The following is a 922,746-nucleotide window of genomic DNA, read 5'->3' on the forward strand; positions in this document are numbered from 1 at the left end:
AAACGTAAATGCTTTCCAGCCTGCAAAGCGGCAAAGAAAAGCACCAGAAAGTCATAGCTGTCTTGTTCCCAGAGCGCCCAAACAGGCTCGATCCGCTGGGCAATCCAGGCGGCTTGCTCAGCCACATCCTGCCAGAAATCGGCAAATGATATGGGGTGTAAGTCTCGGTTAAAGGCCAGAGGCAAAGTTGACGCTATACGCTGACTTAAAAGATCATTCATTATTGTGCTGCAAACGCTGGTGGCGTTTTCTTAAAATAAATTCGCCAATTAATAAAATTCCCATGAGGACATAGGAAATAAAACCATTATAAAGTACCCAGATCTCGGTGGACGCATACACACTGGTCCACCATGAAATGGCCGCATTGAGAATAAAAAAACCACACCATACAAAGGTCACTCGGCGCGTCCACTGTACGCCCGAGGCTGGTAAGTCAGGCTGCATGATTCGGGCAAAACGTTCAATCATGGAAGGTGGGCGCCACAAGGTCGATGCAAAAATGGCAAAGGCCCCCAGACTGGTCAATACAGGATAGACTTTTAGCCACATATGGTCATTAAACAAGACGCTCATGGCACCACACACCACAGTAAATAGACTGAGAGGCCATAAAAAAGCGCTACTTTTGACCAGTAAACGTAGTAAACCAAGCGCAATCAGCATAATACTGACTGCCATAAAGCTGCCTCGGGCCAGACTCCAGCCGACCAAAAAGGGATAAGCCACAAACATAAGGGCAATCAACACCTGCATTAATTTTTGCATGGATGGGCGATTCCTATTTCATATTTGTGGATGAGTCCACTTCGATATCGACCAATGTCACCAGCATGAATGTTTATCACCATCATGCAGTCGCCCCGTGCGTATCACTCATATCCGTCAGGCTTTTTGCTGACTTTCAACCAAAGCCACCAAGCTCTGGATCGAACGAAAATGCTGTTTGGTTTCATCCGATTCAGCATTCAAATGAATGTTGTAGCGTTTTTTAAGGGCCAAACCCAGCTCCAAGGCATCAATAGAATCGAGCCCCAAGCCTTCACCAAAAAGCGGTGCAGTATCATCAATGTCAGCGGCTTGAATATCTTCCAATGCCAATACATCAATGATCATTTGTTTTAATTCATTCGCAAGATTGCTCATGTAAATCACTCATACCAAAAATCTGACCGATACCGATTGAAAGCGTAAACACATCTAAATGCGACACTTAAACCAGCGAAAAAAGTTGAAAACTGTCTTGTTGATCGAGAATGTTCAACCCATCACGCGACCTTCTTGCATTTTTGTTAAATTGACAGGCCCACGTCGCACCATTATAGCCTGCATTTATCGATTCGCGTGTACTGCGATGCAGTTTTGATGCGTCACAATTTGCCATCATCCGTGAAACGTTCGGGAATATTGTGCGATAAACGTGGAACACAATCATGAATAAATTGATGAGATCTTGCATCAGAAATGTAATCAGGCCAACACGCTGCACCATCGCGATAAATGCTACTACTTCAGCTTGTGCCAGCCGCGCCATGCGTGTTGTTCCGATGCATTCCAAAACGCATAAAAGCCAAGTGCTTCTATTTCCTGCGAAGAGATTAATCCTTCAAGCGATAAATTTGGCGCCTCCAAGCTGACCACTGCCGACATGGCAAAGGCGTCAAATGTCACTTTATCATCGTAAATCTCTGGCAATGGCTCTTCGTAAAACACCACCATAACGCGTTTTACCTGCGGTTGTGTTTTTAAAATGGCGTAGGCTTCAATCATGGCTTTCGACCATGAGCAACTTAAGCTCGTCGAAATAGTGTCATCTTGACATAAAATCGAATATAGGCCGCCAATGGCATTATGAACCGATGTTGAAAACTGCGTAGGTGATGGGGTCTGGTCGGTCAAAACATCTTTTAAGATGCCATAGGTTTTGGTTTCATCGCCATAACATGAAGCCCAGACAATATAGTCGACTGCTTGCTCATTCACGGTCTCGATGGCCACATTTAAGGCCAGCTTGGCCAATGCCGAAAGTCTCCGACGCTGCATGGCGGGTACAGATTCTAAAGCACTTAGCCCCTCACCAGCATAACAATGTCGTAAAGAAGAAAGATGAAGTTTGAGCATGTAAAATTTCAGCCTATTTTCATTATTGTGTTGAAACCGCACGAATTATAGCATTAGTCGATTCAGTAAAAACAAACGCTAAAGGCGATGCATGAGGATGCATCCACACAAACACGCAATAAAAAACCCCGAACATGTTCGGGGTTTCTCGATTGAGCAATTAACGCTTAAATTTCTTCTCGGCTTTCTTGAACTTCTGTACATAACGACGACGACGAGCAGCCACACGTTCATCGACTTGCGATTTACGCCCTTCAAATGGGTTTTCAGAGGTTTTAAAGTCGATGCGAACAGGTGTACCCTCAAGCTTGTATACTTTACGGAATACATTTTCGAGGTAACGGCGATAATCCGCTGGTGTTTTATCAACCTTGTTTCCGTGAATCACAATCGTTGGTGGATTTTGTCCGCCCATATGCGCATAACGCATTTTGATACGACGACCGCTCACCATTGGAGGTTGATGCGCTTCGGTGGCATCATTCAAAATCTGGGTCAGTTTGGCTGGCGAAACTTTCAGATTTGCCGACTCGTAAGCACGGTGAATCGATGGATACAGCTCACCAACACCTGTGCCATGTAAAGCAGAGATCAAGTGAATTTTTGCCCATGGAATAAAGTCAAAACGGCGCTCGACATCAAGCTTACATTGCTTGCGGTCATATTCGGTCATGTTATCCCATTTATTAATGGCAATCACCATGGCACGGCCAGCTTCAAGCGCATAACCGATCAAGTGTAAGTCTTGCTCGACAATGCCTTCACGCGCATCGACCACCACCACGACCACATGCGCATCTTTCATGGCTTGTAGCGTCTTAACGACCGAGAATTTCTCAATCATTTCATCGACTTTACCCTTACGACGCACACCCGCAGTGTCGATCAGCGTATATTGACGTCCATCACGCTCAAATGGAATATAAATCGAGTCACGCGTTGTGCCTGGCTGGTCAAATGCCACTACACGCTCTTCACCTAACAGGCGATTGACCAAGGTCGATTTACCCACATTCGGGCGACCAATAATCGCCAAACGCAAGCCTGTGGCTTTGTCGTGTTCTTCAGGATTTTCATCTTCAGGCACATCTACTAGCACATCTTCAAGCATTTGTGCCACGCCACGACCATGGCTGGCCGCCACATGTAACGGCTCACCAAAGCCAAGTTTGTAAAACTCAACCACAGCGGCTTCTGCATGTACTCCGTCTACTTTGTTGGCTACAAGGTAGACTTTTTTACCTAAGCTACGAATTTCACGTGCGATTTGCTCATCCGATGCCAACAGACCTGCACGGGCATCGACCACAAAAATGATGATGTCTGCTTCATGAATGGCTGTTTTGGATTGTTCAGCCATGTAGGCATCAATGCCCGCCTCACCCTCACCAATACCACCGGTATCGACAACAATAAATGATTTATTTTGGTAAACCGCATCACCATATTTACGGTCACGGGTAAGCCCTGCAAAATCAGCCACGAGTGCATCACGACTCTTGGTAATCTGGTTAAACAATGTTGATTTTCCGACATTCGGACGACCAATGAGCGCAATAACGGGTTTCATAGAGTAACCTTTTTCAAGATCTGCCATCTCTCATGGCATCTGCATCAGAAACGATAAATAAGGAAGACAAAAGGCCAGAGGCCCAAATAAAAATACGGGGTTTTGAATGGTTTAGTATTCAAAATACCCCGATGAATTTGATAAGCGTTTCGCCGAGCGGCTAGTTTAACACAAGCTGAGGAAAAATTAACGTACTTCCCAGATGGTTAAGGCACCTTTTGCGGTAGAGGTATATAAATGACCGTCTACTACACGCAGCGAACTGACTTCTCCACGTGTTTTGGCACGCCCGATGAGCTGACCAGAATTTGGATTGATCAAATGGATCACGCCATCTAGATCACCCACCACCAAGTCTTTTCCTAGCATAACAGGATTACTTAACTGACGATTGAGCAGTACATCACTTTCCCAGAGCTTCGAACCTGTACCTAAATCAAAGGCACTGAGTTTACCGTCGCTTTGCGAAATAAACACTTTGTTGTCATAGACAGCCGGGCGCTTGTTACTGCTTGAATCCTGATTCCACACCACACTCAAATTGGTGAGGTCAGTAACCGTTACTTGACCTTGATAACTCACCGTCACCAAATATTGGCCAGAAACGACCGGATCACCATCGATGTCGATCAGGCGCTGTACGTCAGAACGTCCTTCACTTACAGCAACGCGGCGCTGAAAACGTGGAATACCGCTGATGACGTCAATACCATAAACATAGCCGTTGGCACTGGCCGCAACAACTGTACGGTCGTCAAGCATGACAGGTGATGGCTGGCCGCGCAAACTAAATTGGATGCTTGGCATTTTGTAGGTCCAGACCTGCTGACCTGTGGCAGCATCGTGTGCAAACACTGTACCATCATTGGCGATGGTGGTGACGCGTCCTTGATAAATCAGAGACGGACTAAGCACAGCACCACTAAGCTGTACTTTCCACTTTTGCTCACCCGTTTGCTGATCAAGCGCGAAAAGTTCACCTTTTGCAGTCCCGACCACGACAATACCTTCACCTGCGACCGTACCCGCAGTCAGACGATGCTTGGTCACACGTGTAGTCCAGAGGCGATCTTTACCACGATATGCCGAAACTTTACCTTTCGGATCTGGTACAAAAATGACTCCATTGACATTATCAAGCTGAAGACGCAAAGGATCTGCCTTAGGCATTGATGACACACGTTGAGAAAAAACAGGTACGAGCGCTTGCGTTTGCGTCTGTGCAAGTTTAGGCAAAGGATTCGGCTTGGCCTCTTCCTTTTTTAACTTGTTGGTTGAACAACCGACTAAGGCGGCTGATACAATCATTAATGCAAACGGAAATTTATACTTTATATCCATTAAGACTCATCCACCTGTGTGTCTAGAATCGGGCGCTCGATCTCAGGATCATCTACTAAAACGCCTACACTTTCGAGTTTAATTTGTAAAATTTGACGCTCTTGTTTACGTTCTAGCAAAACATCCCATGCACTTTGATACGCCTTGCGAGCAGAAGCGATATCATTTTTTGCAACGTAGACATCGCCGCGAGCTTCTTCAGCTGTGGCTTTGAATGCTGGATCGGTAACAGATGATAGCGTTTTTAACGCCTCATCATACTTCTTTTGCGCAAGTTGCGCATTAGATAAACGTAATTTGATGAGTTGCACAAGCCCTTCATCATTTATTTTTGTAGTCTCGATTTTTTTCAGCGATTTTTCGGCGCCTGCATAATCACCTTTGTCGTAGGCAATTTTAGCCAGCATGAATTCAACTTGAATCGCTTGAATTGAATCTGGTGCATCTTTGACAATCTTGTCTGCTGCTGCATAAAGATTATTGAGTGCATCTGGATTCGATTCAGCCGCTTGCGCCTGATCCATCAGTTGCTGAACTTTTGCGGTACGAGTCTGGTTTTCAGCCAAGGTTTTCTTTTGCCAATACTGCCAACCCAAAAAGGCAATGAGCGCAATAAGGATCCCGATAATAAGAGCTGAACCATATTTTTTACTGAACGACTTCAAGTTATCGAGTTGTTCTTCTTCACTTAATGCGCTCATGCGTGTGTCCTTTATCCTTCAAATCTTCAGCTTAATTTGCAATTTTTTCAATTAAAAATGGTACAAGCGCCGAGAGCGCAACCTGAGACTGTTCTGCCGTTGCCAACTCTTTAATCGCAAGCTCCTGTGCAGTCCACTCTCGTTCTCCAAGAATCACAGCAAAGCGCGCACCAGATTGGTCGGCTTTTTTCATTTGACTCTTCATACTGCCCTGAGAACCGGTTTTAATTCGAAGCGGATGGTTGAGCTGCTCAAGCTGATCACGCACCTGTTCTGCCAGCACCAGTGCCTTGCCTTGATAGGCCGGTTCGGCCACTAAAAAGACATCACAATCACGCACGGCTTGAACCTGTTCAACTTGTTCAAGCAAGAGTAAAAGTCGCTCCATGCCCATAGCAAAACCTACCGCAGGTATAGATTGATCCGCCTTACCTTTGAGTTGCCCGACCAGACCATCATAACGACCGCCTGCACATACCGTCCCTTGCGAACCCAACAACGTTGTGGTCCATTCAAATACCGTTTTGTTGTAGTAATCGAGACCACGAACCAGTTTTTGGTTAATGACAAACGATACGCCCGCCTGAGTCAGATAATCTTGCAATTGCTGGAAATGAGCCAAACTTTCTTCTTTAAGAAAATCATGTAGTTTCGGTGCATTTTCCAAGATCTTTTGGGTTGATTCAATTTTCGAATCTAAAATACGTAGCGGATTGGTGCCCAAACGACGCTGAGAATCTTCATCAAGTGCATCTTTGTGCTGATTTAAAAAATCGACCAATGCAGCTCGATATTCAGCACGCTCATCCATTTCACCCAAGGTGTTGAGCTCAAGTTGAACTTTATCGGATACACCCATGCGTTTCCACAAACGTGCCGTCATCATGATCAGTTCGGCATCGATGTCTGGCGTTGCCACCCCAAAGGTTTCTACACCAAACTGATGAAATTGACGATAACGTCCCTTCTGTGGTTTTTCGTAGCGAAACATAGGTCCAACATACCAAACACGCGGAGTGGCGCCACGCAGTAAGTTGTGTTCGAGCATGGCACGTACACAACCTGCAGTACCTTCAGGACGCAGTGTTAAAGATTCTGGTGGTGTTCCTTTGTCGAGAAAGGTGTACATTTCCTTTTCGACAATATCCGTTGCATCACCAATTGCACGCTTGAATAAGCCTGTTTGTTCAACAATCGGCAAGCGAATCTGTTGGTAACCGTATGCATCCATCAAAGAAGCGAGATGCTGTTCAAGACGTCTCCATGCTGGCGTTTGAGCAGGAAGAACGTCATTAAAACCTTTAATTGCGACAATTGAACTCATGATGAACTACGAATAATTTCTTTAGATTTAGCTTCTTCGATCTCTTTCACACGCTGACGAACCATTGATTCGATTTCATCAACCAACTGGTCCGTATCGATCAGGTGACTTTTTTCACCGTTACGATAGACCAATGAACGAGGAGAAGCACCCACAACACCGATATCAGCTTCCTTCGCCTCACCCGGACCATTTACCTTACACCCAATCACCGACAGGTCCATTGGGGTACGAACATCTTCTAAGCGCTCTTCGAGCGATTGCATGACCTTGATCACATCAAACTCTTGACGAGAACAGCTTGGACACGCAATAAAGTTAATCCCGTTTGAACGCAAACCAAGTGATTTGAGAATATCAAAGCCGATTTTAACTTCATCTTCTGGCTCAGCTGCCAAGGAGATACGCATAGTATCGCCAATGCCTTCCATCAGCAAGCCACCGAGTGCAATCGCAGATTTGACCGTGCCTGTGCGGTAAATCCCAGCTTCGGTTACACCCAAATGCAGTGGATTATCAATCTGCTGCGAAAGCAAGCGATAAGCATCCATGGTTAAAAATACATTCGATGCTTTCACACTGACTTTAAACTCATGAAAGTTCAAACGATCTAAAATATCGATATGACGCATAGCCGATTCAAGCAAGGCTGCACCTGTCGGTTCGCCATACTTTTTTTGCAAATCTTTTTCTAGCGAGCCAGCATTGACACCAATACGGATCGAAATATCATGATGACGAGCCGCGGCCACCACTTCACGCACTTTTTGATCAGAGCCGATATTGCCTGGGTTGATACGCAAGCAGTCTGCTCCGTAATCAGCCACAGCCAAGGCAATTTTGTGATCAAAATGAATATCCGCCACTAATGGCACTGAAACACGTTTACGGATTTGACCAAACGCTTCAGCAGCCTCCATAGAAGGCACAGAGACACGCATAATATCAACACCCGCATCTGCACATCGTTGAATTTGTGCAACAGTTGCATCGACATCACAGGTTTCTGTGTTGGTCATGCTTTGAATACTGATAGGTGCATCGCCACCGACATAGACAGAGCCAACACGAATTTTACGGGTCGGACGGCGTTTTATAGGATTTTCGATCATCGTTGGGTGCTCTACTTTCTCTGTCTTAACGCGATAAACGGAATTCTGCTTTGCCGTTTACGGTATAAGGCGACAATGAAATTTGCTCTTGATTTAAACTCAACGACACAGCAGACGCATCATCAAGTCGAATCTGAAAAGGTGACTGGCCCGACAACTCCAGTGTGGATGCCTGACGACCTGTTGCAAGCACCTTACCGGTTGAATCTACAATATGAATAGAGGTTGGACGGGTAAAGTTCAAGACCAACTGGTCGCCCGATGCTGCCGAAGCATTTCCCATCGGTAAAATTTCAACGTTCGATGCCGCAGGCGCAGTGGCATCATTTTTCTTGCTTGACCAGTTTTGAATGGCGGTAAAAATCAGTCCAAGAATGACCAGAACCAATACAATCAGCACGCTACGTTTTAACCATTTACGATTACGCTCGCTGTTTGAACCCGGCAATTTACCCATGATCTTAATCGGCGAGTTGGTCAGCGCATGATTCGGCAATAAGCCCGTATCATTGGCATAGATTTCATCAAAACGTTGAATAATGATCGATGCATCCGCATTTAAATACTTTGCATACGAACGATAATAACCTTTGATAAACGTGGCCTCTGGCAGCACTTTATAATCATCGCTTTCAAGTGCCGTTAAGGTTTTTACCGGCATTTTCAGCGCGTCCGCAACGTGCTCGAGCTCCAGCTTTTTCGCAATACGGATTTGACGTAAATACTCACCGGGACGTTGTACATTTCCTAATGCAGAAGTGGGTAAACTTGAGCCAGTTGGCTGCTGTGAATTAGGATTTATTTCCATACGGCCTCAGTACTGTACTGTAATTGCATATAACGTTGATATTCTGGACTATCTGGGTAAAAAATACGAAGCTGATTTACCAATACTTGCACCCCAGTCCGGTCGGCATTCGCTCTCGCGACGCGAATTCCCACCCAAAGTGCACGAGCACTCTGATTTTTCTGCCCAACAGTTCGAACATATTGTTCATACATCTCTGTCGAGGCAGGAATTTTGTGTTGCAAATAATAAATTTCTGCTAACTCTAACATTGAAACAGTTGAATCACGGTTTGCCTGAAGTGCCTGTTTGAACATTTTTTCAGCATTCGAAACACCCCCCAGATGCAAATAAATCCGACCTAAATTTTCCAATGCCAGATAGCGCTGGTCATATCCTAATGTACTACCGGCGCGTGTCAATTGTTGAATTGCATCATGATAACGTTTCATCTGATACAAATAAGCGCCATAGTTGTTTCTGGCCTGAGCATTCTCCGGATCCAGCGCTACAGCACGTGCAAAATATTCATCGGCTTTTTCAAGATTTGGGCGACTGCCCTCTTGCTGTAGCAACACCCCCATCATCATGTTGGCATTGCTGTCTTTCGGTTCGACTTTGAGTGCATGATCTAGCGCACGCTTGGCAGCATCAAGATCACCTGTTTTGATATATTCTGCTGCAAGTTGAGTCCGGACTTTCGCGCCTTTTTGCGGATCTTTTTTTATTGAAGTCGTTTGGCATCCAGATAAAAGAAGCGCCGCCAGCATAGTGGCAGCGAATGACTTTCTAATTGTATAGGCCTTACTCAACTTACCACTCCCAATGCTTATCCTTGTGAGCGCATAATCTCTTGTCGCTGCGCAACTTTCTTTTTCCATTGTTCGGCGCGACGTGTACGGTCAGCTACCTGCCCGACTAACTGGCCACATGCCGCATCAATGTCATCACCACGTGTCTGTCGAATCGTACACACAAAACCGGCATCAGACAAAGCTTTTTGAAACGCCATGATACGATTACGGCTTGAGCGACCATACGGCGCGTGCGGAAACGGATTAAACGGAATTAAATTAATTTTACTTGGTAAATTTTTCAGCAGTTTAATCATCTGCTGTGCATGTTCAGGATGATCGTTTACGCCATCGAGCATCACATATTCGATGGTCACGTGCTTACGTGCACTTTCATTGCCATCTTTGGAAATATAACGCTGTGCTGCCGGAATAAGCTGTTCAAGCGGATATTTTTTGTTGATCGGCACCAACTCATCACGCAGTTCGTTATTTGGCGCATGTAAAGAAATCGCGAGGGCGACATCCAACTCTTCAGCCAACTTATCGATCATTGGCACGACACCCGACGTCGACAAAGTCACACGGCGCTTCGACATACCGTAGGCAAAGTCATCTAACATGATCGACATCGAATGAACCACAGGCTTGAAGTTCAATAACGGCTCGCCCATACCCATCATTACCACATTGGTCACCGAACGGGTACGTTCTGCGACGGGTACATCTTCAACATAAGACTGATTGGCCACCCAAAGCTGACCAATAATTTCATCAGGCGTTAAATCACGCTGAAAGCCTTGTTTACCCGTCGAACAAAACGAGCAATCCAATGCACAGCCCACTTGTGAAGAGATACATAGGGTTTTACGTGAACCGGTTTTATCTTCTGCCGGAATCAGAACGGTTTCGACCAGTGAGCCTTCACCATCCCCCACACGAAACACCCACTTACGCGTGCCGTCTTTAGAATAATGACGATGCACCACATGCGGCGCTTTGACTTCACACACTTGCTCAAGTTTGGCGCGCAGTTTGCCCGAAATATTGGTCATTTCGGCAAAATCGGTAACAAAATACTGATGAATCCATTTCATGATCTGACCGGCACGAAATTTCTTTTCGCCAATCTGTTCAAAAAATTGTTCGAGTTCTTTACGCGACATCCCTAAAAGGTTTAATTTCGGCTTCACGACGTCTTTGTCCACAGCCATTTGAGATGTAGATGAAGAATGCGGTGCGTCTGTATTTGGCACTGAAACGCCTACTGCAGATGTCATGAGATTACCTAAACCAAAATAGAGATGAAATTCGATTGTTTAAAAATAAAACAATCACTTCATGAGAGAATAAAAAAACCAGATAAGTATGATACCACTTATCTGGTTTAATTGCTTTTAATTAGCGAGTGCGCGGGAAGATTTCGTCCGCAGCAAAGAAGTACGCAATTTCGCGCTCAGCAGATGCAACTGAGTCAGAACCGTGCGCAGCATTTTCGTCAATGCTTGTTGCAAAGTCTGCACGAATTGTACCAGGAGCCGCTTCTTTCGGGTTAGTTGCACCCAAGATTTCACGGTGAGCAAGTACAGCGTTTTCGCCTTCAAGCGCAGAAACAACCACTGGACCAGAAGTCATGAACGCAACGAGGTCAGCAAAGAAACCGCGTTCTTTGTGCTCAGCGTAGAAGCCTTCAGCTTCAGCTTGAGTCAAGTGCTTGTATTTAACAGCAACTGGCTTCAAACCTGCTTTTTCGAAACGAGCGATGATTTCACCAATGTGATTTTTACCTACAGCATCTGGCTTGATAATAGACAGAGTACGTTCAATTGCCATGAGTGGCTCCTATACGCTTTAAACGTGAAAAAAATTTGCCGCATTATACCGATGTCCGGGCCAATAATCAGCTTCGAATCGGTAAAAGTTTGGTTTTTTGTGTGATTTTTATCGAACTTCGTCAATCCAGGCCATTTGGATGGCCTCTAACAGTCCTTCTGTCGATTTTTGCGGATCATCATTAAAATCGGGTAAGGCGCACACCCATGCGTGTAGGTCGGTAAAACGAATCCATTGCGGATCGACCTCTGGATGTGCTTCTGAAAGCTCAATGGCAATATCAATGGTGTCTGTCCAACGTAGGCCCATTCGAGGTTCCTGTCTGTTTAAGATGAAGTCTGGTTACTGTAGCAAATTTATAAAACAGAGAGAATCGTTTCTCAAAGCACAACGCCCAACATTGGCGCACAAAAAATAATCATGCCAGCGATTGATGCACCGATCAGTGCGCCGACCATCACATCACTTGGATAATGTAAACCCAAAATCATGCGAGATAACGCCACCAGCAAAGTAAACGGCAGCATGAGCGTTACGAGTACAGGCATAACATAACCTAAGCAGATGGTTGCCATGACCGCGTGTAAGGTATGCCCAGACGGAAAGCTGAAATGATCTAGCGGACGCTCTCCCAGTACAATCACTTGATGCACTTGGTAAGGGCGAGGCCGGGTCGTTTTATGCTTCAAAAATTTGTATAGCGCGGTTCCAATTGAGCTACCCAGCACGAGGTACACGATTTGTATGCCATAAGGCAAACCTTTTGTTATCCAGACCATCGCCAGCATAGCGTACCAAAACGAACCGTCACCCAAACGGCTGACCACTTTAAAAAATGTGGCAACACGCTGTGAGTGTGAAAAATGATTTAGATACACACATCCTCTTAAATCGAGGTCCAGTATTCTTATTTTTGCATTCTTAAAATTCATGGTGTGTTCTCCTCACGCTTAACGTTTAGAATGATGTCATGTAGGGCTCCTTGACCACCCGATATAAGGCTTGTTCCATTTGTTGTACGGGAAATTGCCAGCCATCTTGTTCTACGCGCTGCCGCGCGAGACGTCCCATTTGCCGTAGCATCATAGCAGCAGGCAGCTGACGCATGTTGTGAATAAACGTAGCAGGTTGCCCGACAGGGCTCAACCATCCTGTTACACCGTGTTGCACATATTGATGCGCACAGGCGTAATCGTAAGCCACGACAGGTAGACCACTGGCCATGGCTTCGAGCACCACATTACCAAAGGTTTCTACTTGACTTGCAAACACAAATACATCTGCGCTTGCATAAGCTTCTGCAAGATTCCTGCCACTTAAACTTCCCGTAAATATTACGTCACGATTTTGATCAAATGCCTGCAATCGTGCTCGGTCTGGGCCATCCCCAACAATCACCAGTTTATGGCGTACCCGCTCGGTACGCTGCATCGCCAGATAATTTTCAATTAGTAGATCAATCTCTTTTTCAGGAGACAGACGCCCGACATAAAGCATCACGCATGTATCGGGTGCAGCCTGCCAAGATTGCCTTAAAGATTCGTTTCGATGGCTTGGTGAAAAAAAATCTGGATCAACCCCTCGCCCCACAATCGCTAGCGGGCAGGTTACACCAAATGCACGTAAGGCTTTCTCGGTGTCTTTACTGGGCACACAGGTCATTTGGGTATGATTATGAAACCAGCGTAAATAGCCTTGTATGGGTTTGAGTAAAAATGCCAAATCAAAAAAGCGGCTAAAATCCTGAAACGGCGAGTGAAACCCACTGGAAAGCGGGATTTTTCGGGCCTGCGCCGCATATAACGCACAGAGTCCTAATGGCCCTTCCGTTACAATATGTACCACATCAGGTGCAAAGCTTTCTAAAGCTTTAGATACTTTCAGATACTGTGGCCAGCCGAATTGCAGCTCTGGATATTTGGGAATTTTTTGTGCATGCACCAAACATTCACGATGCGGCGTAAATTCGGCACAAGCTCGTTTTTGTTGTGGTCGAATCAGTAGAATTTTATGACCTTGTGCCTGTAAGCCCTTGCAGAGCTGTAGCAAAGACATGGCCACCCCATTGATTTCTGGCGGCCATGTTTCGGTTACGATCGCAATTTTTAAACGTGGGCGAACCAGCTCATTCAGGCAATCTAGATCCCGTGAAAAAGGATTGAAACGACGTTTAAAATAAAATTTAAAACTTTCTGGAATCTGTTGTTGTTTTAGTAGCGTTGTAGCGGGAATACCGTACATACAAGCGTCCATTGGCGTATTTATCATAGCTCAAAGTTTAAGCAGCCTCTTTGACACTTTCATGATCTTGATATGACAGTTTTCTGACAACACTATAAAAAAAACCTCCTCGCCATCCTTATACATTGATCGCGAGAAGGTTTTTTTAAAGCATGTTAAGGCTTATTTCCCTTGGAGCTTTGAGTAGTCTAGCAACACATTCATCGCCTCATTCACAAAAGCCTCTTCTTCAGGAAGCGGCGGACGCTGCGTAGCTTTCATTTTGGCACGCGATTCACTGAGCGCATCCAAAGAAGCCTGATAGGTTTCCCAATTAGCATAAGGCTTCAAACCTGTCGCCGCACGGCGTTTGTTTTCGGCATCTAGGGTTTGCTTCTCTAATGCCAAAATTTCAGCCTTGCGTTGGTCGATATCGAGCACAGTGCGCTTCTGATCTTTGGTTTCTTGTGCAATCGACTTACGTGTTTCCAAGTAATTAAATTGCGGATCTTTCGAAACACGTTGCGTTGATAACTGCGCCAATTTAGTCACGTAAGGCTGAATTGAACCTTCACGTTTAAACGGTGCGGTTGGAATGGTATCCCACTTCAATGCATTTTTGGCTTTACGCTCACCAAACTCTTCATCGTAAATATCCACCAGCTTAATGTCTGGAATAACCCCTTTATTTTGGGTACTTCCACCGGTCACGCGGTAGAATTTACGCTGTGTCAAGGTCGCCTGACCGTAGGCCAGACTGTCTAACTGCACCTGTGCAGTTCCCTTGCCTGTAGTGGTACTACCAATCACCACGCCACGCTCATAGTCTTGTATGGCCGCAGAGTAAATTTCACTCGCCGATGCAGACGCCAGATTCACCAAAATCGCCAGCGGACCTGCGTAGGTCTGTGCGCCACCGTCGTTGTCTTCAAAGACACTGACATTACCGTTACCATCTCGAATTTGAACCACAGGACCAGATTTAATCACTTGCCCAAGCATACGCGCCACTTCTTCAAGCGAACCACCTGGGTTGTTACGTAAATCGATGATAATCCCTTCAACATTTTTGGCAGAAAGTGCCTTCAAGGCATTGTTGGTATCTTCAGAGACCGAACGATACTCGGTACCGGCACGACGGGCGCGATAATTTAAGTAAAACGATGGAATTTCAATCACACCGTACACATGTTTTTTACCGTCACGAGTCAGCTCTACAGTACGTGAACGCACACCGGCATCTTCTTCCTGAATGACATCACGCACCAAAGTCACACTGCGGGCCTGACTCATCTGAGCCCCCGGACCCAACACACGAATCGTGACTTTGGTACCGCGTTTACCGCGAATCAGTCCTACAATTTCCGAACTTGGCCAGCCAATCACGTCGACCATCTTGTCGCCATCTTGGGCCACCCCAATGATACGATCACCGGATTTAATTTGACCCGACTTACTTGCCGGACCACCTTCTACAATGGTTTCAATTTTGGTGTAGTCTTCATTGCCACGTTCAGGACGAATCGATACTCCAATCCCTTCAAGCTGTAACGTTGTCTGGCGGTTGAGCTCAATGGCATCGATTGGCGGATAATAATTACTATGTGGATCATAAGTGGCCATCATCGCGTTGAGTGTCTTATCGAGCACGTCATCGCTTTTCACCCGCTTCAAACGTTCCAACTGACGTGTGTAACGTTTCACCAAGGTTTGAACAGGGGTTAAATCATCTGCACTGGCCAAGTCCTGCCCATTTGCAAGTGAAGGATTGTCTTTAAGTGCCTTTTGTTTGGCCAGATCCTCTTCTTTGCTGATGGTCATGTTGATCAACTGCGACACCAGCATTTTACGCCAGTAATCTTGCTGCTCGGCAGCCGTTTTAAAATATGGTGCTTTTTCGCGGTCTGTCTCAATATAGACATTTGGCTGTTTGAGATTTTGCGGCTTTTTCAGCTCATTAAGTACAAACTCGTAAAACGCTTTAAGATGTTCACGGTATTGCGCATGAATGGTAAACGGACCAGATAAATCGCCTGCTTTTAAGGCAGCACCGAAGGTCGGTCCGTATTTTTGCTTATATTGAGCCACTTCAGCAGCAAGAAAAATCGAATGATCCGGATCGAGGCTATCGAGATACATATCTAAGATGCGGTTCGATGTCGTGGCATCCAGACGCATGTTGAGATAATGTTGACGATCCACCAGCGTTGCGAGTTGGCGCGACACCAGCGCTTGTTCTTTGGTAGGTTGAATCGACTGAGAAACAGAAACAGTATCGGTCGCGGCGATTGCCTCATTAATTGCATGGGAGAAGAAAAAACCGCCAGTTGCGAGCGCAACTGCACATGCGAGTACTTGAAGTTTCATAAATTCTTAATACGTCCTGAGCTTTCCATTATCAGGGTGGATTGCCTAGCCGTTGAAAATGCAATTCACCCCACACGCCGAGTCTTCGATCTTTATCGTCGATTCAACATCTTAATCAACTTAATTTGTGTACGTCGTGTAGTTTTATCATATTCTGTGCTGACAAAATGTAGCAAATCATTGCAAAATTCCGTTATCGTTCTTTAATTCACACCCCAAAACGGATTCTTATATGATTGGCGCATTGATGCTCGACATTGCTGGCACAGAGCTTACTCAAGAAGATATTGAACTCTTGCGCGCTCCGCAAGTCGGCGGCATGATTTTATTTTCAAGAAACATCGAATCACCCGCTCAAGTACGCGCCCTGACCGATCACATGCGTCAAATTCGTCCCGACATTTTAATTGCCGTGGATCAAGAAGGCGGACGTGTGCAACGCCTGAGAACCGGTTTTAGCGCACTTCCTGCCATGGGTAAATTCGGTGAATATTATCTTGAGCAACCTGAGCAGGCAGTTGCTCTGGCCGAACAATGCGGCTGGCTAATGGCTACCGAAGTACTGGCTGTCGGAATCGACTTTAGTTTCGCGCCAGTACTTGATATCAATGCCATCAGTGATGTGATTGGCGATCGGAGCTTTGCCAACAATCCGCATGATATTACCGTGCTTGCAGCGGCCTTTATGCGTGGAATGAAACAAGCAGGCATGGCGACCACAGGAAAACATTTTCCGGGACACGGCTCGGTCAAAGCCGATTCGCATGTAGCCGCGGCGATTGACTCGCGTCACTACGATGAGATTTATCGGACCGACATGCAGACCTTTATTCAGTTGATGCCTCAACTGGATGCCCTGATGCCTGCACACGTGATTTATGATCAGGTCGATCCACATCCGGCTGGCTTCTCACCGTTTTGGATTCAAGAGGTGCTGCGCAAGCAACTTGGTTTTGATGGCGTTTTGTTTTCAGATGACTTGACGATGCAAGCCGCTTGCGTGGCTGGTGGCGCAGATGCACGCTTAAAAGCGGCACTTGATGCAGGCTGTGATATGGGACTGGTCTGTAATGATCGCGCAGCAGCATGTTTGGCGCTGGATGCCATTTCCACTTATGCACTTCCTAATCAAGATCGTTTAAGCCGCATGCGTGGTCAATGCCCTGAACTGAAAATTTCAAGTGCATTATCGCTCGGAGAAACATGGCAAACGACTAAAAATGCTATTGAAGCGTTTAAAAATTCATTTTAACTTGCATAGAGCAGCAAGGATCTAATCTAAACCAGAAGCTGTACGCAGCTTCTGGTAAAACGCGAGAAGCAAAACACAACGATTAAAATAAAAATGAGTCAGGACGATATGAAGCCATCTCTTTCCAAACATCGACATATTTCGTTTACCGCACATTATACCGGTTACATTTGGTACAAAATGGGTATTTCGCATCAGGTGTTTGCCACCCGTAAAGGTCGATCGCTGGTCTCTTTGGCGCACCCACTGGAAACTTGGGCAGAAAAATTTGTGGGCGGCAGCATGCGCAGCACACTCAAACAACGCCATCAAATGCTGGATCAGACTCTTGAAGCGCTGATTGCACAATATCCAGACCTTCAAGTACTTGAAATTGCTTGTGGCCTATCACCGCGTGGCTGGTGGTTTAGGCAGCAATATCCGAATATTGAGTTTCGCGAACTGGATTTACCAGATATGGCAGCTGTCAAACAGGCCGCCCTTAAACAGCTCAACCCAAATAGTCCGGATGTATTATCGGTGGATCTGTTTACACCTGATTTTGCAACAGTATTTGAACTTTTCGATCCTAAAAAACCGTTGGTGATTATCAGTGAAGGATTGATCAATTATTTTAGCAAAGCCCTGCTGGGCGAATTGTTAGATGCACTCTCAACTCATGGTCAAAGATTTAAACAATTACATTATTTGACCGACTGGTATCCCGAGCCTACACAAAACAAACTGGCTGCTGTAATTTGGCATAGCAGTAAGCTTCTTAAATGGGTGTCACGCAGTGCATTCAGTTTTCACTTCACCACCCCACAAGAAATTCAGCGCTTTTTTAATCAGCACGGATTTGCGCAGGTTCAAATTCTTCAACCTGCACAATTATCTCAACCATTTAATTCAGTGAATCCAGAACAACAGGCACATTTAGGTGATTTGGTCTGGATGGTCCATGCACAACACTTGGCGCAATCCTAGACGACCGCTGCAAAGTGCTGCTGACGTTGCTTTTGACGCTCGACATAACGCAATAAGCGATCGGCAAGCGTGAAGCTGCCATGTTTGAAGATCGCTCTAACTCCAGAGGCTTCAGCTTCAAAGATCAAACATTCAATCTGGAAGCTTCCTTCGTCATCATGTAAATGCAGTGCCAGATCACGAGGTGCATCATTGACTGCATTTAAATCCGTCAACTGCTCTAATCGAAAAAATACCCCAAAAAAACTCAGATCGACAATTTGCACATTAATCGAATGATCGTGTAATCGATGGGTCAGCTTCGTTTTAGACGGATTAACCTGAATGCGAATTTCACCGCGACGCTCCATCATCTGCATCTGATCGCGAGTCATCGGTAAAATTCCGTCTAACTGATGAATTGAACGACCACTTAAAAATGCCTCAAACAGACGCATGGTTTCCTTACGGCGCTGAAGCTGGGGAACATGATCGGCATTGGCAATAAGCGCAAATTGCATATTCGGACATTGCAGTGCAAAGTTGGCATTTTCATAAGGCAAGGTAAAACTATCGAACTGCCCTGCCGCGACCAGTGTTTCGCATGTTGGTACGGGCACATCGGTTAGACGTAACAAACGCTCACAGTTGATTTGATAGCGTAGTCGTTCAGTGGCATTAAACTCTGACATTTGCTGAAAAAACAAACGTTTTGCTGTAGGTGACATTCGGGTCTGATCTAGCTTGGCATGATTGACCAAATATAAAATCACCGCCTGACCAAATTCAGACATACGGTCTTCTTGCATGAGTTTGAGCGACTCTTCCAAAATCATGCGCCAGCTTTTTCGCGTTTTTTGCATAACTCCCATCAGCACCAAGCGCTCGACCATATCGGGGCGTAAGTCTGCAAAGCAAGAAGCGATCACCGAGCCCAAAGACATTCCCATGACCGAAATTTTACTCAGTTGAACCTGCTCAAGCCACTGTACAAGAATTCGCGCCAGATCAGGCAGCTCCAAGGTTGCTGCCGATACACCGCTGTCACGGTTGGTAATTTGCTGATTTGCGCCCATCGATGGCAGATCGATTAAAATCACAGGGCCGCACTGGAATAACTGTTCGACACAATATTTATAGGAATTAAAGTTTTGAAAGGCACCGCCAACAATTAAAATCGGCGTTTTATGCGCGGTTTCTGGTGTGGCAATCGCCATGTATTCGACTTTCCAGCCTGCGATCCAAGTTTCTCTTGCTGGCTGTTTAAAGCTATCTCGGTGGTATAAATCAAAAAAACCTGATGACATCCCTTCACGATGAACATCCTCATCCATGCGGATAATGGAATTCATGTTCTCCCTCCTGCTTGCATTGGATTTTTATTTCTACAAGCTATGTTCAACCATTCATTAAAATTTGAGTTTTACAGGTAACGCTGTTATTTCACTAAAAAAAAGAGTTAAGTGACCGTGTTTTCATTCTATACAGATGCAGGATTTTTAAGCAATACATTTCACCGCCACTTATCCAGATTCATTTTTAAATAGATTACAAAATATATCGCGCGCTATTTATGCACGCTTTTTGCATTGCAAGCATTCATTGTTTGTAAATTGCCTGCTACTATGGAAAGTCCAAGAATAATTCTTTGAAAGCGTATGCAAGATTCAATTGAACATTATATGCAGACAGTAGGTCAGCAGGCACGTCGTGCATCTCGACTGCTCTCAAGCGCATCTACGTCCGTCAAAAACCATGCACTGTCGTCGATTTATACAGCTTTGGCAGACCGTCAGAACGAGATTCTTGCGGCCAATGCCATTGATATGAAAAAAGGCCAAGAACAGCATCTTGACAGCGCATTACTGGATCGATTGGAACTTACCCCCACACGCTTTAAAGGAATGCTGCAAGGCTTAAACGATGTCATCGCATTGGTCGACCCCATTGGCGAAATTACCGATCTGGCCTATCGTCCATCTGGTATTCAAATTGGCAAGATGCGTGTTCCGCTTGGCGTAGTGGGCATGATTTATGAGTCTCGTCCTAACGTGACACTAGAAGCTGCTGCGCTAGCCCTAAAATCGGGTAATGCGATTATTTTGCGTGGCGGCTCTGAGGCTTTTGAATCGAATAAAGCCATTGCAGCAGCCATCCAGCACGGTCTCAAACGTGCGGGCCTACCAGAAGCAGCCATTCAGGTGATTGAAACCACTGACCGCGCAGCCGTAGGTCAGCTCATTACCATGTCTGAATATGTAGATGTGATTGTGCCACGTGGTGGAAAAAGCCTGATCGAACGCATCACCAACGAGGCCCGTATTCCAGTCATCAAGCATCTCGATGGCAATTGTCATGTGTTTGTGGATGTTGAAGCTGATTTGCATAAAGCCTTACCCATCGCACTCAATGCAAAAACACATCGTTATGGCGTATGTAATGCCATGGAAACCTTACTGGTTCATGAGGAAATTGCCGAAGAATTCTTGCCGGGCATTGCCGAATTATATGCAGAAAAACATGTCGAGCTGCGCGGCTGTCATGCAACGCGTAAAATCCTCGGTAGCGGTGTAAAAACAGCGACTGAAGAAGACTGGTATACCGAATATTTGGCCCCTATCTTGGCCATTAAAGTGGTTGCCAATATTGATGAAGCGATTGAACACATTAATAAATATGGCTCGCATCATACCGATGCCATCGTGACCGAAAATTACAGTAAAGTCCGTAAGTTTCTGGCCGAAGTCGATTCAAGCTCAGTGATGATCAATGCCTCTACACGCTTTGCCGATGGATTTGAGTATGGTTTAGGTGCTGAAATTGGCATCTCGACAGATAAAATTCACGCACGCGGTCCGGTTGGTTTGGAAGGATTAACCTCACAAAAATGGATTGTGTTTGGCGACGGTCAAATTCGCCATTAAGCCATTCATAACTTTCAATCAAAGCGTCTGATCAATCTCAGGCGCTTTTATTTTTATCTTTAAATGTTTAAATAAAAAAACCAGCCCTCAGGCTGGTTTTTTTATATTTAGTGTTTAGAAAATAAAGTCGGTATTTACAAACTTCGAGTAATGCTCAGACACCATAGAAGCCAACATGCCTTTATTGTCATCGGTTTGTTTGGTTGCAATCATTGAGCGGATAGAGAAGGCACGCAAGGCATCATGCACAGACAAGGTTCCTTCCGCAGAATCTTTACGGCCGCCAAACGGGAATACATCCGGACCACGCTGACACTGGCTGTTAATATTAACACGGCAAACCTGATGCACCAATGGATCGACCAAATGACCAATTTGCTCAGGATCACTACCAAAAATACTCACTTGCTGACCGTGATCAGAAGTTGTGACATAGTCCAGTACTGTTTCAACATCATCATACACACAGATCGGCACAACTGGACCAAATTGCTCTTCACGATACAGTCGCATCTCTTCTGTCACTGGATACACCACGGCCGGATAGAACATGGTTTTACAGTGCTCGCCGCCCTCTGGATTGATTACCTTCGCCCCTTTGGCTTCAGCATCTTCGATCACCTCTGTCATATAGGTAGTGCGATGCATACCTGGTAATGGCGTAATAAATACACCTGGTTCCCATGGCATACCGACTTTGAGCTTGCCTAGTTCAGCCGTTAAACGCTGTGCAAATTCATCGGCAATCGAGCGATGTACCATCAACATTTTAAGCGCCGTACAACGCTGACCATTAAACGACAACGCTCCGAGCAAGCACTCTTTCACTGTCAGGTCTAAATCTGCATCTGGCAAAATAATCGCTGCATTTTTGGCATCTAGTCCTAAAATTGAGCGTAGACGATGTGATTTTGGATGTTGTTTTTTCAAGTAATCTGCAACTTTACTCGAACCAATCAAAGCCAGCACATTGATTTTACCCGATGCCAGCAAATGAGGAACCACCAATGAGCCAGGCGCATAGATGGTATTGATCACGCCTTTCGGGAATGAATCACGAAATGCCTCTAACAGTGGTTCGAACAATAAAGTACCAAATTGAGGTGGCTTAAATACAATGGTGTTACCCATCAGCATAGCCGGAATCAGGGTTGCAAAGGTTTCATTGAGCGGATAGTTGTATGGTCCCATACACAACACAACACCCAATGGTGTACGACGGATCTGCCCGATGGTTCCTTCGGCCATCACAAAACGTGAGTTGGCGTTGTCCAGATCTTTTAAGGCATCAATGGTCTGACGCATATAGGTCACAGTACGATCAAATTCTTTTTCAGAATCTGCCAAGCTTTTGCCAATTTCCCACATGATCAGCTTCACAATCAAGTCACGCTGTTTCACCATACGCTGAATGAAGTTTTGCATGCACACAATGCGCTCGGCCACTTTCATCATTGGCCATTCACCACGGCCATTGCTGTAAGCACGTACGGCTGCGTCTAGTGCTTCATCACTTTCTTTTTCACCCATTAACGGATAGCTACCTAGCTCAACTTGCTGTAGGCTGCCATCTGGCTGCTGTGTCCAGATCGGAGACAATGTGGTCTTGGTTGCTCCTGCCCATGTCTTGAGTTCACCATCGACCAGTGAAACACGTTGATGAATCTGAGGTAGACGCATATTTTCAGGAACGCCGTCTACTGTAGGGAACTTCTGCTGCAAATGATTTGATAAGCCCATTGTTGTTATCTCCAATTAATTATATGTCTAAACCTGATCAATAACGGTCAGATTTAACTCCTGTAAATACCAGCATTGCAGCTGGTATGGATCTTGGCTTGTACCATAGGTCACAAGCCTTCGAGAATTACATATTTCTAAAAACTACTACCCGCGACAGACACTGTTGCTTATGCCTAATTTTTGGGTCACTTGTTCGATAATTTGTCTCGGTGAAAGCGTGATATCCACAACAATCGCTTCACCGACACTCGGCTCTTCGAGTGTATCTAGCTGGGTTTGTAACAACGATGGATCAAAGAAGTGATCCGCTCGTTCAGCAAGTCGCTTTTGCAAAACCTCGAACGAACCTTTTAAATAGACGAACCGCACATCTTGATCATTCGCGCGCAAGATCTCGCGATATGCATGTTTGAGCGAAGAACAAGTAAACACTGCGGTCTGGCCCATCTGCTGTTTTTGCTCGATTGCCTGACGAATGGCGTGTAACCACGGCAACCGATCTTCATCGGTGAGCGGAATCCCCTGGCTCATCTTGCTTTTATTGGCAGCCGAATGCAGCGTATCGCCATCAAGAAAATCACAAGACAACCGCTCGGACAATAACTTGCCAATTAACGACTTACCTGTTCCACAGACACCCATTGCGATCACAATCATGGCGATTCACCTTTAACTATATGAGGACGCTGAGTAACAGCGTAAAAGCCAAACCCAACACCGAAATAATGGTTTCCAATACAGACCAAGTTTTAAGTGTCTGCCCCACCGTCATACCGAAATATTCTTTGATCAGCCAAAAGCCTGCATCATTGACATGTGAAAACACCAATGAGCCTGAACCTGTAGCAAGAACCAACAGTTCCGGTCTAACTTCAACGCCCGCTGTGGCCGCAATCGGCGCGACAATACCGCAGGCTGTCGCCATTGCAACAGTAGCGGAACCCGTTGCCAGACGAATCAAGGCTGCAACAAACCAGCCTAAGAGTAATGGTGATAAATTTGCTTTTAATGCTGTAGAGACAATTTCATTCGAAATCCCGCTATCACGCAAAATGCCACCAAAACCACCACCCGCGCCAACGATCAACATAATGCCGGCAATCGAAGCCAAACAGCCGCCACAGAATTTTTCAATTTGTACGCGGGTGAAACCTTGCATGGTGCCAAAGGTAATAAAGCTCACCAATACTGCAATTAATAATGCAATATCAGAGGTTCCAATAAAACGCAGCAAATCGTTGGCAAAAGTTTTAGGTGCAAAAAATAGATCCGCCCAGCTACCTACCAGCATCAACGCCACAGGCAACATAATGGTGAAGATCGTGATACCAAAGCTTGGTAATTCGCGTGTTCTGTTGCTGTCTGCATCAATAAACTGCTGAGCCAAAGGGTTATGTTCAGGCAATTTGACATATTTGTTGATCCAGAGCGCATACACAGGCCCCGCAACAATCGCGGTAGGCACACCGACTAAAAGTGCATAAGCAATGGTTTTGCCAATATCAGCATTGTAGGCCTGCACCGCGAGTAGTGCTGCTGGATGTGGCGGAATCAAGCCATGCACCACAGATAAGCCTGCCAGCATAGGTAAACCCACAATCAGTAACGACTTACCCGTACGCTTGGCAATATTAAAAACAATCGGAATGAGCAGTACAAATCCGACTTCAAAAAACACAGGTAAACCCACCACAAGACCAATCACCATCATGGCCCAATGGATATTTTTCTCGCCAAACCATTGAATCAGTGTAATCGCAATGCGTTCTGCACCGCCCGACTCGGCCATCATCTTACCGAGCATGGTACCGAGTGCGATCACGATCGCAAGGTGGCCCAAAGTTTTACCAGTACCAGCTTCATATGATTTAACAATGTCACCCATTGGCATACCAACAGCTAAGGCCAAACCGAGTGAAACAATAATCAGCACCAGAAACGGGTAAATTCTGAACTTCGCGATCATGACCACTAAGGCAATAATCGCAACTATGGTGTAAATAAGTAACATGCCACCCTGTACGGTCTCCATGTGACACTTCTCCTTGATTTAATTCAATTTGAGCAAACCACCCAAACGAGTGTCTTCAATCGATTAATTTCCTGCGACTGAGACACTATTTTTTATCTTTAAGTATGATCAATATCAGATGATCACGTTCATGCAATATCTAAAAACTAATTAAAATTGATGCTTATTCAGTACGTAACTGACTTGCGGCTTGCGCCAAACGCGTAATTTCAGCCCAGTCTTGCGCCGCTACTACCTTTTTAGGTGTTAACCACGAGCCACCCACACACACAACATTGGGTTGCTTTAAGAAATCTGGAGCGGTCTCAACTGTGATGCCACCGGTTGGACAAAAGCGTAAATTTGGAAATGGGCCATAAAATGCCTGAAGCATTGCCACACCACCCGCTTGCTGGGCTGGGAAAAACTTAACCATGTCATAGCCGAGCTCAATCGCCTGAATCAAATCGCTTGGCGTCATCACACCAGGTAATAGCGGCAAACCGGCGTCTTGTGCTGCCAGATGCAAGTCTTTAGTCAAACCCGGCGACACACCAAATTGTGCACCTGCCTTTTTGGCTTGGGCGCAGTGTTCCGGTTTGGTGATGGTACCGACACCAACCACAATGTCATCAGCCAACTGACTTGCCCGCTCGATTGCAGCCAACCCGGCAGCCGTGCGCAAGGTGATTTCAAGCACTTTCACACCGCCAGCATGCAATGCACGAGATACATGCTCACCTTGTTCCGCCGAATCAAATGCCAGTACCGGAATCACAGGGCCTAACTGAACAACATCTTCCATCTTGATCATGATTTTTTGTTCCTATTCTTTATTCTTCAACGTTAAACTTGAACGTCTTCGCCGACCAAGGCACCAAATACAGAAGCACCATGCTCGGCAGGTGCGGCCGCCGAGCGAAATACACCAAATAACTCACGACCAAAACCAACTTCGTTTTCAGCCTGATGCGCTGGCTGTGCAACAGGACGTGATTGCCAAACCTCCTCATCAAGCTCCACATCAAGTACGCCAGCCTCGGCATCGATGATCAGCATATCGCCGGTTTGTACCTTGGCAATCGGACCATTGAGTAAGGCTTCTGGAGACAGATGAATCACGGCTGGAACTTTGCCCGATGCACCCGACATGCGCCCATCGGTGACCAAAGCAACATGAAAACCCTGATCTTGTAATACACCCAGCAAAGGTGTTAAACGATGTAGTTCCGGCATTCCGTTGGCGCGTGCACCTTGAAAGCGAACCACTGCGATAAAATCACGATGCAACTCACCACGATCAAATGCAGCTTGCACCGCCTCTTGTGAATCAAACACAATGGCAGGCGCTTTGACTTTACGGTGCTCCGGTGCAACCGCAGAAATCTTGATCACACCCCGACCTAAGCGGCCCTGCATTAAACGCAAACCACCATCAGGCTGAAACGGCGCATCAATGCTACGCAATACTTTTTCATCTAAACTTTGCGCGACTGCATCCACCCAAGTCAGCTTACCGTCTATAAGTTTTGGCTCTTTGGTATAGTGGTGCAAACCTTTACCAGCTACCGTGTTGACATCGTTGTGCAACAACCCAGCCTCAAGCAAATTACGAATGAGGAAGGCAACACCACCGGCAGCTTGGAAGTGATTGACATCGGCCTTGCCATTTGGATAGATCTTCGCAAGCAATGGCACAACAGCAGACAACTCATCGAAGTCATCCCAGTCAATTAAAACCCCTGCCGCACGGGCAATGGCAATCAGATGCAAGGTATGGTTGGTTGATCCACCTGTGGCCAGTAAGGCCACAATGCCATTGATAATTGATTTTTCATCTACAACATGGCCAATTGGCGTATAGTTGCCGCGTTCAACAGTTAAATCGAGCACACGAATTGCTGCTTCTGCCGTCAGCGCATCGCGCAACGGCGTATGAGGATGAACAAATGCCGCACTCGGCAAATGCAAGCCCATCACTTCCATCAGCATTTGGTTGCTGTTCGCGGTACCGTAAAATGTACAGGTCCCTTGACCATGGTAAGCAGCAGACTCAGCCTCTAACAACACGTCACGCCCGACTTCACCTGTTGCAAACTGTTGGCGGATTTTGGCCTTGTCGTCATTCGACAAACCACTGGTCATTGGGCCAGCAGGCACAAAAATGGTCGGTAAATAGCCAAATTGCAACGCACCAATCAATAAGCCCGGTACGATCTTGTCGCAAACACCCAGACACAATGCCGCATCAAACATATTGTGAGACAGCGCAATGGCAGTACTCATCGCAATCGTTTCACGAGAAAATAACGACAGTTCCATACCTGCATTACCTTGCGTAATGCCATCACACATTGCGGGTACACCGCCAGCAAATTGTGCTACACCGCCATTTTCTCGCGCTGCTGTTTTAATTAAATCTGGAAATGATTTATAGGGTGCATGCGCCGAGAGCATTTCATTATAAGAAGATACAATGCCGATATTGGGTTCGCGTCCGACTTTAATAATGAGTTTTTCTGAATCGTCCATGCTGGCAAAACCATGTGCCAGATTGGCACATGAAAGCGCACCACGAGCAGGAAATTTGCCTTGCGCATCTTCAATACGCTGTAAGTATGCAGCACGGGTTTTTTGGCTACGTGCAATCACACGCTCGGTCACTTTTACTAATATCGGATTCGGCAAGTCCATGCTGGGCGCTCCTTTTACAACCGGATAAGCTGGCAAAAAAATAAACCAAATGATTCTAAGATCATTTGAAAAAATAAATAATAGTATTGGGGTAAAAAGCCACGTGCTATCTCAGTGAATACTAATTCGACAGTCCGTATACATACTTTAAATGGTATAGAGAAATTAGATTTTTAAAATCAGAAGCTCTTAAAAAAGCCTATATATCATTACACTCAAAACCGGTTTTTAAAACTACAGCAAGATTATCTCAATATCAATACCAAGAAATACATTTAAATACACACCATCCAATGACTGTATAAAATAAAATCATATTACAAATTAAATATTTGATTTTTATGTTTTTATTTTGATTATTTCTTTTAATTATATAAGAAATTTAATAGAAAAATTTCATTATATTTTCAAAATTAATAGTAGTATTTCTATTTTTTATATCAATTCATGATTACCAATTTTAATAGTACATATACTTATCTGTATACCTTGTTAAGTTAATACAGCTTATTTATATTCTGAATGGAAAGAATTTATTCAAATAAATCTAAAGGTATTTAAAAAATTAATTGTATGAGCCATAAATTATTTATGTACAAAAAACCGAACTATTCACTGCTGTGAAAATAAACACATCGATTAAAATATGGACGAAATTAAGATTAGTGAGAAATGGTTTGAAGAAGATTATTCTGAGTGATTAATACTTAATATATATAAATCTTAAAGTGTATTAATTAGGCACCAAACTTAATTATTTCAATTTTTATAAAAAAAACCAAACTGCCTTTCTGTTCGTAATGGCTTCTTAGTCATGCTTCATTTTTATCAGCGAATATTCTTTTCGCTTTATCTATCCCTATTGATGCTGGCTGATAGTTTGCATCGCGCTGTTTAGATTCACACTAATCAAATATCCGAAAAACAAAAACAACTTAAGGAATTGATTTATATTCATTTATTTAAAATTAAAACCATTTTTAAATGAAATTATCTTACCAAAAGCCAAATTTTTATACAGGAGGTTCGCCCCTATAGAGTTCCAGATCACGCGATTTTCATCAATCATTTACCTGACAGATAGTCTAATTCGCTATGATCAAAGCTCGGCATGGATCTTGTGCGTGGTGCAATTCCTTACAACCAATATCGTGCTCTTTTTTCAATGCCAGTGTGATTGGTGCTTGGCAGTAGGCTATAAATTGTTTAATCGTCGATAGTGCTTAAGTCTAATCTGCTAAAGTCTATCTTGGACATAAAAACGACACATGTTAAAACATTAAGTATGCGCTAACCTTCGAATCGTTCATGAATTTGAATTTCAAGTGAACAAATAATTTACAACAGCAATCGGGTAACCTATCGTGTCTACATCAGTATTAGTTATTAACTGCGGTTCTTCCTCTATCAAATATGCGTTGGTTTCTGAACGACGTGAAGATCGGATCTATGGGCTGGCAGAGAATTTGGGTGGTGCAGATGCGCGTATCAAAGGTATTACCGTTGGAGGCGAGCCGCTTGAACTCTCTATTCCATATGCAGATCACGAAAAAGCACTAGAAACCTTATTGGCTCGACTCGCCAATTACAAACCGCAAGCCATCGGGCATCGCGTCGTTCATGGCGGCAGCTTAACCAAAGCCGAACTCCTCACGCCAGAAATTATTGATCGAATCCGCGCTGCCACACCGCTGGCTCCGCTACACAATCCAGCACATTTAATTGGTATTGACGCCACCATGCGTTTGTTCCCAGAATTGCCACAAGTGGCTGTATTCGACACGGCGTTTCATCAAACCATGCCGGCACATGCATACCGCTATGCTGTACCTAAATTTTTGTTTACCGAACACAATGTTCGCCGCTATGGTTTCCACGGCACCAGTCACGCTTATGTATCAGAGCGTGGAAGTCAGTTGGCAGGGCAAGTTAAACAAGGGGGTTGGTTAACTGCTCATTTAGGTAATGGGAGCTCGACCTGCGCCATTTGGAACGGCGAAAGCCAAGATACGTCGATGGGCATGACCCCACTTGAAGGTGTTGTTATGGGCACACGTAGTGGTGATATTGACCCTAGTCTTCATAGCTTTTTAGCCAGCAATCTAGGTTGGGATATTGCCAAGATCGACACCATGCTCAACAAAGAAAGTGGCTTACTGGGGCTTTCAGATCAACTCTCCAATGATATGCGCACGCTGATTGAGGCCGCAGATACAGGGCATGAAGATGCCCAACTTGCAATTGAAGTGTTCTGCTATCGTTTAGCCAAATCGCTGGCTGCATTAAGCTGCGCACTTCCACGCCTTGACGGTTTATTCTTCACAGGTGGAATTGGGGAAAACTCAGCATATATTCGTGAAAAAACCATGGCATATTTGCCACACTTTGGTTTTGCGCTCGACAAAACACGCAATAACGGCTTAAAACGTGGTACGGAAGGTCGAATCGACAATGGCACTGGACCTCAAATCTGGGTTATTCCAACCGATGAAGAAGGCCGGATTGCCAAAGAAACCGAACAGGTCGTCGAACAGGCTAAAACTGCTGATGTGCATGTGCAAATGGCGTAAGCATTCAATGATTTCTATAATTCTTTTTTGATAAGGCGGTTATGAATACTCTTTTACTGATTCCTACCGGGGAAGGCGTTGGCCTGACTTCAGCCTGTTTAGGCCTGATTTATGCACTCGATTGCAACGGTATTAAGGCCGGATTTTTAAAGCCATTTTCACAGGAACTCCCGAATCAGGTGGATCGAACCACCTCCTTATTCAGCCATCTTTTCCAAGGCACCACCGTGACCTCGATTGCACACGAAAAAGTGCTACAACGCTGGGCACTCAGTGAGCGCGACGAACTACTCGAAGAAGCAGTGAGTCTACATCGAAATGTTGCAGCCAATTATGACGTGATCATTGTGGAAGGCCTTTTGCCCACTGCTCAAGATCATTTTGCGACTGAACTGAATGCGGCGTTGGCTCAAGCACTCGATGCAAAGGTCGTGCTGGTGAGTACAGCAGATGTGCAAAATCCGCGTCGTACAGCAGAGAAAGTTGAAGCACATCTACATCAGTTTGGCGGTACATCCTCAAATCGTACCGCTGGTGTGCTGTTTATGCGTACCCGTGGCTTACCTGAAGAAACTGCGCATATTCCACTGACCATTGATCCGTCATTGCGTCTAGATACTGAAATTGCAGACTTTAGCAAAGAGCTACAACGCTATAATCGACATCTTGGCTCACCAACCATGCCAATTATTGGCATGGTGCCTTTTAGCAATACCTTAAGTGTACCGCGCACGCTCGATATTGCCTCTGTGGTTGAAGGTGACTGGATTCATCAGGGTGATGCCAAACATCGTCGTATTTTGCATTCGAGTCTAATTGCGTCCAGTATCGAATATGAGCTAAATAAGTTTATTGCGGGTGAACTGATTATCAGTGCATCGGAGCGCACAGATGTCCTGTTGGCCAGTAGCTTAGCCACCAGTAACGGTATTCCACTGGCAGGCTTGGTGCTCACCGAACGTAAAGCGCCGAATCCACAAATTCTGGATTTTTGTCAGCATGCCATCAAGCAAGGCTTACCGATTTTACACACCCAACTCAATACACTGGAAACGGCACAACGACTGGCCGATTTTGGAAACGAGATCCCCACTGACGACACCGAACGTGCAGAACAAGTCACGCGTTTTGTCTCAAGTCATATCGATGTGACTTGGCTGCAAGCCCAGATTAATACAGGGGTTCAGCCCCGTTTATCTCCATCGGCATTTCGTCATGAACTGGTACAAAAATCAATTGCAGCCAAAAAGCGTATTGTACTGCCAGAAGGCGATGAACCACGCACCGTTCAGGCCGCTGCCATTTGCCAGTCTCGCGGGATTGCGCACTGTATTTTGTTGGCCAAACCTGAAACTGTGGTAGAGGTAGCCAAAGCACGAGGAATTGAATTGCCCGATGATCTGGAAATTATTGATCCCGATCTGATTCGCAATCAGTACATCGCACCAATGGTGGAGCTACGTAAAGGAAAGCTGAGCGATCTTCAAGCCAAAGAGCAGCTTCAAGATACCGTAGTTTTAGGCACCATGATGCTGGCACTCGATCAGGTGGATGGATTGGTTTCTGGTGCAATTCATACCACCGCCAATACAGTTCGCCCCGCTTTTCAATTGATTAAGACAGCACCCAACTATTCTTTAGTTTCCTCTGTCTTTTTCATGCTGCTTCCAGATGAAGTTTATGTGTATGGTGATTGCGCAATTAATCCAGACCCAGATGCCGATCAACTGGCCGAGATTGCCATTCAATCGGCAGATTCTGCAAAAGCCTTTGGCATTGAACCGCGCATTGCCATGATCAGTTACTCTACCGGCACTTCGGGCACAGGTGCAGACGTAGAAAAAGTGGTCCGTGCCACTGAAATTGCCAAACAACGTCGCCCAGACTTACTGATTGATGGACCACTGCAATACGATGCCGCCTCGGTTGAAAGTGTTGGCCGACAAAAAGCACCAGATTCAAAAGTCGCTGGCCGCGCCAATGTGTTTATTTTTCCAGACTTAAATACGGGTAATACCACCTATAAAGCAGTTCAGCGCTCGGCAAACGTGGTGAGTGTTGGCCCGATGTTGCAAGGTCTAAATAAACCGGTTAATGATTTATCACGTGGCGCATTGGTCGATGACATCGTGTTTACCATTGCGCTGACCGCTATTCAGGCCGAGCAGCAACTTGAAGCAAAAGCTGCTGCGCTAGCCTCATAATCACTTTTAATCGCTCTTTAAAAAGCCATTTGCCACGATCAAGTGGCTTTTTAAATTGATTACCAGTGTTACTTCTTTTGAACCAACCATACCGTATGTCCAGTACATTCTGGATCTTCTGCAATCATTTTGATGATTTTAAAGCCATATCGAGCCAGTAAGTTTCGATATTCTGCGGCATCTAAACTGGCATGATAAAGTGGCTCACCAAACATATCACCAATCGCCTCGCCATCGCTTGGCCCACTGGTAAACATAAGCACACCACCTGATGCAGCATGCATTGAAAACTGTGCAAGCATCTGGCGCTGATCTTCAGGATTAAGATGAAAAAAACTATCCCACGCCAAGATACCATCAAAGGTTTGCTCAGCACGAAACTGACGAATATCGGCATTTATCCATATCTGTTCAGGAAAATTTTGCTGTGCCATATCTAGCATGACTGTGGACGCATCAACTCCCGTCAATTGACACCCCTGCTCAATCAAATATTTTGCAATGGGTATCCCCGAACCACATCCCAAATCAACTACCTTTGCAGACATGGGTAATAGACCTAAAAAACGATCAAGCCATATTTTTTCGTGTAGAAAATCGCCTCTTAACTGTGTCCAATCACGACCATGTTTTTGATAAATCTCAATAATATTTTTTGCTAAATCACTATACTGCATTAGGATCTTCTCTGTATTAATAGCACAATTTCCTGCTCTGAATCGCAATCTATGTATCCCTTCGACCTTTAGCCAAAATCTCGCCAAAACTCCCCACAGCCTGATCGTTTTATCATATAATTTAGCCCGCTAGCTAACTGCCCGCTCAAGAGATTTTTTGGTATGACCACAATTATCAAACAAAAAGACTTGATCACTTCGGTCAAGGACGCCCTTCAGTTCATTTCTTACTATCATCCGCAAGATTTCATTCAGGCCATGAGCCGCGCGTATGACCGTGAAGCGAACCAAGCTGCAAAGGATGCAATCGCGCAAATTCTCATCAACTCTCGTATGTGTGCAGAAGGCCATCGCCCAATCTGTCAAGATACGGGGATCGTCAACGTTTTTGTTGATGTAGGTCTAGACGTTAAGTTTGATCTGAGCATGAGCCTAGACGATGCAATCAATGAAGGTGTACGCCAAGGTTATCTTGAAAATACCAACGTACTGCGTGCTTCAGTGCTTGCAGATCCGGCTTTTGGTCGTAAAAATACCAAAGACAATACGCCTGCCGTGATTCACTATAAGCTCGTTCCGGGCAACAAAGTTGACATTACTGTTGCAGCAAAAGGTGGCGGTTCTGAAAACAAATCTAAACTTGCCATGCTCAATCCATCAGATTCGATTGTAGACTGGGTACTCAAAACAGTTCCAACCATGGGTGCTGGCTGGTGTCCGCCAGGTATGCTCGGTATCGGGATTGGCGGTACTGCTGAAAAAGCCATGATGCTTGCCAAAGAAGCATTGATGGAAGAAATCAACATGGACGAGCTACTTCGCCGTGGGCCAGAAAACAAAATCGAAGAACTTCGTATCGAAATCTTTGAAAAAGTAAATGCGCTCGGGATTGGTGCACAAGGTTTGGGCGGCTTAACCACAGTCCTCGATATTAAAATTAAAGATTATCCATGTCATGCAGCAGGTAAGCCTGTTGGTATGATTCCAAACTGCGCCGCAACTCGTCATGCCCACTTTCAGCTAGATGGTTCAGGCCCAGCGCATATTCAAGCCCCTAAACTTGAAGATTACCCAGAAGTGACGTGGGATGCGTCTAAATCAAAACGCGTGAATCTCGATACCATCACCCAAGAAGAAATGAACTCTTGGCAGCCGGGCGATACCTTGTTGCTTAGTGGCACCATGTATACTGGCCGTGATGCAGCGCATAAACGCTTAGTCGAAATGATCGACAACGGTGAAGAGCTTCCTGTCGACTTAAAAGGTAAATTTATTTACTACGTTGGTCCGGTTGATCCTGTACGTGACGAAGTGGTTGGACCTGCTGGCCCAACAACCGCAACGCGTATGGACAAATTCACACGTAAAGTGCTTGAGCACACGGGTCTGTTTGGCATGATTGGTAAAGCAGACCGTGGCCCAACAGCCATTGAAGCGATTAAAGACAATCAAGCCACTTACCTGATGGCTGTCGGTGGTGCAGCGTATTTGGTTTCAAAAGCAGTACGTGAAGCCGAAGTGGTTGCCTTTGCAGATTTGGGGATGGAAGCCATCTACAAATTTGTAGTTGAAGATATGCCGGTTTCCGTTGCAGTTGATGTAAACGGTACATCGGTACATGCCATTGCACCTAAAATCTGGCAAGAAAAAATTGGCAAAATCCCTGTGATTGATGCCACTGCGGGTTAATCAAAAGAGAAAGCGCCTTCGGGCGCTTTTTTATTCTTCAGATTTTGTGTTCACTCACCATGTGAGTGGATTCCACAGTTTAAACGGCTTGACCAACAATACATCACTCTTTTCATCATACTTTGCCGGTTTAAGCTCTTGCGCTTTACTTCGAATCTTACCATTTTGATCTTGTGCAACAAAATTATAACTCGAAGATTTGAGGCGGGTAAATGCAATCTGATTGCGCCCAGTTTTTTCAGGCACCATCAAAAATGGTCCCGAGCGCTCTTTGCGCCCCGGATTTTCTTCATCGTATTTCACGTAATAGCTTTGTCCAGCCTCAACACTCATGTCGATATATTTAGGGTCTTGAAAATGAAACACTGTGAGTGGACGACTGCTCGACAGTCGATAGGTACCCGCGGGAAGCTCAATCCAGTAATAATGATTGTTTAACAAGCTTGGAATGCGTTTACCATTGATAAATAAATTGGCTGCCGCAATTTCCTGCTGATTCCAGCGCGTGTCGGGTCGATATAGATACACCACGGCCGCTTGTGGATTTTGTGGCTGAATGGGTTGAAAGTATTGACCCAGTTTTTGATTGACCCACCCTCCCACGCTAAATTTCCCGACATGATACTGATCGGTAATTCCGGGTTTCTGCGTCACATCGACAGGCGGTAAAGTCGAGCGCAGTGCTTTCGCATCAGACGATTGAGGCACACTGTGCTGACATCCTGTAAGCAGCCCCACACCACATAATAAAAAACATAGATTACGCATGACATCCCTCGAAGCGCTTTTTTTGAATTATTTTTGAGCAATCACTTTGCATCTTTTGTTTTTTTAGATTAACACCAGCCGTTTTTAAAGCCAATAAAAAAGCATGAAATGCGTAAACAAATCATGCTTTTTCAGACGAAACAAATTAAGCTGATTTTGAATCAATCACCTTTAGGTCTGAAGCACTTAGCTCTTGACCAGATGTTTTGGCTAAATGTTCCTTCTTGTAAACAGGCGCAGCTTTGCCCTGAATCACCTCTTCATTGACAATCACAGTACCCACATCTTGACGGCTTGGTAGGTCGTACATGGTTTCAAGCAATACATTTTCCATGATCGAACGCAAACCACGTGCACCGGTATTACGCTCTAATGCCTTTTTGGCAATGGCTCGTAAAGCCGACTCTTCAAATACCAAATCTACATTTTCCATCTGGAATAAAGATTCGTATTGACGCGTTAATGCATTTTTTGGCTCAGTCAAAATTTGCATAAGTGCTGCTTCGTCTAGCTCTTCAAGCGTTGCAATCACTGGCAAACGGCCAATAAATTCAGGAATCAAACCAAATTTAACCAAATCGGTTGGCTCAACCTGACGGAAAAGCTCAGCCAGCTTTTTGCTTTCGTCTTTCTTTTTGACTTCTGCATTAAAGCCAATACCGCCTTTTTCATGGCGCTGCTGTACAATTTTTTCCAGACCAGAAAAAGCACCACCACAAATAAACAGTATATTTGAAGTATCAATCTGGATGAATTCCTGCTGTGGATGCTTGCGACCACCTTGAGGCGGTATAGAAGCCACAGTGCCTTCAATCATTTTAAGCAAGGCTTGCTGCACACCTTCACCCGAAACATCGCGTGTGATAGATGGGTTTTCAGACTTACGGGTAATTTTATCGATCTCGTCGATATAAATAATCCCTTTTTGCGCCTTCTCGACATCGTAATCTGCTTTTTGAAGCAGCTTCTGTACGATATTTTCTACATCCTCACCCACATAACCTGCTTCGGTAAGGGTGGTGGCATCGGCCATTGCAAACGGTACATCCAGCAAACGTGCCAGTGTTTGTGCCAGTAAAGTTTTACCAGAACCCGTTGGTCCAATCAGCAAAATATTACTTTTTGCAATTTCGACTGCATGTTGCTTGTTGGCCTGCCCAGACTGTCCTGCTTTTAAACGCTTGTAATGGTTATATACCGCAACAGATAAGGTTTTCTTTGCCAGATCTTGACCAATCACATACTGATCGAGTGCCGCCCGTATCTCATGAGGTTTTGGCAAATCACGACTTGCCCAATCTCCTGCTTCAACTTGCTGGCTCGTTTGAACAAGATCCAAGCACACATCCACGCATTCATTACAGATATAGGCGTTCTCGCCTGCGATTAGTTTCCCAACCTCAGACTGAGACTTGCCACAGAATGAACAGTGTTTTTGTCCTTGAGGATGTTCGGACATATCTACTCCACAACTTAAATCTTAAAAATTAGGGACGTTTAGAGAGCACTGCATCGACTAAACCGTATTCTTTTGCCGCTTGCGCAGTCATGAAATTATCACGATCGGTATCACGTGCGACACGCTCATAGTCTTGGCCACTATGCTCTGCCATCAGACGATTTAAGCGCTCTTTGATAAATAGAATTTCACGCGCGTGAATTTCGATATCCGATGCCTGACCACGGAATCCACCTAAAGGTTGGTGAATCATAACACGTGCATTTTCAAGGCAATAACGTTTGCCCTTGGCACCCGCATTCAGCAAGAAAGCACCCATAGATGCAGCCTGACCCATACAGTAAGTCACGACATCAGGCTTGATAAACTGCATGGTATCATAAATTGCCATGCCCGCTGTCACCGACCCACCTGGTGAGTTGATGTAAAGGTGAATGTCTTTATCTGGGTTCTCTGCTTCTAAAAACAACATCTGAGCAACAATTAAGTTTGCCATATTGTCTTCGACTTCACCCGTCAAAAAGATGACTCGCTCACGTAAAAGACGTGAAAAAATATCAAATGAACGCTCGCCGCGTGATGATTGTTCAACTACAACAGGAACTAAAGCATTTTCAATCGTTGGAACATACATACGTTTATTTATTCCTAAATTTTTTGTAACTTAACCCATAATCACAATATGAGGGATAATTACTGAAATTGCAAAAAGATTCCAAAGGAAATATCAGATAATTTCAGCTGAAGATAGCGGATTTGGTTGAAACACAACAAAATCACTACAACCATAAAAAAAGGCGCTTGCGCGCCCTTTTTTATCAACAACAATTAACGCGCTTGGCGAGCTTGCTGTTCTTTTAACAACTCTTCGTAAGATACCGCTGTATCTGTTACTTTTGCAGCAGCCAAGATGTGGTCCACTACTTGATCTTCAAGCACAACAGCTTCGATTTGAGCGCGTTGTTGCTGATCATTTTTGAAGTATTCAACGACTTCTGTTGGATCTTCGTAAGAAGACGCCATTTCGTCGATGTAGGCATCAACACGCGCTTGATCAACTTCAAGTTTCGCATCAGCAAGTACTTTGCTTACAAGTACGCCAAGTTTCACTGATTTTTCAGCTTGTTCCTTGAACAATTCGTCTGGAAGCATGCTCTTGTCAAATGATTGAGCGCCTGCACCACCAAACTGCTGCGTGAACTGCTGAATCATTTGCTGACGCTGACGATCAATTTCTTGTGCAACCATTGCTTCAGGCACTTCGATTTCGTTCGCTGCAACAAGTGCATCAAAAGTCGCTTGTTTCACTTGGTTACGAAGACCGTTACGTACTTCGCGCTCCATGTTTTTGCGTACATCTGATTTTAGCTTTTCTACGCCTTCTTCTTCAGTAAGACCGAAGATTTTTAAGAATTCTGCATCGATTTCTGGAAGCTTTGGTTTTTCAACTTGCTTCACAGTGATTTTGAATTTCGCTGCTTTACCTGCAAGGTTAGCCGCTTGGTAATCTTCTGGGAAAGTCACATCGATAACTTTCTCTTCACCCGCTTTCATGCCCACGATACCGTCTTCAAAGCCCGGAATCATACGGCCAGAACCCAAGACCAATTTAAAGTCTTCAGCAGAACCGCCTTCAAACTTCTCACCGTCTACTTCGCCTTCGAAGTCAAAAGTTACTTGCATGTCTTTTTTCGCCATGCCTTTGGTCACAGCCCAAGTTTGACGTTGTTTTTGCAAGTTTTCGATCATGACATCAACGTCTTTGTCGTTGATTTCAGTCGCTTTACGCTCAACTTCTAATGCATCAAACGCGTTTACTTCAACTTCTGGGTACACTTCGACAGTTGCTTCGTACACCAAAGCATCATCTTTATGTTCAACTTTTTCAATGTTTGGCATGCCAACAGCATTGATTTTTTCTTGTTGAATCGCTTCGAATACGGTGTCACGAATGATGTCATTGACCACTTCTTGGTAAATGCCAGCACCGAAATCTGAACGAACGCGAGACAAAGGCACTTTTCCAGGACGGAAGCCGTTGATTTTCACAGTTTTGGCAGTGCGTTTTAAACGAGCTTCAAATTGCTCATTAATACGGCTCGTCGGTACAGAAACATTTAAACGACGGGCAACGCCCGAAACCGCTTCAGTCGTTACTTGCATGGCTTCCTCGATAATTTGGTTAGGTAGTAACAATTTTTAAAGTGCCACATTATATGACAACTTTACCGATATACAAAACGGATCATGAAATTGCAACTTTTTTATTCATTTTTCAAGGTAAAGTTGGCTGAAATAGGTCTGATGAAGCGATCAAATCAGATTTGTAGCATCTTTACAGCACAGATTGCGCTAGATCACCACTTTATCGTGATGAATTGAATAGCTGAAAGAAAGTCTCAGCGCATTTACTTAAATGATGTAAAGTCTTTTAGCTGTTACTACCAAAAAAATTTATTTAAATCTTAAAAAATTCTTAAAAAATTTATAAAAAAATGATTTTTTCTCTTCTTAAAATTTAATTATTTTAAAAAATATAAATTAAAACAATAATCTATACCAAAATAGAAAATTTAGTATCGTTTAAATTCCATAATTTCTCCATTTTTAATAATTAAATCCAATTACATTCGACTACAAATTTTAATAATAATCATTATTATTCGCATACTGTTTCTTATTGCTACTGAGACTTCTATGGCGTTTATCACCACTCGAAAGAAGATTGTTTCTTCTGCTATTGCCTCTTCCCTCGCTGTTATGGCCACTCCCGTTATTGCGCAAGACGAGGTCTCTCACCTTGCGACCATTCGTGCACAAGCAGAACAAACAGAAAGCTTAAAAGTTGATACATCTGCCAACAAAAAATATGTCGCGCCGCTACTCGATACCCCAAAATCCGTTGCGATCGTTTCACAAAAATTACTACAGGACACGGGTGCAACTTCTTTAACCCAAGCATTGCAAAATGTACCAGGCATTACCTTTGCAGCCGGTGAAGGCGGTACACCATTTGGTGATACGCCTTATATCCGTGGATATAGCGCGCAGTCTTCCATTTATGTAGATGGCGTAAGAAATGCCACCACACAAAATCGTGATAACTTTGCAGTCGAACAAATTGAAGTCACCAAAGGCTCAAGCTCTACTCTTTCAGGTGGTGGCGGCGTGGGTGGTAGTATCAATCTGATCACCAAACAGGCACACCAAGGCGATGAATACCAAGGGACTGTTGCTGGCGGCACAGATAATTACCGTCATATTCAACTCGATGCCAACAAAGATTTCGGCAACGGTGTTGCAGGCCGTGTGGTCGTGATGGGACATCAAAATGAAAAGCCGGGCCAAAGCAATGGTGCCGAATACAATCGTGTCGGTTTAGCCCCGAGTATTGCGTGGGGGCTGGGTACTGCAACACGTGGTTTGCTCAGTTATTACTACTTACAAAGCTACGATGAACCAGATGCAGGTATTCCATTTCCAACCACAGGCGGCAAGCCGATTTCGGTAAAGCAAGGCACTTACTACGGCTGGAAAAATCGTGATTTTGATAAACGCGAAAACCACATTGGTACGTTCAAGCTTGAACACGATTTAAGTGATAATCTCACTGTATCGAATGTAGCCACCTATACCAAATCCAAAACTGACTACATTTATACTAATGCTGACGATTCAAAAGGTAATGTGGCTAATGGCACCGTATGGCGTGGTCATTCGTTGAGTCGTATCTCAAATACCGATGCCTTTGCAGATCAACTGGCTCTAACAGGTAAATTTAATACTGGCATGCTCAAGCACAGTTTTAATACTGGTATTGAATACAGCGATCAAAGCACTGATCTTGGTCTATATATCACACCTGCCACAAGTAGCACTTGTACCAGCACCAACTATCAATGCACAGATCTCTATAACCCAAGTAATCCGGCATACACGGGTACCATTACACCTTATGCCAATATGTATACCACACGCAGTAAAACAACTTCATTGTACGCACTGGATAGCATTGAATTCACGCCACAATGGTTACTGAATTTAGGCGTGCGTTGGGATAAATTTGATACCAGTGTGAAATATCATAAAGCCGCGATGAACTATGCTGGTGTCGCATCTACAGGTGTCGATGTAGACAGTGACAGTGACTTTTTCTCTTATCAAGCTGGTCTGACCTTTAAGCCAACAGAAAATGGCAGCATCTATGTAAGCTATGCCACATCTGCAAACCCTGTGGGAATTGGTCAAGGAGACAGCAGCGAATCCAGTGTGAGTACCTCGATTGCAGATCTTTCACCTGAAAAAGCACGTACTGCCGAATTGGGCACTAAATGGGATTTATTTGATAAGCGTGCTAATTTAACAGCTGCCATTTTCCGTACCGAAAAGCAAAATACACGCATTCAGGATGCATCTGGTCTGTACTCAAATGTAGGTGACAGCAAAGTTGATGGTTTTGAGCTGGAGTTAAACGGTCATATCACACAAAAATGGGATATTTCTGCTGGCTATAGCTACCTCGATAGCGAACTGAAAAATGGTGGCTATTCACGTGGTACAGCCGTACCATCGGGCGGTCCAATTCCATTTGTAGCCAAAAACAGTGCGACGCTTTGGTCAACTTATAAAGTGATGCCAAAATTCACCCTTGGTGCGGGTGCACAGTACAAAGACAAAGTCTTTGTAAACTCAAGTACAACCGCAGAGAAATACTTACCGGCTTATACCATTTATAATGCCATGGCCAAGTACGATATTAATCCGAATGTGAATCTACAGCTCAACATCAACAATATTTCGGACAAACGCTATTTCACTAGCGCACATGCGGCACACTATGCTTTTGAAGGTGACGGTCGCAATGCAGTGTTGGCAATCAACTTTAAATACTAATCGCTATTCAGCTCAACCTCGTTGAGATTGATGCTTGATCATTTAAAATAGCCTCAGCATGGGGCTATTTTTTAATTTTAAATCCACTGAACAGACAGGTTTTACACGTGATCCATCATATTCCAAATGTTCTCAGTAAAGAACAAGTTGCCGAATTTCGTACCCTTATGCTTAGTGCCAACTGGGTTAATGGAAAAGTTACCGCGGGAACACTGTCTGCCTCTGTAAAAAACAATCAACAACTTTCAGAGCAAGACCCACTGACCCACGAGTTAAGTGATCGAGTCATGAAAGCCATCTGGAATCATCCGATGTTTCAGGCAGCTGCACTTCCGCATCAAATGATTCCTCCCCTGTTTAACCGTTACGATGCTCAGGAAAGCTTTGGCTTTCATGTCGACAACTCGATTCGGTTGATTCGAGGCACACAGCAGCAAATGCGTACTGACCTTTCATGTACGCTATTTTTGAGTGAACCAGACGAATACGATGGCGGTGAGCTCGTGATTGAAGACACTTACGGCTATCACGAAGTCAAACTTCCTGCCGGAGATGTTGTACTGTATCCCGCGACCAGCCTACACGAAGTGAGCAGTATTACCCGTGGGACACGTTTTGCCTCCTTTTTCTGGGTACAAAGCTTAATTCGTGATGACAATAAACGTCATTTGCTGTTTAACTTAGATGAAAGTGTTCGTAGTCTTCGCATGCAGCATGGCGATGGTTATGCTGAAGTGGTTAAGCTAACCAACATCTACCACAACCTCATGCGTATGTGGTCTGAGCTGTAATAAGCAGATACTTACAATATTCGGAAAATGTTTTAGAGATAATAATTTTTATCGAATTAAGAATTTTAAGTGGGAAAAATTTCCACTTAATTTAAATTATATGCAAAACTCAGGGAAATATTTTCCAGTTTTTCAAATTAAAATCTACACTATAATTTTGCATGCCTGTGGTTTTTCGCCTAGACTCAAATGATCAACAATGGTATTGAGTGAATTGAAATACCTCAGCATTTAACTCATGGTATATGGAAATGAAACACGTTTTTGCTTGTCCCTCGCTCACCACATCCATCATGGCTCTCCTGATGCTGCGCCTCGCGCGCGTATAAACCTTATGCCGTAATCGGCAGCCTTAATTTTTGACTTTCACTTTTTTATTGAATACCCATATAAGAGCAGTGCGCAACGCCAATAAGACGACAGCATGCACACTGCAACAAGGAGCACTCTCATGATGTTAGCAGATCCAAGCAAGAAATATCGCCGTATGTATCAACGTGTCGATTTGCCTGATCGCCAGTGGCCAAATAACGAAATCACCAAAGCGCCGATCTGGATGAGTACGGATTTACGCGATGGCAACCAAGCCATTTTTGAGCCGATGAGCATTGAACAGAAATTTAAAATGTTTCAAATGTTGGTCAAAATCGGCTTCAAACATATTGAAATTGGCTTTCCATCGGCATCACAAATCGATTTTGATTTCACCCGTAAACTCATCGAAGAAAATCATATTCCAGATGATGTGTACATTGAGGTATTGGTTCAGGCACGTGATCACTTGATCGAACGTACGTTTGAATCTTTGGTGGGTGCCAAGCGTGCAATTGTGCACATTTACAATGCGAACTCTCCAACTTTCCGCCAAAAAGTGTTGAATGTTGGCGTTGAGGGTGCCAAAAAATTGGCCATTAACGCCGCTGAAAAAGTAAAAGAATACGCTGCACAATACCCTCAGACCGACTGGATTTTTCAATACAGCCCAGAATGTTTCTCTGCCACTGAATTAGAAGTGGCCAAAGATGTCTGTGATGCAGTTACCGAAATCTGGGAAGCCTCACCTGAAAACAAAGTGATTTTAAACTTACCGGCTACAGTCGAAGTTTCTACACCGAATGTATATGCCGACCAAATCGAGTGGATGCATCGCAATCTTGCTCGTCGTGACGGTGTGATTATTTCGGTGCATTGCCATAATGACCGTGGCTGTGGTATTGCGGCATCTGAACTTGCCATTATGGCTGGTGCAGACCGTGTGGAAGGCTGTGTGTTTGGAAACGGCGAGCGTACCGGAAATGTCGATGTGGCTGCGATTGCATTAAACATGTACACCCAAGGCGTTGCACCTGAGCTAGATTTTTCTAATATTAATGAAATCATTGCGACAGTTGAAGAATGTACTGGCTTGCCTGTTCATCCACGTCATCCATATGCGGGTGATTTGGTCTTCACTGCATTTTCAGGTTCACACCAAGATGCCATCAAAAAAGGCTTTGAGTTCCAGAAAAACGAAGACATCTGGGATATGCCATACTTGCCAATCGATCCAAAAGATTTGGGCCGCGACTACGATGCCGTGATTCGTGTGAACAGCCAATCTGGTAAAGGCGGTATTGCTTACTTGCTCGAATCGAATTACAACGTGGTGTTGCCTCGTCGTTTACAGATCGAGTTTTCACAGATTGTACAGCAGCGTACCGACGAAAATGGAACCGAAATCAGTGCATCTGATATCTGGACCTTGTTCCAAGACACTTATGTGAAAGTGAAAGAACAGCACTATACTGCCAAAAACTATCGTCTTTCAGATATTAATGGTACCCAAATCATCGAGTTAGATGTGGATATCGACGGTGAAGTTCAGCAGCTTCGTGGTGAAGGCAATGGACCAATTTCGGCCTTTATGAATGCGCTTCAATTGCCAATTGATGTTTTGAACTACGAAGAACGCAGTATCAGTTCGGGTGCCAATGCCAAAGCCCTCACCTTGATTGAAATTCAGGTTAAAGGAACCGGCAAGAGTGCATTTGGTGCAGGCGTACATGACAATACAGTCACTTCATCTATTGAAGCCATTTTAGCCTGTACCAACCGCTTGATTGAGCAAGGCGTACTTAGTACGGATCAAGTGGCCGCCGCCGCAGTTTAATCTCGCTAAAACCCTCTTTTTGAAAGGATACCTATGGTATCCTTTCTTTTATTATTGATTTAAAGATAAAAGGCGAATTGCTCCCGTGTCTTTTCCATCTGACTCAGTGGGGTTGGTTACTCCGCAAAAATTCCAATTTGAAGATCCTTTGCATTTAGAATGTGGACGTATCTTGCCGCGTTTCGAACTTATGGTTGAAACCTACGGTACACTCAATGCCGATCATTCGAATGCCATCTTGATTTGTCATGCCTTATCTGGCCATCATCATGCAGCAGGTTATCATCATCAAGACGATAAAAAAGCAGGCTGGTGGGATGCATGCATAGGCCCCGGCAAAGCGATTGATACCAATTTGTTTTTTGTGGTGGCCTTAAACAACATTGGCGGATGTAACGGATCGACAGGCCCGACATCTCCTAATCCTGAAAATGAAAACCGTCCTTATGGTCCTGACTTTCCACTGGTGACGGTGCGTGACTGGGTCAAAACACAAGCATTACTCTCAGATCGTCTAAAAATTGATGCATGGTATGCCGTGATTGGTGGCTCTTTGGGCGGAATGCAGGCACTGCAATGGTCGGTCGATTATCCAGATCGTCTCAAAAACTGTGTGATTATTGCCAGTGCGCCAAAGCTTTCTGCACAAAATATTGCCTTTAATGAGGTGGCCCGCCAATCGATTCTTTCCGACCCCGACTTCTATCACGGTCGTTATTTAGAACATGACAGTTACCCAAAACGTGGTCTGATTTTGGCACGTATGGTGGGGCATATTACCTATTTATCAGAAGAAGCCATGAAGCAAAAATTTGGCCGAGACTTAAAATCGGGTAAATTTATGTATGGCTTTGATGTTGAGTTTCAGGTCGAAAGTTATTTACGTTATCAAGGCGAGCAATTTAGCCGAAACTTTGATGCCAATACGTATTTAATCATGACCAAGGCACTCGACTACTTTGATCCGTCACGTGAATACGAGCAGTCGCTGACCCGTGCCATGGCCAAAACACAATGTCGCTTTTTAGTGGTGTCTTTTACCACCGACTGGCGTTTTGCACCTGAGCGTTCACAAGAAATTGTAGATGCGCTGATTACCAATCATAAACCTGTGACTTATCTCGATATCGATGCCGAGCAAGGTCACGATTCATTTTTGTTTCCGATTCCACTTTACGTCAAAACGCTTCGCGCATTTTTAGGTGGTGAGGCACATCTCAAATCGACACCAAATCTGGAGGCGATCTAATGCGTATTGACCAACAACTGGCAGAAACATGGATTAAACCGGGTACAAGTGTGCTGGATTTGGGCTGTGGCGATGGTGAATTATTGGCCCATATGAGCAAAAAACATCAAATTCGTGCCTATGGACTAGAAATTGATCAAGAAAAGATTGCAATTGCGGTCAGTCGCGGGTTAAATATTATTCAACAGGATTTGAACTTGGGCTTGAGCCGTTTTGCCGACCAGTCTTTTGACTCGGTGGTGATGGCACAAGCACTGCAAGCCGTCGATGCACCAGACGTGTTATTACGCGATATGGTGCGTGTAGGGAAACAAGCCATTATTACCTTTCCAAACTTTGCGCACTGGAAAACGCGCTCTTTTTTAGCCTTGAAAGGAATGATGCCTGTTTCAGATGCGCTGCCGTATATGTGGTATAACACACCCAATATCCACCTGTGTACATTTAAGGATTTTGAAGCACTCTGTGCTGAAAATGATATTCAAATTATTAATCGACTTGCCGTGAATGGGAATCAGCAAGGGAGCCTTCTGAGTAAGCATGTCCCGAATTTGTTTGGTGAAGTCGCAATTTATCGAGTGAGCGCTCTATGAAAAAAGCACTGTTTGGCACACTAGTAATTGGACTTTTAAGTTTTCAAGCACATGCCGATTACGTTCCACAACCCCAATCGATTGCTGCACAGGCTGCACGTTATTCAGTGATGAGTATCAGCGAACTGACTCAAGCTGCACGAGCTGGTCAGGCAGGTGCTCAGTTTTATCTGGGCGCACATTACCAACATGGTAAAGATGTTGCCAAAGATGATAAGCAAGCGTTTACCTGGTTTAAAGCAGCAGCAGATCAAGGCTTATCCCCTGCTCAGTTAAATGTAGGCCGTATGTATGCAGATGGCGTGGGTGTAGCTAAAAACGAAAGCATGGCGCGTAAGTACTTTGAAAAAGCGGCCAGCAATGGTGATAACCGTGCCAGCTACAATCTGGCAATGATGGAAGAGCAAAAGAAAAACTATCAGGGTGCTTATCAGTGGTACGAACTGTCCACCCGCGATGGCATGCTTGACAATAAAGTCATCAATATGTCGCAAAGCAAAAAAACAGCTTTGGCAGCAAACCTGACCCAAGATCAGATTCGTCAAGCGGTTGACCGTGCAGACAAATGGATTCAAGCGCAGTAAATTTTTTTAGCATTAAGAGCACCTTCGGGTGCTTTTTCTTTTGTTAAAATCACCTCAAAATTTTGTTCGAGCATTTGTTATGTCCAATTCAGCATGGTTAAATCAAGGCACACTGGTCTTAGCCAGTAACAATAAAGGGAAGATTAGTGAGTTTGAAAAAATGTTTGCCGAACTCAAACTTCCTGTTAATGTCATTCCTCAAGGTCAGCTCAATATTCCCGATGCCATTGAAGATGGTTTAAGCTTTATCGAAAATGCCATTATCAAGGCGCGCCATGCCGCCAAGATTTCAGGCAAACCCGCTATTGCAGATGACTCGGGCCTGTGTGTACCTGTTTTGGGTGGTGCGCCGGGTATTTATTCAGCACGCTATGCGGGCGATCATGGCAATGATGCCGCCAATAACGCAAAGCTTTTAGAGGATTTACGCCCTTATCGACAGCACAATCAGCCGATTGCCGGTATGTTTGTCTGTGTATTGGCTTTTGTGGAACATGCTGATGATCCGCTACCGCGTATTTTTGAAGGTTTCTGGCACGGCGAGATTCTCGACGCACCACAAGGTGAGCACGGTTTCGGCTATGATCCGCTGTTTTGGCTGCCTCAACTCGGTATGAGTAGCGCCGAAATGCCAAAAGAACAAAAAAATAAAATCAGTCACCGTGGTAAAGCCATGCAGCTTTTCCGCGACAGTCTTTCGACATCGGTTTAATCACGCCTCGAAGTGGATGTGAGGCTCGCCTTACATCCAACTCAGCAAAGATGTTGTATGAATTATCAGTGCATAGAGTGCAATCAATATACAGCTCATGATTGTACCTGATGCAATATATTTAGCCGATACACCGGTACCCTGATAATGTGTTTCCAGTGCCACAATATTCGCCGCGGGTGGCAAGCAAAACAGTAAAAACATTACGCCAATCGATTGCTGTATATTGGCAATCGGTAAATAAAAATAAGCTGCTGTGCAGAGCACAACACCGCAGATCACTTTTAAACCTAAAATCGCAGCACTGCGTTTTAAATCCTGAATATGCACTTTTGTATGTCGTAACCACATGCCGAGTACACACATGCCAGCAAAGCTCATCCCAATTTTCGCAGCGCTGTAAATAAGCTCAAATATATGAGGATCGTGAATATTTTGTATCCCGACCAAACGGCATAGCCCAGCCAGAATGAGCGCAACACATGGCGGAGACTGTACGACCTTTTGCACAATGGTCCGCATGGACTGCGGCGCATCAGAAACAGCCGTGACCGCCCCAATATTGCCAAAAATAGAACCGCCAATATAAAGCGCCACCATGGCCGAACTGATTTGAGGGCCAAAAATGGCAATCGCAAAAGGAAATCCCAGCCATGCCATGTTCACATAACTAAAGCATAAAGCACCCAACCGATCTTTAAATATGGCGATGAATAGTCCATACAATAAAATTGCCGAGATAAAGCTAAATAGCATCAAACTCAAGCTGCCTGATTGATAAAATACCATGTTGTAAATAATCACAACTGGAATAAAGACGCGAGCCAGCAAGGTTGCCAAAAAGGGTTTTAAATGTTCAGCAAACTTATATTGTGCCAGACATAATCCGACAATAAATGCAATCAGTGGGAGAATTAAGGCCACAATAGATCTCTAAACTAAAATTTTAACTCAACTTTTTTATACTAACACCCGAAGCTTAAAAAATAAGACTGTCTTAAAACTGCAACCCAAATGTCACATTCCTGTCATGCCTTCTTGCTCAAATATCTGCAAAACATTGGAGTAGAAAAAATGGCAGGTTTATCGATTTGGCATGTGATTATCTTTTTAGTGGTGGTGGTGCTGTTATTTGGTACGTCAAAACTTAAAAATCTGGGTAAAGATGTCGGCGGCGCGGTCAAAGACTTTAAAAAATCAATGCGCGATGAAACAGAAGAAAATGCGCAATTACACACCCCGCGCACGATTGATGCAGAAGTGAAGACGGCTGAACGTTCTTCTGCCAAAAGCTAAGAGTACGTTGCTATGTTAGATGTCGGTTTCGGTGAACTCTTTTGCTTTGGGATGATTGCCCTGCTGGTGCTCGGCCCAGATAAACTTCCGGTTGCCGCACGCTTTGCTGGCCGCTGGTATGCCAGAGCCAAACGTTACATTTCCAATATACAAAACGAGATTGATCGTGAGCTCAAGCTGTCTGAATTTAGAAAAGAAATGCAAGATGAGCTAGACCGTTTACATTCGTTAGAACAAAGTATGCAGGCCCGTTTAAAAGAAATCGAAAAAGCCTCTCAAGAACAACGAATCCATCTCGCAGAGCAACCTGAAGCCGCTTGTGCACCCCAGCTAAAAACAACTTACATCTTGTGTCATGTGCCACAGCACGTTGTACCGTTTTGTAGACATCAACAACCCCGAAGATGTGAACGCCAAAACGATGTGATTCCTCAACATTCTTCTGTCGAGTTAAAGATTGCCGTATGAGCCAGCTTCCTTCAAATGACATCATGCCTGCACCAGAGTCTCTGGAGCAGATGCCTATTACTCAACATTTGATTGCTTTAAGACGTCATCTTTTTAAGATTGTGGGCGTGACACTGCTTTTGTTTTTTATTTTATTGCCTTTTCGAAACACCACCTATCAGTGGCTGTCTGAGCCTCTGCGTCGCCAGATGCCAAGTACATCGTCGATGATTGCCACCGACGTTACCGCTACATTTATGGCGCCGTTCAAGCTCAATCTATGTGTTGCACTCATGTTGGCGATGCCGTTTATCCTATTTCAGCTTTGGACCTTTATTAAGCCCGCGCTATACGCAAAGGAAAGACATCTGGCTATTCCGCTACTTGTAGGCAGTATTGTGCTTTTTTATACCGGCATTGCCTTTGCGTATTTTATTGCCCTGCCCGGTATCTTGCATTTCTTTATGAGTGTCTCACCAGAAACTGTTGCCCCGATGACCGACATCAACAGTTATCTGGACTTTTGTTTAAAGTTATTTCTGGTTTTTGGATTTACCTTTGAAATTCCAATCGCCACCTTGCTGCTTATTTTAATCGGCATTGTGAGCACTCAGAGCTTGATTGAAAAACGACGCTTTATTGTGGTGGGATGCTTTTTTATCTCAATGTTTATTACACCACCCGATGCGATTTCGATGATCATGCTCGCGGTACCAATGTGGCTATTGTTCGAATTGGGACTTCTGTTTGGAAAAATGCTGGAAAAACGTAGAGCTTAATCTCTGCGTTTTTTTATGCGCTATTTTCGTATTTTTAAGCACCATCAGTTTCATAAATTCATATAAGCCATTCATCACACTGTCTTCAATCTGACACCAAAGTGCAAAAAAAGCGTCATTAAGCTTTTCTAAAATCAGTGCTGTTTTCCTTCTCACATATAATGAACACGGATCTCTCATGACAACGACACCGGCAAATCAACATCCTACCCGTCGCGATCTACTCAAATGGTTTACTGGTCTTCCTTTTTTACCACTCGGGGCTATGGCAACAGCCGCGACACTGGCAGGCTGCAATGACAGTGATAATGGCACCACTACGATGCCAACCAAAACCGTTAATTTAAAAACGGCAACCTTTACCTCAATGGATGCCCCTTCACTTGCCAATCCTGCTGCAATGGCCACCACAACGGTCAACTCGAAACTGAGCGTAAGCTGGGACGACGGCTCACAAACTGACTATCAGTTGGCCTATAAGCCATTCTTCAAAACAGGCGACTCTGTGCCTAACCTGAGTGGTGGAACCATCATTGCAGGGGGTTATGTCGATGCAAAAGGCAACCCAATTGTCGATAAGTCGGTGGCGGGTAAAGAGCGTCAATTCTTTTCTGACTGTCCAGATGGTTCTTCATTAATTACGGTACCCAATGCCAGTGTCGCAGGTGTCACCAATCCGGTTTTTCATGTAGTGCAATTTGAATACACCACTAAAGATCAGGCAGGTGCCAGCATGTATGGCAAGCTGCCTTCTCCGATTGCGATTTTGACACTCGATCAAGACCAAAAAACCGGTCATTTAGAGCTGAAGAAATATTACAACGTTGATATGTCGAGTGCCTACGGACTCTGGATCACCTGTGGTGCCAGCATGTCACCGTGGGGAACACATCTGTCGAGCGAAGAATACGAGCCAGACGCCTTTGATCAGGGTATTGGTACAGCGTTGAGTACCGTGACCGCATATAGCCAAAACTATTTTGGTGATAGCACGACTGCCAATCCGTACAACTATGGTCACTTGCCTGAAATTACAGTCAATAAAGACGGTACAGGCAGCGTAAAGAAGCATTTCTGTTTGGGGCGTATTTCTCATGAACTGGTGCAAGTAATGCCAGACAACCGTACCTTAATTATGGGTGATGACTATACCAACGGTGGCTTTTTCATGTTTGTTGCAGACAAAGAAAAAGACTTATCTGCAGGTACACTGTATGTCGCCAAATACACCAGTGTATTTTCTGAAAATACCATTGCCCCAATTCAATGGATTAATTTAGGTCACGCCACCAGCCAAGAGATTTCAGACCTGATTAACGTTCGCAAAATCAAGCCAAGCGATATCATGGAGAGTCTGACCAATCAACCTGCCGATCTAACTGGTTACACCAAGATTATACTCAATGCCAAAACCCTCTGGGTAAAAGTTAAATCGGGAATGGAAAAAGCTGCGGCGTTTCTTGAAACACACCGTTATGCAGCACTTAAAGGCGGTAGTATGGCCTTTACCAAACTTGAAGGAACAACCGTCAATATCAAAGATAAAGTGGCTTACTCTGCCGTATCGTATTTACAAAAATCGATGGTCAAAAATGGCGCTGGCTGGACAGAATCTAATAACGTGTCATTTAGTGCTGCAATCAATTCAGGCGCTGTGGTTGCCCACGACATGAAAGGCGGTCAAATCGACTCGACGGGTGCGGTCATCAATAGTGACTGGGTTGCGTATCAATCGCGTGTCTTGATTACTGGTGAAGATCTTGCATCGCCAGATGCGCTAGGCAATACGGCAAATCCGAATAAAATTGCCAATCCAGACAACCTGAAGTTTTCGGAAAGTTTGCGCACCTTATTTATTGGCGAAGACAGCGGCATGCATGTCAATAATTTCTTGTGGGCCTATAACGTTGATACCAAAGTACTCTCGCGTATTTTGTCGACGCCATCAGGCGCTGAATCGACTGGTTTGCATGCGGTAGATTCGATTAATGGCTGGACCTATATCATGAGCAACTTCCAGCATCCGGGTGACTGGGAAGGCATTCACTCAAATGTAAAAGGTACTTTACAAAGTTATATCAATGCCAATTACAGCAACGGTTATGCTGCGGCTGTCGGCTATATCACCGCAGACCCAATTGCGCCGTCGAGTGTAAAAAAATCTTAATCTAGATGGCTTGAACCATAAAAAATTGAGCTCGCAACTGCGGGCTCAGTTTTTTTGATCAGTGTAAATTGCAGGTATACATCCAGTTTTTTTCAATCCAGTGTAAACTTAAAACTTGCTTAAATTCATCGAATTGCAATCAGAATGTAAAGACACCGTCATATTAAAACTCTACTTTGAATGGAAAATTTTGATATCCATTTATTGTTTGGGGAAATACATGACACAGCCAACGCCATATCATGAAGATCAAGAGTTAGACAACAATACATCTGACAACATTCATTTCCGCGATATTTTAGAACAATCGATGTCTCGCCGTTCACTCATTGCGAAAACGGCAAGCGGTGCCGTTGCACTGGCCTTGGCCTCTACATTGACGGGTTGTAACGATAGCAATGATGACAATAACAACTCTACCCCTGCGGTTGATCCAAACAAACGCCCTGAAAAGCTCAACTTCAAACCTGTTGCAAAAAACTTAAACGATATCGTGACAGTACCAGAAGGCTATCAGGCCACAGTACTCTATGCGCTCGGCGATTCAATTAATCCGCGTGTTGGTGCGTGGGACGACAACAATATTCCATCAGGTCCGAGCTTCCAGTTCCGTTCTGGAGACTGCCACGACGGCATGCATTATTTTGGTTTAAACACGAGCAGCAACCGTTTTGATGACAACGTCTCGACACAGGGATTGCTGGTGATGAATCATGAGTACATCAACCCAACCTTTTTGCATCCGAAAGGCCCAACCAAAGTCGATAATCGCCGACCAGAAGATGAAGTACTCCGTGAAATGAACGCACACGGTGTGTCGATTATCCACATTAAAAAAGACGCCACCACGCAAAAAGTCGAATTCATTCAAAGTTCGGTCTTTAACCGTCGTATTACGGCCTCGACCGTGATGGATTTTGCGGGTGCGGCAGCCGGTGCTGATCTGTTGGTGACCAGCTACTCGCCAAGCGGTAAACAAACCCGAGGAACCCACAACAACTGTGGCAATGGTTATACACCTTGGGGCACCTATTTAACCACCGAAGAAAACTTTATTGGCTATTTTCAGCGTTCGAGCAGCGATGACCTGAAACGTCAACCGCATGAAATTATCGCACTCAACCGTTACGGCCTCAAAGCGGGTGCCAGCTCGCGCTACGGCTGGGAAACGGCGATTGGTCAAATTGAAGCACAAGACCTCTATAGCCGCTGGAATGCCGATGTCAATGCAGCACAGGCAGCGCAGGATTATCGTAATAGCCCGAATACCTTTGGCTGGATGGTCGAAATCGATCCGTTTGATGTGCGCCAAAACCCTGTAAAACGGACTTCACTGGGGCGTTTTGCTCATGAAGACAGTGCATGCCGCGTGGTTGCCGGTCAGCCACTGGCCTTTTATATGGGCGATGACTCACGTGGTGAATACATCTATAAGTTTGTGAGTACGGCAAACTGGGATGTTAAAGATATCAATGGCGGCTATACCGCAGGTGATAAATATCTCAACAGCGGTATTTTGTATGTGGCCAAATTTAACAATGACGGCACTGGTCAGTGGATCGAGTTAAGCTATGGGAAAAATGGCCTCGATGCCAGCAACAAAACCTATCCGTTTCGTCATCAGGCCGATGTCGTAACCTTCGCGCGTCTGGCCGCAGACAGTGTTGGTGCCACGAAAATGGATCGCCCAGAATGGTGTACGGTGCATCCAGAAAATGGTGAAGTGTACGTCACCCTCACCAACAACTCGAACCGAGGCAGCAGCTACCCAACCGATGCCGCCAATCCGCGTAACTATGAAGACACCTACGCGGGCAGCAAAACCAACAAAGGTAACGTCAACGGTCATATCATCCGTTTCAAAGAAACCGACAACAAAACCACGGCTACGACCTTCAAATGGGACATTTACCTGTTTGGCGCAGAAGCCAAAATGGCGGCAAATATTAACCTGTCGGGTTTAAATGACAACAACGACTTTTCAAGCCCGGATGGTATGTGGTTCGATGCACGCGGCGTCTTGTGGATTCAAACCGATGACGGCGCTTATACCGATGTGACCAACTGCATGATGCTGGCGGCTTTACCGGGAACCCTTGGTGACGGTACGACAGCCACGACATCAAATGGCCAGCAAACCATTGTGGGCGCGAAAGTAACCGATGAAAATCTGCGCCGTTTCTTGGTGGGACCAAAAGAATGTGAGATTACCGGCATTGCCATGACGCCAGACAATAAAGCCATCTTTATTAATGTTCAGCATCCGGGTGAAGATTCTAGCAGTTACGACAAGCCAAGCAGTCACTGGCCTGCAACCCAAACCGACCCAAGCAATACGACAGCTCGCCCTCGCTCGGCGACCGTGGTTATCACGCGTAAAGACGGTGGCGTGATTGCAGGTACCTAAACCCGCATATAATAAAAAAACTGGCTTCGGCCAGTTTTTTTATTATTGTCGTTCAATCTTGATCTCGGTGATCTGTCCCTGCTGCTCACCTTGCTGAATTTTTTCACGCCAGTGCCAGTGATGATCATCAAGCGTCAGAAAATTTGAGCAGCGTGTGCCGTATACGGGGCTTTGAATAAAGGTCGAAGAGAGCAGCTCTTCCATCTCAAGGCTAATTCCGGTTTCGGGTAGCCGTGCAGGAATCACCTTGCGTTCATCTTCCAATATATCCCACGCGGCATGCTCTAAAGTTGCCGCGGGTGTATGCACCTGCATCATAGGTAAAAACTCTTGGGTAAAGCGCTTACGTAAATGTGCTGTTTTTTCCCAGTGCTCCGACATTAAACCGTTGGAGACCACATAAACGCCTTTGGCCAAAACTTGTGGCGCTTCACCGCGGTTGCTCATATAGACTGCCTGCGTTGCATCACCTAAAAATAGATTAAATCCCGCATATGCCTGCTGATGTTGCTCAAGGGTCTTCGCAAAACGGATCGGCGACAGATCTGAGTGTAGAAAATCGGCAATCAATGCCCCACGTGATGTGGGATAGTGCTGCTGATCTTTGCCATCACGAAAATTGGTCACCACCGCCCAGCGTCCAGATGCTGTAATGCCCATCCATGTCCCACCGGATTGCAGATCTTGACCCGCAATAATCGGACTATCGGGCCATTGCTTTAAAGACGCAGTGGGACGCGCGTAAAACTCATCACGATTTGAAAGTAAACAGACAGGCGTGTGGTCGAGCACCTGCCATGCCAAGGCAACAATACACATGATCTTTTCTCGTCATCTTTACACATTGAATGTACAACATTTTTCTGACATTCCGTTAAAATCTCTGGCAAAGATAAAAGCAAGGTACAGGTATGCTCACCTATCCCAATATAGACCCGGTTGCTGTTTCGCTTGGTCCGCTCAAGGTCCATTGGTATGGACTGATGTATTTACTGGCATTTTTATGTGCTTGGGGGCTCGCGTCCTATCGTGCAAAACAACGTGATGGCTGGACCTCGGAAATGGTTTCCGATCTGGTCTTTTACGGCGCTCTCGGCGTGGTGCTGGGTGGACGTGTCGGTTATGTACTGTTTTACGAGTTCGACAAATTTCTTGCCAATCCGATCTGGCTGTTTCAGGTCTGGACAGGCGGTATGAGTTTTCACGGCGGCTTTATCGGCGTGATGTTGGCCATGATCTTGTGGTGCCGCAAATACCAGAAAACTTGGTTTGAAACATTGGATTTTATTGCACCCTGCGTCCCAACCGGTTTGATGTTTGGCCGTATTGGTAATTTTATTGGGGGCGAGCTGTATGGTCGCGAAGTCCAAGATCCGAACTATCCTTTCGGGATGATCTTCCCAACCGATCCGTTTCATCTGGTGCGTCACCCATCCCAGATCTATCAAGCCATTTGTGAAGGCTTGTTGCTGTTTATCTTGTTGTGGTGGTTCAGCTCAAAACCGCGACCACGTATGGCAGTGTCTGCCTTGTTCCTAATGGGATACGGTGTAGCACGCTTTGTGATCGAATTCTTCCGTGAGCCCGATGCAGATCAAGGCTTTATTTTATTTGGATGGATGACCAAAGGTCAGATTCTGACTGTGCCGATGTTACTGATTGGCTTGTGGATGATGTGGTACGCCTACCGCCGTAAACTTTACGACTGGGGACCACTCAAAACCCGATAACATCTATCGCTGTAATTTTAAAGGCGGGTCAAGTCAAGCTTTTCCCGCCTTTGATTTTTTGTGGTAAATTCTGCCTATTCTTTTTGAATGATACCTGCACATGCTTGAATTCTGGTTTGACCCGAACATTTCTCGGATTCAAAAATTTTTCATTCTTCTTCTCACCCTCATCGTGGCGATTGCACTGTTTTATCATCAGCCTTTACCACTCGACGTGGTGCTGATGTTTACAGGAACAGGCATAATCTTTCTGATATGTCGCTACCTAAAGCTGCATTTTGCTGCGCAAAAGCCAACTGGTTTACTGTATCGCCTGCTGACCTGGATTCCAATTGCACTGATCTTTGCACTGTTGTTTGTAAAAACCATGAACAATCTGATGTGGTGGGGTATTCAAGGGATCGCCTTTATGGCGCTGGCGGTGTTTATTTTTTCACCGCAGTTTTTATTTAGATCTTCAAATTCAGGTGTGAATCCCGATGCTTGAGTTTTGGTATTCCGAGCGCATCACCCGCCCGATACGTTTTGGATTTTGTATTGCGTTATGCGCAGTGATTTACTGGCTCTCGCACATACAGCCGCTTAGCCCGAAATATGTCGTGGTCAGCGTTTTGATTGGAATAGTGACGCATATCATTCGCCATAAACGACAACAGATTCATCATGATAATCCTTACCGCAAAGGCTTTAATATTTTAGCCAACGTGTTTCCAATTATAGCCCTCATCATCACCATTTCGCTGCTGCCCGACTCATCAAAATGGATACCGGGCCTGCAAGTATTGGGCTTTAGCGTGCTCGGATTATGCTTGGCCTCTACCGCCCACTATCGTGAGCCACGTAAATAACGCAGGCAAGATTGTTTGCTGTTCTTTGAAGGCAAAAACGGCTAAAATTTGCAGTCGATTGAAACTTGTTGTCGCTTAGTCAAGCGGCGACTATACGATTAGAGAGAACCATGCGCACCTACTTAAACCTTTTACAACATATCCTAGACAATGGCGGCGATAAAGGTGACCGTACAGGGACAGGAACACGTTCTGTATTTGGTCATCAGATGCGCTTTGACCTCAGCCAAGGCTTTCCTCTGCTCACCACCAAAAAAGTACACTTTCGTTCGATTGTGATTGAACTATTGTGGTTTCTAAAAGGTGATACTAACGTACAGTACCTCAAGGACAACAAAGTCAGCATTTGGGACGAATGGGCGACAGCTGAGCAAACCGCGCGTTTTGGTCGCCCAGAAGGCGAGCTTGGCCCGGTGTATGGTCATCAGTGGCGTAATTTTGGCGCCAGCAAAAATGCAGATGGCAGCTATAACCAAGACGGATTTGATCAGATTTCATGGTTAGTCAATGAAATTAAAACCAATCCGAACTCACGCCGCTTGATTGTGTCTGGATGGAATCCAAATGAAGCCGGACAGGTCGCACTGCCACCGTGCCACACGTTGTTTCAGTTTTTTGTACAAGACAATAAATTGTCGTGTCAGTTATATCAGCGCAGTGCCGACGTATTTTTGGGTGTGCCGTTTAATATTGCCAGTTATGCACTCCTCACCCACATGATTGCGCAAGTCTGTGGCCTCGGCGTGGGAGATTTTGTCTGGACAGGTGGCGATACACATTTATATGCCAACCATTTTGAACAGGCCAAACTGCAACTCACCCGTGAACCGTTACCACTTTGTCAGCTTAAATTAAACCCTGAAATTACCGACCTGTTTGATTTTAAATTTGGAGATATCGAGATTGTTGACTACCAGTCTCATCCTGCAATCAAAGCACCTGTCGCTGTATAAGGAAAGCAATTAATGGCATTTCAAGGCTTAGAAGTGGTTCACGTGGTGGCCATGGATCAAAAACAGTGTATTGGTCAAGGTAATGCATTGCCGTGGCATATTCCCGCCGATCTCAAGCACTTTAAAGCAATTACCCAAGGTGGCGTGGTGGTTATGGGGCGTAAGACACTTGAATCGATGGGGCGCGCATTGCCCAACCGCAGTAATTGGGTGATTACCCGCGATGTAAACTGGTCATTTGCAGGTACACATGTAGCACATAGTATTGAAGCCGCTTTAGAAGGTGCTGCCCAAGAGGCAAAAGCCGCGAATCAGCCTGCACTCTTTATTATTGGCGGGGGAGAAATCTTTAGTCAGACACTGGATATTGCCGACCGGCTTGAGCTGACGCATGTCGAGCTTGATGTGCAAGGTGATGCATTTTATCCAGACCGACCTGCTGCCTTTAAAAAAATTGCCAGTGAATCACATATTGATGACAAAACAGGTATTGCGTTTGAGTTCGCAAGTTACCGAAAATAAAGGCAATCCCTAGCTGATTGTTGGTTTATGCATACAACTGGAAAAAAAGAATTTTTACATGCCCTAGGGATGGGGCTTTTACATATGATTTTCAGTGTTTTTGTGATCTGCTCAAGTATTTGGGTGTGTGCGGCACTCTGGATTCAGCAACCTTTTGGATGGCTAGGTAGTCGAATTCTCATCGGGATCTGGATTGTTTTTGCCCTCAGCGTATTGGGGATTTATATCAGTCAGCATATTTTAGGGCGCGGTAAAGATATTGTGCTGTACATGCTGGCATTCTTAGTTGCACTCCTGTGGTATTTTTCACTGGCGCCCGCGCAAAATCGTGATTGGGACCCTGAGGTCGCTCGGCTACTAGATTACCAACGCCAAGGAGATCAGATTACCCTGCACAATGTACGAAATTTTGACTGGCAACCTGATGGCCAGTATACCGAACGCTGGGAAACTCGTCATTACAACCTGAATCAGCTTCGAGGGGTCAATATCATTACCTCATACTGGATGGGCCCGCAAATTGCCCATACCTTGGTGAGCTTTGATTTCGAACAGCAAAAACCGCTGGTGTTTTCCATCGAAATCCGTAAGGAAAAAAATGAGAATTTTTCGGCAATTGGTGGTTTTTTTCGGCAGTTTGAATTAAGCCTAGTCGCAGCCGATGAAAAAGATATTGTGTATACCCGCAGCAATGTTCGCCATGAGCAGGTCTATCTGTTTCCTGTTCAGGTATCTAAAGAGCAAGCCAAGGCTTTATTTTTGGAATACCTTAAAACCTCAGATGAACTACGGGCAACACCAAAATGGTACAACACCCTGACCAGTAACTGCACCACCTTGGTTTTTGATATGGCACAAGCCATCAATCCAGATGAACTTCCTAAAGATTATCGCTTACTGGCGTCGGGATACCTACCAAACTACTTATATGACTTAAATGTACTCAGTCATGACTACAGCATTGCCAAGTGGTATCAGATGGCTTACATCAATGAACGGGCAGCCGAGTATGAGAAATTCAAACACCAAAACAGTCTAAATTTCTCAGAAGTGATTCGTTATGGTATTCCACAGCCGAAGCAGTGACACCTCAATCTTCGAGGATTACCCCGTTCTTCAACCCGATTATGCTGTATATTTTTTCTTAATGATCGAGAATCGATCGGGTTAGATCTTGCCTCATCATCTCGTAAAATAAGCTTACACAATCACACGCTTTTCTACTCGATGTATCTACATTGATTTGTTTTGCTACTGCTCAAGAACAAGTTGTGAAGCAAAGAGACATCAACATGATCAAAACATGGCTAACAGGGACTTGCCTGTGTGCAAGCGTGCTTTTTACCGGATGTGCGGTAACCCCTTCGACATCATCAACTGATTCTACGACCAAAACAGTTGTAACCTCTAGCAGTAGCGCCAATGCGAGCACAGCCAATGTACTGCTTGATCGCAACTGGACGGCTACTGAAATTAATGGCTTTCAAATTAGCACTCAGGTCGCGAATAAACCGAGTTTGAAATTTGATTCAAAAACACAGCGCTTTAGCGGTACAGATGGATGTAATCGTATGATGGGAAGTTTTAAGGCAGACGCCGAATCACTTCAATTGGGCGCTGCGGCATCGACCAAGATGATGTGTCCAAATACGGATCAAAACATCAGTGTGCAATATCAGCAAGCACTTACAAACGTATCGCGTTACCGAGCAAGCCCTGAACATCTCATTCTGATGGATCAAAGCGGACGTATTGTGATGGCTCTCGATGCATCAAAATAAAGACATTGTGTCTTATGGTCTTTTAATTGAGCAGGTCGCCTCAATATAGATTGTACGTAAACGAAAAAACGTGATATTAAAACCCTTTGCTATTTCGAGGAAAACCATGCAACAGGCATTATTTGGCGGCGGATGTTTCTGGTGTACTGAAGCAGTATTCTTACAAATCCGTGGCATCGAAAAAGTTGTCAGCGGTTATGCAGGCGGTGATACACAAAATCCGACCTACGAACAAGTCTGCACAGGTGAGACCAATCACGCAGAAGTGATTTTGGTGGACTTTGACGAAACACAGGTCAGCTACGACGATTTACTGCACGTGTTTTTTGCTATCCACGATCCAACCACGCTGAACCGTCAAGGCAACGATATCGGTACGCAGTATCGTTCTGTCATTTATTATTTTGACGAGCAACAAAAAGCAGATGCAGAAAAACTCATTCAAGAGTTAAAAGCCGAAGGCATGAATGTAGTCACCGAGCTCAGCCCAGTACCTACTTTTTATGCGGCTGAAGATTATCATCAAGATTTCTACACCAAGAATCCGTCTCAAGGCTTTTGTAATTTTGCAATTCCTCCAAAAATTGCTAAATTACGTAGCAAATTTCAGTCTTTACTTAAGGCCTAAACAAAAAAAGCAACTCGATCGAGTTGCTTTTTTATTGCGCTCAATCTAGAGCGTTTAATTTTCACTGACAAAAGCAATATCGCTGAGTCCGGCTCCACTCGCACGAGACATCACTTGTGCCACAGTATCATAACGTGAGGCTTTGTCGGCTTTTAGCATAACCGTTGGCTTTTGCGCCTGCTGGCCTGCCTCTTGAAAACGCTGATTAAGCTCATCTAGCGTGATGGTTTCTTGCCCCCAAGAGACATCACCATTGGCATTGATGCTAATGGTAATCTCTTTCGGTGGCGGTGGCTGAATTTCAGCCGTGGTTTTTGGCAAACTTAATGGTACCGATGGGTTTGCAACCGTTGCTGTGACCAAAAAGATGATCATCAGTACCAACATGATGTCAATTAACGGAATGAGATTCATCTCATTCATGCCACTGTCGTGGTCTTCACCCAATTGAAATGCCATTAAGCCTGACCTCCAGCAAAGCTTTGTTGCGCTGCCTTCACTTCAGTTTTGTGTTCAGCAGATTCTTGCTGCAACATGGTATCGATCAGCAAGCTATGAGCCTGATCTTGTAAATCATGTGCTAAACCGCGGTTGTAACGTACACAGATGTTGTATGCCAATACCGCAGGAATCGCAACAGCCAGACCTAAACCGGTCATGATCAGCGCTTCACCTACCGGTGTCGCAACTTGTGCCAATCCTGCTTGTCCGCTTTTACCTACTGCTACCAGCGCATGGAAGATTCCCCAAACCGTACCAAACAGGCCGACAAACGGTGCCAAAGAGGCAATGGTACCGAGTACTGCAACGCCTTTTTCTGCACTGGATTTTTCAGCAGAAATCTGACGCAGTAATGCCTGCTCTGCCACTGCTTTACGCTGCTCGAAAGTCAAGTGAACAAACTTGGCTTTCAGACTACTCAGTGCTTTAGCGAGTTGAGCATAAGCTTGTTGTTTTAATTGGCGGGTTCCCATCAAACGTAAGATAAGAATCGTCCAGGTTGCAATCGACATTGCCAAAAGCACGAAGTACAGTGTTTTGCTGACTGCATCTGCATGTTGCCAATAAACTGAAAAGTTCATACTCGAACTCCTGAAAATGTTAGCCGTTAGGATTTAATGTTAAGTCAAAGGGTTGCTCAGCACGAATAGGGTAAGCAACACCATTTTCTTTATACGGTTTAAATTTTGCACTACGTACCGCACGCAGAATCTTGTCATCAAGCGCAGGCACACCACTACTACGGGTAATCCGCGCATTGATAATCTTGCCAGTTTCGTCTGCCTCAATCATCACCACAATACTGCGTGTTTGACCTTGCAAATCACGGTTGGTATACGAAGGACGCGGCGTACGACTCCACTGCACCCCAGCACCGCCAATCGATACACTCTTTGGTGACGGGTCGCGGTTCACCTGCGGCTGTGCAGCAGGTTGAGGCTTGGCTTTTTCAACAACCTTTTCCGTAACGGTGGTGGTTGTCGTCACTGGTTTGAAGTCTACCTGTGGCTCATTTTTCACCACTTGCTTTGGCGTTTCTGCTTGCTTGACCTGTTGAACCTTTTCGACTTTTTTCGGTGGTGGTGCAACTTTCTCTACCACCTTGACTTCCTTCACCTCTTTTTTCGGCTTAGGTTGCTCTTTTTTCGGTTCAGGCTTTGGTTCAGGTGGGCGCGGCGGCGGTGCTTGAATTTTTACAAAGCGCACATTGAGTGGTTTTTGTTCAATGGGTTTGAGTTCTGGGCTTTTCATCTGGTTGACAGCCCATAACACTCCCGCATGACCAATCACAACCGCGACAAGTGCAGTGATGACTTTTTTCTTCATCGGATTGGGAGAATTCGGAGGTGTAGAATTCATCGATAGTGCAGGAGATTGACTCATAAGAATCTAATTACCTATTTGAGAAGCAATTCACAATCACAACATGTCATCGCGATACAGCTTATCGGTTCAAACAATTAAAGTATCGCAATAATAAATGAGAAGTGTTTTCATTTTCAACTGTTTTTTTTCACATTCAAAAGATCTACTGAAATTTCAAGATCTCTCATTTGATTGGAAAATACGATACGTCCTCTTTATATCAAAATGTATGACCAGTACAAGCCTTTTAAATGCAATGCTATATCATAACATTAACAAGATTTAAAAAAAGTATGCCTGATGCATACTTTTTTAAGAAATAGACTTATTGAAACACGACAGTTTTGTTGCCATCGACAATAATTCGATCTTCTAAATGCCATTTGACTGCACGTGCCAGTACGTTACGCTCGACGTCCTGGCCCAGCTCGCGTAATTGCTCAACAGTAAAGTCATGATTGACACGCTCGACATCTTGTTCAATGATCGGCCCCTGATCCAAATCCGCAGTCACGTAGTGAGCAGTTGCACCAATCAGCTTCACCCCTTTTTCATGCGCTTGCTTGTATGGATTCGCCCCTACAAATGCAGGCAAGAACGAGTGATGAATATTAATAATTTTCATCTCCCAGTTTTCAACAAAAGTCTCATCTAGGATTTGCATGTAACGTGCAAGCACTAATAAGTCATTGCCCTGCATCAATTCATCAATTTTGGCGTACGCTTCGCGTTTGTTTTCCTTGTTGACGGGTACCACTTCAAATGGAATACCAAAGTTTTCCACGGCCTCACGTAAATCTTCGTGATTTGAAATGACTTTGGTAATTTCACACGGTAAACCACCGCGCGCATGACGCCAAAGCAATTCAAGTAAGGCATGATCCACTTTCGATACCAAAACACCCACTTTTTTCAGATCGTTGACAAATGCCAAACGCCATTGCATGTTGTAGCGCTCTGCAACATTGGCCGAAAAAGTCTGAATCAAGGTATCCTTACGACTTTGTAAATGTTCTAACTCAAACTCAACACGCATGAAGTAACGTCCGCCTTGAGCCTCTGTAGCGTATTGATCAAGTGCGGTAATATTTGCTCCCTGATGATACAAAAAGCTCGATACAGCTTGCACGATCCCGGGCCTGTCTTCACAAGTAATCAGTAGACGTGCTGTATTGGCAGTAGTGGTGTTCATTTGATTAATATCACTATAGGTCAGTTTAAAAACAAGCGGGCTATTCTAGCGCGTTTTTATCGCAGACTGAATAGGGTCTGACAATTACTCGGTTTTCGAGGAAATGCGCGCAAACAAATCAGATGGACCAAAGCTCTCAAGCAAACGCTCGTAGGTTTCGCGGCTTTCTCCCATCAAATATGGTCCTTCTAAAAATACCATTTGACGTAGTGCCTGCCACACCCATTTCTCTTCCAGATGATTACTGTCGCTAATATGGCCCGACATATACAAGAAGTTGGTCCAGTTGGTCAGCACAATCCATAAATTGATGATCAGGGCTTCAATTTCAGAAGCCGTCATTTTCATCAAACCCGCGTCGACGAAAGCCTGATAAATTTTTTGCCCCTGCTGCATCACCTGCCCAGCAAATTTTGGATAGATCTTTTTAAAGTCATCATTGTTTTCAATTAAATGATAAACATCTCGATGCAAAAAACGGTATTCCCATAACTGACTACTGAGCACTTGAAAATAACGAATCTTGTCATTGGCATTGAGCAATCGATCTTTGGGCAAGGCCAGCATATCCAGTGTTTCACGCTGATACTGCTCCATAAGCTCCTTAATAATCTCTTGCTTGTTGCGAAAGTGATAATACAAATTACCCGGGCTAATGCCCAATTCAGAGGCAATATGATTGGTGGTGACAGACCGCTCACCACGCTCATTAAACAGTTGCAAGCTGGTATGCAAAATACGATCTTTCGTTTTGACTGTTTTCGATGCGGACATTGTTTACAACCGTTGATATCTAATGCATTAGAAAACTAACACAGAAACCTTCTTGACTCTTTAGAGTATTTACTCTAAAAATTATATATAGCTCAGTTCCACACTATGGTAACGCGTCATGAACAGTCAAACAAAAACAACTTCGATGACTCCACATTCACTTGATGTTCATCACTTACACGATGTCCTAGAGCAGCAAAAACGTGCCTATGAGCGTTATCCTGTTCCATCTGCAAAAGATCGTATTGATCGATTGGCTCGTCTGAAACGTATTTTGGTCAAATATCAGGACCAGTTTGCAGAGGCCATTAATCGCGATTATGGCAACCGTTCGATTGGTGAAACCAAAATCGGTGAACTACTCACCTGTCTCGAACATATTGGCTATTATAGCAAGCATTTGACACAGTGGATGAAACCGTCCAAACGCCATATCAGTATTTTGCATCAACCGGCCAAAGGCTGGGTCGAGTATCAACCGCTCGGTGTAATTGGAATTATTACGCCCTGGAACTATCCATTGCTGTTGTCTGTAGGGCCACTTATTTGTGCGCTGGCCGCTGGCAACCACGCCATGATTAAAATTTCCAGTGCCTCTAGTCAATTTGGTCAAGTCCTTGAAAATGCCCTTTCAGAAGCTTTCCCGCAAGAGTTGGTTACCGTTATTAATGGCGGTGGTGCCATCTCGGATGCCTTTAGCCACCTTCCCTTCGACAAGATGATTTTTACCGGCTCAACTGCAGTGGGTAAAACGGTGATGGCGGCTGCGGCAGAAAATCTGGTACCGGTGATTTTAGAGCTGGGTGGAAAATCCCCAGCCATTGTCCATCCATCAATGGACATGAAAGAGGCTGCACAGCGCCTTGCGGTGGGTAAACTCTGGAATGCAGGTCAGACCTGCGTCGCACCGGATTATCTCTTTTTACCTAAAGGCCGCGCTGCGGAGTTTATTGAAAACTTCAAGCTGATCGCAACGGGGATGTATCCACATTTGCGTGACAATCAAGATTACACGTCAATTGTCAACGACAAGCAGTATCGACGCCTGCAAGGTTATTTAGATGATGCACGTGCCCAAGGCGCACGTATTATCGAAATCAACCCACATAATGAATCACTTGAAGATGTGCGCAAGATTGCCCCAACGCTACTCACTGGGGTCACCACCGAAATGGACATCATGAAGAATGAAATCTTTGGTCCTATCTTCCCAATTTTTGAATATGATCAAATGGAAGACGTGATCGAGTTTATTAATCGCCGTCCACGCCCACTTGCGCTATACTACTTCGACTTTGATCAGGCACGTGCCGATTATATTGCACAGCGCACGCATTCGGGCCACTTCGGAATCAACACGGTATTGACTCATGTGGCGCAGGATGATCTTCCGTTTGGAGGCGTCGGTGCATCGGGTATGGGTAAATACCATGGCCCTGAAGGTTTTTTCAACTTGTCGCATGAACGTTCAATGATGTCGAATCCAAAGCTCTATAGCTTAAAATATATTCTGCCACCATTTAACAAACCGATTCATCGGCTTATTTCGAAAACACTTCTTCGATAACCTGATCAAGGCATGATCTGTTACACAGCTTCATGCCGCGTTTTTACCGAATTCGCTTGTCTTTTAATCGTATTTTTGGTATAAAACGCCCCTTGAATAAATTCAATCCGTTTATTTGTATGACTGGCCACAGATTTGCTGTTGGCTAAATCAATGGAGTTCCACCATGTCTAAGGTTTGCCAAGTTACCGGCAAGCGTCCAGTCGTTGGAAACAACGTCTCACACGCCAACAACAAAACCAAGCGCCGGTTCGAGCCGAACCTGCACCACCACCGTTTCTGGTTAGAAAGCGAAAAACGTTTCGTACGTCTTCGTCTAACCACTAAAGGTATGCGTATCATCGACAAATTGGGCATTGAAAAGGTTGTAGCTGATCTTCGTGCTCAAGGCCAAAAGATCTAAGGAGACCTTGCAATGCGTGACAAGATTCGCTTAGTTTCTTCAGCTGGTACTGGTTATTTCTACACTACCACGAAGAACAAACGTACTATGCCGGAAAAAATGGAAATCAAAAAATTTGATCCAAAAATCCGTCAACACGTGATTTTCAAAGAAGCTAAAATCAAATAATTTTAGATTCTGTAAAAAAACGACTTCAAATGAAGTCGTTTTTTTTTGCATTATTTTTGTTCTGCTTGTTAATATTTATCAATATAAAAATTTGGCATTTTTTTTGCTAATTCATACACATTCCATATTTAAGGAGTCTTGAGTGCCACATGACGTAGATTTAATTATTTTACTGGCAGTCGGATTTGGTTTGGCCTTATTTTTTGGCTATATCGCTGCACGTCTACGCCTTCCTCCGCTCATTGGCTATTTGGTTGCAGGTATTTTAATTAGCCCCAATACTCCAGGAATTGTCGCCGATATGAAACTCGCCAATCAATTGGCCGAGCTTGGGGTGATGTTTTTAATGTTTGGCGTGGGAATGCACTTTTCCCTCAGTGATTTACTTCAGGTACGCCGTATTGCGCTTCCCGGTGCGATATTACAGATTGCAGTGGCCACATTACTCGGCATTGGCGTGGCGATGTGGTGGGACTGGAGCTTCGGATCTGCGTTGGTCTTTGGTTTAAGTCTATCGTGTGCCAGTACAGTGGTCTTACTCAAAGCGCTTGGTGATCGTGGCCTGCTCGATTCGGTCAACGGCAAAATTGCCGTCGGCTGGCTCTTGGTTGAAGATCTGGTGATGGTCTTGGTACTGGTACTGCTGCCTGCCATGGCCGTACTGCTTGGCGGCAAAGAACTGGCACACGGTGCAGCGAGCAGCAATATCTGGCTGACCATTGGCTTAACCCTGTTAAAAGTTGCAGGATTTATCGCTTTTATGCTGATTATCGGCAAACGTTTAGTGCCGATGATCATGCAGTTTGTGGCACGTCTGGGTTCCCGTGAGCTGTTTACCCTTACCGTGGTGGCTGCGGCAGTTTCGATCGCCTATGGCTCCTACGCTGTTTTTGGCGTATCGATGGCACTTGGAGCGTTTTTCGCCGGCATGGTGGTGAAGGAATCCGATTTTAGTCACCGCGCCGAAGAAGAAACGCTACCCCTACGTGAAATTTTTTCGATTTTGTTTTTTGTGTCTGTGGGCATGCTATTCGACCCACGCATTTTGCTTGAGCAACCGCTACAAATTTTAGCAGTTGTGGCGATTATCATGGTGGGTAAAACACTGGCCGCCATGGCACTGGTTTTGTTTTTTCGCTACCCGATCAATACCGCACTGACTGTCGGTGCCAGTCTGGCACAAATTGGCGAATTCTCGTTTATTTTGGCCACATTGGGTGTGACTTTAGGCCTACTCACGCTCGATGCGCAAAATCTGATTTTGGCAGGGGCGCTATTTTCAATCACCTTAAACTCTTTTATCTTCTCGGCTATTGAGCCAATCCAGCGCTGGATTCGAGAACGCTCACATCTGGCACGTTTACTCGAACGTAGTGGTGACCCGCTGGCGATGCTGCCCGATGAGCTTGATCAAACCTATTTACGTGATCAAGTGGTGATGGTCGGCTATGGTGAGGTTGGGCGACGCATTACCAAAACCCTCATGCAACAAGAGATTAAGGTGGTGATTGCAGAAGAAAACCGTGAAATTGTCGAAGATTTACGTAAAAAAGGTATTGCTGCGGTAAGTGGTGAAGCGACTGAGCCTAGCGTGCTGATTCAGGCACATATTATGCACGCCAGACTTTTGGTACTCTCGCCAATGGATATTATTGATATTCACCGGATTGTAGATATTGCCAAGCAGTTAAATCCACGCATTGAAGTGCTTTGCTGTGCAGAAAGTCACGAAGAAGCCGACGTGATTCGTAAAGACAATGTAGGACTGGTGTTTTATGCCAAAGAAGAAATGGCCAAAACCATGAGTGCCCATATTTTAGGGCAAATTGAACGTGCACATCAGGCACCAGCAACGCATTAAAAACAACAGATCTAAAAAAAGCGTACTTAAAGTACGCTTTTTTTTAACTCATAAATTCTGGTTGCTCATCCACGACCTCTGCATGCCATTGGTTCACTTGTTTTTCAAGCAAACCAAACAACGCTGCCTGAATCATGTGCTGGGCAACAAGCGCGGTTTGATCGCCGAGAAGTGCTTTGACTTCATCGTTAAACTGGATCTTCACCAAAGGCTCTTGATTAGAGCCCGCATTGCGCAAGGCCAATTCGCCACCTTCAAGTTGAACCAACTCTAAGATTGCTTCTTGGTTACCAAATAATTCTTTCAACTGTTGTATCGACATAAACCCTCCATGCTTCAACATGGTGGCAAAGAGCACCTGCACTTTGCTAACTGTAGAATTTATATATAGGAGCTCTGCTTGAAAATTTCAAGCATCTCCATCGAAAGATGCACTAAAACTCAACCATTTCATTACGAAAACCGTCAATCAGCTGACTCAGTTCTCGGTGCCATTCACGGAGTATTTTGACATCGGGTAACCACGATTGCGGCCCTTGCGTGACTTTAATAATCAAATTTGAAGAGGTTTCTTCTTCAGGTGTTGGCTCAGTCGGCTCAGGTGCATACTGACACATGCGATAAGCACGCTTAAGCTCTGCAATAAAGCCATCTTTAGCAATTTGCTGTAGCACGGCGACTTCAGGCGATACCTGCCCCTTTTCTGCCATTTTCTCTTCAATCGACTTGAGCGTCGGTTGCAGGTCGTTTAAACGATAATAACGCACCAGCTCTTGCAAAAACGCCAGCACTGCACCGTGCAAATGAAAGACGGCTGCCTCACGATATGCCTGTGCTTGCTGAACATGCTCAATCTGCTCGGCTTGCTGACACGCCAAACGCGCAAAATAAAGTTTTTGATTGGTTCGGTCGGCATGATAACGAGCAACACGGGACATACAATTTTCCTAATTTCTTGGCATGTGTTATAGGCCTAAGATTAAACTTAATTGAATTCAATGCACAATAAAAAATTACACCACATCCAACTCTATCCAATAAATCTTTCTTCGAGCTGGTATATCCACAAGAGGATGAATGGGCCTAACATTTTCAATGACCCAAGCCCAATAGCCATCTTTCCAATAGTTTGCTTTAGCCACTTCAATCTCACTTTTCTGCCAAGCATGAACAGATGAAATACCCCCCATGCAACTGCTCGACCTAATTCCTCATCTCCATCCTGATTCAGATCATGTGCATTTTCAACAATAACTAATATCTTTAAGAGAAAGCTCATTGGGACGCCATGAACGAATTTCCAAGGTTTTTATTCCTTCAGCAATATAGCTTCCCGATGGCGCAACAATCGATAAAGCAGGATAAATTCTTCTCATGATTTTCCCATAAAAAAAGGAGCATACTCTGCTCCTCTCCTTTAAGCCTGTGGCTTATCTTCAGCCTGCTTTACACGAATTCCTGTCCCATGTAAACGCAAAGTATTTAAACCTTTAATGGCTTTCACCGCTTCACGACCATGTGGCATCTCCACAAAAGCAAAGCCTTTAGATTTACCTGTTTCAGCATCTAAAACCAATTGGCAGGTTTCTACTGTGCCATATTGTTGGAACAGTTTCAGTAACTCAGCTTCTGTGACAGTACGTTCTAAATTACGAACTAAAATTTTCATTTAACAACCTTCAAAAATAGGCAAAATCATCAAAAAGCAATCGCCTACGCTACTTTCTGAACATTGCACATCAACTACCACAATGTAATTCGCTTAGTTTAATCGAGATTAATCCCAAAATCTAAATTAATCGACTGTCGTTCCATTAAGGCACTTTTTACCGTTTGCTGGCGGGGTTTATGATGCGTTTCCAAGGTACACAGATTGCGGGTGAGATCATTTAAGAAATAGCTTTCAACTTTACGTCCTTGCTCATCCACCACATCTCGCGCCCACAGATTCAGATTTTGCTTGGTAAGAATCAGTTCATTCTGTGCACGAGTCAGCGCGACATAGAGCACCCGACGCTCTTCCTCGACCGCGTCAAAGTCACCCTGAGCACGCGCATGTGGGTACTGACCAGCCGTCACATTCGCGACATAACACACTTTCTGCTCCGTACCTTTAGCAGAGTGAATGGTAATCAATGTGACTACATCTGTATCCGACTGACGTTCAATTTCAGAAATAGAAACAGGGTCAAGTACATATTCCTCAAGAAATTCGCTTAATTGTCCATGTTTGGAAGCCAATTGTTTAACCAACTCAAAGTCACCTTGGCGACGGTTCCAGTCTTTTTTATAGTTCTCGGCCAATTGTGCTTCAATTGCTTGAATACCCAAACCAACACACGCTTGTACTTCCTGCTTCAGCACCATCATCTGTTTCATCATCAATAAGGTTTCAACAGGAATACGTCCAAATTGTTCTAATTGATTAAAAATTAGTTCGAATTCAGGTTGAAGTAACAACTGCTGTGCCAGACGACTTGCCCCCACATCGCCCACCCCATTCCACAGGGTAAGAAAGCGCATCCACGCAATATCATCCAAAGGATTGGCAATCACACGTAATAAACTGAGTAAATCTTTTACATGTGCTGTTTCAAGCAGTTTCATCCCTCCAATAAACCGATACGGGACATTGGCTGCAATACATGCCGCTTCAATATGCCGCGCAGCAAAGCTAGAACGGACCAAGACCATATGATCCGACCAGTTATGCCTCTGCAAATAATGACGCTCTTTAATATCAATTGCGATCCATTTGGCTTCATCAAACTCATTCGGGAAAATATGCATGCGCGGCTTAATTCCCTCACCTCGATAGGCATCAAGACGCTTGTCATATTGAATCTGCGATTGATCGAGTAACCAATTCGAAAGGTCTAAAATTTCTTGGGTGGAACGATAATTTTTTTCAAGTTTATACACTTGAGCATTCGGTACACGTTCATTAAAACGATGAATATTTTCAAAATCGGCACCACGGAAGCCGTAGATGGATTGCGCATCATCCCCCACGCAAAACAGGCTGACTTTATCCTTTAAAGGTTCAAGCAATGCCCACTGTAAGGGATTGGTGTCTTGCATCTCATCCACCAACATGTGCTTACAAATCGATGCGACATAATCAACCAAGCCTTCAGATTGATCGAGTGCTGAAGCCACAATCGCCAAAATATCATCATAGTCCAGAAAGCTACGTGCACGCTTGCGTGTCTCATACTCTTGCATGATCTTGGCGATTTGATCTTTAAATGCCAAATATTCAGGATGTTGTTTCTCTAAAGCTTCACTCAATTTCTGGCGGGTATTACGCGCAAAAGAATACAAATCACATAGCTCTTGTGGCTTTGGAAGTTGATTTGGATTCTTCTTGTCATCTTTACCGCGAATCAGACGGAACATCATCAGTTGATCATCCCGATCAATAATCGAGAATTGTTCTAAACCAAAGGCTTTCGGTACACGGCGCAGCAGGTACATACAAAACGTATGAAAAGTCGATGCGCGGAGTCCTTTGGCTTGCTCCCCCAAAGCCAACTCGACCCGCGCCACAATTTCACTGGCTGAACGACGGGTAAAAGTTAAAATTTGAATTTGATTGGCAGGAACCCCTTGCTCAATGAGATAAGCTGCACGTGCCACGATGGTTTTGGTTTTACCACAGCCTGCTCCTGCTAGCACAAGACAATGCTGGGCCTGAGTCGTTGCAGCCGCGTGTTGCTGCGGATTTAACTCGCCCATTAATTGGTCAAAACTCATAGCACATCGTTCAATTCAAAAATATGCCTTAGTGTAGCAGACTCTACTCCACCTGCGCATGGGGGCTTGTTTTCATCTGTGGCTCGCACCGCTTGCAAAGCTACACAACAAAAAAATGCGAGCTGTTTGCTCGCATTTTTTATTGGACTTAGGCTTCGATCCACTTACCCTTTTCAAACACCAGACTCCATTTGGTCTGTTTACCTTCTGGTGTTTCAGATCCGATGTACTGGGCCTGATTTTTTCGGCTGAATTTAATCAGTGTCGGATTACCTTCTGGGTCTGCATCGGGCGCATCCAAAAGATATTGATACTTTGGATCGAGTTGCTCGGCCACCGTGCGAAGCTCAGCCACTTTTGGCGCTCGCGTTTCACGAATTTTTGGAAACTTGCTGGCTGCCAAAAATAAGCCCGCAGCACCATCACGCAAGACAAAATAATCATCATGCTTGGTCGAACGCAAGTGCTCCATCTTGATCGGATCTACACGCGGAGGCGCAGGTTGACCACTTTTCAATACTTTACGGGTATTGTCACAGCTGGTACAGGCAAAGTATGGTCCAAAACGTCCCGTCTTGAGCTGCATTTCACCATCACATTTATCGCATGGGATGGTCGGGCCGTCATAACCCTTGATTTTAAACTCGCCTTCTTCGACTTCGTAGCCGTCACAATCTGGATTGTTGCCACATACGTGTAGCTTACGACCACCATCGATCACGTAGCTATCCATCGCGGTGCCACATTTTGCACAGCGATGTTTGGCCATCAAATCTGCTGTTTCAGCAGCGTCATCATCGGAAAATGCAGCCAACGATTCCACAGGGGTTAAGTTCAGGGTACCTTTGCAACGTTCTTTTGGTGGCAGGTTATAACCAGAACAGCCTAAAAACACGCCTGTGGTGCCCGTACGAATCTGCATTGGTCGACCGCACAATTGGCAGGCCACATCTGGCACTTCAATCGGCTGATTACGACGCATGCCATCATTGCTGGCAGCAGTATTCAAACGATTTTTGAAATCACCATAAAAACTGTCGAGCAATTCTTTCCAGTTGCGTTCGCCTGTCGCGACTTTATCAAGCTGACCTTCTAAATCTGCGGTAAACGCATAATTCATCAGGTTGTTAAAGCTCTCGTCGAGTCGGTCCGTCACAATCTCGCCCATTTTCTCGGCAAATAAACGACGATTTTCCAGCTTGACATAGCCTCGATCCTGAATGGTCGAGATAATCGCCGCATAGGTCGATGGACGACCGATGCCACGTTTTTCCAGTTCTTTAACTAAAGAGGCTTCGGTAAAACGCGCAGGCGGTTTGGTAAAGTGCTGACTTGGATCGAGTTTTTCAAGTTTGAGTGTTTCGCCGACTTTTACCGCAGGCAGTAACACGTCGTCGTCGGATTTGTTGGCACCACGAACACGGGTAAAGCCGTCAAACACCAAGGTACGGCCTTTGGCACGTAATTCAATATTATTGGCATCGACTGTAAGCGTCGATGACAGATATTCAGCAGGCGTCATTTGGCATGCTACGAACTGGCGCCAGATCAGATCATAAAGTCGCTGCGCATCACGTTCCATTCCCGCGAGTTGGTCACCTGTTAGTGCTACATTGGATGGGCGAATGGCTTCGTGCGCCTCTTGTGCGCCAGCTTTGTTGCCATAGCGGTTTGGTTTGGCAGGAACATATTTGTCGCCAAACTGTTGCTGAATATGCTCGCGTACCATATTCACCGCATCATCACTTAAAAAAGTCGAATCGGTACGCATATAGGTAATAAAACCAGCCTCATATAAGCGCTGTGCCATCATCATGGTCTTTTTCACTGAAAAGCCCAAACGTGTGCTGGCAGCCTGCTGCAAGGTCGAGGTGATATACGGTGCGCTTGGATTGACCTTAGTCGGTTTGTCTTCGCGCTGTGCAACTTTATATTCGGCATCTTGAAGCAGCTTCAAAACAGCATCGGTATCCGCTTTGTTACGTAGCTTCAGCGTTTTACCCGCCTGTTTAACGGCTTCTAAGCGAATTTGATCTTTTTTAGATAGCGTATCGGCAAAAATCTGCCAGTATTCTTCGGGAATAAAAGCACGAATTTCACGCTCACGCTCAACCACCAGCTTAACCGCGACCGACTGCACGCGTCCGGCAGATAAGCCACGTGCAATTTTTTCCCACAGTAAGGGCGAAATCATAAAGCCAACCACGCGATCTAGGAAGCGACGCGCTTGCTGAGCATTGACTTTATTGGTATCAAGCCGTGCGGGGTGCTTAAATGCTTCCTGAATGGCATTTTTAGTGATTTCGTTAAACACCACACGCTGATAACGACTCTCGTCGCCACCGATCACTTCTTTTAAATGCCATGCAATCGCCTCTCCCTCACGGTCCAAATCCGTTGCGAGATAAACTTCATCGACTTGCGAAGCAAGTTTTTTCAGCTCGGCCACGACATTTTCTTTGCCTGGCAAGACTTCGTACTGCGCCGTCCAACCGTGCTCGGGATCTACTCCCATACGATTAATCAAGGCCGTTTGAGCTTTTTTCTCTTTTTCTTCAGCGCTGAGTTTGGCTCGGCTGACTGGCTTTTTTTCACTTGATTTGGCTGAACCACCTGTCGGCAAATCTCGCACATGGCCGACCGAAGACTTTACAATGTACTGAGAGCCTAAATACTTGTTGATGGTTTTCGCTTTAGCAGGCGACTCCACAATCACTAAGGCACGTTTATTCGCAGCAGACTCTGAAGATGCTGAAGTGCTCTTTTTGCTTGCGGATCGAGGGGCATTCGCCATAATAAACTGTTTTTCCTGTGAATTAATAATGTTTAGACTTCGGCGAGCTTAAGTAAATACGCTTTCATCTCGTCAAGTTGTGTTGCTTTTAGATCGGATTCTTCATCCCAGTACACGCCGACACAGTTTGCCTGCATATCAATAGCATAAATCCCTTTTAATGCAATGGTGGAATGATTAAATTTAGTATCCCCAGCCACGACATTGAGCTGATTGTCCACCACACGCGCACGCATTAGAGCTAAACGCGCTTCTGGAATCAGTACACTATAGTAGGCGACCATACTGGCACGGTTTTCAGAGGCCATCGGAATTTTTGTCCACTCAGGAGCTGGAACAAGACGTGGATGCAGTCCGATCTTACGCGCTTTGTCACGCATCAATCCTAACGCTTTTTCGCGCGGACTGACGCGCAAGCCAAAAATTGAGCCCAATACAAAGACCACGATAATAATCGCAACCCATAATCCTAAATGTTCCATAGTTAACCCTGTTCTACTCTTTTATTAGAGTTGCATAAGCGCAATATAAAACGCAAGTTTTTCATGCAAAGCATCTTAAGCTAGCGCAATGGCCTGTAAAACGAATGCGTTCAGTGAATAAATGTCTGGGCTGTATAATGTAGCTGATCATCATCTAACTGAATGTATCCCTTATCCATTAACCCTTTCAAAAGATGATGAATATTGGCTTTAGGAAACCAGTCTTGCAACATATCGCGTAAGCTGAAAATATCTTTGGGCCGTGCCAGTTTGAGTTCATGGAGTTTTTGTAACGCCTGCCATTGCAACTCATCTAAAGACGGCGGAAAAGGCTCTTCGGCTGGCGCCTGCTGTTCTTTTAAAAACTGCATGATGGTATCGACATCCCCCACCACGACTTGTGGCATCGCGCTATGGGCCTGGCTTTTCTTCGGCTGTACCGCGGGCGGCTGAGTCTTTGTGCTAGACGCAAGTTCAAGTGCTATCCATTGTTTTAGCATCTTTTTGCGAAAGCGCACTTGCCCTTGATCGCGTTTAATCAATTTCAAACTCACCAGCAGCGCCAGAACTTGCGGCACCTGATCTGCACTGAGTTTTAAGATATTGGCAATCGAATTTTTAAGGGCGTCCATGGTCAAGGGTAAACGATCGGGAGCTTGACCAATTGCATCACAGTAGCGCTTGATTTGTAATAAAGCCGGTTGTTCGGCCACAGTATGTGCAGCCGGCATCGCACTGCTGTCCGTCTCTAGGCGCGCAGTATCTTGTGTAACAACCGTTTTGCCCGCTGCGCGCAGCAACTCCGCCAGTTCATTTGCGGCTGAATGCTTCGACTGGAGCTCTATCGATGCATCTGGATCTAAAAGTGCCAGCAGCTGTCCTGCAAGCAAGGCATAGGCCGAAGATTTAGCCGTATGTGTTGGTGTGTCGAGTACCACCAGTTGCCCACTGCTGACCCAACTCGCTAACTCCGTGAGCGCCTGCAAATTACAGGTGAGTTTGTCACGTAAATTAAACACATAAATCAGCTGATCATTTTCAATATATGAACGCAAAAGGTCGATCTGAATGGAGGTCTTTTCCAGATCGATGAGCAGAATACTTTTCATTTCAGATCACTTTGGGGCAAAAGGTGTCAGGTTAAACTTAATAATGTGGCGGCTTATTGGTCATCGGGTCGAAAGGCGCAATACCTTCAGATAAATCGGAGGCATCAACACGCTGATATAAAATTTGCATTTGTTTTTTCAAATCAGCAATTTCAAGTGACTGTAAAGCCAGCTGTGTATTTAATTGCTCAACTAATTCATCTAAAAATGCAATTCGGACTTGCAAATCTTCAATGGGTGCGGAAAATGACGCATGATCATCAGACTCTGTTGGTTTAGTCATTTAACTCTCCTCATTTGGGATTCTGGAAAACATTATGGCCTATATTACTTTAAGGGATGTCCAACTTGCATTTGGTGGACCTGCCCTCCTCGACGGCGCGAACTTCGTACTCGAACGTGGCGAACGAGTGTGTTTGATTGGTCGTAATGGTGAGGGTAAGTCTACTTTACTTAAGCTCATTGAGGGAAGTCTCTTGCCCGACCGTGGTGAAGTTTCCATTCAAAATGGCTTAACTGTTTCTATGCTGGCGCAAGATGTACCGATGGATTCAGGTAAAGTGGCCGACATTGTAGCCGATGGGGCTGGCGAAGCGGCGGTGGTACTCAAAGCCTATCATGAAGCCAGTGATGCCTGTGTGCTGGGTGATATGGACGCCTGTGACCGGATGGGCCACTTACAACACAAACTTGACCAGCTCGATGGTTGGGCGCTTGAAAACAAGGTCAATACCATTTTAGGCAAGATGGGACTCGATCCAAATGCTGATCTGGCCGATCTTTCAGGCGGTCGTAAGCGTCGTGTATTGCTGGCTCGTGCCCTACTGACTCAACCTGACATCTTGCTCCTTGACGAACCGACCAACCATTTAGATGTAGAAAGTATTGAGTGGCTTGAGAAGTTTCTTCTTGAACAAAACAATCTGACCTTACTGTTTATTTCGCATGACCGTTCGTTTGTCGATCGTCTGGCCACACGTATCGTCGAGCTAGACCGTGGTATTTTGCGTAGCTATGAAGGTAACTATTCTCGTTACCTTGATCTAAAAGCACAGCAACTTGAAGCCGAAGAAAAGCAAAATGCGCTATTTGAGAAAAAACTCGCCGAAGAAGAGGCTTGGATTCGTCAGGGTATTAAAGCACGTCGTACTCGTAACGAAGGCCGTGTTCGTGCGCTAAAGGCATTACGTGAAGAATCGAAGGCACGTCGTTTCCAACAAGGCAAAGTCGCCATGGGTGTTCAGGATGCTCAGCGCTCGGGCAAATTGGTGTTTGATATTGAGCACTTGAGCGTGAGTTATGATACAAAGCCATTGATTCATGACTTTTCTGCCGTGGTTCTGCGCGGTGACCGGATTGGATTGGTTGGTGATAACGGCGTAGGCAAAACCACATTGATCAAAGCCATTTTGGGTGAGCTTGAACATGAAGGGACAGTCAAAACCGGCACTCAACTCGAAGTCGCGTATTTCGACCAGTTGCGTAACCAACTTGAACTAGAAAAATCGGTGATGGCCAATGTCTCTGAAGGGTCAGATTTTGTCGATGTAAACGGTCAGCGCCGACACATTTACAGTTATTTACAAGATTTTCTATTTTCTCCAGAACGTGCGCGTACGCCAGTTAAAGCATTATCTGGGGGTGAACGTAATCGTGTCTTACTGGCCAAGTTACTGCTTAAACCATCGAACCTGATCGTCATGGACGAGCCAACCAACGATTTGGACATGGTGACATTAGAACTGCTCGAAGAGATGCTGGCAGACTATACAGGGACCCTACTGCTGATCAGTCACGACCGTGCCTTTATGGACAATGTCGTGACCTCAACATGGGTCTTTGATGGCAAAGGCGGTATTGAAGAGTACGTCGGCGGCTATCAGGACTATTTAATGCAGCGTCCGAACCAGACAGTGGTCGATCAAAAAGCAGATGTGAAAAAAGCCCAAGCCAAAGCCGCAGCAAATACCGCTCCCGCGCAGAAAAAAGTGAAACTGAGTTTTAAAGATCAGCGCGAACTTGAACAACTTCCAGTTGAAATTGAAAAACTTGAAGCCGAGCAAACGCAACTCTCAGATCAACTCGCAGATGGTTCGTGGTTTGTAAAAGATGCAGTAGCAGCAACAGCGGCCAGTGAACGTCTGGCCGAGATTGAAGAGCTGTTGCTTGAAAAACTTGAGCGCTGGGAAGCACTGGAAAGTTTAACAAAAGGCAATTAAAACCAAGTTTCAACGATCCTCTTCTCGTTCGCGATGGAGAGGATTTTTTTTGTTTTTATTTTTAAAGAGCGTAGACTAAAACGAGTTCAATTCGTATGAGAGACTCGACATGGTGGATTTTTCTCAAGGAATCGCATTCGCACTGATCAGTTTGGCAATGGTACTTACACCTGGCCCTAATATGATTTATTTGATCTCTCGTTCTGTTTCTCAAGGCAAATCTGCAGGCCTGATTTCATTGGCAGGTGTCGCCACTGGATTTGTCTTTTATATGCTGTGTGCATCACTCGGTGTGACCGCTTTATTAATGGCAGTTCCCTATGCCTACGATACTTTACGCATTGCCGGTGCGCTGTATTTACTTTGGCTGGCGTGGAATGCGCTTAGGCCTAATGCCCGTCCTATATTTAGCTTAACTGCTTTGCATCAAGATTCGGCGCTTAAATTATTTACCATGGGCTGTGTAACAAATTTACTCAATCCTAAAATCGCAGTGATGTATTTATCGCTTCTTCCACAGTTTATACAGCCACACCACGGCAGCGTTTTGGCGCAATCACTACAGCTAGGCCTAATTCAGATTTTCATCAGCGTTTTGATCAATGGCGTGATAGTATTTTCTGCTGGCACGCTGGCACATTTTTTACAGCAAAAACCGTTTTGGGCTCAGATACAAAAGTGGCTGATGGGAACAGTTTTGGCTGCTTTGGCTATTCGTATTTTACTTGAATCACGACGATAAACTGCTAAATCAAGACCAGTCACCATTTAGACTGGTTTAGGCGCTCGGATCATGACGCTACAAGTTCAAAATCAGTTCATGTTACACTTCTCGTTCTTTTAAGCGACGACTTACTGTACACGTATGAGCCAGCCATCCTCCTATACTCCCGGTCAATTTCAATGGTCTTTCTTGTTGCCAAAGTATTGGGGTGTCTGGATCGGGATCGTATTTTTGATGCTGCTGGCAATTTTACCGTGGGCAGTTCAGTGGCGTCTGGCGCATGCACTGGGCAATCTTGCATTTAAATATCTCAAATCACGCCGTAAAACCACCGTTCGCAACCTTGAAGTCTGTTTTCCCGAGTGGTCTGAGGCCGAAGTACAACAGCAAGCACGACAGGTTTTTATCGATATGATGCTGGGAGTATTCGAAACCCTGAATGCATGGTACTGCCCCGGCTGGTTTAAACAGCGCTGTAGCATTGAAGGACTCGAACACATTACCGACGCCCAAGCGAGAGGACAAGGCGTGTTGTTGATGGGAACACATAGTACCCTACTCGATGCGGGTGGATATCTGTGCGCACAGTATTTTGAACCTGATGTGGTTTATCGTCCGCAAAACAATCCCTTACTCGATATGCTGATTTATCGCTGCCGCGCAACCATTTATAAACATCAGATTGATCACGATGATATGCGTGGCCTCATTCGTAAACTTAAAGACGGCGATGCCATTTGGTACAGTCCAGATCAGGACTTTGGTCTGAAGCAAGGCGTAATGGCACCTTTTTTTGGCGTGCCTGCTGCGACTGTTACGGCACATCGTCGTTTATTAAAAATAGCCAAAGCGGCGGCTGTGCCTTTGTATTTTTATCGTCACGGTGATATTCGAAATCCGAAATATCATGTTTTAATTGAACCTGCCATTGATCATTTTCCAAGTGAAGATGAAGTGGACGATGCAACACGCGTAAACAAAATTATTGAAAATCAGCTACGTATTGCACCAACACAATATATGTGGTTCCATCGTCGCTTTAAAACACGTCCAGATGGATATGACAAAATCTACTAATTCCAATCGGCCAATGAGACCTTTTCATGAAAGTGATGCAACTTCTTCCAGAGCTCAATAGTGGTGGTGTAGAACGCGGCACACTTGAAATTGCCCGTGCACTGGTTAAGGAAGGGCATCAGTCCGTGGTGGTCTCTAATGGAGGACGGCTGGTGGCACAGCTTGAAGCTGAAGGCTCAACGCATCTTACCCTGCCTATTCATAAGAAATCATTGTCTAGTCTTTGGCAAATTCGTCCTTTACGTCGACTCATACAAACCGAGCAACCCGATATTGTACACGTCCGCTCACGGGTTCCGGCATGGCTGACCCATTTTGCACTTCGCGGCATGCCAGCACATAGCCGCCCTCATCTGGTGAGTACCGTGCATGGCTTCTATTCGATCAATCGCTACAGCGCCATCATGACGCAAGCCGAAAAGGTGATTGCGGTTTCCGACAGTGTGGTGGATTACATCACCACGCATTATCCGCAGTGTCCACCAGAGCGGATTGTTCGGATTTATCGTGGCATTGATCCAAAGGCATTTCCGCACGGCTATCAGCCATCGGCACAGTGGATAAATCAGATATACACCTTGTTTCCACAACTTGAAAACAAGTTTCTGATTTGTTTGCCGGGACGGATCACTCGGCTAAAAGGCCATGAAACCCTGATTGAATTGATGGAAAACCTGCAAGCCGAGTATCCCGATGTACATGCCATTGTGGTTGGTGGTGCAGATCCAAAGAAAAAAGCCTATCTGGATGAACTCGAAGCCACCATTCGTGATCGAGGATTACGTGACAAGATCACCTTTGTCGGACATACCTCAGAAATTCGTGAGTGGCTTGCAATCAGCGATCTGGTGCTGTCTTTGTCTAATCAGGCCGAAACCTTTGGACGAACGGCTCTTGAAGCATTGTCTTTGGGCACGCCCGTTGTGGGATGGAAGCGAGGTGGTGTTGCTGAAATTTTATCGAGCCTATATCCGCAAGGCTTGATTGAAGTAGATGATCGGGTTGCCCTGACAGACGCCATCAAACGACATCTGGATCAACCCCAAATGGTTGCACCTGTCGATCGTTTTCGTCTAGATGAAATGTGTGGTCAGACACTCGCGTTATATCGTGAATTGACACAAACCCAATAAAAAACAGGAAGCATCTGCTTCCTGTTTTTTTTAAAAGGAGGTCGATTAAGCCTTCGGCTGGTTCAACGTCGCTTCGTATTCTTTTGCTTTTTCAAAATCGTAGGCATTTTCCCACTTACTGATCACCAGTACAGCCAAGGCGTTACCCACGACATTAAGTGCCGTACGTGCCATGTCCATAATACGGTCAACACCTGCGATAAATGCCAAACCTTCTAGTGGAATACCGACACTACCAAGTGTTGCCAGTAACACCACAAACGATACGCCCGGAACACCTGCAATTCCTTTAGAGGTAATCATTAAGGTAATCACCAAAATAATTTGCTGCATCAACGACAACTCAATGCCATAAAGCTGCGCAATAAAGATTGCGGCGATACTTTGGTAAAGCGTAGAACCATCAAGGTTAAACGAATAGCCTGTTGGAATCACAAAACTACTGATCGCTTTTGGCGCGCCGTAAGCTTCCATTTTTTGCATGATACGCGGTAAAACGGTTTCAGAGCTGGCAGTAGAGTACGCCAAGATCAATTCATCTTTTAAGATACGCATCACGGTCAAGATGTTGATCTTGAAGATACGTGCAGTAATGCCGAGCACCACAAAAGCAAAGAACAAGATTGCGGCATAAACCAAAACCACCAACTTACCGAGCGGGATCAGCGATGCAAAACCAAAGTTGGCAACGGTCACTGCAATCAAGCCAAACACACCAATTGGCGCATATTTCATGATGATGTGAGTCACGCGGAACATGGTTTCAGATACGGCATGAAACACATGCAATAACGGCTCTTTGGTGGTGGTTGGTAATGAAGATAAACCGATACCAAACAACACTGCAAAGAAAATCACCGGCAGCATTTCACCATGTGCCATAGAGTTGATGATATTGGTTGGAATCATCGACAAAATGGTCTGGATCAGGCCATGTGACTGAGATTGTACTTCTTGCGTGGTGTGCTGATATTGAGTGATATCCGCTTTCACCAAATGAGACATATCTACGCCAGCACCAGGCTGAAAAATATTGGCTGCAATCAATCCAACAACAATCGCGATTGTAGTAATGATTTCAAAATAAAGAATGGTTTTAAAACCCAGACGACCCAGACTTTTGGTCGATCCAACGCCTGCAATACCCAAAATCAGAGTAGAGAACACAATTGGAATCACAATCATCTTGATCAGGCTAATAAAGATCTGACCCAACGGTTTCAGAACGTTATTTACCATGAAATCTTTATATTCAGGCTGATTATGTAAAATAGCCCCAACAACAATCCCTAGGATCAACGCAATTAAAATTTGCCATGCGAGGCTAATTTTAAAATTTTTCATAAGATAATCCTTATGCGTGACAAGCACAAAATTAGAACGGGAGAAAACCATTTGCTCTACAAATAGTTCGTTCGTAAAACTCCTTTTTATGAGATCTTAGAAAAACTCAGCGATCATCATCATGGCATTTAGGCATATAAAGTCGTTTCTACGGACTGTGAGCGATAAAATGATCGCAACATTCTATTGAGATTTAATTATTAAACAAGGCTTAACTGATGAAAACAGGGTTTAAAATAATAAAAATAGCAATTTATTTAATATTTTCAAAGACTTAAAAACAAAACAGATGATCATTTATCAATCAAAACCGGGCTAAAAATGCACCATATTGGGGATTTATGCAATTTTTTTATTCAAATTAAGTAGTTTTTTTAACCAAAATCAGTGTGTAAATTCGTCATCCATGTATCTAATTGCGCAAATTAAACACAAACCTATAAATTTTGGGATCATGAAAAAACAGCATGAACATTTGATAAATGTATTGCTTTTGTAACAAAAGGTAAAATTTAAGAATGTTTTTTTGATTAAAATATAGGATTGAAAAAGGATAATACAGATAAACACAACCCGAGTTATACATCCTGTAAAACTCGGGTTAATGAGGTTGTGCTTTCGAGACATTTCTTGTTTTGTGTTGCGTCCATCGCAGCATCAGGTCCATGATGCATTCCAATCAGCGTCGTCTTCCTTAGAGGGATGATCCGTTCCCGTGTTCCGTGTGCCGATGAAGTTATAGTATCCCGATGTACGACAGCTGCCTATTGGCTACATTCGCCAATGAATGTAAGCATTTTCCTACAAAATGATCCAATTTACTAAGGTTTCGAGAGCTGACTGGCTTCTTGTGCACTGAGCTGTTCTTCTTCACGTGCCTTTTGAATCCCTTCCTGAATCGCCTCTTGAGCGTCTTGATGATCCTCTGAAGTTTCTTCAAGTTCATCTTGAAGCTGTTCAAAATGCCGATCAGTTTGTAAAACCACATACACAGGAAAATGATCCGAACCCACATGCGCTAAACGCTGCATATTCACCAGTGCAAAATCATTGCTATGAAAAACATGATCGAGTGACCAGCGTAACAGCGGATAGTCGGCATGAAAAGTATTGACAAAATGCCGCCCTACCCGTGGATCCAGTAATCCACTGATTCGCTGAAACAACCGAGTGGTTCGCGACCATGCCACATCATTTAAATCCCCCATAACAATACAGCTCTGATCCAGATCTTTAACCTGATCGCCCACAATCAACAGTTCGGCATCTCGCAAGGTCGAATCTTTGGCTTCGGTTGGACTTGGCGGTTTAGGGTGCAGACAGTACAGATCAATCGGAAGCCCTGAAGGCAGGCGCACCGTGGTATGAATCGATGGAATTTCTTTACTCAGAATAAATTTGACTTCGGTATGCTCTAACTTAAAACGGCTATACAAATGCATGCCATATAAATTGTCGAGTGGAACAGCAACCCGGTACGGATAATCAGGTTCAATTACCGACAGTTCATTTTGCCAAGTCTGATCGGTTTCCAGCGTAAGCACCACATCTGGCTTAAGCTTGCGAATCTGATCAATCAATAAATGATACTGACGGTTTGGAGTCAAAACATTACTAATTAATAGCGCAATCTGATGGCTCGGATTATGTAGCTCTGGCGGTACCTGTAATACCTGCTTTTTCCATAAAAAAGTATACGGCAGTACCATTTTCAACTGATAGGCAATTGCAGCAATCAGAAGAATTAAAATGAGTTCACGTGGCAGCGTCCAGGGTGCATCCCAGAGCGCATAAGCCAATAAAACCACAGCGCCTAGTGCCAAAATTTGCAGACGTGGAAAGTCGGCACCTCGAATCCACCACTCATCTCGTGGGATCAATGACCAAAACGTTAACCAGATCACCAGCACCGCACAAACTTCCAAAAAAAGCATCACGTTTTGTTCCACCTTGTCATTTTGAATTTATTTTTATCTCGCGTCTCTCTATGTAGCACATTCATAAATTTATTCACAATAAAGGGTATGTTTTAATTGGATAATACTTGCAGTTGTGGTCGCTTTTGATACACTCAAGCCCCTCTTTTACATTTTTTAACGCACCGAGGCAAAGTGACATGAAAGTAGGTCTGGTCGGTTGGCGCGGGATGGTTGGTTCCGTCCTTATGCAACGTATGGTTGAAGAAAATGATTTTGCTCATTTTGAGCCATTTTACTTTTCTACCAGTAATGCAGGTGGTGAAGCTCCTTCATTTGGTGGTAAAACTGCCCCAGCACTTATGGATGCGACAGACATTAGTAGTCTGAAGCAAATGGATGTCATTATTACCTGCCAAGGGGGCGATTACACCTCTGAGGTTTTTCCAAAGCTGAAAGCTGAAGGCTGGAACGGTTACTGGATCGATGCAGCATCTACCTTACGTATGGCAGATGACGCCATCATCGTACTTGATCCGGTGAATGCCAATGTGATCAAAGACGGCTTGAGCAAAGGCACCAAAACCTTTGTGGGTGGTAACTGCACCGTCTCTCTCATGTTGATGGGTCTGGGTTCACTGTTCCAGCACAATTTAGTGGAATGGATGAGCGCGATGACCTATCAGGCTGCATCTGGTGCGGGCGCACAAAATATGCGTGAACTGTTGACGGGTATGGGTTATCTGTACAACAGCACCAAAGATTTACTGGACGACCCACGCTCTGCGATTTTAGACATCGACAGCCGTGTTGCACAGTTACAACGTGGTGATGACTTCCCGAAAGCTAACTTTGGGGTGCCACTGGCAGGCTCTTTGATTCCGTATATCGACAAACAGCTCGATAACGGTCAGTCTAAAGAAGAGTGGAAAGGCCAAGCTGAAACCAACAAAATTTTAGGGAATGCACAAATCGTTCCGATCGACGGTCACTGTGTTCGTATTGGTGCCATGCGTTGCCACTCGCAGGCATTGACCATCAAGCTCAGAAAAGATGTGCCGCTTGATGAAATCGAAGATATGATTCGTCAATCTAACCCATGGGCAAAAGTAGTGCCAAATACACGTGAAGCGTCAATGACTGACCTGACACCAGTGGCCGTGACAGGCACGCTGACTGTTCCAGTGGGTCGTTTACGTAAACTCAATATGGGCAAAGAGTATCTCGGTGCTTTCACTGTGGGCGATCAGTTGCTTTGGGGTGCTGCCGAGCCGCTACGCCGCATGTTGCGCATTTTAATTGAATACAAAACTGCTTGATTGCAGCATTGATCAAAAGGCCGGTCATTTGACCGGCCTTTTTTGTTTGGTCGAACCCAAATACAGCACAGGCTCTACCTAAATTATCTGCTGCACAGAAAAGGGTATGACATTCCTCACAAAAAACGCTAAATTAGCTCTCAACTAAACATTAAAAAATTTATGCTGGATCAAGGTCGAATATCCTCAGCCAGTATCACGCGTGCTTCAGGGGAAAACTGTGTTATACGTGATTGCATTTATCATTTTGCTGGTCGTCGCGATCATCTTAAAAAAACGACAAGATCAAAAAAAAGCGTCGCATTCATCAAAGGTGCAAGCCCCTATTGCTCAAGGTCATGGACACGTTCATCACGCGCCGTTTGCAGTGGCTGAGAGTCTTGTTCCCGCCACGATTGACCCCAATATTCAGGATCGTATTGAACAGTTGATTGAGATTGGCCATCTTTCGGCTGCCGAGGCACTGATCAATCAGACGCTCAATCGTGATCCTTCACGTCATCATTTCTATTTTTACTTACTGGATTTGCATCTGCGTCAGCAGGATGAGCTTGGGGTGAAGCAGCTCCTTCAAAATCTTGAGCAGCGTCAGTTACACGAGGTGCTTGCAGAAGTTCAAGCGCGCTATCAAGCTGCACAAAAAAATCCTACTCCAACGGAAACTCCATCTACCAACATAGTTACTCCGTCAAATCAGACACCTATTTCAGATGTAGTCGTTGAGCATAAAGTCGATACGACGATTTCACCTACACAACCCACCCCTGAGCCTCAGCCAATTCTGGAGGCCAATCAGGCGCTAGAATTCAAACTGAATACGCCTGTGCCACCAACTCCAGTTCAGGTCAATGCAGAACCTGCATCAGTGCCAAAAGTATCAACGCCTGAAGCTGAGCAGCCTGCAAAACAAACAGAACAGCAGACAGCACCTGCTGCTGTAGAACTCACGAATACCGCCTCGACACTGACACTGGCTCCCATGGATGACGCAGCCGCAACTGCTCAAGCATCATCGTCATCTTCTACCTCTCCCGCCTCTTCTACCCCTCAAGTGGTTTTTGCTGAGCTTGATGGAGCCGAAGCTGAAAGCGAAGCACTATCTCCTGCGACCACAATAGCGACGCCAGTCACCATAAAGCCTCAAGATCCTTTGGTTAAGGCTTTTCCGGAACTGGCAGATATCGATGAAGTTCAACTCGATCTAGAGCTGGCTCAGCAATATATCGAGCTGGGTGCTTTTGAATCGGCCTGCATTTTACTCGAGAAAAATGATGCACGATTTAATCAAGAGCAGCGTGATCTTTCAAAAAAACTGTTAAATCGAATAGCATCTTCAAGTTGATCGCTCTAACATAAGCAGTCTGTCGGGACTGCTGGTTTGAACATGAATAAAATTGCCTTAATTTATATGGGTGGAACGTTTGGTTGTATTGGTGAACCGCTTGCACCAATGCCCTATGATGCCTTTCAACCCCAATTAGAACGCATTCTTCCACCACAATACGCAGTCGATTGTTTTAAAGCCCCTTCAATTAAAGACAGTAGCGCCTGCACCGCCGCAGACTGGCTGTTACTGGTACAACAGATTCAGGGGTTGCAGCTTGAGGGCTATACACACTTTGTGGTGATTCACGGTACCGATACCATGAGTTACGCGTCTGCAACTTTGGCACGCTTTTTGGGACAAACCTGTCACGTGGTGATCACGGGTAGTCAGTATCCGCTGCTTAACACTGCGGGCGACGATACACGTGAATTTACCGATGCGATCGAGAATTTATACTTTGCATTAGAGAGCGTTCAACGTTTAGCAAGCGGTACCTATCAGGCCTTTCATCATCAAATTTTTCACGGTCAAACCGTTCTTAAAACCCATACAACTGAGCTGGATGCATTTTCCGGTGTCTCGGCCGATGCACCTTGTGATACGGTCACAAATGCGATGGCTGTAGATGCTGCCATGATTGCACGTGCCGATGAACTGGCCATTGTGAATCTGATGCATCAACCTGTGCGTCCAGCGCACTTGGCACAACAACTTGAAAATATTGCACAGCGACCACCGCACTTTTTAATTTTACAAGGATTCGGAACCGGTAATATTGCGGTCAATGACGCCATTCTGGCGCAGTTTCAACAATTACGAGCCCAAGGCTGTCTGGTGGTGTTAACCACACAAGTCACCTTTGGCAAAATTGATCAGCGCTATGCCATTAGTGACTGGGTACATTGTGCAGGCATCGCCACCAATACCACACATGGTCATGCCGATCTGTATGCCAAGCTGCTACAACTTTACTTACAGTATGATGATGCTGAAGATTGGTATCGACACTGGGATACCACCATTAAGGCTGAGGATTAATCATGCAACGTTTTGCTATCGGCATTGAATTTTGTGGAATGCATTATCGTGGCTGGCAAACCCAACAAGCCGGTGTACCCAGTCTTCAAGAAACGCTTGAAACGGTACTGAGTAAAATTGCCAACGAGCCAATTCTATTGCATGGCGCAGGGCGAACCGATGCCGGCGTACATGCCACCAATATGGTGGCTCATTTTGATACGAATGCCATTCGACCTGAACAAGGCTGGTTAAGGGGAGCCAACAGCCAGTTACCCAAAGACATCTCGATCCAGTGGATCAAGGAGGTCGGTACAGACTTTCATGCACGCTTTAAAGCGCAGGCACGCCGCTACCGTTATGTGGTTTACAATACACCGAACCGTCCTGCGCTGTTACACAAACAAGTTACGCATGTGCATCAGCAGCTAGATGTCGAAAAAATGATGGTGGCGGCGCGTAAGTTTGAAGGCACGCATAACTTTGAGAGCTTCCGTGCGGCCGCTTGCCAGTCCAAACAACCCGTTCGCCATTTGAGTCATTGCCGCTTGATCCGCCATGGCCGTTATTTGGTGTTAGATATTCAAGCCGATGGATTTTTACATCATATGGTCCGCAACATCATGGGCTGTTTACTCGAAATTGGTCAAGGCTGCTACGAGATCGACCATATCGATACCATGTTTGCCGCACAAGACCGTAAGGCAGCAGGTGTAACCGCACCAGCCGATGGACTGTATTTCATTCAGGCTTATTACCCTGAACAATTTGATTTACCAAATCCTCCTTTAGGTCCCCACTGGCTCAACTTACCCGATGAAATGGCCGATCTTTAATCAAGCTTCTTCTTGAGCTTAAAAAAAATGCATCCTTGGATGCATTTTTTATGGGTCGCTTAACGTTGTTTACGCTTGCGGTACTCTACTGGTGTTTCGTTGGTCCAGCGTTTAAATGCACGATAAAAAGTACTTGGCTCAGAAAAGCCAGTCAGGTAGACAATACGCTCAACGCTTTCGCCTGTATTGGCCAATAGCCGTTTGGCAAGTCTACAGCGGTAATCCGACAGAATTTGCTGAAAGCTGGTATTGGCTTCACTGAGCTGGGTTCTTAACCGCCGTGGGGTGATATTGAGTTGCGCAGCCACTGTTTCTAGTGTGGTTTCACCGCTTTCTAAGGTTGAACCAATGGCACGGCGCACCTCGCCAACCAGATCATAACGTGCCAGTTCTTGTAGCTTCTCAATGGCAAGCTGCTCGTGGAGCTGTAACAGTTCTGGTTCGGCTTGCCATAATGGATAGTTTAAAATATCGGCATCGAAGTAAAGTCGGGTTTCTTTCTGCCCCAAACTGACTGGGCAGCCGTAAACTCGGAAGTACTCGTCTTCTGGCGCGCCTTCACTAAAATTAAAATCGATAAAAATCGGGTGAAAGGCACCTTCGGTAATAAATTTAAAAAATCGTAAAACGCCCGAAATTGCACATTCAGAAAAATGACGGTTGACGATTGAGTCGGCAAATTTTTGCTCGCCGTTGGTCAGATAGCAGCGCCCATCTTCAACCACCAGCTTGGCATGAAATACATCACTAATCAGACGCTGATAGGCTAAAGCGCGTTTGAGCCCCTCACCGAAGGTTTCACTGCTAATAAACAAGTGTTCAATGACTTGTCCACGGTACAGCGGCAAATGCTCGCCTAAGTGCAAACCGATATCTGGATCTTTACTGACTTCTTCTGCCGCAACCCAAAATGCGTACTGAGCACTGACTGGCGTTCTCGAATTGGCATCGACCTGATTCAGTGCCACACCCGCTTTTGTTAAAATTTCTTCGGTTGGCAATCCAGCACGACGAATCGCTTGATAGCCAAACCGTAATACAACCGATGCATCTGTTAGCTGACCCACGCGGCGCCCTTCCTTGTATGTTCTTCATTTATACTTAAAACTCTCAATTTAGATTAGCGTCGATTGACCAAAGTGACAACTCAATTCAGGTCATTTTTGTAGATTTTTTTTGTTTCAAATGACCTGTATTCCCAAGTGGAACGCCGATTAGATCACCGCCTATGGCTTGTTTTTTCGAAAAAAATTGCCTATAATTTGCGCCTTTCCAATTTGATCATCAGGTAGGCTATGGCCAATAAAGAGGAACTCATTGAGTTCGAAGGCGTTGTCACCGAAACGCTTCCTAATACGATGTTCCGTGTACGTTTAGAAAACGGTCACGAAGTAATTGCGCACATTTCTGGTAAAATGCGTAAGCACTATATCCGTATCTTGACGGGTGATAACGTTAAAGTTGAAATGACACCTTATGATTTAAGTAAAGGTCGTATCACGTACCGCGCACGTTAAACACGTTTAGCGAATGCACTAAAGCCACTCTCTACCGTCAGTGGCTTTTTTTATAACAGTTTTGCTTTTAATCACTTAAAGCAGATGTTTTACAACCAATCGTTTTACATTCACGCAAGCGTTCACGAATCCAAGAGTTACGTTCTTGCGTTTTAGACAGCTGGCAGTTGGTATAAATGACGGTCCCGACGTCTGAATCACCAGAACAACTTTGATCTCGTTCTTTAATCCAAGCCAATTGAGAACGTTTTAAAATCGTTTTCTGCTGGGTATTTAATTTGCTACGCAGTAGTTGATAATTTTGATTTAATTCCCGATCTGCATTTACGTACACCTTATTGGCACAGTGAACTGCATCATAGCTATTGCGTGTATTGTCACAGTTGTCTGCGTACGATGTAGCCGATACCGCTAAAAATACGGCAGCAGATAAAAGTTTTAAATTGAATTTCATAGTCAAAGCCTCATTCCTTTTTGTCATTTATTCTACGAGTACTGTACTTATAAAAAGTGATCTCAGCATCTTATCGACTTTTTTAAGACGTATTTTTTATTTAAGTTAGCACACTATTTTATTTTCATTGTATTCAAAAATAAAAAAAGTAGATGCCTTGATCAAGACATCTACCTTCAGATTTTATTTGAGCCTAATTATTTTAAGCTAAAGCAGCAACCACGGCCTGCCCCATCTCAACTGTACCTACTTTCTGCATACCTTCAGACATAATGTCGGCCGTACGTAAGCCTTGATCAAGCACTTGCCCTACAGCATCTTCAATGGCTTTTGCAGCAACTTCTTCACGGAAAGTATAACGGAGCATCATGGCTACGGATAAAATCGTGGCCAATGGGTTCGCCACATTTTGCCCTGCGATATCCGGTGCAGAACCATGACATGGCTCATACATGCCTTTGCCCTGCTCATCTAAAGATGCAGATGGCAACATGCCGATTGAACCGGTCAACATGGCCGCCTCATCCGACAAAATATCACCAAATAAGTTACCGGTTACAATCACATCAAACTGCTTTGGTGCGCGTACCAGTTGCATTGCCGCATTGTCGACATACATATGTGACAACTGAATGTTTGGATATTGCGCTTGCTGAAGATCGCTTACGGTTTGTTTCCAAAGCTCCGTTACCTCAAGTACATTGGCTTTGTCGACCGAGCACACTTTGCTACCACGCAGTGCAGCAAGCTCAAAAGCCACTTTTGCAATACGCTTAATTTCAGATTCGCTGTAGACATCGGTGTTAAAGCCTTGCTTTTCGCCGTTTTCAAGTTCGCGAATACCGCGCGGCTGACCAAAGTAGATCCCGCCAGTCAATTCACGCACAATCAGGATGTCTAATCCAGATACGATTTCAGGCTTTAAACTAGAGGCATCTGCAAGCTGCGGATACAAAATGGCAGGACGCAAATTAGCAAATAAATTCAGTTCACTACGGATTTTTAACAGACCACGTTCTGGACGGATAGAGCGTTCAATGCTATCCCACTTCGGTCCGCCTACCGCACCAAGTAAAATGGCATCTGCTTGTTTTGCTTGTTCGCTGGTCACGGCAGGATACGGTTCGCCATGCGCATCAATGGCGGCACCACCAAGTAGACCGTGCTCCCAGTTTAAACCAAGATTAAATTTTTGATTGACTGCGCTCAGCACTTGCTCGGCAGCCCCTACAATTTCAGGGCCAATACCGTCACCGGCTAAAATTAAAATTTGCTTCGACATGAACGTTTCCATTTCTAAATATCAGCCGATTGACTGATTGAACATTAAATTCGTTGTTCTATAAACTCACCCAACCCCGTGATGGCGTCAAAAGGACGACAAAAACGGCGGATTGGATGATTTTCTTGCTCAAGTTCAACACATAATGGCTCAGGCGCAGACACATTGAGTAAACTGCCGCCTGAGTGCTTGGAACGATCACGGTACATTTTAAAGGTATAGCGCTGATTGGCTTTAAACTGATGAATGACATGAAATGTTTCTGCCCGATCTCGAGAGATGGGATAAAAACGAATCACCAGCTCATACTGCTGCGGTGGCACAGACAAATACATCGAATTGACTGGACTAAATACTGAACCCTCAAGTCTGACAATACCTTGATGCAAGGCTTGTTCACTGACACGATGTTTTTGCGCATCGACAATGGGGGTCGTATTTAGACGCTCAAATTCACACAGTTGTGCGCCCGAACAATAAATCGTTGCGTTACTGTTCAGACCTGATTCGGCCTGTTTAATACGCAATGTATCAACCACATGATTGGTACTTTGACAACCTGCGATTAACGCCAAGGATACTGTCAGTACCACACTACGGCCAAATGTCCTGATCATTGTTGGAGCCCAACCCTATTTCGAGCAAAGTTTTCAGCAATTTATGCTCATGCATGTTAACAAGAGTTGGGCATCTACGCTATTGCTATCTTTAAAATCTCCCGTGTAGATCAAGCTTTTAGGTCTTGAAATACCCAAGGACGTGCAACTTTGGCTTGGCGTTCAAACTCATGAATCGCGTCTGCATTTTGTAGCGTTAAACCAATATCATCTAAGCCATTTAACAAACAGTGTTTGCGAAATGGATCGATGTCAAAAGCAAAAGCTTGACCGGATGGTGTTTTCACTTCTTGTGCAGCCAAATCTACCGTTAAGGTATAGCCTTCGTTTTCTGCGCACTCTTGAAATAATTGCTCTACAATTTCTTCAGACAAGATTACAGGTAACATACCGTTTTTAAAACAGTTATTAAAGAAAATATCGGCAAAACTTGGCGCAATCACGGTACGAAAACCATATTCGTTCAATGCCCACGGCGCGTGTTCACGGCTTGATCCACATCCGAAATTCTTACGCGCAATCAAGATATTGGCAGATTGATAACGTGGCTGATTCAATACGAAATCGGGATTAAGCGGACGTTTAGAATTATCTTGCCCCGGATAGCCTTCATCTAAGTAGCGCAATTCATCAAATAAGTTGTCACCAAACCCTGTGCGTTTGATCGACTTCAAAAACTGTTTCGGGATAATTAAATCGGTATCCACGTTGGCACGATCTAATGGTGCCACAATGCCTTGTTCAACGGTGTATGCTTTCATGATCTATATCCCCAATTCAGAATGAACGAACATCAACAAAGTGTCCCGCAATTGCAGCGGCAGCAGCCATGGCTGGACTGACCAAATGGGTTCGTCCACCATTGCCCTGACGCCCTTCAAAATTACGGTTTGAGGTCGAGGCACAGTGTTCGCCCGGTTGCAATTTATCGGCATTCATCGCCAAGCACATCGAGCATCCCGGTTCACGCCACTCAAAACCAGCGTCAAGAAAAATCTGATCCAATCCCTCTTGCTCTGCTTGTTGCTTAACCAAACCAGAACCCGGTACCACCATCGCTTGTTTAATGCTGTTCGCCACTTTACGGCCTTTGACCACTTCGGCTGCTGCACGGATATCTTCAATCCGTGAATTGGTGCATGATCCAATAAATACACGATCCAACTGAATATCAGCCAACGCCTGACCGGCATTTAAGCCCATATACTGGTAAGCACGTGTCCAGTCATTGCGTTGTACATCGTCTTTGGCCTGTTCTAAGGTTGGAACCGCTTGAGACACTGGAATTACCATTTCTGGCGAGGTTCCCCAAGAAACTTGCGGCTCAATTTCTGCGCCATTTAAAACCACTACTTCATCAAATACTGCATCGTCATCTGAATGTAAGGTATTCCAGTACGCCACAGCCTGATCCCACTGCTCACCTTTTGGTGCATAGTGACGCGACTGGACATACTCGATGGTTTTATCATCGACAGCAACCATACCCACACGAGCACCTGCTTCAATGGCCATGTTACACACCGTCATACGGCCTTCGATCGACATATCACGGAACACCTGCCCACCAAACTCGATGGCATAACCTGTTCCGCCTGCTGTACCAATTTGACCGATAATTGCCAAAACCACATCTTTAGGCGTTACACCTTTACCTAAAGCACCATCCACGCGAACCAACATGTTCTTTGATTTTTTCTGAACCAAACACTGCGTCGCAAGCACGTGTTCCACTTCAGAGGTACCAATTCCATGTGCCAAGCAACCAAATGCCCCATGCGTTGCCGTATGCGAATCACCACACACAACGGTCATACCCGGTAAAGTCAAACCTTGCTCTGGCCCCACCACATGCACAATGCCCTGACGGACATCATTGATCCCGAACTCAACGATATTAAAGGTTTTACAGTTATCGTCTAAGGTTTGAACCTGAATGCGTGATGTCTCATCTTCAATTCCGGCAATGCCTTGTTCACGTTCTTTTTTTGAAGTTGGTACGTTGTGGTCTGGTGTTGCAACGTTTGCATTGAGACGCCATGGCTGACGACCTGCAAGTTGAAGACCTTCAAATGCCTGCGGACTGGTGACTTCATGCAATAAATGACGATCAATGTAAATCAAGCATGATCCGTCGTCTCGCTGTGAAACCAAGTGGTCATTCCACAATTTGTCATATAATGTCTTGCCTGCCATGTCGTCGTGCTCCATTGGACTGGGTATATGGTCTCTATTTAGTAATTATAGCGCTGCTTTTACATAAATCTAATTTATCATTTTTATAAATTAACAAACTTTTTAGAATATATAAAATGTGCGATTCAGGTCTAATCATCTCACAGTTTACAGCATCGGATTTAATAATAATTCTCATTTATACATTCCATTTCACAATCCGATGTACGCTTTTTATACTGAATACTTCTTCAAGATATTTAGTGCAAGGTAATGGTTATGACGACTCTAACTCGTTTTGTACATCACAATCAGCGTATGCTCAAAAAGACTTTAAGCTATTACATTATGCATATTACGGTGGCTATGCTGGTGGCTTACGTGGTGACCGGAAACCTCTGGGTTGCCTTAACTTTAAGTATGCTTGAGCCGACTGTACAGGCGTTTGCCTTTTTTATTCACGAAAAAGTATGGGCAGTAAAAGAACAGCCTGCTCAGCAAGATTCTGGCGCAGGCTATTAATGATTGCGCATTGGGGAATTTGACCACTACAATAGCCTGACGCTGTGATTTTTTTAACACGGCATGATTATGGGAAATTTAAGGTCATTGTATGAATCTTGCTGCATTTGAAGCCTTTGTGAAAGTGATGGAAACCGGCTCTATTTCGCTCGCAGCGGATCAACTCTTTATCACCCAGCCCGCAGTGACCAAGCGCATTCATAGTCTTGAAGATTATTTTGGCGTGAAACTATTTGAATCTGCCGGACGCGGCATTCAAGCCACCCATGCAGCACATTCGTTGTTGCCCAAAGTCAAAAACTGGCTCAATGAGCTAGGCGAAATTCATCATACCTTAAGCCATGAACACGATCAGGTACAGGGACGGCTCAAAATCGGTACCAGTCATCATATCGGGTTGCATCATCTTCCCGATCCACTGCGTCATTATGTGCAACGCTTTCCGGATGTCACCTTAGATGTGCATTTTGTCGATTCAGAACAGGCACATGAAAAAGTGCTTGCAGGTGATCTCGAGTTGGCTTTTCTTACCCTGCCTCCAGAAGGCGATGAGCGTCTTACTTATTTGACGGTCTGGAACGATCCACTGGTTTTTGTAGTGGCACCGTTTCATCCATTGGCTCAGCGTAAGCAGATTCAGCTACAAGATTTACTCGAATACCCAAGTCTACTGCCTGCAGCACAGACTTATACCACTCAGATTACCTTGCACGCATTCGAAAAATATGGTCTTAGACCTAAAATCACCATGAGCAATAATCCGCTTGAGTCGATTCGTATGTTGGTTTCGATTGGCTTGGGCTGGTCGGTTCTGCCGCAAACGTTGCTGAATCGGGATCTTTGTCAACTCGCAGTGAATGTGGAGCTAAAACGTCAACTTGGAATTGTTTGGCATCCTGCCCGTACTCAGTCCAAAGCAGCACAGGCTTTAATTAAACTGACGCAGCAGTCCACCACAGCTTAAGCCATTCTCTTTAGCGTTTTTCATCAAATCGTTACCTAAATATAATATAACTCGTTCAAGATTGGAGTAAGTTGATCATTAAGCATCCGTGACGTGGCTGTATAACCATAACACCTCAACCCTTCACGGTATTTCACACAATAAATACCTTAAATATGGAGTTGAAGCATGCTAAATGATGTTTTCAGAGTACCAAATTCCGAACACGTATCTTCTGCTTCAAATGCTCATACGCCATCGCCTTCTGGATTCCTTCAAGCTTCAAAACAGATCTTGCGCACTCCACGCCTCAATCAAGACAATGCCGATACGTTACGCCAGCAAATCCGTGACTATTTTTTGAATACTTTTGAAACCTATGAATCTTTGTTTGAATGTTTAGATGGTGATGAAGCATTTTATAAAAAACCGATTTCGCTTCGGCACCCTCTGATTTTTTATTTTGGTCATACTGCAACCTTTTTTATTAATAAATTACTGTTGGTTCACTTAATTGAAGAACGGCTCAACCCGCGCTTTGAAGCACTTTTCGCAGTCGGTGTCGATGAAATGAGTTGGGATGATCTCAACGATCAGCATTATGACTGGCCAACACCTCACGAGGTCAAAAGCTATCGTGATCAGGTCAAACAAACAGTACTTCATATCATCGATACAGCCCCGCTTAACCCGCCCATCAACTGGAATCATCCGTGGTGGGCCATTTTAATGGGCATTGAACATGAGCGTATTCATTTGGAAACGTCATCGGTGTTAATCCGACAGCATGATCTTGAATATGTTCGTGCACATCCGGCTTGGAAAGCTTCTGATTTTTCCACCACAGCACCTGAAAACACATGGATTGATGTCGCATCTGGACAGGTTAAACTTGGTATTAATCAAGCACACCCACTTTATGGCTGGGACAACGAGTTTGGTCAGCATGAGGCGCAGGTCGAGGCGTTTCAAGCGTCGAAATATTTGGTTAGCAACCAAGAATTTTTGGCTTTTGTTGATGCAGGTGGCTATTCAAGCCTTGATTACTGGGAACAAGAAGGCCAAGGTTGGCTGTCCTTTTCTGAAGCCAAATATCCGACATTTTGGGTTAAACAACACCAGACTTGGTATTTAAGACTCATGACCGAGATTGTGCCAATGCGTTGGGATTGGCCTGTCGAGGTCAATTATCATGAAGCCAAAGCATTTTGTAACTGGAAAAAACAGCAGACTGGCCAGAATATTCGCTTGCCCACCGAGGACGAATGGTACCGTATATACGATGTCAGCGGATTAAACGAGATTGATCATCAGCGTGCCGATGGCAATATCCATTTGGATTATGGTGCGTCGTCGTGTCCGGTTCATGTGTTTCAGCAAGGCGATTTCTTCGATGTTCGAGGGAATGTCTGGCAATGGACCGAAACGCCAACCTATCCGTTTAATGGCTTTGATGTACACCCCATTTATGATGACTTTACCACGCCTACATTTGACGGGCGCCATAATTTGATTAAGGGCGGTTCGTGGATTTCTTGTGGCAATGAAAGTCTTTATTCATCGCGGTATGCCTTTAGACGGCATTTTTTTCAACATGCAGGGTTTCGTTACGTTGCATCTGACCATGAGGTAAGCAGTGTGAGCTCTCAATACGAGACCGATCAATTACTTTCGCAGTATGCCGAGTTCCATTTTGGATCGGATTATTTTGGGGTTCCTAATTTTTCTAAGGCACTGGCCGAGCTGGCGCTTCAGACACTGGGCGAGCGTCCTAAAGTTAAGGCTTTAGATATCGGTTGCGCCGTCGGACGCGCCAGTTTTGAATTGGCACGTGTGTTTGAGCATGTCACCGGAATTGATTTTTCAGCGCGGTTTATTCAGCACAGCGTACAGTTGACCAAAGGTGAAACCTTGCGTTATACGCTCGCCACCGAAGGTGAATTGGTACAATACAAGGCCTGTTCATTGCATCAATTGGGCCTTGAAGAAACCAAAGACAAAGTTGAATTTTATCAAGGTGATGCTTGCAATTTAAAAGCCAATTTCACTGGTTACGATTTTATTTTTGCTGCCAATTTGATTGACCGACTGTATCGTCCACGTCAGTTTCTTAGTCAGATTCATGAGCGTCTGAACATGGGTGGTGTATTGATGATTGCCTCCCCTTATACGTGGCTTGAAGAGCATACACCGCGTGAAGAGTGGATTGGTGGCTTTAAAAAAGATGGTGAAAGTTTTGGAACTTTAGATGGTTTACATGCCATTTTGGATCAGCACTTTCAACTGATTGCAGCACCGCAAGAGGTGCCGTTTGTGATTCGTGAAACTCAGCACAAGTTTCAGCACAGTTTATCGGAAGTGACGTTTTGGCAACGCGTAAAGTAAACAACACTCCAAAAAAACTGAATCAAATAAAAACAGGCAGTCGATGACTGCCTGTTTTTATTGAGAACATTGAAATATCGATTAAATCGACCAGTCTTGAATCTGCCAATTTTGCGCTTTGGCCAATTTTTCCAGGCGATCATCTGGATTAACTGCAATCGCATGCGTAGCATATTCCAGTAAGAAGCGATCGTTAATCGAATCTGAATAAGCCCAAGATTCTTCTACATTTCGTCCAGCCAGCCACTGCTCTAGGCGTACCAGCTTGCCTTGCTGGTAACATGGTGTGCCTGCAACTTTACCGGTATATTTCCCTTGCTGTACTTCCGCCGTGGTGGCAATAATTTCGGTAATACCAAAGGCACGAAAAATCGGTGCGGTAATAAAATCGCTGGTTGCGGTAATGCCTACAATTTCATGGCCTAAATCTTGATGCTTTTGAATCGCATCAAAACCTTTTGGGCGCATTTGCGGACGAATCACCTTTTGCATAAAGAGCGCATGCAGCTCTGTTAATACCTCAGGCGTATTTTGGGTTAAAAACTCAAATACAAATTCGTTGTAGGCAATTGGATCAAGCTGGCCTGCTTTGTAATCTTCATAAAATTTGTCGTTCATTTGGCGATGATGTACTGGATCGACCAAGCCTTCATTGACGAGAAATTCACCCCAGGAATGGTCTGAATCTGTATTAAGTAAGGTGTGATCAAGATCAAACAAAGCCAATTTCATGAAAATACTCGTTAAAACTGAAATTTAAGAAAAAAAATGTAAATCTATCTCCGCTAGTCGATAGAAATTCGTTAAGATCATAGCAATTTTAATGCATTTTACTTTGATCTTACGCGCTGGGCATATAAGAGTGACGGCCCCCGATTTCAAAGTCAACGATATTGATAAATTTTAGGTAGCCAAATGATCGACTCAGAAGGTTTCCGACCCAACGTCGGGATCATTTTGGCAAATGATAACGGACAAGTTTTATGGGCAAAACGCATTGGTCACAATGCTTGGCAATTTCCACAAGGAGGGATCCATTTTGGAGAAACCCCCGAGCAGGCACTTTATCGTGAACTGAGAGAAGAAGTCGGCTTATTGCCCGAACACGTCCAGATTATTGCGCAGACCAAAGGATGGCTGCGTTATCGTTTGCCACACCGGTACATCCGACCAGATTCTGATCCGGTATGTATTGGACAGAAACAAAAATGGTTTTTATTAAAACTCACCGCGTCTACGCGAAACATTCAGCTAGACCTCTCTGACCCACCCGAATTTGATGAGTGGCAATGGGTAAGTTACTGGTACCCTCTAGGTCAGGTGGTCAATTTTAAGCGCGATGTGTACCGAAAAGCGATGATGGAACTCTGCATGTTAATGCCAGAACAACAATCGCCCGAAAAATCATCACATTAGCAAATGATTTTTTTGGCGAGTGCTGTTATAACATCACTATGAAGAATTAAAAATTTTGGAGTAAGCATCCATGTCAAACATGCAACTTGACACCTTAAGACGCATTGTTCAGGAGATCAATTCGTCTGTAAGTTTGCATGATTCGCTCGACATTATGGTCAACCATGTGGCGGAAGCGATGAAAGTGGATGTTTGCTCAATTTATTTGCTTGACGAACGCAACCAGCGTTATTTACTAATGGCCTCTAAAGGGCTTAACCCCGAAGCTGTGGGGCATGTTTCCTTGCAACTCAGTGAAGGTCTGGTTGGCCTTGTGGGTCAGCGCGAAGAAATCGTCAATTTGGAAAATGCCTCCAAACACGAGCGCTTTGCCTACCTACCCGAGACCGGCGAAGAAATTTACAACTCGTTTCTGGGTGTACCCGTCATGTATCGCCGTAAGGTGATGGGCGTACTGGTGGTACAAAATAAGCAACCACAAGATTTTAGTGAAGCAGCCGAATCCTTTTTGGTGACGCTGTGTGCTCAGCTCTCAGGTGTCATCGCACATGCACATGCGGTGGGCAACATCGATGTATTTCGTAAGCCAAGTAATGGGCCAGCCTACAAAACCTTTCAGGGCGTATCAGGTGCTGGCGGAATTGCGCTGGGTCGTGCTTACGTTTTATACCCGCCTGCCGATCTGGCGTCGGTTCCAGACCGCGAAGCCGATGATATCAGTGACGAATTACATTTACTCGATCAAGCGGTGAGTTCGGTACGTACCGAAATTCAGCAGCTTGATGAAAAAATGCAAGACTCCTTAATGTCGGAAGAACGCGCGCTATTTAGTGTGTTTTTACGCATGCTGGATGAAAATGCGCTTCCTGCCGAAATTAAAGAACTGATTCGCGCCGGTAACTGGGCACAAGGCGCCGTGCGTCGTGTCATCGACAAGCACATCACCCTGTTTGCACAAATGGAAGACGACTACTTACGTGAGCGTGTGTCAGATTTAAAAGATCTAGGACGGCGTATTCTGGCCTCACTGCAAGAAGCAGATTCCAGCCATAAAGATTTAAGCCCCGACAGTATTTTAATTGGAGAAGAAATCAGTACTGCTGCACTGGTTGAACTGTCGGTCGATAATATTGCCGCGATTGTCACCACAGAAGGTGCTGCCAATTCGCATATGGTGATTGTGGCACGTGCGCTGGGTATTCCAACTGTTGTCGGCGTGACCGAGCTCCCCATCAATACCCTTGATGATGCAGAAATGATTGTCGATGCCTATCAAGGGCGGATCTTTATCAACCCACCTAGACGTCTGCGTCAGCGCTATAAAGAAATTCAAAAAGAAGAAGAGCAAATTGCCAAAGACCTCAAGCAATACGAAACGCGTGATGCCGTTACCCCCGATGGTGTTGCAGTCAAGCTGTATGTCAATACTGGCCTGATGATTGACGTGGTACGCGGCGTTCAGCGTGGGGCCAAAGGTGTGGGACTCTATCGCAGCGAAATTCCGTTTATGCTGCGTGAACGCTTTCCGGGCGAAGAAGAACAACGGGCCATTTATCGTCAGCAATTGAGTCATTTTGCCAACAAGCCCGTCATCATGCGTACGCTGGATATTGGTGCCGACAAAGACTTGCCTTATTTTAGTATTGAAGAAGAAAACTCGGCGCTGGGATGGCGTGGTCTACGCTTTACGCTGGATCATCCAGAAATTTTTTCGACTCAAGTGCGCGCGATGCTCAAGGCCAGCATTGGTTTAAACAATTTGCATATCTTGCTGCCCATGGTGACCAGCGTCAGCGAAGTCGAGGAAGTGTTGTATCTGTTAGAACGTGACTGGGTCGCGGTACAAGAAGAAGAACAGGTCAAAATTACCAAACCGAAACTCGGCATCATGGTCGAAGTTCCGAGTGTGTTACTACAAATTGATGAGTTTGCCGAATTGGTCGACTTCTTTTCCGTAGGGTCAAACGATTTAATCCAGTACTTACTGGCAGTCGATCGCAATAATCCAAGGGTGTCGAGTGTATATTCACACTTTCATCCGTCCATTCTTCGCGCGCTGCAAAAACTGGTTAAGGAATGCCATCATCATGAGAAGCCTATCAGTATTTGTGGCGAAATGGCGGGCGATCCTTTATCGGCTATTTTATTGATGGCGATGGGATTCAATACCCTCTCCATGAGTTCGAGTAATATTTTGCGGGTGCGCAAAGCCATCTGTCACGTTTCAATGACCGATGCCGAGCAATTGCTCAATGAGGTCGTCAAAATGAATAACCCGCTCATGGTGAAAAGCTGGATGGAATACTACTTTAGAAATCATGGCCTTGGAGACATGGTCAAATCTAATCGATTGGTTTCCGTTTAAAGGATGATCCTAGAGGGGCTCTCTTGCCGCTCTAGGGCAATAACGCCAAAGCGCACTACAAATCGGTGATACATCAACATATCGAATTAAATTAAACGGTCTTTTACAATCTAAAAAACAAATCAATTTAATGAATTTTATCTTTTTTACAAATCATTTAAATCATTTAAACTAATTTTAACAGCGAACACGCGTAATATATTTTGAGATCAGGAGCACAGCCATGCAGATTGATTCGAACACTCAAGCAGCATCAGAATTACTTAAGATTTTTTTAACCTGTCTTGGTGAACTGCCCCTTAATCATTAAAACGACATCATCAATTTCAATTTACTTTACCGAAAGCCACGACAAAGCAATAGCCAAAATCCAAGGAGTAAATCGCAATGAATACTGCAGCAACAGGAAAATGCCCTTTTACACATGGCGGTAATACTGGACAAAGCCAAAGTCCAACCGCATGGTGGCCAAACGCGCTTAATCTTGATGTTTTGCATCAACATGACCAAAAAACAGATCCGATGGATCCCGATTTCGATTATGCCAAAGCTTTTAAAGAACTGAATCTTGAAGAACTCAAACAAGATATTCGAAGCCTAATTTCGACCAGTCAAGACTGGTGGCCAGCCGACTGGGGCAGCTATATCGGTATGTTTGTACGTACCGCTTGGCACCTTGCAGGCTCATACCGTAAACAAGACGGACGTGGCGGTGCCAATACAGGCAACCAGCGCTTTGCGCCATTAAACAGCTGGCCAGATAACGTCAATACCGATAAAGGCCGCCGTTTGCTTTGGCCAATCAAACGTAAATATGGCAATAAAATTTCGTGGGGTGATCTGATCATTCTTGCGGGTACACTGGCCTATGAAGAAGCAGGCCTTAAAACCTTCGGTTTCGCTGGGGGTCGTAAAGAAATCTGGCACCCAGAAAAAGATGTGTACTGGGGCAGCGAGAAAAAATGGTTAGACGCAACCCGTAATCGCTATTCAGATGATCAAGACCGTGAATCGCTTGAAAATCCACTTGCAGCGGTACAGATGGGTTTGATTTATGTCAACCCGGAAGGTGTGGATGGCAATCCAGATCCATTACGTACTGCACATGACATGCGTGTGACTTTTGACCGCATGGGCATGGACGACGAAGAAACCGTTGCGCTGACCGCTGGTGGTCATACCGTGGGGAAATGTCATGGTAACGGACGTGCCGAAAAACTTGGTGCAGAAGTGGAAGGTGCAGATGTTGAATTCCAAGGTTTAGGCTGGTTTAACCCAGAAGGCTCTGGAAATGCAGGCAACACCATGGCCAGTGGTATCGAAGGCGCGTGGACGACGCACCCCACCAAATGGGATAACGAATACTTCTACTTGCTTTTAACCTACGACTGGGAACTTCGTAAAAGCCCAGCAGGTGCATGGCAATGGGAACCGGTTACGATCAAAGAAGAAGACATGCCGATTGATGCGCATGATCCAAGCGTTCGACGTAACCCGATTATGACTGATGCCGATATGGCACTCAAAATTGATCCAGAGTACCGTAAAATTTCGGAACGTTTCTATCAAGATCCGGCCTACTTCTCTGATGTGTTTGCTCGTGCATGGTTTAAGCTTACACACCGTGATATGGGACCAAAGAGCCGTTACCTTGGCCCAGATGTACCGCAAGAGGATTTAATCTGGCAAGATCCAATTCCGAGCGTAGATTACACCTTAACTGATGCCGAGATTGAATCGCTTAAACGCCAAATACTCGATAGCGGCTTGACTCGTGTGGAATTGATTACCACGGCGTGGGACAGTGCCCGTACTTATCGTGGTTCAGATTATCGTGGGGGTGCCAACGGTGCGCGTATTCGTCTTGAACCACAAAAAGACTGGGTGGGCAATGAGCCTGAACGCTTGCAAAAAGTGTTGGGTGTACTTGAGTCGATTCAGGCTTCGTTTGAAAAACCTGTGAGTATTGCCGATCTGATTGTTCTCGGTGGAACAGCCGCTGTGGAGCAAGCTGCTCGCGCCGCAGGTGTGAATATTACGGTGCCATTTGCACCGGGACGCGGTGATGCAACACAGGAACAAACCGATGTGTATTCTTTTGAATCGCTTGAGCCTGTGCATGATGGTTTTAGAAACTGGCAAAAACAGCACTTCGAGACGACTCCTGAAGAACTATTGGTAGATCGCGCACAACTCCTTGGTCTAACCGCACACGAAATGACGGTGCTGGTGGGTGGATTACGTGTCTTGGGTGCAAACTACGGCAACAATCCGCAGGGCGTCTTGACAGATCGCGTGGGTGTATTGAGTAACGATTTCTTCGTCAACTTAACCGATATGGCCTACACATGGAAACCAACGGGTCGCAACTCTTACGATATTGTAGATCGTACAACAGGAGCAACCAAATGGACTGCGAGCCGTGTAGATTTAGTGTTTGGTTCAAACTCGATCTTACGCTCATATGCAGAGGTTTATGCGCAAGATGATAACCGCGATAAATTTGTCCATGATTTCGTCAAAGCTTGGGTGAAAGTCATGAACGCCGATCGTTACGATCTGGTATAAGCCTCCAAAAGAAAAAGAGCCGATATCGGCTCTTTTTTTATAATTCGGGTTTTACACAGTGAGTTTATGCCCTTCACGCAAACAGTAAAACGGATTCACCAATTTAGATGACGTCTTGAGCAAATGCGTGAGTTCCCGCTCTGGCTCATCTCGGCCTTCATCGGTTAGCTGAAAGGTTCGATGATGAATCGCAACCGAACGCTGTGCGTGTAAATCCAAATGCGCATGCAATGCATCTTGCGGGTTCATGTGTACATATTGCATCAGCTCACGGGGCTCGTACGCACCTATCGGCAAGAGTGCAATTCGGGGTGCGCCAAAACGCTCATAGATTTCTTTAAAATGCGGTGAGTAGCCTGTATCCCCTGCAAAAAAAGCATGATCATCTGCACCGAGAATTGAAAATCCTCCCCACAAGGCTTTGCCCTGATCGCGTAGGCCACGGCCTGATCCATGCTGTGCAGGCGTATAGGCAATGGTAAGATCATGAAAAGGAATCATCTGCCACCAATCCATCTCAATCACATGATACTGCTTGGGCAAGTAATACTGATTGCCCAGTCCAGTATAAATCGGCATGGCAAACTTTTTATGTAACCATTCTAAGGTGGCCAAATCCATATGGTCGTAATGATTATGACTGAGCAAAACAGCATGAATCGTGGGTAAATGCTCAAGGGCGATACCAGCAGGACACACGCGTCGTGGACCTCGCCCTTGTTGCGGACTGGCGTATTCACACCACACAGGGTCGGTGATGAGATTATATGGCCCGATTTGCAACAATACAGTCGCGTGCCCGACAAACCAGATCTGCCAGTCATCTAGATCGGCATGCGGTCGATTTTGTGGCATCGCCGCCGGCATATTGAGCCGTGCATCAAATTCACGCTGAATGTCGACATCCCATGTATACGATTCACGCGTCATTAACCAGCGTAGTAATTCGGTTGAACCACGTGCTGAGGAATGCTTCACTTGATTATAAAAACGTGAATGTCCGGCCTGTACAGAATCTAAATAATGAAAAGAAGGCTTACTCCATGTATGCGTTAAACAAGATTTAGTCGGCAATTGATAGGTTAATGTCGGCTTCTCTTTCATAGGGTAATTTTAGTCATCATCTTGTGGTCAAATAAACGTATGCATCAGACATGTTCTTCATTTAACGTAAGCCACGACTCGTCTCCATTTTTTGTAAAACTGTTCATGCTGTTTTGGTTGCTTACAGCGTGTATGACAACCTTTCTTAGAGTGCCAGATTTTCTCAAGAAGTTTGTTGCGTTTATGCGTCAATCGTCGTTGCTTTTCAAAGTTTTATGGCTGTGCGATTCAAGAGCAATCTCGACCAGACTCTATGCAATAGGGCGGCTTAAGCAAAACTCAAAAAACTACCACCGATAAGCAGAGTAAACTGCTTGGAGGTCTTGAGCAACAGATAATGTATCATTCCACTATTCTTGCGTCCTAGCTTTAAATACCCTACCGTTTTCAACAAAACATTTGAAACAAAGCAAGAAATAAACCAGTTTTACACTGCAATATAATTAAGCACGATATTGGTGCAATATATTCATTTTTGTGGTGAGATTGATTCATTTTTTTTATACAATTGATTCATATATTTTATAAATAAATCAAAATACTATTTTTATATTGAATTAATAATGAGCTTAAAAATACTATTTATTTTATAAATGGCTAAAGCATTTTTTACACGTGTCCTATTCATTTAATATCCTTTAGACTTATGTTTATAAGACTTTTTTTGGATTAGTTTTTTGTGGAATTGCGACATCTTCGATATTTTGTCACTGTGGCTGAAGAATTAAATTTTAGTAAAGCTGCATTGAAACTCTATACCGCTCAACCCTCTTTAAGTCAGCAAATCAAAGATTTGGAAGTTGATGTAGGGGTTCAACTGCTGTATCGAACCAAACGTAAAGTCGAACTCACCGAAGAAGGTGCTGTTTTTCTGGAACAGGCACGCCTGACTTTGGCTCAAGCTGAAAAAGCCGTCATGATGGCCCGTCAAGTCTCGTACGCCAAACAGCAAGCGCTGAGAGTCGGCTTTGTTCCTGTTGCTGAAGTCAAAATCTTTCCGCATATTTTGCCTAACTTTCGCTTTCATCATCCTGACATTCGTATTGATCTGTCGAGTTTAGGCAATGATGAACAAATTAAAGCGCTTAAAAAGGGCGAGTTGGATGTCTGTTTTATTCGTGATCGTCTGCAAAATGATAATGATTTTACGACCGAGCATGTGCTACGAGAGTCATTGATTTTTATTTTGCCAGTCCATCATCCATTGGCCGAACTCGAGCGTATTCCTCTGTCTGCACTTCATCAACTCGACTTGGTGATTGCCGAGTCGAGCCAATCCAGAGTCTTACATGAGCTAATTTTGAAGTTTGCAAAACAGCATGGCATTCAATTTAATCTGGTTGAACATGCAGACAGTTTGCTGGCCAACATCAATGGTGTTGCGCAAGGTCGCGGGTGTAGTTTAGTCCCCGATTACGTGGCCAGTTTGTTACCTGAAACATGTGTGACGCGTCCACTGGAAATCGATCTTCCTCATTTAGATTTGTATCTATGTTATAACAGCTCAAGCAAGTCGACATTGGTTCAATCGTTTCGTGATATGCTCGCCAAATGGGAACGTACTGTGCCTGATGAATGTATCACTGAGCATTAAAATCAATCATTTGAGCCAGCATACATAATACCTGTCGGCTCAATTCAATCGTTTCTCTATAAAAATAAAAGCCTTGGAAAAGGAAACGAAAACATATGAACAGATTTTTTTTCCGCCTTGGGCACAGTATTTCATCCCGTCCACATTTTTTTATCTCTTTGGGCATCGGTGTAGTGATTGGTACGCTATTGTCATGGCAAACTGATTCACACTGGTCCACTGTCGTGCTGATTAGTTGGAATATTGCTGTAACGATTTATCTGGCGCATGTGATGGGCCTGATTGGTCAAATGGATACTAAAACCATGCAACAGCAGGCTAAGCGTCAGGATGAAAGTAAATGGGTCATCATGCTCTTGGTGCTGCTGGCACTGCTGATGTGTATGATTGCAATCGTCGTACAACTCTCGATGATGTCCAAAAACAGTCCATACGAAATTGAGCATGTTATTTTGGCGCTGTTTACAATTATTTCGGCATGGCTACTGATGCATACCGTGTTTGCGCTGCACTATGCCCACGATTTTTATATTGCACGCAGCAAAGGCAGTGCGGGAGGATTGGAATTTCCACAGACTCCCCACCCCACCTATGCCGATTTTTTATATTTTAGCTATATTATTGGCACATCCGCACAAACTGCAGATGTATCAATTACCTCGCGCAACATGCGTCTGCTCAATATCTTTCATGCATTTTTGGCATTTATTTTTAATACCAGCATCTTGGCAATTTGTATTAATGTGGCCGCAAGTTTTTTGTCGAATTAAATCGAAAAAGGAAAGTTATGATACTTTCCTTAATCGTGTAGATTAGTTTTAACTGGCAAAAATTGCATTGCTACGCTGTAAGCTTTCTCTTTGCCGGATCGTCATGAGATATTGTTCAATCGCAGGATCAGCTCTTAATTGTCCCATCTTTTGCTGCCACAGCAGCATCGCTCCAACACATATATCCGCGACGGTAAACTGTTTTCCACATAAATAAGGATTTGCTTGAGTTAATCCCTGAATAAGTGCCTGATAGGCATCTGTCTCATCACCGTAACTCATAAACATTTTTTGCTCAGGCTGAACTTGAATGTTTCGCATTTGATCTGTTGCCAAGGCTTCCCATGGCCCCGAAATAAAAAATAGCCAACGATAATAAAGACCGCGTTTAGGATCACCAAGAGCAGGCGCCAGATTCTTTTCAGGAAACTTATCTGCCAGATAAGCACAAATAGCAGCTAGCTCATAGATTACGACATGCTCATCAATCAGTACCGGCACCTTACCGAAGGGATTAAGTTTAAGATATTCAGGGGATTTCATACTGGTGTGATATTCCACCTCAACCCGCTCACACTCAATTCCAAGTTCAATCAGTAACCACTCGACCACCACACCACGTGATTCTTTATTGGTATAAAGTTGAAGACCCATCTCAATCACTCCTTTTTGATATTGTGGGTCCAGTGTAGAGCAGCGGATTGTCAGTTTTTGTCAGGAGTGACACATACTTCTTCAACCCACCATTGATGAAATAATTTCTGCTTAAACTGAGGATAGTGATCTTGACTCAACTGAAGCTGCCGAATTCGATCAATTCTAAAGTTTCGAAATGCTTGTCGTAACTCACACCAAGCCGCCAGCATAATTTTGTCGTTAAAATATCCCATCGCAAAAGGCCAGACTGTTCGCATACTTTCATTTTTGCGCTCGTCGGCATAGGCAAAGGTCACCTTCACCTGTAGACGAATTGCCATTCGAATCTGCTCAAGTATTTTTGTATCGACAGGTAGCCAAACATTAAAGGCTCTGAGTGTGGTCTGTTCTAAAAAATGCTGGCGATAAACAGGTAAGACTGAATTCAGTTTGCTAAGCACTGAAGATGATGCACTTTGCAACGCGTCGTCAGGGATGCTTTTAAGCCAGTGTAACGACAAAAAAACGGCTTCTATTTCAGTTTCATCCAATGTAATCGGAGGGAGAAAGAAATCTTCCTTCAACTGAAATCCGATGCCTGCACATGCATCAATTCGTACACCCTGCTGTCTTAATGTTTCGATATCTCGATAGACACTACGCTGACTAATGCCAAGTTGTGTTGCCAACGCATGCGAGGTCACTGGATATTTGGCTTCTCTTAAGTGCTGTAGCAAATTTAATAATCGAATTGAACGGCTCATCTGAACCTCTAGATTTTTATTAGAGAGAAACCTCAACAGGTTTCTCAGTTATTTTTATTTTAAAGGATGATCTAAGCAGGCATCTTCTGTTGCAGTATTTGCTTTAAAAAGTGATGCAATTCCGGCACGCTCTTCACAATGGTCAAAGGCGCATAACGCGCTAAAACCTGAGGATCATGCACACCGTAACTCACACCAATACGTGGCATATCGATGTTCATGGCCATCTCAAGATCATAGCTGCTATCGCCAACCATAATGGCATTTTTTGCCTCGACTTCTGTGACCTGCAAAATCTCTTCCAGCATGCGTGGATGAGGTTTAGACATGGTTTCACTTGCCGCACGAGTGATATCAAAAATATGATGACTTTGCGTTTTGGTCAGCACGCGATCTAAGCCACGGCGGTTTTTACCTGTTGCCACCGCAAGCTTCATCCCCATGGCTTTTAAGTCATGCAGCAGCTCGGCAACGCCATCAAACCATGCATCATGCGTGGAATGTTGCACATAATGTTCGCCATAAGCCATCACAATTTGCTCATGCAAATGTGGAACCTGCGGAAAAAGCGTCTGCATCACTTCAGGTAAGCCTAAACCAATCACTCCTTGTGCCGCCTCATGCGTAAGGGGTTGCTCAAAGCGTTGCGCTGCAAATTGTAAACTTGCAACAATTTGGCCAACTGAATTAAATAAAGTGCCGTCCCAGTCAAAAATAATCAGTTCTGGACGATTCATTTACGTGCTCTCAACTGTGCCACAACGCTTTGAATATCCTCTGGCAGTGCCGCTTCAATCACAGGATAGCCCGGAATTTCAAGACGCATCGCATGCAGGCACAGACGGCGTGCTTCAGGCCCTGTATAAGGTGTTTGATGGCCGTATTTATCGTCACCCACTAAAGGATGACCGATACTCAAGCCATGTACGCGAATTTGATGGGTACGCCCTGAAAGTGGTGATGCATAAACCAGTGTTGCATCTTTAAAACGCTCAGCGACCACCCACTTGGTTTTACTTGGCTTACCTTCTTTCGACACTCTCACACGGCGTTCACCATTTGCCAGTTCATAACGCAACAGCGGCGCATCAATCAACTGTCGATCAAGACTGACATTCCCTTTCACGAGTGCTGCGTAGGTTTTTGCAATTTTGTGTTCGCGTAATAAATCCTGCAACAGCTTAAGCGTGCTGCGCTTTTTACTGATCATGACCAAACCCGAAGTGTCACGGTCAATTCGGTGAATCAATTCTAGATATTTTTTTCCAGTAGCCGCTCGCATAGCCTCAATCAGACCGTATGCCACACCGCTTCCGCCATGTACGGCGATCCCCGATGGTTTATTCACCACCAATAAACCATCATCTTCATACACCACGCGGCTGAGCAGGCTTTTGGCAACCTGATCGCTGACTGGCGCATCGCTTTCATCTTTTTGTTCGTAGCGAATCGGGGCAACTCGAATCTGATCGCCAATACTCAGTTTACTTTCCGCTTTAATTCGTTTTTTATTGACTCGCACCTGCCCTTCACGAATCAGACGATAGATACGACTTTTGGGTACACCTTTTAAACGGGAAAATAAAAAGTTATCGATGCGCTGACCGGCCTGATGTTCGTCTACCTCAAACCAGGTGACGCTTTGCCATTGTTGCGTAGAATTCATACAGTAATTAAAACCCGAAAAAGATGAAATTTGAATAAAAAATGACCGTTTAGCTACTTGATTTCACAAGAAACTTTCAATTAGCCCATAGGCAGATCGTGCAAGGTTTGATATAGTCAGCGCACGGATACCACCGTAAGTGAACAAAAAACGAAATAATTTCAACTCTGTTTGAAATGAATATTCGCTCAAGGCTTCACCAAAAGCTCGGACAGGTCCCAAAAGAATATGCCCACGCCGAAGGCTTATTATATCGGCAAAAAACAAACTGTCGCGTTTAATTGTGCATTTGCACAACAGTTTGTTTAAAGAAATATGTCGCCAACCCACACGTTGGTTATTAAACGTAAACTGATGCACATCAGATACATTGCGCCATGAGGGTTTTTTCAGGCTAAAGTGTTGATGTATTGGAACTGCCAAATAGCACTGATACGATGAACATTCCGTATCAAGACTTCATAAGAAGGATCTTCAAGCTCAGTGACAGTGAAAGTTATCATCCAATACACCGCTTACCCGCCAGTGAAGAAATTCAAGCACGTTGATTGCACCACAATCAATGCAGTATCGCCAACATCAAAACCGTTATTGAGCCGAAGCATTATGCACTAATCGGACGTCACGATCTGGACCACACTTGCTGAGTTCCAGTCCTGATACAAAGGATTGATGTTTGTGCAGCTGATCATCGCAGTGATCTGAGTGAGTCACTATTAGGTGTCACACCCATGAAACGTATGTTGATTAATGCAACTCACGCTGAAGAAGTCCGCGTTGCACTTATCACTGGTAATCGTCTTTACGATTTTGACTTAGAAAATCGTACCCGCGAACAAAAAAAATCAAACATCTATAAAGGTCATGTTACTCGCGTTGAGCCGTCTCTAGAGGCTGTTTTTGTTGAGTATGGCGCTCAGCGTCAGGGCTTTTTGTCGATGCGCGAAATTGCAAATTCGTATTTACACGCCGACCCGCGCCAAACTTCAAATATCCGTGAACTGATCACCGAAGGTACTGAACTTTTAGTTCAAGTCGAAAAAGAAGAGCGTGGTAATAAAGGCGCTGCACTCTCTACCTTTATTTCACTTGCTGGGCGTTATTTGGTACTCATGCCAAACAATCCAAAAGGTGGCGGTATCAGCCGTCAAATTTCGGGTTCAGTGCGCGAAGAACTCAAAGAAATGCTGGCATCACTGAATATGCCACGTGGCATGAGTGTGATTGTCCGTACAGCAGGGATTGGCCGTTCACAGGAAGAATTGCAACTGGATCTCCAACATCTTCTAGATTTGTGGAGCCAAATTCAAAGCACTTCAAGTTCTGGCCCATCACCAATGCTGGTTCACCAAGAAGCAGGTGTAGTCACACGTGCCATTCGTGATTACTTGCGTGATGATGTAGCTGAAATTTTGATTGATAGCGAGCAAGCCTATAACGAAGCCTACAACTTTGTAAAAGCAGTGATGCCGCGTCAGCTCGACAAACTCAAAACCTATACGCTCAATGAACCATTGTTTGCGCACTTTGCAATTGAAAGCCAGATTCAAACAGCTTACGAGCGTGAAGTGAAATTGCCTTCTGGTGGTTCGATCGTAATTGATCAAACCGAAGCGCTTGTATCAATCGATATCAACTCGGCCAAATCTACACGTGGTCATGATGTTGAAGAAACGGCGCTGAATACCAACCTAGAAGCTGCTGAAGAAATTGCGCGTCAATTGCGTTTACGCGACATTGGCGGTTTGGTCGTGATCGACTTTATTGACATGACCAAAGACCGTAACCAGCGTATGGTTGAAGCTAAATTACGTGAAGCTACGCAAAGTGATCGTGCGCGTATCCAATTTGGTCAGCTCTCACGCTTTGGTTTGATGGAAATGAGCCGTCAGCGCTTACGTCCGTCGCTTGAAGAAGCAACCGGTTATGTCTGCCCGCGTTGTCATGGCACCGGTATGGTACGTGATCTGCGTTCACTGTCACTTTCAATTATGCGTAAAGTCGAAGAGATTGCTTTGCGTGAACGTCATGGTGAAGTGCAGGTTGAAGTTCCAGTTGAAATCGCAGCATTTTTGCTAAACGAAAAACGTCATAGCTTGGTTTATCTTGAGCAGACGTCAGGTGTACGCGTGACGGTTCTACCTCACCCGCATCTTGAAACACCACATTATGAAATCCAGTACAACCCTGAAGGTTTTGCACCATCAAGCTACGAACGCACAGAAGCAACACGTTCTAGCGAAAAAGAGCTGGGTTATGAATCTTCAGGTTGGCATTTAGAAGAAGCTGAACACACTCATGCTGCTGCACCAGCGGTAGAGGCAGCAAAAACCAAGCAATCGCCGAAACAAGCCGCTCAAGTGGCTGCTGCACCACAAAAGTCAGCCAGCGCATGTGCTTGGCTTGAAAACTTGTTTGTTCAGAAACAAGCTCAAACCACAGACCAATCTCGTTCGGCACAAAATGCAGCCGCTGCGATTGAACAAATGGTCAACAACGGCGCAGTCAGCCGTGGTCAGTTTGGTCAGGTAAATCCAGCAGCCGTGCCAGCACAGACCGCTGCACCTGCGGCAGCACCAACTGCAAACAACGTCTATATGTCGCAGCCGCAAGCCAAACATGAGCCACGCGAGTCCAACGAAAAAGACGAAAAACCGCAGCAGCAGCGTCAGAACAACAAAAAGCGTAAACACAAAGAGCATCGTGAACACCATGCCCCAGTGCAAGAAGCTTCACAACAAGTGCATGAAGAAACTGTGCAGTTGTCGCGTCAGGAACAACGTGACCTTAAACGCAATCAAAAGCGTCACCAACCTGAACAGCAACAGCATAACGAAACGTCACATGAAGAAACCCAACATGTGCCGCGTCGTGACCGCAATCAGCAACGTCCAAACCGCCCGAATCGTTATCGCGATCAAAGCGTATTAAATGAGGACAATGCACAACCAAAACCTGCACCTGCTGTTGCAGATGAGCGTCAGGTTCGTGTAGAACAGGTCGATGCACCGCGTGACGACGTACTGGCAACCGCGCTAGTGATCAATGTCGATACTGCAAAAAGTGAAATTGTGGCCTTAAATGGTCAGCCTCAGCAGCCAAAACGTGATGCCGCAGCACCAGCAAAAGTACATCAGGCGAAAGCTGAGCACAAAGCACCGACTCAACCTGCAAAAACGGAAGTGGCGCCCAAAGCGGATGTTCCAGCCACTGAAACCACAGAGGTGGCTGAACCAGTCGCTGCATCTTCAGAAGTGAAACGTGCCAGTAACGATCCGCGTATGCGTCGTCGTCAACAACGTGGACAGCATCAGGCGAAAGTACAAGCACCGAAGATCACGCCATCTCAAGTGCCAACACTCGGTCAGTACACCATTAGCAGCCTGATCCGTCATGTGTATGGTGAAGACTGTACGGTTCTAATCGAACAGTTTGGTCTGGTACCCACCTTTAACCGTGCCTTAGTGAAATTCACTGAGCAATATGCCGCTACATTGGTGGTAGGCGAGTCTGAAGGTAAAGCTGAAGATAAAAAGCCAGTGACCCGTGATGCAGAGCTTCCAAACAATAAGCCTGTTGAAGAAGCTGAACCAGCAGCGGTTTTACCGCTCACACCACCGAAGGCTGATCTGAGCCGCGTTGCCAACGATCCGCGTGAGCGTCGCCGTTTGGCCAAGCAAGCTGCTGAGCAAGCGCATGTACAAGCCAAGCAAGCGCACGCTGCTGAGCAGGCACAAGCAGATGCACCGCAAACGGCAGAAGTCGTCGCACAATCTGCTACGATAGATGTGCCTGTAGCAGATGCTGCTCAAGAAACGCCAGCAACTGTCTCGGCAGAGGCTGTACCAACAACAGAGCAAGCGACAGATGCGGCAGCAGACCCAGCACCTGTGGCCTCAGAGAATCAAGCAGCAGATGCTGTGCAAGCCTCGCTTCCTGAAATCGAGCAAGCAACACCAGTAAAGAAGGAACCGACCAAAGCCAAAGCAAACAAAGCACCGGCTAAGGCGTCTGAAAATACTGCCAATGCAGATCAGGACAAACCGGCCCGCCCTCGTCGTCCACGTGGTCGCCCACCGAAGAAAACCACCTCTAGTACCGAATGATTTGCATAATTGCAGATCATTAAAAGAAACCTAGTCATTTCGGTGACTAGGTTTTTTTTGATACTTTTGTGAGATTAGGTTGATTGCACTAGAACAAAGGCCGTAAAAGAACAGTTCTAGATGAAATTTTTTTCTGCAGATGCGTCACCATAATTGGATTGATCGAAAAATAAATAGGATGTATATGAGCCAGACCACACAGACTGATATTATTACGCTTGGGGCTGTTGCCGCGAAAATTCCACAATTGATTCCAAAGGTGCCACACCTTCTTCATGGACTCAAACAAGCCTATTTACGCACTTCTGCTTCGCCTGCGGGCCTCGGTATTGCTTTTGAAAAAGCCGTGAAGCGTAATCCGGATGGGGCTGCTTTACTATTTGAAGATGAGCGCTATACCTATCAAGAACTCAATGAGTGGGCCAATCAGATTGCGCATTACTATCTGTCATTGGGCGCGCGTAAAGGCGATGTGATTGCGGTCATGCTTGAAAACCGCTCTGAATTGTTGGCTACCGTGATTGCACTAGCAAAGATTGGCGTGACAATTGCGTTGGTCAATACCTCACAAACGGGCAAGGTGCTCAGTCATAGTATTAATCTGGTCAAACCGATTGCACTAATTTTTGGTGATGAAGTACATCACTGTATTGATGAAATTCGTGCTGACTTAAATATCAATGAAGACCGTTTTCATTGGTTTGCCGATCAGGCCACACGTCAAGACGTGGGCACCGCACCGCACGGATATATCAATCTGGCCGAGCAAATTGACCATTTCCCAAAATTTAACCCACCTACGACCCATACCGTTCAAGGCAAAGATGGTCTGTTTTATATCTATACCTCAGGTACCACAGGATTACCTAAAGCGGTGATCTTTACCCATAGTCGCTGGACACTAGCCTATGGTACGTATGGGCATGTGCTTGATCTGAATCCCGACGATGTGATGTATGTAACGCTCCCGCTCTACCATGCTACGGGCATTGTGGTGTGCTGGTGTGGCGTGATTGCAGGCAGTGCAACTTTGGCCTTACGTCGCAAATATTCGACCAGTGCATTCTGGAAAGATGTAAAAAAGTTTAATGCCTCTGCCATTGGTTACGTGGGAGAATTGTGTCGTTATCTCATGGATGCCCCTGCCACCGAGTTAGATCGGAGCCATCGCGTAACCAAAATGATTGGTAATGGTATGCGTCCGAATATTTGGGATAAATTCAAGCAACGCTTCGGTGTCGATGAAATTTTAGAGCTGTACGCATCAAGTGAAGGCAATGTCGGTTTTAGCAATATTTTTAATTTTGATAATACTGTCGGTTTTTCTCCAACGCCGTATGCCGTGATTGCATTTGATAAAGAGAAAAATGAGCCGATTCGCGACAAAGATGGATTTTGCCAGAAAGTAAAAACTGGTGAAGTGGGCTTGTTGGTCGGTAAAATTACCCGTCGTTCTCCTTTCGATGGATACACCGATCCAGAGAAAAACAAAGCCGTGATTTTAAAAAATGTGCTGAAAAAAGGCGATGCCTATTTCAATACGGGTGATTTGGTACGTGACATTGGCTTTCGTCATGCACAATTTGTTGATCGCTTGGGAGATACCTTCCGCTGGAAAGGTGAAAACGTCTCGACCACTGAAGTTGAAAATATGCTCTGCGAACACGATAAAATTGTCGAGGCCGTAGTATATGGTGTTGAAATTCCGCACACCAATGGCCGCGCGGGAATGGCGGCCATCACATTGGCCGATCATGCAGAACTGAATGATCAAGATTTGAGCCACATGGCAAGTACATTTAAAAAATGTCTGCCCGCCTATGCTGTTCCGGTTTTTTTACGTGTACAAGAAATCGTCGAAACAACGGGAACGTTCAAATATCAAAAGAACAAGCTCAAAGAACAGGCCTTTGATCCCAACAAAACCGAGGAAAGATTGCTGGTTTTATTACCTGGCGAATCGGCTTATTGTGATGTGACCAAAGACATTTTTGATAACATTCAGGCATATAAGTACCGTTTTTAGTTCATTTTTTAGCTAAACAAGAGGAAATCGTGCTTTTTATAAACAGTTATGCAATTGTTTTGAATTTTCCTCTTGTGTTAGCTGAATAACTTGCTACAATACGCTCCATCAAACGATACAGGGTCGTTAGCTCAGTTGGTAGAGCAGCGGACTTTTAATCCGTTGGTCCCGCGTTCGAGTCGCGGACGACCCACCACTTATTGTTTGATCTGATGAAAGAAGCCTAAATTACCAACTTCTTTCTTGTAAGATCAAGAAAACATCTGATCTTGCAATGTTTTTAAAGCCTTGCTTTAAAATACTCAGGGTCGTTAGCTCAGTTGGTAGAGCAGCGGACTTTTAATCCGTTGGTCCCGCGTTCGAGTCGCGGACGACCCACCAGATTCTAAAAAAGCCTTAGCATAATGACTAAGGCTTTTTTTATTGGTTCATTCTAAAAATCTAGATTTAAATCCATTCAAAGTAAAAATCTAAATATTCGATCAATTTTATAAAAATTTTCTGTTTTTACGATGATTAAAAATCTTTTAAGCTAATCCTCTCTTCAAGCAATTATATATATTTATTTAGAGGCGCAAGTTATGAGTTTAATCAACACCGAAATCAAACCTTTTCAGGCCACTGCATATTCAAAAGGTCAGTTTGTCGATTTGACCGAAGCAGATTTGAAAGGTCATTGGTCTGTTGTGTTTTTCTATCCTGCCGATTTTACTTTTGTTTGCCCGACAGAACTTGAAGACCTTGCAGAACACTACGATGCATTTAAACAATTGGGCGTTGAGATTTATTCGGTTTCAACCGATACCCACTTTACCCATAAGGCATGGCACGACAGCTCCGATGCAATTGGCAAAATTCAGTATCCAATGATTGGTGATCCAACATGGCGCATTGCCAAAAACTTCGATGTTTTGATTGAGGCTGAAGGCATGGCAGACCGGGGTACGTTTGTGATTGATCCAGACGGTAAAATTCAAATTGTTGAAATTACGGCTGGTGGGATTGGCCGTGACGCGCAAGAGTTACTGCGTAAAGTAAAAGCCGCACATTATGTGTATAACCATCCGGGTGAGGTTTGCCCTGCCAAATGGAAAGAAGGTGACAGCACACTCGCACCATCCATTGATCTGGTCGGAAAAATTTAAGACTGGCATATAAAAAGCCCCTCAGCTCAGTTGAGGGGCTTTTTTTTGTTTATTGAAACAGATCAAGTTTATAAAAATGCATCGAGTACCGAATTTAAGTACATATGGCCGTGTTCGGTACAGGCAATACGCTGTACATCGGCTTGCAATAACTTTTTCTGGCGCAGTTGCTCCAGTGTCGGTGTAATTGCGTCAATCTCCAAACCAGTTCGCTCAGCATATAAGGCTGTCGGTACGCCTTGGTTGAGTCGCAAGGCATTCATCATAAACTCAAACGGTAATTCATCTGCTGCGATCTTTTTCCATTGCACATGCTCGGCAGGCACCTTGGCCAGATAGTCCTTGGGTAGACGGGTTTTTTGATAACGATAAACGCCGTCGGGTCGTGTAACTTTGCCGTGTGCCCCTGCCCCAATAGCCAAATAATCACCGAATTGCCAGTAATTGAGATTATGTGCCGATGGCTGCTCTTTACGCCAAGCCGATACTTCGTAATTGATAAAGCCTTGTGAGGTTAAATAGGCTTCGCCGGCCGTCTGGATCTGCTCAAGCACATCATCTTCGGGTAAAACTGGTTGGGTTCTAAAAAAAACCGTATTGGGTTCAATGGTCAGTTGATACCAACTGATATGCGTGGCACCGCGTTCAACCGCACAGTGCAGGTCGTACATGGCTTCTTCAAAGGTTTGTTGTGGCAAACCGTGCATCAGATCGACATTGACACGTTGAAAGCCAGCTTTTTTTGCCAAGCCAATGGCATCTAAGGCATTTTGCGCACTGTGAATCCGCCCCAAGCGCTGCAAATGTGCCAAATCAAAACTTTGTACACCCAGTGAAAGTCGGTTGATACCGGCTGCCAAATAGTCTGCAAAAGGATCATGCTCAAGCGTGCCCGGATTGGCTTCAAGCGTAATTTCACACCCAGATGTAAACGGAATCAGAGCACTTAACTGCGTAAATAACCAGTGATAGCCCTGCGCCGAAATCAGTGACGGTGTTCCGCCACCAATAAAAATACTATGAATCGCACGCCCCTGCGCAAAATCCAGTTGCGTTGCAAAATCGGCCACCAATGCGTGCAGATACTGTTGCTCCAAATCGATAGATAACGCGCCATTGGGTACCGCATGCGAATTAAAATCACAATAGGGACATTTACGTACACACCACGGCATATGGATATACAGCGATAGCGGAATATCGGTGGGATTAAGCAAAGCAGTCAAGAATGAAACTCAAACAAAAATAAGCCACTTATTTTAACACGAACCCAATCAGGACAGGCTTCAATTCATATCGAATTGCTTTAGACTGAGAGCAGATAAAAATAAGTTCTGGAAAAAGAATGATCAAGCTCTCGTCACAAGTCTTATTATTTTTACCCTTGGCACTCGGTATTGGCATTGCCATGGCCATTCAAACGGCGCTCAATACACAATTGCGTGAATCGTTACATTCCCCCTTACAAGCAGCGTTTATTTCTTTTTTGATTGGCACGATTGTCCTTGGTTTATTGGTCAGTTTTGAAGATGCAACAAAACCTAGCCTCGCACAACTGGGGCAAATTCCTTGGTATCTCTGGTTAGGCGGCTTTTTAGGGGTTTATGCAATTAGTGTGAGCATTTATACTGCGCCTAAATTTGGTTTTTTGACCTTGTCTGGGGTGATCATTTTTGGTCAGCTCGGTATGTCGATGTTACTCGATCATTTCGGTTGGCTAGGCAATCAAAAAGTTCCCGTGAACTGGCAGCGTGTCTTGGGTGCGATCATGATTTTCGCTGGCGTGATCTTTACATTTCAGCGATAACCTTTTTAAGTGGATAACGTGTTGTGACAAATGTTTCAGGGTTTGGTACTGAATTAAAACAGCTTTTGCAGTTGATGTGGCCCATTTTGATCACGCAATTTGCGCAGGCAGGTCTTGGGCTGATTGATACCATCATGGCCGGTCATCTTTCGGCCAATGATTTGGCAGCGATTGCTGTCGGTGTGGGCCTCTGGATGCCAATCATGCTGCTGTTTAGTGCCATCATGATTGCCACAACCCCTTTGGTGGCCGAAGCCAAAGGTGCACGAACACCAGAAAAAATTCCGGGACTGGTACGTCAGTCACTGTGGGTGGCGCTGTGTCTAGGGCTGATTGCCATGCTGATTTTGCAGACTATGCCCTTTTTGCTGCCTGTACTTGGCGTACCTGAAAGCCTGCAACCCAAAGCAGGACTATTTTTACATGCAATTGGCTTTGGCATGCCGGCCGTGACCATGTACGCAGCCTTACGTGGTTATTCGGAGGCCATGGGCCACCCGAGACCAGTGACCGTGATTAGCTTATTGGCCTTGGTGGTACTGGTACCGCTGAACTTTATTTTTATGTATGGTCTTGGGCCTATTCCGCATTTGGGTAGTGCAGGCTGTGGTTTTGCGACCGCCATTTTGCAATGGTTAATGCTGATTACACTGGCCAATTATGTGTACCGAGCCAAGGCTTATCAGTCGACGCAAATCTTTACCCACTGGGAAAAACTTGATCCGCAGATCATCAAGCGTATTTTAAAACTGGGTTTTCCAATTGGTCTGGCGGTGTTTTTTGAAGTCAGTATTTTTAGCACAGGTGCAATTGTACTGAGCCCTTTGGGCGATACGGTTGTGGCTGCACATCAAATTGCGATGTCTGTGACCTCACAGCTCTTTATGATTCCAATGTCGCTGGCGATTGCACTGACCATTCGGGTGGGCATGTATTACGGCGAAAAAAACTGGATTTCAATGCGTCGTGTACAAAAACTGGGACTCGGCACCGCCACGTTTTTCGCGTTGTGCACCATGTGTTTAATCTGGTTTGCCCGTCCTCAAATTGTTGCAATTTATACTCAAGATCCACAGGTATTTGATGTGGCGTTGTCGTTGTTGCTGTTTGCAATGGCTTATCAGCTTATGGACGCATGGCAAATTGGGGCGGCAGGCTGCTTACGTGGTATGCAAGACACCAAAGGCCCGATGTGGATTACGCTGGTGGCCTATTGGGTGATCGCATTTCCGGTAGGGGTGTATCTGTCACGCAGTTTAGAGATGGGGCCGGCCGGTATCTGGCTCGGTTTGATTTTAGGCTTGAGTATTGCCTGTGTGTTGTTGCTGGCACGCTTGTACAGCAACAACCGTAAACTGTCACAGCAGGCTTGATATTTGAGCTAGCTTGATGCGTTAGCTGGCCTGCCGAGGAGAGGCTCCGATTTGCCATACAAATGGTAATGCAGCCTGATTGACCTCCCAATCACCAATGGCTTTTTCTTTGTAAATAATCGGATTATGCGACGATACAGTACGTGCATTGCGCCAGTATCGATCAAGCTGTTTGGCCGTGCTGCTTGCCGAGGCACTGAGCGCGTTAAACAGATTCGAAGTCAGCTCAAGAACCAGACGGCTAATCACTACCTGCCCTTGTGCCGATTCAAGCTCAGCAGCAATATTGGCCTGAACGTCTTGTTCTGGCTGCTCGGCAAAATGACTTAAATAGGCATCTTGCAAAGCCGCCGCGGCACGCTGTGTGATGGCAGCACTGGCATAGGCTTGTGCTGAAGCCTGACCAATCACCTGTAACACTTGGGGATCATGGCGAACCAGATCAGCATTGCCATGACTAAAAATTCGTGTGCGGTGACGTACTTCTTCACTAAAATTAGCCACAGCCGCCTGAGCGATACCACTTAGCGTGGCCAAGTGCACCACCTGATAAAATGCAGTTTGATACTTAAATCGCTGATCAAAAGGCAAAATATGCGAAATCGGCACCTCAACTGCATTCACGCGCAGCGTACCGCTACCCGTGGTTTTCTGGCCAAAGCCATCCCAGTCATCTTGAATATCCACCCCTGAAGCATGTCGGTTAATCACGGCAATCACGTTTTGCTGACTCACTTCATCGAAGGCAAATAAATCGACCCAGTCGGCAAAAATACTTCCGGTGGAGTAATACTTTTCACCACTGACCACACGCTGGCCCGTAGCATTTTGGGTCACGCGGGTAATCACATCACCAATCTGCACACTCCCCACTTCAGTCCATGCATTCCCAACCAGCTCACCCGCCACAAAGCGCTCAAACCAAAGCTTTTGAGATTGGGTTTTATGCGCCACCAGTCGATCTTCGACAAAAGCAAAATGCCCACGTAGTGCCTGCACAATATTGGAATCTGCCGCTGCAAGCTCTGTAAGGAGGTCAAATAACTGTGGTAAAGACAGCCCTGCGCCACCATAACGCACAGGTACACGCACGGCGCCAAAGCCGGCCTGCTTTAACTGTTCAATCTGCTCAAAGGGTAAAATCCGCTGCTGTTCACGGGCTAAGGCTCCCTGTGCAATTTCGGCGAAAATCGGACGATACTTTGTTGCAACGGCCGCATAATCTCCACCGAGTGAAAGCTGTTCTTTAATTTGTTCAAATTGGCTCATTTTTATTCTCCATTCTTTTCGTTTTCAATTTAGCTCCACGCATGGCGTGGCGGGTGGATACCGTTTAAGTAGTAATTGCCCACCAAATGATATTTCCAGCGCACAGGATCATGTAGAGTGTGCGTGCGCGCATTGCGCCAATGACGGTCTAGATTTAATTCCGACAAGGTCGAACGTGTGCCCGACAATTCGAACAGTTTATTGCTGGCCAGCAGCGCAATTTCTGTCGTGAGGACTTTGGCTTCTGCCACACGCAAGGTGGCTTCATTCACCTGCTGTTCGGTCGGTTCAGCAATCGCACGGTCAATTTCATCGGCCGCCAGATCAAGTACGGCTTCTGCTGCACGTAGCTTAATTTTTAAATCACCAATATTGGCAATCGTGTACGGGTCTTGACTGGCATGTTCGACGCCCGCATCAATCCATGGGCGACTGTGCTGACGGACATACCGAATGGTTTCATCAATTGCACCGCGAGCAATTCCCGCATCGACCGCAGCCTGAATAAATTGTGAGATTGCACCTGCCGGCGTCGGGCGTTCAAATGCCCGATAAATCGGAACCAGATATTGCTCCGTCACCTCGACCTGATTGAGCTCTACAGTGCCACTGGCCGTAGTACGCTGACCAAAACCCGACCAGTCATTGATAATGTTCAGCCCTGTGGTGCCTTGAGGAATAAAAGCGGCATACGGAAGCCCTTCTTCATTGATGGCCACAACCGGAATCCAGTGGGCCAATAATGCGCCGGTGGCGAAAAACTTCTGGCCATTCAATTCATAACCCGTAGCTGTTTTGCGTAGGGTGGTCTGTAAATCGGCAACGGTTCTGGCATTTTTTTCTGAAAATGCATTGCCTAAACGCGCGCCTCGAAGAATCAAATCAAAAAAGAAATGTTGCTGTTCTTCACTGGCATCGAGCCGAAGATGTTCGATAAAAGCCAAGTGGTTTTGAGGAATCTGCCCCAAAGATGAGTCGACACTGGAGATGGTTTTAATTACCTCGGCCAAGGTACGATATGACACGCCAGCACCGCCAAATGCTTTTGGCACGGTAATGGCCCAGAGGCCACTTTGCGAAAAAGCCTGAACTTCGTTTAGTGGTAACTGACGTGCTTGATCACGCTGTGATGCCTCTTGGGCAAAACGCTCGGCCAGCCGCTGTGCGATCTCAATGGCCTCTTGGTCTGAACGAATACGATGTGCATTTTCGGTATGCTGAAAATAATGATGTGGCACTGGATGATTACGAGAATCATGCGCACGGTTGAGATTTAAATTCGACATGGTGAGTGCGTCCTGAAACTGATTTGTACTTATTTGTGCTATCACCTTATCACCAAAATTTGCCATGCTTTATATGGATTAACGTATTGTTTATGAATTGATTTTTGCTAAGCTTTTCTCAAAATTATATTTATTTAAGCCCTTGTTTCCTCGGCATTATTAACAGCATATAAACAATTTAAACTTTGAAATATATACTTTGTCACCTATGATCAAAATTGAAAAAATCGCAGCGAAAAGGTACTTCAGATGGCAAAAAATGCGAGCTCACCGGGTCGGCGTTTTATGAAACTTGCAGGCATGACCGCCAGCATTGCAACCAAAACCGTGTCCAACTCCATTCGACATCTCACTGCCGATGAAGAACAGAAACTTGCTGCAAAAACCAAGTTATTTCAAGATATTGGTATTCAGATCGCAGAAACCTTGGGTGAAATGAAAGGTGCGGTGATGAAAGTGGGGCAAATTGCTTCACAGTACAAGGATATTTTTCCGCCAGAAGTGGCACAATCGATTGCCAAGTTACAACGTCAGGCACCTGCCGTACCTTTTGCAACTATTCGCACTCAGGTCGAAAAAGAACTCGGAAAACCGCTCGATGTCGCGTTTCAATCTTTTGAGCCCACTCCTTTTGCCGCGGCATCGATTGGTCAGGTTCATCGGGCCAGACTGCATGATGGGCAGGAGGTTGTGGTTAAGGTTCAGTATCCCGGCGTAGATGAAGCCTGTGAAAGTGACTTGAAACAGGTACGTCTGGCTTTAAGACTCATGGGCGTGATTAAAATCGATAAAAAGCTTCAGGACAAACTGTTTGCCGAAATTCAAGAAAGCTTATCTGATGAGCTTAATTACGAAATTGAGGCACAAAATCTTGAAGTTTTTAAAACCTTTCATCAGTCGCTAGACGCCAAAGTGGTCATTCCTAGCGTATTTAAAGCATATTCGACCCGACGCGTCTTAACTTTAAGTCTTGAGCATGGTGAGTCGCTTGAAACCGCAAGCACTTGGCCACTTGAAGTGCGTAATACACTGGCTCGTCGATTGATTCGCACCCTTGGGCAAGAAATGTTTTACTTAAAACGTTTTCACTGCGACTCTCATCCGGGTAATTTTGCTTTTCGACCAGATGGTACTGTGGTGATTTATGATTTTGGCGGTGTCAAAACCTTAAGTGTCGAAATTGTAGAACATTTTAAACAACTCATTTATGCTGCACGCAAACACAATATTCCTGCCATTGAAGATCATTTGGAGGCATTACAAGCACTTGCCATAAAATCTTCTTTTCCTGAAGAGCTCTATATTCAGTGGATTGATGTGCTGCTGCGACCCTTAACTCAACCTTATAACTTTGCAGAAAATTCTGCCTATCATGACAGCGTCACACTGGTTAAAAAGTCGTTAAAGTACTGGGATGTATTTCGACCGTCGCCCGACACCTTGATGGTCAACCGCACGATTTCCGGACATTACTGGAATCTCATTCATTTGAAAGTTGAAGACAACCTCAACGATTTGTTTGAAGAACTGGTACCCAACCCCAGTTAACAAATTTTAAGCAGAGTATACATTGACTGAAACATTTGTTATAATATAACATTACATAATTATTGGTTAATTATTCGAGGTCGACATGCGTTCAGGTATTCATCCAGAGTATCAACAAGTATTGTTTCATGACACCAATGCTGATGTATATTTCTTAATTGGCAGTACACTTCAAACCAAACAAACACGTGAGTACCAAGGTAAGGTCTATCCATACGTGACCTTAGATATTTCAAGTGCCTCACATCCGTTTTATACCGGTGAAGTACGTCAAGCCAGCAATGAAGGTCGTGTTGCGAGCTTCAACAAACGCTTTAAGCGCTTTAAACGTTAATTTTATTTTAAGTTTATCGCGTTAAGGTAAAAAGAATTCGAAGCCTAAGGATCTATCTCCTCCACTTAGGCTTCTTTTTTTGTGTCCAGATTCTGTGTATAAGCTCATTGTTATCCACAGCACTTTATGGCTTCATGTCGCCATGAGCGATCTCATTTCTCGATTTAGCATTTAGCTGCTGCTTGCTTCAATGTTATGCTTACAACCCTTTACGGCAGATACAATGAGGGAATCTTATGTCTCAGGCATTACTTCAACAGTTACAAAATGGCGAAGCCAAATTTGCAGATGTCTTGGCTCATATTGAAGCACATTTTGTTCATACCCCAACTGCATTTCAAAATGGCGCGCAGTCTAATGCCGCAACAGAAAATCAAGGGAGTGCCAAAGTACTGTCTTATGCAAAAATTGAAGGGCTGAATCAGGCAGATACGTTAAGCTTGTTTGCAGAGCATTATGCTGCCGTTTTAAATACTCCCGAAGGGACAGACCATCAAAATATTCGTCAGTTTATGCAACATGGCTGGGATGGTGTGGCTTTTGAAGGTAAGGCACTTCAGGCCAAATAAGTCTTTTTAGATTTTGATTATTCCCCAACAAAGCATTGGGGAATAATCAAATGATTCGAAACAGGCTTAAAGCGCATCGGCAAAATCAAGTGCCTGTTCCAGATCTGCAATTAGATCATCCAGATGCTCAAGCCCCACATGTAGGCGCACCAAGTAACCCCCTTCTTGTACCGAGCTTTGCGTGCGATGCGCCACTCCCACAGGCAAGATCAGGCTTTCAAAGCCTCCCCAAGACAATCCAATGTGAAAAAAGTTTAAGGCATCAAAGAAACGTGCAACATAAGTCGGATCTGAGCGCTTGAGATAAAAAGAAAATAATCCGGTCGCGCCCTTAAAAGATTGGCGCCATATTTCATGCCCCGCTGCGTGTTCAAGCGCAGGATAATTAACACGGCCGATACTGGCATGTGCACTTAAATACTGCGCCACCGCCAGACCATTTTCATTATGCTGTTTTAATCGTACTGCCAGACTGCGTAGTCCACGTGAAGCCAGATAAGTATCATCTGGACTGGTGGTTTCACCAAAGCTATACACAACACGACTCAATTGTTCGATCGAATCGGCGTTGGCCGTTGCAGTGCCCATCAAAATATCTGAATGCCCTCCAATATATTTGGTCACCGACTGAATCGAAACATCCGCACCCTGTTGTAGTGGCTGAAAAAATAATGGCGTTGCCCATGAATTATCGACCAGCACTTTGGCATTTTTTTTGTGGCTTAGTTCAGAAATTGCAGCCAGATCGGTCACTTCAAAGGTCATGGAACCCGGAGACTCGATATACACCACAGCGGTTTTGGTTTGTAATTTTTGTGCAAATGCTGCTAAGTCGCATGGATTAAAATACTCAACCTCAACGCCCATACGTGGCAATATCTGATCGGCAAAACTACGCGTCGGGCCGTACACATTATCGGCCATCAAGACATGATCACCCGCTTGAACAAAGGCAGTAAGCGTATGTGTACATGCAGAAAGCCCAGAAGGAAACACCAAACAGCCAGCACCGCCTTCGAGTGTATTAATTGCACTTTCAAAAGATTTAGTGGTTGCAGCGCCGTAACGACCATAATGCCGATAACCACCACCATTTTGCTTATGCTGCTCCCACTCTTTAAAACTATTGACCAAAATGGTCGAGCCGCGATACACCGGCGTATTCACTAACCCATCAAAGCGATGCGGTGTTCTTCCTAAATTGATGACATCGGTACATACATGATTCATTTCGATACCCTTTTGATTATGTAGTTCTTTTCGACAACATCATCATAGTTAAGCTCGATTGAATTTTGAGTTTAAAAAAAATATCAGTTTCACTTCAAATTAGAATTTTATTTCACTTTCATAGATAAAAAAGAAATTATGATCCATATTTATTCTGCTATTGTGGATTACATCCTTTTGTCTGACATTTTTAACGATGTTGATCATCGGCATATATCTCACCGATGTTAAGTTTCAATGGGCTTATATTTTAGTTCCGATTAAAAGAATAGGCAGATAACTCAAGCCGCATCGATATTAGAAATAATTAAGCGGCAAACGCGTGGTGTACTTGATCTGCTCCATCGCAAAGCTTGAGCTAATATCGGCTAAACCCGGAATCTGAATCAGTCGTTTATACACCCGATCATATTCCATCACATCTGGCACCGCCACTTTAAGCAAATAATCGGTTTCGCCTGCCATTCGATATACCTCAAGAATCTCATCGATGGTATGGATATGATCGCGAAACTTTTGAATCCATTCCATATTGTGCTGTGCAATCTTGATAAACACCATGACCACCACATTGATATTGAGCTTCTTACGATCCAGTAAGGCCACTTTACCGTAAATAATCCCTGCTTCTTCCATTTTGTGAATCCGGCGCCAGCATGCGGTATTACTCAGCCCCACCCGATCGGCAATATCACCAATGGCGCATGTACAGTCTTGTTGGAGAAGTTCTAAAATTCCGCGATCATATTTATCAAGTTGAACATTCATAGTATCGGTGAAGAGGCAGTGAAAAGTTATGCCACCAATGTAGCGAAAAGTGAAATGGAATTCTATTTTTCTGTGATTAAGATTGATACTGTTTCTGAGTCAAATTCAATCTATGTGTGAAGCACACCGTACAAACTTCATAATCCATGCACGGTGCATAATGACTCATCTGTCGTGCGCTGCTTATGGGCGCTCGGCATATTGAGGCAGATCATCTTGAATACTGTCCCACTCTGCTTTATGCGCTGCAAAAATATGCATACTCGGTTTTTGCTCGATTTTGGTATCGAGCGTTCCAATACGCAGTCGGTGATATTCTGGTGTATCGGTTTTAATGCTCATGATGGGTGAACCACATTCACTGCAAAAACAACGCTGTGTGGTGGGCGTAGACTGATATTTCTTAAGAAGATGCTCACCTTGAACAATCTTAAAATCATCAATGTGTACTGGCGCATTGGTGGCGTAAGCCGTACCGTTGGCTTTACGACAGCGCTGACAGTGACATTCGATAATCTCACCGATTCCACGGCCTGAAATTTCATAACGAATGCCCTGACACAAACAACTACCGGTCAATAGCGCTGTATTTGACATGATGATGCTCTCCCTGTTTGCATTGATTTTTCAACCAAACTAACAGATTTTTCAGCTGAGTAACATCACGACTTTCTGCTTATTGAGCCCCCAAATACGCATGTACACCCTGAGCAGCCGCCCGTCCTGTGGCCAAACAAGCGGTCAGTAGGTAGCCACCAGTAGGTGCATCCCAATCCAACATTTCGCCACAGGCAAAGGTGGCCATTGTGTCTTTTAGACGGAGCGTTGAATCCAGCGCATCTCGTGCAATCCCGCCAGCACAGCTGATGGCTTCTTCAATCGGACGAAAACCTTGTACACAAATTGCCAGCTGCTTAATGTGCTGCGCCATTTTCTGTGCGTCATTCCAGTCGGTTTTGGTTACCACATCGCGGATTAGGGCAATCTTGGTTTTATCGAGTCCTGCTTTTTGCCACACGGTATTGAGGGATTGCTTATTGCCTTGTTGGAGTTTTTGTAAAATTTGTTCCACACGCTGGTCTGGCAGCAAATCTAGATATAAAACGCTGGAGTTTTGAGATTGCATTGCTTCACGCAAATCACGATTGCAACGATAGACCAAACCGCCTTCCAAGCCATAATGGCTAATGACCATTTCACCAAACTGTGGCGCTCGACCATCAACCCACGCCTGAATACGCTTTAACGGTTGTCCAAAAATAGGAGCAAGATAGGCCGACCAGTTCACCAGTACACCCACATTACTGGCCTGAAAAGTCTGAATCTGCTCTGGTTGCAACCACGCTTGCCATTTTCCATCGCTGCCCAATTGCGGCCATGAAACGGCGCCGCAGGCCAGAACCACCGCATCGACCAGAACAGTACGATGCTGTTGCCGCTGGATATCAACCACTGAAAGCTCAAGATCAGACACATTGATGACTTCATGGCGATAGCGAAATGTCACGCCACGATCTTGTAAACGCTTCAGCCATGCCCGCAGTAAGGGTGCGGCTTTCATTTCATTGGGAAAAATCCGCCCGGAACTGCCGACATATGATGCAATCCCCAGCTCCTGCATCCAAGTCTGAATCTGCTGTGCATGAAACGGCCGGATCATTGGCTCAAGCCAGTCGGTATGATCATAGCGTGTCAGAAAGGTATCGAGTGCTTCAGCATGACTGATATTGAGTCCGGTTTTCCCTGCCATCAAAAACTTGCGCGCTGCAGACGGTTTTTGCTCATATACTGTGATGTCGTATGTGCCAAGTGCCGACAGAACCTCGGCACAGGCCAATCCGGCAGGCCCGGCACCAATAATCGCAATCTGCTTATTCGGCATGATTTTGACCCAATAACGGCATAAACTGGTCAAAGCGAGTTTGATATGCCGCGGGCTTGGTGATCACCAGTTGCTGGCACAGCTCGCCGCGTTGTAAATATTTAATCTCAAAATGCGTGCGTGCAGAGTCAGGCGCAATGATTTGTTTTTCAAAAGGTAACTGCCACAGCTGTTCAAGTTGCTGAGCGGCTTCGTCGATATACTCTGGAATATTACTGGCCAGTGTAAGTGTGCCTTCTGGCTGTATGCGTGACAGTAAAAACTCGAAGAACGGCATATTTAACCAGCGCTGTGCTGGATTATGCGGCTCTGGGTTCGGATATAAAATAAAGGCCTGTTCAACTTGCGCCGGATACAGTGCGTGCACAATCCAAGGCAATGCATCGGCATGTACAGGCGTTAAATGCGCACGCGCGTGTAGTTCTTGCTGCTTTTGCATCGCCAAAAATTTCTCTTTGGTTCGTTCAATGGCCACCAAATGCCGCTCTGGATGTTGCTCGGTAAACAACATGGCATGCTTGCCCTTACCCGCCCCGATTTCGAGACACAGTGGCGTGTTGGCCACAGGAGTAAAAGCACGAGGGGCTTGCATACGCTGAGCCTGAAATTGACGTATCGACATAATCACAGCAAACTATTTAAACTTAATCGTGAAATCAGGCATAAGTCTAACAACTCATCATGACTTTGCCTAACATCTTGATGATGAATTTAAGGAATTCCGGTATGCCACGTACATTTCCCTGCCCGCGTTGTGGACAACCCTCGCACTGGGAGAAGAACCCGTTTCGTCCCTTTTGTTCAGAGCGCTGCAAGCTGATTGATTTGGGTGCATGGGCCAGTGAAGATTATAAAATTCCAACGCAAGATTCACCCAGCTCCGAGCAAAAACATCCAGACGATTATGACGATTGATATGCTTTAGATCGTCTTAAAGTTTGGGGATTTTTCACGTATAGTGAAGCCATTTTGACTTTCATGGATGTCTTGCATGACCAAGCAGTTTGCTGTAATTGGTAATCCGATTGAACAATCTCGCTCGCCCGAGTTGCATCATGCCTTTGCAGAAAAGCTCGGCATCACGCTGCACTACAGCAAACGGCTGGCCGCACTGGATGGCTTTGAGGCCTCGGTGCGTAATTTTTTTGAAGACGGCGGTGTAGGAATGAACGTCACCGTACCCTTTAAGGAACAAGCCTTTGCACTTTGTGATGTCTTGACTGAACGCGCCAAAACCGCAAAAGCCGTGAATACACTCTGGATGCAAAACGGAGCATTGCATGGTGACAATACTGATGGTCAGGGTTTAGTCGATGCCATTCGTGCGCTAGATTGGCCATTAGAAAAAACGCGTGTATTAATTCTGGGCGCAGGCGGCGCAACACGTGGTGTGATTTATCCGCTGGTACAAGCAGGTGTGAAGGAAATAACCATTGCCAACCGCACACTTGAACGGGCTGTTCAACTGGTCGAAGATTTACATGATGCAGTCGCGCCGGCACAACTTAACGTCATGGCGCTGGATCAACTTGCAGGCGATTTTGATCTGGTCATCAATGCGACATCGGCCAGTTTAAGTGGCGATGCTCTACAATTGCCCGCTGTCCTTCGTTTTAATTATGCTTATGAAATGGCCTACGGCAAAGCATCAAGCTTTTTAGAACAAGCCGAGCAGCGTGGCGTGCCGAGCACAGATGGCTTTGGTATGCTGGTGGGTCAGGCCATTGAAGCATTTTCGATTTGGCACGGCGTAAAACCTCAGCTTAAAGATTTTTTATCTAAGTCTTCTTGATCGAAGCATAGTGTGACCATGCGCCGCTTGACTCGGCGCATGCCATCACCTCAATAATCCACATCCCAAATCGTGTAAATGGTCATTGGAACGCTGAATTAGCCTTTTTGAATCAGATAACGATATGCTTTGAGTGCTTGATCATCTTGTGTTTCTTCTTGCAGTAACAGCTCGTGACCCAAATGCATACAAAATTTTGGAATATCCCACGACGTTGAAGGATCGGTTGCCAAAACTTCAACAATATCACCAGATTTAGATTTACGAATTGCCTGATGCAACATCATGACCGGTTCAGGGCATCGTAAACCACGCGTATTCAACTGAATGGCCGGGGTAAAATCGCGTGCTGACATGCGTACACTTCACTTCAAAAAACAGACCATAGTTTAACATAAACCGACATGGAACCCGAAATTCGGCAAATTTGATCCATCAAGCTGAATCATTTACTTTTTCCCGCCGATTGGATGATGCATAAGCATATTTTCTTCGGTATGATAAAAATTCATTTACTAGCATAAAGAGTCTTTAGGAAAGATTATGCACGAGGAATCAGGCCCATCGTGGGGAATGCGCGGTTTACGAAAATGGCTGGGAACTGCGCCAGAAACACGCGATGAACTGCTCAAATTAGTTCAAGATTCACGTCGTTTTTTAGAACCTGATACGGTGGCGATGCTAGAAGGTGTTCTTGATCTTCCCGCCACAAAAATTCGCGAAGTCATGACCCCTCGTACGTCCATGATCAGCTTACAAGAAGATGACCAATTACTCGACATCTTGCATGTTTTGATTGAGTCGGCTCACTCCCGTTTTCCGGTTTTTTCATCGGATCAGCCCGACAATGTGGTCGGGATTTTACTGGCCAAAGACCTACTGCCGTTCTTGACCGAACCAACTGCCATTGTCGATATCCGTGCTCTGATGCGTCAGCCACTGTTTGTGCCGGAAAGTGCCCGCTCGGATCAAGTGCTACGCATGCTCAAACATACCCAGACCCATATTGCCATTGTGATCGACGAATACGGCACGACGGCAGGTTTGGTCACGCTTGAAGATATTTTAGAAGAAATTGTGGGTGAAATCGAAGACGAGCATGACAATGTCGATGAAGAAGCCCAGTACATTGTGCCTGACAGCAACCACACCACAGCCAACTCGTGGATGGTGCAAGCACTTACACCAATTGAACATTTTAATACAGTTTTAGATGCTGATTTTTCTGACGATGAAGTAGAAACTGTGGGCGGTTTATTGCTTCAGGAAATTGGACTGGTCAGTGATTTACAAGGTCAGGTGATTGAGCTTGATAACTGGCAGTTTACAATTATTGAAGCAGATGCACGCATAATTCATCTGATTCGAGCTGTACGTAAATGAGAGCATACTTTAGTCAGCTGCTGGGATCATCCCGGCAGCAAAAACAGCTTCCCTTTATTTTTCCCTTACTGATTTCTCTTTGTTCTGGCGCAATTTTTAGCTTGGCCCTTGCACCTTATTACTATTGGTGGATTGCGATTTTATCGCCAGCCCTTTTGTATGCGGTATTGCATGGGCGCTCAGCGAAACAAGGCTTTGCCTTGGGCTGGGCTTATGGATTCGGGCTTTGGTTTGTTGGGGCATTTTGGCTGTACACCTCCATTCATGTCTATGGAGATACCAATGCAGCCCTGAGTGTGCTGATGATTGCCGTGATGGCCTTGGTGATGGGCCTGTTCACAGCGGTTCAAACTTGGCTTTATCGTCGTTTTTTCCCGGAAACCCCCCTCACCTTTGCTCCGCTCTGGATTGTATTTGAATGGGCAAAGACTTGGGTATTTACCGGCTTTCCATGGCTATTTGCAGGCTACGCCTTTACCGAGCGTTATCTCGATCACTATGCGCCCCTCTTTGGTGTATTTGGGGTGTCGTTTGTGGTGATTATACTGGCCTGTGCCTTGGTCGAGTTACTCAAACGCCGTATTTTCTGGCTGATTCCGGCTGCCATTTTACTGGTGGGCGCATGGGGTGCCTCCAAGCTGCAATTTGTCGAGCCAAAGAAAACAGCACCCTTGTCGGTTTCCCTGATTCAGGGCAATATTCCGCAAGATTTAAAATGGCTTACCGAATATCAGCTTAAAACACTGATGATTTACGCCAATCTGACCCGAAGCGAATGGGGCCGAGATCTGATTGTTTGGCCAGAATCATCTATCCCGATGTTTCAGACCGACATTCAACCGTTTTTAGATGCCATGGACCAGCAAGCCAAGGCCAGTGGTTCTGCATGGGTGACCGGCATACCGTACTGGGATCTTCCTGCATCGCGTCAGGCCCAAACACCGCTGTATTACAACAGTATTATGGCCTCAGGTTCCGATGCACACGGATTGTATAAAAAGCAGCGTTTGGTGCCCTTTGGTGAATATATTCCGCTTTCTGGATTATTAAGCTGGGTGCTACCGGCACTACAAAATGATCCCTCGATGAGTGGATTTAGCCGCGGACCAGACAATCAAAAACCGTTAATGATTAAAGGTCATGCACTGGCTGCTGCCATTTGTTATGAAGTGGCCTATCCAAACTTGACCCGTCGCAATGCTGAAAATAGTGACTTTTTGATCACGGTATCGAACGATGCATGGTTTACTGGTACGGCTGGCCCGTTACAACATTTGCAAATGGTACAAATGCGCGCCAAAGAAAATGGTCGCTGGTTTATCCGCGCAACCAACACCGGTGTAACCGCGTTTATCGATAGTAACGGTCATATTGTTGAACAAGCACCTATGGATCAGGCAGCCGTATTGCGTGGTGAATTGCCTGCAATGCAAGGTGAAACGCTGTATACCCGTCTAAGTGACTGGCCAATTTTAATCTTTTCTGGATTATTATTACTTTTGGGCTGGTTCTACCGACCGCGTAAGCCTCAAGATATTTCTTACAAATCCAGACGCTAAACACCAGCCGAGAAGACATTCTCGGCTTTTTTTATATTCTCTAAAGTGACAGGCTGATGAAGCTCATATACGCCATCATGCCTGCTAGCGTTATCATCGGTACCTGACGGTAAATTCGGATGAGTTGAGTTTCTAAAGGCGAGAGATTTAAATGCGCCAAGGAAACCACAGTCAGTTGCAATGCATTGAAAAAGGTCACCAGCCATACTGAACTCAAAACACTAATACTTAAAAAAGCCACCATGATCTGGCTGCTGGCATCACTAAGCGACCAAAGCGTGATTGCACTTTGACTAAGCGGCAGAAGACTCAGTACAAAACATAGCGCCTTAAGCACAGACCAATGCAATTGGTTCACTTCATCGGATAAGAACAATGCTTTCATACTGATCGCCCCTATTGCGTTTAACTTATTTTCTTTTGTCATTATGCGTCGTTTTTATCAAATAAAAAGCTGAATCTTTCTAACCGCTTGTTTTTCTTGTAACTATCCAGTTTAATAATAATTCTTATTATAACTCTCATATCTTAGTTATTATATTTTTAATTAAATAACAGCAACTTAAATATGTAACAATAACTAAGAGCGATTATCACTTCACCTATGACTTATTTTAAGCCATAAGTGAAGAACATCATTATCTTAATTATTTTTCAGCATAATAAATATCAGCATCATTTCCTTCGCCACCGGCTTTACCATCGGCACCAAAAGAATATAAATCGTAGGCACGTCCTTCAGTACCCGGAATCACGTATTGCAAATCATTGTCCCAACTGTCCTTCGGATAGCCGCCTTTTACATAACCACCCGGCAACCAGTTTTTCGCAGTTGCAGGCTGATTCACCAAGGCATCTAAGCCACCTTCTTGCATGGTTGGAAAATGGCCATTGTCGAGCTTGAACTGATCGAGCGCACCTGCCACCCCTTTTAACGTAATTTGCGTGGTATCGACTTTAGCCTTTTCTCCACGACCCATGACGTTAGGTACAATCAGTGCCGCCAGCACACCCAAAATCACAATCACCACCATGACTTCGATTAAGGTAAAACCAGAGGCACGCTTCAGGCGTGGTGCACGCAATGCAGACGCCGACAGGCCTTGAGAAAGAACCGCAGAGGTATTGTTCTGCTTTGAATCGTTTAATCGTGTCTGTTTTAATTCCATATTCATCTCTAGTTTCAATCGTTTTTAAATCATATTATTCATATTGACAATCGGTAGCATCACCGCAATCACAATCACCAAGACAATCGCAGCCATGAGAACGAGCATTAATGGCTCAAGCAAGGCCAGCATTGTCGAAATAAATGTAGACACTTCACGGTCTTGCATACTCGATGCGCGCTCCAGCATGCGATCCAGCTCGCCAGATGCTTCACCACTTCGAATCATTTGTACCATCATTGGCGGGAAATAACCACAGCGCTCAAGCTGGGTAGCAAGGCTGCCACCCTCGGTCACTTTTTCTGCTGCCAAATTAATCGCATCTCGAATAATCCAGTTACTGCTGACAGCCGCACCAATACGTAGCGCATCTACCAAAGGTACGCCGGATCGAGTCAAAATCGACAGCGTACTTGCAAAACGTGCTGCGTTTATACCACGTGATAATTTACCAAATAATGGCAATCTGAGCGTTAAGCGATCAAACGCATAATGCCCAGCACTGGTTTTAAGAAAACGTACAAACATCACAACACTCAAAAAGCCAATCACCAGCATAAACGGCCATGCCTGACGAATAAAATCACTGGCATTCATCAGCGCCACAGTAATCCACGGAAGTGCCTGTTTGCTCTGATCGAAGGTTTTCACAATATCTGGCACCACATAGGTCATGAGTCCCATCACAATCGCAAATGACATCAGCATTAAAATGATCGGATAAATCATGGCCCCTTGTACTTTCTTTTGCATGGTAAAACGGTTTTCGGTGTAGTCCGAGAGCTGGTCTAAAATCAGATCCAAATGTCCAGATCGTTCTCCGGCCGCAATGGTCGCAATATATAAATCTGGAAAACGCCCCGACTGCTGCATACCTTGCGCTAGAGAATGCCCTTCTAGTACTTTAGAACGCACCGACAACAATAAATTTTGTACGTGGATTTTTTCACTTTGTTTGGCCACGGCTCTTAAGGCTTCTTCAAGCGGAATCGCAGCCGCCACCAACACGGAAAGCTGACGGGTCATTAAGGCCAGATCATAGGCAGTAAATTTCTTTTGAAACCATGCACGCCCCTGTTGCTTGTCTTTTTTTTCTACGGGATCGACCAGAATGGGTGTCCATTCACGGTCACGGAGCTGCTGGCGAATTTGGCGCGCAGAATCGCCCTCCAAAACACCTTTGTGTTGTTTTCCAGCGGCATCAAGCGCCGTAAATTGATATGCAGGCATGGTGGTATTTTAGTTTTTCCCAAAAAATCGTGTTGATGTAAATACGTCGTGTTAAATCCAGCATGATTGATTAAGCACCTCAGACATGCTCAGTTTGAGTATAATGCGCAAGATGATCCATAGAGCGACTCCATCTTGATGCACACTACGCCACCTCAGCCCCCTCAAGACATTTTCCGTGTTCGTGTGGCCGTTCCTGTGCATTTATACGATACCTTCGACTATAGCGTAAGCGCAGCAGATTATGAACAGGCAGCGATCGGTGCACGCGTTTTAGTCTCGTTTGGCCGTCAGACACTGGTCGGTATGATTACTGAAAAACTGGCGCCTGATCTGCCACTCGATCCAAGATTTCAATTAAAACCGATTCAGGCTTTACTGGATCAATCACCGATCTTAGACCAGAAAGTTTTAAAATTATTGACATGGTCGGCGCAGTATTACCAATTTCCTCTAGGCGAAGTGATTCAAACGGCATTACCCGGTTTGCTACGTCAAGGCAAGGACGAGGATATTCTGACGCACATCTGGCGCATCGCGGCGCATCCCGACCCAGACGCAAAACTCAAGCGCTCGCTCAAACAGTTTGAAGCCTATCAAATTCTCAAGCTGCATCCAGCCGGCACCACTGAGACCATTTTAAATTTAAGCGGCGTCGATACCGCGACCCTTCGGGCTTTACAAAAAAAAGAACTGGTGACTTGCACACAGGAAATCCAAGATTTCCGTCCCACGCCGGTACAATTGGCACAAATGCCATTAACTGCCAACCCTGACCAGCAACATGCCATTGAACGCGTTATGGCACATTTGCATGCCTACCGCGCCTTTTTACTCGATGGGCTAACCGGCAGCGGCAAAACCGAAGTGTATTTGCACATCATGCACGAGGTGCTCAAGCAAGGTAAACAGGTGCTGGTGCTGGTGCCTGAAATTGGTCTGACACCACAAACCATTACCCGATTCAAATCCCGATTTCACTGTGATGTCGCGTTGCTGCATTCAGGTTTAAACGATTCCACGCGCTTACAGGCTTGGCAACAGGCCAAAATGGGCAAAGCCTCAATTATTTTGGGCACGCGGTCTGCAATTTTCACCCCTTTACCGCGTTTGGGATTGATCATTTTAGATGAAGAGCATGATCTTTCTTTTAAGCAGCAAGAAGGCTTTCGCTATCATGCACGCGATGTGGCACTGTATCGTGCGCATCTGGAAAATTGTCCGATTATTCTTGGCTCTGCCACGCCCAGTATCGACAGTTATCATCTGGTCGAACAAAACAAACTTGAATTACTTGAGTTAAATCAACGTGCCGGCGTGGCATTAATGCCTAAAGTACACTTGATCGACTTAAAAGTAGCCAAAAAGCAGCACGGATTGAGCCAAAAGCTGATCGAACAAATCCAGCACACCCTCAAGCGCCAAGAACAAGTCCTGATTTTTTTAAACCGACGTGGCTATGCCCCCGTACTGGTCTGCGAAAGTTGCGGCTGGCAAGCCAATTGTCCACATTGCGACGCACATTTTACCGTACATACCCAACCCTATACCTACCTGCACTGTCACCACTGTGGCACTATTCAGCGCATGCCAGAAGCATGTTTGGCCTGCAATCACCCGACCTTAAAAACCTTGGGCATGGGCACTGCAAAAGTCGAAGTGCATTTGACCGAACTCTTTCCTGAGCATGATGTGATTCGGGTTGATCGTGACAGTACCAGCCGAGTCGGCAGCTGGCAAAAAATTTATGACCGAATCCAGCAAAACAAGCCGATGATCTTACTCGGAACCCAAATGCTGGCCAAAGGTCATCACTTTCCGTTTGTGACCTTGGTGGCGATTTTAGATATCGATGCCGGCTTACTGAGTGTCGATGTCCGTGCGCCAGAACGCACCGCTCAATTGATTGTTCAAGTTTCGGGACGGGCTGGTCGCGGTGAACATAAAGGCGAAGTGTATCTACAAACCCTGCGCCCCGATCATCCGATGCTAACAACGCTGATTGAAAAAGATTATCGTGCCGTTGCCGCCGAAATACTCAATGAACGTCGGGTGGCGTTGTTGCCCCCTTATCGCTATAGCGTGTTGATCCGCTGTGAATCCAAAGATCGTGAATACAGTCAGGCTTTTTTACAACAAGCCGCAGCGCGTTTCTTACAACAGGCAGGCAGTGTGGCCGAGATCTGGGGGCCTATTCCCGCGCCAATGGAACGAAAAGCAGGACGTTATCGGGCACATATGGTGATTTTGGCGCAAGATCGGGCGCGCTTACATTTCTTTTTACGTTCTTGGTGGGCCGATACCGTACAGCAACCGCGCCAGCATCAGTTACGGCTTTCGATTGATGTCGATCCGCAAGAATTTAGCTGATGGCTTAATGTTCATGGCTGAAAATGCTAGAGTTAAACCTTCACTTAGCTCCCAACGTATTCAGAGTTTTCTATGTCACTGTTGCTACAAATCACGATTTTTCTCGGTGCCGCATTACTACTGGTGCCGCTAGGTAAACGTTTTGGTATTGCAACCGTCATTGGCTATCTGTTGACCGGTATTGTACTGGGTCCGCATGTTCTGAATGTTGCAACCGATGCCAAAGCCATCATGCATATGGCTGAATTTGGCGTCATTTTACTGATGTTTATTATTGGGCTTGAGCTACGCCCGCAGCGCTTGTGGCAAATGCGTCACTCGATTTTTGTGATGGGCAGTACGCAGGTGATTCTGACTGGCATGGTGTTGATGGGGCTGGTATTTTTGGTCTTTAAGCAATCGGTGACCAGTAGTTTTATCATCGGATTTGCGCTGGCGCTGTCTTCGACCGCATTTGTGCTGCAATTGCTGGCAGAAAAGCAGCAACTCAACACCACTTATGGTCAGCAGTCCTTTTCTATTTTGCTGTTTCAAGATATCGCAGCCATCCCTCTTTTAGCCGTTATTCCACTTTTGACCGGTAGTTCGACTACGCACCACGGTATTGCCTACTTTGCTGCGATTTTAGCCACCTTTAGCGGCTTATTTCTATTTAGCCGTTTTGTGATGCGGCCCTTTTTTCGTTTTGTTGCCAAAAGTGGTGCGACAGAGCTGATTACCGCAGTGGGCTTGTTTATTGTGCTGGGCGTGGTGCAATTGATGGAAATTTTAGGTATCAGCACTACACTTGGCGCATTTTTGACAGGTGTTCTGCTGGCAGACTCAGAGTTTCGTCATGAACTTGAAGCCAGCATCGCCCCTTTTAAAGACTTGCTCTTAGGGCTGTTCTTCATGACAGTGGGCATGACCGCACAACTGACGCTCATGCTGCACATGCCAGAAATCATTATTGGTTCGGCACTTGCGCTGATTGTGATAAAGGGCGTGTTACTGATGGGTATCGCTCGTTACTTTAAATACAAGTGGAACAACAGCCTGATGCTGGCAGCCTGTTTGGCTCAAGGGGGTGAGTTTGCATTTGTGGTGCTGAGCGTTGCACAAAGCGAGCAGGTTTTGACCCAGGCCATTGTTCAACCTGTAGTGCTGATTGTCACCTTGTCGATGGTGCTGACGCCATTCTTTTACGCCTTGATTCAGCATGTTGTTATACCGAGACTGCAACAGGACAGCACGCCAGAATTTGACGAAATTCCAGATCAGTCACCCCCTATGATTATTGCGGGCTTTGGTCGTTTTGGTCAAATTATCGCTCGAAATGCACGTATCAATCAGATTGCCTTTACTGCCATCGACAACAATTTACAGCAGATTGATTTTGTCCGACGTTATGGTGGCACCTTATACTATGGTGATACCACCGAACCGGAAATTTTACGTGCTGCGGGTATCGAAAAGGCGCAGGTCTTTGTTTTGGCAATTGATGACGTCGAAGACAGCATGAATGCCGCACGCCATATTCGCTTGAACTATCCCGATATTCATTTGCTGGTTCGTGCCCGAGATCGGCACCATGTGCATTTATTGCGTGATCTGGGCGTAAGGCACATCTGGCGTGAAACGTATTTATCGTCTTTGGGCATGGCACATCGGGCGCTCAATCTATTAGGGCTGTCAGAGCAGCAAGCCAGTCAAAATATTCAAGTGTTCCGTGATTATGATGAACAGTTGCTGGAGCAGCAGCAAAGTATCTATCACGACGAACAAAAAGTTTTTGAAACACATCGCAATGCAATGGCTGAACTTGAACACCTCTTCGACAGTGATCAACGCCATCAAGATGAATACCCCGAACACAATCGTGAAAACAGACACGAAAATCATCGTATTGATGTTACACAAGATGATCGTCACTGACTTGTGTTTTACAATATTGACACCATTAAGACAGGGTTATGGAGAAAAATATGTCTGATTTACGCCAACGCTTTTTTATTGAGGACTGCCCTGTTCGTGGAGAAGTCGTACATTTAGAAGAAGCATTACAAACCATTTTGGCTCAACGTCCCTATCAACCTGCTGTGCAGGTGTTGCTTGGGGAAATGTTAAGCGCAACGGCACTTTTGGCCAGTACCCTCAAAATCAAAGGTCGTATCAGTTTACAAATTCAGGCCTCAGGCACGTTTCGCTGGGGAATGGCCGAGTGCAACCATTTGGGTGAAGTGCGTGCTTTGGCAGACTATGAAAATGATCCACATTTTGAGCAGGCACAAGACAGTAGCGTGGTACTGAGCACACTGCAAAATCCAGTGCTGTTTATTAATATTGAGCCAGAATTTGGTGAGCGCTATCAAGGGATCGTACCGCTCGATCAACCAACCCTCGCAGGCTGCCTGATGCAGTACTACGATTTGTCGGCCCAGATTCCGACACATATCGTGCTGGCAACGACCGCCGAGCGTTCGGGTGGCTTACTCATTCAGCTGTTGCCGCGTAACAACGAAGAAGAGCAACAACTGATTGATGAAGACATCTGGCCACGCCTGATCATGCTCACAGGAACGCTAAAAGCAGACGAATTAACCGATTTGCCAGCCAATGAAATTTTGTACCGTTTGTACAACGAAGAGCAAGTACGCCTGCCTGAGCAAGAACAGCTAAAGTTTGGCTGCACCTGTTCAAAAGAACGCTGTGCGGCTGCCCTGCAACAGATCGGGGTAGATGCGGTGCGTGAAACATTGGCTGAACAAAATCCAATACAGATGGATTGTCAATTCTGCCAAGCCCGCTATACCTTTACCGCAGAAGAGGCTTTAGGCCTGTTTGGTGAACATCTCAGCTAAATACACAGATCAACGCAGACGCATTTTCTAGCGATCTGGATGTTGTGATGGCTTGGTTTAAACAAACCTGAATCGTCTTAGAAGATGATTCGGGTTTTTTATTGCCAAAACCCAACAGTTTCATATTACAGATGACTTGAATTGAATGAGTAAATCGCCGTATAACACAGTATAAGTCACTTATAATTAAGACACCGTACATGGCCAAGAACTATTATGAAACGCTCGGTGTTTCGCGAGATGCGACACCTGAAGAGATTAAAAAAAGCTATCGAAAGCTGGCACGCAAGTATCACCCCGATGTGAGTAAGGAGCCAGATGCCGAGGCGCAGATGCAAGCGCTGAATATTGCCTATGACACGCTAAGTGACGCTGAAAAAAAAGCAGAGTACGATCAGCAACTTGATTATCCTCAAGGCTTTTCTGGTTTTGGGCAAGGTGCTCAAGGCAGTGCAGGTTTTGATGGTGGATCATTTTACCAGCAAGGTCAGGGCGCTGACTTTAGTGGCTTTGAAGACTTATTCGGTCGTTTTGGTGCAGGCTTTGGTGGTGCCAATCACCAATATCAGCGTCAGACGCACCGCTTTCGTGGTGAAGATCAACATGCACGAATCGAGGTAGATACTGAAGTGGCTTACCATGGCAGTACTCAAAATCTCACCTTACAAATTCCAACTTTAAATGCTTATGGCGAGGCAGAAGTACAACGTAAAACCTTGCAAGTGAAAATCCCCAAAGGCATGAAAGAAGGCCAGCAAATTCGCTTGAATGGTCAGGGCCAAGCTGGGATAAACGGTGGTGAAAATGGCGACTTATACCTCGAAATTCACTACAAAAACACCCCACAAATGCATGTTGAGGGTGCTGATGTTTATCTCACAGTCGATGTGGCACCGTGGGAAGCAGCACTTGGGCAAAAAATTGAGGTTCAAACTCCAAGTGGTCGCGTTAGTGTCAATATACCGAAAAATTCCAAAACTGGTCAGCAGTTGCGTTTAAAAGACAAAGGGATTCCCAATAAAACGCCCGGACATTTGTATTTATTGATCAATCTGGTTTTACCCGAAGCACAGACCGAAGCCCAACACAGCGCCTATGAAGCACTTGCTCAGGCATTTTCTTCATTTCAACCCCGTCGATAAGGAGCCAGCTCATGTCTAAAATTCATTATGTGGAAGTGATTTGTCAGAATGAGACCACCGCCGAGATTATCGATGAGCAACGCGGACTCAATTTACAGCAGTTTGCACAGGTCTGTGGTCAAAGCCCAGAATGGGTGCTGCAATTGATTGACTATGATATTTTGCTGGTGGGACATCCCGATCAACATCAGTTTTTGGGAGAGGATGTCGCACGGGCGCGCAGGGCCTATCGTTTGCAACGTGACTTTGATGCCAGTTTATCGGCGGTGGCACTGATGCTGGACTTACTTGATGAAGTACAACAGTTGCGCCATGCTGTCCGGCATCTGACGCCTCCTTCAGACCAGCAAACAAACCGTCATTAATTCTGACTGATCCACTGATAGCTGAGTAAACCAAGTACCGTACAAAGGAGTGATCCCAGCACATGAATCAAGATCAGGCCAATCGCCCAGCTGTATTTTTGCTGCTGAAGCAGATCGATTACTTCGGCAGAAAAGGTCGAAAATGTGGTCAATGCGCCACAAAAGCCTGTAATAATAAATAACTTATAATTGGCACTGATCTGCGCATGTGCAAAAAAGGCGATGGCATAACCGATAATAAAGCCGCCAACCAGATTGACCAGAATGGTGCCTAAAGGGAAATGCTGTAAAGTCGGATTAAATTTAAGCCCAACGAACCAGCGAATCCATGCACCAAGCACAGCGCCACAAGCAATTGAGAGTAAAGATGAGTACATCGGCATGCTCCAATATTTTTTTCATGCAGAGCACGCACAATATGCCTACGCCCCTGCTGAAAAGAGGTCACGTAGACATCATTAGCCAGAATGGCGGTTTTTGCGAGGAGGAATGTCATCTCCTGTGTGCTCAGTTTAGTCTAATCTTGGCTTGATGTGAAGCAGTTGCGCCAAGCCTCTTCAAGCGGTTTTATTTCAATTTGGTTATTTTTTCAACTTCTTTCAGGGTTTGTTTGATGGGTTCATAATCTAGAAACCAGAACAAATTCATATTACGCTGCCGTTTTTGATGTGCCAGCATTTCAATGACGCTTTTTTCACCACGCCCCACCAAATGCTGTCGATAAAAGTAATACAAAAGTAAAAGTGTGCTGAGCAACATCGCCGCCAGCATCATCCAGAATCCTTCGGGAGATTTTAAGCCGGGAATAAACTCAAAATTCATACCGTATACGCCGGTTAGAAGCGTCAATGGCGCAAAAACGGCGGTAATAATAGCCAAGATCCGCATATTTTCATTGGTTTGGTTGGCAATCGCATTAAAATGCAAATCGATGGCCGACTGAATTGCGGCACGTAATCTGGAGGTGTGTTTTTGCGTGCGCTCAATATGACTCACCAGATCGTTCATTCTAACCAACAGTAAATCTGGCGATTCCGAAGCGTGTTGACCCATCAGATGATGATAATTTTCCACCAGTTCGTCTCGTAGCTCCTGTAAAGTTTCAATCTGCTCCTCACACAGATTTTCGACTTGCTGAAATGCCATGTTTTCTTGAAACAACTGTGGCCATTGATGAAATCGTTTACGCCCTTGCAACAGCTCACGCTGCCAGTGTTCGACCCGACGCGTGAGCGGTGTACGCAAATCCAGATAGGCATCAATCATGCTATTGAGCATGCGCAGGGTTAAATCGATCGGTGTCGAAGGCAACTTACGTGGCTTGTTTTGATCACTGATATCGCGCTGTACAATCTGTTCATAACGCTGCACATAGGCATCCATCGCCTTATTGCCTGTCTCACGGATACTGATCAGCACGTCTTGCGAGATGATAAAACTGATCGGGGTTGTGGCTAAACCAAATATACTTTCATGTACTTCTCCGGTCACTTCGCTGTTGCTGATCTGATCGTCAGGCGTAATGATTTTACGAAAAATCAGTAAATCATAATCGTCCATCGTGTCAAATGCACATGGATGATCGATATTTAAGATATCGCGAATATGAAATTCGTTAATAGAGAGACGAGTCAGGCCATTGATATTTTTCTGCCATTCCTCGGTTTGCATCACCACATCTTCACGAATGCAATCGACCCACATAAATGCCAGATGATGCTCGTCCTGAACCTGTTGGCTAATAAAGGCATACTGTTCAGCAGCATGCTTATAAACATAATAAATTTGCATGTGTACCCGTATTTTCGATGCGGTGTGGCATAGATTGATGGTACTAAATCTAGCTTAAAATACTCAATGAAAATGTACCCGAGTATTTGCCAGCGCTTCATTTATGTTGTGACTTGCCATAAAAAAGTCCGCCGGAGCGGACTTTTTTTAATCATGTAACAGATTTAATACTTAAACCTGTTCGATGTCTTTCATGGTCAATTTGATACGACCACGGTTATCGACATCTGCAACCTGTACTTTAACGTCCTGACCTTCTTTAAGAACATCAGAGACATTCGCAACACGTTCATTTGAAATTTGTGAAATATGTAGCAAACCATCGGTACCTGGCATGATATTCACGAATGCACCAAACTCTACGATACGGATGACTTTACCGTCATAGATTTTGCCAGGCTCAACTTCAGCAGTTAATGCCTGAATTTTCGCAATCGCAGCACGTGCAGCGGCTTTGGTTTCACCAAATACACGCACTGTACCATTGTCTTCAATATCAATTGCAGCTTTGGTTTCTTCAGTAATTTGACGAATCGTCGCGCCGCCCTTACCAATCACGTCACGAATCTTGTCTGGATTGATCGTAATCACTTCAAACGTTGGTGCATGTGCTGAAATTTCAGGACGTGCACGTGAAATTACTTTGTTCATTTCATTCAGGATGTGCATACGACCTGCATACGCCTGATTCAATGCAACTTCCATAATCTCTTCGGTGATGCCTTCAATCTTGATGTCCATTTGAAGTGCAGTAATACCATTGGCAGAACCAGCAACTTTAAAGTCCATATCACCTAAATGATCTTCGTCACCCAAGATGTCAGAAAGTACAGCAAAACGCTCACCTTCTTTCACAAGACCCATCGCAATACCAGCGACTGGCGCTTTAAGAGGAACACCTGCATCCATCAATGAAAGTGATGCACCACATACAGACGCCATTGATGATGAACCATTTGATTCAGTGATGTCCGATACGATACGAATCACGTACGGGAAGCGGTCAGCCGCAGGCAATACAGCTTGAACACCACGACGTGCCAAACGACCATGACCAATTTCACGGCGCTTTGGACCAGATTCACGACCTGTTTCACCTACAGAGTATGCAGGAAAGTTGTAGTGCAACATGAAGTTGTCAGTTTTGGTGCCCGCAAGCGTATCCACCATAAGGGCATCACGTGTGTTACCCAAAGTAGTGGTCACCAAGGCCTGAGTTTCACCACGGGTAAATAATGCTGAACCGTGCGCACGATCCAATACACCCACCTGTACATCGATACCACGAACAGTTTTGGTGTCACGACCATCAATACGTGGCTTACCAGACAAGATATTGTCACGTACAGTACGGTATTTAAGGTCTTCAAACAATTCGTTCACTTCATCAGCAATACCCGTTTCGTCATTTTCTGGAACGAACTGAGCGACTGCTTCTGCATAAAGCGCATCAATTGCTGCATAGCGATCTTGTTTTACCGCAATGGTATACGCTTCAGAAATTTTCGCTTCAAACGCTGTTTTCAATTGCTCAAGCAATGCTTCATTTTTGGTTGGCGCAACCCAAGTTGACTCAACTGCACCGGCAGCCGCAGCAAACTCTTTGATCGCCTGAACTGCAATTTGCATTTCGTCATGACCGAAAAGTACAGCGCCAAGCATTTGATCTTCAGACAATTCTTTGGCTTCAGATTCAACCATCAAGACAGCAGATTCAGTACCTGCAACCACAAGGTCAAGATCGCTTTCTTTTAATTGTTCAAAGTTCGGGTTTAAAACATATTCACCGTTGATTAAACCAACACGTGCACCCGCGATTGGGCCACGGAAAGGTGTACCAGCAATCGACAATGCCGCTGAAGCACCTAACATGGCTGCAATATCGGCATCCATGGTTTTGTCAGAAGAAACCACTGTCGCGGTGATTTGAATTTCGTTGAAGTAACCTTCTGGGAACAATGGACGAATTGGACGGTCAATCAAACGTGAAATTAACGTTTCAGCTTCAGAGGCACGGCCTTCACGCTTGCCATAACCACCTGGAATACGACCAGCAGCATATTGCTTTTCTTGGTAGTTTACAGTCAGTGGGAAAAAGTCTTGACCTGCTTTCGCTTTCGCTTGTGCAACAACTGCAACCAATACAGTCACACCGCCCATCGTCACTAGAACAGTGTTTGCTTGACGCGCAACACGACCTGTTTCCAATACAACTTGATGCTGACCAAACTGGAATTCTTTACGAATAATATTAAACATCGACATGTGATCTTTTTTCCTGGTTCTTTTTGAACAGTTATTCTAGTGGAGACCCCTAAGGTTTGGCATTCATATCACTCCAACAGCAATGATAAATGACAAAGCTTAGAAGCCGACCTCACTAGAGAATAGACACAAAGAAGGAGCGAACATTCGCCCCTTCTAGCGTAGTCTGATGCAAACACCAGACACTCGCCCGTCTTCAGTTGTGAGAGACGTCATCGCGCGCACAACCGAAAAACAAGCCAAAATCGAATTAACGACGTAAACCTAATTCGCCGATCAAGCTTACATAACGACCGTGGTCTTTACCATTGAGGTAGTCAAGTAATTTACGACGTTGGTTAACCATACGGATGAGACCGCGACGGCTATGATGGTCGTGTTTGTGCTCTTTGAAGTGACCTTGCAAATCATTGATTTGAGCAGTCAAAAGTGCAACTTGAACTTCTGGTGAACCCGTGTCGTTTTCAGCACGTGCAAATTTAGCGATAATCGCTGCGCGATCTGCGTTTGTTAAAGCCATTCGATTTCTCCGAGATGCTTAAAAAAACAAATAAAATGATAAAAATCAAAAATATTATCTAAAAAGATAGCATTTCTTGACTGCCGTGCATCACTACAGCAGTTTGCCATTTTAAAGGATAAGACCGTAATTGACAATTCATAAATCAATTCAATACGGTGTGGCGGTGCTTATCAGTGGTATTAGTGTCTGAACAAGCTGGTCAAAAAAGACACTGACTTACCGTGTTATTCATTGCACACTGCCACTATAAAAAGAATGATCATGGGAATGACGTGAAACTATTATCAGCCAATACCTGCTACGTACCACCCGATATTCACAGCGTGATGCGTGCCCAGCATGAAAATGATGCCGCCTCTGGCGCAATGACTGCTGCACAGGTTCAGCGCATTTGGCACAGTGTCGAGCAGTTGTATAAAAGTGGCAATTATCCTCTGATTGGTTTTTGCCTGCGTCGCAACGGACATATTTTACTGAATCGAAGTTTGGGCTATGCACGCGGCAATACGGTGGATGGCTTGGCAAGTGATGCACAGATTGCAACGCCCGAAACACCGATTTGCCTGTTTTCTGCCTCAAAAATTGTCACGGCAATGCTGATCCATGTGCTCAATGAGCGTGGCCTGATTAATCTTTTCGACCCGGTGAGTTATTACATCCCTGAATATGGCGTAAATGGCAAACGCCGCGCCACCATTTTTCATTTACTGGCACATCGGGGTGGTATTCCACGGCTTGAAACTGAAGTGACACCAGAATTGCTGTTCGATAAATCAGAGATTCTGGCACGATTATATCGCGCGAAGCCAGTATCGGCAGCGGGTACACATCTGGCTTATCACGCGGTCACTGCCGGCTATATATTGGGAGAGCTGATTGAACGTGTAACCGGACAGGATCTTCGGCAGTTTTTACATGAAACCATCGAAAAACCCATGCAAATGGCCTGTTTTAATTATGGTCTTGCGCCCGAGTGGCGTGATCGGGTTGCACTCAATGCCCCAACAGGCTTACACCCTCGCCTAGGTACAGATCACTACCTACAGCATGTACTTGGCGGCGGCTTACAACTGGCAGTGGACCTGACCAATGACCCCCGCTTTATGGATACGGTATGCCCTGCGGGTAATATTTATACCAGTGCAGAGCAAGCAGGCCGTTTTTTTGAAATGTTGCTGAGCGGTGGACGATATCACGATCAGCAGATTCTCACACCACAAACCGTGTTTCGTGCCACTTTACCCACGTCAGTGACCAGCTTAGATCGGACATTATTGGCACCGATGCGCTATGCATTAGGCCCTATGCTCGGCAGCAATCCAGTGGGGCTGTTTGGCCCGATGACAGGACAAGCCTTTGGTCATCTGGGATTTTCTAATATTTTATGCTGGGCCGATCCAGAGCGGGATATCAGTGTCTCGCTGCTGACTACAGGGAAATCTGTCATTGGTACACATTTACCTGCGCTGGGCAAATTGCTGTATCAAATCTCGATGCAGTGTCCTAAAGTTGCCAAAGGTCAGCGTCGCTCATTATTTGGAAGCGATACCCACGAAACCAATATGGTGTAAAAAATAAAAAGCCCAAGCGGTGCTTGGGCTTTATGCGCTGTAGTTTCTTATTCTGAACGATTGTTCTTGTATTTTGTTATTATCTGGAGAGTTTTCTTAGAACCCTTTTATTGATTATGGTCATTGTCCCTGACATGAACGAACTTCCTAACAAGTTCTATTCTGCCACATTTAATTATGAATAAAAGTAGTGATTTTCGTATCAGTATGTAAGCAAAAACGTACAGGTCTGTATATATCAGAAAACATAGCAGTTTTTCTAAATATAAACATGTAACTTGTTATTTTTTGAAATTCTGGACATAAAAAAGCCTTGTAGTCTCTCCCAAAACTACAAGGCTTAGCGGCTGTAAGTTCCTCGTTTATCCTTACTTCACTGTAAGTTCGCTGTCTTCGACTTATTCTAATTTTTATGCGGTTTTTTCTTAGCATTCCTTGCTAAGTTTTTGTGCAGGAACATCATCTCAAAATATTGCTTCGGACTCTATAAGCTAATTTCTCGAATTCGTGTAAGCAATTTCGTACAGAGCTGTCTACTCCTTAGGTAAACTTACTAAAATGAAATCATTATTAATTTTTTCACTAAGCCACTTTTTCGAGCGGTGCGCTGTGTAAGTGATTGTAAAAAGGCCGCACGATCTACCAACAGGCTGACGACGTTTTTGGCGCGGGTAATGGCGGTATAAATCAGCTCCTGACTCAGAATTTTTTCTGCGCTGGCATCAAACACAATTGCAGTATGTTTAAATTCGGAACCTTGAGATTTATGAATGGTCAATGCAAAGGCCGTTTGAATATTTTTGGGCAGTCGATTGGCTGCTACCCATTTGTCTAAACTTGGAAAATACACTTCAAACTGATCGGATTGTGTGCGGTGTCGAAAGCAAATACCGATATCACCATTCGACAACCCTAACTGATAGTCATTGTATGTCATCATGACTGGCCGGCCCAAATACCACCCTGCCACAGGTACAACCATTAATTGCGTGGTCAGCCAGTCTTCTGCAAAGCGGTTAATCTGATCAAGCCCAAATTTGCCAAAACGAATGGCCACCAAAATCCGATAATCATCAAATGCCTGTATCACTTTTGCTAAATCAATAGAAGCGGCTTGCTCACGATACTGTTTGAGCGCATTGACATAAGGTACATAGCCTTGCATCAGTTGCAAATAATAGGCAGTAGGCTCATGAAGCAATGAATCGTTGAGATATTCGAGCTGAACCAGATCGGACATATTATCGTGTAGCTGAATGGACTGAAGCGTTTGGGGTGATGCCACTTGCTGTTCAAACGCAGCTAAAATATCTTCAGCTGGCTTCGCATCCGAGAGATGTTGAATAAATCCAGCAAACTGACCAATTTTTGCCTCGGCATTAAAGCGTCGACTGGTCACCAGTTGCACGTGATTGTGTTTAAGCGCGGGCACTTGCTGCAAGTCGGCCAGTACCGCACCCACATCCACCGAAGCCAACTGTTTGGCATCTCCAAGTAAAATTAAACGACAATTTACTGGAATCGCTTCGAACAATAGCGTCGCCAATTGCAAATCAAGCATCGATGCTTCATCGACTACCACCACATCATACGGCAGAGGTTGTTTGGCATGGTAACGGGGTCGCTGCTGGTGCCCCAAACCCAAAAGCCGATGCAGGGTTTGAGTCGACTGCTGTTGCAGCTCTTCGCTCAACAAACCGGAATCGAGCAGCTTAGGATCTTGAAAAGACGCCTGAAGCGCCTCTTGCATGCGCTGTGCCGCCTTACCGGTTGGGGCTGCCATCGCAATTCGGATATCGGGAATGGCCTGATTTAAAACCGCGATAATACGGGCCAAGGTGTAGGTTTTACCTGTTCCCGGCCCGCCTGTAATAATATTGAGCGCATGGTTTGCCACCATTTTCATGGCTGCCTGCTGGTGGGGATCAATGAGCAAATTGGTATACGACGTCACGTCAACCGCTGATAATTGCATCTGTGTTAAACGGTGTACTTGCGTGGCCAAACGCTGTTCGAGCGACCAATATCGATACAGCGCCAGCATCTCGTCGTCATAGACCATGGGGGCAACCGTCTGTGCTGCTTGGGATGCATGCACCGCAAACTTACCCAACTGCGCCACATCTGACGAAGAAATCGCCAAACCGCTATCTCCTTGCAAACTTGCTTCAATTAATGCTTGCAACATGTCACGAATTTGTTCAGAATTGCGCTCCCTGAGATTGAACGGTGTCTGAACCAGATACTCACTCCACATTTTCAGCCACGCCAAATCCTTGTCTAGACTGATGTTTTGATTATCCACACAGTTATCCTCAAGCTTGTCCACACACTTATAAACACATTTATCCACAAAATAACAACCTGATTTTCAAGTTATTATTCAGATTTGTCACTTTTTTTGTCCATTTTATCCTCAGCAAAATATCCCAAGATCGCATCTAGACGCAAAATAAACTCGTTATCCGGCTTCCAGTAAAAATAGCCCTGATGGGCAGCGCCAGTCATGCCTCGAAGATACAAATAAGTTGCCCCTCCTAAATGCTGCTCGATCTGGTAATGCTGCAATTTCACTTTTAAATAACGATGCAAAGCCACCAAGTACAGTGCGGCTTGCAGCCAGTAACTCGACTGGGTCATGTTGTGCTGAATGGCTTGCGCCGAATAATCTTGCTGGTCGCTGCCCAAATAATTACTTTTATAATCGGCAATATGAAAATGCTGGCCATCGAAGTACATCAGATCGATTGATCCATTGAGGTAGCGCGCGGCATGCGCATCTAAAAAATCGGGCATATGAATGTCGTATTCGGCAAAAAGTTGCTGAATGCGACGCATGGCCAGCACACGATCAGATAACGCCAGATAAAACGGACACTCGCTTAAATACTGCCCTGCTTCAAGCTGATTCAACTGAAAACCCTGATGCAAGGGTGTGGTCGCCACATGCATGAGCCACTCGGTCAGCCATTGAAACAATAGTCCATCTTCACCATTGTGCTCAGGATAGGCCTCGGTGTATTGGCGATAGAGCTGCTCCCAAAGTGTACTGTAATCATTTTTAAAACGACGACGCAGCTCAATCGGCCATTCGTCTGGTTTTTTTAAATCAATATGTTCAAAAATTTCGTGCAGGAAATTTCCGGCTTGAGGCCCTTTTGGAAAATGCTGTTTAATCCACTCGAGTGGCAATTGAGTGGTTGTATTGAACGATACATTCAGATCACGTTCATCGTCGGCCTGTTGTTCGGGCACCTGAGTCAGCGCAAGTGTATCGGCATACAGCAAGGACGGCTTTAGATGCTGGGCCAAATAACTAAAACTGGTTTTGCCGCGCGGATAAAATCGCTGTGACGGTAAGGGCTGCGCATATAGACGATAGGTTTGCTGCTGCGCGGCGCGATATAATGCCGGTGGGCATTGTGGCTCACACGGTTCATCCATGCTATAGGGATGAAAAAATGCCTCTCCCTGATGTTTCCAGTACGCCAGTGCATCTTGCGATTTTGCCTGAGCATCTTGCATAACTGCATAGACTCGATGACTGGCGCGGGTTAATGCCACATACCATAAACGGTTTTGTTCTGCTTTAGCCCGATCACTATGTTGCTGCTGTGCTCGTTCGGTTAAACGTGCTTTATCGGCAATCGAAACCAATCGGCGTTGCTGCAATGCGCCAGTCTCTGGGTCTGGCACCGTCAACTCGGAAAAATTCAGCCCTGTACTTTGCTCCCTAAACGGCTTGTCTGCGCCAAGTAAAAACACCATCTTAAACTCAAGTCCTTTAGACTGATGGATGGTCATGAGCTGCACACCGGCATCACTTGAAAGCTTGCGTTCTAGTTCCCATTCGCGCTCACTGGGTGAAGTGAGCTGTTTCAGATACCAATGGTAAAGGTTCTGGGCTCCGGCATAACGCTCGCTGTGCTGAGTTAAAAGTTCACCCAAATGGCGGACATTCACCACTGCACGCTCGTTATCACGGCGCTGGATTTTGACCAGATTTTGCCATACCTGAAACACGGCCAGTGCGTGTTGCCATGCGGGTAAAAACCCCTGATGCATCCAGATTTCACGCACAGCATCAAACTGAGTCATATATTGGCTCAATCCCGATGCCTGCTGCTGCAATTGCTGCAAGGTGCTTAAATCCAGTCCAATCATGCGCCCAAGCAATGCCCGTTTGACTTTGGCTTCATCGTAAGGATGTAAAATAGCGGTGAGAAATGCAGCCACATCGTGTGCCAGTGCATGATCAAATACACTACGGCGTGACGGTCGGTTCACTTTAATTCCCAAATACTCAAGTCTGGCCTGAACATCATCCAGTCCTTTATGATTTTTGGAAATGACCGCGATATCATCGCAAATCAATCCACGCTGCTGATCAGGTTCATCTAAATATAACTCTCCACGATGGGTCTGATTGAGTAGCGCACGGATTTTCCAGCTCACCTGCTCAGCCTCACGATTTTTATCTTCCAGCATCAGCCAGCGTAATGGAGCCGGATTATGTTGCCCCTGATCGATTAATGCAGGATGCGCACGCTGCCCGGCTTCAATAGAATCATAAAGTACCTGTTCGCCAAAATCGGGCTGTCGTTGAAAAAGTGCATCGACCACCTCGACCAGCGGTCTGACCGAACGATGGTTATGCACCAGTTTGTAGTTGCGTCCCTGCTTGCGCATGATGTCTTGATGGGCATTTAAAAATGTCAGCATGTCGCCGCCACGAAAGCCATAAATCGCTTGCTTTCGATCGCCCACCATAATCATGCAGCCATTTTGATAACGCTGCGGATGGCGCCAGATACTGGCCAGCATGTCATCTTGATCCTGATTGGTGTCTTGAAATTCGTCGACCAAAATAAGTGGATAACGTGACTGCACATACTGGGCAAAGCGTTGCCCTTGCTCGCCTTTAAGCGCTTCAGAGAGCGTCCGGATCTGTTGTGAAAATGTGGTTTCCCCCTTCTCTTGCAACACTTCGGGTAAACGATTTTTCACCTCATGACACAAATAAGCCTTTAAATGATGGTGCAACTGGGCAAATTGTTGTTCGTAATCTTTTAAGCATTGCAGCACCTCGACCAGAGCGAGTACCGCTGGGTGCTGATAAAAACCGTCACTGATGGCCGCGGAACATTTTTTAAAAATTTTATTTTGATGATATTTTTCTAAAAATTTATATGCAGCTTCACGCGCCGACCCAAGATATGCTTCAAAGATGCTCAAATCGGGTTGTTCAAGTGCTTGGAGCAATTGCGGCAGGTCACGACAAAATAAGGTATGAAAGGCATCATTACGAAAAGAAGTGCCATTGATGAAGCCATAAAACTCTCCGTCTCGTGCCGTGTAAGCCAAGAGATCATCAAGCTGAATGGACTGTGCTTGCCGAAGTTGTGCATAAAAATGTTCAACATTCAACTGCGGTGCGGCATAGGAATCAAACTGGGCAGAGCTAAAATTGAGTGCCTGTTCGACTACATCGACAAAAGCATCTATCTGTTTGAGCGCACCCATATTATATAAACCATCAATAATCGCCTGTGGCTGGGCATTGATCCATGCACGCAGGACATCATGAATCAGTTGGCGGGTATAGCGCTTGGCATCGTCGGTAATTGCCGCTGCTTCAATTTTGCCACTTTCAAACGCAAATTCTCGTAACAGCTTTTGGCTAAAACTGTCCAATGTACCAACAAAAAGTTCATCGAGCTGATCCAATACCAGTTTTAAGCGCTCAGCCGCATAGCCCATACGCGGTGCGAATTGCTTCAAAATATGCTGTAGCAATGGATCTGCTTCTTGCTCAGCACGCTGTATGACCTCTTGCTCTGTGAAACCCAGAGACGCGTTCAGCACACTATAGACGTGCTGAACACGCAAACGGATTCGTGTCTTAAGCTCTGCCGCAGCAGCACGGGTAAACGTGGTGGCAATCACCTGCTTAGGTAAATAGCGCTCTAGGAAAATGCGGACCATCAGGCTCGACAAGGTATAGGTTTTTCCAGTGCCGGCAGACGCTTCAATTAAATGCAGACCTGAAAATTCAATTTCTGTAATCGGTTGATAAGACGTTTTTGAGCTTAATGGCATGTCTTACTCCAGACGCAAATACTGAAAAATAGGGGCATAGAGTGCATATGAATAGCGGTTCATCGCATCTTTGAGTAATGCAGTGCTATCTTGCTGATCAAGTATAAATGCCCAATCTCGATGGCCTTGGCTGCTTTCATCTTGACGGATATCCAGATTGACATAGGCTTTGGCGTCTTGCCACGCGTTCAACAGGCTTTTCAGGTCCTGCTCGTCGAGCAGCATTTCGCCCTGCTCTGTGGCAGACCAATGATGGCTTTTCTCTTTTTCTAGCGCTTTGAGTATTAATGCCGCTGGCAACACCACAGGCTGTGTAGCGCCATAATGCCACATCGCCAGCCACTGATCTAAGTAGTGCTTGGCCTGCTCGGCATTCAGACCTTGGCAAATTACGGTTTTATCGCTAAATACCACAATGCGTCGTAAGGTTTTTGCGGCTGCACCCTGCTGACCAAATGCCAACCAGATTAAGTACTCAAGCCATACACATGCCATGCGTTTGGCCCGTGCACTCGAGGCCTCCATACTCACCCAGTCGCTACGGTTATCGAGCGGAACCGTGATATTCATGTGCAACTGTTTGCTAAGGCGCCAGATGGTTTGCGTGGTACGACTTACAGCAGGTGCATAGTTCTGTAACCGCGCCAGCAAACGTGCTTGTTCGGCGCTGCTTTGTTGCCATGCACTGTGCATGATTTTGCCGACTGGTAACTGGTCTTGCAGCAATTCTAATGGCGCCGTGTGATCATGTTCATATAAAAACTGGCGGATAGAATAACGCCCCAGTCCATCTAAAAACAACGGTTCGGCCTGCTCAAATTGTTCGGCCAAGGCAATATTATCGACACCCAAGTGCTTCAAATACAACCGTGCAGGAAAGGTGACATCGGCCATCCACTGGCGGCTATCGACAACGCGCAACTCCTGATCTAAGGCGGGCTGCAAGGTGTTCACCCATGGTTGAACCGTTCCTTCAGGCTGTTGCACCTGCTGTGCCACGCGGTACCAGTGATCTCGATAACGCTGCGGTACAGTGTCATTGGCAAAGCCGAGTGGGTCAAAGGGCTGCAAAGGATGAACATGGTACATTGGCCAGAGGTGCTCAGGCACATCCAGCTGCTTGAGCCATTGCTGCTGCTCTGCAATATATGGATTAAGCGCTACTGCTTCCTCTGCACACGGTGCATCTGCCACAATTAAGGCCAAATGCGCTTTGAATTCCTGCACAATACTCGATGGATCGCGTACCTCACCATCACTCACATCAAAGCCATTATAAAACAACCACACGGCTGATTTTGCCAATACCACGGCATCTAAAAAGGCACCCTGATCATCCTCCAAACGTGAACGATCCCCCAGTTGCTGGCGCAGTTGCTCCATTAAATCAAAAGGAATATGGGTCTCTCGGTTTGGAAACTTGCCCGTGTCCAGATTCAGCATCACCACCAGTGCATAAGGGAGCGGTCGAATCTGACCGATCTGGCTAAAGGTAATCTGTCCGGTCGGTTCGGCTTGTGAAGACTGATTTTCCAAAGTACGTTGAATTTCATCAAGCAAGTAAGGCAGCGGTAGCGCAATATCGCGTAAACCATGTGTGTCTTTATCGCCATAGAAACTGGCCAAGGTCACCATTCGTTCTTGTTTTTTTATAATGTCCCGAGCCGTTTTTAACGCCATCACACCCGCCTGCTCAAAGGCAGTGACATCCTCCATCAGCAATTGAAGCCACGCTTCAACCGAACGTTTCTCGTGTTGTTCATGTGCGGTTCGCCATTTTCTTCGCGTATGCAAATCTTGATAAATCTGAATCAGCACGGCGATCAGTTCAAAATCATCAGGAGCGATATCGCTAAAACTTAAGGTCTGCTCAAACAGTACATGTGCCGGAATGGCGATTCCGAGTGCCAGTCGATCAAGCGCGAACTTAAAGCTATAACGATGGTCGTGATCGTCTGGGCTTAAACTCTGCTGTAAATGTTCAGCGTCGAAACCGCGTTTAAAACCAGCCTGTTCAAGTAGACTGAGCATGCGACGAATCTGGCTATCTTCAAGGGCATAATACTGCTGCGTTGCTGATAAACTCAGCCAGTCGGCAAATTCGTCAAATTCAAAACGTCCATGCAGTAAATTGATCCGCCCGACCACAGCCTGCCATGCATTTAATACATCGAGCTGGGCCACGCCTGCAATTTTAATCGGCAAAAACACCGTATCTTCGGTAGGGGTTGCCGGAAAAACCGCGCGGATCGCTGGCTCGATTTCTTTAATATTGGGAACCAGCACCAAAATATCGTTTAAACGACGAGGGCCATGCGAGGTGTCGGCTAGCCAGCGAATGAGTTCATCACGCAAAACTTCCAGTTGCCGTAAGCTTGAATGGCAAACATGAAACTGAATCGAGCGATCGTTGGGTGCGAGAGAATATTGATTGGCGACAGGCTCGGCCAAATTTAAAATATCGGACTGGATCTGCCCCAGCAATGTGTTTGGAAACTCATCGACAAATGCATCGACCCACTGCCCTTCATCTCCCGACGATAAATTGGCCAACAGACTAAAATGGTCACGCGCCTGCTTGCCCCAACGGGTGAGTAAGGGATGGCGAGACTCACGTGCTTCAGCGTTAAAATGCAAGGTAAATTGATCAAAAAATTGTGCAATGTCTGCATCACTTGCCTGTGGGTTTTTCTCGATAAATCGGGATTTCACACGTACATCGTACTGCTGTTTCCACAGAGGATCGACACTATCTGCCCAGTATTCCTGAGAAGGATTGTAGTGCAAAATAAAAATATCAATGTATTGCCCCAAACGGCGCAAAAACTGTAATTGCATCGGCGGCAAATCCAGCACGGTAAATACAACCACTTGCTTAGGCAAACGCTGCAAGGCAGTTTCACGGCTCTGTGCCCCATCTAAGAGTTGCCAAAATAAGTCGTCAATGTTCAGGATATCCAGATAATCCTGATGAAAGTGGTTTTGCCATAACCAACGTTGCCATGCCTCTAAATCTTGCGCGTGCTGGAACTGAAACGCCGAAATCTCTTGGCGGGCTTGCCCCATCAGTTGCTCGATATCCAGCGCCCGATTCTCTCCCCATGCACTGAGCCAGTTGGTGGCACAGGTACAAGGGCCGCTACAGTTTTTCTGGCAATACCCGCGATAGGTCATGTAATGACCAAATAGCTGCGATACCTGTTCGGCCACCCAGTACAGCATTTTTTGTTTTTTTTGTTGCTGTTGATCGACTTGTTGTAATTGATCTGCACTGGTATAGATTCGATCGACCAGTGAATAGGCCGGATGCTCAGGCGATAAGGTCATATGAGCTGACTGAATCAAAGGATTAAGCGCCTGAAACACACGCCACTTTAAAATAAGGCGCGGAATATTGGCTTTACGTACCTGATCTTTATGTTCAGTCAACACTTGCTGATAGACAAACCACTGGAACCCGCGGATACGCTGATGAAATTGATAATTAGCGGTAATCCCTTGCAATTCTGAGAGTTTTTCGGTCAACCACTGCTGCACGGCCGCGCTTGGCACAATGAAATGCTGAGTTTCAAGTACATCAAACGGATTCTGGCTCGGCTGCTGCACAGATTGCCACACCCCTTGAAGCAAAACATCGATACGCTGACTTTGTATTACATGAATCGCCATGTAGCCCTTACCTTTGTAAATCGCAGTTTTTTATGCACAAAATCATAAAGATTCGTCACTATACATCGTTGGCGAACTATGTCACGTTTGCCATGTGTATAAAAATTTGAGTCATCCTCAAAAAAAATGTTTGAATAACAGCAAAGGACCACATTGAGTATAAATCCATGAAAATTGAGAATATCCCAGATTCAATTGATCCAAGTTTAAACCTTGAAGCCGTTCGTGACGAATGTCTGGAAATGGTCAAAAAGCGTGCCTATTTTTCCGCTGGCGCCGCCGTCGTTCCTATTCCATTTTTTGATGTCGTGATTGATATTGGCATTTTGTCACAAATTATTCCCGATATCAGCGCTCGCTTCGGTTTATCTCCCGACCATATTACGGTTTATGATCCGGAAACCAAACAGATTCACTGGAACGAATTACGTAAACGCGGCTTCGAATTTTCGGGGCTGGTTGTCGCACGTACCGCAGTCAAAAAGTCACTCAATGGCGTGATCGGAAAAGTATTGACCAAGCAAGTGACCAAATTTATTCCGCTTGGTGGCCAGATCGTCGCTGCGAGCTTGGGCTATATCGTGATGAAAAAAGTTGCCGAAGCGCATGTCCAAGAATGTTATCATCTGGCGAAACGTATTCAGCAAAAAAGCACGACCGCAGGTGTTTAATGATCATTTAAAAGGCACCTTGTGTGCCTTTTATCTGCCTGATTTAAAAAAACAAGTTGTATGTTTGACCAACGCGTATCTATACATCATTTGACTTTTCACATAAATTTTAAGTTTTTTTAAAGATTGTCTACTTACTATCCATCACACGATGACAAACAAACTATGGAGAGTCGTTGTGGAACATGGACAATCAACATCCCGTATACGTGCCATTTTTAACGTAACAAGTGGTAACTTTCTCGAACAATACGATTTTTTCCTGTTTGGTTTGTACGCTAAAGCCATTGGCGAAACGTTTTTCCATTCCGATAGCAGTTACGCTGCACTCATGAAAACATTTTTGGTCTTTGCGGTCAGTTTCTTGATGCGCCCGATTGGTGCACTTGTACTGGGTCCGTATGTAGATCGTATTGGTCGACGTAAAGGCCTCATGGTGACTTTAAGCATCATGGCTGTTGGCTCACTGATTATTGCCCTTACACCTGGCTATGCCACCATTGGTTTTGCCGCGACGGTACTGATCTTTGCCGGACGTTTGGCACAAGGCTTTTCTGCTGGCGTAGAACTGGGCGGTGTTTCGGTTTACTTATCCGAGATTGCAGAGCCCCATAATCGTGGCTTTATTACCAGTTGGCAGTCTGCTAGTCAGCAAGTAGCGGTTATTTTTGCAGCCACATTAGGTTATGTGGTGAGTCTGATCTTTACCAAGGCACAAGTGGCCGACTGGGCATGGCGAATTCCATTTTTTGTGGGCTGCGCCATCATTCCGTTTATTTTCTGGTTGCGTAAATCCTTAACAGAAACCGAAGCATTTGCTTCACGCACCGAACATCCAACCACTGCCCAGATTATGTCTACGCTGGCCGCAAATTGGAAAATTGTACTGACGGGCATGTGTATGGTTGCTACCACCACCACCATGTTTTATTTCATTACCGTTTACACGCCAACTTACGGCAAAGAAGTACTGCACCTGACCAGTGCAGAAAGCTTATTGGCAACCGTAATGGTGGGTGCAAGTAACTTTGTTCTGCTGCCAATTGGCGGCTATTTATCAGATAAAATCGGCCGAAAACCGCTATTGATTGCAACCACGACGCTCATCTTTGTCACGGCTTATCCGCTTTTGAGCTGGTTAACTCAAAATATCAGTCTGTCACACATGCTGATGTCTTTGTTGTGGCTGTCATTGTTGTATAGTTTTTACAACGGTGCACTGGTGGTGTCTTTGACTGAAATGATGCCAAGCTCAGTTCGAATTGCAGGTTTTTCTGTTGCGTACAGTCTGGCAACTTCGGTGTTTGGTGGCCTCACCCCGATGATTGCAACTTATCTGGTCGAACAAAGTGGCAGCAAAAGCATGCCCGCCTTTTGGCTCATGTTTGCCGCAATTATCAGTTTGATTGCGACGCTCATTGTGTTTCGTCAGCGTCAGTCACGCAGCGAGCCCAAAGCGCCACTCGGTGCACAATTGGCTCGACAAAACACGGGGAAACTGATGAATCAAACCACTTAAGTTTGAAAGTTTTCTGCATTAAAAACCACCGCTTCAGGTGGTTTTTAAGCATTTAAGAATCGTTTTTAATACCTTGATCCGAGCGCTATATTTGTCATCTGTGGCAATAATGGTCCAAGGTGCTGCATCGGTGCTGGTGCGCTCAAACATATCGGCCGCCGCATTTAAATATTCATTCCATTTTTCTCGATTACGCCAGTCATCTTCGGTAATTTTAAAGCGTTTGTGCGGTGTTTTTTCCCGAGCATGAAAACGCTGTTCTTGCTCATCTTTACTGATCGATAACCAGATTTTAATAATAACTGTCTGACTGTCGATCAGGTCTTTTTCAAAGCGGTTGATCTCATCATAAGCGCGTTGCCACTCGCGTTCGTTGGCAAAATTTTCTACCCGCTCCACCAAAACGCGCCCATACCAACTACGGTCAAAGATTCGAATATCACTACAATTTTCAAGCTTGGTCCAAAACCGCCACAAATACGGATGGCGTAATTCGTATTTCTCGGGTGCACTAATGGTAAAAATATCGTATTCGCGCGGATCGAGCCGTTTGACGATGCGTTTAATTGCCCCACCTTTACCCGCAGCATCCATGCCTTCAAATACCACCATCACATGACGCTCATCATAACGTAGCGCCTCAGCTACTCTGCGTGTCAGTTTTTTGAGTTTTTTCTTGTATTGATCATGCTCAAGCGCGTCTGACTCTGGATGTAGCAACAGGTCTGGTACAAGCGCCTGAGTCCAGTTGATTGTGCCCTGATCTGGATGTTCAGGCAAATCCTGCATGGCATGTAAGATCGATTCAGCAAAAAGCTGATCACGCTTGGTTTTGTCTTCGCCGTCAATCACAATCCAGTCATCGCTAAAGCGTTTTCGTAGCTTTTGAATATTGTCGTACTGCTTTTTATTGCGCCAGTCTAACCCGTGAAGTTTGTGCCAGCGCCGTTCTGAAACATCAATATCATCTAAGCGTTTTTGCAATGATTTCCAAGACAAGTCAAACCAGACCTTGACCACATCGACCTGATTATTTTTTAAATCCTGCTCAAATGCCTGCATATTTTTGACATAGGCATCAAATAAAGTATCGTCCAGTGGCTTGGACACATGCATGGCGGTACTCAGCAAATCACTGTACCAGTTACCAAACATCACCACGATCTGTCCTTCGCCCGGAATAAACGAAGCATACGGCTGCCAAAACGGTTGATTAACATTCAGCACATGCGGCGGATCTGCCTTGACACGTAAATAGCGCGGATCGACCCATTCACGAAGTTGTTTAACTGCTTCTCCTTTGCCTGCAAGCTCAATCCCACTGACCAGTACCAGCACGCTTTTTGCATTTTTTTTGCCCCAACTATTTTTCAGGGCATACTGTGCCTCAATTAAATCTAAAGACAATCGGTTGGGATTTTTGTGTCGATGAGGTAAGACTATAGCGTCATCATTCATTCTTGTTCTCGGTCGTTTTTTGAAAAATGCTTTACTCATCTTATGTCAGTTTTTCACTGGTTTAAAGTCATTGAATTTACAGCACGGGATGAATCCAGCCGACAAAAAAACAATCCTGCATTAAATTCATGTACAGATGCTCATGCGAGTTTTGCTTAACGGTATTGCACCACCAGATTACCAAGTTGAACATTCTGCTTTACCGCAACCAATTGCATTGAAGCAAAGGAAGACGACGTATTTGAATTTAACCACGCAGAAAGCGCATCAAAAGAGGTTTCTGTTTGAGTAATTGAAGCCAAACGCTCAAGACCTGCCGATTTTACCTGCTGCTCACATCGCGGATCATCGATTTGCACCGTGACTTCACATGCAGGCTCTACAATATTACCAACAAAATGAATTTCCGCACTTTCTGCCGCATAACATCCCGAATAACAGGTGACAGCTAAGAAGATAGGGAATAGATGTTTGTAGTTATTTTTCAAAACACTCTCCCTCTGAGGCGCTATTTATTTTTTATATTGAATGTTTTAGCAAATTTATCATTATGAAATAAGTGCTTACACTATACAAAAAGCATAAAAAAACCACTAAAGGTCGCATAAAACAAAAAAATATGAAGAAAAGTCTCATTTTTATAATTTTAAGTATGGTTTTTTTTTGTAAAGATATAGTATGATTAAAACATGAACTTCGTCACATAAATTCTAGATTAAGTAAATTTATTGACGCAATGTTTATTTTTATGCAAAAACCATCAATTTAAAAACTTAATTTGGAAAAGGGTTCTCCTATGAAGTCTACTATTGCTCTTCTAGCAACTGTTGCTACCTTAACAATTTCAACTCAGAGCTTTGCTGACGCGGGTACAATCAACTTTAAAGGTAACGTTGTTGCAGCTGCATGCGACGTTACAGTAAATGGCACTGCTTCAGCTGACGTTACTTTAGGAAACTGGCCAACTTCTACATTCAAAAACACAGGCGATAAATCAAGCCCACAACCGTTTACTCTTTCAGTAAATAACTGTAATGCGGGTACTTATCAGTTTGCTTTTATCGGTACAGCAGATGCAGCCAATACAAACTTGTTTAAAGTGAGTAATGCAACTGGCGTCGGTATTGGTCTTGCAAGTGCTGACGGTTCTACAGCAGTTAACATCAACACAACTGCAAGTAGCGCATCAAATGCATCTTTAACCACAACAGGCTCAACTGCTGGTGCGGCAACAGGTACGCTTAATTTGCAAGCATTCTACCAAGCAACTGGTGCAACTGTAGCGGCTGGCGCGGCAAACGCGACTGCACGTGTTACATTACAACAAAAGTAATTTATTGAAGTAGGTTTGCTATGCGCTTGAATCGTTTTTTAACAGCTGTCTGTATTACTGCGAGCAGTATTTGTTTACCCATCACCAGCCATTCAGCTGTTCAAGCCTTAGCAAGCCGCGTCATCTACAATGGTGATGCCAAAGCTGCAACGCTCACTATTCGCAACAATGCAGATAAAGCCTATATGGTTCAAAACTGGATTGAAGCTGGCGAGACACCTCTTGCAGATACCAAAGTCCCTTTTGTCATTACCCCACCTTTACTGAAGCTTGATTCAAAAAAAGAAACTGTACTAAGAATCATTTATTCGGGAAATGGTTTGGCAACAGACAGAGAAAGTCAGTTCTGGATTAATATTCAAGAAATTCCGCCAAAGCCGGAAGTTGAAAATACGCTTCAACTGGCAGTTAGATCAAAAATCAAATTATTTTATCGACCAAAATCAGTTGAGCTTGAGCTTTCCGATGCCGTTAAACAGTTACGCTGGTATGTCGAAGGCAATACCTTAAAGCTTGAAAATAAAAGCCCGTTATTTGTCACCATTGGCGACTTGAAATTAAACAATGAGACACAGCCTGTGGCCAATATGAATCATGATATGGTTGCGCCATTTAAAACGATTGATGTATTAAAAAATCTACCAAAAAATTTAAGCAGTATTAGCTATACGTATATCAATGAATATGGCGGCAATACGTCTATGCCTACTGTTGCATTGAAATAAACGACCTGTCTATCTTATATGCCAAATTTATTATTGAAAAATCTCCCTTTTCGACTCACAGCGGTGTGCATAGGAATATATAGTTCCCTTGCACATGCGGCTGATACTGAGTTTAATGTTGCATTTTTGCAGGATGTAACCGATCAGGTTTCCATTGAGGCAGTCAAAAATGGATATAGCATTACGCCAGGAACATACGATTTTTCAATTTTTATTAATGGACAAAAAGTAGGAACTCGCTCAGTCGAGTTTTTAAAAGATGAGCACAACAATGTTGTGCCTTGTCTTGATCAGCATTTAATTGACGATTACAGCATTTTATTTCAATCTCCTTCAGAAAAAAGACAAAATGCTGCTGGTTGTTATGATTTAAGTGCAATCCCAAATGCCACAATTACCACCGATACCAATGCACAAAAGATTGATTTATCGATACCACAAATCAATTTACAACAATATGCACGTGGTTATGTGCCTGTACGTTTATTTAATCAAGGCATTAATGCACTTGTTCTCAACTACTCTCTTAGCTCTAACTATTTCAATAATAAAAATACTGAAGATCGCTATAATAACGCCCTCTTTTTAAACGGCGGCTTCAATTACGGCGCATGGCGCTATCGCAACCAAAGCAGCCTAACTCAATATTCAGGTCAATCCACGCACTGGCAAACAGTTTCGAATAAATTTGAACGTGATTTGCATACCGCAATTCCGATGCGTCTGGAGCTTGGCGATGCCTCAAGTAGCAATGATGTATTCGATAGCATTAATTTTCGTGGTGTTCAGCTCAGTAGCGATACGATTCAACTGCCATTGGGTTTACAAAACTATGCTCCTGTAATTCGAGGCGTTGCCCAGACCAATGCACTGATCGAGATTCGTCAAAATGGCTATATTATCTATACCACCAATGTGGCTGCAGGCAACTTCGTCATTAACGATTTATATGCAGCGAATCAAAGTGGTGATCTAGAAGTTTCCATTATTGAAAGTGATGGACGCATTAAAAAATTTGTTCAACCTTATTCTGCTGTTCCTAATATGGTGCGGGCAGGTCAAAGTAAGTTCCAGCTGACGGCAGGACAGTACCGTGATGGAACCTATAATAACTATCATCCATACTTTGCCCAATTAAGTTATGCCTACGGCTTAAATAATTACCTGACCCCATATACAGGTGCGATTGCCGCTCAGGACTACTACGCCGTTGCCACAGGTCTTGCGGTGTCGATGGGGAATTTTGGCGCACTTTCAAGTGATATCACTTATGCGCAAAATACTACAGCTCAAGGCGATAAGAAAGAAGGCGGAAGTTTACGCTTTCTTTACTCTAAATCACTCAATAGTTTAGGGACCAATATCCGTGTTGTCGGATATCGCTATTCTACTCAAAACTACTATAGTCTAGGTGATGCCTTACAAGAAAAGGCCCAATGGAAAAATGGGCTCTACGAATACACCTACGACGACACCACTGCAAGCAATAATGATCAATTAAGTGAAGAGGAACGTCGTCGTTACTATTATTCTTCTACTTATTACAATAAACGTAATCAGTTTCAGGTGTCTTTTAATCAGAGTTTGGGACAGCGCGGACAAGTATATGCAACGTTAGCCAAAACTGATTTTTGGCAGAAAGAATTTAATCAGGAAAGCTGGCAAGTCGGGTACAACCATAACTATAAAGGTATCTTTTATGGCTTGTACTATCAAAAAACAAAATCCATGTTCCAGAGCTCAGACTACAATGTCGGCTTTAACATCAGTATTCCGCTTGATCGTCCAATGACCATCAAAAAATACGATTTGATTTCGAATACCAGTTATCAATATTCAGGTTCTACAGGTAGCAACACCACCACAGCGCTTTCAGGCAATTTCCTCGAAGACAAGAATCTGAACGCTCAGGTTCAGTTTGGATATGCTGAACAAAATAATAATAACAGTGTTGCGTTTAATACCAATTACAGAGGAACCAAACTCAATTCCAGCTTTGGCTATACTTACTCTAATCAGTATCAGCAAGCTTCAGCCAATATTAACGGCGGTGTTTTGGTACATTCCGATGGCATTATTTTTGGTCAGCAAATGTATAGCAATCCAATCGTGATTGAGGCCAAAGGTGCAGAAGGTGTACGTGTTGAGAATCAGGCGGGTTTAAAAGTTGATAAATCCGGCTATGCGGTTATCAGTGGCAGTACAGCCTATATGCGCAACCGTGTTGCATTAAGAGCTGAAGATATCGGTCAGAACGTAAACATTGATGATCCTGTCATTAGTGATATTGTTCCAACCAAATACGCTGTTGTGAAAGTAAAATTCGATGTGAGATCTGGTCAGAGTGTACTCACCACATTATCTTTTAATGGTAAAACAGTCACGACAGGCGCATCTGTAATCGATATAAAAACCCAGAAAAATGTTGGTCTGGTTGGACTCAATGGTCAGGCATTTTTAAGCGGTGTCAGCTCAGGACAAACACTTTTGGTGAAATGGGGTGAAGATACAACCGAGCAGTGCCAATTGACATTGCCTACCTTAAGTAACCGTCAAACAGGTTATGATGAAATCAATGTTTCATGTACTGCTGTAGGAGCACATTAACATGCAAATGACCCGATCTGGCTTCTTACAGCTGTGTATGTTTATTTTAACGATTCTTATCGGTACTCAAAATAGCTGGGCAACACGCTGTCTGGAAGGCTCAAAATCGCCCACCAACTTTAATATCAACTCGGCAACGAACACTACACACACAACCTCAGTTGGCAATATAAAGGTTACAAATTCAAATCAAGCTGCTGGCACGATACTTTGGCAGTCGCCCGTCTATACCACAACCTTTACCTGTTATGACGACTATAATACAAATAACACAGAAAAAGCCTATCTGTATCTGGATGATTTAGGTAGAAATTTAGCGCAGGCATTTAAAAATACTAATTTAATCGTTGGTATTCGATATAATGGTAATGAATATCCAATCGATTCAACATCAACTTCATCTGATACTCGCATCGATACAGGTTTGATCGCAATCAATACTCAAACTAACACCTCAACAGCACAAGCCAACTGTACACTAATTGGAAAGCAAGCTTATAACTTCTGGGGTCAAGCAACTCGGAGATGTTCAGACCCACGAACGATTACGATTAATTATTCGCTTTACATTAAATCACGGGGTACAGGAAACAATTTCAATTCGAGCGCACAAACCTATCAAGTTTTTCAACTTGATGGTGACAGCGGACGAAATGCTAATGGCAACTTTCAGGAAAAAATTTCGAATGTTGCTGTGACTTATATTGACTGCGTAACCAGTTTAAATACACAAAATGTCGATTTAGGCTCTTACTACACTTATCAAGATGTCGGTCCTATTTTACGCCGTACACCTTTCACTATTAATGTAACTACAACAGGTAAAAATTGTGCGGCCTATCCTTTTGCAGGCAAGTTTACTTCAACACAAGCCTATGACACCAACACCATAACGCCTTCTGAAACCGGTATGAAAAATGTAGTGGGCATTAAAGTCTATGAAGCAGGCAGTACCCAGCCGATTGCGCTAGACAGTACATTTGATTTTGGAAGCAGCAACGGTTCGACCCTCACGAAAAACTTTGAAGCGGGTGTCTTTTTTCTAGCCAAACCGTCTACTGCGGGACAATTTAGCTCTACGCTCAATTATGAGGTTTATTTTAAATAGTTTACGCATTGGGATTTTTTTTAAGCGTCCAGATTAAATGGCCATAGCTCTACTCATGAAAGCAACGTATGCTTTTCTAAATATGTTCTTTTTGCACGTTCGTTATGTCCAAGCTTGCTCCATTTGATGACTTATTAAAGCAGTATCATGCGCTTGCGCATCATCATGATCCGATTTTGCGCGATCGTCTTTTTGATGCACAAAGCTGGCTCAAAGCCCGAATGATACATACCCATTCCGATCTGTTTGAACAACCACAATATCGCTTAATGACAGATTATTTTTTAAATCGTTTATATGGTGGCCCCGACTTTGATCCACTGGCGGCTCAAATTGAACGATTACTCAAATATGCCCATAAAGTTGAAAAACTGGTGCCCGACAATGCCATCAAAACGGGGACGAAATCGATTAGTTTAGCCATTCTTGCGCTTGAATTAGACGAACAAATTGCACTGCAACTTCTTAAAGACTATCCAGTCGACACACCCATTACAGACGAAATGATGCGTCAAACTTTAATTCAGCTCGACCAGAAAGCGCAGCGACTACATCAGTTGGCTTTACTCGATGACCTCGGCAAAGCGCTTGATAAATATATGCGCTCATTTGTAATGTATACCGCATTTAAAATGGCCAAAGGGCCAGTCATGAAGCATAACTTTGAGTTGATGTATCACTTTATTGATGAAGGCTTTCGCGCCATGAAACCCATGAAGTCGGCTGAAGCGTTTATCAAGGCCTTTACCCACAAAGAGCGCGAGATTGTTGAAAAGGTTCATGCAGGGCATCCTGATCCATTTTATTGATCTGCTTTCCTTGCGTTTTCAGCAGGGTGCATGCCATGCTTGCACTGCTGCATTTTATGTATAGTATTAATAACAATTGCATGATGACGTCTGTCAAACAACTCCAAACTCTGTCATCATGCACAGCCATTATCATTTGATCATGTGTGTTTACATTCAGGAGCGACATCATGTCTAACGAAAATCAAACGCCCACTACTCCTACTGAGCCGGCTCAACGTTCAGACAGTACCAGTCCTTTCCTGAATAGCCCACTTCCTCAAGGCACACCACAAGGTCAGCAACAGTCGTTACAACAAGAATTCAACGATGCGCCGATCAGTAATGTACCAAAATATAATTTACCACGGGGTGCAGGTAAAACAGGCAATGTCGGTGATACCACACACTTTGGATATCAAACTGTAAAAGCCGAAGATAAGGCCCAAAAAGTGGCCGAAGTGTTCCACTCCGTGGCGAGTAAATACGACATCATGAATGACTTGATGTCATTTGGTATTCATCGTTTGTGGAAACGTTTTGCAATTAATATGTCGGGTGTGCGCCGTGGGCAGCATGTGCTGGATATTGCGGGCGGTACTGGGGATCTTGCCAAAGTGTTTAGCCGTGAAGTCGGCCCTCAAGGACGTGTCGTACTTTCCGATATCAATGAGTCGATGCTTAACGTCGGGCGTGACCGTTTACTCGATGCAGGCTGTACCAATGTAGATTTTGTACTGGCCAATGCCGAAACACTCGAACCTTTTGCAGACAACAGCTTTGATCTGCTGACGATCAGCTTTGGCTTACGTAATGTCACCGATAAAGATGCCGCACTTGAAGCGATGTATCGTGTACTAAAACCGGGTGGTCGCCTGTTGGTCCTTGAGTTTTCAAAACCCGTCTTTGAACCTTTTTCAAAGCTTTACGATTTTTACTCATTTACCGCCTTGCCAATCATGGGCAAACTTGTAGCCAACGATGCCGAAAGCTATAAATATCTGGCCGAATCGATTCGTATGCATCCTGATCAGCGTACCTTAAAAGGTATGATGGAGCAGGCTGGCTTTAAAAACTGCGACTATCACAACCTCACCGGCGGTATTGTGGCTGTTCACCGTGGATTCAAACTTTAAAGGATGTAATCTGATGTGGTCGATTCTTGCGCTAGGTGCAATCGAACGCTGTATTCATCATTTTATCGATCTGGATGCCATTACCCGCATCCAGCTCAACCGTCTTCAAGGCAAGCTGCTGCGTGTGGTGATTGACAGTCCGCAGCTGTCGGTGGATGTGTTTTTTGATGAACACAAGGTGCGTCTTGAACCTACAGTGACAGGACATGCCGAGAAAGCGTCAATCTTTGAACAACGCCCTTTTGATCAACAACACTGCGTCATCGACGCCACCGCTACCTTGCATGTGCCCAATGTCATCTCGCTCCTTAAATTGCTCCTCAGCGATCCAGAGCAGATCGGTAATGTACCGCTTCAAGGTGATTATCATCTGTTGCAAGACATACAGCGTATTTTAAATGAAGCTGAACCTGATCTTGCATCACATTTGAGTCCATGGGTTGGCCCTGCGCTTGCACATGAACTGGGCAAACTCGGCGGTGTGCCCAAACACCTCAAACGTGCAGTCGAAAGCGGATTATTTTTTGCTGAAGATGCACTCAAAGAAGATACCGGTTTGTTCGCTTCACGCTGGCAAATGAACGCGCTTCAAGGCCAAACCCGTAAATTGAATCAAGAGCTGGATCGACTCGAAGCCAGACTTTCACAACTTAAAACCAAGATACTACCCAACAATTAGGTGACAACTGACTATGGTTCCGCACGTTTCACGGTTACTCGAACTCTGGCGTATTGCTGCACACTATCGGCTCGACACCCTGTTTCCTGCGGAAGAATTGCCTACCAAAGCACGCCATGCCCTTAATCTGATCCGTCTACATCCTGCCGCATGGTCGAGCCGTGAACGTAAAAATCCGTTCAAGCTCAAAGAAGCCATTGAAGATATGGGGCCACTGGCCATCAAGATGGGGCAATTGCTCTCGACACGTCGTGATCTAATTCCACCTGAAATTTTGGCACAATTGGTATTATTACAAGATCAGGTTAAGCCATTTGATACCCAGATTGCCAAACAGCGGATCCAGAATGCGCTGAAAGCCGATGTAAATACACTCTTTGCACGTTTTGACGAACAGCCCCTTGCCGCTGCCTCAATTGCACAGGTGCATACCGCGGCTTTGTTTGATGGTCGAGAAGTGGTGGTTAAAGTTACACGTCCCGATATTCGCAGTCAGATTCTGCAAGATTTTGAAATTATCACATGGCTTGGTCAATGGCTCGAAAGCCGGATTGAGGCCGCACGCGCACTGCATTTAACTGAAATTATTCAAGATTACCGTCAGATCATTCTCAATGAACTGGATCTCACACTTGAAGCGGACAATACCCGTCGCATGCGCCATAACTTTACGGGCTCAAGCATGATGTATGTGCCCGAAGTTTATATGGACAGTACCGACGTGATGGTGGCAGAGCGCATTACAGGTGTGCCGATTTCCGATACCGCCACCTTTGATCGCCTTGGTATGGATCGTGCACAACTGGCCGAAAAAGGTCTCACGATTTTCTTTACACAGGTTTTCCGCGACAACTTTTTCCATGCCGACATGCATCCTGGCAATGTCTTTGTTGAAACCCTCAATCCAACTAATCCACGTTTCATTGGACTCGATTGTGCGATTATGGGCGAGTTGTCCAAATCGGATCAGATGACCGTTGCACGCATGCTACTGGCAGTAATGAACAGTAACTTTATGCAGCTGATTCAGATTGTACACCAAGCGGGCTGGATTCCACCCGGCACCGATCAGGATGCCTTGGCTCGTGAAATGCGCCGTACCGTGGGCCCGATGGTCTCTAAACCCATGGATCAGCTCGACTTTGCCGGTATTTTATTGCAGGTGATGGATATTGCCCGACGCTTTCGTTTGGAAATTCCACCTCAACTGATGCTGCTGCTCAAAACATTGGTCCATGTAGAAGGTTTGGGCACCGATTTGTATCCACAGCTGGATATCTGGAAACTGGCCAAACCTATTTTGACTGAATGGGTGAAAGCGGAAATGAATCCAGTCAAAAACATGAAGGCGTTGGGTCAGCAAATTCCTGATCTGTTATTGGGTGCGCATGACCTTCCGACCTTAATGATCGACAGTTTAAACGGATTAAAAAATCAATCTGCATGGCAAGATCGTCAGGTGCGTGAAATTCTGCAATTACGTTTGCAAATGGAACAGCAACAAAAGCGGAGCTGGATCTTTGGCAGCATGATTGCAATTTTACTCAGTATTGCTGTGATTGCACCGTGGTATTTCTCAGCTCCTTTAATTGTCGTGGCTACACTAATTGCGCTCTGGCGCGTGACCAAATAAAAGCACGGCGTAATCTCGTGCAGGCTGCTTCATGAGCGCTATCTGCCTAATGAAGCATGCCAATCCGACTGGGCCATATGGCCCAGTTTTTCGTATATGCCGATAAAGCTCCCCCATGAATCTGGCCAAAAGATCGAGTTTTTTTTCGCAAATCCGATCAGATGCCGTACACTATAACCGTCTTAAATGACCAACAACTCTTTTTCTATTTCCATATTGGTGATGTCTCATGAACAACGTGCAATGGCTCGATGAAGTAAAATTTAACGAACAAGGATTAATTCCAGCCATCGCGCAGCATCATCAAACTGGTCGTATTTTGATGGTCGCTTGGATGAATCGTGAATCCTTGGCTTTAACCGCAGAAAAAAAACAGGCCGTGTATTTCTCACGTTCGCGTCAAAAGCTTTGGCATAAGGGCGAAGAATCTGGGCACTTTCAAACCGTGTATGAAATTCGTCTCGACTGTGATGCGGATGTCATTATTTTACAGATCGAGCAGCACGGTGGCATTGCCTGCCATACAGGCCGTGAATCCTGTTTTTATCGCGTACTGACTCCACAAGGTTGGGAAATCGTTGATGCGCAGCTCAAAGATCCAACCGCCATTTATGGTGAAACGGCCAAGCAAGAGCCACACGACACTCTCAAGACCAATGATCAAATCGATGTTCTTGCCTACCTTGGTCAGCTCATGCAAGCGCGTAAGCAGGCACAAGCAGACAGCTCCTACGTGGCCAGTCTGTATCAAAAAGGCCTAAACAAGATTTTAGAGAAAGTGGGTGAAGAAAATATTGAAACCCTGCTGGCGGCTAAAGAGTTTGCACACCAACCAAGTGATGCAACGCGCAATGATTTAATTTATGAAACAGCCGATCTTTGGTTCCATAGCATTATCATGCTGGGCTATTTCGATCTCAGTCCTGAATTGGTACTCAATGAACTGGCACGACGTCAAGGCCTATCGGGTCTGGTCGAAAAAGCCAATCGGATAAAAGGATAACTGCCACCTGTGTCGAGCCAAGAAAAACCAAAAGCCACATACGAACAAGCGACCGCAATTGACAATGCCCGTTTGGGTGAATCGTTTAAGGTGATTGCCTATGCAGGCACAGGAAAAACCACCACCTTGCAAATGATCAGTGATGCCATGCCTGCACGGCGTGGCATGTATCTGGCTTTTAACAAAGCCATTGCCAGTGAGGCACAGCAAAAGTTTCATCGACAAGTGGATTGCAGAACCTTTCATTCATTGGCATTTCGCAGTGTGCCACGCGGCGTTACCGATAAACTTCGCTTACCACGACTCAGCCCCAGCTTTATGGCCAAGGATTATCGGCTTGAGCCGATTACTTTACGTCGATTAATGGGCGGGCGTTACGAAAAATATGTGCTGATGCCCAGTCGTTTAGCCAGTTTAGTGGCCAACACGGTCAGTTACTTTTGCTCGACCAACTCGCAATATCCTGCACCTCGACATATTCAGGCACCGAGCTGGCTGCATCCCGATGACATCGATCAGCTTCAACAGCATCTTTATCCGGCAGTTGAGCGGCGCTGGCTAGAATCGATTGATCCACAGCATCAGGCGGGTATCGGGCACGATATCTACCTCAAGCTCTGGGCGTTATCAAATCCCGTCATTCCAGCCGATTATGTGCTATTTGATGAAGCACAAGATGCCGATCCACTCATGCTCGGCATCTTGCTCAAACAACGTAGTACCCAAGTGATTTATGTAGGGGATGCACATCAGCAAATTTATGCTTGGCGCGGTGCAGTCAATGCCATGCAACAACTGCCCTTGCCTGAGTCACGCCTGACCACCTCGTTTCGCTTTGGCGAAAGTATTGCCGATATTGCCAATCATCTGCTGTATGGACTGAATGAAACCATCCCGCTACTGGGCAATCCCGAACTGAATTCAAAAGTCGTCAACAAACCGCATACCAAACAGCGTGATGCGATTTTGTGCAGAACCAATGCCCGTGCCATGGAGTTACTCCTTTCTGGTCTGGTTCATGGCGATAAAGTCAGCCTGCAAGCCGATCACAATAAACTCAATCGCTTTGTCGATGCGGCCAGCCAGCTCAAACAGGGCAAACGTGTGACCGACGTTCCAGAGCTGGCATGGTTCAATTCATGGCATGATGTACATGAATATTGTGAAACCAATGATGGCAGTGACATTAAGCCTTTGGTGAAACTGGTCGATGACCATGGTACAGCCCCTCTTAAAAAGGCATTGTCCAAGATTACGCCGATTGAGCAAGCAGACTATGTGATCTCAACGGCACATAAAGCCAAAGGTCTTGAGTGGAACCGCGTGCATATTGAAGACGACTACCAATTTAAAATTAACAATTTAGAGCATAAAATTACAGATGAAGAACTTCGTCTGCTCTATGTGGCTTGTACACGTGCTAAAGTAAGTTTGAACATCCATCATATTTATGATCTTGTGCAACAGCTCAAGTTACGCTCGTCACAGCGCTTGAGTACATCTGTCGTATAGAGAGTGAGCCACTGATGAAGCTAAAATCGATCCGTCTCAAACATATTGGTCCATTTCAAAACCTTGACGTACAGTTCGATTACGCTCAAAAGCCCGTCACATTGATTCTAGGTGAGCATTCATCAGGTAAAACCACGCTGCTCAAGCATCTTTTTCAGGCGCTCAGTTGGTTTCCTGCACGCTTTAAAGACGCGCGTGCTGCCGGCATTGTCATGCAAGATCAAGATATCAGCTTTCAAAAAACGCAGGCAAAAATTCAATTGGATGTCCAATTTCCTGCTGAAATAGGTGTGATCACAGAAAGCAGCGATGTACAACAATACGACGCTCACGGATGCACATGGCGACTATTTAAAACCTTATCGGCCAGTGGGACAGGCATCAGTCAAGTTGATACGCAACAACTTGAACAACTGGTTAGTCTTTATCAGCACGCCATACATCAAGATCCGTTACAAGGCCTGCCTCTGATCGCTTACTACCCTGCCGATCGTTTTATTCACGAAGTAAATTTACTCAGCAAAAATATTCCGGCGGTGTTTCAACCCATTTCTGCCTATGAAACTGTGACGCCACCCTACACCACATTTGCACGCTTTTTTGAATGGTTGCGTGAAGTCAGTGATGTTGAAAATGCTCAGGCTGCTCAGCTTCTACAACGCGTCACCCAACATGATGAAGACAGCAATGCACCACCACTTGAAGAAGTAATGTTTCATGCGCAGGCTCAATTAAAAACGCCACATTTGCAAGCACTGAAAAATAGTTTGCAAATGGTTTTTCCTGAATTGACCGATCTTTATCTTGAGTATCACCCTAAATTGCAACTTATGGTGCGCTATCAAGGGCAGCTCCTCCCTTATCAACAATTGTCTAACTCACTCAAAGTCTGGATCGCACTGGTGGGAGATGTGGTCAGACGCCTATGCTTGCTGAATCCATTTAGTCTGTACCCTTGCCTTGAAGGCGAAGGGATTTTGATGATCGACCATATCGATGCACAGCTGGACCATCAGCTTTCGCATGAAATATTAAAGCGTCTGAGTCGTGCCTTTCCGGCCATTCAAATTATCGCGACAGGCAATCGGGACGAATTACTTGAGCATGCCAGCGATTATCAATCGTTGAAACTGATCCATTTTCAAATTCACACTATTGAACCCAGTGCCCCAGTACATCTTTATGATCAAATCTATAATCGACTGTTTAATCAAGCGACTGAATCGACTCCCGATGAGTCGCCTTGCTTACTGGCTGGCACCGAGCAACTAGATGGTTTAGTGGCGCAAATTCAGTCACTTTCGCCAGAACAAAAACAGCAACTGATTCAGCTGCTCAAGCCAGATTTACCCTCAGATGAACCGCATGTTGATTCCGCACGATAAATAGGCTGAATAATTAACAAATTAAATCAGATTTTGTGTTACAATTGAAATTACCTATCAATGAAAATCACTATCTTAGCCTGAAGTCTTCATTTAAGTCTTTGATAATGTTATTTTCATGTAAGCGTTGAGGTGTGTTTATTTTCTATCCTGTATACTGCTTTGGATAGTTTTATTTTGTTTTTTCAAGTTGCGCAATACAGCTTGTTTTTTCCTTGCTTTGTTCTATTTTGGTTTTTAAGTGATCAATATTTGGAAGGCTCTTTGTCATCCTAGACCGCTTAAAAGATAAGATTCACGTTTAGGCTACGGCCTAACTCATGACATGGATACCAGCGTGTTACCGATCATTATCTTATTACCGTTAATATTAGGCACAACACTTGTCTTATTTCTGCAGCGATTTTCTCGAGGGATCACCGCACTCGGTGCCATTGGGGTCAGTCTCGCCAGTTTCAGTTTGCTCTTGACCCAAGCTCAGGCGGTATTTAGTGGTGCCGTTGTTCAGCAAAGCTGGGCATGGCTACCTCAACTTGGAATCAATCTCAGTTTTCGTCTCGATGCGTTGGGCTTGCTGTTTAGCCTCCTCATTACCGGCATCGGTACACTGATTTATATCTATGCATATTATTACCTGAGCGCCAAAAATTCCCTCTCCAAGCTGTATATGTTGCTGATGATTTTTATGGCAGCCATGCTGGGAATTTCACTTTCCAACAACCTCATTCTGCTCCTGATTTTTTGGGAATTGACCAGTATTTCATCTTTTTTACTGGTGGGATATTGGGGGAATTACGAAGCGGCACAGCGTGGCTCACGTATGGCACTTACCATTACAGGTATGGGCGGTCTTGCGATGCTGGGCGGATTTATTTTGCTGGGTCAAATCGCAGGAACTTATCAGATTGATCAACTGCTCGGAATGAAAGAGCTGATTCAATCACATAGCCTATTTGTACCGGCTTTGCTGCTGATTCTACTGGGTGCATTTACCAAAAGCGCGCAATTCCCGTTTCACTTCTGGTTACCCAATGCCATGGCAGCCCCTACACCTGTCTCGGCCTATTTGCATTCTGCAACCATGGTGAAGGCAGGAATTTTCCTGCTGGCACGTTTGGCCCCGATTTTTGTGGGTGCAGCGCTGTATCATAATATCGTGACGTTTGTCGGCCTATTTACCTTATGTATGGCTGCTTTCTTTGCGATTTTTAAAGAAGATCTAAAAGGTCTTTTGGCATATTCCACCATCAGCCACTTAGGGCTTATTGTGTGTTTGCTCGGTATCGGATCACCGCTTGCGGTGGCTGCGGCGATTTTTCACATCATTAACCATGCCACCTTTAAAGCAGCGCTGTTTATGATCGCGGGAATTATCGACCACGAAACCCAAACACGCGATTTACGCAAACTCAGCGGAATTTGGCAAATGCTGCCCTTTACCGGCACCCTGACCATGATCACTGCCGCTTCGATGGCTGGCGTTCCACTCACCAATGGCTTTATCTCTAAAGAAATGTTCTTTACCGAGTTGGTGGCCAATCTTTCGGGTGGTGCGCTGATCTTCTCGATTATCGTGGCAACACTGGCGGGTATTTTTGCCGTGAGTTACTCGATTCGACTGGTACACGGCGTATTTTTTGATGGTCCAATCGGCAGTAAAGTTCCCAACAAAAATGCACATGAACCACCAATCGGCATGCGTTTACCTGCAATCTTGCTGGCAACTTTGTGTATTTTAGTCGGTATTTTACCGGCGCTCTTGGTCGAAAACATTGTCAATCAAACCACCCGTGCAAGCCTGATGACACCAGATTTTGCAGGAAGTCATCTGGCGATTTGGCATGGTTTTAATCTGCCACTGCTGATGAGTGTCATCGCACTGGTGGGTGGGGCATTGTTTTATTTTGCACTTGCAAAAGGTCAGCGCTTGCGCGATATCGATTTAGACCCTTATTTGGGGCGCTTGCAAGGGCGTGAGCTGTTTGATCGTTTCCTTCATTATTTATTGTTGGGCAGTCGTAAAATCAAGCTCAGCACAGAAACCGGATCATTACAGCTTTATCTGTTTTGGATTTTACTTTTTAGCATTGCCATTGTCGCCACACCTCTGGTGAATCAGGGCTTGACCACTGGAACACGTGAGCTGTTACTGGCACCGTGGGCTGCTGTGGTGTTATGGCTGGTACTTTTCTGTGCCTGCTGGATGATGATCTGGTTCCATCATGAACGAATCAAAGCTGTCTTAATCAGCGGTGCGATTGGTTTGGTGGTGACCATGGTGTTTGTCGGCCTTTCTGCACCTGACCTTGCCTTGACCCAAATTACCGTCGATGTGGTGACCACAGTATTATTGCTGATGAGTTTGTCGTTGCTGCCACAACTTACACCGTATGAATCCAAACGTACGCGTCGCTGGCGCGATGCCAGTATCGCGATTTTGGGTGGCGCTGGGGTGGGCTGGATTGCATGGCTGATTCTAACGCGTGATCACAATTCAATTTCATGGTTCTTCTTACAACAATCGCTTCCACTTGGCGGCGGTTCAAACGTGGTCAACGTTATTCTGGTCGATTTCCGTGGCTTCGATACCTTCGGTGAAATCACGGTACTCGGAATTGCTGCCTTGGGTGCACTGTGCCTCATGGATGGCATGCGAATCCACGGCACCAGCGTGACACCAGGTCTGACCTATCGTTTTAATCCCTCTCCTCTCATGCTCAGAACCACAGCCTCATGGGTACTTCCTGTGGCATTGGTGGTGAGCCTGTATATCTTTTTACGTGGGCATAATTATCCGGGAGGCGGATTCATTGCTGGCTTGATTACCTCCATGGCATTGATCATTCAGTATGTTGCACAGGGTCAGGATCGCGCTGAGCGTCTATTGCAAGCCAAATCTGGTCGCTTATATGAAATCTGGATTGGTTCAGGACTCATGATTGCAGGGCTTACGGGTTTAGCCGCATGGTACTGGTTACGTCCATTTTTGACCAGTGCGCATATTTATGTACATCCGCCACTTTTGGGAGAAATGCATCTGGCCAGTGCCGCAGCTTTTGACGTGGGCGTTTATGCCACGGTTGTGGGCGCCACCATGCTGCTGATTTCAGTCTTGGGGGATTCTCGACATTCCACCATGTCTGGTCCTGTTCTACGTGAAGGAGATTGACCATGATAAGTCTTGAGTTTTTACTGGCCTCTGCAATCGGATTATTGGTTGCAACTGGTATTTATTTGATTCTACGTGCGCGTACCTTTCCCGTCGTGTTGGGACTGGCCATGATTGGTTATGCTGTGAATTTATTTTTGTTTGCAATGGGACGCTTGCAGACGAACTCTCCTGCCGTACTCACCGAAACAGCCAATGTAACAGACCCCTTACCTCAGGCTTTGGTGTTGACTGCGATTGTGATTGGATTTGCGACCACAGCCTTTGTGGTGCAATTGGCCATCCGCAGTCGTTATGAGTCTGGAACCGATCATGTCGATTCAAAAGAAGATCCATCACTGAACTATGACCCGCGTGAGGACAAGCCATAATGTTTGATTTTATGACCTTCTGGCATGCTCATGCGCCAATCATGAGTATTTTAATTCCGGCTTTTACTGCATTTGCACTCATTTTGTTGGGGAATCCCGGATCGGGCGCTTTAGATCACGATCCGCGCCAGCCATGGCGTCGCGGCATCAGTTTAGTTTCAATCTTGTTGAGTCTGGCAACCGCGATTAGTTATTTCATGATCGCCAATACCGGCCAGATTACGGTTTATCAACTCGGAGAATGGTCGGCACCGTTTGGCATTGTATTAATTCTGGATCGCTTGTCTGCATTCATGCTGTTGCTTACTTATGCCCTTGCTGCACCTGTATTGTGGTTTGCCAGCAAAGAGTGGGATGCGCGTGGTCGTTATTTCCATACCATGTTTCATTTTTTACTCATGGGGGTGTCCGGGGCATTTTTAACGGGCGACTTATTCAACCTGTTTGTCTTTTTTGAAGTTTTGCTGTTGGCATCGTATGTACTGCTGTTACATACACAAGGCAAAGCGCGGTTTCAATTGGGAATACATTACGTCACCATCAACTTGCTGGCTTCTGCACTATTTTTGATTGGCCTCGGGATGATTTATGGCAGTGTCGGCAGTCTCAATATGGCGGATGTGGCACGCTTAATGCCAATTCTTGAGCCTGATGCACACAAACTTGCAGCAGCGGGTGGCTTATTGTTATTTGTGGTTTTTGGAATTAAAGCAGCCATGCTTCCTGTTGGATTTTGGCTACCGAAAACCTATGCTGTGGCCACAACGCCCGTCGCTGCAATTTTCACCATTATGACCAAAGTGGGGATTTATGCCATTTTACGTGTTAATGGTACGGTATTTGATGACACCTTCTCACAAGCGATGTTACAGCAATGGCTACTGCCTATTGGCCTGATCACCTCCATTTATGGTGTGATTGGCGCTATTGGAGCAGATCGTTTACGTCGCTTTATCGGGTTTATGATCTTGTCGTCGGTCGGTACATTACTGATTGCCATTGCCATGGCCAACACGCAAGCATGGGCTGCAGCACTGTATTATCTGGTGCATAGTACCCTGATTGCAGCAGCATTTTATCTGTTTTCAGGCTGGATTACTGCGCAACGTGGTGAGTTTAAGGATCACCTTAAAATTGCGCCGCAAATGAAACAAGACAAGCTACTCTCGATTGTTTATCTACTGATTGCACTCATGCTTGCAGGCCTGCCCCCGTTTAGTGGGTTCCTTGGTAAAGTCTTTATTTTACAGGCCACAGCACAGTCGGCGCATCAGGGCTGGATTATTGCCATTATTTTGATCGTGAGTTTGCTCAGTATTATTGCACTGACTCGTGTGGGCTTTGTGCTGTTTTGGCGCTCAAGCCGTCCTGAGCAAGATCCAACACAACCAGAATATGTACGTTATCAGGCTTTACCTGGCCGTGCTCCGGCACGCAATAACATCACGATTTATGTGTTTTTAAGTATTTTAACGGCTTACGTCGTTTTTGCATCGCCCATTCAGCAATACACGCAAGCGACCGCCGAGCAAATACGTGATCGCTCATTGTATGTCGATCAGGTATTGAAAAAAGACCGTGAAGGCCAAGTGATTAGCGTTCAAGCTTTTGATCCAACCTATTTGCCGGAAACCAAATATGGCGGAGAAGCGCCGGATGCCAATGCCCACTATATTCCGTATGTTGTGTCGCCAAATAGTTTAAACGGTGAACATATCTCGTCTTATAAACTGCGCCAGATTGAACAGCAGCTTAAAAACGAGCAAGTTGCACCAAGTGATGCCCAACTCAAACCAATGGAGCAATAGAGATGAAAAAAGATTCTTTACTTGAACGTTGGTTCCCTCATCCATTTGTTTCAGTGATTGTAGTATTGAGCTGGCTCATGCTGTCGCATAGCGTGGAGTTTGGACATCTGCTCTTGGCAGCTTTACTGGGTATTTTTATTCCACGAATGATGCGTCCGTTTATTAAACGTACGCCGCACATTCACTGGACGCTGGCCATCAAGCTGGTTTTTGTGGTGCTTTGGGATATCGTAATCTCCAACATTCGCGTCGCCAAATTGGTGCTAGGGCCAACTGATCGTTTGTGTCCCAAATGGTATCGTGTACCGCTAGAAACCCAGCATGAACAGGTGAACAGTTTGCTGGCGATGATTATTACCACCACACCTGGCACCGTATCTGCGGGTATTGATCAGGAACGTGGTGATATTCTGGTGCATTCACTCAGCACAGACGATACTGAGCTGGATATTCAAGATATTAAAGATCGCTACGAAAAACCGCTACTTGCCATTTTTGAGGTCGATCCAAATCAAGGAGATCGCGCATGACCATACTTCCTTATGCTTTAGGCATCTGTTTGGTTGCCATTACGATTTCGATGTTTCTTTGCCTGATTCGTTTGGTCATGGGGCCTTCGGTTATTGATCGACTACTGGCACTCGACACCTTGTTTTTAAATGCAACCTGTTTGGTGATTGTGCTGGGAATTTACTGGGCCACCACCAATCTGTTTGAAGGCGCCTTGCTGATTGCCATGCTGGGCTTTGTTTCGACTGTCGCATTGGCACGTTATTTTACCACTGGGCATGTCATTGACTAGGAGCAACTCATGCAATTGATCATGGAAATTCTGGTTTCGATCTTTTTATTGATTGGCGCCTTTTTTATTCTGATTGGTGGAATTGGCATGATTCGCCTGCCCGATCTATTTATGCGCCTGCATGCACCCACCAAAGCCAGTACTTTAGGTTTGGGCGGTTTTTTGATTGCCTCAATTATGTATTCTGCATTTCATGGTCGCTTCGGCTTTGCAGAGCTGATCATTACCTTACTGGCATTTATCACAGCACCCGTTTCAGCCAACTTGATGGCACAGGCGGCATTACATTTGCGTTTACGCTCTTTAAGTGGTGAAGTGCCTGAAAGTATTAATCGTCCTTTACCGTGGGATCGCTATAAATTCGGTCAACGCTTCTCATCGACTAAACCGCCTATGGATCCTCCCAAGGATTAAAAGTGCAGCAAAAAAAAGCCACCCGAAGGTGGCTTTTTTTTATTTAAGATTTATCTTCAGGCGACTGTTCTGGCAGATCTTGTACTGCCTTTTCAATCAAACCAAACATGTAATTACCATAGGCATTGGTTTTGTCATAATGAAAACGCAATCTAGGCGTAATACGTGTCTTGATGCGACGGCTTAGTTCATGGCGCAAGAAACCAGATGCTTTATTTAAAACGTCTAGCGTTTCTTTATTTGCTGCCTCACTTTGCTCATCACCGAGCTCACGCCCCATTACTGTGACATAAACTTCAGCATAACCCATGTCTGCACTGACTTTCACCGCCGAGATGGTCACTAGACCACCTAAGCGAGGATCTTTCAGCTCCTGACGGATCAGTTCAGACAACTCACGCTGCACTGAATCCGCCATTCGCTTTAAGCGTTGGCTACCCGCCATTAAAGACTCCGTTTAATTAATTGAACATCATAGACTTCGATCTTGTCTTTGACCTTGATGTCTTTATAACCTTTCACCGCAAGGCCACATTCCATACCAGCACGAACTTCATCTACCACATCTTTATAACGACGAAGAGATTCAAGCTCGCCTTGGAAGACCACCACGTCATCACGTAATACGCGAATCGGCTTATTACGATGTAACATACCTTCAAGTACCATACAGCCCGCTGCTGCACCAAACTTGCTTGAGTGGAATACTTCACGTACTTCAGCAACACCCAAGATGGTTTCACGGTGTTCAGGTGCAAGCTTACCGCTCATGGCATTCTTCACATCATCAATCAATTCATAGATGATGCTGTAGTAACGAATGTCGATGCCGTCTTGATCGCTCTTTTGACGTGCGGTTGTATCGGCACGAACGTTAAAGCCAAGCAATACTGCTTCAGACGATTCTGCAAGCGTTACGTCAGATTCTGTGATTGCACCAACACCTGAACTGATCACACGAACGCGAACTTCGTCCATCGACAATTCATTCAAGGCTGCAGTCAAGGCTTCAAGCGTACCACGTACGTCTGCTTTCAAGACCACATTGACGGTTGGAACGTCTTTTTTGCCCATTGATGACATGATGTTTTCAAGACGCATTGCACTTTGACGCTCAATACGTTTTTGACGTTCACGGTCTGCACGCGCATCAGCCACTTCACGAGCTTTCTTCTCGTCATTGACCACAAGCACTTCATCACCCGCCATTGGAGCATCTGGTAAGCCCAGAATTTCCACTGGAATAGACGGACCTGCAGATTTGATTGGCTGACCATTTTCATCGGACATCGCACGAACACGACCATAAGATGAACCTGCAAGTACAAGGTCACCAATGTTCAATGTACCGTTTTGCACCAGAATCGAGGTCACTGCACCACGGCCTTTGTCGACACGTGCTTCAATCACAACACCCTGCGCAGCACCTTCAGAAGATGCTTTTAATTCCATCAATTCTGATTGAATCAAAATCAAATCAAGAAGTTCATCGATCCCTTGTCCACTGTGTGCAGAAACTTTAGCAATCGGAACATCACCACCCCATTCTTCTGGAACGATTTGTTTCGTTGTTAATTCATTTAACACACGGTCTACATCAGCAGATTCTTTATCCATCTTGTTGATTGCAACAATGATTGGCGTACCTGCTGCACGCGCATGGTCAATTGCTTCTGCAGTTTGTGGCATTACACCGTCATCTGCTGCAACTACCAATACCACGATATCCGTTGCTTTCGCACCACGTGCACGCATTGAGGTAAATGCAGCATGTCCCGGAGTATCTAGGAAAGTAATAATCCCTTTTGGCGTTTCAACGTGATAAGCACCAATGTGCTGGGTAATACCACCCGCTTCACCCGCTGCCACTTTCGAGCGACGAATACGGTCAAGCAACGAGGTTTTACCATGGTCTACGTGACCCATGATCGTCACAACTGGCGGACGAGTCGTTTGCTCACCACGTGCTTCTTCAGCCGCTTCAAGCAAGTTATCTTCTGCTTGTGTATCAGAAACTAAAACAGGGTTATGACCCATTTCCTCAACAACAAGTGCAGCGATATCTTGATCAATCGCTTGATCTTGATTAACCAACTCACCCATTTTCATCAGTGATTTGATGACTTCACGTACTTTGACTGCCATTTTTTGTGCAAGATCGGCAACAACAATACTTGAACCGATTTCTACATCATAAACTTGCTTTTTAACTGGCTTTTCAAATCCATGCTTATTTGCCTGGCTTGATTTCAAACCACGTTTATTGTGGTTAACAAAGCTTTGCTCTTCTTGACCACGGCGGCCACCTTTTTTACCCGCACGCGGATTGGTGGTTGCGCTACCGCGTTTAATTTCACGGTCTTCTTGCTTAAATGAATCTTCATAAGCTTGGCCAACTAGACCTGAAGCAAGTGGAGAATCATCAATCACACGAATTGTCGTAGTCGCTTCGTCACTTGAATACTTAGACGCCATTTTGCGCATTTGTTCAAGTGTACGCTGTTGCGCTTCTTCCGCTGCTTTACGACGTGCTGTTTCTTCTGTCGCTTTAAGTTTAGCCGCTTCTGCTTCACGCGCTTTACGTTGTTCGGCCGTTTCCACCTGTTTTACATTGACAGGCTTGATTGGTTTATTGGTCGATTTACGTTTTACCACCACCTCAGCTGTTGCTGTTGTGGTTTTTGCGGTTTCTTTTTGCTGAGCAGCACGCATCGCGTTTAACGTTGCTTGCGCTTTATTTTCTACAACTTCGTCACGCTTTGGTTGTTCCGCCACTTGACGCGTACGATCTTGTGTACGTGCTTTTTCTTCGCTTTCCTGACGCGCTTTGGCTTCAGCAGCGATTTGTTCAGGATTTGGCTTGGTAAACGTATGCTTCTTGCGAACTTCTACGTTAATGGTTTTGGCTTTGCCTGATGTGCTCGCCACTTTTGCCGTACTGGTAGTTTTACGTTTCAACGTGATTTTTCCTGCACCACTTTCCTGCCCGTGAACCTTTTTCAAGTAATTCACCAAGGTATTTTGCTGTTCAGTGGTAATAATGTCATTTGCTGTACGTTGTGGCAGACCTGCTTCACGAACCTGTTCAAGGAGCTTTTCAACAGGACGATCAACACTGAGTGCTAACTCTTTAATGGATTTGTCCGTCATGTACCACCCCCTTAATTAAACCAAGATTCGCGTGCTTTCATAATCAGTTGACCTGCTTTTTCTTGACCAAGACCTTCGATATCAGAAATATCATCGGTTGCTTGATCGGCAAGATCATCAACTGTCACGACACCACGTGCTGCAAGAGCGTATGCAAGCTCACGAGTCATGCCTTCCATTTCGAGAAGTTCTTGACTTGGTTCTTGAACATTTTCTTGCTGTTTTAATGCATCTGTTAATGCGGCTTCTTTTGCACGGCTTTGAAGTAACTCAACCAACTCTTGATCAAGCTCAATTTCATCAAAGGTTTCTGGTGGTACGTAAGCAATTTCTTCAAGAGAAGTAAAGCCCATTTCAACCAGCGCCATTGCGAGATCTTCTTCAATATCCAGACGTGTGACAAACATGTCCAAATACTGCTGTGCTTCATTTTGTTGACGAGCACGATACTCTTCTTCAAGCATCATGTCGAGTTTGTAACCAGTTAATTCAGATGCAAGACGTACATTCTGGCCTTGTGAACCAATTGCACGCGCCAACTGATCATTGGTTGCAAAAATAATATCGGCACTGCGTGTATCCTCATCGAGTACGATGCCCGATACATCAGCTGGCTCAAGCGCGCTTGCGATGTATTGTGCTGGATCGTCTGACCATACCACGACATCAATACGCTCGCCATTGAGTTCTTGCTGAACCGCTTGGATACGCGTACCACGCATACCAATACATGCACCAACAGGATCGATACGATGGTCATTGGTTTTCACAGCAATTTTTGCGCGAACACCCGGCTGACGTGCCGCTGCTTTAATTTCAATGATTTCTTCAGAAATTTCTGGAATTTCTTTTTTCATCAATGCCATCAGCATTTCAGGACGTGCACGTGACAAGAGCAACTGCGCACCACGACCTTCACGGTTTACGCTGTACAAAATTGCGTTAACGCGTTGCTTAGGACGCAAAATTTCTTTGGCAATCATTTCTTCACGTGCCAAATACGCTTCTGCATTGTCCCCTAGATCGATAATGAAACCGTCTTTGGTTTGCTTTTTCACTTCGCCATAAATGAGCTCACCCACTTTTGACTCGTAAGCATCTGCAATCAGTGCGCGTTCTGCTTCACGGATTTTTTGTACAATCACTTGCTTGGCAATTTGAGCAGCAATACGACCAAATTCGATCGACTCTACTTCAAGTTCACGCACATCGCCAATTGACCATTTTGATGAATCAACATCAGAAATCGCGTCTTGACATGCTGGCATTTCATGATCTTCATCGGCCACAAGTGTCCATTGACGGAACGTGCGGTAGTCACCTGTTTTACGATCAATTTCAACACGCAACTGCGCTTCTTCTGCATTTGTGCCTTCGTAGAATTTTTTCTTCGTTGCCGCAACAAGAGCTTGTTCTAGCGCTTCGAAGATCGCTTCACGACTAACACCTTTTTCATTACTAACCGTTTCTACAACGGTAAGAATTTCACGGCTCATAAGTCACCTACAGATTCTTATTAATTTAAATGAATTTAGTCCTGATAGATCAAGTTTGCTTTGTCGATATTATGACTATCAATCTCAAGCACATGCTTACCGTCTACTTCTACTTGAATCATTTCATTTTCAAGGTCTACGAGCAACAGTTTTGCTTGGAACTTACGACGATTTTCGACAGCGCTAATTAATCTCAGAGCGACTTGTTGTCCGATATATGCAGACATTTGTTCAAGCTGGAAAAACGGTCGATCCCAACCTGGTGATGAAACTTCAAGTGCATACTCACCTGAAATCGGATCATGAACGTCCAAGATGGCACCCACTTGCTGGGTCACACGAACACAGTCCTGAACGCCAATACCACGTCCGAGCTCAGTTTCCCCGTCTTCATTTACAACAGGTTCAGCAGTCTCATCTACGGGCTTATCAATAAAAATACGCAATAATGAACGCTTGCCTTGTGGAATAAATTCAATTCCCCAAAGATTGACGTCACAGGCTTGCACTGCAGGAGCGATTAGATCTTGGAGTGCTTGGGTTTTGTTTGATAACTTCATTTACTCTCGTCATTTTTGTGCGATTCAATCGGTCCTTTGACCGATTCAGACTTACTATAGTGAAGCATGACTATTTGACCAATTGATGTCGACACTACACGATAGCCAATAAAAAAGGGCGTTAATCGCCCCTATATTTTTGCACAGCAACCTAAAATCCACTGTGCAAAAAGGCCCACCTATCTGTGAGCCCTCTTAGAAACTTGGTAGCGGGAGCTGGATTTGAACCAACGACCTTCGGGTTATGAGCCCGACGAGCTACCAGACTGCTCCATCCCGCATCAACGTGCAAATATTATATACATTCATTGAAAAAAGTCAATCTTTCAACCAATGCTCCAATTTGACTTTGCAACTCAAATTGAAAATGGTAGCGGGAGCTGGATTTGAACCAACGACCTTCGGGTTATGAGCCCGACGAGCTACCAGACTGCTCCATCCCGCATCAACACACACTTTGTGTGGCAAAAAGTTTGCACCAAGATTTTTAACATCTTAGCCTGTTGTGTGTCTCACAAACAGTGCAACTTTTCTGGTGAAGCGAACTATAGAGAGTTAAACCCACCCTGTCAACCAATGATTCCGATTATTCAGCTTTACACTCACCAAACGCCCAATTATCGAACAACACCGCACAATTTACACTCAAAATCGAGATTTTCCATCTGACGAGCACACATTTTCTTGGTGTTAAGGATGTTGAGGGCTATTTCGGGTTTTGATTTATTTTGATGTGTAATTCTTAAGATCAGATCCCGTTACACGGCGCATCATCTTCTGATCAGCACCTAACAAGAAATTAGGGTTATATTTTTAATTTACACAAACAAAAAAAGGTATCTTATAAAAGATACCTTTTTTTAATCTCAGGATGTTCGCATTCAATGCGACTCCTTCAACTGCTGCATACACCAATCATCAAATGACTTGAAGATTGGTGCGGAAGGGGGGACTTGAACCCCCACGCCCGAAAGCACTACCACCTCAAGGTAGCGTGTCTACCAATTCCACCACCACCGCAGCTTGTGGCAGGAATTCTAGTCGCTTCTTACACAAAAATAAAGAGCAATTTTCAATTATTGACTCGACTTAGGTGCATTTGGCGAAGTTTCAGGCGTTGTTGCAGGAGCTGAGTTCGTTGTTTGTACAGATTTTAAGCTATAAGCATCTGTAGTTTGTTTTTTCGCAAAGACGGCCAAGCTTAAACTGGTCACAAAAAACAATGCCGTTAAGATTGCCGTCACGCGGGTCAGGAAGTTACCTGAACCTGAAGCACCAAATACGGTTGCAGCACCGCCGCCACCAAAAGATGCACCGGCATCAGCGCCTTTACCGTGTTGAATCAATACGAGACCAATAATCATAACGGCCAAGATGATATGTACAACCAACACAAATGTATGCATGCTGACCTCCTATTGTTGTGTTTGGGCAAATGCCTGAGCGATTTGATAAAATGATTCGGCATTGAGGGAAGCCCCGCCAACCAAAGCGCCATTGATATCAGCGCAGGCCGCCAACTCTACTGCATTCTCGGGTTTAACACTACCACCATAAAGTAACGCAATTTGTGCGCCTGCTGGGGTAATCTGACATAAACCTTCACGAATTTTGGCATGAATGGCTTGCGCATCTTCTGGTGATGCCGTCCGCCCTGTTCCAATTGCCCAAATTGGCTCGTATGCAATCACGATTTGCGACTGCCATTGCTCGGCACTGACCACAGAGGCGATATCACAGATTTGCTGCAACACCACTTGCTCAGCCTGCCCTTGCTCACGCTGTTCAAGGCTTTCACCGACGCAATAAATCACCGTCATACCTGCTTGTAAGGCATGCGTCATTTTTTGTTTTAAAATTTCAACCTGGTCACCGAGCAGTTCGCGACGCTCAGAATGCCCGATCAAAACATACTGAATCTGACTGTCGGTAAGTAAATCTGCACTGACCTCGCCAGTATAGGCGCCTGTGCCTGCAAATCGTGAGACGTCTTGGGCAACGGTTGCCACTGCACGGTTCGCACTGGCCAGCTCGCTTTGAATACGCGTCAAGGCGATTGAGATTGGCGCCACACCAATATGACAGTGCTGCTCAGAAATTGGCTGTTGCTTTAATAAATCTTTAAATTGTTGTACAAGTTGAATGGCAGTAGATTGTTGAGGATTCATTTTCCAATTGCCGACAACCCAAGGAATAATAGTCGAGCCCGACATATTGCTAACCTTTCTTCAAAAATGCAGCTCATTCTACACGGATTTTAAGCGAAATTAGAACGATTTCTTTTACATCGCATGTGTAAAGCGATCGACCTTTTTGCACCATAATTGTTGGATACAAGACAATTCAACAATTCCCAGTAACAAAATAGACGCGTTGATGTATGGAAAGCTGGCTGTACAGGGTGGTATTTTTTCTGTGGCGCCGTATAATTTTCTATATACAAATTATAATGATATCAATGTTACAAGGCAGTCCCATGTCATTAGTTACCGCATCACCTAAATTTTCAGGATTCATTCGGCGCCTTGTCGAAGAAGGTCATATTGATGCACACGACATGCAAATGGCTCAAGAGAGCGCAAAAAAAAACAAGCAAGATATTGTTCCTTATTTGATCGACCATTATGCCATTACCCCGATCACCATTGCTGAAACCATCTCGGTCGAGTTTGGCGAACCGCTATTTGATCTGGATGTTTTTGATCCTGCGCTGATTCTCAAAGATCGTATCGATGAAAAGCTGATTCGCAAGTATCGTGTAATGCCGTTGGTTCATCGTGGGCATGTGCTCTATGTCGCGACCTGCAATCCGACCAATCTTGAAGCGATGGATGCCATCCGTTTTAACAGCAAACTCAAAGTCGAACCGATTATTGTAGAACACGATAAGCTTGAGCGACTGTTAAACGAATATTTCCCCGAAGATAGCCGTTTTAACTTTGACACCGAAGATTTTGATCTGGATCTGGAGGTGAATTCCCCCACTTCAGATGACGACGACGATGACGAAATCAGTAAAGATGAAGCCCCGGTGGTCAAATACATCAATAAATTACTGATTGATGCTATTCGTATGAATGCATCAGACTTACATTTTGAACCTTATGAAAAAATGTATCGGGTCCGTTATCGGGTCGATGGTGTACTTCGTTTAATTGCAACACCACCCTTACAACTGGCTACCCGACTGGCCTCGCGTTTGAAAGTGATGTCTCAAATGGATATTTCGGAAAAGCGTGTTCCGCAAGATGGTCGTATTAAACTGAAACTGTCGAAAACCAAAACCATCGATTTTCGGGTCAACTCCCTACCGACCCTATTTGGTGAAAAGATTGTACTGCGGATTCTGGATCCTGCGAGCGCGATGCTGGGTATCGATGCACTGGGCTACGAGCCTGAGCAAAAAGCATTGTTTACCGAAGCGCTGAATCGACCACAAGGCATGCTGCTGATTACCGGCCCTACAGGCTCGGGGAAAACCGTATCGATGTATACCGGCTTAAATATTCTCAATACCGAACATGCCAATATTTCTACCGCCGAAGATCCAGTCGAGATTAATCTTGAAGGTATTAATCAGGTCAATGTAAATCCCAAAGTCGGCCTGACCTTTGCTGCGGCATTACGCTCTTTTTTACGTCAAGACCCTGATATCATTATGGTGGGGGAAATTCGTGATTTAGAAACCGCAGAGATTGCCATTAAAGCGGCTCAAACCGGTCACTTGGTGATGTCGACACTGCATACCAATAACGCTGCCGAAACACTTACACGCCTGAGAAGCATGGGGGTGGCGACCTTTAATATCGCCACCTCGGTCAATCTGGTGATTGCGCAGCGCCTTGCCAGACGCCTGTGTAATCAGTGTAAACGGCGTATCGACGTGCCACGTGCCAGTTTACTCGAAATGGGATTTACCGAAACCGATTTAGATGCTCCAGACTTTCAGATCTATGAACCGGTGGGGTGTAAAGAATGTCGGGAGGGCTACAAAGGACGTGTGGGCATTTATGAAGTCATGAAAATTACACCAGAAATCTCAAGAATTATTATGCAAGACGGCAATGCACTTGAAATTGCAGCAGCCGCTGAACAGCTTGGATTTAGCAACTTACGCCGTTCTGGCTTAAAAAAAGTGATGCAGGGGGTCACATCGTTACAGGAAGTCAATCGTGTGACGAATGAAGAATAACGGGGCAAAGCAAGGATCATCTGATGGCAGCAAAAAAAGTACAAACAGTGCCCACTTTCGCGTATGAAGGTGTTGATCGTAAGGGGATCAAACTTAAAGGGGAGCTTTCTGCCCGTAATATGGCATTGGCCAAAGTCACCTTGCGTAAACAAGGCATTACCATTCGAACCATTCGTGAAAAGCGCCGCAACCTGCTTGAAGGACTATTTAAGAAAAGAGTTAAACCGCTCGATATCACGATTTTTACTCGCCAGTTGGCAACCATGATGAAAGCAGGTGTGCCGCTGGTTCAGGCCTTTGAAATTGTCGCTGAAGGCTTGGATAATCCTGCCATGCGCGAGGTGGTACTCGGACTCAAAACAGATGTCGAAGGAGGCAATACTTTTGCTGGTGCGCTGCGTAAATATCCGCAGCACTTCGACAATCTGTTTTGCTCCCTAATTGAGTCGGGTGAACAATCGGGTTCGCTTGAAACCATGCTAGAGCGAGTTGCGGTATATAAAGAAAAAAGTGAAGTATTGAAGCAAAAAATCAAAAAAGCCATGAAGTATCCGGCTATGGTGATTGTGGTCGCGATCGTGGTGACCATCATTTTGATGGTGAAAGTGGTTCCGGTATTTAAAGATTTATTTACCTCATTTGGCGCAGACTTGCCAGCCTTTACCCAGATGGTGGTGAACATGTCCAACTGGATGCAGTCTTACTGGATATTGCTCATTTTCATTATCGGTGCGGTGATTGCTGGCTTTTTAGAGGCACGTAAACGCAGCAAAACTTTTCGTGATCGTCTAGATCAACTCGTGCTTCGTTTGCCGATTGTGGGTGATCTGGTCTATAAAGCCATTATTGCCCGTTATAGCCGTACCCTTGCCACCACTTTTGCAGCGGGTGTTCCGCTGATTGATGCGCTGGCATCTACTGCAGGTGCAACCAATAACAGTATTTATGAACGTGCTGTGCTTAAAATTCGTGACGATGTGTCTACAGGCCAGCAGCTTCATTTTGCCATGCGCGTGTCGAATCGTTTCCCCACGATGGCCATTCAAATGGTGGCCATTGGTGAAGAATCCGGGGCACTAGATGAAATGCTGGACAAAGTTGCGAATTATTATGAAAGTGAAGTCGATCACGCAGTAGACGGTCTTACATCGATGATGGAACCCTTGATTATGGCAATTCTGGGCATTTTAGTGGGTGGTCTGGTGATTGCGATGTATCTTCCGATTTTCCAAATGGGTTCAGTGGTGTAATGTCTGATATCTTCTCGTATTTTATTACCAATTCGACTGCGCTTTATCTCGCGATTGGTATCTTAAGCCTGTGTATTGGCAGCTTTTTAAATGTGGTGATCTACCGCACACCCAAAATGATGGAGCAGGAATGGACACAAGAATGCCAGTTGTTGCTGCATCCAGAACAGGCCGTGATTGAAACCGAAAAGCTCAGTCTAAGTTCACCTGCATCTTCATGTCCGCATTGTCGTGCGCCAATTCGCTGGTATCACAATATTCCAGTGCTAAGCTGGCTGGCTTTACGCGGGAAATGTCATGCGTGTGACCACCCGATTACAATCCGCTACCCCGCCATTGAATTGCTTACGCTGTTAACCTCACTGACCGTGCTGATGGTTTTGGGGCCAACGCTTAAAATGTTGTTTGGGCTAGTGCTCACTTGGATGTTAATTGCGCTGACCTTTATCGACTTTGATACTCAGCTTTTACCAGATCGCTATACCCTCACCCTTGCAGGATTAGGCTTGGCCATCAATAGCGCGCATGTGTATGTTTCTCCCAATGAGGCCATCTGGGGCTATGTCATCGGCTTTTTGTGCTTATGGGTGGTGTATTACCTGTTTAAACTGCTCACCAAAAAAGAAGGCATGGGATACGGCGATTTCAAACTACTGGCAGCGCTGGGAGCTTGGATGGGGCCGCTGATGCTGCCGCTGATTGTGCTGTTATCGTCGTTTGTGGGGGCGATTATTGGTGTTGTACTTTTGCGTATTCGCAAGCAAAATCAGCCTTTTGCATTTGGTCCCTTTATTGCGATTGCGGGCTGGATTGCCTTTTTATGGGGAGATGCAATTATGCGGGTATATCTAGGAGGATGAGCATGCCGTACATCGTTGGGCTTACAGGTGGAATCGGAAGTGGTAAATCGGCTGCCAGCCAATGGTTTGAACATCAAGACATTGATGTGGTCGATGCCGATGTGGTCGCACGTGAAGTTGTTCAACCGGGACAACCCGCACTGGAAAAAATTGCACAGCACTTTGGTGACTGGGTTTTGCAGGTAGACGGTCAACTGGATCGTCGCGCCTTACGTGACTATATTTTTCAGCATCCGGAGGCACGCCAACAGCTCGAAGCCATTACCCACCCTATCATCCGACAATCGATTTTGTCGCAATTGCAACAAGCACAGAGTGCGTATGTGATTCTGGTTTCGCCGTTATTGTTTGAAACCGGTCAAGATCGAATGACCCATCGCAATCTGCTGGTCGATGTGAGCGAAGCCACCCAACTGAAAAGAGCCAGCCAACGCGATGCGCAATCGACCGAACAGATCCAGAAAATTATAGCCACACAAATGCCGCGTTCTGAAAAATTAAAACGCGCAGATGATGTGGTACACAATGAAGGCACGCTCGATGAGCTGTATCAGCAATTGATGCGTTTACACACCGATTATTTAACACGCTCGCCTGATTGATTTTTCTGCTTTTCAAGCTCTCGGGTGAGTGTGTCTTTCAAGCGCCAGCGCCACGGCTGCAACGCGCCTATTCCCATTCCAATTAGACCAAACAAAAGCGATAGACTCAGCGGCTCATGAAGTAAGGGAACAGCAATCAATGCCGCCAAAAATGGCGCCAAGTTGACGATACTGCCCGCTTTAAACGCACCTAAACGTTCGATCGCGGCAATATAGGTCAGTGTGGCTAAAATCACCACAAATACGCCATGGAACAGCCCCTGCACCACTAAGTGAAGCGGCTCAACCTGATCAAAATGTTTGGGCAGAAACAACGCATAAACGGGTAAATAAAATAATGTCGACCAGATGGCTACGCTGGTCATGGCATGCCATGCGCTCAGCTTCCATTGCTTGAGCAAGATGGTAAAAACTCCCCACCACATTGCGCTACATACAAAAAGCACATCACCAACGCCAAAACCACTATGATTTTGGCGAAGCATCAATACGCTCATCAGGCCAATTGAAGCCAGAATAATGCAAAAGCTCAGCCATGTATGGCGGTCAAAGGGCTGCCCGAACAGCACAAAGGCTGCAATGGCTGTCCATAACGGCATGGTGCCATTTAAAAAAATCGCGGCATGTGCGGCGGGTGCATACAAAAACGCACTATAAACCGTCAGGCAATAGCCCACACCGCCAATCAGCGCCAAAATCATGGCTTTGGGCTGCCATAAAAAGGCCCAGTCTTTTTTGTAGATCAGTATAGGCACCAACAGACAAAAGGCGATTGCAAAACGCATTGCCACAATGTCCCAGGCACTGATATGCCACTGGGCATTGAGTCGAGAAAAAATCGTGAAGCCACCCCAAATACACATGGTAATGGCCACATAACCGTACCCTTGTAATCTGGGTGACATGGCAATCTTTAACCTTTGACAATGCCGAATTCAACGCTTAAACCAAACGTTGACGGCAGGCCTCATAGAGCGCCATTCCTGTGGCAACACTCACGTTTAAACTTTGAAGATTTCCCGACATTGGGATATACACGGTTTGGTCACATTGCGACTGCGTGATCGGACGTAAACCCGTATCTTCAGCCCCCATCACAATGGCAACGTTTCCAGAAAAATCACACTCTTGTAAAGGTAATGCTTTTTCATCCAGCATAGTGCCCACAACTTTGACAAAGAATTGCGCTTTAATGTGCGCCAATGTACGTGCCAAATTGGTGACCTGAATAAACTTCACTTTTTCTGCGCCACCAGCAGCGACTTTACGTGCAGTGGGTGTGAGTCCGGCAGAACGGTCACGCGGGACAATCACCGCCACCACGCCCATCGCCGCCGCCGTACGGATACATGCACCAAGGTTATGCGGATCGGTGACCTGATCGAGAGCCAAAATCAAGGCATTGTCTTGCTGCTCGAGCAATTGATCTAAGTCTTTTTCATTTAACACCGGATGTGGGCGTACCGCAGCCACCACGCCTTGATGAAACGGCAAACCAGCCAGTTTTTCCAAGCTGTCACGGCTGGCTTTTTGTACACTAATCCCAAATGGTTCGGCCAGCTCTAAAATTTTTTGCAAGCGCTGATCATCTCGGCCTTTGAGTGTAAACAGGGTCAAAACCCGCTCAGGCTCCAACTCCAACAATGACTCCACCGAATGAACGCCATAATAATATTCTGGTTTAGCCATGGTGACCCTCTAAAAGCACAGATAAAAAAATAAAATCCTGTAAAGCCAGCTTCACAGGATTTTTTAACGCGACCATTTTAACTGATTTAACAGCCGATGAGTTAGCCTTCTAAATGACAAACGTAATCTAATACGTCGTCAGTTTCGATTTTAAATAGGCTATTTCCAGGCACATAAAACGATTGTCCGGCACGGAACAATTCACTTTCAGTATTATCGGCAATTTTTACGCGACATTCGCCAGAGATAATTTCCATACGCTCAGGAACATGGGTTTCAAATGTCAGTGGCTGTTCAGTCGGTAATATCACACCTAATGTTTTTTTTGTACCGTCTTCAAACTGAACGGTGTGACTGATGCATAAACCACCAAAATATACATTTGATTTTTTAATCACACTCACGTGATCAAATTGAGTAGAACTCATGCGTACGTCTCCAAAAAATGTCGCATTTATATGAGGTAATGACAGATGTAGTTTAATTGTGGCGAAATAACTAATCAATCAGTTTTAAACAGGATAAATCTGCAAATTCCATGCCTTTACACGGATCTGCGCCGCATATAATTCTGGCAAATGTAGATCGATTGATCCAGATTCATCCACCGTGGCGCGGTACTGACACACAATTTGCTTTTTATTGTTGTATAAAATCCATTGAATTTGGCGGGCCATTGAATCAGGCACAGTTACGTTGACCACTGCACTCGATTCATTCATTCCCACATGCGCGTGTCGGGTCAGTGTTACTGGCGTATCTTGCTTTTGATCGCCTGGAAATGCTTCGGCAGAAGGGTCAAATCCATATCGATCATGAGTCATGACACTCTGACATAAGGTTGGCCAGATACAATAACGTAAAAAATGCTGATCCATGACCCGCGTATTTAGATAACGTCCGGAATAAATATAATCGCTAATCAAAGCTTCAACCTGATGAAAAACGCCTGTACATCCACCCCACATCCCCGCCAAGATTAATTCGGTGTGCGAATAGTAATCTCGCATAACATGAAACCAGCGGTCGCTGTCCAGCCATTGCTGAACGGCTGCAACCTCTCGTGGTGAAATCAGTGAATCGGCATCGCGGATTAAGAAGCGTTTAACTTGCGGATCATCCATCACCAAAAAGCGCCAGAACAATCCTGAAATCTGAGCCTGAGTCTCGGTCACTTTAATGAGCTGTGCACCATGCTGGCTTAATCGCTGCAAAATGGGCGTCGGCACTGAATCATCGACATAAAAGCGGCAGCGCCAATTTGGATAGAGTTCTTTGGCTCGAATAACATTTAACACTGCGGTTTCACAATAACGCGGATGATCTCCAAATAATGAAAATGAAATAATATTCTGGTTAGGATTTTCTGCCAGAAAGCGTTCGGGTGCTGCTTGTGGCAGTGTCAATTTTGGTTCTTGGCTTGCCTGTTGCTGTTTACGCTCAATGGCAAGACGGCCAAAGTGCTGCATGTCTTGCGCGCGATTAAGCGCAAAACAGACTTCACAAAGTCCGTCATAAATATTGGGATCGACAGATCCGTTGCTTAACGTAATGGCGTGCTGATAATGCGCATAAGCATCTAAATAACGCTTTAACTGAAGTTCTGTGTAGGCCAAATCCATGTAGGCCACCGGATGCTGAGGCACAAGATCAATCACCTGCCGTACCAGCTCATAAGCCTGCTGATAATCTGCTGCCGCACTTGCACGACGAAATTGTGCCGATAGTGCTGCAAGCTGTTGATTGAGCTGCGCCAATTTTTTTGGCGATTGCGCGCTTTTTTGTACAGGTTTAGGTAAGGGAAGACGTATTTTCATTTTCTGACTGACAAATCTTGCTATTCTTATAATGGACTTAGAATAACGAATCTCTTGTGACAAGTCCAAAAGTTCACTATCTTAAACATCTTAAACAAAAAACTCTTGGCGCCTTGGATGCGTTTATGCTGACACATTTAACTCTTATCAATTTTGCTTTGGCCGATCACCTTGCCTTGGATATTGAACACGGATTTAACGTTCTGACCGGGGAAACAGGGGCTGGAAAATCATTGCTTTTAGATGCCTTATCAGCAAGTTTGGGCGAGCGTACCGACACCAATTACGTGCGCTATGGGGCTGAAAAAGCCGATATCACCGCAACTTTCAGTTATCGCGAACACAGCGCAGAGGCCGAATGGCTCAAAGAGCATGAACTCGATGATGACTCCGGTGAAATTCATTTGCGTCGCGTCATTTTCGCCACTGGCCGGAGCAAAGCTTGGATTAACGGCCGCCCGAGCAGCTTGTCTGAACTACGTGAGTTGGGGCGCTTGCTGGTACAACTGTATAGTCAGCATAGTCAGCAACAATTACTTGAACCGCCCTATCCCAAACACTGGCTCGATCGTTACTACAACTTTTACACGCCCGCACATGCAGTAAAACAGGCCTACAATGACTGGCAAAATACTATTCGTCAGCATCAAGCGGCACTAGATGCACAGGCCACCCGCCAGCAGCGCATCGCCACACTGGAATTACAAATTGAAGAACTTGAAGACATAGTCGCAATCGACTACAAAGAGCTTGAACAAGAATTTGATCGACTGAGTCATCATGAACATATCATGCAAGATTGTGGCTATGGTCTAAATTTACTCGATGAGGCTGAGCCGAATATTACTCAGGAATTGGCCTCGTTACTGCGTCGGCTTGAGTCACATGCTGGTCGTAGTGAGCAGTTGTCTGAAATTTATAATTCATTGCTCAATGCACAAAGTGAAATCGACGATGCCACGGCCAATTTACGCCAGTTTATCGACCGCCAAAGCTTCGATCCAGAACGTATGGAAGAACTCAACAGTACCTTGGAAGTCTTTCATCGTCTGGCCCGTAAATATCGCACACAGCCTGAACAGCTCAAACAGGATTATGCACAATGGCAACTTGAGCTAGATCAATTACATCAACTTGAAGACCCTGAAACACTGGCCGAGCAAGTCGACATTGCCCATCAGGAATTCTTGGAAAAAGCTGAATATCTGGATCAGATCCGTCGTGAAGCCGCGCAACCGCTGGCCAAACAGCTGACCGAGCAAGTGAAACCTTTAGCCTTGCCGGAGGCACATTTCGAATTTAAGTTTGAACCGCTGGAGCAACCGTCTGCCGAGGGCTTAAGCTTCATTCAACTACTCTTTACAGCAAATAAAGGGATTCCACCCCAACCGCTTGCGCGTGTGGCATCAGGCGGCGAGTTGTCGCGCATCGCCTTGGTGATGCAAGTGATGAATGCGGAGAAAACCGAAGCCGAAGTCTTGGTGTTTGATGAGATTGACGTGGGTATTAGCGGTGGCACAGCCGAAGTGGTCGGACGGCTACTGGCCGATCTGGCGCAGCATGTGCAGTTACTGTGTATCACCCATCAGGCTCAAGTGGCGGCTCAATCCGATCAACATCTGCTGGTCAAGAAACAACAAACCGATCCCGCCAGCAGCACCATCATCGAACTCGATGAACAACAACGCGTTCTTGAACTGGCCCGAATGTCTGGCGGTGTAGAAATTAATGAAACCACGTTACAGCACGCCAGACAGTTAAGACAGCTTAAATTCCAGCATGCCTAGAGATTTGGTCATAGAAATAAATCATGGAAAATGATTGGCGAAATCCATTTACTCTTGTATGTTGATAAGAAGAATCTATCTTTCAAAGCGACCGATTTAAAGGAGAAGCGTCTAGGTGACCAAACAATATTTGACACACCGTTGTCTGATTGCCCCTCCAGAAATGGCCGATGATTTTTTCGCAAATACCGTGATTTATCTGGCACGTCATGATGGTGATGGTGCTCAGGGCCTGATCATCAACCGGCCGTCGGGCATTCAGGTTCGTGAGTTACTCAATGATCTGGATATCGATGCCGATCACGTACAGCCGCATGAAGTTTTGCAAGGTGGGCCATTGCGCCCGGAGGCTGGTTTCGTGTTACATACCGGTCAACCCGTATGGCACTCCTCCATTGCAGTAGGCGAAAACCTATGCATTACCACCAGTAAAGATATTTTAGACGCGATTGCGCATAACGAAGGGGTTGGCCGCTATCAAATTGCGCTGGGTTATGCCAGCTGGACAAAAAACCAGCTTGAAGACGAGATCTCTCGTGGCGACTGGCTGGTCTGCGACGCCGATATGGATCTGATTTTTAACTTACCTTATGACGAACGTTGGGACGCTGCGTATAAAAAACTCGGCGTCGATCGGAACTGGTTATCATCCGAGATTGGTCATGCCTGAGATTTCTACACACAGCATGATTATGGCATTCGATTTTGGCACTCAAAAAATGGGAATTGCCATTGGCCAGGCGGCCATCGAAAGTAGCACGCCTTTGGCCCTCTTTCCCATGAAAGACGGCATTCCCAACTGGGAGCAACTGCTTAAAATCGTTCAGGAGTGGAAACCCACATTATTTTTGGTGGGCTTGCCACTGAATATGGATGATAGTGAGTCGGAGCTTTCAGCACGCGCACGTAAGTTTGCCAGACGCTTACGCCATCAAACCAATATCACCACATGGATGGTCGATGAACGTTTAACCACGCGTGAAGCACGCGATGAACTCGATCATTACCACAGTCAGGGGCGCGCCAAAGGGGTGGCGGCCGATAGTCTGGCTGCGGGACTCTTAATTCAAAGCTGGTATCGCAACCCGACAGGTATCACACCTTAATACTGAGGCTCCACATTTTGAGGAGCCTTTTTTTAAGACTTACTTCTGCTGTTCAGACTCGACAATACTGACTGTCGCAGTTCGTCCTGCCACAAATGCCAATGGATTGTGAGGCGCTTCATCGAGTACGATTTTGACCGGTACACGCTGTGCCAGACGGACCCAAGTAAAAGTCGGATTGACATTCGCCAGCAAGGTTGAACTGGTCGAACGCTCACGATCTTCAATGCCCGATGCAATCCCCTGAACATGACCTTTGATTTTTTGATCATCTCCCATCAACTGGATCACGGCTTTGTCGCCCACATGAATGTGATTGAGTTTGGTTTCTTCGAAATATCCCACCACGTAGAGCTGCTTACGGTCGACCAAGGCGGCTACTGCGTCCCCCGTCTTAACGTAATTTCCCACCTGTAAATCGAAGTTAGACAAGGTACCATCTGCTGGTGCCACCACCTGTGAGCGATTCAGATTGAGCTGCGCCAGATTTAAATTACTTTGCGCCACATCAATCAACGATTTTTGTTCAGTGATAGTGGCTTCGGCCTGTTCAATGGATGCTTGCATCTGGGCAATCTCGGCACGTGACTGATCACGTGTGGCATAGACCTGATCTTGTTCCTGCTTGGAAATTGCACCATCGAGCAAACTTGAATAACGCGCTGCATTTTTTTCGGCTAAAGCCATATTGGCTTGAGTCTTGGCCAAATTGGCCTTTGCAGCAATCAGGTTGGCTTGTGACTGTGCCAGCCCGGCTTTGGCCTTGGCCAAATCTGATCGTGCCTGTTCAACATCGAGTTGCTGACGCGCCACATCGATTTTAAATAGCACCTGCCCTTTCTTGACGCTCTGGTTATCGTGCACCAAGACTTCAGTGACCAGTCCTGATACATCTGAAGACACCTGAACCACATCGCCACGCACTCGCCCGTCACGTGTCCATGGCGAGGCATTATAGTAATTCCACAAATGCACAATCACAAAAACCGCGACAATCACCATGATCAGTGTGACCACGGGTCGAACGAATTTGCGTAAATCTACCTTACTCATTGCGTTGTTCCAATTTCACTTAGTAACGATGCTGTCATCGACCAAACTGCCAAAGAAAAATCCAGTGCATGCCCATCAACAGGATGATGTATAAACACAGGTTAAACACACCGGGAAATCCAATCCAGCCTGCTGCAATGAGGCGGTCGGTTCCACGCGTTACGATTTTAAAGACGATAAAGGCACAAATGGCCTGAATCAGAAAGCTCGGAAAGTACACCCCGTATGCATTAAACTCACCCATTGCTTTCCCCTTTAAACATCAGCGCGGCTGGTTTATTCTGCTGCGCATGAAAAATACTGCTGCGGATGTTGTTCATACTCACTTCAATACGCTGTTTTAAGCTGAGGTTCGGCTCATTTACCAATACCATTTCAATCTGTTGTATTTGTGCCAGTAATTTCTCTTGCAAAGCCTGTGGTGTTTCTAATTGTTTTTCCTGCTCTTTAAAGCCACGATCGAGTAACTGTTGAAAACGAAATAACGCCCGTTTTAACTCGGTAGAGCCTGTATCACCATGCAGCACCTCAGCAATACGGCTCAAATTCACCACAGCGCTGGCTTCAATCAGCGCACGATTCATCGCCTGCTTCAGCTCATCAGACTGCACCATTTTGGTATTTAAAATACCAATGCGATCAAGCATGCTGCGTAAATGAACCCGAAAGCGAACCCCATAAGGTAAATATAAAGCTTCGCGCATTGCTTTATAATGTAACGCCAAAATGCGTGTGGCACTGGTCTCGGGAGACATCGCACGAATAAACTGGATCGCTAAAATGGAAATAATCGGCCCCATCACGCCTGCCATGGCCGTGTCCATGAGCACTACCGCATTGGTTGCATAATGATTTTGCAAATTCAAGCTCATCACAAAGTTGATCAGCATCGGCAGTGCCAATCCCATCAATGCAGGCTGCGGAAACATCGACAGCAAATAAATGGCCATCGGTGCCAGTACAAAGGCCAGTTGCCAAAATTCTTTCACTTCCGGCATGATGATAAAGGCATAAAACACCGTTAACACAGCCGATAAGATCGATCCTTTAATAAATAGCTTAAGCGCAGGCACAGGATTATCGAGCGTCGATAAAATACAGGCACTCACCGCTGTGAGCTGCGCCATCATATAACCGGCATGCCAGCCGCTATAAATCCAGAGCAAAAACGAGGCGGCCGTTGCAATACCTGCTGCAATCGAGCTGCGCACAGCAATCCCGTGATCACGATGTAAACTTGGATACTGTGTCGTGAGTGCTGCAATCCGATCCGGAATGCGTTTATCGCCCCGCTGGATACGCGTCCAGAGGAGTTTGATGGTCATGACATTTTGAATAAAATGACGCACATCCATTTGAAAAGCCTGCAACATCACCCGTTGCGAAGGATGAATCAGCTCGAATAAATGCTGAAAATCTGTTGTAAATTCGGCAGGTAAATGATCTAGCTGATCGTCTTGGATATCCTGCTGCTCACGCAAAAAGCGAACCACATGCGTATGCAGTTGCGGCAAAACCTGACGATAACGTAGATCCAGCTCATCCATTTGTGCGATACGCTCAGACATCGAGACCAGATTGGCCACAATCATGGTGATCTGGTGTAACAGCTCTTGCAACGGTTTGGTCATGCCTCGCAATTCGCCTCGTTCATAGGCCAAATGTACAGCCAAGCCATGAATATCGGAGGTATCACGTGCTACACCTGCCAGCAATTGCGTGTACTGACTGCTATGCTGTTCATCTGTCAAAATACGTTCGAATGCTTCGCGGGTATCGTCTAAAGTTTTTTGTACTCGGCGTTGCAGTTGTGTGCCCAGATGCGCTGGAAAAATTGTGGCAGAAACGACAGCACTACAAATCACCGCCACCGAAATTTCCAGAACACGGCTTAAAGCCATATCAAAAACGCTATAAGTATCAATACTGTTGATCGAGCTACAGGCCACCATGGCGGTGGTGTATCCGGCCAGCATAAATACGTAGCTTCGCGGTGTACGATCGAGCAGGGAAATATACAAACACAGTGCAATCCAGAGCGACAACACGAAGGTAAACAGAATCGGCATATCGATCATATGCGGTGTGAGAAAGATCGCGACCGCACCACCAGCGACCGTACCCAATAAACGATACAGCGCTTTGGACGACACCATACCCGCATAAGGCTGTGCAATGATAATGACGGTGCCCGCGGCCCACATCGGATAAGTCAAATCCAGTGAAAAGGCAATATAGAGCGCGAGCATCATGGCGATAAAGGTTTTGACGGCAAAAATCAAATCCATTCGACTGGGCCGAAACGCCAAGATCTGTTTCCAAAGCATGAATATATCTCTACATCAGACACAGCGGTGCTCAACAACCCCACCACATGGCCTAGATCGAAAACGATAACGATGACTACAAATGTTTTACTATTGTTCTGACGAATCAAAATAATATTCAACATTTTTTAAAGGCGGTTGACCGCCTAATCTGGAGCAGGAAGATCCAGACCTTTAGATTCTTTCAGGGAAGAAGAAAGAGAAGAAAAACGCAAAAACCGACAATCAGAAATTTCTTGATTCGATATTTTGGTTCAAATATTGTTTCAAAAAAAACATAATACGTCAACAAAATATCTTATTATGATAATTAATATATTTTTATTGCACTTTTTTAGTTCAATTTTGGATAATTTAATCCTCTCAGTGAAATATCGCTGCAAGATGATAGGCAATTTGTTATAAAGAATCTTCGGTTCGTTTCCTCAGTATGATTTAGTGAAGTAGTTCATCATGGCGCTTTCAAGTTTTGGTAAGATATTGACAGTTCTCGACTTATTTTCGGTTCATCGTCCCGTCATTAATGTCGATACGATTTGTGATGAGCTGGGCTTGTCAAAACCGACGGGTTATCGCTATTTAAAGGAGTTGGTGTCGAGCGAAATCTTACAGCGCATCAGTGGTACTTCAGGTGACTATACGCTGGGCCCTAAAATTGCGGTCATGGATTATATTTCTCGTACCACCGACCCAATTGTACAAATCAGCAGCCCATTTATGCGCGAAATTGCCGAACGAACCGAACTGTGCTGCTTACTGACCCACCTGAACCGTGATTATTGTATCGATGTCCATCACGAAGTGTTTCGAAACGCCGACTTATTGTCTTATGGTCGTGGCTGTCCACGCCCGGTCTATATGGGGTCTTCACCTAAAGTCATTATGGCGCAGCTCAGTAAACGCCAGATTCAAGATTACTATCAGCGCTTTTCTAGCCAGTTGGCCGATGTCGATTTTGCCCATGACGAAGAAGGCTTCTTACAGCGCATGAAAAAAATCAAAAAAGATGGCTATTATATTTCTCACGGCGAGCTCAATCCGTTGGTAACCGGGCTTTCAGTTCCGATCAAATTTGCCAACAGCAAAGAATCGCCCATGGCACTGACCTTGGTGGCCTCCAAAAATCGCTTTGAATTTATCAATATCGAAAAACTGATTGAAATTTTGCAAACTAACGCCGTTCAAATTGAGCAGAAATTTTTGGCTTTGTCTCAAATTGAACACCCCTAAGCGACTGTCATCATCTACAGTGATCTAACCCTTTAAAGCAGAAATTGGCGAAAGGTCAGGTTGATTCGTGGCTGTATAACTTTTTGTGATTTCATGAGCGCATGTTGCCAGTGCTGCTGAGTTTGCCCCCGCATCACGATCAATTGCCCCGATTGCAAATGCAACTCGACTTTTTCCTTGCTCTGCATATGCCGGAAACAAAATTTCCGTGTTGCACCAAAACTCAGTGATGCAATGGTGGTTTCTTTGGCCAGCGACATATCGCCATCACTGTGCCATGCCATTCCCTGTGTGCCTTCTTCATAACGATTGGCCAAGCACGAATTAAAGCGCTCTGACAGCAACTGCTCAAGGCGATGCTTGAGTTTTAGGAGTTCAGGGTCCCAAGTCAATGCATCTCGAATCACGCCCGAGTAGCTATAGCGATAGTGTCGATCGCCATACCACGCCACTTGTCTTGCGGTCACAAAGTGCTTTCCATACAGCTTGGCTTCATCATGACGCCAGTGTAAGTGCTGTAACAAATACTGAAAATAAGCGTCGGCTTCATCAGGGCTAAAAATACACCCGTAGTCTTGTACATCACCATCGTAAGGCAATATATTCTGCCGCGGCTCAGGAGCGAATAAATCCAAGGTCATGTGTCATCTCACCATTGCAAGCTCTGTAGATAGCAATGCTAATTTACGTGATGTGTGCCAGTGGTACTCCCCGACAACGCCCGACGCGCGAATCACCCGATGGCAGGGAATCAGATAAGCAATTGGATTTTTGGCAATTGCACTGGCCACGGCCCGAACGGCCGAAGGTTGTCCCATATGTTCAGCCACTTGCTGATAGCTGTAAAGTTGCCCTGCTGGAATCTTCAGGAGCGCTTCCCATACTTTCAGCTGAAAAGGCGTACCACGTAAACGCAGCGGAATTTTCTGAGACAGGCTCACGCTTAAATCACCACAAATCCACTGTGCGATTTGTGTGTGCCAGTGGCGCGAATGGGCTTGAAAACGCGCGTATGGATATTGCTGTGCCAAGGTTGTGAGTGGACACGTTGATTGCTCATTAAGTACAAACTGAACAGAACAAACACCACGCGCACTACTGGCAATAAAAATATCGCCAAAGGGCGTCGCCTCATAAGAGTAATCAATCTCGATGTTATGACCTAGTTGCTTAAACTCTCCTGGAGATACACCTTCAAGATGCACAAATAAATCATGCAGGCGACCAGTACCGGATAATCCAGTCTCTAGGGCAGTTTCGAGCACCGAATGCTGTTGTAAGAGCAAGGCTTTGGCATGTTGTACACTGATGTACTGAATAAATTTTTTGGGGCTAATGCCAACCCATGCCTGAAACTGGCGCTGCAAATAACTGCTACTCCAGCCAACCTGAGCGGCAGCCTCTTCAAGGCTGGGCTGTTGTGATGCATGGCTATATAAATACGCAATCACCTCGGCAATCACCGTAAACTGCGCTGTCGATAAAGTTTTCATCGCACTCTTCTCCTGCTCTTGAATTACTTTATCCCAGCTTAGTGCAAGCAATCGACCCGATTCTTGCACTTGGCCATAAAAAAACCTTTCACGAAGAAAGGTCTTTAATTTAAGGCTGTTTCAGATACGGCCATGCGGCACGCAGATAAATAAACATCGACCATAAAGTCAGGATAACCGCGGTATAAAGCAAGGCATACGCCAGTAAATCTAGTGGCTTCCAGTTGAGCAGAAATACACTGATCGCAATCATTTGAAACGCTGTTTTATATTTCCCTACCGTCGACACTGCAACATTGGTTCTGGCGCCTAGCTCGGCCATCCATTCACGTAGCGCCGATACGGTAATCTCTCTGGAAATGATGACAATCGCTGCAAAGGCCATAGAAATGGTAGGTTGCCATTGCACCAGAACAATCAGCGCCGATGCCACCATGAGCTTGTCTGCCACCGGATCCAGAAAACGACCAAACGCCGAAGTCTGATTCAGCGCGCGCGCCAAATAGCCGTCGAACCAGTCGGTCACTGCCGCCAAAATAAAAATCGCGGTTAGCACGATATGCCGTAAAAAACTCCCCTCATGAAAATTCACCCCAATGGCTGGTGGCCAATAGGCCAACATCAAAAATACCGGGATTAGGGCGATTCGAGCAAGTGTTAAAATATTTGGGATATTCAGGATTCGACCTGTTGTCATAGACACCGCCTGTGAGGCCCCTCATTAGATCATGCCAATATGGCAAATTAAGGTTTCATGCATGTTTAACTACCGCCAACTTTATACGAAATGTGTCACAGTGTCGACTACGCAAAGACAGTAACGGTCTGTCTAGATATCGCAATTAACCGATTTTGTGCATCCCACAAGTGCGCATATTCGGTGGCATAACCAAACGCGGCGTGCTGCGTCACCACTTTATATTTAAACCAGTCATGTAAAGCATATTCAATCGGGCGAACAAAACTTAAGTGCCAGGTCAGCGAGCTGGCCGGTGCAATTTGCTGAAACATCGGCAATACCCCTGGTGGCCAGATATCCATTAAAATCAATAAGTCGGCCACATTAAATGCACGTTCAGCATGTAGCTCAGGGTCAAATCGGCACCATCCACCAAAATCGGGCAGTTTATTGCTAATCGGATAATGCCCTTCGGCCCAGCGTAAATCAAACTGCTGATAGCATTCGGGCATTAAGGGCACGTAAGGCATTCGTGAGAGTTGCGCTGGCAACAAATAATCGGGAGCTTCTGGTAACTGATGCACCACAATTTCAGACGAACGCGGCTCGCCAAAACTTGCCAGCAAAATACTTTGAACCGCACCTGCCTGCCACAGTCGTACTTCAATGGTCGTGACCGACTTTCCCTTACGCAAGATCTCGGCAGTTAACTGTGCCGCACCCTCCTTCACTGGCCCGACGAAGGTTACACTGCAACTTAAAACTTGTTGATGTGGATTGGCAACCACATCCAGTGCATTTTGCATTAATAGACCGGCAACCAGTCCACCGTAGACGGTACGTCCCTGCGACCAGCCCGATGAAATCTGAATATCCTTGCGGTGATTCACTTGTGGTGATGCATCGTTTAGCAACATAAGTTCACTCTTGTTTTTTCTTCGCTGCTATTGTGACCGATTTTAAACAAACTAAAATGGGAGATGACCCAAGAGTCACTGATGCTTTTGGTCAATTTACTCGTGCAAAATCTTATAAATGGTACGGGCCATAGATGGACCCAGCCCCGGAACCAAGGTGAGTTCTTTTTCAGAGGCCTTGAGTACACCCTGAATGCCGCCAAAATGCGTGAGCAAATCACGACGGCGCTTCGGCCCTAAGCCCGGAATAGCTTCAAGTACCGACGATGCGCGTCGCTTATCACGTTTGGCGCGATGGCGCGTAATCGCAAAGCGGTGCGCTTCATCACGCACCTGCTGAATCAAATGCAGTGCTTTATGGTCTTCTGGAAGTTGAATTTTGCTGCCATCGGTAAAATGCAGGGTTTCCAGACCAGGTTTACGCCCCTCGCCTTTTGAAACGCCAATCATAAAAGCATCTAGCCCCAACTGCTGCATCACTTCCATGGCCATATGTAACTGTCCCTTCCCCCCATCAATCAGCAATAAATCGGGCAACAAATTCTTTTTATAGCGCCGCGTGAGCGCCTGACGCATGGCCGCATAGTCATCACCAGCGGTAATATCTTCAATGGAAAACTGACGATAATCGCGTTTACGTGCACCGCCTTGATCGAAAACCACACATGAGGCAATCGTCGCTTCGCCCATGGTATGGCTAATATCAAAACATTCAATCCGATCGATCGGACGCCCAACCACCTGTTCAAGCTGATAAAAGCGCTCATTTAGCTCTAAATGATTACTGAGCTGGCCTTTAATGGCATGCTGCACATTCATCACAGCCAGTTCTTGCCATTCAGCTCGGGTTTCACGCACCTTGTGCTTGATCTGGATTTTCTTACCAAATTCGGTCTGAAATGCCTGCTCTAGCTCTTTTTTATCCGGCAACTCCATATTCACAATTAATTCTACCGGAATTTCATCGGCCACCTGAAAGTAAAAGTTGGCCATAAAATCACTGAGCATTTGTCCCAGATCATCACTGAGCATATCCGGAAAATAACTTTTTCCACCAAGCATGCGTCCATTGCGGACGTGCATGATTTGCACACAGGTCACGCCAGCCTGAAAGGCAATCGCCAAAATATCGGCCTCACCTTTAATTTTAAACACCGCCTGCTGTGCCTGTACTTCACGCAGCAACCCCAGTCGATCGCGATAAAATACTGCCTTTTCAAACGCCAGTTGCTCGGCTGCCTCCTCCATTTTGGCAATCAGTTCCTGATTCAGCTCTTTGGTATCGCCTTGTAAAAACCGAATCGAGTTTTCGACATCTTGTTTATAGTCTTCTGGTGAAATCAGCCCCACACACGGTGCCGAACATCGCTTGATCTGATATTGCAAACACGGCCGTTTACGCTGTGCAAAATAGCTATTTTCGCACTGACGTACATTAAATAGTTTTTGTAACACCAGTAATGTATCGCGGGCACTATAGGCACTCGGGTAAGGCCCGAAAAACTTGCCGATTTGATGCTTGCCTTTGCCACGACCACTGGCAATCCGCGGATACGGTTTGTCGCTCGAAACAAAAATGTACACATAGGATTTATCGTCGCGCAGCATGATATTGTAAGGCGGACGATGCTGTTTAATCAGGTTTTGTTCAAGCAGAAGCGCTTCGGTTTCCGAACGCGTGACCAAAGTCTCGATATCATAGATACGCGCCACCAATGCCTGCGTTTTGGGGTGCTCAATGGTTTTGACAAAATAGCTGGAGACACGGTTTTTCAGATTTTTAGCTTTACCCACGTAAAGCAGTTCGCCGTCTTTACCCAACATGCGATACACCCCAGGCAATTGGGTCATGTTGGCGAGCAGTTTTTCAATATGTGGACGCGCGTTTGAATTCACAATCATGGTCTTAGCTAAAGGTCAGACTGTTAATGTGACGGTTCCATACGCTGTTTTCAAGCTATCACTGTAAATCAGATCATAACGCGTGCTTAAACTGATCTAAGACTCAAGACGGTAATACGTGTATTTCAAATCTTTTTCTTTATATACCGCATAGTTTTTTTGACGGAAATCTGAAATCCAGCCATTGCCCGTATAACCGGCAATGTGACCATAAACATGATCGCCTGTACGCTGAATGATATAAATATCGCCCGGTTGCGGGTGACCAAAAGCCGGTTTAATCTTTTTATAGCCGTTTTTTTCTAAAGTATGCCCCCAATCCGATGCAGCGACAGGATGTTTGGATACATCGGCACCTGCCGTTTGTAAGGCAATGCGGATATTGCGTGCACATTTTTTCTTGCTATGGCGCGCGGAAATACTTTCAAGCTTATGGGAAAATTTATGTAAATCGATATCGCGGCTGACATGCTTTTTATGATGTCCTGCGCTATGCGTACTATGGCTTTTACGATGTGTGGTACTTGAATGGCTACTTTGCGTTTTATGTGCTGCATGATGCGACGCAGATTTTTTATGCGTCGTCTGCGGGCGAGCGTGATGATGTACATGCGCACTTTTTTTTTCAGCCACCTGCACATGGTGAACGTGGACTGCGTGATGAACATGAGCCATTGTAAAAACCTACTTCGAAGAACCACTTTTTCAAAACGGTGCCATTGTAGAACCAAACTTTATGAATTGAACTTTAATAGTTGTAACAATTTCTTGAGCCCGCGACGCGGTTCACACAACAGCCTTGAAGTGTGTACTTCAATAAAAAAACGCCCCGCAGGGCGTTTGGTTTTATCTCTTAAAACACATAAGGGCGTACGAAAATCAGGAAGAAAATACCCAGCATCAGCGCCCATTTCAACACATAGTACAACTTGCGGTTTTTGGCTTTGAGTGCCTTGGCCTTGATTCGGATCTGATATACATAACCAAAGGCTTTATTGAGGCCACCCGTTTTATCACCCGTTTCGTTCGGTGAGCTGGCTGCGGTCATCACGTTTTTACCAAACCAGTGGTTAAATTTTTCCATGAGACGGGTTTTGAGTGGGCGCTCGACATCGGCAAAGAAAATAATCCGGTTTTGGTCTGTGGTATTTTCAGCATAATGAATATAGGTTTCATCAAACACCACGCTCTCACCATCACGCCATGAATAACGCTGTCCATCGACATCGATAAAGCAACGATCATCATTGGGCGTGATCAAACCTAAATGGTAGCGTAATGAGCCAGCATAGGGATCACGATGGCGTACCAGACGGCTGTTTGGCGCCAGTTCAGTAAACATGGCCGCTTTAATCGTCGGTAAGGTTTTGAGTAGCGCCGTGGTTTTTGGGCACAGTTCTGCCGCAGATGGATGCGCAGAGTCGTACCATTTTAAATAAAAACGCTTCCAGCCTGTTTTAAAAAATGAGTTAAAGCCTAAATCATTGTAGGTACTCGATGCTTTGATTCCACCTTGCTGATATAAGGCCTGTGCTTCATCGCGAATCATTTCCCAGTTTTCATCCAGCACTTTTAAATCTTTAAAATGTTGGGTATCGATATACGGCTGGTTGGGCACTTTTGAAAATAAGTACATCAAGAAATTAATCGGGGCAAGCAAAGTCGAATGGTCGAAAAACTGACGATAAAACGAATGTCGTACTTTACCGCGATGCTGGATATACAACGCTGATATCACAAAAATCGCCAATATGATCCACTTAATCATGAAGACCCACTCAAAAAAGATTGCGCGTATTTTAACAACTTATGTTTTGATCATCTACCCAATGTATCCTGCTCTGAATGAATGATCTTATAAAGGTAAAATCCAGCATAAAAAAAGCCCTTCAAAATGGCGAATTGACTTTATTGACAGTCTTATTACAAAAACACAACTTTTAAATTTGAGTGAAGACTAGGCTTACTGTGCAAAATCACTTATAAAAAAATAGATAAATCATAGTGATAAAATTACGCAACACGAATATGTATGGGTTTTTAAGTATATTCACCCAAATCACCCTTGAAAAATAGGTGACCCTTGCGTCACGACTAGATACAACTTGTTAGATTCTTTTTCGATATAGTTATCGTAAGATTGACGAGGTATTTTAACTGTATAACGCAATATACACGTCACAACATCAACGTATAAATCCTCCAGAATAAAGGAGATCAGGCATGATCCACGCTGGCAATGCCATTACCGTCCAAATGCTTCAGGACGGAATTGCAGAATTCCGCTTTGACTTACAAGGTGAGTCAGTCAACAAGTTTAACCGTGCAACCCTAGACGATTTTAAAGCTGCCATCGAAGCAGTTAAAAACCATTCTGAAGTAAAAGGTTTGATCGTCACCAGCGGCAAATCGACCTTTATTGTAGGTGCCGACATTACCGAATTTGGCGACAACTTTGCACAGGGCGAAAGCGCGATTGTGGAGTGGGCTTTACCTGTTCATGAGATTTTTAACAGCTTTGAAGATCTAGACATCCCTAAAGTCGCTGCCATTAATGGCATGGCATTAGGTGGTGGCTTTGAAATGTGCTTGGTGTGCGATTACCGTGTGATGTCTGAAAGCGCACAGGTCGGCTTACCAGAAATCAAACTGGGAATTTTCCCAGGCTTTGGTGGTACTGTGCGTTTGAGCCGTTTGATCGGGATTGACAATGCCGTCGAATGGATTGCAATGGCCGCACCGAAAAAACCAGCTGCTGCTTTAAAAGATGGTTCCGTCGATGCCGTGGTCGCTGCCGACAAATTACAAGATGCTGCAATTGATCTGGTGAAACAAGCTCTCGCTGGACGTCTGGACTGGAAAGCCAAGCGTCAGGAAAAAATCGATCCAGTTAAACTGGCACCGCTTGAACAAATGATGGCGTTTAATACTGCGAAAGGTGCCGTTTTGGCCAAAGCCAATCCAGCGCAATACCCTGCACCTAAACTCATGATTGATTCATTGCAGGCCGGTGCAAGCCTCAGCCGTGATGATGCGCTGAAGGTTGAAGCAGAAGGCTTTGCCAAAGCTGCGGTCACTGCGCAAGCTGAAGCACTGATTGGTTTGTTCCTCAACGACCAAATCATCAAGAAAGTATCGAAAAAACACGAAAAAGGCGCGCACCCTGTTAATCAAGCTGCTGTATTGGGCGCCGGGATTATGGGCGGCGGGATTGCCTATCAAGCTGCCAGCAAAGGCACGCCAATTATCATGAAAGATATTGGGAACCCTCAGCTTGCGCTTGGAATGTCAGAAGCCAACAACCTGTTAACCAAACAAGTTGAACGCAAAAAAATGAAGCCGGCTCAAATGGGTGAAACACTGGCGCGAATTCGTCCAAGCTTGAGCTACGACGAGTTTAAAGACGTCGATATCGTGATTGAAGCGGTGACCGAAAATCCAAAAATCAAGGAAGCGGTACTGGCCGACACCGAAGCCAAAGTCCGTGATAACACTATTCTTGCCTCAAATACCTCGACCATTTCGATTACACGTTTGGCCAAAGCGTTAAAGCGTCCGGAAAATTTTGTCGGTATGCACTTTTTCAATCCGGTGCACATGATGCCACTGGTCGAAGTCATCCGGGGTGAACAAACCTCCGATGAAGCGGTTGCAACGACCGTTGTTCTGGCACAAAAAATGGGCAAAACCCCAATCGTGGTGAATGACTGTCCGGGTTTCTTGGTCAACCGTGTGTTGTTCCCGTACTTTGGTGCATTTGATTTGTTACTTAAAGACGGTGCAGATTTCCAGCAAATCGACAAAGTTATGGAAAAATTTGGCTGGCCAATGGGCCCTGCTTACCTGATGGATGTGGTGGGGATCGATACGGGTGTGCATGGCGCCGAAGTAATGGCAGAAGGCTTCCCTGACCGTATGAAACCAGACTTTAAAGGTTCAATCCAGACCATGTACGAAGCCAAACGTCTGGGCCAGAAAAATGATGTCGGCTTTTATAAGTATGAACTCGACAAAAAAGGCAAGAAAGCCAAAACGGTTGACCCAAGCGCCTATGAAGTGATTGCATCGGTTGTGACAAGTGAAAAACACGAGTTTGATCCGCAAGAAATCATTGACCGCATGATGCTGGCACTGTGTAACGAAACGGTTCGTTGCCTCGAAGACAACATCGTCGCCACTCCTGCTGAAGCGGATATGGCCATGATTATGGGCATTGGCTTCCCGCCGTTCCGTGGTGGCCCATGCCGCTATATCGATCAGACTGGCGTGCCAGAATACGTTGCGCTTTGCAACAAATATGCACATCTCGGCAAAGCGTACGAAGCACCGCAAATGCTGCGCGATATGGCTGAAAACAACAAGAAATTTTACGGTTAAGGGAGCAACGTGAATGACTACTTTAAATCCACGTGACGTTGTGGTTGTTGATGGTGTTCGTTCTGCCATGGGCAAATCTAAAAACGGGATGTTCCGAAATGTACGTGCCGACAGCCTATCTGCAGAATTGGTACGTGCGCTGGTTACACGTAACCAATTTGATGTCAATGAAGTAGAAGACTTGATCTGGGGCTGTGTGAATCAGACACTCGAACAAGGGATGAACATTGCCCGTAATATTGGTCTATTGGCCGATTTGCCTAAAACGGTTGCAGGGCAAACCGTCAACCGTTTGTGCGGTTCATCGATGCAGGCAATTCATACTGCGGCGGCGCAAATTGCCACCAACCAAGGTGATATCTTTATCATTGGGGGTGTCGAGCATATGGGCCACGTCGGTATGATGCATGGTATCGATCTTAACCCAGAAGCCTCGAAGCACTATGCCAAAGCATCCAACATGATGGGCTTAACTGCAGAAATGCTCGGACGCATGAACGGTATTACCCGTGAAGAGCAAGATGCGTTTGGTGTAGAGTCACACCGCCGTGCTTGGGCTGCGACGCAAGAAGGTCGTTTTAAACATGAAATTGTGGGTGTTGAAGGCCACGATGCCAATGGCTTTAAAATCCTTTGCGACATCGATGAAGTGATTCGTCCAGATGCCAACTTAGAAGCATTTAAGGCGTTGCGTCCTGTATTCGATCCGAAAGGCGGCACCGTAACAGCAGCCACATCATCTGCATTGTCTGATGGTGCCTCTGCGATGCTCTTGATGTCGGCAGAACGTGCGCAAGCCCTCGGCTTAAAACCGCGTGCCGTGATTCGCTCAATGGCGGTTGCTGGCTGTGACGCAGCAATCATGGGTTATGGCCCTGTGCCAGCCACTCAAAAAGCACTCAAACGTGCGGGCTTGAGCATGGCAGATATTCAGACCATCGAATTGAATGAAGCTTTTGCTGCTCAGGGTCTTTCGGTCATGAAAGGTTTGGGTGTGTATGAAAAGCAAGACATCATCAACTTAAACGGTGGTGCGATTGCACTGGGCCATCCTTTAGGCTGCTCGGGTGCGCGTATTACCACTACCCTACTGAATGTGATGGAACAACAAGACACGCAAATTGGTCTTGCCACCATGTGTATCGGTTTGGGCCAAGGCATCGCGACCATTATCGAACGTGTTTAATATGACTTTCAAATAAAAGAAAAACCCCGCAAATTGCGGGGTTTTTTATGCCCGTAGCATATGATGTAAGCGTTTGACCAATGCTGGAAACGTAGTGTAACCATCTTCTGCCAGAAAATGTCCCGCGTGTGCAATTTGTTCATATGGTATATTCAGCTCCAGCGCCAAGCGAATACTCCACTCTGGAGGGACATAAGCATCATGATCCGACAAATACATATAGGCGCCAGCCCTGAGTTGAAGAGTTTGCGGAATCTGTTGACTCTGCGCAACATAATCATCTAGTTCTGGTAATGCGGGTAAAGCTTCTCGAAAGCCAGAAACCAGCAACATTCCTCCCAAATACTGTATTTGGTGCCGATGAAAAAAATGCAACAGACTGATAACTCCCAAACTATGCGCGACAAAGAATGTAGTGTCATCAATTTTAGGGATGTGATGGTCAAGCGTGCCTTGCCATGCCTTTACATCTGGATAAGCTGAATCTGGAAAGTGAATTAAGGTGACTTGTGTGTGATCACCATTTAACTGATTTTTAATATCTTGAAACCAATGATCCTCTGGTGAGGCAGAGTAACCATGAAGTACATATACATGTTGCATGAGCTGCTCCTTAACTCAATCAATTTGCATCTTTTAACTGCTGATCAAGCGCAGCCATATTGCGCTTTCTAATACTCTCAATTTTGGCATTGAGGCGTAATACATCCTGATATAACTGATTAAACGCCTTCACCTGCGCGGTGTCTCGAAACAGAATTTTTTTGCCGTTTCGTTCCCATGCATGGGTTTTTAAAATGGCAAACATGGCATCGGCTTTATCTAGAATCTGCATTTCCAGCAAGAAAATGGCATGATCCTGATCGACTTTCTGGTTACTGCCAAGTTTCTTTTCTAGCAAAATCCGCATATCTGGTTCTACCGACAAGGTTTTGGCCTCGGCCAGAAAAGCTTGATGAATCTGTTCATATTGATTTTGATACAGCACGGATGCCTGCCGAACATCATTGAGCATCTTTTGTGTTTGCGCATACTGCTGTTTCTGATCTTGCTCAAGCCGTGTCACATCTAAAAAGGTATCCCACTGGGCTGCCTTGAGGGCACGTAAATAAGCATTACGTGCATTGATGTTTTGTACCCAGTAATTCAGTAAAAACTCGGAAATCTTTTTATAATTTCCCGCCAATCGGCGATCATGAATATCCAGTTGTACAGGCTTAGACCAGTCTTGTGCCTGATCATAAAGCAGCGCCATTTTTTCAGACATGACCTGATCAAACATCTGACTGGTGTCTTTGAGCTGTTGCTGTTGAATATAGTGATAAGAAAAAAAACCAAGGGACAGGATCACAATCAGGATTGCGATGATGATCTGAAAACGGCGCATACTCCACTCCTTCATCTTGTTGTTGTTGATTGCTCGCTGTTGTTATTGATACGTGATCATTTCATAAAATGGGTGTATTGCATACGACGCAACAGGCAATTACATCTTTATGCCTTTATCTCTGATTATTTCATGCTTATGATGGAGAATCTGTGATTTTTTGAGATGTTACTATGCGCGTAGATATTTGGTCCGATGTGGTCTGCCCATTTTGTTATATTGGTAAAAAACGCCTTGAGCATGTGGCTGCCGAAGCTGGAGTGGAACTGGACATTCACTGGCATAGTTTTGAGCTTGATCCAGATGCACCCGCACATCACGACACCTCAAATACCGAACGCTTGGCCAAAAAATACGGTCGAAGTGTCGAGGAGATGCAACAGATGCAGCAAAACATTGCGCAAATGGCAGCCGAGGAAGGGATTGATTTTCAATGGCAAAAAGCCAACTCTGGCAATAGCTTCGATGCGCATCGCATCATTCACCTGGCGCAAAGCAAAGGCTTGGGCAATCAGGCCAAGGAAGCCTTTTTTCACGCTTACATGACCGAAGGTTTATCGATTGGCGAACGCGAAGTGGTTGAAGAGATTGCATCACGGATCGGCTTAGATCATGCCGAGGTCGAATACGTACTGCAAAGTGACGAGTTGGCTGACTTTGTTCGTCACGATGAGAAAATCGCGCATGAGCAACTGAATATTTCAGGTGTTCCTTTTTTTGTGTTCGATCAAAAATTTGCACTTTCAGGTGCACAGCCGCGTGAAGTTTTTCTGCAAGTTCTCAATCAGAGCTTGGCACAAACTGAACAGCAATCGCCAACAGATGCCAATACCTGCTCAGATGAAAAATGTGATACAAATCACTAATCAAATTTGTGGTGTAGCACATTTCACGATTATTGAACAATTATTAAGCAAAACTGCAATGCAGCGTTGCAAAAATATGACTATACATGGCAGAACTTTCTTTTTAAGATACAACTCTTGAATTTATTGTATTCATGCGCTGTAGTTTCTTATTTTGCTCTCGATCATTGAGAACTTTTTCTTAAAAAAGCCTTCTAGGGATTAGAAGGCTTTTTTATTGCATTTTTATTACATAGCTTAACGTGAATTACCAAGAGATCTGCTGTTGTAATCAAACATTGTCATTTTTAACTGAAGCCCTTGCGAACTTAACATGTTCACCACACGCACACCCTGCTTTTGTGTTTAGATGAATGTTTAAGCAATATGATTCGTTCGCTTTGGCGCGATATCGAATCAAATCTGTATTTTAAACAAGAGGGATAAACAATGACGACATTAGAGAATCAAGACACAGCACGCCCACTTAATTCTGTTGAACCATCTGATCAACCGGAGCAACCTGTAGCGAAGAAAAAATCTCGCTTTTCTCCAACGGTTAAAGGTGCTGTGATTGGTGCTGTTGCAGGCAGTGTCCTGCCAGTATTTGGTACATTTAGCGGTGCCCTGATTGGGGGAGTTGCAGGTAAACTCTATTCTCGACGCTGTGCTAAAACAGCTTAATCATAATCAATGATTGTGTTTAATCATCATATTTATTTCATGATCAATATGCCCTTCAAATGAGGGGCATTTTTCTATGCGTATCAAGCAACCTTTTGATTAAAGCCTGAATCATGCTTGAGTTAAAGAGGCTTATGTTATTAAATTTATTTTATTTTGTTGATGGTCTTGATTTTACATGCCAAATCAACAACAGTGACCAGTATAAGTTTGATAATAACGATTTGATACATGATGAAAACACAACAAAAAGCATGGATTTTCGGGGCGGTTTCAACGTGTTTGATTGGTGCCGGCCTTCCATCTGCTTGGGCCGAAAGTACCGTAACCAGCACAGCCAGCGCTGACTTGGTTTTACCGAGTAATCCAGACATTCCTCCCACCTCAGTGGCCTATCCAGTCGAACTTCGGCAATTAAATCAAAGTAATGAAAAGAATCTTCTGGATTATATTCCGGCATGGGTAGATGCCATGCCGACCATGTTGCCGAAGGAATCCGATCAGGTCATGGTGCCGTCAGTGAACGAAACCGAAAACAAAACCTGGGTGGATCGTAAGCAAAAACAAATTCGCGATTGGGCTGATCATACTTCAGTTAAAATTGATGACTGGTTTGGTGATATCGACCCCAATAAACCCGCCAATGCCACGCTACGTGTGATGCTGGATAATTACTGGGATAAATATAACGGCTTCGAAGTCAAACCACGTATTCGAGGTAAAATTAAGCTTCCCACTTTAGAACGTCGCTTTAGTGTGGTGTTTGGGGATGAGTCGCTCGATAACGAGTTTGAAAATAACATTGCCAATACTAACATCGAACCCAATGCCGATAACAAGCGCCTCGATACCCGCCAGACCAGAGACAACAACAGTTCCATTGCTCTGCGCTGGTCAGATTTTGCGAAAAAGCTTCCCTTTGAAACCGATGCCGATTTAGGGATTCGCTCAGGCGATGACATTTATGTCAGACTTAAAGCCAAACGCGCGTGGGTATTACGTAATGATTTTTCATTTTATGCCGAACAAATCTATCGCTACGGTATCGACAGCAAAAACTATTTCCGAACCAACTTAGAACTCACCCATGCTCGCCCAAACGAAGCTTTTTTGTCGAATCAATTTAGCCTAACACATGCCGATGAACAAGAAGATGACTGGTGGTGGGACAACCGCCTGTTTCGTCAGCATCAGTTTTTTGCCAATCAGCGATTTAACTATGGCATTTATATGGGCGGCTATTACAACGACAACGATTTACGCCTCAATAGCTGGGGACCGTTTATGTCATGGCGTCAACCGGTATGGCGGGAGTGGTTTTATGTGCAAGGTGATCTCAATTACCTCAATGATCATCGTGAAGATCGTAGTCATTATCTGAGTACCTTTGTACGATTGGAAGCTATTTTTTAAGTCGATGTACTGGCTGCCAAATACAGTTTAATTTGGCAGTGATATAGCTGAGTAATGGTCTGAGCTTAAAGCATTTATTAAGCTTGATTGCCTATAGTGTGCCGTTCATGATTTATGTTTTTTTAAACGATGACTCAACGGCATGTGATCTCTTTAAGTTTTATCACAATGGGCATGCTCAGCATTTACTACGGCATGCAATTGCTGAGTAATGGTTCGTCTTTAAAGTATCTTTTGGTCAGATCTTCTGATCAGCACTGCGAAACCGAAAGCAACGCATCAGTGTCTGAGGTTGCATCGTCTTTTGAAGATCCTCAAGTTTTAAATCAACGTTTACTTGAAGTCTTTGGACAAGATTCATTGTGGCAACGCACGCAGCAGCATTATGCGCAGCCCGTCAAACGCTTTGGCAAAACCAAAAAGAACTCAAAAACACATCGGGCCGAGTCGACCGCACCCAACCCTTTTTCAGCCAGTTGGTCGACACTTTCAAGCTTATTGCCTTTTTCCAATGATCTCGATTTGGGTGCAAATTCAAGTTCAGATGTCTATGTCCAGTTTCTGGCTAAAAAGAAATGGGTATTGATGCATCATTTAGATTTAGATACCGAGCAAGTATTCCGCTACGGTTCGAGCAGTAAAAATTACAGTGAAACCAATCTGAATCTCAAACAAAAATTGAGCGACAGCACGCTATTTGCCAGCCAGTTTAATGTGACCAAAACACAGGATGAAGATTTTACATGGCGTAATACCACCTTTCATCAGCTCAGTTTAAGCGGTAAAGATAAAGTGACCTATGGTGTATTAACCTCAGGAATTTATGAAAAACAGAAGAAAGATGTACTTCTGAGCCAATGGGGCCCTTATTTGTCTTGGCGACGCCCGTTATGGCGTAACTGGTTATTTATGCAAAATGATCTGAACTATACCGATGATCTGACCGATCAAAATGGCTATCACTTTAGTTATCAAATGAGTTTTGAGGCCAATTTTTAGTATCGATGAGAATTGTGGATAAGTTTGACGTTATCCACAATTAAAAAAAGCCCCGATACGAAATCCGGGCTTTACTGTTAGCTTAGCAGCAAACTGTTGATACGTTTTACATAAGCGGCTGGATCTTCCGGCAAACCACCTTCAGCAATCACGGCTTGATCAAAGATGACATTGGCCAGATCATCGAACTGCGCTGCATGTTCGAGCTTTTGTACCAATGGATGCGCTGGATTGATTTCTAAAATTGGCTTGCTTTCAGGTACAGGCTGCCCTGCTTGTTTCAGCATACGAACCAACTGAGGTGAAAGTTCACCGTCACTGGTCACCAAGCAAGCAGGCGAATCGACCAGACGTGTAGTCACGCGCACTTCTTTGGTTTTTGCCTTGAGTGAATCCGATAATTTATCAACCACTGGCTTGAATTGTTCCGCAGCTTCTTCAAGTGCTTTTTTCTCTTCGGCATCTTGCAGATCGCCCAGATCAACCGCACCTTTCGACACGTTTTGCAGTGCCACACCGTCAAACTCATGCACAAAGTTCATTGCCCATTCATCCACACGCTCCGACATTAACAAGACTTCAATGCCTTTTTTCTTAAACAACTCAAGCTGTGGAGAATGTTTGGCTGCATTTAAACTCTCTGCCGTAACATAGTAGATGGCTTTTTGGCCCTCTTTCATACGCGCTTTATAGTCGGCAAACGAAGTGCTGATCTCATCGTTAGTCGAAGTTGCATAACGCAAAAGCTTTAAAATACGTTCACGGTTGCTAAAGTCTTCACCCAAGCCTTCTTTGAGTACAGAACCGAATTCGGCATAAAAGGTCTTGAATTTTTCCTGATCTTTCTCATCTTCAGACTTCGCCAAACCATCCAACACATTCAAAATACGGCGCGTGTTGCCTTCACGGATGGTTTTGACATCACGACTTTCTTGTAACAGCTCACGGCTCACGTTCAGTGGTAAATCGGCACTGTCGATCACACCTTTAACGAAACGTAAGTAGTTTGGAATCAGGTTATCCGCATCGTCCATAATAAAGACACGCTTCACATACAGCTTAATGCCTGCTTTGGCTTCACGGGTAAAAATATCTTGTGAGGCTTTGGCCGGAATATACAGCAACTGAGTGTACTCAGTATTGCCTTCTACGCGGTTATGTGTCCATGCAAGCGGTGCTTCAAAATCATGCGTTGCATTTTTATAAAACTCGATGTACTGCTCGTCAGTGATCTCGCTTTTACTGCGTGTCCATAATGCGCTCGCCGAGTTAATGGCTTCCCATTCGTCAGTCTTCACATACTGACCCGGTTTCGCTTCTTCTCCCTCAGCAGCTTCTTCTTGTTGCCATACTTCTTTTTGCATCTCGATTGGCAAGCTAATGTGGTCAGAGTATTTATTAATAATCTGCTTAACTTTCCAAGATTCTAAATAGTCCAGTGCATCGTCACGTAAATGCAAAATGATGTCGGTTCCACGTGAATCCTTGGTGATTTGCTGTACTTCAAATTCACCCGTTCCGCCGCTAATCCAGCGCACACCGTCTTGTGCATCCGACCCGGCACGACGCGACTCTACCGTAATTTTATCGGCCACAATAAAGCCTGAGTAAAAGCCAACACCAAACTGACCAATCAATTGTGCATCAGATTTTTGATCGCCGGTCAGCTTAGACATAAAGTCTTTGGTTCCCGATTTAGCAATCGTACCCAAGTTGTCAATCGCTTCTTGCTGGCTCAAGCCAATGCCATTGTCACTGATGGTTAACGTACGATTATCTTTATCCAGACGCACGCGCACACGCAGTGCCGAATCGTTTTCATAATATTCCGGATGATTGATGCCTTCAAAACGCAGTTTGTCGCAAGCATCGGACGCGTTGGAAATCAACTCACGTAAGAAAATTTCAGGATTCGAATACAGTGAGTGGGTCACCAGATGCAGTAACTGTGCAACTTCGGCTTGAAAGCTATAATTTTGTGATGTGCTCGTTTGCTCACTCATAGGACACTCCTTAATAGATCACAACATGTTGTTATGTAATGTGCTATGTATTGGAGTGCCTAGATGAATTTTCAATGGTAATCCTAAAGATTTTTTGATCAATTAGAATGGTCCATGACTCAAAACACGATTTTGAATGATGTCATCGAGGTGTTGCTGACGCGATGCATAGCTTCGACTTAAACAGCCCGTGTTTGAACCGCAAGTATTGCGCTGTTTGAGCCATTGATACTGCATGCCTTTTTCGGCATCACGCCCTCCCATAGGCAATGCATGCAATACAATTGCGTAGGTGGTGGCCATTTTTACATCGGCATCATTGAGTGAGCGAGTCTGGCAAATGGTTTTCTCCGAGCGAAGCTGGGCTTTTTCACAAGGAAAACTTGCAGCAGAAGCCGCACCCGCAAACATCAAACCACACCACGTGAACATGATAAAAGCTGAACGACGCATATTTTAATTCTCATTTTAAGGCTTTATATACTTAGCTTAAAAAATTCAAATGTGGTATTGGGTAAAGTTTCAACACAAAATGTGACACTGTGTATCTCACTATAAAAAAATAAAAAGGTCTTATGCTCTCCAATAAGACCTTTAATTGCCGTTATCTCTCTTGTTATTTTTATGATGGTTTTTATTATTTTGCGCTATGGTTGATACTTAAATTAAAACTTATAGCTGTAACCTACGCTATATACCCACGGATTAACTTCAAGTGTTCCAATTTTTTCACCATTCCATTTCAAATCAGAACCAATATCAGCGTAACGCACATCGGCAAAAACACCCCAATGTTTTGCATCGGCCGGCTGGAAATTAAACCCGACTTGACCGGTAAACCCATAGGCGTGCTCTGCCTTCAATGAAGTTCCTGCCAGTGAACCTTTGGTCTGTTCATCCCATGCCAATAGTGCGGTTGCACCCACGCCGACATATGGCGTGAATCCAGTAGAATTTTTAAAGTGATATTTCACCGTGAGTGTAGGTGGCAACTGTTTAAAGCTCGCAATCGTTTCAGGCGCTCCACCCGCGACACGTGCCAATACATTATGTTTAAAGGGCGTCGCCAATAAAAGCTCGGATGAAATATTGCGATTGGCAAAAAAATATTCGATTGATGGTGTAAAACTGAATGCATGATCGGCTTTCGCTTCAGTGACAGCCCCATCGGCCATCGTATTATGATCACTTGAAGGTGCCAAAACACTTGCACCCACTTTAACTTGCCATTCGCCAGCAAATACTGGCGCTGAAATACCTAGCAAAGATAAAACAAAAACTCTAAGCAACATGATTATCCCCTATCTCTTTTATAATAATAAACATTGATTTTATTTAAATGCAATATAGAGAATTAATATATTTTAATATTATTTTTAAACCAATGATTAATAATAAAATTATTTTAATTCATATAAAAATACTTGGTTTTATTTTTAATTCTTATTATTTTAATCAGGATTTAATTCCGATTAATTTAATCTGATTTTTTATTTATTCCAACCTTTTTAATCAGGTTTTATTTGTTGTTAAATTAAACTTCGCATGAACATAAATCAGGAGATACTGATTTATATTCACGCGTTAATAAATAAATTAGAGCACCATGGCTGCAATCCAGCCAAAGATCAGTAAAGGAATATTAAAGTGAATAAATGTTGGAATCACAGTGTCCCAAATATGGTCATGCTGACCGTCGACCCCTAGTCCTGCCGTTGGGCCCAAGGTTGAGTCAGATGCAGGTGATCCCGCATCACCCAATGCCGCAGCGGTTCCAATCAGTGCAATGGTCGCAAGTGGTGAAAAACCAAACTGTACACAGAGGGGTACATAAATCACAGCCAGTACAGGTACACTTGAGAACGATGAACCAATCCCAATCGTGACAAACAGACCGATAAACAGCATGAGAAATGCAGCCAAAGCATGATTATCACCAATCAGATGCACTACGCCGTTGACCAACTGGTTGATATCACCGGTATGGGTCATCACCGAAGCAAAGCCGGCAGCCGAGATCATGATAAAGCCAACCAATGCCATCATCCGCATCCCTTGTACAAACACATCATCGGCATCTTGCCATTTGAATATGCCCGCGGTAGACAACACGGCAAAACCGACCAATCCGCCTAAAATCATCGATCCTGAATACAACTGTGCAACCAAGGTCAGCGCGATGGCTAAAATCGCCATGAATAGGGTTTTCTTGGAAATATACGGCACGTGCTGTGCTTCTTGCTTGAGTTCTTCTGCATCTTCGGCAAGAGAATGCGTGACATGCGCTTCGGCACGAAGCGGTTTATCTAGGTCAATTGTAGTCACGCGGGCGACAGCACGATCTTGATAATGGCGTGGCTTACGGTAGCTGATAAATACTGCCACCAGTGTTCCCAGAACCATGCCCATAACCGGAATGGCCATTCCCATCGGCATCATCCAGCGTTCGACATGCAAGCCGTACTGTGCGCCAATTTTATTGATGTTCCCCATCAGGATCTGTTCAAGAAAGATGGCACCAAAACCCACAGGCAAGAAAATATAGGTTCCGACCAAGCCCAGTGTGAGTACGCATGCCGCAGCACGACGATCCAGCTTTAGATGGTTCATGACCTGCAATAAAGGCGGCACCAGCACCGGAATAAAGGCAATATGGACCGGAATCAGGTTTTGTGAAAAAATCGCGGCAATCAGTAAAATACTCAGCAATAAATACTTCACTTTTTTCTCGCGCTTTTTGCTGGCTTCCATCCCCAATAAACCGATCAGTTTATGCGCCAGCAAATCTGGTAATCCAGATTTGGACAATGCCAAGGCAAATGCACCCAAAACCGCATAGGCAAGCGCCACTTCGGCACCATCGCCTAGTCCAGCATTAAAAGCCTGAACCGTATCGGATAAGCTTAAGCCTGCGACCAATCCCCCCACAACAGCAGAAATCACCAACGTTAAAACAACAGAGACTCGTGCCAGTGACAAGATAAACATCACGGCAATCGCAATAACAACAGCATTCATGAATCAAGGTCAGGTAAAATAAAAGGCGATATTTTAGCAGATTCATGCCATGCATGGGCTGTGACTGTCGTTTATCTTGTCGGAATACTCATGGGCTTTTACAGGGTGTTTTCAACATGATGCTGCTGGGCAAAGCGTGCAATATGGCCGGCGACTAATTTCGGCTGGCTCAACACGGCCCAATGATTGCCGTTAATTTCCTGATACTCAAACTGATCAACCCAGTTTGGCATTTCGTTTAAAATATATTCAGGGCTGACAAATGCATCGTGCTTAAGTACCAAGGCCTGTACAGGACACTGCGCAAAACGCTTGCGCGGATGACGCATTGCAGGAATAAAATTGGCACGGTATAAATTAATGCCATATTTGCCATCACGTGCAATATTCGGATTGAGTGGTAAATCTTGCTTGCGTTCTAACCTACTCAGCACTTTTCCCCATTTCTGTGGGGTAAAGAAATGCCACACCGACGGTGCCAGAAATGGCAGATGAAACGCCGCGATATACCATGATTTTGATAGCTTTTTTAATACACTTAACGGCTGGCTTTTCAGTTCACTGCCCAGCAAGTGTGCTGCATGATCCAGACACGGCCCCGAAATGGTGGTATACGATAAAATCCGATCTTTAAATCTTGGATCTGTCACCGATTCCCACGATTGCAATGACCCCCAGTCATGGGCAGCCAAATGAAAAGGTCGCCCTTCTAAAACCTGATCTACTACCGCCCCCAGATCCAGAGACAATTGCGCCATTCGATAATCCCGGATTTTTTTGGGAACACTCGACTGTCCGGCGCCTCGCACGTCATAGGTCACAATATAAAAGTGCTGAATCAGTTCTTGTATAATCGGCTCCCACACTTCTTGATTATCAGGATAGCCGTGTACCAGTACCAACGCTGGTAATTCTGGATGCCCCCATGCTTTACAGCATAAGGTCTGTTGATCCGTGGTGCGTACAGTCGAAATCTGAGGATGCATTGCGATGTCCTTGTTGTTTTAATTGACCATGTTTTTAGTCGGATTGGGCATTGCCATCAATGCCAGATTAGTGATAGTTATTTAGTATGAATAATCATCATATAAAAACAATTGACCATTATGAATATTTTAAGACATCTTCAGACCATACCCATGGTGTCCAAGTTTATGATCAATCGCTACTCTCCCTACCGGGGTGCCGGCATTGAGATTGATCAAATCGACCTGAATAACTACTTTATCCGCGTCAAAATGCCCCTGACGCGTAAAAACCAAAATATTGTCGGTACACATTTTGGAGGAAGTTTATATTCAATGGTTGACCCTTTTTATATGCTGATTCTGATGCATCATCTGGGGTCTAAATATATTGTCTGGGATAAATCTGCCACGATTCACTTTCTGGCCCCGGGACGCAGTACGGTGTATGCTGATATCCGACTGGATGCCAACGAAATTGATCATGTTAAAGGATTGGCCGAGAATTATGCGCCCGTCATTCGTAATTATGTGGTGAATATATTTGATGAGTCTGGTATTCGTATTGCAGAAGTGCATAAAACGCTATACATCCGCCGCAAAAAGCCTAAATCATCACGGCAATAAAAAAGACGACCCGAGTCGTCTCTTTTGATAAGGCAGATTTAGCGTCGCTCTTGAATCGCAGCGCCTGCACCACCACCGATTGCACCACCAATGGCAGCACCACCGTCACCACCAAAAATGGCTTTACCGACCACCGAACCAATACCGGCACCAACTGCACTGCTGGTGGTGGTATTTCGGCTACCACCTTTGGCATTTGATCCTACACCGGCACCAGCAGCTGCACCGACACCTGCACCTAAACCACCGCCAACATGGTTACCCACACCACCACCAACGGCACCGCCCAGTGCGGCTGCACCAATACGTTGATCAGATGGGCTCATATTTTGGCAGCCTGCAAGAAGTACGGTTGAAACGATTGCTGTAGCCATTAAACTTATTGTCTTTTTCATGAAAAGATCCTCCTTTCTTTTCACTCAGCATAAGCATTTTTTGTGAATTGATACTTGTCAAAATGTTAATTCCTACAAAAAAATGCAGGAGTTTTGTAACTGCTTACACATTCAATTCATCGATATAAAAAAAGGCACCCGAAGGTGCCTTTTTTGCAATCTACTTAGATTAGAACTGTTCTTGGTTCAATGCTTGACTGAACGCTTGGTCAACGTCACTAAAGTCGTTGTGCAGTTCAAATTCTGCCGCTTCCGCTTCCTGACGACGACGCTCAAGGTGATACGCCAAACCTGTACCGGCTGGAATCAGACGACCCACCACAACGTTCTCTTTGAGACCGCGTAGATCATCTTCTTTACCTGTTACAGCGGCTTCGGTTAACACGCGTGTCGTTTCTTGGAACGATGCTGCCGAGATAAATGAGTCAGTCGAAAGCGATGCTTTGGTAATACCCATTAATTGACGCTCAAATTTCGCTGGGAATTTATTTTGCGCCAAGACAGCTTGGTTCTCTTGAACAACACGGATGTAATCCACTTGTTCGCCTTTGATGAAGCTGGTATCACCACCATCGGTGATGTCTACTTTACGCAACATTTGACGTACGATGACTTCAATGTGCTTATCGTTGATTTTTACACCTTGGAGACGGTAAACGTCTTGAACTTCGTTCACGATGTAGTTGGTCAACGCCACTTCGCCTTTCAAACGTAAGATGTCATGCGGGTTTTGTGGACCATCAGAAATGGTTTCACCACGGTTGACATGCTCACCTTCGAACACGTTGATTTGACGCCATTTTGGAATCAATTCTTCGTAGATCTCAGAACCATCATCAGGTGTAATCACCAAACGGTTCTTACCTTTGGTTTCTTTACCAAAGCTCACGATACCAGACACTTCGGCCAAGATCGCGTGCTCTTTTGGTTTACGTGCTTCGAACAAGTCCGCAACGCGTGGAAGACCACCGGTAATATCACGTGTACGTGAAGATTCTTGTGGTACACGACCAATAACGTCACCTACACCAATTGTTTCACCGTCACGAACGGTCACAATGGTATTTTGTGGCAAGAAGTAGAACTGTTCGCCACCATCGGTTGTGTCGAGTACAATCGCAGGACGCAAGTCTTTACCTGACGCAGGACGTGCAGTCACTGGCAAGATTTCAACTGTTGTCATACCGGTTGCATCATCAGTTTTCGATGTTGCAGTCACACCATCCGCAATTTGGCTGAAACGTGCTTTACCCGCAACTTCAGTCACAAGTGGATGCGTATGCGGATCCCAAGTCGCCACAATACCGCCTGCTTCTACCGCTTCACCATCTTTAAGCAAGATGCTTGCACCGTATGGCAGTTTATAACGCTCGCGCTCACGACCCAACTCATCGGCAATACCGATTTCACCTGAACGTGAAACAGAAACCAAGTGACCTTTCGCGTGCTGTACCGTTTTCACATTGTGGAAACGAACTGTACCTTTGTTACGTACCTGAACACTGTTTGCTGCAGAAGTTCGGCTTGCCGCACCACCCACGTGGAACGTACGCATGGTTAACTGTGTACCCGGCTCACCAATCGATTGCGCTGCCATAACACCCACAGACTCACCAGGATTAACCTGATGACCACGTGCAAGGTCACGACCATAACATTTTGCACACACACCAAATGATGATTCACATGCAATCACTGAACGCACTTTCACTTCATCGACACCCGCTTCTTCAAGCTGAGCTGCGATTTTCTCGTCGATCAATGTACCGCGTGGCAACACCACTTCGTCATCAGATGCACGACGTACGTCTTCCGCCGTTACACGACCCAATACGCGGTCACGTAATGGCTCGATCACGTCACCACCTTGAATGAATGGCGTCATCACCAAACCACCCATGGTGCCACAATCCGGCTCGGTAATTACCAAGTCCTGCGCAACGTCAACCAAACGACGTGTCAAGTAACCCGAGTTTGCAGTTTTCAATGCAGTATCGGCCAAACCTTTACGCGCACCGTGCGTTGAAATAAAGTACTGAAGTACCGTCAAACCTTCACGGAAGTTTGCTTTAATCGGGGTTTCAATGATCGAGCCATCTGGCTTCGCCATCAAACCACGCATACCCGCCAACTGACGAATCTGCGCCGCACTACCACGGGCACCCGAGTCAGACATCATGTAGATGCTGTTAAACGATTTTTGTTTCTCGTCTTGACCTTGCTTGTTTTTCACGTTGGTGAAAGACAAGTTGTCCATCATCGCTTTTGCAACTTGGTCGTTGGTACGTGCCCAGATATCGACCACTTTGTTGTAACGCTCACCTGCGGTTACGAAACCTTGCTCAAACTGCTCTTCGATTTCACGAACTTCAGTTTCTGCTTTGTCGATAATCGCTTGCTTCTGCGGTGGAATGACCATGTCTTCCATACCGACAGAAACGCCCGAACGTGTTGCTTGACGGAAGCCAAGATACATCAACTGATCGGCAAAAATAACAGTGTCTTTAAGACCAAGCTTACGGTAGCACGAGTTGATCAGCTTCGAGATGTTCTTTTTGGTCATCTCAAGGTTGATCATTTCAAAGCTTAAACCTTCAGGAACAACTTCCCAAAGCAAGCAGCGACCAGGTGTGGTATCCACAACAATGGTTTGCTTTTCACGTTGACCGTCTTCATTGATCACGGTTTGGTGAACACGAACTTTTACGCGTGCGTGAATAGCGACCTGACCGGTTGCAAGCGCACGGTTCACTTCGTGTGTGTCGGCAAACATCATGCCTTCACCTTTGGCATTTACCGCATCACGCGTGATGTAGTAAAGACCCAAGACCACGTCCTGAGATGGAACGATAATCGGCTCACCGTTGGCTGGTGACAAGATGTTGTTGGTCGACATCATCAAGGCACGTGCTTCAAGCTGTGCTTCAAGTGTCAATGGAACGTGTACCGCCATTTGGTCACCGTCGAAGTCGGCGTTAAACGCAGCACAGACGAGCGGGTGTAAACGGATCGCTTTACCTTCGATCAGGATCGGTTCAAATGCTTGAAGACCCAAACGGTGAAGCGTTGGCGCACGGTTCAACATCACTGGATGCTGACGAATCACGTTGGCAAGAACGTCCCATACTTCTGGAGTTTCGCGCTCAACCATTTTCTTCGCAGCTTTAATGGTTGTGGCCTGACCAGACGCTTGTAGTTTTGCAAAAATAAACGGCTTGAATAGCTCAAGTGCCATTTTCTTTGGAAGACCACATTGATGTAGACGTAAAGTAGGACCTACGGTAATTACCGAACGACCAGAATAGTCAACACGTTTACCCAACAAGTTCTGACGGAAACGACCTTGTTTACCTTTGATCATATCTGCCAAAGATTTCAATGGACGTTTGTTCGAACCGGTAATTGCACGACCGCGACGGCCGTTATCAAGCAATGCATCGACAGATTCTTGCAACATACGTTTTTCGTTACGTACGATGATATCTGGCGCTGCAAGGTCAAGAAGACGCTTCAAACGGTTGTTACGGTTAATGACACGACGATACAAATCGTTCAAGTCAGATGTCGCAAAACGACCACCTTCAAGTGGTACAAGCGGACGTAGGTCTGGTGGAAGTACTGGCAGTACATTCATCACCATCCATTCTGGCTTGTTGTTCGACTCTTTGAAAGCTTCCATCAATTTCAAGCGTTTTGACGCTTTTTTCAACTTCGTTTCAGAAGTTGTTTGTGGAATCTCTTCACGAAGACGTGAAATTTCAGCATCAAGATCGATGTCTTTTAACAAGTCTTGAACCGCTTCAGCACCCATTTTCGCAGAGAATTCATCTCCGTGTTCTTCAAGTGCATTGAAGTATTCTTCATCAGTGAGAAGTTGATACTTTTCAAGCGGTGTCATGCCTGGGTCAGTCACTACGTAAGATTCGAAATACAAAACGCGTTCGATATCACGAAGTGTCATGTCGAGTAGCAAACCGATACGGCTTGGCAACGACTTTAAGAACCAGATGTGTGCAACTGGAGACGCCAGTTCGATGTGACCCATACGTTCACGACGAACTTTTGCAGTCGTGACTTCTACGCCACATTTTTCACAAATGACGCCTTTGTATTTCATACGCTTGTATTTGCCACACAAGCATTCGTAATCTTTTACTGGACCAAAGATTTTGGCACAGAACAAACCATCGCGTTCTGGTTTAAAAGTACGGTAGTTAATGGTTTCGGGCTTTTTTACTTCGCCGTGAGACCATGACTTAATCATTTCTGGTGACGCAAGACCAATACGAATACGGTCAAACTCAATCGGTGTATGACCGTCTGAGTCCGTTTTCTTACGCATGATATCGAGCAAGTCTTTCAATTTATTTCTCCGTATGCCGAGGAGTTTTCACTCACTCGGCTGGGTCACAAATACTGTTTTTCCTGAAAAATCTGAGCGAGCTTAACGCTTAGTCACCATTTTTCAGTTCAATGTTGATACCTAAAGAACGGATCTCTTTGGTCAATACGTTGAAGGATTCAGGCATACCCGGATCCATGTAGTGGTTACCATCTACAATGTTCTTATAGATACGGGTACGACCTTCTACATCATCCGACTTCACTGTAAGCATCTCTTGAAGCGTATAAGCTGCGCCGTATGCTTCTAGTGCCCAGACTTCCATCTCACCGAAACGCTGACCACCGAATTGTGCTTTACCACCAAGCGGCTGCTGAGTGACAAGCGAGTAAGAACCAGTTGAACGCGCATGCATCTTGTCGTCAACCAAGTGGTTCAACTTGAGCATGTACATGTAACCTACAGTAACAGGACGATCGAACTGTTCACCTGTACGTCCGTCAAACAAAATCTGTTGGCCCGTACGTGGCAACTCAGCCAGCTCAAGCAACTCTTTGATTTGGTTTTCTTCAGCACCGTCAAACACTGGCGTGGCTAAAGGAACACCCTTACGCAAGTTACCTGCAAGCACCAAGATTTCTTCATCAGTCAAGCTATCAAGATCTTCTTGCTCGCCACCTACCTTGTTGTAGATTTTGTCTAAGAAAATACGTAGCTCGGCAATCGTACGTTGCTGTTGCAACATCTTATCGATTTGCTCACCCAAGCCTTTTGCTGCAAGACCCAAGTGTGTCTCAAGAATCTGACCCACGTTCATACGTGATGGTACACCCAGCGGGTTCAATACCACGTCAACAGGTACACCGTTGGCATCGTGTGGCATGTCTTCTACAGGCAGAATGTTAGAAACAACACCCTTGTTCCCGTGACGACCCGCCATCTTATCACCAGGCTGGATACGACGTTTAACTGCAAGATACACTTTCACAACTTTCAATACACCCGTTGTGAGTTCGTCACCGGTTGCAAGTTTACGTTTTTTCTCTGCAAATTTCTCGTCGATCTCTGCGCTCTTCTCTTTCAAGAACACTTGAATCTGGCTCAGACGCTCTGCGATACCTTCATCAGTTGGTTGGATGTCTAATAGATCAACCAACTCTAAACCTGACAACATATCTTCAGACAGTTTGTCACCACGTTTGGTGGTGCCACCGCCGTTCGATTCTTGATTGGTCAACAAGCGTACAACACGCTCACGCGCCGCTTCTTCAAAGATTTTATATTCTTCTTTCAAGTCTTTGCGGTAAGCATCAAGCTGTGCTTTTTCAATCGCAAGTGCACGTTCATCTTTTTCTAAACCATCACGGGTAAAGACTTGAACGTCAATTACGGTACCTTTGGTGCCCGATGGAACGCGTAAAGATGAATCTTTCACGTCTGCGGCTTTTTCACCGAAGATGGCACGAAGCAGTTTTTCTTCAGGGGTTAATTGTGTTTCACCTTTTGGTGTCACTTTACCAACCAAGATGTCGCCCGCAGTCACTTCAGCACCGATGTACACGATACCTGATTCGTCAAGCTTAGACAGTGCTGCTTCACCCACGTTAGGGATATCGGCAGTAATTTCTTCTGCGCCTAACTTGGTATCACGTGCAACACATGACAATTCTTGAATGTGAATCGAAGTCAAACGGTCTTCTTGAAGCACACGTTCAGAAAGCAAGATCGAGTCTTCGTAGTTGTAGCCGTTCCAGGTCATGAACGCAACGCGCATGTTTTGACCCAGCGCCAACTCACCGCCATCCGTTGATGGACCATCGGCCAAGACATCACCACGACCAACTTTATCACCCAAATTCACCAGTACTTTCTGGTTGATACAGGTGTTCTGGTTCGAACGGGTGTACTTGATCAGGTTGTAGATATCTACACCTGCCTCGCCTGCGATCATTTCGTCTTCGTTGACACGAATAACGACACGTGAAGCATCAACAAACTCGATCATCCCGCCACGTTTTGCGATCACACATACGCCCGAATCACGCGCAACGTTTGCTTCCATACCGGTACCCACAAGTGGTTTATCGGCAAGCAAAGTTGGAACCGCCTGACGTTGCATGTTGGAACCCATCAATGCACGGTTGGCGTCATCGTGTTCAAGGAACGGAATCAACGATGCTGCAACAGAAACAACCTGTTGGGCAGAAACGTCCATATGCGTTACTTTTTCTGGTGGCATGCGAACGAATTCACCTTGATGACGAACAGAAACCATCTCTTCCATCAAGTTACCATCAGTGTCAACGGCAGAGTCGGCCTGTGCAATCACGGTGCCTACTTCTTCAATTGCAGACAAGTATTCCACATCGTCTGTAACACGACCTTCTACAACTCGACGGTACGGTGTTTCCAAGAAACCAAAATCGTTGGCTTTTGCATACACAGAAAGCGAGTTGATCAAACCAATGTTTGGACCTTCCGGCGTCTCAATCGGACATACACGACCATAGTGGGTTTGATGTACGTCACGCACTTCAAAGCCTGCACGCTCACGAGTCAAACCACCCGGACCAAGTGCAGAAACACGACGCTTATGCGTAATCTCTGACAGTGGGTTGTTTTGATCCATAAACTGTGACAACTGGCTTGAACCAAAGAATTCTTTGATCGCCGCTGCAACAGGTTTGGCATTGATCAAGTCTTGTGGCGACAAGTTATCTGTTTCTGCTTGTGACAAACGTTCTTTTACTGCACGTTCAACACGTACCAGACCTACACGGAACTGGTTTTCGGTCATTTCACCAACCGAACGTACGCGACGGTTACCCAAGTGGTCGATATCGTCGACTTCACCTTTACCGTTACGAATTTCAACTAATGTACGAAGTACATCGATGATATCGTCATTCGAGAGGATTCCCTCGACTTCACGTGATTTCTGATCTGTACCGACTTCGTATGGACGACCCAAACGACGGTTGAACTTCATACGCCCCACTGGAGACAAGTCATAACGTTCAGAAGAGAAGAACAAGTTATTAAACAGGTTCTCTGCAGCTTCTTTGGTTGGTGGCTCGCCCGGACGCATCACTTTATAGATTTCAACCAAGGCATCTTCACGGCCTACAGTGGTGTCGGCACGTAATGTATCGGCAACAAATGAACCGCGGTCGATGTCGTTGGTAAACAGAATATTAAACTGTTTAACGCCACCTTCTACCAGTTTCACCATCACTTCATGGCTAAGCAAAGTATTGGCTGCAATCACTTCGCCATCACGTAACGTGATGTCTTCAGCAGTGATACGCTCATACAAGTACTCATCTGGAACAGACAGTTTAGTCAGACCAGAAGCTTCCATTTGACGAACGTGACGTGCGTTGATACGTTTACCTTGCTCTACAATGATTTTGCCGTCATTGTCTGCAATGTCAAACTGCGCCATTTCGCCACGTAAACGCTCAGGCACCAAATCAATCTGGTAACTACCGAAGTCTAGATATACCGGTACTTTTTCGTAGAATAATTCAAGGATTTGAGCGTTGTTATACCCTAGGGCACGCAAGATCACCGATGCCAATAGCTTACGACGACGGTCGATACGTACGTATACTAAATCTTTTGCATCAAACTCGAAGTCTAACCATGAACCACGGTAAGGAATGATACGTGCAGAGTACAAGACTTTACCGCTTGAGTGGGTCTTGCCTTTGTCGTGATCGAAGAACACGCCTGGTGAACGGTGTAACTGAGATACGATGACACGCTCGGTACCGTTGATCACAAACGTACCGTTTTCGGTCATGAGTGGAATTTCACCCATGTACACTTCTTGTTCACGTACATCTTTAATTGATTTCGTTTCACGATCTTTAATGATCAAACGAATTTTAACGCGCATTGGTGCCGCATAAGTTGACCCGCGAAGAATACATTCACGCACGTCAAACTCTGGTTTACCAAGACTATACTCAACAAATTCTAAAGCAGCATTGCCAGAATAACTTTCAATTGGGAAAACTGAACGAAATGCCGCTTGGAGACCGATATCTTCGCGACTTTTTGGTGTTTTGCCATCTTGCAAGAACGTTCTATACGAGTCGACTTGAATCGAAAGCAAGTATGGAGCGTCCATGACGCTAGGCAATTTACCAAAATTCTTACGGATCCGTTTCTTTTCGGTATATGAGTATGCCATCTGGAGTCCTCGGAAAGTAAACCAGGCTCGCCTGCAGAACGAGCTTGGATGGAATTACGCAGGCCGATATGGCCACCACTTTTACAAATGCTGCAATTTTTAAGTGGTATCAAAACGCTTAACAATATTTTTAAGATCGAAAAATATTGGTAAGCGTTTGAAATTCTTTTGTTTATTCTTAAAATTAGAATTCGTACATTCGAACAAACAAAAATCGAGCCGATTATTGTAACGCAAAAAGGCTGATGACCCAAGAGCCATCAGCCATTTTATGGAGCCGATTATCAAATAATCGACTCCTTAAGAAATTACTTAAGAGTAACTGTAGCACCAGCTTCTTCAAGTTTCTTCTTAAGCTCTTCGCCTTCTTCTTTAGAAACGCCTTCTTTAAGAACTTGTGGAGCACCTTCAACAAGATCTTTAGCTTCTTTAAGACCAAGGCCAGTTGCTTCACGAACTGCTTTAATAACAGCTACTTTGTTCGCGCCGAAAGAAGTCAATTCAACGTTGAATTCAGTTTGCTCTTCAGCAGCAGCAGCAGCGCCAGGAGCAGCAGCTACAGCTACAGCAGCAGCAGATACGTTAAATTTTTCTTCGAAAGCAGAGATTAATTCAACAAGTTCAAGAACTGTTTTTTCAGCAACTGCGTTTAAGATTTCTTCGTTAGTTAAAGCCATGAGATAAACTCCAAATGGATATTGAATGGTGTGAGAGTAGGATTAAGCCGCTTCTGACTCGTTTTTCTCTTTGAGCGCTGTAATAAGGCGACCCAATTTCGAAATAGGAGCTTGAAGAACAGAGGCAAGCATAGTAAGCGCTTTCTCTTGGTTCGGAAGGTTTGCGATCACGCTAACATCTGCACCTTGATAAAGTTTGCCGTCAAATGCAGCAGCTTTAAGTTCAAATGTTTTGTTCGTTTTTGCAAATTCTTCGAACAAGCGTGCAGCTGCACCCATGTCGTCTTCAGAAGTTGAGAAACCGAGAATGGTTGGGCCAACAAGTTCTTCACTCAAGATATCAAACTGAGTACCTTCGAGTGAGCGTTTTGCCAAAGTGTTACGTACGATACGTGTCGTTACACCAAGCTTACGAGCCTCAACACGAAGTTGAGTTAATTTCTCTACGCTAGAACCTTGATAGTTAGCCACAACAACAGAAAACGCTTTAGAAGCAACTTCGCTTACTTCTGCAACGATCTGTTTTTTGTCTTCGATAAGAAGAGCCATTGTAAAACCTCCTAACGGTGATTTATGCACCCAAACAGGTGCACTCCCAATTCGTAAATCTTTCGATTTACACGCGGAGGAGGAATAAATCACACCACCGCGTCTACTCAGACTGGTCTATTAAGAAGATCGCTTGCAAACAAGGTCACTTCGCCTGAGGTCTTTGACGCTGATAAATTTACATTTATCAATTCAAAGTCCGCCTGATGGGTTGGATATGACCAAAGGCCATATCCAACATCAGGACTTTAAAATTCTTGACTAAGTTAAGACTTAGTTTGAAACGTTGTTTACGTCAACAACAAGACCTGGGCCCATAGTTGAGCTTAAAGTGATCTTTTTGATGTAAACACCTTTAGAGGTAGCAGGCTTTAACTTTTTCAAGTCTGCAACTAAAGTTTCAACGTTTTGACGGATTGCTTCAGCAGTAAAACCAACCTGACCAATCGCAGCGTGGATAATACCCGCTTTGTCTACGCGGTAACGCGCCTGACCTGACTTCGCATTTTTAACTGCAGAAGCTACGTCTGGAGTAACCGTACCCACTTTCGGGTTTGGCATTAAGCCACGTGGACCAAGAATCGTACCCAACTTACCTACAACGCGCATTGCATCTGGAGCTGCAATCACAACGTCAAAGTCAAGGTTACCTTGTTGAATGCTTTCAGCAAGGTCATCAAAACCAACGATGTCAGCACCTTCAGCTTTAGCAGCTTCAGCAGCAGCACCTTGAGCAAATACAGCAACACGTACAGTTTTACCAGTACCGGCTGGAAGGGTCGTAGCACCACGAACAACTTGGTCAGATTTACGTGGGTCAACACCAAGGTTTACCGCAACATCCATTGACTCTTTGAACTTAGCAGCTGGTAGGCTGTTAAGAACTTGTACCGCTTCTTCCAAAGTGTAAACTTTGTTTGCTTCAAGAGCAGCAGCAATGGCTTTTTGACGTTTAGTTAACTTTGCCATGTCTTATAGCTCCACTTCCAAGCCCATAGAACGTGCAGAACCAGCGATGGTACGAACACGTGCGTCTAAATCAGCACCAGTAAGATCTGGTTCTTTAGTAGTCGCGATTTCTTCCAATTGAGCACGAGTCAACTTACCAACTTTAGTTTTGTTCGGTACAGATGAACCCTTTTGGATACCCGCAGCTTTCTTAAGAAGAATAGAAGCAGGAGGAGTTTTCATGATGAATGTGAACGACTTGTCGTTGTACACAGTGATCACGACTGGAATTGGCAAACCAACTTCAAGTTTTTGTGTAGCAGCATTGAATTCTTTACAGAATGCCATGATGTTTACACCACGTTGACCCAAAGCAGGACCAATTGGTGGAGATGGATTCGCTTTACCAGCTGGAACTTGCAGCTTGATATAGCCGTCAATCTTCTTAGCCATTATCTATTACCTCTGGGTACAAACGCCGTGAGGCTCCCCAATTTTCATTTCACAGCACCAAAGCACTGTAATAACAATGCCCGATTAAATCGGGCGCTTTCCAACCAATTCAAATTAAACCGTTTTTTCGACTTGGCGAAATTCAAGTTCAACCTGAGTTGGACGGTTAAATACATTAATCGTCAACGTGAGACGTGACTTTTCGTACAGTACCTCTTCCACGACTCCTTTAAAGTCTGTGAACGGACCGTCGATCACCAACAATTCTTCGCCTGGTTCAAACATCGTCTTCGGACGTGGTGCTTCACCAGTATTGCGTACACGTGCAAGAATAGCATCCGCTTCTTTTTGCGTAATTGGGGCAGGCTTTTCAGCAGTACCACCAATAAATCCAAGCACTTTTGGACATTCTTTTACAATGTGCCAAGTTTCATCATTCATTTCCATTTCGACTAACACATAGCCCGGAAAGAATTTACGCTCAGATTTGCGTTTCTTGCCATCCTTCATCTCAACCACTTCTTCGGTTGGAACAAGGACTTCACCAAAGCTATCGGCAACAGCGCTACGCTGGATTCGCTCATTAAGCGAACGCATCACCTGCTTTTCATAACCAGAGTAGGCATGAATAATATACCAACGTTTCATAGCTCTTTTACCCGATAATCAACTTAATTAACCAACCTAAACCATAGTCAAAACACCACAACACAATGGATGTAATCACTACGACCAACAGCACCTGCCAAGATGTAGTCACTGTTTCTTGCTTGGTCGGCCAAGTTACTCGACGCAACTCAATTCGCGCATCTTTAAGTAAACGAACAAAGCCTTTACCTTGATGGGTGGCGTATAATAAACCTAAAGCGACGACGATACAAGTCAAAATTACAGCGACACGCACCCAAACACTGGTTGCAGGCGGCCAATATGCAGGCAAATATTGATTTACCATGGCTGCACCAATCAATAACGCCAGTGCAATAACCCATAACACTACGTCTAATGCAGATGCAGAAGTGACAACTTCAGCAGAATTGTTTCGTTGAGGAATTGGCGCGTCGCTTAATGCGTCACGCGATTTATCGTTCGACATTTTTGTACTCGTCGTAGAATTCGCGACTTATTATATGACAATTAAGCCAGCATCAAGCTTTTATTTAGAAAAAAAATGGCAGGCCAGGAGGGACTCGAACCCCCAACATTCGGTTTTGGAGACCGACGCTCTACCAATTGAACTACTGACCTATGACACACAAGCCGAGAGTCTAGACCCCCGGCTTGTGAAATGCAACTTTATTTGATTATGCAGTTACTTTCGCAACAACACCAGCACCTACAGTACGACCACCTTCACGGATCGCAAAACGTAGACCTGGGTCCATTGCGATTGGGTGGATCAATTCTACTGACATTTCAACGTTGTCGCCTGGCATTACCATTTCAACGCCGTCTTGTAATTGGATTGCACCAGTTACGTCAGTCGTACGGAAATAGAACTGTGGACGGTAACCGTTAAGGAACGGAGTATGACGACCACCTTCTTCTTTAGAAAGTACGTATACTTCTGCGTCGAATTTAGTGTGCGGCTTGATTGTACCTGGTTTAGCAAGTACTTGACCACGTTGTACGTCTTCACGCTTAGTACCACGAAGAAGAACACCACAGTTCTCGCCCGCACGGCCTTCGTCTAGAAGTTTACGGAACATTTCAACGCCAGTTACTGTCGTAGTTTGTGTATCACGGATACCTACGATTTCAACTGATTCGCCTACTTTCACGATACCAGCTTCTACACGACCAGTGACTACTGTACCACGACCAGAAATTGAGAATACATCTTCGATTGGCATCAAGAATGCTTTGTCGATTGCACGCTCTGGCTCTGGGATGTAAGAATCTAGTGCTTCTACAAGCGCAAGAACTGAAGGCTCGCCGTACTGACCTGCGTCACCGTTAAGCGCTGCAAGTGCAGAACCACGGATCACTGGAGTGTCGTCGCCAGGGAAGTCGTAAGTAGATAGAAGTTCACGAACTTCCATTTCTACAAGCTCAAGAAGCTCTTCGTCGTCTACAAGGTCGCATTTGTTCAAGAATACAACGATGTAAGGTACACCTACCTGACGTGAAAGAAGGATGTGTTCACGAGTTTGTGGCATAGGACCGTCAGTCGCCGCACACACAAGAATCGCGCCGTCCATCTGAGCAGCACCAGTAATCATGTTTTTAACGTAGTCTGCGTGGCCCGGGCAGTCAACGTGCGCGTAGTGACGAATTGGAGAATCGTATTCTACGTGTGAAGTATTAATGGTAATACCACGTGCTTTTTCTTCTGGAGCCGAGTCGATTTGCGAGTAATCTTTCGCTTCACCGCCGTAAGTTTTCGCACAGATAGTTGCGATCGCAGCAGTAAGAGTTGTTTTACCATGGTCAACGTGACCAATTGTGCCCACGTTTACGTGCGGCTTATTACGTTCAAACTTGGCTTTAGCCATGATGATCTTCCTCGTTTACGTCGAAAGCAAGCTACAAGAGGCTACAAAAGGCATCGAAGCTACTCAGCACATCGACATTAGTCTAAAAAAACAGACGCCCAATACTTTAAAAGCAGACTAATTAGCCTGCTTTTTGAAATCTTTGTAGATTTTACTCTACCAAACTGTATCTGGAGCTCTTATCGAGATTTGAACTCGAGACCTCTCCCTTACCAAGGGAGTGCTCTACCACTGAGCTATAAGAGCGATAATCCTTCGATGGAGCGGGAGACGAGGATCGAACTCGCGACATGCAGCTTGGAAGGCTGCCACTCTACCAACTGAGTTACTCCCGCACAGCGTTGGTACATTTACCACTTCAATCGAAGTTAGTTGGTGGTGAGAGAAGGATTCGAACCTTCGAAACTTTCGTAGCGGAGTTACAGTCCGCCCCCTTTGACCGCTCGGGAATCTCACCAATATCACACTTAACTTTCAGTGTAAGTTCTTTACTTCAACATTGAACCACTTTAAGATGGTGCCGGCACACGGATTCGAACTGTGGACCTACTGATTACAAGTCAGTTGCTCTACCAACTGAGCTATGCCGGCGCTTCTTAGTGTTTCGTACGTTTCGTATCGGAACGGTGTGCAGTTTAGCAAAACTCACAAACGATGCAAGCGGTTTTTTAAAAAAAACCGCTAAAAACTCATAAAATCAATCCGTTTGATGATAATTCAACCGCTTTGATCACTGCGCGAGCTTTTATTTGGGTTTCATTCCACTCAGATTCAGGATTTGAGTCTGCTACAAGCCCTGCCCCCGCCTGTACATACACCTTATTTTCACGAATGACACAGGTGCGGATCGCAATCGACATGTCCATTTCACCATGCCAGCCTAAATAACCGACTGCGCCACCAAAAATACCGCGTTTAACCGGTTCTACTTCGTCGATAATTTCCATCGCACGAATTTTTGGTGCACCGGAAAGGGTGCCCGCAGGGAAAGTTGCCTTAAAGACATCTAACGCATCGATATCGTCACGGACTTCACCTTGCACATTCGAGACAATATGCATGACATGTGAATAGCGTTCGATCACCATCCGGTCAGTCACTTGTACTTTACCAATCTTGGATACACGGCCCACATCGTTACGCCCAAGATCGATCAGCATCAAGTGCTCTGCAATTTCTTTCTCATCGGCCAAGAGCTCTTTTTCCAGCGCCAGATCTTCTTCTTTGGTCTTGCCACGTGGTCGGGTACCGGCCAGTGGTCGTACTGTGGCAATCCCATCTTCCAGACGCGATAAAATCTCTGGTGAAGAACCCACAATATGAAATGGTGTCTGATCGGTTAAGGTCTGTCCCTGCACCAAAAAAAGATACGGCGATGGATTAAGATGACGCAGCGCACGGTAAACCTGTAAAGGGTCACCATCAAAATCCGACACCATACGATGACCCGGAACCACCTGCATGACATCCCCAGCACGGATATATTCTTTCACCGTTTCAATCGATGCCAAGAAGTTGTCTTTGCCAGTGAGCGATTCGAAGTACGGCGGCGTGTGCGGTTTTGCCTGCAGGCTCACCGGTGTCGCCAGTAACTGCTCAAGGCTGTCGAGTTGATGCTGTGCCTGTGTAAAAGCATCTTCATGTGCAGTATCGGCATGCACAATTAGAAACAGTGTGTCTTTGAGATTGTCAAAAATAATTACGGTCTTGGAAAGCATCATCCAGATATCAGGTAACCCAACTGGATCGGCCTCTGGTACGTTGTTCAGGCGCGGCTCGATATAACGCACCGCATCGTAACCAAAGTAGCCCACCAAGCCCCCAGAAAATTGCGGGAGTTCTGGTGTGAGTGCGTGCGGTGGAACCTTAAACTGCTGCTGATACTCGCGAATATAGGTAAACGGATCTGTGCATGGTTGAGTAGAAATCTGACCTTGTGGATTTTTAATGGTCAACTGCCCTGCATTACAGGAAAAAACTGTAGATTCTCCCAACCCAATAATGGAGTAGCGCGCCCAGTTTTCACCTCCCTCTACCGACTCAAACAAATATGCTTGAGTATGATCGCGCAAACGCGCAAAGACCGACAGTGGCGTATCGGTATCGGCCAAACGTTGTCGATAGACGGGAATCGTGTTGTAGCCAGCAGCTTTAAGTTGTTCAAACTGAGTGTGTGTTGTCATGATGTTATCTCAATGGTTTTAAGTGAAGCCCGATAAAAGTGATTAAAGACGCGATTATCGCCATCGAAACACCATGCGCTGATACATGCCCCACCCCTGTATTACTAAATCAGTTGATCTAGACGGTCCACCACCTGTTGTGGCTGACTGTCGTAAATATTTTCTCCATGATTATAGCCATAGCTGACCACAATACAATCGATACCCGCGCGACGTGCTGCTTCCACATCATTTTTAGAGTCGCCAATCATGAGTGTTGCGTGAGGCTCGACATTAAATTGTGCAGCACTATGTAAAAGAGGTAATGGATCGGGTTTGCGAACTGGCAAGCTATCCCCTCCCACCACCAGATCGAAATAATGCGCAATGTCGAGTTCTTCAAGCAACTTGCGCGCAAGTGCCTCTGGTTTGTTGGTGACACATGCCATACGAATGTGCTGTGCCTGACAACGTTGTAAAAATGCCTCAACGCCATCAAATAGCCGACTGGTCACGCATAACTCTTGGGCATAGACATGCAGGTAGTGCGCCAGAAGCTGCTGATGACGCTCAGGATCGATCTGCTGAAATAAAAAAGTCAACACCGCATCACAGAGTTTGCCTGTGCCCTGTCCAACCCACTGACGAATTTGTGTCTCACTCACTTCCGGCCAGCCAAGATCACGCAAGGTGATGTTCATGGCACGATACATATCGGATGCGGTATCGACCAAGGTTCCATCTAGATCAAACAATACCAATTGACGACGCTCTAATTGCACTACACTCATATTTTACCTGTCTGCTAAAAACCAAAAGGCATGCGTTTGGCATGCCTTGAGTGACCTTACGATTGATCGGGCATGCTTACTTTAAAAATACCCACGCTATCACTGCAAGAATAATCAACACCACGATGGTCATAAAACCCACAGAGGCATTTTTACGTTGTTCAATTTCTTTTTCTACCGACGAAACTGGTTGCTCAATGGCCACAGGTTTCGGATCTGGTGTTGCATTCACCACCACGCCGTCCGGAATTGGCGCAGGTTTTGGTACGGCAACGTTTTGCGGCATACCTTCACGGCTCACTTCAGCACCGGTATCACGTTCGGTTAAAGTTGGCATACCTGCATCGACGGGCTGTGTCTGATGCGCATTAACATTTGGCTGTTCCACCGAATGATGAACCGGCTCAAGCTCAACCTCAGGCAACGCCTCTCGCTCAAGTTGTGGTTTTGCTGGTGCCAACACTGCAAATTTAAGACTGGCAAACTGAACAATATCGGCATCGTGAAGCTGTACTTCGCCCTCGATACGCACGTCATTCACAAAAGTACCATTGGATGATTTTAGATCTTGCACCCAAAGTTGATCGTTTTGCAGCAGTAGCGCTGCATGTTTTCGCGATACTTCGGCTGCTTGCAAAACCAAACCGGCATCCTGATGGCGACCCACCAGCATGTCCTGCTCAATCGCAATTTCCTGTCCTGTAAATTCACCTGTAATGGCTTGTAATTTCCACGTCATCATCTTAAGTCTGTCTCTTATCGTGATTTGTGATCATCATAACATGCTTCATGTCTTCGTCGCCTGCCGTTATGACACAGGTCGCAAGGTGGTGGTGGTCACTGTATTTTTGGTTCGCTCTACTTCTGGCTCATTCAAGGACTGGGTGTTTACAGTCGGCTGTACGGGTAAGGCATAAGAAGTCCCTTTGCGCACAACGGGTGAACTTGGGCGTACTGTTGCCACTGGCGTGGTGACCGTTGTGACGGGAACCTGCTGATAAGGGGTGCTCGGAACCGCAGCGACAGGCGCGGCAGGTTGTTGGTAGAGCTGTTCTAGATTTTCTGGCAATTTAGCGAAGTTGCCATTTTTATCCATAGAGAGCTGTAAACTGTAAAGTTGATTATAGCGCTGCTGCGAAATCCGGCGCACATCATTGGCATCACCCACAATGGTTGGGTGAATAAACACCAGCAGATTACGTTTTTCGTTGCTATTTGAATCTGCACGGAACAAACGCCCAACGTAGGGAATACTGCTTAAACCCGGCAAACCTTGACGCGACAACGTGCGGTTATCCGAAATGAGGCCACCTAAGACCACAGTCTGGCCGTGTTCTGCCAACACTGAGGTTTTAATGGCACGTTTGCTGGTAATCAGATCGGTGGCTTGACCCTTGTCTTGCACAGCAGAAACTTCTTGCTCGACTTCAAGACGCACCGTGCCGTTTTCACCAATGTGCGGAATCACCTTGAGCGTGACACCCACATCTTTACGCTCTACCGTGGTGTAGGGATTGGCCACACCCGTTGAAGTTGTTGAGACCGACCCCGTCACAAATGGAACATTCTGCCCCACCACAATATAAGCTTCTTCGTTGTCCATCGTGACAATCGATGGTGTAGAAAGCAAATTAGATTTGGTATTGGTCTTAAGTGCCTGAATGAGCGCACCATAGGCTTTTCGTGAGTTACTGAAATTACCTAGCGCTAAGGTCGCACCACTGCCACCATTTGAACCACTGGCAATCGCAGATGCAGCACCTGTAGAGCCATTAGACAAATAACCTGCCGCAATTGAAGCTAGGCTCGCGCCTACGTTGCTAAAACTGATCAAGCCAATACCACTGCTTAAATCACCCAGCGCCCACTGAATCCCGAGTTGATCGGCATCGTCCCCCGACACCTCAATAATGGCTGCTTCAATCAAGACTTGTTCACGGCGAATATCGAGTTGCTGAATCGCCGATTCAATTTCGCGCATCAATTGTGGTTCTGCTTTGACCACCAAAGCATTTTGTGCACTGTCGGCGATAATACTGACGCCATTATTGTTAAAACTGGTGATGCTGTTTTGATTGTTCGCATTATTACTGCTATTGAGATTAATGGATGAACCAGATGTAGCGTTATTGCTACCCGTGGTATTACTCTGCGATGCACTTCCACCAATGAGGCTATTGAGACCAGTGGAAGAAGATGAACCCGAGTTACTCCCAGTTTTACTTTGGGAGCTATTTACGGCCTGACCACTGACCAGCCCTTGTAAAATTTCTGCCAGATTCTTGGCACTGGCATATTTGAGACGAAATACCTTCAATCCACCCAAGCGATCTGCTGAAGGTACATCTAAGGTTTCAATCATGTTGCGGATTCGCTTACGTGTTCCGGTATCCCCTTTGATCAAAATCCGGTTGGTGCGGGCATCAGCAATAATTCTGACACGTGAACCGGTCACATCTTTTGAAGCGCCCGTTGAACTGATTGACTCAAGTAGCCCCACCATTTCTTCAGCTTGGCTATTTTGCAGGGTAATGGCCTCGACATCATTTTGTCCCGTACCATCAAGGTTGCGAATAATGGTTTCGAGTTGTGCAATGTTTGCTGCCCGATCTGAGACAATTAGTGCATTTGTGCCCGGCACGGCAGCAAGACTGGCAAATTGAGGCATCAAAGGCCGCAACGCCGGAATCAGATCGTTTGGATTGGTGTTTTCTACCCAAATAACCCGCGTGACCACTTGGTCTCCACGGGCGCGATTGCGCATATCGTAAGGTAAACCTGCATTTTTAACGTTGCTGTCTGGCACCAGTTTGATGGTATTACCAGAAGGAATCGCCACCACGCCATTGACGTTCAGTACACCCAGAAATAAATCATAGACTTCATCACGCGTTAATGGCTTGTTGGAAATGACCGTGACGTTGCCTCGAACACGTGGATCAACTGCAAAATTTTTACCCGTGATATCCGCCACTTCATTGATAAAAGCCGTTAAATCGGCGTCGCGTAAATTAATTTTCCATGTTTGTGCATACGTGCTTGAACTGATCACAGCCATCACCGGAGCGGCTGCAACTAAAGCCCAAAGGGGACGATGATTAAATAAAGCCATAGCGGGTTATTTTTCCTAAAATTATGGTGACCATCTGATATCACTTAAAACTTTGTTGTACGGTCATCACTTGATCACCACGTTTTATTTCTATTTTCACTTGTCCATCACGTCGCGCCTGTTCGAGCAATTGAACATCGTTTTGTCCTTGTCCAACACGTTGACCATTGACAGACAATATACGATCTCCAGCCCTCAAGCCCAATGTATTTTTTAAAGCCGCGGGTGTCCGTTCGGTCACCTCATAGCCATCGGCGGTGCTGCTGACGCCCATATTTTCCAAATATTGCTCACGATTTTGCTGCATTTGCTGAATGGCCTGACCCAAAGCGGCTCCCGAACCAGAGCTACCGGTATTACTTGCAGGAGGAACGGATGTGGCATTTTGAGGGGTAGTCGTGGTACCCAGAATCGGTTGATACAGCCCATTTTCCATGCCTTTAAACCGAATTTCACGCGTGGTGCCGTTGGGCTGACTCAAGACCACATGATCCCAATACACTTCACTGAGTTGATAGCTGCTATTGTCCACTGCCTCACCCACACGATAACGATCCACACTGTCTTTACCCTTGATCACAGCAGAAGACAATCGTGATGGATACGCCAGCATCACCCCCTGTAACTCAAAGTTTTGCTGATCATTGGGATTATTCGATAATTGTGGTTCGTTAAACAGGGCAAAGCTGCTGATATTCGGAATTTGTGCTTGTTGGGAGCCTAATTGAACCCGCTCAAACTGCATCGCCTGTGGAGGGGCTAGAATTAGCCAGAACAGTGCTGCCAGCTTCCAGCACAGCCACACAATCAACAGCCCCAATATGAGAGGTGCCAAGCGATCCAATTGACCGAGCCGTTTTTGCCGAATGGTTTCCACCCATGACTTGAGCATTATGACGCTCCTTTAAGCAGGGGCTGACGTGAACTGATCACATAGGTATCAAGCCCGGCCTGACCGTTATACGAGGGTACATTCAGTAGAAAACGCTGGGTAAGACGAACATCAAGCATGAGGTCGGGTGCCAGCAATAAATTCACCATTTTTTGATTACGCTGATCACGGATATCAAATTCAAGTTGATTATCTTGATTCAATACAGTCCCTTGCAGCGATGGCATATTCATACGCTCTTGGCGCTGGGCAAAGGTATACCCCAAAGGCCCACCCGCCCATTGCATATTGCCAGATGCTGCGCTGAATCCTTGTGCTTTTTGATAATTCAACTGGACATCTTTAAGCTGGATACTATTATTTGGCCATTGCCAATTGACGAATGCTTTTAAGGTGTCGGGTGCAATCTCGCCGTTTAAATTTCGAATGCTGAGTTTTTTCCCAAAACCATAACCGACATTGCCATTTAAAACAGTATTGGCACTATGAATTTCTACGTGTGCGCCAAGCTTTAATAAGAACAGATCCATCGGACGGACAGTCCAGTGTACAGAACCCTTTAGCTGATCTTTATGCCAGTCGGCTTGACCTTGCCAGATATTGCCTGAGACATTACTCAAGACTTGGTTGTTTTTCGAAAATTTTGCAATTAACCAGTTGGCTGGAATCTGTAAAATTACAAATACTCCAAAGACAATGACTGCAAAGATCCACCATTTTAATTGTTTCGACTTTTTATTCATTCAGTCATTACCGCTGCACAGTGTCTTCCATGGATGAGGAATTTCCTCTCTTTACGACATTATGCATACTTTTCCATCATCGCCAATTCACTTATATAAAAAAACCAAGCAGATGCTTGGTTTAATCGAGCTTACTGGCCAAAGGTGACCGAATGATGAAATTAGATAAGGAAATCTTCTAATTTTGCACCTTTTTCAAGCTCAGCGACTAACCAGCGCGGTTGTTTACCACGACCAGTCCACGTTTCTTCTGGATTGCTCTTGCTGCGATAGCGTGGCTCTACAGATTTACGTGTTGTTTTCTTACGTTTTTGTGCGCCGTATTCAAGTAACTGCTCAACGCTATACCCCACGCTTTCAGCAACTTCTAAAATTTGGTTATACGCATCTTCAATTGCTTGATCTTTTTTAGAGGCAATAAGTTGCTCAGCTTCTGCTTGCAAACGCTTTAAATCTTCAACGGATAATTCGCTAATATCTGGTTTCATTTAAACCAACTCCAAGTTTATTAAAACTTTTTAACAATAGACCAATAACGCTAACTGTTTAAATCACATCTAAGCTCATAATATTTAGATTAGTTTAAATAATCAAGCAATGTCTTCATGTTAAAACAGGAATCTATTTAAATAAATATGATTAAAGCGTCGCTTTCATTATTTATACAAATCTTAATTTTGACTTAATTGATCTCAATTAAAAATAGTAGGTGTATTTCCAGCGATAGTTTCAAGCTCAATAATCTTGTTTTTTATATTATTTGGAATAGCCTGTTTTTTTAAAGTGTTTTTATCGACCACCACCATAATGGCTTCAGCACTGGCCACCCAAGTATTTTGTGTCGTACTCCAGATCTGATACGTCATTTTAAAACCGCTGGTCCGAATCTCTTCAATAGATGCCGTAATTTTAAGTGTATCGGGATAAAATACAGGTTTTAAATATTTGCACTGATTTGAGGCAACAACGGTATACACCTCTGCTGCAAAAAAATCCAAAATGTCCATATATTTAATCCGGGCACTTTCGATATAACGATAATACAACACATTATTCACGTGACCGAATGCGTCCATGTCGCCCCACGCGACTGCCTGCTCATGGATAACAGGATGTTGATTGAGTTCCTTCATCTTTTTTCTCATATTTTAAATTGAATAAAATTTGCATCATTTTCAAAAATAAGATTGAGCTGTTGAACCAACTCATCATTGTCTTTAATTTTCGCTTTAATTCTTAAATAGCTCATTAAAACATTGTCTGGATAAAGTGTCAGTAATGCATCTGCTTGCGCATGCCGCTCAGTGGCTTCATAAACATACCATTTAGCAAAACTTAAAATCGGCTGACTTAAATATATCTGTTCCATTTCTTCAATTTTAGTTTCAATATCAGCATAATCTGGTGCTTGTTTTAACAATTGTTGCTGAAACCATAAATAAAATACGTCCCGATCAAACTGTTCACGTAGTAAATGCAATGCCAAACGCTCATGCTGAATACTCATTTCTGGCATGCGTGATAAAAGTTTTAGCCAGAGCACCTTACTACTATACGGCCTTGTCTGTATTTCTTGTTCCAATTCTAAATAACGTTGCTGTAAGGCATATAAATCATCTACCGATGCCTCTTCAAACTGAGTTAATACCTGTTGCAACCAAAGATCACGTGTTTGCGCATCTAGATGCCCATATTGAAGCGAGCGTAAATATAACCAAGATTGCTGAAGGGCTAAACGTCCCCAGTATTCTGTAATCTTTTGGCGATAGGACTGCTCAATATCTTTGAGCCAAGGTGATAACTGATGCTGTTGAAGAAATTCGAGGTGCGTTAAAGCCTTTTCTGTATCATGCAAAGCAAGAAAAATTTCGATACGTTGCAACTCTGCCAGCTCAAATGCCATCGGCGCGGTATGATTCAGTGCGTTGAGTGCCTGTGTATAATGACCTTGCCTAGACAGCAGCTTGGATTCAACAATGCCTTTTAACAAACCAGATTGGGTAAAAATTCGATCGATAAATGCATGTTGATCTTGTGCAGCATCAAGCAGCCAGATGACACCAAGTTGTTCATAAGGATGTAGGTTTTTAAAATCAAAAACCGTTTCTAGTTTACGTTGCTCACGGCTTAAATAGCGCTTCACGCTAATCCAGAGCAGTTGCAACACAAAACCTAATATGGCAATGACAAAAATGGATGCCCAAACAGTTGTTTGTAGCTGCCAGTCACGCCAGTAGACATATACATACCCGGCACCAAAGCCATAACTTAAAACACTCAGTATCGCCAAAACAAACAAGGCACCAATCAGATAGGTCCAGATTAATCCTTTCATACAGCGTCCTTCTAGCCGATCAGCGCTAAAGCGGCAAGTTTAGGTACAGGAACAACGGGCACCTGCTTGAGTTTTTCAAATTTTGATTTTAATTGCTGGCTGTTTTTATCGGGTAGCTGGCCTATTTGCTCGATGATGGTTTGGATAGTGGTTTGATACTCAGTGACCTGCCCCAAATTAAGTGCTTGTTTGGCTAAAATCAAACGCAACTGAACTTCTTTCAAAACTAATTGTCGATTCATAAGATTGGCTGAGGGCTGCTGAACCTTCTCAAACTGGAACCAGCCTTGCCAGAAATACGTCGTGTCACTACGATCAAGCTCCACACGCGACTGATGTCCAGCTTGTTGTAGCAGTTTGTCCATTTGCGAAATTAAGGCATTAAATTGTTCACGCTGTGCCGATTTAACATTCACCACCTGCTGAATGGTTTGTCGATCTTGAGCCAAAGCCACATGCAGACTGTCTTTGAGTGTAGGTGCCAGATTAAATAACCCTAAAGATTGATCCAATTCATTGAGCTTTTCAACTGCCAACGTATATTGTTGTTGTTGCAATGCAAATTCGACAAACTCCAACTGTTGCTTGATCAAAACAACCGGATTTGCTGTAAAAGCAGCATTTGTAACCGGTGCCGATGAAGGTGAATGCTGTTCAGGTGCTGTAACGATCTGGCGTTGTAAAGCCACCAGTTGATCGTTCAGCTTGGCATTATTTTGATCGAGTTTGAGTAAATTTTGTTGAAGCACCGGAAGCTGCTGAGAAATTTGAAACATGTCATAACTTAGCTTGGCCAACCAACCTAAAGCTAAAATCAAAATGACAGATAAAATTTTTCTCATAATGTTCCTGATTATGCCTGTAAGTGACGCAAAAGCGTTGCCGCCTTAAGATTCTCCACACGTATGATAGTAAAACTCTGTGAAGACTGGTTCTGATAGATCGTTAATATTTGTTCGAGTCGTTCGCCCAAGACCACGTAATCGCATAAATCAAAGAGTGGCGTATCATGTTGGGTCAGTGCCAGCCAGTTGAGCCAACTGGCTTCACTACTGATTAATACCCAAGCCCTTTGTTTTTGTTCTTTAATTTTGGCTGCAATATTGCCAATCTGCTGTTTACTAACCAGAGGACAGCGGCGATCATATAAAACAAAATTGAGAATTTGAATCCCTTGCTCGGCCAAGTGTTGCATCATAAATTGCCGACCGCCTTCACCACGCCAAAAGGCCACACGATGGAGCGCGCTCTGAGTTTCAAAAATAGGGAGATGCAGCATCCCCTCAGAACTTTCGATCGTCGGTACGTGCGCCTGAATACCATAATGCGACAATGCTTGTGCTGTTTGCTGCCCTACGGCAATCCAGTCAGCCTGTGCCACATCCTGCAAGGTGAGCCCTGCACGCTGCAAATAGCGCATTCCAATTTCAACCGCAGTCGGGCTTACCACCACGATCACTTGCGCATGCGTTAAGTCTTGATAAAGCGCGTTCAAATGCGCATCGAAGGGCTGCTCCACCAGTTCCAGTAATGGCAGGCACTCAACCCGAAAGCCTTGCGCAGCCAAGGCTTGTGTTAGCTCATCGGCTCGATCCAGAGGTCGCGTGTTGATAAAATACATATTTAGTCGCGGTATAACTCGCGCAGTAAATCGCCAGCGCCTTGCTCAAGTAATTGTTTTGCAAGTTGAATGCCAAGTGCTTCGGCCTGATCCGGATGCCCCTGAACAGTATCTTTCAACAGGACATCACCCTTTACACTGCCAACTCGTCCTTCCAACGTCAACAGGTCATGATCAAGAGTGGCATAACCTGCTATCGGTACCTGACAACCGCCTTCAAGATACGCATTAAAAGCCCGTTCGGCACGTACGCATGCACTGGTATGCTCATGCGCAAGTGGTGCGATCAGTTCCAGTAATGCATGATCATCTGAACGGCATTCCAGCCCTAATGCACCTTGCCCTACCGCAGGTAAACTCATCTGTGGCAGCAGCGTGTGACGAATACGCTCGTTCAGACCTAAACGCTTTAGGCCTGCACTGGCCAGAATAATCGCATCGTATTGACCCTGATCCAGCTTCGATAACCGCGTGCCTACATTGCCGCGTAAATCGATAATATTCAAATCTGGACGTTGCTTTAAAATCTGGCACTTACGGCGCAAACTCGATGTACCCACGCGTGCACCCTGTGGCAGTGCATCGAAATGGCTAATCTCATTCGATACAAAAGCATCAAGTGGATCTTCTCGCTCACAGATCACCGCGAGGCTTAATCCTTCAGGCAAATGCATCGGTACATCTTTCATGGAATGCACGGCCAGATCTGCCCGCCCATCCAGTAATGCCGCCTCAAGCTCTTTGACAAATAAGCCTTTACCCCCAATTTTGGCTAAGGGCGTATCTAGAATTTTGTCACCTTGAGTCACAAATTTGACCAGCTCAACCTGAAGTCCCGGATGAAGTGCCTGTAAACGATCACGAATGTGTTCTGCCTGCCAAAGTGCAAGCGGGCTTTGTCGTGTAGCAATCTTTAAGGTCTGCATAAGGGCTCAGATCGATAAAAAAACAGACTCTAAACTTAACTTGATTGATTAAAAATGCAAGTAAAATATCCCCGTAGCGCATCAAATCAGGATCAAGTTGGCTCAAATTTATAGTTTTTGCATGCGATCACGCAAATAGGGTAAATGACGCCGACTGACCGCAAGCCGTTCATCGACCTCTTTACAGCGTACCTGATATTGTCCTGAACTGATCAGCTCCAGACCGTCCAAATAATCCATCGAGACCAATGCATTGCGATGAATACGAATAAAACGATCTTGAAATTCATGCTCGAGATCTTTGAGTGTCTCGTCGATCAGCACACTGCCATGCTTATGACGTACGGTGACGTATTTCTGATCTGCCAGAAAATAATAAATATTTTCAACCGGAATCAGTTCAACACCACGATAAGTACGTGCCGTAATATGCTGGCGCTGATGAGGACGATCATGGGTATCTTGTTGTTTAATGTGCGTGATCTGGGCCTGATTTAAACGCGGCAACTGATGCAATACACGCGCCAGATCGTCTTGCGCAATCGGTTTGAGTAAATAACCTTGTGCTTTGGATTTAAACGCATCCAGTGCATGATCATCGTAGGCGGTGCAAAAAATAATCGCCGGCATTGGGTCGAATGTACCTAATTGTTCTGCACATAATAAGCCGTTCATTTCCGGCATCTGAATATCCAGCAGCACCACATCAGGCTGATGTTGATCCACCAGCTCAATCGCGTCACGACCATTACAGGCATGCGCAACCACTTCATGCCCCAATTGCACCACCAACCGTGACAAACGTTCAATCGCAAGAGGTTCATCGTCGCAAATCAGAATCCTCATTTTTCCTCCTTTGTCGTGGCCCCATGACATCCTGTTTTTAAGGGGTTTCAGACTTATTATTTTGATCGGTATTGATAACTTACCACTGTGGTATATAACTCACGTGCGCAATAATTTTGAAATTTTACTGTACGTCCATAGTACGCAATTAAACGCTGCTTCACATTTTCAACGGCAATACCGTGCCCATTTCTCGATTTTATTTTATCCAGACTGTACGGATTAGTAATGACTATACTGACCTCACTTTGCAATATTTCAACCAGTATTGTAATGGTACTGCGTGAACTCCTCGGTTCAACGCCATGAAAAATACAGTTTTCCAGCAAAGGTTGTAAAGTCAGGAGTGGAATCTGGACCTGTTGAAATTGGGGCTGATTCGGATCAAATTTCCATTCCACATGCAATCGGCTACCCAAACGCACACTTTCGATGGCCAAATAGCGTTGGCAAAGTTCGATTTCATCGGCCAAGCTGACCAGTTTTAGCTCTTGAAAACTGGCTCTAAACAAACGAGACAAATGGATCAGTAAGGTTTCGGCTTTTTCCGGATCGATACTGATCAAACTGACCACATTGTTGAGGCTGTTAAACAAAAAATGTGGATGAATACGCGCCTGCATGGCCTGAATTCTGGCATTTAATTCACTATATTGCTGCTTCAACCATTGATCCCGCATGTACATATAACGTAGGCAAAAACCACCCAATAACACTCCATAACTGAGATGCATGCTGGCGCCGCTAAACAACTGTGGCCATGTTAAGGTATGAAAGTGAAAGTGGCTCCCCCAGTGCAGCATAAGATTGGTTGCGATGGTGGTAAGTAGTACAATCATTTGTAACAGAACGAACGCCACCCCCAAGGCAGCAACCTGCGGTAAACGATGTAAATTACTTTGAAAGCGATCGATCAGTGCCGAAAAAGCAAAAACCACCCAATTAATGAATAAGATATATTGCAATAAGCGCAACCCATCGAAGGCTGCCCACGTCCCTGCTTCTGCCAGTGTAAGCACCAACGCCAGCACATTACTGGCCACAATCAGTTCTAATAAATGTTGCCAACGACCAATTTTGGTAAAAAAATAGGATTTCTGCATTGCTGTCTTGTGCCTGCGCTGTGTTTTCTTGTCATTTGATGCGTCGGCAAGTGCGGCAGAATTTGTTATACTCTTTTTTATTTTACCGAGCCGACATGACCACATCTTCTCAATCCGCTGAACAGCCAACCGCAAACCAAACGTCTGGTATGTGGGGTGGTCGTTTTACCGAAGCGACCGATGCCTTTGTTGCTGAATTTACCGCATCTGTGCAATTTGACCAACGTTTTTATAAACAGGATATCGCAGGCTCTATCGCGCATGCGACCATGCTTGCCAAAGTCGGTGTACTTACTGATGCAGAGCGTGACGATATTATTCAGGGCTTGAGTGAAATCAAAGCCGAAATCGAAGCTGGCCGCTTTGAATGGCGTATTGATTTAGAAGATGTGCACATGAATATTGAGTCACGTTTGACTCAGCGTATTGGGATTACGGGTAAAAAACTGCACACTGGCCGCAGCCGTAACGACCAAGTCGCCACTGACATTCGCTTGTACCTACGCGATGAAATTGACGATATTTTGTCGATTTTACAGCGCCTGCAAAAGGGCTTGTTAGGTTTGGCTGCCAGCCATACGCATACCATTATGCCAGGCTTTACCCACTTACAAACCGCTCAACCAGTAACCTTCGGACATCATCTGTTGGCTTGGTTTGAAATGTTTGTTCGTGACACCGAGCGTCTGCAAGACTGCCGCAAACGCGTGAACCGTATGCCATTGGGTTCTGCTGCTCTGGCAGGAACCACGTACCCGATTGATCGTGCCTATACGGCGCAGCTACTTGGTTTTGAAGCTGTTTCTGAAAATTCACTCGATGCAGTATCTGATCGTGATTTTGCGATTGAATTTAATGCCGCAGCCGCACTGATCATGATGCATTTGTCACGCATGTCTGAAGAGTTGATTCTATGGACTTCGGCGCAATTCAAATTTGTGAATATTCCAGATCGCTTTTGTACTGGCTCATCGATTATGCCGCAAAAGAAAAATCCAGACGTGCCTGAATTGATTCGTGGTAAATCAGGCCGTGTGTTTGGCGATTTGATTAGCTTGCTCACGCTTATGAAAGGTCAGCCACTAGCCTATAACAAAGACAACCAAGAAGACAAAGAACCGTTGTTTGATGCGATTGATACCGTACGCGGTTCATTAATGGCCTTTGCCGACATGGTACCGGCATTGGTTCCGAACATTGAGATTATGCGTGAAGCTGCACTTCGTGGATTCTCGACTGCAACCGACCTTGCCGACTACCTTGTGAAAAAAGGCGTGGCATTTCGCGATGCGCACGAGATTGTGGGTAAAGCAGTGGCGCTTGGCGTACAAGAAGATAAAGATCTGTCTGAACTTTCACTTGAGCAACTCCAACAGTTTTCCGATTTGATCGGCGCCGATGTATTTGACAAAGCCCTCACCCTTGAAGCCTCTGTCAATGCGCGTGACCATATTGGCGGAACATCACCAAAACAGGTTGAAGCTGCAATTGCGCGCGCTCATGACCGTCTTGCCCAACTTTATGCTTAAGGAAACGCCATGACTCGTCACGTATTTTGTCGTAAATATCAAAAAGAAATGGAAGGCCTCGATTTTGCACCATTTCCGGGAGCCAAAGGTCAGGAACTGTTTGAACATGTTTCTAAACAGGCATGGCAAGAATGGCTGAAGCATCAAACCACGCTCATTAATGAAAAGCGACTCAACGTTTTTGAACCTGAAGCGAAAAAGTTTCTGGAAGAACAGCGTGAAAAGTTCTTCAACAATGATGCCAGTGTTGAAACTGCCGAAGGCTGGAAACCCGAGCAAGACTAATCTCGCTTTTCTGGTTGACTCAGGCAGACCTTAGAACGGTCTGCCTGTTTTTTTATGTCTACGCCATAACTCATTGAGTCACGGATTCACTACGTTGTTTTTATAATCTTACAGATCATCATATAACATTACATAGCCTCACAAGACTACTCAAGACATCCACACCAATGTGATCTACTATAAACCTATAGCAAGATGTTACCCCGCATCTTAAATAAAAATGCAGCTTAACGATGTTTTCATCCCAGATTTTCCCCCAAAAAATCTGGGATTTTTTTATTTGAAATTGAGGCTAATCGGCGTCAGTTGTGAGGTTACGTGATTCGATTTTTACGTGCATATAAAAAACCTTAGCATATCGCTAAGGTGTTTTGTGGCTGACAACAATGTGCTTGATCACAATAGAGTTATTTACGCTGCACATGTTGTTCAATTTCTTCAATTTTGGTGTGTCGTACATCGAGGCCTTTGGCCATATAAATGACTTGCTCTGAAATATTACGCGCATGATCGCCAATACGTTCAAGTGAGCGCAATACCCACATCACATTGATCACTCGCGATATATGTCGTGGATCTTCAATCATATAAGTCATTAAGGTTCGTGTCGCAGACTGATATTCACGATCAATGTCGGCATCGGCCAGTAATACTCTTAAAGCTTGTTCTGCATCGAGTCGTGCAAAGGCATCCAAGGCATCATGAATCATGACACGTACCTGATTCCCAATATGGCGTGTTTCCATGTAGCCACGCGGAGAACCGCCTTCTTCACATAAATTTTGTGCAATACGGGCAATTTTTGCAGCTTCATCGCCAATACGTTCAAGGTCGGTATTGGCTTTACTCATGGCAATCACCATACGCAAGTCAATCGCAGCAGGATGACGGCGCGCCAAGATCAGGGTCAGTCCCTCATCGATTTCGCGTTCATACTGGTTCACCACGTTGTCTTGGTATTGTACATCGACCGCCATTTCGACGTCGGTATCCAGCAAGGCATGAATTGCATTGGCCACCTGCTGCTCGACCAGCCCGCCCATGGTCATGAATTTGGTATTCACCCCTTGCAGATCCTCGTTAAATTGAGAGGAAATATGATGGGTCAAGACAGGATTAGTTGGACTCAAGACAGCCTCCAAAACGGGCTAAATGCACGGTACAAAGTTGAGCAGAGATTAAAGCACATTCATTGTGAAACTTTAATGACAATGCCGCAATTTCATTCAAAATTTAATCGTTGCCGAGCCATGTATTCATCTGCACCAGATCTTCCTCACTGAGTTGTCCAACCGCAGCTTTGAGCTTGAGCACATTGATCAGATAATCATATTGGGCATTGACATACTCTTGCTTGGCCGAAAACGCATTGCGCTGCGCCAGCAAGACATCCACCATGGTTTTCAGGCCTTCGTTATAACTCGCCAAGGAAGCCTGCGATACCTGTTCGGCTGAACGCATGGCCGCTTGTCGCGCTTCGAGTTTGGATTGATCGGTTTGTAATTGTAAAAAGGCTTGCTTGACCTCAACGCTGGCACTGCGCTCTGCAGCATCGAGTTGGGCCTGTGCCTGATCAAGCTGGGCAACGGCTTTTTTAATTGAGGTCTGGGTCTGTCCGCCATTAAATAGATTCCAGCTTAGCTCCAGTCCAATCTGATCAAAGGCACCATTGGTGGAAATCAGTGTATCTGGACTTTGCTTGGTATAACCATAAGTGGCCAATGCATTTAACTGTGGATAAAGTGCTGCTTTTTCCACACGGCGGTTATCGTCTGCATATTGGCGCTGTAGACGAGCTTGCTGAATAGATAAATTGTGCGTCTGAGCCAGTTGCAACCAGTCGTCTAGGCGTGCAGGGACTGGTGGCTGATACACCACATCGGTGCGAAGCACAGCTAATCCCTGATCTGGGTTATGCCCAATAAACCGATTGAGTTGCTCTTGAGCCAGCATCTGCTGCACCTGACCTGAAATGCGGTTCGCCCGCGCATTTTGATACTGCGCATTGGCTTCACTAACATCGCTTCGCGCCAATAAACCCTGCTGTAATTTGGCATTCATCATCTTTAATTGTTCAGATAATGCCTGTTCTTCTTGTAAATAAGTACCATTGAGCGACTGCTGACGCAGTACATTAAAATATGCCTGTGCGACATCTAACAGATGTTGCTGTATCTGGATTTTCAGCGTGACTTCACTCAGCTGAACCGAGGTTTTTACTTGCTTATAGCCCTGCCATGCATCCATTCGAAATAGCGGTTGACGTGCGGTTAAAGAAACCTGTCTCTTGGTCGATGTGTTGCTAATCAAGCTGTTCGACACATCTGTGCCACCCGGAAAATCGAAAGACTGATCATTTTTAACGGATTGTCTGTCACGCGTCAGATTGCCCGCCAAGGTCACTGTAGGTAACAAGGCACCTTTGGCAATGCCCAAATTGAGTTGATCAGCCTGAAACTGATACAAATTGGCTTGCAAGGTTGGGTCATTTCTTTTTGCCAGATCGTAGGCACCCACCAGATCCAGTGCAAACAGCGACTGAACACCGCCCAACATCCCCATAACGACAATCAGTTTTTTTATAGACATCTAAGAATGATCAACCTTGAATAGTGCTGTTCTAGACTAAGAAAAATCAGGCAAAAATACAATTGATCCCGATCGGGATTTGTTCTTAAAAAGTGGCATATTTTGATCTTTAAATATCCGCAATCCATGCTAGTATGGGCGCATGCTTGACGGAGCGCGAGTAATAACTCGCTGAGATTGGGTAAATGATTGCCTTGCAATGATTTGATCCCGAGTACCGTTGAACCTGATCAGGTTAGAACCTGCGTAGGAATCAAGTTATCAAAATCTTAAGCCCTCTATTTGTGTTCTACAAATACACCCGCCATCGTTTTTGGTTGCTTGATTCGTTAGTGTTTTTCATAAGGATCATGCCATGAACCAATTAACGAATCTTTCTTCTGCTGATCTCTCAGCGCAACACGAACAAGATGCAAAAGACCTAACCCGTATTTTGCCTGCATCTCGCAAAGTGTACATCCAAGGCTCTCGCCCAGACATTCAGGTCCCTATGCGTCAGATTGAACTGACCGATACACCTACTGGTTTGGGCGGAGAACATAATCCACCCGTGATGGTCTATGACACATCGGGCGTGTATACCGATCCAAATGTACAGATTGACTTGAATAAAGGCTTGCCACACGTGCGCCAGCACTGGATTGAAGCGCGTCAAGATACCGAGCAACTGAGCACCCTCAGCTCAGCTTTTGGTCAGGAACGTTTAAAAGATATCCGTACAGCCGATATTCGATTTGCACACATTCAAAAACCTCGCCGTGCCAAAGCCGGACAGAATGTTACTCAAATGCACTATGCCAGAAAAGGCATTATCACACCGGAAATGGAATATATCGCCATCCGTGAAAACCAGCGCCAGCGCGACAATGTCGACATGCGCCAACACGCTGGACAGAATTTCGGTGCCAAAAACCTAACCGAAATTACCCCTGAGTTTGTGCGTCAGGAAGTGGCGGCTGGTCGGGCAATTATTCCGGCCAACATTAACCACCCTGAAATTGAACCGATGATCATCGGACGTAATTTTCTGGTCAAGATCAATGCCAATATCGGAAATTCGGCTTTAGGCTCGAGTATCGATGAAGAAGTTGCGAAAATGACTTGGGCCACACGCTGGGGCGCAGACACCATCATGGATTTGTCGACGGGTAAAAATATTCATGAAACCCGTGAATGGATCATCCGTAACTCCCCTGTGCCGATTGGAACCGTTCCGATTTATCAGGCGCTGGAAAAAGTAGACGGTGTGGCCGAAGATCTGACCTGGGAAATTTTTAAAGACACACTCATTGAACAGGCCGAACAGGGCGTCGATTACTTTACCATTCATGCCGGCGTGTTACTGCGCTATGTGCCTTTAACTGCCAATCGCCTGACGGGTATTGTATCGCGTGGTGGTTCAATTATGGCGCAGTGGTGTTTGGCGCATCATGAAGAAAACTTCTTGTACACGCACTTCGATGAAATTTGCGAAATCATGAAGGCTTACGATGTCTCGTTTAGCTTGGGTGATGGCTTGCGTCCAGGCTGTATCCAAGATGCCAACGATGCGGCACAGTTTGGTGAACTACGCACTTTGGGTGAACTGACTCAACGCGCTTGGGAACACGATGTGCAGGTCATGATTGAAGGACCGGGTCACGTACCGATGCACATGATTAAAGAAAATATGGATCTGCAACTTGAGGTTTGTAAAGAAGCACCTTTTTATACCTTAGGGCCACTCACCACCGATATCGCACCGGGTTATGACCACATTACCTCAGCTATTGGTGCTGCCATGATTGGCTGGTACGGTACGGCGATGCTGTGCTACGTCACACCCAAAGAGCATTTAGGTCTACCCAACAAAAAAGATGTTAAAGACGGGATTATCACCTATAAGATTGCAGCACATGCCGCCGACTTGGCCAAGGGTCATCCGGGTGCGCAAGTTCGTGACAATGCCTTGTCTAAAGCACGTTTTGAATTCCGTTGGGATGACCAGTTTAATCTGAGTCTAGATCCAGATACGGCGCGCAGCATGCACGACGAAACACTGCCCAAAGAGGCACATAAATCGGCACACTTTTGCTCGATGTGCGGTCCGAAATTCTGCTCGATGAAAATCACTCAAAACGTGCGGAATTATGCACAAAATCAGGAGAATAGCACTGCAATCGATGCTTCATCTGAAGACATTGAACAGGGTCTCAAGAGCATGAAAGCGGCCTATCACGCAAACGGTCAAAAACTGTATCAAAAGCTCTAAAAATACGAAAAAAGCATTTGTCTTTAAATTGAACTCAGTTAGGATGAAATACAGTCACGTATTTCATCCTTTTTAATAATGAGTATGACCATAATAGAACAAGCCAGTTATTCACATGATGATGTTGAAGTAGAAAACCGTGAATCGCTCTATCAGGGATTTACACAGCTTGAAAAAGTCACACTCAAGCATCGACTTTTTGGGCAATCGCATTATACCCAACCTTTCCAGCGCGAACTGATTCGAAGAAAACAGGCTGCTGGCGTGTTGCTTTACAACCACACCCAACAAAAATTTGCGCTTATTGAACAATTTCGGGTCGGTGCACTCGATGACACTCAATCGCCGTGGCAACTTGAAATTATTGCGGGTGTACTTGATGGCGATGAACCACCGGAAGAATGTGTTCGTCGTGAAAGTGTCGAAGAATCTGGGTGTCAAATCGATGAACTGACGCATTTATTCTCGTTCTATCCATCGGCAGGTGCCTGTTCGGAACTATTTCACCTCTATGCTGCACAAACCGATCTTCCAGAACATGGGGGTATCTTTGGTTTGCCAGAGGAAAACGAAAATATCCAGCTGCATATCTTGGATTATTCCCAAATCGAGATGCTGCTGATTTCTGGGCGTTTGCGTAATGCACCCGTCATTATGGCGTTACAGTGGCTCTGGCAACAGATTCAACTCTCCACCGACTTAAGAGATATATGACTATGTTTCAGGTAGCCCCTTTTTCAAGTCAGGCGCATGTGATTATTCAAATTACCGACACGCATCTGCTTGAAGACCCTCAGCATGAATTCGTGGGCATTAATCCTGAACAGAGTTTTCATCAGGTGATCGCACATATTCGGGCACATTATCCCAAGATCGATGCCATTATTCATACGGGTGATCTGGCACAGACCCCTACCGCAGTCACCTATGCACGTTATCTTGATTATATGCAAACCCTGGGCATTCCATTTTTTCATGTGCCAGGCAATCACGACGATCCTGCACATTTTCCCTTTCATGCATCGTCATCGCAAGATATCAGTATTGTGGCGATGGGCCAATGGCATCTGGTGCTCTTGAACAGTGCTGTAGTCGGGAAAGTCGATGGCTGGATCAGCGACCATCAGTTAATGCAACTGCGGCAACATCTTCAACAGCACCCGAATGTGTCCACGATTTTGGCGTGTCATCATCACCCATTTGAAATGCAGTCCAAATGGATTGACCAGCACAAACTAAAAAATACCGCCACATTACTGGATGTCATTCACGCTCATCCACAAGTGAAGGCAGTGCTGTGCGGCCATGTGCATCAAGAATCCTCACATCGCTGGGAACATGTCGAGTTTTTATCATCGCCCTCGACTTCGGTTCAATTCAAACCCAGAAGCGATGACTTTGCCTTTGATGCCTTGCCGTCTGGCTATCGCGTGCTGAAACTACAAGCAAATGGTAAGTTTGAAAGCCATATTCATCGTATCGAAAAAATGCTACAAAACATAAATACTGAAATTTCAGGCTATTAACTTTTCTTTTTTATTTTTTTGGCTTATTTTAAGGCTTGAGTCCGATAGATTCACATAAAATCCACATCGGCACGACTATCATCTTCGTGTAAAACTCTATATGATGACGTCCCCGAGGGAAAATCCGCCAACGGGATTGGATAAAAAACACTTGCATACCACCATATTTTTTGCGTATAGATAATACGTATATGATGAGGAATGCCCTTTATGGCGAATGACAACCAAAACCACGTCTTAGACGAAAATACCCAAGTTCTAGACGCCGAAAAGGCGGCTAAGCCTGCACGCAAAGCCAAGCCAAAGGCCTCTGAAGGGGGCACTACTGCCAGCTTATTTGGTATCGCGCCTTATCAGCCTAAGAAAAACGAAGAATACATGTCTGATGCTCAATTGGATCACTTTCGCCAAATCCTTGAGGCGTGGAAAAGTGAATTAATGAGCGAAGTGGATCGCACCCTAAACACCATGCAAGATGAATCATCAGCATTGCCTGATGTCAACGACCGCGCCACGCAGGAAGAAGAGTTTGCAATTGAGTTACGTACCCGCGACCGCGAACGTAAATTGATTCGTAAAATCGAGCAGTCGCTTGAAGAAATTAAAGCAGGTGATTACGGTTACTGCGAAACTTGCGGCATTGAAATTGGTCTGCGTCGTTTAGAAGCACGTCCAACAGCCACCCAATGTATCGACTGTAAGACGCTTGCAGAGATCAAAGAGAAGCAAAATAACGGTTAATACGATGCCTCATCGTGATACTGCTTATGTGGGTCGGTTTGCGCCATCGCCAACCGGCCCTTTGCATTTTGGATCGCTCATTACTGCCATTGCCAGCTATTGTGATGCCAAAGCGCATCAAGGCAAGTGGCTGGTTCGCATCGAAGATACCGATATTCCACGAATCTACCCGGGCAGTGAAGCACATATTTTAAAATGCATTGATGCCTTTGGTTTTGAGCCAGACGACGAAATCGTGTTTCAGCGCAATCGTTTGACGCTGTACGAACAGGTGCTCGACCAATTACATGCACAGGGGCAGATTTATGCTTGTCAATGCACCCGTAAACTCCTCGGCTCCAATGCCATTTATCCTGGCACCTGTCAAACACTGAATTTAGCCTTTGATCATCAGGCCATTCGGGTCAAAGTCAGCGCAGCGCCCATTTGTTTTGAAGATCGTTTGCAGGGCAGACAATGCAGCAATCTGGCCGATGAACTCGGTGATTTTGTATTAAAGCGCCGTGACGGCATTTTAAACTATCAACTGGCGGTGGTGGTCGATGATTACCTACAAGGTGTCACGGATGTGGTGCGTGGTGCAGATTTACTCGACAACACCCAACGGCAAATTTGGCTTCAGCAGCTTCTGGGCTACCCTACACCGCGCTATATGCATTTACCACTGGCGATGAACGAGCACGGACAAAAGCTTTCTAAGCAAAATCTGGCGGCTGCACTCGATCCGGCACACGCAGCTGATTATATTCAACAGGCACTTAACGCCTTGCAGCAACCTAATGTAGAACGTGATACACCTCGGCAGATGCTTGCGCAGGCCGTGGCTCAGTGGGATGTAGAGCAGATTCCCAAACACACCATGCTCGAAGGGATTTATCTCTAATCCAATAATAAAAAAACCGTCAAATGACGGTTTTTTTATTGAAGCAAATCGATTAGAAATTCGATTCTTCACGATCTGGATTGAGCTCTTGCGTGGAAGCATCGACACGCAAAATCAGACTAATCATCGCAGCACACATCATTAATGATGTTCCACCATAACTAATAAACGGCAAGGTAAGCCCTTTGGTTGGCATCAAGCCCATATTCATTCCTGCATTTACAATGATCTGTAGCAGAAAAATAATACTGATCCCGTACGCCAGATAACCTGCGCGCAAGAAGTTGTGCTTCAGTGCACGATGACCAATTTTGATACAACACGCCAGCATAGTAAACGACAAGCCGATGACAATCGAAATACCGACAAAACCAAACTCTTCACCCAATACCGCCAGCATAAAGTCGGTATGTGCCTCAGGCAGATAAGAGAGCTTTTGTACACTGTGCCCGAGCCCTGTACCGAACCACTCCCCGCGACCAAAGGCCATTAATGCATTTGAAAGCTGATAGCCTGTTCCGAGTGGATCTGCCCACGGATTGGTAAATGATAAGGCACGTGCCAGACGATAAGGTTCAAACAAAATTAAAAAGCCGATGCCCATCACGACCGCGCCCAGCATAATCGCAAACTGAGTGGGCGGTGCGCCAGCCAAGAAGAAAATACCGACCATCATCAGGACAATCACCACGGTGGCGCCCAAATCCGGCTCGGCAATAATCAGCCCGACCGTAATAGCCATAACACCACTTAAGCGAACCAGTCCTTTCCAATGGGTACGCACCTCTTTGGCACGTCGTACCACATAATCGGCGGTAAAAATGGCCATCATCACTTTGGCAACTTCGGTCGGCTGTAGGGTAAAACCTGCCAGTCGAATCCAGCGGCGCGAACCGTTCACTTCTGTTCCAATCACCAAAACGGCAAGCAACAGTAAAATCGTGATCAGCCATAATGAAAAGGTATTTTTAAACCAGACATTCAGCGGTACTTTATAAACGAAATAGGCCACGATTGCGGCGGTTGCAATTGAAATCGCATGACGAACCACATAGTGAAATGGATTCTCATGCATATATTCGGCATACGGCATCGAAGCGGATGCCACCATCACCGAACCAATACAAAGCAAGCACACCACACAGAAAATCAGCACGTTACGCGCCGTCATTTCGGTCGGTACACGCGGCATCCAGCGATCGTACCATTGATTAATTTTGGTTATGGTTGTCTGAGCAAAGCCAGCCATCACATTATCCTTCTGATTTTTGTTATTTAAACAAGGGCATTTACACAAGCAACAAATTGATGCCCGCGATCTGGATAGCCTTTAAACATATCAAAGCTTGCACAGGCAGGAGACAGCAATACGACGTCGTTTTCTTGGGCATGCTGTTGCGCCTGAGTCACGGCGTCTTGCAAAGTTGAAACATGCACCATTGACGCTGTTCCCTGTAATGCCTGTTCAATTTGTTGGGCATCTTCACCCATCAGAATTGCCGTTTTGACATATTTTTCAACCGATGGGCGCAGCAAGCTGAAATCTTGCCCCTTACCCTGTCCCCCTAAAATCACCACCACTTGACCATGTTGGGGTTGAATGGCGGCACCGAGGCCATCAATGGCTGCCAATGTAGCGCCGACATTGGTGCCTTTTGAGTCATTATAGTAACGTACATCATGAACAGTTTTAACGTATTCACAGCGGTGCTCTAGGCCCTTAAACTGTTTGAGTGTCTCGAGCATGGAGTCAAGCGGTAGTCCAATTGCTTCGCCAAGTGCTAAGCAGGCCAGCGCATTGGCAATATTGTGCGTGCCTTGAATGTACAGCTCGGTGCTTTTGATGAGGCGGTTACGACCACGTGCAAGCCACATCGTCCCGTCATCTTCGCGCAACACACCGTATTGATTGATGTCTGGTGCATTCAGTCCAAAGCTTTGCATCGGGGTGTTGTCTGGCACAAGTGGACGGGTTAAGCCGTCATCACGGTTGTACACCACCTTTTTTACGCCCTGAAAAATTCGGTGCTTGGCCTGATGGTAGCCTAGCATATCCCCATGACGATCCAGATGATCTTCACTCATGTTTAATACAACAGCCACTTCAGCATTCAGATGCGAGGTGGTTTCGAGCTGAAAACTTGACAGCTCAAGCACCAACAATTCAGGCTCGTCTTTTAGTAAATCGAGCCCTGGACGACCTAAGTTACCCCCTACTGCTACGCGTTTGCCTGCATCTTTGGCCATCTGACCAAACAAGGTGGTGACCGTACTTTTGGCATTTGAACCAGTAATCGCCACAATGGGAACAGTAGTGGCACGGCGTAATACCTGAATATCGCCAATCACGGGTATACCGTGCGCAATCGCTTGCTGAATTTCAGGCAACTGTGGCGCTAATCCAGGGCTTAAAATAATTTCTTCTGCTTGTAAGAGCAACTCCAGATCCAGCGCACCAAAATGAGTTTGCACCTCTGCCGGAATCTGATCATGCCCCGGGGGGACTGCACGAGAATCTGTGACAGCAACGCGGTAGCCTTGTTCATGTAAAAAATTAACGGCGGAAACCCCTGAGATTCCTAGACCCGCAACGACTTTTAGTCCACCCCGTTGTATAAGCATGCATGCCCCGCATTGTGACAAAAATTGATTGCCAAAATGGTAGCACTTTGGGGTTTTGAATGCTTTTTCAGTTTTGGTTTTATTCGACGTTTTTTGTGTCAGCGCGTAAAAAAAGCCATCGATTTGATGGCTTTTTAATCAGTTGATCTGCGGTATTATTGCAACCATTTTACCGGCTTGATCTCTTGCACTGGCGATGTCGGCTTATCGTCAGTCGAACATCCGCAGCTACCGCCACATCCGGCCACCATTTTGGGTTTTAAGCGTGTTGCCAGTGCGTGCCAGCCACGTTGTTGGCACTGATCTGAAAGTGACATAAATAGCGCAGTCGAAGTTTTCGGAAAGACTTTCCTGAACACTACCCATGCACTCCAGATGACCAATACTGCAATAATCAGATACTCAATCATGCTCCACCTCAACCACTCAAGAGAAAAAACGTGATGCCAATTGATACGTCAAAAATGACATCAAATACGCCAGACCGAACAAATATCCAGTCATCACAGCCACATTTTTCCACGATCCCGTTTCACGACGAACCGTCGCCAATGTAGCCAAGCAATGCGGCGCATAAACAAACCACACCAGCAAAGCAAGCCCGGTTGCAAGCGACCATCCTGAACCATCAGCACTGATCAGACTCGATAGCCCTTGCGTAACCGCATCTTCACTGGTAGCAGATAGTGCATACACTGTGCCGAGTGCGGCCACAACCACTTCACGCGCTGCCATTGCTGGAATCAGTGCAATACAGATTTGCCAGTTAAAGCCAAGCGGCGCAAAAATAGGTTGAATCAAATGTCCCAGCATACCGGCAAAACTATAATCAATTGCCGGAAGCGTTGCGCCTTCTGGCGGCTGCGGAAAGGTACACAAAAACCAAAGCAAAATCGACAAGGCAAAGATAATTCCGCCCACACGCTTTAAGAAGATTTTGGCGCGATCCAGTAAACCAATTCCCACACTTTTTAAATCGGGTAAACGATAACTTGGCAGTTCCATCAATAAAGCATGTTGTGAATTATCTTTTTGGAAAAACTTCATCACAAACGATACGCATAGCGCACTCAAGATACCCGCCATATATAAGGCGAATAACACCAATCCTTGCAGGTTAAAAATTCCCCACACGGTTTGTGCGGGAATAAAAGCACCAATCAACAAGGCATACACCGGCAAACGCGCCGAACAGGTCATCAGAGGTGCCACCATAATGGTGGTGAAACGGTCGCGTGGATCGGTAATACTACGCGTGGCCATAATGCCCGGAATAGCACAGGCAAAACTTGAAAGGAGTGGAATAAATGCACGCCCACTTAAGCCGGCTTTAAACATGAGTTTATCGAGCAAAAAGGCAGCTCGTGGCAGATAGCCAGATTCTTCAAGCACCAAAATAAAAAAGAACAGAATCAAAATCTGCGGCAAAAACACCACCACGCCGCCGGCACCAGCAATAATGCCATCGACCACTAGACTATGCAGTAAAGGCTGGGAAATGTAGGCACCCACACTTTCCCCCAACCAGCCGAAAAAGCCTTCAATGCTGTCCATAAACGGCGCAGCCCAAGCAAACACGGCCTGAAACACCACAAACATCAGGAGTGCCAAACTGAGCAAACCAAGCACCGGGTGTAAAAAGATTTTATCTAAGAGATCGGAACGCGCATCAGCATCTTCTACAGACTGCACCACGTCATTTAAAATCATTTCGATTTTTTGATGGTGTGTGCCTTTCAGACCCGTCATTTCGGTTTGCGGCACCATAAACTTGTGCTGATCCAGCGCACTCATCAGATTTTGAATCCCTGAATTACGCACTGCAACCGTTTCAACGACAGGCACTCCCAAACGCTCCGAAAGCTTTTGTGAGTTCACCTGAATACCTCGGCGGCGTGCTTCATCCATCATATTCAGCACAACCAATACTGGTCTTTTGAGTTCAAGAATTTCCAGCACTAAACCTAAATGAAGTTTTAAGTTGGTGGCATCGACCACGCACAAAAATGCATCCTGATCGCGCTCTCCTTCAATTTTGCCTAAACACACATCGCGGGTAATGGCTTCATCTGGACTGGTCGCACTTAAGCTATAGGTCCCTGGTAAATCCAGCACGCGAACCGGTTTTTTTGAAGGCAGATCAAAGTGTCCGACTTTACGCTCTACTGTCACACCAGCATAGTTGGCAACCTTCTGGCGCGTACCGGTTAGGTGGTTAAATAAAGAGGTTTTACCGCAGTTAGGATTTCCAACAAGGGCGACACGAAGTGCTTCACTCATGTGCCTGCCCCTTCTTGACTGATTTGAACTCTTGCAGCTTCTTCTTTACGTAAAGCAAAACGGGTAAAACCCAGTTGCACCAGAATCGGATCGCCACCAAACACGCCTTTTGTCACGATCTGTACCTTTTCACCCGCAACAAATCCTAAGGTTTCAAGGCGGTTTGCGATTGGATCTTGTTGATCCGGACTGCCATCAAGGGTATGATCCACCGCTGTGATGATGGCAGTTTGCTTCACTCTAAGTTCTGATAAACGCACTGCAATTTGATCCTGAAAGCTTTTGCATAGTATACATCCAAATGAGAATAATTAACAAATAAGGAATCGTTACGATTCACATCTGTAAAATCTCATCGACAGCAAACGCTGTTTACACTAATGTATTGTTATCACAGAACATCTGTTGCTTGAATGATCAGTAAAAAGCCTCGCACGCCTGCGCCAATTACAATTCCAAAACCATTTAGTTTTTTGCATGGCTTTAGAGACTATCTGGTGGCACAAAGTGTCAGCCCGCATACCCGCAACGCATATTTAAGCGATTTGATCCAGTGTGCCCAATTGTCTCGCCACGCCCTGCCCGAATGGAGTGCCGATGACATCTCGGATGTTTTGATTGAACTCACTAAACTGGGGAAAAGCCCGCGCTCAATAGCACGCTGTCTCTCGGCACTGCGTCAGTTTTATAAGTTTTTACGTGAACAGAAAATTCGAACCGATAATCCTGTGGCGCTGCATAAAAGCCCGAAACTGGGTCGAAGTCTGCCACAAGATTTATCTGAGCAAGATGTCGATGCACTGATTCATGCACCAGATACCTCCACGGCGCTAGGGCTACGCGATCGTGCCATGCTTGAAGTTTTATATGCCTGCGGTTTACGGGTGTCTGAGCTGCTGAACCTAAAGCTGGAGCTGATTAATTTAAAGCAAGGCTATTTGCGTATTACCGGTAAAGGCAACAAAGAGCGTTTGGTGCCTCTGGGTCAGTTTGCGACTGAATGGGTCGAGCGCTACCTGCGCGAATCACGCCCTGCGCTATATAAAAGCGCGACCGATTATCTCTTTTTAACCCAGCATGGCGGCATTATGAGCCGACAAAATTTTTGGTACGCCATCAAGCGCTATGCATTGCAAGCCAATATTCAGATGGAGCTTTCTCCGCATACCTTGCGCCATGCCTTTGCAACACATCTACTCAATCATGGTGCCGACTTGCGTGTGGTGCAGTTACTCTTGGGGCATAGTGATTTATCGACCACACAGATTTATACCCATGTGGCTCAAATCCGTATGCAGCAATTGCATGAACAATACCATCCGCGCGCTTAATCTTGCCAACAGACCAGATACAAAGACGGATCAGTTACAGAGCGCATCGAATAATTACCATCAGTTGGATTTTTTTTTGATATTCTAAAAGCCTTTAAATAACAATTGAAATGAAAAGGGTTGTTTATGTCATTTACCCGTTCGCACCTTTTTATCGCCTGCGCTTTGGCTGGAAGTTTAGCTGTATCGGCATGTTCCAAACAGGATGATGCTGCCAAACAAGATACGTTGACTGCAAATACACCGGCAACGGGTGAGGCATCGACCTTAAGTGAACGCAATGCTCAACAACGTCTGATTTCGACTTTGCAGGATCACCTCAAAAGTGCCAACATCAATGCCAAAATTACTGGTGTTCAGTCGACCGAAGTACCCAACCTGTATTGGGTAAGCTTAGATGGCATGCCATCGGTTTATGCCACCAGCGATGGTAAATACATTATTCAAGGCGATGTGATCCGGTTGGGGAATAAGGAGTTGGTGAGTGTAGGTGAAGCCTTACAAGCCAAAGAAAACAAAAAATTATTTGCAACGCTCAAGACACAAGATCTGATTGTGTATCCAGCCAAAAATGGTAAAGCCAAGCATGTAGTTTACGTGTTTACCGATGCAAGCTGTCCGTATTGCCACAAATTGCACGAGCATCTTGATGAAATCAATGCCAAAGGCATAGAGGTCCGTTATATTGCTTGGCCGCGTGGCGACCAGTTTATGCCGACCATGGAAGCAATCTGGTGTAGTGCAGATCGTAAAGCAGCATTTGCGCAAGCCGTTCAGGGCCAACCGGTACAAGCAGCACAGTGCAAAAATCCTGTACGTGATCAGTACCAACTGGGTCAAAAAATTGGCGTGAACGGTACACCTGCTATTTATAGCGTCGAGGGTGAATACTTAGGCGGTTACTTGACTCCTGAGGAGCTTGATACACGTCTTAATAAGTAATCAAGCCTGCTTATATTTGCAGTGCTACATTGTTCAAACTTAAATCATCTTGACTAAAAAACAATAGCGTTGGCATTTCCTTATGGAAATGCCAACAAACCCTAGAGTCTGACGATTTTTTTAGCTATGATCTAGACCTATTGAATTTTTATGCATGTATGGAGTGTGACGTGAAACCAGTTCGTCTGGCAATACTCGGTCTCGGAACCGTTGGTGGTGGTGCCCTTAAACTATTACAAGAAAACGCTGCTGAAATTAAACGTCGCACCGGTCGTGAAATTCAAATTACCTACGTTGGCACTCGCCGTCCTCGCCCAGATCTTGACCTTAATGGTATTCAGCAAAGTGACGATTTAATGCACATTGTGCGCCAGCCCGATGTAGACGTCGTGGTTGAGGTAATGGGCGGTATCCATCCTGCTTACGAACTTATCATGGAAGCCATCAAGCATGGCAAACAAGTGGTCACAGCCAACAAAGCGCTTCTGGCCGAGCATGGTAACGAACTGTTTAAAGCTGCCGAAGACAATGCTGTTCAGATTGCATATGAAGCGGCAGTGGCTGGCGGCATTCCAATTATTAAAGTGATTCGTGAAGGTTTGGCCGCAAACCGTATTGACTGGTTGGCTGGAATCATTAATGGAACAGGCAACTTTATTTTGACTGAAATGCGCGACAAAGGTCGTGCTTTTGCAGATGTCTTAAAAGAAGCACAAGAACTCGGCTATGCCGAAGCTGATCCAACTTTTGATGTTGAAGGCATCGATGCGGCGCACAAACTGACCATTTTGGCCTCGTGTGCTTTTGGTATTCCGCTTCAATTTGACAAAGTGTACACCGAAGGGATCAGCAAGATTACCGCACAAGATGTCAAATATGCAGAAGAACTAGGTTTTCGAATTAAGCACTTGGGTATTGCCCGTCGTGCAGAACACGGTATTGAACTTCGCGTACACCCGACCCTAATTCCAGAAGAAGAACTGATTGCCAACGTCAATGGCGTTAAAAATGCTGTACTGGTACAGGCGCATGCGGTTGGCCCAACGTTGTACTACGGCGCAGGTGCAGGTGCAGGCCCTACAGCATCTGCTGTGGTTGCCGATATCGTCGATATTGTACGTGATATTTCTTATACTGAAGATGGTGCAGGCACCATTCCACAACTTGCTTTTGAAGCCTTGACCGACCTTCCAATCTTGAAGCGCGAAGAAATGACCACAGGTTATTACTTACGTGTCGATGCTGAAGACCAAACCGGCGTACTGGCAGACATTACCACGATTCTGAGCCGTGCAGGCATCAGTATCGATGCGATTATGCAGCAGTCGCGTTTAAAAGATCTTATCCCGATTGTGATTTTGACTGATCCAGTGGTCGAATCCAAAATGGATGACGCCATTGCAAAAATTCAGGCTTTACCTGCAATTCATGGCGAAATTGTGCGAATTCGTTTAGAATCGCTCGATAGTTAATCAGGTGGAGAGGGTTAACCCTCTCGCCAGCTCTACCTTACTCTTGGAACATAAATCATCATGTCTAATGCCAATCGTTATACCGGTCTCGTGGATCGTTATCGTGACCGTTTGCCAGTTTCTGCAACGACGCGTGCCATTTCTTTAGGTGAAGGAAATACTCCGCTGATTAAACTAGAGAATATTCCACGCATTATTGGCAAAGATGTCGAAATTTATGTGAAATATGAAGGGCTTAACCCAACTGGTTCATTTAAAGACCGCGGCATGACCATGGCAGTGACCAAAGCTGCTGAAGAAGGTTCAAAAGCCATTATCTGTGCATCAACAGGTAATACTTCGGCGGCAGCGGCGGCATATGCTGCACGTGCAGGCATGAAAGCATTTGTCTTGATTCCAGAAGGCAAAATTGCAATGGGCAAATTGGCTCAGGCCATGATGTACGGCGCAATCACCATGCAAATTCGTGGTAACTTTGACGACGGTATGCGTTTAGTGAAAGAAGTGGCCGACCAAGCACCGGTCACGATTGTAAACTCAATTAACCCGTACCGCTTACAAGGTCAAAAAACCATTGCCTATGAAATTGTTGAATCATTAGGTCGTGCGCCAGACTACCATTGCTTACCTGTTGGAAATGCAGGAAACATCACCGCACACTGGATGGGTTATACCGAAGCGGTTGCTAACCAGCCAGCTGAGCAGTTCGAGCAAGTGATTTACGATGCTGCAACCGACCAGTTTACGGGCCCTAAACCAGACGGTCTGCCAACGATGGTGGGTTATCAGGCAGCAGGTGCAGCACCATTTATGCGTGGCGCACCGATTGAGCAACCTGAAACGATTGCAACGGCTATTCGTATTGGTAATCCACAAAGCTGGAACCATGCCAAAGCAGCTGTTCGTGATTCAGAAGGTTGGTTCGATGAATTAACAGATGCTGAAATTCTAGAAGCACAACGTTTATTGTCGATGTACGAAGGCGTATTTGTTGAGCCTGCATCTGCTGCCTCAATTGGCGGTGCAATGCGCGACATCAAAGCGGGTAAAATTCCTGAAGGTTCTGTGATTGTCTGTACCGTTACAGGCAATGGCTTAAAAGATCCGGATACTGCAATCAAGCAATGTGCAGATGCCGTGATGCTGTCTATCGATGCCACCATGACACAAGTGAAAGACTCTATCTTGTCGAACATGTAAGTTATCAGGCAATAAAAAACCCGTTCTCTGAAACGGGTTTTTTATTGCACTTGTTTGTATATCGTTTTAAATGCGCTTTGGTTGTTGTGCCAGCCAGTTTAAGAGGTTGGTTGCATCGTTGTTACGCGATTGCGTTGAACCTGCACCGAGCAATACCACCACCGCAGGACGCGAGTTAACGGTTGCATGCATTACCACACAACGGCCCGCTTCATTGATATAGCCAGTCTTCGATAAATTAATATTCCAGCCACCATTTCGTACCAACGCGTTGGTATTGTTTGATTTCAATACGCGATAACCCAGATTGAAGTCATAGCTAGGTGTGGTCGAAAACTGACGGATCAAACCATATTGCGAAGCAGCACTGACTAAAATCCCCAAATCACGTGCTGACGAGATATTGTGCGGATCGAGTCCTGAAGATTCAACATAGTGTGTTGAGCTCATGCCCAATTGACGTGCCTTGGCATTCATGGCCGCCACAAATGCTGGACGTCCGCCCGGATAAGTACGTGCCAGTGCAGCAGCAGCAGGGTTTTCAGATTTCATTAAAGCAAATAGTAATACTTCGGCACGGTTCATCTTGTCGCCTACGCGCAAGGTTGAACTCGAATTTTTCCCACCTGCCCCGGCAAAATCAATCGATTCCAAGGTGATTTCTTGGGACATATCTAAGCGCGCATCTGCGGTCACCACAGCGGTCATCAGCTTGGTAATTGATGCAATCGGCATCGATGCATTGGTATTTTTACTAAACAAGACTTCGCCTGTTTGGGCATCCATCACCAAAGCCGCACGAGCGCTGACAGCAGGTTGCGCGCCATAACCACCAGTATCACGAATTGCCGATGGCGCAGCAGGTGCAGGCGTAAGCGTGGTGGTCGTGGTACTGCGTAATGTGGTTGTGACAGACGTCGACCCCTGAGGACTGGCAGCAGCCTCAAGCGAACGGTCTGAATTTAATAATTGATTTGCGTCATCCGATGACCAGCTTAAAGATGCAGCACCAGCAGCATTCCCCGGAGATGGATTCACAATGAGTTCTGCAAAGCTTGTTGAACTCAAAGCTAGCAAAATCGACATGCCCAAAGCATGTTTCAGAGTTTTTTTGGCATATTTCACGGTAAATTACTCAACTCAGGGTGAACACAAATTTGCTTATTACCTGCATTATGCCTTACATTTGGACATACAGCATGACGGTAATGTCAGACATGTTTGCGTACAACTATTCTCTCAACTTATGTGAATAGAATTGCTAATTTTGTCATTACAATGCAAGTGAATTTTGCTTTATGTAACAAAAAACCATCTTTGTAATTTCAGGAGGCCTGTGTGATCACTGTTTTAGTCGTTGATGACCATGAATTGGTACGTACGGGCATTTGTCGTATGCTTGAGGATCAAGCCGATGTCGATGTGATTGGACAAGCAGAATCAGGTGAAGATGCAATCAATATCGTGCGTCAGAAGCATCCTCAGGTGGTCTTGCTGGATGTGAATATGCCTGGAATTGGGGGCGTCGAAACCACACGTCGTCTGTTGCAATCTGCACCTGAGACCAAAGTGATAGCGGTCAGCGGTTTGGCGGAAGAACCTTATCCATCTTTATTGCTTAAAGCCGGGGCAAAAGGCTATATCACCAAAGGTGCCCCAATTGCCGAAATGGTGCGTGCCATCAATAAAGTCATGCAAGGCGGTAAATATTTTAGTGCCGACATTGCAGAGCAATTGGCCAGCTCTTATCTGTCTGATACCCAGCAATCGCCATTTGATGTTTTATCTGAACGTGAAATGCAAGTCGCCATGATGGTCGTGAACTGTATCAGTGCGCAGGAAATTGCGGATAAACTGTTTGTTAGTGTCAAAACCGTCAATACTTATCGTTATCGCATCTTTGAAAAACTCGCCATCGACAGTGATGTCAAACTTACTCATCTGGCCATTCGTTATGGGCTGATAAAACCTTAGTCTTCTATTTCCTGATTGTTCTATGCCGGCGCCTGCTCTGTCTACCCAGCTGTCGTATACGATTTATCGTCTAGGCGCTTGGTATGGTGCTTATCGTGTCATTATTGGCTTAAGCCTGATTCTGATCTTTTACACCACAGGTCAGGGTCACAGCTCAGACTATTTACATCCCGAACTTTACGTTTTTACACTGGTGATTTACACCTTGCTCAGCTTTATGCAAGGTGGAGTATTTAAATTCTCTACACGATGGATTGCCTCACAGCTCACCTTGCTGTTTATTGTCGACATTGTGGTACTGAGTTTACTCACCTACGCCGTGGGCAGCCCAAGTCTGCACTTGAGCATGCTGTACGTGGTGACGGTATTTTCGGCGGCGATTTTGCTGCAAGCACGAATGTCACTGACCGTTACACTTCTCGCGGTCATTGTGGTGATCTATCAGCAAGTGGTGTTGGTCCTGTTTGACAAAGACCATCTCAGCTCGATCAGCAACAGTATTTTGCTGGCTTTTTTATTTTTTGTGGTTTACGGAATTGGGCAAATCGCGGTGCGACGTTTTCAGTTACTTGAGAACATTGCCAATCATCAATCTGACGTACTCAATCAACTCCAAAATATCAATCGTTATATTCTAGATCAGGCCAAAGAGGGTTATCTGGTACTCGACGAAAGTTATCATGTTGTGGTGTGTAATCCCGCAGCGTCGAGTTTTTTAGGCATACAGCCGCTTTTTGCGCATGAACAATTGCCATTGGTGAATCTTCAGCCAGACTTAGTTGAAGTGCTCAGATCGACCTCGCTGCAAGATGGTGAAACATTCAATTTTGAATCACAGTTTTCGACTTATCGTCTTCATGTGCGTATTCAGCGTTTACGGGTTCCGCAACAATCCTTAATCTTGTTGATCTTGCAAGACGCTCAAAGAATGAATCAACGTGTTCAGCAGTTAAAACTTGCCGCATTGGGGCAACTCTCGGCCAGTATTGCCCATGAAATTCGCAATCCTTTGGCTGCAATTGCCCAAGCCAATGAATTACTGTCCGATAGTGAACTGCATGAGCAGCAGCAATTGCAGAACATGATCAGAAAACAAACCAAACGGATCAATGGCATTATTGAAGATACGCTCGGGATGGCGCGTAATCAGACCACCACCCCAATCACCATCCAGCTCAATCCGTTTTTAAAGAGTTTACTGCACGAAGACTTAAATGATGTACAGCAGAAATTAGAACTTCAGCTCCCAGCACACGATGTATCGATTGTGTTTGATCCGTCTCAACTCCGGCAAGTGCTGGTCAATCTGATTCGAAATGCACTTCGTCACAATGCACCAGAAGCACCCGCAGTACAGATTGTGGTGCAGTTGGCATCGACTTCGATCTGGATTGATATTGTCGATTTTGGTGAGGGCGTAACAAAACGTAATCTTTCGCAACTGTTTAAACCGTTTTTTAGTACCGAAATTCAGGGAACTGGTTTAGGATTGTATTTATCACAGAGTCTTTGCGAGGCGAATCATGCCAAGCTGACCTATGTTGAACAAGATAAAGGGGCATGCTTTAGAATCCACTGCCCAATAAATTAAAATATATAAATTAGGTTTTGTGGGGTTATGACCATTCTTCAGCCACGTGTATTACTGATCGATGACGAAGAAGATCTTTGTTCATTGATGCAAATTAGCCTGTCGCGCATGGGCATCCATACAGATTGTGCCTACAATGTAGAGCAGGCCAAACAATTGCTTGCGACACATGAATACAACGCCTGTCTGACCGACCTCAATCTACCCGATGGTCATGGACTAGATTTGATTGATCATGTGAATGAACATTTTCCGTATATTCCGATTGCTGTGATCACAGCCTATGGCAACATGGAAATTGCCATTTCAGCGCTTAAGGCGGGTGCGTTTGATTTCGTCAGTAAACCGATCAATCCGCAGCATCTGAAACAACTGATACAGACCGCACTTAACAGTAGCCAGATGCATCCCGACAATGATAGGGAAACTCTTGAACACCAGCTCTTGATTGGGCAATCTGAACCCATTGAAGCACTTCGGATTGCACTACGAAAAATCTCGCGCTCACAGGCGCCGGTCTTTATTACCGGTGAATCCGGAACAGGTAAAGAAGTGGTGGCCAATCTGGTTCATCGCTTAAGTAATCGTAATGAAGGCCCTTTTATTGCGATTAACTGTGGTGCAATTCCAGCCGAACTGATGGAAAGTGAATTATTTGGGCATAAAAAAGGCAGTTTTACCGGTGCCACACAAGACAAGCAAGGGTTGATACAAGCGGCACAAGGCGGCAGTCTGTTTCTCGATGAAGTAGCAGAATTACCGCTGAGCATGCAGGTCAAATTGTTACGCGCTATTCAGGAAAAGAAAATTCGCCCCCTCGGATCTGAGCACGAAATCGATGTGGATTTTCGAGTGATCAGTGCCAGTCATCAACAGCTTGAACAACTGGTTCAACAGGGCAAATTTCGCCAAGATTTGTTTTTTCGTATTCATGTCATGGACATTACCCTACCACCGCTACGAGAGCGTGGAGACGATATTTTGATTTTAGCACGACATTTTGTTGGGCATGTTTGTCGTGACTGGATCATCCCGATCAAGCAACTGACCACAGCAGCTGAAGAATTTTTACTGCATTATCCGTTTCCGGGGAATGTACGTGAATTACGTAACATGATCGAACGTGCCATAACTTTAAGTGAAACTGCATTTATCGACGTGCAACATTTAAATGGCTCCTCCCTACGCGACTATACTTCCGCAGTAACTGAAGCAACCGATTATCTTAAAATTCCACGTGTGATCGCACAGCAGCCTGAAACTAAAACCAAGCTTCCTCACGAAGGACTCGAGCAATATCTTGAAAAAATTGAAAAAGAGATATTATTAAATGCATTGAATTGTAGTCACTGGAACCGAACCTTGGCCGCAAAAAAACTCGGCATGAGCTTTCGCTCACTTCGCTATCGCTTGAAGAAATTTGGTCTTGATACTGAAGAAAGTTAGTTTAAAGCTTCGCCTGCTTCAGCAGCATTTCGGAGACATTCTCTAGATAGATCTCATCTTTCATATCTGCCGGTAAGGGATAGACCTGATTGGGCTGAATGCCCTTACCTTCAATCATATTGTCTTTGGGTGTGTAGTAGTGAGACACTGTCATTTGTAGCGCCGCTCCATCTGGCAATGGAAAGAGTTTCTGTACGACGCCTTTACCATAGCTTTTTTCTCCAATCACCCATGCACGCTGGTGCTCTTTCATGGCTGCCGTAAAGACTTCAGCCGCCGAAGCAGAACGATGATTGATTAAGATGCCCAGTTTCAATCGCTGAAATTCATTACTTGGCAAAGCCTGAAATTGCTGATTGCCTTCAGAACGGCTCTTCGTCGAGACAATCACGCCCTGATTTAAAAATAAATCAGCCGATTCAACCGCCGCAGACAATAAACCGCCAGGATTGTTACGCAAGTCGATCAGTACGGCTTTCAAACGCGGTGAACCATATTCTTCAATTAAGCGTTTAATTTCGTTGGCTGTATCTTGCTGAAATACCCGAACTTTAAGCACCAAAACCTGATTATGTAGCAATACGGGCTGTACATCGGCTTCGATTTTTTTATTACGAATCAGGGTCTGGGCCACGGCCATCGTGCTGGTTTGCATTTGCAGCGGCGTTCCAATCGAACCGTAAAGCAGGCCATGAACCTGTTCGTGATTGAGGCCTTGCAAATCTTGTCCATCAATTTTTGTTACGATTTGGTCATTTCGAAGACCAAGTTTATAAGAGTCTGCGCCCTCTTTCAGATCACGGATCACCCATTGGTGGGCACGTGGTTCATACACCAAGGCAAAATCTACCGAGGCCAAATCACCTTCGGTATATTGAACCAATTGTTTGTATTCTTCAGGCGAGAGATAACGTGAATATCGGTCTAAACCGCCCACTAAACCTTTGATGGCCTGCTGAAACAAGACTTCATCTGGCTTGGATTCGACATAGTTGTCTTTGACCAAATTATAAATTTGTACAAATTGCTGTATCGATTCGACCGGCACTTCGACTGATCGAATCGCTTGACCATCTTCACCCACCTGCGCTGTGGCAGGTGCGGCACTCAACACCAAGGTACTGCAACACATCAACCAACCTGTCAGTAAAACACGAAAATTGAAGCGCTGAGTCATACAGAGTGTCCTTTATGAGTGAATCTGAATAAGATTACGGCCTTGCATTTCTGCTGGAACAGGAAGCTGCATCAAGTGCAGTAATGTTGGCGCCACATCTGCAAGTACACCGCCATTGGCAATCTCCGCAGACTGAGGCCCCACATAAATAAATGGCACCAATTCAGTGGTGTGCTGGGTATGTACCTGACCACTTTCGTAATCCTGCATTTGCTCCACATTACCATGGTCAGCGGTAATAATCATGTGCCCATGTTTGGCCATAACAGCAGCATAGACTTTCCCCAAGCAGGTATCCACCGCTTCGACCGCTTTCACTGCGGCATCAAAAACACCAGTATGCCCAACCATATCACCATTGGCATAGTTCACCACCAACAGGTCGAACTCTCCAGACTCAATAGCCGCAACCAATTGCTCGGTTACTTCATAGGCACTCATTTCAGGCTTGAGGTCATAGGTCGCCACATTCGGTGATGGAATCAAGATTCGTTTTTCACCTGCATATTCATCTTCACGACCACCACTAAAGAAAAAGGTGACATGGGCATATTTTTCGGTTTCAGCAATGCGCAGCTGGGTTTTGCCGAGATTGGACAAGTATTCGCCCAGTGAATTGTGCAAAGCCTCAGGCATATATGCCACAGGCGCATCAATTGTTGCTTGATAACGAGTCAACATGACAAATTTTGCCAGTTGCGGCACCACCTGACGCTCAAAGCCAGTAAATTCTTTTTCAACAAATGCACGGGTCAGTTCACGCGCACGATCGGCACGAAAGTTCATAAACACAACGCTGTCACCATCTTGAATCGGCGCAGCGACACCAACACGCGTGGCTTTTACGAATTCATCACTTTCATCGGCGGCATAGGCTTGTGCCAAACCCTCAACTGCTGTATCGACGACACGCACCGCTTCGCCTTCAGTCAATAACCGATACGCTTGTTCTACGCGGTCCCAACGGTTATCACGGTCCATGGCAAAATAACGACCAATCAGCGTCGCAATTCGGCCCTGACCAGCATACTGTGCAAAGAGTGCATCGAGTTTTTCTAACGATGGCTGGGCACTTTTTGGCGGTGTGTCACGACCATCTAAAAAGGCATGTAAATACACCTTAGCGCCGCGCTTGAGTGCAAGCTCACACATCGCCACAATGTGGTCTTCATGTGAGTGAACCCCTCCTTCGGAGAGCAAGCCCATGATGTGCACAGCTCCCTGCGCTGCTTTGGCTTTTTCAACCGCATCGATAAGTACGTCGTGCTCGAAAAAACCACCGTCACGGATGTCTTTGGTAATGCGGGTAAAATCTTGATACAACACGCGACCTGCACCCAGATTCATGTGTCCTACTTCCGAATTGCCCATCTGACCGTCTGGTAAGCCTACATCTTCACCGGAGCCGGAAATCAGACTATGCGGATGCTGCTGTTTCATCATACTCAGATTCGGTGTTTTCGCTGCTAAAAAAGCATTGTCTTTCACCGCTTCACGATGCCCAATCCCATCCATAATCACTAACACGTGAGGGATTTTTCCAACAGTTACATCCGTCATAATTTACACTCGTTATGTCTATAATTTTGTCGCAATATTTTAGCGAATTTTTAAGCCAGACTCTATGCCTGAGTCAGGGCTTTATATCCTGTCGACCATACACTCAATTGATGTAGCCGATCCTACTTCACCCGATAGAGTAAATAGCTGCCCGCGGCACATAGCAATACAATCGGGCCAAGTACAAACCACGCCGGTGATGGCGTATAGACCAGACTGGCATAACCTAAAAAGTCTTGCAAATAGTAAAAGCCAAGACCAATAAATAAGGCGATAACCAGACGAAAGCCCATCGATTGCTGGCGCAGTGGTCCAAAAATAAATGAACACGCAATCAATACCAATGTAATCAGCGAAAATGGCGATGCTACTTTTTTCCAAAATGCCAACTGATAGGTTTTTGGTACTTGGCTGTATTCACGCATATAGCTCATGAAGCTCACCAACTGGCTAAATGACAAATCTTCAGGGTCAATGGTGACCATGTGTACATATTTAGGTTGTAGCGCTAAAGAGAATGGCTGTTGTGCCGCGACTGTTTTGATCGCATCCCCTTCCGGTTGCAACTGGATTTGCTGCGTACCGCCCAGCGTCCATTGCCCATCTTTGACAAACTGTCCTTGATCGGCATTGGTGATAGATTTCAAACGGTAATCCTGATCAAAATCGACCACCTGAATGCGCTTAAGCTGACCTTGTGAGTTGGCATAGTCGACATAAATAAAGCGCTGACCTTCTCTAGACCAGTAACCGCGTACCTCGCCAAGTGCCGCGACCGACTGATGGCTTTTTATGCTGTTGGCACGTTCGTTGGTATAAGGGACAACCCACTCACTTAAAACAAATGACAACACCACCAATAGCAAGGCGGAACGTATCACCCAGCCCACAATACGCCATAAGCTAATGCCGACCGAACGCATGACAATCAGCTCACTGTTGGATGCCAGTGTACCGAGCCCCAGTACCGAACCAATCAGCGCGGAAACCGGTAAAATTTGATACAGATAACGCGGTGCGCCCCACAACACGTACAAAAATGCCTGCCACGCGTTGTAACCTTCTTTTAGGTTGGACAATTCACCTAAATAAGTAAACAGCACCTGCAAAATCACCAAAACAATCGTGGTACCCAGCATTGCCAGCGCCGTGGTTTTGGTCACATGCTGTGCAACTATTCGACGTGCTAACATTATGCCCTCACTCGCTTGATCTGTTTCTTAATTTTTGGTGCCAGTTTTTGTTTGCGTGCAAATAGTGCTGCCGCAGCGCCATAAATCACCAGTGCGGCCGGGTAAGCCCAGACACCCAATTCATCTTTGCTGATTCGAGTACGAATCGCGATCATTAAAACAATCAAACTCGCAAAAATAAAGATGGCAGGAATCAGACGGTAGTAGCGCCCTTGGCGTGGACTCACTTCACACAGCGCCACCGCCATCATTAGGGCAATCACGATGGTAAATGGTCCAAAGATTCGCCAGCCCATTTCACTGGCAATGACGGGATCATTCCACTTATTCCAGATTTTTGTGGTCGGCAGTGCTTCAACTTTATCGGTTTCAAAAGTCGCAGACTTATCGTTTTCCAAGCGTAATCGGTAGCGTTGAAATTCGGCTTGTGAATATTTTGGCTGCCCTGCATGAATCTCGTATCGGCGACCTTGAATGAGGTCTACAACGTTTGCGGTATCATCGTCGAGTACCACACGCGTCGCTTCTTTGGCCAGAATCATGACATCTGGCTTACCTTCTTTTTGCGCACGCTGATAAAAGAAAATATCTTTCAGATTTTTACGATCTTCAGATAAATCGCCAGCGTAGATGGTATAGGGCCCAGATGAAATGAATTCTTTGGGTCGAACCAAATCAAATCCGGTACGTACAGCCTGACTGCTCGAGAGCTGATCAAACTGACGTAAGCCCCATGGCGTCATCCACAGCATTAAAATGCCCTGAAAAATTAAATAAACCAGCGCAAGCGGCACCAAAAGATGTCCTAGGCGAATCCGGCTGATACCACTACTGTTGAGTACGGCCATTTCATGATCGACGTATAAACGGCCAAACACCAGCATCAAGCCGATAAAAAAGCCTAAAGGCAAGATCAAGGTCAAAAATTCAGGCATACGGTAGCCAATAATGCTAAACAGTACCCCTACATCCAAACGACCCTGAGCAGCAACACCAAAGTACTTGATTAATCGACCGCCCATCATGATCAAGGTCAATAAGGCAATCACCACCAAGGACGTCGATACCACTTGTTTGACGAGATAACGCCGAATAATCAAATTAGTGCTTCCAAAAAGGCAATTCAAACTTCTGCTAGTTTACCCGAATGATAAAAATATAAAACCTATCCGTGTGTTGCACATTGAAACTGGCTTAAAGAAAATGTTTCAATGTCAGAAGTTAATCAATGGCGAACAGGTATTAAAAGCCCCATGAAATTTACCCTTCAATCGACTGCACCTGAAACACAAACGCGTGGATTTTTTGTCGCACTCACCCATGAAGAGGCACTAAAATCATTACAAAATACATATAAAATTAATGGATTAGACGCGACTCTTGCCACAACACAGTTTAAGGCTGGTTTTAACGACACTCTCCCGCTGATTGAAAAAATCGCGGCCTATCCAAATGCGCTACTGATCGGTTTGGGTGATTTGGTAGAGCTTAAAGCGGCGAAACTGGCCAAGCTCGCTCAAAGCGTGATAAAAACAGCAAACACCAAATTCCAACACATCGTACTCGATATTTCGGCCTTACCTGTCGAATTACATTATCTTTTTGCCCTGAGTCTGACTCAAGCCAATTACAGTTTTAACGAATTCAAATCTAAAAAAACAGAAACCTTACTTGAACGTATCGATTTGATTGCGACCTCGACCACGCTTGATGCCGACCAACTCAGCCTGATCGAAGCATTGGCTTCAGGCCAAGGTTTGGCACGTGATTTAGGGAATCGTCCAGGAAATATCTGCTTTCCAGAATATCTGGCAGAACAAGCCAAAGCCTTGGCTGCCGAATTTCCAGATCTGCTGAAGGTGAGCGTGCTAGACGAACAGCAAATGGCTGATTTGGGCATGAATGCCTTTTTGGCTGTCAGCAAAGGCTCTGCTCGTCCTGGATGCCTCATTACACTTGAATATAATGCGCAGCTTGAACAGGCGCCTGTGGTGCTAGTCGGTAAAGGCGTCACTTTTGATACCGGAGGGATTTCACTCAAGCCCGCACAAGGCATGGATGAAATGAAATTTGATATGTGCGGTGCTGCATCTGTGCTTGGCACGATGCGCACTTTATGTGAGGCGCGCTTACCTATTCATGTGGTGGGTGCAGTCGCTGCTGCCGAGAACATGCCGTCAGATAAAGCCACTCGACCAGGTGATATCGTCACCACCATGAGCGGTCAAACGGTGGAAATCTTAAATACCGATGCCGAAGGCCGCTTGGTGCTGTGCGATACTCTTACCTACATCAAACGCTTTAATCCAAGCGTGGTGATTGATATTGCGACACTGACTGGCGCCTGTGTGGTGGCTCTGGGCAAGGTGGTGAGTGGCTTATTTTCACCAGACGATGAGTTAGCACTTGAATTACAGCATGCAGGTGAAGATGCATTTGACCGTGTATGGCGCCTTCCTGTGATGGATGAGTATCAAGAATTACTCGATTCACCATTTGCCGATATGGCTAATATTGGTGGACCACACGGTGGTGCAATTACCGCAGCCTGCTTCTTGCAACGCTTTACTCAAGAATATCGCTGGGCACATCTTGATGTTGCCGGTACTGCATGGTTATCTGGAACAGCCAAAGGCGCAACCGGCCGTCCAGTACCGCTTTTGGTTCAATTCTTGGCCAATCGTGTAAAAGCGAATGCCTAAAGTTAGTTTTTATCTGTTTGAAACCAGTCAGGAACGGCAAGTCGATAGTGCTTGCCGTTTGGTTCGCAAGCTCATCAAACAGCAACAAAAGTTATGGTGGTACTGTCCAGTACTGGAGCTGCAAAAAGAACTGGATGAAAAACTCTGGACCTTTGATGCTGAAAGCTTTATCGGGCATGGAATTAACCAGCCCGATGCAGCGGTATGTATTTCAGAGCAATTGCCTGATAGCGCAGAGTGGATTATTTTTAATTTTAACAATCATGCTCTTGAACATGGCATTCAGTTTAGTCACATTATTGAAATTATTGAAAATACCGAAGCGGCCAAACAGATTGGACGAGAAAAATTCAAATTTTATCGTCGTTTAGGGGTTGAACCGCGTACCTTTAAATTATAAGGACATCGCGTAGAGTTGTTGAAGGAGACTATTGTGGCATTAAATGTCGGGCATGATTTTAAAACGCGTTGGCTCAATGCACCGGAGGCGGTTCGCCAGACCTTCAAAAACGATCTTGACCGGATTTGCGATTTATTAGAGCCGAAAACTCCAATTCAATACTGGATTGAGCACGATCAAAAACAACAACAGCTTGCACAGCAACAGATTGAAGAGGCTTATGCTGCCCTTAAGGCAGAACTGATCGAGCAAGCGCGCATTCGCAAGCAACAAGCACTAGAGAAATCACTGGCAGAAAAACGTGCCGAGCAAGCCCGTTATCACGCCGCGCTTTATGCCGATGAAGTTCAGCAGTTCAAGCAACAAAGCGTGGTTTTGGCTGAGCTACAAGCTCAGATTGACTCTGAGGTTGAGCAACTCGCTGCACGCTATCATAAAAATCCAGATGTCAGTATGGATTACTCACGTGCTAGCCGTATTTCCGACAGTCAAATCATCTCGGAGCTTGAAAGCGTACGTTTGCGCCTCGAACTTGAGGCAGATACGCGCATTGAAGAAGCCGTTGCCCAGTTTCGCAGCCAGTTAAAGCAGTCGGCACAAGAAGAAATTGACTATATTTTAAGTCGATCAAATTTTTCAAATCACACCCGACACCAGAAATAAAAAAGCAGGCTGATCCGCCTGCTTTTTTTGCTTATTTCATAAAGCCGTGCTCGGCCAGAAATGCCATACTGATATTCGATTGATGGGTGTGTTCAGCGGCTTTGTCACCCAGCAAAAGTCGCTCGATGTAACGCGCCAATACGTCGACTTCCAAATTGACCTTGCTGCCAGTTTTCCAGGTGCCAATATTGGTACGCTCAGCCGTGTGAGGAATCAGATTCAAGCTCAGAATATTGCCGCGCAAATGATTGATGGTCAGGCTAATCCCATCTACGGTGACAGAACCTTTTTCGGCAAGGTATTTGGCAATTTCTACAGGTGCTGTGATTTCATAATAAATCGAACGCGCATCTTCACGCACCACGGTAATTTCGCCCACTGCATCCACATGCCCACTCACAATATGTCCACCAAAGCGCGTGGTCGGCAACATGGCTTTTTCCACATTGACCGGCTGGCCCACTTTCCACTGGCCGAGTGTGGTTCGGTTTAAACTTTCGCGGGAAACATCCGCCGCGTACCAGTTATCCCCCCACTCAATTACGGTCAGGCAAATACCGTTGGTGGCAATCGAATCACCTAAATGGACATCCGACATATCTAAATCGGTTTGAATACGCAGCCGTACATCACCACCGACATTCTGAACGCTCTCGACCTTGCCAAGACTCTCGATAATGCCTGTAAACATGGTACTTTCTCCAATGTGTAGAAGATTAATTCAGCCGTAATTACCACAAGGCCAGTTGGGTGCTGTTCCCCGACGTATCAACCCCACCCAATTCGGCAAAATGATACAGTTGTCCGAGTAACTGCCGTAGTGGTGGGCCAGATTTTGCGTGCGTGTCTGTGATCACAATAAACTCAAGTACACGTGCCCGCTCCGACTGGCGCTGCTTGCTCACCCGATAGCGCGGTACATCCTGCGTCAGCAAGGTCACTTTGCCACGCTTCAGATTGGCTGTGAGCAAATCTTTTGGCTCAATGTTTCCATCGGTCGAATAGCTGGTCAGGATATAACGCGCATTGATGGTTTCGAGCAGTTTCTCATATGCATCTTTGGCATATTTTGAAGAATTATAGGGGCTTGGACGCTCTTTACGCCATGCACGATCAATCCCGCTCTTATAACCTTTGGTATCTGGCGGTGGTAAGTCGGCTTGATCCCAAAGCGTAAGTGCATTTAACACATGATAATTACTGCTGTAGGCATGCTGATTATAAGGAGGATCCAGATAAGCAACATCGACCTCAAAACTACTCATTTGTGAGGCCAGATGCTGTGCATCGACACACCACATTTCAGCAGCTGGTCGTTTCGGATCACCAATCTCACAAAAACGGCTTGGCGTCAGCCATAATAACGACTCAATTCGCTCTAATGCAGTCTGTGTACGCCCGCCCCAGCCTTGGTGAAAGCTCTTAAAGACACCGCTGGTATTACTCACAAAACTGGCCGAATACAACAAGGGCGCAAGCAAGGCACTCATTTCGACATCGTTAATCGCACCTTGTGCCTGCCATGTAGCAATCTGCTGACGAATGGCATCGATTCGCATCCCGTTACGGCGTTTAAAAAACAAGCGATCTCGACTTGGATCATAAACATCGTCATTGCGTGGACACAGATTATGCGTCACCCAGCCTTTTACTTCAGGTAACCGATTTAGGATATCAATGGCTTTTTGATAACCGCCCAATTCCTTAAAAGCAGGCGCATCGGTACAGGCCAATATCGCGTGATTCAGTGCATGACTATATGGTTCCCAGTCATTTGCAATCACACGATAGCCATTTTGTCTGGCCAGACGTGAGACCACGCCACTGCCTGCAAAGAAATCGGCAAAAATAGGAGGATTTTTTTTCTTGCTATTGAGTGTTCCAGTAATTTCTAGTGCTTCTAGAATGAGGTGTAGCAAACGACGTTTGTTCCCCAGATATGGAACCAACTGATGAAATAAATACTCATCTGTCGTTCGCGCCGCATGGCGGCGTTTATGGTAAACCGAAGCCTCTGAATTCATACTGTCTCTTGAATCGGAACTAACCTTAAGCGGATATCTTGACCGAGCTGAGCCAGATCAATCAACTGAAAACGTCGCTGCTCAGCCATGCTTTCAAATTCTGCATGAAACATGGTGCGCGCGGCTCGCCCCAGCAATGTCGGTGCTATATAGCTGATCAATTCATCGACCAAACCTTGTTGCAAGAATGCGGTCGATAAAGTGGCACCGGCTTCAACCATCACATCATAAAGATGATAGGTGTGCGCCATCGTCTTTAATAACGTATCTAAGGGTTGAATAGCCAATTGTACCACACCTAAGTCTGCAAGTTCCTGACGAAATGGCCCCATGACCATCAGCATCTCGGGTTGCTGTAAGATTTTTGCAGTTAGTGGCAAACGACCTTGTCGATCCAGCACGACACGTTTGGGCTGTACAATTTCCTGAATATCGTCAACCGCTGGTAACGAGCGAACATTGAGCTGGCAATCGTCGGCCAATACCGTCTCTATTCCAGTCACAATCGCAGCCGATCGAGCACGCCAGTAATGCACATCGAGTCGTGCATCGGCGCCAGTAATCCATTTGGATTCTCCCGATGCCATGGCCGTGCGCCCATCTAAACTGGCTGCAATTTTAAGGCGTACATAAGGTAAACCTCCCGCCATGACCTTTAAAAACCCGCGATTCAGTTCTTGTGCCTGCTCTTCTAGCACGCCCACTTGTGTGATAATGCCTGCCTGATTCAACATGGTCTGACCTTTGCCAGCCACCAGTGGATTCGGATCGAGTGTTGCAATCACCACACGCGACAATCCCGCATGAATCAGTGCTTCAGCGCATGGTGGAGTGCGGCCATAATGCGCACATGGCTCTAACGTCACATACGCTGTCGCGCCGCGTGCCTTTTCACCTGCTTCACGTAATGCAAAAACTTCGGCATGTGGTCCACCCACCTGTGCAGTTGCACCACGCCCAATAATCTGCTCATCTTTGACAATCACACAACCAACGGCAGGATTAGGACGGGTACGAAACTGTGCCGATTTGGCTTGTAGTAATGCTTGAGACATCCAGTGGTGATCACGATCAACTTCAGCCATCATCTTTTAATACTCTTGTTCACGTTGTTGCATTTGTTCAATCTGACGACGAAAAGCCTCGACATCCTGAAAGTCTTGATAAACCGAGGCAAAGCGAACATAAGCCACATGATCGAGCGCAAACAACGCCTGCATAACAATTTCACCAATCACGCGGGACTTCACATCACGCTCGCCCAAACGGCGGATCTTTAACTGGATATCACTTAAAACGGCTTCGATCTGGTCTTGAGTCACGGGACGTTTTTGCAAGGCATGCATCAGGGAACGACGAAGTTTTGCCTCATCGAAAGGTTCATTTTTACCATTCGATTTAATCACACGTGGCATGACAACTTCATAACTTTCAAAAGTGGTAAAACGCTCGCCGCAACTGATACATTCGCGTCGACGACGAATCTGACATCCCTCAGCCGCCAGACGTGAATCAATCACTTTGCTGTCTGCGGCGTTGCAAAATGGACAATGCATGGCAGCTCAAATGAATTCATTTCTTTGAGCTAATGTAGCAAAAAATTAGACGCTTGAAAAATCGCACCAACACAACGACATAAAAAAACAGCCTGAGCGGCTGTTTTTTTATAAAAGAGCAAATTATTCGATGCGTTCGCCGTGCTGGCTCAAGTCCAAGCCCATACGCTCGTCGTCAGATGTCACGCGGATACCAATGATCACATCTATCACTTTGAGGATAATAAAGGTCAGTACTGCGCTGTACGCGATAGTCGCAAGTACGCCTTCAATTTGAATCCAAAGCTGATGTACAACGCTTGCAGGTGCTTTGTCGCCCATGATGAACGGACTTGCAAAAACAGCTGTTAAAATCGCGCCGGCAATACCACCTACAGCATGTAGACCAAATGCATCTAGAGAATCGTCTGCTTTGAGCATACGCTTCAAACCTGAAATTCCCCAGAAGCATACTGCACCGCCAATTAAGCCCATAATTAATGCGCCGCTGACGGTGACAAAACCTGCTGCCGGCGTAATCACGACCAAACCTGCAACCGCACCAGAAAGTAAGCCAAGTAATGAGGTTTTACCACGCACCACTTTTTCAACCAAGCCCCAAGAGAGCGCGGCAGAAGCGGCAGCCACTTGCGTGGTGACCAATGCGTATCCTGCTGCACCATTAGCTGCAAGTGCAGAACCACCGTTAAATCCAAACCAGCCCACCCAAAGCAAGCTTGCACCAATTACTGTAAGTGCAAGATTATGTGGTGCCATGGATTCTTTACCCAACCCAATACGCTTACCTAACATATAAGCAGCAACCAAACCAGCGACACCCGAGTTGATATGAACAACGGTACCACCGGCAAAATCAAGTGCGCCATCGCTACCTAACCAGCCACCGCCCCACACCCAATGGGTAATAGGTGCATAGACCACAATCACCCAAATGGTGATAAACGCCACAAACGCGCCAAATTTCATACGCTCTGCAACCGAACCACTAATAATAGCAACCGTAATGATCGCAAAGGTCATTTGGAAAATAACAAACAGAATTTCTGGAATAGTGCCACTGAGTGCTGTGGTGGTGATTCCTGAGAGCATGATTTTATCGAGGCCACCCACAAAGGCATTACCCGGACTAAAGGCCAAGGTATAACCAATAACAACCCAAACCAAACTCACAATTGCAGCCGCGACAAAGCTATGTGCCATGGTGCTTAAAACGTTTTTCTTACGCACCATGCCGCCGTAGAAAAGTGCCAAGCCCGGAATAGTCATCAAAAGAACCAAAGCTGTGGAGATCAGAATCCACGCGGTATCACCCGAATCCATTTTAGGTGTTGCTGCTGGTGCAGGCGCTGCCTCAGTCGATGCGGTGGACGGTGCTTCTACCGTACCAGTCACAGGTGCTGGTGTCGTTGTTGCAGCAACGGTTGTTGTTTCGGCTGTCGGCGCAGATGCAGCATTCTCTGCCCATGCCGCCGAACCACCTAAAAGCGCACCAGATAGACTTAGCGCTAAAAGCATTTTTTTCATTCGTATCCCCCAACCTCAATTTTTATGAGTTATTTTGTACTCAGCAAACTTTATGCCAACACTTAAACGGCATCTGCTCCAGTTTCGCCTGTACGAATACGGATCACTTGTTCTAGGTTCGTTACAAAGATTTTTCCGTCACCAATTTTTCCTGTGCTTGCAACGCGAGTGATTGATTCAATCACGGCATCTACCATTTCATCGCTGATCGCAATTTCAATTTTTACTTTTGGAAGAAAATCAACGACATATTCAGCACCACGGTACAATTCAGTGTGGCCTTTTTGACGTCCAAATCCTTTCACTTCCGTGACAGTAATCCCTTGAACTCCGATTTCGGAAAGGGCCTCACGCACATCATCCAGCTTAAATGGTTTTACAATTGCAGTTACGAGCTTCATGTTTGTTTTCCTTCGGCTTCTTTCACCAGTAAGGTTTTATGTTCAATTTTCATGCCAATATGTCTAAGGTTGGGGGAAATAGAAATAAAAGCATGAGTTGTCTTTATAACCTATTTGCCCTTTCAGATGTAGCTTTGACCTTAAAAATTCGGCTTTTTTCTAAGAACGATTAATTTTTTGAATGAATTAAGATTGTTTTGATAATCTAGACTTTAGCCAAAATAGCAGGGATGCTAAACTGGGCTCAAATCTTATAAAGCATTGTGTATACGTTATGATTGAGACGCTTATTGCTGCCATTCTTGAGCAGATGGATCAACCCAAAAAAGACCTTGAACACAATTTACGTGCGCTTTTAAACGAAGCTGTCGAGAAACTCGATTTGGTGTCTCATCACGAAATCGAACGTCAACGTATCGCGCTCGAACAGGCCAATCTCCGTCTTACTCAATTACAAGAACAAATCACATTACTTGAAGAGCACCTCCAAAATAATCAATAAGCCTCTTTTTAGCGCACTTTTTCGATTTAAAATTATTTAAAAAAAGCACCATAATGGAACAATAATATCATGTCTTTTGCCAAAATTCTCACGCGAGGAGTTTTAGGGTTACACGCACCACAAATTGAAGTAGAAGTTCATTTAAGTCAAGGACTTCCATCACTCACCATCGTTGGTTTACCAGAGGCTGCCGTTCGCGAAAGTAAAGATCGGGTGCGCTCAGCCATTATCAACAGTGGCTTTCAGTTTCCCAGTAAACGCCTCACAATAAACCTTGCTCCAGCAGATTTGCCCAAAGATGGGTCACGTTTAGACCTTCCCATTGCCTTGGGAATTTTGGTCGCATCTGGACAACTTCCCGAAGGCTGCACCAATGGTTATGAGTTGGTAGGCGAACTGGCTCTCGATGGCCATCTTCGTCCCGTCAGTAGCACATTGACCATAGCAATTGCCTGTCAGCAGGCAGGGCATCAACTTATTGCTCCGCAAGACAACAGCATTGAAATTGGTCAGTTACCGCAGTTTCAGGCCTATGCAGCCAGCCACTTGAAACAGGTCTGTGATCACTTTCAAAAGATTCATCCGCTTGATCCAGTTGTGTTGATACAAGATCACGATCTACATCACTACCCTTTTGATCTTGCCGATGTCAAAGGTCAGCTACGTCCTCGCCGCGCTCTTGAAATTGCGGCAGCTGGAGGACATTCACTCTTATTTAGAGGGCCACCGGGAACAGGTAAAACTTTGCTGGCGTCACGCTTACCCAGCATATTGCCACCACTGTCTGCCCAAGAAAATCTAGAAGTGGCCAGCATCTATTCAATTGCAAATACCCGTCATCCATTTGGTTTAAGGCCATTTCGAGCACCGCATCATACTGCTTCAGCCATCGCCTTGGTGGGGGGTGGATCAAACCCAAAGCCCGGCGAAATCACGCTGTCGCATTTGGGCGTACTCTTTTTGGATGAACTGCCCGAGTTTGATCGCAAGGTGCTTGAGGTTTTAAGGCAGCCGCTAGAAGCCAAAGCCATCACGATTTCAAGAGCTGCACGTCAAATTTCATTTCCGGCCAATTTTCAATTGATCGCTGCAATGAATCCATGTCCGTGCGGTTATGCCTTTAATCAGGATCAACGCTGTCAATGCACACCCGAGGCAATTAAGCGTTATCAAGGTCGAATTTCTGGCCCGTTACTTGACCGTATCGATTTACATATTGATGTACCGCCACTCCAAGCACACGAACTACAAAATACGGCGCCTGTTGAAGATTCAGCAAGTGTTCGCGCACGTGTGCAAAAGGCTTATCACTATCAGATCCAACGCCAGCAATGCTTAAATCAGGCGCTATCACCAAAACAGCTTGAAGCATTTGCTCAGCTTAGTCCTGCAACTGAAAAAATTATGTCTTTGGCGCAGCAAAAACTCAATTTATCGGCTCGGGCTTATCATCGGGTACTGCGCGTGGCACGAACCATTGCAGATTTGGAGCAAAGTCCACTCATTGAGCGGCACCATTTGAATGAAGCATTATCGTATCGTACCGATATGAGCTAAATAAAAAAGACCGCATAGAGCGGTCTTTTTTATATTTAACCCATTAGAAAGTTTTGGATAGGGTTAACACAGCACCCAAATCATACGGTTTTTTACCGGCATCGGTCATGCCAGAGGTGCTGATGTCGGTACCCACACCCGCCAATTCAGCCGTTACACCCAAAATGTTGTATTGCACACCAAATTTGTAATCAAGATAACTGTCGTCGGTACCCGGACCACCTGCCACCACGGCCAGTGCTTCTTTGTTTTTAAATTTGTTGTAGCCCAAAGATGCAATTCCGGTAAAACCTGTGTCTGCAATCGGTGCGCTATAACCGACATTGAAGTACCAGAAATCATCGGTGCGACCCCAGTAATCTGGCGTGTAATTGATTCCGGTGGTGATGCTGTCGCCCTTAAGTAGCGTATCTGCAAAAATTAATTTGCCATATACTTCGGTGAAGGCCAAACCGGTTTTATTATTGTACGGGTTGGTAAAGTTAGATTTTGCGCCAATATAACCATAGTAAGTCACGCCGACGTCATAGCCGACTTTATAGTCTGGTGTAAGCATAAAAGAGCTGGCATAACCGAGCGATGCATCGGTTTCAGTCGAATTTCCTTTAATACCGAAATCGACACTTGAACCCCAAAGCGTTAGATAAGCACCAGATTCATGGTTAAGAGTAAAACCACCTTGAATTGCAGGATTATTCGAGCTCTGTGTTACCCCGCGAAAGCGATAGTCGGTTGTTGCAGCCACGTTCCCAGATACCGAAAAACCTGCCATTGTCGGCTTGTCTTCTGCCATCACCGCAGTTGTACTTGCTGCCAAGCTGGCTAGAACTGCGACTTGATATGCAAATTTTTTCATTGTAATTCTCCCCCGTGTTGGGCATGACCAACAGACTTTTGATTTTTTGACTTGGATCGATAAAGATTTAGCAAATGCTATGCCAAGTTTAAAAAAACTCGCGAAAATGAGGCTCGTAAAAGAGATTTTATGATATTAAACAAGGTGTTATTTTTTATTTTTATTTTAACCCTGAATCACAGCTTTCAATTGAATATCTGGTTGTACGATTTTTCAAGCTATACAAATTGTTACTTATGGTTCAGTCAGAAACAGCATGGTGCGTTTTTCACAAGATAAATATAAAAAATTGAGCAGTATTTAAAATGCTAAATCCATTAGCTGTAACAAAATAATTTTAAATGCACCATGATTGCTCGCTTTATAAGCAACAAACTGCATTTGCGCACAAAAAACATGCAATAAAATTATTTGATGCGTATTTTTTAATCAAAAATAATCTCGCCTACATGTAACTAAATATATAAATTGCAAGGATTATGTAGAAAACTGGAAAACAATGCGAAAAATATGTTGATAAAAAATGTATCTTTTCTATAGATTATCTATACAATTTTGTGATTTTCTAAGCCTTCTTAGAAACAAAAATTACAATTTATCTTCTCGAGGTATTCAATGCTAAAAGCACAAAAGCTTACGTTAGCAGTTGTGATCAACGCTGTACTTATTACTTCAGCATATGCAAGCGAACAAAGCGATGCAAAAGGATTTGTTGAAGGTGCTCAGGGTTCTGTTTTACTCCGTAACGGTTTTATCCAGCGCGATAAAAAGAAAGGACTGCAAGATAAAAATTCTTGGGTTCAATCGGCGGTGCTGAATCTTGAGTCTGGCTTTACTCAAGGCCCGATTGGTTTTGCTGCTGGTGTAGTCGGCGATTTTTCATTTAAGTTGGGCGATAATTATCATTCTGGCAACAGCATGGTTGCACTGAAAAACGATGGACGTGAAGATGCCAACGGTCGCGTTGATCCACACGATCAATGGACACGTGGTGGCGGCTTTGTAAAAGCACGTGCGTCAAATACCACCTTAACCTATGGTACTCAGGTGCTTGATTTACCTGTTTTGGCCAGCATGACCACTCGTAACACGCCAGAGTATTTTGAAGGTACTTTGATTACTAGCCATGAAATCAAAGATCTTGAGCTTGTTGCAGGTAAATTTACCAAGAACCAACTGCCAGAGCACATTGCAACTGACCAAAACGGTTTGGATCGTGCCTATGTCTGGGGTGCAAAATACAAGTTTAACGATCAGTTGAATGCTTCGTATTACGGCGCTGACATCAAAGATAAAATTGAGCGTCACTATGTGAGTGCTGCATATAAGCAACCACTGGCAAATGACAGTTCTCTCAGTTACGAGTGGGCCGGTTATAGCACCAAGTTTAAGCCAGGTGCAGACACTTACTTCTCAGGTAAACCAAATACACGTACAGAAGATCTCAATAACTATATCTGGGCTTTCTCTACAACATATAGTCAAGGTGCACACTCAGTGATGGGTGCTTACCAGCAAAATACCGGTGGTATTGGCTATGACTACGGCGTTAACCAAGACGGTGGTCAAAGTATTTATTTACCAAATTCTTACCTTTCAGACTTTAACAGCAAAGGCGAGAAATCAGTTCAATTGCAATATAACCTCGATTTGGGCGCGTATAACGTACCAGGCTTGAAGTGGACCACTGCATTTGTTTATGGCTGGGATATCGATGTGATCGGCACTAACATTGACAATGCCAACGAGCGTGAGTTCTTTAACCAATTGAGCTATACCGTTCAAAGCGGTTTTGCCAAGGATTTAAAAATCCGTGCACGTTACTCTATTTTGCGTGAAAGCGATGTCGGAGCGAATGGTTATGGAGATACCAACGAAACGCGTATTTTCATTGATTTCCCAATCAAGTTCCTTTAAGTCATAAAAAAGCCCTAGCCAGTTCGCTCGCTAGGGCCTTAGATATTTAAAAAATCAAACATCAACTGAATGATGTTTGATTTTTTTTATCTTATTTTTTTGCAGCTTCAATCGCTTTAAGCACTTCTGCTTTCGCAACGTCTGCACCTTCCCAACCACTAATCTTCACCCATTTGCCTGGCTCTAGATCTTTGTAGTGTGCGAAGAAATGTTCAACTTGATTGATCAACAGTTTTGGTAGATCAGTGTACTCTTGTACATCTTTGTACAATGGTGACAATTTCTCATGCGGAACTGCGATTAATTTCGCATCGATACCACCGTCGTCTTCCATATTGAGTTTACCTACAGGACGGCAACGAATCACTGAACCTGCGGCAACTGGATATGGTGTGACAACCAATACGTCTAATGGGTCACCATCTTCAGATAAAGTGTTTGGTACATAACCGTAGTTCGCTGGGTAGAACATTGCTGTTCCCATAAAACGATCCACAAACAATGCATCTGAATCTTTGTCAATTTCGTATTTGATTGGCGCAGCATTTGCCGGAATTTCAATAATAACGTAAATATCATTTGGCGCGTCTTTACCCGCCGGGATATTGTTGTAGCTCATAGCAACACTCTTTTAGGTTAACCAAATTTTTGTCGCGTCGATTATAACGGTTTCTGAAGCGAACTGCGTGGATTATACAAACTGCATCAAGAAAATCTTTAGTCCGACTCTCAATCCACTTAAACCAGACGAATCACCAAGATCAGCAAGAAGATTGGACACAGCATCGACAGCAACCAGATAATCGAACGCAACATGGCCCAATTGGCCAAATAACACAGACCATACAGTACACGCAAAACCAGATAAGCCAAGCCAAAGGTCATAATAATGCTTTGCTGAACCACCATATATTCGGCCATCAGTACAGCCGCCAAAAACAAAGGCAAACTTTCAAAACTGTTTTGTTGCGCCGCATTGGCACGCGCAGCCAAGCCTGTTGTACTGGCCAAAAAAGCACGCGGATTTTGATTGTCTTTGGATTTAAATCCACCGGCAAGTTTGGCAATCATGGTAAATACATAAGGCAACAAGCACGCTGCCAAAATCAGGTAAACAATACCACTAATCCCCTGCATGATCGTTTCTCAAGACATATTTTTAGATGACCTTATCATAACATGGCGTTTTGTTTCTAAATTCGGTTAAATATAGTGTTTTTATAACTGAACCAGAACAGGACAGCCGATGAGCACATCAGATCAAGATGAAATCTTTGAGGTTTTGGAAAAACAGCGCCAGAATCAGCTCAAGGTTGATCGTATTTTAAAAATCGTCCTCCCGATTGTGGGTTTTTTGTTGTGTACCATTTGTGCCAACCTAAACTGGCAGTCGACCTTGGGCACTTTTATCATGCTGACACTGGCCATGTGGGCGGTCAGTATCTGGCGATTATCGCTCTGGATGTGGATGCTGATCGCAGCCCTATATTGTCTGATCGACAACTATTTTAGTTATGGCACCCTACAATTGTCTTTTTTGCGTTTACAACTCGGATGCATGCTGTTTTTTATCGGTCTGGCAGGTATTGGACGTCCCTATATGGATCGTTGGTTACTCAGTAGTTCCAAATAAAAAACGCCTGATTGTTCAGGCGTTTTCGATTTACTGTTGAATGCTTAATTGGTTTTACGTAGGTCTTTACGTAAAATTTTGCCGACATTCGATTTTGGTAGTTCGTCCATAAACTCCACATAGCGTGGGCGTTTGTAGCCAGTTAAGTTTTCTTTGGCAAAACTTAATACTTCTTCTGTGGTTAAAGACGGATCTTTTTTCACCACGAAGAGTTTTGGTACTTCGCCGGATTTTTCATCTGGCACACCAATGGCAGCCACTTCGAGTACTTTTGGATGCTTGGCAATAATTTCTTCAATTTCGCTTGGATAGACATTAAATCCAGACACCAAAATCATGTCTTTCTTACGATCAACAATTTTGACATAGCCACGATCATTCATCACGCCGATATCACCAGTGCGGAAATAACCATCACTGGTCATGACCTTGGCTGTTTCATCCGGTCGGTTCCAATAGGCCTTCATGACCTGAGGGCCACGAATCGAGATTTCTCCCTGCTCGCCTAATGCCACTGCTTTACCGTCATCATCTAGAATCGCGACATCGGTGAGGGGTAACGGAATACCAATGGTTCCACTAAACTCAGTCGATGCAGGAGGGTTAACCGTTGCAACAGGTGAGGTTTCAGACAGCCCATAACCTTCAATAATGGTCACGCCAGTGATACGTTTCCATGCTTCGGCAGTCGACGGTAACACCGCCATACCACCGCCCATCGCAATTTTCAGTTTACTGTGATCAAGCTGTTTAAATTCTTCATTGTGTACCAGCGCATTAAACAAGGTATTTACCGCTGGAAAAAACGAAGGTTGGTATTTACGTAGTTCTTTAATGACCGCAGGTAAATCACGCGGATTTGGAATCAGAATATTGGCCTGACCCTTATACATGCCATACATGGCACACACCATAAACGCAAAAATGTGATACAGCGGCAAAGCGCAGAACATCTTGTCATCTTTTTGGCTATCGCCCGGCCCAAATTTACTTTGGAAGATCGCATCACATTGCAGCATATTGGCCACAAGATTGCGATGGGTCAGCTCAGCTCCTTTTGACACGCCTGTGGTTCCGCCTGTGTACTGAAGGACCGCCGTATCGCTTAAGCTTAAATTTGGACGTTTATAATGGCTCGGGCTCACTTTATTAATGGCTGCATTAAATTTGATATGCCCCGGAATATCCCAAGCAGGAATTTGCTTACGCACATTGCGCAGCACAAAATTAACCAAGTTCCCTTTCAGGAAACCCAGCATATCGCCTACAGATGCAATCACAACATGCTTAACTGGCGTTTTACCCAAAATACTTTGATAAACGCTGGCAAAATTTTCGATAATCACCAGAACTTCGGCACCAGAGTCATTTAACTGATGTTCGAGTTCACGTGAGGTATATAGTGGATTGACATTGACCAGAATCAAGCCCGCACGAAAAACACCCAAGGCCACAATTGGATATTGCAGCACGTTTGGCATCATCACTGCAACGCGGCTTCCTTTAGGTAAATTCAGACTTTGCAAATAGGTTGCAAATTTGCGACTGGCCTCATCAAGGTCACTAAAGGTTAATGCCTTGTCCATAAAAATAAAGGCATCGCGTGAGCCAAATTTTTGAAAGTTGCGCTCAAAAATATCTACCAAAGATGTATTTTCTGGCGGTAAATCAACTGTTTCCGGAATTCCTGTTTTCTGGTATTCAGTGAACCAAATTCTTTCCATAATCCAAATATCTCCAATCGGTAATTTTTTAAATTTCGACTCGTTATTCAATGATCGCGCTTTTTTTAGTTGCTGTTGCCCGATCATGTCATCCCTAATACCTCTACATCAGCATATATAACGTATTCGGGATGACGGATGCGAGCATTATCTCTGAATCAACAGTCTATTTGCTTTTTGATATCCTCGTGGTAAGAGTTGACCTTTCGATGCACGCTTACCGATGTATTTCTGAAGATCATCACCTTTTATTTTTAAATGCTGTTGACCCGCATCCACCTGAATTATTTCATTTAAGTTGAGTAATGTCATGGACAAAATTTGTTCTTTGTCTTCAAGTTGTATCAACTTATTACCCTTGCCTTTATTTAAAGTTGGTAATTCTGACAGATCAATAATCAGTAATCGGCCCGCCGAACTCAAAATTGCCACATGGGTAGAGGCCTGCAATGAAAGCAAAGGCAAGGCCGTCGCTTTTTCGGGAAGGCTCAAAAAGGCTTTACCGGCTTTGGCACTGGTATCGAGGTGTTTGGCTTGCGTTTTAAACCCGTATCCTGCGCTACTGACGGCCAGCAACTCGCTGTCATCGTCACCGATCAGTACCTGAATAAACGACACGCCATTGGCTGGCGAAAGCTTCGAACTCAGTGGCTCGCCAAGCCCTCGTGCCGATGGTAATGCATTGATTGCCAATGCATAGCTTCGACCTGTTTCGTCCAGCACATATACACGCTGGTTGGTTTTACCTACTGCATGACTCTGGTACTGATCTCCCGCACGATAATTAAGGTTCTCTGCATCGACTTCGCCTTTGGCAGCGCGAATCCACCCCGCTTCGGACAACACCACCGTCACGGTTTCCGCTGGAATTAAATCATGTTCTTTGATCTGTACCGCTTCTTCACGCTCAACAATTGGAGCGCGACGATCATCACCAAATTTTTTGGCATCTTCTTTCAGTTCATTAATGATCAGTGTTTTTAACGATTCAGGATTCTCAAGTTGTTCACGAATAATTGCAGCACGTGCAGCCAGCTCATCTTGCTCACGGCGAATTTCCATCTCCTCAAGCTTGGCCAAATGGCGAAGTTTAAGTTCTAAAATGGCTTCAGCCTGAATCTCATCGATATTAAAGTGCTGCATCAACACCGGCTTAGGCTGATCTTCTTCACGAATGATCTTGATCACGGTATCGATATCCAAATACGCAATCAATAGCCCGGCTAAAATGTGTAACCGCTTTTCAATTTTATTTAAATGGTACTGTAAACGGCGAGTGACCGTCGCTTTACGAATGTCGATCCATTCGAGCAAGATGCGTCGAATCGATTTCACCTGCGGTCGCCCATCGGCACCAATCATGTTGAGATTGACCCGATAACTGCTTTCAAGATCGGTGGTCGCAAATAAATGACTCATTACTGCGGCAGCATCTACACGATTTGAGCGCAGCACAATCACCAAGCGCGTCGGGTTACGATGATCTGATTCATCACGGACATCACTGACCAGTGGCAGTTTTTTGGCCTGCATTTGATCGGCAATTTGCGTGATCACTTTTGACCCTGACACCTGATATGGCAGCTCGGTAATAATAATCTCATTTTTATCGACACTGTACACCGCACGTACACGATAACTGCCACGACCGGTACTCTGGATTTTAAGCAGCTCGTCTTTTGACGTAATAATTTCTGCTTTGGTCGGTAAATCTGGCCCTGGAATGAACTCCGCCAGTTTTTGCTCAGACAGTTCAGGATTACGAATCAGCGCAATCGTACCTTTTACTACTTCACGCAAATTATGCGGTGGAATATCGGTCGCCATACCGACCGCAATGCCTGTGGTGCCATTGAGTAAAATATTGGGAACACGCGCTGGCAAGTTAATCGGTTCTTTGAGTGATCCGTCAAAGTTATCTTGCCAATCGACCGTTCCCTGACCCAGTTCACTCAGTAGCAATTCGCTATACGCCGACAGTTTGGCTTCGGTATATCGCATCGCAGCAAATGATTTCGGATCGTCTGGTGAGCCCCAGTTACCCTGACCTTCGACTAGCGGATAACGATAGCTAAATGGCTGAGCCATCAACACCATGGCTTCATAGCAGGCAGAGTCACCATGCGGATGATACTTACCCAGTACATCCCCTACGGTACGGGCCGATTTTTTGGGTTTCCCGGTCGATTTTAAGCCCAGTTCGCTCATGGCGTACACAATACGACGCTGTACAGGTTTTAGACCATCACTGATGTGGGGCAATGCACGATCCATAATCACGTACATGGCATAGTTCAGATATGCCTGTTCGGTAAACTCGGCAACGGAACGGTTCTCAGTCGCATGATGCGCAAGGCTGGTCATAACAACGAATCATCCTAAATAATAGTTTTGTCTTGTTTGTTATCCTATGTCGCCAGTCTTGGAGACACAAGGGTATGTCTCCAAGCAGTGCGTCAAATTATGTCTTATGATGTAAAACTAGCCAGTTTTCTAAATGAAAGCAATGCTTTTATGATTAAAGTCCAATTGACTCCAGTGTTTTTCCTTGGGTCTCTTCACCGAGCACCACAATCACCAAAGCCACAGCCAGCAATACCAGCGTGAACATCATAAAGACTTGATGAAATCCGTCGTGTCCAACCATCATATGTGTGACCACAATAGGCGCCGCAATACCGCCAATGCGGCCAATCGCAGATGCCCAGCCTGCGCCAAAGGCACGAATATTGGCTGGATATTGCTCAGGCGTATAGGTATACAAAACGCCCCAAGCGCCCAAATTGAAAAAAGACATTAAACAGCCCCAGACCATCACACTGAACATACTGTCGGCTTGACCAAACAGATAGGCCGAGATAGCACAGGCCGTGATAAAACTGGCAAGCGTCGCCTTGCGGCCTAGGCGCTCAATCAACCATGCCGCACACACATAGCCCGGTAACTGCGCCAAAATCATAATCAGCACATATTCAAAAGATTGCACCACGGTATAGCCCTGCTTAACCAACAGGCTCGGTAACCAAGTAAAAATGCCATAGTATGAAAACACGATGCCAAACCAGATCAGCCAAAGCATCAAACTTCGTCGGGCAAAGGCGCCCGACCAAAGCTGCTTAAACGAAACACGCTGCTTTTCGGCCACGGGTTTCACCACCAAATGCTCAATCACAGGTACGCCAGCTTGGCGTTCGATCTCTTGTACCAGCTCATGGGCTTCATCAATGCGTCCGCGATTGATCAGGTAAGGAATAGATTCTGGAATTTTTTTAATAATCACATAAACATAGAGTGCTGGAAGTCCACCCATTAAAAAGGCAATTTGCCAGCCAAATTTTGGTATAACGAAATATGAAACCAGTGCCGCGACCAACCAGCCCAAGCCCCAGAAACTTTCCAGCAATACAATAAATCGCCCACGCACATGCGAGGGAATATATTCACTGACTAAAGTCACCGCAACCGGAAGCTGCCCCCCCAAACCGACTCCCACAATAAAACGAAATACCAATAACCATGTCAGATTGGGTGCAAAAGCGCAGGCCGCAGTGGCCAGACTATAGATCAACAATGTGGTTGCAAACATGGTTTTTCGGCCAAAACGATCTGCCAATCCACCAGAGCAGACTGCACCAATCGCCATTCCGATAAAGCCAATACTTACAATCCAGCCACTTTCGGCTGGCGTTAGTGCCCAGTCCTTGACCAAAGTGGTTAGGATAAATGCAATGATGCCGGTATCTAATGCATCAAACATCCAGCCTAATCCGACCACCCATAACAAAGTATAGTGGAACTTTCCAACCGGCAAATTTTCTATTCGTGATACTAAATCCATGATCCAAACTCAATCAGTCGCGATGCGAGACATCAGGGGAAGAAACCAGTAACTTTATTTGTGTCACTTCTTGTTGCTTTTAAGTATACCGATGTTAACAAGAGGAATGCTGAAGTTTTAAAAATTAATTTTTATTGTGATATTAATCACATTATTCTGAGTGTACTTTACTGATGACAGTAAGTTCTAGATCAAGATAGGCACACGTGGGCATGGTGTGCCAAATGCTATGGTTAATGCTTGTCGGTCGATGAAGCGGAGTCAGCGTCGTCATCCTGATAAATAAATTTGGGCATTTCCAGTCCAAAATAAATCGCAATCACACGCAGTACAAAACCAAAAATCAGCGTAAAGATCACCGTTAGCTCAAGTGACATCCCAATCTGCAGGCATAGCCAATAACAAATTACGGCCACAAACGAAATACTGGCATATAACTCACGGCGGAATACCAGCGGTACGTCATTACATAAAATGTCACGCAAAATACCACCCGAAACACCCGTTAAGACACCCGCCACAGCCGATACCACAAAGCCATGCCCCATTTGCAGGGCAATCTGACAGCCAATAATAGTAAAGCCAATCAGGCCCAAAGCATCTAACAGCAGAAAAATATTGCGCAGATGGCGCATCCATTTGGCAATTAAAATGGTAACCAAGGCAGCACAGCAGGTCAGTACCAAATACTCAGGATGCTTCACCCATGTGAGCGGATAATGGCCCAGCAAGACATCTCGCACCGAGCCTCCCCCTAGTGCAGTTACACAGGCAATCAGGATGACACCGAACCAATCCATACTACGCCGACCAGCAGAAAGCGCACCAGTCATGGCTTCTGCGGTAATTGCAACAATATAAATAATCGTCAGTAACATCGCCTTCATCCGCTCAGGCTAAGAGATGGCGGTTATTCTAAGTCAGTTATAGAAATTTGGCACAACATTGTTTAAATTTTTTCTGCGAGCCACATACACATGGCTGTTTCATTGTGATGGGCATATCGAGTGTTGGATCAAGAAAATACCAGCGCCCAGCAAAATACACAAAATGCGAGATTTCATGATGCATCTGAGCCTGCTGACCATCATGATAATGCGCTTTAAACTCGACCTGCGCATGGCATTTGTCAAGTTTGGCAAGATGATGAATCACCTCAAGTTGAAGCCATGTATTGCGCTGACTCCAGTCTGCAATCGCGTCACGGTCTAGATAAGACTGCTGCCCCAAGGCGGTGGTCTGAATCAGATAATCAATCTGTTGTAATGCAAATGCACTATAGCGCGAGCGCATGAGCTGCTCTGCACTGCTTGCGTGTTGCTGCCCTTGGTGTAATGGAGCGCAACAACTCATGTAAGCACCCTGCCCACATGGACATGCCTGTATTGAAGTCATGACAATTCTCTGGATAAAAATAGCCCGATAACGGGCTATGCTTTAGGGAATGAAGCGGATTTAATCGTTACTAGAATGATGCGCAGGATCTGCCACGATATGCACTTTTTCAATTTTGTGTCCGTCCATGGTCACCACTTCAAAAATATAACCATCGGCAGCAACCTTTTGTCCGTTTTCTGGCAAACGCCCCAAATGAAACAACAAATAACCCGAAAGCGTTGAGTATTGTTCCGTTTCATCCACCAGATCGCGATTTAACAGTAAAGATACATGGCGAATATCGGTTGAACCTTCAAGAATCAACGATCCATCATCTAGACTTTCTGCTGCGGCTTCCAGCTCATCTTCGTCAGGAAACTCCCCTGCAATCGCCTCCAAGATATCGATCGGCGTCACAATACCTTCAATCGAACCGTATTCGTTGAGTACGATGGCCATTTGTAAAGGTGCTTGGCGTAGCTGTTCCATCACCATCAGTACCTGTGCATTTTCATGCACAATCATTGGCTCACGTACGTGATGGCTAAAATTCAATACACCCGTTTCCACATACTCGTTTAATACTTTATGTGTTAGGCAAATACCTTCAATGTTGTCGAGTTCACCTCGGGCTGCGATCAGGCGCGAATGTGTCATCGAGAGCAGACGTTCTTTGAGTAAAGCAGGCTCGACATCCAGATCGATCCACTCGATTTCCGGGCGCGGCGTCATCACCGACTTCACCGGACGCTCTGACAACCCCAATACACCTTGTACCATCACGCTATGATACGCGCTGTTTTCTTCATCGAACATTTCGTCGGCAAAGGCTTGTGTAGCCAATACATTTTCGTTTTCTTGCTGCTGAGTGTCATTACTGGTGCTGGCTGCTTTACCGCCAAGCATTTTCATGACGGCCGAAGCGGTGCGATAACGTAGATCTGTGGTCGTGACCAGCTTTTCCTGATTACGGCGCATGGTCTGGTTCATCATTTCAATCAGTACTGCAAAGCCGATCGCGGCATATAAGTAACCTTTTGGAATATGGAAACCGAAGCCTTCAACCACCAAAGAGAACCCGATCATCATCAAGAATGACAGACACAAGATCACCACAGTTGGATGTTTGTTGACAAAATCCATGAGCGGCTTAGACGCCCACAGCATAATTCCCACTGCAATAATGACGGCAATCATCATCACCGATAAATGCTTGACCATACCAACCGCAGTAATCACGCTGTCAAGCGAGAAGACGGCATCCAGCACCACAATCTGCACAATCACCATCCAGAACGTCGCGTGAACTGGGTTTTCCTCTTTCTGAAACTGCTTGCCTTCCAAGCGCTCATGCAATTCCATGGTGCCTTTAAACAGCAAAAACACCCCACCAAAGAGCAGAATAAGATCTCGGCCGGAAAAAGGATGGTCGAAAATATGAAATAAGGGTGCGGTAAGGGTAACGACCCAGGCAATTGAAGCCAGCAGGATCAGGCGCATGCCCAAAGCCAGAATCAGCCCGACAATTCGGGCAGTATTACGCTGCTCTGGCGGAAGTTTTTCTGCAAGAATGGCAATAAAAACCAGGTTATCGATACCCAGTACAATTTCGAGCACAACCAGCGTGGCCAGACCCACCCATGCAGAAGGATCAGACATCCATTCAAAAATCATTGATGCTTCTCCCCAAACGTCAATATTGGATGGATATAGTCAGGCCAAATGGCAGATCTTGCCAGACAAGATGAATGATAAAAATTGCTGAAAAAAACGAAAGCGTCAAAGCGACGACAACCACTACCCATGTTCATATATATGTTGTTAAACCGTTTTTCAGTATAGGCAAGATCAGTTGGAAATTCACCATTTTTATTGAACGGATATTGTTACCTGTTGCGGGCAATTACATGGTCATTTTGCGATCGTGTCGGGTTTTTGTGAGCCCGCGATAATTTGTCATAGTTCTTGCTTAATATTAAGCAATGCAATAACGTGATAAGGTAAAAATGAAAAGATGAATAGCGTAGTAGAAATGACCTTAGAGTTAAACAGCACAGCCAAAACAAGCCAACCCCTCATTGCCCTTTACTGCGGATCACGCGTCGGAAATAAACCCATTTACAAAGAAACTGCCATTGAACTGGCACAAGGTATTGCAGAACACGGATTTGGTATTGTCTACGGTGGTGCCAGCATTGGTCTAATGGGCCAGGTGGCAGATACCGTCCTTGAACACGGCGGAGAGGTCGTCGGTGTGATTCCAGAATTTATGCTGGATTATGAAGTCGCCCACTCTAAACTGACTGAATTACATGTGGTGCAAACCATGCATGAACGTAAAGCCATGATGGCCGAGCGTGCCGGTGCTTTTGTTGCCCTTCCGGGCGGACTGGGTACCTTTGAAGAAATTCTAGAAATTGCCACTTGGGGGCAACTCAATCAACATCAAAAGCCCATGATTTTATTTAATGTGAATGGCTTCTACGACGCCCTGATCGCACAGCTCGATCATGCAGTTGCAGAAGGTTTTCTTCCTCCCCAACATCGTGCCAAACTAATTGTCTGCGACACTTTTGACGAAATTTATGGCGCTGTTAAAAATCTCAATTCACCTCACCGTTTTATGGCATAAGCGCTTTGCGGCATGTGTTGCTTGATGGCTAACTACCATTACGCAATACATGGCTTGCAGTAAGACTATAGGCGTGTCTTGCATTTCATGCTAATTTTCACCTGACTTCTTTGCAATTCTTCATCTCATGAATGCCACCCCAACGCATCAACGCTTACAGCCCGAATACAAACTTCTGGTTTTGTTGGTTTCGATTGGTTTTTTTATGCAGGCGCTTGACACCACCATTGTCAACACAGCCCTTCCCGCCATGGCTCGCAGTCTCCATGAAGATCCACTTCGTATGCATGGTGTGGTGGTCGGCTATGTGTTATCTGTTGCTGCGTGTATTCCGCTCAGTGGCTGGCTGGCCGATCGTTTTGGTGTACGTAATACCTATTTTGCGGCCATTATTATTTTTACACTGGCCTCACTGGGCTGTGGTCTGTCGCAAAGCTTAAATGAGCTGATTGTTTTCCGTATCATTCAAGGGATTGGTGGGGCATTATTGTTACCCGTAGGCCGATTGGCGATGCTAAAACTAATTCCACGGACACAGTTTTTATCCGCCATGAGCCTGATGAGTCTGGCTGGATTGGTTGGTCCTTTAATCGGACCGACACTCGGCGGATGGCTGGTTGAGGTCACCACGTGGCACTGGGTATTTTTAATTAATATTCCCATGGGGCTTTTGGGGCTTTTAATCACCCTCAAGGCCATGCCAAACATTAAGGAAAAAACCGTTAAATCTTTTGATTTAAGTGGTTTTATCTTACTGCTCGTGGCGATGGTCGGTTTATCTTTAGGAATCGAACAACTCGCCAGCAAAGAATATCCGCAATGGGTCAGCCTCAGTTTACTTGGCGCTGGCATTGGCTCGGCATTCATCTATGCTTACCATGCACATATGCATGAGAACGCGTTATTTCGCAGCACACTCTTTCATAATAAAATTTACGCCATTGGTATTTTAGGGAACTTCTTTGCCCGTTTTGGCGGTAATGCCGTCCCCTTTGTACTGCCCTTGATGTTACAGGTGGCGTTCGGTTTTGAACCTTTTTATACCGGTCTGATGATGATTCCGCTGGTTTTGGGTTCATTGTTTTCAAAACCGATTGTGCGCCCAATTATTCAGCGTCTTGGGTATCGACGTGTATTGATCATCAATACGTTATTGGTCGGAAGCTGTATCGCAAGCTTTTCCCTGACCACGGCAGAAACACCTGAATGGCTGCGTGCCATTCACTTTTTTGTGTTCGGCACGCTCAATTCTATCCAGTTTGTTTCGATGAATACGCTTACGCTCAAAGACTTATCCCAGCAACATGCCAGTAGCGGCAATAGCTTTTTATCGATGATCATGATGCTATCTATGAGTATCGGCGTAGCCTTGGCAGGTACACTGGTCAATATTTTCAGTCAGCAGTTTGGTACACAAGACATGACCCGTACCTTTCATGCAACCTTAATCTGCCTTGGCTGTATTAATATTATTACCGCAGTGATTTTTTCTAAAATTCCGCGTAATACGCCAGTTTAACGATTCGACATGGTACAGCGTTTAACTTCTGGTTATGATGAAGCAGAGGATCGAGCCAAGATACACGCATGAAATCACGTCATATTTTTAAATCTATTTCTCCAGCTCACTGGTTAGGGCTGGGTTTTTCTGTGCTGTTGTTGATCTTGCTCTATTTTGGTTTTTTTTATAATCAGAAAGCTTCTGCACAAGATTATCCGGTAAAAGGGTTTGATGTCTCACATCATCAAGGTGAGATCAACTGGTCCAAAATTCCCGCTGATCAATTTCGTTTTGTTTATTTAAAAGCCACTGAAGGTGGCGATTATCAAGATCCCAAATTTCAAGATTATTGGTTAAAAGCGCGTGAACAACGGCTGCATGTTGGGGCCTATCATTTTTACCGGCTTTGCCGAGACGGTACGGTACAAGCAGAGAATTTTATTAAAACTGTCCCCACTAAAGCAGACGCACTTCCACCAGTGATTGACCTTGAGTATGACACGGCTTGCATCGATACATATACGCAAGAACAGTTGCTAAAGGAAATCCAGATCATCCACGATCGGCTTAAGGCCCACTACGGTAAACAGCCAATTTTTTATGTCTCAACACGTTTTTATCATATTGTGCTGATGGGACATTTTAAAGAAACGCCACTATGGATTCGCGAGTATGATCAAAAGCCCGAGCTTAAAGACCAGCGTGAATGGGTGTTCTGGCAATACAGCCGCAAAGGCAAAATCAAGGGCATTGAAAAACCAGTCGATCTGAATGTCTATGCAGGCTCCTTAAAAGAATGGCGTGATTTTGTCGCGCCCACCGTAAAGCAGTAGGCAGACCAGCATGCGAAAAATTATTCACATCGATATGGATGCCTTTTATGCGTCGGTAGAACTGCGTGAGCGACCAGAACTGCAACACTTGCCCGTGGTGATTTCCTCACATCATCCGCGTGCAGTAATTGCCGCAGCCTCGTATCCTGCACGACGTTACGGATTACGCTCGGCCATGCCAATGGGTCAGGCCCGTAAACTCTGTCCAGATCTGATCGTGATTGAGCCAAACTTTGAAAAGTATCGAGCGGTTTCACAACAGATTCATCATGTTTTTCAGCAATATACTTCGCTCATCGAACCCCTTTCCCTAGATGAAGCCTATCTGGATGTGACCGAAAATCTCAAGCAATTGCCCAGCGCCACCGATGTCGCCATTCATATTCGTCAGGATATCTGGAATCTGACGCATCTCACTGCATCTGCTGGTGTCGCACCGAATAAGTTTTTGGCCAAAATCGCATCTGACTGGAATAAACCAAATGGCTTATGTGTGATCAAACCCCATCAGGTTATGGACTTTATTCGCGATCTACCACTAAAAAAAATTCCGGGCGTTGGCCGCGTTACCCAAGCCAAACTACAGCAATTAAAACTCGAAACACTGGGGGATTTACAACATATCGATGAAGCCGTACTGATTCATCATTTTGGAAAATATGGCAAGCAACTGTATCTGTATGCGCAGGGAATAGACCATCGCGTGGTTCAAAGCGAGCGTGTGCGCCAGCAAATTTCCAAGGAAACCACTTTCGATCAAAACCTGTACCTCAGTGAATGTGACATCTACTGGCGACTATTGGCTGAAAAAGTCTGGCTATCGTTGCAACACAAACAATTGCAGGCACGTGGTATCAGTATCAAGCTTAAAACACCAGATTTTCAGATCTTCCAGCACAGTAAAAGCTTTAAACGCGCCTTGGCGTCGCTTGAAGAATTTCAGCATGCTCTGGGTGTGTTATTAACCGAAATGCAGCTACAGCCCGCTGCACAATATCGCCTGATTGGAGTGGGCGTCTATCAGCTTGGACCTCGTGAGAGCGATTCACAGCTTTCATTTTGGTAAGCAGTCAAATTTGATCAAAAAAATAAAACGGTCTTTGAAAAGTTGTTTCACTTTCTGGCTATTTTGGAGTACTCTTAGGCTCGCAAATGCATTTACCCATGTATCTGCTGCAATGTATACGGGACACCTTTACCCTATACATTATGTCCTGCGATTGGCGTGACGACCAAATCCGAATGTTGCAGGGCATCCGTTCTGAACGCATGGGATTCTCAAGTATCAATGGCTTCAAATCTAGCATCTTCTTCTTCCCACGAAAAACGCGCACGCAAAGCCGCTCTGAGTAGTTTTATCGGTGCCGTTGTCGATTGGTATGATTTCTTATTGTATGGCATTGTTGCCGCACTGATTTTCAATCAGCAATTTTTTCCAAGTATTAGCCCTGCAATGGGTACCCTCGCTGCTTTTGCAACGTTTGGGGTGGGTTTCTTGTTTCGTCCGTTAGGTGGTGTGGTATTTGGCCATTTTGGCGACCGCATCGGGCGTAAAAAAATGCTGTTTTTAACCGTTTTCCTGATGGGCACGGCCACAGTACTAATTGGATTATTACCCAACTTTGAGGCCATTGGTTGGTGGGCACCCGTTCTTCTGGTGCTACTACGAGCAATTCAAGGTTTTGCTGTTGGTGGTGAATGGGGTGGCGCAGCCTTGATGGCTGTTGAAAATGCACCGCAGGATCGAAAGGCATTTTACAGCAGTGGTGTTCAAATCGGATATGGCGTCGGCTTAATGCTCGCCACTGGTAGTGTTTCGGGCATTATTTATGTATTCGGACAAGAGGCTTTTGCCGACTGGGCATGGCGTATTCCCTTTATCGCCAGTGTGGTCTTGGTTCTCTGTGCCTTATGGGTTCGTGGCGGACAAGAAGAATCACAAGAATTTATTCAAGAAGTTGCAAAAACCAAGACCCAAACAACCAAAATTCCGCTATTTGAAGCGGTGCGTCAAAATCCTAAAGCGTTCTTTTATATTATTGCACTGCGTTTGGCCGAGCTACTGACCATGTATTTGGTCACAACCTTCGCGCTCAACTACTCCACTAAAAATCTAGGGATGTCTTCAAGCTTATTTCTGAATATTGGCTTGATGGTCGGTGCGATTAGCTGTCTGACCATTCCCTTTTTCGCACATATTTCCGACCGCTTTGGCCGTCGCCGGATGTGTGTGATAGGCGGTTTAATCGGGGCAATCTGTGCATTTCCTTTCTTTTTGGCACTTGAAAGTGGCTCTACGCTCTGGATCGTGATTTTCGCGATTTTGCTGGCCAATCTTTCACACGATATGGTGGTCAGTGTTCATCAGCCTATTTTTACCGAGCTCTTTGGCGCATCATATCGTTATAGCGGTGCAGGTGTAGGCTATCAGGTCGCCAGTATTGTAGGGGGCGGATTCACCCCATTCATCGCAACAGGATTGATTACGCTGGGTAACGGGCATTGGCACTATGTGGCATTTTATTTAACCTTGGGATGTTTATTAACTGCGTGTGTTGCAGCACGAATGAAAGCACAAGTACAATCGGCAGATCTTTCTTCTGGTTATCCCCATACAGGAAAATAAATGACCGTACAACGATTGCACGTCGAAAAGCGCTTCTCAGAAATCGCGATTGCTGGAAATCTGGTTCATCTTGCAGGTCAGTTGGCTAGCGATACGAATCTTGATATCACAGGTCAAACCCAGCAAACGCTGGATATTATCGATCGCTTTTTGGCAGATGCAGGTACAGACAAGCGCCATATTCTCTCTGTGATGATTTTCTTAAAAGATATTGAGCGCGACTATGCTGCAATGAACGCTGTCTGGGACGCTTGGTGTGCAGACATGCAAGCCCTACCGCGCACGTGTGTAGAAGCCAAAATGTATCATCCTGACGTATTGGTCGAAATGACCGTAACTGCCGTTAAGCCTTAATCAGCTTTTTGCAAAGATGCTGTATTTGACCAGTCGTTCACTGGGTTCACTGGTCATCACATAGCTCATTTCATTTGCTGCCTTGGCTGGATACACATCGCGACGCAGTGCTGCCAATTGTGGCACTTGCGTGTAATGTAAAATCCGATAACCTGCCGATTGCAGCAGTTGCTCTTTATAACTGTCATGCTGAGTGCGGCGGACGTGCAAAGGGTCGGAAAAATCAATCACCGCCAACACATGATACTGATGATCTAAAATCACAAAGTCGGCCACCATATTTTGGTATTTATAACGTGTCCGCGGTAATTTCGTGGTGATCAAGGCATCGAAAGACACTCGAGCCAAGACGGTCAGTTCTGGCAATGCCTCTTTAAGACGATTGAAAAATAGTTGTTCATGCGCACTAAATACGGCACGCTGTTTCAGTATACTGTCATTTTTTTGTTTCCGCTGTAGCCCCTTCAGACTGGCAAAAACAAACAGGGCAAAAATACCCACAATCAAGAACCAATACATGTATCTCATTCCTTTTATCTATTTTTATAGTTTCGGTTTACAGCCGAATTTTAAATCTTGACCCAATTTTTTATCATCATGGTCAAACGCTTCCATCGCATGTGTTTAACTTAAAGTGTTCTCCTGCCTTTGGCAAGTACGACCTTCGGACAAATGCTGCTTTATCAGGCCAATGTTTGAATCACTTTCATGTGATGCGTGGCATATCTCACTTTAATTCATCTCATAAAAACTGTTATCTTCAAATCAGTTAACGCTTACGGTTACATCTATGACATGATCAATTGCTGGGCCAAAGTGCAATGGGAATATCTTCCTTTTTTTATGTATAAGTTTTGCGACTTGAGTCGGATAAAAAAGCGCCTCTCTCAGGAAGCGCTTTTTTATAGGTCTTATCGGTGTGATTTACTACGTGGCTTGGAGCGCTGTGACTTCGAATCGGATGACTGCCGATCTTTGGTTTCACGTGGAGGCAAGCCCGTGTGCTGCGTCAGGATTTGACCTTTTTGCGGTCGCTTCTGGCCTTGAGAGGCAGATTGCTGAGCACTTCGTTTAACCGAATCACCTGCTGCAGTCGAGTTTTTCTTACGCGCTGATTTGTATTCACCTTCTGTGCCCTTCGGCTGATAGGTTGGAATCAAATGCTGCTTAGAGTTACCAATCAAGTCGGCACGGCCCATTTCTTTTAATGCTTCACGCAGCATTGGCCAGTTATTTGGATCATGGTAACGCAAGAATGCTTTATGCAAACGACGACGTTTTTCACCTTTCACGATATCGACGTTTTCAGTGTAGCGTGCCACTTTGGCCAACGGGTTTTTGCCCGAATAGTACATAGTGGTGGCGGTGGCCATTGGCGATGGATAGAAAGTCTGCACCTGATCGGCACGGAAACCATTTTTCTTCAGCCAGATTGCCAAATGCATCATGTCGTAATCCGAAGTACCCGGATGCGCCGCAATAAAATACGGAATCAGGTATTGTTCTTTGCCTGCTTCTTTACTAAAGCGCTCAAACATTTGCTTAAAGCGGTCATAGGTTCCGATGCCCGGCTTCATCATTTTTGATAAAGGCCCTTGCTCGGTATGCTCTGGCGCAATTTTTAAGTAACCGCCCACATGATGCTGTACCAATTCTTTGACGTATTCAGGGTTCAAAACTGCCAAGTCATAACGCAGGCCTGATCCAATCAGAATTTTTTTCACGCCCTTGATCTGGCGGGCTTTACGGTATAACTGTACCAAAGGTGCATGATCAGTATGCAAATTCTGACAAACGCCCGGATAAACACACGACGGTTTACGGCAGTTCTTTTCAATTTCTGGATCTTTACAATGCAAACGGTACATGTTTGCCGTTGGGCCACCCAAATCCGAAATGATCCCGGTAAACTGCGGCGCAGTATCCCGAATTTTTTCAATTTCACGTAAGATCGAGTCTTCAGAACGGTTCTGGATAATCCGTCCCTCATGCTCAGTAATCGAACAGAAGGTACAACCACCAAAGCAGCCACGCATGATATTGACCGAAAATTTGATCATATCAAACGCTGGAAAACGTGCATTTCCATAAGATGGATGCGGTAAGCGAGCATACGGCAAGTCAAACACATAATCCATTTCTTCCGTAGTAAGCGGAATTGGCGGTGGATTAATCCACACATCACGCTCGCCATGACGTTGCACCAAGGCACGGGCATTCCCCGGATTGGTCTCTAAATGCAAGATACGGTTGGCATGCGCATACAGCACCTGATCGTTGGCGACTTCTTCAAAAGAAGGCAGACGAATTACGGCCAGTTCACGTGGCGGTAATTTATGCTTGATTGCTTTCGATGTCGCAGGCTGGAGCTGCACAATTTGCGTATCTGGGTCGAGTTGATCACCTTCACGAATAATCGGATTCGCAACAATTTCTTTTTGAAAATTCTGATACTGGGCCAGTGAATTGCCTTTTTCTTTTTCGACTTCACAGCCGTCGATATCTTCCGTCATCACATAAGGGTTGATAATCGGATCGACACGGCCAATGGTGTCGACATCGTTACTGGCAATCTCAACAAATTTTGCTTTCGCAGCTTTATTATGTTTATTGATAATAAATGCAGTACCACGCACGTCATTGATGTCATGAACTTTTTCACCTTTTGCCAAACGGTGCATCACTTCAATCACTGCACGTTCGCCATTCCCATACATCAGTAAATCGGCTTTAGAGTCCATGAGAATGGAGCGACGAACTTTGTCCGACCAGTAATCATAATGCGCGATACGACGTAAGCTTCCTTCAATTCCGCCAAGTAAAACCGGAACATCCGGAAAGGCTTCACGGCAGCGCTGACAGTACACCGTTGCCGCACGATCTGGACGCTTATTCGGCGCATTATCCGGTGAATAAGCATCATCCGAGCGGATTTTTCGATCTGCCGTATAACGGTTGATCATCGAATCCATATTACCGGCAGTCACGCCCCAAGCAATGGTCGGCTTACCCAAAACACGAAAGCTCTCGACATTGGTCCAATCGGGTTGTGCGATAATCCCGACACGAAACCCTTGTGCTTCGAGTACACGACCGATCACACCCGATACAAATGACGGATGGTCGATATAGGCATCGCCACAGACCAAAATAAAATCGCAGGCATCCCAGCCAAGTTGGTCCATTTCCTCGCGTGACATCGGCAAAAATGGCGCAGGTTCAAAACACGACGCCCAATATTTGTCGTAATCAAACAGCGCTTTTGGCGCGGTCTGCATGGTATAGGCTGTAGACATAGCTTGCGATTCTCGGCTTGCTGAAGTGATGGGATAACATCAAAGATGAAAGCCGAGCATTTTAACATGAATACCCTTCACTTTTCAGAATTATAAAAATCGTAGAAACAATGACATAACAATTAAATTGTATAAAGTTTAGACAGCTTTCAATTATGTTGCCAACTCGTGTGGCAACATACGATTTTTCTCGATACTGACTCTGTATTTAAAACAGTGCTTTGGGTAGTTTGATCTGAATGATTTCATTATCATCGGCAAGTTTGGCATTGCGACCAGATGATCCAGGAAAATTATTGTCATTAATGACGGTAAGTGTATTGCCATTTTCAATCACAATATCTTCAATGGTTTCAAACGGAAACGCAAAATTTTGTCCCGTGCCGAGATCACCGTTTCGTGCAGTGGCATACAATAAATCAGGATTAGCAATCTGCATCAAATCGACTAAATCCTCACGATTAACCAGTTGGCCCGATGCATTGAGTTGAATGCGGATCAATTTTTTATAACCGCCTAAATTATTCTGGGTGGCATCGCGCTCGATAATAATACCTTGTTTGTCATTAAACAGTTGAAAGTCACCGATATTGGTGGCTTTGCTATCCAGTGCAAACCAGTAATACTGACCCGTATAAGCTTTTTTCTTGAGATCAAATTGTGAAATCAACAGATGGCGCTCGCTGTCATGCAAAGATTTGATCGGTTTTTCGATCAATGGATACAAATACTGCCCATCAGGTGAAATGGCCATGCCTTCAAAGCCGCCACTTTGCTGAACCAATGGTTCGACATAATTGATTTGAGCTTTATTCCATTGGTTTTGAGGCGAGCGTAATTCTTGCGCTGGATTTAAAGGATGAGGTAATGGAATAGGTGCATCTAGCAACACCCCTTCTGCTGAAAAATGCAATAAATATGGACCAAACTCATCACCGATCCAATACGTTCCATCAGGCGCGCGCTGCATCGATTCTGGATCGAAATCTGCACCTGTCAATAATCGTTCAGCACTATTGCCATTAACAATATCAAATGGAACGCGCTTGTTTGAATCGCGCAGCTGAATAAAGCTTTGTACCGTTACAGTGCCAGAGCCTTGGTTTTTGGTTTTAAAATCAGGGCTCAGTTTATAAATTCTAAGTAGAAAATCGGCAGAATTATCTTGCGTCCCGAAACCGTTATCCGCCATAACCATATAGCTGCCATCTTTGTTTTTTAAGGCTGCGGAAAACCCTTGTACAGGCTGTCCTTTAAAAGGCGGATAAATACCATTGGCACCTTTTACGGCCTTACCCGAATCTGGCCCGCTGGCATAGGTGTCTACAGGAAGTTTAGCAAAGGCCACCAAGGTCGGTTGACTGATCGAATCATTCAAGCTGGGCTGCGATGCATCATGCTCATCGTTACATCCAGCTAAACCCATCAATGCGCCACACAGCATCGCCAATACCGTTTTATTTTTCATGAAATGAGATCTAGAATTAGAATTTAGCTCATTAAATCAGCTGAATGTGAAGGTTTGACTTCAACGGTATGACATCTTGATGTTCAATCCACCTAAACCAGTGTGATAAAGAACCAGAGCGGGTTTCAGCTCCCTTCTCTCTGGTTATTTACACTAAATAAAACGATTGTATTGTTATATTGAGCTACACATAGTTCACTTTTAACATCATTATTTTGACTGGACTGCTGTATATTCTGTAATGGCTTGTCGGCCAATAGCAGGGTCGTCCGTAAAAATACCATCTACGCCAGCTTGAAAATAAAGCTTCATTTCCTTGATCGATCCAGATGCACATCGCTCATCTAAGCGCGCACTGCATCGTAAGGATTGTGGTAAGAAATTGTTTTCAGGACGAAAGGTATAGGGATGCACTTTTAGTCCAGCCAAATGCGCATCGGTTACAAAGGCTGTGGTTTGTGTCATATCGGTATTTTTAAAGATATAGGATTTCGCTGGGCCTACACCATTGGCATATTGGGCGACATCTTTTAAACCCTGAGCCGTAGCCATGTCGGCATAAGTGGTTTTCGCTCCCTTTGCGACGGCATCGGCAGGTTGACTCGAAGATGAATCATAGAGTTGAATCAATTGTGCACGTTGCACACTTTTCAGTGCGGCCAGCTGCTGTTTAAGATATTTTAAATTTTCAACTTCAAAAGACTGTAAATATATCGGTGCGATTTTTTGCGAATACTCATACTTTGCTAAAGTCTTGAGAAGAGGATCTTCAAGAGATAAATTTAACGTCTTAAAGTAAGTCGGATGCTTGGTTTCAATATATAAACCAATCACTTTGCCTGTTTTTTTATAATGCTGATTGGCCAGATCAATAATTTCATCTAAAGTCGGTATGCTGTACAAATCATTGAACTGTGTATTGGCAGGGCGATACTGTGGAATGCGTTCGCGCGCTTTGAGTTGCTGCAATTCTTTTAAGGTGAAATCTTCAGTAAACCAACCGGTTATTGATACACCATCGATCACTTTAGTGGTTTTTCGATTAGCAAATTCAGGTAGGGTCGCTACATTGGTCGTGCCGCTGATTTCATTTTCATGACGTGCAACCAGTACCCCATCTTTGGTAGAAACCAAATCTGGTTCAATAAAGTCAGCGCCATCATCAATGGCTTTTTGATATGAAGCAAGCGTATGTTCAGGACGTAATGCACTGGCACCGCGATGTCCAATCAATAAAATTTTAGGTTCTTGAACACTGGTACTTGGAGAAGCTGCCAAATCATCATGATCATGGTCATTACACCCACTCAGTGCAATCAAACTCATGCACCAAAAGACTTTTTTTAACATGTTGTCGCTCTAATTTTTTAATTTGAGCTCAAAGTTTGGACTAAAAACTTGTCAACGACATGACAAAAGCGTTAAAAAATAGAGAGCTTCTGGATTACAAAGCTGATTTTTATATACGTTTTTCCACTTATTTTCAGGCATAAAAAAGCCCCCTTAACGTATGTTAAGGGGGCTTTCGTATTTAAAAGCTGGCGATGACTTACTCTCACATGGCTAACGCCACACTACCATCAGCGCGAAGAGGTTTCACTTCTGAGTTCGGGAAGGGATCAGGTGGTTCACTCTTGCTATTGTCGCCAGCAAACTGTTTATGGACATTTTCGGGTCTTACTTAGACTGTGGATTGTATCTCACAGCGTGTGCCGTACTTTGTACCAAATGAGTTTAACGGATTGGAATATTGAGTCGGTATTTTATGTTCTAGCTTTCACTAAATCAAGTATTCGTATCGAATTTATCTTGATACAACAACTGTTTGGGTGTTGTATAGTCAAGCCTCACGAGCAATTAGTATTGGTCAGCTTCACATATCACTATGCTTCCACATCCAACCTATCAACGTCCTAGTCTTGAACGGCTCTTTAGAGGAATAAATTCCTAGGAAATCTTATCTTGAGGTAGGCTTCCCGCTTAGATGCTTTCAGCGGTTATCCCTTCCGAACATAGCTACCCGGCGATGCGACTGGCGTCACAACCGGTACACCAGAGGTTCGTCCACTCTGGTCCTCTCGTACTAGGAGCAGATCCTCTCAAATTTCCAGCGCCCACGGTAGATAGGGACCGAACTGTCTCACGACGTTCTAAACCCAGCTCGCGTACCTCTTTAAATGGCGAACAGCCATACCCTTGGGACCTGCTTCAGCCCCAGGATGAGATGAGCCGACATCGAGGTGCCAAACACCGCCGTCGATATGAACTCTTGGGCGGTATCAGCCTGTTATCCCCAGAGTACCTTTTATCCGTTGAGCGATGGCCCTTCCATACAGAACCACCGGATCACTAAGACCTACTTTCGTACCTGCTCGACTTGTGGGTCTCGCAGTTAAGCGCGCTTTTGCCTTTATACTCTACGCGTGATTTCCGACCACGCTGAGCGCACCTTCGTACTCCTCCGTTACTCTTTAGGAGGAGACCGCCCCAGTCAAACTACCCACCAGACATGGTCCTCGCCCCGGATTACGGGGCAGAGTTAGAACCTCAACATTACCAGGGTGGTATTTCAAGGATGGCTCCAATGGAACTGGCGTCCCATCTTCAAAGCCTCCCACCTATCCTACACAAGTAAGGTCAAAGTTCAATGTCAAGCTGCAGTAAAGGTTCACGGGGTCTTTCCGTCTAGCCGCGGGTACACTGCATCTTCACAGCGATTTCGATTTCACTGAGCCTCTGCTGGAGACAGCGCCGCCATCATTATGCCATTCGTGCAGGTCGGAACTTACCCGACAAGGAATTTCGCTACCTTAGGACCGTTATAGTTACGGCCGCCGTTTACTGGGGCTTCGATCAAGAGCTTCGCTTACGCTAACCCCATCAATTAACCTTCCAGCACCGGGCAGGCATCACACCCTATACGTCCACTTTCGTGTTTGCAGAGTGCTATGTTTTTAATAAACAGTTGCAGCGGCCTGGTTTCTGCGGCTGTCAATCGCTCAGGGAGCAAGTCCCATCACCATCAACAGCGTACCTTCTCCCGAAGTTACGGTACCATTTTGCCTAGTTCCTTCAGCAGAGTTCTCTCAAGCGCCTTGGTCTACTCGACCTGACCACCTGTGTCGGTTTCGGGTACGATTCCTGTGTAACTGAAGCTTAGAGACTTTTCTTGGAAGTATGGTATCAGCCACTTCGCTAGTAAACTAGCTTGCTATCGACTCTCAGCATAGAGCACCCCGGATTTGCCTAAGATGCATGCCTACTGTCTTCCACCTGGACAACCAACGCCAGGCTGACCTAACCTTCTCCGTCCTCTCATCGCATTACACAGAAGTATTGGAATATTAACCAATTTCCCATCGACTACGCCTTTCGGCCTCGCCTTAGGTCGACTCACCCAGCCCCGATTAACGTTGGACTGGAACCCTTGGTCTTTCGGCGAACGGGTTTTTCACCCGTTTTGTCGTTACTCACGTCAGCATTCGCACTTCTGATACCTCCAGCAGACTTCTCAATCCACCTTCATCGGCTTACAGAACGCTCCCCTACCACGTAACTTAAAGTTACATCCGCAGCTTCGGCACATAGTTTTAGCCCCGTTACATCTTCCGCGCAGGCCGACTCGACTAGTGAGCTATTACGCTTTCTTTAAAGGGTGGCTGCTTCTAAGCCAACCTCCTAGCTGTCTATGCCTTCCCACATCGTTTCCCACTTAACTATGATTTTGGGGCCTTAGCTGGCGGTCTGGATTGTTTTCCTCTTGACTACGGACGTTAGCACCCGCAGTCTGTCTCCCGGATAGTACTCATAGGTATTCGGAGTTTGCATCGGTTTGGTAAGTCGGGATGACCCCCTAGCCGAAACAGTGCTCTACCCCCTATGGTATTCGTCCGAGGCGCTACCTAAATAGCTTTCGGGGAGAACCAGCTATCACCAGGCTTGATTAGCCTTTCACCCCTATCCACAAGTCATCCCCTGGCTTTTCAACGACAGTGGGTTCGGTCCTCCAGTTAGTGTTACCCAACCTTCAACCTGCTCATGGATAGATCGCCTGGTTTCGGGTCTATACCCAGCAACTATACGCCCTATTAAGACTCGGTTTCCCTACGGCTCCCTATGCGGTTAACCTTGCTACTGAATATAAGTCGCTGACCCATTATACAAAGGTACGCAGTCACCGAACATGTCGGCTCCCACTGCTTGTATGCATGCGGTTTCAGGATCTATTTCACTCCCCTCACAGGGGTTCTTTTCGCCTTTCCCTCACGGTACTGGTTCACTATCGGTCAGTCAGGAGTATTTAGCCTTGGAGGATGGTCCCCCCATATTCAGACAAGGTTTCACGTGCCTCGCCCTACTCGTCATCATTGCGTGTGCCCTTTCGTGTACGGGAATATCACCCTCTACGTTCGCACTTCCCAGAGCGTTCCACTAGAACACACACAACTTAATGGGCTGTTCCCCTTTCGCTCGCCGCTACTAAGGGAATCTCAATTGATTTCTTTTCCTAAGGGTACTGAGATGTTTCACTTCCCCTCGTTCGCCTTGCATGACTATGTATTCATCATGCAATACCTATCTTATGATAAGTGGGTTTCCCCATTCAGACATCTCCGGATCAAAGGATATTTGCCGCCTCCCCGGAGCTTTTCGCAGGCTATCACGTCTTTCATCGCCTCTGACTGCCAAGGCATCCACCACATGCACTTAATTACTTGACTATACAACCCCAAACAGTCGCTAATGCCTACAAGTAGCATTATCAACATTACAGTTTGAAGTACTGTGAATTGAATCACCGTACAGCTTCAATCTAAATTCATATACCAAAACGCTTGATTCAGTTAATTTGCTAGTTCTCGGATTAAATAGTCACCTAACAATTGCTTGTTAGCTTCTTATTTAATCGAGTTTGAACAATTTATTTCAGACTCAATATTTTCCAATCTGTTAATGAATTAATGTGTCTTCGTCAGATCACACTAAACTGTGATAAATCACAGAACTTAATAAAATAAGATCTCAAGACCTTCTTTTTACTAAGTTCTATAATCTACACCTTAGCCGTACTCTTTAAAGTACGTGGTGGAGACTAGGAGAGTCGAACTCCTGACCTCCTGCGTGCAAAGCAGGCGCTCTACCAACTAAGCTAAGTCCCCAGCTTATATCATTAATGTATCTTTCTGCCGTAGACTTGGTGGGTCTGACAAGACTTGAACTTGTGACCCCACGCTTATCAAGCGTGTGCTCTAACCAACTGAGCTACAGACCCTCAGATACATCTTAGAAGAACAACTTGTTGTGGATTCTTACCGGCCAATCAATCTTTCGTTAAGGAGGTGATCCAGCCGCAGGTTCCCCTACGGCTACCTTGTTACGACTTCACCCCAGTCATCGGCCACACCGTGGTAACCGCCCTCTTTGCAGTTAGGCTAGCTACTTCTGGTGCAACAAACTCCCATGGTGTGACGGGCGGTGTGTACAAGGCCCGGGAACGTATTCACCGCGGCATTCTGATCCGCGATTACTAGCGATTCCGACTTCATGGAGTCGAGTTGCAGACTCCAATCCGGACTACGATCGGCTTTTTGAGATTAGCATCCTATCGCTAGGTAGCAACCCTTTGTACCGACCATTGTAGCACGTGTGTAGCCCTGGCCGTAAGGGCCATGATGACTTGACGTCGTCCCCGCCTTCCTCCAGTTTGTCACTGGCAGTATCCTTAAAGTTCCCATCCGAAATGCTGGCAAGTAAGGAAAAGGGTTGCGCTCGTTGCGGGACTTAACCCAACATCTCACGACACGAGCTGACGACAGCCATGCAGCACCTGTATGTAGATTCCCGAAGGCACCAATCCATCTCTGGAAAGTTTCTACTATGTCAAGGCCAGGTAAGGTTCTTCGCGTTGCATCGAATTAAACCACATGCTCCACCGCTTGTGCGGGCCCCCGTCAATTCATTTGAGTTTTAGTCTTGCGACCGTACTCCCCAGGCGGTCTACTTATCGCGTTAGCTGCGCCACTAAAGCCTCAAAGGCCCCAACGGCTAGTAGACATCGTTTACGGCATGGACTACCAGGGTATCTAATCCTGTTTGCTCCCCATGCTTTCGCACCTCAGCGTCAGTGTTAGGCCAGATGGCTGCCTTCGCCATCGGTATTCCTCCAGATCTCTACGCATTTCACCGCTACACCTGGAATTCTACCATCCTCTCCCACACTCTAGCCAACCAGTATCGAATGCAATTCCCAAGTTAAGCTCGGGGATTTCACATTTGACTTAATTGGCCGCCTACGCGCGCTTTACGCCCAGTAAATCCGATTAACGCTTGCACCCTCTGTATTACCGCGGCTGCTGGCACAGAGTTAGCCGGTGCTTATTCTGCGAGTAACGTCCACTCATCTTGGGTATTAACCAAAAGAGCCTCCTCCTCGCTTAAAGTGCTTTACAACCATAAGGCCTTCTTCACACACGCGGCATGGCTGGATCAGGGTTCCCCCCATTGTCCAATATTCCCCACTGCTGCCTCCCGTAGGAGTCTGGGCCGTGTCTCAGTCCCAGTGTGGCGGATCATCCTCTCAGACCCGCTACAGATCGTCGCCTTGGTAGGCCTTTACCCCACCAACTAGCTAATCCGACTTAGGCTCATCTATTAGCGCAAGGTCACAAGTGATCCCCTGCTTTCTCCCGTAGGACGTATGCGGTATTAGCATCCCTTTCGAGATGTTGTCCCCCACTAATAGGCAGATTCCTAAGCATTACTCACCCGTCCGCCGCTAAGTGATAGTGCAAGCACCATCACTCCGCTCGACTTGCATGTGTTAAGCCTGCCGCCAGCGTTCAATCTGAGCCATGATCAAACTCTTCAGTTAAAATCATTTTGCACCTTATTTATAGACAAGGTGCCAATTCTGCTCATCAATTTCCTGACTTAAATTTCGCTCAAATAAACTTCGAGTAATTTAAACCAATCAATCAATGATAATATATATCGATTAATCAACCAGTAAAAATCCACACAAGTTGTTCTTCTATTCTCTTAATGATCTTCTCGATGATTCGTCATCATCAAGCTAGGTCGGCTATGTTACTCTAAATCTCTTCAAAGTCAACAGGTAATTTCGATATTTTTAAAACTTTATCTTTAAACCCACAACCTAACCACTCAAGCCAAGTTACTGTTTTTCAACAAGTTTCTATCTGCATCACCGCCGATGGATGTGCATTCTACACTATTTCTCACCCCTTGCAAGCTTGTTGGACTAAAGTTTTTATTACATGGCTATATTTTGAACCAAAAATAATATAAGCTATTATTTTTTATAGTTTATTTATTTTAAATGTTTTTTCTCACATTTAATTTTGTTTCAGATAGGCCAAAATCATCTGGCATAATTCCTGTTTAAGCTTTTGTTCTTCAATTAAAAAGTCGTTACTACTGACATAACGCATCATGGTAAATAAGGTGCTGTTGATGATCACAAAGGATTTATGCTTGAGTCTTTCAAAATCCCATTCGGGATAAAGCCGATTAAACACATAAAGACCGACTTCGAAAAAATGCTGTTCTAATATCTGAGCAGCTTTTGAATGGTTGTATTGATGCCAGTGTTTAAGTACCTCGATAAAAAATCCCTGATCGGCATTCATTTTATCGAATCCAAATTGAATACTCAGTGGAATCAGGTATTCAATTTCTAATTGCTCTTGTGCAACTACCAGTTTTTTGAAGGTCTGCCCCAGTTGTTCACTTTTACGTAACAGTAGCTCTTGAATAATTTCTTCTTTGTTCTCAAAGTATTGGTAAATTGATCCAACACTGATACCAGAGCGCTCTGCAATTTTAGGTGTCGTGACTTGATGTAGGCCGTATTCTGCAATACATAATTGGGTAGCCTCCAAGACAGTATCGACCAGATAAATCGCGCGTTGCTGCTGGGGTTGTTTTCTCATAAATCGCCTGTCTCAAATGCGAATTGAATGCGAATAATTATTCGTATTAGAGTTGATTAAACATTAATCAGGCTGAATGTTCAATGCAAACTCTTTTACCGTCCAGATTAGCTTCATTTGATCATATGTCGAAATCACGCTGGCTTGGGCGTGTTTTATCCTATATTTGTAAGCGCCCCATTCAACCCAACGTAAAAGAGTATAGAGAACTCGCGGAAGCGTTAGTGACGGGTGATCCCGCCATGGACAAGGTGATCGATTGGCTGATGCAAAATCCTGCCGAACACCGACAGCTTTTTGAGACGGCGCTCTTTGAAGGCCTTGATGCGCTACCTGAGCCCATTCCAGAACTGATTGAGTTTTTTGAGCAGATTATGCATCCGCCGGCATGGTTTGATGAAAGCCGCCTGAATGATGCAGTGATTTTCACGCATCGACTGGGCGTCAATAACGGCTTTATTCTGCGCGATTTGTCTTTGATGGTGGGCTACTTATATCCTGGATTTAACCGTCCGTTGATTCTCACTGGGGCATTGAAAAAACATGCCGGTAAACGCTTGGCGGAAACCACAAAGTGGTGGGTTGAAATTACCGAGATTGATGGTTTAAAGCGCTTTGGATCAGGTTTTACCTCGACCATTTACGTGCGCTTTATTCATGCACTGGTTCGGCATCAATTGTCGCGCTCAGAAGAATGGGATACAAAAAAATGGGGATTACCGCTCAATCAGTTTGATCTGGCCATGACCAATATCGCCTTTAGTGGTGTGGTGTTATTGGGTATTCGGGCGCTGGCAGTATTTCCGAATAAGCATGAGGTAGCACAATTTTTACATTTCTGGAAATACGTAGGCTGGCTGATGGGGGTCGATGAAAAATGGCTGGTCGATAACGAGCGCGATGCTTGGCGTTTATTGTACTGGATGCAAGATGCTCACCCAGAATCGGACGAATCGAGCTTGGCACTTGGACAAAGCCTTTCAAAGGAACCTTTTGAACGTCGTTATCAGCGTATGCGTAGTTTTCAGCAAAAGCTGGCGTATCATATGCATCTTGAAATAACGCAGTTTTTTATTGGGCGTAAACGCATGCACAAACTGGGCTTGGAAGAGCGCCCTGCGGCATGGTTTGCTTACTTCTTAATTGTGCGAAATCTGATTTTACATACCAGTGCAAAGTACCTGCCCAAAGTGGACCGTTTTTTACTTCGACGCGGTCGAATTGTACAAAAGTTTGGTATGCATTTATATCAAAATGAAATTCAGTCACTCAGTGATATGCACAGTTAAAAAAGGGAGCCATGCTCCCTTTCTTTTCATCTGTTATTGATGGGCTGCACCACCCGAATGAGATGAATGATCCATATTCATATCTTTCATGTCCATATGCATTTCCTCATGTGAAGTAGTAGCTGAGGCTGCTGCATTTTGCTCAGTTGCTGGCGCCATGGCAGGTGCTGTTTTAAAAGCATGCTGCTGGGTGTGCATTTTCTGCTGACTCGGCATGTAATCTGGCTCATTGTTCACCGCCAGATAAAAAACGCCCATAAATATTAGACTCAAGATAAAGGCCACGATCAGCAGCTTCCATCCCCACACTGATTTTTCGGGTGACAGTTTTTCACTCATGTTCATCTCCTGTAAGAAGAGGCTGATCTCACGTTTTCATCCTCTTCTATATTTAGTCTATAAAAAATGCAAATCTTAGAATTTCATACTCACGCGCGCCCAATAATTACGCCCGCTGTTGTTAAACTGTTCGTTAGCAGCATAGCCAAATAAGGCTGCTCCCGATTTATTCAGATGTTCGGCATAGGCTTTATCGAGCAGATTATCAATCCCCACAGCAAAATCGAGTGTTGGACTGTATTGATAAGCTGCATTAATCGCCAGCGTACTAAAGCCCTTACTTTTACCGATATCATAACCTACGATATTGCCTTCATTGAGACTAATTCGGTTTTGCTTGGCGACCGCGCGCCACAATAGCCCTAGACTATAGCGATCTTGCACATAACGTAGATTGAATCGACCCTCTAGCGGTGCAATTTGAGGTAAGGGCTTACCGTCGCTGGTATTTTTACCCCATGCGTACATGGCAGATAGATCGGTTTGAAGATGATCGGTCAGATGATAACCGATTCCTGCTTCTGCCCCTGCAATGGTGGCATCGATACTACGTGCTGGTAAAATGCTGACACTGCCGTTTGGATTGGATTGATACGGCACCAAAATAAAATCATCGATCAATCCAGCATAGGCCGATGCCCACGACGTTAAGGCACCCTGTTCAAATTCAAAGCCTAAATCAAGCTGTGTGGTCTTTTCGGTATCAAGATAGTTCAGTTGCCCCTTTGATACGCGAGAGATTTCCCAATAGTCTGGACTACGCTCAACATATCCAATGCCTGCATAGGTTTTAAGCCCGTGTTCTGGCAATGCATGTTCAATTCGCACAAAGGCACTTGGATTGGTGTCTTTACGCTGTTGATCATTCGCAGCATGATTCACTTTTACTTGATCGATACGACCACCCGCAACCCATTTTGTCTCTGGCGACAAGGTATACGTCCACTCGGTAAATGCACCATAGCTTTGATATTCTAGGTCACGCTTTAAAGGTGGAATTGGGTTGGCATCGCGCATGTACATATTGCCTGCGTGCTGATTATGCTGAGAATCCACACCAGAAATAGCACTAAAATTGCCCCATTCGGTGGTCACAGCCGTACGTGCATTAATCGTGCGGCGCGTCACTTCCATAGCCATTGGCATCATTGGCGGTGTGCGCAGTTTAAAGTTGTCCATCACATGATCGTTGTAGCTATAATCGATCTGCGCTTCAACTTTCTTGATCACATCAGTGATATTTTTTTGCTCGGCATGCAGCCCTAGGCTTTCACGTCTAAATTGTGTGCCATCCATAGTTCGGCCAGCATAGGCTGACTCTCCATCGCTGGCGCCTCCCCGTAGCTCCAGCCAAGTATCTTGAGTCGGTTTCCAGCCTAAAGCTAAATCAGTGCTCCAGCGCTCCCATTGGGATTGTACTGTCTTGCCGTTACCATCTTGATAATTTCCGGCCACCGAGCGAGTGGCATTCAAGCGTGCATATTTGCTTTCATCACCTACGGCAGCTTCGATATTGTGATCAAGCCGGCCAAAGGAGCCAATCAGTACACTGGCCTGTCCACGATAAGGTTTATCACGGCTTAACTGCTCAGGTTCGCGTTCAAAAAGGACTGTTGCCGCCGAGCCAGGGGTGGCATACAACACAGTTTGCGGGCCTTTAATCACGGTAATTCGATCATAACTTTCAGGATTGATATACGACGTTGGAGCATCCATCCGTCCTGGACAAGCCCCCAAATTTTCAGTGCCATCGGTCAGCATTTTAATACGTGAACCAAACATGCCCCGAAAGGTCACATCACCATTAGTACCGCCATTTTTAATGGCATTAAAGCCCAGAATACTTTGTAGGTAATCTGCACCGTCAGTGGCCGGAACGGGCTGAATGGGCTGTTTGGGATCTGCCTGTACAATTAAACCATTTGAACGTGTTGTTTCTTGTGCAGTTACCACAATTGGCGGCATCTGTGTCGTATCAGTTGCAGATTGCGTTTCGGCAAATGCAGATGTGGTGGCAAGTAGCATCGCAGCCGTAATCGGCTGTAATAAAAATTGAGGTTGAGTCATGTCTGTATCTCAAAAACATAAATACGCGCTATGCCTAATACGTCTTATGCGTATAAGGCCAGAAAAACATACGAGGGATAAAACCCCGCAACGAAGCGTGATTTATGCAAATACAGGCGGTGCCCGACCTTGAGGCAGTAAAAATAGACGTTGAAGCGCGTAATAGACGTGTCGAAATGCTTGCTGAAACGCCAGCAAACGCACTTGAATGCGAACCAGTATTTCTTTTACATCCAGTTCGGGCGGTAAAATTAAATGGCCATAGACGGTGCAATATTGACACTGATGATTGACATCATGATGATCATGAGCTGGCGCCGATTGCGCTTTTTCGAGCATGCGGGGCATATGCTGCATGTGTGAATCTGCATGTGACATGGCCTTATGATGCTGAAGCGCCGACAGATCAAAAGTTTGGGCAATGGTTTCACAGACCGGAGCAATCTGATACTGCTTCGGCAATAACGGCTGTAAAAAAACCGCAATCTGTAATAATACTGCGGTGAATCCCAGCAGCAGCCCAATTTTAAACAAGTCCAGCCTTCTCAGAAATTTTGCCGTTACAGTATAACAAAACCCAATCGAAATTGGGTTTTTTTGGTGCATTTTGAGCGATTAACGTTTGACAGCGACCTTCTCTTTCTGGCGTGTCAGTTTTTCTACTTTCTCACGCGCTCGCTGACGTTTAAGTGGAGATAGATAATCGACAAACAGCTTTCCGCTCAAATGATCCATTTCGTGCTGAATACAGACAGCGAGCAAACCATCGGCCTCGATTTCAAATGCCTCACCATCAAGGTTCAACGCTTCAATCTTGACGCGTGACGGACGGTTGACTTTGTCGTATATTTGAGGAACAGACAGACAGCCTTCTTCATAAGCCTGTGTTTCGTCTGTTAATGGGGTGATTTTGGGGTTGATGAAAACCATTGGCTGATCTTTTTCTTCAGATAAGTCCATGACAATCAGCTGAATATGACGATCAACCTGAGATGCAGCCAAGCCAATGCCGGGTGCTTCATACATGGTTTCTAGCATGTCTGATGCCAGTTGGCGGATTTCATCTGTCACTTCTTCGACAGGTTTTGCAACGGTGCGCAGGCGTGGATCAGGAAAACTCAAGATCGGTAATAAGGCCATAGTGTCTCCTCATTCGTGCCATTGATTAGAAAACCCAAAGAAAGGCAACTCGAAATAAAAATGTATGTATTGCCGTTATTATAACGCAAATACAGACCTAATTTTTAGGAATTATGATAATGAACATGGTTTTAAACGGCTTACGCACGTTTTCTCATTTGGGGCTTAAACAATACGGTTTCGCGCTGGCCATCTGTGGTGTAGTGGGCATATCGAATGCCGAAGCTGCAACGCGCAATCACAATCCACCCTCACTCAAGGCAGGTGCACCGCATGTCTATGTGGTCAAAAAAGGGGATACGCTTTGGGATATTTCTGGAAAATTTTTAAAAAAACCATGGCGATGGCCAGAGATCTGGGCCAGTAACAAACATGTGAAGAATCCACACTGGATTTATCCAGGCGACCGATTGCTGCTGTGTACGCTCAATGGTCAACCGCTCGTTGGACGAGATATGGGGGATGGCTGTGAAGGAATTATTCGTCGTTATACAGGCCGCACCACCTTACCCCCACAAGTTCGCATTGAAGAATTAAAAAATAGTATTCCAGTGATTCCGCTGAGCCAAATTCAGCAATGGCTGGAGCGCTCGACACTTGTATCGGCGGACGCTATTGAGTCTGTGCCTTATGTTGTGGGCACCACCGATCAACGTGTACTGGCTGCCAAAGGTCAAAAAATCTTTGTGCGGGGTCAGGGCCTACAAAATGGTCAGCGTTATGCGATCTATCATGAGGGTGAGCCCTACACCGCCCTAGATGAACACGGCAAAAAGCGCATTCTGGCCGTCGAACTGATTCAGGTGGCTTCGGGGATTGCAGTGCAATCTGAACAAGAGATCACCACGCTCGAACTCACCGACACCTATAACGCAGAAACACGTCGTGGCGATTTGGTCATGCCAGAGCAAGATGCCATGTTACCAACATTGTTTTATCCAACCGAAGGCAATGAAATGGTGGCAGGTGGCAAGATTGTTCGTGTTATGGGCTCTATTGCCACAGCAGCACGCAATAGTGTCGTGACGCTTAATCGAGGCTTGAATCAAGGTGCCAAAGTAGGACAAGTACTCGATATTTATGCGCAAGGCGAAAGCGTCAAAGACCCGAAAACGCATGAACTGATCAAACTTCCGAATCAAAATATTGGAAGTTTGATGATATTTAAAACCTTTGATGAATTCAGTTACGCTTACGTACTCGAGAGCAACTTACCCATTAAAGTCGGGGCAGAAATTCGCCCTCCTCAAGATGAAGAATAAAACAATATTATTAATAGACTTATGATGAAACAATTTTCTGCGCACCATCGCCATACCATTGCAGTATGGTCATTGGTGCAACACTCACTCTCAAGTTTTGATACCTTAGTTCGTCATTTTGGCGATTGTGAAACGGCGCTTGAACCTCAGAATCTGGCCAAGTGGCAACAGTTAAAGCTACATGCCAATCATCTAAAGCGAGCTGCGGAATACGCAACACCAGCGGGGCAAGCGGCATTTTCAAACTTGCTTGCGCACATTCAGCAACACACTGATTTTATTGTTACGCCAGAAGATCCACTATATCCGGCCCAGTTGATGCCCTATACCGGCAAGCCCCCAATTTTATTTGGTCGAGGTTCGGCTCAGCCCTTATTACAGCCACAAATTGCCGTGGTGGGCAGTCGTAAACCCAGCCCACATGGTCGGCAAGTGGCCTATGACTTTGCCTATTACCTCAGTGAAAAAGGATTTTATATCACCAGTGGGCTTGCACACGGCATTGATGAAGCAGCCCATCAAGGCAGTGTCATGCAGCAACGGGCGATTGCAGTGATCGGAACTGGATTGGATCGATGTTATCCGGCAGGTAATCGTACATTATACGAGAGTATTACTTCGCAAGGCGGTGCAGTCGTCAGCGAGTTTTTGCCGGGCACACCACCGTTAAAGGCCAATTTTCCACGGCGCAACCGTATTGTGAGTGGCTTAAGTTTAGGCGTGTTGGTGGTGGAAGCCAAAAAAGAAAGTGGCTCACTGATTACCGCGAATCGAGCTGCTGAGCAAGGTAAAACGGTCTTCGCGATTCCGGGACATATTTATAGTGAGTTTCATCAAGGCTGCCATCAATTGATTCGAGAAGGAGCAATTTTGGTGGATCATCCGGAGCAAATTCTGGAAGATTTAGCGCTTCCCACACATTGGCATGCTCAATCTACGGCAGCAGTCTCGGCCACCTCTACCCCTGAAGATGTATCCGATGCCTTGGCTGTTCCCGAAGAGCTGATTCCGCTTTATCAGCGCTTAGACTGGACGGGACAAGACCTCGATCAGTTGGCACAGCAGTTTGAAGGTTCGACCGCAGAGCTGACCGGTCAACTCATGGAACTTGAACTGTTGGGATTGTGCATTCAGCAGTCGGGACGTTATCTGCGTTGTACTGGCGGATTTTAAGGTTCACAATAGCGTTATTTTTAAATTTGGAGATGAATTATGCTGACCACCTCCGTTACGGAAGCAGCCCAATACCTGACACAGGGCGATGTGCTGGCCTATCCGACCGAGGCAGTCTGGGGCTTGGGCTGTGATCCTTTCAATGAGCAGGCATTTCATGAAATTCTGCGTTTAAAGCAGCGCCCTATTGAAAAAGGCGTGATTTTACTGGCCGGAGATATTTCACAGGTCGAGCATCTACTGGATGAACTTGATCCAGATATTCGCCAGCAAGTCATTCAAAGCTGGACACAGCGCGGCGTCGATGAGCGCGCCACGACATGGTTATTGCCGATCCATTCACAGCAAATTCCCGCTTGGATTACAGGTCAACATCATCAGGTGGCTGTTCGGGTGTCTAATCACCCACTTTGTATGGCACTGTGTCATGCCTTTGGCGGCTTTATTGTCTCTACCAGTGCCAATCCGGCAGGACTTGAACCTGCGCGCTCACTACAGGAAGCTTCCGCCTATTTTGGGCAGCAATTACATTATTTAAATGGTGATTTGGGTTTAAGCCAGCAGCCAAGTCGGATTCTCGATGCCAAAACTGGCGATGTGATTCGCAACTAAATGAATGAACACTCAAATGTAAATAATTATCGTTAATTTATATTATACAGATCTGTCTATCTAGCTACCTAGATAAATGGACAGACAAAAAAAAGCTCAGTCATGTGAGGATGACTGAGCATAAAAAGGGATGTGTATCAATCACATCCAGAGGGTTCAACAATCTGGAAGTAGCAACAGTACACTTAAAAAGTGACTGTTTTTACAGTGCGCGTAGTATGAAAGAAACAACTCATTAATACAAATATATTATTTATCTTACATAAAATTAGAATCAGTTCGAATCAATTTGAATATTTGTTTAAAAAGTTAATTTATATTGATCTTTTTATTCAAATTTTATAGAAAACTGATAATTGTTTAATTTTTAAACACACCCTGTAATCATAGTGGAATTCGATAAGTCATCACATCGTGTCAGAATATTTTTTACTTAAATTTATTCAGACAAAAGAGAGCACATAAAAACCGTGTTTATATGCTCCCACCCTGCCCTTAGCACTTAAAAGTGATAATCCACTCTTACCATAGGTGTGCTCGCAGTGGCCCCCTTTCCGGCAAAACCATCAGTATCGTTACCGAATTTGTTTTTCCAGTATTCGTAACCTGCACCCGCACGTAATTTGCTGTCTTTTAGCCCGATCAATCCGCTCATGTCATACATAATGCGTGCATCGATGTGGGTTTCCGCTTTGGTATCGCCACCAGATTCATTTTTTCCTTTAGCATCAATCCACAGTGCATAGCCTTCAAAGGACAGCGGTGTTTTTGCAATCGGAATGCCCCACGTAAACTGTGCTGCCATATGTGTATCGTAAGTATAACGACCCGTTGAGTAACCAAATCGTGGCGTATCAGAAGACGGATCATTACTTTCAAATAGTGCCAGCACACTAAAATCTAAAAAGCCCGGTACATCAAAGCGAACCGTTGGGCCTACCACCCACATGCGCTTTTTCGAGCCATAACTGTCATTTTTGGTATTCCAGTCTAACCCCGCGGTCAAACCTGCGCCACGTATATAGCCGGGTACCGCCAAATCCTTTTTAAACAGTGCACCTGCATCCAGATAACGGCGTATTACCACATAGGCTTCTTGGGCACCTTTACCACTTGACTGGGTACTGTTGGGCTCATCATCTGACTGAAGTAAATCGACATTAAAAAAGTTGGAGCCATATTTATCACCACTGGCATGGGTGAGATTAAAAATCTGCTTGGTAATATCAATTCGATCGCCTGCGGCATCATTTTTATAAGGTTCTGCAAATTGAGTACCGTAGCGCCAGCCAATTGAGGTATCACTCCAGATGGCTGCATCTGCGACTTGCATGGCGCCCATTCCCCCCAGAATAGTCGCGAGGCTTCCCATCAGTTTTTTTAATGATCTGCCTTGTTGTACTGCGTTCATTACACACTTCCCCTGATCCACTTCCTTAAGTAAAAGCACTGGCTATTTATCTGAAGATGCATAGCGATGGCTGTTTGACATTCGCTTAAATGGCTTGCAAAACGATGTCGCCCGCTGATAAAGGCAAGTTTCCTACCAAAGAAATGATTATTGAGAATCTGCAATGTTGCTTATGCAAAAAATGCCATAACACATGTCTATCATGCATCCATATTGGCCATGATAAATAAGAAAAGACCAGCGCCAGCAGATGATGATCTGATGCTCGCGCCTGATCAGGGATGCGCGTTATGGTGATACAAAGGAATTTAGTTTAAGACGTGACTGTCGTTTCGAAGTACCGAAATAATCAGCTCACGAAACCAACGCTGTTCTTGTGAACGATGTAAACGCTCATGCCAGAGCAAGAAATACGGAATCTTGGGGAACTTGACTGGCGCATCGACCACTTTGAGTGGCAGCAATGCACTATAATGGCGAGAGAATGAACGCGGTGCTGAAAAAATCGCGTCAAATTGCAGCAGCATGTAGGGAATCATGCCGAAGTATGGCACATAGGCCACGATATTACGTTTGATTCGTTCTTTGGCCAAATACAAGTCAATCACGCCACGCTGACCGACGGTATATGGCGTTGGGGCAATATGGTCGGCTTGCAGATAATCGTCAAGTGTTAATGGTCGTGCAGCCATTGGATGCGATTTACGCATCAGGCACACCACTTCATCTTCAAACAGTGGTGCAAGGCGCAAATATTCGGGTGGCTGCGGCCAGTTACCAATCACGGCATCATACATTCCGCTTTCTAGTGCATGGGTATAATCTACATCGTGCGCCATCGAGTGCATGATCACAGTACAATGCGGCGCTTCTTGTCGTACACGACGCAACACTTCACCCAGCGCAATCGCGTTGAGGTAATCCGGCGCGGCAATATTAAAGACTTGACGCGACTCGGCCGGATGAAAGTGCACCTGCTGTGTGGCAATCAGTTCCATTTGCGCCAGTGCTTGACGCACAGGTTCAAGTAGCGCTTCACCACGTTCGGTCGGGGTCATGCCATTACGACTACGAACCAAAAGCTGATCGCCAGTAATGTCTCTGAGTTTTTTGAGTGCGGTACTGATGGCAGGTTGGGATTGATTGAGCCGCTTGGCCGCATTGGAGACGCTTTTTTCAGTTAATAGCACATGCAACACCTGCAAAAGATGTGCATCTAAAGCTTCCCATTTGTTGGCTGGATTAATCACCGCTGCGTCCTGATTTTATTCGTTACATGTTTAGCGTATTCAAGTTTTATACCAAATGGACAATTCTAAAACTCATCCAGACGATCAACCACACGCCCTCAATCAGTACACTACCATTTACTGCATGTTTTGCCTATTCTGCCATCGTATTGAATACACTGCCACACCACGCTGTCCATTCAGATACTCGCCCGCATAAGTTGAAGATACAGTTAAATTAAAAAAAAAGCGGATCTTTTAAGACGAGGTATTTTGTACGATGACAGGCGCATTTTTCTTTTGTGCCATCACAATGCCGACCAAAATCATCATGCCACCAATAGTATGAAATAAAGTCCATTGCTCGGCTAACCATAAACTGGCAATAATTGCAGTAAACACTGGCATTAAATTCATAAAAATACTGGTACGATTTGGCCCGATGTGTTGTACCGCCAGCATCCACAGCAACGGCGCCAGCAATGAAGGAAAAATACCCGCATAAAGTAAGCTCGGTGCATTTCGTGCATTAATTGCATCTAGACCAAAATACATTAAAAACGGGATGTGATAGAGCAAGGCAAAACCGATTTGCACATATAGACTAATCAGTAATGGAATTTTGAGCTGCCATTTTTTTAAGAATACACCATAAAAGGCATAGAAAAAGACAGCCACGACCATGAGTAAATCACCCGAATGACCGCCCATATTGAGTAGCGTAGTAAAATCACCTTTGCCTAAAATATACAGTAGACCTAAAAACGAAATGATACTGCCCACAATGGCAAATCGATTGGGAATATCTTTTAAAATCAGCATTGAAACAAAGATGGTAAACACGGGAATGAATGCATTGACAATTCCCATGTTGGTGGCGGTGGTATAATGCGCGGCGGTATAAGATAAGCCCTGATACAACACCATCCCGAAGGCACTCAGTATGGCGAGCTGGCCCAAATGCCGACGGACCAAAGCACGTTGTGCCCAGACTTTGAATAGCATAAAAGGCGTCAGCACAATAAAGGCTATGAGCCAGCGGTAAAAGCTAATGCTGGCCGGTTCAATCAGATCGACCGCATAACGCGTAACGGCAATATTCATCGACCAAATCAGTACTGCAATTAAGGGCAATAAAAAAGCCCACCACTGGGTTTTTGCGATCTGATTCATGCTGCTCTCTGTATCCTGAAGATACGATTATTGTCGATAATGACGGATGAAATTGAAATATCGCATTTCAGACATTTATATCGCGTGATCGCCATGCGACTGTACAAACAAACACCAGCTCTGCATAGCGTACTTTACTACCGCTGTGAGTTGCGCTAGATCTGCACCATCACGTGCCTGTAGCGTAAGACCCTGAAGCAGCGTGGCATAAAAATCGGTCATGGTTTCAATCGGTGCGTTGGCGGGTAAATCACCATCGATGATGCCTTGTTGCAAGCGCTCCAATAATTTGTGTTTGGTTTTCAACCGTTTTGACAACAAGGTGTGCTGAACTTGCTGGGTCGATTCGGAACAGTTCATGGTCGCCACCACCAACATACAACCGGAAGGCTTATTGGGTTGCAGCAAACGGTTCAGATTGTCATAAAAATACAATTCAAAGGCAATTTTGGCAGTTTTGGCTTGTTCAAAAATACGCTCGATGGGACATGCCTCATGCGCTAAATAATAATCGATGCTTTTATAAAACAAAGTCGCCTTGTCACCAAAGGTACTGTACAAGCTCGGGGCAGTCACATTTAATGCCTGAGTCAGATCATTGATTGAGGTCGCCTCGTAGCCATGTGCCCAAAACAGCAGCATCGCTTTTTGAAGCGCTTGCTGCTCATCAAAGCATTTTGGACGCCCGCGTTTTTTTTTGCACGGCACGTCTTGATCCTGCTGCTCAAAGCCATTTGCTACATCTGTCATAAATGCCACGTTTATTTTTATAACAATCACTATTAAATTACTTGACGCTGGTGAATTGTTCAACTATTTTATTTTCATAATGATCACTATTAAATTATAAATTAGATCGATCACACGCTTTGCATCTCCCATAATTAGGATATTCATCATGAATGCGCTTCATGCTCAAGAGGCTACGCCCTCTCGTCCCACTGGTGGCAGTTGGCTCGCCATACTCGCCGTTTCAATTGCGGCATTTGCACTGGTGACCAGTGAGTTTTTGCCTGTCGGGGTACTCAATGACGTGGCCACTGATTTGAATATCTCGGTGGGTACTGCCGGATTGATCATCACGCTCCCCGGCGTCATGGCGGCGCTGGCGGCACCATCACTGCCGGTTATTTTTAAACAGCTCGATCGTCGTTATGTACTGATTGTACTGACCGCCATTATGGTACTGGCCAATGCCTTGACTGCCTTTGCAGACGATTTTAACGTGCTGCTTATCAGCCGGATGATTCTGGGCATTGCCATTGGCGGGTTCTGGGCCACGGCAATTGCATTGAGTGGTAAATTGGCGCCTGCCCATTTACCAATTGCCAAAGCCACCGCCGTAGTGATGGCCGGTGTGACCTTAGCCACGGTACTGGGCGTTCCGATTGGCACGTGGTTAAGCGAATTTTATGGCTGGCGTAGTGCTTTTGGCATTACCGCCATCATTGGTTTTGTGGTGCTGCTGTTACAGCTACGTTTTTTACCGGTGCTGGTTCCTGAATCATCGATTCGACTTCAAGACCTACCAGCCTTATTGCGAGTGCCTAAAGCACGTAACGGCATGTTAATTGTGCTATTGATGGGTTTGGCACACTTTTGTGCTTATAGTTACCTCGCACCCTTTTTTAAACATATTGCAGGTTTCGACGGCACCACCATCAGTAGTCTGCTTTTGCTATACGGTATTGCGGGAGTATTTGGTAATGCCTTTGCAGGCTATAGTGGTAATTTGAATATTCGCTACACCATGGCTTTTGTGGGCGTATGTTTTGCGGTTGTTTTCTTTAGCTTTCCCGTCTTTGCCATTCATGAAGCCGGCGCGATGATTTTAACTGCGTTATGGGGCTTTGCCTTTGGTGCATTTCCAACTTCGGCCAATATCTGGATGTTTGTTCATGCGCCTAAAGCCGTCGAAAAAGGCATGCCACTGTTCGTCGGGATGTTTCAGGTCATGATTGCGACAGGCTCTTTGATCGGCGGCTATGTAGTTGACCATTTTAATGAAAATATCTTAATTTATGGTGTGCTCAATTTTGTTGTGTTGGCCTTAATTGGTTTATTTACCTTAGTTAAAGGTTTAAGCAATCCAAAGCTTCACTGCGAACAGTAGATTTTTTCGGATTTCTCATATGGATTTATCCTCTGTATCACCTGCCGCAGCGATGCTTAAAGAGCAGATTGATATCCATGAGTTTTTCTTTCACCCCCACGATGAAGTGCTTGCACATTCATCGCTTTGGGGGGATTTTAATTTTAGCTTGAATGGACTGCTGCAAATTCAGGTCGGGCAACGGACATTTTTCGCACCACCCAATTACGGTGTGTGGCTACCACCACGGACCACACATTGTTGTCTTAATATTGATCAGCCGACACATTTTGTGTGTATTCGGCTACATCCTCAGCTTTCCGCGAAATTGAGTGATTGTCCAAAAACACTCGAGATCCAGCCATTTTTTCATGCCTTGGTAAAAGAGATTCTAGATCCGACACGTGATCATTCCGAGCAAAGCCGTCTGCACTTATTACAGGTATTGCTGGATCAGCTCCTGACAGCCAAACAATATGATCATTATTTACCACCGTCAGCGCATCCCGTACTGGCACCGATTTTAAATGCCTTGGCCGATGTCAAACGCTTTGCTCAAAGCCTACAGCAAATTCTTGATGATTTTGAGATTAGCGAGCGACATGCGCTGCGCTTATGTCAGCAAGAGTTAAACATGGGGCTCTCTGAATGGCGCAATCGAGCCAAAGTGGTATACGCAGTTGCAAAAATTCGTCAGGGTGATTCAGTCAAACGTATTGCGCTTGAGCTGGGCTATCATCAAAGCTCGAGCTTCATCGCATTTTTTAAACGTTACACCGGACACACACCCGTACAGCTTAGAACGGGTTAATCCCAAACCTTAACGATCTGTTTCATCACAAAATTATGCTATACATCGCATTTAAACATGTCATCGTATGCTATGCCTGAGCGCCCTCAATACATGCTCTTGTAAGCTTATCTTTACTCTTTCTTTTACATAAGGATTCGATATGAGTCAGTCGGTTTATCATATTCCTGTTCAAGACATTCAAGGCCAAGCGGTCGATCTTGAACAATACCATGGCCAAGTACTCTTGATTGTGAACGTTGCATCAAAATGTGGCCTCACGCCGCAGTACGAAGGACTCGAAGCACTGTATCAAGCTAAAAAAGATCAAGGCTTAACCATTTTAGGCTTTCCAGCCAATAACTTTTTGGAACAAGAGCCTGGAACGAATGAAGAAATTCAGCAGTTCTGCTCTTTAAATTTTGATGTGAAATTTCCATTGTTTGCAAAAATTTCGGTTGCTGGTGAAGACAAGCATCCGCTTTATCAAACTCTTATTCAAGCACAGCCCGAACGTATTGGAGAAGGCCCGTGGTGGAAAGACTTGGTTGAATATGGTCTGACCCCAAATGAACCACCAGAAGTGCTATGGAATTTTGAAAAATTTTTAGTCAGTAAAACAGGCGACGTCGTTGCCCGTTTTGCACCCGACATTACCGCAGATGATCCTCGCCTGATTGATGCCATTAATCAAGAATTAGCCAAATAAGCCATTCTATATGAGGCATGCCGCAGGTATGCCTCATGCATTCTATCCTCTAAAAACAATACTTTTACAACATGACCTTCATATTCTGCTAAATCGGGCATGCTCTAATTGTTGAATTAACAATATGGCGCCATTTGAAGTTTCTGTTCGATAATGTGGGTGTCATATGGCTTTGGATGGAAAAAATGATGATGCCTACACCTTTCGCTGCTAAATTTTCTTTGCTTGTGCTGAGCTGTAGCATATTGTTTGTGGGGTGTGATCAACAACACGACGCGGAAAGTACAGCGCGTGAGCAAAGTATGACATCGGCCAATCAAGACAACATGCCTATCGATAATCAAGGTAGTGATGATGCTCTCAACAATGAAGAACGCTCATCGACCACGAATCTATTTTATTTGCTTCGCGACGCGGCAGATTTGCAGCTTAAAGTAGGTCAAGACATGCAAAAGTTACAAGCGACGCAAAGCCAGCTTGAAACTGCGCTTCAAGAACAAGACCCTCAGGCCGCACAGCAGACATTATCTCACTTTAAAACCCAGTTGACCCAATTCAATGACAATCTCAACCAGTTGCAACTGAAGAGTCCAGAGGTTGAAAAATTACGTCAACAGCTGATCAATACCAATGAGCAGCTGTTACAGAGCGATCTGTTTCAACAGACATTGAACTGGAAAAAACAGGATATTGTGGCTATTCAGCATCAGCTCAATACGCTACAAACTGAAATGCTGAAACTGGCTGCCCTAATTGTTAATCCAAACTCGACGGCTTCAAGCAGAGACTCTAAATCTTAAAGCGCCCTAGAGATCGCTCAGACTAAGACAAAGTTGATAACTGAGTTGCTGCTCAGGCAATAGTGTTTGTTGCTCGGTGGCCACTTGTCCAGCCTCAACACAAACAAATTCTTGCCAGCTTTGAGGTGCTAAATCGGCCATGCGCTTGGTTTTTTCAATCCATGGGTTCCACACCACCGCACTTTGTGCAGATGTCTCAATCACAATTTGTGTTGCAGACGAGTCATCTAAGCGAAATTTTCCTTTCGTGAGCGGATAGATCTGATCGGTTTCACAATGAAACTCAAGCGGTGCAGTATCCTGCTGCTTGATCTGATGACCATCTAGTTGATCGATGTAAGAACACCCTTCAACGCCATACAGTCGGGTACGTTGAGTCTTGACAGCAAAATAACTGTGCCAAGCAAAACCGAAGCTGATCGGATGGAGATCTAAGTTATTCAATCGAAAGTTGAGTTCAAGGGTTTGCCCCAACCGGATGTGCATTTCAAGACAAAATGCGGCATCCCAATAAAGTCGAGTCGCAGCATGATCACGAAGTTCAAAGGTCAAGCTGTGTCCTTGACCCTGTTGATATTGAGCATCTTTGAATTGCCACTGCATATTTCTGGCAAAGCCATGTGCAGGATAGTCTGTTTCAATTGCATGCGCACCAAACCATGGAAAACATAGCGGAATGCCACCACGAATAGCCTTTCCTGCTACAAATGAATTACCATCTGAGAGCCAGAGTACATCACGCTGATGCTGCTTAGAATAAAATTGTAGAACTTGCGCGCCCTGTAGAGCCACTTGAGCCGTACAAAATTCGTTGTCGATCTGCAAGACCTGAAGCGCATCTGATCCCAACGATACCCACTGAAGGCCCGTGATGTTTTGAAACGCCATATCTGTCATGTCCTCTGCTGCACCTATTTGCAACAGAGCTTAGCGCAAAGCTTTGCTAAACAACAGACATAAAAAAAGCCACCTGACGGTGGCTTCTTCAATCCAAAATCGTGGCTTAAAGCGCGCGATTCTTGATTTTACGAATCGTTTCAAGCTGAGCTGCAGTTTCTGCAAGCGCAGCAAGTGCAGCAGCAGAATCCAGATCACTCTTCTGATTGGCAAGCAATTGCTCGGCGTGCTTACGCGCTTCGACAATTGCTGCTTCATCTAGGTTGTCAGCACGGATTGCAGTATCTGCAAGCACGGTCACAACGTGAGGCTGAACTTCTAACACACCGCCTGATACATAAACGATTTCTTCTGTACCATTTTCCAACTGAACGCGGATCGGTCCTGGTTGGAGCAAGGTTACCAGTGGCGCGTGTCCAGGTAAAATACCCAACTCACCACCTGCACCTTTAGCGATCAACATCGTAACTTGTCCAGAGTAAATTGACTCTTTCACACTTACGACATCACATTGCATCGTCGCCATGAGAACCTCCTAAATTAGAGTTGCTAATTAAAGTTTCTCAGCTTTAGCAATTACTTCGTCAATACCACCCACCATGTAGAACGCTTGTTCTGGGATGTGATCGTATTCACCAGCTAAAAGACCTTTAAAGCCACGAATCGTTTCTTTAAGTGGTACTAATTTACCAGGTGCACCCGTAAATACTTCAGCAACGTGGAATGGTTGAGAGAAGAAACGTTGGATTTTACGCGCACGGTAAACAACCAACTTATCTTCTTCTGCCAATTCATCCATACCCAAGATCGCGATGATGTCTTTAAGCTCTTTATAACGTTGCAATACGTTCTGTACAGAACGTGCAATTTCATAATGCTCAGTACCAACAACCAATGGATCTAGCTGACGTGAAGTTGAGTCAAGTGGATCGATCGCTGGATAAATACCAGAAGATGCGATGTCACGGCTCAATACAACAGTTGCATCTAAGTGAGCAAACGTCGTTGCAGGCGATGGGTCAGTCAAGTCATCCGCAGGTACGTATACCGCTTGGATCGATGTGATCGAACCAGACTTAGTCGACGTAATACGTTCTTGAAGTACACCCATTTCCTCTGCAAGTGTAGGCTGGTAACCTACTGCAGATGGCATACGGCCTAACAATGCTGATACTTCAGTACCTGCAAGCGTGTAACGATAGATGTTGTCAACAAACAACAATACGTCACGGCCTTTACCGTTTTCATCTTTTTCATCACGGAAATATTCCGCCATAGTCAAACCAGTCAACGCTACGCGTAAACGGTTACCTGGTGGCTCGTTCATCTGACCATAGACCATTGCTACTTTGTCAAGAACGTTAGAATCTTTCATTTCGTGATAGAAGTCGTTCCCTTCACGGGTACGCTCACCAACACCAGCAAACACAGATAAACCTGAGTGAGCTTTCGCGATGTTGTTGATCAACTCCATCATGTTAACGGTTTTACCAACACCAGCACCACCGAACAGACCAACTTTACCACCTTTAGCAAACGGGCAAAGTAAGTCGATGACTTTAATACCAGTTTCTAAAAGATCAGTAGAAGCTGCTTGTTCAGCATATGAAGGTGCTTGACGGTGAATTGGCAAACGCGCTTCAGTCGCAACTGGACCTGCTTCATCAATTGGGCGACCCAAAACGTCCATGATACGGCCAAGTGTAGCCGGACCTACTGGAACAGAAATCGGTGCATTTGTGCTGGTTACGTTAAGGCCACGTTTAAGACCTTCTGTAGAACCCATTGCGATGGTACGAACAACACCATCGCCAAGCTGTTGCTGAACTTCTAATGTAGTTTCAGTACCGTCAACTTGGAGAGCGTCATAGATCTTAGGAACGCTATTGCGCTCAAACTCGACGTCGATTACCGCGCCGATGATCTGAATGATACGACCGCTACTCATTGCTGTCTCCTCAATTCAAACTTAATAATGTTAAACGGCAGCGGCACCGCCAACGATCTCGGAAATTTCCTGAGTAATCGCGGCTTGACGCAGCTTGTTGTAAATGAGTTGTAGGTCTTTAATCAATTGTCCTGCGTTGTCTGTCGCTGCTTTCATTGCGACCATACGAGCTGATTGCTCACATGCAACGTTTTCAATTACACCTTGATAAACCATCGACTCGATATAGCGAACCAACAAACCATTTAACAATTGTTCTGCTTCTGGTTCGTAGATATAGTCCCAACCATAAGTACGGTTGAGGTTATCGCTTTCTTCTGCTGGTGCTAAAGGAACAAGTTGTTCAACTTTAGGCTGCTGAGTCATTGCATTGACGAAGCCATTTGACACAAGGTAGATACGATCTAACTCGCCTTTGTCAAATGCATCAAGCATGACCTGTACTGAGCCTGTCAACTGTTCAAGACTTGGCGCATCGCCAAGCTGGGTCGTTGCACCAAGCACTTTACCGCCGTAATTCTTAAAAAACGAAACCGCTTTTTGACCAATCAAAGCAAATTCAACTTCAATTGACTGCTGTTGTTGTGCTTTGACATGCTGCACAACTTTCTTGAACAAGTTAATGTTCAAGCCACCTGCCAAACCACGATCTGAAGACACCACGATATAGCCAACACGCTTAACAGGGCGATCAACCATATAACGATGTTTGTATTCAGGGTTTGCTTGGACCAAGTGAGCAATTACACGGCGCATATTATCGGCATACGGACGGCCTTGGGCCATGCGCTCTTGCGCACGACGCATTTTAGAAGCAGCCACCATTTGCATCGCGCGAGTAATCTTTTGCGTGCTCTTGATACTGGCTACTTTGGCGCGAATTTCTTTTAAATTTGCCATACGCTTAACCTAGTAGTCGAAAGCTCTTTCGAGCCTTCGAAGGTTGATCCGTGAACCAAACTTAACTAAAGATAAACTTAGTAAGTTTGAGTCGCTTTGAAGCTCTCAATACCTGATTTGATTGCTGCTTCGATGTCTTTGTTGTAATCACCAGTTTCATCGATCTGTTGCATCAAAGGCGCATATTCAGAACGGAAGTAAGAAATTAGCGCAGCATCAAAGTCTACGATTTTCTTCACTTCTACGTCAGCCATGTAGCCTTCGTTAGATGCATAAACAGAAACAGCTTGGTCTGCAATTGAGTAAGGCGCATATTGTTTCTGCTTCATTAACTCAGTTACACGTTGACCATGCTCAAGTTGTTTACGCGTTGCTTCGTCAAGGTCAGAAGCAAACTGAGCAAACGCAGCCAATTCACGATATTGTGCAAGAGCGGTACGGATACCACCAGACAATTTCTTGATGATCTTGGTTTGAGCTGAACCACCAACACGCGATACCGAAATACCCGCGTTCACAGCAGGACGAATACCCGCGTTGAACAATGATGTTTCAAGGAAGATCTGACCGTCGGTAATCGAAATTACGTTGGTTGGTACGAATGCAGATACGTCACCCGCTTGAGTTTCAATGATTGGCAATGCAGTCAAAGAACCGGTTTGACCCGTTACTGCGCCATTCGTGAATTTCTCAACGTAGTCAGCTGAAACGCGCGAAGCACGCTCAAGAAGACGAGAGTGAAGATAGAATACGTCACCTGGATATGCTTCACGACCTGGTGGACGACGAAGAAGCAATGAGATTTGACGGTAAGCAACAGCTTGCTTAGACAAATCATCATAAATGATCAACGCATCTTCACCGCGGTCACGGAAGTATTCACCCATTGTACAGCCTGAGTACGGTGCCAAGTACTGCATAGCAGCAGGATCAGCAGCCGCAGCAGCGACAACAGTGGTGTACGCCATAGCGCCAGTTTCTTCAAGCTTACGCACTACGTTTGCGATGGTCGATTGTTTTTGACCAATTGCAACGTATACGCATTTAATGCCTGAATGTTTCTGAGCGATGATCGCATCGATCGCCATTGCTGTTTTACCAGTTTGACGGTCACCAATGATCAACTCACGCTGGCCACGACCTACAGGGATCATGGTATCAACTGATTTATAACCAGTTTGAACAGGTTCGTCGACCGATTGACGCCAAATTACGCCTGGTGCTACTTTTTCAACAGCATCAGTTAATTTCGCATCAATTGGGCCTTTACCATCAATTGGGTTACCCAAAGCATCTACGACACGGCCAAGAAGTTCAGGACCAACTGGCACTTCAAGTACACGACCGGTACAACGAGCTTTTTGACCTTCTTGAAGGCTTAGGTAGTTACCTAAAACAACGGCACCCACTGAATCCTGTTCTAGGTTCAGTGCCATACCAAATAAGCCGCCGTCAAATTCGATCATTTCACCGTACATTGCGTCAGCAAGACCGTGAATGCGCACGATACCGTCAGATACCATGACGATGGTACCTTCGTTCTTCGCGGTCGCGCTGGTGTCCAGATCGCCTATACGCTGTTTAATGAGCGCACTGATCTCGGATGGATTCAGTTGTTGCATTGCGCTATTCCTCAATCTTTTTAAAGTTCAGTCTTCTTTTATGCATTATGCAAGAAGACGAGTCCGCATTTTTTCAAGCTTGTTCAGCGCAGAATCATCTATCACTTGATCGCCTGCACGAATAACAACACCTGCAATTAATGCAGGCTTCACTTCTACTGCGATCGTCACAGAGCTGTTATAACGCTTTTCGAGAGCAGTTTTTAACAGTTGTTCTTGTTCAGCAGACAATGGAAATGCCGATTCAATCACGACATCTACCACGTTGTTATTCTGTGATTTAAGCTCTTCGTATTCTTCTGCGATTTCTGGCAAAAGAATCAAACGATCATTATCAGCAAGAAGCGTCAAAAAATTTGACACTGCTTGTGATTGATCTTCACCTAAAATTTTAGCGAAAAGCTCAACTTGCTCCGAAGGAGTAAGTTCAGGACGATTCAAATAAGCGGAAAATGCTTCGTCTTGCACCGCTGCACTGAGCACTTGTAATGCTGTGGACCAGTTATCTGTCGCACCCTGCTCAGAAGCGTAAGCAAAAGCTGCTTTAGCGTACGGGCGTGCCAACGTCAAGAGTTCAGCCATACTTCCCTCGCTTAAAGTTTAGCAGCCAGCTGTTCAAGCATGGCAGCATGAGCTTGTTGATCAACTTGCTGGCTCAGAATTTTTTCTGCACCATCAACTGCCAAAGCAGCCACTTGTTGACGTAATTCTTCGCGAGCAGCATTGATTTCTTGATCAACAGTCTCTTTTGACTGTTGACGAATACGTTCACCTTCAGCAGTTGCTTGGGTGCGCGCTTCTTCAATCAATTGTGCTGCACGACGGTTCGCTTGTTCGATCAATTGAGCCGCTTGTGCTTTAGCAGCATCAAGCTCTTGCTTAACTTGCGCCTGAGCATCAGCGAGATCCGCCTTTGCTTTTTCAGCAGCATTTAAGCCATCAGCGATTTTGCGCTGACGCTCACTAATCGCATTGATTAGTGGTGGCCAAACGAATTTCATGCAGAATGCGACGAAAATCGCAAATGCAATCGCTTGACCAATCAATGTGAGGTTAATATTCATAGCAATTCCTCAAAATGGTGGATTTCGGAATTAAGATGATTAACCTACAAACGGATTAGCGAAGATGAAGAACAAGCCAATACCAACACCGATCATAGGCACAGCATCAAGAAGACCTGCGATTAAGAACATACGAGTTTGAAGTTGTGGAGCAAGTTCTGGTTGACGAGCAACAGCTTCTAAAAAGCGACCACCTAAAAGACCAAAACCAATCGCAGTACCTAAAGCACCGAAAGCGATCAAGATAGCAGATGCAATTGCAACTAGACCTAAAGTGAGTTCCATGAAAAATTCCTCAGAGGTTAGGTTATTACCAAATTAAACTAAAAATTGTACCTAGCTATCCCTATGATAACTAGGGATAAACCATTAATGCTTTTCGCTTGCCATGCTCAAGTATACGATGGTCAGCATCATGAAAATGAATGCCTGCAACGTGATGACGAGAATGTGGAAGATTGCCCAAGGCACGGACAATGCCCATTGAATCCAAAACGGTAAAAGTGCGATCAAGATGAAAATCAACTCACCCGCATACATGTTACCGAAAAGTCGTAGAGCCAATGAAATTGGTCGTGCAAGGAAAGTTACCAATTCCAGAATTAAGTTCACTGGAATCAACAACGCTTTTGCAACTGGGTTACTTGGGTTAAATGGGTTAAGTGCCAATTCACCAACAAATCCGCCAATGCCTTTCTCACGAATGCTGTAAAACAAAATCAGCACAAATACAGACAGCGACATACCTAGGGTAATGTTCGGGTCAGTAGATGGTACGATTTTGAAATAAACATGGTGAGGGTCCATGCCAAACACGTGTGCACCAATAATTTGAGCCAACATAGGCACCCAATCCACAGGGATAAGGTCCATCAAGTTCATGAGGAAAATCCACACAAAAATGGTCAAAGCAAGAGGCGCAATCAGACGTGATTTACCATGGAAGGTATCGCGAACGCTGGAATCAACAAACTCGATAATCATTTCGATTGCAGATTGGAATTTTGATGGCACATCCGCTTTTGCAGCTTTTGCAGCACACCAGAAAACCAAACAGAAAATGATACCAAGGCCGATTGACCAACCCATCGAGTCCAAGTGAATAGCAGAAAACCCCATTTCTTGAGCTTCTTTTGCATTCTCAGCCAATTTCCAAGTTCCGTCCGGCATTTTGCCATAGGTCAAATTGGTCAAGTGATGCTTGATATACTCTGTCGAAGTAAGGGCATGTTCTTCAGCAGCCATAAATCACACCTGGTCAATGTCAATTACTAAAAAGAGTAGACGAATCTCGCAAGCTGCTTGATATCTCGTCACACTCAAAAAATTTTTCAACTTTTGATGTGCCTAAACTCGTTTTTGTAGACGTGACACCCAAAATGGAGCGACCCACGACATGGCTTGAACGAGAATAAAACCACAAAACAATGCCACCGGTGATAACGGTTTGACGTTGCTTAAAATTAAAATAAATCCAACGATCACGATTGCAAATTTTCCCAATATGCCTCGATACATATTGGAGAGAACCTGTCTAGATGCTCTAGCTCCAGCTGCACGGAATGACTGCCAACAAAAATATACGTGTGCAATCCAGCATACAAAAGCCCCCAAAGCAGCACTTAGTGCAGCAGTTGAGTCTTTCACTCCCCATGCAATCAAGCTAGAAACAGGGATCATTAATGCTTGTAAGAAGACCATTGCTTTCGCTAATCGTCGGTCAATCAAGCGACTAGGTCGGCTCATTGTTTATCCACTCACAGCATGAATGCTTGACAAGTTTCGCAGTTGATCGTTTTTAATCGCAGGCATTATAGAGCCCACCCCCTAAACATGCAATCATTTCCCGACCTAAGTCATGTTTTTTTCTAAGATTGCTTCGCGCTTCAAGAGTGGGAAGCGCTTCACAATAATGTGCTTATTTGCTTGCTGTTTGCACACATTTCAAGGTTTGACTGGCCAGTTTCTGCCAAGCGACGACAAAGTCATTTTCGCCTGTCAGACTTTCGTCTACCGACTCAAAGACAATTGGGCTAAGTTTTTGATATTGGTTTTTGCTGGCATGTGCTTCGGCCATGAGGCACATTCTCTCACTTGGACGGTTGTCATTTAAGTATTTGATTTGACCTACCGTTGGTGCTACATGTGGATCATCCGTCAGTGCACCGGCAAATTTAAGATTCAGTGAGCGCTCTAGATATTGGTAGGCATCGTGATACGACCAGTAAGGTTTTGGTGCGGCAGTACTGTTGTACTTTTGCGCAGCCTGTAACATGTCTCGGGCAAATAAGCGTGCGTTATTCCAGTATTTGGTTTTGTTTTCTGGCATTTGCTGCGAGCGTAATGCCGCAATAAAGAAGCCAATGCGTACCGCATTATTAGGATCGAGCCATACGTGCGTATCGATGGTATTGGCAATGGGTACCCCACGCGTGGTTCGTTGCGGGAGTGATGTGCCAATCTGGGAGTTAATGATGGAAACTGCTTTTGCGTTATTGTCGAGCAATTTAGCCAAAGGTGCTTCATGCGCCTTACCCAACCAGATCACCAAAGACGCATCTTGTATGGCTTTGCGGTGTGCAGGCGTCAACTGAACGTCATGCCCGGATTGATTGCTTAATAATAGTTGTGGTTCTTCCACGCCTGCCGTAATTTTTTGGGCAATCAAATATAAAGGATGAGTAGATACCACCAAGGGACCTTGTGCCCAACTGGCAGCACTTAAAAGAGTCAAACAACAAATCAGCACAAAACGCAACATGAGCAAATTAAAACCTAGATCTGGAACTGTGTTATATTATAACAAAATTGCAAAAATTCCTAAGCCTAATCGTAACATCTATGAGTTCATGTTAATATTTGATAAAACTACGAGGTTGTCTTATGAGCTCCTGTTCCCACGAACATCACAATGCATTACATGGGGTCCATGACCATCACAATGTAGCTGCGCGTCTGGCTGAAGCAGAAAGCTTATGTGCCGCAGCGGGAGCACGCTTAACACCATTACGTAAAGAAGTTCTGGAATTGATCTTAAATGCATCGGGTCCGATGGGTGCCTACGACTTGCTTGCGAAAATTAAAAGCGATTCTGACCGCCCTGCTGCCCCGCCGACAGTTTACCGAACGTTGGATTTTTTACTTGAAAAAGGTCTAATCCATCGTTTGACGTCAATCAATGCCTATATTCCTTGTTGTCATCCACGTGAGGGGCATCAGGCTGCATTCCTGATTTGTACCGAATGTCATGTGGTAAAAGAAGCATCTTCTCAAGGCCTTACCAGCCAACTCAATCAGCTGGCCGCCTCTGATCAGTTCAGTGCGCAGCATACGATTATTGAAATTTCTGGAAAATGTCAGCAGTGCACCCAGCCGCGTTAACCTCTGAGCTTATTCGCTTAGATGGAATTTTTGTTCATCGCGATGACAGAGATATCCTTAAAAATATTGACTTTGCCTTGCATCAAAATGAAATTGTGACCTTGATTGGTCCCAACGGTGCAGGAAAGTCGACTTTAATTAAAGTATTACTGGGCATTACCAAGCCCACGCAAGGCAAAATCCGCACCGCCAAAAAACTCAAGATGGCCTATGTGCCACAAAAATTCAATCCTTCACACAGTTTACCGCTGCGGGTAAAAGATCTACTCGACCTAGAAAAGTGCAGTAAGTCGTTACGGGATGAAATTGTTCAAGATACGGGCATTGCCAAATTGCTTTTAGCCAAAGTACAGCAATTGTCTGGCGGTGAACGACAACGTGTGCTGTTAGCACGTGCGTTATTGCGTCAACCGGATATTTTAGTTCTGGATGAACCAATGCAAGGCCTCGATATTCAGTCAGAGGCAGAGCTTTATGATTACGTACGTAGTCTTCCCGAGCGCTATGGCTGCGCTATTTTGATGGTGTCGCATGACTTACAGTGGGTCATGCAAGGTACACAGCGCGTGATCTGCCTCAACAAACATATTTGTTGTAGCGGCTTGCCTGAAAGTGTTCAGCAACATCCTGAATACTTGGCAATTTTTGGCGGTCAGCGCGTGCCCTATCAACATCATCACGATCATTGTGCCCATGGCGACCATGTGGAGCCTTGTGCACATCTTGATCATCCTCATATTCATCCCGAACCGGAAGCTTAATCCATGACCGAGTGGCTACAACTCCTCCTCCCCGCATGGACGATGGGCACTTTACTGGTATTTTTGACCGCGCCGTTGGGCTGTCTGATGCTGTGGCGCAGAATGTCCTTTTTTGCAGACACCATGGCCCACGGCACGTTACTCGGTGTTGCGGTGGCAGGTGCTCTGAGTTTACCGTTATGGTTTGGCGTCACCCTGTTGGCTTTGTTGCTGGTGGGTATTTTATGGGTCTTACATGATCCACGCTTACCCAACGATGCTTTACTGGCATTGTGTTCAGCGACGCTACTCTGCTCAGGATTATTGTTTATTCAATATTTACCTAGCTTACGCCCTGAATTGCTCAGCTACTTATTTGGCGACCTGCTCACCATTAGCTGGGATGAGTTACCAATCTTTGTGATCGTGATTGGTTTTGCACTGTGCATTTTGTATCGGTATTGGCAAGCACAAATTCAGATCGCGATTGATCCAGATATCGCCATTAGTGAAGGTGTAAATGCCAAATGGCAACGCTTGATTTTCATGTTGCTGTTGGCCTTATTTACAGTGCTTGCGCTACGTGCTGTAGGTTCTCTGCTGATGGGCGCTTTACTGGTTATTCCAGCCTTGACGGCACGTCTGGTGGCGCACTCCCCTAAACAAATGGTGATCTGGGCATTTGTGTTTGCTCAACTGGGTGTGAGTATTGGACTCTGGTCCAGCGCAGGCTTAAACATTGCCACAGGCTTAAGTATTGTAATTTGTATGTCGATGTTGTTTATCGCAATTTTTCTGGTTCAAAAAATTAAGGCGCGCCGTCAGCAACCCAAATATTTATAAGTATCAGGGTTTAGTGCGTTTGATTGACCATGCTCAGCAAGAGCGCTGCACCACTAAACATCACCGCAAAGCTGCGATTCAGATATTTTTGCTGTCGTGGTGAGCGTAATAAGCGCAGTACCTTGGCAGCCAATCCGGTATATCCTGCCATTACAATCAAATCGATCAGCACCATGGTTAGGGCCATAATGCCGTACTGTGGTGCTTGCGGGCGCGCTAGATCAATAAATTGTGGCAATACCGCGAGCAAGAACACGATCGCTTTTGGATTACTGATATTGACAACAAAACCCTTGAGAATCAGACGCTGACGAGAAGTTTCAAGTTGCTCGGAATGAATCTGAATCGATTGAACAGGCGCCGTCCATTGCAAATAGGCCAAATAGAGTAAATAACCGATTCCAAACCATTTCACCAGTAAAAAAGCCCACGGTGTTGTGGTAAACAGTACGCCCACACCGGCTGCAACGATTCCAATTTGCACCAAAAGTGCTAACTGTAGGCCAAGTGCGTTCCAATAGCCACGACGAAAGCCATAATTCAAACCACTCGACATTGAGGCGATCGCACCTGCGCCGGGAGATAGACTAATCACCCAACACGCCAGCATATAGCCTATCCAAACTTGAAATGACATAACCTGAACATAAAGCAAAAATGGGATTATACCTGTTGTATGAATCCGATTCTAATCATCGATAAAAATATCGTTACCGCGTATTTAATATGCAGCAAAGATACGGCACAATAGAGAAATATTGAATTTAAATAATGCTTTAGGAGTCACTGGTGACTGCACAATCTGTCATTCTTCCCCTACCCTCAGATCATGCGCGTTTTATTGTTTTAAACTTGGGCAACTTGTCGGTAGAAGGCTTAAAGAAACAATTACAGGCTTTATTGACAACCCGCGATCGATTGATCACACAACATCCCAATGCGCAGATCAAAACAGGTGTAGCATTTGGTGCAGCTTTGTGGAAACAGCTTTATACACAGACTCCTGAAGGGTTTAAGACACTTGAACCGATTCACGGTGCTTTTCATATGCCCGCAGTGCCCACCGATGTGCTCATTCATATTGCCAGTACTCGAGCAGATATCTGTTTTGCTTTAAGTCAGGCTTTTTTTGAAGGCATACAGGATCAAGTAGAAGTTTTGGATGAACGTGTATGCTTTAGATACTTCGATGGTCGCGATATCACGGGCTTTATAGATGGCACTGAAAATCCACAGTTTCCAGACGATCGTGCAGAAACAGCATTACTGGGTGATGAACATACAATTTTTACAGATGGAAGTTTTGTTTTCGCACAGCGTTATGCACATGACCTTGAAAAGTGGAAAAAACTCAAAGTTGATGCGCAAGAACAGGTGATGGGACGCACCAAACTGGAATCTATTGAACTTGATGACCATGTAAAACCAGATAATGCCCATGTTGCACGAACAGTGGTAGAAGATGATGAAGGTGAAGAATTAGAAATTCTGCGCCATAGCCTGCCTTATGGCGATGGAAAAGGCGATCAAGGTTTATTTTTTATTGCCTATACCAAAGATCTGAGCAGAATTGATCAAATGCTAGAGCGCATGTTTGGAACCAGTGGCGATGGTATTCATGACCGACTGCTGCATTTTGTGACACCACTGGATGGTGCGTATTATTTTGCACCGAGTGAAGAGGTTTTGGAGGGTGTTTTGGAGGGTTAGAAAAATTAAGGAGAAGTTGATGGTTTCAATTTCTCCTTAATCACATTAATTTTCTTTCTGAGCCTCTAAAACACCTATGGTCTCACAACCTAATGTAGATGAAATACATTTAAGATTAGCATTCAAAGTAACCTTGAATGGTGAAGTTTTTCCATCCTTATAAGTTTTAACATTTGCAAGATACGTATACTGTCCTTTCTTAACATCATATGTTACCTGATCACCCATGAGTAGATCTGTTTTCTCATTACCTTCATCACTATTAGAGAGTATTACTGGTATTTCAGTGAAATTATTATCTTTTATATTATATAGATAAATTGTGACCTGAAATTTTTCAAAAGGAACTCTAACGTAATCGATAGTACCGATTTCTTTTATTCTAAAAGCAACGATACTTTTATCATAATATAGCAAAGTAAAATCAACATTAGACTTCAAAGGAGTTGTTGTTTCAAATAAATTATACACATATTTTCCATTTAAAACTTGCACCCCATATTTCTTTAATGTATAGGTAATATTTTTCTTTGTTTTTTCAATATTTCCAAAATCAGTTAATTTTATTTTAAAATTGGGGCTAATAACAGAATATTTATTATACGTATCTATATATTCGACAGGCGAATTAATTTGAGTAGCATCTTGTAAATAATCACTCCATGAAGGATTTTCTTTTGCATAACCGATATTAAAATAAACACTACTAGCAATCATAACATTCAAAAAATATAATTTATTCATCACAATAAATTCAGATAAACTATAAAAATAGTGATGATAAAATACCACTATATTTTATTAAAAAATTAATTTAAAATGACTTTAATACCATTAAAATATACATTCTGACTACTATCTATTTTAAACGACTTAACTTCATCCAATGCCTTGGTTTTAAATAGACCATCTAAAAAGTAGGATAAATATATATTTTGTTGCTCACTATCGCCTTCACTATATTTCAAAATATATAAAATTTTATTACCAGTAGAAGCATTAATGTAAGTTGTATCAAATCCTTTTTCATTTACAAGAAAGCGAAGGTCACTATTTTTATCATTCTTTGATATTTCTTTTAGCCTATCAACTGTTAGGATATTTTCTTTACACTTTAATCCATTACACATAAATTTTTTCTTGTCAAATGAAATTGGAAGATTTTCATTTTCATATTTTATGATTTTTTCTTTTTGTACCTTTTTAAAAAAACTGTTGTCATTTGGATTGAACGTATAACATTCATTTTCAACATTTACATTATTATCTTGATATGAGAATGTTGTACCTGACAGACAAACTTTATTATTATTTTGATTAAATTTAATAATTGAAGGCTTAGTGGCGATTTCTTCCAATCTATCATTAACAAAATAACCAACAGATTGCTCTAATGGATATACTCTTTTAGTTGTCGGATCTAATACAACAAAGTATTTAATTTTCCTAGGTATACCTTTTCTAGTATCTCTTTCCTTATCAATTATTAAAGCGACTTTATTTTGATCAAAGTTTGCTTTTTTGTTCAGTGAATCATTATAAAGCTTTAGATAATTATTTGAGCAAAAATCAATATAACCTTGCTCAAAATTACACTTTAAAACTTTTTCTCTTGTAATAACTTTGGCAGGAACTATTTTCCTTTCACTGTCAAAATCTTGATTATTTTCTTTAGAAAATCCACAACTTGACGCTACTAAACCAATAGAAAATATCATTACTGTTTTCAAAAATTTCATATTTGCTTAAATCTATACTATAATTTTTAAAAAAATATACCCCAAGTTAAATGAGGTATATCAAAACTTCTTATTTTAATTTTTTTCTTAACAGCTTTCCATTTTCGCCTTTGTAAGTAATAACTCCAGAGCTATCAATTGAGTAATAATCACCTATTTTTTCCACTTGTAAAACAGGTTTTATTTTTATCAAATAAAATTCAGAACTAGATTCTTCAGCTGTATCTATATACTTTTCGGCAATAGTATAAAAACTATCTCCAATCTTAGGAAGAAATCTAAATGTATCTATATTTAATGATCTTACTTTTAATTCATTTAATAAAACCACTAAATCAGGAGATACTTTTTTTAGTTCAGATAGAGTATAAGGTTTATTATTAGATCTTTCAAGTTTTTCACAATTTTTCAATGGATTACTCTCAGCACACTTAGAGTAAAAATCAGAAGAAATCGGTAAGTGAATTTTATTAATCTTATTATTTAAACTAAATTTATCATATTTTTTTGTTTCCTTCTCTAACTCAACTCTTGATTTAAAATCAAAATTTCCATTATTATATACATAGCATGTCTTTACTGCCCTATAAGAGTTCTGATATTGATTAAAATTACCATTTAAACAAAATAAGTTATTATTTGATGAAAATTCTAAAGGCTTAATATTAGACATCATACTCAATGAAGCCGGTAAAGTAAAAATCTTATTACTTTCTAAATCAACAACAGCAAAATACAAATAGTTTTTTTCTTTGAAACTTATTAAAAACTTATTTTTATCAAAATTCGATATTTTATTCTTTAAAATATTATTATAATCTTTTAATCTTTCTTTGGTACAAAAATCCACTTCATCAAAATCAATTGAACAGTCTTTGACATCGAATTTATTTATACCCTTAGCTACAGTCGTTTTACTTGAACATCCTAAAATTGACAAAATTATAAGTACAGTTGAACTAATAGATACATTTTTCATTTTTTCACCACTCAAACTATTTACTATCTTTATGAAATTTTTGAATTTTTCTAAAAATTTCTAAAACCATTTTCGTTGACTCTGCAGAAGAAGAATTTTGTCCAGTTTTCTCATAGAAAGATTTATTTCCATCTGATATCTTACCATTTTTTAAAGGGAGCCCCAGCGGTACAGCTACTGATGCCCACTCTTGAGCAGCATCATATTGAGCATCTATTAAACTACCTTTGCCCTTTCTTACAAATAGATAAAGCTTTGTACGCTTACTAATTAGAAATTCGCGAAATACCTGTTCTTGCATATTTGCATCATACACTTCATTTCCAGTGAAATAACCCTTTTCAATGCCTTCTTTAAGGGTGTAATAGGTTGTTTGGTATTTACCTGTTGCAAATAAACGATCTCTATCATTACCATCTTTTGCTTCTGCATTATCAATAATTTGCTGAATACTCTTACTAGTTACAGTGCCTTTTCCAGGATTTATAAATGAATAACCAACCTTGTTACCTTTAACATTTTTCGTTCCTGAATTATAAGACTCATAATTACCTTCACCATGAGAGATAACACCACCTAACTGTCTAATTAAATCCTCTAATGAACTATCATTTAAATTAGGGTTTTTATTAAGAGAAGTAATTACTCCAGAACACTCTAATATTTTATTAGCTCTTACATCAGCTTTAAGTAAATTTATTAGATAATTTCCATTTAGTCCGTCTTTAGTAGTACTAAATAACTTTTCAATTTTATATTCTTGATCAAACTCCCGAACATCTAAGTGTACCCACGTTGTAGCACCATCTGAGAGACGCTCTAAACCAAATTTATTTGTAGACCATCCTAAGCTAGTATTTAAATATTTACAGAACCATTCTATTCTAACTTGATTCTCAAGTTCATCCATACTAACTACTTGATTATTTTTATTTTGAACTACAATATCTAAAGCACATCCCATATGATTAGTTGTTGAGCGTCTTTTTTTTCGATTATTATCTATACATCGATATCCAGATGAAATGCTTACAATTTTATATCCAGCAGGGTTGTTCATTTTTTTAAAATAAAACATCATCGCCTTAAGTCCCCAAATTAGACTTCGATGCATTCCCTTAAATTCATTAGCAAATTGAGAGACGTTGATGTATTGTTTTGTACTTTTTTTATAACGCTCAAAATTGAAATATCCACTTCTAGCGTTACCAAAACCTGAGCAGACTCCACATGGGCACTTCATTGACTCAAAATATGGAGAGATACCATACTCATCACGGAATTTATCCAATGCTACTAATACCGGACCACAAATTTTTCCCGTCTCTGGTACTCCCATATAGTCACGCTGGAATTGCTTAATACATTTTGCAGTAAGATCGGTAAAGTCGTCCGTAGGTAAGGCTCCACCAAAACCTGCCAAACGAATATTTACTTCTCGAATAAGCTCACTCTTACCACTTGAAATACATTGCGGATTGGTTTTACATAAATTTGAAGCATCTACTTTAGGAGTTCCACCATCCTGACTGCGATCGTCAACCGTCAATATCTTGGAAGTAGAGTTTGTAGTTTCATTCAGCTTTTTCTTGGCTTCTTCATAAAGCTCATTTACTTGATCGAGGATTTTACTGCCTAAATTTGTTCCAAAAGCTTCTTGTTCCTGCTCTTTCTGAGGTGTTGTATCAGAAGGCATAGTAGATGGAGTTTGTGATGGTTTCGATTTAGTACTAGCCAAAGATTGTGATTTCTGCTGAGTAGCTGGTTTAGACTTGTCTTGATGTGTATGATTTCCGGTAGCAGGAATATTTACAGGTAACTTAATAACTTGACCTATACTAATCTTATTTGGATCATCTATTTTATTCAAACGCTCTAATGCTCGGACAGTCGTATGATTTTTTTGAGCTATTTCAAATAAAGTTTCACCCTTTTTTACAACATGTGTTTTTCTTTTATATTGTCCACTATTACCTTGATTGGTTAATGTTTTTAAATCCAACATTACCTTTGGACTTGTAATTTTTACGATCATACGGTCTTTAGACATTACAAAGCTTTGTACTTTAACCATCAAGCCATTAAACATACTTTTAATATAAACATCTAAAGTCGTACCTTTATCTCGGCTAATTTCGACAATACATCCTGAAGAGTTTGTTGCTCCAGCAGCAATAACCTGTCCTGTTCTCTGATTTTTTACTTCATATTGTGCTTTTGAGATGGGACGACCAAATAAGTCTAAGATTTGTATGGTAACTAGTGATTTTTTACTCACTTCCAATCCCTTCTTTCTATATTGTTATCTGAATCTGAATCATTCAAATTTTGATCAATCATGAGATCTTCCTCATCAAAACCATCAATGACCAATCCCCATTCATCATTAGAGCCAACAAGTACCTGAACTTTTTCTGGATCTGGAGTACTGATTTTACCTGTACGCCCATGTTCATCTATTGATCCTGAAGTAAATGAGCTTGTTTCAGGAACAAAAGCTTTATAACTGAGTTGACTAAAATCATTCGCCCAGAACAAATCATAAATATCTAAACGGTTACTAAAAATTGGAGTATTTGGCAACTCGGGTACTTCATATGAAACTTTTTCACCACTGCTAAACACATGCTGTCCTGATTTAACCTCAAACTTACCACCTGTCTTAATAAAAACCCCATTTCCATTGACGATCAACTGAGAACCGCCAGCTTTAATATCAATTTCTTTAGTACTGATTAGTTCGATCTTATCTTCGGTAGAAATCAGCTTAATCACTTTTTTGGCAATAATATCGACTAAATCATCTTGCGCTTGTATTTTAACTGCGCCTTTTGCTGCATAAGCACTCAGTCCCTTTTGTGCAGCAAACAAACTTACTTTATCTTGTGCATGACCAATAATATTTTTCTGTGCGCTCAAATTAATTGAGCCACTGGCACTCTCAGCAATATCCTGAGAGGCTTGTAAAATAATATTTTCAGGGGTGGTTAATGCAATACCGTTTGGTGATGCCAGCAACATAAGTGCTTGTCTAAAAATTTTGCCCTGCTCTTTTTGTTTGGTATCGGCACTACTTTCTAAGCCTTGTGTATATCCTTCCATAAAACCTTGCAAAGTACTCAAAGCTTTAGATGGCGTGACTTCTAATTTTGTGCCTTTAGTAAAAGTTCCACACTCGCTCATCAAATCAAAATCCCTGATATCAGCATGAGCAAGCACTTTTCCAACATCTTGGATACTTTCAAATGGATTTTTCTGGATTTTATCTTTAATTCCTACCAATTGACCTTTGATGAGATCCGTTCCATGCTCTTCCACATTTTCAATAAAGGCTTTTAGATTTTCTAATGCATCCTCATTATTCGCCAAGAATGTATCAAGCTCTTCTATAACGCCTTTTGAGTCGCTTCCCAAACGCCCAATATCTTCAATAAAACCACCACACCCCTTTAATGCTTGAATGGGATCTTTTTTCAAATCATCTTTAAACAAATTTAAGGTACGCTCTAAAGCCTGACCTGTAGTTTTTAACTCGAGCGATTGAATAAACTTAGGTAAGCGATCAATAACATTTAGTGCGTCAGTTTGCTGTTTGAGGGCAATATCACTCAGCATTTTCATACTTTCATGACCCTGAACCAGTAACGATTGTGCCTGAGCAGCTTCTAAATGATCAGCAATGGCTTGTTCCTGCGCATAAGTACTAATGAGCATACCCTGACCAGCACGAACCGCCCCATAATGATCAGTTCTCAGTTCAAAACCTTCCCCACGTCCCTGACTGGTTTCTTCGTTCTTTGGGTGGCTCAGATTTCCCAAATTCAATTGGCTGGTACCATGACTGCTTTGTAGTTGTGCACTAATATGACCCGTTGTGTCATCAAAACGTAGCTGATTAAATCCGCTTCCTGCGACTTCTTTGGAGCGAATTCCACTCAGGTTTCGCGTGGCAGGCAACTGGCCTTTTATATCAAATTTTGTAGGCGAGCGTTGTCCTTCATGGATACGCCCAATCACAAATGGCCGATCAACGTGACCATCAAAGAAATCGATGACCACCAATTCGCCTACACGCGGTAAAAATCTGGCGCCATATTGCTCACCAGCCCATGGTGTAAGCACATCGACCCAAGCCGAATCTGTATCATTTTCGTTGGAGCCCGCACCGGTATCATGCGCATGGTCTTCTGCTCGGGTAAATAAAAACCGAACCTTAATGCGCCCCCATTCATCCACGTGAATTTCTTCATTTTCCGATCCGACCACCCTTGCTCGCTGTGGATATACAGCGGGACGATGCACCAAAGGCTGATAATCGGGCACTAACTTGATTTGACGACGAATCAAGGACAACTGATTACCTTGACGCTCCTGATTTTGTAAAAAATTTAATGTTGAAGTAGGTTGAAGCCGTTCAACCTGCTGTTGCAGTGCTTTGGGCAAATTATTCTGATTGTAAAATTGCTTTTCATAAATCAAAAATTGTCGGTCTGCGCGCTCATGCGTATCTATTTCGGAATGTCCCGTCAGCTCAAACCAGTATCCGACCTGCGCGTCACGTACGCTGCTATGTGCAGTAAAATATTTGGCCTGAAACTCTTGATAGGCGGTCATATTCTGATTCAATTTTTCGATTTGCTGCGTACTAGAAATGGTTGCTTGATCGGCACCTGTTAAATCGGTTGTCCATGCAGGTTCGATCGACCAAGCCTGTTCTAGACTTAAACTTTCGTTACTGTGCTGTTCACTGTGCAGATGCGCACTTTGAATCGATCCGTTTCCTTCATCTTGAATCAAGGCATCGGCTTGCCAGCGTTGTAGATATGTCGCGGTAGATTGTAATTGGCGATGCGCAACAAGCTGTGTCATGCTGTCAAAATATTCAGTGGCATGGCTGCGATGAAAACGAATCACTCCACGCTCAAGGGCTAAAAATGGCTGATTGTGATCAATCAATCGTAGTTTTTGAGGCGCCATTTCTTGCAAAGCATGTGCAACCACCACATGTTTTTCATCCACCAACCAGTTTATCCCTTCACTTCGCCATAAACGTGTGAGAAATTCATAGTCAGTTTCATTCATTTGTATACTGAGCGGGCGAATATCGTAGTCTTGGCTCAGACCGCTCAAATCAAGCGTTAAACTTGCTGCAAACAAGCGACTTTTACTTTGCCATTCTTTAAACAGAATTTCGCTGATTTCGGGTACACTTTTATTGATAAATACACGGCTGTTCCGCCGTTTATGCCAAAGTGCAGTCGGATCTTGTAAAGTCAGCGTGTAAATAGTTAGTGCACCATCACTTTGCCCTTGTGTTGCACGGGTAATAATGCCAGATGTTCTGGCGAGCGCACCGCTATCGGTCACTTGATCGACCGCCACCCGACATCCAATAAATTGTTTTAATGCGATGTGCGCATTGGTGGAAAGACAAGTCAGCTCAACACTTAAGCCATCATTTAGGGCATGTTTTCCCTCAATCCGCTGTAAAAAAACCTGCGCATTTAAGGCAGCATGACTAAATTGTACATGCACAGCACGTTTTAATGCCCCCAGTCCGAGCTGTTCTAACACCCCATTCATATTGCTTAACATGATCTAAGTTCGTTTTTTAGTTTTATTGATATCAATTGCAAGCCATTCTAAAAAATACAGACCGTTTCGTCTACAGTTATTCTATACGGCCCAATAAAAAACCCCACATTCGACTTGGCAAATGTGGGGTTCAGGCTTGATCTATATTCGATTAGAACGGTACGCGTTTATAAGTACGGTATTCAGGCTTCCAAAATTCTTTTTCGATATTGGCAAGCAAGACCTCATCTGGGATATTCAGTGCAACACCGTCTTCAATTGCCGCTTGAGCAACCTTAAATGCAATACGCTTCGATACCGCCTGAATCTCTGAAATCGCAGGCAAAAGATCGGCGTTTGGATCATTTAACAACGGCGAACAATCGGCCAAGGCATTGCTGGATGCCATCAACATATTGTCAGTTACCCGTTTAGCCCCAGAAGCAATCACGCCCAGACCAATCCCTGGGAAGATATACGAGTTATTACACTGTGAAATATTGTAGAGCTTGCCTTGATAATTTACAGGTGCAAACGGACTGCCGGTTGCAATGAGGGCTTTGCCATCTGTCCACTGAATAATATCTGCCGGCACGGCTTCAACACGTGACGTCGGGTTCGATAAAGGCATTACGATTGGGCGCTCTGAATTTTCATTTAGTGCACGGATCACTTCTTCAGTGAAAAGTCCCGGCTGCCCCGAAACACCAATTAACACCGTCGGTTTAGCATTTTGAACCACATCGAGGAGTGATATCACCTCTTCCACATTACCCCAAGCCGAGACAGTGTCTGCTTTTTGTGCCAGCTTGCGCTGGAAGTCGAGTAAGTTGGGTTGGTTTTCTGTGATTAAACCAAAACGATCCACCATAAAGACACGTGCACGAGCCTCATCATCGCTTAGACCTTCAGCCACCATTTGTGCCACAATCTGCTCGGCAATACCACAGCCTGCAGACCCAGCGCCCAAAAAGGCAATTTTCTGATCTTTCAGCTCTTTACCTGCCGCACGACTTGCCGCAATCAGGCTCCCGACTGAAACCGCAGCAGTGCCTTGAATATCGTCGTTGAAGCAGCAGAATTTATCTCGGTACTTGGTCAACAATGGCATTGCATTTTTTTGTGCAAAATCTTCAAACTGAATTAAAGCATCTGGCCAACGACGGCGAATAGCAGTCAGAATCTGATCCACAAACTCATAGTATTCATCGCCACTGATACGTGGTTGACGCCAGCCCATATAAATTGGGTCGTTTAGCAATTGTTGATTGTTGGTTCCCACATCAATGGTAATCGGCAACGTATAAGCAGGACTGATACCACCACATGCCGTATACAGCGACAGTTTTCCAATCGGAATCCCCATACCGCCAATACCTTGGTCACCTAGACCCAAAATTCGTTCGCCGTCAGTGATCACAATCACCTTCACATTGCGTTTATTGACGTTTTGCAAAATATCGTCGATATGCTCACGGTCTGGATAAGAAATGAAGACACCACGATGACGACGGTAAATATCCGAAAACTCCTGACACGCCTCGCCCACGGTTGGCGTATAGATAATTGGCATCATTTCTTCCAGATGATCGTTGATCAAACGGTAAAAAAGTGTCTCGTTGGTGTCTTGAATATTTCGTAAATAAATATGCTTGTTGATCGCGTCGTTAAATGTTTCATATTGTTGGTACGAGCGCTGGCTTTGTTCTTCGATAGTTTCGATCACATGAGGAACTAAACCGTGCAAATTAAAATGGCTACGCTCTTCCTGAGTAAAAGCCGATCCCTTATTGAGAAGTGGGAGTTCGAGGAGGGTATATCCTGCATAAGGAATATAGAGGGGGTGTTTATTCGTATTGGTTTCAGCTGTCATTGCCTATCTCGTGTTTAGGGACTACTGCCCTAAAGGTTACTCGTCTATTTATCTACTGCTATAGCTTAAGCGTTTTTTAGGCAAAACAGGTATTTCGAAAATTTATAATGATATCGTTTACATTCAGCGCTCAAATAAGATTTACTTCATAATCCAATTTTATTGTTTTTATTGCCTGAAAAATCCAAATTGATCGGTCTATGGCAAAGCGTCCACTTTGATTGTCGGGAAATACAAGAATCCGAACAAGACCCTCACCTAAATCAGTCAAAATTTGCTATATTGGGCGTTTTTCTGCGACACATTCCTTTTAGATCGATATGAATACCGCCATACAAGCCGCTTTGGATCATGCAGTGCAATCTCTTCAACACGAAGGGATTCTTCCATCAGATTGGATCAACAACAGTATTTTGACGCGTACTAAAGACCGAAGTCACGGTGACTTTGCATCCAATATTGCAATGGTCGGCGCAAAGGCGGCAGGAATGAAACCTCGTGATCTTGCAGAAAAGATCATGGCAGCATTGCCAGAAGTGGCGGACATCAGTAAAGCCGAAATCGCAGGCCCAGGATTTATTAATTTCTTTTTAAATGCTGATCAACGCTTTGCTGTTCTGGATCAAATTCAAGCGCAAGGGTCGAAGTTTGGTCAGACTCAAGTCAATGCCGCGAAAAAAGTACAAGTCGAGTTTGTATCGGCAAACCCAACCTCAAGCCTGCATGTGGGCCACGGCCGTGGTGCAGCCTACGGCATGACTGTTGCCAATTTGCTTGAAGCAACAGGTGCCCAAGTTGATCGTGAATATTACGTCAACGATGCGGGCCGTCAGATGGACATTTTGGCGACATCGACCTACTTACGTTATTTAGAATTACTTGGTCAATCTCTGGTTTTCCCTAAAAACGCCTATCAAGGCGACTACGTTAAAGAAATCGCGCAAAGCATTATCGATCAAGACGGCGATGCTTACGTACACCCTGTTGCAGCGGTGTACCATGATGTGCCTGAAGATGTTCAGTTCGCAGCAGAACTCGATGCAGAGGGCAATAAAGTCGTTGTTTCTGGGGACAAAGAAAAACATATTGATGGCTTAATTGCCAATGCACAGCGCCTGACAGGTGAAGGCTATCGCGTGTTTCATCAAGCGGCACTCAAAGCCATCTTAGATGACATTAAAGATGACCTTGAAGAGTTCGGTGTGACCTTTAACCAATGGTTTAGTGAAGCATCACTGAATCAAAAAATTGATGAAGCGTTACAAACACTCGATCAACGCGGCTTTTTATACGAAAAAGACGGCAACATCTGGTTTAAATCGACTGAATTTGGCGACGAGAAAGATCGTGTTGTCAAACGTCGTAACGGTCAAACCACCTACTTTGCTTCAGACATTGCTTATCACCTCGATAAATTACAACGTGGCTATACCGATATTGTCGATATCTGGGGTTCAGATCACCACGGCTATATCGCACGTGTGAAAGCTGCAATTGATGCCATGGGCTTTGATTCATCTAAACTGACCGTATTGCTGGTACAGTTTGTGAGCTTATGGCGTGGCGGTGAAATGGTACAGATGTCATCACGTTCTGGACAATTTGTGACCTTGCGTGAACTGCGTGAAGAAGTCGGTAACGATGCCGCACGCTTTTACTATGTAATGCGCAAATCGGAACAACACATCGACTTCGATTTGGATTTGGCCGTATCGCAAAGCAAAGACAATGCCGTGTATTACATCCAGTATGCGCACGCCCGTATTTGCCGTATGTTGGAAAAAGCACACAGCAACCAGATCGCGTTTGACCGCACACAGGCTCGTCCATTGGCAGAGCGTTTAAACCTCGATGCCGAAACGGAAATTCTGGCCAAACTGGCTGCTTACCCAGACATTTTGGTACGTGCTGCAAATGCCTACGAACCGCATCAGATTGGCAATTATTTAAAAGAATTGGCAGCGCTGTTCCATGGCTGGTACAACGAGCACAAAGTCTTGAATGACGACGATCAAGCGCTTACACAAGCACGTTTATTGCTTTCAGTAAACGTACAGCAAGTTTTACGCAACGGCTTAGAATTGCTGGGTGTATCTGCACCAGAGAGCATGTAAGTTCGCTGATTGAACGCGATCTGAGACGCTGTATTACAAAGAAGCCAAACAATAGTGTTTTGGTTGTTTCGGCTTCTATGTTATTGGTTATGTGGTAGAAATTATAAAGAGGATGTCCACGTGTTTGGAAAAACGCAACGCGGTGTATCTGAACGACCGAACAAGCCCAAGAAACCGTTAGTGCCTCGCTGGTTAGGCATGGTGGTGGCGATCTTGGTGCTGATGTGCATTGCTGTCATGCTGATGCTGTGGAAGCCGTGGAAACCTGTTTCGACCAAAAATGAAGTCACTTCGACCCATTATCAAGAAGAAGACACCAATCACGATTATCGCTTCTATGATCTGTTGCCTCAACAGCAAATGACGCCGATTCCGGATCAGGCTGTTCCAGAGACCAAAGATCAAAATGCTGCGGTGATTGTAGAAGCACCGCGAGAAAGTGCAGCCAGTGCGCCAACTGCATCGGGTAGTACGGCAAATGTGACTGCGGCGCCTGCGCCACAGCCTGCCAGCTTTATTTTGCAGGTGCGTAGCTATGCAGATCCTGACAGTGCTGATGCTCGTCGTGCTGAAATTATTTTAAATGGACTGTCTGCGGATGTGGTCAAAACAGTCGAAAACGGAAAAACATGGTACCGTGTGATTTCAGGGCCATATGAAACACAAGAAGCAGCTTTAGGTGCTCAACAAACCTTGCAACACAGCGGCATCGACTCGATTGTCGTGAAACGCTAAGACTGAACATGCTTTACATCCAAAGAACGCTTTACGCGTTCTTTTTTTATCGCAATTTCACTTTCAAAGCTTAGGCCCGTTGATTGGATCGGATAAATGACAATCCTTTGGGCTGGATAAACAGAATTAAATTACCAAGTAAAATCAGCATCACCCCGAATACTGCACTCCACGTCCACTGATAACCTTCAAAAAAAGTTGAAATAGTCAGTGCCACTAAGGGAAACAGCAAGGTGCTGTATGCGGCAGGCCCTGCCCCGATCCGCCGGATCAGCATAAAATAAATTGAAAACCCCAGTACAGATCCAATCAGCGCAAGATACATCAAGGCAGACCAACCGACCACTGAACTCTCGGGTAAATATGATTGGCCGGTGAGCGCAATGATGACAGCCATCACGATGGCACCGTAGAGCATGGCATAGGTATTAGTGGTCAGGACGTCACAGCCTTGTTTCTGATGACGCAAACTAATCATATTCCCCAAAGAAAAACCATAAGTCCCCAATACACACAGTAAAATTGCGCTCAGGGTTTGCCAGTCGTTTTGCGTCGTTGCTAGGTCGTGCCAAAATAAAGCGATCATGCCCAACAAACCACAGATAAACGCGGGCAGGAAATAGGCTGAAATTGGCTGACGGAAAAAGAAATAGCTATTGAGTGTGTTAAAAAGAACCGCCATAGAAAAAATAACAGACTCCAGACCGCTGCTGATGTAACGCACGGCGATGTAAAAGCAGATAAAATTTAAACTAAAAATACATAAGCCTTGTAACAAGCAGAACAGGTGATCATTGAGTTTCAGGCGATTTAATCGTCTTGAAATCAGGAGCGCCACCATCAAGAGTGCACCCGCAATAAAAAACCGCCAAAATACCGCAACAACCGGCGCGATTTCAGCACTTTGCAAGGTAATTGCGATCCATGTCGTTCCAAAAATCAGCACCACCAAGGCATATAACACCGCGTTCATTACAATCTCTTTTTATCCAGTGTGCTCAACAGTATCCGCAGTGTTCATTTTGAACGCTTTCGCATATTTGCGGCCACTTGCCTAATCTTGCGTTTTTTTACGAGACAACTTTTATCAAATGATGAAAAAAAGGATAAAATCACAACATTATTATTTTTAATTCGCTACCGTATTTGGCATGAACTATCAAACCCTGTCGCAGTTGCAACAGCATAAAACCAAGTTACTCGATAGCCTGCAACTGGGCTCGGGTATGCAGTTGGCTGCTTGGCAAAACCAGCACGATCGGGTAAGTGTATGCAGTGATCACCATACCTTGAGTTTATATATCAAGGGCGGCTATGAAAGTTATAAAAAGACCCCACAGGGATGGCGTAATGGTGGTGGGCCAGATCGCTTTTGTTTAATGCCTGAGGGACAAGCCTCGACGTGGGACATTCGTGATCATCTGCGTTTTGTGCATCTGTACTATACCGATCAGCATTTAAAGCATGTCGCAGCACAAATTTGGGACAAAGAACCCGCACACATCGAATTGGCAGAACAAAGTTTTGTCGAGGATGTCCAAATCAGTAGCGTATATCGGCATTTTTTGCTTAATTGTGATTGGCAAGATCGCAGCAATCATTTACAGCTTAGCCACAGCGCCAGCTTACTGCTAATCTCTCTATTACAGCGTTATAGTAACGTAGAATGGCAATTACCGCGAGTGAGCGGCGGGCTGGCGCCGTTTATGCTTCATCGGCTAAAAGCATGGATAGACGAGCACCTCGCAGAAGCCATGACCTTAGCAGACATGGCAGCACAGACCGAACTGAGCGAATATCACTTTGCCCACATGTTTAAGCAGTCGACAGGGGTATCGCCGCATCAATATGTGTTACAACAACGCTTGCAACGCGCGCATGACTTGGCGCTTCACTCAACCCAACCGCTTACCGGCATTGCCCTGCAATGTGGTTTTAGTTCTGCCAGCCACTTTAGTACTCGTTTCAAGCAGTACTATGGCTATCGCCCTTCCGAATTACGGCTTGGGCGAGCCATCCCCGATTAATAATCCCCTTTCTCTTTGGCACGCTGATAAGCCGGGCGCATTTCAATTCGCTTCAAAAATGCCCGAATATTTGGAAACTGCCCAGTTGTTCGGGTTAGCAACGCATTCAGCGGAAAGCTCATTTGAATATCGGCAAAGCTAAATTCCCCAGCAAAGTAATCGTGTTCAGATAAATACTGCTCAATAAAGGCAATATGATCTTTTAAGCGTGGGCCAATAAATCCGGCTTTAACGCCATCGGTAATTTTGTTGGCGACCGGTCGAATAAAAAATGGAACATTTTTACCCACGTTATTCATCACCAGTTGAAACACAAGCAACGGCATCAGTGAACCTTCGGCATAATGCATCCAGTAGAGATATTGAAATGCATCGTCATCTTGCTGCGGTTTAAAACGTTGTGCCGTATCAAATTTGGTTTGCAAGTACTCCAGAATCACAGCCGATTCTGCAATGGTACGTCCGGCATCTTCTAAAATAGGCGCTTTGCCGAGCGGATGTACGCGTTTGAGCTCAGGTGGTGCTGCAAGGCTTGGCAGTCGTTTATAAAGCTTGATCTGATATTGCTGCTGGAGCTCTTCAAGTGCCCATACAATACGAAATGAGCGTGATTTTTCTAGATGGTGAATCGTCAGCATGAGATTTTCTTTTAGTCCTGATGTGTCTGATCTGTACTCTCAGTTATAGCATTAAGCCCATGACAATGGCATGGACTTAACTGTAAAGTCATTTCATTGAAACATCATGCATGATGGAATGATGATTCTCATCTCAACACTGCGCTGTAAGGTTTTAATCACTAATCTATTAACTGCACTTCGGGCAATACAACTTATTTGGATGCTCTCATCTGATCTGGAAAGGCAGGCGCTTCTAGTCGCGGACCATCATAATCTGGAATTTCACCAAAACGTGAGTCGTGATTGATCCATTGGTCACGGGCTTCACGTAATTCCTCGGTGGTACGTCCAACCAGATTCCACCACAATAAAATCGGTGTTTTAAATGGCTCTCCACCGATCAGTAACACCCGATGACCTTGTGGCAATTCAATCTCAATTTCGCTAGCACCAGATTCGAGGACCAGCAGATTGTCTTGAGTGAGTTCGTGGCCATTGATCCATGCATGACCATCCAATGCCAAAAAACCATATTCGAATGTTGGATTCAGTGAAATACGTGTTTTGGTGTCTGCCTGTGCAGTCATGTCGACGCCAACCAGAGGCGTATGCACAGCCACAGGTGACTGTTGCCCCAGAAACTCGCCCACCAGTACCGTAAACTTGATCTGATCTTGTTCTGTGTGCGGCAGATTCGGATAATGATCAAATTGTGGCGCCATATTGCGTTTTTCATCTGGCAAGGCAATCCATAGCTGAGCCGCATGCATTTTGGTCTCATGCTCTGGTGCTACCTCGGTATGCGAAATACCGTACCCGGCTGTCATTAAATTAACCTGATACGGACGGATTAACTGCTTCGATCCCAGACTATCGGTGTGCATAATGGTGCCTTCGATCATCCAGGTAAAGGTTTGCAGGCCAATATGCGGGTGTGGCCCCACATCCAAGCCATCGCCTTGCGGAAAATGTACCGGCCCTGCATGATCTAAAAAGCACCACGCACCTATCATACGTTTGTGGCGGCTGGGTAAGGCTCGTTTAATGACCGTGCCTTGACCGATTTCTGCACGACGAATAGGAAATTCCTGAATTGATTGAGGGGCGGATGATTCGCATTGTTGTGAATCAGAGATGTCCGTGTCATGGTTGGTGGTCATGGTTTTTTATCCTTTATGATCTTTAATCATATTTTTTCTTTTCATCGGTGCTGAAAAATGAGAAGTATCTTTGAGCATAGCCTGTCTGGTCCATCGGGTCTTTGGTGGTTAAGTAACTATTTGAGGGCTTGGCTTGAATCACAAATATCGATTCTTTCAAGCCATTTTTAGCTCATCTCTTGACGTACTCTCGCCTCTCATTTTTCTATCAGTTTCTTCTTCTATCTCGACATAAAGCGCATAAAAATAAATTCATTCTTTGCTATTTTTCAATTAAATTGAAGAGCCAAAATTTTTAATTAGATTTTCTAATTGATCCACTCTGTACTTTTTTATTGAAGCGTCAAGCCTTATGACTCGTCGAAATGTGTTGGTTTTACTTTGGGTGCTTCTTCCTGCGTTGCTTACAGCATGCATTTTATCGATTGCTGGAAATCCTTCCGATGGTATTCGCCTCGGCTTACTCTCACTTCCAGGAGCATGGCTGATTTATCGTGCGATATCACGCACTCGGTTGGGTTGGAAAGTGGCAGCTATTTGTTGGTGGCTGGTTTTTCTCGGCGATGCCAGTTTGCGTTCATTGAGCTGGTTTGTGTATCAAAGTGATACCGATGCTTATTTTATTGTGCAAGCGATTGCCAACACCACAGTGCAAGAAGCGCTTGAATTTCTTCAATTGCATGCTCAAACGCTACTCTTGGTGAGTTTGGTATTTAGTATCGGTTTTATCGGTTATTTCTGGGTCTGTTTTAAACCTACTTTCCGCGACTTATCGGCGCATGTGTTTCAGGTTCGACTGAACCGTTATTTGTGTTCGTTTTTAGGTGTATTGGCGCTAGCTAGTTATCTGATCGAGCCATCGCGTGCCCAGCATCCGGTGCTCTATTGGACAGACTATTATTCTAAAATTCAAAATTTTAAGCAGCAGATCGATACCCATCAGCAGATACACGATGTATGGCTGGAAACTGCCAAACATAAGTTGGTGCTCGATAACCAGCAGCCTCAGTCGCAAACGCATACCCTATTGATCACCGATAGTGTCACCAGCAAAAATTTTGGTGTGTGTGGTTATCCGCGTAATACCACGCCAGAGCTAGAAAAATATAGCAGCTCTTTTAAAATTTTCTGTCAGGCCTTTTCACCAGCGGCATCCACTATTGGCGCACTGAAAATGAAACTGACCGAGGCTCGTCACGTCGAGCAAAGCCAGTATGCCACCGAAAGTGTGCTGGCTTATGCCAAGGCCGCAGGCTTTAAGGTGTACTGGATCAGTAATCAAAATGACAGCTATATTTCCTCGCTTTTTGGTTCTTTTGTGGATGAGCAAATTTACACCAATCATCGCTCAGGACGTAGCAGTCATTCTTTTGATGAAAAGCTTTTGCCGGTGTACCAAGAAATCTTAACGCGTCCAGAACCCAAAAAACTGATTATTGTGCACATGCTCGGTGCACATCCAAATTATCAGCTCCGCTATCCGCAGCAGTTTGATCGCTTTTCATCAGAAAGTACCGACGCTGTAGAATCACAGCTAGAACAAAACGATATTGGGATGCTGGTTCAACAGCAACGCAATTATTACGACAACAGTATTTTATATCAGGACTGGTTGATTGGTCGTTTCTTCCAGACCTTACAAAAAAATGATCACGCACAGCGGCGCTCATTTGTTTTTGTATCCGATCATGGCAACGAAGTGGGTCATGAGATCGATTTTGCTGGCCATAGTCCAAATACGCAAGCAGGCTATCAAGTGCCTTTAGTTGTTTGGCACAATGGAATAAAAGACACGGGCGTCAATTTAAACTCACCCATCAATACTGCCGATGTGGATCAAATGATGATGGAGCTAATGGGCTTACATGAGCGCAATCCACACACGCATGATTCATTGCTCAGCCATAATTATTTATTTCATCCCTCTTCGAACTGGCCCTACTGGAAAGCGACAGCGTTGTCTTAAAATTACCACCGACTTAAAAGAAAAAAGAGCGCCAATTGGCGCTCTTTTTTTTAAACTTTAAGGGATTTCAACTTCACTACCACGAGCAAGCTCTTGTCGTAAATTTGGCAAAATGCGATGCATTTTGAAAGCCCAACTGCCGCGAGCAAGCTCTTGTCGTAAATTTGGCAAAATGCGATGCATTTTGAAAGCCCAACTGCCGCGAGCAAGCTCTTGTCGTAAATTTGGCAAAATGCGATGCATTTTGAAAGCCCAACTGCCGCGAGCAAGCTCTTGTCGTAAATTTGGCAAAATGCGATGCATTTTGAAAGCCCAAATTTACTCCCATTCAATGGTTGCAGGGGGTTTAGACGACACGTCGTAGACAACACGTGAAACGTCTTTAATTTCATTCATGATACGCGTTGAGATCTTATCGACCAATTCGTATGGTAAGTGTGCAAAACGCGCGGTCATGAAATCGACTGTTTCTACAGCACGTAACGCAATCACCCATGCATAACGACGACCGTCTCCGACCACGCCCACAGATTTTACAGGTTGGAACACAGCAAACGCTTGTGCTGTTTTGTCGTACCAACCACTGGCACGTAATTCCTGCATAAAGATGTCATCGGCAAGGCGAAGAATATCGGCATATTCTTTTTTCACTTCACCCAAAATACGCACACCCAAACCAGGACCTGGGAATGGATGACGATAAATCATGCTATGTGGCAAGCCCAATGTGGTGCCCAGTTTACGCACTTCATCTTTAAACAAGTCGCGTAATGGCTCAACCAAATCAAACGCCAAGTCTTCTGGTAAACCGCCCACATTGTGGTGCGATTTAATCACATGCGCTTTACCTTGTTTGCTGGCGGCAGATTCAATCACATCAGGATAAATTGTGCCTTGCGCCAAGAATTTTACACCGTCAAGTTTACGTGCTTCTTCTGCAAACACTTCAATAAACTCGCGGCCAATAATTTTACGTTTTTTCTCTGGATCAACTTCACCAGCCAACGCAGTCAAGAAACGCTCTTCAGCATCGGCACGGATCACACGGATGCCCATGTTGTCTGCAAACATTTGCATAACTTGATCGCCTTCGTTTAAACGAAGTAAACCGTTGTCGACAAATACGCAGGTCAGTTGATCGCCAATTGCCTTGTGCAGCAATGCTGCCACCACAGATGAATCGACACCACCAGATAAACCGAGCAATACTTTTTCATCACCAATTTGCTGACGCAGTTGCTCTACACGCAAATCGATAATGTGCTCCGGTGTCCAGAGGCCACCACATCCACAAATTTTGTGAACAAAGTTAGACAGTAATTCTGCACCTTTAGCGGTATGTGTCACTTCCGGATGGAACTGCACGCCATAAAAACGGCGCGTTTCATCAGACGCAGCCGCAAACGGACAGCTTGGTGTACTTGCAGTAGTCACGAAACCTTCTGGTAAACGACCGACTTTGTCGCCATGGCTCATCCAGACATGCAGCTGGTTCTCACGATCTTGTAAATTACCGATCAGTGGGTCACGGTGCTGGATATCTACTTCGGCATAACCAAATTCATGCACAGTACCCGGTACTACTTGACCGCCCAGTTGCTCTGACATGGTTTGGAAACCATAACAAATCCCCAATACCGGTACACCAAGCTCAAAAACAACTTGAGGCGCACGTGGACTACCTTCCACATGTACACTTTCAGGTCCACCCGACAAGATAATGCCGTTCGGATTAAATGCACGAATGTCTTCTTCAGACATATCAAAAGCATACATTTCAGAATATACGCCGGCTTCACGTACACGACGCGCAATCAGCTGGCTGTATTGAGAACCGAAATCCAAAATTAAGATACGATCATCAGTAATGTGAGTATTGGTTGTCATGATTACACAACTATGCAAGGCAACGAGAGAAGCGCAGTATTCTAACATTTTTCACTGTACCGCGCACGCTCTTTCCTTCAACAATCAAACTCGCTAAAAGAGTCGATGAAATACAAGGATTTACTTACTTAATGTGCGTGCGTATAACGCTCGATTTGAATCACCTCAATATCGGTCGGTTTATAGCGATGTGTATCGACTTCACCCACCACACGAACATGATCACCGACCTTCAAATTGGCCTGTCGCCATAGGTCATCGTCAATCTCCACACCAATGCGACCGGTCGCATCTTGAAACTGATAATGATCGCCTTTAAGGTGCTGGGTAATCTGTCCAATCAGAGTAATGCCTGTTTCGTCTTTAAGCTGAGCGATTTGTTGCACATTCACTTTATTTTTAGCCGCTTCTTGAATAATCACATGATCATCCTTACCCGCAAAGGCCATCGATGAGGCCGCTAAACCGACCATAAGCGACAATAACGTCGTTGTTTTTTTCACAGATCATCTCCTTTTATTATTCAACTCGTTGTGATCTAAACAGAATTTCACGAGATTGTCGGGTAGAGATTTGTAAGAGGCAAATCAAGTCGCTTGATCAATGTTACTTTTCAATTGCCGTATCGATACTAAACTTGCCTGTACCATGTAGCATCAAGAAAAATAGCCCACCTGCCATCGCAAAGTTTTTCATAAAGTTAATGGCTTGTGCACTATCGGCGCCTTCATGAAAAATAAATGCCGTGATGATGCTAAAAATTCCTAGACCAAACGCTGCAAAGCGGGCCTGAAATCCAAACAGTAACGCCAGACCACCACCAAGCTCTACCAGAATCGTCAGAGGTAATAATGCTCCCGGCACTCCCATAGACTCCATATAACCTACTGTTGCAGTATAAGCAGTCAGTTTGCCCCAACCCGCTACGATAAAAATATAAGCCATCAATACGCGGGCCACCAAGCTGACCACACCATTTACACCGTGATGAGCGACTGCATTTTTAACGATAACATTTGGATTAAACATCAGATATACCTCATTATTTGAACATGTTTTGGAATACTGAGATTCTAAGTAGAATTATTTTTGCAATAAACATTATTAAAAATACAAATTGTTCTATTTTGAGAACAATAAATCTCTTTCAGATTGTTACTTTATCGTACTGACTTTCCGGTACAGCACTGTTAGGATTTGGATACAATTTTGCACTTTGATGCCCCATGGAACTCTTCGATTTTATTTTACATGTTGATGACCACCTCCTTGAATTCATTCGAAATTATGGAGTCTGGATCTATGCCATCTTGTTTCTGATTATTTTTGTAGAAACTGGTTTGGTGGTCATGCCGTTTTTACCAGGTGACAGTTTATTATTTGCAGCCGGTGCGCTGGCTGCCTCAACCGGTGCCATGGATCCTTGGCTACTGGGTTTGCTGTTATTTATTGCAGCGGTGCTGGGTGATACGTTGAATTATCACATCGGACGCTTTATCGGACCGCGTGTGTTTGAAATGAACTCTCGTTTTATCAACAAGTCACATTTGGTCAAAACCCATGCTTTTTTTGAGCGTCATGGCGGCAAAACCATTATTTTTGCACGCTTTATTCCGTTTGCTCGTACCTTTGCGCCGTTTGTAGCAGGCGCAGGCAGTATGAATTACAAATTTTTCCTAAGTTATAACGTCGTGGGTGCCTTTTTATGGATTGGCTCGTTTATTACGCTTGGGTATTTGTTTGGCAATATGCCTGTGGTCAAAGACAATTTCACGCATTTGATTTTTGGCATTATTATTTTAAGTATTTTGCCTGGCGTGATCGGGTTTGTACGCCAAAAATATCTAAATAGACGCCAAACTTTGCAAAAATAAACGCTTAAAAGAATCTAAAAATCACCGGAAGCATACAGACCACCAACAGCAAGGCAGAACCTTTATACAAATGTTCTGCCCGCACACCACGAACATTTCCTGCCAGCAAAGCACGCCCAAAACACATCCAAAAGAACGCAACAGGCAACAAAATCAGGCTAAACAATATAAAGACATGCACGGTATTGTAGAGCGACTCCCAAGTTTCGGGCGGGAAAATACCCGCAGCAAACAGCAAGGCTTTCGGATTTTTTAAACTGGCAAAAAAGATCTGACGTGGTTTAATCGAGATGTGTTGCTGACTATGACGCTCAAGATGTGAACTTTTCCATAAATTAAATGCCAGCCAAATGACATACATGGCACTAATGGTATGCAAAATCGGAATCAAAGCAGGCCAGATGGGTTCACCCAAGTGAATAAAAATGGCCCAGAGGCTAATGCCATAAATGTATCCCAGCCACTCTGCTGGCACCGCATAAGCTGTTTTTACAATACCTTGCTGGTGGGCAGCACTGGCCAGCAGGGCGTTGGTTGGCCCTGGAATCAGCAGTACCGCGATCATCGCGATGACAAAAAACCAACTCTCAATCATGCAGTATCCATAATGATGAAGAAGCAGCACACCTTATAGGAAAGTCATTTCATCTGACAAGTTTTATACACTGACCGCACAGGAAAATCGACACAAAAACAGCAGTACTATTTTATAAGATTTTAATTTTTATAAACAATTTTAATAATATTTTGAAAAACTTAATTTTCGGTTTTACACCAAACTTGTGCGTAAAACCGAAGGCTTACGATAAAATCCTTATCGTTTGCCAGTCATAATCGGGCAATTTTTAAACTGTGCAGCTTGAGCAATCGCCTGCTGCTGGCCCAAAACACGAGATAATTCCGTGTTTTTGGTTTCAGATGACTGACCAAGATTAACCGAAACCGACGGTCCAAAGCCCCAACCGCCACGTCCCCAACCACCACCGAGCCCTAAGCCAACACCGACACCTGTACGTTTGGGTGTTTGTACGCCGCTGTTAATATACGTCTGAATCCGATTGTATTCACTTTGCAATTGCGAGCAATTAAGTGATTGATACTGCGTAGGTGAAACGTAGGTGGGTTTTACAGTGGTTGCACATGCACCGAGCAGTAAACTAGCGGCCACTAAAGGCACAACATTTAAACCTTTCATATATGATTCCCTTTAAAGCGATTCGATTTCCCTGAACAACGCTTGATAGGCCAAGGTCAGTTTATGTTCAGGTGCCAAATGAACCAACGGCAAGTTCTTTAGATGTGATTCCTTCATCAATACTGAAGGCGGCAACATATGATTGAGTACAGGTAAGCCTTCATCTTTCAATTGTTGCACCACTTCGCGTGGAAGTTTGGCTTGTGCCTGAAACTGATTGACCACAATTCCTTCAATTTCGAGACGATCATTATGATCATCTTGGGTTTCGATCACATTTTCAATCAATGTTTGTAACGCACGTTTGGAAAATACATCACAATCAAAAGGGATCAGGACACGATCGGCCGCGATTAATGCCGATAAAGTAAAGAAATTGAATGCGGGCGGCGTATCAATATAAATCCGGTCATATTGACCAGCAAGTGAGGTAATCGCATCACGCAATTTATAAATTTTATGCTTGGACTCGAGCGCATGTTCAAGACTACCCAGTTTTGGGCTAGCAGGAAGCACATCTAATTGAGGAAACGCGGTAGGATGAATAAAACTGTCGAGCCCTTTGGCACGCGATTTCAAAAGTGAGCCGATGGCATTGCCAATCAAGCCTTTGGGCTGATTTCCACCGAGTACATCGTCGTAGAAATTTTCAATATTGGGCTCAAGTACGGGTTTGTCTGCCGCATAGGTGGCCGCTTCACCCAGCAAATACTGGGTGGAGTTGGCCTGTGGGTCAAGATCGATTACTAAGGTTTTAAAATGCTTGGCACTGATTGCGGCCAGATTTACCGTAATACTGGATTTTCCAACCCCACCTTTTTGATTGAATACCACTCTTGTCAGCATACTTCCCCCGCTTCGTGTTTATTTTTCTTTCGTACACAGTTTAACCCAGCATATGAAATAAAAGGAAAAGTATGTCAAACAATTAGTTAAAAACTGGTTTGATGATCACCAGACTCATGATTGCCACAAATGCAATCGCCCCCAAGAATAGTCCGGCACGACGTTGGACCAGTAAAATTTGATTATCCTTTTTAAAGGCTTTCATGAGCGATGACAACAGTACCAAAAACAGAACCATCTTGGCATAAAACCAAGGCTGAACCTGAAAATGCTTCATAAACAGTAATACAACACCCGTTATCAGCACAATGCTATAACTTAAATGTTGCAAGGCTGTGAGCGGCACACGGGCAATTGGGTTGGGCTGCTGATTTTGCGTACCGATAAATAAGGTGAAAGCACGAGCAACAAAGACGACCAGTGCGACGGTCACCGCAGTCATATGAATTATTTTAGTGATGAGATGCGCATCCATATTTTATCACCTCAACGTTTCGGTGCATGTGCACAATCTGGGCTATCAGGTGCCTGCCCTTGCCACTCTTGAGGAACATAAGCATGAATGGCCAAAGCATGAATACGTGCCGGGCTCATTAAATCGGCAGCTAGCGCATAAACTTTCTGGTGACGCTGTACCAAACGTAATCCATCAAATATCGGACTGACCACCACAACTTTAAAATGGCTTTCTTTTCCCGGAAAATATCCTCCATGACCGGCCGACTCATTGATGACCTCAAGATGAATAGGATTCAGTGACATCAATCGCTCTGTTAATTGCTGTTCAAGGCTCATGCGTTTTCCTTTTATAGATTCAACTTCTAGGCAGTATATCGTGTTCTCTCTGTTTTCATTGATCATTTATTGAATACCCGCCCAAGAAATCACATTCATTTTCGATCACCTCTTAGCCAATACGGGACGTTTTAAGCTTATACTGCCTTTATTTTATTCAATCAGTCGATTTATTTGCATAAAGGTGTTGACCCTTGTTTTTCTTAATGTATTATAGGCGGCACGCGGGAATAGCTCAGTTGGTAGAGCACAACCTTGCCAAGGTTGGGGTCGCGAGTTCGAGTCTCGTTTCCCGCTCCAGATATTTTTTGTGAAAGTTTTTGATTAAAACTGCTCATTTTGCGGGAATAGCTCAGTTGGTAGAGCACAACCTTGCCAAGGTTGGGGTCGCGAGTTCGAGTCTCGTTTCCCGCTCCAGATTCTAAAAAGCCCTCATCGAAAGATGAGGGCTTTTTTCTTGTTGATTTAAAAAGAATATTTTAAATGAACCTCAGTAATTTATATGCAGTATTTCAGGGTTCATTCTGATAAATCAAGGGATCTAATGCCATTTGGTGACCAAAAGTGACTTTTTCACGCCTTCAGCAATGTTTTTATTATGATCTCACAGTACTTTAAATCATAAATCTTTTAGAATTCCCCAATTCTTGGGTTGGCTTTTTAACAATACCTCAGCTAACGCTGAGAAAAATTTAACTAATATTTTTTATCATGATTGTGATACGGTGACCAAATTTGGTCACCAATTTTAAGCACAAAAATCTTTAGTAATTATAGCTGTTATTGCTTTTCATTTTTTCTTCACTTAAAGATTCGTAGACATTTTCAGCTAATGTCCTGATCTCCGGAATCATTTTGCTTAAATTGTAATACATCTCCGACTTGCACTTGTAACAGCATGCAAAGTTTTTCAAGTGTTTCAAAGTCAATCCTTGTTGACTGGCCATTATAAAGTTTATGCAGAGTGGTCTTGCTCATCCCAGTTGCTCTAGCAACATCTGCAACCTTCATCCGGCGTTCTGCCAAAAGTACTGGCAAATTGCAAACTATCATTAATTACCACCATTATGTAATAAAGTACTTGCATAGTGTTATTTATGCATATATTATTGCATTGAGTTATTTAATAACACCATTGTGGTACTTTTTAAAAGGAAATGCTTATGAACTTGACCTATCTTACTACAAAAGAGTTATCTCAACGAATCCATTATAACGAGAGAACTATTCGCAACCAGTTAAAAGACAGCGTTCTTATCGAAGGCATTCATTACATTCGCCCTTTTGGTGGGCGAAAAATTCTGTACGTGTGGGAACGTATTGAAGAAGACATGACGAAAACAACGTTAGGTAATTTATATACCCTTCAATTGCAATAAGGAGATAATTTTATGGCAGCAATTCGATCACGATATGGCAAGTTGGGGGTCGACTTTCGATATCTCAACATGCGTTGTCGCGAAACCACAGCCTTAGAAGACAATAGTCAAAACAGAAAAAAACTTGAAAAAGTAATTGAACGCATGGAAGCAGAAATTCTGCTGGGTATTTTTGACTATGCCAAATATTTTCCCAAAAGTGCTCGCTTAAAGGAAATCAAAGGAGCTGAAAATAGAGTCAATGCAATTAGTTCCAAAACACCCATGTTCTCAGAATATTGCCAAACTTGGGTTATGGAAAAGGAAATCGAATGGCGAACAAGTTATCGTGGAAAAATACAAATTGTTCTAAGGAAATATTTGATCCCTTATTTTGGCAGTTTACCAGTTATTAACGTAAAAAAGTCAGACATTCTAGGATTCCGTACATCCCTCGCCAAAGTGACTTACGGAGTTGCCCAAGAATGCCTATCACCATCACGAATCAACCAGATTATGACAGTGTTACGTATGATACTCGATAGTGCAGCTGAACGATATAATTTTGATAGTCCTTATAAAAATATCAAAAATCTAAAAACACAAAAAACTGAAGTTATGCCTTTTACGCTACAAGAAGTCTCGCTCATTTTGCAGCATGTCAGGGAGGACTTTAAACCGTACTATATAGTGCGCTTCTACACAGGAATGCGCACCAGTGAGATTGATGGACTGCGCTGGAAAAATATCGATTTTCAACGTCGTGAAATTCACATTCGAGAAGCTTTAGTTAATGGTGAACTTGGGGGTACCAAAACCTATGGCTCCGATCGTACTATTCAGATGAGTGAATGTGTTTATGATGCACTCATACAACAAAAAAGTCTGAACAATGGACGTTCAGAATTTGTCTTCTGTAATCGAGAAGGTGGTCCTTTAGATTATCGTTTAGTCAATAAACGCGTTTGGCATCCTCTCTTACGCCTGCTGCGTCTACCCAGTCGTCGTGCTTATCAATCACGCCATACAGCGGCAACACTCTGGTTGTCGGCAGGAGAAAATCCGGAATGGATCGCACGCCAGCTGGGACATTCAACGACTGAAATGCTATTCCGGGTCTATAGCCGTTATATTCCCAATGTTACGCGCCGCGATGGCAGTGCATTTGAAGCCATGCTGGAAAAACTAAATACAGAGGAGCTTGCACATGAATAGTAAAGCTTTCTTTGGTGGTGTGGTCGTCAGCCCTGAAGCAGATATGGTCGCTCGTGAATTAATCCATGAGCTACACATTCCCAAACTGCACAATCTGGCCTTTTTGCTGGAAATCAATAAATGCTTCGATGATCACCAAGCATTAAGACTTTGGCTACAGCGAATGCTGGATGAAGGGCAAGCTCATTACGATGACTTGGCCCAACAGGCCCGTCTCCGGTTAATGAGCTTAGCTCCATGATCAAATAAATATACAAGGTCATCCAATCGATGACCTTAGCCCCTTTATACCTATAAAAAGGTGAACACATGCATAAAGATATTTCAATTTGGATGCCACTCTATATTGGCGACCTACAAGCGAAATTTGCACGAATGACAACAGAACAAATTGGTGCGGCACTGCTGTTAATGATGGATTTCTGGAAAAATGGTGCCATTCCTCACGACCTAGCTACTGTATGTAGCATCACGAAATTACCGCAGCACACCAAGGCTAGAACTTTGTTAAATACGCTGATGGCCCTGGAATTGTTTGAAGTCGAGTCTGAGCAGATTCATTCAAATTTTTTAAGCAGTTTAAAAAGCCAAGCATTGCAAAATCAGCAAATTAAATCTGATAAAGCTAAAAATGCAGCTCAAGCCCGTTGGGGGAAATCCGCAAGTAATGCTCAAGCATCAACCAAGCAACGAAAAGTAAATGCTCAAGCAGCTCCTGAGAAGAGCCCGAGTATTACTCAAGTCATGCTTGAATCATGCCCTTCATCTTCATCTTCATCTTCATCTTCAAATTTTGAAGAAAAAAATGAGAGTTTTTTAGAAAATTCAAAGTGGATTTAGGAGATCAGTCATGAATACCATGCTTAAAACACTCCAGTTTCGCGCAGAGACAACGGAAACACTTTGCGCTACCCATCATATACCCCTGATAGAAATTGCTGGTCACAAGCTCTGTAAATTGTGTGCCAAAGAAACCGTCCATCATTCAAATGCAGCCTATGAGGATGAACTGCAACAGCGATTGCTACAACAGAAAATCAAAAACTCAGGGCTCAATAAACGCTATCTGGACCGTGGCTTCAAGAATTTTGTAGTTGCATGCCCTGCACAAGACAATACTATCAAGCTATGTCAGGCCTTTGCACAGCAGATTATTTCTGACCACAACCCGAACATGTTGATGATTGGTACACCAGGTACAGGTAAAACCCATCTGAGTGCATCAATTATTCGCAACATTCTGCATAACAGTACAAAATCTGCACGCTACTATACCAGTGCAGAAATTGCTCAAAAAATGATGGATATCTTGTCAGATACTTCACGCTCAGAGAAAGAAGTCATCGACCATTTCTCCAGTTTTGATTTATTGGTAATTGATGAATATGGCCTGCATGACCGGCATGAAAAACGCCTGGAAATGGTGCATAAGGTTTTGTATAGTCGTTATGACAATATGAAATCTACCCTACTGATTTCCAATTTCACAGTCCAAAATATGCAGCGAGATTTAGGTGTAAGATTATGGTCACGGTTACATGAAAACAATCTGATTGTAGTACCGTGTTATTGGGATGATCAGCGGATAACTGGATAAAAGAAGTCTTTACTAAAGCCAATTATCTTATTGAGATAATTGGCATTTTTTATAATTAATTTCAAAAATCTCGACTTTATTCACTAAAATATATATAGAAAAATTCTAGAAAAAGAGAGGAAATCCTATCATTTTATGTTGAAAATCATAAAGTTCATTAATGAATTACCTGTATCAAAATAATTACTACCGAATAACGTACTTATTAAAAATAAAACAAAAGCGATTCAACGACATAATTTGACGTATGACGTATATAGTTATTATTTTTTGAAAACTACTACTTCAAGATGTATCATCAAAATATAATCGTAAATTTAAGTTAAGTAGAACGTGGTTTATTTAGACTTTGCTGCTTCGACCCCTTTACTCCCTTCTGTTGAAACCGAATTATTTCGTTCTTTTCAAGAAGATTACTCAAATCCATCCTCAGCACATCAATATGGTCGCATCACAGCAGAAAAAATTGAATATGCGCGAGAAGTAGTTGCTAATTCAATAGGCGCTTACAAAAGTGAAATTATTTTTACAAGTGGAGCATCTGAATCAAACAATCTAGCGATTAAAGGATATGTTTTAGCTAATAAAAATAAAGGGAAACACATCATAACATCTTCTATTGAGCATAAATGTATCTTAGCTATCTGCAATTTTTTAGCTAAAGAACATGATTATGAAATCACCTATATTGCACCAGAAGCCAATGGGATTATCAAAGCTCAAAATGTTATAGATGCAATGAGGCAAGATACTGCTCTTGTCAGCATAATGCATGTAAATAATGAGTTAGGGTCTATTCAACCTATAAAAGAAATTGGCAATGCATGTTTAGAAAGAGATATTAGACTTCATGTTGATGCTGCCCAGTCCTATAAAAAGTTACCCATAGACGTAGATGAACTGAATATAGATTTTCTTTCACTCTCAGCACATAAGATTTATGGCCCTAAAGGGATAGGTGCTCTTTATATCAGAGATTTACGAGAAACAAGGATACAACCTGTAATTCATGGAGCTGGGCAAGAATTTGGATTGCGTGGAGGCACATTAGCGACTCCTCTAATTCTAGGTTTCAGTGCCGCAATAGAAGATAAGACTATTGAAAATAGTTTTAATCAAATTCAGAAAATAAATGAATTTATTAGGACTGAAACAAACAACATGAAAGGATTAATCAACTCCCCAGAAATAGATCATATCCCTCACATCATAAACATAAGATTTCCAGATTTTGATGCTAATCAATTCATCACAAATTCTCAAATATTATGTTCCCAAGGTTCTGCATGTTCATCTTTAAATATTGAACCTTCTTATGTTTTAACTTCTATAGGCTTAAATTATATAGAAAGCATGAATAGCTTAAGATTAAGTATCGGGTTTGATACCGATTTCGTAAAAGTAAAAGTATTTTTTAATGAGTTGAATAAATTTTTAAATCGATTGTAATCTAAAACAAACTTTCTAAGTATTAGGAATATACGCATTCTCGAATATGAACACATTAAAATCATTAAACCTACTTTCAGTCTATCGCACAGAGAAAAATAATCTCTATAGTGAATTCTATCGGCCTATTTTATCCTGTGCGGTGAAATATGATCGTGCCGTTGGTTTTTTTTCATCATCCATTCTAACTAGTAGCTTAAAAGGAATTAGCAGAATTGTACAAAGTAATGGATATATAAGGCTAATTATCGGCCATCCATTAGAGCGCGATGAATATGAGATTATAAAGAATTCATCTTCTCAAAAAAAACAAGACTTAATTTCAAAATATATAGATGATTTACTAGATATGATGAAATCTGAAGAATCAAATAATCAACGGCTATTAATTTTAGGTTATCTTATCAGTATAAATAAAATAGAAATTAAATATGCTCTTAGAAGAAAAGGAATGTATCATGAAAAAATTGGTATAGTTTATGATGAGGAAAATAATATTGTTGTTTTTCAAGGATCTGCAAATGAAACACCATCTGCTTTTTTTGAAGACATTAATTCCGAATGTATAAGTGTTTATAAAAGCTGGAATGAAGAAATTTTCAATGATTATGGTAACGAATATATTAATGCATTTGAGAACTTATGGAATAATCAAAACAAGAACACCCTAACTATTGATGTATTATCCAAACAATATGAAAAAATAAATGAATTCATAAAATCAAACATCATAAAAGACACCAATCCATTAGATTTAGAAAAAATATTTACTACTTTAGATAATGAGATTGAAGAAAAAAACTCAAATAATGATAATACACCTGAACTACCTAAACACATAGGTATACACTCTTTTAAAATCAGAGATCATCAAAAAGTAGCTTTGAGAAAATGGAAGGCTAATGAATTTAAAGGTATATTAAAACATGCAACGGGATCAGGAAAAACAATAACTGCATTATATGCTTTGACTAAAATATTTGAAGCGATGCAGAAGAGCAATCAACCACTCTGTGTCATAATATCAGTTCCTTACATTGATTTAGCCAATCAATGGGTTAAAGAAGCTAATACTTTTAATATTATACCAATTCGTTGTTACGAAAATAAAAATCAATGGTACGATAATCTAAAAGTTAAAACATCTCTGTTTCAACTCAATCAAATCCCTTTTATTTGTATTTTAGTTGTTAATAAAACTTTAGTTTCTTCAGACTTCAAAGATCTCATTTCAAAAATACCATCAAGGAATTTGATGTTAATTGGAGATGAATGCCATAGACATGGTGCGGAAGAGACTAATAAATCATTACCTGATGCTAGATTTAGACTTGGTTTATCCGCAACACCTTTTATAGATGATGAAGATGAAATTGATAGTCCATTTACGAATTATGCAAAAGAAAATTTACTCAATTATTATGAATGTATAGTTGATGAATATGATCTTGAAAATGCTATCAATGATAATATTTTAACATCATACGAATATCATATTATTCCCACTTATCTAACATTTGAAGAGCAAGAAGAATATGATTCTCTTTGCTATGAAATAGGCAAGATACTTTCTCAATCAGATGGGAAATTGAAAAAAAATGAAGCGACAAGGCTCGCGATTCTTTCCTCCCAAAGAAGTCGTTTACTCGGTTCAGCAGTAAACAAACTCACAACTCTAAATTCATTAATAAAAAGCATATCTCCAGATGAACGTAAATTATCTCTAGTTTATGTAGGTGAAGGTAGAAATAATGAGGACAATAAAATTATTGATGAGGTTTCACAAATCTTAAGATCAAATAATTGGAAAACTGCTCAATTCATCAGTAGTACACCAAGATCTGAACGCAAAAACTATTTAGAGATGTTCAAAAATGAACAAATTGATGCTTTAGTTGCGATGAAAGTTCTTGATGAAGGAATTGATGTACCCGCTTGTAAAACTGCCTTTATTTTAGCAAGTACCAAAAATCCACGACAATATATACAACGTAGAGGCCGAGTTCTAAGAAAATTTCCTGGAAAAGACATTGCTACGATATATGATTTTGTTACTTTGCCTTGTCCTGAGCATCAAAGCGCTTATGCAAAAACTCTAAAATTTTCAGAATTAGAAAGAATTAAAGATTTCACCTTACTTGCTATTAATAAAGTAGATATAGAATCTATGATTGATTCATTGGAGTTACGGAATGTCTGAACTAAAAGATACTAAAGAAATATTTGCTGAAGCGCTGAGAGTTGTTGAGTTTCAAAAAGAGACACCTCTTCGCCAATTAACACGTAAGATATTGAATGAAGAAAGACAATATCTATATTCAGAACAAGGTGTATATCAACGTAGAAAAAATATACGTACTTTTATTGATGAAGCTCGAAACTCAGGTGATTTTCAAATTGGGGAAAATAAATGAAAATTGAATCAATAACGTTAAACAATTTTAGACAATTTTATGGAAAACAAACTATTAAATTTTCTACCGATAAGGAAAAGAATGTTACTTTAATCCATGCCGAAAATGGTGTAGGAAAGACCGCTTTATTAAATGCAATTAGATGGTGTTTTTTTGGTGAAACCACTCAAAACTTCAAAGATAGTAAGGTACTACTGAATCATACAGCAAATGATGAAGGAGAAAAAAAAAATTTTGTTGAAATTGTTTTTATTGAAGATAATAAAAGATTTACTTGCCGTAGAGAAAATACAAATCAAAATAAAATTTATTTTTCTATTTATGAAAATAAAGAATCAAATGACACTAAGATTAATGAACCAGATCTATTCATTAATTCTATCATCCCTAAAGATATGGTCGACTACTTTTTCTTCCAGGGAGAAGGTATTGGAAGTCTTACTTTATCAAATACTGGTGCCAACAATAAAGTAAAGTCCGCAATTCATAAAGTTTTAGGTTTCACAGTAGCAAATCAAACATTAGATGATCTACATGTTATTAAAAAAGAATACCTAAGTAAAATTGCAGACCTAGATAAAGGGGGTGAACTTACTAAGCTCTCTACAGAAATCTCTAAATTAGAAGAGGAGATTCATACCTCTACTAATCGACTTGAGAAGTGCCATGAAAATATTGCAATGTATGAAAATAAAATTTCTGAGTTAGATAAAAGACTGCACGAAAGTGATCACAACGTGATCAAAGAAAATTTAAAACACCGAAAAATATTAGAAGCTGAAAAGAAAAAAATTGAAAATGAGCTTCAAACAAAACAACTATTAAGAAAAAAAATAATTGCAAAATATGGATTTGCTATTTTTGGCGCTCAATTAGCATCACAAGCTTTAGATTTCATTAATGAAGAGGAATTCAGAGGTACAATTCCTGCACCCTATAATGAAAATTTAGTAAATCAAATATTACAAGAAAAAAACTGTATTTGTGGTGCTGAGATTCATGAAGGTTCTCAAGCCTATCAAAATATTAAAAAACTTCTCGAAAATGCAGCTGATCCACTTCAAGGTAATCGAGTTATTCGTGCAAGAGAAGTTTTAAAGTCGATACGTGAAAAAAATAAAGATGCTCAAATACATTTATTGGCTAACATCGGAGATATTAGTAATTTAAAAGATAGATTTGAAAAAGTTAAGAATCAACTGGAAGAGATCTCACTTAAATTAGCTAATATACAACTCGACGAAATCAGTAGTATTGAAGAAACGAGAAAAGAGTATTTAGATACTCAAATGAAAGAAAGCCGTGCTATTGGAATTTTTACCACAAGAATTGATCAGAGTAAAAAAGAACTACTCACAAAGACAAATAGATTGAACCAAATCCAATCGCAATCAAAAGATCTTGTTATTTACAAGCAATCACATGATATCTTAAAACAAGTTGAAAACCTTATTAGATCTACATTAGAAGATGCTGAAAAGTCCATGGTAAGTGACTTGCCTGCGATGATTAATAATCTTTTAGAAAAATACGTTCGCCAAGATTATAGGGCAAGTGTAAATAAAGACACTTATGAAATTCGTTTAGTAGATAGACAGGGTCGTAAAGTCGCGGAAAGTGATGGTCAACAACTTTTGCTAAGCCTAACTTTCATTTCATGTTTAATTGAGCTTGCTGCAAAACGAAAAAATGCAAGTGGAGAAATTCTTACTCCAGGAGCAATAGCCCCCTTTATTATTGATGCACCATTTGGAGTATTAGATAATAAATACAAAGGTAATATGGCAAAATCTATTCCTGAATCAGTTGAGCAAGTTGTTTTCTTACTTTCTTCTAGTCATTGGCAAGGTTCTGTCGAAGAAAATATTAGGTCTCGGATTGGTGCTGAATATAACCTTGTAGCAGAAGTGAAAGCTGATCAAGGATCGAAAGACAAATATAGTATTTTTATTCAAGGTCAAGAATTCGATACTGTTAGGTATAACTGCCCAGTCGATCGCACAAGCATTGAAGAGGTAACCGCATGAATAACATAGAAAATACCAAAATTGATTGGCGCAACCGAAATGTTTATCGTGATCGGAAACATGAGCATTTAGTAAAACTCCTTGTTGAAGACAAAGAGACGGCAATTTTTGACTTTAATAAAGAACTCATGGTATTTGCAGCAATGGTGGGATATTGTTTTAATGTTAAGAAGCCTCTTTCTAGTGATAGAATTCAAATTACATTAGGCACATATGCAAGTTCTGAGGATGACGGTTTCATTTATTTGCTTGCGTTAATGGAGCAGCGTGATGCTACTTGCTTGAAAGAATCTCATATACAAGACTCTATCAAGATTTTTGAAGAATATTGTAATGGCGGATTAGATCTTATAAACGATTGGTTTAATACATCTAAAGGAAGAGCAGATCTTCTTAAATTAGATACTTTAGAAGAAAAACTGATGGAACAACTTGCTTCAAATAATTTAATAGAGAACAATGTTGAACTAGATGTTGATTTCTAAATATTTTAATTAATTTGAGCTAAATAAAATTTAGCTCAAATTAATTCTAAAAGTTAAAATAAAAATAGATAAATTATCATGCTAGGTGTTTTAGCAAACTCAAATCATATAGCAACTTTTATATTTCAATGCATTGCTTAAACCAGTCAATTAAACGATTTTTTCTTTGAATAAAAAACTGTGCTGTAGGAATACCATTTTCATCAGAATATTCACATAGAAGTTTTTGAGTTTCATCCATAATAAAATGCTTTTCTAATCCAACTTGTTTATAAAAGTCAAAACTATATATAAGTGGTAAATTTGATTTTTTTATATTTGTCGTTTTAGGCAATGGCATAATATTTCCTATACCATTTATATAGTGCTCTCTGAGTTCATCCTGAAAATAGTACTTTGAAAACTCTGGAGTTGGATTTTGAGCTTCCATATGGTCGAGTTCTAGTTCTTTAACTTGTTCGTCAGTAATACTAAAAGAAAAAAACTTATTTTTAAGCACATTATCTTCTAAGGATAGTTTTAATAATCTAGCAAATAGTATTCTTATCTTTAAATTTGCACCGAATTTCCACTCTTCAATCCATTTATTAAATTCATCCTGAGGATAAATAGAATTAGATCTAGCTATGAACACACAATCTCTCAACCCAGTAGTCTTTAAGTAATTTAATGAAATTAAATTAACAGCTAATTGTCTAGGTAAAATTGCATCCTTTGAAAGCATTGAAGTCTTCCAAATTATTTTTGCTTGATTTTCTATCCCATTATCTGCCGAGTTTTGATATCTTAATTCTTCAAATAATTTTTGTAATTTTTCAGGATTAAAATCAGGAATTTCATTTTTAACGTAACTTAGTAAATAATTTACAAAACCAGACAAAACCCCTTCTTGTTTTAATGCCATTAATAAATGAACAACCTTATAAGTAGTTGATGAGTTTTTATCATATTCAGCTTGTACGGCAGAAACATCTTGAGATCTAAACTTAATACCAAAAACTTTTACAAAAATTTTACATGCTTCAAATATATTAAAATCTCTTTTTATATTTTTTTCATCATACTCTGATAATTCAGAAAAATAATTATTTAACACCGTCCTATACTCTTTTGTAGCTTTATGAGTAATTTGGATAGAGCCACTAATAAAAACAATCGAAAAATATGTTACTAGTTTTTTTTCTGAATCCGAAATACCTGGAGGATATATTTTTTCAATCCATTGTTGATCTAAAAGCTGTAAAATTTTATCTTTCTTTAAATCATCAATTACGGTATTTTTTACTACAAAGTTTTTATAAAAAAGATTTTTAATTAAATCTAAATCATCTAAAGCTAGAGCTCTATCATTTAGAACCTCAAATAATGTATATGCATCTTCAGTATTACCTGTTTGTATAAGACATAACTTTACTTCTTTTAAAAAATCACTAATTTTGGACTTCAAAGCACTTCCGCGAACAAAAGAATTAATATTCTTTACTTTAAATCCCTCATCATCAACAATTTTTTGAAAGCTCTCATATACTTGAGTAATTGCATTTAAATATGTTCTTTCATTTTCATTAAAAAAATTATTATCATCTATATTCTTAATATAAAATTTAGGTATATTTATATCATCTAAACTATAAATTGTATTACTCAATACCTTGGCAACAGACTTATTAAATATTGATCTATCATAAGTTAAGAATAATTTAGTAGATTTTAGTTTTTCCTCTAATAACTCAATTTTTTCAAGATCATTAGTTGATTCATTTAACGACAGGAAAAAGCTCTGATTAAATAACTTAATGGCTCCTTCAAAATCTTCATCTTGTCTTAGCTCATATATACTTTCACCAAGTTCATGTAATTTTGTGATAAGGCTTTGATCATTAAAAAGATATTCGGTTGCAGAAACTAACTCACTATAAAGCGTTTTAAAATCAGGGAAATATTTTTGGTCCCTAAGACTTACAGACACTAATTCTCTTAATACTAGAAATTTTAAAAAATTTGCCAAAAAAAGTGTTGTAAAACGCTGCTGACCATCAATTAAGTCATGCTCTTTATTGTCTGATGCTACCGTAACAATTGATCCAGAAAAGTAATCAGTTTTCTTCTCATGATCGTTCCAATCTGAAATTAGTTTTTCAACATTTTCTTTTTCCCAACGGTAAGGTCTTTGATAATGCGGAACTTTAACACCATAATTTTTTCCAACTCTATCATTAATACATTGACTAATAGCATAAAAATTTCTAAGTTCCGCACCCTTTAAATCCATTATTAGACCTTAACCTTAATAAATTTATATTTATAAATATATTACATTTTATTGATTTTACAATCCATGCTGAAAATACATTTACTTATAACAAGTTACGCAAGCACCGGCACCCTCTACTTCATCATAGACCGCATCTAAATCAATCATCTCTATTAATTGCTCATCATAAAGAGCATTACGACGACGTTTTGTCTTAAACTTCTCAAGTTTTTTCTCATGATCAGCTTTAATTTGTGCAATACGTTCTGGATCCTCAAGTGTACTCAAAGGCGTATTTTTCCCCATCCAATAATAAGTTTCGCCATTTGTCGACTTTGCATCAGCTAACTGCTTCTCATAAGCTTTGGCTTCTTCAAATTTTTCTGGATGTCGCTCCTTCAAACGTACCCATTCAATTTTTCTTTGATAAAAACAAAAAGTACAGCCACTACGAGAACGCCATTCATAATATTTAGGCAAGCCTAATCCCGTACCTTCTAGAATATTAATAATATCCTCTTTAACTAATCCATCCTCAGCGAATGGCATTTTAGTCGTTAAAAATTTCTGAGTCGGGACATAACCTTCACGCCATGGCTCATCTGCACGAATGCCGACATAACTAATAATTTCATAACCCTCATCTAAAAAAGGCTTTACCCATTTTTCAAATGGGACCAATTTCATTTGGACAGTACACCAACGCTGATGTCCCGAGGGAAGAAAGTGATTGTATTCTTTCAGCCAATAATCAAAATCCTTATCGGCTCCCAAACGTAAAATTGGTTTACCCAAATAAGCTTCTAACTTATTCAGGTAGTCCATGACTTCAGGTAATTCTTTTCCTGTATCAGTAAAAAAATACTCTATATCTAACTCAGGATAGTTATCTCGCATATAGACAGCTAATGCTGCACTATCCTTTCCTCCTGATAGTCCTAAAACATGTTTGATGGGTTTATCATTTTTCATGTTTCTTTTCCTCACCTATCGGGTACAAATATTTTTTTAAAAGTTGATACAAGACTACTGCCTTAGCATCGTCACTTAGCTCTATAGCATTAACTTTTTCATCTAATGCTAATTCTAAATTATCGAGTTGACTTTGAATTTTGTGATCAACAATGACATCCCTATTGTATTCCTCAAAACCATTAGCAGTACTTACGATAATTGCTAATGATTTATGCTGTTGATTTGAAGTTAAGTCAGGATGTGCATTTTTAACAAAGAAGCTTAACTGTTTAAATCGCTGTATATAATTAGGTAAAGCTTCAAAAGCTTTTTTCAAACTATCATCACTCCAATCTCTTTCAGGAATTTGACCAAGTAAAGTGATCATATTACTCATCCATTGAGATGAATCAGATGAGCTTTTAGAGAGGTGCTCAGCAAATTTCTTCATTTGCCAGTCAGCAGCTGACTGACTGACTGATTTCGCTTGTTCAATAATCTCTGGAGTAATTTCACCTAACTCTTGATGTAAGCTTTTTTTGAATTTCGTAAATAAATCCGATTTTGCATTTTGAATAGTAATGAAAAAGTCTGAAATATCAGTAAGAATTTGCCCATCAGTCTTTTGGCCCACATCTAAGAGATCATACATATCTTCAAATAACAATTTGTACGGATCATCGGCCTTAACAATATAAGCTCTAAGTTGCTGTATTTTTTCTTCAAAAAAATCCACATCTTTGGAAAATTTAACCCAATTAGATTGTTTAACAACGTGGGAGACTAAGAAGCGAGCAACCAATAAAGGAGTGGCTTCTATATTCTTGGAAAATATATTGTTAATGCTTTCAGCCAATAACTGTATGAAGCGATTTTTTTCTTCCGGTTCCTTGATAAACTTTACAGCAACTTCGTTTGGACGCTTAACAAGTTTATTTAGGAACTCATCATCCATTGAGCTAATGAAACGAAACTCTTGAGTGATATCCTTATCATAAAATGCCAAAGCACTTTCCTTAGCCATCAACAATGCTAATCCAAAAATTGGCAACAAACCTTGAGGAACTCCAAATGGAGGCTTTGACCATTCAGTGTATAGTTCCGATAATGCCACTAATTTTTTATTTTCTTTAAATAGTTTATAGCCTGTTTCAAACATATCTGAAACAAGTTTTAAGTTATGCCTACGTTCTGAATTTCCCTCATTATTAAATTCAGGAATGACAAATGACCATTCTCCTTTATCTTCTTGATACTGATGCAAACCTAATTGTTTTAAGCAGGATAAGTAAATAGCCTTTTCCGGTGGAAACTTATCTATACCTAAATTTTCTTGGTCAGAACTTTCCAACATCTTTTCTAATAGCTTTCGGCGGCCAGCTGCTGCCGAACTAGAAACATCATGCCGGACAACTAGTTCATTCGATACTGATGGACAAGCAAAAAATATCTTATCAGCGATTTCAGAAGCAACCATCGATAATGATTTAGATAGGATTTTTTCTCCAGAAAAATACCAGTTAACATCTTCAAAAGATTGTTGAAATAAAGAATCTATTTGCTGATACGCATAATTTAACCGTTGCTCGTATTCCTTTTTCGCAACTGGATCTATCATTAATTTAGGTTGATCTTTATGAATTTCTTTTAAGGCAAAAATCTCTTTAGACCAGTTCAAAATCTCGTTTAATTTTTTTAGCTTAGAAATAACTAAACTAGGGTATTGAGAGGAAATTTCAGCAAGTTGCTTAGAGTTTAAAGTTTGGCCTGTAATTAAAACGAAATGTGCAAATGCTTTCGTATCTTGTAAATTACCACTATTAAATAAACGCTTTAACCCCGAAATATCAGAGATTAAATGTTGATCCATCCAACGCATTACACCTTTTTGTTGATAGTGTCTTTTCGCTAAGATAGAGGTGCCTTTATAATCAATATGCTCAAAATAATCCTGTTGATTACTTAAGGTTTGTAACTTTTCTTCCAACAAATGTTGGATATTGAGTTCAGATGTCTCGACAACTTCATAAGAATCTGTACGATTCCAATGAGTTATGACCCCCCAAGATTTCAGGTTGTTTAAACATTTATCAAGAGAGTCTAATGAATCTGCAGAAGTAGGTAATGCATTAGCTATTAGTTTTTTTGTTGGATAAACCCCTAATGATTTTCCAAACAAATTCATCATCGCAATAGCTTTGACTATATTAAAATACAGCTCATCTAAATGAGCGTTTGTACTCTCTTCTAACTTATTTAGCTGCTTACTTAATAAAGTAAGAGACTCTTCAACAACTCCCCAAGAGTGCCCTTCTTTAGAACCCAAAATTTGATGTTGTAAGTTATGACTTAAATAATTCCATAAGTCGACTATAGTATAGGTTTTATAATATTCAACATCAGCTTCTAAGAATTTTCTAAAACTTAAAGGCTCAACTGATAAAAGAAAACTAAAAATACTACGTTCATTTTGACTAAAACTACTTTTAGCAATAGCTCCTAACAAAATAGTAGTCAATGGATGCAATGGTAAAGCATTAATAAAATACTGCTTAATTTTAGGACTACTTTCAGTCAATCTTGAACTAATTGATAGCATTGCATGATCAATTAATCGTTCATTTAGAATCGCAACAGGATCAGGAATTTTGTTCTTTGTTCTTTTTATCGTTTTAGAGACTAAGGCAACAGACTCATCTAAAGAAATTCTATATGCAATATCGATATATCGCCCTTGAATCTTAGCCCATTCAACTGCTATTTGATGACTTAAGCCTTTCGCATAGTCAGAAAAAGCTTGGTGAAGTACTCCTAAGAATATAAAAGGGCATTCTTTTGAAGAAAGCCTATTAATTTTTTCAGACAATTCCTGAAAAAGATGTAAATCACCACTATTTCTAGCAATATGATCTAATAATTTACCCATCTCATCCAAAATGAAAATACTGCCAGATATTTTACCATCTAATGCACGAAATACCTGATCTATCCACTCTATTAGCTGTTGTTCATTCCTAATTTCTTCAGATAAGAAAAACAAATCATCCTGAAAAAGCTCTATCAGTTTTGTATCCTGTAAAGCTTTTAAAATAGATTTATAAAACAATTCTGTAGGTGAAGTTACCCCTCCTACAGCTTTAATTATTAGCCAAGGTTTTTCTTCAGAAAAATTAAAAGACTTATCAAATTTTTTAAGCAATCGTTTATCATTAACAAGATTTCGTGCTGCAGTACGTATAGCATCATTCTGATGTAACAGACCTGTTAATATGGCAGCTAAAGTAGATTTTCCTGTTCCATAACTTCCTGTCAAAGTGAAAGTTGACTGCCCAGAAGTTTCGAATGAATCAATAATCGTCTGTAAAGAATTATAAGCTGTTCCGTGAAAAACAACTTTATCAAAAAACTCTTTTGATATATCTGTATCTAATCGTGTAGATAAAAGATGATTAACATGAATTTGATAATAATGATTCAAATTTTCTACTTTAGTCATTTTTTGTTTTTCCACGATAAATATTTACTAAGAGTTCATCTAAATTAACTTCATTGATTTGATCGCAAGCTAAACTCCTCATACCTAAGGTATCTGTCCATTTAAACCGATCATCAATTAATGCGCACTGATTTAGAAAATAATCGACAGCTGCATTATTCAAACGAAATAGTTTCCCGGGACTTCCAGGATTTGTTGCAATACTATCGACACTAATAGTAGGTGATTGATTAAAATTTTCTTTCCAGAAATCGGCTAAGCAATATAAAAAAACTTGCACAGGTAAATTTTTTTGCTCTAGCAAGTCTGCTTTAAATTTATGAGATTCAATTTGATAGATTAAATTTAGTTCATTCAATGGGGAAACAAATGCATCTTCATTCAGCTGCTTTCTACTGAGCCTTTTTGCATAACATAAGACAAAGCAGTCAAAATCTTTTTGCAAGGTTGCTATTGAGGGAACTTTAAGTCCTGCTGACTCTAACCAACCAACTAAGTCACTAACTAATTCTGTTTTATCAAAGACTTGCTTATTTGAAAAATTAAAATACCACCTAGCAAAAGTTAAGTCATTAAATCGTTTTTGAATGAAATAATGTAACAGCCAAGTTGATTCATTTAACTCCAAAAAAGGATCGTAATTTTTAAAAATTTCACCTAATTTAGTTTCATAACCTATTTTATTATTCTCTTTATTTTGTAAAGGCATTAAACCAGAAATATCGGCCCAATATTTGATACTATTGACCATATTTTTTCCTACACCTAATTCAACAACTTGCTTCTCAATATCTTTTTCATTTAAATTCAATGTATTATAAGCTTTATTTAACCAACCATAACGCAGAGCAAAAGTTTCATGCCCTGAAAAATGTAACGTAAAATTAGTAGAGTTCATTAAAAATATTCACTGGAGACTTTCCTCCAGTAAGATTACTACTATTGACATATATATTCAATAAATTGATTTTTCTGACTAGACAACAAAATAAATATTTTTCAACAACTTAAATAAATTATTAGTAAATTTCAATGTAAACTATATTTTATTTTTGACATTTAATATTTGAGAAAAAGAATGGGCTTCAGATTTCGCAAGAGTATTAAAATATTACCTGGATTAAAAATCAATCTGACGCATAAAGGCATCAGCAGTGCAAGCATTGGCAAACCTGGTGCTTCTTTAAATATTGGCAAAAAAGGCACCCGAACCAGCGTTGGTATTCCAGGCACAGGCCTATCCTATTCCAAGCACCAACCCTATCAAAATAGAGCTAGCAACCCAGAGAATCCTGCTCAGAAACAACAACCGTTCTATACACCAGATACCGAGCAACCCAAATCGAAGATCTGGATTTGGGTAATTTTTGGATTATTTTGTTTTATTGTCGGGGCTATTATTTTTTAGAATTAGCCGTCCTTTGTACCCATAACATTCATTCCGCTAAGCAAAATTTAATTCACTCATTACTATGGACGGATGTTAAATACAATAAAGGCTGCCGCTGATGTCTGATAATGACAGTACTCTGGATTATGATGAAAATGATTTAATCGATTCTCCCTTGTCTCAAATTTTACAAGAGGATAATGAGCAAATTGAAGTTCTAATTTATCGATTACTCGATAGTGACTGGACACTGGAAGTGGTAAACCAAAATGGTACTTCTACGGCATGGGATGAAACATTCGCGTCAGATCAGGAAGCTCTATCTGTTGCTTTAGATGGAATTAAAGCCGCAGACGGTATTCAAGCATTTTCCGAACTCAGCGACCTCGAAGCAAAGAAAAATATTTTCCCTGAATCCCTTACTCGCCATTAAAAATGAAGCTGCTGGCTTGAATCTGAATCAGTATTTTCTGGATTCTTAGAACCTGTCGCGATGAATAGGTTCACTTCAACCCAAACCCATCTAGGGTTGAAGGGTCAAAAGTTTCATCAAACATAAACTCATCTGCTCGCTCTTTTTTTAATGTCGCCAAGGCATAAAAGAAACATTTTTCACATAACTGCAATTCATATCTTTCCCCGTCATGCTTAGAACCATAGCCCCAATGTGCGGATAAAGTTCCAAACTTCAGTTTCGTTGATTGGTTGCATACATCACATACAACATCTGTAACGACTTCTACCTGTTTCAGTTGTTTAATTTGCATATTAAGAACCTCTTAGTTTTAAAATAAATAGCATTGCTATAAGTTATGACCCAGTTCTTAAAAATATAAAAAAACCACAATATATTGTATATAGTTTGTAAATATACACAAAATATAGGGTAGATCGATCTTGCTTAATATTTCAGAAAATTATAAGAATATTCACTTGATTATTTTTTACCTTTATGAAGGACTATGGAAACGGCTTTTGATTTCAATGAAAAATTTGGCGCACCTAAAAAATTGTTGTGCAAAAATTTTAGTAAAATCCAAATCAGTATACACCCTGATTTTTATGGAATTTATCTTTGCTATCAAGAGGCTTTCAAATCCTTAAAAGCTGATCTATCAATATTTACTTCTTACCCTAAAATCCGCGTCTGGAAAGACCCTAATAGATCTGGCTATACCATCGCAAATGCCTGTCAGTGGCACTTATATTGGTCTAAGAACACACCTAAGAATATCAACTTACTCATTCATTTTTTTCCTCAAGATGAGGACAAAATTGAGCTATTAAAAAAAGAGGCAAGTTTAGAATTCATGAGATTTCTGGCCTCTTATCACCATGATCTGGATCGAATGAATCCTGCAAAAATGCAATCGCTGATCAATGCACATATTTCATATGAAGTTATCTTGGCTTTAAACAAAGAAAATTCTTTCAAACCTCACCGTACTATGAGTTTAGACCTGCTAGCAAAACTACTCTCATTCACACGAAATCAGCTGAATTATCGAAATAAAGTTATAAACCGGAAAAGACAGAAGGTTTTTGATCAACTGCAACAAACCAGTGGAATTGTGCAACAACTTTTAAACAATGTGGACTTCGTTCTCACGCCAGATCAGCTATGGAAAGCATAATGTCAGAATATAACCCAAGCCGTCAAAATGCTGCTGATCTTCCGCGGGTATCATTAAAACAGACACTGGAAAAACTCTTTGGTAATGAGCAGTTCAACCGTGCAGAACATATTCAATATATTGCTGATTTACTGACTTTACACCCCACTGATCAATATCTGAAGGAGCTGAATCTCGATCTATTAGATTTTGATCTACAAACTAATTCTGTTGTTGCTAGACCCGCTGCCTTGGTCTCCTCTCGAAAACATACTGTTAGTGCAACACCCGTTACTTGGTATGTGAACTCAATTGCACAATTAGTAAAGTCAGAAAAAAATGCCTTAACCTGGAATATTCTAGTTTTAAAAGCGGCAATTTATTTAATTGCTCTTCCTGAGCTTAAACCAGAGCTTTTTAAACAAGCACACACAGAACATTTCAATACCGTAAAGCGCTTATTCCAGCGCTTTAGGACTGCAAATAAAAATTTAGATACTGAAAAAAAATATCAAAATACAGAAGAGTATCAACGTCTCTGGAGTACCTATCTTCAAGATCCAACACAGAGCTTAGAACAATTTATTCAACATCTGATCACATTAGATACGGATGAATTGCCTGAGTTTGATCGTAATCTACTCAATGATATTCGGATTACTTTTAACTACATTTTAAAAAACAAAGCGAAGATTGCACGTGCAAGTATCGATACGCAGCTTCAACATCAGTTTTTTGATGAAGAACAATTCATTGAAGAAAGTATCGAAATCAAAAAAGGGGCTAAATCTAAAGCACTGAATATAGAAACCTTAATCGATGAGCCGATTAATCGGCAAATTGTTGTCAATCCAACTGACGTCACACCACTCGCAGCACATTCAGAAACGAGTCAAAGTTATGTTCTACCGCTTGTTGCAAAACATATTCAACGCAAAGAACATTTACTCACGTCGAGTAGTTTTTTTCCGAATCCATCTAGCGTGAACCATCTACTGAAAAGACTTCATGTGGACTACTCTGAACATCAAAATAAAAGTGCTTTGATCCTGATGCTCGCATTTTTAACAGGCAACAGTGTGAATGAGTGGCTATATATACAAAGCAAGCGAGCTAAAAACTTAAATAACCGCCAAAAATTGATCCATAAAAATGATCAGTTCTTCTTAAGCAGTAAATTTCATGTATTTAAAAACCGTGATTTTGAGTATTCAAAAAGCTTGCTTAATCAGACGATCTATTTAGACATTCCAATCCCGAATCTATTCATTGAGGATCTCCGCAAAATGGATTCGGTTAGTTTCGATGATATACAGCAATATTTACGCAAATTAAGACAAGAATTATTGATTCCAAAACTGTCTGTCGTAAAGGTAAGTTCTCTACTGCATCATACGGTTCTTGCAAAAACAGGGAATAAACAACTCGCAGATTTAATCACAGGGATTGATGCCAATCAGTCATCTTCTGTTTCTTATTGTCATCAGAATATTCCACGATTACATGCACAATATGTTGATATTCTAAAATCACTTTGTGCAGATGTAGCAAGCATATATGAAAGCTATACAGCGATTACACCACCTGATGAAAACCTTAATTTTGGAAGTCGCAAAGCACCCAAGCCACAGGTCATTACAGAGATTTTTTCTGTATTAAAATACAATATTTTTTCACAAGCAGAAGATGATTTAATTTCAATTTTTAATCATTACAATATCTGGATGTGGCATATCCTCCTTCTTTTTACAACAGCGCGACCCGTTGCTGAGTTCCCTGGATTTCTTAAAAACTTTAATTTAAAACGCCAAATTTTCATGGTTTCTGACAAAGAAGTAGGCGGCCGCAATGGATTCGGACGTCTAATCCCACTTTGTTCATTTTTAGTTGAAGAGATAAAAAAATTCCTTAAATTTTTAGAAGATTTTTCGACTCAAATCATGATAAGTCATCCAGCTTTAAGTGATGTTATACAACAAATAGAAGCAAGTAAGCTGCCCTTTTTGGGAATCATCCAAGATGATGAGTGGAAACCACTAAGTCCTTCTACAGTCAAAGATTTCCATCCTGAATTAGGACTTGATCATGCAAATTGGCATCGCCATACAGCTCGTGCATTTTTGACTCATAAAATTACCGAACCTGAGATTTTAGCTCTCTTTGGACATGAGCTCATGCAACAAGAAGCAGCTCATCCTTTTTCCAGTTTATCGCTCTCTCAATTCTTTAAAATTGCGAATATTTTAGAGCAAATGAAAGATCAATTTAAAATTAGCGGGATTGAAGTTCATGTCATCATTCAATAAAAAAATCCCAAAAAAACGCTATGCTGAAGATAGACGTCAACTTCAACGTGATGAATTATAAAAGAACCTACGAGCTGATGCAGAACAAGAGCTCCGACAGTACTTTGATGAGCAAAAATTCTCAAATGAAGACTTGATTCAAGCTTATCCTGCAATTTATGAGTTTATTAAACGTAAAGCACCGAATCTTGCCTGGAAAAAATATGCTCATGAATTCTTCCGAACATATATCAAAGACCTCAATAAAAGTAATAGCCTAGACCTCCCACTACCTTATCTCACCTTTGAGATGAAACGCGATGAACCAATTTTCACCCTAGATTGGATCCAAGCCGGTCATGAAATTGACATCATCCTTGAAAAACTGTGGGATTACTGGACTCTTGCTCAAGATAGTTCTGCTTTTTCTGATGATGAAATTATTGGGAATATTCTGCTTTGCTCAATGTTATACGGTGGATTAAATCAAACAGCTTCATTAAATGCTTTGCTCGAACATTTAAAAAACCCTGAAAAAATCCAAAAAATTTTCGATTTTAATATCATCTTTTTAGAGCCACTTTCTCCAAGCTATGGCGATCTATTTGTTGATGAAAAAACAATACGAAAATCGCGTAATTTTGTTCCAGATCAACTCACACGACTTTGGCTCATTCATTTTAATACAAGACAAATTCATGACATCAGTCTAAACGTGAATGCGTATCTACACCTTATTTTTCAAAAAATAAAACATCCATACACCAACAAGACTTTTAAGTTTTTACGTGACTACGCCAATTTTAATTGGCTACAACTGCAGAATGCAGATGTTGATCCTGCCCTCTCACAATGTTTGTTAGAAAACACACTCACGTGTGGTTTATCAGAACATGAGTTTGAAAACTTTGCATTCCCAAAATTTAAAACTCAATTAAGTGATGAAATCGAACGAAATGTCTCTTCTACAGCCAAAGTCCTACCAGATCTCAATACATCTGAAGCAGTAGAAAATGTGATATTTATTCATAAAAACTTGCTGAAAATGATTCGCACATCATCAACAGACCAACCCATTGCTAAACTCATTATTGATTTTTGCCTACTTCACCAAGAGCAGTTTAATGAGTTTTCTAAACGTATTATTTTGTGGCTCATTAGTCTCTATCAACCAAGTTCAGAGCAAATAAAAAAATTATCAGCAACCTTTGATTTTGATACAACTCAGTACATGAAGGCATTTCAAGACAATCAAAAACTCGCAGATAGTTCAATCTATACATATTACACCCGGATCGCAGAACCTTTTTTAACTCATGCCTTGCAATACTTCGATGCCGACGATGACATTAATGATCTGCTGAACAAAATCTATCAACAAATCATTAGCAATACACGACTTGCTGATGAAGCAGATCGACCTGAGTTTAAAAAATCTAAAGACTAAACAATCCGTATGTTGAAACGCTTTCACACCTTTCAACAAATTGTTTTTCAAGCAGAAGATTTCGAACTTGAATTTATTGCATCGCAAAGTCGACCACGGGCATGCATCATAGGTCACACAGCCTTCCAGGTCATATTAAAGAAGTTAAATCAGCTCTTACATGACCAATCCATCTCAGACCATCACTATAAATTATTAAAAATCATTTATATTTTGGCTTACCGTACTGGTATGCGTATTAACGAAATACTCGGGTTACGTGTAAAAGATATCGAGGGTTTAAATCAATTTTCTATCTGGGTTCAACCTTATGGTTCTAAAAAACAAGGGAATCAACATCTGCTCAAAACGGATAGTGCGGAACGGATTGTGCCTGCATACGCTTTACTAAAAGATGATGAGTACCAATTCTTTGGCGATTTTATTGTTGAAAAACGCTTAGAGAATAAGAAAAGTTTATATTTATTCAGCAACTTGAATGAAAATAAAAAACTCAATAAACACACTGTCACCGTACCTCTAAAACTGATATTAAATCAGGTCTTTAAAGGGCATCATTACTCCTTTCACTCTTTTCGTCACACTGCAGCGAATCATTTATCGCTTTTACTGAACTGTGAATATGCACCACTTGTGCAAAAGCTAACTGACTATAGCGAAAACGAATATCAAAAAATTCGAGCTGAGCTACTTCAAAATCAACATGGACAAAACCATTGGTTTGTTATTGCACATCTCTTAGGACATATAGAGCCAGTTGAAACATTCAAAAGCTATATTCATTTAAGTTATCTCATAGCTGGTCAAAAACTACTAAAACATCATCCAGATATGCCTAATGAATTGGCTAAAAAAATTATGGGCCACAATGCAACGTTTAAAAGTTTGCAAATAACAAATGATGAAAAAGACTTTAATTTTGAAAAAAACCAAGCCGTTCTAGCAACTATATTATTGAACGATCAAACAAAATGGATTCAAAGTAATGCTACTGACATTTTAGATGAACTATCGTTACAAATAGATCAATCCCATGATTTTTTTGCTTTCTTTGTTGGAACAGAAGATTCTAAAATTTCACTTCAACGCTTCTATGAAACGCTCAATATATTGGAGACTACTCACGATCCTAAAAGTGCAGCTCAACGTATGTGCTTACCAGAAGAACTCGTCAATTATTGGTATGAAAATGCCCTAAATTTAGCAAATATTAAATCAAAAAAAGGGAATCCCCGTTTATTTAGTATTGATAGCTCAACCCACTTAAAACCAGCAATGCTTGATAGCGCTGAAGAGCTTCATGCAGTGACTTATTTTTTTGAACATCTACAGAAAATAGCTCGTAAAAATCCAATACAAATTGCATACGTCCTGAATGTATTTTTAAATCGAGTGACCGCATCACATACCGGTATCCATTATCGCTGGAAGGATATCGATCAACTCGAACATTTTTACTCCCAAGTTAAGGCTTTATTTCCTGCCAAATTTTGGCACTTACTTGGACAAGATTTGCAAACAAAGTTAGATGCTAAACAACAGCCTCAACTTTTCAAATTAGCAAAAGCATCAACAGATAAACATCCATCGACTCTAGAGGAGTTTCCTCGTCTACAACTCTATTCAGTCAAAGATGGTCATGCTCTTGCTGCATTTAAGTTTTGCTTTCATCTAGCATGTATTGGTCGCCCACGATCTGTTCAGCTTAATGAGTTAGATGACATAGCGTCTGTTACCCTACATAAGCCTATGGCTGTATTACACCAAGAGGAACTTTTTAAAACTGATTAATTTACTGATCAATTTATGATTTCCATGGTGTGATGTATACCCCTCTATAATTCTATTTTAATAGTAAAATATAGTCAGCTTTCACTATTATATAACTATTAAAATAGTAAAATATCTCTTATTTTCAATGGTCAGACTATTATCTATTGTACTTTGACAAGGCTTTGTTGCACAAATCTATCTGTAAAGGCTTTTTCAGCGATATAATTTTCAAATGAAGAAGCCTACACACAAAATCTACCACACAACCAATTGGCCCGCATATAACCGAGCTCTCATGAGTCGCGGAAATATTGCCATTTGGTTTGATCCTGCTACGCAATGTTATGCTCCATCAAAAGGCAAACAAGGGCGAAGTCAAACCTACTCCGACGCAGCTATCCAATGCTGCTTAATGATTAAATCCTTATTCCATCTATCTTTACGTATGGTCACTGGCTTTGTGCAAAGTCTGATTAAACTTTGCGGATTAAATTGGATAGCTCCAGATTACACCACGCTTTGTAGAAGACAAAAGCATATTGATATTGTAATCAGCTACCAAAAAAGTAGCGATGGGCTGCATTTACTCATGCACTATACAGGCATGAAGTTTCTAGGTGAGGGCGAATGGAAACGCAAGAAACATCGACCTAAATATCGTCGCCAATGGCGTAAACTTCATATTGGTATAAATGCTAAAACCCTAAAAATACGAGCAGTTCAGCTTACAACCAATAATGTCAGTGATTCACAGGTGCTTGGTGATTTACTTAATCAGATTCCACAAGATGAGCAAATTGACTCTGTTTATACCGATGGAGCTTATGACACCAAGCAATGCCGTCAGGTCATTGCAGATCGGCAAGCGCATGCGGTGATTCCACCTAGAAAAAATGCGAAACCTTGGAAAGATACAAAGAGTAGCTCGCTAGAACGAAATGAATTACTTCGAACAGTTGTACGTTTAGGCAGGACACTATGGAAAAAATGGTAAAACTATCATCGCCGAAGTTTGGTAGAAACCAAGATGCACTGCATCAAATTATTGGTGATAGGCTTAGTGCAAGGAGTTTTGATAGCCAAGTGAATGAGATTCATGCACGTGTAGCAGTCCTCAACAGATTTACGGAGCTCGGCCGACCTCATACCGAAGTTGTCACTTAAATTTGAAAAACTTAGGAAAGCTCTATCTTTAAAATCTTTATGCAACAAAGCCCTTTGACAAGAATACAAAATGTTTCAAGCGTACAACTAATCTTAGCTGTAATTGCTGCCCAATTCGATGGATAATCTTTTTCGGATTCTATTAATTATTGAACTGCTCTTTCTCTGATTTCGGGGGTATATTTTACTTTTTTCATCGGGACACTACGCTTTGCTACGTCTTGTGAAGCAATCCTTCTTATCTCAAGAAAATAGGGCTCTGACAAACACGGTACGGTTCAAAATGGGATTACCAAGTCATATATGATGCATCACTCGATGGTTGGAGGTGCTCCAGAATTTTACTGGCTATTCGGATTTATTGTTCTTTACAAGACCTAAGTTATTCAAATTGTCGTCTATAAAATTCTTAAAACTTAGACCACCTCAAGTTAGTAGTCTTTTTTATGATTTATTACCCAGATAAGTTATCAGATATAATTATTCATAAGCCCCTGATAACCAGATAAAATATATGCGAATCTTAGTTCTTAGTACTACTGGCCATCCTGAAGCAAATTTAGAATCTGCCCGTTATTTCATCGAAAATAAGAGCATTATTAATAAAATTACAGTACTCAGCACCACATATATGGATCAACAAGGTAAGACTGATCTTTTAGTGCAAAGTTTAAAACTTATTAGCCAAGCAGCTATTGAGATATTAAATATTCCAAACGGCTATGAAGAATCCAATATGTTTGCCATCCAAGAAATGATTTTGAATTGGGCAAACCAACATCCAGCTAAAGATCGTTTTATCTTTAATACTGCAGGTGGCACAAAACTGATGAGTATTGCAATGGATCGTGCTTCTATGCTTTTAGGTTCAGCACGCGCCGAAAGTTTTTACCAAAGTCGTGGTCAGCACGTTGTTTGGTATCAACGGCAGACCAACCAAATTGTCTACCCAATCAACAGCAATCTAAATATGCAGCAACGTGTGCTGTCACGCGGCTACCAGATTACAAAGCAACAGCCAATCACCGATATTTCACTTGAACAATTGCGCTATGCACAAATCTTAATTGATGTAATGAAAAATGATTTCCAAAAAGGACGACGCTTTTGCTCATTTATTAATAAATTGGCTTCTATGTCGGATGATGAAAACAGTTTGAATGTTCATTTTGACAATATTCAAGCGGAACAAGCCGAAGGTTTAGAGGTCCTAGCACAAATTAGTCAAGAAGCTTTCTTTTCATTTGACAGCACCTCAAGTGTAATTCAATTTAAATCTGAAGAAACACGAGATTATATGAAAGGTGGCTGGTTGGAAGTCTACAGTGGCTATGAATGCTATAAAGCACTTATTGGTTTAAACCCACAGGCAGAACTTGCTATTAATGTTGAATTAAAAAAGAAAGATACTCCAAATGAAATGGATGTCATGTTTATTCATCATGCTCATTTATATTGTATAGAATGTAAAACAGCTAAAACGATGGCACATGAACAAGCTAAAGATGTTTTGTATAAATTATCTTCTTTGCAAGATTTTGGTGGAATCAACCAAAAACAAGCGGTTATTTCGCTGTATAGTTTAAAAGATTACAACTTAACTCGTGCCAATAATTCTGAAATTCGGATATTCCAAGAACGTGATTTACTCAATTTAAGTCAGCTTATTTCAGAATGGCTACAGCCCGAATCGACAAATATCAGTCAAGGCATAAGCTTATAGATCATACGTTTGTAGTTGATCTATGACATCCTTTTACATATTGAATGATGTGGAAAATGAGATGACAGTTTACTTTATTACTCGCCATGAAGGTGCATTAGAATGGGCTAAAGAGCAGCATGTACATTACGATGTGCATTTTACTCATTTAGCAAATTTTGATGAACTGCGTGCTGAAGATACGGTAATCGGGACTTTACCTATTCATTTAGTTGCAGACTTGTATGTGCGAGGTATTCGCTATGTTCATTTATCCATGCATGTGCCTGCACATTTCAGAGGTTTAGAATTAAGCGCACAACAATTACGCGATTGTCATATCCGATTGGAGGAATTTTATGTTGTACGCCCTAAGCCAATTTGATCAGCACGCCCGTGTATGGGATTACAATTCATCTATTGATATAGTATTCGAACGAAAATTATTACAGCATATTGTTTTTTATACTTATAAGAAAAACTGTGAAATATTTTGTCATACAGAAGCTTTACTGATACATAATTTGAAATATTTAGCCTCTATAAGTCTTTGCTTTACAGAAGAAAAAAATAGAGGTAGAGTCTGAACAGACTTCCCTGTAGATAAGGGATTAAGACCGATCGTCTACGATTCGAAGCGTCTGTTTGATCTGGTCTGAACAGACTTCCCTGTAGATAAGGGATTAAGACTAAGTTCTTTAAATAGAACAGGATCTAAACCTAACGTCTGAACAGACTTCCCTGTAGATAAGGGATTAAGACGTTACATATTCGGATACACGATCTGCTGTGACGTCTGAACAGACTTCCCTGTAGATAAGGGATTAAGACAGCTTGGTCATCTTTACTAGGTTTGAGTCCATCTGTCTGAACAGACTTCCCTGTAGATAAGGGATTAAGACAGCTCATGTTCTACTATGTTATCAAATTTTACTAGTCTGAACAGACTTCCCTGTAGATAAGGGATTAAGACGGGTCAATGTTTGCAGGTCGAACATCAAAAATACGTCTAAACAGACTTCCCTGTAGATAAGGGATTAAGACTTAGCATCGCGTCGCAATACGTTGGAATGCTGTAGTCTGAACAGACTTCCCTGTAGATAAGGGATTAAGACTCCTTTTTAGCATTAGCTTTAATGAAACCTTCAGTCTGAACAGACTTCCCTGTAGATAAGGGATTAAGACCCATTTGATTCATTTGCTTTTTTAAGGCGCATAGTCTGAACAGACTTCCCTGTAGATAAGGGATTAAGACAATGCATAGAACTCTTTTTGATAAAGTTCTGACGTCTGAACAGACTTCCCTGTAGATAAGGGATTAAGGCCGAGATAATCATTTCATCTAGGTTAGTTTCTTCTGTCTGAACAGACTTCCCTGTAGATAAGGGATTAAGACTCAACTGCACCAATGCCTTGCTCTGCTGCTTGGTCTGAACAGACTTCCCTGTAGATAAGGGATTAAGACCCATCTTCCAAGCTCACACGTGGGGCGATCTCAGTCTGAACAGACTTCCCTGTAGATAAGGGATTAAGACACCATTCACAGATACAGCACCCATTGCATCCATCTGTCTGAACAGACTTCCCTGTAGATAAGGGATTAAGACTTCCGCTAACCAGTCTTCAGCTACATTTAGACGGTCTGAACAGACTTCCCTGTAGATAAGGGATTAAGACAGTGATGACGCCTGATTTAATTAAATCAATAAGTCTGAACAAACTTCCCTGTAGATAAGGGATGAACGAGGAACAGCAAAGCACTGCTTTGCCCGAGTGCAAGACGAAAGCTTTGCTTGAGTTAGACGTGGCCCCTCAATAGTATCTTTTAGATTCTTTCCTAAATAATCAATTTTAAAAGCCATCAAGACACCATCTTGATGGCTTTTTATAAGCTTACGTTTAAAAAATAAATCAAAAATATCTCTTATTCTCTATACACCAAGCGAACTAGAGGGTAAGAAAATGACGTGTTATTTAAATTTCGAAGATATTGTATTAGGCTTAAGCGTACATGCCTATAAACGACGTACACAACGCGGTATACAGCAACAACATATTGCACATTTATTACGTTTTGGCCGTAAACAATTTCACCGCCATGCGATTTACTACAGCATTGGTCATAAAGAAATAAATAAGTATGCCGATCTTTGCCCGATGCTTAAAAATATGAATGGAATGCATTTGGTCACAGCCACCAATGGCAAAGTCCTGACCATGTTCCGCAACCGGGACTTCAGCCTGCTCAAAAAATAAAAACAGGAAAAAAACCATGGATTCTGTATTGTATCCATTGATTATTTACATCCTTTTCAGTTGCTCAGTAGCACCATTCATTTGACGTTTAAAAGCGTATGGAGAAATATTAATGAATCGTTTAGTTCCACAAACTGCGGGCTTAATGGCAGTACAAGAAGGCATTAAAGCCGTTAGTAATATGGTGAGTGAAATTGCACACTATAAACGTGCTGTTGCTGAATTAGAATTTCAACGCAAACAAATGCATGAGCAGTCAAAGATCATACGTGCAGAGATTGAGCTCAATCATAAGAAAGAAATCAAACGTATTGATGCATTATCTAGCGCATTCAAAACTTGCTTAAAACACAATAAGCAATTCATTGCCTTGCAAAAACAACAGCAAGATCACGCCCAAGAGCAATGCATAATGATCTTAAATTTGATTGCACAAGAACAAGATCCAACGAACAAAACGACATTGATGTCATTGTGGAAACAGATGCTTAAACAAATTGAGTTAAACCGTGATGAAACCTCACGTTTAAATCAAACACTCATGGATGCCTATCATCAATTTGGTATTGATCTATCTAGTCCACAATTAGATCTAAAAGACGTTCGTTGAACAAAGGAGAAATGAAATGCTACCCATATTCGCAGGTGTTGCCATCGGAGCAGCCGTTCTTTATTTACTGGATGCCGAAACCAAATCACAGCATGATCGCTGGGAACGTAAACGTAGCCAAGTACGTCGTGAAACTGCACAACAACGTGAAAAAATTCAAGCCGCGTTAAAAAGTACAGCAGAATATCAGGAATATAAAAAATATATTGAAATGCACTATGCTTCTAAACAAACTGCAGATCAAGCATTTGAATTATATGCAAGTACAAAAAAAGTGCTGAATGGTTTATATACCCAACTAAAATGCTCAGGAGAGACCATTGGCCAACTCAAACAACAGCGTCAAGAAGCTTTGGGCACTGAAAAAGAGCAAATTCAACAGATGCTTAAGCAGCAACGTGACATACATGCCCAAATAAAAACAGCAATCAACGGATATAAAGCTGAGAGTGAGAGCTTTTTAAAAGATCTACGTAACTTAAATGAAGCTACTGCTCAACTTAAACAGCATATACGTTTACATACCGGAAAACCTGGACGTGAATGGTTTGCTCGACTAGAACAGCGCCTTTTAGGCGCTTAACTGCTTTTCTTGAGTATGTTGCAAAACGTATTGCCCTAAACCAAAGACACTCCCTTTGCCTACATGCAACCATTGACCTAAATACAAAATATCTGCCAATTGATTAGAGACATGCTGCAGTATCACCTCTCCTAACAAACCATCCATTTGCATTTTTTGCTTTTGACGATTTGACCAACGAGACCAACGTATGTGATCGACCCGATATTCTCCTTGTACATGATTTACATCGTCAAATAATGATTTCACAAATGCGCTGGACAAACTCTGTTCTGAATATGCTTCCGTTAAGGTGAGATAGCGTCGAACAACAGATCTACAGAAAATAACAGGATCAAAATTTTCTACTGTTAAGATTTCACCATGATGCTGAATACGCGCATGACTTAAAAATTGCACTCTTAAATTTTCACTTGTTTGCCAATTCAGCTGTGGGCGATCACACAATTCGAAAGAGACAAGTTGTGACTGTGCTTGACCTGTATTGTGGTAACTACCAATTCCTACAGCTAATGCACGTTGCCATGCCATTTGAATCATCATTTGCTGGTTATGTGCAAAGTTACCTACTAGGGTCATATAAAAATAAGCTTCGTGACCTGCTAAAACTTTTGTTGAAAGTGAATGCGCTTCTATCACGAATGGAGGTGCAACATCCTGCAAACGATCTTGCAAAATTAACTTCTGCTTCGCTGGGTCAAATATACGGCGATATAAACAACTCTCAACAGGTTGGCATTTACAATGACCTTTGTTCAAGCCAGCAGTTAAACATGCAATATTTTTTAAAGCATGTCCAAAAGCACCGCGTAGCGAGGAACCTGCATATTCGGGCAACTGGATATTTTGATTGGCTTTAAATTTAATGCGGTAGCGGGATATAGTAAGATTACACATTCAGTTTATATCGATAAAAGACGTTGTTTGAGTTGTACAATTGAGTTCTGTCCTGCAACTACTTGAATGTTATGTTCAGCGGCACGTGTTTTTGCAGCATCAGGTAAATCATATAAAGATACAAAAACTGCTTTTGTATTCAATCCACCAATATCACGTAATGCGCTTAATTTATAAATTGCCTCTGATGCCTGTGTGGCATTTTTCCAATTTACTGTTTTGCACTCAATAATTAAAAGCTGTTGCTGCTGCATCGCCATTACATCGATTTCTTGGTGTGTTTTTGCATGAACCCGTTGAGTGCTTTTTGCAATTTCCACACTCAGTGATATGTCTCGAATATTCTCGGCAACCAGCAAACTTGCTGTAAGATATTCAAGCCAGCCTCCTGTAATAAAAGCACGATCCTGCTCGTTTTGCCATTTAATTGTCTTTGCATTCAACGCAAATAAATCAGTCTCATAGCCTAAATGAGTCAAAAATGATTCCTCATCATAATCTAACGTAAAATTCTTTAAGTCAGATAATTGGGGTTTTGCAGTATGAGCATTTAACTTACTAATGAGTTGACAGGTTTGTTGCCAACGCCCTGCTTTAGAAAGCTCTTGATATATAAGTTTGGTATATTTTTTATAAGACTGGTGGACTTCATTCAATTTTTGTTTTTTAACGACATCAAACTGATAGCTTTTTAAATACCGTTCTAGGCTAATCTTCGTTCCAATATCTGAAATAATACTTTCATCGTCGAGCCAAATTAACTGATTAGGGTTTAAGTTTTGATAAAAACATCGAAAACCATACCCACTAAAGATTTGATAAGCAGCGATACTCATCAGTTTAGTCCCACCAGTCAGATTTACGACAATTTCATCATCTTGGTGTTGTAATAACCATTGCTCATATTGCTGTGTTAAAGACTGCAAACTGTGTTCATTTTTTATCTTTAATACTTCGACTTTTTTACCAATAGCCTTTAACTCTGTAATTAAGTTATCACCCTGCTGACGCTTTTGTGTACTTACCGCTACATAGATTATATCTGGGTTAATTTGCACCGACTCTAAGGGCAAAAGATTAACTGGGTTATGATCCGTTGCCGAACAAAGTAATATTTTCATATTCAATCTCATAAAAAAGCAATAAAGCGAGAAATGCTTTACTGCTTTTTTAATTTTTAGGATTTGTACTTATTGATAAATTTTAATGCTTCATCGATTGTTTTTTTCTTAGAGTTGAGCCATTCATCACTCTCAATCCACTGGCTATGCTGTTCTAAGGAAATTTCAACCACTTTTCTACAATGTTCATCATTAGTCTTATCTAGTCCAAATTCAGCGAATGACTTTGTTCTTCCTGACTTAGCTAGAGCTTCATACAATTGTATTTCGTTATATGTACTAATTTTTTGCCGAGCAAGCCCAAATTCGTCATTCGGATCAATCGGCTGAATATTTACTTCATTAAAATGCAATTTTAACCTTTCAATTAATTTATCATCTTGAATAAAATAACCATAACCTGAAGCCCCTTTAGCCCCCATGCCAAACTGATTGAGCATATTTTCAAGAAGTTGCTTTGCAAAATCGAGCCACTGCTGATTTGCACCCTCAATTACAAAATAGAAGCTCCCTTGTACTGCTAGCTGCTGATTAGGGACAGGAGATTCCATATCAAGTGCTTCGTTTGACTGACCTGCATAATATTTTTGATGATGTACTGTGACAATTTCACCAACAAATGGTTTAGCTTCTTCAGCTGAACTATATTTTCCTTCTTTGGTTAAAGCTGGAATATACCAAGCATCATGCCAAACCAAATAACCAGCGTTTGCTTCAGCATCTTCATCTGCCCCGAATAAAGTATCTAAAATCGGCATCATCGCAACATCAATTTGCGTTTTACCTTTTTCATCTAGAATGACCTTACCATTAGCATCTTTTTGACTAAACAGATTTTCTGCATAAGCGCGTACCGCACCTTTTACAGAAGAACCTGCCAGCATTGGCATACCATAACTATGCTGGGTCGTAACACCTGTTTCAAGCGTTCCACCTAATGCTAAACCCGTCATTAAGCGACCATCAATTGTTGCAGGTAGAGCAGCGAAATTCTGTTTTTGTTGAGTTTGTAATAACCATCGATCAAACGCCAATTGGTATAAATCTGATGGTTTTAGATTGGTAATGACATCTATCAAATCTTTTTTATCTGCTTTGGCTTTCTCTGTAGAGTCCCATACACGTAGTCCTCTTTGGATCAGCAAACCCGGATTTGGATCATCATTCGCATGTGTTGCATTTAATAACGGAATGAGTTGTTTACGTACAAGTGCTGTCATGCCTCACCTTCTTTTTTCAGTAGGGCTTGTGTATAACGTTTTAACCATGCCGTTGCATCTAAGGTTTGACGAGTCAACAACTGATATTGCCCTATGTCAGAGGCTAAAATATCCGCATGTAAATTTGGGCGATCTAAAATAGTCTGAATGTGCTGTAAGATAATTTTATGCTCAGGCTTATCTTTACCCTTCGCCATTAGAAAGCCAATCGCTTGAGCCAAACCTGATTGCATAACCATGGTTGGAAAGTTAAGTGCCAAGGTACGATATTTAGCTTCAAAATTATCTTTTTGCATTGCTTTCACTAAAGGGAAAGCATCTTCTGCATATTTATGAGTACGAATCTGCATGATTAAATCCTCAGACTTGTGCTTGGTCTAATAAAAGACGACAGAAACCACGCCCTACGGTATGTTTACCGCCTAGCTGTATTGATAATTCTTGTGCTATTGGTAACAGTTCAGAAAGCTCTTCTGCTGTTTTTTTATTGTCTTTATTTCTGGATGCAGAAACACCAATAACACCCCATAGTACTGTTTCAGCAGGTAAATTTTCTTCAGTCCAAAGTGCACCGTTCATCACAACACGTGTTTCACGATCAATACGAATACGTGTTCGTATTTCAGTTGCGGTATCCGCTAAAAATGAAAAAATATCATCAGGTAAAATCACAAAACGTGCTTTGACCGTATCACGCCATTGTTGATACTGCGCAACAGATTCAGGATATAACTGTGCTGTAATTTGATCTGCCCACTGCGCAGCAAGTCCTGTTGAATATGCTTCAATATCCAAATCTTCTAATGCCATCTTTCCATTAGCGACATATAACGCACTGTCTTCTGTCACGCGTGCCTTATCTGCCTCTAGTTGAGGAATATCTAAATCACTTCCTACATCGCGTTGATATTGACGTAAGATATATGGACATGTTGCGTATGCTACTGTACCTGCAAAAGAACGAATTGGCAGTAATAATAATTGCGCATCACCAAATGCAACTGCACCAGCATGTGTTGCATCAGCGTCTACAGGACCAAATAGTGTTTTAATTTGCTCTTGATTTAAAGATAATTGCGTTTCAGCTTCATCACGTAGTACACCTTTGAGTGCTGAGCCTGCAACAATCGGTAAATTTGTCGCTTTTGCGCGTGCAATCGGTAAGTCAACGATACCCACACCTTGGCCTGTCCCAACATGTAATGCCGATAATGCTTGTAAATGAAAAATACGAGTTTGCATATTTATATTCCTAATGATTTTTTTAAGTAATTTATTTTGACCAAGCACTAACGATTGCGACACCAAAGCCATCATTTCGATCTTGTGAATGATCTGAAATTGGTTGTGCCCACAATTGTTGCAACGTTTCTTCATCCATCTGAGTCGTTAGGCTGAACCAATACACAGCCCCTGCCCCCACAGCTTTACGGGTTGCTTTAGGTTTCCATACTATAGAATCCCAACCCGATACAGGTAACCAGCGATCAATAGCGACCGACTCTAGTTTCACTTCAACATCAGATTGAGGCAGTTTTCCACATAAGGTATTCTGATCCAACCATGCAGGTAAATAGCCATTTTCAAAAACAGCAGGTGTAAGCAAACTTAGACTAAAACCTTTGTTTTGATTAATTTTTTCTAGCAAATCATCTGAGGGCTTGAGATATTGAGTGGATTTGACTGGTTTAAAGTATGATAAACGTCGCTCTCCACCTAAAGTCGCTAAGTCTTGAGTAAGTTGTTGCTCTGTAAATACAACAAAGCCATAACGTTCATCATCCCACTTTTTACCTGCAATCCGTTGTCCTTGTAATTGATGGTTTAAGTCCAAACTGGCTGTTTGGAAGAGTTTTCCATCTTCACTTGATGCACTAGTAGATTCGATTTTGACATGTGTTCGAATGTCAATAGCTAAGGTTTTTAAACCTGTGGCCTCAATACTTTCAAAGCTAAATTCTTGCCCTTGTTGCCAGGCCAAAAAATGTTCTAAAGTCCAATATGTCACCCCACTTTGAGGCTTACCTTTTAAATTTTTTTGCATCTGTACAGGTAACAAGCCTGTTGGCAAGTCACTACCACAACGTTCAGAATCAAATGCATTTGGTGCTAAACGTACTAAATGTGTTTTTTTATCTTCTCGACTTTCAAAATAAAGTGCATTCGCAGGTTTAGGAACCAAAATTGTATAATCATCTAAATGATCAGGATTAAAACGAACTAAAAAAGGCCCTTGAGATTGAATACTAAGAATCTTTTGGTAATCCTCATGATTTAAACGCCCTTGATAATCTTGATATTGCCCCGCATGTTGTTCAATCTGCATTGCTCGGATCATCCCCGCTGTTGCAGATGGCAAAGGGAATGTTGCATCTTGCGCAGATGCAACAGATCCAAAAGGTTTTCCTGAACGAAATACTAAAGGTGCAAGTGATTCAATTAAATATGCTTGCTTTATCATTGCCCATCTTTCCCTAAATCTTGTTGTGTTTTTGCGGCAAACCAACGTGCGACAATCAACTCATCAGATAAAGCCTGTAAATTAATTTCAGTCGCACGATTTGTAAGTTTATCGACATGAACCTTCTTAATCTCAGCGCCATTTGCAAGTCGGGCTTTTTTTAGCATTAACGCCAGTTCAGCAGTTTGAATATCTTTCTGGATATTTTTTCCAGGTGCAATATTTTTAGTTCTTAAGTCAATCGCACGTGTGTCATATGCAATACGAGATGGAATATCTTTATTCAGATATAAATTTACCCATTCAGCAAATGCTTGATGTGCATTGTGATCACTCCAACTAAAGCGAAGTTTCGTTTGGTTGCCAGAACGTACATCTAATAAAATACCCAATGCATTACGTCGCTGATTCGGCTCCGAAATATGATCACCTTTCGCAAACTTTTCAGCTTGGCTGGCATATTCACGTATGACACTAAGTGGTGTTGTATGATGTGCAATAGCAAGCCCCACTGATAATGTTGGTATTTGATCAGCATTTAGTGTTTGTGCAACAGTCTGTAGTTTTTCTTTAAAAGACTCACTTAAGGCTTTAGCACAATCATAAGCTCGGTGCAATGGTACAAAACTAAGTACATCATCTCCCCCAGCATAAACACAATGTCCATCATATTGACGCATTTTTTCAGCAACACCACCTGCAAATTCTGACAATGCAACTGTGATTTGTTGATGTGCTTTTTTGTCCTGAGCTTTATCTAAAAGCTCACCCATACGATCGCCATCTGCTAGTAATAGAACACCGTATGCTGATGGTTCACCATACGTTTTCCAAAAAGGTTTTAGCATTTTTAATAACGCATTTAATGCATCATTGAAAGAATCCGCATCTGGATAATTACGTAACTCAGCTTCTAAGCGGGAGCGATACAAAAACTGTGCATCATATGGAAAATCATCATAAACTCCCTGATTACCACGTACACGTGTTGCTAGATCATTTTTCACTAAGCGTTCATAGCACTCTTTTACATCTACGAATTTTGGATCTAATTTTATTTTCTCGATCCATGCATGTGCTGTAATTCGTGTGAAAGCAGTAAAACGATCCGCTTGTTTTTTTAAACCTAAACGTTTTACTATACCTAAACAATCAAGTTGTTCTGAGGCAGATAACCCTAATTTTGCACGTGTTTGATTACTTAAGGCATGCTTTTTATCTTCCTTTAGAACGGTTTCACGTGCACCATCTAATGAAGATTTTGGAATCATAAATTCATCAGCATAAGGATTTGCAATAATTTGCGTAAAGTCCCGTGTTGCCTTACGTGCAGCAAGCACCTTAGATGCTAGTGCAACAGCATCACTATAACTTTGCTGATCAGAAATAATCGCCCATGCTGCTTGCACTTCAACATAGTCATTACGCTGCGCATTCCAAATATCTACACGTATTTCAGATGATTTTAAATCTTGATATACCTCTTCGACTTCATCTAAAAAACGCTGTTTTGTTGCTTGTTTCGCTTGTTCGATAACTTCACGCAATTGCTGCTCATTTTCAGCATTGAGGCATACTTGAATTTTGTTACCTACAGAAAAATCTGAGTTTTTTTCCAAACTTGTAAGATCATTACTCGCAATAGCAGGAAAAATCAGTTCTGCTCCATTATTTTTAAGGGATAAAGCACATGCTTTGGCAAGTTCAGATAAAAGTGCTGAACCACTCCATAAATCACGACTTTTACGAGCAGCAGCAATCATGCTCTGCACTGGACCTATGGAAAGAATTACTACATATTCTGTCATTTTATAATCCATTATTTTGCAAAATATTTAAGGAAAGCATCTAATGGATCTGTTCCTTGTTGATCTTGAATTGGGCGAATATGTTGAGCGGTATCACTTTTCCAAACAGGATAGGTTTCATTTCGACCAAGTGATACATTCATATTTTTAATATGTTCATATGGTGTGACTAAGGCACAACTTGCCCATTCTTTCTCTCCTTTTCTATTTTTGCCTAAATAAAAAGGACGGATAAATAATGGGCTTGCTAAACGATCACCATCGATTGGTGCAAGTTGGCTATCCCTAGGCTCACCACGACCAACGAAGTGGAAAATAATGGGCAAGCCAAAAAAAGCACGTGGGAAAACATTACCTGCTTGATGTTCAGGTGCATGATTTTCATGGTGGGTTTTTTGAAGACGTCTTAAGGCATCGGGTTCAGGCCAACGGCTTCGACCTGCTGGCTTAGGTGCCTGCCCTTTATTACGCCCAACTTCAGCTTTTTGTCTAAAATCACTCAGCTTTTGAATACCACTACAAAGCTGTGCTAATGCATTAGCAGACTTTCCTTTCAAACTCATAGCACAGTTCGCTGCAGTAATTTCAGATTCAGTCAAAGGCTGACAAATCATTGGATAATCCCAAGATTCAGAAATGTGTATTGCACCTAACCCCTTACGTGTTCTTGCACCAACACCACCAAAATTCGCCCACCATCGCAATGTTTCTACAATTTGCTGGGTCATCTTCTCTTGATTTTTTAAAGTATTTGAAAGGGAAAAGCTGAGTTTAAATTTTGCTTTCTCAGCATTCAGCAATTTATGAGGATTATTAACTTTGTCCTCAGCATTTGATGCTGGAAATAACACATAAGAAAGCTTCTTGTTACTCGGATTTGCATCTAAATATTCTGTGTATTCGACTAAATCATGATGCGTTACTTTAGGTTGAGTGACTTTTAAGAATACCTGGCTTGCTCTTCCACCATCATCATCACCTTGGCCACCCCATAACGCAAACTCTGCATCACGGATATTTTTTAAATTACCATTAAAATCCCAAGTGTCATCTTTCTTATTCTTTGCAAGTAAACGCCACCAAAAACGAAGTTGCCCTTTAATGGCACTGACACGAATCGGCATTTTTAAATCTACAGTAGCAGCATCTACTCCACCACCGTACATAGGCGTAACCAATTCACACTCTAAAGTGTGCCACTTTAAAGCTTTTAATTCCTCTAATATAGGAAGCTGAATAGCCTCACTTGGGCTACGTAATCCCATGATATTTCCCTCTATTTTTTAATTTTTAAAGCGATCAATAATTTCAATATTTTCTGGTTTGACATTCAGATAAAAAGGTTGCCCTTTCTTGTTTTGCGTCAGACTAATTTTTTCAGCCAACTCCAAACCTAAATGGCCCAATAAAGCTGTATTTAAAAGTGACTTTACACTTTCAAAAAATTGCTTATCTACATCTAACTGAATGTCATCTGTATTTTTAAACTCTTCATAATATTGTTTAAATTGTTCAGAAAGTTGCGCAATATATTTTGCTTCCTGCGGTGGTATATCTTTACTGTTAATTTTTTTTGTCGGTGCAACAATACCATCGAAACCTTTCTGACGAAGATCGGCAAACCAATGCAACATTGCAAATTCACGTGGTGCTAAGTTTTTAATGACAAACTTATCATTGATCACAACGTCACGGCTATGCACTAAAATTTTTAATTTCACATCATTAAAAGATTCGTTAATTTTATGGACAACTGTACTAAAGCTATCTTCACCTTTTAATTGATGTTTATCTTTTACCGCCTCTTTTAAACGTACAAATGGAATCTGGGCCAACCACACGTTAGCATCTTTAGAAAGACCGATCGTTTTATTTTCTCGATCAATAATGAAATCGTTTTCATTTTTTGATGGATAGTAGAAATTAATTCCTTTTTCAAATTTTTCATCAACCAACACATGTGACATACGGTCTTGCGCACGTCCATATAGGGATAACGCATAACCTGCATAGAACCCCATGGTTTTACGACCACCTGCAATTGAAACATGCAAACTCACTTTTTCATCAGAACTAAAATGGCGAATTTTTTCACAAATTAAATTAGCTGCAAATTCATTTTCTTCGGGCGTTCTTAAGTCTTCAAGCTCATTGCCTTCTTGATCGGTAAAACAGTGCAGAAAGTTCTCCTCTAATCTCAGATTAGCAATTTGAGCATATTCGTTTTTCATTCGAGTGAGAATCTTATCCTTGCCCAAAAGTTTATTTTTTACTTCATTTAAACCATAACGTGTACTGATGATATGAACTTCATCTGGAACCCATTGTTCATTATGCTGTGGAGCACATGCTAACGCCCAAATCGTTTCTGTAATGATTTGAGGTGTTCCGCCCGTTACAAGTAATAAAATATTTTTTTTCATGATTATCAACCCCAAAGTAAAATAATATTATTGAAATAAATCACATTTTTCTAGTTTTTTTACAACTAAAGCATAAACATTTTCAAGCAAATCTTCTGGCTTTTGGTTTGCATCAACCCATTGATATTGTAAATCAGCCATACCCAGCTCATTTTTATAACTTAACATTGTTGTATAAGCTTTTTTTGCTCGCATCAACTGCTCTTCTTGTTCGTCGTACAAACCATAATTTCTTCCTCTTTGTGCAAGACGTGAAAGCGTTATATCTAGCGGTAAATCTAAATACAATACCAAATCAGGCAATGGCACTAGAAATTCTTTATGACGAATTTGATCCAGATATGCCAACAAACACTTCAGATCATCATGCGGCCAACGTGTTACATAACTCGTTAAAATACTGCGATCACCTAAAACCAGTGATCCATCAAAATCAATTTGAGATGCATGGTAATTTGCACGGGCAGTGTATAAAGAGTCAAGAAAAACATCATCCTGACAATAGTCGGAATATGCTTTTTCCCACCAAATCTCTTTCGGCATTGCTTTGGTCGGTGCGAACATTTGGAAATCAATTCCATCTTGTTGCAACTTTCTTTTTAAATTTTCAAGCAAAGTCGATTTTCCTGTTCCTTTTGTTCCTTCAATTGCTATATACATCTACTCGTTTCTCTAATTTAAATATCAGCAAGCAGGCGTGTTTTAAACAACGCCACAACCTCAATATCAAAATGACGCGAGCCTATTTGAACCTCTTCAGCAATATCAGCAACATGAAGATGCATGATTTTTTCTGCTAAGGGTGCGTTATATGCCAAATGCTTGAGTTTGATATTGGTTTCATCAAAACCACGAATTTCCCATAATTCTTCTGTTTCTGAGTCATCTGCTAAATCATAGCGACGTAATTTTACAATACTACCAACTTCAACTTGCTGGACATTACGCATACCATCATGAATATCAATAAATTTCATGACATCTAAACGGTCATTGAGGGTTTTAAGCGTACAGTTCAAATTCGCTTCGAGCTGTTGCATACGATTAAATTCTGGATTGTCATGCCAGCCATCACCTGACAGTTCAAAAGCGATTTGGCGATGATCACGAACTTGGTTATATTCCTTTTCTTTTTCAGCAATTTTCGCAAGTAAGTTTTCATATCCTATTTGAGTCATCAGAATCGTTTCTGCTAATGTCATCATTAGATTACCCTTGTGATTTTTTTAAATTTTGCCTAGTTTTATCGTTGTTATCAGAATTCATAAGCTTGCAGTAATGCTTGAAAAGTATTCACATAATGTTGCAGCTCCTGATCTACATCTGATTCGGGATTCAGCTTTAAACCTTTTTTCAACAAATGCCTTTGTCGAATAACTTCCTCAATATCCCAGTTAGGGAAATGTGACAAACATACCGCTTTCAATGTTTGATGTGGTTGATAATCCGTCAGGTCATATCCATGCTGTAACAGCCACAACGTGATATATCGAAACAGCTGATCATAACGATTTAGATAAGACGACTTTTGCTGACACAACCTAGATAAACTATTCATCTCCTGCTGATAACGTAGTTCCACCTGCCGTTGACTGACAAATCGAATACGCTTCATTCCAAGAAGATTGATAAAAAGAGAGTGGTTAGGCAGCATAATCAAACTCCTGTGCCTTTAAATGCTGAAGAAATTGTAAAAGTGCGCCTGCCAACTGATCTTTATTGGCTTTTGGCGGCTGAATATTTGGATCAATTCCTGCATGCATCGGAATTAAACGTGTTGTGCCTTGTTCGGTTGGGGCACTGCACATCATGGTTGCAACCAATTGATGTCCAGGATTGATAATTCGATGAAGCTTACCTTTTGGCATGACATAATGATCACCGACTGTGTTCAATTGAACATGATCTAACTGTAATGGCTGATATCCCATTTCGGTTTTAAAAGTAGACCGTTCAGCAGTCGCAGCATGATATTCATATTCTTGAAACACCTGACCTTCTGCATGATCTTTCCAAATCTCACTTTTTAATGAACCTGCCAAGATGAGAGACGAAAAACTCCAGCGATGGTCATGAATATTTTCTTCACAAGACTGGCCAGCAAACCAAATATGTAGACGCAATTTATAGCCACGGTCCAACAACACCACTTTAAGAAAGCCATTTCCATGCTGATATGAACGCTGACAAATCTGCTTCAAGCTAGATGTATCTTTTAAAATTGCTTCTAGCAATTCGATCATTTGTGTATTAGAAAAGTGTGAAGCAAGCCAATCAGATAAAGCTGTATTAGCATCCTGATGAACAGCAAAAAACTGATCTAGCTGTGTTGCATAGCTGTGTAATAAATCTTGTGCTTTAGTCTTCATCATGTGCTTCACCTTGTTCTTATCGTTGGTGAAGCTATTTAATAATTAATTTAGTTTTGGCTCAGATTTCACAAGCTTATAGTGTTATGTATAAATTATAGAGATTGCCCCTGCGGACCTAGCAATTGAATACCTGAAGGACTTATTCTGCCCAACACCACTGCTCGGTGCAGAGGCATACTTTTATAAAAACGCACATCATCTTCAACAGTAATCATCCTTTCTATCTTTCTGATCAGCTGTTTAAACTCAGTGATACTTAATGCTAAATAGAAGACTGAGTAACTAATTGAAATGCCTTGACTCGACAGGGTCTGATGCACTTTTCTCAAGCGCTTAGGGTGGCAAATATCATAGCTACAAATCCAATGCATTCGCTTTGCTGACATAAGACTTGACTCAATACAGAACACACTGATCAATCGTTTTTGCCCATTGGGATGCATTCATTCGAATATACTTCTTCCATACCTGAAAACGTCGTTCCCATAAAGGATAAAAAATTGCGCGTCCTTCTTTGTTTAAAACACAAGGGTATTGTTCAGATGAGGCAAAATGTACGGGCCTCAATTGCTCATTGAACAGTAATTGCATGACCCATTTTTCAATATCGCATCGTATACGCTCAGTAAGATCACATGCCAAAGAATAACGCCCATGTACTGGTTCATGGTAAAAGCCCAGCATCGGGTCGAGGGCATGCGCAGTTAAAGCGCGAGTACATTCGGCATAAATTAAGCTATAAGATAAAGACAGCAGTACATTAATCGGATCTTTGGGTGGTCTACGATTACGGCCTTGGAATTTAGCCCATGCGGGAGCAATGAGTGACATTACATAAAAAACAATCTTAGCGCTTGCCCCTTCGAGTCCACGCAACTGTTCAAGACTTTGGCAAGTATTGATCATTGTGATAATCGTTTTAATTCGTTCAATTATCTGTTGTTGTAATTTTGCTTCAATCTGATGTGTTTTGAACCAGTACTTTATTAGTTTAAACTGCTGTATGCTTTGAGCATAGACCAATTGCTTGGCATACCCTAGCCTACGTTCATCTTGATCCAACACCTCAAACTGTTTAATTTTACGATGCACAACTTTACTTGAGGGGGGAATATACTGTGCATGAGATTCACAAGTTCTAGGATCAAGAATAATCACTGGAATTCCTCGACTCGCACATGCGAGTAGAACATGACTATGTAATTGAGTTTTAGCGCTTATTACAATAGAAGAAAGATAAGCAAATGCAATAGATAAAGGTTTAGATAACGAAGGGCTGTGTACTAATATTCTTTCACGATCTATATCGAGTTTTGTATCACGGCGATCTATATATAAAGTTTGCATGATCAATTTATCCTATATGAAGTATAATAATTTAAGCAATATATAAGCAATGACTTGCAGGGTGCTGTTTAGCTGCACCTAACATGATGCTATATGGATGATTTGGATAAACTTGTATTAACACAATTCGTTGAAATGTATCATTTGGCAATACCGCTAGTTGCTGAATAAGTTGCAGCCTAAAATCTGAGTTCAATCTGCATTCAAATACTGACTTCTGCTGATGAATTCCATACGCACTCAGTATTCGAAATAAAGTGCTTCTACGGCGCGGACAACTTACATCATACATACCAAGATAACTACGCACATCAATCTCACTCTGAGAGGATTGACTGTCACCCTAAACTTAAAAAATGAGATAGTAGATAAAATGCAAGCTTACAAAATTCAGGTTGACAACCTTAAAGTCCGAAAACCAACCTATACCATTGATTTTTATATTAATAAGAATAACTGCGAAACATTTTGTCATACAGCAACTTTACTGATACATGCTTTGAAATATTTAGCCTCTATAAGCCATTGCTTTACAAAAGAAAAAAATAGAGGTAGAGTCTGAACAGACTTCCCTGTAGATAAGGGATTAAGACCCACCATAAGGGCGATGGAGAATAAAGAGACGAGTCTGAACAGACTTCCCTGTAGATAAGGGATTAAGACTTTAGCCAGTTCTTCAGTTGGAAATAAATACTGAGTCTGAACAGACTTCCCTGTAGATAAGGGATTAAGACTGTAGACTTGGCCTTCTTTGGTTGTTTGGTTTTAGTCTGAACAGACTTCCCTGTAGATAAGGGATTAAGACAGGGGTTAGGCGATCACGTATCTGAATAACATAGTCTGAACAGACTTCCCTGTAGATAAGGGATTAAGACATAACAAGGACACTCTGTATACTCGTCAGGAATATGTCTGAACAGACTTCCCTGTAGATAAGGGATTAAGACAAATTTCGTCCATTTTTTAAAGCCTCTATTACTGTCTGAACAGACTTCCCTGTAGATAAGGGATTAAGACGTTTTCCAGCGTTCAGGGTCGTTTTTGATATCGTCTGAACAGACTTCCCTGTAGATAAGGGATTAAGACAGATCTTCTGATTCATTCATCTCGAACATTTGTCTGAACAGACTTCCCTGTAGATAAGGGATTAAGACAGTAGTCTTCTTTACGTTTAAGTGTTATTGTACCGTCTGAACAGACTTCCCTGTAGATAAGGGATTAAGACAGTTCTCCTAATAAATAATCCCAGGATTTCAATAGTCTGAACAGACTTCCCTGTAGATAAGGGATTAAGACATTTATTCGTCCTCAAGTTCGTTAAGGGTTTTGTCTGAACAGACTTCCCTGTAGATAAGGGATTAAGATATTTGCAGAAACTACCTCACCTTCTACAACACGCAGTCTGAACAGACTTCCCTGTAGATAAGGGATTAAGACGGAAATGTGTCTTCCATAAACACAGAACGAAATCGTCTGAACAGACTTCCCTGTAGATAAGGGATTAAGACTTCTTGTGCAGCATCCACAAATATTGATGCTACGTCTGAACAGACTTCCCTGTAGATAAGGGATTAAGACGTTAAATTGCATTAATAGACTCCAATTCGAATTGGTCTGAACAGACTTCCCTGTAGATAAGGGATTAAGACTTCACCACCCCAACCACCAGCCATGTCTAACAGTCTGAACAGACTTCCCTGTAGATAAGGGATTAAGACGTTTATTTAATGTGTGAGGTACAGCAAGAGTAGCGTCTGAACAGACTTCCCTGTAGATAAGGGATTAAGACGAAGGCACCCAATGGGAAGAAGTATGGGATTCGCGTCTGAACAGACTTCCCTGTAGATAAGGGATTAAGACCGTAGTTTCAAAGTAGGTTTGCCTGCAAGCATATGTCTGAACAGACTTCCCTGTAGATAAGGGATTAAGACGTCTACCGGTAGAACGTGTTTAATAAATAACGCTGTCTGAACAGACTTCCCTGTAGATAAGGGATGAATGAGGAACAGTAAAGAACTGCTTTGCCCGAGTGCAAGACGAAAGCTTTGCTTGATTGAGATGCGCGTCCCCAATAGTATCTGCTTAGATTCTGCCCTGTGAAAATCAACTGTTAAACTTAGCAATTTAATTGTACTTTTTTACGGGGCTGCAGCTCAGCAGTACCGTAAGCTTATGAAATCTAAATTCATGACCAAAGCGCTCTATCTTGTATTCAAAGACATCATGACTTTGGATACTATAAATGAACGCTCTCCTCAAATTCCAAACACAACAAGAAGATCAATTTTTACAATCTATTCTTGCACACGATTTTGAACAACTCTGTGCAGAGCATGTTGATTTCTTTCAAAATAATCTACAAACACAATTTGACTACTATCAGTTCAGTAAAAAGACAGCTCGCGCAAAGAACCCTCTACATCATTCTGATGACTTAATCAGCTATATGGCACTTTATGGTTGGGGACATTATCTGCGCATGCAAGCTGTACTTGCTCATAGTTTTCAATACAGTACATTTGAAAAGCATATTCCTATTCAAGCCTGCATCGTTGATTATGGATGTGGGCAAGGTATTGCAACATTGGCTTGGATTGAATACGTGTTGGATCAAGGCTATAGCATCGATCGTTTGGATGTCATTCTTGTGGAACCTTCTGCTGCTGCATTAGCACGTGCATCACACTGGATTACGCAGAAAGCTCAACATCACGATATTAAGCTGAATATCATTCATCATGCCTGCACTCTAGATGAACTGGAACCTGATTTTATGGCTTCCAATATAAATCAATTGCCAAGTATTCATTTACTGAGCAATATATTAGACATGTATTTAAGTGTGCAATTCAGCATGAGTCACTTATGCCATGAAATGAAACAATATGCACGCCATAGCAAACACTATGTTTATGCTGTAAGCCCAGACTTTATTACAGGAAATAAGGGCTTCGATACATTTCATCAACTACTTTCTCCTCAACAACTCTACCTCAATCATCATGGTAAAGTCCGTATTACAGAATATAACTTAAATAGCCGATGCATACAGGAACGCCCAGCACCGATTCGTGCCTATGCTGCATGTATTTAATGAGAGCTAATGAATATGAATAATCTGTTTAATGAACCAGAAGTTTTGTTTAGTCAGCAGACATATCCAATGCAACCCAGTCCTTGTGGATGTGGGTATGATATCGAAGTGCCACATGGAACTTTACGCTACATTCCTCAATTTATTGAAAAAAAAATAGCTGATCGAACATTAGCTGTATTTTTTGAAAATAGCCAATATGATTGGAATCATACCAATTGGCATCAGGTACAAGATATTAATCAAATTGATTGGAAAAATATCCAATGGCATCAAGACACCATCAAAATGTATGGTAAATCTCATACCTTACCTCGTATATCTGCATGGTATGGAGATACAGGAAAAGCCTATAAATATTCAGGCATATTATTACACCCTAATCCTTGGAACTCAGCTTTACTGTGGATGAAACAACAGTTAGCAACTGTATGTGACACTCCATTTAATAGTGTGCTATTAAATTGGTATCGAAGTGGTCAAGACTATATTTCTTGGCATACTGATGCCGAAAAAGAATTGGGACTAAACCCAACTATTGCATCACTGAACTTTGGAGAATCTCGTCGTTTCTTATTGCGTCGTAATGATGATCATGAAGATAAAATTGAAATTCGTTTAGCTCATGGTGATTTATTGATTATGCATGGAGAGCTACAACACTTCTGGCAGCATAGTGTCCCTAAACAAGCCAAAATTAATGATGGTCGATTAAACATGACGTTTCGACATATCTTATAAGAGCATTTCACCTTAAAAGCTGTTGCTATTCAATCTAGACTTTCAAATAAGCGTTAGAAGAATCCGTTTAAATTGGTACTGAGTTCATTCCTCATTATCTTTATGATAAACACCACAATAAAAAATTTACCACATAGTAAAATACCCTTAAAAACAAAATCTATATGTTGGTTATTATTGTTGATTATCACGATAAATTAGTGACCAAAAAATCAAACTACCGCACCCTACCTTAAACTACACCACACAAAATAAAAACCTATACGACTGTTATATATATGGTTTATTAAGATACCAGTTATGTAATTTAATATATTTTATGTTGGTGACTCTTGCCAAGGTTGGGGTCGCGAGTTCGAGTCTCGTTTCCCGCTCCAGATTCTAAAAAGCCCTCATCGAAAGATGAGGGCTTTTTTTATGCCGTTTATAACGATATGTAGTACTATGATTGTAAAGCAGACTCAAATCTAGAAAACGTTTAAAATTAATTACTCGATGGTTGTTTTAAAATAAAGAAGGGCCTAACAATATGACTAAAGTTAGGACCCTGAAGAATCAAATGTGAGGGTATTACTTCACAACAACAGAAATACCACCTGTGTTCACTGCACCCACTGCTGAAGTACTAATACCATTGATCCGGTTCACTAAGCCCGCGGTATTGACCGATGCATCAATTGAACCTGAGTTGTAGGCAATATTTGCAGCGCTATAATTGCTGAGTGTTTCATCGAGTGAGTTTTCAAAGTTAGAGCCATAAGCAGAGTTAAACGCACTGCCGTAAGAACTGCTATTTGAATACCAGCCCCAACCTGAAGATCTTGTAGCGCCTCTAGCTGCAGCCATTGATGCTGATTCTGCACCTGAACTAGCAGCACTCAAACTGCCTTGTTCCAAATAAATATCGCCAGTGTTGGCTGCACCTAAAGCAGATGTTTCAACTGCAATGGTACTTCCCACATTTTTGAGTGAGTTGAAGGCTCCCAAAGTATTGACAGATGCATCTACATCACCTGTATTCACAGCAACATTAAATGCGGTACTGGTCGTACGATCTGCATATCGTGCTAATGCGTTAATAATACTTGTTGCACCTGAATTAACGCTGATCTGCATAGGGGATGCATTCGCCATAGCTGCGGTTGAAAGGAAGGCTGCGGCTAAGGCAATTTTTGTGATAGTCGTTTTCATAGTTGTATTCCTTTTTTTGTTTTGAAGTACTCCTCGCTGAGTACTTCTTTTTTATAATGGTAGCGAGCCCATTTACTGCAAATTCTTTAGTCGCGCTGAATGCTCGACCAGTAGTTGTCTTCAAACCCAGGTACCGCATCGGTCAGGAGTTTTTCTTGTTCAGCATCACTGTTTTCTGGAACCACTTTCGCTGGTGGCGTAACTGCTGGTTTCATGCTGATGTACTTGATCAGATCTTTCTTATTCAGTTCAGAATCGCCATCTGGATTACTAATCAAGTTCGATTCTTTTTCCTTCATGGGCTGTATATCTTTATTGGGTACATTGGCCGGTTTATTTTTTTCAGTCGACGGATTTGTTTTGGTCAGTGACGATTCTGTCACGCCACTGGTCACTGGTGTTTTTTGCTGCTGTGTCTCTTTATATTTGTAGAGTGCCACCGAACTCTGAGTGAGGCTTAAACGCCCAAATTCGGGTGGAATGGTGTTGCGACAGCCTTCAAATGTGGATGGCGGCACGACCTGACTGAGCAGCTCAAATGTGGCCAGATTGAGCATTTGACGCAGTGCAAAATTGGTTGCTTCACGTTCACCTTTACCAATTTGAATGTTTAAAAGTGTTCGTCCTGCAAAACGACCCGCGCTAATCCCGTAATCTTGCGCGACGATTTGTTTTTGCAAAGATACATTCCCCACCACTTTACTGGTGCGTGCATCGGTTAAGGACAAATCAAGACCAACGATAATCCGGGTCTGACTGTAATTTGGCCCTACTCCACCAATTTGCATATCAAAACCACCACCTGGGATAAAATCCAAACTATTAATACTGCCTGTCACATAGTAATTAGAAGCTTGAATCATACGCGGATCACGAATCCCCCATTTGGCTTCACTTTCAATAATGCGTGGGTCACGTCGGTTGAGTAAACTCACACCCGCGCGGAACAAGGCCGACTGCACCATATCTCCTGCACCTTGAGTGACCAATTTACCTGTGCCACCGTCAGTCACAACGTCCTTACCTGTCTGATCTAAAATGGCACCTACAGAAAAGTTGACGTCATTACGTATTTGACCTTTTAAGCACGACAATGCCATGTCAAAAGGAGTAAAAATGTCTGTAATTGCTGGCCCTTGAACGAGGCTTACAGGTTCTTTATTTGAAACCGCTAAGCCAGTACAACCGCTCAGGAAAGCGCTGAAAAATATCGTGGTACCCACCGAAGATATTTTGATTTTATTGGAAGTAAGATTCAGCATAGTGGTACGTCCGAGTGAGTGCTTAAATTAGGGCAATTCTGATTTTGTTGTTGTGTACTCGAATTGATTGACCCTTCATTAAAGGCAGAGGTTGAAAGTTTTATACCACTGTTATTTGAACCATTAATTGTGAGTGAGTTCGTCGAGGTATCGAGTGCTCCAATCGACGTTGAACTGGTATTGTTTTGCGTTTCAATATTATTGGTGGTATTTACATTGTTGGTGGTATTTAACGTTGTTTTTCCCAAGCCAGAATAATAATCAGAATCCATAAGCTCAATTAAATTGGCTTGATAAAGGTTTTCACTAGATCGTGTGCTTGATGCTTTCCAGCGGTAGCTCCAGTCATCGGTAGCATGTGTATTTCCTAGAAAACACAAACATATTAAAGCGACATTGATTGCTGATAGTTTCATAATCTTTACCGTCCTTTTTTATCTAGATCTTTTTCTAATTAGCTTCCTTCCACAGTTAATAATTCTAGAAAATAATTTTCTCAAATACAAAACAAATAAAATAAAGCAACCTAAAAACACAATTTACCTTCAATCTATTTAAAGCATATATTATTGTTTTAAATAATATTAATATATTTTAAAAACAGTGTAACAAATTATTTTTAAAATATATTATCATAAAATTAAAATATAATTATCCATAAAATAATTTGTAAAAATCATTAATCAAATTTAAAATTGATTAATTTTTTATTAAAAAATATAATTTTAGAATTAAGTCAATGTTTTATATCAAATTTTTAAAAATGAAACTTAATAAATAACATTATTAATATATTTATTATTATCTAATTGTTACTTTTTGATAATGAATCTTATTTCTAATATTGTATGAATCAAATAATTATTAAGAAACCATTAGAAATTTATTTAATATAAAAACTAAATAACTAAAAATGAAATTCTTATATGAAAAATACTTCAATTATACTTTAAAATAAAATCAAAATTTTAATCACTAATAATTCAACCTATAAATATGAAAAAAGATATGTTATACTATAACAATTTAAATACTGATTTTTATCTGAATTGCCATTTAGTTAATATTTTATTTAAAATACAATTAACTAGGAAATAAAATTTATCAAAAGATAAAAATATTTTTATAGAATTGAGCACATCATTAGCATCTTTAAAAAAAATTATTAGTTTGAATCGTAAAAATATTCTATATTTATTGTCTATATTTAAATGAAAGATACATTGATTTAAGTTTGAATCGTTTTAATTTATTGAAGTAACGCTCATCAATTTTTTAGAAATTAGAGCAATCTCGATCTGGTTAGCTGTAGTTTTTCATAAATGCTATTGATTATGATTACATTTTTAAACTTCATAAAATCAAATTTACCTGATTAGACATTGATCTGATAAAAGCTTAATTAAAGTTAAAGAGCTGAGTGCGTAGTTATTCGAATTAAATCGACCTGCATACAACTATAAGATCAAATTAATTTCTTTAACAATTTTGGATTCATATGAACAGAACTTAATCAAGCTATCCAAACTGATAAAACATATAAGCTTAACTTGTATTCTTATACCTTATATCTTTTCAATGCGATCATCAGTATAAAATTAAAATTAATCGATTAGCTTTGTATATCTTCTTGTTTAAGATTTTTTCTAAATTGTAAGGGTGTAATGTTCATCCAAGATTTGAAAGCACGTTGAAAAGCACTTTGTTCAGAATATCCAAGCAGATCTGCGACTTGATTAATCGTAAGTTTCTCATTTTCAAGATATGTGATCGCTAATTTTTTTCTGACTTTATTTACACATACGTTAAAGTTTAATTTTCTTTGAAAAAGTTTATTTTTAAGTGTATGCGTTGAAATATTTAAATAATTTGCCACATTATTTAAGGTGATTTCTTTGATACAATGCATAATACATATTTCAAGTCTTTGCTCAAAATCGTGATTTGAAGGCAAATCTAAAATATGCCGATTTGCTTCCTGTTTAAGTATCTTATATAAAATCGGATCCTTTGTGGGTAAGCGTATACTTTCTAAATGGGAAGCTGACATCACAACAGAAATAATTGGGCTGTTGAAATGAACAGGACATCCTAATATTTTTTCATAAAAATCAGAATTTTCCGGCTTATCGTAATAAAATGAAATCTTTTCTAATTTTAATTCTTGTGGATCAATAACTTGTCTAGCAATCTCAATATAAGTAAAAACAATGACCTCATCGACTAAGAGACCAGCTTTTTCATGAAAATCAGACCATACAAACTCAATCAGGTCATTTTTAACTTTTAAACTACCCGAATTGTAATCTACAATTAAACGCTCATAGTAGATAAAATCCATAGCAGCTTGATATAAATTTTCCCGTGCAAGAATGAGATAACCTGTTAGCCCAGCACAGGAAATATTTGCATGTTTTGTAATTTTAATACTTAAATCAGGAACAGGATATTGTTCATAAAGTTCATAAATAATTTTTTGCCATGTCGAAAAGGGTACACGATCATAAATATTATTTAGTGATAAATAACGAGAATCATGAAAATAAGATCTACAGCTTTCTGGAACTTTTAAATTGTAAGATTTACAAAAATCCACAATCATGAGTAATAAAAGTACAGTAACCGAAGTTTTTATCATTAAATTTCATTCTATTTGGGATTAAGTTCAATCAAAAAATGAGTAAGTTATACTTACATTAAGATTTATTTAAACTTATAGTAAAGATATTTAAATGAATATGCAAAGCCATCGTCTCCAATAAGGCTAAAATCGATCTGCTTCATTTGGTCAGGGATATGATCGATTGGGTAAACCTGTCGAGATTTTGGCGCAAGCATCTGTTCAAGGTTTGCCTGAACTGGTATTGAATGTTGGTCTGATCTTAATGTAATTTCGGCAAAAGAAATAAAGTATACACTCGGATTTTCACTGATCAAATACTGTTGACCATCTATTGTCTTAAAAGAAAATTTCAGCTGCGCTGCAACAGCTTGAAGATCCATTTTTGGAACTTTTTTAGGCCGATAAAAAAGTTTTAACTGCGTTTGCATGGTGAGATCAAGTTGGTTGTCGGTATTCGAACCGGTGAACACTGACGATTTTCCCGGTACCTCATATAAATTGAGCCAAAATTGTGATTCCTGATCTGTATCTTGTTTTTCACCTGTGTAGATAATCTTTAAAACCTGTACCGCTCCACTCTGCATTTTAAAGACAGGAGGATTGATCAAAAAAGGTGCCTGTTTTGTATTTGGATCTCCAGCACCATCATCCACCCATGCTTGTACCAATACTGGATAATGATTTTTATTGACCACAATAAATGATCGAGATGATTCATAACTATTGTAAATCACACGTGTATTTTCAGGAAGCAACCCGGCTATTGCGGCCTTAGAGGTATACATACAGCAACTTATTAATATAAAACAGAAGATTTTCATTGTATCTTGACCAGTACTGTAGCAGTGGCATATACCCTTCCTGCTGTAGCGGTACCTTTGGGTAGTTTCTTCAGAACTGCACGATAAGGAATCCGGTATAACGTATGGTTGGCTACAGGCGAACCGATCACTTGAGCATTTTGCGTCAGTGAGTACCAGCCAGCCGAATTTCCGCTTGGATAATTAATTGCACTGTAACAGTATCCACTACATCCTGTTCCAAAGGTGGCTGGAAATGTACCCGTTAAGCCTGGCTGGCCCACAAAATTCATTGTGGTGTTATTGGCTGGGTTGGTCAGATAAATTCCGACATTTTGAGCTAAGCTCGGATCTTGTCCGTATTGGTTTGAGATTAAGGCACTCACTCCTGTAGAGGAATTGACCAAACCTAAGGTTTGCGCGGCATCGTAACTTGAAGAGGAGACCTGTATACCGATGGCATTTTGACCCGTTGAGGTTCCTCGTTGAGCATTATTATGACATTGTACCTGTACCTCAAAATCTGCTGAAACCTCTCCTCCATCGTTCAAAGCCTGCGTATTGGTTTTCGGAAAATTCACCACAGGTGTGGTAAAAGTAGTTAAGCATGAATTCGATGGCGGGCTCATACTTACTGCATTATATAATGTGTAACCAATACCATTATCCGCTCCCCAGAAAGCGAAGTTGGTTGTATGACTTTCTCCAATTTCATCGTGACCAAACGTGACAGGTTGTGGACCAATACCATTGGTTTTATTACTCAACTGAATATACGCTGCTGGGCCCAAGTAACTATATATTCCACTAGATAGCCAAGGCTTAACCACGCCTGTGTTGGTTTCAGGATTGGTTTGTATGCGTATTAGCTCTGCTTGTAAGTTTGGAATATGTTTGAGTCGAATACAAATTTTACCCACCGCACAGCCATTTGCACCTGAGCCAGTTTCGTAATTCACGGGAATATCCTGATAATATTGAGTAACGACCTTCCCCGCCATCGTTAATCTAAGACCAAGAAGCTGTGCCGCGGTATAAAATACGCCAGATTGACCACCTGCATCCGTTGCCGCAACTTCGGTACGACCACCGTAAAAATCATCTCCATTGGTTGAGACAAGAAAGGTGATGTAGTTCTGGTCGCCCTCATCGCATGTCCATAGAATAGACTCTGAATTGGCATTTCTTGCACGAAACTCTGTTGGTGCAATCACTGTACTGGCAATCACGCTACCTAATGGCTGTATCGCCTGATTCATGAGTTGCACATTACCAAATCGAATTTTTGCCGCACTCCAGTCATCTGTTTCCAGATATTGAGGTGATCTATTCATTGTGCATTGTGCCCAGCCTTGACTAGACACTAGCAGTATCAATAGCGACACAAAACTTAAAACTATACCTTTAAAATGTGATTGAAGACCTGTATGAAGAAGGAACATTTATTTATTCTCCATATTGCACACAGCGCTCAATTTAATTAGTGGTTGGCTTAAATCGACATCGGAGATCGTATAGGGTAACGAACAACTTGAAGTTCCCTGCTGATCACTCCAACGCAAACGTAATATTCCTTTAGGCTGTGCAACACGCAGATACATTTGTCCGCCTTGACCGACCATACCAATAACCTCTTTTTCAGCATTGAATACATCTGTTCCCATTGGAATGACCTGTTGATTGTTCAAATGGCTTTGGATTAATACGTTGTATCCTGTCCGGGTCAGAAATTTGATTTTCACACTCGCGCCTGCATACGGTGCAACGCGCTGCTCTCCACCTATGAGCTCAATATTATTTGCAATACCTTGAGGATCTAAAATGATACTGTTATATCGATAGGGACTTAAACTTGGGATTAGTGCATAACCAAAGCGATCAATTTTGCTATAAGGTGAGCTAATGACTTTGGCTCCTTGAGCCCCTTTCGCCTCAACCAAGCCAAAGGTATCTGTTAAGTAAGGCCCTAAGGTCACTCCACCTGAATGTAATGCAACAGCGCCATTTGCACTGATTGAATTTTGCCAGTACTGATGACTATAGGCACTATTGACACCCACCTGAAGTGATGCAAAGCGTTTATAAAGGCCTGCAGAATAAGTGGTATCACTATGATCGGAAGCTCCGTTTACACCGATGGTATAGTTGAGGCTGTAATCGGGATCAAGCGCGCCATTCATAGCAAGCTGATAATTTTCATTGTTTTTGCTTTGATTATAATAGGCACTCAATGTTGGGCGTAACGGATTTCGGGCTTTACCTAGAGGAATATGAATACTAATGCCACCAAAATTATCTGAATATTCTTCTTTGACACGATCACCACGTACGGCATAGGTTTTTTGACGTGTATAGTTAAGATTGAAGCTCATAATACCGATACTTTTACTGAATCCAGCCTGAAACGATGTGTCACGTTTACGCTCATCACGATAGTTTTGAGTTGAACCTGCTAAATAAAAACTACCAAGTTGACCAAACTGCTGGCTTAAATTAATTTGAAAACGCGAGCGTTGTAGATATGTATTTGAAACCCAATCTCCCCCTTGCTTAGTCGCATATGCTAATCCGAGTATGTCTCCTAGCTCGCGATAACCTTCAGTTGAATATCGATATCCAGCTATTGCAATAGTCGTATTGGTCGGTTGAATGGTCTTACTGTAATTAATATTGGCCATCCAGCCATCTGTTGTATCTTTGCCTGAAGAGGTCGTGATATCAGCACGAGAATAGGTGATGTTAGTTCCGAGCGCGCCCAAAGTAGATCCCCATACGCCACCAAATAAAAGCGCTTGATAATCCTGACTTAAACGGAAACCTCCATTCATCGTGATACTGTTATTTAAACCATATTCATAATTAAAATCTGAGAAGTAAGCCTGTTGTGCGTGATCCAGATCAGTTTTTCCCACTGAAAAGTTATAGTTATAAAGACCTGCACGTAAAGAGTTAGGAACGGCAGCATATGGAATGTCATGCACATGGACACTGCCATCGGCCTCTGTAACGACCGCCTTTAAATTTCCTTCAAAATTGGTCGGATACAAATCTTTAATTTCAAAAGGCCCTGGGGCAACATTTATCTGATAAATCTCGCGCCCGTTTTGTTGTATCGATACTTTTGCATTGGTCTGTGCGGTGCCACGAATCACGGGTGCATAACCTCGCATTGAATCTGGGCGCATCCGTTCATCTGTTTGCAGACTTAATCCCAAATAAGGCAATGTCGAGAAAAATTGTCCCGAGCCATATTGCTGGCCTAATGTCAGTACAGACGTCAATGAATTAATGGGTCGCTGTAGATAGCTTCGAATGTGATTCCATTGAGTATGATGGTCATTATCAATTGAAAAATTACTTTGCTGACGGTACTGCCATTTTCCAATATTGGCACCCGCGTTTAAGCTTAAAAAACCTGACTCATAGTTTTGTTTGCTTTCAAATCTGTTTTCTGTGCGGTAGTAATTCGCAGAATAATTTAAAAATCCAATACTTTGTCCTGCATCAAGCTCTTCAGGATTCACATATCCTCTTGGAACACTTTTTAAATACTGCTGAGCAATATTTAAATCCAAGCGTAAATTGGCATAATCAAAATCGATTTGACTACCTGGTGCGATCTGGGCCAGTTTTAGACAATCTTCTTTGCTACTTGTATTTTGACCCCGAGTTCGGCTTTTCTGGAACTGAAGATCACCCACAATATTTGCCTGATCTAGTAAGGCATCAGTCCAGCAGGCATCTACTTTGCCAGGCTGATCTGGGTCATCTATAAATCTGATTTCACGTCGACCAATCAAATGTTGATTGACATATAGATCGACTGTGTATGATCCAGCCTGTAATACACTAGACTGATTGAAACGATCGATTAACTCTTGATTTAGGCCTGTTCCCTTAAGTAACTTGGCATCGAAAGTATATAACTCTTGAGATGAGCTCAGCTCTGAAACAGGGGTATTGGCATATAACTGATTTGAATGAAAGAGCAATGAATGAATTGCAACCGATAAAACGGTATGCGCTGCTATAGCCGAGGTATGCTTCATCATCAACTGGCCTTATCGATCATGCTGGGCTGCGATTCGCTGATTGACAGAGGCTCCGTAGTCATTCACTAAGCGTAAGCTCACCTCAAGATCAGCACCGTTATCTATCGATCGATCCAACTTCCAACGAGCGGTCGTTTTAGGCGGAATCATCGCTATATCAAGTGCTTTTGCAGTCTGCGCGTTTTTTTTGACAGTGGCATGAGTTGGCGTGATGTAATAACCACTTGGATTATTCACTTCAAGCCATGTGGTATCTTGATCTTTCACCAATAAATAGGTCAGGGTGTTAAAAGAATCCTCTGGTTGCCCTACAATTGTTTTTGGACGATAAAAAACTTTTAAGCGACTTTTAACCAATAAGACCAGCATATTTTGATCAAGTTTGTTTTTTTCAAATGCAGGTATTTGCTTAAAATTTAAGTAAAAAATAGATTCTCTATCGGCAGGCAAATGTGTGTCGCCTGTGTAGACCATCCGTACCATTTGTCCGCGAGATGGATCAATACGGAAAACCTGAGGATTGACCATGAAAGGAGCATCTGCAGTTTCAGGCGTCGATTGAGGGTTGTTTTGATCTAACCAGATTTGAACAAGATAACTCTGATCTTTCCTGTTACTAAATTGCAGCGTTTTTTCTTTTTGTTCAGCCGGGTAAATCACGCGAGTACCTGTCATCACCACATTGGCGTATACCAACGATGTATTGCACACGAAGCTTGCGATTAACATACTGAACCAAAGTTTAGAGGCTTTTTTCATGGTTTATCCTTTTCTTGTCTTTTTATCAAAAACGCCATGTCACCATAGTTATGGCACATGGCGGATCATTAAAAATCGATTAAGGATAGATCACTTCATAATCAGCAACTGCCGTGACCGAGCCGGCTGTCACCTTATCTTTTGCATAATATTGCGCGGTCATATTATAGGTAGTAGTACCTGATGATGTGGTTTGCTTCGCTGTAGTGGCAATTCCGTTATTAAAAACCAGTGGAGAACTGCCAGCACTTCCATTTAAAAGCTGAATTGAAATATTTGTTGCACTACCAGTTGCACTTGAAACGCCTAAATTAGCACCATCAGGATTATGCGCGGTAAAACGTACCGCAACGTCATCCGCAGTTTGGCTACACCCTTTAATATTGATACTAAAAGGCGTTGCACCTGCAGTTTTTCCAGCAGCAGTTAAACTTCCTGCACCAACAGTCGGTAGCGTAATCGTTGGCGAAGCAGAGCTTCCAACATCGACGGTACAGGTGTTTGAATCAACTGTGCCAGTAAAGGTAATGGTATCGGCAGCCACTGCTCCCTGCATAACACCAATTGTCATGAATGCGCCAATCAATAATTTCATTTTCATTTAAAGAGCCACCCTTTTTTAAAAAGTTAAATCGTTTTAAAAGTACATACCAAATTCACTTTCTAAACAAAAATGTGATGTGTTTGGTACGAGGGCTTAAGCTAACGAAAAAAAACAAAAAAATATTGACACTAAAAATTTAAAAATTGACATCAGTTATTTAAACAAATGAGATGCGAATACATCTTGATTCGCAGTAAGATCGACTTTCTTTTTGAAATATTTTCTGAGAAATCATGTTTTATTTTGCGTATTGAGCACGAGATTTAATACAATTTGAAGAGCATACGCCAGACGATGCTCTTCAATGGATCATTTCTTTTAATTTTGCATCAAACGTTTCACGCGAGGCTTATACATAAACTGATAAGTAAAGCCCAAAATAATCAACCAGAGCGGACTCACGTAAAGTGCTTTAAGGGTATCGGGCTCCAATGCCAGAATCACCAACGTAAACATCAAAAAGCCCAAAACCACATACGACATCAAAATACCGCCTGGCATCTTAAACGTCGATTGGGCATGCAACTCAGGGCGCAGCTTACGATAACGCAAGTAGCACACCATGATCATGCTCCATACACTAATAAACAAGATCACGCAAAGTGAACTGGCCAGCGTAAAGGCCTCCATGGTATTGGGCACAAAATATTGCAACGCGGCACCTGCCATAATAAACAGGCAGGAAAACAATAAGCCATTGGCCGGTACTGCACGGCGCGATAACTGTGCAAACGCCTTAGGAGCTTGACCGTCACGTGATAAACCAAACAACATACGGCTGGTCGAAAACACACCGCTGTTCATCGAGGACATCACCGAAGACAACACCACCAGATTCATGATGATGGCAGAAGTCGGAATACCTGCGTACAAAAACAGCTCTACAAATGGGCTTTTATTGGCACTGATCTGATTCCAAGGCGTCACCGACATCACCACAAACAATGCCAATACGTAAAATAAAATAATGCGGATTGGGATGGCATTGATGGCTTTGGGAAGATTTTTTTCAGGATCTTTGGTTTCTGCGGCAGTCGTACCGACCAGCTCGACCCCAACAAAAGCAAAAACTGCAATTTGAAAGCCAGCCAAGAAACCTTCAACGCCTTTAGGAAACATTCCCCCTGCGGACCAGACATTACTGATCGATGCCACAGCGCCGGCAGGAGAATGAAAATGGCTAAACACCATGTAGCCACCGACGCCGATCAATCCGACAATCGCCAGAATCTTAATCAAGGCAAACCAGAATTCGATTTCACCAAACAGGCGCACGGTTAACAGATTCAGCCCGAGCACCAAAAATACACATGCTGCGCTAATGAGTGCCTGCCCCATTGGCGTAAAGGTGGTCCCATCGGGTAACCAGAAACTTAAATAGTTGATAATGGCAGCCAGATCGGCGATTCCGACCAGTACCCAGCCTAACCAGTAGGTCCAGCCCAGATAATAGCCAGCGCCCGGACCGAGCAGATCATGCGCCATATCGACAAAAGACTTATAATGCAGATTCGCCAGTAACAACTCACCCATGGCACGCATTAAAAAAAAGAACATGACGCCAATGATCATGTAAATATATAAAATAGAAGGCCCTGCCAGCGAGATCGTTTTCCCTGATCCCATAAAGAGGCCTGTTCCAATGGCACCGCCAATCGCAATCAATTGTAAATGACGATTCGACAGTTTGCGCTGAAGCTCATGGGGTACATGCTCAGCGTCGCGATGACGTCCTGTAGTCATAAGGTCACATCCTTTTTGAATTTCCTCTTTTAAACCCAGCCATTTTTCCTTTTGTTTGGGATCGCCTCACAAAAATACTGAAAACAGCGGGATCTAACGCTCCTTGTGCCCGTCATTCACTTCAATATAAAAGGGAATACGGGTCTTAAATTGTCAACGCCAGCACACGAATGTACTGGCGGATATAAAATTAAGCTTGTGCCGCAATCACGGCAATTTCGATGAGCCAGTCTGGATTGACCAGATCGGCCTGAATGGTGGCCCGTGCGGGTGTGGCCAGTCCATCGAGCCACTCGGTCCAGATTGTATTCACCTGTTGAAAATCATCAAGATGCTTTAAAAACAGTTGCGCAGAAAGCAGGCGGGATTTGTCGGTATGGGCTGCGGCCAACAAAGCATCGATAGTTGCCAGAATTTCTCGGGTTTGCCCTTCAATCCCTTGATCGGTCTGCTTCGGAACCTGACCAGAGAGATACACTACGCCATTAAAAATGGTGACAGCACTCATTACCGCGGTGGTATTGATGCGCTGAATATCGCTGTTCGACATGCCTATATCCTTATGTTTGTGTAATAAATGGAACGCGTGCCGTAACAGCACACATGAGTTCATAACCTACGGTGCCCGAAGCCACTGCCACCTCATCGATGGATAAAGTTGCACCAGTTTTAGACCTGCCCCACAGCACCACCTCACTTCCCACAGCAGCCTGTGGTACAGGCGTCAAATCGACTGCCAGCATGTCCATACTGACGCGACCAACGGTACGGGTACGCACGCCATCTACCAGAATAGGCGTACCTGTCGGCGATATACGTTGATAACCGTCGGCATAACCACAAGCCACAATACCGATCTTGAGTGGGCGGTCTGCCATAAAGCTTGAGCCGTATCCCACAGTGTCATTGGGCTGTAAATCTTGAATGGCCAGCAACTCACTACGTAGGCTCATCGTGGGCTTGAGTGTCCAGTGGTCGATTGAATGTGCCGGATAATCTGGTGCGCTGCCATAGAGCATGATGCCGCTACGGACAACATCGGAGTGCAATGGATGGCGTAGAATCGCGGCACTGTTACTGATCGATCGTGGGCCCGCAAGCCCCTCAACCGTTTGTTCAAAAATACGTTGCTGATAGTTAATCCCAGACTCGCCAAAACGATTGCCATCTGCATCGGAAAAGTGCGTCATGTGCGTGATACTGGCCACCTGCGGTAATGCATGCAGGCGCTGCCACGCTTCGCGATACGCCGCAGGCTGAAAGCCCAAACGGTTCATGCCGCTGTTCATTTTTAAATAAACATGAAACTGCGCTGGCGCAGGATGACGCTCGATCCATTCAATCTGGCTCAGGTGATGCACGGTAAAGCTGAGCTGATCTTGCGTGCAATCGTATAAATCTTGCGGTGAAAACACACCTTCCAGTAACAATATTGGCCCGGTCCAGCCCAACGCCCGAATGCGTTTAGCTTCGGCAAGATCAAGTAGTGCAAAACCATCGGCGGCGCTTAAGGCCGGATATACGCGTTCGATACCATGACCATAAGCATTGGCCTTAACCACGGCAAAGACCTGACTGTCTGGCGTGGCGTTTCGGGCAACCTGAAGATTGTGTGTTAAGGCATCCTGATGCACAACGGCATGAATGGGACGTGGCATAGTGAATCTTCCCTGAGGTTTAAGACTTAGACTTAGGCTGCGCTAGAATAACGTTGCAGCGAGAGCCCTTCGGTACTGATATCGGTTTGATGGTTCAGCACAATGTCACTGATCAACTTGCCAGAGCCACAGGCCATGGTCCAACCCAAAGTGCCATGTCCGGTATTGAGAAATAAATTTTTAAAGCGGGTCGCACCAATAATTGGCGTGCTGTCTGGTGTCATTGGGCGTAAACCTGTCCAGAAAGACGCTTCTGCCATATTGCCGCCCGGGAATAAATCTTGTGTCACCATCTCAAGCGTGGCGCGTCGATCTTGATTTAAGCCAAGATTAAAGCCACTCAGCTCGGCCATCCCTCCCACACGAATACGCTGGTCGAAACGGGTAATGGCGATCTTGTAGGTTTCATCGAGCACGGTCGACTGCGGCGCGAACTCAGGCTGCACAATCGGGATTGTGAGTGAATACCCTTTGACTGGATACACCGGCAGATTAAGTTCAAGCGGTTTTAAAAAGTCACGCGAATAACTACCAAATGCCAATACATAACGATCTGCTGTTAGAGTTTGACCATTAACGCGCACGCCTTTGATGCTATCGCCTTCGACCACCAAGCCTTCGACCTGCTGATTAAACCGAAAATCGACGCCCAGTGCTTTGGCTTTGTTGGCCAGCGCATTGGTAAACAAATAACAGTCGCCAGTTTCATCATTTGGCAAGTGCAAACCACCGACCAGTTTATCCTGAGCATGTGCAAGTGCCGGCTCGACTTGGGCAAGCCCCTCGCGATCAAGTAGTGCATAACCAACGCCACATTCTTCTAGCACCTGAATGTCACGCTGCACTGCTTCTAATTGTGCTTCGCTACGAAAAACCTGCAAGGTTCCCTTAGCACGGTTCTCATATTCGATACCTGTGGTTTCACGCAATGCTTTGAGGCAGTCACGGCTGTATTCAGCCACACGCATCATGCGTTCTTTGTTGGTGGTATAGCTGGCTGGATTACAGTTTTTAAGCATTTGCGCCATCCACTGTAACTGCCACATGCTGCCATCGATATTGATTGCCAAGGGTGCATGATGTTGAAACATCCATTTTACCGCTTTAAACGGAATGCCTGGCGCTGCCCACGGGGTAGAGTAACCCGGTGAAATCTGGCCGGCATTGCCAAAACTGGTTTCTTCTGCTGGCCCCGCCTGACGGTCTAATACCGTAACCTGCGCGCCTTGTTGCGCAAGGTAATAAGCGCTAGCCACACCAATAACACCACTGCCCAAAACAATTACACGCATGTCCGTTCCTTAAATCCGTATTAGGTTATTTCACTAGTATATTTCTGGTTAGATAGTTAATTTCACTGATTTAAACGCTATAATTTAGGTAATTTTAAGAATTCGTCGTGCAAAAAAACGAAAAAAAGGAAATTTCTTATGCGTGCACTAGACCGGATTGATCGGCAGATTTTAGATATTCTGCAAAAGGAAGGGCGCATTGCCATCAGCGAACTGGCTTCACGGGTCAATTTATCGACCACGCCTTGCTCCGAGCGGGTTAAGCGGCTAGAGCGTGATGGCGTAATCACAGGCTACCATGCACGGCTGAATCCGGCGTATGTCGATCGGAATCTATTGGTCTTTCTGGAAATCAAGTTATCGGCAAAATCGGGGGATGTATTTGATCAGGTCGCACGTGACTTGGTGGCGATTCCTGAAGTGTTGGAGTGTCATCTGATTTCGGGGGAATTTGATTATCTGGTCAAAGCACGCCTGAAGGAAATGAGTGCCTATCGCCGCTTGCTCGGCGATCTGCTTAAAAAACTGCCCTCCTCGGCGTCTTCACACAGCTATATTGTGATGGAGGAAATTAAGGAAACCTTGTTTTTGGACGTCAATTAATACATATAATTTTTTGAGTGAATCAGTTTTTGATGAAGCAGTAGACTTTAAAGTGTGAAAGTACTTGGAAAAATGTAACTTAACGCTAAACAACCTGCTATTGAATAAAAAATCAATACATGAAAAGTAAACTATTGGTTTATTACTTAGAACCCATTAACAAAACCTATCATAAATGCAACTTTAATCATTCTTTTAGTTCTGATTATATGTATCTAGATCTCAAATGTTAGTCATTTTGGAGGACTACGTCATGTTTGATGTTCAAGATCGCTTTTCAGATGTGGCTTTATCTATTGTTTCCTTGATCCATGATCCAGAAACAAAATTCATTTATGCTGAAACTGCACATTTCATGAGCATGGTTGACCAAGATACAGCACTCACCGGTTATCAAAAAAAATTACACGTTTTATCTGCTATGAAAAAGACAATTGCAGAATCTCAATTAGACTGGGGCGTGTGGGAAACGAAACTTAGCCAATTTATCGATCATTTGAAAACAATTCATTATACGACATTGGCAATACTTGATTAATCTTACTCACTTACTCGAACAGCATTCATCCAGTAATGTTTACCATAGTAAGCACCATTGAGTTGCGTAGCATAAATAAGTGAGCGACAAAAACTATTATAAAATTGCTCATTTACGATATATCGCTGGGTCCAAAACTCGTCAAGATTTAATTGACTTGTTAATTGGGGCACATCATAAATTGCACGGCCCAATACCTTGACCGGAATATGATGATAAAGCGCTTGGATTCCCGTAGTACTATTGATTGTGATTAGCCCAATGCTATGCTTGAGTAATGTAGGTAAATGCACATCGCAAAGATAATGCACTCTTTGCTGGATACCAAGTTGTCGGGCACGACTTTGGATGTAACGTCCATAATGGCGATAACCACGATCCATCGGATGATGTTTGAACACTAAATAGTGCGTCGAATCTGCATGAATTGAAAATGAATGCATCACCTCATCAATTACATCTTCAATCTGGCGATACTCGCTGTGAATTCTGATTTGAAAATCGTTATGAACCTGCAACGCAAAAACAAAATAGTTATGATCATGCTGTTGAATCAATGTGTTCAGGCGCGCGGGTTCTAAAGCATAATTTTTAATCCGACGGTATCCAGAGATAATCCAGTAGCACATCTCTTGTATGGGTGAATAGCCTCGATGATGCTGATAAAATGGATAAAGCCAAAAAAATACTGCCCAAAAAATATAATACTGAATACTACTTAGCACCATGAGCCTAAACTTATTATGCGTTTTATGCGTCTCGATGGTATCTAAACTGTTAGATTGCTGATGAAGCTGATACTGAAAATTTGAAAAATGATTAACACCATTGGCTTCAAAAGTAATGTAATCTGGTCGAACATAACCCTCTTCAAATACAAAAAAAGGAATACCTAAGCGCTGTGCGAGCTGTTTTGCCTGCACGTGATAATAACGACAATCGCCAAAACAAACCAACGCATCAATTTGATGGTTGCACACCTGATGTTTGAGCCATGTTTGGAAATGCTTTGGTTTTTTTCTAAAATGCCAGATATTGGCACGCCCATAATAGAAGCGCCAATCACCTGCATTGAAATTAACTTTAAAACATTGAATATTTTGCGAAGTGAGCCAGTCTGAAAACTCAGCAAAAAAAGACCCTATAGGCCCTTGTAGCAATAAAACTTTTTTTGATTTTAAAAGTGCATCAATATGTTTTGACAATAACACCAATCCTTAAGATTTGATTTTAAACCTACGGAAAGCCGTAAAAATTCGAGATGCCCAATCGCGATAAAGTACTGATGACTTCGTTTCACGGTGATGAATCATAGCCTGAATCACATGTTCGGGACAAGCCAATGCCAATTGCATCGCATTTGTTTGTGGTAGATTATATAAAGGGTACTCGATCAAACTAATATAAATGAGCTCTAAAATATCTAGCTGTCGATGCCTTCTTTCACAGCGATACAAGTCTTGGGTTAATCCCCAACCTGCATAAAATGGTAATCCATAACAATGAACCGGAATATTTCTAAGCAATGCTTCAAATCCGGATAGTGAACTAATAGTATGGACTTCATCGATATGTTCAAAGAGTTGTAAAATATTGCTTTCGGTTTCAATTGCATTTGCATATTTAAAAACTAACGTTGAATCGAGCTTCCCTTTACGTAAATTAGCCTCTACATCGGGATGTGGTTTGTAAATAATTACAGCGTCGGAATGTGATTTTCTGACAGCACTCAACAAATCAAGATTAGTTTTAATGCCAACACCACCTAGTTGTACCGAGAGGTCATCTTCTACTTGCCCAACGACCAAAATTTTTCGTTGCTGGGTCTTGGTCATCCATTCACGTTTTAAAAGCTGCTGACTTCCCACATTGTACTTGGTCAACTGCTCTCGAACGAGCACCTGTTGCAGCTGCAACGCTCGCTCTCGCTGCCTATCTGTCAAATGTGCTGAATTGAGTAGCATTTCAAGCCGTGAGGGCTGTGTTGCATCGTAGTAAATTCCAATATCATCCACCACCAGAGAAAACGGCCGAATGAGTTTGGCGCCTAAACCAATTGAACGCACAAAACCATCTTCAACTGTCCAAACCTTTAAGTATCCCTGCTGCTTCAATAGTGTTGCTTTTCTGCCCCACGCCAAGATGAGCTGCTCTGGATTTGGTTTTTTCCATTGATAAAAACGTAACTGAAGATTAGGAAAATCCAGAAAGTCTTTCAAAAACTTACGTTTCCAACGACTAAAGCCATACAGTGCAACACTAGAGTGATGGAGACGACCTTGAAACTCAAGATTAGGGATAAGCAGCTCAAGAATATCCTCTAACTCACAACGCTGAGCTGATACAGGCGATACATAACGGGCATAATCGAAATAAGCACAGGCAAACAGGTGTTCGACTGAACGTGAAAGGTGTCTGCGCTGCTGCAAAATATGAATGGGTGCATGCTGATCATCAGTTAACCCCCAACCGGCGTACCATGGCACCCCAAAACACGTGACAACTTTACCCAGAAGTAAAGCCTCAAAGCCTAACTGAGAGCTCACCACATACACCTGTTGCATATAACGGCATAGCTCAAGCGGATTGTGATTAGATGTGAGTACACGAATATTGGGATGCTGTAGATCTTGCAGGTCAAAGTGACCCTTTGCCCGACCTGCATATACATCCGGATGTATTTTAACCCAAATACATGCATCGGGATGGTCTTGTATCGCCTGCTTAAGCATCACGCGAAAACTTTCGGCAGATGCACCTGCATAGTGAATCGATTGATCACCGAAAGTCTGATCGACGACTAAAATATTTTTAGATTCGCTGAATTGATCTGGCTGAATTGGATCATAACGAAGATTATATTTGGTAATTTGAAAGTCTAAGATGGTTTGAATTGCACGCTTTGCACGCAAAATCTGTGCTGGTAATTCTGGACGATGAATCAAATTTTCAAGATCAGATACAGCAGTTGCATCGAAGTAGATGCCTGTACGATCGACCACCACAGACAAAGGCGTATATCCCTGCTTACCTAAGCCCATTGAGCGGATAAAACCATCTTCAAGGCAAATACAGTTTTTATGATTACGCTGTGCGGCTTTAAGCGCATCAAAAAAACTTTTTTTGCGCCCCCACCCTAAATAAAGTTCAGAACAGTGGTACAGGTATTGTTCATTCTGACTTAAGAATTGCTGCAAATTTCTTATTTTTCTCATGCCCACAGACAGCTTATACATAGTTTAAGATTCATCAATACTAGTAAAAAAATGTTTTAGTGAATGTAACGATTGAGATGCATTCACAATTTCATTAGGTGCATCAAATGGTGGTGAGTAATCAACTAAAGATGGCATAACCAGTGGTGCATTTTTTCTTAATTGCTGAATATGCCAGTATCCCCAAGATTCCCAATATTTTAAACGAATGGGTGAAATTTTATTTTCTAAATTTCCAGTTTCAAAGGCTGTCATTAAAGAATTATCTCGATGTGCACCAATAACCAAAGGCTGCTTAATCGATATAATTTTTTCACGACCAAAAACTAATTTTAGTCTTGTAATAAATTCTGTATCGGCTGCTAAACGTGTTAAATCCCATAAGCCTGTTTTTTCTAAAACTTCTTTTTTTCTAAACAAAGGCGAACTCGGGTTAAATCGCGTAAGCGGAAAGACTTGCCTCGCATAAAACTGACCATGATCAGATAAACGAACCCATTGGCACGTGCTAGCCACCAATTTTTTATTTTTTAGTAATGGCATGATTTGATTAAAAATACGCTGTGGATGTGCCCAGTCATCTGCATCTTGGCAAGTAATAAATTCGCCTTTAGCATGGTGAGCGCCTATTGTTTTTGCAACAAACGGACCAACATTGATTGGCAGTTTAATCAGCTTAATTTGAGAATATTTTTGAGAAAGATTTTCTATTTTAATACACGTTTGGTCAGTACTTGCATCATCAACTACAATCAATTCAATATGAGGATAAGTTTGATGAATTAAACTTTCCAAGCATGCTTCAACTCTGTCCTCTATATTATAGGTAGGCACAATAATAGAAACACATGGATAGTCTTTGTGTTTATTCTGACTATTAATTTTACTTTTTAAATTATTAATATTAAATTGACCTTCATTAGACTTAATATTTATAGCTGATAAACTAAAAAAATTTAAATAATCGTTTAACATATTTAATTTTTCTTTAGATGTACATGCTTGTATATTTGCTTTTAATAAAAGAGCATCGGGTGAATTTTTAATTAAATTTGAAAAATCATTTTTCTTTAAAAAATTAATTGCCTCACTAGAGTCAAGATTATTCAGTAAAGCTAAATAAAGATTATTTTGCTTTAAATGATTTTTATGTAAAATCTTTAGCGCTGTATAAGGCGCATAAGTCGCCAATGGTGAAGCCAACAAATGAACTTTGTTTGAAAATTTATCAGATAGCTCATTTAAATGAAATTGAGACTCATTATGCAAACCAATATTTGCAGCAGAAACTACTTTTGCAAACAACGTTTGAAAGTCTGATGCAGAAACCTGTTGAAATGCAGTTTCATACATACCCAATCGATAATATAGCCAAGCTGGATTAACATATTGATTTTTATGATCTAATGCTAGGGCTTCTGCAAAACGAGACTGTCTAATGAAACGATATACTTTATAAGTCTCAAACCAATTCAATATTTAAACCTAAGCATCTCTTCCAAAAACGTCTCTAGTATACACTTTATGTGAGAATGCGGTTAATTCATCTGTTAAACGGTTTGCTAAAATAAGATCGCAGTCTTCTACAAAATGAGTAAAGCATTTTGAAACATTGTAACCTTCAAATTCATCGACCTCTAAAACAGGTTCATAAATAACGAGCTCTACACCTTGACGATTTAAATTAGTCATAATGTCTTGAATAGCTGCTGCCCTAAAATTATCGGAATCCGCTTTCATAATTAAACGGTAAACACCTACTTTTTTAGGATTTTTAGCCAAAATATCTTTTGATAAAAATAATTTCCGTGTTTCATTGGCATTCACAATGGCCTGAATCAAATTTTGAGGCACATTTTTATAGTTAGCTAAAAGCTGTTTTGTATCTTTAGGCAGACAATAACCTCCATAACCAAAGGAAGGATTATTATAATGTTCGCCAATACGCGGATCTAATGAAACGCCTGCAATAATCTGTTTTACATTTAGATCATGTGACATAGCATAGTTGTCTAACTCATTAAAGTAAGCAACGCGCATAGCCAGATAAGTATTTGAGAAAAGTTTTATTGCTTCGGCTTCGGTACTATCGGTAAGTAATACTGAAATATCTTGCTTAATTGCAGCCGATTTTAATAACTCTGCAAATTGAAGTGCTCGATCTGATTTTTCGCCTACAATAATTCTTGATGGATACAAGTTATCGTAAAGTGCTTTACCTTCACGTAAGAACTCTGGAGAAAACAAAATATTATTATGATTATATTTTTCACGCACAGATTTTACATAACCAACCGGAACTGTAGATTTAATCACAATTAATGCATCACGATTAATTTCTAAGACCGTTTCAATTACAGCTTCAACACTTGAAGTATTAAAATAATTAGACTCTGTATCATAATCTGTTGGTGTAGCAATAATAATGATATCTGCATCACTAAATGCTTTATTTTTATCTAAAGTAGCACTTAAATTTAATTGTTTATTTTTTAAAAAATCAGATATTTCAGCATCTACAATAGGTGAAACAGCGCTATTGATTAAACTTACTCGGTCTTCATTAATATCATACGCAATAACATGATTATGTTGAGCTAAAAGAACAGCATTAGACAGACCAACATAGCCAGTTCCAGCAATCGTAATGTTTTTCATTTAAAACCCATAAAGATTAGTGTAAATATAATTTACATATAATATACCACAAAAAATTAAAATTTAACCAATAAGATTTTTCATTAATTATTAATTAATGAGTTAAAAATATTATCATTGGTTCGAAATAATTCATATGATGTTGTCATAACGATTGCTGGAGAATTACCACCTTTCCAATTAGAAATACCTTTATAAAGACCCATTTTAAAATATGGACCAGAATTTTGGTCATTCCACCAAGTAACACCCTTATAATCCATAGCTAAATTATAATTACTTAATCCTCTTACTCTCACCCATATTTTAATATATCCATCTGAGTTGCCTGTCCATTTTCCATTTTGTATAAAATCCAACCAGTGACCTTTGTAGTTTTGATTGTAAGCTATTAAGGTAAACTTCTTACAAAATCCTCCACCATTACCTGTATCATTATTTGAAGCCTGCAAATTATATTCAATACTTTTATTGTCTCGATTTAGTGCTATAAAATGACCAATACCTTGGCATGGCAAATTTATCGTAGGATTCTTGGGATAAGCAGCCCATTGAGAAAATATATGAGCTCCAGAGGCTTGAAATGAATAATTATCAGGTATATATAATGACCACTTTTGCCAATAATTAATATTTTTTTTCATTTTTTTCATACTAATCTCAGCTCTGTTAGCACATCGCTCAACAATATGCTTATAATAAGAGTTAACACCTAAAATTGGTTCTATACCCGATTGAACAGTACCTTTACAAATTCCGTTTCTATTATGAACATCAATATCTACTTGAAACAGTTTGCCATCAGCATATTGAATCTGATCTGAATTTGCTAATAGATTCATATTGAAGCAAAAAAATATGATTAATATCAAACTAGCTTTAAATACAATTTTATCCATTTAAAATTTCCTCAATAATTAATCCAGTTCCTACAATTGAAGATACCTTTAATAAATCATTAGGATTACTATTTTCACTAAAATTTTTACTCAATTTTTTTATTTCATCTTTACTATAAAATAAATCCAACTCACTGACTTTATGTGAAAACTTTAACAATTTTTCAGAAGTAATCTCAAAAAAATTTTTATCTCTAAAATTTTCTTTGTTTTCATATAGATCATTATTGATATTGCTATCTATAAAACCGTAAACTTTTATTTTTTTATCAATTACTTGATGATCTTTTAGCAATAATAATGAATACTCAATGTCACTTTCACTAAATCTAGATTTTTCATTAGAAAATGAGTAATGAATTAATTTTTTATCAATTACTCTTATAACATCACACATTATCTTATTTTTTGAATATCCTAAAATTTCACCATATGAACATATATTATGGAATTCAGTACACATAATTGGAGAATGAACAATTGAACATAGATTTCTATACCATGAACGACCGTAATGAATTCTTGCTCTATAATTCAGATAATGCATTTCCATAGCATTAGTAGAAGAGAAATCATGATTAATTTGTAAAAATGAATTTTTAAACTCTGATTCAATAAGTTCAAAACTTTTAGGCTTGCATTGATCTCTCCAAAAATTTAATCTATCTTGGGGGTTTTTTTTCAAATACGCGGATGCTAAAAAATTTGCACCATCAAACTGAACTAATTTACGAGGAGATTTTGTTAATGGTAAATATAATGGTTTATATATGCCAACATTAGCATGTTTCCATAACTCAAACTCATCAAATCCATTTAATTTATTACCTTCAAATTTAATTGAACCCATATTTATATTGTAATCATTGATGATGATATTAGCTACATTAAAATCATCAATCATTTTTTTATTAGAACGAACTTTAACAGAAGTTGAAAGATTATGCGTTTTTGTACAAAGTCCGTAAACTAATCGACTGTCCTGACCTCCAGATAAATCAACAACAGCATTGTTATCAACCAAACTTGAAAACGCTAACATTCGATCATGTGCTTTTTGTATAAAAATTTCAATTAATTCCTGATAGTTATTATAGTTTACAATTTTCTTTTCTTTATTTTTTATAATTAAATTTCCATTTTTTATTATCAGGTATTTATCCAAAGGTAATATTTTTATATTGTCTAATATTGAGTTATGGGATTGTAGTTGAGCACTAAACAAACCATCAAATGGCATTAGATACAGGGCTGTAGAGGGTAGATATAAATTAATTTTCCAATTTTTACGCTTTACAAAATTCGCTAATTCATAAAATGAATTGGAAATAGCCCAATTACATTCATTTTCATCAAAATAATAATAAATTATTTCCTGACCAAAAAAATCAGACTTAATAATTATTTGATTATCTAAGAGTAATGTTAATGCAAATCTTCCATTTTCGCTATTAAATAAATTCTTACCCGAATTTATTTTAAGATACTCTTCAAGCCCATTATTCGAGAATATAAAATCATTTTCAGAAAAAATAAAGCCAATCAGATTATTTTCAATCTGATTAACTTTATCACTTGACCATAAAAAGGTATTCACTTTCAAAAAATCACCTAAAAGAAAAGCATGATAAAATATCATGCTTATTATAATCATTTTAAAACATTAGTTAATTTATTTTTTACAATAAATTTAGAACAATTTTCATTTACAAATCTTTTTCCTTTTTTAATTTGCTCAATATATAGATTTGGATTATTCCAGAAATTTAAACATACCTCTGCAACTTCACTGGAATCACAATAAACTGCTCCATCTAAGAAAATATCTTTAAATTCAGCTGGTAGTATTACTACTCTACCTAAAGCCATGGCTTCCATAACATTTCTGCCAAATTCTTCAATATAATCTTCATTAACAAAGTGCAAGAAGAAATCTAACTGAGTTATAAATTCATTTACATTTACAGAATCAAACTCAAAGATATTCCAATTTTCAGGCGTTTTATTCAACATTTTTTGGGGAGTTTGATGCCCTCCAAGAATATTTACTTCAAATAGAGGATTATCAACACAATAAGCATCCTTCAATGCTGATAAATTTTGCGGCCATTTTGTCCAATGATCTCTGGCATGTCGACCTATGATTATTTTTCTTTCTGAACCAAAGTTTTCAGGAAGCTGATAATTTTCCATATCTATGTCAAAAGAGTAAGGAGGATACCAAATTTCATTATGAATATTTGTATAGCCATTCAATCCTTCTAAGATTTTTTTAACACGACCAGAAATAGCAATCCACGTTGGCTTTATTTCAAATAATTTCTCGCAAAGATCATCTACTTTTGATGGGTTATAATAAAATGGATTTTGACTCCATCTTTGCATCGGTGATTGATTTACTAAAATCATAACTTTTTCAGTATTAATTTTTGGTATATTATCAATCTCATAATTCAATATAGGAGGATGATGAATTAAAACTAATTTGGTATTAATCTCATCTTCAGGTACAAGCAAGTCTACATTTTCATGATAACAGAGTTCATGATACTCATCTGCAATATTAGTTAATTTTAAATCAAATCTAGGCCAATTGAAAATCCCAACTCTTAAACCGTTATCTGCAGCATTTTTTATATATGCTTCATTGCATCGTCTTGTACCTCCTAGTAAACTTAGATCTGAAATAATAACAACATCGTATTCATAATTTCTTTTCCAATTTTTAGCAGCTAAGTTTTGAGGAATTGGAAAAGGTTTTTTCATACTTTGTCTTTGAATAGATAAGTTTTCAAAGCACGATATGTTTTTTCTCCAATATGCTGCTTGATCTGCATAGGTTTTCCTAATACCAAATGTTAAACTACTTAAACTTGTACCCTTTTGTTGTGTGAGTGAGTTTTCATGAACTAAAAAAAGAGATAATGGTACTTTTGGTAAAACATCCATTATAACCTCATTTCCCCATTTTAATTTTAATCGTTGTATAAATTCGTCATCTGCATTTGCTGCAATGCTATCCCATTCACCTAAAGATTCAATATCTTTTTTTCTTATTAATAAAGATGGATAGCTACGATGGATAAATTCTAAATTTTCTCGTTGAGGTCTTAAAATAAATGTTAGATCTGGGTTAACTCTTGCCATAAAACTACAAGTAGCTTTGATTTCTATATTATCTAGAAGTGGCTGAATTTGTTTAGCTAACATTTCTGGATGAGACCAATCATCACTATCATGAACAGTAATAAATTCACCTGAAGCTAAGGATAGAGCTTTATTTCTTGTAGGATAAGCGCCCATATTTTTTTCATTACGGAATAACTTAATTCTACTATCAATTTTTTCTAGTTCTTTTAATTTTTCCCAAGTTTTATCAGTACTCTGATCATCAATTACTATTAATTCAATATTTCGCCAAGTCTGATTAATAATAGATTTTATTGCTACATCAATAAAATCTTCAGAATTATATACTGGCATTAATATTGAGATTAATGGACCATCATTTATAAAGAAAGATTCAGAAACATTATAATCCCAACATCCAAAAAAATATTTTTCATCTTTAATTTTATTGATTTCTAATAAATTGTAATTTTTAAAAATTCTATTTAAGTCATTTAGTCTTAAATTATCTGATGAGTGTCCGAATTCTTTAAAATTAATATTAGTTAATGCACATATATAATCACTTTCAAATTCTTTATTCAATACAAATTCAACAATACTTTTTGCAGACTCATAATCTTCATTATTAAGTAAGCTTTGAATCAATAAAAGTTTTGTTCTTTTTCTTCTAAAAATACTTTCATCAAATTTTTTAATTAATTTAATATATTTTACAGACAAATCCCATTGTTCATTAACTGCATACCATCTACCAAGAATTAAAGCAGCATTAGCTTTTGATTTATTATCATATTTGCCACTAGATAAACTACTGACTAAAATCTGCAATACTTCTTGTGAAAAGCCTCCCCATAGTTTTGCTTTCATATCATCTATACTAAATCTCAGCTGATTTTTATTTTCAATTCCATATTTTTTTATATATTCAGCTGTTGAATCATATTTATTTCTTATATTATTTTTTAATGAAAATAAATCTTGATTAAAATTTAATTTTAGATAATTTAATGCATTTAATATATCTAAATCTTCATTTTCAAATAAATCAGACTTAATTTTATTCTCAAATATTTCTAATATGAAATTTAAATTTTCATTATCATTTGTTTCAAATAAAACTTGCAAAGCTCTCCAAACTTTTATCAACTCATTAGAGTTGGTATAAAAATTTTCTTTGTTTACTTTCTCTTTTGTCAAACTCAAGTTAAATTCATAAAATTCACGAATTTCTTTAGATTTAATCGTTGAGTGAGTCAACAGATAATCATACAAAATGAAAGCCTCATTAAATTTATCATCTAAAAAATGACTATTTGCTACTGAAAAAATTGTCTTACTCATCTAATTTACAACCTTCTTAATTTGCAGAAAAATTTTCGTCACGAATTTTCTTATTTTTTTCATTGAACTTAAAGATTAAAATTTCTTTAGGAACAGTAAAAAAAATCTTAATAATTCCTTTTGGTGATTGCATATTTTCCACAATCGTTTCACCAAGTTTATATGAAAGATGGTTTTTCACACTTTCAATTTTTTCTTTTGATTCAGCATCAAGATTACTTAAATCTAAGACCTTATTAGATTTTATATTGTTCTTTTCAAAAATAACTTTTGATGGAATTTGTATTATACCTTTTAAACTTTTTGAGTTATTTATTATCAGATTACCAATTCTATATGGTAATTGATTTTTAAATTCTAATATTAGATCTGACTCACCTGACAAATAATCATTTTTTTGTAATAGAAATTTTTTCTCTTGACATTCTTGAATATTTTTTAATCTTTCAAAGATTATCTTATTTTCTTTAGATAATTCATTTATTTTTTCTCTACGTTCCAAAGCTAAATTTGCTTGCTTAGCTCTAGCTTCTTTTTCATTTTTTAATTTTTCATTAGTCTTAATAATTTCATTGCCAATAGCTTTTAACTTTGACTCAATATTCCTGATATTTTCAACTAATACTTTTTTTTCATTTAAAAGATGAAGATTTTTCAATTGAAAATCTTTTATTTTACTTTCTTTTACTGAGTTTTCTTTTTCAATAGATTTTAATTTTTCACTTAAAATTAAATTATCTTCAATATTTTTTGAATTTTTTTCACTTTCCATTTTTCTACAATTTTCTATTTTATCGATAATTTCAATTTTATCAAAAACTGATTCTTGAAGTTTTAAAATTTCTTTTTTCAATATAAGTTTTTTTTCTAGAAAATATTTCTTTTCATTTTCCAAATAACTATTTTTTTCTAATAAGCTTAAATTATCTAAATTTAGATTATTTTTTTCTATTAATAAAGAGAAATATGAATCAATACCTTCTTTTATATTAATTTTTGAATTAATTCGACCACAAGAAAAACTTGTTTTCTTTTGTAATTCGTTATAAAAACTTTGAATCGACCTATCCTCACTAAATAATTTATAAGTTAAATATAAAACTAATTGATCAACACCACTGTCTAAAAAATTATCTAAATAAAAATTTTCATTTAAATTTACATCTAAATTTTTATTTAATATATTTAAATATTTTTTATAGTTATCGGATATATTTTCCAACCCTAATATTATAGTTTTTTCCTTGTTTAATTCATAAAAACACAGTAACTCTTTATAATAAATTTTCCATTGATAAAACAAATTTTCAATATCAATTTTTTCAGATATTTGGGTTTCTTTAATCAATCTTGAAACTGAAATACAAGGATGCTCATAAATAAAAATAAATTTTATATCATCTTGATTACGCCAATAGTCAAGCAATAAAATATTGTTTTTACAAGACCATGTCCAATTATTGTTAATATTTCCCAATACTAAATCATCTCCTAACATCCCCCAGCTCTTATTTATTTCTTTTCTTTTATAAACTTCACCAATACAATAATTTTCTATTCTTTTTATTTCATTTTCTTTAATCAAAATATTATTGATTTCTAAAATTGACAAATTGTTAAATTTAGATGAATTAGGTTTATTTAATCCAGCTAAATTAAGCAAAGAAATCATTTTATTATTTTCAGTTTCATTAAATCCTGAAATTAGAAAGCCTTTCATACACATTTTCCTATAAAAACACTTAAATATCCAATGCCACTTTTGCTGCAATCGCAATTTGATACAGTACTTGCGTTATCCCACGGGCCAATTCAACTGTTTTAGTTTCAATTTTAGGTAAAACTAAAACTTCATCGCCCTGTTTAATTTTATAACGACGGCTTACCAGCTCAGATTCGCCATTTTGATGAATCACAATCAGCTTTGATTTATTCGATTTTTGCGTAAAACCGCCTACTTGATTAATGTAAGACTGCGCCGACATATCAGGCTGCCACACTACACCTTTAGGAAAAGTCACTTCACCATGCACCATTACCACCGAGGTTTTTTCAGGTACGTTTAATACATCGCCATTTTCTAAAATTACATCATCGAAATCTTTCGGGTTTAATACCACCTGCCCTTTTGGCTCGATTAAACGCGCTTTGGCAATGAACTGTTTTACCAGTTCAGCATCTTTGGTTCTGAGGTTGGCTTCTTCTTGAGTGGTCGAGCGTACAGAAAAGGTGGCTTCTTCGAGTTTGTCTAGTGAAACATTCAGCATTTCTTTTTGTCGTTTCGCAACCGATGGTCGATACAGCTGCAAGGCTTGAACTTCAGAAAGTGTATTTGGCTGTATTTGCTTCATTACTTCTGAAAGCTTGGCGCCATATGGTAATACCACGGCGTGTGCGCCATTATGGGCACCCTCTACACGCACCTGAATTGTGCCTGCGTAGCGGTCTGCGGTTACCGTCAAAATATCGCCATCTTCTACAAAAGCATTTTGTGCTTGTGCCAATGTATAGTATTCGCTACGGTATTCGGTACCTTGGCGGCGCATAATGCTGACATTGGTTGCGCCTGGCTTTACTTTTGCCACTGTTAGGGCCTGTGCAACCGTAATTTCTGGGCGGTTAAACTCAAAGTCATATGCGTTAAATACTTCACCACTGATGGAAAAAGTATGGCTTCGTGGTGCAACCACAATCACATCACCATCTTTAAAATTAAAGGGCTGAAGCTTCCCTGCAATTAAAAAATCATACAGATTGACATATTGTTTAAGCTGACCATTTCGCATAACTCGAATATCAACATAGCTACCACGTACCGGATCTACGCCACCTGCACGGTCTAAATATGCCAGTACGCTGTCATTTGCGACGCCACCATAAGCACCGGGCTGATTTACAAAGCCTGTGACCATCACTTTTACTGGTTGAGCCTGCTCAAGTGCAGCATATACACCAACATTGGCCACATATACTCTGCGTACATAGCTAGTGATGAGTGCTTGCAATCCACCATTGGTGGTTCCTGCTACTTTTACAGGGCCTACATTGGGTACAAAAATATTTCCTTGCGGATCGACCGTAAGCGTTCCAGCAAATTGATACGCACCCCATAAGCGTAAATTAATATTATCGCCAGGGTTTAAAACATAACTGTCGTTAAACGTCGAACCTGCCGAGCTGGCAAATGCACCCTTGAATAGCTGCTCTCCAAACATCCGTGTTGTACTTGCATATTTAGCCGAACTACTCGGCGATAAACCCACAACAGATTGACTTGGCAATATGCTTGCATCTGGGGCAGCGACTTGCTGGGCTGCGATATTACTACCAGCTAGCTCTTGCGGCATGAGGCTCGATAAATCTGCCGCAAAAGTGGGCAAGCTATATACAGCGCTCAACATTCCCACAAAGAGTGTTTTATTATTCAGTTTCACTTTTTTACTCCTTATGTTCACGGATAATTGAACGAACAAGCACCACCACACCAAATAAAATATTCAGCACAATAAAATAGGTCGCGATTAAATAACCTGTACGTGGATACATCGCATCTTGCGCGCGCTCTGGTGTTTGTACCACCACCAGTTTTTTGAGCTTTCGAGAAGCTTCAAGTCGTGCTTTTTCTAGTGACGCGAGTGATAGTTTGTAAAGATCACTTGAAAACTCAACTTTTGCTTTTAAGGCTTCAAAATCGGCCACACTTCGGTTGAGCTTGGCTGTACTTGGTGAGGTCAATTTAGATTTTTCACTACTGATTTGTTGTTGCAAGGCACTGATTTGACTGCGTATTGCAACCACTTGAGGTGCTTCAGGGTTTAAGTAACTCAGCAATGTTCGCTCTTCTGTTCGTAACTGCGCCAAATTACTTTCTAGCCCTGCGACAAGCGTAGCGACCGCTTGTGCCTGTGCTTGCGGGTCAAAAATTTGATTGCGGTTTTGGTAGTCCAGCAAGGTATCACGTGCAATCTGAAGCTGTTTTTTTGAATCGTTTAGCTGGTTTTCTGCGAAGCTTAATTGTTCTTTCGCGACATCTTGCGACAGCATATTGATAAACTGCTCGCTATTTTTCAGAATTTCTTTATTGAGTAGTAGCGCGAAATCTGGCGTAAAACCCTGCGATGAAATATTCATCATCATGGTTTTTTCGTCTAGATCGATCTTAATACGTTTATTAAAGTACTCCACCAAATCTTCAATCGAGGCATTTGAGTTTAGACTAAACACCGGGTCGCCTTGTACCGCAAATGCTTTTCGCAAGTTGAGTTTTTTATCGAGCGATTCCACCATGTTTCTGGAGGTAATATAAGAAGATAAAATATGCGCATCTTCACTACTGGTATTACTCACACCAAATAATGCAGATAAACCATTCACCGAATCTGTTGCAGAAACATCACCCACTTGCTTAACCAAAATAGTCGATTGCGCTAAATAGCGTTCTTTTGCAAAGAAGCACAAGTAAGCCGCAATCAATAAGATTGGTACAATCACCAGACCCGTATAGGTTTTTATGAGACCTTTATTTGTTATGGATCGCATAGTCTTTATATACCCCAATTGCCTCGGCAACATCTTCAAAAAATTCAACTTGGCCATGTCGCATTAAAAAGGCCACATCACAGTTACGTGTCAGGTCATTCAAATCGTGAGAGACCATGATGATGTTTGATTTCTGTTTTAACTCATCTAAATACTTCTGACTTTTTTTACGAAAATTTGCATCGCCTACTGCTCCAGCTTCATCGAGCAAGTAATAATCGAAATTAAAGGCCATACTTAAACCAAAACCGACGCGTCCTCGCATCCCCGACGAGTAGCTTTTAACGGGCATATCAAAATATTTACCGATGTCGGCAAAAGACTCGACAAACTCAATCACTTGCTCTACTTCATGTTCAAGGCTTAAATACAACCGCGCCACAAAGCGAACGTTTTGTCTTGCCGTTAAACTGCCCTGAAACCCACCAGAAAGTGCCACAGGCCATGAAATAGTTTTCTGCGTGACCACTTTGCCGCTATCGGCAAAGTCAATTCCCCCAATCACTCTAAGTAAAGTACTTTTACCTGCCCCATTTTTACCCAAAATGGCAATGCTTTTATTTTCAGGCAAAATTGCATTTAAATTTTTAAATACATAGTGCCTACCTTTAGGAGTCACGTATGATTTTGTTAAATTCTTAATTTCAATCACTTCGACCTCACCATACGCTGCTCAAAGCGCTTATAAAGTAAGAGGCCAAATAACAGGCTAACAATGAACCAAGTAAAGATATAACTTAATGAAATACCATCGACTAAAGGATAGCTTGGCGAAACCGCATGGCGCATTAACTCCACCACATGTACGATTGGATTCCAAAGTAGATATATTTGATATTGAGCAGGTATTAAATGAATGGTGTAAATAATTCCAGACATCAAATATAAAAGAAAAAATAAAATGGTAATAAATTTATTAATTTCTGGAGAAATGTCGCCAAGCACCATGAACACCAAGCCCATAGAAAAACTGAGTAAATACAGTAATATCCATAAACCTATAAGCTGTGGAATGGCTTCAAAGCTCATGGTATATCCGCACCATAGCAATATTGCAGAGAAAAAAACGAATGCTGTGAAGTGAAGGAACAACTCAAGAAAACTGCGCGCCACTAAGGTATCAACAGGCTTTACTGGCTTATAGCTAAATAATCCTTTATTTGATGCTATCGCTCCTAATGCCTTAGATAGGGTGGTGCGAAACATAAAAAATGGCAAAATACCATTGACCAGAAAAACTTCATAATCAATTCCTGGCACCATTTTACTTCTGATTGTGCCAAAAATTAAAAGTAATAACCCGATATGTAAGGCCGGTTCTAGCAGGATCCAGAAATAGCCCAATCGATATTGACCAAACCGCGTTTGCAACTCACGTAAAAATAATGCACGAACGGACGCATACATTACGCTTAAACCGTTTCGTGGTTTAAGTTTCGGTAATGTTTTGATTTGCTCAATATCGTTCATGGTTGCCGTATTCTCCCTCTGCTTTTAGTTCAGTAAAACATCACAATGCTTGTTAACTAAAAGCAAACAAATACTAAACTATTTTAGATTGGGTTAATAGCTATTTTGCATAAATCATGTCTTGTTTTTATCGGAATTTTTAAAATATTGATTTCAATTTATTTAAAATAATTTCTTAAAACAATAGATATTGTCAGACAACAAACTTTTCATCTTTTTTTATACGGTTTCATCCATTTTAAAGGATTGTGTGAACTTTCACTCAGTTTTCATTTTTGATCTGAATTTTAGTTTTGCACTATATTAATGCAAAAAAAATATAATATTTTCTTGATTTTACCGTTTCGATAACTTATTTAGATCTATTTTGCTTAATATTTTTTAAGTATGACTAAAATCACATTCTGATTAAAATTAAATCAAATATAACACTAAACTTAAATTTCATTATTAAGTTAATCACATAAATAAAAATTAAAACCTGAAAAGGTTTTTTGTATTTTTAAAAATTCTTGCTCCTCTATTTTCTGAATATTTTGTCTTATCTTTTTATTTTTTCTAAAAAAACTGTGGACAGTGTCGTTACTAGAATTTACATAACATCTTAATTTTACATCTGCTAAATGTTGTGAGATGTACATCATCGATTGATAAGCATCAAAACAGGTATATGATTTAATTTTAATCAATCTTAATAATCAGATTATACTTTCTAAATAGTAAACAAAAACTAGACTATTTCTATTTTTCGGCATATTTTATTACCAACAACAACGTTAAGATCCTAACAACATTAAAGTTTATAAATTTTAACCAAACCTTTGATTAATATAACTTTAATCAATAAAAAACTGAAACAAGTACGATTCAAATACTTAAATGAACAATCTAAGAGGATGATGCATGTCTTTAAAATATCAAGCGCTTACAATCGCAATTTTGGGGTCGGCTCTTGCCGCATGTGGTGGTGGTAGCAGCGATGGTGGTTCAACAACTACGCCAGTTACACGTTCAGGTACGGCGGTCGATTTTTATGTATCTGGTGCAACCGTTACTTTTCTAGATTGCAACAATCAAACTACTACTACAAATGCTAAAGGTGCATTTACTTTCCCAACAGGCTGTACAGACAGTGCGATTACCATTAAAGGGGGTACGGATATTGGTACAGGCCTACCTTTTGAGGAAACATTGCAGGCACCAAAAGGAATGAGTAGTGCAAGCGGTATAGTTGTAACACCTTTATCGACGCTTTATGCGATTTCGGGCGAAACTAATCTAGCAAGCTTTGCTACAAAACTCGGTCTTTCTGGTAAAGATCTGGCAACTAAAGACCCAATGGCAGACAAAGAATTGCTTCAGGCTGCCATTACCACTCAGCAGTTAATTGTACAAACTAAAAAAGTATTACTCGAACTTTCTGGTAGTGTGGGCGGCTCACTTACAGCCGAACAAGCAGAAGCCAGTGTAAAAGCTGCACTAAAGGCTAATTTAGCAAATACCACCACGCTTGATCTCAAAACTGCGACTAGCCTCCCCGTCCAATCCATTATTCAAAATGCCATTTCACAGTCTAAAAGTAGCTTGCCTGTAGAGATTCAAAATAATCTGGACAATATCGCAGCCAATACAGCAGCACTCATGGCAGCTCATGTAACCGCAAGCGTAAATACTGCCAATCAGGCTATCGCCAATGCAACAGCAGAAGCTGATGGCTCGATTAAACTCGAAACACTGGCTGCTTCTGGTGGTACCGCAGCCATTTCTCAAGCATCAAGCTCACAATCTGCAAATCAAATTTTTGCGATTGTGGGAACAGATGCAATTAAAGCACCAGATGCAGCGTCTGCACTTTCAACATTAGGGGCTGCTATTGCAAGCCAAGATACAAACACCGTTTCAAATGCAATTGCTTTAGTAAACACTAAATTGCCAGATGACAAAAAGATTAGCAGCGATAAGGCTGATGATTTAGCAAGCGCCACTCAGTATTCAAACTATCTAGGTGTACTCAACGTTGGGTTTAATGGTGGTACAGCGTACGACATTTCAAAAGTTTTGGCTTCTGTAAATGCTGGTTCTGAACTAACTGCATCAGGAACAATTGATAAATTCAGCCTTAACCTTGCACAATTTGGAACTGCTTTTGCTTCTGCACCGGAAGCTAAACTCGGTTTGAACTATGTAATTAGCTCTTCCACTGCTCAAGCACCAAAAACCATTAGTGTTATTTTCGATAAAGTTAGCTTTAGCTTCGATGGTTCGGGCGCGATTACTGCATTTAAATTGCCTGCAAATGTGAAATACAGCTACAGCATTACTGGCGGTTCCACTGCTATTCCAACCAGCGACTACACCAACCAGAAGGAAAACAGTTATGCCGTCTCGAATGGTACGGTGACTTTATCACTGTCTGAATTACTCGATCGTCTGGTTGCGGTAAATCCATCGTTTAAGAAAGACGATTACTTACCACGTGCAGGCGATAAAGTGACCTTTACCATTGCATTGGCATCTTCTGCATCTACAAATGCTGTACGCGTAGGTACAGGTTCAGGCACAACTGCTAAAGCGGCTACAGGCTACACCATTAGCTCTGGATCAAATACCTTTGTCGGAACCGGTTTTAAAGCTGTTGTAAATGTTCAGTAAATTTTAAAAAGAGTCACATCTTTTTAAGCATCAACCTCAGTCCGACCCTGTGAACGGGCTGAGGTTTTTGTATAACGAAAATAATGGGCACATCATTGTATGAAGAAACAAGTTTTTGGTTACTTATTTACGCTTAGCTCTTGCACGGCATATGCTGCTCCCATGGATGCATTTAATACCATCCCCGACTTTCAGCCTGATCGTAATCTGATTGTAAACACCAGTTTTGACTACTTTAAAGCGAATTCTAAAGCGAAAAACGATAACCAACGGGATTACACTGGTTTTACCCTAGGATCACGATATATTTTAAATCCAAATTGGTATACCGATCTGAACTACTGGAATAGAACCATTCAGTATGGTGCAAGTGACAATGATTTTCAGAGCTGGAAACTTGGACTAAATTACGTACCGGACTTTACCCCTTCAACCAATGATACGCTTGCTTTTGGTGTATCTTTTTGGGGCAATTACGCAGATCAGTTCGATAAAAGCTCAAAAACAAAATATAAAAACTATACACTAAGTGAAGCATCCATTAAAAAACCGCAAGATTTACAACTTCAACTCGATGCTATTTATAGTAAAAAGTTTAATCAAAACAATACTTTTAACTTGTTTGCTAATGCAGCTTATAGCAAAGTCAAAACAGAGGCAATTTCTGGCATATTTAGTAATAAAAACTGTAATTTTGATATTCATATCGACAAAAACAACCAGCTTACTGGGCAACTTAAATCACCGTGTACCCTTAACAATACAACCGTGAATAATATGACCCTCTCTGCAGATGCGAGACAATACGGAGTCGATATTCAAAATCAATTAAACTATGATGCTGTTATTCTAGGGCTAGGCGCAAACTGGCAATGGCAGTATGAAAATTTTAAATCTTTAATTGGTTATAATTTTCAATATTTTATGCGCGATATTCCCAAAGAAAGTTTTATTGAGCAACGAGAGCGAACATCAAATCATACAATTGCTTTAGAGCTTAGCTATGCCCTTACTCCCGAATGGAATGTCTACTTGCAGAATCAGTTTTTCTTACATAGCTTTACTGGTGAAATTCCTTCGCTTTATAACCCAATTACCGCGGCTGCTATGGACAAAAGCTATAACTACGTTTCAATTGGTATTCGTTTTACTCCCTTTTAGCACCTCATATCTAAAAAATTATTAATCAGATATTTCATGAAAAACCACACCCAGTCGTGTGGTTTTTTTGATTGACTCCAGTTAATATGCGTCTTTTTGGTGCAAAAGTATAAATACAGCCATCATTATTACAAAATTCATAATTTAATTATGTATTGCATAATTAAATTCAGTTTAGTATGCTCATTCATATAACGCAGTATCAGTTGGACGATACGTCGTTAAAAAAATGAAGCAGGATGGCGATTTTGAGTTTCAATAATTTCCTTTGAGCGCAATCGTCTTTTAAACCTAGGGTGCTACCCCGATACAATTTTAAATTGGTTGGTTGTATTGGTGATGCCTATTCCTTAGCCCTTTATAGGCTCTGTAGCATTCTATGTTTAAAAATCTAAAGCGATCCAATGAGTGGATTCGGTAAAAATCGATAATGAGGACGGAATAAGATGGATATTTTAGACAACCCTTTGGAGCTATGCGGGTTTGCATTTATAGAGTTTGTTTCCAAAGAAAACGAACTTGATCTGATTTTTAAAACCATGGGGTTTACCCAAGTTGCACGTCATAAATCAAAGAAAGCATTCCTTTGGCGTCAGGGCAATATCAATATTATTTTGAATTATCAACCTGAATCTTACGCATCTTATTTCTTTAATGAACATGGTCCATCGGCTTGCGCAATGGGCTTTCGTACCCGTGATGCCGCCAAAGCATTTAATAAAGCACTCGAACTGGGTGCCGAGCCCATGTACAGCAAAATCGGCCCGATGGAATTAAATATTCCAGCCATTAAAGGCATTGGTGGTATGCCGATCTTTTTGGTCGATCGTGACATTTATGAAAATGATTTTGAATTTATCGATGGTATCGAGGCAAATCCTGTCGGCACGGGTTTAAAAGAAATCGATCATCTGACGCACAATGTCTATAAAGGCCGCATGGACTACTGGGCTTCTTTTTATGAAAAGATTTTCAACTTCCAAGAAATCCGTTATTTCGATATCAAAGGCGAATATACAGGCCTGACCTCTAAAGCCCTGACCGCGCCAGACGGTAAAATCCGCATTCCACTTAATGAAGATTCAGACAAAGGCAACGGTCAAATTGCAGAATTCTTGGCCGACTTTAACGGCGAAGGGATTCAGCATATTGCCTTTATTACAGATGATTTGCTGGCCACGTGGGATAAACTCAAGGCACTCGGGCTGAACTTTATGACTCCACCGCCTGCCACCTACTACGAAATGCTACCAGAGCGCTTGCCCGCCCATGGCGAACCGACTGAAGAGCTACAAAAACGCGGTATTCTACTCGATGGCAGCACGCAAAATGGCGAGAAAAAACTACTGCTTCAGATTTTTTCTGAAAATATGATTGGGCCGGTTTTCTTTGAATTTATTCAGCGTAAAGCAGATGACGGTTTTGGCGAGGGTAATTTTAAGGCGTTGTTTGAATCGATTGAGCGTGATCAGATTCGTCGTGGTGTACTTCAAGTATAAGCATTTAACACCCGAAATCACCTGATACTCCACTGCACTTTGAATGAAGCGCAGTGGATTTATTTTTTGTGTTTAGCGGTTTTGCAAAAAACGATTGATCGCCGCCACTGCGCTTTTCAGCTCAGCCAACTTTTCGCTTTGTGCATCTAGTGGCAAGAACATTTCAGTGTCGATGGCCACAATACAAAACTCCAACACACCCTGTGCATTAAAGACAGGCAGCCCCACAGCATTAATCCCCACCAGCAAATCGCCTTGTGCCAGTGCCATGTGTTGCTCAAGAATCGAGGTTTTGAGGGCTAAAAATTCATCCCAATTTTGTGGTTTAAGCGGATAGCTCGACTGTTCCGCGGCTTGCCATTCCAGTTCCATAAGTGGACGCACCACATGTTCGGGCATAAATGAGGCAAAGACTCGGCCCGATGCCGAATTAACCAATGGCATAATCGAGCCAACTTTAGTCACAATGGCAATGGGGTGATTCGACTCCATGGCTTGTACCACCAGCGGTCCACGTGGTGACCATTTACTAATTTGAATGCTACAGCCAATTTTGGCCTGCACATCATAAATCATCGACTGAACAAGTTGCAGCGCGTCGGTATGTTGAATACAATTCAGCCCCAATCGCCAAGCCTGATCGCCCAGTGCATACTGGCCATCATCAAGCTGCTTGGCATAATCCATACGAATCAGGCTCACCAGATAACGGTGCACTTTTGCAGGATGCATGTCTAATTTGTGCGATAAGTCTTTTAAAATAATGGGATGCTGATGGTCGACCAATGCATTCAACACACTCAAACCCACTTCAAGCGATTGAACCCCACCCGATAATCTTTCTTCAACCATTGATGCACTCTTTTAAGATGAAATTCTCAAGCATATGCAGCGTTCCGATATTTTTACAAGACTGCATAAACGTGCTGACATCATGCCTGACATTGGTCAAAACTGAAATGCTCTTTTTTCATTTATGCCACGACTTTGCCCCGATTTCAGCAGATTTTACGGCACAGTATGCCGCTATAGCACCTTTGAAAATCGGTTAGTTATCGACAGATTTTGATTTTTTTTGGTTTAAATTTATGATATACGTAATTTGTCTTAAAAAAATTACACGACATGGATGAGAATAAGCATATGTCACAGCAAGAGCAAGGTCGCCTCAAACCCGGTTTATCCAATCGCCATATTCAATTAATTGCGCTGGGCGGTGCGATTGGTACGGGACTATTCCTCGGTATTTCACAATCGATCAAACTGGCAGGGCCTTCGGTTATTTTGGGTTATGCCATCGCGGGCCTGATTGCCTTTTTTATGATGCGTCAGCTTGGTGAAATGGTAGTGCATGAGCCGGTCAGTGGCTCGTTTAGTTATTTTGCCAATAAATACTGGGGACGCTTTGCCGGGTTTATTTCGGGTTGGAATTATTGGGTGTTGAACGTGCTGGTCTGTATGGCCGAGCTGAGCGCGGTTGGCCTGTATGTACAGTATTGGTGGCCCGACATTCCAACATGGGTTTCAGCACTGGGCTTTTTCATCCTGATTAACGTGATTAACCTGCTCCACGTGAAACTGTTTGGTGAAATGGAATTTTGGTTTTCAATCATCAAAATTGCCGCCATTTTGGCCATGATTGCCTTTGGTTCTTACTTGCTGGCCACTGGAAGCGCAGGACCTCAGGCACAGATCAGCAATCTCTGGGCACTGGGTGGCTTCTTTCCACATGGCGTAACCGGCCTACTGATGGCCATGGCCGCGATTGTATTTGCCTTCGGTGGAATCGAACTGTTTGGTATTACCGCAGCCGAGGCACGTGACCCGAAAAAAACACTCCCTAAAGCCGTCAATCAGATTATTTACCGGATTCTCATTTTTTATATTGCTACGTTGTGCGTGTTACTGGCACTGTTCCCATGGAATCAAATGGCACAAGGTGGCAGTCCATTTGTAATGGTATTTGCCTCACTCAATAGTCAAGGTGTCGCGACAGCCCTCAACTTTATTATCTTGACTGCGGCCGTATCGGTTTATAACGGTACCAGCTACTGTAGTAGCCGCATGTTGCTGGGTTTGGCCGAACAAGGCAATGCCCCTCAATTTTTGAAAAAAATTAATTCTCGCGGCATTCCAGTTTATGCAGTCCTACTCTCTGCCTTTGTCACTGCACTCTGTGTATTGCTCAATTATCTGTTCCCAGAAAAAGCCTTTGCATTTTTGATGATGCTGGTCGTGGCGGCAATTGTGATTAACTGGGTGGTGATTTCCTTTACCCATTTAAAATTTCGTCAGCAGCTTAAACGTACCCATGTGACATCGCATTTTCCAAGTTTGTTCTACCCTGTGACCAATTATTTATGTATGGCTTTTATGCTTGGCATTTTGGTGATCATGAGCCTCACGCCCGACATGCGTCTTGCCGTCTGGCTGATTCCAGCATGGCTCATTTGCTTAAGTCTGGCGTATTGGATTCAGCAACGAAACGATGCCATGCGCAGTGCCGCATTGACATTTGAGTCTGAAAATTCATTTAAATAAACTCAATAGTGTATTTAGAAAAAGTCGAAAGGTTTTGTAAAAATAATTTTTAAGGCGGTCGTATTTCAGCATGGTGCTACTTGGCGCTTACTGATACATTAGTTCAGTTTAAGCGGAGATCCCGCTTAAGACTGTCACACTCCAATAACACACAGTTTGAGCTTAACTGTGGAATGAAAGGACTTTTTAATGTTTCAACATATCCCACCGTATGCAGGCGATCCAATTTTATCGCTTATGGAACAATTCAATGCCGACACGCGTGAAGGTAAAGTAAATTTAAGTATCGGGCTTTATTACAACGAAGATAGCATTGTGCCGCAACTTGATACCATCATGGAAGCACAAAAGCGTATCGAACCAAAGCAAAATAAAACCAAACTGTATTTGCCTATGGAAGGGTTCAAGCCTTACCGTGATGCAATTCAAGCCCTACTTTTTGGAAATAACAGCCCAGCGGTACAAAGCGGACGTGCCGTGACCATTCAAACGCTCGGTGGTTCAGGCGCATTGAAAGTGGGTGCAGATTTTCTTAAAAACTATTTCCCGAATTCTGAAGTATGGGTCAGCCAGCCAACTTGGGACAACCACGTGGCAATCTTTAATGGTGCCGGCCTTAAAACGCATTACTATCCATATTTTGATGCTGAAACACGTGGTGTTGACTTCGATGGCATGCTCTCTACCCTCAAACAGCTTCCGGCGCAAAGTATTGTGCTTTTACACCCATGCTGCCATAACCCAACCGGTGCAGATCTGACGCCAGCACAGTGGGACCAAGTGATTGAGGTGTTAAAATCAGGCAATCTGATTCCTTTCCTAGACATTGCCTACCAAGGTTTTGGCGAAGGTATGGAGCAAGATGCGTATGCCATTCGTGCGCTTGATCAATCGGGAATGAATTTTATCGTCAGCAATTCATTCTCTAAAATCTTCTCGTTGTATGGCGAGCGTGTTGGTGGTTTGACATTTGTATGTGACGATGCAGAAAGTGCGCAATGTACGTTTGGTCAGTTAAAAGCCACTGTACGCCGTATCTACTCAAACCCACCAACGACGGGTGCATGGTTGGTCGATCAGGTGCTAAATGATGCAGCGTTGAACCAACAATGGCAAAACGAAGTAAAAGATATGCGCGAGCGTATTCTTAAAATGCGTCAAATCTTGCGTGATGAGCTTACAAAAGCACTTCCTGAGCGTGACTTTAACTACCTGCTTGAGCAAAAAGGCATGTTTAGCTATACCGGTTTAACCGGTGAGCAGGTCGATCAATTACGTGAAGACTATGCGATTTACCTCGTGCGTAGTGGTCGTATCTGTGTTGCAGGCCTCAACATGAGCAACGTATACATCGTGGCCAAAGCAATGGCAGAAGTTCTGGCCAAAGAAACTGCACAAGCTTAATCTGAATCGCCGCTGTGTTGTGTATACAGCACAGCGGACGTCTATTTATACCGTCGTTGTTACAGCATTGAATTGTTTTTCATATAAAAATACTTATATAGTAAATTCATAACTCATTACTGTATGGACAATAATGCTTCAAGATCAACAAAAATTTATTCAGATTTTAGGTTGGGTGGCAACCTTTACGGCCATTTGTATGTACGTTTCGTATATTCCACAAATCATGAATAATCTGGCTGGACACAAAGGAAATCCGATTCAACCTTTTGTTGCAGCAATCAACTGTTTATTGTGGGTCATTTATGGACTCAAACGCAAAGACTATCCGCTTGCGGCAGCCAATGCACCTGGTATTTTGTTTGGTGCCGCAGCATGTTTCACTGCACTTTAATTTCACTATTATTTTGTATAAATGTTTGAGTAAAAAAACACCCCTCCATTTGGAGAGGTGCTCAATACGTTTTAATTTTAGAAACGGAACTGTTTTAGATCGAGCGGAATTTCGACCCCAATCGATGCACCCGCATCGTTGCCGTGTACATCTGAATCACTTACCCAGCCATTAATCTTCAATGGCAAATCTGGCTTAATGTAATGCGTCCACGTTAAGTCGAGTGCTTTGACTTCGTCTTTTTCAGGGAAAGCACGGTTAATTGCGAGATTAGATTGATTGACTTTTGCCAGTAAGACGCGCCCGCTAATTCGGTTCATGACATCTACACGAATATCGCCGCCCACCGAGTACATCTGACCATCACCACCGATGGCATGACCTAGCGGATAACCATGCTGATAAAAACCGTCAGTATAGACGTAATGGTTATAGGTATAACCTTGTACATCACCATTGGTACGGGTATCTGCCCATTCGGCATACAATTGGTACGGCATATTACGTAGGCTAGAGGAATACTCTGCACCCGCTAAATATAGTTTTCTTGAAGGTAAAAGACCAGCTTCGTCTTCACCGATAGCCTGACCGTATACACTCATTGGTACATTAACCAAAGGTTGTAAGTTCAAACGAAAATCTACACCCGCCAACTGGTTCGAACGATCTTCACTGGCATCATAGACGTTATCGTTACCTTTAATCGCATTCCATAGGGAGTCCCAACTCTCTGAGCGCCCTTTACCGCCCCATTGTAATGTTCGGGTTGCACCTAATTCTAAATAAGGTAACGGCTGCGCTGTCAGTCTAAGGCCTAAAAGCTTGGCATCAGGTACAGCGGTGTATTTGTCGAGCTGACCGCCAAACACTTGGTACTGCCACGGCCCAATCCATGACAGCCATTTGGTTTCAAATGCTTTTTGTTCGGCACGTTGCACTGTCACGCCATAAACCGGGCGGCTGGCATCGCCTCGAATCAAGCTGCCGTCATGTCCTGGTCCCCACCATGTTGGAATCTGGCCTGCAATCACCCACTGGTTCCAGAGTTTGCCGGCCAAATACGAGCCTTCGACATTGACCTTACGGCCGTTATCGATTTGCTGATCTTTTTCGCCATTTACGCGTAATTTACCATCCCAGTTTTCACCACCGGCATTTACTTCCAATGATGCAACATATTGTGCTTTTTGCTGATCACCAAAGGCTTGGGGTAAATTTTTCTGATCGGTTTCGGCAAATAATCCGAGTTTAACCGGTGTCTGATCGGCTTTTAGCGCATTCACGACCGAATTGAGTACGCGCTGTTGATTCTTGTTTTGCACCTTGGCATTTGCAAGGGCACGCTGGATTTCATCACCACTTAAAGGCCATGTCGATGTGCTGATTTGAATCACACCTTGCTGATTCAACCAGTTTAAATCCGTACGCAAATCTTCATTGTTCAGCACAATGCCTTGGGCAAAGCTAAGCGCTCCCCATCCCATTAACGCAGAAAATAAAATAGTTTTTCTAAACAACATGACCTGGTCTTTCTCTAGTTTATTATATCTCATTCACCTTAATTTTTTTCTTTTGCTTTTGCAACCTTAAAAAAAATGGAAATGTAAGGGCACAGTGTGTGATAGCTGCATAAGACAGACCCATTTAGATTTTTTTTGATTTTCCCCAATACTTTAGCTTGGAGGTATGACCAATACCCACATTAAAACTATTGGTCGGATCTAGATGCTCATAAAACTGTGCCAGCGCTGGCTTGGCGATATATAAATGACCCACGTTGTGCTCGGCAGGATACTCTGCCCGGCGCGCATCGAGTAAGGTCCACATTTCGTGCTCCATCGCTAAGGAATCTACGCCTTTTTTGACAATATAGTCCTGATGAAAAACATGACAGAAAAAATGACCGTAATAAAGTTTATGTAAGATTTTGGATTCAAGATGGGCCGGCAACTGCTCCACCCAATCCCGATCATTGCGTCTTAAGGCAATATCTAAGGCAACAATATCCTCGACTTCATTTAAATGTGTATCACGGTAGCGAATTGCTGCCCCTGCAATCGCAAAACGGTGCAAAAATGCTTTACGGCCTTCATCTTCATCACATAAGAAAAAAGCACCAGACGGATGTACAGTAAAATAATCGTGTAAAAATGTCTTTACAGCAGAAACCGATTGCTGCTCGATTCTTAAAATAAGGTGATGTTCATAACGATCTCGAAACTGATTCATGCGTTCAGGTAAATGATTGGGCAAACAATAGGTCACCGCCTGCAACAACTGATCAGTCCAACCTTTTAGCTTAAAACGCTCCAGAACCCCGTCTATTTTATCTTTTAAAGCAAAGGCCTTGGGTACATTGGCCGTTCCGAATTTTTCAATAAATAAGAAAGTGTCCTTGCCGTATTTTGCACCAATATCATAGGCATCACGATGAATATATTCACCTGCAATGGGAAGACTCGGTAGTGTGGTCAGCAACGCACGTCTGAGCGCGGTCAGATCATCGGCATCGTTGGTTCCGATATAAAACACCTGACTCTCGACTTTGGCGAAGGTATCTAGCCGTACCGCAAAGACGCAGATTTTTCCGGCAGAACCGGACGCTTCAAACAATCGCGATGGATCGGCATTAAAACGCGCCGGACTATCGGCATCGACTTGCGTTACATCGTGGCTATAATGCGGATCGGAGGCATGCCCCACATTGTCTTGAATATCTGAACCGCGATATTGCTGCGTTTCAAGCCGTGTCAGAATCTCTTCAGGTGTATCGCCAAGTGCAATTCCAAGATGATTCACTAACTGAAGCTCGCCATAAGCATCGACTTGTGCATATAACGCCAACTCGGTATAGGCCGGTCCGCGACGAACCAAAGCCCCTCCCGAATTGTTACATACACCGCCCAGCACCGAGGCTCCAATACACGATGAACCAATAACCGAGTGCGGCTCACGCTGAAAAGGTTTAAGGGTCTGTTCGAGTCGATCTAGTGTCGCACCCGGCAGACAGACCACCTGCTCACCATCACGAATGACCTGAATCCCTTGCAAACGTCGGGTACTTAAAAGCACCACAGGCCGATCGTAATCTTCACCATATGGTGTAGAACCTCCCGTCAGGCCAGTATTGGCGGCCTGCATGATCACAATACAATCTGCATCGAGCACCGCCTGTAAAACACGCCATTGTTCGAGTAAACTTCCTGGACACACCACGCCCAACACCTTGCCTTCACCAAATCGTCGTCCCTGTCGATACTGACGGGTCTGCTGATCACCAGTCAAAACATAAGACTTGCCCACAATCTGTTGTAAGTGCTGAATCAGTGATGTCGTGCTGTGTGGCATGTGGAATATCCTTTTAGAAGCTCAATGCTTTGTTCATTTCGACCAAGCAAGATGAATCAATGTCGGCAATGCGCTTGACACCGGTCAGGGTCATGGCCACTCGCATTTCTTTTTCAAGTAAATCGAGTAAATTAGACACACCCTGCCCCCCTTGCGCCGCCAGTGCATAAACAAATGCACGTCCGATCATGACGCTATCTGCGCCAAGGGCCAGCATGCGCACAATATCCAAACCATTGCGAATACCTGAATCGGCCAAAATGGTTAAATCGCCTTTGACTGCATCGGCAATCGCAGGTAGGGCGCGTGCCGAAGACAGTACGCCATCGAGCTGGCGTCCACCATGATTAGACACCACGATCCCATCTGCACCAAATCGAACCGCATCCTTGGCATCTTCCGGGTCTAAAATGCCCTTAATAACCATCGGGCCATCCCAAAAATCACGAATCCATTCCAAATCTTTCCATGAAATAGACGGATCAAAATTATTGCCCAACCAGCCAATATAATCTTCAAGCCCGGTCGGTTTTCCTAAATATTTTGAAATATTACCTAAATCATGCGGACGACCCAGCAATCCCACATCCCACGCCCAATGTGGATGCATGACCGACTGTAAATAACGGCGTATAGCTGCATTCGGGCCACTCATACCTGAATGGGCATCTCGGTAACGTGCACCCGGCACTGGCATATCGACGGTAAAGACCAAGGTCGAGCAGCCTGCCGCTTTGGCACGCTCCAAGGCATTTTTCATAAAGCCACGATCACGCAGCACATAAAGCTGAAACCACATCGGACGCTGAATGGCTGGCGTCACCTCTTCAATCGGACACACCGAAACCGTTGAAAGGGTAAAAGGAATGCCCTTTTTATCTGCCGCCACAGCTGCTTGTACCTCGCCACGACGGGCATACATGCCTGTTAGCCCGACTGGAGACAATGCCAGCGGCATCGAAAGCGTTTCGTTAAATAATCGGGTTTCGAGGCTCAATGCCGACATATCTTTTAATACACGCTGGCGCAGTGCCACGTGAGCTAAATCTTCAACATTTCGTTTCAGCGTCGATTCACTATATGCGCCGCCATCGATGTAATGAAATAAAAACGGCGGCAAACGGCGTTGCGCCGCTTCGCGATAATCGTTTGAAGATGAAATAATCATGCTGAATCAATCCTATTTAAACGAGTAGCACGTTTCTGGCGAGCGTCGTCTTCGTCCAGTGCACGTACCTGATGGATGACAAATTCGATATGACCACATACCGCATCACGCGCAGCTTGCGCATCTTGGCGGTCGATGGCATCCATAACCTGAAAGTGCTGATCACTGAGTAAATCGGCGCTTACAGGATGGTTATAAACTTTTTTTCGGCCCAAAAAGACGTTGTATTGCAGCAGGTCAAACAGGCTGCGCATCATTTGAATCAGCACCGCATTGTGCGATGCTTCTGCAATGGCCAGATGAAAATTGGCATCGGCCACCGCTGCCGCCGCAGAATCGCCACGCGCCTGATGCTGTGCAATTTCATCAAAATACTGATGAATTTTGGCACGATCTTGTTCGGTGGCTCGCTGTGCGGCGTACCATGCCGTACCGCCTTCCAAAATGAGCCGTGACTCCTGCACATCGAATCGATACTGCGGATCTTCTTCAAGCAGTAGACTAATGGGCTCGACAATGTGCTGTTGTGGCCATGTTTCGGGCAAATGTACGATATAGGTGCCATCTCCCCGACGGCTGGCCAGCACCCCCAAACTATTGAGCTGCTGGATGGCTTCGCGTAGCGAGGGTCGCGAAATTCCCAGACTGGTGGCCAGTACACGCTCGGCAGGCAAGCGGTCGCCTTGTTTCAGGTTACGTTGCTCAATGAGCGCCTGTAACTTTTGTACCACCTGGTCAGAGACTCGCATACTTTTTCCTTATATCGTGAGTTTAGGGAATCATCCACGGCACAATATACGCCTGTACCGTCACAATGATGCCCACAAAGATGGTAAATATGATGCTATGTTTTACCGTAAAACGGAACAAATCCGATTCTTTACCCACTAAACCCACCGCAGCACAGGCAATCGCAATTGACTGAGGTGAAATCATTTTGCCTGTCACGCCGCCACTGGTGTTGGCTGCTACCAACAGTACCTCAGGAATACCGATCTGCTGGGCGGTGGTGGCTTGTAATGCCGAAAACAAGGCATTCGATGAGGTATCCGAACCCGTTAAAAACACCCCTAACCAACCTAAAAATGGCGAGAAAAAGGTAAACGCATGGCCCGTATGCGATAAAGCAAGCGCCAAGGTGGCAGACAGTCCAGAATAGTTGGCAATAAATGCAAAAGCCAAGACCATCCCGATTGAATAGATCGGTACTTTTAGCTCATTTAAAGTTTCGCCAAAAGTCACCACAGCCTGCTTTGCATTCATTTTCAAGAAAATGATGGTGATCACTGCGGCAATAAAAATGGCTGTTCCGGTGGCAGAAAACCAGTCGAACTTATAAATTGCATCGTAGGGAGTATGCTCTGGCACAATCGGTGGAACTTTTTCGACCCATCGATGTAAGCCGGGTACTTCAATCTTAAAAATCCAGTGTTCCAATGCACCGCCTTTGGCAAATAATGCTTTAAATGGCTTGATGCTCCAGAGGGTGACCATGAGCGTCAGAATCATAAATGGTGACCACGCCTTGGCAATCTGACCTACGCGGTAATGTTGTACAGATTGGGGGGCAGTCTGAGTGTCTTCGGTCTGTTCGAATCTAAAAATATGCTTGGGTTGCCAGAATTTAAATAACACCGTCAAACTGACTAAGGATGCAATCGCAGCCGTAATGTCCGGTAGTTCAGGCCCCAAAAAGTTTGAGGTCAGATACTGCGCAATCGCAAATGCTCCACCGCCCACCAAAACCGCAGGCCATGTTTCTTTCACGCCACGCCATCCATCCATAATGGCCATAATCCAAAACAGTACAATGATCACCAGAAAAGGCAGCTGACGCCCCACCATCTGGCTGATTTCCATGGTATCGACCCCAGAAACCTGCCCTGCCACAATAATTGGAATTCCCATCGCGCCAAAAGCCACCGGTGCGGTATTCACAATCAAACACAGGCCTGCGGCATAGAGCGGTTTAAACCCTAAACCCATCAGTAATGCCGCGGTAATGGCAACAGGGGCACCAAAGCCTGCTGCACCTTCTAAAAAGGTACCAAAGGCAAATCCGACCAACAGCATCTGAAGGCGCTGATCTGCGGTAATTGATAAAATACTGGAACGAATGATGTCGAACTGTCCGGTTTTGACCGAAACTTTATATAAAAATACCGCTCCCAGAATAATCCACGAGATCGGCCATAATCCGTAAAAAAAGCCATAAATCACTGCACCAAAAGCCATTGCTGCTGGCATTTGGTAAAAAAACAATGCAATTAAAAGCGCCAGCACCACCGTAATGGTCCCCGCAACACTGCCTTTTAAACGTAATACGGCAAGTGCGATAAAAAAGAAAATAATCGGAATCAGCGCGACCAAGCTGGATAGCCAGATATTATTTAGGGGGTCATAGGCTTGTTGCCAAACATGCAGCATTTTCATCTCCTTGAAATGCCGAGAATCATTTTGTTTTCAGGAAAAATGCTCCTGCAAACCAGTCAATATATTTAAATTGGTCATACCAATTTAGCTTTAAGCAAAAATATGCTAGGGGATTTCTATTTTTTGCATACTAAACCAGCTAAAATAGAATCTCAATGCTTATTTTAAATTTAAATTGGTCATACCAATATGAAGTAAAGGACATCGCTTGTCTTCTTGGTCATCGCGAAACACTGATGTAGGCATGAGGCCAAGCATCCATCTACACGACAACTCCAGACGCAGATTGGTTGAAAATCCTAATCGATTGATTGGGTTCAATGTTATGATGAGCACATGAATACTTTGCAAAGAGCCGTCGGTTTTCCCTTCTTTTATTTTGAATGGTTAAGGACAACACAACATGTTTGATCTTGATAGCCGATTACTCAATATTTTTTATCATGTTTATAAATCTAAGAGTGTTTCGACGGCAGCCGATGCGATTGGTGTGAGTCAACCGACCATCAGCAATGGCTTGATCAAAATTCGCCAGCATTTCGGCGACCCGTTGTTTTTACGTGTGGGCAATGAAATGATTCCCACCGAATTGTCCAAGCAAATTTTTCCGCTGATTAGTGAAGTGATCAACAAAGTTGAAAGTATTAATAATTTCAGTGTGAATTTCGATCCTTCCAAGTCGGATTTGCTGTATACCTTGGCCATGACCGATGTGTCGCATCTGGTGTTGTTGCCACAAATTACTCAGTTTTTAAATAAAAATGCACCGTTTATCCGGCTCAATGTCCGTCCGATTAGCTCAGAAACCAGCTATCAAATGGCAAACGGTGAAATCGATCTGGCCATTGGCTTTCTGCCTCAGCTCGAAGATGGTTTTTATCAACAGAAATTGTTTTCACAGCGTTATGTGGTGATTTCCCGTAAAAATCATCCGCGCCTGCAGAGTGACCGCATCAGTATTGATGATTATATTCGTGAAATGCACATCGATATTGATGCTGGTGCTGGGCATTATCACATCGAAAATGAGCTTCAAAACAAAGGCTTAAGACGAAACGTACTCATTCGATTACCCAGTTATCTAGGCGTAGGGCTGGTGGTTCAGGAAACCGATGCGATTGCCACCGTACCGTATTATTTGAGTCAGGTCTTACTGGCACGCGGTAACCTGCAAATTTACGATGCACCGCTTGAGTTTCCCACCTATAGCATCAAGCAGCATTGGCATATGTGTTGTCATCACAAGACCAGCCATCAATGGTTTCGTCAATCGTGCTATGAAATTTTCAAAACCATTGCTTAAACATCAAATTGTGAATTCAAGCCGTTATATTTTGATGCAATTTACCGTATCAGGCTTTTACCGATCTGGCTTAAACGATCATATTCTTTTCATGTGGCTTGGGTATAATGGGCGCACATAATTTTTTTAATATCTAATTCAAGATGACAACACTCACCTGCTTTAAAGCCTACGATATTCGAGGCAAACTCGGTACAGAACTAAACGAAGAAATTGCTTACAAAATTGGCCGTGCCTATGGTCAGATTTATCAACCTAAAACTGTCGTGGTCGGATGCGATGTCCGTTTAAGCAGTGAAGACCTCAAACAAGCCACTATTCGCGGTTTAAACGATGCCGGTGTCAATGTACTTGATTTGGGGATGACCGGTACTGAAGAGGTCTACTTTGGCGCTTTTCATCTAGATGTTCAGGGTGGTATTGAAGTGACTGCAAGTCATAACCCGATGGACTACAACGGCATGAAGCTAGTGCGTGAAAATGCGCGCCCTATCAGTGCTGATACTGGTTTAAAAGAAATTCAGGCACTTGCTGAAAGCAATGAATTTCATGATGTTGCGGTCAAAGGCACCACACAAGCGTACAACATCTTGCCAGAATTTATTCAGCACTTACTGACTTATATTGATACCAGCAAAATCCGCCCACTTAAATTGGTGGTCAATGCTGGTAACGGTGCGGCAGGCCACGTGATCGATGCACTTGAGCAAGAATTTAAAAGCTTGAACGTGCCAGTTGAATTTATCAAGATTCATCATGAAGCTGATGGCAGCTTTCCAAATGGTATTCCGAACCCATTACTGGTTGAAAACCGTGACAGCACGCGCAATGCAGTGATTGAACATCAGGCAGACATGGGGATTGCATGGGATGGCGATTTTGACCGCTGTTTCTTATTCGATGAAAAAGGCCAGTTTATCGAAGGCTACTATATTGTTGGCTTGCTTGCACAAGCCTTCTTGTTGAAACAATCAGGGGAAAAAATTGTCCACGATCCACGTTTGGTCTGGAACACCCTTGATATTGTCGATGCTCATGACGGCGTCACGGTTCAATCTAAATCGGGGCATGCATTTATTAAACAAGTGATGCGTGAACACAATGCTGTTTATGGCGGTGAGATGAGCGCGCATCATTACTTCCGTGATTTTGCTTACTGCGACAGCGGTATGATTCCTTGGTTATTGGTATTAACCTTATTGTCTGAAACACAGCAATCGTTATCGACATTGGTTGAAAACATGATTGCCAAGTTTCCATGCAGTGGTGAAATCAACTTTAAAGTGGCCGATACCCAAGCCACCATTCAAAAACTATTTGATCACTACAATGATCAAAATCCCGAGATTGACCGTACCGACGGTGTGAGCCTAGACTTCGGAACATGGCGTCTGAATGTCCGTGCCTCGAATACTGAGCCGCTATTGCGCCTGAATATCGAAAGTCGTGGTCATGATCAGGCAGCGCAACCGATTCAGCAGTATGTCGATGAAGTTACTGCACTGATTCAGGCCTAAGCTATATCCACAAAAAAGGCGATTCCAAGAATCGCCTTTTTTTATTTCTCAAACATTACTTTGCTTGCTTGAGCGCCGATGCATTGGCCTGCTCTAAATCATAGAGTGTGTAGTCTTTTTTATGCAAACGACTTAAATAGCCGACCTGCTCTCTGGCCTTATCGACCTGTCCATTTGCCAGCAATAATTGCGCGTACTTTTGCATATTGTAAGGTGTGGCTTTGTTGTAGACCATTTTTTCAATTTGATTCAGCTGTTGCAAACTCAACTGAGCCACCGGACTTAATTTTAACCAGTCTAAACGCTGATCAAACTCGGTGAGAACCAAGATCTTGGCACTGCCCCAAATCTCAACATTGGGCGGCTGCTTTTTGATAATTCTGACACTATTGAGTTTATATAGGCTGTAATCGCGCCAGATCAGTGCCAGCAGAATAAAACCTGCAAGCCAAACCACACGGGTGATACCACGCGGTAACGCGTACCATTTCTGATCGGGTGTCTGCGCTTGAATTAATCCCATCAAGAAACCAACAGGCAATAAAAAATAAGCGTATTGCAGTGGATACTCCAACAAGGCATGAATCAACACGGCTGCCACCATTAAACTGGCCACAATCGACTCGATACGCTTGCTATGATAATTCAGCCAAATCATCCACAGTGTGAAATACACTAAAATGAGACTACCGAGTACTACACCATTCCAGACCAGAATATCCAGTACCACATTGTGCGAGCTATTAAACCAAACGTGAATTTTGTTGAATGGCATACTCGACAGTTCAGCCAGGCTGGTCTGATTCCATCCATACCCTGTCCACGGCTGCTGCTGAATGGCGTGCAGCATCTGTTCCCAGATGCCGATGCGTTCATGCCCAGCGCTGGCGCGCTGCATGATGCTTGAGGTCTTGACTACATCGGTCTGATTTAAACTCTGGATCCATCGGGTCAATCGCGGGAACGCCAGCCCCACAGCAAAAAATCCAACACCCCACAGCATGATCCAGCCACGGTTGATACGGGTTGGATAGCGCCAAGATTTATACGCCCAGTAAACCAGAAAAAATAGTCCGAATACCCAAGCAGTACGTGACTGACTTAAGGTAATGGCGAAAATGATTAAAGCTGCGACTGGCCAGAGATAACGCAATTTCATTGCCTGCGTTTCTGCCAAATACAAACATGCCAAAAGCCCCATAATCAGAAAAGTCGACATATTATTGGGCTGGGCAAAATTTGCATAAGGCCGATGGCTATAAAGCGTCATCACACCTGGCACATGTGCTTCTAAGTTCAGCCATTGCATACACGCAATCAGACTGGTGGTCAATGCAACGGCATAGAGTACATAACAGCATTGGCGTAAGGTCTGCTGCTGATCTGTATGGGTTAAGCTGAGGTTATACCCTAACAGCACTGCGTACCAAAAACCCAATAAATATGCGGTGGAGAGAAGTGCAGCGCTTAGATCGATGACTAAGCCAAAACCCCATTGTAATAAGGGAATAAAGACAATCGGCAAGCCCAGCAACTGAATGCGTGGCAAGCGGAGCGGTTGTTTTAAAAAGACAGTGAGTAAGGTGAGCAAGGCAGCGAAACTGAGCATTTCACTGGCAAAAGTCAACCATGGGTAGCTATGATCGGGCGAAAGCCAAGCAAGACTGATCAGAACGGCGGTCAGAAGAAACAGAACAAAGCGCATAATCGCCACTACAAATTCGGATTGAGGCTATTATACACACGCCATGAATGACCACCATCCTTCGCGGTCATTCAAAAAGCTGAATTAAAAACGAAGATTTAATAACCTTGAGGATTCTGTTTTTGCCAGTTCCAGCTGTCTTTAAGCATATCTTCAAGTGTATATTTGGGTGCCCAGCCCAGTTCATTCATCGCACGCTGGTTATCGGCGAACGATGTCGCCACATCACCTTCACGACGCGGTGCAAATTCAAATGCAATGGGCACGCCATTGACCTGTTCAAAGGTATTTTTCACCTCAAGCACTGAAGAGCCTTGCCCCGTTCCAATATTCCACGCGCGGCAACCTTGAGCATTCAAACGATTATTGAGTGCACATAAATGCGCATTGGCCAGATCGACCACATGAATATAATCACGTACGCCCGTACCATCGGCCGTGTCATAATCCTGTCCAAAAATCGACAGTTTTTCACGTCGACCAACCGCCACTTGCGTGACATAAGGCATTAAATTGTTTGGAATCCCCTGCGGATCTTCACCAATACGGCCACTTGAGTGTGCCCCCACCGGATTAAAATACCGCAACAGGGCAATCGACCAGCGAGCATCGGCCAATGCTAGCTTTTGTAGCATTTGCTCAACAATCAATTTGGTATAGCCATAATTATTCGATGGCATGCCTGTTGGCATATCTTCGTTTAACGGCGAGCTATTGGCTTCATCATATACCGTTGCAGACGAGCTAAAGACCAGTTTAAATACACCTGCACGCGCCATAGCATCGACCAGGTGAATACTTCCAGCAATATTGTTGTCAAAATAAGTCAGCGGAATTTGCTGGCTTTCACCGACGGCTTTGAGTCCAGCAAAATGAATCACGGCGTCGATTTGAAACTGTTTAAACACCTGATCCAGCATTTGACTGTCTCGGATATCTCCTTCAACAAACTCCAGTGATTTTCCTGCGAGTGCTTCTACACGAACCAACGCTTCGCGTGAGCTGTTAGACAGATTATCCAATACCACAACATCGTGATGCGCCTGAAGCAGCTCCACACAGGTATGCGAGCCAATATAGCCCGCACCACCCGTTACCAAAATTTTAGCCATCTGTTTTTTCCAATAAAAACTCGATCAACCCTTGTGTTGATGCATCCAAATGTGTGACTTCCGCTGTTTGCCCATTTAAAATCGGCAACAGTTCATTGGCAATTTCTTTGCCTTTTTCGACGCCCCATTGGTCAAATGGATTGATGTCCCAAATGACCGATTGTACAAATACTTTGTGTTCATACAACGCAATCAATTTACCCATGGTTCGAGGTGACAACTCTTTTAACAACATGGTGGTACTTGGCTGATTACCTTCATACTGTTTATAGGCAGGAAGCTGTTCGAGTTCTTCAGGATTAAGCACCTGATTACCAAATGCCAGTAAGCGTGATTGCGCCAGACAGTTCGATAGCGCCAGTAAGTGCTGATCAATCAGCGTATCGGCAGTTTTGGCATAGGTAAAGTGGTTGGCATTATAACGTTTGATCGGCGCAATAAAGTCACAGCTCACTGAATGCGTGCCCTGATGCAGTAACTGATAAAAGGCATGTTGCGCATTCGGTCCAACTTCACCCCATACAATTGGACAAGTGGTATGTTCTACTTTATGGCCATTACGCTGAGTGGATTTACCGTTCGATTCCATTTCCAGCTGTTGCAGGTACGAAGTAAAGTATTTCAGGCGACCATCATAGGGTAAAACAGCATGGGTATTTAGCTTGAGATAATTGGTATTCCATACCCCAATTAATCCCATCAAAACCGGAAGGTTTTGAGAAAATTCGGTGGTCTGAAAATGCTGATCAATATTGTGTGCACCGTCGAGGAACGCTTTAAAACCCTCAACGCCAATAGTCAGCGCAATCGGTAGACCAATACATGACCATAATGAATAACGCCCTCCAACCCAATCCCACAGTAAGAATTGTTTGTCTGGATGAATACCCCATTCGGTCATTTTTTCAGGTTTGGTCGATACCCCGATAAAGTGGCTATTGAGTACCGCTTTTTCACGCCCGAGTGCTTTTTCCAGCCATCTACGCGCCGTATGTGCATTGGAGAGTGTATCAATGGTTCCAAACGATTTGGATGAAACAATAAATAAGGTAGTTTCAGGACGTAGCTGGTGCAGCATATCGGAGAGCTGACTACCATCCATAGTGGAAACAAAACGAATATTGAGTGGTTTTGCAGTTTTGACTTTAAAGTCGGAAAGCGCATGACTGACCATTAAAGGGCCAAGATCTGAACCACCAACCCCAATATTCACGACATCCTGAATGACTTCACCCGTTGCACCGCGGTACTGTCCTGCATGGATTTTATTGACCAGATCATACATCCGGTCAAGCTGCGCACCCACTTGTGCAGCAAGCTCCGGGTAAGTTTTATCATTTTCAGGTAAACGTAATGCCCAATGCATCGCTTCACGCTGCTCGGTATAATTGATTTTATTTTTTGAAAATAAGGTATCAATCCATCGCTTGAGCTGCTTTTCTTCAGCAAGCTCGACCAATGCATCGAGAATCGACGCATTAATCCGTTGTTTACTAAAATCGAAGACCAGATCGTCACAGCCTACACAATACTTGGTAAAACGATCCTGTTCCATTTCAAACAATTCATTTAAATGAACTGCTTCGTGCTGATCCATCAGCTGGGCAAGTTTTTGTTGAGGTGTTAACACTGTTTTCCTCGGAAAGTGCTCGATATTTTTTTTCATAATCGACCTATACCCTCATAGGCAAACCCTTGTTGTTTTGTGTAGACCGGATCGTAGACATTACGTCCGTCTAAAATAAACGGGTGAGCCATCAATTGTTGAAGTTTTTTATAATCTAAACTGAGATATTGTTTCCAGACCGTCATTACACAAAGCGCATGTGCACCACGGACTGCTTCATATTGCTCATCACATAAAATTAAATCATCACGTTTTCCATACATGCTCTGAATTACTTCCAGTGCTTGAGGATCATGCAATTTTACAATTGCACCCTGCGACCACAAAGCCAATAACATGCTATGTATTGGTGAATTATGAATATTAGAGGTATTCTCTTTAAACGCGGCACCCCAAATGGTAATCACTTTATCTTTTAGATCACAGTGATAATAATTCCAGAGTTTACGAAACAATACTTCTTTTTGCTGCTCATTGATCTCCCAGACTTGCTCAAGCAAACGGCTTCGCGCACCCGTGTCTGATACTACATTGGACAAAGTCAAAATATCATGCGAAAAGTTTTCGCCACCAAAACCAACACCAGCAGATAAATAAGCCGATCCAATGCGGGTATCGGCTGCCATACCTTCTTTTACATTAGCAATATCAATGCCAAGTTTCTCTGCAACTAAAGCCATGTCATTCATATAGCTGATGCGAGTGGCCAACATGCCAGAAATACTCAGTTTGGTAAATTCGGCATCCAAAATCGGCATAAACAAATATTGGTGATTAAAGCGAAAAAAAGGTCGTAGCATTTCATGCATAATCGTTTTGCTGTAATCGGACTCTACTCCGACAATCACATGCTTCACGCTTAATACGCTATTGATCGCATTACCTTCCTGAATCATATCGGGAAAATACACCCAATGATCTTTAGGAAGGTTTTGCTTGAGTTTTTCGGTACCATGTAAACCAAAAGTTGAACCATTGACCATCAAACGCGGATGAATAATCGGACGCGTATTAAGGCGCTGGGTCACCTCAAGGCCTTTTTCAAGTTCTGTTGGACTAAAACAAAAAAGATAGGCCTCGATATCAAGCGGAATAGATGAAAATGAACAATCTTTTAAAAAACCGACTTGTCTTTGTTTTAGTAGCAGACGATTAACATCCTGCTCTTGGTAGGTCTGACAGACAATTTGTTCTTCATCGCCTGTAAAATCATGATCGGTACACCAAAGCACGTCATTTCCGCGCTCTGCAAGTAATGCAGCCATGACGCCAGCATGAAGTGTGGTCCCAAAAATTGCTATTTTCATTCTCATCTACGCCGAAATTTCAAAATGTTAAATATCGAGCTCTTGTATCAGTTTTTTAAAGTCTTGCCCGAGCTGTGGGTGTTTTATACCATAATTGAGTACTGCTTTCAGATACCCTAATTTACTCCCGCAATCGAAAGTCTGACCTTGCATACGGTATGCTTCAACAGTTTCAACCTTTTGTAACAAGGCAATTGCATCGGTCAACTGAATTTCATTGCCTGCACCTTTAGGCGTTTGTTCTAACAATTGCATAATCTTTGCCGGTAAAACGTAACGCCCCACTACAGACAAATTTGATGGTGCAACATCTGGCTTTGGTTTTTCAACAATTCCTTTCATTACTTCACTCTGGCCCTCTTGAGGTGCCTGAGCCACATCAACAATGCCATATTGATCTACCAAATGATCAGGAACTGCTTCAACCATAATTTGTGCTGCTTGAACTGCATCGTAACGTGCGATCATTTGCGCCAAATCATTTTGATTATTTTTTGCTTCTACCAAAACATCTGGCAGTAAAACTGCAAAATCGTCCTCGCCCACAATACTTTTGGCACATAATACGGCATGTCCAAGACCTAAAGGTTGAGGCTGACGAACGCTGACAATACTTACACCTTCAGGAACAATATGACTAATTTCTGCCAATAAGTCATACTTTTTTTTGGTCTCGAGTGTTGTTTCGAGTTCGAAGTTGCGATCGAAGTAATTTTCGATAGACGCTTTGGAGGAATGCGTCACTAAAATAATTTGCGTAATTCCAGCTTCAACTGCTTCACGGACTACGTATTCAATGGCAGGGCGATCTACCACGGTCACCATTTCTTTAGGAATTGACTTACTGGCAGGTAAAAATCGAGTGCCTAGACCTGCGACTGGAAGAATTGCTTTTTTGATCATTCTATTTTCACTAAAAGTTGGATATTAATTCGATATCAAATTATTCACATTCACACAAGCGAACGAAATTGACCTAGTCTATACTAAGTTCAGCTATAGAGTGAAATGAAGGTGTACAATATAGGAAACATTAGCAGAGAAATTATTTAATTTTGATGAATAATTTTATCAAAGGTATAAATTTAACAATCTTTTTCTTGCGTAATGTAAGTTAAGTTAACCTTAAAGAATTTTTTTTAGCAAAAAGTATCCGCGACTTGAGTTTAAAATCTTTTTAGATAAAATGAAAAAAACTTCAATTTATCTTCCATGAAACAAAAGCAAAAGAATCTCCTTATTAACTTAGTACTGGCAACCTCCGATCTCAGTTCATTCATTATCCCATTTTATATTGTAATTTTTATAATCAATCCTTATTTAGGTATTGAAAATATAGTTATTAATAAAGCTATAGCTCTTCATGGTTTGTTCGCATTTATCTTGGTCATGTGGTATGCATTTTCACTGAAGCATTACTCACACCGAAAAAGCTTTTGGTATGAGTTACGCGAGGTTTTGAAATACACCACCATTATTGTTCTACTTGAATCGATTTTTTTTATTTTTTTAGATAAAGAATCATTGATTATCTGCTTAGCTTTATCATGGTTCATGATTACACTTTTCACTGTAGTAGTTAGAGTTTTGTGTAAAGCTTTACTAGACAAACTTCATTTATGGAAAAGAGAAACAATAATTATTGGTTGTGGAAAAAATGCACTAGATACTTATAAAGCCATTTGTAAAGACAAGAACTTGGGCTATACAATTACCGAGTTTATCGCAATTCATGACGAAATCATTGAACCTGAGTTGAAAGAACTTCCTGTAAAGATTCGAGTTCTTGATTCAGCCACTTTATTTAAAACTTTAAATTCTGAAAAAAATTATATCGTGGCTTTAGAGTCTGAGCACTTTAAGCTTCGTGAAGCACTATTACGTGAGTTTATTGTCAATCATTTCCAATACGTTTCAATTGTACCCTCTTTACGAGGAGTTCCTCTTTATCGTACAGACATTTCATTTATTTTTAGCCATGAAATTCTCATGTTGCATATCCGTAGAAACATTTCCAGAATTTCTTCCATCGTACTCAAACGAATCTTTGATCTTGTGGTTTCGCTATCCATCTTAATTGTGCTTTCTCCAATTATGTTGTTTGTCTTTTTTAAAGTCAGAGCGGATGGTGGCCCTGCATTTTACGGACATGAACGCGTTGGAAAAGATGGCAAAACTTTCAAATGTTTAAAGTTTAGATCTATGGCGATCAACTCGAAAGAACTTTTGGAAAAGATTTTGGCAACAGACCCAGAAGCACGCAAAGAATGGGAAGAAACATTTAAATTAAAAGATGATCCTCGTGTCACCAAAATTGGTCAATTTCTTCGTAAATCTAGCCTAGACGAGTTACCTCAGCTTTTTAATATCTTAAAAGGTGAAATGAGTCTTGTTGGGCCTCGCCCCATTACAGCAGACGAACTTAAACGCTATGAAGATGATGTTGCTTATTACTTAATGACCAAACCCGGTTTAACTGGTTTATGGCAAGTGAGTGGACGAAGTGATGTCGACTATGCAACTCGAATATATTTCGATGCATGGTATATCAAAAACTGGTCGCTATGGAATGATTTAGTGATTGTACTCAAAACAGTCAAAGTCGTTGTCATGCGTGAGGGGGCTTATTAAGCTCTCTTAAATGATTATGCTCTTCTAAACTTATGTGAATGATAGAAGAGCATATTTTTCAGTTAACTCACCACAACTTTATCGCTGCGTTTGTAACCATCCACATAGCATTCCAGCTGATCCAAAATGCCATCCAAATCATTTCGATGCGTATAACTATGCTGAATCAGTTCCATTAGGCCCTTAATTTCATTTAATGCAAACTGCTTTTCAAATGACTTTACAATTCGCTCATGAGCAGTGGGCTGTACATTACTTCGCTCAATCAACAACTCTTCATAAAGCTTTTCGCCCGGGCGTAAACCGGTATAGTGAATTTCGATATCGCCTTCATCATCGGCATGCTCTTTGAGCTTAAGGCCACTTAAGGCAATCATTTGTGCAGCCAAATCTCGGATTTTGACTGAATCACCCATTTCAAGCAAAAATACATCTCCCCCCTCACCCATGGCACCCGCCTGAATCACCAGAAGTGCCGCTTCGGGAATGGTCATAAAGTAGCGGGTTACCTCAGGATGCGTCACGGTAATCGGGCCACCCGCTGCAATTTGCTTTTTAAAAAGTGGCACCACCGAACCCGAAGAGCCCAATACATTACCAAAACGCACAATACTGATGCGGGTTTTTGGCTGTGTGGCAGCAACTGCCTGACAATACAACTCAGCAAGACGCTTGGATGCGCCCATCACATTGGTCGGGCGAACCGCCTTATCGGTCGAGATTAGTACAAAGGTTTCTACCTGTGCAGCAACGGCTGCATTTAAACTTTTAGCAGTCCCGACACTATTATTGCGTAGACCTTCTATCGGATTGGCCTCAACCAAGGGCACATGCTTATAAGCCGCGGCATGATAGACCGTCTGTACCTGATACTGCTGCATAATTCGGGTCAGTTTTTTTTCGTTAAATACCGAGCCTAAAATTGGCAGCACATTGCTGGCAATCTGCTGTAATTCCTGATGAATGCTATACAGTGAAAATTCGGACTGCTCAAACAAAATCAATAATGCTGGTTGACGCTGTAAAATCTGCCGGCACAGTTCTGAGCCAATTGAGCCTCCTGCTCCTGTCACCAGCACGACTTTAGCGCGAATATTTTTATCGAGCAGTTCGACGTTGGGAGGAACAGGCTCTCGCCCCAGCAAGCTCTCGATATCCACTTCGCGAATATCCGAAATCCGCAGTTGTCCATCGATAATCTGCTCAACACTCGGAATTTCTCGCACCGGTAATGCCAGCGACTCCAGCTTTTGAATAATTTTCATTTTTTGCTGACGTCCAATCGAAGGAATCGCCAGCAAAATCTCGTGCAAATGAAAGCGCTGTTTGAGTTGTAGCAACTCATCTGGCGCATACACTTTCAGCCCTTGAACCATCTGGCCTTGTAAGCCCGGTTGGTCGTCTAAAAAGAGTACCGGAATATGGTTTGAAGAGCGCTCAAGCACCAGCGCCATTTGTTGGCCCGCATTGCCCGCACCATAAATGGCAACACGGGTTTTTTCAATATGACTGTATAAGGTATTGTTAATGACAATACGAATACAGGCCCGACTACACCAGACCCATGCAAACAATAGCGACCCAAAAATGATGGGAATACTCATCGGTACAAAGGCGAGTCGTAATTTGGCGACCACATAAAGCGCGATCATGTTCAGTAAGACTGCCAAGGCCAGACGTAAAATAAAGTTTTCGTTAAAACTGCGAATCACGGCGCGATAAACACCCGTCAGCCACAAACAACCTAACCCAAGCACAATGACCAAAAACGGCCACCAGCTCATTCCTGCCATGATTGGGGTTTTATAATTAAATAAACGAATGGCAAACGCAAACCACATCAGAAGTGGCAATACACAAGCATCAATTAGCAGCAACAGCGTTTTTTTCTGCAGACGACCGAGTCCAGATAAGTAGTTGAGGTAAATCTTGACCATGCCTGTTTTCATTTGAGTTGCCATTGCGTTGGTCACTGGGTCTGCGTACACGCAGCATCTAATTGCTCAAGTACCTGCTGAATGGCACTCAAGGTCTGCTGCATATTGTCTTGGGTTAAGGTTGGATGCACCAAGAACATCAGGCTGGTTTCCCCTAAAGCACGTGCATTAGGCAATCGCTGTGCAGGGCGCCATGGCGTATGGTCAAAAGCATGTTCGAGATAAACTTCAGAACATGAACCACTGAAACACGGCACGCCCAATGCGGTAATTTCTTGCATGATTCGATCACGTGACCAACCCGGTGGCAATTGTTCTGGCACCACCTGTACATAACATTTGTAATAGGCATGTACTGTATCGACGGCAGGTTTTGCCACCAAAAAATACGGCGAATTTTCAAAGGCTGCCAGAATTTGCATGGCATTTTGGGTACGCAGCAATGTCCATTCGGCCATTCGTTTAAGTTGAATGCGCCCAATGACCGCTTGCATTTCCATCATACGCCAGTTGGTTCCAAAGGAATCATGTAACCAGCGAAATCCGGGTGGATGTGGGGTGTGATACACGCTGTCATAGTTTTTACCATGATCTTTATAGGCCCACATTTTTTTCCAAAGATATTCATCTTGTGTGGTGACCATACCGCCTTCACCCCCGGTGGTCATAATCTTGTCCTGACAAAACGACCATGCACCAATATGCCCAATTGCACCCGCAGATTTGTCTTTATACGATGCACCATGTGCCTGCGCACAGTCTTCAATCACATAAATACCACGCTCTTGCGCCAGTTGCATAATCGGGTCCATATCACACATCCATCCCGCCAGATGGACACAGATAATGGCTTTGGTATTGGGTGTAATGACAGCCTCAATGGTGGCTCTAGAAATATTCTGAGAATCTAGCTCCACATCGGCAAAAACCGGATTGGCACCCGCAGTGACAATCGAGCTGGCCGAAGCCAAAAAGGTACGTGATGTGACCACCACATCGTCTCCTGCACCGATATCTAGCGCCTTTAGAGCCAAATCTAGTGCAGTGGTGCCATTGGAAACTGCGACCGCGTAGGCAGCGCCCGCCCACGCGGCAAATTCTTTTTCAAAATCACGACAATGTTGACCCGTCCAGTAATTGACCCGATTGGAGAGCAGCACATTCGAGACTGCATCCGCTTCTTCTTGGGTAAAACTGGGCCATGGGGCGAAGGCAGTATTTAACATGCTGAAGGTCCTGATCTTGATATCTTGATAATACGGGCTGGATTACCCACCACCGTTGCGCCATCGGGAACGTCGTCGATGACGACGGCCCCCATTCCTACCACAGCGCCACGACCAATCATTAATGGCCGAGTGGAGGTTCCCTGCCGCAGCATGGCGCCAGCACCAATATAGGCGTGATCGCCAATATGCACATTGCCGTTGCACTTGACCGACGGTGCAAACGTGACGTAATTGCCAATCACACAGTCGTGTGCCACATAACTAAAATAATTAGCATGAAAGAAATCGCCTACACGAATATTCGAGCTGAAATGCACATGATTGCACAGTACGGCGCCTTGCCCAATCTGCACATCATCCATCTGAATCTGGGTCGCAGCCCATACACTCCAGTGCTGAAGCGAGTGTTGTTCGAGCTTTTGTACCAGTCGTTCACGTATCTGGCTGTTGGCGATGGCAATACAGACATATTTCGCTGTCGCTTCAAGTGCCACAAATGCATCAAACGACAGCACACGGTGTCCATTGACCCATTCGGCTGATTCGGCATCATCGATAAATACCAGTTCGTAAGCACTCTCTAAATCAGCCGCCTGCAACTGGGCACGCGCCAGCGGCATGACACCGCGCCCAAAACCACTGGCGCCATAAATGGCATAAAGCGTTTTAAGGGGTTCGCTCGTCATCTTTTGGATTTCCGGTAAATCGCGTCATGGTCACGGCCTCAGACTGATTGATGCCTTCTTTAATGAGCACCTTTTTGACGGTCTGTAGCATGATTTTAAAATCAAGCCAGATCGACTGATGCTCGACATACCAAGTATCGAGTTTAAATTTTTCCTGCCAGCTAATCGAATTACGCCCATTGACCTGTGCATGGCCGGTCATGCCCGGGCGTACATTGTGCCGCTTGGCCTGCTCTTCGTTATACAGCGGCAAGTATTCCATTAACAATGGACGCGGTCCGACAATACTCATGTCGCCTTTAATCACATTCCATAGCTCGGGCATTTCATCTAGGCTGGTCGAGCGCAGCATCTTGCCAAAGGGTGTCAGGCGCTGATCATTCGGCAAAAGTTGCCCAGAGGCATCACGTGCATCGGTCATGGTGCGAAACTTAATCATATCAAAAGGTTTGCCATGCAAACCTGGACGTGTCTGACGAAACAGTACAGGTGAGCCCAAATTTTTACGGACTTTATACGCCACATACAGATAAAGCGGCGATAAAACCACCAGTGCAGTGGATGCAATCACAATATCAAGGCTTCGTTTTAGCATGACGGCTTCACACCCATTTCGGTCAGCATGTGTGCATTCACCCGATGCACATCATATTTGGTTAAAGCAATTTCCCGAGAACGTTGTCCCATATCTTCTACTCGCGCTGGCTGGTCGATACACTGCTGCATCGCATTCACCAACGCATCTACCGATTTTACTGCAACCAGATAGCCATTTTCACCTTCAATCACGGTTTCACGGCAGCCCGGTGCATCGGTGGTAATGACAGCACGGCCCATCGCCATGGCTTCTAGCACGGTACGTGGCGTACCTTCACGATATGAGGGCAATACATAGACCGATGTTGCGGCAATGGCCGGACGAACATCTGTGAGTTTACCCCAATACGTGACGCGTTGCTCTTGCACCCATTGATCCAGTTCTTTTTGGTCAATTGCAGACGGATTCTGGTCAATCCAGCCCACCAGATGAAATTCGATCTCGGGATGCGTGACTTTAATTTTGGCAGCAGCAGCGGCATATTCTCGCACACCTTTATCGCCGAGCAAGCGTGCGATCAATAGAAACGCCACTTTCGGCTGCCCGTTTGCCTGTCTTGGCAATTCAACCTGATCAAATTTAGCCAGATCAACCCCTGAGCCATTGACAACTACGGCAGGCTTATTGCGCTCAATCAAATTCATGTGTCGAAACAACGCCAGATCGTCTGGATTTTGAAAAAACACCTTATCGCTATAGGTCAGGGCTTTTTTATACAGGCCGTGCACAGCACGCTGAAACAAACTTTTGGCCTGCCCCTCACCACGCTGAAATGCATAGCCCAATCCGGTAATCAGGGCAAAGCGCTGTGGCACGCGAGCAAGCCATGCCGCCCATGTGCCATAGATCACGGGTTTAATGGTATAAGACAACACCATATCTGGCTGTACCCGACGAATCACGCGATATAACGCAAATAGCGTGTTCAGATCGGCCAGCGGATTGGTTCCTGTACGCTGCATGGGAACTTCAAGCACCGTATAGCCTAACTGTGTCAGTGCTGTCACTTGTTCGGGGAAATCGGCATGATTGGGCGCAATCACGACAACTTCATGCCCTTGTGTGGCAATGGCTTCTAAAAGTTTGCCTCGAAAGTTGAGTACCGACGGCAAATAACTGCTAATCATTAAAAATTTCATTGGCAAGAGGCCCAAAGTGCTGCGTATTGGTCCGCAACATGATCAAGACTAAACTGTGCAGCAACACGTGCACGCGCTTGGGTTTTTAAAATCTGTTGGTCTGTATCGGACAATTTAAAATAATGCGCTACTGCATCGGCCAATGCATCGACATCACGCGCAGGGACCACATAGCCAGTCTCTTGCACAATGAAGCCTGCATCGCCCACATCGGTGGTGACACAAGGCACACCCGAAGCCATCGCCTCGATCAGTACCGTTGGTAGGCCTTCGGTAATTGAGGTCATCACCAGCAGATCCAGCCCTTGGTAAAAACGTGGCATATCGTGGACTGGCCCGAAGCATATCACTTTATGCGGTGCAATCTGATAGCGCTGCATCAGTGCGGCAATCTCAGGCTGCTCTGCCTCTACGCCCTTACCCGCCAGATGAAAGACCACCGGAAGCGCTTGCAGCTTCGCGATCATGGCAAATAAATACTCGAAACCTTTGGCAGCATGGTAGCGTCCGGCAAATCCAATCACCATCGGCGTGTGGCGCTCGGCTTGAGTATGAAAGTCTTGCAGTGTAATTCCGTTGGGAATCACACAGCCGCGTGCCGAGTGAAACCCAAATTGTTGATGCTGCTGAGCCGCGGCATGCGCACAATATACAATGGCCTCGGGGCGAGCCGAAAGACGACGACTCAGCAGTAAAGCCAGTTTGGTGCTGCGTGACTCATCTTTGAGCGCAGCCAAGGAATGATGAATTCCCCATACAATGGGTGGATGCGACGATACGCCCAAACAGGCCAGCGAAACCAGCACATTGGCATGATACATCCAGCACTGGATCACCGCTGGCTGAAGCGCCTTGATCTGCCGGCGCAACTGTAGCAGACAAGACAAAGTATTGATGCCGTTCCAGTGCAATGCCTTCACCGATGCACAACGATCTAGCGCAGCCTGATAAGTATCATTGACCCGCATCAGCGCAATCACATGATGTTCGTGCTCGGGCTGTGCCTGAATCAGACGCGAGAGCATGCTCTCTGCGCCACCCAGCGCAGAAAAGTTTGTAATAACATGCAACACCTTCATGCGCTGCCGCTCCTAAATCAGGGCCAGATAGGCCTGTGTAATGGCATCCAAGCCATAGACCTGTTCTGGATGTTGAGCGCGATCTGTCTGAATATCGCCCTGTAAAACCTTAAATAGTGCATCGCTCAGTGCCGCCTGATCCTGATTGGGCACCAAAACACCATAGCGCCCCTGCTCCAGAATTTCACGTGGCCCACTCGGACAATCGGTCGACACAATATTGAGCTTTAAAGCCAATGCCTGAATCAGCGCACCGGGTAATCCTTCCCATTTTGAGCTCATCACATACACATCGGCCTTGGCCATGTATGCAAATGGATTGGCACGAAAGCCCGGCAGTGCCACATATTGTTGAAGCCCTAGAGTATGAATCAGGCTCTCTAACTCAGCGCGCTGCTCACCCTCGCCCAAAATGAAGAGATGTGCCGGCGTGCGCTGGATCAGCTGAGCAAACGCATGCAGCAACAGCGGATAATTTTTGGCTTCGGTTAATCGCCCAGCCGCCACAATCACAGGTATGCTACGCTCGGGCTGAAACCAGGGCTCTTCAACTGCTGCTTGGGCCAGTTGGTATAGCTCCGGCGTAATCACGGGATCATAAATCACGTGTGTTTTCGGCAAGGCAGTCCCCAAATACTGCTGCATATCGTCGGCTACGCCCTGCGATACCGGAACCAAAACATCACAGCGCTGATACACCCAGCGCATCGCGCTTTGTAGCAGCCACTTTTTTAGACCAGTACGATGTTTTAAATTCACACTGGCTGTACTGGTTTCGCGGCAAATCAGGCGGGTTTTGATACCCGATAACTGTTTTGCCCAATACACCATAATATTGGTGTGAGTCATGGTGCTAATCAGCGCATCGGGCTGTACCTGCTTGAGCCATGCCACCAATGGCCGCGTCATGTACTTCACCTGACCACAGGCCAAATCGACCAGATACACAGCAGGAGACAACTCGGCTTTGAGTTTGGATTTTTCGCCTGCAAGATTGACCGCAATGACATAAGTTTCCAGTCCGGCATTGACAAAACCATTGGCCAGCAATACTGCGGTACGTTCAGCACCGCCGCCGCCCAAAGTCGGAATGATCAAGGCTACTTTTTTCATTGCGGACGTTTCCTATACAGCACAATGTGCGTGAGTAAATACACAGCCGATACCAGATACACCAGCATCAGGGCCCAGCCTAGGCTTTCTATGCCCTTGCCTAAATACACAATCCAGTAGGCACCCGACAAAAAAAACAAGACCAGTGAAATGAGATTGCCGAGCACAAAAATACGCGAAATCCGTAACGATACCACAAGCCTCGACAGCAACACACACGGCACATAAAACGGAATATACAGCAGCAAATACTTTAAAATATAGGCCACCTGTACCGTGCTTTCGGCACTAAAACGACCACGCTCGAACACCAGCGCGACAATAGGCTCTACAAAAAAATACAGCGGCAACAGCAACAGCGCAAACACCACAAAGCTCAAAGCCGCCAGCTTCAATCCTTCGCGAATTCCGTGGGCAGAGTCTTTTACAATCTGCTCGGCAATATGCGGGAACAACACCGAATTAATGATAATCCCCACCAGCATCAGGCCCGTAGACACCAGTTTGGTGGCATAGTTCAAACTCGCCACCTGCCCATCGCCTAAATAACCCGCCAGATAATTTGAAATGACCGGTAATAAGCCCAAAATTGCCGATGAAAACACAATCCAGAAAAAATCTTGAATCAACGGCCGATGCTTATAAAAGAGCGCGCTACGCGGGCGCTGCCACTGAAACGCGATCTGCCGCCGTAAGGTCAGATACTGCCCCGCCAAACGTAGCCCAAAGCCCAAATACCAGCCGCAGGTGAGCAACAGTGCCGCAGGAATCTGCTGAATGCTGAGTAGCACAATGGTGCCCAAAGGAATAAATAGCGAAAATAGATTGTTGATCAGGCTTCGTTTTTCGGCATTTAGAATGCTGTCAAAATAAGAGGTCAGACCTTGTACCACAATCATAGGCGCAAGCAGCAGACCTATGGTGATGATTTGCTGATTTTTTTCGGGTGTGGCATGCAAAAAAAATGGCTGTAACAGCACACTATATGCCACGCACACCCCACTGAGCAGCACTAAAAACAGCAGGTTCAGCCCCATCATTTCGGAGAAAAACAGCGCTTGCGCCTGCTCAGCCTTGGCCTGCAAATAGGCAGGCATAATGGTGGCATTGATGGATGAACCGTATAAACTGACCAGATACAGCGGAACGCTTAAGGCCAGATAAAACACGTCAATCTGACTGGATACCCCAAAGTGATAGGCCACCAGCATTTCTTTGACAAAGCCTAATGCACTGACAGCCAGACCAATTAAGAGTACCAGTGCAGACGACGACAGAAGCTTTTTATACATTGAAATCAGGTTAAATCCTGCACATACCACTGCATGGCCTGTTCAATACCCTGTGCAAATTTATGTGTCGGTACATAACCCAGTAAGTGACTAATTTTGGAGATATCCGCTTGAGAGTGTCTTACATCTCCTGCACGGAACTCCCGATGTACCGCATCTTTTGCGTATTGCACCTGATTATTCGCAAGTGCATTACGAATTGTCTCAAACAACTGATTGAGCGTGGTACGGTCACCGACTGCCACGTTGTACACCTGATTCTTGGCCGCTTCTGATGAGGTGGTTGCAGCCAACAGATTGGCTTGTACCGTATTTTCAATAAAGCAGAAATCGCGACTGGTTTCGCCATCACCATTGATAAACACGTCTTGGCCCTGAATCATGGCTGCGGTCCATTTTGGAATAACCGCCGCATAGGCACCATTTGGATCTTGGCGCTGACCAAAGACATTAAAGTAACGCAGGCCGATACACTGAAAGCCATAACTGCGTGCAAAGACATCGGCATAGATTTCATTGACATACTTGGTAACCGCATAGGGTGAAAGCGGCTTGCCAATATTGTCTTCAACTTTAGGTAATGCGGGGTGATCACCATAGGTGGAGCTACTGGCAGCATAGGTAAAGCTTTTCACCTGCGCATCTCGAGCCGCGACCAACATATTTAAAAAGCCGCCAATATTGACACTATTGGTGGTAATCGGGTCGTCTAATGAACGTGGTACAGAACCGAGTGCAGCCTGATGCAACACATAATCGACGCCCGCACATGCCGCATGACAGGTGTGCAGATCGCAAATATCACCTTCAATAAAACGAAAATTGGCCCATTGTTCAGCGCTGACCAAGCCTTGAACTTCATCTAAATTGTGCTGATGCCCTGTGGCAAAATTATCTAGTCCTACCACACGCTGGTTTAATTTCAGCAAGGTTTCGAGCAGATTTGAACCAATAAAACCTGCAACCCCTGTCACCAACCATGTGCTGGGTGTCGCTTTGAGCGACGTACACAGATCTTGATAAGCCGTCATAATGATCTCTCCACTTAACCGCACTACAACTTACAAACGGATATCCGACTGCGCGTGATCCAGTACATATTTTAAATCGTAGACCACATGATTGGCGCGTCCTAATGCATGAATCGCTTCACTGCCCATGGCTTTAAACTGATCATGGGCGACCGCTAAAATAATGGCATCGTAACGACCTTGCTCAGGCTGGGCCACCAGATCAATCGCGTATTCATGATGCGTTTCTTCAGCATCTGCCCACGGGTCGTAAATATCGACCTGCATATTGAAGTCTTTTAGCTCTGTCACGATATCGACAATTTTGGTATTACGAATATCGGGACAGTTTTCTTTAAAGGTCAGGCCCAAAATCAGTACCTTGGCATCTTCAATCTGGATGCGCTTTTTGTTCATGGTTTTGATGAGCTGATTGGCCACATACATGCTCATGTTGTCGTTTAAACGACGGCCTGCCAGTATAATTTCAGGGTGATACCCAATGGCCTGTGCCTTGTGGGTCAGGTAATACGGATCGACCCCGATACAGTGACCCCCAACCAAGCCCGGACGAAACGGTAAAAAGTTCCATTTGGTGCCTGCGGCTTTGAGTACTGCTTCGGTGTCGATGCCCATTTTATTAAAAATAATCGCCAATTCATTAATCAGGGCAATATTGACATCACGCTGGGTGTTTTCAATAACCTTGGCTGCCTCGGCCACCTTAATGCTTGGTGCCTTATGGGTGCCAGCTTCAATAATCAACTGATACACCGCATCGACATAATCTGCAATTTCAGGGGTAGAACCCGCCGTGATTTTTAAAATATTGGTCACACGGTGCGCTTTATCGCCAGGATTGATACGCTCGGGGCTATAACCCGCAAAAAAATCCTGATTAAAGCTTAAACCCGACACTTGCTCTAAAATCGGCACGCAGACCTCTTCGGTTGCGCCCGGAAATACCGTCGACTCATACACCACCACATCGCCTTTCTTAAGTGCGCGACCAATGGTCTGTGACGCTTTGATGAGCGGTGTGAGATCTGGCTGTTTAAACTGGTCAATCGGGGTGGGTACAGTCACAATAAAGAAATTGCAATCTTGCAAATCTGAGACATCGCACGAATAGTGCAAATGCTTGGCCTGTTGCAGCTCGTCTGCACTGACCTCAAGCGTATGGTCTTGCCCCTGCTGTAGCTCGCTGATGCGTTTTTGATGGATATCAAACCCGACTACAGCAACATGCTTGCCAAACTCGACGGCCAGCGGTAAGCCCACATAGCCCAAACCAATGATAGCAATACGAAGATTTTGAAGATCTAGAGGCATGCAAGACGACATAAACGTTGATTATTCTGTGAATAGATGCAGTTATTCTACAACATTCTTTGCCTGATACATGTTGTATTTTTTGAATAACGACTTGAACAAGACAACATCGGTTTGAGCAAAGCACACCACAAAATAATATTTAATATTTTAAGATGATTTTTTGCTCTTAACCATTGAATTAAAGACAAAAAAGTTAAACTTTTTTTCTCAAAAACTGATTATAGAAACCTTTCAGTAATGAAGTAGGTAGTAAACGGAGTGAGGCTCTAAAAAGAAACAACAAGTTTGCCATGAGAGAGTTTTGAATTTTTAATTGCTTTTTTAGATCCAATAATTGCTTTTCACTTTTGATATACTCAAGACCTTTTCGACGAGCATGCATACCATTTCCCACACGAGCAAAAACTAAAACATCATTTAAATTAGCAACACTGTGACCAGCGGCTATCAATCTTAACCATAAATTATAGTCTTCCATAAATAAATGGTGTTGATAGGCGCCTTCTTTTACAACAATCTCCTTTCTAAATGCTACAGTCATATGATTGAAAGGACAGCGAAATCTTGAAAATTTTACAATTTCATGATGACCAACAGGCACCAATCTATTTGAAGAAGGTTTATCAACTGAAAATTCAAATTCAATAATTTGACCTCCTAATAGTACTACAGATGGATTTTTGATGATGAAGTCAATTTGTTTTTCAAACCTAGCTGGCAAAGCAATATCGTCAGTATCCATTCTAAAAACCCAATCATTAGTACAATACTTGAGCCCTTCGTTTAAGGCACGCCCTAAGCCAACATTTGTCTCTAATTGAATAATCTTGAGAACTTCACCAAGTTTGTATTGCCAATCATTAATAATTTTGGTCAAATCAGAACCGACTTGCCCATCAACAACTAAAATAATTTCATTGGGTTTTATAGTTTGCTGAGTCCATATACTTTGAAAACATGAATCAAGATTTTGACTTGATTCTTTGTAATATAGAGATAGTAATAAAGAAAATTTCATAATAATATCTCACTTTTTACAAACTTAAAAAAACTAGAGCATGTTTTATTGTATAGCTCATTTTTAACAAATCTATCAGTATAACCATATTTTAATGAATATTTAATCAAAGACAAACATACACAAAATTTAAAAAAATTGAATTTTTTATTCTTTAACACGAATTGATCTAAATCATCTATAAATTTTAATTTTTTTAATCCTACAGGGGAGTTCATCGCGCTTGAGTTGGAATTACTAGCAAGAATATAGTTAAAATAAGGTTCTGAATTAAGTGAGATATTATTTGAACTCAATAAGCATTGAAATATAAATTTTAAATCCTCACCATAAGTAGATTGATCATCAAAGTAAATTGAGTTTTCAATTAAGAAACTTCTTTTAAAGATAAAAGAGCCTAGATGAAATTTTATTTTCCGCTTTAAAAACTGTTCTAAAAAAATAGCAGACTTCATAGATTCTACATCTCTATATTTTTCATTAACCAAACCATCTATTTTATAATTAGAAAACTGAATTTCACAATTTTTTAAATTTTTCTTCAAAATACAAAAATCTATAATATCATCAATATCTAAAAAAACCACAAAATCATTTTTTGAATATTTTAAACCATAATTTCGACTTGAAGAGACACCACCATTATTTTTTTTTAAATAACTAATATTCAAAATACTACTAAACAGCTCATGTGTTGAATCAGTTGAACCATCATTTACAAGAATGATTTCAGAATCCTTACCATAATTCTCTAAAAAACTCTCCAAATTATTTAGAAAATTTTTATAATAATTTTCACCATTATATACAGGAATAATAACTGATATATTCATTTTAAATAAAACCTAACCATTAAGTGTAGTAAATGTTTTGGAATCTACTTTTCTAGCAAACCAATACCCTTCCGATTTTACTGATAATATTTGATCTTGATTTAAAAATATTGGACTATTACCTCTTTGATGCTTCTTGTCAAAAACAATAAATCTCTTATTATCATTTGTTACAGAGTCGAACAAATCAGATTTCAAAATGAGAGTTTGAAAAAAAAATTCATCAGGACATAACTTATTCCTAAAATTACTTAAAAATTCATTTGAAATATTATTCATTAAACAAGTTAGCTCTGACTTTCTAATGGAAAACCATTGACTGCCAAAATAATAAGTTTTATTAGTAAAAATAATTTTATCAATAACTCTATTAAAAATAGTTAAAAACTTACCAATTAAATTTCTTTGGTATTTTTTATCCGCATGTATAGCTGATAATCTATTTCGATATCTTAGTTGTATAGTAGGTTTCATTTCAATAAAAATTGAAGAATTGAACCATTGTAAATTAGTATCAAATATAAAGTCTTCACCACTTATTAAATGAAAAAACTCATTATTAGGATCGTGTTGAAGTGAAAATTCTATTAGATTTAATGTAGCTTGAACCATGCTAAACCCTCCCCAGTTAACATCAACGCGATTTTCAAGAATATGAAAATTGTTAGGTAACGGAAGTTTATTATAAATTTTTGTCTTTTTATCAAAATGTACATAAAAATTGTATTCCAAATGCTGTCTAGCATAAGCAATCAAATGATCAATATTTTTATGAGCTAAAATTAAAAAGCATACTTTCATAAAACAACTCCAATCATACTATTTACCCCAAATCGAATTTTTATGAACAAAATCATCAGAATAGCCATTATTATGAATGTCAATTAACCATGGTGAAAAATAGAAAAAAGGTTTAACTAACATGCTATTTTTTTGATATGTATCTATCATTACATCGTTATAATTACCAAAGAAAATAGGAAAATAAATTAAAAAATAGACAGCACAAGATCTAATAAAAATTAAAAAAGTTATAATTGCTTTTACTTTAAAATTAAAACAATATTTTAAAAGATAAATATATAAAAAATTAAAAGCTAAATTAATTCTTTCAAAAAAAGTTACAAAGCTCAAGAAAAACAATTCAATACAACCTAGTAGAATTAAGAATTGCAACATCCTATCATTTGGATTTTTCTTAATTAAATTTATAGCAAAAAAAGAAACAACAAAAACAAAAAAACAATTTAATATTTTTTTCAATAAAGTACCAGTATTGAACTCCTGAACACCAAAATCATCACCATAAATATAATAGTTAATTGCCGTACCAAAAACAGGAATGCTATTTAAAACCTGCTGAAACTTATTAATAAAACTTGGTAGCAGCAGACCAGCCATTAACGAAAAAATAATTAAAATATAATTAAACCTAAAACCAATTGTTTTGAATGATAGTAAATATACTAAAATAATAATTAAAGATGAATTGTGTATCCAAACAGCTAAAAGTGAAAAAAATAAAAATTTTAGTGTGGATTTTTTCTCAATAAGAAAAAAATAATAAAAAATAAAACTATAGGCAAAGATATTTCTATTAATATCCATCAAATCTCTATAATTAAATGTGAACAATAATACTATTAAAATTATTAAAATATTTGATAAATTTCTAGGATTTTCTATAAAAGAATTATGAACAATTTTAGCCCAAGTATAAAGTACAAAAAATATATTAAAAAAAATAAAGTAATAATAATCTATATGAAATTTGTTCATCAAAAAGGCTGGCAATGCTACATATGGTCTAGACCAATCATGAAAACCACCTGTATATTGAGCAGCATTATAAGATAAATAAAAATTTGATGAAGTATCATACATTATGGGAAAGTATATACATATTAATGCGACTGAAAAAGCAAAAAAAACAGAAGCATCTCGACCCTTAAGTAAACTAAGTAAAGCCGAAAAAAAACCTAAAACTGGATTAATCATTGCTAACGAAAAATTTAGTAGATTATATCTTTTCATCCAAAACTCTATCAGTCGATGCACATGAATTGTGATATTATACTATATGAATTTATTCTTTAGTATCACAATAAGAGCAAGAATTGTACCTAAATAATAAAAAGCTAAATGCTTAGTATCTTTAACATAGACTGTTATAATATCTTTGCGTTTTTGAAGTGCTATTTGATTTTTTAATTTTCTCCACTCTAAAAAAGAATTGTAAAACCCTTTACTTTGCATGTACATTTGAATATACATTCTTGATAACGATAGTAAAGAATTTATTAAAAATGGATATCTTTCTATATAATGAGAAAGCTTCAAAATAGCATCTTTAAAATCTGATAAATTTTTATCGGTAATACTACTCGTTATACTATTGGGGTTAAACCTATAGTGAAGTAATATTTCATCTATGAAGTAAATATTCTTACTTTTCAAATAAATATATGGAATTGTATATGCATCTTCAAAATTTTTTCCAACTGGAAACTTAATTTCTTTAAAAAGTTCTTTTTTATAAATTCTTTTCCACGCATACCAAGCAGATTGAGTTGCAACTTTGTTTAGTATATTTTCATTCATTTGATAAAATCCAGAGGATATTACTGAATTCCATATTTCATAAAATCTTCCAGAATCATCAAACCTATTAGCATTAAACTCTATAATATCAGGATGGTGTAGATTAATTTTTTCAAGTAATATTTTAAAATAGTTTTCAGAAACAATATCATCAGAATCTAAAAATGCGATGTATTCTCCTCTAGCCAGTTCTATACCAGAATTTCTAGCTGCACTTAGACCTTGGTTTCTTTGATTATGTATAATAAACTTATTTTTTACTCTGATAGGTTTGTCCTTCAAAAACTCTTCAATTAGAAATATTGAATTATCAGGTGTTCCATCATCGATCAAAATTATCTCTATATCACAATCAGCTACTTGATTAACCAAAACATTCAGACAATCTATAATGTATTTCTCAACATTATAGATTGGGATAATTAATGATAATATCATTTCTATACCTTTAAAATAATTCTAACAATGTGCCTAATTTTTGCATACATTACAGGAAAATTAAATTTAATTTTTTCACTAAGTTTTATTTTATTAATTTTTTTTGCTTTTTTATAATAAGAATTAAGTTCTAAAATTTTATTTCTTATTTGATCAATATTTATCTTAGATACCAATCCAATATAAAGATTAAGATAACTTAAAAAAACATATGACATATTTTTATCATTATATTCCCCATACTTTAATACACCTTCTTTGGCACTTAGGATTAGTTTATCTAGGTTCTTTTCATTATTTAATGAACTTTTAGAATGTACACGATAACCTATTAAGTATTTATTGACATTCATAATAGTAGCTATTTTATTATTATATAATTCTGAAAACAAATACTTATCTTCAAGTAAGATACCACTTCTAAAATTTAAGTTGATTATATGCTTCTTACTGAAAAATCTAAACCAAGGTTGCCATAAATCTTGTTTAATAAGCTCAAATATATAAAAAGTGTCATTTTCGATCAAACCTTCAGTATCAACTAAAACGAGCTCTCTCTGTTTAATGGATTTTTCATCAATTTCAAGGGCATTTATATGAAAAACATCAACATCTGGATGTAGTTTCATTTGTTTAGTCAACGTATCGATGTATGAGGGATAAACGATATCATCTGGGTCTAGAAATCCAACAAAATCACCTTTTGCCTGAGTTAAACCATAATTTCGAGCAGCACTCTGTCCTTGATTTTCTTGCTTTAAAAATATAAAGCAATCTTGAATATTTTGTGGATACTTTGAAATTACGTTTTTCATAATTTCAATAGAACTATCAAGGCATCCATCATCCACAACAATTAGCTCAACTTCTTGATTAACTTGATCAATTAAGCTAGACACAAATTCCTGAATATATTTTTCAACTCCATAAACAGGAATAATAAGTGATAAAATTTTATGCATTATTTTTCTCCAGCAACTCACCTATAATACTATGCTTAGTATATAACTTATATTTAATTATAAAGTTCAAATATGACCGATCATAATTTGTTAGTTTTATTACTGGAGGTAAAATCTTTGGCTTTTTTACTTGGGTTAATAAATTAGTTATTTTATCTGTCGACCAGTTAAATCGCTCTTGATAGTAAAAAGCATCATTTTCACATTTTTTCAGATAAAAACTATATTTTTGATCTGTCTGTCTTAATACAATTTGCTGTGCTAAATAGGCTAACAGATAAGAAGGTGTTGTTATTTTCTGCTTTAAAATATCATAATCACTTCTCTTTGAAATTTCTTGGAAATATTTATCAGGACCTAAATCTTTCAATGGTAATAAGGCTTCCAACCATTTTTTTATAAATTCATTCTTCACTGGTGCACATAAAAACCAATTTTCAATAATTGGAAAATTTCTATCAACTGTCGAAACGTCCCTAAAGTAACCAATACAATCATAATTTGTATTATTATGATTGTCTAGCAACTCATTTAGCCATGATAAATCTTTATAAAAAATTGTACTTGTATCTATCCAGATACCACCATAATCATAAAGAAGTTTTAGTCTAATGATATCTGCCTTATGAGCTAATGAAATATTGTCATAAAAATCTAAATCTTTTAAATATTCAGAAACTGTTAATTTATTGAGTAAAATCAATTCATAATCAGGATTCATTAACTTAGTTTTCTGAATTATTTTTTGAATATACAAAGGTATATCAAGTGAATCCCAATACATCCAGATTTTTTTTGGTACAAATTTATTCTTTACTATTTTTTTTTCAAGATTAATGTAATCCTCACTACTAATGTACTCAGGTATATCTCTGGTTCGATACAGAATAAAAAACCTTAAAATCTTTAAAAAATTTTTAATTTTTTTATTCATTTCCTAACTTCCTTTTCAAACCAAAAACTACCAATTGAGCTTTTAATATTTCAAACTTTTTAAATAAATAGTTGAATAAAGTCAAAGAAAATAGCTCAACAATCAAAACAGCTATTGCAGCACCATACATTTGATATCTATCGATCAACACGTAGGCAATAAACACACCAAACACAACGAGTATAAATGTCTTATACATCAAATAATTAAAACCATTGTATAAAAACATGTATCTTGCATAAACTTGGCCTAAATTTGACAGAAATGTACTCACAACTAAAATAAGAGCAATATTAAATGCTTCAATATATTCATTCCCATAGAGCTTCTGAATTAAATACTCACCTATAAAGTAAAAAGCTACTAAATAAATAATAAAAAATATTGTCATAATTCTTGAGATATTCGCCGCAACCAATGATGCCTCTACATTATTTTTAGACTGATACAACTTTGGCGTAAAGGATGTTAAAAAAGCATTATTTACAAAACTCCATGCACTCCCTAAAGTCACACCGACAGTAAAAATCCCCAAACTTTTCTTTGAGATCATAACACCCAATAAAAATTGAGACACATTTACATATACTGTTATAGCTAGAGCTGATAGCACCAAGCTCGAACCACTTCTCAAGACATATTTAGAATATTTTATTCGGCTTTTAATTTTATTAAAACTCAAAATATTTTTATTATTTTTATTAAAGATATACCTACGAATAAAAAATGGAATTAAGGCAATCAATATAATTGGGAATACAAGATAGATAACATCTAATTCAAAATATGCAATTATAAATCTCAATATTAAACTAACTATAAGTCCAATTATATTTGCAAAAACATTATATATTGCTTTTAAGGTGACATCATTATATAAAATATAAATATCTTGTACTGAAATATAAGCAGACACGCCTACGGCAAGAGCAAAAATAAAACTTAAGTAATCTGTCTCAATCCACATATATATTAATAGTGGAATAGATGTAACAAAAAAAACAATTGCTCTTAATAAGGAGATTGATTTTAATAGTCTTAATCCAGAGTCATGATTTTGTGCAATTCGTTTGGAACAAATTACATCTGTACCCCAAATGGCCAATGTCTGAACAACTGCAAATATTGTTGTAGCAAAACTTAACTTCCCAAAACTTTCAGGACCAATATATTTGGCGACAAATGATGTAACAAAGATCAGACCAAATAAAGCTATTAATTTTTCTAGGATTATCCAGATTGAATTTAAGAAAATTTTATTTTTAAATTTGGATATTAAATTCATTTTGCAGATATCTTAAAAAAGAAAGGTAAACTATAAGTTGCCAACGATTTGGTATTGTAATGAACAGTACGCGTAGCGGCCTATTCTAGACGAGTTCAGTTCATTGAATCCAGCTTAACTTTACCTAGACTTAACATTAAAAAAACCATTTTAAGCTGATAATTTAATCAAGAAAGCGATATAGGCAAAAACAAGTCTTTGATAATTTTAAACTTTGATAAAAAAAATTCTTTTTTATCAAATATAAAAGAGATACAACTATTCACTTTTTTGCCGCCTCAATTATACAATTTTCATCGTAAAAACCTACCTCTTATTTTGAGAATAGTCTACAATCCCGACAAAGTAGTTTCACATTTATAAACGAATTACAAACAAAGGGTTTTGCGGTGAACTTGAAAAGTGCCTCGTTCGTGGTTTCATCTATTTTAGTATTAAATTTAACAGGTTGTGCAATAACCTCTGGATTACAAACTTTTGATATGCCTGAACAAGGGAGCTATACAACTGATCAAGGTGCTCAAGTTTCTGTTGTTCAACTCAATCAGCAAAACTTACCCGGCCTTACACCCGCTATTGATACACGCAATAGTCGTGAAATAGCAGCCTTATTCAATAAAACCCATAAAATGTATAGGCTGAACTCTGGTGATGTGTTATCCATTCAGCTTTGGGCATATCCTGAAATTACACCGCCACTTCAAGATGGTAACAATACAAAGGGTATTGGCTATCCTATCGATAGTAATGGAAATATTTATTTACCCCTTGTTGGTAAAGTACAAGCACAAGGAAAAACTGTATCTGAACTTACTCAAACATTAAGGTCTCGCTTCGCCCAGTATTTGAAAGCACCCGATGTCGTAGTTCGGGTATTGTCATACGAAGGCAATCGATACTTTGTAAATGGTCAGGTCCTTAGAAGCGGGCAATATACGTTGAATGATCAACCAATCAGTGTATACACCGCATTGAGTATGGCAGGAGGCGTAAACACTGAAACTGGTGATAATACCTCTGTACAGCTCATTCGAAATGGTAAAACTTTTGATTTAAACATTATAAGCTTAGAAAAACAGGGATATTCGTTACACAACCTACTCATACAGCCTAACGATACCATTTTTGTAAATACCAAACAAAATCAGAAACTTTATGTCATGGGTGAATCCAACAAAAGCCAAGCGATTGCGTTACGTGATCAAGGTATGACTTTAAGTGACGTTTTGGGTGAGAGTGAAGGGATTAATCCTTATTCGGCAAGTGCCGCTCGAATTTACGTTATGAGAACCAATTTACAAGATAGAACCTCTACGATTTATCATCTTGATTTATCCAGCCTAGGAAATCTAGCATTGGCTAATCAATTCGAGATGCAAAAAAATGACATTGTCTATATCGATGCCACTGGCCTGACTCGCTGGCAGCGTGTAATGAACCAAATTATTCCGTTCTCAAGTACACTGTATACCTTCGATCAGTTGGGTAAATAATTTATGCAAATTAAAAACATCTTGGTTATTTGCGTTGGAAATATTTGTCGAAGCCCAATGGCAGAGTATTTATTAAAACAGAAATATCCAGAACTTAATATTGAATCTGCTGGTATTTCTGGTTTGACTGGTCACGCGGCAGATGATAAAGCTATTCAATGTATGGATGCTCTAAATATTGATATGCGTTGCCACATTGCACGTAAATTAAACGCTGATATGTTAAAAAAAGCAGATCTTGTTTTAGTGATGAGCTCAAATCAGCAAAAGCATATTGAAACTACATGGCCATTTGCCAAAGGTAAAACCTTTCGATTGGGTCATTGGCAGGGACAAAATGTGCCAGACCCTTACCAACATGATCAGGCCTTTTTTGACCAAACTTGTATCAACATTCAGTCGTATGTTGCTGACTGGGCATCACATATTTAAATTTTGAAGTAACCAAAAAACATTATGAGCCAAAATTCTAAAACCCATGACGACACGATCGACTTAAAAGAGCTGTTTTTTTCGCTACTTGCGCAATGGAAATTAATTGCGGTTTGTGTCTTATTGAGCCTAATAGTTGCAATTATTTATTTACGCGTGACTTCAAGTATTTATGCAACCGATGCACTGATCCAAGTTGAAGATAGTAAAAGTGCAGCATCTAAAGCGCTATTGGGTGAACTCGGTGATATCGCAGCAGGTGGGCAGCAATCACCAGCTGATGCTGAAATTGAAATTTTAAAATCACGTTTGGTGCTTGGAAACGTCATTCAAAATCTAAATCTCAATATTTTGGTTAAAGATACTGAGGATACTGTGATTAATCGTTTATTCTCAATGAATAAACCTATTTTAGAATATTCACATAAAGGACTAGAATATAAAGATAAAAATCATTCTTTTTTTATTCAAACTTTAGATGTTCCCCCTAACTATCTAGATAAGGGATTAACCTTAAAATTTATATCAAATTCTGCGAAATATACTTTGAGCTACAAAGACAAAGTTGTATTTGAAGGATTACTAAATAAAGAAAATATTTTAAATAGTGCAAAAGGCACTTGGAAAGTACAAATTAATAGCAGCGCACCTTTCGAGCAAGAGTTTGTCGTTAATCGCCTTGCTTTACCTACTGCTGTTAAATTTATTACACAGAATTTGAGCGTTGCTGAAAAAGGTAAACTAACCGGTGTAATTGGCTTGACATATCAGGGAGAAGATCCAGAACACATTACACAAGTTTTAAATAATATTTTAACCGTTTATCATGCCCAAAATATTGAACGTAAGTCGCTAGAGGCGCAGCAAACATTAAGTTTCTTAGACAAACAGTTACCAGAGCTCAAAAAGCAGCTTGAAGAATCAGAACGTAAGTTCAATAAATTCCGTGAACAATACAATACAGTCGATGTTACGCAAGAGTCTGAGCTTTTACTCAAACAAAATGTAGCTCTTGACACGACTAAAATTGAGTTAAAACAGAAACAAGCTGAACTCGCTGCCAAATATACTAACGACCATCCACTCATGGCCGAAATCAATGCTCAGCTTGATGCTGTCAATAGAAAAACTGAAGAGTTAAACGCAACGTTGAAGAAGCTTCCAGAGCTTCAACGCTTGTATTTGCAACTTTATCGTGATGTAAAAGTTAATACTGAACTCTATACCAATCTACTTAATAACTATCAGCAACTTAAAGTTGCAAATGCAGGCGAAATTGGTAATGTACGTATTGTCGATACTGCAATCGAACCTGTGAAACCAATTAAACCAAGAAAGCTTATTACATTACTTCTATCCATGATAGTTGGTGGTTTTATTGGCGTTCTTATTGCTTTAACTCGCAAAATGCTTCGTACAGGTATTAAAGACTCTGCACAAATTGAAAATGAACTCGACTTACCTGTATATGCAACGGTACCACGCTCGCCTATTCAGGAAAGTCGAATCAAATTACTTAAAAAGAAAAAGACTATTCCAATTTTGTCGATCAAAAACAGCGACGATATTGCAATTGAAAGTTTGCGTAGTATGCGTACTGCCATTCACTTTGCTTTGGCAAATGCAAAAAACAATCTGATTATGATTGCAGGCCCTGCACCTGCAGTCGGTAAGTCATTTATTTCGGTAAACTTGGCCACGATTTTGGCACAGAGTAATAAACGAGTGCTATTGATTGATGCCGATTTACGCCGTGGATACCTAAATAAATACTTTAATGTCGAGATTAAACCCGGCTTATCGGAATATTTAAGTGATCAGGCCAGCTTTGAGTCGATCATTCATCATTCTGAAGTGGCTGGCTTAGACATGATTACGCGAGGTAAAAGCCCTGCGAATCCGTCTGAAATGCTCGGCTCTGCTAAATTTAAAACCTTTCTTGATGAAATCATGCCGCTTTATGATCATATCTTGATTGATACGCCGCCAGTACTTGCTGTAACCGATGGTATTATCATTTCACAATATGCAGGCGTAAACCTGATCATTGCGCGTCATAATAAGACGCAAATGAAAGAGCTTGAATTAACCGTAAGTCGCTTCGAACAGGCAGGCGTGAAAGTGAATGGCTTTATTTTAAATGATATCGAGAAGTCGAGTGGCGGCTATGGATACAACTACGCCTATAGCTATACCGCGGCAAAAGATGATTGATCATCTAATCTAAACTTAAAAAAGCCGAATCACATGATTCGGCTTTTTCGTTTAAACAACGCAAACAGTATAAAAATCCACTCGTTTTTTTTTACAAACATTATATGCTAAACAGATGCATGCTAAGATCACATGTATTTTTAACATGATCAAATAAACATCTTTTTTGGAACATTGTATGAGTAAAGCCTTACCCGTTGCTGTCGCTATCATTTTAGGCGGTGCTGCACTTATTCCTGTTTATTACGCGACTCAGCATCCTGCAACAAATGTAGGCAGCAAGGCTGACCAAAATGCGTCTCCGGTGCAAAAAATCAGCTATGCGCTCGGTTATGAAGTTGCCAACCAAACACCTGCAGAGCTTGATGTTAATGCATTTGTACAAGGTATTCGTGATGGTCATGCTCATACACCTGCAGCCTACACACAAGAGCAGCTTCAAGCCGCCTATACTGCTTATCAGCAAGAAGCGCAGCAAAAAGAGCTTGAGCATGCCAAAAAGTCTGAATCGAGTAGCAATGACTTCTTAGCCGAAAATGCCAAAAAAGAAGGCGTTAAAACCACAGCATCAGGCTTGCAATACAAAATTATTACCGAGGGTACAGGTAAACGCCCAACTGCCACGTCTGTGGTCAAAGTTCACTACAAAGGTCAGTTGACCGATGGTAAGGTCTTCGATAGCTCGTATGATCGCGGCGAGCCGGTTGAATTCCCGCTCAATAAAGTGATTCCGGGCTGGACTGAGGGCTTGCAACTGCTCAAAGAAGGCGGCAAAGCGACTTTTTATATTCCGGCAAAACTCGGTTATGGCGAACAAGGTGTTTCAGGCATGATTCCGGCCAACAGCACCCTGATTTTTGATGTTGAGCTTCTCGAAGTAAAATAATCGCTCAAAGGAGAGTCATGTACTCTCCTTGTTTTTTTATATGACACATAATTTGGATAAAAATGATGAAAAAAACTGTGCTCGGTTTGGTTTTAACCAGTCTGTCTGTTTCAGGCTTTGCAGCAATTACCAAGAATAGCCCCCAAAAAGATCAATTAGGCTATAGCTATGGATATGTAATGGGTCGTACCAATGCCGATACCCTAAAAGATCTCAATATTGAAGCTTTTGTACAGGGCCTCAAAGAAGGTGCACAAGGCAAAGATGCCGCTTTGACGGATGAAGATATGGCCAAGGTGCTTAGTCAGTATAAAAAGCAAATGGAAGCCAAACAACTGTATGCATATCAGCAACTGGCTCAGCAAAATCTGAAAAGTGGCGATGCATTCTTGGCAGAAAATGCGAAGAAATCAGGTGTGATCACCACTAAATCAGGTCTTCAATATCAAGTTTTGAGTGCAGGTAAAGGTAAATCACCTAAAGCCACATCACGAGTAAAAGTGAATTATGAAGGCCGCTTACTCGATGGCACCGTATTCGATAGTTCGATTGCGCGTAATCATCCGGTCGAGTTTCAACTCAGCCAAGTGATTCCGGGCTGGACCGAAGGCTTACAGCTGATGAAAGAAGGTGAAAAAGCACGTTTGTTTGTGCCTGCTAAACTGGCCTACGGCGAAGTCGGCAGTGGTGATGCGATTGGGCCAAACAGTACGCTGATTTTTGATATTGAATTACTCGAAGTATTACCAGCCAAATAATGAAAAAAACTGCTGTCATCACAGCAGTTTTTTAACGCTTCGGTTGTCTTGCGACAAAAAATAAAGCGCAATTCATGTATTGCCACGCGCTGCTTTATTTTATGTCTCATGCTTTAGGTGGCGAGGTCTAAAACCCGTTGCAAACAGTGCGATTGCATAGGCAGCCACACCCACTACACAAAAAACAATCACTTCGATGATGCGCATCAGCTGAGAAGACTGCCCATCGTACCAATGCAGTGCGCCCCATAGCGCCCCAATCATGGCTAAATTGGCGACAGCATACTGGAGTGCGAGTTTTTTCCAGTGTCCGCCAAAACGGAAAATATTACGCTTGTGCAGATAAAAATACAGCATTCCGGCATTCACCAAAGCCGAACCCGATGAGGCCAGCGCCAGTGCCATATGTTCGGCTTTCCAGTCGATCAGCTTAAATAGCCCAATAAATATCACGTTTAAAAGCGCATTTGTGGCAACAGCAATCAAGCCTACACGTACGGGAGTTTTGGTATCTTGCTGGGCATAAAAACCCGGTGCAAATACCTTAATTAACATAAAGGCAATCACGCCACCACTCATGCATTGCAGGGCCAGTGCTGTCATTTTGGTGTCTTCCCAAGTAAATTCACCGCGCTGAAACAGCGCCTGAATAATCGGTGTCGACAGCATAAACAGTGCAATACTGGCAGGTAAACCCACCAATACAATCACGCGTGCAGCCCAGTCCAGCATCCCGCGAAACTTCTCCTGATTTTGCTCGGCATGACGGGCAGATAAAGAAGGCAGAATCACTGTACCAATCGCAACACCGATGAGTCCGAGCGGTAGCTCGGTCATACGCTCGGCACTATAGAGCCACGAAACTGAACCATCCTGCATAAACGATGCCCAAATGGTGTTGAGCAACAGGTTAATCTGAGTAACCGAAACACCAAACAAGGCCGGTAACATCAGTTTCATGATGCGCTCGACCCCTTCATGCTTGAAGTCAATTTTTGGTGGAATCAGGAGTTTTTTACGCCAAAGCTCTGGAATCTGGATCGCAAGCTGTAAAATCCCTGCCCCAAGTACGGCCCAGCCCAACGACATAATCGGCTGCTGCATATACGGCGTGAGCCACCACGCCCCTGCAATCATGGCCACGTTAAGCAAAACGGGAGAAAAAGCTGGTGAAGCAAACGAGCCATAACTGTTGAGAATACTGCTGGCAAATGCGGTCAGCGACATAAACATCAAGTAAGGAATGGTCAGACGAAACATTCCGACAGCCAGATCAAACTTTTCTGGATCGTTGTGAAAACCGGGGGCATAGGCATAAATAATCACCGGTGCAATGATCATGGCCACTAAGGTAAGTAAGCTCATCACCATCAGCAGGCAACCAAACACCCGACTAATCAGAATTTGTACTTCAGCATGAGCACGACCCGTTTTATATTCGGTCAAAATAGGAATAAAGGCTTGTGAAAATGCACCCTCGGCAAACAAGCGCCTAAAAAAGTTTGGAATCCGAAACGCCACCACAAAGGTATCAAAATCTTTTCCTGCCCCAAACACATTGAGCAGGACCATATCGCGGACCAAACCCAATATGCGAGATAACATCGTCATTGCACTGACAATAAACGTCGATCGCCACAATGCCATCGCCTCTACCCACGCCTAAACACAAAGTCGTTATTGTAATGAAACTTGGATATTATTTCGTTGCGAAATCATGTCTAGCAGCAGTTTTTTTTGCATGAAGTTTTGCGCGAAAATGAGGCCAGTTAAAAAAAGGCCCCGGATCGGTTTTTCTGACGGGTGCGATATCGGAGTGCCCCGCAATATGTGTCTGGATTTTAGGATACGCACGCTGCAAACAACATGTGACATCGGCCAGTGTTTCGTACTGTTCTGGCTCAAAGGGCTGATCGTCACTACCCTCCAGTTCAATGCCAATCGAATAATCGTTACACTCGACCTGACCAAGATACTGTGAGCGACCGGCATGCCATGCACGATCGTTAAAGTTTACAAACTGAATCACCTCACCGCTACGCAAAATCAGCAAATGTGCCGAAACGCACATGCCTTCAATTTCTTTAAAATAAGGATGCAACGACCAGTCTAATTGGTTTTGAAAAAACTGCTGAATGTAACCGCCACCAAATTGTGAAGGCGGTAAACTGATATTGTGAATCACCAGCAAACACATCTCGGTCTGTGGCGGACGCTGATTAAAATTTGGCGAAGGCAACTGCTTTGCCCCGATTAACTGACCATCTTTGACTTCAAAACGCGGCATCATCTGAAACAACTCTCTTTTTTCGCCATAGCATTCGCGACATCATCCATCACGTATCGACAGATTGAAACTGCCGAGCGGTATCTGCATTTTAGGAATATTGTGCCAAGAATACTTATTTTTTAAAACGACAATGCTAATATATCGCTCAATTTTCTGGGTTACATCTTGGACGTACTTATGAGCATTCCACAATCATTGCTTGAACAATCGATTCAACTCAATATCCAACAGGCGTTGAACGAAGATATTGGTGATGGCGATATTACGGCATTGCTCACCCCAGAACACGAACAAGCAACTGCGACCATTATTACACGTGAAAATATGATTTTAGCCGGTCGTCCGTGGGTTGATGCGCTTATTGAACACTATGATCATCGAGTAAAAGTGGAGTGGCTCAAAGCCGAAGGTGAACACGTTCAGGCGGGTGAAGCTTTTTTAAAATTGGCAGGTTCGGCACGTAGCCTTCTAACGGTCGAGCGCCCTGCATTGAATTTTATTCAAACTTTATCGGCAGTGGCGACCAAAGCTGCATTTTATGTGAAACAACTCGATGGCTTGCACACCAAACTACTTGATACACGTAAAACCCTACCTGGTTTACGTATCGCACAAAAATATGCAGTAGCCATTGGTGGCGGACAAAATCATCGCCTCGGTTTATTCGATGCCTTTTTAATTAAAGAAAATCATATTATGGCAGCCGGTGGAATTGCACAGGCTATCGCGCAGGCGCGTCAGATTGCACCGAACAAGCCTGTTGAAGTAGAAGTAGAAACTTGGAATGAGCTGGAACAGGCCTTAGAGGCGGGTGCCGATATTGTAATGCTCGATAATTTTTCTCAACAGCAAATGATTGATGCTGTACAGCATGTAGCAGGTCGCTGCAAACTTGAAGCCTCAGGTAATATTACGCTAGACAACTTGCGCGAAGTGGCAACAACGGGTGTCGACTATATTTCGATGGGTGTTTTAACCAAAGACGTCACTGCCATCGATTTATCGATGCGTTTTAATGCTTAAGCATCTTCATGCGCTGAGTTATTCGGCTGCTCAATAATTTTTTGAGTGGCCTGTGATGGTTTCGACTGATCTGGTTTTTGCCATGCAGAAGCCGATTGCTGATCTTGGCTCGGGCGCGGATCGGCTGCCATCACGGTAAACGTAATCACCGCACAAATCACAATAAATATTTGTAACATAGTTGGCTCCTCTATTTCTCAATTTCAATGCTGAACAACTTTAATGATCAAGCATGATCAGGATGGGCAGAGAATGTAGGTGCTTCAATACAAAAGGTTACTCTTTGTGAAACAATTTGAAATCTTGTAACGAAGTTTCTGTTTTCACTATTTTTTTTAGACCAGAAAGTGACGCCAAATCTGCATCATATTGGAAATAGACATAAAAAAACGCATCCTAAGATGCGTTTTTTTATTGAAACTATTTTACCAGCCTAGTGCATCTTGCTGCTTTTTAATGAGCTGCTGAATTCCTTTTTCAGCCATTTCCAACATGGCATCGGCTTGCGGACGGGTAAACGGCTTGTCTTCTGCTGTACCCTGAATTTCAATAAATTCGCCCGACTGAGTCATGACGACGTTTAGGTCAGTCTGACAGTTTGAATCTTCTTCATAGCACAAATCGAGCAAGACTTCGTCTTGATACATGCCTACAGAAATTGCAGCCACCAAGCCTTTGAGTGGATCATGCTTGATTTTTTTCTTTTCCAGTAACACATTCATCGCATCGACCAACGCCACAGCTGCACCTGTAATGGCAGCAGTACGCGTTCCTCCGTCAGCTTGGATCACATCGCAGTCGATGGTGATGGTATTTTCACCCAGCTTTTTCAAATCGACCATGGCACGCAGGCTTCGACCAATCAGACGTTGAATTTCCTGTGTACGTCCACTTTGCTTGCCACGCGCCGCTTCACGGTCACTACGTGTATGCGTTGAGCGCGGTAACATACCATATTCGGCGGTTACCCAGCCCTGGCCTTGGCCTTTTAGAAAACGCGGCACGGAATGATCAATACTGGCAGTACATAAGACCTTGGTATGACCAAATTCAACCAATACGGAACCTTCTGCATAACGCGTATAATTGCGCGTAATTTTTACATCACGTAATTGATCGAGAGCACGTTGGTCAATACGCATAACTTATCCTTAATAGCCACTATTCAAATTGCTGCATAGTATAGCAAACCTGACTTTGAAGATTGGACAAATTTTCAGCGCCTCTTGCAACTGTACAAAACAGCAACTGACTCAGGTGTACCCACCCAACAAGCGCTGTTTGATTTTCTGCCAGCGTCCAGTCAGTTTGGCAGACATCTCATTGGGTAACGAACATTTAGCGAGGCGAACCCATACACTCCAAAACTGTTGGGTAAAATTGGCCTCGTTGTAATGCACGCCATACGCTTGGCATAAGGCTTTTACTTTTGGTGCAACCTCGGCATAACGATTGGCCGGCATATCTGGAAACAGGTGATGCTCAATCTGGTGACTCAAGTTACCGCTTAAAATGTGTAACCATTGGGCACCACTAAAGTTACTCGATCCACGAATTTGACGTAAGTACCATTGCGCGCGTGTTTCGGTAGCCGTATGGTCTTCTTCAAAGGTTTCAGCATCTTCGGTAAAGTGACCATTAAAAATCACCGCAGAAGACCATAAATTACGAATCACATTTGCGACAGCATTGCCCATAAAGACAGGAATCGCATTTGGGCCGGCAATGAGTGGAAAAAATATATAGTCTTTGCCCACCTGACGCACCACTTTTTTGCGCAGTTTGGCAGAGTCCAGCCAGACCTGTTTCCAGCTTCTAGTTTTATACACCAAGGCATCTTCTAGGTGCAGATTTTGCACACCAACATACCATTCAAAAAACAGCATCAGCTGCGCTGCCATCGGGATATTCAAAAGAAAGCGCGGTTCCCATTTTTGCTGCTCACTCACGCGTAGTAAGCCATAACCGACATCGTGATCTTTACCGACGATATTGGTGTAAGTGTGATGCACATAATTATGCGTGTATTTCCAGTCGTCGCCTGTAGCAATGGTGTCCCAGTCGTAATTGGCGCCGTTCAAACTCGGATCATTGAGCCAGTCAAACTGACCGTGCATGACGTTGTGTCCGAGTTCCATGTTTTCTACAATTTTAGAGACACCCAATAGCCCTGTTCCAAGAAGCCATACAGGTGGAATCCAGCCGCCAAACATCAGCATGCCACGTGAAGCAATTTCGCTGTAGCGAACAAAGTTGCGAATTTTGTAGATATACAGTGCATCGGCTTCGCCTAAGTGATCCATCACCTCACGGCGAATCGTTTCAATCTCTTGGCCAAAGGCCTCGATTTGTTCAGGGCTTAAATAGCTCGATTTACTGTGTTCAGGAAATTTAACCGACATATTCATTGTTTTTCTCCGAATCCTGATCTTGTAACGTTTTATAGGTTAATCACGACAGGACTGACCGCCTGACTAACGCAAAGTTTGATCTGGGTATTGCTGCCATGATCAATTTCACCGGTCAGTATATTTTTGGTGCTTCCGCTGACTTTGGTGCATGTGCAGGTATTGCAAATTCCCATACGACAGCCATGCGCAGGGCGTAGTCCAGCCTGCTCGGCACTTTCAAGCAAGTTACTTCGGGCCTCAAATTGCTGCTGTGCACGCATAAAAGTCACTGGCTGTGCCTCAAGCGATTCATCCACTTGGCTCTGGAAATACTCCATATGTAATCTGTCGCGGCACCCTAACTGGGTAAAAATGTCATCTGCTGCACGCATCATCGCCGAGGCACCACAGGCATAAACCTGACACTGTGCAAGATCGGATATGCGTTGATTTAAAAAATCCAAACTCAGATGCTGTGGCTGCTGTGCAGTATTGATGTGATGATAGCGGACTGTTTCGTGCTGATCGGCCACCTGCTGCAACATGGCATGAAAGGCATCGTCGCGGGTGAAGTAAACCACATCGATTTGCTCAGATTGCTGACGAAGTGCTTGCTCTAACAAGGCATAAATGGCCGTAATGCCGCTGCCAGAGGCAATGAGTAATACACGATTCGCTGCCGGCGCCAAAATAAAGTCACCTTGTGGCTGCGAAATCTCAATCACCTGCCCCACATTAAGCTGGCTCATTGCGCGAGACACCTTGCCTTGTACCTTAACGCCTAAATCAATCTGACCATTGGGGTGGCTACGCATAATCGAATAACTGCGCTGCTGATGAACACCCTCAAGCACCAGCGTGACCAAGAGGTTTTGCCCGGCACGGATCTGCTGTGTATTAAAATGAGTATTCGGTAATAAACACACTTGATAAAAATCAGACGCTACGGCTTCAACCGCAACCACCTGTGCTTTGGCTTTCTTCCACGACCACATTGGGTTGACCTGTTCGAGTACAAAATCGACAAAGTCTTCACGAATCCATTGCGGCTGGTAGCGGGCTAACATGTTCATACGTTCCTCGTTTGTATCTGGCTATTTATATGAGTGAACAAATGTGCTTTTAGTGAACACTTGTACACAATAGGCTCTTTTTTTATTTCAGTCAACAGGTGTTCACTGGTTTTTTGATTGCTTATTTTTACTTTTTTGAAATACCGATGCTTTTTGATAGACTCGTGGCAGGTTTTTATTAGGTCATGGGCATGTCGATCCGGGATGAACGTAAACAGCAAAGTCGTCAGGCATTACTCGATGCCGCGTTACAACTGAGTACAGGGGGTCGTTCATTTAGCAGTATCAGTCTGCGCGAAGTGGCCCGCGAGGTCGGTTTGGTTCCCACCGCGTTTTACCGGCATTTTCAAGATATGGATGCATTAGGACAAGAACTGGTCGATCAAGTTGCGCTTCATATTAAAAGTCTGATTCATCAGCTCGGTCAAAGTTATCTGCAACAAGCCAATTCACATCCGCAAACCAGTATTGAGCTGTTTTTTCAAGCCATCAACCGCAGCCCTCTAGAATGGCAATTTATGATTGCTGAGCGTTGGGGCGGCTCTGCGGCAGTACGTCAGGCCATTGCACGCGAAATCGACGATTTGATTGAAGATCTGGCCAGCGACCTGCGTAAACTGCCGATGTTTGAACATATTCAGCATTCTCAAGATTTAAAAGTGCTTTCCGATATTTTGATTAATATGTCTTTTACCTGGGCCATGACATGGCTAAGCCTGCCACGTCAATTACAAGAGCCTATGTTGTCTGATCAGCAACATAACTTTGTTGAAAATGCCACAACCCAAGTGCGCTTATTGTTCAGAGGCGTTGCAAACTGGGAATAGCGTGGCTTTTTTTGTTGATGACAGGTGATGCAACATGCTATAGATGGGAAGTATCACCAAAGACAACAGATAATTTCGCCCAAAGCAAATGGATGCTGGCGTGTGATCAAAACAGTGACAGGAATACTCATGAATCCAGATCGCCATCAACAATTTTTAATCCGTAAAGAACGCATCTTAAGTGTCGCCGAAAAGCTGTTATTGGAAAACAATCAGGAAATTACCCTAGACGAGCTGGTGGCAGAGCTTGATATCGCCAAAGGCACCCTCTATAAACATTTTAAAAGTAAAAACGAGCTACTTTTAGAGCTGGTGATTCAAAATGAAAAGCGTTTGCTGGAGATTTCCCAACAGCACAATCGTGATTTCAAGGAATATGCACCAACCTACATGTTGCACCATTTGACGGCGCCTGCACGTACCATCTTACTGCATCAGCTTGAAGAAAACCTGACCATGACCGAATCGAAGCTGAATCATTTATTCGAAGCGCTCTACGAGATTCGTCAGGCACGTATTCTGGCCATTAAGGACATCACCGAGGCCTATTTGAAATCGGTCAATTACGACATGTCGATTCGTGATTACCTGTCATACATTTGGTCACTGACATATGGTGCAGCGCTGTTGCTCAATTCGAGCTATTATCAGCGTTCGATTGGCTCACGACAAAAACTGATCAACTTGTATATCAATCAGGCGCTTTCTTTACCTGCGCAGTCGATCAATCTGGATGCATTCGAGATTGAACTCAAAGATGCCTAACCCTTGCTAAAACAGCATGTACAAAAAAGGTTTCTGATGTTCAGAAACCTTTTTATGAGGGCTAATCGCGATTTTGTGGGTTATTTTTTCGCAGCGCGCTCTTTTTGCACCAGATAGTTCACCACCTGAACCACTTTACCATCTTCACCCTGTACCACGTATTTGCCGTTGACCACCACAGCCGGCACGCCCGTTAATTGATACTGCTGCGCCAGTTTGTTCGATTCAGCAATTTTGGCCGTAATCGGGAAAGAGTTAAACATGCTGTTGAACTTTTGCTCTGGCACGCCATAGTTCACATAAAACTTGGCCAAAGATGCCTGATCAAAAATTTGCTGGTTTTGGGCATGGATCGCATGGAACAACGGGAGATGCGTTTTTTGACGTACACCCAGCGCTTCAGACACATAATAGGCACGAGCACCCTGCTCCCAGACTTTATTCATGGCAGCCGGCGTGCGCAAGAAATTCACATCTTTTGGCAGTTGCTTTAACCATGTTTGCATGTATGGCTCAAGCTTATAACAGTGCGGACAGCCGTACCAGAAAAACTCACGTACTTCAATTTTGCCCGGTACCGCGACTTTACCCGGGTTTGCAATCACGGTGTAGTCCTTGCCTGCCACAAAGTCGGCTGCCATCGTGGTGCCCGAAAAGGCCATTATTGCAGCAGAAAGTCCGCCCAAAACAAATTTTTTCATTGTCCGTATTATCCTCTGAATCGTTATGCTGAGTGTATGCGCTAAATATAAAACAAATATTCAATTTTCGTTTCGTTGTGTGAAGATTTTTTCTGAATTTATCGCTTTTTCTAGAATTATCGCTACACTAAACAATATATCAAAATCATGACAATCCATTTTAATCTGAGGTCACCCGCATGTCACAGTTGAATGTTGATCCACAAGAAATTGCAAAATTTGAAGCACTTGCGGCCCAATGGTGGGATCAGGATTCTGAATTTCGACCATTGCATCAGATCAATCCATTGCGTCTGAACTGGATTGACGAGCATGCAGGCGGTTTGGCGGGTAAAAAGGTGCTCGATGTCGGTTGTGGGGGCGGTATTTTAGCCGAAAGCATGGCACGCCGTGGTGCAGATGTACTCGGGATCGATATGGGTGAAGCGCCGCTGAATGTGGGTCGTTTGCATGCCCAGCAAGAAAACGTCAGCAATATCGAATACCGTCAGGTACTGGTGGAAGACTTGGCCAAAGAACAAGCCGGTCAGTACGATGTCGTGACCTGTATGGAAATGATGGAACATGTACCAGATCCTGCATCGATTATTCGTGCTTGTCAGGCTTTGGTTAAACCGGGTGGACATGTCTTTTTCTCCACCATTAACCGTAATCCAAAGTCTTATGTATTTGCCATTTTAGGTGCCGAATACATCTTGCGTTTGCTGCCAAAGGGCACGCATGACTATCACAAATTTATCCGACCGTCCGAAATGGCGCAAGACATTCGCCATGCGGGGCTCACGCTCAAAAATATGATCGGTCTGCATTATAATCCGCTGACCAAGCGTTACTGGCTCGCGCCAAATGTCGATGTTAACTACATGGTTCATACGGTAAAACAAGGATAATCATGAGCGCTGTTCTTTTTGATCTTGATGGTACCCTGATTGACACAGCGGCTGACTTTATTCGCATCATTCAGGCCATGTGCTGTGAAGAACAGCGTGATGTAGTCGATGCCGACTTGATTCGCACTCAAGTGTCTGAAGGCGCTCGTGCCATGGTGAAGTTGGTCTATCCAGAACTGGCCGTCGATGATGCGACCTTTCTCGCGCATCGTCAGCGCTTTCTCGATTTGTATGAGCAAGATATTGTCGTCGACACCGACCTGTTTAGCGGGATGACATCTTTACTCGAACAGTTAGAGGCGCAGCAGATTCCGTGGGGTATTGTCACCAATAAACCACGTTATCTGACCGAATTGCTGTTAAAGCGACTTGATCTGACCGAGCGTTGTGCGGTGTTGGTATGCCCAGAAGATGTCAAACATGCCAAACCTGATCCAGAACCGATGTTTCTGGCGGCCGAGCAGCTTCAGGTTCCAGCCGAGCAGATTATTTATGTGGGTGATCATCCGCGTGATATCGATGCAGGACGCGCAGCCAACATGTATACGATTCTGGCCGCTTATGGTTACCTACCGCTGGCCTACAAAGACGATCTGGCGGCATGGCAAGCCGATGCGATTGTGCACACAGTTACAGAACTGGAAACAAAAATTTTGCAGCAGCTGGGTTTAAAATCAAATCCAGCTGAACAGATGCAACAGCATGCTTGATAACAACACTCAATTTTAAGGAGGTTCCACAATGAAATATTCAGAATATCAACCTCGTACCGATTTACTCAAAGACCGCATTATTTTAATCACGGGTGCTGGCGATGGCATTGGGCGTGCAGCAGCACTAAGTTATGCCTTACATGGCGCTACCGTAGTATTGCATGGCCGTACCCTAAACAAACTTGAAGTCATTTATGACGAAATTGAGAGTCTGGGTGCACCGCAACCGGCCATTTTGCCGTTACAGCTTTCAAGTGCTTCAGATCGTGATTACGAATTGCTGTTTAATACTCTTGAAGACCAGTTTGGTCGCCTAGACGGTATTTTGCACAATGCGGGCATCTTGGGTGAACGTGTTCCGCTGGCGCATTATCCTGCCGACGTATGGGATGATGTCATGGCAGTAAATCTGCGCGCACCGTTTGTATTAACGCAGGCACTATTGCCCTTGCTTGAAAAATCGCAAAATGCATCGGTAGTGTTTGCCAGCTCCGGTGTGGGCCGTGAAGCGCGCGCATTATGGGGGGCTTATTCGGTTTCAAAAGTTGCCATTGAAGCTGTCAGCAAAATTTTTGCCAGCGAACATACTTATCCGAATATTCGCTTTAACTGCATTAACCCGGGGGCAACACGTACCGCCATGCGTGCCAAAGCCTATCCTGAAGAAGATCCACTGTCTTTACCAACATCCGAATCGATCATGCCCGCCTATCTGTACTTGATGGGTGATGATAGTCTCGATTTAAACGGCGTCAGTATCGATGCACAGGATTAACGGATAAAGCGAATCTTGAACAGCATGTGTTCGGTCACTTACACATTGGTCTAGGTCTGGTTGCGTATGCAATCAGATCCATTTAAAGTTAAGATCATGATCAAATAAAAATATTGCATCTTATGATATACAAGCCGGATCTAAGCCGAAAAAATTCAGCACCTTAGCCTGATAAACAAAAAAGATATCTCCATATTTTTAATAGAATTATTGAATGATCTTCACAGTTTCTCTGCATTTTTTTTGTACATTAAAGGCTCGTACAAATACCCATTCACAGAGAATACTTGTGTCGTCGAGGATGCATCATGAAAAAGATTTTGACAAGCTTAGTCGTATCACTTGCTACGCTCACAAGCACTGTCACGATCGCAGCACCTAATTTTGATCGTGGATCAGATATGGGGGGACCTCCCCGTGATCGCGGTCAAGGTTTTGATCGCTCAAATCGTTTTGATCGCGATCAGGATGACTCGATTCGTTCGGAGCGCCGCTTTCGTCAAGAACAAGGCGTGCAGCGTTTAAAACAGCATCGCTGGCAGACAGGTTACATCATGCCGCAGCATTATCGCGGCGATGCCTATAAAGCCGACTATCGCGAGTTTAATCTGCCCCGTCCGAGCCGTGGCCAGCAGTGGTATAAAATTAACAATGATTTTATTCTGGTCAATTCAGACAGCAACGATATTGTTCGCATCATGAATTTTTAATCGATCTCCTCAAAAAGTCAGATTTCGCCTGAACCCACGTTCAGGCTTTTTTTATTTAAGAAATTTTTTGGATCCAATTTTTATCCATGAAGTTCGCATTTTCACAACGTGTCTTCATTATTCATCTTAAATCATTCATTACATTAGATTTATCAAATCGACAAAGATAAATGAGGAACATCATGCGTAAATTAACTACTGCCATTATTTTAGCAACAGCAGGTATTGTGACCACTTCGGCTATGGCTGCACCACACGATCACAACGACATGCGTCATGAGCATCATGCTGCGTATCAGGATAAAAAAGCCGACTGGCGTCCGGGTCAGTTCGCACCAAAACAGTACGTATCTGATCGTTATAAAGTCGATCATCGCGGATATAAAAAGCTTCATAAGCCAGGGCGCGGCCAACACTGGATTAAAGCCAACGGCCATTATCTTTTAATCAACGATCACAACCACAAAATTATTCAAGTCGTTCGCTAATTGAATCCCTCAAAAATGCCCAAGCCATGACGGTTTGGGCATTTTTTTATTGAAGGATTAGCGATTTTGTTTAGAATCCTAACTATGCTTTCTTTATGCTGAGCCTGCTATGTCGCTTCCAGAAAATCATTCTGAACACACTCAAACCCAACAGTATGTCCACTGGTTTCGAAACTCAGCTCCGTATATCAACGCGCATCGAAATAAAACGTTCGTTTTAATGTTTGGTGGTGAAGCCGTTCAACATCATAATTTCCAGCATATTATTCATGATATTGCCCTGCTGCACTCTCTGGGCATCCGTCTGATACTGGTACATGGTGCTCGCCCACAAATTAACCAGAATCTTCAAGAAAAATCATTATATACGCCTATTCACCAGCATCGGCGTGTCACCACACGTGAATCGTTAGCGAGTGTCATGAATGCGGTGGGTTCAATTCGTTTGCAAATTGAAGCGCTGCTGTCGATGGGGCTCGCCAACTCGCCGATGCACGGCGCACGCATTGATGCGGTGTCTGGCAATTTTGTTACCGCCAAGCCTTATGGAATCCGGGATGGTATCGATTTTCAACTGACTGGTGAAGTACGAAGTATTGATACCGATGCGATCAGAGGCCACCTCGATAACCATAATATTGTGGTATTGGGCCCAACGGGATATTCCACCACAGGTGAGGTATTCAACTTAATGGCCGAAGAAGTGGCCACCCGTACGGCCATTGCGCTCAAAGCAGATAAACTAATTTTTCTGACCGATCAGCAAGGCTTGGTCAACGATGAAGGTAAACTGCTGCGCGAACTGACACCGCATCAGCTTGATCGCTACATTCAGCAAAAGGCACAAAGGCTTGAGCATGTCATTCCGCTACAAGGTGCCCAAACGGCTTCGCTTTCAGGCGTGCATCGTGTGCATTTAATTCCTTATTTTCATGATGGTGCCTTAATTGAGGAGCTGTTTACCCGTGACGGGATTGGTACGCTTATTACCGATGCACATTATGAAGAGGTGCGTATCGCCAACATTCAAGATGTCGGTGGTTTGATTCATTTGCTGCGCCCACTCGAGCAAGAAGGAATTTTGGTGTACCGCTCACGCGAACGACTGGAGAGCGAGATTGCTCAGTTTGCTGTGATTGAACGTGATGGCATGATTCTGGCGTGTGCAGCGCTGTATCCAATACCAACCGCAAAAGGCGAAATTCGTTCGGCCGAAATTGCCTGTGTAGCGGTCGATCCGGCCTATCGCAAATCCAACCGAGGTAGCCAGATTTTGCACTTTTTAGAAGAAAAAGCGCGCCAAGACGGAATTTTACAGTTATTTGTACTGACCACACGTACAGCGCACTGGTTCTTAGAGCATGGCTTTTCGCATGCCAGCGTGGACGAATTACCCGACGCGCGCCAAGCACTTTACAATTTTCAGCGTAACTCGTTGGTCTTTAAAAAAATCCTGATGTAAACCCATCTGTTGGGCAGTCGCTTGCAAGTCAGAGCCAGACTGCCCTTTGCCTTTCGCTACATGTCAGATTGTGTGAGTCATTTGGCTTTAGCAGAACTTGCTATATCTTTATTCATGCAATCTTTAGTCAAATCAGCGCTATTGCCTGCCTTCACCGCTTTATTCAGTTTTAAGATGACATTATTAATGTATTGAAAATACATAAAATTCAAACACTTAATTTAATAAAATTCATTGCCGTCATAATTTTAAAAATGACAAATACAGATAAGCTTTGCAGTTTTTTATTTATCTATTTTTTACATAAGTAATGTTAAAAATCTTATTTTTTATGCAAAGCAATTGGTTCTAAGGTGTGCCCTCTAGTTCGATCTTTTCACTTTTTCGAGGCAGCACGCATCATGGCCAGTATCGCATCTTCTTCATGGTTTAAGTTTTCAGTGATTGCAGCAGGAATCACCAGCATGATGATGCTTAGCGGCTGTGCCAAAGAACAAAAACAAGCACTCACCACTTTAAATATTGGTTTTCAAAAATACGGTTTATTGCCCATCGTGAAACAACGTGGCGATCTGGATCAGGCCCTGAAAGCACAGGGTATTCAGGTGAAATGGGTCGAGTTTCCAGCGGGTCCGCAACTGCTTGAAGGCTTAAATGTCGGAAGTGTGGTATTTGGTGAGTCGGGCGAGGCACCTCCTATTTTTGCACAAGCTGCCAGCCCTAATCTGGTGTACGTGGCCAATCAGCCTGCTGCACCAAACGCCGAGGCACTGATTGTTCAAAAAAACTCGCCTATTCAAAGTATTCAAGATTTAAAAGGCAAACGCGTGGCGCTGAACAAAGGCTCAAACGTGCATTATCTGCTGCTTAAATTACTCGAGAAAAACCAGCTCACGCTGCAGGATATTCAAGTGGTGTATTTGCCACCTGCCGATGCCCGTGCAGCTTTTGAAAAAGGTGCAGTGGATGCATGGGTGATTTGGGATCCATTCTTTGCAGCAGCAGAACAGCAAATTGGCGCACGTGTACTGGCCACTGGGCAAAATCTGGTTAGTAACCATCAGTTTTATTTAGCTGATCGCAAATTTGCCGAGCAGCATCCAGAAGTACTTAAGACCGTAGTGCAACAGCTCAATCAAACCACCGAGTGGGTCAAAACCCATCAGGACGATGCAGCTCGTTTATTAGAAAAACCGACCGCGCTGGATTTTAATATTTTAAAAACGTCCATTTCACGTATGGGCTTTGGGGTTACACCACTTTCATCTGAAGTGATTCAGCAGCAGCAATACGTTGCAGATGCCTTTTATCAACAAAAACTGATTCCACAACCACTCAAAATTCAAGATGCCATTTTAACTGGCCAAATAAAATAATTGGGGCAACATTCATCATGACCATATTGAAAACATTCGGCGTAATCGGTGCATTGGGGCTTAGCGTAGTAATGACCGCATGCCAAAAGCATGACGCAGGCACAGAAAATAAAGCCCAAACCACGCCTGCAGCCGAAAGCGCAGTGAAAACCCTGACCATTGGCTTTCAAAAATCATCGCTGAATCTCTTGATTGCCAAACAACAAAAAATTTATGAACAAGAGTTTCCGGGCGCCAAAATTGAATGGCATGAATTTCCTGCAGGGCCACAAATGCTTGAAGCCTTGGCCGTAGGTGCAGTCGATTTTGGCGCTGTGGGCAATACACCGCCTATTTTTGCTCAGGCAGCCGATAAACCGCTGAGCTATGTCGGATATGAAGTAGTTCCTGCCGATTCGCAAGCCATCTTGATTCCAACAAACAGTCGCATTCAGTCCATTGCCGATTTAAAAGGCAAGCGCATTGCCGTTCAAAAAGGATCGAGTGCGCATGAACTACTGGCCAAAGTATTGCAAAAAGCGGGGCTGAACTGGAGCGATATTCAGCCCATTTGGCTCCCACCTGCCGATGCGCGCGCGGCTTTTGACAAAGGTGCCATTGATGCATGGTCGATCTGGGAACCGTATTTAAGCACTACCGAGCTTAAAGGCCATGCAAAATCACTGATCGATGGCCGTGCGTTTCCAACCACCTATTCATTTTATATCGGCAATCCTCGCTTTATTCAGCAACACCCCGATGCAGCACAGAAAGTTTTAGATGGTTTGAATAAAGCCGATCAATGGTTTGTTCAGCATCAAGATCAAGGTTTAAGTATTTATGCGCAGAGTACGGGTCTAGACACGCAAGTCGCGAAGGCGGTGTTGGATAAGCGTGCCAAACCGTCTCCAATTCAACCCATCAATGCCGAAGTAACGCAAGCGCAGCAGCAGATTGCAGATCTGTTTCAGCAGGTGCAGCTTATTCCCAAAACCATCAACGTGAGCCAGACCATCTGGACTGCGAATCCCTAGATTTAGCAACTTGTAAGGAATGTTAGTATGAATATTTTCTGGTTTATTCCCACTCACGGTGACAGTCGCTACCTCGGAACCAGCAAAGGCGCACGTCAGGTCGACCATGGCTATATGAAGCAAATTGCTGTTGCGGTCGATCAACTGGGTTATACCGGTGTACTGATTCCGACAGGTCGTTCTTGTGAAGACCCATGGATTACGGCCGCCAGCCTCATCGATGCCACAACGCAGCTCAAGTTTTTGGTGGCGCTGCGCCCGGGCATTACCACACCAGCGCTAGCGGCGCGGATGGCAGCCACCTTCGACCGACTTTCGAACGGACGTATTTTGCTGAACTTGGTCACCGGTGGCGACGAACAGGAACTCAAAGGCGATGGCTTATATGAAGACCATGACACGCGCTATCAGACGGCCACCGAATACGTCAAAATCTGGCGCGAAATTTTAACCCGCTCGCATACAGGCGAGTCATTGACCTTTCACGGCGAACGGTTAAGTGTCGATGATGCCAAGCTGCTTTATCCGCCTATTCAGCAGCCGTATCCACCGCTCTGGTTTGGTGGCTCATCTGAGGCGGCTGCCGAACTGGCTGCCGAACAAGTCGATACTTATCTGACTTGGGGTGAACCTCCAGCGGCAGTGAAAGAGAAAGTTGACGCCATGAAAGTGCGTGCACAAGCCAAAGGCCGCACACTCAATTATGGAATTCGCTTGCATGTGATTGTGCGTGAAACCAACGAGCAAGCATGGGCTTCAGCCAATGAACTGATCCAATATTTAGACGATGACACCATTGTCGCTGCACAAAAGAAATTTGCCCAGATGGATTCGGTGGGACAACAGCGTATGGCAGCCTTGCATGGCGGACGCCGCGATAAGCTTGAAGTGTCACCCAACTTGTGGGCAGGGATTGGTTTAGTTCGCGGCGGTGCGGGAACTGCACTGGTCGGTGATCCTGAAACCGTTGCCGCGCGTATTCAAGAATATGCCGACCTTGGTATCGATAACTTTATTTTCTCTGGTTATCCGCATCTAGAAGAGTCGATTCGTTTTGCCGAACTGGTGTTTCCACTGCTGCCGCTTAAAACCCGTGAAAAACTGACCCAACCGAATCTGACTGGACCATTTGGCGAGATTATTGCCAATAACTATGTTCCGAACCAGCAAAAGGACGAACCCAAAAATCAGGTCGTCAAGGAGCCCGCATGAGTCGATCGAATACATCGAATGTTTCACGTGGAACCAAAGCACTCGGGCAGCAATTGCTGCCTTGGGTATTCCCGGTGGTGCTGATTGCAGTCTGGCAATTTGCATCGAGCGTGGGCCTGTTGCAAAGCCGTGTTTTACCCGCACCGAGTGCCGTGGTGAGTGCATTTTGGCAGCTTCTGATCAGTGGTGAGCTTTGGCACCATGTCAAGGTGAGTGCTGGTCGTGCACTGATTGGCTTACTAATAGGGGGTGGACTGGGGTTATTTTTGGGGCTGCTCAATGGCTCGTCCAAAATTGCCTCTACCCTACTCGACACCACCTTACAAATGATTCGTAACATTCCTGCACTGGCGCTGATTCCACTGGTAATTTTGTGGTTTGGTATCGATGAGTCTGCCAAACTGTTTTTGGTGGCCGTCGGGGTATTTTTTCCAATGTATATCAATACCTATCACGGTATTCGCTCTGTCGATCCTCAGCTGATCGAGATGGGTAAAAGTTATGGTTTGAGTCGCTGGCAGTTATATAAAGAAATTATTTTACCGGGTGCAATGCCATCGATTTTAGTGGGCTTACGTTTTTCTTTAGGTCTGGTTTGGGTATTGCTGATTGTGGCTGAAACCATCTCTGCACAAGCAGGTATTGGCTATATGACCATGAACGCACGTGAATTTTTGCAGACCGATGTCGTGCTGGTAGGCATTTTACTTTACGCCTTGCTGGGCAAACTGGCAGATGTGCTGGCACAAAGCCTAGAACGTTATTTGCTGCGCTGGCATGCAGGCTATCAACAATAAAAGGTCATGATCATGAGCAATTTAAATGTCCCGCTGTATCTAGATCAGTCAAACACAGCAGCCACTCCAGATGATACAAAAGCGCCTATCGGTGCAGAAATTTTAATTGAACAACTGCATAAGTTTTATGGTCAAGTTAAAGTACTCGAAGATCTGGATTTACACATTCAACCCGGCGAGTTTATTGCGATTGTTGGGCGTAGCGGCTGTGGTAAAAGCACCCTGCTACGCCTCATTGCGGGGCTTGAAAACACCAGTTACGGTGAAATCAAATTTAAATCGGCACGCAATTTCCGTGAAGGCATTACATCAGACGACATTCGGGTCATGTTCCAAGATCCACGCCTGCTGCCATGGAAAAGTATCGTGCATAATGTGCAGTTGGGTTTAAAGAAAGAACAGCAGCATCATGCCGTCGCCTTGCTTGAAAAAGTCGGCTTAAAAGACAAAGCAGAACAATGGCCGTCGCAGCTTTCGGGTGGTCAGCGCCAGCGTACAGCCTTGGCACGTGCGCTTTCACATTTCCCACGCATCTTATTGCTAGATGAGCCACTGGGTGCGCTCGATGCCCTGACGCGCCTTGAAATGCAAAGCCTGATTGAACGTTTATGGACTGAGCAAGGCTTTACGGCCATTTTGGTTACACATGATGTCAGTGAGGCGGTGCAATTGGCAGACCGCATCATCCTGCTCGATAAAGGCCATATTGCACAAAGTTTTGAGGTGAAATTGCCGCGTCCGCGCCAGAAAAGTCTAGAGTTTGCCCAGCTTGAGCAACAGGTGCTTGAAGCCGTTTTAGCCACCTAAATACTACTGCCCAAATAAAAAAAACAGCGTGTCATCTGGCACGCTGTTTTTTTTATTTTTCTTTTTAGGAGGAATGCGGTGTTGCAGGATGAATCGTTTTTTCGGTCGATGCATTCACTGTTGCGACAGGCTGCTGCTGAGTTCGGTTTAAGAGCAAATTCAATACAATCGCCGCCAGCGTAGCAGTGCCAATACCGCCCAAATCAAATGCACCAATATGCAAACTAAAGTTACCGGCCCCCATAATCAAACTGACCGCCGCGATAATCAGCGTGCTGTTTTGACTAAAATCAACTCGATGATCAATCCAGATTTTGGCTCCGGCCACTGTAATCAAGCCAAATACCACAATCGATGCGCCACCCAGCAGTGCCACCGGAATGGTATGAATAATCGCGCCAAATTTTGGAGATAAACCCAGTAAAATCGCAAAGACACCTGCAAATAAAAAGATAGTGGTGGAATAAACCTTGGTCACCGCCATCACACCAATATTTTCTGCATAAGTGGTCATGCCGGTGCCGCCTACAGAAGCCGATAAGGTGGTACAGACTCCATCGGCAAAAAATCCACGCCCCATATACGGCGAAAGGTTACGACCAGTCATGGCCGAGACTGCTTTAAAATGTCCCAGATTTTCAGCCACCAAAATTAAGGCGACAGGTGCAATTAATAAAATGGCATTTGCCTGAAATACAGGCTGATGAAATGTGGGCAAACCTATCCACGCGGCTTGAGCAATTGGCGCAAAATCGATGGCTTTACCCAACCCCATCAAGTTGGCCAAAACAAAGTAAGCCAGATATGCCAAACATAGCCCGACCAGTAGTAATAAGCGCCGCAACATGCCTCGCGTAAAGACGGCAACGGCACTGATACACAAAATGGTTAGGACCGCCATCCATGTATCAAAGCCATTAGCAGAGACACTTTTAATGGTGACAGGTGCCAGATTTAATCCGATAATCATCACAATCGCACCCGTGACAATCGGTGGCATCAGTTTTTCAATCCATGCTGTTCCTGTTCGCATCACGATCAGACCAATCGCAGCATAAATCAGACCACATACCACTGTACCACCCAGTGCCAATGCAATATTGGGATTGGCACCCACCCCATTGTATCCTGTGGCAGCAGCAACCGCCGCAATAAAGGCAAAGCTTGAACCTAAATAGCTGGGCATCCGCCCGCCAGTGAGCAGAAAAAATAAGATGGTGCCAAATCCGGTAATCAAGATGGTCAGATTGGGATCAAAACCCATCAACATGGGTGCCAGCACCGTGGCACCAAACATGGCAAAGGCATGCTGCATACCTAAAACCACACTTTTTCCTGCGGGAAGATATTCATCGATTTGAACCGGCTGATGATTCAGGTCGCCTCGATAAGGTTTAAATTTGGTAAACCACGGTTCATGTTGCGACATGACGATTACTCCTGCTCTTTAGCTGCTTTAAGCCACAGCATGTGGTTCACAATAGTGACGATTAAAATACATCAAGGGATTTTTACCCTGACATTGCTGTATGGCACGTACCTCACAGATCAGTACATCATGACTGCCCACTGAAACACTGTTCACGACTTCACAATCAAACGACACCAGCGCATCTTGCAATACGGGTGATTGTGTAAGCAAACAATCCCAATCCCCCTGCGCAAAGCGATCGCTCATTGAGGTTTTACCACCAAATAAATTTGACAGATGTGCCTGATGAGCTGCCAGTGTATTTACGCAGAGCACCTTATTTTGCTCAAAGGTTTTAAACACCGATGCCCCCCGATTCAGACATACCAGTAAGGTCGGTGGAGAATCGGTGACGCTACATACGGCCGAAGCTGTAAAGCCGGATTTTCCTGCAATGCCATCGGTAGTAATCACGTGGACGGCGGCACCCAAATTAGACATTCCCTGTCGAAAAACCTGTGAGTCGACGTGTAAAGTGGTCGAACGTTCAAGTGGTGAACTGTGACGAATCAACGTTTCAATATGTTTTGCAGTGTCTTCTAATACGGTCATAACCTGTCTCCTGCCTCACTGGGCTAAGCGCGGTATCTCATACGCCGTTCGCTTTAAGGTTTTTAATACTTTAAGGGGCCACATGAGCCACCGATGCAATTTCGATTAAGGCTTCGGGCTTAACCAAACCCACCTGTACGCAGTAGCGTGCTGGACGCTCATCTGGAAAGAATTCGGCATATACGGCGTTAATCGCCGCATAGTCAGACCAGTCACGTAAAAAAATATGGTTAAAGGTGATGTCTTTGAGCGTTCCTCCAGCATGACTGACAATGCCTTGAATAGTTTCAAGCACGTGCCGGGTTTGGGCTGCGGCATCGCCGACATGTACCACGTTGTTGTCTGCATCGAGCGGTAAAATACCGGAAACATAGACAATATGATCTGCCTTGGTGGCAGGTACATAAGGTGCCAGTGGCGCTGGTGTTCCGGCGGGTAAGATAATTTCTTTTGGCATACGGCGACTCGCTAGGCAGTTTTGGCTAAATGAGATTGATCGAAAGTTTCGACAAAGGTCTGGGTATCCGACACCCAACCAAAAAAGGTTTTAATGTTGTACATGCTGGCCTGTTGCATCTCGACTGGCCCGGCTTGATAGCAAGCATCTTCCAGTGCAACACCAAAATATTCTAAAAAGAAGCCGTCTCGCAGGGTCGATTCCACACAGACATTGGTAGCAATACCCACAAAAACCAGATTGCGTATGCCGCGTGCACGTAGCATGCTGTCTAGCGCGGTATTGAAAAAGCCACTATAGCGAGGCTTTTCAATCACGATGTCTTGTGCCAGCGGTGTCAGTTCATCAATCAGCTCAAAATCCCAGCCACCTTTTGCCAGTAATTTACCTTGAAGTTCGGGTTGTTTGCGCATGGTTTTTAAGGCATTGGATTTATGAAAGTTCGGAGATCCTGAACCTCCTGCCTCAACATAGGCCTTGTCCCAACCGTTTTTAAAATAAATGACTTGTATACCCGCAGCATGCGCAGCCGCGACGGCTTTTTGAATATTCTTGACCACAGGTTTGGTTTTCGAGACATCAAATCCGGCCAAATCCAGATAACCGCCAATCGAGGTGTAAGCGTTTTGCATATCAATCACAATCAGCGCGGTATGCTCAGGTGCCAATTGGATGGCTTCTGGCTCGGCTTTAAGTACACATCCCGTTCCGGCACGTTCGGTAAAATCAGCAACAACGGTATTCATGCGCTTTTCTCCAATGCGGTGAGTGGACGATATTCAGCAACTGCATCTTGGCGCGACATCATCAGCGGTTGGATGCGCTCGCCAAAATCTTCAACACCTTGGACAAAATCATCAAAGGTGAGCAAGATGCCTTCAGTCCCCTGAATCTGGGCAATTTCATCGAGCATGGCAGCCACACTGGCATACGAGCCCACCAATGTGCCCATATTGATATTGACTGGTGAAACACTCGAAGCCATCTGACGTACATTGGTATCTGCGCCTGAGCGTGTATCTTTACTGCCTTGATTCATCAGCCAGTTAATAGCCTCAACGTCTGCACCGGCATTGTAATGTTGCCACTTGGCCATGGCCTCAGCATCAGTTTCTGCCGCAATCACCATAAACAGCACATAAGTTTGTACATCACGCCCGGTTTGATCGGTGAACTCCTTTAAACGGTCATTAATTGCGGCATAGGCAGTCGGGGTGTTGAGGCCTTTGCCAAACACAAAATTGTAGTCGGCATGTTGTGCCGAAAATGCCAGCCCCGAATCGGATTGACCCGCACAAATAATTTTCATATCGGCTTGCGGCGTAGGGCTCACGCGGCAATCGTCCATCTGGAAGTGTTCCCCTTTAAAATCGGATTGTCCTGTCGCCCAGAGTTCACGCAGGATCTGTACATACTCAGATAAATAGTCATAGCGTTTGGCAAAATACTCATCGCCTGGCCACATTCCCATCTGGCTATATTCAGGTGCTTGCCAGCCCGTCACGACATTAAGTCCAAAACGACCATTCGAAATTGAATCAATGGTTGATGCCATTCGCGCCACAATGGCTGGTGGCATCACCAGTGTTGCAGCAGTGGCATAAATTTTGATTTTACTGGTGACCGCAGCCAACCCTGCCATGAGGGTAAAGCTCTCCATGTTATGATCCCAAAATTCAGTTTTTCCGCCAAAACCACGAAGCTTGATCATAGAGAGCGCAAAATCGAAGCCGTAATGTTCAGCGCGTTGTACAATTTTTTTATTCAGTTCAAATGTCGGCATATATTGAGGCGCATTTTCCGAAAGCAGCCAGCCGTTATTTCCGATAGGACAAAAAACACCAATTTTCATACTACCCATCCTTCTTATGACGGCAATAGGTCACGCTGTGCGTGATCGCCTAGATTAATAATCGTGGTACGCAGAATGGCCAATTCTTAATTTTTTATATTGCATACAACGTGCCAACTTTAAATAAATATTATTTTTCATATACTTAATAAAAATATATGGTCAAACAGTTTTTACCATTTAGTAAAATAATGTGGCATTCAGATGCACTGTTTTTGTGTACAGCGATTCAATAGTGTGCAAAAATCGCGCAGCAGAACATCTGGCTGCGAAATAGCCGACTACAACCCGTTGTATGCAGCATGTGTTTACTTCCTAATCAAACTAGATAATCTCTAAACAGATGAGCGACTTAAGCGGACATAAAGCGAAAGAAAATCGCCAAGAACTGTGCACAAATCATTCGATTTCCCTTACAATGAGCTGACTTTCCCCAGTTTGTTAAATCAATGGAACAAAAAAAGAGTACGCAAAAACGTAATCAGCTTCTCAATGCCGCTCTGGATGTCTTTTCTACGTATGGCTTTAGTGGGGCGAGTCTGGACGAAATTGCGCAATTGGCACAAATGCATAAGTCCAACATCTTTTATTATTATGAAAATAAAGAAGCACTCTACGTTGAGGTGCTGACTACTGTTTTACAAAAATGGCTGGCGCCTTTACAGACGCTTGAAGTTGAGCTGGAGCCAACCGAGGCTTTGGCCCATTATCTGATTCAAAAAATTGAAGTCTCACGTACCCAGCCAAAAGCATCCAAACTGTTTGCGCTTGAGATTATTCAGGGGGCGCCGCATATTCTGGAAATTCTAAAAGGGCCGCTGAAAAAACTGTTTAAGCGTAAAGCCAAAGTTATACAGACTTGGCAGGAACAAGGCAAAATCTCGGCAGAGATCGACCCAGAATTACTGATCTTGAATATTTGGGCCGTTACCCAAAACTATGCCGATTTCAGCACGCAAATGGACATGGTCACCGGCAAAACCCTGAAAAATAAAAGTATGCATCAGCGCGCGATCGAACATACCGTGCACATGATGCTCTATGGTGTACTGCCGCGTACCTGATTCAAGCTGATTTGAGCTGAGCATTATCTGTTTGATTCAAAAACTCAATCAGACAAGTATTGACCTGTCCAGCTTGCGTGACCGTGCAGGCATGGCCGCCTTGCGGCAAAATCACCAGCTTTGCATGACACAGCGCCCGGTACAATTGCAAAGATTGTGTATAGGGCACCAGCATATCGTCCTGATTGCACAACAGTAAAATCGGAAGTGAGTCTAGAGCGGTACAGCGCGATTTATCCAAAACATAGTGCATCAAGGCATTTAGGCGCGCCAGAACGTTGCCATGTGGTGGAAAATCTTGCTGCAACTTGGCTTCTTGTTCAATCAGCATCGCGCTATGACTGGAAATCCAAGTGGGTGGATATAAAAATAGGGCCTGGGCATGTAAGTAAGCCTCAGCCCCGGCCTGCTCAAGTAAGGTGCGCCGAGTGGTAAAACATCTCCGCGTATGCGCATCGAGAGATTGCCAGGCATTAATCAGACTCAGACTGAGCATCTGGGCGCTGGTTTGCGCAAATCGATATGCCCATTCCACTCCAATAAAACCACCCAAGGCATGACCAATAAAATGAAAGCGTTTGATCTGCAAATGACAAAGTAACTGCTCGAGCTGCTCGGCAAGATTAAAAAAAGAATAGTCTTTAGGCAAAGCCGCACTGTCGGCATGACAGCCTTCCTGATCGTAGACCACCACATGAAAGTATGCTTGCAAGGCCTGTATTTGCGGTTGCCAGAAACTGGCGTGACCACCTAAACCCGAGGCCAGCACCACATAATCGGCCTCTTTGGTCATATTTGGATAAACCTGATAGTACATTTTCAACCATTTGGTAAAATCATGATTGAAATGATCAGCAAAATTTATGCCGTTTTACAGCATATGAAAATCTTTTATGAGCAAGTCTAATCGAAATATCAAAAATCGTGCACTACACTGTTTGATGAAGCATCACCTATCCATCAGATCATAGAAATACGTATTTATCCTTTTCCATCACAAGCAGTATTGGATTATGTATATGCCGATGAGATCGATTCAGATTGATCCGATGCAGTGCGTATATTTATTATCAAAAACAGGAAAACTGATTAATAAATCATAAAAACATTAGAAATACTGATCTATAACAATAAAAAGAGAAAGTTTTCCTTTGCATAAAAACACAACAACAAGACGAATGCGTTAGATTATGGCAATATAAAGCCTCTGCAAAATTCTCAGTATTTAACGCTCATGAAGTTGCTTCGTCTTAACGCATTATCGCCAGATTTTCAGTTAGCTCCAACTGCGGTCACGATCGGCAATTTTGATGGTGTTCACTTGGGACACCAAGCGATGATTTCACAGCTTAAAGCATTGGCTCAGGCTGAGGGATTAAAAACGCTGGTCATGATTTTTGAGCCTCAACCGCTTGAATATTTTAAAGGCTACGATGCTCCGCCACGTATCAGTTCTCTTCGCGAAAAAGTCGAATATTTGACTGAACTGGGTGTCGATTATATTGCGGTTGCTAAATTCGATCAGTTCTTTCGCAGCCTAAATGCCACCGAATTTGCAGATTTGCTCAAATTTAAACTCAATGCCCAGCATCTGGTCTTGGGGGACGATTTTCATTTTGGTAAAAACCGTCAAGGCAATAGCGAGTTTTTACGCGATTACGGCTTTAATGTGACCAACTTAAACACCATCAACTTTGAAGGTGACCGCGTCAGTTCTACCCGTATCCGTCAGGTTCTGGCCGAAGGGGATCTGGCACTGGCTGCGCAGCTTTTGGGGCGTCCGTATAGTATTATTGGTCGAGTTCAATATGGTGACCAGATTGGTCGTACCTTAAACTTTCCGACCATCAATGTTCGTCTTGGGCGCCATAAGCCTTGTTTAAGTGGCATTTATGCCGTAGACGTGGTCTGTGAAACCGCCGCCTTAAATGAAAAAGTTCGTGCGCAAAATCCGGAGCAACCCGGCGTAGCTGGTTATCGAAGTGACAGCCTGTTTGGCGCAGGCCATGTGGGTACCCGTCCTGCCATTGCGCAAACTCATCCCGAATGGCGATTGGAAGTACACTTTCCACAAGTTTCTGCTAATCTGTATGGCTTATTGATGCGGGTGACGTTTTTGCACTATTTACATGGTGAACGACCTTACCCTTCGCTTGAAGCACTCAAGGCCGGCATTGACCAAGATGTTGAAGATTTGCTCGAATATCGTGAGCAACATTCACAACACCCTTTTTAATTTCGAATTTTTTGATAGTAAAACACGTCAGCGTTCGAGCTGATTGAACTGGAAGACGACTTGCATGAGCGATAAGCAAACTCCTGAAAATGCAGTGGATTACAAAGCCACGTTAAACCTGCCGGGCACCGAATTTGCAATGAAAGCAAACTTGGCCGTACGCGAAGTAAAATGGTTAAAAGAGTGGTACGCCGACAACATTTATCAGAAGATTCGTGAATCGCGTATTGGCAAGAAAAAATATGTATTACACGATGGCCCTCCGTATGCCAACGGTCAGATTCATTTGGGTCATGCAGTCAACAAGGTACTCAAAGACATCATTATTAAAAGCCGCGTGATGGACGGCTTTGATGCGCCGTATGTACCCGGCTGGGACTGCCACGGCTTGCCAATCGAACTTAAAGTTGAAGAAAAAGTCGGTAAAGTCGGCGTTAAAATCGATGCATCGAGCTTCCGTAAAGCCTGCCGTGACTACGCCATGAGTCAGGTCGACTTACAGCGTAAAGACTTTATCCGGATGGGCGTTTTTGGTGACTGGAATGATCCGTACCTGACCATGAACTTCAAACAAGAAGCTGATATTGTGCGTGCCTTGGGTGAAATTCAAAAAGCGGGTCATATCGAACCTGGTCTAAAACCTGTGAACTGGTGTATCGACTGTGGTTCTGCATTGGCAGAAGCTGAAGTGGAATACGAAGATAAAAAATCCGACGCCATTGACGTTGGTTTTGGTGTGGTCGATCTTCAGGATCTGGCAGAACGTGTCAATGCAGATGTCACCGCACCAACCGATATTGTGATCTGGACGACTACTCCATGGACATTACCTGCCAATCAGGCGGTTGCACTGAACGCCGAGATTGATTACCAACTGGTACAAGTTCAAGGCGAACGTGGTCTGCAAAACTTTATTCTGGCCAAAGATCTGGTCGAATCGGCGATTGAGCGTTACAAGCTTGAAAATCCAGTCGTACTGGCAGACTTTAAAGGTGCAGCACTTGAGCATCTCAAGCTGCAACATCCATTACTGGTGGATCGTCAGGTTCCTGTGATCTTGGGCGAACACGTGATTGCCACGAGCGGTACGGGTGCAGTACATACCGCGCCGGGCCATGGTGCAGACGACTACAAAGTTGGCTTGCAATACAACTTAAAAGTAGATAACCCAGTGGGTGGAAATGGGGTTTATTTACCAAGCGCACCTATTTTTGCCGGTGAGCACATCTACAAAGCCAATCCGCAAATCATTGAGGCATTGGGCAGTGTTGGACGCTTGTGGGCACATCAACCGATCAAACACAGCTATCCACATTGCTGGCGCCACAAAACACCAATCATTTTCCGTGCAACACCGCAATGGTTCATCAGTATGGACCAAAAAGGCTTACGTGACGGTGCAATGAATGCCATCCAAAATGAGATCAGTTTTGTACCTGATTGGGGTAAAAACCGTATTCAATCTATGATTGAAGGTCGTCCAGACTGGTGTATCTCACGTCAGCGTACATGGGGCGTTCCAATTCCATTCTTTGTACATAAAGATACCAATGAATTGCATCCGCGCACCGCTGAACTCATCGAAGAAGTTGCCAAACTGATCGAACAAGAAGGCATCGATGCATGGTACAACCGTGATGCCAAAGACTTCATTGGTGAAGATGCAGCGCACTACAATGCAGTCCGAGACACACTAGACGTCTGGTTTGACTCAGGTACAACACACTATGCGGTTTTGCGCCAGCGTGAAGAATTAACCGATCCGGCAGATTTGTACCTTGAAGGGTCTGACCAGCATCGTGGCTGGTTCCAGTCATCTCTGCTCACTTCTGTCGCGATTAATCAGCGTGCACCTTACAAAGGCTTACTGACGCACGGTTTCGTAGTCGATGAAAAAGGCCGTAAGATGTCGAAGTCTTTAGGCAATATCATTACCCCTCAAGACATCATCAAAGACATGGGTGCAGATGGCTTACGTTTCTGGATTGCGTCAAGCGATTACCGTTATGAGATGACCGCAGGTAAAGAAATTTTCAGCCGTGCCTCAGATGGTTATCGTCGTATTCGTAATACCTTGCGTTTCTTGCTGGCCAACCTCAATGGCTTCAAACCGTCTACAGATGCATTGCCTGTCGATCAATTGATTGCACTGGATCAATACATCTTACAACGTGCTGCTGAGGTTCAAAAAACCATTCAGCAAGCTTACGAAGATATGAACTTCCATATCGTGTGCAGTGCATTGACTAACTTCTGTATCAATGACTTGGGTGGTTTCTATCTTGATATCATCAAAGATCGTCAGTACACCACCAAAGCAGACTCACAAGCGCGTCATTCTGCACAAACCGCTTTGTATCATTTGGTTCAGGCATTTGTACGCTGGATGGCACCAATCTTAAGCTTCACTGCACAAGAAGCATGGCCGTTAATTCCAGAGCAAAGCGAGCAATATGTCTTTACTACCGAGTGGTACGATATTCCTGTCGCAAGCAGTGCAAACTTGGTGTCTGAGGCCGACTGGCAAACATTAATTAACGTAAAATCAGCAATCAATAAGCAGATTGAAGCGGCACGTAACGCTAAGATCGTGGGAAGTAATCTTTCTGCCAAAGTTGAAATTTGGGCCAAAGATGACATTCAAAGCGTTTTAAACCAGTTGGGTGATGAACTCCGTTTTGTACTGATTACATCGCAAGTGCATGTTTATGCCTATGCAGAGCACGGTGAAGCGACAGAGCTTGATGGCCTACGTGTCAAAGTGACTGCGGCTGAAGGTGAAAAATGTGTGCGCTGCTGGCACGTACTTCCAGATGTCAATACACATGTAGATCACCCAGGTTTATGTGGTCGTTGTATTATTAACGTCACGGGCAGTGGCGAAGTGAGAAAATATGCCTAAGCTTCAAGCAAAAAAGGGCTTATTCCAGTTTTATCCTCATAACCTGATTTGGCTCGCACTTTCTGTGCTGGCCATTGTGGTGGATCAGTGGACCAAGTGGATTGCCAGCACCCATCTAAATTATGCAGATCCGGTGCCCGTTTTGCCCTTTTTAAACTGGACCTTACTGCATAATTATGGCGCAGCATTTAGCTTTCTGTCCGATGCAGGAGGCTGGCAGCACTATCTATTTACAGGTTTAGCAGGCATTGTATCCATCATTTTTGTGTTTTGGCTGATGCGCATGCCTAAACAGACCGTTGTGCTGCCTGCTGCGATTGCATTGATTTTGGGTGGTGCATTGGGCAATCTGATTGACCGTGTGACCTTAGGTTATGTGGTCGATTTTATCCATGTATTTTATCAAGATCACCACTTCCCCGCGTTTAATATTGCCGACAGTGCGATCACTCTGGGTACCATTTTATTGTTAATCGATACGTTCTTTCTAGAAAAGCAACGTATCCAACGTGCAGAAGCCAAACATGACTGAGATTATCCAGCCTAACGAAGAAATTCGTATTGAAGAAGGTGCAAAAGTCGATTTGCACTTTTCAGTGGCCATTGAAAATGGCGTTGAAATTGATAATACCCGCAGTCGTGAAGCGCCTGTAAGCCTTACCATTGGCGATGGCAACTTACTGCCAGGCTTCGAAAAAGCACTGTTTGGATTACGTGCTGGTGACCGCCGTACGGTACATTTACCACCAGAAGACGCTTTTGGTGAATGGAATCCAGAAAACATACAAAAGTTTGATACAGTCAAATTCGAGCAACGACCTATTGTTGGCCATATGATCGAGTTTGAAGATAAAGCGAAAGCCACCTTATTTGGTGTGGTGAAATCGGTCGACGACAGTATTACCGAAATCGACTTTAATCATCCACTTGCAGGAAAAAATATTACCTTTGAAGTTGAAATCTTTAAGGTAACACCTGCTGGCCAGCAAGGCATTAAACTGATGTAAATCAAAAGCACTCTTCGGAGTGCTTTTTTTATCACGTTGTCAGCAAAAGCCTACACGGATCATGGTGAATCACCCATGTTGTGATTAAGAATTTTTAACTAAGATACAAGACATAGAGAGACAGGAAGTCTCATTGAAAATAAAAATACACAGGACGTGGTCGTGAATAGGACATTAACGACACAATAATCGGAATACAAAGAACCCCTGTCAGGACGATAGGGGTTCTTTTTTGGCTGTTATTTTTATATATGGTTATAAATCTTTTAGGTACTGCACAATCTGTGTATTTTGTGCCATTTCTGCCAGTTCCAGTGCCGTATATTGGCCTTTAAAACTGATATCGGCACCTTTACTGACCAAAAGCTTTACAACATCCAGATGATCATTTTCAGCAGCAGCCTGAAGGGCGCTGTAACCTTCTTCATCGCTCTGATTCGGATCGATACCGTCTGCGAGTAATTGCCTTACCCGCGCTGTATTACCAAGTGATGCCCAGTACACGAGTTCAGGGAGATTGATTTCGTCATCTTCTTTAGGGATCGGGGAGAAAGAGTTTGGTTTCATAGAGAATTACTCATTTAGATTGATGAAAATTGGGAAACCCGTCCAACAATATGCGATTGTTCACACTAGAATGGCAAATCTCTATCAAAACTTGGTAATGGTAAAGGAGCTTTTGGCTCTAAAAAATCTTCGTTCTGTAATAAAATATCTATTCCCATTTCTGTAATAAAATATACGTAAAAGTCGCAGCTATTATACTCGTCAGTTTCTACTGTTTTACTCAGATACCCCATTCTCTCTAATTTTATTAATGAGATTTGTAACGCAGCTTCATTTACACCACGAAAATTATTTGAAATTCTATGAAACGGTAAACCAAAAGGGTCTGCTGTATGACTTTGCAGACAAGCTGCTAGAAATTTGTAATCTTGCTCTTTGAGTTCATAATTTACCGGATTAGCAATAATTTTTTTAGATTCAGAAAGTCTTTCGTGATTAATTAATCCCAGTCTTTCAACTTCAGATTTAATCAATGAGCATGCACGATTAGTGGCTGATACTAAATCTCCGTCAGACCTATTTGCATCGTAATCAGCTGGAGTTACACCCAGCAAATCGGTTGGGAGGTGCATTTCTACATCGCGAGGCTTTAATATGAATGAACGAGATTTACCAATTGCACCGACAAACAATCCCATCTCAAAGATTACATTATCACGAACTACATGCTCATTTCTGCTTCGAATCATAGATAAGTCATTTGGAGCAAAAATAAAAAGTGCAAAATCTACGAAAGATGATTTCTCCACAAGATCATCAATTGTAGATGATGAAAGTTTAAAAGTACCATTTTTCCATAGAGTGACTTCGAATGCATGATCTAAATTTACATTCACAGCTTCGGCAATAGCTAAGCTCTCTACAGATGAAGCTATAAACAATCTTGGCTTTCTCAATTCGTTATCTCCAAACTTGGTTGAGTGCTAACTAATAAGTAGTCTTTGACAAACTAAGAACAATTTATCAGTTCATACTCCTCCAGAAATCTAGATATTTTTATCTTTGCTTCTGATAATTTTTCACTGTTCATAACAGTCATCATATTCTGACGACAGTTTTGAAATTATCTTAACAAGAAACGACAGATACTTGCTTTCGTTACTGATTCCATTTCTAGAGTAATCTGTCAACTAAAACTAATCGATTAATTCTTTATAAGACTTTCTTCATTTTTATTATAAATTATATAAGAAATAATTGAGTTATTTAAACTATGAATATTTTTAAACAAAAAATCAATAATAGACAATTCAACAGTCTACGTTATTTTTTACCTTAAGTTCCACTTATTTTTAAGCATAAAAAAGCCCCCTTAACGTATGTTAAGGGGGCTTTCGTATTTAAAAGCTGGCGATGACTTACTCTCACATGGCTAACGCCACACTACCATCAGCGCGAAGAGGTTTCACTTCTGAGTTCGGGAAGGGATCAGGTGGTTCACTCTTGCTATTGTCGCCAGCAAACTGTTTATGGACATTTTCGGGTCTTACTTAGACTGTGGATTGTATCTCACAGCGTGTGCCGTACTTTGTACCAAATGAGTTTAACGGATTGGAATATTGAGTCGGTATTTTATGTTCTAGCTTTCACTAAATCAAGTATTCGTATCGAATTTATCTTGATACAACAACTGTTTGGGTGTTGTATAGTCAAGCCTCACGAGCAATTAGTATTGGTCAGCTTCACATATCACTATGCTTCCACATCCAACCTATCAACGTCCTAGTCTTGAACGGCTCTTTAGAGGAATAAATTCCTAGGAAATCTTATCTTGAGGTAGGCTTCCCGCTTAGATGCTTTCAGCGGTTATCCCTTCCGAACATAGCTACCCGGCGATGCGACTGGCGTCACAACCGGTACACCAGAGGTTCGTCCACTCTGGTCCTCTCGTACTAGGAGCAGATCCTCTCAAATTTCCAGCGCCCACGGTAGATAGGGACCGAACTGTCTCACGACGTTCTAAACCCAGCTCGCGTACCTCTTTAAATGGCGAACAGCCATACCCTTGGGACCTGCTTCAGCCCCAGGATGAGATGAGCCGACATCGAGGTGCCAAACACCGCCGTCGATATGAACTCTTGGGCGGTATCAGCCTGTTATCCCCAGAGTACCTTTTATCCGTTGAGCGATGGCCCTTCCATACAGAACCACCGGATCACTAAGACCTACTTTCGTACCTGCTCGACTTGTGGGTCTCGCAGTTAAGCGCGCTTTTGCCTTTATACTCTACGCGTGATTTCCGACCACGCTGAGCGCACCTTCGTACTCCTCCGTTACTCTTTAGGAGGAGACCGCCCCAGTCAAACTACCCACCAGACATGGTCCTCGCCCCGGATTACGGGGCAGAGTTAGAACCTCAACATTACCAGGGTGGTATTTCAAGGATGGCTCCAATGGAACTGGCGTCCCATCTTCAAAGCCTCCCACCTATCCTACACAAGTAAGGTCAAAGTTCAATGTCAAGCTGCAGTAAAGGTTCACGGGGTCTTTCCGTCTAGCCGCGGGTACACTGCATCTTCACAGCGATTTCGATTTCACTGAGCCTCTGCTGGAGACAGCGCCGCCATCATTATGCCATTCGTGCAGGTCGGAACTTACCCGACAAGGAATTTCGCTACCTTAGGACCGTTATAGTTACGGCCGCCGTTTACTGGGGCTTCGATCAAGAGCTTCGCTTACGCTAACCCCATCAATTAACCTTCCAGCACCGGGCAGGCATCACACCCTATACGTCCACTTTCGTGTTTGCAGAGTGCTATGTTTTTAATAAACAGTTGCAGCGGCCTGGTTTCTGCGGCTGTCAATCGCTCAGGGAGCAAGTCCCATCACCATCAACAGCGTACCTTCTCCCGAAGTTACGGTACCATTTTGCCTAGTTCCTTCAGCAGAGTTCTCTCAAGCGCCTTGGTCTACTCGACCTGACCACCTGTGTCGGTTTCGGGTACGATTCCTGTGTAACTGAAGCTTAGAGACTTTTCTTGGAAGTATGGTATCAGCCACTTCGCTAGTAAACTAGCTTGCTATCGACTCTCAGCATAGAGCACCCCGGATTTGCCTAAGATGCATGCCTACTGTCTTCCACCTGGACAACCAACGCCAGGCTGACCTAACCTTCTCCGTCCTCTCATCGCATTACACAGAAGTATTGGAATATTAACCAATTTCCCATCGACTACGCCTTTCGGCCTCGCCTTAGGGGTCGACTCACCCAGCCCCGATTAACGTTGGACTGGAACCCTTGGTCTTTCGGCGAACGGGTTTTTCACCCGTTTTGTCGTTACTCACGTCAGCATTCGCACTTCTGATACCTCCAGCAGACTTCTCAATCCACCTTCATCGGCTTACAGAACGCTCCCTACCACGTAACTTAAAGTTACATCCGCAGCTTCGGCACATAGTTTTAGCCCCGTTACATCTTCCGCGCAGGCCGACTCGACTAGTGAGCTATTACGCTTTCTTTAAAGGGTGGCTGCTTCTAAGCCAACCTCCTAGCTGTCTATGCCTTCCCACATCGTTTCCCACTTAACTATGATTTTGGGGCCTTAGCTGGCGGTCTGGATTGTTTTCCTCTTGACTACGGACGTTAGCACCCGCAGTCTGTCTCCCGGATAGTACTCATAGGTATTCGGAGTTTGCATCGGTTTGGTAAGTCGGGATGACCCCCTAGCCGAAACAGTGCTCTACCCCCTATGGTATTCGTCCGAGGCGCTACCTAAATAGCTTTCGGGAGAACCAGCTATCACCAGGCTTGATTAGCCTTTCACCCCTATCCACAAGTCATCCCTGGCTTTTCAACGACAGTGGGTTCGGTCCTCCAGTTAGTGTTACCCAACCTTCAACCTGCTCATGGATAGATCGCCTGGTTTCGGGTCTATACCCAGCAACTATACGCCCTATTAAGACTCGGTTTCCCTACGGCTCCCTATGCGGTTAACCTTGCTACTGAATATAAGTCGCTGACCCATTATACAAAGGTACGCAGTCACCGAACATGTCGGCTCCCACTGCTTGTATGCATGCGGTTTCAGGATCTATTTCACTCCCCTCACAGGGGTTCTTTTCGCCTTTCCCTCACGGTACTGGTTCACTATCGGTCAGTCAGGAGTATTTAGCCTTGGAGGATGGTCCCCCCATATTCAGACAAGGTTTCACGTGCCTCGCCCTACTCGTCATCATTGCGTGTGCCCTTTCGTGTACGGGAATATCACCCTCTACGTTCGCACTTCCCAGAGCGTTCCACTAGAACACACACAACTTAATGGGCTGTTCCCCTTTCGCTCGCCGCTACTAAGGGAATCTCAATTGATTTCTTTTCCTAAGGGTACTGAGATGTTTCACTTCCCCTCGTTCGCCTTGCATGACTATGTATTCATCATGCAATACCTATCTTATGATAAGTGGGTTTCCCCATTCAGACATCTCCGGATCAAAGGATATTTGCCGCCTCCCCGGAGCTTTTCGCAGGCTATCACGTCTTTCATCGCCTCTGACTGCCAAGGCATCCACCACATGCACTTAATTACTTGACTATACAACCCCAAACAGTCGCTAATGCCTACAAGTAGCATTATCAACATTACAGTTTGAAGTACTGTGAATTGAATCACCGTACAGCTTCAATCTAAATTCATATACCAAAACGCTTGATTCAGTTAATTTGCTAGTTCTCGGATTAAATAGTCACCTAACAATTGCTTGTTAGCTTCTTATTTAATCGAGTTTGAACAATTTATTTCAGACTCAATATTTTCCAATCTGTTAATGAATTAATGTGTCTTCGTCAGATCACACTAAACTGTGATAAATCACAGAACTTAATAAAATAAGATCTCAAGACCTTCTTTTACTAAGTTCTATAATCTACACCTTAGCCGTACTCTTTAAAGTACGTGGTGGAGACTAGGAGAGTCGAACTCCTGACCTCCTGCGTGCAAAGCAGGCGCTCTACCAACTAAGCTAAGTCCCCAGCTTATATCATTAATGTATCTTTCTGCCGTAGACTTGGTGGGTCTGACAAGACTTGAACTTGTGACCCCACGCTTATCAAGCGTGTGCTCTAACCAACTGAGCTACAGACCCTCAGATACATCTTAGAAGAACAACTTGTTGTGGATTCTTACCGGCCAATCAATCTTTCGTTAAGGAGGTGATCCAGCCGCAGGTTCCCCTACGGCTACCTTGTTACGACTTCACCCCAGTCATCGGCCACACCGTGGTAACCGCCCTCTTTGCAGTTAGGCTAGCTACTTCTGGTGCAACAAACTCCCATGGTGTGACGGGCGGTGTGTACAAGGCCCGGAACGTATTCACCGCGGCATTCTGATCCGCGATTACTAGCGATTCCGACTTCATGGAGTCGAGTTGCAGACTCCAATCCGGACTACGATCGGCTTTTTGAGATTAGCATCCTATCGCTAGGTAGCAACCCTTTGTACCGACCATTGTAGCACGTGTGTAGCCCTGGCCGTAAGGGCCATGATGACTTGACGTCGTCCCCGCCTTCCTCCAGTTTGTCACTGGCAGTATCCTTAAAGTTCCCATCCGAAATGCTGGCAAGTAAGGAAAAGGGTTGCGCTCGTTGCGGGACTTAACCCAACATCTCACGACACGAGCTGACGACAGCCATGCAGCACCTGTATGTAGATTCCCGAAGGCACCAATCCATCTCTGGAAAGTTTCTACTATGTCAAGGCCAGGTAAGGTTCTTCGCGTTGCATCGAATTAAACCACATGCTCCACCGCTTGTGCGGGCCCCCGTCAATTCATTTGAGTTTTAGTCTTGCGACCGTACTCCCCAGGCGGTCTACTTATCGCGTTAGCTGCGCCACTAAAGCCTCAAAGGCCCCAACGGCTAGTAGACATCGTTTACGGCATGGACTACCAGGGTATCTAATCCTGTTTGCTCCCCATGCTTTCGCACCTCAGCGTCAGTGTTAGGCCAGATGGCTGCCTTCGCCATCGGTATTCCTCCAGATCTCTACGCATTTCACCGCTACACCTGGAATTCTACCATCCTCTCCCACACTCTAGCCAACCAGTATCGAATGCAATTCCCAAGTTAAGCTCGGGGATTTCACATTTGACTTAATTGGCCGCCTACGCGCGCTTTACGCCCAGTAAATCCGATTAACGCTTGCACCCTCTGTATTACCGCGGCTGCTGGCACAGAGTTAGCCGGTGCTTATTCTGCGAGTAACGTCCACTCATCTTGGGTATTAACCAAAAGAGCCTCCTCCTCGCTTAAAGTGCTTTACAACCATAAGGCCTTCTTCACACACGCGGCATGGCTGGATCAGGGTTCCCCCCATTGTCCAATATTCCCCACTGCTGCCTCCCGTAGGAGTCTGGGCCGTGTCTCAGTCCCAGTGTGGCGGATCATCCTCTCAGACCCGCTACAGATCGTCGCCTTGGTAGGCCTTTACCCCACCAACTAGCTAATCCGACTTAGGCTCATCTATTAGCGCAAGGTCACAAGTGATCCCCTGCTTTCTCCCGTAGGACGTATGCGGTATTAGCATCCCTTTCGAGATGTTGTCCCCCACTAATAGGCAGATTCCTAAGCATTACTCACCCGTCCGCCGCTAAGTGATAGTGCAAGCACCATCACTCCGCTCGACTTGCATGTGTTAAGCCTGCCGCCAGCGTTCAATCTGAGCCATGATCAAACTCTTCAGTTAAAATCATTTTGCACCTTATTTATAGACAAGGTGCCAATTCTGGCTCATCAATTTCCTGACTTAAATTTCGCTCAAATAAACTTCGAGTAATTTAAACCAATCAATCAATGATAATATATATCGATTAATCAACCAGTAAAAATCCACACAAGTTGTTCTTCTATTCTCTTAATGATCTTCTCGATGATTCGTCATCATCAAGCTAGGTCGGCTATGTTACTCTAAATCTCTTCAAAGTCAACAGGTAATTTCGATATTTTTAAAACTTTATCTTTAAACCCACAACCTAACCACTCAAGCCAAGTTACTGTTTTTCAACAAGTTTCTATCTGCATCACCGCCGATGGATGTGCATTCTACACCATCCCCATTCCTTTACAACCCCTTTTTTAAATTATTTGCCATGATCGTTTGTTTTTAAAACAAAATCGGCTTTTTTGAACAAACAGCAGGCGATTTTAATCATCTGCTGCTGTTTATGTGTGCATGAAGATATACTGAATATGTGGATCGAAGCGATAAATATTGGATTTAAAGCGGACGATCAATGAATTGCTGCGTACTGTATTGCGCTGTCGCCAATTTATTTAGGGTTGGGCGTACATCATGGTTGCGTTTTAAATACTGTAAAAATGCATCGGCATATTCAAGCCCCACATCAATTCGATGTTCGCCTTTAATCGTAGCCAGTGTGTGGTAATAATCTGAACCATTGGCGAGAAAGTCTAAAGTAACTACACGATAGCGCTGCTCCATGTGTAATGGCGTATAGTGCCCTGACGGCGTTTGTAACTCTAGATTACCAATACGTTCGCCCTTATTCTGATTCATATCGACTGTCCAGCGTAGGCCAGCACTATATGGATAGCTTCCTGTGTTGTTAAGGCGAATAACTGCATCTAGTGCATCTTCTAGTGCCGCCTTGATTTCACTTCCGCGCATATTGAGCTGTACTAAAGTGCTGTTATAGGGCAGAACCTGATAGACCCTTGCCACGCTTATTTCGCCTCGATCAAGATCGGTTCGTACTCCGCCACCATTTAATAAAGACAGGTCTGCAGCAAAATAGCTTTTACCTTGCTGTAAAAATGCTTCTGCAACCAGTTGTTGAATATCCCCCCCATATTGGTTCACGTGCGCATCTTGGTTACAGACATCGCCAAGTCCTGAGCGGTTGATATCACGCTGTGTTCCCGGCACACGGCGCAGGCAAAAAATCTCATCGGCATAAGCCACCAAGCTTTGGCTAAATTGAGTTTTCCTTTCGCGATAGGGCTTTAAAATAGACAGCGCCATCGCATCGGGCTGTATCACACGAAAGGCTGGAGCACGCTGCATTAACGTCTCACCGAGTTGCATTTGTTGCTGTGTCGTCAGTGGAGCAAGACCACGCTGTTTGGGCTGAAAATCATTGCCAATCAGTATATGCGGCGTACCTTGGCAGGATTTAACCCGCCCCTGCGCATCAAAGTTGACGTTCAGTTCCCCAACCACATAGCTATATTGCCACGCCTGTACGATACAAACCGGATCACCATCACCATTGCGAAGCTGCGTTGGATAGGAGGCCTCTGGTGTAATGCCATAGCGACTCAGTTCACTTGGCCCCAATAGGGTATGCGAATCTCCTCCTACGATCACATCGACGCCGCGTAACTGTGTCGCCAGCACTTTATCCATTTCAAAGCCAACATGGCTTTGTAAAACAATCTTATTAATACCGGCTTGCCGTAAATGGTCTATTTCCTGCTGTGCGCTGCTGAGCTCATCTAGAAATAACGTGTCGGCATTGGGCTGCGATGCATTCTTGGTTTTTTGTGCAATGGTGAGTCCAACAAGGCCAATTTTTTGCCCCTGTGTTTCAATTACAGTCGATTTCTGTACACGACTGCTTTGGTACAACACCGAAGAAGGACCAAACTGAACATTTGCAGACAAAACGGCTGTTGGCTTAGCACATTGACCCCGATCCAATTCATCGATAAATGTTTTCAGGCCTTCATCTTTACCATCAAACTCATGATTGCCAATGGTGAAAGCATCAAAACAAACGGTATTCATCAAGTCCGCATCGGCTTGACCCTTACTCAGGGTGTAATATAGATCCCCTGTGGTGGCATCACCTGCGTGCAGTTTCAGTTGTGGTTCAGTTTTTGTTTCGAGCTGTTTGATCAATGCCGCGACACGTGCAAACCCGCCACGACTCACGGTATAGGTTGTACTTTGTCCTTGATCGTTGTCGATGCTGAGTTCCATCTGTTCTTCATCTAAATGTGAATGATGGTCATTGATATGCAAAATTTTAAGTGTGCTAGGCGCTGTGGGTGTGGTTGATGTTGTCGCATCAGATGAATGCTGATCACGGCAGCCGACCACTCCTAAACACATGGTGAAGGCAAGCGAAATAGAAAGCGAAGATTTTGCAGTATAGGAAATCGACTGCACATATGAAGATAAGTTGGGCATAGTTTTAACTTTTATCGATAATCAATGTGTTATGAAGACATGATCCTGTAATGAATCAGGATTCTGTTTTTATTATGCAATTCTGACACCATTTTTTAACAATGTTTTTAATTTAACTTCACAATAATAATGATTATCTGAATTTAATAATTTACTTAAAGCTATATTGTTGAAAAGGCCCAGATCATTCTGATCTGAGCCACTATTTAATGGGTGATCTGGATATAGGGTTAGAATGGACAGCGCACGTCAACTACTTCTCGAATCATCTGCTGTTTACCCTTGTAACTCTCTTCTAAGAAAAACAGTTTCGCACGCTGTGGTAAGCGTGCAAGTACCATACTAAATAATTGATAATTTTCTGCTATATCGAGCTTATCTAAATAATAATGCGCGAGATGATAGTCTTGCTGTTCGATTGAGTCTGGAGAGGTATTGAATAGGAATGTGATAAGCCAGTTGAGATGTTGTTGATCAAAGCCCATGCTGGTCGCTCCTCTTGGTTTTTAATTATCAAAGTCATGTCAAAGTTAAAATGAAGATGTATAGATTAAAATGTCGATGGCTCAATCGATGCGATATATTTATTTGCGGTGTTTGGCCTCCTGTGAGCTAATCAATCTAAATCAAAAGCGTGTAATTTTAAAAAATATCGAATAAACGTCGTGGGGTGAATTGCTAAAATGGATTGGTACGTGATTTTATCTTGTGGGTGTTATTCACTTATTAACTTAATTTTGCCGATCTGTGTAGCTTTAATCACCATTCAACTACAACCGTTTTAAAATAATTACAATCGCTCAAACACGGTCAGTTTTACAGGCTTAGTTTTAATATGCCTTTGCGTCACTGTTTCCACTTTTATAGCATAAATTGATCTGTTTAGAAGTGCCTTGAAGGGTTATTTTTAGCTTTTAAATCCATAGCGTGGCACCGTAAAATCAACAAAAAAAAGCAGATCCTAAGATCTGCTTTTGTATATGCTTAAATTAAATTAGTCGATAAAGGTGACTTGAGCGATGGCCTTTTTACCTGCCTGAATCAGATAGGTTTTATTTTCTTTGACCGAGAAATTTGCATCAACCACTTGCCAATCGACTTTAACGGCTCCACGTGAAACAGCGTCTTTTGCCTGTGCAGCATTTTTGGTGAGCCCAGCTAAACGCACAATCGAAGCGATAAAGATTTCTCCACCGAATTCGCCACGTGAAATCGTGACTTCAGGCGTACCTTCAGGAATTTCACCTTCTGTGATGATATTGCCTGCACCTTTGTGGGCATTGGCAGCAGCATCTGCATCATGGAAGCGCTCCACCAGCTCGAGTGCCAAGATTTTTTTCAAATCTTGCGGGTTACGGCCATTGGCCATTTCATCGAGTAAACCCTGAATCTCTTCAAGTGATTTAAAGCTGAGTAGTTCAAAATAGCGCTCGATTAAGGTATCTGGCATAGAAAGGACTTTTTGATACATCGCACCCGGTGCATCAAATACCCCAATATAGTTACCCAGAGATTTAGACATTTTGTTGACACCGTCCAAACCTTCTAGAATCGGCACCGTAATACACACTTGCGATTCTTGACCGTAGCGTCCTTGCAGAGTACGCCCCATCAGTAAGTTAAAGGTTTGATCGGTACCCCCCAACTCGACATCGGCTTCAAGCGCAATAGAGTCATAACCTTGTACCAAAGGATACAAAAATTCATGAATGGCAATCGGTTGATGATTGTTGTAACGCTTGGTGAAATCGTCACGTTCAAGCATGCGTGAAACAGTTTGCTGGCTGGCCAGTTGAATCAGATCTGCCGCAGTACGCTGGTTAAACCACTCCGAGTTAAAGCGAACCTTGGTTTTGTTTGGATCAAGAATTTTAAAGACCTGTTCTTGATAAGTTTTGGCATTGGCCTCGACCTGCTCACGAGTAAGTGGCGGACGCGTCGCACTTTTTCCGGTTGGATCGCCAATCATGGCAGTATAATCGCCAATCAGGAACGTGACCTCGTGGCCCAGATCTTGAAATGCTTTTAATTTGTTGATTAGAACCGTGTGACCCAAATGCAAATCTGGTGCAGTTGGATCGAACCCTGCTTTGATTCGCAGTGGGCGATTTTCTTTGAGTTTCTTGAGCAGATCCTCTTCAGAAATAATTTCATGAGTGCCTCGTTGAATGAGGGCAAGCTGTTCTTCAGCAGGCAAGAAATTTGACATCACAAAACCTAAACACATCAGTTATTCAATTTGTGCGATATACTAACACTTTTTCAGCATATTGCAGGCGAAGTTGCTCATGACAGCGATCTATATTGGGGTAATGACCGGCACCAGCATGGACGGTGTCGATTTTGTTGCTGCTTCATTTGATCCCCTTTATCTACATGCGACCCTGACACTGCCTTTTGATCCAGAGTTACGTGATGAACTGATGGCACTCACACTGCCCGACGACAACGAAATAGATCGTATGGGCAAAGCCGATGTAGCACTGGCGACCATGATTGGACATGGTATCAATACGCTGATTGAAAAAAATCATTTAGATCGGAGTCAAATCAAGGCGATTGGCTCACACGGGCAAACCATTCGGCATCGGCCTGAACATGGCTTTACCCTACAGATTGGTGATCCGAATATTATTACTGAGATCACCCAGATTCCCGTGATTTCAGATTTTCGCCGGCGTGATATGGCAGCCGGAGGCCAAGGGGCGCCTTTAGTTCCAGCTTTTCATCAGGCAGTGTTTCAGCATCCTACAATTCATCGGGTGATTTTAAATTTAGGTGGCATTGCCAACGTCAGCTTATTGCCAGCAGGAAATCCGAATGGGGTGTATGGTTTCGATACTGGCCCAGCCAATATTTTGATGGATGCTTGGTGCGAGCGCTATACAGGACATCCATTTGACGAAAATGGCAATTGGGCCGCTTATGGTCAACCTATTCGCGGTCTGCTCGAACGTTTACAAGCCCATGCCTTTTTCTCAAAAGAGCCACCCAAAAGTACGGGCCGGGAAGATTTCAATCTGGATTGGCTTGACGATCAACTGGCCGATTGGCGTAATGACGAACTTGAATATCAGGAGCTTGAAGACACACCAGAAAATGTTCAGGCTACCTTACTTAAGCTCACCACCCGAGCCATCAAAAAAGCCATTTATCGTTCAGATTTAGATACGGGTGAAGTGTATGTCTGTGGTGGTGGAGCCTACAACTCGCATCTTTTAGAACAGTTGCGCTGGCGTTTGCGCAAGCACCACTGGTCGGTACAAAGCACCAGTGTACTTGGACTCTCGCCAACGTGGGTCGAGGCCACTGCATTTGCATGGCTGGCCATGCGCTTTATGCATCAGCAAGCGGGGAACTTACCCTCAGTGACGGGTGCAGAGGGCTTTCGTGTACTGGGAAGCATCACCCAGCGTTAAACCCGATCGCATAAAAAAATCCCCGTATTGGGGATTTTTTTATGCTGAATCTGGATGGGTTTAAATTGAAAACGATGATCCGCAACCACATGTAGTAGTCGCATTCGGATTTTGTACAATAAAGCGTGACCCTTCTAGTCCTTCAATATAGTCGACCACCGAGCCAACCAAGTACTGATAACTTAGCGAGTCGACCAGCATTTTGACATCGCCATTTACAAATTCGGCATCGTCTTCATTTGGGCTGTCGGCAAAATTAAAGCCATACGAGAAGCCCGAACATCCTCCACCGGTAACGTAAACGCGCAACATGAGATCCTGATTGCCTTCGCTGTCGCGGAGTTGGCGCACTTTATTTGCAGCATTATCAGTGATAACAAGAGCTTGAGCATTCATGACAGGTGTTCCTCAGACTAGATTCAGACATCATCTTTTAAGCATGTGACAGTATAACATATTCAATATGGGGACTGTCTTTGAAGTTTAAACTATATTCTTGCTACGATGCTATCCTGATCATGCGGGCTTAAGAGCTATAGTTTTCGTCTTGCAAACCACATTCAAAGTTGGCGCGATCTTCTTTACAGCGAAATTGCCATAACAGCTTCATCATGCGTTTATCGTAAATGCCGCGTTTGGTAAGATTTATACGCGCCTCTCGCATCATTTTTTGATAACCCGGTTTGTCGGCAGCAGGCACGTCCATCCAGTATTTTTGTGGAATATCGGCTTTCATCTTGCCCAAAATACCAAATGCACGCGGTAACTGCCCTTTTACCCATTCTCGAGATTTTTGGCCAAAGCCATCAGGAAACTTATCTTTACGAATAATAATGTTTCCGGTTACTTGCAAGATCGGGTAATTCACAATTGCGCCCGTGCTTCCAAGCCCCTTGTGTAGCTCAAGTGGTTTAAAGGCCGCCGCCGGGGCACCAATAATATCCACTTGATGGTTATTGAATTTGGCACCAAAGTTGGTGACATCTGCACTCACCGCCTGCGCACCAATTTGCTGCACCATAATTTTTTGAGCTTCGTCATAATCGAGTACTGCAATTTTTTTGCCTGCAGCTTTGGCAACAGTATTGATACTACGGTCGTTGACCAGCAAGTACGCATCACCAACAGGAATCACCCCTGCGACTTCATATTGACCATTCACCATGTATTTGGCGAAGGTCGGGCTGGCGAGTCCCTGCATGATTTTAACTGCCAACTTCAGATCTGTAATTGCCCCAATGGCATCGAGCGAGCCGGTAAACCCGTTAAATTGGCGCCCACGCATGCCGGTAATACTGACCGCATCACACTTGCCCGCCTTAAAATCATCTGCAATCACGGCTTCATTCTGCGCAACTCGAAGTTCAATATCGGCACCCCAGCTTTTAGCTGCCAGTTGGTAATCTTTCATTAGGTTGTATACATCGCCATTTTTTCCGACCAAGTCGAACACACAGACGGTTTGTTTGGCATTTGCTGCACTGGCACCAGTCATAACGAGGGCTGCACAGAAGGTTTTGGAGATCCAGTTCATCATCATGTCCTTTGATGGTGTTATTGATTGCTCAAGACGATTCGGTTTTATAGTCATGTCTTAAGTGGTTGTTGTTATCTGCTCGACACGGTGCAGGCAGGTATAGCACAAATTCAAATATGCGCACGGCACTGGGTCATGATTAAGCTTAGCGTTTCTGTTGTGTGAAACAATGGCTGAAATGACAGCAAAAAATACATAAAAAAAAGCCCGGAAGTTTCCGGACTTTCTTTTTTAAATCAAGCTTATTCGCCAGGCATTGCACATTCGAAATTGGCTTTATCAACCGAACAACGTGCTTTTTTCAATACCGACATCATTTCGGCATCGTAAATACCACGTTTGGTGAGATCCATACGGCCATCACGTAAAAGTTTCTGATATTTCAGCTTGTCATCGGCGTTTAGATTCATTTTGTACTTGGCTGGAATTTCAGCTTCTAAACGATTGATCATGGCAAAGCTCTTCGGCAAGCGTTTAACAAACCAGTCACGTGATTTTTGTCCAAAGCCTTGCGGGAATTGATCTGGGCGAATCACCAAATCGGCAGTCACCTGAAGAACCGGGAAGTTCCACATCACCCCGTTTGCACCCAAACCTTTTTGTAGCTCTAATGGCTTATACGCATAGGCTGGGGCACCAATAATATCGACCTGACCATTGTTAAATTTAGCCGCGAAGTTTGAAATATCGGAAATTACCGCCTGTGCTCCCACACGCTGCACCATAATTTTTTGTGCATCGTCATAACCGAGTACCGCGAATTTTTTACCCGCTGCTTTTTCAATCGAGTTGATATTTTTATCACGAACAAAAATGAAAGCCGAACCTAATGGTGAAATACCAGCCACTTCATATTTTTTACCACCCAGATTGGTGGTCATTTTGGCGGCATTACGACCATCGAGTACATAGCTGATCGCACGCTGGGCGATCTGGTTATTCGGAACACCGCCTAGTGAATCGATTGAACCAGCAAACTTATTGTACGGACGCGCACGCATGGCGGTCATGGCCACGGCATCACATTTGCCGGCTTTGAAATCGTTGTCCGCAACGGCTTCATCCTGACGTGGCACCAAATTGATATCGGCGCCCCAGCCTTTGGCAGCCAAAGCCCATTCTTCCATCATTTTGTATGATTCACCCGATTTACCCAGTAAATCGAAGACACAGACATCGACCTTTGCAGCTTGTGCTGTTGCAGATAGGCCACAAATTGACGCAGCGGTGAGCGCGAGTGCAATTTTCTTCATCTTATGATTCCTTTAATTGACTTTTTTTAGTTCAGGGTATCCTTTCACCCCAAATATTAATGTTGTTGTCTGAAAAAAAATAGAGCTTTTACTCCATTTTTTTGTGGCAAAATGAATAGTTTTACGAATTAATCGTGTTTTATCGCACATTTTTTATTCATATTGTTTCATTGTCATATTATTCATTTTCTTTAATTATTTGTTTTTTAATGGATAAATAAATTATTTGATCATTTCGATTCTTTTTTCCTATGGACTGCCGAGTCACCTTTTGACTTTAAACGATCTCGCGTATTGTTGTCGAGATGAAATTTTTGTCTTCATCTGCGGATGTCTTTAGAATAGCGCTACTGTTTTCTGCATAGCGTCACTTTCTCCATGATTCAACTTGATCAATTTTCAGTTCGCCGTGGCGGACGCGTCTTATTTCAAAAAGCTTCAATGCAATTGCATCCGGGCTGGAAAATTGGTCTCACGGGGGTCAACGGGGCTGGAAAATCCACCCTGTTTGCTGCGTTGTTAGGCGGCATAGAATCGGACAGCGGCAGTTTAACCCGCCCGAATGTCTGGACTGTGGCGCACATGGCACAGGAAATTCAAGCACTGAACATGAAAGCGATCGATTTCGTGTTGTCGGGTGATGAAGAATACTGGACCATTCAGCACCAACTCGAGCATCCAGATCAACTGAGTAACGACGAGCTGGCACACCTATACAGTCGTTTTGATGAAATTAACGGTTATGCAGCCGCGGCCAAGGCATCCCAACTTATGGCCGGTTTAGGATTTTTCGACTATCAGTCACAATATGATGTCGCAAGCTTTTCAGGCGGTTGGCGAATGCGCTTGAATCTGGCACGTACACTGATGAGTCGCTCAGATTTACTCCTGCTCGACGAACCAACCAACCACTTAGACTTAGACGCGATTTTGTGGCTGGAAGACTGGCTCAAGGCATATGAAGGCACCTTGGTGTTGATTTCGCATGACCGTGATTTCCTCGATGCAATTACCGATCATATTCTGCATATCGAAAATCAACAGCTCACGCTATACACCGGTAATTACTCCACCTTTGAAACCACACGTGCAGAACGTCTCGCCCAACAACAACAGGCTTTTGAAAAGCAGCAAGAAACTCGCGCACATCTACAAAAATATATCGATCGTTTTAAAGCACAGGCCACCAAAGCTCGTCAGGCACAAAGCCGTATTAAGCAGTTAGAGCGAATGCAAGAACTGGCACCTGCCCATGTAGATACGCCGTTTACCTTTAGCTTTCGAGAGCCATCGAAAATGAGCTCACCACTGCTGGCACTTGAACACGCCGATATTGGTTATGGCGATAAATTGATTGTGACCAATGTCAATTTACAAATTACCCCGACCAGCCGGATTGGTCTACTGGGTATGAATGGTGCCGGAAAATCGACGCTGATCAAATCGCTGGTGGGTGATTTGGCGCTATTGCGGGGCACACGTTATGCCTCAGAGCTGCTCAATATCGGTTATTTTGCCCAGCATCAAATGGATGCCCTAGACGGTGCAGCCAGCCCAATGTTGCAATTGTCTCGTATTGCGGATAAAAAAATCAGTGAAGCCACACTGCGCGCATTTCTAGGCAGTTTTGGGTTTAGTGGTGAACGTATGGATACGCCGAGTGAGAGTTTTTCAGGCGGCGAGCGTGCGCGTCTGGCATTGGCATTGATTGTATGGCAGCGCCCTAATGTGTTGATTTTGGACGAACCTACCAACCATTTGGATCTGGATATGCGTCATGCACTGACCATGGCATTACAGGACTTTGAAGGTGCCGTGGTGCTGGTGTCGCACGAGCGTCAATTGATTGCCAGTGTATGTGATGAATTGATTTTGGTTCATGCAGGCAATAGTCGTGATTTTGATGGGGATTTACATGATTATGCCGACTGGCTTCGTCAGGCCCGTAATGATCTGATGAAGCAAGGTCAACAGCCGGCAGCGCCAGTTCAATCCAAAGTTGAGGCACAACCGGTCATTTCAAAACTGGACAAAGAAGCACAGCGTAAAGAAGCTGCAAAACGTCGTGAACAGACGCGTCCGATTCGAAAAAATATTGAGAAGCTTGAAAGCCAGATCGGTCGCTTGCAGCCGCGTTTGGCTGAAATTGAAATCGCACTGGGCGATAGCTCAATTTACGATGCAGCACGTAAAGATGAGTTACTTAAGCTCATGAACGAGCAAACCGAGCTTAAACAACAGCTTGAACAGGCGGAAGAACAAATGCTCGGGCTCATGATGGAGCTGGAAGAACTGGAAAGTTCCTTTGATTAAGCCAAGCACACTGAAATAAAAAAAGGCGCCTTGAGGCGCCTTTTTTTATTGAGCATTAAGCATCGATATCGGCATTTAATGCATTTTCTTCGATAAACGCACGACGCGGTTCTACGTCATCACCCATCAAACAGCTAAACATACGATCTGCTTCAATGGCATCATCGATGGTCACTTGCAGCATATGACGGTTTTCTGGATCCATAGTGGTTTCCCATAACTGCTCGGCATTCATCTCGCCCAATCCTTTGTAGCGCTGAATCATCATGCCACGACGCGAGTCTTGCAAAATTTGCTGCCACACCTGATGGAAATTACTCACAGGAATGCGTCGCTCACCTTTTTGCAAATAAGCACCCTCTTCGATCAACTTGAACCAGCTTTTCGAATTTTTTAGCAAACGTGCATATTCGGCTGAATTGAGCAGACCGGCATCGAGCAGGTAATGATGCGGTAAATTGTGGACATAGACCGTGATACGTGGCCAGCAATGAATCGATTTTTCGCCTGTTGGAGATTCACGTTCAAAGCTTTCCAGACTCACTTCAGGACGCAAGCTTGGCTGTAATTTTGCAATCACTTGACCGAGCTGCTCAGCCCATTGCTCGACATACGGACGATCATGGCTTTGATCGGCTTTAAATGGCTCTACTTCAAGTAAACCATCGAGTAAGGTCGCAGGATAACGCTGGGTTAAACGTTGCAAGCTCTTTTGCGATACCTTGTAATCGTCAATCACGCTCGCCAAAGCTTGACCCGTAATGGCTGGTGCATCGGCGCTGATGTGTAAGGCCAAGTCATCGATGGCATTTGAAATCAAGAAGGTTTCGAGTGCATCGTTGTCTTTGAGATACTGTTCTTGCTTGCCTTTTTTGAGCTTATATAAAGGTGGCTGCGCAATATAGATATGACCACGCTCGACCAACTCCGGCATTTGACGGAAGAAGAATGTAAGCAGCAAGGTACGAATATGCGAGCCATCGACGTCGGCATCGGTCATGATGATGACTTTGTGATAACGCAACTTATCTGGGTTATATTCTTCGCGGCCAATACCACAGCCCAAGGCCGTAATTAAAGTGCCCACTTCCTGACTTGAAATCATCTTGTCGAAGCGCGCACGTTCCACGTTCAAAATTTTACCTTTGAGCGGCAAAATGGCCTGCATCTTGCGGTTACGACCCTGTTTGGCGCTACCACCTGCCGAGTCACCCTCGACCAGATACAGCTCAGACAATGCAGGATCTTTTTCTTGGCAGTCGGCTAATTTACCCGGCAAACCCGCAATATCTAACGCACTTTTACGACGCGTCATCTCACGCGCTTTACGCGCCGCATCACGCGCACGCGCCGCATCGATAATTTTTCCTGCAATTGATTTCGCCGCTTGCGGATTTTCCAGCAAATAGGCCGAGAATTCCTTGTTCATGGCTTGCTCAACCGCAGGCTTCACTTCACTTGAAACCAATTTTTCTTTGGTTTGTGATGAAAACTTAGGATCCGGCACTTTAACCGAAATGATGGCAGTCAAACCTTCACGTGCATCGTCACCAGTCACACTGACTTTTTCTTTCTTGAGAATATTCTCACTCTCAAGATAGCTGTTTAATCCACGTGTCAGTGCGGCACGGAAACCCGCCAAATGTGTTCCGCCATCTTTTTGCGGAATATTATTGGTAAAACAGCGAACATTTTCCTGATAGCTGTCGTTCCACTGAAGCGCAACTTCAACCCCAATACCGTTATCGGCATCGGCAGTAAAATGAAAGATATCGTTGAGATGAGTTTTGCCTTCGTTGATGTATTTTACAAACTCTGACAAACCGCCTTCATAAGCATAAATATGCTCAAAGTTCACACGCTCATCACGCAAGACAATTTTTACACCGGCATTTAAGAATGACAACTCTCTTAAACGACGCGCTAAAATGTCGACACTAAAAATAGTTTGGCTGAACGTTTCAGCACTTGGCCAAAAACGCACTGTTGTTCCTGTGGTGGTGGTTTCACCGACCACTTTAAGCGGATATTTTGGATCGCCGTGCTGATATTCCTGCTCATGAATCTGACCGGCGCGATGAATCGTTAGTTGCAATTTGCTAGATAACGCATTCACCACCGACACGCCTACACCGTGTAAGCCACCAGACACTTTATAACTGTTGTCGTCAAACTTACCGCCGGCATGCAAAATGGTCAGGATGACTTCTGCGGCAGAAACCCCTTCTTCTGGGTGAATATCGGTTGGAATTCCACGGCCGTTATCCGAGACACTGACCGATTCATCTTCATGAATGGTGACAATAATTTCGTCACAATGTCCAGCCAACGCTTCATCAATCGCATTATCGACGACTTCAAACACCATGTGGTGCAAGCCAGTCCCATCGTCAGTATCACCAATATACATGCCCGGACGTTTACGAACAGCATCCAGCCCACGTAATACCTTGATACTAGAGGAATCATACGCCTTTTCAATTGTTTGTTCTGTTGGAGAGGCAGATTGCGATTCTGAACTCATGGTTTCTCCCTAGCAAAAATTAGGTCTATCCAAAGATGGGTAAAAAATCAACGTGAAACAGCATGAACTTGACCATGGTCAACATTGTATAATTGATAAGAAATAGACAGATCATCTAAATGTTGAGTCACAGCCTGATGATCTAAAGTGGTAATAAAAACTTGACTACCCAATTGGCTCAATCGTTCAATTAAACGTCGTTGCGCGTTACTATCTAATTCTGCTGTCAGATCATCTAATAATACCACAGTTTCCTTATTACTCGCATGTAACATTGCAATCTGTGACAGTTTTAATGCCATCATGAGCAATTTCTTTTGCCCACGTGACAAGACATCATCCGCTGCACCGAGTGGCGTTTTTAAGCGTAAATCGGCACGGTGCGGACCGTATTCGGTGTAGCGTCGTTCAAGGTCTTTTTCATGATAATTGAGCAGATCTTGCCACAGCCCGACCTCAGTATGAAATCCAGGACTGTATTCCAGCTCGATCTCAAGCTGAGGAAGCAAATGCGCAAGATCTTGCTGAAAAAACCCTTTCCAGCGCTCGACTGTGACCAGACGCTGCGAATGCAGCATTTCGCCGTAATCACTGAGCATTTTGTTCCACGGTTCAAGTTCAGCCAGCGTGAGCTGCCGCTTGGTTTTGAGCAGCATATTACGCTGCTTGAGCGCGCGTGAATAATATTGCCAAGCAAAATAAAACTCGGGTTCCACGTGGAACATCAACCAATCGAGTAGTTGTCGACGCGGCTTGGCGCCGTAATCGATAATGTCAGTACTTTGTGGGTCTAGATGTTGTAAAGGCAATAGTTTGGCCAATTGACCTTGAGTGGCGACGGTGTCGCCATTGACCTTGATCAATTGCTCACCCGATGCCAGCTTTTGCATACCAATTTTTTCAGATATCGATTGGGCAAAAACAATCGCATCCTGCGCATCGTGCTGAATATAATGTTTCGGCATATGCGTTCGAAAAGAACGCCCGGTCGCCAAGAGATGTATCGCCTCTAAAATCGAGGTTTTTCCAGAGCCGTTTGCGCCGTAAAAAATATTAAACGGTTGCAATCCACAAAGAGCAACCGTTTTTAAATTGCGCACACGTTCGATGTTTAAACGCGTAATTTGCATCAGCGGATCGGCAGGTTATACGCGCATTGGCATGACCACATAGGTCTGATCAGGATGCGCAGCGTCTTGTACCAAAACCGACTGATTGGCTTCAGTCATACTCATACTCACATCGTCGCCATCTAAAACATTCAGTACTTCGAGTAAATACTGCGCATTAAATGACATTTCGAGTGGTGTATTTTGATACTGAATTGCTAAATCTTCAATCGCTTCATCTTGCTCTGGGTTATTCGCACGCAGTTGCAAAACGTCTGGATTAAAATTCAAAAACACGCCACGCAACTTTTCATTACTCAAGATTGCCACACGCTGCAACGACTGCTTAAAGACATCGTGAGCGATTTGCACATGCTTGTCGCCACCACGTGGAATAACGCGGCGATAATCTGGAAATTTGCCATCAATCAGCTTGGTGGTAAAGCGTACCGTAATCGGATGCTGCTCTTTGTCACGGTTGGCAATATGAATGGTCACATTTAACAGTTCACGTCCAATCAACAGGCTCAGTTGATCATCTTCAATACTCAATAGACGCTGTAACTCACCCACTGCCTTTCGTGGCACAATCGCCTGTACCGCTTGAGTCGCTGTTGAGGACGCCTGAACTTCACATAAAGCCAAACGGTGACCGTCGGTGGTCACTGCACGTAACTGATTTTGATCAATTTCAAGCAAAGTGCCTGTTAAATAAAAACGTACATCTTGCACCGCCATGGCAAAAGATGTTTTTTCAAATAATCGCTTTAATTCACGCTGAGTCACCTGAACCTGTGTGCCCTGACTGCTTTCTGTGGTCAGCAGTGGATAATCTTCAGCAGGTAAAGTCCCCAGCACAAAGCGGCTATTGCCCGACTTTAAAATACAACGCTGATCTTCAGTAATTTGCAGATCAATCAGTGCCGCAGAAGGAAGAGATTTACAAATATCGACCAGTTTACGTGCTGGAACTGTAGTTTCACCGACTTCAAGGCAAGCCCCCTCTGCCAGTGTGGTGCTGGCCACCAATTCCACTTCCAGATCAGATCCAGTGATGGTCAAAGCCTGCGCATTAGCCTGAATTTTCACATTGGAAAGAATATTCAATGTATGGCGACGCTCCACGGCACCGACCACATGAGAGAGAACATTGAGTAAACTTTCTTTGGCTATTTTTAGTCGCACGTTTTAACCCTTAAACTCAAAAAAACTAAAAAGTATTCTAACCTAAATTGTCTGAAAAGATAGGATGAAAATTGCGATCCGATGTTGACGGTTAACACGATTACGAAATGGCCTGAATCACTTGATCAGGCCATGCAGCGATAAAAAGTGTATGAAGAACATCTAGCTTTGCAACAAACGCAGCAAATTCTTGTAATCTTCATTAAAAATAGGATCGTCCTGCCTTAAGCTCTGCACTTTTTCGCAGGCATGCATGACCGTACTATGATCACGCCCACCAAAAGCCATGCCAATTTCAGGGAAACTGTCGCCGGTGAGTTCACGTGCCAAGCCCATTGCCAACTGACGTGGACGGGCATAAATACGGGTACGTTTAGGTCCAATTAATTCTTTTAAAGGTATACGGAAATATTCACTGACCACACGCTGAATATTTTCCACACTGATGGTTCGCGCACGAATCGCCAGCACGTCTTTGAGTGATTCTCGGACCACATCCAGATCGATCTGCGAGCCTTTAAAGCGTGCAATCGCGACCACTTTATTTAATGCACCTTCAAGTTCACGCACATTGGCCACCACTTGCTGTGCAATAAACAATGCACAGTTACGCGGTAAATCCACGCCGCTGTTCTCTGCTTTTTTAAGTAAAATTTCGATACGTGTTTCAATATCGGGTGGCTCGACGCCCACCGATAATCCCCAAGAAAAACGTGAAACCAAACGCGGATCGAGTTCGGTTAATTCTTTTGGATAACGATCTGAGGTCAGAATAATCTGTTTTGACTCATCAAGCAGCGCATTAAAGGTATAGAAAAACTCAACCAAACTGGCTTCTTTACCGGCCAGCAAATGGATATCGTCGACTAAAAGTAAATCCAGTGAACGACAATTTTTCTTAAATTCTTCTACTTTGCCTTTTTGCAATGAACTGACAAAGTCCTGTACGAAACTCTCTGCCGTCATATACATCACGCGTGCATTTGGCTTGGCTTGTAACAGTGCATTGCCCACCGCTTGCATCAAGTGAGTCTTACCCAATCCGGTCGGGCCATACAAAAATAACGGATTATGCTGAGAGGCACCTAACTGTGTGAGCACTTTACGACAAGTTTCGGCAGCCATCTGGTTGGAGCGACCTTCAACAAATAGCGAAAAGGTAAACAGTGGATTGAGTAAACGCTTTTTTGAATTTAAAACTTTCGCATTCGATACAGGTGCGGTATCGGTGCTGTCTTTTTTGACTTTATTGATTACGGGTGCTGTGGATAACGCTGCCGTCGTGGTTGCGGGTTGTTCAGCTGGGGATAAAATTGCGCCCGGACGTGAGTCGACCAAAATCTCGACCTGACGGATTCGGCCTTCAGACAACTGTTCGGCCAAAATAGAAATTAATTCAAGGTGATGTTCTTGTATATAACGCGTCCAGTAAGGATTTGGCGCGTATAGACGTAGACGATCCTCCGTCTCTTCGGCTACCAAAGGACGAATCCACATCGCAAAGACATTATCAGAGAGCTCTTGTCGCAAGCGAGTTAAGCAGTCCGTCCAAAGCATGTGAATCCCCTTAATTTAAATTCAAAAACCACAATATCCACCCACCCTTCTTGAAAAGGGGTGGCCATTCTAACCAAGTTATCCACATCTGTCATGAAGGATTATCTTGATTTTGTCTAAAAAGAAAACGCTTACGCTATAAATTTAAATTCAATTGACTTGTGGATAAGGTTTTCCACATCCTGTGGATAGTTTTTAGCGATAAGTTATCCACAATCTGTAAATGTGATTGAAACAAGCTTATCCACAACCCATCTTATTGGTTTTTAAATTTAAAATAGGCTATTCCACAGAAAAAGTTATCCCTAATAAGAATAAATTTAAATTTTAAAATTTGAATTTATTTAATAAGCGTTCATGTCTTGTGGATAATTTAGCGAGATATGAATTTAAATTCAAATCAAGAGGATGACGCTATCGATCAAGTTAAAGCTGTTGATAAGGTTGAGAATAAGTGTCAAATATACAAAAAAATGCCATAAATCTAAAGTATTAGTTTGTGTATAACTTTTGTGTGATCTTTCAAGTACTGGTTTTGCCAGATATGATCTGAGCTCTCGACAGACATTTAAATGTAAAGATTCCTGTTTTTCATTGACAGTGTAAAGATTGCACAATACAATCGCGAACCTTTACAGAAAGATCAATATGGGAGTTTCGACATGAAACGTACTTTCCAACCTTCGGAATTAAAACGTAAACGCGTTCATGGTTTCCGTGCTCGCATGGCTACAAAAGCTGGTCGTCAAGTATTGGCTCGCCGTCGTGCAAAAGGTCGTCACAGCTTAACTGTTTAATCACAGTTAGCTGATACGATCGGGTGATGACACTTTATAGCTTCAGCACAGAGGTAAGATTACGCTGTGCTGCAGATTACCAAGGTGTGTTTAATGGTGCGCTTTTTAAAGTGCATCAGCCCCACTTCTTGTTTCTTGCGAAACCGTCCGAGCACGCAAAAAGTCGCTTGGGGGTGATTGTCGCCAAGAAAAAAGTGCGCCGTGCGCACGAACGAAATAGAATAAAACGACTTGCTCGTGAAAGCTTTCGCTTGCATCAGCAACACGTCGGTTTACTTGATATTGTGGTCATGCCTAAGATAGGTATTGAAGCGGTATCTAATGCTGATTTGCATCAGCAGCTTGAGTTTGCTTGGCAAAAACTTTTTCGTCAGGCTAAAAAATATCAAAAAGTAGCTGTTTCTCCTTCTTTGCATTAGAGATGCGCCAATGGTTCGTATCCTTCATTGGTTGATTCGTTTTTATCAAATCGCAATTAGTCCGATGCTTGGTCCTCGTTGCCGGTATATTCCGACCTGTTCTCAGTATTCCCTCGAAGCAATTCATACGCATGGTGCAGTCAAAGGCACTGGACTGGCTATTCGCCGGATCTGCCGCTGTCATCCTTGGGGTAGATCGGGTTATGACCCCGTGCCGTCAAAAGCAATTCATTTTATTTCGTTTCAGCAAATAGATTCTCAAACGCATCACGTTGCTGTACCCTTTCGTGATCGTTTAATGAACCTAAATCACTCTAACCACTTGGGGTAATAGATATGCAACAATGGGCCAGGTTTGCAATTCTCGGGGCCATGTTTGTCACGGCATATTTGCTCATTTTGGCTTGGCAAAAAGATTATGGTCATGCAAATACACCCGTACAGCCACAAACGGCTGCTGCAGTGTCGCATGATGTGTCTGCTGATTTGCCAAATAGCCAAGCAGCTGCTACGTCTTCTGACGTACCGCAAGCAAATATTGCTGCCCAGCAAACACCGACAGCTGCTCCAGCATCTGTAAGTCAACAGCTTATTTCAATACAGACTGACCTTTATCACCTTTGGATCAATCCAAAAGGTGGTGATATTGTGCGTATTGAATTACTTAATCATGATCAAAGCAAAAACAGTGATCAACCGTTTGTAATGCTTGAAAGTGATGCCAAACGTACCTATGTCGCACAGTCGGGTTTGATTGGCTTAAATGGTCCTGACAGCAGCCGTGCAGGTCGTCCGGTGTATGATGTAGAAAAATCTGCATACACCTTAGCCGATGCTAAAGAAGTGAAAGACAAAGACGGCAAGCTGGTTAAAACGCTTACTGTTCCAATGGTCTACAAAACAGCAGATGGTGTGGAAATCATCAAGCGTTTTACTTTCAAGCAAGGCGATTATCCAGTTGTAGTGAGCTATCAGGTGGTCAACCGCAGTCAGCAAAACTGGCAGGGTCAAATGTTTGGTCAAATCAAACGAGACAACTCTGAAGATCCAGGCAAGTCTGATCAAGGTATCTTTACACTTGGCACTTTCTTAGGCGGTGCATGGGGTTCTCCTGACGAGCACTACAACAAGCTGAAGTTTGCCAACTTCTCAGACGAGAAGTTAAACGTAGAAGCCAAAGGTGGTTGGGTGGCGATGGTTCAGCACTATTTTGTAAGTGCATGGATTCCAGGTCATTTTGGTGAGCAGGCGTATACCGCCAAGCTTGAGTCGCGCAAATCTGCCGATAACATGAACATTATTGGTTTTACTTCTCCAACCATTAATGTGCCTGCGGGCAAAACCATGACCGTGGATGCGACGTTCTATTCGGGTCCAAAAATCCAATCTGAACTCAAAGATCTGGCTGTCGGACTCAATCAGACTGTCGATTATGGTTGGTTATGGCCAATCGCAAAACTACTGTTTATTGGTTTGCAATTCTTCCATAACATCGTGGGCAACTGGGGCTGGTCAATCATTTTATTGACCGTTTTAGTGAAACTCATCTTGTGGCCGCTGTCGTCGAAGAGCTATCGCTCGATGGCCAAAATGCGTGTGATTGCACCTGAAATGCAGCGTATGAAAGAAGAGTTTGGCGAAGACCGCATGCGTTTCTCCCAAGAAATGATGGCGCTTTACAAGCGTGAGCAAGTCAACCCGTTGTCTGGATGCTTACCGCTGTTGTTACAAATGCCAATTTTCTTGGCCTTGTACTGGGTGCTCATGGAAAGTGTCGAGCTTCGTCATGCACCATGGATGCTCTGGATTCAAGATTTGTCTGCAATGGACCCATGGTTTATCTTGCCGCTTTTGATGGGCGCGACCATGTTCATTCAGCAAATGCTGAACCCGCAACCGGCAGATCCAATGCAGGCTAAAGTGTTCCGCATTATGCCGATCATTTTCACGGTATTCATGTTGTTCTTCCCTGCTGGCTTGGTGTTGTACTGGATTGTCAACAACAGTATTACCATCACGCAGCAATGGTTTATCAACAAAAGCGTTGCTAAATCACGTGAAAATAAAGTTGAAACGACCTCGTAATTGAGCGAGACGCAACAGCTGAATAAATCCGCTTAAGATGTTACGCTTAAGCGGATTTTTTATTGAACCGCCTTCTTTTTGTTTTTAGGTTTTTGTATGCACTATCAAAGCACAATCGCCGCAATTGCCACTGCGCCCGGGCGTGGCGGTGTGGGCATGATCCGCTTGTCAGGCCCTAAAGCCTACGCAATTGCCGAGCAGTTGACCGCTAAGGCCTTGCCCAAAGCCCGAATGGCCGGCTTTCGACAGTTTTACGATGCACAGGCACAGGTGATGGATGAGGGATTGCTACTGTGCTTTCCAAATCCTCACTCTTTTACTGGCGAAGATGTCGTGGAGATTCAGGGACACGGCGGGCCGGTGATTTTAAATGCCATCTTGGGCCGGCTACTCGAACTTGGAGCACAAGCTGCCAAAGCGGGTGAATTTTCCATGCGCGCCTTTGAAAATGGCAAACTGGATCTGGTGCAGGCCGAGTCAATTGCCGATTTGATTGATGCCACTTCACAGGCCGCTGCACGTTCAGCAGTACGCTCATTACAAGGCGCATTTTCAGTTAAGATCAATGCAGTACTGGAAAAGTTGATCCATTTACGCCTGCATGTAGAAGCTGCGATTGATTTTCCTGAAGAGGAAATTGATTTTCTGGCCGATGGTAAGATTTTGGGATTACTCGAAGATGTCTGTGATTCGGTGTCTCAGGTTCAGCGTTCTGCACGTCAGGGACAATTACTACGTGAAGGTTTACAAGTGGTGATTGCAGGTAAACCCAATGCCGGTAAATCGAGTCTGCTCAATGCTCTGGCCGGAAATGAACGTGCCATTGTGACGGATATTGCGGGTACCACACGTGATGTGCTGCATGAAAAAATCAGTCTGAATGGATTGCCCATCACCCTCACCGATACGGCGGGACTGCGTGAGACAGGTGATGTGGTCGAAAAAGAAGGGATTCGCCGCGCCATCAAGGAAATCGAGCAAGCCGATCTGCTGTTATTGGTGTATGACTTGAGTCAAGGTGAGCATCCACTGGATTTGGCGCGGGAATATTTTGCTGAGCATTTAGATCCGCGTCGGCTGGTGCTTATTGGTAACAAATGTGATTTGATCGATACCCCTTCGCATGCCGAGCAGTTTGAAGGCTTTCGACATGTATGGGTTTCGGCCAAACAAGAAACCGGTGTTCAGGCGCTCATAGAAGCGATTACAGCGCATGCGGGCTTTCAACCTGAAGAAGATACCTTTATTGCCCGTACTCGTCATATCGATGCAATGAAGCGCACTCAGCTACATTTGCATGAGGCACGTGAGCAACTGGTGGTGTATCACGCAGGTGAGTTGGTGGCCGAATCGTTGCGTCTGGCTCAAAACGCTTTATCGGAAATTACTGGTGAATTTAGTGCCGATGACTTGTTAGGCAAAATTTTTGGCTCATTTTGTATTGGCAAATAATAGTCATTCTCATGTATAATTCAAAGCATTTCCCTTTTTTTAGGGAAATGCTTTTTTATTTTTTTTATCATTGATTTTCAATCATTTTTTAATTCTTCTTTTTAATTTTTTTGCTTAACTTGAGCAAATTGCACCCAAAATACTGAAAAATTCGGTAAATCAGTTAATTTTTCATGTAATTGACACGATTCACAATACACACTATTGTTTGTGACCCAGGAGTTTAATGATTATTAATTTGACAATTTACGCACTTCATTTGGGTTAAAGTGTCAAATAGATAATAAAATTTAGATGAAAAATCACTTAATAATAATGTGTAGTTAGCGGGAAAGCATACGATTAGGGCAGACGCCTGTAGGGGAATCGTGCGACCTGTTTTTTCATCCTATTCAAGCTCCTCACCTATGATGCATTGATGCATGTTGCTGTGTAAAAAATAAGCATTTAAATTAAAGTGTTATAAGGTCAGACACAATGGATGAGCTTCCTGTTCCGCATAATCAGCCAGAACCTGATTATGCTCGTCGGAAAAAAATCGCTTGGGGGATTTTCACCCTTTTATTTTTAGGCATTCTGCTGGGGGTGTTGTATTACTGGTTTGTGTATCGTTTCTATGAGTCGACCGAAAATGCCTATGTTAAATCAGATTTAACTTGGATTATGCCCAAGGTTTCTGGTGAAGTGCTGGCACTTTATGTCCATGAAAATCAAACGATTGAAAAGGGTAAGCCATTGGTTGCACTGGATAATCGCGATTTACAAGCCCGTGCAGATCAAGCCAAAGCGATGGTGAATCTGAAACAAGCTGGTCTTTCGGTACAAACTGAAAATGAGAAATCCGCACAGGCCAGCATTCAAGAAGCCCAAAGTGCACGTGATGCGGCAGCGGCAGATGTAAGCCGCTTGAGCGCAGATTTTCGTCGTTATCAGCAATTACTGAAAGAGGGCGTGATTACACGTCAGCGTTTTGAAGCCACTCAGGCTGAATATTTGACTGCACAGGCACAGTTAAATAAGGCACAGGCAGCGATTCAAGCTGCACAGGCTCAGTTTTCCAGTGTTCAGGCGGGACGCACACAATTGTATGCCGATCTAGACAACGCCAAAGCCACCGTCAAACTTTACGATATCGATTTAAATGCTTCTGAAATTGTCGCGCCAGTATCTGGAAAAGTCGGCAGTCTCGCTGTTCAGATTGGTTCCAGAGTTAATCCACAAACTCGCCTGATGGCGATTATTCCCAGAAATAGCCTGTATGTAGAGGCCAATTTTAAAGAAACCCAGATCGAAAAAATGCGCGCAGGACAACGCGTGAGCTTGGTACTCGATGCCTATCCGAGTCTGACCTTTAATGGTCAGGTACAAAGTTTCTCTCCTGCTTCTGGTGCAACCTTTTCTATGATGCCGCCAGATAATGCCACGGGAAACTTTAACAAGGTGGTGCAACGCATTCCAGTGCGTATTTCGATTCTTCCACATCCGCAGATTGATCTGATCAAACCGGGGATGTCGGTGGTGGCCAAAGTGGATTTGAGAAGTTAACGAGGCTCAAACCATGATGCATGAGGATCGAACCACATGACCGTTTCAGCTCAGACTAACCAGTGGAATTTTGAACCTCGCGTGGCGTGGGTGATTTTTGTTGCCATGATTTTTGGCAACTTTATGGCCATTTTAGATATTCAGATTGTGGCCAGTTCACTCAATGAAATTCAGGCAGGCATGAGCGCCAGTCGCTATGAAGTCACTTGGGTGCAAACGGTCTATCTGATTGCTGAAATTATCGCGATTCCGATGTCGAGTGTTTTGTCGCGAATCCTTTCAACCCGTGTTTACTATACCTTGTGCGCGGTCGGATTTACCTTCAGTTCACTATTATGTGCACTGGCATGGAATCTAGAAAGCTTATTGGTGTTTCGCGCCTTACAAGGCTTTATGGGCGGCGGGATGATCCCGACATCTATGACCGCGCTATTTTTACTGTTTCCCGAAGCCAAACGTGCAGTGCCATTGGTGCTGTTTGGAATGATCAGTACCTTGGGGCCCGCGATTGGGCCCACGATTGGTGGCTGGCTAACCACCAATTTTTCGTGGCACTGGATGTTCCTGATCAATATTATTCCGGGGATTATTATTTCGGTGGTGGTGTATGCCAATCCCGCGATTGACCGTGCCAATTATAAATTGGTTCGAGAACTGGACTGGTTTAGCTTGGTCGGCATGGCCATGTTTTTGGGAGGACTGGAGTATTTCCTCGACGAAGGTGGTCGCTATGACTGGTTTGCCGATGTCGGTGTACGGGTCGCTTTTTTGGTGAGTCTTCTGGGCGCGATGATTTTCTTTTATCGCAGTTTTGTGACCCCCAAACCTTTGCTGGACCTCAGTGTATTTAAAAATAAAAACTTCACCTTAAGCTGCATGATTACCTTTGTGATTGGCATGGCCTTGTATGGTTTGGGCTACATGATTCCAGTCTTTCTAGGGCAAGTACGCGAGATGAATAGCAGCCAGATTGGCCACATCATGATGGTCACCGGCATTGTGATGTTCTTCTTCGCGCCAGTGCTGGCATGGTTAATTCCAAACTTTGATGCGCGTAAAACAGTTTTTGTGGGCATGTTGATGGCGGCATTTGGTGTCTGGCTGAATGCGCATTTAACTACTCAAAGCGATTACGATTTTATGTTTTGGCCGCAAGTGTATCGGGGAATTGGCCTGATGATTTGCCTGATTGTGATTTCACAGTTGGCCATGAGTACCCTGCCCGAACACAAGATTGCCGATGCCAGCGGAATTTATAACCTGATGCGAAACATTGGCGGAGCCGTAGGGCTGGCGCTGATCAATTCACGTATCGACTGGCTGACGGCATGGCACAGCAATGAACTCAATAGTGGCCTCACTCCAGACAACTGGATTTTTGTCGAAAAGATGGCGCAATTGAAGGCGCAGTATGCTGAATTGGGCGATCTTTCAGAGCAGTTGGCCACGCAAGTCATTTACCGGCAAGTCCATTATCAAGCTCTTGCATCAAGCTTTAACGATTTATTGAAACTACTGGCCATCATCATGCTGGTGATGGCTTTTCTTACCTTTTTTATGGATCGGGGGAAAAAAGTCTCACTCTAAATGTTCAGGTTAGTGACCTATGGGGAAAAATATTGTTGCAGTAAAAAATAAGGCAATCCGGCCACTCGCTCTCAATGCTGGATGCCAGTTTAAACAAGAAATGTTTATTCATTATCAAAAATAATAGGGGTCAGTTTGATGTCATCTATCGAATTAACACAAGCCACCGAGGTGGTGAGCACAAAATCTAAAGCAAAACCACGCGGGCGTTACATGAAGCGTGAAGATATCTCTTCAGAATATCTAGACCAGATGTATGAAATTTATTCAGAGTATTATGCCAATACGCGTAAGTCGATCTTTTTGGAGGATTTTAAAAAGAAACACGGCGCTATTCTAATTTTGCACCCGAAGCGCAATGAAGTTGTGGGTTTTTCAACAGTAGCGCTCCATCAATTTACCCTCAACAATAAAAACTATACCTTCTTGTTTAGCGGCGATACCGTGATTCAAAAAGAATTCTGGGGCTGCCGCACCCTGCAAACCACCATGATGAAGCTGTTGATCAAACTGCGCTTTCGCTTTCCGTTTGATGAGCTGTATTGGCTCCTGATTTCGAAGGGCTACAAAACCTATCTACTTTTGGCCAATAACTATTTTGTTTACTACCCGCACCATGAGGGTAAGTACGCGCACCTGAAACCGATTGTCGAGCATTACTGCAAAACCTATTTTAATGAGTATTTTGATCACGACAGTGGTTTACTCAACTTTGGTAGTGACTATCAGCCCCTTAAAGCCGATGTTGCGCCAATTACGCAGCAGATGCGTCAGGATAATCCTAAAATCTCGTTTTTCGAGCGTGAAAATCCGACTTGGGTTCAGGGTACAGAATTACCATGTATTGGCCGTCTGGCATGGCAGGATGTACTTCGCTTTCCACTACGTATGCTGACCAAACCGGCCAGCAAGGGCAAACAAAGCAGCAAATCACGCCCATCCTACAATACCCCAGAAGGGGCATCTTCATGATGAAGTCCATGGCAATCACGCCGCTCTCGCATCAAGTGCTCAAGCTGTTCTGTCGTCAGACCGATCAGCGTTTTCAAAAGCAAAAAAATGCGCTTGAACAGGTGCAGCGTGAAAAACTTGAAAAGATTTTACAGATGTCTACACTCGCCCAGCAGGCGGGTGTGACCGATTATGAAAGCTTTAAAACACGTTTTCCGGTCACGCGCTATGCGCAGTGGCGTGACCAGATCACGGCCTGTCGAAGCAGTAAAACCACGCTGTCGAGTAGCAAGTTGGTGCGCTATCAGCCGACCAGCGGATCGAGTGAGCAGATTAAGTTTATCCCTTACACACAGGCATTTTTAGATGAACTCGATGCCGCAATTGCACCGTGGCTGTCGAGCATGTACCGTAAATGCAATCAACTCGATCGCGGCACGCATTACTGGTCGGTATCATGGTTACCCGAAAGCCAGCGTGAAGTACTCACAGATGAAAATCTCAACGACGACAGTGCATTGCTTGGTTTGGGAAAACGCATTTTATCGAAATTTACCCAAGCCGTACCGAGTGATGTCTCCTTTGCTGCCCAAGCCGATGATGCACTGTTTGCGACTTTATGCTATTTGGTGGCAGATGCAGATCTGGCCATGATGTCGGTGTGGAGTCCCACCTTTGCGTTGCAATTACTTGAAAAATTAAACGAGCAAGCCGAAGAGATTGTTCAGGTTTTACAAAGCGGAACGTGGCAGCAGCGTGCAGCTTCACTGCGTCAAGTCAAAGCACCACACCAGCCGCAGCGAGCGCTGTTGCTGGCTCGCCTGATGCAACAGTCACCACTGGATTATCAGCAGTTGTGGCCAAAACTGAGTCTGGTGTCGAGTTGGGATACCGCAGGCTCAAAACAATGGGCAGCCAGCTTACATGCAGCACTGCCGTTTGCGCAGTTTGAAGGGAAAGGATTATGGGCTACTGAAGGCGTAGTGACGATTCCCTACGACGATTGCTATCCTTTGGCCTATCACAGTCATTTTTATGAGTTTGAATACTTAAGTGGGCCGCGTCAGGGTGAAATCGTTGCTTCATGGGAACTGCAATTAAATGATCATGTCAGTCCAGTCCTCACGTCGGGTAATGGTTTATTACGTTACTGTCTCGACGACAGCCTGCGTGTGACCGGTTTTTTTGGTCAAGTGCCTTGTTTTGAGTTTCAGGGACGCCGTTTTGGTGTCGATCTGGTGGGGGAAAAGCTTTCTCCAGATGTCGCCCATAGCTTGATTGCGCAGCTTAAACAGCAACAGATACAGGCCGTTTCTCTGTTTGCGGTGGATACCCAGCAACAGGCCAAACCGTTTTATTGTGTTTTGGTAGAGGGTGAGACGAGCCAGCAGGTGTGTGTCCAGCAGATCGATCAGGCGCTTCGTCAGCACTTTCACTATGAGCTGGCACGTGACTTGGGGCAGCTCGATCAGCCACGCGTCTGTTATGTCGACAATGGCTGGGAAGCTTATAAGCACGTGGTCATGCGAGAAGGAATGATCGAGGGCAACATCAAGCCCGAACCGTTAAAAAAAGTCACTTTATCGAGCCTTGAACACATGCTATGTGCCGAGCCTGTCTAGCGGGATGTTGTGGAATCTGTCATGAAACAATTACATTGGTTGGGTTTGCTGGGAGTATTGATTGCGCCGAATGTCTGGTGTATGACCCTGCAAGATGCAGTGCAAAGTGCGCTGAGCTATGAGCCACAATTGAAAATTAGTGATTTAAGAGTGGGACGTGCCGAAGCCGAATTACAACAGGCCGAGCGTCGTTATGGGCTTAATGTCAGTGTAGAAGGACGTTTAGGCGTAGGACAAGTCGATAATCCACCCAATTACAGCCCGTTATTTTCAATTGATGAAAGTTTTCGGCGCACCCGTAGCCTGATGCTGAAATTTGATTATCCCCTCTACACGGCGGGACGTGAACGCCTCGGAATCGAGCTGGCCAAAACGCAAATAGCTGCGCAGTCACAGGCCTTGAGTGCACAGCAATCGACTACGGTTTTACAAACCGTGCAGGCCTACAGCGAGGTACTCAAGCAAGAGGCGATCCGTACCCTCAAGCTGAATGTGCAAAGTACGCTGCAACGTTCGTTCAGTGATGCACAAAAGCGCTTGAATGCGGGGGTGATCACGCGTGCCGATCTGGCCAAGATCGAGGCGCAGTTGGCACAGGCACAGGCCGATACCATGCGTAGCGAGGCGCAGCTCAAGATCAGTCAAACCCGGTTTTATCAACTGACAGGTCAAGCTGCAGATCACTTAGAAACACCCATTGAATTACCGCCAATTCCTGGCTCAATTGACGATATTGCCTATTCGATAGAACAGCACCCGGCATTGCAACAAGCTCGCTTAGATGCGCAATCTGCGCAAAAACAATATCGTTTAAGCAAATTGGAACTTAAACCGTCGATTGGCCTGACGGGGCGAGCGGGAATGCAATATGAAGAAAAAGATGGTGAAAGTAAGGGCTATCTGGTGGGATTGCAGTTTAATGTTCCGCTTTATGACAGTGGCTTAAACAAGGCCAATCGACAAAAAGCTACCGTGGATGTCGCGCTGGCCAGCCAAAAAATGAATGCGCTGCAACAGTCGCTTCAGCAGCAGGCACAAACCACATATTTACAATTACAGGCCGTACGACAAAACAAGCGTGCACTCGATCAGGCCATTCAGTCGGCCACGATTGCGTTACAGTTCACCAAACGGGAGCTGGAATTTGGCACCAAAACCAGTAGCGATGTACTCAATGCCGAACAAAGTCTACTCGATGTCAAAACGCAAAAAATCCTCAATCAGCAAGATGAGCTTGTTTTAACGTATCAATTATTGGATCAGATGGGACGCCTCTCCAGCGTGTTTACAGTCGCATCGAATGATGCTCCCCCGATGCCATAAGGACTAAAAATTCATGAACAGTGCCGAGCAAATCGTAATCAAAAAGCCGCAAGGAATTGAAGTCCGTCATGTGGCGACAAGTGATGATCAAGAACTACGAAAACTGGTCAGTCTGCCGATGACCACGCGAGGGCTGACACTCAGTTTTCAGCGCGAACCAAGTTATTTTAAAGCCAGCCAAGTGATTTATACCCAAATTGACAGTACCGTAGCGCAGGATCACAGTACTGGTTGCTTGGTCGGGTGTTACAACATTGGTCTGCGGCCCTGTTATGTTAACGGCACCGTAATGCCGTTTCGCTACGGGGGCGATTTGCGTCTTTCACCGCAAGTGCGTGGTAAAGCCGTGTTGAAGCAGATGACACCGCATTTTAAAACCAGTTTAAAAAATCCCGATTTTTGTCAGATGATTATTTTTGATGACAACATTGCCGCGCGCCGTGCCATACAAAGTGGTCGGCTAGGCTTTCAGTATTTTGATGAAGGACTCATTGAAACCCTAACCCTGACGGGCTTTAAACACGCACAGTTTCCTAAAACGCTGCTGCATGCCAAGCAATCGATCGATTTGTCAAAGCTCAAGCGCTGCGTCGCTACAGCGGCCCATATCGAGCAAATGAATGCATTTATCCAGCAGATGGCAGCGCACTATAACTTTATTCCAGCCTATGACTTTGCGCAGCTATTGCACAACGATCCGTATTTTCAGGGCTTAACTTTAGATGATTTTCAGCTTTACTTTGAGCAGGATCGTTTGGTAGGAATGTTTGGTTTATGGAACCAAAGTGGATTTAAACAAAGTAAGGTGCTCGATTATAGTAAAAAAATTCAGACCTTTCGTCCGCTTTACAATGTGTGGGCCAAACTCAATGGCCGTATTCAACTGCCAAAAAAAGGACAATCGTTTAAGTATCATATTTTGCATTCACTGCTGTGTGAACCTGAACAACTCGCGCTACACGACGCCATGTTGCGTGATGCCTTCAAGTTATCTAAACAACGGGGAATCGACGCGATTACCTTTACTTTATCGCATAAAGACCCAAGACAGCGGCTCAACGCCTATTATAAAGGCGATGTGTTGGTTGGCATGCATGGCTTTTTAACCTTCGGGCAAGATCCTCGGGCGCAGTTTGATGTAGCTCGAATTCCTTTTTTGGAGGCAGGACGCATTTAACGACGACAGCAGTCTTTCGGGGCTGCTTTTTCCAATATAACGAGGCTTAAATCTCATTTCGATGATGATTCACGTGTTCCACGTGGAACCACATCTGCTTCACTATAAATTACAACATACTTTTTTAGCGATTCGACTACACTGCACTTTTTTAAGCAATGAAGGGCGTGGCGATGAAAGTTCGTGTAATGATGGCATTGTTGGCAGCGATGACGGGTGTGGCACATGCCAATCTGCAAAACGTACAACAGCATCTGCAAACTCAATACCCCAAGCTCAAAATTGAAAATCTAGAAAAAACGGCGATGAATAGCCTCTATAGCGGAACCTTGGACAATCAGGTGGTGTATATCGGCGAAGACGCAGAACATATATTTGTGGGTTCAATGATTCGCCTGAAAGACCAGCGCAATCTGACCAAGGATCTGGTGATGCAAAATAATCGCATTCGCTGGAGTGATCTGCCCTTGCAGGATGCGATTAAAACCGTAAAAGGTAATGGTAAACGCCAGATCGCGGTATTTTCAGATCCAAATTGCCCTTATTGCAAACAGCTTGAGCAAAACTTGAGTCAGCTCAACAATGTGACCATTTATACTTTTCTTTATCCGCTCAAAACGCAATCTGTTACACCATCAAAACAGGTTTGGTGCTCAGCAAATCGCAGTTATGCATGGAAGAATTTAATTTCGAACAATGTCGCACCACAGGCCAACGCAAGCTGTACTACGCCTGTAGAACGTAATCTGGCGCTGGGCGAACGCTTGAAGATTCAGGGCACGCCGACCTTGTTTTTTGCCAACGGACTAAAAGTGACTGGCGCACAAAGTGCAGCGCAGATTGAACAGGTGCTCAGCGAGATCAAGTGAGGCAAGATGTTGCCTCACCTTGAATCTAACCGTTTAGGCGTTACTTCGTTTGGTAATCAGGTTGTAAATAAACAAGATCACGATTGCCCCAATCACAGAGGCAATAAAGCCTGCACTGGAGTTATTGCTATATAGCCCGAGTAGTCGGCCGCCATAAGTTGCCAGTAAAGAGCCAGCAATACCGAGTAATGTTGTCACGATGAATCCGGCTTTATCGTCACCGGGATGAATCGCGCGTGCAATCAGGCCTGCGATGAAACCCACGACAATTGCCACAATTAATGACCACATGGATGTTCTCCTTGTTTCTCATTTTTTTGGTTTTACATGATGTTGTTTGATTATGATGAAACGAAACCGATCAAAGTGACAGAGAAACTCAGATACATCCTGTAGGTGTTTTGTGCAGAGTGTAAACAAAAAAAATGGTGCGATTGCACCATTTTTCTTAAAGACCGATTTCGCCAATAAACGGCAAATGACGGTATTTTTGATCGTAATCGAGTCCGTAGCCCACAATAAAACGATCTTCAACTTCAAAGCCTAAGAATTTGACTTCAAGCTCGATTTCACGGCGTGAAGGTTTGCTCACCAGCGTACACAGCTCAATAGAATTCGGTTCACGCGTTTGCAAGATTTCCAAAACCTTGCTCAAGGTATTGCCAGAGTCAATAATATCCTCAACCACCAGAACATCTTTACCACGAATTTCGCCGTCTAAATCTTTTAAGATTCTGACATCTCGGCTCGATACCGTGCTGGCACCATAGCTTGAAACCGTCATGAAATCGAGTTCATGTGGTTTTGCAATCGCACGACATAAGTCGGCCATAAAAATAAATGAACCACGCAACAGGCCAATCAGGACCAGATCTTTGTTGCTGTTGGCATAGTGAGCATTAATTTGTTCACCGAGCTGCTTTACTTTGGCTTGAATCTCTTCGGCAGAGATCATTACGCTCATTTCGACGGTCATGTGCAGAAACCTAAAACATCAGAAAGTTTTCAAATAAAAAAGGTGTTGACCAGCAACACCTCAAAATCATAAATCGATGACTAAAGTTTAAAGCAAAAAAGCCTGCGATGCATCATTTGTTGTGTATACATCATGCGTCAGGCTGAACTGACTGGTCCGATCTGAGTAAACATGCACAGCCCAGTAACAGCACAGTCCAACGGACGAGATTAGTTCGACGCCGCTTTTTGATAGACTTTTTGTCCGTACACGTAGGTCGATTCGACATTACGATCGTCTCCCATGGTAAAGAGTGCAAATAAGGCATCTTCAAGCGATTTGGCTCTCGACTGACGCAGCGCCTGCAAAGCGGTGGCTTTCAAATCGAGCACCACAAAATCGGCTTCTTTGCCCAGTGCAAAATTGCCCAGTTTATCGTCTAGATCAAGCGCTTTGGCACCACCGAGTGTGGCATGATAAAACGACTCATAGGCAGAGAGTTTATCGCCTTGAAGCTGTTGGACTTTGTAGGCTTCGTTGACGGTTTGTAACAGACTAAACGATGTACCTGCACCGATGTCTGTGCCTAAACCGACTTTGACCTGTTTATCCCATGTTTTTTTCAGGGGAAACAGCCCACTACCTAAAAACAGATTCGACGTCGGACAAAACGCAATTGCTGAGTCGGTCTGGTGCATGCAGTCCCATTCGTGCTCTTCAAGATGAACACAATGTGCAAATACCGAACGTTTTCCGGTGAGGCCATAATGCTGATAGACATCTAAATAGCCCGTCTGCTCGGGAAATAAATCTTTCACCCACGCAATTTCGTCTTTATTTTCGCTCAAGTGCGTATGCACATAGACATCAGGAAATTCTTGTTTAAGCTGTCCTGCCCGTGCCAGTTGTTCTGGCGTAGACGTCGGAGCAAAACGCGGCGTAATCGCATAGAGCGCACGCCCCTTCCCGTGCCATTTTTCAATCAGCGCCTTAGATTCATTGTAGGCACGCTCTGCAGTATCGCAGAGCCCGTCTGGGGCATGACGATCCATTAATACCTTACCAGCCACCACCCGCATCTGGCGTGATTGTGCCGCTTCAAATAATGCGTCTACCGATTCAGGATGTACGGTACAAAAGACCAAGGCCGTTGTGGTGCCGTTTTTAAGTAATTCGTCGAGGAAAAACTCGGCAATTTCTTTGGCATAGGCCGCATCTTTAAATTGTAGTTCGGTTGGAAAGGTGTAGGTATTGAGCCAGCTCAGGAGCTGTTCGCCATAGGCACCGACCATTTCGGTTTGCGGGTAATGAATGTGAGTATCAATCATGCCCGGAATAATTAATTGCTCGTGGTAATGGGTGATCTCTACATGGGCAGGCAAGTGGTCTTTTAAATTTGCCCAGTGATCAAAGGCCACAATCTTACCTTGCTCGATCAGCATCACGCCATCTTCAAGATAGCGTACCTGCTCTGCAATTTGATCGGCTTGATTAACGAGAGACTGGATATCCAAAAAGCGACCACGAATGATGGCTTGCGGAGCAGAAAATGACATACTGAACCCTACAACGTTTAATTTTTTCGGTTGATTGTAACGTATTTCATCTACCTTGGCGGCACTATATGTTGATGCGCAACATGATTATTCAAAAATACAGATAAAAAGAAAGGGCCTGAGCAAGCCCTAAAAAATGCAAGGTTTTTTATTTTTTACAGTTGCAAATTTCTTGCCAAGAAAGGCACTTGGTAATGTGCACAGATAAATGATTGATCCTTTACAGGTTTGCGGACTGTGGATGTAGAATATGTGAGCGTATTTATTCCTTGAAGGACGCTCAGAGATGAATCCACGTGCACAATGATCCAATTTGTAAAACCATTAATCGCCTACTTGCCTTTTTTTGGTGCTATCAGGGGATGGTACCGAAATTGATATGGCAGCATCCCGACGAGCTCAAAATCTGGCAGGTTTTAGGTGTTTCTGAGGTATGGGCACTACGTGCTGTCTATGCTTCAGGTGTGGCTGAGGTAATCTTTGGCTTGTTGTTTTTGTTCTATGCCAGCAAGATCCTGCATTACTTTAATTTACTGGGTTTGCTGTTTCTGTTGCTGCTCGTAATGTTGTTACTGCCCTCCACTTTGGTTCAGGCCTTTAATCCAGTGATTATGAATCTGGCCATGATGGGGCTTTCATGGGTGTATGTGCGCTATGTGGCATCTTTAAGCCGCTCATAAAAGTGTTAATGCTATAAAAAATGCCTTTGAACAAGTCAAAGGCATTTTTATGTGGTGCTTTAGATTAAGAGTCAGACAACTCTTGTTTCTTGTTGTGACGCATCGAAAGCCACGCCGTGATTCCCAATACAATCACAATAAAACTGAGCGAGATCCAGATTGGCATGTGGAACACATCCAGCATGAGCATTTTGAAACCGATGAACAGCAAGATGATGCCTAGACCATACGGTAAATAGTGCATTTTAGATGCCGCACCTGCCAGCAAGAAGAACATGGCACGCAAGCCTAAAATCGCCATCAAGTTTGCGGTTAAAACAATAAACGGATCGGTGGTCACGGCAAAGATTGCAGGAATAGAATCGACTGCAAAAATCACATCCGAAAATTCAACCAGAATCAGCACAATAAATAACGGTGTTGCCCAGAGCACACCTTGCTCACGGATAAAGAAACGATCGCCATGGAAGTTCTGGGTAATTCGCATATGCTTGCGTAACCATTTCAGTACCTTCATATCTTCGATGTTTTGTTCTTCTTCGCCCTGACCTTTAAGAAACTTAAAGCCGGTATACACCAAGAAAGCACCAAAGATGTACAGCACCCAAGAAAACTCTTGAACGAACCAAGCACCAATAAAAATAAAGATACTACGTAAAATAATGGCGCCCAGTACACCGTAAAGCAGAATTTTACGCTGTAGTCCTGCTGGCACAGCAAAGGCCGCAAAAATCATTAGCCAGACAAAGACATTATCAATTGCTAAGGATTTTTCAAGCAGATAACCTGCCAGATATTCCATGGTCTTCTGATTGGCGATCGCCAGTGTTGCCGTTTGTTGTAGATAGAGCCAGAGTCCGCCTGCAAACAAGAGTGCAACCGTGACCCATGCAATACTCCAAGTCAGTGCTTGCTTGAGCGGTACTTCGTCTGCTTTTTTTTGTTTGAAGCCTAAAAAGTCAATCAATAACATCACAAACACGATGCCAAAGAAGACCAGATACAGCCATGGATTGCCGATAGAGTCCATTTTTTTCTCCCTATCCGGCAAGCAGTCATAAAAAAACCTCGACCAGCTGCCAGATAACATAATAATCTGAAACAACATGATCAAGGTCTTGCCTACACAGAATAAGTATTCTGTGCTCAGATACCGACTTTTTTCAAAGTGTATTGACGATATCTGACGCGTTTGAGTCATGCTCGAAACGCTTGGAGGAGGCTACTCCCCTTGTCAAACTAAATTTTGCTTTGGATGAAAAGCATCCAATTGTTTGCAAAGCATGCCACAGTCGCGATCAAAGATCAAGCACCGAGTCACAGCTTTATTTCAACCAGCCACGACGCAGTAGCGGATGAAATAACCATGAATACACGGCAACTGCCATGTGCATAATGTGCGTTTGACACAGCGGCCATATATATACGCCAAGGCCATTAATTGCCAACGCCACACCAAAGGCACCAAGCATATCCAGCGGGAAATGTACCCCAATATAAATACGTGACCAAGCCACTGCAAACGCCATGAGCAACAAAATGCCGCCAGCCACTCGGCGCCCAACACTCAAGTACGACAATGCGATGGTACTAAAAATCAGCATGTGATTACTTGGAAAGGAAGCGGTAGCGCTGTGCTCAATCAGGGTATGACCAACACCCAGTACAAAGGGACGCGAATGTGGATAATACAGTGAAATCAAATAACCAACACCGAGTGCAATCGAGGTCAATAAGACTGCTCTTAAGGCACGTTCCTTGTTGGCAAGATCGCCAAAGCACCACAAAAAAACCAGCAGACCGAACACCAGATACAGTAAATCATTGGCAATAAAAATAGCCAGATGAATGATCCACGGCTTCGCTTCGGCCGATGCATTGATCAGGCTAAACAGCTCGAGATTGAGCGTTTCAATAGGCATGTGCCCTCCACTCTCAAATGAAGAAAGCACGCATCATAAAGAAATCAGCACAATCTGAAATTGTAAATCCGCACAGTTTTGTAAGAATTGACTGTTTAAGCAGCAATTGAAGACATGACTCCAGTGAAGGCACAGATGAAGCCCCTTCACTCAAGCAGCGCTGCTGATGAATTAATCTTGTAAAGCAGAAATTAATTTTTGATGCAGCCCACCGAAACCACCATTCGACATGATGACGACCGCATCACCTTCAGCGGCTTCTGAGCGAATTCGCTGAATAATCTCATCCAGCGAGTGACTGACTTGTGCAGAATTAACAGCAGCCTCAATCACGGGCTGCAAATCCCAGTCCAGACCTTCTGGTTGATACCAGATGACTTCATCGGCCAGACGTGCAGCATCTGCCAATCCCTCTTTATGACTGCCCATGCGCATGGTATTCGAGCGCGGTTCAATCACTGCCCATAATCGGCGGTTACCCAAACGTTGACGTGCACCATCGAGCGTAGTTTCAATTGCAGTGGGGTGATGGGCAAAGTCGTCATACACTTCAATCCCCCGAATGGTTCCCAACAGTTCCATACGACGCTTCACACCGCCAAAAGCAGATAACGCCTCACAGGCCTGTGCAATACTCACTCCGACATGCTGAGCCGCCGCAATAGTTGCAAGTGCATTGGCGACGCTATGCTGACCGGTCATATTCCAGCGAACTTCACCTTGAACCACGCCGTGTTCAAGGACTTTAAAATGACTACCGTCGGCGCTGAGTTGCTCGGCACTGATTTGTACATCGTTGGCATTTAAGCTGGTACGAACCACAGGCGTCCAGCAGCCCATAGCCAAGACTTCATCAATATTGGTTTCGGTGGTTGGACTAATAATACAGCCTTCACTTGGAATGGTACGTACCAGATGATGAAACTGTTTTTGAATGGCAGCCAGATCATCAAAGATGTCGGCATGGTCAAATTCGAGGTTATTTAAAATCGCTGTTTTAGGGTGATAATGAACAAACTTGGAGCGTTTATCAAAAAAAGCAGAATCGTACTCATCCGCTTCAACACAGAAATATTTTCCGCCGCCCAAACGCGCACTTTCGCTAAAACCCAGCGGAACACCGCCAATCAAAAAGCCGGGATTTAAACCCGCCTGATCGAGCACCCAGGCCAGCATAGTTGTAGTGGTGGTTTTGCCATGTGTCCCTGCAACGCCCAACACATGTTTGCCTTGCAATACATGATCGGCCAGAAATTGTGGGCCAGAGATATAAGGTAGGCCCTGATTCAGCATGTACTCGATCGCATCGATACCACGTTTCATGGCATTGCCCACAATGACCAGATCTGGATGTGGTTGTAAGTGGCTTCGGTCGTAACCTTGCATCAATTCGATGCCTGCACGTTCGAGTTGAGTCGACATGGGTGGATAGACGTTGGCATCGGAACCTGTCACTTTATGACCCAGATCGCGGGCCAAAAGCGCCAAAGAACCCATAAATGTGCCACAAATACCCAAAATATGCAGATGCATTACTTGCCTACTCCACTGTCATTGACACATCACTTCATTTGCTCGGTGCTGTTGTCTAAATCGTTAAAATTTGAGTGCAACGATATCAAGGCTGTTTCTGAAAAGATAGTTTTTCTTGTTATCGGCTGAGGTCGTCGCATTCTGGCTAAAAATACGGCATAGTAATGCTTAGCGCGTAAATTTGTAGCAAGCTGAGCAGTGAGTAAAGCATCCATTATACAGACGCAACCCACCCGAATTTTTAGCTTTGAGCGGGTGTATCCTTATTCAGCATTTCAGGTGCTATGGATGTGTGTGCCTGTTTTGCTGGTTTTTGTACTGATCTATGTCTATGTAGTGGGTGCAGGCTTTCATTTAGGGCCTGTCAGTCTCTTATTTCTACTGTATTTCGGGACGGTTGCAGGGTTGGTGCGCATGTTTTCAAAGCAGGTTCAGATCTGGTTTGATGCCAGTTGCATGTATGTGCAGTTGGGTCAGGCGCTGCCACAGTGCTATGCCAAAGCTAATATTGTAGGTTTTTATAGTTATGACTATGCCACTCAAGCACCTGCCTTAAAAAGTTCTAAAATTTGCATCCATTTTTATTTGCGAAACGGACAGAAGATTATGTTGAACGATTCGGATTATCGGCGTTCAGTCGATGAATCCTGCCAGATAATCCTCAAGAAATTTCTGCAAACTGCGCAGCGCGAACTTAATTTTTTGCCTGTACGACAGCGCTATAAGCATTACGCCGATGGCGTGTATTGGTATAGTGATGCCAGTCGTGATATTGACTGATTTTACTTTTAAGCATTGCCGTGTACGCTAAGCAGGCATCAATCACTTTTGAGCACATTATGGCCCTCTCCTTTCCTTTATTGCTGCTGATTATTTCCAACTGTTTCATGACCTTGGCATGGTACGGACACTTAAAGTTTTTGCACCACGCTCCACTCTGGCAAGCGATTTTATTTGGCTGGGCCATTGCCCTACTCGAATACAGTTTTATGATTCCGGCCACGCGTTATCTAGATCAGCATGGCTGGAGTCTGGGACAAATGAAAATTACCCAAGAAGTGGTGACTTTGCTGGTCTTTACGCCGTTTATGCTATTTATGTTTAAACAGCCGTTTAAGATTGACTATTTATGGGCCATGCTGTGTTTGATGGGCTGTGTGTATTTCGTATTTCGTAGTCAGTAAAGAAAAAATCGAGATCATCAAAAAAGCCCGACATCCTGTCGGGCTTTCTCGTATCTTGGTTCCTAGGTATAACGCCTGTCGTACCTCACATCCTGATGCATGAACGTATCATTGTTGTTTTATGTTCTGGAACGTCCTGTTCCTGATGAATTTAGAATAGGCGATCTGACAGCATCAAAACAGTCGAAAATTTCCTGAATTGCTGTCAGCAAAAGCGTACAAAAGCACCGCAGAATCGATGAAGATTTTTGGAGACGTCGAAAAAAGACGCTATAATGGCGCGCATGATCTTTTTTGTCTTGATGCAAGTCAGGATATCCCGTTTTTCTTATTACTCTCTGGAAGTGCCAATGAACGCGGTCGCAGCGAAAGATGCTCAACCCTTAGTCGGAATTATTATGGGGTCTCAATCGGATTGGGCAACACTGGAACATACTGCCAATATGCTCAAACAGCTTGGCGTACCATTTGAGGCTGAGGTGGTATCAGCACATCGGACACCAGATCGTTTGTTTGAATATGCCGAGACAGCGCGTGATCGCGGGATTCAAGTAATTATTGCCGGTGCAGGCGGCGCGGCGCACCTCCCGGGTATGTGTGCAGCAAAAACCGATTTGCCTGTATTGGGTGTTCCAGTCAAATCATCGATCTTAAACGGTGTCGATTCTTTGCTTTCGATTGTACAAATGCCTGCGGGTATTGCAGTGGGTACTTTGGCGATTGGCCCGGCAGGCGCAACCAATGCAGCGATTATGGCGGCACAGATTTTAGGGCTGACGCGTCCAGAGATTGCGCAAAACGTGGCGGATTTTCGTGCTGCACAAACCGATAAGGTAGCCAGCAATAACATTCCAGGTCAGGCATAACGAGGCGATCATGAATAAAACCATCGGAATTTTTGGTGGTGGACAGCTTGGCCGTATGATGGCACAAGCGGCCCTGCCCCTTAATCTTGAATGTACGTTTTTCGAGTCGAATGCGGATTGTCCAGCAGCAATCCTGGGTCAGGTTTACTCTACCGAGCAAGATCCAAATGCATTGCAGGCATTTATTGAAAGTGCAGATGTATTTAGTCTTGAGTTTGAAAATACGCCATTGGCCGATGTAGACCGTCTGAGTCAAGACAAAGCCATTTATCCGCCACGTCAGGCCTTGGCAACTGCGCAGAATCGTTTGCTTGAAAAAGAGCTGTTTCAGCGTCTGGAGATTCCAGTCGCGCCGTTTCGAGCCGTCGATAGCCTTGAATCGCTTCAAACTGCTGTAGCGCAGCTAGGTTTACCGATTGTGTTGAAAACAGCCACTGGCGGTTACGATGGCAAAGGTCAGTTTGTACTGCGTGAAGCGGAGCAAATTGATCAAGCATGGCAAGAGCTTGGCCCTGCCAAATCATTGATTGCAGAAAGTTTTGTTCAGTTTTCTCGTGAAGTTTCGATTATTGCAGTGCGTGGTCAAGATGGTGAAGTGAAAACTTGGCCGTTGGCAGAAAATCACCATCATCACGGCATTTTGTCGCATTCGATTGTGCCTGCACCTCGCAGTGAAGCCTTACAGCCTGTTGCACAGGATTACATTACGCGTCTGCTGAATCATCTGAATTATGTGGGTGTTCTAACGCTTGAACTGTTTGTCACCGAACAGGGCTTATTTGCCAACGAAATGGCACCACGTGTTCATAATTCGGGCCACTGGTCGATTGAAGGTGCGGTGTGCTCACAATTTGAAAATCATGTTCGTGCCGTCGCTGGCTTGCCTTTGGGTTCGACCGAGGTGGTTCGCCCGACAGTGATGGTGAATATTATTGGTCAGCATCCAAAATCTGAAGATGTTTTGGCACTAAACGGCGCGCATTTGCACTTGTATAACAAGAGCGAACGTGAAGGCCGTAAATTGGGACACATCACTTTAATGCCGTTGAATCAAAGTGAATTGACGCATTTATGTCGTCAATTGGCGGAAATTTTGCCAGAACCGTTGGCATTAACTCAAGACATAACCATTTAGTTCATTTCAGGTGTATAAATCAAGCGATCAGCAAGCTGGTCGCTTTTTTTTAACTTTTTTTTGGGTAAGATAGCCGCCCTGATTTTGGAACAGTAGATATTCAGCCACTGCAATGAATTTAAAATCGTGTTCAAAAACACAATTAGCCGTGATGAATTCCTGCAAATGATCTGTTTTAAATTCAAATTCTGCGCACAATAAAACTTTAAATTTAAAACAATATGAAAACTTTGAATTCAAAGTTTTTCTGTAGATGTGATTTGAATTCAAAACCAAGTTAAAGTGACTTATCCACAGCTTGAATGCAATAAAAGCGTGAAAAATTTTTGAATTTAAAATGTCTGGATTTGAATTTAAACTTTTCGAACTGTTTTTGAATTTAAAATGAGTGGTGTGGATAACTTTTTCTATACTTTTGAATTTAAAGTGCAGAATATGAATTCAAATTTACGAATTCACGCTTTGATTTCGTTGCCATAGTGCTAAGGTAAGCTAAGGATTTGCTTTTTTAAATTTAAAACAGGTGATGATAATAATGCGACGTTTGTCTTTTTTTCTTGGTACGTATTCATTGCTGATGGCGCCCGCGCATGCCGAATTAATTTTGAATGAAAAAGTGGTGAATGGCTCAACCACAAATAAACCTGTCATGACCACAGCCGTTACACCACAAAATGATAATTTTCAGCGTTGTCTTGCAAATCTACGCTCACAGGCGATTGCATCGGGTGTTTCTGAATCGACCTACGACCAATACACACAAAATTTGACTCCAGATTACTCAGTCATAGATAAACTTAATTACCAGCCCGAATTTTCAACACCGATCTGGGATTATCTGTCTGGTTTGGTCGATAACGAACGTGTAGACGCTGGAAAGCAAAAACTGGCACAGTATCGAGATGTGTTGAACCGCGCCTCGCAGGTGTATGGTGTACCTGTTGAAACCATTGTGGCGGTGTGGGGTGTCGAAAGTAATTATGGTGATATTTCCGGTAAATATCCGTTGTTACAGGCACTGGGGACACTCAGCTGTGAAGGGCGTCGACAAAGTTATTTCCGTGGTGAATTTTTTACCACATTACGTATTTTGCAGCGCGGCGATCTGCGTTTAGATCAGTTGAAAGGCTCGTGGGCAGGGGCGTTTGGCCATACGCAGTTTATGCCATCGACTTATGATCGATTGGCAGTCGATTTTGATGGAGACGGGCGTCGTGATTTGGTCTCAAGTGTGCCAGACGCCTTGGCATCGACAGCCAATTTCTTAAAACAGGCAGGCTGGCAAACGGGGATGCCATGGGGTTTTGAAGTGCAGTTACCTGCCGGGATGTCTGTCTCGGGCGAAGGACGTCGTAATAAACGTCCACTGAGCTACTGGTTGGCACAAGGCCTAACACGCGCAGATGGAACGGCTTTAATTCAGGGAAATCTCTCGTCGAATACGCCAGCGGGCTTAATGCTACCTGCAGGTGCGACCGGACCAGCATTTTTGGTCTTTAAAAACTTCGATGCCATTTATAGCTATAACGCCGCAGAAAGTTATGGTCTGGCAATTGCACATTTGTCAGATCGTCTCCAAGGTGCCGGACCTTTTCTAACCGCATGGCCCACAGATGATCCGGGAACCTCACGTGCCGAGCGCCGTGAAATCCAGCAGTTTTTACTTCAGCGTGGCTATGATATCGGGGCGGTAGATGGTTTGATTGGAGATAAAAGTCGTCAGGCGATTCAGCAAGAGCAAACCCGATTGGGCCTAAATCCGACGGGTCGGGCGGGGCAACAAATTTTACGTGCCTTCCGACAAGAGCAAGCAAGACGCATGATGCAATAAAATAAAAAAGGGCGATCAGACCGGTATCGCCCTTTTTTTATGCTGACTGTTTAATAGTTAAAGTTCGATTGGAGGCTGATCCAATTTTACCGCTTCTAAAATATCCATAATGACGGTGGTGACATCTTGGCTGAGTTCACGATCATTAAAAATTTCGTAAGCCGTGATGGTGACATCGGTGTCGCTTGGTAGCAGTTTTTGTTCTTCTTCAATCAAGTCTTTAATTGGTAGCAGCGTTTGTTTAACTTCAAGATGTAAAATATCCTGATAATCAAGATTTTCATCTTCTAATTCAATAATTTGTTCGTTGAAATACGGCAGTAAAATCGAATGTAAAAAGGGTTTGATCTCAATAATATCAAAAATCTCGATATCACGTGTTTGCTCAATTGTGCTGATGTGATCGTTCACTTCAATCAAAATATGATAATAACTCACTGATATCTCCCGACTAACATTCATCTTCAATATTGTTTATACCGTAGCACGGCAAAATTTTAGATACAATCACCGCCTTTTGTGGGATTTTGAATTTTCTCAGGCCAGTAAGGAATAAACTGAAAGTTTTTAAACCAGATCAACAGGCTTAATGGCAATCAGTTAATCCATTAACTTGAGTAAACCCAGTGCTGATTGTTAGTTTATATTATTTAAAGAACTTAATATCTGTCGGTGTAGATATCTTGGCGGCATCACCAGCAGGCTTTAGTGTGCCGTGCTTCGGGTCAAAGTGAAATAAGCTGATGTTATTGCTAAATACGTTGGCTACATACAGATATCGACCTGTGGTATCGAATGAAAAAGCACGCGGTTCAATGCCATTGGCTTTATAAGACACGGGTTGAGCAAGTAAACCATTCGGTTGAACTTTAAACACCAAAAGAGCGTTATGTGAGCCGCGGTTGGCAGTGATGATGTATTTGCCATCTGGACTGAGAATAATGCCGCTGGCACTCTTAAATTTAGGTGTTGCATGCGCTGCAACCAGTTTATTCTGGGCGACTTTTTTCAGATAACCATCTTGCACCTTGAAGGTCACTATTTCACTCGACATTTCTGCGGTCACGTATGCATGTTGACCATTTGCGGAAAAGACCATATGACGTGGGCCAGAACCGGGAGCAAACGTCACATCTCGGCGAGGATCTGCCTTGAGCGGCTGGGTTTGATTGGGGTGATATTGAAAGGCGTATACTTTGTCATTGCCCAGATCGGCCGCATACAAATACTGACCATCTGGACTAAACGTCGTCGAGTGGGCATGGCCACTGTCCTGACGACCTTTTACTACGTTTGATCCTTCCGAAAAAACAATATTTTGAATTTTTTCACCCAAATGGCCGTTTGGCAAAATTGGAAAAACAGTCACGCCACCACGATCTTTATCGATTGCTGAATAGTTTGAAACCACCAGAAATTTATTATCGAGACTGATGGACGCATGCGTCGGGTGTCCACCATGGCTGTCTACTGTATTGAGCACTTTAACTTGATTGGACTGAACTGAAATGGCAGTCACTTCACCTTTATTTTCTTCGTTGGTGGTGTAAGCAAAACGACCATCTTTAGATTTTACAATCCAAGAAGGACTTTTCATTTTAAAAATATGCGTTGGCGTTAAGGTGCCATCCTCATTCATTTGAAGTTGATACAACCCATCGCTGGCCTGAGCTGGCTTTTGCACCAGCGGCGCATCCGGAATAGATGTCCATGTACCCACCAGCGCAATTTGCTGAGCTGCTACATTGGCGCTCGCACACCATGCAAAGGGCACAACCAAGAGTGACAAGATTGTCGCAGACGGTTTAATCCATTGAATGCGCTGTGTGTTTGAATGGCGAGTTTGAATAAAGAGGCTGTTTTTCATTACTGTTCCTTCAGCAAAGTGTTGTTTCTTGGATAATATCAATATACATAAAAAAAGCGCCCGATAAATCGGACGCTTTTTCAAAAAACGATCAATTATTTTTTGTCGTCTTTCACTTCAGTGAATTCAGCATCGACAACGCCATCATCTGCTTTTTGTTGCTGACCAGCTTCGCCACCTTGGAATGCATTTGGATCAAAACCTTGTGCACCACCTTCAGCGCCTTGAGCTTGCTCATAAGCACGTTGCGTGATTGGCATCAAAATGTTTTGTAGCGCTTCAGTTTTCGCTTTGATCGCGTCTACATCATTTTCTTTAGTAGCTGCTTCAAGTTCAGTCACCGCAGTTGCAACAGCAGTTTTTTCATCTTCAGTCACTTTGTCGCCAAGATCTTTCACTGCTTTGTTTGAGCTTGAAATTAATGCATCAGCTTCGTTACGCGCTTTTGCAAGTTCTTCAAACTTACGGTCTTCTTCTGCGTTTGCTTCTGCATCTTTGATCATTGCTTCGATTTCAGCATCAGACAAACCTGAGTTTGCTTTAATCTGGATCGATTGCTCTTTACCTGTGCTCTTGTCTTTTGCAGATACTTTCAAGATACCGTCGGCGTTGATGTCAAAAGACACTTCAATTTGTGGCACACCACGTGGCGCAGGTGGAATGTCACCTAATTGGAAGTTACCCAACAATTTGTTTTGTTGAGCCATCTTACGTTCACCTTGGTAAACCGAGATATCTACAGCAGGTTGGTTGTCAGCAGCAGTCGAGAACACTTGTGATTTCTTCGCAGGAATCGTGGTATTTTTCTCGATAATTGCTGTGAGTACGCCGCCCATAGTTTCGATACCCAAAGTCAATGGGGTAACGTCAAGAAGCAATACGTCATTTTTGTCGCCAGACAATACTGCACCTTGAATTGCAGCACCGATTGCCACAGCTTCGTCCGGGTTCACGTCTTTACGTGGCTCTTTACCGAAGAACTCTTGTACTTTTTGTTGTACAAGTGGCATACGAGACTGACCACCGACCAAGATCACGTCAGAGATATCAGAAGTCGAAAGACCTGCATCTTTAAGCGCAATACGGCAAGGTTCAATGGTGCGCGCAACCAAGTCTGCAACCAAACCTTCAAGTTTTGCACGAGTAACGTTGATCACCAAGTGTTTCGGACCAGTTGCGTCAGCCGTGATGTACGGCAAGTTGATTTCAGTCGCATTCGATGAAGAAAGCTCAATTTTTGCTTTTTCAGCAGCTTCTTTCAAACGTTGTAACGCAAGCGGATCATTTTTCAGATTCACACTTTGTTCTTTCTTGAATTCTTCAACCAAGTATTCAATCAATGCGTTATCAAAGTCTTCACCACCTAGGAAAGTATCACCGTTGGTCGATAACACTTCGATTTGCTGGTCGCCATCAAGGTCAGCAATTTCAATGATCGATACGTCAAATGTACCACCACCCAAGTCGTAAACAGCAACTTTACGGTCGCCTTCTTTCTTGTCCATACCAAACGCAAGTGCCGCAGCAGTTGGTTCGTTGATGATACGTTTCACATCAAGACCTGCAATACGACCAGCATCTTTAGTGGCTTGACGCTGTGCATCGTTAAAGTATGCAGGAACAGTAATCACCGCTTCTGTTACTGTTTCGCCAAGATAGTCTTCAGCCGTTTTCTTCATCTTTTTCAAGATTTCAGCAGAAACCTGTTGTGGCGCTAATTTTTTATCGTTTACTTCAACCCACGCATCACCATTGTCTGCTTTAATGATTTTGTAAGGGACTAAGCCGATGTCTTTTTGTACGGCTTGATCTTCGTAACGACGACCGATTAAACGCTTAATGGCGAACAATGTGTTTTTAGGGTTCGTTACCGCCTGACGCTTTGCAGACTGACCTACCAAGATCTCGCCATCTTTATACGCAATGATCGATGGTGTAGTACGCGCGCCTTCCGCGTTTTCAATTACTTTAACTTTATCGCCCTCAAGTACAGCGACACATGAGTTGGTTGTACCTAAGTCAATACCGATAATTTTTGCCATGAGTTCAATTCCTCAAAATTTTTTTGCAATGTTTTTGCTTGTTATCCGATATGAGAGTGAATTGATTTTTTTCAAGCATTTTCATCAAAAAAAATCAAAACACGTTCCGATTTATTCAATTATTGACCGACAGTCACCATGGCTGGGCGCAACAAACGACCTGAAAGGGTGTAGCCTTTTTGTAAGACATTACCAATCTCACCGGCCTTCGCTGTTGGATCAATCCCGACGGCCTGATGCAGGTCGGCGTTGAAGCCGTTCGAGGTATCTACCGCAGCCACTTCAAATTTTTCAAGCGTAGTGGTCAATGATTTCAAGGTCAGCTCAATACCTTCAACTAAAGGTGTTTTTTCGTCGCCCGCAGCCTGAATGGCGCGCTCAAGGTTGTCGACTGAATCGAGCAAGCCTTTTGCAAACTTTTCAAGCGCAAATTTTTTGGCACTTTCTGCTTCACGTTCAGCGCGTTCTTTTACTTTTTCAGCTTCGTAAATGGCATTGGCTGCGCGTGCTTTTTCAAGCTTGAGGCTTTCTTCAAGCTTGCTGATCTGAGCTTGCAAATCTTCAACGCTAATCTCAGCGACCTGCTCGGTTTCTTCAGTTTGAGTGTGCTCAGTGTTAAGTGCTGCTTGCTCTGAAGATAAGTCTTGAGCCTGCTCGTTTTGCTCATTAGCCATTGATGATCTCCGTTTAAAAGGGTTCTTAAACATGTACAGTCCTTTGGGCATCAGTGTTTGTAACTGCAAATTCCTGAACTGCCACGAATTTTGTTCATTTGTGAATAATCATAGAGGTATGGGCATTGCTTAAAAATTCAAGTCATAGAAAACAGATAAAAAAATTATTCTTCACAATTCAGGTAATTGCCCAGATGTTCCATTAAAAATGCAATCAAAATCTGGGTCATGTGTGGCAAATGCTGTCGAGAGGCATACACCAGCGAGAGCGATAAATCGGTTGCGGTATACTCTGGTAAGACGCGAACCAGTCGACCCATTGCCAAATCTTGCTGTACCAATAAACTGGGCAACATGGCAATGCCTTGACCATTTATACACATATCATATAAAGCATTCACATCATTACTTTTAAAGCTGCTCTGGATTGGATAATTTTGCGGATGCTGCTCGGCATCAATGAGCGTCCAGTACTGACTATAATGTTGATGACTGATACAGGCGTGTTGCAATAACTGGCTCGGATGGTTCAATTCAGGTGCTTGAGCCAAATAGTCTGGATGGGCACAAAAGGTCGAAGCAATGGTGTAAATGGGGCGTGCAATCAAGCCATCGGCAATTTTCTGCGTAATGCGCAGCGCCAAATCGATATTGCCGTCGATTAAATCCAATGCATTTTCTGTGAGCGTTAAATCAAACTGAATTTGAGGATAAGCTGCCTGAAAGGCACGTAAACAACGATTCAGTCCCAACTGGTACAAAAACAAACCGCAGGTAAGACGAATGCTGCCGCTTTGTTGTTCATGCGCGGCTAAATCATGCAGTAACAACTGCTGCTGTAAAATATTTTCACAGTAACGCAGTGCTTTTTCACCCGATGGCGTTAGTGAGATTTTACGGGTATTACGTTGAAACAAGCGAATCGAGAAGGTGTGCTCTAAATGATGGAGATAACGTGACACCATGGCGCGCGAATAATCCAGCTGATCGGCAGCTCTGGCTAAACTGCCATGATGAGCAATTGCGACAAAAACCCGCATGGCTTTTAAGGTATCCATCATTAACCACATTATTGTTGCAAGATATGCAACAGTTTATCTTGAAAATGCCGATTTATTAAACACAAGTTGCAGCTTAAAGTGTATTCTATTTTTAGGAGACACACATGAATTTTATTAAAAATACCACACTTGCTGCCGCCATAATGACCAGCCTTGCAGTCAGCACGGCTTTTGCTCAAACCGTGACGATTAAAAGCTTTGTGGCACAGCCAGAGCATTTTGGTGTGACCTCGACGCTCATTGAAAATGATAAAGAAGTGATGCTAGTCAATGCTCAGTTTTCTAAATCTGAGGCACTGCGTCTTGCGGCCGAAATACTCGACAGTGGTAAAACACTCAATACCATTTTTATCAGCTATGGCGATCCAGATTATTACTTTGGTTTGGATGTCTTAAAACAATACTTTCCGGCAGCCAAAATTTTAGCTACACCAGAAACAGTGCAGCATATTCAGCAAACTCAGGCCCTCAAAGTGAACTACTGGTCACCTCTTATGGGCGCAAATGCCCCTTCAAAGATCATCGTGCCAGAAATTTACCGAGCTAAAACTTTGAAACTTGGAAATCAAAAGATCGAAATCAAAGGCAAAAATGAACTGACGTATTTATATATTCCAGATGCTCAAGCTGTGGTGGGCGGAATTGCTGTGTCGTCAGGCATTCATTTGTGGATGGCGGATACACCACGCACTCAAGACCGTCAAGCCGTACTAGAGACCTTAAGCAGTATTCAGGCGTTACATCCGAAAGTCGTGATTCCAGCACATATGGCAGCGCATGCACCACAAGATTTGGCTGCGGTTAATTTTTCGATTAATTACATCAAAGATTATGAAAAAGCCGTTCAGGCCAGTAAAACATCGGCCGACGTGATTCAAATCATGCAACAGCAGTATCCCACTTTAACCGAAAACAGCAATCTGGAACTGAGTGCAAAAGTGGTTAAAGGTGAGATGAAATGGCCCTAATCAAGATCTGCAGATGCAGAACTTTTTTTAAAAAAAGCCTGCATGAAATACAACTCACATAGCGAAGGGTATCTGAGCCGCGAAAATCATTGTTTCGCGGCGTAATCTTCTTTGTATGGTTTTTATAAATATATAAGACAACAGGTTTATGCGCTAAAAAGCATAAAATTTCAAAAAACATCAAAAAGATTAAAAAATTACGAGCTTTTAAAGCAAAATATGAAGATTTTTATGCAAAAAAATTGATTAATAAAAAATTTCACAATCGCTACTGGCAAGCCTAAAAACTCCAACGAATTGTGCGAGCACCACTAAAAAAAATTGGGAATGATAGGCAGCGCAAAGTTGGACTTTGCATATTTTTAATTTGTCATAGTGAAAGGAAAGATCCCATGAAAAAATTAGCGCTTATGTCGTTGGTGTGTGCCGGTGTTGCGTTAACTGCTGTAGGCTGTGCCTCTGAAGCCGGTTTGAATGCATCTGGTTCTGCTCAAACAACATCTAGTCCGCAAGCCGGAGTACAAGGTGGTGTTGCAGCTGAAGCGGGTGCTTCAACTCAAACTCAACAGCCTGTACAAGCAGCGCCTGAAATGGCACAGCCGTCTACTGACGCTTCAACAATTCAGTAATATCAGCGTATGGGTCACTTAATTAGATCGTTTATTTGCCTTCAGGATGCCACCTAGGCGAAAAACTTAACCTGATCAAAGCTGCTACTGAGATCAAGTGTCTACATAAGATGACAGTCGCCGAAGAAATAACCTACAGCTTGCGCAGGAATCTCCTCTGGGTAAGCATGAGGTATTCGACTAAGATGTTTGAAAGCGAAAAGGATGTTCACTCTGGTTTGTTTATCAATATGTCACAACGGATTGTGCAGTAACAAACCCATCAATAAACCCCTAAGTCACCCGATGATTTAGGGGTTTATTTTTTGTCGATTGAACGACCACCTTAATTTGATTTGATGTTTATGGGCAAATCATGAAAAATCCGTGTTTCTGCGGTCAATGACATTTAACAAAAACCGTCTACGTTTAATAAAAGCAACACAGAACAGGCTTGATTGCCACTTTTAAACAAGAATATAGTCATACATGACCCACATATGCCAAAAATATAAACATCGAAGGGAGACAGCGGTGGTTGCCATTACTCAAAATATTCAGGAACTACTTGAAAAAGGTCAGGGGCCTGCGGCTCGTGTTCTCGATAAGCTTCCTTCATTTGTGCAGGAATCGCTTGTCCGCGTATTGGGCTATCCCTATCAATATCCGCAGTTAGACAGTTTTACCAAATGCCTTATGGCTGTCCAGCTTAAACAAGGTTTGGTCGGCTTTATTGGTTCCGATGTAGAGCAATCTCGTCAAGCGTTTGAGCTGCAAATGCAAACCATTCGACGTAAACCCACCGCTGTTGCATCTGTCGAGGATATCCGTTTACCTTTGCAAAGCGGAACGATTTTTGCGCGGCATTATCATCCTGCACCCAGCAAAAAATTGCCGATGATTGTGTTTTATCATGGGGGCGGATTTGTCGTTGGTAGTGTAGATACCCATGATGAAGCGTGTCGCTTAATTGCAAAATACAGTCAAGCTCAGGTGCTCAGTATTGAATATCCGCTCGCTCCCGAAGTTTCGCCGCAACGTTTAATTCAGTCCTGTGAAGATGCACTGGCATGGGTATATCAAAACAAACGACACTTCAAAATCTTAAAAAATCGAATTGCGGTGGCTGGAGATAGCGCGGGCGGAAATATCAGTACGGTGATCGCGCAGCGTGCAGTGGGTAAAGTTTATGCGCCTGATGCGCAATTCCTCATCTATCCAGCTGTAGATTTTAAAAGTCGCCATCCATCCTTTTATGCCTATAAAGACGGATTGGTGCTAACCGGTACAGATATCGACTACGCGACGGACTATTATGCGACCCGGCATGACGTTCGTCTGGATGATCCAATCATATCGCCAACTTATGGCAATTTTAAAAAAATGGCACCTGCCTATATTGTTACGGCCGGGCATGATGTTTTGCATGATGAAGGTGAGATTTACAGCCACAAGCTACGTCAAAATGGCGTTAAAGTACATTTTGAAGAGTATCTCGATCAAACACATGGCTTTATTAATCTAACGCCAGTATCGCATCAAGCCAAAGCTAACCTGATTCAGATGAGTCGCGGTTTTCGTAAGTTTTGGAACAAATATGCTTAAATACTGAATCCGCTTTATGCCTTAGGTCAACAGGTCTGGTCTTCACTGATCATCAGATGAGTTGATTAGATGAGTGCCTAAGGCTTATTTATTGAATGATGTATCAGGAATTAAAATGCTCAAACAATCGTTATGTTTATCCGCTGCTTTGCTCATGAGTGCGCATGCGCTTGCTAATACTCAGGTCGAAATGAAAACCACACTGGGCAATATTGAAATTGAGCTATATGATCAAAAGGCACCTGTTTCAGCAAAAAACTTTGAAAACTATATTAAGAGTAACTTTTATAGCGGCACGATTTTTCATCGTGTGATTCCAGGTTTCATGATTCAAGGCGGTGGGCTAGAGTCCAACATGAAAGAAAAACCAACGGCTGCTCCCATTAAAAATGAAGCATCAAATGGTTTGAGTAATACACGCGGTACACTGGCAATGGCGCGAACCAGTAATCCAAATTCGGCCACCAGTCAGTTTTTTATTAATGTGGCAGACAATACCTTCTTAAATGCATCATCGCGTGATGCTGGTTATGCAGTGTTTGGTAAAGTGACCAAGGGTATGGATGTGGTCGATAAAATCGCAAATGTACCTACTGCCAATGTGGGAATGCACCAAAACGTACCTAAACAAGCGGTAAAAATCTTGAGCGTTCAAATAAAAACCACACACAAATAAAAGCAAATAAAATAAAAGAGAAATATTTATTTCATATTTCTCTTTTATAATTAGAGTTTTAGGTTGTTATTTTTCAATTTTTGCATCAAGTTGGTGCACAAAAATAGAACACTCGACAAAACAAAGGTTTAAAAACACTTGCGTGCCAAAAAAAAACTCCTATAATGCACTCATCCCGACGCGATACACGAAAGCAACTTAGCTTACAGGGTTAAGTTGAAAGAAAGTGTTTTGCGTTGAATTTGTCTCTGACGAAGAGCAAATCGATCATTAAGAGAATAGAAGAACAACTTGTGTGGATTTTTACTGGTTGATTAATCGATATATATTATCATTGATTGATTGGTTTAAATTACTCGAAGTTTATTTGAGCGAAATTTAAGTCAGGAAATTGATGAGCCAGAATTGGCACCTTGTCTATAAATAAGGTGCAAAATGATTTTAACTGAAGAGTTTGATCATGGCTCAGATTGAACGCTGGCGGCAGGCTTAACACATGCAAGTCGAGCGGAGTGATGGTGCTTGCACTATCACTTAGCGGCGGACGGGTGAGTAATGCTTAGGAATCTGCCTATTAGTGGGGGACAACATCTCGAAAGGGATGCTAATACCGCATACGTCCTACGGGAGAAAGCAGGGGATCACTTGTGACCTTGCGCTAATAGATGAGCCTAAGTCGGATTAGCTAGTTGGTGGGGTAAAGGCCTACCAAGGCGACGATCTGTAGCGGGTCTGAGAGGATGATCCGCCACACTGGGACTGAGACACGGCCCAGACTCCTACGGGAGGCAGCAGTGGGGAATATTGGACAATGGGGGGAACCCTGATCCAGCCATGCCGCGTGTGTGAAGAAGGCCTTATGGTTGTAAAGCACTTTAAGCGAGGAGGAGGCTCTTTTGGTTAATACCCAAGATGAGTGGACGTTACTCGCAGAATAAGCACCGGCTAACTCTGTGCCAGCAGCCGCGGTAATACAGAGGGTGCAAGCGTTAATCGGATTTACTGGGCGTAAAGCGCGCGTAGGCGGCCAATTAAGTCAAATGTGAAATCCCCGAGCTTAACTTGGGAATTGCATTCGATACTGGTTGGCTAGAGTGTGGGAGAGGATGGTAGAATTCCAGGTGTAGCGGTGAAATGCGTAGAGATCTGGAGGAATACCGATGGCGAAGGCAGCCATCTGGCCTAACACTGACGCTGAGGTGCGAAAGCATGGGGAGCAAACAGGATTAGATACCCTGGTAGTCCATGCCGTAAACGATGTCTACTAGCCGTTGGGGCCTTTGAGGCTTTAGTGGCGCAGCTAACGCGATAAGTAGACCGCCTGGGGAGTACGGTCGCAAGACTAAAACTCAAATGAATTGACGGGGGCCCGCACAAGCGGTGGAGCATGTGGTTTAATTCGATGCAACGCGAAGAACCTTACCTGGCCTTGACATAGTAGAAACTTTCCAGAGATGGATTGGTGCCTTCGGGAATCTACATACAGGTGCTGCATGGCTGTCGTCAGCTCGTGTCGTGAGATGTTGGGTTAAGTCCCGCAACGAGCGCAACCCTTTTCCTTACTTGCCAGCATTTCGGATGGGAACTTTAAGGATACTGCCAGTGACAAACTGGAGGAAGGCGGGGACGACGTCAAGTCATCATGGCCCTTACGGCCAGGGCTACACACGTGCTACAATGGTCGGTACAAAGGGTTGCTACCTAGCGATAGGATGCTAATCTCAAAAAGCCGATCGTAGTCCGGATTGGAGTCTGCAACTCGACTCCATGAAGTCGGAATCGCTAGTAATCGCGGATCAGAATGCCGCGGTGAATACGTTCCGGGCCTTGTACACACCGCCCGTCACACCATGGGAGTTTGTTGCACCAGAAGTAGCTAGCCTAACTGCAAAGAGGGCGGTTACCACGGTGTGGCCGATGACTGGGGTGAAGTCGTAACAAGGTAGCCGTAGGGGAACCTGCGGCTGGATCACCTCCTTAACGAAAGATTGATTGGCCGGTAAGAATCCACAACAAGTTGTTCTTCTAAGATGTATCTGAGGGTCTGTAGCTCAGTTGGTTAGAGCACACGCTTGATAAGCGTGGGGTCACAAGTTCAAGTCTTGTCAGACCCACCAAGTCTACGGCAGAAAGATACATTAATGATATAAGCTGGGGACTTAGCTTAGTTGGTAGAGCGCCTGCTTTGCACGCAGGAGGTCAGGAGTTCGACTCTCCTAGTCTCCACCACGTACTTTAAAGAGTACGGCTAAGGTGTAGATTATAGAACTTAGTAAAAAGAAGGTCTTGAGATCTTATTTTATTAAGTTCTGTGATTTATCACAGTTTAGTGTGATCTGACGAAGACACATTAATTCATTAACAGATTGGAAAATATTGAGTCTGAAATAAATTGTTCAAACTCGATTAAATAAGAAGCTAACAAGCAATTGTTAGGTGACTATTTAATCCGAGAACTAGCAAATTAACTGAATCAAGCGTTTTGGTATATGAATTTAGATTGAAGCTGTACGGTGATTCAATTCACAGTACTTCAAACTGTAATGTTGATAATGCTACTTGTAGGCATTAGCGACTGTTTGGGGTTGTATAGTCAAGTAATTAAGTGCATGTGGTGGATGCCTTGGCAGTCAGAGGCGATGAAAGACGTGATAGCCTGCGAAAAGCTCCGGGGAGGCGGCAAATATCCTTTGATCCGGAGATGTCTGAATGGGGAAACCCACTTATCATAAGATAGGTATTGCATGATGAATACATAGTCATGCAAGGCGAACGAGGGAAGTGAAACATCTCAGTACCCTTAGGAAAAGAAATCAATTGAGATTCCCTTAGTAGCGGCGAGCGAAAGGGGAACAGCCCATTAAGTTGTGTGTGTTCTAGTGGAACGCTCTGGGAAGTGCGAACGTAGAGGGTGATATTCCCGTACACGAAAGGGCACACGCAATGATGACGAGTAGGGCGAGGCACGTGAAACCTTGTCTGAATATGGGGGGACCATCCTCCAAGGCTAAATACTCCTGACTGACCGATAGTGAACCAGTACCGTGAGGGAAAGGCGAAAAGAACCCCTGTGAGGGGAGTGAAATAGATCCTGAAACCGCATGCATACAAGCAGTGGGAGCCGACATGTTCGGTGACTGCGTACCTTTTGTATAATGGGTCAGCGACTTATATTCAGTAGCAAGGTTAACCGCATAGGGGAGCCGTAGGGAAACCGAGTCTTAATAGGGCGTATAGTTGCTGGGTATAGACCCGAAACCAGGCGATCTATCCATGAGCAGGTTGAAGGTTGGGTAACACTAACTGGAGGACCGAACCCACTGTCGTTGAAAAGCCAGGGGATGACTTGTGGATAGGGGTGAAAGGCTAATCAAGCCTGGTGATAGCTGGTTCTCCCCGAAAGCTATTTAGGTAGCGCCTCGGACGAATACCATAGGGGGTAGAGCACTGTTTCGGCTAGGGGGTCATCCCGACTTACCAAACCGATGCAAACTCCGAATACCTATGAGTACTATCCGGGAGACAGACTGCGGGTGCTAACGTCCGTAGTCAAGAGGAAAACAATCCAGACCGCCAGCTAAGGCCCCAAAATCATAGTTAAGTGGGAAACGATGTGGGAAGGCATAGACAGCTAGGAGGTTGGCTTAGAAGCAGCCACCCTTTAAAGAAAGCGTAATAGCTCACTAGTCGAGTCGGCCTGCGCGGAAGATGTAACGGGGCTAAAACTATGTGCCGAAGCTGCGGATGTAACTTTAAGTTACGTGGTAGGGGAGCGTTCTGTAAGCCGATGAAGGTGGATTGAGAAGTCTGCTGGAGGTATCAGAAGTGCGAATGCTGACGTGAGTAACGACAAAACGGGTGAAAAACCCGTTCGCCGAAAGACCAAGGGTTCCAGTCCAACGTTAATCGGGGCTGGGTGAGTCGACCCCTAAGGCGAGGCCGAAAGGCGTAGTCGATGGGAAATTGGTTAATATTCCAATACTTCTGTGTAATGCGATGAGAGGACGGAGAAGGTTAGGTCAGCCTGGCGTTGGTTGTCCAGGTGGAAGACAGTAGGCATGCATCTTAGGCAAATCCGGGGTGCTCTATGCTGAGAGTCGATAGCAAGCTAGTTTACTAGCGAAGTGGCTGATACCATACTTCCAAGAAAAGTCTCTAAGCTTCAGTTACACAGGAATCGTACCCGAAACCGACACAGGTGGTCAGGTCGAGTAGACCAAGGCGCTTGAGAGAACTCTGCTGAAGGAACTAGGCAAAATGGTACCGTAACTTCGGGAGAAGGTACGCTGTTGATGGTGATGGGACTTGCTCCCTGAGCGATTGACAGCCGCAGAAACCAGGCCGCTGCAACTGTTTATTAAAAACATAGCACTCTGCAAACACGAAAGTGGACGTATAGGGTGTGATGCCTGCCCGGTGCTGGAAGGTTAATTGATGGGGTTAGCGTAAGCGAAGCTCTTGATCGAAGCCCCAGTAAACGGCGGCCGTAACTATAACGGTCCTAAGGTAGCGAAATTCCTTGTCGGGTAAGTTCCGACCTGCACGAATGGCATAATGATGGCGGCGCTGTCTCCAGCAGAGGCTCAGTGAAATCGAAATCGCTGTGAAGATGCAGTGTACCCGCGGCTAGACGGAAAGACCCCGTGAACCTTTACTGCAGCTTGACATTGAACTTTGACCTTACTTGTGTAGGATAGGTGGGAGGCTTTGAAGATGGGACGCCAGTTCCATTGGAGCCATCCTTGAAATACCACCCTGGTAATGTTGAGGTTCTAACTCTGCCCCGTAATCCGGGGCGAGGACCATGTCTGGTGGGTAGTTTGACTGGGGCGGTCTCCTCCTAAAGAGTAACGGAGGAGTACGAAGGTGCGCTCAGCGTGGTCGGAAATCACGCGTAGAGTATAAAGGCAAAAGCGCGCTTAACTGCGAGACCCACAAGTCGAGCAGGTACGAAAGTAGGTCTTAGTGATCCGGTGGTTCTGTATGGAAGGGCCATCGCTCAACGGATAAAAGGTACTCTGGGGATAACAGGCTGATACCGCCCAAGAGTTCATATCGACGGCGGTGTTTGGCACCTCGATGTCGGCTCATCTCATCCTGGGGCTGAAGCAGGTCCCAAGGGTATGGCTGTTCGCCATTTAAAGAGGTACGCGAGCTGGGTTTAGAACGTCGTGAGACAGTTCGGTCCCTATCTACCGTGGGCGCTGGAAATTTGAGAGGATCTGCTCCTAGTACGAGAGGACCAGAGTGGACGAACCTCTGGTGTACCGGTTGTGACGCCAGTCGCATCGCCGGGTAGCTATGTTCGGAAGGGATAACCGCTGAAAGCATCTAAGCGGGAAGCCTACCTCAAGATAAGATTTCCCTAGGAATTTATTCCTCTAAAGAGCCGTTCAAGACTAGGACGTTGATAGGTTGGATGTGGAAGCATAGTGATATGTGAAGCTGACCAATACTAATTGCTCGTGAGGCTTGACTATACAACACCCAAACAGTTGTTGTATCAAGATAAATTCGATACGAATACTTGATTTAGTGAAAGCTAGAACATAAAATACCGACTCAATATTCCAATCCGTTAAACTCATTTGGTACAAAGTACGGCACACGCTGTGAGATACAATCCACAGTCTAAGTAAGACCCGAAAATGTCCATAAACAGTTTGCTGGCGACAATAGCAAGAGTGAACCACCTGATCCCTTCCCGAACTCAGAAGTGAAACCTCTTCGCGCTGATGGTAGTGTGGCGTTAGCCATGTGAGAGTAAGTCATCGCCAGCTTTTAAATACGAAAGCCCCCTTAACATACGTTAAGGGGGCTTTTTTATGACTAAAAATAAGTGGAAAACCACTTAACTTAATTCTTTTAAAATTGCAGCGTTAAATTCAGGAATATCATCTGGATTACGTGATGTAATCAGTACCCATCCGCCTGTATTGCAGCGATGAACGGCTTCATCTACCCAGTTTGCTCCTGCATTTTCAAGATCTAGTCGGATACTTTTATACGACGTCAGGTTTTTATCTTTAATGCGTTCTGCATTGATAAATACCCACGGCGCATGACAAATCGCGGCGATGGGCTTTCCTTGGTCGGTAAAGTGTTGAATAATATTGAGCGCGTCTGAATTTAAACGCAATAAATCGGCATTGACGGTACCACCTGCAATGACGAGTAAGTCGTAGGCTGAGGGATCAACATCAGCTAAAGCTAAATCTGGCGAATATTTTTCACCTAATTCTTGATCTCCAACAACAGTTTGAACCGCTTTGTGATGCTCAGCAGCATGCTGTGTAGCAAAACCTTTTGATTTTAAAAATTCGAGTGGTTTGATTAGCTCGTCATGTTCGATACCTGCATTTGAGGTAATAAAAAGCACATGTTTGGTCATTGTTGGTCTCGTTGTTGTCATGAGTGCTTCAAGACTAACCAATACCTTTACCCAACCGTGTTGCAGTTTTATACGTGAACTGTGTCGTTAGATCAAATTTGTAAGGATTCAATACCTTTTCGATTGAATCGCAGTCATGGAGGATGATGTTTATCTTTATATTAACTCTGAAGGATTACGAGTTTCAGGTTTGAGCGCGACTTTCATCAGGGTTCGATGAATAAATCGTAATTTATCGAGTACCCCGTTAGATAGAGTAAACGGATAAGCATCGCCCAATCCCATACTTCGGTTTAGTGCATTGAGTGAGTAACTTAAAGCAAACCAGTTATTAATGGTATGCTCAAAGTCGACAGATCCAATCGGTGATTCTTTGAAGTGCATATCCGGATCGTTTTTACGATTGGCTTCGATACACAGACCTGAATGATAAGCCGTGTCTAGGGTATCCATCATATGTAAATAATGCGCCCATGTTTCAGCCCAGTCTTCCCATGGATGTGCACAGGCATAGCGACTGATATAAAACTCTTGCCAGTTCATGATTGGCCCGTTTTCATAATATTCTTGTAGCGCCTGACCATAGTCTAGTCGTTCATCGCCAAAGAAATAACGAAACTCTTCAAGCCAATCTGGATATAAATAGGTCATGACATCAAAGTAATAATGCCCACTTTCATGACGGAAATGTCCCAAAACGGTTCGATAGTTTTCGCCCATATCGAGTCGAGTTTTTTCACGATGAACCACATCGGCCTCACTGGCATTGAGGGTGATGGTGCCCATATGATGACCGGTCATCACGGGTTGGTTTGGCAAAGGCACTAAAAAATTAAATCTTAGACCATAACGATCCTGATCGTTTTTTTTGGGACGTGGAAAGATATTGAGTTGTTGAGTCAGATATAAAAAACGGCGTTTGGCTTGTTCAAGTCGATGCCAATACATCGTGCTGTTGTTAATGGATAAGTCGGGAATCGTATGCGTAAGCCGACACGATTCACAGTAAATATTTGGGTCATCTGCTGAAACCATCCAGTTACAGGCATGATGATGATGGTAGTTGTAGCAGGGTTTATATAACTCTCCTGCATCGTCTGGATTCAGGCTTTTCCACTTTAGTTCTTCAATTCGATCAAAAGTTCCAATCGTCTTGCGATTCACTTGATAGCCCAGCAACGCATTGCAGTTTTGACAAAAGGTATTGTTAAAAAATACCTGATGATGGCAATTGTGACAGTAGAAAACTTTCATAGGAATGATCTTTTATGACGGTGGAGAGCTGCTGGGCCTGATAAAGACAACAGTAGAAGACTTGATCAAGCTGATCAACCAATGCACATTACAGTTTCAATTATACGTGAAATTGTTGCCGATGAAATCATCTGAGCAAAGAATATGCTGGGCCATTTAATACTCGATTGAATAACATAATGATCGTAAAAGCCAGACGAGTGGCTTTGCCAAAGGTCTTTTTTTGTTACCGAAACACAGTGTATTTCCATACTCAAAGCGATAATGATAAGCATATAAGCCAGAAAGAATCTATAAATTCGATAGATGACAATAAGGAACCAGAATGACAACAAACTCCAAAAAACCAATCGAATATCCACTTTATGTGGCTGGAAAAGCCAGTAAAACTGGGCAATGGCTGGATGTTCATCATAAATATACCGGTGAGGTATATGCGCGTGTTGCAGTCGCTGATGCCAAGACCCTAGAAAAAGCGACTGTTGCAGCGGTACAAGCCGAAGCTGATATGGCAGCGCTTAACCCGTATCAAAAGCAGCAGATTTTACTGCATTGTGTGCGACGTTTTACGCAAGAAAAAGCGCTGCTGACTGATATTTTAATAGCAGAGGGAGGCAAACCACGCGCTGCAGCCGCTGCTGAGGTTGAGCGGTTGATCAATACCTTTCAACTGGCGGCCGATGCGACCACGCAAATGGATGCTGGCCGGGTGATGCCACTGGCTGTGACGCCTGTTGCGGCAGCTTATGAAGGCATGGTGAAGCATGTTCCTATTGGGGCTTTGTCGCTGATTAGTCCGTTTAACTTCCCACTGAACCTGACCGCACACAAGATTGCACCCGCCATTGTGGCAGGTTGTCCTTTTGTACTCAAACCAGCCAGTTTGACGCCTATTAGTGCCCTCAAGATTGCTGAAATCTTGGCTGAAACTGATCTGCCTCAAGGAGCGTGGTCGATACTGCCTTGTGAGCGCAGTGCGGCAGATATTTTGGTAACTGATGACCGTTTTAAAATGCTAAGTTTTACTGGTTCAGATCAGGTGGGATGGGATATGAAAGCCCGAGCTGGCCGTAAAAAGGTTACGCTTGAGCTTGGTGGCAATGCTGCGGTCATGATTGAGCCTGATACAGCGCTAACAGACGCTTTGATTGATCGTTTAATTGCGGGAGCATACGGTCAGTCAGGGCAGGTGTGTATTAGCGTACAGCGTATTTTGGTTCATAGTGATCTTTATGCCGAGCTGAAAAAGAAACTGCTGGCCAAAGTGAAAAAACTCAAAGCGGGTGATCCGGCACAGGAGTCGACAGTAGTTGGGCCAATGATCAAGGAAAAAGAAGCGGTTCGCTTAAAAAAATGGATAGACAAAGCAGAGAAAAAAGGCGCCAAAATTTTGGCAGGTGGCGAACTTAATGGTGTTTTATTTGAGGCGACGTTGTTAGAACAGGTGGATGAAAACCTCGAGATTTATAAAGATGAAGCTTTCGGGCCTGTTGCCATTTTAGAAAAATACAAAAATTTTGAGCAGGGAATTGCCAAAATAAATCGCAGTCGTTTTGGCTTACAAGCAGGTGTATACACTCAAAATCTAAATAAAATGCTGTATGCATGGGAGCATTTACAGGTGGGTGGGGTGATCATTAATGATATTCCCACTTTCAGGGTAGATAACATGCCTTATGGAGGCGTCAAAGATTCCGGTTTAGGGCGTGAAGGAATTCATTCCGCTGTTCGGGATATGCAAGAAGAGCGGCTATTAGTCATCAAAAACGGCTAAGCTTGAGTGTCCAACGCTGTACAAAAACTGTTCCACGTGGAACAGTTTTTTCTTTGAAATGGTGATATCTGTTAAGCCAGCCTGATCAACAGATCGACTCAAAACATATTTTTGCTTTAAAAATAGGCAAATCTGATTGAAATGATTATCCAGTTCATGAATCAATGCATCAAAAAAGAGAAAATCTTGATAAAAACAGGTATTGTTCAAGCATAAGAAAGACAAAAACCACATGAACCATCTTTAAGGAAGAAGGAACAGTTTTTTGTCTGTTTGGGGCATGTCGTGAAGCTTACCCAGCGAGGCTGCCATCAATACGTTCAAGATTTTACAGGTGGTATTTTTCTTGCAGTAATCAATAAAAATTTAAGCAAGAAAAACCAGGGAATTTATATTATGACTGATACTCGTGAAAACTGGTCCTCGCGATCAGGTTTTATTATTGCTGCGGTGGGGTCTGCCGTAGGCTTGGGCAACATCTGGCGTTTTCCTTATGTGGCCTACGAAAATGGCGGTGGTGCATTTTTAATTCCATATTTACTGGCACTGATTACCGCAGGTTTACCGCTGTTATTTCTCGATTATGCGGTGGGGCATCGCAGTAACAGTTCACCACCCAAAGCTTATCGTAAATTATTTAAAGGCGGCGAAACGCTGGGATGGTGGCAGGTCTGTGTCTGTATCGTAATTGGGCTGTACTACGCCAGTGTACTCACGTGGGCCGGTAGTTATATTTACTTCTCCGTCGGTCAAATGTGGGGCAGTAATCCAGAAGATTTTTTCTTCAATACTTATTTGCAAACCAGCAAAGCATCGGGGCTTGATCTGACTTTTGTGAGTCATTTGTTCTGGCCAATTCTGGGTATCTGGGCACTGACCTTGATTATTTTGTATGGTGGCGTGAAAAAGGGCGTAGAACTCTCCAATAAGATCTTTATGCCATTGCTCTTTGTTTTGTTTACCATTTTGGTGATTCAGTCCTTACGATTGCCGGGTGCTGTCGAAGGCTTGAATGCATTTTTTACCCCGAACTGGGCTGCCATGATGGACTATAAGGTCTGGCTCGCAGCTTATGGTCATACCTTTTTCTCACTTTCGGTGGGCTTTGGTATTATGGTGACGTATGCATCGTATTTAAAACCCAAAACCAACCTCACTGGATCGGGCCTGATTGTAGGTTTTGCCAATGCATCAACTGAAATTTTGGCTGGAATCGGGATTTTTGCGGCACTGGGCTTTATGGCGCATGCGGCAGGCAGTGAAGTCAAAGAGGTGGTCAGTGGCGGTATTGGACTAGCCTTTATTGCGTTTCCTAAAATTATTTCGAGCTTGGGTGCTGGCGCCGATCTTTTTGGTTTGCTGTTCTTCTCGTCTTTGTTTGTCGCCGGTATTTCCTCGATGGTCAGTATTTTGGAAGTTCCCATTGCAGCAATGCAAGACAAGCTAAAGTGGGGACGTAAAAAAGCCGTGACCATTATTGGTGGTGGCAGTGCGGTCGTGTCGATCTTTCTATTTTCAAGCGTTAATGCCATCAAGCTGGTCGATATTATTGATCATTTCATTAACAATATTGGCATTATCGGCGGTGCATTATTGTCGATTATTAGTGTTGCATGGTTTAAGCGTACTGCTCTCAAAGCGCTTCGTGATCACGTTAATCGCATCTCGACCATTCAATTAGGTAAAGGCTGGGATTTCACCTTAACTGTAATTACGTCGCTGATTTTGTTAACCACGCTCAGCATGACCGTATATAATTTAATCAAAAATGGCTATGATACTTATAGCGCAAGTTTGCTGGGCATCTTTGGTTGGGGCAGTGTGTTGTTCTGTGCTGTGATTGCTGTGGTACTTAGTAAAATGAAAGATCGCTAGGAGAGAACCAGTATGAATAAGTTTGCAATCATTATGATGATTATCTCCATGGTCTTTGTTTGGGGCGGGCTGATTTTGTCGATTCTTCATTTGATGAAGCATCCAGAAGAGCTCGATGATGTGCTTGAGGATGTCAATGATCAGCACACACTCTAAATAAAAGCGCCATAAAACAAATTGTAAATGAAAGTCATTATCAATTAAGATGATGGCTTTCTTGTTTTAGGATCAATAGCATATGACGGCACTATTGAGCTCCGAGGTTTTGATTGCATTTAGTGTGACCTTACTTGCAGGGCTCGCCACCCTCATAGGGGGAGCAATTGTGCTGTTCTTCAAGCAGCCCAGCTTTCGTCTGCTTTCTTTTGGTCTGGCCTTTTCTGCTGGTGCGATGATTTATATCTCACTCACAGAAATCCTGAATAAATCAATCCATGCGTTTAGCCAAGTTTTTGATGACAAGATCGGCTTTGCTTGGGGAACGGCTGCATTTTTGGCGGGTGTGGTTGGAGTATTGCTACTGGATCGATGGGTTCCTAACCCACATGATTTGGTCGAAAAAAATACGGCACAGCAGCTTGATCGGCGTCAATTGCAGCGGACCGGATTATTGACCATGCTGGCCATCACGGCACATAATTTTCCAGAGGGGCTGGCCACTTTTTTTGCAACCTTAGACAGTCCAATGCTTGGTGCACCTTTGGCAGTCGCCATCGCAATTCATAATATTCCTGAAGGGATTGCGATTGCCGTACCGGTATACATGGCCACCAACAAAAAGTCCTATGCGATCTTGGCCAGTCTACTCTCTGGTCTTGCCGAGCCAGTTGGTGCCGCACTCGGCTATTTCCTGTTAGCGCCCTACATGGGGGATTTGGTGTTTGGTATCGTTTTTGGACTGATTGCAGGCGTGATGGTGTATCTTGCACTGGATGAGCTTTTACCCACTGCCCAGCGCTATGGTCGAGGTCACGAAACAGTATATGGACTGGTTACAGGCATGGCGGTGCTGGCAGTGAGTCTGGTGTTGTTTAAATGGATCTGAGACACATCACACCGCCAGCTAATAAATCGCGTTATGCGATTTTTTTGATGAGGCAGTAATAAAATCCGTCACCTTGTCCAGAGGTCGGTAGCAGTTGGCGTCCGTAAGCTTGCTCAATCCCCCAGTCGGCCTCGATTTTAAGCTCCGATGCGTTGGCATGTTCTGCAAAGAAGGCCTGCATTTGTTGCTCATTTTCAGGTTTGAGGATGGAGCAGGTGATATAGAGTAACGTTCCGCCGACCTTCAGTTGAGGCCATAGATTTTTCAAAATCTGCTGCTGCAACGCTACGGTTTGTGCAATATCGGTCGATTGTCTGAGTAAGCGAATGTCGGGATGGCGACGTAATACACCAATCGCCGAACAAGGGGCGTCCAGTACAATACAATCTAATGTGTCAGGCGCCTGCCATGTGGTGGCATCTGCGGCAAGAATCTCAAGTCTTGAGGCATCTAACTGTAAGCGCGAAATATTTTCACTGACACGCAGTAAACGTTTGGCATCATGATCCAGCGCAATCAGCTGCTCAGGTTTAAATGCCTCAAGCAGATGCGCCGTTTTACCGCCCGGTGCCGCGCAAGCATCCAGCACGATTTTCTGGTCTAGATCGTGCAACAAACTGGCGCATAGCTGTGCATGTTCATCTTGTACCGAAAACCAACCTTGTTGATAGCCCGGCAGCTCGGTGATTTGAACTGACTGCTCGATCACAATACCTACATCCGACCATGCACAGGCTCTGGCTTGTATCGACTGTGCTTGCAGTTTGAGCAGATAAGCATGGCGTCCGATCTGGCGCTGGTTAATGCGTAAGGTCAGCGGTGCGGTGTGTTTAAGCTGTTGGCAGAGATCATCGAGTTGTGCTGGCCAGTCTCTTTTTAATCGTTTGTACAACCAGCTTGGTAAGCCATGTGCCTGTTGTAGCTGGCTTTGAAATGCATCTGTTTCACGAGTAGCACGTCGTAAGATGGCATTCACAATCCCGCTTAAGGCATGAAAGCCCAGTTGCTTGGTGGCTGTGACGGTTTCAGAAATAGCAGCATGTGCCGGAATACGGGTACACAGCACTTGGTATAGCCCCAGATACAAACAGCTTTCGACCGTTTCGTTATTAAGGGGTTTGGTCAATAGGGGCAGGGTAATGGCTTTTAAGGCAAACCACTGACGCAACGTACCCAAGACCAGTTCGTGAAACAAGGCGCGATCACGATCCGGAATGTCATTGAGCTGCTGATGCAAAATCCCCGAGAGTGACTGACCTTGCTGCACTTTGAGTAGGGTGCTGACCACTTGGGCACGTAAATTGAGGTCTGTACTTGGACGCGGAAACTGTTTCATGCAAGTACCTGCCCAACATTAAGTTTTTGTGTCTGTGCAATCTGTACAGGATTTAATGCTTTGCCCCCTGGCCATTGTAATGCTTTAAGACAAACCACGCCTGTACCACAGCACACATGCACGCCCTGTTTGTCGATGGCAATAATTTGCCCTGCTTGGGTGTCTGCTGCACTCAGGGTTGAAACAGCCGATTGCCACACCCGAAGATTATTTTGATCATCGAGTGGAATAAACGCGACAGGCCATGGGTTAAATGCCCTGATATTTCGATCGATCTGAATGGCATCTTGTGTCCAGTCAATTCGAGCTTCGGTTTTGGTCAGCTTGTGGGCATAAACGGTTTGCTCTTCGTTTTGTACTTCACGCTCGGCCAGTAGTTTTTGTAATTGCTGCTCAGATTCAAGCACCGTGCAAATGGCCTCTGCGCCTTGTTCGGCCAGCTTTTCATATAAGTGGGCAGAGGTGTCGGTGTCTAGAATAGGGCAGTGTGTTTTTAGCAACATATCGCCAGTATCTAGTCCTGCCGCCATTTTCATGATGGTCACGCCTGTCTCAGGGTCACCTGCGGCAATGGCACGCTGAATCGGAGCTGCTCCACGCCAGCGTGGCAACAATGAGCCGTGAATATTGAGACAACCGTATTTTGGCGTATCTAACACCACTTGGGGTAAAATCAAACCATAGGCAGCAACCACCATTACATCGGCATTTAAAGCGGCCAGTTCGGCTTGGGCGCTTTTGCCCTCGTCAGTCGAAGACTTGAAATGCAAGGGCTGATACACCGGCAAATGATGCGTTAAGGCCAGTTGTTTGACCGGTGAGGGCGTTAATTTTTGCCCGCGACCTGCTTTACGGTCAGGCTGGGTATAGACAGCAACAATTTCGTGCGATGTTTGCAGCAAAGCGTCTAATGCAGATGCAGCAAAGTCAGGGGTGCCAGCAAAAATAATCTTCACACAGACATTCCAAAATAAACATGTGCACCAGTATAAGCCAAAACCCCGCTAAGCGCGAAAAAGCGCATTATTCTCGATACGATCCGTACTCAAAACTTATCAGCCATACAAAAATTTATAAAATAAAATCAAAGTCATAAAAATAGATTATGAATTACCAAAAAATTATTCATTTCACTTTGCCGTGTGTAACAAGATTTAATAGCGTTTTTTCGTTATTGTATTCAGTGACGGGCGAAAAAAACAGCACAACACCAATGAGGTGATACCCGCGTAGCGACAGGACCTTGCCTCAGCCACGGAGAAAAACGCATGAGTAATGACAAAATACGCCAGCATTCGGCACCGGTTTATGACGGGATCGAAAATGCACCTGCACGCTCGATGATGCGTGCAGTCGGATTTAAGGATGACGACTTTACCCGTCCCTTTATTGGCATCGCATCGACTTGGGCCAATGTCACGCCGTGCAACATGCATATCGATGGCTTGGCACGTGAAGTTGAGCAAGGGATAAACCAAGCCAACGGCAAAGGTATTATTTTTAATACCATTACCATTTCCGACGGTATTTCAAACGGAACCGAAGGCATGAAATATTCCTTGGTATCGCGTGAGATCATTGCCGACTCGATTGAGGCTGTGATTGGTTGTCAGGGCTATGACGGGGTGATTGCCATTGGTGGCTGCGACAAAAACATGCCGGGCTGTATCATGGGACTGGCGCGCTTAAACCGTCCCGGCCTGTTTATTTATGGTGGCACCATTCAACCGGGTCAGGGGCATACCGACATGATTTCGGTGTTTGAAGCGGTGGGACAGTATGCCAAAGGTGAAATCAATGCCATTCAGGTCAAGCACATCGAAGAAGTGGCGCTGCCTGGTCCTGGCTCGTGTGGCGGTATGTACACTGCCAACACGATGGCCTCTGCCATTGAAGCTTTGGGTATGAGTTTACCGGGTTCTTCAGCACAAGATGCTATTTCAGAAGATAAACGTCAGGACTGTCATCGTGCTGGCGAGGCGGTGATGAATCTGCTACGCCTCAATATTCGTCCGCGCGACATCATGACCAAAGCTGCCTTTGAAAACTCGATTAAGGTGGTGATTGCACTGGGCGGATCGACCAACGCAGTATTGCATTTGATTGCGATGGCACATAGCGCAGGTGTGCATTTAGATTTAGACGATTTTGTTCGTATTGGTAAAGAAACGCCGGTGGTGGCCGATTTACGTCCGTCAGGCAAATACCTGATGTCTGAGCTGATCAAAATTGGTGGCATCCAGCCGTTGATGAAACGCATGCTACAACAGGGTATGTTAGATGGCAGCTGCTTAACCGTAACGGGTAAAACACTGGCCGAAAACTTGGCCGAAGTAGAAGATTATCCAGCGGGTCAGGACATTATTTTGCCTTTTGATCAGCCTATCAAAAAAGATTCACACTTGGTGGTGCTCAAAGGTAACTTGTCACCAACCGGTGCTGTCGCCAAAATTACTGGTAAAGAAGGTTTGTATTTTGAAGGTCCGGCCCGCGTGTTTGAGGGTGAAGAAGGCGCGATGCGTGGTATTTTAGAAGGCGAGGTTCAAGAAGGCGAAGTGGTGGTAATTCGTGGCGAAGGCCCTAAAGGCGGCCCGGGTATGCGCGAAATGCTCAAACCTACCTCTGCCATCATTGGCAAAGGCCTAGGGCAGTCGGTGGCACTGTTAACCGATGGTCGTTTTTCTGGTGGAAGTCATGGCTTTGTCATTGGTCATGTCACGCCTGAAGCCTATGACGGCGGACCTATTGGTTTGGTTAAAAATGGTGATAAAATTTCCATCAATGCAGAAACACGTGAGATCACCTTACATATCTCTAACGATGAGATGGACTCACGTCGTGCACAATGGCAAAAGCCACGACCGAAATATACCAGCGGGGCTTTGGCGAAATTTGCAAAACTTGCAGTGGGTGCGGACAAAGGTGCAGTTACCGATCTAAATCTTGATCTATAATTGATCATATTGTCCCTAAATTGTTATGAACCCTTGTATGATTACAGGGGTTTATTGTTCGAGGCGCTATACATGTCACTGTTAAGACGTTGGTTTGATCCGATTCGGTCGAGTTGGTTTTATCAAAAACCTTCGCGTCAGGCGGTTTTACCAACCGATCAAGGATTGCAGATTTATCTGCGTCTAGACGATGTCTACAGTTATCTTGCCGTACAACAGCTGAATCATCTTGATGATATTTTAAGCGACGAACTTAAGCCGCTCAAAGTCATTATTTCGCGCGAAGCCGCCGCGCCGCCAAATAGTATGTCGCATGCCGACTGGCAAAATTATTGTTTGAACGACGCCAAAATTTTGGCTCGGCAGCATCGTTTTAGCTTTGATGAAACACCAGAACTTCCCACACCTGAATCTTTGCAACAAGCCGAAGTAATTTTGCGCAATACCCCGCTGACTGGTAAAGATTTTTTGTACTTGCTTGAAGATGTATTTCATATGCTGTGGCAGCAGCAATATGGCAAGCTACGAACCTTATATACCATGGCCAGTCAGCAGCATAGCCCGCAAAACTTTCCAGAACGAATTTTTAAAGATGTACCAGTGGCAGCAAGTTTCTTTGAATTTGGTGGCCGTAACTACCACGCAGTAGATGATTTACTCCGACTGGCCCGTCGTTTGCGTCAGCAAAAACTTTTGACCGGTGCACCGCTTTTTCTGATCAATCATATTGAATGGCGTGAGCATCTGATCAATGATGCTGAAGAATTGGCTCAGATTCAGGCACTCAAACCCGAGCTAGATCTGTTTATTGCGCTTGAAGATCCGATCAGCTGGTTATTACTGGCTTATATTCGTGAAGAATTGGCCAATTACTACGACATCAAGCTCAATGTGTATCCACTGCCGTATCAGGGGCGTGACTGGTTTGACTGGAGTCTGGCCACTCGTTTATCTAAACGGACTGAAGTGGCATTCACGCCGTTTTGCCGTCCGACAGAGGCTGCAACGCACAATATGGCCCAGCTGTATTATAGTGTGCCCGAAGAGCAGCAGATCGAGACCATTCATTGTATTTTAGAAGCAGTCTGGACCAAAGGACGCGACCTGTCTTTTAAGGCACACTTTGAAGCCTTGCGTCAGCAGTTGCGTATTGACAGCTTATTGCCAGAAGATGAAGTATTGCAGCGCTTAAACTACAATGATCAGGCCTGTATTGCACATCATCAACCCGATTTTCCGGTACTGGCCTTACGTATTGATGGACAGCAATATGTGTTTAACAGCTTGTATCGTGTCTGGCTGATTGAAAGTATTTTTAGTCATGTACTGGAGCAGCAGTATAGACACGACGCGGTTGTATCATTCGCCCAATCATCTGGCGCATCAAAAAATGAATTGTGATGCGCTTTTTAAGCATGTCGCATTGAATGAGACCAGCACAAACAGATTGATTACCTAAAACTACACAGCCGCTGTAAAAGTTTATTTTTTATTCAAATTATTCATGTTTATAATAGCTTGCAATTTTCTTATGCATGGCTGCTGATGGGTCGTCATGCATAAGAAAATTGGAGGATGTTATGTCGACTCAAAACAAGTATGCCGAAAAACAACATCGAATCGTCATTGTTGGCGGCGGTGCAGGAGGATTGGAGCTGGCCACGCGTTTGGGTAACCAGCTGGGAAAAAGGAATAAAGCCGAGATTATTTTGGTTGATGCTGCCCTCACGCATATCTGGAAACCCTTGCTGCATGAAGTTGCGGCCGGCACACTCAATTCTTACGAAGACGAGTTAAATTATTTTGCCCATGCCAGCCAGCATCACTTTGAGTTTTTTCTGGGGCGCATGATTGATATTGACCGTAAAGACAAAACGATTTTATTGGCAGCGCTTCAAGATGAAGACGGTAAAGAAGTTGCGCCAGAACGCAGTATTGCCTACGACACCCTTGTGGTTGCCATTGGTTCGACCTCCAATGATTTTGGCACTGTAGGTGCCAAAGAGCACTGTATTTTTCTCGATTCCCGACCTCAGGCCGATCGTTTTCAGCGCGAATTTTTAAGTTTGTATTTAGAGGCGCAGGCTAAAAATCTGGTACAACATCATCACAAGCAACTCAATATTGCAATTATTGGGGCGGGTGCAACTGGCGTAGAGCTGGCAGCAGAATTACACCATGCAGCCAATCAGTTTTCCAAATATGGCCTAAACAGTATCGACCCTAAAGATGTCAAAATCAGCCTAATCGAAGCGGCACCTCGCGTTTTGCCTGCCTTACCCAAACGGGTATCACACGATGCCGAAGCCACACTGCGTGAGATTGGTGTGCAGGTGATCAAAAATTGTCGAGTGGTCGAGATTGATGCACATACGGTCTACTGCGAAGATGAAATCGAGATTCCTGCCACCTTAAAAGTCTGGTCTGCCGGCATCAAAGCGCCCGATTTTTTGCAAGGAATTGGTGGTTTGGAAACCAACCGAATTAATCAACTGGTGGTCAATGCCAGCTTGCAAAGCTCACTCGATGAAGACATTTTTGCCATGGGAGATTGTGCCTGTTACATTCCCGCAGGTGCAGAGCGCCCAGTTCCGCCGCGTGCACAGGTGGCCAATCAGCAAGCTATCTTTTTAGCCAAAGCCATGGCGCTGCGTTTAGAAGGTAAATCACTGGGTAGCTTTGAGTTTAAAGACAAAGGCTCCTTGGTGTCGTTGAGCGATCAGAGTACCGTGGGCAATATCTTGGGTAATATTAATGTCGATGGTCTGTTTGCCCGCATGATGTATATCTCGCTGTATCGTTTTCATCAGGTGGCTTTGCATGGGGTATTCAAGACCAGTTTAATGATCATCAAAGACTTGCTCTCAAAAGGTTCTTCACCACAGCTTAAATTGCACTAACTCCATCTGCTGCTCACCTCTGTTTTAGAGCCTCAATCTTTGCTTGAGGCTCACTTCTAAAATCAAGCATCGTGATGCCACCTGTATTGAATTAGCATGATTCATATATTAGGGAGGAAATGAAACGATGGACATGCTGTTACTGGTGATTGCGGTTTTTATCTTTGCGGGGCTGGTCAAGGGCACGTTGGGGCTTGGCTTGCCGACCGTCGCCATGGGCCTAATGAGCATGGTGATTTCGCCGTTTCAGGCCGCGGCACTCTTAATCGTTCCCTCCATGATCACCAACATATGGCAACTCTTTGCCGAAGGTAAAGTCTGGGCACTGATTCAGCGTTTTTGGTCGTTATTGTTGGGTATTGTACTCGGGACGTGCTGGAGCTTTTTACCTACTTTAAGTGCATCCTCTGGAAAAACCAGTGAAATGCTGTTGGGTGGTATGTTAATTGCCTATGGTGGATTTGGACTCTTTGTCAAACAACTTCCCGATCTTTCGCGCCATGCGGGTTGGTTGTCACCGATTGTGGGATATATCGGCGGTGCGCTGATTGTCTCTACCGGGGTGATTATTATTCCGGCTGTACCATACTTGCAATCGCTTCGGTTAAAGCGTGATGAACTGGTGCAGTCGCTTGGATTGGTATTTACCTTTTCTACCATTTGTCTGGCGATTTATTTATACCTTTACACAGGTGCCTCCAGTGTCGTGGATTATCGACTGGCATGGCTTGCGGTATTGCCTGCATTGCTGGGTATGTGGTGGGGACAAAAAATCCGCTACAAAATTGCCGAAGAAAAATTCCGTCGCCTGTTTTTTGTGGGGCTGATGCTGCTGGGGCTGTATATGCTGGGTTCGCCTTTAACATAATTGCAGCTTGGGAGCTGCGGGCCGATGCGTCAATAAAAAATCGGTAAAGTCACGATACATCGTTGAGAGCTGCGTAAAGTCGCGTGCCACAATGAGTAATTTCCGATTGGCCCATGCACCGCTCAGTGGCAACAGGGCCAAGGCGTGGCTCTCTTTTAAACGGCTTGCTGCACGCGCTGGCATAATCGCCACACCCGCACCTGCGGCCACCACTTCGGCAATGGCAGTAAAATTTGGTAGGCGTAAACGGTAATCGATGTGAATACCAAGCGCACGTGCCTGAATATCGATTGAACGCTGTAAGGAGTGATGCGTACTTAATCCGATCATACTCTCGCTAAACACCGCCGGTAAATTGAGCGGATGCTGGCGAGTAAACTGATGCGTAGCTGGGCATATCAACACCAAAGGATCATGGACAAAATCTTGAGTTTGTAAATATTCAGTCTGGGAGAAGCTTGAGACCAGCCCCAATTGTGCGCGTCCCTGTTCGAGTGCCTGAATAATCTCAGAGCTTTCTGCCTCGTGCAATTCAATACTGATCGTAGGGTGCTTGAGCAAAAACATTGGCAGTAATGTCGGCAGATATTCACTTTGTGCCGATGAGTTACACCATAAGTGAAGTCGCTGCTGGGGTTCAGCGCGAAAGCGGTTCATGTCTTGTTCTAACAATTGAGCTTGCTGCAACAGCACACGGGCATGATCTAAAACGCGTTGCCCCGCAGGAGTCAGTTCGACACCAGTTCGATGCCGCGTAAATAGGGCACTACCGAAATAGTGTTCTAATTTACGAATACGTTCGCTGGCAGCTTGCAAGGAGAGCGCTGCCCGCTCAGCACCGTGAGTCAGGCTGCCTGTATCGACGACATGTAAAAACAAGCGAAGGTCAACAAAATCGTAGCGCATGGCAACGTTCAATCCTTGAGTGAGCCAGCTTATCATACTGAAAATGATGCATGCTCGCAGCGTAAAGGCATAAAAAAAGCAGCCCTAAGGCTGCTGATCGTATCTAGATGCTTTAACTTTTGTCTTTCAGGCTAAAAAATAAATTCAGCAAGATGGCGGCAAATGTCGCCGTACCAATACCGCCCAGATTAAAACTGCCAAAGGTCAGTTCAAAATTACCGGCACCTAAAATAATGGTCACCGCGGCCACAATCAAATTTTTGTTGTTGCCAAAATTGACCTTGTTTTCAATCCAGATTTTGGCACCGGCAATGGTAATTAAGCCAAATACCACAATCGATGCACCGGTCAGAACGGCGGTCGGAATTGTACTGATCACGGCACCAAATTTGGGTGACAGCCCTAAAAACATGGCAAATACACCCGCAATCACAAAGACGATGGTCGAGTACACGCGTGTAACCGCCATGACACCGATATTTTCGCCATAGGTGGTCATGCCGGGTGCGCCCACACTGCCAGAAAGACTGGTCGCAATTCCGTCTGCCACAAAAGCCTTGCCTAAATGTGGCGTCAGGTTTTCACCAGTCATGGCACCGACAGCTTTAATATGTCCCAGATTTTCGGCCACCAAAATCAGTGCCACTGGCGCAATAATCAGCATGGCATTGGTTTGAAAGGTGGGAGCACTAAAACTCGGTAGACCAAACCATGCCGCCGTAGCGATTTGACCAAAATCAATGGCCTTACCCAAGCCCAGTCCGTTGGTCACGATGGCATAGATCAGGTAAGACATCAGTAGTCCAATCAAGAGCAGTAAACGCTGTAATAGCCCCCGAGTAAACACAGCAATGGTTCCCATACACAGTACGGTAATCAGTGCCATCCACATATCAAAGGGATGCCCGGCAACTGCTTTAACGGTAACAGGTGCTAAATTCAGGCCGATAATCATCACCACGGCACCAGTCACCACAGGTGGCATGAGTTTTTCAATCCAGCGCGTACCAGTCAGCATGACCAAAAAGCCAATTGCAGCATAGACCACACCACAGGCGACAATACCACCCAGTGCAACCGATAAATTGGCATTGGCACCTGAACCTGTCACATGACCCGTAGCCGCCGCCACGACTCCAATAAAGGCAAAGCTTGAACCGAGATAGCTCGGCACCCGGCCGCCGGTCATCAGAAAAAATAAAATGGTACAAATACCAGACATTAAAATGGCCAGATTTGGATCGAATCCCATCAAAAGGGGAGCTAGCACCGTCGCACCAAACATGGCGAATGCATGCTGGATGCCCAGTACCGCGCTTTGAACAGGAGGGAGATATTCGTTGGTTGCGACTGGTCGATGATCGATCTGACCGCTGTACGCCTTCCATTTTGGAAACCAGCTGGACATAAAATAGGCTCAAATAATCCAATTGGAGCACATCATACCCTGTCTGGCGATGAGTTATAATTACTCGTTGATGACCTTATGTGTTCAAAATCATAGATTTATTTTTATTATTTACCAAACGGTAAAGATAATTTAGTATGAAATCAAGGTATTGATTTACTTAAACTATACATTATAAAAAGTTGAACCATTGTTAAAAAAACGTTTTTTTCATATGAATGAATCGGCGGCAAGCCTGTACTCACCGCCGATAATGAATAGATTTCAGCGATTAGCCTGTATTACGCAGACCCGCTGCAATTCCGGCGATACTCACCATCAGTGCGTGATCGACAGGTGTATGATCGGCGTTGGTTTTTGCCGTGTATTCACGACGCCGTTTCATCAGTTCTGCCTGAAGTAAATGCAATGGCAACAGGTAGGGTTTACGTACCTGCATGGCTTGATCCAGTACATCATTTTTACTGAGCAGCTTCGATTCACCTTTCATGGTCAATAAGGTCTGAACGGCATCGTTCAAACGTGCGCGCAGCATTTCGCCCAGTACCTTAAGCTCATCATCATGAGTAAGATGCGATTCGTAATACAACGCGACATTGGCATCGGCTTTGGAGAGAACCATCTCCAGCATATCGATCAGGGTTTGGAAGTACGGCCATTCTACCAGCATTTCGTCGAGCAGCGGCTTTTTGTTTTCATCAATCACTTGATTAATGGCTGCACCGGTGCCGAGCCAAGCTGGCAACATGAGTCGAATTTGCGTCCATGCAAATACCCAAGGAATGGCACGTAACGATTCGATTCCGCCGCTTACTTTACGTTTGGCCGGTCGTGAACCCAATGGCAACATTTGCAGTTCAAGCTCAGGCGTCACGGTTCTCAAGTACTGTACAAAATGAGGATTTTCACGCACGGTTTCGCGATATACGCGAACTGAAATGTCCGTCATCTGATGCATCAGCTCACGCCACTCTGCCTTCGGTACGGGTGGTGGCAGTAAGGTCGCTTCAAGGGTTGCTGCGGTATACACTTCAAGGTTTTGTAACGCAACGCCTTCTAGACCAAATTTGAAGCGGATCATCTCACCCTGTTCAGTCACACGAATGGCTCCAGAAATAGAGCCGGGTGGTTGTGAAAACAGGGCCTGCTGTGTTGGCGCCCCGCCACGGCTAATCGAGCCGCCACGACCATGAAATAAGGTGAGCTGTACATTGTGCGCCTTGGCCACAGCCGTCAGTTCTTCCTGCGCACGATACTGTGCCCAGTTGGCCGACATAAAGCCTGCGTCCTTGGCAGAGTCGGAGTAACCGATCATGACTTCATGTTTGCCCTGAATGTGCTGCTTGTACCAGTCCATATTAAACAGCGTTTCCATGGTCTTGGCTGCGCCGTCTAGATCTTTTAAGGTTTCAAACAGTGGTACCACACGAAGCGGATGCAAAATACCGGCTTCTTTTTGCAGAAGCAAAACGGCTAGGACATCGCTTGGATATTCGGCCATGGAAATAATATATGCACCCAAACTTTCTGGCGGCTGCTCGGCCAGTGTACGCATGGTGGCAAACACTTCTTTGACATCTGGATGTTCAATCAGGCTGCCTTCTGGTTCTTTAAGATATTTAGGCAGAAGTGGGCGTTTGCTTTGCAATTCCTGAATCAGAAAGTTTTGACGGGCTTGCTCAGTCCAAGATTCGAAATTACCCAAGCCTAAATATTCGGTAATGGCGGAAATCGCCTGACGATGACGCCCCGATTCCTGACGAATATCCAGTTTAAGCAGTTCGATACCAAAGCAGTTTACGCGGTAAATAAAATCGAGCAGCTTGCCATTGGCCAGTTCCGGTAAGTTACAGGCGATCAGTGAACGATGACACAACAGCAACGGTTCAAGTAATTCCTGTTTGTGGCGGATAATCTGACTGTCATCGCCATCTAGACCTTGCAAGCGTAGCGACAACCAGTGACGTGTAGCTTTCAGGCGTTCACGCGTGGTACGTAAGTATTCACGGTATGGCTCGGGATGACTACGACCCAGCGCAAGGCTTAATTCTTCAGAACAGGCCTGAATCGAGAGTTCCCAGCGTAAACTTTCGATATCACGCAGATACAGATCGGCCGCTTGCCAACGCGACAGCCACAACACTTCTTGCGTGACCGTGTGTGTGACATTCGGATTGCCGTCACGGTCGCCACCCATCCATGAGGCAAAACGAATTGGAGAAATATCAAGTGGTAAAGTCGCGTTGCAGTGCTGATGCACCAGTGTATTTAGTTCTCGAACAAATTTAGGTACCGCGTTCCACAAGGTTTGTTCAATGGTGGTAAAACCCCATTTGGCTTCATCGAGTGGGGTTGGCTTGTTTTGACGAATTTCATCGGTCTGCCATGCCGAACAGATCAAATGCTTCAGGTTGGTGAGCACTTGCTCACGCTCTTGCGGGGTCAGCTTTTGCTGATCGAGTTTTGACAGGGCATCATTGATATCGTCATATTTTTGAATCAGGGTGCGTCGGCTGACTTCGGTCGGATGCGCAGTCAGTACCAATTCAATATTCAGCTCACATACCTGATCAAACAGTTGTTGCGGGGTGATGTGGTTGTGCTGAAATTTCTCAAACAGGCGAATTAGTGGATTAGGTGAAGGGGCATGTGCATCAAACTCGCTTTGACGACGGCTACGAACCACATGGTATTGTTCTGCAATATTGGCAAAATTCAAAAAATAGGAAAACGCGCGGGTCAGCGGTAAGATTTCCTCGTCCTTTAAATTTAAAAATAACTTTTCTAATTGCTTTTCAACTTTCGCTTGACCGTCACGTGCACCTTTGGCGAGTGCACGAATTTGTTCAATCTGATTAAACAAATCTTGTCCTGCGTGTTGTTTGAGTGTTTCGCCCAGTAAATTTCCCAGTAAGCGTACATCCTCACGCAGTGGAGCATCAATTTGTTGAATCATTCTAGTTCTCCTGTTCTTCTACTATATTCACTTTCAACCACCTGAATATACGCCGATTAGCAAACATTCCAAGTCGTTATATGAAAAAAAATGCATTTTTTACCGTGTATTAAGCAAAAAAGGTGCGTTGCTATACAAATGTTTCGTGATGTAGAAAAACAAAATCAATTGACCAGATCGCCAGCATTTAAGGGCTGTATTTGAGCATGAAAATCTCGATAGCATATTGAATGCTGAGCTCAAGCTCATCAGGCGTAGGAGGCATTTCTATGCCAAGCAAGACATTTTGGTGACGTAAACCCAGTAATAACGACAAGATCAATTCGGTCTGGCGCAGTGGATCATCGGCTTGAATCAACCCGAGTTTGCTGGCTTGCTCAAAAAAGTGAGTCAGCATGTTGCAGAGTCTTTGATGTGATGCTGCAAAAAACTGTTTTACCAATGGGCTTTTTTCTGCTGCAAGTTCATACAGCACATGATCAAGCTTGAGTGCTTCGGGTAAATAAATGGTGTGGAGCGCACACCGGCTAATACTCGCCAGTTGTTGCTTGAAATCGGATTGGGGCTGTAACTGAAATGTGTCGGCAGAAATGTAGGTTTCACAGCTTTCTTCAATGGCGCAGACAAACAGATTGGCTTTATCTTGAAAATGATTATAGACCGTCAATTTAGTCACACCTGCCATCTGTGCAATCTGATTCATACCGGCATGATGATAACCCTGTTTTAAAAAGATATTTTTTGCTGCTTCCAGAATACGTTGTCGTTTCTCAAGATCTTTTGGTCTTCCAGAATTTTGCACATTAAACCTCAATAAAATTTTTGAAAAACAAAGCAATAACGTTTATTTTTTAATTAATGTACTTATGGGTATATTAATTAAAAAATAAACAATTTAAGATAATCGCATATTGTGCCTTAAAAATAAATTTGAAAAGAGTACTGGGATCATGAACAGAGCACACATTGGCCTTTCGGGCTTGATCATTTTATGCAGTGTCACGTTGTTGGGGTGTCAGAAAGAAAAAACAGTCAATCAAGACATTCCCTTGGTGATGGTGACTAAACCGAGCAGCAGCGCACAAGCACAACACAGTTATGCGGGGCAAGTTGAAGCCCGCCAGCAAACGGCGTTGTCGTTTCGGGTTGCGGGTCAGATTACCGAACGTGATGTGGATGTGGGGGATCGCGTTCGTGCTGGCCAGATACTGGCCAAACTCGATGTCAAGGATGCGCAGTTACAGCTCAATGCAGCACAGGCACAATTTGATAATGCCAGTGCGGCAGCACAGGTTGCCAGCGACGAACTAAAGCGCTATCAACAGTTACTGCCGATTAATGCGGTGAGTCGTTCCCAGTTTGATGCAATTAAAAATCAATATACCGCGGCACAAGCAAGTTTAAAGCAGGCCCGTTCGAATCTGGATGTTGCAGCCAATCAAACCCGTTATAACCAGCTACGGGCGACTCAGGCAGGCGTTATTACTGCGCGAGAAATCGAAGTTGGGCAGGTGGTAAGCGCAGGGCAGACAGTTTATCAGCTTGCGATCGATGGTGATCGTGAAGTGGTGATTGGCGTACCCGAGCAACTGATCAGTACGCTAAAAATTGGTCAGTCTGCCAGTGTGCGCTTGTGGTCAAGCTCGGAAAATGTTTATCCGGCATATGTTCGGGAAATTTCGCCCGCAGCTGACGCAACACGAACTTTTCGTGTCAAGGTGGCATTTTCACAGGCACAACCGAGTATTCAACTGGGGCAAAGTGCGCGGGTGTTTTTGAGTGAGCCGACTCAGACCTCATTGAGTGTTCCGCTCAGTAGTGTCTCGGCGACGCACCAGCAGCCCTATGTATGGGTTGTACAAGCCAATCATACGCTCAAGAAAGTTCCGGTTCGCTTAGGGGATTACGGCCGTGAACAGGTCAGCATACTGTCAGGGCTTCAGCCATCCGATTGGGTGGTGGTGGGCGGTGTGCATTTATTGCGTGAGCAGCAAAAAATTCGTCCGATCGACCGAAATAACCGTGCTGTCAACCTTCAAGCGAGGGCTGCAACATGAATTTTAACCTGTCTGAATGGTCACTGAAAAATAAAGCCTTGGTGCTGTATTTTATGCTGCTTTTGATGGTGGTGGGGGTGTATTCGTATACCCAACTTTCGCAAAGCGAAGATCCACCTTTTACTTTTAAAGTGATGGTGGTGCAGACCTACTGGCCGGGGGCTACGGCCAAAGAGGTGGCAGAGCAAGTCACCGACCGGATTGAAAAAGAACTCATGACCACAGGTCAATATGACCGGATTTCATCATATTCGCGTCCGGGTGAGTCGATGGTCACTTTCTTTGCCAAAGACACGTACACCTCTGCCGATATCCCGGATATTTGGTATAACGTACGCAAAAAAGTGAGCGATATTCAGCATGAGCTTCCCGTTGGTGTGCAGGGGCCTTTTTTTAACGATGAATTTGGCGATACCTTTGGCAATATTTATGTTTTGACCGGGAAAGATTTTGATTATGCGCTTCTTAAAGCCTATGCCGACCGTTTGCAGCTTGAACTACAGCGCGTACCCGATGTTGCCAAAGTAGAACTGATTGGCCTGCAAGACCAAAAAATCTGGATTGAACTGTCCAATACCAAAATGGCGCAGCTCGGTGTACCCGTCAGTGCCATTCAGCAGGCCTTACAGCAGCAAAACAATATGGTCAGTGCCGGGTTTTTTGAAACCCCCTCCGACCGGATGCAGGTGCGTCTGACCGGGAAGCTGAGTTCGGTTGAAGATCTAAAGCAATTGCCGATTTTAGTCGGTGATAAAACCATTCGACTCAGTGATGTCGCCGAGGTGTATCGTGGCTTTAGTGAACCGGCACAGCCGCGGATGCGCTTTATGGGAGACAATGGCATTGGTATTGCGGTATCGATGCGTAAAGGCGGCGACATCATTGCTTTGGGGAAGAAACTGCAACAGACTTTTTCTCATTTGCAAAAAACTTTACCTTTGGGCATGACCTTAAGCAAGGTCTCAGATCAGCCAGTGGCGGTTCAGCACAGTATTCGAGAGTTTATTCAGGTACTGGCAGAAGCGGTTATTATTGTGCTGTTGGTCAGTTTCTTCTCTTTAGGATTCCGAACCGGACTGGTGGTGGCGTTTTCCATTCCACTGGTCTTGGCCATGACCTTTGCAGGCATGCATCTGTTTGATGTGGGCCTGCACAAAATTTCACTAGGCGCGCTCATCTTGGCGCTGGGCCTACTGGTCGATGATGCCATCATTGCGGTGGAGATGATGGCGATTAAAATGGAACAGGGCTACAGCCGGCTCAAGGCCGCGGGCTTCGCATGGAAAACCACCGCATTTCCAATGCTTACAGGTACCCTGATTACTGCCGCGGGCTTTTTACCCATTGCTACAGCCAGTTCAAGTACTGGCGAATATACCCGATCCATTTTTCAGGTGGTGACCATTGCCCTGGTGGTGTCATGGATTGCAGCGGTGGTCTTTGTGCCGTACTTAGGTGAAAAGCTGCTGCCCGATTTTAGCCATACGCCACAGCGCGCGCCGTGGTATCAGCGTCTTTGGGCGAAACTGCGCAAACAGCCCGAACCTCAGCCTGTGCCTTATGATCATGGGCATGATCCCTATCAAACGCGTTTTTATCAGGCTTTTCGTCATGCCGTCGATACCTGCGTGAGCTACCGGAAAACCGTGATCGTGGTGACGGTTGGACTGTTTGTCGGGGCTGTTTTGCTATTTAAATTAGTGCCACAGCAGTTTTTTCCGCCCTCTAATCGCGCCGAAATTTTGGTCGATATCAAACTAGAAGAAGGCGCGTCTTTAACCGCCACCGAGCAGGCGGCAAAAAAAGTCGAGCAGTTTTTGGCGAAACAATCCGGCATCGATAATTATGTGGCCTATGTCGGTACAGGGTCACCACGCTTTTATCTACCACTCGATCAACAGCTTCCACAGGCCAGTTTTGCCCAGTTTGTGGTGCTGGCTTCGTCACTTGAAAACCGCAATCAGATTCGCCATTCACTTGAGCGAGAGATTAAATTGTTACTGCCATACGCCAGAACGCGAGTGTCGTTACTTGAAAATGGCCCACCCGTGGGCTATCCCATCCAGTATCGTGTTTCGGGAGAAGATCAGGATCTGGTACGTGACTGGGCACAAAAAGTAGCACAGACGGTAAGTCAAAATCCGAATGCCAGTAACGTACATCTGGATTGGGGTGAACCGAGTAAACGCATTCAACTTGAAATTGATCAGGAACGCGCGCGTCAATTGGGAATTAGCAATACTGATTTGGCCAACTTCTTAAATAGCTCGCTGACAGGCAGCGTGATTGATCAATATCGCGAAAAAACCGAACTGATCGAAATCCGTTTACGCGGTGATCAGAACGAACGTGCTGATGTGGCCTCACTGGGCAGTCTGGCGGTGCCGACCAGTAGCGGTCAGAGTGTACCGCTTGGGCAAATTGCCAAAATCAATGCCACATTTGAAGATGGGATTATCTGGCACCGAGATCGATTGCCCACCATTACGGTTCGTGCCGATGTTCGCACCGATTTACAGCCTGCTACGGTGGTGTCTGAGTTGCAAAGCTCGATTGATCAGTTGCGCAGTCAGTTGCCGAGCGGTTATTTAATCGATGTCGGCGGTGCGGTCGAGGAGTCTTCTAAAGGCCAGGCATCGGTCAATGCTGGCATGCCGCTATTTTTAGGCGTAGTGCTGACGTTGCTGATGCTACAGCTTCGAAGTATCTCGCGAACCCTGATGGTGTTTTTGACTGCACCGCTGGGCTTGATTGGTGTGAGCTTGTTTTTATTGCTGTTCAATAAACCTTTTGGTTTTGTGGCGATGCTGGGCACCATTGCGCTTTCAGGCATGATCATGCGTAATTCACTGATCTTGATTGATCAGATCGAGCAGGATATTGCAGCCGGGCATGATCCATGGACGGCCATTATCGATGCGACCGTACGCCGATTCCGACCGATTTTACTGACGGCGCTGGCTGCGGTCTTGGCCATGATTCCGTTATCGCGCAGTATTTTCTTTGGTCCTATGGCGGTTGCCATTATGGGGGGATTGATCGTGGCGACCTTTTTGACTTTATTTTTCTTGCCAGCACTGTATGCAGCATGGTTTAAGGTTAAAAAAACGCCAACTTTGTCATAATTTTTTGCGAATAAAAGGTGCGAAATAGTGAAAAGTCAAATATAGTAGCACCTTATTGTTAACACAAAAAAACAGAGCATACATTCATTGCAATGAAACCTAAAAATGCAATGGATTCGAGGTTGGATACGAATGGGGCAAGATCAATTAAAACAGCATCGTCGTTATATTACGATTTCTTATGTCTGTATGTTTCTTGCATTGGCAAGTGTGGTTTTAGCAGTGGTTGCCTATTTTCTGGCTCGAAAAGTTGCTCTGGTTGAAAATGCAGAAGTCTGGATTCAGGCGCACGGCGTCTGGATCATGCACAGTACCGTGCTATTTCTGCTCATGACCTTATTTGCCTCGCTTTGGTTTATTCCCCTGATTTTCTTTGCATGGAACAGCGCACTCTGGGTTACCGCGTTGACCATTGCCGGTGTGATTTTTGCTGCGATTGCCTGGTTGTATTTGCTCAATGCATTGATTAAAGGCATGTCTAAGTATTTAAAAAAGAAAGCGGTTTTTTAAAACCGTTATTTTTTTTCGCAATCTCCCTTGTAATCATGACGCACGCCCCCAATTTAATCGCAATCAGGTATTAAATAAATTCCGTGAGGAGCATCGCCAGTCATGGCTAAACGAGATTATTATGAGGTTTTAGGCGTTTCGAAAACCGCAGGTGATGATGAGATCAAAAAAGCCTACCGTAAGTTGGCGATGAAGTATCACCCGGACCGTAACCCCGATAACCACGAAGCAGAAGAAAAGTTTAAAGAAGCTGCTGAAGCATACGAAGTACTGTCCGATGCTGAAAAGCGCAGCATGTACGACCGTATGGGTCATAATGCATTTGAAGGCGGTTTTGGCGGCGGCGGTGGTGGCTTCGGCGGATTTAGCGCAGAAGACATTTTTAGTCAGTTTGGCGATATTTTTGGTGGTGCCTTCGGTGGCGGCGGTGGTCGTCAGCAACAGCGTCAACGCCGTGGCTCAGACCTGCGCTACGTAATGGAACTTACGCTTGAAGAAGCGGTTCGTGGCGTGAAGAAAACCATTACCTTTACTGCACCGGCACCGTGTGAGGTGTGTGACGGTAAAGGCTCGAAAAATCCGAATGACGTTGAAACCTGCCGAACCTGTCATGGCTCGGGTCAGGTACGTATGCAGCAAGGCTTTTTCTCGGTTCAGCAAACCTGTGGCACCTGTCGTGGCCAAGGTAAAATTATTAAAAATCCATGTAATGCATGTCATGGTTCAGGCGTTGCCGACCGTCAGCAAACTTTGGAAGTGACCATTCCTGCTGGCGTAGACAACGGCGACCGTGTACGTTTAAGCGGTAAAGGCGAAGCGGTACGTGATGGCCAGTCTGGCGATCTTTACGTCGAAGTAGTGGTGCGCGAGCATGAAATCTTCCAGCGTGATGGTGCAGACCTATATATGGATGTGCCGGTCAGCATTGCAGATGCTGCATTGGGTAAAGAGATTGAAATTCCAACGCTTGAAGGCCGCGTGAGTTTAAAGATTCCAGAAGGCACGCAAACTGGCAAACTGTTCCGCTTGCGCGGTAAAGGCGTACGTCCAGTGCGTAGCAGCATGGTCGGTGATTTGCTTTGCCGTATTGTGGTTGAAACACCAGTAAACTTGACCAGCCGTCAGCGTGAACTGTTAAAAGAATTGCAAGCCAGCTTGGATGGAGACGATCACGGTTCTTCACCTAAGAAAAAATCCTTTCTCGACCGTTTGTTCGATTAAGTGATACTGAAAAAAACCTGCTTCGGCAGGTTTTTTTATGGCGATTTTTTTAGCGCACTGCCTGAGTTTTGATATAGTAGGCTGCAACGTTTGATTATCTATTTTCAGGATTAAAATTATGTCAGCATCTCCACGCATTGGTGTTTTGGGTGCGGGTGGCCGTATGGGTCGCATTCTTATTCAGGCTGTGCAACAGGCCGGCTATCAGTTGGCGGCGGCGGTTGAGCGCCCAGAAAGCAGCTTGGTCGGTACAGATGCAGGTGAGCTGGCAGGAATCGGATCGATTGGGGTCAAGGTGGCGGGTAGCCTGTCTGAAGTATTAAAAGACTGCGATGTGGTGATTGATTTTACTGCACCTGTTGCGACCGAGCAGCATCTACAACTGTGTGCTGAGGCTGGTGTGGCCATGGTGATTGGCACGACAGGTTTTTCAGAACAACAGAAGCAACTTTTGAACGAGACCGCAACGCGTACTCCAGTGGTGTATGCTGCAAACTATTCGGTAGGGGTAAACGTTTCAATTAAATTGCTTGAGCTTGCGTCTAAAGTATTTGGCGACAGTGTGGATATCGAGATTATTGAAGCACATCATCGTCATAAAGTAGATGCGCCGTCTGGCACTGCACTGATGATGGGTGAGGCGATTGCAGAAACCCTAGGCCGTGACTTGAAAACCGATGCAGTGTATTGTCGTGAAGGGCATACTGGTGCGCGTGAGCGTCAAAGTATTGGCTTTCAAACCATCCGTGGCGGCGATATCGTCGGTGAACATACCGCGATGTTTATTGGTGAAGGTGAACGTGTTGAGATCACTCACAAAGCCACCAACCGCATGAATTTTGCATCGGGTGCTGTGCGTGCTGCGGCATGGGTGGTCGGACGAGATGCCCGCAAATACGACATGAAAGATGTATTGGGTTTTAACGAGATCGACGTATAAAGCTTCATTCTTATTCTTCTTAATAAATCAAATCGTCTCACATTGAGGCGATTTGGCCTTAAAATAAAAAATGACCGAATACCCATAAGGCGCTGCCACCTATAAAGTCTGTCGTTGAGCCGCGTCAAGCAATTGGCTTTGGTGCAACCCAATGATACTGCTCGAATTTGCTCGGTATGGCATAAATAATGAGAACAATATGAAAAAAAAATCATGGCTTTTGGCCTTGCTGCTTACATTGACCACATCTGCCCAAAGTGCGCCTGCCAACGAAAAACTGAGCCTTGTTCGCAACAATATCAAGGTCTGGACCTATCGTTCAGAGGCCAATCCGGTGATCCAATATAAGGCAGAAACCACCTATGATGTGCCGCTTGAGCGGGCGGTCAGTTTGGTGCTTGATGTCGCTCGTGCGCCAGAGTGGGTGCCTTATATGGGGGATACCAAGATTTTGTCGAGAGACGACAAGAAGGGCGAGTTTGTACTGTATATGGTGCTCGATTTTCCTTTTCCGCTAAAAGATCGTGATGTGGTGGTGAAAAGTAGTTTGAGTAAGGATGCGACAGGCCGTATCGTGATTCGAAATATGGCCTTGTCTGGTGGATATCCCGAACAGCCGGGCCGAATTCGCATACATCACTATGTCGGAGACTGGACGTTTCAAAAGTTAGGTGCGCAGAAAGTAAAGGTCACCACATCGGGTTATGCCGACCCTGCAGGAAGTATTCCGCTGAGTTTCGTGAATATGTTTGTCGAGCAGCAGCCCTATCAAATGCTGATGAAAATGAAAACAGAGCTGGCACAGTCCACAGTATCGAATGTCTATTTACCCGATGTGTTAAAATAAAGCAATAAAAGTAAAGCAATAAAAAAGCGTCCCTGAGGACGCTTAAATTTAATCGGTGCACGGTTTGGCATGAGAATGCGCGGTCTGTGCCACTCGCATTTGCAGCAGTACCAGCAGTAACCCTAATCCAGCTAAACCAGCGCCGGTGTAGGAGACGGCTGCATAACTGAGCTGCTGACTCAAGACCCAGCCACCTGCCGCGGCACCCAGCGCATTGCCTAAATTAAATGCACCCACATTAATCGATGATGCAAGCCCGGGCGCCTCGTGTGCAATTTTCATGACGCGCATTTGGACCGGAGGAACCAGACCAAAAGTGGCAATGCCCCAGAGAATCACGGCAATCGCTGCGCCCAGTTGTGTTTGTGCCAACCATGGAAAGAGCAACATCATCACGATTACCATCGATAAGAAACCAATCAGCGTTGCATTTAAAGCGCGATCCGCCAATCTGCCTCCCAAGTGATTGCCAATCGAAAATCCAATCCCGATCAGAACCAGCATCAGCGTTACAAAGCTCGGTGTTGCATCGTTAAAGCGATGCAAACTCGGTGCAATATAGGTGTAGAGGCTAAACATCGCACCAGAGCCCAATACCGTGGTCAGCAGTGCCATTAAGACGGGAAACCGGGTCAGCACCTTTAGTTCTGCTCGAATATTCGGACGTTGACCCGACTGCCCCTGTGGCAAGGCTTGATACAACGAGATCATGGTCAGTAGCCCCAGTCCCGAAATACTTAAAAATGCCATTCGCCAGCCAATTGTCTGACCAAGCCATGTGGCCAGAGGAACTCCCCCGATATTGGCAATGGTCAGGCCCATAAACATGGCCGCCACGGCACTGGCCTGTTTATGCACGGGAACCACACTGGCCGCCACCACCGAACCAATGCCGAAAAATGCGCCATGATTGAGACTGGTGATGAGGCGTGCGGCCATCAGGCTCCAGTAATTCGGTGCCAGTGCCGCTAAAATATTGCCCACGGTAAACAGTGTCATCAGTAAGATTAACGCCTTGCGCCGTGGCACATGCCCCAGCCAAAGCGTCATGATCGGTGCACCGAGCATAACGCCCAAGGCGTATCCTGTAATCAACATTCCCGCTGTCGGAATACTGATCTGTAAATCACTGGCGATATTGGGCAATAAGCCCATTGGTGAAAATTCGGTGGTTCCAATGGCAAACGCGCCAATCGCCAAGGCGAGCAGAGGAAAGTTCAGTTTCATGGCCTAATCTCAGTCCCACTCAGGAGCAAGTTCAGCCGGATTGACCTCTCGACCGTTACGCTCAAGCGCTGCTATCTGTTGCATGTCATCTGCACTGAGCTGAATCTGCTGTGCTTTCAGATTTTGAATCAGATGTTCACGCTGGGTCGATGACGGAATGACGGCAAAACCGCGTTGTAACGCCCATGCCAGTGCAATTTGAGCGGTACTGGCCTGATGCTGGGCCGCAATGGCCTTGAGTACAGGATCTTGCAAGACTTTGCCGTAGGCCAGTGTCATGTAGGAGGTAACGTCAATCTCATGCTGTTTGAGCATATCAACCAGTTTGGCATTTTGCAGATACGGACTCAGTTCGATCTGGTTGGTGGCAATGTGCTCTGCACCGACTGTATCGATTGCCAGTTGCGTTTGTGCGATATTAAAATTTGAAATCCCGATATGCTGGGTCAAGCCTTGCTGTTTGGCCTGCATCAATAGCTGCATGACAGCCACCAGATCAATGTTTTTTTGTGGCGCAGGCCAATGCACCAAGGTTAAATTCACAGCGTCGGTTTTGAGTTTCACCAAGCTGTCTTTTAAGCTGGGGATTAAATCTTGTTCGTTCAGATTGCTGACCCAGATTTTAGTGGTTAAAAATAACTGGTCACGTGCCACACCGCTGGCTTGAATGGCTTGACCTACTTCGGCTTCGTTGTCATAAATCTGGGCTGTATCGATGGCGCGATAACCGACCTCTAAGGCGGTTTTCACCGCATCCACCACCACCTGATCTTTTAAACGAAACGTACCTAAACCAAATGCAGGAAGAATCATATGCGTACCTATTTTTTACGCCCGCGGACTGCGAGCAAGAATTTAAAACAATGATGATTATTCTGCGGTGATAATTGTTGCGAAAAAATACTGCAATACGCAAAATATCGTTGAGTATTTGTCAAGAATCATGATCTAGATATGAAATCGACCATAGAAGAGCTAGTTGCGTTTATTCGTATTGTCGATGCCGGATCGATTGTATCGGCTGCAGAGCAACTCAATCAAACGCCATCGGGTATTAGCCGTGCACTTAACCGGCTTGAAAAAAAACTCAATGTGACCTTACTAGAACGAACCACGCGTAAAATTAAACTCACTCAAGAGGGCAGTTTATTTTTGGTACGGGCACGGACGATTTTGGCCGATCTGTCAGATGCCGAAGAGGCACTGTTAAAATCGGACAGTGATACCTCGGGACAGCTTCGCGTCGATTCGGCCACACCGTTTGTGCTGCACGTGATTGCACCCTTAATGAAAAAATTCATGCAGCGCTATCCCAATATCGAGATCGAACTCAATAACAACGATCAGGTGATTGATCTACTTGAACACAAAACAGATGTTGCGATTCGTTTTGGCGCATTGCATGACTCCAGTTTGCATGCACGCCTGATCTGCAAAAGCCGGCTTTATATTGTGGCCAGTCCTGAATATCTGGCCGAACATGGGCATCCACGACATTCACATGAACTGAATACGCATCAGACCATTGGCTTTAGCCGTCCGGTATATTTAAACACATGGCCCCTCAAAATGGGTGAGGAGTATTACAGGATTGAACCTAAAATTACCGCCTCCAGTGGTGAAACTGTCCGTCAGCTGGCATTGAGTGGCCACGGCATTGCACGTTTATCTGAGTTCGAGATCTGGCAAGACCTACAAGCAGGCCGACTGGTGGCATTGTTTGAAGATCAAATTGAGCGCCAGCTTCAGCATATTCATGCGGTGTACTATCAGCAAAAGCACTTGCCAAACCGCATCCGCTTATTCATCGACTTTTTGGCCGATGAGCTAAAAGATCAATTTTCAACGCCAGATGAATGATTGTGTGGCACTTGGAAGCTGAACCTGTAATAAGGATGAATGTTCGTTGGGGCGTTGTATACGAAACAGATTTTGATTCTGGCTGCATTCAAACACCAATTGCTCGGTTTTTAATGTGCCGATCAGCATGCCATGCTCACTGGCTGGACGATACTGATAGCGGATCTGGTTGGGAGTATGCGACTCGCGCTGCCAGAGTCGAAAATCATACAGTTGCTGCATTTTAAGATAGCCCTGAATCATACTCTGACAAATATAATCTTGCTGCTGCTGTTTCGCATCGAGCGGATGACAGGCGCTCAACAGGAATATAAATATAAATCCTAATTTTTTCATGGTGTTATCTCATATATGTTGCTTTTTAGAGGTTAATCGGTTTGTATGGATCAATACAGATACAGATTTTTATAAAAAAGCGGTACAGATATGGCCTTTCACTATCAGCGCTTGGCACAGCAGATTGCACATAAAATTTATCAGCAACAGTTATTGCCGCAGCAGAAGTTAAGTTCTTTGCGTGATTTTGCAGCCCAGCATCATGTGAGTGTCAGCACTGCAAAAAGTTGTTATGAATGGCTTGAGGCGCAGGGGTTGATCTATGTCCGTCCAAAATCGGGCTATTTTGTCAAACCCAGAAGTGGGTTGAGTCGTTTACCCGTCAGCCCTGAATTTGAATCGATGCCACGTGAGGTTTCCAATCTGATGTTACAAAATCAGATTCAGGAAGCCTCTATTCAAAATCATTTGATTCCCTTTGGTGCCATTCAGCTTAGCCCTGAGCTGGTGCCAATCGATGGCTTGCGTCGCTCGATACAACGCGCCTTGAAATATTGCAAACCTGAAGATTTTTTGTATTGTGAAAAGCAGGGCCATTTGCGCTTACGTCAGGCACTGAGTGAGCACTGGCGTGAAGACGGCATTTATGTGGCACCCAGTGATATCTTTATCACCAATGGGTGTATGCCGGCATTGTCGTTATTGATTCAGCAGTTAAGTCGTGAAGGCGATAGTGTCCTGATTCCAACGCCGACTTTTAACGGACAGCTGCAAATGCTGGCGGGTTTAAATCGACATATTATCGAGATTCCAGCAGACCATAGCGGCATTGATCTATTACGCCTTGAACAGGCCATGCAGCAGCATCGGCCGAAATTGTGTTTGCTCACGGCCAATTACCAAAATCCCTTGGGCTATTGTTTGGCCGATCAGGATAAGCAGACCATTGCGCAGTTAGCGGCACGTTATGAATGTATTATTTTAGAAGATGATATCTACGCCGAATGCAGTCACAACGGGCAGCGCCCGCGACCAATCAAACACTGGGACGAGGCAGGGTATGTGGTCTGGGTCAGTTCGGTGTCAAAATCATTATCGAGCGCGTATAGAATCGGCTGGTTTTGTATTGGGGCACAGCTCGAATCCATGCGTCCACAGTTTCTTTCACACAACATGATTGTGAATACACCATTGCAACTGGCTCTGGCCGATTTTATTTTTAGTCGTGCCTATCGTGCACATCTGAATCAGTTATATCCACGTTTGCTTCAACAGGTCGAAGCCTATCGAGACGCGATTTTAAATGCATTTGCGCCTTTAAGCATTGGTTTGAGTCAGCCTCAAGGGGGCTATGCCTTATGGCTTGAGCTACCCGAAACGATCAATAGTATGACGTTATACGAGGTTGCCCAGCAACACGGCATCAATATTGTTCCGGGTACGGTATTTGGTGAAGATCAGCGTTATGGACATTTTATCCGGCTGAGTGTGGGGCATGCTTTGCGGCGTGATTATCATGCAGCGATTATCTTTTTGGCAGATTGGGTGAAACAGCATGGTTAAAATCTGGCGATCACGAGCGATCACCAGATTTATGCGAGCAGATTAAAAATCGGCTTGGAGCACAATTCGATAACGTGCCTTGCCCGAGTGTAGACGCTCAAGCGCATCATTGAGCTTCGACATAGGATACATCTCGATTTGCGGCGCGATATTTTTACGGGCAGCAAATTCGAGCAGCTTGCGTAAGGCAGCAGGCGAGCCAGTAGGCGATGCGGTTAGTGATTTAGCACCTCCAAGTAGCGCACCGACAGGTACAGGAATCGGCTCCATCACCACGCCCAAAAAGTGGAAGGTACCATTAGGTGCCAATGTGTTTAGATACGCATTCCAGTTTAAAGGCACATTGACCGTACTCAGCAGTAAATCAAATTTACCTTGTTGCGATTTAATTTCGGCATCATCACGGCTATTGACCACGTGATCGGCACCCATGGCTTTGAGTTCGTCGGTTTTACTTGGATTTGAACTAAACGCAGTAATTTCGCAGCCCCATGCTTTTAATAGCTTGATGGCCATATGCCCCAGTCCGCCAATCCCAATCACGGCAACGTGATGAATCGCTTGAATCTGATGTTTTAATATGGGGTCAAACACGGTAATTCCACCGCACAACAGTGGCCCGGCACTGGTTGGATCAAGTTCGTCTGGTAAGGGAATGACCCATTGCCAGCCGGCACGGACTTTATTGGCAAAGCCACCCGCATGGCCAACAATGGTTGCGGTATTTTCACCAGTACACAAGACCTGCTGACCACTGATACACTGATCACAGGCCTGGCAGCTTTCTGCCGTCCAGCCAATCCCGACACGTTGACCCAGTTTGAGCCCTTTGGCTTCGCTGCCAAGCTGCGTAATGGTACCAATGACTTCGTGACCTGCCACCACCGGATAAACCGAAGAATGCCACTCATTGTTGATGACCGAAACATCGGAATGGCACAGCCCACAATATTCGACTTTGACTTCTACCTGATGGGGCAATAGTTCACCGGCATCAAATGTATACGGCACGAGTGCTTCGCCAGCTTTCATTGCGGCGTAAGCTTGAATTTCATTACTGCTCATGATTGACATCCTTAATGCTTGACTCATTTAAACGAACAATCATCTTCATGATCATTCACCATGCCTACAGCCTGCATAAATGCATAACAGGTCGTGGGTCCTACAAATTTGAATCCAAGTTTTTTAAGTTGTTTAGACAACTGGACACTGAGCTCTGTTTGAGCCGGGGCTTGCCGATAATCTTGAACATCATTAAGTATTGGTTGATGTTGCACCTTTTCCCATAACCATGTTGAAACATCCTGTGTCTGATGTTTAAGTGATTGCCAAGCAATCGCATTATCACGAATGGCTTTGAGCTTGCCGATGTGTCGGATCAAGCCTTTATCCTCTAATTTGAGTTCCAGTTGGTCATTTGTGAACTTGGCAATTTCTTCAATGGAATGCTGAAAAAAATGTTGTCTATAAGCTTCTCGCTTTTTTAACACCGTGATCCACGAAAGCCCAGCTTGTTGACCTTCGAGGCATAACATTTCAAAGAGTTTGGCTTCATCATGTTGGGGTTTACCCCACTCATGATCGTGATAAGCCATATACACAGGATCTGTAGAACACCAGCCACAGCGCCGAACACTCATCTTATGCTCCTTGAAATTGAATCTTAATCTATTGTTATAATGTAAAACGCGTCCATTGATCGGACGATGTGTCCCAATAATATAATTCTGCGCGTTCTAAGTTTTCAAACTTGATCCAGAAATCCTGACCTGATTTATCGGTATAGCCAGTACTGATCAAGAGGGCATCCTCTGTAATTTCCATGATCCAGCCTTGATAGCTTTGACCATCTATACAGATTTTTTGTTGATTCCCCGATTCGGCAAATTCGACCAGTCGATTAACCAAAGCTTCAGACATCATTTAAGTTCCTAACGTAAATATGGATAAGGGTTTACTGCACCACGGCCTTTTCCGTCCAGATAAAGCCCATAATGCAAATGGGGAAGAGTATGGCGTGCATTTCCGGTATTGCCTACATACCCGATCAGCTCGCCTTTTTTGACAGCATCACCCACGCTTAAACCACGTTTGTGTCCGTCCAGATGGGCATAATAATGCCATGAAGCGGCCGGACCAATAATCCAGATGACTTTACCACCTAAGTTGTTGTCTCGTAAGTCTGCAACAATCCCATCGGTGGTGCTGTATATTTTTGTTCCACGTGGAGCAAGTATATCGATGCCTTCATGCCGACGACCATGACTGCGCGCAGCTCCCCATGTATCACTGAGTGCATCGCGTTGAATGCCTTTCACCGGAATGGGCAGGCGATGGCTGAGCGGGGTGGCCTTTAATCGTGCCAGATCTGCGCTGGGCAGAGGCGTTGTTTTTTTTGGTGTTGTGGTACAGGCAGACAACACAACCGTTACAAAGATGATCCCAATATAGACAAAAAAAGGGCGCACAGCTCCTCCTTGGATGTGTCTTTTGGGCATCACTATGTCATGAATCCAGCGCAGAGATCAATTTTTTCATCGCGGTGGGAATACCCCGAGATGTGGCTTCTTCGGGGCTGAGCCACTCGCCGGCAGCCGCACTCATCAGATGCTCCTTTTGATCATGTTCCACGTGAAACATCTGTACATTCAACACCCAAGTAAAGTGGGTGAAGCTGTGGCTGATCTGTACGTTTTGTGCCAGCGGACTGAGACCATACTCCCTAACCCATTGCTGTATCTCGCCTGAATGCTCGATAATCGGGAGACACCACAAGCCACCCCAAAGTCCGCTTGCATCGCGTTGCTGCCAAAACCACTGTTGTTCCGACTGGATTAACAGTACTTCGGCGTGGCGTATCGGCACTGGTTTTTTGGGTTTCTTAAAAGGTAATTCACTTTCAATGCCTTGCTGATGTGCCTTGCAGTGCTGCTGCATCGGACAATACAAACACAACGGTTTTTTAGGCGTACAAATGGTTGCACCTAAATCCATAATCGCTTGGGTATAGTCGTGATTACGCTGCCGAGGGCAGAGCTGCGTTGCAATCTGCCACAGCATGCGCTCGTTGACAGGTTTGCTAAAGTCATCTTCAAGTGCCAAAAAACGTGATAAGACACGTTTGACGTTGCCGTCCATAATCACGCCATATTGGCGTAATCCGAGCGACATCAATGCGCCAGCTGTGGAGCGTCCAATTCCGGGTAAGGCCATCCAGCCGTCTAGATCGTGAGGAAAATGACCTTGCCGATGCACAATGCCTGCTGCCTTATGCAGATTGCGTGCCCGCGCATAATAGCCCAGACCGGCCCAGTAGGGCGCGACATCATCCCATGTAGCACTGCCTAACGCATCGACAGTGGGAAAGCGCGTCATAAAGCGTTCAAAATATTGCAATACGGTTTTGACTTGTGTCTGCTGCAACATGATTTCAGAGACCCAAACCTTATAAGGGTCATCGGCCACCTGCCAAGGCAAGTCGTGTCGGCCATGTTGATCAAACCAAGTCAGCAATGCATCGGAAAAACAAAAATCAGACATGAAATCATACAGCGGCAGGGAAGGGGTCAGTATACCCAAATTGAATTATCACAGCTATCCGTTGCAAGTAAAGCCATGCAAAAGGGACGATCATTGATCGTCCCTGAGCTGATACTATGCGTGTGCCGGTTTAGTCTTGCACAATCCCCCAGCGCTTATCGAGCTTGAGCTGCTGCCCTTTATAGCGTGGAATGATGTGAATATGCAGATGCTCAGACGCTTCGCCAAAGACATCGCCGTCATTAAAAGCCACATGGAAACCATCGGGTTGGTGACGAAGTTTGAGTTCATTACGTGCAAGTTCGAGTAAAGAAAGCAGGCTTTTACGCTCTTTATCTGTCACTTCAAAAAAAGAACTGACATGACGAATCGGGATGATGATGGAGTGTCCTTTGGACAGAGGATTTGCCTCGGGTAAAATTACACCAAAATCATTTTTATCAATGACGTCGTAGTCGTCAAATTCACAATAAGGGCATTTTTTCTCTGTCATTTTCATATCCTCGATTGATGTTGTTCTTTAAACCCTTGTGTCCCAGCACCGTTTATACATCACTTTGCACACAGATGACGTTCAAGTAAGGCATACATAGCAGCCAAACTGTCTTGCTCTGCTTGTGCACTATAGCCTAAATCTACCCCATTTGCTTTGGCCCGTTCATCGGCAAGCGGGTTACTAAAGCCATGTTTGGCACCTTCCAATACCACGACGCTGTAGTCCACCTCTGCATTGTTCATTTCTTCTTTGAATTTAGCAACATCTTCAAGTGTGACCATGCTGTCTTTTTCACCATGTAACACTAAAATTTCACCCTGAATTTGTCCTTTTTGTGCAGGTGCTTTCGGGGCGAGTGTGCCGTGAAACGAAACGACTGCTTTTAAGGGCGCGCCTTCGCGTGCCAGATCGAGCACAACTTTACCGCCATAACAAAATCCAATCGCGGCCACATGACTTGCATCCACTTCAGGTTGTGCTTGGAGTGTTTCAAGACCCGCTGTTGCACGTGTGACGATGGTATCTGGATCTTGAAAGGTTTGCGTCATCCACGCATTGGCCTGGGCTGCCTCTGTGGTCACTTTTTTCTCGCCATACATATCGATCGCCAGTGCCGCATAACCATGCTCGGCCAATTCACGAGCACGCTGTAGCGTATAGTCGGTGCGACCCCACCATTCAGGTGCCACAATCACACCTGCAACCGGGCTTTTATTAGCGGGGGCTGCAAAAAAACCAATCAGATGGGTACCGTCCTTTGCGGTGTACTCAATTTCACGGGTAATAATCGATGCTGTCATGGGTTAAATCCTTATAAAGAATAAAAGTCAGCTTTTGCAGATCAGGCACTATGTGACTCAAAGAGCCTGCTACATGGTCTTAGGATGTTCAAAAAAATAGTGGGTTGATGTAAGATTTTCAAGATAAAAAAGAAGGACCGTACGGTACGATCCTTCTTTTTTATGGTTGAAACGTATAGACACGAATGAATCGTTATACCCTACCACGCGAGATAAATCCGATAATTGCCAAAATAACAGCAACTACGAGTAAGATCACTGCGAAATCTTTGGACAAGCCAGCAACGCCACCAAACCCTAACAGACTCGCAATAAGTGCAATCACTGCAAATATAATCGCCCAACGGAACATTTTTTTGATCTCCTTATATTTATCGTTCTTTCAATATAGAGCGAAATTTCAGATGGCTATGTGTTGTTTATGTGGCGAAAATGTATAAAACACAGCATCTTGAGGAAACATTTGTTACAAGGTCGCTCAACCACGAAGGGTCAGCAAAGAGTGTTATACTTTAGGCTCTGGTACCGAGATATTCACTATGACCACCGCACTGCGTCCCCAATTTTGGAAACACTATCCGCTTGATGCACTCAATACAGCAGAGTGGGAAGCCCTGTGCGACGGTTGCGGCCTGTGCTGTCTGATTAAACTTGAAGATGAAGACACGCATGAGATTGCCTATACGCAGGTGGCCTGCAAACTGCTCGACTGCAACACTGCGCGTTGCTCTGATTATGAAAATCGTCAAGCCAGCGTGCCCGACTGTATTCAACTGACACCTGAGCGTTTGCAAAGCATTCGTTGGTTACCGTCGAGCTGTGCCTATCGGCGTTTAAATGAAGGGAAAAACTTACCTTCATGGCATTATTTAAATACGGGCTCAAGGCAAAGTATGCTAAAAGCACGCAAATCAGCAGCAGGGCGATGTATTTCAGAAACCGAGGTACATGAAGACGATATCGAGGAATACATCGTACGCTGGATTCGTTAATCTGCCCTACGACTTTGTATGACTTGGCTGTCCCGACGCTCTTGAAGTGATTGCTGAGTAACGCTCCATGCGGCAGTCAAACCCAAAAAGGCCATGATTGAGGCCACCACCAGATCGGGCCAGATGCTTTGGGTACCAAACACACCGAGTGCAGCCAGCATAATGGCGCAATTTCCAATCGCATCGTTACGGCTACACAGCCACACCGATTTCATATTGGCATCGCCATCGCGAAAGGCAAACAGTACAATCGCGCTGATCAGATTGGCCATTAAGCCCATAAAGCCAATTGCACCCATAGTCATTGCTTCAGGTGCCATGCCGTAGAATATCGACCAGAGTACTTTAAGCAATACAATCAGGGCAAAGATCCCCATGGTCAGGCCTTTAAGCAGTGCAACGGTGGCCCGCCAGTACAGACTCATGCCCAACGCAAAAATCGAGATGACGTAATTGACGGAATCACCCAAGAAATCCAGTGCATCGGCCCATAGCGAAGTCGAGCCAATATGTGCACCGCCGAAAACTTCAATCAAAAACATGCCAAGATTTAGTAAAAGTGCAATCCATAATGCCGTCTTAAATTTAGCACTCTGATATTTTTCGGGTGGGTGATGTTGACAGCAGTGAGCCATATGCAAGTTCCTCAGTATGGGATAAGCTGAGTAAAAAGGCTGGAGCCGCTCCAAGGTCAAGCACATGATGAAATATTTAATTGGTGAACTGGCAAAAAAATCGCAGGTTTCTGTCGACAGCATCCGTTTCTATGAAAAACGTGGTGTGCTCAAAGCACCCAAACGCGCAGACAATAACTATCGTTACTATGATGATCAGGCACTGGATCAACTGATTTTTATACGACATTGTCGAGAGCTTGGGATGTCTTTAAAAGAGATTGAGACATTGCAGCAATTGCTCGAGCATCCTGAACAGCAATGTACGCTGGTCGATCAGGCGATCGAAATACATTTGGGTCACATCAATGAAAAAATCAAACAGTTTGAACGCTTTAAAACCGAGCTGCAACAACTCAGGCAACGTTGTCAGTCAAGTACGACCATCGACGACTGTAAAATTGTACAAACGCTCAAAGAGCATGATCCCTCAATCTAGTCGTCTTGATTGACTGTGCTAGTCTCTCGACATATCTGGTAAAACAAAACTACATATTCACAGCATTGTGCCGAGTCTGAATTTTTTATGCTACAAGATCAAAGACTCAGGAGTATAACGAGATGACGAAGCAATTTGCCACGTCGATACTGTGTAGTAGCTTTATTTTGTTGGGGGCGTGCGGTGCAAACAACACCAACTCCAAAGCACCCCAATCCAATTCGCAAAGCAGCTCAAGCGTGCAACAGGCAACCCGCGTAGAGCAAACATTTAACCAGGAAGCGGTTGCCAAATTTAATGAGCCTTGGGCGCTGACCACATTACCCGATGACCGATTACTGATCACCGAGCGTCAAGGCAAGCTTAAACTCTTTGATCCAGCCACTCGAAAAAGTCTTGAGGTTGCGGGTGTGCCGAAAGTCAGTTATGGCGGGCAGGGCGGATTGGGCGATGTGATTGTGCATCCCGATTACGCGCGAAATTCTTGGATTTATCTGAGCTATGCTGAGGCAGGCACCGGTGGATACGGTGCAGTGGTAATCCGTGCCAAACTCGATCAGACCCGTGCAGCACAGCCACGTTTGACCGATATTCAAAAAATCTGGACGCAAGTGCCCAAAATGTCAGGACAGGGCCACTATGCACACCGTTTAGCTTTTGATCAGGAAGGTAAACTCTGGATCAGTTCAGGTGAACGACAAAAGTTTGATCCAGCGCAGGATATGACGTCGAATTTGGGCAAAATTGTGCGCTTAAATGACGATGGCACGCCAGCAACCGGGAATCCATTCGCCAATCAAGGTGGCGTTGCTGCGCAAATCTGGTCACTGGGTCATCGTAACCCGTTGGGCATGGCCTTCGATGCCAAAGGTCAGTTGTGGGTCGTTGAAATGGGCCCCAAAGGCGGTGACGAGCTGAATCGGATTGTGAAAGGTGCCAACTATGGCTATCCGATTGTTTCCAATGGTGATCATTATTCAGGAAAACCAATTCCCGATCACGATACTCGCCCAGAATTTCAAGCGCCTGAGGTGAGCTGGACACCGGTTATTTCTCCGTCCAGTATGATTATTTACCAGCATACCGCCTTTCCAGCATGGAAAGATAAAGCCATTATCGGCGGGTTATCTTCTGAATCCATTGTGGTGGTTGATCTTCAATCGCAACCCGTACAGGAAGTACAGCGCATTGATATGCAACATCGGATTCGAGGCGTGCATGCCGCCAAAGATGGAAGTCTTTGGGTGATTCAAGATGGTGCCAATGCCAGCCTACTCAAATTAACGCCCAAATCATCAACCGACAGACTTTAAATGAAATCCACTTATTTACATCGTATCGCATCGTTCACTTTTACCGGCTGCATGGCAGGATTCATCTCCTGTACTGCAGTCGCTCAGCCACTGAGCGCGCAGCAGGTTCAGCATCAAATCGATCAGCATTTTCAGCCATTGATCGATCAGTATCAGATTCCGGGTATGTCCGTTGCAGTCACCATGCACGGACGGCATTACTACCGTCATTATGGTGTGGCATCCGTACAAACCCAGCAGGCGGTTTCTGAGCAAACACTATTTGAACTTGGTTCTGTGAGTAAACTGTTTACAGCGACCCTAACAGGTTATGCGCAAGCACAGGGCAATCTGAAACTCAGCGATCATCCCGCACAGTATTTTCCAGAGTTAAAACAAAGTGCCGTGAATCAGGCTACGCTACTGAATTTGGGTACCTATACCGCAGGGGGCTTTCCGCTACAGTTTCCCGAGCAGGTCACCACTCAATCCGACATGGTCAAGTATTTTCAGCAGTGGCAGCCCAAAGCAGCCCCAGACCGTATTCGTGAATATTCTAATCCGAGCATTGGTTTGATGGGAGAACTGACGGCGAGAGCCATGAAAGCCCCGTACACCACCTTAATGGAGCGCAATTTGCTGGTGGCGCTGGGCATGCGCCATACATATATTCAGGTTCCAACTGCTCAGATGCCACATTACGCATGGGGCTATAAGGCTAAACAAGCGATTCGGGTTTCACCGGGGATGTTTGATGCACAGGCGTATGGGCTCAAAAGTACCTCAGCCGATATGCTCAAGTTTTTAGATGCTGAGCTGAATCCGCAGCGGCTCAAACCTGCCATGCAACAAGCAGTGGAAAGCACACAAATCGCTTATTTTAAGGTTGGGCCTATGCAGCAAGGTTTGGGGTGGGAGCAGTATGCCTATCCTGTTGCTTTAGACACTTTGCTGGCCGGTAATTCAACTCAAATGGCGCTAAATGCACAGCCGGCTCAGCCGATTGCTCATCCGGTCAAAGCGCCAGCACAAACTTGGCTAAACAAAACTGGTGCAACGAATGGCTTTGCGGCCTATGTGGTATTTATTCCAAGTGAGCAGATTGGACTGGTCATGCTGGCAAACCGTAATTTTCCTAATGAAGCCCGCATTCGTGCCGCCTATGCCACGCTTACGCAGCTTATTCAGTCTAATCACAACAAATGATCAGTTGCAGTGTAGATTCAAATTGTAGATTTGCACCAGACGCAATAGACTACAGGAAAACCCCATAAAGTCTTTGATGATGTCAGATACTCATATTCCACTTCCCGAACGTTTACGTCCACGCGATTTATCAGAAATTATTGGACAAGATCATTTGCTGGGTGAACATGCGCCACTGCGTCAAATGATTGATCAGGGCCATTTGCCCTCGATTATTTTCTGGGGGCCACCCGGAGTGGGTAAAACCACCATTGCATTGCTGTTGGCACAGGCGGTAGACCGGCCTTTTATCAGTCTGTCTGCACTCAATACCGGGGTTAAAGAGCTGCGTGAGGTGATTGCCGAAAGTGGCGACCTGTTGACTCCCGTGGTATTTATTGACGAGATTCATCGGTTTAATAAATCGCAGCAAGATGCGCTGCTGAACGCGGTTGAAAAAGGCAAGATTACCCTGATTGGTGCCACCACCGAAAACCCGTCGTTTGAGGTGAATGGTGCGCTATTGTCGCGTTGTCAGGTATATACCTTGAATGTGCTCGATGCAAATGCCATTCAACGCTTAATTGATCGAGCGCTCGATTCGGATGCCTTTTTAAAAGCGCGCCATATTCATATTGAAGAATACGATGCGCTGCTTCAGTTCGCCGCTGGTGATGCCCGTAAGGCACTCAACCTGATCGACTTAATTGCCAGTACTTTTGAGCCTGATCAGGAAAATCTGGTCACCAATGCCGTAACGGTCAAGGTGGCGCAACAAAATATTGCCCGCTACGACAAATCGGGTGAACAGCATTACGATATCATTTCGGCCTTTATCAAATCGATTCGCGGGAGTGATCCGGATGCAGCGCTATACTGGATGGCACGAATGCTGAAAGGCGGGGAAGATCCCGTATTTATTGCACGGCGCATGCTGATTGCCGCTTCTGAAGATATTGGTAACTCCAATCCGAATGCATTGCTGTTGGCCGGAGAATGTTTTCGCTCAGTGCAGGCTGTGGGCATGCCCGAAGCGCGAATTATTTTGGGCCAGTGTGCCGTATATCTGGCTACGAGTCCGAAAAGTAACAGCACTTATCTGGCCATCGATCGAGCCTTGGCTTTGGCAGAAAAAACCGCCAATTTGCCTGTACCATTGCATTTACGCAACGCACCGACCAAACTGATGAAGCAGCAGGGCTATGGTGTGGATTATCTGTATCCACATCATTATCCGGAGCATTTTGTAGAGCAAGAGTATTTGCCGCCTGAACTCAAAGGCACCAAGCTGTACGAATACGCCAGAAACAAGCGTGAAGTCGAAGGTGAGCGTTTACAGCAACGTCGCTGGCAACACGAGCAGCAGCAACAATAATCAAAGGAACTCCCATCAAGAAAGATGAGAGTTCTATCAATAGAATTATGAGAAAAATAGGTAAAAAGAATGGATGTTGGAGCAGTTTTAATTCGATTAAAAGCGGACCGTCAAGATCAGGTCCAAGATTGGCAAAGCATTATCGAGCAGAGGAAATCAGAAGCCATTGAAACCTTAAAAGCAGAAGGTGTTCTGATTGAATCATGGTTTCATTTGGAGCTCGAGCATCATCATTATTTAATTGCATACATGCGCGCGCGAGATATTCAACATGCGCAACAGGTTGCGAAAACCAGTACCTTTGAAATCGATGCGATCCATAAAAAATTTAAAGAAAACTGGGATCGTGTCTATCCTGCAAAGTTATTGGTGGATTTAGAAAATGATACAACAGATAAAATGTCATAATGCTTAAGTAGATTATAACGGATCAAATACCATCGATCCGTTAATCATGAATATATCTTCAAGTTAATCTATTAAAAATGAACAATTTAAAAAATTATAATTTATAGTAAAAGTATGTTTCTAATATTTAAATAGATTTTTTATGCCAAATAAAACGGATGACAAATGATGTTATACTTATAGACAGATTTGTCTATAGAATAAATAGTGCTGATATAAAAGTGAAAAATAGTTTAAATCTGGATCATACAGTTAATAGCATCACTCATTTAAATAAAAATATGACGGTGTGTGGTGGAAATGCAGCGTTCTTTGAACGCATTAACATGGATGTCGCGGTATGTCAGCAACGCGATTTGCAAGATCTACTTCCAGATGACTGGTGGCAGCATATTTATCCCTTATTGCAACCCGCATTTGAGGGACACTCGGGACAGGCCTGCTGGCAGATTCAATGTCACAAGCAGGGCACTCTCTCTAAAATGGCCTTTGTATCGCCTTATTTTTCAGGCGATCAGCAGGTCGCGGGCATCACCCTCAGTGTGGTTGAACAAGCTGATCAGCTTAGCATGCAGCAGCAGCTTGCGAAAATTCTGAAAGATTTTGAAAACTACAAATTGGCGATCGATGCGCATTCGATTGTGGCCATCACCGATCATCGTGGCATCATCACCCATGTGAACGAGAAATTTTGTGATATCTCGCAGTATGAATATCACGAACTGGTGGGCAGCACGCATAAAATTATCAACTCGGGCTATCATCCACGGACATTTTTTAAAACCATGTGGAAAACCATTGCTCAAGGACAGATTTGGAAAGGTGAGATCTGTAATCGTACCAAACATGGCAATTTGTACTGGGTCGATACCACCATTGTGCCGCTTAAAGACAACAATGGTTTATTAAAGAATTATATTTCTATCCGAACCGATATCACGCAGTTGAAATCTTCCGAAGATCATGCCAAGTACATGGCGCTGTATGACGAATTAACCGGACTGCCCAATCGACGCTATGTCAAAGAGCGGCTAACGCAGGTGATTCAGGCCAGTAAAGACGAGCAACATCATAGTGCAATCATGATGATGGATCTGGACAACTTTAAAACGGTCAATGATACCTTGGGGCACGACTACGGCGATCATTTACTCAAAATGGTGGCGAAACGGGTCAGCAAATGTGTGCGGGAAACAGAAACCACGGCACGTCTGGGTGGTGATGAGCTGCTGATTATTCTGTCTCACTTAAGTGAAGATGAGGCCACAGCGCATCAGCAGGCACATTCGATTGCAGAGCGTATTTCTCAAGTGATTTATCAGCCTTTTGTACTTGAAAATCAGGTCATTCAAACCAGTGCCAGTATCGGAATTTTTGTATTTAAAGATGATTCCATTCCACAAAATGCACTGCTCAAATATGCGGATATGGCGCTTTATCAAGCCAAGGCCAACGGAAAAAACTGCATTTGTACCTTCGATCCTTTGATGGAATCGCAGGTGGTGTCACGCGCCTCGCTCATTTCAGATTTACGGCAGGCACTGATTCGAGATGAGTTCGAGTTGTATTATCAGGCTATTGTGGATCAGCATAAAACCATTATTGGCTATGAAGCATTATTGCGCTGGATTCATCCGGTACGGGGGCTGATTTTACCCGGCGAATTTATTGAACAGGCCGAGAAATCGGATCTGATCCATCATATTGGCAATCGCGTGTTACGGATGGCTTGTCAGCAGTTGTACCAATGGAGCCAGCATGAACATTCGGCGCACTGGACGGTATCGGTCAATATTAGTGTACAGCAATTTCGCCAATCCGATTTTGAAGACAACGTCATGCAGATCATTCGCGAAACAGAGGCCAATCCTCATCGCCTGCGTTTAGAACTGACCGAAAGTATGTTTTATCGCGATATGCACAGTTCAATTCAAAAAATGAAAAAACTGATTGAAATTGGCGTTCGCTTTTCGATGGACGATTTTGGCACGGGCTATTCATCGCTGAATTATTTGAAGCTATTGCCTTTAGATCAGCTCAAGATCGATCGATCCTTTGTAAAAAATATTGTGGATAATCCGCGCGATCTGGCGATTGTGAATACGATTATCCGTCTAGCGCATCTGCTTGATTTGAATATTGTCGCCGAAGGCGTCGAAACTCAAGAGCAGCTCGACTGCCTAAAAGAAAACCAATGCTTTAGTTTTCAGGGCTTTTTGTTTGGGCGACCACTACCGATCAAGACGCTGCACGATTAGTCCAGTTCTTCATTCACCTGTCCGTAAATCAGTAAGGTAAACACGCCTGTTCCTCCCAAAATATTGCCCAAGGTGGTCGGAAGTAAAAACTGAAGCACATAGTCATAAAGCGATGCCTGCCCCTGATATACCCAGTAGGCCATTTCTGCCGAGCCGACGATCACATGTGTAAATCCGCCCAAACCCATCAGATAGGTAATAAAGAAAATCAGTAAAAACTTGTTGGTGGCCGAAGGGAGCATCCAGACCAAGGATGCAATCAGGATACCCGCAGGGATTCCCTTAATAATATTGTCTGTGGCACTCAACGCAGCTACATGATGGGCCAGCTCGTGTAAAGCCTGATCAACTTCTGGTGGAAAAAGCTGGGCGTTGAGTAAAAATAAGGCCGCCAGCGCCGTTCCGATTAAATTGCAGACAAATACAATCCCCCACAGCCGAAATACGCCTTTGAGCTTATCAAAGGTAAACGGATTAAAGAGTGGAACCACCGTAGTAATGGTGTTTTCGGTAAAAAGTTGCATGTGTCCAATAATGACCAGTACAAATCCGACCGTGTAGCCCATGTTGGTGACCAGATCTACCCAAAGTGCATCTGCGGGCAAGTAGGCGGTTAGAATGGCTTTAAAAACAAAGGAGAAGCTGATAATCACGCCTGCGGTAATACCCGAGAAAATCAGCGCCTTGGTCGGACGGTTCAGCTCCTCAATGCCATCGCGGCGGATAATTTCATAAACCAAGCGGGGCGAAAGCTTTTCGTGTTCTTCCACTGCCATTCGCTCTTGCCAGCTTAGATTGTTGTCGTTTTTTTCTTTTTCAACCTCGGCTTTTTCTTTTTCAGTCTCGCTCATTGCAATTTCCTTTATTGTGATCATGTGATTTTGAAATGCATATAAGCCAGCATCTGGCATTGATTTATGCGTGTTATTCTCTTTATTTTTATAAGATTTTTACAAAGAGTCCAGTATTCAACGAGGTGATTTATGTAATCTTAGATCACTGAGGACGGTAGAAAAAAGTAGGCAATACATCCTGCAGATGAATTGCCCTGAACAGGTTTTAGGCGTGAGTTAAATGAATAAACGAACGTAATTCATCGGTTTGCGGTGCTGCAAATAATTCTTTAGCACGGCCGTATTCATGTACGCGACCTTCATGCATAAACAGCAAGTAGTCGCCCACGTCACGGGCAAAGCGCATTTCATGCGTGACCATGATCAAGGTCATGCCATCTTGGGCCAAGTCTCGTACGACTGCCAAAACTTCATTGACCAATTCTGGATCGAGTGCCGAGGTAATCTCGTCACAGAGCAAGATTTTAGGCGACATGGCCAATGCACGTGCAATCGCAACACGCTGCTGCTGTCCGCCAGAAAGCTGACTCGGCATGGCATCGGCTTTGTGTTTTAAACCAACTTTATCCAGCATCAGCATGGCCAGATCACGAGTCGCCGCCTTATCGACTTTTTTGACAATCTGGACCGCCAGCATCACATTTTGAATCACGCTCAAATGTGGAAATAAATTAAACTGCTGAAAAATCATCCCGACTTTCAGGCGCAGTGCCGTTAAATCGGTTTGCCCGACTTCAAGTAAGGTTCCATCGACCTCGATGTATCCTTCGTCGATGGTTTCGAGGCCATTGATTGATCGCAACAAAGTACTTTTGCCCGAACCACTGCGGCCAATAATCGACACCACTGAACCAGCTTCCACTTCTAGTCCAATACCTTTGAGTACATGGTGATCGCCAAAGCGTTTATGCAAATTATGAATGTGAAGCAGAGCCATGAAGTTTCTTCTCAAGATAAGCTGCCAAGGCAGATAGTGGATAACACAAGATGAAATAACCGATCGCAACCAATCCAAAAACCAAGAATGGTTCAAAGGTGGCGTTGGCCAGTACAGAACCAGTTTTGGTCAGTTCGGTAAAACCAATGATCGAGGTAACGGCAGTGGCTTTTACAATCTGTACGGAAAACCCGACTGTTGGTGCAATGGCGATACGAGTTGCCTGAGGCAAAATCACATAACGAAACTGCTGTAAACGCGTCATCGCAAGGCTTGCAGCCGCCTCCCATTGACCGCTTGGAATCGCTTGTACACAGCCGCGCCAGATTTCGGCAAAATAGGCAGCAGCATAGGCTGTGAGTGAAAAGGCAGCAGCAGCCCATGGTGAAATATCAATACCCAACAGTGACAGGCCAAAAAAGGTCATAAATAATTGAATCAGCAGCGGCGTACCCTGAAAAAATTCGATATACACCACAGCAACTTTTTGTAATATCGGATCTGGGTTAATCCGAAGCATCAGAACCAGTAAGCCACACAAGCCACCGAGCACAAACACCATCAGCGATAACAGCAATGACCAGCCCAAGCCATTCAGCAGATTTTGAATAATGTTCCAGAGCGTAAATTCTTGCATCATCATCATGATTAAACGCTCCCTTTAAAGCAGACACGTCCAATTCGCATCAAGATTGCGCGAACGCATACCGCCAACACCAGATACAGCACCGCCACCACAATATAGATTTCAAAGCCACGGAAATTACGCGACTGAATAAAGTTGGCGACAAAGGTGAGTTCTTCCATCGAAATTTGCGAACACACCGAAGAACCCAGCATCACAATAATAATTTGGCTACACAGCGCTGGCCAGACCCGACCCAGTGACGGTGGCAAAACCACATGTCGCAAAATTTGAAAGCGGGTCATGGCCAGTGAAGCTGCTGCCTCGATTTGACCTTTGGGCGTGGCCTGAATACCAGCACGAACGATTTCGGTACTATAAGCCCCCAAATTGATAATCATGGCCAAAATGGATGCAGTCCATGCATTCATGGTCACGCCAATGGCGGGTAAGCCAAAGAAAATAAAAAACAACTGCACCAGAAACGGGGTATTACGGATCACTTCGACATAAATCCGAAACAGGGCACTGACCGGTTGAATACGCCAAGCACGGCATGCTCCCCCAATCACCCCCAGTGCCAAGCCAAACACCGTACCAATCAGTGTTAGAACCACTGTACGGCCCAGCCCTTCGGCAATCATGCCGGTGTAGGGCAGAACACTGGAAAACTCAAACTCGTAGGCCATCTCGATCTCTCATTCAAACGGACGTGGGTGACATTAGAGTTGTTTTGGAAGAGGAGCACCCAACCATTGCACCGAAATTCGATTGAGCTGACCGTTACTTTTTGCGGTTTTAATAATGGCATTGAGCTTGCTTTGTAAAGCTGCTTCGCCTTTATTTAGACCGATATAACATGGCGAGTTTTTAATAATGAATTTGGTATCAAGCGGCTTTTTGCTAAAGTGTTTACTTAAGCTTCCCGCGACCACGTTGCCAGTTGCAATCAAATTCACCTGACCTGAGTAAAAAGCCGATACGGTCGAGTTATTGTCTTCAAAACGCTTAATGGTGGTTGAGCTTGGTGCGACTTTGCTCAGCTCTAAATCTTCGATTGAACCACGTGTGACGGCAATCGTTTTACCCGCTAAATCCGCAGCAGATTTTACCGCGATATTCTTTTGTCCAAACACGCCATTATAAAAAGGCGCATAGGGTCCAGCAAAATCAATGACTTTTTCTCGCTCAGGATTTTTACCTAAACTTGAAATCACCAAATCCACTTTTTTGGTGGTCAGATAGGGAATACGGTTGGCACTGGTGACTGGCACCAATTGCAATTTTACTCCTAAATCTTGTGCAATCAGTTTGGCCACATCAATATCGTAGCCCTGTGCTTTTAAATCGGTCCCCACAGTGCCAAATGGCGGAAAATCTTGCGGAATTGCAATTTTAATTACACCGGCTTTTTTAATATCGGCTAGGGCATCGGCATGAGCAAAGTTTGAAACTAAAACAGCAGAAAGCGTGGTTAAAGCAAAAACAAAGGATGTACGGTTTGACATGGTCACTCCAGCAAGCATAGGGGAGAACAGATTGTGTATCTAGATTTAGCAACAACCATGCCATGATGAAAAAAAGAAAATTAATTAATATAAGTATATGATTTTAAATTGCTTTAAGGTTTTCATAATTGAATCAATAAAAAGTTGGACTATTTAAAATGCTTAATAATGAGTATAAAAAAACGGAAATAGCCCCTTCTGGTAAGACCAGGTCAGACCAGAAGATAAACATCGATATCGAGGCTGAATCGAATACTAAAAAATATTTTTTAAAAAACTAATATTTTTCAGTATCTTAATATGGTTTATAGAGTGAAGTAAGTAGTGGATGAATGTTCTAGATGTATTAAAATGTACTTTTTTGGATCATTTTTGATCGATGCTTAATTTTTGCACCAGAATTGCCTTCGACGATAGACTAAGAAAATAAAGATGGAGCAAACATAAAAAAACAGCGCCAAGCGCTGTTTTTTTTTAAACACAAGACAATTAGATATCTGTTAAATCGATACCCAAGCGTGCTGCCACTTCTTCGTAGGCTTCAACCACGCCGCCTAAACCTTGGCGGAAACGGTCTTTATCAAGTTTCTTCTTGGTGTCTTTGTCCCACAAACGGCAACCGTCTGGAGAGAACTCATCACCAAGGACGATACGGTCGTGGAACACACCAAATTCAAGTTTGAAATCGACCAGAATCATGTTACCCGCATCAAACAATGCTTTTAACACATCATTGACTTGATAGGTAAGTTCTTTCATTTTAGCCAACTGATCCGCTGTCGCCCAGCCTAAAGCAATGGCTTGAGATTCGTTTACCATTGGATCGCCAAGGCCATCGTCTTTAAAGAACAATTCAAATGTTGGCGGAGTCAGTTCTTTGCCTTCTTCTACACCTAAGCGACGGCACAATGAACCTGCCGCATAGTTACGAATCACGCACTCGACTGGAATCATGTCGAGCTTTTTCACCAACACTTCGTTTGGTGTAAGCAGCTGTTCAAAATGCGTTTCGATACCTGCTTCGGCCAGTTTTTCCATAATAAAGGCATTAAAACGGTTGTTGACCTTGCCCTTACGATCTAGTTGTTCGATTTTTTCGCCATTGAACGCGGAGGCATCATCACGAAAGACTAAAATCAAATGGTCTGCGCTGTCTGTCTCGTATACAGATTTTGCTTTGCCAGTATAGAGCAAGGTTTGTTTTAACATGGGGGAACCTTTTTCAAAAAAAAATCGCCTAGAAAGTCTAGGCTGGCCAGTTTTGGTTAATCTGGTTTAACACTTGGTTGGCAGTCGCAGTATCGGCAAAGCTGTTACTTGGCGTAAACAGTGCCAGATTGTTACTTGTACCAACGGCAGTTAATCTGAGGACAAAAACTTGCTCACCCACTTTAATGGTGGCTTGATACGCATTTTTGTCTTGTGCAATCACGGTGTAGTTCATGCTGCTGAGCGTCGCCATGGTGTATTGCCATACCGCTTCTGATGGACCATCAATTTGCAATAACGGATTTTTGTTTCCATCGGTCACCAAACGCGGACGACTCATGCTCATGCTGGTATTAGATGCAGTTGCAGGTTGCGCTTGTACCTGTTCCGGACGAGGCGCTGCATAGCGGTTACCGCGTTTATTTTCAAAATTTGGTGCATGCTGAATTGCCAGATCATCAACAATCGGCGCCGGATACAGCGGTGTAAACGGGCGCATGGTTGCATTGGCAGGCAATTCAAGCGGAGCAACATTAGATGCCTTTTTATAGTCCAAAGAATGATTATTTAAACTCAAGCTGTTACAACCGGCCAAAGCGATACTGGCGATTGCGAAGGTAAACCCAAGACGTAACTGCATCATAATTTGCTCTTATTGAATAATTCCCGCAGCTTTTAGCTGATGACGGAGAGGTTCGCGATATTGTTCGGCGAGAGGAGTCAAAGGAAGACGAATTCCGGTTTCGATTAAGCCCATCTCATGTAGCGCCCATTTCACAGGAATTGGGTTCGATTCGCAAAACAGAATATTGTGTACATTTGCAACTTGCTCATTGAGCGATTTTGCCTGCTCCGACTCACCTTGCAAAGCAGTTGCACATAACTCACTCATTGCTTTAGGAATAATATTGGCAGTGACCGAAATATTGCCTTTGGCGCCAAGCGTAATCAATTCCCATGCGGTTTCGTCATCACCCGAATACACCGCCATATTGCCCTTTAAACCGTCGATCAATGCTTTGCCACGTGGCACGTCACCAGTTGCATCCTTAATGCCGATAATATTTGGAATCTCGGACAGACGGATTGCCGTCTCGTTCGACATATCCACGCCAGTACGGCCCGGAACGTTGTATAGAATTTGTGGAATATTTACGGCTTCTGCAATGGCTTTATAATGCTGATAAAGGCCTTCTTGTGTTGGTTTATTATAATATGGCGTCACCAAAAGTGCGGCATCTGCGCCAAGCTCTTTTGCGGCTTTTGTCAATTCAATGGCTTCATGAGTGGAATTTGCACCAGTACCTGCAATAATTGGAATACGTTTGTTCGCCACACGAATAATTTCTTTAATAACGGTTGTGTGTTCTTCCATGCTAAGTGTTGACGCTTCGCCAGTGGTGCCGACGGCGACAATACTGTTTGTACCTTGTTGGATATGCCACTCAACGAGCTTCTCAAGACCCTTCCAATCTACACTGCCATCTTTATACATAGGGGTGACGATTGCGACGATTGAACCTTGAATGGTCGGTGCTTGCTGAGTCATTTTAAAAAAATATCCTATTGTTCCATCCGGATGAAATAGTAAATACGAAAAGTGGACGGTCTGCAGTATTTTGAGTGTAAGTCACGGCCTAAACAAGTAGGCTGGATGACTATTATGCAAATTATGACTGATCAGAGAGATAAGAACAATATCCTTTGATCAAAGCATGTAAAAACTTTGACACAATACAAAGTCTCAAAAGGATGGTGTGGCCGATCTGTCACATAATCAGTGCGACGCATTGAATCATTGAATTTTTTAACATGACTTGTCAGCGGCGTATGAGTTGCTATGCTGTGAAATATTTAAAATATGATCGATTCCTCATATAAGAAAGACTGCTGAAGCGCTCTGCGACGGTGGGCATGAATTTCCATGGAGAGAAAAATGAAACAACCCAATCACGTTGCTTTAATTGTGGTCGATGTACAAAATGGATTTACGCCCGGTGGGCACCTCGCGGTTGCAGATGCCGATCAGATTATTCCGTGTATTAATCAGTTGGGTGCTTGTTTTGATACGATTGTCATCACGCAGGATTGGCATCCCGAAGATCATATTTCCTTTGCCCAAAATCATGCAGGTAAACAGCCATACCAGCACATTCAACTGCCTTATGGCGATCAGATTCTGTGGCCGAGCCATTGCGTTCAAGGGACGCATGATGCCGAGTTGCATCCCGCACTTGATTTGCCTTCGGCACAGTTAATTTTACGAAAAGGCGTTCACCGCGATATCGACAGTTACTCCGCTTTTATGGAAGCAGATCGTAAGACCACAACTGGTCTGGCGGCATATTTAAATGCGCGTGGTATCGATACTGTCTATATTGTGGGTATTGCGACCGATTTTTGTGTGGCATGGACTGCCATAGATGCCTGCGCGGCTGGGTTTGATAGCTACGTGGTGGTTGATGCCTGTAAAGCCATCGACATGAATGGCTCTTTACAGCATGCGTGGCAAGATATGTTAAAAGCAGGGGTGAAACGCATTTCATCGCGTGAGTTATTGAACTAGGTTCAGCAAGCATGCTTTTCATTTTTGGTTTTTAAAGGTTTTATCTCTTGATGACAGCTTTACTTCGTTTTACGGCATTTGTGCAAAAAACCTTTGCCCTTTGGGTGGTGGTCTTTGCTGCGCTGGCACTCTGGACGCCAGATTTATTTGTGTGGCTTAAAGCTTATATTCCATGGTTGCTGGGGATCATTATGCTGGGCATGGGCATGACCATGTCGCTAGACGATTTTCAAGGCATGCTGCGCCATCCTAAAGCCGTATTGATTGGCGTGGTGGCGCAGTTCGTGGTGATGCCGGGACTGGCCTTTTTACTGTGTCAATTATTTCAGTTTCCTTCAGCGATCGCGATTGGCGTGATTTTGGTGGGATGTTGTCCGGGTGGAACGGCATCGAATGTAATTACCTATATGGCGCGAGGCAACGTTGCGCTCTCGGTGGCATGTACCAGTGTTTCGACCTTGCTGGCCCCGCTGTTAACACCCGCTATTTTTTATCTGTTGGCCAGTCAATGGATTCAGATTGATGCCATATCGATGTTTGTATCGATTTTACAGGTAATTCTGGTGCCCATCGTGATTGGACTCTTGCTACGACGTTTTTTTACAGTGCAAGTGAATCGATATATCGATGTGATGCCGCTGATTTCAGTCGTGGCGATTGTTGCGATTGTGGCGGCAATTATTGGGGCCAGTAAAGCCGCGATTTTACAGTCGGGCGCGTTGATTTTATCTGTGGTGATACTGCATAACGGACTTGGGTTTTTAATTGGCTACTGGGCCAGTCGAGCATTTAAGCTCTCGCATCGCGATGGCAAGGCGATTGCGGTTGAAGTGGGGATGCAAAATTCAGGTTTAGGTGTGGCATTAGCAGCAGTTCATTTCGCGGCGTCACCATTGACCGCCGTACCGAGTGCCTTGTTTAGCTTATGGCATAACATCTCAGGCGCGTTGCTGGCGACTTATTGGGCGCGTCAAAGTCGTCACGAACCAGATACAACATCTGTTGATTAGTGTTGTCGTTGATACCAATCTTCAAGTTCATGTTCGGACAAAACATCAAATCCGTACTGTTTGAGCAGTGCGGCAGTTACGCCTAAACCTGCCTGTTTCTGGCCATTAAAATGCCCGTTATAAATAAAGTGTGAACCGCATGAGGGGCTATTCTCTTTAAGTACAATTGCGCTGGCATTATGCAGCTTTACAATGCGTAGTGCCTGATAGGCACCTTCGATGAAGGCGGCTGTAACATCTTCACCCGTCGCATCTATCACCCGTGCGCGACCAGCCAAAACATCCTCACCCGAACCGCCCTGAATTTCGGCAGCAGGGCGAGGGGTAGGTAATCCGCCCAAGCATTCGGGACAAATACTTTTGGCCAGACCTTGTGCCAGCAGACGTTGAACCAGTGCAACAGGACAACTTTTTGCATCGTAACGTACTGGTTCACCAGCCAAACAGGCACTGACCAAAATCATATTTATGCGTCTCGCAACACATCTTGCAATTCAGGGCGTTTATCAAATACCGATTTTGCATATGGGCAAAGTGGAATGACCTTGATTTGATCTTGTCGAGCAAAGTTGATCAATGCATCGAGTAACTCACGGCCAATGCCTCTTCCTCGATACGCACTTTCGACTTCGGTGTGGTCAATACTCAGGCTATGATCGCCTACCCAAGTAAAGTGCATTTCACCCGCGACTTTGTCGTCATCTAGGGCCTGAAACATGCCCTGTTTGCCATCTTCTATTTTTTGTATGTCCAAAGCATTCTCCTGCTTATACGATATTATGGGGCTGCTTATTGCGGCACGCCTCGAACATAGCATGAAAAATCAAAAAAATAGCGCCAGTATACATAACTCCTCAAAATTAGATTTCGCTCAATTCTTCAGCATGTAAAAACTGTGTATGATGTGGGGCGCGTTTGGTGCGTGTCCACTCGTCTAGCATCTCTTGTTTGATCTGATCGGTAATTTTTGCAATCTTTTCAGGCGAGCGCGGATCATCATAAGTGAGTTCGATACGGTGTCCATTCGGATCGAAAAAGTAAATCGAGTGGAAAATTCCGTGATTGGTCACGCCTAGAACGTCCACACCATTGTTTTCCAGATGTGCTTTGGCCTCAAGTAAGGTGGCTTCGTCTTTTACACGCAGTGCCAGATGCTGTACCCATTTCGGGGTATTTTCGTCTCGGCCCATATCCGGTTGATGTGGCAACTCAAAAAATGCCAGTACGTTGCCATTGCCCGCATCTAAAAACAGATGCATATATGGGTCGAAGGCTTTGGTTGAAGGCACATGATCTTCGGCAAAGGCCAAAATAAAATCCATATGCAGATTCTTTTTGTACCATTCGACGGTTTCTTTGGCATCTTTGCAGCGATAAGCCACATGGTGGATTTGTTCGATTTTAAATGTCATTCTCATGTCCTTATTTTATGCAGCATCGGGTTGTTGTTCTGGCGCCGCTTCAATAAACGCCGGGAGGGTCATACACTGTGCATAGACCGCTTCAATGAGTGGATAGGCGCTTAAATCAATTTGAAAGCGTTTGGCGTTATAAACTTGTGGAATCAGACAGCAATCTGCCATGGTCAGCTGATCACCAAAACAAAATTTACCTGCCGTCGCCTGTAATTGGGCTTCCAGGCTATTTAGGCCAGTCACGATCCAGTGCTGATACCATTGATTTTTTTCGATATCAGAGAGCTTAAGGGTGCCTGTTAAATATTGCAGTACCCGCAGGTTATTTAGCGGATGAATATCACAGGCAATATTGAGACAAAAGGCACGAACTTGGGCACGTAAATGGGCCGCTTGGGGCAAAAGTCTTGGATCTGGATATTGCTCTTCAAGATATTCAAGAATACTCAGCGACTGGGTCAGAACATGCTCTTGATCTTTTAAGGTCGGCACCAGCTCGCTCGGATTAAGCTGTGCATACGCAGGTGAGTGTTGCTGACCGCCATCTTGAAGTAAATGAACGGGTACAATTTCGGCAGTCAGTCCCTTAATGGCAAGTGCAATGCGGACTCGAAACGCCGCCGAGCTTCTAAAATAGCTATACAGTTGCATAGTCGGTGCGTTCCTGTGCTTCGGTTTCTTGAAAAGCGAATTGACGTGCCGGCAAGATCGTGCCTGTCACTTCGCCAAAGCCAATTCGTAAGCCATTTTTTTCACAATAGCCTTTCATGATTAGCGTATCGCCATCTTGTAAAAAGCCGCGCTGCTCACCGTTTGAAAGTTGTAATGGGCGCGTATTGTTCCATGTGAGTTCAAGCAGCGAGCCATAAGAATCTGGAGTCGGGCCAGAAATAGTACCTGACCCCATTAAGTCACCCACTTGTACATTACAGCCTGCCACCGTGTGATGGGTTAGTTGTTGTGCCATCGACCAGTACATATATTTAAAATTGGTGCTGCAAATCACATCTGCATGTTGTTGCTTGGCAGATTTGAGTTCTACCGATAAATGAATGTCGTAACTATTGGCCGAAAGATCTTCTTGTAAATAAGCCAGTGGCAGTGGATCTTGTTGTGGCGAATGCGTTCGAAACGGTTCAAGTGCCTCTAGCGTGACAATCCATGGCGAGATGGAAGAGGCAAAAGTTTTGGCATTGAACGGCCCGAGTGGTACATATTCCCACTGTTGCAAATCGCGCGCCGACCAGTCGTTAAACAGCACCACACCAAAAATATGATCCCATGCGTTTTCAATTGAAATCGGTTCACCTAGGTGAGTTGCCTTGCCCACAATAAAGCCTGTTTCCAGTTCAAAATCCAGCTTGCGACAGGCTGAAAAGACAGGACGCTCCTGATCGGGCAATTTGATTTGACCCGATGGACGCACAATATTGGTACCGCTTACCACCACCGAGCTGGCGCGTCCGTTATAGCCCACAGGTAGCTCAGACCAGTTCGGCAATAACGCATTTTTGGGGTCGCGAAACATGCAGCCCACATTGGTGGCGTGTTCTTTAGACGAATAAAAATCGGTATAGCCCGGAATATGTACAGGTAAATGCATCACCACATCGCTTTGCTGATAAAAAGCGTGCTGACGAAGTGCGGTGTTATCGCGAAGCGTCGATTCATTTTTAGACAATAAGCGCTGCAAGGTTTGTCGCGTGCTGTGCCAATAAGCTTTACCACTTTCAATAAATTTATTTAAGGTGGGTTGGTCGAAAAACTGTTCACCCTCTTGGAGAGTTAAAAGCCCTGCACGCTCAAGTGTCGCCAGATCGATCACCCAATCGCCGAGTGCCACGCCTACACGGCGTTTACCTGTTGTGGTTTCGCTAAAAATTCCGTAAGGCAAATTCTGAATAGGAAAATCCGAAGTCGGGGAAACCTCGATAAATGAAGATAAATGCGCGCTCATGTCAGCATTCCTTGGCATATCAGTAATCTCTTTATCTTTTATCATACGGATTTTTTATAATTACGCAATACGAAATTTATTTATGAATAATGTAATTATATTGATAGATAAAAATTTAAATAGATAAAAAAACCTGCAATAGATGCAGGTTGAATTGTTGATGCCAAATAGAATCTAAATTTAGCGGCTTATTTCACAAACATAAAAAAATCCACACAGCGATGCTTTTCTAGAGCATCGCTTGTGTGGATTTTTTAAGTAATTCAGTATGAGACTCTATTAAGTAGTATTTACAAAGTACTCTCATACAAAATTAGTTTTCAAAATCAGTTTCTTATTCTACAGTAACTGATTTTGCAAGGTTACGTGGCTGATCGACATCTGTACCACGCAATACCGCCACATGATACGACAGTAACTGTACCGGAATACTGTACACAATCGGTGCCAGCCAAGCATTCACATCTGGAATTAAAACCACATGCTGACGGTCTTTGTCGCGAATACCGCTGTTTTCATCGGCAAACACAAACAGTTCACCGCCACGTGCCTGAACTTCTTCCATATTCGATTTTAGTTTATCGAGCATATCGTCTTGCGGCGCCAAAATGACCACAGGCATCTCGTTATCGACCAAGGCCAACGGACCATGTTTTAATTCACCCGCGGCATAGCCTTCGGCATGAATATACGAAATTTCTTTCAGTTTTAATGCACCTTCAAGGGCAATCGGATAATGTGTACCACGGCCCAAGAACAAGCAGTGCTGCTTCTCAACAAACAGTTCAGATAAACGTAAAATTTCCGTATTGTGTTGCAAAGTATCGAGCATGACTTTTGGACAATGCCACAATTGCGATGCAATCTCTGAAATTTGTTCAGTGGCAATTTGCTGCTTCACCTGACCAATTTTCAAAATGAGCAGCATCAATGCTGCAAGCTGAGTGGTAAAGGCTTTGGTCGATGCCACGCCAATTTCTGGGCCTGCGAGGGTTAGCAAATGATGATCTGTTTCGCGTACCATCGATGACGTGGCCACGTTACAAATGGTCAGAGTCGAGATCTGAATATCTTTGGCTTTGGCACGCTTTTGTGTGTCACGTAGTGCTGCCAAGGTGTCGGCAGTTTCACCAGACTGAGAAATACAGATATACAAAGTATTCGCCACAATCACTGGTGAGCGATAACGAAACTCGCTAGCAATCTCCACCTGACACGGCACATTAATCAATTGCTCAAACCAGTACTTGGCAATCATACCAGCGTGGTAACTGGTACCGCAGGCAATAATCTGTACGTTTTGGATCTGTTTAAAATCCACTTCGGCCAAGTTCAAGAAATCATCACGCAATGCATTGCCATTTAAGGCTTGTGAAATGGTTTGTTGAATGGCTTCAGGCTGCTCATAAATCTCTTTGAGCATGTAGTGCTTGTATTCGCCTTTCGATGCATTACTGACCGCAGCATCAAGCTCCTTAACCGGACGCTCGATTTTTTCGCCATGTGCATAAATTTCAATGCTGTCACGAGTTAGACGGGCAATATCACCTTCTTCCAAATACACAAAGCGATTGGTCACAGGTAAAAGCGCCAACTGATCTGAACTGATAAAGTTTTCACCAATCCCCACACCAATCACCAAAGGCGAACCTTCGCGTACGGTGATCAACTCATCTGGATGATCCTTATGCACAATACCGAGCGCATAAGCGCCTTTAAGCTCTGGCACTACGCTACGAACCGCATCGAGCAAACTGGTCTGCTCTTTAAGCGCGTGATGTACCAGATGCGCCACGACTTCGGTGTCGGTTTGTGAGGTAAAGACATAGCCTAGCGCCTCTAGGTCGTCTTTAAGCTCTTGATAGTTTTCAATAATACCGTTGTGCACCACAGCCACATCACCCGAAATATGCGGATGTGCATTGTGTTCGGTCGGTTTACCATGCGTGGCCCAGCGTGTATGTGCAATACCTAAAGAGCCGCTTAATTTGCTCTGTGCAACGGCCTCGGCCAAATTGGCCACTTTTCCTACACGGCGCTCGCGCAGAATATGCGATGGACTCACCAATGCAACGCCCGCAGAGTCGTATCCGCGGTATTCAAGGCGTTTGAGACCTTCAATTAAAATCTCACTAATGTTGCGTTCTGCAACGCCTCCGACGATACCACACATGCCTAATACCTCTTATTTTTTCAACTTTTGCGGACGTTGATAATTTGCTTTTTCAATTTGTTGCGCGCGTTCAAATGCCAGTGCATTGTCGCTCACATCACGGGTAATCACCGAACCTGCACCCACGGTCGCACCATTACCAATATGCACAGGTGCAACCAGTGAACTGTTGGAGCCAATAAATGCAGCATCGCCAATCACGGTTTTAAATTTATTCGCACCATCATAATTGCAGGTAATGGTCCCTGCACCAATATTCGAACCGGCACCAACTTCGGCATCGCCCAGATAGGTAAAATGGTTGGCTTTTGAGCCGACGCCGATACGGGTATTTTTCACTTCAACGAAGTTGCCGATGTGTACGTCGTTGGCCAGCTCTGCACCTGGACGCAAGCGCGCAAATGGTCCGATCAGGGTATTTTCACCCACAACCGCATTTTCAAACACGCTGTAAGGTTGCACTTTTGTGCCAGCAGCAATACGGGTATTTTTTAATACGCAACCTGCGCCAATTTCGACAAAATCGCCCAGTTCACAGTCACCTTCAATAATCACATTGATATCGATTTTGACATCTTGTCCGATTTTGAGCGTACCACGTACATCAAAACGAGCCGGATCACTCAAGGTGAGACCCTGCTGCATCAGGCTTTTGGCTTGTTGCAATTGAAATTCGCGCTCGAGCGCTGCCAGTTGTAGACGGTCATTGACGCCTTCTACTTCATAGGCCAGTTCGGGCTGAATTGATGCAATTTCCAAACCGTCGGCAACGGCCATGGCCACAATATCGGTGAGATAGTATTCACCTTGGGCGTTGTTATTCGATAGCTTTGGTAACCATGCGTGCAGTTTCTGATTACTGACGCAATAGATGCCGGTATTGATTTCCTGAATCTGACGCTGTTGCTCAGTGGCATCTTTATGTTCCACAATCGCCTGAATCTTGTCGTTGTCACGAATGATGCGTCCATATCCGGTCGGATTGTCCACATTGAGCGTGATCATGCCAATGCCTGTCGCACTTGATACGGCAAGGAGCTGATCGAGAGTTTCTTGGCGCACCAACGGCACATCGCCATACAAAATCAGTGACATGCCTTCTTGTGGTAACACGGGTAACGTCATCTGAACCGCATGACCTGTGCCCAGTTGTTCGGCTTGCTCAACCCACTGAATATTTTCTTGCTGAAATTGTTGCTGAACGTGTTCACCACCGTGTCCATAGATGGTAATAATATTTTGTGCATGCAGTTGTTTTGCCGTTTGAATGACGTGTCCGAGCAAAGGACGGCCCGCCAAAGGCTGTAATACTTTAGGAAGGCTAGAGCGCATACGCGTTCCTTTGCCCGCAGCAAGAATAATAACGGTCGTTGTCATGAATAACCTACTTAACGGTTTAGACCAGTGATAAATATATCAAAATACACAGTGCAGCCCAGAGCCCTGCAATCAGATCATCAAGCATAATGCCAAATCCGCCATGCACCTGTCGATCAATCACTCGAATGGGCCACGGCTTCCACACATCGAACAGCCGGAATAGGGCAAAACTGATGAGGGCCCATTTTACATCCATTACATTAAAATAGATTAAAGGCAATACGGTAATCGATTGTCCTGCAAATTCGTCCCAGACAATCCGGCCATCATCGTGTACACCCATCAGTTCTGCGGTTTTCCCACAGAAAAAAATCCCGATTACACTCATCAGTGCAATCAGAGCCACACTTGGATAAAAACCGATCCAGACCCAAAACGGAATGAACAGTAAGGCAAAGGCCGAGCCAAAAGTGCCGGGTGCTTTGGGCGCCAAGCCTGAACCAAAGCCAACACCACAAAATACGATGCAGCGATTGAACCAAGACATGCGTTTGAAGTCGATTGAAGGTTTAGGCAAAGTGTTGGTATCCATGCAGTTGAAGCGGGTAGTCCTGTCCTTGATAATGATAGGTCAATTGTTGTTGTGCGGTAATCTGACCAATTTTTGTGATTTTGGTATCGAGAGAATACTGTTGAAGTTGTTCAAAATGTTCAGGTGAAATGGTAAAACACAGCTCATAGTCGTCGCCCCCTGCAAGTGCAAACTGCCACTTGGCTGTATTTTCAAGCGCTTCGAGTGCAGGGTCGAGCGGTAGCTGCTCAAGATCGAGCTGCGCCCCAACATGAGATGCTTTTAAAATATGCCCCAGATCTTGGGCCAAACCGTCGGACACATCAATCATGCTTGATGCAAGCCCTTTCAGGCGTTGTCCGAGTTCGCAGCGTGGTGTTGGATAATCCAGTCGCTGCTGCAAGGCAGAGCCTAAATGTGCCAGACCATAGGCAGCGTCACCCACTTGACCACTGACCACCACATAGTCACCCACCTGTGCGCCAGATCGGCATACGGCTTGCTGCAGATCGACATAACCAAGCGCCGTCACCGTAATGGTGAGGTGCGGGCTCTGTGTGGTATCACCACCAATCAGGTGTACCCCAAATTGATCACAGCATTGATATAGGCCACGACTAAACTCACTTAACCAGTCATGATCGACTTTAGGAAGGCTAAGTGCCAGCAAAATACTGTGTGGTTTAGCTCCCATTGCAGCAATATCAGACAAATTAACTGCAACACTTTTCCAGCCAATGGCATGGGCAGAGGTGCTAAGTGGAAAATGCCGACCCGCAATCAGGGTATCTGTACAAATGACCAGTTGCTGGCCATGTGGCGGCGTAAGCAGGGCTGAGTCGTCACCAACACCGAGTTCATCGCCATGTAAGGCCGAACGGGAAAAATATTGGTCAATTACAGAAAACTCAGCCATGCACGCAACACGCCTTAGTTGGCTTGTTGTTTTTCAGCTTCACGAAGTCGAGAAGCCAAACGATCAAGAACACCATTGATGTATTTGTGGCTATCGGCACCACCAAAATGTTTGGCCAGCTCAATCGCTTCGTCCAGAACAACACGATACGGGATCTCGAGATGGTCTCGAAGTTCATATGCACCTAAACGTAAGGTTGCCAATTCGACGCCATCCAGGGCACTGAGTTCACGGTCTAGTACCGGAACAAGTAACGTATCCAATGTTTCATGTTGTGCAACCACTTGCGTGAGCAATTCATGATAGTAGCTGAGATCGACCTTGTGCATCGCATTTTCGACACGGGTACGTGCTTCAATTTCATGCACAGGGTTGTGGCTCATTTGCCATTCATAAATGCCTTGTACAGCAAAACGACGTGCTTTACGTTTCGCTGCATAAGCGGCTTGGAGTGTTTGCGACATGCTTTAGATTGCCTTTAACAGATTAACCATTTCAATTGCAGTTAAGGCTGCTTCAGAACCTTTATTACCTGCTTTTGTACCCGAACGTTCAATTGCCTGTTCGATACTGTCAGTTGTCAATACACCATTGATAACCGGAAGACTACTTTCAAGTGCAACCACACCAAGGCCTTTGGCACATTCGCCTGCAACGAAGTCGAAATGTGGAGTACTTCCACGAATGACTGCGCCCAAAGCAATAATGGCATCAAATTTGTTAGAATCAGCCATTTTTTTAGCAACGATTGGCAATTCCCAAGCACCTGGTGCGTAAGCAACAGTGATATTATCCTCGCTAACGCCATGACGTTTCAAGGTGTCAATTGCACCTTCGAGTAAATGCTCAACGACAAAACTGTTAAAACGACCCACTAAAATCGCGTAACGGCCTTCGCTCGCGAGATGTAATAAACCTTCAATACGGCGAATTGCCATAACAACCTCGATTAGTTTTCTAGAGTTTGATCTGCGGTGATGTATTTCACCACTTCCAAGTTAAAGCCAGACAGTGCGTTAAAACGTAAAGGTGAACTGAGCAGATTCATTTTTTCCACGCCCAAATCACGTAAAATTTGTGCACCGACCCCAATCGTTTGATATTGCTGTGACAGCGCAGCATTTGATTTTAACGGTTTCGGTTTGGTCAAGCTTTCAAGGGCAGGGCCCAAATCTTGTAAATGATCCTGTCCAATCCAGACCAATACGCCACGCTCTGCGGCAGCAATGGTGCTTAAAGCACGATCCAGATTCCACGCCGGCTCACCGCCTTGCTTATTGAGTTTGAGCAAGTCGCGGGTCGGGTTAAAGCCATGAACACGCACGGTGGTAACGCCTTCACGCGGTTCACCTTTGACCAGTGCCAGATGGATATCCGGATTTCCAACTTCACGGTAGCGGAAGAGCTCAAAGTGACCGTATTCAGTTTCGATAGTTTGCTGGCTCAAGCGCTCGACCGTCTGTTCATTGGTCATACGGTAATGAATGAGATCGGCAATGGTTCCAATCTTTAAACCATGCTTTTCTGCAAAGACTTCTAAATCGGGGCGACGTGCCATGGTGCCGTCTTCGTTGATGATTTCGCAAATCACCGATGCAGGTTCAAGCCCGGCTAGACGAGCCAGATCACAGCCTGCTTCAGTATGACCGGCACGGTGAAGAACACCGCCTGGTTGTGCCATTAAAGGAAAGATATGACCCGGTTGTACAATATCGCTTGGTTTGGCATGCGCAGCCACGGCAGTGCGAATGGTGTGGGCACGTTCTGCTGCCGAAATACCGGTGGTGATGCCTTCTGCGGCTTCGATCGACAAGGTAAAGTTCGTGCTGTGCTGTGCGCCGTTCTGGTCGACCATGAGCGGCAGGTTTAACTGCTGGCAGCGTTCGCGGCTTAGGGTCAGGCAGACCAGTCCACGCGCGTGCGTGATCATAAAGTTGATGTCTTGCGGACGTACATGCGTCGCAGCAATGACAAGATCACCTTCATTTTCACGGTCTTCATCATCAATTAGAATGACCATTTTGCCTGCACGGATATCTTCGACAAGCGCTTCCACATCACTTAGTGGCATAAGCCTTTCCCTTCTCACTGTGTCCGAAGACGATTATCTTTCACAATTTGCAGCATAGTTTAGCGTGTTTTCACCGAATTTGCCTATGCTGCATGCATTTACTTTCTGGCATCTCTTTATACACAGAACCGAAGTCACTTGAAAAGCCTAAATGGATCGAAATTAAAGCATTCTGTCCACGAAATAATCAACGTTTTAGTCATAAAAAGAATGAACTTTTCGCATTTTCTGATAATTCAACCCATAAAAAACAAAAAAACCCGCCAGCGCGGGTTTTGGTGATGTGAAAGCGGACTTAGATTTTTGAGGTATGGTCTAAAGAGGCATCAATCGATGCGCGCGCCTTTTTTCCCATCAGAATCTCGGTGCGAATACGCTGTGCAGTCTCGGCGCAGTCATTGTTCATACCGTTCATCATAAAGGCATGACGGGTCATCACATTACTTGGATTCGGCATGGCAACCAACTGGAAGGCCTCACCCACTACTTTAAGCTGATGGTGATTGAGGTGCAATGCAGATTCTTTGGCATGCAAATAGCCAGTCAGGCGCTGCGCTGCCTCGAGTGGATTAAGTTGCATGGCCTCAACGGCAGTCGAGACGGCAAAACGGGTTTGCAGGGCAAAACGTTTGTCTTCACGATAACGCTTGTACAGTACGTCAGAAAGCAACTGGAACACGGCACCTGTCATGAGTAAACACAGTGTACCTTGTGTAGTTGGCTTACTCATGATCAAGTTGGCGCCCTGCTGCTGAAATTCATTGACCACCTGAATCTCGTTTGGATTCACATGGTAATGCTTGCAGCTCAGCTCAATGCTTTTTTGTAAAAAGATCTGGCAGAGCTTGAAGTAGGGCACCGAAACAGACTGGTTGACGCTATTGAGTAATTGTTTCGGATCGTAAAACTGAATATTCAGTGCCACCGCCTGATCGCCTTGCGTGTGCTCAGGCAATACCACGTCTGGAATCTGAATGGCTTTTTGCTGCGCCTGCTGTTTGGCCTGTGCCACCAAGGTGATGGTATTTTGCTTTTCTGTTTCAAGCGCCTGAATCAATTGCTGGATTTCATGCTTTAAGCGAGTTTCACTGTTGATGCGTGCCAAATATTCACTGCGGCTTGGTCGAGCAATGGCGCGATATGCCAGCCAGAGGAGCAAGTGAATCACAAACATGGCCAAAATGGTCAACCACTGGGTTCTTAAGATTTCACCAATGCTGGGTTTAATCAGCGTGATTTCAATGGTGCCGACTTTCTTTTCGTTTTGCAGTGCATCCCGTACAAACACTTCGCCTTGGCGAGTTTTTTCCATACCACTGGTGGCCAGTACCTGCTTGTTGGCATCCAGAATACGGATTGAGGCCACGCTTGGGTTGGTGGCATAACGGTTGGCAATCAATGCCAAAGATACCGTATTGGCCGGTTCCAGCTCGGTCAGACTGTCGGTGACCAGTTGACTGGTCATCAGTTGCCCCTGACTCGCACGGTTCTCATTGAGTTGATGGGTGGTTGCAATCACCATTAAAAAGGTATGCAAAGCAAAACTTACGATTAATAGGCTAGCAAATAGCCCTTGTCGAGGTGCATTCAACGTAAACTTCCAAGGCAAATAGATTCAATTTCGATTATGATTCTTACAATAGTTGTAGCTCAAACCCGAGTCAATTCATGCGAGAAATCATTCTTATCTCTTTTTTGGGACCCGACCAACCTAATCAGTTCACCCGATTAATGCAGGTATTGTCCGTTCATTCCTTACATATTCTAGATGTCGGCCAGGCCGTTATTCATAATCAGCTCACCTTGGGCATCGTGGTTGCATCCGATGACGAAACCGCTACAGCACTAGCGATGAAGGAAATTTTGATTCTAGCACATGATATTGGACTGACTGTGCGCTTTAAACCCATCTCAAGTGCAGAATACGATCAGTGGGTCAGCGAAGGTGGCCGTACACGCTATATCGTGACTGCATTGGCGCCAGAATTGACCGCTTCACATTTACAAGCTGTTACCAAAATTGTCTCCGATCAGGGCTTCAATATTGAAACAGTGACCCGTTTGTCGGGCCGCCCAGCACTGGGTTCGCAGCAAGATGCACCGCAACGTGCCTGTGTACAGTTTGGTTTAAGTGGGCAAATGCTCGATGCTCAGGCCATGCGTGCGGCATGTTTAAGTCTTTCTGGTGAACTCAATATCGATGTGGCAGTTCAAGAAGACAACGCCTATCGCCGTAATCGTCGTTTGGTCTGTTTCGATATGGATTCGACCCTGATTGAGCAAGAAGTGATTGACGAACTGGCATGTGAAGCAGGTGTTGGCGAGCAGGTGGCTGAAATTACCGAGCGTGCCATGCAGGGCGAGCTGGATTTCCAGCAAAGCTTCCGTGCACGTGTGGCCTTGCTTAAAGGTTTGGATGCCTCGGTACTGCCGCGTATTGCTGAACGCCTGACCATTACCGAAGGGGCAGAGCGTCTGATTTCGACTTTAAAAGCATTGGGCTACCGCACCGCGATTTTATCGGGTGGTTTTCAATATTTTGCCGAATATCTACAAGATAAACTCGGTATAGACGAAGTACATGCCAATATTTTAGATGTTGAGGCAGGTGTGGTGACTGGTGAGGTCAAAGGTGCCATTGTTGATGGCGCCCGTAAAGCCGAACTGTTGCGTGATCTGGCACAGCGAATGGGCATTTCACTTGAACAGGCCATTGCAGTTGGTGATGGCGCGAACGATCTGCCAATGCTGTCGATTGCCGGATTGGGTGTGGCATTTCGTGCCAAGCCATTGGTGCGTCAAAATGCCAATCAGGCCATTTCGAGTGTAGGTTTGGACGGTGTACTGTATTTACTTGGGGTACATGACAAGGATCTGACACGTGCCTAAAAGGCTCGATTTTCAGGCTTTGAACGCTGCTCGATGAGCGGCGTTTTTTATATGAAATTCCCATCCAATCCAGCCCTTTAGCCCAATACGTCGATTGATAAATTTTGAAACGTATCGCGCAAAAAAAAATTAAAAAACACAGCTTTTTGAGGATATGGCGTTGTAATGACACGCCAACAACGATCAGCTCTAGAACGGCGCTTTTTTTGATGGTTGAAAATGTGTAATGACAAAATAATGTTGCGACAGGGTGTGTCGTCACAAGCCATTTTGACTCTTTTTTTCTAAAAAAAACCCTCCATAATGCAGCTACAGACAAAAACAGATGCGTTGTTGAATGCACGATGTTGAATGCGTGAAGGGACTTAACTTGATGTTCTGCTCGGGATGCAGAAACTTAATCTTAGACGGAGGTTTAGTATGGTAACAGCCAGCTTCGCCACACTGCTTGGTGTCGGGATGATCGTGCTTGCACTAGCTGTTGTATTCTTTTCGCCGTACCGTCATTGGCTCGGTTTCATGTTTGCAGGTATGTTTTTTTGGGGCTTGATCGAGGTTGTACGTTTTGGGGTACAGACCGTATTTGAACTGCCGGTCACCTACAGTTATCTTGCGGCATTAAGCCTGTCGATGGTCACGGTCACCATCATTCTACTGCGAGAAGACAAGCGCGCACAAAAAGCCTTGGCAAATCGTCAGTATATCGAACACACCCCTGTCTATGAGGACGATCAGCAGCAATATTCGAGCCGCTAAACGGTGTGATCCAGTCATAAATCAGGTGCAGTCCGGCTGTGCCTTTTTTACTTTTTTTATCATCTTTTATGAACGAAACACAGTATAGCTGCCGATACATTTGTGCTAGGATGACCCAGTTCATTTTTTGATAAGAATACAAATAGGCTTAAATGTCATGAAACTTTCTTCTCTACCTGTCGTGAAGTTACCTCTGGTCGACTTAAGTACCGATCCGCTTGACTTACTGGTCATGGGTTTGGCTTTACGTATGAAGCAGTTGGCACGTACCTGCCCGAAATTTATTGAACTCACACATGACCGTGCCTTTCGTATTCAGATTGGCACCGATTTGGGTTTTGCGCGCCAAATCATCGTCAATCACGGTCAAATCGAGACAGCCGCGGGCAGTGCAGAAAAAGCAGATTTTATTTTGCAATTTGCCGACAGTGAGCAGGGCGTTAAAACCTTGATCAAAGGTGATCCAACCGCGTTTATGACGGGGATGCAAAATGGCACGATCAAAATGGAAGGCGATTTTAGTCTGTTGGTCTGGTTTAATCAGGCAGCAAAACTGATTCCACCAAAGCTACCAAAGCCAGTGAAGCTCAAGATCAAGCAAGCTCGCCAGTTTTTAAAAGAAAAAACCGGCAAATCGTTCTAAGTCAGAAGAGATGTGTACAGCAGGCGCACGGTATCGGGCGCCTGTTTTTTTAAGGTCAGTTTTAAATCTCGAGCTGAAACGTCACTGGGCCATCGTTGATCAGATGCACTTTCATATCGGCTGCAAATATTCCGGTTTCAACGTGAGCAAATTGCGATTTGGCATACTCCACCAATTGTTCATAGAGTACTTTGGCATCTTGCGGTGGCATCGCTGGCCCGAAATCGGGACGCAAGCCTTTTTGGGTCTGAGCCATTAAGGTAAACTGTGACACCAGCAGTAAGCCACCCTGTGCCTGATCGATATTCCAGCCCATTTTGCCGTTTTCATCATCGAAAATCCGGTACTTTAAAATCTTATCGATCAGTTTTTTACCTTTGTCGAGGTCATCGTCTTTACCTAGACCTAAAAAAACCAGAAGTCCATGCTGGATCGCTCCTGTGGTATGTCCATCGACCACCACGTGGGCTTCAAGGACGCGTTGTAGTAGTGCGCGCATGACAGATCTCAAAAACGAAATGTGCAAAATACTATCAGAAATACAGCAAAAGTCAGCACATTGCCACAGTGCTGACAGGACAAAGGTCTTATACAAATCAAGGTGATTCTTGCCAAAAAAATGTGGTTTAATGCATAAAGCTAACCTGCATGTTTGTTGTCTATGTCTCCAATCATTCATTCATTACTCGATACCGATCTTTATAAATTTACCATGTTGCAGGTGGTGCTACATCAATTCCCCCAGACGCACAGTGTGTACCAGTTTCGCTGCCGTAATCTGGATCAAACGGTTTATCCACTGACGGATATTCTGGATGATCTGAATGAACAACTCGATCACTTATGTGCGCTCAAGTTCAAAGATGATGAACTGCAATATTTGCGTTCCTTTCGATTTATTAAAAGCGACTTTGTCGATTATTTAGAGCTGTTTCAGCTCAAACGCCGTTTTATTCGTGCCAGTATCGATGCCAAAGGCCGTTTGGACATTAGTGTTGAAGGCCCGATGATTCAGGCCATGATGTTTGAGATTTTTGTACTGGCGATTGTCAATGAACTGTATTTCCGGCGTATTCGCACTGAGGCTGTGCTTGAAGAGGGCGAACGACGCCTGCAAGCCAAACTTGAATTACTCAAGCAGTATGAAGCGCAGCACGCAAACGACGAACCGCCATTTCTGGTGTCCGATTTTGGTACCCGTCGTCGCTACAGTCTAGAATGGCAAAGGCACGTGGTCGAGTCGTTTCATCGTAGCTCACCACATGTGTTTCGGGGTACCAGCAATGTATTGCTGGCCAAAGAATTAAATATTACGCCAATTGGTACCATGGCACATGAATTTTTGCAGGCCTTTCAGGCACTTGACGTAAGATTACGCAATTTTCAAAAAGCGGCCCTAGAGGCATGGGTACAAGAATATCGTGGCGATTTGGGTATTGCTCTGACCGATGTGGTGGGGATGGATGCGTTCTTGCGCGATTTCGATCTGTACTTTGCCAAGCTGTTTGATGGGTTGCGTCACGATAGTGGCGACCCGTATGAATGGGGCGACAAGGCCTATGCACATTATCGACAATTAAAAATTGATACCAAAACCAAAATGCTAACTTTCAGCGATGGCCTGACCTTACAAAAGGCATGGGAATTGCATCAGTATTTTAAAGACCGCTTTAAAGTCAGTTTTGGGATTGGCACCAACCTCACCAATGATATGGGGCAAACGCCACTTAATATTGTATTAAAGCTGGTCGAGTGCAATGGACAGTCTGTGGCGAAAATTTCAGACAGTCCGGGCAAAACCATGACCGATAACGACACGTTCTTGGCCTATTTACGTCAGGTATTTGACATTGAAGATGTGGTACTGGTGTAAAAGTGATTGCACCTTTTCTGCTAAAGATGCATGAAAAACAGAAAGACCTGAAAAAAGCCTATGCTAAGATGAGGCATGGCAAACCTAGAGAATGTGATTAAAACGAAATGGCCGTACCTGAAATCAATTTGGGTTTATTGATAGAGCCCGACGAACTGCTGGCGTATCTGGATCATCCGCAGTTGCGTATTGTCGATTTAAGCCGAAGCTCGGTGTATGAACAATTGCATTTGGCACATGCTTACGCGCTTCGTCCGGCACAACTGGTTCGTCAGGAAGAACTCGCTACGGGACTCTTACCCGATCAGGCTCAACTTGAAGCCCTGATTCGCCATTTGAATCTTTCACCCTCACATCATGTAGTGGTCTACGACGACGAAGGTGGTGCATGGGCAGGACGACTGATCTGGACCTTACACTGCCTCGGATTTACCCAAACCAGTTTGCTTAATGGCGGGATTCATGCGTGGCTTGGCGCCGGATTACCCACCACGTCCGAGGTGGATACGGTTGAACCCGTCAGTCATTTATACCCAGTCGATACTTCACATGCTGCCCAATATCAAATCCAGTATGATGAGCTGCGCACCTTGATTGACAGTCAATCGGTACAGCTTTGGGATTGCCGCACACATGACGAATATACCGGATTAAGACTGGCTGCCCGACGCGGTGGACATATGCCCGGCGCACTTCATTTTGAATGGAGTACTGCCCTAAACCGCGAAAATCATCTAAAATTGCATCCATTTGAACGCACTCAGCACCGATTGCAACAGCTCGGCTTTCGTCTTGACCAGCCTGTTATTGTGTATTGTCAGTCCCACCATCGTTCGGGATTGGCGTATATTTTGGCACGTTTGCTTGATTGGCCGGTGCGTGCTTACGACGGGGCATGGAGTGAATGGGGCAATCGCCTCGATAGTCCTGTGATTACTGGAGAACAGCCATTTTGAGCTTAACGACACGATTAAAAAAAGATTTATTTATAAAAGCACAATCGCTTGTGCCACAGCATCAGTTAAGTCGCGTGGTGGGTAAGCTTGCCGAGAGCGAAAATCTGCTGGTCAAAACCGCGGTCATTCAGGCGTTCAAAAGTAAATACGGCATTGATTTATCGATTGCACAACAGGCCGATGCCCTAAAGTACAAATCTTTTAACGAATTTTTTACCCGTGCCTTAAAAGATGGCGTCCGTGTGATCGACAATGCCCAAGACAGTATTGTGTCGCCTGCCGATGGTGCTATTTCACAAATCGGTAGTATCGATGATGGTGAGGTGTTTCAGGCCAAAGGACAGTCTTTTTCGGTTGAAAAACTGATTGGCGATCCGCAACTGGCGCAGCCATTTAAACACGGGCAATTTGCAACGGTGTATCTATCGCCACGCGATTATCATCGTGTGCATATGCCGCTAACAGGCCGTTTAACTGAAACCTTGTATATTCCGGGTGAGCTGTTTTCGGTGAATCAGGTGACAGCCGAAAATATTCCGGGTCTGTTTGCACGTAACGAGCGTATGGTGTGCCTGTTTGATACCGAGCTGGGCCGTATGGCCGTTGTGCTGGTGGGCGCGATGATTGTGGCTGGAATTGAAACCGTGGTCACAGGCAAGGTGAAACCGACTGGACGCCTTGAGCTGAACCATCATGATGTGGTGCTTGAAAAAGGCGATGAGCTGGGTCGTTTTTACTTGGGTTCTACCGCGATTGTTTTGTTTGAAAAAGACAAAATGGCTTGGGAAAGCCAGTTTAAAGCCAACTCGGTGGTGGTTATGGGTGAGAAACTCGGCCACACGCTTTAATCAATATGTGTGTCGTGTACAGCCTGAGTAGACAGGCTGTACATGGTCAAAAATTATGAATGGGTCAAAGCATATTTCAGTAAAATTGAAAGCCCAGAGAAAAAAATCACCACATGAATAATTTTTAAAAATTGTACTTTAGAGAGTTTAAGCGTGATGTGTTTTCCCACGTAGCTGCCAATCAGCATTGATGGTATAAAAAGCAGCATCAGTGCGAAGATGTGCCACGAAAAATACACCCCAGCAAGTGCAAATAGGATGACGCGTAGCAGCGTACTACAGCCAATGAGTGTGGTTTGTGTGATACGGATTTTTTGTGGGTCTTGTAAGCGACCATTTAAATAAATCGAATACATAAATCCGCCACTGCCAAACATGGCACCCAATAACCCACCGCCGAATCCAAAAGGAACAACATGTTTGGAGTCAAAGCGACGCTCAGGTTGAATTCCACTTAATGCATAAAGCGCATAAAGTAAAATAAATACCGCAAAAGCCAATAAAGACGTTTCAGGTTTAATTTTAAGCAGCAATAAAAATCCGATTAGACTACCCACACACATCAGCGGAATCAGCCGTTTAAGCTCGATCATATCGGCTTTTTTACCATCTCTGATGAGATTCGATAGGGCAGCACATAAATCTAGAAGTGCCAGTAAGGGAATAATCTCGGCCAATGGTAAAAACTGGAGGAGAACTGGGCTGGCAATCAGCGCCGTTCCAAAGCCAATCATGCCAAAAATAATATACGAACACAGAACAGCCATGAGCATGACACTGATCTGAACGATGGAAAAATCGATAAAAGCCACGCTAAACTCCGTTTTTATTGTGTGAATCATCGACTGCGCGAGATCGAGATGTGGCAAGCAAGACCTCTACGCAGCAGCTTATGGTTTTAATGAATCTCTTTATGCGTGACGGCTATACGTGCCTCGTGATAGTCACGACTTTGCATTTCTTGTAAGCGCGAAAAGGTGCGCTGAAATTCGAATTTGAGCTTTTCACCTGTGTAGAGCTGTTCAATCGGCTGCTCAGCAGTCAAATACAGCACTACTTTTTGCTCATACAACTCATCAATCAGATAAATAAAGCGTCGCACTGCATCGTAAATGGCGTCCGTTAACTCGGTGATATTGCTAATCAGCACATGGTCATAGCGACGACACAGCTCGATAAAATCTGCCGGACTACGTGCATCGCGGCATAGCCGATCAAAGCTGAACCACGCCACGCGCTCATGTACGCCAAGTGCCTCTAAATCGCGATGATTGATTTGAATCAGCGTGGGATGTGCATTGTGCTGGGTCAGATGCCGATAAATACTGCTTAACCATGCATCGGCCGTTGCATCGAGGGGCGAATAGAAAAACTGATCCAGAACATGGTGGCCTTTTACCACGCGATAATCGAGGGCATTGCCAATCTTGAGAATGTGGCAATGCGTATGAATATGGCGGATGGTCGGTAAGAAACGCTCTCGATGTAAGCCATGCTTGTACAAATTATCTGGATCGATATTTGACGTTGCCACTAAAATCACGCGCTTGGCAAACAGTAAGTTAAACAGATTGGACAAGATCATCGCATCAGTGACATTACTGACAAAAAACTCATCGAAGCAAATCAGTTTATATTTTTTAATCAGGTCATTGGCAATGTGCTGAAGTGGATCACGCGTGCCGCGGTAATGCACCAGCTGCTGATGAATGTTTTTTAGAAAATGATGAAAATGGATGCGGACTTTCTTTTTATAGCTTAAGGACTGGTAAAAAATATCCATCAGCCATGTTTTACCGCTGCCAACGCTGCCCCACATATAAAGCCCACGAATAGGGCGCTGTATAAAAAATGCTTTGGGGCGTTCCAGTTTCTCCCAGATCTCATTTAATTGTTCAATTGCCGCCTGCTGCGAAGGATCAGCCAAAATGGCTTGCTGCTGAATCAGAGCCTGATAGTACTGTTTTGGGCTCTGGCCGGTGTACTGTGTCATGTCGATTGCTCGTATAGCCCATCTTGAAGGGGGCTTGATCAAGATTTGTTATGATTATAAAAACAATAACCGCCACTATACGCAGATTATGGCGGTTTTAACAGATGGAATCAGCATGTTGTGCTGCCCAGCAATACAGAGCAGAGGGTGTGTTTACATCATCTGGTACAAACGTTCTTTGGGGAAAATGGCCTTAAACGTCGAACCTTCATTTTCTTTAGATACGACATCGAGATAAGCGCCGTGCTGCATCAGCACATGTTTAACGATGGCCAGCCCAAGACCCGTTCCGCCTGTGGCACGGCTGCGGGCGCTGTCGACACGGTAAAAACGTTCGGTCAAACGCGGCAAGTGTTTGGGATCTATACCAATGCCGTTGTCTTGTACGGTAAAGTAGCCGTGTTCGCCATCGTCGTGCCAACCAATGGTAATAATTCCGCCCTTGGGCGTGTACTTGATGGCATTGGTGATCAGATTACTAAAGGCGCTGGCAATTTCCATATCGGAGCCAATCAGATCACAGTGGCTGTCGATATCCAGATTTAGGGTATGTCCGTAGTCAACATTGTAGGCTTGGGCGTCGTCAAAAAGCTGATTCATCAGACTTGGCATTTCAATGATCTGATTTTTGGCAATGGTTTTATTATTTTCCAGATTCGAAAGTAACAGCAGATCATTCACCAGTGCATTCATGCGTTTGGTTTGTGATTGCATTTGATCGAAAGCGCGTTTCCAGCGTGGATTTAAATCTTCCTGATCGGTGAACGTTTCGATATAGCCGCTCAAAACGGTCAGAGGCGTACGTAATTCATGCGAAATATTGTCGACAAAATCTTTACGCATCTGCTCAAGATTGTGAATTCGGGTGACATCGTAGGCCACCAGCAAACGACTTTGCTCGCCAAAACGGGTCAATTTGATCTGTACATACTGATCGTCAAACAACGACGATTTGATTTTGATGCCGTCGGGCGCCTGATCAATATGATTAAAATATTCAATAAATTTGGGCTGGCGTAAAATACTTAAAATATTGTGACCGCGATCGAGAATCTTGATGCCCAGTAAACCTTCTGCCGCTGGGTTACACCATTCAATCTGGTGCAGGTCATCAATTAGCACCACGGCTTCATTGAGTGCAATCAATGACGATTGCGCACGGTCAATCAGTCCGACCATTTCGGCCTGTACAATCCGCTCTTGACGCTGTGCCCGATATACATTGAATAACAATGCGCCCCAGATACCGTTTAAATTGGGCGGGGTATCGTAGGGACGATTCGAGATCCATTCATTAACAATGTACAACGACCGAAGCTGCAAGCCAAAAAAAATCAGAAAGGCAATAAAAATACCGGCCCAAAAGTAGCCCAAACCCAGACCAATACAGGCGGCAATCACCAGAAGAAAGGCCAGTAGGCGTAAATCCTGTTTGGCAAATGCCCATAAGCTACTGTAACGAAAGCGTTTATGCTCACGCGCCAGTTCGGGGACAGGATACGGTTCGTACATAGTCAAGTCTTAGCCTGCTGCCAAATCTGCGCGGGTCGAGAAGCGATATCCCGTGCCACGCACGGTCTGTACAAAACGATCGACACCAAAAGGTTCGAGTACCTTACGCAGGCGTCGGATATGTACATCAATAGTTCGGTCTTCAATATAAACATTGCCACCCCAGACCTGATCGAGCAACTGTGCGCGGGTATAGGCGCGTTCAGGATGGGTCATAAAAAAGGCCAAAAGACGATACTCGGTTGGCCCCATGTCTAAGATATTGCTGCCAAAACTGACACGCTGACTGACTGGATCTAAAATCAAGCCGTTGGCATCAATTACTTTTTCACCGCTGAGTGCATTGGCACGACGCAACACGGCTTTAATGCGAGAGACCAATTCACGTGTGGAAAACGGTTTGGTCATGTAGTCGTCTGCACCTGCATCTAGGCCTTGTACCTTATGGTCTTCTTCGCCACGTGCAGTGAGCATAATCACTGGAATTTCAGCCAGATTTTCGTCACGTTTGAGACGGCGACACAGATCGACCCCACTGATCCCGCCGGGTAACATCCAGTCGAGTAATACCAGAACTGGGCGCTGATCGACAATCATCTGATGTGCCTGTTTCGCATCTTCTGCCTGCAAACATTGAAAGCCTGCCATATCCAAAGAGGTATGGATCATTTCGCGGATGGGTAATTCATCATCGACGATTAAAATATAGTCATCTTTCACAGCGCAATATCCTATAAGGGTTCAAACGGTAAACCGCTTTTATTTATGACAGGCTTATTACAAAGATTAATTATGACAGTATCATTGCAAAAATTGCACTGAAGTGGATTTTTGCAATGAATTGTGACAAATAAAACCACAATCCGATCGTTTAATACGGGCGTCGTCATTGAGATTTCATCGATCTAGGCTGTGGTCAAGCTTTAGATTGAGCCGGATCGTGTGACAGCTTTTCCAGCAGCGACACAAACACAATCCGGCAGGCAAACAGCACATCATCTAGAGATTGTTTGAAGCCACCCATCACCCAGCGAATCGCCACCTGTGTGACATAACCGTTCAGACCTGAAGAAACCAGTGAAAGCTCTTGCTCGCTATAACGTAGATTGGGCATGCTCAGCATCACCAGTGCCTGAATCATGCGATCAAAACGCATCATGGTTTCTTGAATGGTGGCCTGATTATGTAATTCCTGTACCAGCATGGCATCGATATAAATAATACGCGCCAAGCGTGGATCGTCTTTAAGGGTGCGTAAGAGAGCAGTTAAGCCCGCATCGATCATGTTTTCCGGCGTGGCGTTGTGTTTCATGACGGCTTGCATCACATTATTTTGCAGCGTTTCGATCTGTTTTAAAAAGATCGTCTGAAACAGGTCTTCGCTCTTTTTAAAAGATTCGTAAAAGTAACGCTCTGTGAGCTTGGCTTGATTACAAATGTCTTTGACGGTTACAGAAAAAAAGCCTGAAGTGCCATAGGCTTCAATTCCAGCTTCGATAAGTTTTTCTCGTCTTGCCGTTTTCCGCTCAGTCAGGGACAGCCCCTTAAACTGGCGCTCCTGCGATTTTTTTTTGGAAGACGACGCACTGTGTCGATCAAGTTTGGCTGCGGTCATCGCTGCAAGGGTTCTCCGAAAGTCTGTTGTTAGTGTAGCAAGTTTTTTTACAAATGACCGAATCAGTCATCGGCTGGTGTTGGTATTTGCTGGTACTTGGACTATATTGACAATGTGGATTGTCAAAAATATAGTGATGTTGAGTGCGACGTGGCAAAATGGGTCAATCGCTCAAACTTGAAGGAAGCGAACATGAAAAATTTTAAAAATAAAGTGGCAGCGATTACCGGTGCAGGTTCAGGGATTGGTCAGCAATTGGCGCTATTGCTTGCAAAAGAAGGCTGTCACTTGTCGTTGAGTGATGTAAACGAAGCAGGCTTAGAGGCCACAGTTGCGCTACTTAAACCCTATCAAATTCGCGTGACCACCAAAAAAGTCGATGTGGCCGACCGCCACGCTGTTAAGCAGTGGGCACAAGAAACCGTGCAAAACCACGGCTCGGTCAATATGATCTTCAACAATGCCGGTGTCGCGCTTGGCTCAACAGTTGAAGGCGAAAGCTATGAAGATCTGGAATGGATAATGAACATTAACTTTTGGGGCGTGATTTATGGCACCAAAGAGTTTTTGCCGCTGATTAAACAAAGCAAAGAGGGGCATATTATCAATATTTCCAGTCTTTTTGGTTTGACGGCGCAGCCCACCCAATCGGCTTATAATGCATCAAAATTTGCAGTACGTGGCTTTACCGAATCGTTGCGTCAAGAACTGGATATTGAAAATTGTGGCGTAAGCGCATTATGTGTTCATCCGGGAGGAATTCGAACCAATATTGCCAACGCTGCCAAAATGAATGACAGCTTGAAAACACTGGGAATGCATCCGGAAAAATCGATCAAATCGTTTAATAAGCTGTTGCGTTGCCCACCTGAAGAGGCGGCTCGCCAAATCTTAGATGCGGTGCGTAAAGACAAGCGCCGTGTACTGATTGGTAACGATGCCAAGACACTGGATCTAATGCAGCGTCTGTTCCCAACGGGATACCAGAAAGTGACTGCACTGGCGACGTCAATGAGTAAAAAATTCTAAGTATTTCATGCCATGCGCTGAAAAAAAGGACCGATACAGTATCGGTCCTTTTTTTATCGCCCTAATTAAATCAGTGCGCGAACGGCCTTTTTCTTCCAGACAAACTGATAATAAGCCGCCTGTAAAAAACTCAAGCATACAAAAGCCAGCGCATAAGCAATCCAGATACCTTTTAAGCCCCACATTGAACTGAACCAATAAGCACAAGGGACTTCAATCAATAAGATGGCCACAATATTAATGATCATCGGCACATTCACTGTCCCGCTGGCACGCATGATCGAGGCAAAAATTGAACCGGCGCCAAAAAATAAAATCGACCAGAGTACAATAAACAGCAATTCTTGACCCAACTCGACCACACTTGGATCAGTGATAAACAGTGCCATTAAATACTTTGAAAATAAATACGCTAAAACCACCAGACTACCAGTAATGGCGATGTTCATTCCTAAAGCCGTACGCGTGACTCGGGACAATAGATCCGATTTCCCCATACCAATTGCTTGTGCCCCAAAAATAGAAGCCGCAATCGAGATAGAGAGTGCCGGAAACTGAATATAATTTAACACTTGATTCACTGCACCATAGGCCGCAGTTGCATTGGCACCGAAGCGATTGACCAGCCCGACAATGACCAGTCCAGCCACCGAGGTGGTGATCATCTGAATACCGGTTGGAATACCCAAACGTAAAATCAGTGGACTGACTTCGCGGTTATGCCGAATATGACGCAGCAGTGCCCAGTCGGGCTTCAGCGGATGATTCTTTTTATTCAGGTAAATCGCCAGAAACCCTAAAACCAATACATAACCGAAAATAGTTGCAATGGCGGGTGAGACAATGCCCATTTTGGGAAAACCAAAATAACCGCCGATTAACACAGGTGTGATCACCAGCCCAATCAAGCTGGTCATGCCGAGCGCAATCAATGGCGTGATGCTGTCGCCTACACCACGCAAGATCGAGGTATAAATAATATAGACAAACAACAGTGGACTACCCGCCAGCATCCATTGCACATAGGGCAACGACAAATGCATCACTTTGGCATCGGTGCCCAGAAGGGTCAGAATTTCACGGCTAAAGAACACGCCGAGTCCTGCAATCACACAACCTATGATGAGGGTCATAAACAACGTAGAGCCGACTACGGTTCGGACTTTTTCAATATTTTGTGCGCCCCAAGCCTGACCAATTAAGACTGTAGAGCCTGCCGATAGCCCAATAATAAACGCCATCATACAAAACAGAATTGGAAAAAAGACGGCCACTGCCGCAACGGCATTGACACCCATCATTTGTCCGACAAAGACGGTATTAATGGTTCCCGATAGACTTTGTAAGGTATTGGTTGCAATTAAAGGAAGCAAAAAAATTAAAAATGTTTTCCATAACTTCTGCTCTGTAATCAACGAGCGTTTTGGGGACATTGGCTCTCCTTGGCACGTGCGATTTTATTGATCTTTGATTTCAAAATAGCACGTGCGGGGTAGGGTATAGTGAATATATTTTCTATTTTATGATAGCCAAGGCGAGCACTCTGCAAGACGCTGTGTCGCTTGTGTGAGTGTCTGTTCTGTTTTTGCAAAGCAGAAGCGGATTAAACGCATCTTCGGATCGGGTGATTGATAAAAAACACTTAAGGGAATAGCCACCACACCATACTGTTCAGCCAAGAAATAGCACATCTCGACATCGGTTAAATCGGGTCGAATGGCGCTGTAATCGACGCATTGGAAATATGTTCCCGGTGTGGGCGTAAACTGAAAATGGCTTGCGCTGAGCCCTTGATTAAACAGATCGCGTTTGGCCTGATAAAAATCAGGAAGCGCTGGAATATGGGTGGGGTGCTGGCGCATGTACTCAGCCAATGCAACTTGTGCTGGGGTATTGCCACAAAAATTGGCATATTGATAAATTTGCCGAAAGCCCTGCATGAGCACTGGACTGGCCACGCAGTAGCCGGTTTTCCAGCCAGTCACATGAAAGGTTTTACCAAATGAACCCACCACAAAACTACGTGCCCTGAGCGCTGGAAAATGCAACGCGCTATAATGACGCTGCTGATCGAAGACCAGATGCTCATAGACTTCATCGGACAACACCAGTAAGTCATGCTGTTCGACCAGCTCAATCAGCTGCTGCCAGTCGTCTAATGACCATAGTGTTCCGGTGGGATTATGCGGGGTATTGACAATAATCATGCGGGTATGTGGGCGGATTGCGGCCTTCACCTCGCTCCAGTCCACCGCAAAATTGGGTGCCTTAAGCGCAATATGGACCGGAATTCCACCCGCGGCCCGCACTGCCGGTGCGTAACTGTCATAGCTGGGATCAAATACAATCACTTCATCGCCAGCCTGCACCACCGCTTGAATCGCTGCAAAAATCCCAATGGTGGCTCCCGGCGTGATGGTTACTTCATGCACAGGATCAATCAGGAGCTGATCGCGGCTCAGAAACAATGCTGCAACCTGTTCCCTTAGGGGCAGCCAGCCATCGCCCGGTGCATATTGATTATAACCACTGCGTGTCGCATCACACAGGGCTTCAATTAGTGCATCGGGTGCGGCAAAGTCAGGAAATCCCTGAGACAGATTAATGGCTTTAAGGCGCTGTGCCAGAGCAGTCATGGTGCTAAAAATGGTCACACCCTGATTGGCCAGCTTAAACTGAAGGGGCTGCATTGGTTGAATGTCCACGCAATAATGATCAATCGGTTATAGCATATAATCGAACAATGCACGGATAATCCCGAGCGTCAGTCCAATAAAGGCACCCACGACCACGCCATTGACCCGGATCATGTGTAAATCGCCACCCACTTCATTTTCAATCTTTCCGATCATTTCGCTGGAATCCCATTCGTGAATGCGTTCACTAATGTAGCGAATAATTTTATCGCTGTACTGATCACTAAACACGATGGCCAAGCCAGTCATTTTCTCATTAAGTACCTGACGCACGGCCGCGTTTTGAACCAGATTATGCCCCACCTGCTGAATGGCCTCCTGCAAGTTGTGTGCAATGCCAGAGTCGGCTTTAAGTAAATCGTGCTTCACGGCATCGCATAAAATCACCACGGCACCGCTGATAAAGTTTAAGACCTGTGGACTGTCCAGCAAGGCATCTTTGCCTGCATTGAGGCGCTGGCTGGCATCACTTTGACCATCCGAAAGTTGCAGCATCAGGGTTTGGGTATATTCTTCAATGCCTTGGCGCCACGGATGTTCAGGATCGGCCAGCATCGATTCCACTTTTTCGATCAGTGAATCGATGGTACGTTGTTGTACATCAATTCCAATCCAGCTGGCTCCTTTGGCCAGTTTCCATACCCCCAGCTCTTTAAACAAGGTACGGGTCAGTTCACGGGCTTGTTCTGGGTGCGTCACAATCCATTCATGTGCAAGATCTAGACCACGCTGTAAAACATCTTGATGAAAGTCATTTTCAAGCACCGCACGCAGCATTTCGCTGGCCAGTGCATTGATTTTAGTACTTTTTACCCACTCTACGCTGTTACTCTGAATAAACTGCGCGATTTGCTGCTGCCCTACAAATTCAAATAATTTCGGCACGGTCTGCTGGATCAACTGCACCACTTGGGTATTATTTTTAGGATTTTCAAGCCATTGACCGACTGCCAGGCTCAGGTCGGTCTTGTTCAGGCTTTGCTCGACCACCTGCGGCGACAGAAAGTTTTCCTGTACAAAGCGTCCCATCGACTCGGCAATTCGGGCTTTATTGCGCGGAATAATTTCGGTGTGATCAAGTAAAAACTTGGGAATTGGAATTTTTCCAAAAGGATTACGAAACAGAACTGTGATGGCATACCAGTCTGCGAGCCCACCCACCACGCCCGCTTCGGCACCCAGCATAAAAATATGGATTACCCATGCATATTCAGGGAAGAATTTTGCTGCAATCATCAGCAAAATCCACATCACGACCGCACTGATCAGCGCGATCGTCGCCAGACGTTTGCTACGATGGAGGTTGGGAGAGTGGGTTGTAGACGCTGGCTGCATAGGCTTTGCTTAGTCCTTGGGGTCAGTTTTTGGGCATATTCGGCGCAGCAGCAGGCTGAGGCATAAGCACTTCGCCATTTGGGCCCAAACCATACTTGGCACCCAGTGAGCGAAGAATCAAAGTGGCATCAAAAGCATCTGACGGCGCTGTTTTCTGATCTTTAAAACATGCAATAGTATAAGACACTTCAACAGGATCGAGATTGACCACTTGTGGGGTATCAAAGAACGGATCCGGCCAAAAGGCAGGATGGCGTCGGTAATAACCGTAAGGGTAATACATACTTGGCGATGAATACACCACAGCCTGACGCGGTGGTTTCTGGGCCATATTGCTTGGATCATTCAGCACCTTAAAAAAACGGAAGCCATTTTTGAGTGTTGTTTGCGCAGCCTTGACCAAGGTGATTTCTTCTGCGGCGCCATAACTTACGGAGGAATCCGCTTTAAAGCCAATGCGAAAACTTTGGCTATTTAGCGGATAACTGGAAAATTGCCCCAGTTGATCGAAGGTTCTGGGTTTATGCGGTAAGCTGGCACAGCCGGTAAAAGCCAGACTCGTGGCAAGCAATATCGAAACAGGAAGATATTTCATAACAACCTCCAATAAGGACGAGGCAAAATTAGCCCAGACGCATCAGAAATGACTGCCGGGCTGGGTAAGAAATTCAAGCTCCTCCGCACTGGAGGTGCGCCCCAAAATGGCGTTGCGGTGCGGATAGCGGCCAAATCGATCAATAATCTGCTTATGCTTTTTTTCAAAGCTTAGGTTGGTTTCATTGCCCAAGCGCTGAAACAGTTTGAGCGCAAACTCATGAATGACTTTGGATTCACTGTGCATAAACGGCATATATAAAAATGAGCGCTGCTCTGGGCTTAACTGTGCATCGAGTTTGAGCGCGATCGCCTCTTGTGCAAGGCCCAGCGCGAGTGGATCTTGAGAAAATGCACTGGCGTTGTCACGATAAAGATTGCGTGAAAACTGATCCAGCACAATGATTTCGGCCAGACGGCCTTCTGGTGTGTGTCGCCATGACCAAAGCTCGACGGCACAGGCCTGCCGATGTATTGCCTCAAAACGTGTTCGAATCAGCTGATCAAATGCCAGGTCTTTGGCATACCAAAAATCGGTGTGTTCGGGGGCAAACCAGAAATCCAATACGTCTTGATAATTCATCGAAATTACAGCTCGTTAGCAGATATTCTTCAATAAAATCACAAATCTTGCATGTCTTAAATACTAAGTTTGTGATAAAAAAGTGCCGAAATGAAAATATTCAATTTTTTCGAAATTAGTTTTGCCGCTGCTATGCCCAACATAATTCACGTTATACTAATAACATTATGATTTTGTGTAGTAGTTCTATCATTAGCGAGCATTGTCCATGAGTCAACCCAATTCGACCTCTCAATCTGTAGTGCAAACTTGGGTGGATTCGTCATTATTAAACGGCATGTTGCGGGGCATCGAGCGCGAGAGCTTGCGCATGCAAGGCAACGGCTTTTTATCACAGCAACCCCATCCGCACGGTCTGGGCTCGGCACTGACGCATTCACGCATCACCACCGATTACTCTGAAGCCTTGATGGAGTTTATTACACCGCCCAAAGCCAGTATTGAAGAAGTTTTAAGCGAACTTAAAGACATTCATGCGGTGGTGCATGGGCACCTCGATGAAGGTGAGAAGTTATGGCCACTTTCAATGCCATGTATGCTCGATGATGAAGAAGAACAAATTCCGCTGGCCAATTATGGCACATCCAATATTGGTCGCTTTAAAACGCTGTATCGACGCGGGCTAGGTGTACGCTACGGCCGTCGTATGCAAACCATTTCGGGTGTGCATTACAATCTGTCATTTCCAGACACGTTGTTTGAAGCCTTGCAGGCACATGAAACCGACCACACGCTTCAGCAGATGAACTTGCAAGATTATCGAAGCCATCGCTATTTTGCCCTGATTCGTAATTTTATCCGCCTGACGCCACTGGTAATTTTTTTGGTTGGGGCCAGCCCGTCCGTATGCCGCTGTTTTCTGACTGGACGCGAGCATCATTTACTGCCACTGGTTCGCGGAACATTATATTTACCCGATGCAACCGCATTGAGAATGGGCCGTCTGGGTTATCAAAACTCGGCCCAGAAGAAACTCGGCATTCATTACAACAATCTAAATGGATATTTGGAAGGTTTGCAAAATGCGGTAAAAACGCCGTATGAGGCCTTTAGCGCGCTGGGCTTAAATGATGATCAAGGTAAGCCGATCCAGATTAATGATCATGTGCTGCAAATCGAAAACGAATATTACAGTCTGGTGCGCCCAAAGCAGGTGCCGCAAGGCGGTGAAACGCCATCGGATGCGTTACGCAACCGTGGGGTTGGCTATGTAGAGTTGCGTGCTGTTGATGTCAATCCGTATAGTCCGATCGGAATTGATGAAAACACAGCAGGCTTTTTAGAGGTACTCGCTTTGTATTGCTTGCTTCTGGACAGCCCGCCACTTGAGAGTGATGAGCAAGATATGATTGAGCGTAACCAAACTGAAGTGGTCAATCGGGGTCGCGCGAAAACGGCTCAAATTGAGACCTCTGACGGAGTTTACGCTGTACGTGACTGGGCGCGTCAGCATGTGAATGAAATGCAAGCCTGTGCCGAGTTACTCGATGAAAGCTACCAGACATCGTTGTACAGTGATGCTTTGCGCGTTATGCAGCAGCGCATTGATGACGTGAATCAGTCTTTGTCGGCACACGTGATAAAAGACACCTTGACCCACGGTGGAACATGGAGCTTTGGCAGTGTTTTGGCCGAGCAACATGCAAATATCTATGATCAATATTCGTTAAGTGCTGAAAAACAAGCCTATTTCGAGCAGCTTGCTCAACAGTCACGTCAACAACAGTATCAACTCGAACAAGAATCCTCGCTCAGCTTTGAGGATTATCTTGCTCAATTTCGATAACAATTTTGAGGAATGCGCATGCAGTGGAGTTATCGCTTCGTAAGTGGTGTATTGGTTCTGGCCAGTATTGTCGGCATGTCTTTTGCGCTCTACTTGGAGCATGTAAAAGGACTTGAGCCTTGCCCGCTGTGTATTTTTCAGCGTGTCGGACTGATGGCGATGGGCATCATTGCACTGATCGCATTTTTGCATAATCCAGTTTCGAATGCAGTGAAACGCTTTTATGCCTTCTTGGCATCAGTGGGGATTTTGTGGTCGGTGGGTGTGGCATCGCGTCATGTCTGGTTACAGACGTTGCCACCCGATCAGGTGCCTAGCTGTGGGCCGGGCCTGAACTATTTGCTCGATGCATTGCCACTTAAAACCGTCATGCAGCAAGTGTTACAAGGCTCTGGTGAGTGTGCTGCAATTGACTGGACCTTTCTGGGTCAGTCCTTACCGGTATGGTCTTTGGCGTATTTTGTGCTCATCTTGGCGATCTGCGTGTGGCAGCTTTTACGCCATTACCCGATCTACGCCAAGAAAAAATAAAAATGCAATACACAATCCCGAATGATGTTGCATCATTCGGGATTTTTTTCGAGTTGATTTTAGGTTTCCGCAATGCCATGAAGTGATGGCGTTGAATGCTGAGGAACATTGATCATATGCGTTTGGACACCTGTGGTGACATAATCTTGATGCTCAGGATAAAACCAGCGTGTGATCTGCTCTGCAACACTCGAATGGTACTGAATTTCAAAATGGTTCAGTCCATTAAAAACCGCTTTGTGGGCATCGGGAACTTTTAAATGAAAGCGTGGATTGGGATGTTCGCCCAAAGCACTTTTTACACTGACCAGATAATCTCCAATAATCGACAGGGCCTTGTTTTTAACGTTTTTAAACTCGACTGTGCCCGCAATTAAAAAGGTATTGATATGAGACGGCAGTGGAGCCGGTTTACGATTGTCATCCATGAGCCCAATTCGGGCTTCTAAATGTTCCCAGTCATCATCTCGGACACTGCCATGACGCAAGTCTAAAATCCCGTTGCTGCGAATATTGACCAGATGGCCAATTAACTTCACAAAGGGAAAGCGCCCGAGTCGATCTTGCAATGAAAAACCAAAACGCTCAAGTACCGCGCCGTGGTGAGGCGAGCCAATACAGACCAGATTATCGACCATCTGTATCCAGCGATACATATTTTGCTTGCCATAAAACAGCGCACTGCGCGACACCAGTCCACCCATACTATGACCGATTAAATCAATACTGGTAATGCCCGGATTTCGGTTAATCAGATCTTCAAGTGTATTTGACAGGCTACGGCCATTGGCAGAAATACGCCGACCCGTATTGTAATTGAGATACAACATAAAATTGTTGTCGCGCTGGGCCAGCAGCCGCTCTCCAATGCCGCCAAAATTACGGTTTGACCAATCGGTATGATTCATGCACAGGCCATGCACAAAAATTACCACACGGCCAGCCAGATCACCTTGTTGTAAGGCGCCGTAATGATCATAAAGCACCATCGGAAGTGCCAACGGATTTTGATATTTGAGTAAATAATCGCCGAGCACACCGTTTAATGCACCCACCAAAAAATGCAGCATCGGGGTCAGCGGTTTGTCATGCAAAATTGGAAACTTTTCGATAATACGACGCAAGCTGGGTGCAATAAACATACGGCCATAACGCTGCAGCATGCTGTATGAAAAGGTGTAGATATTCTGAACTTGCGGAATACGCAAAAACCGGCTGGATTGTTGTTCGCTCATCCCCAGCGTATTTTTTAAAATTTCATGATGAATGATTTGCACAATATCATGCACCCCCCACAAGCTGGTGCTCACCAGTTGCGCAAGGCCTTCAAGCACATCCGCTTGACTGGGCGGTGTACGGTCCCATTTGCAATATGTCTCATGAAGTGGAGTTAGACTGGTCATGATTATTTTCCCCGACTCACAAGGCCCGATACTTTATTTTTCATATGCTTCAGGCTATAAAACAGTTTATATGTCATCTTAAGCGCTATACAGTGCAATGTTTCAACATACTGATGAATGGCGCGTAGAGAGATGTTTTTTGTCTGACAATCGCGTATTGCAACAAAAAACCTATATAGCCTTACCGTTTTTACTCATTATACGTGGTTCGCCGTGATGAATCTGATCTACTTACATGGCTTTAGAAGCAGCCCGCAGTCCATCAAGGGGCAGCAGCTCAAGCAATTTGCCGAGAACGATCCAGAGGTATCTGTACATTTACCCGATCTAAATCTGCCGCCGCTTCAGGTCATGCAAAAACTTGATCAATTGGTTGAATCACTTCCTGATGTCGCGCTGGTCGGCAGTAGTCTGGGCGGCTTTTATGCGACTCAACTTGTCGCAAAATATCATCTGCCTGCTGTGCTCATTAATCCGGCCATGCGACCATGGCAACTGTTTCGCGAGCTGTTTGCAGATGAAGCCTTGCCGTATACCGTGGCAGCTGGCTGGACGCTTGATCATCAGCAACTGATTGAACTTGAACAGATCGCGGTCGCTCAACTCGAGGTTGCCGACAAAATACTCGTGCTGTTACAACAGGGCGACGAAGTTTTGGATTATCGCGAAGCACAGCGCTATTATACTCAGTCATCGCCTGTATCCTTGATTTTCACGGATGCACATGGTAACCATGCCATGGAAGATTTTGAAAAAAAACTGCCATTTATTCTGGCATTTTTGTCCTATTCGCTAAAATAAAGGAAGTCCCCCAACGTGTCACAATATACGGCTCAGTCACTTGAAGTTTTGTCAGGTTTAGATCCGGTTCGTCGTCGTCCCGGTATGTATACCGATACAACACGACCAAACCATCTGGCGCAGGAAGTGATTGACAATGCTGTCGATGAAGCATTGGCCGGGCACGCCAACAAAATCCGCGTCACCGTGTATCAAGATGGCTCGTTATCGGTCGAAGATAACGGCCGAGGTATGCCGGTGGATATCCATCCGGAATATGGCCAAAGCGGTATCGAGATTATTTTGACCAAGCTGCACGCTGGGGGGAAATTTAGCACGGATAATTATCAGTTTTCTGGTGGATTACACGGTGTGGGCATTTCTGTGGTCAATGCCTTGTCGAGCCGGGTAGAGGTCGATGTTCAGCGTCAGGGCAACCTGTATAAAATGGTATTTGAACACGGTGAACCGACTGGCCCTTTAGCGGTACAGACGGGTAAAGCACCGAAACGTGCCTCCGGAACCACGGTTCGATTCTGGCCAGAAGCCAAATATTTTGATTCACCTAAATTTGCACTGAAAGCACTCAAGCACAATTTAAAGGCCAAAGCTGTTTTGGCAGCCGGCTTACAAATTATTTATGAGGATCAAATCAATAACGAAACCATCGAATGGCAATTCGAAAATGGTTTGGTCGATTATCTCATGGACGAACTCGAAGATCGTGAGATTTTACCCGCACCAGCTTTTTTAAGTAGCGGACAGGCAGAGCGTGCCAGCTGTGAATTTGCCATTTGCTGGAATGTTGATGGTGGCGAGCAGATTCAGGAAAGTTATGTCAACCTCATTCCAACGGCGCAAGGCGGTACGCATGTCAATGGTTTACGCTCTGGCGTGACAGAAGCCTTGCGTGAGTTTTGTGAGCTACGTAACTTGTTGCCACGTAATCTTAAACTCTCGGCCGAAGATGTTTGGGATGGCGTGAATTTTATTTTGTCGCTTAAGTTTCAAGAGCCGCAATTTTCTGGCCAAACCAAAGAGCGTTTATCGAGCCGTGAAGCCTCGGGAATTGTACTCAATATTGCCAAAGATGCCTTTGCGCTGTGGCTGAATCAGCATGCCGAAATTGCCATGCAACTGGCGGAAATGGCCATTTCCAAAGCAGGGCGCCGTTTAAAAGCCGCAAAAAAAGTTGAGCGTAAAAAAATAGTCTCAGGGCCGGCATTGCCCGGCAAACTGGCCGACTGTGTGGGCCAAACCCGAGAAGAATCTGAGCTGTTTATTGTCGAAGGTGACTCAGCTGGGGGCAGTGCCAAGCAGGCGCGAGATAAAAACTTTCAGGCCATCATGCCGATTCGCGGCAAAATTTTAAATACGTGGGAAGTGTCGTCAGATGAGGTACTGGCCTCACAGGAAGTGCACGATATTGCGATTGCCATTGGTGTCGATCCGGGCAGTGATGATTTATCAGAACTGCGCTACGGTAAGGTTTGTATTCTGGCCGATGCAGACTCGGATGGTTTGCATATTGCCACTTTGCTGTGTGCTTTGTTTGTGAAGCATTTTCCAGCTTTGGTCGAAGAAGGGCATTTGTATGTGGCCATGCCGCCTTTGTTTCGAATCGATGCCGGAAAGGATGTATTTTATGCCTTGGACGATGAAGAACTTGATTCAATCCTGAGCAAGTTAAAAACCAAAAATCCGCAAATTACCCGATTTAAGGGCTTGGGTGAAATGAACGCCGCTCAGCTGCGTGAAACCACCATGGACCCAGATACGCGCAGACTGGTTCAGCTGGATCTGGATGATGCACATATGACCGCGGGTTTACTCGACAAGTTACTGGCCAAGAAGCGCTCAGCCGACCGTAAGCACTGGTTAGAACAAAAAGGCAACTTGGCTGATATTGCTGTTTAATAGAAAAAACCCTGTTTGAAAACAGGGTTTTTTTATAGAACAATTTAAGTCTACAAATACTGAGTGACGAAGTACAGCGCGAGCGGAACAGTCACGACGGAAAGTACGGTGCTGAGCATCACCGAAGTGGCAGCTTTTTCTGGATGTAAACCTAAATTATTTGAAATCACCACCACATTGGCGGCCATAGGTGTTGCCACCATTAAGGCAATCACTTGTAGCACTAAAATATCAGTCGGAAAAATGAGATAGAAAATGACAAAACCCACCACCGGATACACGATATGTTTCCAGAAAATTGATAAAATTGAATAGAGCCAGTCAAATTCGATCTTGGTGAATTTCGCGATGGTGATTCCAATCGTCATCATTCCTAAAACACTATAAGCGCCTTTAAAATTACTTAAAAATGATGACACGATCGGATTAAGATTCAGATCGAGATATTTAAATAATATACCCAATATCGCCGCATAAATAATTGGCATTTTGATGACTTTGATCAAACTTTCTCGATACGTACTGTTGCCTTTTGCCGTAATAAAATAGCCAACTGTAAATTCATATAAATTGATGCCAATAATAATAAATATGGCAATCGCGATTTGTGTTGGATCAAAAATTGCCAAAACCAGAGGCAAGGCAAAATAACCCGTATTTCCTGTTCCTGCGGCAAAACCAAATAAATGGACACGACTGTCTTTCCAGAAGAGTCGCGCGAATATCAGCCCCAGCATGGCCATAAAAGAAGCCAATAAGAAAGCACCAGCAGAATATTTTAAATAGCGCCAGTTGGCTGGTGACTCAGTAATGGCGTAAAAAATAACAAATGGCGAAATTACATAGACTAAGAGTGCCGCAATATCTTTAGAATCTAACTTAAACCTTTTACCAACGCCCCAACCAATTCCGGAAATAAAAAGCAGTAAAAATGCACGTAAAAAAACTTCAATGACCATAACTTAAACTCGACAGACCCTAATTTTTATTAAGGATTTTTTTAATCGTAATAAAATTTTAAAAATTATAGGGTTAAGTAAATATTTATACAAGTCTGTCTATTTTCGCATTAACGCATCATTGTGTATGGGTATTTCCGTATTTTGAAGTTATGGCGAGCCTTTGCTGGTTTTTTGATTTAAGTCCGACTCAACTTTTTGATAGATGCCATCGGCAAATACGTTGTGACCAAAGCCACATGCGGAGTCACTTTCACTTTGTTTGATGGTAATAAACTGACCAATTTTGGTATCTGCATTAAATGCTAAATCGATTTTACAGTCTTGATAACGGTACTGTGCCTGTTTTTGACTCAGCGGCATTTGAATCGTGAAGTTACCCATATTGGGGCCATAAATCAGACCGCGTAAACCAAAATAATAACCTTGGAAATCGATTTGATAGCTTTTGGCTTTTTTGCTGACAAAAACGTAATTCCATTGCCCGAAACCATTTGGTCGTACATAGGTGCCGTCAAGGCTGCTAGAAATCGCAGGTGGAGGCAACTGTTTTAAATTAAAACGACTGGTATCTGTCGTGCCATCGCGCAAGAACCATGCACGCGCCCAGAGCGGCTGTCCATTTTTGGCATAACTGAGCCCCACATTATTGTTGGCCAGATCCATATCGCGTGCAGTCAATTTAGAGCCACTTTCTTCCTGATTTAAAATACAAAAATGTGTCCATGACGCCTGTAATTCAAACTGATCGATCGCTTTGGCATAGTCACGCTGATCGTAATATTTTTTCCCTAGCTGTGCATAGGGTTTAATCTTGGCGCAGCCTTGCTTAAGTTCTTGTTCATATGAAATTTCGGCAGCACTAATTTGTGCGATTGCAGTGCCTAAAAGTAATACACTCAATTTAAAAAATGTCGTCATTGGTCTTGTTCTGTTTTCATGTCATACACGCTATGTTAGCGAAGTTTAGCGCAATATAAAATCAAAAGCCCCGACGAATCGGGGCCAATGCGTAGCGAAACTTTATATCATTTCTTGGATGCAAACAGGTTGCTCAAATCGATACACATCACAATTGTGGCCTGTACCAATCCGATCAATCACGGCAAAGTCGCTGGGTGCTTCAAGTGTCAGTAATGGATGATGCCATGTGCCAGCACGATAATTCACCCCCTGACTGCCATCAGACACAAACGCATGAATCTGATCAAGATCTGGTTGATCGGGATGCGTCTTTGAGGCCAAGGCGACCACAATCAGAAACTTCTGACCCTGCATCGGAATAAATGCTTGCGAACCCGCAGGATGTCGCTCAAGCATCTCGATCTGAAATGGCACAGCAGTGGCTTTAATATTTCGAAAAATACTAATACCAGCTTTGGCATCACCCTGAATTTCCGTTTCAACAATGGCATGATAGCGCTCGGTATGCGCATCGTTAATGTGAAAAAAGGCATGCCCTGTACAGCTGATCACCTCGCCAAAGGCCTGAAAGTTTTCAACAGTGAGTGGCTGAATCTGAATGTTTCGTTGCGGCATAATGAATTCTCGGTTTAGACCAGTTTGCCCCATAGACGAATACGGCTAATGCCACCATCTGGAATCATATTCACGCGAATATGAGAAATTTTTTCGTGTGCCAAAATTTCATTGATATACGCATGGATATGATCCATCTGCATATCTTGCGCTTCTAGAAGGAATGGCCAGAACATGCTTTGCGGAATTAACTGTGGGTCGGTTGCATTTTCAATATAAATGGCTTGGATTGATACTTGCGCAGGGTAATTCCCTTTAAAGTGTGCCGTATCGATCTCAATTTTGTCGATTTTTCCTGCTTTGCCCAGTGCCAGTACGCACCAGTCAAATCCTGGTGCACGGCGACGTTTGGTTTCCCAGCCATCACCCATGTTTACACCACGGCCCGGATTAATCAAATTACGCGGATGACCAAAATGTGCGTCGCTATAGGCAATGACGCGGCCACCATTTTGTAACGCCAGTAAATCTAAGGTTTGGTCTGTATCTGTGGTCTGAATCTGGACCTCACCATAGACACGTAAACGTGCTACACCACCATCTGGGAAAATATTTAGTCGAATATGCGTGAAAATACCGTCTTGATTCACATCAAAAACATGATGCTGGCTTGGCCCTAAAATCGAATTGCCCAAAAGTGGTTGCCACTTTGCGTGTGCAGTGTCTCCATTTGGTGCATAGCAGCCCTCTAATGAGGCAGATGCCGGGTAATTGCCAGTAAAAAAAGTGGTGTCAATATCGACAGCCTGAATCGTGCCTGCAACACCAAGTTTCACAATGCACCAATCATAACCAGCATGACGTTTACGACGGGTTTCCCATCCATCCATCCATTTTCCGTTGTCGTCAAACTTGTCTTCGACAAAGATTGGTGCTTCAAATTGCAGCATCCGCTTTGCCTCAGCAAAAAAATCATCTGAACATTCAACAATTTGAGCGCCAATTCTGGTATCTGCCAGATTGGTTAGCGAATGTAGTGCTGATGGGAGTTCAAATGCTGGTGCAAGAAGCGTGGCCATTGTATATTTCCGTTATAAGTAATTAATCAAGATCAACTTGACGTAAGTTGATGTGTCTTTTTAACTCAGAATGACACAAAAATGCATCATCATCGTGCTTTGTTATGCAGGGTATATGCCAATTCTAATAATCTGGTGCATTTCCCTACACGTGGCATGGATTTGGCTTAAGACAATATAAGATAAAAGTGTCGTAAAAATAAGGAGTAACACATGAATGTGGTCATTATTGGTGCAGGTATGGGCGGCTTAACGACAGGTATTGCCTTAAAAAAGTTTGGTCACCAAGTCCGCATTTATGAGCAAGCGGAGCAAATTCTTCCGGTTGGTGCTGCCATTTCCCTCTGGTCCAATGGCGTCAAATGCCTGAATTATCTCGGTTTGGCCGATAAAATTGCGCGACTCGGCGGGCAGATGGATCATCTGGCTTATGTGGATGGCCTGAGCGGCGAAGTGATGACCGAATTCAGTTTGCAGCCTTTAATTGAAGAGGTGGGTCAGCGCCCTTATCCGGTTTCTCGTGCCGAACTGCAAGCCATGCTGATGGATGAATTTGGACACGATGATATTCATTTGGGTAAGCGCATGATGTCCTTGAAAGAAGTTGAACAAGGGGTCGAAATCCACTTTGCCGATGGTAGCAGCACGCATGCCGATATACTGGTGGGCGCTGATGGAACGCATTCAATTACCCGTGCTTACGTTTTGGGTGAGCAGGTCGAGCGCCGTTATGCCGGTTATGTCAACTGGAACGGTCTGGTCGAGATTTCTGAAGATTTGGCTGGCCCACATCATTGGACCACCTATGTGGGCGAAGGTAAACGTGCTTCACTCATGCCTGTGGCCAATGGTCGCTTTTATTTCTTTTTAGATGTGCCATTAGCTGCGGGTCTGGAAAATGACAGATCTACTTATAAAGAGCAATTAAAAGGATATTTCTCAGGCTGGTGTCCGCAAGTGCAAACCCTGATTGAGCGCTTAGATCCGCAAAAAACCAATCGGGTCGAAATTTGTGATATCGAGCCGTTTGCACAGTTCTACAAAGGTCGCGTGGTTTTAGTAGGCGATGCTGCGCACAGCACCACGCCGGATATCGGGCAAGGTGGCTGTCAGGCGATGGAAGATGCGATTTATCTGGCACGTTCACTGCAAATCAATACTTTAAGTATAGAAGACGCGCTGAAACGTTATCAGGAGAAGCGCAACCAACGCGCCAATGAAATGGTACTTCGGGCCCGTAAACGCTGTGATGTGACGCATATGAAAGATGAAGCTGTGACCCATGCATGGTATGCAGAATTGCGTCAGGAAAAAGGGTTGCACATTATGAATGGCATTATTGGCAATATTGTCGGAAATCCGCTGGATTAAAGCCTTTAGAGGTCTAGATGAGTTGGCATCGGGATACATGGCGTATCCCGATGTTAATATTTTAAAAGTGGTATTTGACCAAGGCACTGACGTTATGCTCGTCGAAACCTTTTAAGCCAAATTTGTTATTCCAGATGGAATGCTCAATACCTAAATACAAACGTGTGTCTGGTGAAATATGTTTGCCCACGTTCCATTTGTACTGCGTGGTCCAGTTTAATTCGCTGGCATGATCGCCTTCAGCGGTTGACCAGTCCATGAATCCGTCTACCAAGAACTCTTCCTGCGCAACTTTAAATGGCAGCGCATAGACCGCTGTCATCTGGTAGTCATCGTCGGTTTTTTCGTTGTTGGCACGGTAAAAGTTCAGTGCAAAATACTGAAAATACGGTACGTTTAGGTCGACCGCGAAGCCGTAAAGGAAGTTGTCAAAGTTATTGCCATTGGCACTGTTGCTTTCCCATGTGGTCGACACCAACACATCTTTGATTGGCCCATAGGCAAAGGAATGCCCAGTAATTTCACCTAAGCTAAAACGAGGTGATAGCTCGAAGTAGGTACTTTTATAATCGTCGCTGCCACGCATGCGATCCATAAAAAAGAACACATCGGCATATTTCACTTTGGCTGCATATTCAAGCGTAATGGTGGTTTCCTTTTTATCCACCACTTCGTAATTTTCCCCGTAAAGTCCTGTCACACTAAAATCTTGCCAGATCGGTTTCGCATATAGTGCGGCGCTGCCAGTCATCATCAATGCGGCACAGGCCAGTTGCGTCAGCTTCATAATTTTTATCCCCATAAAAGCGCGTCAATAATAGCGCGCCGGGGCTAAAATAAAAGCAGAATTTAAACTTTCACTAAAACTCGGCAGTTTATACAAAGCCAGTCCCTTGGCTTTGCAATGATCTGGTTTTAAAGGTGTTCCTCGCGATGATGGCACTGATAAACGAGCGTATCGCAAAAAGGCGTTGTATTAGCTGCCACGATAGGTCGAGTAAGCAAAAGGACTAATTAAAAGTGGCACATGATAATGCTCTTCCGGGTTTTCAATATTGAACTGAATCAATACATTGGGGAAAAAAGTCTTGAGCTGTTTCTGTGCAAAATAAGGGGCTACATCATATTCGAGTAAATAGGCGCCAGCGCTTATTTGCGTTAAACCAAATGCTTTTAAACGGCCATCTTGGTCGGTGCGACCTTGGCCCAGCAGCGTGCGTGTGGTGGCGTCGTAGAGACGGACATCTACATTTTGCGCGGGTTTACCCAGATGCGTATCTAAAATATGCGTGCTGATCATGGCTCAATTCCTTGAGAAAGTCTTAAAAGGGCAATCGCTGCAAGCTGTTCATGCACGATTTGTTTTTCGGTGTCGATATCATGCGACAAACGCTGGTTCAACGCACTGAGCATTTGGTCACTGCTCAAACCTGCGGCCTTGATCAAGAAAATAAAACCAAACTTTTCTTCATAGGCCATATTGCCTTCAAAAAGTGCGCGTTGCGTGGTTTCATCTTGCTTTACCCCCGATTGCTCTGCATCGGAAAATGCAGCTTCGCGCTCAGTCAACGCTTGCTTGGCTTTCTTTTCACCGATACGCGGATGCGTCGCCAGCGCTGCTTCAATATCTTGCCAAGTCCAGCGTTCGGCTTGATTTGCCGCGGTGCTCAGTAGCTCATCACGAGATGAATAGGGACGCTGTTGGCTTAGTGTCTGAGTCCATGATGGAATATGTACACATGCATGCAACACGGTCTTTGCATCGTCGATCGGCGCAGCATTAAATTCAGAAAAACGCACTGTTTTCATCCATATGCAAAAAGGTACTTCCTGATTATGGAGCAATTACAATGCCACTGGGAATAGATATCTCCAAAGCGGAATAATGGAGATATCTATTTAATGATGATGTCTATTTAGATATGTTTTCAGGCGCTTTAAGGTGCCTGATAAGGATGCTGCGTATACCAGTGTTTGGCGATATCGTTACGGCGACAGATCCACACTCGATCATGTGACTGCACATAATCTAAAAAGCGTTGTAGTGCCTTGAAGCGTCCAGGGCGACCTAAAATGCGGCAATGCATGCCGATAGAGAGCATTTTTGGTGCAGTTTCACCTTCAGCATAGAGCACATCAAAGGCATCTTTGAGATATTGAAAAAACTGCTCGCCACTGTTAAAGCCACCCGGTGAGCAGAATTTCATGTCGTTCGATTCAAGCGTGTAAGGGATAATTAAGTGCGGTCGGGTGCTGCCATCGGGTTGGGTCAGCGTGGTCCAAAACGGCAGATCATCGCCATAATAGTCACAATCGTATTGAATCTGTGGGAACTCCGCCAAGAGCTGACGCGTATTGGGGCTATCGCGTCCGGTATACCAACCGATGGGTGTTTCGCCAAAGAGCGCTTCTAATACAGAGAGTGCCTGATCCATATACATGCGCTCAGTCTCAAGATCCATATCTTGATAATGAATCCAGCGCTGCCCATGAGAAACCACATCGTAAGGACTGTTTTTAATCGCGTCTACAATATGCGGATGACGCGCCAAAGCCATACCCACACCAAAAATGGTCATGGGTAGGCCACGTTTTTGAAATTCCTGATGAATCCGCCAAAAGCCTGCACGTGCACCATATTCGTACATCGAATCCATCGACATATGTTTGGACGGGAAGCTTGCTGCACCAATAATGTCCGATAAAAACTGCTCTGAACCGGCATCGCCATGCTCAATATGGTTTTCACCACCTTCTTCGTAGTTAAGTACGAACTGTACGGCAATTTTGGCTTGATTGGGCCAGTTGGCATGCGGTGGCTGGCCATGATAACCGATTAAGTCGCGAGAGTAGGGGGTAGTGTTCAGTTGCTCGATGAGGTCTTGGCCTCTTAAATACGACGCGGTCACAATCATGCATCCTTTTTGATCAAAATGACGAAAAAAATAAAAAAATCAGCTTGCATATTTTTGAGTATAGACGGATATTGAAGTTAGAGAAGATCTTCAAAGACCCAAAAACAACATCTCACAGATGGATAAAAGGAGATAACAAGCCATTACACAATGTTGATATACAACAGCACCAAATTAAAGCATGCTCAAAACGTGCCAATTAAGTTTTGCATAGATTGTTATATAGAATTACAGATATAAAGAGGATGGGATTATGAATATTGAAATCCGCACAGATAAACACATCCAAAGTAGTGAACGTTTAATTGATTATGTTCGTGCAGAACTTTCTAAAGAATTTCAACGTCATTCAGAACGCATTACCCATTTTTCGGTTCATCTGAGCGATGAAAACGGTGAAAAACGTGGTGATGAAGACATTCGCTGTTTAATCGAAGCGCGTCCGGCAGGTTTAAAGCCAATTGCGGTGAGCCATAAAGCAAGAAATGTCGATCTATCAATTCATGGTGCGATTGATAAACTGAAACGTAATCTTGAACATACCTTTGAAAAACTAGAGCCGACACGTGGTGGTCGAGTTGAATTTGCTGACGAAGAATAAGTCAGTCATCAAAAAAAGCCCGAAAGGGCTTTTTTTATGTCATCACAATTTACAGGTATGATTGGACGACTACACGATTCAACAGTAGTATTTTTCTGAGTATGCTTTAATTCGTATCTAATAAATGAAAAAATAACAGCAAACCTTTTTTTATACTCTTTAGCTTTGTGAGATGCTCATGTTAACAGACCAACAAAAAGCCTTTGTTCAGGCCATCGAAGAATTAGACCTTGAACAGGTTAAACGCCTGTTAGCATCAGGTCTCGATCCGAATTTCATCGATCTTGAAAAAGGCCCGCCAATTTCGATTCTGTGTGACGGCTTGTTTCAGTGGTGGGAAAATGTATGCGAAGCCTATGAATCGGGTGAACCACTCACTGAAGAGCAAAAGAAGCAACAGCTTCAAGTGCATCTTGATATTTTAGAAGAACTGATTCAGGCCAAAGCCAATCTGCATTTGTGGGATGCAGAGGAGCTCTATGGTCCGCTATGGGATGCGGCAAGCTCAGCGTGTGTCCCAGTGGTACAGCGTCTGCTTGAAGAGAAGGTTGATCCGAATACGCGTGATGAAGAAGGTCTGACGATCTTGTCATCGATCAGTGATTTATTTTTTGATTGTGACTACGACGAAATTGACTGGTCTGAAGCATTAACAGAAGAAAAACAGACATTGGAGTTACTGCGTCAACATGGCGCCAAAATGTCAAAAGAATTGACTTAAAACACAGGGTAAAACGATGAAACAATTACAAACATTGGTTTTTATATTGGGTACAACGGCCAACATTAGTAGTTTTGCGGCTGAATTTTCATTTGATCGTCCCGGAACCGGCTTTGGGACGGGTATAACGCCAGTGGGGAAATTGGCATGGGAGCAGGGACTTCCATCGGTCTCTTACACCGAAGCCAATGTCGATGGGGCTAAAGAACGCGTGACCACCGTCAATGGGGACGTGCTTTTACGAACCGGTTTGACGCAAGATTTAGAATTGCAATTGGGCTGGCAGGGGCCATTTTGGTCGCAGTACAAACGTGCAGGCGTTAAAAATGAAACCCATGGTTTGGGCGATATCAGTGTGGGTTTGAAAAAAGCCATTGATCTGAACGATGACCGACTCACGATGGCAGTATTGGCTCAGGCCGTGATTGCTACAGGCAATGACGAGTTTTCTGCACATGATGATATTTATAGCCTAGGCTCGACCGTTGCCTACGACTACAGCGACTTACTTGAAACTTCGATCAGCATGTTTTACGAAGTTCAAAACAGCAACTGGGCGGTCACTGCAGTACCGACACTGGGCTATAAGTTTGGGGGCAAATGGTCAGGGTTTTCCGAGTTTGTGTATCGTAAAGCCGAAAGTCAAGATTATGAATATGGTCTAGGTACCGGTGTGATTTATGCACTCAATGATCGTACCCAGTTTGATGCCAGCGTTGGTGTGCAACTCAATGGTAATGATCGCGGTTACACCGGTGGTTTTGGTGTGTCTTACCTGTTTTAAATCTAAGGTGTAAAAATATTTATGCAGATGTCGATTCGACTACAAAATAGTATTGCCGCGAGCTTGGGTGCATGGATTGTCTTGATCTTCATGCTTGTGCAACATGCGCAGGCTGCTGAAGGATTACTGTCTCCTGAGCAGGCATTTTCGTTTAATGTTGAATCGACCTCTCAAGATCAGGCTGAATTGTCATGGAATATTCAGCCAAATTATTATTTATATCAACATAAATTTGAGGTACGCCAAGGTAATCAACCGCTCAGCCTGAAACTACCGAAGGCGATTGATCAGTTCGATGATAACTTTGGCCACACCAAAGTTTATTATGATCAGGTGCATTTTTCGATTCGCACTCAACCTTCACAGCACTATCAAGTAACGTGGCAGGGCTGTGCCAAAGATCGGATTTGCTACCCTCCACAGACCTTCGATTTTGAAACCGATGCTGATGGTCTGATCAATGCGCAAAGTACAACTGCGAATGCACCCAAACGCCTGACCGATCTTGCAGGACTTTCATCTGCAAAAAATGAAACCACCGCCACAGCAGCAGATACCGCCACAGCAACCAAACCCACAAGCACAGCGCCAGTGGCACAAGATCAGGCATGGACATCGCAACTTGAACAGCATTCACTCGGCTATACCGTTTTGTTGTTTATAGGCTTGGGTGCCTTACTTGCATTTACACCATGTTCACTACCGATGTTGCCAATTTTGACCTCCTTGATTGTGCGCGAAAGTAAGGGTCTCAAAGCATGGGCTGTGGCATTGACCTTTGTGGTAAGTATGGCGGCTGTGTATGCAGTACTGGGATTGATTGCATCTTCTGCGGGTCTGAATTTTCAGCGCTGGTTACAGCAACCGGCCACCATTATTGGTTTTAGCCTGTTGTTTGTGGTGTTTGCCTTAAATTTATTTGGCTTGTTTGAGCTGAAATTACCACAAGCATTGACCAACAAGTTAGATCGGATTCAATCGGTACAACAAGGCGGTACCCTTGTGGGGGCAGCCGTGATGGGCATTATTTCTGCCCTGTTGGTGGGGCCTTGCATGACGGCACCGTTGGCCGGTACCTTACTCTTTATTGCCCAAACTCAAGACCAGCTTCGCGGCGCGTTGTTGCTGTTCTGTCTAGGCTTTGGTATGGGCATTCCGCTGTTAATTGCCACCTTTTTGGGCAACAAAATTTTGCCAAAAGCCGGCGACTGGATGAACCAGATCAAGGTGATCTTTGCCTTTATTATGCTGGCGCTGGCGATCTACTTTATTCGTCCCTTGTTGCCAGATTTCATCATTCAGCTGTTGAGTTTAGTGTTAGGCCTCGGATTTATCATCTACGCGGTGTATCGACTCGTAAAATATCGCGACCAGTTAAAGTGGCTATATATGGTGCTGTTGCTGCTGGTGATTCCGTTTGTCGCCTATGATCAGTATCAACATACGCAGCGTTGGCTCACCGATACACAGGCCTCAAGCAATACATGGCATGTGGCAAATACGGCTGAAGACTTTCAGAAGCTTTTGCAAAATGCGCCTGCCAATCAAGCCGTGATTATTGATGTGTATGCCGACTGGTGTGTGGCGTGTCAGCCGATCGAGCATCGTATTTTAAAAGATGCCGAGGTACAGACCGCTCTCCAGCCGTATTATCTGATCAAGCTGGATTTAAGCCGTTATGATGCCTCTCATCAGCAATTACTGAATCAATGGGAAATTTTAGGGCCACCCACTTATGTGTTTTTAGATCGTCAGCATAAAGAAATTCGCGGCCTTAGATTGACTGGTGCCTTTAGTAAAAATGAACTTTTGCAACAGGTTCATGCTTTTGAAGCGCAGCGTTAAGACACATCAATGATGTGCAAATTGCTGGATATCACCCGTGTAGCTTTTGACTTGATTTCGACCACAGGCTTTGGCCAAATACAGCGCCTGATCGGCTTGAGTTAAAATTTGCGAGCTATCCTCAGCCTCGTTGCAACTTGCGACACCAAAGCTGGCACTGACCTGAATATGCAGATGTTTAGAGGGCGAAATGATCAGCGTTTCTAGTGCGAGTCTATAACGCTCTGCAACCTGTCGTGCTGCGCGAAGCGAGGTTTGCGGCAACAGTACAATAAATTCCTCGCCACCAAAGCGTCCAATTTTGTCTTGCTGGCGTGAGTGTTGGCGCAGGCATTCAGCGATTGCAATGAGCACTTGATCACCAGTGTGATGTCCATACTGATCATTAATATGCTTAAAATGATCGACATCCAGCAAAATAATGGCATAGCTTTGGGGAGTGTGATCATGCTGTAATGTATTGAGCGCCTCGTTAATGCTACGACGATTTAAAAGATTGGTCAGAAAATCTAGTTGACTGAGACGCTTGATTTCATATTCACGCTCGCGCCATTGAGAAAGTAAAATTTCAAATAAACCAAAAAAGCCAATCAGGATAGGCACTGAAAAAAACACCATACTACCCACCCAAAAGTTATGCTGTGCAGGTGATGGTTTTAGGGCAGCGATATTAAAAACTGGTGCATAGGGAATGTATTGCTTCAGGCTTAGATAGCCAGTTACGAGCAGTAATAAGGTCGCTGGAATCAAGGTAATATAAATAAGCCAGCGGTCAAATAAAATTAAACCAATGACCACTGTACTGATATACCCTACTGCGGTGGCGGGGCTTAAAGAACCCGTCATATAGCTCCCATGGTATAGGATCAGCGCAAACAGATAAATAGTGACAATAGGAATAACTTTCTGGATCCAGATTCTATGTGCATGATAATGACACAGATACATCAAGAAAATTAAAAGAGTCAATGTGAGGCTGCAGACCCACATGTCAATTTTGATTAATCTAATATTTACATATTTCCATAGCTCTGGGTGTAGCAGTACGAAAAGCTTCCAGATAATCCAGCTCAAAATCATGCCAGATGACAGCAGGATGATGAGTTTGCATTTTTCAAGAACCGTCCAATTAATAATAGGATTCTTCATATACATGCTAAAAATGAAAGACCAAAGTCTAGAATTTGTTTTTGTCATGCCAAATTATCCATGACTTCTATTAGATTTCAGAGTTTAAGATAGCATTTATTATGATGTATCAGATATTCCTTCTTATTATTTTTGAAATGCCGCTGGCAAAATGCCAGCTTGCATTTAATCACGATCAAGTTGATGAGCAAATACGGCAAGATCTGAAATAGCCTGTTTGGCATCATCAAACCATGCATTAAACATATGGAAGTTATGCCACATGCCGGTATAGAGTTTGAAATCAACTTTTACATGCGCAGCTTTTGCATAATCGCGAAAGCGCTTGGCATCATCAAGCAAGATTTCTTTTGACCCCACCTGAACCAAGGTTGGTGGCAAACCTGACAGATCTGCAAAAAGCGGCGAAACGCGCGGATCATCACGTGCTATACGTGAGCCGATGTAGTATTCAATGCCGGTTTCAAGTGCTTCAATTGAGAGTAAGGCATCGTGCTTTTTATTTAGGCGCAGTGATTCACTACTCAATGTCAGATCTAAAAATGGTGACATTAAAATCAGGCCACTTGGTAAAGGATCCTGATTATCTTTTAAACGCAGCGCCAGAGCGAGCGCCAGATTTGCACCACAAGAATCGCCAGACAAGATGATATCTTTGGCCAAAACACCTTGATCGAGCAAGATATGATAAATATCGTATAAGGCATCTAATGCTTCTGGAAAACGCGCCTCTGGAGAAAGTGGATAATCGACATGCAGAATTTGCATCTGGGTGCGCGCTGCCAGATCGGTCATAAAGGCACGGTGGGTATTTAAGCTTCCCAGAAAAAAGGCACCGCCGTGAATATGAAAAATAAGCTGTGTCGAAGACGATTGCGGTTTGATTTCCTCGGCACGAACGCCCGCCAAGCGCACTGAACGCACGGTCACGGTTTTATTCACGGGAAAAATCCGGCACATTTGCTCAAGTGCAATTCGCAACGTTGTGGGTGGCAAGCTAAAACGGCTTGGTGTTCGTATCGTGGTTTTTAAAATTGTTTCGGTAAAATATTGTTTCCACATAATTTACAACCTATAGTGGTGTTGCAGATTTTTACAGTTTATTCGCAATATATATGTTTTTTCCCCTGCGATTAACAAGGCTACACTAAATAGTCACATACAAAAATTGCATTATTGTTGTGAGTTTTTAATACTATAACTGTCGGTTAAGACTACAAGGATATTGGACAAAAATGAAAAAAATAGCATTGGCATTAGGATTGCTAGGCGCAACGGTTTTGGCAAATGCGGCCGATCCGCTCAATGGTACGGTATGGAAAACCATTGATGATAAAACCAACCAACCCAAAGCGATTGTCAAATTTACCGAGCAAAAAAATGGCACCTTATCGGGTACCATCCAGAATGTGCTTACACCAGGCCAAGAAAATGGCTGTACTGAGTGTGAAGGCCCATACAAAAATAAACCGCTTAAAGGCGTGACCATTGTTCACAACCTGAAGAATACTGGCGGCACCAGTTATGACGGTGGGAATATCATGGACCCAAAAACTGGTAAAACTTACCGACTCAAAGGTGAGATTGCCGAAGGCGGGAAAAAGCTGAACTTACGTGGCTACATCGGTATTTCTGCACTTGGGCGTAACCAGACATGGGTTCGTGTAAGCTAATTACATTGAGTCATAAATTTGTATTAACAGCCGAATGAGTCATTCGGCTGTTTGCTTTGAACGGTTTAGCCCTTTAATGCCGCATATGTATCGGCATCGAAGCCAACGACAAAACCAGAGTCTGTTTTGAGAACCGGACGTTTAATGATACTTGGCTGCTCAATCAGGGTTTGAATCAGTGTGGCAGTATCAGAAAGTGCTGCTTGTTGTTGTTCAGGGCTGAGTTTGCGCCATGTGGTGCCTTTTTTATTCACTAGAAGCTCTGGGCCGATGTTTTCTAGCCACACACCGAGGGTTTCGGCATCAATACCTTGCTTTTTATAATCGTGAAATGTGTAACGCAAGCCGTTGGCATCGAGTGCATCAAACGCTTTTTTCATTGAACTACAATTTTTGATTCCGTAAATTTCCAGCATGATCATCAACTTTTCTCATCACAAGCGCTTAAGCCTATCTAAAAATCTTAAAAAGCACCAGTGCAACGCCAATCTGTAATCACGTGGAATAACCTTTGCAGAAATACAGACAAGCAAGATGCAGATAAAAGTTTGAAAATGTCATAAGATTGACACATGACAGTGTTTAAATAGATTTAAAAGAAGTATGAAGATATAAAAATAAAATTGGATATTTAAATAGAGAAAACCCGCATTTAATCATCCTGATCATGCGGGTCTCATTTCAACGTCCAATGTCACATCCTTGAAATAACCATCCGGTTATCGTATTCGTCCTACGGCGTCCTATCCCTTTGTCATCCTGACATGTCCCTGTGCCGTGTGTGTATAATGCGCTTAAACCTATGAAATAAAAATACTAAATTTCCACAACAAATGTAGGTTTTTGACGTTTATTCAGTGTACATATGTACACTGAATTAGCTAATTTGATAATCCACAATGACCGGTGCATGGTCGCTAAACCATTCATCTTTATATACCCAGGCATTGACGGTACGGGATTTCCAGTCTGGGGAACACGCATGATAGTCAATTCGCCATCCTACATTTTTAGCACGCGCCTGACCACGGTTTGACCACCACGAGTACAGCTCTGCTTCAGGGCGAACCTCACGAAAAGTATCGACATAACCGAGTTCGTCATAAATATGATCGAGCCATGCACGTTCGTGCGGTAAACAGCCCGACGACTTTTGATTGCCCGCCCAGTTTTTAATATCGATACGCTTGTGCACGATGTTGTAATCACCACACACGATGATCGATTTATTTTCATCGCGCCATTGCTTTAAGATCTGGGCGTATTGCTCTAAAAACACATCTTTACGCGCCTGTGCTTCATCGCCAGAAGATCCAGACGGAAGATACAAGGAGCATACATAGGCTGGCTGTTCGAGGCCCAAATCAAACTCGGCAGCAATAAAGCGACCTTGAGAATCAGCCAGTTCAAAGCCCAAACCGTCCTGAACAGCGCGAAAGGGAATACGGCTATAAATCGCGGTACCTGCATAGCCTGCACGTTCGGCAGGAAACAGGTGCGTATACCAGCCTTCGGGTTTAAATTTGTCGGTCCATTGGGCATGCGTGATGCGGCTTTCTTGCATACATACCACGTCTGCCTCGGACTTTTCTAACCATTCGAGTAGGCCTTTGGTGACCGATGCACGTAAGCCATTTACGTTGATTGAAACGACTCGTAGAATTTTTACATCACTTGGATACTGATCCTTTGGTATCATGCGCAAGTTTGACCTCAATTGATGAATCTGGAGCACCTATGACAACGCCATCGTCTTTTAACCCGCAAGCCTTTATCGAACTCGCGTTATCACGCGGTGTGCTTAAATTTGGTGAGTTTACCTTAAAATCAGGACGTGTCAGTCCGTATTTTTTTAACGCAGGTTTGTTAAACGATGGTGAAGCATTGTCGCTACTGGCGCAAGGCTATGCCGATCAATTGATGCAATGTCAGCATGTCGATGTCATTTTTGGCCCTGCCTATAAAGGTATTCCGTTTGTTGCCGCAACAGCGGTGGCATTATCGCAAGTGCATGGTAAAAGTGTGCCGTGGGGCTTTAACCGTAAAGAAGCCAAAGATCATGGTGAAGGTGGTGTGCTGGTCGGCGCTGCGGTTGAAGGTAAAAAGGTCTGGATTATCGATGATGTAATTACCGCAGGCACGGCCATTCGTGAAGTGGTCACCATTTTAAAAAATGCAGGGGCAACCATTGCAGGCGTGCTGGTGGCACTCGATCGTCAAGAGCGTGGTCAGGGCCAATTATCTGCCATTCAGGAAGTTCAAAAAGAGCTTGAGATCCCGGTTCATGCCTTGATCACCATGAAAGATTTAATGAATTATCTTGAAGCCAAAGGTGAAACTCAAGCGTTAGCCAAAATGGAAGATTACCGTTTGAAATATGGCATTTAATATTGAGTAATCAAAAAGGAAGCATCGGCTTCCTTTTTTTATTTGCGATTACATCGCGTGCGCTGAAATGTCATTAATATCAAGATTGCAGAATAAATCACCATTAAAAACGTCCATTGAACCCTTAGATTCATTTTAGCCAATCGCTGAATGCCCTTATTTATGGGGCTATTGGGCTAAACATGAATTTTACTCAGTTTGCTGTGAAACTAAATCATTTTTATTCATCTAAGGCTTCGGGTATAACTGTCTGCATAGAGAATAGGGGCAGATCACCATGAGTAAAGCGTTTGAATTTTCGATTAAGAGTATTCGTTTTGACGAAAATTATCGTCCAGCCGACAATACGCGCATTACCACCAATTTTGCGAATTTAGCCAGAGGCGAAGCTCGTGAAGAGAATCTGCGTAATACATTGACGATGATCAATAATCGTTTCAATGATCTTGCCCAGTGGGATAATCCAAATGGTAATCGTTACGCCTTAGAACTCGATATTATTTCGGTCGGGATTGATGTTGAAGGCAACGGTGAAACGTTTCCAACGATTGAAATTTTAAAAACCACAATCATCGATTATCAAACCAATCAGCGTATAGATGGTATTGTGGGCAATAACTTTTCTTCTTATGTTCGGGATTACGATTTTAGCGTTTTGCTCTTGGAACATAATAAAAATCAGGCAAAGTTTAGCATTCCAGAAAATTATGGCGATTTACACGGTAAAATCTTTAAGTCGTTCGTCAACTCAGCAGCCTACAAGCAGAACTTTGCCAAGCAGCCTGTAATTTGCTTAAGCGTATCGAACACCAAGACTTATCACCGCACAACCAATGAGCATCCTGTACTCGGTGTGGAATATCAACAAGAAGCTTATTCATTGACCGATGAATATTTTGCCAAAATGGGTCTAAAAGTCCGTTATTTCATGCCAAAAAATAGCGTGGCACCACTGGCATTTTATTTCCAAGGTGACTTGCTGCGTGATTATACCGATCTTGAGCTGATAGCGACCATCAGCACCATGGAAAGTTTCCAGAAGATTTATCGTCCAGAAATTTACAATGCCAACTCAGCCGCTGGAAAAATTTATCAGCCAAGCTTAAAGCACCAAGATTTCTCATTGACACGCATTGTGTATGACCGCGAAGAGCGTAGTCAGTTGGCAATCAAACAAGGCAAGTGGACAGAAGAACACTTCATCAAACCGTACCAAGATATTTTGACGCAATGGGCTGCAACTTACACAGAAACAGGTCATTCGGATAAAAAGACTTACGCTGAAAAAAATTGTGCTGCTGTTTAACTTAAGATAGAAGATTATTGATTATGAAACGTGTATTACCGACATCAACTGCTGGCAGCTTACCAAAACCGTCTTGGATTGCAGAACCTGAAAAACTTTGGTCACCGTGGAAACTCGAAGGCGATGATCTAGTACAAGGCAAACGTGACGCATTGCTTGTGTCTTTGCAAGAGCAGCTACATGCTGGTATTGATATCGTCAGTGATGGTGAACAAACGCGTCAGCATTTCGTGACCACCTTTATTGAGCATCTTGATGGCGTAGATTTTGAAAAGCGTGAAACGGTTCGAATTCGTAACCGTTACGATGCCAGCGTACCAACGGTTGTCGGCGCAGTTTCACGCCAGAAGCCGGTATTTGTAGAAGATGCCAAGTTTCTGCGTCAGCAAACCACACAACCAATTAAATGGGCACTGCCTGGCCCAATGACCATGATCGATACCCTATTTGATGCGCACTATAAGAGCCGTGAAAAGTTGGCGTGGGAATTTGCTAAAATTCTGAACCAAGAAGCGTTAGAATTAGAAGCAGCGGGTGTAGACATCATCCAGTTCGATGAGCCAGCATTTAACGTATTCTTTGATGAAGTCAATGACTGGGGCGTTGCCACACTTGAGCGTGCGCTTGAAGGCCTTAAATGCGAAACAGCAGTACATATCTGCTATGGTTATGGCATTAAAGCCAATACAGACTGGAAGAAAACGCTTGGTTCAGAATGGCGTCAGTATGAAGAAGCCTTTCCTAAGCTACAGCAGTCAAAGATCGACATTATCTCACTTGAATGTCACAATTCACGTGTACCTATGGATCTGATTGAACTGATCCGTGGTAAAAAAGTCATGGTGGGTGCAATTGATGTTGCAACCAATACGGTTGAAACACCAGAAGAAGTGGCAGATACCTTGCGTAAAGCCTTACAGTTTGTTGATGCAGATAAATTGTATCCATCGACCAACTGCGGTATGACTCCACTCGCACGTCACGTTGCACGCGGTAAATTACAGGCCCTGAGTGCAGGTGCCGAAATTATTCGCCGTGAACTTTCAGCCTAAGCGTTTTAATCATCCTGGGGATATAAATGCCTTGGGGTGAATCAGTAAATTCAGTCGGTGACCTGTGCCTGTTGGGCACAGGATTCAATTGAGGAAGATGGGAATGGTTGCAGCAACAGACTTTCGAAACGCAATGTCGTTATTATCCAGTGCGGTCAGCGTTGTGACCACAGCGGGCATGTCAGGGCGCTACGGATTTACTGCATCTGCGGTGTGTAGCGTGACCGATACACCACCTACTTTATTGGTTTGCATGAATCAGTCTGCTAGCTCTCATGCGCATTTTCTCAAAAATAAAATCCTGAGTGTGAATGTACTCGGTGCTCAGCATGAGCAGCTCTCGACAGTGTTTGCATCGAAGCTTAGTCCTGAAGAACGCTTTCAATATGGCGAATGGATTGAGCTGGAAACAGGTTCGCCGGTTTTAAATGATGCATTGGTCAGCTTTGATTGTGAAATCGAGCAAATTCAGCAAGTGGGCACACACACCATTTTTATTTGTCCGATTGTGGCAATTCGTCAGCAGCATCATGAGCAAGGTTTGGTTTATTTCAACCGTGCCTATCATCATGTAGGCGAAACAACGCTGGCATAAATGACCGTTTAAAAACAGATTTAAATATAAAAAATGCCTGTCTCGTGACAGGCATTTTTAATTTAGGCATGTTGTTTGAGCGTTTCAAGCATATCTGCTTCTGGTTCGTAAGCGGCATCCACCTCTTTGGTAATGGCTTGCCCTACAATGACCTGAGTGCCGTTAAATGTCATGGTCGGTGCACCGTATAATGTCCAGCCCTGATTCAAGGCTTTGCTGACTCTTGCACAAAACTGGGCATCGTCTGGACCGGTTAAATAGCGATAAAGTTGCATGTTATATGTGCTCTATTCGATTAACTGTTTCAAGATACAGTGTCGTGTCACTAAAGCAAGCGAGATGATTCCAGCATCTGAGTGCAGTATCTCGATCCATACTTAAGCGGTTATCGTTTTATTTCAGAGATATGCATCATTTGATTTAAGGCAATACTTCAAAAGCTAAAAACTGGGTATTTTTTTGATTTTGGAAGTTATTGTCTGAAACTAAAATGAGTGTACGATGCCCATTGGCCAATGTAGGCCCCCAACTGATGCCTTCAATATTTTCAATTTTGATAGAGTTGTATTGAATCGGAAGTTCAAGAAGTGTTTGCTTAGATATAGATTGGTATTGAGCATTGACTAAACTTGAAATTTGACGCACGTCAGTTGTGTTTGGCTGAATCGTTGCCTTCACAATTCGAATCGTATTGCCTACCAAATCGGCATATGCACGTTCAATCACCAAAAATTCATTTTCACTTAATGCCAGCATTTCTGAAACACAATTGTCTGGTCGAAAGGTCTCTGGTGGGCTGTCTACCGGAATTTTGGGGATATCATAAGCGTATTGCGCTGTGTTTTGTCCTGTGTTGACATCGAATTTTAAAAACCGAATAACGCTACCATTGTTAATGCTGGTCATTGGTCCATCTTGAATTAAGGCATCTTCTGTCGCAGCAAATAATTGTCCTTTGGGTGTTAAGGTCAGTGCTTCAAATAATTTATTACTGCGTCCACCTTGCGTCAGATTATCTTGATAATAAAAAGCTTTTGGAATATCAAATTGTCTAATAATTGAGCCATTTAAGCTATATTCACGGATAAAAGGTTGGTACAGATCGGTGCTGTTGCTGGAATAATTTCCTTCACTTGAGATATAAACATGACCATTTTGAGCCATTCGTATCGATTCTGGATCGATAGTTTTACGGCCTATCGGATGCAATTGATTATTTTCATCATGTAGATAAATCATTTTATTGATGGTAATGGATGATATTTGGTTGGCATCTAGTGCAATATCTAAAACATAGGCACGAGGATTCGCGACTTCACCACGATCGTCCGAGATCGCCCAATAATGACCTTCACTGTCTCGATCAATTCCAGAAATTCCTCCAAATTCAACCCCATTAAACTGAGTTTGGGCAGCAATGTTATAGTCGCCAATCAAGCGTAGCCCACTGATCGAATTGGCTGTAGAGGGAGAGATTGAGGTGCTACTTTGAGAGTTGCTATTTTTACAACTGATGAATAGAAAACTTAAGCTACAGATTAGGCACAAGCGACTCAATTGACGAGAATATGCGTGCATGAATAAAGCCCCCAGTAATGAGTTATAGGTGCTTTAAGCTAAATCCACTCAGTGTCAATTTAATGAATGTGAATCACTTTTAAAAGGATGTGTTTCTTGAAAAACCTGGTGATTCCTTTTCATGCTAAATAATGTTTTTTAATGTCAGCCAAGATAAGCACTTATAGATCGTCGTGCGGTTGAGGAAAGAATTAAGAAATAAGTCTACGCTTAGGGGCAGATTCACTCATTCAAAGCAAATCTGCCCATGCGTATTTTTTACTTCAACAAAATTGCCAGATCAATCAATGGCGCTGTGCTTGACGTACCAATAGTCGATGCTGCCACATTTGGCGTACCATCAACGCTGACTGCTGCGCGTGCGCGGGTATCGCTGCTGGTTGTGGTATTGATATCAACTCGATAAAGCACAGAAGGCCCAGTACTTCCTGCCACTGTTGCCAGTGCCAGACCGTTATCACCACCTGCAATATCAAAGCCGTTGTTGGTGCCCAAGCTGATTCCTAGCCCACCAATTCGGTTAATCGTACCGTTGTTTGGTGGATCTTGTTTGACCAGCGTTTGATTGGTTTGATCAAGATCAAACAGTTCGGTTGCTACACCACTGATTGCAGTTTTGAAGCTGTTGGTATACGCCGCTGCCGTGACAATTGCACCCGCAATGCCATTAATGTCACCATCTTTAATGGTTTCGCCCGTATCGACATTAATACGCAGGCTTTGTCCAGTGTTACTGATCACACGTAAGCGATCCGCCGCAGGGTTAAAGTCCACTGCAAAAGAGGTTCCTTGTAAGCCGGCGTAACTACTACCCGTAGCAGGCTTAAGAGGGGTTACCAAAGTGGCGACGCCTGTATCGGTATTGATGGTATAGAGATTGGCTTTGTTGGTCAGACCGTACAATACGCCAGACTTATCGGTGGTGGTGCGTAGTCGGTAATCGATACCAATAAATTTCTCATCGACCTGTACGCCACTAATTGAACGCTCTTGGACGCTATTTGGTGTGCTCAACGAGAACACCACCAGCTTATTGTTGGCATTTAAGCCAATACCTGTTGCGGTGGTATCTTTGGCACGTTTAAGTGCCAATCCGCGAATGCCTGAAGTATTGAAACTGCTGGCCAGCGCCGCACTATTAAATACGGCAGGGTTACTGGTGCCTACATTCCCAACATTGATTTGATACAGTTTATAGCTTCCTGCCGCTTTTAAGGCCGCATAGCCAACGTTACTCACTGGATCGATATCAAAACCGCTGCCACCTTGGAAATCCAGTCCTTCTGCAAGTCGTGCAGAATTTCCTAGCGTACCTGCATTGGCGTTTTGTAAATAAATACTGTCGGTGGTCTGGTCGATACTAAATAGGCGTGTGGTCGCGGTGCCTGCAAATGCATTGGTATAGGCAGCGGCAACAATGACTGGACTGCTGGTGGTCGGGTTGATATCGAGGTCTGTAATCGTCGCACCAGTGTCAACGTTGATGCGCAGATTTTGCCCTGTATTGGTGATGACACGTAAACGATCGGCTACGGGGTTAAAATTGACCGTAATCAGTTCTGCATCGCCATTAATTTTAGTAAAAGGCGCATTACCGTCAGTAGTATCTGTCGGATCAGCTGTTAACTTTCTTAAGAAAGTCGCTGCACCAGTACTCGGATCGACGGTATACAAATTACCTTGTAAGCCAACGGCATAAAGCTTTTCGTCTTTCGGACGATAATCGATCCCCACAAGCTGATCATTGGCTTGAAGCATGGAGATTTTTTTCGATGATACAATCTGATCTGGCGTGTCGCGGTTTACAGAGGCAATGGAGCCATCTGCAGTTAATATGATGGTATCTCCTGTAGCACTTGATGATACGTTATCATCGCTATCGGAGTCTGAGTTGCATCCTGTAATCAAAAGGCAGCTTGCCGATGCAAGTGCCAATGCCAATATACTTTTTTTCATGAGTTTTATTTCCAGCACTGTTTTGAGTGGTTAAACAAGGTACAAGGAATGAGTGATCAACTTCCCCAGTCGCATTTGTTATTCCGCTGTGTTCTAATTGTGTCCTGTATAAATCGTGAACGATTTACTATTCTTAAGTTAGAGTTGTGATCAAATTTTGTAAATAAAAGAATTATTTTTGATCGATGTAAATTGGTCATTTAAATGTAAGTCTTCACGTCAAATTCACATGGTTTATGGGTAAAAAGTAAACAGTGTAAGATTTTCTACACGCTGATACCGATCTGACTAAACAAATCACTATCATCGAACGCTTGGATGCGTTCACAAAAAATTCACTGTACTGTCGTTACCCTAAAATCGAAAATGATGATGTACCAGTGGCTGTAGCACTTTTTTATTGCATATATTGCGGCAAAAACTCACTAACCTTTTGAATCCAGTGGGCCTTCTTCTTATTAAATTCGGATCTAGATTTGTCGCTTCATAGAAGCTATTCAAAGCGCCTGATCTTGTCATTCATGATGATGTATCCGGGTTTGATCTCATTGGTTTTTTACAAGCGGATAAACTCATGGCTATAGAATTCGTTGCAAAATCAAAATTACCGACCGCTTATGGTGATTTCGACATTCATGTGTTTCAAGATCCCAAAACGGGCGAAGAGCATGTGGCGCTGAGTAAAGGCGGCGCGGATCTCTCTGGACAACCCGTGTTGGTGCGCATTCACTCAGAGTGTTTAACGGGGGATGCTTTCGGCTCACTCAAGTGTGATTGTGGTCCTCAATTGCATGCCACGATGAAGATGATTCATGATGCAGGGCAAGGTGTGATTCTGTATTTGCGTCAGGAAGGGCGTGGCATTGGCTTAACCAATAAAATTCGCGCCTATGCATTGCAAGATCAGGGGCATGATACAGTCGATGCGAATTTATTGCTCAACCTTCCTGCAGATGCGCGTCGCTATGATATGTGCTCGATTATGCTGGGTCATCTCAAGGTAGAAGAAGTGAAATTAATTACCAATAATCCTTTAAAAATAAAAGCACTACAAGATTTAGGAATCAATGTGGTTGATCGTGTGCGATTAACAGTCGGATTGAATATTTTCAATCAAGATTATTTGAATACCAAACAAAAACGCATGTCTCACATGTATGAAGAAAGCGATTTTTAATCGGCCTTTCATCAACATTGAAAGTCACAGTTTTCCTGCGCTGTAGTTGAAAAGGCAAAGATTTCGGATCTTTGCCTTTTTTTGTGGTCTGTGTTGTTTTATGCTGCTGTTCGGCGTGAGATAAAAAAATTCGCTATACTTTTGCCACAACTCAACAGATGAGCGTCAGATTATGCGTGTACTTGTCGTAATGGATCCGATTGAAACGGTGAATCTTAAAAAAGATTCGACTATGGCCATGCTGTGGGCAGCGAGCCGACGAGGTCATCAATTGGGATATGCATTACAGCACGACTTATATATCGATCAAGGTAAGGCCTGTGGTCTGATTGCACCTCTCACCGTATTTGAAGATTACCAGCACTATTACGAACTGGGCGAGAAGCAAAAACAGTCGCTAGCCGACTACGATGTGATCTTGATGCGTAAAGATCCGCCGTTTGACATGAACTTTGTCTATACCACCTACATTTTGGAGCAGGCGGAGCGTGAAGGGGTGTGGATCATCAATAAACCGCAGTCCCTGCGTGACTGTAACGAAAAACTCTTTGCCACGCAGTTTCCAGAGCTACAAGTGCCGACACTGGTAACATCGCAGCAGAGCTTAATCCGTGAGTTCATTCAAGCGCATAGTGATGTGATTGTTAAACCGCTCGACGGGATGGGCGGGATGGGAATTTTCCGCCTGCATCAAGGCGGGCAGAATATTGGCTCAACTTTGGAAATGCTCACAGAAATGGGAACGCGTCCGATCATGGCGCAACGCTATATCCCTGAAATTGTAGATGGCGATAAACGAATATTGATGATCAATGGTGAGCCAGTGCCGTACTGTTTAGCGCGCATTCCGCAAAATGGAGAAGTGCGAGGGAATTTGGCTGCTGGTGGTTTAGGTGAAGCACGTCCACTCACGGAAAATGACAAAAAAATTGCAGCCAAAGTGGGGCCATTTTTACGTGAAAAAGGCTTGGTCTTTGTCGGGCTCGATGTTATTGGAAATTACGTCACGGAAATTAACGTGACCAGTCCAACCTGTATCCGCGAGATCGATGCGCAGTTTGGCACTTCAATTGCCGATATGTTGTTTGATGTGCTCGAAGCAGGTCGTCCACAGTAAAAAATAAATCACGCTATGTCCTTGTTGGCCAGTGTCTGCAAGGACATTAGATAATTCTAAAAATGATTATTTTGATTTTTATTCAGTTAATATATTTTTTGCTGTAGAACAACCAAAAAACACCATGCTTTATGTTGCAAACACGTGAAATAAGCTTTTCGTTGCGTGTGCTTTAGGATTAGAATAATCCGCTAAATAAATAACTGTTATTTCCCTTGTTTTTGAGCTAAAGAAGTATACCGTGACTGATGCATCACAACGTAAATCCAAACATGTCATGATGATGGCTGCCGGTACAGGCGGTCATGTCTTTCCCGCATTGGCGGTTGCAAAACAATTGCAGCAACAAGGGTGCCAAGTGGCATGGCTGGCAACACCTGCAGGAATGGAAAATCGACTGCTCAAAGACCAGAATATCCCGATTTATCAGATTGATATTCAAGGTGTGCGTGGCAATGGTGCGGTGCGTAAACTCATGGCACCATTTAAAATCATGAAGGCCACGTACAGTGCCATGCGTTATATGAAGCAGCTCAAAATCGATGCAGTCGCGGGCTTCGGTGGTTATGTGGCAGGGCCTGGTGGGCTTGCCGCGCGTATTTTAGGGATACCGGTGCTGATTCATGAGCAAAATGCGGTTGCAGGCTTTACCAATACGCAGCTCGCACGTGTTGCTGCAAAAGTCTGTGAAGCTTTCCCCAATACGTTTCCTGCACATAGCAAAGTCGTAACCACAGGTAATCCGGTGCGTCAGGAAATTTCAGCCATTCTTAGTCCGAAGTGGCGCTATGACAGCCGTGAAGCAGCTGGCCAACCACTAAATATTTTAATTGTAGGCGGATCGTTGGGAGCACAGGCACTCAATGAACGTCTGCCAGAGGCGCTGTTAAAGCTCGGATTACCGCTCAATATTTTTCATCAATGTGGGCAAAAACAGCTTGATGACACCCGTGCACGCTATGCCAATGCATCCTCTCATGTACATGTACAAGTGATGCCGTTTATCGAAGATATGGCACAGGCTTATAGCGATGCCGATCTGATTATTTGCCGTGCTGGTGCGTTAACCGTCACTGAAGTGGCAACAGCCGGTGTGGCGGCAGTTTTTATACCATTACCCATCGCAGTGGATGATCACCAAACTGCCAATGCCAAGTTTTTAGCTGATGTCGGTGCTGCCAAAATTTGCCAACAATCTAGCATGACGCCAGAAACGCTCGATGCATTGTTGCGCCCGCTCATGAATCGTCAGTTACTCTCTGAAATGGCCGTGAAAGCCCGCCAACATGCGCAACCCAATGCTACCCAACACGTGGTAGACCTTATTGAAACTTTATAAGTTAGAGTGCCCTATGTCACCAACAACCCCAGCCGATCAAGCCAAAAAACTCATTAAAGTTCCTGAGATGCGCCGTATTAAACACATTTATTTTGTGGGAATCGGTGGTGCTGGGATGTGCGGCATTGCAGAAGTTTTAAAAAACCAAGGGTATAAAATATCTGGCTCGGATATCAAAGCCTCTAAAACCACGGCACAGCTTGAAGAAAAAGGCGTAAAAGTTTATATCGGACACAGTGCAGAAAACCTGAAAGCTGTAGATGTACTGGTGGTATCGACAGCCATCGATCAGGAAAACCCTGAAATTAAAGCAGCGATGGAGCAGCGTATTCCTGTGGTGCGCCGTGCAGAAATGCTGGGTGAGCTGATGCGCTACCGCCATGGGATTGCAGTTGCAGGCACGCATGGTAAAACCACAACCACCAGCTTGCTGACCACCATGTTGGCCGAAGAAAATCTGGATCCAACTTATGTGATTGGCGGTTTGCTCAATCGTACCGGAGTGAATGCTGCGCTCGGTGCAAGTCGCTTTATTGTGGCCGAAGCTGATGAATCCGACGCCTCATTTTTATATTTGCAACCAATGGCCGCCATTATTACCAATGTCGATGCGGACCATATGGATACCTACGGTGGAAGCTTCGACAAATTAAAAGATACCTTTGTCGAGTTTATTCATCGTTTACCGTTTTACGGTTTGGCTGTGGTGTGTGGCGATGATCAGAATGTGCGTGAAATCATGCCACGTTTTGGCCGCCCAACCTTGACCTATGGCTTTAATGAAGACAACGATATTCGTGCTGTAGACGTGGTGCAAGAAGGCATGCAGTCGCATTTTACCGTATTGCGAAAAGATCGCGAACCATTGCGTCTGACGGTTAATCAGCCAGGGCTGCACAACATTTTAAATGCACTTGCAGCGATTGGTGTGGCCACCGATGAAGGGGTTTCCGATGCAGCGATTGGTCGTGCGCTAGAAGGTTTTAGTGGTGTTGGACGCCGTTTTCAGGTGCAAGGTGAATATGCACTTGGTGATGGAGATGTCAAACTGGTCGATGATTATGGCCACCATCCAAAAGAAGTCGAAGCCACCATTAAAGCGGCCCGTCAAAGCCATCCAGATCGTCGTTTGGTCATGATGTTTCAACCGCATCGTTACAGCCGTACCCGTGACTGTTTCGATGATTTTGTAGAAGTGCTGTCACAGGTGGACCAACTGCTGTTGCTCGAAGTTTACCCTGCGGGTGAAAAGCCGATTGTTGGTGCTGACAGCCGCGCCTTGGCACGAAGTATCCGCCTACGTGGTGATGTAGAGCCTATTTTGGTCGATCCGGTTGAAGGCAATTTGCCCAACATCATACAAAAAGTGTTACAAGCAAATGACTTGTTATTGACGCAAGGTGCGGGTAACGTGGGAGCAATTTCAGTCGATCTTGCCCAGCAGCATTTGTATTTAAAATCAGTGTAATGGTTTTGGTCAGATTCAGTGTGCGAAAAATTTAAGGATAAAAACGTGTCAAATGCGTCAAAGTTCGGCAAAGTTGCCGTGTTGTTTGGTGGGAAATCAGCTGAGCGAGAAGTTTCTTTAGATAGTGGTCAGGCCGTACTCGATGCATTGTTACGTTCGGGTGTTCAAGCAGAAGCATTTGATCCTAAAGAACGTAGCGTCACCGAACTGGTGGGTTACGATCGCGCGTTTATCGTATTGCATGGTCGGGGCGGGGAAGACGGCCAGATTCAAGGTGTACTGGAATGGTTAGATATTCCTTATACCGGAACAGGTGTACAAGGCTCCGCCATTGGCATGGATAAAATTAAGACCAAGCAAATTTGGCAGGGCAGTGACTTACCGACTGCACCTTACCGGATTATCAATAAAGATTCAGATTTGAACGAAATTGTGGCGTCTCTTAACCTGCCTGTGATCATCAAGCCAGTACATGAAGGCTCAAGTATTGGCATGAGTAAAGTCGAAAAAATGGCAGACTTTGCAACCGCCATTGAAAAAGCAACCGCCCATGATGCCGTGGTAATGGCTGAACAATGGATCACTGGGCGCGAGTACACGATTGTGGTGCTCAATGGTCAAGCTTTGCCCGTCATTCGTTTGCAGCCACCTCAAGACGTGGCGTTTTACGATTACGATGCCAAGTATCAGCGTAACGATGTGCAATACGGTATTCCGTCGGGATTGTCCGATGCCGATGAAAAGAAACTACAAGCACTCACTTTGCGTGCCTTTCATGCCGTTGGAGCCAGTGGTTGGGGGCGTGTCGATGCGATGCAGGATGAGCATGGAAACTTCTGGTTGCTCGAAATCAATACTGTACCGGGAATGACCAGCCATTCGCTTGTACCAAAGGCTGCGCAGGCCGTTGGAATCGATTTTGATGCACTGTGCGTTGAAATTTTAGCGCAAACTCTTACAGGTTCGACACACTAAATATGGCTCAGCTTCCAGCATCCATGCGTCGTAAACGAGCGGCGATTACATCCATTCATGAAAAGCCACCCACGCGCAAGCAAAAGCTTGCCAATATTGGTGGCTGGATCTTGCTGTGTATTGCATTTGTGGTGCTGGCTGCTGGCGTGTTTGGTTTGTACAAAGTGATTACCGATGCAAAAATTGCCGATTTAGACATTGTCGGCACACGCTCTGGTATCGAGCAATCACAGCTTGAGCAGCATATACGACCCATCATCAAAGAAAATTACTTTACCTCGGATCTAGAGCAGATCCGCGACAAAGCACTAGAGATTTCTTGGGTAGATCGCGTAGTGGTATCACGTGCTTGGCCCAATAGTATTCGTGTGCGGATTATGCCGCGACATCCAATTGCACGCTGGGGCACGGGCCGATTGCTCAGTGACAGCGGCGATGTGTATGCAGAAGCCGAACTCAAAAATCATCCAGATTTACCGATGCTACATGGGCCAATCACCCAGTCGAAGGCCATGATGCGTCGCTATAACGAAATTAATCAATTATTCCAGCCCGTCAATTTACGTTTAACCGAGCTTTATCTCACCGAGCGTATGACGTGGTTTATGCAATTTGATTCTGGTCTGCGTATTATTGTGGATCAAGATCAAACCATGAGTAAACTGCAACGTTTAAGCCATCTGGCTCAAACTGACCTGAAACCAGTGTGGTCCAAAATCTCAGCCATTGATTTACGCTATAGAAATGGATTATCACTACAATGGAAAACAGGCGCACCGCCTAAGATACTAAATGGTCAGTTTGTTGTAACGAGTGATGACACAAATGTTGCATCTGGAATAACAGCAAAGCCATAATGTTTGGCTTTAAAAATAACAGGCATTTTGCCATATTATACAACGAACGAATGGTAGTGAGTAATGAGTGAAGCTGTTCCCTCGATTGTTGCGATTGACATTGGGACGCATAAAGTTTCAGTTTTAATTGGTAAAGTTCACGCACCGGATAACATTCAAGTCATCGGGATGGCGACTGCACGCAACCGTGGCATGAATAAAGGAAAAATCGTCAGTCTCGATAAGGTCATTTCGGCAATTAAAAATGCAGTGGCTGAAGCAGAGAATATGGCGGAATGTCGTGTGCACACGGCATGGGTGTCAATTCCAACAACAGAATTACAAAGTTTTTATGCCTCTGGCCGAACGCCGATTGCCAAAGCCGACCACACCATCACCACCAATGAAGTGGTACGTGCCTTAGAGCTGGCCAAAGCCAGTCATGTCACGCCAGATTATTATTTGGCCAGTGCGGTGCCGTTAGGTTTTGAGCTCGACGACGAATCAGAGTGGGTACAAAATCCGATCAATATGTCGGCGCATAGCATGACCGGTCATTATCAGCTGATGATGATGCCGATCAGTATCATGCAGAATCTGGATCGGGCGATGAAAGGCGCCAACATTGGTGTTGAAAAGATGGTGGTGTCGTGTTTGGCGACTGCCGAAGCCAGCCTGCTCAAAGACGAAAAAGAATATGGTGTGTGTTTGCTCGATATGGGTGCAGGTATTTCTAATCTTGCGGTATATTTAGACGGACGTTTAGCACTGGCACGTACTTTGCAGCGCGGTGGGGAAAATGTAACTCGTGACATTGCAGCAGTACTGCAAACCACCACGGAAGAAGCAGAACGTATTAAAATTCTGCATGGTTGCGTGGATTTAAGTGCGATTAAACCCGATCAGATGATTCAGGTACAGGCGATTGATGGGCCACAAACCATTAGTCGTATTGAGCTAGCAGAAATCATCATTGCACGCTATGAAGAGATTTTAGGTCAGGTTCGTGATGAACTTGAGCGCAGTGGTGCCATTCATGGTCTGTATCATGGTGTGGTTTTAACAGGTGATGCTTGTCAGATTGAAGGTATGGTGAGTCTGGCACGCCGTATACTGGGTGTTTCGGCACATTTAGGTAATCCGCCATTACAGGTGTATGCTGATGAACAGCATCAGGCGGCCATGCGTCGCTCGATGTATGCCACAGCTGCGGGCTTACTGATGTTTAGCCAAAGTGAACTGCAAGATACCGTTGAAGATTCTGAAGAGGTCGCCCAGCGTTCATTGTGGAATCGGGTTGCAAATGGTTGGAATACCTTAAATACCAAGTTAAAAGCCATCTTTTAAGGTGTATGTATTTTTGGACAATATTGTTGGGAAGTTGTAATAGAAAATTGTCGTACTTGACAAGGTCACTCTTGAGCAGCATCCTAAAAATGAAGTTTTATTAAAGATCAAGGCAGTATACGGGCTGAAGTGACTGCCAATATGAATTAGGGAACTCTACAGGTCATGGCCTCATTTGAATTTATAGAAGATGAACTAAGCGATAGCAACGGTCAAGCCCGTTTCACTGTGTTTGGTGTAGGTGGTGGTGGCGGAAATGCCGTACAGCACATGGTGCAATCCGACATCAAAGGTGTGAAATTTGTTTGCGCCAATACAGACAAGCAAGCTTTAGATAGCATGAATGCACCTTTTAAGATGCAGCTTGGTGAGCAAAGCACACGTGGTTTGGGTGCAGGTGCAAACCCGGAAGTGGGTCAGATTGCAGCAGAAGAAAGCCGCGAAATTATCCGCCAGCATTTAGAAGGCACCGATATGGTGTTTGTGACTGCCGGTATGGGCGGTGGAACCGGAACTGGTGCTGCGCCAGTTGTGGCTGAAATCGCACAAGAGATGGGCATCTTAACCGTTGGTGTAGTAACAACGCCATTTAACTTTGAAGGCCGCCGTCGTTTGCGTGCTGCCGAAAAAGGTATAGAAGCACTTGAGGCACATGTTGATTCATTGATTATTATTCCAAATCAGCGTTTGCTCAGTGTCTATGGCGACATCTCAATGCGTGATGCGTACAAAAAAGCAGATGATGTCTTGCTTAATGCGGTACGTAGTATCTTTGATTTAGTAGTCAACCGTGGTCACATTAACCTTGACTTCGCCGATTTGAAAACTGCCATGAGTACCCGTGGCTACGCCATGATGGGTGCTGGTTTAGGCCGTGGTGAAGATCGTGCGCGTCAGGCAGCTGAGCAAGCCATTCGCAGTCCGCTGCTCGATAATGTCAATATCATTAATGCCAAGGGTGTATTGATCAACATTACCGGTGGTGATGATATTACCTTGCGTGAAACCGAGATTATTACCGACGTGGTTAACCAGATTGTCGATCTTGATGAAGGCGAGATTTTCTACGGTACGGTATTTGACCCTGAAGCACGCGATGAATTACGTGTGACTGTGATTGCAACAGGGTTAACGCGTAATGCCTCTGAAGCAGAACCGCGTAAACGTCATGTTCAACATCATGTGAATGTACCAAGTGCACATACAACTGATGACGATGACGTACCAGCGATTAACAAGCGTCAGGGTGTTGAAGCGGCAGCTGCACCAAGCTCTTCACCACGCTCTTCACCGATGAGTATTCAGGATTATCTTAAAAATCAACAACGTAAATAATAACGTTATTGAGTTAACTAAAAGGTAGTGAGATTCACTACCTTTTTTATTTTTTATCAATAGCTAAATATGCTAACTTATATCGGTTTTTAGAGATAAAGTAAGCGTAGCATGTTGAAACAACGTACCCTCAAACGCGTGGTTAAGGCGAGTGGCATTGGTCTTCATAGTGGTCAGAAGGTCATGATCAATTTTTTGCCTCATGCAATTGACGGTGGCATTGTATTTCGCCGGATTGATTTAGATCCACCAGTCGACATTCACGCCGATGCTTTGCTCATTCAAGAAGCATTCATGTGTTCCAATCTGGTCATTGATAATGTCAAAGTGGGCACCATTGAGCATGTCATGAGTGCAATTGCAGGATTGGGAATAGATAACCTGATTATTGAAGTGTCTGCCTCGGAAGTTCCGATTATGGATGGTAGTGCAGGGCCGTTTATCTATTTATTGATGCAAGGTGAACTGTGTGAACAGGATGCCCCAAAAAAGTTTATAAAAATCTTAAAACCTGTTGAAGCACTGATCAACGATAAAAAAGCCATTTTTACTCCGCACGATGGCTTTCAACTTAATTTTACCATTGATTTTGATCATCCAGCCTTTGCCAAAGAATACCAGTCAGCCACGATTGATTTTTCGACCGAAACGTTTGTATACGAGGTGAGTGAAGCACGTACATTTGGCTTCATGAAAGATTTGGATTACTTAAAAGCCAATAATCTTGCACTGGGCGCCAGTCTTGAAAATGCCATTGGTGTAGATGATACCGGTGTTGTGAATGAAGAAGGCTTGCGTTTTTCGGATGAGTTTGTACGCCATAAGATATTAGACGCCGTAGGGGACTTGTATTTGATGGGTCATCAGATTATTGCCAAGTTCGATGGCTACAAATCTGGTCATGCTTTAAATAACCAGTTACTTCGCAACGTACAAAGCGATCTAGCCAATTATAAAATTGTAACATTTGATGACGCACAGGATTGCCCAATTTCTTACGTAAACATTGGCTAAGTCATTGTCTCGCAGTTGTTATGTTATAGTGTAATTCTTTAAAGAGATAACTGCATCACAGATTTGACGCACCGCGAGCCAGACCTAACGCTCGAGATTATTTTTTATTGCTTGCCAAACGTAGTAAAGCTTGGCTAAGCTTAGGGTCGCTCACCAAACCAGCAGCACCTTGTAACATATCTTGGGTTTCTGGTGGGAGAGAGGTAACTGACGGTGATGATGTTGGGGGAAGTTGCGATTTTGGTCGTAAACGCACTTGGAGTCGTTGCAGTTCGTGTAAGCCTTCTAGTTGAGCTAATTTCGTAATGTATTGTGTTTGAAGATAACCGAGCTGACTAATCATGGCCTGATTTTCGCCGGTAAGGGTCAAGACACCATATTGATAACAGACTACTTGCCATTTTTCAGGTTGCGGCAATAAGGGTTGAATTAATTTCGTAAGTTTTTGCCACTGTGCAACTTGCGTTGTAAGAAACGTTAAGTTTCCTGTTTTTATGTGTTTTCTTGTTTGTTGAAACACGTTTTTAGGTTCAGACATAGTCGTGACTCACTGCAGGCAATGTCTCATCTTATACGCGTCATTCAATGGATATCAAGGAAGAGATCACGCAAGGAACTTTTAGTAAGAACAGTTTCACGAGGTTTTTTATGCATACGCGTCGAATTTTACTTGCTTTTTCTCTGGCAGCTTCTGCCGCATCAGTTGCTTTCGCTGATTACCAAACGATTGATCAGACAGATACATCATCCGACCGACTCGAACAGCTTTCCCGTACACTCAGTCAAGGTTCTTACACGCATCCAGACGATTTGGATATTCCCGGTAAGACACAGGTTTCAGTCACCTTACGAGAAAAAACAACTGAACTGAACAATCAAAGCATCGAAAAAAAGTACGGTAAATCCTCTTCTTCGCGTTATAGCCCCGCCTCAAATAACAGCCCTTACTCATGGTTAGTAACGCATCCATTGCCAGACATGGTGCGTGTCTCTTCGGAATTTGGTACACGAACTTTACTCGGCACCACACGCGCACATGAAGGAATTGATCTCTCTGCGCCAAGTGGTACACCGATCTATGCTTCTGGCCCGGGTATTGTGACCAAGGCGGGTTGGGGTACAGGTTATGGTCAATATGTCGAGATTAATCACGGCAACGGTTACCTCACACGCTATGCACATGCTTCACGCGTAATGGTACAGGTCGGTGACCGTGTAGGTGCGGGTGAGCACATTGCCAATGTTGGCTGTACAGGGCGCTGCACGGGACCACATTTACACTTTGAAGTGGTGAAAGACGGTCAGCGCAAGAATCCAGGTTCTTATCTTGCCATGTTGCCATAAGTTCTTTATATCCATCTGACTCCTGTTTTATTGAATCTTGCTTTACATAAATTCTTAACAATGCACAAACCGCGCAAAAGTCGCGGTTTGTTTATTTTTGAGCCAAATTTGACTCTAACATCAAATTTCAAATACTCGTGTATAAAAAAACAGCTTTAATTGGCGTTTTTTTGTTATTTTGGGTTATAAAAAGTCAATCAGTATTTATTATCTAAATAATAGTGCCTATCTGTATTCACCTGCGGGGATAACTTGCATGGCGGTAAATATGATAAAAATACACCCTAGACAAAAGACTAAGGAAAAGGTGAACTATGGCGTTTTATGGTGATTCCGACGCACAAGAAACCCAAGAATGGCAAGATGCATTTGATTCGGTTTTACAGCACATGGGAACTGAACGTGCAGCTTTTTTATTGGAAAAGCTTTATCAACGCGCGATTGCGAAGCATGTTCCCATTCAACGCTTGAATACACCTTATCTCAATACAATTTCTGTGGATGAACAGCCTGCAATGCCGGGCGATCAAGACATGGAACGCCGTATTCGTGCATTGATCCGTTGGAACGCGTTGGCCATGGTACTACGTGCCAACAAAACAGGCGACGACTTAGGTGGTCACTTGGCCAGCTTTGCATCTTCAGCAACGCTTTACGACGTTGGATTTAACCACTTCTTCCGTGCCAACAGCGACAGCTTTGGCGGCGACATGATCTACTATCAAGGTCACTGTGCACCTGGGATCTATGCGCGTTCTTTTCTTGAAGGCCGTTTGACAGAAGACCAACTCAATAATTTCCGCCGTGAAGTAAATGGCAATGGTCTATCAAGCTATCCGCATCCGTACTTAATGCCAGATTACTGGCAGTTCCCAACCGTATCGATGGGCTTGGGTCCAATCATGTCGATTTATCAAGCACATATTCAAAAGTACTTGATGAACCGTCGTCTGATCAAAGAAGAAGACCGTAAAGTCTGGGCATATCTCGGCGATGGCGAGATGGATGAGCCAGAAAGTACTGGTGCAATTTCACTGGCAGGTCGTGAGAAACTCGACAACCTGATCTGGGTAGTCAACTGTAACTTGCAGCGTCTTGATGGTCCTGTACGTGGTAACGGTAAAATTATCCAAGAGCTTGAATCATTGTTCCGCGGTGCCGGATGGCGCGTGATCAAAGTGGTTTGGGGCCGTCATTGGGATCCACTTTTGGCCAAAGACACCTCAGGTGCGCTTAAAGCAATTATGGATGAAGCAGTCGACGGCGACTACCAACGCTACCAAGTAAAAGGCGGTGCTTACACACGTGCGCACTTCTTTGGTAAATATCCAGAAGCTGAAGAGCTGGTGAAAAACTTAAGCGATGAAGATATCGACAATCTGAATCGTGGTGGTCACGATCCGTACAAAGTATACGCAGCTTATGCTGAGGCAATGAAGAGCACTGGTCAGCCAACCGTTATTCTGGCAAAAACTGTGAAAGGTTACGGTTTGTCTGACGAAATTGAAGCGGTCAACAAAACGCACCAAATCAAGAAAATGCATGTTGACTCACTCAAATATGTACGTAATCGTTTCAACTTGCCATTTAACGATGAGCAATTAGAAGATCTGCCGTTCTATCGTCCTGCGGAAAACTCGCCAGAACTTAAATACATGAAAGCGCGTCGTGAGGCTTTAGGTGGTTATCTGCCTGCACGTCGTAAAGAAAGCGAATCTTTGGCGATTCCTGAAATTTCAGTATTTGACAGTGTATTGAGCGGTAGCAACGGTAAAGAACAATCGACCACCATGGTGATGGTGCGTTTGATCGCGTCGTTGTTAAAAGAAAAAGCGATTAAAGATCGCGTAGTGCCAATCGTGCCAGATGAAGCACGTACCTTCGGTCTTGAAGGGATGTTCCGCCAGTTGGGTATTTATGCTGCTCATGGTCAGAAATATACCCCAGAAGACAATGAACAGCTCATGAATTACCGTGAAGCAAAAGACGGTCACATGTTGCAAGAAGGCATCAACGAGGCGGGTGCGATGAGTGCATGGGCCGCGTTGGCAACCAGTTATTCAACCAATAACTTGCCAATGATTCCGATGTACATGTATTACTCAATGTTTGGTTTCCAGCGTATCGGTGATATTGCATGGGCAGCAGGCGATGCACAGGCACAAGGTTTCTTGTTGGGCGCGACCGCTGGCCGTACGACGCTAAACGGTGAAGGCTTACAGCACCAAGATGGTCACTCGCATATCCTTGCAGGAACGATTCCAAACTGTATTTCTTATGATCCATGTTTCGGTTATGAGCTTGCAGTGGTCGTACATGATGGCTTGAAGCGTATGTATGTCAATCAAGAGCGTGTATTCTATTACCTAACGCTCATGAACGAAAACTACGAGCATCCAGAAATGCCAAAAGGCGCTGAAGAAGGCATCAAACGTGGTATGTATCTGTTTGAAAAAGATGAAAAAGCCACTGTTCAGTTACTTGGTTCTGGCGTGATCTTACGTGAAGTCATCAAAGCGGCGAAAATCTTGCGTGAAGAATATCAAATTCACTCAAATATCTGGAGTGTTACCAGCTTCAACGAGTTGGCGCGCGACGGTATGGCCTGTGATGAATACAACCGCTTGCATCCGCTAACCGAAGAAACCAAAGAATCTTGGGTATCTCAGCAGCTTCGTGGTACAGACGGTATCGTGGTATCGGCAACGGATCATATGCGTGCTTATAGCGAACAGATTCGTGCCTACCTCCCAGACAACCGTCCATACGTGACTTTGGGTACCGATGGTTATGGCCGTTCAGATACGCGTGCCAACCTACGTAGCTACTTCGGTGTCGATGCAGCTCACATTGTGGTGGCAACACTGAAAAAACTGGCTGATGAAGGTGAAGTAGAAAACCGTCTGGTGAAAGATGCGATTTCAAGCTTCGAACTTGAAACAGACCGTCCAGTTGCATGGGCGCCACAGACGCATCCAGAGGTTCATCCTGTGGCAGCGTATGAAGAACACTCAGGTGAGGGGAACTAAGACATGCAAGTGAAAACACCTGATATTGGCGTAGATAAAGCAACGGTTGCTGAAATCTTGGTAAAGGTTGGTGACACGATTTCTGAAAACGACAGCCTGATCTTGCTCGAATCGGACAAAGCATCGGTTGAAGTACCAAGTACAGCAGCTGGTGTGGTCAAACGTATTTTGGTTAGCCTTGGTGATGAAGTCACTGAAGGTACAGACTTGGTTGAGCTTGAAAGTGAGGGTGCAACGGCAGAACCTGCCGCTGCGCCAGCACCAGAAGAAAAACCAGTTGCACAAGAAGCAGCACCTGCACAAGAAGCACCAGCTGCACAGCCTGCTGCTGGCGGTGCAACTCAGGAAATTGAGGTTCAGGTTCCTGATATTGGTGTAGAAAAAGCAACAGTTGCCGAGATTTTGGTGAAAGTTGGCGACGAGATTGCCGAAAATGACAGTCTAGTTTTGCTTGAATCGGACAAAGCGTCGGTTGAAGTGCCAAGTACAGCAACAGGTACTGTGGTGTCTATTGCGATCAAAGAAGGCGACACGGTTCAAGAAGGTGTTGTGCTGCTTAAGCTTAAAACAGCGGGCGGCGCATCTGCTGCGCCTGAACAAGCACCTGCTGCATCAAGCGCTGCTGCACCTGCCAAAGAATCTGCGGCAGAAACGGCACAACCTGCTACTGAATCAAACGCACCTGCGGGTGATGTTGAGGTCAATGTTCCAGATTTAGGTGTGGACAAGGCTGCAGTGGCTGAGATTTTGGTCAAAGTGGGCGACAAAATCACCAAAGACGAAAGTATCGTGGTGGTTGAATCTGACAAGGCAACAGTTGAAGTTCCAAGTTCGGTTTCAGGCGTGGTTAAAGCCGTGCATGTTCAAGCCGGACAAGATGTTCAAGAAGGCGTACTGCTGATTACAGTTGAAGCCGAAGGCGCAGCGCCAAGTGCACCGAAAGCAGCACCAGCAAAAGCTGAAGCAGCACCTGCACCAGCGGCACCAAAAGCAGCGCCTGCGCCTGCTGCCAAAGCCGATCATGCAGCGCCACAGGCAAGCCAAGACAGTAAATTGACCAAAGAGCAAGAAGCTGAAAATGCCAAAGTCTATGCTGGTCCAGCTGTACGTAAACTCGCCCGTGAATTGGGTGTGGTGTTGGCACAGGTCAAAAATTCTGGTGAGCATGGTCGTCTGATTAAAGAAGACATTTATGCATACGTGAAGCAGCGCTTAACTGCACCAGTTGCAGCGCCAAAAGCAGCAGCGGCAGCAGTGGCATCAGGCTTGCCGTCATTGCCAGATTTCAGCGCATTTGGTGGCGTTGAAGAAAAAGCACTGACGCGTTTACAGCAAGTTTCGATTCCGCAATTGTCGCTCAACAACTTTATTCCGCAAGTGACTCAGTTTGATCATGCGGATATTACTGAGCTTGAAGCATGGCGCAATGACTTGAAGGGTAACTTCAAGAAAGAAGGCATCAGCCTGACCATCATGGCGTTTATCATCAAGGCTGTGGCACATCTGCTGAAAGAAGAGCGTGAGTTTGCTGGTCATTTGTCTGACGATGGTAAATCAGTACTGCTTCGCAACGAAATCCATATGGGGATTGCTGTTGCAACGCCAGACGGTTTGACTGTACCGGTACTACGCAACCCAGATCAGAAATCGATTAAGCAGATCGCGGTTGAGCTAGGTGTAATTGGTCAAAAGGCACGTGATAAGAAATTATCACCAAAAGACTTGCAAGGTGCCAATTTCACCATTTCAAGCTTGGGCGCGATTGGCGGAACAGCCTTTACACCGTTAGTGAACTGGCCACAAGTGGCGATTTTAGGTATTTCACCTGCTGCGATGCAGCCAGTATGGAATGGCAAAGATTTTGAGCCTCGCTTGATGTTACCGTTGTCATTGTCGTATGACCACCGTGTGATTAATGGTGCCGATGCAGCGCGTTTTACCAACAAGCTGACCAAATTGTTGCAAGATATCCGCAGCTTACTAATCTAAATCATCGTTTATTTAAAAACCCTGCTTCGGCAGGGTTTTTTGATTTAAAGTGGTTGAATATGTGTTTCAGATCAAAGCAAATTGAAACTAGGCGATCAAACAGGTATAATCAATTCACTTCATTGGGGAGTAGCCTCTATTTACGCAATGTAAATAGGTGATGATCAACATAATTGTTCCACAGAACATGGTCATCATAGCTTAAACGCATACGTGTGTTTCCGAGTTGGCAAGACCTTTGATTTATCGTTCTGCACATTTGGCTAGCAGGGGCGGTAAGTCATCGGTACGTTATGCTAGCCAGAGAACAGATATGCAAGAATTCCTGATTTCGACTTCTGTTGTTGCCCTTGCTGAAATGGGCGACAAAACCCAGCTCCTTGCGCTTTTACTCGCAGCCCGGTTCCGCAAACCTGTTCCTATCTTAATCGCGATTTTATTGGCGACCACCATCAACCATGGTTTATCTGCGGTATTAGGACAATGGCTGACGACCGTCTTAAATCCTACCGTTATGGTGTGGGTATTGGCCATTGGCTTTATTGCAATGGCGCTGTGGATGCTGGTGCCAGACAAGCTCGATGACGAAACCGATAGCATCAATAAATGGCAACGCTTTGGGGTATTTGGCGCCACCTTTATTTTATTTTTCTTGGCAGAAATTGGCGATAAAACCCAAATCGCGACCGTTGCACTGGCAGCACGTTTTGACAGTGTGTTTTGGGTAATGCTCGGGACCACTGTCGGCATGATGATTGCCAATGCACCAGCGGTATTTATTGGCAACAAAATGGCCGATCGTTTACCTATTTCGCTCATTCACAAGATTGGCGCGGCAATTTTCTTGGTGGTGGGTGTCTCAACACTGGTACAGCACTACTTCTTTTAAATTGCTGTAAAAAATCAAGTCGACCTAAAAACGCGCAATCTCATGCGCGTTTTTTTCAAAAAGTCGCATCAGAAAAAATCGGATCATGTTTATTTTGCGCTAAAATAAATCATGAGTGAGCAGCGAAACTTACTCAAGCCTCATATAAAAAAATTCTTCAAGCATCAGAAATCTGTAGTGAACGCAGGAAAAAGGATTCATGTATGCCATTACTAAATGAGCGTCAGTGTGTAATTGCCAGTTATCTGATCATGACCATCAGTTTACTCATGATTTTACCGCTACATCTGTTACCCGGGCTTTTGTCGGGTTTACTGGTTTACGCGTTGGTCACCAGTTTGAGCCCCTATGTCGAGCGCTTTTCCAATCGAAAGTATGGCCGTGTAACGGTGGTGGCATTATTTAGTGTGGTGATTATCAGTCTGTTGGTACTGCTCATGGTGAGTTTAAGTGCCTATGTGGTGCATGATTTACGCGGCGGTGGGCTGGCTGAGGTCAATGCCAATCTGGATGCCTTGCTCAAAAAATTTCAAAGTGAAGTGGGCGGGTATTTTCCTGGATTTGTACCTGAAAGTATCGATGAGATGAAAGATACTTTGCTGCGCTTATCCAAAGAGCACCTGATCACGTTGCAACATGCCGGAACCGATGTATTGCATGGTTTTGTCACCATGATTGTCGGCATGATCTTAGGTGCCTTGATTTCACTACATCCGAATCAAGACGAAAAAGACATGCCAATGTTTCGGCGCGTTTTTCTGCAGCGCTTAGATACGTTATACCGTGCCTTCAAGAATATCGTCTTTGCGCAGGTCAAAATTTCCCTGATCAATACGATTTTATCGGGACTGTTTATTTTCATTGCCTTACCGCTGATGGGAATGCATTTGCCCTTTGGAAAAACCTTGGTGATTTTAACCTTTGTATTTGGCCTGTTGCCCGTGATTGGTAACTTGATGTCCAATACCTTGATTGTTTTATCCGCCATGAGCGTGTCTTTTACCACGGCGGCCATTGCCCTTTTATATTTGGTTCTGATTCATAAACTGGAATACTTCTTAAATGCCGATATTATTGGTCAGCGAATTAATGCCAAGGCGTGGGAGCTATTAATTGCGATGCTGGTATTTCAGGCCGTTTTTGGGCTGATTGGCTTGGTGGCTGCGCCGATTTACTATGCATACTTCAAAAGTGAAATGAAAAAAGCGGAATTAATTTAATTATTTCAGCGCCTTCTGGGCGCTGATTGATGTAACAAGTGTTAGAATTTAAAAATTAGCGCAAGAAAAAATGAAATTTAAGCGCAAATTTGTTTATAATAGCTCACGGAAATTACCAGTGAGATTGTTATGCTGACCATCGTTCAAGAAGCGTTAACCTTCGATGATGTCTTATTACTCCCTGCCTATTCTACAGTTCTCCCAAAAGATGTCTCCTTAAAGACACGTTTGACTCGCGGCATTCAACTAAATATTCCACTCGTTTCGGCTGCAATGGATACCGTGACTGAATCACGTATGGCCATTGCAATGGCGCAAAACGGTGGTATCGGTATTTTGCACAAAAACATGGACATTGCAGCTCAAGCAGCTGAAGTTCGTCGTGTCAAAAAATTCGAAGCCGGTATGGTCAAAGACCCGATTACTGTAACCCCTCAAACCACCGTACGTGAATTGATTGCCATTACGCAAGCCAATAATATTAGTGGTGTGCCTGTGGTACAGGACGGCAAGGTTGTGGGTATTGTGACCGGTCGAGATACACGTTTTGAAACCAATCTTGAGCAACCTGTTAGCAATATTATGACCCCTCAAGACCGTTTAGTGACGGTGAAAGAAGGTGCGTCAAAAGAAAGTATTCAAGCGTTACTTCAAAAGCATCGTATCGAAAAAGTCTTGGTTGTTGATGATCATCATGCCTTAAAAGGTCTGATCACCGTAACCGATTTTCGTAAAGCCGAGCTTTATCCAAACAGCTGTAAAGATGATTTAGGTCGTCTACGTGTTGGCGCAGCAGTCGGCACAGGTGCTGAAACCCCTGCACGTGTTGAAGCACTGGTCGATGCTGGTGCAGATGTGATTGTGGTCGATACCGCACACGGTCACTCAGCCGGTGTGATTGAGCGTGTACGTTGGGTGAAGCAGAACTACCCGCAAGTACAAGTGATTGGCGGCAACATCGCAACTGCAGATGCAGCCTTGGCATTGCTTGATGCGGGTGCAGATGCGGTCAAAGTTGGTATTGGTCCAGGTTCGATCTGTACCACGCGTATTGTTGCAGGTATTGGTGTACCTCAAATTTCTGCGATTGACAACGTGGCACGTGCTCTCAAAGGTGAGATTCCATTGATCGCAGATGGCGGTATTCGCTTCTCTGGTGATATGGCGAAAGCGATTGCGGCTGGTGCAAGCACCATTATGGTCGGATCTTTGATGGCAGGTACCGAAGAGGCGCCAGGTGAAGTTGAATTGTTCCAAGGTCGCTATTACAAAGCGTATCGTGGTATGGGTTCATTGGGTGCGATGTCGGGTGTGAGTGGTTCATCAGACCGTTATTTCCAAGACGCGAAAGCGGGTGTGGAAAAGTTGGTACCGGAAGGGATTGAAGGTCGTGTGCCTTACAAGGGGCCAATGAGTGCGATTGTACATCAGATGATGGGTGGCCTACGTTCATCTATGGGTTATACAGGCTCTGCCGACATCGAAGCGATGCACCAAAATACCCAGTTTGTGAAAATCACAGCAGCAGGTATGCAAGAGTCACACGTTCACGATGTGACGATTACGAAGGAAGCACCGAACTACCGTATTGGTTAATTACCACTTACGGACCTCAGTGAAAAACGCCGTCAGTCCACTGACGGCGTTTTTGATTTGGTGTAAAGTAAACACATGGATGGTGGCGTCACCATAAAATGAAAAGTGAGTCAAAAATGAGTTATTTTGGAACCGATGGCATTCGTGGAAAATTCGGTGTAACGCCGATCACACCTGAATTTGCATTAAAGTTAGGGTTTGCCGCTGGAAAAGTATTAAAACGAACAAGTCCAATTCATAAACCCATTGTTGTTTTAGGTAAAGATACCCGTTTATCTGGCTATATTTTAGAATCTGCTTTACAGGCCGGTTTAAACGCCGCAGGTGTTTATGTCCACCTACTCGGGCCGTTACCGACGCCTGCTATTGCACATCTCACACGTGCCTTACATGCCGATGCCGGTATTGTAATTTCCGCATCGCACAATCCTTATTTTGATAACGGTATTAAATTCTTTTCAGGTGAAGGCAAAAAACTGCCTGATGACTTACAAGATGCGATCAATCAGGAGCTTGAGCATGAGCTTTTGATTGAAGATACCGCCAATTTAGGTAAAAGTGTCCGTGTTAAGGATGCTAATGGTCGCTATATCGAGTTTTGTAAATCTACCTTTCCCTATCATTTCGACTTACGCAGTTTGACCATTGTGGTGGATTGTGCCAATGGTGCTGCCTACAATGTCGGGCCATCGGTGTTTCGTGAACTCGGTGCAAAAGTGATTGCGCTGTATAACGATCCGACGGGCATGAACATCAATGAACATTGTGGTTCGACCCATCCAGAAAACTTACAAAAGGCCGTGGTGCATTATAAAGCAGATTTAGGTATTGCCTTTGATGGCGATGCTGATCGCGTGATTTTAGTGGATAAATTCGGACAATTGGTCGATGGCGATCATATTCTGTATATTCTGGCGACCCAAGCCAGAAAGAAACCGGCAGGTATTGTCGGGACAGTTATGAGCAATATGGCGCTCGAGTTAGCACTGGCCAAAGCCGAAGTGCCGTTTGTACGTGCCAAAGTTGGTGACCGCTATGTGCTTCAGGCGCTTGAAGAAAATGAATGGGTGATTGGCGGTGAGCCATCTGGTCATATCTTGACACTCGACAAGAGTACCACGGGTGATGCCATTATTGCTGCCTTGCAAGTGTTGACCGTTATGGTTGAAAAAGGCAAAGCCTTGCATGAACTTGTGGCTGGTTTTGAGCTGTTCCCACAGGTATTGGTCAATGTACGTCTGGATCAAATGATCGATCCGTATGCTATTCCTGAACTGGCGCAGGAGTTTAATCAGGCCGAAGCACAACTTAAGGGACGTGGACGTTTACTGATTCGAAAATCAGGAACCGAACCTGTGATTCGTGTGATGGTGGAAGGCGATAACGAAGAAGAAGTGACGACCCTAGCGCATCGTTTAGCGGACTGCGTCCGTGAACATGCTGCTGCATAAGAGAGATTCACATGACAGATACCATTAAAGATCTGAGTGAGCTGCGTTTGAGCTACGAAAAAGGGCAGTTAGATGAGGGTCAAGTGGATCCAAATCCACATGGCCAGTTTTTACAGTGGTTTAACCATGCCTTGCAAGAGAATTTCCTCGAACCCTATGCCATGTCACTGGCGACGTGTAACCGTGCTGGTCGGCCGCACGTTCGAACGGTTTTACTCCGTGGTGCGACTGAACAGGGGTATGACTTTTATACCAACTACGATAGCCAAAAAGGGCTCGATTTGGCCGAATCAGCCTTTGCTGAATTACTGTTTTACTGGCCGAGTCTTGAGCGCCAGATCCGTGTCAGTGGCAGTGTGGTCAAGATTCCAGAGGCTGAGTCGACGGCGTATTATCATAAACGCCCACGTGATAGCCAGATTGCAGCACATTTAAGTACGCCGCAAAGCGGGGTGATTGCAAGCCGTGAATTGCTTGAACAGCGCTTTAAGGCATTTCATGAGCAGGTGCAAGATCAGGCCGAGATTGAAAAGCCAGCCTTCTGGGGCGGTTATCGGGTACAGCCAGATCACTATGAGTTCTGGCAGGGTCGACGTAATCGGATGCACGATCGAATCAGCTATGACAAGCATGATGATCAATGGATCATGCAACGATTAATGCCTTAATGAACTTCGTTCAGATCAAGCAGCGCCCTTTACTCACGCCGCCAGAATCTTTTCAGGCGGTGCCTGAATTTCTTGCACAGATTTTGGCGCGACGCGGTGTGCAGTCCGAACAGGAACTGGATTTAAAGTTACGGCATTTGCTCAAGCCAGAACTCAAAGATTTGGCCACTGCAACAGCGTTAATCGATGCAGCGATTGATCGGCATGAGCATATTGTGATTGTGGGCGATTACGATGCAGACGGTGCGACCAGCACGGCATTGATGTGTTTGGTGCTCAAAGCGTTGGGTGCCCATGTCGATTATATCGTACCGGATCGTTTTAAATACGGTTATGGGCTGACGCCTGCAATTGCAGATCTGGCCGAAACCACTTTTGCACCAGATTTACTGATTACTGTAGACAACGGAATATCCAGTCATGCTGGAGTAGCGCGCGCGCAGGCATTAGGCATGCAGGTGATTATCACCGATCATCACCTCACCACCAAACAGCCACCCGATGCTGAAGCGGTGGTCAACCCCAATCAGCTTGAGTGTACCTTTCCAAGTAAAGCCTTGGCCGGTGTGGGCGTGGCGTTTTATTTACTTGCACATTTGTGTACTTTACGTCAGCAGCAACAAAAATCGAGCTGCAAAATCAGTCAATATCTGGATTTGGTGGCGCTGGGTACGTATGCCGATGTTGCGACGCTAGATTACAACAACCGGATTTTGGTCGATGCAGGACTCAAGCGCATTCAGCAACAGCAGTGTCGGCCGGGTATTTTAGCCTTGCTCGAGATTGCCAAGCGTGACGCTGCAACGCTTAAAGCACAGGATTTAGGTTTTGTGCTTGGGCCTCGTATCAATGCTGCTGGTCGGATGGACAGTATGAATATTGGAATTGAATGCCTGATGGCGCCAGATTTCAAAACGGCTTATCCAATTGCAGAGCAACTTAATCTGCTAAATCTAGAGCGCCGTCAAGTCGAAACTGAAATGAAGCAGCAGGCACTGGGCTATCTGGAAACACTTCAACTCAATGAAACACAAATTCCACCAGCGCTGGTGTTGTTCGAAGAGAGTTGGCATCAAGGCGTGATTGGTATTGTTGCAGGGCGTTTAAAAGAGCAGTTTCATCGACCAACCATTGTGTTTGCACCCGATACCGATGGCGAGCACATCAAGGGCTCTGCACGTTCCATCGATGGTATTCACATTCGCGATACCATTGAGCAGGTGGCTGAGCAATATCCGCATTTGGTCAGTCATTTTGGTGGACATGCGGCGGCGGCGGGTTTAACGCTGAAAAAACAGTATTTCGATGAGTTTAAACGCATTTTTACCCAGTATGTTGCTCAGATGGATGAATCTTTACTGGACGCGGTCCTCTGGACAGATGGCGTTTTACCGATGTCTGCACACCAGCTCGATACTTTAAACTGGATTGAGCGTTTAGGTCCATGGGGACAAAAATTTCCTTACCCACAGTTTGAAGGCCGCTTTCAGGTGCTCGATTATCGCTGGCTCAAAGAACTTCATTTAAAGCTAAAGCTCTCGCTGGATCAGTACGGAACCGTAGATGCGATTGCCTTTAATGCGGCACATCAATTCGAATTTGATCCGAGTATACCGTTTGTCAATTTGGTCTATGAGTTAGATCGAAATGAATTTAACGGCAGTGTGAATTTGCAACTTCGTATCCTACATTTAGATCAGACATAAAAAAACTGCTCCGAGGAGCAGTTTTTTTATACGTCTAAACCGATTGCTTAGAAGCGATATGATGCACCTACTGAATAAGTATTGTAGTCATCGCCGAAACCTAATCGACCATCAACACTTACTTGCTGGCTTAAGAATTTTTTAGCTGTGATGCCCCATTGGTCAAGATTAAGGGCCTTATCACGCTGATAGTCTGCACCAACACTTAATGTTTTGTCGATATAGTAGTCGCCTGCAACGTAGTATTGCTTATTGTCATTGTTACCAAACACACCACGGGCTTCAAGGTTTACGTCATGTTGGCCAACTTGAGTAACGTATTTGGCACGTAAGGTTGGATCAACATCATCTCCACCATTTTTTGTGTCATAACCTTGTAGACCAAGTGCAACCAATAATCCTGGTGCTGGAAGATAACCTACCTCGGCATTATAACGGGTGGTTTTTGTGTCGTTTAAATTCTTAATTTTATTTTCTTCACGAGCAACGCCTGCACCTAAATAGAAGTCGCTGTTTGGTACATAGTATTCACCAGCAATACCAATATTTGTATTTTTAGTGCCGCTATTATCGCCGTATACACCGCCAACACTCACGTTACTTGCACGATCAAGAAATGCTGCTTCGGCTAATGGCGCGTTACGAGTTTGAACAGGATTAAAGTAGTAAGTGCCACTTGCACCAAATGTACTTACACCGCTACCGTTATCTGGATCTAGGTAATTGTAGTTACCATTAACTTCAGTTTGGTAAGCGTGAGCAGTAGTTCCTACAAAAGCGAGTGAAGACAAAAGTGCTGTGACTAGAGTTAACTTTTTCATGGAAAATCTCCCCTCCAAAAAATAATAATTAATGTTTTGTTACAACTTTCAGTCTAGTGAAAAATTTGAGTGCGTCAATTAGGCCAACGTAACCGAACGGTAATAATGTGGAATTCGTGTAATTAAGTATTTTTAAGTTTTTGATATTCAATAATAAATATGAAATGTTTTGTTTTATTAAAAGCTAGAGGGTTTTGTGAAGTTATCACGAATATGCACAATTAATCATCAATATTGTGACCAATTGTATTTAAAATGCACCAGTTTAGACCTCCATAATGAAGATTAGATTAATGTTGTAAAAACAAATTCATAACGCTTTATAGGGGTTAGATTTCAAACAAATTGGGGTTTTTTTATAGGACTAAAACGCAGTTTTTCTCTCTCGAAGCGGGCTGTGTTAAACTAGACAGCGAAATAAATGAATGTAATGTGGGAATTGTGGCGTGGAAATTAATCCGTATTTGAACCAATTAAAAGATTTAACCGAACGTAGTCAAACACTACGGGGGTATCTTTGACTACGATCTAAAAAAAGAACGTCTAGAAGAAGTTTTACGCGAGCTTGAAGATCCGGCGATCTGGAACGACCAAAGCCGTGCTCAAGCCATGGCCAAAGAAAAAGGTGAGCTTGAAAACGTTCTGAACGTTTTAGATGGTCTTGCCAATCAGCTCGACGATGCTAAAGCAATGCTGGATCTTGCCGTTGAAGCCGATGACGAAAGTCTGCTCGAAGATGTTGATGCAGAGCTTGTGGCGGCAGAAGAGGCGCTGGCCAAGCTCGAATTCCGCCGGATGTTTAGCAATCCGATGGACCCGAACCCATGTTATGTCGAGATTCAGGCAGGTTCGGGTGGTACCGAGGCACAAGACTGGGCTTCCATGTTACTGCGTATGTACATGCGCTGGATCGAGCGTCATGGCTTTAAAGCTGAATTGATGGAAGAATCAGATGGTGATGTAGCGGGCATTAAGTCGGCCACTATCCGAGTCGAAGGCGAGTACGCATATGGCTGGTTACGTACCGAGTCTGGTGTACATCGTCTGGTGCGTAAGTCGCCATTTGACAGTGGCAACCGTCGTCATACCTCGTTTAGTGCTGTATTCGTTTCACCTGAAATTGATGACAATATTGAAATTGAAATCAATCCGGCCGATGTACGTACCGATACATACCGTGCATCGGGTGCCGGTGGACAGCACATTAACAAAACCGATTCTGCCGTGCGTTTGACTCACGCGCCGACAGGGATTGTGGTGGCTTGTCAGAACCAGCGTTCTCAGCATGCGAACCGTGACCATGCATGGAAACAGTTACGTGCAAAATTGTACGAACTTGAAATGCAAAAGCGTAATGAAGCTGCGCAAGCCCTTGAAGACTCGAAGTCTGATATCGGCTGGGGTAGCCAGATTCGCTCCTATGTACTGGATGACTCACGTATTAAAGACTTGCGTACTGGTGTCGAAAATTCAAATACAGGTGCTGTACTCGACGGCGATCTGGATAAATTTATCGAAGCCAGTTTGAAACAAGGCTTGTAATTGTAAACATCCGCAAAGCGTGTTTACCTGTGCTTACAATATATCTATGAAAATCGATATTAATATTTATAAAAATAGATATTAATATCGTAATTATGCGATACAATTTAAAGTATGGTGTTGAACAACGCTTTGCGCCCTAATCTTTGAGCTTTGCTTATGGATACCGATGTAATTTTTAAAGCCCTCGCCAATCCGACTCGTCGTCAGATTTTGGAATGGCTCAAGCATCCAACAAAATACTGGGCCGCAGAAGAATGCGGCAATTTTGAGCGGGGTGTTTGTGCCGGGCAAATTGAGCGATTAGGCAATGTGTCACAATCGACCATGTCTAATCATTTGTCTGTTTTACAACAGGCAGGTCTCATTACGGTAGAGAAATATGGCCAGTGGTCTTATTTTTCGCGCAACGAAGCGTTGATTCAGCAATATCTCGATCATTTAAAAGAAACGCTTTAATCGAGCGTAAGCTGAGGTTGTGATGGCTGAACTAAGTTCTCCGTTAAAAGTTGGTGATTTTGAATTAAAAAACCGTTTGGTGATGGCGCCGCTGACTCGCTCGCGCAGTGGGGAAAGCCGAGTGCCAAATGCGCTGATGAAAGAGTATTATCAGCAGCGTGCCAATGCAGGTCTGATCTTGACGGAAGCCACGGTGATTTCTCCTAAAGCCGTCGGTTATGAAGATACACCAGGACTTTGGACAGAAGAACAAGCACATGCTTGGCAACCCATTATTCAGGCGGTTCATGCACAAGGCGCCAAAATCGTGGCGCAGCTTTGGCATGTGGGCCGGATCTCAGATCCTCAGTTGCTTGATGGTGATCTCCCGGTTGCACCGAGCGCGATTCAGCCAGAAGGACATGTCAGCCTATTGCGTCCGAAACGTCCTTATGTGACACCGCGCGCATTATCGCTCGAAGAAATTGACGAGATTGTTCAACAGTACCGACATGCGGCTGAAATGGCCAAACTGGCTGGTTTTGACGGCGTAGAATTACATGCTGCCAATGGTTATTTAGTCGATCAATTCTTGCAATCGCAAACCAATCAGCGTGATGATCAATACGGTGGTTCACTCGAAAATCGTGCACGTTTATTGTTGCAGATTGTCGATGAATTCATTGCAGTTTGGGGTGCTGGACGTGTTGGTGTACATATTGCCCCTCGCGGTGATTCGCACGATATGGGCGATGTCAACCCACTTGAAACCTTCGGTTATGTTATGCGTCAGCTCAGTGAGCGAGAAATTGCCTTTGTATTCTCGCGTGAATATGAAGCCGCAGACAGTATCGGGCCTGAATTGCGTAAACAATTTAGTGGTGTATGGATTGCCAATGAAAGCCTAACGCCAGATTCTGCGCGTCGTATATTGGCCAATGGCGATGCCGATGCCGTATCTTTTGGTAAAGCGTATATCGCGAATCCTGATTTGTACACGCGACTAATCAACCATGCACCGCTGAATGATGTCAATCCAGAAACTTTGTATGCCAAAGGTGCAGAAGGTTATACCGACTATCCTACGCTACGTGAATCGACGCTTGACGCCTAAATTTGCGTGAGTTAATCAGAGCGCCATACATTAACAAATGTATGGCGCTCTGCTATATTCTGCCCATCGAATATGTATTGAGACAGATGTATTGGCGACTCCATTGTGGTACAACGCGGCCTTGGTTTTACTCAAACCTTTGTATCGTTGGCGAATCCGTAAACGTGCCCAGAGTGACGCAGCATACCAGCAAGAATGTTGTGAACGTTTTGGTCCATTTCAGCCTCCTCAACATCGTCATGCCATCTGGTTTCATGCAGTCTCAGTCGGTGAGACCAATGCAGCACAGCCACTCATCGAACATTATCTTCAAGCGGGTCATCCGGTGTTGGTCACCAATACCACCAAAACGGGTCAAGCACGTGCCAAGACGCTTTTTTTAAAACCGCCCTATCAGGATCGTTTTCAAGCAGTTTATCTACCAGTCGATCAGGTGCATCTACTGCGAGAATTTTTTGCGCGTTATCAGCCTAAAATACTGATCTTGGTCGAAACTGAACTGTGGCCCAATTTGATTGATCAGGCCGCACAACATGGAATCGCCCGAGTCTTAATCAATGCGCGCCTGTCGGAAAAATCCGCACGGGGTTATGCCCGTGTGGCGGGTCTTACCCGAGGGATGTTGAACAATCTGAGCGCATTACTGGCTCAAGATCAGAATACCCAGCAGCGTTATATTGCGCTGGGCCTAGCCGCAGATAAATCCCAAGTGGTGGGAAACATCAAATTTGATATTCATGCACCCGAAGCGGTGGTGTCGCAAGCAGCATCTCTAGTACAGCAGTGGCAACTCGGCGCACGTAAAATAATGGTGCTTGCCAGTACTCATGCACCTGAAGAACAGCAGCTTTTGACTGCCCTTAAAACGCATCTAAATCATGATCCTGCGCTACTTTGTATTGTAGTGCCACGCCATCCCGAACGTTTTGATGAGGTTTTTCGTGTGAGTCAGGATCTGGGCTTAAATACCTCACGGCGCAGTCTTGCCGAACCCATCATGCCCGAGACGCAGGTTTATCTGGCCGATAGTATGGGAGAATTGTGGTTGTGGTATGCACTCGCACAGGTTGCTTTTGTTGGGGGATCACTCAATACGCCCGGCGGTGGTCATAATATTTTAGAACCTATGGCACTGGATTGTCCGGTGGTGATTGGGCCACGTTATTTCAATTTTCAAACCATTGTAGATGAGTTTGTCGAGGCAGCTGCGATTGATGTTGCTCCAGATGCGCTTCAGGCAGTCGAGTATTTACTCAGCTATGCCAACGCATCTGCGCAAGCCGCGGCACGTGCTCAACATTCGCAAACCATTTTAGCCCGTAATCAGGGAGCACTGGATCGCCATATTGCGCTGCTCGATGGATATATCACATGAATCTGGTCTTGATTCCACCACAAGAAAATCTCTCTGGGCCATGGCAAATTCATGAACCGCGTCAGGTCATGCATTTGCGCGAGCAACTGAACTTGCAAGTGGGAGATACGCTCAAAGTCGGGATACTGGGGCAGGCACGCTACCTCACCCGAGTGATGACAATTACAGCGCAATCTATTGAGGTAATGCCGCTACAGCAAGAAGCGTGTCCTAAAAAACTTCCAGTCACGCTTATTGTGGCACTGCCACGCCCCAAAGTGCTGCGCCGTTTAATCATGGACAGTGTGACACTTGGTGTTGAGCGAATTTGCCTGATTCACAGCTATCGGGTGGATAAGAGTTACTGGCAAACGCCATTTTTACAGCAGCTTGATGATTATGTACAACTGGGGCTAGAACAGGCCGGCGATACAATTGCTCCAGAAATCCAGCTCTACAAACGCTTCAAACCTTTTGTAGAAGATATTTTACCGGGCATGATTCAACCAGAACGTCCAGCCTACGTGGCGCATCCGTGTAGCGCACAAACCATGCCTATCAATATTTCACACGGCTGTTCACTCATTATTGGCCCCGAGGGTGGCTTCATTCCATATGAAGTCGAACTGATGCAAAAAAACGGCTGCCAGACGTATCAGTTAGGCAGCCGTATTTTGCGAACCGAAACTGCAGTATCTTACGTGTTAGGTCGACTGTTTAGCTGAGTCGGTAGGCGCTGAGGCAGTATGTGGCAATGCTGCGGTCGACTCTTTATGTACTTTTACTTCTTGTACCGGGTAAGGAATATTAATACCTTCCTGATTAAAAGCACGTTTCACCTCAGTCTGAATCTCACTCACTGAAGCCGAAATATTGGTTTCAGTGGTATCAATCCACCAACGCACCGTGAGGTTGACCGAAAAATCGGCCAGTGCTGTCACATTCACACTGAATGCAGGCTGGCTGAGGACATTACGATTATTGTCCAAAATATTCAAAATAATACTTTTGGCTTGTTGTTCATCGTCGTCATAACCGATGCCGACCACAAACTCACAGCGACGGCGCTGATAGGCGGTATTCACGGTAATGGCACTGGTATACACCGTGGCATTTGGAATCACAATGCGGCGCCCATCGTAGGAACGAATAAAGGTTGCGCGAATCTGGATATCTTCAACTGTACCTTCCATTCCGTTGACAACAATGTCATCGCCAATACGAAACGGTTCACCCAGTAAAATCAGTACGCCAGATAACAGGTTTTGGAAAATATCTTTAAATGCAAAACCAATTGCCACCGAACCGATACCAAGTGCGCTCATGAGCTGGCCTGGTGTGAATCCCGGAATCGCAATCACCAGTGCAATCAGAAAACCGATAAACAAGATGAGGACAGATCCAACACGATTCAGAACCAAGACCAAATTTTGACGGGTATAACTACGATTGGTCAGGGTTTTATCAACGAATAGTTTAAAGACTTTGGTCAACAACCAGAAAACTAAAAATACGACAAGCGCGATACATAAATAAGGAATACGCTCCCAAAAACTATCTACAATTTTATCAATTGCAGTATAAGTTTCATGGTATTTCTCGGTATGCTGTAGAACGGATTGAGTGGTTTTTTGCCCCGCTTGTTGCAATAGCATCGCTGTATCTGATGCGACCTGATCTAGTTTATTTTCTTCAGACACTCGAATTCCTGATGTGATAAAAGTTAAGAGAAAAGTAATGCGAAAGTGTAGTATGAACTGTATATTCGCTCAACCTTTCACATATTTTGTTTAGAAATAACCAGTGTGTGACTGAAGCATTAAATGCTGTAAATCGATATTGCCAGTACTCATCATAAAGTGCATGGCTTGTCCAAAAACCAAAATGCTCATCACAAACATCAACACGACCAACCATCCCATCAGCTTTTCTAAAAAATGAGAAGGTCGGGGTGGACCATAATCATTTACCCCAGATGAACCCGGCGCGATCAGTAAATACAGCAATAGAATCCATTGAATCACGGGCAGTAAAAACAGCAGGCTCCACCAGCCAGAATGATTGGTGTCGTGTAAGCGTCGAATGATAAGGAGCAGATGAAGATAGATAAATAATAACGTGCCAGCGAGTAGCAACCACCCCGAGCCATCGAGCCATAATGCAAACCCATGATCGTACAGTGTTCCTAAATCAAGACGAATTACACCCAAGCCGAAGTGAAGCAATAACAGCAATGCAATGGGTAACAAATTAAAGAAACCATACCAGCCCAAGTAGCTTAAACGATTAAAGCGCCCTCGAGTCGAGAAGGGGTGATCGTTACGGCGCGCAGGGTGCGATGACCAGTCGGAATGATCGGTTGAGGTAGAATACATATCATCCTCCTGTTGAAGTGCTGCCTGAAACGTCAAGATAGATGCGGATACAGGCAATCGTATGAATGTCTTCAAGAAATACTACAACCAACATACAAAAAATGTTGAATCTTTGGGTGTTTAAATTGTTTCGAATCTGATAGGTTGAAAAATATACGACCAAATGCGTATTGTCAGGCCCAACCACGTGTGTGGATACTGCTTCAGCAACAACAAAAAAAGATCAAACACAGTGTCGGTTAAAAAAGCCTCGTGATGGGGCCTAAAAATCAAGGAAGTGATACTATGAATGAAATCTATCCAGTACCAGAAGAGTTTAAAAAAACAGCCCGAACCATTGAAGCCGATTATTTGGCGCGCTATCAGCAATCAATCGATGACCCTGATGGATTCTGGGCAGAAGAAGCCCGCAATGTCGATTGGATTAAGCCATTTACACAAGTTAAAAATACCAATTACGCGGCCGATGATTTTAAAATCGAATGGTTTGCCGACGGGCAATTAAATGTATGTGCCAACTGTCTGGATCGACATCTTAAAACACATCCGCACAAGCCTGCCATCATTTGGGAAGGCGATCATCCATCACGGCATAAAATTATTTCCTTCAAAGAGCTGTATGAAGAGGTGTGCCGTTTTGCCAACGTGCTAAAAAAATATGGCATCGAAAAGGGCGACCGTGTGGTGTTGTATATGCCAATGGTGTCTGAAGCGGCGATCGCCATGTTGGCCTGTGCACGGATTGGTGCGGTGCATTGTGTGGTATTTGGTGGTTTTTCACCCGATTCGCTCGCCAGCAGGATAGAAGATTGTCAGGCTAAACTGGTGATCACTGCCGATGCCGGTATGCGTGGCGGTAAGTTACTGCCATTAAAAGAAAGTGTCGATGAAGCCCTAAAAGTTAAGGGAACCGAGTCGGTTGAGCATGTGATCGTGGTTCATCGCACAGGTAATCCGGTTCGCTTTCAAGAGGGGCTTGATCTTTGGTATCACGTGGTGATTACCGAAGTGAATGATGTGTGTCCACCCGAACCCATGAATGCAGAAGATCCATTATTTATTTTGTATACCTCCGGCTCGACGGGTAAACCCAAAGGTGTACTGCATACCACAGGTGGCTACTTGGTGTACGCCACCACCACATTTAGAGAAGTTTTTGATATCAAGCAAGATGATGTGTATTGGTGTACTGCCGATGTGGGCTGGATCACGGGGCACAGTTACCTGATTTACGGACCACTGTCGAATGGTACCAGTACACTGATGTTTGAAGGTGTACCGCAATATCCGACGTGGGCCAGAATTGGACATATTATCGATAAGCACAAGGTCACCATTTTATATACTGCCCCAACGGCAATACGCTCCATGATGCGTGAAGGCGATGCCTATGTACGTGAAAGTGATCGGAGCAGTTTACGACTGCTGGGCACGGTGGGTGAGCCGATTAATCCGGAAGCATGGTCGTGGTATTACAACGTGGTGGGAGAGGGACGCTGTCCAGTGGTCGATACTTGGTGGCAAACCGAAACTGGCGGAATTTTGATTGCACCACTTCCGGGTGCAACCGACCTAAAACCGGGCTCGGCTACACGTCCATTTTTTGGTGTGCAACCTGCACTGGTAGATGGTGACGGGCATGAAATTGAAGGGGCTGCCGAAGGCAATCTTGTGATTAAAGATGCTTGGCCGGGACAGATGCGAACCATCTGGGGCGATCCGAAACGGTTCATTGAAGCTTATTTCTCGACCTTTCCCGGGCGTTACTTTACCGGCGATGGTGCACGTCGTGATGAAGACGGTTACTACTGGATTACCGGACGAGTCGATGATGTGTTGAATATTTCGGGGCACCGCTTGGGTACAGCCGAGATCGAAAGTGCACTGGTTGCGCATCCGCATGTGGCTGAGGCTGCGGTGGTAGGTATGCCGCATGACATTAAAGGGCAAGGCATTTGTACCTTTGTGACGCTACAGGCAGGTGTGGAAGAGTCTGAAGAATTACGTAAAGAGCTGGTACAGTGGGTGCGAAAAATACTGGGACCGATTGCCACCCCAGACGCGCTGCACTGGGCACCTGCTTTGCCCAAAACTCGCTCTGGAAAAATCATGCGGCGCATTTTAAGAAAAATTGCGGCAAATGAGCTAGATAGCTTGGGCGATACCTCCACCTTGGCAGATCCAGCCGTGGTTGAGCATCTGATTCATACGGTATACCCAGCGTCGAAAGCAGCCACTTAAGTACTGACAGCATCTCCTGCTTAAGTGAGCAGGAGGTGTTTTTATTTTATTGTTTTGAGCAAAGCTATGCCTAAATTTGCATAAAGCAGCGGGCAGAGATTTGCTAGGCTTAGACCTTGTTTTGCTCCTTCGGATTTGCGCATGAATCAACCTTATTTTGCACAGACATTTGATCCCTTGGCACAAGCTCAAAGCTTGGCGGCAGCGTTTGAGAAAACCGCAGCCGTACGGGACAAGCAAGGGGGCACGGCCAAAATTGAGCGTGATTTGATTCGGGCTAGCGGACTACTCTCGCTCTCAATTCCCAAAGCATATGGTGGGCAGGGAGCCGACTGGGAAACAATTTTTAAGACCATTCAATTGATTGCACAGGTCGATAGTTCTCTGGCGCATGTCTATGGTTTTCACCACTTACTGATTGCCACGGTTCAGCTTTTTGCCCAGCCCGAGCAGTATGAGAGCTGGTTTCGACAGACCGCTCAGCAACAGCTCTTTTGGGGCAATGCACTGAATCCGCTAGATCGGCGTACGCAGGTGCAACAGCTCAACGACGATACTTTTATTTTTCAGGGTGAAAAAAGCTTTTGTTCGGGTTCAATCGATTCAGACATGCTGCTTTGTTCGGGTTATACCCAAGAGGATAAGCTGCTGATCGCGGTGGTGCCCACGCAACGTGACGGTATTCGTTTTTTAGGCGACTGGAATAACATGGGACAGCGCCAGACCGACAGCGGCACCACTCATTTTGAACAGGTCAAGATTTTAAAGCATGAATTACTGCTCAATCCCGGGCCACTGAGTACACCGTATTCGAGCCTAAGGCCTTTAATTGCGCAGCTGATTTTTGTGCATTTGTTTTTGGGCGTCGCAGAGGGCGCTTTTAAAGTCGCGCATCAGGCGGTGCAACATCAAAAAGCATGGGCCACGTCAAGCGCAACGCAAAGTGTAGATGACCCCTATATTCAAAAGCATTTTGCCGAATTTTACGTGCAACTTGAAAGTGTCCGCTTACTGACCAACAAAGCCCGTACGCTCTTACAAAACGCGTGGAACGAAGGGCCAGACTTGAGTGCTCAGCAACGGGGTGAGGTATCGGTGGCGGTGGCCACAGCGAAAATTGCAGCGACTCGCACGGGGCTGATGCTCACACAAGATATGTTTCAGGTGATGGGTGCCAGAGCGACTACAGTAGCGCTGAATCTGGATCGCTTCTGGCGAAATGTAAGAACCCAAACCTTGCATGATCCAATCGATTACAAATATCAAGAGGTCGGGGAGTGGGTATTAACTGGCAAAGTTCCGCATCCTAGTTTTTATTCCTAACCATGACCTTTGGTGTTGAATCTCAGGTTGCAGCGTGCGCTTGTAAAAAAGCCGCGGTGCTTTGAACATCGGCAAAGGTGGTGAGTGCACTCAAAAACGCATGTTGTACGGCATCGGCGGGTGTGGTGTGATTTTCAAAGATTAAATCGCGTGTTGCTGTTGCATCGGCAATTAAAATCGGCTGATAGCCACGCTCTGCTGCGGCACGGGTACTGGAGTCGATACACATGTGCGTCATCATGCCGGTAATGACCAACTGTTTAATCTCCAAGGTTTTTAAGGTGTCTTCTAGTGAGGTATTTAAAAAACTGTTCGGTTTGTTTTTTGGAATGACAATGGCATGAGCTTGGCGCTTGAGCCCGGCATGTAACTCGACTCCAGATGTATTGGGACGAAAAAAAGTGGCTTCTGGCGGGTTGATATGCTGAATATAGATAACCGGTAAATTCTGCTCGACAAAATACGTTTCAAGACGATTAATCTGGCTGAGCACTTGGTCTGGGCCCGCCAGTGTCATTGCACCACCTTCAAAATAGTCATTTTGTACATCAATGATCAGCAACGCTTGTTTCATGGTTTATTCTCGTTTTGATGATGCGATGTTTTTAGCTTAAATGGGAATATCCCTCGATACCATGTCAGATTGAGGTAAAATTGTTGGGCTTCGTTATCTCATGAGTTATTGTGATTTGACGAATGATTGCGTTACAGCATTTTTAAAATAAAAAAATACCCCAAGCCGAGTCTCAGGGTAAAGATGTATGTACCACCACGTTATTATTATAATTTCTCCTTAAGCAGATTTGGCGGTAATTTCCTGCTGCTGTTCCAGTTCGCGTACCAGTGGCAACACATGCTGTCCGAAATACTCGACTTCTTCGATAAAATGTAAAAACCCAGATAAAATCAGATCAACCCCCACATGTTTCAAGGCAACAATGCGTTCTGCGATTTGCTGCGGTGTTCCAATCAGATTGGTTTTAAAGCCATCGTTATACTGCACTAAATCTTCGAAGGTCGATTTGGCCCAGTTTCCTTCACCTTCGGGGCTGGCAGCTCCCGCCTGACGTGTGGCATCGCCAAAGGCATGTACCGCTTCGGTATTGGCCTGATCAATAATTGACTGTAATACGGCTTGCGCTTCTTGTTCTGTATCTCGGGCAATAATAAAGGCATTTACTCCAATTTTAACCTGATGCTGGTTGGCCTTGGCTTTGCTGCGAATATCGTGTACTTGTTTTTCAATTTCCTCGACGCTATTGCCGTTGGTAAAATACCAGTCCGATACCCGGGAGGCCATGTCGCGTGCTGCCCGTGAGCTGCCTCCTTGAAAGACTTCGATATGCGGTTGCTGTAGCGGTTTTGGCTTTAAGGTATAGTTTTGAAACTGATAGTACTTGCCGTCAAAACTAAAATTGTCTTGTGTCCAAATGCCCTTTAGGCTGCGGATAAATTCCTCAGAGCGTGCATAGCGCTGATCGTGCTCTGGCCATGGTTCGCCAATCGCATCAAACTCACCTTTAAACCAGCCACTCACCACATTGATGGCAATACGCCCCTGCGTGAGATAGTCAATGGTCGCCAGTTGTTTGGCTGCCAGTACGGGTTTCCATGGGCCGGGTAATATGGCCGCAATTACTTTAAGTTTTTCGGTTTTGGCCAATAAGGCATGACTAAAGCTCACCGATTCATGCTGATACTCTGCGCCGTAGCCCGCAGTAAAGCGAATCTGGGTCAGGGCATATTCAAAGCCATTTGCTTCTGCGGCCTGAGCCAGTTTAATGTTGTATTCGTAGCTCCAGTCAGTTCGTTGTTCGATATTGCTGACCACGAGTCCACCACTGACATTGGGGACCCAGTACGCAAATTTGATGGGTGCAGTTGATTGACTCATGGCAAAACTCCTTCTCATAAACGGTACGGCTTAGGCCACGTTGCTTTTTAAATTTTTAGGATGCAAGCGAGATTCGGCAGCGTCCAGATTGGGAACCGCAGCCGATGGCAAAACTTCGTCCTGCTCGATTTGTTTGTTGATGCCCAGATTTTGGTTGGCCTGTGCCGTTTTGTCTTTGACCACCTCGGCGCGCTGGCCTTTGGCAGGTGCCCATTCCAAAATAGGCAATGCACGTGCCACAGCCAACGTGATACGGTCACGAAGTAAATCGCTTTGAATGCTATAGTCTTTCGCAAAGTCGCGATCGGTGGCGTAGACGCCAATTGGCAGTGTTTGGGCTTGGAAAAAGCTAAACAATGGGCGTAGCTGATGTTCAAGTACGAGGGCATGGCGGTCACTACCACCTGAGGCTGCCAGCAAAACAGGGACATCGACCAGCGCGGTTTGTTCAACGAAATCAAAAAAATGCTTAAACAGGCCAGTAAAAGATGCACGGTATACCGGTGTACCTACAATCAAGGCATCGGCTGCTTCAACCTTGGCGAGATCGTCTTGCACGCGCTGCGGAAGCTGGTTACGGTAAATCGCACCGCCAAGCAAATGACCGATTTCGCTAAACTTAATAAAATGCACCTGAATCGGGGTTGCATCGGCCAGCTCATTTAGAATTTCTTGAACCAGTGCTTCAGTTTTAGATGGATGATTTAAACCGCCAGAAACGGCAACAATATTGAGTGGTTTTTGAGTATTTGAATGTTGTGGCATGATCAACCTAAATAGCAAATAAAACAATTGATCCTATTAATCGGTATTTCCAGCCTCAGGTAAAATAATCAAATTGTGAAACCTTATCGTTTTTTCTTCTATATTGGCACATACGATCATCGGTGTATAAAGGCTATTTTAACCCTATGAATTTATTTTATTTTCTTCTTTAAGATAAGGTCTTCAGTATTTTTAATAAAATTATAACAATAATCACTAAGCTTTAAGCGATTTTGAAAAAACGAAAAAAATACTGAAATCTAACGGCTTAACCGACATTTTATATAAAAATTGGGTAATATGGTTCTATCCTTAAAGCCAGCAGTATGAGTAAAATCAAGATACTGCGCCAGAGATCTCTCGTTTCGCTTATGAATATTTTAATCGTCGATGATCATCCTCTGTTTCGCCATGCCCTAATTCAGGCGGTGCGATACAGTCTGCCTCAAGCTCAAATTTATGAAACTGCAGCAGTCAATGAATTTTACGAGCGCTTAGAAAGTGGAGCAGAGCCAGATCTGGTATTGCTGGATTTAAACTTACCGGGTGCATCGGGCTTTTCTGCGCTGGTGCATGTGCGTGCGCAATATCCGTCGCTACCGATTATTGTGGTGTCTGCACATGAAGAGACCTCGATTATCCAGCGTGCGATTGCTCATGGTGCCATGGGCTATATTCCAAAATCTGCGCATCCAAGTCATATTGGTGAAGCCATCCGCCATGTGCTGGAAGGTGAAATCTGGTTGCCACCCAACTTACCTAATAATTTAAGTTTCGATCCGCGTGCTGCAGATGAAACCGAGCTGGCCGAACGTATTCAGTCGCTGACGCCGCAGCAGTTTCGCGTTTTAATGATGGTGGCTGAAGGTTTGCTCAATAAGCAAATTGCCTATGAATTAGATGTTTCAGAAGCGACCATTAAGGCGCATGTGACCGCTATTTTCCGTAAATTGGGCGTACAAAATCGTACCCAAGCGGTATTGGCGATTAATGCCCTAAATATTGAAGACAAAAGACTTTAACTATTTAAGTGTATATGTAAAAAACAGGGGAAAATCCCCTGTTTTTTATGGCCAAAATTTAAGCCAGACAGTCTTGCTTGGTGGTAATGTTGTCACAGTACAGCGGATTGAGCGCACAGTGCAGTTCATCGATTTGATCTTGAGTCACATAACCTTTTTGTTTGAGGTACTCGGCCACGCGATCATCGCGCAGGCTCAAAAAGGTGGCGTCATACACCCCTAAATCGACAAACAAGGCCGCCGTTTCGAGGCTGTTGAATCGATCCAGAAAGATATCGTCGCCATACATTAAAAAGATATGATCATCTTCGGCACGCATGTCGACATTCAAGCGCTGGGCCAGCTTTTTAGGTGCTGTCTTGATAAAAAGTAGATCCGATAGTTCATCAAACTGCGACATATCCAGTGCTTCATGACCGTGTTTGACTCGTCCAAGCCATGCTTTAAACACCAACACCGCACCGCCACGAAGTAACATGCTCCACATTTGATGGCGGATTTTTTCATCTAGCATGTTGCCTTCCGATTCAAGCTGTTGCAGCAGATCTTCTTCTTTTTGGGCAAGTTTTTCAAATAATCCGAGCCCTTGTGGGCGATACATGGCCGGTTCAAACACGTCGAGCTCTAACTCGTCAAACACTTGCAAGGCCAGTGGCACAACACTGCAGTATATGGTATCGAGGGCCTGTTTGTGTTCTGCTTTGAGTTTACTGTGTGGAAACAAAACGTCCCAATCGATATCGGGTAACAGGGCATTGGCACTGTATTCACGATAAAATTGCTGTGAACTGTGTAGATCGAATGAAGCTGCATCATCTGAGGTAATCATGACGAATGTCCTTTCTTATATCTGCAAGAGATCAACCGATCGGGTTGATGTGGGCTGCTTTTCACTGTTATGAGTTTTTTGGAATGCAATAGATATTAGACTAAAGTTTTATAATGGCTATTTTTATGATAAAAGTTTTATTTTTCAAATCATTATTGAATTGTAACTAACTATGGCAGTGTTCATTTACAAAAAGGTCAGACTTTGCCATAGTCACTCGTACTTTGCTGGATTTGATCAATCAATCGCCAAAAAAAAGCGCGCTATCTGAACACTTTTGCCAACCATTCGTCTATGTGGCATGGCTTCAGGCCATTTCTTACAAAAAATGGCCTGAAGCGGGTAGGTAGAGCCAAGCGTTTTAGCGAGTTGGAGATGAAATTTTCAAGCCAGATAACCATGCCCGTAATCCGGCCGGTTTAAGTGGCTTTTTGAGTAACATCACATTGAGCTCTTTGAGTCGCTGCGGCAGCTCTGGATCGGAGTCTGCGGTAATCAGTGCAACCGGAACCTGATCTTGTCGATGCTGCAAAATAAAGTCGAGGCCGAGTTGCTGGTTGTTCAGATGCTGGTCGATCAACCAGACCTGAATATTATGCTGTTGAATCAAGGTGTAGGCCTGTTCGGGTTCTGTGGCTTTAAAGACTTCATACCCCCATTTCGACAACAGCGTACTCATCCCCTCCAAAATGGTTTCGTCATTGTCTAAACATAAAATCCGGTAAGCTTTGGTTTTTAGGGGAATCGCCTGTGCTTGCGGTGCCATCACTTTAGGCGCATCTACGGTAGGTACCTCAATGATAAAGCATGAGCCTTGACCAATTTGGGAGTACACCTCGACCGGATGATCGAGCAAACTGGTCATACGCTGTACAATCGCCAGACCCAATCCTAGACCTTGTTCACCCCAAGGCGAAGTATGGCCGCAGCGTTCAAACTCTTGAAACAGTTTGATGCGCTGTTCCTCTGCAATCCCTGGGCCTGTATCCCATACCCCTATACGGATATGCTGTGGTCGGGTGCTATGGCGTAACACGCCCACCACCACACGGCCCTTGGCGGTGTAGCGTAAGGCATTACTGACAAAGTTTTGAATAATCCGACGAATCCACTGTGGATCGGTGTCGATCCAGAATTTGGCATCGTGGACATTCAAACGAATATTACGCTGCGCTGCAATCGACTTAAATTGCAGTTCGAGATCGCTCAATAAATCATGCAGTGGGTAAGACTGTCGTTTGGGCTGTAATGAGCCGCCTTCAAGACGTGCAATATCGAGCAATGCCGACAACATGCTTTCGGCACCATGTAGCGCTCGATCAAGCTGTTGGAGCGTTTTACGATCGTCCTCACGAGACACACTTTGCTCTAATGCCGTACTAAACAAACGCGCCGCATGCATGGGCTGAAGCAGATCGTGACTGGCAGCAGCAATAAAGCGGCTTTTCGACATATTGGCCTTGTCGGCCTGTTCACGTGCGAGCTGTTGCTCGGCCAAAGCGGTTTCAAGCTGTTGGGTACGATCACTGACCCGTGCTTCCAAAATCGCTTCATTTTCACGAAACGCCGTAATGTCGGCAAAGGTTGTAACAAAGCCACCGCCTTCGATAGGATTACCGCGCATTTGAATGACACGTCCATCTTTACGAATCCGTTCAAATTCATGTGCGCTGCCCACTTTCATCCAGTGAATTCGCTTACGTACATGTTCTTCAATTGAGCCAGGTCCGCATTCACCGCGTTCGGCGTTATAACGAATCAGATCGGCAATTGGACAGCCGACGTACACCAGATCTTTCGGGTAATCAAACAGCTTTAAATATTGATTGTTCCATGCCACCAGACACATGTTTTCATCGACCACACTCACGCCTTGGGTCATATGATCGATCATGGTCATGAGCAAATTCTGGTTAAAGCGCTGCCACTGCGAGGCTTGGTCCAAAATATTGGCCACCTGACCCAAGGCCAGTCCATTATTGACCATGGCGGTGGTGAGTAATGTCCGTGCAGATGCCGCTCCAATCGTGCCCGCCAAATACTGCTCGGTGAAGCGCCACCACATGCCGTTGGCGACGCTGTTGGGATTAAGCAGCACATCATTTTGCTCACAAAACTGTTTGAAGGCCTGTTGTGTCGGCCCTTCACCGGTAATGCGTTTGGCCAGCGTAATTAAATCACCCACTTTAAGCCGAGCCGCATCGTGATGCAGATAGCTCATATCTGTTGAGGTGTGATGCGATGGTAAAGGCTTGGTTTCGTAGTAAAAGAAACTTTCCGCCTGAATCTGCTCTGCCACACTGGGGCGATAAATCTTGGAAATCCAGACATACAAAATGGTGTTGAGGCCCAATGACCAGATTACGCCGTGAGTCAGTGGCGCAAAAGATTCGAAGCCAAGCAAAGCCTCAGGGCGCAAGAGGTTTAAGTGAAAGGGACCAAATACCAGCACCTGATGCGCGAAGGCTTGATAGGCGTCAGGAAGGCTTCTTAAAATTGTCGGGAACAGCAGGGTATAGGTCCACATGAAAAAACCGACAATGAGTCCGGCATATACACCTTGACGGCTTCCACCGCGCCAGTACAAACCTCCAATAAGTGAGGGCGCAAATTGTGCCACTGCACTAAAGGCCAGTAAGCCAAAGACTGAAAGCTGATCGATATCATTAAAAAAGTGGAAAAATAAAAACCCGAGTAGCATCACAGCCAAAATACAAATACGTCGGGTGAGCTTTAAAAATTGTGGTAAGCGTTTATCGTGTCTGGATAATAAATTTAGGCGCCAGAGTGCTGGCATGATCAGATCGTTACTGAGCATGATCGACAAAGCCACTGACGATACCAGAAGCATGCCGGTCGATGCCGAAAAACCTCCCAAAAATGCCAGTAAGCTGAGCCAATCCTGATTAAAACTTAATGGCAGTGACAGTACTGCCACATCTGGAATAGTTAAAAAATTAGGTGATGCATGCAGTGCCCAACTGGCAATCGGAATAATTGCCACGGTGGTTAAAATTAAATACACCGCAAACCAGCGGCGCGCACCGCGAATATGTTTTTCGTCACGTAACTCGACCACCGCCACATGAAACTGCCGCGGTAAACAAATAATGGCCAGTCCGGCAAGTAGCGTTTGAATCCAGAAGGTTTCTGGTACACCAAACATCTGTACATTGTGAAAGGTTTTGGCGACATCTTCACTCACTTGTCGCATATTTGCGGGCGATTCAATCAGAAAAAAAACCGCCACGCACAGCAGGGCAAACAGCTTGACAAATGACTCAAAGGCGACTGCCAGCATGAGACCGCCATGTTGTTCGGTATTGGCAATTTGCCGTGTACCAAACATCATGGCCAGCAAAGCCAATATGCCGGTCAGGAGCAATACGCTATTGGTGGCCGTAGTCAAATGATCGGTGGCCTGATCTAAAATCACCGCAGTACTCAATGCCACGGCACGCAATTGCAACGCCAAGTACGGAATAATCGCAATCACCGCCAAAATGGTCACCAGTGAAGCCAAGGTCCCGCTTTTACCGTAACGTGCGGCAATAAAGTCGGCAATCGATGAGACAGCATGGTGCTGGCGAACACGGCCTAGGCGTCGCCAAATATCGTAGCCAAACCAGATAAAAATCAGGGGGCCCAGATAAATGGGCAGGAAAATAATACCGTCTCGCACAGCGGCACCAGTGGCGCCGTAAAAGGTCCAAGAGGAACAATATACACCCAGTGTCAGGCTAAACAGCAGCATTCGTCCGCGAGGCCCTAAACGGCTGGCATGCCGCTCACCAAAAAAAGCGCAGAGAAATAAGACTAAAATATAGAGGGCGAGTCCGCCGATAATAAGCCAGCTGTTCATGCGATCGAATCTATGAAAACACAGGCCTATCATACCTTAAGCCACTTTAAAGCCCTGCATGTTGATTAAAATTTAGCGACCAAAGTCTAAGTTACGAACCTCATACAACATTGCTAACGTTATAGCGTGAAGAAAAAGGATTACAAAAAGCGTCCGACGATGGCCGCGGTAAAAGGAGCAGATTATGGATGACGTTCAGGTAGAAAGAATTCTACAGAATCCAAAATTTAAAAAAATGGTCAGCAAAAAAGCCACACTCAGTTGGACTCTTACCATCATTATGCTGGTGGTCTATGTGGGCTTTATGCTGTTGGTTGGATACAACAAAGAGTTTCTAATGAGCTCTTTTAGTGGCGGTGTCACCACCTGGGGTATCCCGCTTGGTCTTGGCATTATTGTTCTGTCATTTGTTTTGTGCGGTGTGTATTCGTATATCGCCAACAACAGCCTTGACCATCTCAATGAAGCTGCATTGAGAGAAGTTGAGAACATCACTCATGAGAAAGGACTGCACTAAGATGAAATGGACTTCATTTAAAGCGCCAGCACTGATGGCAATCAGCTTGCTGATGTCAACCCTCGCAGTTGCGGGGCCAGATTTGGGCGAAGCGCAGCAACAGGCCACCAACTGGCACGCAATTATCATGTTTGTGATATTTGTCGGTGCAACTTTGTTCATTACCAAATGGGCAGCCAAACAAACCACCAATACCAAGGATTTCTATACGGCAGGTGGCGGAATCTCAGGTTTTCAAAACGGTTTGGCGATTGCCGGTGACTACATGTCTGCGGCATCGTTCTTGGGAATTTCCGCTTTAGTCTTTAGCTCAGGCTTCGATGGCTTGCTTTATTCACTGGGTTTCATGGTGGGTTGGCCAATCGTATTGTTCTTGATCGCAGAGCGTTTGCGTAATCTGGGTAAATACAATTTATCTGATGTGGTGTCATTTCGTTTGGAAGAAAAACCAGTACGTACCTTGGCAGCTTTTAGCTCGCTTGTGGTGGTAGCGTTTTATCTGATTGCGCAAATGGTGGGTGCAGGACAGCTCATTAAACTACTTTTCGGTTTGAACTATAACATTGCGGTTGTAATTGTGGGTTTACTCATGATGGCCTACGTGATGTTTGGCGGCATGTTGGCGACCACATGGGTACAAATCATCAAAGCGGTACTGTTGCTGTCTGGTGCAACCTTCATGGCGTTTATGGTGATGAAAGCGGTTGGATTTAGCTTCAGTAACATGTTTACCCAAGCCATCGATGTTTATGCCAATGTGCGTAATATCAGCATGGAAGAGGCAGCAAAAATTATGGGACCAGGGAAACTGGCCGCCAACCCAATTGATGCGATTTCTCTTGGCTTAGCGCTCATGTTTGGTACAGCGGGTCTGCCACATATTTTGATGCGATTCTTTACGGTAAAAGATGCTAAAGAAGCGCGTAAATCTGTAGTGGTGGCGACTGGCTTTATTGGCTACTTCTACTTGCTGACGTTTATTATTGGTTTCGGTGCGATTCTGTTTGTTTCGAACAATCCGCAATTCCTTGATGTTGCCAAAGCAGCAGTAACAGGTAAGCTTGAATTGGTCGGCGGAAACAACATGGCAGCGGTTCACTTGAGTGATGCACTCGGTGGCGATCTGTTCATGGGCTTTATCTCTGCTGTTGCCTTTGCAACCATTTTGGCTGTAGTGGCAGGTTTGACCTTGTCGGGTGCATCTGCAATTTCACATGACTTGTATGCCAACGTATTCAAAAAAGGTCAAACCACACCAGAATCTGAATTGCGTATGTCAAAAATCGCAACATTGGGCTTGGCAATCTTCGCCATGATTCTGGGTATCTTGTTTGAAAAACAAAACGTTGCTTTCATGGTTGGCTTGGCCTTCTCTGTGGCGTGCTGTGCGAACTTCCCGGTGCTTGTATTGTCAATGTTCTGGAAAGGTTTAACCACACGTGGCGCCGTGATTGGTGGCGTGGTTGGCCTGACGACGGCGGTGGTCCTGATTATTCTGTCTAAAGCCGTGTGGGTAGACACACTTAAAATCTCAGATACACCGATCAATCCGTTTAATGGCCCAGCAATTTTTGCAATGCCGTTGTCGTTCATTTGCTGCTGGTTGTTCTCGGTGACTGATAATTCGGCCCGTGCCAAAGCAGAACGTAAAGCATTTGATGCGCAGTATGTGCGTTCAATGACCGGTATTGGAATTTCGGGTGCTTCAGATCACTAAGGTGCGTCTGTCAGACACATAAAAAAAGCGCCGTTGGCGCTTTTTTTATTGCTTGGTATATACATCGCCGTTGAGCTGCATGTGCCATTTTTGATTCATCTGATACGGCGCGCGATCAATTTTGAACACCTGACTAAATTCGCCTTGACCGATCTGAAACTGCTGTGCATTAAAGTCGCTGATACTGGCTTTTAAGTCTGACTTGGCAGCATATTTCAAATCGTGATCTGGCGTTTTTTGTTCCTGAGTCACGTTCTGCCGATAATCCACTTGCCCAGTTTTTTCAATCACCAAACTACTGTGACTGCTTTTCCACTGACCAATATATTCTGGATGCTGCTCCAGCATCGGATTGGTTTTGCTGCATCCGACAAACAGCAGCGAGGCCATGCAGCAGCCCATGAGTGTTGTTTTGATATGCATATAAAGCCCTCTTCGCTTCATTGATACTTTTGAGTATGCACCGATTATTTCGAGTCAAATAGTGCAGTTTGATAATGTTATGTCATAAAACGTGACCTATTTCCGCTTTCATCTATAAAATCACTTGACGACTTGCTTAAGCACACGACAAGATTCAGACATTCGCTCAAATGAAAACAACAAGAACGGGACGCCTCTTTTTATGTCGATTGCTCAAGATTTTAAACAGCACTTCCGCTTATTGCCTTCGGCTTGGCTACTGGTGGTGCAACTGTTCATTTTGATTTTGTCTTTTTTTACCTATGATCATGGTGCCTATCGTGTACTCACTTGGATTTTGGGGGTACTGGCACTTTTATTGATTGGTCGAGTCATTCGTGAAACCAGTGTATTTACTCTCACGGGCTTATTTTTTGTGTTGGGCGCACTCTTTTTTTCAGTCTTGATTTTACTGGGATTTAATCAGGTTTCAATTCAGATTCTGACGCATGGGTTCGAGGCATGTGCTTATTTCTATGCCGCCTATGGCTTATTGCGCTATATGTTTGCAGACCGATATCTAACCAAAGATGAGCTATTTGCAGCAGGGGCGGTGTTTACACTGATTGCATGGGGGTTTGCCTTTTTATACAACATTTGCCAGTTGTTGGTGCCGATGAGTTTTAGTAAACCCGATCATCAGGGCTTACAAAGCTGGTTAGACCTATTATTTTTGAGTTTTAGTTTACAATCGGCTACCGGACTTTCCGATATTTTTCCGATCAGCCCTGCGGCACGGGTAATTTCAATTCTTCAAATGTTTATGGGCGTGATGTTTTTGGCCGTGGTGGTGTCACGTCTGGTGGCATTGCAATATATTTCGCATTTGCCAGAAAAAAATCATCACGACGATACATAGCCTGTTACAGCTCTGTAACTTCTTTATTTTTCAGCAGGCTATACAATAATAACGCGCTTAATGCGCCTTTTTGCTTTTCACGACAGTGAATTTTTCTGACACATCGTTGTCGTTGGTTTTTATCAAAAAAATATGGGGGATGTATGCCTTCCAAAACCTCATCTAGGTTTGCAAATATTAATCCAAATGTATTTGTCAGTACGATCATCATTATTGCGATCTTTCTGGCGATTGTCTTATTAATGCCAGATTCATTTGAGTTTCTGACCCAGCAGCTCAAAAACTGGATCACAGAATCCTTTAGTTGGTTCTATGTGTTGTCCGTGGCTTTGTTTCTGATCATCTTGGCGTTTATTGCCTGCTCATCGAGCGGTAAGATCAAACTCGGGCCCGATCATAGCCAACCCGACTACAGTAATCGGTCATGGTTTGCCATGCTGTTTACAGCGGGGATGGGGATTGGCCTGATGTTTTTCGGTATTGCCGAGCCGATCATGCATTATGTGAGCCCGCCTTCGGGACAGCCTGAAACGGTACTGGCAGCACAGCAGGCCATGCGGGTGACCTTTTTCCACTGGGGGCTACATGCATGGGGTATTTATGCCATCGTCGCTCTTTCGCTGGCTTACTTTGCCTATCGGCATGATTTACCCTTAAAAATACGCTCGTCTTTATATCCGCTGATTGGTAAAAAAATTCATGGCCCCATTGGTGATGCCGTAGATACCTTTGCCACAATCGGAACGATTTTTGGTGTGGCGACCACATTGGGCTTTGGTGTCACTCAAATTGGTTCAGGTTTAAATTATTTATTTGGCTTTGAATCAACAGCGTGGTCCAAAGTTATTTTGATTATTGTGGTCAGTGCCATGGCGGGTCTTTCTGTCGGATTTGGTCTCGATAAGGGCATCAAGCGTCTGGCCGAGCTGAATCTGATACTGGCTCTGGTTTTACTGGCATTTGTATTCTTTGCCAGCCAAAGTATTTATCTATTACAAACCACGGTTCAAAACACCGGACAATACATCTCTAATTTATTTGAAATGACCTTCAATTTGTATGCCTATCAACCCAATGGCTGGATTGGTGGGTGGACCATCATGTACTGGGCATGGTGGATTTCATGGTCACCATTTGTCGGCATGTTTATTGCGCGGGTGTCTCGTGGACGAACCATTCGCGAATTTATTGTCGGCGTCATGCTGATTCCAACAGGTTTTACCCTGATTTGGATGGGCTTTATGGGCAACGCAGGACTCTACAGTATTTTGCATGAAGGCAATCAGATGCTGTTGGCGGCGGTGCAACGTGATTCATCCGTGGCTTTATTTGAGTTTCTAAATTCATTGCCATTTGCTGGACCGATGAGCTTATTGGCCACAGTGTTGATCATTTTATTTTTTGTGACCTCTGCCGATTCTGGGGCTTTGGTGGTGGATTATCTTACCGCCAAGACGGATGATTCACCGATGTGGCAACGTCTTTTCTGGATTGTGGTAATGGCGGGGCTGTCGATTGTGCTGCTACTTGCTGGCGGACTCAATGCCTTACAGTCTGCGATTATCATGAGCGCCTTACCATTTACGGTCATCATGCTGTTTATTTGCTGGGGACTGATCAAGGCATTACGGATTGACTCCACCAAAATGCAGGCGATTCAGGAAGCAAGAACCACACCGCGGGCCATTCAGAATCCACGAAGCTGGCAGCAACGTCTTGGGCTGATCATGCATTATCCACACGCTAAAGCAGACGTGGATGCATTTATTCAAGGCCGCGTAAAAGATGCTTTTCATAACTTACAGCGCGAATTTAAGCGCCGTCAGTTAATGGTACAGATTCATGAAACCGACGAAGGCTTGATGCTCAAAGTGGATCATCACAATGAAATTAATTTTATCTATCATGTGGTTTCACGTGAAACAGTTCCACCAAGTTTCATGCTGCAATCCGAGCAGGAAACTACCGATAAATATTTTCAGGCTGAAGTGTTTTTACGTGAGGGCGGGCAAAACTATGATGTGATGGACTGGACTGAAGAAGATTTGATTCAGGATATTATCGATCAGTATGAACGCCACCTGTATTTCTTAAATGTGATGCGAAGCCAAACCATCAACTAATTGAAGCAATAAAAAAAAGGACTCAAATGAGTCCTTTTTTTATGCGTAGTTCAGTTTCGATTAGAAACGAGCTTTTGCATTTAAACCGATTGTTTGCGTATCGAATGCAGAACCTTTAGCATCTGCTTTGATGTACGATGCACCAACAGAGATTGCTGGAGTAACGAAGTAGTTTACGTTACCACCCCATGCTTGACGGAATTCACCAAGGTCTTGACCTTTGATGTTTGCTTCGCCATCGTTACCGATGAAGGTTGCACCAACGCTCAACTTAGGTGTGAGGTAAAGGTCAGTTTTTAAACCGTATTGGTTTTCTTGACCAAATGCACCAGCAGCTTCAAAGCCGATTGCCATGTTGGTACCATCGATTGGACCAACATATTTCGCACGAGCTGTTACTGCGTCTTGATCGTTTTGGATCGCAGCAGTTTGGTTCACAGCAGAATAAATACCGTTGTTTACGATACCAAAGTTATCTAATGCAAACTGGTTTGCAACGCTGGTGTAACCTACGCTCATCAAGAAGTTAGGAAGCAACATTGCACCCACTTCTAATGCATAACGGTCACCGTTGTCATCACGAGAAATCGCATTTTTACCATCAACGTCAGTATGGTTATAAGTTGCGCTTGCGTATACTGGTAGGTATGGCGTAGGGATGTATGTTTCGCCCTTCACGCCGTAAGTACCTACATGGTAATTAAGACCGTTGTTTTGGTCATATTGCTGGTAGCTATAACCAAGCGATACGCTAGATGCTTGGTTCAAGAACGCGGCTTCGGCTAAAGGCCCTTTAGACGCATCAACATCTTTCAAATAGAAAGTACCAGCAACGTCACCAGTGAAGTTTTTGTCGTTTGCAGTCGTATCTACATATTCAGATTGACCTTGAACTTCAACTTGATACGCTTGAGCGCCGGTCATGGCGAGTAATAAAGCAGTGGCTAAACCGAGTTTTTTCATAAGAGTTTCCAGCATTAACAAGAGATTAAGCTGTGGTCATTCTATTGTAACAATTTATTTAGTCAATGTGTCTTCAGCCCAGCATCTGTTGCTCAAAAAAACACTTAAAAATATTGCACAAAAAAAATACAGTTAAATTGAGTCGTGTCAACCTGAAAAATAGTCTGTATAACAATCGACTAGATGGAAAATGAAGCATTAAATATTACATTTTGGTTAAATATACATCGTTTTTTCGATTGTAAAAATAGATGGTTATTATTTAAATTATCGGTAAAAACTTATTTTAAAACTGATTTTAATGTTACTTATGTCACATATTTTTACTAAAGTGAAGCTTATTTAAAGTTAAATCTTAATTTTACCTATTTTTACATTGTTACATATTGGTAACTGAATATAAATATCTGACTGAAATTAAATGGGTTTTAATGTGATTTAAATCTCAATATATTTTAAATATGTTGATTGTTTATCATTATGGTGGTAGCTTGATTGGGTAGTACTTGTTTTGCTGATAATACACGTCGAATGCAATGGATGATCCCTCTATCGTTCTGTAACGCTGTCGATTGTATTATTCAACTCACCCGGTTTTCCCTAAAACTGGGTATTTTTTTGCTTTTGAATGTGTCAATTGTGTGGAACGTGACAATTATTCGGACAAAAAAAAGCCTAGTGCTCAAGAGGGGTCACTAGGCGAAAAGGATGTTATTTGATTGGGAGAACATCCTTAGAGGAAGCTAAAAACATCATGATTTAATCCTTAAGTGTATGATGCGGAATTTTTCATCATTTGCAAAATTGTTTATTTTTATAATTATGATTGAGAAACACGATGATTTCAAAGCTTCAGTGCTCGTATCGTTTCAGTATGACAAGTTCTTGACAAATTTTAAGCAACTTCAGTTAAACTATGGTGACATAATCAGCAAAAAATAAATGTAGTGAAGTCAAAAAAAGTAGATCCTCAGCGTCAAATTGTTTTTACTTCCACTAAAGCCAATTCATCAATACGTCATCGTTTATTCTTTTTTGTTTTCATTTTAATACTTTGTTTTTTAGTAATTGCAATTCCACTTATTTTGAGCAGCTACAAGCAATACCAGCAAAGTAATGATGCTTTAATTGAAATTAAATTATTAAAAGCACTTTCTGAGGGTGCCAATCATATTTCTAAAGAACGTGCGTTTGCCAATAAACTGATGTCTAGTCCGCCAGAGCAAATCGATCAGCGACGTGCACAATTACTTGATTATCGTGCTCAGGTTAATCAATCTTTGAACACGACAATTCAATTGCTGCGCTCAAACGATAATAAAGAAATTGCAGATTATTTAATCACGAAAGCACAACCAAATTTAAATTTAGCTCGTCTGTCCGTCGATCGTTATGCAAAGACCCAGCCCGAACAAAAAAGTTTTCAACAATATGATCGTGCTGTAAAACAAATGTTTAATGCGTGGGATTATTATCGTGAAGCCCTGAAAATGAAGATCATCAATTCCAATCAACAAGATGACGAATTGTTTCGAAATATGATTTTAATTTTACTGGTTTCAGATCTTCGTGATCAGTCTGGGCGAGTGGCCTCAAATATCATTGCCTCGATTAGTTACCAACAACAAATTCCTGAAGAAAACCGTGCAAGATCATTGCAAACCCAGTATCAGGCGCTATATCTATGGAAAATGATCGATACATTGCAGACACAATATCCGCGTACTGCGGAATATAATTATTTATACCATCAAGTGAAAATCCAATTTCTCGATCAAGGAATCGGATTGGTATCTGGCCTGATTCAAGAAAGTGACCGCAAACAACCGTATTCACTCACGGCAACGCAACTGACCGAACATCTTGTGAAAAAATTTAGTGCGATTATTGAATTACAAAGCTATTTGGTTAAAGAAACACTCGATGAGGCGATTAGACAGCAGGCAGAAGCAAAACAAAAATTTATTACCACTGTGATATTGTCTTTGTTGTCTCTACTGGTGTCTGTGCTAACGCTACACTATATTGAGCGTTATATTTTATCGCCATTAATTCAAGCCCGCGAAGAAGTTTTACACTTGTTCGATCCACAGACGCCGCTGCGCCAAAAACCAAAAAGTAAACGCGTACATGGTGAATTTGTCGAGCTCTTTGACGCAATTGCGAGGCTGAGAGACGTTTTAGTGGAAAAAGATAAACTCGAGCTCAAGCTTCGCAAAATTGCCCATACCGATACCTTAAGTGGTGTAGCAAACCGTAAGGCCCTTAATGCCTATTTGGGAGCTAGAACGGCACCGTGGTCAGATTTATGCTTGATAATACTGGACATCGATTTTTTTAAAGAAATCAATGATCAACACGGACACATTGCAGGCGATCATGTGATTCAAGCGGTGGCTCGGCAACTCATGGCTCACGAATCAGAATTTGATCTGGTGGTGCGATATGGTGGAGATGAATTCTTACTTTTGATTGAGCGAATCGCACGAAATGATGCGCTTGATGTCGCAGAAATGATCCGTGCCCAAATTGAGGTTATTTCGATTGAATTACAGATTGATGTATCGGTGAGTATGGGAGTAGCGGTAGGAGCAGAAAACTGGCTGACGTTATTTCAAAAAGCCGATACCGCCTTACTCCAGTCGAAAGCCAAAGGAAAGAATCGGGTGGAAGCAGCGCTTTCATAATGATTATTTAACTATAAAAAAAGGATGAATAAGTCGACCTTATTCACCCTTTATAGAAACGAAATGGTGGCTTAACTTAACTCAACATCGGCTTTAAGAAACGCCCCGTATGCGAAATCTCCACTTCGGCCACTTGTTCTGGTGTACCTTCGGCAATAATCTGACCGCCACCCGCACCACCTTCTGGCCCAAGATCAATCACCCAGTCTGCGGTTTTAATCACATCCAGATTATGCTCAATCACCACAATGGTATTTCCTTTGTTGCGAAGCTCATGCAAGATGTCGAGCAGCTTGGCAATATCATGAAAATGCAGGCCAGTCGTCGGTTCATCTAGCACATACAAGGTTTTACCTGTATCGCGTTTGGCCAGCTCACGTGCCAGTTTCACACGCTGCGCTTCACCACCAGAGAGTGTGGTGGCTGCTTGGCCTAAACGGATATAGCCCAGCCCCACTTGGGTGAGGGTTTCCAAACGACGATGAATCACCGGAATGGCACTAAAGAATTCGGCACCATCTTCTACCGTCATCTCCAGTACGTCAGAAATGTTTTTACCTTTGTAGGTCACTTCCAGTGTTTCACGGTTATAACGTTTGCCATGACAGGCATCGCACGGTACATACATATCGGGTAAAAAGTGCATTGCCACTTTGATCATGCCGTCACCTTCACAAACCTCACAGCGACCGCCTTTAACATTAAATGAAAAGCGACCAGCCGCGTAGCCACGTGCCTTGGCTTCTGGCGTCTGTGCAAATAACTCACGAATAGGGGTGAACAATCCGGTGTAGGTGGCCGGGTTTGAACGTGGGGTACGGCCAATCGGACTCTGGTCGATATCCACCACTTTGTCCAAATGCTGCAAGCCATTAATCGAATCGAATTTTTCTGCGGTAAGCGTGGTGGCCCCATTTAACTGAGTGGCAGCCAATGGCAGCAAGGTCCGGTTAATGAGGGTCGACTTGCCCGAACCCGATACACCCGTCACACAGGTCATGATGCCTAGTGGAATTGTTAAATCCACATTTTTAAGGTTATGTCCGGCTGCACCGCACAGTTTAATGGTCTGATCTGGTGTAGGCGAACTCAAACGCTGCGCTGGCACGGCGATTTTAAGCGCGCCTGAGAGGTATTGCCCGGTGAGAGAGTCCTGATGCTTTTTCAGTTCATCGGCTGTCCCTTCGGCAATAATTTCACCGCCATGCACCCCAGCACCCGGCCCGATATCAATAATATGATCGGCCGCACGGATTGCGTCTTCGTCGTGCTCGACCACCAGCACGGTATTGCCCAAATCACGTAAACGAATCAGGGTTTGTAGCAGACGGTCATTGTCACGCTGATGCAAACCAATTGAAGGTTCATCCAGCACATACATGACACCCATCAGGCCAGCACCAATTTGTGAGGCCAGTCGAATACGCTGTGCTTCACCGCCCGACAAGGTTTCGGCTGAACGAGCCAAACTCAAATAGTTCAAACCGACACTCACCAGAAAGTGCAGACGTTCACGAATTTCTTTAAAAATTTTATCGGCAATTTCGCCTTTAGCACCCTCAAGATTCAAATCTTGATAATACTGTTCGGCATCACCAATCGACATCTGGGTAATATGTGCAATGGTTTTGTCTTTCACTTTCACATTTCTGGAAATTTCATTCAGACGAGATCCACCACAAGCATCACATGCAGCATTTGACAAATACTGTGCCAGATCGTCACGCACATAATTACTTTCGGTTTCACGGTAACGGCGTTCGAGATGCGTTAAAATGCCTTCAAATGGCATGACGCGGTTATGTCGACGGCCACGTTCATCGATATAACTTAAATCGATTTTTTCTTTACCGGTACCGTATAAGAATTTCTTTTGTACCTCTTTTTCAAGCGTATTCCACGGTGTATCGAGCGAGTACTCAAAATGCTCCGCCACTTTTTGCAGCATCGAATAATAATACGGGCGCTGACGATCCCAACCGCGTACCGCACCTTGACTCAGTGACAAGCTCGGATCTGGAATCAGCTTTTCTGCACTAAAATGGCTGCGCGTGCCCAAGCCATCGCAGACCGGACAAGCACCAAACGGATTATTAAAAGAAAACATCCGTGGTTCTAGCTCTGCCACAGCACGATCACATTCCGGACAGGAGTGTTTGGCCGAAAATACACGATCGGGCTGTTCGGCGTTCATCCACGATAAAATAGCCAAGTCGCCACCGAGGCGCAGTGCAGTTTCAAACGATTCTGCAATCCGGTTGCCCAAGTCATCGCGTACTTTAAAACGATCCACGACCACTTCAATGGTGTGTTTCTTCTTTTTGTCTAATTCAGGTGCCGCATCGATATCGACAATTTCACCATCGACACGAGCCCGCACAAAGCCTTGACCTTGTAGTTGTTCAAAGAGCTGTGAATATTCACCTTTACGCTCACGTACCACAGGTGCCAGCAGCATCAGTGCTGTACCTTCTTCTAAGGCTTTGACTGCATCGACCATTTCGGAAACGGTTTGTGCCACCATCGGCAAATCGTGTTCTGGACAATAGGGCGTTCCGACGCGTGCATAGAGCAAACGTAAATAGTCATAAATTTCGGTAATGGTTCCCACAGTCGAACGCGGGTTATGGCTTGTCGATTTTTGCTCAATGGCAATTGCAGGACTGAGGCCTTCAATTGCATCGACATCAGGTTTTTCCATTTGCGATAAAAACTGACGCGCATAAGCCGATAACGATTCCACATAACGGCGTTGGCCTTCGGCATAAAGCGTATCAAATGCAAGAGATGACTTGCCAGAGCCTGAGAGTCCCGTAATCACCACAAATTTATCACGTGGGATATCGAGAGACACATTTTTTAGGTTATGGGTACGTGCACCTCGAATACGGATATGGCTTTGGCTCATAAATCGATCCTAAAATGAATTTTTAAAAGAGGTATATGATAGCGCATGAAAAATGTTCAAGCCCAAACTTTTCATTTTTGTGCGACATTTTGTGTCGGAGTGTCTGATTGGCAGGAGAAACCATCATACTGAGATCCGTCATGGCACGGCGCACCGTACCATGAGGCAAACTTAGATTATTTAATTAGCGGCGATATGCAGTTGCACCGAAACGACCTGCAAAAATCGTAACCAGCATTCCAATAAACAATCCAATGAACGACCACAACGCAGTTTTGGCAGCCGCTTTGGCAGCAGCAGCGGCCTGCTCACGGACTTGCTCTTTCAACTGTTCGTATTTTTTCTCTGAATTATTGATGTTGACGGTCAAATCGTTAAAGAAGGTTTGAACTTTAACCGTCGCTTGAGTACGTGCCTGCATAAAGTTTTCTGCGGCTTGATCAGCTTCAGCAGCGGTAAATGATGGATTGTTGGCCATAATGGCTTTTTTCACATCGTCTTTACTGATGGCAGCATTGATGGTTTGTACACGCTGCTCGATAGTGGTTAACAGATTTTTAGTGATTTCTTTGTATTGACTTGGATTCAGCGCCACTTGTTTCACGGCTTCTTGTGTCTGTTTTTTCGCCCAGTCAACTTGTGAACTTAAGTAATTCGGTTGAAGCTCTGGCACTTTACTTTTTTCAAGCGCTTGAGCAATTTTAGAATCAGTGCCATCCGTCAGGTCAGAGATAGAGGGAATGACGTTGTCTAAAATATTGTTTTCTTTAATCAGTTCGACCGAGCCTTTGCCAATACCAGAGGCGAGTGTTCCGGTCACACTGGCAATTGAGCCGACTGTATTGGCTGTTGTTTTAACTGCACTGTTTAAAGTCATGATACTTAAGATCAGACCAATGAGCAGTGATAATGCCCAGACCAAAAATCCATGCATGCCACCATCTAAACCTGCGAACTTACCTGCCAGATAAGCACCAATGCCAAGGCTGACCAGTAACGAGATGAGCGTCCAAATGGTCACCACAGTACCAGAGCCATTGGAAATGTCATCGTGCGACATCGGGTCGAGTAAAGAAAATCCAAGCGCAGCGCCGAGTAATGAAAGCAAAAAGGAGATTGCAAGTACAGCGAGTACACCTGCAAAGATACTGGCCCAAGAAATTGTTTTAACAAATGTGCGATTGATAGTGTTATCCATTATTGTGTCCTTATTGAGTAAATAGTTGTTGGATTTCTCACGTGTTTTTGGAGCAAACACGTCAATAAGCTGTATTTATATTAATCACTCAAATCGTGTTTGACTGTTTAAAAAAAGAATTTTTTGTGATTTTTTACACAATTTGTAACGTATTCATGTAACTTTTTTGTGTCAGCGTCATCTGGTATTTATTTTCAGTCAGCTAGAGCTTTCATAAATATCAAAACGATCAGGTTCACAATTTATTCTGTTCAGCAATCATCTAATATGGCTATAGTGAGCGTTATCACATTGAATACAATAAACAAGAAGGGACACCATGCTTGCACTGATTTTGATTGCGCTGATTGCACTGCTGCATGTTTATATTCTAGTGGTCGAAATGTTTTTGTGGGATCGGCCTTATGGCTTAAAAGCCTTTGGAAATACGCCTGAAAAAGCCCGAATCACCAAAGTGATGGCACAAAATCAGGGCCTATATAATGGTTTTTTAGCAGCCGGTCTTTTTTGGGCATTGTGCGCGCCCGAAGCGTTATTTGTTCCACTGGCGAGCTTTTTTCTGGGTTGCGTATTGGTGGCTGGCCTCTATGGCGGCATGACCGCCAATAAAAAAATCTTTTTTATTCAGGCATTACCTGCATTTTTAGCACTGTTAAGTGTTTATTTACTATAGCGTGTAGCGATAGGCTTTATTTTGGCGTTTAATCTGCATATGTTGTTTCAACTCAGCAAATAAAGTGACGTATTGGCATGCTTGGTTTGTTTTTTAAATGCACCCTAGGTGCAGCAGTTGTGCTGCTCATTTCTATTTTATCTAAAAGCAAAACCTTTTATATTGCGGGCTTGGTACCGCTTTTTCCGACCTTTGCTTTGATTGCGCATATTATTGTATTTGGTCAGCAAGGTGCTGAGGCACTGCGTAAAACGGCGCTATTTGGTTTATGGTCATTGATTCCCTATGCAATCTATCTAGGGATGGTGTATTTTCTGGCTGAACGGGTCTCGATTGGGTGGTGCTTAAGTGTGGCGACACTGGCGTGGGTACTGGCTGCAGGTCTTCTGTTATTGGGCTGGAATAGCGTTTTCAGTTAAGCGTGGCATGAGGTGACTGAACTGTACCCAACTCAAAATGATTTGAATATTGCATATTTAAAAAATAAAAGGCCAGCACCTCACTGACCTTTTATTCATGCTTTTATTGGCTTAGACCCAACCACTGACGCTGATGGTAGGCGCTATCCCAAAACAGCCATTCTAGCTTGGCACCCATGGTATAAGCCGCATGCATTTTTTCTAGCGTATCGGTGTCGCAGCGCGCTGCAACCTTATCGACGGTTGCAATCACATTACGCACGGCAGTATGAAATTCTTCGCCCGCATAGGTATCAATCCATGCCTGATACGGATTATTCGGTACAGACTGACTGACAATGGCACGGCCGACTTCGGCATAAATCCAGAAACAGGGCAGGAGCGCTGCCAATACCACAGGATAACTTGCAGACCACGCCGTCGCAGTCAAAAATGACGTGTAATGATGACAAGCCAAAGTTAGTGGTGTCGACTCAAAGGTTTCTTTACTCACATTAAATGCCGTCATAAAGTCATTGTGCAGACTACGCTCAACCACAATCGCGATTTTAGCAGCTTCAGAAAACTGCATCACGTCGTCTGCATCGTAAGCTTTGGCGGCTGCCACTGCCAAGGCACGACCATAGGCCAACAAATAATGCGCATCCTGAATCACATAATGACAAAATGCCTCAGGCGCCAATGTGCCAGCAGCCAGCTCCTGATTAAACGGTAAATTGAGGATCTGCTCATATAACGCGGTATTTTTTTGCCAAAGTAATTGAGTAAAGCTCATAAGTCGTCTGCTCTAAATCCGATTTTTTGCGTGCCAAGAACTATAACAAAAATCGATCGACGTGAGCGTTGTAAACCACTTTATTAATTTAGACTTAATATTTTGCGTAAAATTGATAAATGTCATCTGCTTTCAGCTAAAAAACGCGCATAATACATCCCGGAATTCTAATACTTGATCTTATTTTGATTTAGGGCATTCATGAAGCATTTTCGTTTTTCCATTTTCTTTACCGTCATCTGTCTGGCGTTATCGGCGTATTGGGGCTATACCCATGGTCCGGAAGCAGGCATTTCGACCATGTTTAAAGCACTCACCATTACCGCTATTCTGGCGGTGATGGAAGTGTCGCTGTCGTTTGATAATGCAGTCGTCAATGCGTCTGTTTTGCGTGGTTGGGATCATTTTTGGAAAATGCTTTTTCTCACTGTCGGCATCTTAATTGCCGTATTTGGCATGCGTTTGATTTTTCCAGTGGCCATCGTGGCGGTCACTGCCGACATGGGCATGATTGAAGTGGCCCAAATGGCACTGAATGATCCAAAAACCTATTCTGCACGCCTGATGGAACATCATGCTGAAATTGCAGCATTTGGTGGAACGTTCCTGCTCATGGTGTTTTTAAACTTCTTTTTCGACGACGGCAAAGACACTCACTGGTTTAAATGGATTGAAGCCAAGCTGGCCAATCTGGCGAATGTACCGGCAATGTCGGTCTTTATTGCCTTGGTTGCGCTGCTGATCATGGCAACCTATGTGGCCGACGATAAACGCCTTGTGGTGACCATGGCGGGTATCTGGGGGCTGGTGGTCTATATCGGTGTTCAGGTGTTGAGTCACTTACTCGGCGGCGAGCCTGAAATTGATGAAAATGGCAATGCAGTATCGCATGATGCTTCTGGTGCATCTAAGGGTGTGATTAAAGCGGGTTTTGGTGGTTTCTTATATCTTGAAGTGCTCGATGCATCGTTCAGTTTCGACGGTGTGATTGGTGCTTTTGCCATTACCAGCGATGTGGTGATTATTATGCTCGGTCTGGCCATTGGTGCCATTTTTGTGCGCTCGATGACCGTTTATCTGGTCGAAAAAGGCACTCTCGATGCATACATTTACCTCGAGCACGGTGCGCATTATGCCATTGGTGCCTTGGCCTTTATCATGCTGGCAAGTGGGACTGGTGTACACGTACCTGAAGTGGTTACAGGGTTGATTGGGGTTGCGTTTATTGTGTGGGCTGTCTTGGCTTCGATTCGATACAGCAAGCATCACGCGCAAACCGATTAAGCTGGCTTTCAGTTAGCTTGCGTAGTCTAAAAAGGGTGCTTCGGCACCCTTTTTTATCAGGTATCAGAATTTCGTCAATTTAGGCGAAGTTTAATCTTGAATCCTCTATAATTTGATTAAGTTTAGATAAGCGTGTCGATATGATGAATGCGTTGGAGCGTCGCTCAACCTTTGCATTAAGCAGTATTTTTGCCTTGCGTATGTTGGGTCTGTTCATGATTATTCCTGTATTTTCAATTGCAGGGCAGTCCTATCAATACGCAACGCCCGCCTTAATTGGTCTTGCAGTCGGTATTTATGGTTTGAGTCAGGCCATTTTGCAAATTCCGTTTAGTCTGATAGCCGACCGCTTTAGCCGTAAACCGCTCGTGGTGCTGGGTTTGTTACTGTTTGCTTTAGGCGGCGCGGTCGCGGCCATGTCGGACACCATTTATGGCGTGATCATCGGGCGTGCCATTGCAGGCGCCGGGGCTGTATCGGCGGTCGTTATGGCCTTGCTGGCCGATGTAACACGTGAAGAGCAGCGTACCAAAGCCATGGCCGCAATGGGCATGAGTATTGGTTTATCTTTTGTGGTGGCGTTTAGCCTAGGGCCTTGGCTCACCAGTCTGATGGGCATTTCCGGACTATTCTGGGTCACCACCCTGATGGGGCTGGTGGCAATTTCGATGCTGTTATTGGTGCCTAAAGTCACGCGTCATCATAAAAGTTATCAGCAGGGTTATCTGGCTCAGCTTAAACAAGTTATTAAGATGGGCGATTTAAACCGCTTGCATGTGTCGGTATTTTCACTGCATTTGTTGCTTACCGCGATGTTTATTTATGTGCCTTCTCAACTGATTGAGTTTGCCGATATTCCACTTTCCAAACATGGCTTAGTGTATTTACCGCTGCTTGTAGTAAGTTTGTTTTTTGCTTTTCCAAGTATCATTGTGGCAGAAAAATATCGCAAAATGCGCGGCATCTTCCTGACCGCCATTGCCGGTATTATTGCAGGTTTGCTCATTCTGATTTTTGGTTATGAGTCGAAGTATGTACTCTTAACAGGCTTGGGTATTTTCTTTATTGCATTTAACGTGATGGAAGCGCTGTTACCATCTTGGTTATCGAAATCTGCCCCGATTCAATCTAAAGCCACTGCTATGGGCATCAATGCCAGTAGCCAGTTTTTGGGTGCCTTTTTTGGTGGTACGCTGGGTGGACAATTGCTGATGCTGCACAACACTTCACTGGGTTGGAGTATCTTGGCCGCGATTGCTATACTGTGGTTGCTGGTGAGCTTCGGGTTAGCGCAGCCGCGCTATTTGTCGTCGATTGTATTGCCTTTACCTGAGGTAACTCACACAGCCGAGTGGACGTCTAAACTGCTGGCGATCCGCGGAATTGAAGAAGTCGTGGTAATGACCGAACAACGTGTAGCGTACATAAAAGTGGATAAACGCGTCATCGATGATGCTGCGCGACAACATTTAACGCAGTTGTTGGGGTCAGAGGTAGCCATTTAATCATAACTCTTATAAAGTAAAAGACAGAAATAGATAGGAAGATTAAAGCTCATGCGTGGTGTGAATAAAGTAATTTTAGTTGGGACCTTGGGCCGTGACCCGGAAACCAAAACGTTTCCAAATGGCGGGTCATTGACTCAATTTTCGATTGCAACCAGCGAATCGTGGACAGATAAAAGTACGGGTGAGCGTAAAGAGCAAACCGAATGGCATCGTATTGTGTTGAATAACCGTTTAGGTGAAATTGCACAGCAATACCTGCGTAAAGGTTCAAAAGTGTACATTGAGGGTTCATTGCGTACCCGCCAGTGGACAGACCAAAACGGTCAAGAACGCTATACCACCGAAATTCGTGGTGACCAGATGCAAATGCTTGATACACGTAGCCAAGGCGAGCAGCCTATGGGTGGTGGTCAGGACTACAATCAGCCACGCTTTAACAACAATGCACCGCAAAACACTGGCTATAACAACCAAGGCGGTGGTTATAACAACAAAAATAACGCTGGTGCCAACCAAGGTGGCGGTTATGGCAACAATGCTGCGGGCAATCAAGGTGGTTATGCACCTAAAGCGCCACAGCAACCTGCTCCAGCAGATCTAGACGACGACTTACCGTTTTAAAATACATGACTTAAAAAACCTCACCTTGCGTGAGGTTTTTTTATCTCTAAATTTTTATATTTTTTGAAAATATGATGATCTGAGCTATATCGTACACACTATTTTTTACTTAAATTAAAGAAAATATCGAAGCGCGATAAGTAAAAATAATAAATCAAAACATTCAATTAACCCGAGCGCATTTAGGAGCGCACTGATCCGAATCGTTTTTTAGCACTATTTTGGTGCAAAAAAACAAGATTGGCCCCCAATTACCATAGACAAATGGCTCTCGTTTATTGGCCACCAAAAAGACACATTAGATTCATTAGAAGTATGCATACGGAAACGTTCGATTGGGCCTTATACCGGCAGTTGAAGCCGGCACGGCCCAGTCAACAACAAGTTAAAAGGAGAGGCGCACTGCAAAGGCGATGTTGCAGGCCTCTGCTTTTGAGGTATTAAGGAAAATAGTTATGGCAGCGCTCAAAACAGCGACTGAATCAGGCCAAGCCGAAGGGCTTAAAAGTGGCTTGAAGTCGCGTCACCTCACCATGATTTCAATTGCCGGCGTGATTGGCGGCGCTTTATTTGTGGGCTCGGGCAGTGTGATTTATTCTGCGGGCCCCGCAGCGATTTTAGCTTATGCCATTGGGGGATTGCTGGTTTTACTGATTATGCGAATGCTCGGTGAAATGGCAGTCATGAATCCAGACAGCGGATCATTTTCTACTTATGCCGATCGTGCGATTGGTCGTTGGGCTGGTTTTACCATTGGCTGGCTGTATTGGTGTTTCTGGACTTTACTCATGGGTTGGGAAGCCTATGTGGCCGGTAAGATTCTCAACAGCTGGTTCCCGTTTATCCCCATTTGGGGCTATATGCTGATGGTGATTATTGGCTTGGTCTGGGTCAATCTGCAAGACGTGAAAAACTACGGTGAATTTGAATTCTGGTTTGCCTTGATCAAAGTTATTGCAATTGTATTGTTCTTGGTCGTGGGAAGCTTGGCTATTATGCATTTATGGCCGTGGGGTGAACCTGCTGTAGCAGGCATTACCAACTTAACCGCACAAGGCTTTATGCCCGGGGGCTTTTCATCGGTAGTCACGGCATTGCTTGGGGTCATGTTTGCCTATATGGGCGCCGAGATTGTGACCGTTGCAGCCGCAGAATCAAAAAATCCGGCACGTGAAATCCGTAAAGCCTCAAATTCGATTGTGTGGCGGATTATTCTGTTTTATGTCGGCTCGATGTTTATCACTGTGTGCTTGATTCCACACAACAATCCATTGTTAAAAGATCCGACATGGGGAACCTATAGCGTCACGCTGTCTGCGCTTGGTATTCCAGAAGCGCGTCATATTGTTAACTTTGTGGTGCTGACTTCGGTGTGCAGCTGCTTTAACTCGGCACTTTATACCTGCTCACGCATGATGTTTTCATTGTCTAAGCGTGGCGATGCACCAAAAGCGTTTTCAAAAACCAACCGTAACAGCAGTCCATGGGTTGGGGTCATTTTCTCAAGTATTTTCTCTATCGTGGCGGTGTACCTCACAGCCAGTGAAAGCATGAATGTATACGATGTTCTTATGCTGGCAACGGGCACGGTGGCATTGTATGTGTATCTTGCCGTGGCATTTTCTCAGCTACGCATGCGTAAGAAAATCGAAGCCGAGGGTAAAGCCATCGACTTTAAAATGTGGTTATTTCCATGGTTAACCTATCTGGTCATTTTCATCATCATTGGTGCGATTGTGACCATGTTGATTGAAGGAACATATTTTAAAGAGGTGATTTACACCACAGGACTGGCGCTGGTGATTGTGGCGCTGGGCGTACTGACCCACAAATTTAACTGGGGAAAGGAAGCTCGCCAACACATGCTGCAAGAAAATAAAAACTCAGTCAGCTAAATCATCTGGCTTAAAAAAAGAACCTCTTCAAGAGGTTCTTTTTTTTTATCTGTCAATTCTGCTGGCTTGCCGTTATGAGCGGGTTGGAATATTGGCTTCGCGCAAACACTGTAGCAACACCCCAAAGGCCATGACCATGTCTTTTTCACTCACACAGGCAAAGCCCATCAGTAGGCCACGTTCGGCATGGGCATGCGCGTGCATATAATATTGCGACAATGCCCGAACCTTAATGCCCCGCTCGAGTGCAGCCGAGGCAACCGCAACGTCATCGCAATTGTCGGGCAATTTAAGCACCAAATGCAAACCAGAATCGTCGTTGTATTCATGCAAAAATTCTGGGCCTAAATAACGCTTGATCAGATCGACCAGATAAGCACGCCGTTTGCCGTACAACAGCCGCATACGGCGAATGTGTGCTTCGTAGTGGCCTTCCCGAATAAACTCGGCCAATGCCTTTTGCTCAAGCAAATGCCCGCCGCGATAAAGCTCGGCAGCCAATATCCGTAAAGATGAAAACAGTGGCTTTGGCACCACCAAATAGCCAATCCGTAAGGCAGGGTAAATGGTTTTACTAAAGGTGCCCATATAAATTACGGGCGCATCGCTTTCGAGGCCCTGTAAAGACGGGTAAGGCTGCCCAGAAAAACGAAATTCACTGTCGTAATCGTCTTCTACAATCCAGCTACCGTAGCGCTTGGCCAAATTGAGCAAAGATTTGCGGCGCTCAAGACTCAGATGCGACCCCAGCGGATACTGATGCGACGGCGTCACAAAAATCAGTTTGGGGGGCTGTTCGGGATACTGCTTGGGAACAATACCATCGGCATCGACCGGCATGGGTTGAATATTCAATCCATTGATGCGCAATGTATTGCGCATGCCCCAATAGGCTGGATCTTCAATCCAGACCGGATCGCCAATGTCGCTCAGCGCACGTGACACCAGATCAATCGCCTGATGAATACCTTCGGTAATAATGATCTGATCGGGATCACACTGTACCGAGCGCGCCACGCGCAGATAATCGGCCAAGGCGCTACGCAGTTCGGTGCAACCGCCTGCATTACTGTAAATCAGGTGATGAATATCTGGCTCGCGACTTAACCGCGCCTGAATACGGCTAAAAATATGATGTGGAAATTCGGTCACATCTGGTGCACCCGGCACAAATGCACCCCATTGGTAAGGCGAGGCACCAGCATAACCAATCAGTTGGCTACCGCGCTGCGACAATTGATACGAGCGCGGCGGATTCCGCAGCCCCACGCGCTGCTTGCCGTTGGGCGTATTTAAAAAGGCTTCGGGTAACTGCTCGGCCACCCATGTGCCATGTCCGGTTTTTGCCTCCAAATAGCCTTCAGCCTGAAGCTGTTCATAGGCCGATAACACTGTATTTCGTGAAACATGAATTTCTTTGGCGAGGTCACGTGAAGCCGGCAAACGCGTTTTTGGGGGTATAACACCTTCAACAATCGCGCCTTGCAAACAGCGAAATAAACGTTGATGAAGTTTTCCGTCTACATCTTGTTGTAAACGTTGTAATAAATGATCGCCCAGCAAACTACGCAATTGGCTCTCTCCCTGAGTTGATAAATGGCTCTCGTCAGTCGACGCAAGACGCGCGAAATTACAGTGGTAGACAGCTATTGTAAAGCATCCTGTAAAAGATGGCGGGAATGTGTGACCAAAGCTGTAATGAATAACACTAGAGGATAGATAGATGGACACTAAACATTCTGCACTTAATCAGCGTAAACAGCAAGCAACTCCACGTGGTGTGGGTGTGATGTGCCAGTGGTATGCAGACAAGGCTGAAAACGCCACAATCTGGGATGCACAAGGCAATGCCTTTACCGATTTTGCAGGCGGTATTGCGGTGTTAAATACGGGTCATCGTCATCCGAAAGTGATTGCTGCCGTTCAAGCACAGCTTGAAAAATTCACACATACTGCTTATCAGGTTACACCATACGAAAGCTATGTATCACTTGCAGAGCGTATCAATGCACTTGCACCGATTGCAGGCCCTGCCAAAACCGCATTTTTCACTACAGGTGCAGAAGCGGTTGAAAATGCAGTTAAAATCGCACGCTCATACACGGGTCGCCAAGGCATCATTACCTTTGGTAATGCGTTTCACGGCCGTTCATTCATGACCATGGCCATGACCGGTAAAACAGCACCTTACAAACGCGATTTCGGTTTAATGCCGGGCGGTGTGTTCCATGCGCGCTATCCAGTTGCATCACGTGGTATCAGTGTCGATGCCGCAATGGAAAGTATCGACAACATTTTCAGTGAAGACGTTGCACCGCACGACGTTGCAGCGATTGTACTTGAGCCAGTACAGGGCGAAGGCGGCTTTAATATTGTACCGGCCGATTTCTTAAAACGCGTGCGCGCACTTTGCGACAAACACGGTATTTTACTGATTGCCGATGAAGTACAAAGTGGTTTTGCCCGTACAGGTAAAGTTTATGCGATGGATCATTACGAAACCAAGGCAGATCTCATCACCATGGCCAAGAGCTTGGGCGGTGGTTTCCCGATTTCAGGCGTCGTTGGCCGTGCAGAAGTGATGGATGCACCAAACCCGGGTGGTTTGGGCGGAACCTATGCAGGTAACCCAATTGCGGTTGCAGCAGCACACGCGGTGATTGATGCCATCGAAGAAGAGCAACTGTGCGAACGTGCCAATGTACTCGGTGCAGAGCTGGTGAGCGTACTTGAGCAGCTTCAGCAAGCAACCGATCAGGCGATTATCGATATTCGTGCTTTAGGCTCAATGGTTGCCGCAGAATTTGAAACAGCGGAACAGGCCAAAGCCGTACAAACCTATGCCATGGAGCATGGCTTGTTATTACTTACCTGTGGTAAGTATGCCAACGTCATCCGTTTCTTGTATCCATTGACGATTCCGACTGAACAGTTCCGTTCTGGTCTTGAAATCTTGAAACAAGGTGTTTTAGCGTTGAATGCAGAAACCCACAGCACAGCAGTTGGACAAACAGCATGATTCAAGAAAGTTTACAGTATTTACTCGCACATCCGGATATCTCATTTACTGCACCTGCAACTGGTACAGCAATTGAAGTCAAAGATGCCGCGACAGGTGCATCACTGGCTTGGGTAAAAACCAGTGACCGCGCCGCTGTAGAAGCCGCAATTCAACGTTCGGAAAAAGCGCAAGCGGCGTGGAAAACCCAAACCGCTTTGCAGCGCGCCGATATCTTGTGGGCGTGGCACCACCTTATGCTTGAGCATAAGGAAGATCTGGCACAGATTTTAACTGCCGAGCAAGGCAAGCCACTGGCAGAAGCGCGTGGTGAAATTGGTTATGCTGCTTCGTTTATTCGCTGGTTTGCAGAGCAGGCGCGCCGCATTGATGGCGAAATTTTACCGCCAACCGTTGCGCATCAGCGTTTACTGGTGATCAAGCAGGGCATTGGTGTTACGGCGGCCATCACACCGTGGAACTTCCCGGCGGCCATGATCACCCGTAAAGCAGCGCCGGCCATTGCTGCCGGATGCTCAATGCTGGTGAAGCCGGCAGATCTGACACCACTGACAGCCTATGCGCTCGAAGTACTGGCTTTAAAAGCAGGCTTGCCACAAGATGTATTGCTCAACATTAGCGGTGATGCAGTGGAAGTGGGCAAAACTTTGTGTGAAAGCGATGTGGTCAGAAAGCTCAGCTTTACAGGCTCTACGCCAGTGGGCCGTATCTTGATGCAGCAGTGCGCACCAAGCATCAAGAAACTCTCGCTTGAGCTGGGCGGTAATGCGCCGGTGATCATTTTTGACGATGCCAACCTAGAGCAGGCGGTTGCAGGCATTATGGCCAGCAAATTCCGTAACAGCGGTCAAACCTGTGTCTGTGCCAACCGTATTTACGTTCAAGCGGGTATTTATGACCAGTTGACCGAACGTCTGACTCAAGTTGTGGCAGGCTTACGTGTGGGCGATGGCCGTGAAGATGGCGTGACGCAAGGGCCACTGATCGACGAGCGCGCCGTAGCCAAAGTGCAGTCGCATATCGATGATGCCACCCAAAAGGGCGCTAAGGTCGAAATCGGTGGCAAACTCGCGCCGCAGGGCGGCACTTTCTTTGAACCGACGGTACTCAGTGGTGTTACCCAAGACATGCGTGTTGCTAAAGAAGAAACCTTTGGCCCGCTGGCTGCGTTATTCCGCTTTGAAACCGAAGCGCAAGCCATTGAAATGGCCAACGATACCGAATTTGGTCTGGCTGCGTATGTGTTTACCCAAAATGCAGCGCGTCAGTGGCGCGTGGGCGAAGCACTTGAGTATGGAATGGTTGGGGTCAATACCGGCGCTATTTCCAATGAAGTGGCACCATTTGGTGGGGTGAAACAGTCCGGTTTAGGTCGTGAAGGTTCCCAGCACGGAATTGAAGAATATTTGGAAATGAAATACCTGTGTATCGATGTTTCTGAGTAGGTTTCATAGCTGATCCTTTAAAACCCGTTATGCCCATTCATAACGGGTTTTTTATTGTTCGACAAAACCCAAAGGCAGGGGCAGCCTGATCAGTTTGGTCAACGCCAAATGCTCGTCATACACCGTGCTGTATTCAGGACGTTGAAGCAGAGCCAAAGAAAAAGCCCTTTATCAATTTTGATAAAGAGCCGTACGCTGTTGTTTCATTATTTTCATGCACTGATTGTTTGGAACCCTCATTTAATTAATGTGATGTGGTTCTCATTTTTGAAGCATAATAGCTCAAAATTTAAGATGATGAAAGTGCTGTTACAAAAAAATTGGTTAATTTATCTTACTTTTTTTTATCAGCTTTTTAAATAAAGCAAAGTTTTGAGTGCCATTTTTATATCTGTAATACTTTATTAATGAATTGTTTCAATATGTATATGAAAAACCTCAAAAGATTGCAGGAGGCGCGCCGCACAAAACCCTTAAATCTGGTAGTTTTTAATACCGCATTTTAAGATTTTGTGGGTCATAATCAAAAGAAATATTCTCACGAATGGAACATCATTTTGGATATCGCAATTATAGGTAGCGGCATGGCAGGCCTTGCGACCGCAAGAATTTTAAAAGATGCAGGACATGCAATCACGATATTTGAAGCCCTTCCTGGTCGAGGAATGGATAGCCATAGTATTGAATTTGAGGGTGGAAACATCGATGCACCACTGCGTGTGATGAATCCGTATTTATGGAAAAATACCTTAAGTTTGGCCACGCACCTGGGTATGACCATGTTTCCGGTACGTACCTACATGGCGTGTAGCTGGTTGTTTGAAGACAAAACCGAAACATGGCTGACCACAACGCGTAGCCGCATTGGAAATTTTCCAATCATTAACAACCGTAAGGGCATCAAGCAGTATGGCTGGCGACTGGTCAAAGGCATGTTGCAGCTAAAAACCGCGATTAACCAGTTTTTTAAATCTAAAAATCAAGATATTACCCTTGCCGAGTTTATTAACCAAAACGATATCGAAGAAGTGTTTTGGCACGGCGCCGTGATGCCGGTGCTGTATACCATCTGTACCTGTAACCCAAAAACCATTGGCGACTGGCCTGCAAAACCACTTTTGACCTTTTTACGTCAGTTGACCGATGGTGATGCCTTGCTGCGTATGCAAGGTGGCACGCCGGCATTTGTCGACCGTTTGATTCAAGGTATCGACATCCGTAGTGGCTCTGCGATTGTGAAAGTTGAACAGCAAGGCGAAAAAGTACTGGTCGAAAATGATCAGGGCGAACAGCAGTTTTTTGATCGTGTGGTGGTGGCCACACCAACCGATAAAATTGATGTGTTTTTAAATACTACACAGTTTGCAGACGATTTGGCGCTGTTAAAGCAATTCCGTTTTGAGCAGGGCGATCTGGTGATTCATACCGATAGCACCGTAATGCCGCCAAAGCGTAAGGACTGGTCAGTACTGAGTTACATGATGGACCGCAAGTTTACCCGTCAACAGTTTACTGTATGGATGAACGCCGTCGAGCCAAGTTTGGTGGGTAAATCTCCCGTATTTCAAACGTGGCGCCCGGTTACTCCAATCGATCCGAAAAAAGTGATTTCGTCGGTGAAGCTGACGCGTGCCGTGGTCGATTCGCAAACTGTAGCGCTTAACCAAGAGCTGCAACAGCGCCATAAAGATCCAGAGCGTAAAGTGTTTTACTGTGGTTCGTGGTCGTGTGATGGCTTACCGATTTTAGAATCGGCAGTGACCTCTGCCATGAATATTGCAGAAATTTTTGGTGCACCGCTGCCATTTGTCGGGGTTAAACCTAAAGTAGAAGTGGCACCGCAACTGGGCTATTAAGTCTGATTATTAGGTGAGTAAACCATGAAGCTACCGCACGCCCTGACACGCCGCCTACCGCATAAATATGCCATCAATGCGGCGGCGCTGGGCGATGCGCGCGCACTGGCATGGAGTAATCTAGGGTACTGGAAAGAGACCGCCGATTACCCAACGGCCTGTGCACAACTGGCCGATCAACTGGCCGCTGCGGTCAGCTTAAAGCCGCATGACCGCCTGCTCGATCTGGGCTGTGGTCAGGGTGCCAGCTTACAGCACTGGCTGAGCGTGCATCATGTTCAGCATGTCACGGGCGTGGAACTACAGCCGGCACAGGTAAAGCGGATGCAAAGCCAACTGGCCGCAGTCGATCAGGTATTACAAGGGTCTTTTCTGGCGCTCGATCCGGCTGTTTTTTCGCAGCCCTTCGATGTGGCTTTATGTATCGATGCGGCCTATCACAGCCCTTTGGTGGCATTTTTAACGTCGACCAAACGCATACTTGCCACACACGGACGGCTGGGCTTTCATACCCTGATGCTTTCAGCGCAGTGGTATAAATTATCGATGTGGCAAAAACAGAAATATTATTATTTACTTCGGGCGGCCGATGTCGATTTAAGACAATTACACGACCAGCAGCGCCTTGAGCAAAGCATTGAGCAGCAAGGCTTTAAATTGTTATCACTGCGTGATATCAGTACACCGGTTTTAAACGGATTTGCAGATTACATTACACAGCGGCAGGGTACACCAGATCACACACTCGACCTGCTTAAAATACAGATGACCGCGAAGCTATGTCGATATTTATATGACGATGGCGTGATTCGTTACGTCGAAATTGCCGCAGAAAAGCAATAAGCGAAGAAAATAAAATAGAGAAAGAGAAGAACAACAGAAGGGAAGATGGTGCCGGCACACGGATTCGAACTGTGGACCTACTGATTACAAGTCAGTTGCTCTACCAACTGAGCTATGCCGGCATCTTTGAATAGGCTGAATTTTACAGGAAGCTTAGCAAAGGTCAAGTATTGCGCGGTGTTATCTGCATAAACTGTGTGCAATTGCAGCACATACTGGCCTACATAGAAAAAAATTGTGCTTTTGAATTCATGCATTTCGCCCTATAGTCAAACCAAGAAACATAAAAAAGAGAAAAACAACATGAGCGAGGAAGCGCATTCGATTGGTCTGTTGGCGCCTGTGGTGTTACTGGCGGCGGCCGTTATTGCGGTGCCGATATTTAAACGGCTTGGTCTTGGCTCGGTACTGGGGTATCTGATTGCGGGGTTGGTGATCGGGCCATTTGGGCTGGCGTTTTTTCAAGATCCGGCTTCTATTTTACACATTGCCGAGCTGGGTATTGTGATGTACCTGTTTATTATCGGGCTTGAAATGCAACCTTCGCATTTGTGGGGGCTGCGCCGTCAAATTTTTGGTTTGGGCACTTTACAAATTGTGGTCTGTGCGCTGGCGCTGACCGGCACCGCCATGCTGTTTGGCCTGAAATGGCAAATTGCCTTTATTGCGGCGGCAGGCTTTGTACTGACCTCTACAGCCATTGTGATGCAGCTTCTGGGCGACCGTGGCGATCTGAACCAGCCCAAAGGGCAAAAAATTGTCTCGATTTTGCTGTTTGAAGATTTACTGATTGTACCGCTCCTGGCTTTGGTGGCCTTTATGGCGCCTACGCACGTGATCGAAACCACCAGCTCGCGCCTTGAAAGTATCGGCATTGGGTTACTTGCCATTGCCGGCCTGATTGCCGCAGGCTATTGGCTGCTCAATCCGCTGTTTCGTTTGCTGGCTGCCTCTAAAGCCCGCGAAGTGATGACCGCGGCCGCGCTGCTGGTGGTGCTGGGTGCAGCATTACTGATGCAGGTGAGTGGGCTTTCTATGGCAATGGGGGCATTTTTGGCGGGTGTGTTGCTGTCGGAGTCGACATTTCGACACCAGATTGAAGCCGATATCGAACCCTTTCGGGGAATTTTACTGGGGCTATTTTTTCTGGGTGTGGGCATGTCGCTCGACCTGACCGTTGTAAGGCAGAACTGGCCATTTATTTTGACGGCAGTACTGGCTTTTATGGCGGTAAAAACCCTCATGATTTATATCGTGGCACGCATGACTCGCAGCTCACACCATGAGGCGCTTGATCGTGGGGTATTAATGGCGCAAGGTGGTGAGTTTGCCTTTGTGCTGTTTGCCGCGGCGGCCAGTGCAGAGGTGATTGATGCCAGCACTAAAGCCAATCTGACTGCCATTGTGGTGCTCTCGATGGTATTTACACCGGTACTCGGCATTTTGCTTAAGCGCTTTACCCAAGAGAAAAGCCAGCATTCACTGGATGAGGTTGAGGTGGCTAAAGACCTTTGCGGCAGTGTGCTCTTGATTGGTTTCGGGCGCTTTGGGCAGGTCACCAGTCAGCTTTTACTGGCACGCGGGGTGGATGTAACCATTATCGATACCGATATCGACATGATCAAAAATGCCGAGAGATTTGGTTTTAAAATTTACTATGGCGACGGATCGCGGCTGGATATTTTACAGGCCTCCGGAGCGGCACATGCCGAAGCGATCTTGGTGTGTGTGAATCAGAAAGAGATGACCAATCAAATTGTCGATCTGGTGCAGCATGAGTTTCCGCTGGCCAAGTTGCTGGTTCGATCTTACGACCGTGAGCATTCGCTGTATTTGGTTAAGCAAAATGTCGATTATATTTTACGCGAGACTTTTGAGTCTGCCATTGTGTTTGGCGGGGCCGTGCTGAAAGAGTTGGGCATCGATGAGCGCGAGATTCGGCAGATTACCCGTGAAATTCGTGAGCGCGATGAAGAGCGCTATGAAACCGAAATTGCAGCCGACGATATGTATGCCAGTGTGGGCATGCAGTACACCAATACCCACCCACGGCCTACGGCGCCCTTAATTGCACCCAAGCATTCGGCACAGTTTTTAAATGATACAGAAACCCAAGACGAACCCGACCAAAATGCGCCAAAATAAGCGCAGTGAAGGGAAGTGACGCAACCCGCTCACTTCCTGAATCCCTTGCACCAAACATATTTTACTTTGAGGCTGGGCCATAGCGATTGCTGTGCGTATCGCCTTCTTCAAGGGTAAAGAAAAAGATCACCATCACAATACCCACGATGGGCACCAAATTGATAAGTAATAGCCACCCCGTGCGGTTAATGTCATGCAGGCGGCGCACACTCACCGCAAGTGCAGGTATGAGCATAGTGAGCATAACGCCCCAAAACAGGCTATTTGCCAAGTTAAATACATGGCAACACACCAGCAGGCTTAAGCCGAGCAGGGTATAGCACCCCATAAATGACCAGTACTCGCGGCGGCGGGCACGGCCTTTAAAATCGAAGCTGTGCTTTATGCATTTTAACACCCAGTCTAAGGTGCGGTAGCGGGCTTGTTTTTCTAAATTTTTTTGATGCTGCGCAGCGCGTGTATTGTAGACGTTGGCCTTGGCCAGAGCTGTAGGTGAATGGTCTGTTGGCGCAATAGGTGGCTCGTCGGTGGGTACATCGATAAATACCTCACTTACCTCGCCTTGCGCATTTAATTCAAAAGACACATGCATGCCCGGCATGGGGACAATCCACTCACGCCACACAGCGCCTAAAAATGAATAATGCTTTTGGTCTTCGGTACGAATAATGACGGTATTGGTTTGAACGGAATAATCGAGTATTTTGCCTTTCATCTATTGTTATCCTTATTTTTTATGATGGAATGATTTTTTTGGCGCTAGAGTTTTTTTGGGCAAGCGAACCTATGGAAAAGCATTCCAAATATTAAAAATTAAACGTAAATATGCCGTGATCTAAATTTAAAAAAAGATCATGAGGGTATGGGTGATCTGCGTTTGGATAAGCACAAAGGCAAAACGAGCGGGTGCGATAAACAATGAAATAAACGGACGATGTGAGTCATGTTGACTACTCCTAGATGTAATTAGAAGCTCTACCAACTTACTGCTAAATAATGGTGGTAGAACGAAAAGGGGTTAGCAGACTGGACATCTAGAACCAGCACGCGCGGACGCGTCCCCCTCCCGTTCTACCGCAAAGGGGGACGAGAAGGTTTTTACACATAAGGGTAATGCTCAGAAAAGCAAACTCCGATGCGCTAGATGAACGGTCTGCTAAAACCGACTGGCAATGTAGGCCAGTAGGGGAATGATAATCTGTGGGGAAAAGGGAGTCAATTTGTAGTTGTTTTGTGGGTAAGATGGATGGTTTTAGAAAGTTTAAATCATTGGGAAAGTCAAAACGAATTAACTATTCATTATCTTACTTTCTAATAAGATTTAAAAAATAGTTACAGCAACAACTTACGAAAAAGGTCAGAAAATGAATAAGATCTTCATTTATCTTTTATTTATGCCTACTCTGATTGCATGCAATAAGCAATCAGAAGAATTAAGTACTGAGATCAAAGATACAAACTTATGTATCTATACAAATGAATCGAAAAATGACAATAATGTCAGCTTTTTAGTTGAATTGGCTAAAATTAACTTTAATCAAGATTATAAAGCTGTTTATGAAAAATCTTTTGATAATGTCGATTTGCCAATTGCAGAAAAAAGTTGTGTCTTAGTTCCATTAAGCAAGTTTGAAAAAAATCAGCCGTATGTCATTACTCTTGGTACTATCAATCATACATATAGAGCAAGAATTTGTGTAATAGAAAACGATAATCAGAAAATAATAAAACCTGTGGAAGATGGAAAAGATAGTTGTTGAAGTCTACAAAATTAAATCTTGAAATTAATGAATTTATAAAGGGATATTTTTATTATAAAAATCAAAGATAATCTTCGTGACTTCGATATTTATAAAGATTTAGCTAAAGTATATTGTGAAATAATAATTGTCCTCATAAAATTCTAAAAAAACATCTAGCTAATCAAAAATAAATATATTGATGAGTTTATTAAAAGCGGAATAAATAATTTTTATAAAAATTAAATTGTTAGCTATCAATTTAAAAAATTAATTAACCCGAAACAAAAAGATAAAATATACAAAATTGAGATAGACAGGTGGTTCTGGTAATCTGAATTGATCAATAATAAGGCAAACACAATAATGTTAAATAGTATTTTTGGCATTCTTGATAAGTTGGGTTTCAATCAGCAAAAACGTGCAATCAGTATTCAGTTTTCAAATCAAGAATTAAACCATCACATCATGTTACAGCGTATCGATGGCTATCACGCCATTAACGATGGGCTGTCTGTCGAGCTTATTTGTATTTCAACAAATCCATATCTTTCTTTAAAACAATTTATCGGATGTCAGGCTGCAATCGATCAAGTTACAGATACCGGAAAATTTTTTAGAACAACGGGCATTATTACCGAAGCAAGCCAAGGGCAAAGTGATGGTGCATTAACACTGTATCGGCTACGGCTACAAGATGCGACGAGCTTATGGCATAAACGGCGTAACAGCCGTGTATTTATGAACAAGAGTGTAGTCGAGATTATTGAAATTGTTTTTAAAGAGTGGCAAAGCAAAAGCCCACTCTTTGCCGCAACCCTTAAATTAGACACCAGCCATCTTACCAATAAACAGTACGATATTCGACCTTTTTCGATGCAGTCAAATGAAAGTGACTATACGTATTTAACACGTTTAATGCGTGAAGAAGCAATTAATTGGCTCATCGATGAATCTAATTATCTGGTAATGAGTCAAACTCAAGCGATCGAACCGCAGTACCTTCGCCTAGTCGATCAGAATACTGAATATAGTTGCTTAGAGCCTAGTTCTATTCGTTATCACCGTAGTCATGCCACAGAACAACAAGACAGTATTACCAGCCTCATTGCACAACGCCAATTACAATCAACTGCTATTTACGTACAGCGCTGGCAAGCAGATGCTTTATCTCAAGAAGATGCCAGCGGTTCAGTCTTAAGTAATCATCAACACAGCCAGCAACATGGCAATGAGAGCCTTAGTCTTGAACAGGCATGGAACATTTCCCCAGCATGGATGACCGATTTAAACGGTGAAGATCAAGCCACTGCGTCGGGTAGTCGCCAGCTTGAAAAACTCAATAAACAGCTTCATCTGTATCAGGCATTACAGGCAAAGTCATTTACTGCTTATAGTAGCGTCCGTGATGCTCAGGTTGGATATTGGTTCAGGTTAGTGGATCATCCCGAGTTAGATAAAAATCATGATGAAAGTGATAAAGAGTTTTTGATTGTGAGTAAACATTTTTACAATCAGAATAATTTACCTAAGGATATACAAGATCAAATACAACAACTGCTGAGCTTAAATCATTGGTCAATTTATCAAGATAGTTTTCAAGAAAGACAAGCCAATAAGCTTACGCTGATTCGACGTAATATCGACATTGTGCCTGAGTATGATCCTTTACAACATCGGGCAATCGCTCATGTCCAGCGTGCCAGAGTAGTCGGCAGTGAAGCTGAAGAAATTCATGTCGACGAGTGGGGGCGTATCAAAGTCCGTTTTTTATTTACACGTACTGAAGATCACGAACATGATGGTGGTGCGGGTTCAAATGAAAGTGACACAGATTCGGCATGGGTGGATGTACTTACTCCATGGGCTGGCGAAGGTTACGGGGCTCGCTTCTTACCGCGTGTAGGTGAAATAGTCGTAATCGACTTTTTTGATGGAAATATTGATCGGCCATTCGTAACGGGGCGAATTCATGAAGCTCATCGTTCACCAACTAAGTTTGATATTAAAGGGCAACTTCCAGAGACTAAAAAATTAAGTGGTATTCGCTCAAAAGAAGTCGCTGGGGAAGGTTACAACCAACTTCGCTTCGACGACACAACAGGACAAATCAGTGCGCAGTTACATAGTAGCCATGGGAGTACACAGCTCAATTTAGGTCATTTAAGCCACCCTAAAGACAAGGCTGAGAGTGAAGGGCGTGGAGAAGGGTTCGAGTTAAGAACAGATGATTGGGGCGCTATCCGTGCTTCCAAAGGAATACTTCTCACATCGGAAGCATCTGAGCAGGCACAAGGTGAGCAGCTCACAAGATCCAGTATCGAAGAAAATCTTCATTTTCACACTCAAAGTAACCAATACTTTAAAGAACTTACTCAAGCTCACGAAGTTGATGAGCCTGATTTAGAAGCGCAAAAGTCATTAAAAGAAAAATTTGAATCATGGGCAGACAATAACGATGCACTTGTTGCATTACATAGTGAATCTGCACTGATTTTAGATAGTAAAGAGAGTCTGCAACTGACATCAAAAGATAATATCGAGTTGAGTACACCAAAAAATCTGCAATTTTTTACGGGTAAAAGCTGGATTGCAAAGGCACTCGATAAAATTAGTTTATTTGCCAAACATGCCGGAATCAAAATTAAATCGGGTGAGGGAGATATAGAGGTCGCCGCTCAAAAGGGAAAAATGACTTTATCTTCTAAACAACTAATGCATGTTTACTCACTTAATGATTTTGTTCGAATCGAAAGTGGCAAAGGAATCTTGATTACCGCTGGTGGTGGCTATATCAAAATTCAAAATGGCAATATAGAAATTGCTTGCCCAGGCTTGATGGAACTCAAAGCGGGCCAAATTCAAGCCAAAAGTGGGGCTTCTCTTTCTAGCGAACTACCCGCAATGCCAGAATTAAAATCGCAATACGACGAGCATTTTATTTTGCATTATCCAGATGGCGAGCCTGCAAAGAACCTGAAATATCGGATTACGGCAGAAGATGGTCAAGTTTTTGAAGGGGTATCTGGTGAAGATGGAAAAACTACAGTTTTTACCAAAGATGCAATGACTGCATTAAACATAGAAGTTTTTTCTCCAGAATAAATACGAAGGAAAGTCACGAATGAATGTATTGAAGTGCTTAACACTTTGTTTATTAACAGTAGTTTCTTTTAGTGCGTGTTCAAATGTTGAAAAAGAACAAGAAGGAATTAAAGTGATCGATTATCGTAATCCTAAAAAAGTGTGTTTCGGCCGAATTGAATTAACGGTTCCGAAAGAAACAGAAGTTGAATACAGTAACTTCAACTACAACGGCAGTAATATAGAAGTAGATGAAAGTGTAAAAACATACGAAGCATATCAAAAACTGATTAATGACAAGATCCAGTATTTAAAGCATGAGCCGCATGAAAAAGAAGGCGTTTTACTAAAACAAGAAATACTAGGTCCAGTAAATCAGCTTAATCGTTCTGTTAGTCATATTATTGTCTATAGACCAACAGAGTATACAGTTGAAGGATATGAAATTTATGGGTACCTTTATTTGGGTCCGAGAAGATTAGTTGTACTAAAAAGTGGATCAGATAATAATTTATTAGATGAAGCCATTGAAGATATGAAACAAATATTAAGAAACATAAAAATAAAATCAGCCAAAGGCGAAGATCAAGCGGGGTTATGTTGGAAGGATTTTATTATTGTAGACGATATGAGCAAAAACATTGCATTTGGGGGAGGATATTTACATTTCAAATTCCCTAGTTATTCAAGAGTTAGAGTAGATATCGAACATCGAGTAAGACTTGAATCAGATCGTCCATTAATTGAGATGGTAAAGGAAAATGAGGCGAATGCACCGCTCATTTTTAAAGCAATGATGAGTACAACAAATTTAAGAGAGCAAAAGAAAGAAATTCACGGTTTAGCTGGTGAAGAGATATTCGGCCATGCTCATCGTAGAGGTTTTGTTGAGCGAGGTTTTGAATCGGCGGCTTGGCAGTATATGGGTTCTTTAGAAAATAATAATGATCCTTTTATTCATTATAGCTTGGAAAGTGCTGAACTAGTTCATGATGATGAACCACTAGAGTCTACGATTAGTCAAAAGAAAGTCTTTCAGTTACACGATTTTATTTTAAACAGCATCCAAATTGCGCCCAATAATAAAAAGGAACAATAAGATGGCAAATAAGTCTATTGCTCAATCAGGTTCAGCCACTAGTCCCACTACCAATAAAACTGGAACTTATGTAGAGGTGCCTTTACAGGATACGATTCCGATTATCTTTGTACCTGGAATTATGGGATCAAATATTTTTAATACAGCTTTAAATAAGCCTGTATGGAAGTTGGGTAATGGCGGTGGCATAGTAGGAACTATTTATTCGCAAATGCAAAAAAGTCCCGCTGTGCTGCAAGCTGAGTTAGATCCATTAAACACGAAAGTGGATACGAGTGGACATATAGCAGTTGATCGACGACTAAAGCTGACTGAAAAAACACTGCGGGAACGTTATTGGGGAACTGTACATTGGGACAGTTATGGTGGAATTCTAACTTATTTGCAATTGGTATTAAATAACGTCGATTTAAATGAAAAGCCGATTTATACAACTGGCTTGGGAGGAGGATATGCTGCTGTTCAACAAATGAAACAGCAAGAGTTAGTTTATGAGTGGAAAAGTCTAATGAATAAAACAGAATCCTCAAAATGGTCCCCTCAAGAATCACTTGTACCGATTAATCAACAAGAGATAGAACATCTTAAGAAATTCCATTTTCCTGTGTATGCCATGGGTTATAACTGGTTACAGTCGAGTGAAAATGGTGCAGCGCTTGTTGCTCAAAAATTAGATAAAATAAAGCAAGAGTATGGTACTAGGTTTCATAAATTCATTATCGTAACTCACTCGATGGGAGGGCTTTTGACGCGTAGAGTAGTTCAATTATGTGGTGAAGATGTTGCTGGTGTGGTTCATGGCGTTATGCCCGCAGAAGGAGCGGCAGCAGCCTATCGTCGACTCGTTGCTGGTTCTTCCGAAGGTGGTCTGGTAAGTGCAGTTGCTGCTAATGTGATTGGTAAAAATACAGAGCATGTGACAGCAGTACTTGCAAATGCACCAGGTGGTCTAGAACTATTACCAACCAAAGCTTATAACAGTGGAAAGCCATGGTTATTCTTAAATGGTTCAGGATTAATGAATGGCAAAAACCTGCACACCAATGTTGTTCCTCTTCCGAAAAGTGACCCTTATGAAGAGATTTATAAGGCCGATGGCGTCTGGTGGGAAATGGTTAAAGAAGAGTTGATTGATCCTGCAAAAAAGTTAAATCCAAAAATTTCAGCGAAAACGACCTATAGTATAAAAATTGATTTTGTTAAAAAATTTCATTCTAAGATTACCAATAAATATCATCCTTGCACTTATGTAAATTATGGACATGACTCTAAACATTTAAGTTTTGGAACACTTACATGGACATTAGATCAACCATTACGGGGATTAACTGCTGAACAAATGAAAAGGTTACCAAGAGCGACAGCAAAACAAATAGGTACATATCGTCAAAAAATTGTTCAAGAACAAATGGTCAAAATTAAAGAGGGCAAAGGTACAGATGTGAACAATCGTGACTTAGCACTTGAGAATAATGGTATCCGCTATATCTCGTTAGTAAGTGGTAATCTGGGTATTTTTTCAATCTCCAATCAAGACGCAGCTGGGGATGGTACCGTACCGCATCAGTCTGGTTCTGCTCCACTAAAACAGTCTGGCGTTAAACAGGTATTCAAAATGGCAGGCTTTGATCATCAAGGAAGTTATAACAATGCTCAAGTTAAACGTTCAGTCTTATATTCAATAGTAAAGATTATCAAAGAAAATAATATTCAGCCAAAATTTAGATCGTAATTCGAAAATCTTGTTTTTATATCGTTATAAAAAAAGCCCAATCTCTTCAAGATCAAGCTTTTTCATTACGGTGGCTACTTCGTATATTTTGGCGAGAGAGGAAGCCACAACTATTAATTAATTTATTGTTTTTAATAAATATAAAAATTTAAATATTAAAAAGTACCAACAAAAATACCAACAAGTGAAAAAAGTTAATTGTAAATTACACGTATCGAGTATTTGATTCCTTTTTTCTCAATACGTGTATATGTAACTCGATTACTGGCCTATTAGAATCAATCCATCTTGTTCATGTAGAAATTTAAGTTCAATAAGTTTGTCTATGTCTCTGTAGAAAGTTCGTTCTACTTTTCCATTGTATAGTGCTTGAACTTGAGGGATACGGTATAAATCGGCTTTTGATGAGTTTTGGATATCCTCGCCTGTCATTCTCATTAAATTATGAATGAGATTAAATTGACGATCTGAAATTCGTTTATGAAATTTGGCATCATTCAGAGCGGTTTGGTAAAGCAAGAAATGAATTAAGCTGTTGCTTTGGTCATGTAAGTATTCAATTGTTTCAAACATGCCTTGAAGGGAAAAATTGATAAAACTTTGATTTGGATAGGTCTCTTTTTTATCGGCTTTTTTTCTGCACTCATTGAATAGGGCGAAGTACTCGTGGATATTGGTTTGATAATATTTCCATACAGCAGATGAACTGAATCTATAGCCTGATTGTTCCAGAATGAACATTTCAATCAATCGCCCGGTACGCCCGTTACCATCCCAAAATGGATGAATCAGCTCAAAATAATAATGTGCTAAACATGCTCTAATAATCACTGGCTGATTAATAATATAGGGGCTATTGAGCCATTCAACCCATGCTTGAATGAGATATTCAATATCTTCAATACATTTAGGAGGACGGTAAGTTCCGCCGTGTGTATCATTCCCTACAACTGTTTTCTGAGTAGGTTTATTGTTTCTTAGTTGTCCTGCGGGATTGTGCTGATCAGCTAGATGCTGAGAAACAAGTGTATGTAATTGAAACATGGTTGATAGGTTAAATTCTTGACCATGTGATGGAGAAAGATGTTTTGAGCTAAATTGTTTTACCCATTCGATCGCCTCTTTTAAATTAGTTAAGCGTTTTTCTTCTGTTTTCTGAATAGTTTTAGGGTCTAGCTTTAAAATTTCGGCAGTTTCTTGTTCTGTAAATTGTCCGCCCTCAATGGTGTTTGTACTATAAATACTACTTGCTAATACTTTGTCTTGTACCTGGTCAATAATTAGGGGAAGACTAGGGGTTTTGTTAAAGCGATTCTGTGAGTCATTGACACGGTCGAGCATGGCTTGGATCTGATTAAAATCAAAGCCTAGCTGGAAAGTGAATGAACCTGATTTATAGGTCATTACCCTTAGTGTAGTGTCATCGAGCCACGTTTTGCTTTGTTCTGGCATATTTTAATGAAAAAATGTCAAAGAAAATGTCAAAACATTAATATTATATTTCATGTGTTTAGTCAATTTTTAATGAAAAAAATGTCAAAGAAAATGTCAGGATTTTTTTGATTCTATGTCTTAGGTGAAGTATTAGTTTTAGTTATTATGAACTTAAGAATGTGTAGTTTTTATGTTGAAAAATCGACATGACTACCATGACAGAGGTAAGCATTCTGATGATAAAATTAGGTATAAATAATGAAAGAGTTGTATAGAGAATGGTATCCGTTAGATAAGCATTTGCCTTTTTTAATATATACAGGAATGACGAGTACTCATGCAGGATCCTTAAAGCTATTTTTTAAAGCTCCTCATCAGAGTAGAAATACTCTTCATGAGAAAGCTATGGAAGTTACAGTTGAATTTGAAATTCAACCTGCTTCTTATAGAGTGGGGGATGAAAGTTATAGACAAAGAACATTAGCAATGTTACCTACTCTTGGTGTAACCTCATTCTGGATATCAAATCATTCATATTTCTTGAATGATTTCTATGCTGATGCGGGTGAGTTATATCAAGATATGGAGTTTGAACATTTACTAATTGTGACTGATGATTCGATTTTCGATGTTATTTTAGATGAACGTCCTAAAGTATATATTTCAAACTAAACTGTCTGATTCTACGATTACAGTAAAATAGTAGTGAAACCTTTTAAAGATTAATCAATATCATACTAGCCAATTATTCATCTGCGAGTATTTGGTTTTTTATTCATGGTAATGTTCTGATAGTATGGGCTGCCACCATCAGAATATTTTTATCTTGCTCTGGATCGGCAGTTAGGTTTTTAACCGTTTTCACATCTAGTTTATTTAATTCTCTAGCCATAGTAATGACCTTAATTGTTAGTATGCTACCGTTTTGTGCTGCAGTGTATCAAAGACAAAAAAAGCCCAACCTCTTCAAGATTAAGCTTTTTCATTACGGTGGCTACTTCGTATATTTTGGCGGTGAGAGAGGGATTCGAACCCTCGATACGCGTAAACGTATACACACTTTCCAGGCGTGCTCCTTCAGCCACTCGGACACCTCACCAAGGCGAGCGATAATAGCGAATATTTTGTATTCTGCCAAGTATGAAACAATTGATTTAGAGAAAAACTTAGAACTTAGTGATAATATTGCGAAAAAATACTGTTCCAAATCGAAGATATTATATGCAAAGTTCTGCAAAAAAAGTCGCGCTTCCAGCGATGACTTTAGCCGCCTTAGGGGTAGTGTTTGGGGATATCGGGACCAGTCCCTTGTATGCCTTTGCTCAGACGTTCACCAGTGCGCATGTGAATATCTCTGAAGCGACGGTCTTTGGCATCCTATCTTTAATCTTTTGGTGCATTACGCTCTCCATCAGTTTCAAATACGTCAGCATCGTCATGCGTGCCGACAACAACGGCGAAGGCGGCATTATGTCGCTACTGGCGTTGTTGCTGCGTATCAAACAGCTCGATCCCAACAAAAAAATCTACCTGATTGCGCTGGGCTTTATTGGTGCCTCGCTATTTTTTGGCGATGGTATTATTACGCCTGCCATTTCGGTGCTCTCGGCCATCGAGGGTTTAAGTATTGCCACGCCTGCGTTTGATCAATGGCTTATGCCAATTGGGCTGGGTATTCTTACGGCACTGTTTGTAATTCAGCGCCATGGTACGGCCACCATGGGCAAGTTTTTTGGCCCGATCACCATGCTCTGGTTTATTTCCATTGGCGCACTTGGGCTATGGAGTATTATTCAAACTCCACATATTTTATGGTTTATCAATCCAATCTGGGCGTTTGAGTTTGCCATACATCAGCCGTTTGTGGCTTTTGTGGCCATGGGTTCTGTGGTACTCACCATGACAGGCGGCGAAGCCTTATATGCCGATATGGGCCATTTCGGGCGTATGCCAATTCGTCTGGCGTGGTTTATTGTGGTGTGTCCAAGCCTGATGCTGAACTATGCCGGTCAGGGCGCGCTGTTATTGCGCGATCCGCAAGCGGTATCGAATCCATTTTATTTACTGGTACCCGAGTGGGCGCTTTTTCCCATGATCGGGCTGGCCACTGCGGCCGCCGTCATTGCCTCGCAAGCGGTGATTACCGGTGTATTTTCTATGGTTAATCAGGCCATTCAGCTGCGCTATTTACCGCGTTTAACCGTGATTCATACCTCCGATGTCGAGCAAGGCCAGATCTATGTGCCGTTTATCAACTGGGTGCTGTATATCTCGGTATTTATCCTGATTATCCTGTTTGAAAAAAGCAGTAATTTGGCCAGTGCATACGGGGTAGCAGTCACCATGACCATGCTCTGTGTCACCATTTTGATTGCGGTACTTGCACATGGTGCCTGGGGGTGGCCGTGGTGGAAAGTGGCGCTGTTTGCAATTCCGTTTTTTACCCTCGATGCAATTTTTGTGGCGTCGACCTCGCTTAAGATTCTATCGGGTGGATGGGTGCCGTTTGTGATTGGGGTGGTGGTGTTTACCATCTTGATGACATGGAAACGTGGCCGTGAAATTGTGCATCATCGTTTGGAAACCGATGCCTTACCGATTGGGCTATTTATTAAAAGTATCGGTTTAAGCTCGGAAACTCATTTTGTACCGGGCGATGCAATTTTTCTGACGGGGAATCAGAATATTGTGCCGCATGCCATGTTGCACAACATCAAGCACAACAAGGTATTGCACAACCGCAATATCATGGTGACAGTGTTTACCAAGGATATTCCGTATGTAAGCGATGCCGATCGGATCGAGATTGAAAAAATGGACGATCATTTTTATCGTATTTCGATGAATTACGGCTTTAAAGATCAGCCCAACATTCCGCAAGCGTTACAGCAGGCTTATGAGGCATTGGGTCTCGAATTTGACATGATGCAAATCAGCTTCTTTATTTCTCGTGATCGTCTTATTCATACCGTAGGAGACGGCATGTCGCCTTGGCGTGAAAAGTTGTTTATTTCGATGCAACGTAATACCAGTCCGGTGAGTGATTTTTATCAGATCCCGCCTAACCGTGTGGTCGAAATGGGCAGTCAGATCGAAATCTGAACATAAAAAAACCAAGGCAACTGCCTTGGTTTTTTTATGCCGGTTGGCTTATTCAGCTTGCATTGGCGCAGGCTGCTCAGGCATGGCATTGGCATGTGGAGCCTGTGGCGCTGCTGCACCAGATGGTTGTGCAGTTGCTTCAGGTGCCGGCATCGCTGCGGCTTCGGGTGCTGGCATCGCTGCGTTTGCTGGCGCCTGCATAGGCGCTTCGGCACCACCCGCCATTTCAGGAGCGGGCGCTGGTTGCATCGCTGGTGCGCTAGGCTGAGCACCTGCAATCACTTGCACTTTACCGCTGTTGACCAAATCTGCAATTGAGCCTGGCTGACCATTCACTGTGGTCGATACTTTCACTTGCGATAAGCTTTCAAGCGTTTCGCCTGCTTGTACAGGCGCTTCGGCAAATGCGGTCATGCTAAGCGTACCTGTAATCAACGCGACTGAACACAATAACTGGGCTTTCATATGTAATACCTATTTTTCATCTTATCGTTTACAGGGGTCTACCTTGTCATAATCGTGACGGCTGTTTCAATCAAAGATACGAAACACAAGCACTTTGAAAGCGAACAATAAAATTAAAACGACAAATTGTTACGCGTATAGATGATTTATTGACCAATTTGTGTTGATGCTTTGATCGATTGGGGTATACCTTGATGTACAGGCAAATCCGGGCTTGTTAAGCTTTTGTTTTGGTTTTAGATATCGAATCGCGCGTGGCACGAAAAAAGAATCAGTACATGGGAAAACTCCTGTTGGGCGTAGTGGCCGTGGGCAGTTTTGCGGTCGCTTTTGGCGAAGGCAAAATCAGCCAGTGGATATCACCGCTCAAACATAACACGGGCTGTTTAAATCAGTTTTACCGTGACGTTCCACCTGTGCTGATGAAGCAGAGCCTGCAAAACAATAGTTATGCGCTGTGCTTTAACGGCTTTAATGTGATGTATTCCGGGGTTTCCAAAACACCATTGTGGTCGGCCGAATATCTCAATCCAGCGCGCCTGAGTGTGAAGCTCAAGCGTGAAGACAGTTTTCATGAAGAAACCCGTGTAGGCAATGCAGCACATCGCGCATTATTGAGCGATTATCGTGGCTCGGGCTACGACCGCGGGCATATGGCACCCAACGGTGACATGGGCGATTTAAAAGCCCAGCATGACAGTTTCTCACTGGCAAACATGGTGCCACAGGCACCCAAAAACAATCAGCATATCTGGCGTGAGCTTGAAGAGGCTACTCGTGCGATTGTGGTCAAGCAAAAGCAAGATGTCTACGTGGTCACCGGGCCATTATTTGAAGGGCAGCGCCTAAAAACCATTGGCCGTGGCGTGATTGTCCCGACTGCGGTGTATAAGGCGGTGTATATCCCGAAAACAGGTGCCATTGGCGCGTACTATGCACCCAACAACAACTCGTTGCAGGTCAATGTGGTCAGTGTGTGTTATTTAGAGGAAAAACTCGGAATCAACCTATTTCCGCAGCTGACCGAAGAGCAAAAACGCAATGTCTATCAGCTACCTAAAACCGCTGCGCAGGTTAAGCCAAACCAGCCACTGGCCTATGCACACTGGGATGGCGAGAGCCAATGTGCCGAAGAGGCATCTTCTGACACCATTGCAGCCACAAGCAAGCAGTTTACCCAGCAAAGCAGCGGATCGACGCCACCGTCGTCTTCGGGCGGAATCGACGACGACACCAAGCAGGCTTTAATCAAGCAACTGGTCGATGCCTTACTGCACTATTTCTTGCAGATTTTACGCTAACAGCATACAGCGATTTGCCCGTTGCAATCACGCGCAAATCGCTGCAAGCTAAAACACTCATACAATCATAAGAAAAGGCCGAGCATGTTTACACCTTATGTCAATGGCACCGAGTCCATGGCAATTGACGATCTTACCATCGAAAACCAGACCGACTGCGTGAACGTTTATGGCAATCTACAACTGACCAAAGATCAGCAAGGCCTAGCATTTGCCAAAGCCTTACAAAGTGTCATCAATGCTGTGGTGACCGAGCTTGAGGCATCACCTTTGCCCGAGCGTTTAGAGCGCCCCGATCCCGACGAAATCGATAATCCATTTGCCTAACGGCGCGATTGCTGTCGCCACTGCTGCGGTGTTTGCCCCGACCAGTGTTTAAAGGCCCGTTGAAAAGCACTTTGTTCTGAATAACACAGTAACAGGGCGATGTCTTGCAGGCTGAGGTGCGGGTCGCTCAGGTATTCGGTGGCCAGCATGTAGCGCACTTGCTGTACCCGCTGCTGATAGCTACTGTGTTGCTGCTGCAAATGGCGCTGTAACTGGCGTACCGAAATACCCAACTGCTGTGCAATGACTTCAATCTGGTACTGGTTTTGCTGTAAGCCTTTTAAAATCATTTGCTGCAAGCGCTGGTCGAGTTGGGTCGAGTGTGGCAAGCGATCGAGCAGGGCGTGTGCTTGCTGCATCAGCAATTGCTGTAAGGTGTGATCGGCATTGCCCACGACCTTGCTGGCTTCACTGAGCGGGATCAAAAGCTGGGTTTTCGGCTGTGAAAACCGTACCGGACACTGAAAATAACGGTTATAGACTGGCGCATCTTTCGGAAGTGGATTGATAAAATGCACTTCATGCAGCTCGATACGGGTTTTGCACATAAATTGCTGTAAAAATTGCAGCATCAGTGCCATGGCAATTTCATCGGTAAGCTGGGTCGGGTGGGGTTCGGGCTCTTCCCAGCGAATAGAAAAATAAGCGCCGTGCTGCTCGACCTTCAGCGGGCTACCATCGTAAACCAGTCGATAAAAATCTTGATAGCGCTTAAGTGCATCGCCCAAACTTTCACACGACAGCGCAATATAAGCCAAAATGCCCAAATGTTTAGGTTGTACGTGGCTCGCAATTTTTAAGCCCAGCCCCGCTATAGGGCGCAACTGATACAACTCATCTAATAGCTCACGCCACAGTACATAGTCAAAGCGCTCAAGCCGTTGAATCGCCTGTAAACGGTCGGGTACTGGCAGCTGTTCGGCCTCGCAATAGCACATCAGGAGTTGCCCAAGTCCGCCATAAACCGAGCCTGCATAATTTTTCACTGTGAGCATAGCGACTTTCCATGTTGTCGTGTTTTGTCAATATTGCGTGGTTTTTCGTCAATACATAGCACAGAAAAATTCATATATTCAAGTCAGGATTGAGGAGAACACTATGATTAAAGGATTTATTGCCGGGTTAATTGTGGCCAACGGCTTTGAATGGGTGGCGCATAAATATATTCTGCATGGCGTACACCGTACAGGACAGCCGCGCTATAGCCCGGTTCCTCGAAGTATGGCGTCACACTGGGCACATCATCGTGAAGTAAAAACACAGTATTTTCATGATGACTGTTATGTCGAGGGGCTAGCCAGCTGGCGTACACGTAATGAACTGCTGTCACTTGGCGTGGTCGCAGCGACCTCTATGGCCATATTTGCACCGCTTTCCAAAGGCATGGCCATTGCGGCGGCCTACAGTGCAATCAATTATTTTTATGTGCATCGAAAAGCGCATTTACAGCCCGATTGGGCCAAGCGCCGTATTCCATGGCATGTCGATCATCATATGAATGCCAATCAGGATGCCAACTGGTGCGTAACCAAACCGTGGTTTGACTATCTGCTTGGAACACGTGTAGTGTCTTCACCCGATTTAAAAGAGGCCAATCCGCTGGGTATTTGGTTGCCTCGGGCTGTTTCACAGCGATTCACCCATGCGGTTGAACGCTTACGCCCTGTAAAGTGGACACCCACTGCGCCGACTGCTACCGATTGCGCCCATCAACAAAACAGGCCACGCAAGGTGGCCTGATGATGTGCTGCCAATTAAAGACGCATTTCAATGCCTTGTGCTGCCAAAAACTGTTTGGCTTCTGGAATGGTGTGCTGACCAAAATGGAAAATACTGGCTGCAAGCACGGCATCGGCACCGCCTTGTAAAATACCATCGGCCAAATGCTGCAAATTCCCTACACCACCAGAGGCAATGGTCGGAATTGAAACGCGGTTGTTAATTTCGCGCATCAGGGCGATGTCATAACCGGCTTTGGTGCCATCGGCATCCATACTGGTCACCAGCAATTCGCCGGCACCGTATTCGGCCATTTTGACTGACCATTCCAGCGCATCGATACCGGTGGGTTTGCGTCCGCCGTGAGTAAAGATTTCCCATTTGTTTTCGCCGGTTTTTTTGGCATCGATGGCCACCACAATGCACTGCGCGCCAAAGCGTTGTGAGGCTTCTTGTACAAACTCCGGATTAAACACCGCAGCCGAGTTAATGCTGACCTTGTCTGCACCGGCATTGAGCAATAAACGGATGTCTTCAACTTTACGTACGCCACCGCCTACGGTGAGCGGAACAAAAACGCTTTCTGCCATGCGTTCGACTGTACGATAGGTGGTGTCACGTCCATGATGCGTTGCTGTAATATCCAGAAAAGTGATTTCGTCTGCACCTTGTTCGTTGTAGCGGCGTGCGACTTCCACAGGGTCACCTGCATCACGGATATCTAAAAATTGTACGCCCTTTACGACACGGCCATTGTCGACATCAAGGCAGGGAATAATACGTTTTGCAAGCATTGTGACATCCAACAGTATGAGTCTAAATAAATAAATTTTCCGAGATCATCAAGAATCTTGGTAAACTGTGTGGCTATTCTATCAAACTTATATTTGTTTCACGCAGGTTTTCTATGTCGGTTTATACCCCGTTGAGTTTACAGGACGTTCAAGCATTCGCATCGCCTTACGGATTAGAGGTGATTGACTTGATTCCAATTCAGGGAGGTATTGAAAACACCAATTACTTTATAGTCGACAGCGCGCACAAACAGTATGTGCTGACTGTGTTTGAACAACTTGACGAACAAGGTGCCAGCGAATTGCCCCCTGTGCTTGAACATTTGGGCCAGCATCACGTACCTGTGGCGGTGCCTTTAAGCTATGCGGGCAAATATATTCATAGCATTGCCAACAAACCGGCACAGATTGCGCCGCGTATTGCAGGCGAGCACCCGATTCCGGCTACACAAGCCCAGATTGAAGCCATCGCCAAAGCGCAGGCCGAGTTGCATCTGGCGTTGCAACACAAAACCTTCGAGCGCGGTGTGCGCCGTAATCATGCCTACTGGACTGCTGTGGGCCAGCAACTCAAGCCAAAAATGTCATCGGAAGATGCTGAATTGCTGGATTATGTTTACGCGCTATTTAACCAGACCCGTACCCAGCATCCCGATTTACCTCGCGGCTGGATTCATTCGGATATGTTTAGAGACAACACCTTGTTTGTGGGTGATGTGCTGGAAGGTATCTTAGATTTTTCCGAACTCAATCAAGATGATTTCTTGTTTGATATCGCCATTACCATCAATGATTTTTGTACACGCTATCCATTGCCAGAGCTTGATCAGGCCCATGCCGATGCGTTTGTTGAAGCTTATCAGCGCGTACGTGTTTTAACTGAAGATGAACAGGCCTGTCTGGGTGTTTATCTGGCTATGGCAGCCTGTCGTTTTTGGTTAATGCGTTTGCAAGTGGCTCAGCGTAATCTTGAAGAAGGGCGTACGGGAGACGACATCATGCAAAAAAATCCGCTTGAAATGCGTCAGATGTTAATCAATCGTTTACAGGTTGTTGCTGCCTAAGGAAGACATTGCCATGCGTGATCAGGGACGGTTAGTCGAATGGTTTGATGAAAAAGGCTATGGCTTTATTCAACCCGACGATATGAACAAAGAACGTGTGTTTTTACATATCAGCGACTTTGCCCGCAAAGGGCCGCGTCCTTTGGTGGGCTGTGCACTGGATTATGTGGTGATTTTAGATGAGCAGGGGCGTTTTCGGGCCAAGCAGGTGGTTTACGTCAAAGCCAGAAATAGCCGCGCGCCAAGTCGTTCAAAGGCGCCTTCGGTGGTGCCTGCGGCGCGTCCTGCGCTAGTGCCTATGCAACTGGCTACTGTGCTGTATATTGTGGTGGTGGCCGTTTTGAGTTTTAGCAAGCTGCTGCCACCCTTTAGCTTTATTTTTATTACGCTCATGAATGTGTTGAGCTACTGGTTATATGCACAAGACAAAGAAGCCGCGCAAAACGGTACTCGGCGAATTGCGGAAAGTACCTTGCATGTGGTGGCTTTTTTGGGTGGCTGGCCGGCTGCGTGGCTGGCACAACAAAAATTGCGACATAAAACACAAAAACAACCTTTTCGTAAGATTTATTTTTGTACCATAGGGTTAAATATAATTTTATTACTGTGGTTGGTCTCTCCGCTGAATATTTTGATCCATTAGAGAGGCCTTAAATAGAAAAACGAAAAGGTGACGTATGAATCTTCCTGCTGAACAACTTCAATCTAATAAAACCCTCACACTGGTTCTTTATATTTTATATATTGCTGCAATTTTTAGTGCCGGCTTATTGGCCATTATCGCGCTCATTATCAATTACGTGAAGCGCCAGGATGTAGAAGGCACTTGGCTTGCCTCGCACTTTACATGGCAGATCCGTACCTTTTGGTGGTATCTGTTCTGGAATATTATTGCCTTTGTGCCATTTTTCTTTTTATTTTTCACAGGCAATAACGACAATTTATTTGCTGGCGTGGCGTTGTCTGCGAGTACCTTCTGTGTGGCGGTGATTGGTCTTTCGTGGATCTGGATTGTCTACCGTGCAATTCGTGGTTTGATTGCGTTAAATGACAATAAGGCGATGTATCTTTAATTGTTCATCGCACTCGCAGAGAAAAGAGTGTATTCAGACTCTTTTTTCTGCATTCATTCAGTTTGCTTATATCTGGATGTATCTAATAAACAATATTCAGATCGTGACTGAAGGTCTACTCAATAACGATTAAATTAAAATAATAGCATGATGAAATTTCTTCGTAATTTCGAACCGATTGCAAATTATATTTTTGCCTGCAAAATCAGTGTACAGCAGCACCCGCGCTTAAAGTGGGATTTTATCGGCATGTTCGTATTGGTCTTGCTGGTGGCTTTCTTTGAAACGCTATTTCCTTATTTAATGAAATTACTGATTGATCAGGTTGAGCAAAATCGAAGCTTGCAGATTCGTTCTCTATTTGAAATTAAACTGCTGTATTTGTTGATCATTGCTTATGCCATGGCATGGCTTATGTCTCAATTACTCAGTTGGGGTAAAAATCTGTACAGCATGGTGATGTCGGTGAATTTTGAAACCTCCTTAATGGCCAAGGGAGTTGAAAATTTTTTAACATTACCAAAATCTCAGCAAGATGAGATTGAAGTGGCATCTTTCATCACGGATTTACAGCGTGGTGGCAGTGCGATCAGTGAAATGACCTTTTCGATTTTTATCTTGCTCGGGCCAATTGTATTGCAGCTCTCTTTTATTTTTGTGGTGCTGTTTAAAACCATTAATGCTACCTTTAGCTTATTTTTTGTACTGGCTGTTTTGGTCGCGTTTGTCACCTCTTTTGGGTTAAGTCGCAAAAGCAGTCATATTTTTGACCGCATGTATGCACAGCGAAACAAGATTAATCAGGCGATACTGGAAAAAGTCTCGCAAAGCTATGAAATTAAAATTAAACATGCACAGGCTTTCGAGCAAAAACGTCTTGCACATACTTTAGCGCAGTACCGTAAGGTAATTAAAGGAACCAATCTGCATATTGGCATTTTAATGATGCTACAGGTGTTTTTTGTATTTGTGTTCCTATTCGGATTTATGCTCTATACCGCCTATATTTCTCAAACTCAACAAATCACTTCGGGGGATTTTGTTTTAGTCAGTACTTATATTATTCAGCTAACCATGCCCTTTTTGATGATTTCTCAAAGCCTGATGCGTGTGAATGGCAATGTCGTGGCATTAAAAATTTATCGACAGTATTTTGATCTACCACATGAAAATTATCAGCACCAGCGCATTGGAAATCATGCTGCTCCGGTGCTGTATCGTTTTTACAATGCCACGTTGATGCTGGGCAAACAGAAAATATCAGATTTTAATCTGGAGATTCATACGCACAAACATTATGTCATTATCGGACAAACAGGGCGCGGTAAAACCTCGCTGCTGCATTATTTAATTGGCCTCTCCAAGCTTGAGTCGGGTCGGTTGTATTATAAAGATTTAGATATTTCTCAAGATTTTGCTTTAGACATATTTAATGAGGTGGCTTTTGTTGGGCAAAATGCAGTTATTTTTTCAGGAAGTTTGCGAGATAATTTAATTTATGATTGTCATTATGTTTATTCTGATCATGAATTATTACAATGGTTAAAAGACTTCAAACTCGACAAGATTTTAGAAAAAAATAATATCGACTTAGATACTCCTTTAGAGGATATAACTAAAAATCTTTCAGGTGGAGAAAAACAGCGCATCAGTTTGTTGCGGGCATTGTTGGCAAAACCTCAAGTATTGTTGCTCGATGAACCGACATCCGCCCTAGATGCTGAAACAGCAGCACACGTTATATTTTTTATTCTAAAACAGGTACCTAGTATTGTTATGGTGACGCATGCTCAAGATTGCATAGCACTGGCCGATCAGGTGATCAATCTAGATCAATTGTTAGCCGATGCAAAAAAAAGCAACCACTGAACACTACACGTTTGACACGCGTAAATAATTACACAGATTTTGTAAAGCGTTCTCCATGATTATTTTTGATCTTTTTGAAATTGAATAAAATACATTTACTTATTCATGATCGAATATGAAAGCTTAAAATCAGATTAAAAAAACAGGTGATTTTTTTAATTCTGAATTAAGCAATCCTGCCTAGTATAAAACCTGAACAATCTGCCTAAAGAATAAATAAAACTCTTGGGTAATTGTTTGTGGTGATGCGCTGATATTAACCGCAGCAGATCGACCACGGGGTTTATCCTCAATTTTGTTCCGCAAAATGAACGATAAATACAATCGATGGCGAACATTTGGATATCCTATGAACGCAATAATTCATATTCCTTCAGTCATTCGTGGCGAACAGCGACCCGACTTTATCCAGGCTGAGGTTCTCTCAGATATTTTAGACACCACGGCAGCACAGTACCCGACGCATATTGCCTTAATCGATCAAGATCGTCAGATCAGCTACGCAGAGCTTGCCGCACAAGCCGATCAGATTGCGCAGCAACTGATCGCACGCGGTATTCGGGCTGGTGATATTGTGGGGTTGTGGCTACCGCGCGGTGCCGATCTGTTAATCGCACAAGCCGGGATTTGTAAGGCAGGCGCGGCATGGCTACCCTTCGATATGGATGTGCCTGTCGAGCGCATTCAGGTCTGTCTAGACGATGCACAAGCCAAGGGAATTGTGACCAGCACAGACTGGGCAGCGCAATTGACCCAACTGGCTCAGACCGTGTGGCCTGTGGCCGAGCTGAACCAGCCAACGAATTTGCCGCCTGTGATGCAGCGTGCGGCGCGCTCCGATCCGGCCTATATTATTTATACTTCGGGTTCGACCGGAAAACCCAAAGGGATTGTGATTGAACAATCCAATATTTGTCATTTCTTACGTTCTGAAAACTCAGTGCTGGGAGTTCGGCATGACGATAAAGTCTATCAAGGCTTTTCAGTTGCCTTTGATATGTCTTTTGAAGAGGTCTGGATTTCATATCTGGTGGGGGCCAGCATCTGGATTGCACCCAAAGATCTGGTAACCGACCCAGAGCGTTTATGTAAAGCGCTACAGCAGCACAACATCACGGTGCTGCATGCAGTTCCAACCTTACTGGCTTTATTTCCAGAAGATGTACCCAACCTTCGGATTATCAATTTAGGCGGTGAAATGTGCCCCGAAGCACTGGTTGCACGTTGGGATTTACCGCATCACCAGATTTTTAATACCTACGGACCAACAGAAACCACGGTTACTTCAAGTCTGGCACGGGTCTATGCCAACGAACCGGTGACCATTGGGGTGCCATTACCGAACTACGGGATGTTGGTACTCAATGACCAGCTTGAGCTGGTGCCACAGGGCGAAGTGGGCGAATTGTGTGTTTTTGGGCCAAGTGTCGGACGTGAATATCTCGGGCGACCGGAACTTACGGCAGAAAAATTTATTCAAAACACGTGGGCCAACAACGAGCACGAACTTAAACTTTACCGTACCGGTGATTTGGCGCGTTTGGATGAAAACGGACAGATTCAATGCCTTGGCCGTGCCGATGATCAGGTCAAAATTCGTGGCTTTCGTGTCGAACTGGGTGAAATTGAAGCCAGCCTGTGTGATTTAAACGGCATTGGGACCGCGGCCGTGGTGTTGCGCCGTGACGACGATATGGACCAGTTGGTGGCTTTTATTGTTCTCGATCAGGAACAAAAAGACCGCATTCAGGTGAAGGACATTCGTGCTTATTTAAAAGCACGCTTACCGGCCTACATGGTGCCGAACCGCTTTGAACTGGTCGATCAGGTACCACGCCTACTTTCTGGTAAAATTGATCGTAACGCGCTGCGCAAACTGGAGTTAAGTCAGCACATCGATAGCGCGGTATCTGACGAGCCACAAAACGAAGCCGAACAGATTTTATTTGATTGTCTGGCGAAAATTTTTCCGAATCAGGCCATTCAGCTTTCGGCAGATTTTTTTGATGATTTAGGTGGGCACTCACTACTGGCTGCCGTTTTAACCTCGCATTTGCGTGAATATCCGCAATATGCGCAAATGACCATTCAAAATATTTACCAGCTTCGTAAAGTCGGGGCGATCAGTCAGTTTATGCTGCAACAGGCCAAGCAGCAGCAAATGCGTGAAGTCAAAGCCTATCATATCGATAATGCCAAACGTATCCGCTGTGGTGTGGCACAAATGATGGTGATTCCAGTCTTGATTGGCTTGACCATTTTGCAATGGCTGGCGCCATTTTTTAGCTACCATTACTTTACGGGAAGTCCGGGTGACAGCGTGCTTCGCGCCATGGGAATTTCGCTCGGTGTATATGTGCTTAGCCTGATCCTCAGTTTTGCCATTTCAATTGTGGGCAATCGTTTACTGTTAAAAGGCATTCGTCCGGGCCAGTATCCACTCTGGGGCAAAACGTATTTCCGCTGGTGGTTGGCAGATCGTTTAAAAGGCATTGCGCCGCATTATTTGCTGGCAGGTTCAACACTCAATAATCTGTATCTGAAAGCTTTGGGTGCCAAGATTGGACAAAACGTTCATATCGGATCGGTGCATATCCGTATGCCTAATCTGTTAACCATTGAAGATGGGGTCAGTGTGGGTTCGCAGGTCAATCTGGAAAATGCCAAAATTGAGCAAGGGCAGTTGGTACTCGGCAAGATCCGCCTGCAAAAAGAAAGCTATGTCGGTTCGTACAGTGTGCTTGAAGAAAATACCGAACTGCAAGAGTACGCCCATTTAAATGCGCTCTCTGCCTTAAGTAACGGTAAAACCGTGCCCGCTTTTGAAGTGTGGGATGGTGCACCAGCACGCTATAGCAAGCAGTTAGATGTTGCGCATTTGCCTTCACGTGCCCAAGCATCGGCAGGGCGTAAAGTAGTAGAGCTGGGTTATTACGCCTTGAGCGTGGTGTTTATTAGCTGCTTGTTCTTCATTCCGATTTTCCCAAGTTTTATTTTGGTCGATTGGTTTGATGTGAACTACTTTCACGGTATTTTGCAGGCATCCAACAGTGTGTCTACCGCGTTCCGTTACTTCCTGTTTGCCATTCCGGCCAGTGCGGTCATGGTGGTGTTTACCGCACTCTTTGCTGCACTGCTACGAAAAGTGATCTTGCCGAATTTAAAAGCAGGTACCTATTCGTTACACAGTGGTACTTATTATCGTAAATGGTTTGCTACCCAGATTTTTGAAACCAGTTTGCAAACCCTTCACGGCCTCTTTGCCACGATTTATGCGCCTGCTTGGTTTCGCCTTATGGGTGCCAAGGTCGGACGTGACAGCGAAGTCTCGACTGCAACCGGTGTGGTGCCCGAACTATTGTCATTGGGTGACGAGAGCTTTATTGCCGATGCAGTCATGCTTGGTGATGAAGAAATTAGCCGCGGCTGGATGGTATTGCAGCCGACCGTGATTGGTTGCCGTAGTTTTGTGGGCAACAGCGCTTACATTGCCGACGGCACAAGCTTGCCAGATGGTGTACTGATTGGCGTGCAGTCGAAAATTCCAGAGCACGATGTTTTAAAAAGTGGTGAAACCTGGTTTGGTTCGCCTGCACTACGCTTGCCTGCGCGCGAATCGGTTGGTGAATTTCCAGAGCATCTTACTTTCCGTCCAAGCCTTGGTCGTCGCTTCATGCGCGGTATAATTGAAGGGCTACGCATTGTATTGCCGCTGGCCTTCTCCATTGGCATGGGTTACATGATTGTATTGTCTGTGATTGATCACGTAATACATCAGGGCTGGGCAATCGGGTTACTGACTCTAGCGGTGTCTGGTGTGGTGTACGGCATTGCCAGCTTCTTGGTGATTGTATTGCTGAAATGGGCATTGATTGGTCGTTATACGCCGCGTTCAGCCCCGATGTGGACCATGTTTGTATGGGTAAGTGAGGGCATTACCAGCCTGTACGAATCGATCGCGATACCAAACTGCCTCAACTATGTGCGCGGTACGCCGTTACTGCCAGCCTTGATGCGCTTATTGGGCGTTAAAGTGGGTAAGCAGGTGTATATGGACACCGCAGATATCACCGAATTTGACTGTGTCTCGATTGGAGATTACAGCGAACTCAATAGCTTTAGTGGGCCGCAAACACATTTGTTTGAAGATCGCATCATGAAAATCGGTCGTGTGGAAATTGGGCAACATGTGACCGTACATTGTCGCAGTATCGTGCTGTACAATGCTGAGGTGGGCGATCAAAGCTTACTTGGGCCACTGACCTTGGTCATGAAAGGCGAAAAAATTCCGGCACAATCGGCATGGATCGGCTCACCGGCGCAGCCGTGGACCAATGGATAAGTACACAGTAAAAGCAAAAAAAAAGATGCCTCAAGGGGCATCTTTTTTTGTACTAATATTTTTAGTTCAGTACGTTTTGATCCAGCAATAGCTGTGCTTCACGCAGACTTAAACTGCCTTCATAAATGGCACGACCAGTAATGGCACCTAAAATTCCCGGCTGGCCTTTGAGCAAACGCACGTCGTCCAGATTGGTCACACCGCCTGAGGCAATCACAGGTAGGCCAGAATACTGCGCCAAATGAACGGTCTGTTCTACGTTAACGCCTTGCATCATGCCGTCACGCGCAATATCGGTATAGACAATGCTTGATACGCCTGCATCTGCAAAGCGTTTGGCTAAATCGGTGGCCTTCACGTTGGTCACATTGGCCCAGCCATCGGTTGCCACCATGCCATCTTTGGCATCGATGCCCACAATGATATGACCGGCAAACTGTTTGCAAGCCTGCTCAACAAACTCAGGCTCTTGCACAGCTTTGGTTCCAATAATCACAAAGGAAACGCCAGCATCGAGATAATGCTCAATGGTTTCAAGTGAACGAATACCACCACCAATTTGAATTGGCAGTTCAGGCTGAGCTTTGGCAATCGCTTCAACGACAGGCTTATGAATTGGCGTACCTGCGAAAGCGCCGTTTAAATCGACCAAATGTAAGCGACGTGCGCCTTCATTGACCCAGTGCTGTGCCGTTGCCACCGGATCGTCAGAGAAAACGGTATCATCTTCCATACGGCCTTGTTTTAAGCGAACACATTTACCATCTTTCAGGTCAATTGCAGGGATGATCAGCATGTTTTCGTTCCTTGCATCATCATGTAACTAAAATTTGATCCATCTTAACAAACTAATTGCAAATCGCTAAGCCCATAAGTATCGGTTTTTCGCGAAATCAGCTGCTTAAACGTGTCGAATGTGTTGAATGCTGGATTGGCAATGTATCTGGCTGAAACACCGTCGCGCGCTCGGTATATTCTTGATACGAGCTAAACATGCTGGTACTAAAGCCAACAACAAACAGAATCGGCAACAGCACCAGATACATCCAGCCCAATACTTTTTCCCAACCCGGTGTGCCACGTGGCAGACCAAATCGGTTGGCGCCTGCATCGCCTTTGGCAAACAGTAAATACAGCACCAAAATTGCATTAATCAGCGGCACAATAAACAACAGAGACAACCAGCCACTGTGGTTACGGTCGTGCAGTCGGCGGATCATAAAAATAAAGCTATAAAATAAAAACACCACATAGCAGGCAATCAGCAATAACGTGCTGATCAATTGCACGGCCGTTGATTCAGAAGGAAAACTTGTAAAAATCAGACTAATAACCAGAACGGCAACCACTACCAAAATGGTAGAGAGCAGGCTCCATGCTGCAAAGGACAAACGGCCCATACGGCCTCGGGAGTTTAAAGGGCGATCAATGCTGCCAGGTAGGGCAGGCGGAGTATTATCAGGTATCGTCATTTTTATAGGCCTTTTCATCAATGCTATTGTTATGGAAATGATTTAATCAGTAAAAATATAGTCAAACATACCATTCAAAAATGTTATTGCTGCCACTTCGCCCGATCTTAGGCGAAGTGACTAAAAAAGGTTTAGATGTTCCATTCCACAAAGTTTTTGAGCAGTTGCAAGCCTGCGGTATGACTTTTTTCTGGGTGGAACTGCGTGGCAAACAGGTTGTCTTTGTGTATTGCCGTACAAAATTGCAGACCATAGTCACAGGTTGCTGCAATCACGTCGTGCTGCTTTGGCTCAACGTAGTAACTATGCACAAAATAAAAACGGGCATCTTGCTCAATGTTGTTCCACATTGGATGGCTCGGATCGCCCTGATGGACCTGATTCCAGCCCATATGCGGTACTTTAAGGCCATCGATATCGGGGAAGTGCTTCACTACACCTTCAAAGATACCCAGCGCATCCGCTCCGCCATTTTCTTCCGAACGCTCAAGCAAAGCTTGCATGCCCACACAAATCGCCAGTACCGGTTTATTAAATGCAGCATGACGCACGACTTCGTCAATACCGGCATCACGCATACCTTGCATACAATCACGCATTGCACCAACACCCGGAAAGACAATTTTATCGGCTTTGGCAATCAGTTTCGGGTCATTGGTCACATCGACCGTAGCCCCCACATGCTCAAGCGCTTTTGCCGCAGAGTGTAAATTTCCCATACCATAATCGAGAAGGGCTACACGGGTCATTACAGGCTCCCTTTAGTCGATGCAATGGTACCTGCCGCACGCGGATCGATTTCACAGGCCATACGCAGGGCACGGGCAAAGGCCTTAAATACGCTTTCGATTTGGTGGTGGCTGTTTTTACCTTTGAGATTGTCGATATGAAGTGTCATCAGGGCATGATTGACAAAGCCTTGGAAAAATTCGGAAAACAGATCCACATCAAAGCTGCCAATGCGAGCGCGCGTAAACGGAATATCCATGAACAGACCCGGACGGCCAGACAGATCGACCACCACACGCGATAAGGCTTCATCGAGCGGTGCATAAAAATGACCGTAGCGACGTAAACCTTTTTTATCTCCCAAAGCCTGTGCAAAGGCTTGGCCTAAGGTGATACCACAGTCTTCGACAGTATGATGGTCATCGATCTCCAGATCGCCATCACAGTGAATATCAATATCAAATAGTCCATGTCGCTTGATTTGATCAATCATATGGTCTAAAAATGGAACTCCAGTGTTCAGTGTACCCTGACCCGATCCGTCGAGGTTCAAACGAACTCGAATCTTGGTCTCATTGGTATTTCTTACCACTTCACTGATACGTTCTGTCATGGACACGTTCCTCAAAAAACGTCAAAAATGATGAATATAAAGATCAATTCGCTGTGACAAAAAAAGTGACAGCACCATCGCTTGCTCAGGAGGGTTAATCAATGCCTATAACCGTACATGCTTATACTTCACTCGAAAACGAAGAAATGCGCACCCAGCTTGAGCGACTGTACGATACAAGTCCTGAATTTGGTGACGGGCAAGATGCAGTTGAACAATTAGAGCAAAATCTGGCTCAGTATACCACGGTTTATACAGCCGAATTTAACAGCAAGATTATAGGTGCAATCTGGTGTACAGGACAAGGAGAAAGCAAGATTCTTGAATATGTGGTCGTGCATCCAGCCAATCGTGGCCGAGGTGTCGCCGAGCGCTTGGTCAGCGAGGCATGCCGCCTTGAAGAAGAAAAAGGTGTAAACAGTTTTGAGCCGGGCTGTGGGGCCATTCACCGCTGTTTGGCGCATATTGGCAAACTATCGACTTGATCGGAGCTATTTATTGAGTGGTTTGGTTTAAAAATAGCCGCTTAAATAAAAAAACGCGTAACTGACTTGACCTTTGATGACGAAACCTGTTTAATACGCCCCATCGGCGCGATAGCTCAGTCGGTAGAGCAACGGATTGAAAATCCGTGTGTCGGCAGTTCGATCCTGCCTCACGCCACCATATATTTGAAAGTTTCTAATCCCTGATCCCATCAGGGATTTTTTTTGGGCGAAATTTTACGCAGTTAGTTAAAAAATCACGATTTTTTGTTGACTAATGCCGACAGATACGGCTTAATACATCCCATCGGCGCGATAGCTCAGTCGGTAGAGCAACGGATTGAAAATCCGTGTGTCGGCAGTTCGATCCTGCCTCACGCCACCATATTCAAAAAAGCCTCTGATTCAATCAGGGGCTTTTTTTTGTCTGACAATTTTAGCTTGCCTGTAAAAATTTTCACTTATAGTAGCGCTATACAGGAAGAATAAAATATAAGGACAATCAGGCGTGAAGGATTTATTTTCACTGGACAGTCGGCGTTACCAGCAAGCTCGACCGATATATCCGCAAGCCATGCTCCAGCATCTCTTGAGTTACGTGCATACGCGTGATCTGGCATGGGACTGTGGTGCAGGTTCGGGCCAGCTCACGCATATGCTGGCACCTTATTTTGAGCAGGTGGTCGGCACAGACATCAGTCAAAGCCAGCTCGATCATGCCGAATATTACGACAACATCAGTTATCAGGTTCAACCTGCCGAAAAAACCACCTTTCCCGACCATTGCTTTGATTTGATTACTGTGGCGCAAGCCGTACACTGGTTTGACTTTGAGGCCTTTTATGCCGAGGTAAAGCGTACCCTGAAACCCCGTGGCATTTTTGCCATTATTGGATATGGACTGATTGAGGTGGATGATCCCTTGTTTCATATGCAGATTCAGCAGTTGTATCATCACACCTTGAGAGGGCATTGGGACCCAGAGCGGCGTTATATCGATCAGCATTACCGTACCATTCCATTTCCATTTCAGGAAATCCAGATGCCGAACTTTGACATTCGCCTGCGTTGGAGTTTTAAGCAATTAATACAGTATTTAGGCACATGGTCTGCTGTTCAGCATTATATTTTGCAAAAAGGTACAGATCCATTACAGGAGCTAAATGCAGCTTGCGCCGATCTGAATCAGATCGTTGAGGTGCGCTTTCCAGTGCTGCTACGTGTGGGTGTACAGGTACGCTAATAACCCACCAAGAGCATGTTAGTTCGATACTCTAATCCGAGATCAGTCGTTTACCTAAACAAATGGCATCGACTTCTTCGTAGCCCAATTCATCGTAAAAGCCTTGTACATCCAGATTGTCCTTGCGTAACAGCAACTGGACCTTGGGGCAGCCACGCGCGATCAGACGCTTTTCTAGTTGCTGAACCAGTGCAGTGGCAACGCCCTGACGCTGATACTGCGGATGGACGGCCAGATAGCTGATCCAGCCGCGGTGTCCATCGTAACCGCCCATGACGGTCGCTACCAGTTGCTCGTCGCGAAGAGCCACTAAAAATAGCCCATCGTTTTGTTCAGTTTTACGGAAAATATCAATTTCAGCATTGTTCCACGGACGGCTCAGCCCGCAAAGTTCCCATAAACTGACAATATCTTCGATATCGGTATGGCTAAACTGGCGAATCATAAACATGGGTTGTTCTTCTTGTGGTGATGTTTAAGCCTTAAGATAAAAGAAAAGAAATCACTTGATAAGCCTTTTTTTTGTATAAAAAAAGCACCCTGTGATCAGAGTGCTTTGGGTGAAAAAAGGAAGGCTTAAGCAGATTTGGCTTCAGGCTCGATGGCCAGCATGTGTCCATTTTCTTCAAAATTTACATGCCAAGACAATGCTTCGCGTAGCAGGTGTGGCGTATGTCCGCCTTTGGCACATGCACGGTTGAAGTAGTCATTAAGCGCATCTTGATACAGTGGGTGAACACAGTTTTTAATAATCGCCACAGCGCGCTCGCGCGGTGCCAGACCACGTAAATCGGCCAGACCTTGCTCGGTCACCAAGATATCAACATCATGCTCAGAATGATCGACATGCGACACCATTGGGACGATCGACGAGATGTCACCACCTTTTGCAATCGACTTGGTGACAAAGATAGCCAAGTGTGCATTTCGTGCAAAATCGCCCGAACCGCCAATGCCGTTCATCATTTTGGTTCCACACACGTGCGTTGAATTGACGTTACCGTAAATGTCGAACTCAAGTGCAGTATTGATGCCGATAATCCCTAAACGACGTACCAACTCAGGGTGGTTTGAGATTTCTTGCGGACGAAGTACCAACTTGTCTTTGTAGGCTTCAATGTTGCCAAACACTTTTTCACCGCATTTCGCCGACAGGGTAATCGAGCTGCCCGATGCAAACTTCATTTTTCCAGCATCGATCAATTCAAAGGTACAGTCTTGAAGTACTTCAGAATACATGACCAAATCTTCAAAGTTTGAGTCTTTCAGGCCAGTCAGTACGGCGTTGGCAATTGAACCAATCCCTGCTTGAAGAGGGCCGAGATTTTGCGGTAAACGACCTTCAGCCACTTCTTTTTCAAAGAAAGCGATCAGGTGGTTGGCAATGCCTTGGGTTTCATCATCTGGAAGTGTCACAGTCGATGGCGAATCCGCAGTGTCGTTAAATACAATCCCGACAATTTTTGCAGGATCGATCTGAATGGCGCTGGTACCAATTCGCTCGTCTACTTTGGTCAGTGAAATTGGCTGACGTGTTGGACGGTATGACGGAATATAAATATCGTGTAAGCCTTCGAACGCTTCGCTTAAAGAGGTATTGATTTCAACAATCACTTTTTCAGCAAAGATGGCAAAGCTTGCAGAGTTTCCAACAGAAGTGGTAGGAATAATGCCGCCATCTTCAGTAATCGCAATGGCTTCAATTACAGCTACGTCTGGGCGTTTGAGCTGTAAATTACGCATTTGTTCAACTGTTTCAGACAAGTGCTGATCAATAAACATTACTTCGCCATTATTAATGGCACGACGTAAGGTATTGTCGACTTGGAAGGGTAGGCGACGCGCCAATACACCCGCTTCGGTTAACTGTTTATCGAGGTCATTCCCTAAACTCGCGCCCGTAATTAATGTAATTTTTAACGGGTTTTGTTTTGCACGTTCAACTAAAGCTTGTGGGACCGCTTTCGCTTCTCCCGCACGAGTAAATCCGCTCATACCCACAGTCATGCCGTCTTGGATATATGCTGCAGCATCATCTGCGCTAATCACTTTGTTGTGTAATGAGGCCAATCGGATACGATCTAAAGACATGGGTTTACTCTCAATCTGTTTTAGTTCACATGCCAGATTGTACCGTTGTTCGTTTACTTTTGACGCCGTGTTAGGCTAAGGTCTAATTTTTGAAAAAAATACAATAATCACGTTTTGTGATGTACGCCTAACTCATTTATTTACTTAAAAAATAGCACTGAGAAATAAGTAGCGACTCAAACAGGCCTGCTGAAAATATGTTCGGCTTAAAATCGATCTGAGAAACTTTGCTTAATTTTTTCAATCGGATTGGCCGGTAATGGCTCAGGGGTTAAATGCTTTGGAAGAGGCAATAAAATACGTGCTTCGAGCCCACCTTCAGGACGATTATGAATCAGTAGCTCACCTTGGTGGATATCGACAATCCGTTTGACAATTGCCAGCCCCAAGCCGCTGCCCTGAATTGTTCGCGCTGAATTACCGCGGACAAAGGGTTGCATCAGTTCTTCGATCTGATCTTCTGGAATGCCTTCGCCGTGGTCGGCGACAATAATCAGAATATGATCGCCTTCGACCTGTGCGGTCAGCTCGATTGGCTCTGCACCATAGCGTTTGGCATTGTTAATCAGATTGGCAATCAGGCGTTTTAGCGACAAGCTACGTGCAGGAATAATCGGAACATCTTGTGCTTCGAAGTGAATTTCGAGTGGTTTAAATTGAACCACTAATTCTTGCAGCAAAATATTAATATTGGTGTCGCGTAGTTCTTCGTCGGAGCCATCGCGCATATACGAAATAAACTGATTTAAAATGGCGTCCATATCATCGACGTCATAGACCAGCCCTTCTCGTAAAAACTCATCGGGTAGCATTTCGGCAGTTAAACGAATTCGAGTGAGCGGCGTACGTAAATCGTGGGAAATACCCGCCAGCATGATTTGCCGATCACGTTCGGTTTGCTCAAGTGTATAGATCATATGATTAAACGCTTGATTCACCTGACGAATTTCTAATGGGCCGTGGTTGGTGCCCAAATAAGGCGCCTTACCGGTTTTACTATAGGCATTGGCTGCATTTTGTAAGCGGCGCAGTGGGCGGTTAAGCTGACGCACCAAAGTCAAAATAATAATGGCAGACAGAAGCGGAACGCCAAGTAGCCAGCCAAACACCAGCTCAGGGCTATAGTTGGCATAGGTTTTTAAGGGTTCACGAACCCAATTGCCGTGCATTTCTGGCGTTTGAATCCAGATACGTGGGCTTGGCTTAAACTGGAAATACACAATGACATTATCGACTTTTAGCTCATTGGCCAGTTTATCTTCAACATGATTGGTAAAGAAATCCGCAATCACTTTGTCGCGGACATTGGGATATTCTTTGGGGTCTGTAACGTACTCGATTCCGACTCTATTTTTGAGCCATGTATCGACATCAACCTCAACATCACGATGAAAAATACGAATGTCGGGGTTATTGACCAGTTCCAGCTCGACAGCCAGATAGCGCGCATGTTGCTGGATTTCAGGCAAATATAAGGTGCGCCAAAAAAACCACAGCGACATCATCAGACTAAACACCACCACGAACAGCACCAGCACCGTGGTGCGCATTGCAGCTGAACGCGGTTTAATTTTGTCGAGAAAGCGTTCCCATCGGGTTCGTTTACGTTCGGAATACGCAACGTAATCGGTATACGCTTGCGGGTCGATGGGGTCGAGCTTCACTCAATCATCCTAAGTCTAAATTATGCCTTATTCTGCACCATCTGGAACAAATACATAGCCCACGCCCCACACGGTTTGGATATAACGTGCGCGTGCTGGGTTATCTTCGATGAGGCGGCGCAAACGCGAAACCTGTACATCGATTGAACGTTCCATTGCACCCCATTCACGACCACGCGCCAAATTCATCAGTTTGTCACGGGTCAAAGGTTCACGTGGGTGTTGCACCAAGGCTTTCAAGACTGCAAATTCGCCTGTGGTGAGTGTCACCACTTGGCCTTCACGAGTCAGGGTGCGTGTAGAAAGATCGAGTGACCATGGGCCAAAGCTCACCACTTCAACTTGCTGACTTGGAGCGCCCGGCACTTCACGAACCTGACGACGCAGTACCGCACGGATACGTGCCAGTAGCTCGTTTGGATTAAACGGTTTTGGCAAATAGTCATCGGCACCGGCTTCTAACCCTGCAATTCGGTCAGAGTCGCTGCCGCGTGCAGTCAGCATGATGATCGGGGTGTCGATATTAGACTGACGTAAACGACGACAGATACTCAAACCGTCTTCCATTGGAAGCATAAAATCTAAAACAATTAAAGAAAATAATTCGCGCTGAAGCAAACGATCCATTTGAGTTGCATCGTGGGCCGTTTTAACAACAAAACCTTTGTCTTCCAAGAAGCGTTGCAAAAGGGTGCGCAAACGTACATCGTCATCGACGACAAGAATCCGTTCGACGCGATCGGTGTCGTTATGTACAGTTTCAGTATGTTCAGCAGGTACAACTAAACTCATGATGTACTCCCTTTATTTAAGTCATAATTTATAGATTATTGGATCAATGCAGTATAATGCCGATATTCTTGTTTAGACTATGTATCAAATTGCTCAAAATTACAATTTTCGGCGAAATTTGAAACCAAAAAACAACATCTTAAAAGCATTTGATGCACTGTATATCTTTCATGAATATTCCAGATTAATCCCTGTTCACCATTCTTTGTATTTATGCCTCTAAGTGACTGTTTTTACAAGTGACAAGTTGATGAAATTTGTACGTTCGATGCCAAATTCCTTAAAATAAAACAGCAGCCCATAAATGACGTATTAAATGTGCAAAATATCACATCTGTTTGAGTGACCGATCAGACCTATTAAATAGAATAAATGTACTGTAATTGATTCGATTTTTTGTCAAAACCCAGCGCATGATTCAAAAAAACGTTTTGAATAAGTAAAACAAGTGTGGATTTTATAGTCTCGGTCTTTATAATCAGTGCTTTTAAACTTAATCCTTGTGGAATCGAACACGATGACTGACTTAGTTCAGCAGTTGGCAAGCGAGCTTGCCGTACGTCCAAACCAAGTAGAAGCTGCCATCCGTTTAATTGATGAAGGTGCCAGTGTTCCTTTTATTGCCCGTTACCGTAAAGAGGTCACGCAAGGCTTAGACGATACGCAACTACGCCAACTCGACACACGCTTGTCTTATCTGCGTGATTTATATGAACGTCGTGAAAAAGTCATTGAGTCGCTAAAAGAACAGAACAAACTTTCCGATGATTTATTGGCACGTGTTAACGCTGCCGAAACCAAAAATGCACTTGAAGAAATTTACGCGCCATATCGTCCAAAGCGCACCAGTAAATCATTCAAGGCACGTGAAGCCGGTCTTGGGCCAGTAGCAGAGCGCATTGTTGCCGAGCAAATTGAACCGACAGAGGCGCTGGCTGGATTTGAGCATGCCGATTATCCAGATGCCGAGAGCCAGCTAGATGCCGTGCAACATATTATTATTGATGACTGGGCGCAAAACATTGCCTTGACCACAGAGCTTAAAAGCCTGTTCGCCAAGACGGCCAGCCTCAAAAGTACGGTGGCTTCTGATGAGAAAAAAGAAGTTGGTAAAAAATTCCGTGATTACTTTGAGTTTTCTGAAAACTTAAACAAACTTCCTTCACACCGTTTACTTGCCATGCTACGCGGCCGTCAAGAAAATGTGTTGGGCCTTAAAGTAGACGGACAAGATGATGCACCTTTGGCACGCATTGAAACCGAATACAATCTGGATCAAGTACAGCCACAAGCCCGTCAAGATTTTTTAAAGCAAACGGCAAAACTGTTCTGGTTAGGTAAAATTCGTCCGCAAATCGAGCATTCTTTGCTGACCGAAAAACGCCTTGCAGCCGAAGCTGAAGCCATGCAGGTATTTGCAGAAAACTTGCGTCACTTGTTATTGTCTGCACCAGCGGGCAGTCGCACCACTTTAGGTGTCGACCCTGGTATTCGTACTGGTGTGAAGCTGGCTGTGGTCAGCGAAGCGGGCGATGTATTGGCGCACAGTACCATTTACCCATTTGCACCTAAAGAAGACAAAGAAGGCTCGATTGCCGAGCTTGCACGCCTGTGCCGTGAATACAATGTGGATCTGATTGCAATTGGCAACGGTACAGCAAGCCGTGAAACTGAAGCCGTTGTTGCTGAAATGATGGCTGCCAATACCGATCTTAAACTGACACGTGTAACAGTCAGTGAAGCAGGGGCATCGGTTTACTCGGCAAGCGAGCTGGCAGCAGCAGAATTGCCTGAACTGGATGTATCGATTCGTGGTGCCGTATCTATTGCCCGTCGTTTACAAGATCCATTGGCGGAGCTGGTAAAAATCGATCCGAAATCGATTGGTGTGGGTCAGTATCAGCATGATGTCAATCAGACGGGTCTGGCAAAAACGCTCGATGCGGTGGTTGAAGACTGCGTAAACGCCGTGGGTGTCGATGTGAATACCGCATCGTCTGCCATTTTGGGTTACATCGCCGGTTTAAACAAAGCGATTGCTCAGCAAATTGTGGAATATCGTAAAGAGCATGGCCGTTTTGACAATCGCCAGTCGTTGAAAAATGTACCACGTTTGGGTGAGCGCACCTTTGAACAGGCAGCAGGTTTCTTGCGTGTCTTGAATGGTTCTGAACCACTTGATGCTTCTGCTGTCCATCCGGAAAGCTACGGTTTGGTGGAAAAAATGGTACAAGCCAAAGCCACGACTGTAAAAGACCTGATCGGTAATTCGGAAATTATTCGCCAGATCAAAGCAGATGAGTTTGTCGATGACACCTTTGGTTTACCAACCGTTCAGGATGTATTAACAGAGCTTGAAAAACCGGGCCGCGATCCACGTCCAGAATTCCGCACAGCCAAATTCCGTGATGACGTGACCGAAGTGGCACAGCTCACTGAAGGCATGCAGCTTGAAGGCGTAGTGACCAATGTCACCAACTTCGGTGCATTTGTAGATGTCGGCGTCCATCAGGATGGTCTGGTGCATATTTCTGAACTGGCGAATGAGTTTGTCTCGGATCCGCACAAAGTGGTGAAGCCGGGTCAGATCGTACAAGTTCGAGTGATTCAGGTCGATGTTGAGCGTAAGCGTGTCAATTTAAGTATGCGTCCTGAAGGTTCAGAAGCACCGGCGAAAGCTGCGCGTGCACCACGTCGCGAAAATAATGAGCCACGTCCTGAGCGTAAGCCACAGCATAAGCGTCCACAGCAGGCTGCACGTCAAGGCGATTCGAGCAAAAAGCCACAGCGTGCTAAGCAAGAAAAGCCTCAAGAACAAAAAATTGGCGGCCTAGGTGCTTTGTTGCTCCAAGCCGGCATCAAAGGTTCTAAGTAAAAAGTTTGTAAGTAAAACTGAAATAAAAAAACCTCCTGAATGGGAGGTTTTTTTACGCCTATTGTTTTTGCTTTAGGTATTGTCATTTCAATAATAAAACCAGAGCGCAACATGAGGTGAATCTGAAGATCAACAAAAAAGTAGCGAAATATGCCTCAACAATAACAACCCAACAGCAGAACTCAACTTTAAGTCACTAAGATTGTCAGACAATATCAAGGCGCTCATGAGGAAAATGAGTCGATGTTTCATCTAGAGAAACTCGAAGTTGCGCTTAAATTATTTTAAAAAATGGTTATTTTTATGACGCTATTTGAAGTCAAAAACAGGTTACATATTAAAGATGCGCTTTCGGGACTGGTGGTCTTTCTGGTGGCATTGCCCTTGTGTCTGGGCATTGCACTGGCCTCTGGTGCCCCGATTTTATCCGGAATTCTGGCAGGCATTGTTGGTGGCATTGTGGTGGGTTTCTTAAGCGGTTCGCACCTTAGTGTGGCCGGACCTGCCGCGGGCCTGACGGCAGTGATTTTGGTACAGTTAGAACAGTTAGGCGGCAATTATGCCGCCTTTTTATTGTGTATTATCTTTGCGGGTGGCTTACAGATTTTGTTCGGTCTGTTTAAGCTGGGTTTCTTTGCAAATTATATTCCCAACAATGTGATTTTAGGGCTTTTGGCCGCGATCGGTGTGATCTTGATTGCAACGCAGATTCCGTATCTGCTTGGGCTTGGAAATTTCTCTTGGCGCGAACTCTGGAGCGATCAGGGTATCAATCCCAATATTCAGCTAGATGCCGGTGCCATGGCCATTGGGTTGCTTAGTGTTGTGGTCATTTTAGTCTGGGATAAAACCTCTTTAAAAAAACTGGTTTTACCTTCGGCATTGATTGCAGTTTTGGTTGCAGCAGTGCTGAACTACGTCTTGACCTACTTACAGTCACCATGGGCCATTCAGACTGAAAATCTGATTCAGTTGCCTAATCTGCTCAATGCGACAGAAAGTGCTTTTATTTTTCCCGACTGGAGTGCACTCACCAACCCACTAATTTATACCGGTGCGATCACTTTGGCAGTGGTGGCCTCGCTTGAAACGTTGTTAAATTTGGAAGCCGCCGATAAACTTGATCCACATAAGCGTGCCTCACCACCGAACCGTGAGCTCTGGGCGCAGGGCACAGGCAATATTATTTCGGGTTTGATTGGTGGAATGCCAATTACCTCAGTGATTGTGCGTAGCTCAGTTAACGCCAATACTGGCGCACGCAGTAAATGCTCCACCATTATTCATGGAATATTATTGTTACTCGCGGTGCTATTTTTTGTGCCCCTCATGAACATGATTCCATTGTCTGCGCTGGCCGCAATCTTGATTTTAACGGGCTTTAAACTCACCCATCCAAGTCTGTTTAAAAAGCTTTATCAGCAAGGCTGGACGCAGTTTATTCCATTTATGATTACCTTGGTGGCGATTTTACTGACCGATTTGCTTGTCGGGATTTTAATTGGTTTGGCCAGCAGTATTGTGTTTATCTTGTATGGGAATCTGCATAAAGGCGTGCGTGTATATCGTGAAAAGCATTTGCACGGTGTGATTACCCGAATCGAACTGCCTTCTCAGGTGACTTTTTTAAATCGGGCATCGCTTATTTCTGCGCTTGAACGGGTACATAAGCATGAAAAACTGGTGATTGATGCCACACAGTCGGACAGTATCGATCCTGATATTTATCAAGTGATTCAGGAATACCAAAACGAAACAGCAATAAAACGCCAGATTGATTTAAAGCTGATCGGTTTTAAACAACATTATCAAGAACTCGATGATGCTGTACTGGATATCGACATCAGCACGCGTGATTTGCAGTCCAAACTTAAGCCATCGGATGTGCTGAAATTACTCAAAGAGGGCAATCAGCGCTTTGTTAAAAATGATCGTTTGCAGCGTGATATCTATCGCCAGATTCGCGTTACGGCAGATGAAGGCCAGCATCCGATTGCAGCAGTACTGGGGTGTATGGATTCGCGTGCACCGACAGAAATGCTGTTTGATGTCGGCATCGGTGATTTGTTCAGTTTACGCATTGCAGGAAATGTGGCCGGTCAGAAGGTGCTCGGCTCACTTGAATTTGCCTGTCAGGCCAAAGGTGCAAAAGTGATTGTGGTGTTGGGTCATACCGACTGTGGGGCAGTGACCAGTGCCTGCCAGCTGAGCTTGCAGAAACAAAGTGTGGCAGATATTAAGGAAATGCCGCATATTCAATATGTACTGGGGCCACTGATGCACTCGGTGGATAATGTCTATGACATCATGCAGCCTCGTAGTCTCACGCCCGCATTTATTGATCAGGTGACTGCCATGAACGTGCATTACAATATTCAGTACATTATCAAGCACAGTGCCGTACTTCGAGAGATGCTTGAGCATCAACAGATTGATATTGTAGGCGCCATTTATGATGTGAAAACAGGCAAAGTCAACTTTCTCTAATCCCGACTTGATATTTCAAATATAAAAAAAGCCTCTCACATAGAGAGGCTTTTTTTATACAAACTTACCAGTGTTCACCCGGGAATAAACGGGCGTAGGCACGCTGGAGCAAATTCAATTTTTCCTGTTCACCAATAGCGGCTGTCGAGCTTGGGAACAGATTAAAACCAATCGACATCAGAATATTATTGATATCCGGTGCAATCGCATAGGTAATTGAGGCCAAACGTCCAAGATGGGTCGCAATACGTTTTGGTCGTTTCACAATCGCGTAGACAATCAGATCGGCCGCTTCGTCTGGTGAAAGTGTCGGAACGTACTTATAAATTTTGGTCGGCGCGATCATTGGCGTACGAACCAAAGGCATGTAAATAGAGGTGATTGAAATTTTATGCTTGAGGACTTCGGCAGACAGGCAACGACTAAATGCATCTAGGGCAGCTTTAGACGCCACATAGGCAGAAAAACGTGTGGCATTGGCCAAAACACCAATCGAACTGATATTAATGATCTGACCATTTTTACGTTTGATCATATGAGGCAAGAGATTCAAGACCAAGCGCACTGCACCAAAGTAGTTGAGCTGCATGGTTCGTTCAAAATCGTGAAAACGGTCATACGATTCATGAACAGCACGGCGGATTGAACGCCCCGCATTGTTAATCAGGTAATCGACGTGATCGACATGTGCCATAACCTGTTTAGAAAGTTCATCAATGGCATTCATGTCGGTCAGGTCACACGGAAAAATAGAGGCATGCCCACCTTTTTGCTCAATTTCAGCTTTTACTTCTTCAAGCGTTTCTTGAGTTCTGGCCACCAGTAAAACATGTGCTCCCGCAGCAGCAATCCGTTTGGCAATTGTCAGACCAATACCGCTAGAGGCACCTGTAATTAAGGCAACTTTACCTTTTACGTTCTGTTGAAAAAGAGCTTCAAGTTTTTTATTCACGCGTTTTTCCCTGATTTATGTCACAAAGCAATGGCTATAGTTATTTTAGTCGATTAGGTTCTTCAATAGGGTGAAATGAGACTCGTCGATGAAATTAATCTAAATTGATTTAAAGAAAAAATCTAGTAATAAGTCCATGAAATTACAAAAGTTTTTAGAGTAATTGCTCTAATTGAATCTAGCGGATAAGTTTACTTTTAGCACAAAATATTGAAGCAGTACAACAAAAAAAAGCCTCTATTGAGAGGCGCTTTTTATAAAAGATCATTTACACCCGAGCCAATGCCTGTTCCAGATCGGCAAGTAAATCGTCAATATGCTCAATTCCAACCGAGAGTCGAACCATATCTTCTGAAACACCTGCAGCCTTGAGCTCATCTGAATTTAACTGACGGTGTGTGGTGGTAGCAGGATGACACGCCAGACTTTTTGCATCTCCGATATTGACGAGGCGGGTAAAGAGTTGCAGTGCATCGATAAAGCGCGTTCCGCCTTCACGACCATGCTCAACACCAAAGGATAATATGCCTGAAGGCGTACCCTTCACATATTTCTGAGCCAGCGCATGCTGCGAATGTTGCTCTAAACCCGCGTAATTCACCCATTTGACTTTCGGATGCTGTGTTAAATATTTCGCAACTTGAAGCGCATTTTCGGTATGTTTTTGCATGCGTAAAGAGAGTGTTTCAAGGCCCTGTAAAATCAGAAAAACACTCAAAGGGCTAATCGCTGCGCCTGTATTACGAAGTGGCACCACGCGCGCACGGGCAATATATGCGGCTTCTCCCAAAGCCTCAACATAATTAACGCCGTGATAGCTCGGATCTGGCGAATTTAACACCTTAAAGCGCTCAGGATATTTCGCCCAAGGAAATTTGCCGCTGTCGATAATCACGCCGCCAATGCTATTGCCGTGACCGCCAATATATTTGGTCAATGAATGCACGATAATATCGGCACCAAATTCAAACGATTTTTGCAGCACGGGAGTGGCCACGGTATTGTCGACCACCACGGGTACGCCGTATTCGTGGGCAATCAGGGCAATTGCTTCTAAGTCGATAATATTACCCAAAGGATTGCCTATCGATTCTACAAAAACCAGTTTGGTTTTCTCGTCAATTAAACTGCGCAACTGCTCTGGTTGCTGGTAATCAAAAAAGCGTACCTCAATACCCTGCTTGGGGAGGGTGTGCGCAAATAAATTATAAGTGCCACCATACAGTGTAGACACAGACGCAATATTGTCGCCGGCTTCGGTGATGGTTTGAATGGCATAGCTAATGGCGGCCATACCTGATGCCAGTGCCAAGGCACCAATTCCCCCTTCGAGTGCGGTAAGGCGTTGCTCCAGCACGGCTGTAGTAGGGTTCATAATTCGCGTGTAAATATTGCCTTGTACTTTTAAATCGAAGAGGTCTGCACCGTGCTGGGTATTGTCGAAGGCATAAGACGTGGTTTGATAAATCGGAACGGCCACGGCTTTGGTGGTGGGGTCGGGCTGGTAACCGGCATGAATAGCCAGTGTTTCGTCTTGGTAGCGATGTGTCATTGTTTTTATTGAAGTGATCAAAGAATGATCCATTTTTTTAGCATATTCTTTATGCGTGATTTAGACGTTTTTATGGAAAGTTCAGCAGGTTTAAGCATAATAATTTTGAGCTGGATGTTTGCCCAGCATCTTTATGACTTTACACGATGTTGAGAGAACGCCACAAAAACTTACTGGCAGTCTGAGCGTGGCAAGAACACTATAAAAATACAAGTTATTCAATTCATGATAAAAAAGCTGGAGAAGTGAAATAATGAGTACTCAAAAAGTATCTGATATTATCATTGAGGTGCTGGAGCAAGCAGGTGTTCAACGTTGCTACGGTATCGTGGGAGATACCTTAAACCATGTCACTGACTCTATGTCGAAGAGTAAAATTGAATGGATTCATGTGCGCCATGAAGAAGTAGGTGGCTTTGCAGCAGGTACAGATGCATTACTCAGTGGTCACTTAACGGCATGTGCTGGTTCTTGCGGGCCGGGCAGTCTGCACTTTATTAATGGCTTGTATGAGTCGCACCGAAATCGTGCGCCCGTTATTTTGATTGCCAGTCAGATTTCGACCGAAATGGCAGGATTTATCGACTTCCCGCAATATGTCGATTTTAAATCGGTTTATGCGAAAAATTCGGTTTTTTGTGAAGAAATCACGCAGCCTTCTCAGGCCAGACATATCATGAGTATGGCATGTCAGGCTGCCCTGACCAAGCGTGGTGTCGCCGTGGTCATTGTGCCAGCCAACATCAGTGAAGCATCGGCTGAAGCAGGTTTACCTTTCGTGCCACGCCAAACACATCCAGACATATTGCCAAGTCAATCCGAGCTTAAGCAGATCGTTGATCTGATTTCACAGCATCAAAAAATTGGTATTTATGCTGGTGCAGGATGTGAAGATGCACATGATCAGCTCGTGGCTTTTGCAGAGAAGTTAAAAGCACCTGTTGCCCATACTTCACGTGCCAAGGATTTTGTTGAATATGACAATCCGTACAACATGGGCATGACGGGTATTTTTGGCAATAAAGCGGGCTATCACACCCTCATGGATTGCGATTTACTGATTTTGCTGGGGGCCGATTTTGCATGGGCACAGTATTATCCAAGTCATGCCAAAATCTTGCAGATCGATATTGATCCGACACATTTAGGGCGACGCCATCCCATTACACTCGGTGCGGTAGGTAAAATTTCCTCGACGCTCAATGCCTTATTGCCACTGCTTGAAACACGTCAAGAACGCGCATTTTTGGATCATTGTCTTGAACTGAAACATCAGAGTGATGAAACACGCCATAAAGAGGAACGCGTTGGAAAAGACGGGCTGATTCATCCGCAGTATTTGGTGTCTTTGCTGAACCGTTACGCCGATCAGGATGCAATTTTCTTTGGCGATGGTGGCTCACCGATGGTGTGGGTGCTTAGACATATTGATGTAAACGGTAAACGCCGAACCTTTACCAGTTTATTGCACGGCACGATGGCCAATGCCATGCCACAGGCACTTGGCGCACAAAAAGCCTTTCCGAAGCGTCAGATTATTGCACTTTGTGGAGATGGGGGCTTGGCCATGTTGCTCGGTGATTTACTCACCACCATTCAGGAAAAACTACCGATCAAGATTGTGGTGTTTAACAACAGTTCACTGAATTTTGTGGAGCTTGAACAAAAAGTGGAAGGAATGCTTGACCACTATACGGACTTGGTTAATCCTGATTTTGGCAAGCTGGCCAATGTGATTGGGCTGCATGGGCAGACCGTAACGCACGGTGCTGGCTTGGAGCAAGCAGTCGAACAATTTTTAAAGCATGATGGCCCAGCATTACTCGATGTGCATACCAATCCGATGGAACTGGTAATGCCGCCAGATCCGAATCTGAATCAGGTGTCGTCTACTTCACTTTATGCAATCAAGGCCTTGATGTCGGGCCGAGTAGATGACGTTAAAAATTTGTTGGTGAATAATTTTATTAAATAAATTTATTTAAAAGTATGCATCTTTGAGTCGGGATATCAGCAAAAAATGCATGATCTAGCGTCATGCATTTTTTATATCAGGAAACAATTTTGACGACATTTATCAGTCATAAAAACCGATTAAACTCAATCACGCCTTATTTTTTTGCCGCGTTCAGCATATAATAGCTGCTATTTTTCGCTCATTGCGATCTGTTGGTTTTTCAATTGAGGAGTCCTAAGTGGCCCAATATATTTACACGATGAACCGAGTGTCCAAGATGGTTCCGCCAAAGCGCGAAATCCTCAAGGATATCTCTTTATCATTTTTTCCGGGTGCCAAAATCGGTGTGCTCGGCTTAAACGGGGCAGGTAAATCGACCTTGCTTCGTATTATGGCGGGCGTAGACAAAGATTTCTCAGGTGAAGCACGTGCACAGCCGGGCATCAAAATTGGTTACCTCGAGCAGGAACCACCGCTAGATCCAAATAAAGACGTGCGTGGCAACGTTGAAGATGGCGTGCGTGAAGCCCTCGATGCGCTTGAGCGCCTTGATCAGGTTTTTGCTGAATATGCAGATCCAGATGCCGACTTTGACAAATTGGCCAAAGAGCAAGAAAAGCTTGAAGCAATTATTCAAACGTGGGATGCACATAACCTCGACAACCAGTTGGAAATTGCGGCAAATGCCTTGAATCTTCCAGCATGGGATGCCGATGTCTCTTTGCTTTCTGGTGGTGAGCGCCGCCGTGTTGCACTGTGCCGTTTACTGTTGTCGAAGCCAGACATGTTGCTTCTTGACGAACCAACGAACCATTTGGATGCCGAATCGGTGTCTTGGTTAGAGCGTTTCTTGAAAGATTTCCCGGGCACCATCGTGGCGATTACGCACGACCGTTATTTCCTCGATAACGTCGCCGAGTGGATTTTGGAGCTTGACCGTGGGCATGGTATTCCATACCAAGGTAACTATACCTCTTGGTTAGAACAAAAGAATGCGCGTTTAGAGCAGGAACAAAAGCAAGAAGAATCATTTGCCAAAGCCTTGAAGAAAGAGCTTGAATGGGTTCGTTCGAATGCTAAAGGTCAGCAAAAGAAAAACAAAGCGCGTATGGAGCGTTTTGAAGAGCTGAACTCGAAAGAATTCCAACAACGAAATGAAACCTCTGAAATCTATATTCCACCTGGCCCGCGTTTGGGTAACAAAGTGGTTGAGGTTGAAGGCATCAGCAAATCATTTGATGGCCGTTTGCTTTATGAAAACCTGACCTTTACCGTTCCGCCAACGGCAATCGTTGGTATCGTGGGTCCAAACGGTGCAGGTAAAACCACCTTATTCCGTATGATGACTGGCGAGCAGCAGCCTGATACCGGTACGGTCACACTGGGCGAATCAGTGAAAGTGGCGTATGTAGGTCAGATTCGTGACACCTTAGATAACAACAAAACCGTATGGGAAGAAGTTTCTGGCGGTTTGGATATCTTAAAAATTGGTGATTACGAAATTGCATCGCGTGCTTATATTGGTCGCTTTAACTTTAAAGGCCAAGATCAGCAAAAACGTGTAGGTGAATTGTCTGGTGGTGAGCGTAACCGTTTACAACTGGCAAAAATCTTGCAAATGGGTGCCAACGTTATTTTGCTGGATGAACCATCAAACGACTTGGATATTGAAACCTTACGTGCGCTTGAAGATGCCATTCTGGTGTTCCCGGGCACTGTAATGGTGGTCTCGCATGACCGTTGGTTCCTCGACCGTATTGCAACGCACATCTTGTCATTTGAGAATGAACAGCCAGAATTCTACACAGGTAACTATGCAGAATACGAAGCGTACCGTCAGTCTCGCTTAGGTGATGATGCAGTGCAAAAGCGCAGCAAATACAAAAAAATTACAGGTTAATTCCTGCATGAAAAACCAGCCTACGGGCTGGTTTTTTTATATCGGCATGTGTGGGTAAAAGTAATTTTATTACATGCCACAGCGTTGCTATACTTGGCACGATTTTAAATGATGGCTTTGTATGAAGCGCTCGACTGTTTGGATAACCGTCTTGATGAGTTTGTTCATGTTCCAAACTTTTTGGAATGTGGCGGCCGCGTTTTGTGCACACGAATCGACCACTGCAACGGTGGCGTATCATTTTGGTCATCATGCGCCATTGGCAGAGTCACACGCTGCACATTCATCCAGCGTATCTACAGCGTCAAATCCTGCGGTGTTTCAGGATCATCACGATCATTTACCCACCTGTTTACACGTATTGTCTATTGCTGAGCAGCAATCTGCCACAGAGCCATTACGTTTGGGTCAGCTGATTCAGCAGCATTATAGCTGGGCAAACGCGTATCAGTCGCCGCATTTATTTCACCCGAACCCGCCGCCTATTTTAACCCCGCTATTGGTGGGGTAGCCAAAACAACCCACCAGAAATATTAACTATTTCATAGGGTTATTTTATGTCTATTTTTCTTTCTTCACCGTGCGTATTGCGCGTGGATACGCATGGTGCTTCATTGATGCTTGGCGGGATATTGCTTGGCGCATTATGGGTTTCACCCCCAGTATATGCAGCGCAATATACATCGCCAGATCAATCTAGAGCTGTTCAAACCACATCATCTGCTCTTCATTACGCCGAGATTTTAGCAAAAGTTCAACGCTATCAGACGCATATTCCCATTTGGGAGGCCCAGCAAAAAATAGCCCATGCTGCCGTTCGGCAAAGCCAGCTCTGGTCTAATCCAAATGTGACTGTGCAACAGACCGGTTTTCAATCTGGCGATGATCAAGAGCTTGAGTTTGGGATTAGTCAAAAACTGGATCTATTTGGTGAACGCCGCGCCGCAACGCGATTGGCACAGATACAGGTGCAACAGGTCAATCATCGACAAATGTTATTCGATGCGCAGCTGAAACTGATTGTTAAAGCTGCCTATGCCGAGGTGGTGGTGGCTGATCAGCAGCATGCCATTTTGCTCAAGCAACTCAGCAGTAGCCAAAAAATTCTGGATGCTGCGCGTTTACGCTATAAAGCGGGCAGTATCGCACAGGTCGATTTTGATCGGAGTCTGATGAATCATGTTGAAAATCAACGTGCCTTTCAAGAAAGTGAACTTGGCTTAAATCTGGCCAAACAAAAAATGGCGGCACTTTGGGGAGAGTCAATCACGAACTATCAGGTGGCAGATGACACCGCAGCGATCTGGCCGGCTACAAGTACTTCTTTCGATGCGAAACCCAACCTATATACACGAGCCATGCAGTTGCAGGCCGAGCAGCAGCGTTTAGAAATAGATTATTTAAAAGCACAGCGTCGGCCCAATCCGACCGTCACGCTTGGAGTGGTACAGAGCAAGCAGGCAGGCATGAGCGGACGTGATAATCAAATCCGTGCCGCTGTTGAAATTCCACTGAATCTGATTGACCGGCAGCAGTATGCCTTGCAGGGCTATGCCGCCAAGCAGCAACTGTTAGATCAGCAGCAGCGTTTTTATGCGCAGCAAAACCTCAATCAGCTCAAGCGACTTCAAACCGAGTTAACAGGGTTAAATACGCAATATCAGTTGATGCAAAAACAGCAGATCCCGCTCTCAGTCGAGGTACTCGACAAAATGCTACTTGGTTTTCAAGCGGGAAAATTCAGCATAACCGATGTGCAGCAAGCCGCTTTGCAATTGCATGAGCAACAGATTAAAAAAAATCAACTTTTGAAACAGGCATGGCAAAGCACGCTGCAACTTGAAGCACGCACACTCGGGATTTCACCCGATACGATTATGTCGGCCGATGCCTTGGAACAACTCCAGTACACCCTCTGGCAAGACACGCAAAGCCTCAATACTGGTAATGGAGCAAACTAATGTTAACAAAAAAATCGCAGTGGTTTTGGGTGGTGCTGGTATTGATCATCAGTCTGGTCGTGGCAGGCATATTGTTATTTTCCGGCAAAAAATCGAGTGCTATGAATGGGGGTGAAGCTGAGCATGCACATGCAGAGGCGCAAGAGGCTAAGACTGAAGAATCCGGTCATGAAGCACATCAAGAAAAAGCCACAGAGGCGCATCAAGAAGAGCAGCCAGAACTGATCTTTACAGCCCAGCAGCTTCAGCAATTTGGCATTGTGACCGATCGTGTGCGTTTGGGCGAAATTCAGCAACAAACTCGCCATCCGGCCAAACTGGTGATCAATACCGATGCGCAGGCGCATGTGGGAGCATCTTTTATGGCGCAAGTCGAGCAAGTGAATGTCAGTCTTGGACAGTCGGTTAAAAAAGGGCAAGTCTTGGCGACACTGTTTGTTCCCGAGTTGATTGATCAACAGGCCAATTTAAGTCTTGCACGTGAAGCACTCAATCTTGCAGCGCAAGACTATCAACGTGAGAAGCAACTGATGAATCAAGGCGTGTCTGCACGTCAGGACTATCAGCGTGCATACAATGCCTATCGTCAGGCACAAATTCAGGTTCAGGCGGCGACACAGCGGCTTTCGGCCTACGGGGCCAGCGCAGGAAGTCAAGGCCGATACGCTGTGCGTGCGCCGCTGAGTGGCACCATCAGCAGCAAAGATATTGTGGTGGGCGAGCAAGTCGCGACAGGTAAACCTTTATTTGTCATTGATCAGCTCGATCAATTATGGCTGGAGTTTATTTTGCCCAATAGCAGCACAGTCGCCATGCAACCAGGTCAAAAAATAAAATTTATTTCCTTGCAAACCCAACATGAGTTTGAGGCACAAATTCAGAGCTTAACCGCACAGGCCGATCAAGACACTGGCCGTCTGCAAGTACGTGGCAAGGTGCTGACTGCGGCCAAAGAACTGCGTCCGAATTTGATGGTTAATGTGCTGCTCGAAACACCTCATGCTGCACCTGTTTTACGTGTAGACAAGCGTGCGGTTCAGCAACGAGAAGGCCAGTCGGTGGTGTTTGTGGTCTCTCAAGACAAAAAAGGGCTGCGCTTTGAGCCAAAGCCTGTACAAACTGGTCGCTACTCGAGCGATGGTGCATGGGTTGAAATTGTTTCTGGGCTGACCCAACAGCAGCAGTATGTGCGTGAGGGGAGCTTCGTTTTGAAATCTGAACTGGAAAAAGGCGAGGCTGAGCATGGACACTAAGCACACAGATAGCTTGCCGCCTGCACAAGGGCTTTTCGATCGTTTGATCCAGTTCGCCATCCAGAATGCCATCTGGGTGTTGCTGTTTATGGTCGCATGGATCGGTATCGGCATTTACAGCTACAAAAATCTGGCGATTGACGCTGTTCCCGATATCACCAATGTACAAGTTCAAATCAATTCACAAGCCAATGGTTTTACTGCAACCGAAGTGGAGCAGCGGATTACCTATCCCATTGAAAATGCCATGGCCGGATTGCCCAGCATGGAGCAAACCCGTTCGATTTCCCGCTATGGTTTGTCGCAAGTCACGATTATTTTTAAAGATGGAACCGATATTTATTGGGCACGTCAGCTGATTAATCAGCGTTTACAGGAAGCAAAAAGTGCACTTCCAGCGAGCGTCGATCCGCAAATGTCGCCAATTTCGACAGGGTTGGGGGAAATTTACCAGTGGGTGATCAAGGCTGAACCTCAGGCCAAAAAGCCCGATGGCTCATCCTATACAGCAATGGATCTTAGGGAAATTCAAGACTGGATTGTACGTCCGCAATTGCAGCGTGTGCCGGGAGTCGCCGAAATTAATAGCATTGGTGGATACAATAAAACCTATATTGTATCGCCAGATTTAAATCGGTTGCAGCAGCTTAATCTTTCCCTTACGACACTGCAACAAGCCCTGACCGACAATAACGAGAACCGTGGTGCAGGATTTATCGAGGACAATGGTCAGCAACTCACCGTCCGTGTGCCGGGTATGTTAAGCAGTATTCAAGACATCGAAAATGTTACGCTAGAGACCAAAAGTGGCTTGCCAATACGTGTCTCGGATGTTGCAAAGGTCTCGATCGGACATGATCTGCGTACGGGTGGCGCCACCTACAATGGCGAAGAAACCGTGCTCGGCATCGCCATGATGATGATGGGCGAAAACAGCAAAACCGTGGCGCAGGCACTCGATGCCAAAGTGGCACAAATCCAGACCTCTCTACCCGCGGGTGTGGTACTGGAAACCGTCTATAACCGCAGTACCTTGGTGGATCGGGCCATTCAGACCGTAGCCAAAAACCTGATTGAAGGCGCCATTTTGGTGATTGTGGTGCTGTTTATTTTTCTGGGTAATTTTCGGGCGGCATTGATTACCGCGTGTGTGATCCCGCTGTCGATGCTATTTACGCTAACGGGTATGGCACAGCAGCACATCAGTGCCAACCTGATGAGTCTGGGCGCACTTGATTTCGGCATCATTGTCGATGGTGCAGTGGTCATTGTGGAAAACTGTATCCGTCGACTGGCCGAAGCACAGCAGCTTCAAGGCCGTTTACTCACCCGTCAGGAGCGTTTTAAAGAAGTCTTTTTGGCAGCAAAACAGGCTCGTCGGCCGCTGCTTTTTGGTCAATTCATTATTATGGTGGTGTACTTGCCCATTTTTGCATTGTCTGGTGTTGAGGCAAAAATGTTTCATCCTATGGCGATTGCGGTGGTCTTGGCACTTTTAGGCGCCATGATTTTATCGATTACCTTTGTACCCGCGGCTGTTGCCCTTTGGGTGACTGGAGAAGTGAAGGAAACCGAAAGCCGTTGGATGCTGGCACTGAAAAGAGCTTATGCAGCGTTGCTAGATTGGGCGTATGCATGGCGCCGTGTGGTGCTTACCGGTGTGGTTGGCATCTTACTCATTACAGCCGCGATATCGACCCGAGTGGGGAGTGAATTTGCACCACAGCTCAGTGAAGGGGATTTTGCCTTGCAACTGATGCGTGCACCCAGCACGGGAATTGAGGAATCACTAAAAATTCAGTCGCAGGTTGAACAACAGCTTTTAAAGCAATTTCCAGAAATCAAAGCGATTTTTGCACGAACAGGCACGGCAGAGGTCGCCACCGATGTGATGCCACCAAATATTTCAGATGCCGTTATTTTGCTTAAACCACGTAAAGAATGGCCAGACTCAACCGAAACCATAGATGAACTGCGTGCTCGTATGTTGGATGCCGTGGCACAGCTACCGGGCAATAATAGCGAGTTTTCCCAGCCCATCGAATTACGTTTTAACGAACTGATCTCGGGCGTACGTAGTGATATCGGAGTCAAGGTGTTTGGCGATGATCTGCAAGTTCTGAATCGTGAAGCAGAAAAAATCGCTCAGCAGCTTAAAACCATTTCAGGCGCCAGTGAGGTCAAAGTCGAGCAAACGGATGGCTTGCCGTTGCTCAATGTGAAGATTGATCATGCCTTGGCCGCGCAATATGGACTCTCGATCAAAGCCATTCAGGATCTGGTGGCAACCAGTATCGGGGGCGCGAGTGTGGGACAAATTTTACAAGGAGACCGACGCTTCGACTTTGTCATTCGACTAGATGATCAATTGCGTACCCCGCAGCAACTGGCGATGCTGCCGTTGCAATTGCCCAATGGTGGCCTGATTCAATTACAAGATGTGGCCATAGTAGAAACGATTTTGGGCTTTTCACAGGTGAGCCGTGAAAATGGCAAACGCCGTGTCATTGTGACCGCCAACGTACGTGATCGAGATCTCGGCTCTTTTGTGGCCGAGATGCAGCAAAGCTTAGCCCAGCAAAAATTGCCGAGTGGTTACTGGCTGGGTTATGGCGGGCAATTTGAAAATCTGGCTTCAGCCGCCGCACGCATGCAAATCGTGATTCCGCTGGCTTTGCTGATGATTTTTATTCTGCTCATGGCGGTATTTCACGACCTGCGCGAAAGCTTGCTGGTTTTTAGTGGCGTACCATTTGCGTTGTCGGGCGGTATTGTGGCGCTTTGGCTTCGTGATCTTCCCTTGTCGATGTCGGCAGGTGTCGGATTTATTGCACTTTCGGGGGTGGCCGTGCTCAATGGGCTGGTGATGCTGACCTTTATTAAGGAGTTGCGCTCGACTCTGGATGTGCATAGCGCCACATGGCGCGGGGCGATTCTCCGCTTGCGCCCAGTGTTGATGACAGCATGTGTGGCATCGTTTGGTTTTATTCCTATGGCACTGGCCACAGGTACAGGAGCAGAAGTGCAGCGACCTTTGGCAACCGTGGTCATTGGCGGGATTTTATCCTCGACGCTGCTCACCTTGCTGATTTTACCCGTGGTATATCGCTGGATGAATGAGCGACGCGAACAAAAACACGCAATTGCTACCGATCATTAAACCACTGTAACGGGTCTTCATGTTACATCATGATGTCATGAAGACTCGATTGACTATTTTGAAACGTACATAGAGGCGTCTATTTACAACACATCGATTCAAAAATAAGGAGTTCAGTATGGGGACACATCACGGGCATGACCATAGTCATGCTGTTGTGACACAAGACAATGCCAAAAAGTTAACCTTTGCCTTGGTATTGACCTGTATTTTTTTAGTCGTCGAAGTGGTGGCTGGCTTCATTACACAAAGTTTAGCGTTGTTGTCCGATGCGGCGCACATGTTTACCGATGCTGCTGCCCTCGCAATTGCACTGGTGGCCATCAAAATTGCCAAACGCCCGGCAGATGACAAACGAACCTTCGGTTATCAGCGCTTTGAAATCTTGGCGGCCTTATTTAACGCCTTAATGTTGTTTGTGGTGGCGATCTATATTTTGTACGAGGCCTATCAGCGCTTTAGCCAACCTCCCGAAATCCAGAGTATGGGCATGTTGATTGTGGCCAGTCTCGGCTTGATCATTAATTTAATCTCGATGAAAATTTTGATGTCGAGTGCCACTGAAAATCTGAATATGAAAGGCGCTTATCTTGAGGTGCTCAGCGATGCTTTGGGATCGGTTGGCGTGATCATCGGGGCAATCGTGATTTACTTCACCCAGTGGTATTGGGTCGATACCATTATTGCGGTCGCGATTGGCTTTTGGGTCTTGCCTCGTACATGGATTTTGCTGCGTCAGAGCATCAACATTTTGCTAGAAGGAGTGCCTGAAGAAATTGATGTGGAACAGCTTCGAGAGGATTTACTAAATTTAGAGGGAGTTGAAAGTATTCATCAGCTTAAGGTTTGGGCCATTACCTCTAAAAACATTCATTTGACGGTTCATTTGTTTGCACCTACTGCGGATCGTAATGCTTTGTACCATGCGGCCTATGAAATGCTGTCGCACAAACATGGCATTGCTGAAATTACCTTACAGATAGAAGAAGATGAATGTGTGGCACATGCACATACTCATGCACACCCAGAAAAAAACCATCTGCATTAACAGATGGTTTTTTTAAATATATCACATCAGATGACTTAGATTTGCCATTCGTGATGACATTCACGGCATTTCCAGTGTTTTTGCGATTGCATAAAAGATTGCATCGACAATTTAAAATCTGGTAAATCTCGCCAAAACATCAAACCAGAACCAGCAGCCACCACAAAAACCACCACGGTTGCAATTTGCAGGTTGGTGCCAGTGCCATCTCCAAAAATCCACATACTTAAACTGATCAGAACCAGTAACAGCAGAATAAAAATAGAAGGCAGCAAAATCACCAGACTTTTAGGAACCACGGGGCGTGCGCTGGTGGTGCCTTGACTGACCGGCATGATTTTTACACTTTGACATTTGGGGCAACGGTATTGCATGGGATCTCCATCTGGCTTTTTTCTCATTTTAGCGAAGAGTCAGCAAAATCAGAAATAAAAAAAGCCGCTGTAAGTCAGCGGCTTTTCTTGAATTTGGCGTCCCTACGGGGATTCGAACCCCGGTTACCGCCGTGAAAGGGCGATGTCCTAGGCCTCTAGACGATAGGGACTTGTGAGGCTACACAATCTGAGATTTGGTGGAGCCAAGCGGGATCGAACCGCTGACCTCTACAATGCCATTGTAGCGCTCTACCAACTGAGCTATGACCCCAGTCTGTGTGAGCGCAATATTAGGGGGATTGCGCTCATCCGTCAACTATAAAATCAATTAAGATTGATCAACTGCTTCATTTTTCGGCAATTTCAAGCTTTCATTGAGTTTTTCCCACACTTTTAGCTCTTTTTTGCTCGGTGCACCTACAATTTCAAGCGCACGACGTAAGCGCGCGAAGGTTAAATCCGGGCCTAAGGTCACCATCGATTGCATCACTGGAGTAGAGCTGGTCGATCCGGCAATTGCAATAAAGAACGCAGGCATGAAATCACGCAGCTTGATGTCCATTTGATTGGCAAGATCCATCAGAATCTGACTCACGGTCTCGTTGTTCCAAGTAAACTGACTTTCTAAGCGCCAGATTGCAAATTGCAAGCTTTGGCGAACCTGTTCACTGCTTAGTTTTTTGCTTTCAAACATCTCTGCCGTAATGGTAGGCATATGATTAAAGTAAAAACCAGCCCAATTCACTGCCTCAGACAGCAAGTTGATACGTGGCTGAATCGCAGCAGCAATATCTTCAAGCGTCGCACGATCATTTTTCCAGTTGAGCAGGCGGTCAAGCAATTGCCCCGGTGTAAGCGATTTGATCCATTGCCCATTGAGCCAGTTTAATTTGTCGACATCAAAAATTGGACCGCCTAAAGATACACGCTGAATATCAAAATGCTCAATCATGTCTTGAAGCGTGAAGACTTCACGCTCGTCTGGCATAGACCAGCCCATGCGGCCCAAGTAGTTCAGCAATGCTTCTGGCAATACCCCAATATCGCGATAATAATTGATCGATGTCGGGTTTTTACGCTTGGAAAGTTTGGATTTGTCTGGGTTGCGTAGCAACGGCATATGGCACAGCGTTGGCATTTCCCAACCAAAATATTGATACAACAACTGATGCTTCGGCGCAGACGGTAACCACTCTTCACCACGCAAAACGTGTGTAATTTCCATGAGGTGGTCATCCACCACGTTGGCCAAATGGTAGGTAGGTAAACCGTCTGTCTTGAGCAAGACTTGCATATCGACCTGTGCCCAAGGGATTTCGACTTCACCACGTAGTAAATCGTTAAATTTACAAATTCCCTCTTCAGGTACTTTCATACGGATCACATGGGGTTCACCCGCAGCCAGACGGCGCTGTACTTCTTCTTCAGAAAGCTTGAGTCCGCGACCATCGTATTTTGGGGTTTCGCCACGCGCCTGCTGTTCGGCACGCATTTGGTCGAGTTCTTCTGCGGTTGCAAAGCAATAAAACGCGTGACCTTTTTCAACCAAATCCAGTGCGTATTGCTTATAAATTCCCATACGTTCAGATTGACGATACGGCGCATGTGGGCCACCCACATCTGGCCCTTCAGACCAGTTTAATCCTAACCAGCGCAAAGAATCCAAAATCATTTGCTCAGATTCTGGCGTCGAACGAAGCTGATCGGTATCTTCAATACGTAAAATGAATTCACCGCCATGTTGTTTGGCAAAGCACAGATTAAACAAAGCAATGTAAGCTGTACCTACATGGGGAAAACCGGTTGGAGAGGGTGCAATACGCGTACGAACTTTCATAGGGCCTAAAAAAACAAGATGAAATTTGAGAGACAGTATAACGGAAAAGCCTGATATCTAGACCATTAATTTTAGTCAGAGATCAGGCTTTTGATGAATCACGTAGTGGGGGCTACGTTTAGAAAATTACGAGCTATGTGGTTGAAAGAGCGACTGGACAAAACGTGAAAAGCGCTGATGCTGCGTCGCAAAAAAGTTTTGAGATGCGGTCACGCGCAGACTATTGAGCATGATCAGGTCGTTGTCGTTGCCTAAGGCCGAGACATTGCGTTTTTGCTGATTGAGCGCCTTTTCAATTAAAGGCGACGGAGCAGTGGTGATTCCAGATGTTTTGACTGCACTATTGTCGAGTGATGCAGCAAATCCCATAGGCGCTAGAATACTTAAGCTCAAGCTGAGCCCCAAAATTTTAACAAACTGCATGTTCATTTCCCCAAAATTACAACGATGAATTGTTTTTAGCGTCCATCTTACGTAGCACTAATTGTACAAATTCACCATGTTTTATCAATATAAAATTTGAACTACGTCACATTTTTTACAAAAAGACAAAGAACTTGGTGAGCTTTTAGTGCGCTAGAGAGACTCCGCTGCTCCAAATCTATTATTTAGAAAAACTATGGACAAACAATGAAGATTGTAAGAATGATTCCTATTTGTTAAGCCAGGCTACACTTAATCTGATGATAAACATGAGTTTAGCCGAAAATTTATGCATAGCAGAAATAGCGATGAAGACTGATTTTTTCGTATAACTATTCGTTTGTAACTTTGTTTATGCTTTAAAGAGGTTTTTCTTATCAAAAAATAGTAAAGGTGAACAACAATGAAAAATATTTTAAAGTTGTCTTTTGTGGCATTGCTGGGGTGGGGTGCAGTACAAACGCATGCAGCAAAAGACTTTTTAAATGTGTCTTATGATCCTACACGTGAATTTTATCAGGAATATAACCAAGCCTTTTCATACTTCTGGAAATCGCGAACAGGGCAGGCGATTAATTTTAAACAGTCACATGGTGGCTCTGGAAAGCAGGCACGAGCGGTCATAGATGGTTTACAGGCCGATGTGGTGACCTTGGCCTTGGCCAATGATATCGACGAAATTGTCAATGCCGGTCTGATCAAGAAAAACTGGCAGCAGCAATTTCCAAACAATGCAGCGCCGTATACGTCGACCATTGTATTTTTGGTTCGTAAAGGTAACCCTAAAGCCATTAAAGACTGGAATGATCTGACCAAACCGGGCGTGGAAATTATTACGCCAAATCCAAAAACTGGAGGAGCACCACGCTGGATTTACCTCTCGGCATGGGGATATGCGCTGAAACAACCGGGAGGTAATGACAGCAAAGCCCGTGTTTTGGTTAAGGCCTTGTATCAAAATGTCAAAGTACTCGACTCGGGAGCGCGTGGCTCGCTGACTACTTTTGCCGAACGAGGCATTGGTGATGTTCTATTATCTTGGGAGAATGAAGCACTGCTGGCGACACAGGGCCTTGGCAAAGATAAGTTTGAAATTGTTTATCCTTCAATTTCGATTTTGGCTGAGCCATCGGTGGCGATTGTCGATAAAACGGTCGATAAGGATGGAAACCGTAATCTGGCCAAAGCGTATTTGAACTATCTGTATTCACCTGCGGGGCAAACACTGGCAGCCAAATACAACTTTAGACCGCGTAATCCACAGGTTGCAGCAAAATATGCAGCGAAATTTCCCAAGATTAAATTATTTACCATCGATGCCGTCTTTGGTGGCTGGGCCAAAGCGCAAAAGACCCATTTTGTGAATGGCGCCATCTTTGATCAGATTTATACAGAAAAGCCGTAATGTCGCATGATCTGAAGGGAGGTTGTATCTGCTGAATGTTTGAGCAGTTGAAGTGAGGGTAAAAGGCCAAAAATTCATCTGCTTGCTTTCAGTTTGAGTCAGACTATGCTAAGTAATTGATTTAAAGCTAAACAAAAAAGAAAAATTAAATGAATTTATCGATAAAAAGTAATATTTCCCTACAAAAAGACATTTGGAGCTTTGCTCAAACAAGGTGATAATGTGCAGTTAAATTTTTAACATTTTTCTGACGCCTTACCTATGTCGCATATTTCTGTCTTACTTCATGAAACTGTAGATGCCTTACTGGCCAATCGCGACACAGGAATTTATATTGACGGCACCTTTGGCCGTGGCGGTCATACCCGTTTATTGCTCTCCAAATTGGGCCCAGATGCGCAAGTTTACGGATTTGACAAAGACCCGCAAGCGTTGGCGGTGGCACACCAGCTTGAGCAAGAAGATTCACGCTTTCACATTATTCATGCCAGTTTTGCCGATATTCAAACCGAGTTGAACCAGCGGGGCATTGAGCATGTCGATGGCATTATGGCAGATCTTGGTGTGTCTTCTCCGCAGCTCGATCAGGCCGAACGTGGTTTTAGTTTTATGCAAGACGGTCCACTCGATATGCGTATGGACAACTCTCAGGGTCAGACCGCCGCAGAATGGTTGCTGCATATTGAAGAAGAAGCGTTAGCCAATATTATTTATCAGTATGGCGAAGAACGATACAGCCGCCGTATTGCCAGAGCCATTAAGCAAGCGGGTTTACTTGAAACTACAGCACAACTGGCGGAGTTGGTAAAAGCTGCACATCCGAAGTGGGAAAAACATAAACACCCAGCCACTCGCACCTTTCAGGCGATTCGAATTGCCATTAATAAAGAGCTTGAAGATATCGAGCAGTTTTTGCCACAGGCGGTCGATTTACTCAAACCTGAGGCCCGTCTGGCAGTGATTAGTTTCCATTCGCTTGAAGATCGATTGATTAAGCAGTTTATTCAAAAGGAATCGACCATTGCAGAAGATTCTGGCTGGGGCATGCCGCAACAGCAAATCGATACGCGTCGTTTAAAGAAAATTTCCCGGATACGGGCCAGTGAAGAAGAAGTAAAAGCCAATCCGCGTTCGCGTAGTGCATGGCTTCGGGTTGCTGAACGTTTATTATAAAGGCAGAGCATGGATAAAAAAGACAACGTGGACAAAGCAGGATCATTGCCGATAAAAAAAATGATGGTATATGCCACAATGGTGATTCTGGTTTTTGTTAGTGCGCTGATGGTGGTATTTCAGGTGTTTGAGTATCGGCACGATTATCGAGAACTGAGCGGCTTCATGCGTGAAAAAGACGATCTGAATGCCGAGTGGGGACGCTTGCTGATTGAGCAACAAACTTTTGGTGCAACCGCGCAAATTGGTTCACGTGCCGTGACCCAATTACGCATGTACTCTCCACCTGCTGCGCAAACGGCAGTCATTTCATTGCCTATGACCTCTGAGCAAAAACACTAAGGCCTGCTGTATGATCGACAAGCGAACCAAGCAAACAAGAAAAAAACAGCAATCTATTACAGAGAAACCCACGCTGGCGTTTGATCTGTGGCGGTTCTACTTACTGTGGGCGGTGGTATTGCTCTGCTTTGCCATTTTGATTGCACGTGCCTTTTATGTACAGGTGATCAATAAGGATTTTCTGCAAAATAAGGCCAATGCCAATATTTTAAGAACAGAAAAACTCAAAGCGATGCGCGGCGTGATTAGTGATCGTCATGGCGTGCCACTGGCGATCAGTACGCCAATTATGCGGGTCGTGGTTGATCCACGTGACTATTTCGATACCAAAAAAGAATACGATGAAATTTCTGCCGAGCTGAAAAAAGATCCGAACAATCGCAAGCTCAAGCGACAGTTACCAGACAAAAACCTTAATCTGGATGAACTGGCCGATGCAGTCGGGATGGATCGTGCTGAACTCAAAAAGCAGATGTATGCCCGACCGCGTTCGCGCTATCTGGTTTTGCAAAAAGAGATTCCGCCGCAGCAAGCAGATCTGATCATGAAGCGTAATTTTCAAGGTGTTTATACCGAGAAAAACTATAAGCGTTTCTATCCACAGCCGCAGGCCAATGCTCAGATCATTGGTTTAACCAATAGCGAAGGCATTGGGGTTGAAGGCTTGGAAATGCAGCTGAACAAGCAACTGGCCGGAATTGATGGTGAGCAAAAAGTCATTCGTGATAAGCGCGGTAATCGTTTAAAAATCTCCGAAGTTATTCGAGAGGGTGAGCCGGGCGAAAATATTACCTTGAGTATCGATTCACGTCTGCAATACATCATGTATCGTGAGTTAACTGCTGCGGGTGTGGCCAACAATGCGCGTTCGGCCTCTGCCATTGCAGTAGATGTAAAAACCGGTGAAATTCTGGCGATGGCGAGTTGGCCATCGTATAACCCGAATGACAAAAATGGTCTGTCAAATAAGGATGCCATGCGTAACCGCGGCGCGATTGATATGTTCGAGCCAGGCTCGACCATGAAGCCCTTTACGGTGGCAGCAGCGCTCGAAAGTGGTCAATATACGCCAAATACCATTGTCAATACCTCACCGGGCTCGATGCGTTTAGGCTGGCATACCATTCGTGATACGCATAACTATGGCGCGCTTACCCTAACAGGGGTAATTGTAAAGTCGTCCAACGTCGGTTCTGCCAAAATTGCCCTTTCGCTACCGAAAGATTCGATTCCGACCTTTTTCCGCCGTGTCGGTTTTGGTCAGCGCTCAGCCGTACATTTTCCCGGCGAGAGTGGTGGTCTGATTTTACCTGCAAGCAAGCTAACCCCGTCGCAAATTGGAACCATGGCTTATGGTTATGGCCTCAATGCCACCATTTTACAGTTGGCGCAAGGCTATGCCATGCTGGCCAATCATGGGGTAAAAATGCCATTGAGCCTGCGTAAACTGGATGAGAAGCCTAAAGGTGAGCAGGTCCTCAACCCAAAAATTGCCGATCAGGTGCTGATGATGCTTGAGCAGGTGACGATGCCTGGGGGAACTGCAACACAGGCCAATATTCCGGGATATCGTGTTGGGGGTAAAACAGGAACCGCGCATAAATTACGTGCCGATGGTAAAGGCTATGCACAAAATGAATACCGCGCCCTGTTTGCGGGCGTAGCGCCAGTGAGCGATCCGCGCTTGGCCATGATTGTGGTGGTGGAAAACCCGCAAGGACGTTACTACGGCGGTTTGGTGGCAGCGCCTGTATTTACCAGAATGATGCAAGAATCACTTCGCTTAATGAATGTTCCACTCGATAAACCATTGGATACGCCAAGTAATCCAATTTTAAAACGCCAATAAGAGGTGGAGAATGCGCGTTTCATTTCAAATGATCGCTGCAGTAGATGCGGCAGTTTGCTGGCGAGATCAACCGTTTCAGGGATTTTGTCTCGACAGCCGTTTTATTAAAAAAGATCAGCTTTTTATTGCACTGACCAGTTACTCACAGCCAGAAAAAACCCGTGCTTTTGCCGAAGCGGCACTGGCACATGGTGCTCTAGGTGTGATTTGCGAACAGCCTTTGGGGCTGGAAAAAGAATGGGTGTGTCCAGATGTGCGCCACCGCATGGGTATCTGGCAACGTGCTTATTTGCAGCATACTGCACCTGTTGAGCCTGCACGGATTGTCGCCGTCACGGGGACCAATGGTAAAACCACCATTTCACGCCTGATTGCAGAGCTATTGACCCTACAACATCAGACCTGTGCCGTGATGGGCACCACTGGTAACGGAATATTACCGCATTTAAATCCATCGACGCACACCACACTCGACGCACTACAGCTTCAGTCTGCCTTACATGACTATGCACAGCAAGGCGCCAAATTTGCTGCGCTAGAAGCCAGCTCGCATGGACTAGAGCAAGGCCGACTGCAAGGCTGTGCCATTGAAATCGCGGTATTTAGTAATTTAAGTCGTGATCATCTGGATTATCACGGCACGCTGGAAGCGTATGCAGAAGCCAAGTCGCGTTTGTTTGCCTTTGAATCATTAAAAGTTGCAATTATTCATCTAGACGATGCCTTTGCACCGCTCATGCTGCAAGTGGCTCGCGCGAATCCCGCTCAGCCTAAAGTGCTTACCTATTCGCTTCAACAGGCCGCAGACTATAGCGTTAAAGATTTAAGCTTTAGCTTGGAAGGTGCGCGCTTTACTTTGGTTACGCCGCAGGGCGAGTATCCGGTACACAGCCCATTGCTTGGGCATTTTAATGTCGAAAACTTGGTTGCTAGCTTAATTGCAGCAGAGCAAGCCGGTTTTGATCTGGCAGTGCTTTGTGCAAGCACCCTACAGCTCAAAGGCGCGCCAGGGCGTATGCAAGTGATCCGCGATCAAGAGCGCGTTTTTGTAGTGGATTATGCCCATACACCAGATGCGCTTGAACAAGTGCTGAAAACTTTGCAGCGTCATGTCGGACAGCGTTTATGGGCGGTGTTTGGTTGTGGTGGCGATCGAGATCGGGGTAAGCGCCCGCTGATGACCCAAGCAGCCTTAAATGGCGCAAATCCAGTCATTTTGACATCGGATAATCCACGGACAGAAAATTCAGAGCAGATTTTTACAGATATGAAAGCCGGCATCGATTTTTCTGGTCATGAGGTGTATGAACTACATGATCGACGCGATGCAATCCGTTATGTGGTCGATCATGCACAAGCGGGCGATATTGTGGTGATCGCTGGAAAAGGCCACGAAAATTATCAGGATATTCAGGGTGTACGCCATTGGTTTGATGATGTCGTCGAGGTACAAAATGCCCTAGACGCTCAGCATCAATCGATTTCTTCGGCCTCTTCTGCGCAGTAGGTTTTTTTATGCATACGTCGACAACCAGTACGGTGCCACTTGAGCCGTGGACCGCAGCACAATTACAGCACGCGACCCAAGGCCATTGGCACAACGGGCGTGCGCCAAGTACGCAAATTAAAAGAATTTTAACAGATTCACGCCACGCCGAAGCCGGCGATGTGTTTCTTGCCCTCAAAGGTGAGCGCTTTGATGCCCATGACTTTGTAGCACAGGTGGCTGCCAACGGCTGTCAGATCGCGATTGTAGAGCATCCACTAGATTTAGACATTTGCCAATTGGTGGTTTTGGACACCCGCTTGGCGCTTGGACACTTAGGTGCTTATCGTCGTCAGCAATATCCAGACTTACAGGTCATGGCGCTAACTGGAAGTAGTGGTAAAACCACCACGAAAGAAATGTTGGGTAGCATCTTGTCGCGACTGGCGCCGACGCTGGTCACGCGCGGTAACTTAAATAACGATTTGGGTGTACCGATGATGCTGCTTGAGCTAAAACCCGAGCACCGTTATGCGGTCATGGAGCTGGGTGCCAATCATCAGGGCGAAATTGACTATACATCGCAACTGGTTCAACCTCATGTGGCGGGTATTTTAAATATCGGTACGGCACATTTGGGTGAGTTTGGTGGGCGCGATGGTATCTGCCGTGCAAAATCCGAGATCTATCATCATATCGACGCTGCAGGCACTTCAATTGTGCCGGCCAATGACGACTTTACCCAGCAGATTCGCCAAGCCGTCCGTACCCAAAAACATTTAAGTTTTGGTGACGGGGGCGAGATATATGCCAAGGATGTGGTGCTGCATGCACAATCGAGTGAATTTCATCTGCATACCCCACGCGGTCAGGCACATGTGATTTTGCCCTTTGCCGGTGAACATAATGTCGATAATGCATTGGCCGCAACTGCCTTTGCGTTGGCAATGGGTATTGAGCTGAATGATATCGTGACAGGGCTTGAGCATGCGCAAGGCGCTAAAGGACGACTCAACTTTATTCGTCACCAGCAGCATCTGTTTATCGATGATACCTACAATGCTAATCCGGGATCCATGCGGGCTGCCGCAGGCGTACTGGCGCAGCAGACCGGTGTAAAAGTGATGGTGACGGGTGATATTGGTGAGCTCGGTGACGCCAGCACGCAGGAACATTTCGATTTAGGGCATGATCTTGTGCTCGAAGCGATTGATTATGTCGTGGCGGTAGGCGAGTATGCAGCCGCCATGCAACAGGGTGCCCAGCGTAGTAAGCATCCAGAAAAATTAACTGCGTTTGCAACACAGGCAGACGCGCTGCCATTTTTAATTGAATTAACACACCAACATCAACCCCAGTCCATGAGTTTCTTGTTTAAAGGTTCTCGTTATACCCATATGGAAACGTTGATGGCTGATTTGATGGAGAAACTTTAAATGCTGTTATGGTTGTTTGAACATCTATCGGGCTATAACAGCTCGTTCCAAGTGATTCGTTATTTAACATTACGTTCGTTGCTCAGTGTCCTTACGGCACTGGCAATTGGCTTGATGCTTGGTCCGATGATGATTCGTAAACTACAAGCATTGAAATACGGTCAGGCCGTTAGTTCTTTTGCACCTGAAAATCATGCCAAAAAAATGGGAACACCCACGATGGGCGGTGTCCTCATTTTGCTCTCGATTGGAATCAGCACCTTACTCTGGGCAGATTTATCCAATCCATACGTTTGGATTGTGCTGGGCGTGATGGTGGTTTTTGGCGCTGTGGGCTGGGCCGATGACTGGATCAAAATTCGTTATAAAGACAATGCCGGACTGCCTGCACGTAAAAAGTTTTTCTGGACGTCGCTGGCCTCTATTGGTGCGGGAATCAGTTTGTATGTAATTGCACAACATCAAGACAATCCGATTCACACTGCCAACATGCTGGATTTATTGATTCCATTCTTTAAAAATCTCACCATTCCGTTGTCGGCCATTCCTTTGGGTCTGGCGTTTATTGTATTTACTTATCTGGTGATCAATGGCGCTTCCAATGCGGTCAATCTGACCGACGGTTTGGATGGTTTGGCCATTATGCCGATTGTAATGGTGGCAGCAGGTTTAGGGGTATTTGCGTATTTGGCTGGTGACATCCGTTTTGCCAATTACCTGCACATTCCATATGTGAAATATACCTCTGAGCTGGTGGTGATTTGCTCGGCGATGGTGGGTGCAGGCCTTGCATTTTTATGGTACAACGCACACCCTGCGCAAATCTTTATGGGTGATGTCGGTGCACTCGCACTGGGTGCAATGCTGGGCACGATTGCAGTTATGGTGCGTCAGGAAATCGTATTTGCCATTATGGGCGGTGTCTTTGTGATGGAAGCCGTTTCGGTATTTTTACAGATCGGATCGCTGCGAATGCGCAATAAGCGGGTGTTCTTGATGGCGCCGCTGCATCACCATTATGAAAAACAAGGTTGGAAAGAGACGCAGGTCGTGACGCGTTTCTGGATTATTACAATTATGCTGGTGGTTTTGGGGCTAATGACTTTAAAATTGCGTTAAGCTACCCATCAGACAAAAAGAGCCGGCACCGCCGGCTTTTTTTATGAGGAAACCGAATATGAATGTGTTGATGTGCCCGGTGTGCGGCGACAAACTCGCGCTTAATCAGATGACTTGGCGCTGTACGCAAGGACATAGCTACGATGTGGCCAAACAAGGCTATGTAAATTTGCATGTGGTGCAGCACAAGCACAGTAAAAGTCCGGGCGATACCCCTGAGTCGGTTCAGGCTCGACGTGCTTTTTTAAGCGAGGGATTTTATCAGCCTTTACGCGATGCGTTAGAAGTTGAACTCGCCAGCTTAAATCCAAAGTACTTGCTCGATATTGGCTGCGGCGAAGGATATTACACCGATGCCATGCAACAGCATGTAAAGCACTGTATTGGGCTGGATATCGCCAAGACGGCGGTTCAACGTGCAGCAAAACTGAATCGACAGGTGACGTGGGTGGTTGGAACTGGCGCAGTGCTACCGGTACTGGATCAGTCCATAGATGTCTGCACCAGTCTATTTAGTCCGATTCCCCAAAAGGAAATTTTACGTGTCCTTCAACCGGAAGGTTACTTGATAGTGGCCACGCCAGCACCCCAGCATTTACTTGGTATGCGCGCGGCCTTGTTTGATGAAGTGAATCCGCATACTCCTGAAAAGTTTGTCGAGCAGCTTCAGCACGATTTCGAACTGGTTAAATCTGTGAGTGTGGAAAGTACGTTTGATTTAAATCAAATCCAACTCAAGCATTTAATCGCCATGACGCCATATGCGTATAAAGCCAAAGCTGAAAAACGAGAAGCACTTGAAGCGCAAGAGGGCATGCACCTCACCGCAAGTTTCCAGCTTTATCTATTTAAAGTCCTAAAAAAACAGCCATCAATTTGATGGCTGTTTTTTTCGATTAAGTGACCTGATTAATCAGGCCTTCTAGCGCATCGCCGCGTTTGGGCGCATCGCTTTTCTTGGGTGTCGATGGCGCGGTATTCGATGGTGGAACCTGAATCTCTTCACCCGGTAAATCGGCAAAATCATTGTCAGGTGTTGCAACAGGTGCCACAGGCGCAGGCACATATAGCGGACGTGCCAGCGGTGGTGAGGCTTTATCGTCATTGCGATTATTAATTTCAATGGTTGGTTTTTCGCGTGAAATTGGCGCTTTGGCATTTTTGTCCAGACGTACCCACGCAGATGGTGTATTTTTTAGCGACTGATCCATGAAGTTGGTCCAGATCGGTAGTGCTGCAATACCGCCATATTCACGTCGGCCCAGCGTTGTAGGCTGGTCGAAACCGACCCATGCCACTGCAACGAGTTTGCCATTAAATCCTGCAAACCAAGCGTCTTTGGCATCGTTAGTGGTACCGGTTTTACCGCCTAAATCGTCACGACCAATTTTAAGCGCCGCGCGCCCTGTACCATGCAAAATAACATCCCGAAGAATATTGGCCATGTCATAAGCTGAACTGGATTTTAAAATCCGCTGTGCTTGACGATAGTTGGCAGTGTCTTCAGATGCTGTTACAGCAGGAGCGGGTGGTTGCTGCAAGGTCTGGTTGTTAACTTCAATGACTTCATCATCTGGGGTTTGAGGTGCTGTATCTGTAGCAGCAGGCTGTTCATTGATACAAGGAATACAGGCATACTCAGGTTTTGCTTCAAAAATAACTTTGCCGTAAGCATCTTCAATACGACGGATAAAGTGCGGTTGAATACGATAACCGCCGTTGGCAAAAGTGGCATAGCCAGTTGCCATCTGGATCGGTAAGACTTGCGGGGTACCCAAGGCAATGGTGAAGTTGCGTGGAATCTGATTGTCTTGCAAACCAAAATCCATCAGCAACTGTCGGGCCCGTTCAACGCCCACAGTTTGTAATAAGCGCACCGAAACGGTGTTACGTGATAAATACAGCGCTCGACGTAGTGGAATCATGCCTAGATAGCGGCCATCGGAGTTTTTCGGCGACCAGCGTCCGATGGTAATCGGGCTATCGTTGACCATGGAGTACGGTGTCATACCACGCTCAATGGCCAAGGCATAAATAAAAGGCTTGATGGTTGAACCCGGTTGACGCCAGCCTTGTAATGCGCGGTTAAATTTTGATTGGTAAAAGTTATATCCACCCACCACGGCTTCAATCGAACCGTCATTTGGATTCAATGCAATTAATTGACCTTGAACCCGTGGAATTTGCACCAATGACCAAGCAGATTTATCGTCATTCGGACGTAAGCGCACAATATCTTTGACTTTCACAATCTGTGACGCGCGTGACGGCAATTCGCCTACGCTATTGGCATTGCGATAGCGGCGTGCCCACGACATTCCCGACCAAGGCACCGTGACGGTCTGTCCATCCTGCATGCGTGCTTCAAATGTATTGCTTCCGACTTTAATGACTTCTGCAGGAAAGGTATTGGCATAAGGAATAAATTGATTCAGCGGTTTGTCATGTGCCTCTGCACCCCGCCAGCCGTGTCTGCGATCATAGGCTTCAAGTCCATCTTGTACCGATTGCTCGGCATAGGCTTGACGCTGGCTATTGATGGTGGTGTAAACCTTATAACCAGAATCGACTGCCTGTTCACCAAACTTTTCGACCAGCTCTGCACGTACCATTTCACCAATATACGGGAAGCGGTTACTTACACCACGGTCTGGCATATCGAGATTGATAGGTTCGGCCACTGCTTGTTGATACTCGGTCTGATTGATATAGCCAAGTTGCAACATGCGTCCTAAAATCCAGTTTCGGCGCTCAAGTGCGCGCTCTGGATTAACCACTGGATTGTACTTAGAGGGTGCTTTAGGCAAGCCCGAAATCATGGCCATCTCAGCAATACTGAGCTGATCAAGGGTTTTGTTATAATAGATCTTGGCGGCAGCCGCGATACCATAAGCATTTTTTCCCAAGAAAATTTTATTGACATATAGCGTCAAGATTTCTTGTTTACTCAGGTTTTGCTCAATTTTTCGCGCCAAGAAAATTTCAGTCAGTTTACGTTTTAAAGTACGCTCTGGCGATAAATAATAGTTTTTCGCCACCTGCATGGTAATGGTCGAGCCACCCGTTTGTACATTTGAACCGGTTACGGTTTCACTTAATGCACGCCCCAAACCCTTAAAACTAATCCCGCTGTGCTCAAAAAAAGATGAGTCTTCAGCTGCCAAAAAAGCATGAATAAAATGTGGTGGAATTTGATTATATTCAACCGGAACTGAAAGTTTACCGCCATATTCTGCGATTAATTGATTGTCTGCGGTATAAACCTGTAATGGTTTAAGCAACGGCGCCTTTTTCAAGGAGCTCATTTCAGGCAAAGACGGGGCAATATAGAGATACATGCCATAAAAACCCATCGGAACTGAGACAAGTACCATGATAATGAACAAAAAAAATGGGTGAACGCGGCCTGAACTGGATAGCTTTTTCATAACAAGTGGGTTTTAATAAGAGCTTAACGCAAACTAATTGTGGGTCAGTATATCCTTTAGAATAGCGGATTGTTAGATGAGATATTGTATCCGCATAAAATTAATGACCTAGATATAATTAGCCCTTGCTTCTTTGGGGACAGAAAAATAATAGGACACCATTTACGTGCTCAGATTATACCGTAAAACCAATAAGGGGTTGGTTGGGGTTGATATCAGTTCGACTTCGGTCAAAGTACTCGAGCTCTCTGCCAAAAATGATCGTTACTGTGTAGAAAGTTATGGCTTGATTCCGCTGCAAGAAAGCAGTGTGGTTGAGAAAAATATTCTTAATCCTGAAGCGGTGGCCGACGCATTGACGCGCGCCATCAATCTGGCCAATCCACAAGCGACCCAAGCGGCCATTGCAGTGCCCACCTCAATGGTCGTACACAAACTGATCGAAATGGATGCCGACATGACCGATGATGAGCGAGAAGTTCAGATTCGAATGGATGCCGAGCGTTTTATTCCATTTCCTTTAGATGAAGTCAGTCTTGATTTTGAAGTCACGCCAGAACGCCCAGCCAATCCTAATCGGGTCAATGTCCTGATTGCAGCGACACGTACCGAAAATGTCGATACGCGTGTTGAAGTGCTGGAGCTGGCAGGTTTAACGCCTAAGGTGGCAGATGTTGAAAGCTATGCCATGGAGCGTGCATTTCAGGTTTTTGCCGATACCTTGCCGATGGGCGTAAGTACGGTGGGAATTTTAGATATTGGCCATACCATGACCACGCTGTCGGTGATGCAAAAGGGCAAGATTATCTATACCCGCGAGCAGGTTTTTGGCGGTAAACAACTCACTCAAGACGTTCAAAAACGCTATGGAATGTCTTATGAAGAAGCAGGACGTGCCAAAAAAGACGGCTCGTTGCCCGAGGATTTTACCGCAGAAGTGTTTGAGCCCTATCTAGAAGCGCTGGTTCAGCAGGCGGCGCGTTCATTACAGTTTTTCTTTTCATCTTCGCAGTACAACGAAATTGACCATATTTTGCTCGCAGGCGGAAATGCCAATATTCCGGGGCTAGCCCGATTGTTACAGCAAAAACTGGGCTATCGGGTGACGGTGGCCAATCCGTTTTTACAAATGGATTTTTCACCACAGGTGGATGTTCGCAAGATCGAAAATGATGCTGCATCGCTCATGGTGGCATGTGGGCTGGCCTTGAGGAGTTTCGATGATGACACGCATTAACCTCCTTCCATGGCGCGATAAACTGCGAGAAAAGCGTAAAAAAGAATTTATTTTACTCAGTGGTTTGGTGGCAATACTCGGATGCGCTGCCGTTGCATTGGGCTGGACGTATTTTAATTTCAAGCTTAATGATCAAGAGCAGGCCAATCAGTTACTTATTACTACCAATCAAGGCTTGGACCATCAACTCAAAGCACTCGATGGTTTACAGCAGCAGCGAGATGCGATTGTAGAACGAATGAAACTGATTCAGGGCTTGCAATCGCAGCGTCCTGTGGCAGTTCGCCTCATTGATGAAATTGTTCGGGTTACACCAAACAATATGTATCTGACCAAATTTACCCGGACTGGCGATAAATTCACGCTAGAAGGCCGAGCCGAAAGCCCGAATACCGTAGCCGAATTATTACGCAACCTTGAGGCATCGCCTTGGTATCGTAATGCCTTTATGAATTCGTTTCTGGCGGTCGACGATACCAAAGAGAAGGCGCCAACGTCTGTTGTGCCAAGACCTGAAGAAGCATACGGCAGTTTTGTGGTCAGTGTCGATTTGGGTGAAATTGGTGTGGCCTATGCGCCACCAACCACCACTGCAACAGCAACCAATGCGGGGGCCAAGCCATGAAACGAGATCCAGTCGATCACACGGCACCTGAGCAGGCACCTGTGCAGAAAAAACGCATGACGGTGGATAAGTTTTTTCAGCAGTTTAATACGCTCGACATGAGCAATTACGGGAGTTGGCCCAAATCGGTCAAAATCACCTGCTGGATATTTATTTTTTTCTTAGTGGTGGCGCTTGGTTATTTTGTCATGATTCGTCCGCAGTTAGACACCATACAGACCGCGCGTGCGCAAGAACAAAACCTTCTGAATGAGTTTAAAGAAAAAGAATCCAAACTACGCAATCTACAGCAGTATCAGCGTCAATTGGTCGAAATGCAGGCCAGCTTTAATCAGCAGCTGACGCAACTTCCAAAGGAAAGTGAGATTCCGGGCTTGGTAGAAGACATCAACATGACGGGTGTAAACTCGGGTTTGAAATTTAAAAATATTCGGCTTGAAAATGAGGTCAAACAAGAAATTTTTGTAGAGCAGCCAATTTCGATTGAAGCCACGGGTGACTATCATGCTTTTGGTGCCTTCGTCAGTGGTATTTCGGCCTTGCCGCGTATCGTGACCATGCATGATTTTGTCATTGAAGCAAAACCTGCCAAAGAAACCTCGGATATTCCGCAGGTCGATTACAGCGTCAAGGCGAAAACATATCGTTATATCGGTGTAGACGAGCAAAACGCTGCCTCGTCGGTTCAGCCATCTGCCGCACCCGCAGCAGCACAAGGGGGGACACCTTAATGATACGTCAACTTCTGTGCTTGAGTGTGGTGGTGCTGGGGCTTGCGGGTTGTGATTCACGCATTGACAGTGTGCAGCAGCAAATGGCCGCTATTCGAAGTCAGCCACCGTTACCGATTGAGCCTGCGCCTGTATTTATGCCTGTTCCGCCCTACCTTTATTCTGCCAATCAGTTACGCAATCCATTCTTGCCGAACTCGATTGCCGCAGAACTCAAGGTGATGTCTGGAAAACGCGTTTACCCAAATCTATCCAGACCCAAACAGCCACTTGAAAGTTATGCGCTTGAATCATTAAACATGAAAGGCAGTATGCGCCGCATCAATGGCCAAATTCTGGCATTAATTCAAACGCCTGATGGTGAAATTGAGCGTGTACAAATTGGCAATTATATGGGGCTGAATGAAGGGCGGATTGTAGCCATCTCACCCACACAAATTGATTTAATGGAAATTGTGCCAGATGGACGTGATGGATTTATTGAACGGCCACGATCTTTGGTTTTAATTGGACCGAAGCCCTAGTGCACAGGGGAATAATAATGAGAAAAAGCTTGAACGTTTTTATGCTTGGGGGAGTCTCGATGAAACAGGTAATTCGTCAATTTACGATGGCAAGTGTGACCTATGCCGTGATGCAAGTTGCAAGTGCGCAGGTCGCCATTACCAATGTCGTCCCGATGACGATTCCGGGACAAGGGACCGAAGTGCGGATTATGTTTAATGGACTGCCGCCACAACCTCAGTCGTATCAACTTGAGCAGCCATCTCGTCTGATTCTGGATTTCGATCAAGCCACGCAAAAACTGGCCAAACGCAATATTGCGCTCACCAGCAATGAAGCCTCGGGAATTGAAGTCAGTGCAGATGAAAAACGCGCCCGTGTCACGGTGAATCTTAAAAATTCAGGTGCGTTTACCACACGTGTAGAAGGCAATGTCTTCATTCTTAAAATTAATAATCTGGCCTCTGCCGCGACTCCACTTGCCGCTCCAGCCCCAAAAAACCAGCTTTCTATTGGAAATATTGGATTTCAAAAGGGAGCACAAGGTGAAGGGCAGGTGGTGATTGATCTGCAAGGCAGTACCACGCCTGTCGATGTGCAGCAAGAAGGCAGCAAGGTGGTGGTGCGTTTTCCTGGCATCAAAATTCCGACGCATCTGGCGCGCCGCCTGAATACCACCGAGTTTGCAACGCCTGTGGCATCGATTGATGCATTCAATAATGGCAGCAACGGTGTGGTCTCGATTCAGTCGACGGGGAGTTATGAATACATGGCGTATCAGGCCGAAAATAAACTCACCATCAGTTTAAAGCGTCCACAAGATAATGTCAGACTAAACTCAAAAAACAACCAAAACTATACGGGTAAGAAGATCTCACTGGATTTTCAAGACATTGAAGTACGCCGCGTATTACAGTTACTGGCCGATTTTACCAATATCAATATGGTGACCGCAGATTCTGTACAAGGCAATATTACCTTGCGCCTTAAAGACGTGCCGTGGGATCAGGCGCTGGATATTATTTTAAAAACCAAAAATCTGGACAAGCGCCGTAATGGGAATGTGATCTGGATAGCGCCTGTCACCGAAATGATCAAGTCTGAAGAAGATGAAGCCAAAGCGATTGCACAAAGTACCAAGCTCTCGCCGTTACAAACCGAGTTTATTCAGCTTAAATATGCCAAAGCGGTAGATATTGAAAAATTGATTACTCAAGGTCGAAACAGCGGTACTACCAGTACTGCTACGACTGGTGGTGCGACGGTGGAGCCTTTGGGCGATAGCGTTGGCACTTTGTTAAGCCCGCGTGGCACGATTTCTTTTGATCCGCGTACCAACACTCTTATTTTAAATGACACTGCGCAAAAGATTGACCAGATCCGACGCATGATTGATTTGCTGGATATTCCGGTGAAACAAGTCATGATTGAAGCACGGATTGTGCGTGCATCGACCTCGTTTAGTAAAGAAATGGGAGTGAAATGGGGCGTCTTGTCGACAGGCAATGATTTACAGGTCACAGGTAAAAATTCAACCTTATGGAACTTGCGTAATGGCGACACCATTAACAATAACTTAAGTGTTGACTTAGGGGTATCGACAGCAGGCGCCAGCAGTATTTCATTTGGTTTAATCAGTTTGTCTGATTTTATGCTGGACTTGGAGCTGTCTGCCTTGCAGGCTGACGGATACGGCGAAGTGATTTCAACACCGAAAGTGATGTCCGCCGATAAGCAAAAAGCCAAAGTAGCAACCGGTGTGGAGGTGCCGTATCAGTCCACCACCAACTCGGCAGCAGGATCAACTGCCACAACCTCATTTAAAGAAGCATTGCTCAGTCTGGAAGTCACACCCAACATTACCCCAGACGGTAAAATTTTGATGGAACTGAATATTGCCAATGACTCGATCAATAGTTATGCCCAAAACGGTGAGGCCATTTTAAATAAAAATGCGATCAATACCAATGTCTTGGTGAATAACGGTGAAACAGTTGTCTTGGGTGGTGTATTCGAACAAACCACGTCTAATGCGGTGACTAAAGTGCCATTTTTAGGTGATTTGCCTTATGTGGGGCATTTATTTAAAAAGACCGCAAAAAGTGAAGCGAAAAATGAACTGCTAATTTTTGTGACACCTCGAATAGTTAATGACACTATTGTTGGAAATCATTAATATAGTTTTAATTCAAGTAATTCAATAGGTGACTCCTTGCCAAGCAAAGAGTTTGACAGCCTACCCAATATTTATTTGGTAGGTCCCATGGGAGCAGGAAAGACCACCGTTGGGCGGCATTTGGCAGAATTGTTGGGGCGTGAATTTCTCGACAGCGATCATGAAATTGAACGCAGAACAGGTGCTACAATTCCATGGATTTTTGAAAAAGAAGGTGAATTGGGCTTTCGTGGCCGAGAAACCAATGTGCTCGATGATCTTACCTCTCGTCACCATTTGGTATTGGCTACAGGTGGTGGCGCTGTCACCCAAGCAGCAAACCGAAACTATCTAAAAACACGCGGCGTCGTGATTTATCTGTTTACGCCTGTCGAGTTACAATTACAACGCACCTATCGTGATAAAAATCGTCCTTTATTGCAGGTCGAGAATCCGGAGCAACGCCTTCGAGATTTACTCAATACCCGAGATCCGTTGTACCGTGAAGTGGCCCATCATATTATTGAAACAAATCAAGGCGCAGCACGTGATCTTGCTCAGCAAATTTTACGCGTGATCTTAACGCCCCAATTGCACTAGTTTTCTCACCGGTTTAAATGTTTATGCAAACACTTCACGTAGAGTTAGGCGATCGCCGTTATCCAATCTTTATTGGTAGTCAATTACAGTCACATAACCTGCTTGCACCGTATATCAAAGGTCGTCAGGTGATGATCGTGACCAATACCACGCTGGAGCAGCTCTATCTGCAACACTATGTAGATGCGCTGAGTGCCCTAGACAAGCAAGTGGCTGTATGTGTGCTGCCAGATGGCGAAAAATACAAAAATATCGAACACTTGAATCTTATTTTTGATGCGCTGCTCCAAGCCGGGTTTAATCGGGATTGTACCGTGCTGGCACTTGGTGGTGGCGTGATTGGCGATATGGCTGGCTTTGCCGCAGCGAGTTTCCAGCGTGGCGTATACTTTATTCAGGTGCCAACCACATTGTTGTCTCAAGTCGATTCAAGTGTCGGTGGAAAAACAGGCATTAATCATCCATTAGGCAAAAATATGATCGGGGCCTTTAAGCAGCCTGAAGTGGTCATGGCCGATATGTCACAGTTAAAGTCTTTACCACCGCGTGAGCTGTCTGCAGGCCTAGCCGAAGTGATTAAATATGCCTTGCTCGGGGATCTTGAATTTTTGGCATGGCTCGAAACACACATGGACGAGTTGGTCGCTGGAAATGAAACTTTGCTTGCAGAAGCGGTGTATCGCTCATGCGCTCATAAGGCGCGAATTGTAGCAAACGACGAAAAAGAGCAAGGTGAACGCGCTTTACTTAATTTGGGTCACACCTTTGGTCATGCCATTGAATCATATTTGGGTTATGGTGAATGGCTGCATGGCGAGGCAGTGGCAACCGGTATGGTTATGGCGGCTGATTTGTCGCAACGCATGGGCTGGATTTCTGAAGCAGATCTGGCGCGTACAAAAAAGATTATTCAGCGTGCGTGTTTGCCGATATCATGTCCGCAAATTCCGTTGGACGCATTTTTGTCTTATATGTCGCATGACAAGAAAGTGCTCAATGGACAGCTAAGACTGGTATTATTGCAGCATCTAGGTCAGGCAGTCATTACCAAGACTTTTGATGTGGATCAAATGAAAGCCGCAATTCTTGCAAATCAAACTGTAAATCAATAAGGTGAATGCATGACAGCACATCGCACACTATGGCAAAAAATTCAGCATTACAGCTGGCTGGTGTGTGCGCTTGTCTGTCTGTTTTTTGCATTGGTGTTTTGGGCAATTAACGACACCGACAAGCTGGTCGAAATGGATCGTACTGATATTGCGCAAACTCAAGTGCAAATTCAACCCGAGAAAGTGGCGGCCACCAGTCATCTTGGGATGCTATCTCAAGAAGTGAAACCTCTGGATTTAACCACCCGCGTGGTCACGGCCAGTTTGCATGAGTCCGAGTTTCGGGGCACCAAGTTCGTCAGTGAAAACAAGAAAAGCTGGACGATAGAGCTTTTTCGTGCTTCAGATGAAGACATCATTAAGAACTATTTAAAAACTCGTGCTGACCGAAATCAGTTTTACTACTTCCGTCTAACTGGGCCCGATCAGCAAGAGCAATATATGCTGGTTTACGGCACCTTTGGAAGTGAGTCTGCTGCCAATTCGCAGTTAAAACAGCTTGAATTAAAACTACCGGCATCGGTTCGCCCGCATGCAGTATCTTTTGCCAGTCTGGCGCCTCTGGTGAATGATCTGGGGTCTGACGAGTTGGGGCTGGTGGCACAATTGCATGAAATCAATTTAAAACCAGCCGCATTGCCGCGCGTGGAACCTCAAACTTTTAATCCATTGGCAAACGCGCCGAGCTCATCTACGACTAGCACCACGGTTACGCGCCGTGATGCGCAAGGCAATGTGGTGGATGTTCGCCAGTCACGCTCCAATGCCGAATTACCAGCGTCTTCAACCAAAGCATCAGCCATCGATCAAAAGGCACCAAAACAGACCGAGCGCGAAATCAGCGACCCATTTAATTGACGATAAAAGAACCAAAATAGAGCATTATTTTTGATCAATATTAAAATTGTGCAATATTTTGGTGCATTTTAAAAGTGTGCTTTTAATTTTACAGAATAATAAAAAATATTATTGCTATACAAATAAATAAGTTAACCGTTTATAAATAAATGTGGCATCTTTTTTGCATGTTTGATGCGCTAATTGATCAATTTGTCCTATTTTGGCGCTAAGCCGTCATAAAATTCAATTAGCATGCGAAATCGTCGTTTCGCCTGCTTTAAAAAAGTGCGAAATAACTCAACACGTTTTTGTCATGAAGTTGCTGCCATATAGAGCTAAAAAAGCGTATATTCAGGAAGTAACGCAAAAATGGGTTGTGGAACATTTAGCTTTACGTGAGTAATGAGACAACGTCGCGAAGAAATAATTGATCGTTATACGCTCGAAAGAGCCATGTTGAAGAAGGGTACGCTATGCATTTGCCATCGCCTCACACTGTAGCTCCCGCTCAAGGTTTATACCAACCGGATGAGTTTAAAGATAACTGTGGTTTTGGTCTGATTGCCCATATGAAAGGGGATTCCAGCCACCATCTTGTACAAACCGCAATTCACAGTTTAAGTTGCATGACGCACCGTGGTGGTATTGCCGCAGATGGTAAAACCGGGGACGGATGCGGTCTACTATTGGCTATGCCAAAGCAATTTTTCCGTGAAGAAGCAAAAAAGCTCAGTGACATTACACTCAGCGAAATTTTTGCAGTCGGTACGGTGTTTTTAAATATTGATCCTGCCTTGGCGCAACATGCAAAAACGATTTTAACCAAAGAAATTGAAGCGGATGGCCTGCGTGTCATCGGATGGCGCGTTGTTCCAACCAATAACGACGCGTTAGGCGAAATTGCTTTGCAATCGTTACCGGGCTTCGAACAAGTATTTGTGAACTGTCCAATGGGCGTGACTGAGGTTGAATTCAACCGTAAGCTCTTTTTGGCGCGCCGTCGTGCAGAGCAGCAACTCAGTAACGATCCGCTGTTTTACGTGACCACGTTATGCTCGACCGTAATTAGCTATAAAGGCCTCATGATGCCAGCAGCGATTGCGGACTTTTATACCGATTTAGCAGATGAGCGTCTTGCATCGCATATTGTGGTGTTCCATCAGCGCTTCTCGACCAACACCTTACCGCGTTGGCCGTTGGCACAGCCGTTCCGTTATCTTGCCCACAATGGTGAAATCAACACGATTACTGCCAACCGTAACTGGGCGATGGCGCGTACACCAAAATTTGAAAATCCACTCCTTCCTGGTTTGACCAAGCTCACACCGATTGTAAACCGTACCGGATCAGACTCATCTAGTCTCGACAACATGCTTGAGATTCTGATTGGTGGGGGAATGGACCTATTCCGTGCCTTGCGCATGCTAGTACCGCCTGCATGGCAAAACGTTGAAACCCTAGATGCAGATTTACGTGCATTTTATGAGTTTAACTCAAAGCACATGGAAGCATGGGATGGCCCTGCGGGTCTTGTGATTCAAGATGGCCGTCATGCCATTTGTATGCTAGATCGTAATGGTTTGCGTCCAGCGCGTTGGGTGATTACCAAAAATGATTACATCACTTTGGCCTCTGAAATCGGGGTATGGGATTATCAACCAGAAGATGTGATTTCGAAAGGCCGTGTTGGTCCGGGTCAAATTCTGGTGGTCGATACCTTTACAGGTAAAGTGCTGGATACACAAGATGTCAGCAACCATCTCAAACGTATGCGCCCGTACCGTCAGTGGTTACGCGAAAACTCGCTGCGTCTACAAGGTAGCCCAGAGCTTGAAGAGCATTTAATTGATAAAGGCTTGGCAGGCGACAACCTGAAAGCTGCACAAAAAATGTTCTTGGTCACTTTTGAAGAACGTGACCAGCTGTTACGTCCTATTGCTGAAAGTGGTCAAGAAGCGGTTGGTTCAATGGGTGATGATACGCCAATGGCGGTATTGTCTCGTCAGGTGCGTCCTGTATCGGATTACTTCCGTCAGCAGTTTGCACAGGTCACCAACCCGCCAATCGATCCATTACGTGAATCGATTGTGATGTCGCTTGAAACCTGTATGGGGCGCGAGCAAAACGTATTTGAGCAAGGGCCAGAGCATGCCGATCGCTTGATTATTTCAAGTCCGGTATTGTCAAACTCCAAAATGCATCAGATTCGTACCCTCGGACGTAAAGGCTACGAAATTGCCGATATCGATCTGAACTATCCAGAAGAAGAAGGCTTACAGGCGGCGATTCAGCGTATTTGCGAGGCATCTGCACAGGCGATTCGCGATGGTAAAACCTTGCTGGTGATTTCGGATAAGAAAATCCGCGAAGGTTACCTGCCAGCCAATGCAGTATTGGCCACTGGTGCCATCCATCACTATTTGATCAATACCGGCTTACGTACCGATGCCAACATTATTGTTGAAACCGGTGTGGCGCGTGACCCGCATCAGTTTGCGGTGATCTTGGGCTTTGGTGCGACTGCGATTTATCCATACCTAGCTTATGACGTGATCAATGACTTGGTTGCCAAGGGTGAACTCCTCGGCGATCCGGTACACGCTCAGGCCAATTTCCGTAAAGGTATCGAAAAAGGCCTGTTGAAAGTCCTTTCAAAAATGGGGATTTCAACCGTTGCATCATATCGTGGCGGTCAGTTATTCGAAGCGGTGGGACTATCGAAGGAAGTCGTCAATACCTGCTTTATTGGTGTACCAAGCCGTATCGAAGGCGCAACTTTTGCCGATCTTGAAAATGACCAGAAAAAACTGGCCGCAACTGCATGGAAAAATCGTCAGCCGATTGACCAGGGCGGTATGCTCAAGTTTGTATTTGGCAAGGAATATCACGCCTTTAACCCGGACGTTATCAATGCATTACACAGAGCTGTGCGTTCTGGCAATTACCAAGACTTTAAAGAATACGCCGAACTGGTCAACAACCGTCCGGTAGCAACTATTCGTGACTTGTTCAAGCTTAAAATCAGCAATTCAATTGCGCTTGAACAGGTGGAGCCGGTTGAGCAAATCTTACCGCGCTTTGACTCAGCAGGGATGTCGATTGGTGCCTTGTCGCCAGAAGCGCATGAAGCCATTGCGATTGCCATGAACACCATGGGTGGACGCTCAAACTCGGGTGAGGGCGGTGAAGATCCAGCACGTTACGGTACCATTCGTAACTCGAAAATCAAGCAGATCGCATCGGGCCGTTTTGGTGTGACACCGGCTTACCTTACTTCTGCAGAAGTGTTGCAGATTAAAGTGGCACAAGGTGCAAAACCGGGTGAAGGCGGTCAGTTACCGGGCGGTAAAGTCAACAGCTTGATCGCGCGTTTGCGTTATGCGGTGCCGGGTGTGACCTTGATTTCACCTCCTCCACATCACGACATTTACTCGATTGAAGATTTGTCGCAGTTGATTTTTGACTTAAAACAAGTCAACCCGCAGGCAATGGTATCGGTCAAACTGGTGTCTGAGCCGGGTGTAGGAACAATTGCGGCGGGTGTAGCAAAAGCCTATGCCGACTTCATTACTATTTCAGGCTATGACGGCGGAACTGCGGCATCTCCATTGTCTTCGATCCACCATGCTGGTTCGCCTTGGGAATTGGGTTTGTCTGAAGCGCATCAGGCACTTCGTGTTAATGACCTGCGTGGCAAAGTACGCGTACAGACAGATGGTGGCCTCAAAACCGGTTTAGACGTAATTAAAGCCGCGATTTTGGGTGCGGAAAGTTTCGGTTTTGGCTCGACTCCAATGATTGCATTGGGTTGTAAATACCTACGTATTTGCCACCTTAACAACTGTGCAACCGGTGTAGCAACTCAGCAAGATCACTTGCGTAAAGAGCATTATATTGGTGAGCCAGAAATGCTGATCAATTTCTTCCACTTTATTGCGGAAGAAACACGTGAGTGGTTGGCAGCATTGGGTGTCGCATCGCTTAAAGATTTGATTGGCCGTGTCGACTTACTCGAAATCTTGCCGGGTGAAACCGACAAGCATGCCCATCTAGACTTAACGCCTTTAATCCAGTCGCATCCATCGGCTGAAGGCAAGGCACAATATTGTCAAGTTCAGGGCAACCAGCCGTTCGACAAAGGCATTCTTGCTGAAAAAATGGTGAGTGCAATGCTCCCTGCAATTGAAGCAGGTACTGGCGGCGAGTTCAATTTCGAGATTGGTAACTGTGACCGTTCAATTGGCGCACGTTTATCGGGCGAAATTGCACGCCGTTATGGCAACCTCGATATGGAGGCGCATCCTGTCGTACTTAACCTTAACGGTACAGCAGGTCAGTCTCTGGGAGTATGGAATGCCGGTGGTTTGCACATTAAGCTTGAAGGTGATGCCAACGATTACGTAGGGAAAGGAATGGCAGGTGGTCGTATTTCGATCTTCCCACCAAAAGGTTCGCCGTTCCAGACTCAAAATACTGCCATCATTGGAAACACCTGTTTGTACGGTGCGACTGGCGGTAAGTTATTTGCTGCCGGAACTGCGGGTGAGCGTTTTGCAGTACGTAACTCTGGTGCATTTGCTGTTATTGAAGGTGCGGGCGATCACTGCTGTGAATATATGACCGGCGGTATCGTGACTGTATTGGGTAAAGTGGGGCATAACTTTGGTGCCGGTATGACCGGTGGTTTTGCATACGTTCTGGATCTTGAAAATAACTTCGTCGATTACTACAACCATGAGTTGATTGATTTAACTCGTATTTCAACTGAATCGATGGAAGATCATCAAGAAAACTTACTGCGTATTCTGGATGAACACATCAAAGAAACAGGCAGTGCATGGGCGTATAAGATCCGCAACGAGTTTGATTTCTACAGTCGCAAGTTCTGGTTAGTCAAGCCAAAAGCTGCTAACTTACTGACGCTGTTGAAAGCAACCAAAGCCGATCCTCAATAATTCCACTACTCATATTTTGACAGGCAAGTGTGGATAACTTTCGAGTTTTCCACACTGACCCACGGAGCAAGACATGGCAGAGCGCCTAAATAATGACTTTCAGTTTCTGGATGTAGCACGCCAAGATCCAGAGAAAAAAGATATTGATGTCCGCAAATCTGAGTTTGTGGAAATTTATAAACCGTTCACGGCTGAGGTGGCTGCCAATCAGACCCATCGTTGTTTGGGCTGTGGTAACCCGTACTGTGAATGGAAATGTCCGGTACATAACTATATTCCAAACTGGTTAAAACTGATTGCAGAAGGCCGTATTTTTCAGGCCGCAGAATTGTGCCATCAAACCAATACGTTACCGGAAGTGTGTGGTCGTGTGTGCCCACAAGACCGTTTGTGTGAAGGTGCATGTACCCTCAATGACGGTTTTGGTGCGGTAACAATTGGTAATGCAGAAAAATATATCAACGATACAGCCTTTGCACTGGGCTGGCGTCCAGATATGTCGTCAGTGAAATGGACCGACAAAAAAGTGGCCATTATTGGCGCAGGCCCGGCAGGACTTGGCTGTGCAGATATTCTGGTGCGTAATGGTGTAAAACCGGTGGTCTTCGATAAGCGCCCTGAAATTGGTGGTTTGCTGACTTTCGGTATTCCTGAGTTTAAAATGGAAAAAGACGTGATGAAGCGTCGCCGTGAAATCTTCACGGGCATGGGCGTTGAATTCCGTTTAAATGTTGAAATCGGAACGGACATCACCATCGACCAGTTACTGCAAGATTACGATGCAGTATTTATGGGAATGGGCACCTACACTTACATGAAGGGTGGTTTCCCAGGCGAAGAGCTTGAGGGTGTCTATGATGCACTGGATTTCCTGATTGCCAACGTCAACCGTACGCAAGGCTGGGAGCAAAACCCAAGCGAATACATCAGTGTTGAAGGCAAGAAAGTGATCGTGCTGGGTGGTGGCGATACGGCAATGGACTGTAACCGTACTTCGATCCGTCAGGGTGCGGAGCAGGTCACCTGTGCATATCGTCGTGATGAAGCCAACATGCCGGGTTCACGTCGTGAAGTAAAAAATGCGCGCGAAGAAGGCGTTAATTTCTTGTTTAACCGTCAGCCAATCGAAATTGTGGGCGAAAACGGCCAAGTGACTGGCGTGAAAGTGGTGACCACACAGTTAGGTGCGCCAGACAGTCGTGGCCGTCGTAGCCCAGAACCGATTCCGGGTTCTGAAGAAGTTCTAGCAGCCGATGCAGTATTATTGGCATTTGGTTTCCGTCCAAGTCCGGCAGACTGGTTTGCACCTGCCAATATTGGTTTGGATGGCTCGGGTCGTGTACTTGCTGCTGAACAGCAACAATATAAATTCCAGACATCTAACCCGAAAATCTTTGCGGGTGGCGATATGGTGCGTGGCTCTGACTTGGTTGTGACTGCAATCTGGGAAGGTCGTCAGGCAGCAGAAGGTATTTTGGATTACCTCGACGTGTAACGTTAAAACATCCAAAGACCCATTTCCAAAAGCCTGCACGGATGCAGGCTTTTGTCATTTTTGTGCATTAATCGGGTTGAGCAGTTCGGTCAATTGTACAAGCAGTTTTGCCATAGGGTTTTATCGATTCACTCGCCATACTCGAAAAAAACAGCAGGATTCGGCTATGGCAACAGTGATTCAGCAGGCATCGAAAGCATATCAGCAGCGTCCTAAAGCGTTGGGCATTACCGTGCGGCGCTTACAATTCTATCCTGAAAAAATCAAGCGGCATTACTTTGCCAATTCACCTGTCATGTCGCATTTGCTCACTGCACTTTCATCGACCTTTCCAGTAGGAGAGCAGTTTTTTGTGCATAGCGTGCGTAATGTGCGTGATCGAATTGCAGATCCACAGCTTCAGGCTCAAATTGCAGCTTTTATTGGTCAAGAGGCGATGCATTCCAAGGCGCATACTGAGTTTAATGATGCATGGCGCAAAGACGATTATAATCTGGATCGCTTTCAAGCATGGCTTATGCGAAAAGATCGTCATGTACGTAATTTACATCCGAAAGTGCAGCTTGCCATTACCTGTGCATTTGAGCATTTTACTGCTTTGTTGGGAGGCTATATTTTAAGGCATCCTGAGGTACTCAGTACATTAGATGAAGATGCCATGAAGCTCTGGGTATGGCATGCGATTGAAGAAATCGAACATCGTGCTGTGGCCTTCGATGTGTACCAAGAGATTTATGGCGATCATAAGCTGCGTACTCTGATAATGCGAAGTGTCACCACAGGCTTTGCCAGCCTCACCTTTTACTCGGCCAGCAAACTGTTCATGCAGGATCGACGTAAAAGCTTACCTAAAGTGGGAGCTAATCTTTTCGGGGTTTATTTGGTGGCCAAAATGTTTGTGCAATTATTGCCAGAATATCTGGCCTATTACAAACCAGATTTTCACCCTGCCGATCACGATTACAGCGAACTGATTGCATACTGGAAAGAAAAAATGGCGGCAGATTATGATATGCCAGCATTCCAAGAGACTTCTGCCCAGCTTCGTTACAGCTGAACCTGAATCAACCAAAAAGCGGGCGTCTGGCCCGTTTTTTATGATAAAGAAAATAAACAAAACAGCACCAAAATCCTCGTTACAATGCCTTTAAAACACAAATTTTAAAAATAATGAGGTGATTAACATGAATTTATTTAAAAAATTAGCACTTTCCAGTGTATTGGCCAGTACGCTTATCTTTTCGGGCTGTGGCTACAACACCTTGCAGGCCAAAGATGAATCGGTGACGGCAGCATGGTCTGAGGTACAAAACCAGTATCAGCGCCGTGCCGATCTGGTTCCGAATCTGGTCAATGTGGTGAAAGGCTATGCCAAACACGAACAGCAGGTGCTGACCGACGTCACGCAGGCGCGTTCAAACGTGGCTGGCTTGAAAGTTGATAAAGCCGTCCTTGAAGACCCGCAGCTTTTTGAAAAGTATCAACAGGCACAAAGTCAGCTGACTGGCGCATTGTCTCGTTTGATTGCCGTCTCAGAAAACTATCCCGATTTAAAAGCCAATGAGCAGTTCCGCGATTTACAGGTTCAACTCGAAGGTACAGAAAACCGTATTGCGGTGGCACGTAATCGTTATATCAGTACGGTACAGGATTACAACACCTATGTTCGACAGTTCCCGCAGGCCATGACAGCCAAAGTGATTGGGATGCATACCAAACAAAACTTTAGTGCAGAAGCAGGCGCAGAGAAAGCACCAACAGTCTCATTTAATTAATTTTGCCTGAACTGGAGAATGCCATGACGCTCCCTCTGGCTAGATTACGATGGCGCCTATATCAAGGATCTTGGGCAGTTATACTCGGCTGTTTGACGCTGATGTGGTGCAGTCTCGCATTTAGCGCACAAGGTAGCGACCAAACCCAAGACAATACCGAACTGCTGGCAGCACAACAGATCATTCAACAGCAGCAAGGCAATCAGAAAGCACCCTCATCGAGTGTGGCTGCTGCACAGCAACCCCAAATTGCCAATGATCTGGCCGAAGGGCAATCGATACGATCATTACCCAGTTTAAATGCCCCCGTGATCGATCAGGCCAATTTACTGACCGAGACACAAAGACAGCAGATTGAGCAACAAATCCGTCGGCTGTACGAAGCAAAAAAAGCCCAGATTGCAGTGGTGATTGTGCCGACTACAGGCCAAGAGGATATTTTTGATTATGCCATGCGTGTGGCACAACAGTGGCAATTGGGTAGTGCCAAGCGTGATAACGGTATTTTAATGACCATTGCGGTCAATGACCGTCGGATTCAGATTCTGACTGGCTACGGTGTAGAAGGCGTTCTTCCAGATATTGTGGTTGGGCGGATTATACGTAATCAAATCACGCCGTATTTTAAGCAAGCCCAGTATGCGCAAGGGATACAGGCAGGTTTAAATGAAATTGAAAAAATTCTGAATATGGATCCCGAGGTCGCGCAGCAGGCAGCACAGGAGTTAAAAGAGAGCCAAGAACAGGCACTTCATGAGCAACAGGCCCGTTCACAGATGCTCACTTATTCGATGATTATTATTGTGGTCGGGATTTTTGCATCCTTTATTGTGGGGAATCGACTCAGCGCGGCAACAGCAGGCGTTGCGGGGATTGCAGCCGGTATCATTAGTGGTGTGGGAATTATCACCAGCTTACTGGCAGGTCTGGGTATTTTTCTATTGCTGGTCACGTCTTTGGCACAATTAATTTTTCAGCTGTTTGCATCGGGCGGTGGTCGTGGTGGTGGGGGCGGTTTTGGCGGTGGCGGCGGCTTTGGTGGCGGTGGTGGCTATAGCGGCGGTGGCGGCGGCTTTGGTGGTGGGGGAGCATCAGGATCATGGTAACAACAACCGATACAACACAAATTATTACCCAGCCTAAAATTAGGGCGCAAAATCAACCCAGTTTAAAACGCTGGCTGAAACATTTTTTCTTTTTGCCTGCGGCGAAGCGTTACTTTTCTAAAACCGACATGACCGCAATTGCGCAGGCGGTGACACAGGCCGAACATGGCCACGTGGGTGAAATACAGGTGGTGATTGAAGGTCATATCCCATGCTTGCAAGCCTATCAACAAACTCCGAGGCGCCGAGCCGAGCAACTCTTTGCCGAACTTGGTGTCTGGGATACTGCCCATAATAGTGGCATTTTGCTGTATTTGAATTTATGTGAACAGCAGGTCGAACTGGTGGTAGATCGAGGAATTTGTACCGAAACGCATACGCTGGCGTGGGAAGCTATTTGTCGCACTATGGTGCAACAACTGAAGCACGGTGATTATCGTGCTGCGGTTGTGGATGCGGTTTTGGCGATTGGTGAGGTGCTGGATCAGTTTTATATGCAGCACGATGATCAAGACCAGAATGAGCTGGGCAATGAGCCCATTATTCTGGGTTAGTTTATGGCGCTGAATACAAGATTGGATCGGCTTGTGCCGCCAAAATAATGGTGCGCTGCTCTTCGGTAAACTGCTCAAATGACTGTGGCCACAGCTGTTGTGGCCAATACAGTTCCACACGCTGGGACACCGGACGATAAATCGCGGTGTACAGTGTCCCGTAGCCCCGAAGCCATGCATCTTGGTAAAGCGGTTTGGTGAGCAAACCTTGCACCACCTGTGACGAATGGGTGGAGTGTGTGAGGACCTGTTCTAAAAAGTTCAGACGTTCGTAAGAAAGTGTGGCAGTAGCATGCTGTGGCCATTCAATCTGATGCTGATAATTGGTCACCGCATGGCGTTTAACCACTTCAGTTTCCCGGTCTGGACTCACAAAAACGGTGCGCCAGTCTCCGTTACGATCGAGTAGCGTGACGTTATAGGTCATGTGCACAGGCACGCGCTTTAAAATAGCCACGGCTTCTTCGGTGTTTTGCGCCATTTCCAGTACATAACGCAGTACCAGCGGAATACCAAATCCTGTGCCAGTGATGGTTCGCCCCCCAAACGAAAGCGAAGCCGAAACACCTGCTTCATTTACGCCATCGAGTGCGCCCCACAGGCAATCACTCATGGCCATCACGCGTTGATTCACCCAGCGTGTATTGAGCAGATTGCCTTCGAGTAATACAGGTGCAAAATCATAATTACGAAGCAGGATCGGTTCTTCTTGGGCATGAGGATCGAACCATATGCCTTGAGAGCACCCAGCGATGTACGCTGGTGGACACCAGAGTGATAAAAAGCGTGCTTCTACGTCACCGCCTCCGGTCAGTGCAATGAGTTTTTCCCAAATTGGGATTAACTCTGGCATGTAGGTGCGTAATGCCTGTCGACACTCCAGATAGGTTGGACGTCCTGCAACACCACTACGCAAGAACCATGCACGATACCCTGGCCAGAATTGCTGGAAGATCGCTTTCCATTTTTCATCGGGCGTATCTTCTAAAATAGCTTGGAACTGAAGTTCGACAGACATAAGTTTTCCTTAGAGTATTTTGAAAGATCCCGGCGCAGGGGCCAAATCGTGATGTGTTGTGGCAATCGGTTTACCAGCATAATAACTCTTGATTCCACGAATCCAGTCGCGTGCGCGAATGTTAAGACGGAAGTTATCATCCATAGAGCGGCCACGTGTAATCAAAATACCTAAGTCGGCACCTTCATAACGAAAATCGCCAGGGCCTGTGATTCTCAAGAAAAAGGCTTCACGTTCGGTATCAATGGCGCGGCGTGCATAATCGAAGCGCTGATAAGAGATGCTGCCATCTTCAGCCATACGATAAATCCCGGTTGGCGGTGCATGGGTAACTTGATCGACTTTATCTTCGGTGTATTTAATTACCACCTGTGACCACGAATCGATAAAATGCGGCTGCGCCCAACGCTCGTTAATTTCTTTTACATTGAGATCAAAAGGTACGCCTGAAAATTCTAGTAAATGAAATAAGAATAAAGGCGCATCGGCATAGGCAAAAGCAGCATGATTGGTCATCGGACTGGCGCCACAAATGCGAGGATTCAACTCACCCAAGTAGACTTCATCGGTATCGATATCGATTAAAAAATCCAGATCGAAATAGCCACGATAACCTTCGTTGAGTAATTGATTACCAAATTTCTCCGCCATTTCGCGTGCCTTAATTCTTGCCCGCTCTGAAAAAGCGCCCGGAAAAATTTCATTGCCACACCAGCCGCCTTGATAAGGCGTCAGTTCACGCGCACCGACCACTTCGGTCAGTAATGGCCCCACCAGTGTTCCAGATTGCGTGGCACAGGCTTCAAGCGTTGCGCCGCGGCAGTTGATGCGTTTCATGATCTTGACTTCAGGATCATGAATAATCTCATCTTTATGTTTGTTAAAATCATTTTCGCTGGCAATAAAAAAGGTGGTATGGCCCGAATCACCAAATGCAGTTTGAATTACTAGATCATGGCCTAAACCATGACGGTCGGCAATTTGCAACAAATGCTCATAGCTGCTCACTTTGGCCAGTGCATTGGGTACCGAATATACGCCGGCTTTATTGCCAATCCGTACAGTTTCCATTTTATTGTCGCAGCGCTGACGTAATGCCGCAGGTGGGAACCAGATGTCCAGACCAATTTCTTTGGCCAGTTCCTCGGTTTTTTCATCAAACATCAAAAAGGTGGCCACCGGATTTCCACCACGCCGCTCAATCAGATCGACCACATCTTTATGTTGCAGCAGATAATTATTGATGTCTTCAATCGAATTAAAATCGTCGTGCAAAGATTCGGGTGGAACAAAAACATTTGGATGACGACCATCAAAACAGTCGATGTAATTGATATAGCGAAAGCGGTTAACCCAACGATCGATGCCCAATAAGTTAAAATTTGTCGCGCTGATGAAGTAAATCGGACGTTCGTTACGATGAAACATCAGCAACATATCAGAAATGCTCGTCACTTTATTACTATAATTCATGTTCACTTCCTTAAGCTCAGCGGTTTTCTGAGGCGTACTACTTGGCCAGTATTTTCTGAGGAACGCATAAATAGAGGGCAGAGACTGAAGACTCATATTTTGTGTTCCGTACGGTATTTGAGTGCTGTGCGCAGGAATTAGCCTGCGCGTAAATGATGAATATGTTGGTATTGCTGCAAAGACTCATAGGTCTCTTTGGCTTGCTGTACCCGGTTTAGCGTGTCTTGCGTAAATACTCGAAAACCAAGCTCGGGTCGGAAGCCATGAATTTCTTTGACATCGAGTGCAGCCATAAATTGTAAAATTTCTGCGCTGATCACTTGGCCTGGCACCAAAATCGGGAATCCGGGTGGATACGGAATAACAAACAATGCTGAAACCAGTTCTCGTCCGGCTGCAATCGCCGCTGCAGCATCAGCAATATCGATATATTCACAGCTGGTATCTTCATACGACAGGAAAAAGGCCTGACGGATATTGCCATCTCGGGTTTGTACAGCCGGATCAAGGCGCTGCCCCTGAAATGCAGCATGGAATGCCGAAAAGTCAGGCAGTGGTGGCTGTTCTTGCGTGAGAGAATTCACCCGCTTTTGATGAATACGCCGTTCTGCCGAGCTCATATCTGCTACGCGTCGATCGACATCGCGGGCAATCTTGATCAGTACTTCAATCAAATATGCAATTGCGGAGCGCGTTGTACCAATATTGATAATAAACAGTACGGTGTTTCGGGAGGTTTTATTGATTTGAATACCGTATTTGTTCATTAGTTCGGTATTTTTAAAGGTATCGCCGTCCATACCAACCATGCCGATCATGAGTGTTGCGCGGGTTGGGTCCATGACAAACTCATCCATGCTCCACGCTTTTTCCAGATTGGCCCAGCCTTTGCCTTCATCAAAATAACTATTTACGCCCGATTCGCGGTAAGCCTCCGGAATAATATTGCCCACGCGTAAAAAGTGAAAATGACGCTTGAGCAAAGGGTGATGCATCACTTGCTCGCGCAAGCTCATGGCCAGCTCTAACTGACGCTGCACCAATTGATAACCTTCCATTTCGACTTGGCGACGTCCGACATCTAGCGATGCCAAAATTTGATAATTGGCCGATGTAGATGTATGGGTCATGTAGGCTTCGATAAAGGCCTCTTCACTTTTTTCTTTAAAGTCTTGATCCCAGATATGAATCATCGAGCCTTGACGCAGTGCGGTAAGGGTTTTATGGGTCGAGTGGGTAGAATAAACTCTGACACGTGCCTTTGCTGGATCTGGCATCAGAGGGGTGTCGAGCAACTGTTCATCGTTGTCCCAATCAATCGTCTGCTGCCACTGTTCATACTGTGCTGCATACGTGTCGCTTTTAAAGCGCTCGGCCAGTTTGGCAGCATTGGCCATGGCAGTTCGCTGACGATAAATCGGATGACAACTTGCAAATGCAAACCATGCTTCATCCCATAAAAAAATGAGATCGGGTTTTATCGCCAAGCATTCCATCATGACACGTTCGACATCGTATACCACGCCATCGAAAGTACAGTTGGTCAGTAAAAGTAATTTGACCTGATCGAGTTTGCCTGCACGCTTAAAGTCGAGCAACATTTGCTTGATATGGCGAATCGGCACCGCACCATACATGGAATATTCGTTCAGTGGGTACGAGTCCAGATAGGCCGCATTGGCGCCTGTGAGCACTAAGCCATAATGGTGTGATTTATGGCAGTTACGGTCGACCAGTACGATATCGCCTTCGCGTACCAGCGACTGCACCACAATTTTATTGCAGGTCGAGGTGCCATTGGTGGCAAAGAAGGTCCGTTTGGCACCAAAAGCGCGTGCTGCATATTCCTGTGCATGTTTAAGCGGGCCAACAGGTTCAAGTAAGGAATCGAGGCCGCCTGAGGTTGCAGAGGTTTCAGCCATAAATAAATTCATGCCATAAAACTGTGCCAGATCACTAATCCAGTGGCTGTTTAAAATGGCTTTACCGCGCGCTAGGGGCAAGGCGTGAAACATACCGGTAGGTTGTTTGGAATAATCACGTAACGCATTAAAAAATGGCGTGCGATAACGCTCGCCCACACCTTTCATGATGGCATTATAAAGCTCGATATGATCTTCTTCACCGAAAAAAATTCGTTTGAATACTTCACCGCCAGCCTGTGAGGCAATGATTTCGACGCCCGCATCATTCACCAGATACAAATCCAGCTCTGGGCGTAGTTGTGCAATCCGGCTACCGAGCAAGGTGCCACGCTCGATTTCCGGCAAGCTTTCGATATCTCGATCCAGATCGATCATCAGACGATCCAGAATATCGAGATGATTGACCGAGCGATATGGAAAGCCATGACGAATCACGACGGCTTGTAAGTTAAAATTGATGAGCGTGGCAATGAGGGCGTCTTCAAAACTCGGGACCACCACAATATCGAAAATAAACGGATCATCGGCATTGCGCTTGCTGATGACTCGGCGTCGTAACGCATCTTCTTCTGCTGCACTCATTTCATCGACAATCAGAACCTCAAAGTACGGCTGAGATAACCGTGCTTGCTGATCACTTGTGGTTTCAATCTGACACGACAATTCACGTTCGCTTTGTAAAACAGTATGATCGTGGCGATAGCTTCCCGCCGAGAGCGCACGATGAATCCGGCGCGCTAAAACGCGTGCTGTAGAAAACTCTTCTCGCTCGATATTCTGGAAGAGTTCATTAAAAACGCGTTTACTTGGAAAGGCCCAGTAACTTTCAATGGGAACCAGAAAATCAAGCGTTAATTTGACCCGTGTAAGTGCCTTGGCACGCTCCACATGATCGACTGCTAAATCCGTTAGATACCCAATATCTTCAACTAAATTAATCCAGCTATCCGAGCGTATCTCCCATACGCTACGGTGCTGGCTTAATGAATATGTATTTTTCATAAGCATATGTCTTTTTTTATAGAAATTTTCTTTATCTTGTAAAGCTTAGGTGAGGCGTGAGTTAGTCTTCAGGTTTGACCAAAGGCCCCAAGCTATCCAGATAAGGAAATTCGGTGTTGTCTTTTTGGTACACAGTAAAATGGCAATCGCGGTCACGAAAGCTTTTGAGTGGCTGGCCCAGACTACGAAGTCCGCGTCGACGTTCGCGACGTACTTTTTCTAAATCGATTTCAATTGGAATAATTTCTGCACCTGCTTCCGACTGATGCAAAACATAACCCGACGGATCGACCACAATCGATCTGCCATTACCGCCATCACCCACACCATTGATGTCGATAAAATATACCTGATTTTGAGCAGCAGAGGCCCGCGCAATCGCCAGTTCCACATCACGATCAATCGTGTCGGTCATGGTCGGGTGTAAAATCACTTCGGCACCCATTGCAGCAAGCGTTCGTGTAGTTTCCGGGAACCACATGTCATAACAGATCGAGACGCCAAAGCGACCAACATCGGGTACATCAAATACGCAGAATTGATCACCACCCGCCACATCTTTTTCATACGGGCGAAACGGAAACATTTTGCGATAACGAGCAACAATTTGCCCTTCTGGATTAATCACCGATAAAGTGTTGTAGATAATCTCGCCGTCTGGCCCTTCAGTACGTTCGAACAGCGAGCCTGGTATCACCCATAAACCTGTTTCACGTGCCAATTCTGCCAGTTGTGCTTCGGTTTGACTTGGCAGTGCTTCTGCCATGTGATGCTTGGGACCGAGTGGCGCCAGTTCTGAAAAAAGCACCATTTTGACCCATGGGAAACGCATGCGAATATGACGCATGTAATTGCCCATTTGCTCGACGTTACTGGTAAATGCAGATACCTGCATTTGAATCCCTGCTATACCAAAGGTGCTTGACATCATTTTCCCCTCACTTACATGTCCTACGATATTTGAATGTCATTGTTTTAACGTATGGTTAAAGTTGATGATTCTAGATCGAAGGAGTAGATCTGCCTTTGTTTAAAAAATCTTTTTTAGGCACATCTTTACGCCGCTAATAATCAGTTTTGGCAATAAAAAATTAAAATTAATTGCATAAAAAATATGTTCTTTTTTAAAAAACTTGCATCACTCCATGATGTTTTTTTTCACACCTACAAGATTAATTTCTGCTTTCGAGATCGTTCGTACAAGGGCCAATTTGATCAAAATACTAGGTGCCAATTTTGGCTATTGTAAAGTATTGTTTAACAAATAACTTTTAAAAATAAAAGCTCGGGTTTTAAATTTGATTGTTTAAAAAAGAAACAATTAGGTGTGTCAGGTGTTCAAAGAAAACCAAATCCTTTTAGGTGATGTGTTGTTTAAATCAGCAAATGGATAAGTTTGAAGAAAAACTAAAAAATTTGTTTAAATAGTCAGATAGTGGATATATCACATGATGTTTTATCATTTTTATGTCTGAAACATTAAAGTTTTTAGCTGAAAACTGAATTATGCTGAGCTTAATACTCTAAGTTTATTTTTACACTAAATAATCTGACAATTTTTACACCCTTAGACTGACAAAATTTGTCAGTTTCTTACATTTTATGTGACTTAATTTAAAAAAATATTCTCATAATATGAATAAGTATTTGTTTTTAATAATTATTAAATTAACTGCATAAGTTGGCATATTATGTGCAATCACCTACATAGCGATACACGCGATATAAAAAACACAATATTTTTGGAGAAGTTTTATGAATGCACAAAAAGGTTTTACCTTAATTGAATTGATGATCGTGGTGGCGATTATTGGTATTTTGGCGGCGATTGCGATTCCTGCTTATCAGGATTATACCATTAGAGCGCGAGTGTCAGAAGCATTGACTACATTAGGTCCTTTGAAAAGTTCAGTGAGTGAAAATATTATTTCAAATAATATTACAAACTTAGAAGCGACTGGTGATCCTGCATGCGCAGGAGTTTCCACAGTCACAGCAACCTCAAATGTTGCATCTGGTGGTTGTGAAAAAGGGGCTGTTAAAGTGACAACTACAGCAAAAGCTGGCGCAGTAACTTTGACCTTAACACCAACGGTTACAGTCACTAACAATGCTGTTGCAAATGTAAAATGGGCTTGTACATCAGATAATGATAAGTATGCACCAGCTTCATGTCGTGCAGGCGCTAATTAACTAAATGTTTAGTATTTGAAAGTAATTTTCAATATTAAATATTTCCTAGGGTCTATATAGTATTTTTTTAAACTAATTCGATCCTAGGTTAGTTAAACTTTATAATATTTATTTTGATAAAGATTTATTAAAATTAATATTTTTAAATTATGCAAAATAAACTGGAACATATTCGGGAATATGGTAGCTCAGAGCATCTAACCCAAAACCATCTCAATCAATAAGAAAGACAAAAATTTGTCTTTCTTATTGAAATCACGCATTACACCTGACTTTGAATATAATTCTCAATGCCGATAGTTTCAATCAGATCCAGTTGTGTCGTGGTCCAATCCCAATACTCTTCTTCTTTTTCTAAAATTTCTTGGACTAAATCACGAGACACATAATCCTGCTGGATTTCGCTAATTTCAACCGCTTTTTTGAGCGTCTCAATATTTTCTTTCACTTTACGCACGTCACAGTTCAGCACTTCTTCGGTATGCTGACCAATATAAAGCTTACCCAGATGCTGTAAATTTGGCAGACCTTCTAAAAACAAAATACGCTCAATTATTTTGTCTGCGTGTTTCATCTGGCGGATCGATTCTTTGTATTCGGCAGAGCCGAGTTTTTCAATGCCCCAGTCATTAAACATGCGTGAATGTAAAAAATATTGGTTGATTGCGGTCAGGTGATGATACAGCACTTGATTAAGTTGATTAATAACGTCCCGATTGCCTTTCATGATATGACTCCAACAACAAATGATGCGCCTTATACAGTTAAGGCAATATGCTTTAAAGTTTAATCAACTCTTTAGGTGCTGGCGAGTAGTTTATTGAACAGCAAATGAAAATCGCAATCAAAAACAGTCGAATATCGTGCTTTTAAAAAAATAAACCCGCTGACTGTGATGAGCGGGGAGGAGTATGAAAACTGAATATCAATTAAAAGTTATAAAATAAATTAAGTGCTCACTCACACAGCATATGGTTTATGCAGCGACAGAAATGCGTGCGGCAATTTCAGCCAGTTCTTCATTGATGATACTTTTGGCTTCAGGCGCACAGCGGCCACAGCACGTACCTAAATCGAGCAATTCACGAATCTCGCGATAGCTTTCAGCACCATTGGCAACGGCATCTTTAATATCTTGATCTGTAATACCACGACACAAACATACATACATCGGAGTGATTCACAATCTTAAATGGGATAATAGGTATTATTGATAATATTTATCGTTTGTCAATGAAATTCATTTGGAATTGCTATTTTCATCATTGAGTTTTTGAATAAAAAAACACCACCTTATAGGTGGTGTTTATGAATAAATATAACTTATTGATTTATAACGACGATACCATCCATCTCGACCAGAGCACCTTTAGGTAAGCTCGCTACACCCAAAGCAGCACGCGCCGGGTAGGGCTGGGCAAAATATTCACCCATAATCTGGTTGACCAGCTGAAAATGAGATAGATCGGTAAGGAAAATGTTGAGTTTGGCAATATCGGCTAATGAACCACCCGCAGCTTCACAGACGGCTTTTAAGTTATCAAACACACGGCGAATCTGAGCTTCAATGCCTTCAACCAATTCCATACTGTAAGGATCTAAACCGATTTGGCCTGATAAATACAAGGTGTTGTCAATCAGGATCGCTTGTGAATATGTTCCAATAGCGGCAGGTGCATTTTCAGTATGAATAACTTGGCGTGACATCGATGACTCCTCTTCTCAATACAGAACATCATAATCGATGAGTCCAAAGGACAACAGTATCATCGATATAATTGATTAACTTGCTTTAATTTTATTTGCTTCGGTTACCGCAGAAGGAAGATATAACCGAGAAACGCGTGGGAATCCAAAAAGCATGCGCAGATCGCGAATAATTTGTGCCACCACTTTACGGTTACTGACCACAATATTGGCATAGGTATGATCGCCATGCGGCTGAACCATTTCAACGCCCGTATGCGATTTACGGCATAAATAAATCAGCTCTGAAATCTGTTCGCCATCGAGCGGCATATCAATGCACAAATATGCGGTAAAGCTGACATCATCCAGATCGTCTGAAGTCCATTGCAGCGGCATGATATTTTCCGGGTGCATATGTTGTTCATGTAGCAAATTACGACAACGCGCACGATGCACAATGAGGCCACGACGAGACAAATGCCCCTGAATTGGATCGCCTAAAATCGGATTACAGCAATGCGCATATTTGACATCGACGCCTTCTGTTCCCTGAATCAATCGGTCCGACACTTCGTCGGTTTTTTGCGGCGTATCTTGAGAAAATAAGTGGTTGGCCACCAGTTGTGGCAATAAATCACCCACAGCAATCTGTTCAAAAAGCGCTTCTTTGGTTTCTACATGGCGCCATTGCAAGACACTTAACCAGTCTTTTTCCGACAAATCATGAATCGAGCGATTAAATAGCTTGAGAGCACGGTTGAGTGCTTGTTGACCCACCAAGAGTTGCTCATCGAAATCTTGATCGCGCAGCATATTCTGGATTGCGCGACGTGCCTTTTGTGTATTGATAAAGCTGAGCCAGTCTGGATTCGGCGTCGCTAGTACATCGGTGATGATATCGATCACCTGTCCACTCACCAATGGGGTCGAGAGCGGGCGAATTTCACCGTCAATTTTGGCTCCGACTGCATGGTTGCCAAGAAATAAACTGGCCGAATAGGCAAAATCAATCACTGTGGCACCTTGCGGTAATTCGTGCAAATGCCCATGCGGGGTATAAACCCAAATTTTTTCCTGATGCAGATAATCAAGCAGATCGTTAAATGTGGTTTTGGCACATTCACCGTCAATTAAGGTCGTAAGATTCTGCATAGAGGCTTGAATTGCAGAGCGGCAGGCTTGCGGTGCATTCTCGCCAAGTACCACGCCAAAGCGCGCTGCCTTACGCATCAGTTCAGTCTGAACGGTCAGAGAAAGCGTGGTTTGTTCACCTTTTAACTTCATCATCAGAGACTGATTTCCGCCGGGTAACGGGCGTCGGATATGATCTTCAAAATCGACAATCTGGAAGTTTTCTTTGAGTGCTTCGACTAAACGGTCACAGTCTGCAATGCTTTGCAAGATAATTTCAAAGGCATGGCTGTGTGTGAGTTCGTGAAGGTTAATTTCATTTTTAACAAAGTGACGCAGTAATTCGATATTGTTATTTTTCTTTTTAATTCGGCCTTGAATTTGGTAGGTGTTTAATAAGTCGCTTAAATGTCGTTCCCAGTTGCTTTGATATTCACATCGTTTAGATTTGGTTTCGAGCAATGCTTCTTGCACATTGTTATACATATCTAAATCGAGATTTTGATAGCATAGCAGCTCAAGGTTATCGGCCATTTCATTCATGCCCACGATACGTGCCATGGGAACAAAAATATCGAAGGTCTCTTGGGCGATACGGGCACGTTTATCTGGACGCAGTGCATCAAGCGTGGTCATGTTGTGATAACGATCGGCAAGCTTGATGATAATCACGCGTGGATCTTGTAAGGTGGCTTGCAAAATTTTTCGAAACGATGCAGCCTTGTTGTACTGTTTATCGCTTGAATGAGTCAGCTTGGTCACACCATCGACCAGATCTGCCACTACTTTTCCAAAGCGTTCACTAATTTCTTCTTTGGTATAGTCGGTATCTTCAATCACATCGTGCAACAACGCGGCCATGAGTGTATCGGCATCGAGACGCATATGTGCCAAAATACAACTGACGGCAATCGGGTGCACAATATAGGGCTCACCGCTTTTACGGGTAATGCCTGAATGCGCTAGATCGGCAAAATCGCAAGCAGCAAGCACATTATCGACGTCACTTGCATCCAAGTACGCTTCGATAATTAATTTAAGCTGTTGCTTGGCTTGACTGACCTCTTCACCTGGCATAAAACACCTTTTGATCGCTTGGGAGATGGATAACGATATATCTCTTAATGAAAAGCATATTGCGAAACTTGTCAATTTGTTCACAAAAAAAATCGCAAATATTTTTCTATCGTTAAGATTGGGAGAAACGATGTAAACCTACATTTGTATCAAATCTTTGCTTGAAGCGCACTAATTTAATGAGACTTATTCCTCAATTTGCGCGTTTTTTTCTCTTTTTTTGTTGATATTTTGATCGGTTATAGTGCCGCATCGAATTATTTGCTGATTGATTGGTTCGACTTAGCTTCAAAAGCACCGGATTATTTTCATTTTTGGGCTTTCATTTTTATATCAACTGACATAAAAAAAGCGCCAAATAATGGCGCCTTTTTGCTCTTGTCTTAAACTTATTGGAAAGAAAAACCTTCCAAGTTTAAGCTGTTTGCAGACAACGCAAGATCAAGAGAAGAAGTCTGATAGTCTTGCTCGCGCTGTTTTAAAATATCTTTAGTCACATGACCTTCTGCAATTTCACGAAGTGCAACAACGGTTGGTTTATCGTTGTCCCATTCTACAGTTGGCTCGATGCCTTGACGAGCAAGTTGACGCGCGCGCTTGCTTGCCACTAGTACAAGCTCAAAGCGGTTGTCTACATGGTCTAAACAATCTTCAACGGTTACGCGTGCCATATATGTTCTCGGTTAAGTAAATCTGACTAGACTGCGAAGTATAAAATGCTTTCAATTTATACTCAAGTTTATTCGTTGTTCGGTGTGATAAGTTGTTGAATGAGTTGTTGATGACGGTGTACCTGCTGATTCAGGGTCAGACGGTTGGCACTAATCACCGACTCTAGCTCATGCAAAGCCTTGTTAAAGTCATCATTAATAATGATATAGTCAAAGTTGACGTATTGCTGCATGTCTTCTACCGCGCAGCTTAAGCGATGCTCAATCACTTCTACGCTATCGGTTCCACGGTTAGATAAACGCTGACGTAGATCGAACTGACTTGGTGGCAAAATAAAAATTTGTTTGGATTCAGGAAAAAGTTTGCGAACCTGCTCTGCACCTTGCCAGTCAATTTCAAGTAAAACATCATGACCTTTGGCGAGCTGTTGTTTCACTGTGGTTTGTGAGGTACCGTAATAGTTACCAAAAACTTCTGCATATTCAATAAAGCCGTTTTGCTCAACTTGAGACAGAAAGTTTTCTTTGCTGGTAAAGTGGTAGTGAACGCCATCAAGTTCACCAGGTCTTTGGCCTCGTGTGGTGTGCGATACAGAAACGTGTAAATTGGTCACACGCTCTAAAAGCGCTTTGACGAGAGAAGTTTTGCCTGTTCCTGATGCAGCAGAAACGACAAACAATAGACCCGACATGATATTTTTCCTGATTATGATAAAATATCTTGGCTATTGTAGTGTACTACGGACCTAAACAAAATATAGTCCACTATAAAAGTTTATACCGACGCCAAATTTGAACGAAACATCTAGCGAATAATTGAGGATTCTATGGAAATTGTGTTGGCAAATCCACGTGGTTTTTGCGCAGGTGTTGACCGCGCCATAGCAATCGTAAATCGTGCACTTGAATGTTTTAATCCGCCTATTTATGTTCGCCACGAGGTGGTACATAACAAATTTGTGGTCGATGATCTGCGTCAGCGTGGTGCTATTTTTGTCGATGAACTCGATCAGGTACCTGACGACTCAATCGTCATTTTCAGTGCGCACGGTGTGTCAAAGGCCGTACAGCAAGAGGCTGAGCGTCGTGGTTTAAAAGTGTTTGATGCCACTTGTCCATTGGTCACCAAAGTGCATATTGAAGTAACCAAATATGCGCGTGAAGGTACTGAGGCCATTTTAATTGGACACGAAGGCCATCCTGAAGTCGAAGGAACTATGGGTCAGTACGATAAAACCAAAGGCGGTCATATCTATCTGGTTGAAGATGAAGCGGATGTTGAAGCACTGGCGGTTCGCCATCCAGACAAGCTGGCTTTTGTTACCCAAACGACTTTGTCAATTGATGATACTGCCAAAGTGATTGATGCACTGCGCAGCAAATTTCCCCAGATTCAGGGGCCGCGTAAAGATGATATCTGTTATGCCACTCAAAACCGTCAAGATGCGGTTCGTGATCTGGCCAATCGCTGCGATGTGGTCTTGGTGGTCGGATCGCCTAATTCATCTAACTCCAATCGTCTGCGTGAATTAGCAGAGCGCATGGGCAAGGCGGCGTACTTGGTCGATAACGCGGATCAGCTTGAGCAACAATGGTTTGAGGGTGTCGATAAAATTGGTGTGACTGCTGGTGCATCCGCACCTGAAATTTTAATCAAGCAAGTGATTCAGCGCTTGCAAGATTGGGGGGCAGATGCACCTAAGGAATTAGAAGGGCGCGAAGAAAATATTACCTTTAGCTTGCCTAAAGAATTACGTATTCATGTTACCCAAGCTTAAACCTGAATTGTTTTAAAAAAGCGGATGAGTGTCACTCATCCGCTTTTTTATGCCCTTAATCTTGATTGTATGGGTTGTGTAAAAAAATAAGTTAAGCTAGGCACTAGGGGGAGTGACGATATGCAAAAAATGAAAGGATTTACCCTCATCGAACTCATTATAACCATAACTGTTTTGGCAATATTGGCCACAATCGCAGTGCCATCATTTAACAGCTTGCTCAATAGGCAAAAGCTGAATGCCTCGGCGCGTGAATTAATGTCGAAATTGGTCGAGGCACGCACTCAAGCTCTGACTATTCGCCAGACCACGGGCGTATGCGTCAGCACCGTGACTAATTGTGAAAAGAATCCTCCGATTTCAAATATAGATAAGAATCGCATTTTTGTTGCGCAGCTCGATAAGGAAGTCACTCTTGCATCTGGTTCAGCCACACAACTGATTTTTCGTGTAGAAGGAATTCCAGTTGCGAGTAGCAAATTTTCATTACAGCGCCAAGGCGTTGCACGTTGTATCGAAGTCGGTGTAACAGGAGACACCACTTACAAAGAAGGAGCGTGCACATGAAGCTTGCAGGGCCTCAACGTGGTGTCGGTATAGTGGAAGTGATGGTGGCGTTGTTGCTACTGGCCATCGGTGTGCTTGGATTTACAGCGCTTCAGTTGCGTGCGGTGAGTGCCAGTATGGAAGCAGGCAATCAAGTGGCTGCGCTCAATATTGCACGAGACCTAACCGAGCGTATGCGTGCCAACCCTCAAGCCACACAATGTAAGCTGTATCACACAGAAGGTTCTATTAACAGCTCAACAAAGGCCTATACCAAAGCCTCTAACTGCGCCACAACTGTGAGTAGTCAGGCCAGTGCCCAAGCCACCAGTGATTTACAATATATTTATAACCAAACCACAAATTCAGGTATGAGCGTTATTGTGAATACCTGCCCCAATGCCAGCAATGCAGGAACAAATTTGGGGCGTCAATGCATTTATGTGGCATGGGATAAAACCGCACAAAGTTTTAGCAGTTCAGAGACATGCTACAAAAATGGTGCCACCAGTTATGAGCGCAATGCGACGTGTATTTTTCTGGAGGCCTATTAAATGACCCGATTACATCAGGCCGGATTTACACTAATTGAACTGATGGTAGCCATTACGCTGGGGCTTTTGATTACAGCGGCAGCCATTCAGCTGTACCTCACCAGTATCACCAGTTTTAATGTGCAAAAAGCCATGTCGAATATTCAAGACAGTGCCAGTTTTGGGGTGAACTATATTTTAGATGATGTTCGAAAGGCAAACTTGAGCGCATCATCTGCATATATCAACGATCAACAAGCAAATGCGGGATTGCTTCTGACTGCAAGTAACGTCAGTGATCAAGTGAGTGGAAAATACTTATTAACGCTTGCCGAGACGGCACTGACCAAAAGCGCAGTTGGAGACAGTAATGTCGATCAAAAAAGTGATCAGCTTACGATTCGTTATCAGGCAACGCAAAGCGACTATGACTGTACCGGCAAAACCCTTGCCGCAGGTACCTATGTGGCTCAGCGATATTTTGTTGGTAGTGACAAAGCGTTGCGCTGTGTGGCCGATCAATATATGCGAAATGGAAACACGATAACCGCAGTAGATGGCAAGCCAAAAACCACACTGGATTTGTCTGGCGCGGGGCAAATTATTATTCCCTCGGTCGATTATATGCGCATTAAAGTGGGTTATGTGAAAGGCGCTTTGAATAATCCAACAGCGCTCAATTACGTGTCTGTGGCAGATTATCTCGACACCGCAAAAACACCCGCAATGACCAAAAATATTGATGGTATCTCACAGCAAATCAAGCCATACATCAATGTGATTCAAATTGGCTTACTGGTGCAGTCAAATGAAACAGCAGGCAATGATGTAAACGTTAGAAATCGTAATAAAAAGACTTTTGATGTGTTGGGGCAGTCGGTTGCATTAAACAGTACAAATCAAGATACACGATTGCGTCAGGTAGTGACTCAGACCATTTCATTAAGAAATGCCATGGGTTGGGTGGAAGAGGGGTATGTCACACAATGAAAACCAATCAACAAGGTGCAACCCTGATCGTGGTGCTGATGATTTTACTCTTGATCATGGTGGTGGGAACTTTGGCCATCCGACAAAGTGTCAGCTCGCTCAAAATGGTTGCAAATAATCAGATTCAGGCTTTATTGCTACAAAATTCGGATGCTGCCCTGATGTATTTCCAAAATCCTGTGAATACTAGCACCTTGGCTTCTGCAAATGGTGTCGTTAATTATTTTCGTAATGTCGGTAATCTTAATCAGGAAATGGTGAGCTGCTTTAATAAGACAGCGCCGTTTGTGATGAGCAATATGGGTGTGGTCAATAGTTCAGGCACGGTCGATAACCAAGCCTCATGTAAAAGTACCGATGCTGCGGGTGGGCGCACGCAGGTGGTCACACAGGTGTATATCAAAAAGGCAGCATCATCGGACAATCAGCCATTTGCTGACTATGCGCGTGGTACCGATATTACCACTGCAAAAACGGAAAGCAGTTTACGCCTACAACTGACTTCAGTTTCTGTCATGACCGGATTTTCATCTGCCGAAGATATCAATACCTGTTTGAATAAATCGGCCAGCAGTGCCATCAGTTGTTTGAGTCAGAAGCAGGCCTTGTTTAATTCACAAGTGGCCGAGTATCGCTTCTTATCTGACTTTGAGCCACCTAAGTAGGTCAAGGGAGAACAATCATGAAAAACAAGAAATCTAAAAGATTTAATCCCTTACTAGGTACCGCTACACCTCAGCATCATCGGATGCTGTGTACAGCTATGATGAGCGTTTCACTGATAATTGCATGCAACGCTCAGGCCAGTGATGTCGAGGTTTATCATCAAGGAGCACAATTTGATAAGCGTTTAATGCTGATGGTCGATCAGTCCCGCACCATGGGGGGAGCAGGAGCACTCGATTTATTAAAAGAATATCCTATTTGTGTGGGGAAAGGTGTCTCTAATATTTTAGGTTCAGGGGGTGGGCTGGGGCTGCTAGGCGATAAAGATGCGCTTGAGTTGGTCACCAATACCGTAGGTGCAGTCGATCAGGTGGCTTTACAGGGCTTACTGGGCGGGAGTCTGGATCCGCTGTTAAAGATCACCACAGAGTCACCGAGCAGTAAATACAACTATGCACGTAATTACTGTACCGTAGTCACCACAGATTTGGTGGTAAAAACACTCGATGGCTTATTAAAACCGCTGCTGGGTGCAACCGGGCTAGACGCCAAAAGTTATATCGAAAATACCTGTGATTTTCAGGCCAATGTTAAACTGCTGAACAGTGTTTCTGCGGTGGGTGTATATCGATGCTATGACAAACTTTCGCGGGTCAAAAATGCCTTAACGGACGTATTGCTTGGAAATAGTAGTACAGGGCTCAAACCTCTGCCAGACAATGTCAGTGTCGGGATATCGGTCATGCCGGTTGATGTTATGACCAATGATCGTGCGGGACGTATTTTGGCGCCTGCTTGTAAGCTGTCGACCACTCGAGCCAGTGATACCAATTTCCGTTGTTTTGAAAAGACCTACTCAGGGAGTGCCACCACGTATCGTAACTATCTAGTCGAAAAAATTGCAGGAAATATTCAGTCCAAAGGCGATTTTAATCTACAAAATGTATTGGTTATTGTGCCGAAACTGATTGCAGCGTTGGTGGGTGATATCTTTAGTAAACTCTGGAGCATTCTTTCAAATCCAGTAAAAGGTTTGTCTGAGTTATTAGAATTTAAGGGTACAGCCAGCACCGTCAATGATTTACTCAAAACTCTTGGACTCGCAGGGAATGTTCCAACCGCCAGTACCTATGCAGAGACGGGTGCCTATTTAATGGGAACCACTACCAAGGGTACTGGTGCTAGACAAATAGCAATGAGAATTATTCCAGTAAAAATTCTATTTCTTCCACTATTAGGCTGGTACGATTATAAATGTGATAAATACGGAACAGATAGCTGGCAATCTGATGGTGTAACGTGTAAGGATGATGCTTGGCAGTATAAGTCTGGTGGAATATCAACAACTAATCTTATACAGGTAAATGATGATCTGGTCAGCTCCCTTATCAGTGATGGAGTGGTAGGGGGGCTTTTAAATGGTGTGGTTGGTAACATCTTGGGAATCAAGGTCTCAGAGAAACATCTCTACTATGGCTATGATTCACAAGCTGATATTGAATATAGCGGCTTTAGTAACTCGGTCGATTCCAGCAAACGTTCTACTACATTTTATCGCGCACCGACAGACACACCGCAATGTAATGCTAACGGTATTATGGTGATTACTGGTGGCGTACCAAATATCACCCCAACGGTTACCGATGCACTGCTTAAGCAAGGCGCGGAAGGGCTGGGCACACAAAATGCGATTGAGCGTTTGATGGGTCGTTCACTCAATACTTCGGCCACAGACTTGTCGAAGCTCGACCTCAGTAACGTTTTTCAGTGTGATGCATCGGCAGGATTAAAATCGACCACTTTAAGTAGCCGTGATTATGCCACGTGGAGCTGCATTGGTAATTACACCAAAAAGCTACTCGATAAAAATATCACCACGGGTGTGATTGGCGTTGGGCGTGAATTTACCACGATTCCAAGCACTACAGATTCAGCCCAGCTTGAAGCATCTATGACGGGTGTAAATAATTCGCTATTGGGTCAGATTGTTCCGAATTTATTAAAGGACACCTTAAACGTATTGCTTGGTGGTACGTTGGTGAATGGTTTAACCAGTTTGCTTGGCAATGTATTTCCAACCGATGCCGAGGATGTCAAAAATCTGGCACGGTGGGGCGTACTGGGTAAAGGGGGCTGGTATAACTCAGCCAGCTCAGAAAATATTGCCAACAGTATTTATAACTTTTATGCCAATTTGGGCATTAGTAATCGGGAAACCTTTTTAGGCGTACCTGTGGTGCCAACAGATCCACTTACCCCATACAATCTTGATAACTATGTTTTTCAAAACATGTTTGTTCCCGACGACAAACAAACTTGGTTTGGGAATGTAAAAAAATATTTGGCCGATACAGGTGAAACCATACAGACCAAAACCATCACCGATGTCTGGAGTAATAGCAACATACAATCCACCAAAACCAGTATTTTAACGGGTGGGTTTGCAGACAAATTACCTACAGCGACCAGTAGCAGTGCATCTAGCCGGCAGTTATACGTGAATCGCGCGTGTATCACGAAAGATAAAAAATATGATGTTTCCGCTTCAATTGGGCTGATTGGAAACGACTACTATACCAAGCTCTGCGAAAGTCAAAGTAAAGACCCGCGTCGTAGCGATTTGATGAACCTGCTGGGCTATCAAATTCAAACCACCAATAATCAAGAAAGTCTGATTGCCAAACCTGAATATAAAAAAGTCGGGATGGTGCTTCATTCATCGCCAATCAAAATTACCCAGTCGGCTACCATCAAAAATGATGGTTCATTGACACGTGATGATTATTTGGTATTTGGTACCGTGCAAGGGCTTTTACATGTGGTCAATGCCAGTACAGGTGTAGAAAAATTTGCATTTTTACCCAATGAGCTACTTGAAAATGCCAAGCAGCGTAAAGCCTTTACAGGTACAAATCTTGAGGGACACGACAACTTTAACAATATGCAATACGGCATTGATGCGCCGTGGACCGCCTACAGTGAATACGTGTGGAACACTAAAGATGGCAAACTCACTGTTGGTAAGTCGGCCACAGATGCAACCTGTATAAAAGATGGCGTCTCGACGGGCGCTTGCGGTAAGCAATACCTTTATGGTGGATTACGTATGGGTGGACGCAGTTATTATGCCTTGGATTTGAGCCTATGGGATGATCAAACCAAACCAAGCTTAAAGTTCTATATTGATCCTGCTTCTGGCAAAGTTTATTCATCGACCACTCCAGAAGGAAAAAGCTTCGATGCCATCAAGTACATGGGGCAAAGCTGGTCGAAACCAACCGTGGCATGGGTGAACTGGCAGGGCAAACGCAAATTGGTCATGTTTGTGGGTGGTGGCTACGATGCAGGTGGAACCGATGGTAATGCCAATAATGGCGGATACGAACAGGTCAGTTACGCTCAGAGCAATAAGATTGGTTCGGGTGTGTACATGTTTGATGCCGAAAATGGCGATCTGCTCTGGTGGGCCAGCAATTTGGCCACCACAGCCAATACCGGTGCCACCATGGCCCTGAAAACCAACATGCAATATAGCGTCGTCAGCCGGATCAATGCAGTAGATCGAAATGGTGATGGTCTGGTCGATCATTTGTACTTTGGTGATTTGGGCGGACAACTCTGGCGTGTCGATATTAATAACGGCAGTAATCCTCAACAGTTTGCACAGGCAGCACAGTTACTCGATCTGCAAAACAATAAACCAAGTGATTTAACCGATGCCAATTTACGTTTTTATGAAGCACCTATTTTTAGTGTGTATGGATATGGCGCCAATTCACTTGCTGTGTTGAGTATTGCAACCACTAACCGCAGTTTACCGATTAGTGATCAAAGTGCCGGGGTGGTATTTAATCTTTTCGACAACGATGTCACACAGGTGAGTTTTAGCACCCGTGATATGGCAGCAAACAATAAAAATTTAGTCGCTTATGCACAATTGCCAAAATATGGGGAGCTGACCATGGTCAATCGTCCGCAATATGGTTGGTATGCCAAATTAAGCAACCAGCAAAAGGTGATGGATGAACCTGTGGTCATCAATAAAAACCTGTATGTGAGTATTTTTGATCCGATTGCACAAGAAGGACGTGTGGCAGATTGCTCAATTGGTGTGCAAGGTTTGAGTAGTGTCCGTCGCTTTTGTCTGCCATATGGTGTGTGCGAAAAGTCGGCTGACCTGACAACAACACTTAAACTTGGAAAAGGCATTTTACCCGTGACGATTGGCGCTGGTACCACCAGCAATGGCGTAACGACCCGACAAATCTTGGGGGGAAGTTCAACCGATCGTGACTCGACCAAAGATGTGCTCTCAAGTACCCAAACCACGCGGCGTCAAATTGTGCCATTAAAATGGTATGAACAGTACACCCCTTAAATGCAGATTGCCTCACATCTCTTTATGGGGATGTGAGCTGTCATCATCCAATCAGGAGCGCATCTATGTCGCGTAGCACGCAAGGGTTTACCTTAATTGAGCTGATGGTGGTCGTGGTCATGATTGCCATTGTTGCCACCATTGCGATTCCGAATTATCAGGAATACGTCCGTCGCTCTAATCTGGCAGCGGCACAGCAAGAAATGCAGAAAATTGCAGCCTTGCTAGAACGACATCGTTCACGTAACTTTAGTTATTCAGGCTTTGCCTTAAAAGGAACAGCCGACAGTAAAGGGCCTTATTACGATGTCGCGAATGCGAGCGATACCGCTTTACTATTGCCATTAAACAGTAGCAGTGGGTCGCAAAAATACACATTAGATCTGAGTTTAAATACACAGGATTGGGCAATTAAAGCCAGTAGTGCCGATTCAAATAATTACTCGCTGCTTCTGACCAGTACTGGGTTTCGCTGCAAAAATAAAACAACAAACAATATCGATTTTACGACCTGCGGTACAGGTTCGGAGACATGGTGATGCAAGCAAAGAAAGGATTTACCTTAATTGAGCTGATGATTGTGGTGGCAGTCATTGGGATTCTGGCGGCAATTGCCTATCCGAGTTATCAGAATTATAAAATACGAGTGAATCGCGGTGAGGTTCAGGCCGAGTTGATTCGTGTGGCGCAGCAATTACAAAGTTATAAAGTGGTGAATCGGAGTTATGCCAATGCTTCACTCAGCGGTTTGGGTATTACATCGAATTTTCCGGCTACAGGAACAGCATTTTATACATTAGGATTAACGCTCGATACTGATAATCAGGGCTATGTGCTGACGGCAACACCCAATGCATCAACGATGCAGGCCGGAAATGGTATTGTATGTTTGAATCAGGATGGACAAAAGTACTGGGCCAAAGGCAGCAGCAGTTGCAGCTTGAGTAGCGCCTCGGACTGGGATGGAAAATAAATTCAAAACTATGGATAAGTCAAAATTTAATCTTTCATTCGTTTGCGATTTGACGTAGAATACTGCCCTCTATGAAAGGGGTTTGAAGTGTTGCCGATGGTCGGCGCAGGGATAATCCGTAAGAATTATAAGGCTTTTATCATGGTAGTTATTCGTCTTGCACGCGGTGGCGCAAAAAAACGTCCATTCTATCAAATCGTTGTTACGGATAGCCGTAATGCACGTGATGGTCGTTTCATCGAACGTATTGGTTTCTTCAACCCGACTGCTCAAGGTCAAGCTGAGAAACTACGTTTAGATGCTGATCGTTTTGCTCACTGGGTATCTCAAGGTGCTCAACCATCTGAGCGTGTTGCTTCTTTGGCTGCTCAAGCTAAAAAAGCTACAACTGCTGCATAATTTGTAGTAGGTAGCCCATGACACCAACACAGAATGTACCTGAAGATCGTCTTCAGATTGGACAGTTACGTTCCGCTTATGGATTAAATGGGTGGCTCTGGGTGTATTCCAATACAGAACCTATGAGCAACATGTTTGACTACCTGCCTTGGTACATTCAGACCAAAGCAGGTTGGCAAACTGTCGATGTAAAACGTTGGAAGCCACATGGCAAAGGGCTGGTTGTTTCGCTGAAAAATGTCAGTGACCGTACAGCAGCAGATAACCTTGTGGGTGCCACCATCTGGATTTCAAAATCACAACTTCCGAAAGCAGATGTAGACGAGTACTACTGGTCAGATTTAAAAGGCCTGACAGTACTGGGTCTGGATGAAGAAGAGCATGAAGTGAATTTAGGTCAAATCCATGAGTTATTTGAAACCGGTGCCAATGATGTCATGGTCGTACGTGCGACTGCGGACAGTGTGGATGCTGAAGAACGAATGATTCCATGGCATAAAGATGTGGTACAACGTGTCGATCTGCAAGCAGGTCGAATTTACGTCAATTGGGGCGTAGATTACTAAAATCGTGGGCTTAGCCACAAACGCAGTTGGAAAATATAGGAGTCTGCGATGTTTTTTGCAGTCATAACACTTTTTCCAGAAATGTTTGATGCAATTACGGCTTACGGAATTAGTGGACGCGCAACCAAGCGTCAGATTGCAAAAGTCACTTGCATCAACCCACGTGATTTTGCACAGGGTAATTACAAACGAGTGGATGAACGTCCATTTGGTGGAGGCCCTGGCATGGTAATGATGGCCGAGCCACTGGCAAAAGCAATTACCCATGCAAAAGCGCTTGCCATGCAAGCAGGCTGTCAACATGCACCTGTAGTGTACATGTCGCCACAAGGCAAAACCTTAAATGAAACCGCCGTGCAGCAGTTCGTTCATTATGATGGATTGATTGTGCTTTGCGGACGTTATGAAGGGGTCGATGAGCGACTGATTCAACACTATGTCGATCAGGAATGGTCGATTGGTGACTATGTCCTGTCAGGCGGTGAGTTGCCAGCAATGGTACTCCTCGATAGCATCATTCGGCGTTTGCCCGATGCAATGTCTGACGAACAGTCACATGTACAAGATTCTTTTGTGGATGGTTTACTCGATTGCCCACAATATACCAAGCCTGATCATTTTGAAGGGCTAGATGTACCCGAGGTACTTAAATCGGGGCATCATGCCAATATTGAAAAATGGCGGTTTTTGCAGCGTTACCAACGTACACTTGAGCGCCGACCAGAGCTGGTTGAGCACGTCGAGTTGAGTGCGCAGCAAAAAAAATGGCTAAAAGATAAGTAAGGACAGCCAAGTCAAGTGTGAGTTTGTCCTTGCACCCCACGAGAAGCCATGCTTCGAGTTACTGCTTAAACATTGTTTAAGCTGAATAATAGGCTCTTTAAGGTAATGTTGCTTTAAAGGGAAAGTTAAACAGGGTGATATGCGCTTTAGCCTCTATCCCCAGCGGCGTCAGAGACCTCTTCTCGCCCGCACATATTGGAGATTCCACAATGAGTGGTAAACATCCTTTAGTTCAAGCTGTTGAAAATGCACAGTTGAAATCTGATATCCCTGCTTTTGCTCCTGGTGACACTGTTGTTGTCCAAGTTAAAGTAAAAGAGGGTGACCGTGAGCGTCTTCAGGCATTTGAAGGTGTTGTAATCGCGAAGAAAAACCGTGGTTTAAACTCTGCATTCACAGTACGTAAAATTTCTAGCGGTGTTGGTGTTGAGCGTGTTTTCCAAACTCACTCACCAGTTGTTGCTAAAATTGAAGTGAAACGTCGTGGTGACGTACGTCGTGCTAAACTTTACTACCTACGCGAGTTGTCTGGTAAAGCTGCACGTATTCGTGAAAAATTGCCAGCACGCAAACAAGGTTAATCTTAACGTTGTATGCTTGCAAAAAAATGCGCCCATTGGGCGCATTTTTTATGTTTGAAATTTAATTTATAAGCCTTGCAGTTTGAGACGATTGGCATGTTGACGGAAAATCGATACTGGATCTTGAGCAAAGACCGAGCGAAGCCCAAGTACCTGATTTACTTCATCCAGATGATTCAACACGTAATTGTCGCGTATGACTGTACCAATATGGCTACTACAGGCCGGTACCAGGCCATCATTATTCTGGCCACTAAACACACTGGTAAGGCCAAGTAGGTAATCGGTTGGATCAACAGGGTTGGTTAAAACACTGGCGCCACTCCATGAATAATATTGAATACCATTGACCTTGGCTGCGCCCTGTCCGCAAGCTGTTGTGGGTACACCAGCAGAAAAAGTGGCATTAAACTTATTGGCGCCTTCGGTCGAGAGGCTATAGGCTGCACCAAGTGAATCCATCGGATACTGGCGTGGATCGTCGAGTTGACCAATGGTAATGAAGTTGGTGGCTGCATTGACCAGTGTTGCAATCGGTGCTTCAAGTACCGTTCCAGCTAAGGATTTATAAATTAAATCGGCCAGAGGTGCTCCTTTTGCAGGCCCGCCCACAGTAGACACCGAAGCGACTCGATCCGGCAGTACCCCTGCCACATAGCGAACCGATTGTGAACCATGGCTATGGCCAATCAGATTAACCTTTTGCGCACCGGTAATGGCTAAAATATCTTGTACTTCGGCCAGTAACTGTTCACCACGAACTTCGGAGGTATTAGCAGCTGATTGGCGCGTGGTCCAGACATTTGCCCCGTTTTTAGCTAAATCCTGCGGAATCTGATACCAATAATCCAGACCAAAGGCTTCTGTACCCAGTTTATTAAAACCAAATAAGCCATGTGCCAGTACAATTGGATACTTGGTCTGGGCATAGCTTGAAATGACAAAGGATGTCTTGGCATTTTGAATAGCTGCAGAACTGGCCAGAACCGGCTGAGCCAATACCATTAAAATACCACTGAGTAATAATTTAACTTTCATTGAAATGTTCCCTGCATTTATTTTTTCTGGATTTGAATCTGCTAATGATGTTCAAATCGGATGTTATGTCCTTGTTAACAAAAATTATTTTTAGTGTGGCTCAACTCCTTTTGCTTAGATGATCAAATTGTGAATTATTCTGTAAGTGGCAAGCGCTGACCACGATCTTTCGCGGCTTCAAAGGTTTGAATACGCACTTGATCTTGCTGGCGACTAAAAGTGGAATTGCGAAGTGATTCGATGGCTTTTTGCTTGGCGCTGTCGCTCATAGAGCTGTCTAAAATGCTTTGACGCGCATCAAGATATTGGGTCACGGTGGCTTTCCACGCTGTACGCTGTGTATCGAGATTTTCTAAACGAGTAGTGGCTTCGGGGCCAACCAGTTGGGTTCGCATATCGTGTAATTCTTGTGCTGAGCCACCTTTACGTTTTATGGAGGCAGTTAGCTGACGTAAATCATCGAGTGTTGAAAGCTGTTCCAGATTGGCTTTCCAGTCTGTAGGTAACTGATCAAACAGTGCCCGCAGTTGCTTGGCCTTTTCTACATCGCTCAGTGCATTGTTATTTAAAATGCGCATACGATTAAGCGTGTACTGATTATAAAGATCTTCTGAGCCAAATAAGCCTTCAATCTCGGGGGCAGAAAAGAAACGCTGCCGAAGTGCCATGCGCGATGCAAAAACACTTTGGAAGTAAGCCAGCTCATTTTTAGGGCCAGCAGGTTCAGGTAGGGTGCCCAGAGCCTCCCGATATTTTAAGTAGCGTTGCCACAAGTCCGTGGTCTGGCTTAAAGCAGGATCGGTTAAACTCGCGGCGAGGTAGGCTTTAAAATCCTGATCAATTTGGGCTATGGATTTTTCACCATATTGTGTTAGGAAATATTCAAAGCAATTGCGCGTTTGCTCATTGACCACCAACCGATTCGATCCATCACGTTTGAGCTGACAATTGATCTCGGTATCGCGTTGGCTGGTGCTGCTAAAGGGCATTGGAGTGTTGGCAGCATTTTGTGCAGAAGGATGCACAGCACTTGCTGCCGACAATTGCGTTGCAGTCACATCACTGCGCTGTGCCGATGAAGCCGCAGGCCTTAACCACATCACCAGTAAGGTCACCAAGACCACCAAACCGAGGACACCTGTCCAGATATAAATTTTTTTCGATCCTTGCATACAACATTCCAAACCGCACTTATTTTTATTCGATGATGATGTTAATCAATCTCACTAAAAAAATAGCATATCTCTGGCGAAATAATTAAAAAACGGATGAACGGATTTGATACCATGGCGGCTGATTTTATTGACACACAGTACGATTATGACCGCAGATTCTCGTAAGCCATCCAAACGTCCAATTAGTGGAGTATTTTTACTGAACAAACCGCTAGGTCTGAGTTCAAATGGTGTCTTACAGAAAGTTCGCTGGCTATTTCGTGCACAAAAAGCCGGGCATACGGGCGCGCTTGATCCGCTTGCTACCGGACTTTTACCGATTTGTTTAGGTGAAGCGACCAAGTTTTCGCATTATTTACTCGATTCAACCAAGCGCTATCAAACCGTGGTCAAGTTGGGTCAAACCACCACGACAGGTGATGTTGAGGGTGACATTGTCCAGACTCGCCCTGTAC

Annotated in this window: 796 protein-coding genes, 24 tRNA genes, 9 rRNA genes, 6 pseudogenes, 2 CRISPR repeat arrays and 3 riboswitches (2 of these 840 only partly in view); of the genes and pseudogenes, 385 read left to right on the forward strand and 450 right to left on the reverse strand. The window is 44.1% G+C overall.

Annotated elements, in window-relative coordinates; all coding sequences use genetic code 11:
• The 18 genes from KCV09_RS09310 to KCV09_RS09395 form a co-directional block, all read right to left on the reverse strand.
• Positions 1–221, reverse strand: the beginning of a protein-coding gene (locus KCV09_RS09310) for an AMP-binding protein (RefSeq protein WP_151815171.1). Its footprint begins 1,450 nt before the window's first position; the window shows 221 of its 1,671 coding nt (coding positions 1–221); the start codon lies at positions 219–221; its stop codon lies beyond the left edge, outside the window.
• Positions 214–768, reverse strand: coding sequence for a COG4648 family protein (locus KCV09_RS09315; protein WP_004932942.1), 555 nt, complete (start codon positions 766–768; stop codon positions 214–216). The genes KCV09_RS09310 and KCV09_RS09315 overlap by 8 nt, the downstream gene beginning before the upstream one ends.
• Before the next feature lie 117 nt (positions 769–885).
• Positions 886–1,146: a phosphopantetheine-binding protein gene (locus tag KCV09_RS09320; protein WP_004932939.1), complete on the reverse strand. Its 261-nt coding sequence runs from the start codon at positions 1,144–1,146 to the stop codon at positions 886–888.
• 67 nt (positions 1,147–1,213) lie between these two features.
• Positions 1,214–1,534, reverse strand: a complete 321-nt coding sequence (locus KCV09_RS09325) for a hypothetical protein (protein ID WP_212515076.1) — start codon at positions 1,532–1,534, stop codon at positions 1,214–1,216.
• Positions 1,507–2,121, reverse strand: a complete 615-nt coding sequence (locus KCV09_RS09330) for a beta-ketoacyl synthase chain length factor (protein ID WP_025095397.1) — start codon at positions 2,119–2,121, stop codon at positions 1,507–1,509. Before KCV09_RS09330 ends, KCV09_RS09325 begins: the two co-directional genes overlap by 28 nt.
• A 160-nt stretch (positions 2,122–2,281) precedes the next feature.
• Complete coding sequence (gene der / locus KCV09_RS09335) at positions 2,282–3,691, reverse strand: ribosome biogenesis GTPase Der (RefSeq protein WP_025095396.1); 1,410 nt, start codon at positions 3,689–3,691, stop codon at positions 2,282–2,284.
• Between the two features lie 186 nt (positions 3,692–3,877).
• Entirely contained in the window at positions 3,878–5,032 is a 1,155-nt protein-coding gene (bamB, locus tag KCV09_RS09340) for an outer membrane protein assembly factor BamB (protein ID WP_004932930.1), read from the reverse strand.
• Positions 5,032–5,733, reverse strand: a complete 702-nt coding sequence (locus tag KCV09_RS09345; RefSeq protein ID WP_004932928.1) for a YfgM family protein — start codon at positions 5,731–5,733, stop codon at positions 5,032–5,034. The genes bamB and KCV09_RS09345 overlap by 1 nt, the downstream gene beginning before the upstream one ends.
• A 31-nt stretch (positions 5,734–5,764) precedes the next feature.
• The gene (hisS, locus tag KCV09_RS09350) at positions 5,765–7,057 is read right to left on the reverse strand and encodes a histidine--tRNA ligase (RefSeq protein ID WP_151794860.1); all 1,293 of its coding nucleotides are present in this window, start codon (positions 7,055–7,057) and stop codon (positions 5,765–5,767) included.
• Complete coding sequence (gene ispG / locus KCV09_RS09355; protein WP_004932923.1) at positions 7,054–8,169, reverse strand: flavodoxin-dependent (E)-4-hydroxy-3-methylbut-2-enyl-diphosphate synthase; 1,116 nt, start codon at positions 8,167–8,169, stop codon at positions 7,054–7,056. The genes hisS and ispG overlap by 4 nt, the downstream gene beginning before the upstream one ends.
• Positions 8,170–8,194: 25 nt before the next feature.
• The gene (locus KCV09_RS09360) at positions 8,195–8,977 is read right to left on the reverse strand and encodes a helix-turn-helix domain-containing protein (protein ID WP_004943670.1); all 783 of its coding nucleotides are present in this window, start codon (positions 8,975–8,977) and stop codon (positions 8,195–8,197) included.
• Positions 8,968–9,726, reverse strand: coding sequence for a type IV pilus biogenesis/stability protein PilW (pilW, locus tag KCV09_RS09365; RefSeq protein WP_025095393.1), 759 nt, complete (start codon positions 9,724–9,726; stop codon positions 8,968–8,970). Before pilW ends, KCV09_RS09360 begins: the two co-directional genes overlap by 10 nt.
• A gap of 59 nt (positions 9,727–9,785) precedes the next feature.
• Positions 9,786–11,030 carry a 23S rRNA (adenine(2503)-C(2))-methyltransferase RlmN gene (rlmN, locus tag KCV09_RS09370; protein ID WP_004932914.1) on the reverse strand — a complete coding sequence of 415 codons (1,245 nt, stop codon included), beginning with the start codon at positions 11,028–11,030 and terminating at the stop codon, positions 9,786–9,788.
• Positions 11,031–11,151: 121 nt separating this feature from the next.
• Positions 11,152–11,583, reverse strand: coding sequence for a nucleoside-diphosphate kinase (ndk, locus tag KCV09_RS09375; RefSeq protein WP_004932912.1), 432 nt, complete (start codon positions 11,581–11,583; stop codon positions 11,152–11,154).
• 108 nt (positions 11,584–11,691) lie between these two features.
• Positions 11,692–11,892, reverse strand: coding sequence for a Fe-S cluster assembly protein IscX (gene iscX, locus KCV09_RS09380; RefSeq protein WP_004932909.1), 201 nt, complete (start codon positions 11,890–11,892; stop codon positions 11,692–11,694).
• A gap of 71 nt (positions 11,893–11,963) precedes the next feature.
• Positions 11,964–12,515, reverse strand: a complete 552-nt coding sequence (locus KCV09_RS09385) for a phosphatase PAP2 family protein (RefSeq protein WP_004943680.1) — start codon at positions 12,513–12,515, stop codon at positions 11,964–11,966.
• A 25-nt stretch (positions 12,516–12,540) separates the two neighbouring features.
• Positions 12,541–13,824 (reverse strand): glycosyltransferase family 4 protein, encoded by a 1,284-nt coding sequence (locus tag KCV09_RS09390; RefSeq protein ID WP_151815169.1) that lies wholly within the window; start codon positions 13,822–13,824, stop codon positions 12,541–12,543.
• Positions 13,825–13,986: 162 nt separating this feature from the next.
• On the reverse strand, positions 13,987–16,170 hold the full coding sequence (locus tag KCV09_RS09395) for a carboxy terminal-processing peptidase (RefSeq protein WP_119025182.1): 2,184 nt from the start codon (positions 16,168–16,170) through the stop codon (positions 13,987–13,989).
• 232 nt (positions 16,171–16,402) lie between these two features.
• On the opposite strand from KCV09_RS09395, the gene nagZ reads away from it, so the two are divergent.
• Both nagZ and KCV09_RS09405 read left to right on the forward strand, forming a co-directional pair.
• On the forward strand, positions 16,403–17,422 hold the full coding sequence (gene nagZ / locus KCV09_RS09400; RefSeq protein WP_212515077.1) for a beta-N-acetylhexosaminidase: 1,020 nt from the start codon (positions 16,403–16,405) through the stop codon (positions 17,420–17,422).
• Between the two features lie 108 nt (positions 17,423–17,530).
• Entirely contained in the window at positions 17,531–18,388 is an 858-nt protein-coding gene (locus tag KCV09_RS09405) for a class I SAM-dependent methyltransferase (protein ID WP_151815167.1), read from the forward strand.
• Here KCV09_RS09405 and KCV09_RS09410 read toward each other — a convergent pair.
• Complete coding sequence (locus KCV09_RS09410; RefSeq protein ID WP_151815166.1) at positions 18,385–19,719, reverse strand: alpha/beta fold hydrolase; 1,335 nt, start codon at positions 19,717–19,719, stop codon at positions 18,385–18,387. The genes KCV09_RS09405 and KCV09_RS09410 overlap by 4 nt on opposite strands.
• Positions 19,720–20,025: 306 nt before the next feature.
• Between KCV09_RS09410 and KCV09_RS09415 the strand changes: the two genes are divergently transcribed.
• On the forward strand, positions 20,026–21,291 hold the full coding sequence (locus KCV09_RS09415) for a glutamate-5-semialdehyde dehydrogenase (protein WP_004932889.1): 1,266 nt from the start codon (positions 20,026–20,028) through the stop codon (positions 21,289–21,291).
• 114 nt (positions 21,292–21,405) lie between these two features.
• Here the strand turns inward: KCV09_RS09415 and KCV09_RS09420 are convergent, their stop codons facing one another.
• The 5 genes from KCV09_RS09420 to edd form a co-directional block, all read right to left on the reverse strand.
• Positions 21,406–23,031, reverse strand: coding sequence for an NADP-dependent glyceraldehyde-3-phosphate dehydrogenase (locus tag KCV09_RS09420; RefSeq protein ID WP_212515078.1), 1,626 nt, complete (start codon positions 23,029–23,031; stop codon positions 21,406–21,408).
• A 147-nt stretch (positions 23,032–23,178) separates the two neighbouring features.
• Entirely contained in the window at positions 23,179–23,691 is a 513-nt protein-coding gene (locus KCV09_RS09425) for a gluconokinase (RefSeq protein ID WP_004932877.1), read from the reverse strand.
• 16 nt (positions 23,692–23,707) lie between these two features.
• A complete protein-coding gene (locus KCV09_RS09430; protein ID WP_004932875.1) occupies positions 23,708–25,066 on the reverse strand; it encodes a GntT/GntP/DsdX family permease in 1,359 nt (452 codons plus the stop codon).
• Between the two features lie 163 nt (positions 25,067–25,229).
• Positions 25,230–25,859, reverse strand: a complete 630-nt coding sequence (gene eda, locus KCV09_RS09435) for a bifunctional 4-hydroxy-2-oxoglutarate aldolase/2-dehydro-3-deoxy-phosphogluconate aldolase (protein WP_004943699.1) — start codon at positions 25,857–25,859, stop codon at positions 25,230–25,232.
• A 32-nt stretch (positions 25,860–25,891) separates the two neighbouring features.
• The gene (gene edd / locus KCV09_RS09440; RefSeq protein ID WP_212515079.1) at positions 25,892–27,739 is read right to left on the reverse strand and encodes a phosphogluconate dehydratase; all 1,848 of its coding nucleotides are present in this window, start codon (positions 27,737–27,739) and stop codon (positions 25,892–25,894) included.
• A gap of 1,364 nt (positions 27,740–29,103) precedes the next feature.
• Between edd and KCV09_RS09445 the strand changes: the two genes are divergently transcribed.
• Both KCV09_RS09445 and pta read left to right on the forward strand, forming a co-directional pair.
• Entirely contained in the window at positions 29,104–30,309 is a 1,206-nt protein-coding gene (locus tag KCV09_RS09445; protein ID WP_004932868.1) for an acetate/propionate family kinase, read from the forward strand.
• Positions 30,310–30,350: 41 nt separating this feature from the next.
• Positions 30,351–32,513, forward strand: a complete 2,163-nt coding sequence (pta, locus tag KCV09_RS09450) for a phosphate acetyltransferase (protein ID WP_212515080.1) — start codon at positions 30,351–30,353, stop codon at positions 32,511–32,513.
• Between the two features lie 68 nt (positions 32,514–32,581).
• Here pta and KCV09_RS09455 read toward each other — a convergent pair whose 3' ends face one another.
• Positions 32,582–33,190, reverse strand: a complete 609-nt coding sequence (locus KCV09_RS09455; protein WP_212515081.1) for a class I SAM-dependent methyltransferase — start codon at positions 33,188–33,190, stop codon at positions 32,582–32,584.
• Positions 33,191–33,352: 162 nt separating this feature from the next.
• Between KCV09_RS09455 and KCV09_RS09460 the strand changes: the two genes are divergently transcribed.
• A complete protein-coding gene (locus tag KCV09_RS09460; protein WP_004932850.1) occupies positions 33,353–34,879 on the forward strand; it encodes a fumarate hydratase in 1,527 nt (508 codons plus the stop codon).
• Positions 34,880–34,933: 54 nt separating this feature from the next.
• Here KCV09_RS09460 and KCV09_RS09465 read toward each other — a convergent pair whose 3' ends face one another.
• The 4 genes from KCV09_RS09465 to tig form a co-directional block, all read right to left on the reverse strand.
• Entirely contained in the window at positions 34,934–35,647 is a 714-nt protein-coding gene (locus tag KCV09_RS09465) for a DUF2846 domain-containing protein (RefSeq protein ID WP_212515082.1), read from the reverse strand.
• Between the two features lie 145 nt (positions 35,648–35,792).
• Positions 35,793–37,106, reverse strand: coding sequence for an ATP-dependent Clp protease ATP-binding subunit ClpX (gene clpX / locus KCV09_RS09470; RefSeq protein ID WP_004932846.1), 1,314 nt, complete (start codon positions 37,104–37,106; stop codon positions 35,793–35,795).
• Positions 37,107–37,134: 28 nt separating this feature from the next.
• On the reverse strand, positions 37,135–37,740 hold the full coding sequence (gene clpP / locus KCV09_RS09475) for an ATP-dependent Clp endopeptidase proteolytic subunit ClpP (RefSeq protein WP_004932834.1): 606 nt from the start codon (positions 37,738–37,740) through the stop codon (positions 37,135–37,137).
• A gap of 194 nt (positions 37,741–37,934) precedes the next feature.
• Positions 37,935–39,269 (reverse strand): trigger factor, encoded by a 1,335-nt coding sequence (tig, locus tag KCV09_RS09480; protein WP_004932831.1) that lies wholly within the window; start codon positions 39,267–39,269, stop codon positions 37,935–37,937.
• 534 nt (positions 39,270–39,803) lie between these two features.
• Here tig and KCV09_RS09485 point away from each other — a divergent pair.
• The 7 genes from KCV09_RS09485 (at position 39,804) to rdgB (ending at position 48,077) form a co-directional block, all read left to right on the forward strand.
• A complete protein-coding gene (locus KCV09_RS09485; protein ID WP_004932828.1) occupies positions 39,804–41,999 on the forward strand; it encodes a TonB-dependent receptor in 2,196 nt (731 codons plus the stop codon).
• Positions 42,000–42,106: 107 nt separating this feature from the next.
• Positions 42,107–42,790 carry a Fe2+-dependent dioxygenase gene (locus tag KCV09_RS09490; RefSeq protein ID WP_212515083.1) on the forward strand — a complete coding sequence of 228 codons (684 nt, stop codon included), beginning with the start codon at positions 42,107–42,109 and terminating at the stop codon, positions 42,788–42,790.
• 451 nt (positions 42,791–43,241) lie between these two features.
• Positions 43,242–44,939 carry a 2-isopropylmalate synthase gene (gene leuA, locus KCV09_RS09495; RefSeq protein WP_004943722.1) on the forward strand — a complete coding sequence of 566 codons (1,698 nt, stop codon included), beginning with the start codon at positions 43,242–43,244 and terminating at the stop codon, positions 44,937–44,939.
• A gap of 85 nt (positions 44,940–45,024) precedes the next feature.
• The gene (metX, locus tag KCV09_RS09500; protein ID WP_004932819.1) at positions 45,025–46,188 is read left to right on the forward strand and encodes a homoserine O-succinyltransferase MetX; all 1,164 of its coding nucleotides are present in this window, start codon (positions 45,025–45,027) and stop codon (positions 46,186–46,188) included.
• A complete protein-coding gene (gene metW / locus KCV09_RS09505; RefSeq protein ID WP_004932817.1) occupies positions 46,188–46,781 on the forward strand; it encodes a methionine biosynthesis protein MetW in 594 nt (197 codons plus the stop codon). Before metX ends, metW begins: the two co-directional genes overlap by 1 nt.
• The gene (locus KCV09_RS09510; RefSeq protein ID WP_004932816.1) at positions 46,778–47,365 is read left to right on the forward strand and encodes a tetratricopeptide repeat protein; all 588 of its coding nucleotides are present in this window, start codon (positions 46,778–46,780) and stop codon (positions 47,363–47,365) included. Before metW ends, KCV09_RS09510 begins: the two co-directional genes overlap by 4 nt.
• 79 nt (positions 47,366–47,444) lie before the next feature.
• Positions 47,445–48,077 carry an RdgB/HAM1 family non-canonical purine NTP pyrophosphatase gene (rdgB, locus tag KCV09_RS09515; protein WP_055414444.1) on the forward strand — a complete coding sequence of 211 codons (633 nt, stop codon included), beginning with the start codon at positions 47,445–47,447 and terminating at the stop codon, positions 48,075–48,077.
• 30 nt (positions 48,078–48,107) lie between these two features.
• Here rdgB and KCV09_RS09520 read toward each other — a convergent pair whose 3' ends face one another.
• On the reverse strand, positions 48,108–49,001 hold the full coding sequence (locus tag KCV09_RS09520) for an AEC family transporter (protein ID WP_212515084.1): 894 nt from the start codon (positions 48,999–49,001) through the stop codon (positions 48,108–48,110).
• 150 nt (positions 49,002–49,151) lie between these two features.
• On the opposite strand from KCV09_RS09520, the gene tatA reads away from it, so the two are divergent.
• The 5 genes from tatA (at position 49,152) to KCV09_RS09545 (ending at position 55,173) form a co-directional block, all read left to right on the forward strand.
• The gene (tatA, locus tag KCV09_RS09525) at positions 49,152–49,373 is read left to right on the forward strand and encodes a Sec-independent protein translocase subunit TatA (RefSeq protein ID WP_004932808.1); all 222 of its coding nucleotides are present in this window, start codon (positions 49,152–49,154) and stop codon (positions 49,371–49,373) included.
• Positions 49,374–49,385: 12 nt separating this feature from the next.
• Entirely contained in the window at positions 49,386–49,841 is a 456-nt protein-coding gene (gene tatB / locus KCV09_RS09530; protein ID WP_151977662.1) for a Sec-independent protein translocase protein TatB, read from the forward strand.
• Positions 49,838–50,599, forward strand: coding sequence for a twin-arginine translocase subunit TatC (gene tatC, locus KCV09_RS09535; RefSeq protein WP_004932804.1), 762 nt, complete (start codon positions 49,838–49,840; stop codon positions 50,597–50,599). The genes tatB and tatC overlap by 4 nt, the downstream gene beginning before the upstream one ends.
• A 178-nt stretch (positions 50,600–50,777) precedes the next feature.
• On the forward strand, positions 50,778–52,766 hold the full coding sequence (locus KCV09_RS09540; RefSeq protein ID WP_212515085.1) for a PhoX family protein: 1,989 nt from the start codon (positions 50,778–50,780) through the stop codon (positions 52,764–52,766).
• Positions 52,767–52,986: 220 nt separating this feature from the next.
• Complete coding sequence (locus tag KCV09_RS09545; RefSeq protein WP_212515086.1) at positions 52,987–55,173, forward strand: PhoX family protein; 2,187 nt, start codon at positions 52,987–52,989, stop codon at positions 55,171–55,173.
• Positions 55,174–55,215: 42 nt separating this feature from the next.
• Here KCV09_RS09545 and KCV09_RS09550 read toward each other — a convergent pair whose 3' ends face one another.
• The gene (locus KCV09_RS09550) at positions 55,216–55,992 is read right to left on the reverse strand and encodes an NRDE family protein (RefSeq protein ID WP_004932797.1); all 777 of its coding nucleotides are present in this window, start codon (positions 55,990–55,992) and stop codon (positions 55,216–55,218) included.
• 92 nt (positions 55,993–56,084) lie between these two features.
• On the opposite strand from KCV09_RS09550, the gene lgt reads away from it, so the two are divergent.
• From lgt to msrA, 8 genes are all read left to right on the forward strand, one after another.
• Entirely contained in the window at positions 56,085–56,903 is an 819-nt protein-coding gene (lgt, locus tag KCV09_RS09555) for a prolipoprotein diacylglyceryl transferase (protein WP_004932795.1), read from the forward strand.
• A gap of 100 nt (positions 56,904–57,003) precedes the next feature.
• Positions 57,004–57,390 carry a hypothetical protein gene (locus KCV09_RS09560; RefSeq protein ID WP_004932793.1) on the forward strand — a complete coding sequence of 129 codons (387 nt, stop codon included), beginning with the start codon at positions 57,004–57,006 and terminating at the stop codon, positions 57,388–57,390.
• Complete coding sequence (locus KCV09_RS09565; protein ID WP_212515087.1) at positions 57,383–57,751, forward strand: hypothetical protein; 369 nt, start codon at positions 57,383–57,385, stop codon at positions 57,749–57,751. Before KCV09_RS09560 ends, KCV09_RS09565 begins: the two co-directional genes overlap by 8 nt.
• 110 nt (positions 57,752–57,861) lie before the next feature.
• Positions 57,862–58,704, forward strand: a complete 843-nt coding sequence (thyA, locus tag KCV09_RS09570; RefSeq protein WP_212515088.1) for a thymidylate synthase — start codon at positions 57,862–57,864, stop codon at positions 58,702–58,704.
• A 12-nt stretch (positions 58,705–58,716) separates the two neighbouring features.
• On the forward strand, positions 58,717–59,226 hold the full coding sequence (locus tag KCV09_RS09575) for a dihydrofolate reductase (RefSeq protein WP_151977674.1): 510 nt from the start codon (positions 58,717–58,719) through the stop codon (positions 59,224–59,226).
• 27 nt (positions 59,227–59,253) lie between these two features.
• Positions 59,254–60,312: an Lnb N-terminal periplasmic domain-containing protein gene (locus KCV09_RS09580; RefSeq protein WP_004932783.1), complete on the forward strand. Its 1,059-nt coding sequence runs from the start codon at positions 59,254–59,256 to the stop codon at positions 60,310–60,312.
• A gap of 206 nt (positions 60,313–60,518) precedes the next feature.
• The gene (locus KCV09_RS09585; protein ID WP_076033463.1) at positions 60,519–61,007 is read left to right on the forward strand and encodes an META domain-containing protein; all 489 of its coding nucleotides are present in this window, start codon (positions 60,519–60,521) and stop codon (positions 61,005–61,007) included.
• Positions 61,008–61,113: 106 nt separating this feature from the next.
• On the forward strand, positions 61,114–61,635 hold the full coding sequence (msrA, locus tag KCV09_RS09590; protein ID WP_004932778.1) for a peptide-methionine (S)-S-oxide reductase MsrA: 522 nt from the start codon (positions 61,114–61,116) through the stop codon (positions 61,633–61,635).
• Positions 61,636–61,689: 54 nt separating this feature from the next.
• Here msrA and KCV09_RS09595 read toward each other — a convergent pair whose 3' ends face one another.
• The 5 genes from KCV09_RS09595 to KCV09_RS09615 all read right to left on the reverse strand — a co-directional run bounded on the left by KCV09_RS09595 (position 61,690) and on the right by KCV09_RS09615 (position 65,467).
• Positions 61,690–62,094, reverse strand: a complete 405-nt coding sequence (locus tag KCV09_RS09595) for an ExbD/TolR family protein (protein WP_004932775.1) — start codon at positions 62,092–62,094, stop codon at positions 61,690–61,692.
• Positions 62,094–62,717 carry a MotA/TolQ/ExbB proton channel family protein gene (locus KCV09_RS09600; protein WP_004943757.1) on the reverse strand — a complete coding sequence of 208 codons (624 nt, stop codon included), beginning with the start codon at positions 62,715–62,717 and terminating at the stop codon, positions 62,094–62,096. The genes KCV09_RS09595 and KCV09_RS09600 overlap by 1 nt, the downstream gene beginning before the upstream one ends.
• 19 nt (positions 62,718–62,736) lie before the next feature.
• Positions 62,737–63,519, reverse strand: a complete 783-nt coding sequence (locus tag KCV09_RS09605) for an energy transducer TonB family protein (protein ID WP_119025642.1) — start codon at positions 63,517–63,519, stop codon at positions 62,737–62,739.
• Between the two features lie 307 nt (positions 63,520–63,826).
• Positions 63,827–64,693 carry a formyltetrahydrofolate deformylase gene (gene purU, locus KCV09_RS09610; protein ID WP_004932769.1) on the reverse strand — a complete coding sequence of 289 codons (867 nt, stop codon included), beginning with the start codon at positions 64,691–64,693 and terminating at the stop codon, positions 63,827–63,829.
• A gap of 84 nt (positions 64,694–64,777) precedes the next feature.
• Positions 64,778–65,467, reverse strand: coding sequence for a TetR/AcrR family transcriptional regulator (locus KCV09_RS09615; RefSeq protein WP_004932767.1), 690 nt, complete (start codon positions 65,465–65,467; stop codon positions 64,778–64,780).
• 118 nt (positions 65,468–65,585) lie between these two features.
• Here KCV09_RS09615 and KCV09_RS09620 point away from each other — a divergent pair, with 118 nt between their 5' ends.
• The 4 genes from KCV09_RS09620 (at position 65,586) to KCV09_RS09635 (ending at position 69,466) form a co-directional block, all read left to right on the forward strand.
• Complete coding sequence (locus KCV09_RS09620) at positions 65,586–67,034, forward strand: coniferyl aldehyde dehydrogenase (protein ID WP_004932763.1); 1,449 nt, start codon at positions 65,586–65,588, stop codon at positions 67,032–67,034.
• Positions 67,035–67,200: 166 nt separating this feature from the next.
• Positions 67,201–67,437 (forward strand): 50S ribosomal protein L28, encoded by a 237-nt coding sequence (gene rpmB, locus KCV09_RS09625; protein WP_000048256.1) that lies wholly within the window; start codon positions 67,201–67,203, stop codon positions 67,435–67,437.
• A gap of 12 nt (positions 67,438–67,449) precedes the next feature.
• Entirely contained in the window at positions 67,450–67,605 is a 156-nt protein-coding gene (rpmG, locus tag KCV09_RS09630; protein WP_001205031.1) for a 50S ribosomal protein L33, read from the forward strand.
• 142 nt (positions 67,606–67,747) lie between these two features.
• Positions 67,748–69,466, forward strand: a complete 1,719-nt coding sequence (locus tag KCV09_RS09635; protein ID WP_004932760.1) for a cation:proton antiporter — start codon at positions 67,748–67,750, stop codon at positions 69,464–69,466.
• Between the two features lie 43 nt (positions 69,467–69,509).
• On the opposite strand, the gene KCV09_RS09640 is transcribed toward KCV09_RS09635, so the two are convergent.
• The 9 genes and pseudogenes from KCV09_RS09640 to KCV09_RS09680 all read right to left on the reverse strand — a co-directional run bounded on the left by KCV09_RS09640 (position 69,510) and on the right by KCV09_RS09680 (position 77,890).
• Positions 69,510–69,788: a hypothetical protein gene (locus tag KCV09_RS09640; protein ID WP_004932755.1), complete on the reverse strand. Its 279-nt coding sequence runs from the start codon at positions 69,786–69,788 to the stop codon at positions 69,510–69,512.
• Between the two features lie 112 nt (positions 69,789–69,900).
• Complete coding sequence (locus KCV09_RS09645) at positions 69,901–70,404, reverse strand: DUF6586 family protein (protein WP_004932752.1); 504 nt, start codon at positions 70,402–70,404, stop codon at positions 69,901–69,903.
• Positions 70,405–70,479: 75 nt separating this feature from the next.
• Positions 70,480–70,842, reverse strand: a pseudogene (locus tag KCV09_RS09650) (ASCH domain-containing protein).
• 41 nt (positions 70,843–70,883) lie between these two features.
• Complete coding sequence (locus KCV09_RS09655; RefSeq protein ID WP_004943769.1) at positions 70,884–71,135, reverse strand: RNA recognition motif domain-containing protein; 252 nt, start codon at positions 71,133–71,135, stop codon at positions 70,884–70,886.
• Between the two features lie 98 nt (positions 71,136–71,233).
• Positions 71,234–73,222 (reverse strand): ATP-dependent helicase, encoded by a 1,989-nt coding sequence (locus tag KCV09_RS09660; protein WP_151814924.1) that lies wholly within the window; start codon positions 73,220–73,222, stop codon positions 71,234–71,236.
• A 148-nt stretch (positions 73,223–73,370) separates the two neighbouring features.
• Complete coding sequence (gene topA, locus KCV09_RS09665) at positions 73,371–76,016, reverse strand: type I DNA topoisomerase (RefSeq protein ID WP_004932739.1); 2,646 nt, start codon at positions 76,014–76,016, stop codon at positions 73,371–73,373.
• 32 nt (positions 76,017–76,048) lie between these two features.
• On the reverse strand, positions 76,049–76,498 hold the full coding sequence (locus KCV09_RS09670; protein WP_004943776.1) for a hypothetical protein: 450 nt from the start codon (positions 76,496–76,498) through the stop codon (positions 76,049–76,051).
• 110 nt (positions 76,499–76,608) lie between these two features.
• Entirely contained in the window at positions 76,609–77,607 is a 999-nt protein-coding gene (locus KCV09_RS09675) for a hypothetical protein (protein WP_151796130.1), read from the reverse strand.
• A 37-nt stretch (positions 77,608–77,644) separates the two neighbouring features.
• Entirely contained in the window at positions 77,645–77,890 is a 246-nt protein-coding gene (locus tag KCV09_RS09680) for a SlyX family protein (RefSeq protein ID WP_004932731.1), read from the reverse strand.
• Positions 77,891–77,924: 34 nt separating this feature from the next.
• Here KCV09_RS09680 and KCV09_RS09685 point away from each other — a divergent pair, with 34 nt between their 5' ends.
• From KCV09_RS09685 to KCV09_RS09700, 4 genes are all read left to right on the forward strand, one after another.
• The gene (locus tag KCV09_RS09685) at positions 77,925–79,826 is read left to right on the forward strand and encodes an ATP-binding cassette domain-containing protein (RefSeq protein WP_004932728.1); all 1,902 of its coding nucleotides are present in this window, start codon (positions 77,925–77,927) and stop codon (positions 79,824–79,826) included.
• Between the two features lie 109 nt (positions 79,827–79,935).
• Positions 79,936–80,568, forward strand: coding sequence for a LysE family translocator (locus KCV09_RS09690; RefSeq protein WP_151745856.1), 633 nt, complete (start codon positions 79,936–79,938; stop codon positions 80,566–80,568).
• A gap of 123 nt (positions 80,569–80,691) precedes the next feature.
• On the forward strand, positions 80,692–81,627 hold the full coding sequence (gene lpxL / locus KCV09_RS09695) for an LpxL/LpxP family Kdo(2)-lipid IV(A) lauroyl/palmitoleoyl acyltransferase (protein ID WP_104124569.1): 936 nt from the start codon (positions 80,692–80,694) through the stop codon (positions 81,625–81,627).
• Positions 81,628–81,653: 26 nt separating this feature from the next.
• Positions 81,654–82,760, forward strand: coding sequence for a glycosyltransferase family 4 protein (locus KCV09_RS09700; RefSeq protein ID WP_048765652.1), 1,107 nt, complete (start codon positions 81,654–81,656; stop codon positions 82,758–82,760).
• A 45-nt stretch (positions 82,761–82,805) separates the two neighbouring features.
• Here KCV09_RS09700 and gltP read toward each other — a convergent pair whose 3' ends face one another.
• Positions 82,806–84,104: a glutamate/aspartate:proton symporter GltP gene (gene gltP, locus KCV09_RS09705; protein WP_004932722.1), complete on the reverse strand. Its 1,299-nt coding sequence runs from the start codon at positions 84,102–84,104 to the stop codon at positions 82,806–82,808.
• A gap of 821 nt (positions 84,105–84,925) precedes the next feature.
• Positions 84,926–86,038 carry an endonuclease/exonuclease/phosphatase family protein gene (locus tag KCV09_RS09710; RefSeq protein ID WP_104124567.1) on the reverse strand — a complete coding sequence of 371 codons (1,113 nt, stop codon included), beginning with the start codon at positions 86,036–86,038 and terminating at the stop codon, positions 84,926–84,928.
• 182 nt (positions 86,039–86,220) lie between these two features.
• Here KCV09_RS09710 and asd (KCV09_RS09715) point away from each other — a divergent pair, with 182 nt between their 5' ends.
• From asd (KCV09_RS09715) to truA, 4 genes are all read left to right on the forward strand, one after another.
• Positions 86,221–87,339: an aspartate-semialdehyde dehydrogenase gene (gene asd, locus KCV09_RS09715; protein WP_151814920.1), complete on the forward strand. Its 1,119-nt coding sequence runs from the start codon at positions 86,221–86,223 to the stop codon at positions 87,337–87,339.
• Between the two features lie 220 nt (positions 87,340–87,559).
• On the forward strand, positions 87,560–88,681 hold the full coding sequence (locus tag KCV09_RS09720; RefSeq protein WP_151814919.1) for a hypothetical protein: 1,122 nt from the start codon (positions 87,560–87,562) through the stop codon (positions 88,679–88,681).
• A 42-nt stretch (positions 88,682–88,723) separates the two neighbouring features.
• Complete coding sequence (locus KCV09_RS09725; RefSeq protein ID WP_151814918.1) at positions 88,724–89,704, forward strand: asparaginase; 981 nt, start codon at positions 88,724–88,726, stop codon at positions 89,702–89,704.
• Between the two features lie 2 nt (positions 89,705–89,706).
• The gene (gene truA / locus KCV09_RS09730) at positions 89,707–90,519 is read left to right on the forward strand and encodes a tRNA pseudouridine(38-40) synthase TruA (protein WP_119025650.1); all 813 of its coding nucleotides are present in this window, start codon (positions 89,707–89,709) and stop codon (positions 90,517–90,519) included.
• Positions 90,520–90,578: 59 nt separating this feature from the next.
• Here the strand turns inward: truA and KCV09_RS09735 are convergent, their stop codons facing one another.
• Positions 90,579–91,586, reverse strand: a complete 1,008-nt coding sequence (locus tag KCV09_RS09735; RefSeq protein WP_025095351.1) for an AraC family transcriptional regulator — start codon at positions 91,584–91,586, stop codon at positions 90,579–90,581.
• 228 nt (positions 91,587–91,814) lie between these two features.
• Here KCV09_RS09735 and infA point away from each other — a divergent pair, with 228 nt between their 5' ends.
• A complete protein-coding gene (gene infA / locus KCV09_RS09740) occupies positions 91,815–92,036 on the forward strand; it encodes a translation initiation factor IF-1 (protein ID WP_004920223.1) in 222 nt (73 codons plus the stop codon).
• A 67-nt stretch (positions 92,037–92,103) separates the two neighbouring features.
• On the opposite strand, the gene KCV09_RS09745 is transcribed toward infA, so the two are convergent.
• The 5 genes from KCV09_RS09745 to leuC form a co-directional block, all read right to left on the reverse strand.
• Positions 92,104–92,490 carry a lysozyme inhibitor LprI family protein gene (locus tag KCV09_RS09745; protein WP_004943807.1) on the reverse strand — a complete coding sequence of 129 codons (387 nt, stop codon included), beginning with the start codon at positions 92,488–92,490 and terminating at the stop codon, positions 92,104–92,106.
• Positions 92,491–92,692: 202 nt separating this feature from the next.
• Complete coding sequence (gene leuB / locus KCV09_RS09750; RefSeq protein WP_151814917.1) at positions 92,693–93,772, reverse strand: 3-isopropylmalate dehydrogenase; 1,080 nt, start codon at positions 93,770–93,772, stop codon at positions 92,693–92,695.
• A 44-nt stretch (positions 93,773–93,816) separates the two neighbouring features.
• Entirely contained in the window at positions 93,817–94,389 is a 573-nt protein-coding gene (locus tag KCV09_RS09755; protein WP_004943812.1) for a hypothetical protein, read from the reverse strand.
• 110 nt (positions 94,390–94,499) lie between these two features.
• Entirely contained in the window at positions 94,500–95,150 is a 651-nt protein-coding gene (gene leuD, locus KCV09_RS09760) for a 3-isopropylmalate dehydratase small subunit (protein ID WP_004932698.1), read from the reverse strand.
• A gap of 16 nt (positions 95,151–95,166) precedes the next feature.
• Positions 95,167–96,585 (reverse strand): 3-isopropylmalate dehydratase large subunit, encoded by a 1,419-nt coding sequence (gene leuC, locus KCV09_RS09765; RefSeq protein ID WP_212515089.1) that lies wholly within the window; start codon positions 96,583–96,585, stop codon positions 95,167–95,169.
• A gap of 258 nt (positions 96,586–96,843) precedes the next feature.
• On the opposite strand from leuC, the gene KCV09_RS09770 reads away from it, so the two are divergent.
• The 3 genes from KCV09_RS09770 (at position 96,844) to ovoA (ending at position 100,414) form a co-directional block, all read left to right on the forward strand.
• Positions 96,844–97,086, forward strand: a complete 243-nt coding sequence (locus KCV09_RS09770; protein ID WP_004932691.1) for a DUF2061 domain-containing protein — start codon at positions 96,844–96,846, stop codon at positions 97,084–97,086.
• A gap of 91 nt (positions 97,087–97,177) precedes the next feature.
• Entirely contained in the window at positions 97,178–98,050 is an 873-nt protein-coding gene (locus tag KCV09_RS09775; RefSeq protein ID WP_004932688.1) for a LysR family transcriptional regulator, read from the forward strand.
• A gap of 168 nt (positions 98,051–98,218) precedes the next feature.
• A complete protein-coding gene (gene ovoA, locus KCV09_RS09780; RefSeq protein WP_151814914.1) occupies positions 98,219–100,414 on the forward strand; it encodes a 5-histidylcysteine sulfoxide synthase in 2,196 nt (731 codons plus the stop codon).
• A gap of 81 nt (positions 100,415–100,495) precedes the next feature.
• Here ovoA and KCV09_RS09785 read toward each other — a convergent pair whose 3' ends face one another.
• Positions 100,496–101,146, reverse strand: a complete 651-nt coding sequence (locus KCV09_RS09785) for an HAD family hydrolase (protein WP_004932684.1) — start codon at positions 101,144–101,146, stop codon at positions 100,496–100,498.
• Positions 101,147–101,329: 183 nt separating this feature from the next.
• Here KCV09_RS09785 and KCV09_RS09790 point away from each other — a divergent pair, with 183 nt between their 5' ends.
• The 3 genes from KCV09_RS09790 (at position 101,330) to katG (ending at position 106,763) form a co-directional block, all read left to right on the forward strand.
• Entirely contained in the window at positions 101,330–101,830 is a 501-nt protein-coding gene (locus tag KCV09_RS09790) for an RNA pyrophosphohydrolase (protein ID WP_004932680.1), read from the forward strand.
• Between the two features lie 70 nt (positions 101,831–101,900).
• Positions 101,901–104,195 carry a phosphoenolpyruvate--protein phosphotransferase gene (gene ptsP, locus KCV09_RS09795; RefSeq protein WP_004943835.1) on the forward strand — a complete coding sequence of 765 codons (2,295 nt, stop codon included), beginning with the start codon at positions 101,901–101,903 and terminating at the stop codon, positions 104,193–104,195.
• Between the two features lie 387 nt (positions 104,196–104,582).
• Positions 104,583–106,763: a catalase/peroxidase HPI gene (gene katG / locus KCV09_RS09800; RefSeq protein ID WP_004932675.1), complete on the forward strand. Its 2,181-nt coding sequence runs from the start codon at positions 104,583–104,585 to the stop codon at positions 106,761–106,763.
• 51 nt (positions 106,764–106,814) lie between these two features.
• On the opposite strand, the gene KCV09_RS09805 is transcribed toward katG, so the two are convergent.
• Positions 106,815–107,867 carry an MBL fold metallo-hydrolase gene (locus KCV09_RS09805; protein ID WP_025095343.1) on the reverse strand — a complete coding sequence of 351 codons (1,053 nt, stop codon included), beginning with the start codon at positions 107,865–107,867 and terminating at the stop codon, positions 106,815–106,817.
• Between the two features lie 679 nt (positions 107,868–108,546).
• On the opposite strand from KCV09_RS09805, the gene hcaR reads away from it, so the two are divergent.
• On the forward strand, positions 108,547–109,461 hold the full coding sequence (hcaR, locus tag KCV09_RS09810) for a DNA-binding transcriptional regulator HcaR (RefSeq protein WP_151745852.1): 915 nt from the start codon (positions 108,547–108,549) through the stop codon (positions 109,459–109,461).
• A 95-nt stretch (positions 109,462–109,556) separates the two neighbouring features.
• Positions 109,557–110,231, forward strand: coding sequence for a DUF1345 domain-containing protein (locus KCV09_RS09815; protein ID WP_004932667.1), 675 nt, complete (start codon positions 109,557–109,559; stop codon positions 110,229–110,231).
• 48 nt (positions 110,232–110,279) lie between these two features.
• Here the strand turns inward: KCV09_RS09815 and KCV09_RS09820 are convergent, their stop codons facing one another.
• From KCV09_RS09820 to KCV09_RS09835, 4 genes are all read right to left on the reverse strand, one after another.
• Positions 110,280–110,885 (reverse strand): glutathione S-transferase family protein, encoded by a 606-nt coding sequence (locus KCV09_RS09820; RefSeq protein ID WP_151815832.1) that lies wholly within the window; start codon positions 110,883–110,885, stop codon positions 110,280–110,282.
• Between the two features lie 50 nt (positions 110,886–110,935).
• Positions 110,936–111,631, reverse strand: a complete 696-nt coding sequence (locus KCV09_RS09825) for a helix-turn-helix transcriptional regulator (RefSeq protein ID WP_151764214.1) — start codon at positions 111,629–111,631, stop codon at positions 110,936–110,938.
• Positions 111,632–111,702: 71 nt separating this feature from the next.
• Positions 111,703–112,368, reverse strand: a complete 666-nt coding sequence (locus tag KCV09_RS09830) for an HAD-IA family hydrolase (protein ID WP_025095340.1) — start codon at positions 112,366–112,368, stop codon at positions 111,703–111,705.
• Complete coding sequence (locus KCV09_RS09835; protein WP_151815833.1) at positions 112,365–113,297, reverse strand: RluA family pseudouridine synthase; 933 nt, start codon at positions 113,295–113,297, stop codon at positions 112,365–112,367. Before KCV09_RS09835 ends, KCV09_RS09830 begins: the two co-directional genes overlap by 4 nt.
• A 731-nt stretch (positions 113,298–114,028) precedes the next feature.
• Between KCV09_RS09835 and KCV09_RS09840 the strand changes: the two genes are divergently transcribed.
• The 5 genes from KCV09_RS09840 to ahpC all read left to right on the forward strand — a co-directional run bounded on the left by KCV09_RS09840 (position 114,029) and on the right by ahpC (position 120,574).
• On the forward strand, positions 114,029–117,403 hold the full coding sequence (locus tag KCV09_RS09840; RefSeq protein WP_151815834.1) for an Rne/Rng family ribonuclease: 3,375 nt from the start codon (positions 114,029–114,031) through the stop codon (positions 117,401–117,403).
• A 184-nt stretch (positions 117,404–117,587) separates the two neighbouring features.
• Positions 117,588–119,429 (forward strand): long-chain-acyl-CoA synthetase, encoded by a 1,842-nt coding sequence (locus tag KCV09_RS09845; RefSeq protein WP_212515090.1) that lies wholly within the window; start codon positions 117,588–117,590, stop codon positions 119,427–119,429.
• Between the two features lie 120 nt (positions 119,430–119,549).
• Positions 119,550–119,625 (forward strand) — tRNA-Lys (locus KCV09_RS09850).
• 109 nt (positions 119,626–119,734) lie between these two features.
• Positions 119,735–119,810 (forward strand) — tRNA-Lys (locus KCV09_RS09855).
• A 200-nt stretch (positions 119,811–120,010) separates the two neighbouring features.
• On the forward strand, positions 120,011–120,574 hold the full coding sequence (gene ahpC, locus KCV09_RS09860) for an alkyl hydroperoxide reductase subunit C (protein ID WP_004932648.1): 564 nt from the start codon (positions 120,011–120,013) through the stop codon (positions 120,572–120,574).
• A gap of 68 nt (positions 120,575–120,642) precedes the next feature.
• On the opposite strand, the gene hemW is transcribed toward ahpC, so the two are convergent.
• Positions 120,643–121,749 (reverse strand): radical SAM family heme chaperone HemW, encoded by a 1,107-nt coding sequence (gene hemW / locus KCV09_RS09865; RefSeq protein WP_266098476.1) that lies wholly within the window; start codon positions 121,747–121,749, stop codon positions 120,643–120,645.
• Positions 121,750–121,919: 170 nt separating this feature from the next.
• On the opposite strand from hemW, the gene KCV09_RS09870 reads away from it, so the two are divergent.
• Together KCV09_RS09870 and KCV09_RS09875 are read left to right on the forward strand one after the other, a co-directional pair.
• Positions 121,920–122,381 (forward strand): DMT family transporter, encoded by a 462-nt coding sequence (locus KCV09_RS09870; RefSeq protein ID WP_212515092.1) that lies wholly within the window; start codon positions 121,920–121,922, stop codon positions 122,379–122,381.
• Between the two features lie 23 nt (positions 122,382–122,404).
• Entirely contained in the window at positions 122,405–123,754 is a 1,350-nt protein-coding gene (locus tag KCV09_RS09875) for an MATE family efflux transporter (RefSeq protein WP_025095336.1), read from the forward strand.
• A gap of 21 nt (positions 123,755–123,775) precedes the next feature.
• Here KCV09_RS09875 and KCV09_RS09880 read toward each other — a convergent pair whose 3' ends face one another.
• Together KCV09_RS09880 and KCV09_RS09885 are read right to left on the reverse strand one after the other, a co-directional pair.
• Complete coding sequence (locus tag KCV09_RS09880) at positions 123,776–125,023, reverse strand: acyl-CoA dehydrogenase family protein (protein WP_212515093.1); 1,248 nt, start codon at positions 125,021–125,023, stop codon at positions 123,776–123,778.
• 29 nt (positions 125,024–125,052) lie between these two features.
• Positions 125,053–126,309, reverse strand: a complete 1,257-nt coding sequence (locus KCV09_RS09885; protein WP_004932631.1) for an SfnB family sulfur acquisition oxidoreductase — start codon at positions 126,307–126,309, stop codon at positions 125,053–125,055.
• A 249-nt stretch (positions 126,310–126,558) separates the two neighbouring features.
• On the opposite strand from KCV09_RS09885, the gene KCV09_RS09890 reads away from it, so the two are divergent.
• The 3 genes from KCV09_RS09890 to KCV09_RS09900 all read left to right on the forward strand — a co-directional run bounded on the left by KCV09_RS09890 (position 126,559) and on the right by KCV09_RS09900 (position 128,760).
• On the forward strand, positions 126,559–127,857 hold the full coding sequence (locus tag KCV09_RS09890; RefSeq protein WP_004932628.1) for an ABC1 kinase family protein: 1,299 nt from the start codon (positions 126,559–126,561) through the stop codon (positions 127,855–127,857).
• A gap of 85 nt (positions 127,858–127,942) precedes the next feature.
• The gene (locus KCV09_RS09895) at positions 127,943–128,191 is read left to right on the forward strand and encodes a type B 50S ribosomal protein L31 (protein ID WP_004932625.1); all 249 of its coding nucleotides are present in this window, start codon (positions 127,943–127,945) and stop codon (positions 128,189–128,191) included.
• Between the two features lie 236 nt (positions 128,192–128,427).
• A complete protein-coding gene (locus KCV09_RS09900; RefSeq protein WP_004932623.1) occupies positions 128,428–128,760 on the forward strand; it encodes a HopJ type III effector protein in 333 nt (110 codons plus the stop codon).
• Positions 128,761–128,826: 66 nt separating this feature from the next.
• Here the strand turns inward: KCV09_RS09900 and metC are convergent, their stop codons facing one another.
• The 5 genes from metC to KCV09_RS09925 form a co-directional block, all read right to left on the reverse strand.
• Positions 128,827–129,990 (reverse strand): cystathionine beta-lyase, encoded by a 1,164-nt coding sequence (metC, locus tag KCV09_RS09905; RefSeq protein WP_151815189.1) that lies wholly within the window; start codon positions 129,988–129,990, stop codon positions 128,827–128,829.
• A 297-nt stretch (positions 129,991–130,287) separates the two neighbouring features.
• The gene (locus KCV09_RS09910) at positions 130,288–130,758 is read right to left on the reverse strand and encodes an Lrp/AsnC family transcriptional regulator (protein WP_004932617.1); all 471 of its coding nucleotides are present in this window, start codon (positions 130,756–130,758) and stop codon (positions 130,288–130,290) included.
• A 183-nt stretch (positions 130,759–130,941) separates the two neighbouring features.
• Positions 130,942–131,355, reverse strand: coding sequence for a GFA family protein (locus KCV09_RS09915; protein WP_004932613.1), 414 nt, complete (start codon positions 131,353–131,355; stop codon positions 130,942–130,944).
• A gap of 79 nt (positions 131,356–131,434) precedes the next feature.
• Complete coding sequence (locus KCV09_RS09920) at positions 131,435–132,640, reverse strand: TIGR03862 family flavoprotein (protein WP_212515094.1); 1,206 nt, start codon at positions 132,638–132,640, stop codon at positions 131,435–131,437.
• Positions 132,630–133,268, reverse strand: a complete 639-nt coding sequence (locus KCV09_RS09925; protein WP_171495250.1) for a class I SAM-dependent methyltransferase — start codon at positions 133,266–133,268, stop codon at positions 132,630–132,632. The genes KCV09_RS09920 and KCV09_RS09925 overlap by 11 nt, the downstream gene beginning before the upstream one ends.
• Positions 133,269–133,366: 98 nt before the next feature.
• Between KCV09_RS09925 and KCV09_RS09930 the strand changes: the two genes are divergently transcribed.
• Positions 133,367–133,555 carry a DNA gyrase inhibitor YacG gene (locus KCV09_RS09930; protein WP_151815191.1) on the forward strand — a complete coding sequence of 63 codons (189 nt, stop codon included), beginning with the start codon at positions 133,367–133,369 and terminating at the stop codon, positions 133,553–133,555.
• Between the two features lie 76 nt (positions 133,556–133,631).
• The gene (gene aroE, locus KCV09_RS09935) at positions 133,632–134,432 is read left to right on the forward strand and encodes a shikimate dehydrogenase (RefSeq protein ID WP_212515095.1); all 801 of its coding nucleotides are present in this window, start codon (positions 133,632–133,634) and stop codon (positions 134,430–134,432) included.
• A gap of 98 nt (positions 134,433–134,530) precedes the next feature.
• On the opposite strand, the gene tusA is transcribed toward aroE, so the two are convergent.
• A complete protein-coding gene (gene tusA, locus KCV09_RS09940) occupies positions 134,531–134,788 on the reverse strand; it encodes a sulfurtransferase TusA (protein ID WP_004932596.1) in 258 nt (85 codons plus the stop codon).
• A 187-nt stretch (positions 134,789–134,975) separates the two neighbouring features.
• Here tusA and KCV09_RS09945 point away from each other — a divergent pair, with 187 nt between their 5' ends.
• The gene (locus KCV09_RS09945; protein WP_004932593.1) at positions 134,976–135,815 is read left to right on the forward strand and encodes an HlyC/CorC family transporter; all 840 of its coding nucleotides are present in this window, start codon (positions 134,976–134,978) and stop codon (positions 135,813–135,815) included.
• Entirely contained in the window at positions 135,812–137,374 is a 1,563-nt protein-coding gene (gene lnt, locus KCV09_RS09950; protein ID WP_212515096.1) for an apolipoprotein N-acyltransferase, read from the forward strand. The genes KCV09_RS09945 and lnt overlap by 4 nt, the downstream gene beginning before the upstream one ends.
• 40 nt (positions 137,375–137,414) lie before the next feature.
• Here the strand turns inward: lnt and KCV09_RS09955 are convergent, their stop codons facing one another.
• The 3 genes from KCV09_RS09955 to gspF form a co-directional block, all read right to left on the reverse strand.
• Positions 137,415–137,801 carry a hypothetical protein gene (locus KCV09_RS09955; protein ID WP_228267176.1) on the reverse strand — a complete coding sequence of 129 codons (387 nt, stop codon included), beginning with the start codon at positions 137,799–137,801 and terminating at the stop codon, positions 137,415–137,417.
• Between the two features lie 220 nt (positions 137,802–138,021).
• Positions 138,022–138,543, reverse strand: a complete 522-nt coding sequence (gene gspG / locus KCV09_RS09960; RefSeq protein WP_407651946.1) for a type II secretion system major pseudopilin GspG — start codon at positions 138,541–138,543, stop codon at positions 138,022–138,024.
• A gap of 24 nt (positions 138,544–138,567) precedes the next feature.
• Positions 138,568–139,773 carry a type II secretion system inner membrane protein GspF gene (gene gspF, locus KCV09_RS09965; protein ID WP_212515098.1) on the reverse strand — a complete coding sequence of 402 codons (1,206 nt, stop codon included), beginning with the start codon at positions 139,771–139,773 and terminating at the stop codon, positions 138,568–138,570.
• A 138-nt stretch (positions 139,774–139,911) separates the two neighbouring features.
• Here gspF and KCV09_RS09970 point away from each other — a divergent pair, with 138 nt between their 5' ends.
• From KCV09_RS09970 to KCV09_RS09990, 5 genes are all read left to right on the forward strand, one after another.
• On the forward strand, positions 139,912–142,143 hold the full coding sequence (locus tag KCV09_RS09970) for a primosomal protein N' (RefSeq protein WP_212515767.1): 2,232 nt from the start codon (positions 139,912–139,914) through the stop codon (positions 142,141–142,143).
• A gap of 72 nt (positions 142,144–142,215) precedes the next feature.
• Positions 142,216–144,057 carry a monovalent cation:proton antiporter-2 (CPA2) family protein gene (locus tag KCV09_RS09975; RefSeq protein ID WP_151815193.1) on the forward strand — a complete coding sequence of 614 codons (1,842 nt, stop codon included), beginning with the start codon at positions 142,216–142,218 and terminating at the stop codon, positions 144,055–144,057.
• A 50-nt stretch (positions 144,058–144,107) separates the two neighbouring features.
• Positions 144,108–144,983: an Hsp33 family molecular chaperone HslO gene (gene hslO / locus KCV09_RS09980; RefSeq protein WP_004943908.1), complete on the forward strand. Its 876-nt coding sequence runs from the start codon at positions 144,108–144,110 to the stop codon at positions 144,981–144,983.
• A 200-nt stretch (positions 144,984–145,183) separates the two neighbouring features.
• The gene (locus KCV09_RS09985; protein WP_212515099.1) at positions 145,184–146,125 is read left to right on the forward strand and encodes a DnaJ C-terminal domain-containing protein; all 942 of its coding nucleotides are present in this window, start codon (positions 145,184–145,186) and stop codon (positions 146,123–146,125) included.
• Positions 146,126–146,136: 11 nt separating this feature from the next.
• Complete coding sequence (locus KCV09_RS09990) at positions 146,137–146,490, forward strand: chaperone modulator CbpM (protein WP_088458949.1); 354 nt, start codon at positions 146,137–146,139, stop codon at positions 146,488–146,490.
• On the opposite strand, the gene crcB is transcribed toward KCV09_RS09990, so the two are convergent.
• The 4 genes from crcB to rpsO form a co-directional block, all read right to left on the reverse strand.
• On the reverse strand, positions 146,487–146,867 hold the full coding sequence (crcB, locus tag KCV09_RS09995; RefSeq protein ID WP_076033426.1) for a fluoride efflux transporter CrcB: 381 nt from the start codon (positions 146,865–146,867) through the stop codon (positions 146,487–146,489). The two genes, KCV09_RS09990 and crcB, sit on opposite strands and share 4 nt — an antisense overlap.
• A 65-nt stretch (positions 146,868–146,932) precedes the next feature.
• A riboswitch (Fluoride riboswitch) is annotated at positions 146,933–146,999 on the reverse strand.
• A 58-nt stretch (positions 147,000–147,057) separates the two neighbouring features.
• Positions 147,058–148,281 (reverse strand): CorA family divalent cation transporter, encoded by a 1,224-nt coding sequence (locus tag KCV09_RS10000; protein WP_004943916.1) that lies wholly within the window; start codon positions 148,279–148,281, stop codon positions 147,058–147,060.
• A gap of 171 nt (positions 148,282–148,452) precedes the next feature.
• Positions 148,453–150,540, reverse strand: coding sequence for a polyribonucleotide nucleotidyltransferase (gene pnp / locus KCV09_RS10005; RefSeq protein ID WP_171304790.1), 2,088 nt, complete (start codon positions 150,538–150,540; stop codon positions 148,453–148,455).
• Positions 150,541–150,796: 256 nt separating this feature from the next.
• A complete protein-coding gene (gene rpsO, locus KCV09_RS10010; RefSeq protein ID WP_004920392.1) occupies positions 150,797–151,066 on the reverse strand; it encodes a 30S ribosomal protein S15 in 270 nt (89 codons plus the stop codon).
• A gap of 275 nt (positions 151,067–151,341) precedes the next feature.
• Between rpsO and KCV09_RS10015 the strand changes: the two genes are divergently transcribed.
• On the forward strand, positions 151,342–152,640 hold the full coding sequence (locus KCV09_RS10015; protein WP_076033423.1) for a serine hydrolase domain-containing protein: 1,299 nt from the start codon (positions 151,342–151,344) through the stop codon (positions 152,638–152,640).
• Positions 152,641–153,193: 553 nt separating this feature from the next.
• Here the strand turns inward: KCV09_RS10015 and recD are convergent.
• From recD to KCV09_RS10030, 3 genes are all read right to left on the reverse strand, one after another.
• Positions 153,194–154,945, reverse strand: a complete 1,752-nt coding sequence (gene recD / locus KCV09_RS10020) for an exodeoxyribonuclease V subunit alpha (RefSeq protein WP_373869353.1) — start codon at positions 154,943–154,945, stop codon at positions 153,194–153,196.
• A gap of 74 nt (positions 154,946–155,019) precedes the next feature.
• The gene (locus KCV09_RS10025) at positions 155,020–158,739 is read right to left on the reverse strand and encodes a UvrD-helicase domain-containing protein (RefSeq protein WP_212515100.1); all 3,720 of its coding nucleotides are present in this window, start codon (positions 158,737–158,739) and stop codon (positions 155,020–155,022) included.
• A gap of 3 nt (positions 158,740–158,742) precedes the next feature.
• Entirely contained in the window at positions 158,743–162,408 is a 3,666-nt protein-coding gene (locus tag KCV09_RS10030; RefSeq protein ID WP_212515101.1) for an exodeoxyribonuclease V subunit gamma, read from the reverse strand.
• Between the two features lie 167 nt (positions 162,409–162,575).
• On the opposite strand from KCV09_RS10030, the gene KCV09_RS10035 reads away from it, so the two are divergent.
• Both KCV09_RS10035 and tcuC read left to right on the forward strand, forming a co-directional pair.
• A complete protein-coding gene (locus KCV09_RS10035; protein WP_151815201.1) occupies positions 162,576–163,079 on the forward strand; it encodes a hypothetical protein in 504 nt (167 codons plus the stop codon).
• 178 nt (positions 163,080–163,257) lie between these two features.
• Positions 163,258–164,598, forward strand: coding sequence for an MFS transporter (gene tcuC / locus KCV09_RS10040; RefSeq protein WP_151815202.1), 1,341 nt, complete (start codon positions 163,258–163,260; stop codon positions 164,596–164,598).
• A gap of 33 nt (positions 164,599–164,631) precedes the next feature.
• Here the strand turns inward: tcuC and pap are convergent, their stop codons facing one another.
• A complete protein-coding gene (pap, locus tag KCV09_RS10045) occupies positions 164,632–166,056 on the reverse strand; it encodes a polyphosphate:AMP phosphotransferase (protein ID WP_004943939.1) in 1,425 nt (474 codons plus the stop codon).
• Between the two features lie 155 nt (positions 166,057–166,211).
• The gene (locus KCV09_RS10050; protein ID WP_004943943.1) at positions 166,212–166,544 is read right to left on the reverse strand and encodes a hypothetical protein; all 333 of its coding nucleotides are present in this window, start codon (positions 166,542–166,544) and stop codon (positions 166,212–166,214) included.
• Between the two features lie 308 nt (positions 166,545–166,852).
• Between KCV09_RS10050 and KCV09_RS10055 the strand changes: the two genes are divergently transcribed.
• The 17 genes from KCV09_RS10055 to KCV09_RS10135 all read left to right on the forward strand — a co-directional run bounded on the left by KCV09_RS10055 (position 166,853) and on the right by KCV09_RS10135 (position 186,529).
• Positions 166,853–167,389 (forward strand): fimbrial protein, encoded by a 537-nt coding sequence (locus KCV09_RS10055; RefSeq protein ID WP_048763898.1) that lies wholly within the window; start codon positions 166,853–166,855, stop codon positions 167,387–167,389.
• A 20-nt stretch (positions 167,390–167,409) separates the two neighbouring features.
• Complete coding sequence (locus KCV09_RS10060; RefSeq protein WP_151814999.1) at positions 167,410–168,114, forward strand: fimbrial biogenesis chaperone; 705 nt, start codon at positions 167,410–167,412, stop codon at positions 168,112–168,114.
• A gap of 18 nt (positions 168,115–168,132) precedes the next feature.
• The gene (locus KCV09_RS10065) at positions 168,133–170,721 is read left to right on the forward strand and encodes a fimbria/pilus outer membrane usher protein (RefSeq protein ID WP_119025672.1); all 2,589 of its coding nucleotides are present in this window, start codon (positions 168,133–168,135) and stop codon (positions 170,719–170,721) included.
• Position 170,722: 1 nt separating this feature from the next.
• On the forward strand, positions 170,723–171,829 hold the full coding sequence (locus KCV09_RS10070) for a fimbrial protein (RefSeq protein WP_025095311.1): 1,107 nt from the start codon (positions 170,723–170,725) through the stop codon (positions 171,827–171,829).
• A 104-nt stretch (positions 171,830–171,933) separates the two neighbouring features.
• Positions 171,934–172,638 (forward strand): FFLEELY motif protein, encoded by a 705-nt coding sequence (locus tag KCV09_RS10075; RefSeq protein WP_004943957.1) that lies wholly within the window; start codon positions 171,934–171,936, stop codon positions 172,636–172,638.
• Between the two features lie 170 nt (positions 172,639–172,808).
• Positions 172,809–173,753: a bifunctional demethylmenaquinone methyltransferase/2-methoxy-6-polyprenyl-1,4-benzoquinol methylase UbiE gene (gene ubiE / locus KCV09_RS10080; RefSeq protein ID WP_004943959.1), complete on the forward strand. Its 945-nt coding sequence runs from the start codon at positions 172,809–172,811 to the stop codon at positions 173,751–173,753.
• 13 nt (positions 173,754–173,766) lie between these two features.
• On the forward strand, positions 173,767–174,432 hold the full coding sequence (locus KCV09_RS10085) for a ubiquinone biosynthesis accessory factor UbiJ (protein WP_119689873.1): 666 nt from the start codon (positions 173,767–173,769) through the stop codon (positions 174,430–174,432).
• A 13-nt stretch (positions 174,433–174,445) separates the two neighbouring features.
• Entirely contained in the window at positions 174,446–176,065 is a 1,620-nt protein-coding gene (locus tag KCV09_RS10090) for an ABC1 kinase family protein (protein WP_025095309.1), read from the forward strand.
• A gap of 229 nt (positions 176,066–176,294) precedes the next feature.
• Entirely contained in the window at positions 176,295–177,068 is a 774-nt protein-coding gene (gene hisIE, locus KCV09_RS10095) for a bifunctional phosphoribosyl-AMP cyclohydrolase/phosphoribosyl-ATP diphosphatase HisIE (protein ID WP_119689874.1), read from the forward strand.
• Positions 177,069–177,077: 9 nt separating this feature from the next.
• Positions 177,078–178,580 (forward strand): UvrD-helicase domain-containing protein, encoded by a 1,503-nt coding sequence (locus KCV09_RS10100; protein WP_004943964.1) that lies wholly within the window; start codon positions 177,078–177,080, stop codon positions 178,578–178,580.
• 14 nt (positions 178,581–178,594) lie between these two features.
• On the forward strand, positions 178,595–179,965 hold the full coding sequence (locus KCV09_RS10105; protein WP_119689875.1) for an ATP-binding protein: 1,371 nt from the start codon (positions 178,595–178,597) through the stop codon (positions 179,963–179,965).
• 325 nt (positions 179,966–180,290) lie between these two features.
• A complete protein-coding gene (locus KCV09_RS10110) occupies positions 180,291–183,134 on the forward strand; it encodes a monovalent cation/H+ antiporter subunit A (RefSeq protein WP_004932499.1) in 2,844 nt (947 codons plus the stop codon).
• A 2-nt stretch (positions 183,135–183,136) separates the two neighbouring features.
• Positions 183,137–183,505 (forward strand): Na+/H+ antiporter subunit C, encoded by a 369-nt coding sequence (locus tag KCV09_RS10115; protein WP_004932497.1) that lies wholly within the window; start codon positions 183,137–183,139, stop codon positions 183,503–183,505.
• Positions 183,505–185,313, forward strand: coding sequence for a monovalent cation/H+ antiporter subunit D (locus tag KCV09_RS10120; protein ID WP_212515102.1), 1,809 nt, complete (start codon positions 183,505–183,507; stop codon positions 185,311–185,313). The genes KCV09_RS10115 and KCV09_RS10120 overlap by 1 nt, the downstream gene beginning before the upstream one ends.
• A 2-nt stretch (positions 185,314–185,315) precedes the next feature.
• Positions 185,316–185,843, forward strand: a complete 528-nt coding sequence (locus KCV09_RS10125; protein ID WP_004932493.1) for a Na+/H+ antiporter subunit E — start codon at positions 185,316–185,318, stop codon at positions 185,841–185,843.
• The gene (locus KCV09_RS10130) at positions 185,840–186,115 is read left to right on the forward strand and encodes a monovalent cation/H+ antiporter subunit F (protein WP_004932491.1); all 276 of its coding nucleotides are present in this window, start codon (positions 185,840–185,842) and stop codon (positions 186,113–186,115) included. Before KCV09_RS10125 ends, KCV09_RS10130 begins: the two co-directional genes overlap by 4 nt.
• A gap of 9 nt (positions 186,116–186,124) precedes the next feature.
• A complete protein-coding gene (locus KCV09_RS10135) occupies positions 186,125–186,529 on the forward strand; it encodes a Na+/H+ antiporter subunit G (RefSeq protein ID WP_004943978.1) in 405 nt (134 codons plus the stop codon).
• Between the two features lie 43 nt (positions 186,530–186,572).
• On the opposite strand, the gene KCV09_RS10140 is transcribed toward KCV09_RS10135, so the two are convergent.
• The 9 genes from KCV09_RS10140 to tpiA all read right to left on the reverse strand — a co-directional run bounded on the left by KCV09_RS10140 (position 186,573) and on the right by tpiA (position 193,948).
• Positions 186,573–186,974 carry a ribosome-binding factor A gene (locus tag KCV09_RS10140; RefSeq protein ID WP_004932486.1) on the reverse strand — a complete coding sequence of 134 codons (402 nt, stop codon included), beginning with the start codon at positions 186,972–186,974 and terminating at the stop codon, positions 186,573–186,575.
• On the reverse strand, positions 186,974–189,679 hold the full coding sequence (gene infB, locus KCV09_RS10145) for a translation initiation factor IF-2 (RefSeq protein WP_004932482.1): 2,706 nt from the start codon (positions 189,677–189,679) through the stop codon (positions 186,974–186,976). Before infB ends, KCV09_RS10140 begins: the two co-directional genes overlap by 1 nt.
• Positions 189,680–189,690: 11 nt before the next feature.
• Positions 189,691–191,175 (reverse strand): transcription termination factor NusA, encoded by a 1,485-nt coding sequence (nusA, locus tag KCV09_RS10150; RefSeq protein ID WP_004943981.1) that lies wholly within the window; start codon positions 191,173–191,175, stop codon positions 189,691–189,693.
• A 35-nt stretch (positions 191,176–191,210) separates the two neighbouring features.
• Positions 191,211–191,735: a ribosome maturation factor RimP gene (gene rimP / locus KCV09_RS10155; RefSeq protein ID WP_004932478.1), complete on the reverse strand. Its 525-nt coding sequence runs from the start codon at positions 191,733–191,735 to the stop codon at positions 191,211–191,213.
• Between the two features lie 204 nt (positions 191,736–191,939).
• Positions 191,940–192,016 (reverse strand) — tRNA-Met (locus KCV09_RS10160).
• Positions 192,017–192,103: 87 nt separating this feature from the next.
• Positions 192,104–192,180 (reverse strand) — tRNA-Met (locus tag KCV09_RS10165).
• A 490-nt stretch (positions 192,181–192,670) separates the two neighbouring features.
• Positions 192,671–192,755: transfer RNA gene (locus tag KCV09_RS10170), tRNA-Leu, on the reverse strand.
• A gap of 56 nt (positions 192,756–192,811) precedes the next feature.
• Positions 192,812–193,141 (reverse strand): preprotein translocase subunit SecG, encoded by a 330-nt coding sequence (secG, locus tag KCV09_RS10175; RefSeq protein WP_004932477.1) that lies wholly within the window; start codon positions 193,139–193,141, stop codon positions 192,812–192,814.
• A gap of 9 nt (positions 193,142–193,150) precedes the next feature.
• A complete protein-coding gene (gene tpiA / locus KCV09_RS10180) occupies positions 193,151–193,948 on the reverse strand; it encodes a triose-phosphate isomerase (protein WP_004932474.1) in 798 nt (265 codons plus the stop codon).
• 263 nt (positions 193,949–194,211) lie between these two features.
• On the opposite strand from tpiA, the gene pilB reads away from it, so the two are divergent.
• From pilB to coaE, 4 genes are read left to right on the forward strand one after another with little or no spacing between them, the layout of a single operon-like run.
• A complete protein-coding gene (pilB, locus tag KCV09_RS10185) occupies positions 194,212–195,927 on the forward strand; it encodes a type IV-A pilus assembly ATPase PilB (RefSeq protein ID WP_119689887.1) in 1,716 nt (571 codons plus the stop codon).
• A 23-nt stretch (positions 195,928–195,950) separates the two neighbouring features.
• A complete protein-coding gene (locus KCV09_RS10190; protein ID WP_004943990.1) occupies positions 195,951–197,177 on the forward strand; it encodes a type II secretion system F family protein in 1,227 nt (408 codons plus the stop codon).
• Positions 197,177–198,037, forward strand: a complete 861-nt coding sequence (locus KCV09_RS10195; RefSeq protein WP_151814992.1) for a prepilin peptidase — start codon at positions 197,177–197,179, stop codon at positions 198,035–198,037. Before KCV09_RS10190 ends, KCV09_RS10195 begins: the two co-directional genes overlap by 1 nt.
• 2 nt (positions 198,038–198,039) lie before the next feature.
• The gene (gene coaE, locus KCV09_RS10200; protein WP_151814991.1) at positions 198,040–198,639 is read left to right on the forward strand and encodes a dephospho-CoA kinase; all 600 of its coding nucleotides are present in this window, start codon (positions 198,040–198,042) and stop codon (positions 198,637–198,639) included.
• Here the strand turns inward: coaE and KCV09_RS10205 are convergent.
• From KCV09_RS10205 to KCV09_RS10220, 4 genes are all read right to left on the reverse strand, one after another.
• On the reverse strand, positions 198,615–199,544 hold the full coding sequence (locus tag KCV09_RS10205) for a DMT family transporter (RefSeq protein WP_025095298.1): 930 nt from the start codon (positions 199,542–199,544) through the stop codon (positions 198,615–198,617). The genes coaE and KCV09_RS10205 overlap by 25 nt on opposite strands.
• Positions 199,545–199,581: 37 nt before the next feature.
• On the reverse strand, positions 199,582–200,328 hold the full coding sequence (gene rlmB, locus KCV09_RS10210; protein WP_004943999.1) for a 23S rRNA (guanosine(2251)-2'-O)-methyltransferase RlmB: 747 nt from the start codon (positions 200,326–200,328) through the stop codon (positions 199,582–199,584).
• A 101-nt stretch (positions 200,329–200,429) separates the two neighbouring features.
• On the reverse strand, positions 200,430–200,756 hold the full coding sequence (ppnP, locus tag KCV09_RS10215) for a pyrimidine/purine nucleoside phosphorylase (protein ID WP_004932453.1): 327 nt from the start codon (positions 200,754–200,756) through the stop codon (positions 200,430–200,432).
• Positions 200,757–200,840: 84 nt separating this feature from the next.
• Positions 200,841–202,145, reverse strand: a complete 1,305-nt coding sequence (locus KCV09_RS10220) for a tetratricopeptide repeat protein (protein ID WP_151814990.1) — start codon at positions 202,143–202,145, stop codon at positions 200,841–200,843.
• A 125-nt stretch (positions 202,146–202,270) separates the two neighbouring features.
• On the opposite strand from KCV09_RS10220, the gene recN reads away from it, so the two are divergent.
• The 3 genes from recN to ruvX all read left to right on the forward strand — a co-directional run bounded on the left by recN (position 202,271) and on the right by ruvX (position 205,038).
• Positions 202,271–203,932, forward strand: a complete 1,662-nt coding sequence (gene recN, locus KCV09_RS10225) for a DNA repair protein RecN (protein ID WP_004944003.1) — start codon at positions 202,271–202,273, stop codon at positions 203,930–203,932.
• A gap of 115 nt (positions 203,933–204,047) precedes the next feature.
• Positions 204,048–204,602: a YqgE/AlgH family protein gene (locus tag KCV09_RS10230; RefSeq protein WP_004932445.1), complete on the forward strand. Its 555-nt coding sequence runs from the start codon at positions 204,048–204,050 to the stop codon at positions 204,600–204,602.
• Entirely contained in the window at positions 204,595–205,038 is a 444-nt protein-coding gene (gene ruvX, locus KCV09_RS10235) for a Holliday junction resolvase RuvX (RefSeq protein ID WP_004932443.1), read from the forward strand. The genes KCV09_RS10230 and ruvX overlap by 8 nt, the downstream gene beginning before the upstream one ends.
• A gap of 39 nt (positions 205,039–205,077) precedes the next feature.
• Here ruvX and KCV09_RS10240 read toward each other — a convergent pair whose 3' ends face one another.
• Genes KCV09_RS10240 through KCV09_RS10250 form a run of 3 tightly spaced genes read right to left on the reverse strand, consistent with a single transcriptional unit; the run spans position 205,078 to position 208,418 of the window.
• Positions 205,078–206,091, reverse strand: a complete 1,014-nt coding sequence (locus tag KCV09_RS10240; RefSeq protein WP_025095293.1) for an HlyD family secretion protein — start codon at positions 206,089–206,091, stop codon at positions 205,078–205,080.
• Positions 206,092–206,125: 34 nt separating this feature from the next.
• Positions 206,126–206,335 (reverse strand): DUF1656 domain-containing protein, encoded by a 210-nt coding sequence (locus KCV09_RS10245; protein ID WP_004932438.1) that lies wholly within the window; start codon positions 206,333–206,335, stop codon positions 206,126–206,128.
• Positions 206,328–208,418 (reverse strand): FUSC family protein, encoded by a 2,091-nt coding sequence (locus tag KCV09_RS10250; RefSeq protein WP_151814989.1) that lies wholly within the window; start codon positions 208,416–208,418, stop codon positions 206,328–206,330. The genes KCV09_RS10245 and KCV09_RS10250 overlap by 8 nt, the downstream gene beginning before the upstream one ends.
• Before the next feature lie 453 nt (positions 208,419–208,871).
• Between KCV09_RS10250 and KCV09_RS10255 the strand changes: the two genes are divergently transcribed.
• Entirely contained in the window at positions 208,872–209,648 is a 777-nt protein-coding gene (locus KCV09_RS10255; RefSeq protein ID WP_004932434.1) for an IclR family transcriptional regulator, read from the forward strand.
• A 32-nt stretch (positions 209,649–209,680) separates the two neighbouring features.
• On the opposite strand, the gene KCV09_RS10260 is transcribed toward KCV09_RS10255, so the two are convergent.
• The 7 genes from KCV09_RS10260 to lpxO all read right to left on the reverse strand — a co-directional run bounded on the left by KCV09_RS10260 (position 209,681) and on the right by lpxO (position 216,407).
• Entirely contained in the window at positions 209,681–210,289 is a 609-nt protein-coding gene (locus KCV09_RS10260) for an alpha-ketoglutarate-dependent dioxygenase AlkB family protein (RefSeq protein ID WP_004932431.1), read from the reverse strand.
• A gap of 3 nt (positions 210,290–210,292) precedes the next feature.
• Complete coding sequence (locus KCV09_RS10265) at positions 210,293–211,141, reverse strand: bifunctional transcriptional activator/DNA repair enzyme AdaA (RefSeq protein ID WP_151819972.1); 849 nt, start codon at positions 211,139–211,141, stop codon at positions 210,293–210,295.
• A 109-nt stretch (positions 211,142–211,250) separates the two neighbouring features.
• Entirely contained in the window at positions 211,251–211,838 is a 588-nt protein-coding gene (gene pgsA, locus KCV09_RS10270; RefSeq protein WP_004932427.1) for a CDP-diacylglycerol--glycerol-3-phosphate 3-phosphatidyltransferase, read from the reverse strand.
• Between the two features lie 107 nt (positions 211,839–211,945).
• On the reverse strand, positions 211,946–212,737 hold the full coding sequence (locus KCV09_RS10275) for a thioesterase family protein (protein WP_004932425.1): 792 nt from the start codon (positions 212,735–212,737) through the stop codon (positions 211,946–211,948).
• 96 nt (positions 212,738–212,833) lie between these two features.
• Positions 212,834–214,633 carry an excinuclease ABC subunit UvrC gene (gene uvrC / locus KCV09_RS10280; RefSeq protein ID WP_034435207.1) on the reverse strand — a complete coding sequence of 600 codons (1,800 nt, stop codon included), beginning with the start codon at positions 214,631–214,633 and terminating at the stop codon, positions 212,834–212,836.
• 102 nt (positions 214,634–214,735) lie between these two features.
• On the reverse strand, positions 214,736–215,314 hold the full coding sequence (locus KCV09_RS10285) for a CHAP domain-containing protein (protein WP_025095288.1): 579 nt from the start codon (positions 215,312–215,314) through the stop codon (positions 214,736–214,738).
• Positions 215,315–215,492: 178 nt separating this feature from the next.
• Entirely contained in the window at positions 215,493–216,407 is a 915-nt protein-coding gene (gene lpxO / locus KCV09_RS10290; protein ID WP_004932417.1) for a lipid A hydroxylase LpxO, read from the reverse strand.
• Positions 216,408–216,862: 455 nt separating this feature from the next.
• Here lpxO and fadB point away from each other — a divergent pair, with 455 nt between their 5' ends.
• Positions 216,863–219,016: a fatty acid oxidation complex subunit alpha FadB gene (gene fadB / locus KCV09_RS10295; protein WP_212515103.1), complete on the forward strand. Its 2,154-nt coding sequence runs from the start codon at positions 216,863–216,865 to the stop codon at positions 219,014–219,016.
• Between the two features lie 13 nt (positions 219,017–219,029).
• On the forward strand, positions 219,030–220,202 hold the full coding sequence (gene fadA / locus KCV09_RS10300) for an acetyl-CoA C-acyltransferase FadA (protein ID WP_212515104.1): 1,173 nt from the start codon (positions 219,030–219,032) through the stop codon (positions 220,200–220,202).
• Positions 220,203–220,247: 45 nt separating this feature from the next.
• On the opposite strand, the gene KCV09_RS10305 is transcribed toward fadA, so the two are convergent.
• The gene (locus tag KCV09_RS10305) at positions 220,248–220,805 is read right to left on the reverse strand and encodes an RBBP9/YdeN family alpha/beta hydrolase (protein WP_119025688.1); all 558 of its coding nucleotides are present in this window, start codon (positions 220,803–220,805) and stop codon (positions 220,248–220,250) included.
• Positions 220,806–220,824: 19 nt separating this feature from the next.
• Positions 220,825–221,589, reverse strand: a complete 765-nt coding sequence (locus KCV09_RS10310) for a hypothetical protein (RefSeq protein WP_151868771.1) — start codon at positions 221,587–221,589, stop codon at positions 220,825–220,827.
• A gap of 173 nt (positions 221,590–221,762) precedes the next feature.
• Between KCV09_RS10310 and KCV09_RS10315 the strand changes: the two genes are divergently transcribed.
• From KCV09_RS10315 to KCV09_RS10330, 4 genes are all read left to right on the forward strand, one after another.
• Entirely contained in the window at positions 221,763–222,455 is a 693-nt protein-coding gene (locus tag KCV09_RS10315) for a DsbA family oxidoreductase (RefSeq protein WP_212515105.1), read from the forward strand.
• A gap of 429 nt (positions 222,456–222,884) precedes the next feature.
• Positions 222,885–223,118, forward strand: coding sequence for a DUF456 domain-containing protein (locus tag KCV09_RS10320; RefSeq protein WP_004932406.1), 234 nt, complete (start codon positions 222,885–222,887; stop codon positions 223,116–223,118).
• 231 nt (positions 223,119–223,349) lie between these two features.
• Entirely contained in the window at positions 223,350–224,531 is a 1,182-nt protein-coding gene (locus KCV09_RS10325; RefSeq protein WP_055415762.1) for a hypothetical protein, read from the forward strand.
• A 129-nt stretch (positions 224,532–224,660) separates the two neighbouring features.
• The gene (locus tag KCV09_RS10330) at positions 224,661–225,530 is read left to right on the forward strand and encodes a selenocysteine synthase (protein ID WP_151791229.1); all 870 of its coding nucleotides are present in this window, start codon (positions 224,661–224,663) and stop codon (positions 225,528–225,530) included.
• Positions 225,531–225,607: 77 nt separating this feature from the next.
• Here KCV09_RS10330 and htpG read toward each other — a convergent pair whose 3' ends face one another.
• The 5 genes from htpG to KCV09_RS10355 form a co-directional block, all read right to left on the reverse strand.
• Positions 225,608–227,533 (reverse strand): molecular chaperone HtpG, encoded by a 1,926-nt coding sequence (htpG, locus tag KCV09_RS10335; RefSeq protein ID WP_004932396.1) that lies wholly within the window; start codon positions 227,531–227,533, stop codon positions 225,608–225,610.
• 102 nt (positions 227,534–227,635) lie between these two features.
• Positions 227,636–227,986, reverse strand: a complete 351-nt coding sequence (locus tag KCV09_RS10340; protein WP_004932393.1) for a lysozyme inhibitor LprI family protein — start codon at positions 227,984–227,986, stop codon at positions 227,636–227,638.
• Positions 227,987–228,198: 212 nt separating this feature from the next.
• Positions 228,199–228,825, reverse strand: a complete 627-nt coding sequence (locus tag KCV09_RS10345; protein ID WP_212515106.1) for an OmpW/AlkL family protein — start codon at positions 228,823–228,825, stop codon at positions 228,199–228,201.
• A 304-nt stretch (positions 228,826–229,129) separates the two neighbouring features.
• The gene (locus KCV09_RS10350; RefSeq protein ID WP_004932388.1) at positions 229,130–230,551 is read right to left on the reverse strand and encodes a Na+/H+ antiporter family protein; all 1,422 of its coding nucleotides are present in this window, start codon (positions 230,549–230,551) and stop codon (positions 229,130–229,132) included.
• Positions 230,552–230,649: 98 nt separating this feature from the next.
• Positions 230,650–231,537: an alpha/beta fold hydrolase gene (locus KCV09_RS10355; RefSeq protein ID WP_212515107.1), complete on the reverse strand. Its 888-nt coding sequence runs from the start codon at positions 231,535–231,537 to the stop codon at positions 230,650–230,652.
• 120 nt (positions 231,538–231,657) lie between these two features.
• Between KCV09_RS10355 and KCV09_RS10360 the strand changes: the two genes are divergently transcribed.
• Positions 231,658–232,143, forward strand: coding sequence for a DUF4442 domain-containing protein (locus tag KCV09_RS10360; protein ID WP_004932383.1), 486 nt, complete (start codon positions 231,658–231,660; stop codon positions 232,141–232,143).
• A gap of 38 nt (positions 232,144–232,181) precedes the next feature.
• Here KCV09_RS10360 and KCV09_RS10365 read toward each other — a convergent pair whose 3' ends face one another.
• From KCV09_RS10365 to KCV09_RS10505, 29 genes are all read right to left on the reverse strand, one after another.
• On the reverse strand, positions 232,182–232,538 hold the full coding sequence (locus tag KCV09_RS10365) for a hypothetical protein (RefSeq protein WP_004932380.1): 357 nt from the start codon (positions 232,536–232,538) through the stop codon (positions 232,182–232,184).
• 169 nt (positions 232,539–232,707) lie between these two features.
• The gene (gene rpoC, locus KCV09_RS10370) at positions 232,708–236,901 is read right to left on the reverse strand and encodes a DNA-directed RNA polymerase subunit beta' (protein WP_004932377.1); all 4,194 of its coding nucleotides are present in this window, start codon (positions 236,899–236,901) and stop codon (positions 232,708–232,710) included.
• 88 nt (positions 236,902–236,989) lie between these two features.
• Positions 236,990–241,078 (reverse strand): DNA-directed RNA polymerase subunit beta, encoded by a 4,089-nt coding sequence (rpoB, locus tag KCV09_RS10375; RefSeq protein ID WP_151815806.1) that lies wholly within the window; start codon positions 241,076–241,078, stop codon positions 236,990–236,992.
• 308 nt (positions 241,079–241,386) lie between these two features.
• Positions 241,387–241,755: a 50S ribosomal protein L7/L12 gene (rplL, locus tag KCV09_RS10380; RefSeq protein ID WP_004932371.1), complete on the reverse strand. Its 369-nt coding sequence runs from the start codon at positions 241,753–241,755 to the stop codon at positions 241,387–241,389.
• Between the two features lie 42 nt (positions 241,756–241,797).
• Positions 241,798–242,304, reverse strand: a complete 507-nt coding sequence (gene rplJ / locus KCV09_RS10385) for a 50S ribosomal protein L10 (protein WP_004932368.1) — start codon at positions 242,302–242,304, stop codon at positions 241,798–241,800.
• A 273-nt stretch (positions 242,305–242,577) separates the two neighbouring features.
• A complete protein-coding gene (rplA, locus tag KCV09_RS10390; protein ID WP_004932366.1) occupies positions 242,578–243,273 on the reverse strand; it encodes a 50S ribosomal protein L1 in 696 nt (231 codons plus the stop codon).
• 3 nt (positions 243,274–243,276) lie between these two features.
• Positions 243,277–243,705 (reverse strand): 50S ribosomal protein L11, encoded by a 429-nt coding sequence (gene rplK, locus KCV09_RS10395; RefSeq protein ID WP_004637639.1) that lies wholly within the window; start codon positions 243,703–243,705, stop codon positions 243,277–243,279.
• Between the two features lie 114 nt (positions 243,706–243,819).
• Positions 243,820–244,353, reverse strand: a complete 534-nt coding sequence (nusG, locus tag KCV09_RS10400; protein ID WP_004932362.1) for a transcription termination/antitermination protein NusG — start codon at positions 244,351–244,353, stop codon at positions 243,820–243,822.
• 7 nt (positions 244,354–244,360) lie between these two features.
• A complete protein-coding gene (gene secE / locus KCV09_RS10405) occupies positions 244,361–244,801 on the reverse strand; it encodes a preprotein translocase subunit SecE (RefSeq protein WP_004932360.1) in 441 nt (146 codons plus the stop codon).
• Between the two features lie 76 nt (positions 244,802–244,877).
• Positions 244,878–244,953, reverse strand: a tRNA-Trp gene (locus KCV09_RS10410).
• A 56-nt stretch (positions 244,954–245,009) separates the two neighbouring features.
• Complete coding sequence (gene tuf / locus KCV09_RS10415) at positions 245,010–246,200, reverse strand: elongation factor Tu (protein WP_004932358.1); 1,191 nt, start codon at positions 246,198–246,200, stop codon at positions 245,010–245,012.
• 171 nt (positions 246,201–246,371) lie between these two features.
• Positions 246,372–246,446: transfer RNA gene (locus tag KCV09_RS10420), tRNA-Thr, on the reverse strand.
• 13 nt (positions 246,447–246,459) lie between these two features.
• Positions 246,460–246,535: transfer RNA gene (locus KCV09_RS10425), tRNA-Gly, on the reverse strand.
• Between the two features lie 38 nt (positions 246,536–246,573).
• Positions 246,574–246,657, reverse strand: a tRNA-Tyr gene (locus KCV09_RS10430).
• A 58-nt stretch (positions 246,658–246,715) separates the two neighbouring features.
• A tRNA-Thr gene (locus KCV09_RS10435) sits at positions 246,716–246,791 on the reverse strand.
• Positions 246,792–246,889: 98 nt separating this feature from the next.
• Complete coding sequence (gene trpE / locus KCV09_RS10440; RefSeq protein WP_212515108.1) at positions 246,890–248,383, reverse strand: anthranilate synthase component I; 1,494 nt, start codon at positions 248,381–248,383, stop codon at positions 246,890–246,892.
• Between the two features lie 104 nt (positions 248,384–248,487).
• Complete coding sequence (locus tag KCV09_RS10445) at positions 248,488–249,153, reverse strand: phosphoglycolate phosphatase (RefSeq protein WP_004944066.1); 666 nt, start codon at positions 249,151–249,153, stop codon at positions 248,488–248,490.
• 76 nt (positions 249,154–249,229) lie between these two features.
• Complete coding sequence (locus tag KCV09_RS10450; RefSeq protein ID WP_212515769.1) at positions 249,230–249,892, reverse strand: FHA domain-containing protein; 663 nt, start codon at positions 249,890–249,892, stop codon at positions 249,230–249,232.
• Between the two features lie 69 nt (positions 249,893–249,961).
• Positions 249,962–252,265 (reverse strand): type II secretion system secretin GspD, encoded by a 2,304-nt coding sequence (gspD, locus tag KCV09_RS10455; RefSeq protein WP_212515109.1) that lies wholly within the window; start codon positions 252,263–252,265, stop codon positions 249,962–249,964.
• Positions 252,266–252,305: 40 nt separating this feature from the next.
• Positions 252,306–253,157 carry a type II secretion system protein N gene (locus KCV09_RS10460; RefSeq protein ID WP_004932348.1) on the reverse strand — a complete coding sequence of 284 codons (852 nt, stop codon included), beginning with the start codon at positions 253,155–253,157 and terminating at the stop codon, positions 252,306–252,308.
• The gene (gene gspN / locus KCV09_RS10465; RefSeq protein ID WP_212515110.1) at positions 253,157–253,900 is read right to left on the reverse strand and encodes a type II secretion system protein N; all 744 of its coding nucleotides are present in this window, start codon (positions 253,898–253,900) and stop codon (positions 253,157–253,159) included. Before gspN ends, KCV09_RS10460 begins: the two co-directional genes overlap by 1 nt.
• A gap of 161 nt (positions 253,901–254,061) precedes the next feature.
• Complete coding sequence (locus KCV09_RS10470) at positions 254,062–254,388, reverse strand: H-NS histone family protein (protein WP_004932341.1); 327 nt, start codon at positions 254,386–254,388, stop codon at positions 254,062–254,064.
• A gap of 204 nt (positions 254,389–254,592) precedes the next feature.
• Positions 254,593–255,033: an acyl-CoA thioesterase gene (locus tag KCV09_RS10475; RefSeq protein ID WP_151814939.1), complete on the reverse strand. Its 441-nt coding sequence runs from the start codon at positions 255,031–255,033 to the stop codon at positions 254,593–254,595.
• 8 nt (positions 255,034–255,041) lie between these two features.
• Positions 255,042–256,235, reverse strand: coding sequence for a heme biosynthesis protein HemY (locus tag KCV09_RS10480; protein WP_151814940.1), 1,194 nt, complete (start codon positions 256,233–256,235; stop codon positions 255,042–255,044).
• A gap of 11 nt (positions 256,236–256,246) precedes the next feature.
• Positions 256,247–257,077, reverse strand: a complete 831-nt coding sequence (locus KCV09_RS10485) for a hypothetical protein (protein WP_004932334.1) — start codon at positions 257,075–257,077, stop codon at positions 256,247–256,249.
• 11 nt (positions 257,078–257,088) lie between these two features.
• On the reverse strand, positions 257,089–257,856 hold the full coding sequence (locus KCV09_RS10490; RefSeq protein WP_151814941.1) for a uroporphyrinogen-III synthase: 768 nt from the start codon (positions 257,854–257,856) through the stop codon (positions 257,089–257,091).
• A gap of 2 nt (positions 257,857–257,858) precedes the next feature.
• The gene (gene hemC / locus KCV09_RS10495; protein ID WP_104125256.1) at positions 257,859–258,782 is read right to left on the reverse strand and encodes a hydroxymethylbilane synthase; all 924 of its coding nucleotides are present in this window, start codon (positions 258,780–258,782) and stop codon (positions 257,859–257,861) included.
• Between the two features lie 108 nt (positions 258,783–258,890).
• Positions 258,891–259,628, reverse strand: coding sequence for a LytR/AlgR family response regulator transcription factor (locus tag KCV09_RS10500; RefSeq protein ID WP_004932323.1), 738 nt, complete (start codon positions 259,626–259,628; stop codon positions 258,891–258,893).
• Positions 259,629–259,684: 56 nt separating this feature from the next.
• Positions 259,685–260,836: a sensor histidine kinase gene (locus KCV09_RS10505; protein WP_151814943.1), complete on the reverse strand. Its 1,152-nt coding sequence runs from the start codon at positions 260,834–260,836 to the stop codon at positions 259,685–259,687.
• On the opposite strand from KCV09_RS10505, the gene argH reads away from it, so the two are divergent.
• Together argH and KCV09_RS10515 are read left to right on the forward strand one after the other, a co-directional pair.
• Entirely contained in the window at positions 260,827–262,260 is a 1,434-nt protein-coding gene (gene argH, locus KCV09_RS10510) for an argininosuccinate lyase (RefSeq protein ID WP_004932317.1), read from the forward strand. The genes KCV09_RS10505 and argH overlap by 10 nt on opposite strands.
• Positions 262,261–262,269: 9 nt before the next feature.
• Entirely contained in the window at positions 262,270–262,545 is a 276-nt protein-coding gene (locus tag KCV09_RS10515) for an oxidative damage protection protein (protein WP_025095813.1), read from the forward strand.
• A gap of 407 nt (positions 262,546–262,952) precedes the next feature.
• On the opposite strand, the gene phoU is transcribed toward KCV09_RS10515, so the two are convergent.
• On the reverse strand, positions 262,953–263,675 hold the full coding sequence (phoU, locus tag KCV09_RS10520) for a phosphate signaling complex protein PhoU (RefSeq protein ID WP_004932310.1): 723 nt from the start codon (positions 263,673–263,675) through the stop codon (positions 262,953–262,955).
• 103 nt (positions 263,676–263,778) lie between these two features.
• Entirely contained in the window at positions 263,779–265,134 is a 1,356-nt protein-coding gene (gene abuO / locus KCV09_RS10525; protein ID WP_004944103.1) for a multidrug efflux outer membrane protein AbuO, read from the reverse strand.
• Between the two features lie 140 nt (positions 265,135–265,274).
• A riboswitch (TPP riboswitch) is annotated at positions 265,275–265,404 on the forward strand.
• Positions 265,405–265,489: 85 nt separating this feature from the next.
• On the opposite strand from abuO, the gene thiC reads away from it, so the two are divergent.
• From thiC to gluQRS, 5 genes are all read left to right on the forward strand, one after another.
• Positions 265,490–267,385 carry a phosphomethylpyrimidine synthase ThiC gene (thiC, locus tag KCV09_RS10530; RefSeq protein WP_025095815.1) on the forward strand — a complete coding sequence of 632 codons (1,896 nt, stop codon included), beginning with the start codon at positions 265,490–265,492 and terminating at the stop codon, positions 267,383–267,385.
• An 84-nt stretch (positions 267,386–267,469) separates the two neighbouring features.
• The gene (locus tag KCV09_RS10535; RefSeq protein WP_212515111.1) at positions 267,470–268,099 is read left to right on the forward strand and encodes an NUDIX domain-containing protein; all 630 of its coding nucleotides are present in this window, start codon (positions 267,470–267,472) and stop codon (positions 268,097–268,099) included.
• Positions 268,100–268,101: 2 nt separating this feature from the next.
• Positions 268,102–268,911: a 3',5'-cyclic-AMP phosphodiesterase gene (cpdA, locus tag KCV09_RS10540; protein ID WP_407651958.1), complete on the forward strand. Its 810-nt coding sequence runs from the start codon at positions 268,102–268,104 to the stop codon at positions 268,909–268,911.
• Positions 268,912–269,121: 210 nt separating this feature from the next.
• Complete coding sequence (dksA, locus tag KCV09_RS10545) at positions 269,122–269,652, forward strand: RNA polymerase-binding protein DksA (protein ID WP_004932295.1); 531 nt, start codon at positions 269,122–269,124, stop codon at positions 269,650–269,652.
• Positions 269,653–269,656: 4 nt separating this feature from the next.
• Positions 269,657–270,535, forward strand: a complete 879-nt coding sequence (gene gluQRS, locus KCV09_RS10550; protein WP_212515113.1) for a tRNA glutamyl-Q(34) synthetase GluQRS — start codon at positions 269,657–269,659, stop codon at positions 270,533–270,535.
• A gap of 52 nt (positions 270,536–270,587) precedes the next feature.
• On the opposite strand, the gene ftsW is transcribed toward gluQRS, so the two are convergent.
• The 5 genes from ftsW to KCV09_RS10575 all read right to left on the reverse strand — a co-directional run bounded on the left by ftsW (position 270,588) and on the right by KCV09_RS10575 (position 275,697).
• Positions 270,588–271,784, reverse strand: a complete 1,197-nt coding sequence (gene ftsW / locus KCV09_RS10555) for a putative lipid II flippase FtsW (protein ID WP_004932288.1) — start codon at positions 271,782–271,784, stop codon at positions 270,588–270,590.
• Positions 271,785–271,810: 26 nt separating this feature from the next.
• Complete coding sequence (gene murD / locus KCV09_RS10560; RefSeq protein WP_048766012.1) at positions 271,811–273,157, reverse strand: UDP-N-acetylmuramoyl-L-alanine--D-glutamate ligase; 1,347 nt, start codon at positions 273,155–273,157, stop codon at positions 271,811–271,813.
• 155 nt (positions 273,158–273,312) lie between these two features.
• The gene (locus KCV09_RS10565) at positions 273,313–273,567 is read right to left on the reverse strand and encodes a DUF6587 family protein (protein WP_004932283.1); all 255 of its coding nucleotides are present in this window, start codon (positions 273,565–273,567) and stop codon (positions 273,313–273,315) included.
• Positions 273,568–273,583: 16 nt separating this feature from the next.
• Positions 273,584–275,437, reverse strand: coding sequence for a ferrous iron transporter B (gene feoB, locus KCV09_RS10570; protein WP_025096182.1), 1,854 nt, complete (start codon positions 275,435–275,437; stop codon positions 273,584–273,586).
• Entirely contained in the window at positions 275,434–275,697 is a 264-nt protein-coding gene (locus KCV09_RS10575) for a FeoA family protein (RefSeq protein ID WP_004932278.1), read from the reverse strand. Before KCV09_RS10575 ends, feoB begins: the two co-directional genes overlap by 4 nt.
• A 153-nt stretch (positions 275,698–275,850) precedes the next feature.
• Between KCV09_RS10575 and xerD the strand changes: the two genes are divergently transcribed.
• From xerD to thrC, 4 genes are all read left to right on the forward strand, one after another.
• Positions 275,851–276,768, forward strand: coding sequence for a site-specific tyrosine recombinase XerD (xerD, locus tag KCV09_RS10580; RefSeq protein ID WP_004932274.1), 918 nt, complete (start codon positions 275,851–275,853; stop codon positions 276,766–276,768).
• A gap of 126 nt (positions 276,769–276,894) precedes the next feature.
• Positions 276,895–277,710: a DsbC family protein gene (locus tag KCV09_RS10585; RefSeq protein WP_004932272.1), complete on the forward strand. Its 816-nt coding sequence runs from the start codon at positions 276,895–276,897 to the stop codon at positions 277,708–277,710.
• A 170-nt stretch (positions 277,711–277,880) separates the two neighbouring features.
• Positions 277,881–279,182 carry a homoserine dehydrogenase gene (locus KCV09_RS10590; protein WP_004932270.1) on the forward strand — a complete coding sequence of 434 codons (1,302 nt, stop codon included), beginning with the start codon at positions 277,881–277,883 and terminating at the stop codon, positions 279,180–279,182.
• Positions 279,183–279,242: 60 nt separating this feature from the next.
• On the forward strand, positions 279,243–280,382 hold the full coding sequence (gene thrC / locus KCV09_RS10595) for a threonine synthase (protein ID WP_004944129.1): 1,140 nt from the start codon (positions 279,243–279,245) through the stop codon (positions 280,380–280,382).
• 66 nt (positions 280,383–280,448) lie between these two features.
• Here thrC and pbpG read toward each other — a convergent pair whose 3' ends face one another.
• Positions 280,449–281,507 (reverse strand): D-alanyl-D-alanine endopeptidase PBP7/8, encoded by a 1,059-nt coding sequence (gene pbpG / locus KCV09_RS10600; protein ID WP_004932264.1) that lies wholly within the window; start codon positions 281,505–281,507, stop codon positions 280,449–280,451.
• A 213-nt stretch (positions 281,508–281,720) separates the two neighbouring features.
• On the opposite strand from pbpG, the gene gacA reads away from it, so the two are divergent.
• The 3 genes from gacA to KCV09_RS10615 are packed head-to-tail and all read left to right on the forward strand — an operon-like array spanning position 281,721 to position 285,393.
• Complete coding sequence (gene gacA, locus KCV09_RS10605; protein ID WP_004932261.1) at positions 281,721–282,356, forward strand: response regulator transcription factor GacA; 636 nt, start codon at positions 281,721–281,723, stop codon at positions 282,354–282,356.
• Between the two features lie 22 nt (positions 282,357–282,378).
• Positions 282,379–283,947 (forward strand): sensor histidine kinase, encoded by a 1,569-nt coding sequence (locus tag KCV09_RS10610; RefSeq protein WP_151809375.1) that lies wholly within the window; start codon positions 282,379–282,381, stop codon positions 283,945–283,947.
• A 27-nt stretch (positions 283,948–283,974) separates the two neighbouring features.
• Complete coding sequence (locus KCV09_RS10615) at positions 283,975–285,393, forward strand: sigma-54-dependent transcriptional regulator (protein WP_151814948.1); 1,419 nt, start codon at positions 283,975–283,977, stop codon at positions 285,391–285,393.
• A gap of 1 nt (position 285,394) precedes the next feature.
• Here the strand turns inward: KCV09_RS10615 and KCV09_RS10620 are convergent, their stop codons facing one another.
• The 4 genes from KCV09_RS10620 to lptF all read right to left on the reverse strand — a co-directional run bounded on the left by KCV09_RS10620 (position 285,395) and on the right by lptF (position 290,423).
• Complete coding sequence (locus KCV09_RS10620; RefSeq protein ID WP_151814949.1) at positions 285,395–286,570, reverse strand: S41 family peptidase; 1,176 nt, start codon at positions 286,568–286,570, stop codon at positions 285,395–285,397.
• A gap of 12 nt (positions 286,571–286,582) precedes the next feature.
• Entirely contained in the window at positions 286,583–288,130 is a 1,548-nt protein-coding gene (gene gpmI, locus KCV09_RS10625) for a 2,3-bisphosphoglycerate-independent phosphoglycerate mutase (protein ID WP_151814950.1), read from the reverse strand.
• A 122-nt stretch (positions 288,131–288,252) separates the two neighbouring features.
• The gene (lptG, locus tag KCV09_RS10630) at positions 288,253–289,323 is read right to left on the reverse strand and encodes an LPS export ABC transporter permease LptG (RefSeq protein WP_076033374.1); all 1,071 of its coding nucleotides are present in this window, start codon (positions 289,321–289,323) and stop codon (positions 288,253–288,255) included.
• A complete protein-coding gene (gene lptF / locus KCV09_RS10635; RefSeq protein WP_004932245.1) occupies positions 289,323–290,423 on the reverse strand; it encodes an LPS export ABC transporter permease LptF in 1,101 nt (366 codons plus the stop codon). Before lptF ends, lptG begins: the two co-directional genes overlap by 1 nt.
• Before the next feature lie 153 nt (positions 290,424–290,576).
• Here lptF and KCV09_RS10640 point away from each other — a divergent pair, with 153 nt between their 5' ends.
• The 3 genes from KCV09_RS10640 to blhA are packed head-to-tail and all read left to right on the forward strand — an operon-like array spanning position 290,577 to position 293,088.
• Positions 290,577–292,025 (forward strand): leucyl aminopeptidase, encoded by a 1,449-nt coding sequence (locus tag KCV09_RS10640; RefSeq protein ID WP_212515770.1) that lies wholly within the window; start codon positions 290,577–290,579, stop codon positions 292,023–292,025.
• Positions 292,018–292,425: a DNA polymerase III subunit chi gene (locus tag KCV09_RS10645; RefSeq protein WP_212515114.1), complete on the forward strand. Its 408-nt coding sequence runs from the start codon at positions 292,018–292,020 to the stop codon at positions 292,423–292,425. Before KCV09_RS10640 ends, KCV09_RS10645 begins: the two co-directional genes overlap by 8 nt.
• 33 nt (positions 292,426–292,458) lie before the next feature.
• Positions 292,459–293,088, forward strand: a complete 630-nt coding sequence (gene blhA, locus KCV09_RS10650) for a cell division protein BlhA (protein WP_004932236.1) — start codon at positions 292,459–292,461, stop codon at positions 293,086–293,088.
• 31 nt (positions 293,089–293,119) lie between these two features.
• Here the strand turns inward: blhA and KCV09_RS10655 are convergent, their stop codons facing one another.
• The 6 genes from KCV09_RS10655 to glnK all read right to left on the reverse strand — a co-directional run bounded on the left by KCV09_RS10655 (position 293,120) and on the right by glnK (position 298,593).
• On the reverse strand, positions 293,120–293,779 hold the full coding sequence (locus KCV09_RS10655; RefSeq protein WP_004932232.1) for a riboflavin synthase: 660 nt from the start codon (positions 293,777–293,779) through the stop codon (positions 293,120–293,122).
• 40 nt (positions 293,780–293,819) lie between these two features.
• A complete protein-coding gene (locus tag KCV09_RS10660) occupies positions 293,820–295,112 on the reverse strand; it encodes a DNA adenine methylase (protein WP_004932229.1) in 1,293 nt (430 codons plus the stop codon).
• Positions 295,109–296,197 (reverse strand): bifunctional diaminohydroxyphosphoribosylaminopyrimidine deaminase/5-amino-6-(5-phosphoribosylamino)uracil reductase RibD, encoded by a 1,089-nt coding sequence (gene ribD, locus KCV09_RS10665; protein ID WP_228301591.1) that lies wholly within the window; start codon positions 296,195–296,197, stop codon positions 295,109–295,111. Before ribD ends, KCV09_RS10660 begins: the two co-directional genes overlap by 4 nt.
• 6 nt (positions 296,198–296,203) lie before the next feature.
• The gene (gene nrdR / locus KCV09_RS10670; RefSeq protein WP_004932226.1) at positions 296,204–296,668 is read right to left on the reverse strand and encodes a transcriptional regulator NrdR; all 465 of its coding nucleotides are present in this window, start codon (positions 296,666–296,668) and stop codon (positions 296,204–296,206) included.
• A gap of 123 nt (positions 296,669–296,791) precedes the next feature.
• A complete protein-coding gene (locus KCV09_RS10675) occupies positions 296,792–298,192 on the reverse strand; it encodes an ammonium transporter (RefSeq protein ID WP_004944162.1) in 1,401 nt (466 codons plus the stop codon).
• A 62-nt stretch (positions 298,193–298,254) separates the two neighbouring features.
• The gene (gene glnK, locus KCV09_RS10680) at positions 298,255–298,593 is read right to left on the reverse strand and encodes a P-II family nitrogen regulator (RefSeq protein WP_004281042.1); all 339 of its coding nucleotides are present in this window, start codon (positions 298,591–298,593) and stop codon (positions 298,255–298,257) included.
• Between the two features lie 274 nt (positions 298,594–298,867).
• Here glnK and KCV09_RS10685 point away from each other — a divergent pair, with 274 nt between their 5' ends.
• Both KCV09_RS10685 and KCV09_RS10690 read left to right on the forward strand, forming a co-directional pair.
• Entirely contained in the window at positions 298,868–299,095 is a 228-nt protein-coding gene (locus KCV09_RS10685; protein ID WP_025096171.1) for an accessory factor UbiK family protein, read from the forward strand.
• A 69-nt stretch (positions 299,096–299,164) separates the two neighbouring features.
• On the forward strand, positions 299,165–300,652 hold the full coding sequence (locus KCV09_RS10690; protein WP_151819974.1) for a YifB family Mg chelatase-like AAA ATPase: 1,488 nt from the start codon (positions 299,165–299,167) through the stop codon (positions 300,650–300,652).
• 43 nt (positions 300,653–300,695) lie between these two features.
• On the opposite strand, the gene KCV09_RS10695 is transcribed toward KCV09_RS10690, so the two are convergent.
• Positions 300,696–301,508: a TorF family putative porin gene (locus tag KCV09_RS10695; protein ID WP_004932151.1), complete on the reverse strand. Its 813-nt coding sequence runs from the start codon at positions 301,506–301,508 to the stop codon at positions 300,696–300,698.
• A 615-nt stretch (positions 301,509–302,123) separates the two neighbouring features.
• Between KCV09_RS10695 and KCV09_RS10700 the strand changes: the two genes are divergently transcribed.
• Positions 302,124–303,425 (forward strand): OprD family outer membrane porin, encoded by a 1,302-nt coding sequence (locus KCV09_RS10700; RefSeq protein WP_151814953.1) that lies wholly within the window; start codon positions 302,124–302,126, stop codon positions 303,423–303,425.
• 91 nt (positions 303,426–303,516) lie between these two features.
• On the opposite strand, the gene ppa is transcribed toward KCV09_RS10700, so the two are convergent.
• Together ppa and KCV09_RS10710 are read right to left on the reverse strand one after the other, a co-directional pair.
• Positions 303,517–304,044, reverse strand: coding sequence for an inorganic diphosphatase (gene ppa, locus KCV09_RS10705; protein ID WP_004932145.1), 528 nt, complete (start codon positions 304,042–304,044; stop codon positions 303,517–303,519).
• Between the two features lie 119 nt (positions 304,045–304,163).
• A complete protein-coding gene (locus KCV09_RS10710; RefSeq protein WP_004932141.1) occupies positions 304,164–304,562 on the reverse strand; it encodes an MAPEG family protein in 399 nt (132 codons plus the stop codon).
• 109 nt (positions 304,563–304,671) lie between these two features.
• Here KCV09_RS10710 and KCV09_RS10715 point away from each other — a divergent pair, with 109 nt between their 5' ends.
• Positions 304,672–305,058, forward strand: a complete 387-nt coding sequence (locus KCV09_RS10715) for a hypothetical protein (RefSeq protein ID WP_055415455.1) — start codon at positions 304,672–304,674, stop codon at positions 305,056–305,058.
• Positions 305,059–305,102: 44 nt separating this feature from the next.
• On the opposite strand, the gene KCV09_RS10720 is transcribed toward KCV09_RS10715, so the two are convergent.
• The 6 genes from KCV09_RS10720 to KCV09_RS10745 all read right to left on the reverse strand — a co-directional run bounded on the left by KCV09_RS10720 (position 305,103) and on the right by KCV09_RS10745 (position 313,671).
• Positions 305,103–306,782 carry an AMP-binding protein gene (locus KCV09_RS10720; RefSeq protein WP_151814954.1) on the reverse strand — a complete coding sequence of 560 codons (1,680 nt, stop codon included), beginning with the start codon at positions 306,780–306,782 and terminating at the stop codon, positions 305,103–305,105.
• Between the two features lie 147 nt (positions 306,783–306,929).
• Positions 306,930–309,146 carry a DNA topoisomerase IV subunit A gene (gene parC, locus KCV09_RS10725; RefSeq protein WP_004944182.1) on the reverse strand — a complete coding sequence of 739 codons (2,217 nt, stop codon included), beginning with the start codon at positions 309,144–309,146 and terminating at the stop codon, positions 306,930–306,932.
• A gap of 154 nt (positions 309,147–309,300) precedes the next feature.
• Positions 309,301–310,620 (reverse strand): niacin transporter NiaP, encoded by a 1,320-nt coding sequence (niaP, locus tag KCV09_RS10730; RefSeq protein ID WP_004932126.1) that lies wholly within the window; start codon positions 310,618–310,620, stop codon positions 309,301–309,303.
• Between the two features lie 233 nt (positions 310,621–310,853).
• On the reverse strand, positions 310,854–311,498 hold the full coding sequence (locus tag KCV09_RS10735; protein ID WP_004932123.1) for a trimeric intracellular cation channel family protein: 645 nt from the start codon (positions 311,496–311,498) through the stop codon (positions 310,854–310,856).
• 46 nt (positions 311,499–311,544) lie between these two features.
• Positions 311,545–312,015: a YchJ family protein gene (locus tag KCV09_RS10740; RefSeq protein ID WP_151809381.1), complete on the reverse strand. Its 471-nt coding sequence runs from the start codon at positions 312,013–312,015 to the stop codon at positions 311,545–311,547.
• A gap of 60 nt (positions 312,016–312,075) precedes the next feature.
• On the reverse strand, positions 312,076–313,671 hold the full coding sequence (locus KCV09_RS10745) for a TerC family protein (RefSeq protein WP_004932118.1): 1,596 nt from the start codon (positions 313,669–313,671) through the stop codon (positions 312,076–312,078).
• 340 nt (positions 313,672–314,011) lie between these two features.
• Here KCV09_RS10745 and KCV09_RS10750 point away from each other — a divergent pair, with 340 nt between their 5' ends.
• The 6 genes and pseudogenes from KCV09_RS10750 to KCV09_RS10775 all read left to right on the forward strand — a co-directional run bounded on the left by KCV09_RS10750 (position 314,012) and on the right by KCV09_RS10775 (position 319,943).
• The gene (locus KCV09_RS10750) at positions 314,012–314,629 is read left to right on the forward strand and encodes an LOG family protein (protein ID WP_004932115.1); all 618 of its coding nucleotides are present in this window, start codon (positions 314,012–314,014) and stop codon (positions 314,627–314,629) included.
• A 127-nt stretch (positions 314,630–314,756) separates the two neighbouring features.
• Complete coding sequence (gene mdtD, locus KCV09_RS10755; protein WP_048765990.1) at positions 314,757–316,148, forward strand: multidrug transporter subunit MdtD; 1,392 nt, start codon at positions 314,757–314,759, stop codon at positions 316,146–316,148.
• A gap of 146 nt (positions 316,149–316,294) precedes the next feature.
• A pseudogene (locus KCV09_RS10760) lies at positions 316,295–316,963 on the forward strand (glycoside hydrolase family 25 protein); the annotation flags it as partial.
• A gap of 10 nt (positions 316,964–316,973) precedes the next feature.
• Positions 316,974–318,029, forward strand: a complete 1,056-nt coding sequence (dinB, locus tag KCV09_RS10765; protein WP_004932106.1) for a DNA polymerase IV — start codon at positions 316,974–316,976, stop codon at positions 318,027–318,029.
• A gap of 222 nt (positions 318,030–318,251) precedes the next feature.
• On the forward strand, positions 318,252–319,589 hold the full coding sequence (gene shiA, locus KCV09_RS10770) for a shikimate transporter (protein WP_004932103.1): 1,338 nt from the start codon (positions 318,252–318,254) through the stop codon (positions 319,587–319,589).
• Positions 319,590–319,943, forward strand: a complete 354-nt coding sequence (locus KCV09_RS10775; protein ID WP_004932099.1) for a RidA family protein — start codon at positions 319,590–319,592, stop codon at positions 319,941–319,943.
• Here KCV09_RS10775 and KCV09_RS10780 read toward each other — a convergent pair whose 3' ends face one another.
• The 10 genes from KCV09_RS10780 to KCV09_RS10825 all read right to left on the reverse strand — a co-directional run bounded on the left by KCV09_RS10780 (position 319,944) and on the right by KCV09_RS10825 (position 332,659).
• A complete protein-coding gene (locus KCV09_RS10780) occupies positions 319,944–320,462 on the reverse strand; it encodes a DUF2726 domain-containing protein (RefSeq protein ID WP_076033358.1) in 519 nt (172 codons plus the stop codon).
• A gap of 392 nt (positions 320,463–320,854) precedes the next feature.
• On the reverse strand, positions 320,855–323,239 hold the full coding sequence (locus KCV09_RS10785) for a YgiQ family radical SAM protein (RefSeq protein WP_212515115.1): 2,385 nt from the start codon (positions 323,237–323,239) through the stop codon (positions 320,855–320,857).
• Between the two features lie 208 nt (positions 323,240–323,447).
• On the reverse strand, positions 323,448–324,707 hold the full coding sequence (locus KCV09_RS10790) for an esterase-like activity of phytase family protein (protein ID WP_151814957.1): 1,260 nt from the start codon (positions 324,705–324,707) through the stop codon (positions 323,448–323,450).
• A gap of 210 nt (positions 324,708–324,917) precedes the next feature.
• Positions 324,918–326,057: a glycerophosphodiester phosphodiesterase gene (locus KCV09_RS10795; RefSeq protein ID WP_151809386.1), complete on the reverse strand. Its 1,140-nt coding sequence runs from the start codon at positions 326,055–326,057 to the stop codon at positions 324,918–324,920.
• A 186-nt stretch (positions 326,058–326,243) separates the two neighbouring features.
• Positions 326,244–326,358 (reverse strand): 5S ribosomal RNA (rrf, locus tag KCV09_RS10800).
• A 185-nt stretch (positions 326,359–326,543) separates the two neighbouring features.
• A 23S ribosomal RNA gene (locus KCV09_RS10805) occupies positions 326,544–329,428 on the reverse strand.
• A gap of 362 nt (positions 329,429–329,790) precedes the next feature.
• Positions 329,791–329,866 (reverse strand) — tRNA-Ala (locus KCV09_RS10810).
• A gap of 36 nt (positions 329,867–329,902) precedes the next feature.
• A tRNA-Ile gene (locus KCV09_RS10815) sits at positions 329,903–329,979 on the reverse strand.
• Between the two features lie 60 nt (positions 329,980–330,039).
• Positions 330,040–331,578: ribosomal RNA gene (locus KCV09_RS10820) — 16S ribosomal RNA — on the reverse strand.
• Between the two features lie 484 nt (positions 331,579–332,062).
• Positions 332,063–332,659 (reverse strand): TetR/AcrR family transcriptional regulator, encoded by a 597-nt coding sequence (locus KCV09_RS10825; protein ID WP_004941493.1) that lies wholly within the window; start codon positions 332,657–332,659, stop codon positions 332,063–332,065.
• An 83-nt stretch (positions 332,660–332,742) separates the two neighbouring features.
• Between KCV09_RS10825 and KCV09_RS10830 the strand changes: the two genes are divergently transcribed.
• Positions 332,743–333,948, forward strand: a complete 1,206-nt coding sequence (locus tag KCV09_RS10830) for an oxygenase MpaB family protein (RefSeq protein ID WP_212515116.1) — start codon at positions 332,743–332,745, stop codon at positions 333,946–333,948.
• 198 nt (positions 333,949–334,146) lie between these two features.
• Here KCV09_RS10830 and KCV09_RS16490 read toward each other — a convergent pair.
• The 4 genes and pseudogenes from KCV09_RS16490 to def all read right to left on the reverse strand — a co-directional run.
• Positions 334,147–334,287, reverse strand: a pseudogene (locus KCV09_RS16490) (hypothetical protein); the annotation flags it as partial.
• 75 nt (positions 334,288–334,362) lie between these two features.
• Positions 334,363–336,354 (reverse strand): TonB-dependent copper receptor, encoded by a 1,992-nt coding sequence (locus tag KCV09_RS10840; protein WP_212515117.1) that lies wholly within the window; start codon positions 336,352–336,354, stop codon positions 334,363–334,365.
• Between the two features lie 102 nt (positions 336,355–336,456).
• Positions 336,457–336,888 (reverse strand): DUF2946 family protein, encoded by a 432-nt coding sequence (locus KCV09_RS10845; RefSeq protein WP_004941507.1) that lies wholly within the window; start codon positions 336,886–336,888, stop codon positions 336,457–336,459.
• Positions 336,889–336,969: 81 nt separating this feature from the next.
• A complete protein-coding gene (def, locus tag KCV09_RS10850; RefSeq protein WP_004944209.1) occupies positions 336,970–337,494 on the reverse strand; it encodes a peptide deformylase in 525 nt (174 codons plus the stop codon).
• A 119-nt stretch (positions 337,495–337,613) separates the two neighbouring features.
• On the opposite strand from def, the gene KCV09_RS10855 reads away from it, so the two are divergent.
• Genes KCV09_RS10855 through KCV09_RS10865 form a run of 3 tightly spaced genes read left to right on the forward strand, consistent with a single transcriptional unit; the run spans position 337,614 to position 340,541 of the window.
• Positions 337,614–338,756 (forward strand): LysM peptidoglycan-binding domain-containing protein, encoded by a 1,143-nt coding sequence (locus KCV09_RS10855; RefSeq protein WP_212515118.1) that lies wholly within the window; start codon positions 337,614–337,616, stop codon positions 338,754–338,756.
• Between the two features lie 21 nt (positions 338,757–338,777).
• Complete coding sequence (gene dprA, locus KCV09_RS10860) at positions 338,778–339,929, forward strand: DNA-processing protein DprA (protein WP_119026566.1); 1,152 nt, start codon at positions 338,778–338,780, stop codon at positions 339,927–339,929.
• A gap of 39 nt (positions 339,930–339,968) precedes the next feature.
• Positions 339,969–340,541 (forward strand): L-threonylcarbamoyladenylate synthase, encoded by a 573-nt coding sequence (locus KCV09_RS10865; protein WP_004941519.1) that lies wholly within the window; start codon positions 339,969–339,971, stop codon positions 340,539–340,541.
• Positions 340,542–341,043: 502 nt separating this feature from the next.
• Here KCV09_RS10865 and KCV09_RS10870 read toward each other — a convergent pair.
• The 4 genes from KCV09_RS10870 to KCV09_RS10885 form a co-directional block, all read right to left on the reverse strand.
• On the reverse strand, positions 341,044–341,952 hold the full coding sequence (locus KCV09_RS10870; RefSeq protein ID WP_048763958.1) for an outer envelope protein: 909 nt from the start codon (positions 341,950–341,952) through the stop codon (positions 341,044–341,046).
• Between the two features lie 308 nt (positions 341,953–342,260).
• Positions 342,261–343,202, reverse strand: a complete 942-nt coding sequence (locus KCV09_RS10875; protein ID WP_004941523.1) for a LysR substrate-binding domain-containing protein — start codon at positions 343,200–343,202, stop codon at positions 342,261–342,263.
• Positions 343,203–343,439: 237 nt separating this feature from the next.
• Positions 343,440–344,354 carry a DMT family transporter gene (locus KCV09_RS10880; RefSeq protein WP_004941526.1) on the reverse strand — a complete coding sequence of 305 codons (915 nt, stop codon included), beginning with the start codon at positions 344,352–344,354 and terminating at the stop codon, positions 343,440–343,442.
• 75 nt (positions 344,355–344,429) lie between these two features.
• Positions 344,430–345,104 carry a TetR/AcrR family transcriptional regulator gene (locus KCV09_RS10885; protein WP_151815501.1) on the reverse strand — a complete coding sequence of 225 codons (675 nt, stop codon included), beginning with the start codon at positions 345,102–345,104 and terminating at the stop codon, positions 344,430–344,432.
• Between the two features lie 148 nt (positions 345,105–345,252).
• Here KCV09_RS10885 and KCV09_RS10890 point away from each other — a divergent pair, with 148 nt between their 5' ends.
• From KCV09_RS10890 to KCV09_RS10905, 4 genes are all read left to right on the forward strand, one after another.
• Positions 345,253–346,467, forward strand: coding sequence for an MFS transporter (locus KCV09_RS10890; RefSeq protein WP_004941532.1), 1,215 nt, complete (start codon positions 345,253–345,255; stop codon positions 346,465–346,467).
• Positions 346,468–346,486: 19 nt separating this feature from the next.
• Complete coding sequence (locus tag KCV09_RS10895) at positions 346,487–347,257, forward strand: helix-turn-helix transcriptional regulator (protein ID WP_151815500.1); 771 nt, start codon at positions 346,487–346,489, stop codon at positions 347,255–347,257.
• A 142-nt stretch (positions 347,258–347,399) separates the two neighbouring features.
• Positions 347,400–347,945, forward strand: a complete 546-nt coding sequence (locus tag KCV09_RS10900; RefSeq protein WP_151753654.1) for a glutathione peroxidase — start codon at positions 347,400–347,402, stop codon at positions 347,943–347,945.
• A 185-nt stretch (positions 347,946–348,130) separates the two neighbouring features.
• Positions 348,131–348,745: a hypothetical protein gene (locus tag KCV09_RS10905; protein ID WP_151815499.1), complete on the forward strand. Its 615-nt coding sequence runs from the start codon at positions 348,131–348,133 to the stop codon at positions 348,743–348,745.
• Positions 348,746–348,751: 6 nt separating this feature from the next.
• Here the strand turns inward: KCV09_RS10905 and KCV09_RS10910 are convergent, their stop codons facing one another.
• The 11 genes from KCV09_RS10910 to KCV09_RS10960 all read right to left on the reverse strand — a co-directional run bounded on the left by KCV09_RS10910 (position 348,752) and on the right by KCV09_RS10960 (position 357,937).
• Complete coding sequence (locus KCV09_RS10910; protein WP_151815498.1) at positions 348,752–349,633, reverse strand: D-hexose-6-phosphate mutarotase; 882 nt, start codon at positions 349,631–349,633, stop codon at positions 348,752–348,754.
• A 115-nt stretch (positions 349,634–349,748) separates the two neighbouring features.
• A complete protein-coding gene (locus KCV09_RS10915; protein WP_004941547.1) occupies positions 349,749–350,168 on the reverse strand; it encodes a F0F1 ATP synthase subunit epsilon in 420 nt (139 codons plus the stop codon).
• A 27-nt stretch (positions 350,169–350,195) separates the two neighbouring features.
• Positions 350,196–351,590, reverse strand: a complete 1,395-nt coding sequence (atpD, locus tag KCV09_RS10920) for a F0F1 ATP synthase subunit beta (protein WP_004665200.1) — start codon at positions 351,588–351,590, stop codon at positions 350,196–350,198.
• 30 nt (positions 351,591–351,620) lie between these two features.
• Positions 351,621–352,490, reverse strand: coding sequence for a F0F1 ATP synthase subunit gamma (gene atpG / locus KCV09_RS10925; RefSeq protein WP_004941554.1), 870 nt, complete (start codon positions 352,488–352,490; stop codon positions 351,621–351,623).
• Positions 352,491–352,567: 77 nt separating this feature from the next.
• Positions 352,568–354,112: a F0F1 ATP synthase subunit alpha gene (gene atpA / locus KCV09_RS10930; protein WP_004941557.1), complete on the reverse strand. Its 1,545-nt coding sequence runs from the start codon at positions 354,110–354,112 to the stop codon at positions 352,568–352,570.
• 45 nt (positions 354,113–354,157) lie between these two features.
• Positions 354,158–354,694 (reverse strand): F0F1 ATP synthase subunit delta, encoded by a 537-nt coding sequence (locus tag KCV09_RS10935; RefSeq protein WP_004941560.1) that lies wholly within the window; start codon positions 354,692–354,694, stop codon positions 354,158–354,160.
• 11 nt (positions 354,695–354,705) lie between these two features.
• The gene (locus KCV09_RS10940) at positions 354,706–355,176 is read right to left on the reverse strand and encodes a F0F1 ATP synthase subunit B (RefSeq protein WP_004941564.1); all 471 of its coding nucleotides are present in this window, start codon (positions 355,174–355,176) and stop codon (positions 354,706–354,708) included.
• 39 nt (positions 355,177–355,215) lie between these two features.
• Positions 355,216–355,461, reverse strand: coding sequence for a F0F1 ATP synthase subunit C (gene atpE / locus KCV09_RS10945; protein WP_000424060.1), 246 nt, complete (start codon positions 355,459–355,461; stop codon positions 355,216–355,218).
• Between the two features lie 84 nt (positions 355,462–355,545).
• Complete coding sequence (atpB, locus tag KCV09_RS10950; protein WP_004941567.1) at positions 355,546–356,421, reverse strand: F0F1 ATP synthase subunit A; 876 nt, start codon at positions 356,419–356,421, stop codon at positions 355,546–355,548.
• Between the two features lie 102 nt (positions 356,422–356,523).
• Entirely contained in the window at positions 356,524–356,922 is a 399-nt protein-coding gene (locus KCV09_RS10955; RefSeq protein ID WP_004941569.1) for an ATP synthase subunit I, read from the reverse strand.
• Between the two features lie 172 nt (positions 356,923–357,094).
• A complete protein-coding gene (locus tag KCV09_RS10960) occupies positions 357,095–357,937 on the reverse strand; it encodes a metal ABC transporter solute-binding protein, Zn/Mn family (protein WP_151815496.1) in 843 nt (280 codons plus the stop codon).
• Positions 357,938–358,059: 122 nt separating this feature from the next.
• Here KCV09_RS10960 and KCV09_RS10965 point away from each other — a divergent pair, with 122 nt between their 5' ends.
• Genes KCV09_RS10965 through znuB form a run of 3 tightly spaced genes read left to right on the forward strand, consistent with a single transcriptional unit; the run spans position 358,060 to position 360,140 of the window.
• A complete protein-coding gene (locus tag KCV09_RS10965) occupies positions 358,060–358,557 on the forward strand; it encodes a transcriptional repressor (RefSeq protein WP_004941573.1) in 498 nt (165 codons plus the stop codon).
• A complete protein-coding gene (gene znuC, locus KCV09_RS10970; RefSeq protein ID WP_004941575.1) occupies positions 358,530–359,318 on the forward strand; it encodes a zinc ABC transporter ATP-binding protein ZnuC in 789 nt (262 codons plus the stop codon). Before KCV09_RS10965 ends, znuC begins: the two co-directional genes overlap by 28 nt.
• Before the next feature lie 3 nt (positions 359,319–359,321).
• Positions 359,322–360,140 carry a zinc ABC transporter permease subunit ZnuB gene (gene znuB, locus KCV09_RS10975; protein ID WP_004941578.1) on the forward strand — a complete coding sequence of 273 codons (819 nt, stop codon included), beginning with the start codon at positions 359,322–359,324 and terminating at the stop codon, positions 360,138–360,140.
• A 10-nt stretch (positions 360,141–360,150) separates the two neighbouring features.
• Here znuB and KCV09_RS10980 read toward each other — a convergent pair whose 3' ends face one another.
• A complete protein-coding gene (locus KCV09_RS10980) occupies positions 360,151–360,777 on the reverse strand; it encodes a LysE family transporter (protein ID WP_151815494.1) in 627 nt (208 codons plus the stop codon).
• A 152-nt stretch (positions 360,778–360,929) separates the two neighbouring features.
• On the opposite strand from KCV09_RS10980, the gene KCV09_RS10985 reads away from it, so the two are divergent.
• A complete protein-coding gene (locus KCV09_RS10985) occupies positions 360,930–361,850 on the forward strand; it encodes a Dyp-type peroxidase (RefSeq protein ID WP_151815493.1) in 921 nt (306 codons plus the stop codon).
• A gap of 45 nt (positions 361,851–361,895) precedes the next feature.
• Here KCV09_RS10985 and KCV09_RS10990 read toward each other — a convergent pair whose 3' ends face one another.
• The 6 genes from KCV09_RS10990 to KCV09_RS11015 form a co-directional block, all read right to left on the reverse strand.
• Entirely contained in the window at positions 361,896–362,594 is a 699-nt protein-coding gene (locus KCV09_RS10990) for a hypothetical protein (protein WP_212515119.1), read from the reverse strand.
• Between the two features lie 65 nt (positions 362,595–362,659).
• A complete protein-coding gene (locus tag KCV09_RS10995; RefSeq protein WP_212515120.1) occupies positions 362,660–363,589 on the reverse strand; it encodes a hypothetical protein in 930 nt (309 codons plus the stop codon).
• 70 nt (positions 363,590–363,659) lie between these two features.
• The gene (locus KCV09_RS11000; protein WP_212515121.1) at positions 363,660–364,568 is read right to left on the reverse strand and encodes a hypothetical protein; all 909 of its coding nucleotides are present in this window, start codon (positions 364,566–364,568) and stop codon (positions 363,660–363,662) included.
• 16 nt (positions 364,569–364,584) lie between these two features.
• Positions 364,585–366,846, reverse strand: a complete 2,262-nt coding sequence (locus KCV09_RS11005) for a LysM peptidoglycan-binding domain-containing protein (protein ID WP_212515122.1) — start codon at positions 366,844–366,846, stop codon at positions 364,585–364,587.
• On the reverse strand, positions 366,843–370,163 hold the full coding sequence (locus tag KCV09_RS11010; protein WP_151815572.1) for a type VI secretion system Vgr family protein: 3,321 nt from the start codon (positions 370,161–370,163) through the stop codon (positions 366,843–366,845). Before KCV09_RS11010 ends, KCV09_RS11005 begins: the two co-directional genes overlap by 4 nt.
• A 151-nt stretch (positions 370,164–370,314) precedes the next feature.
• Entirely contained in the window at positions 370,315–372,015 is a 1,701-nt protein-coding gene (locus tag KCV09_RS11015) for an NAD-dependent malic enzyme (protein ID WP_004941592.1), read from the reverse strand.
• Positions 372,016–372,335: 320 nt separating this feature from the next.
• Here KCV09_RS11015 and argS point away from each other — a divergent pair, with 320 nt between their 5' ends.
• Together argS and KCV09_RS11025 are read left to right on the forward strand one after the other, a co-directional pair.
• Positions 372,336–374,129 (forward strand): arginine--tRNA ligase, encoded by a 1,794-nt coding sequence (argS, locus tag KCV09_RS11020; protein ID WP_004941594.1) that lies wholly within the window; start codon positions 372,336–372,338, stop codon positions 374,127–374,129.
• A gap of 120 nt (positions 374,130–374,249) precedes the next feature.
• The gene (locus tag KCV09_RS11025; protein WP_004944264.1) at positions 374,250–374,864 is read left to right on the forward strand and encodes an SPOR domain-containing protein; all 615 of its coding nucleotides are present in this window, start codon (positions 374,250–374,252) and stop codon (positions 374,862–374,864) included.
• 70 nt (positions 374,865–374,934) lie between these two features.
• On the opposite strand, the gene KCV09_RS11030 is transcribed toward KCV09_RS11025, so the two are convergent.
• Positions 374,935–375,837, reverse strand: coding sequence for a DMT family transporter (locus tag KCV09_RS11030; protein ID WP_212515123.1), 903 nt, complete (start codon positions 375,835–375,837; stop codon positions 374,935–374,937).
• A gap of 178 nt (positions 375,838–376,015) precedes the next feature.
• Between KCV09_RS11030 and KCV09_RS11035 the strand changes: the two genes are divergently transcribed.
• A complete protein-coding gene (locus tag KCV09_RS11035) occupies positions 376,016–376,891 on the forward strand; it encodes an AraC family transcriptional regulator (RefSeq protein ID WP_212515124.1) in 876 nt (291 codons plus the stop codon).
• Here the strand turns inward: KCV09_RS11035 and KCV09_RS11040 are convergent.
• On the reverse strand, positions 376,888–377,529 hold the full coding sequence (locus KCV09_RS11040) for a glutathione S-transferase (protein ID WP_076033341.1): 642 nt from the start codon (positions 377,527–377,529) through the stop codon (positions 376,888–376,890). The genes KCV09_RS11035 and KCV09_RS11040 overlap by 4 nt on opposite strands.
• Before the next feature lie 194 nt (positions 377,530–377,723).
• Positions 377,724–378,671 (reverse strand): pirin family protein, encoded by a 948-nt coding sequence (locus KCV09_RS11045; protein WP_212515125.1) that lies wholly within the window; start codon positions 378,669–378,671, stop codon positions 377,724–377,726.
• A gap of 352 nt (positions 378,672–379,023) precedes the next feature.
• Here KCV09_RS11045 and KCV09_RS11050 point away from each other — a divergent pair, with 352 nt between their 5' ends.
• Positions 379,024–380,637: a phosphoethanolamine transferase gene (locus KCV09_RS11050; RefSeq protein ID WP_151815577.1), complete on the forward strand. Its 1,614-nt coding sequence runs from the start codon at positions 379,024–379,026 to the stop codon at positions 380,635–380,637.
• 57 nt (positions 380,638–380,694) lie between these two features.
• On the opposite strand, the gene KCV09_RS11055 is transcribed toward KCV09_RS11050, so the two are convergent.
• The 4 genes from KCV09_RS11055 to KCV09_RS11070 form a co-directional block, all read right to left on the reverse strand.
• On the reverse strand, positions 380,695–380,940 hold the full coding sequence (locus KCV09_RS11055) for a hypothetical protein (RefSeq protein ID WP_151820019.1): 246 nt from the start codon (positions 380,938–380,940) through the stop codon (positions 380,695–380,697).
• A 15-nt stretch (positions 380,941–380,955) separates the two neighbouring features.
• A complete protein-coding gene (guaA, locus tag KCV09_RS11060; RefSeq protein WP_004941614.1) occupies positions 380,956–382,524 on the reverse strand; it encodes a glutamine-hydrolyzing GMP synthase in 1,569 nt (522 codons plus the stop codon).
• A gap of 128 nt (positions 382,525–382,652) precedes the next feature.
• Positions 382,653–382,997 carry a NirD/YgiW/YdeI family stress tolerance protein gene (locus KCV09_RS11065; RefSeq protein WP_039910161.1) on the reverse strand — a complete coding sequence of 115 codons (345 nt, stop codon included), beginning with the start codon at positions 382,995–382,997 and terminating at the stop codon, positions 382,653–382,655.
• Positions 382,998–383,130: 133 nt separating this feature from the next.
• Positions 383,131–383,553 (reverse strand): DoxX family protein, encoded by a 423-nt coding sequence (locus tag KCV09_RS11070; protein ID WP_212515126.1) that lies wholly within the window; start codon positions 383,551–383,553, stop codon positions 383,131–383,133.
• Positions 383,554–383,750: 197 nt separating this feature from the next.
• Between KCV09_RS11070 and KCV09_RS11075 the strand changes: the two genes are divergently transcribed.
• Positions 383,751–384,398, forward strand: coding sequence for a DedA family protein (locus tag KCV09_RS11075; protein ID WP_004941624.1), 648 nt, complete (start codon positions 383,751–383,753; stop codon positions 384,396–384,398).
• A gap of 4 nt (positions 384,399–384,402) precedes the next feature.
• On the opposite strand, the gene KCV09_RS11080 is transcribed toward KCV09_RS11075, so the two are convergent.
• The 5 genes from KCV09_RS11080 to KCV09_RS11100 all read right to left on the reverse strand — a co-directional run bounded on the left by KCV09_RS11080 (position 384,403) and on the right by KCV09_RS11100 (position 387,234).
• Positions 384,403–384,993: a LysE family translocator gene (locus KCV09_RS11080; protein ID WP_004941627.1), complete on the reverse strand. Its 591-nt coding sequence runs from the start codon at positions 384,991–384,993 to the stop codon at positions 384,403–384,405.
• A gap of 219 nt (positions 384,994–385,212) precedes the next feature.
• Complete coding sequence (locus tag KCV09_RS11085; RefSeq protein WP_004941629.1) at positions 385,213–385,593, reverse strand: hypothetical protein; 381 nt, start codon at positions 385,591–385,593, stop codon at positions 385,213–385,215.
• Positions 385,594–385,605: 12 nt separating this feature from the next.
• Positions 385,606–386,439, reverse strand: a complete 834-nt coding sequence (locus KCV09_RS11090; protein WP_004941632.1) for a ParA family protein — start codon at positions 386,437–386,439, stop codon at positions 385,606–385,608.
• Positions 386,440–386,521: 82 nt separating this feature from the next.
• On the reverse strand, positions 386,522–386,914 hold the full coding sequence (locus KCV09_RS11095) for a SirB2 family protein (protein WP_004941634.1): 393 nt from the start codon (positions 386,912–386,914) through the stop codon (positions 386,522–386,524).
• Positions 386,915–386,925: 11 nt separating this feature from the next.
• Positions 386,926–387,234, reverse strand: coding sequence for a BolA family protein (locus KCV09_RS11100; RefSeq protein ID WP_004941637.1), 309 nt, complete (start codon positions 387,232–387,234; stop codon positions 386,926–386,928).
• A gap of 224 nt (positions 387,235–387,458) precedes the next feature.
• On the opposite strand from KCV09_RS11100, the gene KCV09_RS11105 reads away from it, so the two are divergent.
• Positions 387,459–387,534: transfer RNA gene (locus KCV09_RS11105), tRNA-Gly, on the forward strand.
• 41 nt (positions 387,535–387,575) lie between these two features.
• A tRNA-Gly gene (locus KCV09_RS11110) sits at positions 387,576–387,651 on the forward strand.
• 408 nt (positions 387,652–388,059) lie between these two features.
• Here the strand turns inward: KCV09_RS11110 and KCV09_RS11115 are convergent.
• Positions 388,060–388,287, reverse strand: coding sequence for a helix-turn-helix domain-containing protein (locus tag KCV09_RS11115; RefSeq protein ID WP_212515127.1), 228 nt, complete (start codon positions 388,285–388,287; stop codon positions 388,060–388,062).
• Positions 388,288–388,397: 110 nt separating this feature from the next.
• On the opposite strand from KCV09_RS11115, the gene KCV09_RS11120 reads away from it, so the two are divergent.
• From KCV09_RS11120 to KCV09_RS11165, 10 genes are all read left to right on the forward strand, one after another.
• Complete coding sequence (locus KCV09_RS11120; protein WP_212515128.1) at positions 388,398–388,613, forward strand: hypothetical protein; 216 nt, start codon at positions 388,398–388,400, stop codon at positions 388,611–388,613.
• 12 nt (positions 388,614–388,625) lie between these two features.
• Positions 388,626–389,807, forward strand: coding sequence for an Arm DNA-binding domain-containing protein (locus tag KCV09_RS11125; protein ID WP_212515129.1), 1,182 nt, complete (start codon positions 388,626–388,628; stop codon positions 389,805–389,807).
• Positions 389,800–390,048 (forward strand): hypothetical protein, encoded by a 249-nt coding sequence (locus KCV09_RS11130; RefSeq protein ID WP_004905625.1) that lies wholly within the window; start codon positions 389,800–389,802, stop codon positions 390,046–390,048. Before KCV09_RS11125 ends, KCV09_RS11130 begins: the two co-directional genes overlap by 8 nt.
• A gap of 68 nt (positions 390,049–390,116) precedes the next feature.
• Positions 390,117–390,647 carry a DUF1376 domain-containing protein gene (locus KCV09_RS11135; RefSeq protein ID WP_212515130.1) on the forward strand — a complete coding sequence of 177 codons (531 nt, stop codon included), beginning with the start codon at positions 390,117–390,119 and terminating at the stop codon, positions 390,645–390,647.
• 10 nt (positions 390,648–390,657) lie between these two features.
• Positions 390,658–391,404, forward strand: a complete 747-nt coding sequence (locus KCV09_RS11140) for an ATP-binding protein (protein WP_212515131.1) — start codon at positions 390,658–390,660, stop codon at positions 391,402–391,404.
• A gap of 333 nt (positions 391,405–391,737) precedes the next feature.
• The gene (locus tag KCV09_RS11145) at positions 391,738–392,853 is read left to right on the forward strand and encodes a cysteine desulfurase family protein (protein WP_212515132.1); all 1,116 of its coding nucleotides are present in this window, start codon (positions 391,738–391,740) and stop codon (positions 392,851–392,853) included.
• Positions 392,854–392,899: 46 nt separating this feature from the next.
• Positions 392,900–395,053 (forward strand): DEAD/DEAH box helicase family protein, encoded by a 2,154-nt coding sequence (locus tag KCV09_RS11150; protein WP_212515133.1) that lies wholly within the window; start codon positions 392,900–392,902, stop codon positions 395,051–395,053.
• The gene (locus KCV09_RS11155) at positions 395,046–395,267 is read left to right on the forward strand and encodes a hypothetical protein (protein ID WP_004956613.1); all 222 of its coding nucleotides are present in this window, start codon (positions 395,046–395,048) and stop codon (positions 395,265–395,267) included. The genes KCV09_RS11150 and KCV09_RS11155 overlap by 8 nt, the downstream gene beginning before the upstream one ends.
• Positions 395,264–397,294 (forward strand): AAA family ATPase, encoded by a 2,031-nt coding sequence (locus tag KCV09_RS11160; RefSeq protein ID WP_212515134.1) that lies wholly within the window; start codon positions 395,264–395,266, stop codon positions 397,292–397,294. Before KCV09_RS11155 ends, KCV09_RS11160 begins: the two co-directional genes overlap by 4 nt.
• Positions 397,291–397,779 (forward strand): DNA phosphorothioation-associated protein 4, encoded by a 489-nt coding sequence (locus KCV09_RS11165; protein ID WP_212515135.1) that lies wholly within the window; start codon positions 397,291–397,293, stop codon positions 397,777–397,779. The genes KCV09_RS11160 and KCV09_RS11165 overlap by 4 nt, the downstream gene beginning before the upstream one ends.
• A 118-nt stretch (positions 397,780–397,897) precedes the next feature.
• Here KCV09_RS11165 and KCV09_RS11170 read toward each other — a convergent pair whose 3' ends face one another.
• The 4 genes from KCV09_RS11170 to KCV09_RS11185 form a co-directional block, all read right to left on the reverse strand.
• Entirely contained in the window at positions 397,898–400,051 is a 2,154-nt protein-coding gene (locus KCV09_RS11170) for a GmrSD restriction endonuclease domain-containing protein (RefSeq protein ID WP_212515136.1), read from the reverse strand.
• A gap of 81 nt (positions 400,052–400,132) precedes the next feature.
• Positions 400,133–401,005: a phosphoadenosine phosphosulfate reductase family protein gene (locus tag KCV09_RS11175; protein ID WP_004956626.1), complete on the reverse strand. Its 873-nt coding sequence runs from the start codon at positions 401,003–401,005 to the stop codon at positions 400,133–400,135.
• Complete coding sequence (locus KCV09_RS11180; RefSeq protein WP_212515137.1) at positions 400,995–404,483, reverse strand: P-loop NTPase fold protein; 3,489 nt, start codon at positions 404,481–404,483, stop codon at positions 400,995–400,997. Before KCV09_RS11180 ends, KCV09_RS11175 begins: the two co-directional genes overlap by 11 nt.
• Positions 404,476–405,381, reverse strand: a complete 906-nt coding sequence (locus KCV09_RS11185) for a DUF4007 family protein (protein WP_212515138.1) — start codon at positions 405,379–405,381, stop codon at positions 404,476–404,478. Before KCV09_RS11185 ends, KCV09_RS11180 begins: the two co-directional genes overlap by 8 nt.
• 180 nt (positions 405,382–405,561) lie before the next feature.
• Between KCV09_RS11185 and KCV09_RS11190 the strand changes: the two genes are divergently transcribed.
• Both KCV09_RS11190 and KCV09_RS11195 read left to right on the forward strand, forming a co-directional pair.
• Positions 405,562–405,891, forward strand: coding sequence for a DUF4236 domain-containing protein (locus KCV09_RS11190; RefSeq protein WP_212515139.1), 330 nt, complete (start codon positions 405,562–405,564; stop codon positions 405,889–405,891).
• A gap of 100 nt (positions 405,892–405,991) precedes the next feature.
• Positions 405,992–406,306, forward strand: a complete 315-nt coding sequence (locus KCV09_RS11195) for a hypothetical protein (RefSeq protein ID WP_212515140.1) — start codon at positions 405,992–405,994, stop codon at positions 406,304–406,306.
• Positions 406,307–406,376: 70 nt separating this feature from the next.
• Here the strand turns inward: KCV09_RS11195 and KCV09_RS11200 are convergent, their stop codons facing one another.
• Positions 406,377–406,640: a hypothetical protein gene (locus tag KCV09_RS11200; RefSeq protein WP_212515141.1), complete on the reverse strand. Its 264-nt coding sequence runs from the start codon at positions 406,638–406,640 to the stop codon at positions 406,377–406,379.
• Positions 406,641–406,835: 195 nt separating this feature from the next.
• Here KCV09_RS11200 and KCV09_RS11205 point away from each other — a divergent pair, with 195 nt between their 5' ends.
• The 4 genes and pseudogenes from KCV09_RS11205 (at position 406,836) to KCV09_RS11220 (ending at position 414,155) form a co-directional block, all read left to right on the forward strand.
• Positions 406,836–407,507, forward strand: a complete 672-nt coding sequence (locus KCV09_RS11205) for a hypothetical protein (protein WP_212515142.1) — start codon at positions 406,836–406,838, stop codon at positions 407,505–407,507.
• Complete coding sequence (locus KCV09_RS11210) at positions 407,507–409,792, forward strand: hypothetical protein (RefSeq protein ID WP_212515143.1); 2,286 nt, start codon at positions 407,507–407,509, stop codon at positions 409,790–409,792. Before KCV09_RS11205 ends, KCV09_RS11210 begins: the two co-directional genes overlap by 1 nt.
• A pseudogene (locus tag KCV09_RS11215) lies at positions 409,776–413,009 on the forward strand (site-specific integrase). The gene KCV09_RS11210 and the pseudogene KCV09_RS11215 overlap by 17 nt, the downstream one beginning before the upstream one ends.
• Positions 413,010–413,223: 214 nt before the next feature.
• Positions 413,224–414,155: pseudogene (locus KCV09_RS11220) on the forward strand (IS5 family transposase).
• 71 nt (positions 414,156–414,226) lie between these two features.
• On the opposite strand, the pseudogene KCV09_RS11225 reads toward KCV09_RS11220, so the two are convergent.
• A pseudogene (locus KCV09_RS11225) lies at positions 414,227–414,352 on the reverse strand (IS3 family transposase); the annotation flags it as partial.
• A gap of 317 nt (positions 414,353–414,669) precedes the next feature.
• Between KCV09_RS11225 and KCV09_RS11230 the strand changes: the two are divergent.
• The 5 genes from KCV09_RS11230 to KCV09_RS11250 all read left to right on the forward strand — a co-directional run bounded on the left by KCV09_RS11230 (position 414,670) and on the right by KCV09_RS11250 (position 419,306).
• Complete coding sequence (locus KCV09_RS11230; protein ID WP_212515145.1) at positions 414,670–415,878, forward strand: Card1-like endonuclease domain-containing protein; 1,209 nt, start codon at positions 414,670–414,672, stop codon at positions 415,876–415,878.
• 61 nt (positions 415,879–415,939) lie between these two features.
• Positions 415,940–416,242, forward strand: coding sequence for a CRISPR-associated protein Csx16 (gene csx16, locus KCV09_RS11235; protein ID WP_212515146.1), 303 nt, complete (start codon positions 415,940–415,942; stop codon positions 416,240–416,242).
• Positions 416,243–416,438: 196 nt separating this feature from the next.
• Positions 416,439–417,603: direct repeats of the CRISPR family, unit length 37 nt; unit sequence GTCTGAACAGACTTCCCTGTAGATAAGGGATTAAGAC.
• Positions 417,604–417,819: 216 nt separating this feature from the next.
• Positions 417,820–418,113, forward strand: a complete 294-nt coding sequence (locus KCV09_RS11240; RefSeq protein WP_212515147.1) for a hypothetical protein — start codon at positions 417,820–417,822, stop codon at positions 418,111–418,113.
• A 112-nt stretch (positions 418,114–418,225) separates the two neighbouring features.
• Positions 418,226–418,723: a hypothetical protein gene (locus KCV09_RS11245; RefSeq protein ID WP_212515148.1), complete on the forward strand. Its 498-nt coding sequence runs from the start codon at positions 418,226–418,228 to the stop codon at positions 418,721–418,723.
• Between the two features lie 16 nt (positions 418,724–418,739).
• Positions 418,740–419,306, forward strand: a complete 567-nt coding sequence (locus KCV09_RS11250) for a hypothetical protein (protein WP_212515149.1) — start codon at positions 418,740–418,742, stop codon at positions 419,304–419,306.
• Here the strand turns inward: KCV09_RS11250 and cas6 are convergent.
• The 16 genes from cas6 to cas2 (KCV09_RS11330) form a co-directional block, all read right to left on the reverse strand.
• The gene (gene cas6, locus KCV09_RS11255; protein WP_212515150.1) at positions 419,295–420,203 is read right to left on the reverse strand and encodes a CRISPR system precrRNA processing endoribonuclease RAMP protein Cas6; all 909 of its coding nucleotides are present in this window, start codon (positions 420,201–420,203) and stop codon (positions 419,295–419,297) included. The two genes, KCV09_RS11250 and cas6, sit on opposite strands and share 12 nt — an antisense overlap.
• Positions 420,204–420,208: 5 nt before the next feature.
• Positions 420,209–421,324, reverse strand: coding sequence for a Card1-like endonuclease domain-containing protein (locus KCV09_RS11260; RefSeq protein ID WP_212515151.1), 1,116 nt, complete (start codon positions 421,322–421,324; stop codon positions 420,209–420,211).
• A gap of 56 nt (positions 421,325–421,380) precedes the next feature.
• A complete protein-coding gene (gene cmr6, locus KCV09_RS11265; protein ID WP_212515152.1) occupies positions 421,381–422,544 on the reverse strand; it encodes a type III-B CRISPR module RAMP protein Cmr6 in 1,164 nt (387 codons plus the stop codon).
• Positions 422,541–422,894, reverse strand: a complete 354-nt coding sequence (gene cmr5, locus KCV09_RS11270; RefSeq protein WP_071850513.1) for a type III-B CRISPR module-associated protein Cmr5 — start codon at positions 422,892–422,894, stop codon at positions 422,541–422,543. Before cmr5 ends, cmr6 begins: the two co-directional genes overlap by 4 nt.
• A gap of 10 nt (positions 422,895–422,904) precedes the next feature.
• Entirely contained in the window at positions 422,905–423,786 is an 882-nt protein-coding gene (cmr4, locus tag KCV09_RS11275) for a type III-B CRISPR module RAMP protein Cmr4 (protein ID WP_212515153.1), read from the reverse strand.
• Positions 423,787–423,817: 31 nt separating this feature from the next.
• Complete coding sequence (locus tag KCV09_RS11280) at positions 423,818–425,005, reverse strand: type III-B CRISPR module-associated Cmr3 family protein (RefSeq protein WP_212515154.1); 1,188 nt, start codon at positions 425,003–425,005, stop codon at positions 423,818–423,820.
• A complete protein-coding gene (gene cas10 / locus KCV09_RS11285; protein WP_212515155.1) occupies positions 425,002–426,813 on the reverse strand; it encodes a type III-B CRISPR-associated protein Cas10/Cmr2 in 1,812 nt (603 codons plus the stop codon). Before cas10 ends, KCV09_RS11280 begins: the two co-directional genes overlap by 4 nt.
• An 11-nt stretch (positions 426,814–426,824) precedes the next feature.
• On the reverse strand, positions 426,825–428,078 hold the full coding sequence (cmr1, locus tag KCV09_RS11290) for a type III-B CRISPR module RAMP protein Cmr1 (protein WP_212515156.1): 1,254 nt from the start codon (positions 428,076–428,078) through the stop codon (positions 426,825–426,827).
• Between the two features lie 18 nt (positions 428,079–428,096).
• Positions 428,097–429,236, reverse strand: coding sequence for a CRISPR-associated ring nuclease Csm6 (gene csm6 / locus KCV09_RS11295; protein WP_212515157.1), 1,140 nt, complete (start codon positions 429,234–429,236; stop codon positions 428,097–428,099).
• Positions 429,237–429,263: 27 nt separating this feature from the next.
• Entirely contained in the window at positions 429,264–429,896 is a 633-nt protein-coding gene (locus KCV09_RS11300; protein WP_212515158.1) for an AAA family ATPase, read from the reverse strand.
• A gap of 17 nt (positions 429,897–429,913) precedes the next feature.
• The gene (locus tag KCV09_RS11305; protein ID WP_212515159.1) at positions 429,914–430,441 is read right to left on the reverse strand and encodes a hypothetical protein; all 528 of its coding nucleotides are present in this window, start codon (positions 430,439–430,441) and stop codon (positions 429,914–429,916) included.
• A gap of 50 nt (positions 430,442–430,491) precedes the next feature.
• Positions 430,492–430,890, reverse strand: a complete 399-nt coding sequence (locus tag KCV09_RS11310; RefSeq protein ID WP_212515160.1) for a hypothetical protein — start codon at positions 430,888–430,890, stop codon at positions 430,492–430,494.
• On the reverse strand, positions 430,880–431,608 hold the full coding sequence (locus KCV09_RS11315; RefSeq protein ID WP_212515161.1) for a hypothetical protein: 729 nt from the start codon (positions 431,606–431,608) through the stop codon (positions 430,880–430,882). Before KCV09_RS11315 ends, KCV09_RS11310 begins: the two co-directional genes overlap by 11 nt.
• Before the next feature lie 92 nt (positions 431,609–431,700).
• A complete protein-coding gene (gene cas2 / locus KCV09_RS11320) occupies positions 431,701–431,994 on the reverse strand; it encodes a CRISPR-associated endonuclease Cas2 (protein WP_212515162.1) in 294 nt (97 codons plus the stop codon).
• 10 nt (positions 431,995–432,004) lie between these two features.
• Entirely contained in the window at positions 432,005–432,955 is a 951-nt protein-coding gene (gene cas1 / locus KCV09_RS11325) for a CRISPR-associated endonuclease Cas1 (protein WP_212515163.1), read from the reverse strand.
• A gap of 31 nt (positions 432,956–432,986) precedes the next feature.
• Positions 432,987–433,247 carry a CRISPR-associated endonuclease Cas2 gene (cas2, locus tag KCV09_RS11330; protein WP_228301592.1) on the reverse strand — a complete coding sequence of 87 codons (261 nt, stop codon included), beginning with the start codon at positions 433,245–433,247 and terminating at the stop codon, positions 432,987–432,989.
• A 264-nt stretch (positions 433,248–433,511) separates the two neighbouring features.
• Positions 433,512–434,957: direct repeats of the CRISPR family, unit length 37 nt; unit sequence GTCTGAACAGACTTCCCTGTAGATAAGGGATTAAGAC.
• Between the two features lie 240 nt (positions 434,958–435,197).
• Here cas2 (KCV09_RS11330) and KCV09_RS11335 point away from each other — a divergent pair.
• A complete protein-coding gene (locus KCV09_RS11335) occupies positions 435,198–436,049 on the forward strand; it encodes a methyltransferase domain-containing protein (RefSeq protein WP_212515165.1) in 852 nt (283 codons plus the stop codon).
• A 9-nt stretch (positions 436,050–436,058) separates the two neighbouring features.
• Positions 436,059–436,790, forward strand: a complete 732-nt coding sequence (locus KCV09_RS11340) for an alpha-ketoglutarate-dependent dioxygenase AlkB family protein (protein ID WP_228301555.1) — start codon at positions 436,059–436,061, stop codon at positions 436,788–436,790.
• A gap of 570 nt (positions 436,791–437,360) precedes the next feature.
• Here the strand turns inward: KCV09_RS11340 and KCV09_RS11345 are convergent.
• The 13 genes from KCV09_RS11345 to KCV09_RS11405 form a co-directional block, all read right to left on the reverse strand.
• Positions 437,361–437,981: a hypothetical protein gene (locus KCV09_RS11345; protein WP_104125353.1), complete on the reverse strand. Its 621-nt coding sequence runs from the start codon at positions 437,979–437,981 to the stop codon at positions 437,361–437,363.
• An 86-nt stretch (positions 437,982–438,067) separates the two neighbouring features.
• A complete protein-coding gene (locus tag KCV09_RS11350; RefSeq protein ID WP_104125354.1) occupies positions 438,068–439,243 on the reverse strand; it encodes a CsgG/HfaB family protein in 1,176 nt (391 codons plus the stop codon).
• Positions 439,237–439,659 carry a hypothetical protein gene (locus tag KCV09_RS11355; protein ID WP_004941648.1) on the reverse strand — a complete coding sequence of 141 codons (423 nt, stop codon included), beginning with the start codon at positions 439,657–439,659 and terminating at the stop codon, positions 439,237–439,239. The genes KCV09_RS11350 and KCV09_RS11355 overlap by 7 nt, the downstream gene beginning before the upstream one ends.
• A gap of 1,196 nt (positions 439,660–440,855) precedes the next feature.
• Positions 440,856–441,881 carry a helix-turn-helix domain-containing protein gene (locus KCV09_RS11360; protein WP_119026254.1) on the reverse strand — a complete coding sequence of 342 codons (1,026 nt, stop codon included), beginning with the start codon at positions 441,879–441,881 and terminating at the stop codon, positions 440,856–440,858.
• A 65-nt stretch (positions 441,882–441,946) separates the two neighbouring features.
• On the reverse strand, positions 441,947–442,651 hold the full coding sequence (locus KCV09_RS11365) for a fimbrial biogenesis chaperone (RefSeq protein WP_171402475.1): 705 nt from the start codon (positions 442,649–442,651) through the stop codon (positions 441,947–441,949).
• 32 nt (positions 442,652–442,683) lie between these two features.
• Positions 442,684–444,000, reverse strand: coding sequence for a fimbrial protein (locus tag KCV09_RS11370; protein WP_228198389.1), 1,317 nt, complete (start codon positions 443,998–444,000; stop codon positions 442,684–442,686).
• Positions 444,001–444,108: 108 nt separating this feature from the next.
• Positions 444,109–446,718, reverse strand: coding sequence for a fimbria/pilus outer membrane usher protein (locus tag KCV09_RS11375; protein WP_228301556.1), 2,610 nt, complete (start codon positions 446,716–446,718; stop codon positions 444,109–444,111).
• Between the two features lie 9 nt (positions 446,719–446,727).
• A complete protein-coding gene (locus KCV09_RS11380; RefSeq protein WP_212515166.1) occupies positions 446,728–447,477 on the reverse strand; it encodes a fimbrial biogenesis chaperone in 750 nt (249 codons plus the stop codon).
• A gap of 79 nt (positions 447,478–447,556) precedes the next feature.
• Positions 447,557–448,078, reverse strand: coding sequence for a fimbrial protein (locus KCV09_RS11385; RefSeq protein ID WP_004941661.1), 522 nt, complete (start codon positions 448,076–448,078; stop codon positions 447,557–447,559).
• Positions 448,079–448,399: 321 nt separating this feature from the next.
• Complete coding sequence (locus KCV09_RS11390; protein ID WP_004944292.1) at positions 448,400–449,824, reverse strand: amino acid permease; 1,425 nt, start codon at positions 449,822–449,824, stop codon at positions 448,400–448,402.
• Positions 449,825–450,014: 190 nt separating this feature from the next.
• A complete protein-coding gene (locus tag KCV09_RS11395) occupies positions 450,015–450,374 on the reverse strand; it encodes a RidA family protein (protein WP_004944294.1) in 360 nt (119 codons plus the stop codon).
• Positions 450,375–450,384: 10 nt separating this feature from the next.
• Complete coding sequence (gene alr, locus KCV09_RS11400; protein ID WP_149931265.1) at positions 450,385–451,482, reverse strand: alanine racemase; 1,098 nt, start codon at positions 451,480–451,482, stop codon at positions 450,385–450,387.
• A 32-nt stretch (positions 451,483–451,514) separates the two neighbouring features.
• Complete coding sequence (locus tag KCV09_RS11405; protein WP_004941675.1) at positions 451,515–452,774, reverse strand: D-amino acid dehydrogenase; 1,260 nt, start codon at positions 452,772–452,774, stop codon at positions 451,515–451,517.
• 138 nt (positions 452,775–452,912) lie between these two features.
• Between KCV09_RS11405 and KCV09_RS11410 the strand changes: the two genes are divergently transcribed.
• On the forward strand, positions 452,913–453,377 hold the full coding sequence (locus tag KCV09_RS11410) for an Lrp/AsnC ligand binding domain-containing protein (RefSeq protein ID WP_004944298.1): 465 nt from the start codon (positions 452,913–452,915) through the stop codon (positions 453,375–453,377).
• Positions 453,378–453,630: 253 nt separating this feature from the next.
• Positions 453,631–453,915: a hypothetical protein gene (locus KCV09_RS11415; protein WP_149931266.1), complete on the forward strand. Its 285-nt coding sequence runs from the start codon at positions 453,631–453,633 to the stop codon at positions 453,913–453,915.
• Between the two features lie 2 nt (positions 453,916–453,917).
• On the opposite strand, the gene KCV09_RS11420 is transcribed toward KCV09_RS11415, so the two are convergent.
• The 12 genes from KCV09_RS11420 to KCV09_RS11475 all read right to left on the reverse strand — a co-directional run bounded on the left by KCV09_RS11420 (position 453,918) and on the right by KCV09_RS11475 (position 471,169).
• Positions 453,918–455,120: a capsule biosynthesis protein gene (locus KCV09_RS11420; RefSeq protein WP_212515167.1), complete on the reverse strand. Its 1,203-nt coding sequence runs from the start codon at positions 455,118–455,120 to the stop codon at positions 453,918–453,920.
• A 12-nt stretch (positions 455,121–455,132) separates the two neighbouring features.
• Positions 455,133–457,151: a capsular polysaccharide biosynthesis protein gene (locus KCV09_RS11425; protein WP_212515168.1), complete on the reverse strand. Its 2,019-nt coding sequence runs from the start codon at positions 457,149–457,151 to the stop codon at positions 455,133–455,135.
• Positions 457,152–457,154: 3 nt separating this feature from the next.
• Positions 457,155–458,606 (reverse strand): glycosyltransferase family 2 protein, encoded by a 1,452-nt coding sequence (locus KCV09_RS11430; RefSeq protein ID WP_212515169.1) that lies wholly within the window; start codon positions 458,604–458,606, stop codon positions 457,155–457,157.
• 9 nt (positions 458,607–458,615) lie between these two features.
• Positions 458,616–459,788 (reverse strand): nucleotide sugar dehydrogenase, encoded by a 1,173-nt coding sequence (locus KCV09_RS11435; protein ID WP_212515170.1) that lies wholly within the window; start codon positions 459,786–459,788, stop codon positions 458,616–458,618.
• Positions 459,789–459,871: 83 nt separating this feature from the next.
• Positions 459,872–460,687 (reverse strand): heparin lyase I family protein, encoded by an 816-nt coding sequence (locus KCV09_RS11440; protein ID WP_212515171.1) that lies wholly within the window; start codon positions 460,685–460,687, stop codon positions 459,872–459,874.
• On the reverse strand, positions 460,680–462,326 hold the full coding sequence (locus KCV09_RS11445) for a hypothetical protein (protein ID WP_212515172.1): 1,647 nt from the start codon (positions 462,324–462,326) through the stop codon (positions 460,680–460,682). The genes KCV09_RS11440 and KCV09_RS11445 overlap by 8 nt, the downstream gene beginning before the upstream one ends.
• Positions 462,327–462,337: 11 nt before the next feature.
• Complete coding sequence (locus KCV09_RS11450) at positions 462,338–465,160, reverse strand: glycosyltransferase family 2 protein (protein ID WP_212515173.1); 2,823 nt, start codon at positions 465,158–465,160, stop codon at positions 462,338–462,340.
• A 16-nt stretch (positions 465,161–465,176) separates the two neighbouring features.
• Positions 465,177–466,880, reverse strand: coding sequence for a coiled-coil domain-containing protein (locus KCV09_RS11455; protein WP_212515174.1), 1,704 nt, complete (start codon positions 466,878–466,880; stop codon positions 465,177–465,179).
• Between the two features lie 22 nt (positions 466,881–466,902).
• Entirely contained in the window at positions 466,903–468,561 is a 1,659-nt protein-coding gene (locus KCV09_RS11460) for a polysaccharide biosynthesis/export family protein (RefSeq protein ID WP_212515773.1), read from the reverse strand.
• 37 nt (positions 468,562–468,598) lie between these two features.
• The gene (locus KCV09_RS11465) at positions 468,599–469,699 is read right to left on the reverse strand and encodes a capsule biosynthesis protein (protein ID WP_212515175.1); all 1,101 of its coding nucleotides are present in this window, start codon (positions 469,697–469,699) and stop codon (positions 468,599–468,601) included.
• Positions 469,680–470,351, reverse strand: coding sequence for an ABC transporter ATP-binding protein (locus tag KCV09_RS11470; protein WP_212515176.1), 672 nt, complete (start codon positions 470,349–470,351; stop codon positions 469,680–469,682). The genes KCV09_RS11465 and KCV09_RS11470 overlap by 20 nt, the downstream gene beginning before the upstream one ends.
• A complete protein-coding gene (locus tag KCV09_RS11475; protein ID WP_212515177.1) occupies positions 470,348–471,169 on the reverse strand; it encodes an ABC transporter permease in 822 nt (273 codons plus the stop codon). The genes KCV09_RS11470 and KCV09_RS11475 overlap by 4 nt, the downstream gene beginning before the upstream one ends.
• A gap of 903 nt (positions 471,170–472,072) precedes the next feature.
• Between KCV09_RS11475 and KCV09_RS11480 the strand changes: the two genes are divergently transcribed.
• The 3 genes from KCV09_RS11480 to hppD all read left to right on the forward strand — a co-directional run bounded on the left by KCV09_RS11480 (position 472,073) and on the right by hppD (position 476,481).
• Complete coding sequence (locus KCV09_RS11480; RefSeq protein ID WP_212515178.1) at positions 472,073–473,821, forward strand: hypothetical protein; 1,749 nt, start codon at positions 472,073–472,075, stop codon at positions 473,819–473,821.
• Between the two features lie 99 nt (positions 473,822–473,920).
• On the forward strand, positions 473,921–474,982 hold the full coding sequence (locus KCV09_RS11485) for a hypothetical protein (protein WP_212515179.1): 1,062 nt from the start codon (positions 473,921–473,923) through the stop codon (positions 474,980–474,982).
• A gap of 446 nt (positions 474,983–475,428) precedes the next feature.
• Positions 475,429–476,481, forward strand: a complete 1,053-nt coding sequence (gene hppD / locus KCV09_RS11490; protein WP_004941680.1) for a 4-hydroxyphenylpyruvate dioxygenase — start codon at positions 475,429–475,431, stop codon at positions 476,479–476,481.
• Positions 476,482–476,553: 72 nt separating this feature from the next.
• On the opposite strand, the gene KCV09_RS11495 is transcribed toward hppD, so the two are convergent.
• Positions 476,554–477,333 (reverse strand): IclR family transcriptional regulator, encoded by a 780-nt coding sequence (locus KCV09_RS11495; protein WP_149931089.1) that lies wholly within the window; start codon positions 477,331–477,333, stop codon positions 476,554–476,556.
• A 291-nt stretch (positions 477,334–477,624) separates the two neighbouring features.
• Here KCV09_RS11495 and KCV09_RS11500 point away from each other — a divergent pair, with 291 nt between their 5' ends.
• From KCV09_RS11500 to KCV09_RS11510, 3 genes are all read left to right on the forward strand, one after another.
• The gene (locus KCV09_RS11500; protein WP_212515180.1) at positions 477,625–479,022 is read left to right on the forward strand and encodes an amino acid permease; all 1,398 of its coding nucleotides are present in this window, start codon (positions 477,625–477,627) and stop codon (positions 479,020–479,022) included.
• A 189-nt stretch (positions 479,023–479,211) separates the two neighbouring features.
• A complete protein-coding gene (locus tag KCV09_RS11505; RefSeq protein ID WP_151795262.1) occupies positions 479,212–480,426 on the forward strand; it encodes an amino acid aminotransferase in 1,215 nt (404 codons plus the stop codon).
• Positions 480,427–480,559: 133 nt separating this feature from the next.
• On the forward strand, positions 480,560–480,820 hold the full coding sequence (locus KCV09_RS11510; protein WP_004941693.1) for a SemiSWEET family transporter: 261 nt from the start codon (positions 480,560–480,562) through the stop codon (positions 480,818–480,820).
• A 77-nt stretch (positions 480,821–480,897) separates the two neighbouring features.
• Here KCV09_RS11510 and KCV09_RS11515 read toward each other — a convergent pair whose 3' ends face one another.
• From KCV09_RS11515 to lldP, 5 genes are all read right to left on the reverse strand, one after another.
• Positions 480,898–482,340, reverse strand: a complete 1,443-nt coding sequence (locus KCV09_RS11515; RefSeq protein ID WP_119026367.1) for a capsule assembly Wzi family protein — start codon at positions 482,338–482,340, stop codon at positions 480,898–480,900.
• A 124-nt stretch (positions 482,341–482,464) separates the two neighbouring features.
• Positions 482,465–484,168, reverse strand: a complete 1,704-nt coding sequence (gene dld, locus KCV09_RS11520; protein WP_212515181.1) for a D-lactate dehydrogenase — start codon at positions 484,166–484,168, stop codon at positions 482,465–482,467.
• A 13-nt stretch (positions 484,169–484,181) separates the two neighbouring features.
• Complete coding sequence (gene lldD, locus KCV09_RS11525; protein ID WP_212515182.1) at positions 484,182–485,336, reverse strand: FMN-dependent L-lactate dehydrogenase LldD; 1,155 nt, start codon at positions 485,334–485,336, stop codon at positions 484,182–484,184.
• Entirely contained in the window at positions 485,333–486,067 is a 735-nt protein-coding gene (lldR, locus tag KCV09_RS11530) for a transcriptional regulator LldR (protein ID WP_233747101.1), read from the reverse strand. Before lldR ends, lldD begins: the two co-directional genes overlap by 4 nt.
• A gap of 40 nt (positions 486,068–486,107) precedes the next feature.
• Positions 486,108–487,769 carry an L-lactate permease gene (lldP, locus tag KCV09_RS11535; RefSeq protein ID WP_171076855.1) on the reverse strand — a complete coding sequence of 554 codons (1,662 nt, stop codon included), beginning with the start codon at positions 487,767–487,769 and terminating at the stop codon, positions 486,108–486,110.
• Positions 487,770–488,172: 403 nt separating this feature from the next.
• Here lldP and KCV09_RS11540 point away from each other — a divergent pair, with 403 nt between their 5' ends.
• Positions 488,173–489,072, forward strand: a complete 900-nt coding sequence (locus KCV09_RS11540) for a LysR family transcriptional regulator (RefSeq protein ID WP_004941710.1) — start codon at positions 488,173–488,175, stop codon at positions 489,070–489,072.
• Between the two features lie 143 nt (positions 489,073–489,215).
• Entirely contained in the window at positions 489,216–490,589 is a 1,374-nt protein-coding gene (locus tag KCV09_RS11545) for a phosphohexomutase domain-containing protein (RefSeq protein ID WP_119689723.1), read from the forward strand.
• Positions 490,590–490,644: 55 nt separating this feature from the next.
• Here KCV09_RS11545 and KCV09_RS11550 read toward each other — a convergent pair whose 3' ends face one another.
• The 5 genes from KCV09_RS11550 to galU form a co-directional block, all read right to left on the reverse strand.
• A complete protein-coding gene (locus tag KCV09_RS11550) occupies positions 490,645–492,294 on the reverse strand; it encodes a PglL family O-oligosaccharyltransferase (protein ID WP_212515183.1) in 1,650 nt (549 codons plus the stop codon).
• Positions 492,295–492,392: 98 nt separating this feature from the next.
• A complete protein-coding gene (gene galE, locus KCV09_RS11555; RefSeq protein WP_048763206.1) occupies positions 492,393–493,406 on the reverse strand; it encodes a UDP-glucose 4-epimerase GalE in 1,014 nt (337 codons plus the stop codon).
• Complete coding sequence (gene pgi / locus KCV09_RS11560; RefSeq protein ID WP_212515184.1) at positions 493,399–495,072, reverse strand: glucose-6-phosphate isomerase; 1,674 nt, start codon at positions 495,070–495,072, stop codon at positions 493,399–493,401. The genes galE and pgi overlap by 8 nt, the downstream gene beginning before the upstream one ends.
• Complete coding sequence (locus KCV09_RS11565; protein WP_004944351.1) at positions 495,069–496,340, reverse strand: nucleotide sugar dehydrogenase; 1,272 nt, start codon at positions 496,338–496,340, stop codon at positions 495,069–495,071. Before KCV09_RS11565 ends, pgi begins: the two co-directional genes overlap by 4 nt.
• A 27-nt stretch (positions 496,341–496,367) precedes the next feature.
• Positions 496,368–497,243: a UTP--glucose-1-phosphate uridylyltransferase GalU gene (gene galU, locus KCV09_RS11570; RefSeq protein WP_004944354.1), complete on the reverse strand. Its 876-nt coding sequence runs from the start codon at positions 497,241–497,243 to the stop codon at positions 496,368–496,370.
• Between the two features lie 309 nt (positions 497,244–497,552).
• On the opposite strand from galU, the gene wbaP reads away from it, so the two are divergent.
• A complete protein-coding gene (gene wbaP / locus KCV09_RS11575; RefSeq protein WP_212515185.1) occupies positions 497,553–498,971 on the forward strand; it encodes an undecaprenyl-phosphate galactose phosphotransferase WbaP in 1,419 nt (472 codons plus the stop codon).
• Positions 498,972–499,033: 62 nt separating this feature from the next.
• Here the strand turns inward: wbaP and KCV09_RS11580 are convergent, their stop codons facing one another.
• From KCV09_RS11580 to KCV09_RS11665, 18 genes are all read right to left on the reverse strand, one after another.
• Positions 499,034–500,908 (reverse strand): polysaccharide biosynthesis protein, encoded by a 1,875-nt coding sequence (locus KCV09_RS11580; RefSeq protein WP_171497736.1) that lies wholly within the window; start codon positions 500,906–500,908, stop codon positions 499,034–499,036.
• A 32-nt stretch (positions 500,909–500,940) separates the two neighbouring features.
• Positions 500,941–502,134, reverse strand: a complete 1,194-nt coding sequence (locus tag KCV09_RS11585) for a DegT/DnrJ/EryC1/StrS family aminotransferase (protein ID WP_212515186.1) — start codon at positions 502,132–502,134, stop codon at positions 500,941–500,943.
• Complete coding sequence (locus tag KCV09_RS11590; RefSeq protein WP_151747137.1) at positions 502,128–502,823, reverse strand: acetyltransferase; 696 nt, start codon at positions 502,821–502,823, stop codon at positions 502,128–502,130. The genes KCV09_RS11585 and KCV09_RS11590 overlap by 7 nt, the downstream gene beginning before the upstream one ends.
• Positions 502,804–503,418 carry a sugar transferase gene (locus tag KCV09_RS11595; RefSeq protein WP_004941746.1) on the reverse strand — a complete coding sequence of 205 codons (615 nt, stop codon included), beginning with the start codon at positions 503,416–503,418 and terminating at the stop codon, positions 502,804–502,806. Before KCV09_RS11595 ends, KCV09_RS11590 begins: the two co-directional genes overlap by 20 nt.
• Positions 503,412–504,560 (reverse strand): glycosyltransferase family 4 protein, encoded by a 1,149-nt coding sequence (locus KCV09_RS11600; protein WP_151815811.1) that lies wholly within the window; start codon positions 504,558–504,560, stop codon positions 503,412–503,414. Before KCV09_RS11600 ends, KCV09_RS11595 begins: the two co-directional genes overlap by 7 nt.
• Positions 504,557–505,639 (reverse strand): glycosyltransferase, encoded by a 1,083-nt coding sequence (locus tag KCV09_RS11605; RefSeq protein WP_151815812.1) that lies wholly within the window; start codon positions 505,637–505,639, stop codon positions 504,557–504,559. The genes KCV09_RS11600 and KCV09_RS11605 overlap by 4 nt, the downstream gene beginning before the upstream one ends.
• A 12-nt stretch (positions 505,640–505,651) precedes the next feature.
• A complete protein-coding gene (locus KCV09_RS11610; RefSeq protein ID WP_212515187.1) occupies positions 505,652–506,752 on the reverse strand; it encodes a glycosyltransferase in 1,101 nt (366 codons plus the stop codon).
• A complete protein-coding gene (locus tag KCV09_RS11615) occupies positions 506,749–508,044 on the reverse strand; it encodes a lipid II flippase MurJ (protein ID WP_151815814.1) in 1,296 nt (431 codons plus the stop codon). Before KCV09_RS11615 ends, KCV09_RS11610 begins: the two co-directional genes overlap by 4 nt.
• A 5-nt stretch (positions 508,045–508,049) precedes the next feature.
• On the reverse strand, positions 508,050–509,075 hold the full coding sequence (locus KCV09_RS11620; protein ID WP_212515188.1) for an NAD-dependent epimerase/dehydratase family protein: 1,026 nt from the start codon (positions 509,073–509,075) through the stop codon (positions 508,050–508,052).
• A 30-nt stretch (positions 509,076–509,105) separates the two neighbouring features.
• Entirely contained in the window at positions 509,106–510,386 is a 1,281-nt protein-coding gene (gene tviB / locus KCV09_RS11625) for a Vi polysaccharide biosynthesis UDP-N-acetylglucosamine C-6 dehydrogenase TviB (RefSeq protein WP_212515189.1), read from the reverse strand.
• 196 nt (positions 510,387–510,582) lie between these two features.
• Positions 510,583–511,407, reverse strand: coding sequence for a glycosyltransferase (locus KCV09_RS11630; RefSeq protein ID WP_212515190.1), 825 nt, complete (start codon positions 511,405–511,407; stop codon positions 510,583–510,585).
• A complete protein-coding gene (locus KCV09_RS11635; RefSeq protein WP_212515191.1) occupies positions 511,404–512,240 on the reverse strand; it encodes a glycosyltransferase family 2 protein in 837 nt (278 codons plus the stop codon). Before KCV09_RS11635 ends, KCV09_RS11630 begins: the two co-directional genes overlap by 4 nt.
• A 12-nt stretch (positions 512,241–512,252) precedes the next feature.
• The gene (locus KCV09_RS11640; RefSeq protein WP_212515192.1) at positions 512,253–513,041 is read right to left on the reverse strand and encodes a beta-1,6-N-acetylglucosaminyltransferase; all 789 of its coding nucleotides are present in this window, start codon (positions 513,039–513,041) and stop codon (positions 512,253–512,255) included.
• A gap of 18 nt (positions 513,042–513,059) precedes the next feature.
• Positions 513,060–514,274, reverse strand: coding sequence for an EpsG family protein (locus tag KCV09_RS11645; RefSeq protein WP_151978166.1), 1,215 nt, complete (start codon positions 514,272–514,274; stop codon positions 513,060–513,062).
• 42 nt (positions 514,275–514,316) lie between these two features.
• Complete coding sequence (locus KCV09_RS11650; protein ID WP_212515193.1) at positions 514,317–515,279, reverse strand: glycosyltransferase family 2 protein; 963 nt, start codon at positions 515,277–515,279, stop codon at positions 514,317–514,319.
• Positions 515,280–515,281: 2 nt separating this feature from the next.
• Positions 515,282–516,241, reverse strand: a complete 960-nt coding sequence (locus KCV09_RS11655) for a glycosyltransferase family 2 protein (RefSeq protein ID WP_212515194.1) — start codon at positions 516,239–516,241, stop codon at positions 515,282–515,284.
• Entirely contained in the window at positions 516,234–517,175 is a 942-nt protein-coding gene (locus tag KCV09_RS11660; protein WP_212515195.1) for a glycosyltransferase family 32 protein, read from the reverse strand. Before KCV09_RS11660 ends, KCV09_RS11655 begins: the two co-directional genes overlap by 8 nt.
• Positions 517,168–518,460, reverse strand: coding sequence for an oligosaccharide flippase family protein (locus KCV09_RS11665; protein WP_111812272.1), 1,293 nt, complete (start codon positions 518,458–518,460; stop codon positions 517,168–517,170). Before KCV09_RS11665 ends, KCV09_RS11660 begins: the two co-directional genes overlap by 8 nt.
• Positions 518,461–518,849: 389 nt before the next feature.
• Here KCV09_RS11665 and KCV09_RS11670 point away from each other — a divergent pair, with 389 nt between their 5' ends.
• From KCV09_RS11670 to KCV09_RS11690, 5 genes are all read left to right on the forward strand, one after another.
• A complete protein-coding gene (locus tag KCV09_RS11670) occupies positions 518,850–519,953 on the forward strand; it encodes a polysaccharide biosynthesis/export family protein (RefSeq protein WP_149931116.1) in 1,104 nt (367 codons plus the stop codon).
• A gap of 3 nt (positions 519,954–519,956) precedes the next feature.
• Positions 519,957–520,385: a low molecular weight protein-tyrosine-phosphatase gene (locus tag KCV09_RS11675; RefSeq protein WP_111812270.1), complete on the forward strand. Its 429-nt coding sequence runs from the start codon at positions 519,957–519,959 to the stop codon at positions 520,383–520,385.
• Between the two features lie 24 nt (positions 520,386–520,409).
• Entirely contained in the window at positions 520,410–522,599 is a 2,190-nt protein-coding gene (locus KCV09_RS11680; RefSeq protein WP_151747090.1) for a polysaccharide biosynthesis tyrosine autokinase, read from the forward strand.
• Positions 522,600–522,777: 178 nt separating this feature from the next.
• Complete coding sequence (locus KCV09_RS11685; protein WP_151815297.1) at positions 522,778–523,485, forward strand: FKBP-type peptidyl-prolyl cis-trans isomerase; 708 nt, start codon at positions 522,778–522,780, stop codon at positions 523,483–523,485.
• 65 nt (positions 523,486–523,550) lie between these two features.
• A complete protein-coding gene (locus KCV09_RS11690; RefSeq protein WP_048763157.1) occupies positions 523,551–524,243 on the forward strand; it encodes an FKBP-type peptidyl-prolyl cis-trans isomerase in 693 nt (230 codons plus the stop codon).
• A 99-nt stretch (positions 524,244–524,342) separates the two neighbouring features.
• Here KCV09_RS11690 and murJ read toward each other — a convergent pair whose 3' ends face one another.
• Positions 524,343–525,890 carry a murein biosynthesis integral membrane protein MurJ gene (gene murJ / locus KCV09_RS11695; RefSeq protein WP_004941795.1) on the reverse strand — a complete coding sequence of 516 codons (1,548 nt, stop codon included), beginning with the start codon at positions 525,888–525,890 and terminating at the stop codon, positions 524,343–524,345.
• A gap of 52 nt (positions 525,891–525,942) precedes the next feature.
• Positions 525,943–526,533: a 1,6-anhydro-N-acetylmuramyl-L-alanine amidase AmpD gene (ampD, locus tag KCV09_RS11700; RefSeq protein WP_004944419.1), complete on the reverse strand. Its 591-nt coding sequence runs from the start codon at positions 526,531–526,533 to the stop codon at positions 525,943–525,945.
• 177 nt (positions 526,534–526,710) lie between these two features.
• Between ampD and nadC the strand changes: the two genes are divergently transcribed.
• Positions 526,711–527,556 (forward strand): carboxylating nicotinate-nucleotide diphosphorylase, encoded by an 846-nt coding sequence (gene nadC / locus KCV09_RS11705; protein WP_111812267.1) that lies wholly within the window; start codon positions 526,711–526,713, stop codon positions 527,554–527,556.
• On the opposite strand, the gene KCV09_RS11710 is transcribed toward nadC, so the two are convergent.
• The 4 genes from KCV09_RS11710 to KCV09_RS11725 form a co-directional block, all read right to left on the reverse strand.
• A complete protein-coding gene (locus KCV09_RS11710; RefSeq protein WP_004941799.1) occupies positions 527,553–527,735 on the reverse strand; it encodes an ABZJ_00068 family colistin stress protein in 183 nt (60 codons plus the stop codon). The genes nadC and KCV09_RS11710 overlap by 4 nt on opposite strands.
• Positions 527,736–527,981: 246 nt before the next feature.
• Complete coding sequence (rph, locus tag KCV09_RS11715) at positions 527,982–528,698, reverse strand: ribonuclease PH (protein WP_004944432.1); 717 nt, start codon at positions 528,696–528,698, stop codon at positions 527,982–527,984.
• Positions 528,699–528,809: 111 nt separating this feature from the next.
• A complete protein-coding gene (locus KCV09_RS11720) occupies positions 528,810–529,964 on the reverse strand; it encodes a fatty acid desaturase family protein (protein ID WP_151747085.1) in 1,155 nt (384 codons plus the stop codon).
• Between the two features lie 32 nt (positions 529,965–529,996).
• Positions 529,997–531,019, reverse strand: a complete 1,023-nt coding sequence (locus KCV09_RS11725) for a flavin reductase family protein (protein ID WP_171497729.1) — start codon at positions 531,017–531,019, stop codon at positions 529,997–529,999.
• 191 nt (positions 531,020–531,210) lie between these two features.
• On the opposite strand from KCV09_RS11725, the gene KCV09_RS11730 reads away from it, so the two are divergent.
• Together KCV09_RS11730 and KCV09_RS11735 are read left to right on the forward strand one after the other, a co-directional pair.
• Complete coding sequence (locus tag KCV09_RS11730) at positions 531,211–531,846, forward strand: TetR family transcriptional regulator (protein WP_004941819.1); 636 nt, start codon at positions 531,211–531,213, stop codon at positions 531,844–531,846.
• Between the two features lie 129 nt (positions 531,847–531,975).
• On the forward strand, positions 531,976–532,611 hold the full coding sequence (locus KCV09_RS11735) for a TetR/AcrR family transcriptional regulator (RefSeq protein ID WP_004941821.1): 636 nt from the start codon (positions 531,976–531,978) through the stop codon (positions 532,609–532,611).
• A gap of 80 nt (positions 532,612–532,691) precedes the next feature.
• On the opposite strand, the gene KCV09_RS11740 is transcribed toward KCV09_RS11735, so the two are convergent.
• Positions 532,692–533,312 (reverse strand): thiol:disulfide interchange protein DsbA/DsbL, encoded by a 621-nt coding sequence (locus tag KCV09_RS11740; protein ID WP_004941825.1) that lies wholly within the window; start codon positions 533,310–533,312, stop codon positions 532,692–532,694.
• Between the two features lie 179 nt (positions 533,313–533,491).
• On the opposite strand from KCV09_RS11740, the gene ubiG reads away from it, so the two are divergent.
• The 11 genes from ubiG to KCV09_RS11795 all read left to right on the forward strand — a co-directional run bounded on the left by ubiG (position 533,492) and on the right by KCV09_RS11795 (position 543,555).
• A complete protein-coding gene (gene ubiG / locus KCV09_RS11745; protein WP_004941828.1) occupies positions 533,492–534,202 on the forward strand; it encodes a bifunctional 2-polyprenyl-6-hydroxyphenol methylase/3-demethylubiquinol 3-O-methyltransferase UbiG in 711 nt (236 codons plus the stop codon).
• Positions 534,202–534,912 carry an HAD family hydrolase gene (locus tag KCV09_RS11750; protein ID WP_212515774.1) on the forward strand — a complete coding sequence of 237 codons (711 nt, stop codon included), beginning with the start codon at positions 534,202–534,204 and terminating at the stop codon, positions 534,910–534,912. Before ubiG ends, KCV09_RS11750 begins: the two co-directional genes overlap by 1 nt.
• A gap of 31 nt (positions 534,913–534,943) precedes the next feature.
• A complete protein-coding gene (locus KCV09_RS11755; protein ID WP_004941833.1) occupies positions 534,944–535,690 on the forward strand; it encodes a YciK family oxidoreductase in 747 nt (248 codons plus the stop codon).
• Between the two features lie 308 nt (positions 535,691–535,998).
• Entirely contained in the window at positions 535,999–536,400 is a 402-nt protein-coding gene (locus tag KCV09_RS11760) for an RcnB family protein (protein ID WP_004944447.1), read from the forward strand.
• Positions 536,401–536,582: 182 nt separating this feature from the next.
• Positions 536,583–536,888 carry an RcnB family protein gene (locus tag KCV09_RS11765; protein ID WP_004941838.1) on the forward strand — a complete coding sequence of 102 codons (306 nt, stop codon included), beginning with the start codon at positions 536,583–536,585 and terminating at the stop codon, positions 536,886–536,888.
• A gap of 109 nt (positions 536,889–536,997) precedes the next feature.
• On the forward strand, positions 536,998–538,350 hold the full coding sequence (gene argA, locus KCV09_RS11770; RefSeq protein ID WP_004944452.1) for an amino-acid N-acetyltransferase: 1,353 nt from the start codon (positions 536,998–537,000) through the stop codon (positions 538,348–538,350).
• 401 nt (positions 538,351–538,751) lie between these two features.
• Positions 538,752–539,726 (forward strand): sulfonate ABC transporter substrate-binding protein, encoded by a 975-nt coding sequence (locus KCV09_RS11775; protein WP_004944454.1) that lies wholly within the window; start codon positions 538,752–538,754, stop codon positions 539,724–539,726.
• Between the two features lie 17 nt (positions 539,727–539,743).
• Entirely contained in the window at positions 539,744–540,739 is a 996-nt protein-coding gene (locus tag KCV09_RS11780) for an aliphatic sulfonate ABC transporter substrate-binding protein (RefSeq protein WP_212515196.1), read from the forward strand.
• 27 nt (positions 540,740–540,766) lie between these two features.
• Positions 540,767–541,951: an FMNH2-dependent alkanesulfonate monooxygenase gene (ssuD, locus tag KCV09_RS11785; protein WP_212515197.1), complete on the forward strand. Its 1,185-nt coding sequence runs from the start codon at positions 540,767–540,769 to the stop codon at positions 541,949–541,951.
• Complete coding sequence (gene ssuC / locus KCV09_RS11790) at positions 541,948–542,748, forward strand: aliphatic sulfonate ABC transporter permease SsuC (protein ID WP_004941853.1); 801 nt, start codon at positions 541,948–541,950, stop codon at positions 542,746–542,748. Before ssuD ends, ssuC begins: the two co-directional genes overlap by 4 nt.
• A 12-nt stretch (positions 542,749–542,760) precedes the next feature.
• Positions 542,761–543,555: an ATP-binding cassette domain-containing protein gene (locus KCV09_RS11795; protein WP_212515198.1), complete on the forward strand. Its 795-nt coding sequence runs from the start codon at positions 542,761–542,763 to the stop codon at positions 543,553–543,555.
• A 64-nt stretch (positions 543,556–543,619) separates the two neighbouring features.
• On the opposite strand, the gene rutG is transcribed toward KCV09_RS11795, so the two are convergent.
• The 5 genes from rutG to rutA form a co-directional block, all read right to left on the reverse strand.
• On the reverse strand, positions 543,620–544,984 hold the full coding sequence (gene rutG, locus KCV09_RS11800; protein WP_004944467.1) for a pyrimidine utilization transport protein G: 1,365 nt from the start codon (positions 544,982–544,984) through the stop codon (positions 543,620–543,622).
• Positions 544,985–545,011: 27 nt separating this feature from the next.
• Positions 545,012–545,578: an NADH-dependent FMN reductase RutF gene (rutF, locus tag KCV09_RS11805; protein ID WP_212515199.1), complete on the reverse strand. Its 567-nt coding sequence runs from the start codon at positions 545,576–545,578 to the stop codon at positions 545,012–545,014.
• A 70-nt stretch (positions 545,579–545,648) separates the two neighbouring features.
• A complete protein-coding gene (gene rutC / locus KCV09_RS11810) occupies positions 545,649–546,035 on the reverse strand; it encodes a pyrimidine utilization protein C (RefSeq protein ID WP_151815307.1) in 387 nt (128 codons plus the stop codon).
• 11 nt (positions 546,036–546,046) lie between these two features.
• Positions 546,047–546,781 carry a pyrimidine utilization protein B gene (gene rutB / locus KCV09_RS11815; protein WP_025095220.1) on the reverse strand — a complete coding sequence of 245 codons (735 nt, stop codon included), beginning with the start codon at positions 546,779–546,781 and terminating at the stop codon, positions 546,047–546,049.
• The gene (gene rutA, locus KCV09_RS11820) at positions 546,778–547,887 is read right to left on the reverse strand and encodes a pyrimidine utilization protein A (protein WP_048763133.1); all 1,110 of its coding nucleotides are present in this window, start codon (positions 547,885–547,887) and stop codon (positions 546,778–546,780) included. The genes rutB and rutA overlap by 4 nt, the downstream gene beginning before the upstream one ends.
• A 449-nt stretch (positions 547,888–548,336) precedes the next feature.
• Between rutA and KCV09_RS11825 the strand changes: the two genes are divergently transcribed.
• On the forward strand, positions 548,337–548,951 hold the full coding sequence (locus KCV09_RS11825) for a TetR/AcrR family transcriptional regulator (protein WP_004941873.1): 615 nt from the start codon (positions 548,337–548,339) through the stop codon (positions 548,949–548,951).
• A 1-nt stretch (position 548,952) separates the two neighbouring features.
• Here the strand turns inward: KCV09_RS11825 and rutD are convergent, their stop codons facing one another.
• Positions 548,953–549,768: a pyrimidine utilization protein D gene (rutD, locus tag KCV09_RS11830; RefSeq protein ID WP_212515200.1), complete on the reverse strand. Its 816-nt coding sequence runs from the start codon at positions 549,766–549,768 to the stop codon at positions 548,953–548,955.
• 417 nt (positions 549,769–550,185) lie between these two features.
• Here rutD and ribF point away from each other — a divergent pair, with 417 nt between their 5' ends.
• The 4 genes from ribF (at position 550,186) to KCV09_RS11850 (ending at position 555,096) form a co-directional block, all read left to right on the forward strand.
• Positions 550,186–551,187: a riboflavin biosynthesis protein RibF gene (gene ribF / locus KCV09_RS11835; RefSeq protein WP_025095223.1), complete on the forward strand. Its 1,002-nt coding sequence runs from the start codon at positions 550,186–550,188 to the stop codon at positions 551,185–551,187.
• A 64-nt stretch (positions 551,188–551,251) separates the two neighbouring features.
• The gene (gene ileS, locus KCV09_RS11840) at positions 551,252–554,089 is read left to right on the forward strand and encodes an isoleucine--tRNA ligase (protein WP_212515201.1); all 2,838 of its coding nucleotides are present in this window, start codon (positions 551,252–551,254) and stop codon (positions 554,087–554,089) included.
• Positions 554,082–554,621 (forward strand): signal peptidase II, encoded by a 540-nt coding sequence (lspA, locus tag KCV09_RS11845; protein ID WP_004941885.1) that lies wholly within the window; start codon positions 554,082–554,084, stop codon positions 554,619–554,621. Before ileS ends, lspA begins: the two co-directional genes overlap by 8 nt.
• Positions 554,614–555,096, forward strand: coding sequence for an FKBP-type peptidyl-prolyl cis-trans isomerase (locus KCV09_RS11850; protein ID WP_004941888.1), 483 nt, complete (start codon positions 554,614–554,616; stop codon positions 555,094–555,096). The genes lspA and KCV09_RS11850 overlap by 8 nt, the downstream gene beginning before the upstream one ends.
• 255 nt (positions 555,097–555,351) lie before the next feature.
• Here the strand turns inward: KCV09_RS11850 and KCV09_RS11855 are convergent, their stop codons facing one another.
• The 10 genes from KCV09_RS11855 to tyrS form a co-directional block, all read right to left on the reverse strand.
• Positions 555,352–555,663, reverse strand: coding sequence for an ankyrin repeat domain-containing protein (locus KCV09_RS11855; protein WP_212515202.1), 312 nt, complete (start codon positions 555,661–555,663; stop codon positions 555,352–555,354).
• Positions 555,664–555,728: 65 nt separating this feature from the next.
• Positions 555,729–556,559, reverse strand: a complete 831-nt coding sequence (locus KCV09_RS11860) for a TIR domain-containing protein (protein WP_104125139.1) — start codon at positions 556,557–556,559, stop codon at positions 555,729–555,731.
• Between the two features lie 449 nt (positions 556,560–557,008).
• Positions 557,009–557,123: ribosomal RNA gene (rrf, locus tag KCV09_RS11865) — 5S ribosomal RNA — on the reverse strand.
• 185 nt (positions 557,124–557,308) lie between these two features.
• A 23S ribosomal RNA gene (locus KCV09_RS11870) occupies positions 557,309–560,192 on the reverse strand.
• A gap of 361 nt (positions 560,193–560,553) precedes the next feature.
• A tRNA-Ala gene (locus tag KCV09_RS11875) sits at positions 560,554–560,629 on the reverse strand.
• A 36-nt stretch (positions 560,630–560,665) separates the two neighbouring features.
• Positions 560,666–560,742: transfer RNA gene (locus KCV09_RS11880), tRNA-Ile, on the reverse strand.
• 60 nt (positions 560,743–560,802) lie between these two features.
• Positions 560,803–562,340, reverse strand: a 16S ribosomal RNA gene (locus KCV09_RS11885).
• Positions 562,341–562,871: 531 nt separating this feature from the next.
• A complete protein-coding gene (locus KCV09_RS11890; protein ID WP_212515203.1) occupies positions 562,872–564,806 on the reverse strand; it encodes a bifunctional metallophosphatase/5'-nucleotidase in 1,935 nt (644 codons plus the stop codon).
• A gap of 230 nt (positions 564,807–565,036) precedes the next feature.
• Positions 565,037–565,291 carry a hypothetical protein gene (locus tag KCV09_RS11895; RefSeq protein ID WP_004933535.1) on the reverse strand — a complete coding sequence of 85 codons (255 nt, stop codon included), beginning with the start codon at positions 565,289–565,291 and terminating at the stop codon, positions 565,037–565,039.
• 509 nt (positions 565,292–565,800) lie between these two features.
• Positions 565,801–567,033 (reverse strand): tyrosine--tRNA ligase, encoded by a 1,233-nt coding sequence (gene tyrS, locus KCV09_RS11900; protein ID WP_025095821.1) that lies wholly within the window; start codon positions 567,031–567,033, stop codon positions 565,801–565,803.
• Positions 567,034–567,094: 61 nt separating this feature from the next.
• Here tyrS and KCV09_RS11905 point away from each other — a divergent pair, with 61 nt between their 5' ends.
• Complete coding sequence (locus KCV09_RS11905; protein WP_004933530.1) at positions 567,095–568,225, forward strand: anhydro-N-acetylmuramic acid kinase; 1,131 nt, start codon at positions 567,095–567,097, stop codon at positions 568,223–568,225.
• Positions 568,226–568,285: 60 nt separating this feature from the next.
• On the opposite strand, the gene erpA is transcribed toward KCV09_RS11905, so the two are convergent.
• The 3 genes from erpA to KCV09_RS11920 all read right to left on the reverse strand — a co-directional run bounded on the left by erpA (position 568,286) and on the right by KCV09_RS11920 (position 571,015).
• Positions 568,286–568,621: an iron-sulfur cluster insertion protein ErpA gene (gene erpA / locus KCV09_RS11910; protein WP_004933526.1), complete on the reverse strand. Its 336-nt coding sequence runs from the start codon at positions 568,619–568,621 to the stop codon at positions 568,286–568,288.
• Between the two features lie 130 nt (positions 568,622–568,751).
• On the reverse strand, positions 568,752–569,759 hold the full coding sequence (locus KCV09_RS11915) for a putative solute-binding protein (RefSeq protein ID WP_025095822.1): 1,008 nt from the start codon (positions 569,757–569,759) through the stop codon (positions 568,752–568,754).
• A gap of 245 nt (positions 569,760–570,004) precedes the next feature.
• Positions 570,005–571,015 carry a putative solute-binding protein gene (locus KCV09_RS11920; protein WP_004933520.1) on the reverse strand — a complete coding sequence of 337 codons (1,011 nt, stop codon included), beginning with the start codon at positions 571,013–571,015 and terminating at the stop codon, positions 570,005–570,007.
• 378 nt (positions 571,016–571,393) lie between these two features.
• Between KCV09_RS11920 and KCV09_RS11925 the strand changes: the two genes are divergently transcribed.
• On the forward strand, positions 571,394–573,328 hold the full coding sequence (locus KCV09_RS11925; protein ID WP_004933517.1) for an ATP-binding cassette domain-containing protein: 1,935 nt from the start codon (positions 571,394–571,396) through the stop codon (positions 573,326–573,328).
• Between the two features lie 55 nt (positions 573,329–573,383).
• Here KCV09_RS11925 and gyrB read toward each other — a convergent pair whose 3' ends face one another.
• The 4 genes from gyrB to dnaA form a co-directional block, all read right to left on the reverse strand.
• Positions 573,384–575,852, reverse strand: a complete 2,469-nt coding sequence (gene gyrB / locus KCV09_RS11930) for a DNA topoisomerase (ATP-hydrolyzing) subunit B (RefSeq protein WP_004933512.1) — start codon at positions 575,850–575,852, stop codon at positions 573,384–573,386.
• 47 nt (positions 575,853–575,899) lie between these two features.
• Positions 575,900–576,982 carry a DNA replication/repair protein RecF gene (gene recF, locus KCV09_RS11935; RefSeq protein ID WP_151815790.1) on the reverse strand — a complete coding sequence of 361 codons (1,083 nt, stop codon included), beginning with the start codon at positions 576,980–576,982 and terminating at the stop codon, positions 575,900–575,902.
• A gap of 15 nt (positions 576,983–576,997) precedes the next feature.
• Entirely contained in the window at positions 576,998–578,146 is a 1,149-nt protein-coding gene (gene dnaN / locus KCV09_RS11940) for a DNA polymerase III subunit beta (protein WP_004933506.1), read from the reverse strand.
• Positions 578,147–578,308: 162 nt separating this feature from the next.
• Positions 578,309–579,703: a chromosomal replication initiator protein DnaA gene (gene dnaA, locus KCV09_RS11950; protein WP_149931034.1), complete on the reverse strand. Its 1,395-nt coding sequence runs from the start codon at positions 579,701–579,703 to the stop codon at positions 578,309–578,311.
• Positions 579,704–580,365: 662 nt separating this feature from the next.
• On the opposite strand from dnaA, the gene rpmH reads away from it, so the two are divergent.
• From rpmH to KCV09_RS12010, 12 genes are all read left to right on the forward strand, one after another.
• A complete protein-coding gene (gene rpmH, locus KCV09_RS11955; protein ID WP_000831329.1) occupies positions 580,366–580,500 on the forward strand; it encodes a 50S ribosomal protein L34 in 135 nt (44 codons plus the stop codon).
• 23 nt (positions 580,501–580,523) lie between these two features.
• Positions 580,524–580,919, forward strand: coding sequence for a ribonuclease P protein component (gene rnpA, locus KCV09_RS11960; protein ID WP_171076850.1), 396 nt, complete (start codon positions 580,524–580,526; stop codon positions 580,917–580,919).
• A 10-nt stretch (positions 580,920–580,929) separates the two neighbouring features.
• Positions 580,930–581,250 carry a membrane protein insertion efficiency factor YidD gene (yidD, locus tag KCV09_RS11965; protein WP_151815641.1) on the forward strand — a complete coding sequence of 107 codons (321 nt, stop codon included), beginning with the start codon at positions 580,930–580,932 and terminating at the stop codon, positions 581,248–581,250.
• Between the two features lie 5 nt (positions 581,251–581,255).
• Positions 581,256–583,004, forward strand: a complete 1,749-nt coding sequence (gene yidC / locus KCV09_RS11970) for a membrane protein insertase YidC (protein ID WP_004933491.1) — start codon at positions 581,256–581,258, stop codon at positions 583,002–583,004.
• A gap of 96 nt (positions 583,005–583,100) precedes the next feature.
• A complete protein-coding gene (gene mnmE, locus KCV09_RS11975) occupies positions 583,101–584,456 on the forward strand; it encodes a tRNA uridine-5-carboxymethylaminomethyl(34) synthesis GTPase MnmE (protein WP_004944540.1) in 1,356 nt (451 codons plus the stop codon).
• A 477-nt stretch (positions 584,457–584,933) separates the two neighbouring features.
• Positions 584,934–586,001, forward strand: coding sequence for an HlyD family secretion protein (locus KCV09_RS11980; protein WP_104125293.1), 1,068 nt, complete (start codon positions 584,934–584,936; stop codon positions 585,999–586,001).
• 36 nt (positions 586,002–586,037) lie between these two features.
• Positions 586,038–587,588, forward strand: a complete 1,551-nt coding sequence (locus KCV09_RS11985) for a DHA2 family efflux MFS transporter permease subunit (protein ID WP_212515204.1) — start codon at positions 586,038–586,040, stop codon at positions 587,586–587,588.
• 213 nt (positions 587,589–587,801) lie between these two features.
• Positions 587,802–588,560, forward strand: a complete 759-nt coding sequence (locus tag KCV09_RS11990; protein WP_228301593.1) for a hypothetical protein — start codon at positions 587,802–587,804, stop codon at positions 588,558–588,560.
• Positions 588,557–590,161, forward strand: coding sequence for a GH3 family domain-containing protein (locus KCV09_RS11995; protein WP_212515206.1), 1,605 nt, complete (start codon positions 588,557–588,559; stop codon positions 590,159–590,161). Before KCV09_RS11990 ends, KCV09_RS11995 begins: the two co-directional genes overlap by 4 nt.
• Before the next feature lie 21 nt (positions 590,162–590,182).
• Positions 590,183–591,484 carry a TolC family protein gene (locus tag KCV09_RS12000; protein ID WP_212515207.1) on the forward strand — a complete coding sequence of 434 codons (1,302 nt, stop codon included), beginning with the start codon at positions 590,183–590,185 and terminating at the stop codon, positions 591,482–591,484.
• A gap of 13 nt (positions 591,485–591,497) precedes the next feature.
• Positions 591,498–592,661, forward strand: a complete 1,164-nt coding sequence (locus KCV09_RS12005; protein ID WP_228301558.1) for a hypothetical protein — start codon at positions 591,498–591,500, stop codon at positions 592,659–592,661.
• A 173-nt stretch (positions 592,662–592,834) separates the two neighbouring features.
• Positions 592,835–593,530, forward strand: a complete 696-nt coding sequence (locus KCV09_RS12010) for a DsbC family protein (RefSeq protein ID WP_212515208.1) — start codon at positions 592,835–592,837, stop codon at positions 593,528–593,530.
• A gap of 33 nt (positions 593,531–593,563) precedes the next feature.
• Here the strand turns inward: KCV09_RS12010 and KCV09_RS12015 are convergent, their stop codons facing one another.
• From KCV09_RS12015 to guaD, 3 genes are all read right to left on the reverse strand, one after another.
• Complete coding sequence (locus KCV09_RS12015) at positions 593,564–593,821, reverse strand: GlsB/YeaQ/YmgE family stress response membrane protein (RefSeq protein WP_004933462.1); 258 nt, start codon at positions 593,819–593,821, stop codon at positions 593,564–593,566.
• Positions 593,822–593,978: 157 nt separating this feature from the next.
• Positions 593,979–594,506, reverse strand: coding sequence for a hypoxanthine phosphoribosyltransferase (hpt, locus tag KCV09_RS12020; protein WP_004933458.1), 528 nt, complete (start codon positions 594,504–594,506; stop codon positions 593,979–593,981).
• A 209-nt stretch (positions 594,507–594,715) separates the two neighbouring features.
• Positions 594,716–596,041, reverse strand: a complete 1,326-nt coding sequence (guaD, locus tag KCV09_RS12025) for a guanine deaminase (protein WP_212515209.1) — start codon at positions 596,039–596,041, stop codon at positions 594,716–594,718.
• A 296-nt stretch (positions 596,042–596,337) separates the two neighbouring features.
• On the opposite strand from guaD, the gene KCV09_RS12030 reads away from it, so the two are divergent.
• Positions 596,338–596,721 carry a DoxX-like family protein gene (locus KCV09_RS12030; protein WP_212515210.1) on the forward strand — a complete coding sequence of 128 codons (384 nt, stop codon included), beginning with the start codon at positions 596,338–596,340 and terminating at the stop codon, positions 596,719–596,721.
• A 64-nt stretch (positions 596,722–596,785) separates the two neighbouring features.
• On the opposite strand, the gene KCV09_RS12035 is transcribed toward KCV09_RS12030, so the two are convergent.
• The 3 genes from KCV09_RS12035 to mpl form a co-directional block, all read right to left on the reverse strand.
• Entirely contained in the window at positions 596,786–597,751 is a 966-nt protein-coding gene (locus KCV09_RS12035) for a TerC family protein (RefSeq protein WP_004933450.1), read from the reverse strand.
• A gap of 295 nt (positions 597,752–598,046) precedes the next feature.
• Positions 598,047–598,643: an undecaprenyl-diphosphatase gene (locus KCV09_RS12040; protein WP_212515211.1), complete on the reverse strand. Its 597-nt coding sequence runs from the start codon at positions 598,641–598,643 to the stop codon at positions 598,047–598,049.
• Positions 598,644–598,814: 171 nt separating this feature from the next.
• Positions 598,815–600,176, reverse strand: a complete 1,362-nt coding sequence (gene mpl, locus KCV09_RS12045; RefSeq protein WP_212515212.1) for a UDP-N-acetylmuramate:L-alanyl-gamma-D-glutamyl-meso-diaminopimelate ligase — start codon at positions 600,174–600,176, stop codon at positions 598,815–598,817.
• Between the two features lie 198 nt (positions 600,177–600,374).
• Between mpl and KCV09_RS12050 the strand changes: the two genes are divergently transcribed.
• The 5 genes from KCV09_RS12050 to KCV09_RS12070 all read left to right on the forward strand — a co-directional run bounded on the left by KCV09_RS12050 (position 600,375) and on the right by KCV09_RS12070 (position 605,192).
• Positions 600,375–600,956: a hypothetical protein gene (locus KCV09_RS12050; protein ID WP_228301559.1), complete on the forward strand. Its 582-nt coding sequence runs from the start codon at positions 600,375–600,377 to the stop codon at positions 600,954–600,956.
• A 59-nt stretch (positions 600,957–601,015) separates the two neighbouring features.
• Positions 601,016–601,360, forward strand: coding sequence for a DMT family protein (locus tag KCV09_RS12055; protein ID WP_004933440.1), 345 nt, complete (start codon positions 601,016–601,018; stop codon positions 601,358–601,360).
• A 350-nt stretch (positions 601,361–601,710) separates the two neighbouring features.
• Positions 601,711–602,226 carry a 5-(carboxyamino)imidazole ribonucleotide mutase gene (gene purE / locus KCV09_RS12060; RefSeq protein WP_004933436.1) on the forward strand — a complete coding sequence of 172 codons (516 nt, stop codon included), beginning with the start codon at positions 601,711–601,713 and terminating at the stop codon, positions 602,224–602,226.
• A 10-nt stretch (positions 602,227–602,236) separates the two neighbouring features.
• A complete protein-coding gene (locus tag KCV09_RS12065) occupies positions 602,237–603,361 on the forward strand; it encodes a 5-(carboxyamino)imidazole ribonucleotide synthase (RefSeq protein ID WP_004933433.1) in 1,125 nt (374 codons plus the stop codon).
• Positions 603,362–603,893: 532 nt separating this feature from the next.
• The gene (locus tag KCV09_RS12070) at positions 603,894–605,192 is read left to right on the forward strand and encodes a lytic murein transglycosylase (RefSeq protein ID WP_407651959.1); all 1,299 of its coding nucleotides are present in this window, start codon (positions 603,894–603,896) and stop codon (positions 605,190–605,192) included.
• Between the two features lie 57 nt (positions 605,193–605,249).
• On the opposite strand, the gene KCV09_RS12075 is transcribed toward KCV09_RS12070, so the two are convergent.
• The 5 genes from KCV09_RS12075 to KCV09_RS12095 form a co-directional block, all read right to left on the reverse strand.
• Positions 605,250–605,654, reverse strand: coding sequence for a hypothetical protein (locus tag KCV09_RS12075; protein WP_076033279.1), 405 nt, complete (start codon positions 605,652–605,654; stop codon positions 605,250–605,252).
• Positions 605,655–605,838: 184 nt separating this feature from the next.
• The gene (locus KCV09_RS12080; protein WP_212515214.1) at positions 605,839–607,059 is read right to left on the reverse strand and encodes a lactonase family protein; all 1,221 of its coding nucleotides are present in this window, start codon (positions 607,057–607,059) and stop codon (positions 605,839–605,841) included.
• A gap of 95 nt (positions 607,060–607,154) precedes the next feature.
• Complete coding sequence (gene dnaK, locus KCV09_RS12085) at positions 607,155–609,101, reverse strand: molecular chaperone DnaK (RefSeq protein WP_004933419.1); 1,947 nt, start codon at positions 609,099–609,101, stop codon at positions 607,155–607,157.
• Between the two features lie 119 nt (positions 609,102–609,220).
• On the reverse strand, positions 609,221–609,775 hold the full coding sequence (grpE, locus tag KCV09_RS12090) for a nucleotide exchange factor GrpE (RefSeq protein ID WP_004933414.1): 555 nt from the start codon (positions 609,773–609,775) through the stop codon (positions 609,221–609,223).
• A gap of 164 nt (positions 609,776–609,939) precedes the next feature.
• Positions 609,940–610,833, reverse strand: a complete 894-nt coding sequence (locus KCV09_RS12095) for a LysR family transcriptional regulator (RefSeq protein ID WP_171497692.1) — start codon at positions 610,831–610,833, stop codon at positions 609,940–609,942.
• Between the two features lie 107 nt (positions 610,834–610,940).
• Between KCV09_RS12095 and KCV09_RS12100 the strand changes: the two genes are divergently transcribed.
• The 9 genes from KCV09_RS12100 (at position 610,941) to rrf (KCV09_RS12140) (ending at position 620,473) form a co-directional block, all read left to right on the forward strand.
• Entirely contained in the window at positions 610,941–611,804 is an 864-nt protein-coding gene (locus tag KCV09_RS12100) for an MBL fold metallo-hydrolase (RefSeq protein ID WP_151816002.1), read from the forward strand.
• 392 nt (positions 611,805–612,196) lie between these two features.
• Positions 612,197–612,433 carry a hypothetical protein gene (locus tag KCV09_RS12105; RefSeq protein ID WP_004933398.1) on the forward strand — a complete coding sequence of 79 codons (237 nt, stop codon included), beginning with the start codon at positions 612,197–612,199 and terminating at the stop codon, positions 612,431–612,433.
• Between the two features lie 468 nt (positions 612,434–612,901).
• Positions 612,902–614,017 carry an alpha/beta hydrolase gene (locus tag KCV09_RS12110; protein WP_373869362.1) on the forward strand — a complete coding sequence of 372 codons (1,116 nt, stop codon included), beginning with the start codon at positions 612,902–612,904 and terminating at the stop codon, positions 614,015–614,017.
• A 115-nt stretch (positions 614,018–614,132) separates the two neighbouring features.
• Entirely contained in the window at positions 614,133–614,693 is a 561-nt protein-coding gene (locus KCV09_RS12115) for a peptidylprolyl isomerase (RefSeq protein ID WP_151816233.1), read from the forward strand.
• A 442-nt stretch (positions 614,694–615,135) separates the two neighbouring features.
• Positions 615,136–616,673, forward strand: a 16S ribosomal RNA gene (locus tag KCV09_RS12120).
• A 60-nt stretch (positions 616,674–616,733) separates the two neighbouring features.
• Positions 616,734–616,810 (forward strand) — tRNA-Ile (locus tag KCV09_RS12125).
• Between the two features lie 36 nt (positions 616,811–616,846).
• Positions 616,847–616,922, forward strand: a tRNA-Ala gene (locus KCV09_RS12130).
• Positions 616,923–617,284: 362 nt separating this feature from the next.
• Positions 617,285–620,173: ribosomal RNA gene (locus KCV09_RS12135) — 23S ribosomal RNA — on the forward strand.
• A gap of 185 nt (positions 620,174–620,358) precedes the next feature.
• Positions 620,359–620,473, forward strand: a 5S ribosomal RNA gene (gene rrf, locus KCV09_RS12140).
• 71 nt (positions 620,474–620,544) lie between these two features.
• Here rrf (KCV09_RS12140) and KCV09_RS12145 read toward each other — a convergent pair.
• Positions 620,545–621,084, reverse strand: coding sequence for a type 1 glutamine amidotransferase domain-containing protein (locus tag KCV09_RS12145; RefSeq protein ID WP_004944561.1), 540 nt, complete (start codon positions 621,082–621,084; stop codon positions 620,545–620,547).
• Between the two features lie 156 nt (positions 621,085–621,240).
• The gene (locus KCV09_RS12150; RefSeq protein WP_004944564.1) at positions 621,241–622,338 is read right to left on the reverse strand and encodes a zinc-binding metallopeptidase family protein; all 1,098 of its coding nucleotides are present in this window, start codon (positions 622,336–622,338) and stop codon (positions 621,241–621,243) included.
• A gap of 325 nt (positions 622,339–622,663) precedes the next feature.
• Here KCV09_RS12150 and KCV09_RS12155 point away from each other — a divergent pair, with 325 nt between their 5' ends.
• The 4 genes from KCV09_RS12155 (at position 622,664) to zupT (ending at position 627,032) form a co-directional block, all read left to right on the forward strand.
• The gene (locus KCV09_RS12155) at positions 622,664–624,112 is read left to right on the forward strand and encodes an aldehyde dehydrogenase family protein (protein ID WP_151815237.1); all 1,449 of its coding nucleotides are present in this window, start codon (positions 622,664–622,666) and stop codon (positions 624,110–624,112) included.
• A 396-nt stretch (positions 624,113–624,508) separates the two neighbouring features.
• On the forward strand, positions 624,509–625,987 hold the full coding sequence (locus tag KCV09_RS12160; RefSeq protein ID WP_004944572.1) for a sodium-dependent transporter: 1,479 nt from the start codon (positions 624,509–624,511) through the stop codon (positions 625,985–625,987).
• 12 nt (positions 625,988–625,999) lie between these two features.
• On the forward strand, positions 626,000–626,143 hold the full coding sequence (locus KCV09_RS12165) for a methionine/alanine import family NSS transporter small subunit (RefSeq protein WP_212515215.1): 144 nt from the start codon (positions 626,000–626,002) through the stop codon (positions 626,141–626,143).
• An 82-nt stretch (positions 626,144–626,225) separates the two neighbouring features.
• The gene (gene zupT / locus KCV09_RS12170; RefSeq protein WP_004944576.1) at positions 626,226–627,032 is read left to right on the forward strand and encodes a zinc transporter ZupT; all 807 of its coding nucleotides are present in this window, start codon (positions 626,226–626,228) and stop codon (positions 627,030–627,032) included.
• A gap of 31 nt (positions 627,033–627,063) precedes the next feature.
• On the opposite strand, the gene rsmB is transcribed toward zupT, so the two are convergent.
• On the reverse strand, positions 627,064–628,368 hold the full coding sequence (gene rsmB, locus KCV09_RS12175) for a 16S rRNA (cytosine(967)-C(5))-methyltransferase RsmB (RefSeq protein ID WP_212515216.1): 1,305 nt from the start codon (positions 628,366–628,368) through the stop codon (positions 627,064–627,066).
• Complete coding sequence (fmt, locus tag KCV09_RS12180; protein WP_111812402.1) at positions 628,365–629,324, reverse strand: methionyl-tRNA formyltransferase; 960 nt, start codon at positions 629,322–629,324, stop codon at positions 628,365–628,367. The genes rsmB and fmt overlap by 4 nt, the downstream gene beginning before the upstream one ends.
• Before the next feature lie 312 nt (positions 629,325–629,636).
• Between fmt and ilvD the strand changes: the two genes are divergently transcribed.
• The 4 genes from ilvD (at position 629,637) to KCV09_RS12200 (ending at position 635,090) form a co-directional block, all read left to right on the forward strand.
• Positions 629,637–631,322, forward strand: coding sequence for a dihydroxy-acid dehydratase (gene ilvD / locus KCV09_RS12185; protein WP_119690666.1), 1,686 nt, complete (start codon positions 629,637–629,639; stop codon positions 631,320–631,322).
• A gap of 72 nt (positions 631,323–631,394) precedes the next feature.
• Positions 631,395–632,723 carry a hypothetical protein gene (locus tag KCV09_RS12190; RefSeq protein WP_212515217.1) on the forward strand — a complete coding sequence of 443 codons (1,329 nt, stop codon included), beginning with the start codon at positions 631,395–631,397 and terminating at the stop codon, positions 632,721–632,723.
• 179 nt (positions 632,724–632,902) lie between these two features.
• Complete coding sequence (locus KCV09_RS12195) at positions 632,903–634,222, forward strand: NAD(P)/FAD-dependent oxidoreductase (RefSeq protein WP_004944591.1); 1,320 nt, start codon at positions 632,903–632,905, stop codon at positions 634,220–634,222.
• Between the two features lie 127 nt (positions 634,223–634,349).
• Positions 634,350–635,090, forward strand: coding sequence for a sulfite exporter TauE/SafE family protein (locus KCV09_RS12200; RefSeq protein ID WP_104124038.1), 741 nt, complete (start codon positions 634,350–634,352; stop codon positions 635,088–635,090).
• Here KCV09_RS12200 and KCV09_RS12205 read toward each other — a convergent pair.
• The 4 genes from KCV09_RS12205 to KCV09_RS12220 all read right to left on the reverse strand — a co-directional run bounded on the left by KCV09_RS12205 (position 635,082) and on the right by KCV09_RS12220 (position 641,162).
• Entirely contained in the window at positions 635,082–635,996 is a 915-nt protein-coding gene (locus KCV09_RS12205) for a LysR family transcriptional regulator (protein WP_055415572.1), read from the reverse strand. The two genes, KCV09_RS12200 and KCV09_RS12205, sit on opposite strands and share 9 nt — an antisense overlap.
• A gap of 112 nt (positions 635,997–636,108) precedes the next feature.
• Positions 636,109–637,404: a solute carrier family 23 protein gene (locus KCV09_RS12210; protein ID WP_004933573.1), complete on the reverse strand. Its 1,296-nt coding sequence runs from the start codon at positions 637,402–637,404 to the stop codon at positions 636,109–636,111.
• A 271-nt stretch (positions 637,405–637,675) separates the two neighbouring features.
• On the reverse strand, positions 637,676–640,360 hold the full coding sequence (gene ppc, locus KCV09_RS12215) for a phosphoenolpyruvate carboxylase (protein WP_151815231.1): 2,685 nt from the start codon (positions 640,358–640,360) through the stop codon (positions 637,676–637,678).
• A 187-nt stretch (positions 640,361–640,547) separates the two neighbouring features.
• Positions 640,548–641,162 carry a TetR/AcrR family transcriptional regulator gene (locus KCV09_RS12220; RefSeq protein WP_004944601.1) on the reverse strand — a complete coding sequence of 205 codons (615 nt, stop codon included), beginning with the start codon at positions 641,160–641,162 and terminating at the stop codon, positions 640,548–640,550.
• 148 nt (positions 641,163–641,310) lie between these two features.
• Between KCV09_RS12220 and KCV09_RS12225 the strand changes: the two genes are divergently transcribed.
• From KCV09_RS12225 to KCV09_RS12250, 6 genes are all read left to right on the forward strand, one after another.
• A complete protein-coding gene (locus tag KCV09_RS12225; protein ID WP_212515218.1) occupies positions 641,311–642,417 on the forward strand; it encodes an efflux RND transporter periplasmic adaptor subunit in 1,107 nt (368 codons plus the stop codon).
• Complete coding sequence (locus KCV09_RS12230; RefSeq protein ID WP_151815229.1) at positions 642,414–645,542, forward strand: efflux RND transporter permease subunit; 3,129 nt, start codon at positions 642,414–642,416, stop codon at positions 645,540–645,542. Before KCV09_RS12225 ends, KCV09_RS12230 begins: the two co-directional genes overlap by 4 nt.
• Positions 645,543–645,674: 132 nt before the next feature.
• Positions 645,675–646,052, forward strand: coding sequence for a hypothetical protein (locus KCV09_RS12235; RefSeq protein ID WP_004933584.1), 378 nt, complete (start codon positions 645,675–645,677; stop codon positions 646,050–646,052).
• A 102-nt stretch (positions 646,053–646,154) separates the two neighbouring features.
• Positions 646,155–647,273: a molecular chaperone DnaJ gene (gene dnaJ, locus KCV09_RS12240; RefSeq protein WP_004944612.1), complete on the forward strand. Its 1,119-nt coding sequence runs from the start codon at positions 646,155–646,157 to the stop codon at positions 647,271–647,273.
• Between the two features lie 118 nt (positions 647,274–647,391).
• Entirely contained in the window at positions 647,392–648,213 is an 822-nt protein-coding gene (dapB, locus tag KCV09_RS12245) for a 4-hydroxy-tetrahydrodipicolinate reductase (RefSeq protein ID WP_004933588.1), read from the forward strand.
• Positions 648,214–648,412: 199 nt separating this feature from the next.
• Positions 648,413–649,060 carry an START domain-containing protein gene (locus KCV09_RS12250; protein WP_004933591.1) on the forward strand — a complete coding sequence of 216 codons (648 nt, stop codon included), beginning with the start codon at positions 648,413–648,415 and terminating at the stop codon, positions 649,058–649,060.
• Between the two features lie 48 nt (positions 649,061–649,108).
• Here the strand turns inward: KCV09_RS12250 and KCV09_RS12255 are convergent, their stop codons facing one another.
• Together KCV09_RS12255 and dkgB are read right to left on the reverse strand one after the other, a co-directional pair.
• A complete protein-coding gene (locus KCV09_RS12255) occupies positions 649,109–650,287 on the reverse strand; it encodes an MFS transporter (RefSeq protein WP_212515219.1) in 1,179 nt (392 codons plus the stop codon).
• 9 nt (positions 650,288–650,296) lie between these two features.
• Positions 650,297–651,100, reverse strand: a complete 804-nt coding sequence (gene dkgB, locus KCV09_RS12260; protein ID WP_212515220.1) for a 2,5-didehydrogluconate reductase DkgB — start codon at positions 651,098–651,100, stop codon at positions 650,297–650,299.
• Positions 651,101–651,241: 141 nt separating this feature from the next.
• Here dkgB and KCV09_RS12265 point away from each other — a divergent pair, with 141 nt between their 5' ends.
• Positions 651,242–652,147 carry a LysR family transcriptional regulator gene (locus KCV09_RS12265; protein ID WP_104124030.1) on the forward strand — a complete coding sequence of 302 codons (906 nt, stop codon included), beginning with the start codon at positions 651,242–651,244 and terminating at the stop codon, positions 652,145–652,147.
• On the opposite strand, the gene KCV09_RS12270 is transcribed toward KCV09_RS12265, so the two are convergent.
• The gene (locus KCV09_RS12270; RefSeq protein ID WP_076033253.1) at positions 652,130–652,483 is read right to left on the reverse strand and encodes a hypothetical protein; all 354 of its coding nucleotides are present in this window, start codon (positions 652,481–652,483) and stop codon (positions 652,130–652,132) included. The genes KCV09_RS12265 and KCV09_RS12270 overlap by 18 nt on opposite strands.
• Before the next feature lie 90 nt (positions 652,484–652,573).
• Between KCV09_RS12270 and KCV09_RS12275 the strand changes: the two genes are divergently transcribed.
• Positions 652,574–653,986: an aminotransferase-like domain-containing protein gene (locus KCV09_RS12275; protein WP_004933615.1), complete on the forward strand. Its 1,413-nt coding sequence runs from the start codon at positions 652,574–652,576 to the stop codon at positions 653,984–653,986.
• 42 nt (positions 653,987–654,028) lie between these two features.
• On the opposite strand, the gene ahr is transcribed toward KCV09_RS12275, so the two are convergent.
• The 8 genes from ahr to KCV09_RS12315 form a co-directional block, all read right to left on the reverse strand.
• Positions 654,029–655,051, reverse strand: coding sequence for an NADPH-dependent aldehyde reductase Ahr (ahr, locus tag KCV09_RS12280; RefSeq protein ID WP_004933617.1), 1,023 nt, complete (start codon positions 655,049–655,051; stop codon positions 654,029–654,031).
• A gap of 23 nt (positions 655,052–655,074) precedes the next feature.
• Complete coding sequence (locus KCV09_RS12285; RefSeq protein WP_151815224.1) at positions 655,075–655,629, reverse strand: DNA-3-methyladenine glycosylase I; 555 nt, start codon at positions 655,627–655,629, stop codon at positions 655,075–655,077.
• 34 nt (positions 655,630–655,663) lie between these two features.
• The gene (locus tag KCV09_RS12290; protein ID WP_151815238.1) at positions 655,664–655,909 is read right to left on the reverse strand and encodes a hypothetical protein; all 246 of its coding nucleotides are present in this window, start codon (positions 655,907–655,909) and stop codon (positions 655,664–655,666) included.
• 11 nt (positions 655,910–655,920) lie between these two features.
• On the reverse strand, positions 655,921–656,457 hold the full coding sequence (locus KCV09_RS12295; RefSeq protein ID WP_004933628.1) for a M23 family metallopeptidase: 537 nt from the start codon (positions 656,455–656,457) through the stop codon (positions 655,921–655,923).
• Between the two features lie 37 nt (positions 656,458–656,494).
• Positions 656,495–657,529 (reverse strand): A/G-specific adenine glycosylase, encoded by a 1,035-nt coding sequence (gene mutY, locus KCV09_RS12300; protein WP_151746026.1) that lies wholly within the window; start codon positions 657,527–657,529, stop codon positions 656,495–656,497.
• A 130-nt stretch (positions 657,530–657,659) separates the two neighbouring features.
• Positions 657,660–658,022 carry an HIT family protein gene (locus KCV09_RS12305; protein ID WP_004933633.1) on the reverse strand — a complete coding sequence of 121 codons (363 nt, stop codon included), beginning with the start codon at positions 658,020–658,022 and terminating at the stop codon, positions 657,660–657,662.
• A gap of 59 nt (positions 658,023–658,081) precedes the next feature.
• The gene (locus KCV09_RS12310; protein WP_212515221.1) at positions 658,082–658,825 is read right to left on the reverse strand and encodes a dienelactone hydrolase family protein; all 744 of its coding nucleotides are present in this window, start codon (positions 658,823–658,825) and stop codon (positions 658,082–658,084) included.
• 193 nt (positions 658,826–659,018) lie between these two features.
• Positions 659,019–659,177 carry a DUF1328 domain-containing protein gene (locus KCV09_RS12315; protein WP_004933640.1) on the reverse strand — a complete coding sequence of 53 codons (159 nt, stop codon included), beginning with the start codon at positions 659,175–659,177 and terminating at the stop codon, positions 659,019–659,021.
• A gap of 187 nt (positions 659,178–659,364) precedes the next feature.
• On the opposite strand from KCV09_RS12315, the gene KCV09_RS12320 reads away from it, so the two are divergent.
• The gene (locus KCV09_RS12320) at positions 659,365–659,817 is read left to right on the forward strand and encodes a YcgN family cysteine cluster protein (protein ID WP_004933643.1); all 453 of its coding nucleotides are present in this window, start codon (positions 659,365–659,367) and stop codon (positions 659,815–659,817) included.
• Here KCV09_RS12320 and KCV09_RS12325 read toward each other — a convergent pair.
• Positions 659,814–660,452: a cation transporter gene (locus KCV09_RS12325; RefSeq protein WP_212515222.1), complete on the reverse strand. Its 639-nt coding sequence runs from the start codon at positions 660,450–660,452 to the stop codon at positions 659,814–659,816. The two genes, KCV09_RS12320 and KCV09_RS12325, sit on opposite strands and share 4 nt — an antisense overlap.
• A 64-nt stretch (positions 660,453–660,516) precedes the next feature.
• Here KCV09_RS12325 and KCV09_RS12330 point away from each other — a divergent pair, with 64 nt between their 5' ends.
• The 6 genes from KCV09_RS12330 (at position 660,517) to KCV09_RS12355 (ending at position 667,448) form a co-directional block, all read left to right on the forward strand.
• Complete coding sequence (locus KCV09_RS12330; protein WP_119025527.1) at positions 660,517–660,930, forward strand: Cd(II)/Pb(II)-responsive transcriptional regulator; 414 nt, start codon at positions 660,517–660,519, stop codon at positions 660,928–660,930.
• A 122-nt stretch (positions 660,931–661,052) separates the two neighbouring features.
• Positions 661,053–662,243 carry a PQQ-dependent sugar dehydrogenase gene (locus tag KCV09_RS12335; protein WP_151815222.1) on the forward strand — a complete coding sequence of 397 codons (1,191 nt, stop codon included), beginning with the start codon at positions 661,053–661,055 and terminating at the stop codon, positions 662,241–662,243.
• A gap of 51 nt (positions 662,244–662,294) precedes the next feature.
• On the forward strand, positions 662,295–663,428 hold the full coding sequence (gene blaASDC, locus KCV09_RS12340) for an ASDC family class C beta-lactamase (protein WP_407651960.1): 1,134 nt from the start codon (positions 662,295–662,297) through the stop codon (positions 663,426–663,428).
• A 79-nt stretch (positions 663,429–663,507) separates the two neighbouring features.
• On the forward strand, positions 663,508–664,782 hold the full coding sequence (locus KCV09_RS12345) for a replication-associated recombination protein A (RefSeq protein ID WP_171497712.1): 1,275 nt from the start codon (positions 663,508–663,510) through the stop codon (positions 664,780–664,782).
• A gap of 69 nt (positions 664,783–664,851) precedes the next feature.
• Positions 664,852–665,190 carry a DUF6176 family protein gene (locus KCV09_RS12350; RefSeq protein WP_025096027.1) on the forward strand — a complete coding sequence of 113 codons (339 nt, stop codon included), beginning with the start codon at positions 664,852–664,854 and terminating at the stop codon, positions 665,188–665,190.
• A 221-nt stretch (positions 665,191–665,411) separates the two neighbouring features.
• Positions 665,412–667,448 carry a putative bifunctional diguanylate cyclase/phosphodiesterase gene (locus KCV09_RS12355; RefSeq protein ID WP_151820156.1) on the forward strand — a complete coding sequence of 679 codons (2,037 nt, stop codon included), beginning with the start codon at positions 665,412–665,414 and terminating at the stop codon, positions 667,446–667,448.
• Here the strand turns inward: KCV09_RS12355 and KCV09_RS12360 are convergent.
• The 8 genes from KCV09_RS12360 to dapA all read right to left on the reverse strand — a co-directional run bounded on the left by KCV09_RS12360 (position 667,445) and on the right by dapA (position 674,130).
• The gene (locus tag KCV09_RS12360) at positions 667,445–668,299 is read right to left on the reverse strand and encodes a formate/nitrite transporter family protein (protein ID WP_048765360.1); all 855 of its coding nucleotides are present in this window, start codon (positions 668,297–668,299) and stop codon (positions 667,445–667,447) included. The two genes, KCV09_RS12355 and KCV09_RS12360, sit on opposite strands and share 4 nt — an antisense overlap.
• Positions 668,300–668,507: 208 nt before the next feature.
• Positions 668,508–669,239, reverse strand: coding sequence for an amino acid ABC transporter ATP-binding protein (locus tag KCV09_RS12365; RefSeq protein WP_004933673.1), 732 nt, complete (start codon positions 669,237–669,239; stop codon positions 668,508–668,510).
• Positions 669,217–669,885 carry an amino acid ABC transporter permease gene (locus KCV09_RS12370; RefSeq protein ID WP_004944662.1) on the reverse strand — a complete coding sequence of 223 codons (669 nt, stop codon included), beginning with the start codon at positions 669,883–669,885 and terminating at the stop codon, positions 669,217–669,219. Before KCV09_RS12370 ends, KCV09_RS12365 begins: the two co-directional genes overlap by 23 nt.
• Positions 669,886–669,887: 2 nt before the next feature.
• Complete coding sequence (locus KCV09_RS12375; RefSeq protein ID WP_004944663.1) at positions 669,888–670,553, reverse strand: amino acid ABC transporter permease; 666 nt, start codon at positions 670,551–670,553, stop codon at positions 669,888–669,890.
• A gap of 33 nt (positions 670,554–670,586) precedes the next feature.
• Positions 670,587–671,372 carry a transporter substrate-binding domain-containing protein gene (locus KCV09_RS12380; RefSeq protein WP_151816091.1) on the reverse strand — a complete coding sequence of 262 codons (786 nt, stop codon included), beginning with the start codon at positions 671,370–671,372 and terminating at the stop codon, positions 670,587–670,589.
• A 489-nt stretch (positions 671,373–671,861) separates the two neighbouring features.
• Complete coding sequence (gene purC / locus KCV09_RS12385; RefSeq protein WP_004933683.1) at positions 671,862–672,581, reverse strand: phosphoribosylaminoimidazolesuccinocarboxamide synthase; 720 nt, start codon at positions 672,579–672,581, stop codon at positions 671,862–671,864.
• Positions 672,582–672,618: 37 nt separating this feature from the next.
• Positions 672,619–673,224, reverse strand: coding sequence for a hypothetical protein (locus KCV09_RS12390; protein ID WP_004933685.1), 606 nt, complete (start codon positions 673,222–673,224; stop codon positions 672,619–672,621).
• A 9-nt stretch (positions 673,225–673,233) separates the two neighbouring features.
• Entirely contained in the window at positions 673,234–674,130 is an 897-nt protein-coding gene (gene dapA, locus KCV09_RS12395; RefSeq protein WP_119025534.1) for a 4-hydroxy-tetrahydrodipicolinate synthase, read from the reverse strand.
• Positions 674,131–674,517: 387 nt separating this feature from the next.
• Between dapA and pncA the strand changes: the two genes are divergently transcribed.
• Both pncA and KCV09_RS12405 read left to right on the forward strand, forming a co-directional pair.
• Entirely contained in the window at positions 674,518–675,147 is a 630-nt protein-coding gene (gene pncA, locus KCV09_RS12400) for a bifunctional nicotinamidase/pyrazinamidase (RefSeq protein ID WP_212515223.1), read from the forward strand.
• A 50-nt stretch (positions 675,148–675,197) separates the two neighbouring features.
• Positions 675,198–676,157 (forward strand): bile acid:sodium symporter family protein, encoded by a 960-nt coding sequence (locus KCV09_RS12405; RefSeq protein ID WP_212515224.1) that lies wholly within the window; start codon positions 675,198–675,200, stop codon positions 676,155–676,157.
• Here KCV09_RS12405 and KCV09_RS12410 read toward each other — a convergent pair.
• The 13 genes from KCV09_RS12410 to KCV09_RS12470 form a co-directional block, all read right to left on the reverse strand.
• Complete coding sequence (locus KCV09_RS12410; RefSeq protein WP_025094601.1) at positions 676,154–676,621, reverse strand: DUF523 domain-containing protein; 468 nt, start codon at positions 676,619–676,621, stop codon at positions 676,154–676,156. The two genes, KCV09_RS12405 and KCV09_RS12410, sit on opposite strands and share 4 nt — an antisense overlap.
• A 2-nt stretch (positions 676,622–676,623) precedes the next feature.
• A complete protein-coding gene (locus KCV09_RS12415; protein ID WP_004933696.1) occupies positions 676,624–676,911 on the reverse strand; it encodes a GNAT family N-acetyltransferase in 288 nt (95 codons plus the stop codon).
• Positions 676,912–677,017: 106 nt separating this feature from the next.
• Positions 677,018–677,569, reverse strand: a complete 552-nt coding sequence (locus KCV09_RS12420; RefSeq protein WP_004933698.1) for a VOC family protein — start codon at positions 677,567–677,569, stop codon at positions 677,018–677,020.
• Between the two features lie 15 nt (positions 677,570–677,584).
• Positions 677,585–678,223, reverse strand: coding sequence for a maleylacetoacetate isomerase (maiA, locus tag KCV09_RS12425; protein ID WP_088458640.1), 639 nt, complete (start codon positions 678,221–678,223; stop codon positions 677,585–677,587).
• On the reverse strand, positions 678,210–679,529 hold the full coding sequence (fahA, locus tag KCV09_RS12430; RefSeq protein ID WP_212515225.1) for a fumarylacetoacetase: 1,320 nt from the start codon (positions 679,527–679,529) through the stop codon (positions 678,210–678,212). Before fahA ends, maiA begins: the two co-directional genes overlap by 14 nt.
• 334 nt (positions 679,530–679,863) lie before the next feature.
• Positions 679,864–681,702, reverse strand: coding sequence for a glutamine--fructose-6-phosphate transaminase (isomerizing) (gene glmS / locus KCV09_RS12435; RefSeq protein WP_151815482.1), 1,839 nt, complete (start codon positions 681,700–681,702; stop codon positions 679,864–679,866).
• 12 nt (positions 681,703–681,714) lie between these two features.
• Positions 681,715–683,079, reverse strand: coding sequence for a bifunctional UDP-N-acetylglucosamine diphosphorylase/glucosamine-1-phosphate N-acetyltransferase GlmU (glmU, locus tag KCV09_RS12440; RefSeq protein WP_004944682.1), 1,365 nt, complete (start codon positions 683,077–683,079; stop codon positions 681,715–681,717).
• Positions 683,080–683,098: 19 nt separating this feature from the next.
• On the reverse strand, positions 683,099–683,614 hold the full coding sequence (locus tag KCV09_RS12445; protein ID WP_004944685.1) for a phosphatidylglycerophosphatase A family protein: 516 nt from the start codon (positions 683,612–683,614) through the stop codon (positions 683,099–683,101).
• Positions 683,592–684,509 carry a thiamine-phosphate kinase gene (gene thiL / locus KCV09_RS12450; RefSeq protein WP_212515226.1) on the reverse strand — a complete coding sequence of 306 codons (918 nt, stop codon included), beginning with the start codon at positions 684,507–684,509 and terminating at the stop codon, positions 683,592–683,594. The genes KCV09_RS12445 and thiL overlap by 23 nt, the downstream gene beginning before the upstream one ends.
• Before the next feature lie 14 nt (positions 684,510–684,523).
• A complete protein-coding gene (nusB, locus tag KCV09_RS12455; RefSeq protein WP_004933735.1) occupies positions 684,524–684,973 on the reverse strand; it encodes a transcription antitermination factor NusB in 450 nt (149 codons plus the stop codon).
• Positions 684,974–684,976: 3 nt separating this feature from the next.
• Positions 684,977–685,447, reverse strand: a complete 471-nt coding sequence (ribH, locus tag KCV09_RS12460; RefSeq protein WP_212515227.1) for a 6,7-dimethyl-8-ribityllumazine synthase — start codon at positions 685,445–685,447, stop codon at positions 684,977–684,979.
• Positions 685,448–685,458: 11 nt separating this feature from the next.
• Complete coding sequence (gene ribBA / locus KCV09_RS12465; RefSeq protein WP_004944690.1) at positions 685,459–686,580, reverse strand: bifunctional 3,4-dihydroxy-2-butanone-4-phosphate synthase/GTP cyclohydrolase II; 1,122 nt, start codon at positions 686,578–686,580, stop codon at positions 685,459–685,461.
• Positions 686,581–686,875: 295 nt separating this feature from the next.
• Positions 686,876–688,189, reverse strand: coding sequence for a hypothetical protein (locus tag KCV09_RS12470; RefSeq protein WP_171063718.1), 1,314 nt, complete (start codon positions 688,187–688,189; stop codon positions 686,876–686,878).
• Positions 688,190–688,248: 59 nt separating this feature from the next.
• Between KCV09_RS12470 and serB the strand changes: the two genes are divergently transcribed.
• From serB to KCV09_RS12485, 3 genes are all read left to right on the forward strand, one after another.
• A complete protein-coding gene (gene serB / locus KCV09_RS12475; protein WP_004933741.1) occupies positions 688,249–689,469 on the forward strand; it encodes a phosphoserine phosphatase SerB in 1,221 nt (406 codons plus the stop codon).
• A gap of 420 nt (positions 689,470–689,889) precedes the next feature.
• A complete protein-coding gene (gene aciT, locus KCV09_RS12480; protein WP_004933743.1) occupies positions 689,890–690,225 on the forward strand; it encodes a ciprofloxacin tolerance protein AciT in 336 nt (111 codons plus the stop codon).
• Positions 690,226–690,382: 157 nt separating this feature from the next.
• Complete coding sequence (locus KCV09_RS12485) at positions 690,383–690,868, forward strand: hypothetical protein (protein ID WP_004933745.1); 486 nt, start codon at positions 690,383–690,385, stop codon at positions 690,866–690,868.
• A gap of 61 nt (positions 690,869–690,929) precedes the next feature.
• Here the strand turns inward: KCV09_RS12485 and dtd are convergent, their stop codons facing one another.
• Positions 690,930–691,367, reverse strand: coding sequence for a D-aminoacyl-tRNA deacylase (gene dtd, locus KCV09_RS12490; protein WP_004944700.1), 438 nt, complete (start codon positions 691,365–691,367; stop codon positions 690,930–690,932).
• A 162-nt stretch (positions 691,368–691,529) separates the two neighbouring features.
• Between dtd and pncB the strand changes: the two genes are divergently transcribed.
• The 3 genes from pncB (at position 691,530) to asd (KCV09_RS12505) (ending at position 694,545) form a co-directional block, all read left to right on the forward strand.
• Complete coding sequence (gene pncB, locus KCV09_RS12495; protein WP_151815479.1) at positions 691,530–692,741, forward strand: nicotinate phosphoribosyltransferase; 1,212 nt, start codon at positions 691,530–691,532, stop codon at positions 692,739–692,741.
• Between the two features lie 107 nt (positions 692,742–692,848).
• Positions 692,849–693,697, forward strand: coding sequence for a sulfurtransferase (locus KCV09_RS12500; RefSeq protein WP_048765248.1), 849 nt, complete (start codon positions 692,849–692,851; stop codon positions 693,695–693,697).
• Positions 693,694–694,545 carry an archaetidylserine decarboxylase gene (gene asd / locus KCV09_RS12505; protein ID WP_151815478.1) on the forward strand — a complete coding sequence of 284 codons (852 nt, stop codon included), beginning with the start codon at positions 693,694–693,696 and terminating at the stop codon, positions 694,543–694,545. Before KCV09_RS12500 ends, asd (KCV09_RS12505) begins: the two co-directional genes overlap by 4 nt.
• 53 nt (positions 694,546–694,598) lie before the next feature.
• Here asd (KCV09_RS12505) and KCV09_RS12510 read toward each other — a convergent pair whose 3' ends face one another.
• The 5 genes from KCV09_RS12510 to KCV09_RS12530 form a co-directional block, all read right to left on the reverse strand.
• Entirely contained in the window at positions 694,599–695,357 is a 759-nt protein-coding gene (locus KCV09_RS12510; protein ID WP_151815477.1) for a sulfite exporter TauE/SafE family protein, read from the reverse strand.
• Between the two features lie 86 nt (positions 695,358–695,443).
• A complete protein-coding gene (gene zapE / locus KCV09_RS12515; RefSeq protein WP_151746038.1) occupies positions 695,444–696,538 on the reverse strand; it encodes a cell division protein ZapE in 1,095 nt (364 codons plus the stop codon).
• Between the two features lie 153 nt (positions 696,539–696,691).
• Positions 696,692–698,050: a phosphate regulon sensor histidine kinase PhoR gene (gene phoR / locus KCV09_RS12520; protein WP_004933769.1), complete on the reverse strand. Its 1,359-nt coding sequence runs from the start codon at positions 698,048–698,050 to the stop codon at positions 696,692–696,694.
• A gap of 9 nt (positions 698,051–698,059) precedes the next feature.
• Entirely contained in the window at positions 698,060–698,770 is a 711-nt protein-coding gene (phoB, locus tag KCV09_RS12525) for a phosphate regulon transcriptional regulator PhoB (RefSeq protein ID WP_004933773.1), read from the reverse strand.
• 196 nt (positions 698,771–698,966) lie between these two features.
• Positions 698,967–699,665 (reverse strand): TetR/AcrR family transcriptional regulator, encoded by a 699-nt coding sequence (locus tag KCV09_RS12530; RefSeq protein WP_048765255.1) that lies wholly within the window; start codon positions 699,663–699,665, stop codon positions 698,967–698,969.
• 192 nt (positions 699,666–699,857) lie between these two features.
• On the opposite strand from KCV09_RS12530, the gene KCV09_RS12535 reads away from it, so the two are divergent.
• Positions 699,858–700,694 (forward strand): SDR family NAD(P)-dependent oxidoreductase, encoded by an 837-nt coding sequence (locus KCV09_RS12535; protein ID WP_004933779.1) that lies wholly within the window; start codon positions 699,858–699,860, stop codon positions 700,692–700,694.
• A gap of 65 nt (positions 700,695–700,759) precedes the next feature.
• On the opposite strand, the gene KCV09_RS12540 is transcribed toward KCV09_RS12535, so the two are convergent.
• The 5 genes from KCV09_RS12540 to KCV09_RS12560 all read right to left on the reverse strand — a co-directional run bounded on the left by KCV09_RS12540 (position 700,760) and on the right by KCV09_RS12560 (position 705,902).
• Entirely contained in the window at positions 700,760–702,127 is a 1,368-nt protein-coding gene (locus tag KCV09_RS12540; protein ID WP_004933784.1) for an MATE family efflux transporter, read from the reverse strand.
• An 87-nt stretch (positions 702,128–702,214) separates the two neighbouring features.
• A complete protein-coding gene (locus tag KCV09_RS12545) occupies positions 702,215–703,384 on the reverse strand; it encodes a methionine aminotransferase (RefSeq protein ID WP_151815484.1) in 1,170 nt (389 codons plus the stop codon).
• Positions 703,385–703,417: 33 nt separating this feature from the next.
• Complete coding sequence (locus KCV09_RS12550) at positions 703,418–704,725, reverse strand: DUF445 domain-containing protein (RefSeq protein ID WP_151819965.1); 1,308 nt, start codon at positions 704,723–704,725, stop codon at positions 703,418–703,420.
• Positions 704,726–704,747: 22 nt separating this feature from the next.
• Entirely contained in the window at positions 704,748–705,320 is a 573-nt protein-coding gene (locus KCV09_RS12555; protein ID WP_025095631.1) for a CC0125/CC1285 family lipoprotein, read from the reverse strand.
• A gap of 42 nt (positions 705,321–705,362) precedes the next feature.
• The gene (locus KCV09_RS12560; protein ID WP_212515228.1) at positions 705,363–705,902 is read right to left on the reverse strand and encodes a DUF924 family protein; all 540 of its coding nucleotides are present in this window, start codon (positions 705,900–705,902) and stop codon (positions 705,363–705,365) included.
• Between the two features lie 208 nt (positions 705,903–706,110).
• On the opposite strand from KCV09_RS12560, the gene gshA reads away from it, so the two are divergent.
• Both gshA and KCV09_RS12570 read left to right on the forward strand, forming a co-directional pair.
• Positions 706,111–707,688, forward strand: a complete 1,578-nt coding sequence (gshA, locus tag KCV09_RS12565; protein ID WP_212515229.1) for a glutamate--cysteine ligase — start codon at positions 706,111–706,113, stop codon at positions 707,686–707,688.
• An 18-nt stretch (positions 707,689–707,706) separates the two neighbouring features.
• Positions 707,707–708,219, forward strand: a complete 513-nt coding sequence (locus KCV09_RS12570) for a disulfide bond formation protein B (protein WP_004933803.1) — start codon at positions 707,707–707,709, stop codon at positions 708,217–708,219.
• Positions 708,220–708,278: 59 nt separating this feature from the next.
• On the opposite strand, the gene KCV09_RS12575 is transcribed toward KCV09_RS12570, so the two are convergent.
• Entirely contained in the window at positions 708,279–709,622 is a 1,344-nt protein-coding gene (locus KCV09_RS12575; protein WP_004933805.1) for a GPI inositol-deacylase, read from the reverse strand.
• A gap of 216 nt (positions 709,623–709,838) precedes the next feature.
• On the opposite strand from KCV09_RS12575, the gene KCV09_RS12580 reads away from it, so the two are divergent.
• Positions 709,839–710,423 carry a YqiA/YcfP family alpha/beta fold hydrolase gene (locus KCV09_RS12580; protein ID WP_151816000.1) on the forward strand — a complete coding sequence of 195 codons (585 nt, stop codon included), beginning with the start codon at positions 709,839–709,841 and terminating at the stop codon, positions 710,421–710,423.
• Between the two features lie 15 nt (positions 710,424–710,438).
• Positions 710,439–712,319 carry a DNA topoisomerase IV subunit B gene (gene parE / locus KCV09_RS12585; RefSeq protein ID WP_212515230.1) on the forward strand — a complete coding sequence of 627 codons (1,881 nt, stop codon included), beginning with the start codon at positions 710,439–710,441 and terminating at the stop codon, positions 712,317–712,319.
• A 50-nt stretch (positions 712,320–712,369) separates the two neighbouring features.
• Here parE and KCV09_RS12590 read toward each other — a convergent pair whose 3' ends face one another.
• The 4 genes from KCV09_RS12590 to alc all read right to left on the reverse strand — a co-directional run bounded on the left by KCV09_RS12590 (position 712,370) and on the right by alc (position 715,836).
• On the reverse strand, positions 712,370–713,278 hold the full coding sequence (locus KCV09_RS12590) for an AEC family transporter (protein WP_004933810.1): 909 nt from the start codon (positions 713,276–713,278) through the stop codon (positions 712,370–712,372).
• 150 nt (positions 713,279–713,428) lie between these two features.
• A complete protein-coding gene (locus KCV09_RS12595; RefSeq protein WP_212515231.1) occupies positions 713,429–714,199 on the reverse strand; it encodes a hypothetical protein in 771 nt (256 codons plus the stop codon).
• Between the two features lie 102 nt (positions 714,200–714,301).
• Positions 714,302–714,817, reverse strand: a complete 516-nt coding sequence (locus KCV09_RS12600) for an ureidoglycolate lyase (RefSeq protein WP_004933816.1) — start codon at positions 714,815–714,817, stop codon at positions 714,302–714,304.
• A gap of 14 nt (positions 714,818–714,831) precedes the next feature.
• Positions 714,832–715,836, reverse strand: a complete 1,005-nt coding sequence (gene alc / locus KCV09_RS12605) for an allantoicase (protein WP_004933818.1) — start codon at positions 715,834–715,836, stop codon at positions 714,832–714,834.
• A 213-nt stretch (positions 715,837–716,049) separates the two neighbouring features.
• Here alc and hpxO point away from each other — a divergent pair, with 213 nt between their 5' ends.
• Entirely contained in the window at positions 716,050–717,207 is a 1,158-nt protein-coding gene (hpxO, locus tag KCV09_RS12610; RefSeq protein WP_004944763.1) for an FAD-dependent urate hydroxylase HpxO, read from the forward strand.
• Positions 717,208–717,268: 61 nt separating this feature from the next.
• Here the strand turns inward: hpxO and KCV09_RS12615 are convergent, their stop codons facing one another.
• The 4 genes from KCV09_RS12615 to puuE all read right to left on the reverse strand — a co-directional run bounded on the left by KCV09_RS12615 (position 717,269) and on the right by puuE (position 720,116).
• Positions 717,269–717,994 (reverse strand): outer membrane protein OmpK, encoded by a 726-nt coding sequence (locus tag KCV09_RS12615; protein WP_151796637.1) that lies wholly within the window; start codon positions 717,992–717,994, stop codon positions 717,269–717,271.
• Between the two features lie 189 nt (positions 717,995–718,183).
• Positions 718,184–718,507 carry a hydroxyisourate hydrolase gene (uraH, locus tag KCV09_RS12620; protein ID WP_025095621.1) on the reverse strand — a complete coding sequence of 108 codons (324 nt, stop codon included), beginning with the start codon at positions 718,505–718,507 and terminating at the stop codon, positions 718,184–718,186.
• A complete protein-coding gene (uraD, locus tag KCV09_RS12625; protein WP_171063719.1) occupies positions 718,504–719,007 on the reverse strand; it encodes a 2-oxo-4-hydroxy-4-carboxy-5-ureidoimidazoline decarboxylase in 504 nt (167 codons plus the stop codon). The genes uraH and uraD overlap by 4 nt, the downstream gene beginning before the upstream one ends.
• Before the next feature lie 137 nt (positions 719,008–719,144).
• Positions 719,145–720,116 carry an allantoinase PuuE gene (gene puuE / locus KCV09_RS12630; RefSeq protein ID WP_004933834.1) on the reverse strand — a complete coding sequence of 324 codons (972 nt, stop codon included), beginning with the start codon at positions 720,114–720,116 and terminating at the stop codon, positions 719,145–719,147.
• 259 nt (positions 720,117–720,375) lie between these two features.
• Here puuE and KCV09_RS12635 point away from each other — a divergent pair, with 259 nt between their 5' ends.
• The 4 genes from KCV09_RS12635 (at position 720,376) to dsbD (ending at position 724,073) form a co-directional block, all read left to right on the forward strand.
• Positions 720,376–720,723 (forward strand): HPF/RaiA family ribosome-associated protein, encoded by a 348-nt coding sequence (locus KCV09_RS12635; protein ID WP_004933837.1) that lies wholly within the window; start codon positions 720,376–720,378, stop codon positions 720,721–720,723.
• A 178-nt stretch (positions 720,724–720,901) separates the two neighbouring features.
• Positions 720,902–721,444 (forward strand): ankyrin repeat domain-containing protein, encoded by a 543-nt coding sequence (locus KCV09_RS12640; protein WP_004933840.1) that lies wholly within the window; start codon positions 720,902–720,904, stop codon positions 721,442–721,444.
• A gap of 16 nt (positions 721,445–721,460) precedes the next feature.
• The gene (locus KCV09_RS12645) at positions 721,461–722,228 is read left to right on the forward strand and encodes a transporter (protein WP_151815160.1); all 768 of its coding nucleotides are present in this window, start codon (positions 721,461–721,463) and stop codon (positions 722,226–722,228) included.
• A 21-nt stretch (positions 722,229–722,249) separates the two neighbouring features.
• Positions 722,250–724,073 carry a protein-disulfide reductase DsbD gene (dsbD, locus tag KCV09_RS12650; RefSeq protein WP_151815159.1) on the forward strand — a complete coding sequence of 608 codons (1,824 nt, stop codon included), beginning with the start codon at positions 722,250–722,252 and terminating at the stop codon, positions 724,071–724,073.
• A gap of 6 nt (positions 724,074–724,079) precedes the next feature.
• Here the strand turns inward: dsbD and KCV09_RS12655 are convergent, their stop codons facing one another.
• Complete coding sequence (locus tag KCV09_RS12655; protein ID WP_151815158.1) at positions 724,080–725,270, reverse strand: GGDEF domain-containing protein; 1,191 nt, start codon at positions 725,268–725,270, stop codon at positions 724,080–724,082.
• Positions 725,271–725,387: 117 nt separating this feature from the next.
• Positions 725,388–726,284, reverse strand: coding sequence for an alpha/beta hydrolase (locus KCV09_RS12660; RefSeq protein ID WP_119025551.1), 897 nt, complete (start codon positions 726,282–726,284; stop codon positions 725,388–725,390).
• Between the two features lie 173 nt (positions 726,285–726,457).
• Between KCV09_RS12660 and KCV09_RS12665 the strand changes: the two genes are divergently transcribed.
• Positions 726,458–726,895: a DUF2147 domain-containing protein gene (locus KCV09_RS12665; protein WP_004933856.1), complete on the forward strand. Its 438-nt coding sequence runs from the start codon at positions 726,458–726,460 to the stop codon at positions 726,893–726,895.
• Between the two features lie 65 nt (positions 726,896–726,960).
• Here KCV09_RS12665 and KCV09_RS12670 read toward each other — a convergent pair whose 3' ends face one another.
• Both KCV09_RS12670 and KCV09_RS12675 read right to left on the reverse strand, forming a co-directional pair.
• Positions 726,961–727,311 (reverse strand): arsenate reductase, encoded by a 351-nt coding sequence (locus KCV09_RS12670; RefSeq protein WP_039909803.1) that lies wholly within the window; start codon positions 727,309–727,311, stop codon positions 726,961–726,963.
• Between the two features lie 461 nt (positions 727,312–727,772).
• Positions 727,773–728,594 (reverse strand): exodeoxyribonuclease III, encoded by an 822-nt coding sequence (locus tag KCV09_RS12675; RefSeq protein ID WP_151815157.1) that lies wholly within the window; start codon positions 728,592–728,594, stop codon positions 727,773–727,775.
• A gap of 38 nt (positions 728,595–728,632) precedes the next feature.
• On the opposite strand from KCV09_RS12675, the gene pyrE reads away from it, so the two are divergent.
• The 4 genes from pyrE (at position 728,633) to KCV09_RS12695 (ending at position 732,236) form a co-directional block, all read left to right on the forward strand.
• Positions 728,633–729,283: an orotate phosphoribosyltransferase gene (pyrE, locus tag KCV09_RS12680; RefSeq protein WP_004933866.1), complete on the forward strand. Its 651-nt coding sequence runs from the start codon at positions 728,633–728,635 to the stop codon at positions 729,281–729,283.
• Positions 729,284–729,560: 277 nt separating this feature from the next.
• Positions 729,561–730,589, forward strand: a complete 1,029-nt coding sequence (locus KCV09_RS12685) for a DUF1852 domain-containing protein (protein ID WP_212515232.1) — start codon at positions 729,561–729,563, stop codon at positions 730,587–730,589.
• Between the two features lie 23 nt (positions 730,590–730,612).
• Positions 730,613–731,641 carry a methionine synthase gene (locus tag KCV09_RS12690; RefSeq protein ID WP_055415526.1) on the forward strand — a complete coding sequence of 343 codons (1,029 nt, stop codon included), beginning with the start codon at positions 730,613–730,615 and terminating at the stop codon, positions 731,639–731,641.
• A 103-nt stretch (positions 731,642–731,744) separates the two neighbouring features.
• On the forward strand, positions 731,745–732,236 hold the full coding sequence (locus KCV09_RS12695; protein ID WP_004933877.1) for a flavin reductase: 492 nt from the start codon (positions 731,745–731,747) through the stop codon (positions 732,234–732,236).
• Positions 732,237–732,298: 62 nt separating this feature from the next.
• On the opposite strand, the gene KCV09_RS12700 is transcribed toward KCV09_RS12695, so the two are convergent.
• The 3 genes from KCV09_RS12700 to KCV09_RS12710 form a co-directional block, all read right to left on the reverse strand.
• Positions 732,299–732,511 carry a DUF1737 domain-containing protein gene (locus tag KCV09_RS12700; protein WP_004933879.1) on the reverse strand — a complete coding sequence of 71 codons (213 nt, stop codon included), beginning with the start codon at positions 732,509–732,511 and terminating at the stop codon, positions 732,299–732,301.
• A 145-nt stretch (positions 732,512–732,656) separates the two neighbouring features.
• The gene (locus KCV09_RS12705; protein WP_212515233.1) at positions 732,657–733,814 is read right to left on the reverse strand and encodes an esterase-like activity of phytase family protein; all 1,158 of its coding nucleotides are present in this window, start codon (positions 733,812–733,814) and stop codon (positions 732,657–732,659) included.
• Between the two features lie 258 nt (positions 733,815–734,072).
• Positions 734,073–735,770, reverse strand: coding sequence for a DUF4394 domain-containing protein (locus KCV09_RS12710; RefSeq protein WP_151815154.1), 1,698 nt, complete (start codon positions 735,768–735,770; stop codon positions 734,073–734,075).
• Positions 735,771–736,344: 574 nt separating this feature from the next.
• On the opposite strand from KCV09_RS12710, the gene ribA reads away from it, so the two are divergent.
• From ribA to lpxC, 9 genes are all read left to right on the forward strand, one after another.
• Complete coding sequence (gene ribA, locus KCV09_RS12715) at positions 736,345–736,947, forward strand: GTP cyclohydrolase II (RefSeq protein ID WP_004933891.1); 603 nt, start codon at positions 736,345–736,347, stop codon at positions 736,945–736,947.
• Positions 736,948–737,119: 172 nt separating this feature from the next.
• The gene (gene gshB, locus KCV09_RS12720; protein ID WP_151790780.1) at positions 737,120–738,064 is read left to right on the forward strand and encodes a glutathione synthase; all 945 of its coding nucleotides are present in this window, start codon (positions 737,120–737,122) and stop codon (positions 738,062–738,064) included.
• A gap of 241 nt (positions 738,065–738,305) precedes the next feature.
• Entirely contained in the window at positions 738,306–739,403 is a 1,098-nt protein-coding gene (gene murG / locus KCV09_RS12725) for an undecaprenyldiphospho-muramoylpentapeptide beta-N-acetylglucosaminyltransferase (protein WP_151815153.1), read from the forward strand.
• 13 nt (positions 739,404–739,416) lie between these two features.
• Positions 739,417–740,871 carry a UDP-N-acetylmuramate--L-alanine ligase gene (murC, locus tag KCV09_RS12730; protein ID WP_004933901.1) on the forward strand — a complete coding sequence of 485 codons (1,455 nt, stop codon included), beginning with the start codon at positions 739,417–739,419 and terminating at the stop codon, positions 740,869–740,871.
• Between the two features lie 45 nt (positions 740,872–740,916).
• Positions 740,917–741,846, forward strand: a complete 930-nt coding sequence (locus KCV09_RS12735; RefSeq protein ID WP_004944800.1) for a D-alanine--D-alanine ligase — start codon at positions 740,917–740,919, stop codon at positions 741,844–741,846.
• A 2-nt stretch (positions 741,847–741,848) separates the two neighbouring features.
• On the forward strand, positions 741,849–742,703 hold the full coding sequence (locus tag KCV09_RS12740; RefSeq protein ID WP_151815152.1) for a cell division protein FtsQ/DivIB: 855 nt from the start codon (positions 741,849–741,851) through the stop codon (positions 742,701–742,703).
• 63 nt (positions 742,704–742,766) lie between these two features.
• Complete coding sequence (ftsA, locus tag KCV09_RS12745; RefSeq protein ID WP_004933909.1) at positions 742,767–744,029, forward strand: cell division protein FtsA; 1,263 nt, start codon at positions 742,767–742,769, stop codon at positions 744,027–744,029.
• A gap of 165 nt (positions 744,030–744,194) precedes the next feature.
• A complete protein-coding gene (gene ftsZ, locus KCV09_RS12750) occupies positions 744,195–745,364 on the forward strand; it encodes a cell division protein FtsZ (protein ID WP_004933913.1) in 1,170 nt (389 codons plus the stop codon).
• 111 nt (positions 745,365–745,475) lie between these two features.
• On the forward strand, positions 745,476–746,378 hold the full coding sequence (lpxC, locus tag KCV09_RS12755; RefSeq protein WP_076033187.1) for a UDP-3-O-acyl-N-acetylglucosamine deacetylase: 903 nt from the start codon (positions 745,476–745,478) through the stop codon (positions 746,376–746,378).
• A gap of 97 nt (positions 746,379–746,475) precedes the next feature.
• Here lpxC and KCV09_RS12760 read toward each other — a convergent pair whose 3' ends face one another.
• Entirely contained in the window at positions 746,476–746,916 is a 441-nt protein-coding gene (locus tag KCV09_RS12760) for a hypothetical protein (protein ID WP_004933917.1), read from the reverse strand.
• Between the two features lie 110 nt (positions 746,917–747,026).
• On the opposite strand from KCV09_RS12760, the gene KCV09_RS12765 reads away from it, so the two are divergent.
• From KCV09_RS12765 to recJ, 9 genes are all read left to right on the forward strand, one after another.
• Positions 747,027–747,722, forward strand: coding sequence for a M23 family metallopeptidase (locus KCV09_RS12765; protein WP_151815151.1), 696 nt, complete (start codon positions 747,027–747,029; stop codon positions 747,720–747,722).
• A 314-nt stretch (positions 747,723–748,036) separates the two neighbouring features.
• The gene (gene aceE / locus KCV09_RS12770) at positions 748,037–750,751 is read left to right on the forward strand and encodes a pyruvate dehydrogenase (acetyl-transferring), homodimeric type (RefSeq protein ID WP_004933924.1); all 2,715 of its coding nucleotides are present in this window, start codon (positions 748,037–748,039) and stop codon (positions 750,749–750,751) included.
• 3 nt (positions 750,752–750,754) lie between these two features.
• Complete coding sequence (locus KCV09_RS12775) at positions 750,755–752,740, forward strand: 2-oxo acid dehydrogenase subunit E2 (protein WP_151796877.1); 1,986 nt, start codon at positions 750,755–750,757, stop codon at positions 752,738–752,740.
• A 112-nt stretch (positions 752,741–752,852) separates the two neighbouring features.
• A riboswitch (yybP-ykoY riboswitch) is annotated at positions 752,853–753,005 on the forward strand.
• A gap of 48 nt (positions 753,006–753,053) precedes the next feature.
• On the forward strand, positions 753,054–753,629 hold the full coding sequence (locus KCV09_RS12780; RefSeq protein WP_004933930.1) for a TMEM165/GDT1 family protein: 576 nt from the start codon (positions 753,054–753,056) through the stop codon (positions 753,627–753,629).
• A 203-nt stretch (positions 753,630–753,832) separates the two neighbouring features.
• On the forward strand, positions 753,833–754,849 hold the full coding sequence (locus KCV09_RS12785) for an AI-2E family transporter (RefSeq protein WP_004944810.1): 1,017 nt from the start codon (positions 753,833–753,835) through the stop codon (positions 754,847–754,849).
• 129 nt (positions 754,850–754,978) lie between these two features.
• On the forward strand, positions 754,979–756,445 hold the full coding sequence (gene guaB / locus KCV09_RS12790; protein ID WP_004933934.1) for an IMP dehydrogenase: 1,467 nt from the start codon (positions 754,979–754,981) through the stop codon (positions 756,443–756,445).
• Positions 756,446–756,561: 116 nt separating this feature from the next.
• Positions 756,562–757,896 (forward strand): phosphoglucosamine mutase, encoded by a 1,335-nt coding sequence (gene glmM, locus KCV09_RS12795; RefSeq protein WP_004933937.1) that lies wholly within the window; start codon positions 756,562–756,564, stop codon positions 757,894–757,896.
• An 11-nt stretch (positions 757,897–757,907) separates the two neighbouring features.
• A complete protein-coding gene (gene pdxH / locus KCV09_RS12800) occupies positions 757,908–758,564 on the forward strand; it encodes a pyridoxamine 5'-phosphate oxidase (RefSeq protein ID WP_004933945.1) in 657 nt (218 codons plus the stop codon).
• Positions 758,564–760,270, forward strand: a complete 1,707-nt coding sequence (gene recJ / locus KCV09_RS12805) for a single-stranded-DNA-specific exonuclease RecJ (protein WP_104124046.1) — start codon at positions 758,564–758,566, stop codon at positions 760,268–760,270. The genes pdxH and recJ overlap by 1 nt, the downstream gene beginning before the upstream one ends.
• A gap of 47 nt (positions 760,271–760,317) precedes the next feature.
• Here recJ and KCV09_RS12810 read toward each other — a convergent pair whose 3' ends face one another.
• Positions 760,318–761,091 carry a putative porin gene (locus KCV09_RS12810; protein WP_104123983.1) on the reverse strand — a complete coding sequence of 258 codons (774 nt, stop codon included), beginning with the start codon at positions 761,089–761,091 and terminating at the stop codon, positions 760,318–760,320.
• A 446-nt stretch (positions 761,092–761,537) separates the two neighbouring features.
• Between KCV09_RS12810 and prfB the strand changes: the two genes are divergently transcribed.
• From prfB to KCV09_RS12835, 5 genes are all read left to right on the forward strand, one after another.
• Positions 761,538–762,633 (forward strand): peptide chain release factor 2 gene (gene prfB / locus KCV09_RS12815; protein ID WP_119690053.1). Its coding sequence is split into 2 segments (ribosomal slippage): positions 761,538–761,609 and positions 761,611–762,633, totalling 1,095 coding nucleotides; the frame shifts between segments, so codons are not numbered across the junction.
• Positions 762,634–762,792: 159 nt separating this feature from the next.
• On the forward strand, positions 762,793–763,092 hold the full coding sequence (locus KCV09_RS12820) for an ArsR/SmtB family transcription factor (RefSeq protein WP_004933957.1): 300 nt from the start codon (positions 762,793–762,795) through the stop codon (positions 763,090–763,092).
• 22 nt (positions 763,093–763,114) lie between these two features.
• Positions 763,115–764,185 carry an alkene reductase gene (locus KCV09_RS12825; protein WP_212515234.1) on the forward strand — a complete coding sequence of 357 codons (1,071 nt, stop codon included), beginning with the start codon at positions 763,115–763,117 and terminating at the stop codon, positions 764,183–764,185.
• A 91-nt stretch (positions 764,186–764,276) separates the two neighbouring features.
• A complete protein-coding gene (locus tag KCV09_RS12830) occupies positions 764,277–765,560 on the forward strand; it encodes a 3-deoxy-D-manno-octulosonic acid transferase (RefSeq protein ID WP_171497682.1) in 1,284 nt (427 codons plus the stop codon).
• The gene (locus KCV09_RS12835; RefSeq protein ID WP_212515235.1) at positions 765,557–766,264 is read left to right on the forward strand and encodes a 16S rRNA (uracil(1498)-N(3))-methyltransferase; all 708 of its coding nucleotides are present in this window, start codon (positions 765,557–765,559) and stop codon (positions 766,262–766,264) included. The genes KCV09_RS12830 and KCV09_RS12835 overlap by 4 nt, the downstream gene beginning before the upstream one ends.
• Here the strand turns inward: KCV09_RS12835 and KCV09_RS12840 are convergent.
• Together KCV09_RS12840 and KCV09_RS12845 are read right to left on the reverse strand one after the other, a co-directional pair.
• Complete coding sequence (locus KCV09_RS12840) at positions 766,244–767,194, reverse strand: mechanosensitive ion channel family protein (RefSeq protein WP_227264946.1); 951 nt, start codon at positions 767,192–767,194, stop codon at positions 766,244–766,246. The genes KCV09_RS12835 and KCV09_RS12840 overlap by 21 nt on opposite strands.
• A 135-nt stretch (positions 767,195–767,329) precedes the next feature.
• A complete protein-coding gene (locus KCV09_RS12845) occupies positions 767,330–767,914 on the reverse strand; it encodes a DUF805 domain-containing protein (protein ID WP_212515236.1) in 585 nt (194 codons plus the stop codon).
• Positions 767,915–768,199: 285 nt separating this feature from the next.
• Here KCV09_RS12845 and acs point away from each other — a divergent pair, with 285 nt between their 5' ends.
• Together acs and KCV09_RS12855 are read left to right on the forward strand one after the other, a co-directional pair.
• Positions 768,200–770,155, forward strand: a complete 1,956-nt coding sequence (acs, locus tag KCV09_RS12850) for an acetate--CoA ligase (protein WP_212515237.1) — start codon at positions 768,200–768,202, stop codon at positions 770,153–770,155.
• 141 nt (positions 770,156–770,296) lie between these two features.
• A complete protein-coding gene (locus tag KCV09_RS12855) occupies positions 770,297–771,478 on the forward strand; it encodes an acyl-CoA dehydrogenase family protein (protein WP_212515238.1) in 1,182 nt (393 codons plus the stop codon).
• Between the two features lie 22 nt (positions 771,479–771,500).
• Here KCV09_RS12855 and KCV09_RS12860 read toward each other — a convergent pair whose 3' ends face one another.
• The 3 genes from KCV09_RS12860 to msuE all read right to left on the reverse strand — a co-directional run bounded on the left by KCV09_RS12860 (position 771,501) and on the right by msuE (position 774,137).
• Positions 771,501–772,052, reverse strand: coding sequence for a cysteine hydrolase family protein (locus tag KCV09_RS12860; protein WP_076033176.1), 552 nt, complete (start codon positions 772,050–772,052; stop codon positions 771,501–771,503).
• Between the two features lie 219 nt (positions 772,053–772,271).
• Positions 772,272–773,372, reverse strand: a complete 1,101-nt coding sequence (sfnG, locus tag KCV09_RS12865) for a dimethylsulfone monooxygenase SfnG (protein WP_055415512.1) — start codon at positions 773,370–773,372, stop codon at positions 772,272–772,274.
• 30 nt (positions 773,373–773,402) lie between these two features.
• Positions 773,403–774,137, reverse strand: a complete 735-nt coding sequence (msuE, locus tag KCV09_RS12870; RefSeq protein ID WP_004944832.1) for an FMN reductase — start codon at positions 774,135–774,137, stop codon at positions 773,403–773,405.
• Positions 774,138–774,508: 371 nt separating this feature from the next.
• Between msuE and KCV09_RS12875 the strand changes: the two genes are divergently transcribed.
• Positions 774,509–775,159 (forward strand): response regulator, encoded by a 651-nt coding sequence (locus tag KCV09_RS12875; RefSeq protein WP_004933991.1) that lies wholly within the window; start codon positions 774,509–774,511, stop codon positions 775,157–775,159.
• Between the two features lie 58 nt (positions 775,160–775,217).
• Here the strand turns inward: KCV09_RS12875 and KCV09_RS12880 are convergent, their stop codons facing one another.
• Positions 775,218–775,988 carry a hypothetical protein gene (locus KCV09_RS12880; protein ID WP_212515239.1) on the reverse strand — a complete coding sequence of 257 codons (771 nt, stop codon included), beginning with the start codon at positions 775,986–775,988 and terminating at the stop codon, positions 775,218–775,220.
• Positions 775,989–776,349: 361 nt separating this feature from the next.
• Positions 776,350–779,850 carry a hybrid sensor histidine kinase/response regulator gene (locus tag KCV09_RS12885; RefSeq protein ID WP_004933997.1) on the reverse strand — a complete coding sequence of 1,167 codons (3,501 nt, stop codon included), beginning with the start codon at positions 779,848–779,850 and terminating at the stop codon, positions 776,350–776,352.
• Between the two features lie 184 nt (positions 779,851–780,034).
• Between KCV09_RS12885 and KCV09_RS12890 the strand changes: the two genes are divergently transcribed.
• Both KCV09_RS12890 and KCV09_RS12895 read left to right on the forward strand, forming a co-directional pair.
• Positions 780,035–780,367, forward strand: coding sequence for a DUF485 domain-containing protein (locus KCV09_RS12890; RefSeq protein ID WP_004934001.1), 333 nt, complete (start codon positions 780,035–780,037; stop codon positions 780,365–780,367).
• Position 780,368: 1 nt separating this feature from the next.
• Positions 780,369–782,084 carry a cation acetate symporter gene (locus KCV09_RS12895; RefSeq protein ID WP_055415510.1) on the forward strand — a complete coding sequence of 572 codons (1,716 nt, stop codon included), beginning with the start codon at positions 780,369–780,371 and terminating at the stop codon, positions 782,082–782,084.
• A 45-nt stretch (positions 782,085–782,129) separates the two neighbouring features.
• Here the strand turns inward: KCV09_RS12895 and KCV09_RS12900 are convergent, their stop codons facing one another.
• On the reverse strand, positions 782,130–782,507 hold the full coding sequence (locus tag KCV09_RS12900; RefSeq protein ID WP_048765294.1) for a hypothetical protein: 378 nt from the start codon (positions 782,505–782,507) through the stop codon (positions 782,130–782,132).
• Between the two features lie 202 nt (positions 782,508–782,709).
• On the opposite strand from KCV09_RS12900, the gene KCV09_RS12905 reads away from it, so the two are divergent.
• Both KCV09_RS12905 and KCV09_RS12910 read left to right on the forward strand, forming a co-directional pair.
• Entirely contained in the window at positions 782,710–783,405 is a 696-nt protein-coding gene (locus tag KCV09_RS12905; RefSeq protein ID WP_004934007.1) for an ion channel, read from the forward strand.
• A 143-nt stretch (positions 783,406–783,548) separates the two neighbouring features.
• Positions 783,549–785,528, forward strand: a complete 1,980-nt coding sequence (locus KCV09_RS12910) for a BCCT family transporter (RefSeq protein ID WP_212515240.1) — start codon at positions 783,549–783,551, stop codon at positions 785,526–785,528.
• 60 nt (positions 785,529–785,588) lie between these two features.
• On the opposite strand, the gene omp33-36 is transcribed toward KCV09_RS12910, so the two are convergent.
• A complete protein-coding gene (gene omp33-36 / locus KCV09_RS12915) occupies positions 785,589–786,491 on the reverse strand; it encodes a porin Omp33-36 (protein ID WP_004934013.1) in 903 nt (300 codons plus the stop codon).
• A 1,085-nt stretch (positions 786,492–787,576) separates the two neighbouring features.
• Here omp33-36 and KCV09_RS12920 point away from each other — a divergent pair.
• On the forward strand, positions 787,577–789,178 hold the full coding sequence (locus tag KCV09_RS12920) for a GGDEF domain-containing protein (RefSeq protein ID WP_228301560.1): 1,602 nt from the start codon (positions 787,577–787,579) through the stop codon (positions 789,176–789,178).
• A gap of 76 nt (positions 789,179–789,254) precedes the next feature.
• Here the strand turns inward: KCV09_RS12920 and uvrA are convergent, their stop codons facing one another.
• Both uvrA and KCV09_RS12930 read right to left on the reverse strand, forming a co-directional pair.
• Complete coding sequence (gene uvrA, locus KCV09_RS12925) at positions 789,255–792,086, reverse strand: excinuclease ABC subunit UvrA (RefSeq protein WP_004934020.1); 2,832 nt, start codon at positions 792,084–792,086, stop codon at positions 789,255–789,257.
• Between the two features lie 184 nt (positions 792,087–792,270).
• Complete coding sequence (locus tag KCV09_RS12930; protein ID WP_119025575.1) at positions 792,271–793,284, reverse strand: hypothetical protein; 1,014 nt, start codon at positions 793,282–793,284, stop codon at positions 792,271–792,273.
• 319 nt (positions 793,285–793,603) lie between these two features.
• On the opposite strand from KCV09_RS12930, the gene KCV09_RS12935 reads away from it, so the two are divergent.
• Together KCV09_RS12935 and KCV09_RS12940 are read left to right on the forward strand one after the other, a co-directional pair.
• Positions 793,604–793,957, forward strand: a complete 354-nt coding sequence (locus tag KCV09_RS12935) for a DUF1304 domain-containing protein (RefSeq protein ID WP_004944844.1) — start codon at positions 793,604–793,606, stop codon at positions 793,955–793,957.
• A gap of 77 nt (positions 793,958–794,034) precedes the next feature.
• On the forward strand, positions 794,035–794,376 hold the full coding sequence (locus KCV09_RS12940; protein ID WP_151796869.1) for a GlpM family protein: 342 nt from the start codon (positions 794,035–794,037) through the stop codon (positions 794,374–794,376).
• Positions 794,377–794,479: 103 nt separating this feature from the next.
• On the opposite strand, the gene tenA is transcribed toward KCV09_RS12940, so the two are convergent.
• On the reverse strand, positions 794,480–795,151 hold the full coding sequence (tenA, locus tag KCV09_RS12945; protein ID WP_151815627.1) for a thiaminase II: 672 nt from the start codon (positions 795,149–795,151) through the stop codon (positions 794,480–794,482).
• A gap of 201 nt (positions 795,152–795,352) precedes the next feature.
• Between tenA and KCV09_RS12950 the strand changes: the two genes are divergently transcribed.
• From KCV09_RS12950 to KCV09_RS12965, 4 genes are all read left to right on the forward strand, one after another.
• The gene (locus tag KCV09_RS12950) at positions 795,353–796,435 is read left to right on the forward strand and encodes a DUF475 domain-containing protein (protein ID WP_004934038.1); all 1,083 of its coding nucleotides are present in this window, start codon (positions 795,353–795,355) and stop codon (positions 796,433–796,435) included.
• A 140-nt stretch (positions 796,436–796,575) separates the two neighbouring features.
• Positions 796,576–797,940, forward strand: coding sequence for an MFS transporter (locus KCV09_RS12955; protein ID WP_212515241.1), 1,365 nt, complete (start codon positions 796,576–796,578; stop codon positions 797,938–797,940).
• A 51-nt stretch (positions 797,941–797,991) separates the two neighbouring features.
• Positions 797,992–798,564 (forward strand): single-stranded DNA-binding protein, encoded by a 573-nt coding sequence (gene ssb, locus KCV09_RS12960; protein WP_076033164.1) that lies wholly within the window; start codon positions 797,992–797,994, stop codon positions 798,562–798,564.
• 455 nt (positions 798,565–799,019) lie between these two features.
• On the forward strand, positions 799,020–800,459 hold the full coding sequence (locus KCV09_RS12965) for an amino acid permease (protein WP_004934048.1): 1,440 nt from the start codon (positions 799,020–799,022) through the stop codon (positions 800,457–800,459).
• 72 nt (positions 800,460–800,531) lie between these two features.
• On the opposite strand, the gene pdxR is transcribed toward KCV09_RS12965, so the two are convergent.
• On the reverse strand, positions 800,532–802,031 hold the full coding sequence (gene pdxR, locus KCV09_RS12970) for a MocR-like pyridoxine biosynthesis transcription factor PdxR (protein ID WP_048765311.1): 1,500 nt from the start codon (positions 802,029–802,031) through the stop codon (positions 800,532–800,534).
• A gap of 151 nt (positions 802,032–802,182) precedes the next feature.
• Between pdxR and gabT the strand changes: the two genes are divergently transcribed.
• The 4 genes from gabT to KCV09_RS12990 all read left to right on the forward strand — a co-directional run bounded on the left by gabT (position 802,183) and on the right by KCV09_RS12990 (position 807,622).
• Positions 802,183–803,478 carry a 4-aminobutyrate--2-oxoglutarate transaminase gene (gene gabT / locus KCV09_RS12975; RefSeq protein WP_004944850.1) on the forward strand — a complete coding sequence of 432 codons (1,296 nt, stop codon included), beginning with the start codon at positions 802,183–802,185 and terminating at the stop codon, positions 803,476–803,478.
• Positions 803,475–804,923, forward strand: coding sequence for an NAD-dependent succinate-semialdehyde dehydrogenase (locus KCV09_RS12980; RefSeq protein WP_004934057.1), 1,449 nt, complete (start codon positions 803,475–803,477; stop codon positions 804,921–804,923). The genes gabT and KCV09_RS12980 overlap by 4 nt, the downstream gene beginning before the upstream one ends.
• A 557-nt stretch (positions 804,924–805,480) precedes the next feature.
• Positions 805,481–806,779, forward strand: coding sequence for an FAD-dependent oxidoreductase (locus KCV09_RS12985; protein WP_104123961.1), 1,299 nt, complete (start codon positions 805,481–805,483; stop codon positions 806,777–806,779).
• A 24-nt stretch (positions 806,780–806,803) separates the two neighbouring features.
• Positions 806,804–807,622, forward strand: coding sequence for a methyltransferase domain-containing protein (locus KCV09_RS12990; RefSeq protein ID WP_212515242.1), 819 nt, complete (start codon positions 806,804–806,806; stop codon positions 807,620–807,622).
• A gap of 46 nt (positions 807,623–807,668) precedes the next feature.
• Here KCV09_RS12990 and KCV09_RS12995 read toward each other — a convergent pair.
• Positions 807,669–807,744, reverse strand: a tRNA-Thr gene (locus KCV09_RS12995).
• Between the two features lie 181 nt (positions 807,745–807,925).
• Here KCV09_RS12995 and KCV09_RS13000 point away from each other — a divergent pair.
• Positions 807,926–809,767 carry a monovalent cation:proton antiporter-2 (CPA2) family protein gene (locus KCV09_RS13000; RefSeq protein ID WP_151815633.1) on the forward strand — a complete coding sequence of 614 codons (1,842 nt, stop codon included), beginning with the start codon at positions 807,926–807,928 and terminating at the stop codon, positions 809,765–809,767.
• Between the two features lie 61 nt (positions 809,768–809,828).
• Here KCV09_RS13000 and KCV09_RS13005 read toward each other — a convergent pair whose 3' ends face one another.
• Positions 809,829–810,482: a DUF805 domain-containing protein gene (locus KCV09_RS13005; protein WP_151815634.1), complete on the reverse strand. Its 654-nt coding sequence runs from the start codon at positions 810,480–810,482 to the stop codon at positions 809,829–809,831.
• Between the two features lie 649 nt (positions 810,483–811,131).
• On the opposite strand from KCV09_RS13005, the gene KCV09_RS13010 reads away from it, so the two are divergent.
• The 4 genes from KCV09_RS13010 to KCV09_RS13025 all read left to right on the forward strand — a co-directional run bounded on the left by KCV09_RS13010 (position 811,132) and on the right by KCV09_RS13025 (position 817,421).
• Positions 811,132–811,527, forward strand: coding sequence for an NF045616 family extracytoplasmic (lipo)protein (locus KCV09_RS13010; RefSeq protein WP_212515243.1), 396 nt, complete (start codon positions 811,132–811,134; stop codon positions 811,525–811,527).
• 345 nt (positions 811,528–811,872) lie between these two features.
• On the forward strand, positions 811,873–814,611 hold the full coding sequence (locus KCV09_RS13015; protein WP_212515244.1) for a type VI secretion system Vgr family protein: 2,739 nt from the start codon (positions 811,873–811,875) through the stop codon (positions 814,609–814,611).
• Between the two features lie 19 nt (positions 814,612–814,630).
• Positions 814,631–815,689, forward strand: coding sequence for a T6SS immunity protein Tli4 family protein (locus tag KCV09_RS13020; protein WP_212515245.1), 1,059 nt, complete (start codon positions 814,631–814,633; stop codon positions 815,687–815,689).
• A gap of 1 nt (position 815,690) precedes the next feature.
• The gene (locus KCV09_RS13025; protein ID WP_212515246.1) at positions 815,691–817,421 is read left to right on the forward strand and encodes an esterase/lipase family protein; all 1,731 of its coding nucleotides are present in this window, start codon (positions 815,691–815,693) and stop codon (positions 817,419–817,421) included.
• A 261-nt stretch (positions 817,422–817,682) separates the two neighbouring features.
• Here the strand turns inward: KCV09_RS13025 and KCV09_RS13030 are convergent, their stop codons facing one another.
• Positions 817,683–818,873: a Fic family protein gene (locus KCV09_RS13030; protein ID WP_151814831.1), complete on the reverse strand. Its 1,191-nt coding sequence runs from the start codon at positions 818,871–818,873 to the stop codon at positions 817,683–817,685.
• A 240-nt stretch (positions 818,874–819,113) separates the two neighbouring features.
• Between KCV09_RS13030 and KCV09_RS13035 the strand changes: the two genes are divergently transcribed.
• Positions 819,114–819,527, forward strand: coding sequence for a hypothetical protein (locus tag KCV09_RS13035; RefSeq protein WP_151978076.1), 414 nt, complete (start codon positions 819,114–819,116; stop codon positions 819,525–819,527).
• 337 nt (positions 819,528–819,864) lie between these two features.
• Here KCV09_RS13035 and KCV09_RS13040 read toward each other — a convergent pair.
• Positions 819,865–819,954 (reverse strand) — tRNA-Ser (locus KCV09_RS13040).
• Positions 819,955–820,076: 122 nt separating this feature from the next.
• Between KCV09_RS13040 and KCV09_RS13045 the strand changes: the two genes are divergently transcribed.
• Complete coding sequence (locus KCV09_RS13045; RefSeq protein WP_004934101.1) at positions 820,077–821,957, forward strand: potassium transporter Kup; 1,881 nt, start codon at positions 820,077–820,079, stop codon at positions 821,955–821,957.
• A gap of 48 nt (positions 821,958–822,005) precedes the next feature.
• On the opposite strand, the gene KCV09_RS13050 is transcribed toward KCV09_RS13045, so the two are convergent.
• Positions 822,006–822,422, reverse strand: coding sequence for a hypothetical protein (locus KCV09_RS13050; RefSeq protein ID WP_004944895.1), 417 nt, complete (start codon positions 822,420–822,422; stop codon positions 822,006–822,008).
• Positions 822,423–822,700: 278 nt separating this feature from the next.
• Between KCV09_RS13050 and KCV09_RS13055 the strand changes: the two genes are divergently transcribed.
• On the forward strand, positions 822,701–823,723 hold the full coding sequence (locus KCV09_RS13055) for a DNA/RNA non-specific endonuclease (RefSeq protein WP_004944897.1): 1,023 nt from the start codon (positions 822,701–822,703) through the stop codon (positions 823,721–823,723).
• 84 nt (positions 823,724–823,807) lie between these two features.
• Positions 823,808–824,050 (forward strand): hypothetical protein, encoded by a 243-nt coding sequence (locus KCV09_RS13060; protein WP_212515247.1) that lies wholly within the window; start codon positions 823,808–823,810, stop codon positions 824,048–824,050.
• Here KCV09_RS13060 and KCV09_RS13065 read toward each other — a convergent pair.
• Positions 824,047–825,045, reverse strand: a complete 999-nt coding sequence (locus KCV09_RS13065) for an AraC family transcriptional regulator (protein WP_055414649.1) — start codon at positions 825,043–825,045, stop codon at positions 824,047–824,049. The two genes, KCV09_RS13060 and KCV09_RS13065, sit on opposite strands and share 4 nt — an antisense overlap.
• Before the next feature lie 103 nt (positions 825,046–825,148).
• Here KCV09_RS13065 and KCV09_RS13070 point away from each other — a divergent pair, with 103 nt between their 5' ends.
• On the forward strand, positions 825,149–825,790 hold the full coding sequence (locus KCV09_RS13070) for a sterol desaturase family protein (RefSeq protein ID WP_212515248.1): 642 nt from the start codon (positions 825,149–825,151) through the stop codon (positions 825,788–825,790).
• A 14-nt stretch (positions 825,791–825,804) separates the two neighbouring features.
• On the opposite strand, the gene hisF is transcribed toward KCV09_RS13070, so the two are convergent.
• A complete protein-coding gene (hisF, locus tag KCV09_RS13075; RefSeq protein WP_004934116.1) occupies positions 825,805–826,563 on the reverse strand; it encodes an imidazole glycerol phosphate synthase subunit HisF in 759 nt (252 codons plus the stop codon).
• A gap of 113 nt (positions 826,564–826,676) precedes the next feature.
• On the opposite strand from hisF, the gene KCV09_RS13080 reads away from it, so the two are divergent.
• The 5 genes from KCV09_RS13080 to KCV09_RS13100 all read left to right on the forward strand — a co-directional run bounded on the left by KCV09_RS13080 (position 826,677) and on the right by KCV09_RS13100 (position 834,911).
• The gene (locus KCV09_RS13080; protein WP_004934118.1) at positions 826,677–827,627 is read left to right on the forward strand and encodes a homoserine kinase; all 951 of its coding nucleotides are present in this window, start codon (positions 826,677–826,679) and stop codon (positions 827,625–827,627) included.
• A 13-nt stretch (positions 827,628–827,640) separates the two neighbouring features.
• Positions 827,641–828,270 (forward strand): DUF1294 domain-containing protein, encoded by a 630-nt coding sequence (locus KCV09_RS13085; protein ID WP_212515249.1) that lies wholly within the window; start codon positions 827,641–827,643, stop codon positions 828,268–828,270.
• A gap of 34 nt (positions 828,271–828,304) precedes the next feature.
• Positions 828,305–828,700, forward strand: a complete 396-nt coding sequence (locus KCV09_RS13090; RefSeq protein WP_004934122.1) for a DUF4870 family protein — start codon at positions 828,305–828,307, stop codon at positions 828,698–828,700.
• 147 nt (positions 828,701–828,847) lie between these two features.
• Positions 828,848–830,569 carry an ATP-binding cassette domain-containing protein gene (locus KCV09_RS13095; RefSeq protein ID WP_212515250.1) on the forward strand — a complete coding sequence of 574 codons (1,722 nt, stop codon included), beginning with the start codon at positions 828,848–828,850 and terminating at the stop codon, positions 830,567–830,569.
• 349 nt (positions 830,570–830,918) lie between these two features.
• Positions 830,919–834,911, forward strand: a complete 3,993-nt coding sequence (locus KCV09_RS13100; RefSeq protein ID WP_212515251.1) for a Pls/PosA family non-ribosomal peptide synthetase — start codon at positions 830,919–830,921, stop codon at positions 834,909–834,911.
• A 61-nt stretch (positions 834,912–834,972) separates the two neighbouring features.
• Here the strand turns inward: KCV09_RS13100 and hisA are convergent, their stop codons facing one another.
• The 4 genes from hisA to hisB form a co-directional block, all read right to left on the reverse strand.
• Positions 834,973–835,707, reverse strand: coding sequence for a 1-(5-phosphoribosyl)-5-[(5-phosphoribosylamino)methylideneamino]imidazole-4-carboxamide isomerase (hisA, locus tag KCV09_RS13105; protein WP_004934127.1), 735 nt, complete (start codon positions 835,705–835,707; stop codon positions 834,973–834,975).
• Positions 835,708–835,804: 97 nt separating this feature from the next.
• Entirely contained in the window at positions 835,805–836,383 is a 579-nt protein-coding gene (locus tag KCV09_RS13110; RefSeq protein WP_151978066.1) for a DUF805 domain-containing protein, read from the reverse strand.
• Between the two features lie 131 nt (positions 836,384–836,514).
• On the reverse strand, positions 836,515–837,132 hold the full coding sequence (hisH, locus tag KCV09_RS13115; RefSeq protein ID WP_004934131.1) for an imidazole glycerol phosphate synthase subunit HisH: 618 nt from the start codon (positions 837,130–837,132) through the stop codon (positions 836,515–836,517).
• Positions 837,132–837,725 (reverse strand): imidazoleglycerol-phosphate dehydratase HisB, encoded by a 594-nt coding sequence (gene hisB / locus KCV09_RS13120; protein WP_004934134.1) that lies wholly within the window; start codon positions 837,723–837,725, stop codon positions 837,132–837,134. Before hisB ends, hisH begins: the two co-directional genes overlap by 1 nt.
• Before the next feature lie 101 nt (positions 837,726–837,826).
• Here hisB and KCV09_RS13125 point away from each other — a divergent pair, with 101 nt between their 5' ends.
• The 4 genes from KCV09_RS13125 to KCV09_RS13140 all read left to right on the forward strand — a co-directional run bounded on the left by KCV09_RS13125 (position 837,827) and on the right by KCV09_RS13140 (position 839,453).
• Entirely contained in the window at positions 837,827–838,210 is a 384-nt protein-coding gene (locus KCV09_RS13125) for a GNAT family N-acetyltransferase (protein ID WP_004934135.1), read from the forward strand.
• A gap of 105 nt (positions 838,211–838,315) precedes the next feature.
• A tRNA-Phe gene (locus KCV09_RS13130) sits at positions 838,316–838,391 on the forward strand.
• A 128-nt stretch (positions 838,392–838,519) separates the two neighbouring features.
• Positions 838,520–838,595, forward strand: a tRNA-Phe gene (locus KCV09_RS13135).
• Positions 838,596–838,718: 123 nt separating this feature from the next.
• Positions 838,719–839,453, forward strand: coding sequence for a class I SAM-dependent methyltransferase (locus tag KCV09_RS13140; protein ID WP_004934138.1), 735 nt, complete (start codon positions 838,719–838,721; stop codon positions 839,451–839,453).
• A 31-nt stretch (positions 839,454–839,484) separates the two neighbouring features.
• Here KCV09_RS13140 and KCV09_RS13145 read toward each other — a convergent pair whose 3' ends face one another.
• The 4 genes from KCV09_RS13145 to ompR all read right to left on the reverse strand — a co-directional run bounded on the left by KCV09_RS13145 (position 839,485) and on the right by ompR (position 844,000).
• Positions 839,485–839,904, reverse strand: a complete 420-nt coding sequence (locus KCV09_RS13145; RefSeq protein WP_004934141.1) for a GNAT family acetyltransferase — start codon at positions 839,902–839,904, stop codon at positions 839,485–839,487.
• A 125-nt stretch (positions 839,905–840,029) separates the two neighbouring features.
• A complete protein-coding gene (locus KCV09_RS13150; RefSeq protein ID WP_004934143.1) occupies positions 840,030–841,544 on the reverse strand; it encodes an acetyl-CoA hydrolase/transferase family protein in 1,515 nt (504 codons plus the stop codon).
• Between the two features lie 206 nt (positions 841,545–841,750).
• Positions 841,751–843,208, reverse strand: coding sequence for an ATP-binding protein (locus KCV09_RS13155; RefSeq protein WP_004934146.1), 1,458 nt, complete (start codon positions 843,206–843,208; stop codon positions 841,751–841,753).
• Positions 843,209–843,235: 27 nt separating this feature from the next.
• Positions 843,236–844,000, reverse strand: coding sequence for an osmolarity response regulator transcription factor OmpR (gene ompR, locus KCV09_RS13160; RefSeq protein ID WP_004934149.1), 765 nt, complete (start codon positions 843,998–844,000; stop codon positions 843,236–843,238).
• Between the two features lie 517 nt (positions 844,001–844,517).
• On the opposite strand from ompR, the gene KCV09_RS13165 reads away from it, so the two are divergent.
• Together KCV09_RS13165 and KCV09_RS13170 are read left to right on the forward strand one after the other, a co-directional pair.
• Positions 844,518–846,875, forward strand: a complete 2,358-nt coding sequence (locus KCV09_RS13165) for a Tex family protein (protein WP_076033139.1) — start codon at positions 844,518–844,520, stop codon at positions 846,873–846,875.
• 303 nt (positions 846,876–847,178) lie between these two features.
• Positions 847,179–849,362, forward strand: coding sequence for a bifunctional SulP family inorganic anion transporter/carbonic anhydrase (locus KCV09_RS13170; RefSeq protein ID WP_212515252.1), 2,184 nt, complete (start codon positions 847,179–847,181; stop codon positions 849,360–849,362).
• Positions 849,363–849,426: 64 nt separating this feature from the next.
• Here the strand turns inward: KCV09_RS13170 and KCV09_RS13175 are convergent, their stop codons facing one another.
• Positions 849,427–850,314: an SDR family NAD(P)-dependent oxidoreductase gene (locus KCV09_RS13175; RefSeq protein WP_004934161.1), complete on the reverse strand. Its 888-nt coding sequence runs from the start codon at positions 850,312–850,314 to the stop codon at positions 849,427–849,429.
• Positions 850,315–850,582: 268 nt separating this feature from the next.
• On the reverse strand, positions 850,583–851,866 hold the full coding sequence (locus KCV09_RS13180) for an O-acetylhomoserine aminocarboxypropyltransferase/cysteine synthase family protein (RefSeq protein ID WP_004944931.1): 1,284 nt from the start codon (positions 851,864–851,866) through the stop codon (positions 850,583–850,585).
• A gap of 253 nt (positions 851,867–852,119) precedes the next feature.
• Here KCV09_RS13180 and KCV09_RS13185 point away from each other — a divergent pair, with 253 nt between their 5' ends.
• The 7 genes from KCV09_RS13185 (at position 852,120) to KCV09_RS13215 (ending at position 863,145) form a co-directional block, all read left to right on the forward strand.
• Positions 852,120–853,841, forward strand: a complete 1,722-nt coding sequence (locus KCV09_RS13185; RefSeq protein ID WP_212515253.1) for a thiamine pyrophosphate-dependent enzyme — start codon at positions 852,120–852,122, stop codon at positions 853,839–853,841.
• A gap of 220 nt (positions 853,842–854,061) precedes the next feature.
• A complete protein-coding gene (gene ettA / locus KCV09_RS13190) occupies positions 854,062–855,723 on the forward strand; it encodes an energy-dependent translational throttle protein EttA (RefSeq protein ID WP_025094646.1) in 1,662 nt (553 codons plus the stop codon).
• 121 nt (positions 855,724–855,844) lie between these two features.
• Entirely contained in the window at positions 855,845–856,234 is a 390-nt protein-coding gene (locus KCV09_RS13195; protein ID WP_212515254.1) for a cation efflux protein, CzcI-like, read from the forward strand.
• A 46-nt stretch (positions 856,235–856,280) separates the two neighbouring features.
• The gene (locus KCV09_RS13200; protein ID WP_212515255.1) at positions 856,281–857,684 is read left to right on the forward strand and encodes a TolC family protein; all 1,404 of its coding nucleotides are present in this window, start codon (positions 856,281–856,283) and stop codon (positions 857,682–857,684) included.
• Positions 857,684–858,937 carry an efflux RND transporter periplasmic adaptor subunit gene (locus KCV09_RS13205; RefSeq protein ID WP_212515256.1) on the forward strand — a complete coding sequence of 418 codons (1,254 nt, stop codon included), beginning with the start codon at positions 857,684–857,686 and terminating at the stop codon, positions 858,935–858,937. The genes KCV09_RS13200 and KCV09_RS13205 overlap by 1 nt, the downstream gene beginning before the upstream one ends.
• On the forward strand, positions 858,927–862,097 hold the full coding sequence (locus tag KCV09_RS13210; protein ID WP_212515257.1) for an efflux RND transporter permease subunit: 3,171 nt from the start codon (positions 858,927–858,929) through the stop codon (positions 862,095–862,097). Before KCV09_RS13205 ends, KCV09_RS13210 begins: the two co-directional genes overlap by 11 nt.
• Positions 862,098–862,215: 118 nt before the next feature.
• Complete coding sequence (locus KCV09_RS13215; protein ID WP_004934186.1) at positions 862,216–863,145, forward strand: cation diffusion facilitator family transporter; 930 nt, start codon at positions 862,216–862,218, stop codon at positions 863,143–863,145.
• Between the two features lie 35 nt (positions 863,146–863,180).
• Here KCV09_RS13215 and KCV09_RS13220 read toward each other — a convergent pair whose 3' ends face one another.
• From KCV09_RS13220 to KCV09_RS13240, 5 genes are all read right to left on the reverse strand, one after another.
• Positions 863,181–863,519 carry a hypothetical protein gene (locus KCV09_RS13220; RefSeq protein ID WP_212515258.1) on the reverse strand — a complete coding sequence of 113 codons (339 nt, stop codon included), beginning with the start codon at positions 863,517–863,519 and terminating at the stop codon, positions 863,181–863,183.
• Between the two features lie 94 nt (positions 863,520–863,613).
• Positions 863,614–863,689: transfer RNA gene (locus KCV09_RS13225), tRNA-Glu, on the reverse strand.
• A 25-nt stretch (positions 863,690–863,714) separates the two neighbouring features.
• A tRNA-Ala gene (locus tag KCV09_RS13230) sits at positions 863,715–863,790 on the reverse strand.
• Positions 863,791–863,847: 57 nt separating this feature from the next.
• Positions 863,848–865,356, reverse strand: coding sequence for a glutamate--tRNA ligase (gene gltX, locus KCV09_RS13235; RefSeq protein WP_004934191.1), 1,509 nt, complete (start codon positions 865,354–865,356; stop codon positions 863,848–863,850).
• Between the two features lie 126 nt (positions 865,357–865,482).
• Positions 865,483–865,779, reverse strand: coding sequence for a hypothetical protein (locus KCV09_RS13240; RefSeq protein WP_004934193.1), 297 nt, complete (start codon positions 865,777–865,779; stop codon positions 865,483–865,485).
• Between the two features lie 403 nt (positions 865,780–866,182).
• Between KCV09_RS13240 and KCV09_RS13245 the strand changes: the two genes are divergently transcribed.
• From KCV09_RS13245 to KCV09_RS13280, 8 genes are all read left to right on the forward strand, one after another.
• On the forward strand, positions 866,183–867,184 hold the full coding sequence (locus tag KCV09_RS13245; protein ID WP_212515259.1) for a sulfate ABC transporter substrate-binding protein: 1,002 nt from the start codon (positions 866,183–866,185) through the stop codon (positions 867,182–867,184).
• A 261-nt stretch (positions 867,185–867,445) separates the two neighbouring features.
• Complete coding sequence (gene rsmH, locus KCV09_RS13250) at positions 867,446–868,357, forward strand: 16S rRNA (cytosine(1402)-N(4))-methyltransferase RsmH (RefSeq protein WP_212515260.1); 912 nt, start codon at positions 867,446–867,448, stop codon at positions 868,355–868,357.
• Between the two features lie 60 nt (positions 868,358–868,417).
• A complete protein-coding gene (ftsL, locus tag KCV09_RS13255; RefSeq protein WP_307888367.1) occupies positions 868,418–868,699 on the forward strand; it encodes a cell division protein FtsL in 282 nt (93 codons plus the stop codon).
• A 10-nt stretch (positions 868,700–868,709) separates the two neighbouring features.
• Positions 868,710–870,548 carry a penicillin-binding protein PBP3 gene (ftsI, locus tag KCV09_RS13260; RefSeq protein WP_004934206.1) on the forward strand — a complete coding sequence of 613 codons (1,839 nt, stop codon included), beginning with the start codon at positions 868,710–868,712 and terminating at the stop codon, positions 870,546–870,548.
• A 10-nt stretch (positions 870,549–870,558) separates the two neighbouring features.
• Positions 870,559–872,055, forward strand: coding sequence for a UDP-N-acetylmuramoyl-L-alanyl-D-glutamate--2,6-diaminopimelate ligase (locus KCV09_RS13265; protein ID WP_212515261.1), 1,497 nt, complete (start codon positions 870,559–870,561; stop codon positions 872,053–872,055).
• Between the two features lie 8 nt (positions 872,056–872,063).
• On the forward strand, positions 872,064–873,470 hold the full coding sequence (locus KCV09_RS13270; protein ID WP_212515262.1) for a UDP-N-acetylmuramoyl-tripeptide--D-alanyl-D-alanine ligase: 1,407 nt from the start codon (positions 872,064–872,066) through the stop codon (positions 873,468–873,470).
• A complete protein-coding gene (gene mraY / locus KCV09_RS13275; RefSeq protein ID WP_004934213.1) occupies positions 873,471–874,589 on the forward strand; it encodes a phospho-N-acetylmuramoyl-pentapeptide-transferase in 1,119 nt (372 codons plus the stop codon).
• Positions 874,590–874,647: 58 nt separating this feature from the next.
• The gene (locus KCV09_RS13280; RefSeq protein WP_212515263.1) at positions 874,648–875,469 is read left to right on the forward strand and encodes a putative RNA methyltransferase; all 822 of its coding nucleotides are present in this window, start codon (positions 874,648–874,650) and stop codon (positions 875,467–875,469) included.
• 16 nt (positions 875,470–875,485) lie between these two features.
• On the opposite strand, the gene ponA is transcribed toward KCV09_RS13280, so the two are convergent.
• Positions 875,486–878,017, reverse strand: coding sequence for a penicillin-binding protein PBP1a (gene ponA, locus KCV09_RS13285; protein WP_212515264.1), 2,532 nt, complete (start codon positions 878,015–878,017; stop codon positions 875,486–875,488).
• A 166-nt stretch (positions 878,018–878,183) separates the two neighbouring features.
• Between ponA and KCV09_RS13290 the strand changes: the two genes are divergently transcribed.
• The 14 genes from KCV09_RS13290 (at position 878,184) to KCV09_RS13355 (ending at position 895,706) form a co-directional block, all read left to right on the forward strand.
• A complete protein-coding gene (locus KCV09_RS13290) occupies positions 878,184–879,254 on the forward strand; it encodes a pilus assembly protein PilM (protein ID WP_004934220.1) in 1,071 nt (356 codons plus the stop codon).
• On the forward strand, positions 879,241–879,879 hold the full coding sequence (locus KCV09_RS13295; RefSeq protein WP_212515777.1) for a PilN domain-containing protein: 639 nt from the start codon (positions 879,241–879,243) through the stop codon (positions 879,877–879,879). Before KCV09_RS13290 ends, KCV09_RS13295 begins: the two co-directional genes overlap by 14 nt.
• Positions 879,876–880,610, forward strand: coding sequence for a type IV pilus inner membrane component PilO (locus tag KCV09_RS13300; protein ID WP_004944972.1), 735 nt, complete (start codon positions 879,876–879,878; stop codon positions 880,608–880,610). The genes KCV09_RS13295 and KCV09_RS13300 overlap by 4 nt, the downstream gene beginning before the upstream one ends.
• Positions 880,610–881,134 carry a pilus assembly protein PilP gene (locus KCV09_RS13305; RefSeq protein WP_004934225.1) on the forward strand — a complete coding sequence of 175 codons (525 nt, stop codon included), beginning with the start codon at positions 880,610–880,612 and terminating at the stop codon, positions 881,132–881,134. Before KCV09_RS13300 ends, KCV09_RS13305 begins: the two co-directional genes overlap by 1 nt.
• Before the next feature lie 59 nt (positions 881,135–881,193).
• A complete protein-coding gene (pilQ, locus tag KCV09_RS13310; RefSeq protein WP_208476756.1) occupies positions 881,194–883,290 on the forward strand; it encodes a type IV pilus secretin PilQ family protein in 2,097 nt (698 codons plus the stop codon).
• Between the two features lie 36 nt (positions 883,291–883,326).
• Complete coding sequence (aroK, locus tag KCV09_RS13315) at positions 883,327–883,869, forward strand: shikimate kinase AroK (RefSeq protein WP_004944978.1); 543 nt, start codon at positions 883,327–883,329, stop codon at positions 883,867–883,869.
• Positions 883,870–883,892: 23 nt separating this feature from the next.
• Positions 883,893–884,981, forward strand: a complete 1,089-nt coding sequence (gene aroB / locus KCV09_RS13320) for a 3-dehydroquinate synthase (RefSeq protein ID WP_212515265.1) — start codon at positions 883,893–883,895, stop codon at positions 884,979–884,981.
• Positions 884,982–884,990: 9 nt separating this feature from the next.
• The gene (locus tag KCV09_RS13325; protein ID WP_004944984.1) at positions 884,991–885,839 is read left to right on the forward strand and encodes a hypothetical protein; all 849 of its coding nucleotides are present in this window, start codon (positions 884,991–884,993) and stop codon (positions 885,837–885,839) included.
• A gap of 455 nt (positions 885,840–886,294) precedes the next feature.
• The gene (gltB, locus tag KCV09_RS13330) at positions 886,295–890,776 is read left to right on the forward strand and encodes a glutamate synthase large subunit (RefSeq protein WP_004944986.1); all 4,482 of its coding nucleotides are present in this window, start codon (positions 886,295–886,297) and stop codon (positions 890,774–890,776) included.
• A gap of 73 nt (positions 890,777–890,849) precedes the next feature.
• The gene (locus KCV09_RS13335; RefSeq protein WP_025094667.1) at positions 890,850–892,271 is read left to right on the forward strand and encodes an FAD-dependent oxidoreductase; all 1,422 of its coding nucleotides are present in this window, start codon (positions 890,850–890,852) and stop codon (positions 892,269–892,271) included.
• 166 nt (positions 892,272–892,437) lie between these two features.
• The gene (locus KCV09_RS13340) at positions 892,438–893,328 is read left to right on the forward strand and encodes a metal-dependent hydrolase (RefSeq protein ID WP_088458879.1); all 891 of its coding nucleotides are present in this window, start codon (positions 892,438–892,440) and stop codon (positions 893,326–893,328) included.
• 127 nt (positions 893,329–893,455) lie between these two features.
• Positions 893,456–894,046, forward strand: coding sequence for a LemA family protein (locus tag KCV09_RS13345; RefSeq protein WP_025094669.1), 591 nt, complete (start codon positions 893,456–893,458; stop codon positions 894,044–894,046).
• 23 nt (positions 894,047–894,069) lie between these two features.
• Positions 894,070–895,152, forward strand: a complete 1,083-nt coding sequence (locus tag KCV09_RS13350; RefSeq protein ID WP_212515266.1) for a TPM domain-containing protein — start codon at positions 894,070–894,072, stop codon at positions 895,150–895,152.
• Entirely contained in the window at positions 895,146–895,706 is a 561-nt protein-coding gene (locus KCV09_RS13355; protein ID WP_004934250.1) for a TPM domain-containing protein, read from the forward strand. Before KCV09_RS13350 ends, KCV09_RS13355 begins: the two co-directional genes overlap by 7 nt.
• 1 nt (position 895,707) lies before the next feature.
• Here the strand turns inward: KCV09_RS13355 and KCV09_RS13360 are convergent, their stop codons facing one another.
• From KCV09_RS13360 to KCV09_RS13375, 4 genes are all read right to left on the reverse strand, one after another.
• On the reverse strand, positions 895,708–896,724 hold the full coding sequence (locus KCV09_RS13360; RefSeq protein ID WP_212515267.1) for a C45 family autoproteolytic acyltransferase/hydolase: 1,017 nt from the start codon (positions 896,722–896,724) through the stop codon (positions 895,708–895,710).
• Positions 896,725–896,733: 9 nt separating this feature from the next.
• Entirely contained in the window at positions 896,734–898,197 is a 1,464-nt protein-coding gene (locus KCV09_RS13365; protein WP_034440443.1) for a biotin carboxylase, read from the reverse strand.
• A gap of 137 nt (positions 898,198–898,334) precedes the next feature.
• On the reverse strand, positions 898,335–901,124 hold the full coding sequence (locus KCV09_RS13370) for an aminotransferase class I/II-fold pyridoxal phosphate-dependent enzyme (protein WP_212515268.1): 2,790 nt from the start codon (positions 901,122–901,124) through the stop codon (positions 898,335–898,337).
• Positions 901,125–901,185: 61 nt separating this feature from the next.
• Positions 901,186–902,055, reverse strand: a complete 870-nt coding sequence (locus KCV09_RS13375) for a carbon-nitrogen hydrolase family protein (protein ID WP_228301561.1) — start codon at positions 902,053–902,055, stop codon at positions 901,186–901,188.
• Positions 902,056–902,879: 824 nt separating this feature from the next.
• Between KCV09_RS13375 and KCV09_RS13380 the strand changes: the two genes are divergently transcribed.
• Positions 902,880–903,317 (forward strand): pilin, encoded by a 438-nt coding sequence (locus KCV09_RS13380; RefSeq protein ID WP_212515269.1) that lies wholly within the window; start codon positions 902,880–902,882, stop codon positions 903,315–903,317.
• Positions 903,318–903,579: 262 nt separating this feature from the next.
• On the opposite strand, the gene bfr is transcribed toward KCV09_RS13380, so the two are convergent.
• The 6 genes from bfr to gmk form a co-directional block, all read right to left on the reverse strand.
• On the reverse strand, positions 903,580–904,044 hold the full coding sequence (gene bfr / locus KCV09_RS13385) for a heteropolymeric bacterioferritin subunit Bfr (protein WP_004934272.1): 465 nt from the start codon (positions 904,042–904,044) through the stop codon (positions 903,580–903,582).
• A gap of 249 nt (positions 904,045–904,293) precedes the next feature.
• Positions 904,294–904,488 (reverse strand): bacterioferritin-associated ferredoxin, encoded by a 195-nt coding sequence (locus tag KCV09_RS13390; RefSeq protein ID WP_004934275.1) that lies wholly within the window; start codon positions 904,486–904,488, stop codon positions 904,294–904,296.
• 152 nt (positions 904,489–904,640) lie between these two features.
• Complete coding sequence (locus tag KCV09_RS13395; RefSeq protein WP_004934278.1) at positions 904,641–905,024, reverse strand: RidA family protein; 384 nt, start codon at positions 905,022–905,024, stop codon at positions 904,641–904,643.
• Positions 905,025–905,099: 75 nt separating this feature from the next.
• Positions 905,100–907,214, reverse strand: coding sequence for a RelA/SpoT family protein (locus KCV09_RS13400; protein ID WP_004934280.1), 2,115 nt, complete (start codon positions 907,212–907,214; stop codon positions 905,100–905,102).
• Positions 907,215–907,603: 389 nt separating this feature from the next.
• A complete protein-coding gene (rpoZ, locus tag KCV09_RS13405) occupies positions 907,604–907,885 on the reverse strand; it encodes a DNA-directed RNA polymerase subunit omega (RefSeq protein ID WP_004934284.1) in 282 nt (93 codons plus the stop codon).
• 68 nt (positions 907,886–907,953) lie between these two features.
• The gene (gene gmk / locus KCV09_RS13410) at positions 907,954–908,577 is read right to left on the reverse strand and encodes a guanylate kinase (protein WP_025095725.1); all 624 of its coding nucleotides are present in this window, start codon (positions 908,575–908,577) and stop codon (positions 907,954–907,956) included.
• A gap of 135 nt (positions 908,578–908,712) precedes the next feature.
• Between gmk and ispH the strand changes: the two genes are divergently transcribed.
• From ispH to rplS, 12 genes are all read left to right on the forward strand, one after another.
• A complete protein-coding gene (gene ispH, locus KCV09_RS13415) occupies positions 908,713–909,663 on the forward strand; it encodes a 4-hydroxy-3-methylbut-2-enyl diphosphate reductase (RefSeq protein WP_004934289.1) in 951 nt (316 codons plus the stop codon).
• 120 nt (positions 909,664–909,783) lie between these two features.
• On the forward strand, positions 909,784–910,230 hold the full coding sequence (locus KCV09_RS13420) for a GspH/FimT family pseudopilin (protein WP_004945018.1): 447 nt from the start codon (positions 909,784–909,786) through the stop codon (positions 910,228–910,230).
• Positions 910,227–910,763, forward strand: a complete 537-nt coding sequence (gene pilV / locus KCV09_RS13425; protein ID WP_025095723.1) for a type IV pilus modification protein PilV — start codon at positions 910,227–910,229, stop codon at positions 910,761–910,763. The genes KCV09_RS13420 and pilV overlap by 4 nt, the downstream gene beginning before the upstream one ends.
• Complete coding sequence (locus KCV09_RS13430; RefSeq protein WP_212515270.1) at positions 910,764–911,732, forward strand: PilW family protein; 969 nt, start codon at positions 910,764–910,766, stop codon at positions 911,730–911,732.
• Entirely contained in the window at positions 911,729–912,397 is a 669-nt protein-coding gene (locus KCV09_RS13435) for a PilX N-terminal domain-containing pilus assembly protein (RefSeq protein ID WP_025095721.1), read from the forward strand. The genes KCV09_RS13430 and KCV09_RS13435 overlap by 4 nt, the downstream gene beginning before the upstream one ends.
• A gap of 17 nt (positions 912,398–912,414) precedes the next feature.
• Positions 912,415–916,776, forward strand: a complete 4,362-nt coding sequence (locus KCV09_RS13440; protein ID WP_212515271.1) for a PilC/PilY family type IV pilus protein — start codon at positions 912,415–912,417, stop codon at positions 916,774–916,776.
• A gap of 65 nt (positions 916,777–916,841) precedes the next feature.
• A complete protein-coding gene (locus KCV09_RS13445) occupies positions 916,842–917,315 on the forward strand; it encodes a type IV pilin protein (protein ID WP_212515272.1) in 474 nt (157 codons plus the stop codon).
• The gene (locus KCV09_RS13450; protein ID WP_212515273.1) at positions 917,315–917,749 is read left to right on the forward strand and encodes a type IV pilin protein; all 435 of its coding nucleotides are present in this window, start codon (positions 917,315–917,317) and stop codon (positions 917,747–917,749) included. The genes KCV09_RS13445 and KCV09_RS13450 overlap by 1 nt, the downstream gene beginning before the upstream one ends.
• Positions 917,750–917,890: 141 nt before the next feature.
• Complete coding sequence (rpsP, locus tag KCV09_RS13455; RefSeq protein ID WP_004934313.1) at positions 917,891–918,148, forward strand: 30S ribosomal protein S16; 258 nt, start codon at positions 917,891–917,893, stop codon at positions 918,146–918,148.
• A gap of 17 nt (positions 918,149–918,165) precedes the next feature.
• On the forward strand, positions 918,166–918,714 hold the full coding sequence (gene rimM / locus KCV09_RS13460; protein ID WP_004934317.1) for a ribosome maturation factor RimM: 549 nt from the start codon (positions 918,166–918,168) through the stop codon (positions 918,712–918,714).
• Between the two features lie 48 nt (positions 918,715–918,762).
• Positions 918,763–919,497 (forward strand): tRNA (guanosine(37)-N1)-methyltransferase TrmD, encoded by a 735-nt coding sequence (gene trmD, locus KCV09_RS13465; protein ID WP_004934319.1) that lies wholly within the window; start codon positions 918,763–918,765, stop codon positions 919,495–919,497.
• 209 nt (positions 919,498–919,706) lie between these two features.
• A complete protein-coding gene (gene rplS / locus KCV09_RS13470; protein ID WP_004934323.1) occupies positions 919,707–920,078 on the forward strand; it encodes a 50S ribosomal protein L19 in 372 nt (123 codons plus the stop codon).
• A 66-nt stretch (positions 920,079–920,144) separates the two neighbouring features.
• Here the strand turns inward: rplS and KCV09_RS13475 are convergent, their stop codons facing one another.
• Positions 920,145–921,116, reverse strand: a complete 972-nt coding sequence (locus KCV09_RS13475) for a lipase family alpha/beta hydrolase (protein ID WP_151814893.1) — start codon at positions 921,114–921,116, stop codon at positions 920,145–920,147.
• Positions 921,117–921,250: 134 nt separating this feature from the next.
• Positions 921,251–922,288, reverse strand: coding sequence for a lipase secretion chaperone (locus KCV09_RS13480; protein WP_212515274.1), 1,038 nt, complete (start codon positions 922,286–922,288; stop codon positions 921,251–921,253).
• Between the two features lie 148 nt (positions 922,289–922,436).
• On the opposite strand from KCV09_RS13480, the gene truB reads away from it, so the two are divergent.
• Positions 922,437–922,746: the 5' end (the start) of a tRNA pseudouridine(55) synthase TruB gene (truB, locus tag KCV09_RS13485; protein ID WP_088458891.1), read on the forward strand. The gene runs 596 nt beyond the window's last position; 310 of the gene's 906 nt are visible here — the first part of the coding sequence; it begins with the start codon at positions 922,437–922,439; its stop codon lies off the right edge, out of view.

It is taken from the genome of Acinetobacter soli (genome assembly GCF_018139125.1).
Lineage (GTDB): Bacteria > Pseudomonadota > Gammaproteobacteria > Pseudomonadales > Moraxellaceae > Acinetobacter > Acinetobacter soli.

Bases quoted from the DNA above. Each gene is read 5' to 3' on its own strand.
- KCV09_RS09315 (WP_004932942.1), bottom strand. From the start codon at position 768: ATGCAAAAATTAATGCAGGTGTTGATTGCCCTTATGTTTGTGGCTTAT.
- KCV09_RS09320 (WP_004932939.1), bottom strand. From the start codon at position 1,146: ATGAGCAATCTTGCGAATGAATTAAAACAAATGATCATTGATGTATTG.
- KCV09_RS09325 (WP_212515076.1), bottom strand. From the start codon at position 1,534: ATGGCGCGGCTGGCACAAGCTGAAGTAGTAGCATTTATCGCGATGGTG.
- KCV09_RS09330 (WP_025095397.1), bottom strand. From the start codon at position 2,121: ATGCTCAAACTTCATCTTTCTTCTTTACGACATTGTTATGCTGGTGAG.
- der (WP_025095396.1), bottom strand. From the start codon at position 3,691: ATGAAACCCGTTATTGCGCTCATTGGTCGTCCGAATGTCGGAAAATCA.
- bamB (WP_004932930.1), bottom strand. From the start codon at position 5,032: ATGGATATAAAGTATAAATTTCCGTTTGCATTAATGATTGTATCAGCC.
- KCV09_RS09345 (WP_004932928.1), bottom strand. From the start codon at position 5,733: ATGAGCGCATTAAGTGAAGAAGAACAACTCGATAACTTGAAGTCGTTC.
- hisS (WP_151794860.1), bottom strand. From the start codon at position 7,057: ATGAGTTCAATTGTCGCAATTAAAGGTTTTAATGACGTTCTTCCTGCT.
- ispG (WP_004932923.1), bottom strand. From the start codon at position 8,169: ATGATCGAAAATCCTATAAAACGCCGTCCGACCCGTAAAATTCGTGTT.
- KCV09_RS09360 (WP_004943670.1), bottom strand. From the start codon at position 8,977: ATGGAAATAAATCCTAATTCACAGCAGCCAACTGGCTCAAGTTTACCC.
- pilW (WP_025095393.1), bottom strand. From the start codon at position 9,726: ATGCTGGCGGCGCTTCTTTTATCTGGATGCCAAACGACTTCAATAAAA.
- rlmN (WP_004932914.1), bottom strand. From the start codon at position 11,030: ATGACATCTGCAGTAGGCGTTTCAGTGCCAAATACAGACGCACCGCAT.
- ndk (WP_004932912.1), bottom strand. From the start codon at position 11,583: ATGGCAATTGAACGTACTCTGTCTATTATCAAGCCAGATGCTGTAGGT.
- iscX (WP_004932909.1), bottom strand. From the start codon at position 11,892: ATGGGCCTACGTTGGACAGACACCATTGATATTGCCATTGAGCTTTCA.
- KCV09_RS09385 (WP_004943680.1), bottom strand. From the start codon at position 12,515: ATGAATTTTAAGAATGCAAAAATAAGAATACTGGACCTCGATTTAAGA.
- KCV09_RS09390 (WP_151815169.1), bottom strand. From the start codon at position 13,824: ATGTACGGTATTCCCGCTACAACGCTACTAAAACAACAACAGATTCCA.
- KCV09_RS09395 (WP_119025182.1), bottom strand. From the start codon at position 16,170: ATGAAACTTCAAGTACTCGCATGTGCAGTTGCGCTCGCAACTGGCGGT.
- nagZ (WP_212515077.1), top strand. From the start codon at position 16,403: ATGATTGGCGCATTGATGCTCGACATTGCTGGCACAGAGCTTACTCAA.
- KCV09_RS09405 (WP_151815167.1), top strand. From the start codon at position 17,531: ATGAAGCCATCTCTTTCCAAACATCGACATATTTCGTTTACCGCACAT.
- KCV09_RS09410 (WP_151815166.1), bottom strand. From the start codon at position 19,719: ATGAATTCCATTATCCGCATGGATGAGGATGTTCATCGTGAAGGGATG.
- KCV09_RS09415 (WP_004932889.1), top strand. From the start codon at position 20,026: ATGCAAGATTCAATTGAACATTATATGCAGACAGTAGGTCAGCAGGCA.
- KCV09_RS09420 (WP_212515078.1), bottom strand. From the start codon at position 23,031: ATGGGCTTATCAAATCATTTGCAGCAGAAGTTCCCTACAGTAGACGGC.
- KCV09_RS09425 (WP_004932877.1), bottom strand. From the start codon at position 23,691: ATGATTGTGATCGCAATGGGTGTCTGTGGAACAGGTAAGTCGTTAATT.
- KCV09_RS09430 (WP_004932875.1), bottom strand. From the start codon at position 25,066: ATGGAGACCGTACAGGGTGGCATGTTACTTATTTACACCATAGTTGCG.
- eda (WP_004943699.1), bottom strand. From the start codon at position 25,859: ATGATCAAGATGGAAGATGTTGTTCAGTTAGGCCCTGTGATTCCGGTA.
- edd (WP_212515079.1), bottom strand. From the start codon at position 27,739: ATGGACTTGCCGAATCCGATATTAGTAAAAGTGACCGAGCGTGTGATT.
- pta (WP_212515080.1), top strand. From the start codon at position 30,351: ATGAATACTCTTTTACTGATTCCTACCGGGGAAGGCGTTGGCCTGACT.
- KCV09_RS09455 (WP_212515081.1), bottom strand. From the start codon at position 33,190: ATGCAGTATAGTGATTTAGCAAAAAATATTATTGAGATTTATCAAAAA.
- KCV09_RS09460 (WP_004932850.1), top strand. From the start codon at position 33,353: ATGACCACAATTATCAAACAAAAAGACTTGATCACTTCGGTCAAGGAC.
- KCV09_RS09465 (WP_212515082.1), bottom strand. From the start codon at position 35,647: ATGCGTAATCTATGTTTTTTATTATGTGGTGTGGGGCTGCTTACAGGA.
- clpX (WP_004932846.1), bottom strand. From the start codon at position 37,106: ATGTCCGAACATCCTCAAGGACAAAAACACTGTTCATTCTGTGGCAAG.
- clpP (WP_004932834.1), bottom strand. From the start codon at position 37,740: ATGTATGTTCCAACGATTGAAAATGCTTTAGTTCCTGTTGTAGTTGAA.
- tig (WP_004932831.1), bottom strand. From the start codon at position 39,269: ATGCAAGTAACGACTGAAGCGGTTTCGGGCGTTGCCCGTCGTTTAAAT.
- KCV09_RS09485 (WP_004932828.1), top strand. From the start codon at position 39,804: ATGGCGTTTATCACCACTCGAAAGAAGATTGTTTCTTCTGCTATTGCC.
- leuA (WP_004943722.1), top strand. From the start codon at position 43,242: ATGATGTTAGCAGATCCAAGCAAGAAATATCGCCGTATGTATCAACGT.
- metW (WP_004932817.1), top strand. From the start codon at position 46,188: ATGCGTATTGACCAACAACTGGCAGAAACATGGATTAAACCGGGTACA.
- KCV09_RS09510 (WP_004932816.1), top strand. From the start codon at position 46,778: ATGAAAAAAGCACTGTTTGGCACACTAGTAATTGGACTTTTAAGTTTT.
- rdgB (WP_055414444.1), top strand. From the start codon at position 47,445: ATGTCCAATTCAGCATGGTTAAATCAAGGCACACTGGTCTTAGCCAGT.
- tatA (WP_004932808.1), top strand. From the start codon at position 49,152: ATGGCAGGTTTATCGATTTGGCATGTGATTATCTTTTTAGTGGTGGTG.
- tatB (WP_151977662.1), top strand. From the start codon at position 49,386: ATGTTAGATGTCGGTTTCGGTGAACTCTTTTGCTTTGGGATGATTGCC.
- tatC (WP_004932804.1), top strand. From the start codon at position 49,838: ATGAGCCAGCTTCCTTCAAATGACATCATGCCTGCACCAGAGTCTCTG.
- KCV09_RS09540 (WP_212515085.1), top strand. From the start codon at position 50,778: ATGACAACGACACCGGCAAATCAACATCCTACCCGTCGCGATCTACTC.
- KCV09_RS09545 (WP_212515086.1), top strand. From the start codon at position 52,987: ATGACACAGCCAACGCCATATCATGAAGATCAAGAGTTAGACAACAAT.
- KCV09_RS09550 (WP_004932797.1), bottom strand. From the start codon at position 55,992: ATGTGTATTGTTGCCTTGGCATGGCAGGTGCTCGACCACACGCCTGTC.
- lgt (WP_004932795.1), top strand. From the start codon at position 56,085: ATGCTCACCTATCCCAATATAGACCCGGTTGCTGTTTCGCTTGGTCCG.
- KCV09_RS09560 (WP_004932793.1), top strand. From the start codon at position 57,004: ATGCTTGAATTCTGGTTTGACCCGAACATTTCTCGGATTCAAAAATTT.
- KCV09_RS09565 (WP_212515087.1), top strand. From the start codon at position 57,383: ATGCTTGAGTTTTGGTATTCCGAGCGCATCACCCGCCCGATACGTTTT.
- thyA (WP_212515088.1), top strand. From the start codon at position 57,862: ATGCGCACCTACTTAAACCTTTTACAACATATCCTAGACAATGGCGGC.
- KCV09_RS09575 (WP_151977674.1), top strand. From the start codon at position 58,717: ATGGCATTTCAAGGCTTAGAAGTGGTTCACGTGGTGGCCATGGATCAA.
- KCV09_RS09580 (WP_004932783.1), top strand. From the start codon at position 59,254: ATGCATACAACTGGAAAAAAAGAATTTTTACATGCCCTAGGGATGGGG.
- KCV09_RS09585 (WP_076033463.1), top strand. From the start codon at position 60,519: ATGATCAAAACATGGCTAACAGGGACTTGCCTGTGTGCAAGCGTGCTT.
- msrA (WP_004932778.1), top strand. From the start codon at position 61,114: ATGCAACAGGCATTATTTGGCGGCGGATGTTTCTGGTGTACTGAAGCA.
- KCV09_RS09595 (WP_004932775.1), bottom strand. From the start codon at position 62,094: ATGGCATTTCAATTGGGTGAAGACCACGACAGTGGCATGAATGAGATG.
- KCV09_RS09600 (WP_004943757.1), bottom strand. From the start codon at position 62,717: ATGAACTTTTCAGTTTATTGGCAACATGCAGATGCAGTCAGCAAAACA.
- KCV09_RS09605 (WP_119025642.1), bottom strand. From the start codon at position 63,519: ATGAGTCAATCTCCTGCACTATCGATGAATTCTACACCTCCGAATTCT.
- purU (WP_004932769.1), bottom strand. From the start codon at position 64,693: ATGAACACCACTACTGCCAATACAGCACGTCTACTGATTACTTGTGAA.
- KCV09_RS09615 (WP_004932767.1), bottom strand. From the start codon at position 65,467: ATGTCCGCATCGAAAACAGTCAAAACGAAAGATCGTATTTTGCATACC.
- KCV09_RS09620 (WP_004932763.1), top strand. From the start codon at position 65,586: ATGAACAGTCAAACAAAAACAACTTCGATGACTCCACATTCACTTGAT.
- rpmB (WP_000048256.1), top strand. From the start codon at position 67,201: ATGTCTAAGGTTTGCCAAGTTACCGGCAAGCGTCCAGTCGTTGGAAAC.
- rpmG (WP_001205031.1), top strand. From the start codon at position 67,450: ATGCGTGACAAGATTCGCTTAGTTTCTTCAGCTGGTACTGGTTATTTC.
- KCV09_RS09640 (WP_004932755.1), bottom strand. From the start codon at position 69,788: ATGTCGATACAACAGTTGAAAGAATTATTTGGTAACCAAGAAGCAATC.
- KCV09_RS09645 (WP_004932752.1), bottom strand. From the start codon at position 70,404: ATGTCCCGTGTTGCTCGTTATCATGCCGACCGAACCAATCAAAAACTT.
- KCV09_RS09655 (WP_004943769.1), bottom strand. From the start codon at position 71,135: ATGAAAATTTTAGTTCGTAATTTAGAACGTACTGTCACAGAAGCTGAG.
- KCV09_RS09660 (WP_151814924.1), bottom strand. From the start codon at position 73,222: ATGAGTTTTGACCAATTAATGGGCGAGTTAAATCCGCAGCAACACGCG.
- topA (WP_004932739.1), bottom strand. From the start codon at position 76,016: ATGGCGAATGCCCCTCGATCCGCAAGCAAAAAGAGCACTTCAGCATCT.
- KCV09_RS09670 (WP_004943776.1), bottom strand. From the start codon at position 76,498: ATGGAACATTTAGGATTATGGGTTGCGATTATTATCGTGGTCTTTGTA.
- KCV09_RS09675 (WP_151796130.1), bottom strand. From the start codon at position 77,607: ATGAAAAGTATTCTGCTCATCGATCTGGAAAAGACCTCCATTCAGATC.
- KCV09_RS09680 (WP_004932731.1), bottom strand. From the start codon at position 77,890: ATGACTAAACCAACAGAGTCTGATGATCATGCGTCATTTTCCGCACCC.
- KCV09_RS09685 (WP_004932728.1), top strand. From the start codon at position 77,925: ATGGCCTATATTACTTTAAGGGATGTCCAACTTGCATTTGGTGGACCT.
- KCV09_RS09690 (WP_151745856.1), top strand. From the start codon at position 79,936: ATGGTGGATTTTTCTCAAGGAATCGCATTCGCACTGATCAGTTTGGCA.
- lpxL (WP_104124569.1), top strand. From the start codon at position 80,692: ATGAGCCAGCCATCCTCCTATACTCCCGGTCAATTTCAATGGTCTTTC.
- KCV09_RS09700 (WP_048765652.1), top strand. From the start codon at position 81,654: ATGAAAGTGATGCAACTTCTTCCAGAGCTCAATAGTGGTGGTGTAGAA.
- gltP (WP_004932722.1), bottom strand. From the start codon at position 84,104: ATGAAAAATTTTAAAATTAGCCTCGCATGGCAAATTTTAATTGCGTTG.
- KCV09_RS09710 (WP_104124567.1), bottom strand. From the start codon at position 86,038: ATGCTTTTTTTGGAAGTTTGTGCGGTGCTGGTGATCTGGTTAACGTTT.
- asd (WP_151814920.1), top strand. From the start codon at position 86,221: ATGAAAGTAGGTCTGGTCGGTTGGCGCGGGATGGTTGGTTCCGTCCTT.
- KCV09_RS09725 (WP_151814918.1), top strand. From the start codon at position 88,724: ATGAATAAAATTGCCTTAATTTATATGGGTGGAACGTTTGGTTGTATT.
- truA (WP_119025650.1), top strand. From the start codon at position 89,707: ATGCAACGTTTTGCTATCGGCATTGAATTTTGTGGAATGCATTATCGT.
- infA (WP_004920223.1), top strand. From the start codon at position 91,815: ATGGCCAATAAAGAGGAACTCATTGAGTTCGAAGGCGTTGTCACCGAA.
- KCV09_RS09745 (WP_004943807.1), bottom strand. From the start codon at position 92,490: ATGAAATTCAATTTAAAACTTTTATCTGCTGCCGTATTTTTAGCGGTA.
- leuB (WP_151814917.1), bottom strand. From the start codon at position 93,772: ATGTCGAAGCAAATTTTAATTTTAGCCGGTGACGGTATTGGCCCTGAA.
- KCV09_RS09755 (WP_004943812.1), bottom strand. From the start codon at position 94,389: ATGATCAGGACATTTGGCCGTAGTGTGGTACTGACAGTATCCTTGGCG.
- leuD (WP_004932698.1), bottom strand. From the start codon at position 95,150: ATGAAAGCATACACCGTTGAACAAGGCATTGTGGCACCATTAGATCGT.
- leuC (WP_212515089.1), bottom strand. From the start codon at position 96,585: ATGGCAGGCAAGACATTATATGACAAATTGTGGAATGACCACTTGGTT.
- KCV09_RS09770 (WP_004932691.1), top strand. From the start codon at position 96,844: ATGACGACTCTAACTCGTTTTGTACATCACAATCAGCGTATGCTCAAA.
- KCV09_RS09775 (WP_004932688.1), top strand. From the start codon at position 97,178: ATGAATCTTGCTGCATTTGAAGCCTTTGTGAAAGTGATGGAAACCGGC.
- ovoA (WP_151814914.1), top strand. From the start codon at position 98,219: ATGCTAAATGATGTTTTCAGAGTACCAAATTCCGAACACGTATCTTCT.
- KCV09_RS09785 (WP_004932684.1), bottom strand. From the start codon at position 101,146: ATGAAATTGGCTTTGTTTGATCTTGATCACACCTTACTTAATACAGAT.
- KCV09_RS09790 (WP_004932680.1), top strand. From the start codon at position 101,330: ATGATCGACTCAGAAGGTTTCCGACCCAACGTCGGGATCATTTTGGCA.
- ptsP (WP_004943835.1), top strand. From the start codon at position 101,901: ATGTCAAACATGCAACTTGACACCTTAAGACGCATTGTTCAGGAGATC.
- katG (WP_004932675.1), top strand. From the start codon at position 104,583: ATGAATACTGCAGCAACAGGAAAATGCCCTTTTACACATGGCGGTAAT.
- KCV09_RS09805 (WP_025095343.1), bottom strand. From the start codon at position 107,867: ATGAAAGAGAAGCCGACATTAACCTATCAATTGCCGACTAAATCTTGT.
- KCV09_RS09815 (WP_004932667.1), top strand. From the start codon at position 109,557: ATGAACAGATTTTTTTTCCGCCTTGGGCACAGTATTTCATCCCGTCCA.
- KCV09_RS09820 (WP_151815832.1), bottom strand. From the start codon at position 110,885: ATGGGTCTTCAACTTTATACCAATAAAGAATCACGTGGTGTGGTGGTC.
- KCV09_RS09825 (WP_151764214.1), bottom strand. From the start codon at position 111,631: ATGAGCCGTTCAATTCGATTATTAAATTTGCTACAGCACTTAAGAGAA.
- KCV09_RS09830 (WP_025095340.1), bottom strand. From the start codon at position 112,368: ATGAATCGTCCAGAACTGATTATTTTTGACTGGGACGGCACTTTATTT.
- KCV09_RS09835 (WP_151815833.1), bottom strand. From the start codon at position 113,297: ATGAATTCTACGCAACAATGGCAAAGCGTCACCTGGTTTGAGGTAGAC.
- KCV09_RS09840 (WP_151815834.1), top strand. From the start codon at position 114,029: ATGAAACGTATGTTGATTAATGCAACTCACGCTGAAGAAGTCCGCGTT.
- KCV09_RS09845 (WP_212515090.1), top strand. From the start codon at position 117,588: ATGAGCCAGACCACACAGACTGATATTATTACGCTTGGGGCTGTTGCC.
- ahpC (WP_004932648.1), top strand. From the start codon at position 120,011: ATGAGTTTAATCAACACCGAAATCAAACCTTTTCAGGCCACTGCATAT.
- hemW (WP_266098476.1), bottom strand. From the start codon at position 121,749: ATGCCGTGGTGTGTACGTAAATGTCCCTATTGTGATTTTAATTCGCAT.
- KCV09_RS09870 (WP_212515092.1), top strand. From the start codon at position 121,920: ATGATCAAGCTCTCGTCACAAGTCTTATTATTTTTACCCTTGGCACTC.
- KCV09_RS09880 (WP_212515093.1), bottom strand. From the start codon at position 125,023: ATGAGCCAATTTGAACAAATTAAAGAACAGCTTTCACTCGGTGGAGAT.
- KCV09_RS09885 (WP_004932631.1), bottom strand. From the start codon at position 126,309: ATGTCGAATTTAAATCTCAACCGTGCGCATGATTCTCGTAATCATCCA.
- KCV09_RS09890 (WP_004932628.1), top strand. From the start codon at position 126,559: ATGGCAAAAAATGCGAGCTCACCGGGTCGGCGTTTTATGAAACTTGCA.
- KCV09_RS09895 (WP_004932625.1), top strand. From the start codon at position 127,943: ATGCGTTCAGGTATTCATCCAGAGTATCAACAAGTATTGTTTCATGAC.
- KCV09_RS09900 (WP_004932623.1), top strand. From the start codon at position 128,428: ATGTCTCAGGCATTACTTCAACAGTTACAAAATGGCGAAGCCAAATTT.
- metC (WP_151815189.1), bottom strand. From the start codon at position 129,990: ATGAATCATGTATGTACCGATGTCATCAATTTAGGAAGAACACCGCAT.
- KCV09_RS09910 (WP_004932617.1), bottom strand. From the start codon at position 130,758: ATGAATGTTCAACTTGATAAATATGATCGCGGAATTTTAGAACTTCTC.
- KCV09_RS09915 (WP_004932613.1), bottom strand. From the start codon at position 131,355: ATGTCAAATACAGCGCTATTGACCGGTAGTTGTTTGTGTCAGGGCATT.
- KCV09_RS09920 (WP_212515094.1), bottom strand. From the start codon at position 132,640: ATGCCGAATAAGCAGATTGCGATTATTGGTGCCGGGCCTGCCGGATTG.
- KCV09_RS09930 (WP_151815191.1), top strand. From the start codon at position 133,367: ATGCCACGTACATTTCCCTGCCCGCGTTGTGGACAACCCTCGCACTGG.
- aroE (WP_212515095.1), top strand. From the start codon at position 133,632: ATGACCAAGCAGTTTGCTGTAATTGGTAATCCGATTGAACAATCTCGC.
- tusA (WP_004932596.1), bottom strand. From the start codon at position 134,788: ATGTCAGCACGCGATTTTACCCCGGCCATTCAGTTGAATACGCGTGGT.
- KCV09_RS09945 (WP_004932593.1), top strand. From the start codon at position 134,976: ATGCACGAGGAATCAGGCCCATCGTGGGGAATGCGCGGTTTACGAAAA.
- lnt (WP_212515096.1), top strand. From the start codon at position 135,812: ATGAGAGCATACTTTAGTCAGCTGCTGGGATCATCCCGGCAGCAAAAA.
- KCV09_RS09955 (WP_228267176.1), bottom strand. From the start codon at position 137,801: ATGACAAAAGAAAATAAGTTAAACGCAATAGGGGCGATCAGTATGAAA.
- gspG (WP_407651946.1), bottom strand. From the start codon at position 138,543: ATGGAATTAAAACAGACACGATTAAACGATTCAAAGCAGAACAATACC.
- gspF (WP_212515098.1), bottom strand. From the start codon at position 139,773: ATGCCTGCATATCAATTTACGGCGCTTGATGCCGCTGGAAAACAACAC.
- KCV09_RS09970 (WP_212515767.1), top strand. From the start codon at position 139,912: ATGCACACTACGCCACCTCAGCCCCCTCAAGACATTTTCCGTGTTCGT.
- KCV09_RS09975 (WP_151815193.1), top strand. From the start codon at position 142,216: ATGTCACTGTTGCTACAAATCACGATTTTTCTCGGTGCCGCATTACTA.
- hslO (WP_004943908.1), top strand. From the start codon at position 144,108: ATGTCTGATTTACGCCAACGCTTTTTTATTGAGGACTGCCCTGTTCGT.
- KCV09_RS09985 (WP_212515099.1), top strand. From the start codon at position 145,184: ATGGCCAAGAACTATTATGAAACGCTCGGTGTTTCGCGAGATGCGACA.
- KCV09_RS09990 (WP_088458949.1), top strand. From the start codon at position 146,137: ATGTCTAAAATTCATTATGTGGAAGTGATTTGTCAGAATGAGACCACC.
- crcB (WP_076033426.1), bottom strand. From the start codon at position 146,867: ATGTACTCATCTTTACTCTCAATTGCTTGTGGCGCTGTGCTTGGTGCA.
- KCV09_RS10000 (WP_004943916.1), bottom strand. From the start codon at position 148,281: ATGCAAATTTATTATGTTTATAAGCATGCTGCTGAACAGTATGCCTTT.
- pnp (WP_171304790.1), bottom strand. From the start codon at position 150,540: ATGTTTAATATTATTCGTAAAGAATTCCAGTTTGGTCAGCATCAAGTT.
- rpsO (WP_004920392.1), bottom strand. From the start codon at position 151,066: ATGGCTTTAACAAACGCAGATCGCGCAGCGATTATCGCTAAATTTGCA.
- KCV09_RS10025 (WP_212515100.1), bottom strand. From the start codon at position 158,739: ATGCCATTAAGCTCAAAAACGTCTTATCAACCGATTACAGAAATTGAA.
- KCV09_RS10030 (WP_212515101.1), bottom strand. From the start codon at position 162,408: ATGGCGATTCATGTAATACAAAGTCAGCGTATCGATGTTTTGCTTCAA.
- KCV09_RS10035 (WP_151815201.1), top strand. From the start codon at position 162,576: ATGAAAATTGAGAATATCCCAGATTCAATTGATCCAAGTTTAAACCTT.
- pap (WP_004943939.1), bottom strand. From the start codon at position 166,056: ATGAATGATGACGCTATAGTCTTACCTCATCGACACAAAAATCCCAAC.
- KCV09_RS10055 (WP_048763898.1), top strand. From the start codon at position 166,853: ATGAAGTCTACTATTGCTCTTCTAGCAACTGTTGCTACCTTAACAATT.
- KCV09_RS10060 (WP_151814999.1), top strand. From the start codon at position 167,410: ATGCGCTTGAATCGTTTTTTAACAGCTGTCTGTATTACTGCGAGCAGT.
- KCV09_RS10065 (WP_119025672.1), top strand. From the start codon at position 168,133: ATGCCAAATTTATTATTGAAAAATCTCCCTTTTCGACTCACAGCGGTG.
- KCV09_RS10070 (WP_025095311.1), top strand. From the start codon at position 170,723: ATGCAAATGACCCGATCTGGCTTCTTACAGCTGTGTATGTTTATTTTA.
- KCV09_RS10075 (WP_004943957.1), top strand. From the start codon at position 171,934: ATGTCCAAGCTTGCTCCATTTGATGACTTATTAAAGCAGTATCATGCG.
- ubiE (WP_004943959.1), top strand. From the start codon at position 172,809: ATGTCTAACGAAAATCAAACGCCCACTACTCCTACTGAGCCGGCTCAA.
- KCV09_RS10085 (WP_119689873.1), top strand. From the start codon at position 173,767: ATGTGGTCGATTCTTGCGCTAGGTGCAATCGAACGCTGTATTCATCAT.
- KCV09_RS10090 (WP_025095309.1), top strand. From the start codon at position 174,446: ATGGTTCCGCACGTTTCACGGTTACTCGAACTCTGGCGTATTGCTGCA.
- hisIE (WP_119689874.1), top strand. From the start codon at position 176,295: ATGAACAACGTGCAATGGCTCGATGAAGTAAAATTTAACGAACAAGGA.
- KCV09_RS10105 (WP_119689875.1), top strand. From the start codon at position 178,595: ATGAAGCTAAAATCGATCCGTCTCAAACATATTGGTCCATTTCAAAAC.
- KCV09_RS10110 (WP_004932499.1), top strand. From the start codon at position 180,291: ATGGATACCAGCGTGTTACCGATCATTATCTTATTACCGTTAATATTA.
- KCV09_RS10115 (WP_004932497.1), top strand. From the start codon at position 183,137: ATGATAAGTCTTGAGTTTTTACTGGCCTCTGCAATCGGATTATTGGTT.
- KCV09_RS10120 (WP_212515102.1), top strand. From the start codon at position 183,505: ATGTTTGATTTTATGACCTTCTGGCATGCTCATGCGCCAATCATGAGT.
- KCV09_RS10125 (WP_004932493.1), top strand. From the start codon at position 185,316: ATGAAAAAAGATTCTTTACTTGAACGTTGGTTCCCTCATCCATTTGTT.
- KCV09_RS10130 (WP_004932491.1), top strand. From the start codon at position 185,840: ATGACCATACTTCCTTATGCTTTAGGCATCTGTTTGGTTGCCATTACG.
- KCV09_RS10135 (WP_004943978.1), top strand. From the start codon at position 186,125: ATGCAATTGATCATGGAAATTCTGGTTTCGATCTTTTTATTGATTGGC.
- KCV09_RS10140 (WP_004932486.1), bottom strand. From the start codon at position 186,974: ATGGCGGGTAGCCAACGCTTAAAGCGAATGGCGGATTCAGTGCAGCGT.
- infB (WP_004932482.1), bottom strand. From the start codon at position 189,679: ATGACGGACAAATCCATTAAAGAGTTAGCACTCAGTGTTGATCGTCCT.
- nusA (WP_004943981.1), bottom strand. From the start codon at position 191,175: ATGAGCCGTGAAATTCTTACCGTTGTAGAAACGGTTAGTAATGAAAAA.
- rimP (WP_004932478.1), bottom strand. From the start codon at position 191,735: ATGAAGTTATCAAACAAAACCCAAGCACTCCAAGATCTAATCGCTCCT.
- secG (WP_004932477.1), bottom strand. From the start codon at position 193,141: ATGCATACATTTGTGTTGGTTGTACATATCATCTTGGCCGTTATGATT.
- tpiA (WP_004932474.1), bottom strand. From the start codon at position 193,948: ATGTCGGGCTCGACTATTATTCCTTGGGTTGTCGGCAATTGGAAAATG.
- pilB (WP_119689887.1), top strand. From the start codon at position 194,212: ATGTCATTAGTTACCGCATCACCTAAATTTTCAGGATTCATTCGGCGC.
- KCV09_RS10190 (WP_004943990.1), top strand. From the start codon at position 195,951: ATGGCAGCAAAAAAAGTACAAACAGTGCCCACTTTCGCGTATGAAGGT.
- KCV09_RS10195 (WP_151814992.1), top strand. From the start codon at position 197,177: ATGTCTGATATCTTCTCGTATTTTATTACCAATTCGACTGCGCTTTAT.
- coaE (WP_151814991.1), top strand. From the start codon at position 198,040: ATGCCGTACATCGTTGGGCTTACAGGTGGAATCGGAAGTGGTAAATCG.
- KCV09_RS10205 (WP_025095298.1), bottom strand. From the start codon at position 199,544: ATGTCACCCAGATTACAAGGGTACGGTTATGTGGCCATTACCATGTGT.
- rlmB (WP_004943999.1), bottom strand. From the start codon at position 200,328: ATGGCTAAACCAGAATATTATTATGGCGTTCATTCGGTGGAGTCATTG.
- ppnP (WP_004932453.1), bottom strand. From the start codon at position 200,756: ATGAGTTCTACTCAATTTGATCACGTGAGTGTGATTAAAAAATCAAAT.
- KCV09_RS10220 (WP_151814990.1), bottom strand. From the start codon at position 202,145: ATGAAAATACGTCTTCCCTTACCTAAACCTGTACAAAAAAGCGCGCAA.
- recN (WP_004944003.1), top strand. From the start codon at position 202,271: ATGCTGACACATTTAACTCTTATCAATTTTGCTTTGGCCGATCACCTT.
- ruvX (WP_004932443.1), top strand. From the start codon at position 204,595: ATGCCTGAGATTTCTACACACAGCATGATTATGGCATTCGATTTTGGC.
- KCV09_RS10240 (WP_025095293.1), bottom strand. From the start codon at position 206,091: ATGAGTAAGGTAGATTTACGCAAATTCGTTCGACCCGTGGTCACACTG.
- KCV09_RS10245 (WP_004932438.1), bottom strand. From the start codon at position 206,335: ATGGGTGAGTTTAATGCATACGGGGTGTACTTTCCGAGCTTTCTGATT.
- KCV09_RS10250 (WP_151814989.1), bottom strand. From the start codon at position 208,418: ATGCTTTGGAAACAGATCTTGGCGTTTCGGCCCAGTCGAATGGATTTG.
- KCV09_RS10255 (WP_004932434.1), top strand. From the start codon at position 208,872: ATGGCGCTTTCAAGTTTTGGTAAGATATTGACAGTTCTCGACTTATTT.
- KCV09_RS10260 (WP_004932431.1), bottom strand. From the start codon at position 210,289: ATGACCTTGGATTTATTCGCTCCTGAGCCGCGGCAGAATATATTGCCT.
- KCV09_RS10265 (WP_151819972.1), bottom strand. From the start codon at position 211,141: ATGAAAACTTTATCGACAGCGCAGTTTACGGTGATTGCCGAGGTGATT.
- pgsA (WP_004932427.1), bottom strand. From the start codon at position 211,838: ATGACAACAGGTCGAATCCTGAATATCCCAAATATTTTAACACTTGCT.
- KCV09_RS10275 (WP_004932425.1), bottom strand. From the start codon at position 212,737: ATGTTGCTAAACGATGCATCACCACAAGTGAATCACCGCAAGGATATT.
- KCV09_RS10285 (WP_025095288.1), bottom strand. From the start codon at position 215,314: ATGGCTCATGTTCATCACGCAGTCCACGTTCACCATGTGCAGGTGGCT.
- lpxO (WP_004932417.1), bottom strand. From the start codon at position 216,407: ATGATTAAGTGGATCATATTGGCGATTTTTGTGATATCAGCGTTGTAT.
- fadB (WP_212515103.1), top strand. From the start codon at position 216,863: ATGATCCACGCTGGCAATGCCATTACCGTCCAAATGCTTCAGGACGGA.
- fadA (WP_212515104.1), top strand. From the start codon at position 219,030: ATGACTACTTTAAATCCACGTGACGTTGTGGTTGTTGATGGTGTTCGT.
- KCV09_RS10305 (WP_119025688.1), bottom strand. From the start codon at position 220,805: ATGCAACATGTATATGTACTTCATGGTTACTCTGCCTCACCAGAGGAT.
- KCV09_RS10310 (WP_151868771.1), bottom strand. From the start codon at position 221,589: ATGCGCCGTTTTCAGATCATCATCGCAATCCTGATTGTGATCCTGTCC.
- KCV09_RS10315 (WP_212515105.1), top strand. From the start codon at position 221,763: ATGCGCGTAGATATTTGGTCCGATGTGGTCTGCCCATTTTGTTATATT.
- KCV09_RS10320 (WP_004932406.1), top strand. From the start codon at position 222,885: ATGACGACATTAGAGAATCAAGACACAGCACGCCCACTTAATTCTGTT.
- KCV09_RS10325 (WP_055415762.1), top strand. From the start codon at position 223,350: ATGATGAAAACACAACAAAAAGCATGGATTTTCGGGGCGGTTTCAACG.
- KCV09_RS10330 (WP_151791229.1), top strand. From the start codon at position 224,661: ATGACTCAACGGCATGTGATCTCTTTAAGTTTTATCACAATGGGCATG.
- htpG (WP_004932396.1), bottom strand. From the start codon at position 227,533: ATGAGTGAGCAAACGAGCACATCACAAAATTATAGCTTTCAAGCCGAA.
- KCV09_RS10340 (WP_004932393.1), bottom strand. From the start codon at position 227,986: ATGCGTCGTTCAGCTTTTATCATGTTCACGTGGTGTGGTTTGATGTTT.
- KCV09_RS10345 (WP_212515106.1), bottom strand. From the start codon at position 228,825: ATGTTGCTTAGAGTTTTTGTTTTATCTTTGCTAGGTATTTCAGCGCCA.
- KCV09_RS10350 (WP_004932388.1), bottom strand. From the start codon at position 230,551: ATGAATGCTGTTGTTATTGCGATTGCCGTGATGTTTATCTTGTCACTG.
- KCV09_RS10355 (WP_212515107.1), bottom strand. From the start codon at position 231,537: ATGCATCCTCAGATTTCGACTGTACGCACCACGGATCAACAGACCTTA.
- KCV09_RS10360 (WP_004932383.1), top strand. From the start codon at position 231,658: ATGAATATTTTAAGACATCTTCAGACCATACCCATGGTGTCCAAGTTT.
- KCV09_RS10365 (WP_004932380.1), bottom strand. From the start codon at position 232,538: ATGAAAAAGACAATAAGTTTAATGGCTACAGCAATCGTTTCAACCGTA.
- rpoB (WP_151815806.1), bottom strand. From the start codon at position 241,078: ATGGCATACTCATATACCGAAAAGAAACGGATCCGTAAGAATTTTGGT.
- rplL (WP_004932371.1), bottom strand. From the start codon at position 241,755: ATGGCTTTAACTAACGAAGAAATCTTAAACGCAGTTGCTGAAAAAACA.
- rplJ (WP_004932368.1), bottom strand. From the start codon at position 242,304: ATGGCTCTTCTTATCGAAGACAAAAAACAGATCGTTGCAGAAGTAAGC.
- rplA (WP_004932366.1), bottom strand. From the start codon at position 243,273: ATGGCAAAGTTAACTAAACGTCAAAAAGCCATTGCTGCTGCTCTTGAA.
- rplK (WP_004637639.1), bottom strand. From the start codon at position 243,705: ATGGCTAAGAAGATTGACGGCTATATCAAGCTGCAAGTTCCAGCTGGT.
- nusG (WP_004932362.1), bottom strand. From the start codon at position 244,353: ATGAAACGTTGGTATATTATTCATGCCTACTCTGGTTATGAAAAGCAG.
- secE (WP_004932360.1), bottom strand. From the start codon at position 244,801: ATGTCGAACGATAAATCGCGTGACGCATTAAGCGACGCGCCAATTCCT.
- tuf (WP_004932358.1), bottom strand. From the start codon at position 246,200: ATGGCTAAAGCCAAGTTTGAACGTAATAAGCCGCACGTAAACGTGGGC.
- trpE (WP_212515108.1), bottom strand. From the start codon at position 248,383: ATGACAACACACACTCAGTTTGAACAACTTAAAGCTGCTGGCTACAAC.
- KCV09_RS10445 (WP_004944066.1), bottom strand. From the start codon at position 249,153: ATGAGTGTAGTGCAATTAGAGCGTCGTCAATTGGTATTGTTTGATCTA.
- KCV09_RS10450 (WP_212515769.1), bottom strand. From the start codon at position 249,892: ATGACGTGGAAATTACAAGCCATTACAGGTGAATTTACAGGACAGGAA.
- gspD (WP_212515109.1), bottom strand. From the start codon at position 252,265: ATGGCTTTATTTAATCATCGTCCCCTTTGGGCTTTAGTTGCAGCCGCT.
- KCV09_RS10460 (WP_004932348.1), bottom strand. From the start codon at position 253,157: ATGCTCAAGTCATGGGTGGAAACCATTCGGCAAAAACGGCTCGGTCAA.
- gspN (WP_212515110.1), bottom strand. From the start codon at position 253,900: ATGAATAAAAAGTCGAAACAATTAAAATGGTGGATCTTTGCAGTCATT.
- KCV09_RS10470 (WP_004932341.1), bottom strand. From the start codon at position 254,388: ATGAAACCAGATATTAGCGAATTATCCGTTGAAGATTTAAAGCGTTTG.
- KCV09_RS10475 (WP_151814939.1), bottom strand. From the start codon at position 255,033: ATGAAGGAACTCAATCAACATCCTGTTATCCATGAGCAGGCAGTCGCG.
- KCV09_RS10480 (WP_151814940.1), bottom strand. From the start codon at position 256,235: ATGAAAGGATTAATCTGGACCTATCTGATTGGTGCCTTGTTTGTTTTG.
- KCV09_RS10485 (WP_004932334.1), bottom strand. From the start codon at position 257,077: ATGAGAAAAATTTTATCTGTCATTTTGATTTTAGCTTTAGGTTGGTTG.
- KCV09_RS10490 (WP_151814941.1), bottom strand. From the start codon at position 257,856: ATGTATTTTATCAACACGCGACCTCTGGATCGAGCCGATGAGCTAACA.
- hemC (WP_104125256.1), bottom strand. From the start codon at position 258,782: ATGCAGACCTTAAAGATTGCTACACGACAAAGCCCGCTTGCACTTTGG.
- KCV09_RS10500 (WP_004932323.1), bottom strand. From the start codon at position 259,628: ATGAGGATTCTGATTTGCGACGATGAACCTCTTGCGATTGAACGTTTG.
- argH (WP_004932317.1), top strand. From the start codon at position 260,827: ATGACCACATCTTCTCAATCCGCTGAACAGCCAACCGCAAACCAAACG.
- KCV09_RS10505 (WP_151814943.1), bottom strand. From the start codon at position 260,836: ATGTGGTCATGTCGGCTCGGTAAAATAAAAAAGAGTATAACAAATTCT.
- KCV09_RS10515 (WP_025095813.1), top strand. From the start codon at position 262,270: ATGACTCGTCACGTATTTTGTCGTAAATATCAAAAAGAAATGGAAGGC.
- abuO (WP_004944103.1), bottom strand. From the start codon at position 265,134: ATGTCTATAAAAAAACTGATTGTCGTTATGGGGATGTTGGGCGGTGTT.
- thiC (WP_025095815.1), top strand. From the start codon at position 265,490: ATGAACCAATTAACGAATCTTTCTTCTGCTGATCTCTCAGCGCAACAC.
- KCV09_RS10535 (WP_212515111.1), top strand. From the start codon at position 267,470: ATGACCATAATAGAACAAGCCAGTTATTCACATGATGATGTTGAAGTA.
- cpdA (WP_407651958.1), top strand. From the start codon at position 268,102: ATGTTTCAGGTAGCCCCTTTTTCAAGTCAGGCGCATGTGATTATTCAA.
- dksA (WP_004932295.1), top strand. From the start codon at position 269,122: ATGGCGAATGACAACCAAAACCACGTCTTAGACGAAAATACCCAAGTT.
- gluQRS (WP_212515113.1), top strand. From the start codon at position 269,657: ATGCCTCATCGTGATACTGCTTATGTGGGTCGGTTTGCGCCATCGCCA.
- ftsW (WP_004932288.1), bottom strand. From the start codon at position 271,784: ATGGCTGGCTTTGCTCAGACAACCATAACCAAAATTAATCAATGGTAC.
- murD (WP_048766012.1), bottom strand. From the start codon at position 273,157: ATGCTTATACAACGGGGTGGACTAAAAGTCGTTGCGGGTCTAGGAATC.
- KCV09_RS10565 (WP_004932283.1), bottom strand. From the start codon at position 273,567: ATGATTGAGTATCTGATTATTGCAGTATTGGTCATCTGGAGTGCATGG.
- feoB (WP_025096182.1), bottom strand. From the start codon at position 275,437: ATGAGTGAAGCACTTCGTGTCGCCCTTGTTGGAAATCCTAACTGCGGT.
- xerD (WP_004932274.1), top strand. From the start codon at position 275,851: ATGATCAGTAAAAAGCCTCGCACGCCTGCGCCAATTACAATTCCAAAA.
- KCV09_RS10585 (WP_004932272.1), top strand. From the start codon at position 276,895: ATGTCATTTACCCGTTCGCACCTTTTTATCGCCTGCGCTTTGGCTGGA.
- thrC (WP_004944129.1), top strand. From the start codon at position 279,243: ATGTCTAATGCCAATCGTTATACCGGTCTCGTGGATCGTTATCGTGAC.
- KCV09_RS10610 (WP_151809375.1), top strand. From the start codon at position 282,379: ATGCCGGCGCCTGCTCTGTCTACCCAGCTGTCGTATACGATTTATCGT.
- KCV09_RS10615 (WP_151814948.1), top strand. From the start codon at position 283,975: ATGACCATTCTTCAGCCACGTGTATTACTGATCGATGACGAAGAAGAT.
- KCV09_RS10620 (WP_151814949.1), bottom strand. From the start codon at position 286,570: ATGACTCAGCGCTTCAATTTTCGTGTTTTACTGACAGGTTGGTTGATG.
- gpmI (WP_151814950.1), bottom strand. From the start codon at position 288,130: ATGACGGATGTAACTGTTGGAAAAATCCCTCACGTGTTAGTGATTATG.
- lptG (WP_076033374.1), bottom strand. From the start codon at position 289,323: ATGTTAGCACGTCGAATAGTTGCACAGCATGTGACCAAAACCACGGCG.
- KCV09_RS10640 (WP_212515770.1), top strand. From the start codon at position 290,577: ATGAAATTTACCCTTCAATCGACTGCACCTGAAACACAAACGCGTGGA.
- KCV09_RS10645 (WP_212515114.1), top strand. From the start codon at position 292,018: ATGCCTAAAGTTAGTTTTTATCTGTTTGAAACCAGTCAGGAACGGCAA.
- KCV09_RS10655 (WP_004932232.1), bottom strand. From the start codon at position 293,779: ATGTTTACAGGCATTATCGAGAGTCTTGGCAAGGTCGAGAGCGTTCAG.
- KCV09_RS10660 (WP_004932229.1), bottom strand. From the start codon at position 295,112: ATGAATTCAGAGGCTTCGGTTTACCATAAACGCCGCCATGCGGCGCGA.
- ribD (WP_228301591.1), bottom strand. From the start codon at position 296,197: ATGGCTGAAGTTGATCGTGATCACCACTGGATGTCTCAAGCATTACTA.
- nrdR (WP_004932226.1), bottom strand. From the start codon at position 296,668: ATGCATTGTCCATTTTGCAACGCCGCAGACAGCAAAGTGATTGATTCA.
- KCV09_RS10675 (WP_004944162.1), bottom strand. From the start codon at position 298,192: ATGAAAAAAATGCTTTTAGCGCTAAGTCTATCTGGTGCGCTTTTAGGT.
- glnK (WP_004281042.1), bottom strand. From the start codon at position 298,593: ATGAAGCTCGTAACTGCAATTGTAAAACCATTTAAGCTGGATGATGTG.
- KCV09_RS10685 (WP_025096171.1), top strand. From the start codon at position 298,868: ATGATTGAGACGCTTATTGCTGCCATTCTTGAGCAGATGGATCAACCC.
- KCV09_RS10690 (WP_151819974.1), top strand. From the start codon at position 299,165: ATGTCTTTTGCCAAAATTCTCACGCGAGGAGTTTTAGGGTTACACGCA.
- KCV09_RS10695 (WP_004932151.1), bottom strand. From the start codon at position 301,508: ATGAAAAAATTTGCATATCAAGTCGCAGTTCTAGCCAGCTTGGCAGCA.
- KCV09_RS10700 (WP_151814953.1), top strand. From the start codon at position 302,124: ATGCTAAAAGCACAAAAGCTTACGTTAGCAGTTGTGATCAACGCTGTA.
- ppa (WP_004932145.1), bottom strand. From the start codon at position 304,044: ATGAGCTACAACAATATCCCGGCGGGTAAAGACGCGCCAAATGATATT.
- KCV09_RS10710 (WP_004932141.1), bottom strand. From the start codon at position 304,562: ATGCAGGGGATTAGTGGTATTGTTTACCTGATTTTGGCAGCGTGCTTG.
- KCV09_RS10715 (WP_055415455.1), top strand. From the start codon at position 304,672: ATGAGCACATCAGATCAAGATGAAATCTTTGAGGTTTTGGAAAAACAG.
- KCV09_RS10720 (WP_151814954.1), bottom strand. From the start codon at position 306,782: ATGGAAAGAATTTGGTTCACTGAATACCAGAAAACAGGAATTCCGGAA.
- parC (WP_004944182.1), bottom strand. From the start codon at position 309,146: ATGACCAGCCTTGCGCATCATGCGACTGAGAACCGTTCCGTTGCCGAG.
- niaP (WP_004932126.1), bottom strand. From the start codon at position 310,620: ATGGATTTAGTATCACGAATAGAAAATTTGCCGGTTGGAAAGTTCCAC.
- KCV09_RS10735 (WP_004932123.1), bottom strand. From the start codon at position 311,498: ATGTTACTGACGATTATTTATATTGTTGCAATTACCGCAGAAGCCATG.
- KCV09_RS10740 (WP_151809381.1), bottom strand. From the start codon at position 312,015: ATGACTTCAATACAGGCATGTCCATGTGGGCAGGGTGCTTACATGAGT.
- KCV09_RS10745 (WP_004932118.1), bottom strand. From the start codon at position 313,671: ATGATTTTTGAATGGATGTCTGATCCTTCTGCATGGGTGGGTCTGGCC.
- KCV09_RS10750 (WP_004932115.1), top strand. From the start codon at position 314,012: ATGAATAGCGTAGTAGAAATGACCTTAGAGTTAAACAGCACAGCCAAA.
- mdtD (WP_048765990.1), top strand. From the start codon at position 314,757: ATGAATGCCACCCCAACGCATCAACGCTTACAGCCCGAATACAAACTT.
- dinB (WP_004932106.1), top strand. From the start codon at position 316,974: ATGCGAAAAATTATTCACATCGATATGGATGCCTTTTATGCGTCGGTA.
- shiA (WP_004932103.1), top strand. From the start codon at position 318,252: ATGGCTTCAAATCTAGCATCTTCTTCTTCCCACGAAAAACGCGCACGC.
- KCV09_RS10775 (WP_004932099.1), top strand. From the start codon at position 319,590: ATGACCGTACAACGATTGCACGTCGAAAAGCGCTTCTCAGAAATCGCG.
- KCV09_RS10780 (WP_076033358.1), bottom strand. From the start codon at position 320,462: ATGTATTGGTTCTTGATTGTGGGTATTTTTGCCCTGTTTGTTTTTGCC.
- KCV09_RS10785 (WP_212515115.1), bottom strand. From the start codon at position 323,239: ATGTCTACAGCCTATACCATGCAGACCGCGCCAAAAGCGCTGTTTGAT.
- KCV09_RS10790 (WP_151814957.1), bottom strand. From the start codon at position 324,707: ATGAAAAATAAAACGGTATTGGCGATGCTGTGTGGCGCATTGATGGGT.
- KCV09_RS10795 (WP_151809386.1), bottom strand. From the start codon at position 326,057: ATGTTAAAAAAAGTCTTTTGGTGCATGAGTTTGATTGCACTGAGTGGG.
- KCV09_RS10825 (WP_004941493.1), bottom strand. From the start codon at position 332,659: ATGAGAAAACAACCCCAGCAGCAACGCGCGATTTATCTGGTCGATACT.
- KCV09_RS10830 (WP_212515116.1), top strand. From the start codon at position 332,743: ATGCAAACTCTTTTACCGTCCAGATTAGCTTCATTTGATCATATGTCG.
- KCV09_RS10840 (WP_212515117.1), bottom strand. From the start codon at position 336,354: ATGACTCAACCTCAATTTTTATTACAGCCGATTACGGCTGCGATGCTA.
- def (WP_004944209.1), bottom strand. From the start codon at position 337,494: ATGGCCTTATTACCGATCTTGAGTTTTCCTGATCCACGCCTGCGCACC.
- KCV09_RS10855 (WP_212515118.1), top strand. From the start codon at position 337,614: ATGAACATGGTTTTAAACGGCTTACGCACGTTTTCTCATTTGGGGCTT.
- dprA (WP_119026566.1), top strand. From the start codon at position 338,778: ATGATGAAACAATTTTCTGCGCACCATCGCCATACCATTGCAGTATGG.
- KCV09_RS10865 (WP_004941519.1), top strand. From the start codon at position 339,969: ATGCTGACCACCTCCGTTACGGAAGCAGCCCAATACCTGACACAGGGC.
- KCV09_RS10870 (WP_048763958.1), bottom strand. From the start codon at position 341,952: ATGAACGCAGTACAACAAGGCAGATCATTAAAAAAACTGATGGGAAGC.
- KCV09_RS10880 (WP_004941526.1), bottom strand. From the start codon at position 344,354: ATGAATCAGATCGCAAAAACCCAGTGGTGGGCTTTTTTATTGCCCTTA.
- KCV09_RS10885 (WP_151815501.1), bottom strand. From the start codon at position 345,104: ATGACAGATGTAGCAAATGGCTTTGAGCAGCAGGATCAAGACGTGCCG.
- KCV09_RS10890 (WP_004941532.1), top strand. From the start codon at position 345,253: ATGAATGCGCTTCATGCTCAAGAGGCTACGCCCTCTCGTCCCACTGGT.
- KCV09_RS10895 (WP_151815500.1), top strand. From the start codon at position 346,487: ATGGATTTATCCTCTGTATCACCTGCCGCAGCGATGCTTAAAGAGCAG.
- KCV09_RS10900 (WP_151753654.1), top strand. From the start codon at position 347,400: ATGAGTCAGTCGGTTTATCATATTCCTGTTCAAGACATTCAAGGCCAA.
- KCV09_RS10905 (WP_151815499.1), top strand. From the start codon at position 348,131: ATGATGATGCCTACACCTTTCGCTGCTAAATTTTCTTTGCTTGTGCTG.
- KCV09_RS10910 (WP_151815498.1), bottom strand. From the start codon at position 349,633: ATGGCGTTTCAAAACATCACGGGCCTTCAGTGGGTATCGTTGGGATCA.
- KCV09_RS10915 (WP_004941547.1), bottom strand. From the start codon at position 350,168: ATGGCGACGATGCAATGTGATGTCGTAAGTGTGAAAGAGTCAATTTAC.
- atpD (WP_004665200.1), bottom strand. From the start codon at position 351,590: ATGAGTAGCGGTCGTATCATTCAGATCATCGGCGCGGTAATCGACGTC.
- atpG (WP_004941554.1), bottom strand. From the start codon at position 352,490: ATGGCAAATTTAAAAGAAATTCGCGCCAAAGTAGCCAGTATCAAGAGC.
- atpA (WP_004941557.1), bottom strand. From the start codon at position 354,112: ATGCAACAACTGAATCCATCCGAGATCAGTGCGCTCATTAAACAGCGT.
- KCV09_RS10935 (WP_004941560.1), bottom strand. From the start codon at position 354,694: ATGGCTGAACTCTTGACGTTGGCACGCCCGTACGCTAAAGCAGCTTTT.
- KCV09_RS10940 (WP_004941564.1), bottom strand. From the start codon at position 355,176: ATGAATATTAACCTCACATTGATTGGTCAAGCGATTGCATTTGCGATT.
- atpE (WP_000424060.1), bottom strand. From the start codon at position 355,461: ATGGAACTCACTTTAGGTCTAGTTGCAATTGCATCTGCTATCTTGATC.
- atpB (WP_004941567.1), bottom strand. From the start codon at position 356,421: ATGGCTGCTGAAGAACATGCCCTTACTTCGACAGAGTATATCAAGCAT.
- KCV09_RS10955 (WP_004941569.1), bottom strand. From the start codon at position 356,922: ATGAGCCGACCTAGTCGCTTGATTGACCGACGATTAGCGAAAGCAATG.
- KCV09_RS10960 (WP_151815496.1), bottom strand. From the start codon at position 357,937: ATGTTGCGTTTTGTGCTGATTTGTTGTTTGACTCTTTTAAGTGCTGCC.
- KCV09_RS10965 (WP_004941573.1), top strand. From the start codon at position 358,060: ATGAGCTCCTGTTCCCACGAACATCACAATGCATTACATGGGGTCCAT.
- znuC (WP_004941575.1), top strand. From the start codon at position 358,530: ATGTCAGCAGTGCACCCAGCCGCGTTAACCTCTGAGCTTATTCGCTTA.
- znuB (WP_004941578.1), top strand. From the start codon at position 359,322: ATGACCGAGTGGCTACAACTCCTCCTCCCCGCATGGACGATGGGCACT.
- KCV09_RS10980 (WP_151815494.1), bottom strand. From the start codon at position 360,777: ATGTCATTTCAAGTTTGGATAGGCTATATGCTGGCGTGTTGGGTGATT.
- KCV09_RS10990 (WP_212515119.1), bottom strand. From the start codon at position 362,594: ATGAATAAATTATATTTTTTGAATGTTATGATTGCTAGTAGTGTTTAT.
- KCV09_RS10995 (WP_212515120.1), bottom strand. From the start codon at position 363,589: ATGAAATTTTTGAAAACAGTAATGATATTTTCTATTGGTTTAGTAGCG.
- KCV09_RS11000 (WP_212515121.1), bottom strand. From the start codon at position 364,568: ATGAAAAATGTATCTATTAGTTCAACTGTACTTATAATTTTGTCAATT.
- KCV09_RS11010 (WP_151815572.1), bottom strand. From the start codon at position 370,163: ATGTTAAGCAATATGAATGGGGTGTTAGAACAGCTCGGACTGGGGGCA.
- KCV09_RS11015 (WP_004941592.1), bottom strand. From the start codon at position 372,015: ATGACAGCTGAAACCAATACGAATAAACACCCCCTCTATATTCCTTAT.
- argS (WP_004941594.1), top strand. From the start codon at position 372,336: ATGAATACCGCCATACAAGCCGCTTTGGATCATGCAGTGCAATCTCTT.
- KCV09_RS11030 (WP_212515123.1), bottom strand. From the start codon at position 375,837: ATGAACGCGGTGTTATATGCCTTGGTGGTGCTGATTTTTGGAACGACA.
- KCV09_RS11035 (WP_212515124.1), top strand. From the start codon at position 376,016: ATGAACTATCAAACCCTGTCGCAGTTGCAACAGCATAAAACCAAGTTA.
- KCV09_RS11040 (WP_076033341.1), bottom strand. From the start codon at position 377,529: ATGCTGACGATTCACCATCTAGAAAAATCACGCTCATTTCGTATTGTA.
- KCV09_RS11045 (WP_212515125.1), bottom strand. From the start codon at position 378,671: ATGACCACCAACCATGACACGGACATCTCTGATTCACAACAATGCGAA.
- KCV09_RS11050 (WP_151815577.1), top strand. From the start codon at position 379,024: ATGACTCGTCGAAATGTGTTGGTTTTACTTTGGGTGCTTCTTCCTGCG.
- KCV09_RS11055 (WP_151820019.1), bottom strand. From the start codon at position 380,940: ATGCATCGCATTTTGCCAAATTTACGACAAGAGCTTGCTCGCGGCAGT.
- guaA (WP_004941614.1), bottom strand. From the start codon at position 382,524: ATGACAACCAATACTCACATTACTGATGATCGTATCTTAATTTTGGAT.
- KCV09_RS11065 (WP_039910161.1), bottom strand. From the start codon at position 382,997: ATGGTCGGTTTAGCGGCCTCATCGATGGCCTTTGCGGGTAAGGATGAT.
- KCV09_RS11070 (WP_212515126.1), bottom strand. From the start codon at position 383,553: ATGTTTAATCCAAATGTTATCGTTAAAAATGCAGTCGCTCATCACGGT.
- KCV09_RS11075 (WP_004941624.1), top strand. From the start codon at position 383,751: ATGGAACTCTTCGATTTTATTTTACATGTTGATGACCACCTCCTTGAA.
- KCV09_RS11080 (WP_004941627.1), bottom strand. From the start codon at position 384,993: ATGATTGAGAGTTGGTTTTTTGTCATCGCGATGATCGCGGTACTGCTG.
- KCV09_RS11085 (WP_004941629.1), bottom strand. From the start codon at position 385,593: ATGAAAGGTTTAAATGTTGTGCCTTTAGTGGCCGCTAGTTTACTGCTC.
- KCV09_RS11090 (WP_004941632.1), bottom strand. From the start codon at position 386,439: ATGCTGACAAGAGTGGTATTCAATCAAAAAGGTGGGGTTGGAAAATCC.
- KCV09_RS11095 (WP_004941634.1), bottom strand. From the start codon at position 386,914: ATGGATGCGCATCTCATCACTAAAATAATTCATATGACTGCGGTGACC.
- KCV09_RS11100 (WP_004941637.1), bottom strand. From the start codon at position 387,234: ATGAGCCTTGAACAGCAATTAACAGAGCGATTGATGTCACTGAATCCT.
- KCV09_RS11115 (WP_212515127.1), bottom strand. From the start codon at position 388,287: ATGATAGTTTGCAATTTGCCAGTACTTTTGGCAGAACGCCGGATGAAG.
- KCV09_RS11120 (WP_212515128.1), top strand. From the start codon at position 388,398: ATGAACTTGACCTATCTTACTACAAAAGAGTTATCTCAACGAATCCAT.
- KCV09_RS11125 (WP_212515129.1), top strand. From the start codon at position 388,626: ATGGCAGCAATTCGATCACGATATGGCAAGTTGGGGGTCGACTTTCGA.
- KCV09_RS11130 (WP_004905625.1), top strand. From the start codon at position 389,800: ATGAATAGTAAAGCTTTCTTTGGTGGTGTGGTCGTCAGCCCTGAAGCA.
- KCV09_RS11135 (WP_212515130.1), top strand. From the start codon at position 390,117: ATGCATAAAGATATTTCAATTTGGATGCCACTCTATATTGGCGACCTA.
- KCV09_RS11140 (WP_212515131.1), top strand. From the start codon at position 390,658: ATGAATACCATGCTTAAAACACTCCAGTTTCGCGCAGAGACAACGGAA.
- KCV09_RS11150 (WP_212515133.1), top strand. From the start codon at position 392,900: ATGAACACATTAAAATCATTAAACCTACTTTCAGTCTATCGCACAGAG.
- KCV09_RS11155 (WP_004956613.1), top strand. From the start codon at position 395,046: ATGTCTGAACTAAAAGATACTAAAGAAATATTTGCTGAAGCGCTGAGA.
- KCV09_RS11160 (WP_212515134.1), top strand. From the start codon at position 395,264: ATGAAAATTGAATCAATAACGTTAAACAATTTTAGACAATTTTATGGA.
- KCV09_RS11165 (WP_212515135.1), top strand. From the start codon at position 397,291: ATGAATAACATAGAAAATACCAAAATTGATTGGCGCAACCGAAATGTT.
- KCV09_RS11170 (WP_212515136.1), bottom strand. From the start codon at position 400,051: ATGGATTTAAAGGGTGCGGAACTTAGAAATTTTTATGCTATTAGTCAA.
- KCV09_RS11175 (WP_004956626.1), bottom strand. From the start codon at position 401,005: ATGAAAAATGATAAACCCATCAAACATGTTTTAGGACTATCAGGAGGA.
- KCV09_RS11180 (WP_212515137.1), bottom strand. From the start codon at position 404,483: ATGACTAAAGTAGAAAATTTGAATCATTATTATCAAATTCATGTTAAT.
- KCV09_RS11185 (WP_212515138.1), bottom strand. From the start codon at position 405,381: ATGAACTCTACTAATTTTACGTTACATTTTTCAGGGCATGAAACTTTT.
- KCV09_RS11190 (WP_212515139.1), top strand. From the start codon at position 405,562: ATGGGCTTCAGATTTCGCAAGAGTATTAAAATATTACCTGGATTAAAA.
- KCV09_RS11195 (WP_212515140.1), top strand. From the start codon at position 405,992: ATGTCTGATAATGACAGTACTCTGGATTATGATGAAAATGATTTAATC.
- KCV09_RS11200 (WP_212515141.1), bottom strand. From the start codon at position 406,640: ATGCAAATTAAACAACTGAAACAGGTAGAAGTCGTTACAGATGTTGTA.
- KCV09_RS11205 (WP_212515142.1), top strand. From the start codon at position 406,836: ATGGAAACGGCTTTTGATTTCAATGAAAAATTTGGCGCACCTAAAAAA.
- KCV09_RS11210 (WP_212515143.1), top strand. From the start codon at position 407,507: ATGTCAGAATATAACCCAAGCCGTCAAAATGCTGCTGATCTTCCGCGG.
- KCV09_RS11230 (WP_212515145.1), top strand. From the start codon at position 414,670: ATGCGAATCTTAGTTCTTAGTACTACTGGCCATCCTGAAGCAAATTTA.
- csx16 (WP_212515146.1), top strand. From the start codon at position 415,940: ATGACAGTTTACTTTATTACTCGCCATGAAGGTGCATTAGAATGGGCT.
- KCV09_RS11240 (WP_212515147.1), top strand. From the start codon at position 417,820: ATGACGTGTTATTTAAATTTCGAAGATATTGTATTAGGCTTAAGCGTA.
- KCV09_RS11245 (WP_212515148.1), top strand. From the start codon at position 418,226: ATGAATCGTTTAGTTCCACAAACTGCGGGCTTAATGGCAGTACAAGAA.
- KCV09_RS11250 (WP_212515149.1), top strand. From the start codon at position 418,740: ATGCTACCCATATTCGCAGGTGTTGCCATCGGAGCAGCCGTTCTTTAT.
- cas6 (WP_212515150.1), bottom strand. From the start codon at position 420,203: ATGTGTAATCTTACTATATCCCGCTACCGCATTAAATTTAAAGCCAAT.
- KCV09_RS11260 (WP_212515151.1), bottom strand. From the start codon at position 421,324: ATGAAAATATTACTTTGTTCGGCAACGGATCATAACCCAGTTAATCTT.
- cmr6 (WP_212515152.1), bottom strand. From the start codon at position 422,544: ATGACAGCACTTGTACGTAAACAACTCATTCCGTTATTAAATGCAACA.
- cmr5 (WP_071850513.1), bottom strand. From the start codon at position 422,894: ATGCAGATTCGTACTCATAAATATGCAGAAGATGCTTTCCCTTTAGTG.
- cmr4 (WP_212515153.1), bottom strand. From the start codon at position 423,786: ATGCAAACTCGTATTTTTCATTTACAAGCATTATCGGCATTACATGTT.
- KCV09_RS11280 (WP_212515154.1), bottom strand. From the start codon at position 425,005: ATGATAAAGCAAGCATATTTAATTGAATCACTTGCACCTTTAGTATTT.
- cas10 (WP_212515155.1), bottom strand. From the start codon at position 426,813: ATGACAGAATATGTAGTAATTCTTTCCATAGGTCCAGTGCAGAGCATG.
- cmr1 (WP_212515156.1), bottom strand. From the start codon at position 428,078: ATGGGATTACGTAGCCCAAGTGAGGCTATTCAGCTTCCTATATTAGAG.
- csm6 (WP_212515157.1), bottom strand. From the start codon at position 429,236: ATGAAAAAAAATATTTTATTACTTGTAACGGGCGGAACACCTCAAATC.
- KCV09_RS11300 (WP_212515158.1), bottom strand. From the start codon at position 429,896: ATGTATATAGCAATTGAAGGAACAAAAGGAACAGGAAAATCGACTTTG.
- KCV09_RS11305 (WP_212515159.1), bottom strand. From the start codon at position 430,441: ATGATGACATTAGCAGAAACGATTCTGATGACTCAAATAGGATATGAA.
- KCV09_RS11310 (WP_212515160.1), bottom strand. From the start codon at position 430,890: ATGCTGCCTAACCACTCTCTTTTTATCAATCTTCTTGGAATGAAGCGT.
- KCV09_RS11315 (WP_212515161.1), bottom strand. From the start codon at position 431,608: ATGATGAAGACTAAAGCACAAGATTTATTACACAGCTATGCAACACAG.
- cas2 (WP_212515162.1), bottom strand. From the start codon at position 431,994: ATGTCAGCAAAGCGAATGCATTGGATTTGTAGCTATGATATTTGCCAC.
- cas1 (WP_212515163.1), bottom strand. From the start codon at position 432,955: ATGCAAACTTTATATATAGATCGCCGTGATACAAAACTCGATATAGAT.
- cas2 (WP_228301592.1), bottom strand. From the start codon at position 433,247: ATGTATGATGTAAGTTGTCCGCGCCGTAGAAGCACTTTATTTCGAATA.
- KCV09_RS11335 (WP_212515165.1), top strand. From the start codon at position 435,198: ATGAACGCTCTCCTCAAATTCCAAACACAACAAGAAGATCAATTTTTA.
- KCV09_RS11340 (WP_228301555.1), top strand. From the start codon at position 436,059: ATGAATATGAATAATCTGTTTAATGAACCAGAAGTTTTGTTTAGTCAG.
- KCV09_RS11345 (WP_104125353.1), bottom strand. From the start codon at position 437,981: ATGAAAACGACTATCACAAAAATTGCCTTAGCCGCAGCCTTCCTTTCA.
- KCV09_RS11350 (WP_104125354.1), bottom strand. From the start codon at position 439,243: ATGCTGAATCTTACTTCCAATAAAATCAAAATATCTTCGGTGGGTACC.
- KCV09_RS11355 (WP_004941648.1), bottom strand. From the start codon at position 439,659: ATGAAACTATCAGCAATCAATGTCGCTTTAATATGTTTGTGTTTTCTA.
- KCV09_RS11360 (WP_119026254.1), bottom strand. From the start codon at position 441,881: ATGATAAAAACTTCGGTTACTGTACTTTTATTACTCATGATTGTGGAT.
- KCV09_RS11365 (WP_171402475.1), bottom strand. From the start codon at position 442,651: ATGTATACCTCTAAGGCCGCAATAGCCGGGTTGCTTCCTGAAAATACA.
- KCV09_RS11370 (WP_228198389.1), bottom strand. From the start codon at position 444,000: ATGAATAGATCACCTCAATATCTGGAAACAGATGACTGGAGTGCGGCA.
- KCV09_RS11375 (WP_228301556.1), bottom strand. From the start codon at position 446,718: ATGATGAAGCATACCTCGGCTATAGCAGCGCATACCGTTTTATCGGTT.
- KCV09_RS11380 (WP_212515166.1), bottom strand. From the start codon at position 447,477: ATGAAAAAAGCCTCTAAACTTTGGTTCAGTATGTTAATCGCAAGCTTC.
- KCV09_RS11385 (WP_004941661.1), bottom strand. From the start codon at position 448,078: ATGAAAATGAAATTATTGATTGGCGCATTCATGACAATTGGTGTTATG.
- KCV09_RS11390 (WP_004944292.1), bottom strand. From the start codon at position 449,824: ATGACTACAGGACGTCATCGCGACGCTGAGCATGTACCCCATGAGCTT.
- KCV09_RS11395 (WP_004944294.1), bottom strand. From the start codon at position 450,374: ATGTCGAACAGCGATATTCAGCGCATCAATACCACCGCGGTAATGAGT.
- alr (WP_149931265.1), bottom strand. From the start codon at position 451,482: ATGCCACGTCCCATTCATGCCGTTGTGCATCAGGATGCCTTAACACAC.
- KCV09_RS11405 (WP_004941675.1), bottom strand. From the start codon at position 452,774: ATGCGTGTAATTGTTTTGGGCAGTGGTGTTATTGGTGTGGCTAGCGCT.
- KCV09_RS11410 (WP_004944298.1), top strand. From the start codon at position 452,913: ATGCGTGCACTAGACCGGATTGATCGGCAGATTTTAGATATTCTGCAA.
- KCV09_RS11415 (WP_149931266.1), top strand. From the start codon at position 453,631: ATGTTTGATGTTCAAGATCGCTTTTCAGATGTGGCTTTATCTATTGTT.
- KCV09_RS11425 (WP_212515168.1), bottom strand. From the start codon at position 457,151: ATGTATAAGCTGTCTGTGGGCATGAGAAAAATAAGAAATTTGCAGCAA.
- KCV09_RS11435 (WP_212515170.1), bottom strand. From the start codon at position 459,788: ATGAAAAACATTACGATTGCTGGAACTGGCTATGTTGGTCTGTCTAAT.
- KCV09_RS11440 (WP_212515171.1), bottom strand. From the start codon at position 460,687: ATGGATAAAATTGTATTTAAAGCTAGTTTGATATTAATCATATTTTTT.
- KCV09_RS11445 (WP_212515172.1), bottom strand. From the start codon at position 462,326: ATGATATTTTATCATGCTTTTCTTTTAGGTGATTTTTTGAAAGTGAAT.
- KCV09_RS11450 (WP_212515173.1), bottom strand. From the start codon at position 465,160: ATGAGTAAGACAATTTTTTCAGTAGCAAATAGTCATTTTTTAGATGAT.
- KCV09_RS11455 (WP_212515174.1), bottom strand. From the start codon at position 466,880: ATGAAAGGCTTTCTAATTTCAGGATTTAATGAAACTGAAAATAATAAA.
- KCV09_RS11460 (WP_212515773.1), bottom strand. From the start codon at position 468,561: ATGTTGAGCGCTGTATATAGCTTGCCCACTTTTGCGGCAGATTTATCG.
- KCV09_RS11465 (WP_212515175.1), bottom strand. From the start codon at position 469,699: ATGCGATCCATAACAAATAAAGGTCTCATAAAAACCTATACGGGTCTG.
- KCV09_RS11475 (WP_212515177.1), bottom strand. From the start codon at position 471,169: ATGAACGATATTGAGCAAATCAAAACATTACCGAAACTTAAACCACGA.
- KCV09_RS11480 (WP_212515178.1), top strand. From the start codon at position 472,073: ATGTCTTTAAAATATCAAGCGCTTACAATCGCAATTTTGGGGTCGGCT.
- KCV09_RS11485 (WP_212515179.1), top strand. From the start codon at position 473,921: ATGAAGAAACAAGTTTTTGGTTACTTATTTACGCTTAGCTCTTGCACG.
- hppD (WP_004941680.1), top strand. From the start codon at position 475,429: ATGGATATTTTAGACAACCCTTTGGAGCTATGCGGGTTTGCATTTATA.
- KCV09_RS11495 (WP_149931089.1), bottom strand. From the start codon at position 477,333: ATGGTTGAAGAAAGATTATCGGGTGGGGTTCAATCGCTTGAAGTGGGT.
- KCV09_RS11500 (WP_212515180.1), top strand. From the start codon at position 477,625: ATGTCACAGCAAGAGCAAGGTCGCCTCAAACCCGGTTTATCCAATCGC.
- KCV09_RS11505 (WP_151795262.1), top strand. From the start codon at position 479,212: ATGTTTCAACATATCCCACCGTATGCAGGCGATCCAATTTTATCGCTT.
- KCV09_RS11510 (WP_004941693.1), top strand. From the start codon at position 480,560: ATGCTTCAAGATCAACAAAAATTTATTCAGATTTTAGGTTGGGTGGCA.
- KCV09_RS11515 (WP_119026367.1), bottom strand. From the start codon at position 482,340: ATGTTGTTTAGAAAAACTATTTTATTTTCTGCGTTAATGGGATGGGGA.
- dld (WP_212515181.1), bottom strand. From the start codon at position 484,168: ATGCCACACAGCACGACATCACTGATTCAGCACTTACAACAGATTGTG.
- lldD (WP_212515182.1), bottom strand. From the start codon at position 485,336: ATGATTATTTCATCTTCAAACGATTATCGCGAAGCGGCGCAACGCCGT.
- lldP (WP_171076855.1), bottom strand. From the start codon at position 487,769: ATGAAAATGCTGCATGTTTGGCAACAAGCCTATGACCCCCTAAATAAT.
- KCV09_RS11540 (WP_004941710.1), top strand. From the start codon at position 488,173: ATGTTTGATCTTGATAGCCGATTACTCAATATTTTTTATCATGTTTAT.
- KCV09_RS11545 (WP_119689723.1), top strand. From the start codon at position 489,216: ATGACAACACTCACCTGCTTTAAAGCCTACGATATTCGAGGCAAACTC.
- KCV09_RS11550 (WP_212515183.1), bottom strand. From the start codon at position 492,294: ATGCGCTTTGTTCTGTTTCTTCTGACCGCCGTTCTGATCAGTCTTGCT.
- galE (WP_048763206.1), bottom strand. From the start codon at position 493,406: ATGGCTAAAATTTTGGTAACGGGTGGTGCGGGCTATATTGGCTCGCAT.
- pgi (WP_212515184.1), bottom strand. From the start codon at position 495,072: ATGAAAAAAAATATCGAGCACTTTCCGAGGAAAACAGTGTTAACACCT.
- KCV09_RS11565 (WP_004944351.1), bottom strand. From the start codon at position 496,340: ATGAAAATAGCAATTTTTGGGACCACACTTCATGCTGGCGTCATGGCT.
- galU (WP_004944354.1), bottom strand. From the start codon at position 497,243: ATGATCAAAAAAGCAATTCTTCCAGTCGCAGGTCTAGGCACTCGATTT.
- wbaP (WP_212515185.1), top strand. From the start codon at position 497,553: ATGAAACAAAAGCAAAAGAATCTCCTTATTAACTTAGTACTGGCAACC.
- KCV09_RS11580 (WP_171497736.1), bottom strand. From the start codon at position 500,908: ATGGTCAAGATTTACCTCAACTACTTATCTGGACTCGGTCGTCTGCAG.
- KCV09_RS11585 (WP_212515186.1), bottom strand. From the start codon at position 502,134: ATGTTAAATACTGCCTTCGCCCCATGGCCCAGTTTTACCCAAGAAGAA.
- KCV09_RS11590 (WP_151747137.1), bottom strand. From the start codon at position 502,823: ATGACGAGCGAACCCCTTAAAACGCTTTATGCCATTTATGGCGCCAGT.
- KCV09_RS11595 (WP_004941746.1), bottom strand. From the start codon at position 503,418: ATGCTAAAACGAAGCCTTGATATTGTGATTGCATCCACTGCACTGGTG.
- KCV09_RS11600 (WP_151815811.1), bottom strand. From the start codon at position 504,560: ATGAAATTTTTAATGATTAGCAGTTATTTGCCGTCGGTACTCAACTTT.
- KCV09_RS11605 (WP_151815812.1), bottom strand. From the start codon at position 505,639: ATGAAGGTGTTGCATGTTATTACAAACTTTTCTGCGCTGGGTGGCGCA.
- KCV09_RS11610 (WP_212515187.1), bottom strand. From the start codon at position 506,752: ATGAAAAAAGTAGCCTTGATCATTCCGACTTTGGGCGGCGGCGGTGCT.
- KCV09_RS11615 (WP_151815814.1), bottom strand. From the start codon at position 508,044: ATGTATAAAAAGCTTCTGTCGTCGTCTGCACTGGTACTCTTAATTGGT.
- KCV09_RS11620 (WP_212515188.1), bottom strand. From the start codon at position 509,075: ATGACGGCTTATCAAGATCTGTGTACGTCGCTCAAAGCGACACCCAGC.
- tviB (WP_212515189.1), bottom strand. From the start codon at position 510,386: ATGCCTCTAGATCTTCAAAATCTTCGTATTGCTATCATTGGTTTGGGC.
- KCV09_RS11630 (WP_212515190.1), bottom strand. From the start codon at position 511,407: ATGAAATTTTCTTTATTACTATCTCTATATTACAAAGAATCAAGTCAA.
- KCV09_RS11635 (WP_212515191.1), bottom strand. From the start codon at position 512,240: ATGAATATATCAGTTATTATTCCTGTATATAATGGTGAAAATTATTAT.
- KCV09_RS11640 (WP_212515192.1), bottom strand. From the start codon at position 513,041: ATGAAAGTATGCTTTTTAATTTTAGCTCATAAAAATATTGATCATTTG.
- KCV09_RS11645 (WP_151978166.1), bottom strand. From the start codon at position 514,274: ATGAAAAGATATAATCTACTAAATTTTTCGTTAGCAATGATTAATCCA.
- KCV09_RS11650 (WP_212515193.1), bottom strand. From the start codon at position 515,279: ATGATATTATCATTAATTATCCCAATCTATAATGTTGAGAAATACATT.
- KCV09_RS11655 (WP_212515194.1), bottom strand. From the start codon at position 516,241: ATGCATAAAATTTTATCACTTATTATTCCTGTTTATGGAGTTGAAAAA.
- KCV09_RS11660 (WP_212515195.1), bottom strand. From the start codon at position 517,175: ATGAATAAAAAAATTAAAAATTTTTTAAAGATTTTAAGGTTTTTTATT.
- KCV09_RS11665 (WP_111812272.1), bottom strand. From the start codon at position 518,460: ATGAATTTAATATCCAAATTTAAAAATAAAATTTTCTTAAATTCAATC.
- KCV09_RS11675 (WP_111812270.1), top strand. From the start codon at position 519,957: ATGCAAATTAAAAACATCTTGGTTATTTGCGTTGGAAATATTTGTCGA.
- KCV09_RS11680 (WP_151747090.1), top strand. From the start codon at position 520,410: ATGAGCCAAAATTCTAAAACCCATGACGACACGATCGACTTAAAAGAG.
- KCV09_RS11685 (WP_151815297.1), top strand. From the start codon at position 522,778: ATGAGTAAAGCCTTACCCGTTGCTGTCGCTATCATTTTAGGCGGTGCT.
- KCV09_RS11690 (WP_048763157.1), top strand. From the start codon at position 523,551: ATGAAAAAAACTGTGCTCGGTTTGGTTTTAACCAGTCTGTCTGTTTCA.
- murJ (WP_004941795.1), bottom strand. From the start codon at position 525,890: ATGGCATTGTGGCGATCGACGTTTATTGTCAGTGCAATGACGATGTTA.
- ampD (WP_004944419.1), bottom strand. From the start codon at position 526,533: ATGATGCCGCGTTTTGAAGTCAAAGATGGTCAGTTAATCGGGGCAAAG.
- nadC (WP_111812267.1), top strand. From the start codon at position 526,711: ATGAGCATTCCACAATCATTGCTTGAACAATCGATTCAACTCAATATC.
- KCV09_RS11710 (WP_004941799.1), bottom strand. From the start codon at position 527,735: ATGTTACAAATATTTATTGTGATTTGTGCGGTGATTACGTTTACCGTG.
- rph (WP_004944432.1), bottom strand. From the start codon at position 528,698: ATGCGTATTGACCAACGTGCTCTCGATCAATTACGTGATGTAAAAATT.
- KCV09_RS11720 (WP_151747085.1), bottom strand. From the start codon at position 529,964: ATGAATATGTCGGTTAAATTTCCTGAACACAGTAAATCGAGCTATTTA.
- KCV09_RS11725 (WP_171497729.1), bottom strand. From the start codon at position 531,019: ATGAACATGTTAGCCCGCTACCAGCCGCAATGGATTCGTGAAGACTTT.
- KCV09_RS11730 (WP_004941819.1), top strand. From the start codon at position 531,211: ATGTCGATCCGGGATGAACGTAAACAGCAAAGTCGTCAGGCATTACTC.
- KCV09_RS11735 (WP_004941821.1), top strand. From the start codon at position 531,976: ATGAATCCAGATCGCCATCAACAATTTTTAATCCGTAAAGAACGCATC.
- KCV09_RS11740 (WP_004941825.1), bottom strand. From the start codon at position 533,312: ATGAAAAAATTTGTTTTGGGCGGACTTTCTGCTGCAATAATGGCCTTT.
- ubiG (WP_004941828.1), top strand. From the start codon at position 533,492: ATGTCACAGTTGAATGTTGATCCACAAGAAATTGCAAAATTTGAAGCA.
- KCV09_RS11755 (WP_004941833.1), top strand. From the start codon at position 534,944: ATGAAATATTCAGAATATCAACCTCGTACCGATTTACTCAAAGACCGC.
- KCV09_RS11760 (WP_004944447.1), top strand. From the start codon at position 535,999: ATGAAAAAGATTTTGACAAGCTTAGTCGTATCACTTGCTACGCTCACA.
- KCV09_RS11765 (WP_004941838.1), top strand. From the start codon at position 536,583: ATGCGTAAATTAACTACTGCCATTATTTTAGCAACAGCAGGTATTGTG.
- argA (WP_004944452.1), top strand. From the start codon at position 536,998: ATGTCGCTTCCAGAAAATCATTCTGAACACACTCAAACCCAACAGTAT.
- KCV09_RS11775 (WP_004944454.1), top strand. From the start codon at position 538,752: ATGGCCAGTATCGCATCTTCTTCATGGTTTAAGTTTTCAGTGATTGCA.
- KCV09_RS11780 (WP_212515196.1), top strand. From the start codon at position 539,744: ATGACCATATTGAAAACATTCGGCGTAATCGGTGCATTGGGGCTTAGC.
- ssuD (WP_212515197.1), top strand. From the start codon at position 540,767: ATGAATATTTTCTGGTTTATTCCCACTCACGGTGACAGTCGCTACCTC.
- ssuC (WP_004941853.1), top strand. From the start codon at position 541,948: ATGAGTCGATCGAATACATCGAATGTTTCACGTGGAACCAAAGCACTC.
- KCV09_RS11795 (WP_212515198.1), top strand. From the start codon at position 542,761: ATGAGCAATTTAAATGTCCCGCTGTATCTAGATCAGTCAAACACAGCA.
- rutG (WP_004944467.1), bottom strand. From the start codon at position 544,984: ATGTCGCAACATGAACCGTGGTTTACCAAATTTAAACCTTATCGAGGC.
- rutF (WP_212515199.1), bottom strand. From the start codon at position 545,578: ATGACCGTATTAGAAGACACTGCAAAACATATTGAAACGTTGATTCGT.
- rutC (WP_151815307.1), bottom strand. From the start codon at position 546,035: ATGCCAAAAGAAATTATCTTACCCGCCGGAACACCAGCGCCACTGGCA.
- rutB (WP_025095220.1), bottom strand. From the start codon at position 546,781: ATGAATACCGTTGTTGCTGATTTTACCGAACGTGCCGGAACGGGATGT.
- rutA (WP_048763133.1), bottom strand. From the start codon at position 547,887: ATGAAAATTGGTGTTTTTTGTCCTATCGGAAATAACGGCTGGCTGCTT.
- KCV09_RS11825 (WP_004941873.1), top strand. From the start codon at position 548,337: ATGGAACAAAAAAAGAGTACGCAAAAACGTAATCAGCTTCTCAATGCC.
- rutD (WP_212515200.1), bottom strand. From the start codon at position 549,768: ATGTACTATCAGGTTTATCCAAATATGACCAAAGAGGCCGATTATGTG.
- ribF (WP_025095223.1), top strand. From the start codon at position 550,186: ATGAAGTTGCTTCGTCTTAACGCATTATCGCCAGATTTTCAGTTAGCT.
- ileS (WP_212515201.1), top strand. From the start codon at position 551,252: ATGAGCGATAAGCAAACTCCTGAAAATGCAGTGGATTACAAAGCCACG.
- lspA (WP_004941885.1), top strand. From the start codon at position 554,082: ATGCCTAAGCTTCAAGCAAAAAAGGGCTTATTCCAGTTTTATCCTCAT.
- KCV09_RS11850 (WP_004941888.1), top strand. From the start codon at position 554,614: ATGACTGAGATTATCCAGCCTAACGAAGAAATTCGTATTGAAGAAGGT.
- KCV09_RS11855 (WP_212515202.1), bottom strand. From the start codon at position 555,663: ATGAAACCAAACTCTTTCTCCCCGATCCCTAAAGAAGATGACGAAATC.
- KCV09_RS11890 (WP_212515203.1), bottom strand. From the start codon at position 564,806: ATGCCCAACTTATCTTCATATGTGCAGTCGATTTCCTATACTGCAAAA.
- KCV09_RS11895 (WP_004933535.1), bottom strand. From the start codon at position 565,291: ATGGGCTTTGATCAACAACATCTCAACTGGCTTATCACATTCCTATTC.
- tyrS (WP_025095821.1), bottom strand. From the start codon at position 567,033: ATGTGTTTAGGTTTTGTGATGTCAAATTTCTTGCCTGCTGAAGAACAG.
- KCV09_RS11905 (WP_004933530.1), top strand. From the start codon at position 567,095: ATGACAGCGATCTATATTGGGGTAATGACCGGCACCAGCATGGACGGT.
- erpA (WP_004933526.1), bottom strand. From the start codon at position 568,621: ATGAATGCTCAAGCTCTTGTTATCACTGATAATGCTGCAAATAAAGTG.
- KCV09_RS11915 (WP_025095822.1), bottom strand. From the start codon at position 569,759: ATGAACTGGATCTCCAAAACCTTCTGTGCAGCCCTCGTTATGACTGGT.
- KCV09_RS11920 (WP_004933520.1), bottom strand. From the start codon at position 571,015: ATGAAGAAAATTGCACTCGCGCTCACCGCTGCGTCAATTTGTGGCCTA.
- KCV09_RS11925 (WP_004933517.1), top strand. From the start codon at position 571,394: ATGATTCAACTTGATCAATTTTCAGTTCGCCGTGGCGGACGCGTCTTA.
- gyrB (WP_004933512.1), bottom strand. From the start codon at position 575,852: ATGAGTTCAGAATCGCAATCTGCCTCTCCAACAGAACAAACAATTGAA.
- recF (WP_151815790.1), bottom strand. From the start codon at position 576,982: ATGCAAATTACGCGTTTAAACATCGAACGTGTGCGCAATTTAAAAACG.
- dnaA (WP_149931034.1), bottom strand. From the start codon at position 579,703: ATGCTTTGGACGGACTGCTTAACTCGCTTGCGACAAGAGCTCTCTGAT.
- rpmH (WP_000831329.1), top strand. From the start codon at position 580,366: ATGAAACGTACTTTCCAACCTTCGGAATTAAAACGTAAACGCGTTCAT.
- yidD (WP_151815641.1), top strand. From the start codon at position 580,930: ATGGTTCGTATCCTTCATTGGTTGATTCGTTTTTATCAAATCGCAATT.
- yidC (WP_004933491.1), top strand. From the start codon at position 581,256: ATGCAACAATGGGCCAGGTTTGCAATTCTCGGGGCCATGTTTGTCACG.
- mnmE (WP_004944540.1), top strand. From the start codon at position 583,101: ATGCACTATCAAAGCACAATCGCCGCAATTGCCACTGCGCCCGGGCGT.
- KCV09_RS11980 (WP_104125293.1), top strand. From the start codon at position 584,934: ATGGATGAGCTTCCTGTTCCGCATAATCAGCCAGAACCTGATTATGCT.
- KCV09_RS11985 (WP_212515204.1), top strand. From the start codon at position 586,038: ATGACCGTTTCAGCTCAGACTAACCAGTGGAATTTTGAACCTCGCGTG.
- KCV09_RS11990 (WP_228301593.1), top strand. From the start codon at position 587,802: ATGAAGCGTGAAGATATCTCTTCAGAATATCTAGACCAGATGTATGAA.
- KCV09_RS11995 (WP_212515206.1), top strand. From the start codon at position 588,557: ATGATGAAGTCCATGGCAATCACGCCGCTCTCGCATCAAGTGCTCAAG.
- KCV09_RS12000 (WP_212515207.1), top strand. From the start codon at position 590,183: ATGAAACAATTACATTGGTTGGGTTTGCTGGGAGTATTGATTGCGCCG.
- KCV09_RS12005 (WP_228301558.1), top strand. From the start codon at position 591,498: ATGAACAGTGCCGAGCAAATCGTAATCAAAAAGCCGCAAGGAATTGAA.
- KCV09_RS12010 (WP_212515208.1), top strand. From the start codon at position 592,835: ATGAAAGTTCGTGTAATGATGGCATTGTTGGCAGCGATGACGGGTGTG.
- KCV09_RS12015 (WP_004933462.1), bottom strand. From the start codon at position 593,821: ATGTGGTCATTAATTGTGGCAATTGTCGTGGGTTTCATCGCAGGCCTG.
- hpt (WP_004933458.1), bottom strand. From the start codon at position 594,506: ATGACCGTCGAAATGAGCGTAATGATCTCTGCCGAAGAGATTCAAGCC.
- guaD (WP_212515209.1), bottom strand. From the start codon at position 596,041: ATGTCATTTTCTGCTCCGCAAGCCATCATTCGTGGTCGCTTTTTGGAT.
- KCV09_RS12035 (WP_004933450.1), bottom strand. From the start codon at position 597,751: ATGGACTCTATCGGCAATCCATGGCTGTATCTGGTCTTCTTTGGCATC.
- KCV09_RS12040 (WP_212515211.1), bottom strand. From the start codon at position 598,643: ATGCCTATTGAAACGCTCAATCTCGAGCTGTTTAGCCTGATCAATGCA.
- mpl (WP_212515212.1), bottom strand. From the start codon at position 600,176: ATGCATCTGCATATTTTGGGTATTTGTGGCACATTTATGGGTTCTTTG.
- KCV09_RS12055 (WP_004933440.1), top strand. From the start codon at position 601,016: ATGGCCCTCTCCTTTCCTTTATTGCTGCTGATTATTTCCAACTGTTTC.
- purE (WP_004933436.1), top strand. From the start codon at position 601,711: ATGAACGCGGTCGCAGCGAAAGATGCTCAACCCTTAGTCGGAATTATT.
- KCV09_RS12065 (WP_004933433.1), top strand. From the start codon at position 602,237: ATGAATAAAACCATCGGAATTTTTGGTGGTGGACAGCTTGGCCGTATG.
- KCV09_RS12075 (WP_076033279.1), bottom strand. From the start codon at position 605,654: ATGAATGTTAGTCGGGAGATATCAGTGAGTTATTATCATATTTTGATT.
- KCV09_RS12080 (WP_212515214.1), bottom strand. From the start codon at position 607,059: ATGAAAAACAGCCTCTTTATTCAAACTCGCCATTCAAACACACAGCGC.
- dnaK (WP_004933419.1), bottom strand. From the start codon at position 609,101: ATGGCAAAAATTATCGGTATTGACTTAGGTACAACCAACTCATGTGTC.
- grpE (WP_004933414.1), bottom strand. From the start codon at position 609,775: ATGGCTAATGAGCAAAACGAGCAGGCTCAAGACTTATCTTCAGAGCAA.
- KCV09_RS12095 (WP_171497692.1), bottom strand. From the start codon at position 610,833: ATGGATACCTTAAAAGCCATGCGGGTTTTTGTCGCAATTGCTCATCAT.
- KCV09_RS12100 (WP_151816002.1), top strand. From the start codon at position 610,941: ATGAATTTTATTAAAAATACCACACTTGCTGCCGCCATAATGACCAGC.
- KCV09_RS12105 (WP_004933398.1), top strand. From the start codon at position 612,197: ATGAAAAAATTAGCGCTTATGTCGTTGGTGTGTGCCGGTGTTGCGTTA.
- KCV09_RS12110 (WP_373869362.1), top strand. From the start codon at position 612,902: ATGACCCACATATGCCAAAAATATAAACATCGAAGGGAGACAGCGGTG.
- KCV09_RS12115 (WP_151816233.1), top strand. From the start codon at position 614,133: ATGCTCAAACAATCGTTATGTTTATCCGCTGCTTTGCTCATGAGTGCG.
- KCV09_RS12145 (WP_004944561.1), bottom strand. From the start codon at position 621,084: ATGACCAAACATGTGCTTTTTATTACCTCAAATGCAGGTATCGAACAT.
- KCV09_RS12150 (WP_004944564.1), bottom strand. From the start codon at position 622,338: ATGAAAGTTTTCTACTGTCACAATTGCCATCATCAGGTATTTTTTAAC.
- KCV09_RS12155 (WP_151815237.1), top strand. From the start codon at position 622,664: ATGACAACAAACTCCAAAAAACCAATCGAATATCCACTTTATGTGGCT.
- KCV09_RS12160 (WP_004944572.1), top strand. From the start codon at position 624,509: ATGACTGATACTCGTGAAAACTGGTCCTCGCGATCAGGTTTTATTATT.
- KCV09_RS12165 (WP_212515215.1), top strand. From the start codon at position 626,000: ATGAATAAGTTTGCAATCATTATGATGATTATCTCCATGGTCTTTGTT.
- zupT (WP_004944576.1), top strand. From the start codon at position 626,226: ATGACGGCACTATTGAGCTCCGAGGTTTTGATTGCATTTAGTGTGACC.
- rsmB (WP_212515216.1), bottom strand. From the start codon at position 628,368: ATGAAACAGTTTCCGCGTCCAAGTACAGACCTCAATTTACGTGCCCAA.
- ilvD (WP_119690666.1), top strand. From the start codon at position 629,637: ATGAGTAATGACAAAATACGCCAGCATTCGGCACCGGTTTATGACGGG.
- KCV09_RS12190 (WP_212515217.1), top strand. From the start codon at position 631,395: ATGTCACTGTTAAGACGTTGGTTTGATCCGATTCGGTCGAGTTGGTTT.
- KCV09_RS12195 (WP_004944591.1), top strand. From the start codon at position 632,903: ATGTCGACTCAAAACAAGTATGCCGAAAAACAACATCGAATCGTCATT.
- KCV09_RS12200 (WP_104124038.1), top strand. From the start codon at position 634,350: ATGGACATGCTGTTACTGGTGATTGCGGTTTTTATCTTTGCGGGGCTG.
- KCV09_RS12205 (WP_055415572.1), bottom strand. From the start codon at position 635,996: ATGCGCTACGATTTTGTTGACCTTCGCTTGTTTTTACATGTCGTCGAT.
- KCV09_RS12210 (WP_004933573.1), bottom strand. From the start codon at position 637,404: ATGTCCAGCTGGTTTCCAAAATGGAAGGCGTACAGCGGTCAGATCGAT.
- ppc (WP_151815231.1), bottom strand. From the start codon at position 640,360: ATGATTCAACAAATTGATGCTCCACTGCGTGAGGATGTACGCTTACTG.
- KCV09_RS12225 (WP_212515218.1), top strand. From the start codon at position 641,311: ATGAACAGAGCACACATTGGCCTTTCGGGCTTGATCATTTTATGCAGT.
- KCV09_RS12230 (WP_151815229.1), top strand. From the start codon at position 642,414: ATGAATTTTAACCTGTCTGAATGGTCACTGAAAAATAAAGCCTTGGTG.
- KCV09_RS12235 (WP_004933584.1), top strand. From the start codon at position 645,675: ATGGGGCAAGATCAATTAAAACAGCATCGTCGTTATATTACGATTTCT.
- dnaJ (WP_004944612.1), top strand. From the start codon at position 646,155: ATGGCTAAACGAGATTATTATGAGGTTTTAGGCGTTTCGAAAACCGCA.
- dapB (WP_004933588.1), top strand. From the start codon at position 647,392: ATGTCAGCATCTCCACGCATTGGTGTTTTGGGTGCGGGTGGCCGTATG.
- KCV09_RS12250 (WP_004933591.1), top strand. From the start codon at position 648,413: ATGAAAAAAAAATCATGGCTTTTGGCCTTGCTGCTTACATTGACCACA.
- KCV09_RS12255 (WP_212515219.1), bottom strand. From the start codon at position 650,287: ATGAAACTGAACTTTCCTCTGCTCGCCTTGGCGATTGGCGCGTTTGCC.
- dkgB (WP_212515220.1), bottom strand. From the start codon at position 651,100: ATGATTCTTCCTGCATTTGGTTTAGGTACGTTTCGTTTAAAAGATCAG.
- KCV09_RS12265 (WP_104124030.1), top strand. From the start codon at position 651,242: ATGAAATCGACCATAGAAGAGCTAGTTGCGTTTATTCGTATTGTCGAT.
- KCV09_RS12270 (WP_076033253.1), bottom strand. From the start codon at position 652,483: ATGAAAAAATTAGGATTTATATTTATATTCCTGTTGAGCGCCTGTCAT.
- KCV09_RS12275 (WP_004933615.1), top strand. From the start codon at position 652,574: ATGGCCTTTCACTATCAGCGCTTGGCACAGCAGATTGCACATAAAATT.
- ahr (WP_004933617.1), bottom strand. From the start codon at position 655,051: ATGAGCAGTAATGAAATTCAAGCTTACGCCGCAATGAAAGCTGGCGAA.
- KCV09_RS12285 (WP_151815224.1), bottom strand. From the start codon at position 655,629: ATGAGTGTTCGGCGCTGTGGCTGGTGTTCTACAGATCCTGTGTATATG.
- KCV09_RS12290 (WP_151815238.1), bottom strand. From the start codon at position 655,909: ATGTCTGAAGCTTTGGTTAATCGACTGGTCGAATTTGCCGAATCGGGG.
- mutY (WP_151746026.1), bottom strand. From the start codon at position 657,529: ATGTCTGATTTTTGTTTTTCCGATGCATTGCTGACTTGGTTTGATCAA.
- KCV09_RS12305 (WP_004933633.1), bottom strand. From the start codon at position 658,022: ATGACAGAGAAAAAATGCCCTTATTGTGAATTTGACGACTACGACGTC.
- KCV09_RS12310 (WP_212515221.1), bottom strand. From the start codon at position 658,825: ATGACAGCATCGATTATTACCCGTGAAATTGAGTACACCGCAAAGGAC.
- KCV09_RS12315 (WP_004933640.1), bottom strand. From the start codon at position 659,177: ATGTTCCGTTGGGCGATTATATTTGCAGTGATTGCACTTATTGCGAGT.
- KCV09_RS12320 (WP_004933643.1), top strand. From the start codon at position 659,365: ATGACCACCGCACTGCGTCCCCAATTTTGGAAACACTATCCGCTTGAT.
- KCV09_RS12325 (WP_212515222.1), bottom strand. From the start codon at position 660,452: ATGGCTCACTGCTGTCAACATCACCCACCCGAAAAATATCAGAGTGCT.
- KCV09_RS12330 (WP_119025527.1), top strand. From the start codon at position 660,517: ATGATGAAATATTTAATTGGTGAACTGGCAAAAAAATCGCAGGTTTCT.
- KCV09_RS12335 (WP_151815222.1), top strand. From the start codon at position 661,053: ATGACGAAGCAATTTGCCACGTCGATACTGTGTAGTAGCTTTATTTTG.
- blaASDC (WP_407651960.1), top strand. From the start codon at position 662,295: ATGGCAGGATTCATCTCCTGTACTGCAGTCGCTCAGCCACTGAGCGCG.
- KCV09_RS12345 (WP_171497712.1), top strand. From the start codon at position 663,508: ATGTCAGATACTCATATTCCACTTCCCGAACGTTTACGTCCACGCGAT.
- KCV09_RS12350 (WP_025096027.1), top strand. From the start codon at position 664,852: ATGGATGTTGGAGCAGTTTTAATTCGATTAAAAGCGGACCGTCAAGAT.
- KCV09_RS12360 (WP_048765360.1), bottom strand. From the start codon at position 668,299: ATGAGCGAGACTGAAAAAGAAAAAGCCGAGGTTGAAAAAGAAAAAAAC.
- KCV09_RS12365 (WP_004933673.1), bottom strand. From the start codon at position 669,239: ATGGCTCTGCTTCACATTCATAATTTGCATAAACGCTTTGGCGATCAC.
- KCV09_RS12370 (WP_004944662.1), bottom strand. From the start codon at position 669,885: ATGATGATGATGCAAGAATTTACGCTCTGGAACATTATTCAAAATCTG.
- KCV09_RS12375 (WP_004944663.1), bottom strand. From the start codon at position 670,553: ATGGCCTACGAGTTTGAGTTTTCCAGTGTTCTGCCCTACACCGGCATG.
- KCV09_RS12380 (WP_151816091.1), bottom strand. From the start codon at position 671,372: ATGTCAAACCGTACATCCTTTGTTTTTGCTTTAACCACGCTTTCTGCT.
- purC (WP_004933683.1), bottom strand. From the start codon at position 672,581: ATGTTAAAACAAACCTTGCTCTATACTGGCAAAGCAAAATCTGTATAC.
- KCV09_RS12390 (WP_004933685.1), bottom strand. From the start codon at position 673,224: ATGATGCAGTTACGTCTTGGGTTTACCTTCGCAATCGCCAGTATCGCT.
- dapA (WP_119025534.1), bottom strand. From the start codon at position 674,130: ATGACTCAGCAAGCACCGACCATTCAAGGTTCAATCGTCGCAATCGTC.
- pncA (WP_212515223.1), top strand. From the start codon at position 674,518: ATGAAACAACCCAATCACGTTGCTTTAATTGTGGTCGATGTACAAAAT.
- KCV09_RS12405 (WP_212515224.1), top strand. From the start codon at position 675,198: ATGACAGCTTTACTTCGTTTTACGGCATTTGTGCAAAAAACCTTTGCC.
- KCV09_RS12410 (WP_025094601.1), bottom strand. From the start codon at position 676,621: ATGATTTTGGTCAGTGCCTGTTTGGCTGGTGAACCAGTACGTTACGAT.
- KCV09_RS12420 (WP_004933698.1), bottom strand. From the start codon at position 677,569: ATGACATTTAAAATCGAACAAATCCACCATGTGGCTTATCGCTGCAAA.
- maiA (WP_088458640.1), bottom strand. From the start codon at position 678,223: ATGCAACTGTATAGCTATTTTAGAAGCTCGGCGGCGTTTCGAGTCCGC.
- fahA (WP_212515225.1), bottom strand. From the start codon at position 679,529: ATGAGCGCGCATTTATCTTCATTTATCGAGGTTTCCCCGACTTCGGAT.
- glmS (WP_151815482.1), bottom strand. From the start codon at position 681,702: ATGTGTGGTATCGTCGGAGGCGTTGCAGAACGCAACATTAGTGAGATT.
- glmU (WP_004944682.1), bottom strand. From the start codon at position 683,079: ATGACAACGACCGTTATTATTCTTGCTGCGGGCAAAGGAACGCGTATG.
- KCV09_RS12445 (WP_004944685.1), bottom strand. From the start codon at position 683,614: ATGGATACCAACACTTTGCCTAAACCTTCAATCGACTTCAAACGCATG.
- thiL (WP_212515226.1), bottom strand. From the start codon at position 684,509: ATGGCTGAGTTTTCTGTAATTGACCAATATTTTTCCCGTTCGGCCTTA.
- nusB (WP_004933735.1), bottom strand. From the start codon at position 684,973: ATGTCGCAAACACTCCAAGCCGCTTATGCAGCGAAACGTAAAGCACGT.
- ribH (WP_212515227.1), bottom strand. From the start codon at position 685,447: ATGGCAATTCGCCGTATTGAAGGTTTATTACATCTCGCGAGCGAAGGC.
- ribBA (WP_004944690.1), bottom strand. From the start codon at position 686,580: ATGCCACTAAGTGATGTGGAAGCGCTTGTCGAAGATATCCGTGCAGGC.
- serB (WP_004933741.1), top strand. From the start codon at position 688,249: ATGCGAGAAATCATTCTTATCTCTTTTTTGGGACCCGACCAACCTAAT.
- aciT (WP_004933743.1), top strand. From the start codon at position 689,890: ATGGTAACAGCCAGCTTCGCCACACTGCTTGGTGTCGGGATGATCGTG.
- KCV09_RS12485 (WP_004933745.1), top strand. From the start codon at position 690,383: ATGAAACTTTCTTCTCTACCTGTCGTGAAGTTACCTCTGGTCGACTTA.
- dtd (WP_004944700.1), bottom strand. From the start codon at position 691,367: ATGCGCGCACTACTACAACGCGTCCTTGAAGCCCACGTGGTGGTCGAT.
- pncB (WP_151815479.1), top strand. From the start codon at position 691,530: ATGTCTCCAATCATTCATTCATTACTCGATACCGATCTTTATAAATTT.
- KCV09_RS12500 (WP_048765248.1), top strand. From the start codon at position 692,849: ATGGCCGTACCTGAAATCAATTTGGGTTTATTGATAGAGCCCGACGAA.
- zapE (WP_151746038.1), bottom strand. From the start codon at position 696,538: ATGACACAGTACACCGGCCAGAGCCCAAAACAGTACTATCAGGCTCTG.
- phoR (WP_004933769.1), bottom strand. From the start codon at position 698,050: ATGTACGAACCGTATCCTGTCCCCGAACTGGCGCGTGAGCATAAACGC.
- KCV09_RS12530 (WP_048765255.1), bottom strand. From the start codon at position 699,665: ATGACCGCAGCCAAACTTGATCGACACAGTGCGTCGTCTTCCAAAAAA.
- KCV09_RS12535 (WP_004933779.1), top strand. From the start codon at position 699,858: ATGAAAAATTTTAAAAATAAAGTGGCAGCGATTACCGGTGCAGGTTCA.
- KCV09_RS12540 (WP_004933784.1), bottom strand. From the start codon at position 702,127: ATGTCCCCAAAACGCTCGTTGATTACAGAGCAGAAGTTATGGAAAACA.
- KCV09_RS12545 (WP_151815484.1), bottom strand. From the start codon at position 703,384: ATGCAGCCCCTTCAGTTTAAGCTGGCCAATCAGGGTGTGACCATTTTT.
- KCV09_RS12550 (WP_151819965.1), bottom strand. From the start codon at position 704,725: ATGCAGCCAGCGTCTACAACCCACTCTCCCAACCTCCATCGTAGCAAA.
- KCV09_RS12555 (WP_025095631.1), bottom strand. From the start codon at position 705,320: ATGAAATATCTTCCTGTTTCGATATTGCTTGCCACGAGTCTGGCTTTT.
- KCV09_RS12560 (WP_212515228.1), bottom strand. From the start codon at position 705,902: ATGAATTATCAAGACGTATTGGATTTCTGGTTTGCCCCCGAACACACC.
- gshA (WP_212515229.1), top strand. From the start codon at position 706,111: ATGAGTCAACCCAATTCGACCTCTCAATCTGTAGTGCAAACTTGGGTG.
- KCV09_RS12570 (WP_004933803.1), top strand. From the start codon at position 707,707: ATGCAGTGGAGTTATCGCTTCGTAAGTGGTGTATTGGTTCTGGCCAGT.
- KCV09_RS12575 (WP_004933805.1), bottom strand. From the start codon at position 709,622: ATGACCAGTCTAACTCCACTTCATGAGACATATTGCAAATGGGACCGT.
- KCV09_RS12580 (WP_151816000.1), top strand. From the start codon at position 709,839: ATGAATCTGATCTACTTACATGGCTTTAGAAGCAGCCCGCAGTCCATC.
- KCV09_RS12590 (WP_004933810.1), bottom strand. From the start codon at position 713,278: ATGGTCATTGAAGTTTTTTTACGTGCATTTTTACTGCTTTTTATTTCC.
- KCV09_RS12595 (WP_212515231.1), bottom strand. From the start codon at position 714,199: ATGACGACATTTTTTAAATTGAGTGTATTACTTTTAGGCACTGCAATC.
- KCV09_RS12600 (WP_004933816.1), bottom strand. From the start codon at position 714,817: ATGCCGCAACGAAACATTCAGATTCAGCCACTCACTGTTGAAAACTTT.
- alc (WP_004933818.1), bottom strand. From the start codon at position 715,836: ATGGCCACGCTTCTTGCACCAGCATTTGAACTCCCATCAGCACTACAT.
- hpxO (WP_004944763.1), top strand. From the start codon at position 716,050: ATGAATGTGGTCATTATTGGTGCAGGTATGGGCGGCTTAACGACAGGT.
- KCV09_RS12615 (WP_151796637.1), bottom strand. From the start codon at position 717,994: ATGAAGCTGACGCAACTGGCCTGTGCCGCATTGATGATGACTGGCAGC.
- uraH (WP_025095621.1), bottom strand. From the start codon at position 718,507: ATGATCAGCACGCATATTTTAGATACGCATCTGGGTAAACCCGCGCAA.
- KCV09_RS12635 (WP_004933837.1), top strand. From the start codon at position 720,376: ATGAATATTGAAATCCGCACAGATAAACACATCCAAAGTAGTGAACGT.
- KCV09_RS12640 (WP_004933840.1), top strand. From the start codon at position 720,902: ATGTTAACAGACCAACAAAAAGCCTTTGTTCAGGCCATCGAAGAATTA.
- KCV09_RS12645 (WP_151815160.1), top strand. From the start codon at position 721,461: ATGAAACAATTACAAACATTGGTTTTTATATTGGGTACAACGGCCAAC.
- dsbD (WP_151815159.1), top strand. From the start codon at position 722,250: ATGCAGATGTCGATTCGACTACAAAATAGTATTGCCGCGAGCTTGGGT.
- KCV09_RS12655 (WP_151815158.1), bottom strand. From the start codon at position 725,270: ATGACAAAAACAAATTCTAGACTTTGGTCTTTCATTTTTAGCATGTAT.
- KCV09_RS12660 (WP_119025551.1), bottom strand. From the start codon at position 726,284: ATGTGGAAACAATATTTTACCGAAACAATTTTAAAAACCACGATACGA.
- KCV09_RS12665 (WP_004933856.1), top strand. From the start codon at position 726,458: ATGAAAAAAATAGCATTGGCATTAGGATTGCTAGGCGCAACGGTTTTG.
- KCV09_RS12670 (WP_039909803.1), bottom strand. From the start codon at position 727,311: ATGCTGGAAATTTACGGAATCAAAAATTGTAGTTCAATGAAAAAAGCG.
- KCV09_RS12675 (WP_151815157.1), bottom strand. From the start codon at position 728,594: ATGATACCAAAGGATCAGTATCCAAGTGATGTAAAAATTCTACGAGTC.
- pyrE (WP_004933866.1), top strand. From the start codon at position 728,633: ATGACAACGCCATCGTCTTTTAACCCGCAAGCCTTTATCGAACTCGCG.
- KCV09_RS12685 (WP_212515232.1), top strand. From the start codon at position 729,561: ATGAGTAAAGCGTTTGAATTTTCGATTAAGAGTATTCGTTTTGACGAA.
- KCV09_RS12690 (WP_055415526.1), top strand. From the start codon at position 730,613: ATGAAACGTGTATTACCGACATCAACTGCTGGCAGCTTACCAAAACCG.
- KCV09_RS12695 (WP_004933877.1), top strand. From the start codon at position 731,745: ATGGTTGCAGCAACAGACTTTCGAAACGCAATGTCGTTATTATCCAGT.
- KCV09_RS12700 (WP_004933879.1), bottom strand. From the start codon at position 732,511: ATGCAACTTTATCGCTATTTAACCGGTCCAGACGATGCCCAGTTTTGT.
- KCV09_RS12705 (WP_212515233.1), bottom strand. From the start codon at position 733,814: ATGCACGCATATTCTCGTCAATTGAGTCGCTTGTGCCTAATCTGTAGC.
- KCV09_RS12710 (WP_151815154.1), bottom strand. From the start codon at position 735,770: ATGAAAAAAAGTATATTGGCATTGGCACTTGCATCGGCAAGCTGCCTT.
- ribA (WP_004933891.1), top strand. From the start codon at position 736,345: ATGGCTATAGAATTCGTTGCAAAATCAAAATTACCGACCGCTTATGGT.
- gshB (WP_151790780.1), top strand. From the start codon at position 737,120: ATGCGTGTACTTGTCGTAATGGATCCGATTGAAACGGTGAATCTTAAA.
- murC (WP_004933901.1), top strand. From the start codon at position 739,417: ATGTCACCAACAACCCCAGCCGATCAAGCCAAAAAACTCATTAAAGTT.
- KCV09_RS12740 (WP_151815152.1), top strand. From the start codon at position 741,849: ATGGCTCAGCTTCCAGCATCCATGCGTCGTAAACGAGCGGCGATTACA.
- ftsA (WP_004933909.1), top strand. From the start codon at position 742,767: ATGAGTGAAGCTGTTCCCTCGATTGTTGCGATTGACATTGGGACGCAT.
- ftsZ (WP_004933913.1), top strand. From the start codon at position 744,195: ATGGCCTCATTTGAATTTATAGAAGATGAACTAAGCGATAGCAACGGT.
- lpxC (WP_076033187.1), top strand. From the start codon at position 745,476: ATGTTGAAACAACGTACCCTCAAACGCGTGGTTAAGGCGAGTGGCATT.
- KCV09_RS12760 (WP_004933917.1), bottom strand. From the start codon at position 746,916: ATGTCTGAACCTAAAAACGTGTTTCAACAAACAAGAAAACACATAAAA.
- KCV09_RS12765 (WP_151815151.1), top strand. From the start codon at position 747,027: ATGCATACGCGTCGAATTTTACTTGCTTTTTCTCTGGCAGCTTCTGCC.
- aceE (WP_004933924.1), top strand. From the start codon at position 748,037: ATGGCGTTTTATGGTGATTCCGACGCACAAGAAACCCAAGAATGGCAA.
- KCV09_RS12775 (WP_151796877.1), top strand. From the start codon at position 750,755: ATGCAAGTGAAAACACCTGATATTGGCGTAGATAAAGCAACGGTTGCT.
- KCV09_RS12780 (WP_004933930.1), top strand. From the start codon at position 753,054: ATGCAAGAATTCCTGATTTCGACTTCTGTTGTTGCCCTTGCTGAAATG.
- KCV09_RS12785 (WP_004944810.1), top strand. From the start codon at position 753,833: ATGCCATTACTAAATGAGCGTCAGTGTGTAATTGCCAGTTATCTGATC.
- guaB (WP_004933934.1), top strand. From the start codon at position 754,979: ATGCTGACCATCGTTCAAGAAGCGTTAACCTTCGATGATGTCTTATTA.
- glmM (WP_004933937.1), top strand. From the start codon at position 756,562: ATGAGTTATTTTGGAACCGATGGCATTCGTGGAAAATTCGGTGTAACG.
- pdxH (WP_004933945.1), top strand. From the start codon at position 757,908: ATGACAGATACCATTAAAGATCTGAGTGAGCTGCGTTTGAGCTACGAA.
- recJ (WP_104124046.1), top strand. From the start codon at position 758,564: ATGAACTTCGTTCAGATCAAGCAGCGCCCTTTACTCACGCCGCCAGAA.
- KCV09_RS12810 (WP_104123983.1), bottom strand. From the start codon at position 761,091: ATGAAAAAGTTAACTCTAGTCACAGCACTTTTGTCTTCACTCGCTTTT.
- KCV09_RS12820 (WP_004933957.1), top strand. From the start codon at position 762,793: ATGGATACCGATGTAATTTTTAAAGCCCTCGCCAATCCGACTCGTCGT.
- KCV09_RS12825 (WP_212515234.1), top strand. From the start codon at position 763,115: ATGGCTGAACTAAGTTCTCCGTTAAAAGTTGGTGATTTTGAATTAAAA.
- KCV09_RS12835 (WP_212515235.1), top strand. From the start codon at position 765,557: ATGAATCTGGTCTTGATTCCACCACAAGAAAATCTCTCTGGGCCATGG.
- KCV09_RS12840 (WP_227264946.1), bottom strand. From the start codon at position 767,194: ATGCTATTGCAACAAGCGGGGCAAAAAACCACTCAATCCGTTCTACAG.
- KCV09_RS12845 (WP_212515236.1), bottom strand. From the start codon at position 767,914: ATGTATTCTACCTCAACCGATCATTCCGACTGGTCATCGCACCCTGCG.
- acs (WP_212515237.1), top strand. From the start codon at position 768,200: ATGAATGAAATCTATCCAGTACCAGAAGAGTTTAAAAAAACAGCCCGA.
- KCV09_RS12855 (WP_212515238.1), top strand. From the start codon at position 770,297: ATGAATCAACCTTATTTTGCACAGACATTTGATCCCTTGGCACAAGCT.
- KCV09_RS12860 (WP_076033176.1), bottom strand. From the start codon at position 772,052: ATGAAACAAGCGTTGCTGATCATTGATGTACAAAATGACTATTTTGAA.
- sfnG (WP_055415512.1), bottom strand. From the start codon at position 773,372: ATGAGTCAATCAACTGCACCCATCAAATTTGCGTACTGGGTCCCCAAT.
- msuE (WP_004944832.1), bottom strand. From the start codon at position 774,137: ATGCCACAACATTCAAATACTCAAAAACCACTCAATATTGTTGCCGTT.
- KCV09_RS12875 (WP_004933991.1), top strand. From the start codon at position 774,509: ATGAATATTTTAATCGTCGATGATCATCCTCTGTTTCGCCATGCCCTA.
- KCV09_RS12880 (WP_212515239.1), bottom strand. From the start codon at position 775,988: ATGATTACCTCAGATGATGCAGCTTCATTCGATCTACACAGTTCACAG.
- KCV09_RS12885 (WP_004933997.1), bottom strand. From the start codon at position 779,850: ATGAACAGCTGGCTTATTATCGGCGGACTCGCCCTCTATATTTTAGTC.
- KCV09_RS12890 (WP_004934001.1), top strand. From the start codon at position 780,035: ATGGATGACGTTCAGGTAGAAAGAATTCTACAGAATCCAAAATTTAAA.
- KCV09_RS12895 (WP_055415510.1), top strand. From the start codon at position 780,369: ATGAAATGGACTTCATTTAAAGCGCCAGCACTGATGGCAATCAGCTTG.
- KCV09_RS12900 (WP_048765294.1), bottom strand. From the start codon at position 782,507: ATGCATATCAAAACAACACTCATGGGCTGCTGCATGGCCTCGCTGCTG.
- KCV09_RS12905 (WP_004934007.1), top strand. From the start codon at position 782,710: ATGTCGATTGCTCAAGATTTTAAACAGCACTTCCGCTTATTGCCTTCG.
- KCV09_RS12910 (WP_212515240.1), top strand. From the start codon at position 783,549: ATGCCTTCCAAAACCTCATCTAGGTTTGCAAATATTAATCCAAATGTA.
- omp33-36 (WP_004934013.1), bottom strand. From the start codon at position 786,491: ATGAAAAAACTCGGTTTAGCCACTGCTTTATTACTCGCCATGACCGGC.
- uvrA (WP_004934020.1), bottom strand. From the start codon at position 792,086: ATGAGCCAAAGCCATATCCGTATTCGAGGTGCACGTACCCATAACCTA.
- KCV09_RS12930 (WP_119025575.1), bottom strand. From the start codon at position 793,284: ATGGATAACACTATCAATCGCACATTTGTTAAAACAATTTCTTGGGCC.
- KCV09_RS12935 (WP_004944844.1), top strand. From the start codon at position 793,604: ATGCTTGCACTGATTTTGATTGCGCTGATTGCACTGCTGCATGTTTAT.
- KCV09_RS12940 (WP_151796869.1), top strand. From the start codon at position 794,035: ATGCTTGGTTTGTTTTTTAAATGCACCCTAGGTGCAGCAGTTGTGCTG.
- tenA (WP_151815627.1), bottom strand. From the start codon at position 795,151: ATGAGCTTTACTCAATTACTTTGGCAAAAAAATACCGCGTTATATGAG.
- KCV09_RS12950 (WP_004934038.1), top strand. From the start codon at position 795,353: ATGAAGCATTTTCGTTTTTCCATTTTCTTTACCGTCATCTGTCTGGCG.
- KCV09_RS12955 (WP_212515241.1), top strand. From the start codon at position 796,576: ATGATGAATGCGTTGGAGCGTCGCTCAACCTTTGCATTAAGCAGTATT.
- ssb (WP_076033164.1), top strand. From the start codon at position 797,992: ATGCGTGGTGTGAATAAAGTAATTTTAGTTGGGACCTTGGGCCGTGAC.
- KCV09_RS12965 (WP_004934048.1), top strand. From the start codon at position 799,020: ATGGCAGCGCTCAAAACAGCGACTGAATCAGGCCAAGCCGAAGGGCTT.
- gabT (WP_004944850.1), top strand. From the start codon at position 802,183: ATGGACACTAAACATTCTGCACTTAATCAGCGTAAACAGCAAGCAACT.
- KCV09_RS12980 (WP_004934057.1), top strand. From the start codon at position 803,475: ATGATTCAAGAAAGTTTACAGTATTTACTCGCACATCCGGATATCTCA.
- KCV09_RS12990 (WP_212515242.1), top strand. From the start codon at position 806,804: ATGAAGCTACCGCACGCCCTGACACGCCGCCTACCGCATAAATATGCC.
- KCV09_RS13000 (WP_151815633.1), top strand. From the start codon at position 807,926: ATGAGCGAGGAAGCGCATTCGATTGGTCTGTTGGCGCCTGTGGTGTTA.
- KCV09_RS13005 (WP_151815634.1), bottom strand. From the start codon at position 810,482: ATGAAAGGCAAAATACTCGATTATTCCGTTCAAACCAATACCGTCATT.
- KCV09_RS13010 (WP_212515243.1), top strand. From the start codon at position 811,132: ATGAATAAGATCTTCATTTATCTTTTATTTATGCCTACTCTGATTGCA.
- KCV09_RS13015 (WP_212515244.1), top strand. From the start codon at position 811,873: ATGTTAAATAGTATTTTTGGCATTCTTGATAAGTTGGGTTTCAATCAG.
- KCV09_RS13020 (WP_212515245.1), top strand. From the start codon at position 814,631: ATGAATGTATTGAAGTGCTTAACACTTTGTTTATTAACAGTAGTTTCT.
- KCV09_RS13025 (WP_212515246.1), top strand. From the start codon at position 815,691: ATGGCAAATAAGTCTATTGCTCAATCAGGTTCAGCCACTAGTCCCACT.
- KCV09_RS13030 (WP_151814831.1), bottom strand. From the start codon at position 818,873: ATGCCAGAACAAAGCAAAACGTGGCTCGATGACACTACACTAAGGGTA.
- KCV09_RS13035 (WP_151978076.1), top strand. From the start codon at position 819,114: ATGAAAGAGTTGTATAGAGAATGGTATCCGTTAGATAAGCATTTGCCT.
- KCV09_RS13045 (WP_004934101.1), top strand. From the start codon at position 820,077: ATGCAAAGTTCTGCAAAAAAAGTCGCGCTTCCAGCGATGACTTTAGCC.
- KCV09_RS13050 (WP_004944895.1), bottom strand. From the start codon at position 822,422: ATGAAAGCCCAGTTATTGTGTTCAGTCGCGTTGATTACAGGTACGCTT.
- KCV09_RS13055 (WP_004944897.1), top strand. From the start codon at position 822,701: ATGGGAAAACTCCTGTTGGGCGTAGTGGCCGTGGGCAGTTTTGCGGTC.
- KCV09_RS13060 (WP_212515247.1), top strand. From the start codon at position 823,808: ATGTTTACACCTTATGTCAATGGCACCGAGTCCATGGCAATTGACGAT.
- KCV09_RS13065 (WP_055414649.1), bottom strand. From the start codon at position 825,045: ATGCTCACAGTGAAAAATTATGCAGGCTCGGTTTATGGCGGACTTGGG.
- KCV09_RS13070 (WP_212515248.1), top strand. From the start codon at position 825,149: ATGATTAAAGGATTTATTGCCGGGTTAATTGTGGCCAACGGCTTTGAA.
- hisF (WP_004934116.1), bottom strand. From the start codon at position 826,563: ATGCTTGCAAAACGTATTATTCCCTGCCTTGATGTCGACAATGGCCGT.
- KCV09_RS13080 (WP_004934118.1), top strand. From the start codon at position 826,677: ATGTCGGTTTATACCCCGTTGAGTTTACAGGACGTTCAAGCATTCGCA.
- KCV09_RS13085 (WP_212515249.1), top strand. From the start codon at position 827,641: ATGCGTGATCAGGGACGGTTAGTCGAATGGTTTGATGAAAAAGGCTAT.
- KCV09_RS13090 (WP_004934122.1), top strand. From the start codon at position 828,305: ATGAATCTTCCTGCTGAACAACTTCAATCTAATAAAACCCTCACACTG.
- KCV09_RS13095 (WP_212515250.1), top strand. From the start codon at position 828,848: ATGATGAAATTTCTTCGTAATTTCGAACCGATTGCAAATTATATTTTT.
- KCV09_RS13100 (WP_212515251.1), top strand. From the start codon at position 830,919: ATGAACGCAATAATTCATATTCCTTCAGTCATTCGTGGCGAACAGCGA.
- hisA (WP_004934127.1), bottom strand. From the start codon at position 835,707: ATGCTGATCATCCCTGCAATTGACCTGAAAGATGGTAAATGTGTTCGC.
- KCV09_RS13110 (WP_151978066.1), bottom strand. From the start codon at position 836,383: ATGACGATACCTGATAATACTCCGCCTGCCCTACCTGGCAGCATTGAT.
- hisH (WP_004934131.1), bottom strand. From the start codon at position 837,132: ATGACCCGTGTAGCCCTTCTCGATTATGGTATGGGAAATTTACACTCT.
- hisB (WP_004934134.1), bottom strand. From the start codon at position 837,725: ATGACAGAACGTATCAGTGAAGTGGTAAGAAATACCAATGAGACCAAG.
- KCV09_RS13125 (WP_004934135.1), top strand. From the start codon at position 837,827: ATGCCTATAACCGTACATGCTTATACTTCACTCGAAAACGAAGAAATG.
- KCV09_RS13145 (WP_004934141.1), bottom strand. From the start codon at position 839,904: ATGTTTATGATTCGCCAGTTTAGCCATACCGATATCGAAGATATTGTC.
- KCV09_RS13150 (WP_004934143.1), bottom strand. From the start codon at position 841,544: ATGTCTTTAGATCGTATCCGATTGGCCTCATTACACAACAAAGTGATT.
- ompR (WP_004934149.1), bottom strand. From the start codon at position 844,000: ATGAGTTTAGTTGTACCTGCTGAACATACTGAAACTGTACATAACGAC.
- KCV09_RS13165 (WP_076033139.1), top strand. From the start codon at position 844,518: ATGACTGACTTAGTTCAGCAGTTGGCAAGCGAGCTTGCCGTACGTCCA.
- KCV09_RS13170 (WP_212515252.1), top strand. From the start codon at position 847,179: ATGACGCTATTTGAAGTCAAAAACAGGTTACATATTAAAGATGCGCTT.
- KCV09_RS13180 (WP_004944931.1), bottom strand. From the start codon at position 851,866: ATGACACATCGCTACCAAGACGAAACACTGGCTATTCATGCCGGTTAC.
- KCV09_RS13185 (WP_212515253.1), top strand. From the start codon at position 852,120: ATGAGTACTCAAAAAGTATCTGATATTATCATTGAGGTGCTGGAGCAA.
- KCV09_RS13195 (WP_212515254.1), top strand. From the start codon at position 855,845: ATGAAGCGCTCGACTGTTTGGATAACCGTCTTGATGAGTTTGTTCATG.
- KCV09_RS13200 (WP_212515255.1), top strand. From the start codon at position 856,281: ATGTCTATTTTTCTTTCTTCACCGTGCGTATTGCGCGTGGATACGCAT.
- KCV09_RS13205 (WP_212515256.1), top strand. From the start codon at position 857,684: ATGTTAACAAAAAAATCGCAGTGGTTTTGGGTGGTGCTGGTATTGATC.
- KCV09_RS13210 (WP_212515257.1), top strand. From the start codon at position 858,927: ATGGACACTAAGCACACAGATAGCTTGCCGCCTGCACAAGGGCTTTTC.
- KCV09_RS13215 (WP_004934186.1), top strand. From the start codon at position 862,216: ATGGGGACACATCACGGGCATGACCATAGTCATGCTGTTGTGACACAA.
- KCV09_RS13220 (WP_212515258.1), bottom strand. From the start codon at position 863,519: ATGCAATACCGTTGCCCCAAATGTCAAAGTGTAAAAATCATGCCGGTC.
- gltX (WP_004934191.1), bottom strand. From the start codon at position 865,356: ATGAAAGTTCGTACGCGTATTGCACCCTCTCCAACCGGTTTTCCCCAT.
- KCV09_RS13240 (WP_004934193.1), bottom strand. From the start codon at position 865,779: ATGCAGTTTGTTAAAATTTTGGGGCTCAGCTTGAGCTTAAGTATTCTA.
- KCV09_RS13245 (WP_212515259.1), top strand. From the start codon at position 866,183: ATGAAAAATATTTTAAAGTTGTCTTTTGTGGCATTGCTGGGGTGGGGT.
- rsmH (WP_212515260.1), top strand. From the start codon at position 867,446: ATGTCGCATATTTCTGTCTTACTTCATGAAACTGTAGATGCCTTACTG.
- ftsL (WP_307888367.1), top strand. From the start codon at position 868,418: ATGATGGTATATGCCACAATGGTGATTCTGGTTTTTGTTAGTGCGCTG.
- ftsI (WP_004934206.1), top strand. From the start codon at position 868,710: ATGATCGACAAGCGAACCAAGCAAACAAGAAAAAAACAGCAATCTATT.
- KCV09_RS13265 (WP_212515261.1), top strand. From the start codon at position 870,559: ATGCGCGTTTCATTTCAAATGATCGCTGCAGTAGATGCGGCAGTTTGC.
- KCV09_RS13270 (WP_212515262.1), top strand. From the start codon at position 872,064: ATGCATACGTCGACAACCAGTACGGTGCCACTTGAGCCGTGGACCGCA.
- mraY (WP_004934213.1), top strand. From the start codon at position 873,471: ATGCTGTTATGGTTGTTTGAACATCTATCGGGCTATAACAGCTCGTTC.
- KCV09_RS13280 (WP_212515263.1), top strand. From the start codon at position 874,648: ATGAATGTGTTGATGTGCCCGGTGTGCGGCGACAAACTCGCGCTTAAT.
- ponA (WP_212515264.1), bottom strand. From the start codon at position 878,017: ATGAAAAAGCTATCCAGTTCAGGCCGCGTTCACCCATTTTTTTTGTTC.
- KCV09_RS13295 (WP_212515777.1), top strand. From the start codon at position 879,241: ATGACACGCATTAACCTCCTTCCATGGCGCGATAAACTGCGAGAAAAG.
- KCV09_RS13300 (WP_004944972.1), top strand. From the start codon at position 879,876: ATGAAACGAGATCCAGTCGATCACACGGCACCTGAGCAGGCACCTGTG.
- KCV09_RS13305 (WP_004934225.1), top strand. From the start codon at position 880,610: ATGATACGTCAACTTCTGTGCTTGAGTGTGGTGGTGCTGGGGCTTGCG.
- pilQ (WP_208476756.1), top strand. From the start codon at position 881,194: ATGAAACAGGTAATTCGTCAATTTACGATGGCAAGTGTGACCTATGCC.
- aroB (WP_212515265.1), top strand. From the start codon at position 883,893: ATGCAAACACTTCACGTAGAGTTAGGCGATCGCCGTTATCCAATCTTT.
- KCV09_RS13325 (WP_004944984.1), top strand. From the start codon at position 884,991: ATGACAGCACATCGCACACTATGGCAAAAAATTCAGCATTACAGCTGG.
- gltB (WP_004944986.1), top strand. From the start codon at position 886,295: ATGCATTTGCCATCGCCTCACACTGTAGCTCCCGCTCAAGGTTTATAC.
- KCV09_RS13335 (WP_025094667.1), top strand. From the start codon at position 890,850: ATGGCAGAGCGCCTAAATAATGACTTTCAGTTTCTGGATGTAGCACGC.
- KCV09_RS13340 (WP_088458879.1), top strand. From the start codon at position 892,438: ATGGCAACAGTGATTCAGCAGGCATCGAAAGCATATCAGCAGCGTCCT.
- KCV09_RS13345 (WP_025094669.1), top strand. From the start codon at position 893,456: ATGAATTTATTTAAAAAATTAGCACTTTCCAGTGTATTGGCCAGTACG.
- KCV09_RS13350 (WP_212515266.1), top strand. From the start codon at position 894,070: ATGACGCTCCCTCTGGCTAGATTACGATGGCGCCTATATCAAGGATCT.
- KCV09_RS13355 (WP_004934250.1), top strand. From the start codon at position 895,146: ATGGTAACAACAACCGATACAACACAAATTATTACCCAGCCTAAAATT.
- KCV09_RS13360 (WP_212515267.1), bottom strand. From the start codon at position 896,724: ATGTCTGTCGAACTTCAGTTCCAAGCTATTTTAGAAGATACGCCCGAT.
- KCV09_RS13365 (WP_034440443.1), bottom strand. From the start codon at position 898,197: ATGAATTATAGTAATAAAGTGACGAGCATTTCTGATATGTTGCTGATG.
- KCV09_RS13370 (WP_212515268.1), bottom strand. From the start codon at position 901,124: ATGAAAAATACATATTCATTAAGCCAGCACCGTAGCGTATGGGAGATA.
- KCV09_RS13375 (WP_228301561.1), bottom strand. From the start codon at position 902,055: ATGATGTCAAGCACCTTTGGTATAGCAGGGATTCAAATGCAGGTATCT.
- KCV09_RS13380 (WP_212515269.1), top strand. From the start codon at position 902,880: ATGAATGCACAAAAAGGTTTTACCTTAATTGAATTGATGATCGTGGTG.
- bfr (WP_004934272.1), bottom strand. From the start codon at position 904,044: ATGAAAGGCAATCGGGACGTTATTAATCAACTTAATCAAGTGCTGTAT.
- KCV09_RS13390 (WP_004934275.1), bottom strand. From the start codon at position 904,488: ATGTATGTATGTTTGTGTCGTGGTATTACAGATCAAGATATTAAAGAT.
- KCV09_RS13395 (WP_004934278.1), bottom strand. From the start codon at position 905,024: ATGTCACGCCAAGTTATTCATACTGAAAATGCACCTGCCGCTATTGGA.
- KCV09_RS13400 (WP_004934280.1), bottom strand. From the start codon at position 907,214: ATGCCAGGTGAAGAGGTCAGTCAAGCCAAGCAACAGCTTAAATTAATT.
- rpoZ (WP_004934284.1), bottom strand. From the start codon at position 907,885: ATGGCACGCGTAACCGTTGAAGATTGTTTAGACCATGTAGACAACCGC.
- gmk (WP_025095725.1), bottom strand. From the start codon at position 908,577: ATGTCGGGTCTATTGTTTGTCGTTTCTGCTGCATCAGGAACAGGCAAA.
- ispH (WP_004934289.1), top strand. From the start codon at position 908,713: ATGGAAATTGTGTTGGCAAATCCACGTGGTTTTTGCGCAGGTGTTGAC.
- KCV09_RS13420 (WP_004945018.1), top strand. From the start codon at position 909,784: ATGCAAAAAATGAAAGGATTTACCCTCATCGAACTCATTATAACCATA.
- pilV (WP_025095723.1), top strand. From the start codon at position 910,227: ATGAAGCTTGCAGGGCCTCAACGTGGTGTCGGTATAGTGGAAGTGATG.
- KCV09_RS13430 (WP_212515270.1), top strand. From the start codon at position 910,764: ATGACCCGATTACATCAGGCCGGATTTACACTAATTGAACTGATGGTA.
- KCV09_RS13435 (WP_025095721.1), top strand. From the start codon at position 911,729: ATGAAAACCAATCAACAAGGTGCAACCCTGATCGTGGTGCTGATGATT.
- KCV09_RS13440 (WP_212515271.1), top strand. From the start codon at position 912,415: ATGAAAAACAAGAAATCTAAAAGATTTAATCCCTTACTAGGTACCGCT.
- KCV09_RS13445 (WP_212515272.1), top strand. From the start codon at position 916,842: ATGTCGCGTAGCACGCAAGGGTTTACCTTAATTGAGCTGATGGTGGTC.
- KCV09_RS13450 (WP_212515273.1), top strand. From the start codon at position 917,315: ATGCAAGCAAAGAAAGGATTTACCTTAATTGAGCTGATGATTGTGGTG.
- rpsP (WP_004934313.1), top strand. From the start codon at position 917,891: ATGGTAGTTATTCGTCTTGCACGCGGTGGCGCAAAAAAACGTCCATTC.
- rimM (WP_004934317.1), top strand. From the start codon at position 918,166: ATGACACCAACACAGAATGTACCTGAAGATCGTCTTCAGATTGGACAG.
- trmD (WP_004934319.1), top strand. From the start codon at position 918,763: ATGTTTTTTGCAGTCATAACACTTTTTCCAGAAATGTTTGATGCAATT.
- rplS (WP_004934323.1), top strand. From the start codon at position 919,707: ATGAGTGGTAAACATCCTTTAGTTCAAGCTGTTGAAAATGCACAGTTG.
- KCV09_RS13475 (WP_151814893.1), bottom strand. From the start codon at position 921,116: ATGAAAGTTAAATTATTACTCAGTGGTATTTTAATGGTATTGGCTCAG.
- KCV09_RS13480 (WP_212515274.1), bottom strand. From the start codon at position 922,288: ATGCAAGGATCGAAAAAAATTTATATCTGGACAGGTGTCCTCGGTTTG.